The organism is Pseudomonas sp. FP603 (assembly GCF_030687415.1).
GTDB lineage: Bacteria > Pseudomonadota > Gammaproteobacteria > Pseudomonadales > Pseudomonadaceae > Aquipseudomonas > Aquipseudomonas wuhanensis.
On record NZ_CP117431.1, the window covers coordinates 2,455,496 to 3,374,430 of the forward strand.

Here is a 918,935-nt window from a genome sequence, read left to right on the forward strand (position 1 = left end):
GGTCTTGGCCAGCACCAGCGCTTTAGGGTTGTTGTAGGTAACACCCAGATGTTCGAGGGAAGCGGCCAGGGCCAGGAACTCGCCCAGGGAATCCCAGCGCAGGAAATTTTCTTCCAGCAGCTGCTGAACGTGCTTCGGTGCCGAACCGCCGGCGCCGGTTTCGAACAGGCCACCGCCGTTCATCAGCGGAACGATCGACAGCATCTTGGCGCTGGTGCCCAGTTCCATGATCGGGAACAGGTCGGTCAGGTAGTCGCGCAATACGTTGCCGGTCACCGAAATGGTGTCCTTGCCTTCGCGAGTACGGTCCAGGGTGAACTTCATCGCGTCGACAGGCGACATGATGCGGATGTCCAAGCCAGAAGTGTCGTGATCCTTCAGGTACGCCTGAACTTTCTCGATCACTACGCCGTCGTGGGCGCGCATTGGGTCCAGCCAGAAAATGGCCGGAGTTGCGCTTGCACGGGCACGGTTGACGGCCAGTTTGACCCAATCCTGGATCGGCGCGTCTTTGGTCTGGCACATGCGGAAGATGTCGCCGGCTTCAACCGACTGTTCCAACAGGGTGCGGCCAGCGCTGTCGGAAACCCGAACCACGCCGTTTGCCTTGATCTGGAAAGTCTTGTCGTGCGAGCCGTACTCTTCGGCTTTCTTCGCCATCAGGCCAACGTTTGGCACGCTGCCCATGGTGGTTGGATCGAAGGCGCCGTTTGCCTTGCAGTCTTCGATCACCGCCTGGTAGATGGTGGCGTAGCAGCGATCCGGGATCACGGCCTTGGTGTCGTGCAGCTGGCCGTCGGTGCCCCACATCTTGCCGGAGTCACGGATCATCGCTGGCATCGAGGCGTCGACGATGACGTCGCTCGGCACGTGTAGGTTGGTGATGCCTTTGTCGGAGTTGACCATGGCCAACGACGGACGAACGGCGTAGACCGCCTGGATGTCCGCTTCGATCTGCGCTTGTTGCTCGGCAGGCAAAGCCTTGATGCGAGCGTACAAGTCGCCGATGCCGTTGTTCAGGTTGAAACCGATCTGAGCCAGCACGTCAGCGTGCTTGGCCAGGGCGTCTTTATAGAACTCGGCAACGATCTGGCCGAACATGATCGGGTCGGAGACCTTCATCATGGTGGCTTTCAGGTGAACCGACAGCAGCACGCCTTTTTGCTTGGCGTCTTCGATCTCGGCCGCGATGAAGCTGCGCAGCGCGTTTTTGCTCATGACGGCGCAATCGAGGATCTCACCGGCTTGCACGGTGGTTTTTTCTTTCAGGACGGTGGTGGTGCCGTCTTGAGCGATCAGTTCGATTTTGACGGCGTCAGCGGCGTCGATCAGGGCGGCTTTTTCGCTGCCGTAGAAATCGCCGGTGCTCATGTGAGCGACGTGGGACTTGGAGTCTTTGGCCCAGGCGCCCATTTTGTGCGGGTGCTTGCGCGCGTAGTTCTTGACCGACAGTGGGGCGCGACGATCAGAGTTGCCTTCGCGCAGAACCGGGTTTACGGCGCTGCCCTTGATCTTGTCGTAACGCGACTTGGCGAGCTTGTCGGCATCACTGGTCACGGTTTCCGGGTAGTCCGGCAGTGCGAAGCCCTGGGCTTGCAGCTCTTTGATCGCGGCCTGCAGTTGCGGAACCGAAGCACTGATGTTTGGCAGCTTGATGATGTTGGCTTCAGGCGTGACGGCCAGGTCGCCCAGTTCGGCGAGGTGGTCGGCTACGGCTTTGTCACCCAATTGCTCGGGGAAGCTGGCCAGAATGCGCCCTGCAAGAGAGATATCGCGGGTTTCAACGGCGATATCAGCCGAGGCGGTGAAAGCCTCTACGATAGGCAACAGTGAATAGGTGGCGAGGGCTGGGGCTTCGTCGGTGAAAGTATAGATGATCTTCGAGCGGGTGGGCATATTCGGATTAACTCTCTCTTCTTTGCTAAAGCGTGCGCAGAAACTCGAGGGGCGCCGGGTAAGCGCGTTCGTTCAAAGTCATCCATGAGCCGAATGTCGAGGTTTCTTCGCGGTGATGTTGGGTGCATCAGTCGAGCGTCAAGCGGGTGGACTGCGGTAGCAATCCGGCTTATTCGGGCCCAACGTCTTGTGATAGAGCGGTCGGCCGTCGTGACTCTGTGGTCAGCGGCGGCATTATACATAGGTAGCTGGCAATCTGCCGATGGTTCATAGGCAACGATTTTCGTCCATTGGTCTAAAGGTCGCAGGGGAGTGCGGCGCGTAGAGTCGTTCGCCGTGCTTGAGTTTGGCGCTTTTCCCTTTGTTTTCAGGCTTGTACGTCGCGAACTGTGCAGCTTTGCGGCAGATGGGCGGAACATAGGGTTTGCGCGCCGATTTAACTGGGGTACGCTCGAACGCAGCCAGATGTTCAATCCAAACAATGGAGTTCAGCATGGGATACAAGAAGATTCAGGTTCCAGCCGTCGGCGACAAAATCACCGTCAACGCGGACCATTCTCTCAATGTTCCTAACAACCCGATCATCCCCTTCATTGAAGGTGATGGTATTGGCGTTGATATCAGCCCGGTCATGATCAAGGTTGTCGATGCTGCTGTTAAGAAGGCTTACGGCGGCGAACGCAAAATTTCCTGGATGGAAGTCTACGCCGGGGAGAAAGCGACTCAGGTTTACGATCAGGACACCTGGCTACCTCAGGAAACCCTGGACGCGGTCAAGGATTACGTGGTTTCCATCAAGGGCCCTCTGACCACGCCGGTCGGCGGCGGCATCCGTTCGCTGAACGTGGCCCTGCGCCAGCAACTCGACCTGTATGTGTGCCTGCGTCCGGTGCGCTGGTTCGAAGGCGTACCTAGCCCGGTCAAGAAGCCAGGCGACGTCGACATGACGATCTTCCGCGAAAACTCGGAAGACATTTATGCCGGTATCGAATGGAAGGCCGGTTCGCCGGAAGCGACCAAGGTCATCAAGTTCCTTAAAGAAGAAATGGGCGTCACCAAGATCCGTTTCGACGAAAACTGCGGTATCGGCGTCAAGCCGGTCTCCCTGGAAGGCACCAAGCGTCTGGCGCGCAAGGCCCTGCAGTATGTGGTCGACAACGATCGCGACTCGCTGACCATCGTGCACAAAGGCAACATCATGAAGTTCACCGAAGGTGCCTTCAAGGAATGGGCCTACGAAGTGGCCGCTGAAGAATTCGGCGCGACCCTGCTCGACGGCGGCCCGTGGATGCAGTTCAAGAACCCGAAAACCGGCAAGAACGTCATCGTCAAGGACGCCATCGCCGACGCCATGCTCCAGCAGATCCTGCTGCGCCCGGCCGAGTACGATGTGATCGCGACCCTGAACCTGAACGGCGACTACCTCTCCGACGCCCTGGCGGCCGAAGTGGGCGGTATCGGTATCGCGCCGGGTGCCAACCTGTCCGACACCGTGGCCATGTTCGAAGCGACCCACGGTACTGCGCCGAAATACGCCGGCAAGGACCAGGTCAATCCGGGTTCGTTGATCCTGTCCGCCGAGATGATGCTGCGTCACATGGGCTGGACCGAAGCGGCCGACCTGATCATCAAAGGCACCAACGGCGCGATCTCCGCGAAAACCGTGACCTATGACTTCGAACGTCTGATGGAGGGCGCCAAACTGGTTTCGTCTTCAGGGTTTGGTGATGCGCTGATTTCGCACATGTAAGCGGATTTATGTAACAAAAAAACCGCCTTCGGGCGGTTTTTTTATGACTGGATGACAGATTGCATCAGCTAGGCACTTTTTCTTGCTGGAGGGCAGGTGTGGTCTGTTCGTTCGGGGATGTGGCAGACGCGATCTTTACTGCATGCAAGCCTTTGGGGCCCTGAACGATCTCGAAGCTAACGATCTGTCCAGCTTTGAGGGTTTTGTATCCATCCATCTCAATGGCCGAATAGTGGGCAAAGAAATCGATTTCTTTTCCATCCTCGTCACGACCTTCTCTGGCGTCGGTGTTAATGAAACCGAACCCCTTGGCATTGTTGAACCATTTCACCTTGCCAACTGACATACCCATATCCCTCTGCAACAGACTCCATCACTGGAGTATCATCCAGTTAATCCGCAGTCTAATCTTGCAAATAAGATTGACTCCGCGGACCTTTTTTACCCACTGTGGGCTCTATTGGTTGTAACACCGATTTTCCGATAGTCAAGGTGACCGGGCAGTCGGAGTTGAAAACGTTCATAAGCGCCCCCACCACTGTATTTGCACAACTGACGAACCTTTCTTTCCATGCATGCAATCAGCCAGATTCGACTAACATTCAATCAGGATCGCCCTGATTTACACGACGACGATTCCGCAGGCATTGCTGTTCAGGAGGCTAAGCCTGCTTTACAGGCGCCGCCTATGTACAAGGTGGTTTTGTTCAACGATGACTACACACCGATGGATTTCGTCGTCGAAGTGCTCGAGGTGTTTTTTAACCTGAATCGCGAGCTGGCGACCAAGGTCATGCTGGCCGTTCATACAGAAGGACGGGCAGTATGTGGAGTGTTTACCCGCGACATCGCCGAGACCAAGGCCATGCAGGTCAACCAGTACGCCAGGGAAAGCCAGCATCCGCTACTCTGTGAAATCGAGAAGGACGGTTAATCGCCGACCACTTGGGTATGAGGTGAAGCTATGTTAAACCGCGAGCTCGAAGTCACCCTCAATCTTGCCTTCAAGGAGGCTCGTTCGAAGCGTCATGAATTCATGACCGTCGAACACCTGCTGCTGGCCCTATTGGATAATGAGGCTGCCGCTACCGTTTTGCGTGCCTGCGGCGCAAACCTCGACAAACTCAAGCATGACCTGCAGGAGTTCATCGACTCCACCACGCCATTGATCCCCTTGCATGACGAGGATCGTGAAACCCAGCCAACCCTGGGCTTCCAGCGTGTACTGCAACGTGCTGTCTTTCACGTACAGAGCTCGGGCAAACGCGAAGTGACTGGCGCCAACGTGCTGGTCGCGATCTTCAGTGAGCAAGAGAGTCAGGCAGTGTTTCTGCTGAAACAGCAGAGCGTTGCGCGCATCGATGTCGTCAACTACATCGCCCATGGCATTTCCAAAGTGCCGGGGCATGGCGATCACTCTGAAGGTGAACAAGATATGCAGGACGACGAGGGCGGTGAGTCTTCTTCTTCAGGCAATCCTCTGGATGCTTATGCCAGCAACCTCAACGAACTCGCGCGCCAGGGTCGTATCGATCCGTTGGTAGGCCGTGAGCTGGAGGTCGAGCGCGTCGCGCAGATCCTGGCGCGTCGTCGCAAAAACAATCCGCTGCTGGTGGGCGAGGCGGGCGTGGGTAAAACCGCGATTGCCGAAGGCCTGGCCAAACGCATTGTTGATAACCAGGTGCCGGACCTGCTGGCCAACAGCGTGGTGTATTCCCTCGATCTGGGGGCCTTGCTGGCCGGAACCAAATACCGCGGCGATTTCGAGAAGCGTTTCAAGGCGCTGCTCAATGAGCTGAAAAAACGTCCGCAGGCGATCCTGTTCATCGACGAGATCCACACCATCATCGGTGCGGGCGCTGCGTCCGGTGGCGTCATGGATGCTTCGAACCTGCTCAAGCCGTTGCTGTCTTCGGGCGATATTCGCTGCATCGGTTCGACCACGTTCCAGGAATTCCGTGGGATCTTCGAGAAGGACCGTGCTCTGGCTCGGCGCTTCCAGAAGGTCGATGTGTCGGAACCTTCGGTGGAAGACACCATTGGCATCCTGCGTGGCCTGAAGGGGCGTTTCGAAGCGCACCACAACATCGAATACAGCGATGAAGCCCTGCGCGCTGCTGCTGAACTGGCCTCGCGTTACATCAATGACCGGCACATGCCGGACAAGGCCATCGACGTCATCGACGAGGCGGGTGCGTATCAGCGTCTGCAGCCGATCGAGAAGCGCGTGAAGCGCATCGAAGTGGCTCAGGTCGAGGACATTGTCGCGAAAATCGCGCGAATTCCGCCAAAGCACGTCACCAGTTCCGACAAAGAGCTGCTGCGTAACCTTGAGCGTGACCTGAAGCTCACGGTATTTGGTCAGGATGCCGCGATCGACTCGCTGTCGACCGCGATCAAACTGTCCCGTGCCGGCCTCAAGTCGCCTGACAAGCCCGTCGGTTCGTTCCTGTTCGCAGGGCCGACCGGTGTTGGTAAAACCGAAGCCGCGCGGCAACTGGCCAAGGCGTTGGGGGTCGAGCTGGTTCGCTTCGACATGTCCGAGTACATGGAGCGCCACACCGTATCGCGTCTGATCGGTGCGCCTCCAGGCTATGTCGGGTTCGATCAGGGCGGTCTGCTGACCGAAGCCATCACCAAGCAGCCTCACTGCGTGCTGTTGCTCGATGAAATCGAGAAGGCGCATCCGGAAGTCTTCAACCTGCTGTTGCAGGTCATGGACCACGGTACGCTGACCGATAACAACGGGCGCAAGGCGGACTTCCGTAACGTGATCGTCATCATGACGACCAACGCCGGTGCCGAGACCGCAGCGCGTGCTTCGATCGGTTTCACCTATCAGGACCATTCGTCCGATGCGATGGAAGTGATCAAGAAGAGCTTCACGCCGGAATTCCGTAACCGTCTGGACACCATTATCCAGTTTGGTCGCCTCAGCCATGAGGTCATCAAAAGCGTGGTGGACAAGTTCCTTACCGAACTTCAGGCGCAGCTGGAAGACAAGCGTGTGCTGCTGGAAGTCACCGACGCTGCTCGCAGCTGGCTGGCGGCCGGTGGTTACGACTCAGCAATGGGCGCTCGTCCAATGGCGCGTTTGATCCAGGACAAGATCAAGCGTCCGCTGGCGGAGGAGATTCTCTTTGGTGAACTGGCCGAACATGGCGGTGTGGTACACATCGACATCAAGGACGGCGAGCTGACCTTCGAGTTCGAGACCACGGCTGAAATGGCCTGACGTTAAACCGCAACAAAGCAAAAAGGCGCCGATTGGCGCCTTTTTGCTGTCTGGTCGATTTCAAGCGATAAACACAAAACCCTGTGGGAGCGGGCTTGCCCGCGAAGGCGGCGGCACATTCAGCATCCAAGTAAGCAGACCCACCGCTATCGCGGGCAAGTCCGCTCCCACAGGATCTGTGCAATGGCTCGAAATGTGGCAGCTAATTCCCACACAAACAAAAACGCCCGGCATAGCCGGGCGTTTTGTATTGACTTGATTAGCGAGCGCGGTAGGTGATGCGCCCTTTGCTCAAGTCATAGGGCGTCAGCTCGACGCGCACTTTGTCGCCGGTAAGAATACGGATGTAGTTCTTGCGCATCTTGCCGGAAATATGCGCGGTTACGACGTGCCCATTTTCCAACTCCACACGAAACATGGTGTTGGGCAGGGTGTCGACGACAGTGCCTTCCATTTCGAAGCTGTCTTCTTTCGACATGCAGTAAAGCCCTCGGTGTCCAATGAATGGCCCGGTGCAACTGCGCCAGGCAAAAGCGGCGTGCATTGTGCCCGAAAAATGGGGTTTAAGCCAAGGGGTTCTAGCTCAGGATGACCCAACGCTGATTAATCAGCAGTTCGATAGGGCGATATTGGGTCTTGTAGCTCATTTTTTTGCAGTTTTTGATCCAGTAGCCTAGATAGACCGCTTCCAGTCCCAGGCGCCCGGCTTCGGCGATCTGCCAGAGAATCGCGTAACGCCCCAGGCTGCGACGCTCCTCGCCGGGCTCGTAGAAGGTGTAGACCGCCGATAAACCATTGGGCAGCAAGTCGGTCACGGCCACTGCCAGCAGTCGGCCTTCGAGACGAAATTCATAGAAGCGGGAGAACGGCAGGTCGCGCACCAGGAAGGTCGAAAACTGGTCGCGGCTCGGCGGATACATATCGCCATCGGCGTGACGTTGTTCGATGTAGCGCTGATAGAGGTCGAAGTACTCTTCGCTGAACTTGGGTCTGGCCGGACGCACCTGCAAGTCTGCATTGCGTTTGACAATGCGTTTCTGCTGACGGTTGGGGGTAAATTGCGCCACAGGAATGCGCGCCGGCACGCACGCATTGCAATGCTGGCAATGGGGCCGGTAGAGATGATCGCCACTACGACGAAAGCCCATTTCCGACAGGTCTGCATAGACATGCACATCCATGGGCTGGCTAGGGTCGAGGAACAGCGTGGTGGCCTGCTCCTCGGGCAGATAACTGCAAGAGTGGGGCTGAGTGGCATAGAACTTCAAACGCGCCAACTCGGTCATGATCAACCCTCGGGATAAACTTTTGATTAGGGGGCGCTCTCAATTCGTTTCCCCGCATTAAGTGTAAGCCACGCGCGCAAAAGTCGCTCAGCAAACCCAGTTGGAGCGCCCCGGTTGATCCAGGTGCCGCGCAAGATAGCCAGCAAATTCGCGGCGAGGAATCGCTCGGGCACCCAGACTGTGCAGATGATCGGTAGGCATCTGGCAATCAATCAGCACAAAACCTGAGTCCTTCAGATGCCGCACCAGTGTGGCGAAGCCATATTTGGAGGCGTTGTCGGCGCGGCTGAACATCGATTCGCCGAAAAACAGCTGCCCCATAGCCAGGCCGTAGAGCCCGCCGACCAGCACGCCATCGTCCCAGACTTCCACCGAATGGGCGTAACCACGCCTGTGCAGTTCGACATAGGCATCCTGCATCGCTTGGGTGATCCAGGTGCCGTCAGCGTACTCGCGCGGTGCGGCGCAGGCGCGGATGACCGCGGCAAAATCCCGATCGAAGGTCACTTGATAGCGCTGCTGGCGCAGCAGTTTGTTCAAGCTGCGGGAGACATGCAGTTCGTCGGGAAACAAAACCGTGCGCGGATCCGGCGACCACCAGAGAATCGGCTGGCCCTCCGAAAACCACGGAAAGCAGCCGTGACGATAGGCTTGAATCAGACGATCGGCAGACAGATCGCCGCCCGCGGCCAGCAGCCCGTTGGGGTCGCGCATGGCTTTTTCCAGCGGCGGGAAGGTCAGGGTATTGCGTTGTAACCAAGTCAGCATGGCATCCGGGCTTGCAGAAGGGGAGGGCGGTGGCGGGCCGTTGAGCCCGCCTTGAAGGAGGTTAACCGTCAAACGGTGGGGATGTCATCGAGATACTTCTCGGCGTCCAGCGCGGCCATGCAGCCGGCCCCGGCGGAGGTCACCGCCTGGCGGTAAATATGATCGGCCACGTCACCGGCGGCGAACACACCTTCGATGTCGGTGGCAGTGGCGTCACCTTCGCTGCCGCCTTTGATCAGCAGGTAGCCGTCACGCATTTTCAGCTGGCCCTGGAACAGGTCGGTGTTGGGCTTGTGGCCGATGGCGATGAATACACCGGCCAGCGACAATTCATTGGTTTCGCCCGTATGGCTGTGCCGCAGGCGGGCGCCGGTCACGCCGCTGGCGTCGCCCAGCACTTCGTCAAGATTCTGGTTCCAGTGCAGGCGGATATTGCCGTTGGCGGCTTTTTCGAAGAGCTTGTCCTGGAGGATCTTCTCCGAGCGCAGTTTGTCGCGACGGTGAATCAGGTGGACTTCCTTGGCGATGTTCGACAGGTACAGCGCTTCTTCAACGGCCGTGTTACCTCCACCGACCACCGCGACCACCTGGTTACGGTAGAAGAAGCCATCGCAGGTGGCGCAGGCCGAAACCCCTTTGCCGGCAAAGGCTTCTTCCGATGGCAGCCCCAGGTATTGCGCCGAAGCACCGGTGGCGATAATCAGCGCATCGCAGGTGTAGGTGCCGCTGTCGCCAATCAGCTCGAACGGGCGCTGTTGCAACTTGGCCGTATGGATGTGGTCGTAAACGATCTCTGTGTCGAAGCGTTCGGCGTGTTTTTGCATGCGTTCCATCAGCACCGGGCCGGTCAGGCCTTCGACGTCGCCAGGCCAGTTGTCGACTTCGACGGTGGTGGTCAGCTGGCCACCTGCCTGTATGCCGGTGATGACAACGGGTTTGAGGTTGGCGCGAGCGGCATAAACGGCTGCGCTGTAACCGGCAGGGCCGGAACCCAGAATGATCAGGCGGGAATGCTTCGCTTCAGTCATAAAAACACCTCATAAGCCTTTGTCACAAAAGAGAATGCATGCTCAAATTGGACTGCGCGTACTGTGCTGTTGGCTATGCTGCACCCAAGGGTCTCAAGCATGGCATCGGGCGAACAAACCCGTACAATGCCTGCTTGTAACAGTGTTGTATCAAAAAAGCGGTGCGTGCCGTATTTCGAAAAACCGGGGCGCAGTGTTAAAAGTAGTCCCAGTTGCGCCTGTTAACTTTTTTACCTGCCTGGATTGGGCAGTTTTTATAGTCATTCAACAGATGGACGCGCCATGGGCGCAGGAAAAGAAGCGTTTTGAAGAAATCCACCGCAGCACCTAAAACAGTCGTCCCGCTCTGGCGCCAGCAATTGCACTACCGGCTCAAGGAAGGTGCATTGATCGCCATCGGCGCCTTGTGCCTGTTCCTGATGATGGCTTTGTTGACCTACGGCAAAGACGATCCGGGCTGGAGCCATAACAGCAAGATCGACGATGTACAGAACTTCGGCGGGCCTGCCGGCTCTTACAGCGCCGACATCCTGTTCATGGTCCTGGGTTACTTCGCCTACATTTTCCCGTTGCTGCTGGCGATCAAGGCGTATCAGATATTTCGCCAGCGCCACGAACCGTGGCAGTGGAGCGGCTGGCTGTTCTCCTGGCGCCTGATCGGCCTGGTGTTTCTGGTGCTGTCGGGTGCGGCGCTGGCCCACATCCATTTCCATGCGGCGACCGGTCTGCCGGCCGGCGCGGGTGGCGCTTTGGGCGAAAGCCTTGGCGATCTGGCCAGGAACGCGCTGAACATCCAGGGCAGCACGCTGTTGTTCATCGCGCTGTTCCTGTTCGGCCTGACAGTGTTCACCGACCTGTCGTGGTTCAAGGTGATGGACGTCACCGGCAAGATCACCCTCGATCTTTTCGAACTGTTTCAGGGCGCGGCCAATCGCTGGTGGGCGGCCCGTGTCGAACGCAAGCAACTGGTCGCCCAACTGCGTGAGGTGGACGATCGCGTGCATGACGTGGTCGCGCCGACCGTCACCGACAAACGCGAGCAGGCCAAGGTCAAGGAGCGCCTGATCGAGCGCGAGCAGGCCCTGAGCAAGCACATGTCCGAGCGCGAGAAACAGGTGCCGCCGGTGATTGCCCCCGCGCCACCCAAACCGGCCGCCCCGAGCAAACGCGTGGAAAAAGAGAAACAGGCGCCGTTGTTCGTCGACAGCGCCGTGGAAGGCACCTTGCCGCCGATCTCGATTCTCGACCCCGCGGAAAAGAAACAACTCAATTATTCGCCTGAATCCCTGGCGGCCGTCGGCCACTTGCTGGAAATCAAGCTCAAGGAATTCGGCGTCGAAGTCTCGGTGGATTCGATTCATCCAGGGCCGGTCATTACCCGTTACGAAATCCAGCCAGCAGCCGGGGTCAAAGTCAGCCGTATCTCCAACCTGGCGAAAGACCTGGCCCGTTCCCTGGCCGTGACCAGTGTGCGTGTCGTGGAAGTGATTCCGGGCAAGACCACCGTCGGTATCGAGATCCCTAACGAAGACCGGCAGATCGTGCGGTTCTCCGAGGTCTTGTCGACCCCCGAGTACGATAACTTCAAGTCCCCGGTCACCCTGGCCCTGGGTCATGATATCGGCGGCAAACCGGTCATCACCGACCTTGCGAAAATGCCGCATTTGCTGGTGGCCGGTACGACCGGTTCCGGTAAGTCGGTGGGTGTGAACGCGATGATCCTGTCCATTCTGTTCAAGTCTGGCCCGGAAGACGCCAAGCTGATCATGATCGACCCGAAAATGCTTGAACTGTCGATCTACGAAGGCATTCCGCACCTGCTGTGCCCGGTGGTCACCGACATGAAGGACGCCGCCAACGCCTTGCGCTGGAGCGTCGCCGAGATGGAACGGCGCTACAAGCTGATGGCGAAGATGGGCGTGCGTAACCTGTCGGGCTTCAACGCCAAGGTCAAGGAAGCCCAGGACGCCGGCGAGCCGTTGAGCGATCCGCTGTACAAGCGTGAAAGCATCCACGACGAGGCACCACTGCTGCAAAAATTGCCGACCATCGTCGTGGTCGTGGACGAATTCGCCGACATGATGATGATTGTCGGCAAGAAGGTTGAAGAGCTGATCGCCCGTATCGCCCAGAAGGCTCGTGCGGCCGGTATCCACTTGATCCTCGCGACCCAGCGGCCGTCGGTGGACGTGATCACCGGTCTGATCAAGGCGAACATTCCGACCCGTATGGCGTTCCAGGTATCGAGCAAGATCGATTCGCGGACCATCATCGACCAGGGCGGCGCCGAACAACTGCTAGGCCACGGTGATATGTTGTACATGCCGCCGGGCACCAGTTTGCCGATTCGTGTTCACGGCGCGTTCGTGTCCGACGATGAGGTTCACCGGGTGGTTGAAGCCTGGAAACTGCGCGGCGCACCTGAATACAACGATGACATCCTCGCCGGTGTCGAAGAGGCCGGTAGCGGCTTTGAAAACGGCGGCGGTGGCGGTGACGATGATGCCGAAACCGATGCGCTTTACGACGAAGCAGTGCAGTTCGTCCTGGAAAGCCGTCGCGCGTCCATCTCCGCGGTTCAGCGCAAGCTGAAAATCGGCTACAACCGCGCGGCGCGCATGATCGAAGCCATGGAAATGGCCGGGGTCGTGACGTCCATGAACACCAACGGTTCGCGTGAAGTCCTGGCCCCTGGCCCGGTCCGCGACTGATCCGGTTTTGAAAAGGGCGGTGTCTGAGACGCCGCCCGCACTCCCACGAATGTTTATGAGGACTCCCATGCGTCTTATCCGCATGCTGTTGCTGCCGGTACTGGCTTTGACCACGCTTTCGGTCCACGCCGATGACAAGGACGTGGCGCGTCTGACTCAACTGCTGGAAAAATCCCAGACCCTGACCGCGCGTTTCTCCCAGCTGACCCTCGATGGCAGCGGCACCCAGTTGCAGGAAACCGCGGGTGAAATGTCCTTGCAGCGCCCGGGCCTGTTCTACTGGCACACCAATGCGCCGGCCGAGCAAACCATGGTATCGGACGGTAAGAAAGTAACCCTGTGGGACCCGGATCTGGAACAGGCCACCATCAAGACCCTCGACCAGCGTCTTACCCAGACCCCGGCACTGCTGCTGTCCGGTGACGTGTCCAAGATCAGCCAGAGCTTCGACATCAGCGCCAAGGAAGCCGGTGGCGTGATCGACTTCACCCTGAAGCCGAAAACCAAGGACTCTCTGTTCGACAGCCTGCGCCTGTCGTTCCGCAATGGTCTGGTCAATGATATGCAGATGATTGACAGTGTCGGTCAGCGCACCAATATCCTGTTCACCGGTGTGAAGGCCAACGAACCGATTCCGGCGTCCAAGTTCAAGTTCGACATTCCCAAGGGTGCCGATGTGATCCAGGAATAAAGAGCAGAACATAGAACCTGTGGGAGCGGGCTTGCCCGCGATGGCATTGTGTCAGGCGACTCTGATGTTGGATGTAATGCCGCCATCGCGGGCAAGCCCGCTCCCACAGGGATTGTGGTGTTTAGCGCTTTAACTGATCGGCATCAGGACCCAGTGAGGTTTCATAAGTAGTGATGGACCTGTTTCGCAGCGCCCCGATTGCTCAACCCTTGGCCGCACGCCTGCGTGCGGCCAATCTGGACGAGTACGTCGGTCAGGAACACGTGCTCGCTCGCGGCAAGCCTTTGCGCGAAGCCCTGGAGCAGGGTGCCCTGCACTCGATGATTTTCTGGGGGCCGCCGGGGGTGGGTAAAACCACATTGGCGCGCTTGCTCGCGGAAGTCTCCGATGCGCATTTCGAAACGGTTTCGGCGGTGCTGGCCGGGGTCAAAGAGATTCGTCAGGCGGTGGAAGTCGCCAAGCAGCAGGCCGGGCAGTACGGCAAACGCACCATCCTGTTCGTCGACGAAGTGCACCGCTTCAACAAGTCCCAGCAGGATGCGTTCCTGCCCTATGTTGAAGACGGCACACTGATTTTCATCGGCGCAACCACCGAAAACCCCTCGTTCGAACTCAATAACGCGCTCCTGTCCCGGGCGCGCGTCTATGTGCTCAAAAGCCTCGACGAAGCGGCCCTGCGCAAGCTGGTGCATCGCGCGCTGACCGAAGAGCGTGGGTTGGGCAAACGGCAACTGACCCTCAGCGATGAAGGTTTCCAGATGCTGTTGTCCGCCGCCGATGGCGATGGCCGGCGACTGCTCAATCTGCTGGAAAACGCCTCGGACCTGGCCGAAGACAACAGCGAAATCGGCGTCGATCTGCTGCAAAGTCTGCTCGGCGATACCCGTCGACGTTTCGACAAGGGCGGCGAAGCCTTCTACGACCAGATATCCGCGCTGCATAAATCGGTGCGCGGCTCCAATCCCGATGGCGCGCTGTATTGGTTCGCGCGGATGATCGACGGCGGTTGCGACCCGCTGTACCTGGCCCGACGCGTGGTGCGCATGGCCAGCGAAGACATCGGTAATGCCGACCCCCGCGCCCTGAGCCTGTGCCTGGCGGCGTGGGAAGTGCAGGAGCGCCTCGGCAGCCCCGAAGGCGAATTGGCGGTGGCCCAGGCCATTACGTATCTGGCCTGCGCGCCGAAAAGCAATGCGGTGTACATAGGCTTCAAAGCCGCGATGCGCAGCGCCACCGAGCACGGTTCGCTCGAAGTGCCGCTGCACCTGCGCAACGCGCCGACCAAGTTGATGAAGCAATTGGGCTATGGCGACGAATACCGTTATGCCCACGATGAGCCGGATGCCTACGCCGCAGGCGAAGACTACTTCCCGGACGAGCTCGAACCGCAACGGTTTTATCAACCCGTGCCCCGCGGCCTGGAGCTGAAGATCGGCGAAAAGCTTAACCACCTCGCGCAGCTTGATCGTCTAAGCCCACGGCAGCGGAGAAAATAGTGATTCCATTGATCGTTGCCGTTTCTGTCGGCGGTGTCGCCGGTACGCTATTGCGCTTCGCCACCGGAAACTGGATCAACGCGAATTGGCCACGGCACTTCTATACCGCGACGCTGGCCGTTAATATCGTGGGCTGTTTGCTGATCGGCGTTCTATACGGTCTGTTTTTGATTCGCCCGGAGGTACCGTTTGCGGTGCGCGCCGGGTTGATGGTCGGCTTCCTCGGGGGGCTGACGACTTTTTCATCCTTTTCACTGGATACGGTGCGCCTGCTGGAAACCGGGCAAGTGCCGCTGGCCCTGGGCTATGCGGCGATCAGCGTATTCGGCGGGCTGCTCGCCACCTGGGCTGGCCTGTCCTTGACCAAACTTTGATAACGAGAAACCGACATGCTCGATTCCAAACTGTTACGTAGCAACCTTCAGGACGTAGCGGACCGCCTGGCATCCCGTGGCTTTGCCCTGGATGTTGCGCGCATCGAAGCGCTGGAAGAACAGCGCAAGACCGTCCAGACCCGCACCGAAGCTCTGCAGGCTGAACGTAACGCGCGCTCCAAGTCCATCGGTCAGGCCAAGCAGCGCGGCGAAGACATCGCGCCGTTGATGGCGGACGTCGAGCGCATGGCGGGTGAGTTGAGCGCCGGTAAAGTCGAGCTGGACGCGATCCAGACCGAGCTGGATTCTATCCTGCTGGGCATCCCGAACCTGCCGCACGAATCGGTGCCGGTCGGCGATGACGAAGAAGGCAACGTTGAAGTGCGCCGCTGGGGCACGCCTAAAGCTTTCGATTTCCCGGTTCAGGACCACGTGGCGCTGGGCGAGAAGTTCGGCTGGCTGGACTTCGAAACCGCCGCCAAGTTGTCCGGTGCCCGTTTCGCCCTGCTGCGCGGCCCGATCGCCCGCCTGCACCGTGCGCTGGCACAGTTCATGATCAACCTGCACATCAACGAACACGGTTACGAAGAGGCTTACACCCCGTACCTGGTGCAGGCACCTGCGTTGCAGGGCACCGGTCAGCTGCCGAAGTTCGAAGAAGACCTGTTCAAGATCAGCCGCGAAGGCGAAGCCGATCTGTATCTGATCCCGACCGCTGAAGTGTCGCTGACCAACATCGTCGCTGGCGAGATCGTCGATTCGAAACTGCTGCCGATCAAGTTCGTGGCACACACGCCATGCTTCCGCAGCGAGGCCGGTGCATCGGGTCGCGACACTCGCGGCATGATCCGCCAGCACCAGTTCGACAAGGTCGAGATGGTCCAGATCGTTGAACCATCGACCTCGATGGAAGCGCTGGAAGGTCTGACTGCCAACGCCGAGAAGGTTCTGCAGCTGCTGGAATTGCCTTATCGCACGATTGCCCTGTGCACCGGCGACATGGGCTTCAGCGCGGTCAAGACTTACGACCTGGAAGTGTGGATTCCGAGCCAGGACAAATACCGCGAAATTTCGTCGTGCTCCAACTGTGGCGATTTCCAGGCCCGCCGCATGCAAGCGCGTTTCCGCAACCCGGAAACCGGCAAGCCTGAGCTGGTTCACACCCTGAACGGTTCCGGCCTGGCGGTCGGTCGTACCCTGGTGGCGGTGCTCGAGAACTACCAGCAGGCCGACGGTTCGATCCGTGTACCTGAGGTGCTCAAGCCGTACATGGGTGGCCTTGAGGTCATCGGCTAAATGGACTATCTGCCGCTGTTTCATAACCTTCGCGGCAGTCGTGTATTGGTCGTCGGCGGAGGGGAAATTGCCTTGCGCAAATCCCGCCTGCTGGCCGAAGCCGGTGCGCTGCTGCGGGTGGTTGCACCGGAAATCGAACCGCAACTGCGCGAGCTAGTGATCGGCAGCGGTGGCGAGTGCCTGGTGCGAGGCTACGTCGAGGCGGATCTGGACGGTTGCGGGCTGATCATCGCCGCCACCGACGACGAACCGTTGAATGCGCAAGTCTCCGCCGATGCTCATCGGCGTTGCGTGCCGGTCAACGTGGTGGACGCGCCGGCCCTGTGCAGCGTGATATTCCCGGCGATCGTCGACCGTTCCCCATTGATCATCGCGGTGTCCAGCGGCGGCGATGCGCCGGTGCTGGCGCGGTTGATTCGCGCCAAGCTGGAAACCTGGATTCCTTCCACCTACGGTCAACTGGCCGGTCTGGCGGCGCGTTTCCGCACTCAGGTCAAAGGCCTGTTTCCGGATGTGCAGCAGCGCCGGGCGTTCTGGGAGGATGTATTCCAGGGCCCGATTGCCGACCGGCAACTGGCCGGGCAGGGCGCCGAGGCCGAGCGCTTGATGCTGGCCAAAATCAATGGCGAAGCCCCTGTAGCCACTGGCGAGGTTTATCTGGTAGGCGCCGGGCCGGGTGATCCCGACCTGTTGACCTTCCGCGCCTTGCGCCTGATGCAGCAAGCCGACGTGGTGTTGTATGACCGTCTGGTGGCGCCGGCGATTCTGGATTTGTGCCGTCGCGATGCCGAGCGGGTCTACGTTGGCAAGCGCCGCGCCGATCACGCCGTGCCTCAGGAACAGATCAACCAGCATCTGGTGGATCTGGCCAAGGCCGGCAAGCGCGTGGTGCGGTTGAAGGGCGGCGATCCGTTCATCTTCGGGCGCGGCGGTGAAGAGATCGAAGAGCTGGCGGCCCATGGCATCCCGTTCCAGGTCGTACCGGGCATCACCGCCGCCAGCGGTTGCGCGGCGTATGCCGGGATTCCGCTGACTCACCGCGATTACGCGCAGTCGGTGCGGTTTGTCACCGGGCACCTCAAGGACGGTTCCACCGATTTGCCGTGGGCCGACCTGGTCGCGCCGGCGCAAACCCTGGTGTTTTACATGGGGCTGGTGGGTTTGCCGATCATCTGCGAGCAGTTGATCAAACACGGTCGCGCGGCCGATACCCCGGCGGCGTTGATCCAGCAGGGCACCACGGTCAATCAGCGGGTGTTTACCGGCACCCTGGCTGATCTTCCACGGCTGGTGGCGGAGCATGAAGTGCATGCACCGACGCTGGTGATCGTCGGGGAGGTGGTGCAACTGCGCGAGAAACTGGCGTGGTTTGAAGGGGCTCAGGCGCAGGTCTGAGTGCCGAGTCGCCTCCATCGCGGGCAAGCCCGCTCCCACAGGTTATTGGGTGAAGCTGCAATCTTTGGCATCACACAAATTCCTGTGGGAGCGGGCTTGCCCGCGATGAGGCCCTCAAAACCACCCTTGCTTCAGATCAGAACTCGGCCTTGCGCCAAACCCCTTTCCCACTCAACCGCGCCCGATCATGAGCCGCAGTGAAATCCTGCGCTGGCCCTTTAGGCACGATCCCGGTCGGATTGATGGTCTTGTGGCTGCCGTAGTAGTGATTCTTGATGTGCTCAAAACTCACCGTCTCGGCAATCCCCGGCCACTGATAAATCTCCCGTAGCCAGTTCGACAGATTTGGATAATCGGCAATCCGTCGCAGGTTGCACTTGAAGTGTCCGAAGTACACCGCATCGAAACGAATCATTGTCGTGAACAGCCGAATATCCGCTTCCGTCAGGTATTCACCCGTCAGGTACCGATTCGCGCCCAGCAATTGCTCCAGCCGATCCAGCTCGCCAAACAACTCATCGAACGCTTCTTCATAAGCCTGCTGCGACGTAGCAAACCCGGCGCGATAGACGCCGTTATTCACTGCTGGATAAATCCGCTCGTTCAGCGCATCGATCTCGGTCCGCAATGGCGCCGGGTAGAAATCAAGGTCATTGCCGGTCAACTCGTCAAAAGCGCTGTTGAACATGCGGATGATCTCCGCCGACTCATTGTTGACGATGCGATTCGTCTGCTTGTCCCAGAGCACCGGCACAGTGACGCGGCCGGTGTAGTTGGCGGTGTCGGCGGTGTAGCGCTGGTGCATGAAATTGAAGTGATCAAGCTTGTCGCCGGTCGAGCCCAGGTTTTTATCAAAGGTCCAGCCGTTTTCCAGCATCAACCAGCTGACCACCGACACGTCGATCAGGCTTTCGAGGCCTTTGAGTTTGCGCAGGATCAGCGTGCGGTGGGCCCACGGGCAGGCGAGGGACACATAGAGATGATAGCGACCAGCCTCGGCGGCAAAACCACCGACGCCGGTCGGGCCTGGCTTGCCATCGGCCGTCAGCCAGTTACGACGCTGCGCCTGTTCGCGCTGAAACGCGCCATCCTTGCTGCTTTCATACCACTGATCCTGCCAGCGGCCTTCGACTAACAAACCCATTTTCCTGACTCCTCAACCGATAAGCGTTGGAGAGGAGTCTATGCGCATAGGTTCGAACAAAAAGCGCAAAGGTTGGGCGTTTATGATCGGTTAAATCGATCGGTCCCTTGCATCCCAATACTGCTGGGCGGTTTCGAACGCTTGCTCGCGGGTCTGGCCGAGGCCGCGCAACGCCAGGGCCATGGTCGAGATCAACGCCATTTGCGGGTAGCTGTCGACCACGTCGCCACGCCACACCGCTTTCAAATGCTCAGGATCGAGCGAAGCGGGTTTGACGTGGCGCTGGGTCGACAGCTGCGGCCATTCTTCATCCCAGCTTTCGCCGCCAGTGGTGCCATACAGGTGACTGTCGGCATCCGGGTTGATCTCGATTTCGCCGCCATCGCCCTTGATGACGATGGCGGTGTCACCCAGCAAACCGCTGGCATCGCGATGCACGGCCTGGTAGCCGGGGTGGAAAATGCTTTGTAGGCCGCAACGAGCACCCAGCGGGTTGAGAATTCGCGCCAGGGAATGGATCGGCGAGCGCAGGCCCAAGGTGTTGCGCAGGTCGATCATCCGCTGAAGTTGTGGGGCCCAGTCCACCAATGGCATGAACGCCAGACCGCCCTGATCGAGCGCCGTGCCGACCTGCTGCCAGTTGCGGCACAGCGGAATGCTCAGCGTCTCGAGCAGTTGTTCGCTGTACAGCCGACCGGCCGTGTGCGCGCCGCCGCCATGCATGAAGATGCGCACACCGTTCTGCGCCAGGCACTTGGCCGCCAGCAGATACCACGGCAGATGACGCTTCTTGCCTGCATATGTCGGCCAGTCCAGATCGACCGACAGCGCCGGTGGATTCAGCCGTTCACGCAAGGCTTCGGTGAACCCGGCCATTTCCTCGGCGCTTTCTTCCTTGTGCCGCAACAGCATCAGGAACGCGCCAAGCTGGGTGTCCTCGACCTTGTCGTCGAGCAACAGGCCCATGGCTTCGCGGGCTTCGGCCCGGGTCAGATCGCGGGCGCCGCGTTTGCCTTTGCCAAGAATCCGCACGAATTGGGCGAACGGGTGCTCGGCGGGCGTTTCGAGGGTCAATGCTGGATAGTCGGTCATAAGCAATTCGTCGGTTTGGGCAGGCCCGCCAGTTTCGCGGCGAGTTTGGCAGGGGTGCCTTTGAACAGTCGGTTCAGGTGCAGGCTGTTGCCCTTGTCGGGGCCGAGTTTCAATGCGGTGTACTTGATCAGCGGGCGGGTCGCCGGGGACAGCTGGAATTCGGCGTAGAAACGGCGCAGCAGTTCGAGGATTTCCCAGTGTTCCGGGCTCAACTCGATGTCTTCGGCCGCAGCGAGGGCGGTGGCCACTTCGGCAGACCAGTCACTCAGCTCGACCAGGAAACCGTCCTTGTCCAGTTCAATGGCGCGGGCGCCAACAGTCAGGGATTTCATAGCCAACTGTTGACCTTGTCGTAATGAATCGACAGCTCGACGAAGGCGGGGTAATCGATGGCACTGGCCCAGTCCGGGACTTGCAGAGCCCGGGCCTGTACGTCTTCGGCCAGAACGAACAGTTTCAGCTGGCGGGCGTGCAGCGCGCTGAACGGTGCGGTGCCTGGCTGCAAGGCATAGGCCGCGTCGCCACTCAGTAGCAGCGCATCGTTGGGGCCGATCACGCGCAGGCAACTGCTCAGGCGGTCGTCGCCGAAAGGGGAATGAGACAACACATGCAAAGTCGACATCAGAGGGTGATCACCTGGTCGTAACGGTCAATAAGGGCGGTGATTTCCTGGGCGGCCAACACCTGGGCTTCTTCAAGCGACAGATCTTTTGGGTCCAGACCACGGGCCGCGGTGCTTTCACCGCACACGAACAGGTCTTCGACACCAAACATCGGCAAGGCTTGCAGGTTGGCGCTCAGGTCTTTCTGCTGCAACGCCTTGGCGTCCTGTTTCGCGGCGAGCTGGAACACGCCGTCATCGAGAAACAGCAGACCGATCGGCAGATCGAAGGCGCCGCCGGCCAGCGCGATGTCCAGCGCTTCCCGTGCATTCGGCCCGGACCACGGCGCCCGACGGCTGATAATCAGCAAGGATTTAGCCATCTCACGCGCCTCCGAAACAGATCAGGCGGTCAGCGTCCTGCACTGCGTCATGCAACTGGCCGAGGCCGGACAATTCCCACGGCGCGCCCACCGCTACCGCTTCACGCTGATAACGCTGGGCTTCTTCCTCGTTCAACACCCCACGGCGCAGGGCGGCGGCGATGCAGACCACGGCATCGAGTTGATGCTCAGTGACAAAGTTGCGCCATTGCTTGGGCAAGTCTTGCTCATCCTGAGGCGTGACCACGCTGCCGGACGCGTTGTAGACGCCGTCTTGATAAAAAAACAGCCGGACAATCTCATGCCCGCCGGCCAGCGCGGCCTGGGCGAACAGCAAGGCACGGCGCGAGGAGGGCGCATGGGCGGCGGAAAACAGCGCGATGGCGAATTTCATGATGGGCTCGATCAGCAAAACTGCGGCCATGATAAAGCTTTATCGGCGGGGCGGCGAAGGGCGTTTACTCGTAGACCGCCATCGCGGGCAAGCCCGCTCCCACAGGTTATGCAGTGAAGCCGCAATCTTCGGCATCACACAAATTCTTGTGGGAGCGGGCTTGCCCGCGATGAGGCCCGAACAGTCAATGCAAAATTCAGCGCGGCATATAACCCAACTGCCAACGCCGCGGTATCTTCAACGACAGCAACCCCAGCACCCCGGCCAGCAGCCCGCTGACAAACAGGGCCTTGAGACCAAGATGATGTTCCAGGATTGCTCCGAGTACCGCGCCAGCAAACATCCCGGTCCACGGAATCAATTGCACCCGCCAGCCGTTGCGGCGCTCGCCAAGCATCCACCGCCCCAGTCCACGGCCGAACCGCGACAACGCACCGGTGACATAGGTCAGCCCGACCGGCAGGCCGTTCACTTCTTCCACGGCGGCATTGAGCATGCCCATGGCGATGATCGCCGCCAGCAGCGCCGGCAATTGCGTCTCATAGGGCCATGCCGCAGCGCCGCAGAGCAGGGTGGCGATGCACAGCAGCAACGGCAACGCCCGTCGGCCACCGAACCGGCTGACGACAATGCCCAAGGCATTGCCGGCGACGAACGTGGCCACGAGGATTACCAGGCGCAAGGTCAACCCGAGGTCGCCATCGCTGATCGCCACGGCCAGGCGGGTGGTGTTACCGCTCATGAAGGACACGAAGTCGCCACTGGCCATGAAGCCAATGGCATCGGTCATGCCGGCGAGCACCGACAAACTGGCGACCAGCGACAGGCCGATGCGCCCGCGCCATCTATGGGTATGCAAATGTCCCGGTGTGGCCCGGGTACTTGAAGGCGAAGGCAGCATCGAAAGCTTCCTTGAGCAGCGATGATTATTTGGCTAACCCATATAACTCGCAATACTCCAGCCAGTCCATGCCGGCCATCTCCGCGACTTCCTTATGCACCTCCAGGCGTTGGGCCTGGTAATCCTCAGGCGTGGCGGCGGTCAGTTGCAGCGTCAGCTCCCAGGCAAACAAACCCAGGCGCTCAGCCTCGGCTTCGAACGCTTCATGCAAGCGCTCGTCGCGGTACTGCGCCACTGTTTCGCCCTTGGCCTGGGCCAACAGTGGATTCAGGTTGTCCAGTTCGACGCGCAGCTCAGGACGCTCGTCGAGAAACTTTTTCAGCGCCTGCTCGTGTTGCTGTTCGGTTGCCGCCATGGTCACTCCTTAGAAGACTGCTTTTTGCTCGCCTTGGCGGCCGCGGCCAGACACTCCAGAGCAAACTGCTCGGGGTAGGTCATCTGGATCGGCGTGGTTTCGCCTTTTACGGTTCTTTCGCCATCAAGAATGTAACGAATCCGCTTGTCGGTGACGCCAATTCGCTTGGCGATCCAGGAAGGCGTCTGACCGATCTGGCTGATCAGCTTGTCGGCATATTCAGTGGTCGGTTTGTAGTATTCGGCGTTGGGTGTCATGACCTTTCCAGAAAAGTGCGCCCGGAATAATGGGCGATGCGGCGTTAATGGCGCGACAGGGTGCGCGAATCGTTGCGCGGTGTCGCGGTATAAATGAAGTAAAGCAGAACGATACGCCGCGCCGCGGTGATACAGTCCGCTTTTTCCTGATGAGCGAACGCAATGCGAATTCTGATGGTGGCGCTGGCCGCAACCTTGCTGGCGGGCTGTGCCGGATCGGCGATGAATGACGCCCGTACCAAAACCCCGTACAAAACCCTGACCTCGGACAAACCGGAAAAAGTCGTCGCCCAGTGCGTGCAGTTTGCCTGGCAGGACGAAGCGGTGTTCGGCGTCGATGCGGGCGCGTATTTGCAGCCGGGCAAGAAGGGTGGTTCGACGGTCTACACCCGTTCGGCCGAGTCCTTCGTGGACGTGACCACCGATGCCTCGGGTACAGCGTTGAGCTACTACGCGCAGCACGACGATTTTGTCGCCAAGCGCCGATTGGCGGCGTTGGCGACCTGTTTGTAAGCAAGCACCTCGTGCACCGGGTTGTTGGGCAGATGCAGTTCCTGTGGGAGCGTCTTAATCAGTGTTAATGAGGCGCTTCTGGAAAAAGAAGCGCTTGTGGCCCGGCGGGTAATCGGCAATATGCCCCAACTCGCTGTAGCCATGCTTCTTGTAAAACTCCGGCGCCTGGAAGTCGAAGGTGTCCAGCCAGATCCCCACGCATTCCTTTTCCCGCGCCAGGTCTTCGGCCATCTGCATCAGCTTAGAGCCCATCCCTTGTCCCCGGGCCTGATCCGGCACCGACAACAACTCAATGAAAAACCACCGGTAAAACACTCGGCCATAAAGCCCGCCGAGAATCTCGTCACTGTCATTGCGTACCAGCAAAGCAATCTGCTCTGACACCGTGGTTCCGGCCTTTGACGCGTTGTAGGCGCGCAGCGGTGTGAGGATCGCCTCGCGTTCTTCCTGGGTGGCATTTTTTGACAATTCGATTCGCAGGGTCATGAGCTACATCCTTATGGCGGTGAGACAGAGCCTATCCGGGTCGCGGCGATTGTTCTATCCCCCGCAGCCCAAGGAACCCCCGGGGCCCCGGGAATGTCTAGCCTGAACAGCACATTGTTAAATGCAGCCGTTGAGGGCAACCCGTGAACATTTTTGAAGCCTTGCGCGAAAGCCACGACCGTCAGCGAAGCTATGCCGATGCACTGATCCAGACCAGTGGCGACACCCCGGAACGGGTCGAGGCTTACAAGCGGCTCAAATCCGAGCTTCAGGCCCACGCAACCGCTGAAGAACGCCATTTCTACATACCGCTGATGGAGTTCGACAACGGCGTGGATCTTAGCCGCCATGCCATTTCCGAACACCACGAAATGGACGAGATGATGGAAGCGCTGGATGCGACCGAAATGTCCAGTCCGTCCTGGTTGGCAACGGCGAAAAAGCTCTCGGAGAAGGTCCATCACCACTTGGAAGAGGAGGAGCAGAAGTTCTTCCAGATGGCCGGTAAGTTACTCGACGACCAACAGAAAGAAACCCTCGCCGGGCAGTATCAGAAAGAATTCAAGGCGCAACTTTCCTGAGGATGAAAGCGCCGCAATGCTGTTCACTTAAGAGAGTCTTGAGTCAGTAAGAACTTGTGGCGAGGGAGCTTGCTCCGTCAGCGCCCGGCCAACACACCTTGCCAGCAAGGTGAAATGATTTGAATCCAATACGCTCCTTGTAGAGAATCGCCGTCTTTGGCTCGAAAGGATGCGCGCGATGAAGTTCGAAGGGACTTTCTAATACATGGGTAATCACGGGATCGTCTTCAACGTCTCGCAGATCACCCTCACCGACAGCGAACGAGGACGCCTGCGCGAGCTGCATTTTGGCGAGGCGAAAAGGGCCCACTATGAGGTCAACAGCAAGGTCGTCGAGGTGTACGACAAGATGCAGGCCAAGAGCCTGCCGTGCGTGATGATGATCGGCATCTCCAAGCCGCTGACCCGGCAACAGGGCGATGCCCTCAATGCCCAACGCACCAAGGTCGCCAACCTGGCCGCCTCCGCCTTCGGAGGCGCTGCCGGTACTGTGGGCGGTTTAGCCGGACCTGCAGGCAGTGTCGCCGCAGGTACTGTTGTAACGGCGGGTGTGCGCTCGTACGTCAATGACGCTCTGCCCGCCTACCATGCTGGCGACGTAATCGTCAGCATCCAGGCGCAGGTCAATGGTGGGATTGGCCCACAGCGCTCTTCCGAATCCCTGATTATCAAGACCTGAGTGGGGCTGCACATGTCCGAAATTACCCAGACGGTCATCGTTGTGGCGCTGGCCTTTCTACTTGATCGGTTTCTTAAGCCGTACCCGCTGCGCAAGTGGCTAGGGGTGACGCTGGTGGTGGCAGGCGCAATCGGCTGCGTTGCAGTGAGCCAGACCCAGTTGCTGGGCTTTGACTTGGGATTGATGTCGGTCCTTGCCGTGCCGGTGGGCGCGGGGCTGTTCGTAACCAGGCGGCGGTTCGAGCAGATTGGCTGAAGGTCAGGAAGGTGTGTTGACCGGACGTATACCTTGCTCCCGCTTGAGTGCGTAGCGCTCACAAAAATCGCAATGGTTGTCAGATTTTTGGGGCCGCTACGCAGCCCAGCGGGAGCAAGCTCCCTCGCCACAGATTTCTCTGACTCCAGATTCTCTTAAATGAACAAGCATTACGGCAGTCGCCGGGCTTTTCTGTTTTCGCCTAACATGGACGCTTTCTGACGAACATAAGGATGGATTGTCATGTCGAACACAGCCGAGCGGGTCAACATCATCGAGTCCCAGGTGTTGTCCCACGACTGGTATCTGCTGAAGAAAATCACCTTCGATTACTTGCGCAACAACGGCGACTGGCAGCGTCAGACTCGCGAGGTCTATGACCGCGGCAATGGCGCGGCGATTCTGCTGTTCAATCGCGAGAAGAAAACTGTTGTGCTGACCCGCCAGTTCAGGCTGCCGGTGTTCGTCAACGGCCACGATGGTTTGCTGATTGAAGTGGCGGCGGGGCTACTGGAAGGCGTTGCGCCTGAAGAGCGTATTCGCGCTGAAGCCGAAGAGGAAACCGGCTATCGCGTTCACCATGTGCAGAAGGTTTTCGAGGCCTACATGAGCCCCGGTTCGGTGACTGAGAAGCTGCATTTTTTCATCGCCGAGTATGACGCCTCTTCGAAAGTCAGTGATGGCGGCGGGCTGGAGGAAGAAACCGAAGAACTCGAAGTGCTGGAGTGGAAGTTCGACGACGCGCTGGCGGCGTTCTATCGCGGGGAGATCTGCGATGCCAAGACCATCATGCTGCTGCAGTATGCGGCGATGAAGGATGTCTTCGGAGCGGTTTGAGCCGGTTTGCGGCGCAGCGGTTTTACAATTGCGGTTCGTCACTTACCCGCTTCAACCAGCAGTTTGCCAAGAGGGGTCGGTTCGAACCTGCCTGCCGGTGCGAATCGACTTTGCGTCGCCAACTGGCCAATGAAGGGGACAGTTTCAGGAATATTCTGGAAAGAGTTCGGCTGGCTACGGCGCTGCAATGGTTGCAAACCACTTCTCGTCCCATCGGTGAAATCGCCGGTGCCAGCGGTTACGCCTCGGCCTCACGTTTTGCAGTGCGCTTTCGCTCACACTATGGCTTGTCGCCACGGGAATTGCGGGCGGCGATTTAGGTAATTCCTGTGAGGTGTCCCCTGTCTTTTTATAGGGGGTCGTTAGATAAACAAATCATCCATCCTGCCGGCTTCGCAGCACTCGTACCCCTCCAGGGTCAGTAGCTGTTCCTTAGCCTCAAGCCCACCGGCAAACCCCGTCAGTTTACCCGACGCACCGATCACCCGATGACACGGCGCGACAATCGAAATCGGATTCTTGCCATTAGCCGCACCCACCGCTCGAACTGCGCTGGGGTTGCCGATCTGCTGGGCAATCTCGCTGTAGCTGCGCGTCTCGCCAAACGGAATGGTCAGTAACGCCTGCCACACCTTCTGCTGAAATTCCGTGCCGGCAAAATCCAGTTCCAGTTCGAAACGGTTACGCGTGCCGGCGAAGTATTCCTGCAACTGTTGCGCGGTGCGCACCAGGATCGGGTTGTCCGCTGCTTCAGTCATCGGCCCCAGCCTTACCCGACCAGGCTTGTCGTTTTCCCAGAGGATGGCCGCCAGTCGTGCGCCTTTCGCCACCAATTTCAATTCGCCGACCGGAGACGCCAGGGTGGTGAAGGTGTAGGACATGCCGGCGGACTCCGTAAAAGTGTTGAACAGGGGCCCAGCATACTGCCTCGTCGGGGAGGCGCAATACGCAATCCCAGCCATACTTGCCTACTGCTCTTGAACCGTTCCCTGTGTTTTTGAACAGAACCTAAAAACAAAAAGAGACCGACTCATGAAGTTCGAACCTTTTACCCAATCGCTCGTGGCAACCGCATTGGCGCTGAGTTGCCTGACGGCCCACGCGGCCTCCGTCGCCCCGGTCGCAGCCGAAAACGGCATGGTTGTCACCGCCCAGCATCTGGCCAGCCACGTCGGCGTCGATGTGCTCAAGAATGGCGGCAACGCCGTCGACGCCGCCGTTGCGGTAGGTTATGCGCTGGCGGTGGTGTACCCCGCGGCGGGCAACCTGGGCGGCGGCGGTTTCATGACGATTCAACTGGCGGACGGGCGCAAGACCTTCCTCGATTTCCGTGAAAAAGCCCCGCTGGCCGCGACCCCCGACATGTACCTCGACAAAGCGGGCAACGTCATCCCGGACCTGAGCACCCGCGGCCATCTTGCCGTTGGCGTACCGGGCACCGTCTCGGGCATGGAACTGGCCCTGAAGAAATACGGTACCAAACCCCGCAAGGAAGTGATCGCTCCGGCGATCAAGCTTGCCGAAGACGGTTTTGTGCTGGAGCAGGGCGATGTCGACTTGCTGGAGTACGCCACCGACGTTTTCAAGAAAGACATGCGCGACTCGGGCTCGATCTTCCTGAGCAATGGCGAGCCGATGCAGGTGGGCCAGAAACTCGTACAAAAAGACTTGAGCAAAACCCTGCGGGAAATTTCCGAGAAGGGCGCCGACGGTTTCTATAAAGGCTGGGTGGCCGACGCCATCGTCACCTCCAGTCAGGCCAACAAGGGCATCATCACCCAGGCCGACCTCGACAAATACCAGACCCGCGAACTGGCGCCGATCGAGTGCGATTACCGTGGCTATCACGTGGTCTCGGCGCCACCGCCAAGCTCTGGTGGCGTGGTGATCTGCGAGATCATGAACATCCTCGACGGCTACCCGATGAAAGAACTGGGCTTCCGCTCGGCTCAGGCGATGCACTACCAGATCGAAGCGATGCGTCACGCGTATGTGGACCGCAACAGCTACCTCGGCGACCCGGACTTCGTGAAAAATCCGATCGCCCATTTGCTGGATAAAAACTACGCGACCAAAATCCGCGAAGTCATCGACCCGCAGAAGGCCGGCGTGTCCCGCGAGATCAAACCCGGCGTAGCGCCCCACGAAGGTAGCAACACCACCCATTACTCGATCGTCGACAAATGGGGCAATGCGGTGTCGGTGACCTACACCCTCAACGACTGGTTCGGCGCTGGCGTCATGGCGAGCAAAACCGGGGTCATCCTCAACGATGAAATGGACGACTTCACCTCGAAAATCGGCGTGCCGAACATGTACGGCCTGGTGCAGGGCGAAGCCAACGCCATCGCCCCCGGCAAAGCGCCGCTGTCGTCCATGAGCCCGACCATCGTCACCAAGGACGGCAAAGTCGTCATGGTCGTCGGCACTCCCGGTGGCAGCCGGATCATTACCGCGACCCTGCTGACCATCCTCAACGTGATCGACTACGGCATGAACATCCAGGAAGCGGTGGATGCACCTCGTTTCCACCAGCAATGGCTGCCGGAAGAAACCAACCTGGAGAACTTCGCCACCAGCCCGGACACCAAGAAGATGCTCGAGAGCTGGGGGCACAAATTTGCCGGACCACAGGACCCCAACCATATCGCAGCTATTCTGGTAGGTGCGCCTTCGCTGGAAGGCAAGCCAGTGGGCAAGAACCGCTTCTATGGAGCGAACGATCCACGGCGTAATACCGGGTTGTCACTCGGTTACTGAAACAGGATCAGCGGCCACTTAGGCTCCCTGGGTGGCCCCGATCCCCGTAGCAGCTGCCGAGCCTGCGAGGCTGCGTTCGACAGCTGCTACACGCTCGAAATGGGAGTTGAAATCCATCGTTGTACCGACCTATCTAAGGAAGGAAGCCATGAGCACCGCACTCCTGATCATCGACGTCCAACACGCGCTGTGCACGGGCGAGTATGAATGCTTCGACATCCAGCGCGTCATCGACACCATCAACGATCTCAGCACCAAAGCCAGGGCCGCCAACATCCCGGTTATCCTGATCCAGCACGAAGAAGAGGGCGACCTGTTGCGATACGGCGGCGAAGGCTGGCAACTGGCCGACGGTCTGAAAACTTCACCCCAAGACCTGCGCGTGCGCAAAACCACCCCGGATTCGTTCTACCAGACTCACTTGCAAGAACAGCTGCAAGAGCTGGACGCCAACCGCCTGATCATCTGCGGCCTGCAAACCGACTACTGCGTCAACGCCACCGTTCGCCAGGCGCATCAATTGGGCTACGACGTCGTGCTGGTGGCCGATGCCCATTCCACCGTCGACAACGGCACAATGAGCGCCGAAGACATCATCGCCGAACACAACAAGGATCTGGCGCACCTGACCGGCTCCGTGGCGCGGATTGACGTCTTGCCGGCCAGCGAAATCAAAGTCTGAAAACTCCGCCAGCCCGTGGCGAGCGTGCGCGCCTGGGGCTGGACGCAATCGTTGCGCCTATGGCATGGTCAAAAAAATAATACGCCACGTAGCGAACAGGATCAGAACGATGGAGGAGGGTGATGAAGTCGGCGCCAAGGCGTCGATGGCGACATTGCAGGCATTCAATCTTTGCGTATTGCACCTGGGGCGTCTTGCCCGAGATCGCGGTGCATCGCAGTTCATCGCAGACGGCCTGCAGGCATTCAGCCAACTGATGCCCTTCGCTTCGGCCTGGTGGGGCGAGATGTCCGGGTCAGGCGTCGATATTGCGCCCAGAAGCTGGATGCACGGGCGAATCAATTTGCCCGAGTCGTTTGCCGCCGAGTGGCACAAGTGCGCGCACAACGACAAATTCTCCCATGACACCTTGAGTCGACCCGGTGAGGTTGTGCGCGACAGCGGTTTCACCGACCCCAATGAAGAAGTGAACGTGTTCGCCCGGCGCCACGACCTCTACCACCTGATGTGCATCACCTTCGAGTTACCCGAAAGCGGCTTGATGTTCTTCGTCTGTCTCTACCGAGGCCTTGATGCCTCGGCTTTCAACGGCAGCGAGGCCGATCTGTTTTCGGCCTTCTGCGACCACCTGTTGCAGCTGTGGCGATTCCAGGTTCAGGACATGATCCGCTTCGATACGGGCAACGGGGCGTCTGACTTTGGCGTCGCGCGCATGGACGGCAGCTTGCTGTACGTGGGGGCAACGCTGTGTGCAGCCATTGAACGTGAGTTACCCGGCTGGAACGGTTCAATGCTTCCCGCGCAGGTGATCGCGCAACTGCAAAAGGCACCCTGCGTCATGCGCCTGGGCCGCTGCGCCCTGACACTGAGCCCTAACGCCGAGCACGTTATCCTGTCGCTCGAAGCCCAGTCGCGCGGGGCGATGCTTGCGCCACGCGAGCGAACGGCGGCGATGCTGTTTGCCGCCGGCCACTCCTACAAGGAGATTGCCAAAATCCTTGAACTGAGTCCTGCGACAGTGCGCACTTATCTGCGCAACTGCTATTTGCAACTGGGCGTGAAGAGCAAGGTGGAACTGGGTTCGGTGCTGCGTTCAGCGACCTCGCTCGCGGATGCGCCGCGCCGCGATTAAATCCGCCTACAACGCGCGCCCTGTAGGAGCGAAGCTTGCCCGCGAAGGCACCTTTAAAACGAAGGCTTATTAAGCCGCCCATCAAGGGCAAAAGGCTCTTGCAATACCAACTCGTACAACCCATTAGCCAATTGCGGGTTCATCAACAAATTCCAGCTATGCGGCGAGACACTGGAAGGGACCAACACAAAGGGGTACACACTTAACAGGTCCGCACCGAACTGTTGCTGGCTGCGACTTGGGGTACCTGGTACCAGCCAATTTGAGTTTGCGATGCTGTCGGGCTGCACCACATAAATCCTGGACGGGTTGAGCACTCGGGCCTGGGTAAGACGATGGGGCTTGCAATCCAGCGCGTCGAAATCCTTATGCACCGCAACTTCAAGGATGGCCGTAGAGGCATCCAAGGCTGCATAAACCGTGGCCATACCTTTAGGGTTCCAGCGCCCACCCACTTTTTCAGCGCCAATACCCGAATTCCAGGAGGGGGCATACTCAGCAGGATCAAGGCGCCAGAAGTGAATCTCACTGCTCAAAGGGTCTTTGGCCATCAATAGACCCCATACTCAATACGCGTCAGAAAGTCAGTCACCAACTCATACCCGACCGAATTTGAAATCAGGTCGATGGGGATTTCACCGTCCAGGCCCCGTGCAGGTTTGACCATCCACTGCTCTGCAAGCTCACGCGAACCCAGCACTTCCGTTGCCTTTTCCAAGACCTCCGCATAGTTGAGTGCTCGCGTGCTTTGCTCCGCGGTCAACGCTTCATTGGGCGTTTTCAACCGCCGCGCTAGCGTGCGATCAGATGCGCCAACGATTTTCGACAGCACGCCGCGTTGCTTATACACCTCGCTGTGTTCGATCATGTCGAGCACCGACTGCAGCGGGAAACCGTTTTTAACGGCCCTGTAAATCTCCATACGATCATCGCTATTTCTTCCAGAAAGCAAGACCGCAACCATTGGGGGCACGCGACTGGAACCCGGCATTTTCACCTTCACCGCACGCTCGCCATTACTCAAGACGGTTACGGCAACATTGGATTCGAGTGGTTTAACCTTTCTTTTTGGGCTGGCATCTTTGCCAGCCTCGTCGACTACGACATCTTTTTTCTTGGCGCTCATGGCAGCCTCCGCCGCTTTGTCATCTGGCATAAACTATAGTGCCAAATGGCAGGAAAGACCTAATCCCACGATGTTTGCCTACAACGCGCCCCGAGACCTGTGGCGAGGGAGCTTGCTCCCGCTGGGCCGCGCAGCGGACCCAAAAAAGGGATCGCTGCACAGCCCAACGTCAGTGACCCACTACCACGGCAGACTGCACCTATTTGGGTAGATCAATTTTATCCAGCACCCGGTTCGCGGTGATCTCCGCCACCATGATGCTGTTTGAAATACCCAGCAGGGCGTAGCGCGATTCACCCTCCAGATGATCCACCAACTGATGGACCATCACATCGACCGAGGCTAGCGTCTCAACCAAAAAAACCGCCAGGGTTTCGGCCTTGGCTTCTGGGTCCACGGAAAACAGATTGCTGGGTTTACGCGCGGTGGCTTTGATGTCGGCATTCGACGGGAAGTGGAAGTCGAGGGCGCGTTCGGCGGCCTCGTTGAGCTTTTTTGAATCGAGAGATTCGTAGGGGGACGCCGGGTCTGTGACCGGCGGGTTGGGCGTTGCCTTGAACATGGTGACTAACCTTTAGTGAGGCCGCAACCATCTCGCTGCTAAACGAAAGGGTGGCAGCTGTGCGCAAGTTAGCAGACCGGTAAGTCACCCAAAACCCGGCGCACCCGAAGGTGCCATGCGCACAGCCACCATCAAGTGCAGGCGAATGCCTGACTGGATAAGACCTGTGCAACCGTGAATGACTAGCCGGGCTGCTAAACCCGATCACTGGGAATCAGTGACGCGAATCAAGTTACCGGTGGGGCTCTAGGCGCACAAGCCGGCGGATTCTGGTGCAGCCGTAGGCAACGGCGCAAGGTTTTGTAGCTTTCAGGACGTAACTTTGAGGTCTTTTAAACAAGCCTCTTCAGTCAATGTTGACTGTGCCACCGTCTTCGCAAGCAAGCCCGCTCCCACAGGTTCCGCCGCTACACCAGATCGGATCCCTGTCATTTAATTGCCTCCCCCCTCCTCATTTGTAGAGGTCCATCCGACGCCTGCGCCCTATAGGGTATGCCTGCATATCAGAGGCTTGCGGCCGTCTGTTCGGGGCACTTCCAAAACTATAAAAACAGAGGTGAGGCAGTTGAAATTTTCCAGGCTGTTTATCGCCGTTGCGTCGACAACGGCATTTTCCTGCATGGCGCTGGTGGGGTGTCAGACACAGGGTTCGACACCGGCTGACAGGGTGATGCGCAACGGCTATGTCTACACCGTCGATGGCAAGAACTCCGTGCAGCAGGCGATCGCCGTCACGGGCGGGAAGATCGTCTATGTCGGCAGCGATGAAGGCGTTGCTTCGTACATCGGCACGCAGACACAGCTGATCGATCTGGCGGGACGCATGTTGATGCCCGGCTTCGTCGATGCGCACATGCATCCGGGGGATGGCGGTCGCGCCATGACGTTGTGCGACCTGAAATACCAGACGATGACCCGCAAGGTTTTTCAGGAAACCATTCAGGCATGTCTGGATGCCGACAAGGGCAAGGGCCCCGATGTCTGGCTTGAAGTGGGCAGCTGGGACCGCATGGGCATGACCGGGCTCGATGGCGATCCCGATAAATCGACGCTGGACGCGCTCAAGACCAATCGCCCGATTCAGGTCCGTTCCACCGACTTCCATACCGTGCTGACAAACTCCCGCGGCCTGGCGGTCGCGGGCATCAACAAGCACACGGCCAATCCGGGGGATGGCAAGTACGTGCGCGACAGCGCCGGCAACCCGACCGGTATTTGCGAGGACGGTGCCGCCGATGCCATGGCCGCCGTGGTGCCGCCGGCCAGCGACGCAGAAAAACTCAACCAGACTCGGGCGGCGCTCGACGCCATGCGCCAGCAAGGTATCACCAGTTTCTTCGATGCCTTGTCGGGGCCTGAAAATGGCAAAGCGTTTACCACCCTGCAACAGTCGGGCGAGCTGACCGCACGGGCCTTGTTGGCGATCAAACTGGACCCTGCCGCCGCTGCTGCAGACCCGGCGAAAACCATTGCCGAGGCCAAGGCACTGGCCAACACCTATGACCAGGGCGAAGCCAAAGTCGCGCCGGGCGTGAGCATGCGTCACGTCAAATTGTTCATGGACGGCATCATCAACGCTCCAGCGGATACCGGGGCAATGCTGACGCCGTACCTGCGCAATGCCGGCACGGATACCGCGCCCAAGTGGACGCCTGGCAAGAATGCCGGTGAGCTGTACTTCCCGCCGCAAGTGCTTAATCCGTTGCTGTTGCAAGCGGTGCAGGCCGGCCTCGACCCGCACCTTCACGCCACCGGGGATCGGGCGGTGCGTGACTCGTTGAACGGTATCGAATACGTGCGCCAGCAACTGCCGGGAAATGGCTTTCGTCCGGCCATTACTCACGCGGAATCGGTGGACCCCGCCGACTATGCACGCTTCAAGGCGCTGGATGTGACCGCCAACATGTCGTTCCAGTGGGCCCAGCAGGCGCCGTCCACGGTTGACGGCACCAGCGATCATCTGGGCCCGGCGCGTTTTGCCCGCATGGAACCATCGGGCAGCATCAGCCGCGCTGGCGGCCGGGTTGCCTATGGCAGTGACTGGCCTGTCGACCCGCTCGATGAATTCCTGGCGCTGAAGATCGGTGTCACCCGCTCAGGCGATCCGCTGAACCCGCACAGCTACGGCCCAAAATATGCGGGCAGGTTGAATGCCGACCCGGCGCTGTCGCGCACTGACGTGTTGCGCGCCATCACCATGAACGCCGCCGAGCAACTGAAACTGGACGCTGTCGTCGGTTCGGTCGAAGTGGGCAAGTTCGCCGACTTGATCGTGCTGGACAAGAACTTCATGCAGGTGCCGGAGGATGAGCTGGGCCGTAACGAGGTGCTGCTAACGATGGTCGGCGGCAAGGTCGTGTGGGCCAAGGCGCCGTTCGTTGGACCTGATCCGAAGGCGTTGTCACAAATCTCCCGAACCGCCCAATAAAAACAAGAGAGTGTTCCGATGCAACTATTCATTCCCAACCTGTTGGCCGCAGCCCTGGCCATTTCTTCGGTGCAGGCCATGGCCGCCGCTGATCTTGTGCTGTTCAACGGCAAGGTCTTTACCGCCGAACCCGGTCAAGGACTGGTTCAGGCCGTGGCGGTGCAAGACGGCAAGATTCTAAAAGTGGGCAGCAATGCCGAGATCAACGCCCTGGCCGATGCCCAGACGCAACGAATCGATCTGGCGGGCAAAGTACTGATGCCTGGAATGATTGATACCCATAGTCACCCGGTGGTTGCGGCCTTCAACAGCCAGGGGGCCAACCTGCTGGATGAAGTAAAGCCGTTGCCGGAACTCGAGCAATGGGTGATTGAGCAGGATGAAGCGGGGCGAGCACGGGCCGGTGACGTGATCAGCATTGCCGGGGTGAGTTCGGCCTATTGGGAGAAAAGCCGCGAGCTTGGTCAGCACTTCAATCAGGGACGCTGGGCGGAACAACCGGTGGTCCTCAGCGGGATTGACGGGCATACCGGCTGGGCCAACAACGCGATGCTCAAGCGTCTGAAGATCGACGCGGCATTGGTAAAAGGTCTGTCGGAACAGGACCGCAGCTTCGTGGGGCACGCAGCGGACTTCACCCCCAATGGTTTGTTCGCCGAGTCGCGCTGGGACAAGGTACGCAGTCAGATCCCCGCGCCCGACAAAGAGGTCATGTTGAAGGCTGCCCGCGAGGCGGTGAAGGTCAATAATCAATATGGCGTTACCGCCTGGATGGACGCGGCCGCGAATGCCGGAAGTGGTGATTCACTGTTCGATTTCCAGGCCACCGAGCAGAGTTACGGTGTTCTACCGCTTTACCGCGAACTGGCAGAGAAGGGCGAGCTCAATGCCCACGTCGCGGCGCTGCTGCTGGCTAACCCAAAAAGCCGGCCGGCGGACCTGGAGATGCTGGCCAAGGTGATGAAGAAATTCGAGGGCGTACCCAACCTGAGCTTCCCGGGCATCAAGGTCTTCGCTGACGGCGTTCTGGAGTTTCCGGGGCAGACGGCAGCGGTGATTGTTCCGTTCACCAACAGTCACAAAAACGGTCAGTTGCTAATCGACCCGGCACACTTCGGTGAGTTGGTAGTCGCGGCGGAGAAGCGCGACTGGATTGTGCACACGCATGCGGTCGGCGACCGTGCCGTACGTGAGTCACTCAATGGCTTTGAATACGCGCGCAAGCTCAACCCGACACCGATGGCCCACAGCATTACCCACCTGCAACTGGTCAATCCAAAGGAGTTCCCGCGCTTCAAACAACTTGGCGTGATCGCTTCCATGCAGCTGCTGTGGGCCACCGGCGAGTCTTACACGGTGGAGTTGGTCAAACCGTATATCAGCGCGTTTGCTTACGGTTACCAGTATCCCGCCAGGTCCCTGCATAACGCCGGTGCGGTCATCGCCGGTGGCAGTGACTGGCCGGTGTCCAGCCCCAACCCGTGGAATGCCATCGCCCAGGCCAGCACTCGCAAAGGGCCGCTGGGGGTGTTGAACGCCAATGAAAGCATTGATCGCCAGACCATGTTCTACGCCTACACCCTCAATGCCGCCAAAGTCCTGCGGCTGGAGCAACAGATTGGCTCGCTGGCGCCCGGCAAACAGGCTGATCTGATCATCCTCGACCGCGATGTGTTCAAGGTCAGCGACGACGAGCTGTTCGACACCAGGGTCCTGAAGACTTTCTTTGCTGGCAAGCAGGTTTACGCGCCCGCGTCCTGACGACTACCCGCCGGCAGCACCCAGAAAAATGCACCTGCCCCTCGCATTGCGAGGGGCTGGGCAACGCCATGCCCGAAATCACCCGCTGATCCATAAAAATAAGAGACTTGTATGAACGTACGCTCAGCATTGACCCTTGCCAGCCTTGTATTGGCTCCCCTGACCAGCCAGGCACTGACACTTAACGACAACTTCAGCCTGGACATGACCCTGGGCGTTGTCAGTGACTATCGCACGCGTGGCATTTCGCAAACCCTGGGGGATCCGGCGGTTCAGGCCGGCGCCACGCTGGTGCACAGCAGCGGCTTGTACGTTGGCGCCTGGACCTCGAATGCGAGTCGATTACGGCGGTCCCTACAAGACCCGGCAGGAACTCGAGTACTACGCGGGCTATTACTGGCAGGCGACCGAAGCAATCAGTCTCGATCTGGGGTACCTCAAGTACGACTATCCAAAGGAAGGCCAATTCAACCTGAGTGAGGTCTACGCCATCCTTGATGTTTATGGCGTGAAGCTCGGCGCCAACTACTCAAACGATACGCCGAACTTCTTTGGCGAGGACCAGGACACCCTTTACACCTACCTCAGCTACAAAATCGAATTGCCGGCCGAGATCGGCCTGGACCTGCGCGTGGGTCGCAACGATGTCAAAGACCCGGCGTTCTGGTCCGCCAACGGTGAAAGCCGTGATGCCTACACAGAGTGGGAGGCCAAACTGACCCGTGATTTTGTGGGCGTGACCTGGGGCCTCAGCTACATCGATACCGACCTGTCGAAAAGCGAATGCGCGAGCTGGTACGGCTATGGCGATCTATGCACGGCCACCGTGGTAGCCAGTGCCAGCAAGGCCTTCTAGTGTTCAAGCCGACACGATAAAAACAACAAACTGTTCTTCACAGGATCGCTGCCCCATAGACGCCGCCGGTAAAGATGGTCGCGCAGCTTGGCGGCGTCGATATTTCCTGGATCGTCGGGCTGGTGGTGCCGGGCATTCTCTACTACTGGGTGGCCAGGACATCCGCGCTTGCCGTGTCGGTCGAGAAGGCTTGAATGCCCTGTCGTTCAAGGGCTGCAGAGTGGACGCGGCGATAACGACCTTGTGTTCAAGCGTCTCCTATACTGATCCGCGTTGACAGGTTCAACGCAGATCCTGAAGGCCGCTGGAACAGCAGCCAGCGGCTTCCCTACGACTCAACAGTAAGGAGAACGAACATGGCAATCCGTATTGGCGACGAAGCACCGGACTTTACCGCCGAAAGCACCGAAGGCCCGCTGCATTTCCACGAGTGGATCGGCGACAAGTGGGCGATCCTGTTTTCGCATCCCAAGGACTTCACCCCGGTGTGCACCACTGAGCTTGGCTACATGGCAGGGCTCAAGCCGGAGTTCGATAAACGCAACACCAAGATCGTCGGGCTCAGCGTCGACCCTGTCAGTAACCATCAGGCCTGGGCCAAAGACATCGAAGAGACCCAGGGGCATGCGGTCAACTATCCAATGATCGGGGATGAGAACCTGGTGGTGGCGAAGCTTTACGACATGATTCATCCGAATGCCAGTGGCGGCGCACGTACCGCAGCCGACAATGCCACCGTGCGCTCAGTGTTCATCATCGGCCCGGACAAAAAGGTCAAGGCGATGCTGATCTACCCGATGAGTGCCGGGCGTAACTTCGATGAAGTGCTGCGGCTGCTCGATTCTCTGCAATTGAATGCCAAGCACACGGTCGCCACCCCGGTGAACTGGCGTCCGGGCGAGGACGTGATCATTCCCACTTCGGTCTCGGATGAGGACGCCAGGAAGAAGTATCCGGATGGCTTCAAAACGGTGAAACCTTATTTGCGCACAGTGGCGCAACCGAAGTAATCGATCCGTTGGGAGACCCCAATGCCAGTCAATTAAGCGAAATCCATGTGGGAGCGGGCTTGCTCGCGAAAGCGGTGTGTCAGGCGACATCAATGTTGACTATGCCGCCGCCTTCGCGAGCAAGCCCGCTCCCACAGTCTGTTACTCGCTCTCAAGCGCGAGTTCGCTCAGGTCAGCCCCCACACATCTGTGCCAAACACCTGAACCACCAGGGCATGATCCTCACGCTGGGGCAGCCCTGAAACGGTGACGGCGCCAATGCACCCCACGCCCTTGACCGACACCGGAAAGCTGCCGCCATGATCGGCGTAATCACGCAGGGGCAATCCCATCAAACCTTCGAGTGAATCACCCTGAAGCTTAAAGGACAGGCCTACGCGGTATGAGCTGAGTTCCATCAGTTCCACGACATTTCGCTTGCGTCGTGCCCAGTCGGCGTTGCTGGCGGAGGTTCCGGGCATCGAGTAGAAAAACACCGTGTCCCGCGCCAGCCTGACCTCAATCGTGGCGAACACGCCTTGCTCCTCGCAGGCGCTTTTCAAACGGGTGCCCAAGTCCCAGGCCGTCGTTTTGTCGAAGCGCTCAAACGTCAGGGTTTCTTCCTGGAGTGCGATGCGTTGCAGGTCGGTTTTTATGTCCATGATTTCTTCCTCATCCCTTGCGGGCGGTCGTACTGTTACGCACGGTTAATGTGAACGGCAGCACCACATGGCGGTCCGGGATGGGCTTTTTTTCAATGAGGGCGATTAGCATTTCAACGGCCTTTTGGCCGAAGATTTCGGCGGGTTGCGCAATGGTCGTCAACGCCGGATCACAATAGGCCGCGAATGGGATGTCATCGAAACCGACCAACGAAATATCGTCGGGTACCCGCAAACCCTGTTGTTTGATGCGCTTCAATGCACCGATCGCCATTTCATCGTTTTCGCAAAAGAATGCGGTCGGGCGGTCGGCCAAATCCAGCAGCATTCCCGCGCCATCAAAACCGGCCTTCAACGTGAAGTCCCCGTGGCAGATCAATTGCGGGTCCGAAGCGATACCGGCCTGGTGCAATGCATCTTGATAACCGGCCACGCGGTCGCGTGTGAGCGGGCTGCTTTTCGGGCCTTTGATCAGGCCGATCCGGCGATGACCCAGATCGATCAGATGCTCCGTCATGGCCTTGGCCGCTGCCCGGTTGTCGAGGCTGATCGTCGGATGCCGCCCGCCTTGAATCACCTCACAGGCGTTGACCAAGGGCAGCGACTCGCCATGCGGGGAGGGCGATTCAAACGGGTCGTAGGCGCGCAACTGAATCACGCCGTCGGCCTGGTGGGCGTACACCAGCGCGGCAAACTCCCGTTCGATTTCCTCGCGCCCCTGGGTGTCGCACAGCAGCAATCGATATCCGGCCGCCTGTGCCGCCTGTTGGGCACCGCTGATCACCCGTGCGAAAAACGTGTTGGCGATGGCCGGGACCAGAATCACCAGGTTGCCGGTTCTGCGCGAACGGAACTGCACGGCCATGAGGTTCGGCCGATAGCCGGCCTGTTCCACGGCTGCGTTGACCTTGTTCCGGGTTTCGGGGAGTACGCGCTCGGGCGACTTCAGCGTTCTGGACACGGTGGCCACCGAGACGCCGGCCAGCCGGGCTACTTCACGGATATTGGACAAGACGACCTCGTTATCGAACCGGCAGATGTAAGCATGGCCGGCGAGCTTACCGCAGTCCGGCCGTGCGCTGAAATGACCTTCATTTTTAACCCAGGGTTTGACACCCGAAGTAACTGAGCTTAAATTTCCGGCACTATGTAACCGGTTACATCATAGTCAAACCTGAGCGCTGATCCGCCCCGAAAAAGAGAAAATTCGCGATGAACGTTGCAACGACAAAAATAAGAATGGGGTTTGTCGGGGGCGGCGAGGGTGCCTTCATCGGCAAAGCCCACCGCCAGGCCGCCGGTCTCGATGGTCGTTTTGAACTGGTGTGCGGTGCATTCAGCCGAGACGCCCGCAACAATCAGGACACCGGCGCCGCGCTGGGATTGTCCGCCTCACGCTGCTACAGCGACTGGCAACTAATGCTGGATAGCGAGCGCGCACTGCCTGCCGACCAACGCATGGAGCTGTTGGTCATCGTCACACCCAATCACTTGCACGCGCCGATCGCCAGCCAGGCACTGAGCGCGGGTTTTCATGTGTTCAGCGAAAAGCCCGCGGCACTGAATCTGTCCGAACTGCTGGCGCTCAAGGCAGTGGTGAAAAGCAGCGACCGCCTCTATGGACTGGCCCACACGTATCTGGGTTATCCGATGGTCTGGCAGGCGCGCAAGATGGTGCGTACCGGCGTGATCGGCGCGGTGCGCAAGGTCATCGTCGAGTACCCGCAGGGCTGGCTGAGCCGGGACGTGGCCGGACAGGGCAACAAGCAGGCGAGTTGGCGCGATCAACCCGAGCAGTCGGGGTTGGGCGGCTGCATTGGCGACATCGGTACCCATGCCTTTTCATTGGCCGAATTCATCGCGGACCAAACCATTACACACGTGTGTGCGAGCCTGGGCGTGCACGTTGCCGGGCGGCAACTGGACGATGACGCGGCGATGCTGTTCAAAATGGCCGCCGGGGCCAGCGGGGTGTTGATCGCCAGCCAGGTGTGCGCCGGGGAAGAAAACCCGTTGAAGATCCGCGTCTATGGCGATAAGGGCGGGCTGGAGTGGCGTCAAGAGGAGCCTGCTAGCCTGATCCATCGCTCCCTTGATCAACCGTTGAGCATCCTTCGTTCCGGTGTCGGTCAGCCCTGGTTATGCGAGGCCGCCAGCCAGCGCATGCGTTTGCCTGCCGGGCATCCCGAAGGTTATCTCGAGGCCATGGCCAATCTCTATGGTGATTTCGCCACCGCGATCCGCAGCAACGTCGAAGGCAACGATGCTCCCGGCGTGCCGGGCATCGACGTCGGGTTGCGTGGCATGGCGTTCATCGAAGCGGTGGTCGCCAATCATCGCGGCGACGCGAAGTGGACCGAACTGGTCTGCAACCCATGAGTCCGGAGAACCCTCTTGTGAACCACACCTCCCCAACACCGGCAGGCCTGCGCGGCCCGGGTATTTTTCTCGCGCAGTTCATGTCCGCCGAAGCGCCTTTCGACACCCTCGCTAACATTGCCCGCTGGGCCGCAGCGCAGGGTTACAAGGCCATTCAATTGCCGACCCTGGGCACGCAATACATCGACCTGGCGCGCGCCGCCGACAGTCAGGATTACTGTGACGAGTTGAAGGCCGTCTGCACCCAGGCAGGCGTCGAAATCAGCGAGCTGTCCACGCATCTGCAAGGCCAACTGGTGGCGGTGCATCCGGCGTTCGATACGTTGTTCGATGACTTCGCTCCCGAACATGTGCGCGGTCAGCCCCAGGCACGAACCGAGTGGGCCATCGATCAGTTGAAACTCGCCGCGCGCGCCAGCCAACGCCTGGGGCTGAAGGCGCACGCGACGTTTTCCGGTGCGCTGCTCTGGCCCTATGTCTACCCGTGGCCGCAACGCCCGAGCGGTCTGGTCGAGCAGGGTTTTGCCGAACTGGCCAGGCGCTGGTTGCCGATCCTCGATTGTTTCGAAGAGGCCGGCGTCGACCTCTGCTACGAGATCCATCCCGGTGAAGACCTGCACGACGGCGCCTCGTTCGAGCGTTTCCTTGAGGCTGTCGATCATCATCCGCGTGCCGCGATCCTCTACGACCCGAGTCATCTGCTGCTTCAACAAATGGACTATCTGGGCTTCATCGATCGTTACCACGAGCGCATCCGCATGTTCCACGTCAAGGACGCCGAGTTCCGGCCCGATGCCCGTTCGGGTGTCTACGGCGGTTATCAAGGTTGGGTCGAGCGGCCTGGCCGCTTCCGTTCTCTGGGCGATGGGCAGATCGATTTCAAATCGATTTTCAGCAAATTGACGCAGTACGACTTTGCCGGTTGGGCGGTTCTGGAGTGGGAGTGTTGCCTGAAGGATGCGGAGCAGGGCGCAGCAGAAGGAGCGGCCTTTATCCAGCAGCACATGATCAGCAAAACCCGAAAGGCCTTTGATGATTTCGCCAGCGTGGCGTCTGACGAACGTTTCAATCGGCGGCTATTGGGTTTGCCCGACGCCTGAAAAACCTGTTTGCCCCTTTCTCCCCCAAAAAAAACAATAAAGCGGTGACTGACATGACCACGATGACTGCGCGATTGAGCGTAATGATGTTCCTGCAGTTCTTTATCTGGGGCGGATGGTTCGTAACCCTCGGCACCTTCCTCTCCAGTAACCTGGGGGCCAGCGGCGGGCAGATCGGCATGGCGTTCTCGACGCAGTCCTGGGGCGCGATCATCGCGCCCTTTGTGATCGGTTTGATTGCCGACCGCTACTTCAATGCCGAGCGCATTCTCGCGGTGTTGCATCTGATCGGCGCGGTGCTGCTGTTGCAACTCTATCGAGCGCCTGACTTCAATGGGTTTTACCCGTTCGTGCTGGCCTACATGATGATCTACATGCCGACGCTGGCGTTGGTGAATTCGGTGGCGTTCCGGCAGATGCGCGACCCGGCTCTGGAGTTCTCGCGGATCAGGGTATGGGGCACCATCGGCTGGATTGTGGCGGGCGTGGTGATCAGCTTTGTGTTTGCCTGGGATTCGCAACAAGCGATCTCATCCGGTGGCTTGCGCAATACTTTTCTGATGTCGGCCATCGCCTCCTTCGTGCTCGGGATCTACAGCTTCAGCCTGCCGCGTACCGCACCGCTCAAACCTGAGCCGGGCCGTGTCGGCTTAAAGCAAATGCTGGGGCTGGACGCCTTGGGTTTGTTGAAGGACCGCAGTTACCTGGTGTTCTTCATCGCCTCCATTTTGATCTGCATTCCATTGGCGTTTTATTACCAGAATGCCAACCCGTTTCTGGCGGAAATCGGCGTGACCAACCCAACCGCCAAGATGGCGATCGGGCAAGTCTCGGAAGTGCTGTTCATGTTGCTCCTGCCGCTGTTTATTCAGCGTTTCGGCATCAAGATCGCGCTGTTGGTGGGGATGCTGGCGTGGGCGTTGCGCTACCTGTTGTTCGCCTACGGTAACAACGGGGACCTCGCTTTCATGTTGTTCACCGGCATCGCCTTGCATGGCATCTGCTACGACTTCTTCTTTGTTTCGGGGCAGATCTACACCGATGCCAAAGCGTCGGAGCGTTTCAGAAGCTCCGCGCAAGGGTTGATCACGCTCGCGACATACGGCTTGGGCATGCTGATTGGCTTTTGGGTGGCCGGGGCGGTCACCGATCAATATGCGTCGGCTGAGAGCCACGAATGGAAAAGCATCTGGCTGTTCCCGGCAGGGTTCGCGTTGGCGATATTTTTCTGTTTTTCGCTGGCCTTCAAAGGGCGGCAAAGCGTGGCGGTGCCGTCGAGTATTTGAAGCATGACCCGAGTCCGAAGAACACCATCGGAACCTGTGGTTCACCAATTTGGTGTTCGGCTCAGATCCTTGTGGGAGCGGGCTTGCCCGCGATGGCGGTGTGTCAGGCGACATTGATGTTGAGTCTGCTGACCTCATCGCGGGCAAGCCCGCTCCCACAGGGTTTGTTATTACCGACTGGCATTTCAGGGGGTATGGAATGCACTCAAGGCGCGCCAAACAGCATCGTCCAGTAAACACCCTCATCGCTGCGCGAATCTGCGGCATAGGCTGCGCCCACTTGGGTAAACATCGGGTTCATCAAGTTGGCGCAATGCCCGGGGCTGGCCAGCCAACTGGCCATCGCTTTGTTCGGTGAGCTTTGCCCGGCGGCGATGTTTTCACCGATCTGCCGGCCTCGATAGCCGGCGGCTTTGGCCCGATCAAATGGCATATCACCGTCAGGATCGCGGTGGGCGAAGTAATTGCCGTAGGCCATCGCCTTGCTGTGCCCTTGCGCGGCGGCCCCCAGGGCGGCATTCCAGGTCAGCGGTCGTGCGGCGGCAAAGCGTTGACGCCCGCACAGGCGCGGCTTGGCCCGTGCCGCATTGACCTGTGCCAGCAACGCCTTGCCCGCTTCTCGCGAATCACCGACACGTCCGTCGAGCACCGGTTGCGCCAGCACCACCTGCCATTCGCTACGGGAGCGAGTGACGCCGATGTCGGCGAACTGGGTATCGAGCAGCGCCCCGCAGTAGTCGCTCTCAAGCATGTCAAACGCCTCATCGGCATCCTGCGCGCCGACCACGCGGATGGTGCGCACGGTCACCGCTTGATAACCGTTAGCTTTCAAGGCACTCCGCAAACCGCCGCCATAGCCGACCGGCAGCGCCAGGTTCGATTTCAGCGACAGCGGCCGCAACGGCTTGACCGTACGGCCCGCACAGCGATCGGGATCGGCGCGGTAGTCGTTGATGACTTCCACCAGTTGCCGTTCCCCACTGGCATGGGCGGGGCTGGCGAGCAGCGGGAGCAAAGGCATCAGGCACAGCGAGATAAAGCGACAGCAGCGGACGGTTGGGCGCATGAACGAACAACTCTGATGAGATAACGACGGTAAAGTGGGATAGGGGCGAGCAATGACCGTAGGAGCGCTTCGTTGGGTGAGCTTCTTTTACGGCACGGCTAAGACTGCGGGTCTGAAGACTGGTTCACGAGGGGAAGAGACAAATTTGACGGCGCCGCCGTGGGGCTGATTCAGACTTGCACGGGTCAGTCCGCCGGGGACATCAGCCACGCTGGCTGGTACCGTATTGACATCCTTCAGGGGGTACAGGGACATGACGAAAACCAGGGGTGACAAAGACTGGGTAAAGCGCTCGGCTCAGCCGTTGAAGATGGAGCGTATTGAAGCCTTTTTTGGCGGCCATGGGTTTACGCCGCATCGCCACGACACCTACGCCATCGGACGAACGCTGTCGGGTGTACAAAGCTTCCAGTACCGCAAGACCAAGCGTCACAGTCTGCCGGGGAAAACCATTGTTTTGCATCCGGACGAGGTGCATGACGGTGAAGCTGGTACCGAAGCGGGTTTTCATTATCGGATGATCTACATCGAGCCCGCCTTGATTCAGCAAGTATTAGGCGGCAAACCCTTGCCCTTCATCGAGGGCGGGTTATCCAGCGACCCACGGCTTTATGCCGCGACCCAGGTGCTGCTGCAAAACCTCGACGCTTGCATCGAGCCCCTGGAAGAAGACGATGCCATTTACGATCTCGCGCAAGCACTGGATGCGATCTCGGGGCAACGCGGACGGCGCAAGTCGTTTGACTTTGCAGCGGCCGAACGTGCGCGTGCGCTGATTCATGAGTCGCTGGATCGAGTCATTACCCTGGAGGAGTTAGCGCAGGCCAGTGGTCGAGACCGCTGGAGCCTGAGCCGTGATTTTCGTGCGCTGTACGGCACGAGCCCCTATCGATACATGACTCAACGACGTCTCGATCTGGCAAGAGCACTGATGTTCGGGGGCCACTCGATGGCGGAAGCCGCCGTATCAGCAGGTTTTTTCGATCAAAGCCATATGACGCGTCAGTTCACCCAGACCTATGGCGTCTCACCTGGTCGATGGATGAAAAGGCTGGGCCTTGTTTAAAGGCGATCGACTTGCACAATCATGCAATACGCAGTGCTGATCCTCTCCTAAAGTCAGGCCTCGATAACTTGGCTAATGAGGGCAACTCAAATGAATTCCCAACCCGGCGTGACAACCTGCACCGCGATTAACTTTGCCGAAAAACTGGCTTTGTTCAGCGAGCAATGGGCACCCAAAGTCATTGCCGAAATGAACGACTACCAGTTCAAGGTGGTGAAAATCGAAGGCGACTTTATCTGGCATTCCCATGCCGACACCGATGAAACCTTCATCGTCCTCGAAGGCGAGCTTCGCATTGATCTTCGAGAAGGGGCCGTCGTGGTCAGGCAGGGAGAAATGTACGTCGTCCCCAAGGGCGTCGAACACAAGCCTTATGCTGAGCGAGAGGTGAAAATGTTACTGATCGAGCCGCGTGGAGTACTGAATACCGGCGATCAGGAGGGAGAAAGAACCGCAATCAATGATGTCTGGATTTAGACATCCTGGTCGTTTCTTCATCTCTGGGTGAGCAGGGCGCCTGAGCGCCTGGCGCCAGTTCAGCCGCCTCTATCGGTCCATCGGCCAGCAAGCATTCAGGAACGCAGTGTCATTATCTGAATCAACCCATTAGCGGCGTTTTCGTTGAAAAGGCTCGATGACAGGTGGCGAAGTGCCTCTCGTCGGAATGCAACGCGGCTATTTGGCGCTTTTCAGCTATTCTTGCGGCATCTGGACGGTGGCCATGACGTACTGGCACACGATGCGCAAGGAAGGGATGAAAAAATGGATGATGTGCATTGCGTGCAAGTTATCGCTGTAACTGGCGGTAAAGGTGGCGTGGGCAAGACAACGGTGGCGGTTAACCTGTCGCTGGCGTTGGCAAAAATGGGGCGGCGCGTCGTATTGCTCGACGCCGATCTGGGCTTGGCGAATATCGATATTCTGTTGGGGCTGACGCCGCGCTACACACTGGCTGATGTCATCGAAGGGCGTTGCGAGCTGTCCGAGGTGCTGATGCCAGGGCCTGGAGGCATTCGTGTTGCCCCGGCCTCTTCTGGATTGCAAAGCATGACTCATCTGGAGCCTGCGCAATACCGTGCGCTGATCCAGGCCTTTAGCGATATTGGCGATAAGCTGGATGTGCTGGTGATCGATACGGCCGCCGGTATCGGTGGCTCAGTGGTCAACTTCATCCGCGCGGCGCAGGAAGTGATGGTGGTCGTGTGCGATGAACCCACCTCAATCAGCGGCGCCTACGGGCTGATCAAACTGCTCAACCTGAACTACGGTCTGCACCGTTTTCGCATATTGGTCAACATGACGGGAAGTCCGGCGGAAGGCCGCAATCTGTTTGCCAAGCTGGAAAAGATTACCGACATGTTCCTGGATGTCACGCTGCAATACGTCGGCGCGATACCTAACGATGAATGTGCGCACAAAGCCGTGCAGAAGGGGCGTGCGGTGTTTGAAGCATTTCCCCGTTCCAAATGCGCCCAAGCCTTCCAGGCCCTGGCTCACAACGTCGACACCTGGCCATTGCCGACTCATCCGAGAGGGCATGTGGAGTTCTTCGTTGAGCAACTTGTGCAGAATTCGGGCAGGTGAGTCTCAAGGTCTCGTAATGTTGTTCACTTAAGCGCTCATACCTGCCTTTGTGGCGAGCGAGCTTGCTCGCGTTGGGCTGCGCAGCGGCCCCAAAATCTGACAACTATTGCCGATTTTTATGAGTGCTACGCACTCAAGCGGGAGCAAGCTCCCTCGCCACAGGTTTCTCACTGACTCAAAACCAGAACTCAAATCACAACTTGTAGCCGATCTGCCGCAACAGGTTCTTGCGCCACAGAATGTCTTCATCGCCTTCAATGTCTTTGGCACAGAAGCCATCCACCACGCCCAGAATCCCGCGCCCCTGTTCCGTCTCGGCAACAATCACTTCAGTGGGATTGGCCGTTGCACAAAAAATACGGCACACCTCTGGAACCATTTTGACGCTGTTCAAGACGTTCAATGGATAGAAACCGTCGCCCAGGAAAATGATGAAGCAATGGCCCGCGGCAATGGCTTGCGCATTTTTCTGCGCCAGTTCGATCATGGCGGTATCAGTGCCAGACCATCGCACCAGGCATTTACCGGAGGCTTCACAAAAGGCCACGCCGAACTGAATACCAGGCACGGCATTGACCAACGCTTCATGAATGTCCTCGATGGACTTGATGAAGTGCGTCTGACCCAAAATGAAGTTCGTCGTTTCCGGCTTGTCGATTTTCAACGTGATGAGCTGCATTTCAAACGCCTCCTTTCACGATGCTGCGGACCAAGTCTGGCCTTTTATCAAGCCGGGACGGTGTCTTGCCCTGCTGGCGGTGGCTCTGTGTAGACGCGAACATCCCCCAGTCTCCTGATCGTCGACTTGGGCAAGGTCGGCGCATCAAGAAGAATCGAATCAATGCGCTTGCGGATGTCAAAAACGATTGGGCCCAGGATAGCCTCGTCCTTGCCGCTGGCGATTTCGTCCTGAATCTCACGTGATATTGCCCCGAGTTTCTCGGCGGTGTCTTTGTGCCCGGCAGCCCGGGTGTCAAAGTTCAGGAAGGTCTGGACCGAACTCAACACCAGGGTCAAGAGTGACAGGACGCCGGCGACGTATTGGAGCCATACGGGCGAGGAGTCACTGATCGAGCCAAAGACGCTGGCGCTGACGATGGCCGACAGAACAACGCAGGGGATACCCAGTTTCCAGCTGAATTTCTCGAAATCCCGGGCACTGATTTCGTGTTCAATCTGCAACCGGACGATCATGCGATTCCATTTGGTCAGTAGTTCGAGCCGGCTCATGGTTGCAGTCCTTGGCAGGGGGATTGAGATGAATATTAGCTACTATTTGACCGCCTGGTCGGATTCAGAGGCAGGACGGAGTTGAGTCGCCAAACCTTCTTCCTCTCGGAGCTGGCGGCTCATATCGTCGCAGCTTTGCGACCAGGCTGTCAGCCACGTCGACATTTCGGGTGACTGTTCAGCCAAGCCCAGCTCCCGGACAAACTCGGCAGGTGAGACCGTACCTTTCGCCGCGCGGAACAGCCCTCGCATGATAACGACGCCAATCACTCGCCCTTTGCTCACGAAGCGGTGTTCCATAAAGCTCCACTTATCGTCCCAGCCGAGTATTCGGGTATGAATCTCGAACGATTCGAACAGCTTCAGCTCCCGCCGAAATTTGCCCCAGGTATCCCCAACAATCGGCACCGCTCTATGGCGCAGGGCCACTCGGTAGGCACCGCTGCGCAGGACGAAATCCATGCGACCTATATCGGCCAAAGTGAAATACCGGCCATTGGTGACGTGTCGGTTAAGGTCAAGATCGAGCGGCCAGACGCGCATGCGGATAACAGTAGTGGCCAGTCCATCAACCGGCTTGCGCCATGGGCGCCGAAACAGCATGAGGAACAGTCGAAACCAGAGATTCATAGGTACGCCGAGTAAGGCTGGGTAGAGCGGTGCACTTTAGGGCGGAGAATGTGGGCGAGATAGGTGCACAAATGACTTTTTTCATGTGAAAAGCGCAATTGGATCATTCATGCGCTGAGTCAGTCATTTCGGGCGTTGCCCGCCAATCAGGTATTCCGCTGAAGAATGTCCCCATAAAAATCATGCATTTTCTTTATGGCATTGGATCTCGTAGCGTGTCTGCTCACCCTATGGAGATGACCCCGTGAATGATTCCCGCCTGCGCCTGTACGTTGATGCTCAATTCACCAGCCCTTATGCGATGTCGGCTTTCGTGGCCCTTCGCGAAAAAGGCATCGAATTCGAACTGAGCCCACTGGACCTCGACGCGTTCGAAAACCAGTCCGAAGATTATGCTAGCCTCTCGCTGACCCAGCGCGTACCGACGCTGGTGCATGGCGACTTTGCCTTGTCTGAATCGTCGGCGATCACTGAATACCTGGAAGACGTTTTTCCTCAGACGCCGGTTTACCCGAAAGAGCTGACGCAACGGGCGAAGGCACGACAAGTCCAGGCGTGGCTGCGCAGTGATCTGCTGCCCATTCGGCAGGAGCGATCCACATTGGTGGTGTTTTATGGCCTCAAATCAGCGCCCTTGTCGCCCGCGGCCGAGTCGGCCGCGCGCAAGCTGATCGGTGCCGCACAAGCGCTGCTGGCTGACGGTCGTGAGTACCTGTTCGGGCAATGGTCGATTGCCGATGTGGACCTGGCCTTGATGCTCAACCGGCTGATACTCAACGGTGACGCCGTGCCATCCGCACTGGTGGAATACGCGCAGCGTCAATGGCAGCGGCCAACGGTGCAGGAGTGGGTCAAATTGCAGCGTCCTGCGCTTTAGTGGCGTGGAATCAGGTCAACTGCGCTCAATAAATTGCTCGATGACCTGATTGACGATCTCCGGATGCGTAATCGGCCCCATATGACCGAGCCCCTCGAGCTCGACCACTTCAACGTTCGGCAGTGCGCCGGTCAGCAGCCGCGCCACTGCCCGTGACGATGCCGGTGAGTCCTTGCCGACCATGAAAAGCACCGGCAGGTTGAGCGAACGGAACGCCTGCAATGGCGTCGGCTCGGTCAACAGCGCGTGAGCCCAGCCCTGCACATTGGCCACCGCAGCGGCGATGGAGGGCTTGCGTTGTTCCGGGGTTTGCTCCCAGGCTCCGGCACCCATCCAGTAGTCAATGAAGTGCTGGGCCGCTGCGTCCAGGTTACCCGCCTCAAGTGCCAGTCCGGCGTCTGCAACGACTTCACGGATGGCATCCGCGTCATTGGGTGGGGGCGATTCGGCGTCGAGCAGGGCAAACAATGTTGGCTCATACACCGCCATGGCGCGCACCCGGCCAGGGTTCTGCAACGCTGTGATCAACGCCACCGCCCCACCATAAGAGTGACCGACCAGAATGAGCGGTTCGCCGGCGCGGGCGAGCACCGGCTCGGCGAAACGCGCTTCTTCACTGAGGGTGACGATTCGATCGGTGGGCCACGCCGGGCTCTTGCCGGCGCCAAACGAGTCGAGCGCCAAGACCCGAAACTTTGCGGCCAGGTGATCTTGCAGTCCACGCCACTGCACCGAGTGACTCGCATTGGCATGAAAGCAGACAACGCCCGGACCCACGCCAGCGTCCCGATAAAAGGGTTCGACGGGTTTCATTCTGGCTCTCCTGCAACGACGTTAAAGGGACGAAGCGAGTTATAGATTAACTTCAAGGCTTCGGTGTAGCAGCCAGTCATGATGAAATAGCCACCCGTTTTTGCTGCCAGTAACACCTGATTTGGAGCGCCACATGAAAAACGCCGCCATCCTTACCTTCGCCTTGATGCTCAATACCGGGTTATTCAGCATGCAAGCCGAAGCGGCGGGGGATGCCGAAGCCGGTCAGAAACTATTTACCCGTATCTGTGGCGGCTGTCATCAAGTAGGGACTTCGGCGCGGGGTTCTTTTGGTCCTCACCTCAATGCCATTTTCGGGCGTCCTGCGGGAAGCACCACGGACTACCAGTATTCAACCGCGATGAAATCATCAGGCGTCATCTGGACCCGCGAAACACTCACCGCATACATCGAAGCGCCAAAAGAAGTGGTCCCCGGAACCCGGATGATTTTCTGGGGCCTCAGCGATCCGGAGAAGATCGAAAACCTGTTGGCCTACCTTCAGACATTTCAGCCGCAATAATCTATGCCTCATCAAAATGTTTACCGCGTAAAGGCTGTACAGGTGATATCAATGAGCCACTTCATCCGTTAAAGTATGCGCCGCCCGAGAGACGGATCCCGGGTATTTCTAATGGAGTGTCTCAGTGAATTATCTCAGCAAAGTTGTTGCCGTAGCCCTGTTCGGTCTGGTTCTGGCGGGTTGCACCGGCACCCCGATGAAGACTCAGCAGTACGACAGCAGCCAGTACACCGTTGTTGGCCACAGTGAAGCGACCGCCACTGGCCTCTTGCTGTTTGGTCTCATCCCGATCCAGCAGAACAACCGTTTCATCCGCGCTCAGAACGCCGCGATCAAAGCCCGGGGCGGCGACGCGATGATCAACACCCAAGTGCAGGAAAACTGGTTCTGGGCTTGGGCTCTGACCGGTTACACCACCAAGATCTCCGGTGATGTGATCAAGCTGAAAACCGTTCAGTAAGCGACATACGCTGCCTGTGTGGCGAGCGAGCTTGCTCGCGCTGGGCAGCGTACGGCCCCAAAAAAGTCCGACCGCAATGGCCGATTTTTGTGAGCGCTACGCACTCAAGCGCGAGCAAGCTCCCTCGCCACAGGTTTCCCTCTCATTGATAACACCTCACGCCCATGCTTTACCGAGCTCCTCCAGACCGGCGTTTTGCAGCTCTAGTGGGCTCATGACCACTCGGAATTTGCAGTTGGCCTGAAAGTTGAGAAAGAAGGGTTCCGCATAGCCGGGAATTTCGGAAGGGTCTTCTATATCGATCAGAAAAATCCCACTTCGCATTCCATCATGTTCAGTGAAATAAGCCGCCTCCGGCTTAATGGTTTCCAGCACGCGGTTCATGATTTCGCCGACCTTCCCCGACCTGACAAGCGCGTTGAAAGGCTCATGGGGAAACTCGACCATCAGTAGCATTTTCATTACTCGATACTCTGTTGAGGTGGCGTGCTCCTTACCCGGATCCTTACTCCTGACGATGATGCCGCAAGCCGTGCTTCAGCCGTGCCAGCGGTGGTGTGTGGTTAAGAATAGCGAAGGGTTCGAGGCTGCCGGGGCAGAGTTACGGACGGTCATTCTTGATGATTCAGCGGCGAGGCCTGGCAGGGTCAGGGCGTGTATGCCGCAATGTTGCGGTTACCCAGGCAGGTTTGCCCGGTGTCTGTTCTTTTGAAAAGGCTAGAGGGTGTCATCACGGTGTCATCGAACGAATGGCAAGCTCCTCGCAAACCGTCTTGAGCGCATAGACGGAATTCCGTCTGCGGGCTGATGAATTTGCCAGGAATCCCCCCTAATGAAAGGAGACGCCTCCCTGTTTGCGGCCATTGACCTGGGGTCCAATGCGTTTCGCATGATGATCGGCCAGTCGGTCAGGCGCAATCAGGGGTTCATGATCCAGGAAGTGAAAACCTTGCGAGAGCCTGTCCGTTTGGCGGAGGGGTTTCAGGGCGGGGCGCTGGACGAGTTGGCGCTGGATCGGGGGTGGCAAGCGCTCGCGCGATTTGGCAAAAAACTGCGCGGCTTTGAGGCCGGTCGCGTGCGGGCAGTGGCGACCAGTGCCGTCCGCGAAGCCGATAATGCCCAACTGTTTCTGGCCAGCGCGGAGCGGCACCTGGGCTTTCGTATCGATGTCATCTCTGGGCATGAAGAGGCCCGACTGGTGTACGCCGGTGTTGCCCATACGATCCCCAGTACAGAAAGTATGCGCCTGGTCGTGGATATCGGCGGCGGCTCTACTGAGTTGATTCTGGGGCAGGGCACTCAGCCCCTCTTGACCGAGAGCATTGCCATTGGCAGCGGTACTGTTGGCGCGCGTTACTTTCAGGGGGGCTGTCTATCGGCGAAGGCGCTCCTGGAGGCCGAGCGCGTGGCCACTCTGCAGTTTGAAAAAGTTACCCGTCGTTATCGCGCGCTGGGTTGGCAGCAAACTATTGGCTCTTCAGGTACTGCACGAATGCTTGCCAAAGTGCTCAAGGCCAATGGTTTGAATGACGATGGTCAAAGCGGTATCACCTACGGCGGTCTTTTACGCTTGTCGTTGCGTCTGCTGGAAGTGGGGCATGTTAAACAACTCAAATTGGCGGGCTTACCACCCCATCGCCTGAATATCTTGCCCGGTGGCCTGGTGCTTATGCTGGCGGCGTTCAAAGTATTCGGCATCTCGCACATGAGTCCTTCCGAACCGGGATTAAGGCTGGGCGTTCTTCATGGCCTGATGTCCAAACACTAAATGGCAGCCGTTGCTGTTATTGGCAAACGCTGCTGTAAAAAAAGCATTGTTATTTAGATCAGAAAGAATGTGAGGACGTGATGGCTGACAAACGCCGGGTTCTGTTCGTTTGCGCAAAAAATGACGTTCGCTCGCTGATGGCGCAAGCGCTACTTCGGCACACTGACTCCGAACACTTCGAAGCCTTTAGCGCGGGTCTTGTGGCCAGTGAAGTTGACCCCCGCACGCTGGAGTCTCTCGATCACGTAGGCATCGACACCACGGAGTTGCGCAGTAAAGCCATCGATGAGTTTGAGGGGCAGCCGTTCCATTATGTGATTACGCTGTGTGACAAGTCCTCCGAAGAGGCTTCGCGGATGCCTACCGCCGGAGAAGTGATCGTGTGGAATTTCGAGGACCCCGTCACCAGTGAAAAACACGATCCCTTCCGTCATGCCATTCAGGAAATCCACGACCGCATCAAAATGTTCATCACTGTGAAGACCCGCGCTGACCATCTTTGATGATCCCGTCGGGCACTAAAAACGCATGAAAAAACCCGGCTGATGAGGCTAATGCTGTTCACTTAAGCATTTGAGTCTCAGCTGGGCTTATCCGAAAATCCGATGCCAGATATCTGGCATCGGATTTTTTATGTCTGTTCAACAGGACCTGCTCGACCTCGGCGACCTTTTCAACTTCTGCGACCTGAGCACCTTCACCCAAAACATCCCCATAGAGTGGGTCGCGTCTGCGCTGGATCTTTCCAGTCAGGCCACCATTCGTCGACGTCGCCTGCCCGCTGACCAAGTGCTTTGGCTGGTGCTCGGCATGGCGCTGTTTCGTGATGAACCGGTTCACGAAGTGGCCAGACGTTTGAACATCTGCGCCCAAGGCCTGGCCTCTGACCACCTGTTGGCCCGTAGCGGTCTGACCGAAGCGCGTAAGCGGCTCGGCGCCGATCCCGTTGAGTGGCTGTTCCGCAAGACGGGAACCAATGGGGCGCGGAGCGCTATGACGGTGACGCCTGGCATGAACTGCAGGTGTTCGCAGTGGACGGAGCACTCTTGCGCACCCCGGATACGCCCGAGCTTCGGGACCACTTCGGGTCGGGAAACACCCCGAGCGACCGCCAGACTCCGTTTCCCATGCTGCGCCTGGTGGCGTTGATGAATGTACGTTCGCACGTGATCCTGGATGCGCAATTGAGCCCTTACCGACGCAGTGAAATGCGCTTGGCCGACGAGTTCCTGCAGCAGATCCCCGATCACTCGGTGACGTTGTTCGACAAAGGATTCTGGGGGGCCGAACTGCTGTCGAGCCTGAGCAGTGCTGGTAGCAACCGTCATTGGTTGATCCCGGCAAAAAAAGGAATGGTCTGCGAAGAAGTGACCCGCTACAGCCAGCACGATCGTTGGGTGCGCATGAAAGTCTCGCCGCAGGCCAGGAAGCGAAACCCGACCCTTCCAACGCATTGGGAGGCCCGCGAAGTCAGTTATGAAATTCAAGGCAAGCTAAAGACCGTCATGACGTCATTGCCGGCTAACGCCTACAACGCCAAGGCCGTGGCCAAGCTGTATCAGGAACGCTGGGAGATCGAATTGGGCTTCAGGGACATCAAGAGCTCGATGCAGCAGAACGCAGTGACCTTGCGTAGCAAAAAAGTCGACTTGGTCTATCAGGAGGTTTGGGGACTTTTGTTGGCTTATAACGTGATTCGTCGGGAAGCCAGCCAGGCGGCGGTGGCGTTTGGCCGAGCCCCCTCGGACATTCGTTTCAAACCGGCTTGCCAGTACATTGCCGTGCAACTGATAGTGATGGCAGCGGCCAACCCGATTTCAGCCACAGGCAGACGATTGGCAGAGTTAAGGGCAGGTATCGGAGGATTGTTTCTGGATCACCGTCCAAGACCTTCAAGGCCAAGGACGGTGAAAATATCAAAGACCCGGTTTCCAGTAGACCGTAAGGCTGCTCCGCTTAAGTGAACAGCATTAGGCTGATGAGGCCGGGTTTTTTGGTTGAGTGTTGCGGTAAAGCCACTCATTCATGCTGCACGATTCTGAATCAGACGATCCGAACCACCTTCAGCGACGCGATTCTCGATCAGACGATCCGAACCACCTTCAGCGACGCGATTCTCGATCAGACGATCCGAACCACCTTCAGCGACGCGATTCTCGATCAGACGATCCGAACCACCTTCAGCGACGCGGTTTTCGATCAGACGATCCGAACCACCTTCAGCAACGCGATTCTCGATCAGACGATCCGAACCACCCTCAGCGACGCGGTTCTCGATCAGACGATCCGAGCCACCTTCAGCGACGCGGTTTTCGATCAAGCGATCCGAACCACCTTCAGCCAAACGGCTTTCAATCAGACGATCCGAGCCGCCTTCAGCGACGACCGGGTGAGTAGAGGAAGCGGCGAAAGCGTTAACTGCAAAAACCGAGAAAGCGATGCTGAGGAGGATTTGGCGTTTCATGATGGTGTGCTCCGGGGTGTTATTGGTTGGGTATGGAGCGGATGTTACGCCGAGGAATTTTTATGAGAACTTCATTGACGTGATGGTGACTATCGATGCCAGCAATGGTTGAAACGTAGTGGGCAAATGCCGCCTCCACGTCCTCAGGTTTACACGAACAGGTCGTAAGACAGTTTGCCGATCAGGATCACCAGCAACACCAGGAACAGAGCCCGGACAAAGGGCACGCCTTTATGAACCGCCAGCCAGGTGCCGGTCAGCGCGCCCAGGATGTTGAATGCCGCCATGGGGATTGCGATCAGGTAGAGCACGTTACCCGTCGGAATGAAGAACATCAGCGCCGCTATGTTGGTCGCGATATTCACCAGTTTGGCCGATGCCGAGGCATGAAGAAAATCGAAGGCGAAGCAGCGGATAAACAGGAAGATCAGGAAGCTGCCAGTGCCGGGCCCGAACAGTCCGTCGTAGAAACCGATCGCACCGCCGATGACGATCGCCAGCAATTTTTCCTTGGTACCGATACGCATGGGTTTGTGCAGGGCGCCGAAGTCCTTTTTCCAGAAGGTGTAGATCGCCATCAGCACGATCAACACCAGCACCGCCGGCCGAATCATCGACTGGGGTACAAACGACACCGTGGCGGCTCCGAAGAAGGCCATGACAAAGGCCGAACAGGCGGCGGGGATCACCAGACCCCAGTTGATCACCACCTTGCGCACGAAGGACCGGGCCGCGAATGCGGTGCCGCAGGCTGCCGCGACCTTGTTGGTCCCCAGCAGCGCTGCCGGTTGTGCCGTGGGCAGCACGTTGAACAGCGCGGGTATCTGGATCAGTCCACCGCCGCCCACTGCCGCATCGATCAGGCCGGCGGCGAAGGCGAACACGCAAAGGATAATAATATCGACCATGAAATCAGGCTCTGACGATGAAGGGTGGGTGAGCGTCCGGCGGCTTCTACGTGTTTCGTCGCATCGGCTTGCCTGCGTCCTTGAGCAGGAAGGTTAACGGAAGCGCTTTTTTTGTGTTGCAATGCCACGTTGTGAAAAGTGCAACGAGGTGGCACATGGCATTGGATATGTTGGGGGAGCTCGAAGCCTTCGCAACGGTGGCTCGCAAGCGTAGCTTCGTCGCGGCGGCACGGACCCTGGGGCGCTCTCCCAGTGCTCTGACCCGCGCCGTTCAAGCCCTGGAGGAAAGTGTCGGGGTCAAGTTGTTCAATCGCTCCTCCAATGCCGTGAGCTTGACCGAGGCGGGTGAGCGCTTGTTGCCCCATGCCTACAAAATGCTGGATCTGCAACGTGAGGCGGATGAAGACCTGGCCGGCATCAGCGGCCAGGCCTACGGCTGGGTCCGCTTTTCCGCCCCCGAGTTCCTTGGCCACGGGGTATTGCCCCGGCTGATCGCGCAGTACGCCGAGCGTTATCCAGACGTGAGCGTCGATGTGATTTTCACCGATGAGATCATCGACCCGGCCAAGAGCAAACTCGACTTCTCGATTCGCGGCGCGTTTGCGCAATCCAGTGAGCTGATCGGCTATCCGCTCTGGAATTATTCACGTTACCTGTATGCCAGCCCCGGGTATTTGGAGCGGCGCGGGGTGCCTGACTCCATCGAGGCGCTGGAATCGCACTCGCTGATCCTGCATACGGCGCCGCGGATTCTCAAGGAGTGGAATTTTCGCAGCGAGGAGCAGGCCATCAGCTTTCGGGTTCATCCAAAGTTTCGTTTCAGCTCCGGTTTGGCGGTGTTCCAGGCGGCCCTGGCGGGCGTCGGGATTGCCCGTCTGGCGGATTGGATGGCGGAGCCCGAAGTGGAAGCGGGGCGCCTGCTGCGGGTCTGTCCCGAGTACAAACTCACCTCCAGCAGCGGTGAAAGCCCACAGATGCACGCGGTGTACCCGGCCGGGAATCTGCCGCTGCGGGTGAAATCGATGTTGGAAGTGATCCGTGGCTTTGGCGACAGCCTTGGTCGAAAGCATGCGGTGACGCTTTAGGCGGCTGGATGCTGATCCTCAATCAGTGTGAGACGACCTATCCAGGGTGTAGCCGCCTGAGGTTGAGTCACCAATGAGCGTTTTTGGCAGTCTCGCAATCGCCTCGCGGCACAGTCCTTGGCTTTGCGCACATCACTCACCGGTTGAATCAATCAGTCCCTTTTCGTCATTGTGATCCGTGGACGGCATGGTAGAGGCCGCATTGTCCCACGTCAGCAGTATCTGGGTGATGGCCGCATCAATGACCTCATGCTGCGTGTTATCCCGAGCGAGGATGGAAATGCCCTGCAGGAAACTGTCGAACATCGTAGCCATCGCGGGCGCGTGAATATTGCCCGGCAACTGACCGGCACTGACACCCCGCTCAACACACGCCAAAATCCCCGCGTGAGTGTGGGCGCGAGATTGGGCCAAGGCTTCGACCACCCGCGCATTCTCCGGGCTGGGCGCGCTCATCACGCCGAGGGACACCATGCAGCCCTTGGGATGGCCGTCTTCACATTGCATGCGTGCCGACTGGCGCAGCGCGGTCTCGATGGCCTGGCGTGGCGGCAAGCTCTCGTCCCACAGGCATTCGGTGACCTGAGCGAACGTCGCCAGGTAACGCTGCACACATTCATCAAACAACGCTTCCTTGGAACCGAACGCCGCGTAAAAACTCGGCGCGGAAATCCCGCCACCCAGTCTCGCTTTCAACTGAGCGAGGGAGGTCGCGTCGTAGCCGTGTTGCCAGAACAGGTGCAAGGCCTGTTCCACCGCGTGGTCGCGGTCGAAGGTGCGGGGGCGGCCCATTTGCGCCATTTCAAAACTCCTCAGGACGACGAGATAAATACTAGTCGATACATAAGTCGTTGACAACGAGCGCTGGCTGCCCTCAACATTTATATCGATCGGTATTTAAGTCTGAAATCCTCACTCAAGGAGTTTCCCGTGACACCCTCAATCACCTTATCGGCAGCGCCGGACCGCCTGCCTATCGGCGCCTTGCTCGCGCTGGCCATGACCGGTTTCATCTGTATCGTCACCGAAACTTTGCCCGCCGGCCTGTTGCCGCTGATCAGCGCAGGCTTGGCCATTTCTCCTTCCATGGCTGGCCAGATGGTCACCGCCTACGCCCTGGGCTCGGTGCTGGCGGTCATCCCCATGACCATCGCCACCCGCGGCTGGCGCCGCCGTAACGTGCTGCTGCTGACCGTCGTCGGTTTCTTGCTGTTCAACTCCATCACCGCGCTGTCTTCCCACTACGGCGTGATCCTGGTGGCGCGCTTCTTCGCTGGCGTCGCGGCGGGGCTGGCCTGGAGTCTGCTGGCCGGCTACGCCCGACGCATGGTCGCGCCCCATCAACAGGGCAAGGCGCTGGCGCTGGCCATGGTCGGCACACCGATTGCCCTGTCCCTGGGCGTGCCCCTCGGCACTTGGCTGGGTGGCTTGGTGGGTTGGCGCACCACCTTCGGCATCATGTCGGCCCTGACCCTGGTGCTGATCGCCTGGGTACTGGTGAAAGTCCCTGACTACCCACCCCAAGCCGCGCATCAGCGCATGTCGCTGCGCACAGTGTTGACCACGCCGGGCGTGCGGCCCGTGCTGGCGGTGGTGATCAGCTGGATGCTGGCACACAACGTTCTCTACACCTACATCGCACCGTTCGTGGCGCCGGCGGGGTTGGGGGATCGGGTGGATTTGGTGTTGTTGGTGTTTGGCATTGCGGCGTTGGGAGGGATCTGGGTGACTGCCAAATTGGTTGAGCCGTTGTTGCGCAAGACTGTGTTGGTGAGCTTGGCGGCGTTTGCGGCGGTTTCCGTGGTGTTTGGCTTTTTGAGTAGCGTGCCTGAGGTGATCTACATCGGCATGGCGGTTTGGGGGTTGAGCTTCGGCGGTGCCGCGACGTTGCTGCAAACGGCGCTGGCGGATGCGGCGGGAAATGGGGCGGATGTAGCTTTATCGTTGAACGTGGTGGCTTGGAATAGTGCGATTGCGGGGAGTGGGGTGGTGGGTGGAGTGTTGCTGGATAGGTGGGGCGTCGCCTCTTTTCCGTGGGCAATGGTGGTGTTGGTGGGGGTAGGGTTTGCGATTGTCTGGGGAGCTCGGGGCCACGGCTTCAAATCGGGCTCACGTGCGGCTGGCAGGCCTGCGGTGGCGGGGCACTGAACCACAGAAAGCCAAAAAATAGTTCTGGATGGGGGGCTCGGGCTATCCAGTTGATGCGTACCAAGGCGTTCACAGTGGCGCTTACAAAAAACGTTGCTCATGATCAGGATCAGGCAAAAGGCACGTGTCGTATTTTCCGAAGAGCCAATAGCGATTCAACGGTTGACTCTACAACCAAAGCGGTCAGCCAAGCTGTCAGGGTGTTCGCCCGAGAGGCTTGGCATTCCGGTTATCAGATATGGTCACGTGACTATGGGTCAGTCGACCCGTGTTAGCGTGACGTCATACGGCTTCCCCTGTTTACTGAGCGGTCGCTTGCGCTGCTTCAATGATCAGCGCTGCAACTTTCTCCGGGTTGGACGTCATCACCACATGGGAGGCTCCCTGGACGGTGACAGTTTTTTTCGAGCCGGCTCGCTCGGCCATGAACTTCAGCGCGGCCTCGGGAATGTTCTTGTCCGCCGAACCGTAGATGAACCAGGACGGTAGTTTCTTCCAGGCCGGGTCGCCAGACGCCTCGGTCAATGCAAACTCGCTGATCGGACGTTGGGTTGCGGCCATCAGCGCGGACTCGGCAGCAGGAACGTCAGCGGCAAACTGCTGACCGAATTTGTCCTGCAGGATGTAGAGATCCTTATTGCCATCGTCCAGCAGCACCGGAGCTGCCAAGGTCGGGCCAAGGGTGCCGCCAGGGTAGCGACCGGACAGCTCGATGGCTGTTTCGCCTTTGTCCGGTGCGAAGGCTGCGACGTAAACAAGCGCCTTGATCCTGGCGTTGTCGTGGCCTGCGTTGGATATCACGGCCCCGCCGTAGGAGTGACCCACGAGGATCACCGGACCGGCGGTTTGCTCGACGATGTCGGCAACATAATCCGCGTCATTCTTCACTCCGCGCAGCGGGTTTGCTGCGGCAATGACTGGGTAACCCTGACTCAACAACTGAGCGGCAACGCCATTCCAGCTGGACGATTCGGCGAATGCGCCATGCACAAGCACTACGGTGGGCTTGGCGGTTGTGGCTTGCGCGGCGGCTAAACTATTAAGTGATGCCAGAGCCAATGCAGTGGTGATGGTGGTGGTCAAGAAGGACTTGAAATTGCGCATGATGATTTCCTTTCGTGGATTGGGTTGGTAACGCTGCTTTAAGGGTAACGCTCATGCGCGGCCCATGGTTATGGGGCGTTGATTGGCTTGCAGCCACCTGGGCAGTACATGAGGAGGATGGGGCCGGGGTGCGATGGACTTACTTCTGCAGGAAGTCCAACAGATCCTGATTAAGGCGCTGCTTGTGAGTGTCGGTGAGCCCGTGTGGTGCACCGGGATATACAATCAGTTCGGCTCCCTTGATCAGTGCTGCCGAGGTCTTGGCTGAGGTATCCACAGGCACGATCTGGTCGTCGCCACCGTGGATTACCAAGGTAGGCACATCGAACTCCCGTAGATCCTCACGGAAATCGGTAGCCGAGAATGCTGCGATGGAGTCGTAAGTGTTCTTGTGGCCAGCCTGCATACCCTGGACCCAGAACGACTGAATCAAGCCCTGAGACGGGGTGGCGCCTTCACGGTTGAAACCGAAGAAAGGGCCGGAAGCGATATCGAGGTAGAGCTGCGAGCGATTTTCCAGTGAGGCCTTGCGCAGGTCATCGAACACTTTTATCGGCAGGCCGTTGGGGTTGCTTTCGGTCTGTAACATCAGCGGTGGAACGGCTGCCACCAGAACCGCTTTCTTGACGCGACGGGTGCCGTGGCGGCCGATGTAGCGAGCCACTTCTCCGCCACCGGTGGAGAAGCCGACCAGGGTGACGTCTTTCAGGTTCAGTGCTTCAAGTACGGCTGCCAGATCGTCGGCGTAGTGATCCATGTCGTTGCCTTCCCAGGGTTGGCTGGAACGGCCGTGGCCACGACGGTCATGGGCGACAACGCGGTAGCCTTTGTCAGCGAGGAACAGCATCTGCGCCTCCCAGCTGTCCGAGTTCAGCGGCCAGCCGTGGCTGAATACGACCACCTGGCCGTCTCGTGGCCCCCAGTCCTTGTAATAGAGCTGCACGCCGTCTTTGGTCGTGACGTAGCTCGCAGACTGGATGCCGACAGCGGATGCGCGGGTGCCAGTTTTATTGGGCTGCGAGCCCTCGGCGGAAAGAGTAGCGAGAGCCAGGGTTGCCAATGCCAGAGTGCGATTCAGGGTGTTCATCGTATATCTCCAAGAGAGTCGGGTGACCTGTCACGACCGGTACTGATCGTGTCTTGGAGAGTAAGGAGGGACAGAGGGCCCGAGAACTGCCGTAACCCTGATAGCTGCCATAGCCCGGGCCGATGGCTTCGAGAACGGCTAAATCTCAGGTGATCCTCTTAGGCGGTCTATCCATCACAGCGCGTTCAACTTGGCTCCAGTTGGGCGCTTAGATAGAGCTGTCGGCGCAGCCATTGGTGGCCGGCATCCTTATGGGTACGAGCATGCCATGCCAACACCAGACGCAGTGCAGATAACCCGAGCGGAGGTTCGAAGAGGTCCAGCCGATCAGAGTATTGGCTCAGGAAGCGAGAGGGCAGCGTGCACACCGCATCCGTAGTGGAAAGAACCAGGGGAACGTGGGAGTAGTTTTGAACCGAGTACATCACATTGCGCGAGTAACCTTGCTCGAGGAGTGCCTCATCTACCATGCCTGCGAAACGCCCCCCTTGCGTAGAGACAAGGATGTGGTTGAGGGAGCAGAAGCTTTCAATATCCAAAGGCCCGGTGCCGCGGGGGTGCCCCTTGCGTTGCGCAGTTCGAAACCCGTCTTCCCAAAGCGGGCGCTGCATGAGGTCTCCAGGCAGGCCATCCGGCACGGTGATCAATAGATCGATCTGTCCTTGCTCAAGCTTCTCGTACACATCGCGTGGCGGATAAATACAGGCCAAACGCGCATTGGGAGCCTCACGTGCAAAATTCGCACAGAGCTCGGGAATGAGTACCGCAGCAGGGGTTTCGAAAAGGGCGACGACAAAGGTGCGGGTAGTGGTGGCTGGATCAAACAGCTCAGGCTGGCTGACCAGTCGCTTGAGCCCCTCAAGTACATGCAGCAGCTCCTGCTCCAGAGCCTCTGCACGAGGGGTTGGGACAACACCTCGGCCGTTTGCCGCCGGGACGAACAAGGGGTCCTCCAGGATGTCGCGCAGACGCACCAGGCGCGCTGATAAGGCGGGTTGGCTGATGCCTAACTGGACCGCCGCTCGTGTGACGTTGCGCTCTTCAAGCAGCGCTTTTAGTGCAAGTAGCAGCGATCCATCGATTTGCGTGTAATTCATCACCATTCCTCGGTCAGCGCTATCAAGCAAGCCTGCTTGTTGGGAATGAAAACAGACAAAGTACCGAGTTGTATAGCCTCTGGCCCCGCCGTAACCGGGGAGCCATTCGCACTGTATTTCGTCCTGGATTAGTTGCGGCCCAGGCCTGACGCATTAGTCGCGATTGCGGTATTGGGCGGGTACCCACTCATACCTGCCGGCTTCGCGTCGGATGTGACCTATCCCCGGAAAGGGTAAGTGAGCGACCGCTGACAAACGCTGTTCACTCGCGGCGGTCTCGAATTGTTCTAGCCGCTGGGCGCGAGCAGCGTTCTGGTTGACGTCGAAGGTGATAGTCACCTCTGGGCGCGAGAACTGGATGAGGCCGACGTGCATGATGTCGCCCCAGAAATCGATACTCTCGCCTTCGCTAACGACCCGAAAGAAGCTGTGGCCCGGGGTATGTCCCGGCGTGGGAATGGCGGTGATACCCGGAAGGATTTCTGATTGGGCGGCGAAGGGCTTCAGCTTGCCTGCACGCTGGTAGGGGCCAACTGTCTTCAACGCTTCTTCCAGATGCGCCGGTTTCAGCCCCTTTTCCAGGTTGGCGCGATCCAGAAAGAAGTCGACATCGGCTTGGCCGACGTGGATGGTCGCATTGGGAAACATCATTTGCCCGCTGCGTACCAGGCCGCCGGAGTGATCGGTATGGATGTGGGTAATCAGCACATCGCTGATCTGTGCCGGCTCGTAACCCGCGGCAGCCAGGCTTTCGGGTAGCTTTCCGCCAACGCTACCGAACAGCTCACCAGCGCCGGTATCGACCAGCACCACGTGTGAGCCCGTATCGACGAGGTAGGCATTGATCGACGTTTCCAGCGGGTTGCGAGTAAATCCGCGTTGCAGCAGTGCGTCGATCTGCTTTGGACTGATGCCTCTAAGCAGCGGATGCAGATCCAGTGGCAGCGTCCCGTCGCTCAGGGCGATGATGCGGAACTTGCCGAGGTTGAAGGCGTAAACTCCTGCGAGTGCGGGTTTATGTGTCGATGCAGCACCTACGGTCGATGTCTGTGGTGCTGGCCCAGCAGTGGAAGGCAGCGAATAGGTTGCACCTGTGAACAGGGCGGCTGTCAGTATGGTCGCGAGATAGAACCGCGCGTGGTTACGCATGATGAGTACCTAGGCTAGTGCGACCATGGGTGATCGCTGGAACAAAGGTAGATAAAGCGCGTTGCGTAATGAACTGTGCTCGCCCTTATACGAGCCATCGCTATGGCTGATGGCTTTAGTTACAGGGGCCTGGATGCCGTGCAATCGCGTCAACCTCGATCAGGTAGCCATGATGCAGTGCCGGTACCGGCACCACGGCGCGAGCCGGGCGATGCTCGCCCAGGCAGCAGGCATAACGCTTATCCAGTACTGGCCAATGTTCAATGCCGACGATGTACAGGGTCACCTTCAGCAGATCGTCGGGCAGGCAGCCTGCCTGTGTCAGGATCGCCAGTAAATTATCGAGAGCGATTGAGGCCTGAACATCAAAACTCTGGTCGGCGCTATGGCTGCCATCCGCACGTACCGGCAGTTGCCCGGATATATACAGCAGGCCCTGATAGCTCACTGCCTGAGCATAATGACCACCAGGAGCTGCTGCGGCAGCGGTGTGTATACGCGCGATGAGCGCTGCGTCTTTACCAGCCATGCAGGCGACTCCAGGTGTGTACCCCACCGTCGATGTCGCAGGCATGGTAGTGAGGGAACTGCGCGCCAGTTGCGCAGGCGTGGTTGGGCAGGATGCGCAGGCGACTGCCGATTGGAAATTGGGCAACCAGGTCCCGCCCTTGTTCAGGCTCGAAGGTAATAATGCCGTGCTCCTGATTGGCACCGCTGAGCAGCGCTCCCTCAATCCAGTTGCCATCGGCCGTGCAAACCTGGCCGTAGGCGAAGTCCCGGTGTTGTTTCTGGGTGCCGCGGTCACGGCTCATGGCCATCCAGCCTGAGTCGGTGAGTAACCAGCCTTTTTCGACCTGATGTCCGATTACCGTGGTAAGTACGCTCAGCGCCAGGTCTTCTGGCTGGCACACGCCAATGTTGTGCATCACCAGATCGAAGAACACGTACACGCCAGCCCGCACTTCGGTGACTCCTTCCAGGCTCAGTGCCGACAGCGCTGTTGGCGTCGAGCCGACGCTAACCTGCGGGCATGGCAGGCCGGCAGCGCGAATCGTTTGCGCAGCGGCGACACAGGTGGCGCGCTCCTGTTCGGCCATGGCCTGCAAGGCTTGCAGGTTATCCAGCTCATAGCTGGACCCGGCGTGGGTCATTACGCCGACGAGTTGCATGCTTCCGGCACACAGCACCTGGGCGACTTGCAGTAATGCCGGATCCTCGACCTTGAGCCCGGAACGATGGCCGTCGCTGTCGATTTCAATCCATACCTCGAAGCATTCATCGTGCTGTTGGCCGAAGGCGACGATGGCCTGCGCTCCAGCCACGCTGTCGGTAATGATGCTCAAACGGCAGCCCTTGCGTCTGAGCGTCAGTACCTGGAGCAACTTTCCAGGTGTCATTGCAACGGCGTACAGCACGTCGGCGACGCCGTCGGCGAAGCAGTACTCGGCTTCCTTCAGGGTGGAGACCGTGACCCCGGCAGCGCCGGCGGCTATCTGCGCACGCAGAACCGGCAGACATTTGCTGGTTTTCACGTGGGGGCGCAGGCGCACCTCCAGGCTGTCCATGCGCAACTGCATACGTACTATGTTGCGGTGCATACGGGCCATGTCTATGAGGGCGGCCGGTGTATCGAGGGCAAGCAGGGTGGCTGACATGATCGGTAGTCCGGTGGTGGTTGTGATGCTGACTCTACGCAGCAATCGTGAAGCTGTGGTTCAATCAGGCGTCATCTATCTTTAAGTGAATCTGAATGATCGCTATCGAAGATCTGCGTTTGGCGGTAACCCTGGCGCGCTCTGAATCTCTGAGTGCGGCTGCCAGAACACTGAATGTGTCGCCACCGGCCCTGTCCATGCGCCTGCGTAAACTCGAGGCACTGCTCGGCACAACCCTGGCCAATCGCGATGCCCGGCGCCTGAGCTTGACCGCTGAAGGCGAACGTTTTGCGCGGGAAAGTGCATTGTTGCTGGAGCAACTGGAGGCGCTGCCGGAGTCCTTCAAACAGCACGACGATCAACTGGTCGGCACCCTGCGCCTGGCGGCCCCCTTTGGTTATGGACGGCAGCGGTTGGCTCCGTTGCTGGCGCGCTTCGCCAAACTGCATCCGCAGTTGCGCCTGCACCTGGATCTACGTGAAACGCCCTGGCCGGATCGTCACGACAGCGATGCGGTGATCCATATCGGTCGCGTCAACGACAGTTCATGGGTTGCGCGACCTCTGGCCCAGAACGAGCGTTGGTTATGCGCCAGCCCCGACTATCTGAGCCGCCACGGCACGCCACACGCGCCGGATGAGTTGGCTGGGCATCGCTGCGTCTGCATCCGTGAGAACGAGGAAGACGTCACCTTGTGGCACCTGCGCAAGCGTTCGGCGCGGCACACTGTGCGCATCGAACCGGCGCTGTTGAGCAACGATGGTGGCGTTGCCCGGCGCTGGGCCGAGCAGGGGTTAGGGTTGGTACTGCGGTCGCAGTGGGACGTAACGGATGCGATTGCCAAAGGCACTCTGGTCCGTGTGTTGGAGGACTGGCAATTCGACAGCGCGCCCATCACCTTGCTGGTGCCCTCGCGGAAAAACCGCAGCAGCCGTATTCAGGCGCTGATCGGTTTTCTGGAAACGTCGCTGATGGCGGCAGCCGGCAACGAAACACGCTCATCCAAATAGGCCTCCAGCGCTGCGGCCAGCGCGTCGAAGGCCTGCTGGATGCGCGGTATGCGCCTCAAGTCGCGATGCGTGGCAATCCATACATCCACGGCAAAATCCAGCGCATCGGGCAGCACGCGGGTCAGCCCGTCGCGCGCCGCCAACTGGCTCGGGCACACCCCTATACCGATGCCTGCGCGCAGGGCGGCCTGTAGAGCGAGGTGATTGTCGCTGCGCAGTTGGAAGTGCTGCTGCGCAAAGGGAAAGCCCCGCGCGCTGAGGGTCTGGATGTCGGCGAGGTTGCGGTCGGGGCCGATCATGGGCAGGCGCGCCAAGCTTTCCAGACTGGTGGGTGTGCCATACCGATCAAGCAACTCCTGGGTCGCGTACAGCCCAATCTGCAAGGCACCAACACGCCGGGTTATCACGTCTGCCTCTGTGGGGCGGTGAGTGCGAATGGCAATGTCCGCTTCCTGGCGGGCCAGGGCTTCAAGACGGTTGTTGACGCTCAGTTCAAAGGCCAGCTGAGGATGGGCACGGCCGATGGGTTGCAGCAACTGCGGCAGCACTTCGATGCCCAGCAAGTCGCTGCTGGTGATTCGCACCGTCCCTCCACCGGCTATCGCTTCGGCTGAAGCTGCGCGGTTGAAGGCTTCGGCGGCCAGCGCCATGCTCTCCACATGGGCGATCAGCTCACGGGCTGTTTCCGTGGGAATCAAGCCTGCGGGGGAGCGGGTAAACAGATTGACACCCACGCTGCTTTCCAGTGCCTCAATGCGACGGCGCGCCGTGGCCTGGGCGATACCCAGCATGCGCGCGGCACCGGACAAGCTTCCAGTGCGCAGAACTGCGAGGAATGCGCGCTGATTTTCCCAATGCAGGGTGAGTGGGCTCATACATTTCCTACTAGCGGCACAGCAACTTTAGGGAGTTGGTTTCACCCCGCGCCAACGTCATGCTGCACGGCAACAGTGGCTAACGCATACAAAAGGGGGATTGCATGAAGATTACGGGTGGATGCCATTGTGGCGCGGTGAGCTACGTTGTTGCTACGGATAACTTGCCACCGAGCTATGCCTGCCATTGTCTGGATTGCCAGACAACCAGCGGCAGTGCGTTTGGCTTGCACGCACTATTGCCCGAGGATGCTCTGCAGATCACTGGCGAGTTAAGCGACTACCGCTACGAAGGCGCGCACCCGGCCAGCCATCATCGGCTCTGCGCCCATTGCCATACGCGCATCTACAACACCACCAGCGCGGCTCCCGGTATGCTGGTATTACGCGCCGGGACCCTGCACAACAGTGCTGCAATCAAGCCCATTGCGCACATTTGGGTGAAGCGAAGGCAGCCCTGGCTGCAGCTGGCCGAGGGTACCCCGAGCTGGCCGGAAAGCCCGACACCAGAGGCCTTCGCCCAGGCGCTGCAAGCACGTCCGGTGTAGTTCCTGACGTTATCCCAAGCAGAAAGCGGCCAGTGCAAAGCCGAGCAGCCGAACTAAAAGCTGGCTGAAGTCAGGATGGACAGTTGCACTTCCTACTACGAGGATCCCACCATGCGCAACTACACCCTGGAATACCTGTTCAACGGCGAACCACGCGCGCACATGTTCGAACTCGAGCAACCTCAACTGCCTGTCCATGAGGCGGCGATGCACCTGCTACAGCTGCATTTTGGGGATGGTGAGAACAGCCTGATCATGCCCACTGCGGACGCGACGCCGGCGGAGATTTTAGAGCAGGCTGAGCGGGTAGGGCTGACGCAGATAAAAGTCGTCGATTAACCCGGTTGATGCGAGGTGCTGCAGCCAGCAACGCGCGCCTCGGCATAATTGAAGGACTGCTGTTGGCTGTGGATTCAACCGGTCATGACAGGCAGAAATCGGCCACATTAAATAATTCACCCAAGGCCTCGGTCAGGTAAGCTCACCTCCAGCCACCATGGAGGGTATTGATGCATTCACTGACCAACGAGCAAGTACTGGCGATCGCCAAAGGAAACGTCATCAACCAGCAATTGCTGACGCTCCTGCCGACGCTGGAAGTCCCTCACTGCATGCTGACAGCGGGATGTCTGTTCCAGACCTTCTGGAATCATCAAGCAGGACAGCCTGCCGAATGGCAGACAGAAGTCTGACCATCCACTGCGACGGTCTAGGCCAGACCGTCGCTATCGACTCAATTAGTACCTCCAAAAGACTGGTGTGAGCAGCACCAGCACCGTCAAAATTTCCAGCCTTCCCAAGAGCATGCCGACCGTCAGCAGCCATTTTGCCGCATCCGGCAAGGTCGAGAAGTTGCCTGCTGGACCAATGATCGTCCCCAGTCCGGGACCCACGTTGCAAACTGCGGTGGCAGCACCGCTTAAGGCTGTCGTCCAATCAAGACCGATCAGCGCCAACCCCAGGGCAATGCCACCGATGGTGATGGTGAAAAAGAATGAAAAGGTCAGCAGTGAACGTGCGATGTCTTCGTCAATGGGATGGCCGTTGTATTTTTTCCGAATCACCGCACGAGGATGAATCAGTTGTTTCAGGCTGCCCATCAGCAAGGAGGAGGCGACCTGAAAGCGGAATATTTTAAGCCCTCCCGCCGTAGACCCAGAGCAGCCGCCGACGAAGGTCAAATAGAAAAACAGCAAAACAGAAAAGCTGCCCCATAAGGTGTAATCCCCGAGGGCTAAACCCGTGGTCGTGACCACCGAGGTTACATTGACGGCCACGATACGAAACGCTTCCCACCAGCTGTAGTCACTGTTAATGCACAACCACGTACCAAATAGCAGCCAGGTAATCACCAGAAACCCAATGAACCCTCGCACCTGATGGTCTTTTAATAACGCACTTTTGTTGCCCCGTAGTGTGGCGACATACAAGGTGAAAGGCAGGCTGCCGAGAATCATGACGACCACGGATACCCAATGAATAGCCGGTTGAGGCCAGTGCGCCAGGGATGCATCCGAGGTTGAAAAGCCGCCCGTTGAAATAAATGACATCGCATGATTGATCGCTTCGAAAGGCGTCATTCCCGCTACCCATAGCGCCAGAGCGGACACCCCGGTCAGCCCGAGGTAGAGCACCAGAATATACTTCGCCGCGACGTGAGAGCGTGGTGTGACTTTCTCTGACCAGTCTGAAGATTCTGTCTGAAACAAACGCATGCCGCCGACTCGCAACAAAGGCAAAATCGCCACGGCCATGCCGATAAAACCAATTCCGCCGAGCCAGTGCAGCATCGAGCGCCAAATCAGTAATCCTGGTGACGCGGTATCCAGCCCCGTCAAAATCGTCGAGCCGGTAGTGGTGATGCCGGACATCGTTTCAAAAAACGCATCGGTGTAGCTGATGTGATGGATGAGCACCATCGGCAAAGCCGCAAAGGCGCAGACGACAACCCAACTGGTCGTGGTCAACAGGTACATATCTCGTGGACGAAGTTGGGCAACCTCTGGACGCCCGCGAATAATCAGCGCCAGTCCACAGACGAAAGTGATCAGGCTCGACCAGAGAAACGCCGACAGATCATCACTGCGCTCATAAACCACCAGTGTAAACATGGGAATAACCATGCTCACGGCCAACGTGATCAAAAAAATACCCAGAATAAATCCGATAAGCCGCAGTACTGCAATGGACATAAAAGAACGCCTGGCTGATGAGCACCGCACAGTATCAATTGAGTCAACATGGCTACCCGTAAAGTTTACGTAAAATTCCCCGGTGGAGCTGAGTCCATCTGATCGGCATTAGCCATTTGCGCGAATGCTTAGCCAAAGCGTGGACCTGCGGAGGCTATCCTGCCGGGTTCTACCCGACAGATTCGTAATTGTATCGCCCGTTACCATCTGACATTAACGCGTTACTAATGCTTAAGCCAAAATCCTGACAGGTCGTTTCTATCCTAAAATCTATAGCTGATGGCCATGTTCCAGGAGTGGGAAATGACTGCTTTTGACTGATGGCTGTCTGTGAGGTGAACCGGACTGGTTAACCGAATTCATCTCGACATGACTGTCGACGGACCCTTGGTCCTTTGCTCAACGAAATCGAACTTATTTTCCCGTTGCTCTTCCACCTGGAGGCACGAATCCGGGCGGCACCTTGAGCCACGGGAAGCCCTGCAACGCCATGTCATAACCGGTGTCGTAGAGCTTGCGCATGTACTCGTTGTCGAACTCTTCCTTGTGGGGGAAGTTGAAGCTCGCCGGTATGAATCCGAGGTTGAAGTCCACACCGTCGCGCTGGGTGGTGGCATAGATCCGGTAGAGGTCGCCGATGCCTTGGCTGTGGATCAACGAGGCGATCGCGCGCCCAGCGATGCTCATGGTGCTGCGCTCGACATCCGCCCAGTCCGGATCGAGTCGCGCGTTGCGTATCACGTAGAGTTTACGCTCGCGGGTGAATCCTGCTTTTGCCGCCTCCTCGTTGATACGGATCCCGGCCGGATAAGCGAAGACCTGCGCCATGATGCCCCCGTCTACGTGCATTTCCTGATAGGTTTTACCGTCGACCTCCACATCGATCATCATTGGCGGAAATCCTCCCGGAATCGAGGCGGATGCGATCATGATTTTCACGAAAAGGTCCAATGCCTCAGGACCACCATAGGTCGCGATTTTCCCCATGTCCCAGATAATCGGGCGTCGCGCATCGAGGTCAGCGGTGGCGATCAACAGAAAGCGGCCCTTCGCGTACTCGGCGGCGATCTCCTTGAGCGTATCCTCGGTCACCGATTTGCGCGTCAGCTTCAACAGCGGTGCATTGTCCGACATCGCATCGCTCAAGACGCCTGAGATAAAGCTGCGCGGCACAAGGACGTCTTTCGGCGATAAGGTGGTATAGACCCTCTTCAGCGTCGCGTCGTATTTCGGCCCAAGAAAGGCGAAAGGTGCAATCAGCGCGCCCGTGCTGATGCCGGTAACGAGTTTGAATTCAGGACGCTTTCCTGTAGCCGTCCAGCCATTCAACAATCCCGCGGTGAACGCGCCGTTGTCACCGCCGCCCGAAATGGCCAGAAATACTGCTGGCGGCAAAGGTCCCTTGTGCCCCTGCTTCACAAGGTAGGCCTCTTCCCGCTGCAGCGCTTCAAGTGCGACTCGGCTCAGCTCTGTCATGTCTCCACCGGCGACATAACGCACCCCGGTCATTCCCGGGATCTGCGCTCTCGCCGTCAACTCGGACGGCACCGCGTCCAGGCGAGGCGGCGCCCAGGCGCAGCCTTGCATCAGTACCAACAGCGCCACAATCAGACTGGTGATTTTCATAGTCATCTATCACTCGAAAAATTTTCGATTCGCCTGCCCGTGGCGTCATTGCATCTGCGTCCTGATCGCTTGCAATAGATAGAACGATAGCATCGCTGCGCCGCGTCGTTATTGCGCAACCTCCGGATCGAGCGCCCGGCACCCGGGCCTGGAACGGCTGCCATCGCTGAACTAGGCTTTGCTGTGTTCTTCTGGATGCATGGTCTTGGCCATAATTAGACGAAAACAACGTGTGGAGCACTGATCATGTTGGGCGCGCGCGATCTGGCGCTGCGTCCGTCCCTGGAGCGCCCAATGCCGCCCATGACCACGCGCCTGGTGGCGCTGTTTGTTCTATGCCTGACGCTTGAAGTGCCGGCCCAGAGCAACGCCTGCCCAACTGGCGAGAAACAAGTGTGTCTGGACGGCTGTATCTGCCTGCCAGATGTAGGGCAGGTGCTCGGTCCCCTGCCTGATGGCATCTACCAGATCGCAGCACCTGCCCTGGCGCTGTGGCTGACCCAAGCCCGCGCTGAAGCCAGCACCGGCAGCCAACCCATTGCGCCGCACATCCGCGAGCAACTGCTGCGCTGGTACGACCCCAGCGTCCTCGATGCCGCGCGCTACAAAGTTAGCGACAACGGCCAATTCAACGCCGCCACTGCCATGCTGCAAAACCCCGATGTCGGTGCCGTGACGCTGATCGACATCATCCTCTTCCGGGACGCTCAAACCGCAGAACAGAACATCGCGCTCTGGGCGCACGAACTAAAGCATGTGCAGCAGTATCAGGAATGGGGGGTAGAAGGATTTGCCCAGCGCTATACACAAGACTTCAATGCTGTGGAGGCGCCGGCTTATGCCATACAGGCTGAGGTCAGGCGGGTCGTGCGGGAAGGGGCTTACTGAAAAGCTCCCGGTCACGATGGTTCTTAATCAGTTTCGAAATTCGCCCCACTGTTGAGCAGAAGGTGAGCGTTCGCCGGCCAATCTTGTCGCTCATGAGTCCGATCATCGGCTGGCCGAATAACGCCCGGTCCGGGTGCTCACATCGACCCACACGGCTAACACCAGAATGCTGCCTTTGACAATCATCTGCCAGTAGCTGTCTACGTCGAGCATGGACATGCCGTTGTCCAGACTGGTGATGACCAACGCGCCGAGAAGGGCGCCGTAGACCGTGCCGGAGCCGCCGCGCATGGAGGTACCGCCGATGAAGCAGGCGGCGATGGCGTCGAGTTCGCCCATGCTGCCAGCCGAGGGTGAGCCGGCGGCAAGGCGGGCGGTGTTGACCACGCCGGCGAGGGCGCACATCACGCCCATGATGCCGAAAATCCACAGCTTCACGGCCTGTACGTTGATCCCGGACAGGCGCGTGGCTTCCATGTTGCTACCCACTGAATAAACGCGTCTTCCGAAGACGGTCTGGCTGGTCACGTAGCTGAACACGCCCAGTAGCATCAGCAGAAGCAGCACCGGAACCGGAATCCCGTCGTAGCTGTTGAGGGTATAGACGAACCCGGCCAGTACCGCGCCGATCAACACCACGCGCAATACGTCACGCATCATCGAGTGTGCCGCCAGGCCGTGGAGAGCACGATTGCGGCGTTGTTTCCAGGTCAGGAAAAGTGTCAGCGCAAACAGCAGCACGCCCAAACCGGTGCCTACCGCGTGCGGCAGATAACCCTGGCCAATGTAGACCAGCTCCGGCGATACCGGGGCGATGGTGGTGCCGCCGGTAATTCCCAGCAAGATGCCACGAAAGGCCAACATGCCGCCCAGCCCGACGATGAAAGAGGGGATCCGCAGGTAGGCGGTCATGTAGCCGTTGGCCAAACCGATCATCAATCCGCACAGGGCGACCAGGCTCAGGTTCGCCAACAGCGGTATGTGGTAGATCACGTCGAGAATCGCCGCCAGTCCACCCAGCAGGCCCAGCAATGAACCGACCGACAAATCGATCTCGCCGCTGATGATTACCAGCACCATGCCGCAGGCGAGAATCCCTGTGATGGACATCTGTCGCAGCAGGTTGGAGAGGTTGCGTGGGGTCAGAAATCCGCCCTCGGTCTGCCAACTGAAGAACAGCCAGATAATCGCCACAGCGATCACTAGCGCGAGCATTTTGTAGCGGGTGAAAAGCTGTTTGATCTGATTCATCTACACGGATTTCCGATCATTAGGGTGATGGCCAGCGGGTTGGCTGAGCGCGGCGGCGAGCACCTGTTCCTGGGTGAGTGCGTGGTTGATGAAGTCGCCGCGCAACTGGCCTTCGCCGATCACCAGGACGCGGTCGGAGACGCCGAGCACTTCGGCCAGCTCCGAGGACACCATGATGATCGACACACCTTCGGCCGCCAGCGCCCCCATCAACTTGTAGATTTCGTACTTGGCGCCGACATCCACACCTCGGGTGGGCTCATCGAGAATCAGCACCCGGGGTTTGGTCAACAGCATCTTCGCCAACACGGCTTTTTGTTGGTTGCCGCCAGAGAGGCTGGTGATCGGCAGGAACGGGCTCGCGGTTTTGATGTGCATGCGCGAGATTTCCCGCTCGATGCTACCCAGTTCGGCTTCGGCGTCGATGCGGGTCAGTTTTGAGTAATTGTCCAGCACGGCCAGGGTGATGTTCTGGCCGACCCCCAGATCCGGAATGATGCCCTGGCGCTTGCGGTCCTCGGGCACCATGCCCAGGCCGGCGCGGATTGAATTGCGCGGCGTGCGTGTGTCGATCAGTTGGCCGTCCAGCCAGACTTCGCCTTCGTGGCGACCGGGGTAAGCGCCGAACAGCGCCGACACCAGTTCCGTGCGTCCGGCGCCGACCAGCCCGGCGATGCCGAGGATTTCACCGCGTTTGAGGACAAATGAAATGTCGTCGACCCGTTTGCGTTTCGGGGTGTCGACGTCGTAGCAGGTGACGTGGCGCGCCTCGAAAATCACTTCACCAATGTCGTGGGGCTCGGTGGGGTAGAGGTTGCTCATTTCCCGTCCGACCATTTGGGTGATGATCTTTGGAATGTCCATGTCCGCCATGGCGGTCGTGGCAATGTGTTGGCCGTCACGGATCACCGAAATGGTGTCGCATACGGCGGCCACTTCATCAAGCTTGTGAGAGATGTAAACGCAGGCAACGCCCTTGGCCTTAAGGTCGCGGATGATATCCAGCAGCACCTCGATTTCCGAACGGGTCAGGGCCGATGAAGGCTCATCGAGGATCAGCAGGCGCGCTTGCTTGTTCAGTGCCTTGGCGATTTCCACCAGTTGCTGGTAGCCACCGCCGTACTGCGAAACCGGTAGCGATACGTTCATGTCCGGCACTTTCAGTTCACGCATCAGGGCTTCGGCGCGGTGGATCATCGCCGGGTAATTCATGCGCCCGCCGGGCAGCGTCAGCTCATGGCCCATGAAAATGTTTTCGGCCACTGACAGGTCGGGAACCAGGGTCAATTCCTGGTGAATGATGACGATACCGGCGGCCTCGGTTTCGCTGATCGATTGCGCCTTGAGGGGCTGGCCGTCCCAGAGGATTTCACCCTCCCAGGTACCATAGGGGTAGACCGCCGACAGGATTTTCATCAGCGTGGATTTACCGGCGCCGTTCTCGCCGCACAGTCCCACGCACTCACCAGGCTTGACCCTGATGTCGATGCCATTGAGGGCTTTGACACCGCCGAAGGTTTTGACGATACCGTTCATTTGCAGCAGGTAATCGGACATGGCGAGGGCTCACACAAAGGGCTCAAACATAAGCAACAGGCGGGAGGCAAACCCCGCGGGATCGGATTGGCTCGCCCCGCAGGATTGCACTCAAGCTTGCTCTGGAGTCTGTACCGCTCGATGGATCACTGGCCGGCAATCTGCGCCTTGGTGTAGAACCCGTCCTGTTCCAGCAGGTCGATGTTGTCCTTGGTCAACGGGGTCGGGGTGAGCAAGATGGTGTCGACTTTTTTACTGCCATTGTCGTACTGCGAGCTGTAGGTGGGTTTCTCGTTACGCGCCAGTTGCACTGACAGCTTGGCGGCTTCGGAGGCGATGAGTTTCAGCGGTTTGTAGACGGTCATGGTCTGAGTGCCATTGATCACTCGCTTGACCGCTGCCAGGTCTGCGTCCTGACCCGAGATTGGCACCTTGCCGGCCAATTTCTGCGCGGCCAGTGCCTGGATGGCACCGCCTGCAGTGGCGTCGTTGGAGGCGACGATGCCATCAATCTTGTTGTCGTTTCGGGTCAGGGCATTTTCGACAATGCTCAGCGCTTCGGTGGGGTTCCATTCCTTCACCCACTGTTGGCCGACGATTTTGATATCACCCTTGTCGATCGCCGGTTGCAGCACTTTCATCTGACCTTCGCGCAGGACCTTTGCGTTGTTGTCGGTCGGCGCGCCACCGAGCAAAAAGTAGTTGCCCTTGGGCGCTGCTTGCAGCACGCCGCTGGCCTGCATCTCGCCGACCTTTTCGTTATCGAAGGAAATGTAGGCGTCGATATCGGCGTTGAGAATCAGGCGATCATAGGACACGACCTTGATCCCGGCCTTCTTGGCTTCGGCGACGGCATTGGTCAGTACGGTGGCGTTGAATGGCACGATGACGATCACATCGACGCCACGGGAGATGAGGTTTTCGATTTGCGAAATCTGCTTTTGCTCGTTGGCATCGGCCGATTGCACGAAGACCTTGGCGTCCATTTTTTCCGCCGCCGCGACGAAGTAATCCCGGTCACGTGACCAGCGTTCCAGCCGCAGGTCATCAATGGAGAAACCGATTTTCGGGTGGGCAGAATCGGCCATGACGGAAAGTGATAGCAGAGACAGGGCGCCGGCGAATAGTGTGCGTTTTAGTTTCTTCATGATGGTGCGTCCTTTTATTGTTGTTTGAAAGACACTGCCTGACGATGAGTATCGTGCCGGTAGAACTGTAGAGAGTCGGCAGGTGCCGCGGGCATAGATTTGTCGCGCGAATGTCACAGCGCCGCCAGCGGACTTTGTTGACCGTCAGTTGTAGATAAACCGGTTCACGACGTTTTCGAGCATCTCCTGCCTGCCGCTGACGGCCTGCGGATTCAGTTCGTTGGCGAAGGCGTGTTCGGCCAGTGACTGGAGGCTGAACTCACCCGCCAAAACCGCCAGCCCCAATGGCTGCTGCCAGCCGGCATAGCGTTGATCCTTGAATTGCTGGAGTCGGTCGTTCTGCACCATGGCCGCCGCGCGCTCCAGGGACAGGGCGAGGACGTCCATCGCGGCGACGTGGCCATGGAACAGATCGATCTCGTCGAGGCTTTGGCGGCGAACCTTGGAGTCGAAGTTGAACCCGCCATTCTTGAAACCACCGACTTTGAGAATTTCGTAGGTGGCCAGGGTCATCTCTTCGACGCTATTGGGAAACTGGTCGGTATCCCAGCCGTTCTGCGGATCACCACGGTTGGCATCGATGCTGCCGAAGATCCCCAACGAGGCGGCCGTTGCGATTTCGTGATGGAAGCTATGACCCGCCAGGGTTGCATGGTTGGCCTCGATGTTGACCTTGATTTCGTTTTCCAGGCCGAACTGATGCAGAAAGCCAAAGACGGTGGCGCTGTCGTAATCGTATTGGTGCTTGGTCGGCTCCTGTGGCTTGGGTTCGATCAGCAGTTCACCTTTGAAACCGATCTTGTGCTTATGCTCGACGACCATGCGCATGAAACGACCCAGTTGTTCGCGTTCGCGTTTCAAGTCGGTGTTGAGCAGGGTTTCGTAGCCCTCGCGACCGCCCCACAACACGTAGTTGGACCCTTTGAGGCGTTGGGTAGCGTTCAAGGCGCTGAATACCTGAGCGGCGGCACAGGCGAACACTTGCGGGTCCGGGTTGCTGGCGGCACCTGCGGCGAAGCGCGGGTTGCTGAAACAGTTGGCGGTTCCCCACAGCAGCTTGATCCCGCTCTGTTCCTGATGGCGCTCCAGGTGGTCGATCATCTGCGCGAAGTGGTTGCGGTATTCCTTTAGCGAACTGCCCTCCGGGGCGACATCCGTATCGTGGAAGCAGTAGTAGTCGATGCCGAGTTTGGAGAAGAACTCGAAAGCGGCCTGCGCCTTGCCGATGGCCATCTCCATCGGATCTGCCGCTTGCTGCCACGGACGCTTGAAGGTCCCTGCACCGAACACATCGGAGCCCGGCCAGACGAAGGTGTGCCAATAGCAGGCAGCCATGCGCAGGTGCTCGCGCATCGGTTTGCCGAGGATAAGTTTGTTGGCATCGTAGTGGCGGAAGGCGAGGGGAGAGTCGCTGGCGGGGCCTTCGTAGCGAATCTTGTCGACATCGGGAAAGTACTGCATTGGCAATGTCCTTGTTGTTCTTGGCGGTGTCTCGATACTAGCAACGGCCTTGTGGCTGCTGATTATGAAAGTCACCAACACAGGGTGCGATTTTGAGTATTGAGATTCGTCGCCTGCGCGCCTAGTCTGTGCCGACCGCCTCGGTGTTGACGGCCCAGGACAAGAACAATGAAAACCGTACCGCCCGTTCACCGCATTGCACTGCTGTTCAATGGCAGCAAGATCTACGACCGCGGCATCATTAGCGGCATCGGCAACTACCTGAGCAGCACGCGCGCATCCTGGGACTTGTTTCTTGAGGAGGATTTCCTCTGCCGGTTGAAAGGGATCGAGCGCTGGCAGGGTGACGGGATCATTGCCGACTTCGACGACCCGCTGATTGGCGAGGCGCTGGCCGCAATCAAGTTGCCCGTGGTGGCGGTGGGCGGTTCTTATCAGGATGTGCGAGCCTATCCGAAAGGTATTCCGTACGTCGCCACCGACAATGCCGCGCTGATGACGCTGGCGTATGAGCACCTGATCGAGGCCGGGCTGACGCGTTTTGCCTGCTTCAGCCTGCCTGAAGCACAAGCCAATCGTTGGGCTCAGGAACGGGAAAAAGCCTTTCGCCGGCTGATGCAACGCGATGGCCTGCACGCTGAGGTCTATCGCGGCATGGGCACCAGCGCGCCGCTCTGGGACAGCGCCGTCGAACAGCAGATCGCCTGGCTGCAAAGCCTGCCCAAACCCATCGGCATCATCGCCGTCAGTGACGCGCGCGCCCGGCAGCTACTGCAAGCCTGCCTGACCGCCGGAATCGCCGTGCCGGAGCAGGTGGCGTTGATCGGCATCGACAACGACCCGCTGACCCGCAGCCTGACCCGGGTGCCACTGAGCTCGGTCATCCAGGGCACCGAAACCATGGGGCGAACCGCCGCGCATCTGCTCCATCAGATGTTGCACGGCATGCCGTCCACGGGCACGCAAATACTGATACCCCCTGATTCGATCAACGTGCAGGTATCAAGTCTGCATCAACCATTAGGTGACCCCTACGTCATGCAGGCGCTGCTGTTCATCCGTCAATATGCCTGCCAGGGCATCAAGACGGCGCAGGTGGCGGCTTATGTCGGCGTGTCGCGCTCGTCGCTGGAATCGCACTTTCGCAAAGTGCGAGGCTGCAGCGTGCATGACGAGATCCTGCGCTTCAAACTGGCGGCAGCGACCAGCAGGCTAGAGAACACCGATTCAGCGATTGCAGACATTGCGTCCAACTGCGGCTTCAAATCTGCGCAGTATCTGCACACAGTGTTCCGTCGCGAGTTTGGCTGTACGCCCCGTGAATACCAGCAGGGCACCAGTGTCGCGATGCAATGATCGTTGGGGCGAGTCATCACCCTGGTCGCATAAATTTGAAATGCACGGCGTTGCTCTACAGAATCTCTCCCCGATCCGGCCCAAGGTGCCGGACATTCGTGGTGACCGGACATTCGTGGTGAAAAGGAACTGCAGTTGAACGAACAGACATTGTCCATCCGCCTGGAGCACGTGGCGGCGCATGTGCCAGCAGGCGCTCGCCTGGCCGATATCGGCTCGGATCACGGCTACTTGCCGGTGGCGTTGATGCGCCGTGGCGTCATCGCGGCGGCGGTGGCCGGCGAGGTGGCAATGACGCCGTTCCGCTCGGCCGAACGCACCGTGCGCGAGAACGGCCTGGACCGGCGGATCACCGTGCGCCTGGCCAATGGCCTGGCGGCGATCGAGCCGGGCGACGGGATCACGGCGATCAGCATCTGCGGCATGGGCGGCGAGACGATCCGCGACATCCTCGACAGCGGCAAGGCGCGCCTGAGCGGCCAGGAACGCCTGATCCTGCAGCCCAACGGCGGCGAGCAACCACTGCGCCAATGGCTGATGGAAAATGGCTACCGCATCCTCTGCGAGGAGCTGCTACGGGAGAATCGCTTCTACTACGAGATCATCGTCGCCGAGCGCGACGGGCCGGTAATGTACAGCGCCCAGGAGTTGTATTTCGGCCCGCTGCAGATGCAGGCACGCAGCCCGGTGTTCCTGTCCAAGTGGCAGCGCATGCTGCGCCATAAGCAGCAGACCCTCACCCACTTCGCCCAGGCGCGGCAGGCCGTGCCCGAGGAGAAGGTGCAAGACATCGCCCGACAGGCCCGGTGGATCAGCGAGCTGCTGGCTTGAGCACTGCGATTATCCTGGGAGCCTTAGTTCGGGGGCTACGCTAACGCTATGCCGGGTCGTCGATCAATTGTGACTCACTTTTCGAGCTGCCTGTCGCTGAGGGGAGGTATCGACCCCTGGCTGACGGTCGAACTCGCTATTTCGGAGCATGCAGGCATTGATCAGGTGCTATTGGTATCTGTTGTTGACGTCTATTCGGTGAATTGACGTGTGCATGGATATGCACATATAGTCATCCGCATGAACCGAACCTCTATACGTTCCCGGGCAATTGATGCCGCAATCGACTCCCTCGATGGAGCCTTCTTCAAAGCTCTTTGCGAGCCGTCGCGGGTAGCTGTGCTCAAGCGAGTCATGCAACTGGGGCGTGCGGATATCGCCGAGATTGCCGAGGGGCTGCCTCAAGAGCGTTCTGTGGTATCTCGCCATCTGCAAGTGCTATCAGAGGCGGGTATCGTCCGTGCTACCAAGGTCAGCCGGCAGATGTTCTACGAGGTGGATGGGGCGGCGGTGGTGACACGGCTCGAAGCCATTCTCCAGCACATGAAGAGTCTGGCCCCGTTTTGCTGCCCTGGTGTGCCAGATTAGTTTTTTATTAACTGTATATATGCATGAGTGCGCATACATGAATGTAAAAAACGAGCCCATGGACGCCATCGTTGTTGGTGCGGGCCAAGCTGGGCTCGCGTGTGGCTGGCACCTGCGGCAGCAGAACCTCAGGTTTCTCATTCTGGATGCCGAGAGCCAGCCAGGTGGAAACTGGCGCAACTATTACGACAGCCTGAGACTTTTTTCCCCTGCTGCTTATTCATCGTTACCTGGGATGCCCTTTCCAGCTGAAGCCAAACATTATCCGCTACGCGATGAAGTCGTAGATTATTTGGAGCAGTACGCGAACACTTTCCAGCTACCCATTCGGCAGAACATACGAGTCCAGAAAGTGCGTAAAGAGAATGGACTGTTTTTGCTTCAGGCATCGGATGGTCAGCGTTTCTGCTCCAAAGCATTGATCGTATGCACCGGCGGATTCAATCAGCCGTTTATCCCTGACATTCAGGGGCTGGAGAGTTTTGGCGGGCAACGTTTACACAGTGCTGATTACCGAAATGTCGATGGCTTCAGAGACCAACGAATAGTGGTCATAGGTGCGGCCAACTCAGCGGTACAAATTGCCCATGAGTTGGCTCAAGTCAGCAGCGTCGTATTGGCGACAAGGGAATCGATTCGATTTTTTCCGCAAAAGATCCTTGGTGTGGATTTTCATGCTTGGCTCAAGTGGACAGGGGTGGAGAAGACTCGTTGGCTGAACGATCAAAGCACCCCGGTACTGGATGATGGCACCTATCGTCGAGCCATGAAGCAGGGACTTTTTGAGCGCAAGCCGATGTTCACGCTAGTAACGTCAACGGGCGTGCTTTGGGCCGATGGTCAGCACACCGAAGTGGACAGTTTGGTTTTCGCGACCGGATTTCGTCCAAACCTGGGGTTTTTGGCAGATCTACACATGGGGGACACCGGGAGCCTTGCTCAGCGACATGGGCAGGCGGAGCACGTACCGGGTTTGTATTTTGTGGGATTACCGAAACAGCGCAACTTTGCTTCGGCCACCCTCAGAGGCGTTGGGCCAGATGCTTCTCACATCATTCCCGGCTTGATGCGTTTCATTCACGTTGCATCGTCCATGAACGACCGGCCCCCGTTGCGATCGCACTGACGACAGGGTTGGACGCTTTAGAGACCCCCGAAACCGATAAACCAGGGAAGCGTATCCCTGCCTCTATGTCCTTCATACTCCGATTTCCTTTCAAGCTGATTTCGACAATAAAACAAACTGATCATTGCCGGGATAAGTAACAAGTTGAACAACCATTGAAACACCTCTGTTGATTTCAAGGTGATCGCCGCAACTAAATTAATTAGAGCCACGCCAATGATTAAAAGGTTATATCTAATATGTTGACGCTTGATTGAAGCAAAGCTTTCCCAATCATAAATCAGCCATTCGTGGGAAAATTCGTCGCATTCAGGACACTTATGGGTTGGCGGAAGTTTGTCTCCGATATAACCACAGCCAGGGCATCGAAATTTCATGGCGCTATCTACTATTAGGTGACATGCCATGTCGCGTTTCTTGTCGCGGTAAGCGCGAGATCTATCGAGGGGAAACGCGACTGGGTTGGCGGCAAACCCGGCTATGGTAAAGAGGGTAGCAGGACACCACCTGTTTTCCACTAGTCTGTCCATCGACTGTTTATGATCGATGGCTGCCTGTCACGAAGGGCTGCAACCGACCCTTTGCGGACATTCACTGCCACCGGGAGATAATCGTCGATACGTGCTTGCGGACCTTGAGCGAGGGTACTGGGTACCGGGATTTTCCAGTGTGTGTAGCGCTCGTGCTCATCGATGCGAGGATGGAACTCGCCGCTAAAACTCGCGGCCCAGTTCTCCAATGCGCGGAGACGACGGGGGATGCCTCGGAGTTTATTGTTACGGGGGAGCAATCTTCGCAAGGGGATATCCTTATGTTGCGCGATGACACTAACGGCTCGGGCAGTCAGGCGTATTCAACGGAATGTTCCATTTAAAAATTTTCTGCCTCGGGCGCACGGAAGGCCTTACTGTAATAGCCAGACTGGTCGAAACAGCAAACCTGCTTCTTGCCGGATGCAAGCATATCGCAGGCGTCACCCATTCGTTTTACGCGCGTCTTAAGTTGCTTGGCTGAAGTAATCCAGTGTATCCAGTCTACTCGTGCGAGGGTCGTCGTATTGTTCCAAACTTTACGAGCCTCAGGAGTGGCTGCCAGTGCCTCCTGAAAATCTGGTGGGATGTCAGGCTCGGGTTCCTTCTTCACAGGGGTTAGCTCAAGCGTAACGATATCCCCAACGGTCGCGCCTGCGGCTTCGTATAACTCTCTACTTACCTGCAGCCAATGGCTCAGCTGACCATCCGGCTCAAGGGTTGCCTGGAAATGGTGCCCATTGATTGTGCCTTCAACTGTCGTCCTTCCTCGCCTCGGAAGCTGTTCACTCGCGTCTCTTGGCAGTACTACGAACGCCCACGACGTATCATTACCGGGCTTTGCCGGACGAAGAAGCTTTGCTTCGAATCGGGATTTCACATCGATTGTTGTCATTGCAACTCCTCCAACTAATACGCTTAACTACTGATCCAGACGCCCGTTCCATGATGACGCGTGGCACTGGAATCGTCAGCTACAACGTGCAAACTGCGGTCGACACCACCATTTGATCGTTGCGCATGAGGTGACCAACGTCGGTTCCGATCGCGATCAACTCAGCTCGATGGCCAAGCAAGTCCGCGAGATGAATCCACAGCCGAATGCAGACATTAGTCGCTATCGCAAAGGTTAGCGAATCAGAATACCCGGACTGACAGCAAACCAATCGTATGTCTGAAAAGGGTGAGGCCATTGAAATTAAAGTTCAGCCACGTGGATGTTCTCGTCGAAGACCTCGAGGAAGCGTGCAGGTATTACGCCCGAGTCTTCAGCGCCAGGATTTCCAAGACACTTGATTGGCAGCGCGACGGTTTGCATGTGCGCTATGCGATCGTCATGTTTGGAACGGAGCGCCTTATGTTAGTGCAACCGTTTACCGGAAATCTCAAGGCGCTAATGGACTCCAACGGCGAAGGCACGATCTACCGTCACTGCTATTCCACGCCAGACATTGAGGCCGTCTACGACGAATTGATCGATGCAGGCGTCCAGCCGGAAAATGAGAACGGAAAACCACTGTCTCGCGACAATCTCCAATCGCCCAGTGGGACACGCATCATTTGGTTACCGAAACGCTTTGGGCATTTTTCTATTGAGCTGCTTGAAGAGAAAGAGCTGGAGGCATTTATCAAGGATGCATTTGCCGAGGAACCTGCACAAATCTTCTAAACGTTCTTTTCCATTGCGCGGTAATTTAGTCGTTCGCACAGATCAACGCTGAACCATTACCTTTGGAGCCTATCCGTGGATAGACGCAACTGGATTGAGCTGTCCCAGGACGCCGATACCGGGATTGAATCGATTCGTGCCCATTTTCAGGGGCATGCCTACGATCCGCATTGGCATGACAGTTTTTTGGTCGGGGTTACCGAGCAGGGGGTGCAGCAGTTCAATTGCCGGCGCGTTCGCCACCTCAGTACGCCGGGCAAGGTATTCATGCTGGAGCCGGGGGAGATCCACGATGGGCATGCGCCGACCGAGGAGGGGTTTACCTATTCCATGCTCTACCTCGATCCGCACTGGCTGGAGCGGGAGTTGCACGCGTTGTTCGAGCACGCACCGACCAACAGTCAGCCGGGTTTTGCCGACACCCTGAGCCAGGATCCGCGCCTGGCCACTGCCATTTTTCAAGCCTTCCACGCGCTCCATGAGGGCGACTTGCGCATCGTGCGCCAGAGCGCCATCGACACCTTGTTGGGTTCGCTCACTTGCCACCTTGATTGGCGCAAGCGTCAGGCCTTTGATCCGCGCCTGCCGTGGGTGGCCCAGGTTGCGCGTGATTATTTGCATGCCCATGTCTACGAAGACATCGGGCTGGATGATCTGGCCCAAGCCTGTGGTGTTGATCGCTTTCGCCTGACGCGGGCCTTCAAGGCAGCCTTTGGGCTGGCGCCTCATGCTTATTTGATCCAGCTGCGCCTGGCCAAGGCGCGACAGCTGCTGGCGCGGGGCGAGTCGCCGGCGCAGGTGGCCAGTGCTCTCGGGTTCGCCGATCAAAGCCATATGGGGCGCTGGTTCCGCCGCGCCTATCAGCTCACACCCGCGGATTACCGCAAGCGCTGCTCAAACCTTCCAGACTGAATCCCGCTGACTCGCGATCATGGTTTCCTTTCTGATCAAGGAGTCCATGCCATGGAATCGTTGCTGCCTTTCCTGTTGTTTGCATTCGTTGCCTCGATTACCCCGGGACCGACCAATATTCTGGTGTTGAGCCACAGTTCACGGCGAGGGCTGGGTGCCACATTGCCGATCATTTTTGGCGCATGCGGGGCGGCGGCGCTGATTGTGTTTGCAGTCGGGCTCGGTGTGGGCGAAACGCTGCTGCGGTTTCCCCGTGTGCAGCAGGCGATGGCTTGGGCCGGGGTGCTCTGGTTGAGTTGGCTGGCCTGGCAAATCTTTCAAAGCGCGCCGCCGTCCCTGGACCCGACCACCCCGCGCGACGAAGGTCTCAGCGTGTTCGGCGCCGCCACTCTGCAATTGGTCAACCCCAAGGTCTGGATGATGGCGGCGGCGGTGGTTAGCGTATTTGTCGGTGGCGGTGACAAGACCCTGCGACTGGTGGTGTTGTCGCTGATGTTTCTGTTGGTCTCCTTGCCATGCATGACCCTGTGGGCGTTGCTCGGCGTGGGTAGCGCTCGGGCTTTTGGTTCGCCACAGGCGTTCAAACGCATGAACACTGCACTGGCTTTTTTACTGCTGGTGTCGGCGTGGTTGACCGTGCTGGTGTAGGTCGAACACTGCTTGGGCAGGGCGAAGCAAGGGGACTGTCAGAAATTTTGTGTTCGGGCATAACATGTTGAAAAGGAGCATGTATGCCGACCAAAAAGAAACCGGCCTCGGAGGCCAAAACCCAGCTTCCTTCGATTCCGAAGGAGCTGATCGATCAGTTCGTTAAAGGCCCAATGAGCGCCGAGGCGATTCAGGACGCATCCATGGCGTTCAAAAAGGCGCTTATCGAGCGAGCCCTTGGCGCGGAGCTGGGTCACCACCTTGGCTACCCTCAGGGCGCGGAGCGCCCTGAGGAGTCGAGTAACCAGCGCAACGGCAAAAGCAGCAAGACCGTGCTGACCGATGATGGCCCGCTGCGTCTGGACATTCCTCGGGATCGCGATGGCAGCTTCGCGCCAATGCTGATCCCCAAGCATGAGCGTCGGTTCACGGGCTTCGACGACAAAATCATTGCCATGTACGCCCGTGGCATGACCGTCCGAGAGATCCGGGCATTCCTTTCGGAGCAGTACGGGACCGATGTTTCCCATGATTTCATCAGCTCGGTCACTGACGCAGTGTTGGAGGAAGTGACTGCCTGGCAACAACGCCCGCTTGAGCCGATGTATCCGGTGATTTTCTTCGATGCGCTGCGGGTCAAAATCCGTGAGGAAGGACTGGTTCGCAACAAGGCCATCTACCTGGCTCTGGGCGTGCTGCCGGACGGCACCCGAGACATTTTGGGCATCTGGATTGAGACCACTGAGGGGGCCAAGTTCTGGATGAAGGTCTTCAACGACCTCAAGACCCGTGGCGTTGAGGATGTATTGATCGCGGTAACTGACGGCCTTAAAGGCATGCCAGAAGCCTTGAGTGCGGTGTTTCCGACGACGACCTTGCAGACCTGCATCGTGCACCTGATCCGTAACAGTCTTGATTACGCCTCCTGGGACAAGCGCCGCGAGTTGGCCAAAGCCCTCAAGCCGGTTTATCAGGCGCTTAACGTTGAAGCTGCCGAGCAAGCTCTGGACGCATTTGAAACGGGGCCTTGGGGCAAACAATACCCAACAGTCGTAGCCGCTTGGAGACGTGCCTGGGATCGAGTCATCCCGTTTTTTGTCTTCCCGCCTGCCATCCGAAAAGTGATCTACACCACTAACGCCATCGAGAGCATCAATGCTCAGTTGCGCAAGATCATCAAGACAAGAGGCCACTTCCCGACTGATGATGCAGCGACGAAGCTGATCTGGCTGGCACTGCAAAACATCACGGCCAATTGGGGCAGCGCAGCGCACGACTGGAAGAGCGCAATGAATCAGTTTGCGATTCTTTATGGCGATCGATTTACCAGGTCAAACTGGTGAAATGAGGGCTTGCCTTATGGCAGGCCGTTACCGGCCCGCACACAAAAAATCTGACACTCCCGAAGCAAGTCACAGCTTACTGTCACTCATCTAAATCGAAAGGCCAAACCGATATTCGTGCTCTGTCCCTTCATGCCGGGATACAGGCTCGATCAAGAAGCCACACCGTTTGAGTACTTTTGCCGAGCCTATATTTGCAGCGTATACGTTGGCAACCAGCTGTTTAAGGTTCCAATGCAACTGCGCTTCCTGGATCAGATGCCTCACCGCCAGCGTTGCCAGTCCCTGTCCGCAAGCGCTTTGAGCAATTCGATAGCCGACTTCTGCCGACCGCTCGGACGTGTCGATACCTTTCAGGTTCGCCCGACCCACTATTTTTCCGCCAGCCTCTTCGATGATAAATGGGTGCCAGGTTCCGGCGGCAAAATCAGACAAATAAGCCGCAATGTGCTCGGTGACGCCTTGTACCGAATAAAAAGCCGCATTGCGCGCGTCAATGAAACGCTCGAACCACTCGCGATTGTCCAGTTCAAATGTCAGCAACGCCTCAGCATCAGTACTTTGGAGGGTACGAATTCTGACGGGTTTCATAAGGTCGCTTCCCTTTCTGGTAGAACTACTTGAATAGTTGCGCAGTGGAACAACTGTCCGCTCTCGGCCGATTTTTACCTGCATCGACCGGTTGAATCCGCAACCGAAAGCGGACAGCCCGGACACCCAGAATCAGGTTTCGGATTGATGAGCCGCCCAGTGTTTCATCTCTTCGGCAATGAAGTGGTTCACCAGGTCGCTGTACATTTTCTCGATTGCATCCGCGCTCAAGCCCTCGGCCTCGGCCCACTCGCGACGTGTCGCCAGCATCGCCTTGAAACGCTCCGGCGCACGCACCGAAGTCGCTGAGGTCTTGAACTTGGAGGCCGCCAGCACGTAATGAAAACGCTTGCCCAACAGCTTGATAACAACCTGATCAAGGGCATCGATTTCGCGTCGGATGTCCTCCATGTCTGCACACTCTGCGGGCTGCAACTGATTGATGACTTCCATGTAAGTGACTCCGTTTGCTGAAAAAGATCGTGGGCTTCAGAAGAGGTATTGGTGGGTTACCGCGTGAGGCACCTCTCAAACACCGCCATATTGATACACCGTCGCACTCCAATACTGGCTGCCGTTACGTTCTTGGCGAGTCCATCCATCTGCCACCAGTTGTTTGGCGATCATTCGATTCATAAAGCCATGACCAAGCAGCAGAACCGGTCCTTCACTGGCAAGGGACTGAAGTCGTTGAGCTGCCGAGCTGGCGCGCATCCTCGCAGTGCCGACGGATTCGACTCTGCGCGAGTAACCGCACAACCATAAGACTCGAAGGATAAATGCCCAGGTAAACGGCGATAGCCGTGGCAGTTTCCAGTGACCATAAGGCAGTTGCGCTTCACAGAAAAGCGCGTCGACGAGGGCGGGCTTCAGGCCAAGAGCCTGGACGGAGGTCAGCGCACGAGGCGCGTTGCTTGAGACAATCACCGTGGCGGTTGCAGCGAGCTGCATGCTGGCATCCGGGACGGGGTGGTTAGTAATTTCAGACCGGTTGTATTTTTCGATCCAGTCTTTCATTTCGAGCGCTGACATTTTGTCGGCTGCGACCAACTTTGGCTGGCCGTGACGCATCAGGATTATTGTCCTACTCACAGTATGTTTACGTCCTTGTCCTGGTATGCGGTGAATGTGGGGCCCGACGGTCATCTTATCTGCGAAAGTCAGTCGTCGGCCATGACGGATGTACGTTTTTCCGGCGACGGAGGCGCACTGTGGTTTTCAAACCAATCGTGATCGCGGTACCACGCCACGGTGTCAGTGAGTGTCAGCTCCAGCGGCCGGAAACTCAGGCCAAGCTCTTGTTCACTCTTGCTGTGGTTGAAACAGGTGCGGTCCTTCTCTCGTACCAACAGGCGCAACGTGGCCATGCTCAGCAGAATGGGCTTGCCGGTAATACGCGCATAGATCTCCTGCACAGCCGCCAAGGTGTATAGCAAGGGCAGCGGTAGTTGTCGAACGGGTGTCTTGACGCCCGCTATACGTCCCAGCATAGGCACCAGCTCACGCATGGTCATATGCCGGCCCGCCGCGAGATAGCGCTCACCGCGCCGGCCATGTCTGGCTGCGGCAATCTGCGCCAATGCCACATCGCGGGCATCGACAACGGAGAAGCTGCCGGGGATCAGTCCGGGCAATTTGCCGCGCACGACATCGTTAACCAGCTGCCCCGAGGAGGTCGGGCCAATGTCGGCAGGGCCCCACATCCAGCCAGGCAGGACCATGCAGGCATGCATCTGGGGATGGCGTTTCAGGAACGACAAGACGACACGGTCGGCGAGGATCTTGCTACGGTAGTAGTCATCCGCGTCGGCGTCGGCCCGCAGGCAAGTTTCATCGATCGACGTGCCGGGGGCGCCGTCGAGCACGGCAATGGACGACGTATGGATGAAACGTCGGATACCAGCGTGGTCGGCCCGGACAAGCAAGCGCCGCGTACCCTCCACGTTAATCTTTTCGAGTTCCTTCCAGTGACTGCCGCCCTTGTAGTTGTCGCGAAAGAACGCGGCGGTGTGAAACACCGTATCGCAGCCTTGCAACGACATTGCGAACGCGTCGACATCGGCCATGTCGCCAACGACCAGTTCCACACCCTGCAAATGCTTGAACTGTTGTTCACCTTTGGCTCTTGAACGAACCAGGGCTTTGACCGCGCAACCACGAGCGACCAGCTCACGCACCAGGTTGTTGCCCAACAAGCCGGTTGCGCCAGTAACGAATACGCTGTGCATCGCTCAACCCTCAGCCTGCTCGGCTAAAAAATGACATCAACACCGCACTGTCGAAGAAGACCTCTTCACGGATGGCCAACCCATCCTTGAAGGTGAAGTGTGCGGCGTAGTACACGGCAATGTGGCGGCCATGGGGTGGAATCACCCGGTCCGGCAGCACTAATGGTGCGGTGAAGGTGCCGGTCAGGAAGGCGGTCAGTGCTAAACGATCATCACCGACGGCAAATGGGCTGAAGGTCAGCTGGGCATCGGGGAAGGCTTCGAGTAATGCGGTTTCTCGTTTGCGCATGGATTCGCGACCGGTTTGCATCCCCATTCCGTCGAAGTAGATGAAGTCTTCGCAAACCAGCGTAAGCATCGCCTCCACATCACGGCGATTGAAGGCACTGGCGGCGCGTTCCGCAAAGTCGTTGGGGCCAGTAGTCATACAGTCCGTTCCATTCCATTCGTTTCAAGGGCGTGTAGATATACCGTTGACGCCTCGCCCGAAAAACAGCGACTGCTGCATAATGGATTTGCAAATTTGCAAATCAGGGAAGATAGGAAGCATGGCTTTGCAAGCAAACTGGGACGATCTTCGGCTGCTGTTGGCCGTCTCGCGACGAGGCAGTTTTCTTCAGGCCGGCCAATTGCTGGGGGTCGCTGCGTCTACTGTGTCGCGACGGCTGACCCAACTTGAAGGCGCACTTGGCGAGCCACTTGTCGAGCGGGGCGTTGAAGGATGTTGGTTGACCCCGCGAGGCCAATCCCTCGTCGAAGTTGCCCTGGCTGCAGAAGCGGGCTTGAGGCGTCAAACCGTTACGGGCATGTCTGAGCTACACACAGAGCTATCTGGCAGTGTCGTGGTCAGTGCGGGGGAGGGGTTCTCTTCTTGCGTGCTGGAGGCCGCGAGTCGCTTCACCTCTGTGCACCCGCGATGCTCGGTGGAGTTGCTGATAACAGCCGACTTTCACAAGATCGTCCGCGGCGTCGCAGACATTGCTGTGCGCACAGCTCATCTGGGCGAGCCGTCGCTGATTTATCGCCCCATAGGCAAACTCGCTTACGGTGTTTTCGCCGATGCAAGCTATCTGAAGCGGTTTCCAGGGGTGACTCCGGCCACTGCGGTCAATATTGCTTTGCTTCCTCCGCTGGATAGGTTGCCGCAAATGTGTGCGGCAAAGGCCGCGGGTCTGGAACGCACGCAGATCAGTGTGAACTCGTTCGCGGCTCAACTCGAATCGGTGAGGCGAGGTATGGGTGTGGCAGTGCTGCCCCGTATTCTGGCGAAGGACCTGATCGGGTTGTTCCCGGATCTCCAGCTTCCAGATATGGAGGTCTATCTGGTGACCCGGCCGCAGGCGTTGAAACAGGCTCACATCAAATGTTTTTTTGTGATCCTGGAACAGGTGCTGCTTGAAGCCATTTCCGGGGAGGCGCCCCGAAATGGGGGCAAATAGATCTTCTCAAATTCAGTGGCTTTGACTTTGCAATCTGGTACGGGCACAGTCTGGCGCTACGTGAGGATGGATGCCTCGGTGAAGCTTAAGGAGAATGCCGTGTTTCCGATCAATATCTGGCTTGCCTATACTGCCGCGTGCTTGCTTTTGGTACTCGCACCAGGCCCGGACAATCTGCTGGCCGTAGGCCGAGGACTCAGTCAGGGCAGGATAGCCGCTATCGTATCGGGCATGGCATCCGGTACCGGAATTCTCTTTCATGTGGCAACCGCTTCACTCGGACTGACTTTGCTTATGCAGACGTCCGCAGTTGCCTTCTGGGTCGTCAAGCTCATCGGCGCCGGTTACTTACTTTGGCTTGGCATAAAAGTCCTGCGCTCTCGTAGCCTGATTAGCTTCCAGCCAGCGACTCGGCAATCACTGCCGAGCATTTTCCTCACTGGACTACTCTCGGCGGCACTCAATCCGAAGCCTGGGTTTTTTGTCCTTGCGTTCATCCCGCAGTTCGTCGACCCACAACGCGGCTCAGTGAGCGTGCAGATGCTGGTGTACGGCATATGGTTCGCCGCACTTACGGCAGTGGGATTCGCACTTATGGGCGTATTTGCCACTGCACTGTCCCGATTTTTGCGTCAGAGGCCACGACTGGTAAATGGCCTGAATGTAGGGGCAGGACTCACCTTCGTTGCTTCGGGAGTATCGATAGCGGCACTCAGTCAAAAATAGGATCGGTCCCCGGATAAAAATCGTTTGGTGATCATTGCCACTGCCTCCGCCGGAGAGGTCAGGGCTGTGTCTATATTAAACGGGGCGTTATCCCACGCCTCATATTCATGATCCAATACAGACTGCCAGGTTGGTGGCGTCAGCCCGGGAATATCAGTCTTCCTGGTTTCTACCCGTCGCCGGTGTTCATGTTTATCAGAGCAAACCACCTGGATATTCACTAATGGAGCACCCGAGCGTGTGGCGATTTCGCTCCACGCCTTTCGGCTTTCGATGACTGGGTTAACACAGTCGACTATGACCGTGCTGCCGAAACGAAGATTGCTCAGAGCAAGCTCATTAGCGACCATGTAACCGCTCCGCCCCACGTCTTGTGCCAGAGCACCGGAATTTCGGATAGCCTGCTCAATCGTATCGATCCGCAGATACACAGCACTTGTTCTGGTGGCAAGGTCACTTGCGATAGTCGTCTTTCCGGTACCTGGAAGGCCGCTGAAGACAATGAGCATTTTATGTCCTTCTATTAGTGAGTTAACCCAGTCCAGGCGGGTTGCCAGTGATGCGGCAGCAATAGCGGCTACCGACTGGCGAACATACCTACAAGGCTAAGGGCGAGTAAACGTCCGCTCTAGCTTGCTGCATGAGGCGAAATCAGGCATATCGTTCATCCATTAAAAAAAGCCCCCCTTAGCCCCAGATAACATGATTTTTCACACGCTCAAGCCTTCCATATAGTCATCGCAAGCCCAATCGGAACACATTTGTGTTTCATCGATGCGAGATAAATTTATGGATGACAAGATAAAACCGAGTCAGAGCCAGAAGGCTGGTTTGGGGACGCGAGTGGTTTGGGGCGGGGAGCAAGTTCAGCATCCCTACAACGCTACCCAGACGCCCATCGTAGTCAGTGCCGCCTACGGTTACCAAGACATCGATCAATGGTATGACGTGGCGCTGGGTAAAGAGCCTGGTTTCATTTACAGCCGCATGAGCAACCCTACTGTCACTGTCCTGGAAGACAAACTTTGCGAGCTGGAAAGCGCAGAATCGGCAGTCGCTTTCAGTACCGGGATGGCTGCCATCAGTGGTGTGCTGCATACCTTCTTGTCCAATGGTCAGCGTGTGGTTTCTACCCGCGACAGCTATGGTGGCACAAACAAGATCTTTGAAGAGTTTCTCCCTCGTATGGGAGTCGAGGTCACGCTTTGCGATACCCTCGACATAGAAGCTATCGAGCATGAGATCGCTAAAGGCTGCAATGTCCTTTACCTGGAAACCCCGACGAATCCAACACTCAAGGTTCTTGATATCAGACGTCTCGTGGCGATGGCGAAGGGTGTTGGGGCTTTGGTCATAGCAGACAATACGTTCGCGACGCCTTTGAATCAGAATCCCCTTGCTCTTGGGGTTGACGTAGTAGTGCACAGTGCTACCAAGTTCCTGTCCGGTCATGGCGATGTGCTTGGCGGTGTGGTCTGCGGCACCGAGCATCTCATGTCTCAAGTTCGCCATTATCGCGAAATCAATGGGGCCTCGCTGGATCCGTTTTCGGCTTATCTCATCATCCGGGGCATCAAGACTCTGGCTTTGCGTCTTCGCCAGCAACAGGCGAGCGCACAAGTACTGGCCGAATACCTATGCACTGAACCCCTAGTGGAATCTGTGAACTATCCGGGACTACCTCAACATCGAGGTCATGTCATTGCTCGTTCGCAAATGCGTGGATTTGGCGCAATTGTCAGCTTTGTGCTGGTAGGGGGTATGGACACAGTGACTCGTTTGTTGCCGCTGCTCAAATATGCACATCGTGCGGGCAACCTGGGAGCGGTTGAAACCATCTACGGGCCGGCACGGACAACCAGCCACGTGGAAAACACCTTGGAGGAACGGCAGGCACTTGGGATTTCCGAGGGTTTGGTGAGGGTCTCCGTGGGTATTGAAGATACAGCCGACTTGTTGGCTGACCTTAAACAAGCATTTGCGTTAGTTCGCAGCAAACAAGGTGATGCAATCCTCCATGCTGGCAAGCGTTTCACCGAGGTGGGAACCTGAACTCGGTAAAACTTCCGATTTTATTATCGGAACGTCCTTCATGAATAGTGAAAACAATAACAACTAGCGACAATTTAATTGTGCTGCCTAATGGTCGGTTACAAGAAATATTTGTCCGTGCATTTCATGAGTACATAGCGATGACTATCCAAACAAAGAATGATCAGTCCGATCCAGCCTTGAATTTCAAGAAAGAAATGCAAACCCGCCACATTGTCATGTTGGCGTTGGGTGGTGTAATCGGTACGGGATTATTCCTTACCTCCGGCTACACCGTTAATCAGGCTGGGCCGCTTGGCGCAGTGATTGCCTACATCATCGGTGCGGTGATGGTGTATTTGGTAATGGTCTGTCTCGGTGAATTAGCGGTACAGATGCCAGAAACCGGATCTTTCAGTAGCTACGCAACTCGATACTTGGGCCCAGGTACGGGCTATACGGTGGCCTGGCTATATTGGCTCACTTGGGCAGTCGCTATTGGCTCTGAATTTACGGCTGCGGGCATCCTGATGGTTCGGTGGTTCCCTGATACACCGGTCTGGATCTGGAGCGCGTTTTTTGCCATTGCAGTCTTTTTAAGCAACGTTGTATCTGTTCGTTTGTTTGCCGAGACTGAATTCTGGCTTTCGCTCATTAAAGTTCTGACTGTTATCACGTTTATCGTCATTGGTGGTGGGGCCATTTGCGGTCTCTTCCAAGTACAGCATTTGCAAGGTGCCGGGCTCTCGAACTTTACCCGTGAGGGGCTTTTCCCGACAGGGTTCTTGCCCATTGCGATGACACTTCTAGCTGTCTCCTTTGCATTTTCCGGAACTGAGCTTATCGGGATTGCGGCAGGTGAAGCGCAAGATCCTCAGACAAGCGTACCCAAGGCGATACGGACGACGGTGGTACGTCTGGCGCTGTTCTTCGTGGGCACGATTTTCGTACTTGCTACCTTATTGCCCCGAGAGCAGGCGGGCGTTATAGAAAGTCCGTTCGTGATGGTGTTCGAGCTGATTGGCATCCCCTATTCAGCCGACATCATGAACTTTGTCATTCTCACGGCCCTGATATCCGCCGCTAACTCGGGACTGTATGCGGCTTCGCGCATGCTTTGGACATTGAGTGATCAAGGGCACATGCCTAAGCGCTACGCCAGGCTTTCGCGCCAGGGCACACCGGTTAATGCGATCGTTTTGAGTATGGCGGGGGCGATGGCGTCGCTGCTCAGCAGCGTGTTTGCCCCTGATACGGTTTACTTGGCTCTGGTATCGATTTCAGGGCTCGCGGTGGTGATCGTCTGGATGAGCATCGCTGCGAGCCAAATCGCCTTCCGACGCCAATACGTCGCCAATGGCGGGCGGGTTGAGGATCTGCATTTCCGTGTGCGCGGCTACCCTTGGGTTCCTATTGGTGCTCTGTTGTGTTGCTTGCTGGCCTGCGTTGGCATTGCTTTTGATCCTGAGCAGCGAGTGGCGCTTTACTTCGGTCTTCCGTTTATCGCGTGGTGTTACTTCGTTTATTGGATCACTCGCAAGAAGCGGGAAGAGCGGTTGGCATTAGCAGCGGCTGCACATCATTCCGCTGGTGCGGCGTGAGTAGCTCAGGAGATGATTGAGCAGAGATAAGTCCCAATGAGGTTGCGCCGATGAGTCAAAAATCACTACCACCCTTGAATTGGCTGAGGGCATTCGAAGTATCGGCGCGGTATTTGAATTTCACCCATGCAGCGCTGGAGCTGCACCTGACTCAAGGTGCAGTAAGTCAGCAGATCCGTCAGTTGGAGGGCCACCTCGGGGTGGCGCTATTCAAGCGCCTGCCCCGAGGGCTTGGCTTGACTGAAGAAGGGCAATCGTACCTACCGGTAGTACAAGACGCGATCAGCCGTCTTGCAGTGGGTACAAACGAGATTTTTGGCCAGCACAATCGAAGGCATGTGAAGGTGCGTGGCAGCCTTTCCTTCCTTCACTATTGGTTGGCCCCGCGGCTCGCGGGTTTTTGTCGAGAGTATCCCCAAATCGACATCCGATATATCAGCAACATTTGGGTGAAGGAACCGGACGGAGAGGATGACCTGGAGATTCGCTGGGGATGCGGTGAGTGGTCGGGATTGCACTCTCAGCGATTAACGTGGGACATCCTCCAGCCCGTTTGCTCACCTGAACTTATGACCCGCTCACCGATACGTGAGCCTCGCGATTTGATGAACCATTCTTTGCTGCATGTATTGGGGTACGAGGAAGGTTGGGGTTACTGGTTGAAGCGGGTTGGAGCAGACGATGTCGATTATTCCCGTGGTCTTCAGTTCGACACACTGATTTCCACAATCCGTATGGCAGAACTGGGTCAGGGCGTTGCCTTGGCCCGGTCTTCCGTAGTGGAAGATTTGCTGAAGAGTGGGCACCTGATTACTCCATTCAGTCACCGAATCGAGGCCAGCGAGTCTTTTTATCTGGTGCGTGAGCAGGCCGAGGTGCTCTCGCCTGATGCCGCGACTTTTTCTACCTGGTTGGTGGCTCAAGCCCACCGCCTTTTGTAATTCTGTTCTGGAGTCATCATGCATTACGTAAGCACACGCGGCGGTGACGTACGGGCGGACTTTCGCAGTGTGGTTCTGTCGGGACTTGCCGAAGATGGCGGTCTCTACGTCCCGGCAAGTTTGCCTGTCTTCACTGAGAAACAGATTGCCAGTTGGTCGTGGCTACCTTTCGATGAGCTGGTCTGGCGGGTGGTCTCACCCTACGTTGGCTCTTCCATGGACGAAAGCACCCTGCGTGCTTTGCTGAGCGACAGCTATCGAAACTTTAACCACCGCGCTATTACACCGCTTGAGCAGATTGGCCATAACGAGTGGATACTCCAGCTGTTTCATGGCCCAACCCATTCGTCCAAAGATTTCGCTGCGCAACTGCAATCGCGTTTGGTGGAGCATTTTTTGGGGGAGGTCGGTGGAGAGGCGCTGATCGTCGGTGCGACCAATGGCGATACTGGGCTGGCAGCGCTTGAGGCGTTTTCTAACTGCCCGGGCACTCGCATGGCGATATTGTATCCGCGCAATGGGGTAGCGGCTGAGCAACTCTCTGCCCTGCAGGCGGCAGACCCTGAGCGGGTTCAGCTTTTTCCAGTAGACGGTAATTTCGACGACTGCCAGACGTTGGTCTCTCGACTCTTGCGCAACTGGCCGTTAGACGGGGTAATACCCATCAGTTTCAACTCCACCAACTGGGTCGGCGTCCTCGCACAGATCGTTCTTTATTTCCACGCTGCCTTGCAGCTGGGTGGCGGGACACGTCCTGTAGGCTTCAGCGTTCCAGCAGCCAGCTCTGCTGAGATCTGCGCCGGCTACATGGCTCAGAAAATGGGATTACCCATCAATCAGGTGATCATTTCTACTAACAGCAATGATGCACTTCACCAGTTTATTCATCGCAATCGCTACTCGACCCGAGTAAGTAACCGAACGTTGTCTCCTGCGATGGATTTCTCCCTGTTCTCCAACCTGGAGCGGTTCGTTTGGGAGCTGTATGGGCACGATGGGAGTTCAGTAAAGGCGCTAATGGAGCACTTTGAAGGCTGCGGCGAGTTAAGCATTGGCAACGAGCAATGGCTCCGGGCCCGAGTTCTGTGCGATTCCTATGCAGTAGACGAATCACAGGTTCGCGACGAAGTCATCAAGTTGTTCCGTGAGACCGGGTCTGCAATCGATCCACATACCGCTGTGGGCGTTCTGGCTGGCCGAATACATCGACGCAGTCTGGGGGCTCCGATGGTGACCTTTGGGCAAATTGCTCCGGCCAGGTCTGCGGCCCTATTGTCCGAGTTAGGTGTCTGGCAGACAGAGGTACCAACGACTCCTGACATTTTTGCTCAGCCACCGTACTTGGGCAAAGGCGATCTGGACGGTCTGTGCCAGGCTCTCTTGTCGGCGCAGCAGAGGCACGTATGAAGCGCATTCTGGATCCGCTGGACGAGCGCATACTTGCCGAACTCACAGCGAATGCCCGAATCGCCCATGTTGAACTGGGCGCCAAGGTCAACTTGTCGCGCAATGCTGTGCGGCAGCGCATTGAGCGTCTTGAGCGAGACGGCGCCATCCAGGGTTATACGGTACGTCTCGGTGATTCCCGACGACCTTCATCGCTGATCAGTGCGGTGATCTTTGTCTATCGCTACGACCGCATGCGTGGAGAGGAGGTACTTGCTGTGCTGCGCTCCATCCCCGAGGTGGTTCAGTGTGAAGTATTGAGCGGTGAATTCGATTTGATGCTTCGAGTCAATGCTGCCTCTCCTGAACGTGTTCACCTTGTCTGGAAGGAAATCTCTGCGATGCCCGGGGTGGAAAACACCGTCACTTCCTTCGTCCTTTCTGCAGTGTTTTAAGCAAAAAAAACAGAGGCGTTTTCCGTCCCTGTACCCACTTCCTTCGCCTTACGCAGTCACCTGGACGAAAAGCGGACAAGCCGTTTATGGGCTTTCTGGACGTCTTTCTGTACGGGCAAAACGGCCAACAAATACAGCACTCTGCCATATTCAACTGCCAGAGCTCGACTCTTACGATCTTTCTGTCGAACAACGTCTAAGAGGACTGCTTTCATGACTGAATACAAAATTGCCCTGGTGGGTTTTGGTGGCGTCAACCGTGGCCTGGCTCAACTGGTTGCAGATCGTAATGCCGAGTGGAAAGCCTCTCTGGGTTTTGGTATCAAAATCGTTGGTGTGACTGATCTTTTTCTCGGTTCCATCGTTGCTGAAGAGGGTCTGGATGCAAAGCAGTTGGTCGCTCTGCCTATCGAGAAGGGGGCACTCGCTCAAATGTCTGGAGGCACCGCTGAGGCGTTGAACGAAGCTGTCATTAAGCATTCTGGTGCGGACATGATTGCTGAAGCCACCTTCACCAACCCGGTCGATGGTGAGCCCGCTACTACGTTCTGCCGCTGGGCACTGGAAAGCGGCATCCATGTTGTGACCACCAACAAGGGGCCAATTGCTCTGCACGGTGCTGAGCTTAAGGATTTGGCCCGTCGCAAGGGTGTTGCCTTCGAGTACGAAGGTTCGGTCATGAGCGGTACGCCCGTGATTCGCCTGGCACGACAGGCTCTGGCAGGCGTGGAGGTTCAAGGCTTTGAAGGCATCCTGAACGGGACTTCCAATTACGTGCTGACTCGCATGAAGGACGGCCTGGCTTTTAACGACGCCGTCGCTCAGGCTCAACAGCTCGGCTATGCCGAGGCCGACCCAACTGCCGATGTGGAGGGGTTTGACGTCCGCCTCAAGGTGGTGATTCTCGCCAATGAACTGCTCAACGCTCGATTGAGCGTCAGCGATGTGGCTTGTTCGGGGATTAGCCGCATCAGTCCAGAAGACATCGCTCAGGCAAGTGCCAACGGTGCAAGTTGGAAGCTGATCGGTTCTGCAAATCGCGAAGTTGATGGCTCGGTTCGAGCGAGTGTGGAAGCTCGACTGCTGCCGAATTCGCATCCTCTTGCCGGAATTTCCGGTGCCACGAACGCGGTATCGTTCAAAACTACACTGCTGGGTGCCGTCACTGTATCCGGCCCTGGAGCAGGTCGTATCGAGACGGCCTTTGCGTTGCTGTCAGACATCATCGCCATCCATACCACCCACGGCAAGTAATAGGAGAGTCGTCATGAGCGTATCCAGCATGGCCAGCATCCAGCTTGTTGATGCCAAACAGATTGATGTGTTCAGTCCATTCGATGGTCGCCTGGTGGGGAGCGTACCGTGCCTTGATGCAACCGCTGTTCCTGGCTTGCTGGAGCGTGCGCGAATTGGCGTGCGTGAGAGTGCCGCAGCGCCTCGCCACCTTCGAGCACGGATCCTTGAGGAAACGGCTCGGCGTGTAGAGCTTGAGGCTGAAGCGTTTGCCAAACTCATTGTTGCAGAGGCGGGAAAGACGCTGCGGCAAGCAGAGAAGGAAGTGAAGCGTTGTGTGAACACGCTGAAGCTATCGGCGGAAGAAGCTCGTCGTAACGCCGGAGAAGTGATTCCATTTGAGGCATATGAAGGCTCCGAATCTCGCCAGGGCTGGTTCACTCGTGAACCGTTGGGGCTTATCGTCGCGATAACCCCATACAACGATCCGCTGAACTTGGTCGCCCATAAATTGGGCCCGGCCATCGCCGGTGGCAATGCTGTGATTCTGAAACCCTCAGAGCTCGCACCGTTGTCGGCTCTCAAGCTGGTTGAGTGCCTGGTGGCCGCGGGCCTGCCTCCGTCCGTGGTAACCCTGGCGACCGGAAGCGTCGATCTGGGTAAAGCATTGGTGGAACTGCGCGAAGTGCGGATGATTTCCTTCACGGGTGGTTTTGCAACTGGAGAGTCCATTGCTCGTAGTGCAGGCTTGAAGAAGCTGGCCATGGATCTGGGGGGGAATGCCCCGGTTCTCGTGCTCGAAGACTGTGATCTTGAACCGACTGTAGAATCTTGTGTATCCGGTGCTTTCTGGGCTGCAGGGCAGAATTGCATCGGCACACAGCGCATCCTTGTTCATCGTTCAATTTATGAGGACTTCCGTGAGCGTTTTGTCAGCCAAACGCGTGCATTGGTGGTGGGTGATCCGGACCAGCGAGCAACAGATGTAGGCCCGATGATCACGGAACAGGCGGCGCGTCGTACCGAACAATTGGTAAATGATGCGCTGGCCGAGGGTGCCGTTCTTCTGTGTGGGCACCATCGCCAAGCGGGAAGCTATGCGCCAACCGTGCTGGAGCGTGTAAGCCATAACAGTCGGATATGGCAACAGGAAGTCTTCGCGCCGGTGGTCATCCTGGAGCCTTTTGACCACCTGGATGATGCTGTTGCTCTGGCCAACGCTCCAGAATATAGCTTGCATGCGGGACTCTTCACCCGTGATCTTTCCAAAGCCCTGAAATTGGCGCGCCAAATTGAAGCCGGTGGCGTGATGATCAATGATTCTTCCGACTATCGTTTTGATGCCATGCCTTTCGGTGGCTTCAAGTACGGAAGTCTGGGGCGAGAAGGTGTTCGATTTGCCTACGAGGACATGACGCAACCCAAAGTGGTCTGCATCAACGAAATGGGTTGAGCGCTTAAGGCGATGGTGTTCCATCTAAATTTGATCTGTACCCCAAAAACCTTTATGCGCTCGGCTATCGGTCCAGCAGAGGTGCCAGCAGCGCACACATGCTGCGCCAGTGCGAACCCTCCCAGTAAACCCGTTGGCAGTTGTCGCAGCGCAGGAAGTGCGAATAGAGGGCGCCAACGCGTGGCGGCACCTGCTGTCGGGCCAGTTCCGGGCTGATCTCGTGCAGCGGCAGGTTGCAATGAAGGCACAGGCTGAATGGCCGTGCGCTACGCGCCAGGTCGAGGCGCTCGTACAATTCGCGCAACTGCAGCGACGGTTTCAGGGCGTGCACGTAACAGCCGTGGCTGATGATCCGCCGCTTGAGCAGTTCGCGGTCGCGGGTTAGCACGATGCGTCCTTGCTGCGCAGCGATTTCGGCGATCTCGCTGTCCTCGAAGCCATTGTCGTAGAGGGTGTCGAAGCCGCTCATGCGCAGCAGGTTGGCCAGCCCGCCAAGGTGCGCATCCGCGACGAAGCGCAGCACCCGTAGAGGTTGCGCACGAACCTTTAGCAGCGGGCTGATGTCCAGCGCTTCGAACTTGGGATACACCGCCAGGCGGTCACTGTCGAAGATCACCCGCTCGAAGCCCACCGATTCGCCGTTGAGCAGCACCAGCTCGACCTCGGTGTGCGGTATCCCGAGCGCCTCGATCATGTGCTTGACCGTTGCCCCTCGCGCGCACTTGCAGGTGAAAGACTGCCGCCGCCGTTCGGCCGGCAGGAAATCGTTGAGCTCCTCGTAGAAGCGGAAGGTTGCACTGGTCATGTTGAACAGTATGGCAGGGCTGCAGGATGAGCGAGTCTAGTCCGGACATCTTCTCCGGCAGACCCCAAATGAACGGTAGGGCGCGCGGATACACCAGAAAACGAGTCCATCACCGAGCTGGTCAGTTCACAATAGGCTGAGCAAGTCAGCTTTTTGGCCGTTAGCGCACTACATGACCGGCAGCTGTCGACCGAGGCCGTGTAAAAACGTAAGCAGTCATTGAGATCTATTTGTTGCCGCTTTATGTTGTTCGTTTTCATGGAGGATTCTGACTGATGGCACGCGTGGGCTTGATACTGGCACCCGGTTTTGCGGACTGGGAATACGCTTTCATTGCAGGAACCGCATCCCCGTTTTACGGGATCGACGTCAGGTTTTTCGCCGCTACTACGGGGCAGTTCCGCTCGCAGGGTGGATTGGCTGTAACTGTGGATAGCAGCTTGCAACAATGCCTGGACTGGAAGCCGGACGTTGTTGTCGTCATCGGTGGAATGATCTGGGAGCATGCAGATGCACCGGATATTCGGGACTTTCTTCAGGCTAGTCGTTCAAGTGGAGCGACAATTGCCGGTATCTGTGGGGGAACGCTGGCACTTGCGAGGGCCGGGCTTCTCGATACGGTTCCTCATACCTCGAACAGCGCTGACTTCATACAACAGAATGCCGTAGGTTATGAAGGCGCCACGCTTTATCGAAGCAGCCAAGTAGCTGTGGTTGCCGACCGCATCATAACGGCTCCAGGCCCTGCACCCGTTAGTTTTACCTGCGCAGTGTTCGAAGCTGCCGGACTCTCTTCAGAGAGCGTTTCGCAGTTCAGGTCATTGTTGGCGGCGGAACACATTTCTGTCAGTCGCGCTGAAGAGTTGTCTGGATCTAATCTAACCACTGAGTCGCCAAGGGGCGGGTCCTGACGAAATGTTTATTTGCAGGACCAGGATTCATCCCTCTATCCAAGAGACTCATACGCCGTAACAAGCGGCTATAACAATGAGCGCGAGAAAACAGGCCAACTGAACGAAAAAGAAGGCAAACCGAACCGCCACGAACGTATTGGTTTGCACATGGGATACGTGAACCAGAGACTGGCACACGCGGGCAATCAGGACGATTACGGACAAGTAGCTCACCGCAGGGTCGTCGATACCAAGGGTTGAAATAACCAACACGATGGCGCCAAAGACAGGCAGATTTTCCACACAGTTCGCGTGTGCTCTTATCCCACGCCGATACCAATCCTCGCCTTCGAGCTGATCGCATCGGAAAGAGGCAATCGGAACATTCGAGAACAAGATTCTGACCCAGCGATACACCCCGACGGTTGCCATCAACAGCAGCAAAGTCCAGGTCGCAAATCCAAGCAACATCCACATCGGTATTGTCATGGCTGCCAGCCTCGATAAATCATTTTCAGCACGTCATCCCACAGCCGCGCGGCCAACGCACGGTCGGCCGCCCCAGTCGATCAATTGCTCATGATTGGTGCCAATGCGGTCTGAATCGTGGACATCTGTGCCGGTGTTGTCATGCGCGTAAGCAGCCGGCCAAAGTGTGGATGCTCCACACCCGAGATTATGTATTGCCAGCGGTAAGCGCTCAGCACAGAGGCTTTGATTTGCGCTGTCTCATCGACACTGAATGATCGTGAAACAGTGCGAATAAAGTAGTCGGCATCGGATGCCGATTGGGCCTGCAGGATTCCATCGACGGCCGCCACCAGCGCAATCAGATCGTTCACTGCCTGGTCGCGCTCGGCTGGCGAGAGTTTCGCGTGCTCCGCCTTCCACTCCAGTTCATCGAGTACGACGTGCCGGCTTTCATCCTTCCAGTGAAATTTGAAAACATCCTTGAACAGTGGGCACAACTCCTCACGCGGGGCGATGCTTTGCACGTAGTGCGCCTGAACAAACAGCTCGATATGACAGGTCAGCGCGAGCACCGACCAAGTGCTGGCCGCAAGCACCGAGCGCGCCACATCGTTGGGATCGGCAACTTGACGATATCCCGCTGGCAATTGCAAACCAATCATCGTCTCCATGCGCCGGAACAACTCCTGGTGCTTGATCTCGTCGTTAGAAAAGCGCACCAGCGCTTCGAGTGCGAGCTGATCGTCAAAGACACGGGCACGACCTTGATCGAGCATTTTGGCACTGATAAAACGCTCGACCAGGCCAAAGATATACGCATAGGTTCGGCCCTGAATCTGACTGAGCAGGCGCGCCTCATCCGCAGCGAGAAAGGTCAGGCGGTCGATCCGCGACAGTCCATCCGGCAAGAATTTGCGCGAGAAGTCAAAACTCCGGTCCTGTAGCAAATCACGATCGATCTGCCATTCCGCTTTCTTCGATGATCTGACAAGTTGAGCATAACGGTCGGCGTTGTCCGAATCTGAGCTGGGCATGGTAGCAACGGTGTTCATATCGATCTCCTGCTTGCCTGGTCGAGTTGGAAATGGAGCAATTACGGTTAACGTCGGAGCCAATGACCAGCGGTGAAGCCTCTGGGGACAGTCTCGATCACTGTGTCCGCGTTGGTGCTAATCTAGGCCTCGCAGTTCAGGCGATGAATGACCAGTGCGCCTGATTACATGCTCCGGACTCCGGAACGGAGGGCTGGCACTTGTTGGATGCGTTTTCTGATGTGTTGCGTGTAATTCGGCTGTCTGGAGGCGTCTTCCTCGAGTCGGAATTCACTGCGCCCTGGTGCATCAAGGGAAGAATCTCTGCGGACGATTGCAAACCGTTCCTGGAGGCACCTCGACATATCATTGCGTCGCATTTTGTCGCCGCGGGGCATATGCAATTACAAGTCGACGGTGGTACTGCCATTGACGTGCGGGCAGGCGAACTCGTTCTGCTTCCTCACAATGACGCCCATTCTTTTGGCAGCGATTTAAGCATTGCACCCATGCCGGCGGGCGAAGTTATCCAGCCGCCAGAAGTCGGCGCTATTTCACGAATCAAGTACGGCGGGGGCGGCGAGGTTACGCAGCTACTGTGCGGATTCCTCGGCTCTGAAACCCCCTTCAGTCCGTTGCTTTCTTCGCTGCCATCCTTATTGAAATTAGACTTGCGCGCGACGGCTTCGGGAGCCTGGATTGAAAGCTCATTCCGTTTCGCTGTCAGTGAGATTGCGGCGGGGCGCCTCGGCTCGACAACGGTCATCGCCAAGCTCTCCGAATTGCTATTCGTCGAAGCCGTCAGCCAGTATGTCGCGAGCCTCCCCGCTGAGCGGCGCGGGTGGCTGGCGGGTTTGCGAGATCCGCATATCGGGCGCGCACTGGCACTGCTCCATGCCCGTCCAACCGAGGGCTGGACGGCAGAAGCCCTGGCGCTTGAAGTGGGCATGTCGCGTTCGGTATTCGCGGAGCGATTCACGGCATTGGTCGGACAGCCACCGATGCAATACCTGACGCTCTGGCGTATGCACGTGGCGGCTCAACAGCTGCGTGAAGGTCGCGGTAATGTGGCGCAAATCGGCTTTGCAGTTGGCTATGAATCCGAAGCCGCGTTCAGTCGCGCATTCAAACGCCAGTTCGGCACATCACCTGGCACTTGGCGCAGACAATCAGCATGAGAAGGTCCGGTGCCGATGGATACTCCCGGACGAAATCTGCCGTGCTAGCAAGTCGGTTGGCATCGGTCGCAAAGGCCCATTCCCGGAGGCTCACGTCATGCAGATTGCCGCCACGTTCCCACCCATCGGCGAAGCGGTTTGGCTTGTCGCAACCTCCTAGTAGCGCAGACACTAATAAAACGACCAGCCCGTTCAGCGTTTTTATATGCATTCGAGATTGTTCATTAGCGATATGCCCGCGAGAGGTCGACTGGCTCACCGGCATGGCCCCGCAAGCCCTCAAACCTGAAATGGCTTTTAGATCTCTGTGCCTACCTCTCATCTCAAAAATCATCGATTTTTTGAAATCACATCACCCATGTATTGATTTAAATCGCGCAGATCTTTAATCCTCCATGAGTACGGCGATAGCTTTACACCATTCTCTCGCAAAGTTTTTGGAATCAAGTCTCCATTTGGACGAAGTATTATCGATGATACAATTACGCCCGGATAATCATTTAATCGTTTTTTGAAAGCGGATGTTGTTAGATTAGGTGTAGGAGGATTGCTTTTATTAGCCAATGGTCCTGTTGCTTTGAGATCTGTTCCGTGGCACATGGCGCATCGCTGTAAATAGAGATTTTTTCCATTAACATTATCTGCGAAGGATAGTGATGTTTGAATTAGCGATAAAATTCCTAGCGAAGCGATGAATAATATTTTCATTGTTTTTATCTTCCTTGATTGGGTCAGTGTCGACTGGACGCGATTTGGTGCGCGGGAAAGATATCAGCCATCGTGTCGGCACACACACACACACACACACACACACACACAGTCCTTTCTGATGCCCATTGAATCAACTCGTTTTTCACGCGCATCCCGGTGACCGCGTCTGGCCGATTTCTGCCTGTCACGAAGAGCAGCAACCGACCCAAAGCGGCCCGTCATGATATTTGAGTCTGGCCGTTAGGTGTGGGGCAGCTCTCGAATCTCCACTGTACCGCCAGCCTCATAAACTGGATTACCAGCAAGCAACTCCTTAGCCCCATCGAGATTGGCTGCACGTACTCGAATGAATCCACTGAGATGAGTATCGCTAGGCTGACTCAATTGACTTTCCGTAGGCGCTCCCCCTGACCAATCGAGCTATCGGCATCGAATTTACCGGTGCTGCGTAGCTGGGTGATATATCGAGCCCACTGGTCTGGGTCATATGCAGCCTCCAAGTTGGAGGCATCCTGATGCATCAACAGTATGTATTCGTTCACTTGTTCCCCTTTGTTCACGTAATGCAGGTGATGCTGCTAAATCAGTGGTTAAGTTGATCAGCCTTGTGTCGAATGATACTAACGCGGAAATGACCGCTTTTGGCCGATTGCATCCAGGGACACGAGTGCTGTCGATCAATATGTCCCGCTTTACTTACAAGTCATTCTGCAATACGGGCTACGCTGTCGCTGCGGATGAATCCTGTCGCGGCCAAGTTCCGGAGCTTTTGCACCAATGTTTCTCGCTCGGCCTTTGAGGTGACCGGATCGACGATTTGATATTGGCGATCGCACCACATCCCAACCTGACGTAGCCAAAAAGCCTGTGCACCCGTTTCAGCGCTCAGCCGCTCCAGCAGGTACGCCACCTGCTGCCAACCCGGCCTCAATTGAAGTATCGCCTGGCGGCGTGCCGTCGACAGTTCATGCCAATCCCGATCTAATTTTTCGCCTGATCCAGGGATCACAGATTTCCAAGGTAGCTTGTTCAGTTGAGTGATTGCGGCGTAAAACACTTTGTCCGACGGGTCGTCAAGCGCCCTCAGCAACTCGGACAATTGGTTGTCGCCAAGCAGGCGTATGGCCGCTTGCCGCACGGAGGAATAGCGAGAGCGCATCGCTTCTGTTAGCCACAGCTTGTCGAGAGCGACTTTAAGTTCGGTTGCCAAGCCAATAATACCGAGCCAATCCTGTTTCCGTGGTGGAAAGCCCTGATTCAATTTCTCCGTCAGGATGGCGCTTGCATCGACGTTATGGCGTACTGCTGCCCAGCGCGCCAAACTACGGATCGAGGCCGATGCATCCAGCAAGGCCTGGCGCAATAATAGCTTCGGATCGTCGACCAACGGCAATAGGGCGCGCAGCACGCAAACACGCACTTTGGCGCCGGGTCGTGATAGGGCTTCAAGTAACAGTGGTGATGCTTGCGCAGCTGGTAAATCTTGACATGCTGATACGGCAGCTAACCGTACGGTCAGCTCGCGATGGGCCAAGGCGTCCCTTAAAAGCACCTCCGGCGCTGAGTCCTTTTCCAGCAATAGCGCAAACAGATAGCGCGCAGCTTTACCTTGTTGCGAAAGGAAATTGGCGTAGACCTCAGCCTTGATCTCGGGTGACTGCAGTACTGTGCGAGCGGCCATGAGCGTGGGACCATGATCGGCTCTTCGGCGCGCAGCCAACGCTATGAGAGGTTCCAGCGCGAACAATAGCGCCTGAGCCTGGGATGGAGTCATATAGTGATTCAGCCCCTCCAACGCCAGATCGCGAATCTGGGGTACCCAGTCGTTCAAACGCTGTATCAAAGCTACTAACGCTTCAGGAGAAGGATTATCGCACAGCCCCCTGACAGCGACTTCTCGAATGAAGCCGTTGTAGTGAGCACTGACCTCTATCCATTTTCCATTGTCCTCAGCATTCCCTAGCAGTTCCAACGCTTCGTTTCGCCGCTGCTCCGCCAATGAGGAGGCCGGCATCTGCTTGTTCTTCAGCCTACCCAGCCATTCCCTTATTAAGTTCACTTTTTAATCCTTTTAATGCTCGTGCGGGCTGTCTTGTTAACACTTTAAGCAATTTCTCAGGTCGACTGCATTCAGTTGGAAAGGATGCTTTCGACCCAAAGCTGGCATGCCGTGTCAAACGTAAAAACCCGTTGGAATGAATTAATCCCCAGATTGCACGCGCTCTATAGCTTCGAAAAGCTGGCCGTCGAAGTACTCGGTTCCATTTCGTTCCTGTTCTGCCATGCGGCGTTTTGCCTCGATGAGCAGGTGTTTGGTCGCGATGTTCTGATTCAAAAAAGTAGCGACCATAAGGTCATTCAAACTCTCTAGAGGTGTGTCCCATGCCTCCCTGCAACGCTGCATTAACCCTGTATGGTCATCCCCATTCCATGGATCTAAAAGATTCGAGACTGTCAGGTTGGAGGTCATGACCCTACCTTTGAGAGAATTGACGGGTTGGTAATTTCTCACGCCCGGGATATATATGAAAAGCGATATTGAAGGACCGCTTTTGGCTGTGTTGCCTGTCGCCAAGGGCAGTAAACGACCCAAAACTGACGGTGAAGCAGAGCCAGCTACTGGTTCGTACTTGGGCGCAAGCGTATTGTTCGATGCGCTTTCCCTCCCTTGGAAATCTTCAAAAAAGGACGACTTACATGGATGTTGAACTGGCACATCAGATTGAGGCCGCAGAAAGCGAGTATTTGCGTTCGCGTGTTCAGAACTTGGCAGGGATAAGTGGAAATCCTTATGGCGCACGTGTTTTTTCCAACGGAGACTTTCCGTGCTTTCAGGTGAACGCATCACCTAGCCCAATGTTCAACCGCATCTACGGCGACAGCGCCCGTGATCCCCAGGCACTTTTGAAGTTGCTCAAAGATTCAGCGGAACATTCGGTCGTAACTCCCCTTATCGGGAAACCTTCCGCGTTGGGACAGTACTCACTTGTGGGCGAAACGCAGCTTGAGCGTTTGAGGGGCTGGACTCACTTGCAGTTCGCGTGTGCCATCGAGAAGGTGGTCTTGAGTCGCCACTCATTCCAAATCGAGGAAGTCACGTCAAAAACTCTTGCTCAGTTCGCAGATGTGCATGCGGGTGGTTTTCATACCAAACCAGAGTACCGATTACTGAATCAAGCATCCTTCGCAGAGCAGACGTCGAGCGGACGTCTGAAAATCTGCGTCCTGAAGGCTGATGGGAAAGTCGTGGCAGGAGCCTCAATGTATTTGGCCAGTAATGGCATTGCCTACCTTGGAACGGCTGCCACCCGAAAGGATGCCCGGGGCCTTGGCTACCATGGAGCACTGATATCTCATCGAATTGAGCAAGCGAAGAAGCATGGCTGCCACTTGATCGCCGCGACCGCGCTGGCCAGCTCCCAAAGTCGCCGAAATCTGCAACGTGCCGGGTTGACGACATCTCATGCCCAGGCACTGTACCGCCTCGCAGATAACTAAGATAAACGGCTGAACACGATCGTCCGTTTTTGGCCGATTTCTGTCTGTCGCGACTGACCGAAATCGACCCGCAGGCAACTGACTTAACCTGGCTCATGGGAGAACTGACGTTGTTGTTTGAGCAGCTGGGTATGCACTGTCAAGATCGGTAGCCAGACCCCAATAGCCCAGTTTCAAAAGGTGCTTTTTTAAGCCGAAGATGTAGTTGCTTTCGGGAATGCGAATTTCTTTGTGGTCACCGTCCCAGTACATTATTTCGACAAATCCTTCAGGGATGAACGCACCTTCAACGGTCCGCTCAAACTCATCGAGATCGGAACGAAATCTCATTCCGTAGTAGCCATCATCCCCCACATATCCGTGATGACTTATTGCGTAGCTGGCCAGTTCCTCAGCCTTAGGCCAATCATTGGAAAAAAGCCAAGACAGAATCTCTGCCTCAGTCATGGGGAACACCTGATTTATGCATCACCGGTGTGCAGAGTTCCACCAGCGTCCCGTCAGGGCATCGAACGTAGGAAATGGTTTGCCCCCAGGGCTTGGTGCTTGGGGCGGACATTTCAGTAGCGCCCGCTTGCAGCGCTCTGGCATGAGCCGCTGGAACGTCCTCAGTCACTAGTCCGACTTCGATGCCTAGCGGTTTGGGGCGCGAGTGTGCCGAAACATGGCCGGTACTGAAGTTCATTGCGGCCAGTTCATTGGCGGCGAATGCCAGTGCAGTTTCTCCTGTTTCGAGTTCGCCATAGGTGGCGGATTCATGGAGGAATCGAATGTTGAGCCCGAAGGCTGATGAAAAGAACTGAAGTGAGGCAGCAACGTCCGGGACGTAGATGATCATGTAGCCAAATTTCATGAGCGAGCATTCCTTGTTGTGCCAATCCAGCACATTGAAGTCGGATGCCTGCTTTCGGCTTTCAGAGCTCACTGGAATTGCGGCCAATGATCCTGAATTTCATACCATGGAGCCTTGGACGCCACCTCGATGTGTTTCTGCTTATCCGAGGTGAATGTAGTGTCCAGGGCGCCCAGCGCTATCGAGATCCAATTGGAGTATTCACCTTGGTTTCTTGACCAGAACAGCGAAGAGCCGCACTGGGCGCAGAACTGGCGCAATACTGATTCAGAGGATCTGTACGACTTGATGCCATCGGCGCCTTGGATGAGGTGCAGATCGCCACGCAATACACTGCCATAGCTGGCGAATGCGGCTCCATGGCTTTTGCGGCATTGGCTGCAATGGCAGTGAGAAAGCGCTTTTGGTCGTGACCGGATTTCGTATTTGACGGCGCCGCAAAGGCAGCTGCCCTGGAAGACGTCAGTCATTTTGGAGCACACCTGAGAACGAAGAGACGGCCATTTAAACCGCGAACAGCTTCGGTGTCGACCGGCAGCATCTGGCCGAAAGCAGCTGTTCGCGACCGACCGCTTCCGACCCCGAACGCTCATCCCTGGCCAACCGATCTGACAGATTGCGCGCGCGCTAAAACTGCTCCAGCGTTTTTTAGTTGAGCTGCGGCAGTTCTCGTACCACGAGTTTACAAACTGTCTTCTTTGTTGATAGATGACTGAAGAAACTCTGCTATCAGCGATGTAATCTGCTGTTGAATCACCCCACGCGAGCGAGCGCTGTCGCCATCCCGGCAAATGATGCCATCGCCGGGTACTTCTTCTTCGAGCATTACTTGCGCACCAGGTTTGCACACCGACATGAAGCTGAAATGGCTTGCGTCGCTGATTTCGACGTAACGGCTTGACGCTGCAGGCAGGCGTTTGGCCAGGTTGGCAGACTCCAACTCAGCGGGAAGCTCGCGCGAGGGAACGCCGGCAGCGATCACCAGTGCGGGTACCGGCAGCGCCGCCAGGCTTGCATCGGTCAGGCCCCGTGAAAGGCCCAAGTCCAATGTAACCACAGCAGTGACGCGTTTATCGCGCAAATCGGCGGCCAACGCGGCCTTTGATTCTGAGGTGCTTGCGGGGTTTATCTTTCCATAGACGGTGCAACTTGCTAACTGCGGGTGGGCTTTGCAGTCATGGGCGAAGCGGTCTGGATCGAAACGCGCACCGGCGATCTCCAGGGCGGTCCATCCGCCGAGTGAATGGCCCACCACTGCAATTCGGTCATTGGCGACCAAGCCGAATTTTTCAGGTTGAGTCGTGACCCTATCAATGGCTCGGCGCAAATCAACGGGCCGCTGCCATAACTGCGCCGCTGCTTGAGGGCTACGGTCATGAGTGGTGGTGCCAGGGTGATTGATTGCGGCGACGATGTAACCCCTTTGAGCCAGAGCACTGGCGAGCCAGATCTGGTTGCTCCAGTTCCCCCTGTATCCGTGGGAGAGCACCAGCAATGGATGCTTGCCAGCAGCTGGCGGCGCGTCACGAACGGCAGAAGCACCGACAAACACCGCATTATCGCCGATCAATTCCGTCGCGGCGGTAGTTGCACTGGGGTACCAGACGACCATCTCCAGTGAGCGGTCATTGTGCGGGTCCGACAGTGTGGAAGATTGGAAGCCGACAGGGTTCTCGTCAGCGAGTGCGATAGTAGTCAGCCAGGTCAACAGCAGGGCGCCGAAAGCTATTTTCAATGTCGTTTCTTCCTTGATTAGACAAGTGCATAGCAACCTGAACCCGCCGTTAGGCGCATCCATCTTCGTACGGAGTCGAAGCTAATGTGGCTGCATATATAAGCACGAACATTAAAGCCCACATTCGAATCGCCGCGCATAATTTTCATCGTTAACTCTGTTCGCGGCCTTTAGTGAGAAGGCTGAACGTCTGCTTTTGGGCCCGAAAGCAGACATTAATTCTGCTCCCCCAAATCCGCAAAACAGGAGCGCGTTATTCCCGGCTCCGTAGCGTAGAATTTCCCAAACGCCAGCCCCCACCCGAGACGGAACCTCAATGCAAACCCCCACCACCCAACACCCCCTCTGGCAAACCTACCTCCTATTCCTCGCTCCCATGGTCCTCTCCAATTTCCTCCAATCCATGTCGGGCACCATCAACAGCATCTACATCGGCCAAATGCTCGGCACCCAGGCTCTCGCGGCGGTATCGGGCATGTTCCCCGTGGTGTTCTTCTTCATCGCCCTGGTCATTGGCCTCGGCGCGGGTGCCGGGGTGTTGATCGGTCAAGCCTGGGGCGCTCGCGAGTTGCATTTGGTGAAGGCGATTGCTGGTTCGACGTTGCTGTTGGGGGCGATGATCGGGTTGGTGGCGGCGGTGTTGGGGAGTGTGTTCGCCCGGCCGGCGTTGCAGGGTTTGGGCACGCCGGCGGATGTGCTGGACGATGCGGTGGCGTATGCGCATGTGATGATGTGGATTTTGCCGTCGCTGTTGGTGTTTGTGTTGTTCACGCAGTTGCTGCGCGGGGTGAGCGATACGGTGTCGCCGTTGTTGGCGCTGGTGGTGTCGACGTGTGTCGGGCTGGCGCTGACGCCGGCGTTGATTCTCGGGTGGTTGGGGTTGCCGCCGATGGGGATTCAGAGTGCGGCGTGGGCGGGGTTGGCGGGTAATTTGTCGGCGATGGGGTGGTTGGCGTGGCGATTAATTAGCAAGGGACATCCGTTGGCGCCGGATCGGGAGATGTTTGCGGCAATGCGCCTGGATATGGAGATCCTCGGCAAGGTGTTGCGCATCGGGCTGCCGACCGGGTTGCAGATGGTGGTGCTGTCGTTATCGGAGCTGGTGATTCTGGCGCTGGTGAACCAGCATGGTTCCCAGGCGACGGCGGCGTATGGGGCGGTGACGCAGATCGTCAATTACGTGCAGTTCCCGGCGCTGTCGATTGCGATCACGGCGTCGATCCTTGGCGCGCAGGCTATCGGGGCCGGACGCATCGAGCGCATGGGGCCGATTTTGCGCACGGGGCTGTTGATCAACGTGTGCCTGACCGGTGGCCTGGTGGTGTTGGGCTACCTGTTGTCGCACTGGTTGCTGGGGTTGTTCCTCACGGATGATTCCACCCGGGCGATGGCCGAACACCTGTTGCACATCATGCTCTGGAGCCTGTTGGTGTTTGGCTTCCAGGCGATTGTCGGCGGCATCATGCGCGCCAGCGGCACGGTGTTGGTGCCGGTGGCGGTTTCGATCGTTTGTGTGGTCGGGGTGCAGTTGCCGGTGGCGTATTTGCTGGATGCGCGCTTTGGGCTGCAAGGTGTCTGGATGGCGTTTCCGGTGGCATATTTGGGCATGCTGATCCTGCAGACGCTGTATTACAAAATGGTCTGGCAGCATCAGAAGATTGAGCGGTTGGTGTAAGGAGGGCTTGGCCTCGATGACATAGTCAACGCTGCCTTTCAAATCCGCGAAAGTCGACCATAATCTGTTGTGCGCACACAGGCCCGTTAGTTTACGTGTCTTGCTGCGAATGGCAGCAGATTACAGTCCAGGGAGTGGCGCGATGCATTTATGGCACGGGGTGGTCACCAAACTGACTAAGGGACGCAAGGCGGCCGTTGTCAAAGATCTGCATAGTAAACAGGAGCAACTGGTCAGCTTCAGCATCAACGCACTCCTTGAGATAGACTTCGACGATGACGCATTGGTTAACGCCAGTGATAGCGCGCCGTGGGCCAATGCGGACGAACAAAAACTCGTTGAAGTCGGAACCGAAGTGTTTCTGACAACATTGGTAGACCACTTTCCTACGCGTGCGGACGAAGTGGTTTCCATGAACTTCCGTTATGCCGTCGAGTTGACCTCGGATGAAACGACTACCACAGTCCCCAGAGGCGGCGTGGTGGTTATTTATCACGACTTTATCGGTGACCGCAGCAGTGGCGATTCCGGTGAGCTCTTCGCCGGGTCAGTCAGTGCTTGGTGCAAGGACAAATTGTTTCGGCCGTGCTTTCTCATAAAAGCCGATACCACCCTTGCCGCAGTGATTGCCTCGCTGGAAAAACTCGCCGCCGAGGATAAAAAGGGCGCCGTTATCGATACCATTCTGATCGTCACCCATGGTGGCCCAGGACGTCTGTACATCGGCAACCCTGACGATCCTAAGGATGCAAACTTTATTGCTGAAGCCGAATCCGGAAAGCTCTATACCAGCGCCCAGTCGTTCGGTGCCAAGCTGCAGAGTCTATTTGGCCCAAGCTTGGCTATCGGTATTTATTCGTGCGATTTCGTCAAGAACGCCGCAGGCTCCCGGTTGGCGATTGAACTCAGAACGTCTTCAGCCGCCAGGGCGGTGTATGCCGCCAAGGGGACTGTTCTGCTTATGCCCAACAAAAACGGCCGGCCGACGGCGCTCTGCACCACCTCTCATGTGGTTTACTCGGGGAACAAAATAGAGGGCTATGCGGACGGTCAGATCCCGATTTTTGATATTTGACCTGGACAAGTTTTAGGAGAGGGCGCGTTGGATTGTCGCCCTTCTGGGTCGATCAACATGAAGAGGCCATTCACTGCAAGGAACAAACCGTTGAGCGCAACCAGCGCCAAGAGTGCGTGCCAGAGTACTCATGGTGTAAACCTCCGTTTGAGTATCAAACGCAGCTCTTGAGCCAGCTCTCGAAGCGCGTCGGCCCGACGATGGGGTGCTCTCCCGGCGTGAGCGAATGGTCATTGATTGGCGCACCGAAGTAGGGGACCGTGTCGTCGGCTTGGGCCTGGCGCGGGTCGTTGGTGTGTTGCAAAAACAGGCGCACGAATTCCACCAGCGGCCAGCGTTCAGGGCCGGCCACTTCCAGGGTCTGATTGCTCGGTGCTCGCACGGCGACCTTCGTCAATGCCATCGCGACATCGACTGCAGCAATCGGTTGCAGCTCGGCGGAGGTCAAACGCACGGTGTCGCCTTCCTGCACGCCGGAGTGCGAAATGGCCCCGATGAATTCGAAGAACTGCGTGGCCCGCAAGATGGTGTAGGGGATGCCCGAGTCTTTGATGAGTTTTTCCTGCGCCATTTTCGCCCGGAAGTAACCGCTGTCGAGCATGCGCTCGGTGCCCACCACCGACAGGGCGACATGGTGTTTGATGCCGGCGGTTTTCTCGGCAGCGAGCAGGTTACGCCCGCTGGTCTCGAAGAACTTGAGCACGGCAGCGTCTTCGAAGGAGGGTGAGTTGGCCACGTCGACCACCACGTCGGCGCCTTGCAAAGCGGTTTGCAAGCCTTCGCCGGTGAGGGCGTTGACGCCGGTGCTCGGTGATGCGGGCAGGGTTTCATGCCCCAGGTCTTGCAGGTTTTTGCAGAGGTGCCTGCCGATCAGCCCGGTGCCGCCAATGACGACGATTTTCATGACGAGTCTCCCGATGCGCGCGCAGAGATTGCGGTGTGTCTGCCTGGGGCTTTTAATCCTGGAACCATTAAAGACCCGGAATGAGCTCAATGGCTGCGGGGGCGAGAACTTGTTCGGGTTGTCCGATAAATGGTGCGATCAGCGGGTGTAAGTCGGTGCCCATCGGGTTATCGAATAAATGCCTCTATAAGCAGAAAAAGATCGGAAAATTACTCCGCTGGCAATGTTATATTGCCGGCCTGTGGCGTAATGCCAGTCAGATCAAATAACGCGCCGAGGATCGGGCGCCAGGTTTCGTTATGCATGGCAGGAGGCGTTACATGCGTTGTGTTCTTTCACTGCTGATCACGCTGATCTGCGCCCAGGTGGCATGGGCCGAGCCCACGGCCGAGTTGTCGGAACCGGTGGGCGGCTGGCGCTATCACGGGCTGCTGGACCGCAGTGAAAACCCTCGAGTCGCCTATCCCACGCCGCCCATCGACCGCGGCGTGCAGCGCAATCGCACAATGATCGAAGGCCAGCTCAAAGCCCTCGGCACCCTCCGACCGCCGCACAGCCTGGCGGTCAACGGCAATCCCCTGAATCTGTACACCGACGACCAAGGGCGTTTTGCCCGGCCGTATGCGTTCGGCGCCGGGTCCAATAGCGTCGAAGTGCGCAGTTCCGAGGGCAAGTCGCTCAAGCGCGTTCAATTCTATGAAGCCAACAACCTGCGCACGCCGGCACGCATTCGCGTGGTGCTGGGTTGGGACGACCCCAAGGCCGAACTCGATCTGCACATCATTACCCCCGACGGCCAGCATGCGTTCTGGGCTCGCCCGGCGATGAGCAACGGCGGTGGCCTGGACCCGGACGGGGTCGATGGCCCCGGTCCGGAAATGTTCACCATGACCGCGCCGATGCATGGCACTTATCTGGTTTACGTGAACTATTGGGGCAACTTCGGCAGCGGCGGCTATAACTTCGATGAGACCAGCAACCAGAACGAGGTGATCACCTCGCAAATCAATCTGGTGCTCAACGAAAACACCGTCGACGAAAAACGCGAGACCTTCATCGTGCCTTTGCGGGCGATCGGCGACCTGCTGCTGGTCAAGACTTTCAACTATTAAACATCCCGCACCACGGATGAATTGGGTTTGAACATGAGTGATAACACTGTTTCCCCGGCCGCCAACACTTCCCGTCGCTGGCCGGCGCTGGTAATCGGGCTGTGCCTGGTAGCCGGCGTGGCAGGCGGGTTGGGTTGGTTTCTGAACAAACCCAAGGCTCCGCCTGCGGAACTGGCCAGTGACAAACTGGGCATGAGCCGGCCAGACGGGTTGCTCGAAACCCATTCCCTGAGCCAGTTGCCCAAGGATTTGCTGGCCGTGCCGTTTCTCAAGGAAACCCTGACCGAAGATTTCGTCTTCTATTACGAAGCCCACGCCGACCGTCTCGGCCTGATCGGCAGTCTGCGGCGGATTATTTACGAGCATGACTTGAAGTTGCAGGACAGCCTGATCGAGCAGATGTTCGATCAACCGGCGGATGTGGCGCTGTGGCGCGGGGCGGATGGGCGACTCAAGGATTTCCTGTTGGTGATGGATCGCGGCGGGCTGGCCAAGGTGCTGGAGCCACTGGCTAAAGTGGCGCTGGGTGATACGCAGCTGAGCAAACTCAGCGAGGTGAAAGTCGGCGCCGACGCCGTCACGCTTTATCAGCTCAACTACAACGCCAGCAAGTCATTGGTGTTCGCTTCCCATGGCGACAAACTGGTGGTGCTGTCCAATCCGGCCAAGCTCTACGATCCGGAAAACGGCGCATCAGAGGACACCGGCAGCGTTTCGACCAAGGCCATCGCCGCCTTGCTCAACGGCGACAAACTGTTCCCCGAAGCCTTCGGCCTGCCACCGCGTACGCCCGAGGTAAAACAACGCCTCTCGGTCAATTCCAGCGTTTTGGCCATGGGTTATCAGCGCTTCATCCCGAATTTCGCCGGCCTGCGATTCGACATGGACGACAAGGGCTGGCACAGCTTCCTCGCCATGGATGAACTGGAAAACCAGCCGGACTTCGACTTCAAACCGATCTGGCAAGCCATGCCGATGGGCGCCAGCGCCTGCGTGGCCTTGCCATTGGCCGCCGAACAACAGAAACCGCTGCTGGTGAAACTCGGCGCCGACGACGCCGTGGCCCAAGCCCTGACCGAACACATGGCCGGTGCCGCCGGCTTGTGCTGGTACGCCGATTCGCGGCTGTACACGCCGCTGCTGGTGGCCAGCCTGAATGACGATGACAGCGCCAAACTCGACGGCGACCTGGGCAACCTGTTCGGCTCGATGGTCGGCGCCTACGAAGGCAAGGTCGCTGAGCATGCGTTCCCGGTGGTCGAGAAGCAGGAAGGTAATACCCATCAGTGGCAGCGCCAGGTCAGCTCCAACTTCGGTCCCTATAAGGCCAAGGATGCCGAGCAACCGGACGCGATCACCGGCAAAGCCTTTATGCGCGTGAGCCTGGCTCGCCACGGTTCGACGCTGCTGTTCTCCCTCGACGACAAATTGGTCGACAAAGCTCTCGGCACCCTCGACAAACGTTTCCCGCCGCTGGCTGACGTGCTGCCCAAAGACCTGCTGATGCCGATCTATTTCGGCCCCGATTCCATGGCGCAACTGATGCAGCAGGAAACCCTCGACAGCCTGCCGCAGGACATGGAGCCGGTGTTCTACAACGCCGCACAAACCTACCTGATCCCAAAACTGCGCACCCTCGGCGGCTACGGCAAATACGCCCTGACGTTGCCCAAAGGCAGCGAGCCCGACGGCCACTGGCAGTGGCTGCCGCTGGAGTGGAAAGCCCTGTGACCGCACTCATCCGAGGCCTCGGCCTGCTGGCGTTGCTGCTGGGGACTCGCACCTTTGCCAGCGAAGCCCCGGCGCTCGACCTGCAGCAATCCCAGGTATTCCGCGCCTGGTTCGTGCGCATCGCCCAGGAACAACTGACCCAAGGCCCGAGCCCGCGCTGGTATCAGCAGGACTGCGCCGGGCTGGTGCGGTTTGCCGCCAACGAAGCGCTGAAAGTCCATGACGACAAATGGCTGCGCAGCAATGGCCTGTCCAATCGCTACCTGCCGCCGGAACTGCAACTGAGCGACGCCCAACGCGGCCTTGCCCAGCAATGGCAGCAGGGCGGCGGCAAAGTCGGGCCTTACGTCAACGCGATCAAATTGATTCAGTTCAACAGTCATCTGATCGGCCGCGATCTGGCCCAGGCCCGGCCCGGCGACCTGATGTTTTTCGATCAGGGCGACGACCAGCACCTGATGATCTGGATGGGCCGCTTCATCGCCTATCACACCGGCACCACCACCCCCACTGACAACGGCATGCGCTCCGCAAGCCTGCAACAACTCATGACATGGAAGGACACCCGATGGATACCCGACGCAGCCAACCCCAACTTCATCGGCGTCTATCGACTGAACTTCCTCTCCCAATGATCGGTGCCCGCATGCTGCGCATTTGCTCTCGAATTCCATTGTTGTTGGCGTTGGTGCTGCCCTTGTCGGCGGTGAATGCCGAAGACACCGTCGAGCCGAGCGGCTACACGCCGGTGGCCGGTGAGAGTTTTTTCCTGCTGGCCGACAGCAGTTTCGCCAGCGACGAACAGGCGATGGTTCGTCTCGAAGCGCCGGGCCGCGATTACCGCCGGTTCCGCATGGAGCCTTATGGCGGCGCCGACATTCGGGTGTATCGAATCGACAAGCCGCTGGATTTCCTCAAGCGCCAGAAGAACCTGCACCGCGTGGTCAGCGACGGCCAGTTCAAGGGCGAAGGCCTGTCGAACACCCTCGCGTACCTGTGGGACAACTGGTACCGCAAATCCCGTCGGGTGATGCAGCGGGCGTTTTCCTACGAGTCGCGCAAACAAGTCACCGAGGAAGTTCCGGAACTGAAAATGGGCACCGCCATCTCCGCGCCAACGCCCTACGACGCTCAGCCGCAATTCGCGTTGATTCCGGGCTTGCCGGTGGTCAGTCAATTCCGTTATCCGCTGTGGCAAGCCAAACCGATCCAGCCGCCTGTGGGCGTGAACCTGGCCGGTTCTTCCAGCGAGTTCGTCAGTGTTTCGCCGGGCAACGTGTACATCCCGTTGGGCAACCTGAAGCCGGGCCTGTATCTGGTGGAAGCGCTGATCGGCAAGTACCGCGCGACCACCATGGTTTTCGTCTCCAACACCGTGGCCGTGAGCAAGATTGCCGGCGATGAATTGCTGGTGTGGGCCGCGCGCAAACACGAAGGCAGTTCGGTGCCCAAGGTCAATGTGCTGTGGACCGACGGCCTGGGTGTGATGAGCAGTGGCGCTACTGACGCCGATGGTTTGCTGCGTCTGAAACACGTCAGCCCGGAGCGTTCGTTCGTGATTGGCGAGGACGAAGAGGGCGGGGTGTTCGTCTCCGAGAACTTCTATTACGACAGCGAAATCTACGACACCAAACTCTATGCGTTCACCGACCGGCCGCTGTATCGGCCGGGGGATTGGGTGTCGCTGAAAATCGTCGGCCGCGAGTTCAAGAATGCACGGGATTCCGTGGCACCGACCGCTGCCGACGTCAATGTGACCGTGCTCGATGCCACGGGCACGGCGCTGCAATCGTTGGCACTGAAACTCGATTCCAAGGCCGGCACCCAAGGCCGTTTCCAGTTGCCGGACAACGCGGTGGCGGGCGGTTATGAATTGCGTTTCAGCTACAAGGATCAGGCCTACAGCAGTGCTTTTCGTGTCGCTGAATACATCAAGCCGCACTTCGAGATTTCCCTGAACCTGGCCAAGCAGGATTACCGCACCGGCGAAGCGGTGAAGGGCAGTCTGGTGTTGCTGTACCCGGATGGCAAACCGGTGGCCAACGCCAAGTTGAGCCTGAGCCTGCGCGCCCAACAATTGTCGATGGTCGATAACGAGCTGCAATACCTCGGGCAATTCCCGGTGGAACTGACCAGCGCCGAACTGACCACCGACGCCAAGGGCAACGCGAGCCTCGATCTGCCCGCCGCCGAGAAACCGAGCCGCTACATGCTCACCGTGTTCGCCAGCGATGGCGCGGCGTATCGGGTCAAGACCACCAAGGAAATCCTCATCGACCGTGGCGCCGCCAGTTTCCGCTTGAGCGCGCCGCAGCGGTTCAGCGCGGTGGGCGGCAAGGTTGCATTCAGCTATGCCAACGAAGGTGGCAGCGAGCAGAGCAAAGCGGTCAACCCGAGCAGCTACAGTTGGGTGCGACTCGAAGATCAAACCACTGGCGAAGGTAAACTCGCCGCCAAAGATAAAGGCTTCACCCTGGCCTTCGACCGTCCGGGCACTTACAACCTGACGCTGAAGGATGATCACGGCCGCGTACTTGGCGCGACCGGTCATTCGGTCACCGGCGATGGCGTCAAAGCCGTGCCCGGCACTGTGGAAATTGTCCTCGATAAACCCGAGTACAAGGCCGGCGACGAAGCCCTCGCGTTGATCACTTTCCCCGAGCCGATCATCGATGCGCTGTTGTCGCTGGAACGCGACAAGGTCGAGGCCACGGCGCTGCTGTCCAAGGGCAGCGACTGGCTGAAGATGGAAAAACTCAGCGACACCCAATACCGCGCACGCATCCTAGTGAAGGACAACTTCGCGCCGAACCTGACCTTCTCCGTGCTCTACACCAAGGGCGGCCAATACAGCTTCCAGAACGCCGGGATCAAAGTTGTCGCACCCCAGATCGATGTGGCGATCAGCACCGATAAAGAGGCGTATCAGCCGGGCGATACGGTGTCCGTGGACCTCACGACGCAGTTCGCCGGCAAGCCGATTCCCGCGCACCTGACGGTCAGCGTGGTTGATGAAATGGTCTACGCGCTGCAACCGGAAGTCGCGCCTACCATCGACCAGTTCTTCTATCACCCACGCCGCAACAACGTGCGCACCAGCGCCAGTTTGTCGTTTATCAGCTACGACGTGGCACTGCCGGGCAGCCCAGGCGCACCGGGCAAAGCCAACCGCAGCGAGCGGGGCGTGAAAGTGCTGGAGCGGCCACGTCGCGAAGACGTCGACACCGCCGCGTGGCAGCCTGAATTGATCACCGATGCGAATGGCAAAACCCGCTTCACTTTCAAAATGCCGGACTCGCTGACTCGCTGGCGCATCACCGCCCGCGCCATCGCCGATGACGGCCAGGTCGGGCAGAAGAAGCAATTCGTGCGCTCGGAAAAACCGCTGTACCTGAAGTGGAGTGGCCCGACGAAATTCCGCAACAGCGACAAACCGGATCTCGGTGTGTTCGCGTTCAGTCAGGCCGAGAAACCGGTCAAGGCTGAGCTGGTGATTCATTACGCGGGCGCCGAACAACGGGTGCCGGTCACGTTGAACAACGGCATCAACTACCTCGCATTGCCGGCGTTCACCGTGGCCAATGGCGAGTGGACCGCCGAGCTGGTGCAGGACGGTAAAACTGCTGACGCCCTGGCCGTGCGCCTGACCGCGACCGGCGAAGGCTGGCAGGTGACTCAGAGCCAAAGCCTGGACGTGGCCAGCGGTGATACGCCGCTGACCTTGCCGGCAGACGCCACGGATATTCGCCTGCGTCTGGATGACAGCCCGCAAGCGCTGTTCCGTTCGGCACTTGATGATCTGCTGAGCTATCCGTACGGCGGCGTCGAACAAACCGCCAGCCGTCTGCTGCCGCTGAGCATCGCCTATCCAACGCTGTCGTCGAATCCACAGATCCGCGATCGCTTGCGTTTGATCATGCAGAACAGTCGTCTGCGACTGGTGCAAATGGCCGGCCCATCGGCGAGCTTCACCTGGTGGGGCTACGACGGTGAGCCGGATGCGTTCCTGACCGCGTATGCCTATTACGCCGATTGGCACGCCAGCAAAGCGCTGGAACTGAGCCTGCCGCCGGAGCATTGGCAGCGGGTGCTGGAGGTGTACGCAAAACAAGCGCAGAACACGCCGCTGTTGCAGCGGGCGTTGATTCTGTCGTTTGCCAAGCAGATGCAATTGCCGGTGAACACGCTGCTCAGTGGTTTGATCGACGACTTGGTGAAAGCCGGCGAAGGCCATGCGGCGAGCGTGATGGACGATGGCGCAGAGAGCCTGGTCATGAGCGATCCGGATTCGGCGTTGGGGCTGGCCAGCGCTCGGGTGCTGACCGCGTCTTTGGCGCGTCAGGCCAAGGTCAATCTGCCGTCGGCGTTCAATGGTCAATTGGAAGTTGCGCAACAACAAGTGGCCGCCAGCTCTCAACCGTTTGTCGAAGCGCTGAACCTGTCGCTGCAAGCCTTCGATCAGGCTCACGCTCAAGCGTTGTTGCAACGCCTGTTGCCACAGCAATCGACCCTGGAACGCGCCTTGGCGCTGACCTGGCTGCAACGCAGCATCGAGCAGGCCTCGCCGACCATCGCGCTGGCACCGGGTGAAGGGTGGAAGAAACAACACAGTGCTACCGGTGAGATGTATTGGACGTGGCAGGGTGCTGCGCCCGTGCCGGCAGTGTTGTCGCTGACCGGGGAGCAAGAACGTCCGCTTCGTGCCGCGTTGAGCTTCCAGAGCAAGCAACCGCCGGTGAACCCGATGGCCGTGACCATCACTCGTCGTCTGTCGCGTCTGGTGCCGGGTGACGAAGCGTTCGAATTCAAACTCGAAGCGGTCGGCAGCAAACCGTTGTCCAGCGACAGCCTGTATCTGGACGAAGTGATCATCACCAGCAAGGCCGCGAAACCGCTGCGCTACGGCATGCTCGAAGTGCCGCTGCCACCGGGCGCGGACGTCGAGCGCACCACGTGGGGCATCAAGCTGATGGGCAAGGCCGGCACCGAGCCGACTGCGCTGGAGAAGGCCCGTTTCGAACCGGGGCAACTGGCTTACGCGATCCCGGTGGATGCCTTGAGCGGTGAATTGCGCCTGCGTCATCTGGTGCGCTTCTCGCAAAAGGGTCAGTTCAATCTGCCGCCGGTGCGTTTCACGCAGGTCTATGCACCACAGCATCAGGCCCAGGAACAGAAGCCGGCGCTCGGTCAGGTCACGGTCCACTGACATGACCCGGCGTTTGGTCTGGTTACTGCTGTGCTTGATGCCTGCGCTGGCGACAGCGCAGGACGAGCCGTTGCACCTGGGCTTCAAAGGTGAATGGCTTGCGTTGAGCCAGACGCAGGTGATCTCGCGTGAGCCATTGCCTGCTGATGTGCAGACGCCACTGGGTAGTGTGTGGAAGCTGTTTGTCTACGGCTGGCTGGTGGATACCGGCGCGCATGAACCGGCGTATGAGTGTCGCGGGCAATCGAAGGAAGAAGTGTATTGCTGCACGGCGGGCGGCAGGATTGAGCGCGATCAGGCATTGGTGAAGTCTTGCGGGTTGTATTTCGAGCCTGCGCGTCTGGGCATTGCTGGCGCGCAATGGCGCGAGTATTGGCAGGCGAGACAAGCGCCGACGTGGTTGCTGGATTTGCCGTCGTTGCAACCGCAGGCCCGGGTTTCGGTGGCTGAGTTGTTGAAGGCATTGGCCGTGATGCCGGCGCAGGATCAGGCGCGCCGGGTGTTGCTCGATGTGGTGCTGAACGCTGCTGACGGTAACGTCGTGGGCGAACTCGGTGGTCGGTTGCGGGTGAAAACCTGGAGCTGGTTGGGGGATCAGGACCCTTCGTCGCGTCAGGGCGGATTTGCTGGCTGGACGGCGGACGGCACACCGATCTGGGCCGGTGGGCGCGGTACCAGTCAAATGGTCTTGCGCAATTACGGTCAGGCACTGGCGACGGTGTTGCCTTCGTCATGGCCCGCCGAGGCGGGGAAGTGCGTCGAGGTCGGTCTGTTCGCGCGTTATCCGCTGAAACGCGTGCTGTCGGGGGATCGCGTGATAACGCCCGGGCCCTTGCAAGGCGACTATCGCGTCGAGTTCGCCAATGGCAATCAACTCGATATCCATAGCGACGGCGAGTTGTTCTTGCTCAAAGACAAACTCGTCGCTCGCCTGGACCGCGAAGAATACGTCGCCCGTGTCCTGCAGCGCGAAGCCAGACCGGAACCCGCCGAAGCCGCCAAAGCCTTGAGCGTCGCGATCCGCACCTACCTGCTGCAAAACGCCACCCGCAACGGCGACTGCCTGAGCATCGATGACAGCAGCAACCGACAGCGCGTCGCCCCACGCCCGGCCGCGACCGAGTCGCGCAACATCGCCGCGTGGACCAGCGACCTGGTCCTCGCCGGCAGCAACGTCACCTATCACTCTGACCAACCGGGGCCGGACAAACTCTCCTGGCAGCAAGCCGTCGAACAAGCCAATGCCGGCCAACGCTACGACGCCATTCTGCTGCACGCCTACCCACGCGCCAGCCTCAGCCGCTGGGACAATCCCGTGGCGTCCTGCGAAGCGCTGCCCGCCGCGCAAGACTGGCTGCAAAAACAACGTCGCGGCTGGCGTCCACGGCTGGAAAGCGAGGTTGGCTACAACGAAGTCAGCACCTTCGCCGTTTGCCGCCTGGCCTTCGGCCGTCCTTTCGTCGACCGCGAACGCCAGCGCATTTACGTGCGCGGCGTGCTGTCGCTGCAAGACCGCCTCGACCTGACCCACGAATACCTGCACCTGGCCTTCGAAGCACACCCCAACGGCCAGGATGAAACCTACATCGAAGGGCTCGCCCGCCACCTCTTGCTGGAATAGGCCATGAAACTCCGTTACCCACAGGTCCTCCTGTTCCTTTGTTCTTTTTGCGTATGGCCGACCACGTTCGCCGCCGATAGCGCGGTCAAACTCGACACGCCCGTCGGCGGCTGGCGCACGGGTGCGCCCGAAGGCGAAGGCGAAAACTTTCGTCAGACGGTTAATTACCCGGCGTCCTCGGTCAACACGCCGGTGGGGCAGGCCAATACCGCTCGCATCACCGGCCAGATCAAATCCGCCCCGAAGGGCAATGAACCCGGCAAGCTGATCGTCAACGGCGTCAGCATGCCGCTGAAAATCGACCCCGCCGGCCGCTACGATCGCCCGTTCTCATTCCCCAACGGCAGCAACAGCGTTGAAGTCCGCAGCCCCGATGGTCAACAACGCCACCGCACCCAGTTCCTCAACACCAGCGGCGGCGCCACCCCGGCCAAGTTGCGGGTATTACTGGCCTGGGACAGCGACGGCACCGACCTCGACCTGCATGTCGTCACGCCTGACGGCGGCCACATCTGGTACGGCGACCGCGTCGCGGCCAACGGCGGCGCACTCGACGTCGACGTCACCACCGGCTACGGCCCCGAAATCTTCGCCATGCCGGCGCCGATCAAGGGGCAATACCTGGTGTACGTGAACTACTACGGTGGCGGGTATCGCAGTGATGATGAAGGGCAGGAAGAGGCACAGCAGCCGCTGACCACTGCGCACATCACGGTGATTACGGAAGAGGGGACACCGAACGAAAAGATGGAAACGTTCCTGGTGCCGATGCGGGCGGTGGGGGAGTTGACGTTGGTTAAGGGGTTTAGTTATCCGTGAGGGGGGCATTGTGACGGCAGTGCTGACACGATTGAATTGGGCAGCAGGTTGCTGCCCAATACCGTGATCACAGTGGCACTGTTTCACGCCGAAACACTTCGTGATTTTTATTGTTTCAAGGTGAGGAGTACTAGAGAAGGTCGTCTACTAAACAGGAACGCCTTCACGTGAATGACCTCAGCGCTACTGCACCGTCCGTTAGTGCAAGCTTTAACGAAATCACGCAACTGATCATCACTGCCCGGCAGCGAGCGGTGCAGGCAGTCAATACCGAGTTGATTGAACTGCACTGGCAGGTCGGGGCTTACATCAGTCGGAAGATCGAAGCGGCGGAGTGGGGGGATGGAGTGGTCGCTCAATTGGCTACTCACCTCGCTCATACTCAGCCGGGATTGCGTGGTTTTACCAGAGCTAATCTCTTTCGCATGCGCAAGTTTTACGAGGCATACAGGCATGACCCAATTGTCGCAGCACTGCTGCGACAATTGCCCTGGACCCAAAACCTGATCATTCTCAACCAAAGCAAACATCCGGAAGAACGCGAGTTCTACCTGCGCATGGCGATTCAGGAGAAGTGGTCGAGCCGGGAGCTTGAACGCCAGTTCAAAGGCGCTCTGTTTGAGCGTAGCGTCATCAACCCCGCAAAAGTCTCGCCGTTGATGAGGCAAACGCATCCCGAAGCCTTGAGTGTGTTCAAGGACACCTACATGGTCGAATTTCTCGACTTGGCGCAAGGTCATGTCGAGGCCGATTTACATGGCGGGTTACTGCGCAGGCTCAGGGATTTTCTGATCGAGCTGGGGCGTGACTTTTGTTTCGTCGGTTCGCAGTATCCATTGCAGGTTGGTGGCCGCGACTTTGCGTTGGATCTGCTCTTCTTCCATCGTGGACTCAATTGCCTGGTGGCGATTGAGCTCAAGGTCGGACGCTTCGAGCCAGAATACCTCGGCAAGCTGGACTTCTACCTTGAGGCTTTGGATCGCGATGTCCGCAAACCCCATGAAAACCCGGCGCTTGGTGTCTTGTTGTGCGCCAGCAAAGACGACGAAGTCGTCGAGTACGCCCTGAACCGTTCGCTTTCGCCAGCATTGATCGCGGAATATCAGACTCAGCTGCCTGACAAGAAACTGTTGCAGGCCAAGTTGCATGAGTTTTATGCGCTGAATGCTGACGAGTAAACCAGCGGTTATGTTTGAGGGGGTTCTTGGGGGCCTCTTCGCGAGCAAGCCCGCTCTCACCCCCAGTCTAATTCCTGCGCAAGACACAAGCGGGCTTGCTCGCGAAGAGGCCGGCCCATCCAACACAAAACCCATTCACGCTTCGGCTGACTCTCTGCCACAGCCGTCTTCGATTTAGTGAACCGATAAAACAGATTGGGCTCACTCACAACGTAAAGCTCGCCGTCGGCGTCCATGGTCATGCCTTCGGCTTGCGGTATGGTTTTTTCGAGATCATCCGTCAGGTGGAGCAGGGAACGGATGCTGACGAAGTTACCGTCCTGGTCGAGTTCGGTCAGGTTGGAAGACTGCTCGCTCAGTACCAGCAAGTGACCGGTCCTTGAATCGTAGTAGCCCTCGGAAAGATCCATGCCGAAGACGCTGCGGTCGATCCAGCTCGTCAAGTCCTTGATGCGCACCTGCAACGAGCCGTCAATGGAAGCCAGCATGCCGGTGACCGAATACAGTTGGCGCGGATCACGTTCCTTGATCGCAAAAATGCGATCATTGGCCGCATCATAGGCCACGCCTTCAAAGCCCTTGTTGTGTTCGCTCAGGTTGATTTCGATGGCGACAAACTGGGCATTTTCCACCTGAATGGGGCCGGCGCTGGCCGGCAAGGTGAGGACATACAGTCGCTGCAACACTTCATCGGCGATCACCACTCGCCCATTACCCAAGTAAGCAATACCTTCGGTGTCCTGGAACCCGATCAGCGGATAACGTTCAAGCAGATCGCCGTTACGACTCAGCGCGACAATCTCCATGGAAGAACTATTGGTGATCCCCAGCAGACGATCCCGGTCCGGGTCATAGGTGATGCCGGACAAATCGGTGACGCTCGCAACAGGCTTGGCCTGGATCACGGCTTTATAATCCGGCAGCCAGATATTTTTGTCGGGCGCCTGATTGCCATGCCAGCGGTTTTGCCAGTGCGCATACAGCTGCCGGTGGACCATGAAATGTGCGGAAACCGCATAGGCGCCGAGCAGTACAACAATGAAAAATATTCCTGTTTTCCATCTCTTGCTCATGACTTTTCTTTGTCCCAGCTGAAGCGATAGACCTTGGGCGGCTGTCCGGGATGGCAACGACCGTTGTCGGCATCGGCACCTACAATCGACCACCGCGCACGAGACGTTTCGCCCAGCGCATGGGCAGCTTCAGGATTGAAACACTGGCTTAACACTGCGCCTGGGACCAAGGCGTACGCCTCACGGTGGTCGCGCAGCCACTGCGCTGCCTGTTCGACCGAGGAGTTTCTGACGCCGAAATGCACGATCGGCTGTCGGGCATATAACCAGTGGCCCTCGCGCCAGTTAACCAACACCAGGTCGGCGCCGTGGGTCATGGTCGCTGCCTGCGTCATGATCGCTTCGTGGGGATTGCGACCGTCCTTGATCGGCTCGATGAAGCCGCGGGCAAACCACAGGACAAACCAGGTCACCACCAGCGCCTGGAATACTCGCCGACCACGCGGGCGTTTGCCGAACCAGCGCTTGAGCAGCCATGGCATCAGCGGCGCTGCCGCCAGCACCAGCCCTGGCAGCGCCGGATAGATGTACAACTTGCGTTTGCCGCTGCTCAAGCAGAAGAACAGCACCACCAACACAACCCAGCCCAGCAGTACCAGCACTCGACCGTCGTGTTTGCGCAGTTGCCGGCGCCAGGCTGGCACCAGCCACGGCAGGGCCAGCACCAATGGCAACCAGTATTGCGGGATGACGTTGACGAAGAAATACCAGAACGGTTCGCGGTGGTCCCACGCGGCGGCATAGCGTGCGGCTGTCTGGCGCAGCAGGATTTCTCGCGCATAGGCGATTTCATCCGCAGTGCCATTGAGCACAATGGAAAGCGCCAGGGGCAGCAGCCAGATTGCGATGGCGCCGAGGGCGACCAAGAAGCCCAGGAACCACTTGCGCGCCTCGCCCGGCATGGCTACCACGCCGGGCCAGTTTTTGCGCACCGCATAGGCATATGGAATCAGCATCAGGACCGGAACGAAGCCGACCCCTTTGGTGATCACGCCAATGCCCATGGCGGCGCAGCCCACATAGAACCAGCGCCACGCCGGCCCAAGCAGCAGATGTCGCGCCAACCCGTACAAGCCCAGCGATGTGAACAGAATCAAAAAGCTGTCGATCTGCCCGGTACGCAAGATGCTGTAAGTCTGATACGTGGCCAGGTACAAGAGCGCCGCCGTCCGACCGATGCGCTGATTCCATAGCCTGCGGCCCAGATCGTAGACCATGGCCGTGACCGTCGCGGCCGACAAAAGCCCCGGAATGTAAAGGGCGAGGGCGGGCAGGCCGGTGAGCCACGCGAAGAACGCCACCGTCCACATAAAGATCGGCGGCTTATCGCCGTATATTTCCGCGGCGCGGTGAGGGATGAGCCACGCGCCGTTGTGCAGCATTTCCAGGGCCACGCCGAGGAAGCGTTCCTCGTCCACATTCTGCGGTTGACGCAGCCCTAGCCCGGCGCCGATCAACAGTAGGGCAAGCAGCATCAGACCCAGGCATTCGATCCCGGGCGACAGGCTTTTGCGCATGGCTCAGTCCTTTAAATGTCTGCTGCGGGCAATCAACTGCAAGTTGCGCAAATAGACGATGGAGCCAAACGCCTGACCGACAATGAAGACCGGGTCTTGCCGGTAAATGGCGTAAGCGAACAGCAGGGTGCTGCCGACGATGCTCAGGTACCAGAAGCTCACCGGGATCACGCTGCGTTTCTTGTATTCGCTGTACAGCCATTGCAAGACGAAGCGACCGGTAAAGGCGATCTGGCCACTGAAGCCGATCATCAGCCACAGGGTTTCGCGGGAGAGGTTCATCCTTCGATCTCCTGTGCATTGGTGTTCAACCGCGTACGCTTGATCAGCCACCAAACGCCGAACAGGTCGAGAATGCCCACCAGGGCGCGGTCGATGTTGCCGTATTTGGACACCCCGGCCGTGCGGGGGCGGTGATTGACCGGATGGACGATCATGCGGCCGTTGTGACGCTGGATCAGCGCAGGAATGAACCGATGCATATGGTCGAAGTACGGCAAGCGCAGAAACGCCGCACGCTCGATCAGTTTCAGTCCGCAGCCGGTGTCCGGCGTGGCGTCCTTGAGCAGGCGGCTGCGCAGACCATTGGCAAAACGCGAGGCCCAGCGCTTGCTCGCGGTATCGCGGCGGTTGACCCGGTGCCCGGCCACCAACTGAACGTCGACCAGACCCTGTTCACCGCGCACCAGCGCCAACATCCCGGGGATGTCCGCGGGATCGTTTTGACCGTCGCCATCGAGTGTCGCCAGCCATTGCCCTTGAGCCGCGAGCGCCGCATGGTAGAGCGAAGTGCTTTGCCCCAGCGAACGCTCATGACGCAGGATGCGCAATGCGCTCAGGCCGTTGTTTTTGATCTGCCGCAGTTCATGCAAGGTGGAATCGGTACTGCCATCGTCCACGACAATGATTTCGTAAGCCTCACCGGCTAACGCGGTGTGGATTTCCTCAAGTAAAGGTTTGAGGTTGTTCGCTTCGTTTTTTGCTGGAATCAATACAGATACAAAAATGTCTTGGCTCATAGAGTCCCCCTTGCTCCTCGGTTTTTTATTATCAAGGGCTTACGTTTCATATCTGATAGAAATGGCGATACCACTTCACAAATTCCGCCACGCCTGTTTCAACCGTTACCTGAGGGCGGAAGTCGACCCATTCGGCCAGTGCCGAAACATCGGCCCAGGTCTTGACCACATCGCCCGCCTGTAGCGGCAGAAAGTTGCGCCGGGCCTTGATGCCCAATGCCGTTTCCAGGCAGTCGACGAATTCCAGCAGCGGTACCGGTTGGCCACGGCCTATGTTGAAGATGCGGTTTACGCCATCCTCTGGCCCGTTCGGCACCGGTGGTTTTGAGCGCAGGCGAGCGATGCTTTCGACGATGTCGTCGATGTAAGTGAAGTCGCGCGACATCTGGCCATGGTTATAGATGTCGATCGGCAAGCCTTTGATGATCGCCTCGGTAAACTTGAACAACGCCATGTCGGGGCGACCCCAAGGACCGAAAACGGTGAAAAAGCGCAGGCCGCTGGCCTTCAGGCCATAGAGGTGGCAGTAGCTGTGCGCCAACAATTCATTGGCTCGTTTAGTGGCGGCATACAGCGAAATGGGATGATCGACGCTGTCTTCGACGCTGAACGGCATTTTGCTGTTGGAGCCATACACCGAGCTGCTCGAGGCGTAGATCAAATGCGCGGGGCGATGGTGCCGACAGGCTTCCAGCACATTCAGAAAACCCACCAGATTCGACTGCGCATAGACATCCGGGGTGTCCAGTGAATAGCGAACGCCCGGCTGGGCCGCCAAGTGCACAACCTCGGTGAAAGCATGGTCTTGGAACAACGCCATCAAGGCCGGTTTGTCGACGATGTCCAGGGTCTGGAAACGAAAGCCCGGCAAGGATTCCAATACCTTGAGCCGTGCGTGCTTGAGTTCCACGCTGTAGTAGTCGTTGAGATTGTCGATACCGACCACTTCAAGGCCTTCCCGACACAAACGCTTGACGGTGTGATACCCGATGAAACCGGCGGCGCCCGTGACCAGAACCGTCATGAGGCTCGCGCCTGTACGCGACTAATCCCTGCCCTGCGCAAAGGCCTTTGCATGACAATCACCCCTGAGTGCTGATCAGCGTATGTGTTTGGGTCGATACCACCGTTGGCTCCATGCCTCTTGATCCATTGCCCTGCCAAAAGTCTGCGCGGCGTTCATCATGAGCAGTAGCGCCCGCAGCCACGCATAACGTGCCTGCGGAGTTGTAAAAAAAACGTTAAGCAATCATGTCGTTTTTGTGACCGTGCTACCGGCCCTCACAACGTGGAACCCAGCAGCTTGAGGTACTGCGGGCTCTCGGATATCGAATTGTGGCCCGTGCCCGGTATCACCTGCATAGAGGCCACGCCCTTGGCGAAATTCGTGTAGAGCTTTTCCGTGCTTGAGCGCGGTATGACTTCGTCGTGCTCGGCGACGACAAACAGTGTTGGTACGGTGATGTGAGCGGCGTATTTCCAGGATTCAAATTTGTCCTGAAGCAGCCACTTCACCGGGAACCAGCGGAACTGGCGGGCGGCGAGGTCTTCAAGGCTGTTGTAGGGCGTGATCAGGATCAGCCGCGACGCCGGGCGTTGGCTGGCCAGGCGCACGGCAACGCCCGAACCCAGGCTGCGCCCGACCACGGCGATGGAAGGATGGGTGTTGTAGACCATGTCGAACAAGGTCATGGCATCTTGCTGAATCGCCTCCTCGGACGGCGACCCGGAGCTGCCACCGTAGCCTCGGTAATGCAGCAAGTAGATCGCATGATCGGCAAAGGCCTGCGAAAACCCGGGCAGGCTGCGGGAAACGTCCTCGGCATTGCCACCAAAGTAGATCAACGCCTTCGGGCCGTCGTGCGGCCTGACGGTCACCAGCACTTGTGCATCGGCGACTTGCAGCGTCAGCAGCGTTTCGGGTGCGTCGATAGCGCGTGGTTGCGGGTAGTAGATCAGGGTGCGTTGAAATACGAACAGCGCGGCGCAGAGCACCAGGTACGCAATTGCAATGAAAGCGAAGAGAGACACCAGGGTTCGCAACATTCGGCTAAGTTTAGTGGACGACATTGACTGCTTTGGGCCTTGAGACAGCTATTGCTTGAGTGCCGTCAGAGTGTAGTTCAGCAATTTCAGCTGTACAGGAGAGGTGCCCAATGCCAGTCAGTTAAGCGCAACCCCTGTGGGAGCGAGCCTGCTCGCGAATGCGGTGTGTCAGGCAGCACTAATGTCGACTGACACTTCCTCTTCGCGAGCAGGCTCGCTCCCACAGGTTCCGCCCCTTCACTGACTGGCATTGGTCTTTGCCTATGATTGTTTTCAGCCGCAGAAAAATACTCACGTTGGCTGCCGGTGTTTCGGCGGTCTTCACCTTCGATCCGGCCTTTGCTACATCGGTGCCATCGACGGAAACAGGAGGCAAGAACATGCTGACCCGAGCCATTCCTTCCAGCAACGAGCCGTTACCCATGGTCGGGTTGGGCACCTATCGCGGCTTTGATGTCGCGCCTTCCGACGATGCCTACAAGCAGTTACCCGCTGTGCTCAGAGCGTTGTTCGAGAAGGGCGGGACGGTAATCGACAGCTCGCCCATGTACGGTCGCGCCGAGCAGACGACCGGCGAATTGCTGTCGATTCATCGGCCTCGTTCGCCTGCGTTTCTGGCCACCAAAGTCTGGACCCAGGGTCGCGAAGAAGGCATCGCGCAGATGGAGCAGTCGTTCAAGCTGTTGCAGACCGACCGCATCGATCTGATGCAGATTCACAACCTGCTGGACTGGAAAACCCACCTGCCCACCCTGCGCCAATGGAAGGCGGAAGGGCGCATCCGCTACATCGGCATCACCCATTACACGGCGTCGGCCTACGACGAAGTGGAAGCCGTGTTGAAAGCCGAGCCGCTGGACTTTTTGCAGATCAACTATGCCCTGGACGACCGCGGCGTCGAGAAACGAATCCTGCCCCTGTGTCGCGAACGTGGCGTAGCGGTGATCTGCAATCGGCCTTTCGGCGGCGGTGGCTTGCTTGCTCGATTGAAAGGCAAACCGCTGCCGGGATGGGCCGCGCAAGTGGGGGTCAATAGCTGGGCGCAACTGGCGCTCAAGTTCCTGCTGGCTCATCCGGCGGTGACTTGCGTCATCCCCGGCACCAGCAACCCGCGCTACATGGCGGAAAATGCCGGTGCCGGTTTCGGCCCGATGCTCACGGATGCGCAGCGTCAACAGCTGATGGCTCTGATGGGTTAGTCGTGTTGGCGGGGCGACTAATGATAGTGAGTAAAGCCACAATCCCTGTGGGAGCGGGCTTAACTGACTGACATTCCAGCGGTCGGCAATGCGTCGGCTGTCTCCAGCGGTATCTCCAGGGTGAAAACCGCCCCGTGACCCGGTCCATCGCTATGGACGCGAAGATGCCCGTTCATCTCTACCGCCGCGAGCGCGCAACTGTGCAGGCCAAAACCATGACCTTCCTTGCGGGTGGTGAAGCCGTGATTAAAGATGCGGGTCAAGTTCTCGGCAGCGATTCCTTCGCCCTGATCCTCTACGCTGAGGCGCAGCGTTGCGTTATCGATAATCTTGACGCCCAGCGTCATATGACGCTGACGGTCGCTGACCTTGGACATTGCATATTTGGCATTGCTGATCAGGTTGATCAGGATTAACAGCAGTCGGTGTTTGTCGCCAATGATCGTCGGCGTGTCCTGGTAGTCCTTGGTGACGACGACATGGTGCCGACTCAACGCGCCGGAATTCATGCGTAACGCATCCTCGAACAGATCAACGATGTTCAACGGCTCGACCAATCTGGCGGCGCCGGCATAGGCCTGTTGCGTGGACACGATGTCCTTGATGTGATCGATGCTTTTGGTGAGTTGCGACAGTTCGTCAACGATGCTCGATTGCTCGGCCGCGATGGAGTCGACCAATTGATTGAGGTAAAGGGGTAGCAATTTTCCTTTTTCGTCGAGCGTGATGAACTGCCCCAGGTCTTCGGCATGCTCGTTCATCATGTTCACCGCTTTACCCAAGCCAAGGGTTTTGCTGGCCGCCAATTTGCGGGTGATCAAGTCTGCCGAGACGTTAACGCTGTTCAGCACATTGCCGACGTTGTGCAACACATTGGTCGCGATCTCCGCCATGCCGGCCATCCGCGCGGCTTCGACCAGTTCGCGCTCGGCTTCCAGCAGTTCGTGGGTGCGTTCTTCTACGCGTTGTTCCAGCCGTTCGTTTGCCGTTTGCAACTCATTGTTCATCTTGTTGATCAGGGCATAACTGCGTATCAGGCGGGCGGCCAGATACAACAGCAGCAGCGCCATAATGCCGGCGCATATTCCCAGGTAAAGATGATATTGGCGGTCTGTCGCGCCTGTGCGCCGTTGTTTCTCGTTCAATAATTCGTTGATGCCGTCCAACTGCCGTCCGACCGGAATCACACTGATGCGCTCAACCAGGTCATTGACGATGGGCTGCTCTCGCACAATGGCATTCACAGCGTCTAGAAAGGCAGTAAAAGGCGGGCGCCGTTCAGGCGGTAGTTGACTGATGTATTCATTCAGGTATTTCAGGTGCCCGGAGATTTCCTCAGCCCTTTCGGTGGTGACATAGAGGGAGTATTCAAGGGTGTCCAAGGTAAGATCGAACACCACTGAGGCCGCCCGAGCGTCCACCAACGGGCGTTTGTCATTGGTGTCTTCCAGCAACACCCGAATCGCATCTTCCAGCGCAGGCAGAGCCTCGAATGCTGTTCGCAAGGCCATGTTGTGTTGTTTGAATTGCTCAACCAGCCGGGTTTTGTTTTCTACCGCCTCCAGATACCCCTGGCGTCGGGTGTGCCAAAGGGTCGACAGCGGGCCGACCGCGTTGAGGCTATCGAGTTGCGCCCAGCGCTCTTCCGCTTCAGGAGGTGCCACCAGCAGCAGGTTGTTGTTCATGCCGATTTTGGCCCGCAGGAGCTTCACGCTCCAGTTGGCATCGTACTGCTTGAGTTGACGCACGAAGTCGCGCGACTCGAAGTAGGCCGATGTGTCGTACGAGTAGGATTTGATCAGCAAAAATATCAGTACGCTGAAGAGGGTCAGTGCAATGGCGGCTAAGGCAGACCATTTGTAATGATTAGAAATCTGCATGGCGGCATTCCTCCCTGATACAGGTTGTCCTGAGAGAGAGAGGCTGCCAATGGTCAATTAATTCCATTTTTTGCGCTCCCTGCAAAATGACGAGTCATCGCCACGTCATCCGTAAGCCTAGCGTTGTTGGCGAACGGTGCCGGAAACAACACCGCACGGCTGGGTCGAGCGTCAGGGGACGAGCACGATCGCCCCCTTGACCTGACCGGCCCTCAGGCTTGCCAGCGCCTGATTGGCATCGTCCAGGGCAAAACAAGTGACGTCGCTGTGCACGGGCGTATGGTGCAGCTCTGCAAAAAACGCGGTGCCGTCTTCGCGGGTCAGGTTCGCCACCGAGCGGACGCTGCGTTCGCCCCACAGCAGTCGATAGGGGAAGCCGGGGATGTCGCTCATGTGGATGCCCGCGCAAATCACACAGCCGCCCTTGACGGTGGCTTCCAGCGCCAACGGCACTAGCGCACCGACGGGGGCGAAAATCAGGCTGGCGTCGAGCGGGTGCGGCGGTGGCTGATCCGAAGGGCCTGCCCACACGGCTCCCAGAGTCCGGGCATAGGCCTGGCCCTCGCTGTCGCCCAGTCGAGTGAAGGCGTACACCTGTTGCCCTCGGCCCCGCGCCACCTGAATCGCCAGATGCGCTGCCGCGCCGAAGCCATAGAGGCCCAGGTGACGCGCGCCTTTGGCCATTTGCAAGGCGCGAAAACCGATCAGCCCGGCACACAGCAGTGGTGCGGCTTCGGTGGCCGAGAGCGCGTCCGGGAGGGGGAAACAGAAGCGCGCGTCGGCAACTGTGTAGTCGGCATAACCGCCATCCAGATGACAGCCGGTGAACTGTGCCCGGTCGCAGAGGTTTTCCCGGCCCGAGCAGCAGAACGTGCACTCACCGCAGGTCCAACCGAGCCAGGGAACCCCGACGCGCTTGCCAACCCAGTCGGACGCGACGTCGGCACCTGCCGCGCTCACTTCACCGACGATTTCATGGCCCGGCACCCGCGGAAGCACTGCTTGCGGCAATTCACCGTCCACCAAATGCAGGTCGGTGCGGCACACGCCGCAGGCCAACACCTTGATCAACAGTTGCTGCGCGCCAGGCCGCGGCACGGGGCGTTCTTCCCGTTGCAGCGGCTGGCCGGGGGCATGCAGAACCATGGCGCGCATGACTAATCTCCAAAACCGATGCACCGCAAGGCGTCAGAGGGGCGGCTCCCGGTGGCAGCCGGCGACCAGTTGCTTGAGTCCGTCCAGATTCAGTACTTTGACGTTGCGCCCGGAAATCTCGACCAGTTCCGAGTCCCGCAGATGAGCGATGCCCCGACAGATGGTTTCCAGGCGCAGACCCAGATAGGAGCCGATCTCTTCGCGACGCATCTTCAGTACAAAGTTTCGGGACGAGTACCCCCGAATGCTCAACCGTTGCGACAGGTTCAGCAGGAAGGCCGCCAAGCGTTCATCGGAGTTCATGTTGCCCATCATCATCAGCAGGTTGTGCTCACGCACGATTTCCCGGCTCAAGATCTTGTTCATGTTGTGTTGCAACGAGGGCAGCTCCAGAGCGAGCTTCTCCAGTTGGGCGAAGTTGAAGGGGCAAACTTCGCTGTCCTCCAGGGCAAAGGCACTGCAGGTGTGCCGATCGTCGCTGATGGCGTCCAGGCCGAGCATCTCGCCGGGTATCTGAAACCCGGTGACCTGTTCACGACCGTCGACCGACAGCATGCTGGTCTTGAATGAACCGATCCGTACCGCATAGAGCGAGCGCAATGGATCCCCGGCCCGGTACAGGGCGGCGCCTTTTTTAACCTTTACACGCTGAATGATCAGGGTATCCAGCCGTTCGACTTCGTGGCTGGTCAGGCCAATCGGCAGACACAACTCCAGAACGCTGCAATTGGCACACGCGGCTTTCAGATAATGATGTTGATACGGCCGGGTTTCAGGCATCGCAAAAATTCCCCCTGACAGGAGCTTAGAGCATAGTTCGGATCGCCATTTCAATCAGGTGTTTAACCAGGCTCAATAGACGAGCGGGAAAAGGCGTGTCCCCGTTCATCCGGGGGCGGACCGCGCAAGGCTTGATGTAAATCAAGTCTTGTGCGGTGCAGACACCCAGAATCGACGCATGTCTTGCGGTTTACCCCAGGCCCTGGTGGAGGACGTCATGAGCGATTTTCTGAGTGCCGAGCAACTGGAAGGGCTGGATGCCTACTGGCGGGCGTCCAATTACCTGGCGGTCGGGCAGATCTACCTCAAGGACAACCCGCTGATGAAGGCGCCGCTGACGCTGGCGCATGTAAAGCCACGGTTACTGGGACACTGGGGCACGACGCCAGGGTTGAACCTGATCTATACGCACCTCAATCGCCTGATCACAACCCACGACCTGAACATGATCTTCATCGCCGGCCCCGGGCATGGCGGGCCGGCCGTCGTGGCGCAGACCTACCTGGAAGGCACGTACACCGAGTTCAACCCGTCGGTGGGGCGCAATACCAATGGCCTGGCCCGACTGTTTCGGCAGTTCTCCTGGCCTTATGGCATTTCCAGCCATGTGTCGGCACAGATTCCGGGGTCGATCCATGAAGGCGGCGAGCTGGGCTACAGCCTGGCCCATGCCTATGGCGCCGCGTTCGACAACCCGGACCTGATCGTGGCGTGTGTGATTGGCGACGGCGAGGCGGAAACCGGGACGCTGGCGGCCAGCTGGCATTCCAACAAATTCCTCAACCCGGCACGTGACGGGGCTGTGCTGCCGATTCTGCATTTGAACGGGTACAAAATCGCCAACCCGACGGTGCTCTCCAGCATCAGCGAGGAGGAGTTGTCGGCGTTGATGTACGGCTATGGCTACGATCCGTATTTCGTCGAAGGCGATGACCCGACAGAGGTTCATCAAACCCTGGCCAGAACGCTGGACACCATCGTGCAGGATATTCACGACATTCAGCGGGGCGCGCGTCAACGATCGTCGGCCCGGGCAGTGGAGCGACCCCTGTGGCCAATGCTGATCTTGCGCACGCCCAAGGGCTGGACGGGGCCGACATTCGTCGATGGCCAGCGGGTCGAAGGCACCTGGCGGGCGCATCAAGTGCCCTTGGCCGACTTCCAGCAGCCGCAGCATTTGCGGCAACTGGAGGAATGGCTCAGCAGCTACCGCCCCGACGAATTGTTTGATGCCAATGGCACCCTGTTACCCGAGATCGCGGCGTTGGCGCCCACCGGCCATCGGCGAATGAGCGCCAACCCCCACGCCAACGGCGGGCTGCTGTTGCGCGCACTGGATTTGCCACGGTTCACCCAGTATGCGGTGAACGTCGAGGCGCCCGGTGGCCTGCGGGCAGAGGCCACGCGGGTGCTGGGCCGGTTTTTGCGCGACGTGATGAAATGCAATCTGACGTCGAGCAATTTTCGCCTGTTCGGCCCGGACGAAACCGCCTCAAACAGGCTGGATGCGGTGTATGAAGTCAGTGCCAAGGTGTGGATGGAGCCGCTGGGGCCTGATGATGTCAATCTGTCGACCGATGGCCGGGTCATGGAGATCCTGAGCGAACAGGTGTGCGAAGGCTGGCTCGAAGGTTATTTGCTGACCGGCCGCCATGGTGTGTTTTCCTGTTATGAGGCGTTCATCCACATCGTCGATTCGATGTTCAACCAGCACGCCAAATTGCTGAAAACCGCCGCCGACGTGCCATGGCGCAAACCCGTGGCCTCGCTCAACTATGTGCTGACCTCCCATGTCTGGCGCCAGGACCATAACGGCTTCTCCCACCAGGACCCGGGGTTCATCGATCTGGTGGCGAACAAAACGGCGGACGTGGTTCGGATCTACCTGCCCCCCGATGCCAATTGCCTGCTGTCAGTGGCCGATCACTGCCTCAGGAGCCGCAACTACATCAACGTGATCGTGGCCGGCAAGCAACCGGAGTGGCAGTGGCTGGACATCGATGCCGCCATTCGTCATTGCCAGGCCGGTATCGGACGCTGGGACTGGGCCTGCCGGGATGACAGCGATCCGGACGTGGTGATGGCCTGTGCCGGCGACGTCCCGACCCTGGAAACCCTGGCTGCGGTCACTTTGCTGCGCGACTACGTGCCGGATCTGCGGGTGCGGGTGGTCAATGTCGTCGACCTGATGGTGCTGCAGCCGTCGTACCACCATCCCCACGGTTTGCCCGACAGCGCTTTCGATGAGTTGTTTACCGTCGACCGGCCGGTGATCTTTGCCTTCCACGGCTACCCCGCGCTGATTCACCGGCTGCTGTACAAGCGCACCAATCATGAAAACTTCCATGTTCGCGGCTTCAAGGACGAGGGGGCGACCACCACACCGTTCGACATGGCAGTGCTCAATAACCTGGATCGGTATCAGTTGGCCCTGGATGTCATTGAGCGCGTGCCCCGGCTGCACGATCAACTCCAGACTGCCCGGGCGCGCTACTGGGCGACGATGGAGAAACACAAGCTTTACCTCATCGAACACGGGCAGGACATGCCCGAAGTGATGCAGTGGCAATGGACGCCTGCGCCGGGCAATCAGGGCTGATGGGCGGCGCCGGGCGTTACTTGCTCTTCCAGTACTTCTGCATCTCCAGAAACAGAAATGAGGCGGTCCAGGAAATCAGCACCAGCCCCGTCAGTGCCTCCAGTCCGGTCAGGTACTTGAGGTTACCCATGGGTGAAATGTCGCCGAAACCGATGGTGGTGAACGTGGTGAAGGAAAAGTACACGCAGTCCATGAACGAGCCATCGAAATTGCCGCTCAGGCTGCCCCATTCACCGGAGCGGATCAGCAGGTAATAGACCAGCGCGAAACACCAGACTTCTACCGCGTGAGCCACCATCGCGCCGAATACCCCGACGACGATCCGAAAGCGGCTCCAGAGTTTGAGCCTGGGCAGCCAATCGTTCAGGCGCAGCAGGCATTCGTAGTGGATCACTACCGTGATGACCACCACCAACGTGTTGATTAGCGTGACTGCAAACATGATGGGCCTTCAGCGATGGGGGCAGGGAGCCGTATCCGGGCGATTGATCGGTGCGTCACGGTGCTGGTAATGCCGGGGTGGGCTTGAACGGCATCAGCGGCGGGAACTCCTCGGGCGTGAGGGTTTCCTTTTCCAGCAACAGGCGGGCACCTTCGTCCAGGTCGGCCCGACGACTCTGGAGCAGCGCCTTGGCCCGTTGGTAGGCTTCATCCAGCAGGGCGCGAATACCCAGGTCGATTTCCCGAGCGGTCTGTTCCGAGTAATCCTTTTCGCCCATCGTGGCCATGCGATCTCCCAGGTACGTTGGGGTTTGCTTCTCCAGCACCGACTGGCCGAGTTCGGGGCTCATGCCGAAGCGGGTGATCAGTTGCCGGGCGATATCGGTCGCACGGCCCAGATCGTCGGCGGCCCCGGTGGAGATTTGGCCGTAGACAAGGTCCTCGGCGGCGCGTCCGGCCATCAGTACGACAATCCGGTCCTTGAGCGTCTGGCAACTGATCAGAAAGTGATCCTCGGTCGGTCGCTGCAAGGTATAGCCCAGCGAACCGATGGCCCGGGGCACGATCGAGACTTTATGCACCGGGTCCATGGCCGGCAGGCTGCTGGCGGCCAGGGCATGTCCCATCTCGTGATAGGCCACCACCCGGCGTTCATCGGGATCGAGCAGGTTGCTCTTGCGTTCGAGCCCCGCGATCAGGCGTTCTACGGCGGCCGTGAAGTCATTCAGGTTGACGGCATCGGCGCCACGGCGGGTGGCGACGATGGCTGCTTCGTTCACCAGGTTGGCCAGGTCGGCGCCGGTGAAACCGGTGGTGATTTCGGCGATACGTGCGCCATCGAGCCCGGGTTCCACGGTGATTTTCTTGAGGTGAACCTTGAGGATCGCTTCCCGGCCTCTGCGATCGGGGCGGTCGATCAGAATCTGCCGGTCGAAGCGCCCGGCGCGCAATAGCGCCGGATCAAGGACCTCCGGCCGGTTGGTCGCGGCCAGCAACACCACGCCCTCACGGGGGTCGAAACCGTCCAGCTCGGCCAGTAACTGGTTGAGGGTCTGTTCTTTTTCGTCATTGCCGCCTAACACGCCGACGCCACGCATCTTGCCCAGCGCGTCGAGTTCATCGATGAAAATGATGCAGGGTGATGCCTGGCGTGCCTGTTCGAACAGGTCGCGGACCCGGGCCGCACCGACCCCGACGAACATCTCGACAAATTCGGACCCCGAAATCGAGAAAAACGGCACTCCGGCTTCACCGGCGATGGCTTTGGCCACCAGGGTCTTGCCGGTGCCTGGCGGGCCGACCAGCAAGGTGCCCTTGGGAATGTGCGCGCCCAGGCGTGCATATCGAGCTTTGTCCTTGAGGAACGAAACGATTTCCACCAGCTCGGCCTTGGCTTCGTCGATGCCCGCGACATCGGCGAAGGTCACTCCGGTATCGCGTTCGACAAACACTTTGGCCCGGGATTTGCCGACATTCATCAGCCCGCCTAGGCCCTTGTCCGCCATCCCGCGAAACAGGAAATGCCAGAACACCATGATCAGCATGAACGGCAACAACCAGCCCAACAGGCCGCTCATAAAGGTATTTTGGTTGGTGCCAGTAAAACCGACCCCCGATTGGGAGAGTTCGGTCGCCAGCCCCGGATCGACCCGCACCGTGGAGAACCGTTCGCGTCCGTCGATGGGCTCCACCAATTTGCCGCTGATCCGGTCCTTGTCGATCTGCAAATCACTGACTTTTTGCTCGTTCAACAATTGCATGAACTGGCTGTAGGGGAGGGGCTGCACGGCCTGGCGCTCGACAAAGAAAACCTGCATGAGGCCCATGACGATAAACGCGATCGCCAAGTAAGACAGGTTCCACTGGTCGTTCTTTTTCATGGCCTAGGCTCAGAGTGGGAACGCGTATCGGTAAGCCAACGGCCAACCCGTTTAATAAAGATAGCCTGCTTCAGCTTCTCCCTCGCGCAGGGCGCTGGATGATGTACACAGATCACCTCACTGATGTCGGTCATTCAGGAAACGGTGGCTGGGCAGGTGATTCCTTTTCCGGAATATCCGTCATGGTCGCCTCGGTGAGCAGCAAGATACTGGCGACCGACACGGCATTTTCCAGGGCAATGCGCACCACCTTGGTCGGGTCGATGATGCCGGCTTCGTACATGTCCACATAACTATTGGCCGCTGCATCGAAGCCCACGTTGCCCGGTTCGGCGAGCATGCGGGCAATGACCACGCCGGCATCCACCGCCGAGTTTTCAGCGATGAACCGGGCCGGTGCTTCCAAAGCCCGACGCAGAATCTGCAGGCCGGTTTTGACATCGCCCTCATGGCTGGCTTCCTCGGCGGCGATCATCGGCACAGCCTTGAGCAGCGCCAGGCCGCCGCCTGGAACAATGCCTTCGGCGATCGCCGCCCGGGTCGCGGAAATCGCATCGTCGAGTGCATCCTTGCGCGCTTTCATTTCAGCTTCGGAAGGTGCGCCGACGCGAATCACCGCCACCCCGCCAGACAGCCTGGCCAGGCGTTCTTGAAGCTTTTCGCGGTCGTAATCGCTGGTGGTGTTGTCCATTTGCACGCGGATCTGTTGCAGGCGCGCCTCGATAGCCTCGCGTGTACCTGCGCCGCCAATCAGCGCGGTGCTGTCTTTTTGCACCACGACTCGATGAGCCCGCCCCAATTGGCTCAACTCCACCTGTTCGAGGTTGATGCCCAGCTCACTGGAGATCACGGTTGCGCCGGTCAGAACGGCAATGTCCTGAAGCATTTCCTTGCGTCGATCACCGAAGCCCGGCGCCTTGATCGCCACCGCGCGCAATACCCCCCGAATCTGGTTGACCACCAACGTGGTCAACGCTTCACCCTCGATGTCGTCGGCGATCAGGACCAGTGGCTGGCCGCTTTTGGCAATCAGTTCCAGCAATGGCAGCAGGTCTTTGAGCACGCCGATCTTATGGTCACAGAGCAGCAGGTAGGCATCGTCGAGTTCGGCCTGCATCTTCTCGGTATCGGTCACGAAGTAAGGCGAGACATATCCACGGTCCAGGCGCATCCCTTCCATGACCTCGACCACTGTTTCGGTGGTCTTGGACTCTTCGACACTGACCACACCTTCAATGCCGACCTTTTCCAGAGCGTCGGCCACCAGTTGACCGATGACCGCGTCGTTATGGGCCGAAAGCGTGGCCACCTGGGCCTTTTCCTTGGGCGTGCTGACCGGGCGCGATTGCGCCAGCAGCGATTGCATGACCAGAGAAAATCCCAGGTCCATGCCGCGTTTGAGGTCGATCGCACTGGCACCGGCGACGACATTGCGGATGCCGTCGGCCAGCATTGCATGGGCCAAAACCGTTGAAGTGCTGGTGCCGTCCCCGACGGCCTCACCGGTGCGTTCCGCTGCCTGACGCAGCATTTGCGCACCCAGATTCTCCTCGGGGTCCAGCAGGTCGATGCGTTTGGCTATTGTCACGCCATCGTTGCAGACCGTCGGATTGCCCCATTTATTCTGGATCAACACCGATTTCGATTTCGGTCCCAGGGTCACCCGGACAGCATCCGCCAATTGTGTGGCTCCGCTAAGGATTTTCTCGCGAGCGCCAGCACGAAACAGGATTTTAGTGTGAGCCATCAGGTTGTTCTCCTGAAGAGTTCTGCATCGTTTCAGCTTCTATGAAATGGCACGTGCAGCGTTGATTTTTATCAACAAAGCCACACTATCGCCGCGCCCCATTCGGATACCGGCAGGCATGCGGGCGCAGTACGTACCGTTCGGATGATCGACCGTCGGTTGTTGGCCCCAATTGACAAAAATCAACCTGCGCCGCAGCAAACCGAGCCCAAATGAAATCTTCAAATCCACCGTGTTTTCAGCGGGCCTGACTGGAAGGGGGGCGATTTGAAAACACGGTTTCGCGTGGGATTTTTAGCTAACTCGTTTGCGAGGAAAGACCATGGACAAGTTTCAGCAGAGTCAGAAAAACCAGCTGTTCAAAACACCGGCCCATGATCCTTATTGCTTGCCGAAAATCGAAGGCTCTGCCGTCTGCCCGCAGTGTGGGGCCGCTTACCAGGCAGGTAACTGGACCTGGAAAATTCCTGAAAATACGGTGGTTCATGATGCGCAAACAGTGACCTGCCCAGCCTGTCAGCGCACCAATGACAACAAGCCGGCGGGTACGCTCACGCTATCGGGCAGCTTCTTGCCCGCGCATCGAAACGAAATCATCAACCTGATCGAGAACACCGAGAAAAACGAAAAAGCGGAGCATGCGCTGGAGCGCATCATCAGCCTGACCGATTCCGAGGGTGCACTGGTTGTAACCACCACTGGCATCCATCTCGCGAACCGCCTGGGCCATGCACTGAAAGCGGCTTTCAAAGGGCACGCCGATTATCAGTACAGCGATGACGAATTCGGGGTAAGCATCGACTGGATGCGTGACGAGTAGAACCGGGCGAGGGTGTACTCGACGCTGCAAATGTGAAGAAACGACAGGAGGTCAGGATCGATTACAGGTACTTCCGGGAGGAGTACGACCATGATCGTCAATGATTCAACGACTCAATCTGCCGCCTGTTCTGAATCAATCAATCGTTGTGCGGCACTCTTTGCTGAAGCCGACCGGCTGAGCAAGCAAGCCTATGCGTTGTTGAACGAGCCTGTTTCGACTCAGACGATACAGCGATTTTCTGCAGCGAAAAAACTGGCGGATGACAAATACCGTCAAGCCCGAAAGGAATGGTTGAAAACCATCAACAAGAGCGGCGGCGGTATTTGATTTATATCAACGCCAAAGCGATTCCAACGGAGGAGTCTGGGTTGACGCTGGTGCCTGATCCAGCGGGGGCGCAACGACCGCGCCCTCGCAACAGGCCATGTCGCGTTAAAGCCCACCTGCCTGGAGTCAGATCATGAGCCAGTATCAACGGTTGTTATTGATCATCAACCCGGCCCTGCGCCACTCTCCTGCAATACAACATGCGGCGGCCCTGGCCAAGGCCAGCGGGGCACGCTTGCATATCGCTGCCTTGATAAAGTCGTTGGATATTCTGTCGCTGCTTGAAGAGGGCGTGCGGGAAACGGCGCGGGAGACCTACCTGCAAGACCATCGCGACTGGTTGGCGTATCAGGCAAAAAATATCCGTGGTCGGGGGATCGAAGTGACGGCGGAGGTGGCCTGGGCCGATGACCTGCAGCAGGACATTCTGGATCACGTCACGGAAATGCAGCCCGACCTGTTGATCAAGGAGGTTCAGCATGAATCGGCGCTCAAGCGCGCGTTCTTCACCCCGCTGGATTGGCACTTGCTGCGCCACTGTCCGGTGCCGGTCTATCTGATAGGCGGCAGTGGTCACACCTTGCCGCACAAGATCGTGGCCGCGGTTGACGCGTCGGGTACCGACTCCGATAGCGAGCTGAATGACCGGATCATCCAGCAGGCCAATGGCCTGGCGCTGCAGTGCAATGCCGAGTTGCACCTGCTGTACGCCTGCGACACGACAGACTATCTGGGCGATATGGGCGGCGACGGTCTGACACTGTCGGACCTGACCAAGCAGTTGCGTAGGGAACTGGAAAAATCGTTCCTGGCGCTGGCCGGTCGGTACGGTGTGGCCTCTGACCGTCGGCATTTCATTCTGGGGCACCCGGTCTCGGCGCTGAGTGAGTTTGCCGACGAACATCAGGTGGACGTGATCGTGATGGGCAGAGTCCAGTCCCATGGCCTGAACAAACTGGTGGGCAGCACGACCGAACATATTCTGTATCAGGTGCCTTGCAGCGTCCTGGCGGTCTAGGGACGGCCCCGTTCACGGTTGATCACACCCTTGGGTGACGGGGTGTGATGAACAGCCGTTGAGGTGAAGCCCATGCATTTGCCGATGATCAAAAAGAAACTCACCAATTTGCCGACAAAGCCCAATTGGCTGGACAGCGAGCAAGCCCGCGCAGCCTTTTCATGGCAGGTGGAGGCGCTCGAATTGGCCGGGTTGCCGGGGGGCGGCATGAACCTCGCCTATGAGGCGGTGGATCGGCATGCGATGGGAGGGGCGCATGAACACACGGCGTTGCGCATTCTCGATCGCCATGGCGGGCACCGCGACATCAATTATGGGCAACTGAGCACGCTGACCAACCGATTTGCCAATGTGCTGAAAACATTGGGCGTAGCCCCCGGTGAACGCCTGTTTGTGCTCTGTGGCCAAGGGCTGGAACTGTATCTGGGCGTGCTCGGTGGCTTGAAGCACGGTTGCGTGGTTTCGCCGTTATTCTGCGCGTTCGGCCCTGAGCCCATCGAAACCCGGATGCGTCTTGGTGAAGGCAGCGTGTTGCTGACCAGCGAAACCCTTTATCGACGCAAGATTGCGGCTATTCGTGAGCATTTGCCGGCACTCAAGCATGTGCTGCTGTATGACGCCGAGGGTGGGGATACGAACGCTGTGGAAGGCACCCTCAGCGTGCACCCATTGCTGGCCAAAGCCGCTGACGATTTCGACATCGCCCGGACAACGGTCGACAGCCCCGCACTTTTACACTTCACCAGCGGCACGACCGGCACCCCCAAAGGTGTATTGCATGTACATGGCGCGGCACTGACGCACCGGGTCACCGCTAAATACGCCCTGGATTTACACCCTGAGGATATTTACTGGTGCAGCGCCGATCCGGGCTGGGTCACGGGGACTTCATACGGGATCTTCGCGCCGCTGCTGCTGGGCGTCACCAGCGTGGTCGAGGGCAACGAATTCGATGCCGAACGTTGGTACCGGATTCTCGAAGAGCAGCAGGTGACGGTCTGGTACACGGCACCAACGGCCATCCGCCTCCTGATGAAGGCCGGAGATGCGTTGGCGCGCAGCCATCGCTTCCCCAGTCTGCGCTTTATTGCCAGCGTCGGAGAGCCGCTCAATCCTGAGGCGGTCTGGTGGGGCAAAGAGGTGTTGGGGCTGCCGATCCATGACAATTGGTGGCAGACCGAAACGGGCGGAATCATGATTGCCAACACGGTCTCGATGGCGATTAAACCAGGCTCCATGGGCAAACCCTTGCCCGGTGTCGAGGCGGCCATTGTCGAGCGCAAGGCGGACGGTTCGCTGGTGTTTCTTGAGGAAAATGAAGTCGGTGAACTGGCTCTGAAACGGCCATGGCCCGCCATGTTCCGTACTTATCTGGGGCAAGAGGCGCGTTATCGACAGAGCTTTGTCGGTGAGTGGTACCTCAGTGGTGATCTGGTGCGGCGCGATGCCGATGGTTATTACTGGTTCGTTAGCCGTGGCGACGATGTCATCAAGTCGGCCGGGCACTTGATCGGCCCGTTCGAAGTTGAAAGCTCGCTCATGGAACATCCGGCGGTGGCCGAGGCAGCGGTGATTGGCAAACCCGACCCGCTGCTGGGTGAAACCGTGAAGGCCTTTATTTCGCTCAAGAGCGGTTTCACCGCCAGCCAGACCCTGCACGATGAGTTGCTGGGCCATGGACGCAAGCGCCTCGGTGCCGTGGTTGCGCCAAAGGAACTGGAGTTTGTGCAGGCACTTCCGCACACCCGTAGCGGAAAACTCATGCGACGTCTGCTCAAGGCCCGGGAGCTGGGTTTGCCTGAAGGTGATACTTCCAGCCTGGAGAACCCATCATGACTCTCCAATCGTTGCCCCGGGATATTGCGCTCGACTTGCTACGGGACATGGTGCGCATCCGCCGCCTTGAGGAGCGCGCCGGCGAGTTGTACGGGGAGGGCAAGATCCGTGGTTTCCTGCACTTGTACATCGGTGAAGAAGCGGTCGCCGTCGGCGTTTTGCATGCACTGGCAGCCGATGATGCGGTGGTCGCGACTTATCGCGAACATGGCCATGCCCTGATCAAGGGGGTGCCCATGAAGACGATCATGGCCGAGATGTACGGACGCCAGGAAGGCTGCTCGCGAGGGCGCGGCGGTTCAATGCACTTGTTTGATGCCGGCACACGCTTTTTTGGTGGCAATGCCATCGTGGCCGGTGGTTTGCCACTCACGGTCGGCCTGGCGCTGGCCGAACGTATGCAGGGTGGATCGCGTCTCTCTACATGCTTTTTTGGTGAAGGCGCGATGGCGGAGGGCGCCTTTCATGAGTCCATCAACCTGGCCGCCTTGTGGCAGGTGCCGATGCTGTTTTGCTGCGAGAACAATTTGTATGCCATGGGCACGGCCCTGGAGCGTTCGCAGTCGCAAACCGATTTGTGTACCAAAGCCTCGGCGTACAAGGTTGATGCCCGATCCGTCGATGGCATGGACGTGATCGCGGTATACGAGGCCGCTTGTGAGGCGGTTAAACATATCCGGGAGGGGCATGGGCCTTTTTTTCTGGAGTTTCGCACCTATCGATTTCGTGCCCACTCGATGTTCGACCCGCAGCTGTATCGTGACAAGGCTGAGGTGGAGCAATGGAAGGCGCGCGGACCGATTCATACCTACAGTGCACGGCTCAAGGCACAAGGCCTTTTGGACGAGCCCGGTTTTCTGGCGATCCTGGCCGAGGTAGACGCTGAAGTGGAGGCCGCCGTCGCTTATGCCGAAAGTGGGAGCCTGGAGCCGATTGAGGATTTGTCTCGCGATGTTTACACCCCAAGGTTGGTGTCATGAGCACTCGCATGACGTATCGCGAAGCGTTGCGCGAGGCCCTGCGCGATGCGCTACAGCGTGACCCTCGGGTATTTCTGATGGGCGAAGATGTCGGCCGTTACGGTGGCAGCTATGCCGTTTCCCTGGGGTTGCTTGAAGCGTTCGGCCCCGAGCGCATTCGAGACGCGCCGCTGTCCGAGTTAGGCTTCGTGGGGGCTGGTATCGGCGCGGCCTTGGGTGGCATGCGCCCGATTGTAGAAATCATGACCGTGAATTTCAGTCTGCTCGCCCTCGATCCTCTGATGAATACGGCTGCAGCCCTGAGGCACATGTCCGGTGGACAGTTCTCCGTTCCCCTGGTCGTGCGCATGGCGACAGGCGCCGGACGTCAGCTTGCCGCGCAACACTCCCACAGTCTGGAAGGCTGGTACGCGCATATTCCCGGGCTGAAAATTCTGGCTCCGGCGACCCTTGAAGACGCACGCGGCATGCTCTGGCCTGCGCTGCTGGATCCAGACCCGGTGCTGATTTTCGAACATGCCCAGCTCTACAACATGGAGGGCGATACAGGTAACTGGGAGACGCTGGACATCAGTACCGCCAATGTCCGCCGTGTCGGTAAGGACCTGACCCTGATTACGTACGGCGGCACACTCGGCAAGGCCCTGACAGCGGCTGAGCAACTGGCCGGGGAGGGCATTGATTGCGAAGTGATCGACCTGCGGGTTCTGCACCCTCTGGATGACCAGACAATCATGACCTCGGTGTGTAAAACACGCCGCGCCCTTGTCGTCGATGAAGGGTGGCGCAGCGGCAGTCTGGCCGCCGAGATCATCACGCGGATTATCGAACAGAGCTTTTTCGAGCTGGATGCTCCGCCGTCACGCGTGTGCAGCGCCGAGGTGCCGATACCTTACCCGCGGCATCTCGAAGAGGCTGCGTTGCCACAGGTGTCGACGATCGTCGCGGCCGCGCATGAGCTGTGCCAGGGGACGTCAGCGTGATGGCATCCACGTGTCGAACCCAAGGCCGGGAGGGTCAACCATGATCGAATTCAAATTGCCGTCTCTGGGGGCCGATATGGATGAAGGCACGTTGCTGGAATGGAAAATCCATCCGGGCGACGCGCTCAAGCCTGGTCAGGTGATTGCCGTGGTCGATACGGCCAAGGCCGCCATCGACGTAGAGTGCTGGCACGACGGCACGGTCCTGCAACTGCTGATCGACGTCGGCGCCAAGGTACCCGTGGGCACTCCCATCGCGCTGTTGCTGGAGCCCGGTGAAAGTGCGCAGACCGCGCGACGGATGCCGACCCCACCGGTGCTGACCGCAGAAGAAAACCTCTCCGATAGACGCCCGAGAATTTCTCCGGCTGCACGCAAGCGCGCTGCCGAGTTGGGGCTCAGTACCCGCCAATTGCAAGGCCATGGCCCCCACGGTGTGGTTACCCTGGAAGATGTCGAGGCTGCCGCCCGTGTGGCCCCGGAGCCTGACCATAACCAGGCCATGCGGCACACGATCGCAGCGGCCATGAGCCGTTCGAAACGCGAGATTCCCCATTATTACCTCAGTGAAACCATCGCCTTGGGTAAGGCCATGGCCTGGTTGCAGGCACACAATGCAAAAAGCACCTTACAGGAGCGCCTGTTGCCCAGTGCGTTGTTGCTCAAAGCGGTGGCGTTGGCCCTGCGCGACTATCCGCAGCTCAACGGTTCCTGGCGGAACAATGCCTTTGAACCCGCGCTCGATACTGACCTTGGGGTGGCAATCACCCTGCGCCAGGGTGGTCTGGTCGCCCCGGTTCTGCGTCATGTGGCGGACACAGCCTTGACCGATTTGATGAGTGGACTGGCCAGCTTGGTGGAGCGCGCCCGCAGCGGTTCTCTGCGCAGCTCCGAGCTTGGTGGCGCGGGCATAACGGTCACTCAACTCGGCGATCAGGGCGTAGACAGCGTACTGGGTGTGATCTATCCGCCGCAGGTCGCTCTGGTCGGCTTCGGTCGTATCTGCGAGCGCCCTTGGGTGAACGAAGGCCAGTTGTGCGTCATGCCCACCGTTGTCAGCAGCTTGTCTGCCGATCATCGGGTCAGCGATGGTCACTATGGCGCTCGCTTTCTGGGGGAAGTCCGTCGTTTGTTACAAACGCCAGAGAACCTTTGAGGTAAGCCTATGGACCCGCTATCGGTACGCAATCAGGTGTTGAGCGCCTTGAAGAGCGTCGCTCCTGAAGTCCAGCCTGAGCAGTTACACAGTGGCCGGTCGCTACGCGAGGAAGTTGATCTGGACTCAATGGACTGGCTTCGGCTCATCGAAGCCCTAAATCGGAGCCTGGGCATTGCCATTCCTGAAACCGATTACCAACACGTGGACACCCTGGACAAGCTTGTCGCCTATCTGTTGCAAAAGGGTGCACCCAGCGAGCAGGCACCTTGAAACACCTTGCTCAGTTGCGCCGTCAGTGGGCGGCGCCATGACGCAGCACTTCAATGCAAAACTCCATTTCGTAGGGGGGCACGTTGCATTCGACGATGTCATGGGCGGCAACTTGCAGGTGCACGCCGACAATATCGGCATGGATCGGCTGCTGGCAGACATGCCGGTCGACCAGTACTGCCGTGTAGACCCGACGAGCACCCAGTTGCGCCAGGTACGCGCAGGTGCGCAGGAGTGAGTGGCCTTCAAACAACACATCATCGACAACCAGCAGGGTGGTATTGGCAAGGTCCAGCGTGTTGAGAAGCGGGTTCTCGGTCAGTGCCGTGTGTGCATGCAACACCTTGAGGTCATCGGCATAGCGCTTGACCTTCAGGGGGTAGAGCGGCAGTTCTGGCTGGCCGGTCTGACGTGACAGGTGTTGTTGTAAACGCTGTGCCAGAGGCTCACCTCGGCGCTGGATGCCAATCAGTGCCGCTTGAGCGGGCGGCAACAGCGTTGCGGCCTGGCGCGCCATCGCCTGCAGCACTGAATCGAGTTCATCGCTGTCGTACAAGCGCAACCGCTGACTCGCAGGCAGAGTTGGCATGGCAGTCTCCCGTCGAAAGCCGATGGGTGAATCATAGCGTAAGGGCTGTGCAGGGCATGCGACTGCGAGGACCAACAACAAGGAGACTCAGGAGCGGAATCTGAACCAAGGATGATGCTTGATTCAGTGAGGACGCAACGGCTGCCCACGGATGTGATACGCACCGACAGGCGTGATCGCCCGGGGAGGTTTCAAGTGATTCAGCGGTCCTCATCACAAACCATCTTGCGCGACCGGGTTGATGCCGGTCGAAGACTGGTAGAACCGTTGCTCAAATACGCTCATCGCCTCGATGTCATCGTTCTCGCCTTACCCCGTGGCGGCGTTCCTGTGGCCTATGAAGTGGCCACAGCCTTGGCGGTTCGCCTTGACCTGATGCAGCGTGCGGCCCGACGTGTGGTGGTGGGGGCCTGTTTGATCACGACGCGATGGCCCAGGCACGGGAAGGTTCTGCCTGGCGCCCTCGCGACCACAAAAAAGCCCCCGGCTGGTTTCCCGGCAAGGGGCTTTGTGTCGCACGAAGGGCGATTCAGCTCGATTTGATCTGCACCTTTTTGTCCGCGTTCATGGCTTCGGGCTTCTTGGGCAGCGAAATGCTCAGCACGCCTTTGCTGAAATTCGCTTCGATCTTGTCGGCATCGACGCCTTTGGGCAGGCTGAATGCCCGCTGGAAGGAGCCATAGTGACGCTCTGACAGGTGATAGCCCTTACTTTTTTCTTCCTTGTCCTCTTTCTTTTCACCCTTGATGATCAGATTGCCGTTGGACACTGTGATGTCGATATTTTCTTGATCCATGCCAGGCAATTCAGCGGTGATTTCGAAGCTTTTATCTTTCTCGGTGATGTCTACCGCAGGCAGGCTGCGGCCGATAAATTCCCGACTCCAGAACGGTTCGACATCAAACAGCCCACGCCGGAAAGGCGTCAGCCCCGAGCCACGATTGAAGTCTTCGAACAGGTGATCAACCTGCTGGCGCAGTTTTTCCAGAGGGCGCCAAGGGTCTGTCGCTATCGGTTGCTGATCGGTTTTTTTGTCGTCGGTGTGCACCGGCATTTTCTTCTCGAAATTGGCCATTTCTCATTCCTCCTATCGAGTACTGCGGTGGGCCGGGAACATCTCGGAGGCCGGTCCACCACGACAGATTCAGGCCTTACCTTAAAAGGTTAGTATTCCTGTGGCCCCCTGGCCGACCAACAGTCGGTTTCTGCTGCGAGCCGTCTATTTCGAGAACTTGCGCGCACCCACCACGCAAAGGATCACCGCAACAGTCACACCCAACATGCCAAGGCTGACTTGCTCGTGCAGCAGCGTGGCCGCCAGCGCCAGGCCAAAAAACGGCTGTAGCAGCTGAAGCTGGCCGACGGCGGCAATCCCGCCCTGGGCCAGCCCGCGGTACCAGAACACGAAGCCGATAAACATGCTGAACAGCGAGACGTAAGCCAGGCTGAACCAGGCGGTGGGGGTAATTCCCGAGAGCGAAGGCGGGGCCAGGAACCAGGTCAGCGGGATCATGACAGGCAGCGACAGCACCAGAGCCCAGGAAATCACCTGCCAACCGCCCAGCGTCCTTGAAAGCTTTGCGCCTTCTGCATAGCCCAATCCGCAGGCGAGGATGGCCAGCAACATCAGAATGTCCCCCGCAGGAGAGGCGGTCAGGCCTTGGGAAACGGCAAACCCCACCACCAGCAGGCTTCCCAGCACCGAGAAAAACCAGAAAACCGGCCGGGGACGCTCGCCACCGCGCCAAACCCCGAACGCTGCCGTGGCCAGTGGCAACAGGCCGACGAAGACGATGGAATGCGCAGACGTCACATATTGCAGCGCCAGCGCAGTCAGCAGTGGAAACCCGAATACAACGCCCAGCGCCACGATTGCCAGGGAGAGAAGCTGACTCTTGGCCGGCCGTTTTTCCTTGAAAAGCAGCAGCATGCACAGCGCCAGAATGGCCGCGATGCTGGCCCGCGCAACGGTCAAAAAGACGGGATCAAATTCCAGAACGGCCACCCGTGTCGCGGGCAGCGAGCCGCTGAAAATGAGCACGCCGATGAACCCGTTGAGCCATCCGCTCGCGGTTTTTTCCGTGGTGTGCTGTTGCAGGTGCGATGTGCGTTCCATTGAGGTTCCCCTTCATGCAGGTTGCATGGGAGGCATCGTATGGACGAAACTCAATACAATCAAAATATTGTCATGGATACACTTGCGCATGCCTCGTTCACGCTACAAATCACTGGTGGATGAATTTGCGGCGGATATTCGCTCAGGACGACTGTTGCCGGGCACGCGCCTGCCGACCCACCGCCAGCTGGCGGCAACGGAAGGCCTGGCCCTGGTGACGGCTAGCCGGGTTTACGCGGAGCTGGAAGCCATGGGACTGGTCAGCGGGGAGATGGGGCGGGGGACGTTCGTCAGGGAAACTTCGTGGTCGCCGGGCCAGAACATTGACCAGCATAGCGTTGCCGCCGGCATGACGGACCTGAACTTCAACTATCCAGCGCTCCCTGGGCAGGCAGAACTGCTGCGAAATGCCCTGCGCCAGCTCGCCTCGGCCGGCGATCTGGAATCGCTGCTGCGCTACCAGCCACATGCGGGGCGCCCGCATGAACGCGCCTCTGTGGCGCGCCATCTGCAAGTCCGGGGTCTGACGGTCGAGGCGGAGCAGGTGCTGATCGTCACCGGTGCCCAGCAGGGGCTGGCCGTGACGATGATGGCGCTGTTGCAACCCGGTGATGTGATTGCAGCGGACGCGTTGACCTATTCGGGCTTCAAGGCGCTGGCCGACTCACTGCACCTCGAAATCGTGCCCATTCCGGTGCTCGATCACGGGCCTGATCTGCAGGCGCTGGAAAGCCTGTGCCGGCATAGACGCGTGCGGGCCGTGTACACAATGCCGACCCTGCACAATCCGCTGGGATGGGTGATGAGTGCCGATCAACGGGAATATCTGGTGACGATTGCGCGTCGGCATGGGCTATTGATCATCGAGGACGCCGCTTACGCCTTCCTGGCGGAAAATCCCCCCGCACCGCTGGCGGTAATCGCCCCCGAGAGGACGGTTTACGTGTCAGGGCTCTCCAAGAGTGTGGCCACCGGATTGCGCGTCGGCTTCGTCGTCGCCCCTCTTCAACACGTGCCCGCGCTGGAGCGCACGATCAAAGCGACCACCTGGAACACCCCGGGCGTGATGACGGCAATCGCCACCACATGGCTCGACGACGGCACCGTCCTGCAACTGGAAGCCGAAAAGCGCCTGGACGCGCAAGCGAGGCAAGTCGTGGCCGGCGAGGTACTGGCGGGGCTGCGCTGTATCCGCCATCCCTCGTCGTATTTTCTTTGGCTGCCGTTGTCGGAAGACGCAAGAGCCGATCAGATCGCCATGGCTTTGATGCGGGAAAATGTGTCGGTTTCCACCGCCGAACCGTTTGCCACTTCAGCCAACGTCCCGCATGCGTTTCGTCTGGCGCTGGGCTCCGTGGAGATGGGGGCACTGCGTGAGGCGCTGGAAAAAGTGAAGTGGATGATTGGGGCTTATTCGTAACCGCTCTGAACCTGCTCAACGATCAGTTGGGCCAGTACCCGTACCGGCTCGGTAAAACTTTGCCGAGCCCGATGGACGAGGCCGATATCACGATGGAAGGTGTGTTGCCCCAGATCCAGCGCACGCACCCCGGCGGGCCAGTCCTGATGGATCGCCGTCTGCGGCACCAGCGCTACGCCGACGCCATTTTCGACCAGCTTGATAATGGCCTCCAGTTCATCCAGCTCGCACACTTCACGCAAGGTGAAATGCATCTGCCGCAAGAAACGATCGACCTGCCTGCCGCCGAACGATGATCGGTCATAGCGAATGAAGGGTTGGCTGGAAAGCAGTGCAGACCAGTCTTCTCCGGGCACATCGCGCGGAACGATCAGCCGGTAGGGCTCAAGGGCCAGGGTCGTCCAGCGCAGATCGCTTTGCAGCGAGAAGGGCGGGCGAATAATCACTGCCATGTCGATCTCGCCGGCATCCACCAGGTTGACCAACTCCATCGACAGACCCGGGATCACACGGGTTCGGCATTGCGGACATTGTTGGTGAAATTTGGCGAGCGCATCCGGCAAGTACGAGCGCTGCACGGAAGCGATGGCACCGATGTTCACCAGAACGCTGGCTGGCAGCCCAACCGTGGTGGACCCCAGATTGTCATAAAGGCGAAGCAGCTCCTGCGCCTGCAGAAGTATCTGATGCCCCATTCTGTTCAGGTGAGCCGAACGGCCCTTGCGGTCGAAAATCTGGAAACCCAGCTCGGCCTCCAGACGTTGCATCTGGGCGCTCACGGCGGCCTGGGTCAGTCCGATTCTGTTGCCGGCAGCGGCAAAAGTGCCTTCCCGTGCGACGGCGATAAGTGTTTTCAGTTCTTTGATCATTCACAAATATTAATTGTGTTTCTAAGAAATATATATTGATTTTTTTGTTTGTTCTGCGGCTCTACGATTGGCTCCGTAATCAAAAACAAAACCGATAAAACACCTTGATTGGAGTTCCGATGAGCCTTTCTCCTTTTCACCTGGCGATCCCTGTTTATGACCTCGCGGCGGCACGCACCTTTTACGGTGAAGTGTTCGGGCTGCAAGAGGGGCGCTCCAGCACGCAGTGGGTCGACTTTGATTTCTACGGTCACCAACTGGTTATCCATGAACACCCAAAAACTGCTTCTCAGGAGAGCGTGCATAGCAATCCGGTAGACGGGCACGACGTCCCCGTCCCGCACTTCGGCATCATCCTGGAGTGGCAGCAGTGGGAAGCCCTGGCCGAGCGCCTGAAGTCCTTTGGTACCGAGTTTGTGATTGAACCCTACATTCGATTCAAGGGGCAGGTCGGCGAACAAGCAACGATGTTCCTGTTCGATCCGTGTGGCAACGCACTTGAGTTCAAGGCGTTCAAGGATATGAGCCAGCTCTTCGCCAAGTAATAAAAGCAATGGCACAACCTTGTTGTGCCATTCGATTTCAAATGAGCTGGAAGCTCATGACTCTAGCAACTGCCCTGTAACGCAGTCCTTTCATTCCAACAAGAAGGCTAGACATGAAACGTATCCCTTTGGTTTGGCAAATAGTTGCCGGGCTGTTGCTTGGCGTGCTCGTCGGTTGGTACTTCAATACACACCCGCAATATCAAGGCTGGATCAGTTCTGAAATCCTCAAGCCCCTTGGCGATATCTTCATCAAGATGATGAAGATGGTCGTTGTTCCCATTGTCTTCTGTTGCATGATTCTGGGGATTGCCGGCGGCGGTGATAACAAATCTTTTGGGCGCATGGGCGTCAAGTCGTTGGGGTATTTCTTCGCGATTACCGGCCTGGCCATTGTGATGGGGTTGTGTTTCGCCAATATCTTCGAGCCCGGCACGGGTACTGATATTTCGGGCATTTCCCACGGCACCGCTTCGGTCAACATGGAGCCTTCGAAGGGCGCTCTCGTCATCCTGCAGAACATCGTTCCCGATAACGTTTTTGTCGCGATGTCGGAAGCGAAGTTGCTCTCGGTGCTGTTCTTCGCCGTGCTGTTTGGCCTGGCATTGAACTCACTCCCCAGAGAAAAAAGCGCACCGGTGGTGGCGATGGTTCAAGGCATCTCTGATGCAATGTTCAAGGTCGTCAGTATTGTCATGGCTTATGCGCCAATCGGTGTATTCGGCATGATCGGCGCCACCGTGGCGACCTTCGGTTTTGCCTCGCTATTGCCTTTGCTTAAGTTGATCGGTGTGGTTTACCTGGCTCTGATTGTCTTTGCGCTGGTGGTGCTGGGCGGTATTTGCTACTTGATTGGCGAGAATATTTTCAAACTGATCAAGTACTTCCGTAATGAGCTGATTCTGGCGTTCTCCAGCGCCGCATCGGCGTCGGTCATGCCGCAGCTGATGAGTAAGCTGGAACACTATGGCGTGCCGCGCCGAATCGTCAGTTTTGTGGTGCCGGTGGGGTATGCATTCAACCTGGATGGCGCGTCGATCTTCCTCGGCGTGGCGACGATTTTTGTCGCGCAACTCTATGGGATCGACCTGTCGCTGTCCCAGCAGATCTTGCTGGTGGTGACGATGGTGCTGACCTCCAAAGGAGCTGCCGGCGTCCCCGGATTCGCCATCATCATCCTGTCCGCCACCTTGGCATCGGCCGGTCTTCCATTGGAAGGGGTTGCACTGATTGCCGGCATCTTCCGGATTATCGACAGCGGTACCACCACCCTGAACGTGCTGGGCAATGCGATTGCCCCCTTGGTCATCGCCAAGTGGGAAAAGGTCAGCATTGAGCCTTCGGGAGTTGCCCGGGTGGTGCAGAAAACCTGATCACCATCCTCCAGTCAAACGCAATCCCTGTGGGAGCGGGCTTGCCCGCGAAGGCGTCATAACATTCAACATCCATGTCGACGTCAGTCCGCTTTCGCGAGCAAGCCCGCTCCCACAGGTTCCGTGCATTAACCCGTGTCAGTTACTTATCAGGAGTCATGCAATGAGCAGTCTTACTTACGTTCAGGAATACAACGCGATTGTCGGCGTACTTAACCAGTACAACGAAGGTGGCGCCAAGGCCGACAGCGCACTGATGAAGCCCGCCTTCAACGAGCAGGCCACGATGTTTGGCGTCGATGGCGACAAGCTCGTCGGCGGCGCGATTCAGAATCTCTACGATGTCATCGACAACGCGTTCCGCCCGTCCCCGGAAGCCAAAGCCGCCATCGTGCGCATCGACATCGTTGGCACGGCGGCCAGTGCGCGGGTCGATACCGACAACGTCTCGGGGTTCCGCTTCACCGACTTCTTCAACCTGCTGAAGGTAGAAGGCAAGTGGAGCATCGTCAGCAAGATTTACCATACCCATCCGAGCCTCTGATCCCTCGGATGTCGTGGGTCGGTGGTTGTGCATCGTCTGCTCAAGCTACCGATTGAATAAACCAGGGAGGTCCTCGACATCGAGGACTTTCCAGCAACCGGTAAAGAGCCCTTTAGCTAGCACCTAGCGCATTACAATCTCACTGAATTTGACGGTAAGCGCCTCATCATTCCCATCCCGAAACACCAACTTGATCGCAGGCGTTTTGCTCAGCTTGCTGTTGCTCTGCTGGAAGATCAGCGTAACCCGTGTCGGTACGTTGCGAATCAACGGGAAGCGTAGCCAGGCGTTGTCCTCGACCTGGCCCACCCGGATCGACTCGAACTTGAGAGGGCCGCCAGACTCGTCGAATAGTCGGGTGCCGTCGTCGAAGCGAAAGCTGCGGTCCACGTTCAGGTTGGTCAGTTCAAATGTGCAGGTGGGCAAACGGCCGATATTTTCGCAGCCCTCCAATTCGATGCGTACGTTATCCAGCACTTCCATGCGTTTGCCGAGCAGGTTGTTGCCTTCGTTTTCGACGATCTTGGCTTGCAGTTTGGCGAATTCGAAAGAGGGCTTGGCGTATTCGGTGCCCAGGATGAAGAAGCCAAAAGACAAGCCGGCAACCATGAAAAACTGCAATGCGCCGCGGAGCATCGGCGTGAAGTTACGGATCTGCCAGCCGATTGAAACGGCTCCCAAAAACAGAAATGTGCTCACCAGCAACACCACGTTTTTCCAGCTTATGAAGCTGAAACCGAAAACGCTGGGGTCCGGCACGGCATAAGTGATTAACGCCCACATGGCGCCCAGCACGACACCGAGGCCTGCCATGCCGCGGGTGATCAATGAGGTGATTTTCTGAGTGCGGGTAAGCGGTATTGCTGAATCTTGCGGGGATATCACGGTGCTGACTCCTTGTTCCATAGCCGATCGTCCATCCTTGAAGGCGACTGTCAGGCTGTAAAATAGAAAACCTTGAAATATCAAGGTCAGGGCCTGATTGTGGCGGGATGCCATTATCCAGTAATGGCGCTGTGGGTAAAGGCGCACGGTACGGCTGCACTGGAATAACCAACGATTATTTGCTTAAGTCCAGCTATCGCAGCCACGTCGGTGCAGTACTTCAATTCCTGAAGGGCGCTTCAACCGGAGAATCCCATGCCCCCTCGATTCCCGCGTTTCGCCGCATTGCTCGCCATCCTCCTGGTCGGCACTTTGCCCTGCGCCCACGCCGTCGAATACACCCAGGTCAACACCACCGCCAGCAAGATCTCGTTCACCTATAACCAGTTCGGCTCCCGGGCGTACGGCACCTTCGGCAAATTCGACGCCACGCTCGATTTCGACACGACGAACCCCACCGCGGCCCACGCCAAGCTGACCATCGACCTTGCCAGCATCGACGCCGGGGCCAGCGATGCCAACAGCGAGCTGCAAAAACCTGCCTGGTTCAATACTGCGAAGTATCCGGTGGCGACCTTTGAATCGACGGGGGTGGAAGCACTGGGCGATCACCGCTACTTGATCACCGGCAACCTCACGCTCAGGGGCCTGACGCGCGAGTTGCAGGTGAAGGTGCTGTTGAAACCGGAGAAGGCCATCGGGATCTTCGATGGCGACATCGTTGTGAAACGTAGCGACTTCAAGATCGGAGAAGGGGAGTGGGGCGACACGGTTGTCTCCGACGACATCAACATCCGCTTCCGCATCGTCGCGCCCGAGCGGTGATTTTCCTGTTAGGGGCTCGATCTGTGACAATAGCGGGCTTAACCCGGAGTCAGAAACTCAATGCCCCAGCTCATCCACTTTGCCACGCCATGCCCAGAACCCATCAACAGCCAGATCCTGCAGATGGTCGTCGACAACCTGACCGACATCAGCATGGTGGGCATCGCGCCGAGCAACCCGTTGTACAACGTCTATCAATACACAGTGGGCTACGAGGTTCATCTCTACCTCGAAGCGCTCAGCGGCGCCAAAGGCATTGCTGTCGAATTGATCGTTGCCACGGATGACGAAGACCCCGAGACAGTCATCGGCTTTCTGCTGTACCTGCCAGTCAAGGACGATCCCCATGCGTGCGGCGTGGCGTATATGGCGGTGCAGGCCAGCCATCGGCGGCGGGGCGTCGCGCGGGCGATGCTGCAAGACATGCTCGGCCGCTACCCGCATGCCGAACTGACCTGCACCGTTGCCAAGGTGCCCTGGTTCGAATCGATGGGCTTTCAAGTGCTGGGCGTGCGCGGCACGCAGGTGCTGATGAACACCCGTGATCACGGCACCGAAGGCTTGATGGGCCTACTGGATGTCACTTCGATCTACAGTTCTTTGGAGGTGCGGCAGATACATACGTATCTGCTGCAGAAACACGGCAAGCGGGCGATGATCGATGCAGAAAAGCAGCGCGACCGACATCTCGACCAAATGACGCGCAACGCCAAGGCGTTTGTGCTGGATCGTTTGAGCAAAGACGCCGGGCGCGGGTCTCGTCCCGACTAGACTGTTGAGTCCTTTCGGGCGCGCAGGCTGGCCGAGGCGTGATATTCTGTCGCATTAACTTGGTTTGACTTATTCAGTTCGCACGTCCACAGACGTGCTGACAGAATCAATGTCGCTCAAAGTAGCTGAGCCAATAATGATAAAAATCAGTACACGAGGGACATATAACTGAGGTCGATGGAGACACGTCGGCCTTGTGTGCCCACCTTCAAATCCTCGTAAGTGCAGGAACCCACGGCACGCTGCCTGCGTACCCGTACTCTTGGGTTGCTCACGTTGAGGATTGGGGGCGGATGGCGTTTATCATAGGTGCTACAGATGTTTAAGAAACTGAACACGGCCCTGCTGGGGCTGGCTTTGTCGATGGGGATCACGTCCGCTCACGCGGAAGAGGCAAAGAAAGTCGATGTGCTGCTCATTGGCGGCGGCATCATGAGTGCAACGCTGGGTGTCTGGCTCAATGAGCTGGAACCTGGTCTGTCGATGGAAATGGTCGAACGCCTCGACGGCGTCGCCCAGGAAAGCTCCAACGGCTGGAACAACGCCGGTACCGGTCACTCCGCCCTGGCCGAGTTGAACTACACCCCGGAAGACGACAAGGGCAACGTCCAGATCCCGAAAGCCGTTGAAATCAACGAAGCCTTCCAGATCTCCCGTCAGTTCTGGGCCTGGCAAGTTCAGCAAGGCGTGCTGAAGAACCCGCGTTCGTTCATCAACTCCACTCCGCACATGAGCTTTGTGTGGGGCGATGACAACATCAAGTTCCTGAAGAAGCGCTACGAAGCCCTGCAAGCGAGCCCGCTGTTCGCCGGCATGCAGTACTCCGAAGACCCGGCTGTGATCAAGAAGTGGGTTCCGCTGATGATGGAAGGGCGTGACCCGAACCAGAAAGTCGCGGCCACCTGGAGCCCGCTCGGCACCGACATGAACTTTGGCGAGATCACCCGCCAGTTCGTCGCGCACCTGCAAACCACGCCGAAGTTCGACTTGAAACTGTCTAGCGAAGTGCAAGACATCACCAAGAACGAAGACGGCAGCTGGCGCGTCAGCTACAAAAACCTGAAAGACGGCACCAAAACCGAAACCGACGCCAAGTTCGTCTTCATCGGCGCGGGCGGCGGTGCACTGCACCTGCTGCAGAAGTCCGGCATTCCTGAAGCCAAGGAATACGCAGGCTTCCCGGTTGGCGGCTCGTTCCTGGTGACCGAAAACCCGACCCTGGCCGAACAACACCTGGCCAAGGCCTACGGCAAAGCCTCCGTTGGCGCACCGCCAATGTCGGTTCCGCACCTGGACACCCGTGTTCTGGACGGCAAGCGCGTCATCCTGTTTGGCCCATTCGCGACCTTCAGCACCAAGTTCCTGAAAGAAGGCTCGTACCTGGACCTGCTGACCACCACGACCACCCACAACGTGTGGCCAATGACCAAGGTCGGCATCAAGGAATACCCGCTGGTCGAGTACCTTGCAGGCCAACTGATGCTGTCTGACGAAGACCGCCTCAACGCCCTGAAAGAATACTTCCCGAACGCCAAAGCCGAAGACTGGCGCCTGTGGCAAGCCGGCCAACGCGTGCAAATCATCAAGCGTGATGAAGCTGCCGGTGGCGTGCTGAAACTGGGTACCGAGATCGTTGCTTCCGCAGACGGCACCATCGCCGGCCTGCTGGGCGCATCGCCGGGCGCATCGACTGCCGCACCGATCATGCTGACCGTGCTGCAGAAAGTGTTCAAGGACAAGGTTGCCTCGCCAGCCTGGCAGGAAAAGCTGCACCAGATCGTGCCTAGCTATGGCACTCAGCTGAACAGCAGCCCTGAGAAAGTGGCTCAAGAGTGGGCTTACACCTCCAAGGTGCTGGAGCTGACTCCACCGCCGGCGATTGGTCAGGTGGCGGCTCCGGCTGCTGCCCCGGCTGCTCCGGCCAAGGCGCCGAAGGCTAATGCTGCGACGGATATGGCTTTGTAAGTAGAAGCGTGATTGGAAAGCCCACTGGATCGGTGACGGTCAGTGGGCTTTTTTGTGGGTGGGATTCAGTGCAGATGATTTGCGAGAGTCGCCAAAAGGAGCTGCTTTTGTGGCGAGGGAGCTTGCTCCCGTTGGGCTGCGGAGCAGTCCCAGCGCGTGATCGGCCGTTTGGTGACCATGTCACCGCAGGCGCTTTTGAAGGGGGATTTGAGGGTGAAGCTGGATGCGCCCTTCGCATCGCAACTATCAAAGCCCTTTACCGAGGGGCAAGCCTCTCAGTAAAGGGCTGAGTGATTACTTAGGTGGAACGAAGTTATCCAGCATTCGATTCACCGCCAGTTCCGCCAGCATGATGACCTGCTGAAGCGCCAGCAGGGTATTGCGGTGGGTGCCCTCCACCAATGCAGCGATGTCGCTGGCCATGACACTGGCCGACGCCAGGTTCTCGCACGTTTGAACCAGCAAGGCTTCATGGCCGACATCCGGCGCAACCATGTACATGGTGCTGGGTTTACGTGGGGTGTTGTTCATGATCGCCGCCGGGTTGAGGTAGAAATTTAGGGCGCGCTCGGCGGCTTCGTTGAGTTTTTTTGAATCGAGGGATTCGTACGGGGATGCCGGATCGGTGTCCGGTGGATTGGGTGTCACTTTGAACATAGATGAAACTCCCACTTAGAATAAATAAGAGCCATCACCCTCGCTACCAAACGAAGAGTGGCGGCCATACGCGGGTTGGTAGACCGGTCTAAGTAGGAAACCCGGCGCTCACAATGGAGCCCCACGCATGACCACCATATAAAGCTGAGCCCAAAAAAGGGACTCATAAGGTGTCGCCATGCGACTACTTAAAGGCGGGCTACCAAACCCGATCACTGTTTTTCAGTGACAGGGAAACGATATAGCCCGCCCCACAGCCGCACAAGCCAGCGGATTCTGGCGCACGCGTAGGCAACGACGCAAGGCGTTGTAGCCGTTAGGACGTAACAGCGGGTGTCTTTAAACACGCATCGTTAAACGTGTGAGCGCTTTCAAAAAAACGAGGAAGCGTCTGACATTTTTAGGGTTGTGTTGCGGCGCGACCGCACCTGTCGCCCGCTTAAAGTCATGCAGGGCGCGCGCGACGGCGTTTTTTTTTTGAATCGAGGGTTTGGTAGGAGAATGCCGGATCGGTCACCGGCGGATGGATATGACGCTGACCGCTGCGTCGGTACTTTTGAATGGAGCCGTGCAGAGTTGAAAAAGGATGGCAGCTGTAGATAGGTAATGGAGTCGTGGGAGGAGCTTCGCAATACCGACTTGGCCGAGGGCACCCTGTGCCACGGGCTGCTCCGCCCGGTCACTGCGGCGGTGACGGGAGACAAGATAACCGGCGACCGCCTGGCGCTGTATCAACCCTAACGCGAGGGAACGACTGCTACTGGCCGATTTATGCCCATCGCGAAGGGCAGAAAACGGCCAAAAGCAGCCCGTCGCGATCAGAAACGTTTGACGACAACGCGTCGCTCTCGCACTCTGTTTTACCCCCTATTTCTTCACTAGGCTTCCCTATGTCATTCGCGACCGTAGTGCTGCTCGACTCCTGGCCACAGCCAAGTACGTCGCCCGAACCCGTCGTGTTCGCCACGGACACGCAGCTATGTTTACGGTACTGCACCGCTGGGGAAGAAATAGCTGTAATTCATTTTCCCCTAGTAAAAAAAATTCAGTTCGGGTCACCAAACGACGAGGCATTGGGCGGCCATCCGCTTATTGGACTTGGCCTCAAGCATTACCAAATTCATCGAATAGATAATTCGCCTTGGCTAGCAGAGCTTGAGCAGAGAAACGCCATTCACCCACGACACGATAAACAGCGGTTTCTAAAAGATGCCATCCACTATGTCTTTACGTTTCAGGACTCTACCCTGGAATGCATCGTAATTGAGGGGCAGTTCTGGTATCCAAAAGTACAAGTCTTTACCTCGGAGCAGAAGGCAAGGGATGTCTGGCGCCAACTGATCAACGACGTGGGCGCATGATCCCCCATTGTCGCGTCTAGCCAAGTCACTTTCCAAATTCCAGCGTCAGATCGGAAAGGTGTGCCGGTCCAAAACGTTTAGTACTGTTATGATTAGAAAATGAAAGGGAACGCAAAAAAATCAACCATGAATCCAATTCGGCCCACCCCTGCGGCATACCACACAGACGACAGCTACTGGCACCTTCTTACCGCAGAAGATGGCTCGGTATATGTTCTCGTCAACTGCGAAGCGACTTTTGTGAGTTACGACACTCTGGTTAAGCTCAACTACGAGGAGCTGCGCGACTACCACGGCTTGGGCTGGCTATCCATTCAGCACCTGGCTAACCGGATCAACTACTTTGTCGATGATTACAATAGCCGACGGATCACCGGCCCTTTGCTCGATGCAGCTATACAGGCGTCGAAGCACTAAACATCCCCCAGACATCTGCCTAGTGTTCGTCAGTTCGCAGTTGGATGACGGCTATGGGCCGATTTCTACCTGTCGCCACCGTCAGCTTTGGGTCGACAGCCCACCTTCACGACAGGCAGAAATCGGTCAATGGGTACTTGTCTTGAACGGCTGCAATGGGTCGATTGCAGCCCTTCGTGACTGGCAGCGATCGGCCAAAAGCAGCCTCTTTGGCTCGCCCGCGCGCGGCCGTAAACACGTCAGTGCAATCAAGAATGGGACGAAGCAAACTGCGCTCCTAGCTCAGGGCGAATTTTAATGTATTTAAAAAATAGATCCGCCACCTGTTACTAAACAATTAAGGAACGAGGAAATGGACAGCAAACGAGTGTGGGTAACGACTGGGCTTTCTATTCTTAGTGTGGCAACTGTAATTACAGCAACCCCTTGGATTCTAACATTTCGTGATAATGCGTGGAGCGAGAACCCTGCAAGCTGGGGTGTGTTTGGGGATTACATTGGGGGAACACTAGCCACCATCCTTGCGGCCTTTAGCTTTCTAGGACTTATGTATAACGTGTGGTTGCAAGGCCAAGCCATGCAGAGCGACAGAGAACTACGTGACGACGAAATTTACAACAAGCAGGCAATTACATGTTTGGAACGTGCATTTAACCGAGTTTACCGTGAAGGGAGCAGCATTCCGATACGGGATAGGACAGCATGGCTGGATTGTGCAAGGTTCCTGCTGTCTGCGGACAAACTGTACGACAAGATAAAGTCAGACGGGTTTAAAGTGATGTATGAAAGCGAACGAGAATACTGGCGATGGAAGTTCGCAGATTTATTTGAGCCTGTAGAGGATTTTGAAGTTTCACAACAACCATCATACTTTGACGGTCCTATCCCAGATGAAAAGATTGATCATAGTTCTATCTACGTAATCTATAGCTTTTCGACGTGGCAGAAAGATCAGCCGGACATTTTGGAGAAGGTTATGAGCGATGGCGGAGACTTGAACATGGTTAGCAAAAAATATAGAGGGGCTAGGGAATTTTTGAGTAGGTCCGCCAGGTTTCAGCAGCGAGTTATAGAGAGATGAAGTGCAACTATTACATTCGGAACTTCTGAAGATCCCTGCATCAGCCAGGGCATTTTCGCAAATTGACCTGATCGCATCTTCACTAGATGCTCGGGCAGCTTTGGGGCGAAAGCGGTCGCTCGTGAGCGGCTGCTTCTGGCCGTTTTTTGCCTGTCGCAAGGACGCCAACCGACCCAAAACAGTCATCTGAACCGCATTGATCGACAGGAATGCCATCCACCAATCTTAAAATCGGGATGGTGGCTCGTTTCCGGCTTTGAGCTGCAAAAAGACCTGATCCGGATCTGCCTGGCACCAGTATCTGAACAGAAGGCGAGGCTCGGTATTTCCGAAATATTGATCCACGATGCTCTCGGGGGGCGTGGTGAGTTTAGGTTCTGGCCATTGCTGCGCTAAAACACCTATTGGTTTGCCAGACGAACAAATAATCCAGGTTGCCTTGCCTCCATTGATACCAGGTAGGTAGCCCATACCTTGTATCACTTTGATTAAGGCACGCAGGGTTGCTGATGGATCGAGTGTGATCGACGTCGCATGGCTTTCCAAATCATCCCCCGCATGAACGCTATCTCGATCAATGGCAACTTCCAACATGACTGCTCCTTTTTAGCGCTGTGCTGTCACTAGATCGACCAGCGTAGAGAACATCAGCGGCTACCTGTCTACAGTCTGCAATTGGCCGATTGCCGTCTGTGGCGATGGGCAGCAACCCAAGCGGACATCTACACTCTCTGATTGAATAAGCTATCGCCCACTGCACGATACTCGGACTTGAACGAATGACAGACAATCCTTTTCGTATTCCAACAGATGCTGAAATTGCTGACGCAGAGAGCAGGCTCAATTTTCGATTTCCCGATCAATATATCCGGTTCCTGAAAGGTGGCAGCGATGTCGCAAACGCCGCATTTGAACCTGCGGTGATTTTGGGGGAATGCATCCATCTAGATATCTTTGCAATTACCGAAACCGCCTGGGCCCAGGGTGTGCCCCGGGATTGGTTGCCTTTCATTGAAGATAACAGCGACTACTTCTGCATATCGGAGGCTGGTGTTGTTCGATACTGGTCACACAACGGAAGTACAGACGAAAGTTGGCCAACCTTTGCCGCCTGGTTCGAACAGGTCTGCATAGCCCTTGAGTAGTGTCTGTACGAGATCTGCAATCCATACCCAGCGTCCGCGTCTGGCCGATTACTGCCTGTCGCGAGAGGCAGCTTGGGGAGGTAACAGTCCTTCGCGACCGGCAGGTCTTAGCAACCAACCCCACATCACCGAACCACACTCACTCCGGCAACCCAGCCAGCCGCAACCCATCAGCAAACCGCTTAAAATCCTCAGAACGCTGGATCGGCAACCAGTCCTTCAGATTAGAAACACGCAAAGACGGATCCAGCTCGTGCAAACGCTGCATCGCCTGCTTCGCTTTGTCCATGCGTCCGCTGAGCGCATGACTGGCCGCGATCAGGGCAACTGATGCCAGGAGGCAGGGCAGGTTCCTCAGCGCCTTTTCCGCCCAGTCAGAAGCGGGATCGAAGCGCCCGGCGAAGAAGTGCGCGAGCGCCATCCCGACCTGCATCCTGAACATTTCCGGATCCAGCGGACTCAAGCGCACGGCATGGGTCAAATCCTTGATGGCGGCATCTGCTTCACCGCGCAGTGCGCGCAGGATTCCGCCCAGGAACCAGGCGGGGGCGAGGTTGGGGTTGAGCAGGCGTGCCCGGTCGAGCAGGGCAATGCCGCCATCGACGTCGCCGGCGAGGTGGGCAAGTGCATGTCCGCCTCGCGTCAGTGCCACCGCATCATCCCGGCCGAGTTCTACCGCCAAACGCGCAAGTCGTGCGCCCTCGGCGATTTCTTGAGGCCGATCGGTCATCCAGCCATTCAACTTGCGCCAGAAGTGGCACCAGGCGGCCATGCCATAGGCCGATGCAAATTCCGGATCGAGCTCGATGGCCTTGTAGAACAACGGCAGCGCTTGCTCGATGGCTTCGCGGGTGCCGTTGTGCAGTTTCGCCATGCCGCGCAGGTAATAGTCGTATGCGTCCAGGCTTTCCGTTGGTTTGCGCTTGGCGCGCTCGATTTCTGCCCGTTCCAGCTGCGGTGCTATGGCGCCGACGACGCTTTCGGCGATTTGATCCTGCAGCTCGAAGATGTCGTGGAGCATTCCTTCGAAGCGCTCCGCCCAGATATGCGTTCCGGTGGTCGCGTCGATCAGCTGCCCGGTGATGCGTATCTTGTTCCCGGACTTGCGCACGCTACCTTCCAGCACGTAGCGCACGCCGAGCGTCTGGCCGACGCCCTGTACGTCCACGTCCCGACCCTTGTAGGTGAAGCTTGAATTGCGCGCGATGACGAACAGCCAGCGGATTCGCGACAGGGCGGCGATGATGTCCTCCACCATGCCGTCGGCGAAATACTCCTGCTCTGGATCGCCGCTCAGGTTCTGGAAGGGCAGGACCGTAATGGAGGGTTTGTCCGGCAGGACGAGCGTGGGCGCAGGCGTTTGCTTCAGGTCCTCGGGCATGGGTTCTTCGATGTCAGGCTGTCGCGTTTCGCCGACCTCATCCACCGTGATTTCGCCGACGAAGCGGTATCCCTTACGGGGGATCGTGCGCACCAGGCGCTGCTCCTCGCCGGTATCGCCGATGGCCTTGCGCACCGCATTGATGTGGCTGGTGATGGTCGATTCCGAGACGATCCGACCGCTCCACACTGCCTTGAGCAGGTCGTCCTTGCTGACGACGCGATCGCGGTTGCTGACGAGTTGCAGCAATAGGTCGAAGACCTGCGGCCCGACAGCCACCACTTGCCCGCGCAAGGTCAGTTCCCGGCGCTCTTGATCGAGCACGTAGTCTTCAAACACGAATGGCAAGGTGAGAATCCCCTGGTCGAGCGCCCCCGACTCCGTGTCCGAGCTGGCGATGGGTAAGTGGTATCGATAATACGGCAGCGCCCGCGGCAAGGGATACCCGTCGAATAGCTGTTTTTCTGGACGAAAAACCAAGCTTCCTTGAAGGCAAACTCAAGGCCGGTACAAGGACGTCCCTGACGCGCGCTGGCACTCTCAATCTACATCGACGGCAATGGTTGCAGTCGAGAAACGGAGAGAAACCATGAAGATCGTCGTCATTGGAGGCACCGGCCTCATCGGATCGAAACTTGTGCAGAACCTCCGCGAGCGCGGCCATGACGTGCTCGCAGCCGCCCCCAGCACGGGCGTGAATAGCATCACCCGCGAGGGCCTGGCCCAAGCGATGGATGGCGCCGATATCGTCGTCGACGTGGCGAACGCGCCTTCGTGGGAAGACCAGGCCGTTCTCGATTTCTTCGAAACGTCGAGCCGTAACCTGCTGGCTGCCGAGGCGGCCGCTGGGGTTCGCCATCACGTTGCCCTGTCGATCGTCGGCAGTGAACGGCTTCCCGAGAATGGCTATTTCCGGGCCAAAGTCGCGCAGGAAAACCTGATCAAGGCGTCCGGCATTCCTTACACCATTCTGCGTGCCACGCAGTTCTTCGAGTTTGTCGGCGGCATTGCGCAGGCGGCCACCGTCGGTGAGGAGGTTTGCGTGTCGCCGGCATTGATCCAGCCGATGGCGTCCGACGACGTGGTGGCGGCGCTCGCCGAGGTCACGCTGGCAGCGCCGGTGAATGGCACGGTCGAAGTCGCCGGTCCCGAGGCCATGCCACTCGACGAACTGGTCAGGCGCTTCCTGCGGGCCACTCAGGACACGCGCAAGGTCGTGCCGGATGTGCACGCGCGCTACTTCGGCTCGGTGCTCGACGATCAATCGCTGACCCCCGGCAAGAACCCGCGCCTGGGCGCGATCCGCTTCGAGGGCTGGCTCGGTCAGTCGACGGCTCGGTAACGGGCCGCGCGCTCACACCACCTACACACCAAGGAGCATTGCCATGTTTACCCGATATCTCTTGGCCGCTGCCTTCGCAGCGCTGTCGATCAGCGCAGCGTCGGCCGCCGAACCGCCCGCAGGCAAAGTGTCGGTCGTATTCGACCGGCCCATTCCCAACCTCCCCGGCAAGAGCATGAAGGGCGTGCTGGTCGAGTACGGGCCGGGCGCCGCGTCGCCGTCCCACACCCATCCGAAAACGGCCTTCATTTATGCCACGGTCCTGGAGGGCTCGTTTCGCATCAAAGTCAAAGGCGAGCCGGAAAAGATCTACAACGTCGGCGAAAACTTCGTAGAGGAGCCGGGCTCCGTGCACGAAGTCAGCGCCAACGCCAGCGACACGAAACCCGCACGCCTGCTGGCGGTGTTCGTCCTCGACAGCAACGAAAAGGAGCTCGTTACACCTATTAAAAAGTGAGCCGATCAACGTGCTCATCGACGCTCGACAGCCGGGCGGCAGGTCACTGCCGTCCTGTGGCTGCTGCGGATCCTTGGCATTGAACAGGAAACAAGAACATGAACTCGCTTCAGGACAAGGCCGCCATTGCCACCGGCGCAAGCGTCGAGATCCCTGTCGTGGTGGCGCGGCAAAGCAAGAGAAAGATGATCGGCATCCTGTTGTGCATCGGTGCCGTGGTGGTCTTGGTTGGCGGATGGGCCATGGCGTTTTCGAGCGGTTCGACCTCCACTGATAACGCTTATGTGCGCGGCGACCTCACCTCGCTCGCTGCCAAAGTTGCCGGCTATGTCACGGCGGTAGAAGTGGAGGACAACCAGACCGTTCGGGCGGGTGACGTCCTGTTCCGGATTGATGATCGGGACTATCGCGCACGGCTCGCGCAGGCAGTGGCCAATGTCAGCGCTGCCGAGGCGCGCCTGACCCACGTCGATGCCGAAACCCAGCTTCAGCGTGCCCTGATTCGACAGGCCGAAGCCCAGCGACGCTCGGCCTCCGCCGAGATGAATCTGGCGACCAAGACCCATGATCGCAGCCAAAAACTTATCGTCAGCAACGCGGTCAGCCAGGCCCTCGTCGATGAAACCGGCACGGCACGCTCCAGAGCCGAGGCGACGGTATCGGCCGCTTCGGCAACGGTCGAGGCTCAACAGCAACGCATCACCGTCCTTGTGGCCCAGCGAGAAGCTGCCGTTGCTGCTGTGGCGCAGGCGCAGGCCGCGCGCGATCTGGCCCAGATCGATCTCGACAGCACCGTGGTACGCGCGCCTGTTGATGGCGTTATCGGTAACCGTCAGGTCCGCGTCGGCCGGTTCGTTACGCCGGGTGTTTCGTTGCTCGATATCGTGCCGGTCAATGATGTGTGGGTCGTGGCGAACTTCAAGGAAACCCAGCTCGAACATATCCGCCCCGGTCAGCGCGTGCGCATCACGGTCGACGGCTATCCCGACGGGGCACTTGAAGGCGTGGTCGACAGCTTTGCGCCGGGTAGCGGGTCGGCGTTCAGCTTGCTCCCCACAGACAACGCGACAGGGAACTTTGTGCGTGTTGTGCAGCGGGTTCCGGTAAAGATCCGCCTTGCCCATAACCCGCTGCCGGGTCGTATCGTCCCTGGCCTGTCCGCGCGGGTCGAGGTTGCGCAAGGGGAGGGCTCATGAACACGGTTGCCAGGGCCACGCGCAGCAACGCCAGCGTTACGACCGGTGTTCTGCTCATGGCGGGCATCGTGCTTGCCACGCTGACGGAAGCGATCGCCAGCACCGTTCTGGCGCTCGGACGCAGCGACATCATCGGCGACACCTATGCAACGCCAGATGAGTTTGCCTGGTTGGATGTCGGCTACATCGCGTTCAAGCTGATCGGGTTCATGGCTGCCCCTTGGCTGCTGAAGCGTTTTAATCCGCGTCATGTGGTGATCAGCTCAACCTTGGTCATGGGCCTGGCGTGCGGCATTGCCGCCATCACCGCTCGGCTGGATCTGTTGGTTGCACTTCGGGTGATTCAGGGCTTCGCCGGCGGCACCCTGCTGGTCGGGGGGCAGGCGATCATCTTTCGCGCTTTTCCGCGGTCTTATCAGCCAATCCTCCAGGCCCTGTTTGCCATGGGTTCCGTTGTCGCGCCCGCGACGCTCGCCCCGGCGCTTCAAGGGTGGTTGATCGATAGCCAATCCTGGACATGGATCTTCTTCAGCGTTGTGCCGATTGCCTTGGCGGCTAGCGGACTGGTGCTGATCGCAGACGGCCCAATGCCCGCCAAGGTCCGGCACCGTCCGTTTGACTGGATCGGCTTCTCGCTGATCTCTGCCACCCTGTTGTGTTTCACCTACGTTCTCAGTCAGGGCAGCCGATGGGACTGGTTCGAGGAGCCTCGCATCCTGTGGCTAACCGTGATTGGCGCCGCCGCTCTGCTGGCACTTCTCGGCCAACAAGTGTTGGCCAAAGGGCAGGGGCTGCTCGACTTCACCCTGTTCAAAACGAGCGATTTTTCCTTCGCCTTTATCGTCAGTTTTGTCGCCGGCGCCGCCTTGTTCGGCAGCGCGTTCCTGATTCCGGCGTTCGCCCTGTCGGTCCTCGGGTTCACGCCTACCGATGCCGGTCAGCTGCTGTTGCCCAGTGGCGCGTTTTTTGTCGGCGCGCTGCTCATATCGGCCTGGCTCATGCAGGCCCGCCGCGTTGCGCCGTTCGCCACCGTGCCCTTTGGAATCCTGATGATCATGGTTGCGATGTGGATGCTGTCCGGTTCGACCAGCGAAAGCGGCGCGGACGACATGATGGCGGCTATCCTGTTGCGCGGGTTGGGCCTTGGCTTCCTGTTTCTATCGATCACGCTGATCGCCTTCAGCCACCTCAACAGCCGAAACCTCGCGAGTGGAATAGGCCTTTTCAATACGGGTCGCCAGTTAGGTGGCCTTATCGGTGTCGCAGGGCTCCAGACCCTGATTGACCATAACGTCGTCACCAATGCCGCGGTCCTCGGCGCCAATGTCACCCCTGGCGGGGCCGCGGTCATCGAACGAATGACGACCACGACAGCCATGCTGAGCGCGAAAGGAATGGAGGCAGTGGCCGCTGGCCGGGCAGCGACGAGCCTTCTGGGCCGGTTGGTGACAAGTCAGTCCACGGTGATTGCCTTCGACACCGCGTTCATCGCCGTGGCCCTGCTGTTTGTAATCGCTGCCCCCATTCTGGTCGGCATCAAGATCGGATTCGCGCGATACGAGAAAGTGCGTGCTTCGCGAGCAGTAGCGTGAGGCAGCCCACCTGCCAGCGATGGCAGGGAGGAGAGCACTCGGACCACCCAGGGTGTCAGGCGGCGGCGCCAGGAACATTTGTTCCCATGCCCGACGGCAGGAACGGTCGAATTTCGTCGATTTCCGCAGCGCTAAGGCGCAACGCCGAGGCTGCTATCAGACCGTCGACTTGTGCTGGGCGGCGGGCTCCGACAATGGCGCCCGTCACTACCGGTTGGCGAAGTACCCAGGCGATAGCGACCGCCGCAGCACTCACCCCGTGCCTTTCTCCAATGCGTGCCATAACGTCAACCAAAGTCAGGTTCGCACTCAAACGGGGCTCCTGGAAATCAGCACTTCGGGCCTTGCGCCAATCGTCTTCGGGCAGTTGCGAGATGCGTTCGCGCGTCATGCTGCCGGACAGTAGCCCCGATTGAAGTGTGGAATAGGCAAGGACACCCAACCCGGCCTGCTCACAGAATGGCAGGACGTCTTTCTCGATGTCCCGCATCAAGGCGGAATACGGCGGCTGGAGCGAAACGATCTCTGTCACCGCCTGCGCCCGCTTGAGTTGAGCGACATCGAAATTCGATACGCCGATAGCGCGAATTTTTCCTTGATCGCGCGCGGCTGCCAAAGCCGAAAGCGCCATTTCAATACCTTCACTGCTTGCGTCGGCAGGAAAGGCAGGCCAGTGGATCTGATACAGATCGATGGTCTCGACTTGGAGCCTGCGCAAGCTTGCGTCGATCTCGGCGAGCAACGATTGGGGGGCCAAGGAGTGCGAAATCTCCTTCGTGACCGGGTCCCAGACCAGGCTGCCTTTGGTGAACACCAAAGGACGCCGCGAGACCGGCACCCGACGCAGCAATTGCCCCACCAATTGCTCCGCATGGCCCAAGCCATAAACCGCAGCAGTATCAATCCAGTTCACGCCGCGTTCGACGGCATACTCAAGTGCGCCCAGGCTGTCTTTGTCATCCTGCGCTCCCCAACTGTACTCCCAACCTGTGCCAGCGATTGCCCACGTCCCCAGGCCAATAGGCGAAATCAGAAAATCCGATGATCCAAGACGATTCTTTTGCATAGCGACCTCTCCACAAATGATGTGAGAAGTATCCGGGAGAGATCTGATGGCGATAAGATGGGTAATCGTATTTGAACTACTGAACAAAATTCATGAGTAATCACCCCGATCTCTCTGAACTCGATGCCTTTGCCGCCGTCGCTCGCCATCGCAGCTTTCGCAAGGCCGCCGACGAACGTGGCGTTTCGGCTTCCGCGTTGAGTCACGCGATGCGAGCGTTGGAGGCACGCCTGGGTATCAGGTTGCTGAACCGAACCACTCGTAGCGTGACGCCGACCGAGGCAGGCCAACAGTTATTGGCGACGCTGGTCCCGACCCTGCATCAGGTTGCCGATGTGTTGGCGCAATTGACTTCGATGCAGGAAGTGCCCGCAGGCAAACTCCGCCTCAACGTGGCGCGCCCCGCGGCTCGTATCGTGTTGGCGAAAGTGCTCGCGCCCTTCGTGGCCAGGTATCCACGTATTCAGTTGGACCTGATCACCGACGATGGATTGACCGATATCGTGAACGGCGGATTTGACGCTGGAGTCCGCTTTGGTGAAAGCCTGGCCGGCGACATGATCGCAGTCCCTGTCGGCGCCCCTCAATCGTTCGTGACCGTTGCTGCGGATGCCTATCTGGCCGAAAAGGGGATCGCGCACGCCCCCCGCGACTTGCTCGAGCATGCGTGCATTGCCAGGCGTTTTCCAAGTGGAAAACTTTACGCTTGGGAGTATCAAGCAGGTGGTCAACCGATACGGTTATCCGTCACAGGCCCGCTCATTCTGGAAGACGATGCGCTGATGATCCAGGCGGCGAAAGATGGTGCTGGGATTGCCTATGTCTACGAAGCGCTGGCGCGCGACGAAATCCGCCACGGGCATCTCAGAGAAATACTCCAGGAATGGAAAGCACCGCCAAGCCGATTCTTTCTTTATTACCCCAGCCGGCGCCATGTGCCCCCGGCCTTGAACGCGCTGATCGAATTCATCAGAGCGGGTGACTTGCGAACCTGATTCAGAACCATCGCGACCGGCAGTCTCGATGACTGCTCCGGGTTGAATCCACAGTCGAAAGCAGCCCTTCGGGTCGAACAGCAATCGGCCAGAAGCAGCCACCCGCTTCCAGATTCAACCCGTTTTACACGTCAACCAGGCACTCCAGAACAGGCTGCTGAAGAAACGAGTAGCGCCTCCGAATCCGGCGTCATGCAACAGTTTTTGAACCGCCGCCTCGGAATGTGGTGGGTCGGCGCCTTGAAGGATTTTCCCAAGCTTGGCCTTCACTTCATCCGAGTTGGCTCCATGCTGCCGCCACCGTTGCCCCCAGGCAGCAAGCAGTAACGGCTGGCTGGCATAAGCATATTGATTCCCCGCGACAATCAACGGCGCCCCCGGCTTTAGATGAGCTCGAATGGATCTTAAAATTTCCCGCTTGGTATCATCGCCATCGAGATGATGGAGTACCCCGATCAAAGTGGCTGCGTCGTATGGCTCGTCTGCTGCCAGGTCTTCAACATGCCCAAGATGCATGGCCGTCCTTTCAAGCAAATTGTTTGCCTCTAACTGCTGCTTCGCTGCCTCCAGCATCGGCCCGGATGGGTCAACAGCAGTGAAGCGCCAACCCGGCTCAAGTTTGGCCATAGCAATAATTTCCTGTGCAGTACCGCCAGCGCCAACCACCAGTATTTTTGTCGAGCTTGAATTGCCGAGGCTTGCCGCCAGCATGCATGCAGTCAGGTCGTGGCAGGCGTCATATCCGGCTAGTGCGATACGGCTCTGTCGTCCGTACTCATTGGCTCGAGAGGTATCAAATTTTTCAGCAGCGTTGAGAGGGGATGAATTCAAGGCGGTTCTCCATGTCCTCACATCACGCTATGCCATACACAGTCATAATAAAAATTCATTAATTTTATATACTGCATTCCCATAAGGAATGTACGGCTCAAACAATCTCTCGCCTATTCAGACTGATTCCGCTTTGTAGCGACAGTCAGTTTCGGGGCGATGGCGGCCCTCACAACAGGCAACAGTCGTTCATGAAGGCGATACTGGGACGAGCGTTATGGCGAATGCTCCCAATATGAAGTGGGTTTGGCCGATTTCGGTCAGTCGTGACAGGCAGAAATCGGCCAGAAGCAGCCATTCACGTTTCGTCGGAAAAGTGTCTCTGAGCCAAATTCGGGGAGACAATCGAGAGCGATCTTCACATCTCGATCATTTATGCCCTTAGGGCGTGGTCAGGAGGAAGCCATGAGCAAACGCGACAAGCGTGGCAATCCTGTTTCCTATGGCTCGCAGGAGGCAATCGATGCTCTGGATAGAGCTTGCGACTTGCTGCATGCCTACCAGGCCGATCCTCTGGCTGCGGCTGACAAAATTATCGCGGAGCACCCGGATTTTGCGCTAGCCTACGCCTTTCGTGCTGGCGCGATTGCGACTGCGACCGACAAAGCGTTTGACTCAGAGCTGTTCAAGAGCTTGGACGTGGCAGAGCAGTTGGCACCGAAAGCGAATGATCGCGAGCGGCAGCATATCCATGCAGTACGCGCTTGGTTCGACGGCGACTGGGAGCGGGCAATCGAAATCTGGGGGCGTGTTTCGATCGAGCACCCCCGCGATCTGCTGGCACTGCAATACGCCCATTTGGGCGACTTCTATCTAGGTTACTCGCACATGCTACGTGATCGCGTGGCTCGTGTGATGTCGCGCTGGGATAACGACGTTCCTGGCTTTGGCTTTGTGAAAGGGATGTATGCCTTTGGCCTGGAAGAGGCAGGTGATTACCGGCAGGCCGAAGAGCAGGGTCGCGAGGCTGTTGCCTTGAACCCGCAGGATGGTTGGGCAGTACATGCCGTCACTCATGTCATGGAAATGCAGGGCCGTAGCGAAGAGGGGGCTAAGTACCTTTCATCCAGCGCCAATGCCTGGGCTCCCAATAGCATGTTTGCCTTCCATTTGTGGTGGCACAAAGCGCTATTCCTCCTTGAGGCAAATGACGTGGCTGGCGCGCTTCGTCTCTTTGATGAGGACATTTCAGCGGGTGGATTTGGTCAGGCGCTTGAGCTACTTGATGGATCAGCGCTGCTCTGGAGACTCTCCCTGCTCGGTCATGACGTTGGAGATCGGTGGAAAGGACTGGCCAAAAAATGGGAGTCCCGTTGTGAAGACGGCTTCTACGCCTTTAACGACGTGAACGCGATGATGTCATTCGTGGGTACTGGAAACAGTCGCGCACAAGCTCAGCAGTTGGATGCCCTGAAGCGGGCCGCTGCTGGCAGTGGTACCAAAGCCATGATGAGTAGAGAGATTGGTGTGCCAGCGTGCGAAGGGTTGGTGGCGTTTGGTCGTGGGGATTACGCCCAAGCTATAGCTTCGTTGATGCCGCTACGCGCCAAAGCTAACCGCTTCGGCGGTAGTCACGCGCAGCGTGATGTCTTCTCATGGACGCTGACCGAAGCAGCTATTCGCCTTGGCAATCGCGCACTTGCCGAGGCACTGGTTGCCGAGCGCCTTGCATTAAAGCCTGAGAGCCCGATCAACCGCGCCTGGAAAATGCGCGCTGGTCAATTACAGTCGCTGCCTGCGGGATACCGTCCACTACAGGACGACGCTTACTGATGACCGCTTCGGGTCGGAAGCTGTCCTCCTTCGCCACGCAGCTTTCGATCACCGCCCAACTCAGTTCGTGACTGTGATCGTCGCAATCGTTATTCCTTCTCCATCTTCGCAACATCTCTCAGCGGATAGATCACTTCATGGGTATCCAGATTTCGAATCTCGGACTCGATAGTAATGGTCGAGACTTCACGCCCCGGAGGTCCACTGATGTCGTCGCGAGTGGAGAAATCCACGACATAGCGCTGGCCTGTGCGGAACTCCACATCGCGAGCACCGAAGCCGCACTTGGCGCCACCGGTACCCAAGGCATTCATCGATGCCCAGCACCAGCTCAGCGAGTGCTTGCCCGGTGTCAAGCGCAGCGCCTGCTTGCCGGAAACGTCGAGGATCGAGCGCCGCCCGGCACCCTCTAGCAGTTGGTCGTCCACATGCGTGGCCAGCAACAGTCGATGGAATTGCACGCCCAACCCGCGAAAGCGGGTGGTGGCGAAATACACCACCGGCGCATCGGCCGCGTTATTGGACAGGTCATATGGCGTCATCGAGTCCGGCGCCCAATCGCCTTGGTAATCCTTGTAGTGGTAGTTGGAACAAGCAGTTGTGAGACCGGCAATCAGCAGAACGGCCGGGAGCTTGAGATACGACAGAAATGACGACGAGCGCATTATTCTTCCTTGTTTAACGAGTTGCCTGGGATACCGCATCGCAAGCCAGCAAGTATTTGAGCGGATTAGGGAACTCATCGCCCATCAGCTTCGAGCAAGCGAAGGCACAGGCGCATTTTTATGGCAGGCAGCAATCGGCCAGGAGCGGACAGTCGACACCTGCCGCCTCTGCTGATTAGCTGCCTGGCGATATAGCGCTTGAACATGGATGCAATCAGACCGGTGATCACTCGTTCAAGTCTTTGACCAGATAGCCATCTACGATTTGCGAAACGCCCGCCAACGCAGTACGCAGTAACTCCGGTTCGGTGCGATAGCGCAACGGCGTGTAGCCATAGGTGTTGGCGCCGTTGAATGCGGTGATCGGCTCATTGCGCTGCCAGATAAGTTCCTCGCCGCGTTTCATGACACCGCTCACGGTAATCGTCGGGTACACCACACTGCTGAAGCCTTGCGTTAGCGCGAAACCCCAGGCCAGGACGGTCAACTCGATCTGCGCATCGGCTGGTTCGTTTTCACCCACGATCTTGTAACGGCCGGTGGCGGTCAGTTGCTCCTCGAAACTCTTTTTGACCAACTCGCCCAGGTTGATATCCGCCGTCTCCATGTTGTAAAGAATCGCATCAACCGTCGACATCGACGCCAAGTCGCCTGCCTTCAGACCTGCGGCAAATCCGACCCCACCCAAAGCAGCCTTGGTCAGGTTCGATGCACCTGCCGCCATCCCTACGCCAGCGCCGACACCTGCGCCCAATGCCGCGCCCCATGCCTGCTCACGGCCCATGTAAGTCATCTGTTTGGGTTGCCATGCAACCGGGAGAACTTTCACGGTATGGATCTGGGTACGGTATTCGGGCTTGAATTTCTGGTTGGCACATCCGGCAAGGAAAAGAACGGCAAACATCAGGACAGCAATCTTCTTCATGAGTAACTCACGACGCCAAGGGAATGTGCGTAGGTTGTCGTCAGTGGCAGGAAATTCTGAAGGGAATCAGGGGCGCTGGCCGCGATTGCTATTACGGCAATAGGCAGCTTCCGGCCAATAGCTGCCTGCCGGAACCGGCTGAAATCGACCCGAAGCAGTCTTCGCTAACGATTGACCTCATAGGCCTGGACAGCCGTTCGGGCAGGCCCGGCGGCATGATGGGTCAGCCTGAAAAGAAGTACTTGCCTTTGATTTTCCTGGGATGGACGAAGACGAAGTCTGGAAAGATTTTTCCTCGGACGTACCAAACAAAAGCCAGGATAACGATACTTATAACTAATGCGATAGTGGTTGTTGCCGGACTCGATGTAAACCCCTCAAGTGATCTTGGGAATTGGAGAAGCGAAAGGAGTATGTACGCGTTGTAGGCGCCGACGCGATGGTTGTAGAAGCCCCATACCAAAAACAAGGGAATCAAGGTCATTGAAACACCCATAACCCATTTGGCCGTTGGCCCCATCCTGGCGCCGATATCCAATCCCAGAAAGAATGCAATCAAAGCCTGGGCGAGCATTATCGTGATGAGAATATTGACCTTGCGATCGTGCTCGTCACAACGAATTGGATCTGCATACGAGGCTATAAAGTAGGCAAGATGACTGTCTTTTACACCCCGTCCTGAGAGTTGTGAAAACACTTCCGACTTTGCAGTGCCGGCGGCGAGTAGCTCGCGAACTTTTTGCTGAACTTCTTTCTTGCTCGAAGTTGAATGTGAAATGCTTTCTCCTTGCGTCAACTTGACAGATTTCTTAGCAGGAAACACCAGGACAGCTACGGCCCCGATAAAGGCTAGCGTGCCCAAGAAAACGCCGAGGTAAAACCCCCCACCTAGTGAGTAAGTACCTGGCTTCACTCTACCCGGCTTTGCAGGGTCGACAAGAACTTCGATCACTTTTCCTTCCCTGAATGTTGCAACTGATCTTTCGACCGACTCCAGGCTGGTTTTGCAGGGCCGCTGCGATATTTCGAGCGGATAAGTGTATTGCTGTCCGTTCAACTCAAAGGTCACGTTAACCAGAGGGCAATAGGTCATACCCTTACTGCGCATCTCCTCAGAAATGGAGACAGTGGCGACAGTGGCATTCAACTTCTGCCAAGTCTTCGTCTCGTCCACCTCCTTGTACGAGGAAAGAGACACGAGAAGACAGAGCAAGCCAAAGGAAAATAAAACAACGAACAGGGCCGTCCTTAGCAAGAGCATGAAGGTCTTCATAAGGCTCCTTGGCCAACGTGAAATGGAGGTCAATTGGGGTATGACACCTTGGCGGCAAGTCCCCCTGCGTGCGGTGTAATGATGCACTGAGGTTAGTCCGTAGATACTCAAATGCAATGCAACTTCCCGCGCTTCCGCTCCTGGCCGTTCAATGCACATGCCGCGCGTATGTACACAGAGTTCGGGTTTGAGACTCGTGCCTTCGAGATGGGAATGCGTCTGTAAAAGTGAATCATGAGCCTGAATCCACAGCGAGTCCGCCCGGCGGATGGGTTCAACGGCATGCCTGCCCGCCAACTACACTTCCTCCAGCCAATCCGGGCAATCGTCCGAGGGCACACTCCAGGAGGAATCATGACACGGAAAAATGTCTCCAGCCCCGAACCAACGGGCACAAAACCCAATGTGCTGTTGAGCCCGCCTGACATAGGGGCTCTCGCAGAGATATCCATCACCGACCCTGACAAAACGCACCCTGCGTGGATCAAGGAGCAGTTCCCTGAGTACGTGGACCCGCATGCAGGACATGAGGCCAGGACTGTTCGCGAGATTAACCACAAGGGGCATGTTGTCCGGATCGTCACCACCTACCAGGTGGAGGTTGATGGAGTCCCGGTCCAGGCACATCTGTTTGTGGACGATGCGGGCCAGGTCCATACGCACGCCACCCCGTTCGTCACCTACGGATCGGCTCTCGACTTGATGACCGCGGTGATCGATGCCTATCCAGAATCCTTCATCAAGGGCGATGGCGACGGGGCAGAGCAGCCCGACCACCATGCCCACGGAGCACATCATGATCAGGTCTAATGCGGTCAATGATCTCCCGGCGCTCAAGAAATACGTCGAAGGGGTAAAGCGGCTCAAGGACCCCGTGCAGAATCCTTGGCCCGGGCAGGCCAACCTCTCGATTTATGACTCCTTCGTGGCCTGGCACCACCGGGCCATGATGATTTCAACGCCTGCCGGGCAGATGGCCAGGAACGCTGCGCATGGCGGGCCATCATTCTTGCCGTGGCATCGCTACTTCCTCGTGCGGTTGGAAACCTTGATTCGCAAGGCGATAAGCGACCCCAACTTTCGAATCCCGTACTGGGACTGGAACACTGACGCGGAACTTCCGGACCCGAGGATTTCACTCATCTGGTCGGATGAATACCTTGGACAATTCGTGAAGGGGAAGTGGCGGGTGCGATTGACAGGTAATGGCCGCACCATGGAACTGGACGGGGTAAACCGTCCCCTGGTGCGTTATCTGGGAAGAGGTGGGTCGCTGCCCAGCCGAGCCAATGTGCGCAAGGTCATCCATGAAAACCCGGTGTATGACAAAGCGCCCTACAACGCGGCGGCGTCCACCGGTGGTGCGCGCAACAGCATCGAGGGATGGGCAGGCGAAGAACGCATTCATAACAATGTCCATGTGTGGGTCGGTGGTGACATGGGATTGTCGTCCTCGCCGAACGACCCAGTGTTCTTTCTACATCATTGCAATGTCGACCGGCTCTGGGCGGCATGGCAAGCCAAACATCCCGCCGCAGCCTACGTACCAGCGGGAAATGCCCCGGATACGCTGAAGTTCCATCGGATTGATGACCCGATGTACAGCCCTTTCCCGGAAAAGGTCACACCCCGAGATGTGCTGAATTACAGCCAGTACTACAAGTACGACACCTTGGGCGACCTGCTTTAGACAGCATCAAACGGAGGCGCCTGCAGTGATACCGAACGCCTGCTCTTCCAGACTGGTTTGTATCAACGCAGCCAGTTGTCGGGTGGCAGGCGCCAGGTATTCTGCCCCACGGTAAAGCACATAGCCGAGGGTCGGCAGCGTGGGTAGGCCAGCAATGACGGCGAGATGTCCTGGCAGCCCAATGCGGGTTCGCAACGTGAGGCCCAAACCGGCGGCAACGGCCGCCCAGATTCCACCCACGCTGGGGCTGGTCAGCGCGATTCGCCAGGGAATCCGCGCCTCATCCAGTGCCTGGGTTGCCGCGCTGCGCAACACGCAAGGGGCGTCGAACAGGATCAATGGCAGGGGAGAATCTACAGAGCAGTTGAGCGGTTGCGTATCACGAGAGCCGATCCAGTGCATCTGTGTTTCACCCAGGCGCGTGGCATAGGGGGACATGTGCCCTGTGTCCCAAGTCAGGGCCAGGTCCAGGCCACCGCTGTCGATCAACGCAAGCAATTCGGTATTACGCGCGATCCTGACTTCGAGGCTCACCCTCGGGTACATCTTGACGTAGCGTCGCAGAATGTCGCTGAGAAAGTGTTCGCCAAAGTCTTCCTGAAGCCCAAGGCGTACCGTTGCGGCGGTCTGGCTTTCGTGCAGGGCCTGGAAAATGCTGTCGTTCATTTCAAGCAGTTGGCGGGCATGGCTGAGCAGGGACTCACCCACCGGCGTCAACACCAGCCCTCGACCGGATTTGGCCAGCACTGGCGTGCCTATCTGTTCCTCAAGCTTCTTGAGTTGTGCGCTCACGGCAGACGTCGAGCGATTGAGCCGGTCCGCCGCTTTGGCAAAGCTGTTGAATTCCACACCGGTCACGAAAGTACGCAGCACATCAAGATCGAAGGTCGGACGGCGCATCGAATCATCCACTCATTCAGGACTATGGTCGCCATTAAATCGGATATTCGGAATTATCGCGACTTGATAGTTTTCGCCTGTCAGTGGGTTTTTCAGGAGTAGAGCGTTATGCCGTTTGCACGTATTTCATTGCACCGGGGAAAGTCTGCCGAGTATTTACAGGCCCTCTCACAGGGGCTGCACGAGGCGTTGGTAGAAAGCTTCGAAGTGCCGATGGCCGACCGGTTCCAGGTCATTCATCAACATGAAGTGGGCGAACTGGTATTTGATCCCGGCTACCTGGGCGGTCCGCGCAGCCATGACTTTGTGCTAATCGCGATTACTGCCGGTCGCCCCCGGGATACCGAGACGAAACAGCGTTTCTATCGCAACCTGGTCGAGAGACTGAGTCGAGCGCCAGGCATCGACTCTGAGGACGTCATGGTGGTGATTACCACTACCGCGGCAGATGAATGGTCGTTTGGTGGAGGGCGGGGTAACTAGTTTTCTATCTGCTGGGCAACAGCACGAGGGGCACCGGTCGCTCACCACCATTGGTGCCGAAGTTGTTCATTCAAACAGGTGCCCTGCGCAGATATCGCCGATACAAAACAACACCCATAACAACCGAAAGCAACCCAACCCCTGCATTACCAAAAAGCCAAATGGCAAAATTTCGACTTTGGTCCGCATCACCTTCGTAGAACGGCCCAAAGTAGCTAGACACTGCCACGAATATCAAATTAAACGCCCCGACGGCCAAGGCAACGATAAGGATGACGAACAATATCCCTTTAACAGTTTTCATATGACCTTCCAAAACCATATTTCCTTCGACTCGTGGTAGTCGGAGAAACGAATGTGAGCATCCTGCCTTCTCCCTGTGGCCCTTTAACTCTGACGGCTAGCCTAGCAGAGGGTCCATATCGGCTGATAGAGAATGAATCTTAGAGGCCTGACGTTTGACATGAGAGATTTGGCCAGGCTTGCCAGAACAGCCTTTCGATGGAAAGGTTAGACCTCAGGGGGGCACACAGCGCTCTCAGCCTCAGGGGCAGGTAGCCAGAGGCCAACCGACGCGCGCTGCACGGAGAAGGCTGGCCTTAACAACCAAGCGGTGAAATGGGGCAATAACGAAGATGTAGGCCCGGCCTAGACGGTTGTGGCAGTGGACCACGGTTGAAAAAACGAGTTGGCGACTGCCTTCTGGCTCTGCCTCTCCAGAACACAGGATCGATATCCGGAAGTCCAGGTGCTTGTCGTCCTCTCCCAACACGATTTCAGTCTGGTTCGAGCTGTAGACCTTGAAGATTTCAATCCGGTTAGCAAGTGTTGCCAAATGTTTGGCTGTCTTGAGACCAAAACAGGCAACGATAGTGTCTCGGACTTTCATGAGCCATCCGATCCAGGATGGCTGGTGGGAAAGGATGAATCGAGCTAGCAAATCTGGATTGCTGGATGTGCCCGCAGGGAGCCGAATCGCAAAAGCGTCCGCCAGGTTCATCGACTTATAAAGGTGGGTGATGCCGGACCTCGAGGGGACTGGCACGGACATAATGAGCTCAAATTCTTGGGGCATCGGGGATCTCTCCTGAGTTCTAACTACCAATTAGACGACATGCCATGTCGCGTTTCTTGTTGCGATGGTTTGTCGTATAACGTTCCTTGTCGCCCTGTAAGTGCTTGTCGGATACTGAACCCGATCAAGGCATCATAGAGCTCTTGCTGCCCAGCTGGCAAAACAGGGAGCAACGTTGCACGGCGCTTGTCGACATCGAACCAGGATTCAACCAACCATCCCACCAGATAGAGCGCCGAAAGGCATCCGCCAGCGGTTGCAACGTTCCCCTGGCATACAAGAGGCTGGTCCATGGGCTCAAGTCCCAGAGCTTGCAAGCTCGATCGTGCATCCGGGTGTGTAGTTGCTTGGCCGCTGAGCAGCCCAAGCCGTTCGAGAATGAAAGCTCCGGCGCATATGGAGCCGATTCGCTGGCGTCTGGAGTCAAGTTCAAACGACGGCAGGAAATCCGGGGCGGCAAGTGCAGCGGGTATCCCTTCCTTGCCGCTGACGAACAATACCGCGTCGGCACTATTGGCCTCGCAAAGCGGTCCGTGCACCGAAACAGGCAGGCCGTGCGCCGATCGCACGATAGCGCTGGAACCCAATACTCGGACGTGCCAGTCCTCAGTGTTGCGGCCTAAAATGTCCCACATCAGGAATAGGTCGATATCAGTGAATTGGTCGAAAGCAACCAGAACGATTTTCTTCAAGGCGAGCTCCATGAAAAGTGCTGGCGTGCAAAACGCAACGGCCATCTTTGCTGGTGTTCGCAGCGTATCAATCGGTTGCGCACCATACACAGTCTGTATGGCGCTAAACATGGAGCGAAATAACGGGTGAGAAAACTAACTCGTAACCATTGGATCGCGGCTGGTTTTGAGGCCCTCGACCAAATAGGGCATGTTGGCGTTTCGGTCGAGAGTCTATCGCGCCGATTGAATGTGACCCGCGGATCGTTCTATCACCATTTCCGCAATCGCGAAGACTTTGTCCGCACCTTGCTGGCCGCTTGGGAAGAAGACTACACGGAGCGCATGCTCGCTTATGCGGCGCAGGGTCGTAGCGCGGGCGAAACCTTGAAACGCTACTTGAGTATTGCCGCTGAAAAACAACCTGGGCGGGAAGTTTCCATCCGAGCCTGGTCGCTGCACGATCCGTTGGTAGGCGAGTTTCAGCAGCGTGTTGACACAAGACGACTGGACTTCGCGATACGCACGTGCCGCCGCTTGGTTCATATGCCAGGCCAAGCAGAGGTGATTGGTCAGGTGGCCCATCTGTGCCTGATTGGTGGTCAACAGGCAGGGCTGCGGCGTGATGCCGCTCGCTTCAACAGTTTCCTGCAACGAGCCTTCTCACTTTTCGAAGGGGCGCTTCCACCGTGGCGGGCCTAAGGGCTGATCCGTATTTTTTCGCGCTATCTGCATCTGTAATGGAATCAGCCTCGGGCTCACAATGACGGCACGGTCAGCAGTTGCAGTAGCCACTGCACCGCAAACTCATAACGTAGGAGGCCCCATGGGCAAGATGGCATTTTTCCTGGGTGGATTTCTGGTGTTGACCATTTTGATTGGTGCGCTTGCCACGATTTCTCCGGTGTAAGGAGAGGTGAGGTGCTCATATTCCAGCGAGTTGCACAGCAAAAAGCCCCGTCCCATTTTTAGGTGGGTGGGGCTTTTCCGTTTTGAAGATTAAAATTGCCCGAGCCTGAAATGACTGCCCCTGGCGTAAAAATACAACTACGCCGAAAAGCCCTGTATCGAATTATTATTTCGTTGTACGTTGAGTCCGCGGGAGGCCTTGATATGAAAGGCCGTCCCTAGCCACAACACTCGCAAGGAATGCAGATGATCGATGGTCCCGCCGTTTTGACAGTCTTTTTGGTTTACCTGGCCGGTGTCGTTATTCCAGGGCCAAATTTCGTTGCAGTAGTTCACAAAGCGGTGGCTGCTACGCGGTCAGAAGCTTTGGCCTTGGTAGCAGGCATCGTATTGGTCAATTTATTCTGGGCCACCTGTGCAATCGCAGGTATCGGCGTTGTATTTGCTGCGTTCCCCTGGGCGGCGCTGATCGTAAAGGTTCTGGGGGCAGCCTATCTGATGTGGTTTGGATTCCAACTGCTGCTCAAGGCCGGGAAGAGCGCGCTTGCCCCCAGTGATAATGCTGTCATCGGAAACTTTAGGCAGTCATTCATTCAGGGGGTCGTTACGAACATTGGCAACCCTAAATCCATGGCCTTCTATGCCGCTATTTTCTCAGCGGCAGCCCCCACCCATGTTTCACCAGGCACGTTTTTGTCGATGCTGGCCGTCGTAGTGGTGGTTTCGATGACTTGGTATGGAGTGGTTGCAATCGCTCTTTCGCAACCTGAGATCGCTTCAGCGTATCGCCGGAGGAAAAAAGCCATTGATCGGCTGTGCGGCGGTTTGATTTTGTCTCTGGGGATTCGGCAGCTGGTTCAGTAAGTCCACGATTGGGTATCTAGCCTGGCGATAGATCAGCAAAAACCACAACGCCTCCGCACAGGGAGGCGTTGCGGGTTTTCAGCAATATTGCTTAGATCATCTCAAATCAAACCGATCCAGATTCATCACCTTGACCCAAGCCGCAACGAAGTCTTTCACAAACTTCTCCTTCGCATCGTCGCAGGCATAGACCTCAGCCAATGCCCTCAACTGCGAATTCGAGCCAAACACCAGATCAACACGGGTACCCGTCCATTTAAGGTCGCCGGTTTTCCGATCGCGGCCTTCGAACTCTTCATTGGCCTCGGACACCGGTTTCCATTCCACGCTCATATCAAGCAGGTTTTTGAAGAAGTCGTTGGTCAACGCTTCCGGCTGTTTGGTGAAGACGCCGTGCTGGGTTTGTCCGACGTTGGTGTTCAACACGCGCAAGCCGCCAATGAGCACGGTCATTTCTGGTGCGGTGAGTGTCAGCAGTTGCGCCTTGTCGATCAGCAATGCCTCAGCCGGTACGCTGTAGCGGGATTTGAGGTAGTTACGGAAGCCATCGGCGGCGGGTTCGAGAAACCCGAAGGATTCAACGTCCGTTTGTTCTTGCGAGGCATCCATCCGTCCCGGCGTGAAAGGCACCGTCACGGTCTGGCCGGCATTTTTTGCCGCCTGTTCGACACCAGCACAACCGGCCAGCACGATCAGGTCTGCCAGCGATATTTTCTTCCCTGAGTTGTTGAATTCGTTCTGAATGCTCTCGAGTTTCGCCAGTACGCTCGCCAGTTGCTCAGGCTGGTTGGCCTGCCAGAACTTCTGTGGGGCCAGACGCAGGCGTCCGCCGTTGGCGCCGCCGCGTTTGTCGGAGCCGCGGAAGGTGGAGGCTGCCGCCCAGGCAGTCGACACCAGTTGCGAGACCGACAGGCCGCAGGACTGGAGTTTGCCTTTGAGTGCGGCGATGTCGCTGTCGTTGACCAAGGCATGGTCGACCTCCGGAATGGGGTCTTGCCACAGGAGTTCTTCATTGGGCATTTCCGGACCGAGGTAGCGGGAGAGGGGGCCCATGTCGCGGTGGAGCAGCTTGAACCAGGCGCGGGCGAATGCGTCGGCCAACTGATCGGGGTTCGCCAGGAAGCGCCGCGAGATCGGCTCATAGATCGGATCGAAACGCAGAGACAGGTCCGTGGTCAGCATGGTCGGGTTACGCCGTTTCGACGGATCATGAGCATCCGGAATAATGCCCGCACCAGCACCGCCTTTCGCCGTCCACTGGTTGGCACCCGCCGGGCTCTTGGTCAGTTCCCACTCGAAGCCGAACAGGTTTTCCAGGTAGTTATTGCTCCATTTGGTGGGCGTGGTGGTCCAGGTCACTTCCAGGCCGCTGGTGATGGTGTCGCCGCCCTTGCCGCTGCCGAAGGTGCTCTTCCATCCCAAGCCCTGAGCTTCGAGGCCCGCGGCTTCGGGCTCGGCACCGACGTTGTCGGCAGGGCCGGCGCCGTGGGTCTTGCCGAAGGCGTGGCCGCCGGCGATCAGTGCCACGGTTTCTTCGTCATTCATCGCCATGCGCCCGAAGGTCTCGCGGATGTCCACCGCCGCAGCGACCGGGTCCGGGTTGCCTTCAGGGCCTTCCGGGTTGACGTAGATCAGGCCCATTTGCACCGCGGCGAGCGGGTTTTCCAGGTTGCGTCCTCCCTCGGTGCGGCTGTCCTCATTTTCCCCCGGCTCCGCAACGAGTGGGCCTTCGCCGGGTTCTTGCATGGATTTTTTTTTGTCTTTGTCGTAGCGGGTGTCGCCGCCCAGCCACTTGTTTTCCGAGCCCCAGTAGACGGACTCATCCGGTTCCCAAACGTCTGGCCGGCCACCGGAAAAGCCGAAGGTCTTGAAGCCCATGGACTCCAGCGCGACGTTGCCGGTGAGCACGATCAGGTCGGCCCAGGAGATGTTGCGACCATACTTTTGCTTGATCGGCCAAAGCAGCCGGCGCGCCTTGTCGAGGCTGACGTTGTCCGGCCAACTGTTGAGTGGCGCGAAGCGCTGCTGACCGGAGCCGGCACCGCCACGACCGTCACCGACGCGGTACGTGCCGGCGGCGTGCCAGGACATGCGAATAAACAGCGGCCCATAGTGACCGAAGTCTGCCGGCCACCAGTCTTGCGAATCGGTCATCAGTGCATGCAGGTCTTGCTTGAGCGCCTGAAAGTCCAGTTTTTTGAACGCTTCGGCGTAGTTGTAGCCCTCGTCCATGGGGTCGGACAGCCGCGAATTCTGGTGCAGGATCTTCAGGTTCAGTTGGTTCGGCCACCAATCGCGGTTCGTCGTGCCACCGCCTGCGGCGGCGTGATTGAACGGGCATTTCGATTCATTTGCCATGTGTGCGCTACCTTTGGTCGTATTCATCCGGCTATCCGGCCCGGGGTGGGCGCGCAATAGCGACGAGCGAAATCAATGACATAGGCTGCAGGGCCAGCAGTTCGATCAATTGATCGTCGGGGTCACACGGGAAGTCTGGAGAGCAGCAATCGAGTTGCCAGCACGGTGGCCCACGGCAAGCCTAGTACGCTTCTGACTCATTCGTATCTTTTATCAAGTCTCAACCGGCCAGCTTACGCCAGCGCTTCAATAAGGTTAGACGCCTATAAAGCAGTCAGCTAATAGGTGGAGTATTGGGGGGTGATAGGCATTTTCTTTTATCTGGCCCGTCGAGATGGAGCCGATCAAAAGATCGCAGTCTTCGGCAGCTCCAACACAAAACCTGTGGGAGCGTGGCTTGCCCGCGAAGACGGCAGCACAGACGCAGCAAATCTCGGATCAGCCCGAATTCATGTCTGCTCCACCGTTCTTCGCCAGCCGGTATCGTATGATGAGGCCCTCCCATCGACGCCCACCCAAGGACCCATACCCGATGTCTTTAAGCAAACGCGATCAGGCCCACATCGAACGTCGCCTGATCGCCACACTGACCGAGGCGTGTGAAACCGCCAAAGCGCAAATAGTCGGGTTCTGCTGGCTGACCCACGAAGTCGATTACGCAGTCTTTCCTGCCAGCCTGCGGGTTATCTGGGTCTTCGATACGCAGGCCAACAAGGATCAGGCGCTGGCGAGCGGGCAGGGCGAGCGCATGGTCGAACTGACGGCCGTGGCGTTAAGTGAAGCGGACGTTCTCGTCAGCCCGGTAGCGGCCCATGTGCAGTTTGATTCTGAAGAGCAATGTCAGCGCGCCAATGCCGGCAACTGGCAGCAACGCCTGGCGCCCAAGCGCTCCACACGGGGTTGAAGCGTGGCCAAGGATATCGAAAATCCGTGTATTGCCATTTGCCAACTGAGCGGTGAGCTGTGTGTCAGTTGTGGCCGCACCAAGGACGACATCAGAAAATGGAAACGCATGAAGCGTCCGGAAAAAATGGCGGCGGTGCAGCGGGCGAGTTTGCGGTTGAAGGGGCTTCAGAAAAAATGAATCCGCCAGGTGTGAAACGCTAGGGCTGCGCACAAACCTCTCGAACACAATCACGTAGCCATCGATGCGCTGAGTCGGCATCCATTCGTGGATGCCAGAGCATCGAAATGGTGATCGGTGCCAGGTCGAACGGAAGGTCAAAACTGTGCAGGCCGGCGCGCAGGTTTCGGGTGTGTCGGGCGGGCACGGTGGCGATCAGGTCCGAGGCGCGAGCCAGCGCCAGCGCCGCCGAAAAGCCGCCGATGAGGGTGGTGATCTCGCGCTCCAGTCCCAGCACTTCCAGGGCCTCATCCATCGGCCCTTTATCGAGCCCGCGTCGCGAGACCAGGATATGCCTGCCAGCGGCATAACGGGAGGCAGTGACCTCACCCTGACTCAGCGGATGCCCCGTGCGCACGACGCCGATGAAACGATCCTCGAACAATGCACGGGTGCGCACTTCCGGGCTCGTCGTGCCGCCGACCACACCGGTTTCCAGGTCGACGGAACCGTCGCGAAGCGCGGCGCTGTCCTTGTTCAGCTTCTGCACAAAGTGCAAGCGCACGCCGGGTGCTTGCTCACTGACGCGGGCAATCAGCGCCGGGCCGAAGTTTTCGACGAAACCGTCGCTGGTGCGCAACGTGAATGTCCGGACCAGTTGCTTGAGGTCGAGCTGTTCGGCGGGGCGCAAAACGGCGCCGGCATCTTGCACCAATCGACTGACCTGTTCGCGCAGTTCCAGCGCTCGGGGCGTCGGCACCAGCCCGCGTCCGGCCCGGACCAGCAGCGGGTCGCCCGTCGTTTCGCGCAAGCGCGCCAGCGCCCGGCTCATGGCTGACGGGCTCAGGCGCAGTCGTTGGGCGGCGCGTGCGACGCTGCCTTCAGCGAGCAGCACATCCAGGGTAATCAGTAAATTCAGGTCGGGCGTCATCATGTTCCAACGTTAGCACGGCGTGCGGGTGACATGGCGTCAAACGCATCTATCACGTGTAAGTGGTGCGTCTTCCGCCATGCCACGCACGGGCATACGCTGCTGATCTACCTTTCAGATGTGGCCCAACCATGAAACTCATCACTCAATCAGGCTCGGTCCGCTGGGCGCTCGCGAGCCTTTCGCTGTCGATGTTGATGCCTTCGCTCGATACCAGCATTGCCAATGCAGGTTTGCCGACATTGGCTGAGGCGTTCGATGCGTCCTTTCAGCAAGTGCAGTGGATTGTTCTGGCGTATTTGCTGGCGATCACCACGCTGATTGTCAGCGTTGGACGGCTGGGCGATATCGTCGGTCGTCGGCGCTTGCTGCTGACGGGCATTGGCATTTTTACCCTGTCATCGCTTGCTTGTGGTGTCGCGCCGTCGCTCGGGTGGCTGGTCGGCGCCCGGGCAGTGCAGGGGCTCGGGGCGGCGATCATGCTGGCGCTGACCGTGGCGTTTGTCGGCGAGACGGTGCCGAAAGCGCAGACCGGCAGCGCCATGGGATTGCTCGGAACAATGTCGGCGATAGGCACCACGCTGGGGCCGTCGCTCGGTGGGATGTTGATCGCGGGCCTTGGCTGGCAGGCGATTTTTCTGCTCAACGTGCCGCTGGGTATTCTGAATATCTGGCTCGCGTATCGCTATTTGCCGGCGGATGCACGGCGGGCGAAAGCGCGGTGGGTGGGTTTCGACAAGGCAGGTACGTTGCTACTGGGGTTGACGCTCGGGGCGTATGCGCTAGCCATGACGATCGGGCACGGTGATTTTGGTTTGCTCAATATCGCGCTGCTGCTGACGGCTGTTTTCGGCGCCGGGTTTTTCATAGTCGTGGAGGCCAGAGTTGCATCGCCATTGATTAAATTGGCGCTGTTCCGTGAGCCGGGCCTGAGCGCGAGCCTGGCCATGAGCATGCTCGTTTCGACGGTGATGATGGCGACGCTGGTGGTCGGGCCGTTTTATCTTTCGGGGGCGCTTGGCCTGGGTACGGCGCTTGTCGGCCTTGCCTTGTCGGTCGGCCCGTTGGTGGCTGCGCTGACCGGTATGCCGGCCGGTCGCCTGGTGGACCGTTTTGGCACTCGGCGCATGACCCTTGTCGGGCTCGTCGCAATGGCGCTCGGCACAGGTGCTTTATCGATGATGCCGGCGGGTCTTGGCATCCTCGGTTACCTGGCGCCCATCGCGGTGATCACGGCCAGCTACGCGTTATTTCAGGCGGCCAACAACACTGCGATCATGACCGACATCCGCCCGGACCAGCGCGGCGTGATTGCCGGCATGCTCAGCCTGTCGCGCAATCTCGGCCTGATCACCGGGGCCTCGGTCATGGGCGCGGTGTTCGCCTTTGCATCGGCGACGGCAAACATCACCACGGCATCTCCCGCCGCCATCGCCAACGGTATGCGGATAACGTTTGCCGTCGCCATGGTGTTGATCGTCCTGGCCCTTGTTGTCGCGCTGGCGCGGCGAGTTTCACACTGCTGCACTGCATGCAGTAATGAACTGCAGTGAAGCTGTATTGTTCGTGCGAAATCGAATGCCGATACTTCCTGCACATGGCGCAGAAGGGCTGCGCTGAAGTGAAGGAGTCAGGCAATGGTTTCTGTCGTTCGTATCGCACACACCGGCGCACCTGAGGTGATGACCATCGAGCAAGTGTCGGCGCATGAGCCGGGCCCCGGTGAAGTCTGGCTGGAGCAGGAGGCGATTGGCGTCAACTTCCTCGATGTGAGTCAGCGCAAGGGCACCGTACCGCTGCCATTGCCGTCGGGTCTGGGCCTTGAAGGCGCGGGCCGTGTTGCTGCCATCGGCGCGGGGGTGAGCAACGTCAAGGTGGGTGATCGAGTGGCGTACGCAACGGGGCCTGTTGGCGCTTACGCCAGTGCGCGGCTGTTTCCGGCCGAGCGGCTGGTGCCGATTCCCGACGCGTTGACGGCTGAAGAGGCGGCCGCGGTGTTGTTCAAAGGCATTACCGCGCAGTACCTGCTGAAGACGACGTATCCGGTCGGCCCCGGCACCACCCTGGTGCTGTATGGCGTAGCGGGCGGCCTCGGGCAGATCATGGCGACGTGGGCCAAACACTTGGGGGCCTTTGTCATCGGCATTGTGTCCCGGGCCGCGAGTGTCGAGACAGCCAAGGCGCTGGGCTGCGATGCGGTGCTGGTATTCAATGCCCAGACACTGGCCGCGGACGTCGCGGAAATCACCCGCGGCAAGAAAGCCGATGTGGTCTACGATCCCATCGGGCGGGTGTCGTTCGAAGCGTCACTCGACTGCTTGCGACCACGGGGGTTGATGGTGTCTTTCGGGGCCTCTTCCGGGGCGCCGACTGCGGTCGAAGTGGCCACGCTCAATGCCAAGGGCTCGTTGTTCCTGACCCGTCCTTCGCTCGCCGCGCACACCACGGATATCGCCGAATATCGGCAACGGGCCGATGATGTACTGGCTGCGGTCGAGGCGGGCATAATCAAGCCCGGCATCTGGGGCCGCTATGCCTTGGCCGAGGTGGCCAAGGCCCATGCCGATCTGGAAGGCGGCCAATCTCGCGGTGCGATCGTCCTCAAACCCTGATCGTCTGTTACCTGAAAAAAGAGTGTTTTGTGAACCCACTGGACAGCCGCCACATCGATGAAATTGCAGCACTCCTTGCGGTCGCCTCGGCGCATTCGTTCGTCGCTGCCGGACGGTTGCTGCAACGCCATCCGACGGTGATTTCAAAGCGTCTGGCGGCCATGGAAAAGCGCTTGGGCGTGCGGCTGATGGAGCGTACGACGCGTCAAGTGCGGTTGACCGATGCCGGCAACCGTCTCGTCGAACGTCTGCGCTCTGCCACGGGTTTGATCATCGAGGCGGAACAGGAAGCGTCACTGGGCGCGGCGCAGGTTCGTGGCGTCCTGCGCCTGGCTTTTCCCGCCGCGATGGGGCGCCTGTGGCTGGCGTCGATGTTGCCGGAATTTCTGGCGGCTCATCCGCTGGTCTCTGTCGAGGTGGATTACAGCGATCGCGTCGTCGACATTATTGGTGAGGGATTTGATGCGGCGATTCGTATTGGCGAATTGAACGACAACCGCCTCGTCGCGAAGAAGCTCAGCGATCATCGCCGCATTCTCTGCGCTTCACCGAGTTATATAGAACAGCACGGCTTACCGACCAGTCCGAAAGAACTGACCGAGCACAACTGCCTGGGCTTCACCGGCCTTGCAGCGTTCCCTGAATGGCGCTTGTCGAAGGGTGATCGGCAGGAGAAGGTCATCACCAGGGGAACCTTGACCTCGAACGACGGCGAGGCGTTGCTCGCCGCGGCCAAGGCCGGCGTCGGTATTTTGGGCGCCGGCGAGTGGCTGATGAGCCGTGAAATCGCCAACGGCCAGATGGTGCGCGTTCTGCCGGAGTGGGATCTGGATGCCCAAGGCGGGATTTATCTGGTGCGAGCATCAGCAGCTTTTACGCCGGCAACGCTCATGGCTTTCAAGGAATGGCTGGAGGCCAGATTTGCGCAAGGGCCGCCTTGGCAAATGCCAGTCATCTAAGCGCAATACCTGTGGGAGCGGGCTTGCTCGCGAAAGCGGTGTGTCAGGCGACATTAATGTTGACTGTGCCGCCGTCTTCGCGGGCAAGCCCGCTCCCACATGGATTGCGCTAGGCCATCACATCAAGGTATTTCGCGGCATCCCCAACAGGCCGGTCAGGGTGTTGATAATCGCTTGTTGCCGCGCACGGTCTGTCTGGTGCACGGCTTCTGCGGCGGCGACATCGGCGTCACAGTGAGGGCAGGTCACTTCGTGCGCATGGATGTACTGCAAGCAGCCGCGACACAGGGCCAATTGCGGTGGAATGCGTCCTTCGTCCGGTGATTTCTGGCCCTGGTTTGCGCCATAAAAGGGCACGGCGGCCCCTAATTCCGGATAGGCCACGGCCGCGGCATTGGCGACTCCGCCGCCATAACAGAAGCCGGTGATGCCGATTTTTCCGCGGGTGGCGTCATGTTTCATCAGCCACTCAATGGCGGCGAAAAAGTCATTCATGAGTTTTTCCGGGTCGACGGTCTGCTGCAATTCCCGACCTTTGTCGTCGTTGCCGGGATAGCCGCCCACCGACGTCAGGCCGTCTGGGGCGAGTGCGATGAACCCCGCTTTGGCGAGACGCCGGGCGACGTCCTCGATGTAAGGGTTGAGCCCACGGTTTTCATGCACGACCACCACCGCTGGCAGCTTGCCGGTGGCTTTCGCAGGGCGCACCCAATAACCACGAACCTGCCCGTGCCCCTTGGGCGAGGGATAGGTGATGTACTCGGCGATGATCTCCGGGTCGGTAAATTGCACCTGCTCGGCCAGTGCATAATTCGGGCTCAGGGCGGCGAGGAGGGCCGAGGCCGTCAAGCCGCCCAAGGTGAACAGCGCCGCACGATCAAGAAACTCTCGCCGGTTGATTTTGCCGTGGGCGTAGTAGTCGTAGAGTTCGAGCAGTTCAGGGGCAAAATCTTTCGCCGTGAGACGATCCATCTGCGTGCTTCCTGTTGGTTGATCCGGATTTCGATTCGGCGGCTTTTCGTAGGAGCCAGGCTTGCCGGCGAAGGCGTCCTTAAGAGCGCCTTCGCCGGCAAGCCTGGCTCCTACATGTCCGATTTACCCGACCGGTATTAGCGTTATGGCAATCAGCTCTCAGCCTGTTTATTCAACGCCTCTTCAGTCGCCGCGATTTCTGCCTGACGCTTGATGATCATCTCGCCCACGGGCGGGCCCTGGAAGCGTCGGGCTTCAAAGGCGAACCAGACGATTGCCGTCAGAATCAGAAAACCGAGCGTGATGTACAGCGCCCAATCGTTCGGCGGCTGGATGCCGATGGCAAAGATCAGCACCATCGAGAGGATCGAGAGGATGGCGAACAACGAGTACAGCCCGCGCCCCATGTTCCATGGCCCCATGTGTGGCCACTTCGGGGTCCCGTAGGTAAACAGGCCCAGCACGATGGGAATGATGAAAGAGAAGAACAGGAAGATCACCGTGCAAGAGACCACAATCGTGTAGACCGGCGTTTCACCGATCGATACCAGGGACGATCCCCACACGAACAACACCGCAAGGGTGGCACCGGTCCAGATCGCCGGCACAGGGCTGCGATGGGTCGGTGAGACCGAGGCCAATGCTTTCGAGAAGGGCAGGCCGCCGTCACGGGAAAACGCGAAGATCATGCGTGAAACCGAGGTCACGGTCGCCAGCCCGCAGAGAACCTGCGAGATGAAAATCGCCAGGTAAAGCGCCATCTTGATCGCCGGGTTCACCTGAGTGTCCATCGCCCAGAAGAACACATTCCAACCCTGCTTCGCCGCTTCGTCCATGCTCGGCAGCATCAGTACAAACGAGCAGAGCATCACCCAGCCGAACAGCAACGACCAGGCCACCGAGCTGACCATCCCGACCGGTACCGACACGGATGCCCGATGGGTTTCTTCGGAGGTATGCGCCGAGGCGTCATAGCCGGTGATGGTGTAGATCGGCAAGAGCAGGCCGAGCATGAAAACCCAGCCGTTCGACACCTGTGGCCAGACGTTGCCACCGGCCTCGCCAGAATAGTTGCCGAAGGTCACCAACCGGACGAACTCATAGCTGGGCGCGGCGATCAGGCAGACGATGGTCAGCGCGAGTGCCGTGGCGAAAATCAGGTAGCCCGAGAAGTCGGTGAGCTTTGCCGTCAGGCCGATGCCGAAGTGGTTACACAAGGCCTGGAGGCCGGTCAGGATCGCCAGGAAAGTGATCCGTGTGGTGATGGTGTCTTCCATTCCCAGGGCCGGTCCGAAGGCACCGAAAAAGAAGTAGTAAGTACCGACGTTGATCGCGCCGAGCACTGTAATCAGCCCCAACAGGTTGAACCAGGCCGTCAGCCAGCCGGTGAAGCGGTTACCGAGAATCGAGCCCCAGTGATAGAGGCCACCAGCCGTTGGGTAGGCCGAGGAAATCTGTGCCATGGCCATGGCGAAAACCCCGGAGATCAGGCAGCCGAGTGGCCAGCCGATGCCGATGGCTGCGCCGCCTGCACCCGAAGTACCCTGGGCCAGCGAGTTGATGCCACCCGAGAGGATGCAAATGATCGAAAAGGAAATGGCAAAGTTGGAGAAAACACCCATGCGTCGCGAGAGTTGCTGGGCATAGCCCATGCTGTGCAACACCTTGAGGTCGTCGTCTTGTGGCGCGGTGGCGCCGGGTTGGCTTACTGGACTCATAGCGTGTGCTCTTGTTCAGGTTTTGATCCACATCCATCCGCGTGGTGCGTGCCGAATGGGTTTGTCTTCAACCCCCTGTTGTACTGCTCCTGCCTCTAACGGTTGAAATCCATGCAGGCTCGTCGGCCATGCACAGACGATTGCTCTAGAGACGACCGTGGAACGCCGCGTCGAAAATTTCTGCCGCGCCAGTTCGTGTCAACGGCAACGGGTTGCCGCCGGCACAGGGGTCGACAATCGCCATGTCCGCGATCAGATCGATCTGCTTGTCATCCACGCCCAGTTCAAACAGCGTATGGGGCACGCCGATGTCTTTGCGCAGCTTGAGAACGAAGGCCAGAAAGCTGTCGAAGCCCGGTGAGGGCAGGCGCAAATAAGCCGCCAGGCGGGTGATGCGTTCTTCAATGGCCGGGCGGTTGAACTTCAGCACGTAGGGCATGAGCGTGGCATTGGTCATGCCGTGGTGGGTGTCGTACAGGGCGCCCACCGGATGCGCGAGTGCGTGCATGCCCCCCAGACCTTTCTGGAAAGCGGTGGCGCCCATCGCGGCAGCCGCCAGCATTTGCGCGCGCGCGTCGAGGTCGGAGGGAGTGTGTACTGCGCGTACCAGCGCATTGGCCACCAGGCGCATGCCTTCCACCGCAATGCCTTCGGCCATCGGATGAAAACCGGGAGCGCAGTACGATTCCAGGCAGTGGGCAAACGCGTCCATGCCAGTGCCGGCGGTGACTTTTGCCGGCATGCCGACGGTGAGGGCCGGGTCGCTGATGACCACCCGCGGCATCATTTTCGGGTGAAAAATGATGCGTTTGGTGTGCGTACGTTCGTCGATGATCACCGCTGCGCGGCCCACCTCTGAACCGGTCCCCGCGGTGGTGGGCACCGCAATGATCGGGGCGATGCTGCTTTCGTCGGCGCGTGTCCAGTAGTCACCGATGTCTTCGAAATCCCAAACCGGTCGGGTCTGGCCGCTCATGAACGCGATGAGCTTGCCCATGTCCAGGCCGCTACCACCGCCGAAGGCGACCACGCCATCGTGTTTGCCTGCGCGCCAGGCGTCGAGCCCTCCCGCCAGATTGGCTTCAATCGGATTGGGCTTGAGGTCGCAAAACAGCGCGACACCGAGGCCGGCGGCGCGCAACGATTCCAGCGCCGCCGTGGTGATCGGGGCACGCGCCAGGCCGCTGTCGGTGACCAGCAACGGTCGCTGGATCCCTTGGCTGCGGCAGACTTCGGCCAGTTCGGCGATGCGGCCGACGCCAAAGCGGATGCTCGTGGGGTAGTTCCAGTTCGCGGTCAGGCTCATGGCTCAGATCTCGTGGCGTAGATGGAAGGATTTCGCCCGGGTCAGGTGTTCATAGCCAAGGCGCGACAGCGTTACGCCGCGCCCGCTGTTTTTCACCCCGGTCCAGGCCAGGGCCGGGTCCAGATAATCGCAGCGGTTCATGAACACGGTGCCGGTGGCGATCTCGTTACCGAGGCGTTCGGCGGCGACGAGGTCTTGCGTCCAGATAGAAGCGCTGAGCCCGAACTCACTGTCGTTCATCAACGCGATGGCTTCGTCGTCGCTGGCCACCGGCATGATGCCGACCACCGGACCGAAGCTTTCCTCGCGCATCACCGCCATTTGATGGGTGACGTCCACCAACACCTGCGGCGCCAGGTAGGCGCTGCCCGGCGTGTCGGCGGGAAAGCCCTTTGGATCGATCATCGCCCTGGCCCCTTGCGCCAATGCATCGGCAATCTGCCGGCGCACGAATTCAGCGGCGCTCGGCGTGATCAGCGGGCCGAGGGTGGTGGCTTCGTCCAGCGGGTTGCCCAGTACGTATTGGCGGGTCAAGTCGACGAAGCGCTCGACAAAGGCCGGGTAAATTTTTTTATCGACATAGATGCGCTCGACGGCGCAGCAGCTCTGCCCGGAGTTGAAGAAACTGCCGTCCACCAGGTTTTCCACCGCATGCTCAAGGTTGGCGTCTGCCCGGACGTAGGCGGGGTCTTTGCCGCCGAGCTCCAGGCCCACGCCGAGGAAGCGGCCCATGGCGGCAGCTTCCATGGCCTTGCCGGCGTCGACTGAACCGGTGAAATTCACCTGGTGCACGCGTCCTGAAGCGATGATCATGGCGGTCTGCTGATGATCGAGCAGCAAGTTGTGGAACAGGCCTTCGGGCAGATGGGCGCGGCGAAACGCTTCGGCGAAACGCTCGCCCACCAGCAGCGTTTGCGTGGCGTGTTTGAGGATGACGCTGTTGCCGGCCATCAGCGCAGGAATGATCGTATTCACTGCCGTCAGATAGGGGTAGTTCCACGGAGCGACAACCAGCACCGTACCCAGCGGCTCGCGTTTGATATAGCGCTGAAAACCCGCGACAGGCGCTGGCTCAATCGCTGCCAACGCTTCAGGCGCAATGGCGATCATGTGCCGGGCACGCTCTTCGAATCCGCGCAGCTCGCCAGCGCCAAAGCGTACCGGCCGACCCATCTGCCAGGCCAGTTCCGGCACGATCTCGTCCTTCATCGCCAACATCGCATCCACGGCAGCGCTGCAAAACGCGGCGCGTTCGCTCAGTGGTCGGCGTTTCCATTGCGCCTGGGCGGTTTCGGCGGCGACCAGGGCTTGCTCGATCTGCGCTGCATCGGCACGGCGGCGTTCGGCGTAGACCCGGCCATCGACCGGGGAGATGAGTTGAACGATCTCAGTCATGGTGTGTGCTCAGTAGCGCTCGAAGCCGCGCTGCAGTTCCCAGTCGGTGATTCGCCGGTCGTACTCTTTCTGTTCCCATTCGGCTGTGTGCACGTAGTGGTCGATCACTTCATCACCAAATGCCTCGCGCAACATGCTCGACGCCTTGAGCGCGGCGCAGGCCTCGCGCAGGGTTTTCGACACTTCAGGCAAGTGCTCGTCGACGTAGGCGTCGCCCTCGAAGGGTGGCGCCAAGGCAAGTTTCTCGTCGATACCGGCCAGCCCGGCAGCGATCAAGGCGGCGAAGGCCAGATAAGGATTGAGGTCGGCACCGCCGATGCGGCATTCGATGCGGATGGCCTTGCTGCCTTCTGCGCACAAACGAAAGCCTGCGGTGCGATTGTCCCGACTCCACACGGCCCGAGTCGGCGCGAAAGTACCGGCCTGAAAGCGCTTGTACGAGTTGATATAGGGCGCGAGAAAACAGGTGATGTCGTTGGCGTATTTGAGCTGCCCGGCCACCCAGGAGCGCATCAGTTTCGACATGCCAAACTCCGCCTTGGGATCAAAGAACAGCGGCTTCTTGGCATTCTTGTCCCATAGCGAATTGTGCACATGGCTGCTGGAACCGGCGGCGTCATAGCGCCACTTGGCCATGAACGTGATCGCCTTGCCCTGCAGTTGCGCGATCTCCTTGCAGGCGTGCTTGATGATCACGTGGTGATCGGCCATGGTCAGGGCGTCGGCATAACGGATGTTGATCTCTTCCTGCCCCGCCCCCCATTCACCCTTGGAGTTTTCCACCGGAATGCCGCAGGCCTGCAGGTGTTTGCGAATCGCCCGCAGGACCGGCTCCTCGCGGGTGGTCTGCAGGATGTTGTAATCCTCGATGTAATGGCCGGCGGTCTTCGGCTTGTGGTAGTTGCGCTCGTGGATCGCCTCATAGCTCTCGTCGAACAGATAGAACTCCAGCTCCGAGGCGAACATGCCGGTATAGCCGCGTTCGCGCAGGCGCTCGACCTGTTTTTTCAGGATCGCCCGCGGGCTGTGTGGCAGGTCTCTTCTGTGGTGATGATCGAGCACGTCGCAGAGCACCAGCGCCGTGCATTCAAGCCACGGCACGCGACGCAAGGTGGCCATGTCGGGTTTCAGTACGAAGTCGCCATAGCCTTTGCTCCAGCTGGCCGCGGCGTAACCCGGCACTGGTTCCATGTCGATGTCGTCGGCCAGCAGGTAATTGCAACAGTGGGTTTCTTCATGGCCGCTGTCGATGAAAAACTCGACCTGGAATCGCTTGCCGACCAGTCGTCCTTGCATGTCGACCATGCAGACCAACACCGTATCGATCTCGCCGGAGGCAGCGGCGCGCTTGAGTGCATCAAAGCTGAGGAGGGGCTCGGTCATCACGTCAGTCCTGCGTGAAAGGTTTGGGCCTGTCTGAAATAGCTGTTGCAGACGCTCTCCAGAAGAAACCAAAACCTGCAGAATCGAGCATCGTGAGCAATGAGCTGCTGAAAGCTTAGCCTACTGTTGCTATGCGCGAGTTTCGGCCGGATGTGAACGGAGTTGAACCATGGCTCGAGTTATGACTCCGGGCCATGGCCAACAGCGGTCGCCTCGGTTAATTCCCGCCCACCACCATATGGCTGAACGGCGCCACATACGCCTGCAACGTCACCAGCCCGCCGACCAGAATCGCCAGCACCACGGAGTGGAAAAACACGTAGCGCAGGATTTCCCCTTCATGGCCGTACCAGCGGGTGGCGGTGGACGCGACCACGATCGACTGGGCATCGACCATCTTGCCCATGACCCCGCCGGAACTGTTGGCCGCGGCCATCAATACCGGGCTCAGGCCCAATTGCTCGGCCGTTACCCGTTGCAAGCCACCGAACAGCACGTTGGACGCCGTGTCCGAGCCGGTCAGGGCAACGCCGAGCCAGCCGAGCAGCGTGCCGAACATCGGGTAGAAAATGCCCGTTGCGGCGAAGGCCAGGCCCATCGTGGCGTCCAGGCCCGAGTAGCGGGTCAGGAAACCCAGGGCAAGCATGGCCACAATGGTGATGAGCGAGTAGCGCACCACCCACAGCGTTCGCAGGTAATGGTGCAGCAGCTGCGGAATGGAATAGCCCATCAGCAGCCCGCCGAGGATCGCCGCCAGCAAGATGCCGCTGCCGGTGCTGGTGAACCAGTTGAACTTGTAGACCGCATCCTCGGTTTTAGCCACGGGCACTACGGGCGGAACCTTCTCGATCTGTTGGTGAATGGTGGTGAAGGTCAAGGTCGGGGCAAAGATCGGGTTCGCCTCGCGCATCGGCTTGCCTTGGGGATCGAGCTTGGCCGAGCTGGTTTGCGGATCTATCGCCGGGCGAGTATCGAACAGGTTCTTGAAGCTCTGGGTGCCCCAGGCGAAGACAAAGACCGTGAGGATGATCCACGGCATCCACGCGCGCATCACGGCGGGTTTGGCATCGCTGGTAAATATTTCGCTGGGTTGTTCGTCCGGGTCCGCGTCCACGCTGGAGGTGTCGGCCCGGCCTGACAAGGCGGCGGAGGTGTGCACAGTGGCCGGCTTCCAGACCCTGAGGAAACCGGTCAGGCAGGCCATGGAAATCAGCGCGGCGATTACATCCACCAGCATCGGCCCGTGGTAGTTGGACACGAGGAATTGCGGTATGGCGAAGCTGACCCCGGCGACCAGAATCGCCGGCCAGATTTCCAGCATCTTGCGCCAGCCGGCGAAGGCCCAGATCAGCCAGAACGGCACGATCACCGAGAAGAACGGTAGCTGCCGGCCGACCATCATCGACAGCTCCATTTCATCCAGCCCGGTCACTTTGGCCAAGGTGATGATGGGCGTGCCCAAGGCGCCGAACGCCACGGGCGCGGTATTGGCGATCAGTGCCAGGCCAGACGCGGCCAGGGGCGAAAAGCCCAGCCCGATCAGAATGGCCCCGGTCACCGCCACGGGGGTGCCGAAACCTGCGGCCCCTTCGAAGAAAGCACCAAAGCAGAAGGCAATCAGCAGCAGTTGCAGGCGTCGATCGTCGGTGATGCGCGCCAGGGAATCCTGCAGCACTTTGAACGAACCGTTCTCGGTGGTCAGCCGGTGCAGGAAGATGATGTTGAGCACGATCCAGCCGATCGGCAACAGACCGTTGGCGGCACCGTAAAGCGCGGCCGAGCCCGCCATGTTCGCGGGCATGCCGAAGGCGAAAATCGAAATCAGCAAGGCCGAGCCCAGGGCCAACAACGCCGCCAGATGCGCCTTGATGTGGAAAAACGCCAGGGAGACCAGCATCACCACCACCGGCACCGCCGCCATGATGGTTGATAGCATCGGGTTATCGAAAGGGTCGTAGATTTGCTGCCAGACCATGTTCCACCTCTGCTTTTTATTGTTGTAGCGCAGGCCCCCATGGGGGAAGGTGGCTTGTAGTATAGGTGGCATTACGCTGCTGTCCTGGCGGGGCCAGCCGTTCAGGTTTCGAGGCCGACCCCGAGGCGTGCGCTCCTTTCGACCATCGCCACGATCGTTGCGAAAAGTTCGTCTTGTGCCTGCACTGGTGTGATCTCTCCGATCGCGGCGGCATGGGACAGCGCCTCGGCTGCACCGATCATCGCCCGAAGACTCGCCGGAGCGATTTCACCCGTTCCGGCGAAGGGAAGGAGGGCGTTGCGGCACTTGTCCATGAAGATCGCTTCGTACTCGCGCTTGATCTTTTCCAGTTCGGGCGAGCTGGTCAACGCGGCGATCACGCCGGGTATCTCGCGGCCCTGAAGAAGGACGCAATCAACATAAGACGAGGCGATGACCATTGCCTTGCTGGCCAGGCTCGGTTCACTGGTTTGAAGCGCGGCGTCCATAAGCGCGGTCTGACGCGCGTCGAACTCCTGATAAAGCGCCGCCAGCAACCCGGGGCGGGTGGTGAAATGGTCGTAAACCACCGGTTTGGTAACCCCCGCCTGTTCGGCGAGCCGGCCCAGGGTCAAGGCTTCCGTGCCTTCTTCTCGAACCAGTTGCCAGGCGACATCCAGCAACTGGCGCTGGCGCTCTTCCCGCGACATCCGGCGACGCGGTGGCGGGCTGGAATCCTGCTCATGTGTTTCGGTGCTTGACATGCTTATGTACCAAAAGTAGTTTACTGATCGTAACTTACCAAGAGTATATAAGGCCCGCTTCTAGCCCTCAATCACTCATTCCGTAGCAGGGAGTTTCCGACATGCACGCGCTCATTGTTGTAGCTCACCATGATGTCCAGTCACTCACCCATAGCCTCGCCAGGCAGATCGCCGAAGGTGTCTCCGGGGCCAATCCCGACAACTCTTTCGAAATCGCGGACCTCTGGGCGCAAGGGTTCGATCCGAGGTTCGGCGCGGCCGATCTTGCCGTCCATCACCGAGAAGCCCCACCACCCGCCGATGTGGCCGCCGAGCAGGCGAGGATCGATCGTGCCGATGCGCTGGTGCTGGTCTATCCGGTTTATTGGTGGTCGATGCCGGCGCTGCTCAAAGGCTGGATCGATCGGGTGTTCGCCAATGGCTGGGCGTTCGATTTCAGTGCGGATGCCAAGTTGGAGAAGAAGCTTCGCCATCTGCGGGTTCACCTTGTGGGTGTCGGCGGCGCCGACGCGGGAACCTATGCGCGCCACGGTTATGCCGACGCCATGAAGACGCAGATCGACCATGGGATCTTCGATTATTGCGGTGCCAGCGTAGTGACGTCCGAGCTGCTGCTCGACTCGGAAATCCAGGCGCCGACGGTTCATCTGGAGGCTGCGCGGCTGATTGGTCGTGTTCTTTTCGGTGCATCCAGGCGCAGCGATGCGGCTCAGGATATTCACCATTGCCGACCGGTCAGTGCCGATGCTTTTTGAAAGACAAAAAAAGAGCCTCGAAGCTCTTTGATGGGGAGGAAGTAGAGCCAGAGGCTCAAGATGCGCATGAAACAAGTGGTGAGCTTATTGGGGTTCAGTTCACTCACCACCTACGCAGCGGCTTAAACCTCCAACCGCTACGTATCACCATCCTAAGAAGCCGGGGGCTGGCACTCAAGTACCATTAGTCTAATCCCCCCGGCCAACCGGCCGATCCAATGTGGCGAGGGAGCTTGCTCCCGCTGGGACATCGGCGTCTGTTTTGCGACTGCTTCGCAGCCGAGCGGGAGCAAGCTCCCTCGCCACAGGGTGATGTCTTTTCTAGAGACCTTGACCGACCGACATTGGGCTTATTGACCGTTTTCCACAGTGCTCCAGACGCGAGTGCGTACGCGCTTGGTGAGGTTCAAGACGGTATCTACCCCTGTCTGAACACCAACGCCTTCAACCCGCACTCAACATCGGCATCGGGAAACTCCGGCGGATTCTCCAGCCGCTGCTCAAACCGCAGGCTCGGCGCTTCGCGGGTGACGCCATCAATAAGAAAGTCCGCACCGAACGCCGGATCGTTCATACAAGCCAGTACCGTGCCCTGAGGGCTGAGCAATTCCGGCAGGCGGCGCAGCACGCGCTGGTAATCCTTGGTCAGCAGAAAACTGCCTTTCTGAAAGGACGGCGGGTCGATAATCACCAGGTCGTATGGACCCTTGCCGATCACCTTGCCCCAGGACTTGAACAGGTCATGGCCGAGAAAACTCACCTTGCTCAGGTCATGGCCGTTGAGCCGGTGATTGTCGCGGCCACGGCTCAGGGCCGGGCTGGACATGTCCAGATTGACCACATGCAACGCGCCCCCCTCGATGGCCGCTACCGAGAAGCCGCAGGTATAGGCGAACAGATTCAACACGCGTTTGCCCTGAGCATTGGCCCGCACCCAGTCGCGGCCGAAGCGCATGTCGAGGAACAGGCCGGTGTTCTGTTTGCGGCCCAGGTCCACGCGATAATGCAGGCCGCCCTCGGTGATCGTCATCTCGTCGATCGGCTCCCCGAGCAGCCATTCGGTGGTGCTTTGCAGCAGATAGCGATGTTGCAGCAGCAAGGTGTGCGCGCCGGATTGTTTCCACGCTGGCGCCTGAGTGATCTCCATCAGCAACCGCTTCAAATCCTCCAGTTGCGCAGGGGCTGGCTCCTTGAACAGCGAGACCAGCACCACGCCCTGCAGCCAGTCGACGGTCAACTGCTCCAGCCCCGGCCAGCAGCGGCCACGGCCGTGGAACAGCCGACGGGTTTCTGCGGGCGCAGCCGCAAGCGCTGTCAGCAAATGGTCGTGGAGGACGGAGAGGGCATCTGGGTTCATCGGGCAAAGTCGGCCGTGCAGGGGGGGGCGGCATTTTAACCACAATTATGCGCTGACAAACGGTCGTATTTGTCAGCCTGGACGGAGAATGTTCACGTCAGGTGTATCAAAAATGAATTTCCGCGAAGTCCGCTGCTCATACCTGTAGGTGGCGGATTTGAGCCTGCGAAACCATTTACGCAATCAGGGAGTGACACAGTCATGAGTCCAGTATCGACGGCGGGCGCGCACTTGTCTGGCGGTTTGATTCTTGTGGTTGAGGACGACCCGTTGATCCTGGAGTTTCTGTGCGAAATTCTTCAGGAGGAAGGCTTTGCGGTTGAACCACAGGTCAGCGCGGACGCCGCGTCGCAGTTTCTGGAGCAGCACGCGCCGGAGGTGGGGCTTTTGCTGACGGACATCACCATGCCGGGCAAACTCAATGGCGCGGACCTGGCCAATCAGTTCGGCGACCGTTGGCCGGACAAACCGATCATGATCATGTCTGGCTTCGAAACCCCGAAAAGTTCCGGGGTCAAACATCCGGTTTCGTTCATCAGGAAACCTTGGGCGGTGGGGCAGTTGCTCGATTGTGTGCAAAGCGCCTTGCATCCAAGCCGGCCCCTGTAGGCGCTGCCGCAGGCTGCGATCTTTTGATTTTGCTTTAATTTCAAAGCGAAGATCACAGCCTGCGGCAGCGCCTGCGCGGGTGATGTACATTGCCTGACAACATTCGCCTGGTTCTGGAAATCGTCCTTTGTCCGTTCAAGCCTCCGTGTTCAACACGTCGTACCGCGCCTTTCTGTTCGATATGGACGGAACTGTCCTCAATTCCATCGCTGCCGCCGAGCGGATCTGGACCACCTGGGCCCTGCGCCACGGCGTCGATGTCGAGACCTTCCTGCCGACCATCCACGGCGTTCGCGCCATCGACACTATCACTCGTCTGGCCTTGCCCGGGGTGGACGCCGAGGCTGAAGCCGGGTGGATCACCGAGGCGGAAATCGAGGATGTGGAAGGGATTGTCGAGGTGGCCGGCGCGGCGGGTTTCCTCAAGTCGCTGCCCGCCAATCAATGGGCCATTGTCACCTCCGCACCACGGGCGCTGGCCCTGCGCCGAATGGCGGCGGCAGGCATTCCCGAACCTGGGGTGATGGTCACCGCCGAAGACGTCAGCGCCGGCAAACCCGACCCTGCGGGCTATCGGTTGGCCGCTCGTCGGTTAGGGGTCGAGCCTACCGAGTGCCTGATCTTTGAAGATGCCGCCGTGGGGATTCGTGCGGGCGAAGCGGCGGGTGCCCACGTGATGGTCATCACCGCGACCCATGTTCATCCGCTCCAGACTCCGCATGCGACCCTGGCCAGCTACGACTTGGTCGAGGCCCGTGCGGACGCCGATGACCGAATCTGCCTGTATTCTTTCTGATCGACCGCGTCCCCTGTGGGAGCGGGGCTTGCCCGCGATGGCGTCGGCACAGACAACATAAATCCCTTGGCAGACCGTAGGGGCCCCATCGCGAGCAAGCTCGGCTCCCACAATGATTGATGTGAGTCAGTAAACCCCAGGAATCAACCGCCAAGTCCTGCTGCAATAGGCCTCGTATTCACTGCCAAATTGCGCATGTAACAGCGCTTCCTCGGAGCGAATGCGGGCGATCAACGGTATCAACATCAGCGCCACCAGCAGCAACCCGACACCCGAACGAAAGGCCAGCGCCCAGCCCACGCCATTGATCAGCAGTCCCAGGTAACTGGGGTTGCGCAAGGTCCGATAAATCCCGTCAGTAACCAGACGGTGCCCCGGCTGAATCGCCACCAGGCCGCTGAAGCGTTTACCTAGCACAAACACCGGCCACATCCGCAGTGCGCCGCCGCCAATGAACAACAACGCGCCCAGCCAACGCACGCCCTCGCCACCGAAGGTCCAGAAGTCAATCCGGTCGGTATAGGCTGGCAGATACCCACTCAACAACCCGAGCACCCCGAAAACCGGCAGCACCCAGCGATTCGCCCGGTCTTCACGTTCACCGGAGCTCAGGTTGCCCTCGCTGAACAACGACACGATCGCCATCACCAGGGTTGCCAGCGCAATGACCACCAGCGGCAGGTGCGAGAAAAAAGCTGCCAACCCGCCCAGCCCGAACACCGCGAGCGCGAGGTAGGCAAGGGTACTCACGAGGGTGAAAAAAACGAGTTTGGCCGAGATTTTCATGACTGACTTCGCAAAGGACATAAAACCAGTGTAGGAGATGCCGCAGAGCATCGTGTCATGGCCGGGGCGGTAGCCGTGGGGCTGAGTGAACTAAGCTTTGGATAGGGATGATTCTATCTATTCACTCCCGGGTCGCTGAATATCTCGACGAGCCGGGAGCGCCACAAGGAGCACACGATGCTTCACATCAGAACGCCCCTGATTCTGCACCCTGGCCTGTCAACCCCAGACCGGCGGATCTGGCTCAAGCTGGAAAACCTGCAACCCAGCGGCTCGTTCAAACTGCGCGGCATGGGCCTGCTGTGCAGTCAGGCAGCGGAGCAGGGCAAGCGCAAAGTGGTCTGTCCTTCCGGGGGAAACGCCGGGTTGGCCACCGCCGTGGCCGCTGCCAGCCTTGGGCTGAAAGCCTGCATCGTGGTGCCGAACACTACCCCGGAAACCACCCGCGCCAGGATCAGGAAAACCGGTGCCGAGGTGATCGTCCACGGCAAGGTCTGGGACGAAGCCAATCAACGAGCGAAAGAGCTCGCAAAGGGGGTGGACACCGAATACGTGCCAGCCTTCGATCATCCGGTGTTGTGGGAAGGGCACAGCACGATGGTCGATGAAATCCTCGAGGACTGTCCTCAGGTCGATGTGTTGGTGACGTCGGTGGGCGGCGGAGGTTTGCTGGCGGGCCTGCTCACTGGATTGATCCGTCATCAGCGCATGGATTGTCGAATCGTTGCTTGCGAAACCCAGGGCGCAGCGTCTTTCGCGGCCGCCGTGAGTGCCGGCCATCCGGTCAGATTGCCGCGTATTGATACCGTCGCCACGTCACTTGGCGCTGCGCAAGTGGCGGCCTGGCCGGTGCAGCACATCCTCGACTTTGCGCACGAGTGCGTGGTGCTCAGCGATGATGAGGCGATCATGGGCGTGGTCCGTTACGCCAACGATCTGCGTCAGTTGGTCGAACCGGCGTGCGGCGTTTCATTGGCGGTGGCGTACCTGGACCATCCAGCGATTGCCGAGGCCCATGACGTGGTGATTGTGGTGTGCGGCGGTGTCAGCATCAGCGCGCAATTGGTCGCCGGTTGGTCGCGCTTGTCCGCTGGAGTGCAAGCAACCTAGGGCCCGAACACTATCCGGTGTTGCGGGCCCACGGCTGACTTTTACAGGTTTCAGCGACGGGAGCTTATTGAGCGAGGATTGCTTTGGCCAGGTCCTCGTCGCTTGCCTTGAGGTCAGGATGATTTTGTCGAATTTCCTGCAACACCGACTCCAGGTAAACGCCGCGAATCGTACCGCCACTTGCCACGAAGCTAGAGGCATCATCCCGTGCGGGAATCATGATTTTGTCATCCTTGAACGTCGAGTACAGCGATGCGGAGACCCCGGCCGAGGTGGCGACATCTTTTGCATCTACATCGGCCATGGCCGAACCAACGGGCAAGCAAAGCACTAGTGAAGATATGAGCAACAGACGGCGCATGACGGCGTCCTCCGAAAGCGTAAAGGAAGTAACACATAATTTAGGATGCCTGACGGTGCTCAGGAGTTCCCTGCCGATTCGAGATATGCACAGCCGACCCGTTGCGGGCTCCCACAGGAATTGCGGTGTTCAATCCATTAGGACTTGCCCACTCACCATAGGTGTTCAGGCCATCAGAACCATTGCTTGAAGCGACGGATGTAGAGGGTTTTCATGATCTGCGCGAACACGCAGTAGCTGAGCAAGGTGCCGACCAGCCATGGGAAGTACGCCCAGGGCAGCGGTTGCAGACCGACCAGCGTGCCCAGTGGCGAGAACGGAATGTAGATGCCCAGCACCATCACCAGCCCGGTCATCAGGATCACCGGCAACGCCGCAGTGCTCTGGAAAAACGGGATTTTCTGCGTGCGCAGCATGTGCACCACGAGGGTCTGGGACAGCAGCCCTTCAATGAACCAGCCGGATTGGAACAGGCCCTGCATCTCCACGCTGTTGGCGGCGAACACGTACCACATCACCGCGAAGGTGGTTATATCGAAGACCGACGAGGTCGGCCCGATCCACAGCATGAAACGGCCGATGTTCTTCGCATCCCACTTGCGGGGCTTGCGCAGGAATTCCTTGTCCATCTTGTCCCACGGCAGCGCCAGCTGAGAGACGTCGTACATGAGGTTTTGCAGCAGCAGGTGGATCGACAGCATCGGCAGGAACGGAATGAATGCACTGGCCACCAGTACCGAGAACACGTTGCCGAAGTTGGAGCTGGCGGTCATGTTCAGGTACTTCATGATATTGCCGAAGGTTTCGCGGCCCTTGAGCACGCCTTCTTCGAGCACCATCAGGCTCTTTTCCAGAAGGATGATGTCGGCCGATTCCTTGGCGATGTCGGTGCCGCTGTCCACCGAAATACCGACGTCGGCATCGCGCAGGGCAGGGGCATCGTTGATGCCGTCACCGAGGAAGCCCACGGTGTGACCGTTGGCCTGCAACGCCTTGAGCACCCGGGATTTCTGCAGCGGGGTGAGCTTGGCGAACACCGTGCGTTCCTCGACCTGCGCCTTGAGGGTGGCATCGTCCATCTTCTCGATGTCTTGGCCGAGCAACGGCGTACCGGGTTCCAGACCGACTTCGCGGCAGATCTTGCAGGTCACCACGGCGTTGTCGCCGGTCAGTACTTTGACAGTCACGCCCATATCACGCAGTGCGGCAATCGCCGGGCTGGCGGTTTCCTTCGGTGGATCGAGGAAGGTCAGGAAGCCGCGAATCACCAATTCGCGTTCGTCACTGGTTGCGTACTGGTTTTTCGTCTGTGCCTTCGGGATCTCGCGGGTGGCGACCAACAGCACCCGGAAGCCGTCCTCGTTGTACTCGTTGGCCAGGGCCAGCAGGTCTTTGCGGCGCTGTTCATCGAGCGCGACGACTGCGCCGTTTTCATGGAGGTGGCTGGCGATGGTCAGCATTTCCTCGACCGCGCCTTTGCACACCATCAGGTGATCGTCGCGGGTGTCTTTGACGATGATCGACAGGCGCCGACGCACGAAGTCGAACGGCAGTTCATCGACCTTGCTGTAGGCGAACGGCACGCGGAATGTCGCGTTGCGATTGGCGAACTGCACCACGGCCTGGTCCATCAGGTTTTTCAGGCCGCTCTGGTGATGGCTGTTGAGCCAGGCCAGTTCCAGCAGCGAATCGTCGCGCTGGCCATTGATGTCGACATGGTGCTCAAGAATGATCTTGTCCTGGGTCAGGGTGCCGGTCTTGTCGGTGCACAGTACGTCCATCGAACCGAAGTTCTGGATCGCATTAAGGCGCTTGACCACCACTTTGCGCTTGGCCATGGCCATGGCGCCTTTGGCCAGGTTGGCGCTGACGATCATCGGCAGCATTTCCGGAGTCAGGCCGACCGCCACCGCCAGTGCAAACAGGAACGCATCGCTCCAGTCACCTTTGGAGAAACCGTTGAGCAGGAACACGATCGGCACCATGACCAGCATGAAACGGATCAGCAACCAGCTGACGCTGTTCACCCCGCGGTCGAACGCGGTTTGCACCCGTGAGCCGACAATGGCTTTGGCCAGTGAGCCGAAGTAGGTGCGCGAACCGGTCGCGACCACCACCGCCTTGGCAGTGCCGCTGACCACGTTGGTGCCCATGAAGCATATGTTTTGCAGGTCGAGCAGGTTGGATTGATCGGCTGCGCTGCCGGTCGCTGACTTCTGCGCCACATCCCCAAGCGTGTCGTACTTCTCGACGGGCAAGGCTTCGCCGGTCAGTACGGCCTGACTGATGAACAGGTCGCGGGATTCGATCAGGCGGATGTCCGCCGGGATCATGTCGCCAGCGCTGAGCTGCACGATGTCGCCGGCCACCAGTTCGCGCATGGGTACTTCGCGAAGCATCGGCGGGCGGCCCTTTTGTGGGCGACGCAGAACAGTGGCAGTGGTGCGCACCATGGCCTTGAGGGTTTCGGCGGACTTGGCCGAGCGGTATTCCTGCCAGAACCGCAGCAGGCTGCTCAGGCTGACCATGGTCATGATGATAATGACCTTGGTCAGGTCGGCGTCGTCGCCTTCACCCTGGCTGACCGGCAGCCAGTAGTCGGTGAAGAAGCTGATACCGGCCAAGGTCAGCAGCACGTAGATGAAGGGGTTGTTCAGGGCTTTGAGCAGTTGAACGATGGCGTGAGGCGGCTTGTCGTGGGCGACTTCGTTGTGGCCTCCGCGCGCCAGACGGCCTTCGGCTTCGAGTTCGGTCAAACCGTCAGCGGTGGCGTTGAGGTTGGAGAGGGTTACGGCCAGGCCGTTTTGCGCTTCCCGGGCGGCACGCATCGACAGCTTGGCGTTGTCGCTGGAGGCGCCGCGGGTGGTTTTTTTTGCGGTTTTTACAAGGGTCATTGCTGTGCTCCTGCCGCAGTCTTGCGGCACGACACACAGGTACTCAGCTAATCAAAGACGAGCGCACGTATGTCGAGCCGCAAATAAGCGATCGAGTCGGAAGATTGTGTTTTGATGTTTTAACGTTCGCTGTCCATCAACTAACACGTGACAGGCAGCGAACCGACTACTGGCGTCGTCCATAACTAACTCCAATAAAATTTGTTTTTAACAGGCAGCAGGAAGTTGTCGGATTTCGTTTTAAGTAAACCGTTCAGGAAGGACTTTGAAAGTGCCTTCAAATCAATTGAGAGTGCGTGCCCCGATGTACAGGCCGAGCATCAGGCTCGCCTGCTGGAAGAGGCGCGCGATGCGCCGACTCGGTGGGTCCTGGCTTTCGTCGAAGCTCCAGCGTTGCTGAAGCCGGCCCGTCGTCGGGCAGACGCGCCAGTTGGCATGAGGTTGTGCCTTGGTGTGGACAGAAGGGGCGGAAAACGGGGCGCTGAGCCGAGTCTTCAATAGACGCTCACGGCAAAGCTTGACCCGCATGGTCGATGCAAAGGCGCGTACGCCTGGCATTACAGTGGTTTTGAAGTTCATAACATGCCCCTGGGCCGGACTGATTCCGGTGAGGCAAGTTACGGTGGAGCCTCAGGCTCTAGCGCAGCTCACCCGACCGAAAAGTCGAGTCCCGTCATTGTCTGGGTTATGTGCCAGATTCTGCATATCTGCAGTCATCCGACAGCGACTAGATACTGTGTCCATTGGATTCTTTTATAAGTTGATAAAAGGCCGTTGTTACCGGCCCGGGCAATTTACTGAGCGAGGTGGGTGAAGTCAATCGTAAAAGTGCACTTAATGGCCGGTTAAACGGGGTTCGGTTATTAAAGTGTGTAGTGGTTCAGCTAATTGACAGTTAGTTGTCGTTTTGATGACCGTTGGATGGAACGGACCCTATGTAACTCGTGACGGGATCTTCGTGGTCATGCTGGCGATAATCTCCAGCGTGGCCGATTATCGGAGCGAGGGCTGGCTTGAATGCGTGGAGGGCAGGTGAGCGTCGACATTGAATGCGTGGTGGTCGGGGCCGGTGTGGTCGGGCTGGCGGTGGCCAGGGCCCTGGCGCGGACCGGGCGAGAAGTGATTCTGGTCGAGGCGGACGAGGGGATTGGCGTGGGCATCAGCTCGCGCAACTCGCAAGTGATCCACGCCGGCATCTATTACCCGAACGGCAGTCTCAAGGCGCAATTGTGCGTGGAAGGCAGGCAACGGCTGTATGCCTTCTGCGATGAGCGCGGCGTCGATTACCAGCGTCTCGGCAAGCTGATCGTGGCCACCGATGACCACCAGCGCCATGCCTTGCAGGCATTGCTGGAGCAGGGCCGGCGCAACGGCGTCGATGACCTGCAATGGCTGGATGCCGGGCAGGCGCGGGCGCTTGAGCCGGCGTTGTCCTGCGTTGCCGCGCTTTGGTCGCCGTCCACTGGCATCGTCGATTCCCATGCCCTGATGCTGGCGCTCCAGGCAGATGCTGAAGCGTGCGGTACGTCGATAGCCTTTCACACGCCATTGGAATCGGCCCGTTGCACCGGGCACGGTTTCGAGCTGCACATGGGCGGCGCTCAGCCGATGACGTTGAGCTGTCGTCAGTTGATTAACTGCGCGGGATTGTCCGCGCCTGAAGTGGCGAGCCGGATCGAAGGTTTGCCGGCGCAGCACGTGCCCAAGGCCTGGCTGTGCAAGGGCAGTTACTTCAGTTTCAGTGGCCGGGCGCCGTTCCGGCATCTGGTTTACCCGGCACCGGAAAGCGCCGGGCTGGGCGTGCACATGACCCTGGATTTGGGCGGTCAGGCGCGTTTCGGGCCGGATGTCGAATGGGTCGAGCAAGTCGATTACCGCGTCGATCCCCGCCGTAGCGACAGTTTCTATCAGGCGATCCGGCGTTACTGGCCGGCGTTGCCCGATGACAGCCTGCAACCGGCGTACAGCGGCATTCGCCCGAAAATCAGCGGGCCGAACGATCCGGCCGTCGACTTCGTCATCAGCGGTCCGGATGTGCATGGTGTGCCGGGGTTGGTCAACCTGTTCGGCATCGAATCTCCGGGGCTGACCAGTTGCCTGGCACTGGCCGAGCGGGTGGTGCAACGTCTGATCTTGGTTTAATTCGCGACGAGATCCTGTGTTCGCTATAGGTTTAATGTGGGAGCGGCTACAAGATCGCGTACGGCGTGACCGATGATCAGCGTTTACGATGCTGCCAGCCGCGAGGGCTATTCTTGGCAATGCGCCCATCTTCATGGGAGACCTCAGATGATCAACGTACGCACTGCCCGCATGCTCGCCGATTACAGGCGCTGGGCCGATCAGCGACTCTTCGACAGCCTCATGGCGCTGCCACCGGAAGAGCTCAACCGCAAACGGGTGTCGGTGTTCAGCAACATCATCGGCACCTTGAACCATATCTACGTGGTGGACTGCATTTGGCAAGCCCACCTGGAGGGCCGAGGGCACGACTTCAAAACCTCCCATAACCTGCTCCATACCGAACTCCCCGAGCTGCGAATGGCGCAACAGGAGATCGATCAATGGTTCTGTGGATGGAGCTCGGCCCAGACCGACGAGTCGCTGGATCAACCCATCGAATTCACCTCCGTCGCGGGGGAAAGCGGGGTCATGAGTGCCGGCGCGATGCTGTTGCATGTGGTCAACCACGCCAGTTATCACCGAGGCTGGGTGGTCCAGATGTACGTCGAGATTCCGGCCCTGCCGCCGATCACTGATCTGCCGGTGTTTCTGCGCGAGGTTCCTGGGTACTGAGTCGAGCCCCGCCAACTTCCCGGCCCAAACAAATCTCCTGTGGGAGCGGGCTTGCCCGCGATAGCGGAGTATCAGGCGACATATTTTTCTCTGTCAGGCCGCCATCGCGGGCAAGCCCGCTCCCACATCTATGGTTATGTGTCAGTTCAGGTATTTGGGTCAGGCCTGAGGGATCAAGCTCTGCCGGCAATCGAGTACCAACAACGCGCCACCCAACTCGCTACTGCCCACTTCCAGCGTAAACCCATGCAGGCTGACAATCGCTGCGACGATCGACAACCCCAGCCCGAATCCGCTTTGCGGGTTTGCGCCCTCGGCGCGATAGAAACGCTGAAATACCGCCTCACGTTCGGCCAGCGCGATGCCGGGGCCGGAGTCGAGTACTTCAATCCGCGTATGCCCAGCGTCATTCACCCCACGCAAAATCACCTTGCCACCCGGCGGTGTGAACTTGATCGAGTTGCTCAGTAAATTCGCCACGGCTTCGAACAGCAGCGCCCGGTCGCCGTTGAGTCGGGGCAGGGACTCGGGCAGTTGCAGTTCAAAGGTCAGCTCGCCTTCTTCGGCCAGCGGCAGATAAAAATCATGCAGTTCTTGCAGCAACGGCATCGGGTCCAGTTGCACGAAACCCGAACGGCGCTGGCGATCCTCCAGCTCGGAAATCCGTAGCAAGCCACGAAAGCGTGCCATCAAGGTATCGGCCTCGCCGAGCACCGAATCCAGTTGCACGGCCAGCGTCGAACCGTCATCGGCCTGCTGCTGAATCCGGTACAGCTGCGCCCGCAGGCGCGTCAGTGGTGTGCGCAGGTCATGGGCGATGTTGTCGCACACGCCCTTGACCTCGTTCATCAAGCGCTCGATGCGTTCGAGCATGGCGTTGACGATGGCGGCGAGCATGTCCAGCTCGTCACGGCGGTTGGACAGCGGCAGACGCCGGGTCAGGTCACCGGCGACGATGGCTTCGGCGCTGGCCTGGATCGCCCGGATCCGTCGCAGCGGGCGCCGTCTCAATAAATGCCAGCCGGCGATGCCGGGCAGAATGGTCAGCGACACGCCCCACAGCAGCGCGCGCAGGATGATCCGGGTCACCGCAAACAGCGAACCGTTGTCCCGCACCAGTATCAGCCAACGTCCGTCCAGGGTCCGGGTCGCTACGGCATCGCAACTGTCGGTGGGCAGGGTCGGGTCGTCGGCGTCGACGCAGTCGCTGAGGATGTGAATCTTGCCGTCCAGCGGCAGGCCTTGAGGGATCTGGCGCAAGGGGCCGCTGAGGTAGCGCTGCTGGTCATCGAACAGGCCATAGGCATCGATGCCGCGAATGTCGAAGGTCACGCTGGCGGCGAGGGCGTCCTCCAGTTGCTCGCCCTGGAAGCGAGAAAACAGATGCTGACGTTGCATCAACGAATGCTTGGCCAGGGTGTCCAGGTAGCTGGACACCTCGTAGTACATGACGCCCATGAGAATCCCGCTCCAGGCCACGAACAGCGAACTGTAGAGCGCCAGCAAGCGGCTGCTGGAGGAGCGCCAGCCTTTAGAGGGGTTCAGCAATGACATAACCCGAGCCTCGCACCGTCCGAATCAGTGGGACTTTGCCTGGCGGGTCGATCTTTTTGCGCAGACGGCCGATGTGCACGTCGATCAGGTTGGTGCCAGGGTCGAAGTGATAACCCCAGACCTCTTCGAAAATCATCATCCGCGACAGAATCTGCCCGGTGTTGCGCATCAGAAATTCCAGCAACTTGTACTCGGTGGGCAACAGCGTCAGCAACTGGCTGTCGCGGCTGGCCTCGTGGCTGATCAGGTTCAGCTCCAGATCGGCCACACGCAATGTGGTGGCCTGGGCGGTCACGGTGTTTTGCCGGCGCAGCAAGACTTCGACCCGGGCGGCCATTTCATCGGTGGCGAACGGTTTGGTCAGGTAATCGTCGCCGCCAGCGCGCAAGCCGCGAACCCGTTCATCGACATCGGAGAGGGCGCTGATCATCAGGATCGGCGTGGCCACGCCCATGGTGCGCAGGGTGGTGACAATCGCCAGACCATCGAGCTCCGGCAGCATGCGGTCGAGGGTGATCAGGTCGTAGTCGCCGCTGACTGCACGCTCCAGGCCTTCACGGCCATTGTCGACCCAATCCACGTCGAGGCCGTGGCTACTCAGTTCGGCGACGATTTCCCGGGCGGTCACAGCGTCGTCTTCGATGGTCAAGATGCGGGTCATAGGGCTTGCCTGATTAGGTGTTCAAGACGTTGCGAGGCATTTTGCCAAGAAATGATCGATGGTTTTCTAAATAAAACTTCATGCAGGCACCATTTTGATCAATGCATAAAACCCGCCGATATGGCCGGCGTCTTGCAAACTGCATGACCCTGAGAAGTTCATTGGTTTCAACTAATTGAATTAGAACGATTTATTTGAGTGGGGCGTCTGGCACGTTGACTGCACTTGCTCGTTTGACGAGTTGTAACACCTGCCTGGAGCACTACAACAATGAACAGATCCTCTGATGGTTTTTATCCTGTCGCAGATGAGTTCAGCACGCTCTCGGGCGTGTCCTGGGCCGCTATCTTCGCCGGGGCCGTGGCGGCTGCGGCGTTGTCGCTGATTCTCGTACTGCTTGGTTTTGGTCTGGGTTTTTCGGCGGTGTCGCCGTGGGCCCATGAAGGCGTCAGCGCCAAGAGCCTGGGTATCTCGACGATTATCTGGCTGGCCTTTACCCAGATCGTGGCGTCCGGGCTCGGTGGCTACATCGCCGGTCGCCTGCGGGTGAGGTGGGCCTACCTGCACGGCGATGAGGTCTACTTCCGTGACACGGCCCATGGCTTCCTGGCCTGGTGTATCGCGACGCTGGTGACCGCGACCCTGGTGGTCGGCTCGGTCAGCAACATCGTCAGCGGCGGCGTACAGGCCGGGGCCACGGTCGCCGGCGGTGCCACCAGCGCCATGACCCAGGCTGTCAGCGATGCCGACAGTGATCCGTACGGCTACTTTATCGACAGTCTGTTCCGCGATGATCGCCCGGTTGCTGTCAGCGATGACGCCGCCTACGGCATCGTCACCCGCATCTTCGCGCGCAGCCTGAGCAATGACGGCCAACTAGCGGTCGAGGATCGAGCCTATCTGGCGCAACTGATCGCCCAGCGGACCAACCTCACGCAAGCGGACGCCGAGCGTCGTATCGATGAAGTCTATGCCCGCACCCAAAAAGCCGTGGCAGACGCCAAAATGGCTGCGGAACAGGCGGCCAAAGCCGCTGCCTTGACCGCGTTGTGGATGTTCGTCGCGCTGCTGGCCGGTGCATTTTTTGCCAGCCTTGCCGCGATCTTCGGCGGTCGTCGTCGGGATGCCGTGGAGTATTTGGAAACCGATGCCTACGTGACCACCACCACAACCACGACGCTGCCACCTGTTCGCTAACCCAGGAGAACCATCATGCGCTCTTTATTGCTGTTCTTTCTTGGCGTACCGATCCCGATCATCATTCTGATTGCCTTGCTGACGTGACCCCTTGAGGCACTTGCTTGCGCCGCTTTTATCTCAGATAGAAGCGGCGTTTTGCTTTTCGGATGCCCAAGCAGCGAGAATCGCCCCAGCGGGAGCACATCCGCCCCCACTATTAATGTTGTTTTGCCTGACAGGAGAAATACCTTGGACAAAAAGGAAAGCAAACGGCAACTGGTGGCGATGCTCGAAAGCGGGCGCTCGAAGACCGAAATTTTCAAGACGCTGTCCGGCGGCGAGATCAAGGATCGGGTGCTGGCGTACTGGATCGGTGCCTATGCGGACCCCGCGCTGTGTCAGCGGCACTCCGGCAAGATCAAGACGTTACTTTTTCTGACGATTGCTCAAGCGTTGCTCGGTGCAGTCTTCGGGTTCTTCCTCGGCTCGATGATCGGGCCAGGTGCCACCGTGTTTTTCACCCTGTTTGCCGCAGGGGTGCCGCTGCTGTTCGCCTGGGGTTTTTACAAGAACGTTGCGCAGGCCTACACCATCTACGTGATCCTGTCCCTGAGCCAGTTTCCGCGAATGTTCCAGGGGTTTGAGGAGGATCCGCTGCTGACGCTCATTGGTGCCGCAATCAGTTTGGGCATGGTGTTTTTTGTCGCTTACCTCAAAACGCTGTTGTTCCCGGACCTGGGATTCCTGGGCTCGAAGAAGGTCAAAGGGCGCTACGTGTTTTCCAGCTGATAACCGAAGCCGAGCGCGGGGCGGATCGGTTAGACGTGGTGCTGGAGCCTGACTTGAAGAAAATGGCCTGAGGACGCCATCGCGAGCAGGCTCGCTCCCACAGGGGGTCTGTGTCGGATGCAGAAATATGAGATCGGTGGAGATCAATTGTGGGAGCGAGCCTGCTCGCGATGGGGTCGGTACTGTCGCTGCATCTCTCAATCGATCGGCGTACCGACAAACACCTCAAGTCCCTCGGCATACTCTGTGAACGCGCTGATTCGCGGAAACTGCGTAGCCTGCACCTGATCCGGCACCACCAGGTTGGTAAAACTCCAGGCCACCGCCAGGGTAATCCCGTCCTGCGCAATCGAACCGTCGGTTTTCAACGGCTGTTTTTCCAGCTCCCGCTCCAGCGCCGAATACGCCGCGGCCAGTTGCCCTTCAACCCGTTCCACCCAAGGCGCGTACTGAATCTCCGCGGGCCGCAGGTTGCGTTCGTAGTAAAGCTGCACCGACTTTTCGCACGCTGCCAACGCCAGGCCAGTCAGCCGCAGCGAGCGCAAGCGTTGATCCAGATCGTCGGGTATCAGGCTTTTGCCCGGCGCGGCCAGAGCCTCCAGATAGTCGATGATCAGTGTCGAATCCATCAACACCTCGCCATCATCCAGCACCAGGGTCGGCGCCTTCACCACGGGGTTGATTTGCTGGAACTGCTCGAAGTTTCTGAACACCGAAACCGACTCGTGCTCCAGCGGTATGCCCAGGCATTTGGCGGAAATGGCGACGCGCCGCACGTAGGGCGAATCCAGCATGCCGATCAGTTTCATTGAGCCTCTCCTTCAGACGGTCCTTGGGGGATGGACAACCTTAGCTGAGGTTCAGCGACCTGCAAACGGCCTCGCGCTAATCCTCAAAGGCTAATCCTCAAAGCCTACCTGCTCATGAATCTCATCAACCTTCAATTCCAGTCGATAAGCCACGGCGATAAACAGCGCTTGGCACAGGCACAAGGTCGCACTCAACGAGCGGAAGGCAAACGAGCTGCCTTCGTTGACCAGCAGCACAGTGTTGGCGCGCTTGGCCAAAGGTGAAAGGTTGCTGTCGGTGATGATCAGGGTTTTCGCCTGATTGTGCTGGGCAATACGCAGGCAGTGCTGGGTTTCCTTGCCGTAGGGCGTGAAGCTGATGGCGATCACCAGGTCATTGGCGCGCACGCTGCGCATCTGCTCGCGGTAACTGCCGCCGAGGCCCGACACCAGGTGGATGCGCTTGTTGGTGTGTTGCAGGTTGTAGACCAGGTAATCGGCCACCGCGAATGAGCGGCGCACCCCGACCACATAGATGTTGTCGGCATTCACCACCAGGTCCACGGCCTTGTCGAAGGCCTGGTCATCGAGTTCCAGCCCCAAGCCGCTCGATGCCCGACAGGGTGGCGTTGATGCACTCGCGCGCCAGATCGCCGCCGCTGGCTTTCTGCGACTTGTTGGCGATCATGCTGCGGATGCGTTGCTGGTAGTTCTGCACCGGCGTGGTTTTGTGGGTGTAGGCCTCACGGAACAGCGCCTGCATTTCGCTGAAACCGCTGAACCCGAAACGCTGGGAAAACCGCACGATGGCCGACGGGTGCACTTCGCATTCGCGGGCGATGTCGCTGATGCGGTCGACCATGATCCGGTCGCTCTGCTGGCTCATGTAGCTGGCGATGCGTTTGAGCTGGCGCGGCAGGCTTTCGTATTCATCGGTGATCAGCTGCAACAAACGCTCGGCATTGATCGGAGGGCTGGCGAGATCGCTGTCGGGCGTGCTCTCGGTCGTAGCCGGCTGATCGGTGCGGGACATAAGGAATCCTTCTGGCTTGTTCTTATAGAGATGACAGGCGGGTCATCCCCTGACAATAGGTTGGCTGTGCGCAGTCTACAGGGTAGGCCGGAATAAAATCTTGAGCTTGCGGCCATCATCGGGTCTGCTGAAACGATGCACTGTGTCTGGAGCGCTTGTGTTGAAGTTTATTGGAAAAAATATTCCACGTAAAAAATATTTAGAATAATTATTGATTGTTCGGTCCCGGTCGTTTTAGTCTGCATCCACCAAGAGTGTTCGGCGCCTTCATCGCCCCGAACGCAGGCTGATAAAAATAACAGGAGCCAGCATGGGCCAGACTCGTTTTGCCAGTGGGCGTCAATTGGATCTGATTTGCCTGGGGCGCCTAGGCGTCGACCTCTATGCGCAGCAAGTCGGGGCGCGGCTGGAGGATGTGAGCAGTTTCGCCAAATACCTCGGCGGTTCGTCCGCCAACATCGCCTTCGGTACCGCGCGGCTGGGCCTGAAGTCGGCGATGCTGAGCCGGGTAGGGGACGACCACATGGGCCGCTTCCTCGTTGAATCCCTGACCCGCGAAGGCTGCGACGTCAGCGGCATCAAGGTCGATCCGGAACGCCTGACCGCCATGGTCCTGCTGGGCCTCAAGGACCGCGAAACCTTTCCCCTGGTGTTCTACCGCGAAAATTGCGCCGACATGGCGTTGCGCGCCGAAGACATCAGCGAAGCCTTCATCGCCTCCAGCAAAGCCTTGCTGATCACCGGCACCCATTTCTCCACCGACGGCGTCTACAAGGCGAGCATCCAGGCGCTGGACTACGCCGAGAAGCACAACGTCAAACGGGTGCTGGACATCGATTACCGCCCGGTGCTCTGGGGCCTGGCCGGCAAGGCGGACGGCGAAACCCGGTTCGTCGCCGATCAGAACGTCAGCCAGCACGTGCAGAAAATCCTCCCGCGGTTCGACCTGATCGTCGGCACTGAAGAAGAGTTTTTGATTGCCGGTGGTTCCGAGGATTTGCTCACCGCATTGCGCAACGTCCGGCAACTGAGCGCGGCGACGTTGGTGGTCAAGCTCGGCCCGCAAGGCTGCACGGTGATTCATGGGGTGATTCCGGCGCGTCTCGAAGACGGCGCTATCTATCCCGGCGTGCGCGTCGAAGTGCTGAATGTGCTGGGGGCCGGCGACGCCTTCATGTCGGGTTTCCTCAGCGGCTGGCTGGAGGACGCCAGCGACGAGCGCTGCTGCCAGTTGGCCAATGCCTGCGGTGGGCTGGTGGTGTCGCGCCATGCCTGCGCCCCGGCGATGCCGACCCGCGCCGAACTCGATTACCTGTTCAACAGCCCGGTGCCGATCACCCGGCCGGATCAGGACGCCGTGTTGCAGCGACTGCATCAGGTCAGCGTGCCGCGTAAACAGTGGAAGCAGCTGTTCATCTTCGCTTTCGATCATCGCGGGCAATTGGTGGAGCTGGCCCATAAGGGCGGGCGCGACCTGAGCAGCATTGGCGAACTCAAACAACTCTTTATCAAAGCCGTGGAACGGGTCGAAGCGGATTTGCGTGAGCAGGGCGTCGATGCCGATGTCGGCTTGCTGGCCGATCAACGTTTTGGTCAGGACTCGCTGAACGCCGCCACTGGTCGCGGCTGGTGGGTGGCACGTCCGGTGGAAGTGCAGGGTTCGCGGCCATTGGCGTTCGAGCACGGGCGCTCGATCGGCAGCAACCTGATCGCCTGGCCGCAAGAACAGATCATCAAATGCCTGGTGCAATTTCATCCCGACGACGAGCCGCTGCTGCGTCTGGAGCAGGAAGCGCAGATCAAGGGCTTGTATCAGGCCTCCCAGGTCAGCGGGCATGAACTACTGCTGGAGATCATTCCGCCCAAGGATCACTCGTCAACCCACCCCGACGTGCTGTATCGCGCGCTCAAACGCCTCTACAACCTGGGCATCTACCCGGCGTGGTGGAAGATCGAAGCGCAAAGCGCCGAGGAATGGAAACAACTCGACGAACTGATTCAGGAACGCGATCCGTATTGCCGTGGTGTCGTGCTGTTGGGCTTGAATGCCCCGGCGGCGGCGTTGGCCGAAGGGTTTCAGCAAGCCAGCCAGAGCCATACCTGCCGCGGGTTTGCCGTGGGCCGGACGATTTTCCAGGAACCGAGCCGCGCGTGGATGGCCGGTGAAATCGACGACGAAACGCTGATCCGCCAGGTGCAGGGCACGTTCGTCGAGCTGATCGACGCCTGGCGCACGGCCCGGGCTTGATGAAACACCGCAATACCTGTGGGAGCGGGCTTGCCCGCGATGACGGCGGCACATTCAACATCAATGTGACAGCTAGATCGCAATCGCGGGCAAGTCGAATCGTCGCACCGCCACTCCCACAGGGTTTTGTGTCGCTCTTACTGGTTATGTAAAACAATAAAAGGTGCAGCCATGCCCGCTATCCGAATTGGCATCAACCCGATCTCCTGGAGCAACGACGACCTGCCGTCCCTCGGTGGCGAGACGCCGTTGAGCACCGCCCTCAGCGAAGGCAAGGACATCGGTTACGAAGGTTTCGAACTCAACGGTAAATTCCCCAAGGATGCCAAAGGCGTCGGCGACGTGCTGCGGCCCTACGATCTGGCGCTGGTGTCCGGCTGGTATTCCAGCCGTCTGGCCCGCCGTTCCGTGGCCGAGGAAATCGACGCCATCGCCAGCCATGTCGAGCTGCTGGCGAAGAACGGCGCCAAGGTGCTGGTCTATGGCGAAGTCGCTGACTCGATTCAAGGCCAGCGCATTCCGCTGGTAGAACGCCCGCGTTTCCACACCGAGCAAGCCTGGCAGGAATACGCTGACAAACTCACCGAACTGGCGCGTTTCACCCTGTCCCAAGGCGTGCGCCTGGCCTATCACCATCACATGGGCGCCTACGTCGAATCCCCGGCCGACATCGACAAACTGATGGCGCTGACCGGCAGCGAAGTCGGCCTGCTGTTCGATTCGGGCCACTGCTACATGGGCGGTGGCGAACCGTTGCAGGTGCTGCGCAAACACATCGAACGCATCTGCCACGTGCATTTCAAGGACGTGCGCAAACCGGTGGTGCAACTGGCGCGCAACAACCTGTGGAGCTTCCCGGACTGCATCATCAACGGCACCTTCACTGTGCCCGGCGATGGCGATATTGATTTCGGCGCCTTGCTCGACGTCCTGCTGGGCGCCGATTACCACGGCTGGTTGGTGGTGGAAGCCGAGCAGGATCCAGCGGTGGCACCGAGTTACGTTTACGCCAAAAAAGGCTACGACACCCTGCGTGCACTGCTCAACGAGAGGACCGCGCGATGAGCCTGTTGGTCAAAAGCAACGCCCGCGGCCGGACCATGGTCGAGTTGGGGCAGGGTGAGCTGGAATACGTCGGTTTCGCCGCTTACCGCCTGAGCCTCGGCGAAACCCTGCCGGTCAGCGCGGGCGACAAGGAATTGTGTCTGGTGCTGCTCAGCGGTCGGGTCGGCATCAAGGGTGAAGCACCGGGGCAGGGCGCATTCGACTGGGACAACATCGGCGATCGTCAGTCGGTGTTCGAAGACAAATCGCCGTTCGCCGTGTATTTGCCACCCGGCAGCCAGGCCCAGGTGGTGGCGTTGAGCGACGTGCAAATCGCCGTGTGCGCGGCGCCCGGTTCCACCGCCGAAAACCTCGTCCCAAGGCTGATCAAACCCGACAGCATGAAACGCAGCGTGCGCGGCAAGGGTGCCAACACCCGATATGTCTGCGACATTTTGCCGGACACCGAGCCCGCCCATTCGCTGCTGGTGGTGGAAGTGCGTACGCCGTCCGGTCACTCGTCGAGCTAACCACCGCACAAGCACGACACCGACGATCTGCCGCACCAGAGCTTTCTCGAAGAAACCTATTACCACCAGATCAACCCGCCCCAGGGCTTCGTGTTCCAGCGGGTCTACACCGACGATCGCAGTATCGATCAGGCCATGGCGGTGGAAAACAGCGATCTGGTTGTGGTGCCCAAGGGTTATCACCCGGTCAGCGTGCCCTACGGCTATGAGTCGTATTATCTGAACGTGATGGCCGGCCCGAAACGCGTCTGGCAGTTCCATAACGATCCGCAGCACAGCTGGCTTCTGGATCTCTGAATTACAACGCCTGAATTCCAATATTCGAACGGAGAACAAGAACAATGAGCGACGCCCCGGTCATAGGCCATTACATCGACGGTCAGGTGCAGGACAGCGGTAGCGAGCGGTTCAGCAATGTCTTCAACCCGGCCACCGGCAGCGTTCAGGCGCGGGTCGGGTTGGCCAGCCAGAAGACTGTGGACGACGCCGTTGCTTCGGCCCTGAAAGCGTTCCCGGCCTGGTCCGAGCAATCGTCCCTGCGCCGTTCGCGGGTGATGTTCAAGTTCAAGGAACTGCTCGACCGTCATCACAACGAACTGGCGGAAATCATCAGCCGCGAACACGGCAAGGTGTTCTCGGACGCGAAGGGCGAAGTAACGCGCGGCATCGAAATCGTCGAGTACGCCTGCGGTGCGCCGAACCTGCTGAAAACCGATTTCAGCGACAACATCGGTGGTGGCATCGACAACTGGAACCTGCGCCAGCCGTTGGGCGTGTGTGCCGGGGTTACCCCGTTCAACTTCCCGGTGATGGTGCCGTTGTGGATGATCCCGCTGGCGTTGGTCACCGGTAACTGCTTCATCCTCAAGCCGTCCGAGCGCGATCCATCCGCCAGTTTGCTGATGGCCCGTTTGCTCACCGAAGCCGGGTTGCCGGACGGTGTGTTCAACGTGATCCAGGGTGACAAGGCCGCGGTCGACGGCTTGCTGCAACACCCGGACATCGAGGCGATTTCCTTTGTCGGCTCGACGCCGATTGCCGAGTACATCCACCAGCAAGCGACCTCGCGCGGCAAGCGTGTGCAGGCACTGGGCGGTGCGAAGAACCACATGATCGTCATGCCCGATGCCGATCTGGATCAAGCGGCGGATGCGCTGATCGGCGCAGCGTATGGCTCGGCTGGCGAGCGCTGCATGGCGATTTCGATTGCCGTGGCCGTCGGTGATGTCGGCGACCAGTTGATTGCCAAACTGCTGCCGCGCATCGATCAACTGAAAGTCGGCAACGGCATGCAGGGCGACAGCGACATGGGGCCGCTGGTGACCGCCGAACACAAGGCCAAGGTCGAGGGCTTTATCAGCGAAGGCGTGGCCCAGGGTGCGCAACTGATTGTCGACGGACGCAACTTCAAGGTGCCGGGGGCCGAGAACGGCTTCTTCGTCGGCGCGACGCTGTTCGATAACGTCACCACCGAGATGAGCATCTACCAGCAGGAGATTTTCGGCCCGGTGCTGGGCATCGTGCGGGTGCCGGACTTCGCCAGCGCCGTGGCGTTGATCAACGCCCATGAATTCGGCAACGGCGTGTCGTGTTTCACCAGCGACGGCGGCATTGCTCGCTCGTTTGCCCGCAACATCAAGGTCGGGATGGTCGGCATCAACGTGCCGATTCCAGTGCCCATGGCCTGGCACTCGTTCGGCGGCTGGAAACGTTCGTTGTTCGGTGATCATCACGCCTACGGTGAAGAAGGCATCCGCTTCTACAGCCGCTACAAAAGCGTGATGCAGCGTTGGCCCGACAGCATCGCCAAGGGCCCTGAATTCAGCATGCCGACAGCCAAATAATTCACTTGTGCGGAGAACAACAAAAAATGAGCAAACCCCTGCGTTTCGCCCTGAACCGTATGGTCGCCCCACGTTTGTCCCTGCCCGCGTTCATCGAATTGGCGGTGACCCTCAAGGCCGACGCCATCGAGATTCGCAATGACCTCAAAGGCGTCGAGATCGAGGACGGCACCGCGCCCGAACACGTCCGTGAACTGTGCGCGGCCAAAGGCATCACCGTGCTGTCGATCAACGCGCTGTATCCGTTCGATGTCTGGAATGACGAGCGCCGCGCACACGCGCTGAAGCTTGCCGCTTATGCCCGCGATTGCGGCGCGCAGGGTTTGGTCATGTGCCCGCTGAACGACCGCGCCGATCCGCGTACCGAGGCGCAGCGTGCGTCCGGCCTGCGCACGGCGTTAAGTGAACTGGCGCCGATCCTGCGTGATCACGGCATCCTCGGTTTTATCGAGCCGCTGGGTTTCGAAGAGTGTTCGCTGCGGCGCAAACGCACCGCGGTCGATGCAATCAAGGCCATCGGTGGGCTGGATGTGTTCCGTCTGGTGCATGACACCTTTCACCATCACCTGGCCAGCGAACATGAATTCTTCCCCGAGCTGACCGGGCTGGTGCACATCTCCGGCGTCGAAGATGCCGAGGCGCCGCTGACGACCATTCGTGACGGCCATCGGGTGCTGGTGGGCGAGGGCGACATCCTCGGCAACGCGGCGCAGATCGAAACCTTGCTCGCTACCGGCTATAGCGGCTACCTGTCGTTCGAACCGTTCGCCGACAGCGTCCATGGCCTGGCGGATATCCAGACGGCGATTGGCGCGAGCATGGATCACCTGCAGAAGTCCCTGGGTTAATGGAGAACCCTGTGGGAGCGGGCTTGCCCGCGATGGCGGCAGCATATTCAACATTGATGTGTCAGGTAGATCGCTATCGCGGGCAAGTCGGATCGCCGCACCGCCGCTCCCACAGTGGATTGCATTCCACAGCACACACCGGATTTAGCTTCAAAGGAAGGTGCAAGCATGACCACAACAAGACTGACCATGGCCCAGGCCCTGGTGAAATTCCTCGATAACCAGTACATCGAGGTCGATGGGGTTCAGAGCAAATTCGTCGCCGGGATCTTTACCATTTTCGGCCACGGCAATGTGCTGGGTCTGGGGCAGGCCCTGGAACAGGACAGCGGCGACCTGATCGTCCATCAGGGCCGCAACGAACAAGGCATGGCCCATGCCGCCATCGGTTTTGCCAAGCAACACCTGCGGCGCAAGATCTATGCCTGTTCTTCATCGGTGGGCCCGGGTGCGGCGAACATGCTCACCGCTGCCGCGACGGCCACCGCCAACCGCATCCCTTTGCTGCTGTTGCCCGGCGACGTTTATGCGTGTCGTCAACCGGACCCGGTGCTGCAACAGATCGAGCAATTCCACGATCTGAGCATCAGCACCAACGATGCGTTCAAGGCCGTGAGCAAGTACTGGGACCGGATCAACCGTCCCGAGCAGCTGATGACCGCGGCGATCCACGCCATGCGCGTGCTCACCGACCCCGCCGAAACCGGCGCCGTGACCCTGGCCCTGCCGCAAGACGTGCAGGCCGAGGCTTACGACTATCCTGATTATTTCCTGCAAAAACGCGTGCATCGCATTGAGCGCCGACCGGCCACCGAAGCGATGCTCGGCGATGCCGTGGCCCTGTTCAAAGGCAAGCGCAAACCGCTGATCATCTGCGGCGGTGGGGTCAAATACTCCGGCGCCAATGCCGCGCTGCAGGCGTTCGCCGAGCGCTTCGATATTCCCTTCGCCGAAACCCAGGCCGGCAAGAGCGCGGTGGTGTCCAGCCACCCGCTGAACGTCGGCGGGATCGGCGAAACCGGTTGCCTGGCGGCGAATCTGTTGGCCAAGGATGCTGATTTGATCATCGGCGTCGGCACTCGCTACAGCGATTTCACCACCGCGTCGAAATCCTTGTTCAAACACCCGGATGTGCAATTTCTCAATCTCAATATCAGCCCCTGCGATGCCCTGAAACTCGACGGCGTGCAGCTGCTGGCGGACGCCAAAACCGGTTTGCAGGCACTGGCCGAAGCGCTGGGTGATTACCGCTCGAGCTGGGGCGATCAGCCCCGTCAGGCCAAGGCGCAACTGGATGAGGAAGTCGATCGCATTTATCAGGTCGAATACCAGGCGAAAGATTTCGTCCCGGAAATCAACGATCACCTGGACCCGGCGGTACTGCGCGAGTTCATCGAGCTGACCGGTTCCTGCCTGACCCAAAGCCGTGTGCTTGGCGTGCTAAACGAAACACTGGCCGATGACGCCGTGATCGTCGCCGCCGCCGGCAGTTTGCCCGGTGACCTGCAGCGCAGCTGGCGCAGCAAGGGCGTGAACACTTACCACGTCGAGTACGGTTATTCGTGCATGGGTTACGAGGTGAACGCAGCACTGGGCGTGAAGCTCGCCGAGCCTGAGCGTGAGGTCTATGCGCTGGTGGGCGACGGCTCCTACATGATGCTGCACTCGGAACTGGCGACCTCGATCCAGGAGCGGCGCAAGATCAACGTGGTGTTGCTGGACAACATGACCTTCGGCTGCATCAACAACCTGCAAATGGAACACGGCATGAACAGCTTCGGCACCGAGTTCCGTTTCCGTAATCCGGAAACCGGCAAGCTCGATGGCGGCTTCGTGCCGGTGGATTTCGCCATGAGCGCGGCGGCTTACGGCTGCAAGACTTACAAAGTGAACACCGTTGAGGAGTTGCAAGCTGCGTTGGCGGATGCGCGGTTGCAGACCGTGTCGACGCTGATCGATATCAAGGTTTTGCCCAAGACGATGATTCACAAATACCTGTCGTGGTGGCGGGTCGGCGTGGCGCAAGTCTCCACCAGCGCGCGCACCGACGCAGTGGCCAAGACCCTCAACGAACGACTGGCCAAGGCCCGTCAATACTGATTGCCCCAAACGAACAACAAATCTGGGAGTCTTTAAATGTCTTTGAAGCTTGGAGTTATTGGCACCGGGGCCATCGGCCAGGACCATATCCGCCGTTGCAGCCAGACCTTGCTCAACAGCCAGGTCGTCGCAGTCACCGACATCAATTTGCAGCAAGCGGTCAAGGTCGTTGCAGATTTGAAGCTGACCGCCGAGGTCTATCCCGACGGCCACGCGTTGATCAAGGCACCGGAAGTCGAAGCGATCCTCGTGACCTCCTGGGGCCCGAGCCACGAAGAATTCGTGCTGGCAGCGATTGCGGCGGGCAAACCGGTGTTCTGCGAGAAGCCGCTGGCGGTCACTGCCGAGGGCTGCCGCAAAATCGTCGAGGCTGAAGTGGCCCATGGCAAACGGCTGGTGCAGGTGGGTTTCATGCGCCCGTACGATGAAGGGTATCGGGCGTTGAAAGCCGTGATCGACAGCGGCCAGATCGGCGAGCCGTTGATGCTGCATTGCGCTCACCGCAACCCGACCGTGGGTGAAAACTACAAGACTGACATGGCGATCACCGACACCTTGATCCATGAGCTGGACGTGTTGCGTTGGTTGCTCGACGACGACTATGTGTCGGTGCAAGTGGTGTTCCCGCGCAAGACCAGCAAGGCCCACGCCCATTTGAAAGATCCGCAGATCGTGCTGCTGGAAACCGCCAAGGGCACGCGCATCGACGTGGAAGTGTTCGTCAACTGCCAGTACGGCTACGACATCCAGTGCGAAGTGGTGGGGGAGACGGGGATCGCCAAACTGCCGGAGCCGTCGCAGGTTCAGTTGCGCAGCGGGGCGAAGCTGTCCAATGCGATTCTGATGGACTGGAAGGACCGGTTCATCGCCGCGTACGACGTCGAGTTGCAGGCGTTCATCGATGGCGTGCGCGCCGGGCAGGTCGGCGGGCCGTCGGCGTGGGATGGTTACGCGGCGGCAGTGGCGGCTGATGCCTGCATCGAAGCACAAAGCAGCGGCCAAATCGTAAAAGTCGGCCTGCCAGACCGCCCCCGCTTCTACGGCTAAACCCATCCCCCTGTGGGAGCGAGGCTTGCCCGCGAAGGCGGACGTTCAGCCGACATCAATGTTGAATGTACCGACGCCTTCGCGGGCAAGCCTCGCTCCCACAGGATGGGTGTCTGGGTTCAGACCCTGGTTAAGGAGAACAAAAAAAATGCGCATCGCACTAGACCCCTACATGTACCGCAACCTGTCCCTGGGCAAGATGGTCGACAAGGTCGCCGAGCTCGGTTACGAACACATCGAGCTGTCGCCCCGGGAAGATTTCCTGCCGTTCTATAAAGCCCCCCGGGTCGACAAGGCGCGGATCAAGGAATTTCGCAAAGCCCTGAGCGACACCGGGGTCAAACTCTCTTCTTTATTACCGATGTACCACTGGGCCGCTGCCGATGAAGGCCTGCGCGTGGCTGCCGTGCGTAACTGGAAGCGCGCGATCCAGATTGCCGTGGAGATGGACTGCGAGCTGGTCAACACCGAGTTCACCGGCCAGTCGGACAACCCGCTGGTGTGCGAGAACCAGTTCATGCGCTCCATGGATGAGTTGATCCCCGAGTTCGAACGCGAAGGCATCAAGCTCGACATCCAGGCCCACCCTTACGATTTCTGCGAGCACAATAACGAGTCGGTGGACATCATCCGCGGTCTGGACCGGGACTGGATCAACTACCTCTACGCCGCGCCACACACGTTTTTCTATGATGACGGTGTCGGTGATATCGCCTCGATGCTCAAGTATGCCGGCTCAAAGCTGAACCACCTGATCATCGCCGACACCTACAACCACAAGGCTTCCTCGGGCTTGCGCTACATCGTCAACCCGCCGGGCGTCACCGCCACCGTGCACCAGCATCTGGACATCGGCCAGGGCGAGGTCGACTGGGAAGCGTTTTTCGGCACTTTGCGCGAGATCAAGTTCGATGGCATCGCTACCGTCTCGGTATTCGCCTGGGAAGACCGGCCGGACGAGTCCAACCGCATGATGCTCGAACGCGTCAAAAGCGAACTCTGCCGCTGACCGACCTACACAAAACCTGTAGCCGATCGTTCCCACGCTCCGCGTGGGAATGCATCCCGTGACGCTCTGCGTCACAAAGCGGACGCAGAGCGTCCATGGCGGCATTCCCACGCAGAGCGTGGGAACGATCATATAAGGAGAATACTTTCATGCGTATCGGACTTGTCGGTTACGGCCATGGCGGCCGGTTTTTTCATGCTCCGCTGATCAGCAGTCTGCCGGCGGCGACCTTCGTGGGCGTGGTCACCCGTTCTGCCGAGCGCCGACACCTGCTGGCGGCGGAACATCCCGGCGTGCCGGCCTTCGACAGCATCGGCCAACTGGTCGAAGCCGGGGTCGATGTGCTGGTGATCTCCACGCCGCTCAAAGGTCGTCCGGCGCTGGTGCTCGACGCCATCGAACACAATGTGGCGGTGGTCAGCGACAAGCCGTTCGCCGCCGATATGCAACAGGCACAAACCCTGATCACCATGGCCGAGCGTCAGGGCGTGCATCTGAGCGTCTACCAGAACCGGCGCTGGGATTCGGATTTTCTCACCGTGCGCAAACTCATTGAGTCCGGTGCGCTGGGCCAGGTCACCCGTTTCGAATCGCGGATTGAGCGCTATTCGCCACAGTCGGTGAACAACGGCAGCGGCGGCGGCTTCCTGCGCGATCTGGGCAGCCATCTGGTGGATCAGGCGCTCCTGTTGTTCGGCCCCGTCACCCGGGTTTACGCCGAACTGGATTACCTCGAAAAAGGCCAGCCCTTCGACAATGGCTTCTTTATGTCCCTGACCCATGCCAATGGCGTGATCTCGCACCTGGGCGGCAGTTGCCTGCAAAACACCCCCGGCCCGCGCTTTCGCGTGACCGGCACCCAGGGCTGCTACAGCGTCGACGGTCTGGACGGGCAGGAGGCGTCGACCCTGGCCGGGCTTACGCCCAAATCCGAAGGCGAGCGCTGGGGCGTCGAAGAGCACCGGCGCTGGGGCTGGTTCGAGCAGGGCGAGGTGCGTGAGCGGGTGCCATCCGAGCGTGGCTGCTGGAACCAGTTCTATTTGCAGCTACAAACCGCGTTACAGAGCGGTGGCCCACTGCCGGTCGACGCCCGTGATGCACTGGCGACCACCCGCGTGCTAGACGCTGCGCGGCTCAGCTCTGAGCGCCATCAAGTGGTGGCATTGATCCCGTTCGAGGGCCATGGAATAAAATCAGAATAAAATTCTAAAATGAGTTGATATAGAAATTATTTTCCAATAAAGTCGTTTCCAGGTTGCCGACTATCAACGTCCGATCACGCTCAAGCAGGCTTTGAACGAGTGAAGGACGCACCAAAAACAAGAAACAAAAGCCAGGTACCGTCGATGAAAACCTTCAACTCTGCTCTGCATGTTTTACGTTCCGCGCTGCACCTCTCTCGCGACCTGCCTCGCGTCTCGTTTCATTCCTTCTTTCGCTTGCTTTGCGTCGAACGCAACGGCGCCCTGGTTTGCTGTATTCCGGGGGCACCGATTGTCCGCTTGCCCACTCACTGAAATCGTCACGCCTTATCCATAAAACCAACAAGAATGTGGAGAAAGACTTTTCATGAAGACCAAGATCCGTTTCGCCTCACTGGCCTTGTCCCTGATGTTCGCCAGCGGCGCCGCACTCGCTGACATGAAGATTGGCGTCAGCATGTCGCAGTTCGATGACACCTGGCTGACCTACCTGCGCGAATCCATGGACACCAAAGCCAAGTCCTATCCCGATGGCGTCAAGCTGCAGTTCGAAGACGCCCGCAGCGACGTGGTCAGGCAGTTGAGCCAGGTAGAAAGCTTCATCAGTCAGAAGGTTGACGCCATTGTGGTCAACCCGGTGGATACCGCCGCCACTAAAAAAATCACTGAAGCAGCAGTCAAGGCGGGTATTCCGCTGGTGTACGTCAATCGTCGTCCCGATGACCTGAACCTGCCCAAAGGCGTGGTCACTGTCGCCTCCAACGATCTGGAGGCCGGCCAGATGCAGATGCAGTACCTGGCCGAAAAAATGGGCGGCAAGGGCGACATCGTGATTCTGTTGGGTGATTTGGCCAACAACTCCACCACCAACCGCACCAAGGGCGTAAAAGAGGTGCTGACCAAGTACCCGAACATCAAGATCGAGCAAGAGCAGTCCGGCATCTGGTCGCGGGACAAGGGCATGACCCTGGTCAACGACTGGCTGACCCAGGGCCGCAAATTCGACGCGGTGGTCTCTAACAACGACGAGATGGCGATTGGCGCGGCCATGGCCCTGCAACAGGCTGGTGTCGCCAAAGGCAGTGTGCTGATCGCCGGTGTCGACGGTACGCCCGACGGTTTGAACGCGGTGAAGAAGGGCTCTCTGCTGGTCTCGGTGTTCCAGGATGCCAAGGGTCAGGCGGACGGTTCGATCGACACGGCGGTGAAAATGGCCAGGAACGAACCGGTCGAGCCAGCCGTGTGGGTGCCGTATCGCCTGATCACGCTGCAAAACGTCGACACCTTCAAATAGTCCGTCCGTTCGATAACAACAATAAGCACGCAAGGTTGCCACGCGACCTTGCTGATGGAGTACCTGATCATGTTCGCTTCAGCGACTGCTTCGAGCACCCCGTTAATGGGTGTCCAGCCAACTGCAACACCTGTCGATGAGCCGTACCTGCTGGAGATCATCAACGTCAGCAAGGGGTTTCCCGGTGTGGTGGCCTTGTCCGACGTACAGCTGCGGGTGCGTCCCGGTTCCGTACTGGCGCTGATGGGCGAGAACGGCGCCGGCAAATCCACCCTGATGAAAATCATTGCCGGCATCTACCAGCCGGACGCCGGCGAGTTGCGCCTGCGGGGCAAACCGGTGGTCTTCGAAACACCGCTGGCTGCGCTCCAGGCCGGGATCGCAATGATCCACCAGGAACTCAACCTGATGCCGCACATGAGCATCGCCGAGAACATCTGGATCGGCCGCGAACAGCTCAACGGCCTGCACATGATCGACCATCGCGAAATGCACCGTTGCACCGCCAAGCTGCTGGAGCGTCTGCGGATCAACCTTGACCCGGAAGAGCAGGTGGGCAACCTGAGCATCGCCGAACGGCAGATGGTCGAGATCGCCAAGGCTGTGTCCTATGACTCCGACGTCCTGATCATGGACGAGCCGACCTCGGCCATCACCGATAAGGAAGTCGCGCATCTGTTCTCGATCATTGCCGACCTCAAGAGCCAGGGCAAAGGCATTATCTACATCACCCACAAAATGAACGAAGTGTTCAGCATCGCCGATGAAGTGGCGGTGTTCCGTGACGGTGCCTACATCGGCCTGCAACGGGCCGACAGCATGGACGGCGACAGCCTGATTTCAATGATGGTCGGCCGCGAGCTGAGCCAGTTGTTCCCGGTGCGCGAGAAGCCGATCGGCGATCTGTTGCTGTCGGTGCGCGATCTTAAGCTGGACGGCATTTTCAAGGATGTTTCCTTCGACCTGCATGCGGGAGAGATCCTCGGTATCGCCGGGTTGATGGGCTCGGGGCGGACCAATGTCGCCGAAGCGATTTTCGGCATCACCCCAAGTGACGGTGGCGAAATCCGCCTCGACGGGGAAGTGGTGCGCATCAGCGATCCGCACATGGCGATCGAGAAGGGCTTCGCGCTGTTGACGGAAGATCGCAAGCTCAGCGGCCTGTTCCCGTGCCTGTCGGTGCTGGAGAACATGGAAATGGCAGTCTTGCCCCATTACGTCGGCAACGGCTTCATCCAGCAGAAAGCCCTGCGGGCGTTGTGTGAAGACATGTGCAAGAAGCTGCGGGTGAAGACGCCATCGCTGGAGCAGTGCATCGATACCTTGTCCGGCGGTAATCAACAGAAGGCGTTGCTGGCGCGCTGGCTGATGACCAACCCGCGAATCCTGATTCTCGACGAACCGACCCGGGGCATCGATGTTGGCGCCAAGGCCGAGATCTATCGGCTTATCTCCTACCTCGCCAGCGAAGGCATGGCGGTGATCATGATTTCCTCGGAGCTGCCGGAAGTGTTGGGCATGAGCGACCGGGTCATGGTCATGCACGAGGGCGACCTGATGGGCACCCTTGACCGCAGCGAAGCGACCCAGGAACGGGTGATGCAACTGGCCTCGGGCATGTCCGCGGTTCACTAATGGATGCCGGCGGTGGCCATGGCTGCCGTCGATGACGCAATAGAAGGGTGAGTGGTTATGAACGCGATACTGGAAAACAAGCCTGCAGTGGCACCGGTCAAGAGTCGCCGGCGCCTTCCGACCGAGTTGAGTATCTTCCTGGTGCTGATCGGCATTGGCCTGGTCTTCGAAATGTTCGGCTGGATCGTGCGGGACCAGAGCTTCCTGATGAACTCTCAGCGTCTGGTGCTGATGATCCTGCAAGTGTCGATCATCGGCCTGCTGGCAATCGGAGTGACCCAGGTCATCATCACCACCGGTATCGACCTGTCCTCCGGTTCGGTGCTGGCGCTGTCGGCGATGATTGCCGCCAGCCTGGCCCAGACCTCGGATTTTGCCCGGGCGGTGTTTCCGTCCCTGACTGACTTGCCGGTGTGGATTCCAGTGATCGTCGGGCTTGGGGTGGGATTGCTGGCGGGGGCGATCAACGGCAGCATCATTGCGATCACCGGGATTCCGCCGTTCATTGCCACCCTCGGCATGATGGTCTCGGCCCGCGGCCTGGCGCGTTACTACACCGAAGGTCAGCCGGTGAGCATGCTCTCGGATTCCTACACGGCCATCGGACACGGCGCGATGCCGGTGATCATTTTTCTGGTGGTGGCGGTGATCTTTCACATCGCCCTGCGCTATACCAAGTACGGCAAGTACACCTACGCCATCGGCGGCAACATGCAGGCGGCGCGCACCTCCGGGATCAACGTCAAGCGGCATCTGGTGATCGTCTACAGCATCGCCGGGTTGCTTGCAGGCTTGGCCGGGGTGGTGGCGTCGGCGCGGGCCGCGACCGGGCAGGCCGGGATGGGTATGTCTTATGAGCTGGACGCAATTGCCGCGGCGGTCATCGGCGGCACCAGCCTGGCCGGTGGCGTCGGGCGGATTACCGGCACCGTGATCGGCGCGTTGATCCTCGGGGTCATGGCCAGCGGCTTTACCTTTGTCGGTGTTGATGCTTATATTCAAGACATCATCAAGGGGCTGATTATTGTGGTGGCGGTGGTCATCGACCAGTACCGGAACAAGCGCAAACTCAAGCGCTGAAGCCGGACGAAATGCGAAAATGCGCCACGCCTGACCCGCGTGGCGCAGCCATTTGTCTTCTATATACAGCCGCTGGACTGAATTTCTTGTTATAAACGCACTCCGATAAGCACCTCAAAGCCTGCCGTAGCGCACTTTCAGGACTTTGTCGGACAGATTTGCTGTCTTTTCAGTTGCTGAGGCCTCAAGTCGGCCTTAGACTGCCGCCCCTCGTAAATTGAGTGCCGGGTGGCGCTTGGAATAAACGGCGCCTTTCCAATGACCGCTTCAGGTTCAACGGATCGCTCCCTAATTCGCCTTAATGCACGTTTTTTTATAGAGATATCAATGACAAAGGACAAGTTGCTGGCCATGCCGGCGGATGACTACATGAATGCCGAGCAACATGCTTTTTTCTCCGAGCTGTTGCAGAACATGAAAGTCGAAACCCATGAGCGCATCGAACAGAATCGCATCGCCATCGAGAGCCTGGACACCCCGGCCGATCCGGCTGACGCGGCTTCCGTCGAAGAAGAGCGCACCTGGCTGGTAAACGCGATCGATCGCGACCAGCGCATGCTGCCTCAGTTGGAACAGGCCCTGGAACGCATCAAGGAAGACAGCTTCGGCTGGTGCGACGACAGCGGCGAGGCCATCGGCCTGAAACGCCTGCTGATCAGCCCGACCACCAAGTACTGCATCGAAGCTCAAGAGCGTCACGAACAGATCGACAAGCACCAGCGTCAGGCCTGATTCAGTAGCGCCCCCCATCGCGGGCAAGCCTCGCTCCCACAGGTTCAACACGGACCTTGTGGGAGCGGGCTTGCCCGCGATGCTTTTCGACGTCTGCGAAAACACCCCCCGCACTTTCTATTGATCTGCTTCAACACCCACGACTAATGGACCATAGATAATGGCTTTGTAGTGGCGTTTAATCCGATCACAACAATTAGAAGACGCGTGGGGTGACAACGATGACGAGGGACGGATCTCTGGTTGAAGCAATGCCTGCACCAGTACTTTTGCCGAAAAACCTTTGGCTGACGCCGACCCTGCAAAGCATCGCCCTGATGCTGTTGCTGTGCGGCATGGCCTTGGCTGGCTGGTCGCTTTACCTTGGCCTGCCATTGGCTGTGCTGATTATCTGGCTGCCGCGCCTGCGCTCGCGCACTCTCCCTGAGGCGACCGCTACGGACAGCACCAGCGCCATCGCCGGGTTGACTCGCGATCTCTCCTACACCACCAGTCATAACGCCTTGTCGGCCGCCGGCGTGGCCTATTCGGTCAAGCAACTGGCGGACAAACTGCAATCGCAGCTCAACGCCGCGGCGCAGATTGTCAGCAGCGCCGAAGTGATGATCACCACCGAACACGCTACATCGAAACTCAGTCGAGAAGCCTTGAACGCCGCCAGTGAAGCTCATCAAAGCAGCGCGGCAGGGCGCACGGAACTGGTCGAGTCCATTGCCCGCATGCATCAACTCAGTCAGCGCGCCAGCAGCAGCCGCGAGTTGATCGAAGCCCTGAGCCTGCGCAGCGACGATATCCAGCGGGTCACGCTGGTGATCCAGTCCATCGCCAGCCAGACCAACTTGTTGGCGCTGAACGCGGCCATTGAAGCGGCGCGGGCCGGCGAGCACGGTCGCGGCTTTGCGGTGGTGGCCGATGAGGTGCGGGGGCTGGCCGCGCGCACGGCGACCGCGACCGGTGAAGTCGGGGAGATGGTCGCCGACATTCAGCAACGCACGGCGCAAGTGGTGGAGCAGATTCGTCAACTGGCGAGCGATCTGAATACCGGTGTTGCACAAGTCGAGCACACCGGGCAGCACCTGGAAAACATCGCGCGTCTGGCCGCCGGGGTCGAAAGACAGGTCGGGGAAATCGCTCAGGGCGCGGACACCAACCGCGAACAGCTCGACAGTCTGTTCCACGCCATCGAACAGATGCGCAGCGATCTGGCGATCAGCGACCAGCAGACCCAGCGGCTCGCCCAGGCAGCGGTGCAGATGGAAGGGCAGGCCGAAACCATCAGCGAACGTTTGGCCGAAGTCGGACTGGATGACTATCACCAGCGAATTTACGACCTGGCCCGCGAAGGGGCGAGTCAGATTGCGGCACGCTTCGAAGCGGATGTCGATCAGGGCCGGATCAGCCTCGATGACCTGTTTGATCGCAATTACCAGGCGATCCCCAACACCAGCCCGGCCAAATACCAGACCCGCTTCGACCGCTACACCGATCAGGTATTGCCAGCGATTCAGGAGCCGTTGCTGCCGCGCCATGAAGGCCTGGTGTTCGCCATCGCCTGCACGCAGCAGGGTTATGTGCCGACCCACAACACCGTGTTCAGCCAGCCGCTGACCGGTGATGTGCAGGTCGATACCCTGCAAAACCGCACCAAGCGCAAATTCGCCGACCGCACCGGGATCCGCTGTGGCAGCCATCAACAGGCCGTGCTGTTGCAGACTTACACCCGCGACACCGGTGAACTGATGCACGACCTGTCGGTGCCGATCATGCTCAAGGGCCGGCATTGGGGTGGTTTGCGCTTGGGCTACAAACCGGAAAAACCTCGCTGAGCTTAGGTGAACAGCATGACCTGGAGCGAGGCGTGCCCGCGAAGGCGGTGTATCAGTCGGCATCAGTGTTGAATGACACACCGTCTTCGTGGGCAAGCCTCGCTCCACAGAGTGAATCTGGCTAGTGGATCTGGTGCATACGCAGGTTCAGGTCGTCGACCACATGCGCCCAATCGGCGTCTTCACGCAGTTGTTCCTTGAGGAAACCGGCTTGTTGCGGGGTCCAGAACTCGGCGTCGATGAGTTTCTTGTCATCGGGCAAGGGTGAATGACGGGCAATGAAATCGTCGATAGCCTTTTCGCTGGAGTCCAGACCGAGCTGGTCGAACAGGCCTTTCAAATCATGTGTGGGTGAGTCCATCTTCATCTCCTTGCAGATAATTCGTCGCGTCGAGTGCGAGATCCGAGGTGCGGCTTCGTTGCATCTGAGAGGCATCTGAGAGAGCCGCGCTTCAGGAGTTCGATAGCGATATTCAAAAGCAGGGATCAGCATAGACTGCAAATCCGGTGATCAGGCTTTCAATGCCCCATCATCGACGGCAAGCTTCAGGGCTTTCGCGGCTTCCTGGGCGGCGATGGCCGCGACATCCGCGGTCTTGAACCAGCGATCCTTTTCGACCTGGTGATACGTCACAGTGGTCAACGGCGGTTTGGCGCGCATGATAATGACTGCCTGGAATTCGCCTTCGACCTCTCTGGCTTCGCCCCGGATAAAAAATTCACCGATATCAAATTCCGTCACGTAGCAGTCTTCCCTTGGAAATAGTTGTTGTGTTGAACGCCGTCCGCCCAGAGGACGGGTTTCATTGGCCGGGCAGTATGGCAGTAGTTGCCTGCCGGCGGCTGAGTTAAGTCGCCGACATGACGAAACGTCCATGGAAGTGGATGGTCAGCTGCGTGCCTCGAGTGAACGGGCAAGGGCGCAGGCCTCGTTATGATCGCCGCGGAAACCTCTTACACGTCCGGTGGATATTTCCCTGATGTGGAAAAAGGCGTTGCCGGCCAATACCACCTGAAAACGTGGGAGCAGACGCTCTTCAGGCAGGAAATCCTGCTGGCGGAGCACCCTCGAATGCAGAGGCGACGAGCCGTTTGTGTGTCGAGTATGAGGCTGGGCGAAGTGAGTCAGTGTGCACATATGAAGTCCTTTTCGTGGTTTTACCGACGTGTGTACGTTGTTATGGGTAGTCTCGGTGAGCATGGCTGCTCTAGAATCGCCATCAATGGTTGGCGATTGATGCCCATCTAAAGCAATTTTTTACTGGCGATATGTCGGAAAAGTGCTTTTTTTAAAGAGATTTTTCCCTAAAGTTGGTAATCCGGTTTTGTCTGGCCGTCAGAAGGGCGTTTTCCTTCAACATCTGACGACCGCCAGGCAAGACGACGTGAGGGATGTTCCAGTAATCTTCTCAAACCTCGCGAGGAATGGGCCCTCTGCTCATTCCAGGATTCAACCCGGGTCATTTGGCTACACCTCGGCATTGCCGCTTTTTTCTGCTGTGCGCGTTTCCGGTGCATGGCGTCATTTTCAGATGTGGGGATGTTTCCTTGGCAGTAAGTAATCTCGATATGCATGCTTTGTTCGTACTGGGTGATTTGCGCGCAAAGCTGGTTAAACAGTTTCAGTCACGTTTCGTCTACATCACCGAGCAGAACGCTGAAGGCATTTACATTGCCGAGCTCGACACTGAATCAGCGCTGGTGGTGGATGACAAACCAGGGCTTAAACTCAAGGTCGGCGATCATTTCAGCGCCTCCGTATTGCCTAGCCGCGAAGGCGGCAAGCTGGACATCAAGTTCCGAGAAATCAAGCTGACGGTGTACGGGCTGGGGGATTACGCGTTCGTGACCACCGCAGACGGCCACGGCATTGTCTTCAAGGAAGGTCATAGCGTGGTGATGGTGTTCGCGGCCCATCAACAATTGCAGGAAGGCCTGACCAAAACCCTGAAAGCCGTGACCGCCAAGGCCGCCAAGTGGCGCAAGGGCGAACTGGTGACCTTCAAGGCCAGCGAGTAATGACCCTGACCCGCGCCGATTTCCACGAACAGAACCAGGCCAGTGCCCACGCCGAGGCGCAGCGTCTGTTGGCTCAAAAGGCCGTTCTACAGGGAACCTGGCTGAGTTGGGTGGCGTCACAGATCTACCTGTTGCGTCCGGCGGCGTACGCCAGCATGGTCAGAAGGGAGCTTGCGCGCTTGCAGGACTCTTGCGAAAAATAATCCTCGTCCCTCGAAAGCAGAAACCTCTACTACAGTCAGTTGACTGAGTCTTGAGAGGCTTGCGGTCTTCTTTGTCAGGCCATCCTGCTATTGCTGTGAACAGCACGAGGTGCAAAAGCATGAAGGGAATTCGACGGTTATTGGCCGCTACCCTGGCCACGGTCGGGTTATTGGTTTCACCCGTTCCGGTAGTCGCCGCCCAGGCGCCGATCCACTTCGCCGACCTGAACTGGGAAAGCGGCAGCCTGATCACCGAGATTCTGCGGATCATCGTCGAGCAGGGCTACGGCTTGCCGACCGACACCTTGCCGGGGACGACCATTACCCTGGAAACCGCCTTGGCCAACAATGACATTCAGGTCATTGGCGAAGAATGGGCCGGTCGCAGCCCGGTCTGGGTCAAGGCTGAGGCCGAGGGCAAAGTCGCGGCCCTGGGCGATACGGTCAGGGGTGCCACCGAGGGCTGGTGGGTGCCGGAGTATGTGATCAAGGGCGACCCGGCCAAGGGCATCAAGCCGATGGCGCCGGGCCTGCGCAGTATCAGTGATCTGCCACGCTACAAAGACATGTTCAAAGACCCGGAAACCCCGGGCAAGGGGCGTTTTCTCAACAGCCCGATCGGCTGGACGTCAGAAGTGGTCAACAAGCAGAAGCTCAAGGCGTATGGGTTGGACGACAGTTACGTGAACTTTCGCAGTGGGTCGGGGGCGGCACTGGACGCAGAGATCAGTTCGTCGATTCGTCGCGGCAAGCCGGTCCTGTTCTATTACTGGTCGCCAACGCCGTTGCTCGGCCGATTCAAGCTGATTCAGCTGCAAGAACCACCGTTCGACGCCGAAGCCTGGAAAACCCTGACCGACGCCGACCACCCCAATCCGAAACCGACTCGCTCGTTGCCCTCGAAGCTGTCCATCGGCGTGTCCACGCCATTCCAGAAACAGTACCCGCAGATTGCCGAGTTCTTCACCAAGGTCGATTTGCCGATCGAAGCGTTGAACAAGGCCCTGGCTGACATGAGCGAAAAACACACCCCGCCACGTCAAGCGGCGGAGGCGTTCATGAAGGCGCACCCGGATATGTGGCAGGCCTGGGTGCCGAAGGATGTGGCGGACAAAGTGTCTGCCGCACTGAAATAGACCCGATTTATGTACACCCGAAATTCTCGGGTAAACATAAATCCCGCTTTTAACCGTATTTGCAGCCGAACTACTGTTCGATAGCGAATGCCCTTACAAAAAACCGCAAGGAAGTTCATCCTGCTGCGACATTTCACACTGGATGTCTGAATATGAGCCTATTGGTCGCGCAATGGATTGCTGCAATCTTTCTATTCATCAGCCTGGTCCACCTGTATTGGGCGGCGGGTGGCAAGTGGGGCAGCGAGGCGGCGGTGCCGCGCGTGCCCGTGGAGGGCGGTGAGGCATCAAGGCCCGCGTTCAAACCGTCGGGCTTTGTCACGTTGTTGGTGGCGGTGGGTTTACTGTTGATCGCGATGCTGGTGTGCCTGCGGGTCGGGCTGTATCTGCCCACGGTGCATCACTGGTCGCTGCAATGGGTGATCAGCGCGATCGCGATGCTGATGTTTGCCCGGGCGATCGGCGATTCGAATTTGGTGGGGTTCTTCAAGCAGGAGAAGGGCTCGAGGTTTGCCCGGCTGGATACGTGGGCGTATTCGCCGTTGTGTGTGGTGTTGGGGGCTGGGTTGTTGGCAGTGGCCTGGATCTGAGCCGACCTGACTATTGCCATCGCGAGCAGGCTCACTCCCACATTGGATCTTCAGTGTTCACAAAACCCCTGTGGGAGCGAGCCTGCTCGCGATGAGGTCAGCCCAATCAACAAAAACTTCTGAACTTAACTCCCGGGTTCCGTCCGCCGACTACTCACCTCAGCCGGCACATCATCCCCCGCCATGCGCTTGCGAAACAGCGCCGCCCGGGCCAGCAGCAGCGTAGTCACCGGCACGGTGATCGACAACAGAACCGGAATGAGCCAGGCATGCAGCACCGGTGCCGACTTGAGCGCCGAAAAATAAATGATCGAAGCCAGTGCCACGCACCACGCGCCCAAGGTCGAGGCCAGCGCCGGCGGGTGCATGCGCTGGAAATAATCCTTCATCCGCAGCAACCCGACCGCACCGATCAGCGTAAACAGGCTGCTGAGCACCAGCAGAATCGCCACTGCAATTTCCACCCACAGAGACAGTTCAGGTCTCATTCGATCACCTCGCCACGCAACAGGAATTTGGCCAGGGCAAACGAGCCGACGAAGCCGAACAGGGCGATCAGCAGCGCCGCCTCGAAGTAGGTGTCACTGGCATAGCGAATCCCCAGCGCGAGCATCATCAGCATGGCGATGATGTACAGGTAATCCAGCGCCAGAACCCGGTCCTGAGCCGACGGGCCCTTGAACAGGCGGATCAGGGTCAGAATCATCGCCACCGAAAAGATGAACAGGCTCAGCAGAATCGCGTTCGACAGCAATGCGCTCATTCGAAGATCTCCATCAAGGGGCGCTCGTAGGTCGTCTTGAAGTGCTGGATGAATTGGCTTTCGTCATCCAGATCGAAAACGTGCAGCAACAGAATGCTGCGATCCAGCGCCAGTTCCGACCAGACCGTACCGGGGACCACCGTGCAGATCATCGACAGCGCCGCCAGGCCGTTGGCATCGCGCAAATCCAGCGGCACCTTGATGAACCGCGAGCGAGGCGCACGACGACCCGCGTTGAGCACGCCCCAGGCCACGGCGAGGTTGGACACGAGCACGTCGCGCCCGACCAGCAAGAACAAACGCAGGATCACCCCGGGACGACGAATGCGGATCGGCAGCGGCCGCAGCTTGCGCATCATCAACGGTGCGCAGAACCCCAGCATGGCGCCCAGCAGTAGATTGCCGGGGCTCATCGACAGGTTCAAAACCAGCCACAGCAGCCACAGCGCCAATGACAACCAAGGTGCAGGAAACAGACGCTTCATGGTTGCACCTCCAGCAGCGCTGTCTTGGCTTGCGGGCCTGGAATTACACGGGTTTCGAGCACCGCCATCACGTATTGCTGCGGGTTGTTCAATGCATCGGCCGCCGCTTGGGTGTAGCGCAGCAGCGGTTCAGCCTTGAACGTCAGCGCAATGCCCAGCCCCAGCAGAATGACGATCGGCACGCATTCCAGGCGCCGCAGCAAGGGCGATGGCCGCTCTTGCGGGGTCCAGAAACGCTGGATGCCCAAACGCGAGAAAGCGATCAGCGAGGCCAGTCCGGACAGGATCAACAGGGCGAGCAGCGCCCACGCGCCATTCGATATCGGTTCGTCGCTGCCATTACCCAGCCCCTGCGGATTGAGCAGGGCGCTGAGCAGACTGAGTTTGCCGATAAACCCGGAAAGCGGCGGCATGCCGATGATCAGCAAGGCGCAGGCGATGAAGCTCAAACCGAGGAAAGCCATGGTCCAGGGAATCACCTGGCCGACCACGGCTTTCTGTTCGTCATCGAGGTTGAAGCCTTTGGGCGGCTGCAAGGATTCCAGCGGCCGTGGAAGCAGCTCGCCGTCATCGTCCAGCGGCATTTCATTGGCCGAACGCGAGCGCTCGATCAACTCGGCCAGCAGGAACAGCGCGCTCAACGCCAGGGTCGAGCTGACGAGATAGAACAGCGCCGCGCCGATCAGGTTCGGCTGGGCGAAACCGATGGCCGACAATAGAATGCCTGCCGACACCAGAATGCTCAGGCTGGCCATGCGTTCCAGGCGTTGCGCGGCCAGAATCGCCACGGCGGCGCAGACGATGGTCGCCATGCCGCCGTAGATCAGCCAGTCGCCACCGAAGTACGCGGATGCCCCGGCCTGCCCGGAGAACAGCAGCGTCCACAGGCGTAGCAAGGTGTAGACGCCGACCTTGGTCATGATCGCGAACATCGCCGCCACGGGCGCGCTGGCCGCGGAATAGGCCGGCACCAGCCAGAAGTTCAGCGGCCACATCCCGGCCTTGGCCAGGAACGCCACCGCCAGAATCGCCGCGCCGGCATGCAGCAAGCCGCGATCGGCTTGCGGCACCAACGGGATTTTCAGCGCCAGGTCGGCCATGTTCAGTGTGCCGGTAACGCCGTAGATCAGCGCCGCGCCAATCAGAAACAGTGACGAGGCCAGCAGGTTGATCGAGATGTAATGCAGCCCCGACGACACCCGAGCCCGGCCTGATCCGTGCAGCATCAACCCGTAAGAGGCGGCCAGCAGCACCTCGAAGAACACGAACAGGTTGAACAGGTCTGCCGTCAGGAAGGCGCCGTACAGGCCCATCAACTGAATCTGGAACAGCGCATGGAAACTCGAACCGGCGCCGTCCCAGCGCGCCATGGCGAACAGCAGGGCGCTGACGCCGATGATCCCGGTCAGCACCAGCATCAGCGCCGACAGACGATCGACCACCAGCACAATACCGAACGGCACCTGCCAGTTGCCGGGCAGGTACACACCGATGGAACCGGGCACGCCGGTGGTTTGCGTCCATTGCAGAAGCATCACGGCAATGCCCAGCCCCAGCAGGCTGGAGAACAGATTGATTTTGGCCTTTAACGGGCGGTGTTTCTCGCCCAGCATCAGCATCACCGCGGCGGTCAGCAGCGGCAGCAGAATCGGTGCAGCGATCAGGTGCGCTATCGGATTCATTCTTTAGGCTCCCGGCCATCCACATGGTCGGTGCCGGTCAGCCCCCGGGAGGCGAGCAGCACCACCAGAAACAACGCGGTCATGGCGAAGCTGATGACGATCGCGGTCAGCACCAACGCTTGCGGCAGCGGGTCGGTGTAGTGCAGCAAATCCTGAGGCACGCCGTCCTTGATGTTCGGCTCCTTGCCGATGAACAGGCTGCCCATGCTGAAGATGAACAGGTTGACGCCGTAGGACAGCAGGCACAGGCCCATGACCACCTGGAACGTCCGTGGCCGCAGCACCAGCCACACGCCGGACGCGGCCAGCACACCGATGGCGATTGCGATGACTTCTTCCATCAGATGGCTCCTTGCGTGGCAGCCGCTTTGGCCACGGGCTTGGGTTGCGCGCTGGTTTTATGGCCGCGTACCGATTGGTGGGCGAGGGCGGTCAGGATCAACAGCGTCGAGCCGACCACCACGGCGTACACGCCAATGTCGAAGAACAGCGCGCTGGCGATGTGAATGTCGCCCAGCAACGGCAGTGTGAAATGCCAGGTGTGGGTGGTGAGGAAGGGATACCCGGCCGCCATCGCCCCGAGCCCGGTGACCGTGGCAAACAGCAGCCCGGTGCCCATCCAGCGCAGCGGTCGCAGGCTCATTTGCGCCTCGACCCACTGGGTGCCGGCGACCATGTATTGCAGGATGAACGCCACCGACATCACCAGACCGGCGACGAAACCGCCTCCCGGTTGATTGTGCCCGCGCATGAACAGGTAGACCGACACCACAAACGCAATCGGCAGCAGCAGACGCACCAGCACCGCCGGCACCATCATGAAACCGAGCGCGGTGTCGCTGGCGTGACGCGGGTTGACCAGGTCGGTGACCACGTCGGGCGCCAGCAAGCGCTGTTGGGCCGGCAGTTGCAGGCTTTCTTTCGGTGGACGGAAGCGTCGCAGCAGGGCGAACACGGCCAGGGCCACCGCCACCAGCACGGTGATTTCGCCGAGGGTGTCGAAGCCACGGAAGTCCACCAGCATCACGTTGACCACGTTGCTGCCGCCGCCTTCGGGCAGGGCGCGACTGAGGTAGAACGAGGAAATGTCGTTGGGCGTCTGGCGGGTCAGCATCGCGTAGGACAGCAGCGCCATGCCGCCACCGACCGTGATCGACAGCAGCAAGTCGCGGATGCGGCGGATGCGTGCCTTGCGCAGACTGCTCGGCAACGGCGACACCTCTTCGATCCGTCGTGGCAACCAGCGCAGACCGAGGAGGATCAGCACCGTGGTCACCACTTCCACTGCCAGTTGCGTCAGGGCCAGGTCCGGCGCCGAGAACCAGACGAAGGTCACGCAGGTCATCAGGCCGCAGACGCTGACCATGGTCAGGGCCGCGAGCCGGTGATACTTGGCTTGCCACGCCGCGCCAAGGGCACAGGCAATCGCTAGCAACCAGAGGATCACGAACACAATCGAGCCCTGGATTTTCGGCCGGTCGCCCCAGCTCAAGCTGCTGTGCAGCATCGGGATCAATCCGGCGAGTACCGCGGCGAGTACCACCAGAAACAGTTGGGTTTGCAGGCGCCGAGTGCTGATCCGCCGCTCCAGACGACGGGCCAGGCGCATCATGAGCACCAGGCTGCGCTCGAACAGGCGCTTGCCGTTGAAGTGGCTGATCACCGGCGGGTGCGTGAAGCGCCCGCGCTTGAGCTGATTGCGCAGCAGTAGATAAAGGATGATGCCGCAGGACATGGCGATCAGGCTCATGATCATCGGCGCGTTCCAGCCATGCCAGATCGCCAGGCTGTACTCGGGCAGCGTGCCGCCTACCACCGGCAATGCCGCCGCCGCGAGCAACGGGCCGACCACTTGAGCGGGGAAGATCCCCACCACCAGACAGGTGAACACCAGCAATTCCACCGGCGCGCGCATCCAGCGTGGCGGCTCGTGCGGGGTGTGCGGCAGGTCGGTGGCGGTCGGGCCGAAGAACACGTCGACGGTGAAGCGCAGGGAGTAAGCCACGCTGAACGTCCCGGCGATGGTCGCGACGATCGGCAGGGTCATCTCGATCCAGGCCGTGGCGTTGATGAACACGGTTTCGGCGAAGAACATCTCTTTCGACAGGAAACCGTTGAGCAGCGGCACGCCGGCCATGGAGGCACTGGCGACCATGGCCAGGGTGGCGGTGAACGGGATCAGTTTGATCAGGCCGCTGAGTTTGCGAATGTCCCGGGTGCCGCTTTCGTGGTCGATGATCCCGGCGGCCATGAACAGCGAGGCCTTGAAGGTGGCGTGGTTGAGAGTATGGAACACCGCGGCGACGGCGGCCAGCGGACTGTTCAGGCCCAGCAGCAAAGTGATCAGGCCCAGGTGGCTGATGGTCGAGTAGGCCAGCAGGCCCTTGAGGTCGTTCTGGAACATTGCGCAGTAAGCGCCGAGTAACAGGGTGCAGGCGCCGGCCCCGCTGACGATGTAGAACCATTCTTCACTGCCGGACAGCGACGGCCACAGGCGTGCGAGCAGGAACACCCCGGCCTTGACCATGGTCGCCGAGTGCAGATACGCCGAAACCGGTGTCGGCGCCGCCATGGCGTGAGGCAGCCAGAAGTGGAAGGGGAACTGCGCACTTTTGCTCAGCGCGCCGATGAGGATCAGGGGAAGCAGAATAGGGTAGAGGGCATGTGCGCGAATCAGATCGCCGGCGGCCAGGACCTTGTCCAGGTCATAGCTGCCGACCACATGGCCGAGCAGCATGACCCCCGCCAGCAAACACAAGCCGCCGGCACCGGTGACCATCAACGCCATGTAGGCGCCGCGTCGGGCATCGGCGCGGTGGTGCCAGTAGCCGATCAACAGGAATGAGAAGAGGCCTGGTCAGCTCCCAGAAAAACACGATCTGGATCAGGTTGCCGGAGATCACCAACCCCAGCATGGCGCCCATGAACGCCAGGAAAAACGCGAAGAAACGCGGCACCGGATCGTCCGGTGACATGTAGTAGCGGGCATACAACGAAACGAGGGTGCCGATGCCCAGCACCAGCATCGAGAACAGCCAGGCGAAACCGTCCATGCGCAGAACGAAGTTCAGGCCCAGGCTCGGTAGCCAGAAGAAATTCTTCGCGGATCACGCCGCCATGGGCGATTTGCGGGTACAAGAGGGCGACTTGGACGGTGCCGATCAAGGCAACCAGGCCAGCCAACAGCGATTCGGTGTTACGCGCATTGTGCGGCAGCAAGGCTGCCAGACAGCTGCCGATGAAAGGCAGAAGCAGTAGAACTATCAGAGACATAGGCTTCTAATCTGCGGAAGTTTGTGAAGCATCATACGTGCCAGCTCCTGGATCACCAAACGCCAAGCTGTCGCAGAATCCTACAAGGTAGGCGGAAAATTCCTGTTTATCATTGTTTAAGGGAGCGCGATTTCGCCTGTCCCGGCCCCATCGCGAGCAAGCCCGCTCCCACAGAGATTTTGGTTGTACGCAAATCGTGTGTCCCCCTCCAGACCTTGTGGGAGCGGGCTTGCCCGCGATGGCTGTCTATCAAGCAACGTAGAAATGGGGGCTATCCCTGTGCTTTCCTGCTCCAACTCTTCTTCAGGCGAAGCGACCTTACCCTTAGTCTTCAACTCGCTGACAATCACCGCCGCCACAATCAATCCCGCGCCCACCAACGCAATCGCCGGCAACCGCTCCCCGGCAATCCGCCCGACAATCCCGGCCCACACCGGCTCCCCGGCATAGATCAGCGTCGCCCGCGTCGGCGAAACACTTTTCTGCGCCCAGTTCATTGCCACCTGAATCGCCGCACTCGCCGCGCCCAGGCCCAATGCGCTGCACAACAGCAACCAGGAGAACCCCGGAATCACTTCCTGAGTCGGCACCACCATCAAAAACGCCAGCACCGAAGTCACCGCCAGTTGCACCACCGTCACCCGGCGCACGTCGACCTGGCCGGCATAGGTACTGATCAGAATGATCTCCGCCGCAATCGCCACGGCGCTGATCAAGGTGGCGATTTCACCAGGGCTGAAATTGAACGAAGCGCCGGCAGGCCCCGACAGCAGCATCAGCCCGGTAAAGGCCAGTATGATCCCGATGCTCGGCATCAACCCCGGACGCCGCCCCAGCACCAGCCATTGCAGCAATGGCACGAACGGCACATACAGCGCGGTAATAAACGCCGACTGACTGCTGGGAATGCTTTGCAAACCCACGGTCTGCAAGCCGTAACCGAGCATGATCGCCACGCCGATAAACGCCCCGGCCTTGAGTTCGAACAGGGTCAGTTCGCGCAGATGACGCCAGGAGAACAGGGCAACGATGCTCGCTGCCGCGGCAAAACGCAGACCGACGAAAAACATCGGCCCGCTGACGGTCATTGCATGCTGCACCAGCAAAAAGGTCCCGCCCCAGACCATGGTAATCAGCACCAACACGCACTCAGCTTTGCTGAACCGTGAGAAACGGGAGGAAGCAGGGGAGGAGTTCACCGACGTCATGACCTTGCGCGCTACCTGAGGGAGACGCACAATGCGCCGGAAGTTGGGCAGTATACTGCGCAACACCACCAAGTGAGCAATATAGTGCACAAAGATTCCACCCAACGGGCTTCGGTTCTCCAGCACGTCAGCCAGAACGTCCGACGTCTGCGCCACGCCGCCGACATGAGCCAGACCGCCCTGGCTGAAAAGTCCGGGGTCAGTCGCCGGATGCTGGTGGCCATCGAGGCCGGCGAGAAAAACGTCAGCCTGACCACCCTCGACCGCGTGGCCGAAGCGCTGGACGTCGCCTTCAGCGATCTGATCCAGGCCCCGGATGCCCGCGACCCGAGTCGCATCAACGAAGTGGCTTGGGCCGGAGCGATCCCCGGCAGCAAAGCCGTTTTACTGTCAAAAGCCACCGCCACCCGTGAAGTGGAACAATGGGAATGGTGCCTGCAACCGGGTGAAATTTACCCCTCGCAACCGGACGCCGATGGCTGGAGCGAACAGCTCTACGTATTTGAAGGCTGCCTGACCCTGGTCCTGGGCGATAAGCAGCAACACATCGCCGCCGGCGAGTTCTTCATGTTCGCCAGCAACCAGCCGCATTCCTATCGCAATGACGGGGCGGTGGCGGCGCGGTTTGTGCGTAATGTGGTGATCTGACTGTTTACCGACCAACACTGGATAAGCACTTTGCTGTTTTCAAGCTGCAAGTGTTTCTCGGATAGTTCATTAACCTATTGAAATAAAAGATATTCAGTTTCAGGCACGACTCCTGCAAAAGCTCTGGGGCATTTCCCAGAATCCCGGAGTCGGCCCATGACAGCCTCTGCCCAACCCCCTCGCACTGCCCATGTGATCCACTCGGACGCCGAGGCGATTGCCGTCGCTCACAAGCTCGCCGCCCGCTTCGCTACCGAGGCCAGCGCTCGTGACCGCGAGCGACGTCTGCCGGTTGCCGAACTCGATGAGTTCTCCGCCAGTGGTTTATGGGGCATCACCATTCCCCAAGAATACGGCGGTGCCGGCGTGTCTTACGTGACAGTCGCCGAAGTGATCAAGATCATTTCCGCCGCCGATCCGTCCCTCGGCCAGATCCCGCAAAACCATCTGGGCGTACTCGACATCCTGTTGCAAACCGCCACCGAAGCGCAGAAGCGCTATTACTTCGACAAAGTCCTGCAGGGTTATCGTTTCGGCAACGCCTTCTCCGAATCCAAAAGCAAGAATGCCGGTGCTTTTGAAACCCGTATCCGTTTCGATAAAGACACCGCGCAAATCGACGGCGAGAAGTTCTACTGCACCGGCGCCTTGTTCGCGCACATCGTGCCGGCGGTGGCGGTCGATGAAGAGAACAAGGCTTTCATCGCCTTCATCGAGCGCGACAATCCCGGCCTGACGGTGATCGACAGTTGGGACGGTTTCGGCCAGCGCACCACTGCCAGCGGCGGCGTGACCCTGAACGCGGTGAGCGTGCCCTTGAGCGCGGTGATCCCGGCCCACAAGGCGTTCGACGAACCCACCGCCGACGGCCCGATCTCGCAAATCATCCAGGCTGCCGTGGATACCGGCATCGCCGTCGGCGCCCTGGAAGAAACCAAGCGCTACGCCCGTGAAGCCCGACCATGGATCGACAGCCAGCAGGATCACGGCTGGCAGGACCCGTTCAGCATCGCAGCGATCGGCGACCTCGAATGGCGGGTTCACGGCACCGACGCCATCCTCAGAAAAGCCGGCCAAGCCATCGACGCCGCGTTGCTCAAACCCAATGAGGACACGGTTGCCCGCGCCTCGGTCGTGGTCGCACAGGCCAAAGTCCTCTCTGCCGAAATCGCCTTGCTCACCAGCAGCAAACTCTTCGAACTCGCCGGCACCCGCTCGGTGCTCGGCAAGTACAACCTCGACCGTCACTGGCGCAACGCCCGGACGCACACCTTGCACGACCCGGCGCGCTGGAAATACCACTTGATCGGCAACTACCTGCTCAACGGCGTGAAGCCTGCGCGCCACGCCTGGAACTGAGGAGCGACCCATGAACGCCTTGACCCAACCGATTGTTGCCAGGCAGCCCCTGGCCAAGCCACAGCACGACCTGCACAACGCTCGCACGTTGCTCGACGCGACGTTGCGTTTCGTCCGCCGGCAGACCCAAGCCACGGCTGATCCTTACGTCATCAGCCGCTTCGGTGACTTGCACATCCGCATCGAAGTCGCCGCCGCGCTGCTCGAACGCGCCGAAGACGTTCTGAACAGCGTCGATGACGACACAGAAATCAGCGTCGCCGTCGCCGAGTCGCACCTGGCCAGCGCGGATGCTTTAAATGCCGTCAGCAATGCCGAATTCGAACTCACCGGCCAACGCACCGTGTTGCCTGGGTCGCTGGATGATCCGCTGCGCTGGAAGCTCCACCTCATTGGCAACTTCCGCCTCAACGGCATCCATCCCCCCAGCGTGCGGAGTGTCGTTTGATGGCCCGTGAAATTCGTCTCAACGCCTTTGACATGAACTGCGTCGGCCACCAGTCGCCGGGTTTGTGGGCGCATCCGCGGGATCGATCCTGGCAGTACAAGGATCTTGAGTACTGGACGGATCTGGCGAAAATCCTTGAGCGAGGCAAGTTCGACGGTTTGTTCATCGCCGATGTGCTGGGCATTTATGACGTCTACAACGGCAACGGTGACGCGGCGATTCGTCAGGCGGCGCAGGTGCCGGTCAATGATCCATTGCAACTGATCCCGCCGATGGCATTGGTCACCGAGCATCTGGGTTTTGGCCTGACCGCGTCGCTGTCCTTCGAACACCCGTATCCGTTCGCCCGACGCCTGTCGACTCTCGACCACCTGACCAAGGGCCGCGCCGGTTGGAACATCGTCACCTCGTACCTGGAAAGCGGCGCGAAGAACCTCGGCCAGAAAGCCCAGACCGAACATGACGCCCGTTACGACTTTGCCGAAGAGTACCTGGAGGTTTGCTACAAACTGTGGGAAGGCAGCTGGGAAGAGGGCGCGATTCTGCGGGATCGCGAGCGGCGGATCTTCAGCGATCCGAGCAAAATCCACGAAATCCGGCACGTCGGCAAACACTTTCAGGTGCCAGGGATTCACCTCTGTGAACCCTCGCAGCAACGCACGCCGGTGCTGTATCAGGCCGGCGCCTCGAGTCGCGGCAAGCAGTTCGCCGCCGAACATGCCGAATGCGTGTTTGTCGCCGCGCCGTCGAAAGTGCTGCTGAAGAAAACCGTGGCCGACATCCGTCGCCGGGTGGCCGAGGCGGGGCGCGATCCGTCGAAGATCCTGATCTTCAATCTGCAAACGGTGATCCTCGGCGAGACCGACGCCAAGGCCAAAGCCAAGTTCGAAGAATACAAAACCTGGGTCAGTTATGAAGGCGCCATGGCGCTGATCTCGGGCTGGACCGGCATCGATTTCAGCCAGTTCAAACCGGATGAACCGCTCAAGCACGTGCACACCAATGCCATTCAATCGGCGGTGGAGGCGTTCTCCACGGCGGACCCGAACAAGGTCTGGACACCGAACGAACTGGCCGATTGGGTCGGGATCGGCGGTTTCGGGCCGCTGTTTGTCGGCAGCCCCGAGACCGTCGCCGATTTGCTGCAGGAGTGGGTCGAGGAGACCGATGTGGATGGCTTCAACCTGGCTTATGCGTTGACCCACGAAACGTTCATCGATGCCGTGGAGTTGCTGGTGCCGGAGTTGCAGAAGCGCGGGGTGTACAAGACCGAATACGCACCTGGGACCTTGCGCGAGAAGTTGTTTGGCGAAGGGGCGCGATTGCCGGATATCCATCCGGGGGCGGGCTATCGAGACCTGGCGGCGTTGCGGCGGCAGGAGAAGGAAGTGATGTCTGCGTAGACGCCTTCGCGGGCAAGCCACGCTCCCACAGGTTTCGTATCGTCGGCGATAGTTGTGGACGACACAAAACCCTGTGGGAGCGGGCTTGCCCGCGATGGGCATAGGTATCTACACATCTCCCGATCCTGGTCTATAAAGGGACGGCATGGATATCAAATGACCGGGCTAGATGCCCGACTGACAAAACGATACGACGAGTTGGTCATGGGACACAGTAATGGACTACCGGCGCTGGCCGCCGGGATGAAAGCCTTGCCGCGAAGCGACAAGGCTTTTGCACAGACGCAAGCCCTTTGGCGATTTTTGAGCAATGACCGGGTTCGGCCCGTTGACCTGGTTAAACCGCTGCTGGCGTTAGCCCACGAGGGTTGTCGGGATGACTGTGATGATTACGCGCTGGTCATGCACGATTGGTCTCGGCTCAATTACATGCACCACCACAGCAAGGCTGATCGCCTGCAAATGACCCACCGAGGCGATATCGGGTACGAACTGCAAAGCAGCCTGCTAGTCACCGACCGTGACGGTGCACCGATCTGTACTCCCGCTCAAAATCTGGCGACCAGGACGGCGTGCTCAGCACGCGAGCCGAAGAAGTGCTGGTCCCTGAGAAGCATCTGCATGAACTGACACAACGTATCACTTGGCTGGAACAGCAGAATTTTGCCAAGCCGCTTGTCCATATCGTGGATCGAGAGGCTGATTCGGTCGCTCACCTGAGGCAATGGCAGGCCGAGGGTCGGCAATGGCTGGTGCGAGTCAAGGCCGGTTCCACGGCCAGTCATGCAGGTCAATCGAGGGCCCTGAGTCAAATTGCTCGCGAGATGACCTACCGCAAAACTCGCAAGGTGGACTACAAAGGAAAACCGGCCATTCAATGGGTGGGAGAAACCGCCGTCGTGCTGACTCGCCAAGCCCAGCCTTTCACCAAAGACAGGGCCGACCGCAAGACGCTGCGCAAGTCTGGTGAGCCGTTGCCGGCCCGGCTCGTCGTGAGCCGAATACTGGGAGCCGATGGTCACCTGCTGGCCGAATGGTATTTGCTGAGCAACCTTGAGCAAGAGGTCGCAGATGAACGATTGGCGCTCTGGTATTACTGGCGCTGGCGTATCGAGTCCTACTTCAAACTGCTTAAAGGGGGTGGGCATCAGCTGGAAAACTGGCAGCAAGAGAGCGGTGAAGCGGTGTTCAAACGGCTGTTGATCGCCAGTCAGGCATGTGCTGTCAGTTGGCGTCTGATGCGGGCTAAGGGGGAGTTTGCTGAGCAAACACGGGATTTTTTGGTCCGTCTGTCTGGTCGACAGATGAAGCGCTCGCAGCCGGTGACGGCTTCCGCGCTGCTGGCCGGTTTATACATGCTTTTGGCCATGTGCGAGACATTGGAACAATACACGCCCCAGGAACTGGCGGGTTTTGCTAAAGAGGCCATCGGCTGGGTGGCCAGCCGAAGACTTTAGAGATGTGTAGATACCTATGCCGCGATGGGGCCAGTACATCCAACATTGATGTCGCCTGTCACACCGCCATCGCGAGCAGGCTCGCTCCCACAGGTAATCGGCGGTGTTTTAGAGATTGCGTTAATTCTTCAGCCCAGCGGACCACCGCACGCTTTTGCCCATGGATAAGAGGTAAGCCAATGAGCGTGCATGAACTCAAGCGTCCGCCCATCGCGGACACCGCCGAATGGCAGGTCAAAGCGCCTTGCACCCTGGAGCAGCTGCAGCACTGGGCGCAGGTCAGTCCGTTGCAACCGGCGCTGCGCCACAAGCGCCACGGTCAGTGGTTCGTCTGGCGCTGGATCGATGTTTTGCGCGATGTCGAGCGGTTGGCCGATGGTTTGCGTCAGCAGGGTTTTACCGAAGACTCGCGCCTGGCCTTGAGCGGTGCGTTCGAGCCAAATCTGTTGCTGCTCGCATTGGCCGCCCGGCACATCGGCGCTGAACTGCTGACGCTGCCGGACAACCTCGACCCCGATACCCTGCACAAAGCCCTATGGCGCAGCCGTCCGACCCACGCATTCGTCCAGGGGCGACAGACGCAGCAACTCTGGATCAACCAAGGCCAGGCGCTGCTGAATTTCGCCGACCTGCTCGGCCCGGTGGACCCTGCGCAACGCCTCAACCGCTGGAATCAAGACGCGCAACTATGGAGCGAAGAGGGCACCCAGTGGCAGCACGGCCTGACGGTATTGCTGGAGCTATGGCTGACCAGCGGCCAATCCCTGGCCTTCCCCGAAAGCCCTGGCAGCGCCAGCCGCGACCGTCGTGAAGTCGCACCGTCCGGGCTGTTGCTGTCGACCGAACGCCTGCACGTGCTCGCCGCAGAAATCGACAGCCGCCTCGCGCCCCACGGCACCTGGCGCCGACGCCTCTGCGACTGGGCCATCGCCCATCCGGAAAAGGCTCTGCAACGCTTGATTAAAAAACGCGTTCGCCGCCTGTTAGGCTTCCACAACCTGCATTTCATCTGGCAAGCCACTCGCATTTCCGATGCTCAACCCGAGCCGACCTGGCTCGCCGAATTCAAACGGGACATCGCATGAGCTCAACCGATTCCATTCTGCAAGTCAGCGGTATTTCCCTGTCCTTCAAAGGCGTGAAGGCGATCAATGAACTGTCGTTCGACGTGCGCCGGGGCGAGATCTGCGCGCTGATCGGCCCCAACGGCGCGGGCAAGAGTTCGCTGCTCAACGTACTGAACGGCGTGTACCGCTTCGATGCCGGTTCGATTGTGTTCGAGCAACAGCCGTTCAAGCGTATCGACCCATTGAGCGCCGCACGCCGAGGCATCGGTCGCACGTTCCAGAACAACGCGCTGTTCAAGAAAATGAGCGTGATCGACAACATCCTCACCGGCCTGTCACGGCACCTGCGCAGCCGTTTTATTGAGCAGGCGCTGAACCTGCCAAGAGCCCGGCGTGAGGCTGAAGGCTTCCGTCGGCAGGCCCAGGGCATTCTCGAATTTCTCGAACTGCAAGCCCACCGCGACGTGCCGGTGGGCAAGCTGTCCTACGGCCTGCAAAAACGTGTGGAGCTGGGCCGTGCCTTGATTGCCGGCCCCGGCCTGTTGCTGCTCGATGAGCCGATGGCCGGAATGAACGCCGAAGAGAAGCAGGAAATGGCCCGCTTCATCGCCGACATCAACGGCGACCTCGGCACCACGGTGGTATTGATCGAGCACGACATGAGCGTGGTCATGGGCCTGTCCGACCATGTGGTGGTGCTCGATTACGGGCGCAAGGTCGGTGACGGCACGCCGGCCGAGGTGCAGGCCAATCCTGACGTCATCGCGGCGTATCTGGGCGTGGTGCACTGATGACATTCTTCTTCGAAACCCTGCTCGGCGGCTTGCTCGCCGGAACCATGTACTCGCTGGTCGCGATCGGCTTCGTGCTGATCTACAAGGCCAGCGGCGTGTTCAATTTCGCTCAGGGCGCGATGCTGCTGTTCGCCGCGCTGACCTTTGTCAGCCTGCACGATCAAGGCGTGCCGTTTGCCTTGGCGCTGTTGCTGACCGTTGTGGTGATGATCATCGGCGCATTGCTGATCGAGCGGCTGGTGTTGCGACCACTGGTCAATCGCTCGCAGATCACCCTGTTTATGGCCACCCTCGGGTTGTCGTTCATCATCGAAGGCCTGGCTCAGGGCTTGATGGGTTCGCAAGTGCGGGCGCTGGATCTGGGCATCGATGACGTGCCGCTGTTCATCGGCGGGATGATGGTCAGCCAGTTCGACCTGATTGCCGCAGCGACCGCCATCGTGCTGGTGACGGTGCTGGCGCTGCTGTTCAACAAAACCCGCATTGGCGTGTCATTGCGCGCAGTGGCGGATGACACCACCGCCGCGCTGTCGATCGGCATCAACCTCAACCGCATCTGGCAGATCGTCTGGGCGGTGGCCGGTATTGTCGGGCTGGTGGCGGGGTTGTTGTGGGGCGCGCGCCAAGGTGTGCAGTTCTCGCTGTCGCTGGTGGTGCTCAAGGCCTTGCCGGTGTTGATCATCGGCGGCTTCACCTCAATTGGCGGGGCGATTGTCGGCGGGTTGATCGTCGGTGCGGCGGAGAACCTCGCCGAGGTGTACATCGGCCCGCTGATCGGCGGTGGCATTACCCCGTGGTTCGCTTACGTCCTGGCTTTGGCCTTCCTGTACATCCGTCCCGCCGGCCTGTTCGGCGAGCGCGCCATCGAGCGAGTCTGAACCCATGTCGATTTCCCTTACCCGCGAAACCGCGCCGGCGGTGTTGATCCAGCGCCGTGTGCCGATTGGTTTGATTGCGCTGTTGTTGATCGCCTTCGTGGTCGTGCCGCTGACCGGCAACGACTATTGGCTGAACGCGATTCTGATCCCGTTCCTGGTGCTGTCCCTGGCCGGGCTTGGCCTCAATCTGCTCACCGGTTACACCGGCCAGACTTCGGTTGGTGCGGCCGGGTTCATGGCGGTCGGCGCCTTTGCCACCTACGGGTTTCTGCTGCGTTTGCCAGAGCTGGGCTTGCCGGTGGCGCTGCTCGGCGGTGGGCTGATCAGCGCGGTGGTGGGGTTTGTCTTTGGCCTGCCGAGTTCGCGGATCAAGGGCTTTTACCTGATGGTCACCACGCTCGCCGCGCAGTTTTTCCTCGAGTGGCTGTTCGTCAAATTCCCCTGGTTCTACAACTATGGTTCGTCCGGGACCATTTCCGCGCCGAAACTGGCCCTGTTCGGTCATGACCTCAACACCCCATTGGGCCGCTATCTGCTGACCCTGACCACCGTGCTGTTGCTGACCTGGGGCGCGGTGAACCTGGTGAAAAGCCAGATCGGCCGCAACTGGATGGCGATCCGCGACATGGATACCGCCGCCGCAGTCATCGGCATTGCGGTGGTGCGCTACAAGCACCTGGCATTCGCCGTCAGCTCGTTTTACCTCGGCATCGCCGGGGCGCTGTGGGCCTTTGCTTATCTGGGCACGGCCAGCGCCAGCAGCTTCGATATCAACCGGTCGTTCCAGATCCTGTTCATCATCATTATCGGTGGCATGGGCAGCATCGCCGGCAACTTCGTCGGCGCGGCGTTTATCAGCCTGCTGCCGATCCTGCTCAGCCACGCCGGGCAAGCCTTGTTCGGCGGTTCGGTGGACGCCGGCCAGTTACAGAATCTGCAAAAAATCATCTTCGGCGTGCTGATCATCCTGTTTCTGATCAAGGAACCGGAAGGCCTGATTCGCCTCTTGAGCAACCTTCGTGAACGGCTGAGTCACTGGCCGTTGCGCTTCTGAATTCCCCCACTAATTAGAGAGACAACATGCGTGCATCCTTGAAACGTTCGTTGGCCGGCGTCGCTCTGACGCTGGCGGTATTCGGCAGTGCGGTGCCACAGGTTTTGGCCTCGCCGGACCAGCAGTTTTTCCCGTTGGCCACTTATCGCGTCGGCGCTTACGCCTCCAGCGGTGTGCAAGTGTGGGCCGGCATGCTCGATTACCTGAACTACATCAACGATGTGGAAGGCGGGATCAACGGCGTCAAACTGGTCTGGCAGGAATGCGAAACCGAGTGGACGGCGGAGAAGGGCATCGAGTGCTATGAGCGCTTCAAGAAAGGCCTGGATGGCGCACCGGTGGCGATCTATTCACCCAACGGCGCACCGGCGGCGTATGCGCTGAGCGAGCGGGCGGAAGTCGACAAGATCCCGCTGATCACCCTCGGCTACGGTCGCACCGAAGCCACCGACGGCACGGTGTTCCCTTACAATTTTCCGGTGATGCTGACCTTCTACAGCGAGGCTTCGAGCCTGATCAACTACATCGCCCAGCGCGAAGGCGGGTTCGACAAACTCAAGGGCAAGAAGATCGCGACGGTTTATCACGACTCGGCTTACGGTCGGGAAACCCTCGGCCCGTTGAAACTGCTGGCGGAGAAGTACAGCTTCGAAAACATCCAGATCCCGGTGGCCGATCCGGGCAACGAGCAATCGTCGCAATGGCGGCAAGTGCGCCAGGCCAACCCGGACTGGGTGTTCCTGCGCACCTGGGGCGTGTCGACGCCGGTGGCGGTCAAGACAGCCGCGCGTTTCGGCTTCCCGGTGGACCACATCGTCGGCGACATCTGGGCCAGTTCCAGCGAAGACGTGTTGCCCGCAGGCGCCGCCGCCAAAGGGTATCTGGCGCTGACGCCATACCCGGCCGGCAGCGAATTCGAGATCCACAAACGCCTCAAGCAAGCCATCCTCGACAAGGGCAAAAGCGACCTCAAGGACCTGAAGAATTTCGGCAGCGTCTATTACAACTCCGGGCTGGTGAACGCGGCAGTGATGGTGGAAGCGATCCGCACCGCCCAAGGCAAGTTCGGCAAGCGCCCGCTTAATGGCGAAGAAGGGCGCTGGGGGCTGGAACACCTGAACATCGACGACGCGCGGCTCAAGGACATGGGGTACTTCGGCCTGATGCAGAACCTCAAGCTGTCTTGCAAGGATCATGAGGGTGGCGGTTCGGCGCGGGTGCAGCAGTGGGACGGCGCCAACTGGACGCTGATCAGCGACTGGATCCCCGCCGACCGCGCCTTGCTGCGGCCCTTGATCGATGAAAAATCCGCCGCGTTCGCCAAGGAAAAAGGCCTGACGCCACGCACCTGCACCGGGGATGAATAACGTATGAGCCAAGCCGCCAGCGACATTGCCGCCAATGACCTGTTGCAAGTCAAAGACATCGAGGTGATTTACGACGGGGCGATCCTGGCCGTGGCCGGGGTGTCGCTGACGGTGCCCGAGGGCGGCATCGTCGCGTTGCTCGGGGCCAATGGTGCGGGCAAAAGCACCACGCTCAAGGCGATTTCCGGGTTGGTGCGGGCCGAGCGTGCGGAAGTCAGCCGAGGGACGATCGAGTTTCTCGGGCGCGATACCGCAGGGGTTAATCCGAGCGTTCGCGTGCGTCAGGGCATGGTGCATGTGCTGGAAGGTCGGCACGTATTTGCGCAACTGACGGTGGAGGACAACCTGCGCAGCGGCGGCTTCGTTCGTGGTCTGAGCCGCAAGGACCTGGCGGCGGATCTGGAGCGCATCTACGCCTGGTTTCCACGCCTGAAAACCAAACGCAAGACCCAGGCCGGGCTGACTTCCGGTGGCGAACAACAAATGGTCGCCATCGGCCGGGCGTTGATGACACGTCCTACTTTGGTACTGCTCGATGAACCTTCCATGGGTTTGGCGCCTATTATCGTCCAGGAGATTTTCGAAATCGTCGCCCAACTCAATCGAGACGAGCAGGTGAGCTTCCTGATTGCCGAGCAAAATATTAACGTGGCACTCAAGTACGCCTCACAGGCCTACGTCCTCGACACCGGTCGCGTGGTGCTGTCCGGCACCGCCGATGAGTTACTGGCACGGGGCGATCTGCACGACTTTTATTTAGGTAAACACTGATCAATGAGAACGCCATGACTGACACCCCACGCGGACAGGCGACCGACGCCATCCGCCACGCGGACATCCTGATCATCGGCGGCGGCCTCAGCGGCGCGATGCTGGCGGCGCAGTTGCTGCGTTTGCCGGGCAAGCGTCAGGTGCTGGTAATCGAACCTCGCACTGAACTTGGTCGGGGCGAGGCCTACAGTGCGGTCGAACTGGGCCATACGCTCAACGGCAACGCGGCGCGGATGAGCGTCGATCCCGACAACGCTGATGATTTGACTCAATGGTTGACCGAGTACATCGCTGCGGGTGGTTGGCCGGAGTCGGATCAGCAACATGTACCGATCAGTGAGCTGTTTGCGCCGCGCGGGTTGTTTGGCGTTTATGTGCAGCAGCGTTTGGCCGAAGCGCAGGTGGTGGGCGCGCGGTACGGCTCGACGGTGGAGCATGTGTGCGCGGAAGTGGTCGATGTGCAGACCGATATCGATTCGGTGCGCCTCACCTTGAACGATGGCCAACGTTTGCAGGGCGCCTATGCGGTGCTGGCCACTGGCATGTTCCCCGCCGCGCGCACGCCGCAAACCGAATCCAGCGGCTTGAACGCAGCGGCGCTCGATCCATGGGATGTCGCCGCCATGCGTCAGCTCGATCCGCAGTCGACGGTGCTGATCATCGGCTCGGGCCTGACCATGGTCGATGCCGTGGTGTCACTGGAACAGGCCGGGCATCGCGGGCCGATCGAAGTGTTTTCCCGGCATGGCCTGCTGCCGCATGTACGGCGACAGCCTCCGGCCTGGGCCGATTTCCTGGCCGAGGATCACAGCATTCGCACGCCGCGTCAGCTGATGCGCGAACTGCGTCGGCATTGCCGCGACGCCATCGCCCAGGGCATCGACTGGCAAGCGCCGCTCGACACGGTGCGGGCGCACATCGGGCGGTTGTGGAGTCAGGCGACGGATGTGCAACGTCGGCAGTTTGTGCGGCATGTGCGGCCGTGGTGGGAAAGCCATCACCATCGCTCGCCGCCGCTGAGTGCCGAGTTGGTGGCGCGACTGCACGGGGAAGGGCGGTTGCGGATTCAGGCTGCATCGTTCAAAGGGTTGGAGCCTTCGTTGAGCGGAGAGGTCAGCATTCGCATCCGTCGACGTGGCGAGGCGCAAACCTGCGTGGTGCACGGCGCGGCACTGATCAATTCCAGCGGTATCGAATACGACTGGCGGCGAGTGGCGCGCCCATTGCCGCAGCAGCTATTGGCACGCGGGCTGGTACGGCCGGGGCCATTGGCGTTGGGCATTGCCGCCGCGGATGACGGCGCGGTGCTAAGCGCCGATGGGCAGGTCGCCAGCCGTTTGTTCGCCATGGGGCCACCGTTGCGTGGGATGTGGTGGGAGAGCACGGCGGTGACTGATGTGGCGAGCCAGGCCAAGTTTCTTGCGGCGCGATTGGTGGATTGACCGAAAGTTAGAGGGTGTTTTTTCGGGCCTCATCGCGGGCAAGCCCGCTCCCACAGTAAGCGGTGTCGTTCACAAATCCTTTGGTCACATCAGATACCTGTGGGAGCGGGCTTGCTCGCGAAGAGGCCGGTACAGCCACCACAAGGCTAAGTGTCAGACCGCTAAACAAACGCTGTTTAAGCGACACTTCCAGATACTCACTCAGGCTACACAGCCTTGCGCCGTTGCCTACGACTGCGCCAGAATCCGCCGGCTTGTGCGCCTTGAGGCCGGGCTCTATCGTTTCCGGGTCGTTGACGAATCAGCGATCGGGTTTCGCAGCCCGTGTATCTCTAGACGCACAACATCCTCCGTTCGTGAACAGGTATGCCTGTCCGTTCATGTTATGGCGGCTGTACGTGGGAGACCTTCGGGTCTGCCGGTTCTAGAGTCCCGGTCTGCGACCTGCGTATAGCTGCCACCTCCTTTCGTCTCGCAGCGAACCGTGGCAGCTCCATGACTCTAGGAGCTTCATCTATGTTCAAACCTACACCCAACCCGCCTGAAACCGATCCGACATCACCCTACGAATCCCTCGATTCCAAAAAACTCCACGAAGCCGCCGACCGCGCCCTCGACCATTACCTAAAGCCCCCCATCCCCAAAGACACCAAGCGCAAACCCAGCACCATTTACCACGTCGGCGCCAAGGTCGATAACGAAACCCTGCTGGTCAACGCCTGCGAATCCCTGGCGTCGGCGAGCGTGATGCTCAGTGAGTTCGCCGGGTTGATGGACATGCCCCATCGCAACATGATGCTGGGGATTCAATCGGTGGTCATGCTTGGGGAGTTGGCGGTGAATCGGGTGCTGGATAACCTCGATCCGCAGGGCTAACAGGCGCACTGATCGTTCCCACGCTCCGCGTGGGAATGCCTCAACGGACGCTCTGCGTTCGGCTCTGGAAGGGACGCGGAGCGTCCCGGGCTGCATTCCCACGCAGAGCGTGGGAACGATCAAAACCCCGCATCACGCGGGGTTTCTTGTAAAAGTGTGGGAGCGTATCAAGCCACCACCTGATAACACGGTACATACTCCGCGCCGCCCGGCAGTTTCATCCGGTGCTGGGCGACGAAGGCTTTGAGCAGTTTGTCCAGCGGCTGCATGACCGCGGCATCGCCACGGATCTGGTATGGCCCGTGTTCTTCGATCAGGCGGATGCCCTTGTCCTTGACGTTGCCGGCGACGATGCCGGAGAACGCGCGGCGCAGGTTGGCGGCCAGTTCGTGGGAGGGCAGGTTGCGGCTCAATTGCAGGTTGGCCATGTTGGCGTGGGTCGGGTCGAACGGGCGCTGGAAGCCTTCGTCGATCTTCAGCAGCCAGTTGAAATGGAACGCGTCGTTGCGCTCGCGACGGAACTGTTTGACCTCTTTGAGGCCCTGAGTCATCTGCCGCGCCACTTCAACCGGGTCGTCGATGATGATCTCGTAGTGTTGCTGCGCGGCTTCACCGAGGGTCGCACCGACGAAGGCGTGCAACTGCTCCAGGTACGGCGCGGCGCTTTTCGGCCCGGTGAGGACCACGGGGAAAGGCAGGCTTTCGTTATCCGGGTGCATCAGGATGCCGAGCAGGTACAGAAACTCTTCGGCCGTGCCCGCGCCGCCCGGGAAAATGATGATGCCGTGGCCGACCCGCACGAAGGCTTCCAGACGTTTCTCGATGTCCGGCAGGATCACCAGTTCGTTGACGATCGGGTTCGGCGCTTCGGCGGCGATGATCCCGGGTTCGGTCAAGCCGAGGTAGCGACCACCGTGGATGCGTTGCTTGGCGTGGGCGATGGTCGCGCCTTTCATCGGGCCTTTCATCACGCCCGGACCACAACCGGTGCAGATGTCCAGGCTGCGCAGGCCGAGTTCGTGGCCGACTTTCTTGGTGTATTTGTATTCTTCGGTGTTGATCGAGTGGCCGCCCCAGCACACTACGATTTTCGGTTCGACGCCGGGGCGCAGGGTGCGGGCGTTGCGCAGCAAGTGGAAGACGTAGTCGCTGATGCCCTGGGAGGTGCTCAGGTCGATGCTCAAGGCGTCGAGTTCGTTTTCGGTGTAGACGATGTCGCGCAGGGCGCTGAAGAGCATTTCCCGGGTGCTGGCGATCATTTCGCCATCGACGAAGGCGTCGGCCGGGGCGTTCAGCAATTCCAGGCGTACGCCACGGTCTTGCTGGTGAATGCGGATTTCGAAGTCTTTGTAGGCTTCCAGAATGGTCTTGGCGTTATCGACGTGAGCGCCGGTATTGAGGATGGCCAGGGCGCACTGGCGGAAAAGGGTATAGGTGAGGCCGGTTCCGGCTTCGCTCAGTTGCTGTACTTCACGTTGGGACAGTGTTTCCAGGCTGCCTTTAGGGCTGACCGAGGCGTTGATTACATGTCGTTGGGTCATTCAATGATCCTTAAAACGATGTCACCCGCCGGCAGGCGCATGGCATCCGAATAGTGTGTATCCATAATGAAGATGGCACGAACTGCGCTGTATCGCTATGTCCCCGTTTGACGATGAAAAGATGAAAAGGAGCCCCAGCATAGCTAAATCCTTCGGGGAGGCGATAATGCCCTGCAGTCTTTTTGCCACAGAGCCTTTTACCATTGATGCAAGGAACCCCGTCGCGATGTTCGAAATCCAGCCAATGAATGCCGAAACCTATCGACGCCAGACGCGACGCAGCACGGTAATCATCGCTCTGATGTTCCTGGCGCTGGCGATGGTGCTGTCCACGGCAGCGGTGGCGCTGTTCGGTGAGCCCGGCGGCGACAATCTGCGTTTCAACGTTGGCGGCGTATTTGCTGCGTTGTTGCTGATGGCGGCGCTGATGCGCGGAACGTTCTGGACCCAGGAATGGATGGCGCCAGCCGTGTACGGTTGGCAGCTCAAACGCAGCTTGATGAGCATTACCAATGTCATGCACCAGGTGACGGCGGCAGTGGAGAAGGGCGATCCGAGCGCCATGAAACTGCTGCGTTTTTATCATCTGGGACTGAGCCAGATGCACCAGTTGGACGGCAATTCCAGCGACCATAGCCAGCTGACCCGTGAGATGGACCAGCACAAGGCGCGGATGGAAGCGCTGGGCATCGAGACCGAACAAACGCAATTGAACCCGGCCTGGCTTGAGGCGGTGAAGCAGACGCAGGTGTAATAATACGATCGTTGGCGATGAGCATTTTCGTGCAAATCACCTATCGTATCCGTTGATGGGTCATAGTGGTCTGAGCGCCGGCCACGGCTGGCTGGCGCTAAAAGGGCGAACGGGAAAATTCGCCATTGCATAAGGGATTCAGGGAGCGTCATGGGGCATCCGTTCGTCAAAGATCGTATTGAAAGCACCCGGCTCGCCGCGCCTTGGGTGCCCGGGCAGATTGAGTCGAAACTCAAGGTTCGATACGCAGTCTCCCTACTTGTTGCGGTGTGCCTGTCCATGACGGCCATTGTGATCGGGGAAGGCTGGAACGCGCGGCAGTATCATTTGCGCGGCAGCGAAGTGGAGATGTCCAACCTGGCGCAAACCCTGGCCTCGCAGGCGCGAGCATCGATCAAACAGGCCGACACGCTGCTGTTTGCCGTGGTGGACCGCCTTGAAAACGACGGTATGGAGCCAGCGAGAATTCCCAGGCTGCAAAGTTTGCTCCACGCCCAGCGCGGTGAACTGGCGCAGATCCATGGGCTGTTCGTTTTCGACGAAGAAGGACGCTGGCTTGCCAACTCCAATAACGCTGTGTTGCCCAATGCCAATAACTCCGACCGTGAATATTTCATCTACCACCGTGATCATCCCGACCGCGGCCCTCATATCGGTCCATCGATAAGAAGTCGCTCGACCGGTGAGTGGGTCATGACCGTGTCACGCAGGATCAATCACGCCGATGGGCGGTTTGCCGGCGTGGTGGCGGCTTCGATCTATCTCAAACATTTCCTGGACTTGTACAACAGCATCGACATGGGCAATAACGGGGTGGTCAATCTGATCGCCGATAACGCCACCATCGTCGTTCGCCGCCCGTTCAAGGAAACCGATATCGGCACCAGCATCGCCAAGGGGCCGCTGTTTACCCAGTTGTTGCCCAAGGGCGATTTCGGTACGGCAATCGTCAAATCCTACGTGGACGGGGTGGAGCGGGTGGTGGGGTTTCGGCGGGTCGAGGGTTATCCGCTTATCGTTTTTACCGCGCTCGACAAGGAAGAAGTCCTGGCCAGCTGGCGGCAGGAGGCAATGCTCAGTGCGGGCATCGTCTCATTGCTGCTGGGGTTTCTGGGCGTTCTCGGCTATCGCCTGATCCGTGTCATGAAGCAGCAGAATCATATTCAGAACGAATTGCTGGAGGCTCAGGAAAAACTCATTGAGGTCAACCACAGCCTCAAATTGCTGGCTCTGGAGGATGCACTGACCGGGCTTTCCAACCGGCGTCAATTCGACCTGTTCATCCTGGCGGAAATGGGCCGTGCCAGACGTACCCACACCAGCCTTGCGTTGCTGATGATCGATGTCGATCATTTCAAGAGTTTCAATGATCACTACGGTCATTTGGCGGGCGATGAGTGTTTGCGCAAGATCAGCACCATCATCACCGACAACATCCAGCGCCCCGGCGATCTCGCTGCCCGCTTCGGTGGTGAGGAGTTTACGGTGGTGCTGCCCGGCACCGATTATGTGGGGGCGTTTTTGGTGGCGGAAAAGATCCGTCGCGCGGTTCAGCAAATGGACATCAAGCATAGTGGCAGCCCCGAAGGCCTCGTCACGGTCAGCCTGGGGGTCTGTGCCTACAACCAGACGGCGCAGAGCGAGCCCGAAGATTTGATCGGCGCAGCAGACAAGGCGCTGTATGTGGCCAAGGCCAGTGGCCGGAACATGAGCGTCATTGCCAACTGAACTCAACCAGACCGGTTACTGCCCTGAACGAGTCGGGTGCCGCAATCTCCATAACCGGATCAGTCGCAGGTAGATCAGCACGTTGATCGCCAGTACCACGCTGCCCAGCCCCAACTGAATCGTGGGTGTCAGCCCGGCCGGATAAATAATCGGCCACACGTAATGTTCAATAAAACCGCCGCCATAACCGGTTTGCCCGGCTGCATGGCGCATGAGGTTTTCCCATTCGGTCAGTGGGCACGACAGGTGGAAAACTTCCACGATCACGCCCCACACGGCGGCGGGCAGGTGCCACCAGGCCAGGTGGTGCCATTTGAGCACCAGCAGCCCGCCGAACAGCACGAACAGAATGAACAGCAAGTGAGACAGCACCAGCCCGTCGGCGGCGATTCGGTAAAGCATGTCGACTTCCTGACGCGTTATGTGAATCGCTCCATGGTACTCGGGCTGGGCGCGTGTGCTCTATCGATTGCTGTTCTCAAGCACTGCCAGTACTTCTTTCAAACGCACCGCCGTGGCTTCGCTGCTACGTTGCATCGGCGCGCGCAGCTCGTCGTGGATCAACCCTTCAAGGGCCAGGGCGGTTTTCACCGGGGCGGGATTGGGCTCGATGAACAGGCTGTGGATCAACGGCAGCAACTGGAAGAACGTCGTCCGGCCATCCGCTAACCGGTTGTCGCGAAGCTGCTGATACAGCCTCACGAACAGCTCGGGATGAACATGGGCCGAGGCGGCAATCGCGCCTTTGGCACCGAGGCACAAAGCACCGAATATCTGGTGGTCTTCACCGCACAGCACGTCGACTTTGCCGCTGCAGAGCAGCGCAAGGGTGGTGGCTGGATTACCGCCGCAGTCCTTGATCGCGACGATCCGCTCGTGGCGGACGATCCGCAGCAAGGTCGCCTGCTCGAAGGCTATGCCGGTGCGATAGGGAATGTCGTAGAGAATCACCGGGACGCTGGAAGCATCGGCGACGGTCTTGAAAAACGCTTCGAGGCCGGCCTGGGAAGGGCGGATGTAGTACGGCGGTGGAACCAGCAAACCCGCCAGGGCACGTTTCAGGATTTCGCCTTGAAATTGCAGCAATTCGGCAAGGTTGTTGCCGGCCAGACCCATGACTACACGTTCTGGTGCAACCCGTTCCAGCACCGCATCGAGCACTGCCAGTTGCTCATGTTTGCCCAGCGCTGCGGCTTCCCCGGTGGTGCCGCAGACCACAATGCCATCAACGCCTTTTTCCAGCAGATGACTGACCAGCCGCCGCAACCCTTCGAAGTCGATCGCGCCATTGTGAAACGGCGTAACGATGGGAACCCAGATACCTTGAAACGATGACATGCACTTTCTCCTGAAGGTTGACCGATTTCGTCACCGTCAGAAGCGTAGAAGGAAGTCAGCAAGAAGGAGGGAGTGTCCGCCGCGCTCAATGTCCTGTCAGCTCATCTGACGGGACAGCGCGCCCCGGTCACATGAGCGACTGTTTCTTCGATTTAAGGGCGTGCGCAACGCAACCTTGCGCCTTGGCATTCAAGCCAATGACGACAGTGTTGAGATTGAAGGTTGCGGACATGGTTGCTTACACCCTGAATGAGGTGCTCAGTTTTAAAAGTCGGCGCGATATTTGTCAATCTCGAAAATCAGCACTGGTTGCGTGCAAGTGCGCAAGATTGTTCAAGCCATCCACCGTGACTGCTGGCACAGTCTGGGGTCTTTCCCTGGTTGCAGAGCGTTATGTCCAACTCACTCCTGCCGCGCAGTGCATTCCTTCGCGGTGCCGTGGCCATCATGCCGTTGTCCCTGGCGACCGCGCCTTGGGGGTTGCTGGCCGGCTCCATGGCCATCGAGGCCAATCTCACTCCGCTGCAAGGTCAGGGGCTGTCGAGCATCGTGTTTGCCGGCGCAGCTCAATTGGTCGCCATCGGCATGCTCAAGGGCGGCGCCGGGGTCTTTTCGATTCTGTTGACCACGCTGTTGCTGACCTCCCAGCATTTGCTTTACGGGATGAGCATGCGTTCGGTGATTTCCCCGTTGCCGGGCCGCTGGCGTGTGGGGCTGGGTTTTTTGCTCACCGACGAGTTGTTCGCCCTGACCAGCCAGCATGACAAACAGCAGTTCAATCGTTGGTATGCCCTGGGCGTGGGCCTGACGTTTTACATCGCGTGGAACCTCTTCACCCTGGCGGGCATTGTGCTGGGCAGCAGCATTCCGGGCCTTGAACACCTGGGGTTGGATTTCTCTATCGCGGCGACCTTTATCGCCTTGATCACACCAGTGGTGCGCAACGTTCCGACGGTAGTCTGCGTGGCGGTCTCGCTGTTCTGTTCGGTGCTGTTCAGCTATTGGCAATGGGGCTCGGCCCTGGTGTTGTCAGGGTTGGCGGGCATGACCGCAGGCTTTATCTGCAACAAACTCTACGTGGGGCGCACATGATGGTCTGGGCTGTGATTATCGGGATGGGCCTGCTGGTGTTCCTGAACCGCTACGTATTTCTCGAGCCTCGGCTGCCGGTGCGCTTGAGCAGCAATGCCCGGCAGTTCCTCGGTTTCGCGGTGCCGGGCATGCTCACGGCGATTTGCGGACCGATCGTGTTCATGCCCGACAAGCAGCTGAACCTGCAATGGGACAACCCCTACCTGATCAGTTCGCTGGTGGCCGTGGGCCTGGTACTTTACACCCGCAATACGTTGCTCAGCATGTTGTTGAGCATGGGTTTTTTCTTTTTGCTGCGGTGGTGGCTGTGAGTTGTCCGGGGCGAAACTGAACTACGCTTAACGGATGATCCCTTGAGGACGGGAGGTGGACATGGCCACTGAACCAAAGCGTCCAGACCTGGATGAAGACACCGATGAACCCACGCAAGAAGAGATCGAGCGGCAGAGGCGTTCGACGCCGGACTGGAAGCACCCCGACGACGGTAAAGAACTGTCGGACCGTGACCAGGAGCGCCCGTTGAAACCCTGATCGGTCTGCACATGCCCAAAAGCCCCGCCATTGATGGCGGGGCTTTTTAATTTCCGATGCCTGAAATGCAATCACCTGTGGTAAGGCAATGTGCCGTTGCAGACAGAGAAATGTACCGGGAAATACAGTCTGTTGAGCCACTGTTGCTGGGTAAACACAGGCTGTTCCCCGTCATGAGCTTATGCATAAATAGAATTTAAAATTGCACCTGTAAGCGCGTTATGGTCTATAAAAATAACCCTTCAGGAGCCCCTGATGAATCTGTCCCGATACCTGCGCGGTCTGTTGGCCAGCGCCCTGTTTGCCGCGCCTTTGACCTACGGCGCCGACCCCGTGGTGTTGCACGTCGGCGATCAGAACTACTACAACATTCGCGCCTCGGTGGAGGCTTCAGGGGTGCTGCAAGGAGCGCCCTATACCGTCGACTGGAAGCACTTCCAGGCCGCTGCGCCGCTGGCCGAAGCGCTGAATACCGGCGCGTTGGACCTGGGTTTTCTCGGTGATTCAGGTTTTCTGTTTCTGGCCGCCAAACAGGCACCGGTCAAGCTGATCGGCGTGTCGCGGCAGAACCCGGACACCATCGCCTTGCTGGTACCCAAGGATTCGCCGGTCAAAACCATCGCCGACCTCAAGGGCAAGAAAGTCGCTTACTGGCCCGGCGCCTGGAGCCAGCAGTTGACCTTGCGCGCTCTGGAGCAAGCCGATTTGCCGGAGAACTACGTCGACTTCATCAAACTGATGCCAATCGACGCCGCTGCCGCGTTACCCCAAGGCAGCATCGACGCGTTTCCGGTCTGGGAACCCTACATTTCCCAGCAGATACTGTTCTCCGGCGCCCGACCGATTCTCACCGCCAAAAACCTGATGCCCGGTCTCAGCGCCATCGCCGCCTCGACGCCTTCGATCGACAGCAAACGCGAAGCCATTGCCGACTTCCTGGTGCGCCTGAAAAAGGCCCGGGCCTGGGTCGACAATCACACCGACGAGTACGCCGATCTCTGGGCGAAGAAGGCCAACCTGGACCAGAACGTGTCGCGCCTTTGGCTGCGTCAGGCCCACATGACCGTCGGCCCGGTGGATCAGCAGGCTGCGGTGGATCTGCAAAGCACCGCGGACTTCCTGTTCAAGGTCAAGGCATTGCCGGCCGCCCTGGCGACGGCACCGATTATCGACAGCTCGTTCCGGCAGGCACTGGCGCAATAACCGAAAATGGAAGGCATAACGCGAATCCGGGAGCGGGCGCCGGAACCAAACACTGTGTACCCTTATCCAACCTCGGCTTGCAGCGATCTGCGGGCCGGTCAAGGGATGAATGGGCGAGGGGTTTTTGCCATTAAACGTAATGACCGCAAGGTCTGGTCCAAGGCAAAACATGAAGCAGCTGGTCAAGGTTCTCTCCGCGTTCGCCATCGCAGTCGGCCTGTTTGGCTGCATCGCCGCGCCCATTGAAATGACGCCGCAGACGCAACAGGGGCTGCGCACTCAAGCGCCCATCCGCTTTCTGCTGACCTTCGACGACGGGCCCAGCGCGTCCGGTTTTTACAACCCGACGGTCACCGTGCTCGACAGCCTCGCGCGCAATCCGCTGCAACCCGACATTAAAGCGGTGTTCTTCGTACAGACCCGTGACTCACGCGCCGGCGGCAGTGAGGCAGGTCGACAGATCATGCGTCGCGAACACGCCGAAGGTCACTTGCTGGGCTTCCACACGGCCACGCGCCGGCACACCAACCATCGTTCTCTGGACCCGGAAGCACTGGAACAGTCGCTCACTGATGGCAGCGCAGATATTGCCGCGATCACTGGCGCGTTGCCGACCCTGGTGCGCCCGCCGTTCTGGAACTACGACAAGCGCACCTTCGCGGCCTATCAACAGCATGGCATGCACGTACTGCTGACCGACCTGAGCGCCAATGACGGCAAGATCTGGGGCTTCAACGCCAGCCCCCGTCGGCGGGCCAACCTGCTGCGGCAACTGTCCGAAGTCCGCGAGCGCATTGCCCTCGGTGAGTTGCCGACGGTGGACGGGGTGATTCCGGTGGTGGTGACTTTTCACGACCTGAATCGCTACACCGCCCGGCATACCCGCGAATACCTGCAAATCCTCCTCGACAGTGCCAGTGCCACCGGCTTGGTCACAGCCCAGAAAGCCTTTTACGACGACACGGCAGCACTGCAGCAGGCGGCCATGGCGCGTACTGTCCGGGACAGTTCAGAGGCGGTGGAGTTGCCAGGGATCTGGAACTGGTTATGGGGCGCAGATACCCACTGAGCGATGTCGGACGATTGATTGTGTAGCAGCTGTCGAGCTTGCGAGGCGGCTATAGAACTCGCTGGCGTGTTGCGCAAGTTGAACTATTCTCAGTGGATCCAATCGCGAAACCATCCAGGGGAGGCATCCGCCATGGTTCAACTTGCGCAGCTTTGCCAAATTGTGGAGTCCGGTTTCAAACCGCTGTCCTGCGAATGCACCGTGAATCACGATGAAACATTGCGGATCAAGGTCTTCGATCGCACCAGCGGACGGATTGAGCTGTTGATCACCGGTGTATCGCCCGAAGAATTGACCAGTGTCCGCGATATTTCCAACCTGATCGGCGAACTTCGCACCGAAATGCGCGCCGGTCGCAGAGCTCTCGCCGGTGTCATGGCCTAGAGTCTGTCGCGCGGCAGCAGTTCATCAATCATCTGCAAACAATGATTCAACCCCGGCGATACATCGCCCACGCGCCTGCTGAGGATGATCGGCGAGGTGGCGTTGTCTTCCAGCACCGGTGTGAAGCCGATATCGTCGCGGTGCAGCAACTGCACTGAGGCCGGGACCAACGTCACCCCGATTCCCGCACCCACCAGGCCGATTGCTGTTTGCAATTCGTTGGTCCATTGCGCCACGTTGATGTGTACGCCATAGGATTCAAACAACGCGATCACGTGGTCGGCGTAGCTGGGGCGCGGGTTGCCGGGGTAGAGCACGAAGGGTTCTTTTGCCAGTTCACGAAGGCTGATGGGCCCGGCCAGTAATGGATGGCCGGCGGGGAGGGCGGCGACCAGTCGGTCTTCAGTCAAAACAGTCTGGATGATCGCCGGGTCGTCGATGCGGATTCGCCCGAAACCAATATCAATGCGCCCCGCCTTGAGCGCCTGCACCTGTTGCAACGTGGTCATTTCCGAGAGCCCCAACTCGAGCGCCAGCGGCTCACCGCTGCGCAGTCGGCGGATCAGTTCCGGCAGCACGCCATAGAGGGTCGATGGCGCAAAGCCGATGCCCAGCCAGGTCTTTTCGCCCAGGCCAATCCGCCGCGTGTTGTCGCAGACCTTGCCCAACTGCTCGAGCAGGGCGGTGGAATGTTCATGGAAAAACCGCCCGGCGTCGGTCAGCTTTAGCGGTCGGCCGCGTTCCAGCAGCAGTACCCCGAGTTCATCTTCCAGCTGCTGGATCTGCCGGCTCAGCGGCGGTTGGGCGATGTGCAGCAGTTCGGCGGCGCGGGTGAAGTTGAGGGTTTGAGCCAACACCTGAAAATACCGCAGGTGACGCAGTTCCATGGGGGCCTCCGAACGTCAATCTGTTGAATACCTTTAAGGTATCGAGTCAGACCAATTCTATATTGGCTTCCCGAAAAAAGCCGTACCAGAATCGGTTCCAGAACTTTAAGAACCTGACGGGTATCGCGACATGCTTGCAACAGCCATTGAATCGATCGAGACGATCATCGTCGATCTGCCGACCATTCGCCCGCACAAGCTGGCGATGCACACGATGCAGAACCAGACCCTGGTGATCATTCGTGTGCGCTGTGCCGATGGCATTGAGGGTGTCGGTGAGTCGACCACCATTGGCGGTCTGGCCTACGGCAACGAAAGCCCGGACAGCATCAAGACCAATATCGACAAGCACTTCGCGCCACTATTGATTGGCCAGGACAGCGGCAATGTGAATGCCGCGATGTTGCGCCTGGAGCGCAGCATTCGTGGCAACACCTTCGCCAAATCGGGTATCGAAAGCGCCTTGCTCGACGCCCAGGGCAAGCGCCTGGGCCTGCCAGTCAGCGAGTTGCTTGGCGGCCGGGTTCGCGACGCGCTGCCAGTGGTCTGGACCCTGGCCAGCGGCGACACCGCCAAAGACATCGCCGAAGCGGAAAAAATGCTCGACCTGCGCCGCCATCGAATCTTCAAACTGAAAATCGGCGCCGGCGAGGTCAACCGCGACCTGGCCCACGTCATTGCGATCAAAAAGGCCTTGGGCGATCGCGCCAGCGTGCGGGTCGATGTCAATCAGGCCTGGGACGAAGCGATCGCGCTACGGGCCTGCCGGATTCTCGGAAGCAACGGTATCGATCTGATCGAACAACCGATCTCGCGCAACAACCGTGCCGGCATGGTGCGTCTGAATGCCATGAGCCCGGCGCCGATCATGGCCGATGAGTCCATCGAATGCGTAGAGGACGCCTTCAACCTGGCGCGCGAGGGCGCCGCTTCGGTATTCGCCCTCAAAATCGCCAAGAACGGCGGCCCACGCGCCGTGCTGCGAACCGCCGCGATTGCCGAGGCGGCCGGTATCGGCCTGTACGGTGGCACCATGCTCGAAGGCGGCATCGGCACGCTGGCCTCGGCCCATGCCTTTGTCACGCTGAACACACTGGGCTGGGACACCGAGCTGTTCGGCCCGCTGCTGCTCACCGAAGACATCCTCATCGAGCCATTGGTCTACCGCGATTTCCAACTGCACGTCCCGTCAACACCGGGGTTGGGCCTGAGCCTGGACGAAGAGCGCCTGGCGTTTTTCCGCCGGGATAAGACAACCACTGCCGTTCATCAAGCCTGAGGAGGGCATCATGCTGTTTCACGTAAAAATGACTGTGAATTTACCGGTCGACATGAACCCGGAACGCGCCGCTCAGCTCAAGGCCGACGAAAAAGCCCTGGCCCAGCGCCTGCAAGAGCAAGGCAAGTGGCGTCATCTGTGGCGCATCGCCGGGCTCTATGCCAATTACAGCGTGTTCGATGTCGACAGCGTTCAGGAACTGCACGACCTGCTGATGCAATTGCCGCTTTACCCGTACATGGCGATCGAAGTCACCGCGATGTGCCGGCATCCTTCTTCCATTCGCGAGGATGACCGCTGAACCCAGCCTGTTCAGTTCGCTACGCTAATAATTACAAGATGAGGAACCACCATGAACGTCAAGATTTCCCACACTGCCAGTGTCCAGAAGTTTCTCGAAGAGGCCAGCGGCCTGCTCAATGACGCCGGCGATCCGCGGGTCAAGGCGCTGGTTTATCGCATCCTGCGCGATTCGGTGAACATCATCGAAGACCTGGCCGTGACCCCGGAAGAATTCTGGAAAGCCGTCAACTACCTCAACGTGCTGGGCGCGCGGCAGGAGGCCGGTCTGTTGGTGGCCGGGCTTGGTCTTGAGCATTACCTCGACCTGCTGATGGACGCCGAAGACGAGCAGGCCGGCAAATCCGGCGGCACCCCGCGGACCATCGAAGGGCCGCTGTATGTGGCCGGCGCACCGCTGTCGAACTTCGAAGCGCGGCTGGACGATGGCGTCGATCCGGGCGTCGTTTTGTTCATGCAAGGTCAGGTGCTCAACACCGCTGGCGAACCGCTGGCCGGGGCGGTAGTGGATGTCTGGCACGCCAATACCGGCGGCACCTATTCGTATTTCGACACCGCCCAGTCCGAGTTCAACCTGCGTCGCAGGATTGTCACCGATGCCGAGGGTCGCTACCGCTTCCGTAGCATCGTGCCGTCGGGCTACGGTTGCCCGCCGGACGGTCCAACCCAGCAATTGCTCGATCAACTGGGCCGTCATGGCCAGCGGCCGGCACACATTCACTTCTTCATTTCGGCGCCGGATCATCGTCACCTGACCACCCAGATCAACCTCGATGGCGATCAGTACCTGCATGACGATTTCGCCTACGCCACCCGTGACGAACTGATCGCCAAAATCACTTTCAGTGACGATCCGCAGCGTGCGGCGGCTCATGGTGTCAGCGGTCGTTTTGCCGAAATCGATTTCGATTTCACCCTGCAGTCGTCCGCTCAGCCAGAGGAGCAGCAACGCCACGAACGGGTTCGCGCGCTCGAGGACTGATACCCTCGACCCGCCGAACCGGGCCGCGAGATAACCGACCGTTTATCTCGTGGCCTTCTGTGTTTCGGCCAGAGCACCGAGTGTCCTGTCTCACAAATACTGTTCCTTTTTGACGGCGTCTGTTGCCGTCATGCTGCGTTACCGCTCCTCGCCATAGCTGGCTATGACTCGTCGCGGTGCCTTGCCTGACGACAACAGCCACTCGTCAAAAGAGGAACGTATTTGTGAGACAGGACACTACAATGGCGGCGCCACTGATAACAACAATGAGAGTGATCCGATGATGCAAGCGCAATTGTTGAGTCATCGCAGCAGAGTCTTCGACCATGCCGACCCGTACGAGGTATCTGGCTACGTCAATCAGCACGTCGGCAACCATTGCCTGCAGATGCCCAGGGTCGGTCGACCGCTGGCCAGCCTCGATCATCGCAAGTTTGCCAGCCTCGATCTGTGCCGCATCAGTTACGGCGCCAGCGTGCGGGTCACCTCAGGCGCGCTGGACAGCATCTATCACTTGCAGGTGCTGCTGCGCGGCAACTGCCTGTGGCGCGGCCATGGTCAGGAACATTACTTTGCGCCTGGCGAGTTGCTGCTGATCAACCCGGACGATCCGGTGGATCTGACCTATTCCAGTGATTGCGAAAAATTCATCCTGAAAGTTCCCACCCGGCTGTTGGAGTCGGTGTGCGAGGAGCAGCGCTGGCGGTATCCGGGGCAGGGCGTGCGGTTTCTGGAGAACCGTTATCAGCTCAATGAGCTGGAAGGTTTCGTCGGTCTGCTGGCGATGATTTGCCAGGAGGCGGAAGCCGCCGAGCCGATTCCCCGGGTGCAGGAGCACTATGCGCAAATCGTTGTCAGCAAAATGCTCGGCCTGATGAAGACCAACGTCATGCGCACCGATCCCGGCTCAGCCTCGGCGACGTTCGAGGCGCTGGTCGATTACATCGCGTGCAACCTCAAGCAGGACATCGACAGCGAAGAACTGGCGCGCCAGGCGCGGATGAGCCTGCGTTCGCTGTATGGCTTGTTCGAACGCAACGCGGGGGACACGCCGAAAAACTACATCCGGCAGAAAAAGCTCGAACGCATTCACGCCAACCTGAGCGACCCGACCTGCAACGTGCGCAACGTCACGGAAGTGGCCATGGATTATGGCTTTTTGCACCTGGGCCGGTTCTCCGACAGCTACCGCAAACAGTTCGGCGAATTGCCGTCGGACACCCTCAAGCGCCGGCACTGACCACACAGGCGCCGCCCACCGTTATTTGATCGTTCCCACGCTCCCGCGTGGGAATGCCTCAACGGACGCTCTGCGTTCGGCTCTGGAAGGGACGCGGAGCGTCCCGGGCTGCATTCCCACGCAGAGCGTGGGAACGATCATCACTCTGCACAAAACGGATACAGGTCTGCACCCCGCGGATAGTCCACCCCGTCCCCTCGTCCTAGCATGGCCCTGCCTGAATAAAAACAATGGAGGCGGCGGCCATGACCCTGCGACCCGAATACCTTCACTCCCTGCTTGAAGAAGACCCTGAGCAGGGCATCTATCGCTGCAAGCGCGAGATGTTCACCGATCCGCGGCTGTTCGACCTCGAGATGGAACACATCTTTGAAGGCAACTGGCTGTACCTTGCGCATGAAAGCCAGATCCCCAACAACAACGATTTCTACACCACCACCATGGGGCGCCAGTCGATCTTCATCGCGCGCAACAAGGACGGTGAGTTGAACGCCTTTATCAATGCGTGCAGCCACCGCGGGGCGATGCTCTGCCGGCACAAGACCGGCAACAAGAGCTCCTACACCTGCCCATTCCACGGCTGGACCTTCAACAACTCCGGCAAGTTGCTCAAGGTCAAGGACCCGGCGGCGGCCGGTTACCCGGCGAGCTTCAATTGCGAAGGCTCCCACGACCTGACCAAAGTCGCGCGTTTCGAATCCTATCGCGGCTTCCTGTTCGGCAGCCTCAAGGCCGACGTGGTGCCGTTGGTGGAGCACCTGGGCGAGTCGGCGAAGATCATCGACATGATCGTCGACCAGTCCGCCGATGGCCTGGAAGTGCTGCGCGGTTCCTCCAGCTACATCTACGAAGGTAACTGGAAACTCACCGCCGAAAACGGTGCCGACGGCTATCACGTCAGCTCCGTGCACTGGAACTACGCCGCAACCCAGAACCAGCGCAAACAGCGCGAAGCCGGCGATTGCAATCCGACCATGAGCGCCGGCACCTGGGCCAAGCAGGGCGGTGGTTTCTATTCCTTCGACAAGGGCCACATGCTGCTCTGGACCCGTTGGTCCAACCCCGAGGACCGTCCGCTGTATGAGCGTCGCGACGAGTTGGCCCGGGACTTCGGCCAGGCCCGCGCCGACTGGATGATCGAGAACTCGCGCAACCTGTGCCTGTACCCGAACGTGTACCTGATGGATCAGTTCAGCTCGCAGATTCGCATCGCCCGGCCGATCTCGGTCAACCGCACCGAAATCACCATTTACTGCATCGCCCCCAAAGGCGAAAGCGACCACGCCCGTTCTAGCCGGATTCGTCAGTACGAGGATTTCTTCAACGTCAGCGGCATGGCGACCCCGGACGATCTGGAAGAGTTTCGCTCCTGCCAGACGGGTTACCAGGGCAGCGTCACCGCCTGGAACGACATGTCCCGTGGCGCCGAGCACTGGGTGGAAGGCGCCGATGACGCGGCCAAGGAGATCGACCTGCATCCGCTGCTCAGCGGCGTGCGCACCGAAGACGAAGGCTTGTTCGTGCTGCAACACAAATATTGGCAGCAGACCATGCTCAAGGCCCTGGCTGCCGAACAGTCCGAACTGATTGCAGTGGAGGCCGTGTAATGACTATCACCTATGACGCGGTACGCGATTTCCTCTATCGCGAAGCACGCTACCTCGACGACAAGCAATGGGACGACTGGCTGGAGTTGTACGCGCCGGACGCAACCTTCTGGATGCCGTCCTGGGACGACAACGACGAGCTGACTGAAGACCCGCAGCGGGAAATTTCGCTGATCTGGTACGGCAACCGCACCGGCCTGGAAGACCGCATCTTCCGCATCAAGACCGAGCGTTCCAGCGCCAGCGTGCCGGACACCCGCACCTCGCACAACCTCAGCAATATCGAGCTGATCGAACAGGCCGACGGGCTGTGCAAGGTGCGCTTCAACTGGCACACCCTGAGCTTTCGCTACAAGACCGTCGACAGCTATTTCGGCAGCAGTTTCTACACCCTCGATGTGCGCGGTGAAAATACGCGGATCTTGGCCAAGAAAGTGATCCTGAAGAACGATTACGTTCGCCAGGTGATCGATGTTTACCACCTCTGAGGCGGCCGTCATGACTCATTCCATTGCGTTCAATTTTGAAGACGGCGTCACCCGATTCATCGACGCCAATGCTGGGGAAACCGTGGCCGATGCTGCGTATCGCCAGGGCATCAATATTCCCCTGGACTGCCGCGACGGCGCCTGCGGCACCTGCAAATGCTTCGCCGAGGCCGGCCGCTATGACTTGGGCGAGGACTACATTGAAGACGCCCTCAGCGCCGACGAAGCGCAGCAGGGTTTTGTCCTGACCTGCCAGATGCGTGCGCAGAGCGATTGCGTGGTGCGGGTGCCGGTTTCATCGGATGTCTGCCGTACGCGTCAGGCCAGTTATGACGCGACCATCAGCGCCGTGCGCCAGTTGTCCGACAGCACCATTGCGCTGTCGATCAAAGGCGAGGCCCTGAGCAAACTGGCGTTTCTGCCGGGGCAGTATGTGAACCTCGGGGTTCCCGGCAGCGAGCAGACCCGCGCTTACTCGTTCAGCTCGTTGCAGCGGGACGGTGAGGTGAGTTTTCTGATTCGCAACGTGCCCGGCGGCTTGATGAGCAGCTTCCTGACCGGCATGGCCAAGGCGGGCGACAGTATGAGCCTGGCCGGGCCTTTGGGCAGCTTTTACCTGCGCGACATTCGCCGTCCATTGTTGCTGCTGGCCGGTGGCACCGGACTGGCGCCGTTTACCGCGATGCTGGAAAGAATCGCCGAACAGGGCAGCGAGCATCCGCTGCATTTGATCTATGGCGTGACCAACGATTTCGACCTGGTGGAACTCGATCGGCTTGAAGTTTTCGCAGCGCGCATTCCGAACTTCAGCTTCAGCGCCTGCGTGGCCAATCCCGACAGTCGGCACCCGCTCAAGGGCTACGTGACCCAACACATCGAACCACGGCATTTGAACGATGGCGACGTCGACGTTTACCTGTGCGGCCCGCCGCCGATGGTCGAGGCGGTCAGCCAGTTCATCCGCGAGCAAGGCATTGCGCCGGTGAACTTCTACTACGAAAAATTTGCCGCCAGCGCGGCCTGAACCGCGATGAAAATCCTGTGGGAGTGTGGCTTGCCCGCGAAGAATGCACCGCGGTTTGTCAGGCATTTACGCGTCATCGTTCTTCGCGGGCAAGCCACGCTCCCACAGGTTCTCTCACAGGACTACCAGACCGGCATCCGTCGTCACGAGGTACACATGAACAGATTCCACAAAAAAGTCGCGCTGATCACCGGCGCTGCCCAGGGCATCGGCCGGCGTGTGGCTGAACGCATGGCCGCCGAAGGTGCGCGGTTGATTCTGGTCGACCGCTCCGATCTGGTGTTCGAACTCCAGAAGGAATTGGGTCAGAGCAGCCAGGTGCTCGCCCTGACCGCCGACCTTGAGCAATACAGCGAATGCAGCCGTGTGATGCGTACCGCTGTCGAGCGTTTTGATCGCCTCGATGTGCTGGTCAACAACGTTGGCGGCACGATCTGGGCCAAGCCTTTCGAGCACTATGAAGAGGCGCAGATCGAGGCCGAAGTCCGCCGCTCATTGTTCCCGACATTATGGTGCTGCCATGCCGCGCTGCCGTTCATGCTCGAACAAGGCAGCGGCGCCATCGTCAACGTTTCGTCCATTGCGACCCGCAGCGTCAATCGCGTGCCGTACGGTGCGGCGAAGGGCGGGGTCAATGCGCTGACCGCTTGTCTGGCATTCGAAACCGCCGGTCGTGGCGTGCGGGTCAATGCGACTGCCCCCGGTGGCACCGAGGCGCCGCCACGGCTTATCCCGCGCAACACCGCGCAGCAAACGGCTCAGGAAAAACTCTGGTATCAGCAGATTGTCGACCAGACCCTCGACAGCAGTTTGATGAAGCGCTATGGCACGCTGGATGAGCAGGCAAGCGCTATCCTGTTTCTGGCCAGCGATGAAGCCTCCTACATCACCGGCATGATCATGCCGGTCGGTGGCGGTGATCTGGGCTGACCTTTCAGGGGGGACGTCGGCTGCGATGAGCTACAAGCGACGCTGAAACGCTTTGACGATTCTGAGCGTGGCGTCGCTTGTGTTCAGGTTCTGGACGGCGTCCAGCGGGTACCAGATGCAGTCGCAGATTTCATTCTGCGGCCGCGCCTCGGCCACGTTTATGACCGATGCCTCGTAGACATGATGCCGGGTGCTGATCGTTTCCAGCTCCATCAAGTACAGCAGGCCGTCGACTCCAAGTCCGGTCTCTTCATAGAGCTCTCTTATGGCCGCGCCCGCGATGGTTTCGCCACGCTCGATTTTTCCGCCCGGCAGGGTCCAGCGCCCCCTGGGTTTGCGCACCAGGAGAATATGCCGGTCCTGCTCGCAAATGACGGTTGCACGTACTTTCATGGGTTACCCGACTGCTGTATGTCACAAAACAGTCATAAAAATGCAATATTCAGACCGAAACCCGCAGAACTGTCTGCTTCAAGGGTTGGAGTCGACAGGGCGGCTGAAAGTGCAATGAAATGCCGGAATCCTGACACGACGTCTGGTTGGCACTTCGGTGAAGGTCGGGTGTAAGGTAGTTGAGTTGATCCAGGACTATCACTGCCGAAATGGAGGTGACTATGAGCGTTCCGATGCTGACTAAAATGCACATGAATGGCTATGACGTACTCAGCGTGAACAACGGCCCCTGGCGGGTGTGCACCAAAGGTGACCGGCTGGGAGCCTTTGGCAGCAGAGAGGAAGCACTGGCCTATGCGGCTTCGCTTCCCGCCTACAGAGCCCGGTCGGGTAAAGCGTCGCGTAGCCACAAATCAGAAAGCCAGAAATCAGACAAATAGTGCCCTTGAAGCCCCGGTACGCCGGGGCTTTTAATTGCTGTCAGGCGTGGAGATCAGTAACCGCCGCCACCCATCCCGCCCGTGGAGGGGGAATACTCTCTGGCTTTTTGTTGGGCACGACTCCATTGCGCGCAGGTCATGAAACTTTTGTGGTCGACCTTGCCCTGGCTGTCGAAACTGACGTTATACGGCTGCTGATGGCCGGCCTGGGTCAGCTTGTAGTCAAAGCAGGTGCCAGGTTCTACCGTGCGCTGAGTTATCGATAAAGGCTGGCCGCCAATCTGCTGGACTTGATCCTTGCTCATGCCGGTCTCGACCTTGGCGACCAGCGGTTGGTCTCGATAAATCTGTGAATCCGTATTACAACCACCTGACGCCGCCAGCACGGCAATCAGCGCGCAAAGAGGCTTGTTCATGACAGCGCTCTCTAGTGAGCTTTCGTTCGACTGATGTTCTTTGCTTTCACTTCTTCAGCATAGCCCGCCAGTCGCTCTTCATCGCCCTGGAACAACGCGCACAGCCTTAGCGTTGCCTCTGCGTCCACATCATTGCCGGCCAGGCGCAACTGCTCTGCGATGCGCAAAAGCTCTACCGCCGACCACCTCAGGTCGGAGGCTACACCTTGCAGGTCGCGCCGAAGTTGCTGTTCATATTCGTTAAGCCACATGATGACCTCCTGCAATTCCCCGCTACGAAATAGTAGTCCCATTTACCTCTCTGGAGCGTTATGTTCGTCTGATCGCAAGAGAGTCGAAATCATGCAACAACCTGTCTACCAACTGTTGGAAGTGGCCCACGGCAAACCGATCAAACTCTGGACCGAGGGTGTGCCGGTTGAAAGCGAAGCCCGGCAGCAATTGATCAATACCGCGAAGATGTCGTTCATCTTCAAGCACCTGGCGGTGATGCCGGATGTGCACCTGGGCAAAGGGTCCACCATCGGCAGCGTGATCCCGACCGTGGGCGCGATCATCCCGGCGGCCGTGGGGGTGGACATCGGCTGCGGCATGATTGCCGCGCGCACTTCACTGACCGCCGACGACTTGCCGGACAACCTGCACGGCCTGCGCAGCGCCATCGAAAAGGCCGTACCCCATGGCCGCACGCTGAGCCGTGGCCGACGCGACGAAGGCGCCTGGAACCACGTTCCACAGCAGGCCGATCAAGCCTGGGCGGCGCTGAGCTCACGGTTCAAGGCGATCACCGACAAATACCCGAAACTCGCCAGCACCAACAACCGTCAGCACCTGGGCACCCTCGGTACCGGTAATCACTTCATCGAGGTCTGCCTGGACGAGGTCAACCGTGTCTGGTTCATGCTGCACAGCGGTTCTCGCGGCGTTGGCAATGCCATCGGGACCCTGTTCATTCAATTGGCCCAGGCGGACATGCGCCAGCACATCGCCAATCTGCCGGACCGCGATCTGGCCTATTTCAAGGAAGGTAGCCGGCATTTCGATGACTACGTCGAAGCGGTGGGCTGGGCTCAGGACTTCGCCCGGCAGAACCGCGCGTTGATGATGCAGGCGGTGATTCAGGCCGCGCGGCAAGTGATCCGCAAACCCTTTGAAGTCGCGCTGGAGGCTGTGAACTGCCACCACAATTACGTTCAGAAAGAGCGGCACTTCGGTGAAGACGTCCTGGTCACTCGCAAGGGCGCGGTGTCGGCGAAGAAGGGCGAACTGGGGATCATTCCCGGTTCCATGGGCGCCAAAAGCTTCATCGTTCGAGGTCTCGGCAACGAGCAATCGTTCTGCTCCTGCAGCCACGGTGCCGGTCGTACCATGAGCCGCACCAAAGCCAAAAATACCTTCACTGTCGCAGACCAGATCCGCGCGACCGCTCATGTGGAGTGCCGAAAGGATGCAGCGGTCATCGATGAGATTCCGATGGCTTACAAGGACATCGACAAAGTCATGTATGCCCAGCGTGATCTGGTGGAAGTGCTGCACACCTTGCGACAGGTGGTCTGCGTAAAAGGGTAGGGATGGAAGGTGCTTCCACTGGTCGGGAACATTAACGCGAGTGAACAGCTCTGCTGTCGTATTGAGGTAGTGATTTATTCGCTGGGGCGAGGCCATCTCGAAATGACGACTACCGATGATTTCAGACACCATGCACATGAGCTGATCGTTGACCTGGATGCGGCAACCACGGAAATGATGAAACTGATCTCGGCCCATCAGCTGAGCGGTCCGGAATGGGAGCGGGTCACGAAGTGGCAGCATGAAGCGTACGAGCGATGGATGAAGTACCTGAATGCGGGGTCGTATCCCGATTCCGGCTCAGGGGCCGTGCCGGGGCAGGGCGAAGCCCCTGTTTAAAGACTCGTCGGGTGTCCGCTGGATGTCTGCGCAAGTACAGGCTACATTTCCCGGTTTTCAGGATAGGGAAGCGTTATGCGCAGGTTGATAGCGGGAATAGCGGTGGCTGTGTTGGCGGGCTGTTCATTACCCGCATCCGTGGTGCCCGGCGAGCCCAATATCAGCAAATACAGCGATAAGGCGCCCAAGGAATATGCCGCGTGTGTATTGCCGTTGTGGCGTCAGGAGATTCCGGGATCGACGCAATCGGCGATTTCCAATGGCTACCGGATCACCGCACCGAGCATCATCACGGCTGACGAAATTCTGGTTATTGTGAAATCGAAGGATGGCAGCCAGGTATCGCTTTACCAGGGGCCACCGTGGGCCAAGTCAGGGGCGCTGCGCCAGGCTGTCCGGGATTGTTTGTAGCGCTCAATTCGTTCGTCCTTCGTTAGTGCCTGACGACCTGTGCCGTATGTCGGAGCCATATGTCGGAATCCAGGAACGGTCATTCCTGAAATAACTTCCAAGAGCGAACAGTCCCTGGACGTTTGGCTATGAATGATGATCGAAAAAAGGCAGCCCTCGATGCCTGGTACCGGCTTTTTGGAGGGTGGAACAGTCAGTAGATGACTTAAAAATAGTGTGGATATTTAATGAGTTAGGAGATTTAGTAACTGGATAGTGAGTCAGAATATCTTGTTACAAGTCGCACGATTGGGTAATATCGCCCCCGCGTTCACCACCACGGTTTATGCATTTTTAAAGCCCAGGCGTCCATCAGCTGCCTGGGCTTTTTTTTTGTCTGGAATCTGGAATGGCTTATGAGCGCGCTGCCGGCAGAGGGCCAGCAGCGTCGATGATGAGCGTGATGGACAAACGTTATTGATGCCTGTCGTTACCCGGCCGGATCGGCCTTGCGCCGATCGCTCCCGGATGGGTTGCCAGTGTCAAGAAGCCTCCTCTCTACCAGGACATTTTGCAGGGCCTGGCGTGCCGAAGGGCTTAGCTGATGTTCTCTCTCCTTGAGTTCGAGCAAGATGGGGTTGGACCATCCACGATAGGTTTGCTCGGGAGTTTGATTAGATGTCATCTATCTCTCCTTTGTGAGTCGCCCGACAACACAGTGGGCGAAGTCCTGTGCGCTAAAAATCCTAGTTGAGGAAACGACTTGTCGCCAGTGAACGCATTGCCTATGAGGTGCCGATCATCCTTCGCGACGCGGGTAGTCCACGATTCGGGCGTACACTAAAAAGGCTACCTCATCAAAAGGAGCCGCATATGATCGCCGACCAAATAAACAGACAGGAGTCGGAGCAAAGCGCTGTTTGGGATCAATACTTCTGTGCCGCGTTGATTGCCGAAAGCCATCTGACGGCACCGGTGGTTGGAGAAGCCACCCACGAAGACAGGCAGAATCTGTTAATCCAAAGGGCCAAAGCACTCGCCGATAAGATGCTGGAAAACAGAAGATAACCGGAGCCCAGCCATTGCGCTGGGCTCTTCACTTTTTGATGTTCTTATCTTTCTTCCAAGTGAACGCTGCTTGGTCGCGGATCGGCTACAGTTAGTAGTTCATGGATACGGAGATCGAACATGAAGTGCCTAATCTGTCAGGCTGCCTCTAATACTGTTCACGCGGCTGGAGACTGGTCAGAAGTCAAATGCCCGGCCGGATGTGGACGCTACAAGGTCTCGGCGAACCTTGTGGCGAAAATGAAACTCAAGAACGAGTTCTTTGACATCGAACGCACAAGACGATGGCTTGAGATGGCGCGTAATGACGATCCGGTGCCGTTGATATCCACCTACGATTACAACGTTTCCTTATTGCATCGCGACGCCGAGGAGAGGTCGGTCATCGCGCCGAGTCGTTCCAGGCAGCCGTTGGTCGCGGATTAGAATCCGTCTGTCCTGGCTGTAACCCCGCCCCCCTTCGGCAGCGCCTACAGGGGCTCGCGCAAGTATTGCTCGATCTATCGACAAAAAAACAAGCAACCTCCATGGATAGCCCCTGTCGATATCCACATGTCCCCGCTATTCATCACACCTACCCAGGTTGTCAGCATTGATGGCGGGCTGAAAGCGGCTAACTGAATGATCAGGAGGTGGCTATGAACTGTCCGCTGTGTGGAAACACTAATGCGCTGGAAGATCTTTCGTTCGGGGGCGGCTTGCGCATTTATTGTGAGCCGTGCGGTGGTTTCTATCGGATCTCGACAACCCTGAATACCTTGGCCGACGGGAGGATCTTTGACACCGAGCGCACTCGAGCCCGACTGAAAAAAAAGCGTGAAACCGACAAGTTGGAAGATCAGGAGCCGGCGCTAGGCGTGGAGGACAAAGACCTGCTCGTCGAGCCCAACTGATGTGTCGCACGACTCGCCTGACCTTGAAGCCGGGTGTCGAACGGGATTCCAGGCCAGGTGAGCGTGCCAGATCCATGCGAACTTTAGTCCTGAGAAACGCTTAAGCGGCCCGGTTAATGATGAGCCTGTGCCACTCCGCGCAAAACCGTCGCGGCGGCGGATTGAGATCGAGTGCTGGCAATGTTTCCCAGCGATACGACGCCCACCAGACGCTTGTCTCGGTTGAGCACAGGCAGGCGACGCAGTTGCACGTCCGCCATGTTCTTTGCCACATGCTCTATGTCTTCATCCTCAAAGCAATAGCGGATGCCGCCAGTCATTACTTTACTGATAGGGGTTTTGCCGGGGAGTCCTTCGGCTACGGCTCTAATGGCTATATCCCGGTCCGTGATCATGCCAATCAGACGCTCTTGCTCCTCAACCATGATGGCGCCGCTATCGATCCTGGCCATCATGTTCGCGGCCTCCTGGATCGTCTGGCTTGGCTTGGCTGTTAAAACATCTTTCGTCATGACTTCCGAAATCTTCATGAAAAGACTCCTTTAAAGTGATGCTTCAGTGAATAAGGGCTGCCAATTTTTTCGACTTGGAGGGGAAGGGCGGGTTCAGATTGTTTTGTTCCCATTCGTCATGGCGGCGGACTGACGTCAATCTCGGCCCTCGATAGGTTCTATCAGTTCTGAGCCCTGGTTCCTGACATTGCCCACGGCCATGTCCACTTTGAACCATTCGAAGGCATCGCAAGGTTCGCGTTGCTGCAGGAGTATCTGTTCGGCGCGTTCCTTGGGTGTGTAGGGGTCAATCCATTCCCGGGCCAGTTCGGGACTGAGCGTCACGGGCCGACGGTCGTGAAGATCCACCATGCCGCCTTCACTGTCCGCGGTGATGATCACGAAGCCGTCATGCTCGTCCGGCTCCTTTTCGTACCTTGGATACTGACCAATTGCGGCGCACAGGATCGGCGCGTGATCCTTGCGACGGATCAGGTAAGGCTGTTTCTTCGGACCGCCCTCGTAAACCCATTCAAACCAGTTGTCGATGGCAATAATTGCCCGGTGCGGCCATATCTCCTTGAAGAATGGGTCATGGGCGACTTTCTCAACCCTGGCGTTGATCGGTGTCGCATGATCTCTGGCCCAGTGCGGTCGCCAGCCCCAACGAACCCTGTCGGCGTGCAGCATGCCGCTTTCCTCGTGGAACAAGGCGAGCTGAGTCGATGGCGCGGCGTTGTAGAGTTCGAGCGGCTGATCGCCAGCATTGTTGACCAGGGCGTTGGGCATACTCAGCGCCGCCACGAACTCGTGAACACCTCGATACTGCGAAAGTCGTCCGCACATGGCTGGGCCCTCATGCTTAATCCTGAGCTTAGACAATAGTTTCAGGGCGATCCATGAGGCTATCTGACATATCTCACTGGGGGCGTACCCCCGAGCAACCGAAGTCGGATGGGGGTCAATGAACCGCCGAGGACCTGGTAACCGGGACGTGATCGAATCTGGAAATCGCTTTGATCCAGAAACGACGATATTTGGTCTGGTCGGGCGCCAGTGGTTTGTGATTTGACCAGGGATGCTCGGTTTTCAAGCTGGCGTGGTACACCTCCCACTCCTTCTCCTCGGCCACTTCCTTGGCCCTTTTCTCATCATCGAACCAGCCAAGTACATAAACTTCGCCCTGATCCATTCCATGCTCGATCAGCAGATAGATATCTTTCATCAGCTTGAACCCACGACTACACGTTCTAAAATCCCCTGATGCCGGGGCATTGTTTTGACTATCGGCAGTACTTTCGATTATTGAGTATTGTCGATCAATGGCGCGAAGTCGATCTTGTGTCCGAAAGCCTGGCCGATCGCGCCGCACAGGATCGGTGCCGCGCGGTCCAGGCCGCATCCGGGATTCGCGGGTTTCTTGATTGATGTCAATCGCCTGAGTCGAGCTGTTCTGTATTCTGCGGAGAAACCGACAGCTGAAGCGAGGGCGAAAAATCATGCTCTATCCGCTGTTTCTAACCTTCCATCTGTTTGCCGCCCTGATCTTTATCGGCACGGTGTTCTTCGAAGTCCTTTTTTTGGAAAGCATCCGCAAACAGTTGCCCGCCAAAGTAATGCTGCTGGTCGAGCAGGGTATTGGCCGCCGAGCCCGCACCCTGATGCCGTGGGTGCTGCTGGTATTGTTCGGCGCGGGGCTGGGCATGGTCTGGTTGCGCTATTTGCCCGTCCTTGCAACGCCACTGGCCTCATCGTTCAGCACCTTGTTGCTGTTGAAAATCGTGGTCGCCGTGAGCGTGTTGCTGCATTTCCTGGGTGCCATGTTTTTGTTCAAAAGCGGCCGAATGAGCGCTCGATACCTGCATTTCATCCATGGCAGTCTGTTCTGCCATATGGTCGTCATCGTACTGCTGGCCAAGGGGATGTTTTACCTGACGTGGTGACCATTGCTGACCGAAGGTCTGTCCTGCAAGCACTTGGCTTGCGCTTGATACAAGTCAAGGAGCATTGATCGCCAATCCCGGACACTGCTGATCCGCAGCCAGTCTCGGAGACCTGTCATGCTCGATTTTTCTCACGCCCCCGGCGATCTGATCGCTCGGTGCGATCAGGGCGTACTCGACCCCAACTGCCATGCCGACACGCAAAAGTTTCATGACGGCATCGGCTCTCTGGATTTGCTTCGTGCCTTGCGCGTCAGCCGCCAGAAACGACGCCCGATCGCCCTGAACGTACAGCTGCCTTCCAGCCTCAAGCCAGCCTTTTGTTCCCCGCGCGATGCCTCCTGCGAGCGCGGCGAAATCGAACACTACCTTCTGCGCCTGGAGCAGGAGATCGACCTCGTCGGTTGTCATCTGGGAGCGGAGCAACGGGTCGAACAATTTCATCTCGGCGGCGGAACACCCACCATCGCTCATCTCGAGCGGCTGATGAATCATCTGCGTGGTCGATTCAATTTTCTCGAGCATGAGTGCGGCGACTACAGCGTCGACGTGGATCTACACCATACCGATTGGTCGACCATGGGCGCGCTGCGCGCTCAGGGATTCAATCATGTCAGCATTGGTGTTCCGGATATCGACACAGACTGTGACATGTCGGTGGCCTGCTACCAGAACCCGGCCCCCATTCATTCACTGATCGATGCCGCCCGTACCTTTGGTTATCGATCGATCAATGTCGATCTGGGTTTTGGCCATGCCTGGCAAACGCCAGAAAGCTTCGCGCTGAAACTGGCGGCGATCATTGAGCTGGAGCCGGACAGGCTGATGGTGTTCGACTATGCCCGACCACCACGCCGCTATCGGCCAAGGCTCGGCGACAAGGTCAGGGAACTGTGCAGCCAGGACGATAAAGGCGCGATGCGCCAGATCGCCTTCGAACAGTTGATCGCCGTGGGCTATCACTACATCGGTATGGGGCAGTTTGTGCGGCCCGATGATGATCTGGCGTTCGCTCAGGAGCGCGGCCGATTACGTCGCACCTGTGACGGTTTTACCCGTCACGGTTATTGCGACCATATCGGCTTCGGTTTGGGGGCTATCAGTCAAATCGACGATTTGTATACGCAAAACACCGATGCACCCGAGCGTTATCAGCAGCAGCTGGATCGGGGCCAATTGCCGACGTCTCGTGGCTGGCGTTTCGAGGCGGGGGATCAGATAAGGCACATGGTCATGGAGCGACTGGCGTGTGATCAAGAGCTGGATATCCTCGCCATCGAGCGGCGCTATGGACTGATTTTCTCCAGGTACTTTGCATCTGTCTGGCCATTGCTGGAGCAATTGAGTCGTGACGGGTTGATTGAATTGTCGGACCGTTTCATCAGCATTCTTCCCGCCGGCCGGCCGGAAGTGGATGCCATCTGCAGCCTGTTTGAAAAGGATTCGGGCAGTGCAACGCATTAACCCTCCTGCGAGTTGATTGATCATGAAACCTGCATTCGATTTCGATCGAGCCCTGGTCGAAAAGTATGACCGTCCGGGGCCGCGCTATACCTCTTACCCCACGGCGCCGCAGTTTCATCAGGCGTTTGCCATCGACGATTATCAGCGTGCCGCCTCCGACAGCAATCTGGCGGCAGTGCCCAAGCCATTGTCGGTGTATATCCATATTCCGTTCTGCAAGAGCCTTTGCTACTACTGCGCCTGCAACAAAATCATTACCCAGAAAACCCATCGGGCGGTCGAATACCTGACGTACCTCAAGCGTGAAATCGTGATGCAGGCCGCGTTGTTCGACAGCACGCGCAAACTCACGCAACTGCACCTGGGCGGGGGCACGCCGACGTATTTGACCAGTGAGCAGCTGGCGGACCTGATGGACTGCTTGCACCAGGCGTTCGACATGGACGACAGCGATGACCATGAGTTTTCCATCGAAGTCGATCCGCGCACCATCAGCACCGAGCAGATCCAGTCGCTGCGCCAACTGGGCTTCAATCGTCTGAGCTTCGGCGTGCAGGACTTCGACCCCGACGTGCAGGTGGCGGTCAATCGCCAGCAAAGTGAAGAGCAGATCTATGCGCTGGTCGCGGCGGCGCGGGAGGTGCAATTCAAGTCGATCAGCGTCGATCTGATTTACGGCCTGCCACTGCAAACCGTGAACAGTTTCGACGTTACCCTTGGCAAGATCATTGCCCTGCGTCCGGACCGGATTGCCGCTTACAGCTACGCCCATTTACCCGAGCTGGTGCGCGCACAACGGTTGATTCGCCCGGCGGACATGCCGCCACCGGAACGCAAGCTGGAGTTGCTGGAGCTGACCATTCGCCGGCTGACCGAGGCCGGTTATGTTTATATCGGCATGGATCACTTCGCCTTGCCGGACGACGAACTGGCGCTGGCCCGCACCCATGGCACCTTGCAACGCAATTTTCAGGGCTACTCGACCCATGCCGACTGCGATTTGATCGGCCTTGGAGTGTCCTCGATCGGCAAGGTCGGCGACAGCTACAGCCAAAGCGTCAAGGAGCTTTCGCAGTACTACGCCCGTATCGATCAAGGTTTGTTGCCGGTGCATCGGGGTTATCGCTTGAGCGCCGATGACTTGCTGCGCCGTGAGGTGATCAGCGACCTGATGTGCCACGGCAGGATCGATTTCGCCAAGTTCGAAGCGGGTCATGGCATTTGCTTCACCGAGTATTTTGCCGAGGCGCTGGCGCAACTGGACGAGCAGGTGCGTGACGGACTCCTGCAGATTCACAGCGACCAATTGGTGCTGTTGCCGCAAGGGCATTTGATGATGCGCAGTGCCGCGATGGCGTTTGACGCTTACCTGGGCGAACAGCAAAAAGGTCAGTTTTCCCGCACCGTTTGAGGCTTCGGGAGGCTCTGGCGCACGGAATGTTATCGAGTTGATTTCAATCAAGGGCAGGGCGCACAACGCTCCCTAACATGGCCGAAAGCCCCTTCGAAATCAGCGAGTTCATGACAATCCATCCGCCTTCGACACATGGCAATCCGCGCATCTGGAGCGTCGGGCTGGTGCTGATGGTCTTGCTGGTGATCGCAGCGTTCGCGGCGGTGCAGGCCAAGTCTTACGGCGACATCGAGCAGCAGCGCATCGAGAAGGTCTTCCCGCAAACCGATTCGGTGTCCGCAGCCGAAGGCACGTTCAAGGTGCGCACGCTGTCCGCGGCCGGCAAGGTCATCGGGTATGTGTTCCAGAGCCTGGATGTGGTGGATATTCCGGCCTACTCGGGCAAACCCATCAACACCCAGGTGATCCTCGACACCGCCGGCATGATTCAGGACGCCTATGTGCTGGAGCACCACGAACCGATTCTGCTGATTGGCATCCCCGAAGAAAAACTCCACGGTTTCAGCGCCCGATACAAAGGGATCAAGGTCAGCCAGCGGGTAGTCGTCGGCCATTCCAGTGACCCGAGCGCGGTCACCGTGGATGCCATCGCTGGCGCAACGGTCACCGCCATGGTGGTCAATGAGGTCATCATGCGTGCCGCCCATGAGGTGGCCGTATCGCTGAAACTGATCGAGGACAGGAGCGGGGTGGTGAACAAGCCCGCCATCGTGCGCCAGGACTTTTTCGAGCCTGCCACCTGGGAGCAACTGACCGGTAACGGCGCCATTCGCCGGTTGAACCTGACCCGTGGGCAGGTCGATGCAGCCTTCAAGGGCACCGAAGCCGAAGGCGTCGACAACGCCGGCCCGGATCAAGTCGATGACACTTTTATCGAGCTGTACACCGCCGACCTGAACCCGCCGACCATTGGTCGTGCGCTGCTGGGCGACAATCAATATCGCTTGCTCATGCAGGAACTCAAACCCGGCGAGCAGGCCATCTTGGTGCTGGGGCATGGGCTGTTTTCCTATAAAGGCTCGGGTTATGTGCGCGGCGGGATTTTCGATCGGGTGCAATTGCGCCAGTTCGGCAACGTCATCAGCTTTCGCGACATGGACCATCAGCGGCTCTCCGACGTGTTTGCCAAGGGCATGCCTGAGTTCAATGAAATGTCGATTTTCATTGTACGCAAACCGGCTGGGTTCGATCCGGGATCGCCTTGGTCCCTGGAGCTCCTGGTGCGACGTCAGACGGGACCGGTCAGCGGCACCTTCAGCAGCTTCGAACTGCCTTATCAACTGCCCGAGCCCTACCTTGAACGACCTGCACCCAGTGCCGAAGAACAGGCGGCCATCGAGGAAGCCAGCCGGCCGATGTGGTTGACCATCTGGTACCAGAAACACTTCCAGATCGCCGTCCTCGCGAGTGCGTTGTTGCTGCTGACGGCCATCCTGTTCCTGCAAGACAAACTCACCCGTCGGCCACGCTTTCTGCACTGGCTGCGCCGTGGTTACTTGCTCTTTACCGTGGTCTTTTTGGGCTGGTATGCCCTGGGGCAGTTGTCGGTGGTCAATGTCCTGACCTTTGTGCATGCGCTGTTCGAGCACTTTCGCTGGGAGCTGTTTCTCACCGATCCGCTGATCTTCATGCTCTGGGTCTTCACCGCCGCGAGCATTCTGCTGTGGGGCCGTGGTGTGTTCTGCGGCTGGCTGTGCCCGTTTGGCGCCTTGCAAGAGTTGATCAACGAAGCCGCGCGCAAATTGAAAATTCCCCAGTACGAATTGCCCTTTGCGGTGCATGAGCGGCTGTGGGCGATCAAATACATCATCTTGCTGCTGCTTTTTGGCATCTCCCTGGAATCGATGTCCACCGCCGAGCTGTTCGCCGAGGTGGAACCCTTCAAGACCGCCATCACCCTCAAGTTCGACCGCCAGTGGTGGTTCGTGCTCTATGCGGTAGCGCTGCTGGTCATCAATCTTTTCACGCGAAAAGTCTATTGCCGCTACATCTGCCCGTTGGGTGCAGCGCTGGCGATCCCAACCAAATTGCGCCTGTTCGACTGGCTCAAGCGCCGCAAGGAATGCGGCAGCCCCTGCCAGTTGTGCGCCAAGGAATGCGAGATCCAGGCGATTCATCCCGATGGCCGGATCAATGCCAACGAGTGCCACTACTGCCTCGATTGCCAAATGACCTACCACAACGAAGACAAATGCCCGCCGCTGATCAACAAGCGCAAGAAGCGCGGCAAACCGGCACCCGTGGCGGTGCAACTGATACCTGTCGTGGAAGTGCCAGCGGCTGAATGAAGCTCGCAAGCGCACGTCTGCAGTGACCGTTTTATCCCTTCAAGGAGCACGCAACATGACTGACACAGAATCCAAAAAATCCATGCAGGAAGAGGAACAGGCGGGACTCAGCCGTCGCGGTTTTCTGGGCAGCAGTGCTGTCACCGGTGCGGTGCTGGCGGGGGCCACGACCCTCGGCGGCGCAGTGTTCAGCCGTGAATCCTGGGCGGCCGCGGTCAAGGATGCGCAGGCGAAAACCCATGTCGGCCCCGGTGAGCTGGACGAATACTACGGCTTCTGGAGCGGTGGTCATCAGGGCGAAGTGCGGGTACTGGGCGTGCCGTCGATGCGTGAGTTGACGCGTATTCCGGTGTTCAACGTCGATTCGGCCACCGGCTGGGGCCTGACCAACGAAAGCAAACGGATCCTGGGCGACAGTGCAAAGTTTCAGAACGGCGATTGCCATCACCCGCATATCTCCATGACCGATGGCAAGTACGACGGCAAGTACCTGTTCATCAACGACAAGGCCAACTCCCGTGTCGCGCGCATCCGCCTGGACATCATGAAGTGCGACAAGATGCTTACAGTGCCGAACGTGCAAGCCATTCACGGCCTGCGTCTGCAAAAAGTGCCCTACACCAAGTATGTGTTCGCCAATGCCGAGTTCGTCATCCCACACCCCAATGACGGCCGCACGTTCGATCTGCAAGACAAGAACAGCTTCACCCTGTTCAACGCCATCGATGCCGAGAAAATGGAGATGGCATTCCAGGTGATCGTCGACGGCAACCTGGACAACGCCGATATGGATTACACCGGTAAGTACGCCGCGTCTACCTGCTACAACTCGGAGAAGGCTTACGATCTTGGCGGCATGATGCGCAACGAGCGCGACTGGGTCGTGGTGTTCAACATCCCGCGCATCGAGGCTGCGATCAAGGCCGGCAGGTTCATCACTCTGGAAGACTCGAAAGTGCCAGTGGTCGACGGTCGTAAAACCGATGGCAAGGACTCCGAGTTCACGCGCTATATCCCGGTGCCGAAGAACCCCCACGGCCTCAACACTTCATCTGATGGCAAGTATTTCATTGCCAACGGCAAGCTGTCGCCAACGGTATCGATGATTGCCATCGACCGGCTGGACGACTTGTTCGCCGATAAATTCAAAGACCCGCGTGAGGTTATCGTCGCCGAGCCGGAGCTGGGCCTGGGCCCTTTGCACACCACTTTCGACGGACGCGGCAACGCCTACACCACGCTGTTTATCGACAGTCAGGTGGTGAAGTGGAACATGGAGGAAGCGATACGCGCCTACAAGGGCGAGAAGGTCAATTACATCAAGCAAAAGCTCGACGTGCAGTATCAGCCTGGCCATAACCACGCCTCGCTGACCGAAACCAGTGAAGCGGATGGCAAGTGGCTGGTGGTGTTGTGCAAATTCTCCAAGGACCGCTTCCTGCCGACCGGGCCGCTGCACCCGGAAAATGACCAGTTGATCGATATTTCCGGCGAAGAGATGAAGCTGGTACACGACGGCCCTGCGTTTGCCGAACCTCACGATTGCATCATGGCGCGCCGGGACCAGATCAAGACCCAAAAGATCTGGAGCCGCAACGACCCTTTCTTTGCCGCCACCGTGGAGCTGGCCAAGAAAGACGGGATCAACCTGGAGACCGACAACAAGGTCATCCGCGACGGTAATCAGGTGCGGGTCTACATGACCTCCATGGCGCCGGCCTATGGTCTGACCGAGTTCACCGTCAAGCAGGGCAACGAGGTCACCGTGATCATCACCAACATCGACCAGATCGAGGATGTGACCCACGGTTTCGTCATGACCAACCATGGCGCCAGCATGGAGATCAGCCCGCAGCAAACGTCGTCCATCACCTTTACCGCCGACAAGGCCGGCCTGCATTGGTACTACTGCAGCTGGTTCTGCCATGCGCTGCACATGGAAATGGTCGGGCGCATGAAGGTCGAGCGGGCCTGACGGTTGCCAATCGACGGGAGCGGGCCGATGACCGATATCAAGTGCAATCCGATCAAGGTGGTCGCGGTTGCGCTCCTGCTGATGTCCGGCAGTGCGCTGGCGGTGCAACCCATCACCACGTTGCCGTTGCGGGTTGACGCTGAACAACGCTGGCACTTGCCGGCGGGCGAGTACCGTGGCTCGTTCAGCGTCGATCAACCGATGCAGATTCTCTGCGAGCCCGGCGCGGTGTTTCAGGCGCAAGGGCAGGGCAATGGGGTGATCGTCAGCGCGCCGGATGTCCGGATCGAGGGCTGCACTTTTCTGGATTGGGGGCACGACCTCACGGCCATGAACGCGGCGGTGTTCCTCCAGCCGCAGGCCCGTGGCGCGGTGATCAAAGGCAATCGCCTGCACGGTCAGGGCTTCGGTATCTGGGTCGATGGCACGCAGGATGCGAGCCTTATCGACAACCACATCCAGGGGGATCCGGGGCTGCGTTCCCAGGATCGCGGCAACGGCATTCATTTGTATGCGGTGCATGGCGCCAGGGTCATTGGCAACCAGGTGCGCGACACCCGCGATGGGATCTACATCGACACCTCCAACGGCAACCTGCTACAGGGCAATACCCTGGAAGACCTGCGTTACGGCGTGCATTACATGTTCGCCAACGACAACCGGCTGATCGGCAACACCACCCGCCGCACCCGCACCGGCTACGCCTTGATGCAAAGCCGCAAGCTCACGGTGATCGGCAACCGTTCCGAGCAGGATCAGAACTACGGCATCCTGATGAACTACATCACCTATTCAACCTTGCGCGACAACTTCGTCACGGACGTGCGCGACGGCTCGACCGGCGACAGCATGATCAGCGGCGCCGAGGGCAAGGCGTTGTTCATCTACAACTCGCTGTTCAACCGCATCGAACACAACCACTTCGAGCACAGCGCCGTGGGCATTCACCTCACCGCCGGCTCCGAAGACAACCGCATCGCCGACAACGCCTTTGTCGGCAACCAACGGCAGGTCAAGTATGTCGCCACCCGCCTGCAGGAATGGTCGGCGGATGGCCGGGGCAATTACTGGAGCGATTACCTGGGCTGGGATCGCAACAACGATGGCCTGGGCGATATCGCCTACGAACCCAACGACAACGTCGACCGCTTGCTGTGGCTGTACCCGCAGGTGCGGCTGTTGATGAACAGCCCCGGGATCGAATTGCTGCGCTGGGTGCAACGAGCCTTTCCGGTGATGAAATCGCCGGGCGTACTGGACAGCCATCCGCTGATGAATCCCACCACGCAACCCCTGACCCAGGAGCCCACCGCATGAACGTCATCGACATGGAAGGCGTCAGCCAGCGCTATGGGTACACGACCGTGTTGCATCAATTGAACCTGAGCCTGGGCGAAGGCGAAGTGCTGGGCTTGTTCGGGCACAACGGCGCGGGCAAGACCACCTGCATGAAACTGGTGCTCGGTCTGCTCCAGGCCAGTGAAGGGCTGGTCCGGGTGTTCGGCCGATTGCCCAGTGATCCGCAGGTTCGGCGCCTGCTGGGCTATTTGCCGGAGAACGTGACCTTCTATCCGCAGATGAGCGGCCTGGAGACCTTGCGTCATTTCGCCCGACTCAAAGGCGCAGCGCCCGCGCAGGTGGACGTGCTGCTGGAGGAAGTCGGCCTGGCGGGTGCGGCGCATCGACGGGTCAAGACCTACTCCAAGGGCATGCGCCAGCGCCTGGGACTGGCGCAAGCCTTGCTCGGCGAGCCGCGTTTGTTGCTGCTCGACGAGCCGACCGTCGGCCTCGATCCCATCGCCACTCAAGACCTCTATCGGTTACTCGACCGGCTGCGCAGCCAGGGCACCAGCATCATTCTCTGTTCCCACGTATTGCCGGGCGTCGAGGCGCATATCAACCGTGCAGCGATTCTGACCCAGGGGCGTCTGCTGGCCCTCGGCAGTCTGCGCAGCCTGCGCGAGGAAGCCGGGTTGCCGACGCTGATTCGCGCCAACGGCCTCAAGCACGCCGGGCCCTTGCAGCAATCCTGGAACAACGCCGGGCACGTCACCCAGCGCTGGGGCGTGGAGGGCCTTGAAGTGGCTGCGCTCAATGGCAACAAATTGGACTTGTTGCGCCAATTGCTCAATGAACACGAGCCGGCCGACGTGGAAATCGACCCACCGTCCCTGGAGGACATCTATCGCTATTACATGGGCCGGGCCGGTGCGGCCCCCAGTGGAGAGACCGTATGAACCCGATCTGGAACATGGCCCACAAGGAATTCAATGACGGTTTGCGCAACCGCTGGTTGTTGGCGATCAGCTTGTTGTTCGCAGTGTTGGCGACCGGCATCGCCTGGTTGGGTGCGGCGGCTTCCGGGCAATTGGGCTTCACTTCGGTGCCCGCCACCATCGCCAGCCTGGCCAGCCTGGCGACGTTCCTGATGCCGTTGATTGCCTTACTGCTGGCCTATGACGCCATCGTCGGCGAAGACGAAAGCGGCACGTTGCTGCTGTTGTTGACCTATCCGCTGGGGCGCGGGCACATCCTGCTCGGCAAGTTCGTCGGTCACGGATTGATCCTGGCGCTGGCGACCCTCATCGGTTTCGGCTGCGCGATGCTCGCAATTGCGGTGCTGGTGGAGAACGTCGAACTGAACCTGCTGCTCTGGGCTTTTGGACGATTCATGCTGTCGTCGACGTTACTGGGCTGGGGCTTTCTGGGGCTGGCCTATGTGCTGAGCAGTGTGTCTGCCGAGAAATCCACGGCTGCTGGGCTGGCGCTGGGGGTGTGGTTCTTCTTCGTGCTGGTATTCGACCTGGCGCTGCTGGCACTGCTGGTGCTCAGCGAAGGGCAGTTCAACCCGAAGGTTCTGCCTTGGTTACTGCTGCTCAACCCCGCCGATGTCTATCGCCTGATCAATCTCTCCGGTTTCGAGCCCGGCGCCGGTAGCGCTGGTGTGCTGACCCTGGGCAGCGATTTGCCTGTGCCGGGCTCGATGCTCTGGTTGTGCCTGCTGCTGTGGGTGGCGGTGCCTTTGGGCTTGGCCTGGTTGCTGTTCCGTCGACGGGCGACATGAATTCACACCTTGTTTTTTGGAGCATCTGACGATGAGTAATCTGTATTCGACGACGGTACGCGCCGTGGCGGGCCTGGTGGTCTGTCTGTTGCTGGCGGCCTGTGACAAACCCGTGCAAGCCACCTACAGCGATGCCGCCGCTGCTTTTCATCCCAGTGATGAATGCCATGTTTGCGGCATGATCATCGACGGCTTCCCCGGGCCCAAGGGCGAAGTCGTCGAGCGCAGCGGCATCAAGAAATTCTGCTCCACGGCGGAGATGATCGGTTGGTGGCTGCAACCGGAAAATCATCATGGCGAGGCCCGGTTGTATGTCCACGACATGGGCCGCAGCCCGTGGAACGCACCCAATGACGCCCATCTGATCGATGCCAAGGATGCGTTTTACGTGGTCGGCACCCAGCTCAAAGGCGCCATGGGTGTGGTGCTGGCGTCCTTCTCCAGCCAACAGGCTGCGGAGAAACTGGCCACCGACCAGGGCGGTCGTGTGCTGCGCTTCAGCGAGATCGATCAGGCGGTGCTTCAGCAGCAGCCAGCGATGTCGCACTCAACTCATTGATCGGCGAGCGATCGAGAAAAGTGATCGCCGTCAAGTCGGTATTTCTGCGTCTGTTCAAAGATAGGGGCTCACAACGTCCCCAGTGCTTGGCATTAACGATGCCCAGGAGAACATGATGCAAACCGAGTTTCAGGATCGTCTGGCGGTGGTCACCGGTGCCAGCTCCGGGATTGGCCTGGCGTTGTGCGCCGCGCTGTTGCCGCGTGGGGTCAAGGTGCTGGCGATGTCGCGCACCGTTGGTGAATTGCCGGCCTTGCAACAGATCTACGGCGAACGGCTGCAATGGTGCGCCGGGGACGTCACGTGCGAAGAAGACTTGCAAGGGCTGGCCCGGCGGGCGGCGGCGCTGGGGCGGGTGGATTATCTGGTGCCCAACGCGGGCATTGCCGAAATGGCCGACAGCCTGGACATGCCGGCCTTCCAGCGCCAATGGGCGGTCAATGGTGCCGGGGCGTTGAACACCCTGGCGGCGTTGCGCGGTGAGTTGGCGAACCCGGCTTCGGTGGTGTTTGTCGGTAGTTTTCTGACCGGGTCGAGCTTTCCCGGTCTGGCTGCCTGCATTGCCAGCAAGGCCGCGCTGGCGGCTCAGGCACGCACATTGGCGGTGGAGTTCGCGCGTTACGATGTGCGCATCAACCTTGTTTCGCCGGGGCCGACCGCGACTTCGATGTGGGATAACCTGGGGTTGAGCGATGGGGAGCTCGATGACGTCGCTGATACCTTGGGCAAACGTCTGTTGCCGGGGCATTTTCTTGATGCGTCGGCGGTGGCTAATGTGATTATTTTTCAACTGTCCCAAGGCGCCCGGGGTGTCTATGGGCAGGACTGGAAAGTCGATAATGGTTATACCTTGGGGTGATGGGTGAACTCACAATTTTGCGGATGTTCCCGGACCCTTGTGGGAGCTGGCTTGCCTGCGATGGCGGCCTGAGTCCTTGCGGATGAGCCCGGAACCCTGTGGGAGCGGGCTTGCTCGCGAAAGCGGCGTGTTGGGTGACATAGGTTTTGATGGTGTACATATCCGTTGCTGCGGTCACGGCTACTTAGGGTTCCGCTCTTACAGCGGGTTACTTTGAAAAGCGCAAAGTAACCAAACGCTTTCGCCCCTGACGTACGGTGGCTCGCCTAGGCTCGCCATGCCCTCACTCCGGTCCTGCTCCGTGAGCCCGCCGCCATCGGCCATCCATGGCCGGGGGCGGCTAACCCGGCATCCATGCCGGGTTGCCCACTGCGCAGAACCTGCGCTCGGCCTTCCGACGGGGCAGATCAAGATCAAGATCAAAAGCCAAAGCCAAAGCCAAAGCCAAAGCCAAAGCGAGGCGGCCTGATAGCCGGCCTGATGTTGGTTCGGTCAAGTCTGGTCAGCGGCGGTGTACCCGAATGCCATGCCTGACAAATTTTCAATGTGGGAGCGGGCTTGCTCGCGAAGAGGCCGTGTCAGTCGACATAAATGTTGAATGTAAGTCCGCCATCGCGGGCAAGCCCGCTCCCACAGGGAAATGCGTACGCTTGAAGAGACAGGCCGGCCGGTAGGCCGCCTCGCGGTGCTTTTGCGGTAGTCGCCCCCTCGAGAGGCCGAGAGGAGGTTCTGCGCAGTGGGCACCGCGGCAGGGATGCCGCGGTAGCCGCCCCCGGCCATGGATGGCCGATGGCGGCGGGCCCACGGAGCAGGACCGGAGCGAGGGCATGGCGAGCCTAAGCGAGCCACCGAACGAAAGGGGCAAAAGCGCTTTGGTTACTTTCGCGCTTTTCGAAAGTGACCCGCCGTAAGGGCGGAACCATAAGTCGCCGTGACCGCAGAAACGGATATACACCAAGATCTAATGCGAAGTCCCCTCCACAAACTCAATCTTGTTACCGACGTTATATTTACCCGACGGCTTGTTCATCGGCAGGCGCTTGATCTCTTTGAGGGTATTACTGTCGTACACAATCAGCGCGCCATCGGTAGCCCAGATACTCAGCAGCAGGTAGCGACCATCCCGAGTGAACTCAACATGGGCAGCCGTCTTACCAGGCATCGGACGCAAGGTATGGGCGATTTCCAGAGTCTGTTTGTCAATCAGGTGGATCGCATCGTTGTCCGGCCCGAAGAACACATCGGTCCAGGCATACCGCGAGTTGACGTGACTGCGCATGAAAAAGCCCGGCCCCAGGGTCGGAATTTCCTTGATCAGTTTCCAGGTCTTGAAGTCGATGACCGAGATCAATCCCTTGCTGATGTTCGGCGTGGCGAACACCCACTCACCGTTGCGTTTCCAGTAGGTCCCGGACCCCAGGTGCGGCATGCCCGGCAACGGTATGTCGGTGACCACCTGGCCACTGTCGAGGTCGATCACCTGGCCGCCCTTGGCCTTGCGCGACGTGGCCAGCAATTGCCTGTAGTCCGGTGAAAAGGAAAAGTCGTCCAGCACATCCCCAGCCTGGATCCGTCGGGGTTCGAAGTCCGGTGTACCGGCGCAGGGCAGCTCCCAGACTTCTTTTACGTCCTTGAGCGCCACGATGAAACTGTCCCGTGGCGGGGCTGTGTAGACCGCGCTGACCCGTGATGCGGTGCCGTCCTGGCCGATTGCGGGGATGGTTTTGACCAGTGACAGATCGCGGGCATCGAGCACCACCAGATTGCCCGGCAGATAGTTGCCCACCAGCACCCAGCGGCCATCCTTGCTCACCGCCAGGTTGCGGGTATTGAGCCCGGCGCGGACCTCGGCGATCAGCTTCAGGTTGTGCAAGTCGTACAGGCTGACCCAGCCATCCCGTGAGGCGAGGTAGACGAAGCGTCCATCCGGCGAGAACTTCGGTCCGCCATGCACCGCAAAGTGCGAAGCAAACCGCGCCAGCACTGAGAAACGATCGCCGTCGAGGATGTCGATGTGATGGTCGCCGGCTTCCACCACCACAAACAGGTTCAGCGGATCGGCGCCATGTTGGGGCGTGTCGGGCAGTTTGCTGATATCGGCGAGAATGGAATGACTGCCGCGAATGTCATCGTTATTCCAGGTGGGCGGGGTGGCGGGTGGTTGCTGAAGGTAATCCACCAGGGCATCGATCTGTGCCGGACTGAATACGTTGGCATACCCGGTCATCTGACTCGCAGGGCGGCCGTTCTGAATGACGCTGCGGATTTCATCGGGTTTGATCCGGCTCAGACTCTCCGGCAGCAAGGCCGGCCCCGTACCGCCTAAACGGTTGACGCCATGGCAGCGCTGGCAATGTTGTTGGTAGAGGTCGGCGGCTGCGTCGGAGGATGGAACCGTTGCGCTGGCATGGGCCGCGCCGATCCATAACAATGGGGCAAGCAGCATGCGCCTCATATCGCCACCTTACCGTGGCGTTGCAACACGGGAGCGGAGTAAAAGCGTGCCGGGTATTCCTGCTGTTGGGTCGCGAACAGATCGACCACTTTGCCGATCACCGTCAGCGTCGGAATGCCCGGTGGACAATCCTGCGCCAGGGTCGGTAACTGGTGCAGCATGCCTCGGGCGACGTGCTGGTCGGGACGTGTGCCGTTGCTGATCAGCGCCGCCGGTGTATCGGCGGCCATTCCGGCTTCAATCAAGCGCTGGGCGATAATCCCGAGGTTCGATAACCCCATGTAAAACACCAGGGTCTGGCTGTTGTCGGCGAGGCTGCTCCAGGGTAGCGACAACTCACCATCGCGCTGCAAATGTCCGGTAATGAAGCGGCAGGAATTGACCAGGTCCCGGTGGGTCAGCGGAATGCCGGCGTAAGCACTGCAGCCGGAAGCAGCGGTGATGCCCGGGACAACCTGGCAATCAATGTTGCGTTGCAGCAGATACTCCAGCTCCTCGGCGCCACGGCCGAATATGAACGGGTCGCCGCCCTTGAGCCGGACCACGCGCTGCCCCTGGTCGGCGAGATCGGCGAGCAGCTCGTTGATCTGTTCCTGGGGCAGGCTGTGGCAGCCACTGGCCTTGCCGACGTAATGCCGGGCGCAGGTGAGGGGGATCAATGTCAGCAGCTCGGGGCTGATCAGGCGGTCGTAAACCACGGCGTCGGCCTGCATCAACAGGCTCCAGGCACGCAGGGTCAGCAAGCGTGGATCGCCGGGCCCCGCGCCGACCAGGGCCACTTCGCCCGGTCTGAACGGGGACGCAAGTGCGGCCGGTAAAACAATCGATGGGTGCATGGGACGTCCTTGGTTCTTCATCAGGTGGGCCGGCCCCATCCTTTGCCAGATGGCTCGCCAGGCGGGTGCTTCAGTGCATGACGCAAGGGATGGTGATTAATGGCGGCATACCGATTTCTTCGTCGCTGAGATGGCAGCCGGGGTCCTGGCCCCAGAGGTCGCCTTCGGCCCAGGCGCGGGTGCGGGTATTGCCGTTGCAGATGTTCAACCAGCGGCATTGGCCACAACGGCCACCGACGGCACGCGGATGCACACGCAGTTGCTGCAGCAAGGCGTCCGGCTGGTCCAGCCAGAGCGTGCGGAACGGCGTATGCCGGACGTTGCCCACCGAGTGCTGCCACCAATAGGTGTCGGGATGCACTTCGCCGGTGTTGTCGATGTTGGCGATGCCGCTGCCCGAGGCGTTGCCGCCCCAGGCGCGGAGCATGTGTTCCAGGCGCGGATAATGTTCGGGTAGATGCAGGCCCACCCATTGCAGCAAGAGAATCGCGTCGGCATCGTTGTTGCCGCTGACAAAATCGCTGTCGCGACCGTGCTCGATGTCTTCCCAGGCCTGTTCGAAGATCAGCGTCATCGCCTCGCGGCTCATCTGCTGTCGGGCGTCGAGCTTGCGACTGCGTTTGCCGCGACCGCTGTAATTGAGGTGCGACAGATAAAACTTCTGCACGTCGTACTCGCGCATCAGCGCCAGTAACTGTGGCAATTGCTGATGGTTCTCTTGGGTCAGGGTGGTGCGCAGGCCGACGCGAATACCCTGTTCACGACAGAGGCGGATCGCCTGCATGGAGCTGGCGAAGCTGCCCTTGAGTTGGCGGAACGCATCATGGGTGGCTTCCAGGCCATCGATGCTGATCCCGACATAGTCGAAGTTCGCCGCGCGGATCTGTGCGATGTTCTGCTCATTGATCAGCGTGCCGTTGGTGGACAACGCCACAAAGAAACCCTTGGTGCGGGCGTAGGCGCTGAGCACAAACAGATCGTCGCGCAACAGCGGTTCACCGCCGGAAAGAATCAGGACCTTCACCCCGGCGTCGTGCAGATCGTCGATCACGGTCAGCGCGGCGGGCGTATCCAGTTCGTCGCGAAAGACACTGTCGGCGGACGTGGCGTAGCAGTGTTTGCAGGTCAGGTTGCAGCGCCTGAGCAGGTTCCAGATCACCACCGGCGGCCGGTTGCTGCCCGGTGGGCTGGTTCTGGGGGCAGGCGCCTCGCCGGTCAGGGCACGCAGGTATTGGCTGATCCTCAACATGCAAATCTCCTTGAACAAGCGCGTGTTCAGCGTGGTGGTAGCCGCAAACCGGTTTTCTTCAGGATGCGGCTGCTCACCAGCATCTCGTCGGCGGCGCAGGCGTCACCCAGCAAGTAGCGCAGGTGTTCGCGGTAGCTGTCGATTTCCTCGCGGCTGCGGCCATGGACCATGGCGAACAGGTTGTAGCGCCAGGCGGTTCGGCGCGGGCGTCGATAGCAATGACTGACGAAGGGCTGCGCACCGATCAGTGCGCCAAGGCGCGGCATGTCCGTGTCGCGTACGTCCCAGACGGTCATGCCGTTGTAGCGAAAGCCCAGGCGATAGTGGTTGGGGACGGCGGCGATGCGCCGAATGGCGCCCTCGGCCTGCAAACGCTTGAGCAAGTCCAGGGTAGATTCGATGTTTAGGTCCAGCTGTTCAGCGAGCCAGGCCCACGGGTCATCCAGCAACGGCAGGCCGGCCTGGGTCAATTCGATCAAACGGTGGGCCAGGGTGTCTTCAGACCGGGAAGTACAGACCGACATGGTAAGTCTCCTCTTTGGGCAAGTTGAGCAGCGGCAAACCGGTCAGGGTTTCGATGTGCTGCAGGGTCTCGGCGATACCTTGTTCGGTCGGGCAGCCGAGCACGAACCACATGTTCCAGGCGTGTTCGCGTCGGTAGTTGTGCGCCACCTCAGGCAGGGCCTGCAGTTGCTCGGCGACGGCTTCGAAACGCTCTTCAGGCACCGCCAACGCCGCAAGGGTGAAGGCGCCGCCGAGGCGTTCGATGTCGAACATCGGGCCGAAGCGCGTGAGCATGCCGTCTTCCAGCAATTCATGGAGGCGGTCGAGCAATTCGTTACTGCTGCTGTCCAGTTCGGCGGCCAGTGCCTGCCACGGGTAGCGCACCAGCGGCAGGCCCAGTTGCAAGCGGTTGATCAGCCGACGGTCGAGGTCATCCATGGGTGGGGGCTCCGGTGGGTGAGGGTGCAAAGCGTCCGCCGCACTGTTTGAACGCGTGAGTGCTGAACAGCAGTTGGTGGGGCAGGTCGCTCAGCAGGTGTTCTTCCAGCAACGTCTGAATTTGCGCCTCGACCTGCGCGCGTTGGCGCCCGTGAACCATGCAGAACAGGTTGTAGCGCCACTGCGGCAAACGCCGCGGCCGTTGATAGCAGAGGGTAATGCCGGGCGCCCGGCCCAGGCGCTGGCCGACTTCGTCGATCAGCGCGTCCGGCACATCCAGCACCAGCATGGCGTTGGCGGTGAAGCCCAGCGCGCGATGGTTGAGCACCAGACCGACCCGGCGAAACAGCCCTTGCTCGTGCCACTGGCGCATTTGCGCGAGCACCTGGTTTTCGTCGGCGCCTATCCATTCGGCGAGGGCCTGGTAGGGGCGCGATACCAGCGGCAATCCACCTTCCAGATGCCGACGCAGCGCCAGTGCCTGTTTGGGACTCAATCCCGGCTTCATGGGCTTTCTCCCAGGGCAAAACCGAGGTCGATGCGGTAAGCGGTCAACATCGGCAGATCCAGCGGCATGAGGCCGGTGTCTTTCTCAAGTTGTTCGAGAACGCGCTCGATGTGTTGGCGATCAGGGCCGGTCAGCACAAACCACAGGTTGTAGAAATGCTCCCGCGCGTAGTTATGGTTGACCTCGGGATACTGGCTTACGTGCTCGGCGACCTGTTGCAAGCGATCGGCGGGCACGGCGAGGGCGGCGAGGGTGCTGGCTCCGGCGCGACTATGTTCGAACACCGGACCGATCCGTGAGAGGGTGCCGGCCTGATCCATTTCTTCCAGACAAGCCATCACCTGGCCCACGCGACAACCGAGAATCCGCGCCATCTCCTTGTAAGGTTCCGCGCACAGCGGCATGCCATGCTGGAAGCGGTCGATCAGTTGGCGGCTGAGCAGGTCGAGGTTCATTTCAATAGCCCATTTTTTGCGCGCGACTGCTGAAGAAGATGCCGCTCGGCGCGGTGGCGGGAAGGGTGCTCAGCTGCTTCAGGCTGTACGGGTCCCAAACCTGAACCTGATCGCCATCGCGTAACGACAGCCACAACTGGTCGCCGCGAGCGGTGAATTCCATGTGCAGCACTGCTGGCCCCGGTCGCAGATCGGCGACCACAGCACGGGTTTCGCTGTCGATGACCTGAACCCGATCGTTGTCCGGGTAGGCGAAGTTGACCCACAGCTGTCGACCATCCGGCCGCGATGTGACGAACACCGGTTGGCCAGCCACCGGGATGGCAGCGGTCTGTTTCCATGTGCGCGAATCCATCACCAGCACCTGATGACGGCCGACGGCGGGCACGAAGGCCTGGTTGTCAGCAACGGCCCAACCCTCCAGATGCGGCATCTTGTAGACGGGTAATTTCGCGAGGCCGCGTCCGTAATCACCGAGCACCCGCTGCACGCCACGTTCCGGATGCCAGAGGTCGAGTTGCGCCATGCCGTCTTCGCCGAACAGTCCCGCCATGTAATAGCGACCCTCCGGGGTCACCAACGCATCGTAGGGTTGCTGGCCGATGTCGGTGAAACGGCTGATCCGCGGCGTGCTGCCCTGACTGAAATCGACGGTCCAGATCTCGCCGGTATCGAACAGGCTGAACACAAAACGCTGACCGGGCGCGTCGACCAGGCCGACCACCCGTGAGCGCTTGCTGCCATCGGCCAGGGGCGTGGCCGGAATATCGGCCACCAGTTGCAGGGTTTCGGCATCGAACACCTTGACCCCGCCGGGCACGTAGTTGGACACGGCGATGAGTTTGCCGTCCTGACTGATCGCGCCGCCGATGCTGTTGCCGCCCTGTATCACCCGTTGATCGATGCGTTGGGTCAGCAGGTCGATCTTGCTCAGCCCGCCGTCGCGGCCGAACACATAGGCATAACGCTGGTCGCGGGAAAACACCACCGAGGCATGGGACAGATCGCCCAAACCCTCGAGTCGGGCCAGTGCCGTGCGGGTGTCGCTTTCGATGATTTGCACGCTGCCGGTGGCGCGTTCCACCACCACGCCCAGATCGCCGGTGCCCCGCAACGGAGGCTGAACACACGCGGACAACAACAGCCCGGTCGCCGCTAAAAGCAGGGTTGAACGGATCATGGTGCGGGGTATCCCTGGAGAAGAAGATCGACCAGCCAACGGATGTCATCCGGGCTGAGCAGCGGGGCCCAACCGGGCATCGCGGTGCCGGGCCGGCCTTGGCTGACGGTGGCTATCAGGCTGTCCCTGGATTTGCCCGCCAGCGTTGCGCGGGTCAGGTCGGGACCCAGCCCGCCGGTCATGTGCAGCCCATGACAGGCGCCGCAGTCCTGGGCCAGCAGGTGTTCGAGTTGTGCCTGACGCTTGGCGTCGGGCGCGGCAACCACGGTTGCGCAAATGAGGAGGAGGGCCGCCAGAATCGCAGCGTGTCGATAAACCTTCATGACGCCCTCCAGTTGGCTATTTGAGACTCAGGACCCAGGTTGCAAGTGTCTTCGCTTCTTCATCCGTCACTGGGTTGGCCGGCATTGGCATCGGGCCCCAGTTGCCTTGCGTGCCGTTCTTGATGTGGCTGGCCAGGGTGTCCACGGCCCCGGCCACGCCAGCATTCTTGGCCGCGACATCCTTGAGCGCCGGGCCGACCAGCTTGGTGTCGATGGAATGGCAGGCGGCGCACGGTTTGCTCTTGAACAGCTCCTGGCCGTCTTGGGCCATGGCCGGCTGCACACTCAGCGCAGCGGTCAGGGCGAACAGTGAAAGCAGAGTATTTTTCATGGGGATTCCTTGCATTGATGGAGCTCAATAGATGTCGTGTTGGGTGTTGTAGACGTTGAATTTTCCGGTGGGGGTGATCAGTCGCTTGTCCTTGATGACTGATTTGAGCTTCAGCGTTTTGTCGTCGATCACCACCAGCGCTGACTCCTCTGACTGACCGCTCCACACGGAGAACCAGACCTCATCGCCTGCCTTGTTGTATTCCGGCTGTACCACCCGCATCGCGCCTTGCTTGATGCCGGCGTACTCGGCGATGGGCAGCACGGTGTAGCCGGCGTCGAGTTTGTCGATGTTGAACACCGCCACCGACTGGCTCAGCTTGGCGTCCGGGTTGAGGGTGGTGTCGACATACAGGTGACGGGAGTCAGGGTGGGTTTTGATAAACAGCGATCCGCCGCCCTGGCCCTTGAGTGAGGCGACCTGTTTCCAGGCGTATTGCGGATGTTTGACCGGGTCGGTGCCGATCAAGGAAATGCCGTCATCACCGAGGTGGCTGGTGGCCCAGACCGGGCCGTAGGTCGGGTGGTTGAAGTTGGCGCCGCGCCCCGGGTGAGGGGTTTTACCGACCTCCACCAAAGCTGCCAACTTGCGATCTTTGGAGTCGATCACGGCGACTTTGTTGGAGTTGTTGGCGGCGGTCATGAAGTAGCGGTGGGTGCTGTCCCAACCGCCGTCATGCAGGAAGGGCGAGGCATCGATGTAAGTGATGGTGAGGTTCTTGATGTCCTGGTAATTGACCAGCATGACCTTGCCGGTTTCCTTGACGTTGACGATGAACTCCGGCCATTCGTGGGAGGCGATGATCGCCGCGACCCGGGGTTCTGGATGATATTCCTGCTTGTCGACGGTCATGCCGCGGGTCGAGACGATCTGTTTGGGCTCCAGGGTTTCGCCATCCATGATGGTGAATTGCGGCGGCCAATAGGAGCCGGCGACGGTGTATTTGTCTTCGTAGCCCTTGAACTTGGAGGTCTCCACCGAACGCGCCTCGATACCCACTTTGACTTCGGCGACCTTGGTCGGCTCCACCGGCCACAGGTCGATCATGTCGATCCGCGCGTCTCGACCAATCACCAGCAGGTAGCGACCGGAGGCAGAAATGCGCGAGATGTGCACCGCGTAACCGGTCTCGATCAGCTTGACGATTTTCTTGCTGTCACCGTCGATCAGGGCAATCTTGCCGTCATCGCGCAACGTCACCGAAAACAGGTTGGGCAGGTTGAGTTTGCTCAGTTGCTTCTTCGGACGATCCTCAGGCTTGACCAGCACTTTCCAGGTTTTCAGCGTCTCGGCCATGCCCCATTCCGGTGGCGTCGGCGGCGCGTGCTGAATGAATTTGGCCATTGACGTGATCTGATCCTTGGTCAGCGCATTCGACGTTCCCCAGTTCGGCATGCCCGCCGGTGAGCCGTAGGTAATCAACGCCTCCAGAAACGGTTGCCCGCGGGACTGGGTGATGTCCGGTGTCAGTGGTTTGCCGGTGGCGCCTTTGCGCAGAACGCCGTGGCAGCCGGCGCAGCGCTGGAAGTAAATTTCCTTGGATGAGTCGAACTCGGCCTGACTCATGTCGGGCGCTCCGGCGGATTTGACCATCAGCGGGCTGGCCGCAACGGCAGCGGGCTCGTCGGCTCTGGCCGCATGAGTCACCGCAAGGGTCAGCGCCGAACACAATGTGGCGACAGTCAGAGCAAACGTTTTTCTATTGCTGATCAGCATTCCATTTCTCCTCAGGCAAGACCTTTGCGATGTGCTGAAACGGCAGCGCAGAACGCAGGTTCTTAGTGCCGTGCAAGGCTATGCCCGAGCAGGCCAATGCTCGCTTGACCGCGATCAAGTTTGCCGGCCATGTCACTTGCCAGGTTGTCGCAGGGGCCCGTAGCGTGTGGCTTGAATCCGCTTTTGGAACAGACAGCCCATGGACCGAATCCAGTCTTGCGAACCCTTCTATCAACCGCTCAATAATGAGGAGGCGCTGTTCGAGCAAGCCTGGCGACACGGCATGCCGGTGCTGATCAAAGGTCCGACGGGGTGCGGCAAGACCCGTTTCGTCCAGCACATGGCCCATCGGTTGAAACTGCCGCTGTACACCGTGGCCTGCCATGACGATCTGAGCGCCGCCGACCTGATCGGCCGTCATTTGATCGGTGCCCAAGGCACCTGGTGGCAGGACGGGCCACTGACCCGCGCGGTACGTGAAGGCGGTATTTGTTATCTGGACGAAGTGGTCGAAGCGCGCCAGGACACCGTGGTGGTGTTGCATCCGCTGGCTGATGATCGTCGCGAGTTGTTCCTGGAACGCACCGGCGAAGTACTGCAGGCGCCGCCATCATTCATGCTGGTGGTGTCATACAACCCCGGCTACCAGAACCTGCTCAAAGGCATGAAACCCAGCACTCGACAACGCTTCGTGGCGATGCGTTTCGGCTATCCGCCGGTGGCCGATGAAGAGTGCATTGTCGCCAGGGAAGCGCAGGTAGACACCGCGCTGGCGGCGCAAGTGGTCAGGCTGGGACAAGCCCTGCGAAGGCTGGATCAACATGACCTGGAAGAAGTCGCCTCGACGCGGCTGCTGATTTTTACCGCGCGAATGATCCGCTCCGGCATGAGCCCGCGTGAGGCGTGCATGGCCTGCCTGGCCGAGCCGCTCAGTGATGATCCGCTGACGGTTGCGGCGCTGATGGACGTGGTTGATGTCCACTTCGGCTGAGTCCAGACGCGTTGCACCGGGTCACTTGCCGGGTGATCTGGCGATGTGGTTTTTCATTCTGGCCGAGCTGTCGGTGTTCGCTATCCTGATTCTGGCGTTCGCCGTGACCCAGGCACTCAAGCCGCAGTTGTTCGGTGAAAGCCGTCTATTGCTCAACACCTCTACCGGCCTGGCGATGACCCTCAGCCTGCTCACCGCCGGGCTGTTCGCCGCGCTGGCTCAGGAGCAAGTCAAGCGTTCACGGTCTCGCCACGGCGCTGTCTACCTGCTGGCTGCGTTGCTCGCGGCCAGTGTCTACGTGGTGTTGAAGATCACGGAATACCGACACCTGCTGGCCTCGGGGCTGGGCATGGAGCACAACACGTTTTTCACCCTCTACTGGATACTCACCGGTTTTCATTTTCTCCATGTACTGCTCGGCATGGTCATCCTCGGCTGGCTGGCCGAGCGCTGCCGTCGTGGCCTGTACAACGCGGCCAACCGCAGCGGGCTTGAATCGGGTGTGCTGTATTGGCACATGGTCGATCTGATCTGGGTCCTGCTGTTTCCGCTGGTCTACGTTCTGAATTGACGGAGGTTTTGATGTCGGCTTCCAGGTTTTTGCTGGTCTGCTGGGCTGCGCTGGCCACATTAAGCGTGTGCACGGTGGTGCTGGCACAGGCGGGCGCGACGTGGCTGCTGTCGGTGGCCATATTGCTGGTGGCGGTTGGCAAGGCCTGGCTGATTGCCGATGGCTTTATGGAGATGCGCCACGCGCCGCGATTGTGGCGCCGGTTGATGGTGAGCTGGGCGTTGGTGTTGGCCGCCATTGTAGGGCTGACGCTGGTGTTGGTCGGTTAATTAACCTGTGGCGAGGGAGCTTGCTCCCTCGCCACAGGGAAGGTGCCCGGCTTCATGATGCCAATACCCGACCAAAACCATCTGCCTTTCTTGATCGCCATCAAGCAGGTTTCAACCCTTCGCTTTCTATCATGGGTACGCCAAGCAAAGAGGAAGCGACCATGTCAGAGACCTTCACCAAAGGCATGGCCAGGAATATCTACTTCGGGGGAAGCATCTTCTTCTTCATGATATTCCTGGCCTTGACCTATCACACGGAACAGACCTTTCCAGAGCGCAGCAATGAAGCGCAGTTAACCGAATCCGTGATCCGCGGCAAGACGGTCTGGGAGCAAAACAATTGCATCGGCTGCCACACGCTGCTGGGCGAGGGCGCCTACTTTGCCCCTGAGCTGGGCAACGTGTTCCAGCGGCGCGGCGGGGAGGCGGGCTTTAAACCTTTTCTACATGCCTGGATGAAAATGCAGCCGCTGGGCGTACCGGGCCGGCGAGCGATGCCGCAGTTCAAGTTGAGCGAGCAGGAGGTGGATGACATCGCCGAGTTCCTCAAATGGAGCTCGAACATCAACACCAATGGCTGGCCGCCAAACAAGGAGGGCTAAGAGATGAGCATTGTTAATCCACATCTGAAATTCGCCTCGCAAGCCGTGGCCAAACCGTACTTTGTGTTTGCCCTGATGCTGTTTCTCGGTCAGGTGCTGTTCGGTTTGATCATGGGGGTGCAATACGTGATCGGAGACTTTCTGTTCCCGATCATTCCCTTCAACGTGGCGCGGATGGTGCACACCAACCTGCTGATCGTCTGGCTGCTGTTCGGCTTCATGGGTGCTGCCTACTACCTGATTCCGGAAGAGGCCGACCGCGAACTGCACAGTCCGAAGCTGGCGATCATCCTGTTTTGGGTATTCGCCGCCGCGGGCGTGCTGACGATCCTAGGCTATCTGCTGGTGCCTTATGCGGGCCTGGCCAAACTGACCCACAACGAGTTGCTGCCGACCATGGGCCGGGAGTTCCTGGAGCAGCCGACCATTACCAAGATGGGCATTGTGGTGGTGTGCCTGGGCTTTCTCTACAACATCGGCATGACCCTGCTCAAAGGTCGCAAGACCACCGTCAGCATGGTGATGATGACCGGGCTGATCGGCCTTGCGGTGTTCTTCCTGTTCTCCTTCTATAACCCCGGCAACCTGGCCCGCGACAAGTTCTACTGGTGGTGGGTGGTGCATCTTTGGGTGGAAGGCGTGTGGGAACTGATCATGGGTTCGATGCTCGCTTTTGTCCTGATCAAGATCACCGGTGTCGACCGCGAAGTCGTGGAGAAATGGCTGTACGTGATCATCGCCATGGCGCTGATTACCGGGATCATCGGCACCGGTCACCACTTCTTCTGGATCGGTGCGCCCGAGGTCTGGTTGTGGGTCGGTTCGATCTTCTCGGCACTCGAACCGCTGCCGTTCCTGGCCATGGTGATCTTCGCCTTCAGCATGGTGAAGAATCGTCGCCGGCAACACCCGAACCGCGCCGCCACGCTGTGGGCCAAAGGCACCACGGTCACCGCGTTCTTCGGTGCGGGCGTCTGGGGCTTTCTGCACACCCTGGCGCCGGTCAACTTCTACACCCACGGTTCACAACTGACGGCGGCCCACGGTCACCTGGCCTTCTACGGTGCTTACGCGATGATTGTGATGACCTTGATCAGCTACGCCATGCCACGTTTGCGCGGGCTGGGTGAGGCCGCTGACGAGCGTTCGCAGACCTTCGAAATCTGGGGCTTCTGGTTGATGACGCTGTCGATGGTGATGATCACGCTGTTCCTGACCGCTGCCGGTGTCGTCCAGGTTTACCTTCAACGCTGGCAGGCCGACGGGATTGCGTTGCCATTCATGGCCACGGTCGAACAGCTGCAGGTGCTGTTCTGGGCCCGTTTGGGTGCCGGTCTCGGTTTCTTCGCAGGACTGCTGTGTTACCTGTTCAGCTTCAAGCAACGTAGTCGCGCCGCCTTGCGCGCTCCGGCTGAGGTTGTACCTTCATGAACGAGCGCAATGGCTAGAAAAGGTCGGCCCGGCTGATACAGCGGGCCGTTTTTTTGGTTTCCAGCAAGGGCAAGCATCATGGCGTTTACCGTCGAACTGGAAGAGTGGGTAGGCAGTGTCTGGCATCGTTTTATCACCCGGCGTGCCAGCCCGGACTTCCCTGAAGCACGGGTTGAACTGGCCAGCCAGCAACGCCCGCTGGCGCTGTTGTTTCGTGCCATGGGCGGTGCCAATGGCATCGGTGTGGAAGCCGCCAGCGACCGCGACCTGCTGCTGCGCCGCAACGTGTTGCAGCAGATCGCCGGTACCTGCAAACAAGTGCCGTTGGCGTGGTGCGACGCGACGAACCTGCGCCTGCCGTCGAGCCTGGCGGTCTTCCCTGAAGTCGCATTGAATGAGGAGCTCTATCGCTGGCTCGCGTTGCTGGCGGCACAGGCCGGGCCGATGCGTCACTGGGGGCGGGACAATCAACGCTGGACGCAACAGCTGCTGCGACGCTATCCCGCTCTGCGTGCTCGTTACAAACGACTGGTCGATGCCCATCTGCAATTGCGCCCCGATCCGGCCTCGTTGAATGCCGGCGAAGCGGCTTTGGAGCGGGCGTTATGTCAGGCGTTGCGCGAACCTGGCAGTGTCGAACATTTCCCCCGCAGCGAACGGGCCGCCTGGCCGTTGCCGCTGTGGTTGTACCCGCCACAAAACCTCGCCAGCCCGCAGGCTGCCGATCTGGGCGATGAATCCGAAGAGTCGTTGACCACGTCGCCCGGCGAACAGAAAGGCGGGCGTAAACGCGCGACGCGAATCGATGAAGGCAGCCGCGACGGCGGGTTGTTAATCGTGCGCCTGGAGAACCTGTTCAGCTGGACCGAACACGTCGACCTGGATCGCTGGTCAGACGACAGCGAAGACCCGGACGCCGCCAGAGTCGCCGACGACCTGGACGAGTTGAGCCTGTCGCGCACCCGTCTGCGCAAGGGCGGCGGTCTGAAGCTGCACCTGGATTTGCCACCGGCCGATGTCGACGATATTCCCCTCGGCGAAGGCATCAAGTTGCCGGAGTGGGACTACCGTAAACAACAGATGCGGGACAGCTTCGTCAATCTGCAAATGATGGTGCCCCGCGACTGCGAGGCACAGCCGCTGCCATTACGGTTGAAGGCCTCGGCGCACCGCTTGCGACGCCAGTTCGAGCACCTGCGTAATGATCGCCAATGGTTACGCCAGCAACCCCAGGGCTCTGAGCTGGACATGCAGGCCTGGCTGGGATTTTCACGTTGAGCGCGAGCATGGCCAGTGTGCCGAGCGCGGTCTGTTCATGGAGCAACGGCAGACCCGCCGGCGACCTGGCGTGCCTGTTGCTGGCCGACGTGTCGATGTCTACCGACGCTCACCTGAATGATGAGCATCGCGTCATCGACGTTATCCGCGACAGCCTGCTGCTGTTCGGAGAAACCTTGTCGGTGCTGGGTGATGATTTCGCCCTGTACGGGTTTTCCTCGCTGCGTCGTCAGCAAGTGCGCATGCAGGAGCTCAAGGCGTTCACCCAGCGTTATGGCGACACCACTCGAGGTCGTATTCAAGGGCTCAAACCGGGGTATTACACGCGTATGGGCGCGGCCATTCGCCAGGCCACGCAACTATTGGGCATGAGCAAGCGGCGCAGCAAACTGTTGCTGTTGCTCACGGATGGCAAACCGAATGATCTGGATCTGTATGAAGGGCGCTACGGTGTTGAAGACACCCGCGAGGCGGTGCTGGAGGCGCGGCGTCAGGGGCTGACGCCGTTCTGCATCACGATCGATCGCGAGGCCGGGGATTACCTGCCGTACATGTTCGGCGCTAATGGCTACACCTTGATCCGTCAGCCTGAGCAGTTACCTCTGCGCTTGCCGCAGTTGTATCGCCAGCTGACCCAGCCTTGAACCCCGGTTCGATCAACGCAGCATCAGCTGATGCTGCGCGGCAGCCAGAAAAACATCGTCACGCAGAAGATCGTCAGGCCGATGCAGAACCACATGAATCGGCGCTGCCGACGTTCTCCGGCGTGTTCGGCCAATGCCGGCAGGGGCATGCCGCATTGGCGGCACTCGACTTTTTGTGGTGGGTTGGCATGTTGGCAATACAGGCAGACGGGCATGGCACTCACTCGAACTGTTCCAGGCGCAGGCGATCAAGAATGGCGATCTGACGGCCGTCCTGAGTAATGATGTTTTCATCGATCAAGCGGCGGATGATCCGCGAAAAGGTTTCCGGCTGGATCGACAGATGGCCGGCAATCAGTTGCTTGGCCATCGGCAACTCGAATTGGCTGTCAACGGTTTGCTGGCGCACCAGTTGCGTCAGCAAATAACGCACGACCCGGTGGGTGGCGTTTTTCAGTGACAGGGTTTCGATTTCGTTGACCCGTTGATGCAAGCGAACGCAGAGCTTGCCCAGCAGTGCAAAGGTCAGCCGGCTATTGCTCTGCAGCAGGCGCATGTAGGTGCTGTTGGATAACCGATAGAGCTGGGTGGGGCAGATCGCTTCGGCCGAGGCCACATAGTTCGGGGTGTCCATCAGCATCATCGCCTCGGCGAAGGTTTGCCGATCGCTGATGACCTCGAACACTTTTTCCTGCCCATCGGGTGTCAGCCGGTAGATTTTCACCGCGCCGGCAATGATGAAATAGAACGAATCGGCCGGCTCACCCTGACGAAACAGCGGCTCGCCCTTATCGATGCTCAGCAAGTGGCTGGTACTCATCAGTTCATCCAGCTGTTCTTCGTTCAACGGCTCGAACAAGTGATGACTGCGCAGAATCTGGTGATGGACGCGATGAAGCACCATGAGAATTCATCCTGAAGATAGAGAAGGGGGATCAGGTCAGACGAGACCTAGAGAAACGCCGCTGGCCAGGGCCAGGATTGAGGTCAACACAACAAACCAGGCCAGTGGCTGGATGACTTTTTTCATGACGACTCCAGGTAATCGAGAGGGATCCAGGATTTCTAAAAGGTTGCCCAAGCAGAGCAAGACGCGGGCCAGGCTCGGGGGCCCTTGTTTATTGGGGGTGTCAGCGATCAGGGTAAAAAATACCGTGATCTTTAGGGTTTAAATGACCATCAAAGGGTCATTTGTACCCTGAACCGATCCCCCTGTGGCGAGGGAGCTTGCTCCCGCTGGAGTGCGAAGCACTCCCAACACCGGCCATCGCAATTCTTCAGATACAACGCATCAGCTGGTTTACGGCTGCTGCGCACCCGAGCGGGAGCAAGCTCCCTCGCCACAAAGGGCGCGCGCTCGGCATCGGGGCACGTCCCTTGCACACTTGATCTGCGACAAAGGCAATTGCTCGGTAATACCCGATGATTGCCTCTGGATTTACCTCGGCGCGTGCGGGTTGGCGCCAGGTCAGCAAACAGGTAGAGGAGTGGTTTTATGCAAGTGCTTGACCGCCGTAAAGCAATGGCAATCACGCCGCTGTTTCGTCTGGCCTTTCGACCATTTTTCCTCGCCGGTAGCCTCTTGGCGGTGCTGGCCATACCGCTCTGGCTGGCGGCCTTCAGTGGCTCGATTTCCAACTGGCAGCCGGCAGGCGGCTGGCTGGGCTGGCATCGGCATGAATTGTTGTTCGGGTTCGGCTTGGCGATTATCGCGGGCTTTCTGCTGACGGCCGTGCAGACCTGGACCGGTCGCCCCGGCCTCAGCGGCAAACCGTTGGCCGCTCTGGCGCTGCTGTGGTTATTGGCACGAGTGGCCTGGCTGGCCAATGCGCCGCGGCCGTTGCTCGCGGTGCTGGAAATGGCGTTCCCGTTGGCGGTGGCGGTGCTCATGGGCTTCACCTTGTGGAAGGTGCGGCAGAAACGTAACTACCCGATTGTGGTGGTTCTGCTGTTGTTGGCCGCGGCCGACGGGTTGTCCTTGTACGGCCTGGTCGAGGGGCATGAAGGCTGGCAGCGCCAAGGTGTGCTGACCGGCATTTGGTTGGTGGCGGCGATGATGGGGTTGATCGGCGGGCGGGTGATTCCGTTCTTCATCCAGCGTGGCCTCGGCAAGGTCGATGGCGTTGCCCCTTGGCCATGGCTGGATTGGCTGTTGCTGATTGGCTCGCCCCTCGTGGCGTTGTTATATGCCGCTGGACCTGCGCTTGCCCCCAATCTCTGGGTGGGCCTGTTGTTCGCCGTGTTGGCCGCAGGGCATCTGGTGCGCCTGGTTCGCTGGCATGATCGCGCCCTCTGGCACGTGCCGTTGCTATGGTCGTTGTACCTGGCTTATGGCTGGTTGGCGGTGGCGTGTCTCGGGATGGCGCTGTGGCATTTCGGTGTGTCGATTAACCCGAGTCTGGCGGTGCATTGCCTGACCATCGGTGCCATGGGTGGCCTGGTGCTGGCGATGATTGCGCGGGTCAGCCTCGGGCATACAGGCCGTGCGCTGGAACCGCCGTCGGGGATGACCCTGGCGTTCATCTTGCTCAACCTGGCGTGCCTGAGCCGGGTCGTGTTGATCGAGTTCTTTCCCTTGCCGGCATTGTGGCTGGCCGGTCTGTGCTGGGCGTTGGCGTTTGCGCTGTATGTCTGGCGCTATGGGCCGATGCTGTTGCGGGCCCGGGTCGACGGTCATCCGGGATGAGCACGCGAACTGACAGAGGCTGGCACTGATGTATCCCTTTTTACTGGTCACGCATTTGCTGGCAGCGATTGCCTTCATCGGCACGCTATTTTTCGAGGTGGTCATCTGGCATCGAGCGCGCCAGCAGTTGGCGGATACCGCGCAATCCACGGCGAATCAGGCGATTGCCGTGCGCTCGCGCAAGGTTCTGCATGGCGTGGTGCTGTTGTTGTATGGCGCCGGCATCGGCCTGGCGTGGCAGTACCGGGGCGCATTGAGTCAGCCGTTAGCCAGTAGCTTTGGCATGTTGTTGAGCCTGAAGATCCTGTTGGCCCTGAGCATCATCGGCCATTACTTACTGCTGGCCTATTGGCTGACCCATGCGCGCCTGACCGCGACTCGTGCCAGCTGGATTCGCCGCAGCATCCTCGGGCACATGGTGTTGATCGTGATCCTGGCCAAGGCGATGTTCTATTGGCACGGTTGATCACAAGCAGTTCCGGATAAACAAAACCCGCGTCAACCGGTGGGCTGCCGCGGGTTGGGTGTGACTGGCGATCGATCAATGGCGAGGGTTCAGGGCATTGATGAACAGCACGTTGTTTTCCAGATGGATGTGTTGCATCAGGTCGTCTTTGAATTCCAGCAGCCCGCGGTAGAGCGCACGCCAGGTGTTGCAGGCATCGGCAGGCGGGATGATGTGATTGGTCAGGGTGAGCATTTTCTCCAGTGCTTCGCCATGTTGATCATGTTCGAAGCGCAACACCTGAATCGGCGGAGCCGCTTGAGGGCCGATGCCTTGTTGCAGCATCGGGAACAGCACCTGTTCTTCCTTGAGCATGTGGCCTTCGAGTTCTTGTTGCATGTCGGTCAGAAGATCGGCCAAGCCGTTGGGGCAGCTGCTGCGCGCGCCATGGACCTGCTCGACGCGGCGGGCCAGACGGATCAGTTCCGGCAATTGCTCGCGGTGACGGGCGTGATAGCGCGTCAGAAGGTGGGCGATCAACAGTTCCAAAGGTTCGTTACGCCAATCGTGCTGGGTTTCGCCGGCGTCTTGCAGAATGTTCAGGGCGTCGGCAATGAGGAGCGGATCGAGGTTTTTGCCAAGGGCTGCTTCACGCAGGCTTTTATGCCCGCCGCAACAGAAGTCCAGTTTGAAGGTATGGAAGATCCGGGTGGCACCGGGAATGTCGCAGGCCAGTTGGCCGAGGCTTTGTTCCAATAGGGTCTGGCTCATCAGGGTTCCTTGTTTGGGTTTCAACGGTTACTCAGGCTCACTGCATCCGGCATGCCATATTTAAATGGTTGAAAAATATGGATTAATTTTTAGTTGTGGTGATAGATACCCTGACGCTTTAGGGTGAATCCAACCATAGAGGGTGATTACTACCATGCTGCGAGAAAGCCTGGCAGCCGACCTGATCGTCGAGTTGCCCAATGCCGTGCGGTTACAACGATTGGTCCAGACCCTGCGCGAATACTTCAACAGGGGCGCCGTGGGCTTGCTGCGTCTGGATGACGACAGCCTCAGGCCCGTTGCGACGGTGGGACTGGTTCATGAAGCATTGGGGCGCCGGTTCGTCATCGCCCAGCATCCGCGGCTGGCGGCAATCATGGCGTCGCGTGAGCCGACCTGGTTCGAACCCGACAGTCGCCTGCCGGACCCCTACGACGGCTTGCTCGACAACCATGTCGGCGAACCGCTGCCGGTGCATGACTGCATGGGCGTGAGTCTTTATGTCGAGGGGCGGATCTGGGGCGCGATCACCCTCGATGCGCTGCACGCCGGGACCTTCGACAGCCGCGCGCGGGAAGAGCTCAAGCGCTGCACGTTGCAGATCGAAGCTGCTGTGCGGGTTACCCGTCTGGAACAGGAAAACCGCAGCTTGCGTTTGTCCCGCAGCGATCCCCAGGACTTGCGAATGCCGGTCGAGGAGGGCGAGATCCTCGGGCAAAGTGAGGTGTTGCATCAGTTGCTCAATGAGCTGGATGTACTGGCCGACTCCGATCTGCCGGTGTTGCTGTTGGGCGAGACCGGCGTTGGCAAAGAGCTGTTCGCCCGGCGCTTGCATCGTCTTTCAAGGCGCCACCATAAACCGCTGATACACGTTAACTGCGCCGCTTTGCCGGAGTCGCTGGCAGAGAGTGAGTTGTTCGGGCATGTCAAAGGCGCCTTTTCCGGCGCCACCAGTGACCGTGCCGGACGTTTCGATGCCGCCAACGGAGGCACGCTGTTTCTCGATGAAGTCGGGGAATTGCCATTGGCCGTGCAAGCGAAGTTACTGCGCACCCTGCAGAACGGTGAGATCCAGCGTCTCGGCGCCGACAAGCCACTGCACGTGGATGTGCGCATCATCGCCGCCACCAACCGACACCTGCCGGACAGCATCCGCGACGGTTTTTTTCGCGCCGATCTGTATCACCGGCTCTCGGTGTACCCGGTGCCGATTCCGCCCTTGCGCGAACGCGGTAACGATGTGTTGATGCTGGCCGGGCATTTCCTTGAACTCAATCGGGCGCGGCTCGGCCTGCGTGGCTTGCGCCTGTCGCCAGCGGCCGAACGCGCGCTGCTGCTTTATACCTGGCCAGGCAATGTGCGCGAATTGGAACACGTGATCAGTCGGGCTGCGTTGAAGCAGCTCAGTCGCGGGACGAGTCGCGCGTTGATCATGACGCTGGAGCCTGAAATTCTCGATCTCGACAGCGCGATGGCGGCATCGGGGACGGTGGTCGAACCATCCCCGGACGTTACGGCTGATCTGCCGTTCCAGCCCTTGGGCGAAGCCGTCGACGATTACCAGCGCAAGAAAATCCTCCAGGCCTTGAGCCTGTCCGGGGAAAACTGGGCCAGCGCTGCGCGAATCCTGGAAATCGACCCCAGCAACCTGCACAAACTGGCGCGGCGTCTGCGTCTCAAGTAGGCGACAGTGTTGATGGCGGTCAAGGTGGCTTTGCACAGTGCCTCGCACACTGCGTAAAACCTTCTGGAGATCACCGTCATGCCGCTTTCCCTGGCCCAAATGCGCCGCAACTACACCCTCAATGGCCTGCAAGATGAGGCTGCGCTGGATGATCCGCTGGCGATGTTCCGGCAGTGGCTGCAACAGGCCCGCGACACCGAGTGCGCACCTGTCGAGGTCAATAGCATGGTGCTGGCGACGGTCGACCCTGAAGGGCGGCCGCACTGTCGGGTTCTGCTGCTCAAGGGCTTGAGCGATGAAGGTTTTACTTTTTTCGGCAATTACCAGAGTGACAAAGGTCAGCAACTGGCTGCCAATCCCTATGCCGCGATGACGTTTTTCTGGCCGGGGCTGGAGCGTCAGGTGCGTATCGAAGGGCGGGTGTCCAGGCTCGATCCGGCGTTGTCGGATGCGTACTTCGATACTCGTTCCATGGCCAGTCGCCTGGGGGCCTGGGCGTCACCGCAGAGTCGTCCGCTGGCCAGCCGCGCAGCGCTGGAATCCATGCTGGCTGAAACCATCAAACGCTTCGTCGGCCAAACTGTGTCGCGCCCCGAGCATTGGGGCGGCTACTGCCTGCACCCCGAGCGTCTGGAGTTCTGGCAGGGGCGGGCTGACCGCTTGCATGATCGACTCGATTACCGGTTGCGCGATGGTCTGTGGAAGCGAAGCCGGTTGGCGCCTTGAAAGCGATGGGGGACAGTGTGGGAGCGGGCTTGCCCGCGAAGGCGTCATTTCAGTCAATACATGTGTTGAGTCGAGTATCGCCATCGCGGGCAAGCCCGCTCCCACAGGTTTTGTGTTCCCGGCACATCTCTCTATGTCCCCGTCGAGGTACCTCCTTGGAGGAATAGGCTCGCTCGCTATTCCGGTTCAGGCTTCGGGCCATACCCTCATCTACGGGAAGACCTGGATATGGCCCATCTGGCGCAACGCACGTTTGAACCCCTGAACATTGCCGTACTGACCATCAGCGATACGCGCACTTTTGACACCGACACGTCGGGACAGACCCTGACGGATTTGCTGCAAACCGCCGGGCATGTGTTGATCGATCGTGAGCTGGTCAAGGACGACATTTATCAGATCCGCGCCACCGTTTCCCGGTGGATCGCCGACCCTGCGGTGCAAGTGGTGTTGATGACCGGCGGCACCGGTTTCACCGCTCGCGACAACACACCGCAAGCGGTCTTGCCATTGCTGGACAAGCACGTTGAAGGCTTCGGCGAACTGTTCCGGCAGGTGTCGCTGGAGGAGATCGGCATGTCCAGCCTGCAGTCCCGGGCACTGGCCGGCATGAGTAACGGCGTACTGGTGTGTTGCGTTCCAGGCTCGCCGGGTGCCTGCCGGACTGCCTGGAACAAGATCCTGCTCGAACAACTGGACAGTCGCACCGGCCCGTGTAATTTCGCCCCGCATTTGAAAGCGCAAGCGCAGCGGGTCATCGACGCCTGCGGGACACGCTCATGAACGGTCGGGTATGCGACATCGGCAACCTGATGCCCGTGGACGAGGCCATCAGCCGTCTGCTCAACCAGGCACCGCCACCGCCTCTGGCGCAGATGATCCCGCTGGATCAAGCCATGGGACGGGTGCTGGCGGCGGACATCCAGTGTCCGGTGAACCTGCCGGCCTGGGACAACAGTGCCATGGACGGTTATGCCCTCAGGGCTGCCGACCTGCCACCGGAAGGTGGCTGTTTGTCGATTGGCGGGCGAATTGCGGCAGGGGATCAAGCGTGCTCGCCATTGCTTGCGCAGCAGACGGTGCAAATCTTTACCGGTGCGCCGTTGCCACCGGGTGCTGACACTGTTGTGCCGCAAGAGCGCTGCCGGGTCGAGGGCGAGCGCGTCTGGTTCCCGCCGGTAATCATGGGTGAGCACGTGCGCAAGGAGGGTGAGGAAGTGCGTTGCGGGCATCTGTTGCTCAAGGCCGGCAAACGCCTGCGCGCACAAGAACTGGGGTTGCTGGCCGGCGCTGGTATCGCGCGGGTCGAGGTCTACCGGCCGTTGCAGGTGTGCCTGCTCAGCAGCGGTAATGAACTGCGTGAGCCGGGCGATCCCTTGGCGCCGGGGCAGATTTACAACAGCAATCGGTATTGCCTCGCCGCGTTGTTGCGCGGCTGGGGCGTCGAGGTGCATGACTATGGCGTCATGGCCGATGAGCTGGCGGCCAGTCGGCATGCCTTGAGCCTGGCGTCCTCGGAATGCGACCTGCTGCTGAGCTCCGGTGGCGTGTCGGTGGGCGAGGAAGATCACCTCAAACAGGCCATCGAGGAACTGGGCAGCGTGGATTTCTGGCGGCTGGCGATGCAGCCGGGCAAGCCACTGGCCTTTGGTGAAGTGGCCGGTAAACCGTGGATCGGCATGCCGGGGAATCCTTCGGCGGCGCTGATTACCGCGCTGGTGGTGGTGCGTCCGTTCCTGCTCAGGGCCCAGGGCGTGACGGACGTGCTGCCGGTGCCGTTGGCCGTACCCGCCGGGTTCGACTGGCTGCAGCGTAACAAGCGTCGGCAGTACCTGCGGGCCAGATTGACCACAGGTGCCGACGGCCAGTTGAGCGTGGAACTGCACCCTCAGCAAAGCTCGGCCATGTTGACCGCTGCGTGCTGGGCCGATGGACTGGCGGTGATCGAGTGCGAACAGCAAGTGCTCAAGCACGACAACGTGATGTTCCTGTCCTTCGCCGACCTGATGCATTGATGGCAATTGATTGCCGTCAAGGCCGTGTCTGTCGGTCTGGCTAGACTGGCAGCGCCTTTTTCGATCGCCCCGGACCCTCGCGTCATGGGCGTCAGGCGATGGCCCGGACGCGTTTTTTCATGAGGATTACCCATGCAACTGGTCTGCCCGGCAGGGAACCTGCCTGCGCTTAAAGCGGCGGTGCGCCAAGGCGCCGATGCCGTCTATGTCGGCTTTCGCGATGACACCAATGCCCGGCATTTCGCGGGGCTGAACATGGACGACAAACAGTTCGACGCCGCCGTCGCCCACATTCGCCAGCATCAACGCAAACTCTACGTCGCGGTCAACACGTACCCGCAACCCAAAGGCTGGGAGCGCTGGCAGCGGGCGGTGGATCGTGCGGCCGATTTCGGCGTGGATGCGCTGATCGCCGCCGACCCCGGAGTGCTCAACTACGCCAGTCAGCGTCACCCGCAGCTGGCGTTGCACCTGTCGGTCCAGGGCTCGGCGACCCATGCCGCGGCGCTGGAGTTCTATGCGCAGCGCTACGGCATTCGTCGGGCGGTGCTGCCGCGAGTGTTGTCGTTGGCGCAAGTACGCCAGGTCGCCGCCAGCAGCCCGGTGCCCATCGAAGTGTTTGGTTTCGGCAGCTTGTGCATCATGGCCGAAGGGCGCTGCCATCTGTCTTCCTACATTACCGGCGAGTCGCCGAACCTGTGCGGTGTCTGTTCGCCAGCCAAGGCCGTGCGCTGGAGTGAAGACGCCGAAGGCCTGAGCGCGCGGCTCAGCGAGGTGCTGATCGATCGCTACACCCCAGACGAATCGGCCGGTTACCCGACCTTGTGCAAAGGCCGCTTCCTGGTCGGCGGCAAACGCTTTCATGCATTGGAAGAACCCACCAGCCTCGACACCCTGGACTTGCTGCCGGAACTGACGGCCATTGGCGTCGAAGCGGTGAAAATCGAGGGCCGGCAACGCAGTCCGGCCTATGTCGAACAAGTCACCCGTGTCTGGCGCGCGGCACTGGATGCCCATCGCGGCGCGCCGGGCAGTTTTCGGGTCAAGGAAGAATGGCGTCAGGTGCTGGCCGGTTTGTCCGAAGGCAGCCAGACCACCCTGGGTGCTTATCATCGATCATGGCAATGAGGGGCTCGACATGAAACTCAGCCTGGGACCGGTCCTGTTTTATTGGGACAAAGAGCAACTTAGCCACTTTTACGCCGAGATGTCGGCCTTGCCTCTGGATGTGATTTACCTGGGGGAAACCGTGTGCTCGAAACGCCGGGCCTTTTCACTGGATCAATGGCTGGGATTGGGGCGCGAGTTGCAGGAATGCAGCCAGGCGCAGTTGGTGCTTTCCAGCCTGACGCTGATTGAAGCGGCGTCTGAACTCTCCAGCCTGCGCCGGCTGTGCGACAACGGCCAATTGTTGGTGGAAGCCAACGACATGGGCGCGGTGCAGTTCCTGGCCGAGCGCAAGTTGCCGTTCGTGGGTGGCCCGGCCCTCAATCTGTACAACGGTCATGCACTGGCGCAACTGCTCGACAGCGGCATGACCCGCTGGGTGCCGCCCGTGGAGTGTTCAGCGGCGCTGATTGGTGATGTGATCGGGCAGGTGCGCGAACTGGGCCGTGCAGTGCCTGAAGTTGAAATCTTCGCCTATGGTCATTTGCCGTTGGCCTATTCCGCCCGCTGCTTCACCGCTCGGGCGGAAAACCGGCCCAAGGATGACTGCCAATTTTGCTGTATCAACTACCCCGACGGCCTGGCGCTGACCAGTCAGGAAGGGCAGGCGCTATTCACCCTCAACGGTATTCAAACGATGTCGGCCGAGGTGACCAATCTATTGGCCGATTACTCCGGGCTGCTGGCCTGCGGTGCCGATCTGTTGCGCTTGAGTCCTCGCGCTCAGGGCATGGCCGAGGTGATCGCCGCCTATCAACGGGTTCGTCTGGGCGAGACACCGCCGTTGTTCGTTGAAGGGTGCAATGGTTATTGGCATGGCCAGGCCGGCATGCTGCGTGTCGAGGAGGTCGGCCTGTGTTGAATCGAAAAAAATGGCTGTTGAAAGGTGCCGACCGGGTGTTGCCGCTGGTGCGTCGAGTGCCCTTTGCGGTGCAGCGCCTGGCGTTGCAGCAGGCGCTCAATCGCTGCCTCGCCGATCCATTGCGCGATGGTGAATTTGAAGTATTGCGCGGGCGCTGGCTGTGTCTGCGGATACCGGATCTGGGTTTGTCGTGGTTCCTGACGTTGACCCGTGAAGGGTTGCGAATTGCTGAACGCGCCAACGCACATGTGACCATCAGCGGTAACTGGCGCGAGTTTTTATTGCTGGCGAGCCGTCAGGAAGATCCGGATACGCTGTTCTTTCGCAGGCGTTTGGTGATTGAGGGGGATACGGAGTTGGGGTTGGCGTTGAAGAATCTGATCGACAGTCTGGATCCTGATGTGTTGCCTGTTTGGTTGTGGCGCAATCTGGAGCGGGCGGGGAAGGGGTTGGCGGCCTGATAGTCGACCTGTTTTTCGGTCGGGGTACATATCCATTTCTGCGGTAACGGCGGCTTAGGGTTCCGCCCTTACGGGACTGTCAGAAATTTTGTGTTCGGGCATAACATGTTGAAAAGGAGCATGTATGCCGACCAAAAAGAAACCGGCCTCGGAGGCCAAAACCCAGCTTCCTTCGATTCCGAAGGAGCTGATCGATCAGTTCGTTAAAGGCCCAATGAGCGCCGAGGCGATTCAGGACGCATCCATGGCGTTCAAAAAGGCGCTTATCGAGCGAGCCCTTGGCGCGGAGCTGGGTCACCACCTTGGCTACCCTCAGGGCGCGGAGCGCCCTGAGGAGTCGAGTAACCAGCGCAACGGCAAAAGCAGCAAGACCGTGCTGACCGATGATGGCCCGCTGCGTCTGGACATTCCTCGGGATCGCGATGGCAGCTTCGCGCCAATGCTGATCCCCAAGCATGAGCGTCGGTTCACGGGCTTCGACGACAAAATCATTGCCATGTACGCCCGTGGCATGACCGTCCGAGAGATCCGGGCATTCCTTTCGGAGCAGTACGGGACCGATGTTTCCCATGATTTCATCAGCTCGGTCACTGACGCAGTGTTGGAGGAAGTGACTGCCTGGCAACAACGCCCGCTTGAGCCGATGTATCCGGTGATTTTCTTCGATGCGCTGCGGGTCAAAATCCGTGAGGAAGGACTGGTTCGCAACAAGGCCATCTACCTGGCTCTGGGCGTGCTGCCGGACGGCACCCGAGACATTTTGGGCATCTGGATTGAGACCACTGAGGGGGCCAAGTTCTGGATGAAGGTCTTCAACGACCTCAAGACCCGTGGCGTTGAGGATGTATTGATCGCGGTAACTGACGGCCTTAAAGGCATGCCAGAAGCCTTGAGTGCGGTGTTTCCGACGACGACCTTGCAGACCTGCATCGTGCACCTGATCCGTAACAGTCTTGATTACGCCTCCTGGGACAAGCGCCGCGAGTTGGCCAAAGCCCTCAAGCCGGTTTATCAGGCGCTTAACGTTGAAGCTGCCGAGCAAGCTCTGGACGCATTTGAAACGGGGCCTTGGGGCAAACAATACCCAACAGTCGTAGCCGCTTGGAGACGTGCCTGGGATCGAGTCATCCCGTTTTTTGTCTTCCCGCCTGCCATCCGAAAAGTGATCTACACCACTAACGCCATCGAGAGCATCAATGCTCAGTTGCGCAAGATCATCAAGACAAGAGGCCACTTCCCGACTGATGATGCAGCGACGAAGCTGATCTGGCTGGCACTGCAAAACATCACGGCCAATTGGGGCAGCGCAGCGCACGACTGGAAGAGCGCAATGAATCAGTTTGCGATTCTTTATGGCGATCGATTTACCAGGTCAAACTGGTGAAATGAGGGCTTGCCTTATGGCAGGCCGTTACCGGCCCGCACACAAAAAATCTGACACTCCCGCCCTTACGGCGGGTTACTTTGAAAAGCGCAAAGTAACCAAACGCTTTCGCCCCTGACGTACGGCCCTTCGCCTAGGCTCAGGGTACCCTCGCTCCGGTCCTGCTCCGTGGGCCCGCCGCCATCGGCCATCCATGGCCGGGGGCGGCTACCGCGGCATCCTTGCCGCGGTGCCCACTGCGCAGAACCTGCGCTCGGCCTTCCGACGGGGCAGATCAAGATCTAAAGCCAAAGCAAAGCAAAGCAAAGCAACAGGAGCTGTTCCCACACTGATCGTTCCCACGCTCCGCGTGGGAATGCCGCCGGGGACGCTCCGCGTCCCGCTCGCGACGCAAGACTTGAGTCCTGCGCACTGGTGACGCGGAACGTCACGGGATGCATTCCCACGCGGAGCGTGGGAACGATCAACACGCGCAGGCGTTGAGGAAGCAGGCCGGCCGGTAGGCCGCCTCGCGGTGCTTTTGCGGTACTCGCCCCCTCGAGAGGCCGAGTGGAGGTTCTGCGTAGTGGGCAACCCGGCATGGATGCCGGGTTAGCCGCCCCCGGCCATGGATGGCCGATGGCGGCGGGCCCACGGAGTAGGACCGGAGCGAGGGCATGGCGAGCCTGGGCGAGCCACCGAACGAAAGGGGCCAAAGCGCTTTGGTTACTTTCGCGCTTTTCGAAAGTGACTCGCTGTAAAAGCGAAACCAATAGTGGCCGTTACCGCAGAAATGGATATGTACCCCGACCAAAATTATAGGTCGGCGATCAGTCCGTCATCGCGGGCAAGCCCGCTCCCACAGGTTTTTTTGTTGTTCTTCAGGCCATCGTTTCCTGCCGGCTTTCATGCTGGCGAGCATCACTGGCAATCAACTGCTTGATCCCTTCAAACAACTCATCCCCCTGAGCCTCCGTGCAGTCCTCGCCATAGCGTTTACGCAACCCATAGTGGCTGAGAATCAAGTGCACATCAGCATGCAGCCCATGTTGCTTGAGGCAGTTTTCAACGCATTGCAACGGGCAGCCATCCAGCGCAAAGATCCGCCGCCCCGAGCGCGCTTTGTTGACCAGCGCCGCCACATGCCCGCCAACACCGACGATGCAGGACATTTCAGCCAGGCCGCTGCGGTCCAGTCGCACGGCCAGGGTGTTGGCCAGTTGGGCGACATTGGAGCAACCTGAGCAGGAGTAAACCAAAGGCAGGGGTGAACGGGGCATTTGCACTCTCCGTAGATGGACGCTGCCAGTGTGCAAGGTGCGTGGCATCGCGCCTTGATGACGGTCAATTCCGACTATTGGAACGCCGCCAACTCCTCTTCAGCGAGAATGCTGATATGGCGACGCTCCATGGCGATCAGGCCGCATTCCACCAGACGATGCAAAATCCGCGAGAAGGTTTCCGGCTGAATCCCCAGCTTCGACGCCACCAGACGTTTGGACACCTGCAAGACAATCTGGCCGGTCACCGGGTGGCGTTCCTGGAACAGAAAGTTGATGACTCGGCGACTCGCACTGGCCATGGTCAAGGTATCGATGTCGCGCAGACGCAGGTGCAAGTGAACGCTCATGCTCGCCAGGATCGCCAGACAGACTTTCGGCTGGTCTTCCAGGGCATTGCGGTAATGGTTGCCGTCGATACTCACCAGCACGCTGTCCTTCAGCGCGGTGGCGCTCACCGGGTAGAGCCGGGCCTGGCTGAACAGCAAGGCTTCGGCAAAGGTCTGGCCGGGCTGAATGATCTCTACCAGGTTTTCCTGGCCTTCGCCGGTGAGCCGGTACAACTTGACCTGGCCGCTGACCAGCAGGAAAAAACGCCTGGCCGGATCCCCTTGGTGCATGAGGGTGCTGTGACAGGCCAGACGCTTCAGCATCGCCAGCCCGCAGACTTCCTCGAAGACTTTCTCCGGCAGTTGGCTGAACAGATGATGACGGCGCAACGTTAAAACGATGGAAGGGTGGGTCAGCATGGCGTACCTCCGCTGACCGTCATAGTAGAGAGCGCAGGCCAATTGACCTATGCCTCTGCAGGCCTACCTCCAAGGAGGGATGCCGGTCAGCCTGCACTGCGCAGATGCTCCATGGCCCACACCGCCGCCTCCACCCGCGAGCGCAAGCCGAGTTTGTGCAGCAGGTTTTTCACGTGGACCTTGACCGTCCCTTCGGTGATGCCCAGCTTGTGCCCGATGACCTTGTTGCTGAAGCCGCTGGCGATGGTTTTCAACACCTGACGTTCGCGCTCGGTCAGTTCCACCACCGCCTGACGTGCAGGTGCCCGCAGTGCCTGTGCCATGACTTGGGTCAGGCCCGGGCTGATCACCAGGACGCCGTTCAAGGCATCGCGGATGTACTGAATCAACAGTTCGGGCTCCATGTCCTTGAGCAGATAACCGTCGGCGTCCAGACGCAGGGCATCGCGAATATCGTCTTCGGCGTCCGACACGGTGAACAGCAGCACTTTGCCGGTGTAGTGCATCGCCCGCAATCGGCGCAGGGTTTCGATGCCATTCATTTGCGGCATGTTGTTATCGAGCAGGACCAGATCCGGTTGAAGCGGCTCGATCAGACTGAGTGCTTCTTCACCCTGGCTGGCTTCGCCGACGATCAGGAAATCATCTTCGAGTTCGAGCATCTGGCGAATGCCGTGACGCATCATCGGGTGGTCGTCTACCAGCAGGATTCTGTGTTGTGGGGACGGGTTCATGTAGTGCTGCCTTCTGTTTGCTGCCCGAGAAATTCCGGGTGGAATTCCAGTTGGACACGGGTGCCTTGGGGTTCCCTGGAAAGTATCTGCAGCTGGCCGTGCAAGCTGCGAGCCCGCTCATCCATGATGTTCAGGCCGTGGTGTTCGCGTTGGTCGACGTTACCGCTGAAGCCGCGACCGTCGTCTTCGATCGACAATCTGACTGTCTCGCCGTCCTGGCGCAGTTGAAGCCAGGCGTTTTGCGCATGGGCGTGGCGCAGGCAGTTGGAGAGCGCCTCGCGGGTGATCTGCAAAATGTGGATCTGTTCGCTGGCCGATAGCTGAAAGGCCAGCGTGTCGACGTGCAGATGCACCTGAAACTCTCCCCGACGGGAGAACTCCTCGGCGGTGTCCTTGAGTTCCTGAACCAGTCCCGCGTCGTGGATCTGCAAGCGAAAAGTCGTCAGCAACTCGCGTAACTGGCGATAGGCATTGTTCAGTCCCTCACGCAATTCGCTGGTGACAGTTTCCAGGGTCTGGGTCGGTTCGCCCCGGCGCATCAGGGTCTGCATGCGGCTGACTTGCAGCTTCATGTAGGACAGGGCCTGGGCCAGAGAATCGTGCAGCTCGCGGGCGATGATCGTGCGTTCTTCGAGCAGTAGCAGGCGATGATCCTGTTCCCGTTGGCGCTTGAGCGAGAGCGAGGTGCCGATCAGGTTGGCCAGGGCCTGGATCAGTTGGGTTTCCCAGGCTTGCATGGGATGCCCGTCGACAAAGTGCGCCTTCAGCTCACCCAGTTCGCTGCCCTGATTGCTGATGCTGAAGGTTTGCGGATTGGCTTTGTGGTGCTTCTGGCAAGTGGCGCAGTCGCTACTGGCGCAGACTTCGCGGATGTTCGCGCCATGCAGAGAGAGCAACTGCTGGGCCGGTGCCTGCAGTTGGCCTTGCAGGCACAGCGACAGGCGCAAGCCGGGCAGGCGTTGCTGGAAGCGTCGAATCAGTTCATCCAAACCTTCGGCATTGGCCAGGCGCGTGGCCAGGCTTCGGCTGCTTTGATACAGAAGCTCCAGGGCGGCATTGGCTTGTTGCAGGTTCAGGGTTTTCTGCCGGACCTGACTTTCCAGGGTGCGATGCGACTCTTCGATCGTTTCGGCCATGGTGTTGAAACTCGTGGCCAACTGGCCCAGTTCGTCCTCGGACTGATGGTTGACTCGTACCTTGAAGTCGCCACGACGAAAGCGCTGGGTTGCGTCCACCAACTCTTTGAGGGGCGTGACGACACCGTACTGCAACTCGTACAAACCGATCAGCAGGACAATCATGGTGGTGAACAAGGCCAGGCCCTGGATCGCCTGTTGCCAGCCTTGCTTTTGTTCGCTCTGGCGCTGCAACAGGCTGACGAACTGGTTCAGTTGTTCAACGAAGGGCAGGGCCTGGACCTGAAAGTAGGCGGCATCGCCGCGCAGCAGTGCCGGGAGTAAATCCTCGTTCCATTGTTGCTGGATGTGCCCATAGCTGACTCGCAGGGCGGCGGTTGGGCCATCTTCCAGCACGGCCTTGAGTGACTGGCTGGTGAGACGGGTTTGCAGGCTGTCGGTGATGGCGGCGATTTCTGAGGGCGTTGCACCCGCGGCCAGTTTCCAGCTCAGGTGATAAGTTTCCATGCGCACCGAGCCTGCGGTGTTGATGGCGGCGGCATCGCCCTGGCTGAACCAGGCGATCAGCCCGGCGCTCAACGAACTGGCGAGGGCGAGTACGGCGATCAGGATCACCGCCAGCCCGGCGCGAGCGGGCAGGGAGCTGCGCAACCAGCGCATCATCGGCTCAGGTCCGGGAAAAAGATCAGAAAACAAAGCATGCAAAGTTCCAGCGTGGGGGTTTGCCGCCGATCCCGGGCGCGCTACCTCTAAAGAGTTGGCGACAGTTCCTTGTCAGAAAAAGCGTCGGTTAAAACCCTTAACAAGCTGATAAATAAAGGCTTTTAGGGTTTTTATGCACTACCTCCTTAGAGGTAGGCAGTACAAGCATAGGCTTATGCCCCCTTGGGCTTCGTTGACATGGGTCAAGTTTTTGCGGGGTTGGCCTCACTAGTCTGCCGCCATGGCTAACTGACGGGAGAGCATTTGTGACCCAACCGCATGTACGACAAGGCTTGGTGCTGGGCATGAGCACGCTGGCCTTCACTGTGTGCTTCATGGTCTGGATGATGTTTGCCGTGCTCGGGGTGCCGATCAAGGAATTGCTCCAGCTCAACGAAACCCAGTTCGGCCTGCTGGCCGCGACCCCGGTGCTGACCGGCTCGCTGGTGCGTTTGCCGCTGGGGTTGCTGACCGACCGTTTTGGCGGGCGCAGTGTGTTCTTCCTGCTGATGCTGACCTGCGTCGCACCGCTGTACTTGATCAGCCACGCCACCGCCTATTGGCAGTTTTTGGTGCTGGGCTTGTTCGTCGGCCTGGCCGGCGGCTCGTTCTCGGTCGGGATTGCCTACGTCGCCAAATGGTTCGACAAGGAGAACCAGGGCTTTGCGATGGGCATCTTCGGCGCTGGTAACGCCGGGGCCGCGGTGACCAAGTTTCTCGCCCCGGCACTGATCGCTGCCGGCAGTTGGCAGCTGGTGCCGAAAGTCTTTAGCGCGATTCTCTTTATTACCGCGTTGCTGTTCTGGTTTCTCAGTGCCGAGAACAAGGACCACCGCAGTGCCACCGGCGCCAGTCTGCGTGAGCAACTGCGCTCGCTGAAAGACCCTGCGGTGTGGCGTTACTGCCAGTACTACTCGATTGTCTTCGGTGGCTACGTGGCCCTGGCCCTGTGGATGACCAAATACTACGTGCAGGAATACGGTTTCAGCCTGCAAAGCGCGGCGCTGCTGGCGGCCTGTTTTTCCCTGCCCGGTGGTGTGCTGCGTGCCGTCGGCGGCTGGATGTCGGATCGCTGGGGTGCGCAAAGCGTGACCTGGTGGGTGTTGTGGGTCAGCTGGATCTGCCTGTTCCTGCTCTCGTATCCCCAGACCCAACTGCAAGTGCAGACCATCAACGGCCCGGTGGATTTCCACATCGGCCTCAATCCTGCGCTGTTCACCGTGCTGCTGTTCGTCATGGGCATCGCCTTCGCGTTCGGCAAGGCCTCAGTCTTCAAATACATCGCCAATGACTACCCGAAAAACATGGGCGCGGTGTCCGGCATCGTCGGCCTCGCCGGCGGCCTGGGCGGTTTTGTGCTGCCGATCCTGTTCGGCGCCCTGGTGGACCTCACCGGCGTGCGCTCTTCCTGCTTCATGTTGATGTACGGCGTGGTCTGGGTCTCCCTCACCTGGATGTACTTCAGCGAAATACGCAAAAGCCCGGTGCTGGGTAAAGCGCCGCTGCTGACCCCGTCCCCGATTTCCAGCATTGCCCTAGGAGAAGAACATGTCCGTTCTGCAAAAGCCTGACAAAGGCCCGGTCATTCATGACTGGCGCCCCGAGGACCCCGCGTTCTGGGGAAGTAGCGGCAAACAGACCGCCACGCGCAACTTGTGGATTTCCATTCCTGCGCTGCTGTTGGCCTTTGCGGTGTGGATGGTCTGGAGCACGGTGATCGTGCGTTTGAACGCCATCGGCTTCAGCTTCACCACCGACCAACTGTTCTGGCTGGCGGCGTTGCCGGGGCTGTCCGGCGCGACCTTGCGCGTCTTCTATTCCTTTATGGTGCCGATCTTCGGTGGCCGTCGCTGGACCGCCCTGAGCACCGCGTCGCTGTTGTTGCCATCGATCTGGATGGGCTTCGCCGTGCAGGACCCGAGCACTTCGTACAGCGTGTTCGTGTTGATTGCCTTGCTCTGCGGTTTTGGTGGCGGCAACTTTGCCTCGAGCATGTCCAACATCAGCTTCTTCTATCCCAAGTCCCAGCAGGGCACGGCCCTGGGCCTCAATGCCGGCCTGGGTAATCTGGGCGTTTCGGTGATGCAGTTCTGTGTGCCGCTGGTGATTACCTTTCGGTGTGTTCGGCTTCATGGGCGGCTCGCCGCAAGCACTGCCGGACGGTGGTCAGTTGTGGTTGCAGAACGCCGGTTTCATCTGGGTGCCGTTCATTGTCCTGGTGACGGTGCTGGCCTGGTTCTGCATGAATGACCTGTCCAGTGCTCGCGCTTCTTTCAGCGAACAGGCGGTGATCTTCAAACGCAAACACAACTGGCTGATGTGCTGGTTGTACCTGGCGACCTTCGGTTCATTCATCGGTTTTTCCGCTGCGTTTCCGCTGCTGATCAAAACCTCCTTTCCGGATGTCATCGCCTTGAAGTTTGCCTTCCTCGGCCCATTGGTGGGTGCGCTGGTTCGTCCATTGGGCGGCTGGCTGGCGGACAAGCTTGGCGGCGCGAAAGTGACCTTGTGGAACTTCGTGGCGATGATCGCGATGGTCTTCGGCGTGATGCACTTTTTGCCGCAGAACGGTACCGGCGGCAACTTCTACGGCTTCCTCGGCCTGTTCATGCTGCTGTTCATCACCACCGGCGTCGGCAACGGCTCCACCTTCCGCATGATCCCGGTGATCTTCCGCACCCAACATGAAAAAGCCTCGGCCGGAAAACCACCGGCAGTACGCGAACAAGCGCTCAAGGATGCCGGCAAAGAATCAGCTGCGGTCCTGGGCTTCAGTTCGGCCATGGGCGCCTTCGGTGCGTTCTTCATTCCCAAATCCTTCGGCTCTTCGATGGCCCTGACCGGCGGCCCGGAGATGGCCTTCTACATGTTCGTCGGCTTTTACCTGAGCTGCATCGTGGTGACTTGGTGGTGGTACGCGCGCAAAGGCGCCGCGACACCCTGCTGAATCGAGCCGAATTCAACCATTGCGTGGGCGGGGCACAGACTCCGCGACAAAGCCTGAGAGGACTACACCGTGAGTCATTTACTGGATCAATTGCGGTTTTTTAATCGCAAGCAAAACGAGTTTTCCGACGGTCATGGCGAGACCCGCAAAGAGTCTCGCGACTGGGAGAACGTCTACCGTTCGCGCTGGCAGTACGACAAGATCGTGCGCTCCACCCATGGGGTGAACTGCACCGGCTCCTGCTCGTGGAAAATCTACGTCAAGAACGGCCTGATCACCTGGGAAACCCAGCAGACCGACTACCCGCGTACCCGTAACGATCTGCCGAACCATGAGCCCCGTGGCTGCCCGCGTGGTGCCAGTTACAGCTGGTACATCTACAGCGCCAACCGTCTCAAATACCCGAAAATCCGCAAGCCGTTGCTCAAGCTCTGGCGTGATGCGCGGCAAACCATGGCGCCGGTCGAAGCCTGGGCCAGCATTGTCGAGGACAAGGTCAAGGCCGACTCCTATAAAAGCAAGCGCGGCATGGGTGGCTTCATTCGTTCCAACTGGGAAGAAGTCAACGAGATCATCGCCGCGGCCAACGTCTACACCATCAAGCAATACGGCCCGGACCGGATCGTCGGCTTCTCGCCGATCCCGGCCATGTCGATGGTCAGCTATGCGGCCGGTTCGCGTTATCTGTCGCTGATCGGCGGCGCCTGCCTGAGCTTCTACGACTGGTACTGCGACTTGCCACCGGCCTCGCCGATGGTCTGGGGCGAGCAGACCGACGTGCCGGAATCGGCCGACTGGTACAACTCCAACTACATCATTGCCTGGGGTTCCAACGTCCCGCAGACCCGTACCCCCGACGCGCACTTCTTTACCGAAGTCCGCTACAAGGGTACCAAGACTGTGGCAATCACCCCGGACTACTCGGAAGTCGCCAAGCTCACCGACCTGTGGCTGAACCCTAAGCAAGGCACCGACGCGGCGCTGGCCCAGGCGTTCAACCATGTGATCTTCAAAGAATTCCACCTGGACAAACCGAGCGCTTATTTCACTGACTACGCCAAGCGCTTCACCGATTTGCCGGTGCTGGTGCTGCTCAAGCAAATGGTCGACCAGGCACCGGGCGCCGGTTACCAGCCGGACCGCTTCCTGCGCGCCAGCGACTTGACCGACAACCTCGGCCAGGAAAACAACCCGGAATGGAAAACCATCGCGCTGGATGTCAGCGGCGAACTGGTTTCCCCTCAAGGCTCCATCGGTTATCGCTGGGGCGAGAAGGGCAAGTGGAACATTCTCCCGCGTGAAGGCGGCGAAGGCCGTGAGATCGATCTGAAGCTGAGCCTGATCGGTGATGACGTGGCCGAAGTGGCGTTCCCGTATTTTGCCGGCGAGTCCCACGAGCACTTCCAGCACGTGGCCGGCGATGCGGTGCAATACCGCCGCGTGCCGGTGCACAACGTGGTGCTGGCGGACGGCAGCGTGGCCAAAGTCGCCACCGTGTTCGACCTGTCGGCAGCCAACCTGGCGATTGATCGCGGCCTCGGCGGCGCTAACGTGGCCAAGGATTACGACGACGCCAGCGTGCCCGGCACCCCCGCCTGGCAGGAGCAGATCACCGGCGTCAGCCGCGAGAAAGCCATCCAGATTGCCCGTGAGTTCGCCGACAACGCCGACAAGACCAAGGGGCGTTCGATGATCATCGTCGGCGCGGCGATGAACCACTGGTACCACATGGACATGAACTACCGCGGGCTGATCAACATGCTCATGCTCTGCGGGTGTGTCGGCCAGACCGGTGGCGGTTGGGCGCACTACGTCGGCCAGGAAAAACTGCGTCCGCAATGCGGCTGGCTGCCACTGGCGTTCGGCCTGGACTGGAACCGTCCGCCTCGCCAAATGAACGGCACCAGCTTCTTCTACGCCCATAGTTCGCAATGGCGCCACGAGAAGATGAGCATGCATGACGTGCTCTCGCCGCTGGCCGATAAATCGCAATTCCCCGAGCATGCCCTGGACTACAACATCCGCGCCGAACGTGCCGGCTGGTTGCCCAGCGCACCGCAACTCAACACTAACCCTTTGCACATTTGCCGCGATGCGGCTGCGGCCGGCATGGACCCGAAAGACTACGTGGTCAAGTCGCTGCAGGACCGTTCGCTGCGCTTCTCCTGCGAACAGCCGGACAGCCCGGTGAACTTCCCGCGCAACATGTTCATCTGGCGCTCCAACCTGTTGGGCTCCTCGGGCAAGGGCCACGAGTACATGCTCAAGTACCTGCTCGGCACCAAGAACGGGGTGATGAACGAAGACATCGGCCAGGTCGGCGACTGCAAACCCGAAGAAGCCGAATGGGTGGACGAGGGCGCCATCGGCAAGCTCGATCTGGTCACCACGCTGGACTTCCGCATGTCCTCGACCTGCGTCTATTCCGACATCGTGTTGCCGACCGCAACCTGGTACGAAAAAGACGACATGAACACCTCGGACATGCACCCGTTCATTCACCCGCTGTCGGCAGCGATCGACCCGGCATGGGAATCGCGTTCCGACTGGGAAATCTACAAAGGCATCGCCAAGGCGTTTTCCAGCATGTCCGAAGGGCACCTGGGCGTTGAAAAGGACCTGGTGACCATCCCGCTGATGCACGACAGCGTCGGCGAACTGGCCCAACCGTTTGGCGGCACCGACTGGAAAAGCGACGGCGTGGCTCCGGTGCCGGGCAAGAACGCACCCAATCTGCATGTGGTCGAGCGTGACTACCCGAACATCTACAAACAGTTCTCGTCCCTCGGGCCATTGCTGGAAAAACACGGCAACGGCGGCAAGGGCATCAACTGGAACACCGACGCCGAAGTGAAATTCCTCGGTGAACTCAATCACAAAGAAGGCAGTGCCGGTATCAGCCAGGGTCGGCCGAAAATCGACACGGCGATCGATGCCGCCGAAGTGATTCTGTCCCTGGCGCCGGAAACCAATGGCCACGTCGCCGTCAAGGCCTGGGCTGCGTTGTCGGAATTCACTGGCATCGATCACAGCCACCTGGCGCTGTCCAAGGAACACGAGGCGATCCGTTTCCGCGACATTCAGGCACAGCCGCGCAAGATCATTTCCAGCCCGACCTGGTCGGGTCTCGAAGATGATCACGTCAGCTACAACGCCGGCTACACCAACGTTCACGAAGGGATCCCATGGCGCACCATCACCGGTCGCCAGCAGTTCTATCAGGATCACCCGTGGATGCAGGCGTTCGGCGAGCAACTGATGAGTTATCGCCCGCCCGTCAACACCCGCACCATCGAAGGGGTGAAAGGCAAGCGCAGCAACGGCGAGATCGAAATCGTCCTGAACTGGATCACCCCGCACCAGAAATGGGGCATCCACAGTACCTACAGCGACAACCTGCTGATGCTGACCCTCAGCCGTGGCGGGCCGATTGTGTGGCTCTCGGAGAACGACGCGAAACGCGCCGGCATCGAGGACAACGACTGGATCGAATGCTTCAACGTCAACGGTGCACTGACCGCCCGGGCGGTGGTCAGCCAGCGCGTCAAGGACGGCATGGTGATGATGTACCACGCACAGGAACGGATCGTGAACGTGCCAGGTTCGGAAACCACCAAGACCCGTGGCGGGCACCACAACTCGGTCACCCGCGTGGTGCTCAAGCCGACTCACATGATCGGCGGCTATGCCCAGCAGGCCTACGGTTTCAACTATTACGGCACGGTCGGTTGCAACCGCGATGAGTTCGTCGTGGTGCGCAAAATGTCCAAAGTCGACTGGCTCGATGGTTCAAGTGGCGATGACCTGCCACGTCCACTGCCGACCGATATCGAGGAGAACTGAGATGAAGATTCGCTCACAAATCGGCATGGTTCTGAACCTGGACAAGTGCATCGGTTGCCACACCTGTTCAATCACCTGCAAAAACGTCTGGACCAGCCGCGAAGGCATGGAATACGCCTGGTTCAACAACGTCGAATCGAAACCCGGGATCGGCTACCCGAAAGAATGGGAAAACCAGGACAAGTGGAAGGGCGGCTGGATCCGCAACGCCAACGGCACGATCAACCCGCGCATCGGCGGTAAATTTCGCGTGTTGGCGAACATTTTCGCCAACCCGGATCTGCCGAGCCTCGACGATTACTACGAACCCTTCGACTTCGACTATCAGCACCTGCACACCGCGCCACTGGGCGAGCATCAGCCGACGGCACGTCCGCGCTCGCTGATCTCCGGCAAGCGCATGGAAAAAATCGAGTGGGGCCCGAACTGGGAAGAAATCCTCGGCACCGAATTCGCCAAGCGCCGCAAGGACAAGAACTTCGACAAGATTCAGGCGGACATTTACGGCGAATACGAAAACACGTTCATGATGTATTTGCCGCGCCTGTGCGAGCACTGCCTCAACCCGACCTGCGCGGCGTCGTGCCCGAGCGGGGCGATCTACAAGCGTGAAGAAGACGGGATTGTCCTGATCGACCAGGAAAAATGCCGTGGCTGGCGGATGTGCATCAGCGGCTGCCCGTACAAGAAAATCTATTTCAACTGGAAGAGCGGCAAGTCCGAGAAATGCATCTTCTGCTACCCGCGGATCGAAGCCGGGATGCCGACTGTTTGCGCGGAAACCTGCGTCGGGCGCATCCGTTATCTCGGAGTGCTGCTGTATGACGCCGACCGCATCAGCGAAGTGGCAAGCACCGCCAATGAGCAGGACCTGTACGAGAAACAGCTTGAGATCTTCCTCGATCCGAATGACCCGGCAGTGATCCGTCAGGCCCTGGCCGATGGCGTACCGCAGTCGGTGATCGATTCAGCCCAGCGTTCGCCGGTCTACAAAATGGCCGTGGACTGGAAACTCGCACTGCCGTTGCACCCGGAATACCGCACCTTGCCAATGGTCTGGTACGTACCGCCGCTGTCGCCGATCCAGAACGCCGCCACTGCCGGCACCGTGGGCATGAACGGGGTGATCCCGGACGTCGACAGCCTGCGTATTCCACTGAAGTACCTGGCCAACCTGTTGACCGCCGGCGATGAAAAACCGGTCAAGCGTGCGCTTAAACGTTTGCTGGCGATGCGTGCCTACAAACGTTCCGAGCAAGTCGATGGCATTCAGGACCTGCAAGTGCTCAAGGATGTCGGCTTGAGTGTGGCCCAGGTCGAGGAGATGTATCGCTACCTGGCGATTGCCAACTATGAAGACCGCTTTGTGGTACCGAGCGCGCACCGTGAAGACGCCATGAGTGACGCCTTTGCCGAGCGCTCCGGTTGCGGCTTCAGTTTCGGCAGCGGCTGCAGCGGCAGCTCCGATACCAACATGTTCGGTGCGAAGAAAGCCAACCGCCGCGACATCCTGAAAACCGTCCAGTTGTGGGAGGAATGAGCATGCAAATTCTCAAAGTGATTTCGCTGCTGCTCGATTACCCGACCGAGACGCTGATTGGCGGTCGCGACGAACTGGAGCAGGCGATTATCCAGTCCCGGGAAATCAGCCCCAAGCAACGCGGCGCGTTGTTCGAATTGCTGGAGCTGATCTGCGCCAATGACTTGATGGACGGGCAGGAGCACTACGGTGCGCTGTTCGGCCGGGGTCGCTCGCTGTCATTGCTGCTGTTCGAACATGTGCACGGCGAATCCCGTGACCGTGGCCAAGCCATGGTCGACATGATGGCGCAATACGAAGAAGCCGGTTTTGCCATCGGCGTCAAAGAGCTGCCGGACTATATCCCGCTGTACCTGGAGTTCCTTTCCACCCGCGAAGACATCGAGGCCCGCGAGGGCCTGGCGGATGTTTCGCACTTGCTGGCCTTGCTCGCCGCACGTCTGGAAGAGCGCGAAAGCGCCTATGCCAGTTGCTTCCGCGCGCTGCTGCAAATCGCCGGGGCCGAACCGCATCAGGCGGTCGCCGACCTGCGAGCGCAGGTGGCGGCGGAACCGCGGGATGACTCCCTCGAAGCCCTCGACAAGATCTGGGAAGAGGAGGCCGTGGACTTTCTCCAGGCCGAACAGCAGGACCGTTGCAGTGGACTGCCAAGCGCACCGGGCAAGGCTCGGGAAGAAAGCGCGGTGCCGTTGCACTGGGTGGATTTTCAGCATGAAGGGTTGGCCGCCGCGCCAGCCAAGGAGGTCGGTAATGTCTAAATGGAATCTGTTGTTGTTCGGGATCTATCCCTATGTCGCTTTGGCGATCTGCCTGATCGGCAGTTGGGCCCGCTTCGACCTGTCGCAATACAGCTGGAAGGCAGGTTCGAGCCAGATGCTCAACCAGCGCGGCATGCGCGTGGCGAGCAACCTCTTTCACATCGGTGTGTTGTTCGTGCTGGCCGGGCACTTCGTCGGCCTGCTGACCCCGGCGTCGGTTTATCACCACGTGATCAGCACTGAGAACAAGCAGTTGCTGGCGATGGTCTCCGGCGGGTTCTTCGGACTGTTGTGCCTCATTGGCTTGCTGATGCTGGTCAATCGGCGGCTCACCGATCCTCGGGTACGTGCCACCTCCAGCCCTTCGGACATCCTGATTTTGCTGGTGCTGCTGGCGCAGTTACTGCTCGGTCTGCTGACGATTGCCGCGTCCACCGCGCATATGGACGGCTCGGTGATGGTGATGCTCGCTGACTGGGCGCAGAACACCGTGCTGTTGCGGCCGATGGAAGCGGCGGCGGCTATCGCGCCGGTCGGGCTGACCTACAAGCTGCACGTGTTTCTCGGTTTGACCCTGTTTGTGCTGTTCCCCTTCACCCGTCTCGTACACATGATCAGCGCACCGGTCTGGTACTTGGGGCGTCGTTATCAAATCGTTCGTCAGAAGTACTGAGGAGACAATCATGTCAGGTGGATGTGGATGTGGTGGTGGTAACGGCGGCAGCGGTGGCTGCGGGTCTTCCAAAAAAGCCGAGGACGTTCTCGATATCGCGCCGGTCGCACAGGCGCAGTTTGAAGCACTCCCGGTTGAGCCGGCCGCTGCCGATGACGCCCCGGCGCAGTTGATCGCCAGCAGCGAACAGGAGTGGCCGATCATCAGCGTCAACGAGGTGTCGATCACGCCGGAAGCGATGGCCCAGGAGCTGCAATATCACCCGGCCGAAAGCCGCGAGGAAGCGGTGTACCTGGCCGCCCGGGCGCTGGTGATCCGCGAGTTGCTGCAGCAGCGCATTGCCGAACTCGGTGTGTCGATGGAGATTGGCGCTGGCGAGAACGAAGAAGAAGCGGCCACGCGCTTGTTGCTCGAACGCGAGGTGCACGTGCCTCAGTGCGACGAGGAAACCAGCCTGCGCTACTACGAAAACAATCGCGGGCGTTTCCACAGCGCACCGTTGCTGGCGGTTCGGCACATCCTGCTCGAATGCGCGCCGGATGATGTCGAGGCGCGCGCCGTTGCGCATGATCAGGCGGAAGTTCTGCTGCAACGTCTGGAAGACTTTCCCGGCAGTTTCGCCGAGCTGGCCGTGAAGTATTCGGCCTGCCCGTCGAAGGCTCAGGGTGGTTCTTTAGGGCAGATCAGCAAGGGCCAGACCGTGCCTGAACTGGAACGTCAGCTGTTCACTCTGGCGCCGGGCCTGGCCAGCAAACCGCTGGAAAGTCGCTACGGCTGGCATGTGGTCAGTGTCGATCAGCGGATCGAAGGCATGCCGTTGCCCTATGAAGTGGTATCGACGGCGATTCGCACGCAGTTGCAGCAAGGCGTCTGGCAAAAAGCCCTGGTGCAGTACCTGCAAACCCTGATCGGTGCGGCGGATATTCGTGGCATCCACTTGCAGGGCGCCGACTCACCGCTGGTGCAGTGACCCAAGGCAAACCGGGAGATGTGATGAACGCTGTAATGCAGGATGGCTTTGGACGGCAGATTGATTATCTGCGGATGTCGGTGACGGACCGGTGCGATTTTCGCTGTGTGTATTGCATGGCAAAAAACATGACCTTCCTGCCGCGCCAGCAGGTGCTCACGCTGGAAGAGTTGCAGCGTCTGGCAACGCTGTTCGTCGGGTTGGGCGTACGCAAAATCCGCCTGACCGGCGGCGAACCGCTGATTCGTCCGGGCATTGTCGAACTGTGCCGCAACATCGCCGCGCTGCCCGGTTTGCGCGAACTGGTGATGACCAGCAACGGCTCGCAACTGGGCCGTCTGGCCCGGCCGTTGGCGGAGGCGGGGGTCAAGCGGATGAACATCAGCCTCGATAGCCTGGACGGGCAGAAGTTTCGCGCGATCACCCGTATCGGCGATCTCGATCAAGTGCTGGGCGGCATTGAGGCGGCGCGGGACGCGGGGTTTGAGCGAGTCAAACTCAACTGCGTGGTGATGAAAGGGCGCAACTTCGATGAAGTCCTGGCGTTGGTGCAATACGCCATCGATCAACGCATCGACATCAGTTTCATCGAAGAAATGCCCTTGGGCGACGTCGGGCGTTCCCGGGGCGAATCGTTTTGTTCCAGCGACGAGGTGCGGGCGTTGATCGCCAGCCAACATCGCTTACTCGATAGCACTGAAAACAGCGGTGGACCGGCGCGCTATGTGCGCCTGGAACGCCATCCCGATACCCGGATCGGTTTCATTTCACCCAACAGCCACAACTTCTGTGGCAGCTGTAATCGGGTGCGGATGACTGTTGAAGGGAAACTGTTGCTGTGTCTGGGGCAGGAGGACGCGCTGGATTTGAGAGGATTGTTGCGGCGTTATCCGCTGGATGATCAGCCGCTGATCAACGCGGTGCAGAAGGCTCTGCGCGGCAAGCCGTTACGCCACGATTTCAGTCCGGAAGGGGAGGTGCAGATAGTACGGTTCATGAACATGAGTGGCGGTTGAGCTGATCTGCACGGTTTACAAAACACAGAAAATCCAATGTGGGAGCGGGCTTGCCCGCGATGGCGATTTCTCATCCGACATAGATGTCGCCTGACACGACGCCATCGCGGGCAAGCCCACTCCCACATTTGATCCTCGCTGACCAACGTATTTTTTCACCGCCAAATCTTGATATCGATCAATTGCAGATCAGCCCTTTGTCCGTAGTCTTCACTGCATGTTGTGTTTGTTTGTCAATAAACATCTATATGTAGTATCTGGAGGCCGAATGCAGAGCACGCTGATCTCAGTAGGATGTAACCGCTTGCACAAGCGCGATGGCAGTCTGGTTGCCTTCGATGCGGACAAGATCCGTCAGGCGTTGATCGCTGCCGGCAAGGCGACCGGGGAGTACACCGAGGTTGAGGTTGAAGGTTTGCTTCAGGCGGTACTCGCTAGGCTGGACGGACTGCCAAGGCTGCATGTCGAGCAGATCCAGGATCGTGTCGAACGGGTATTGATGGACGCCGGTTTTTTCTTCGCCATGCGCGCCTACATCGTCTACCGCGAACAACACGGGCGCTTGCGTCGCGACCGCCGGACCATGGTCGAAGTGGCGACCTCGATGAACGAATACCTGGACCGTGAAGACTGGCGGGTTCAGGCCAATGCCAATCAGGGCTACTCACTGGGCGGGCTGGTGTTGAACGTGTCGGGCAAGGTCACTGCCAATTACTGGCTGGACGAGGTGTACAGCGAGGCCATCGGCCAGGCCCACCGCAAGGCGGATTTGCATGTGCACGACCTGGACATGCTCGCCGGCTACTGCGCCGGCTGGTCGCTGCGCACACTGTTGCACGAAGGGCTCAACGGTGTGCCGGGGCGTGTCGAAGCCGGTCCGCCGAAGCACTTGAGCAGCGCCTTGGGGCAAATGGTGAATTTCCTCGGCACCCTGCAAAACGAATGGGCCGGTGCTCAGGCATTCAGCTCGTTCGACACCTACCTGGCGCCCTATGTGCGCAAAGACCAGCTGAGTTATCAGGAGGTACGCCAGGCGATCCAGGAGTTCATCTACAACCTCAACGTACCCTCGCGCTGGGGCACCCAGACGCCGTTCACCAACCTGACCTTCGACTGGGTTTGCCCGCAGGATTTGCGTGAGCAGATACCCGTCATCGGCGGGGAGGAAATGCCGTTCGCCTATGGTGACCTGCAAGTCGAAATGGACCTGCTCAACCGCGCCTACATCGAGGTGATGCAGGCGGGCGATGCGAAAGGGCGAGTGTTCACCTTTCCGATCCCGACCTACAACATCACCCATGATTTTCCGTGGGACAGTGAAAACGCCGACCGTCTGTTCGAGATGACGGCGCGTTACGGTTTGCCCTACTTCCAGAACTTCCTCAATTCGGACCTGCAGCCCAATCAAGTTCGCTCAATGTGCTGCCGGTTACAGCTGGATGTGCGCGAGTTGCTCAAGCGCGGCGGCGGTTTGTTCGGCTCGGCGGAACAGACCGGGTCGCTCGGCGTGGTGACCATCAACTGCGCCCGCCTGGGCTATGTGTTCAAGGGCAACACCAGTGGTTTGTTACAGCGCCTGGATGCGCTGATGGAACTGGCGATGGAGAGCCTGGAGGTCAAGCGCAAAGTCATTCAGCACCACATGGACGCCGGTTTGTACCCTTACACCAAGCGTTACCTGGGCACCTTGCGCAACCATTTCTCCACCATCGGCCTCAACGGCCTGCACGAAATGCTGCGCAATTTCACCGGCGACGAGGAGGGCATGCACACCGAGCAGGGCCGCAAGTTTGCCCTGAACATGCTGGACCATGTACGCGCCACGTTGCTGCGTTTCCAGGAAGAAACCGGCCATCTCTACAACCTGGAAGCGACACCGGCAGAAGGCACCACTTACCGCTTCGCCAAGGAAGACCTCAAGCGCTATCCCGACATTCTCCAGGCCGGCAGTGTGCAGGCGCCGTATTACACCAACTCCTCGCAACTGCCCGTGGGCTACACCGAAGACCCTTTCGAGGCCCTGGAACTTCAAGACGAACTGCAATGCAAATACACCGGCGGCACGGTCCTGCACCTGTACATGGCCGAGCGGATTTCATCGACCCAAGCCTGCAAGCAATTGGTGCGCAAGGCCCTTGGGCGTTTCCGCCTGCCGTACCTGACCGTGACCCCGACGTTCTCGATCTGCCCGGTGCACGGCTACCTCGATGGCGAGCATGAGTTCTGCCCCAAATGCGACGAGGTCCTGCTGCTGCAAGAGCAGAAAGCCGCCGCTGTTCATTGATTTCGATCCACTCAACCGCAAGGAGCTTCACCATGACTGCATCGCAAACACTGCCCCAGGCTCAACGTCAACGCTGCGAAGTCTGGACCCGGGTGATGGGCTATCACCGTCCTGTGTCGGCGTTCAATCCGGGGAAACAGTCGGAGCACCGTGAGCGGGTGCACTTCACTGAAAGCGCGGCACTGGCCGGGCGCCAATGAGTCGAATGCTTCGGGTCGGGGGCATGGTGCCCCTGACCACTATCGACTATCCGGGACAGCTTGCCTGCGTGCTGTTTTGCCAGGGTTGCGCCTGGCGTTGTCGTTATTGTCATAACCCGCAGCTGATTCCCCCTCGTGGCAGTGAGGAAGTGGATTGGCGGCGGGTATTGGCGTTTCTGCAACGTCGTCAGGACCTGCTCGATGCCGTGGTGTTCAGCGGCGGTGAGCCGACTCTGCAGGACGGCTTGCTCGGGGCCATGGACGAAGTGCGGGACATGGGATTTCGCATCGGCTTGCACAGCGCCGGGATCAAGCCTGCTGCATTTGCCAAGGCATTGACCGGGGCGGATTGGGTCGGTTTCGACGTCAAGGCGTTGCCCGAGGATTGCCAGGCCATCACCCGGGTCGAGGGCAGTGGGGCCGCCAACTGGCGCAGCCTCGAGCATCTGCTGGCCAGTGGTGTCGACTATGAATGTCGCACCACCGTGCATTGGCATCTGTTCGAGCCGGCGCGTCTACTGATCCTGGCCAAACGTTTGAATGCGCTTGGCGTCAAACGCTTCGCCGTGCAACTGGTTCGCACCGAGCGGATGTTCGATCCGCTGTTGCCGAGCGTTTCCGCACAAGCGTTGCTGCCAGAGTTATGGGAGGCCATGCGCGAGTTGTTTCCAGCCTTCGTGTTGCGGGGGTAACGGGGGCTGGGGGAACTCAAGCCCAGCCCCAGAATTGCAACCACCAGCCGAATCCCACCATGCCTTCGGCCAGGATCAGGCAAGCGATGGCGGACCCGCGTCGCACCTGGGAAAGACCTTCGCGGCTCAGCCGTTTCCAACCCAGAAGCAGGCTCCAGCCCATCGCGGCCAATAACAGACAGGCCCTGGCCGGTTGCACCCACTCCAGCAGCAGCCCTTCATAACGCAGTAGTTTGACGGTGGTGGCCGACAGCCCGAGGAACAGGCCGGCACCCCCCAGGGGCGTGAGTGTCAGCGCCAGGGGCCAATACAGAGTGCGATCCCGCGCCAGTCGGGCCGTCAGGCGCAGGAGCAGCATCAACGCCGTGCCGAGCACGATCGAACTCAAACTCAGGTAAGCGACGATGCTGAAACCGTCGAGCCAACTGAAGCTGTCGTTGAGCTGCGGGTAATGGGTCAGCAGCCACCAGGGGGCGTTGTCCTGCAGGGCCCAGAGTTGGTCGTGTTCGACCAGCCACTGCGCCAGGGATTGTTTGAGGGCAATAAACCATGGGCTGACCGTCCACTGAAATGCACCCATCGCCAAGCCGATCACGCCGAATAGCAGCAAACGTGTATCCCATGGGGACAGGGTCTGCGCCGTCGCGTGAAGAATCTCCTGATTGCTGGAGCGGGCGATCAGTTGAACGGCACCGCGTTGCCCGCTGCAGCGTCCGCAGGCGTGGCAATCACTGGCGCCTTGCAGGCGGCGGATATCGAGCAGGGGAGCGCAGTTGGGCGGCGGCAGGCGTGGTGCGGCATTTTCTAGCCAGCGTTGTTCGTCGACCTGAAAGTGCACAGGGGCCAGCCTTGCGAGCAGGGCGAAAACACCGCTGACCGGGCACAGGTAACGGCACCAGACTCGCTTGCCCCGGGCGAACAACAACCCGACGATGACCGCCGCGACAGTGGAACCGCCCAGAATCAACAGCGCGGCCTGGGCGTAGTCATAGACGCTGATCAACTGGCCGTAGAGGGTCGTCAGGCAGAACGCCAATGTCGGCCAGCCGCCCCAGCGCAACCAGCGCGGCACGCCCAGGCCTTTGCCGTAATGGCTGGCCCATTCGCTGAGCGAGCCTTCCGGGCACAGAACGCCACACCAGAGTCGGCCGAAAAACACCATCGACAGCAACACGAACGGCCACCAGATCCCCCAGAATAGAAACTGCGCGAGCAAGGTCAGGTTGTCGAGTATCCGTGCCTGGCTGTCCGGTAGCGGCAACAGCGCCGGGGCCACCAACAGCACCGCGTAAAACACGACAACAGCCCACTGCACCCCACGGATGACGGGCGCATGGCGACGCATCCCATCGCCCAGTCGTTGGAGCCATCGATTGCGCCGGCTCAGGTCGGGCATGGCAGGCTTTCCGCAGTCCGTTGCCGTAGCCAGCCGCCGACGGCCAGCCAATAACCGATCCACACCAACAAGGTCAGGCCACTGGGGCTTGCCCGATAACCGGCGAACCCTGCAAGAAAGCCACCCAATCCATGGCTGTCGTTCAGCAACGTGCTGCTGTCCCAAAGCGCTTCGCCAACGATGCGGTAAACCACGTCCGGTACATCCAGGGCGAGCAGTTGGCCGCCGATTCGCTCGGTGCCGCTGACCAACAACGCCGCGCCAAGCATGAGCAAGATGACTTCGCTGATGACAAAAAATCGTTGCCATGAAATGAATCGGCGACTGCTGTGCAGCAGCGTAATGGTCAGCGCCGACAGCACCAGCCCCAATACGCCGCCGACGGCAAACAAACCGAGCTGCGGACCTCGCAGCCGGGCACCGGCGCCATAGAGAAAGACCACCGTTTCGCTGCCTTCGCGGCTGATTGCGAGCATTGCCAGCAGTAACAGACCTGCGCCACCTTGTCGGGCCAGGTGGCTATCGGCGTGTCGTCGCAAATCGTGGTTGAGGCTGCGCCCGTGACGGTGCATCCAGCCGACCATCTGCACCATCAACAGGCTGGCAACCAGCGCGAGTGCGGCCTGGAACCATTCACTGGCCGACCCGCTCATGGCCTCACCGGCAAACAGAATCAACACCGCCAGCAGGCCTGATAGCATCAATCCCAGCACCACACCCGCCCACAGGTATTTGACCAGACGATTACCTTGGCCTTGCTGGCTGGCCCAGGCCTGGAGAATACCGATCACCAGCAACGCCTCGACGCTTTCGCGCCAGACGATGAACATTGATTGATTCATGGAAGCTCCGTGCGCTAACAGGTTATTTCGCGAGGATGCCGCCTTCGGGCAATTGCGGATTGAACTCGTCGAAAAAGGGGTAGTGACCGGGCCTCAGGGGGTGAATGACCACGAAGGTCGTTACCCCTGGCGACAGGACTTTTTCAACCCGCAACGGCGTGCTCTCGAACTCGGCCGGCCCTTGGCCGACGTTCTTCAGAACGATCTTGAAGCGCTGTCCGGCCGGCACCTCCAGCAAGGCAGGCGTGAAATGGCCATCGCGCAGGATCAGCTCAAAGCTCGGCAACTCGGCATGGGCCGTCAACGGCGCAACTGCTCCGGCCACCATCAGCCAGGCAAGATGCAGGCGCTTCATTCAATACCCGCCTTTTTTACCGATGCCGGCGTAGATGAATTCGTAGTGCAGTTCGCAGCGTTCGAACCAGGGGGCGACACCGGTTTCCTTATCGGTATGGCGCCCGAGGGAGCCATGACCGCCGGGTGGCAGGACGGTGAATGTCAGCTGATATTTACCGGGGCCAAGCAGCTTCACATTGTCGCCATAGTGCGGACCGTCATTGGCCACCATGGCATGGAAATCGCCTTTGATCTCGGGGTCGTTGCCGTGTTTTTTCAGGTTGAAAGAGACATTCAGATAGGGGACGAAGCTCCCCTCCTGAAAGCCCTGTCGATTGTCTGCTGTGGCCCGGATATCAGCTTCCAGGTGGACGTCGGAATCCGCGGTGGCGCGCATCATCCCCGCAGGTGCCATTTCGATTGGCTGCAAATACACCGCCCCGACTTCCAGCCCGGGACACAACTGTGGTTCCCCGATCGGGTATTCCTTGGCGTGAGCCAGTGGTGTGAGCAAGAGCAGGGCGAGTGATAGCGAAAAAGGGTTACGCATAATAGCTTCCTGAGCACTGACGAGTAGGAACCCGAGTCTAGGAAGCTTTGCTGCGAACAATAATGATTGTTATCAAGTTTTGAGCAATTAAACCGATGGCTCGTCACGTTGACGAAATCGCTGGGCCCGTTCGACGCTGTGGGTCATCTGTGCCGCCGCATGAACGGTCAAGGGATGCTGGGTAAAACCGGGTCTGGGGGAAATGTAATCGGCCATTTCCCGGGCAATGGCGAGCTGACGTTCCGAGCCTTCTGCCAGCAGCGCGATGACCAGGTTTTCCAAGGCAATCACGCGGACACGCAAGTGAACCAGTTCGGCGTTGGTCAAGGCGGGCGGGGCGGTAAACGCGTCGCCATCGATGGATGTTGCGGCGTTTTCGTCCCATGTCGACAGGGTTGGATGATCTGGTGCCCCAATGCTTGGGAAAGGGTTTTTATTGAGCATGAGCGACGTCTCCAAGTCTGTTCAGCCGTTAGAAGCTTAGCTGCAGGATCGCGATGGGGGAGGGAAGTCGCTGGATGTCGATTCTTGATATGTATCAAGGCTGGCATTGAACAAGGGCTGTAGGTTGGAAAAAGCCACTCAATGATTGGAGATCGGCATGGCCAAGAACTTCCCCGTTAACCCCAAGCACCCCGAGCGGATCTGTTGGGGATGCGACCTGTATTGTCCGGCCAAGGCCCTGGCGTGCGGCAATGGTTCCGAACGGACGATGCATCCGGCGGAGATGTTTGGAGAGGATTGGCACCTGCCGGGCGACTGGGGCCTTGATGCGGTCATTGCTACAGACAAGGTGGTGGATGACTTCCAATCACTGCCCGATGATGCGTTGCGAGTAAACCGCTTTTCTTAGGAGCCAGGCTTGCCGGCGAAGGCGCTCTTAAGGACGTCTTCGCCGGCAAGCCTGGCTCCTGCAGGTCCCGATTTAATATCAGGCGTGGGTGATGGAAAGGTCGCTGATGATGCACACCGAACCGTCTTCGGGGTCGGTGGTGTCGGAGTAATCGATCTGGTTGTACACGCCGCCATGGAAGGCCAGCGTTTTCGTGTCCCAGGTGTTGTCGAGGCGCATGATTGCGGAGGTCGATTTGACGCCGTTACAGCTCGCCGAAACGGAGACCGCGCCATTCGAATTGGCGTGAATGTTGATTTTGAAAAGTGCTCCGAGCGGCACGTTTTCCAGAACCGTCGTGTTCACCGGATTTTCTTGAAGATAACTCGACCGGAACCCCATGGTGATTCGGCCTTTGTTCCAAAACACTTTTACCGGTGGTCGCTCTGAACCCTGCACATGAATCTGACCGATCACGACCTTCTGCAGCGAGTTGACTTTCGTCAGCCGCATTTCTTGTCGATTCCAGTGGTCGGCAGCGCTGGCGAATAGCCAATAACCTGGCTCCTTCCACTCGCAGCGAGTGCGGTGCGTGCTTTTGCTCGAAGCGCCGAGCGTCGGCGCCGTCATTTGCAGCGAGCCGTCTGGAAGCATCGAAACGACTTCCGGGCATTCAAGCAGTGCTCGCCAGCCGATGAGTTCAAGCGCGATGGGGTTGGTGTCGGAGATGGGAAGCGGTGTAGCGATTGTGTAGTTGCTGATGTCTACGGTCATGGTCATTTCCCTATTTCATTTGATGTCACCCTTTGCTCAGTTGAGCCTTGCGTTTGATGTAGGCCTACATCCCACTGCCCACTCGATGAATGGGCAGAAGTGATGCTTTCGTTGTTGTCTTGGCTTGCAAATAAAAGTAGCAGTGCTGCTATTTAAAGTAAATAGCACTGCTAATAATTTTTTTGAAAGGCACAAAAAAACCCGCGCTTGGCGGGCTTCTAATCGATGAGCGCGTTCTACAGAGTGTCGAGTTGCGCCTGAAGTCGGGTCGCCGACTATTCAAATGCCTTATGCGGTCAATCAGCGGGCAAACATCCCCCACCAGAACACATGGCCCAGGATCACGATTTGCTGTTCCTGGATCTCGGCAAAGGTGTAGTCCTCATCCGGATGCTCGTCGCGATTGAAGCTGCGCAGGCGGAGGCCCGTCGGTAGTCGGTAAACCTGCTTCACACGTAGCTGACCGTTGTGGTTGATGGCGTACATATCACCGTCAACGATATCGCCCAGTGAGCTCTTGCCGACGTTGATGCCTACGGTTGCGCCGTCACGCAGCACTGGCAACATGCTGTTGCCGCTGACAGCCACGCACTTCGCGTTGCTGAACTGAACGCCGTTATGGCGAAGGTCCTTCTTGAAAAAGCGCAGCTGGGCAGTGTCGCTTTCCTCAATCACGAAACTGCCTGATCCGGCCGCCAGTTCCACTTCGCGCAAGAAGGGAACGTAGACCTCATCGTCATCCAGGGGAGTGTCGTCATCCCAAGGCTGGATGTCCGACATCAATACGCTTGGCTGGATACGCTCGGAAGACGGGACGCTGGCAACGGTCGACATCAGGCGTGGGCTCACTTCACTGGCATTAAAGCCCAAGGCTTTTGCCAGTTTCAGGAGTGCCTCGACGTTTAGCGGAACCTTGCCGGTGGCGTACTGACTGAAGGCGCTTTGGCCAGACCATCCGCAGGCCTCAGCCACATCCGCTTGAGTGAGATTTGATCCAGCCGCTTTGGCAGCAGACTTTCGCTGGTCGTAGATAGCCTTGAGCTTGATGCTTTCGGCGACTTCTTCAGGGGTAAGGGGGCGGCGTGTTTTCATGGTGACAAGAGTATTTGCAGAGCTGATATTTACGCAAGTAGCGCTGCTGGTAATTTGTTGCTTGAGGGGGCAGCGCTGCTGCTATCAAGGGTGGGTAATCAATGAAGTACCCTGCGGCTCTCTCCAATCCTGATCCGATCGAGCGCCCTGTTTAACGCATCCAAGGCATCGAGGAGGGCTTTCGCCTCAGCCTCCCGACCATCGCCCCAGAGGCGTTCAGCCATTTTGTTCAGCGCCTGGATAGAGCGCTCAATGTCAGCAGCCGTCGCTGCTTTGCTTTCCTGATGTTTCTTTGGCATTGATCAACCCTTCTTCAGGGCATTGCTTCATCAGCTTCAGCGTGAATACATCGCCCACCATAACACGTGGTCCGATGATGCTGATCTGCTGCTCCTCGATATGTTGGAGGAATAGCCCTCGTCCGGGTGCTCGTCACAGCTGAAAAGCGTTGCGTTGACGGCTGGGTTCGTGGGAAGCACGGCATGTCTCCAGTGTGGTGGCACCTGGCCGGGTCATGCGCCACCGATTCGGCCACTTCTGGATGCTCGACTGACCCGCATGGCAATGCTCGGCTTCACGCTGAGTGGTCTGGAGGAGGTCGATGGTGTTCTGTATGCGCAGTCTTGTTATTGCAGGGAGGCTTGATTGTGTATCGGTCGGCAGGAAGCCGGAGGAGGGTAAAAGCGGGTTAGTTCTGGAACACTTCCATAATAGTTATGGAACGCCTGTCGAGCGGCGAGATTTTCGCCAAAGGCCAGAAACGACAAAGCCCCGAAAAATCAGGGCTTTGTCGTTACAAATATGGCGGAGGCGATGTGAGTCACATCACGGTTTTCCATCATCAGCGATGCAAACCGGACCATGTCAAAGTCGGCAACCCTCTGCGTTGAATGCAAACGACCTAATATACGTTGCGTGCTCAGAGCGTCGATGTGGGCGTAGCGAAATCCTTCAATGCCATGACCTATCGACCCTATGGCAATCCGCACACCTGGAAGATGTTTGATTGGGATACGCAGTTGTCGTACAACTGAATGAGCTATGATGCGTAATCATTCGAAAAGCCGAGATTTTTGTTTTTGATGGACAAACAGAACATCCAACCCAGTGTTCGCCGCAGGCACCGAAGTCTGGCGGAGGAGTTGGTGACCGAACTTTCCCGGCGTATTTGCAGCGGTGAGCTCGCCCGTGCGACAAAGCTGCCCACTGAGTCTCAGGTCATGGAGGAGCATGGTGTCAGTCGCACGGTAGTGCGTGAGGCTATATCGCGTCTTCAAGCGGCAGGCCTGGTGGAAACCCGGCATGGCATCGGCACGTTTGTTCGGGACATCCCGAGCCCGAGCGGTTTTCGAATCGACCCGGCCAGCATTGTCACGTTGCAGGATGTATTGGCGGTGCTTGAGCTGCGCATCAGTCTGGAAGTGGAGGCTGCCGGTCTTGCCTGCGTGCGCCGTACCGACCAGCAACTGCAACTGATGCGTGACTCGCTGGACGCCCTCAACTCCAGAGCGGTCAGTGTCGAGTATGCGGTGTCCGCGGATTTCCAGTTTCATCAGCAGATCGCGTTGGCCACGGGTAACCGCTATTTCACTGACATCATGTTGCATCTTGGGGTCAGCATCCTCCCGCGCACGCGCCTGCATTCCACACGCGTGGTCAATGACAATCAGGAACCCTACCTTGAGCGTCTGAGCCGCGAGCATGAAGACATCTATAAAGCGATTGTCCGTCGGGATGCCGACGCCGCTCGTGCTGCGATGCGCCTGCACCTGTCCAACAGCCGCGAGCGGATGCGGCGCGCGTATGAGGCCGCAGAAGCCGAGGCGTTGAACGGCTGAACGCAGGCTTCAGGCTCGTGCCATGGGTTCTGGCAGACCTTTAACACCTGGATTCAAGGCGAACACACCGCCCGCTAAAGGCTGGTCACTGAGGTCGATGCCTTGCGGGCGAATCGAAGTGACAAATAGCGTGTCGAGTCGGGCGCCGCCAAAGGCACACATCGTCGGTTTCTTCACCGGCAGTGGCAGCGAGCGATCAAGTTTTCCTTCGGGCGTGAAACGCAGCACCAGGCCGGCATCAATCGCGCAGATCCAGTAGCAGCCCTCCGAATCAACAGCCGCGCCGTCCGGTCGACCCGGGTGGGCGTTCATGTCGACGAAATGGCGACGGTTGTGTGGCGTGCCGCTGTCGATATCGTAGTCAAACGCCCAGATGTGCTGCCGGGTTGAGTGCGAGTCGGACAGGTACAGGGTTCTGCCATCGGGGCTGAAGGCCAGACCATTGGGCACCACCAGACCTTCCACTTGCGCAGTAAGCTGACGGGTATCCGGATCGTAGCGATAGAGTGTCCCGACCGCGTCGGCGCCCATGTTGGTCTGCATCGTGCTGGCCCAAAAGCGTCCCTGGCGGTCGCAGCGTCCATCGTTGAAGCGCATCTGTGGCCGGGCATGTTCGACGCCGACGAGTTTTTCTGCACTCAGGCGACTGTCTGCCTGGGGCGCCAGCTTGAACATTCCACTTTCCTGCGCCCCCAGCCAATGACCCGCCGGACTACGGGCGATGCAGGCGAGCATTTCGTCCGCCTGCCAACAGTCAGTCTTTCCGTCTGGCTGCCACCGGTGCAAGCGCCCCGTGGGAATATCCACCCAATACAACGCATTCTCCTGAGCTTGCCAGACCGGACTTTCGCCCGTTGCGTTGCGTGCGTCGACGATGAGTTCGGCATTCATTGGTGTGTTTCCGACAGGTCACCGAACGGCCCGGCAGCCGTGAATGCTCCCCCTTGGAACAGACTGTTGGGATCGTCCGCGGCAGGCTTGGGTTGTTGCTCTATCTGCGCGCGAAAGACTTCCGAGCTGTCCTGCGGGGCAAAGCCCAGGTGAGTGGCATGGCGATTATTCCACCACTGATCACGGTTGTTGGAAACACCGTACACCACGCTGTGTCCGACATCGCTGGCCAGCAGGGCGCGCGCTACCAGGTGCTCCAGGTCTGGATAACTCAGCCAGGTCGAGAGCATTCGCAGATTGCGCGGTTCCGGGAACGATGAGCCGATCCGCAAGCTCACCGTTTCGATGCCATAGCGGTGAAAGTAAAACGTCGCCATGTCCTCGCCGTAAGCCTTGGACAAACCGTAATAGCCATCCGGTCGGCGCTGGGAGTGAGCATCCAGTTCGACGTCTTGCGGGTAGAAACCGGTGACGTGGTTGGAGCTGGCAAAAACAATCCGCTTGACCCCGTGTTGCCGCGCCGCCTCATAAATATGAAAGGTGCCGCAAATATTTGCCGAGAGGATGTCTTCGAAGGGCCGCTCCACTGAAATTCCGCCCAGATGGACGATGGCATCGACGCCTTCGACCAGTGCCGCGACTCCGGCCTTGTCGGCCAGGTTGCAGCTGATCACTTCGTCGTGTTGGCCACGGCTGGGCGTCATGGGGCTGATGTCCGAGGCCCGGACGATTTCGGTGTGAGCCTGCAGGGTTTCTCTGAGGATCTGGCCCAGGCCGCCGGCGGCGCCTGTCAGCAGAATGCGGTTGAAGGGTTTGTGCGAAGTGGGTTGCGTGGTCATGGTCAGGTCTTCCATTGAACTATCGTTGCGTGTCGGTTTAGGGGCCTGACATTGCCTGGTGAACGATGCGCGATCGCCAGGCAGCATCGGGCCAGTTTTTACATGAAGTTGTACTGGACACCCAGCGCCAGCGCGCCTGGCGATCGGGGGAGGTGGAGTCGACTTTTACGTCGCCGATTTCCATGAACGGCGCCCATTTCTTGGTGAGTTTGTATTTGACGATCAGGTTCTGTTCGTAATCGCTCTTCTTGTTGTCGTAGCGGATGTAGTCGGTCTTGAAATAGATGAACTGATATTCGTAGGCCCACTTGTTCGCCGGTGTATACCCGAGCCAACCTTCAAAGCGGTTGGTGGTCTGGTCATCCTTGATGTGGTCGGGCATGTCTTCATTGACTTGGTCTCGATCCAGTTTCTTGGCGTCCAGGCGATAGCGCGTGGCGACGTAGAAGGCATCGTTGATTTTGTAGTTGTACTTGAGGCCGAACTTGTAAGTGGTCGAGTCCTTCGAGCTGTCCATCTGGAAGGCTGGGGTCAGCGTTGATTGCGCGCTGAGCTTGTAGTTGTAGCTGACTGTGAACTCATGGCCGTTGTTGACCATGTTGTCGTAGGCGACATCTTTGCGGTCACCGGCCGTGCGGTATTTCATCTCCGCTTCAAACCCCAGTCCACTGTCCAGACGGTAGTTGAACTTGATTCGGTCAGCGTGGGCGCTGTCGTCCTCGGTGTACTGGTGGCGGTAGTTGATGCTGGCAGAGTCAGCGCTGACACAGAAGGGCAGGCTGAGGGTCGCGACAGTAACGAGCGTGCGTAGGGTGGTGTTCATACGGTCTTCTTTTTTGTTTTTGTTAGGGTCGTTTGACGTGTACTACGAGCAGCATGGTGTTGCGTATGGATCTCATTTGCGGCACTGATATACGTTATCGTACGACAAGATGACTCGTCTATGGGTTATTGCTGCTTTGGAAACATATTGTTACACATGTGCCATGTGAATAGGGCTTTCAAAAGAGGCTTGTTATTCCTTTGTTGTCTTTAAATACGGGCGTTTTGGTTGGATATGGAGGAAAAAGGCAGGGGTTGTAGGTTATTTATTGGGTCTTTTCATGCGTTGTACGATGACATATGATCGGCGACAACAGACGACATTCCTGTCACAAATCCAATAAGAAGGCTAAAGACGTCCATGAGAATCACAGCAGTCAACGTCCAGGTATTTGCCTACCCGACCCGCCGCGCAGTGGACAGCGCCGGTCATGCTCACCCCGGTGATGTCTCCCAAGCCCAAATGGCTTTGCTGCGCATCCAGACCGAAGACGGCAGCGAGGCTATGCCTTCGGTGCGCCGGAACTGATTCGTCCTTATGTGCTGGACGGTTTTGTGCGCAAAGTGCTGGTCGGACAGAACGCGTTTGATCGCGAGAAAATCTGGCACGACCTGGCGCACTGGCAGCGCGGCAGTGCCAGCCAGTTGACCGATCGTGCCTTGGCCTTGGTGGAACAAGCGTTGTGGGACTGGGCGGGGCGCAAACTTGGCGTGCCGGTACACAAGTTGATTGGTGGCTTTCGCGACAAGGTCCCGGCTTACGGCTCCACCATGTGCGGCGACGAATTGCCTGGCGGCTTGGCGACGCCAGAAGATTACGGGCGTTTCGCCGAAACCCTGGTCAAGCGTGGCTACAAGGCGATCAAGTTGCACACCTGGATGCCGCCCGTGTCCTTCGCCCCAAGCCCGCGCATCGACGTCAAAGCGTGCGCCGCCGTGCGCGAAGCGGTGGGGCCGGACATCGCCTTGATGCTCGACGGTTATCACTGGTACAGCCGCACCGATGCGCTCTACATCGGGCGCGAGTTGGAGAAGCTCGACTTTGCCTGGTTCGAAGAACCCATGATGGAAGAGTCCGCCGAGTCCTATGCCTGGCTGGCGGGCCAACTGGACATCCCGGTATTGGGACCGGAAACCCTGTCCGGCAAACACCTGAGTCGTGCCAGTTGGGTCAAGCACGACGTCTGCGACATCCTGCGGGCCGGTGTGGCCGGGGTTGGGGGGATCGCACCGTGTCTGAAGGTCGCGCACATGGCCGAATCCTTCGGCATGGATTGCGAAATCCATGGCAATGGCGCAGCGAACCTGGCGGTGGTCGGGGCGATAAAAAACTGCACCTGGTATGAGCGTGGGTTGCTGCACCCGTACCTGGATTACGACGAGGTGCCGGCGTACCTCAAGCGCCTGGTCGACCCGATGGACAACGATGGTTTTGTGCACCTGTCCGATTTGCCGGGCCTGGGTGAAGAGATCGATTTCGAGTTTATCGAGACCCATACGCTTAACAGTTTCTGACGAGTACACGGGTTGCCCGGTGCATGCCGGGCCGTCCGAAAGCCCTATAAATATAAGAAAGGCACTCTCGCTATGAGCATTTTTCCTTCGCTGTGGGCGCGGGTATTGGTGGCCACCCTGGCGGTCGCCGCTGTACCTGTCACCTATGCCAAGACGCCGGCCGATCAACTGATTGTCGGCATGAGCATGATCAACCTGCTGTCCCTCGACCCTGCGGCAGCCACCGGGCTGGATGTGTCGGAGATCAATGCCAATCTCTATGACATGTTGCTGGTGCAAGACGTCGCCCAGCCTGATCGCCTGCTACCGGCCCTGGCTGAACGTTGGCAGGTCAGCGATGACCGCAAGACCCTGACCTTCACCCTGCGCACCGGCGTGCAGTTCCAGTCCGGTAACCCCTTGACTGCCGAAGACGTCGCTTGGTCGCTGCAACGGGTACTCAAGCTCAACCTGGCGTTGGCCTCGACCTGGAAGGCGTACGGTTTCAGTGCCGAGAACGTCGAGCGCTCTATGCGCGCCACGGATGCCAATACCTTTGTCATTGAGTTGCCACGGCCGACCGATCCGCTGCTGGTGCTCAATACCCTGGCGACCTCGCCAAGTGCGTTCATTCTCGATCGCAAGAAAGTCCTCGAACATCAGAAGAACAACGACATGGGCGCCGCCTGGCTGGTGACCCATGCGGCCGGCAGTGGGGCCTTCGTGCTCAATGACTGGCGTGCCAACGACGTGATTCTGATGAGCCGCTTCGACGGATACTGGGGTGGTCCTGCCAAACTCAAACGCATCGTCATGCGCAACATGACCGAGTCGCAGTCGTTGCGCTTGATGATCGAGCGCGGCGACCTGGACATCGCTAAAGGCATGTCCGCGCCGGATATTGAAGCCCTGCAAAAAAGCGACAAGGTGCGCACGCAAACCCTGCAGCGCGGCACGCTCTATTACGTAGCGTTGAGTGTGAAGCAACCGATGTTCGCCGATGCACGCGTGCGTAAGGCGGTGCGTTCACTGATTGACTACCAAGGCATCAACCAGACCGTCATGCCGCACTACGGCGTAATCAATCAACGGCCGTTGCCACTGGGCCTCGCCGCACGCTTGCCCGATCCCGGTTATCGGCTGAATGTCGATGAAGCGAAAAAACTGTTAGCCGACGCGGGCTACCCCAACGGCTTCAAGACCACCATCCGCGTGCTGGCCGAGCCCCCCTTTATCAACATCGCTTCCAACTTGCAGTCGACGCTGGCTCAAGCCGGGATTGAGGCCAGCATCATCACCGGCACCGGTAACCAGATCTACGGCGCCATGCGTGAGCGCAGCTTTGACATCATCGTCGGACGCGGTGGTGGCGGGGCAGAGCGCCATCCCCACTCCAGTTTGCGCACGCTGGTGTACAACCCGGATAACCGCGACGAGGCCAAGTTGAGTAACTTCCAGGGCTGGCGCACTTCTTTCTACAACCCAGAGTTGAACCAACTGATCGAGAGCGCTGAAGTCGAGCCTGACGCCAACAAACAACTGGTCCAGTACCGGAAAATCCAGGAGCAACTCGATCAACAGGTGGGCGCGATTTTGCCGGTTTCGCAGATGACCGACACGGTGCTGATCTACGCCGATGTTGCCGACTTTCAAGGCCACACGGCAGCGACCACGCGCTACAAGGATGTCTACAAGAAGCGCTGAAAACCGCGCGGGGTGAGCCTCGCGTCTTGGCTACAGCGGTGACCGATTTATCAGGAGCTCACTATGTTTGTTATGACTGCCTCTGTCATGGGCGCTCGCGCTTCCAATACCGTCCAGCGCGCCACTACGGTGTTGGTGACGTTGCTCGGCCTGTTGGCCCTGACCTTTGTCATCGGCCGGGTCATGCCGCTCGATCCTGTACTGGCGGTGGTCGGGCCGGACGCGGACAGTTCCACCTACGACCAGGTGTACCGGGCGATGGGGCTGGATAAACCGATCTGGACTCAGTTCGGCCTGTACCTCAACGACTTGCTCCATGGCGATTTCGGCAACGCGCTGTTGACCGGTCATCCAGTGCTCGACGATATCCGGCGGGTGTTCCCGGCGACCATCGAACTGGCGACCCTGGCCATTCTGTTCGGTGTTCTGATCGGTTTGCCGCTGGGCGTGTGCGCGGCCAGTAATCAGGGACGCCTTGGGGATCATGTGGCTCGGGTGATCACCTTGTTCGGTTACTCCACGCCGATTTTCTGGCTGGGCATGATGGGCCTGCTGGTGTTCTACGCCTGGCTGGGCTGGGCCGGCGGTGCCGGGCGGATCGACCTGGCCTATGACGGCATGGTTCCCGACGTCACCGGCCTGTTGTTGATCGACTCGGCCCTGGCGCGAGACTGGGAAGCCTTCGCCAGCGCCTTGCGCCATATCGTCCTGCCAGCGCTGATTCTCGGCTTGAACTCGGTCGCTTATATCAGCCGGATGACGCGCAGCTTCATGCTCGAACAGCTTTCCCAGGAGTACATCATCACCGCTCGGGTCAAGGGGCTGTCACGTCGCCAAGTGGTCTGGGGGCATGCCTTTCGCAACATCCTCGTGCAGTTGCTGACAGTGGTAGCGCTGGCGTATGGCTCGCTGCTCGAAGGCGCGGTGCTCATCGAAACAGTGTTTGCGTGGCCCGGTTTTGGCCAGTACCTGACCAGCAGTCTGATGCTCGGCGACATGAACGCGGTGATGGGCTGCGTGCTGGTGATCGGTCTGATTTTCGTCGCGCTCAATCTGATCAGTGATGCCTTGTACAAGGTCTTCGATCCACGCACCCGTTAACGCGCAACGCAGCAGCACTAAAACTATAAAAAGAAGGATTCTTTAATGACGACTGCATTTACCAAACTGCACGCTGGCCTGATGGCGGCGGTCCTGGCTCTCGGGCCGATGACGCTGGCCAACGCCAAGACGCCGGCCGATCAGTTGATCGTCGGCATGAGCATGGTCAATCTGTTCTCCATCGATCCGGCCAATGCGCCCGGCCTGGATGCGTCCGGCGTCAACGCCAACCTTTACGACACGCTGATCAAGCGAGATCAGGGCAATCCGGAAAAACACTTGCCGCAACTGGCCGAGCGCTGGGCGATCAGCGAGGACGGCAAGCAGGTGACGTTTCATCTGCGTCAGGATGTGAAGTTCCACTCCGGCAATCCGCTGACCGCCGAAGACGTCGCCTGGTCGCTGTACCGGGTGATGAAACTCAACTTCGGTCTGGCGACGACCTGGAAAGCCTACGGCTACAACGTCGATAACATTCAATCGCTGATCCGTGCCAGTGATGCCCACACCCTGGTTATCGATTTGCCGCAAACAATGGACCCGCTGCTGTTGGTCGACTCGCTGGCGATCTCGCCCAGCGCCGTAGTGGTGGACCGCAAGACGGCACTGGCGCATGAGAAAAATGGCGATCTGGGTGCCGGCTGGCTGGTGACCAACGAAGCAGGAAGCGGCCCATTCGTACTGACCAAATGGACCGCCAATGACTCTCTGCTGCTGACCCGTTTCGACGGCTATTGGGGCGGTGCGGCCAAGCTCAAACGTGTGGTGGTGCGTCACATGACCGAATCCCAGTCGCTGCGCCTGATGCTTGAACGCGGTGACCTTGACCTGGCCTACGGCATGGCCGCCCCAGACATTCGCGCCATCGACGGTTCGGAAAAAATTCAGGTGCAGTCGTTACCGCGCGGCACGATGTACTACGTGGCCATGAGCATGAAACAGCCTGAGTTCGCCAAGCCCGAGGTGCGCGAAGCGGTGCGCAACCTGATCGACTACAAGGGCCTGGACGAACAGGTGATGCCGTATTACGGCAAGCTCAATCAGCAACCGATGCAACTGAGCCTGGAAGCGCGCCTGCCGGATCCGGGCTATCACATGGACGTGCCCAAGGCGAAAAAACTGCTCGCCGAAGCCGGTTACCCCGAGGGTTTCAGCACCACCATTCGTACGTTATCGGAGCCACCCTTCATCGACATCGCCGCGCGCCTGCAAGCGACGCTGGCCGAAGGCGGGATCAAGGCCAGCATCGTCACCGGCACTGGTAATCAGGTGTACGGCGCGATGCGTGCGCGAAATTTCGAGATCATCGTCGCCCGTGGCGCCGAGCGGTATCCGCATCCGTATTTCAGCCTGCGGACGTTCGCCTACAACCCCAACAACAGCGATGACGCCGGCTTGCCGAACTTCCAGGGCTGGCGTGCCTCGTTCTTTAACCCGCAGCTCAATAGCCTGATCGACCAGGCCGGGGTCGAACGCGACGGGGTGCAGCGGCTCAACCTGTATCACCAGGCGCAGGAACTCTACGACCAACAGATCGGGCCGATCCTGATGATTTCGCAGATGACCGACACCGTGGTCAGCGCTGCCGACGTCAAGGGTTTCGCTGGCGATGATGCCGAGGCGACGCGTTACCTGGGCGTCTACAAGCAACGCTGAATGCGGCCGGTCGTGTCTGTGGACGCGCTGGGTGATCCTGAATTCAACCCGAGAACATGCCAATGATTGCCAACATGTCTTCTACCGATTCCAACGCCAAACGGCAGGTGGATCGTACCCCCGGGTCCAGCTTCGATGCCTTGTGCAAGAGCGGCCTGAAAGTGCTGCACCACCTGTTGCGTAACCCAATGACCCTGGCCGGGCTACTGGTCGCGATGCTGTTGGTTGTGGTCGCGGCATTTGCCCCCTGGATAGCCACTCATGATCCGGTGGCGCAGAACCTCGCCAACGCGCTACAGGCGCCCGGCGCCGCTCACTGGTTCGGCACCGATGAATACGGCCGGGATATCTTTAGCCGGCTGGTCTATGGCTCACGCATCACCCTGTACATCATCACGCTGGTCACGGTGATTGTCGGTCCTATCGGCTTGTTTATCGGCACAGTCTCCGGCTATTACGGCGGCCTCGTGGACACGGTCTTCATGCGCTTGACCGACATCTTCATTTCCTTCCCCAGCCTGGTACTGGCGCTGGCGTTTATCGCGGCCCTGGGTCCTGGCCTCGAACACGCGGTGGTGGCGATTGCCTTGACCTCCTGGCCGCCGATTGCGCGGCTGGCACGGGCCGAAACCCTGTCGTTGCGCAAGGCGGATTTCGTTGTGGCGGTCGAGCTGCAAGGCGCTTCGACATCGCGAATTATTCTGCGGCACATCGTCCCGATGTGTATGTCGTCGGTGATTATCCGCCTGACCATGAACATGGCCGGGATCATCCTGACCGCAGCGGCGCTGGGCTTTCTCGGTCTGGGTGCCCAGGCACCGTCACCGGAGTGGGGCGCGATGATATCGACTGGTCGCCGCTACATGCTTGAGTGCTGGTGGCTGGTGGCTGTTCCAGGCGCCGCGATCATGCTGGTCAGCCTGGCCTTCAACCTGTTGGGCGACGGCCTGCGGGACATTCTTGATCCGCGCAGCGAGTAACCGGAGGCTGTATGTCTGCAATCAAATTGAACGTCGAAGGGCTCAATGTGCGCTTCGTCAATGGTCAGAAAGAAACCCACGCGGTACGGGATGTGTCCTTCACCCTGGGGCGCGAAAAACTGGCCATCGTTGGCGAGTCCGGTTCGGGCAAATCAACGGTGGGACGCAGCCTGCTCAAGTTGCACCCGGCCAGTACCCGAATCACCGCCAAGGCCATGCAGTTCGGTGAAGTCGATTTGCTGTCGGCCAGTGAAAAAGTCATGCAAAAGATTCGCGGTCAGCGCATCTCGATGATCATGCAAGACCCCAAGTACTCGCTGAACCCGGTGGTCAAGGTCGGCGACCAGATGCCGAGGCGTACCTGGCCCACCACAAGGCTAGCCGCAGCGAAGCCCGCGAGCGGGTGATGGAAATGCTGGAAAAGGTGCATATCCGCGATCCGCAGCGGGTCTACAACCTATCCCCATGAGGTCTCCGGCGGTATGGGCCAGCGCATCATGATCGCGATGATGGTCATCACCCGTCCGCAAGTGATCATCGCCGATGAGCCGACGTCGGCCCTCGACGTCTCGGTGCGCCAGCAAGTGCTCAGCGTGCTCGAAGATTGGTTGAGCAGCAGGAGATGGGGCTGATTTTTGTCAGTCACTCAACCTCGTGCGCAACTACTGTGACCGCGTGCTGGTGATGTACGCCGGGCGGGTGGTGGAATCCCTGGCTGCCTGCGACCTGCAACACGCCCAACATCCCTATACCCGTGGCCTGCTGGCGGCATTGCCGAGCATGGACAATCGTCGCGAACGATTGCCGGTGCTGCAACGCGACCCGCTCTGGCTGACTTGCTGAGGAATTGACCATGCCCATGATCCAAGCACACGCGCTGAACCTGAGTTTCGGCGTTGGCCCGGCCCTCAATCAAGTGCTGCACGACGTCAGCCTCAGCGTTGCCGATGGTGAATCCTTTGGTTTGGTAGGGGAGTCCGGCTCAGGCAAAACCACTGTTTTGCGTTGCCTGGCCGGGCAGTATCGGCACTGGAACGGCGAGCTGAGCATTGCCGGCGTGCCGTTGCAGCACAAGATTCCCAAGGCGCATTTCCGGCAAGTGCAGATGGTTTTTCAGGACCCCTATGGTTCCCTGCATCCGCGCCATACAGTCGACACTGCGCTGCGCGAGCCGCTGATTATTCACGGGGTAGCGGACAAGGACGACCGGATCAGCGAGATCCTGCTCAAGGTGGGTTTGAACGACAGTTACCGCTATCGCTATCCGCATCAGTTGTCCGGCGGTCAGCGCCAGCGAGTGGCGATTGCCCGTGCGCTGATTCTTGAACCCAGGGTCTTGCTGCTGGATGAGCCGACGTCGGCACTGGATGTTTCGGTGCAGGCGGAAATCCTCAACTTGCTGGCGGACCTGCGCCAGCGCGAGAAGCTCACGTATTTGATGGTGACCCACGACCTGGGTGTGGTGACGCACCTGTGTGATCGGGTGGCGGTGATGCAGCAGGGCAAGATTGTTGAACTGCTCGACAGTAAGGCACTCAGTCAGGACCTGGCGACCCACACCTATACAAGAATGCTGGTGCAGGCCAGCCGTGATTTCAGCCAAGAGTCCGAGCGCCAAATGGCCGTTTGAACCGACCGATTTGCGGAGAAACAACCATGCCCCATTGCCTCATCGATTGCCCCGTAACCCTGGCCCATAGCGTCGGCGAGCAGACCCTGCTGGCCACCGTGCACGATGCCCTCGACGCCTTTGGCGTATTCAAGCCGGGGGATATCAAGGTTCGACTCAACGGTTTTGTCCATTACCGCTGCGGGGCTACCCAGAATGATTTCGTCCATGTGGCCCTTTATCTGTTCGCCGGGCGCAGTGCCGAGCAGCAACGCAGCTTGGCTTCGGCGGTGTTGGCCGCATTGGTGGGCCTGCTGCCGGACGTCGAAGCCTTGTCCATGGTTGTACGGGAAATGCCACGGCAGACGTTCGTCAATCGTAGTCAATACCCTCGAAGAAGCCGGGCTGTCGGCCTGACCTTCTGGGTTCAGGCCCCCTGGCGTGATGACTGGCAAAGACAAGGAAAACGACATGCCGTATCAACCTCCCGCTGTTGCTCTGCCCAAACACTTTCTGGCGCGGTCACTGATCGCCGCCCTGGCCGTAAGTTGCAGTCTGTCATCGTGGGCGCTGCAAGCACCGTCGAAACTGCAAGTGCCGACCCTGGCCTTTGATGATCAGCAAATGATTCTGGTCTGGGAGAAACCTGCGGATCACGCCGACATCAAGGACTACCGGGTCTATGCCAACGGCGTCCTGCTGGGCAGCAGCAACACCAACAATGACCGGGGTATCGCCAGCCAAGCCCTATATCGACCACTTCTACGAGCAGGACACCGCGAATTTCCACTACCGCATAGGCATTCACAGCTACACCGCCCAAGGTCTCAAGCCCGACACCTCATACCGTTTCACCGTGCGTGCAGTGGGTGCCGATGGCAAGGAATCGGCTGACAGTCCGGCCCTCGTACAACGTACGACGAAGGTTGCGCCGGTGTTCGACGTGAAGAAGTACGGCGCCAAGGGCGACGGTAGCAGCCTCGATACTCTGGCCATCCAGAATGCTATCGAAGCCTGTACCGTTGGCTGCAAGGTGTTGTTGCCCAAGGGCATCTACAAAAGCGGCGCGCTTTATCTCAAAAGCAACATGACCCTGGAAATCGCCGAGGGCGCGACACTGCTGGGTTCCGAGCGCGCCGAAGACTATCCGCAGGAGGGTTACATTCAGTACCCGTATTCGAGCACAGTGCGCCCGGCCTCGCTGATCAACGCCTTGCCGCGCGATCCACGTCAACACCAGTCCTTCGAGAACATCCGTATCGTTGGCAAGGGCACCCTTGACGGTAATGGCTGGAAGCGGCGCACCGATATCGTCGACGAGCGTGGTCAGCCATTACCGTTCTACCTGCCCAGCGATAACACGCGCTACCAGCAAGACGGCATTCTCGCCAAGGCTCAAGTCGAGCAAGCGGTGGCGCGTGGCATGAATGTCAAGGATGCCTACGGGCAGATGCGTTCTTCGCTGATCACCCTGCGCAATGTGAAAAACGTTTTCTACGGCGGTTTCACCGTGTTGAATCCGGCGTTCCACGGGATCATGAACCTGGAGACCGAAAACGTGGTGCTGGCCAATACCACGCACAAGACCTATGACGCCAACAACGGCGACGGCATCGAGTTCGCCAACAGCAAAGGCGCGATGGTCTTCAACAACTTCTTCGACACCGGCGATGACTGCGTCAATTTCGCGGCTGGCACCGGTGCCGATGCGGTGCATCAAAAGCCGCAGGAGGATGCGTGGATCTTCAACAACTACTTTCGCAAAGGTCATGGCATGGTGGTTGCCGGCAGCCACACGGGGGCCTGGATTCAGAACATCCTCGCCGAGGATAACGTCTCTGACGGCACCGATGCGGGATTGCGAATGAAAAGTACAAACTTCATGGGGGGCGGGGCGCGGAACGTCACCTTCCGCGATTCGGCGATTCGCAATACCGTCAAACAGGCCTTCATTTTCACCCTCGACTACAACGACCCGAACGCCAAACTGGATTACCGGCGTTCAATAGTTCCTGGGCAGTTCAGGGATATTCGAGTCAGCGATGTGAGCGTCGAGAATGCGCAAGGCAAGGCGATCGAGGTCAAGGGCGATAGCCAGAGCAACGCCTGGCATCAAGGCTTGGTGTTCGAACGCGTACGCTTCAGTGGCCCGGCCAAGGTGCAGATCGATGGGTTGAAGGACTCGCAGTTCGACAGCGTTGTATTCAGCGAGACGGGTGGGGGGAATTCATGGCAAGTGAGTAATAGCCAGGGTTTGTCTTTCAATGCGGTGGACCCGACGCCGCCATAGTCGTTGCTTGGAGTGCAGAGGTCGATGAACTTGCGCGGAGAATAAGCCATGAAGTTAATCTCGGTGACGCCGAGTTCAAAGCTGGACTTCTAGCTGCCAAAGTCGTCAATTTGTAGTGGTAGCTTTGTCGATTTGCTGGTTCAAACCCAATAATCTGTCGTTCAGCACTTCCACTCCTGCTAGCGTTCACTCATAAAATTTACCAGCGAGCAAAATTGCCGCACAGCGCTGCCATACGTTCAATACAGAAGCGTTCGTCAGAGAACACCTGAGGCTAGCGGTTGCCCACGAAGCTGCAGCATCAAGAAAGGTGTCAACAGAACCGTTCTCCCACCCCAAGGCGCCAGGCCCAAAGGGAGATGATGGAGAAGTCTCCTCCAACAAACGTTCCCGGGAGAAATCATCACCGAGAGCCGCCATAAATCCAATGAAGGATTGCTCGTCGTTTACGCTTTCCAGCAACTCATAAAGATCGACAGACATAGGCATCCTGGCATCAACGTAATGGCGAGATTATTCTGACCGGCATGCTGCTTGCAGCGATATGGGCGGTCAACCTCGACCATTGCCAATGTCTGCAATGGGTCGATTTCCGTCAGTTGTGACAGGCAGAAAACAGCCAATAGCGGACGTTTAGATTAGTGAAAATAAATCTGAGAATCATCTAGCCGGCCTCCCCACCTCACGGAGGTGGCGCAAAATTCAAGGTGCGAACTTAGTCTTTTGCTGTGAGGAGGCCGTGATGAAATTCTGTGGCATAGACCTGCATTCGAACAACAGCGTTGTGGTAGTTACCGACGAAACGGACCGGGTACTGGTCAGTCGGCGCTGTCCCAATGAGTTGCCGATCATCATCGGGCTGCTCGAACCGCACCGTGCCGAACTGCTCGGTGTCGTGGTCGAGTCGACGTACAACTGGTATTGGCTGATCGATGGCCTCAAGGCGGCGGGCTTCGAGGTCAAACTGGCCAGTCCTGTGGCGATGAAACGCTACGACGGGCTAAAGCATTCCGACGACAAGGACGATGCGGCGTTCCTCGCGCATTTGCTGCGACTCGGGATTTTGCCGACCGGCTATATTCATCCGCCGCAAGAACGGGCACTGCGTGATCTGGCGCGCAAACGTATTCAGTTGGTGCGCAGCAGAACGCAGCACATTCTGGCCGTCGAAAACATCATGGCGCGCCAGTTTGGCCAGCGATTGAGCTGCAATGAAGTCAAAGGGCTGTCAGCCACATCCGTCGACAGGCTGGGCCTGCCAACGGATGTGGCTCTGGCGATGAAAGCCAATGTCGCCATCATCCAGACGGTGCAGGCGCAAATTGATTTTCTCGAGGAGCGATTGCTGCATGAAGTCAGCCTACGCCCAGCGGTTTCGTTGTTAAAAACGATGCCAGGAATTGAAGTGCTGGCCACAGTCATCATGCTGGAGACGGAGATATTGAGCGCTTTGCCGACGTGGGCAACTTCGCTTCTTATGCCCGATGCGTAAAGAGTGCGCATTACTCCAACGGTAAGAAAAAGGGCGAAGGTAACACCAAGAACGGCAACGCTTACTTGATCTGGGCCTTTATCGAAGCGGCTAATTTTGCCCGGCGTTTCAGTGACGATGCCAAACGCTTTTTCGAGAAAAAGAAAGCCAAGACCAATGCGGTGGTCGCCACTAAAGCGCTGGCGCACAAACTGGCGCGGGCGAGTTATCACATCCTGAAGGAGAAACAACCTTTCGATGCCAAACGCTGTTTCGCCTGACGGGCGAGTTAAGGTGATGGCCGGCCAACCAAAAGGGGACTGGTGTGAACCATAAAATCTGAGTGGCGGCCGGCTGTCACCGCCTGAGTGTGTTGTAACCGGGTCGTCTGCCAAGTGAGCCCGTTGGGACTGGACGTGTGTTGTGCACGAGCCACAGTTCTGTGACACGTTTTGGACACATTGTCGGCACCAACGTTTCTCTGGGGCAGGTCACTGCCAGGGCGGTGCTTGCTGTAGCGCTACCGCTTGATCCACATGGGTGTCAGGCACGACTCGGTCGTAGCCAATGATGAGGAAACGGGTTCGATGGGTTCAACCGATCAGGTTGAGTTAAAGGACAAACCCTGCAGGTAAAAACTGCAGGGCGCGGTGGCTTTTAACCTTGACTTGAGACCGGCTAATGGGCGTCCCCTTTCTCCCCGGAAAAACCCGGGCGCAGAGGAAGTCGACGAATACCCGCACCTTGGGAGAAGGGTGTTTACTGGAAGGCCAGAGTAAATGAAACTCGCCATTGCGCTCTGTGTGCTCTGGCAAAACGGTCCACAGCTGCCCCTCGGTGAGCGCCTGCCTCACGGAGAACTCTGGCAGATAGGCGATGCCCAGTCCCCGCAAGGCAAAGCATAAACGGGTTTCGATGGTGTTGCAGATCATCGAAATGGGCAAGGCTAACTCGGGCTCCTCAGCAGTACGACGCAAGGCCCAGGTTTCCAGCTTGCCGCTATTGGGGAAACGGTAGTGCAAGCAGCTGTGCTGCAGCAGATCGGTTGGTACTTTTGGCGTACCACGCGCTGCCAGGTAGTCCGGCGAGGCGACCAGCAACGAACGGAATGAACCGAGCTTACGGGCCGATAAACGCGAATCCGTAGGCGCGCCGGTTCTGACCACGACGTCGAAACCTTCCTCGATCACATCGACCAGGCGGTCGCTGAAGTCTAGGTCCAATTCAATGGCCGGGTACTCACGCATAAAGTCGCCGAGCACCGGATGTACCAGTGAACTGACCAAGGGCAGGCTGACCCTCAAGCGTCCACGTGGAGCGACGCTGGCTTGCGACAGTTCCAGTTGAGCCGCCTCGATTTCTGCCAGAATCCGACGGCTGCGCTCCAGAAACAGCATGCCTTCGGCAGTCGGCGTGACGCTGCGCGTGCTGCGGTGAAACAGGCGAACACCGAGCTTCTCTTCCAGCCGCGCCACGCTCTTGCCGATGGCCGACGCCGACACCCCCAGCATTCGACCGGCCGCAACGAAACTGCGACTTTCAGCGACCTGCACAAACACCACAAAGCCATTCAAGCTGTCCATGCTGCCCTCCATTGCGGATGTTCTGCTCCGCATAAAATGGAACTCTACCCCAGTTTTTCTTTAATCCTAGACTTTCTATCGTGGCGGGGTTCTCCACTCTCAGAAGGAACTGCGCATGACCCTCCCCGAAATCGCTTTATCCACGGGCACGCTTTCACGTCAATTGTCCGCGCGCATTGAAGCAACGGTCCAGCAAGCGCTGGAGCAGCAGCGACTGGTTGGCGCGGTAGTATTGGTGGCCCGCGATGGCGAGTTGGTCCATCGCCAGGCGGCCGGCTGGGCCGACCGCGAGAAGCGGTTGCCGATGAGCGTAGAGGCGGTGTTTCGCTTGGCATCGGTCAGCAAACCTATTGTCTCGACGGCGGCCCTGGTGTTGGTAGCGCAAGACCGTCTCGGTCTGGATGACAGCGTTGAGCAGTGGTTGCCCGAGTTTCGGCCACAGTTGGCTGATGGACGTGCTGCCCGCATCACGGTGCGGCATTTGCTTAGTCACACGGCGGGGCTTGGCTATCGCTTTTTCGAAGCCGATGCGCATGGCCCCTATGCACAGGCCGGTGTCTCGGACGGTATGGATGCGTCCACCGTCAGCCTCACCGAGAACCTGAGCCGCATCGCCAGCGTGCCGCTGCTGTACGAGCCCGGCACGGCCTGGGGCTATTCGGTGGCAACCGATGTACTAGGGGCGGTGATTCAGCGGGTGCAGGGCGAGCAACTGGCTGATGCGGTGCGCCAGCTTGTGACTGATCCGCTGCGAATGACCGATACCGGCTTTGCCGCGCTGGACCCATCGCGCGTGCCTACCGCCTACGTCAGTGCGACTCCCGAGCCCCATGCGCTGGCCGAAGGCGAAATCGTTTCGCCGTTCGAGGGGGCGATCGGCATCCCGTTCAGCCCCGCCCGCATCTTCAACCCGCAGGCGTTTGCGTCGGGTGGTGCCGGCATGGCCGGAACAGCCGAGGACTTCCTGCGCCTCCTTGAAACATTGCGTCGCGGCGGCGGTGAGCTGCTGTCCACGGCACTCGTCGAGGAGATGGCACGCGATCAAACCGGCGGCCGGGAATTGCCCGCTGCACCGGGGTTCGGCTTTGGTCTGGGGTTCTCGATACTGCGCGATCCGGCCTTGGCGGTCACCCCCGAGTCGCCAGGCACCTGGCGTTGGGGTGGCGCCTATGGCCATTCGTGGTGTGTGGATCGACAGCAGAAGCTGAGTGTCGTCGCCTTCACCAACACGTTGTACGAGGGCATGTCGGGACGGTTCGTAACCGACCTGCGGGACGCGGTATACGGCGTCGCGGAGCTAGGCCAATGAACTCGGAAGTGCAGGATCGCATGCCTTATGCACCCTTGTTGGCGCTGGCAATGGCCGCCTTCATCACCATCCTTACCGAAGCACTGCCGGCTGGTCTGCTGCCGCAGATGGCACAGGGGCTGGCCGTCTCCGAGGCGTGGGTCGGGCAAACCGTCACCGCCTATGCCATTGGATCGCTAATGGCCGCCATGCCGTTAACGGCGGCCACACAAGGATTTCGTCGCCGTCCCTTGCTACTCGCTGCCATCGCCGGCTTTGCCATTGCCAACACGGTCACGACGTTCTCGACCAGCTTCACGTTGACGATCGCGGCGCGCTTTCTGGCCGGCGTTGCGGCGGGGCTATTGTGGGCGTTATTGGCCGGCTATGCCGCGCGCCTGGTGCCCGAACACCGCAAAGGCCGCGCCATCGCGATTGCGATGGTGGGCACACCCCTGGCGCTCTCGTTGGGCATCCCGGCCGGAACCTTTCTGGGCAACGTCCTGGGATGGCGCATGTGCTTCGGCATCATGAGCCTGCTGGCCGTGCTGCTGATGGCATGGGTGCGCTTCAACGTGCCGGACTTCGCCGGAAAGGCTGAACAAAAACGTCTGTCGCTGCGCTATGTATTCACACTGTGGGGCATTCGCCCCGTGCTCTTCGTGGTACTGGCGTTCGTCCTTGCGCACAACATTCTCTACACCTACATCGCCCCGTTTCTGCAAGTGGCCGGCCTGGGGGCGCAGACGGATGTAGTACTGCTGGTCTTCGGAATCACATCGCTGCTGGGAATCTGGATTGTTGGGCTGTTAATCGACCAGTACCTGCGCGTGCTGACCCTGGCGAGTACCGCATTGTTTGGCATTTCAGCGATGGTGCTGGGTATAGCAGCCACCGAACCCGTTGCCGTTTTCGTAGCGATTGGCGCGTGGGGATTAGCCTTTGGCGGTGCCGCAACGTTGTTCCAAACGGCATTGGTCCGAACTGCTGGCGACGCGTCAGATGTCGCACAATCCATGCTCGTGACTGCTTGGAACATCGCAATTGCTGGCGGGGGCATTGTGGGAGGTCTGCTACTCGACCGACTCGGTGTAGAAGCATTCCCTCCTGCACTACTGGTGCTGTTGGTGGCCACGCTGATGGTGACGTGGTCGGCCAAGTTGCGCGGGTTTCCCGTGGTGCCGGGGGTGAAATCCGATGCAATTTGAATGTGCTGATGTGGTAGCAGGCAGCGGCGAACCTCGTTAACAGCGCATCCCAAAGCTTTTGGACGGAAGTGGACCGGCATGACAGCTATCGCCAACCTTTGCCGCGTGGTTCGAACAGGTCTGCATAGCCTCTTGAGTAGTGTCTGTACGAGATCTGCAATCCATACCCAGTGTCCGTATATGGACTCCTCCTCGTTGCAAGCCTCCTTCGCTTTGGCGCCCGTGCCGACTGCACACGTATATTCGGCCTCTTACAACGGCATCGTTTTGATGCAGGGCCATGATGGGCTATTCGCGCGTCGGCTCCCAATCGCTTCTACGTGCTTTACGCACCTGGACATTAGAGGGTTTTGCCGACGCCGGTTCGACCGGTTTGCCATTGCTCGGGTTGCTTCGCAATCGTGGTGTGGGGGTGATTCTCCTGGAGTGAATAATTCAGGCCGCTGCCCGATCCGGTTGGTAATCAGTGCCGTTGCGCAGCATCGCCCAGGCCATGCGTGCAGTTTTGTTGGCCAGTGCGATAGCGGCCACGTTGGGATGTGAACGTTCGGCTAAACGGACAGCCCACTGGCTGAGTCGATCGTCTTTGGATTTTGCTGTGCGCAGTGCCGACCGCGCACCGTGGATCATCAGCGTTCGCAGATAAGCATCCCCGCGTTTGCTAATGCCAAGCAGTCGATCCTTGCCGCCAGAGCTGTGTTGCTTTGGCGTCAACCCTAGCGAGGCGGCCAGTTGTCGGCCGTTGGCAAACTGACTGGCATCACCGATGGCAGCAACCAGCGCGGTGGCAATCATCGGGCCGACTCCACGCAGCTGCTGTAAACGGACGGCCATTGGCTCACATGCCGCGATCGCAGATATCTCGCCATTGAGTTCGCCCACGCGCTCATCAAGTGCGCGCAGGTCATCCCACAAACCCTTCAGCAGACGACGAAAACGTATCGTCAAACCGTTATCCGCGTCTTCTAGCCAGCACGGTATTGCGCGACGCAGCATCAGTAACTCCTTCGGCGCAATGAGGCCGTACTCGGCGATCAGCCCACGAACCTGATTGGCTTTGGCGGTCCGCTGTTCAATTAAGCCGGCCGGATGCGATGCGTCGCCTGGATATCCTGTTGTTCGATGGTCTTGACGGCGACGAAGCGCATGCTGGGGCGGCTCATCGCCTCACAGATTGCCTCGGCATCGTTGGCGTCGTTTTTGTTGCTCTTGACGTACGGTTTGACGAACTGAGGCGCGATCAGCCTCACCTGAAATCCGCGTGCCTGTAGCTGCCGCGCCCAATGGTGCGCACCGCTACAACTTTCCATGCCGATCTCACAGCCGGGCTCGATCTTGTCCAGCACCGTTTGCAGCCAGCGATCACGAGGTAAACGCTGCCGCCAGACTGGTTGCTCATGACGATCCACGCCGTGAATCTGAAACACGTTCTTGGCCAGGTCGACCCCAATTCGCATAAGCTTCATGTGTGGACTCCTTCTCACTGTTGACTGTGGTTCGCACTTTCAGTCTGGCACTCAAGATGCCGAAGTGAGGAGGAGTCCATCCCATTGCTTCTGGCCCGAAAGCTGCCTATCGCACAACATCAAACGCATCCTTCACGTTTTGATCGAGCTATTTGATTTGGGCGGGAGGAGGGGGCGGAGAGGTAGGGTTGCGGAAATGGCCGAAAAGATGCGGAAACGATCCAGAAGCGCTGCGACAGAAGCTGCGTACCCCAGAAACAACAAAGCCCTGAAAAATCAGGGCTTTGTCGTATAAAGATGGCGGAGGCGATGGGATTCGAACTCATGGACCTGTTACAGTCGACGGTTTTCAAGACCGTTGCCTTAAACCACTCGGCCACACCTCCGTTTGCGTTGCGGGCGCCATAATACCTGAATGAAACACACTGTCAAACTCTCTGCATGGCTTGTTACAGAGCGTCTGTTATGATCTTTGCGACTGAACGTTTCAAACCCAACAGGAGTGTCGCCATGCGCGAACAGGATTACGCAGTTAATAACAGCGTGCAGGCTGAGCAGCTAGAGGTTAGCCGCGTCCTGCGCAACACTTACGGCTTACTCGCTCTCACCCTCGCATTCAGCGGCGTGATGGCGTTTGTTGCGCAGCAGATGCGTGTCGGCTACCCGAATATCTTCGTGGTGCTGATCGGCTTCTACGGCCTTTTCTTTCTCACCAACAAACTCCGTGACTCGGCGTGGGGCCTGGTTTCTGCGTTTGCGCTGACCGGTTTCATGGGTTTCCTACTCGGCCCGATCCTCAACCGTTATCTGGGTATGCAGGGCGGCGCGGAAGTGGTCAGTTCGGCCTTCGCGATGACCGCGCTGGTGTTCGGCGGCCTGTCGGCTTATGTGCTGATCACCCGCAAGGACATGAGCTTCCTCGGTGGTTTCATCACAGCCGGTTTCTTTGTGCTGCTGGGCGCGACTCTGGCGAGCTTGTTCTTCCAGATCAGCGGTCTGCAACTGGCGATCAGCGCAGGTTTCGTGCTGTTCTCGTCGGTGTGCATTCTGTTCCAGACCAGCGCCATCATCCACGGCGGTGAGCGCAACTACATCATGGCGACCATCAGCCTGTATGTGTCGATCTACAACCTGTTCGTCAGCTTGCTGCAACTGTTCGGCATCATGAGCCGCGATGATTGATCGCCAGCCTTGAGTAAAAAACCCGCTTCGGCGGGTTTTTTATTGTCTGTGATTTGGCTCAGCTCGTTGGTGTCAATCCGGTTTGTGGCAACACACGCAGAGTTTGTTGCCGTCCGGGTCGCGCATGTAGGCGCCGAAATAGTCGGGATGGTAGTGCGGACGCAGGCCGGGCGGCCCCTCGCAGGATCCACCATGAGTCATGGCCAGTGCGTGACAGCGGTTGACGATCTCGCGACTTGGCGCAAGCAGCGCGATCATCTGCCCATTGCCCGGTGTGGCCGGCTGTTCATCGAACGCAGTGCCAATGACGAACAGTGGACGCGGTGCATCCTTGCTCATCCACGCAGCCCAGGGTTTGTCGGGGTCGCAAAATTTCATCTGCAACTGCAGTGCATCCATGATCGGTTGGTAGAACGCTAATGCACGATCGAAGTCGGTGATACCGATAAAAACGTGAGACAACATTCACCTGCTCCTTATTCGGCAATGACAATGCTGCCATCAGCCTGCTGCCTATAAATGGTGTAGGGCAGCAGCAGGGTGTCGAGAGCGCCGGAAATGACTACGTCAATCAGCACAATGGGCGTGCCGTTGTCGTACTGGTACTCATCGATGCCTGGGCCCGGGGCCGCATGCAGGCTGCAAAAGTCATAAGTCACGCCGCTATAGATCCGTGGAACCGCACCGCAGTAGGTTTTCTGTTCCTTGAGACTCTTTGCCGCTGCCTCGTCACTGCGCACCACGGTCTGGAACGTACCGCAGCCAGCGAGCATCAGTGCCGCCAGTAACATGACTTAAGTTTTCATACCGCCAATCCTTCGCCGGAAAAAAACCAATCTACGCCTTTGCGAATAAAACAGCACTCAAGCCATCGGTGGCAGCCGGCGTTTGACCGGGGTCTTCTTGACGATGGCGGTGTTGGTTTCGGCGTGGCTGTTTAGGCGGTCGAGGAGGGTGTCCAGTTGTTCCATCGAGCGCACATGCAGGCGGGCGATGAAGCAGTCGTCGCCAGTGACTTTGTCGCACTCGGTGAATTCGGGGATGGCCTGAATCTGCCGCTCTACTTCCTGCAACTGGCCCGGCAACGGGCGAATGCGAACGATGGCCTGGAGTTGATAGCCGAAGCATTTGGGGTCGATCTCGACGGTATAGCCCTTGAGCACGCCACGTTCTTCGAGACGGCGCAGACGCTCGGCGACACTGGGCGAGGACAGGCCGCTGATCTGGGCCAGGGCCTTGAGCGAGCGGCGTGAGTCTTCCATCAACGCGCTGATCAGCACTTGGTCGATGTCGTCGGTCATGGCAAATCCCCTGTTAGGCAATCAGCTGAATAAGCCTTGATAAAAAAGGCAGAAGCCGAGTTTAGCCTGCTTTTTGCTCTGGAGAAGCCCCTCGGTGGATTGGCATACTTTGGGCTCAAACACAGGAGGTTGATGATGGACAGAACACTACGTCGCGGGTCATTCGAGATGACCGCCGCCATGCTGATTTCCGGGACCATTGGCTGGTTCGTGCTGGTGTCCGGCCAACCGGTGCTGGACGTGGTGTTCTGGCGCTGCGTGTTCGGTGCCGCCACCTTATTGCTGATTTGCGCGGCGTTCGGCTTTCTGCGCCCTGGCATTTTGACCTCCACCACCTTCTTGCTGGCGGTACTGAGCGGTGTGGCGATTGTTGGCAACTGGGTGCTGTTGTTCGCGTCCTACTCCCGCGCCTCGATTGCCATTGGCACGGCAGTTTATAACGTCCAGCCATTCATGCTGGTGGGGTTGGCCGCGCTGTTTCTGGGAGAGAAGATCACCCTGCAGAAACTGTTCTGGCTGGGCATTTCATTTCTCGGGATGCTGGCGATTGTCAGCGCCCATGGCGAGGAGGGCGAGGGCGGCAACGATTACCTGATGGGGATTGGTCTGGCGCTGGGGGCTGCCTTTCTATACGCGATTGCTGCGTTGATCATTAAACGCCTGACCGGCACGCCGCCGCATCTGATCGCGTTGATCCAGGTCTGCACCGGCGTGCTGTTGCTCGCGCCCTTTGCGCACTTCTCGGCGATACCGCAAACGCCCAGTGCCTGGGCCAGTCTGGTGACCTTGGGCATCGTGCACACCGGTTTGATGTATGTGTTGCTCTACGGCGCGATTCAAAAACTGCCGACAGCGCTGACCGGTGCGCTGTCGTTCATCTACCCGATTGCGGCGATTTTCGTTGACTGGTTCGCCTTCGGCCATCGCCTGGAGCCGCTGCAATGGATCGGTGTCGCCGCGATCCTGTTGGCCGCCGCCGGGATGCAACAGGGCTGGGGCCTGAAGCTTCGGCGGGTGGCTACACAATAAACAGCCTCAGATGTTCCAGCGCGGTGCGCTCTTCGCCAAGCGCTGGCGCATCTCGCCGATGTTCGCGGTCAATTGTCGGGTCAGTAATCGATAGCCATCCAGCGGACTGTAGACCGGCGCATCGAGCGTTGAGTCCGATGGCGACTCGGCTGGCCGGCTGAGCCGTTGCGAAGCGCCCGATTTCAATGCCCGGGCCATACCGATCAGTTGCACCCGAATCTGTCGGTGTTCGACTTTCAATGCCGATTGCAGATGGGCCATGGCCTCGGAGTCATCGGCATTCGGCCGGCTATTGCCGAGGATCTCCAGGATGCTGACGCACATCCGCAGATTGCGCTGAATCGCATCGAGTTCGGTCATGGAAACTCGCACTTCCTTGGACACCGAGGGCATCAATGAGCGCAGTTGTATCATCACCGTGTTCAAGCGATTCATCAGTTTGAGGTGTTCGTCAGCCGTGACGGATTCACCTTTGATGATGCGGCCGTAGATTGCCGCGCAGTCTCGCAACGCATCGGCCAGGTTGTAGCGCCAGGAGTACACCGCATAGAGCGGCAGGGCAAAGGAGAAGGCCAGTGCCAAGGCGATGCCGATCAGAATATCCACCCCGCGCCACAGGCCATCGGTGACCGGGTTGTCACCGTGCCCCGCGACGATAAACACGGTGATCGCCGACAGCAGCGCCGTGTAACCGCCCTTGCCGATGGCGTGGTACGAGAAGAATCCGCACACCACCGACATCGCGAAATAGGTCAGCCATGGCATCCCGAGCCAGGCCTGTTGCGCCACCAGCAACAAGCCGACACCGGCCCCGATCAAGGTGCCGATGGCTCGCTCGGCGGCTTTTTTGCCGATATTACCGTGGTGTTGCAAACCACCGATCACCACCAGCATGGTCACCGACGCCCATTCGCCGTGGGGCAGATGGATGCCGGTGGTCAACAGGATCGTCGCCAGCAACCCCAACGAAACCCGCACCGCATGGATCAGTTTGGCGTGGCGGTAGCGCCGGTACGGGTCCAGCAACGGACGCAGTATCCGGCGCAACAGCGGTGGCAGTCGAAGGCCTCTGATGATGCTCAGGCTCGGTGTCCTCAGAAGATGTAGTCAGTGGTCAGGAAGCTCGAGTTTCGTCCGCTGATGATCTCGCTGAGAAGCTCTTTGCTGCTCTCCTGGAATTTGGTCGCCACCAGGGTCCGAATCGAAAACACTCGCAGCGCATCATGCACCGACAGCGTGCCCTCGGCGGAATTCTTGCGGCCGTTGAACGGATAGGTGTCCGGACCGCGCTGGCACTGGGCGTTGAGGTTGATCCGGCCGACCTGGTTGGCGAAGGTGTCCACCAGTCTGCCGACCGCCACCGGGTTGGTGCCGAAAATGCTCAGTTGCTGGCCGAAGTCGGATTCCAGGACGTAGTCGATCACGGTATCCAGATGACGGTAAGGCACGATCGGCACGACCGGGCCGAACTGTTCTTCCTGATAGACGCGCATTTGCGGTGTCACCGGGTACAACACGGCCGGATAGAAGAACGATGCGCGGGATTCACCGCCGTTGGGGTTGACCACAGCTGCACCTTTGCTGACCGCGTCCGCCACCAGCGTGTGCAGATAGTCGACCTTGCCTGATTCCGGCAATGGCGTCAGGGCCACGCCGCTGTCCCATGGCATGCCGGGTTTGAGGCTGGCGAGTTTGGCGTTGAATTTTTCGATGAACGCCTCGACCACATCTTCATGGACGAAGAGGATTTTCAGCGCGGTGCAGCGCTGGCCGTTGAATGACAGGGAACCGGTGACGGCTTCGCTCACAGCATTGTCCAGATCGACCTCCGGCAGAACGATGCCGGGGTTCTTCGCATCCAGGCCCAGCGCCGCGCGCAGGCGGTGAGGCCTTGGGTGGAGTTTTTTCAGGTCGCTGGCGGCCTTGTTGGTGCCGATGAACGCAAAGATATCGATCTTGCCGCTGGCCATCAGCGCGCTGACGGTTTCGCGGCCGCTGCCGTAAATGACGTTGATCACCCCGGCCGGGAAGCTGTCGCGGAACGCTTCGAGCAGCGGGCGAATTAACAGCACGCCGAGCTTGGCCGGTTTGAACACCACGGTGTTGCCCATGATCAGCGCCGGAATCAGCGTGGTGAAGGTTTCGTTCAGCGGGTAGTTGTAAGGCCCCATGCACAACGCCACGCCCAGCGGAACGCGGCGGATCTGGCCGAGGGTGTCCTGTTCCAGTTCGAAGCGGCTGGAGCGGCGGTCGAGTTCCTTGAGGGCGTTGACGGTGTCGACGATGTAGTCGCAGGTACGGTCGAACTCTTTTTCCGAGTCCTTGAGGTTCTTGCCGATCTCCCACATCAGCAACTTGACCACCGCCTCGCGCTGTTCGCGCATGCGAGCCAGGAAGGTTTCGACGTGCTGGATGCGCTCGGCCACGCGCATGGTCGGCCACAGGCCCTGGCCGCGATCATAGGCGCGGACGGCGGCGTCGAGAGCGGTCAATGCGGTGTCGGCATCGAGCAGCGGCGTGCTGCCGAGGATCACTTGTTCATCGCCATTCGCGCCGCTCAGGTACACCGGGCTACGGACTTGGGCGAGGGGCCCGGACCAGGTTTTCAGTTCGCCATCGACCAGGTATTCGCGCTGCTCGGTCTGGCCGTTGAGGCGGTACTTTTCCGGGACGTTGTCGGCGGTGGGAAACAGGTTGCCAAGGATCTGTGCTGTGGTCATATCGCTACCCCGTCTGGATTGGGTGATGCACTGATGAATCGTTTTAGCAGACCTCGGACTCGCTTGTCATGGCTCATCTTATGATTTTTTTTGCGAGCTCGGCAGCTGCTACAGGGCGATCTTTTGCCCTGAAAACACACAAGTAACGATCCCCCGGTTAAACTTCACGCTCTTTCTGAAGGAGTTCATATGAGTTATTACCAGCCAGGCATTCTCGCCACCCCTGTTCCGCCTCAAGCTCGTCATATGTTCTTCGCCCTCGAATCCGCCGAGGCATTGCCGGCTGCGCTGGATAACCTGATGCGCCTGGTGGACGGAAAGTCGGCGGTCGTCGGTTTCGGTGAATCCCTGGTCAAGGCACTGCATGCGCAGATCGACGGGCTGCGCGCCTTTCCTGCGCTGGTCGGTGTCGGCGTCGACAATCCGTCGACCCAACATGCGCTCTGGTGCTGGCTGCACGGTGTTGACCGTGGCGAACTGCTCAATCGCAGTCATGCGATCGAGGCCGCGCTGGCACCGGCCCTGCGTCTGGTGCAGATGAATGAAACCTTCCGCCACATGACCGGCCATGACCTGACCGGTTACGAAGACGGCACCGAAAACCCTCACGACGAAGCCGCTGTGGCGGCCGCATTGTTGAGCGAAGGCGCGGACGGTCTGGTCGGTGGCAGCTTCGCCGCGATCCAGCAGTGGCAGCATGATTTGAAAGGCTTCCACGCGATGCCGTCCCATGAGAAAGACAACATCATGGGCCGTCGCCTGAGCGACAACGAAGAACTCGACGACGCGCCGATCTCCGCCCACGTCAAACGCACCGCCCAGGAAAGCTTCACACCCGAAGCCTTCGTGGTCCGTCGCTCGATGCCGTGGATCGAAGGCGATCGCGCCGGCCTGATGTTCCTGGCTTTCGGTTTTTCCCTCGATGCGTTCGAATCCCAGCTGCGGCGCATGAGCGGTCTGGAAGACGGCATCACTGACGGTCTGTATCGCATCAGCCGACCGATCACCGGCGGCTACTACTGGTGCCCACCACTCAAGGACGGTCGCCTCGACCTGCGCGCACTGCGCATCGGTTGAACCTGCGGGAGTGTCTATGAACGTGGTGCGCTGGGGCATGATTGGGTGTGGCAGTGTGGCCGAGCGCAAGAGCGGGCCGGCGTTCTACAAGGCGCCCGGCTCGGCGCTGGTGGCGGTGATGGGGCGGCGCCTGGAAGCGGTGAGCGATTACGCCGCGCGCCATGGCATTGCCCGGGTCTACACCGACGCCGACACATTGATCAATGATCCGGAGGTGGACGCGGTGTACATCGCCACGCCACCCGACAGCCATCACGCTTACAGCCTGCAAGTGGCTGCCGCCGGCAAACATTGCTGCGTCGAAAAGCCAATGTCGCTGAACGCCGGGCAAAGCCGTGAGATGCAAAAGGTTTTTGCCGAGGCTGGATTGCACCTCTTCGTTTCCTATTACCGACGCTCGTTGCCCCGCTTCCAGCACGTGCGGCAATGGCTTGTGGAGGGCCGGATTGGCGACGTCCGACACCTGACCTGGACGCTGACCAAAGCGCCTTCACCGAGCGACCTTGGCGGCACAGACAACTGGCGCACCGACCCGGCGATTGCCGGCGGGGGGTACTTCGCCGACCTGGCCAGTCATGGCTTCGACCTGTTCCAGTACCTGTTGGGTGACATCGTCGAGGTCGCCGGTTTCACTGCGCGTCAGGCTGGCCTCTATGCCGCCGAAGATGCCGTCAGCGCCAGTTGGAGGTTTGCGTCCGGGGCGTTGGGCATGGGCTGCTGGAATTTCGTGGCGGACCGTCGCGAGGACCGGGTCGAGGTGATCGGCAGCCAGGGCCGGATCAGCTTTTCGGTGTTCGACGAACACCCGGTGCAACTGGAAGCCGATGAACACCTCAGACTGCACATCGAACATCACGAACACATCCAGTGGCACCACGTGCTGGGCATGAACGCCCACATCCGTGGCGAAGCGCAGCACCCGGCGCTGGCCGAGCAAGCGTTGAAAACCGATTGGGTGATGGACCAGATCCTCAAGCGCGGCTGCTGATCTGCTTTTGTGGCGAGGGAGCTTGCTCCCGCTGGGGCGCGAAGTGGCCCCATTACTGTGTGCTGCATTTCATCAGACACACCGCGTGCATAGTCCATGACCGGTCGCGGCTATGAGGTGATCAACGGCCTGGAAAGTGGATGAGCGCATCCACGTGGTCGAACTCAACGCCCAAGGCTACGGCCTGCAACTGATCTTCAACGACGGCCACGAACGCGGCATCTACCCGTTGCCTTATCTGGCCGAACTCGGACTTGAAACCACCACTGGCTAATGTGGGAGCCATTCACAAGCATCAGCTGACTGGCGGTCCTTGTCAGGAAAAACCCAAAAGAGTACAAATGTACTCCATGACGACTTTAACTCCCCGCCGTACCGCCATCCTGACCTTCATCCGCGATCGAATCGCCGAACACGGTCAGCCCCCGAGCCTCGCTGAAATCAGCGAGGCCTTCGGCTTCGCCTCCCGCAGCGTGGCGCGCAAGCACGTGCTGGCACTGACCGAGGCCGGTTTTATCGAGGTCAATCCGCATCAGGCGCGAGGTATCCGGCTGCTGAATCAACCACCGCGGCCCGAACTGCTGGATGTTCCGGTACTCGGTCGAGTCGCGGCCGGTGCGCCGATTGGTGCCGATGCCGAGGTCCACAGCCGTTTGCTGCTTGATCCGTCGATCTTCTCGCGGCTACCGGATTACATGCTGCGGGTGCAGGGCGATTCGATGATCGAGGACGGCATTCTCGACGGCGATCTGGTGGGCGTGCGGCGCAATCCCGAAGCGGTCAACGGCCAGATCGTGGTGGCGCGGCTCGACGGCGAAGTCACCATCAAGCGTTTCGAGCGGGTCGGCGATTCTGTTCGCCTGTTACCACGCAATCCGGCTTACAAGCCGATCATTGTTCGCTCCGATCAGGATCTGGCCATCGAAGGCGTGTTCTGCGGTCTGGTGAGGCAAGGGTGATGGGCGCCGTCGTTGCGTTGGATGCGCTGTTCAATGGCGGCCAGGTCTGGAAGGGCCGGCCTGCGCCACCGGCCGTCAGCCCGCAACCCACGGGGCATGCGGCGCTGGATGCGGCATTGCCCACTGGCGGCTGGCCGGAAGCGGCGCTGACTGAAATCCTGTTGGCCGGGCAGGGCGTGGGTGAGTTGCAACTGGTGTGGCCAGCGCTGGCGCGGCTGTCGGCGGCGGGCGAGCGCATCGTGCTGGTGGCGCCACCTTACGTGCCGTATCCCCAGGCCTGGCAGAACGCGGGGGTCGATTTGCGGCAACTGTCGATCATCCAGGCCAGTGAGCGCGATGCGCTGTGGGCGGCGGAACAATGCCTGCGTTCGGGCAGTTGCGGGGCGGTGTTGTGCTGGCCGCACAAGGTCGACGATCGAGCGTTGCGACGTTTGCAGGTGGCGGCGGAAACCGGTCAGACCCTGGCGTTTGCCTACCGCTCGCTCAGTGAAGCCATCAACCCGTCGCCAGCGGCCCTGCGCATCGCCATCGACGCCAAACCTGCTCAGTTGCGGGTGCTCAAGTGTCGGGGCGGGCTGGCCCGTTCGGCGCCGATTGCCTTTGCCGTCGGGCATTGAGGTTGCCATGCGCTGGGTTTGCATTCTCTTCCCGCAATTGGCGCTGGACGCGGTACTGCGTCAGCGCCCTGACCCCGATGAGCCGCTGGCGCTGCTGACCGGTCCGGCCCAGCGTCGGGTGCTGCAAACGGTTAACGGTTCGGCGCGGGCGCTGGGCTTGCGGCCCGGCCAGTCGATGACCGCCGCTCAGGCCCTGAGTAAAGGGTTTGTCACCGCCGAATACGACGCCGCCGAGATCGAACACTGGCAGCAGTTCCTGGCTGCCTGGGCCTATCGGTTCAGCTCCCAGGTCAGCGTGCATTACCCGCGCGCCGTGGTGTTTGAAATCGAATCCAGCCTGGGGTTGTTCGGGCCTTGGCCGCAGTTCGAGGCGCGTTTGCGGGCGGAACTTGGCGAGCTGGGGTTTCGTCACCGGATTGTCGCCGCGCCCAACCCGGTGGCGGCGCGGGTGCTGGCCAACGTTTATGACGGTCTGGTGGTGCCGGACAATGACGCCTTGCAGCACCACCTCGGGCAGTTGCCCGTCGACCGGATCGCCCTGGAGCCAAGCGTTGCCACGGCACTGTCGCGCATGGGGCTGCGCACCTTGAGTCAGGTGCAGGCGCTGCCACGACATAGCCTGGCCCGGCGTTTCGAGGCTCAGGTGCTCAAGCATCTGGACACCCTGTTCGGCGAGCGACGGCTGGCGCTGGCGTTTTACCTGCCGCCGGACCGTTTCGATGTGCGCATCGAGCTCAACTTCGATGTGCAATCCCATCAGGCCTTGTTGTTTCCTTTAAGGCGATTGACCGGCGATCTGTCGGCGTTTCTCTGCGGCCGGGACAGCGGTGTGCAGCGTTTCGACCTGCACCTGGAGCACGCCGGGTTGCCAGACACGCTGATCAAGGTCGGCCTGCTCAGTGCCGAGCGTGATCCGGCGATGCTGTTCGAACTGGCCCGGGGGCGTCTGGAACAGGTTCAGGTCGAGGCGCCGGTGCGCGGTTTTCGTCTGCGCGCCGAAGACTTGCCGACCTTCGTGCCCCAGTACCAGGAACTGTTCGATGACCGTCCGCAGCAATCCTTGCCCTGGGAGCAACTGCGCGAACGATTGCGCGCACGATTGGGGGATGACGCGGTGCAGGGCTTGCGGTTCCAGGCCGATCACCGGCCGGAATGTGCGTGGCAGGCCAGTGTCGACAGCCAGGCCTGTGGGGTGCTGCCTGCCGTGCAACGTCCGGGCTGGCTACTGACTGAACCGCAGGCGGTACACGAAGGTTCGACGCGCATCCTCATGGGGCCGGAACGCATCGAGTCGGGCTGGTGGGACGGCGACGACGTGCGCCGCGATTACTACCTGATCGAAACCCGTTCCGGTCAGCAGGGTTGGGCCTATCGGGCGGTGGGTGAAGGCGGTCCGTTGTGGCTGCAAGGCTGGTTCGCATGAGTGTCGACTATGCCGAATTGCACTGCCTGTCGAACTTCAGTTTCCAGCGCGGTGCTTCCAGTGCGCTTGAGCTTTTTCAACGGGCGAAAAAGCAGGGCTATCAAGCGCTGGCGATCACCGACGAATGCACCCTGGCGGGTATCGTCCGCGCCTGGCAGGCGGCCAAGGCCGTGGAATTGCCGCTGATCATCGGCAGTGAAATACGCATCGAAGACGGCCCGAAACTGGTGCTGCTGGTGGAAAACCTCGAGGGTTACCAAACCCTGTGCCGCCTGATTACCCGCGCCAGACGCCGTACGCTGAAAGGCCAGTATCAGGTGCTGCGGGAGGATTTCGGCGAGCCGTTGCCAGGGCTGTTGGCGTTGTGGGTGCCGGACGCCGTCGATGACTTTGAGCAGGGCCACTGGCTGAAGCAGGCTTTCGCCGAGCGCCTGTGGCTGAGCGTTCAGTTACATCGCGGGCAGGACGACACCCGGCGACTGGCGGCGCTGCTGACTCTGGCGCGGGAACTACGGATCCCGGCGGTGGCCAGCGGCGATGTGCACATGCATGCCCGCGGCCGACGTGCCTTGCAGGACACCATGACCGCGATCCGCCATCACCTGCCGGTGGCCGAGGCCGGGTTGCGTCTGCACCCCAACGGCGAACGGCATTTGCGCAGCCTAGACGCCTTGCGCGATCTCTATCCGCAGGCACTGCTTGACGAAACGCTGAGCATCGCCCGGCGTTGCACGTTCGACCTCAGTCAGTTGCGTTATCAATATCCCCGGGAGCTGGTGCCTGAAGGTCACACGGCCACGTCCTGGTTGCGGGCGTTGGCAGGAAAGGGTGTTCGGTGGCGCTGGGAAAAAGGCCCTAAAGCCGAGGTGTTGGCGCAGATCGACAAGGAACTGCAGCTGATTGCCGAGCTGGGGTACGAAAGTTATTTCCTGACGGTTCACGACATTGTGAATTTCGCCCGTAAGCAACACATTCTGTGTCAGGGGCGCGGTTCTGCCGCCAACTCAGCGGTGTGCTATGTGCTGGGCATCACGGAGATTGACCCGGAGCGGAGCACGCTGCTGTTCGAGCGTTTTCTCTCCAAAGAGCGCAATGAGCCGCCAGACATTGATGTGGATTTCGAACACGAGCGGCGTGAAGAAGTCCTGCAGTACGTGTTCCAGCGTTATGGCCGGACCCGTGCGGCGCTGACGGCAGTGGTCAGCACTTACCATGGTGCCGGCGCAGTGCGCGACGTGGCCAAGGCACTGGGTTTACCGCCCGATCAGGTCAACGCCCTGGCCGACTGTTGCGGTCACTGGAGTGATCAGGCGCCGCCGGTCGAGCGTCTGCGTGAGGGTGGTTTCGATCCCGACAGCCCGGTGTTGCGCCGGGTGCTGAGCCTGACCCAACAATTGATCGGTTTCCCCCGGCACCTGTCCCAGCACCCTGGCGGTTTCGTGATTTCCGAACAGCCCCTGGACAGCCTGGTACCGGTGGAAAACGCTGCCATGGCCGAGCGCACCATCATCCAGTGGGACAAGGACGATCTGGATGCGGTCGGGCTGCTCAAGGTCGATATTCTGGCGCTGGGCATGCTCAGCGCGATTCGTCGCTGTTTCGATCTGCTGCGTCGGCACCGGGGCCGTGACCTGAGTCTGGCGACGGTGCCGGCCGAAGACCCGCAAACCTACGAGATGATTGGCCATGCAGACACCATCGGGGTGTTCCAGATCGAGTCCCGGGCGCAGATGTCGATGTTGCCGAGGCTCAAGCCCAAAAATTTCTACGATCTGGTGATCGAGGTGGCGATCGTTCGCCCGGGGCCGATTCAGGGTGGGATGGTGCATCCCTATCTGCGGCGGCGTAAGGGCGAAGAAGAGGTGAAATACCCGTCGAAAGAACTGGAAGCGGTGCTCAAGCGTACGCTGGGCGTGCCGCTGTTCCAGGAACAGGTGATGCAGATTGCGATTGTCGCCGCCGACTACAGCCCCGGCGAGGCCGATCAGTTACGTCGCTCCATGGCCGCCTGGAAGCGCCACGGCGGACTGGAGCCGCACAAGGAACGCCTGGCGGACGGAATGAAGAAAAACGGCTACACAGCGGAGTTCGCCGCGCAGATCTTCGAGCAGATCAAAGGCTTCGGCAATTACGGTTTTCCCGAATCCCACGCCGCCAGTTTCGCCTTGCTGACTTATGCCAGTTGCTGGTTGAAGTGTCACGAGCCGGCGGCCTTCGCCTGTGCGCTGATCAACAGCTGGCCCATGGGTTTCTACAGCCCGGACCAGATTCTTCAGGACGCCCGCCGGCATCATTTGCAGATTCGCCCCGTGGACGTGCGGGCCAGTGACTGGGATTGCAGCCTGGAACCGATCACCGGTGCGCAGCCGGCCATTCGCATGGGGTTGCGGATGATCAAAGGCTTTCGCGAGGACGATGCCAAGCGTATTGAAGTCGCCCGGTCGAAAGGGGCGTTTGCCGACATCGCCGACCTCGGCGAACGGGCGCGACTCGATGCCCGCGCTCAGGAGCAACTGGCCGATGCCGGTGCGTTGCGCGGGCTGGCCGGTGACCGGCATCGGGCGCGCTGGGAGGTGGCGGGGGTGCAGAAACAGCTCGGTTTGTTTGCCGGTTTGCCGAGTCAGGAAGAGCCGACGGTGTCTCTGCCCAAACCCACCGTGGGTGAAGACCTGCAAGCCGATTACAACAGTGTCGGCACCACCCTCGGCCCGCATCCGCTGGCATTGCTGCGCAGTGAATTGAAAGCCCGGCGTTGCCGCAGTTCGAAAGAGCTTATGGAGGTCGAGCACGGCCGACCGGTCAGCGTCGCCGGATTGGTCACCGGCCGGCAACGCCCAGGCACCGCCAGTGGCGTGACCTTCGTGACGCTTGAGGACGAGTTCGGCAACGTCAATGTGGTGGTCTGGCGCGACTTGGCCGAACGGCAACGGCAGGTATTGGTCGGCTCGCAATTGCTCAAGGTCGATGGGCGCTGGGAAAAGGAAGGCGAGGTGCGGCACCTGATTGCCGGGCGCTTGAGCGACCTGAGTTCATTGCTCGACGGCATCCATGTACGCAGCCGGGATTTCCGCTGAACCTGTGACATTCAGCTATACCTCTATGAAACCATTAGCGTCGGCGATGCTCGAAACAAACGGGCACGCACCGTCTCCTCACGCCGTTGCACTGCCTGAAAAGATGTCATTCACAGGACATAAGGCCAGTCGATGCAGTTTCTAGACGATAGCCACGGATGTACCGGCTGGAGCGGCGAAATGGCCGGACGCATTCGCGCGTTCGACTGGAGCCTGACCGAGCTCGGAAGCATCGATACCTGGCCCGCGAGCCTTTGCAGCGCGGTGCAGTTATTGCTCGCCTCACCCCTGCCGATGGTGATGCTGTGGGGGCGGCCCGGTTACATGATCTATAACGATGCCTACTCCAGATTCGCCGGTGGGCGCCATCCTTACCTGCTGGGTTCCCCGGTGGAGTTGGGTTGGCCAGAAGTCGCCGAATTCAATCGGCATGTGGTGGATACCTGCCTTGCGGGCGGTACCTTGTCCTATCACAACAAAGCCCTGGTGTTGTTGCGTGACGGGGTGCCCGAAGACGTCTGGATGGATCTTTACTACAGTCCCGTCGCCGATGATGACGGTCATCCCGCCGGGGTCATGGCGATGGTGGTCGACACCACTGACCATGTGATTTCCGAGCGCCGCCGCCAGGAAGCCGAAAGCGCCTATCGCGCCGACAACGAAAGAGTTCGCCTGGCGCTCAATGCCGGGGCTTTGCTCGGCTCGTTCGTCTGGGACATCAAGGCTAATGTGCTGTCTGCCGACGAACGCTTCGCCCGCACGTTTTCCTACCCGCCCGACCAGGATCTGGCTAACCTGCCACCGCTCATCGCCGAAATGCAGATTCATCCCGATGACCGTAGCTGGGTTCAGGAGCGGATCAATCAGTCGGTGGAAACCGGCATTCCCTATAACGCTGAATACCGGGTTCTGCGTCCCGATGGCAGTTACCTGTGGGTGCTGGCCAGCGGGTGTTGCGAGTTCAATGAGCAGGGCGAGGCGTTCCGCTTTCCCGGGGTATTGATCGACATCCACGAACGCAAGACTGCCGAAGAGTCGTTGCTCAAATTCACCCGCAACCTGGAGCAGCGAGTTGCCGACGAAGTCGAAGCGCGGCTGGCGGCCGAAGAGCAGTTGCGTCAGTCACAAAAACTCGAAGCCATCGGCGGTCTCACCGGCGGCGTGGCCCATGACTTCAATAACCTGTTGCAGGTCATCGCCGGCAATCTGCATTTGCTGGCGCGTCACGAGCCGGACAACGCCAACGTGCAACGTCGGGTCAGTGCGTCGATTGCCGCGGTCGAGCGCGGTGCCAAACTGTCTTCGCAATTGCTCGCGTTCGCCCGTCGTCAGCCTTTATCACCGGCGGTCTGCGATCCACGGCAGATCTTCGAAGGCCTGGGGGAATTGTTGCAGCGGGCGCTGGGGGAAACTATCCAGATCAAGGTGACGGCGCCTGACGCTCCATGGCATCTCTACGTGGACCGCAATCAACTGGAAAACGCCATTCTCAACCTCGCGATCAACGCCCGAGACGCCATGAACGGCGAGGGGACCATTGCCCTGAGCGCCGAGAACATTGCCCTGGACCGCAGGTTTTGCGCAGGCAAGGGCATCGTCGCCGGCGACTATGTTTGCGTCGCGGTGGCTGACACGGGTGTCGGCATGCCGCCTCAAGTGCTCGCACAGGCCTTCGAACCGTTTTTCACCACCAAGGCCGACGGCCAGGGCACCGGCCTGGGTTTGAGCATGGTGTTCGGTTTCGTCAAACAGAGCGGCGGGCACATCGAGATCTCCAGCGTCGTCGGGCAGGGCACTCGGGTGCAACTGTATTTCCCGCGTAGCTTGCGCCCATTGCCCGGTGAAACAACGCGCCATGATCCGCAGCACCGTGGCGGGCACGAAACCATTCTGGTGGTCGAGGACAACGAAGCGGTGCGTGGCTCTGCGGTGGACCTGTTGCGTGAAGAGGGCTATCAGGTTCTGACCGCGGCCAACGGTGACCTGGCCATGCAGATGTTGCTCGATGGCGTAGCGGTGGACCTGATCTTCACCGATGTGGTCATGCCCGGTCTGATCAAAAGCTCGGACCTGGCCGCCTGGGCCAAGGTGCAGAATCCTCCGGTAGCCGTGCTCTTTACCTCCGGGCACACCCGGGACATTATTTCGCGCAATCACCAACTCAGCCCCGACACTTATCTGCTGAGCAAACCTTATGGCCCTGAAGCGCTGTTGAGCATGATCCGCAGTGTGCTGAGTGGTTGATTCCGGATTTGCATTGACTGCGCAAGCCCGCTCCCACATTTAATTTGTGTCAGGTCATTGGTGCGAGGTCTTATCGCTCCTGCCAGTTTCTGACAGCAGCCTCTGCTAAGCTCCGGCGACTTCCAGAAAGGAGCCTGCCGATCGTGTCGCGAACCAGCCGTTTATTGACTTTGTTACAAGTGCTGCGAGGCAAAAGTCGTCCGGTGACTGCTGCGACATTGGCCAGCGAACTGGAGATTTCCGAACGCACGCTGTACCGCGACATCGCTGAACTCACCGCGCTCGGCGCGCCGATCTTTGGCGAGGCGGGGATCGGCTATGTGTTGCGCAGCGGCCTGTTTCTGCCGCCCTTGATGCTCAATGCCGATGAAACCGAAGCCATCGTGCTCGGCTTGCGCTACGTGGATCAGCGTGGCGATGAGGTCTTGGGCAAAGCCGCGGCCGATGCCCTGGCAAAAATTGCCGCGGTACTCGACCCCGCGGCCCAGGAGGCCTTGCGCAACCCGACGGTGCTGCCGGGCCCACCGGGTTACGGCTATCCGCAAAATGCCGTGCCCTTGAATGTGTTTCGCCAGGCTATCCGCGATCAGGCCAAGTTGCACATCGATTATGCGGACGCCAATCAGGTGCCGAGTCAGCGGCTGATCTGGCCACTGGCCCTGGGCTTTCTCAATGAGGTGCGGATCATCGTCGCCTGGTGTGAATTGCGCAGCGCCTATCGCACCTTTCGCACCGACCGGATCTCGGCTGCCAGTGAGCAGGGCGAACGTTATCCGGGGCGGCGCAGCGACCTGTTGCGCACCTGGCGCAAGCAGATGCAACTGGACGAAGCAGGGCGTTTCACTCCTGACAAGAACTGACACTGGCTTGTTTTAGCATGGCTCCAGAATCAACTCACAAGGAGCCGTAAACATGTCCAATCCAGCCACTTCACTGGCCCCCGCCATTGCCGCCTACATTGCCGCTGCCAATGCTCGCGACACGTCGAGGGTTGCCAGTTTTTTCGCTGAGGATGCCAACGTGTTCGATGAGGGGCAGCATCAGGTCGGCACACAAGCCATCGCCCAATGGATGCAAGACACCGCACAACGTTATCAGCCCCGGGTCGAGGTGCTCGACGTTCAACAGCGCACCGGCAAAGTGCTGGTGCACAACCTGATCTCCGGCACTTTTCCCGGCAGCCCGCTGGAACTGCGCTACATGTTCCGCCTCAATGAACAGGGCAAGATCGCCCGGCTGGACATTTCGTTGTAACCCGGTGCTGTGTAGCGCCGCGGAACCTGTGGGAGCGGGCTTGCTCGCGAAGGCGTCGGGTCAGCCAACATCAATGTTGAATGACACACCGCTTTCGCGAGCAAGCCCGCTCCCACATGGATTGTGCTTGACTGACGGGTATCAGGCTTCGCCAGCAGCCCCAGAGACGTATACTGCCGCGCATGAATGTCGACTCTCCCTTAAGCGCCTGGCAACACGCCATCGAACAGAAGGGCTTCGTCCAGGACGAAGCCCAGGAACATGCCGTGTGGGCGCTGCAAAAATGCCACGAAGCCTTGCATGAGGGACGCGCGCCCATCACTGGCGTGTACCTCTGGGGCCCGGTCGGACGGGGCAAGACCTGGTTGATGGATCAGTTCTACCAAAGCCTGCGTGTCCCGGCCCGGCGTCAGCACTTTCATCATTTCATGGGCTGGGTGCATCAGCGCTCCTTTCAATTGACCGGCACCGCCGACCCGTTGAAAGCGCTGGCCCGCGAACTGAGCCAGGAAGTGCGCGTGCTGTGTTTCGATGAATTGTTCGTCAACGACATCGGTGACGCCATCATTCTCGGGCGTTTGTTTCAGGTGATGTTCGAGCAGGGCGTGGTGGTGGTTTGCACCTCCAATCAGCCGCCGGATCAGCTGTACGCGGATGGCTTCAACCGTGACCGGTTCATGCCGGCCATTACCGCAATCAAGCAGCACATGCAGGTAATTGCGGTGGATGGCGGGGAAGATCATCGCCTGCACCCTGGTGCTGGTCTGCAGCGTTATTGGGTGAACGTACCGGGTCAGGCCGACGCCTTGCGCGAGGTGTTCAAAGCCTTGACCGTCGGCCAGTCGGTTTCCAGCGATCCGGTCAAGGTCGGCTACCGTTCGGTCAATGTCATGCAGGCCAGTCAAACCGTGCTCTGGTGTCGTTATGCCGAGCTCTGCGAACAGCCGTTTGCCGCCATGGACTTCATGGCCCTGTGCGACACCTTCAGCGCTATTCTGTTGAGCGACGTGCCCAACCTCAGCGCGAAAAAACGCGAAGGGCGCATCGCCCGCGGCACTGAAGACGGCGTCGAGCGGGTGGCGGCGGGGGATCGCCAGTTGCCGCAGTTGTCGGTGCATGACGACGGTGTGCGCCGGTTCATCGCCCTGGTGGATGAATGCTACGACCGCAAGGTGCCGTTGTACCTTGAAGCGCAGGTGCCGATGGAGGCGTTGTACACCGAGGGCTATCTGGAATTTCCGTTTCGCCGCACCCTTAGTCGCTTGCAGGAGATGCAGCTCAAACGTTTCGCCGAGGCTTGATATCCGGGAGGAGCGAATATGAATCAGCCCTTGTCCCACCATTTGCTAACCATGGCCTATCAGAACGCCTGGGCCAATCATCGACTGGCCAAGGCCTGGCTTCAGCTAAGCCCGGCCGAGCTGGCGGCGCCGCGAGTCAGTTACTTTCCCAGCCTCTGCGCGACCCTGAATCACATCCTGACCTGTGACTGGTTTTATGTGGATGCCCTGGAGCGGGAGTTGCGCGGCGACGAACCGCATCCCGATTGCTACGTGTTTTTCAACGAAGACGAGCCGTTCACCTACGGCGTCGATCTCAAGCGCGAGCAGGCCCTGGTGGACCGTCGACTGATCGCCTATTGCGAGCAGCTGCGCGATGCAGGCCTCGGGCGGCTCGTGACCATCGCGCGCGACACCCCGCAACATGACAGCCGTTTGCGCATGCTGTCCCATTTGTTCGAGCATCAGATTCATCATCGCGGGCAGGTTCACGCGATGCTCAGCGGCACCTCGGTCAAGCCGCCGCAACTGGACGAGTTTTTTTGTGCCGGAGAGGCGGCGTTGAGGGCCGAGGATTTTGCCGAGTTGGGATGGACCGAGGCATTGATCTGGGGCGGGTGAGAGACAACGATCACAACAGGATCCGGTTGTCGGCACCCCGGCACTCGCGATAAGGTCGCTGGACCTTTCAGTGCGCAAGAGGCGAACTGGGGCAACTTGTGTGATTGAGGGTGGAAATGGAATCCGCAGAAATTCTTGTGCTTCAGGCCAGCTACACCAACCCGGTACACGCCGAGGCGATTTGTCTTGTATTGAACCATTACGCCGAAGACCCGATGGGCGGCGGTCACCCGTTACCCGCCGACAGGTTGCAACAACTGCCGGGGGAACTGGCCAAACGTCCCCATGCCTTCAGCGTACTGGCGTTTGTCGGCGGCGAGCCAGCAGGGCTGGTCAACTGCTTCGAAGGTTTTTCGACCTTTGCCTGCCGGCCGCTGGCCAACGTGCATGATGTGGCGGTGGTGTCGAAGTTTCGCGGGTTGGGGCTGAGTCAGAAAATGCTGCACAAAGTCGAGGACATCGCACGCCAGCGCGGCTGCTGCAAAATCACCCTGGAAGTACTGGAAGGCAATGCGGTGGCTCAGGCGGCCTACGGCAAATTCGGTTTTTCGCCAGGCATGTTCGACCCGGCGCACGGGCAGATGCTGTTCTGGATCAAGGCGCTTTAGTCTGCAGTCTTGATGAACCGCTTTTTTGTAGGAGCCAGGCTTGCCGGCGAAGGCGCACTTAAGGACGCCTTCGCCGGCAAGCCTGGCTCCTACAAAAGAATCACTGCTGAACGACTGCCGGAGCGACAGGCGTGCCCTTGGGTTTCATCAGGCTGAAGTCGATCAACGGCCTCTGCTTACGTGCATAAGGGTCGCCGATCATCAATGGCCGAGGTTTGAAGCTGTCGCTGACCAGGCTTTTGCTGCGGTCCAGTTCATCGAAACTCAAGCCTGCCAGATCCGCCCAGGTGTGAATCAGCTGAGAACTGCTGTACGGCCGGCCCAGATCGCCGGCAAAACTCCAGTCATGGGTTTCGCGCCATTTCGGTGAAGCCCAGGCCATGAACGGAATGGTGTACATCGGCGCCGTCGGCTTGCTCTCGTTGCGGCCCAGGGTTTTATGGCCAATGGAGTCGAAGACGTCTTCACCATGGTCGGAGAGGTACAGCAGGAAACCGTTCGGATCAGACTTGGCGTAATCCTTGATCAGGCTCGACACCACGAAGTCGTTGTACAGCACCGCGTTGTCATAGCTGTTGTACGTCGGCACCTGATCGTCATGCACACCGTCCGGAACGCCTTTGCGGTCGGTGAACTTGTTGAACGTCGGTGGGTAACGGTACTGGTAGCTCATGTGCGTGCCGAGCAAATGCACAACGATCAGCTTGCGCGGCGCCGCGTCAGCCAAGGCCTTGTTGAACGGCTCGATCACGTCGCCATCGTACTGGGCGGCGTTCTGGTTGCGGTTGTTGTTCAGGTACACCTGCTCGTCGGCCTGCTGGGAGAAGGTCGTGAGCATGGTGTTGCGCTTGGTCATGGTTTGCTGGTTGGTGATCCAGAAGGTCTTGTAACCGGCCTGTTTCATCATGCTCACCAGCGACGGCGTCGACAGGTAGAGGTCGGGGTTTTCTTCGTCGGCGAACGTCAGTACCTGTTGCAACGCTTCGATGGTGTAGGGGCGTGGGGTAATGACGTTGTCGAAAACCGCCAGTTGATCCTTGAGCTTGTCCAGTTCCGGGGTTGTTTCCCGAGGGTAGCCGTACAGGCTCATGCGCTGACGGTTGGTGGACTCGCCGATTACCAGCACCAGAGTCGCTGGCTGATTGGCCATCGAATCGGTGAGGTTCTTGAGCGGTGCAATCTTGCTGGCACTGTGGAGCATGGCTTGCATACCGGCCAGGGTATCGAGGTAACGGTGATAGGCCACGGCCATCTGCCACGGCACCGCGGGCTCGATGCGGGTTTCGAATTTCTCGAAGCCGCTCGCCAGACTCCCGCTGCGCACGGTGTGCTTGATCAGCGGGTAAGCGACCACAGCCAGCAATAACGCCGTTGCCGCGACCAATGCCTGGCTGCGTGGCAGGTATACCGGGCGCAAGCGGGTCCAAAGGAAATACGCGAATGCGGTATGGGCGAGGAACGCCGGCACCATCCACCAGGCAAAATACTGGGTCATGTACTCGCCGGCTTCAGACACGTTCGATTCGAACATGATGAAGATGACGCTCTGGGAAAATTCCTGCTGATAGATGAAGAAGTAACCCAGGCTGGCCATTGAGCAGGCCCACAGCACCACGCCGATCAGCGCGGCCATCACACGGGTTTGTCTGGGGAACAAAAGCATCGGCGCGAGCCAGATGGCGCTCATCACAAAGGCCTGGCGGAACCCGCTGAAGCCGGAGGTGCCCGTCAGCTGAATCAGCAGTTGGGTGATGCCCGAAAAATACCAGAAGAACAGAAATAACCAGAGAAATCCTGCCCAATCAAAACCTTTCGCAGACGTTTTGCTGCGTTTAAACAAAGCCATTCATCGCTCCAGCCTGATAGTTACTTCGGCCGTCGGCACTCTCCCTGTCGCAGACGAACGAACACCGCGCGGTTACCGAGCGGCCACAATGAGCCGAGTATCGACAAGAAGGTGTGAAAACTTTGTGAGTTGCCGGATCTGGCAGGGTTGCAGCGAGTCGGAAACAGCGGCGGCTGTTTCCGATTCAAACGAGGGGGTCAGGCGTGGGGAGCACGTTGGGTGACAGGCAAGGGCTGAGCCTGGTTGCTTTGGGTCAGCAGGCGCAATTGCGCGACTTCCCGCTTCAACTGGTCACGCTCGTCTTTCAACTGGCGTAGTTCATCGCGACGGATCGTGACGTAAAGGGTTTGTGCTGGCAGTGCTGTGTGTACGGTGCCCATTGCTCACCTCGCAAATGGCTGTCTCAACTGTAAATTCGCTCCCGAAATCGGGTGCTCACTTACTATCGGCGCCAATTTTGATTTCTTTTGCCCTTGAAGGGAACTTTTTTATTTTTCATGGTCGTTGTGTCTTCGGCTCGATTCCCGACGTTATCAGTCTGGATCGGGCACAATGCCCGGAAACTATGTGCCTCCTCGCTGGACTAACTCGAATGAGTCGCGTTGGGCTATAACCTTTGACACACTTTATTTGTAGTAGGGAGCATCAGTACATGCAACTCGGGATTATTGGACTGGGCCGCATGGGCGGTAATATTGCGCGGCGCCTGATGCTCAACGGGCACACCACCGTTGTTTACGACCGCAACACCACCTTTGTCGACACCCTGGCTGCAGAAGGCGCCACTGGTGTCGCCGACTTGCCAGCGCTAGTCGCTGGCCTGGCCAAGCCACGCGCGGTGTGGGTCATGCTGCCTGCCGGCGCACCGACCGAAGACACCATCGACACCCTGAGCACCTTGCTTGAAGCTGGCGATACCATCATCGACGGCGGTAACACTTTCTATAAGGACGACATCCGCCGGGCCAAAACCCTGTCGGAAAAAGGCCTGCACTACATCGACGTCGGCACCTCCGGCGGCGTCTGGGGCCTGGAACGCGGCTATTGCATGATGATCGGCGGCGATGCCGAGACCGTTAAGCGTCTTGACCCGCTGTTCGAATCCCTGGCCCCGGGCCTGGGCGACATCCCGCGCACCAAGGACCGCAAGTCCGATGACGATCGCGCCGAGCGCGGTTACATCCACGCAGGCCCCGCCGGTGCCGGGCATTTTGTGAAGATGATCCACAACGGCATCGAATACGGAATGATGCAGGCCTTCGCCGAAGGCTTCGACATCCTCAAGACCAAGGCCAGCACCAACCTGCCGGAAGATCAGCGCTTCGACCTGAACGTCGCCGACATCGCCGAAGTCTGGCGTCGTGGCAGCGTAGTGTCGTCCTGGTTGCTCGACCTGACCGCCGATGCCCTGGCGAGCGATCCGAAACTCGACGGCTACTCGGGTGAAGTGGCTGACAGCGGTGAAGGCCGCTGGACCATCGAAGCCGCCATGGAACAAGCGGTGCCGGTACCGGTGTTGTCGAACTCGCTCTTCTCTCGCTACCGTTCGCGCGGGCAAGGCACCTTTGGCGACAAGATTCTCTCGGCCCAGCGCTTCGGCTTCGGCGGTCATGTGGAGACTTCGAAAAAATGACTCATGTGATCCGCAGGAAATCCAAGGCAGAACCCGCACCGCCTACCACGCTGTTTCTGTTCGGTGCTCATGGTGATCTGGTCAAGCGCCTGCTGATGCCGGCGCTGTACAACCTGAGTCGCGACGGTTTGCTGGGGAATGGACTGCGGATCATCGGCGTTGATCACAACGCCATCAGTGACGAAGCCTTCGCCAAAAAACTCGAAGATTTCATTCGGGCGGAAGTGGCGGCCAAGGTCGGCAAGGGCGATCAAGCCCTTGATCCGGCGTTGTGGGCCAAACTGGCCAAGCACATCAGCTACGTCCAGGGCGACTTCCTTGACGAGCGCACCTACGAAGCGCTGGCGGCGAAAATCGCCGCCAGCGGCACTGGCAATGCGATTTTCTACCTGGCCACCGCGCCACGCTTTTTCAGCGAGGTGGTGCGGCGTCTCGGTGCTGCCGGATTGCTGCAAGAAACCCCTGAAGCATTCAGAAGGGTGGTGATCGAAAAACCTTTCGGTTCCGATCTGTACACCGCCGAAGCCTTGAACGCCTGCTTGCTCAACGTGATGACGGAGAAGCAGATATTCCGGATTGATCACTACCTGGGCAAGGAAACCGTGCAGAACATTCTGGTCAGCCGGTTCTCCAACAGCCTGTTCGAAGCCTTCTGGAACAACCACTACATCGACCACGTGCAAATCACCGCCGCCGAAACCGTCGGCGTGGAAACCCGTGGCAGTTTTTATGAGGTCACCGGCGCCCTGCGGGACATGGTGCCCAATCACCTGTTCCAATTATTGGCGATGGTGGCCATGGAACCACCGGCCGCTTTTGGCGCCGATGCGGTACGCGGCGAAAAAGCCAAAGTCGTCGGCGCGATCCGCCCCTGGTCGACCGAGGAAGCGCGAGCCAACTCGGTGCGCGGCCAATACACCGCCGGCGAGATTGGTGGCGAGCCGCTGCCCGGTTATCGCCAGGAAGCCAACGTGGCGCCCGACAGCACGACCGAAACCTATGTCGCGCTCAAAGTCATGATCGACAACTGGCGCTGGGTCGGCGTGCCGTTCTACCTGCGCACTGGCAAGCGCATGAGCGCGCGCGACACCGAGATTGTCATTTGCTTCAAGCCGGCGCCGTATGCACAGTTTCGCGACACCGAGGTCGATGAGTTACAGCCGACCTATCTGCGGATCCAGATTCAACCCAACGAAGGCATGTGGTTCGACCTGCTGGCCAAGCGGCCGGGGCCGGCGTTGAACATGGCCAATATCGAGCTGGGTTTTGCCTACAAGGATTTCTTTGAAATGCAGCCGTCGACCGGTTATGAAACCTTGATCTACGATTGCCTGACCGGCGATCAGACGCTGTTCCAGCGTGCCGACAATATCGAGAACGGCTGGCGCGCCGTGCAGCCATTCCTCGACGCCTGGCAACAGGACGCGACGGTGGAGAACTACGCAGCCGGCGAAGACGGACCTCAGACCGCTGACGAGCTGCTGACCCGCGATGGTCGCGTCTGGCACAGCGTCGGATGAGTGACCTGACGCAACAACCCATCCGTTTTCTGCTCAGTGACATGGACGGCACTTTACTGCTCCCTGATCACAGCCTCAGTCAGCGCACGATCGAAGCGGTCCGCGCCTTGCGCGAGGCCGGTGTGCTGTTCAGCCTGGCCACCGGGCGTCCGCCCAAAGCCATGTTGCAGCAGATCGAAGCCCTGGGTGTCGATCTGCCGACGGCGGCCTTCAATGGCGGCACAATCGTAAACCCGGACGGCAGTTTGCTGGTTGCGCATTACTTGCCGGCAACGGCAGCGTTGACGGCGCTGACGCTGTTTGCCGATCAGCCGGACATTGAAGTCTGGGTGTTCAGTGGCAGCGACTGGCTGTTGAAGGATCCGTACGGCCCGATGGTCCCGCGAGAGCAGCACGGCCTGGGTTATCCGCCAGTGGTGGTCGAGAGTTTTGAGCCTTACATGGAGCGTATCGACAAAATCGTCGCCGCCAGCAACAACGCCCAATTGTTGATCGAGCTGGAAGCGCAGTTGCTGCCCAAGGTCGAAGGGCAGGCGCAAGTCTCGCGTTCACAGCCGATTTATCTGGACGTGACTGCGATGAAAGCCAACAAGGGCGAGGCATTAGCGACACTGGCCGAGTTTCTCGGCGTACCGCTGGAACAGACCGCCGCCATGGGTGACGGCGGCAACGACCCGGCGATGTTTCACCGGGCCGGGTTGTCGATCGCCATGGGGCAGGCGGAGGAGGCGGTGAAACGTCAGGCCGACGTGGTGACCGGGGCCAATACCGAAGACGGCGCGGCCCAGGCGATCGAGCAATACATCCTCCCTCGATAACGACACAAAACCAATGTGGGAGCGGGTGTTACAGCCAGTAGCTCACCGCGTACCAGCCCAACACGCCCATCACCACGGTATAAGGCAACGCCATCCACACCATCCGCCCGTATGACAAGCGAATCAGCGGCGCAATCGCCGAGGTCAGCAGGAACAGGAACGCCGCTTGACCATTGGGTGTCGCCACGCTTGGCAGATTGGTACCGGTATTGATCGCAATCGCCAGGATTTCAAACTGTTCGCGGCTCATGTGGCCGGAGAGGAACGCCTGCTTCACTTCGGTGATGTAAATGGTCGCCACGAACACGTTGTCGCTAATGGCCGACAGCAAGCCATTGGCAATAAACAACATGCCCGGCTGTTGATCTATCGGAAGGGCCAGCACCCAATGAAGCACCGGGGCGAATAATTTCTGATCGTGAATCACCGCCACCACGGCGAAAAACACCACCAGCAGCGCCGTGAACGGCATGGCATCCTTGAAGGCGTTGCCAATACGGTGTTCGTCAGTAATGCCCGTGAACGCGGTGATCAGCACGATCACCATCAAACCGATCAGGCCGACTTCAGCGATGTGAAACCCCAGCGCGGCAATCAGGATCAACGCCGCCGCCCCTTGAACCAGCAACGCCGCGCGCTGACGTGCAGTGCGCTCGGCGTTGTCTTCCGCGGCGTAGTTGGCCAGCACCGTACGCACGTTGTCCGGCAGCAGCGTGCCATAGCCGAACCAACGCAGTTTCTCCAGCAGCACGCAGGTCACGAGGCCAGCCGCCAGCACTGGCAACGACACCGGGGCGACTTTCAGAAAGAACTCGGCGAAGTGCCAACCCATCTCATGGCCGATCAGCAGGTTCTGCGGCTCGCCAACCAGCGTGCACACACCACCCAACGCGGTGCCGACAGCACCGTGCATCAGCAAACTGCGCAGGAACGCGCGGAACTGTTCGAGGTCGGCATGGTGGAGGGAGGGCAAAAGCCGGTCATCGCTGAACTCACTGTCCTGACGCGGATCGTTGCCCGAGGCGACGCGGTGATAGACCGAATAAAACCCCACGGCCGCACTGATGATCACCGCGGTCACGGTCAACGCATCGAGAAATGCTGATAGAAACGCTGACAGGAAACAGAACATCAACGCCAGCAGGGGTTTGGAGCGAACCCCCAGCAGCAGGCGCGAGAACAGAAACAACAGCAGGTCTTTCATGAAATAGATGCCCGCCACCATGAACATCAGCAGCAGGATCACCGGGAAGTTGTGCACCAGCTCATCGTAGAGCGCCTGGGGCGTGGTCATTTTCAGCAGCAGCGCTTCGATCAGCAGCAAGCCGCCGGGCATCAGCGGATAACACTTGAGCGCCATGGCCAGGGTGAAAATGAACTCCAGCACCAACAGCCAGCCGGCCGCCACCGGCCCGACCGTCCACAACACCAGGGCGTTGAGAATCAGAAAGCCGATAATGCTCGCCTTGTACCAACGAGGTGAGTGCCCGAGAAAGTTGTGCGCGAAAGCCTGGGCCATTGAACCGGACATCGGCTACTCCTTGTATTAAGAAGCGCGCAACTTGCCGTAAGAGGAAGGGAAGATCAAGTGCAGGAAAATGAAGTTGGCCTAACCCTGATAACGCGCAACGACCGCGCGGCAGTTTCCATCCAGTGAATAGCCGCCGATGACAATGCAGCCGTCGGCCTGAATGGCCAATGAAGTAGCGGTATGCGAACAGCGACTCTGGTGTGTGCGACACCAGCCGATACCCTTGGCAAAACTGCGATCCAGCTGCCCACTGGGTAAATATCGGGCAAGAATGAAATCGGCTTCGACCCCGCCGAGCGACGCTCCGACTGTCAGTACTCGTCCGTCCGGTTGAGTCTCGGCGGCGGTCCAGCGGCAACTGCTGCGGCCGACGCCCAATAGCTTTGGCTGGCCACCGTTGCAATGAATATCGGGTCGGCCATTACTGTGAACTTTCAGAGACAGGCAGAGCATCGGGTCGCGACTGCTGCCGAAACAATGCAAGTCACCATTTTCATACTGGACGATCTGGTTGATCTGAGCGCTGTGCTCCCGTGCCTTGACGGTCATGAAACCATCTACGGCGAAGCGCTCATCCAATCGGCCATCCGGGTGATAACGCGCCAGCAGACCTTCCTCGGGGAAATTGATTGATCCACTCACCAGGATCCGTCCATCACGTTGCACCTTCAGACTGCTGAGCCAGGTGTTCATCAACAAGTGCCGGACCATGACGAAGCCGCGACCGTTGAAGCTGCTGTCCAGCGAGCCATCGACGTTAAGTCGTATCAGCATGCCGACATGATCGGTCGGTTCGAAGTAATGATTGGCCAGCAGCAGGATTCGACCGTCGTCCTGCACACAGACATCACAGGCTTCGGCGCTCGGCACGCCGGGTGGTAACCAGGTGTCGCGCGCGCCCCGGGAAAGATCACCCGGCAAGTGCACCACGCAGCGTCCCTTGTCGCCAAAATCCTGAACCGGGAAGCCTTGCTGATCAAACATCGCCAGCGCGGGCAGCGTATGGTGAGCATTCTCGTAGTGCAGGCCGGCCACCAGAATGTGCCCGTTGGGCAACACTCGCACCTTGCCAGCCATGGCCTCGAAGCCGAGTGCGAACTGGCCGCTGATGCTGCCTTTTGTGCCGAATGCCAGATCCGCCGAACCATCTGCAAGCAGGCGGGCCAGGCCAAAGCGTTGGCCGCCCGGCGTACCGACCTTTGCCGCCACCAGCAACCGGCCAACGTGGTCAATCGCAACGCCATTGGCCATGCTGGCAATACTGCCGGCGAAATACACTTGAGTCTTGCCGGTGCCAGCGAAACTCGTATCGAGCCGCTCGGCGCCATTCACGGTTGCAGGTAAGGCAAAAGCAGTCTGGGGTGACATGCATGCATCTCCTTGCCAGTCGTCCTTAATCCGGATTCCCGGATGACGACTGCCTGATCAGAACATTCAATCCCTGAATGGCTCGGCGCACAACTGTCTTCATGAGCCGGATGAGCGCGTTTTGTGCCAGAACAATGTCTTTTCGAACCACTGAAAAGCCTGCCAAGTAATCTGGCGGGTTAGAAGTTGAAAAAGGTGGTTGGTATTGCGCAGCTGACAGTAGAAAAACGTCAACTAAGAGGAGGAGGGGGCGCGGATTGCCGGGCGGCAATCCGCGAAAACGCTTAGTGCGGCATGGACCACGATTGCAGTGTGTAACCTTCCTGGCTCAACTCGGCACGGGCTTCTTCCAGCAAGTGTTCGAGTTGCTCTGGATCGGAATAGGCGCTGCTGGGGATTTGTTTGCGGCTGATGCGCGTGTTCGTGCGATCGATGACGGTCAGGCTGAGCTCGCCATTACCGTCTTGTGGTGCCCAGGCCACGCATTGAAAGGGTTGGAATGCGCGGTCGGCAATCAAAAGTGCTTCGTTGATACGGAGCGGGGCGTTCATGGGATCTTCTCTCTGTATGCCCAATCAAGTGATGTGCCGTCGGTTGGGCTTACCGTTCGGCTGGTTACTTGTACTGATGCCCGCAACCGGGGTTTGGGTCACACACAATCAAAAGAAATTTCAACTTTTTTTGATTGATTCGATATTCAGGTCATTTCTGAAAGCTGAATGAAAGGTTCGGCTCGTTAGGCAACTAACCAACTAATTTCTTATAACTAATAAGCAAACAGCCCTATAAGCAATCGATACAAGCCAGCGTCAAAATCTTGCTAGTGTTACAACGAAGCCCGCCAAACGACTGTTTTTAATAATATTTCCTAAAATTTGGCGTCAAGGAACAGTCATGATTGAAGCGCCTGTCTTACGACGTCTTTTAGTAGTGGATCCTTGCGACGACTGCCACCGTTTGTTGCCGGGTTTACGCGCCGTGGGTTGGGATGTTGACAGCTGCACCCTGGAAAGCGCCACCGAACGAACCTGCGATGTCGGCCTGTTGCGCTTGCAGCCCTTTCATCTGGAGCGCCCGGAAGCCGTCAAGGAATTGATCACCCGTAGCGGTACCGAGTGGATTGCGGTGCTTAATCAAGAAGTCCTGCGATTGCAAAATGTCGGGGACTTCGTCTGCGAATGGTTTTTTGACTTCCATACCCTGCCGTTCGATGTCTCACGGGTTCAAGTCACCTTGGGTCGCGCGTTTGGCATGGCGCGCTTGCGCGGCCAGGGCACGGTTCATATCGATCAGCCTGAACATGAACTGCTCGGCGACAGCAAACCGATTCGCGAACTGCGCAAACTGCTGAGCAAACTGGCGCCCACCGAATCTCCGGTGCTGATTCGCGGCGAAAGCGGGACCGGCAAGGAATTGGTCGCTCGCACCCTGCATCGACAATCCCAGCGTCACAGCAAACCATTCGTGGCGATCAACTGCGGCGCGATTCCCGAACATTTGATCCAGTCCGAACTCTTTGGTCATGAGAAGGGGGCCTTTACCGGCGCTCATCAGCGCAAGGTCGGGCGGATCGAGGCGGCTAATGGCGGAACGCTGTTTCTCGATGAGATCGGTGACCTCCCCCTGGAACTGCAAGCCAACCTGCTGCGCTTCCTGCAGGAAAAACATATTGAGCGTGTAGGGGGGCACCAGCCGATTCCGGTGGATGTGCGGGTATTGGCGGCGACGCACGTCGACCTTGAAGAAGCCATCGAGAAGAAACGCTTTCGCGAAGATTTGTACTACCGCCTGAACGTCCTGCAAGTGGTCACCGCCCCTCTGCGTGAACGCCATGGCGATCTCTCGATGTTGGCCAACCACTTTTCCCACTTCTACAGCCATGAAACCGGCCGTCGTCCGCGCAGCTTCAGCGAGGACGCGCTGATCGCCATGGGCAAGCATGACTGGCCAGGCAATGTCCGCGAGTTAGCCAACCGGGTACGACGCGGGCTGGTTCTGGCCGAAGGGCGACAGATCGAGGCGCGAGACTTGGGGTTGATCAGTCAACACATCTCCGCTTCGCCGATGGGCACCCTTGAAGACTACAAGACCCGCGCCGAGCGTCAGGCTCTGTGCGATGTGTTGAACCGGCACAGCGACAACCTGAGCGTCGCCGCCCGAGTCCTGGGCGTGTCGCGGCCGACTTTTTACCGATTGCTGCATAAGCACCAGATCCGCTAGGGCGGGTAAACGAAGAGGCCCGCTGCGACATCCATCGCAGCGGGCCTTTTCCATGAGACTCCTTGTGGGAGCGGGCTTGCCCGCGATAGCGATATGTCTGTTACATCAATGTTGAATCTGCCGACATCATCGCGGGCAAGCCCGCTCCCACAGGTATTTGCGCTGATTTATTAAAAGTAGTACGGGAATTTCAGGCTGAAGGAAAAGTCTGGCGAGTCGTCGGTCAGGCCGATGGCCAGGTTGGGAACGATCGTCAGGTTATCGGTTGCTGCCAGGGTCATGCCGATGTTGAAGTTGGCCGAGTTGTAGTCGCTGTTGGAAATCGATTGCCAATCGCCACCGTCCGGCTTGATCTTGCTCTTGCGGGCGAACTGATCGGTGAACGAGAACGACATACTCATCTTTTCGTTCAAGGCGAATGCAATGCCGGCGCCGACCTGCCAGGAGTCGCCCAGTTTCACGTCCCCGGGCACCTTGGAGTTGACCTGAGGGCTGATGTCGCTGAAAGAGTCTTCCATGTTGTAGGTGTAGGCCAGGCTGCCGAACAGCACGGCCGGGTCGAAGCTCTTGACCAGCGAGAGCCCCGGGGTGATCGACCAGACGCCATTGCCGGTAGGCAAGTCCTCGGGGACCGAGAGGTTATCGTTGTTCGGGTCATTGACCAGCTTGATGCCGTAAGGGTCCTTACCGGTCGGCGCCTTGACGCGCAATGTAAAGACCGCGTCGGGCAGATTGGCCGACTCATCCAGAAACTTGTAGGCAACGCCAAAGTTCACATCGCCGATGGTGGGGTCGCGGGTCACGGTTGCGTCCGACGTCACCGGGCCTGCGCCACCGGCGCCACCGGAGGAATACGTTGATTCGCGATATACCACGGGGACGTTAATGTCGAACTGCCAACGTTGTGCCACGTTGTAGCGGGCGGTCAGGTCCAGGGTCCAGTTATCCGCCTTGATACGGTCGAGGTTGATGTTGCCGAGGAAAATCGCGTCCAGTGCCAGGAATCCGTTGAGTACCAATGCACGGGTATCGTAGTGCGTGTAGGTCAGACCGGTTTCGACGCTGAACTTGCCGCCACCGAAGAAGCCGCTGGCTTCGTCATACAGGTTGGAAACGCTTTGCGCAGGCGCCGAATCATCCTTGAGCGATTGCCCGTATGAACTGCCTGTGGTTCCCGGCGCACCGGCAGCCACCGTCTGGCCACTCCTGGGCGTTTCGGCGGGGGATTTGGTCAGGCGTTTGGGCGCTGGTGTCGCAGGTGCTTCTTCGACTTGGCGAACGCGTTGCTCGAGTACCATCAGCGCGTTCTGTTGTGCTTCGTAACGCTGTTTCAACTCCATGAGTTCTTGTTTTAGTGCTTCGACCTGGGGGTCCGGTGCCGCGTACAGCAGTGTGGCCGGGGCCAGGCTACTCAAACAAACGATAGCTCTAAACGTCAACGATCGGTGCATGGGTTAGCCGTCCCTTCTGACTACATCGGGTGACACTGAGCGTAGATCAGAATCCGAGAGTGCGAAGACCTCTTAGCTGGTCCAGGTTGCCATTCAGCGACCCGGCTGTCGCGTTGTCACGCAGTACGACATTGAAGGAAGTGAGGTTGCTGACCTGGTTACCACCGCCGAGCAACGTCGTGTTCTGCATCAGTCCACCCTGGCCCAGGCGTTGTACGGTACTGCCCTGGTTGTTGTTGCCCACGATGTTGAGTTGCACACCTGTTCCGGACGAGGAAACGCTCAGCGAGCCCGCGCCATTGGCGCCGACCAACGTCGAGCCTGCGGCCAATGCCTGACCCTGCTGTTGCGTTGCTGGCGCTTGGCTAGCCTTTGTGACGTTGATTTCAACGTTGTTGTAGGCCGAGTTATTGTCGCCGGCGGCACGCACCACTTGAGTGACACCTTCGGTGCTGTTGAGGCCGCTACCGCCAATGACGGTACCGGTGCCTTGTGAACTCGCTGAGCCATTACCTTTTTCGTCAATCAACGACACATAGAACTGTGGCTTGATGGTCGATTGTTGAATGTGCATCGAGGACGTTGCCCCGATCATTTCACCGTTGGCATTTTGCCAAGTGCTGCTCATGACAATGCCGAAACTGATGACTCGGCCCGGCATGACATAGCGGCCTCGCAGGGTCGCCAATTCCTGATCCTTCAATTCAATGGGTTTGAACGTCTGTGCCTGGGTCGGCAGGCTGGCGGCCAGGCAAACCACGGCTAGCCAGATTGGAGTCTTCATTGGATGCTCCCGGAGCGTCGTGCTCCTTGTCATTAGAAGAAGTCGCTTCGGATGAATCCGAAATCCATCAACTCCGTGTCTCGCACCGGGCTGAAGGTGTTGATGCGGTTCTTGGCGGTCAGTGGCATGGGTGGGTCGAGCAACGCATTGGTTTTGTCGTAGCCCTGACCGATGACGGCAAAGATGATGCCGTTCCAGCCTTTTACAAAGTCGTCGACTTTGTAGCGTTTATGACCGAGCACTGGATCTCCGATATAGACCCAGCCCTCATGAACTCTTTGCATGACCACAAAATGTTTGTAGCCACGGATATCCAGGAGCACCACCACCGGAATTCTGATTTCGCCCAACGTTTGCGGCGCTACCCGGTAGCCACGGGCCCGCATACCGATACTTTCCACGTAACGCTTCATGTCCAGCATGGAGAAGCCCTGGACGCGGACAAGGTCTTGATCGGAATGTGCCAGCATGCCTTCGATGATCTGTTCTTCATTCACGTCCAGCCAATAGGCTTGGCGCAATACGGTCGCCAGCGCAGCCGCGCCGCAACTGAAGTCGGTTTTCTGTTGCACCAGGTCGGCAAATTTACGCTCGCGCATGCTCTGGATCGGCTTATACACCACCGCGCCGCCCGGCAGGACGGAAAGCGGCATTTGTGCAGCCTCGCTCACGCTGGCCACGTAAAGCAAAAATGCCAAGGCGATAATGCGCATGTCAGGACGCCTTCTGGTTGTGTTGAAAAAGGCCCCCGTGAGGGGGCCTCAAGAGACAGCTATCAGAACGAGTTGTTGGAAATGGCCAGCGAGTTGCTTTGTTGGTTACCCACACCGGCAGCCACGTTGACGCCCAGGTTGCCACTGCCACCATTCACCGAACCGTTCAGGGTTGCAGTGTTGGTCACAGGGTTTGCCCAGCCAGTTGGAGTCAGCACTTGATAGGAATAGGTGTTGCTCAAATCGAAAGAACTGCTCTCACTGAACGTTTTCGATTTGTCATACGAAGATTCGGACTCTTTACTGCCCGATTTTTCGAACGAGGAGTCGGACGATCTCGCCCACGATTTATCGAACGATCTTTCGAACGAGGAATCACTCGATCTGTCGAACGAAGAATCGCTCGATCTTTCGCGCGATGCGTCGAAATTTGCATCGAGCGATGCGTCAAGCGATGCGTCGACAGTCCTGGTGCGGGTGCGATCGCCATTGCCATTATTCCAGGTAACGGTCCTGGTAGCATTCGCGGAAGCGTCTACATCAACGTTCAAAGACGCACTGCGAGTAGAGCTGCTATCCGAACTCCTGGAGCCGCTCGCAGCAGAGCTCCTGGAACCACTCACATCAGAGCTCCTGAAACCACTCGCATCAGAACTCCTGGAACCACTCACATCAAAGCTCGAAGAAGCACTTTTATGAATGCTCAAATCGGAAGACTTATCGCGAGAGAAACTACCGCTGGCCGTTGTGGTTACGGTTATCGTATCCAGGCGGGTTGTCCGATCGGCGTTGTTATTCACGACCAGGCCAGGACCTTGTTGATCGGCAGAGGCGGTGGCTGTGGCGTTACCGAGCGGGGCATTGGTGTTGGCAATGGCCATGGTATTTTTCTGTTGGTTAAGGTCGCCACCAGCAATGTTGATACCCATGTTACCGCTGCCGCCATTACCCGATCCGTTCATCACGGCAGAGGCTGTGCTACCGAAGTTGTTGACCCGGTTATTGTCGCTGTATTGCGTGACGTCGGCGGTGGCTGTCGCAGTGCCGAACACGAAGCTGTTGTCCTGACTGGAGTTTGAGGCAGCATTTGCGATGGCGGACGCGTTGTCTTGCTGGTTGCCGCTACCTGCAGCCACGTTGACGCCGACGTTGCCGCTGGCGCCTGTGGCAGAGCTGTTCATTTCAGCTTCGTTGATCGTCCCTTCGTTACGGATGCGGTTGTCGGTACTGCTCTGGTTATCCCAGGCATTGGCCGTCGCATAGACAGGGATCTTTGTTGGAGGAGGGGTGTGATGACCGTTGTGATGGCCATGGTGGTGGTCATTGTCACGCCGATCGTTCTGCCCAGCTTGTACAGCAACAGCCATGACCGCAGCAATTGCGAAAACCAGAGGCTTGAGTGCCATCGAAGGTTTCATGGTGATTCTCCGTACTTATTTTAGGTTAAGTGTTGTTTCCTACCTATTTGGGTCAATCCGTGACCCTTACGCTCAGGGTGTTGGCCGTTCGGTTTCCCACCCCGGCGCTCTGATTCAACTGGATCACCCCACGGCTACCGGTGAAGGCCTGATCGCTGGTAGCGACCTGGCGATAGCCTGGTGCAGAGTCAGTTGGATCGGAGTTGGTGATCAGCGTCACGTTCTGCTGCATGAGGACGCTGTCGTCGATACTTTGCGGCTGTGTGCCGATGCTTATGCGCAGGGCATTGGCTTGCTGGTTGCTGGCGCCGGCGCTCTGGTTGACGCCAAGCACGCCGTTGCCGTGGCTGAAGGAGTCGCCTTGAATGCTGGATCGGGCATCGATCCTGGGATCGACCTGCGTACGCAACCGTTGGCGGATCTGTGTGGTAGCACTGGCGCCATTACCAATGGCGATGGCCCGGGCGTTGGCCTGTTGCTGCTGATCGCCCGCAGCCTGGTTGACCGAGAGGTTGCCCTGGTGCTGCATGCCCGAACCGTCGATGTCGGCGTTATTGATGACGGGAGATTGGGCAAAGCTCGATGCACTGCAAAACAGGGCGATCATCAGCAGCTTACGATTCATCTTAACGGTCTCCCGTTACGACTCTCAGAGCACCCAGGCCTTGCTGGATGTTTGAATTGACCATGTTGGCGATACCGTTGCCCGAATTTCCTGAACGTCCGGCGGGGAGGTTGGAAAGCTGGGTCTGGTTGGTGATATTGCCGCCCAGGTTGTTGGTGTTTTGAGTGACAAGGCGGGAGATGCCTGCACCTGTGGCGACGCTGGCAAAGTCGCCGTCGCTCAACTCGTTCGTTTGCCTGAGGACTTGTTTGGACGGGTTGGCATTGGCGGTCGTGGGGCTAGGGTCGGGAGCCACCGGCGGACGCGTTGCCATGCGCGGTTGGACATCACGTTTGATAATAATGATGCCGTTTTCAGCCTGAACAGGCAGGCAAACACTTGAGCCCAGTGCGCATCCGATCAGCAGGAGGCTATAGATGCTGTTATCAAATTTCCCCACGGCGGCAATTCCTTCTTTGTTGTGGGCTGGTCCTAGTCAGCGTTGTGAAGGAGAGAGCGAAAGCTGTGCCGTTTTCTGATAATTGTTTCTATTCAAAGGTTTAGCGATCAGGGCCGGATGATCAATGACTGAGCTGTTTCAGGTCTGAGACAGCGGCGAGGGGCTTAACGTGATAATGAATCACAAAGCCGTGGATCCAAGGGGGTTGCGCTGTGATGTACCAGTGCTTTAACACAGGGCATGACAAGACGGTGAACGGCGTTGAAACAGGCTGTTCGAGAGGGGATGCGTGTTTCAGATACGGACGCATTTGCAAAAATATTGCAACAAATGCTGAGGGGATTGGCGAGTGCCCGTCAACTCAACGCAATCCCTGTGGGAGCGGGCTTGCCCGCGAAGACGGCGGCGCAGTCAATATTGAATTTGCCTGATACACCGCTATCGCGGGCAAGCCCGCTCCCACATGGATTGCGCTGAACCGACTAGCATTGTGGTATTGGCCCAATAGGAGGATCAGCGCTCGAGCAGCAGAGTGACGGCTTGCAATGCCTGAAGCCGGCGTTCGGCCCAATCGCCCTGAAGCACTTGAACAGGCTGTCGATGCTGCTCCAGCCATGCCTGAGTGGCGTTGAAAAAAGCCCGGCGTTCATCCAGCTCGGGCTGACAACGCTGACCGTCATCCGTCCAGTCGACTTGTTCGGGTGATAGCAACAAGTGCAAATCATAGTGCCGAGCCAGCAGCGCCTGCTCGAGCCAGGCCGGGCAATCGCCAAACAGGGTCTGGCTCCAGAGCATATTGCTCAGCAAGTGAGTGTCGAGAATCAGCAACGGCGGCCCAAGGGCGCGGGCGTCATCCTCCCACTGCAGCTGACCGCGAGCGATTTCGGGAATATCGGCCAGGCACGTGTCTCGCGCCTCCTGCTCAATGAACCAACGCACGTATTCGCCCACCAGAGCGCCGCCGAATTGCTGTTGCAGCTCGGCGGCCAGCCAGCTCTTGCCGCTGGATTCAGGCCCCGTGAGTACCAGCACTTTCATGTGCGTAACGCCGGGTCGGTGCGCCATGTCCGCCAGCCATGCACAGCCAGCAGTGCGAATGCCCCATAGAGGCCGGCGGTCAGGTACAGCGCTTTATAGATGAAGAGACCAACAAAGATGATGTCCAGCGCGATCCACAACGGCCAGCATTGCAGACGTTTTTGCGCCATCCATAGTTGCGCCACCAGGCTGAAACCGGTCAACGCTGCATCGAGCCAAGGCTGGGCGGCATCGGTCCAGTGGGCCATCGCGGCGCCCAGCAGCAAACTGCCGATGGCGCCGACGGCCAGCCCGACCGCGATGGATTTTCCATCGAGCAGACTGACATGCCGCTTGCCATGAGTCGCGCTCCCCTGAGTCCACTGCCACCAACCGTAGATCTGCAGCGCGGCGTAGATCACTTGCAGCAGCATGTCCGAATACAGCTTCACCTCAAAAAAAATCCAGCTATACAGCAGCACCATGACCAGCCCGATCGGCCAGCACCAGGGGTTCTGTTTGACCGTCAGCCAGACGGCAATCACGCCGAGGGCGGCGGCAAACAGTTCAAGCCCGGACATGGAGGTTCCTTGGTGTCGTAAAAAAGAGGGGGCGAATTGTACCCGGATTGTGGGCAATGGGCTTGCCAATGCCAGTCGGTCAGGCGCAATCCCTATAGGAGCGGGGCTTGCCCGCGAAGGCGGCGGCACAGTCAATATTGATGTTGCCTGACACACCGCCTTCGCGGGCAAGCCTCGCTCCTTGTACAGGGGCGCGCGTTGGGTATAGAAAAGGGTTACACCCGAAACTGCTTGAGCAACCCGTTCAACTGTTCGCTCAGCTCCTTGAGGTGAACACTGGCCACGCTCGACTGTTCGGCTGCCAGTGCCGTGCTGTGGGACAACCCGGCTGCCTGGGTGACGTTCTGATTGATGTCTTCCACCACATGCGCCTGCTGCAAGGTCGCACTGGCAATCGAAGCATTCAACCCGTTGAGGTTGCGCAAGGCCTGGCCGATGGCATTCAGGCTGGCACCGGCCAGGCCGGCCTGCTCGATGGTCAGTTGCGACGCACGGCTGCTGTCGCCAATCACCTTGACCGCCGCTTCGGAATGGCTTTGCAGGCGTTCGATCATCGACTGGATTTCCGCCGTGGACTTCTGAGTGCGCTGGGCCAGCAGGCGCACTTCATCGGCAACCACCGCAAACCCGCGACCTTGCTCGCCGGCCCGGGCGGCTTCGATGGCGGCGTTGAGGGCCAGCAGGTTGGTTTGCTCGGCGATAGAGCGGATCACTTCCAGAACGCTGCCGATTTGCGTGCTTTCGTCGGCCAGCGTACGAATCACTTCGACGGCTTGATCGATGGTCGACGACAGCTTGTCGATCTGCTGCAGGCTGCCGTCGATATTGACCTGCCCCTGCTGCGCCTGAGACTCGGCATTGCGCATTTCGCTGGCCGCGTGCTCGGCGTTTTTGGCCACATCCTGCACGCCGTAGGTCACTTCGTTGATCGCAGTCGCCACCAGTTCCATCTGCTGCGACTGCTGCTGGCTGCGTTGCTGGGCTTGCGCGGCATCGTTGCCCAGTTCGCTGGAAGACTGGCCCAGCGCGCCGGCGGACACTTGCAGCTGACTGATCACCAGGCGCAGTTTGGTGGTAAAGGCGTTGAAGTGCCGGGCCAATTGCGTCACTTCGTCCTGGCCGTGGGTATCGAGGCTACGGGTCAGGTCGCTTTCACCGCTGGCAATGTTGGCCATGGCGTTCACGGTTTCCTGGAGCGGGCGCACGATGCTGCGGGCAATCATGATCACCAGCAGCGCCATGATCAGGGCAATCACCAGGCCCACGAAAGAGGCCTTCCAGACTTGGGTATAAAACTCGGCCTGCATGTCGTCGATGTACACGCCCGAACCGATCACCCAACCCCAGGGCTCGAACAGTTTCACATAGGAGGTCTTTTCCACCGGCGCGCTGGCGCCCGGTTTCGGCCAGCGGTAATCGACCATGCCGGCACCCTTGGCCTTGGCGATGGCGACCATCTCGTTGAACAGCGCGAAACCGTCCGGGTCGCGGATCGTCGAGAGATTCTGGCCATCAAGTTTCGGATTGGTCGGGTGCATGATCATGACCGGCGTCAGATCGTTGATCCAGAAATAGTCATTCTGGTCGTAGCGCAAACCGCGCACGGCGTTCAGTGCCTGTTTTTGCGCTGCGTCGCGGGTGAGGGTGCCGGCGGTTTCCTGGCCGTGGTAATAGGTGAGGATGCCACTGGCGGTCTGCACCACGTGCTGGGTCTTCTGGCTCTTGGCCTGATAGAGATCGTCGTGAATCTGCTTGAGCATCAACACGCCCAACGTCAACAGCATCACCACGGCCACGATCAAGATGAGCCACAAGCGTCGGCTGATCGACACACTGCGCAAGCTGTTCATAACGCTATTACTCCGTTTTTCTTGTTCTTGTCATAAACGATCGCCAGCATCCAACCACACTTTGCCGATCGGGCCCATCCGACTCAGGTCTTATTACGCGGCAGCGTAAATGAGGCGTGTCTGATAGGATTTCGGCCCCGCACGGAAAAACCTGAGCCCAAGTCTTTTTTCACGCAATTTTTACGGTTTTGCGTGAATCTTGTGCGCGCGGGGATTCAGCTAAGGTTGATCGCAGTTAACGCTTATAAATTATTAACGGAGCATGCCTGGGGGTATTGCTTCTTGGGGGATTGATGGATCTTTGGACGGCCTTTCAGGCATTGATTTTAGGCGTTGTAGAAGGGTTGACGGAATTCTTGCCCATTTCCAGTACCGGGCACCAGATCATCGTGGCGGACTTGCTCAACTTTGGGGGCGAGCGGGCCATGGCCTTCAACATCATCATTCAGCTCGGGGCGATCCTGGCGGTGGTCTGGCAGTTTCGCCGCAAGATCTTCGACGTGGTCATCGGCTTGCCGACGCAGCCCAGTGCCCGACGCTTTACCGCGAACCTGTTGATCGCCTTCCTGCCGGCTGTGGTATTGGGGGTGATTTTCGCCGACTTGATTCACGAGTATCTGTTCAACCCGATTACCGTGGCCACCGCATTGGTCGTGGGCGGGGTCGTCATGTTGTGGGCCGAACGCCGTCAGCATGAAGTGCATGCTGAAAGCGTCGACGACATCACCTGGAAAGACGCCCTGAAAGTCGGCTTCGCCCAGTGTCTGGCGATGATCCCCGGGACCTCGCGTTCCGGCTCGACGATCATTGGCGGTTTGCTGTTCGGCTTGTCGCGCAAGACGGCTACCGAATTCTCGTTCTTCCTCGCCATGCCAACCATGGTCGGCGCGGCGGTGTACTCGGGCTACAAATACCGCGACCTGTTTGTTCCGGCTGATTTCCCGGTGTTCGCCATTGGCTTCGTCACCGCGTTTATCTTTGCGATGATCGCCGTCCGCGGCTTGCTGCTGTTCATTGCCAGCCACAGCTACGCGACATTCGCCTGGTATCGCATTGTGTTCGGCCTGGTGATCCTGGCCACCTGGCAATTCGGCTGGGTCGACTGGACAGCGGTCAAGCCATGAACGATTCCAGTGCGCGCAACAACAACCCCGGACGCAAGTCCGGGGGCTCCATTCAGAACCTGCGGCTGAAATTGCTGGCATTCGCTGTGCTGTGCGCAGTGCCGTTGTTTGGCTCGGTGTCGCTGTGGCTGCGCGGGGTGTCGGTGATTCCCCTGGCGGCCTACGGCATTGTCAGCGTGCTGGCGTTTTTCCTGTACTGGAGCGACAAGCACAAGGCCCGCGCCGACAGTTGGCGCACGCCGGAGAACGTCTTGCACGCGGTGGAGTTGGCGGGTGGTTGGCCGGGTGCCTTGCTGGCCCAGCAAGCGTTTCGGCACAAGACCCGCAAAGTCTCGTTTCAGTTGGTGTTCTGGCTCATTGTGCTGATGCATCAGGTGTTCTGGATTGACCAGCTGTTTCTGGGCGCTAACCTGTTTGCGTTGCTTTAAAGCCCTTTAAAGCAACAAGCCGACCTGCGTGCGCTTGGGCAATTTACTCACCACTAATTGGTGGGAACGTTGCAGCAAACCTTGCAGCTCTTCGGTGCCCAGCGGGTAGGGCGTTTCCATGATGATCCACTGAGCCCGGGCCAGATACGGCGCCGGGTGAATGCCCGGCCGATCGCAATGACCGAGGAACAAGTCCTTATCGACCTTGAAGGCCAAGGATTGGCCCCGCAGGTTCTGCAAGGCAAACATCTTGTTCCCGGCAATAGAGAACACCCGTACGCCACCCCACTTGTAGTCTTCCCGCGCACCGGGCAGCGCCAGGCAGAATTGCGCGACGTCCTCTTCGCTCATTAACCCCGCTTTCATAACAGTTTGTCCCCACAAGCATTGAATGATTCGATCAAATGGTCGATCCAGGCGCGCACCGCCGGCATCACCCCGCGTCGATGAGGGTAGACGGCTTGCAGCCAACCGCCCGGCAATGACCAATCGGGCAACAGTTGCACCAGCGAACCGTTTTCCAACTCCTGCTCGCAATGCATCATTGGCAACATGGTAAAGCCCTGGCCATTGACGGTGCAGGCCTTACGTACGATGAAATCTTCGCAGCCCAATCGCGCTTCGAGGCTCAGGTCGTAGCTTTTGCCCTGTTGATCAAGCATACGGATGTGCACCATGCGGTCAGCTTCCAGAGCGCCGAGCACGGGCAGGTTTCTCAGGTCTTCGGGATGATTGATTTCACGGCCGAGCAAAAATGCAGGGCTGGCAACCATCAGCATCTGGGCCTGACGCAGGCGACGGGTGACCAGCAATGGATCTTCATCACCCAGATCCCGCACCCTCAAGGCGACATCGACGCCCTCGTTGATCAGGTCAACCCTACGGTTGAGCAGCATGACCTCCAACTGAACCTGAGGGAATTTCTCCAGGAAGCTGCTGATTACCCCAGGCAGAATTCCGTGAGCCAACCCCACGGGGCTGGACACTCGCAAGCGCCCCCGGGGCTCGCTGGACATGCTGGCCACCGCTTCATCGGCCATTTCGGCCTCCAGCAGCATCGCCTGACAATGCCGCAGGTAACGCTCGCCCACGGCGGTCAGGTTGAGTTGGCGGGTGGTGCGTTGCAGCAGGCGCGCGCCCAGGCGTTCTTCCAGTTCGGCGATGCGTCGTGACAACCGCGACTTGGGAATCCCCAGCAAACGCCCGGCCGCCGCGAAGCCGCCAGCGTCGACCACCTTGGCGAAGTAGTAGAGGTCATTAAGGTCTTGCATTGATTTCAAACTCGATTGTTCTATCAGTGGGACGAACTATCGCATTATTGCCAACTAATCAGCTATTGGTTTCATCGGTAGGATTGTGTCCATCAGATCGCCGGGGGCGATCCTCACCTTGGAGATCCCACATGAAATTACTGCATATCGATTCGAGCATTCTGGGTGACAACTCGGCTTCCCGTCAGTTGAGCGGCGAAGTCGTCAAAACCTGGCAAGCCGCCGAGCCTGGCGTCGTGGTGACTTACCGCGACCTGGCTGCCGATGCTATCAGCCATTTCTCCGCCACCACCCTGGTTGCCGCTGGCACCGCCGCTGAACTGCGCAACGCCGCGCAACAGCATGAAGCCGATCTGAGCGCCCAGACTCTGGCTGAATTCCTCGCCGCCGACGCCGTCGTGATTGCCGCGCCGATGTACAACTTCACCATCCCGACCCAACTCAAGGCCTGGATCGACCGCATCGCCGTGGCCGGTCAGACTTTCCGCTACACCGAAGCCGGCCCTGAAGGCCTGTGCGGCGGCAAAAAAGTGGTGATCGTTTCGACGGCTGGCGGTTTGCACGCTGGCCAACCGACCGGCACTGCTCACGAAGACTACTTGAAGGTGCTGTTCGGTTTCCTCGGCATCACCGACATCGAGTTCGTCCGCGCCCATGGCCTGGCTTACGGTGATGAAGTGCGCAGCAAAGCCATGAGCGACGCACAGGCGCAGATCAGCGAGCAATTGTTCGCCGCCGCGTAAGGCTTGCGTAACGACGTCAAACAGCGCAGGCAATACCCCTGAAACTCTGTATTCTGGTCATCGTGATGGCCAGGTACGGAGTTTTTTGTTTCTGGCGGTTATCAGTTTCTGGCCCAGGTTATGCAGTCGAGGGCTACTATCTGCAGTCCGGTAACAGGGTGGGGCATCCCATGGTGCGTCTTTGTGCAACGCTACTGATTTGCCTGCTAGGCAGTCTGAGTTTGGTGCATGCCGCTTCTGCGCCGCATCCTCACTGGAGCGTCGGTTTCCATGAGATGACGTTCCTCGATCCGCTGGACTTGCAGCCGATGCGCGCCATCGCTTTTTACCCCTCCAGTGAAAAGGAACATTTCAGCACGCTCGAGGGCTACACGGTCGAAGCCGGTGAAGACACCAAAGTCGCCATCGGGCGTTTCCCGATGCTGATGCTGTCCCACGGCAACACCGGAACCCCGCTGGCCCTGCACGACCTCGCCACCTCATTGGCACGCAAGGGCTTTGTGGTGGTGGCGGTGATCCATCCCGGCGACAACTCCAAAGACCACAGCCGCCTCGGCACCTTGAGCAACCTTTATGGTCGGCCGATCCAGATTTCCGAAGCCATTACCGCGACCTTGGGCGACCGGATGCTCGCGCCTTTCGTCAATGCCCAGCAGGTCGGGGTGATTGGCTATTCGGCGGGTGGTGAGACTGCGTTGATCCTGTCCGGCGCCACTCCGGATCTGGATCGCCTGCGCCGTTATTGCCAGGAGCGCCCGGATGATCACGATGCCTGCAACACGCAAGGTGAACTGATCGTCGATCGTGATGACTTGCAGCCAGTGGCGGACCCGCGCGTGCATGCCTTGTTGCTAATGGCGCCGCTGAGCCTGAAGTTCGGCCGCCATACCCTGGCCGACGTGCATGTGCCGGTGCTGCTCTACAGCGGCGATGGTGACAAACTGGTGGCGTTCGACAAAAATGCCGCAGCGCTTGCGCGCAAACTGCCGACCGCACCGGACTTCAAATTGCTGGCCGGGGCAGGGCACTTCGTATTCATGGCGCCGTGCAACGAAGAACAGATCGCCGCCATGCCGGCACTGTGCACCGATGCCGACGGCGTCGACCGCAAGGATATTCACCGCAACATGATTTCCGAAGCCGGACGGTTCTTCGCCCATGCCTTGGGCAAACCCACCCGCGCCGGGATGCAGACCGCGGATCAATAATCTCCCCGGAACCCTTGTGGGGCTTGTGTGGCAAGGGGGCTTGCCCCCATATGCGCTAAGCAAACCTCTCGCCCCATAGTTCGTCTTGCTGATATCCCCGCTTTTTTCGCGGGGATTCGCGCAGTGCTTGAGTGATGTCAGTCCATTTCTCAAGACAAGCAAACAACGACAAACAAGGACTGATCACGCTACAGAGCAGCCAATGGATAAAAGCCATTTCACGCCAGCGACAACGCCGCTGCGCGACCTCCCCCTGTGCACACATCCCCTTTGACAGGGGAAAAATGCTCGCCTGCTACGATCAATCGTTCAATCAGGCAAGCCACCAGTAGTTTCCCTTGCAGCCAAGCCTTGGCGCCTTCCGGGTTTTTCTTTCTCAAGCGTGACAACCCCAGCAATGACTTCATCCGCTTGAACGCTAACTCTACCTGCCAGCGGTGCCGGTAAAGGGCCAAGACCTCTTGCGCATTCAGGCCGTCCAACGTCGTGACCACCACCACGTAGCCTGCGGCTTCCACCGTCTGCGCCTGCTGGGGCTTCTTTTGCTTTTTCTGCGCATGTTTCTTTAACTTGCGCTCGCTTTCGATCCTTTGCTCGTCCGTCTTGCGATACGCACACACGCGTACCGCAACATCGCCCTTGGAACCTTGCATCACGGCTGGCCACTCGCTCGTTTGCCCAGCCTGCAAGGTGCGTAACTGCGGTAGCTGTTCAAAGGGCGATCCGTGCTCATCCATCAGCGGCAGGCTGCTCAGATTCATCCGTACCAGGATGTCGCCACCCTCATCCAGTACGTGATTAACCCCTCGTCGATTGGCAAACCCTCGGTCCGCGATGAACACATCGCCCGGTTGCACCGCAAACTGGGTCAACGATTCACCTGTTTTGGCCGAGGTCACCTGCACTTCGCAGCAACGTAGCGTGCGGATGTCCATCGTGTAATGCAGACGCCATGTCGAGGTGACTGCGCCGGGCTCTGCCACGACACTGCCATCAGCGGCAAGCAACCTGCGCCCCTGCAGCGCCGGACAGTTCATCGCCACAGTCGGTGACTGCTCGATCAACTGTTCCGTGATCCAGCCCAGCCATGCACCCGATTTATTGATTCTTTTAAGCAGGCCAACGTCCGACAGCTCCACCCAGTCCCCTGCGCGAGCGCGTTCCACCGTTTCGACCATCGAGCAATCAGTGCTCAGATACATCAATAACGTGCGCAATAAGCTTTCCGGACCGCTGAACCGGCGACCAAACTTCAGCGCCCCCAGCTCTTTTGCCTTGGCTTCCCATCCCTGCGGCAATAGCCCCAACAGCTTCGGCCAATCTTCATCCAGTCTTTGTGTCACCCTTGTTTTCCCTGTTGCTTCCTTAGTTTGGCTATCAGTTTCTACTATCTCTTGAGTTTTGGTTAGCGCATATGGGGCTTGCCCCCTCGTCACAGGCCCGCTCCCACAGGTTCCGAACCTGACATCAAGGCTTGGGATTATTTATCGGGGTGAGCCGCCTGGAGTTTTTTTGCCATATCCAGGTGTTTTTCCAGCGCAGGCAACATTTTTTTCGCGAACGCCTTCAGCTCGGTGGCGCCTTTCTCTTTGTCGTCCGTCACCGTGTTGGCTTCTTTTTTGAACCGTTCAATGGCTTCTTCGTGAGCCTTTACCTGATTGTTGGCATAGGCCGTGTCGAAGGATTCATCGCGCAGGTCGAGAATTTTTTCCTTGGCCTGTTTGACCACCGTCGTCGTGTCCGGCATCTCGATGTCATGCTTTTTCGCCAGGGCCGCCAGTTCTTCATTGGCCTTGGTATGATCGGTGACCATCATATTGGCGAACGCCTTGATGTCGGCCGATGAGCTTTTTTCCAGGGCCAGTTTGCCGGTCTCGACTTCCGCGATGCCTCCCTCGGCTGCGTCGTCGACGAAGTCGTTGGAAGTGGCAGCAAAAGCCGTGCCCATGCTGGTGCTCAAGGCAACGGCCAAGGCGAGGTGACGCAGATTGAATCCGTCCATCGGTCATTCTCCACACAGGTTTTCATGAGCGATCCGGGTGATCGTTATTCAATGGAGGCGGACGATTGGGCAAAGGTTTTATCGCATTTGCGACAGGATGACGAACGGACACCGCTGGTCTGATAGGCGGTCGACAGAACAGGGTAAGCAAGGCCATTCTGATAGCTGGTGAGCGCAATCGATCGCGTTTGCTACCGATTAACAAACGGAGGTGTTCCATGCCGGTGACTCATGATCTGTATCAGGATCTGAAACTTACAAAGGAAGTGATCCAGCAAAAACGCACCAAGGATCCGTTACTGGATTCACTGATCAACAAATATTCGCAGGTGGACGAGGAGGTGGTGAAGGCCGAGTCCGCACAATCAGATGCGCCCAGCGACGAGACGCTGAAGAAGCTCAAAGAGAAGCGCGTTCAGGTCAAGAACAAGATCGTTGAACGACTTCAGACGCCGTCCTGAGACGCTATGCAGAATCACCGACGACCGGTGACTGAAAATTGCAACGGGATAAATACCGGCACCTCGCACGATCAGGGCCCGACGTTGCGGCTCCCTGCGAGGTGCCCCATCCAAAACTCTCCAGAACGAACCTGAATCTAATGTGGGAGCGGACGTGCTCGCGAATGAGGCCATGTCAGATGTTGAATGTCAGTCCGCCTTCGCGAGCAAGCCCGCTCCCACAGTTTGATCACCGTGACTACTGCAATGCCGTACTCAACGGCAAACGCGCCATGTGCCGCGCTTTCAGCGACCCCAGATACAACCAGTCCCCATACTCGCGCACGGTGGTGATGGGTGAGTAGTTGCCGCTGCTGGCGTCCTGCAGATTGGCAATCACTTTACCGTCGAGGTCCAGGCCGAGGGCGAAGGCGCGGCTCTCCACCGGTTTGGGCAGGATCGTCAGCGCGCGCACGATCATTTTGCGTACCAGAGGATAGGGCGCCGTGGCGTCGAGCAGTGCATTGCGCGGTGCATACAGCGCCACCCAGAAACGGTCGCGGCCATTGAATGCCAGGTTGTCCGGCAGCCCTGGCAAATTGTCGATGAACAGATCGTGGGTTCCGGCTTTCGGCCCGGTCAGCCAATAGCGACTGATGCGATAGGCGCCGGTTTCGTTGACCAGCACAAACGCATCGTCAGGCCCCAGGGTCACACCGTTGGCGAACTCCAGCTTATCCAGCAAGACCGTCGTTGTACCGGTCTGGAAGTCATAACGCAGCAATCGACCGTCGCCGCCGTGCTCGATGATTGCCTCGCCATCCTTGCCGTAACCCCAACGGCTGGAAGCATCGCTGAAATAGGCATAATGCCCGGGCTTGTCGATGGCCACGTCATCGGTTAAACCAAAGGGCACGTTGTTGGCCGTGGTGCTCAATGCAATCACACGGCCCTGAGCATCGAGCGACAGCAAACCCTTGACCCCGTCGGCGATCACCAGCAAACCATTGGGGTGCCGCGCCAGGCCCAATGGCCTGCCCCCGGTATCGGCCAGCACCTTGGTGGTCTTGCCATCGAGGCTGGTGCGAATCAACCGGCCGTCATGTAGACCGGTGATGAGAGCATCTTCCTCCAGCAGCAACGCCTCCGGGCCGTCGATATCAGCGGCACCGACACGTTCTACGCCTTTGAGGCGCTGATTGTCGGTGTAGATGCCATCGATGAGGGAGGGCGCCGGTGACGGTCTCCAGGCGATCGGCTGAACTTTGGTGGGTAATAACAACAGGAAGCCGCCAATCAAAATGATCAACAGCAACAATAAATGCCGAACCTTGAGGGCTCTTTTCACACGGTGACTCCTGTCAGTGCCAGATGCTTTTGCGCCATCTCGCGTAACGCCAGCATCGATTGCGCCGATTCACGCTCGATGCGCCGCTTGAGCAACAATCGATTGGCGATGCGCATCATCACACCGCTGAAGCAATATTCCAGGTTGCGGACAAACCGCGTGTCGTCGCCAAAAGCCTCGCACTCGTAAGTCACCACCAGCGACAGTCCATGATCGCCCCGGGCCCGAGCGCTCCAGCGGCGACCAGGCAGGTATTCGTCGACCTCCCAGCGCAAATGCCCCTCACGCCCGCCGGCCCGAATGTCTTCCTCGAACCGCGTCCCGGCATACAACGGACCGCTCTGGCCATCGACCTTGAGGGAGGACGGATGCCACTCCGGCCAACGCGTCGCCGTGCTGGCGTAGGCGAGTACGGCGAGCGGATTTCCAGCGATGTCGACCACGTGCTGCAGGCGAGTGGGCGTTCTCATCAGGTGTGGAGGCGCTTGTTCCGGTTCCCAGTACAGGGTGCCGAACAGGTAATCCATCAGTGGAAACACGATATTGAAATTGCGCTCCTGCATCCGCTCACGGCGATGGTGCAGTTCGTGCAGACGGCGCATCTGGCGAATCCACGGCAGACGTGTCAGCGGGTTGGCGGGTGGTAGATGTTCGCAGGCATGGAACACTTCATAGGTCAGGTAACCGAGGACCATGCAGCCGCCAAACAGTCCTGCGATGTTGCCATTGAGCTGCGCCAGCAGCCACCACGCGGGTGCGGTGATGACGAGGGTGTGCAACACAATCAGCCAGGCCGGAAACAGAATCACCCGCCAGTCGCGGGCGCTGTCGTAGGCCATGTGCCCGGGGGTGAAAAAGCTGTGATGGTCACCGGCGTGACGGGCGTAGAACATCCGTGCCAGGCGCTTTTTGTGGTGCCCCAGATGCCGATGCACGACGTAGACGCCGAAATTGAAGAACAACAGGGTCAGCGGCACCGCCAGCCATTCCAGGAGTTGTACCTGATGCACCGTGCTCCAGAACGCGCCGATGGCCAGCAACCCGAACAGCAACACAAAGGCGCCATGCAGCCAGGGGTTGTAGAGCGGATGAATATCGGCACGGTAGCGCGCGCGGAATGCTTCGGTGGTCTGCCTCACTGCGTTCACCTGTGGTTATTGTTATAACCAGCAGATTAGTCGATCCCGCCGCAGAGGCTGGCCCAACCTTGAGGCCACATGCGCCATGCTCCGGTGCGAGACGCCTGGCGTCAGGTCAAGGGGTTCCAGCGCTGGGACCAGTCGTCGTCCGTCTTGATCACTTCGCGCAGCAGATCGAAGGCTCGTTGCAGGGTCGCCGAGTCGCGATCCCGGGAGTAAACCAGGTAGGTCGGATAGCTGAACTCCGGGGCTTTGGGCACTGGCTCCAGCACGCCGCTTTCCAGGTAGCTCTGGACCACACGGGTGCGGAAATAGCCGCTGCCGCCGTTTTCCAGGATGTATTGCAAGGCCAGCGGGCCGAGGTTGAAGCTCAAGGCCGCCTTGGCTTTTTCCGGCAGTGCGGCATCGTGCTGACGACGGAAGTCCGGGCCCCAATCGATGTACACGTAAGGATCGGGTTGTCCGGCCAGGCGTACCAGGATGAGTTTTTCTTCCAGCACCTGCTCCACTTGCAGGCGTGGCCAGTACTCGGGCTGATAGACCAGCGCCGCATCCAGCACCCCCAGCTCCAGTTGGCGCAGCAGGTTCTCGCCGTCGCGGATTTCCATGCGCAGGGCATGGCTGGGAATTTTCTCGCGCAACTCGCCGGCCCAACTGAGCATTAACGGGTTGCACAGACTGACCTCGCCACCGATGTGCAGCACGTCGCGGTAGCCCTCGGGCAGCGGCAAGTCCCGGCGCGCTGCTTCCCAGGTCTGCACCAGTTGATTGGCGTAAACCACAAAGGCCTCACCGTTCGGTGTCAGGCGCGCCCCGGCACGGTTGCGTACGAACAGCGTGCTGCCGAGCTGACTTTCGAGCTTCTGCACCCGGGCGGTGATGGCGGTCTGGGTGACGTGCAGTTTTTCAGCCGCCGCGGCCAGGCTGCCGTGACGGACGATTTCCAGAAAGGTGCGGGCGAGGTCGATGTCCATGGGCAGGCCGATGTGGGAGGTGCGGGCATTGTAAGAGCAGCATTTGTCTTGCGATACCGTCTGTGGCGAGGGAGCTTGCTCCCGCTGGGGCGCGAAGCGGCCCCAAACCTGCCACTGCAGTTCCTCAGATGCACTCCATCGAATGGTTTACGACTGCTGCGCAGCCGGACGGGAGCAAGCTCCCTCGCCACAGATTTCACTGTCCGCCCTAATCACCTCGTGCCAAACAATCAACCCGCCAACTCAACCTCCTTCACCTCCGCCCATTCGGCCACCAACCGCTGCGGCGTGCCACATGCCTTGCGCTTTAACACAAAATTTCGGCACTTCTCGGCAAACTGTTTGCGGTTCTGCACCATGTCCAGTTGCATCTCTTCCAGCTCGGCATTGCGACAGTGCTGCATCAGCTGAGTATCGAGCTGGATTTTACGTTCACGTATCGCCTGATACGCCGGATCACTCAACGCACCATTGGCCCGCTGCAACAACCACAGGCCAAACTCGTCGGGACAGCGCGGGCCGATTTCCTGGACCATGCCCAGTTGCAAGGCTTGGGCGGCATTGATCGGCAGACAGTCTTCAGTGAGCTTCTCCGCCATCACCCGGCCGACAGCGCGGGGCAGGCTGTAGGTCCAGTACTCGGAGCCGTACAGGCCCATGGTTTTGTAATGGGGATTGAGCACGATGTCGGACCGGGCGAAGACGATGTCGGCAGCCAGCGCCAGCATCACGCCGCCGGCCCCGGCATTGCCAGTCAAGCCGCTGACCACCAGTTGCCGGGCGCTGAGCAGTTCCTGGCAGACGTCATCGATCGCCTGAATATTGGCCCAGGCTTCCAGCCCCGGAACCGCTGCGGCCTGGATCACGTTGAGGTGCACGCCGTTGGAAAAACTGCCGCGCCCCCCCTTGATCAGCAGCACTTGGGTGTCCCGGGACTTGGCCCAGCGCAGGGCCTCCACCAGTCGCTGGCACTGTTCGGTGCTCATGGCGCCGTTATAAAACTCGAAGGTCAGCTCGCCGACATGCCCCGATTCGCGATAGCGGATCGGTTGATAGGGTTCGTTGTTGAAGGGCCGGGAGGCGATCGACCAATCAAGGGTCGGCACTTGCGCAAGCTGTTCGGCGAGCACATGCCGGGCCGGGCGTTTGAAAGTTTCTTCACCGGGCTGGGGTTTATGTCGCAACGAGCCGATCCACAGGCTGGTATCGCCGGTCGCCACCAGCACCGCATCGTCATGCACCGCGAGAATCTCCCCCGGCGTACCGCTGCGCGAATCCAGGTGAGCGTCGTACAGGTAGTACTGAGCGCCAGCCAGGCTCGCCAATACGCCGGGCTGGCCGTCGGCGGCATCGATGCAGCGTTTGATGAAGCGCGAGCTGTCGTGCCAGCTGAAGGATCGGTCGGCTTGCTTCATGTTCGGCTGAAAGCGGCCAATCACATGGCGTTGGTTGTAATCCAAGGGCACCGGAACGAAACCGGCGATGAATTTTTCCACGACTTCGCGGATGCAGGAGATTGCAGCATCGCTGACGCGTCCGTTGTACAGCTCGGATTTGCGCAGGTCTTGGGGCAGGTTGAATTCACAGGTGGCCCAGACCGCCCCGGCGTCCATTTCCTCCACCGCTTGCAACGCGGTCACACCCCAGCGGCTGAGTTCGCGGGTGATCGCCCAGTCCAGCGCACTGGCGCCACGGTCGCCGACGATGCCTGGATGAATGATCACCACGGGACGCTGGCGGCTGCTCCACAACTGTTGCGGCACCCGCTCCTTGAGAAACGGGCAGATCACCAGGTCTGCGCCGGAGTGTTCGATTTGCTCGCACACCGCGTCTGCATCGGTGAACAGCACCACGCTGGGCGAGTGACCGGCCTGACGCAAATCCAGCCAGGCCCGTTGGGTCAGCCCGTTGAATGCTGACGCCAGCAGAATGATCTTCAATGACCGCATGATTGACTCTTCCTTGAGAATGATGGGCCGCAGGCTCCCAATGAGCCGTCCTTGGCCTTCGATGGAAGCGCGATAGTAGTGATTGCGAGGGAGTGAGCGACTGATCGAGATCAAGCTTGTGTCAGTGGGTGTTTCGGGAAAGAAGGTTGAACAGCGATTTAATGTGGGAGCGGGCTTGCTCGCGAAAGCGGTGTGTCAGGCAACATTGATGCTGACTGTGACGCTGCCTTCGCGAGCAAGCCCGCCCCCACATTAGATGGATGGTGTTTGGAAATATTTTGTTCAGAACGCAAAACACGAACAGCCAAACGCCCCCCAGAACCCTTGAAAGTCACTGACCGGTGCCGAGGACAACCGCGCCCGTTCATGACTGTGGGCATGCACCGCGCAAGCGCCCACGCACTGGTGCACTTGCGCGGTCAGTGGCGCCAGGGGTTTCCAGTGCCCCGGTACATTCACCACCGGCGACCATTCAGGCACCACCGGGATGGGTGGAGGCCCCAGTTTTTCGAATTCGACGCTACCGTGGACGATCTTGCCGTCGACAATGGTCAGCACCGACTCGATCCATTTGATGGCTTCGTCTTCGATGTGAAAGTAATCCGCCGACAGCGCAATCAGGTCCGCCAGTTGCCCGACCTTGATCTGGCCCTTTTTGCCTTGTTCCGAGGAAAACCAGGCGCTGCCGTGGGTGAACAGTTCCAGCGCCGTATCGCGGCTCAAGCCTTGCGGGTACAGCGCCAGCCCGCCGACGGTGCGGCCGCTGATTAGCCAGTACAGCGAGGTCCAGGGGTTGTAGCTGGAAACACGCGTGGCATCGGTACCGGCGCCCACCGGCACGCCCTCGGCGAGCATGCGCGCGATCGGGGGTGTCGCTTCAGCCGCCTTCGCGCCGTAACGGTCGACAAAGTATTCGCCCTGAAACGCCATGCGATCCTGGATAGCGATACCGCCGCCCAGGGCTTTGACTCGTTCAATGTTCCGTGGGGTGATGGTTTCAGCATGGTCGAAGAACCACGGCAAACCGTCGAATGGAATATCCCGATTGACCTTCTCGAACACGTCGAGCATGCGGCTGATGGATTCGTTGTAGGTGGCGTGCAGGCGGAAGGGCCAGCGCTGTTCCACCAGATGCCGCACCACCGGTTCCAGCTCCTGCTCCATGGTTTGCGGCAGGTCGGGGCGTGGCTCAAGGAAGTCTTCGAAATCCGCTGCCGAGAACACCAGCATTTCCCCGGCACCGTTGTGCCGCAGGAAGTCATCGCCCTGACCGTAATGGGAAGTGCTGGTCCAGTTTTTGAAATCGGTCAGCTCTTCCTTGGGTTTTTGAGTGAACAGGTTGTAGGCAATGCGCACCGTGAGCTGCTGGTCTTTGGCCAGTTGCTGGATGACTTGATAATCGTCTGGATAATTCTGATAACCGCCGCCGGCATCGATGGCGCTGGTCACGCCCAGCCGATTGAGTTCGCGCATGAATTGGCGGGTCGAGTTGACCTGATAGTCCAGCGGTAATTTTGGTCCCTTGGCCAGGGTCGAGTAGAGGATCATTGCGTTGGGGCGGGCGATCAGCATGCCGGTGGGGTCGCCATTGGCATCGCGCTGGATCTCGCCACCCGGCGGGTTCGGCGTGTCGCGGGTATAGCCGACCACTTTCAGCGCGGCACGGTTGAGCAGGGCGCGGTCGTAGAGGTGCAGGACGAACACCGGGGTGTCCGGCGCGGCCTTGTTCAGTTCTTCAATCGTCGGCAGACGCTTCTCGACAAACTGGAATTCGTTCCAGCCACCGACCACCCGCACCCATTGCGGCGTCGGTGTGCGATCGGCCTGATCCTTGAGCATGCGCAAGGCGTCGGCCAGGGACGGCACGCCTTCCCAGCGCAGTTCAAGGTTGTAGTTCAGACCGCCACGGATCAAGTGCAGGTGAGAGTCATTGAGGCCGGGAATCACCGTGCGGCCATGCAGGTCGATGATCTGGCTGCCGGGGCCTTGCAGCGCCATGGCCTGGGCATCGCTGCCGACCACCACGAAGCGCCCGTCCTTGATCGCGACGGCGCTGGCCTGGGGTTTCTTGCGGTCGACGGTGTGCAGGCGTCCGTTGTACAGAATCAGATCGGCTGGGGCATCGGGCATGGTTTTACTCCCTGCGAATAGTGGGCTGACCCAGGCACCGACGGCACCTGCCGAAAGGCCTTGCAGTACACGGCGACGACTGAAGTCGTTGTGCTCGTCAGGTGGACTCATGGCAGTGCTCCCCATAAAGTCTTCAAAAAAGAGGCGAGGGCAAACAGCCGATGTCTGACGCATGCGGCCAGAAGGAATATAGTCGGCAAATCCACAGATAGCCGTTTTCCGAGGGCGAAAACGACGAATCCCGCCACAAGGGGCGGGATTCGTTTGCAGCCAGACGTGCTCCCGAGAGACGGGAGCGGCGTGCTTAGCCCGGGAACAACTCGGACAGTTTCATGGCCAGCATCATGTCGCCTTCGGCGCGCAGTTTGCCACCCATGAACGCTTGCATGCCGTCGGTCGAACCGTCGACGATGCCTTCCAGGGTTTCGCCGTCCATTACCAGAGTGACCTGGGCGTCCGGGTTCTCGCCTTCTTTCAGTTCGCAGGTGCCGTCTTTGACGATCAGCGAGAAGTTCTTGGTGTCGTCGATGCGGAAACCGAATACCAGGTCCAGACCGGCAGCGGCGGCTGGGTTGAACTTGGCTTTCATTGCTTGTACGGCATCAGCTACGGAGGTCATGGTTCGATCCTTTCTTGGGTAATTAGAGCTGGGTGATTACAGCCAGGGTCACAATAATCCGGACTCAGCGAAACGTGATGAGTTCCGGGGCCTTCAGCAGTTGCAGGTGTGCATGACTGTTGAAGGAAGCCAGGGCCACCTCGCGACCACGAAACTTAAGCAGGTTGAGCGAGGTGTTGACGATTTGCCAGTTCAGTTCAAAGGCCTGCTTTGCGGGCATTTGCGTAATAAGGTGGAGCAGGGCAGTGATGGTACCGCCGGAGGTGAACACGGCGATTTTCTGGGTGTTGTCGGCTTGTTCGAGCAATCGATGCAGACCGGCCTGCACGCGTTCGACAAAACCCAGCCAGCTCTCCAGGCCCGGTGTGTCGTAGGTGCCGGCGAGCCAGCGCTCGATGATCAAGGCAAAGATGCGTTGGAATTCAGCACGGTTTTGTGCGGCGTTGCGCAGGATATCCAGCGCTTGGGGCTCGTCCTCCAACATGGCCGGCAGCAGGGCACGGATCACCGCGTCGGCGTCGAATTCGTTGAAGGCGGAATCGATTTCCAGCACCGGCACCGGCATACCGACGGCGGCGAATTGTTCCAGCGCGCTGCTGGCGGTGTGTTGCTGGCGGCGCAGGTCGCCCGACAGGCAGCGATCGAAGCTGACACCGAGTTCGGCCAGGTGCTGGCCGAGGAGTTCTGCCTGGCGAATACCGGTCGGCGACAGAACGTCATAGTCGTCTGCACCAAAGGAGGCCTGGCCATGTCGAATCAAGTAGATGCTGCCCACGTCCGCGTCATCCCGGTACGTTGAAGGTTTGGCGAGGTTATGAGGATGGCGGTGAGCTGTCAATGAAAAAACATACGCTTGTTTGAAATGCCCGTTACAGGCCTGTTGCTAGTGTCCTGTCTTACAAATACGTTCCTCTTTTGACGAGTGACTGTTGTCGTCAGGCAAGGCGCCGCGACGAGTCATAGCCCGCTATGGCGAGGAGCGGCAATGCAGCATGACGGCAACGGACGCCGTCAAAAAGGAACAGTATTTGTGAGACAGGACACTCGAGGTTTCACGGCTGGTCGTCAGGCTGGCGGATGGGTATGCTGGAGGTATCCCGCGCGTGTTTATGCCGCGCATCGTAGTGAAGGAGTCCCTGTGGAGCTTTTGTTCGAGTACGCCATTTTTCTGGCCAAGACTGTGACCCTGGTGATCGCCATTCTGGTGGTCCTGGCCAGTTTTGCGGCGTTGCGCAGCAAAGGTCGGCGCAAATCGCCCGGCCAACTGCAAGTCAGCAAACTCAACGATTTTTACAAAGGGCTGCGTGAACGCCTGGAGCAAACCTTGCTCGACAAGGATCAGCTCAAGGCCCTGCGCAAGTCCCAGGCTAAAACCGAGAAAAAGCAAAAGAAGAAACCCGAGGCCAAACCACGGGTGTTCGTGCTGGATTTCGACGGTGACATCAAGGCGTCGGCCACTGAGAGCCTGCGCCACGAAATCACTGCTTTGCTGACCCTCGCCACGCCAAAGGATGAAGTGGTGCTGCGCCTGGAAAGCGGCGGCGGCATGGTCCACAGCTATGGCCTGGCGTCTTCGCAACTGGCGCGGATTCGTGAAGCCGGCGTGCCGTTGACCGTGTGCATCGACAAGGTCGCGGCCAGCGGCGGCTACATGATGGCGTGCATCGGCGAGAAAATTATCAGTGCGCCATTCGCGATCCTCGGCTCGATCGGCGTGGTGGCGCAGTTGCCCAACGTCAATCGCCTGCTGAAAAAGCACGACATCGACTTTGAAGTACTGACGGCCGGCGAGTACAAGCGCACCTTGACGGTGTTTGGCGAAAACACCGAGAAGGGCCGGGAGAAGTTCCAGGAAGACCTGGACATCACCCATCAGCTATTCAAGAACTTCGTTTCCCGCTATCGCCCACAACTGGCCATCGATGAAGTGGCCACGGGTGAAATCTGGCTGGGCGTCTCGGCCCTGGACAAGCGACTGGTGGATGAACTCAAGACCAGCGATGAATACCTGGCCGAACGGGCCAAGCAGTCCGAGCTCTATCACCTGCATTACGCCGAACGCAAAAGCCTGCAGGAACGCATCGGCATGGCGGCCAGCGGGTCGGTCGATCGCGTATTGCTGAGCTGGTGGAGCCGCTTGACCCAGCAACGTTTCTGGTAAGCCTCTGGCGGGCGTCTCCGGAAAAAATCAAACCGCGGATTTCCGCGGTTTTTTTTCGTCCGGCGTTTCAGACAGTTCACTTTCCTGCGGATTCTGCGAAACGTCCTAACTGGCCTGCCGATCATTCCGACTTACGCTTGAGTTGCGGCTGGGTAATGTGGTGATTCCCAATAGTTTGCAATGGAATGCACATGAATGATCACGCACATGGCGACGCCCCAACGCCCAATGTCCTGATACGTAACGAACTGAAGGCCGCGGTGGAGACCGCACTACCGCAAACCCCCGCTCAGTTTGGCGAGTCCTTGATCAAGGAGAAGTGGGGGGGCGACATTGATCCGCAGACGGCCCTGCTGGTAACGCTCGACTACAACTACCATGGGCATCCTCCTGAGAACGGTGTCCACCAGGGGCAGGTGGGGAATTCTCGCTCCCTGATCCAGGCGCTGCTTGGCAATTATCAGACGGTGGGTGACGGGCGCTTCGGCGAAACCGCGTTTGGGCTGTACACACCGCCCGACATCGGGCCGTCGGTGCGCATTGTCGAAAAGGTCGATGAGTTTGCCTATGTGGGCCACGGCAATCACGACACCTATGAAGGCATTTACCGCGCCACGGTTCCGCAATCCTATGGCCCGCACACGCAAATCAATCTGCGGCCTGCCGATTTCAAGCAGTGGGTCTGGGGGGTGTTTCTTCCCCGTCGATACCAGACTTATCTTGATCAGGCCTGGCCGTCGGACGCGGTCATTGCCGCTCCCGGTCCTTATGCCCTGAGGACATCGGTCAAGGCGGCTTTCGTTATGGCGGCCCGGCTGCAATATCAAGAACGGTGTCTGTCCCGGAAGGGGCTGGAACTCGCCATGCAAGCCGCCGGGTTGCCCGCCGCGCAGACCTGGGAAACGCTGACCATCAAGCAGTTGCAGGCGCCGACAAGAATGCCCCCCGGCGTCGAGGCGAGTCGGTTGAAACTGTACCGTTATACGGCGACGGATATCTGGTGTTTTCGAGCGCGATCAGGTTCCAGGGTGCTGCTGTACATCCCCGGCAATTCTTCACCGCTGCACGAATTCACCGATAGTCGGCAGTTGCGTCAGTGGATCGTGGCGCAGGGCAGGGTGGCTGATACGAAACAGGCACTGGCGGCTCACTTTTCTGAAGAGGATCGCGAGGACGGCACCTTTCATGCGGGTGTACTGACCGCGATGGAGGGCATGGGGGTTTATCCCAGGATGCACAGGCTGACGAAGAATGTCGGGTTCTTCAACGATGATGGCCATTGGGATCCGGATGACTACATCGACTTTGATCGCTCACCCAGCGCATCCGACCCTTTTGCGCAGTTGGTGAGTTCCATGAAGCAGGCCGCCCAGGACAGCGTCAAGACCATCCGCGACGATGCCCAGGTCAACCGTGACAATCTGAGCGCTTTCGTCGAGCCGGTCGTGCAATGGATCAACCAGTTCGGGCCGCTGGCGTTGTTTGTGCCCGGAGGTGAGGGATTGTTGGTGCTGGCCGGGCTAATTGACGCCGGTTACGGTCTGCATGAGGCCATTGAGGGGAAAACGGCCAGTGAGCGTTCCGAAGGCGTGACGCGAACCGTGTTCGGCTTGCTCAATGCACTGCCGCTGGCTGGGGCTGTCGCTTCGTTAAAAGGCGAAGGCGCCGAGGCCGCCGCACTGGCCAGGGCCGAGCACGGGGTCGAGGAGCCCGCTGTGCGGCTCGATGGTACGCCGGTGGGCGCTCCGTCCGTTCATGTCGCCGCCCTGGAGTCGGGCGCGCAGATGCCGACCCGTCTGAGCCTGCTGCGAGGGATCGGCGCCCCGGTGGATTCCTTCAGCGACGAAGTGCTGGCGCAAATCGGCAAGGTCAGCGCTGTTGATGACGATCTGCTGCGAATGATGCAGGCCGGTCGTCGACCCACTCCTGTGTTGGCCGACACTATCAGCCGCTTCAAAATCGATCAGGACGTCGTGGAGGCCATCGACAAAACGCAGGCTGAGGGGGGCGAGGCGTTGCAGGCCCGGCGAGTGGAGTTGTTCAACGCTCGCTATCAGGCGCTCCAACACTCGGAGCATGAATGGGTTCGATTGTTTCAACAGCAATATCCCGGCCTGCCGAAAAGTGCGGTGGAGCAAATGCTTGATCGCTGTGGCGTAGAGTTCACGGCGACGCCGGATGCGACCCAGGTCAAGGGAGTATTCAGACAACTGGACAGCAAGGCCCGCCAGTACCAGCAGCATGTGAGGCTTACCCGAGCTTACGAAGGCCTTTATCTGCGGTCGGTGGCCCATTCCGATTCGGACACGCTGGCCTTGCATTCGCTGAAAAACCTGCCCGGATGGCCAAAAGACCTGCGAATCGAGGTGCTCGACGGCTCGCTGCTAGGTCGGGTGCTGGACCGTTGCGGTTCGCTTGATGCGGCTGTTTGTCGTCGCTTGATCAAAATCGGCGATCACTATCAATACGTCGATGTGGCCGCCCAAGCCATCGTGCGCACGGACTTTTACGGGGCCGTCATCGGTGTGTTGTCCGCGGATGAGCGGGCAGCGCTGCAGTTGCAGTCGCTGAACCCGGCCAACGAACTGAAGCTCAACCTCCGCGACCGGACGCTGTCACGCGCCGAGTTCGGCCTGGGCCTGGGCAGACTGGACGGGGGGCTGCCTTTCGAAATGCAGGGCTTGAGGGGCGGCGGCTTTCCGACAACCCCGCAGGCCGCAGCATTGACCCACGAGACGATGAGGCTGCAAGTCAGGGACCTCTATCCCGACTTCAGCAACGCGCAAGCCGATGAGTGGCTGCAACATGCCGGAGCAACTGCTCAGTCACGCCTCGATGCTCTGAAGCAACAGTTTGAGCAATTGAGTGCGGATTTGACCAGTTGGATTGACCGGACCCTACTGGATCTCGATGACATGGACCTCGACTTTCTGGCCGCCGGCGACGAGGACGCCGTGGGCATGACTCATGCGCAAATCGCCGAGCATAATGTCGCGCTGGTGCAGTACACGATGGAGTACGAGCGCGAGACCCGGATGGAACTGGCTGACGAGCTGATATCAATCTGGCAAAAGTGCCCGCCGCAGGCCAATCGCCTCTATTCCGGCGAAGCGTTAGCGGGATACAAACTGGATCTGGAGTTCGAGGACTACCACCGCTTGCCGATCATGAACGTCAAGTTCAACGAGATGATTGAACTGTCGATGCGCGGATTTCACCTGACGGAACGTGAGAGCTTGAACGGGTTCCTGGAGTCTTTCCCCAATCTGCGGGTATTGAGTCTGGAGAAAGTCGATCTGCGGCTATCTGACGCCATGGAGGGGCTGGAGAGTGTTTTGCCGCCTGCGATCCCGCGAATGAGCCATCTCACAACGTTGAATCTGAAAGACACGTTTCTCAAATTCAGGGAGGACACGGCGTCGCAACTGCGTGACTTGATCAACTTGCAATCACTGGACTTGAGTGAAAATCCCCTGAGTGTTTCGCCTGTGTTGTTAGGGATGGACAAACTGCGGGAGGTGAACTTGAGGAAAACAGAGATCAGTTCGTGCCCGATCGGGATTCGGGACGAGCCCTACCTGACGTCGCTGGACCTGCGTGACAACCGGATCACCCGGGTTCCGCCGGCGGTATTGAGCCAGGCCATTGCCCGGGATCGGGTGAAGCTCTGGGGCAATCCGCTGACGGACGAAGACACGCTGCTACGCCTGATCAGCCATCGACAGCGCACCGGGATCAACCTTTGGTTGAGCGCGCCAGGAGCCGACTATGGCAATCCGGTTGCGTGGTTGCAGGAGGGTGACGAAGCACTGCGGCAAGCCAGGCGAATGATCTGGCAGCAATTGGCGGTCAAGCCGTCAGGCAGTCGTTTCCTGAGGCTCATCGATGGGCTCAGCCTGACGGCGGACTTTCAGGTCGACTATCTGGCGTTGCAAGGGAGGGTCTGGCGACTGTTGAGCGAGGCGCAGGCGTCGGACGAGTTGTGGCGCTGGCTGAACCGGGTGGTCGAGGGCACAGCGATCGATGCTGAAAATCCATGGGGGATTTTCATGTCGCTGGAGAATCGGACCAGGCTTTATCGCGATTGGGTGACGATGGGGCGGCCATTTCCGGTGATCACCGAGCAGGCCTAGAGGATGGCCTTGAACCCCGCAAAGGGTTCAAGGCCTGGACATCAACGGCGACGGAACAGCGGCAGCGGTTCGTCGGTGGCGGCCTGATAGGTCACCGAGAAGTCCTTGAGACTTTCCAGGGCATCGTACGGGTCTTTATCGGCGCGTAATGCAAAGGCATCGAAACCGCAGCGACGCATGTAGAACAGCTGGTCGCGCAGCACATCGCCGATCGCCCGCAGTTCGCCTTTGAAACCATAACGGTCACGCAGCAGACGGGCGTTGGAGTAGTTGCGGCCATCGGTGAAGGCCGGGAAGTTCAGGGCGATGACTTGGAAGTTTTCCACGTCGTCACCGATTTCTTCGGCTTCTTCATCGGCGTCCAGCCATACGCCCAGGCCGCCATCGCGGGCCTTGAGCATACGGCTGTGTTCGCGCCACAGTTGCAGCGGGACAATCAGGTCGTCGCAGTTGCTGATCTCGTCGATGTTGAAATCTTTGGGCAGCAAGTGCCAGGTTTCGTCGACGACTTCGTTGTTCTTAATTATTCGCTGCATAGACGCGCTCCTTGAAGAGGTCGATGCCAATACGCTGATAGGTGTCGATGAAGCGCTCGTCTTCGGTACGTTGTTCGATGTACACGTCGATCAGCTTCTCGATCACGTCAGGCATGGCTTCCTGGGCGAAGGACGGGCCTAGGATCTTGCCCAGGCTCGCATCGCGACTGGCGCTGCCACCCAGGGACACCTGGTAGAACTCTTCGCCTTTCTTGTCCACCCCGAGAATGCCGATGTGGCCGACGTGGTGGTGACCACAGGCGTTCATGCAGCCAGAGATGTTCAGGTCCAGCTCGCCAATGTCGAACAGGTAGTCCAGATCTTCGAAGCGACGCTGGATCGACTCGGCGATCGGGATCGACTTGGCGTTGGCCAAGGAGCAGAAATCGCCGCCCGGGCAGCAGATGATGTCGGTCAGCAAGCCGATGTTCGGTGTGGCGAAACCTTGCTCGCGCAACTCGCCCCACATCGCGAACAACTGGCTCTGCTCGACATCGGCCAGAATGATGTTCTGCTCGTGAGACGTGCGCAGCTGACCGAAGCTGTAACGGTCGGCCAGGTCGGCGACGGCGTCGAGCTGCTTGTCGGTGATGTCGCCTGGTGCAACACCGGTCGGCTTCAGGGACAGGGTCACGGCGACATAACCTGGCTTCTTGTGAGCCAGGGTATTGCGGGTGCGCCAGCGCGCGAATCCCGGGTGCTGCTTGTCGAGTTCGGCCAGTTCAGCGCTCTGGTTTTCCAGCGCCTTGTAGTCCGGATCGACGAAGTGCTTGGCCACACGATGCACTTCGGCATCGGTCAATGTGGTCTGGCCACCGCGAAGGTGCTCCATTTCCGCGTCGACTTTTTGCGCGAACACTTCAGGTGTCAGGGCCTTGACCAGAATCTTGATCCGCGCCTTGTACTTGTTGTCACGACGGCCGTAGCGGTTGTAGACCCGCAGGATGGCGTCGAGGTAGCTCAACAGGTCTTGCCATGGCAGGAACTCGTTGATGAACGCGCCCACCACCGGAGTACGGCCCAGACCGCCACCGACCAGCACGCGGAAACCCAGTTCGCCCGCGGCGTTGTGCACCGGCTCGAGGCCGATGTCATGGACTTCGATGGCCGCACGGTCGGACGTCGAACCGTTGATGGCGATTTTGAACTTGCGCGGTAAATAAGCGAATTCCGGGTGGAAAGTAGTCCACTGACGGACGATTTCGCACCACGGACGCGGGTCGATCAACTCGTCGGCCGCGACACCGGCGAACTGGTCGGTGGTGACGTTGCGCAGGCAGTTGCCGCTGGTCTGGATCGCGTGCATCTGCACGGTCGCCAGTTCAGCCAGGATGTCCGGGATGTCTTCCAGGGCCGGCCAGTTGAACTGCACGTTCTGCCGGGTACTGATGTGGGCGTAGCCCTTGTCATAGTCGCGGGCAATCTTGGCCATCATTCGCGTCTGGCGCGAAGTCAGTTGGCCATAAGGCACCGCCACCCGCAGCATCGGCGCGAAGCGCTGGATATAAAGGCCATTTTGCAGGCGCAGGGGGCGGAATTCTTCTTCGCTCAGCTCGCCTGCCAGATAGCGTCGGGTCTGATCACGGAACTGCTTGACGCGGTCCTCGATGATCCGCTGATCGTACTCGTCGTATACGTACATATAAGTCCTGTTCTCAGGCTTGGGCCGGTCGGATCCAGTTGCGTTTTTCGCTTGCTGAAGTCTCCGATACTGCCTCGGCAATTCTGCGCGCACGGCCGCGCACTCCCAACGGAGCGGAGGCAAGATACCAGTTTGCAGTTATGCGCAAAAGTGATGTTTGAGTATATGTAAAGAACCAAAACGACTAATGAAGTTCATGGGGGCAAAACCCACATTTGTGGTGCGGGCAATCATCGTCTTAACTGTGCTCGAGTCTTTATGCAATCACCGATAAAACCGACAAGAGGCGATGCAATGAGCAACCCAACCAAAGCAGGGAAAAGCGATAGCACGGTCGATGCCTGGGCGATTTTGTTCCTGATCATCCTGGTCGTGGGCACAGCGGTGTTCTGGGTCAGCCATCAGTAAACGACCTCGTCCGGGCCGGTGCCGACGATTGTCGGACAAAAAACGGAATAAGCCCCGTTTCAAGGAACTTCGCTGGCTATAATGCGCGGCGGATTTTCTGGGGCTCGGACGTTTAATGTTGAAGTTCTTCTGTGGTGTAGTGCTGGCGCTTGGTACGGTCCTGGGACCGTGTGCCCAGGCCGCATCCGTATTGTTCCTCAATCCAGGAACCACCCAAGAGGTGTTCTGGGTCAGTTACTCGCAGTTCATGCAGGCCGCGGCCAAGAACCTGGGCATGGATTTGCACATCCAGTATTCCGAGCGAAACGCTGAAACCACACTCAAGCAGGCCCGCGAAGCCCTGCAAGGGCCGAATCGACCGGACTATCTGGTGTTCGTCAACGAACTGTACGTCGCGCCCGAAATCCTGCGCCTGGCTCAAGGCAGCGGTGTGAAGCTGTTTTTGGTCAACAACGGCCTGACCGCAGACCAGATGCGTCTGCTCGGCGACCAGCCGGACAAGTATCCCGACTGGTTGGGCAGCCTGGTGCCTAACAATGAGGAGGGCGGCTACTTGATGCTCAAGGAGCTGATTCGCCTGCATCGCCCGGTCGCGCCCGGTCAGGTCATTGACCTCGTGGCCTTCTCCGGCCTGAAGATCACGCCAGCCGCGCAACAGCGTGAGAAGGGCATGATGCGGGCATTGGCCGAACACCCTGAAGTGCGGTTGCGCCAGTTGGTTTATGGCGGCTGGACCCGCGAGCGCGCCTATGAACAGGCCAGGTTATTGTTCAAGCGTTATCCGCAGACGTCGCTGGTCTGGTCGGCCAACGATGAAATGGCCTTTGGTGCCATGCAGGCCTGCGCCGAAACGGGCGGCCAACCCGGCAAGGACGTGCTGTTCAGCGCCGTCAACAATTCACCGACCGCGTTACAGGCGCTGCTGGAAGGGCGGTTGAGTGTGCTGTTGGGCGGGCACTTCACTTTGGGTGGTTGGGCCCTGGTGCAACTGCATGACTACGACCTGGGGGTGGATGTCAGCCAGTACGGCGGGCGCGACCGGCAGATTCCGTTGTTGCAGCTGATCGATCACGCGCAAGCCAAGCGGTTGCTGGCGTTGAGTACTACTCAGGATTACGCCGTGGATTTCCGGAAACTCTCGGCCAAGGGCCGGCCGACGTCGTATCGCTACCCGTTCAGCTTGCAAACCCTGATGCACTGAGCCGGTTCAGATACCCGCCAGGTGCACCACCAGTTTGACGATGCCAAACAGCGTCAACGCGAACACCGCCGTGAACAGAATCCCCAGAATCACGAAATGACTCGGCTTGCCGTGGGTGAAATCCCGAGCCCGGTTCTTCCCGCTCTGCACCCCGAACGCCGCCGCCATGACGCTGTGCAGCATCTGCCAGAAGGTCGGTGGCTTGTTGTTGTCGACTGGATCGTCCATAAATCCCCCGTCATCAATGCATGAGAGGTAAGCATAGACAATACACCCGAAACCTGTGGGAGCGTGGCTTGCCCGCGATGAACGATGATGCGATTTCCCTGTGAGACCGCGGCGCGCCCATAGCGGGCAAGCCTCGCTCCCACAGGGGATGGGGGTTAGTTGTCGTAACCCAGGTTAGGCGCCAGCCAGCGCTCGGTCACGCTCAACTCCTGACCTTTGCGCGAGGTGTAACTCTGCACCTGATCCTTGTCGATCTTGCCCACGGCGAAGTACTGCGCCTGCGGGTGCGCGAAGTACCAGCCGCTGACCGCTGCCGCCGGGAACATGGCGTAGTGCTCGGTGAGGAACACGCCGCTGCGGCCGGCCTTGAGTTCTTCCGCTTCCGGGTCCAGCAGCTTGAACAGCGTGGCTTTCTCGGTGTGATCCGGGCAGGCCGGGTAGCCCGGAGCAGGGCGGATGCCGGTGTATTGCTCTTTGATCAGCGCCTCGTTATCCAGCGTTTCGTCCTTGGCGTAACCCCAGTAGTCTTTACGCACTTGTTGGTGCAGCCACTCGGCACAGGCCTCGGCCAAGCGGTCGGCCAGCGCTTTGACCATGATCGAGTTGTAGTCGTCGCCCGCATCCTGATAGGCCTTGGCCACTTCTTCGGCGCCGATCCCGGCGGTGGTGATGAAACCACCCACGTAGTCGGTCACGCCGCTGTCTTTGGGCGCAACGAAGTCGGCCAGGGAGAAGTTCGGTTTGCCGTCGGTCTTGATGATCTGCTGGCGCAAGTGGTGCAGCTTGGCCAATGGCTTGCCGTCATCGCCGTAGACTTCGATGTCATCGTCACGCACCTGGTTGGCTGGCCAGAAGCCGAACACGGCACGGGCGCTGATGAGTTTTTCGTCGATCAGCTTGGCGAGCATTTCCTGGGCATCGGCGTACAGCGCGGTGGCGGCTTCACCGACCACTTCGTCCTTGAGGATGCGCGGGAATTTACCGGCCAGGTCCCAGGAGATGAAGAACGGCGTCCAGTCGATGTATTCGGCCAGCACCTTCAGGTCAATGTTATCCAGCACTTTGGCGCCGGTGAACGTCGGTTTGACCGGTTCGTAGCTGCCCCAGTCGAACTGCGGCTTCTTGGCGATGGCCGCCGGGTAGCTCAGGCGTTCGGTACGGGCGCTGCGGTTGGCGGTGCGCTCGCGAACGTCAATGTAATCCAGGCGAGTCTTCTCGACGAAACCGGCCTTCAGCTCCTTGGACAGCAACTGCGTCGCCACACCCACGGCGCGGGAGGCGTCGGTGACGTAGATCACTGCGTCGTTGCTGTACTTGGGTTCGATCTTCACCGCCGTGTGCGCCTTGGAGGTGGTCGCGCCACCGATCATCAAGGGCAGATGGAAGTCTTGACGCTGCATCTCGCGGGCCACGTGGACCATTTCGTCCAGAGAAGGCGTGATCAAACCGGACAGGCCGATGATGTCGCATTTCTGTTCCTTGGCGACTTGCAGGATCTTCTCCGCCGGCACCATCACGCCAAGGTCGACGATGTCGTAGCCGTTGCAGCCCAGCACCACGCCGACGATGTTTTTGCCAATGTCGTGCACGTCGCCCTTGACCGTGGCCATGAGGATCTTGCCCTTGGCTTCCGGCTTGTCGCCTTTTTCCAGTTCGATGAACGGAATCAAGTGGGCCACGGCCTGTTTCATCACGCGGGCGGATTTCACCACTTGCGGCAGGAACATTTTACCGGCGCCGAACAGGTCGCCGACGATGTTCATGCCGGACATCAGCGGGCCTTCGATCACTTCGATGGGGCGAGCAAAGGACAGGCGCGACTCTTCGGTGTCTTCCACGATGTGGGTGGTGATGCCTTTGACCAGCGCATGCTCCAGACGCTTGTTGACGTCCCAGTTACGCCACTCTTCGGTCTCGGCTTCCTTGACGCTGCCGTCACCTTTGTACTTGTCGGCGATGGCGAGGAGGGCGTCGGTGCCTTCCGGGGTGCGGTTGAGGATCACGTCTTCGACGGCATCGCGCAGCTCGGTAGGGATCTGGTCGTAGATCTCCAGCTGACCGGCGTTGACGATGCCCATGGTCAGGCCATTACGGATCGCATACAGCAGGAACACCGAGTGAATCGCTTCGCGCACCGGGTTGTTGCCACGGAACGAGAACGACACGTTCGACACGCCGCCGGAGGTCAGGGCGTACGGCAGTTCATCGCGGATGTAGGCACAGGCGTTGATGAAGTCCACAGCGTAGTTGTTGTGTTCTTCGATGCCGGTGGCCACGGCGAAGATGTTCGGGTCGAAGATGATGTCTTCCGGCGGGAAGCCGACTTCGTTGACCAGAATGTCGTAGGAGCGTTTGCAGATTTCTTTCTTGCGCGCTTCGGTGTCGGCCTGGCCGGCTTCGTCGAAGGCCATCACCACCACGGCGGCGCCGTAGCGCTTGCACAGTTTGGCGTGATGAATGAACTGTTCGACGCCTTCCTTCATGCTGATCGAGTTGACGATGCCCTTGCCCTGAATGCACTTGAGGCCGGCTTCGATCACTTCCCATTTGGAGGAGTCGATCATGATCGGGACGCGGGAGATGTCCGGTTCACCGGCAATCAGATTGAGGAAGGTCACCATCGCCTTCTTCGAATCGAGCATCCCTTCGTCCATGTTGATGTCGATCACCTGGGCGCCGGCTTCGACCTGCTGCAGGGCGACTTCCAGGGCTTCGGTGTAGTTGTCTTCACGGATCAGACGGGCGAATTTGGCGGAACCGGTAATGTTGGTGCGCTCGCCGACGTTGACGAACAGCGAGCTGCGATCAATGGTGAACGGTTCCAGGCCCGACAGGCGGCAAGCCTTGGGAATGTCCGGGATTTCACGTGGCGCATAACCGGCCACCGCTTTGGCGATGGCTTCGATGTGGCCCGGCGTGGTGCCGCAGCAGCCGCCGACGATGTTCAGGAAGCCGCTTTGGGCGAACTCTTCGATGACCTTGGCGGTTTGCGCTGGCAGTTCGTCGTACTCGCCGAATTCGTTCGGCAGGCCGGCGTTCGGGTGCGCTGACACATGGGTGTTGGCTTTATTCGACAGCTCTTCCAGGTACGGGCGCAACTCGCTTGCACCGAGGGCGCAGTTCAGGCCGACCGAAATCGGCTTGGCGTGGGCCACGGAGTTCCAGAATGCTTCGGTGGTCTGGCCGGAGAGGGTACGGCCAGAGGCGTCGGTGATGGTGCCGGAAATCATGATCGGCAACTCGACGCCCAACTCCTCGTAAACACCCTGCACAGCGAAGATCGCCGCTTTGGCGTTGAGGGTGTCGAAAATGGTTTCGATCAGGATCAGGTCGGCGCCGCCTTCGATCAGGCCTTTGGTGGCCTCGGTGTAGTTTTCCACCAGTTCATCGAAGGTCACGTTGCGGTAGCCGGGGTTGTTCACGTCAGGCGACAGCGAGCAGGTGCGGCTGGTCGGGCCGAGCACGCCGGCGACAAAGCGCGGTTTGTCCGGGTTCTCGAGGGTTTTCGCATCGGCAATCTTGCGGGCCAGGCGTGCGCCTTCTACGTTCAGTTCGTAGGCCAGTTCTTCCATGCCGTAATCGGCCATGGAAATCCGGGTGGCGTTGAAGGTGTTGGTTTCCAGAATGTCGGCGCCGGCGTCCAGGTAGGCCTTCTCGATGCCGCCAATCACGTCCGGGCGCGTCAGCACCAACAGGTCGTTGTTGCCTTTGACATCGCTCGGCCAGTCAGCGAAGCGTTTGCCACGGTAATCCTGCTCCTCGAGCTTGTAGCTCTGGATCATCGTCCCCATGCCGCCATCGAGAATCAGGATGCGCTCTTTGAGGGCGTGCTTGAGAGCTTGAAGGCGAACGCTGCGATCGGACATTTGGACTACTCGGTAAGGCCATGACGAAGGGGCGGGATAATAACAAACCTGTGCGCTTTTGGAGCATGTGCGGGTTTTGCATGAATATCGTTCATGTTGGGGCGCGGCCCAGACCGGTAGAATCGCGGCGTTTTTCTCATGATCAGGACCAGGGATATGTCGTATCGCGTCGTCACCAGCCTATTGATGCTGTTTTTAAGCGGGGGCGCCGTTGCGCAAGGTCCGGATATTTCCTACGTCCGCGACATTCAACCGATCTTCACCGAAAAGTGCGTGGCCTGCCATGCCTGCTACGACTCCGCCTGTCAGCTCAATCTGGGCAGTGGCGAAGGGGCGGCCCGAGGTGCAACGAAGGCGCCGGTCTATGACGGCGATCGCAGCCAGGCCGCAGCGCCGACCCGGCTGTTTTATGACGCCTTCGGCAAGCGTGCCTGGCAGCAAAAGGGCTTTTATTCAGTGCTCGACGCCCAGGGCAGTCAGGCGGCACTGATGGCGCGCATGCTTGAATTGGGGCACAAAACCCCGCTGCAACCCAACGCCAAGTTGCCGGAAGACATCGTCCTGGGCCTGAACCGGGAAAATATGTGCGCCATGCCGGCGGAGTTCGACGGCTATACCAGCTCCCACCCGAAAGAAGGCATGCCGCTGGCGGTCACCGGCCTGACCGATCAGCAATACCAGACGTTGCAACGCTGGCTGGCCTCCGGTGCGCCAATCGATGAGCAGGGCCTGGTGCCCAGCGCCAGGGAAGCCTTGCAGGTGGTGCAGTGGGAGAACCTGCTCAACGCGCCGGGCGCCCGGGAGAGTCTGGTGGGGCGCTGGTTGTTCGAGCACTGGTTTCTGGCGCACCTCTATTTCAAGGACGGCGAGCCGGGGCATTTCTTTCAGTGGGTACGTTCGCGCACGCCGACGGGGCAGCCAATTGATTTGATCAACACCCGCCGTCCGAATGACGATCCGGGCACTCAGGTCTATTACCGTTTATGGCCGGTGCAAGGCGTGATCGTGCACAAGACCCACATCACCTATCCGCTGAGCGCGGCGAAGATGGCGCGGATCAAAAGCCTGTTTTACAGCGGCAATTGGCAGGTCAATGCGCTGCCAGGTTACGGGCCGGAGCGACGGGCCAATCCGTTCACGACCTTTGAGGCCATCCCGGCCCAGGCGCGTTACCAGTTCATGCTCGATAACGCCGAGTACTTTGTGCGCACCTTTATTCGTGGCCCGGTCTGCCGCGGCCAGATCGCCACCGACGTGATTCGCGACAACTTCTGGGCGTTGTTCCAGGCCCCGGAGCATGACCTTTACATCACCGACCCGAACTATCGTGGCCAGGCCACGCCGTTGCTGGCGATGCCGGGGCAGAACGATGACGTCGGCAGCGTCCTGAGCTTGTGGCACGCCTACCGCGACAAACGCAACGAATACGAAGCCTTGCGCCGCGACAGCTACGCTGACCTGCCGGCACCGAGCTGGTCGACCCTGTGGGCCGGCAATGACAACGCACTGCTGAGCATCTTCCGGCATTTCGACAGCGCTTCGGTGAACAAAGGCCTGATCGGTGACGTCCCGCAAACCATTTGGCTGTTCGATTACCCGTTGCTGGAGCGTACGTATTACCAGTTGGCGGTCAACTTCGATGTGTTCGGCAACGTCTCCCATCAGGCACAGACCCGGCTGTACTTCGACCTGATTCGCAACGGTGCCGAGCAGAACTTCTTGCGTCTGATGCCGGCCGACTCACGGGACGGTTACCTCGACGATTGGTATCAGAACGGTGGCAAGTTCAAGATGTGGCTGGATTATGAGTACATCGATAACGACAAACCAACGGCGCTGACGCTGGACGAAAAGGACCCCAAACGCGATTTCGCCCTACAGTTGCTGGCCCGGTACGGCGAACTCAATGCCAAGACTGACCCGATCAACCGCTGCGATGGCGCTTACTGCTCGCGGCCGAACATCGATCTGGCCTTGCAGAACGCCGAACAGGCCTTGAGCCACCTGACTTCACGTCCGGCTGCGGGGCTGAAGGTCATCGATCAGTTGCCAGAAGCCACGATGTTGCGCATCGAGACCCCAAGCGGCAAGCGCGAGGTCTACAGCCTGCTGCGCAATCGCGCCCACAGTAACGTGGCGTTCCTGCTCGGTGAATCGCTGCGCTATCAGCCAGGGCTCGATACGTTGACGATTTATCCGGGGGTACTCAGCAGCTACCCCAACTTCATGTTCAACATCCCGGCCGGGCAAGTGCCCGCGTTCGTCGACGCGATGGAAAATGCCAGGGACGCCGCCAGTTTCGAGAAAATCGTCGAACGCTGGGGCATTCGCCGCAGCCATCCGCAGTTCTGGCAGTATTTCCATGATCTGAGCCGCTACATCCACGACACCGACCCGGTGGAAGAGGGCGTGCTGGATATGAACCGCTACGAGAATCTTTGATTGAAAGCCTGAACACGCACTGCCGAACCCTTGTAGGAGCGACCTGTGGCGAGGGGGCTGCGGTGATCAGAGGATCATCGATCAGCGCATCTTTCCCGACAAAAATACTAGGACTTTGTCCGGCGCGATGATTGGCGTAAACTGCGTCCAAGCCTGCGAGGAGTTTCCATGACCGCTATTACCATTACCGACGCCGCCCACGATTATCTGGCTGATCTGCTCTCCAAGCAGAACACCCCGGGTATCGGCATCCGCGTCTTTATCACCCAGCCTGGCACCCAGTACGCCGAAACCTGCATTGCCTACTGCAAGCCGGGCGAAGAAAAACCTGAAGACACGGCGCTGGGGCTCAAAAGCTTCACCGCTTACATCGACTCGTTCAGCGAAGCATTCCTGGACGATGCGGTAGTCGACTACGCGACCGACCGTATGGGCGGCCAGCTGACCATCAAGGCGCCAAACGCCAAAGTACCGATGGTCAACGCCGACAGCCCGGTCAACGAGCGCATCAACTACTACCTGCAAACCGAGATCAACCCGGGGCTGGCCAGCCACGGCGGTCAGGTCAGCCTGATCGATGTGGTCGAAGACGGCATCGCGGTGCTGAAATTCGGCGGCGGTTGCCAGGGCTGCGGCCAGGCAGACGTCACCCTGCGCGAAGGCATCGAGCGCACCTTGCTCGAGCGTATTCCCGAGCTCAAGGGCGTTCGTGACGTGACCGACCACACGCAGAAAGAAAACGCCTACTACTAAGGTGTTCGCTGCGACATAAAAAAACGGTGCCCGTGAGCACCGTTTTTTTTTGATCGTTCCCACGCTCTGCGTGGGAATGCAGCCCGGGACGCTCCGCGTCCCAAGAGCGGACGCAGAGCGTCCATTGAGGCATTCCCGCGCAGAGCGTGGGAACGATCATCTCAGGGTCTGTAGAGGTGCGCATGCCCCGCGCGATACAACGACGACTCACTAAAGTGATCGCTGCCCAACACCCGGCCCACCAGAATCAGCGCCGTGCGGCGAAATCCCTTGGCTTGAACCTTCCCGGCAATATCCGCCAGCGTCCCCACCACCCAATCCTGATCCGGCCAGCTCGCCCGATGAATCACCGCGATCGGGCAATCGGCGCCGTAGTGCGGCAGCAGTTCGGCGAGGATTTTCTCCAGATGATTGACCCCCAAGTGGATCGCCATGGTCGCCCCATGCTGCGCCAGGCTACCGAGTTCTTCCCCGGCCGGCATCGCGGTCTTGTCGGCGTAGCGGGTCAGAATCACGCTCTGTGACACGTCCGGCAAGGTCAGTTCAGCACCCAAAAGCGCCGCACAAGCGGCAGTGGCGGTGACGCCAGGAATGATTTCGAAAGGAATGTCGAGTTCACGCAAGTAGCGAATCTGCTCGCCAATCGCGCCGTACAGGCTCGGATCGCCGGAATGCACCCGGGCCACGTCCTGGCCGTTGGCATGGGCGGTCTTGATCAACTCGATGATCTGTTCCAGGTGCAATTCGGCGCTGTTGACCACCTGTTCGGCCCGGTGACCCTCCAGCACGGCGGCGGGCACGAGGGAGCCTGCATAGATGATGACCGGGCAGCTACGAATCAGCCGCTGGCCTTTGACGGTGATCAGTTCCGGGTCGCCGGGGCCTGCGCCAATGAAGTAGACGGTCATCGTCGTTTCCTGTCAGAAAAAGGGCATGGGCACACTTCAGATGAAGATTGCTCATGATCGAAGGCGGGGATTATCGGGGATTTTACGCGGCGCTGGCCAATGCCAGGGTGGCCTGGGCGTATTTCTGTCGTGGAATCAGCAACTTTGCCGGTGCCTGAGCCAATTGTTCGGCCAGTGCCAGCGCGGCACTTTCCGCTACGCCGTAACAGCCGGTGCGTTCGAACGCGATGTCCGAGTGGTGGCTGAGTTGCGGTTCATAACCGGCCAATTGTTCGCTGCTGAAATACATCAGCGGCAACGCCAGTTGCTCAGCCAGTTCGATCAGGGCGGGTTCTTCGCGCTTGAGGTCGATACTGGCCAAGGCCTTGATCTCACGAAGCTCGATTTGATGGGCCTGTAACGCCTGATCAAGTAGCGCCCGCAGCGTGCTGACGGGGCAGCCGCGCTGGCAGCCCAGGCCGACCACCAAGGTCGGCGCTGCGCTGACGTCAGTCATGCGGAGTATTGGCCATCGCTTTTGCGGCGAAACAACCAGGCGCTGATCAGGCCTAGGGCCAGCCAGAACACCACGTTGGTCAGATGCGAAGCGATTTTGAATTGCGTTTCCAGGGCTTCCGGCGCCAGCATCGAATGGACTTCCGGTTGTGGCGCGCCGATGACGTGCGGGACGGCCAGAATCGCCACGCCGAGGATCTTCATCAGCCAGTGGCGGCTGAACACGATCAGCGCGATGCCGACAGCGGTGGAGGCGGCAGTACCAATCCACCAGATCTGCCGTTGCGCCAGATCCGCCGCGGCAGTGCCTGGCAGTTCAGGTGGCAGGCCGAGGGTTGGCGCCAGCACGAACGTCGCATAACCGGCCAGACCCCAGAGCAGGCCCTGAGAGGTACGGCGTGGAGCGCGCAAGGTGTAGAGACCCGCAAGCATCAGGGCGAAACCGACCGCTACCACCAGATTGCCGCCGGTGGTCGACAGCACGCGCTGCCAGCCGTCTTCAGGTTCCCAGGCTTGCGCATCGTGAGTGTGAGCGGTGACAGCACCCGCGGCGTGCTCGTGGATTTCAACAGCGGCCGGTTCGGATTTTTCGTAGGTCTCGGCCTGCAAAATCAGCGGGGCTACCCAGAAGCTTTGCAGCAGGGTCAGCAGCAGGGCGGCCAGCAGCCCGGTGAACCCTGCGGTTTGCGCAATACGCTTGATCATGTCAACAGGTCTCAATGGCACGGAAAGGCGGAGCTGTGACGGGTATCGTGCGCGGCGTTGTGCACCGCTTCGATGTGCGAGAAACCGGCGAAATACACAAGGCACGCGCCAAGGATCGACGCACAAAAAGCGGCGGTCAGGCGTTGGCTCAGGGTCGTGGTGGTGCTGGCGATGCTCTTATCGGTGTTGCTGCCGGTGCTGCTGATGATCGACATGGCGCTTCCCTCTGGTCTGTCAGCGGGTGAATAGAGCGCATGAAAACCTCCGCACGCCGGGGCACGCAGAGATTTCGAACAGCGCCCGCCCACCGCGGGTTTGTTATTCAGTGAACGTAAAAGTCACTTTGTGTTGCGGGCCGGTCTCCGGGCTCGCGAGGGGCAGGGCTAACGCCTGGACCTGCAAGCATCACCTTCCCATGCCGTATGACGGGCACAGTGGATCTGACGCTTCACTCGCTTACCGTTGCGGGGGCAGCACCGGACTGACATGGCTTTAGAGTAAAGCACATGATTCACCGGTTTCCCGTTTCACCCTGTGAAGGGCACCCGTAACAAGGCGTGTAGGAGAGCATGGGCGGGGGTTGGGCGTCAATTGGCAGGGGTTCTCAACTCGGAACCCGGTCGTCTGCATCGCGGGCAAGCCACGCTCCCACAAGGGAATGCGATCAACTGTGGGAGCGGGCTTGCCCGCGATGGCGTCATCCCAGCCGCCACAGAACGCGGCATGGACATTGACCCGCCCCCACACGATGCGTAGCCTTGCGCTTTCGAGGTTCTTCGGTGTCTGCCGAAGCTAAGAAGGGAACGCGGTCGATGCCGCGGCTGCCCCCGCAACTGTGAACGGTGATGTTCGCTGCCACGCCACTGCAAGCCCTGATCCATCAGGTTCGCGGGAAGGCGCAGCAAACGCCAGTCGAACGATTGGCACACCGTCAGCCAGGAGACCTGCCTCGAAACAGATTCTCACTTTCAACCGGGCGGGGTGATCCGGTGGCGAACTCTTCAGGCACGCGCGCCCGCGTTGCCAGTCGTCGTCCCGTATGCCCGCCACCTTGCCAAAGGGCATCCGATGAAAACACTGGCCAAACTCCCCGTCACCATCGTTACCGGCTTCCTCGGCTCGGGCAAAACCACCTTGCTGCGCCACATGCTCGACAACGCCCAGGGCCGCCGTATCGCGGTGATCGTCAACGAGTTCGGCGAGCTGGGCATCGACGGCGAAATCCTCAAGCAGTGCTCGATCGGTTGCACCGAAGAAGAAGCCAGCGGTCGCGTCTATGAACTGGCCAACGGCTGCCTGTGCTGCACGGTTCAGGAAGAATTCTTCCCGGTGATGCGCGAACTGGTCGCTCGTCGCGGCGACCTCGACCACATCCTCATCGAAACTTCGGGCCTGGCCCTGCCAAAGCCTTTGGTTCAAGCCTTCCAATGGCCAGAAATCCGCAGCGCCTGCACGGTTGACGCGGTGATCACCGTGGTCGACAGCCCGGCTGTCGCGGCTGGCACCTTCGCTGCGTTCCCGGATCAGGTCGATGCCCAGCGCAAACTCGACCCGAACCTGGACCACGAATCGCCGCTGCACGAGCTGTTCGCCGACCAACTGGCCAGCGCCGACCTGGTGATTCTCAACAAGGCCGACCTGATCAGCGCCGCAGACCTGGCCCGTGTGCGCCTGGAAGTCGCCGAAGAACTGCCGCCAGCGGTGAAAGTCATCGAAGCCAGCAGCGGTCGTTTGCCTCTGGACGTGCTGATCGGCCTCGGCGCCGGTTCAGAAGAACACATCGACAGCCGCCACAGCCATCACGATCATCACCATGAAGGCGAAGACGACCACGACCATGACGCGTTCGATTCCATCTCGATCGAGCTGCCCCAAGCCGACGAAAGCCTGCTGATGGACGCGCTGACGCAACTGGTGGTCCAGCACGGCATTCTGCGGGTCAAAGGTTTCGCGGCGGTGCCGAACAAGCCGATGCGCCTGCTGATCCAGGGCGTGGGCACGCGTTTCGACAAACACTTCGACCGTCAGTGGGGCGCCGAAGAGGCACGCACCACGCGACTGGTGTTGATTGGTCAGGCGCTGGACGCCGCCCAGCTCGAAGCGCAATTGCGCGCTGCGCTCAGCGTTTAAATCATGCACCTGCTCAGGACCCAGCCCGGCGGTTTCGTGTCGGATGACAACATTGCCGACCTTGGACAAACCCCCGCCGAGCTGGTGATCCTGTGCAGCGGTGATTCCAGCCTGGCGCTGCTCGCCGAAGCGGCGCAGCAGTTGCCCGACGATTACCCGAGCGTACGCCTGGCCAACCCGATGCAGGTGCAGAATCACGCCTCGGTCGATCTCTACGTCGACGAAGTGCTGCGCCACGCCAAGGTGATTCTGATCTCGCTGCACGGCGGCATCGCCTATTGGCGTTACGGCATCGAGCGTCTGGTGGAATTGTCCCAGCGCGGCGTGCAACTGATTCTGGTGCCGGGGGACGATCGCCCGGACCCGGAACTCAGTGACCTGAGCACCGTAACCGCGCAAGACCGCGACCGGCTCTGGCACTTCCTGCGTCAGGGCGGCATGGCCAACGCGCTCGACCTGTTTCGCTGCCTCGCCAATCGCTGGCTGGGCCGCGACTACCCATGGGCCGAACCGCAAACCCTGCCACGCACCGCAATCTACCATCCGCAAAAAAGCCCCGCTGAACTGAGCGATTGGCAAGCCGACTGGCAAGCTGATCAGCCGGTGGCGGCGGTGCTGTTTTACCGCTCGCATTTACAGGCGGCGAACACCGGTTTCATCGATATTTTCTGCCAGCGTTTGCAAGCGGCGGGGTTGAACCCGTTGCCGATTGCGCTGGCCAGCTTGAAAGAGCCCGGCTGCCTGACAGTGGTCGAGGAGCTGTTGGATGAAGTCGAAGCGGGGGTGATTCTCAACACCACCGGTTTCGCCCAGTCCAGCCCCGAAGCGCCGCACCTGCGGCCGTTTCGTCGCAACATCCCGGTCATCCAGGCAATCTGCGCCCAGGACAACGAGCCCGGTTGGCGTGCCAGCGAGCAGGGCCTCGGTCCCCGTGACCTGGCAATGCACATCGCACTGCCGGAGCTGGACGGGCGGATTATCAGTCGGCCGATCAGTTTCAAGGACCTGGCCTGGCGCAGTGAGCGCAGTCAATCCGACGTGGTCTGCTACCGGCCGCAACCGGAGCGCATGGATTTTGTCGCAGAACTGGCACGACGCTGGATCGATCTGGCGCGCGTGCCCAATGGCGAAAAACGCATCGCCCTGATCCTCGCCAACTACCCGACTCGCGACGGGCGCATCGGCAATGGCGTCGGTCTCGACACCCCGGCTGCGGCATTGAACATCCTGCGCGCCCTGCACGCCGAAGGTTATCCGTTGCCGGCCGAGTTGCCGGACAGCGGTACCGCGCTAATCCAGCAGTTGCTCGGCGGCGTCAGCAACGACCTCGACACCCTCGACCAGCGTCCCTGCCATCAAAGCCTCGCGCTGGACGACTACAACCTGATGTTCGACGCGCTGCCCGAGGCCAATCGCCAAGCGGTGCTGGAACGATGGGGGTCGCCCGAAAACGATCCAATGTTTCGTGGCGGACGAATGATGATTGCCGGTCTGCGCTTCGGCCTGACCTTCGTCGGCATTCAACCGGCCCGGGGTTATCAGGTGGACCCGAGCGCGGTGTATCACGACCCGGACCTGGTGCCGCCTCACGGCTATCTGGCGTTCTACTTCTGGTTGCGCAACACCTACGGCGCCCACGGCGTGATCCATGTGGGCAAACACGGCAACCTCGAATGGCTGCCGGGCAAAGGCGTCGGGCTGTCGGAAAATTGCTGGCCAGACGCGTTGCTCGGGCCGTTGCCGAACATCTATCCGTTTATCGTCAACGACCCGGGCGAGGGCGCCCAGGCCAAGCGCCGTACCCAAGCGGTGATCATCGATCACCTGATGCCGCCACTGACCCGCGCTGAAACCTACGGTCCGCTGCGCAATCTCGAATTGTTGGCCGACGAGTATTACGAAGCACAATTGCTCGATCCGCGCCGCGCCCGGGAGCTGCAACGCGACATTCTGCAACTGGTGCGCGACACGCACATCGACCGTGAACTGCAACTGGACGAGAAGCTCGACAGTGACGCCGACGCGGCGATCTGGTTGCCGCGTCTGGACACGTACTTGTGCGACTTGAAGGAGTCGCAAATCCGCGACGGCCTGCATGTGTTTGGCGAGTCGCCGGTCGGGCGATTGCGTATCGACACCTTATTGGCTTTGCTGCGTATTCCTCGCGGCGATGGCCGTGGGGCGCAATCGAGCTTGCTGCGGGCGCTGGCCAAGGCATTTGCGTTGGGGTTTGATCCGCTGGATTGCGCGCTGGCCGAGCCCTGGGGTGGACCTCGACCGGATGCCTTGTTATTGATCAGCGATGACGTCTGGCGCACAGCGGGGGATACCCGTGAACGTCTTGAACTGTTCGCCGCGCAGCTGATCGGGCAGATTTTGAATGCCGAGGTCGAACTACTGAGTCATCCGCAAGGCACGCTCCCACAGGAGGCAGGTTGGTCTGAAGTAAACGTCATCATCGACAGCCTGCGCGAAGTCGTCGCCCCACGCCTGGACGCCTGCGGCCCGGCGGAAATGCGCGGCTTGCTGGACGCCCTCAACGGTCGATTCGTCCCGGCCGGGCCTAGCGGCGCACCGAGTCGCGGTCGTCTGGACGTGCTGCCCACCGGGCGCAACTTCTATTCGGTGGACGTGCGCAACCTGCCAACCATCACCGCATGGCGCATCGGCTTCCAATCCGCGAACCTGATTCTTGAGCGGCACTTGCAGGATCATGGCGATCACCTGCGTCAGCTCGGCCTGTCGGTCTGGGGCACCGCGACCATGCGCACCGGCGGCGACGACATCGCTCAGGCCATGGCGCTGATGGGCGTGCGGCCGGTGTGGGCCACTGGCAGTCAGCGCGTCGACGACTTCGAGATTCTGCCGTTGAGCCTGCTGGACCGCCCGCGCGTGGACGTGACCTTGCGCGTCTCCGGATTCTTCCGCGATGCCTTTGCCAACCTGATCCGGCTGTTCGACGCCGCCGTGCAAGCGGTCGCCGCGCTGGATGAACCGGACGATCTTAACCCGTTGGCGGCCAAAGTCCGCGCCGAGCGAGAAGCGCTGCTGGAATCCGGTCTGGATGAAGACGCGGCGCGGCGGCAGGCTGGCTGGCGCATCTTCGGGGCCAAACCGGGTGCTTACGGCGCGGGCGTGCAGGGCGCCATCGACGGTCGCTTGTGGCAAAGCCGTGAAGACCTGGCCGAGGTTTACCTGAACTGGGGCGGCTATGCTTACGGCGGCTCCGATGAAGGCACCGCCGCCCGCGAACAGTTCGCCCAGCGTCTGAGCCAGGTGCAGGCAGTGCTGCAAAACCAGGACAACCGCGAGCATGACCTGCTCGATTCCAACGACTACTACCAGTTCCAAGGTGGCATGCTGGCGGCCGTCGAAAGCCTCAGCGGTGAAGCGGCGGCGAGTTATCACGGCGATCACAGTCAGCCGGACTTGCCTAAGATTCGCACCTTGAAGGAAGAGCTGAACCGGGTGATCCGTTCCCGCGCGGCCAATCCGAAATGGATCGACGGGGTCAAGCGCCATGGCTATAAAGGCGCATTCGAACTGGCGGCGACGATCGATAACCTGTTTGCATTCGACGCCACCACGCAGTTGATCGACGATCACCAATATGCGTTGCTGGCGGACGCCTATTTGCTCGATCCAGCGACCCGGGAGTTTGTCCGCGAACACAATCCCCATGCCTTGCGCGACATGACCGAGCGCATGCTCGAAGCGCAGCAGCGGGGGATGTGGAAAGAGCCGGGCGAGTACCGCGAGGCGCTGGAGAATTTGTTGCTGGATATAGAAGAAGACGGGTAACTCTGTGGCACCGCTAACCTGTGGGAGCGAGGCTTGCCCGCGAAGAGGCCCTCACCGTCAATATTGATTTCGACTGAGCGGACGCCTTCGCGGGCAAGCCACGCTCCCACAGGTACAAGGTGTGCCTGCCACCGACCATGACTGAGATTTGAACATGACCGACACCCCCCATTTCCCGCTCTCCGCCGTGGTCGGCGCCGATGACTTGAAGCTCGCCCTGTACCTGACCGCCATCGATCCGAAAATCGGTGGCGTGCTGATCGAAGGTCCACGGGGCATGGCCAAATCCACCCTGGCCCGAGGCCTGGCGGACCTGTTGGCCAGCGGTCAATTCGTCACCTTGCCGCTAGGCGCCACCGAAGAACGGCTGGTGGGCACCCTCGATCTCGACGCGGCCTTGAGCGAAGGCCGCGCACAGTTTTCCCCCGGCGTACTGGCCAAGGCCGACGGCGGCGTGTTGTATGTCGATGAAGTCAATCTGCTGCCCGATCACCTCGTGGACTTGCTGCTCGACGTGGCCGCCAGTGGCACCAACCTGATCGAGCGCGATGGGATTTCCCATCGGCATTCGGCGAAGTTTGTGCTGATCGGCACCATGAACCCGGAAGAGGGCGAGTTGCGTCCGCAACTGCTCGACCGCTTTGGCCTGAACGTCGCCCTCAGTGGCCACACCGCACCCGCCGAGCGCGGTCAGATCATTCGTCGTCGACTGGATTTCGACAGCGACCCGCAAGGATTCTGCGCCGAGTGGGAAAGCCAGCAACACGCACTGCGCGAGCGTTGCCAAAAGGCGCGCTCGACACTGGCGAACATTCCCCTCGACGATGCCGCGCTGGCACAGATTACCGAGCGCTGCTTTGCTGCCGGCGTCGATGGCCTGCGAGCCGATCTGGTCTGGTTGCGCGCCGCCCGGGCTCATGCGGCCTGGCGCGGAGCGAACGCGATCAGCGAGGACGATATCGACGCGGTCGCCGAGTTTGCCTTGCGCCATCGCCGTCGCGAACACTCGCCCCCGGCGCCGCAACAATCCCAGGCGCCGCAGCCGCTCTCTAACCAGAATCCCAACCCAAGCGAAGGCCAGGGCCAGTGGGGCGAAATGCCCGCCCAGGCGCTGCCGGTCGGCGCTCGACGTGACGTGCCGAGCTGGCCAAAAAAGCCTTAGGCATTCGCCCTCGATCGGACGCGGGGGCGAATGCCAGACCCCGCGCAGGACGGCTGGATCACGGTAAACAGGGCAAGCGTCACGCAGCCCTGAACGGATCGATCAATTGGCCTGGCACCTTGCTCAATGGCCGACCGCGTCAGCGCGACGATGTGTTGTTTCATCTGCGCACTCGCTCCCCACACGAACTGTGGCTGGTGATCGTCGATGCCTCGGCCTCGACCCGACGCCATCAAGCGTTGAGCGATGCCAAGGGCCTGCTGGCGCAACTGTTCGACGATGCCTATCGGCAGCGTGCGCGACTGGCTTTGCTGACCGCCAGCGGCCATGTGCCGAAGTGGCAGGTGCAAGGGTTGAAAGCCTCCACGGGCTTACGCGACTGGCTCGACGGGCTCGGTGCCGGCGGTGGTACGCCGATGCTGGCGGCGCTGGGTGAGGCGGGGCGCTGGTTGATGGCTCGGCAAAAACGCTTCCCGGCAGAACAACAAAGGCTGCTGCTGGTGACGGATGGGCGGGTGAAGGAATGGTCAACGTTACCGGCGCTGGATTGCCCGGGGCTGCTGATCGACATTGAGCGCGGGCCGATTCATCTTGGCCGGGCAAAGGTGTTGGCAGCGCAGCTGCAGGTTGATTATCGACATATCGATGAGCTGATTTCAGGTTGAGTGTTGTGCTGACAGTATTGACCCCATCGCGAGCAGGCTCGCGATGGCATCACCTCGGAATCGGATAATCGCAGTTCATCTGCATCGCTGCCCTATGCTGCTGTAAGCAAGCCAATCACAGGAGTGACCCATGCGTGTTCTAGCCCGCAACGACCAGGACGATTTTCGCGTCAAAGCCTACGCTGGCACTAACGGTGTGTTGCTGGCCATCGACGTGGCCGAACACCGTCGCAAAGGTCTGCTGGGTTTCGCCATCGAGAAACAGCAAGGCAGCAAACCCTGGCTGTTTCTGTTCAACAGCCTGACCTTCCCTGGCAAAACCCATACGTTCCCCCAGTTTCGCGCCACCCCCAGTGATACCGCGCCGTTGCAGAAGTTTCGCTGGGCCGATTACGCGGTCAATCCGGGTGTGACGATCCATTATCGGGTTCACCTGGCCTACGGCACTGCCGATGCACCGCAGCTGGGTGAGTTTCTGGAAGTGACGCTCACCACGGACAATGGTTTTCCAGCGGACCAGAGCGTCCTCTTCAATCGGGCGGTGGCCGCGAGTCAGGCCTTCCAGCGTAAATTCGCCGACCTCGATGCGCTGCTCACCGCCAACAAAAAACTGCCCATCGAAGCCTGGCCCGACGCGCCGCGGCAATGGCTGGAAAACGGTCTGCTCGCACGCTTGCTGGGGTTCATCGAGCGGGCCGAGGATGGTCAGTGGGCGCTGGACATCGCGATTTATGAATACCAGTTGAAGGTGATCGTCGATGCGGTGAACGCCGCCTTCGAGCGCGGCGTAAAGGTTCGGATTCTGTACCACGCCCAACCGGACGAAGACACCACGGCGCTGAACGAAGCCAGCCTGGAAAAAATCCCGGCGGCGAACAAGCGCGGGCGGGTCACCCACAACATCTTTCACAACAAGTTCATGGTCCTGAGCCGGCTCGACGCGGCGGGGCAGCAATCAGCCCGAAGCGGTACTCTGCGGCAGCACCAATTTCACCGCCAACGGCGTTTATCGTCAGGCCAACGTTGTGCATGTGCTGGACGACGCTCGGGTTAGTGCCAGTTATCTGCAAACCTTCGAGCAAGTCTGGGCCACGCCGACGGACGTCGGCGCCACCCGGGAATGGCTCACGGAAAACAATCCGATGCAGCCGGATCAGGCGCTGTTCGCCGGCTTCTCACCGCGTTCGGGCCAGGGCGACTTGCGTGAGTTCGTTGACATCATCGAGTCAGCCAAAAAAGACCTGCTGTTTGTCACGGCGTTCGCCTTGCCGGACGAAGTGCTCAACGCGTTGCTCGGCCAGCCCCACGACGACATCTTGCGTTATGGCCTGCAAAACACCGTCAGCCGCATCACCGGTTTTCACGCCGACCGCACCGCTCAATTTGCCGCCACCGCGCTGCTCAATACGGGCCTGGAAGGCTGGCTCAAGGAAAACATGAAAGGCCAGAAGGGCAACCTGCTGGTGCACACCAAAGCCATCGTCGTCGACTTCACCACCGACACACCGACCATCATCAGCGGCAGCCACAACCTCAGCGCCGCAGCCAGCAACGGCAATGACGAGAACTACCTGATCATCCGTGGCGACACCGACCTGGCCGATCGTTACGGACTGGAACTGCTGCGCTTTTACGAGCATTACCGGTTCCGTTACTTTGCAAAGAAACTGCAACTCAAGCAGGTCCGGCCGTTGGCTCCGGATGACAGTTGGACCGATGACTATTACCAAGAGGGCGATCTGCGCATGCTGTCGCGGTTGCGCTTTGCCGGACGATGAACTCACCGGCGGGCTAATGCTGGTCACGGAACCTGTGGGAGCGGTCTTGCCCGCGAATGCGGTGTGTCAGGCGACATAAATGTTGACTGTACCGCCGTCATCGCGGGCAAGCCCGCTCCCACAGGGATTGCGTGAATCAACCGTACATTCAACAGCTCCCGTGCCCGAGGCGCGGTGCATAAAGTGCTGAAGGTTTTCTGCAACCACGGCAAGTCGTGGCGGGGTTTGCGGGCAATCTGTTTGGGCCTGAGCTTGCCGATGTGCTTTTTGAAATTTTCTTCCAGGGTTTCCCGGGTTCCAATCCCCTTGAGTTTCTTCAGCAACTTCCCGTCCCTGTAGATCAGAACAGTGGGTGTGCCAGTGACTTCCGGATGCCGAGGGGATTCGCTCGTACTCAGCACATAGATGTGCGCGTGATCCTTGTACTTCTCGGCAATTGCACGGAAAACCGGCTCGGCCATTTCGCAGGCGGGACAATGTTGGTTGCCGAAATACAGGATCACCGTGCGCCAGGTTTTGAGCGCCTTGCGGTAGACCGCAGCCATGGTCGGGTGGGTGGATATCGAACTCATTGAAATCTCCTTTTCAAAGACAATCGAAGGCCTGTTGACGTTAAAGGAGGCGAGCAGGTGGGTCTACTGTCAGAAATTACAGGTGAGGGGTCAGGTGCCGGTGAGTCCCTTTACGTATAAGGGGACATCCTATGAACAAAGGGTAGATGCCAGACTCGATTTGGAGTGCTATTTTTAGCGCTATTAAAAGCACTTCAAGGAGTAGCGAAATGACACATATCGTGCTTTCACAGGTTGTAGCAAGCATCTCCGAACTAAAGAAAAACCCGATGGGTACAGTCGCTGCGGGTGGTGGGTTGTCTGTCGCAATCCTCAACCGTAATGAGCCCGCTTTCTACTGCGTCCCCGCCAAAGAATACGAAGCGATGATGGACCGGCTTGAAGACATGGAACTGATTGCCCTTTGCCGCGAGCGAGAAAACGATCCTGTAATCAAGGTTTCTCTCGATGACCTATGAGCTGGAGTTTTCTGAGAAAGCCTGGAAGGAATGGCAGAAGCTCGGGTCAACGTTGAGGGAGCAGTTCAAGAAAAAGCTTCAGGAACGGTTGGCTAATCCGCACGTTCCAGCAGATCGGCTGAGTGGGCTGGGCAATGCTTACAAGATTAAGCTGCGCAGTGCCGGGTATCGACTGGTTTATCGGGTTGTAGATGAGGTTCTGGTTGTGACGGTGATAGCAGTGGGAAAAAGAGAGCGGGGAGATGTTTACAAGGACGCAGGCGAGCGCTAGAGCTGCAGAAGTCCCTGAGCTTCGGCATTCATCCGGGTAGATCAAAGGCCAGGTTGTCTTGCCTTATTTTGAATCGTTACGCCTTCAACTGTGGTGCAAGTACCCGTGTGTTGGGGCCATCGGTAGCGCTCATTCAATTGTCCATTTCGTAACGCCTTCCTCGCACTAACGCGCATCCATCTGATTCAAAACACTTTTCAACTTCCCCGAGATTCCACTCACAACCTGTGGCACACTTTCTGCTGTCTATTCCGTTGTTACATACCAAGTTCCGGTATAGCGGAATTAACATGACCCTGGAGTGCTTGCCATGCATCGCCGACCTTCGTTGTTTAAAGCGTGTGTTTTTCTGTTCGCGGCTTCGGCCGCTGTCATGGGTGTCGCCCAAGCGGCAGACAGCAAGCTCGACAGCGTGCTGACCCGTGGGAAGTTGATCGTGGGCACGGGCAGTACCAATGCGCCGTGGCACTTCCAGGGAGCGGACGGCAAGTTGCAGGGTTTTGATATCGATATCGCGCGGATGGTGGCCAAGGGGTTGTTCAACGACCCAAGCAAGGTCGAGTTCGTCGTGCAGTCGTCCGATGCGCGGATTCCGAACCTGCTGACCGACAAGGTCGACATGAGTTGCCAGTTCATCACCGTGACCGCCAGCCGGGCCCAACAGGTCGCGTTCACGCTGCCGTACTACCGCGAAGGTGTCGGCCTGTTGTTGCCGGCCAACAGTAAGTACAAGGAAATCGACGATCTGAAAGCCGCTGGCGATGGTGTGATCGTGGCGGTGCTGCAGAACGTGTACGCCGAGGAACTGGTGCATCAGGCACTGCCCAAGGCCAAGGTCGATCAATACGACAGTGTGGATTTGATGTATCAGGCGGTGAACTCCGGCCGTGCCGATGCAGCGGCCACCGATCAGTCGTCGGTGAAATACCTGATGGTGCAGAACCCTGGTCGCTATCGCAGCCCGGCCTACGCCTGGAGCCCGCAAACCTATGCGTGCGCGGTCAAGCGCGGCGACCAGGATTGGCTGAACTTCGTTAACACAGTGCTGCATGAAGCCATGACTGGCGTTGAGTTCCCGACTTACGCTGCATCGTTCAAGCAGTGGTTCGGTGTAGACCTTCCAACACCTACGATCGGTTTCCCCGTCGAATACAAATGATCCTGCGAGAGCGGGGCGGTTTTAAATCGCCCCGCTCAAGGTACTGCTGACCATGAACTATCAGTTGAATTTTGCCGCCGTCTGGCGCGACTTCGACACCTTGCTGGCGGGGCTCGGTCTGGGCCTTGAGCTGGCGCTGGTGTCGATCGCCATCGGCTGCGTGATCGGCCTGCTGATGGCGTTTGCCTTGCTGTCAAAGCATCGCGCATTTCGGGTGCTGGCGTCGGTGTATGTGACGGTGATCCGTAATACGCCGATTCTGGTGTTGATTCTGTTGATCTACTTCGCATTGCCGAGCCTGGGCATTCGTCTGGACAAGATCCCGTCGTTCATCATCACCCTGTCGCTGTATGCCGGGGCGTACCTGACCGAAGTATTTCGTGGCGGGTTGTTGAGCATTCCCAAGGGGCTACGTGAAGCCGGCCTGGCCATCGGGCTTGGTGAGTGGCAGGTCAAGGCGTACATCACCGTGCCGGTAATGCTGCGCAATGTGCTGCCGGCCCTGTCGAACAACTTCATTTCGCTGTTCAAGGACACCTCGCTGGCCGCGGCGATTGCCGTGCCGGAGCTGACCTATTACGCGCGCAAGATCAATGTCGAGAGCTACCGGGTGATCGAAACCTGGCTGGTGACCACAGCGCTCTATGTTGCGGCCTGTTACCTCATTGCCATGATGTTGCGTTACCTCGAGCAGCGTCTGGCGATTCGCCGATAGGAGGCCCCCATGTACGAATCCCCCAGTTGGTTACATGAGTTATGGGTGGCGCGGGACGTCCTGTGGCAGGGCTTTCTGACCAGTGTGCAGTGCTCGGCGCTGGCGATTTTGTTGGGCACGCTGGTCGGCATCGTTGCCGGTCTGGTGCTCACCTATGGCACGTTCTGGATGCGCGCACCGTTCCGCTTTTACGTTGACATCATTCGCGGCACGCCGGTGTTTGTATTGGTGTTGGCCTGCTTCTACATGGCGCCGGCATTGGGCTGGCAAATCAGCGCATTCGGGGCCGGCACCCTGGGGCTGACGCTGTTTTGCGGCTCTCACGTCGCAGAGATTGTGCGCGGTGCATTGCAAGCGCTGCCCAGTGGCCAGATGGAAGCGAGCAAGGCCATCGGCCTGACGTTTTACCAGGCGCTGGGCTACGTGTTGTTGCCCCAGGCGCTGCGGCAGATTCTGCCGACCTGGGTCAACTCGTCCACCGAGATCGTCAAGGCCTCGACGCTGTTGTCGGTGATCGGCGTCGCCGAATTGCTGCTCAGCACTCAGCAGATCATCGCCCGGACGTTCATGACCCTGGAGTTTTACCTGTTCGCCGGTTTGCTCTTTTTCATCATCAATTACGCCATCGAATTACTCGGCCGGCACATTGAAAAGCGGGTGGCCTTGCCATGATACAAGCTCAAGTTTCGACACAGGATCAAGCGCTGCTGGACATCCGCGGCCTGCACAAACAATACGGCCAGCTCGAAGTGCTCAAGGGTGTCGACCTGACCCTGCAGCGCGGCAACGTGGTCACGCTGATCGGCTCCAGCGGCTCGGGCAAGACCACGCTGCTGCGCTGCGTGAACATGCTCGAAGAGTTTCAGGGCGGGCAGATTCTGCTCGACGGCGAATCCATCGGCTATCACGAGGTCAACGGCAAGCGCGTGCGTCACCCCGAAAAAGTCATCGCCCGTCATCGAGCCATGACTGGCATGGCGTTCCAGCAATTCAACCTGTTCCCGCACCTCACCGCGTTGCAGAACGTTACCCTCGGCTTGCTCAAGGTCAAAAAGCTGCACAAGGATGAAGCCGTGGCGCTGGCGGAAAAATGGCTGGAGCGGGTTGGGCTGCTGGAACGTCGCGATCATTACCCCGGTCAGTTGTCTGGCGGCCAGCAACAGCGCGTGGCGATTGCCCGGGCGATTGCGATGAACCCGAGCCTGATGCTGTTCGATGAAGTCACCTCGGCCCTCGATCCGGAACTGGTGGGCGAAGTGCTGAACGTGATCAAGGGTCTGGCCGAAGACGGCATGACCATGCTGCTGGTGACCCACGAAATGCGCTTTGCCTTCGAGGTGTCGGACAAGATCGTGTTCATGAATCAGGGGCGGATCGAAGAGCAGGGGCCGCCCAAGGAACTGTTCGAACGCCCGCAGTCGCCACGTCTGGCGGAATTTCTCAAGAACACTCGTTTCTGATTTTACAAAAGAATTTTACTTTCAATCAGGAGAAACACCCATGAGCATTACTCGTTACGGCACCGGCAGCACCGCCGGTGGCGGCCAGCCCCGTCCTTTCGCCCGCGCCGTCGAAGCCGATGGCTGGCTGCACGTGTCCGGCCAGGTGCCGGCGCTGGATGGTGAAATCATTGTGGGCGGTATCGTCGAGCAAACTCACCAGACCATGAAAAACCTGATCGCGATTCTGGAGGAGGCCGGTTACGGTCTGGAAGACGTGGTCCGTACCGGCGTGTGGCTGGAAGACCCGCGGGATTTCTGGAGTTTCAACAAGGTGTTCTCCGAGTACTTCAAAAGTGAACACGCACCGGCCAGGGCCTGCGTGCAGGCGAACATGATGGTCGATTGCAAGGTTGAGATTGACTGCGTCGCGTACAAGAAAAAGGCCTGAACCGCGGCGCGCCCATCGCGGGCAAGCCCGCTCCCACAGGGATGGAAGGTGTGTCTGCAACCTGTGGCAGCACATAGAACCCTGTGGGAGCGTGGCTTGCCCGCGATGGCGGCCTAACAGTCGCCGCAGCACTCTGGGTAAACTCCCGGCATATTAATGGGAACCACTGACATGACCGAAGACACCATCAAGCGCCGGGCTCGCGGTCTGGACCGGGCGTTCGACATTCTCGATTTCCTCAAGGAAATTGGCCAACCCCTGCGCCCGAACGAAATCGCCAGCGGCATCGGCAGCCCGAAATCCACGGTCTACGAACTGGTCGCGTCCTTATTGGAACGGCGCATTCTCGAACCGGTGGGCAAGGACGGTCACGTTTACCTCGGTCGTCAGCTGTACTTCCTCGGGCAGGCGCATTTGCGCCATTTCGACCTGACCCGCGAGGCCGATCTTGCCTTGCAAGAGATCGTCAGCCAGACCCGTGAAACCGCGCAGATGTGCCTGCTCAATGGGCGCAAATACACCGTGGCGTTGATGAAAGAGGGCGAACGACATTTCCGCATTTCCTCGGACATCGGCGAGAACGCGCCGATCCCCTGGACCGCTTCCGGGCGCCTGTTGCTGGCGCATCTGAGCGATCAGGAGATCGTCGATTTGATCGACCCCGACGACTTCATCCTGCCCGGCGGTGAACTCCTGCCGCTGGAGCAGTTTCTTGAAGAAATCCGCCAAGCCGGTATCGATGGGTTCTTTTCCTTCGATAGTGTCGCCGACACCTTTACCCATTGCTTCGCCGCCCCGGTCAAAGACCCGAACGGCGTGGCCATTGCTACCCTGTGCATCGTCGCCCCACGGGCCGATGCGAAGAACAATTACAACGAGTATCGCCGGGTGCTGATCGACAGCGCCAACAGTCTCGCCCGTCGCATCAACGAATAACAGCGGCTGCCTGCGGCCGCGAATGTGAGGAGTTCGACCATGTTTTCTGCCAAAAATACTGCCACCGTGGAAAAGGGCTTTGCCCACACAGGCGCCAATCTTGTGCGCGACGTCAGCCTGCCTGCGCTGGTGCTGCACCGCGACGCGCTGGAACACAACATTCGCTGGATGCAGGACTTCGTCAGCAACAGCGGCGCGGAACTGGCGCCGCACGGAAAAACCAGCATGACCCCGGCGCTGTTTCGTCGCCAACTGGACGCCGGTGCCTGGGGCATCACCCTGGCCAGTGCCACGCAAACCCGCGCGGCTTACGCTCATGGCGTGCATCGGGTGCTGATGGCCAACCAATTGGTCGGCACGCCGAACATGGCCCTGATCGCCGATCTGTTGGCAGACCCGACCTTCGACTTCTATTGCATGGTCGATCACCCGGATAACGTCGCCGACCTCGGCGCGTATTTCGCTTCGCGCGGTGTGCGCCTGAACGTGATGATCGAGTACGGCGTGGTCGGCGGTCGTTGTGGTTGCCGCACCGAGGCCGAAGTGCTGGCGCTGGCCAAGGCTATCGCGGCTCAACCGGCGCTGGCATTGACCGGCATCGAGGGTTACGAAGGAGTGATTCATGGCGATCACGCGGTGAGCGGCATCCGTGCGTTCGCTGATTCTTTGGTGCGCCTGGCCGTGCAATTGCAGGACAGCGGCGCGTTTGCCATTGCCAAGCCGATCATCACGGCGTCGGGTTCGGCCTGGTACGACCTGATCGCCGAGTCGTTCGAAGCGCAGAATGCCGGCGGGCGTTTCCTCAGCGTGCTGCGCCCCGGCAGTTACGTGGCCCACGACCATGGCATCTACAAAGAAGCGCAATGCTGCGTGCTCGACCGTCGCAGCGACCTGCACGAAGGTTTGCGCCCGGCGCTGGAAGTCTGGGCGCACGTGCAGTCGTTGCCGGAACCGGGTTTCGCGGTGATCGCCCTGGGCAAGCGTGACGTGGCTTATGACGCCGGTTTGCCGGTGCCGTTGCTGCGTTACAAGGCCGGCGTGGTGCCGGCGATCGGCGAGGACGTGAGTGCCTGCAAGGTGACGGCGGTGATGGACCAGCACGCGTTCATGACCGTGGCGCCGGGGATTGAATTGCGGGTGGGCGATATCATTTCGTTCGGTACTTCACACCCGTGCCTGACGTTCGATAAATGGCGCATTGGGTGTTTGGTGGATGCGCAACTGAATGTCATCGAAACCATGGAAACCTGTTTCTAAGGTTCGGAACCCAGGCGCGGCCATCGCGGGCAAGCCCGCTCCCACAGGTTTTTGGGTGTGGTTGCAATCGGTGGCCATTCACAAACCCCTGTGGGAGCGGGCTTGCCCGCGATGACGGCCTAACAGACAACATCGCACTACCAGAGACCTCCACATCAATGAACAGCATCAGCCCCCTGGGCCCCAACACCCCGCGCATCGCCCTGATCGGCGAATGCATGATCGAATTGCAGCAGCGCGCCGACGGCTCCCTGCAACAAAGCTTCGGCGGCGATACCTTGAACACTGCGGTCTATCTGGCCCGTGAACTGGGCGATGGCGGCACGGTGGATTACGTCACTGCCCTGGGCGATGACAGTTTCAGCGACGCGATGTGCCAGAGCTGGGCCAGCGAAAACATCGGGCTGGACATGGTCCAGCGTTTGCCCGGTCGCTTGCCCGGCCTGTATTGCATCCAGACCGATGCGGCCGGCGAGCGGCGTTTTCTCTACTGGCGCAACGAAGCGGCGGTGCGCGATTGCTTTACCACCCCGGCGGCCGCGCCGATCCTGGCGGCGCTGCCGGATTACGACGTGTTGTATTTCAGCGGCATCACCTTGGCGGTGCTCGGTGTGCAGGGGCGGGAAAAACTTCTGGAAACCCTGATCGAAGCCCGGCAGCGGGATGCGCGGATCGTGTTCGACAACAATTATCGACCACGCCTGTGGGCGTCAATTGAAGAGGCACGGGCGGCTTATCGCAGTGTTCTGCCCTATATCGACCTGGCGTTGCTGACGGTTGACGACGAGCAGGCGCTGTTCCACTTTTCCGATTGCGCGGCGGTGTTTGCCGCTTACGAGCAGATGGGCACACCGGAAGTGGTGCTCAAGCGCGGCGCCGAGGCGTGTCTGATTCGCTGTGACGGTGAGTCGTTCGAAGTGCCGGCGCAGGTGGTCGAACGGGTAGTGGACACCACGGCGGCGGGGGATTCGTTCAGTGCGGCGTATCTGGCTTGTCGGCTCAAGGGCGGCAACCCGGTTGAAGCTGCCGAGGCGGGGCATCGGTTGGCGAGTCAGGTGATTCAGGTGCCGGGGGCGCTGATCCCGAGATAAGCGGTGGATGGCCGCTTGCTGCGCAACCGGATCGCGGGCAAGCCCGCTCCCACAGAGATTTATGAGTTGCCCACGATTGCACTCACATCACCGCTCCCACAGGTTTTTTTGTGTGGCTGCAATCTGTGGCAATTCACAACCCCTGTGGGAGCGGGCTTGCCCGCGATGAGGCCCTAAAGCCAAGCCCATCAATCCCGGTAAAACACCTGCACCAGGTGATACCCGAACTTGCTCTTGATCGGCCCATGCACCACCCGCAGTGGTTTTTTGAAGATCACCGCATCGATCACGCCGACCATCTGCCCGGGCCGTACTTCGCCCAGGTCGCCGCCGCGTTTGCCGGACGGGCACGTGGAATATTTCTTGGCCAGCACATCGAAGGCTTCGCCCTTGGCGATGCGTTGTTTGAGCTGCTCGGCTTCTTCCGAGGTTTTCACCAGGATATGGCGGGCTTGGGCTTTCATTGGCAGTACCTTGCAACGGTGGTGGCTATGTTGGTGCCAGCGTGGGGCGCGCGATTATGCCTTAACTCAGTCCGCTTGGCCGATCATCGTGCGAATCTTGTTGGCCAACAGGTCAATGGAAAAGGGTTTGGCCACCATGTCCATGCCTTCGTCCAGGAAACCCTGGCGTTCGGCGGCTTTTTCCGCATAACCGGTCATGAACAGCACCTTCAGACCCGGGCGATGCTGACGCGCGATTTCCGCCAGTTGCCGACCGTTCATGCCCGGTAGCCCGACATCGGTCACCAATAGATCCACGCGCAGATCGGACTCCAGCAAGGGCAGTGCGGCCTTCGCGTCTTCGGCTTCATGGGCGTGATAACCCAACTCATTGAGCAGGTCGAGCACCAGCATGCGCACCGCCGGATCGTCTTCCACCAACACCACGGTTTCACCGGCAATCGCTGCCGGTGTTTCGCCGTTGAGCGGCTCCAGAGTGTGCTCCGGCACCGCGACGTGCAGCCGTGGTAAATACAGGCGAACGCTGGTGCCCTGGCCCGGCAGGCTGTGAAGGCTGACGTGCCCGCCCGACTGTTGGGCGAAACCATAGATCATCGACAGTCCAAGACCGGTACCCTGGCCGATGGGTTTGGTGGTGAAGAACGGGTCGAAGGCCTTGGCCAACACTGACGGGGTCATGCCGGCGCCGTTGTCGCTGACGGCAATCATCAGGTAATCCCCGGCCCTGACCGGTTCCAAGGGGGTGATGTCGCTACCGTCGAGGTGAACGTTGGCGGTTTCGATCACCAACTCGCCGCCTTCGGGCATTGCATCCCGGGCATTGATAACGAGGTTGAGCAGGGCGTTTTCCAGTTGGCTGACGTCAGTGCTGACCGGCCAGACTTCATCGGCCAGCTGCATTTTGAGCTCGATATGGTCGCCCTTGGTCCGGCGGAACAAATCTTCCAGGGAATGCACCAGCTGGTTGGCATTCAGCGGCTTGCGATCCAGCGACTGACGCCGGGAGAACGCCAGCAGGCGATGGGTCAGGGCGGCAGCGCGGTGGGCCGAAGACACCGCGGCTTCGGTAAAACGACCGATCTCGGCGGCACGCCCGTCGGCGATGTAGCGTTGCATCAAATCGAGGCTGCCGATGATCCCGGTGAGCATGTTGTTGAAGTCATGGGCGATGCCGCCCGTGAGCTGTCCCACTGCTTCCATTTTCTGCGCATGCCGCAAGGCGTCTTCGGCGCGCTCGCGCTCGAACATCTCGTTTTGCAGTCGCTGGTTGGCTTCGGCCAGTTGTTGGGTGCGGGCGCTGACGCGTTCCTCAAGGGTTTCGTTGAGGTTGCGCAGGGCTTCTTCGGTGTGTTTGCGCTCGGTTTCGTCGATTACGAAGATTTAAAAACCATTGACCGCGCCGTCCGAGCCATGACGGGGCAGGTAGTTCATCAAGGCCTGACGGGTGCTGCCGTCGCGGTGCGCGGCGCTGATGCTGAAACTGCAGGCCTTGCCTTTCAGCGCCTCGGCAATGTATTCGGCGCGCAAGGCATAGGCTTCGTCGCCCAGCACTTCACGGATGGTGCGGCCGTAAAGCTCCTGAGGCGTCAGGCCGTACCATTCCAGATAGGCGGCATTGTTGAGGCGAAAGCGCTCCTCGCTGTCGACGTAACTGATCAGGATCGGCATGGCGTTGATGATCAGCTGCAGCTCGGTCTGGCTTTGGCGCAAGGCCTGTTCGATGTGTTTGCGTTCTGTCAGATCGAGTGCTGCGCCAAGGAAACGGATGGGCCGACCATGATGGTCCTTATAGCAGCGGCCTCGGGCAAACACCCAGCGCAATTGGCCGTCGGCTTGCAGCAAGCGATATTCCTCGGCGTACTCGCTGCCATGGGTGATGCAGTGCTTGATGCTGCGGGCAATCATGGCGCGGTCTTCCGGGTGTACGCCGTGGAGGTATTCGCTGATGGGCAACTGGCTGGCCAGGCTTGCGTCGACGCCATGCAATTGGGCGAAGTGGGCATCGGCGATGAAACGGTCTTCGCCGATGTCCCAGTCCCAGGTGCCGACGGCATCGGTGGCGGCCAGCGCCAATTGCAGGCGCTGCTCGGTTTCCTGCTGGGCCTTGAGGCTGGCGGCGGAACGTTGCTCGAGTTCCAGGGCGATGCGGCGGCGTTCGTTGGTTTCGATGGCCGTGACCAGAATCCCGGCGACCTCGGCGCTTTCATTGCGAATGGGGCTGTAGGTCAAATCCAGCCAGAAGTCGGAATCTCGCCCGTCGCGCTGCAAGGTAAAGCGCTGTTCGCTGTAGGTCCGCACCTGGCCCTGTAGGACGGCGCTGTAAATCGGGTCGGTGAAGTCTTTCAGTTCTGGCCAGATCTGGTGCGTCGGTTGTCCGAAAGCGTGAGGGTGTTTGCTGCCCGCGAGGAAGGCGAAGCCGTCGTTGTAGATCTGGGTGAGCTGCGGGCCCCATAGCAACAGCATCGGCATTGGCGAGTGAATCACAATGTCCACGGCGGTGCGCAGGCTTTGCGGCCAGTGATCGGCGGCGCCCAGCGGGTTGTTTGTCCAGTCCAGTCGGGCAATCAAGGCCTGGGCGTCGCTGGCGGTCGGTGGTGCGTTCATCACAATGTCCTGCGTGTCAGTCGGTGTGGCGGCGTCTACTATCCTTGCATGGCGGTAGACGCTGGATGACCCGTTTGGGGTCATTTTTTCAATTGAATGCTTCGCGGGTGCTTTTTGCCATGGAAATCGATGCACTGTTGCAGATTCTGGCCAGCCGCAATGGCTCCGATCTTTACCTGTCCACGGGCGCGCCACCCAGTGCGAAATTTGACGGTGTGCTCAAAGCCCTGGCCGAGCACCCGTTCAAGCCGGGTGAAGTCGCGGCCATCGCGGCGTCCATTATGGACGCCGAACAGCGCCTGGAGTTCGATCGCGAACTGGAAATGAACCTGGCGCTTTCCCTGGCCGGGGTCGGGCGTTTTCGGCTCAATATCTTCAAGCAGCGCAACGATGTGTCTATCGTGGCGCGCAACATCAAACTCGACATTCCACGCTTCGAAGACCTGAAGTTGCCACCGGTGCTGCTCGAAACCATCATGCTCAAACAGGGGCTGATACTGTTCGTCGGTTCGACCGGTTCGGGCAAGTCGACCTCGCTGGCAGCACTGATCGATTACCGCAATCGCCACAGCAGCGGCCATATCATCACCATCGAAGACCCGGTCGAGTTTATCCATCGGCACAAGAAGTCGATCATCAACCAGCGCGAGGTCGGCGTTGATACCCGCAGTTTTCATGCAGCATTGAAAAACACCCTGCGCCAGGCGCCGGACGTGGTGCTGATCGGCGAAATTCGCGATCGCGAGACTATGGAGCACGCGCTGGCGTTTGCCGATACCGGTCATCTGGTAATTTCCACGTTGCATGCGCACAACGCCAATCAGGCGCTGGACCGCGTGATCAATTTCTTCCCCGAAGAACGTCGCACGCAACTGCTCCATGACCTGGGCAATAACCTCAAGGCCTTTGTTTCCCAGCGGTTGGTGCGGACCCGCGATGGGCAGCGCCGGGCGGCTGTGGAGGTGATGCTGGGAACGCCGACCATCGGCGACCTGATCCGGCGCAATGAGTTTTCCGAGCTCAAGGGCATTATGGAAAAGTCTTCAGAGGCGGGGATGCAGACGTTTGATGGGGCGCTGTTCGCGCTGTTCGCCGAGGGCGCGATTGATGAGGCAGAGGCGTTGAAGCATGCGGATTCGGTGAACAACTTGCGCTTGCGCCTGAAAATGCACGCCGAGACTACGCCCGGGCCCCATACACCGCCGGGGGAATGGGGGTTAGTGGACTAGCGCTGACAACGACGAGCAAATGTGGGAGCGGGCTTGCTCGCGAAGACGATTTCACATTCAACATGGATGTTGGTTGATAGACCGCTTTCGCGAGCAAGCCCGCTCCCACAGTCAGTCGTTCAGTTCAGGGCGGTCACGAAACTGCTCCAGGGCTTCGGGGTTGGCCAGCGCATCGGTGTTTTTCACCTTCTGGCCATGCACCACATTCCTTACCGCCAGCTCGACCACCTTGCCGCTGATGGTGCGCGGAATGTCCGTCACCGCGACAATCTTCGCTGGCACATGCCGTGGTGTGGTGTTGGCGCGGATGACCTGGCGAATCTGTTGTTGCAGCGCTTCGTCCAGTTGGACACCGTCGCGCAACTTCACGAACAGCACCACCCGCACGTCATCCAGCCATTGCTGACCGATGGCAACGCTGTCCAGCACCTGCGGAACTTTCTCCACCTGACGATAGATTTCCGCCGTGCCGATGCGCACGCCGCCGGGGTTGAGTACCGCGTCGGAGCGGCCGTGGATCAGCATCCCGCCGTGGGGCAGTTGCTCGGCGTAATCGCCTTGGGCCCAGACGCCGGGGAACAGGCTGAAATAGGACTTTCGCAGCTTTTCCCCATCAGGGTCATGCCACAAACCGATGGGCATCGCCGGAAAGTGTCGGGTGCACACCAGCTCGCCTTTTTCCCCGATCACAGGCTGCCCGGCGTCGTTCCAGACTTCCACCGCCATGCCCAGGCCCTTGCACTGCATTTCGCCACGGCGCACCGGCAGCACCGGATTGCCGATCACAAAGCACGAAACGATGTCGGTGCCACCGGACATTGAAGACAAGCACAAGTCAGACTTGAACGCGCGATACACGAAATCGAAGCTCTGCGGCGACAGCGCGGAACCGGTGGACAGCACGGTTTTGAGGCTGCTCAGATCATGACTTTCGCACGGCTTCACGCCATTGCTTTCCAGCGCGGTGAGGAACTTGGGACTGGTGCCGAAGACGTTGATGCGTTCGTCGTCGATCAGGTCAATCAAGCGCTCCGGGCCTGGATGAAACGGCGAGCCGTCGTACAGCACCACGGCGCTGTCGACGGCCAGGGCCGAGACCAGCCAGTTCCACATCATCCAGCCGCACGTGGTGTAGTAGAACAAGCGGTCGCCGGGGCCGAGATCGGTGTGCAGGCCATGTTCCTTGACGTGTTGCAGCAGCACGCCGCCGGTGCAGTGAACAATGCATTTCGGCACGCCGGTGGTGCCGCTGGAATAGAGGATGTACAGCGGATGGGCGAAGGGCACGGGAACGAATTGCGGCTCGCCGCCCGGGTCGTAGAAATCGTCCCACAACGTCACGTTGGCCTGGCTACGGAAGTCTTCGATGCGCGCCTGGGGGCGTGCGTAAGGGACAACGATCAACTGCTGCAAGGACGGCAGTTGCCCGAGGATTTCGTTGACCTTGGTGGTCTGGTCGATGCCCTTGCCGGCGTAACGGTAACCGGCGCAAGTGATCAGCACTTTCGGCTCGATCTGGCCGAAACGGTCGATCACCCCGTGGGTGCCGAAGTCGGGTGAAGAACAGGACCAGATCGCGCCAAGACTGGTGGTGGCGAGCATGGCCACCAGGGTTTGCCAGGTGTTCGGCATGCACGCGGCCACACGGTCGCCGAGGCCGACACCGGCAGCTTTCAGGCCGTTTTGAAAACCGGCGACATGGCTCGCCAGTTCAGCCCAGGTCAGTTGTTCCCGCTGGCCGTTTTCGCCGATGGCCACTACTGCCACGGCATCGTCGCGACGACGTAGCAGGTGTTCGGCGAAGTTCAGCGTGGCGCCGGGGAACCACTGGGCGCTGGGCATTTGCGTGCCCTCTATCAGTACCGCGTCGGGCTGATCGTGAAAACGGATGTCGAAGAAATCGACGATGGCCTGCCAGAAAGCTGCCCGCTGATCGATGCTCCATTGGTGCAGGGCAGGGTAGTCGGCGATCTCAAGGGTGTGTCGCTGATTGACGAAGCGCCGGAAGGCCTCCATGCGGGACTTGCCGATGCGCTCGGTGCCGGGTTGCCAGAGGATGTCGGACATGGCTTGGCCTCTCTCGTTCCCACGCTCTGCGTGGGAATGCCTCAATGGACGCTCCGCGTCCGCTTTGGGACGCAGAGCGTCCCGGGCTGCATTCCCACGCAGAGCGTGGGAACGATCAGTGTCTGGGGGGGGGCTAGCGGCGAGTTACTGCGCCAACCACCCACCATCAATATTCCACGCTGCGCCACGCACCTGGCTACCGGCTTCACTGCATAAAAACAGCACCAACTCGCCCAGTTGCGGCGGTGTCACGAATTCCAGGGACGGCTGCTTCTCGGCCAGCAAGTCGTGTTGCGCCTGCTGCGGGTCGATCCCCGTCGCGGCGCGATCATCGATCTGCTTCTGCACTAGTGGCGTCAGTACCCAACCCGGGCAGATGGCGTTGCAGGTGACGTTCGTCGTAGCGGTTTCCAGACCGACCACCTTGGTCAGGCCGATTACACCATGCTTGGCCGCGACGTACGCCGCCTTGCCCACCGAACCGACCTGGCCATGCACCGAAGCGATGTTGATGATCCGTCCCCAGCCCTTGGTGCGCATCCCCGGCAAACTCAAGCGGGTGCTGTGAAACACCGACGACAGGTTGATCGCAATGATCGAGTCCCAGCGCTCCACCGGAAAATCTTCCACCGACGCCACGTGCTGGATGCCCGCGTTGTTGACCAGGATATCCACGCCACCGAACTCACGCTCGGCGTACTCGATCATGTCGGCGATCTGCGCCGGGTCGCTGACATCAGCGGGATGATGACCCACCTTGCCACCGAATTGCTCGACCTCGGCCATCACTTTGGACGCATCGCCGAAACCGTTGAGGATCAGGTTGGCGCCAGCCTTGGCCAGGCTCAGGGCTATCCCCAGGCCGATGCCGCTGGTGGAACCGGTGACCAGTGCGGTCTTGCCCGAAAGAGTCGTCATGAATACCTCACACAATGCCAGTGGCGTAGAAAGTACCGATCACCACAAAAACAGCGAGTGTCTTGATCAGCGTAATACAGAAAATGTCTTTGTAGGCCTCGCGGTGGGTCAAACCGGTGACCGCCAGCAAAGTAATCACCGCGCCGTTGTGCGGCAGGGTGTCCATGCCGCCACTGGCCATCGCGGCGACCCGGTGCAGCACTTCCAATGGAATATTGGCGGCGTGGGCGGCGCTGATGAACGTCTCGGACATCGCCGCCAGGGCGATACTCATGCCGCCCGACGCCGAACCGGTGATACCGGCCAGCAGGGTCACGGTAATCGCTTCGTTGACCAGCGGGTTGGGAATGCTTTTGAGCCAGCCAGACAGCACCAGAAAACCCGGTAGCGACGCGATCACCGCACCAAAACCGTATTCCGACGCCGTGTTCATCGCCGCCAGCAGCGCGCCGCTGACCGCACTTTTACTGCCTTCGGCCAACTTGCCGCGAATCGTCTGAAAGGCGAACACCAGCACCATGACGATGCCTACCAACAAGGCTGCCTGGACCGCCCAGATCGCTGTCAGCTTGGCGATGTCGGTAGTCACCGGGGCGGCCATGCCTGGCAGCGACAGGCTGTGCGTCTTGCCGTACCACTCTGGAATCCAGCGGGTGAACAGCAGGTTCATCAGGCCCACCATCAACAGCGGCGACAGCGCGATCCAGGGGTTGGGCAGCTTGATGTCCGGCGCGGTTTCCGGCTCATTGCGCAGCACTGAACCATACCCTTCACCGCTGCGCTGGGCCTTGTTGCGCTGGCTCTGAAGGAACAGCATGCCGGCACAGAACACGAAAATCGTGCCGATCACACCCAGCCACGGCGCGGCCCAGGCGGTGGTGTTGAAGAAGGTACTAGGGATGATGTTCTGGATCTGCGGCGTGCCGGGCAGAGCGTCCATGGTGAACGAAAATGCGCCGAGGGCGATGGTCGCCGGGATCAGGCGCTTGGGGATATTGCTCTGGCGGAACATCTCGGCGGCAAACGGGTAGACCGCAAACACCACCACAAACAGCGATACGCCGCCGTAAGTGAGCAGGGCGCAGACCAGCACGATCACCAGCATGGCCTGACGAGTGCCGAGCAAGCGAATTGCTGCTGCGACGATGGAGCGGGAGAAGCCCGACAACTCGATCAGCTTGCCGAACACGGCACCGAGCAGGAACACCGGGAAATACAGTTTGACGAAGCCGACCATTTTTTCCATGAACACCCCGGTGAAGACGGGGGCAACGGCGGAAGGGTCGGTGAGCAGGACGGCGCCGAGGGCGGCGATCGGGGCAAAGAGGATAACGCTGTAGCCACGGTAGGCAGCCACCATCAGCAGCGTGAGAGCTGCCAAGGCAATGATCACACTCATGGTGTGTCTCCTTCGATTGTTATTTTTGTAGGGTGAAGCTTTGTGGGAAGGGCTATAGCGAGTTTCGTGCCAGTCAGTTAACACATTGAAATATAAAGAAATTATTTATTTTGTGTGCTGGCTTTTATTTATTTGTCTCTATTTTGAGACTTCTATTGACGGGTCTGGCGCTTTCGCGAGCAAGCCCGCTCCCACAGTTTGACCGGATCGCTCAGAGGAATACGGTCGAATGTGGGAGCGGGCTTGCTCGCGAAGAGCGCGCAGCGCTCAGGAGGCTATATCTACCAATAGAGATCAATGTCTCTTTATGGAGACTCCGCAATCCCCAACGCCACCATCTTTTTGTACAACGTCGACCGCCCCAACCCCAATCGCGCCGCCGCTTCGATAACCTTGCCGCCGCATTGCGCGAGGGCGGATTCAATCAACTGTCGATCAAACCGTTCGCGAGCCTCACTAAAGCTTTCATGGGCAATCGGTTGAACGGGCAAAGGCGCCACTCGCTCCACCGGCGTAAAACTACCAATTGCCGCGCGGATGTCCGCCGCGTTAAGCATCAAATCATCACTGAGCAACGCCGCGCGTTCCAGGACGTTGCGCAGTTCTCGGATGTTCCCCGGCCAGGCGTGTTGACCCAACAAATCCAGGGCTTCGGGGTTCAGTTCGTGCTGACTGCGCAGCTCTTCGAGGATCGCTTCACTGAGGGCCGGCAGGTCGTCGAGGCGATCACGCAGGGGCGGGACCTGGATCGGCAGCACGTTGAGGCGGTAATACAAATCGGCACGAAACTCGCCGCGTTTGATCGCCGCTTCCAGATCGGTTGACGTGGCCGCGATCACCCGCACATCGCTCTGGATCACTTCGTTGGAGCCCACCGGTTCGAATTCCTTTTCCTGCAGCACCCGCAGCAATTTGCTTTGCAGTGGCAACGGCATGTCGCCGATCTCATCGAGAAACAGCGTGCCGCCCTGAGCGATTTGCAACTTGCCGGTGCGGCCCTTGCGGTCAGCGCCGGTGAACGCGCCGGGGGCGGTGCCAAAGAACTCGGCTTCCAGCAGCGACTCGGGAATCGCCGCGCTGTTGATACTGACGAAAGCTTTGTGCGCCCGCGGCGAGGCGCCGTGGATCGCCTGGGCCAGCAGCTCCTTGCCGGTACCGGTTTCACCGAGCAGCAACACCGGTGACTCTGCGCTGGCGCTGCGCCGGGCGCGGCGTTTGACTTCCAGGCTGGCGGCGCTGGTGCCGATGAAATGGGCGAAGTTGTACTTGGTCTGCCTCGCCCGCAACAGCGAGCGGGTCGAGGCCAGTTCTTCCTGCATGCTCAGGTAGCGCTTGAGCATCGGCGACAGGCTGCGCAATTCATCGAACAGGGCAAAACCGATGGCGCCGATCACCGCGCCGGCATCGTCGTGAATCGGCAGGCGCATCACCACCAGCGGTTCCTTGGGGGTGTCCTGCATGTCCAGCAGGATCGGCCGTCCGGTGCGCACCACCTCGCGCAACAGGCTACCGGGGATCACGCTTTCGCAGGCCCTGCCGATGGCACCTGCGGCCGACTCCAGACCGAAACGCCGGGCATAACGCTCGTTCATCCAGACGATGTTTGCGTCGCGGTCGACAATCACCGTGCCCTCGCTCGATTGCTCGATGATTTCGAACAGCGAACGGATCGCCAGGGAGCGAACGCGCTGGTAGTCCTTGAGGCTTTCGGTGGTGTTCATGGGGCTGATCCTGATTAAGTATTGCCTGTGCTGGTCCAATCGCGGGCAACCCCGCTCCCACGGGATTTGGCGTTGCCGCTGAATGTGGGCACGACATAAAACCTGTGGGAGCCGGGCTTGCCCGCGATGGCCGCGACGCGGTTCATCGGCGTACGGGATTATGCCAACCCCGGATGCGCCGCCGCCAACAGCTCTTTGGTATACGGATGCTGCGGCGACTCGAACACATCATGGCTCGCGCCGCTTTCCACTACTTTGCCGTCCTTGATCACGATCATGTCGTGGGCCAGGGCGCGCACCACCGCCAGGTCGTGGCTGATGAACAGGTAGGTCAGGCCATGTTTCTCCTGAAGCTGGCGGAGCAGGGCGACCACTTGTTTTTGTACCGTGCGATCCAGTGCCGAGGTCGGTTCGTCGAGCAGGATCAGCGCCGGTTTCAACACCAGCGCGCGGGCAATGGCGATGCGCTGGCGCTGGCCACCGGAGAATTCGTGCGGGTAGCGATGACGGCTTTGCGGGTCGAGGCCGACTTCTTCCAGCACCCGGATCACTTGGGCTTCGCATTCGTCCGGGGTGGACTGGCTGTGCACCTCAAGGCCTTCACTGATGATCTGCGCCACCGACATCCGTGGGCTGAGACTGCCAAAGGGGTCCTGGAACACCACCTGCATCTTCTTTCGCCACGGTCGCAGCTGCTTTTGCGTCAAGCCATCCAGGGCCTCACCCTGAAAGCGAATGCTGCCCTTCGAGTCGAGCAAGCGCAGGATCGCCTGACCAAGCGTGGACTTGCCCGAACCGGACTCGCCGACGATGCCCAGCGTCTTGCCACGCTGAACATTCAGGCTAATGCCATCCACCGCGCGCAGGTAAGTTTTACGCTGAAACAGGCCACCACCGATGGCGAACTGCACCTGCAAATTATCCACTTCCAGCACTTTTTCGCGCTCATCCCGGGGCAGGGCTTCGCCTTCCGGTTCGGCGTTCAATAGTGCGCAGCTGTAAGGATGTTTAGGCTCGGTGAACAGCGTTTCGCAAGGTGCCTGCTCGACGATTTCCCCTGCGTGCATCACGCACACCCGCTGGGCCATGCTGCGCACCAGATTGAGGTCGTGGCTGATCAGCAGCAGCGACATGCCAAGCTGCTGTTGCAGGGATTTGAGCAGCCGCAGGATTTTGCGCTGCACCGTCACATCCAGCGCGGTGGTCGGCTCGTCGGCGATCAGCAATTCCGGTTCGCAGGCCAGGGCCATCGCGATCATCACCCGTTGCCGCTGGCCGCCGGAAAGTTGGTGGGGGTAGGCCTTGAGCCGCTCTTCGGGTTTCTGGATGCCTACCAGTTGCAGCAACTCAATAATCCGCGCTTGCGCCGCTTTGCCACCCAGCCCTTTGTGCAGCAGTAGGGTTTCGCCGATCTGTTTTTCGATGCTGTGCAGCGGATTGAGGGAGGTCATCGGCTCCTGGAAGATTATCGCGATCCGGTTGCCGCGCAGTTCGCGCAAGACTTTAGCGTCGGCGCCGATCAATTCCTGGCCGCGATAACGAATGCTGCCGGTGGTTTGCGTACCGTTTTCGAGCAGCAGTTGCAGGATCGAGTGGGCGGTCACGGACTTGCCGGATCCGGACTCGCCGACCAGCGCCAGGCATTCGCCGGGGCGAATGTCCAGGCACAGGTTGCGCACCACGGTCTGGCCGCTGAAGGCCACGCTGAGGTCACGGATTTCGATCAGGTTGTCACTCATATCAACAGTCCGCTTCAAGAACATGGATCAAGATCGTGGATCAAAGGCATCACGCAACGCCTCGCCAATGAACACCAGTAAAGAAAGAATCAGCGCCAGGGTGAAAAACGCTGTGAGACCCAGCCACGGTGCCTGCAGGTTCTGCTTGCCTTGGCCGATCAATTCGCCCAGGGACGCACTGCCGGCCGGCATGCCGAAACCGAGGAAATCCAGCGCCGTGAGAGTGGAAATCGCCCCGGTCAAAATGAATGGCAAATAACTCAGGGTGGCATTCATCGCGTTGGGCAGAATGTGCCGCACGATCACCTTGCGGTCGGTCAGGCCCAGCGCACGGGCGGCCTTGACGTATTCCAGGTTGCGCCCGCGCAGGAACTCGGCGCGCACCACGTCCACCAGGGCCAGCCAGGAGAACAGCGCCATGATTCCCAGCAGCCACCAGAAATTCGGCTCGACGAAGCCCGACAGAATGATCAGCAGGTACAGCACTGGCAGCCCCGACCAGACTTCCAGCAAGCGCTGACCGAGCAGGTCGACCCAACCGCCGTAATAGCCTTGCAGCGCACCGGCGGTGATGCCGATCAACGCGCTGATGAAGGTCAGCGCCAGTGCGAACAGAATTGATACCCGCGCCCCGAAAATCACCCGGGCCAACACGTCCCGGGCCTGATCGTCAGTGCCTAGCCAGTTGACCTTCGAGGGCGGGCTCGGTGCCGGTTGGTTGAGGTCGTAATTGGGCGTGTCATCGCTGAACGGGATCGGCGGGAACAGCATCCAGCCGCCATCCTTGTGGATCAGCTTCTGTACGTAATCGCTGCGGTAATCGGCCTGGAATGGCAGCTGACCGCCAAATTCCTGTTCGGTGTGGCGTTTGAAGGCCGGGAAATACAGCGAGCCCTGAAAACTGACCATCAGCGGTTTGTCATTGGCGATCAGCTCGCCGCCCAGGGTTAACAGGAACAGGCCGATAAACAACCACAACGACCACCAGCCCCGGCGGTTTTTCTTGAAACGCTCGAAACGGCGACGGCCCAGCGGCGAGAGCTTGAACATCAGGCGTTCCTCGCGGCGAAGTCGATACGCGGGTCGACCAGGGTGTAGCAGAGGTCGCCGATAAGTTTTATCAGCAGGCCGAACAAGGTGAAGATGAACAGCGAGCCGAATACCACCGGATAGTCCCGTGACACCGCGGCTTCGTAACTCATGCGCCCCAGGCCATCGAGGGAAAAAATCACTTCGATCAACAGCGAGCCGGCGAAGAAAACGCTGATAAAGGCCTGGGGAATTCCCGACACCACCAGCAGCATGGCGTTGCGAAACACATGGCCGTAAAGCACCTGGCGTTCGCTCAAACCCTTGGCCCGGGCGGTGACCACATACTGACGGGTAATTTCATTGAGGAAGGAGTTTTTGGTGAGGATGGTCAGGGTCGCAAAGCCGCCGACCACCAGGGCCGTTACCGGCAGCACCAGATGCCAGAAGTAATCGGCGATTTTACCCACCGTCGACAGCGACTCGAAGTTGTCCGAAACCAGGCCGCGCACCGGAAACCAGTTCAACGAGGTGCCGCCGGCGAAGACCACGATCAGGAACATCGCGAACAGGAACGCGGGCATCGCGTAACCGATGATGATCGCGGTGCTGCTCCAGATATCGAAATGGCTGCCGTGGTGCACAGCCTTGCGGATACCCAGCGGAATCGACACCAAATAAGTGATTAACGTCGCCCAGAGCCCAAGGGAAATGGTCACCGGCATTTTTTCCAGGATCAGGTCGGTGACCTTGGCTCCGCGGAAAAAGCTCTTGCCAAAGTCGAGCCGGGCGTAGCTCTTGAGCATCAACCACAAGCGTTCCGGCGCCGGCTTGTCGAAGCCGTATTGCTTCTCGATCTCCTTGATCAGCTGCGGATCAAGCCCACGGCTGGCCCGGGAACTGCCGTGCATCGTCTCGCTGGAACTACCGCCGACACTCGCGCCGCCAATGCCTTGCAGCTGCGCGATGGCCTGTTCCACCGGACCGCCCGGTGCGGCCTGGACGATAACGAAATTGACCAGAAGAATGATCACCAGTGTCGGAATGATCAGCAGCAAGCGCCGCAGTACGTAAGCCCACATCAGTGCGGCCCTCCGGGTTTGCCGCGTTTGATCAGTTCGGCGGTCATCTGTTGGTTGGTCAAGGGGGTGGAACTCACTTCCCACCAACTCTCGATGGCTTCGTCATTGCTCGCCTGTACAGAGGGAATGCCGAAGCGGTTCCACCACACGGTCGAGCTGCCTGGCGGGTAATAATTGGGAATCCAATAGAAGTTCCATTGCAGGACTCGGTCCAGGGCATGGGCGTAGCGCAGCATGTCAGCCTGGGTGGTGGCGCGAACCAGGCCGTCGATCAGCGTATCGACCGCCGGGTTCTTCAGCACCATGTAGTTGTTGGAGCCGGGATCGTTGGCCGCCACCGAGCCAAAGTAGTTGTACAGCTCGTTGCCCGGCGAAGTGGTGACCGGGTAGCCGGTGATGATCATGTCGTAGTCCCGGGACATCAGGCGATTTACGTACTGGGAGGCGTCGATGCGGCGAATATTCAGGTCGATGCCGATTTGTTTCAGGGTGCGCTTATAAGGCAGCAGCAATCGGTCGATGCCGTTCTGGCTGATCAGGAAGGTGAAGCTCAGCGGTTGACCTTGGGCATTGACCAGTTGATCGCCATCGGGTTTCCAGCCGGCCTGTTCGAGCAAGTCCAGGGCCTGCAGCTGTTTGTCGCGTATCACGCCGCTACCGTCAGTTTTCGGGGCTTCGAAGACCTGGGTGAAGACTTCGTCGGGGATCTGCCCGCGCAACGGCTCGAGAATCGCCCGCTCACCCGCGTCGGGCAGTTGTCGGGCGGCGAGGTCGGTGTTGGAAAAGAAGCTCTGCTGGCGGATGTACAGCTCGCGCATCATCTGCCGGTTGCTCCATTCGAAATCCCAGAGCATGGCCAGCGCCTGGCGCACGCGGCGGTCCTGGAACATCGGGTTTTGCAGGTTGAACACAAAGCCCTGGGCCGATTGCGGCGCCTCTTTGGCCAGGTGAGCCTTTTGCAGTCGACCGTCGCTCAGGGCCGGGCTGTCGTAGCCGATGGAGTAGGCGGTAGCGGAGAATTCGCGGTTGTAATCGTAGGCGCCGCCACGCAGAACCTGTCGGGCAACGTCGGTATCGCCGAAGTACTCGATGCTGAAATGATCGAAGTTGTAGAGGCCGCGGCTGACCGGTAAATCCCTGGCCCACCAGTCGGCGTTACGCTCGAAGGTGATGCTGCGCCCGGAATCGACTTTACTTACCCGGTACGGCCCGCTGCCCAGCGGTGGCTCGTAACCACCGCCACTGGCGAAGTCGCGGGTCTTCCACCAGTGCTCGGGAAATACCGGCAAGGTCGCGATATCGAGGGGCAGGGTGCGGTTTTCGTTGCTCTTGAAGTCGAACCGAATGGTGAGTGGTGACTCCACTTCGACGCCTTTGACGTCGGCAAATTGCGTGCGATAGCGCAGGCTGCCCTGGGTCATCAGCAGGTCGAAGGTATAGCGCACGTCTTCGGCGGTGATCGGCTTGCCGTCGGCGAAACGGGCCTTCGGATTCAAATAGAAACGCAGAGACAGTCCGTCGTCGGAACGCTCCATCTGTTGGGCCACCAGGCCGTAAACGGTATAGGGCTCGTCCAGCGAGCGCTGGGCCAGGGGCGAGTAGATCAAGCCGTCGATCTGCGTGACACCCGTACCTTTGTCGATGTAAGGCAGCATATGGTCGAAATGACCGATTTCCATCGCCGAGCGACGCATCGTGCCGCCCTTGGGCGCTTGCGGGTTGGTGTAGGCGAAATGGCTGAAGCCAGCGGGATACTTCGCCGGTTCACCGTACACGGTCAGCGCATGTTGCGGTGTGGCGTTCACACCGACGGCGCCCAATAACAGGGCCACGGCAGTGAACAACAAAGTAGGGAAAACCAGTCGCATTGTCAGCCTTAGAGCCGGGTGGTCGATAACCACAATTTGTACGCTAGCGGCGCGTCCCTCGCCAGCCGTATCACGTAACGAAAACACAACGGCCCACCAAAAGGCGGGCCGTTATGTAGCAAACTCAAAGCGTTGATCAGTCCTGACGACTGGTCACTTCCAGCAGGTGATAACCGAACTGGGTCTTGACCGGGCCTTGCACCACGTTGATCGGTGCGCTGAAGACCACTGTGTCGAATTCCTTGACCATCTGGCCTGGACCGAACGAGCCCAGGTCACCGCCCTGGCGGCTGGATGGGCAGGAGGAGTTGGCTTTGGCAACTTCGGCGAAATCGGCGCCGGCCTCGATCTGGGCTTTGAGTTCGTTGCACTTTTCTTCGCTGGAAACCAGGATGTGACGGGCAGTGGCTTTGGCCATGAGAAAATACTCCATTCAATGTTCAATAAAGTGCGGAGCCTACCGGATTCAGTGGGCTATTTCTCTCTCAAAGTTCCGTCTATATCGCTTGACCGCGTGGCATTGCTTAAAGGCCGGCATTTTTCAAGCGTTCGGCATGCTTTACATACAGGGTAATCGGGTCGATGCCTCTGCGGACCTGGCCGGTTGTCTGGCCGAGACTGTCCAGATGATCCAGCTGATAGTCCGAACGGATCACCTTACCCAGATGGGAGCTGAACCGGCCGACCATGCCGTCATTCTGCTCGGCTTCGGTGGTGAAGTAGTGGGAGAACGCCCGGAGAAATCCGTGCAGCGGATTGAGTGCTTCGAGCCCCTCGTCGAGGATGCTTCCTTGCAGGGTGCCGCTCCACGAATAGTAGCGCACGCCGTCCACCAGTTCGCGCCCCTTGCCGCCCCAGGTTTTTGGTAACCCTTGGGGGTACTTGTCGTTGAATGCGCCGACGCCTTCGGTGGTCAGTGCATTGAGCGCGGCGATGGCGTTCTGCGGCAGGTGCCGGTTGCCACTGAGCAACGACAGGAAGTCGGCGAACAGGGTGGCGACCGCTCCGGCGACATGCTCCGGCAGGCGTCCGGGTGTCAGCGCCTTGCGCAAGAAATCGGCCAGTTCCGAGCCGTGGTTCGGCCCGCTGACCGATGTCACCGAAGCGACTGCCTCCGGCGCTAGCGCCCCCGCATACCGTGCAGCCAGTGCGCCCTGACTGTGACCGATCAGGTTGACTTTGCTTGCACCGGTCCCTTGCAGTACCCGGTCGATCTGCGCCAGCAGTTGTTCGCCGCGAGTTTCATTGCTGTGGGTGGCTGACAGATGAGGGATGAAAACCCTCGCGCCGGCGCTTCTCAGGGCCAGTTTGACGTCATGGAACAGTTCAAGATTGCCGATGCGATCGAAGCCGAAGAGCCCGTGGGCCAGCAGGATCGGATACTGAGTGGTTGCATTCCGTAGCATGTACATTCCTTTTTCGCAGTAGGTCAGGTGTGTGCTCAAGGGCGCACTCTAAAGCACACCACCTGCTCGGCGATGTATGAAAAAGCCGCTGTAACCTGATGAAAACGGGTTAGAAATTGTACGAAAGCTCGAATGAACATGAGGTCTTGGTCGGAATATCCGGACATCTTTTTAACGATCATTGCGAGCTTCCTCGCAATGACCTACCGCTGAAACGTCCTTTTACCGTGCAAGCCGACGCGATTGTCCGGCAGCGCGAATCAGTACCGCGGGTTTCAATAGGCTTCGTTCGATGCCGACCTCAAGGCGGCATTTATTCCAAGGACTGGAGCGTTGAATGGCTACTTATGAAGCAGATAACTTGAATGTTGTAGAGCAGTGCATGGCGGCACCCCAGCTGGATCAGGCGGATAACGCCATGCTCGATCCGTCCGACAACAAGGCCATTATCACCGTCGCGCCTTACCCGGACATGGCCTGCGGAGACAAACTGGTCATGTTCTGGTCGGGTATCGATGCAGAGGGTGTTGCGTATCGGCATGAGGTGTCGCGTTTTGTCAGCGAGGCTCAGGTAGGCAGGGCGATTGTCTTTTGCGTATCGGCCGTACACATCGCTGCACTGGATGGTGGGTCACTCGAGGTTTATTACACCCTCTACACTGCACGCCTTCGTGGACCTGTGGAGTCCGGGCGTTTATACCTGAGCGTTGGTGATTCCCGGCCAGATTTGCTGCCTGTGATTGTGAACGATGCGGTGGGCGGCACGCTCGATCCGGGCAGAGTCGCCCAGGGCGCGCGCGTAACCATCAGGCCGTACGCCCGAATGGCGGCTGGAGATCAGGTTTTGTTTTCCTGGGTAGGTGTTACGCCACAAGCGAGTTTCAATGACACTTTGAAAGTCGAATCCTTTGCCGTTGGCGGCGAACTGTCGTTCTGGGTAAGTCCCGACTGTATTGCACCCAATCTCGGGGCCTCCGTTACGATCGGCTACTGCGTCGAGCAGAAGGGGCAGGCGTCACGCTTCTCGGAACCAGCACCGCTGTTGATCGGCCCGCTGGAACGAGAGCCGCTTTTGCCACCTGTCGTGCTGGAAGCCGATGAAGGTTGGCTGGATGTGCAAGATGCGATCGATGGTGTCACCGTTCTAATCGACAATGCTCAGGCCGAAGAGGGGGAACTGGTTTACCTGAAATGTGACGGTGAGCATTTCAATCATCGCGATGATCGTGAAGTTTCCGGGGAAATGGCCGGTCAACCGTTGGTATTTATCGTTCCCTACAGGTTTTGGCGCGAGCATCAGGACTTGACGGTCCGAGTCTCTTATTCGGTCGAGCGTCTCGACGATGTGAGCCAGCAGTCCGAAGCCACGTGGGTGCAAGTGCACTCGTAAACCGGTTTAACGTTGATCCCCTTCCGGTTTTCGATTGAAAACCGGAAGGGGGCACGGGTCACTTAGGCTGTTGGGTAAGGCGCTGCGCACGAAGTCGCTCGGTTGCCTGCAATAACACTTGTTCCGTCCCGGCCCAGCCAAGGCAGCCGTCCGTTACTGACACCCCGTAACGCAGCGACGGGCTCAATGGCTGGCAGCCTTCGAACAGATGGCTCTCAATCATCATGCCGATCAGCGAACGATCACCTTGCAGGCGCTGCTCAAGCACGTCATTGAACACAGCTGGCTGACGCAATGGATCTTTACCACTGTTAGCGTGGCTGCAGTCGACCATGATCCGCGCCGGAATCTTGAGCCTGGTCAAATCGTTGTGCACTTGGGCGATGCTGTCGCGGTCGTAGTTCGGCCCGCGATGGCCGCCACGCAGTACCAGGTTGGTGTCGGGGTTGCCCGGTGTCTGAATAATCGCAGGATGCCCTTGGCTATCGACGCCGAAATGGCGATGCGGATGGGCGGCCGAGCGCATGGCGTCGCTGGCAACAGCCACACCGCCATCGGTGCCGTTCTTAAACCCGACCGGCATGCTCAGGCCGCTGGCCATTTCCCGATGGATCTGTGATTCGGTGGTCCGGGCGCCAATCGCGACCCAGCTCAGCAGGTCGTCGAAGTAGCCGGCGGCCATCGGTTGCAGCAGCTCGGTGGCAACGGGTAAGCCCAGTTGGAGCATTTCGCGCATCAATTCGCGGGACAGCGTCAAGCCGCCCGCCATGTCGTCGCTGCCATCCAGATGCGGGTCGTAGGCCAGGCCTTTCCAGCCGATTGTGGTGCGGGGTTTTTCGACGTAGGCGCGCATCACCAGCAGCATCTCATCGCTGACTTCGGCGGCCAGCCGGGCCAGGTTGGCGGCGTATTCGAGGGCTGAACGGGGATCGTGAATCGAGCAGGGGCCGACGATGACCAGCAGGCGGGAGTCTTCACCGTTGAGGATCGCGCGAACTGCCTGACGGTGATCGGCGACTTGCCGGGTCAGGGCATTGCTGAGGGGGAGTTGCTGTTTGAGCTGCAATGAGCTGGGCAGGCGCAAGGTCAGCGCTTCGTTGGCAGGGCTCAGGGTGGACAGTGGCAGAGCAGAGACGGACGAGTTCATATTCGGGCTTCCTGGGCTGGCGGCGGGTTCGTTCCCGCGCGCTCGGCCCTACTGGGGTGTTCGACAATTGGCCGGATTGGCTGCGTGTGTGTGCTTGCCACCTGTGGGTGACCGATCGGAGGCGGCAGGCTGTCCCGAGCGGAGGCTGGTAAATCGCCAGGCGGTAAAACTGTCGTAACGGTAATAAGTGGCGTAGTTCATGTCGTGAATCCTCAAATTGTCTGGTTGACGCTAAAAATGTTCAGGGCTGAAAAAACAAAACCCCCGGTCGGGAGGCCGACCGGGGGTTGAGAATTCTCTGGTGGCGACCCGTTTAAAGTGGGCGCCGTGTGGGTATCAGGCGCGCCAGTGGCTAAACCAATACCCAAAATAAAAGCTGACCGAAGCACAGACGTCATTCGCCCGGGCAGCAGCAACCGAGCGCGGGGCGCTGGCGGTACGAAGCTGTGAGAGGGCGTTGAGCATGGTCTGTCTCCGATGAATGCGCCGAGCTTACTAGAGGCCGGTACGCGGATTCAATCAGAAAATGCTATCGATGATCATGGGCTTTTCTATCGCTTGAGTACGTCGGGGGTTGTGACACACTTTGCGCTGCGCCCAACTACCACAACGTCACAAGGACGAACCATGACGACACTGACCATTGCCGCCGCTCAATCGATCTCCATTGCCGGTGATCTTGCCGCCAATATGGCTTGGCATCGGCGCTTCATGCAGGTTGCCGCGGAGCAAGGCGTGCAATTGCTGGTGTTTCCGGAACTGTCGCTGACCGGGTACGAACGCGGCTTGGCAACGGAGCTGGCCATAGCGCCAGACGCCGGGGTGCTGCAACCGTTGCGCAATTTCGCGCGGGAAGTCGGTGTGACCAGTGTCGTTGGGATGCCGATTCGTCTGTCGGACGATTCGCCGGTATTGATCGGAGCTCTGGTATTGGGCGCCGATGGTTCGCTAGGGATTTACAGCAAGCAGCATCTGCATCCGGGCGAGGAAGTGGCGTTTGCTCCGGGAACGGGCGGTTCGACATTGAAGATCGGTACCGACACCGTCGCGCTGGCGGTTTGCGCCGATTTCTCTCACGCCAGTCACGCGGCAGCCGCGGCACGGCAGGGCGCTGATCTTTACGCCGCGGGCGTGTTGATCACAGAAAACGGCTACGCTCCAGATACCGCACTATTGCAAGGCTATGCTTGCACACACTCGATGGCGGTACTGATGGCCAACCATGGTGGCGCAACGGGTGGCTGGGGCTCGGCAGGGCGCAGTGCAATCTGGGCGGCGGACGGGTCGTTGATTGTGGCGGCACCGGGTACGGGGAACCTTATGGTCGTTGCTCGTCGCAATGCTGACGGCTGGAAAGGGCAAATCGTGGCTGTGGCGGAGGCTTGAATGGGTTTCGAATTGCGTCCGGCAACGTCTCGGGACCTGGACTTTGCTCGTGACCTGACTTGTCGAAATATGCTTCGCTACTACATTCAACATGAACTGTTATGGCTGGACGAAGCTTTCGATGTCGCCTGGGAGGGACGCGAAAACTGGCTGATTGTGCGTGATGACACGTTGATGGGGTATGTCAGCCTGAGCCGTGACGCCAGAGCCTTGTATATCCGCGAATTGCATATGCTTGAAGCGTTTCAGGGGCAGGGCGCCGGTTCCTGGGCGATCGATCAGGTATTCGCCATGGCGTGCAAGGAACGACGCCCGGCATTGCGTCTGACCGTCTTTGAAAATAATCCGGCAAAAATACTTTACGAGAGAAAGGGCCTGAAGGTGGTCGGCAAAGACCAGTGTTTCCTGAGAATGCAGCGTGATATCAATGGACTGCATCGCTGAAACACACTGGCGGCAAGCCTCGCAAGAAGAATTGACACTTTTTATATGCGGCTTGCCGCTAGGTCTGCCAGTTGCTTTTTGCTAAGGTGTCCGACAACCCAATAAGACCAAATCGCGAGGTGTCTGCTTGATTAGGGTGCTAGGGTGCGTTCTCATTTGATGCCAGTAGCGCCGTCGATTAGTCTCGCCGCTTTTTGGGGTAACGGATGTGCCGCTATTGGTTGCGTGATGATCAGTGGGAGCGGATCAAGGAACTGTTGCCGGGTAAAACCAGCGACCGCGGCGTAACGGCCCGAGATAACCGACGGTTTATCGAGGCGGTGCTGTGGATTGCTCGAACTGGTGCACCCTGGCGCGACCTCCCAGAAACCTATGGCCATTGGCATCGAGTTTATGTGCGTTATAGCCGCTGGTCACGCAAGGGAGTTTGGTTAAAGGTGATGGAGTCGCTTGCGGCTGACGCAGACGTGGAGCATCTGATGGTCGATGGCAGCATCGTGCGGGTTCATCAGCATGGCGCGGCAAAAAAACCGATCAGGACGCCGAAGCCATGGGCAGATCCCGAGGTGGACTGAGTACCAAGATCCACGCCGTCGTGGATGCTCTTGGAAATCCGCTACGCCTGCTGCTGACGCCCGGGCAGGCCTCGGAATACGGCCAAGCCCAAGCACTGATCGAGGGCTTTACCCCCGAGGCGGTATTGGCAGACAAGGGCTATGACTCAGACGCGTTCATTGATGCTATCCAACGCAAAGGAGCTGAAGCGGTCATCCCCTCGAGAAAAAACCGCCTGAAACCTCGCCAGCTGGATCGGCATTTCTACAAGGCACGTAACTTGGTAGAGCGCTTTTTCCAGAAGCTGAAGCAGTTCCGTCGGATCGCGACAAGGTATGAGCGACTGGCAAGAAACTACCAGTCGATGCTGAGTCTTGTGTCAGCTGTCATATGGTTGGCCTGATTGCCCCCCCCTAGCACTAGGGCACCCCCCATTCATCGCGTTAACACAGCTTTACTGCTCGCTGTAGCTATGCTGAAAATACCGAAAGGGAGGTAATCACGTGCCTGAAACTCGGTCGTGTCAAGCTCATGCGCTCAAGCTGGCATGCTCCAATTGCAACATATTGGAGTTCTGTCTACCGCTTGGCCTCACCGGCGAGGAAGTCGCGCAGCTTGACTCCCTGATCATGCAGCGGGTCAAGGTAAAAAAGGACGCGGCGCTGTACCGCGCCTGCGATCCATTGCGTTTTCTTTATGCCGTGCGCATCGGCTTTTTCAAGACCGATGTGCTCTCGCTCGATGGTCGTGAGCAGGTCACCGGCTTCCAGATGCCTGGCGACATGCTTGGGTTGGATGCTGTCAATAGCGGCCTGTACACTTGTAATGCATTTGCCCTTGAGGACAGCGAAGTTTGCGCTATCCACTTCGATCACCTGGAGAAACTTGCTCAAGAACTGCCCTCACTACAGCACAATCTGAACAAAATATTCAGCAGGGAAATCGTCCGCGATCACGACATGTTGATGCTGCTAGGCAACATGAACTCGGATGAGCGCCTCGCGGCATTTCTGCTGAACTTGTCACAACGCTTGAATATGCGCGGCTATTCGTCCAAAGAGTTTGTACTCAAGATGCGCCGCGAAGAAATCGGCTCATATCTAGGGCTACGCTTGGAAACCATTTGTCGAGGAATCGCGCACCTGCGAGACCATGCGCTGGTCGAGGTATCAGGCCGTGAAGTCAAAATCCTGGACATGGACAGGCTCAAGCATCTGGTCGCAGGTTGTCATCGGTTTTCTTGAGAATCACTCTATTTAGTAGCAAGTAGTCGTAGAAGCTGTGCCAACTGAGACTCCGCTTTCAAGAGTGCGTATCGGCTGCTGCGTGCCACGCTTTCGCAAGTGGCTGTAAATCTTTTTCGTGCTTGGCTCTGAGACACCACTGGAAATGGTCGTGCCAGGAGCCGAGGGCTGACTGCACAGTCTTGAGCGAAGCAGCGGCCTCACCAGAGAGGGGCGACAGCTGAGGAAAAGCATCGTTGAGGTAACGGGTACGTTTGACCAGGATTCTCAGCTGGTGACGATCAAACTGCGGATCGGCTAACGCAGCTTTCAGGTGCTCGATTTGCTTGTGCAAGCGTTTGCTGATGGTCTTTTTAATTCGACCTAACTCGCACGCACGCTCAGCAGCTCGGAAGGCTGAAGGCCACTCATCCAGTTGGAAAAAGAGCTGATTGATCGCGCGGGCTTTAACGATGCGGCTATAGCTGGTCTGTAGAATCGCTTTTCTGACATGCGCCTGCTTTGGGAATCCTTGCGCCTCAAGCTCTTCTATCAATACCTCAAGGTCACGCGCAGGCGTGGTCAGTCTGCCGACTGCGGCTGCGGCCTCATTCAGTGGCGCGATGCCCTCTATCTCACGCAATGGCCGCAACAGGCTTCTGATGCGCCGCAGATTGATTCTGAGGTCATGCAACGCTTCACTGTCCGTCCTGGCGCCCATTCGGGCTTGAGCATGGTAGAGCCCTACCTCAAGCGCTACGATTTGGGCAACGAACGAGTCTACAAATGCCATCAGACACCATCCAACTCCGAAGACGACGGAGTGAGGTTAGCAGGTCGGATAGCGCCTCGAACTTCCGGGATAGCTTGTGTTGTGGATCCAGATAGATTATCGGCTTGAAGGTCTGGTGTGACTCACTCATTTTCACTGAGCTCATTAGATACGCAGGCAGTGCCGTTGCGGTAGAGCATTGCGAACCTGGTGTTGGTTAACGACGTCGCCCCCTACTTGGCTCAAATGAGAACGCCCCCTAGTAGTCGATGACCATGATCTCGTTCGTACAGGCATTACACGAATGCTGGCTGACATCGATGGCCTGCAAGTAGTCGGCCAGGCTGAGTCAGGGGAGGAATCCCTGCTTAAAGCGCGTGAGTTGAAACCCGATGTGGTGCTGATGGACGTCAAGATGCCCGGGATCGGCGGTCTTGAAGCCACGCGCAAATTATTGCGCAGTCATCCGGACATCAAGGTCGTCGCGGTCACCGTGTGCGAAGAAGATCCGTTTCCTACCCGCCTGTTACAGGCAGGTGCCGCAGGTTATCTGACCAAGGGCGCCGGATTGCCGGAAATGGTCCAGGCCATTCGCCTGGTGTTTGCCGGGCAACGCTACATCAGCCCGCAGATTGCCCAGCAATTGGCGATCAAGTCGTTCCAGCCAACCAATGATTCGCCCTTCGACGCTTTGTCGGAGCGGGAAATCCAGATTGCGTTGATGATTGTCGGCTGTCAGAAGGTGCAGATCATTTCCGACAAACTGTGCCTGTCGCCAAAAACAGTGAATACCTACCGTTACCGTATTTTCGAAAAGCTTTCGATCAGCAGCGATGTCGAGTTGACGCTGTTGGCGGTTCGTCACGGCATGGTTGATGCCAGCCTCTGAAAATGACTGAAATCTTCGATCCAAGTGCTTTTCTGTCGACGGTCAGTGGGCGGCCGGGCGTCTATCGCATGTTCGACAGCGATGCGCGGCTGCTTTATGTCGGCAAAGCCAAAAATCTCAAGAAGCGTTTGGCGAGCTACTTCCGCAAAGCCGGTCTTGCCCCCAAGACCGCTGCGCTGGTGGGTCGTATCGCCCAGGTCGAAACCACCATCACGGCCAACGAAACCGAAGCCTTGCTGCTTGAGCAGACGCTGATCAAGGAATGGCGCCCGCCGTACAACATCCTGCTGCGCGACGACAAATCCTACCCTTATGTGTTTCTCTCGGATGGCCAGTTCCCTCGCTTGAGCATCCACCGGGGGGCGAAAAAGGCCAAAGGCAAATATTTCGGTCCTTATCCCAGCGCAGGGGCGATTCGCGAAAGCCTGAGTCTGCTGCAAAAGGCTTTTTTTGTTCGTCAGTGTGAAGACAGCTTTTACAAGAATCGCGCCCGACCTTGTCTGCAATACCAGATCAAGCGCTGCAAGGCGCCGTGTGTGGGTCTGGTGGAGCCCGAGGTGTATGCCGAAGATGTACGTCACTCGGTGATGTTTCTTGAGGGGCGTAGCAATGCCCTGGCGGACGAGTTGTCCGCGGCCATGGAGGAGGCGGCGGTCAACCTCGAGTTCGAGCGCGCCGCCGAGCTGCGTGACCAGATCTCATTGCTGCGTCGGGTCCAGGACCAGCAAAGCATGGAAGGCGGGACGGGCGATGTCGATGTGATTGCGGCGTTCGTCAACCCGGGAGGCGCCTGCGTGCACTTGATCAGCGTGCGCGGTGGCCGGGTGTTGGGGAGCAAGAACTTCTTTCCGCAGGTGGGTATCGAGGAAGACGTTTCCGAGGTCATGGCAGCGTTCCTCGGCCAATATTTCATCAGCAGTCCCGAGCGCGACTTGCCGAGCGAGCTGATCGTCAATGTGGTTCACGAAGACTTTCCGACCCTGATCGCAGCCATCGAAGAGCTGCGCGGTCGCGAATTGACCATCAGCCATCGAGTACGCGGCACCCGGGCGCGCTGGCAGCAATTGGCGGTCACCAATGCCGAGCAAGCGCTGGGCGCACGCCTGGCTAACCGGCAACACGTTGCGGCACGTTTCGATGCCCTGGCCGAAGTGCTGAAACTGGACGAGCCGCCGCAACGTCTCGAGTGCTACGACATCAGCCATTCCAGCGGCGAGGCCACGGTGGCGTCCTGTGTGGTGTTCGGCCCGGAAGGCCCGATCAAATCCGACTACCGCCGCTACAACATTGAAGGTGTTACGCCGGGCGATGACTATGCCGCGATGCACCAGGCCCTGACCCGACGCTTCAGCAAATTGAAGGACGGCGAGGGCAAGTTGCCGGACATCCTGCTGGTCGACGGTGGTAAAGGTCAGCTGTCCATGGCCCGTGACGTGCTTAACGAACTGGCTGTGCCCGACCTGATTCTCTTGGGTGTGGCCAAGGGCGCGACGCGCAAGGCCGGTTTCGAAACCCTGTACCTCAACGATGCGGCCCATGAATTTACCTTGCGCGGTGATTCCCCCGCGCTGCATCTGATCCAGCAGATCCGCGACGAAGCCCACCGTTTCGCCATTACCGGGCACCGCGCACGTCGTGGAAAAACGCGCCGTACGTCTACGCTTGAGGGCGTTGCCGGCGTCGGACCGACCCGTCGACGCGATTTGTTGAAACATTTTGGTGGATTGCAGGAGCTGTCTCGTGCCAGCATCGAAGAGATCGCCAAAGCACCCGGAATCAGCAAAAAGCTCGCAGAGTTGATTTATGCAAATCTGCACAGCGAGTAGAATGCCCAACTCACCTCGTAGCCAGTTGTGCCGATGAATATCCCTAATCTGATTACCGTTCTACGCGTCCTGCTCATCCCGATCTTCATTTTGCTGTTTTACTTGCCTTACCACTGGAGCTATGTGGCGTCTGCCTCGGTCTTCGCATTTGCCGCCGCGACTGATTGGCTCGACGGGTATCTGGCCCGTCGTCTGGAACAAAGCACACCGTTCGGGGCCTTCCTCGATCCTGTTGCGGACAAGCTGATGGTCGCCGTTGCGCTGGTTCTGCTGGTGCAAGAGCATGGCAACCTGTGGCTCACGCTGCCGGCCGCCGTTATCATCGGTCGCGAAATTGTCGTCTCGGCACTGCGCGAGTGGATGGCCGAACTCGGTGCTCGTGCTCATGTAGCGGTGTCGAACCTGGGCAAATGGAAAACCGCCGCGCAAATGCTGGCGCTGGTGATCCTGCTGGCCAATCCGTCGAGCTTCAGCTTCTGGGTCCTGATGGGGTACGCCTTGCTGCTGGTGTCCGCAGGCCTGACGTTGTGGTCCATGGTCCAATACTTGCGGGCTGCCTGGCCGCATCTGAAGACTGACGTGGAAAAGAAATAAACTTTTTTGAATCAAGGGGTTGACGGGGCATCTGGATTCTATAGAATGCGCCTCACCAAGACGCGGGAATAGCTCAGTTGGTAGAGCACGACCTTGCCAAGGTCGGGGTCGCGAGTTCGAGTCTCGTTTCCCGCTCCAAATATTGCGCTACAGAGTTCCACTGAATTCTGTAAGTGATTGAAATAAGGGCCTTTAGGCCCTTTTTTCGTTCCAGCGGGAACCACTGAAATCCAGCTCCATCCAGTGCTTTTAAGTCCCGATTTAAGTCCCGAATGAGGATCTTGGATTTGGATGTGCACTGAATCGGTTTTTTGCTGGAGCAGCTTGGATAGCGAGACGAGCATCTGGCCCTGACTCTGTTCAGGAGCTCGCTATGGCACTCTCGGATACGACCGTTCGGCAAGCCCGAATCACCGGCAATGACTACACGATGGGCGACACGGATGGGCTTGCACTCAACGTGACGGCGCGCGGCGGAAAAATCTGGCGTTTCAGGTACTACTGGGCGGGCGTGCAGAAGCGCATGTCTCTCGGCAGTTATCCGCAAATCAGCCTCAAAGAAGCCCGTGCCCGACGTGATGAGGCGCGAGCCTTGGTCGCCCAAGGTATCAATCCCTATGAGCACCGTAAGCAACAGCGTCGTGCTGTTCGTTTTGCGGCAGAGCATACCTTCGAGGCCGTGTTCAATCAGTGGGTGGAGTTTCGCAAATTGAGCCTGAAGGAAGGCCGGCAAAGCACGCTCTCGCAAATCTTGAGAATCTTCAATAAAGACGTCCTGCCCACGCTGGGTGGGCGGTCCATCTACGATATCAATCGTCACGATCTGTTGGATTTGCTGAGCAGGATTGAGCAGCGCAAGGCCTTAACGACCGCCGAAAAATGCCGGACTTGGTTCAATCAGTTGTTCCGCTATGCGTTGGTGAAGATCGAGGGGCTGGAACACAACCCAGCTTCAGACCTTGATGTAGTTGCACTCCCCAAACCTCCGGTTACGCACAATCCATTTCTTCGTATGGACGAGCTGCCGGCATTGATGGCTGCTCTTCGAAAATACGGTGGCGCCAACCAAACTCGGCTTGGCCTTCGGTTGTTGCTGCTGACCGGCGTCCGCACGGGCGAATTGCGGTTGGCAACACCCGACCAGTTCGATCTGGAGAAGCGTTTGTGGGTCATACCGGCGGAAGTGGTGAAACAACTCCAGCTAGCTATGCGGAAGCCAGGTAAGCAGATTCAAAATGTACCACCCTACATTGTCCCGTTGTCGGTTCAGGCGCTGGAGATAGTGCGTCACTTGTTGGATCAAGTTGTCCCCGCTCAACGTTACTTGTTTACGCATCGAAGCGACCTAAGCAAGCGCATCAGCGAGAACACGCTGAATGGCGCGTTGCGCCGGATGGGGTATGCCGATCAACTCACCGGTCATGGGATGAGGGCGACGATCTCGACGGCGCTGAACGAAATCGGATACCCGAAGGTATGGGTGGATGCTCAGCTCTCTCATGCTGATCCGGACAAGGTGAGTGCGGCCTACAATCATGCGGAATACGTCGAGCAGCGCCGGACGATGATGCAGGATTGGGCGAACCGTCTGGATCTGTGGGGGCAGGGCCATCTGAAAGCGGCAAGTTCTCCGCTTACCATTCGTTTAGAGGGTGCAGCTTCGTTACCTTCGTTGGAAAACGCGAACACAAACGCCGTTCTGTACGACAGTGGCTTCCCAGCGACGACGGTCCCAGCCTCCAAAACATCCGTCAGCAACGAGCCGGTCCTTAACGCGGCTCAGTATTCACCGGTCCTACCAGCTCCAACGCAGACTGAACAGCTGCGCGAACCCCAGGTATCAGACATACAACGTCAGCGCGCCGAGATGCTCGCCACCTATGAAGCTTCGAGTAATCTGCCGCTGCTTGTCTTCGCCAAATTGGCAGGCAAATCCAGAGATCAGATCAACCGCGATATCAAGGCTCGGCGCCTACTGTCTCTGAGCCTCGGGAATCGCGGTCAGCGTATTCCCGATTGGCAGCTTGATCCACTGCGGCACAAGTTGGTGCTTGCGGCGTTAGCGCAATTTCCGGATGTCGATGCGTGGAGGCTTTATGGCGCCCTTTGTAAGCCTCATGAGCGATTAAAAGGTCGCGCGCCAATCGATGTGCTCAATATGGCAAATTTCGACGGGACCGCACGAATCGTTTGCAGTGCGCTGAGTTCAAGCTGAGATGCTGTCTTCGTGCTGCGATAACGGATGTCGCCTTGCTTGGGACTATCTAGCTCGGGCACACCCTGAATGCGTGGACATCACGATGCCTGAGGTGCGGCGGAGGCCTAGCGTTGGGCATTGCTCACTAACCGTAAAGGGGCGATAGGTACGTTTAACATGAACTGATTCTTCACCATCTCCGTGCTCAAGCCGGCAGCAGCAAGCACACGATTCCAAGTCGTATAGTCCAGTAAGTCGATTGCGCGCTGAACGAGGAGGGGGGACTCCATCGGAATCAACTCGTCAAACTCTTCGCTTTTCGTAAACCCTTTACGCGCGAGGTAGGTAAAGGCGCTCTTCGCTTGATCGGCAGTTAGCAGATCCAGCGCACGAGCCCGATAGATTAATGCCTTGAAGCTAACTTTCCAACGAAGCTTTAGCTCTTTGAGCGCTGTCCAGTTTAGGTACTTCCCTCTCATAGTTGGGAATTCGGCTGCGAAGCTTGCTCGTGGCATCAAGAGTGCGCTGGCGAACTGGTTAGCTTGTTCCTCAGTTTCCCGACACCCTGTCTCGATCCCTTGGTGCATGACTAGATGGCCGAGCTCATGAGCCAGGTCAAACCGTTGCCTTCCAGGGTTGGCCTTGGATGTATTGCGAACAATTAAAGGACGCTTGTTAAAGAGAGAAAAAGCATCAACTCGGTCATCAGCCTCTGCAAGGTTGACCACCAGAACGCCAATCTTCTCTGCTAATTTTGTCACATTCGAGAGTGGGCCTAAGCCTAATCCTTGTTCTCTGCGAAATCGCTCTGCTACTAATTCAATCTTGCCTGCACCGGTGACAGGTTCATCAAGGGCAGCGAAGTCCACGATAGGAAATGCGACCTCTTTGTCCAGCTCATCAACCAGCAACTCGAACATTTCCACTTGGGCGGCGATGGTTTTTTTGAGAGTTAGGGTCGAAGTTCGAACGCTCCGAAAATGGCATTGCTCTAGCTCGACGCCACTTTTTCGGGGGGCAAAGAAAAAGTTTTCTTCAACACGCAGGACTTCGCAAAGCCGCTCCAGTTGATTGGGGGAGGGTATCGCGTTGACCTCAAGTTTGTGCGCGTACTGCCTGGTAACGCCAAGTAGCTCACCAATCTCAGCAAGGGATCGCCCCGCCGCACACCTGGCGAGGCGGAGCTTGTCGGGCGAAAACTCGTCACCCCAAGGCAGAAGGCCTGTCGTGTTATTCATCTTTCGAGTCAGTATCTTTCATTTCTGTCTGTGCGGCGTCTTTGTCGCGACGGATTGGTAGCGAGTCAACAATCTCAACGACTGGCGACAGTGCGGTCGTGCGAACCGAGACCAGAGGCTCGTAGTTGTGAACCCATTTGCAGATTACATTCCGGTTCGTGTCGAAACCCAGGATTGAGACTGTCAGGGTCGGCCCATCAGGGTTGCGGTCACTATCTACGTATACCCGCCAAGTGAGGTTGCCATCGTTGGATGGCCCGAGAAGGCTGTCGTGATATCGCTCAACTTGGTTCTTCTGTAAACGATGTCCTTTCTTGCGTAGGTCAGGGTCATCAGTCACGAACTGCATCAAAATTCCATTGACGCTGACCGTGTAATCCAGTGTTTTGTTGACGAGCCGAAACCAAGAGAGGTTACCCTCACGTTGAAGACGTATGAAGCGACCATGGATGCGCCCATAAGGAAAAACGCCTCGTGTCCAATTGGTGTCATCGTCTGTCGAAGTGGCTTCCAGTGCCTTATACGCAGCGTCCAAGAGATTATTGAAAACGACATCGAGGTGGGCTCGGCTGAGCTTAGGCTCAAGCTCGCTTGGATGCTGGAATTCTGGCATTCGGCTCTCCGAAAAGCGTGCAAATATTAAGTAGTGTCAACCGACATTTTTGTGCATTTTCTCTTGGTTGTCAACCACTCGGGGCGTGGCGTACTGAGACTACTCCGGTCGTGACAGCTGGCTTTCATTAGCAGTTAAGAGATTTGAATGAGGACGAGTTGCTTGCCCAGGGTAGTCTCAATGGACGCGCAGATGGCACTGAGCTATGTTCGCTGCAAGATTACGTGCGAGCCCGCGCGATGACTTAGGACAGGGGTTGGTACAATGATTTACCAATGCAATGGATGCAGCAGGACTACCTTCGAGACGGCATGCCCATGGTGCATGGGCTCCCAGGTTTCGCCGTCATCGGAGCTTACTTTGCGGCACCTCACTCCGCTGGATCCTTCGTTCTACCCCGATTTTCAATACCGATCCAAAGGCTTGATTCAAGACTTCTTCGGTAAGAAGAAAGAGCAAGCCCAGCTCAACGATCTTCTGAACAACGTCTTGAGAAAATATGCGGAGTTGAAGCATCCATACTTCACAAATTTCATTCACACGACCCGCGAGAGTGCGAGTAGTAGTGATGACGCGGGCGTGCCAGGCCCACGCTTGGATGGTGTGTACAGCGAGAGGGAGCTTTTCAGGGAGGTTTTGATTCGCAAAGGCTTTGACGAGCTTGAAGGGCTTCCATCTCTCATGGATAAGCTGCTGCAAACAACCGCCTTCAACTCGGTCTATCTGGGTTTCTCGAGAGAGCTGACCCGCCACATTCGAGCTGACCTGGCCGACACCTTGCGCTCTTGGATTGAAGAGGCCGGGACAACGTTTAGGTCTGACTTGGCCCTGTTCTACTACTACCTTTGGGAAAATGATGTTGCTTTTCCCAATGTCCAATTCAACCCCCAGGCTGCCTCCACATCTGGCATACCACTTCTTTCACTACAGGTTTTTCGAAACGGTCTGAGCCTCTGCGAGGAGATTTATTTCGACATTCTCGTCGAGCGACTGGGGTCTCAGCTGGAGCATTTCAATCCGAACCAATTCATCACCATGTACCTGGTGGATGCCATGGACGGATTTCAGTTCGAAGCCTTTCTGGTTGAGATCTTTCAGACCATCGGCTATGACGTCAAAGAGACCAAGAAGACTGCTGATCAGGGCGCCGACCTTTTTGTTACCCGCTTCGGTAAAAACATGGTCATCCAGGCTAAGAATTACTCTGGCTCTGTAGGCAATGCTGCTGTGCAGCAGGCCATCTCTGCTAAAGCCTTCTACGGGTGTGACGAGGCCATGGTCGTCACGAACTCCTACTACACGAAATCAGCGAAAGAGTTGGCCAGCACGGCGGGCGTGCGGCTAATCGACCGGGATGGGCTTCAAAGCTACCTTGATGACTACAATCAGAAGCTCATCGAGGTCTTCCAGGCAGAGGAAGAAAGTGCCTAGAGATGGATCCTTTGGAGTTCATCAACATAAGCAGTAGGGCGGCGTTGTGACATGGTGCTAGGTTAGTTCGCCGGAAGCTGACCGCGTGCGAGCCCAGGAATCATCTTTACCCTCAAGTTAATTTTTTACGTCGGTGTCAGAAGCTGGCTTGGCTTGCCCCCTAAGAGCAAGGAATCACCACGCATAGGCGGAAATCGCCCATAACTTAACTCAGAGGCCACAGAGCGTGACGATAAGATTGAATCGCCTTTGGTGGCAGCATTTGGCTCCCAAATCGATGCATCGTCGATTAGTTGAAGTGGAGCAGCTACTGTCGGGCTGGTGTAACACTGATTATGGGCGCCACTGGCTGAAGGTTGCTCGAATCTCAGGACAAGCACTTAGGCTTCTTCCCGGCCAACTTATTCCCGTAGTGCACCTAGTCGCTCTCGGTAGCCGACCAATTTTCATTGTCCCCCAGCAACCAGTGAGGGTTGGGCATAGGTTCGTGGGCGCGCGCGACTTTGCTTCTGGGCGCCCTCTTGCTGAAGGCGAAATAGCTATAGGACCTTTGATCCGGCTGGATATAGTGAGCGACGAGGCGCTCATCAGTGCAGCCAAAGAACTTCGACTCGAAGCACACGTTCCGGGAGTCAAGGCTCCAAGCATTATTTTTACCATTCCAGCACACTACCTGCTCTCACCCGAACGATGGCCTGACAAAGCGTACGCGCTTTATCAGCATATTTTTGGAATGGGTAATTCCTATCCCGACGATGGTTTCTTCTATGTGGGGATAACCAAGCGACGATGGCAAACCCGGTTGGCTGAACATCTTCGAGCAGCGGAGAAGGGAAGCAATCTACATTTTCATCAAAAATTTAGAGAGGAGAGGGAAGCAGGAAGGATTACTTACATCCATCATAAGGTGATGGCGATCACGGACGACCTGGATAAACTCTACAACACTGAGAAATTTTTGATCGAGGGACACTGGGATGATGAGCGAAGGCTCAACATGATCCCAGGTGGCAAGGCTGGTCTCCGATACCTTAGGGAACATTCAATACTCAATGACGGAGTAATTGCTACACCGGATGAGCGAGACGGTGCCGTGGATGCGTGGCTCACTGGCCATCAAGGGAAAAGCCTTCCTCCCATAACTATCGCCGACAGGTGGCAGGACGAGACTTGGGCCGCCGCCCAGATATGCAGCCGTTCAGACCGCCTTTCAATACTCCAAATCACGGCCATTCGTGACTTAGCCACCAGCCATTGCCCGCAAGAGATTGCTAAGAGAACAGGGGCGAGAGTCGACCAAATCCAAAGCATCATCAGCGGGAATACTTATTCGAGAGTGAAGGGGTTTCCATAACCTAGACGTAATCGTCGTCGCTGCAGATGAGCAGTGGATCCCCAGGTTGAAAGTCCTAAAATTTGCCCAGGATGGTCAGCCACGAAATTATTCTCATGACTGACTTAGGTGAGCGGGATCACGCAACTCGTTTTGAGTATCCCTCCATCCAGTCCGCAAGGGATCTCATGTCAGCTTCAAGTTGCGCCAACTCGGGTGGAACGGCTGGAAGATCATCCGCTTGGGAGTGCTCATATACCGAATACCTAGTCATTAGATCATCGATCAGATCGCAATCTTCTTGGGTGACATTGCTGACCTGCCTGAGAAGCCCTTTGGTCATCACTTCTCTACGGAATCGCAGCACGACGCTGTTTAGCATGACCACCTCCACGGTGCGCTCCACGATTATTCGGAAATCGCTGCAGACACTTTTGGCCATAAGATCATAGTTTTCCGCTTCGCCCTCTGCTTGATGCCTCTTGAGCTTTTGTAACGATTCATTCAGCAACTTGTTGATAGCTTTTTGGGGCTTTGAGTCGCGAGCACTTTGCCCGGTCAGAATTCCGGAGATTTTGTCCATGCGCCGAAGGGTCTGAACCTCATGTACTATGTCCGGAAGATCCGGGTGCTCTTTGATTTTTTTCACGGCATTGTCCAGCAGCGTGACCAGAGACAACCTGTGAGTGAAAATGATTACTTGGCGGGTCTGCGCAAGGTCGACGAGGCGTGCGACAACCCGTTCCTCAAAGTCTTGGTCAAGTGAAGAGATAGGATCGTCAAAGATGAATGGGGCTACCTGGTTTGAGCCGGTTATGTCCGCTAGGAAAGCCGAAAGCGCGACAATCCGAGTTTCACCTTCACTAAGAATCTGCTCCGGGGGACGTGCTCCTTTTGCACCAACGAGCGCTAGCCCAAAAGTCGTTCTTCCCTTACCGACCGTCTTGCTCTGAGGGGCTACGGGGAGCCTTGAGCCGCCTAGTAGTTTGAGTTCTTGAGCAAAGCGTGTCTGATAGCCAGCTTCCACTTCAGATTTCGCCAGCTCATTGTTCTTCGTCGTCAAAGTATTTGTCGCTGCCAGCCGAATTGCTTTTCCGTACTGATCAACTGCCAGCAGCCGGTCTCGTTCAATCAAGATGATTGGCTTGTTTTGCGACAGCCACTGCATGGCTCTCAGCCTAAGGAGTCGCTCCTCCATCTGCTGCCGCTTGCCGTCTTGCAACAGATCGTTCAGCGATTTCTCTTCGTTGGTCAATAACTCGTTTTGCTCGGCTAGTGCTTGATTTACCAGTGACCAGTCGAATGCGGCAACACTTCCGATTTGGTCCGCGGTATCGAGATCGCTGCGCCTTTTAACCAAGGCTATGTGCAGGTCAATGGCCTTCTGTTGCTCCAGCTTGAGCAGAGCCATGTGAGCCAACCAATCTTGCTCTTTTGGCGACTGAGGTAGGGCACGGATAAGCCCTTTATGCTTGTCTTCTGCTTGCTTGGCGGCGAGCTCTAGTCCCTCTGTCACGAACTGCTCAAAGTGCCTTAGTCTTTCGCTGGCATCCTCGTTGAGATCCTGCTGACAAAGTACACACCTGGCTCCTTCTCCGATAACAGGGAATGGTTGTCCGGGATAGGCGTGAGTTTGAGAGAATAGCCGTGCTTGAGTCCACAGCTGCTGCCATGTGGCCTCACCAACCCCTTCAAGTGGGCTTTCAGCAAAAAGTTGTTGAGAGAATTTCTGAGCAGCCTGTCGCTTCAATTTCGCATCAGAGTGAGCCCCCACGATGGCCTGCGCCGCCTCGACGGAGAGCTTTTCCTTGAATTGATTCGTGGCCTGCTCTACGGTTACCAGTCCCAGTTTTTCTTTGTTAATTAAGGCCAGTCTTCCTGCAACGTCTTTCTGTGCCAGCGCGCCTTCGATAGCAATTCGCTCAGCATCCTGCTCTTGGGTGTACTGACAAGCTTTATCAATGGTTGCCGTGGTGGTTGTCGGCTTCAGACCTGCTAGCCACTTACTTTCTTCAGTGGCTACCAGGTCTACAGGGAATCGGGGTAATGTACTGACCAAGGCGTTTTTCGAAGCTGTCAGGTGCTGGTTAACACGGTCTGATATGGCAATTAATGATGATACGAACCTCATTTGACTAGGCTCGTAGCTGGCCTCATTTTTACCCATGTAGTGGGCAGCCGTTTTGGAGTCAAAAATCTGGGCGTGGCGAAGCCTTGCGTCCGCACCATCTGCAAGTGTCCACGGGATTTTTCCTACCTGTCCTCCTACGGAGATTTGAAAAGTCGCTCGGCAAGCCTCCGGCTCTTCGACAAACACATTGGGGTGAATCTCGTCTTTTGATCTTGAGCCACAAGCTTGTTTGAGTAGTCGTGCGTACCCACTTTTTCCTGAGCCGTTCTGACCATAGAAAACGGTTATGTTACCAGCACAAAAGGGTAGTGCTGCTCCTGATTTCACCGCATTCAGCCCATAGACATCTGTTATGCCGTCTATACGGATGGCTGGGCGGTTGGCGGCAAGAGCCAGAGAGCCGGGTGTCACTGTGCCGAAGCCAGGATCTTCGCCTTTTTTTGATTCGGTGATACAGAGCCGAGCCAGCTCCGCGACCTGGTCATCCGTTGGAGGCTTTTTGGTTTCAATGAGATTCTTGGCTGCTGTTTGCAACCAGCGGTTTCTCTCGCCAAGCCAGCCTTCAAATGCGTCAACAACAGGTACATCTTCCTCGCCCAACTCTTGAACGCCAGTCATTGAGATCTCTCCATGAAATACCGTGAGAAAGCAAGGATAGACCAATGCTGGCGAATTGCCTTGAACATGGGTAGGGCTGGTACCACACTCCAATGGGAAGCCCCAGATGGCGGAAATGTAATATGGCGTGCCGGCACGGAGAGCGCATTGGCCAGAGTGGTCGCGGTATTCGATGCGGCGAAGCGGCACTGCGCCGATCTCTTTCCAGCCGCCGGGCCAACCGTGTGAAAGTGCTGGTACATGATGGCGTCGGTATCCCGCGCTCGACACTGGCGCAGTGGGTGGGTCAATCCGGCGTGCAGCTTCAGTCGCTGGTCGATGCGCTGCGCGAAGCAGTGCTGGCCCAGCGCGTAGTCCACGCCGATGAAACACCGGTACAAATGCTGGCTCCAGGAGAGAGGAAAACCTACCGCGCTTAGGTCTGGGCCTACAGCAGCACGCCATTCTCGGCACTTAAGGCTGTGGTCTACGACTTCAACCCCAGTTGTGTCGGCGAACATGCGCGTAACTTCCTGGGCACATGCAACGAAAAGTAATTTGTGATGACTCGCCGGCTACAAGGCCAGCTTCGAGTTGGGCATCTCCGAAATCGGCTGTATGGCGCATACTCGGCGCAAGTTCTACGACCACGTGGAGAACAAAAGCCAGTGGGCGGAGCAGGCGCTTCGCTCGATTGGCGGGCTGTACGAAGTCGAGCGACACGCTAAGGAAATGAGCGGCGAAGACAGGTGGCGATTACGCCATGAAACAGCAGCGCCCATCGCTGAAAAACTTCATGAGTGGATGCCGGCCCAACGCGAACGTGTACCCGAGGGCTCGGCTATGTCCAAGACTCTGGATTACAGTATTAAACGCTGGGTAGCGCTGACGCACTACCTGGAAAATGGTGCTGTGCGGTGCTTACTGCATCAAGTTCATCATTGAACATTATGGGCTACTGAGAGGCGGCAAGAGTACAGTTCAGTGGCGGGTGTGCCAGCGTTGACTCTGCATGTTGAGCTCTTTTTGGGAGGCTTCGGACGTTTATGCTTTTTCCACTTTAAGGAAAGGATTATCGGCAGGTACCGGCCCAGCTTCGAATAAGAGTGCTGGATTTTCTAACAAATAGCCTTTGAGGGTTCCTTTTTTTCTTGGACCTTCCACCTGACAGATCCAGATGTTCAAACCATCATCACGCTTTAGGTGGGTTTTCAGTTTTTCGAATTGCTTCTGCACCCATCGCCATTCCTCACCTGCGGAATCGGCCCTCAGTGAGATGCCCGGAAACTCCTGAACGTAGCGCTGAAAAAGGCCAGGCGTGACCAGGAACACAGTGCCGCTCACCGTATGGATTTTGGCCTTGCTGTCATTGATGATCAGCTTGTGGCTCAGGATGCCTTCCTTGACCCAACTGAGGAATGCCTGGCCTGGGCTATCCGATTGAAGCGTTGAAGTTTCGACAGCACTTTCTGACAGTGCGTCTCTGGCCTCAGGCTCTTTCAATTCGAACATGTCCAGCAGCGTGCCGAGGTAATCGACATCCTCTAGTGCCAAGGTATCCGGCTGCGGCTGACTTTGATCTAATCCTGCATTGACTGTGTGGGGTGCTGGTATTGGTACCGGGGTGTCAGTCGAGTGGTCATGGGTTGTAATACTCACCGTTCCGTTGAAAGCCTCGGGCCGGTCTTCGCTCCCCCAAATCAACGCGGGTTGAAGTCGCAGAAAAGTGAAATTCTGCTGCCAGTTGCCTTGCGCGACAAGCGCGGTCCAGATGGCTTTGCCTTCCGGCGTGGACTCGACCAGTCCATGTGACTGGAGTTCGTCGAACACGGCGAGATTGGAGGAGGGGATGCCCTCAATCGATTGCGACAACAGATAGGCTCGCAGCTTGTCGGTGACCGTCTTGCTGACGAGCCACAGCGCGTCCTGAGTCAGCCATGCTGCGGCACCTGGCTGGTTGAGTTTCAGCTCGTGCTGGACCAGATGACGCAGTCCGCTGATCAAGTGATGTTGCAGCGAATGAATCGGCGCTTGCAGCGCCTTGTTCGGGTTGCCGCCGATGTTCTGCGCAGTGGAAACACGGTCCGCTTGAATCACCAACTGGCCCAGCACGCCGGCGCGTTCGTATTGGCCGGCCAAGACATACAGCAGGCTGGCCCACAGCGAAGGAAATCCACTGAGCCAATCCAAGATAGGTCGGTCGAGAATCTGGGTGTAGAGCAAACCTGCAGCGGCGCCGTGCAGGTGATAGTCGCGACCTTTGACATAGCAAAAACGGTAGGGCTGATCCAAGGCGCCCTGCCAAGGATGCCAAACACGGCCATCCTGGCGTTCGACCAGCAGGTCCACGGCGATCTTGCCGATGTCATGAAGCAACGCGCCATAGGCGATGCCAGCGGACCAAGCGTCAGTCTGGGCGGCTTGGTCTTCCGGCGCGGCGCCGGTGGGAAGCAGATACGACTGACGCAATTTCAAACTACAAGCGACCAGCTCCAACCCATGGTCGAGCATGCCGCCAAGATAAGCATGGTGGTGCGTCTCGCTGGCTGGAAGCTGCTGGACCAGCTTGGCGTATCGATGGATCGGATTTAAATAGAGCTGGCCGAATTGCGGATGGGAGAGGGCGGTGTACTGCCAAATGCGATCAAGCAACTGGCGGCGATGCTCGGCTGCTAACAAGCTCTGGGGCGATTCGATGGGCAGGTACCCATCGGCGACGTTTACGGTGGGTGGCGGAGGAGGCTTTTGCCTTTTGTGCCGAAACAGACTGAGCATCATGGTCCTCCCGGCAACTGCCAGAGTTAGTGGCCTTTTAGCCTTTTCGGATAGGGCTCTTACCCTTGACTCCCCATTCCCTTCCAACCCTTACCCGTCCTTTTGACGCGTTTCCCTTTGTGCGGCAATCGGAATATCGATTTGTCCTGGTGCCGTTTTAATGGATGCGCATGCTGGTACGAAAAAGGAAAGTGTCGGTACACTGCGGTGCGAATTTTATCGGGTCTTGCCATGAACCTCACCGATGCCACGCTCGTGCTGCTGCTCGCGGCACGTATCCATGGAACAGACGAAGCCGTCAGGGCCTCGGCGAAGAGCGTGGTCAAGAAGCTACCGCGCAGCAAACGTGATCTGATCTACAAGGTGATCGACAGCCGAAGTCCACTCGAGCTGGTGGATTACCTGGCGGAGAATCTGGATACGTAGCGGCGTACTGCAGTTACGGGATTACCTCATGTTCTTTGCGTCAGAGCTCCGCAGTGTGGAGATTTTTCTGGGCATAGAAAAAGGGTCCAACTCGTGTTGGACCCTATGAAGCGTGTGCAGCGGTGAGATGACGATCAAGCTCCATCGTACATGCATCGCGAGTCATCCATTACCCTCTGCTTCCGTTGCTGCTCCAGGTTGAGCACATACTCCGAAGCGCACCGGGCCTGGCCACTGGCGCGGAAAATCGCGCGGTTGTCAGCCTTGAGCAGGCCGAGCCAGGAGTCGATATAGCCCTCGTGCCGAAGCTCCCCCTGTATGCCGGCGTAGCCACATAAAAAGGCGGCACCCATTTCGGCGATCAACTCTTCAAATGCATAGTCTGGCGAGCCGAATGGGCAAGGTGAGGTCACGCCTTCACGCTGCAACCGAGAGTGGTGTCCAGTCCAGTGCGTCAGCTCGTGAAGTGCGGTGGCGTAGTACCCACCTTGATCGTGAAACTGCGCTTTTGTCGGCAGTTGGATGAGATCCCTGATCGGGTGGTAGAAGGCTTCGTCGGAAAAACGATGAATGATATTTGCGCCCGAACTTAGCAACAAACTTTCTGCAGCAGCGTTGGGGAAGACAGGATCGCTCGGTTCCGCCTCGAGCAAAGTTTCGTTGAGCGTTTCGAGCCCCTCCGTTTGCTCGATGTTGAAAAGAAAATGCGTCCTGAGAATGCCAAAGTGAGCGACCTTGGGCTGACCGTTTTCATCGAGTACGGGTTGTCCTGACTCGGTCTGTTCCTCGCGCTCCATCGGCTTGTAGAGCACGGCCAGAGTGCTGTGCTCACCCTTACGGATGTGCCCGCCGGCTTTTTTGGCTTGGTTGAAGGTCAGCCAGCGATCTTGAGTGAACCCCTGCAACCTAGCCTCAGTCCAGAGCAGCGGTAAATTGATGCCCGAATAGGGACGCTGGGTGATGGCGTTGATGGGGTAGGGTTGGTGATGACCGACGTCAGCTGAGCCACTTGAGGACCAGGGTTTGATCCAGGGCGCTACGCCTTGGTCTAACGCGGTAACGATCTTGTCTGTCACGTCTTGGTAGATATTGCGCATGGCATTTTCCTCGAAAAACCCGAGGAACGCCTTGCCCGTCGGGGAGGGTTCCCCGGTGGGTGTTGATTGGATTGGTTCAGGACTGCGTATAGCCTGAGTTGAATCAGTGGCCGGGTATGGCCGTTTGCGTTTAGCGTTGCTGCTCTTCCGCAAGCGCTATCAGTAAAACGTTAGGTTGGTCTGATGCCTGAAGTAGGCTGAGACTCAGTCGCAGCAATGGTTCATGATCTGCATCACTCACTGAGACGAACTTCGCTACCTCAAACACCACGTAGGGTGCGTTTGGATCGGCCAGATGAGCTTTGAAGGCTGCGCGTACGATGTTGCTCAGCCTATCGAGCTGCAGTTTTTCAGGATGATTCGAATCATCGAGCAATACTGCGTGTTGCCACGCGTCTGGAGTGAACACAACGGGCAAGCGCAGAGTGTTCAGTGCTTCGGGTGTGAGTGAGTCGGACATGGTGTGCCTCCGTTGATAGCGCGAAGAAACCTGTCCCATAGGGGAAAAATTTCCCCGCGGTGGGTTGAAGAAAAACAAGAGGGGTTAGGACGAGCCGAGCTCGAAAGACGCTCGGGAGAGCAGTAGGCGTTCATCACCGTGAAACGTGACCGTGCGAGCCACCGAACGCTAATCGCACTTGGGGGAACCATCACCGGAGTGACGTAGCTTTAAAGGCTCTGGCTACCTGGGAAGGTGCTGTCGATAACAGCGATCCGTACCCTCTATGTAGCTGGATGATATGGATGGGTCAACGGCCATAGAGGCGCTGGTGCACGAGCTGCGTCTTCTGTCTTCCAGTGAAGAGTTTTTCGACCGAACAAGCTGATAAACGGTTAAGCATGGGTGATTTTCAGTAGTAGGCTGTAGTCTCGATTTCCAAAGGAATACGCTCAGAAGAGGGCGCAATCATGCCGGCTCAGCAGCCAGTTCAAATTTCCCGCGCGCACCGCTGGGCATATGCATTTGGTATGTCCGCAAAACGTGGTTATCGCAAGTGGAAAGGATTTGAATCCCGCGTAGCTAAACGTGCGGTGGCGACAGGTATACCTGCGGGTGGGCTATTGGTTCGTGGGGGCTTTCTGGTTACGAAGCTGGCATTGGTCCTTGGGTTGCTTTTTATCGGTTTCTGGTTGGTCGCTTCTGTGGTGACGATGATTGCTGTAATTGGTCTTCTGGTGTCCAAGACTGCTATTGACTCAGATCTTGAAGGCAATGATCCAGGTCCAGACTTTTTAGGGGCCAACTCCTATCTAGGCAATTACGACGACAACGGCCATTACATCGGGCATTCCAAATCATCGACCAGTGACCTTAGATGATCCTTTTCGTAGCTCCCATCAGCTGATCTGTGCCTTTGCCTGCCGCGCCATGCGCTGCCTTGCTCGCACTTCCTAGCATCCCTTCAATGCTGCTACCAATTGAGTAGCCTGCCCAGCTCATGGCAACTAGAAATAGTCCTGGCAGAACCAAGAACATCGCCCCCATCACATACTCAATCACCTGCGCCGTGACGGTTCCGTCCATAAAACCGGACGTGGGCAGCGACAGCAGCACCTGATTGGACGCCGACACCTGGTTGTACAAGGTATCGAGCATACTGGAGTCGACCCAGCGGGCCAATTCCCACCAGAAGGTCAGCATGTGCAGCGTGAACAGCGCGAACGTCACCGTCATGACGGTCTTTAGCTGGTAGGTACTGACCAGCAGGATCAGCGGCAAGCTGATGATGACGCCCATGATCAGAAAAGCCTGCACCATCGGTAGAGCGGCGCGTAGCGCGTTCATCGCCGGGAAGTTGCTGAAGGAGCCGAGAGCCAGCCCAGTGTTGGTGGCCAGGTTATTGAGCCCCTGATTGATCGACCCGCCGCGAGCACTGGAGCCATAGTCTTGATACACCTGTCCGGGCGACATGGACATCGATTGTTGGTGCGGACTGACCAGTTCGCGCAGGGTGGCATCCTCGATCTCGTTGCTCGAACGGCCAGTCAACCAACCTTTCAGCTGAGTCAGTAGCGAAGGATCGACTTGCTCGATCAAGCGCGCTCGCAACCCGACACCGCCGTCATTCCACCACTGTTTGCAGGTGGGGTAGCCTGCGCCATTCTCCAGCCGAGGCAAGGAAACATCGCGGGTTTCATCGTAGGGCCAACTGACTCGCGGTGTCCGTGAGCGATCAGTGTCGTAGTAGCCCGGAGTGTCGAGAAAATAGCTTGAGCCGATCCAGGACGCATCATGACTTTGTGCCTTGTCCAACTGAGGACGATTGGTGAACAGCCGAGAACGGGAATAGCCGTAGCAGTCGCGAGTAAAATCGGCGACTTCCTGCAGCAGAACCTGACTGTCGATGCGCGAACTGTCGATCTCCATGCGCATCTGCCGGATATCCGGTGCGCAAGGAATGGAGGCGGTGGCCGCTGCAGTCACCCCTTTGCTCAAGGCATGCACCAGAAACCACCAGATAGGCACGTTGGCAGAGCGTTCGCCGATGGTGTTGAAAGTGATCCCCCAGGCGGTTTCCGCTGGCTTGGCCACACTGACACCGCATCGTTGGCTCGCTGCATCATTAAACGCCATTGAGGCGAGGTTTAGCGGAAAGACTGGCGCGCAGCCGAACAATACGACGATGTAGGCCAACCAAAGCCGGTTCTCGATTCGAGGAACAGAGAGCAATCCCTTGTTGCCTTCATCCGCGCCTTGCTGACGGGCCGACAACCACTCTTGCAAGATGATCGCGCCGAAAGGCGCGGCGAACAATCCAGTATCGGACAGGACGTTCCAGATACCGTTGTTGATGATCCAGGCCAGCAGGGAGAGGTAAAACTCCAGGTAGCTGTTGGTGCTCATGAGCATGGTGGTGACCTCACAATCGAGTGAGCTCGACGCAGGTAAAGAGCAAGAGCCCTAATGTCCCGACGCGTTTCACGCGCAATCGGTCCTGTGGTCGATGTCGGTAGCGCCTCAGCAGGTCCCACCAGAGTGCAAAGAGGACGCCGTAGAGCAGGACACGCCACCACCGCAGATAAGGCCGTATCGATTCCAAGGCTTGCTGCCAGGCCCCGAAACTGCCCAGCGCAGTGCAGCCGATCCACGCGATCAGTGCGGCGGTCAGGATCATCCCTGCGGCGATACCTAGACTTGCAAGCAAAGTGAATAGCAGTGAGCGTTTCATGGCTCACTTGCGCCTGGCGTCAGCGTCGTTGAGTCGGCCAGGTTCGGGGTCGCCTTGCTCGACGGTGCGCGACGCATCGGCGCCTCCGGCATGCCGATCGAGCACGAGACTGGCGGTGTTGGTAGCCAACATTTGTCGAACCTGCAACTCGGTCTGCAGTAGGCGTATTTCACGCTCCAGCGTGTCGATGTTTTTCTTCAAGGCCGTTTGGGCCGGTTCAGCGGAAGCGATGTTAGGTTCGTGACTGCCTGCCAGCAGGGTGCGCAGTAGCAGGAGCGCCTTATTGAGTACGCTGGACAGGGCCGTCTCACTGGCCAGGCGCCGCGCCAGGAGTTCCTGATCAGGATCGTCGCGCAGGGCTTCGATCACACCACGGGTCACCGGCAGCATTGGGCTGGAGGCTTTGGCCAGATTGTCTGGGGTAGGCGACAGTGAACCGGACAATAGCCCTTGCAGGGCCTTGAGGTGTTCACTGTAGGCCTCCTGGATCAGTGGCGTCAGTCCGCTGCCAGCGGTAGCCCGCAGAGTCTCGCAGGTGTCGCAGGTCGCGACTTCGGTCTCGCCCAACACGCGAACAGCCCATTCGGATTCCTCTTGGGGTGAGGTCCATGCCTGGCAAATAGCGCCGCCCAGGCAATCACTGCTACTGATCGAGGCGCTGTCATCCACGGACCGGTTATGCAGCAGGTTGTAGCCCGCGCGCACCACATCGGAGGTTGCCCGGATGGGTGTTTGTCCGCTACCTCCAGCCTTCTGCCCGCCGACCCAAGACACCCCATTATTGCCGTTACGGGCCTCGGTGTTTTTCACCGCGGCCACTGCATCACCGCCGGTTTGTTCGAGGTTGCCCTGCATCTCCTGGTTCTTGGCCAATGCGCCCCAGCCGGCTTGACCGACCTTATCCGCCATCTTCTCGGCCATGGCCTGGCAGGTCAGCTTGGAACGGTCGAAGTCAATACGCCCCTGCAGCACCCCATTACTGAGCAACTCGTAGAGACCGGGATTGGCGCGCTGAATAATCAACGCCGGCAGCGACATGACTGCTTGGGTCGCGTTCTGCACGATGCTGCCCATGATCTGCTGGAAACCTTCGGTGACGCCGTTCAACTGGTTTTGCAAGGTGTTGGTGAGGCTCATGTTTCCGCACATCATGTTCGCCTGCCAGGATCCGCCGACACCGAGCCCGTTGGGGCGATAGAGCGAGCTCGGCGAGCCCGCTGCCGAGCCGCCACCGATGGTGTACATCACCCGGTCGTCGAGTACTTCGCCTTGAGTGCCTAGACGGTAATCTTCCTCGGCGGCGTGGGCATGCGTGGTCACGGCGAGCAGTCCGCAGAGCAACAAACTCATCGGGCACACCCATGGTTCTGTAAGAAGCCGATTCATGAAGCACCACCGTCGAAGTCGATGCTGAACAGGAAGGTCTGTCCCTCTCGCTTGCAGCAGCTATAGGGACGCCACAGCGACCAGGCGTAGCCGCCATCCGCACTCTGCACCGGATCGCTGGGGAAGATGGCGCATGTGGGTTGAACCAGAGGGGAGAGCAATTGCCATTTGTGGGTCGAAGCGTCGTTTTCAACGATTGGGCCAGGCGGCCAATAACCATCGCGTGGTACGGGTATGAGCGGGACATACACGTGCGGTTGCCAATTGCGGGTAATGACGTCACCCGCTCGCTGCGCCATCACCGCAGCGGCTTTGAAGTCGTCGGGTTGCACCAAAAATCCTTGCCGGGGATAGACGTTGCCCCACATGTTGCCCGCGAGCTGACGACCGATCTCACGGACTCCCGGTAAAAGTGACTCGGGATAAAGACTTTCAGGGATGCCATGACGCCAGGCCAGTGAGTCCAAAGTGCTGAAGTAGTAGGACATGAACGCAGTGGCGCCGCTGGCGCAGGCGTAGCCGGATTGGGAGGCAAGTTGCGTGGCGGCCCAGCCACCTGGATGACCGATGGCATCAACGTTTTTGAAACGAGGCAGATTATCGCGCTGGGTGTTCGGCGTGATCAGGTTACCGCCTCCTTCCGCCCCACTGATAGGAGAGGATAGGGCGGCCATCTCGGTCCACGGATTGGCACCGGTGGTGGCATAGCTCGAGACCACCAGCTCAGGAATGAAGTGACGAACCTTGGTTGAGGTTTTAACCGTGCAGCCGAAGGGGGTGCAGAGCAACCAAAAGCAGATGCCGACGACTCGGTACTCGAGGCAGTCTGGAGAAAGTACGGAGGCGGTAATGTTGCCGGTATCCAGCGCTACGCTTGACCCGGATGCCAGCAGAATGCTCAGCACCAACGGATGTAATTTCTGTGGCGAAATGTGCGGGCAGGCAGCAGACATGATCCAGGCTCTGGGTGTATGGCCTGGACAGGTTCAATAATCGAGAGAGGGGTGTCAGTGAGAAAGCCGAACGCAGGATTGTCGGTTTATAACGATCTTCTAGATCAGCAGAGGGTCATTCAGCGCTCAGCGTACGAGCAAGCGCGTCAGACTCGATGAGCAACTGATCCGTTTTGATCTCGAAAATGTTGGCGAGTTTGCAGAGGACCAATAACGACGGGTTGCCTACCCCTCGTTCGATTTGACTCACGTAGGTACGATCCACCTCAGCCATGAGCGCCAATTGCTCCTGGGTAAGGTTCTTCACGCGTCGCATCGAACGGATGTTTTCCGCAAGTTGCAGACGGAGCTGTTCAAAGTCTTGAGTCATGCGCGCAAACTGCGCCTTGAGGGACTCTCAATCCACGGGATATAGTCTACATTGGCTCTGATTCGGGCTTTTTTGATGCTTAAGCCGAGTGTCAATTTTGTTTCTATGCTGCTTAGAACAGACCGAGCATTAATAAATAAATCGAAAGCTAAGGTGTCTATGACCGAAAATTACGTTTCCATTCCTGCGGCGGATGGTTGTCCGAGTCTTCTGACGCCATGGGGCAACGAATTTGCCCCGATCATCGAGCGTGGTGTGCAATGCGCTCAGGCCTGGCTTAATACACCTGGTGAGGTACCGCTGTGGTGGGAGCTGGCGCAGGCACGTAAGACTTGTCCGGCAGGAGACTCTCAGGATGCTTTCGAAGCAGGTTTTTTATTGAGAATTCAGCAACGGCTTCTAGGCGTTTCACCGTAGCTGTGCGGCTCCAACCCTGACGACATGGCTTGCACGGGAAAATTTACTGGAAGGTATGGTTCCAGGCATCATTCCTCTAGAATGGAGGTCTGACAGAAGTGGCATTGTGCTGTTACAGACCTACGCAGCTAGGATTCTGGTAAGTGCAGATTTCTGCACGCTCTGAGAACGTGGAGCTCGATATGAAAGCCGACCAAGAGTTGAGTGATGATCTGGTGAGCCGACTGGAGGGTAAAATCCCAGCCATGGCCGAAGGGGCCATCAATACGGCCTATATCAACGCGCTGGCGGCCGGACGCAGCGTGATGGAAGTCATGGACGGCATGCTCGTTGAGACGACTGCCGATGGTAAGCACAAGGTTATTCGAGTGGCCAAGCCCAAGCATAAAGTGACCTTGGGCGGCATTATTAAGGTGCGTCGCTGCTCATGACAGTTCCTCGGCTGAGGATGTTTGCCGGTCCTAACGGTTCCGGCAAAAGCACGATGAAGGGTGCCGTGCCTTCCCACCTGATCGGCATCTATATCAACCCGGATGAAATCGAAAAGGCCGCCAAAGAGGGCGGGCGTCTGGAATTCAGCGATTTTCAGCTGGAAACCGAAGGTGATGAGGTTCTCGGTTTTATCAAGGCGCATCGCCTGATCCGGTTGGCCCAGCTTGATGAAGAGGCGGCCAAAATAGACTTCAGCGGCAACGGCCTGAATTTTCAGATCGTGGAAATGAATTCCTATTTTGCTTCCGTGCTCTCTGATTTTATTCGGCACAAGCTCCTCGAAGCCCAATTGTCGTTCACCTTCGAAACGGTGATGTCTAGCGAGGACAAAATCGCTTTTATGCTCAAGGCAAGAGCGTCGGGATATCGCACCTACCTCTATTTTGTCGCCACTGAAGACCCGGATATCAATATCAATAGGGTCAAGAACCGTGTTGCGGCAGGTGGGCACCCAGTTCCCACGGAAAAAATTGTCCAGCGCTACGGTCGTTGTCTGAACCTATTACCAGCGGCCATCGCAGCCTCGAACCGGGCTTATATCTTTGATAACTCCGGCGCTGATCTGCTGCTGCTCGCTGAAGTAACGGACGGGACCGACCTTGAGTTCAGGACTGATGAGATTCCTGACTGGTTCATGCAGGCCTACGTGGAGAAGGTGTTCAAGGATTTACTGCCGGGTTGATCGAAACCTAGGATCAGCTCCGTTTCACTTAATTCCTCGCATCCTATCGATCCGCTCAGCTACCCGGTAAGCCGCCTCCAATTCCGAGCAGCCGGTGCTCTGCATCAGTGTCCAGCGTTCGGCTTTTTCCTCAGGCTCCGTCATGGCCAGGGCGAGATAAAGACTGGGCGGCACGGCTCGAAACAGCGTTTCGAGCTTCTTCGAGAGCACGACCCCCTCAGTGTATTTCCCCGGCTCCTTACTGGCGGAGAGCAGCAAGGCTTTCTGTGCCGGCGTGAGTTTCTTGAACCGTGCGATTTCTTCGATTTCCGCGGGCGGCATGTTCAAGCAAATCCACCATTCGATCATGTTGAGCATGGTCTGCGCGGCGGTGGGGAAGTCGGCAAGGTTTTGCGTCGCCAGCCAGAACCACGCGCCGAGCTTGCGCCACATCTTCGTGCCCTTGACCACGAAGGGTGCCAGCAGCGGGTTCTTGGTGATGATATGGCCCTCGTCGGTGACCATGATGATCGGTCGGCCCAGGTACTGGTCTCGTTCGGCAAGGTTATTCACGGTGTTCATCAGGCTGATGTAGCTGATGGACATCTGAGCTTCGTAGCCTTCGCGAGCGTAGGTGGCCAGATCGACAATGGTCACATCGCTTTCGGGCCAAGGTGTGCCTTCGCGATCGAACAATTCACCCTCGAAACCCTGGCAAAAGAGGTCGATGGACTCGCCCATTTCCTGGGCACGCTCGCGACGTTTCTCTGGCAGGTGCGGGTCGGCGGCGACACGCAGCAACGCGTCGCGCACGTCGCGGGTCAGCACCTGGCGGTTCGCTGCGACACAAATCTGTGCGGCATCGAGGATGCACTCGCGGATCAAGCTGCGATCGGCTCGACTCAGGCGCACCTCTTCCTTGGCCTCGCCGCCGGTAATCATCAGGCGGGCGGTGATTTCCAGTTCGCCGAGAACGTCGCGCTGGTCTTCGCGACTGGCTACCGCCTCATCGTCCAGCTCATCGATCGACAGACTCGCCACCTGATCCGGCTGCTCGACCAGGCGCCAGGCATCGGCGAACGGAGCGAGACTGATCGAGGCGCCAGGTTTCAATTGGACCTTATTGACCGACAAACCCTGGGTTGCGAAGTAGTCGCCCTGCAAACCGAATGAGTTACCGGCCTCGACGATAAACAGGCGAGGGCGGTACACCGCCATGACCTGCATCAGCAAGGTGACAAGGGTGGCCGACTTACCGGCGCCGGTCGGGCCGAACAACAGCAGATGGCCGTTCATGGCCCGATCTAGGCGTGACAATGGATCAAAGCTCAACGGCGAGCCACCACGATTGAACAGGGTGATGCCCGGGTGGCCTGTGCCGGTACTGCGGCCCCACACCGGAACCAGGTTCGCCAGGTGCTGGACAAATATCATGCGCGTGTACCAGTTGCGCGTGTCGCGGGCCGGGTTGTAGGTCATTGGTAACCAACGCAGATAGCTGTTACAGGCGGCAACCTCGTCGCCTTCACGTACTGGTTGCAGTCCCGCGCCCAGCAGCGCGTTAGCTAGGCTGACCGAGCGCTGGTGCAGTTGTTGTTCGTCGTGACCACGCACGTAGAACGCCAGGGTGCCGCGGTACAGCTTGTGCTGGCGACAGATGATCGCGCGGGCTTCTTCAACATCTTGGCGAGTCTGGGTCGAGGCCAGGTTTTCACCGATGGCTTTGCGGGCCAGGCGGTTCAATTGTTCCTCAAGAATGTCCTGAGGCTTGACCACCAGGGTCAGGCTCATCACCGTGCCTTCGGGCAACTGGTCGAATAGCGCATTCACCGCGTCGCCCTTGCGGGTTTCGCCAGTGAGTTGGCCAATCAAGGGGGCCCGCCGCAGCTTGTCCACCACCATGACTCGATGGGGCTGACCATCGAAAAACCAGAGTCCGCGCTGCACATCCGAACGCGGTTCGTTGAAGAACAATCGTTCTGCAAAGTGGTGATCGAAGGCTAGCTCCAGCGACTCACCATTGCCCGATTCCGGATAGACAACGCGGTGGTAGAAATCTTCGGGCGATTCATCGGTGAGCTTGGGGGCTGGATTGAACCAAGGCAGCAGCCAGGCATACAAACCTCGGCCATCGACTCGCGTCGACTGTACCCCACACGCTTGCAACGAAACCGTAATGCGTTCGCAGGCCTGTTGCAGGGCTTGCATCGGGATAAGTCCCATCTCCGCAGCATCGGACTCGAGCCAACGATATACCACCAGGCGCACCCGGCGGTTGTTGCCCCGCCAAGGCAGGCGTGTGACTGTCTTGTCCTCGAATAGCCCTCCCGGTTTGGCGATGGACTTCAGATGGCTGCGAGTGAGTTCCAGGTACGCTTCGGTGAAGACCGTGCCTCGCGCGCAGTCCTGAATATAATCGGTGAGCTGGGTCAGGTAGAGGGTTAAGTCGTTGTCGTCCTGGCAGAAAAACTGCGCCACCCACGGCGCTTGATCCAGTTCATCAAAACTATCTTGCAGGGCATCCTCGAGGGCATCGCGGGCCGCCATCAGCCAATCGGGTTCGCGTCCTTCGGTGCCGATGGGCAGTAACTCGAACACCGCGCCTACCGAGCGATTGTCATCGAGTAGAAAACACTGCTCGGTCTCCAGATATTCGACCCAAGGCAAGTAGTCGGTGAAGCTCGGGTTGTGCGCATAGAGTGCAGCTTCATCGGCTAAGGTTGCGCGAGGGCGCAACGGGTGGCGCCAGGCTTTCCACGCCGAAGTGCGATTGCTCGGATCACCGGCACGCACTACAGGTCTTCCTGTCGTTCACCGGGCAGTGCGTATTGCACCCGTTGGTAGAACGGAAAGACGGTCGAGTAACCCGGAATCGGTGCCTGCTCGGTACCGCTCAGATGCGGATACACGTACAGCACCAGATCGGGATTGGGCAGGCGCGGGAACAGGTTGCGGATCTCGTTCGCCGCTGTGCGCGTGTACGGCTCCTGGAGAACAACGGAGGAATCTGCCTGGCCCAGCGGACGGCGTAACTGGTGCCGAGCATCCAGCAGTTGCTGCTGAGTGCCTTGCGAACCAGCACCGTTCCAGATGTCCAGCATGGTTTGCTCGCTATGGGGCAGCAGCGTCTCCTTGTCGGTGGAACACCCCGCCAGGACCCAGCAGAGCAAACTAATCCAGGTCAGGCAGAGAGGCTTGGTCTTTTTCATGGCGAACGCTCCGGCCCTTCGGCTCGTAGTCGATGGTGATCTCATGGTCGAGGTGCAGTGCGACCTGTGCCGCCGGTGGCACGTACACGGCGGCAAAGGTCTCGCCATACAATTTGTTGATCCACTCGCGAATGTCGCTGACGCCACCACTGAGAATTGAATTCAGCGCGCTGTTGCCACTGCTGCTGGCGATCCCGAGCGTACTGCCGCCCGAACTGATCACGCTGCTATTGTTCTGCTCGTCCCCGAGTAAGGCGGCGACACCGGCGCCGGCGGCAGTGATCAAGCTCTGGCTGCCGAGGTACTGTTGAGCGTTTGAGCGGCGCTCACCGGCAATGCAAGGAATGCCATACGGATCGGACAGGTAACCAAGTCCGCCACGAATCTTGTCGGTGTTCGAACTCTGGGCGGTGGAGGCGTTGCGGCTGGCTACTGCCTTTGGCTGAGGCACCGTGCGGATGGTGCCATCGGTAAACACAAAGGTGATTGACTCGACCTGTCCGCGTACGCAAGACAGGGTCCAGTCACCGGACGCCGTGCCGCTTATAACGGCCCCCGCTATGTCCGGCAGATCGATGCCATTTGCGGTTAGGTTCGCGGGGCCCACCAGCACTTTGAAGGGGTAGGGATCATTCACGGTACCGTCGACTGGGACTCGGCCGATCAGCGCGGTCATGGCGACCGAACCCATCAATGTTGCGTTTTCGGGAATGGTGTAGACCGGCTTCGCGCCTTCGGTACGATCAGCGGAGCGTGTCAGGTCACGTTCACCCTTGGTGACCTCGTGCAACTGCTTCTGGCTGCGGTCGATGGCATTGTCCTTCAAACCCTCCAGTGAGTTGAAGGCAGTAGGCAGACTCAGGGCAGACGCGGTCTTGGTTTTGCCCTGGGGGGCGGTGGACAGAGCATCCGAGGGCTCAATCCACCGCAGTGCATCATTAGCAGAATGCTGCCCTTCGAACTGAGCACCGTCGCCCGGCTCAAGCCCCAGTCCGATCGGCATATCCTTGCCTTTGCCGGTCAGCCCCGACAGCTGCTCCTGCAATTGCGTCAGCAGACCACGGGCCTGGCGACTGTCTTGTTCCGCTTTGAGTCGAGCCTCGTTGGCTTGTCGGCGACCTTCGTCGACCTGTTGAGTCACGCTGCCAAGCGCCGTCTGGATACGCGAATCAACGCTGTTTTCCCGCTCGCGCAGGCGGTTGTTCTCCGTCTGCAGCGAATCGTTGTGTTTCTTCAAACCGAGCATGTCGTTGCGCATGGCCTTCACCTGCCCGATCAGGGTGGCGACCGTATCGCGTGGGGTGTCGCCCGCGATACCGAGCGACTTGGCTTGCTCGGCGGATAACTGAAGATTGCCTTGATCAACCGACTTCTCTGGAGAGGATCTGCTGCCATCCGCGACCCAAGTTTTCAGGATAATCAACACCACGCCCAGCAGCGCAGCCGGTACCAGCCATTTTAGCAATGCGTTAGCCTTCATCGCCTGCACCTCGCGCAACGGGCGGAAGCAGCGCGGCGTGTTCGAGGCCGGCACCGCGGGTGACGAGGTAGGCGATCGTGGTGTCTTCTGCGCTGCCGACCGGCCCGAGGAAAGCATGCTGGAAAGCCGCGGCGAACAGCTTGGCCTGAAGTCGACGTGGATCGAGTTGCACCGTCTCTGAACCACGATTGCGTAACTTCACCGCCGTCACCCAGTAATCACCGAGCCGCCAGGCGGCGATGGGGGTACTGGACACGTTTTCGGTCGGTAGCAGGGTTGGCAGTTCGCCGCGTAGCTTGAGCGGGACGCGGCGTACGCCCGGCAGAGACTCCACGGTGCGTAGCGGTGCGTACAGGCTTTGCGCGGCGTAGCGCGTCAAAGCGACTGGGATCGGCGTGCGTTCTGAAATAGGCACAGTGCTAGATTCCGTCCCGGTAGCCTGCACCGGAGCATTCTTGAGAATACGCACGGGCTCCAGCGGTTGATCACCAGGCGTGGCCGCGATATCCAGCAGGATGATCTCGCCCGTCGCGACCGATTGCAGTTGCAGGCGGGTCGGGGCAATGGCTTCCGACGCGCGCAGATACAGCGTGCCACCGGTTGATTGCACACGCAGTTTGCCTGTCAGAGTTGAGGGCAGGCCGACTCGAACATTCTCATCGATAAAGACCACCCGCTCCTGATTGATCACCAGCGGGACGGCGAGAGGGAGGCGTTCCCAGCGCATCAACTCGACGGCCTGCGCTGCAACTCCCGATAGCATCAGTGCGATGGTGAGCCCCAGGGCAGAAATCTGCGTCATGGCTCACCTCCAGGCAGAGCGATTTTTTGCGGCGTGCCCTGATAACAGTCCAGTGCCAGCCCCCACTTATTGCGTTCGGGGTCCAGATCAAAACGCACCACGCGTAATGGATAACGCACCACCACCCGTTTCACCGGTTCGGCGGCGTAATACTCATCGGCGTTGAGGTCGAGGGTGACCAGCCAGCTGTCGCGATCGAGTTGCTTGACCCTGAGTTCCGGATCTTCGCTATAGCCTCGGCCCAGAATTTCGTAGACGCCACGCACCCGCTGGCGCAGTTCTCCAGCGGCCTTGCGGTACTCGTAGTCGCCGTCGAGGAATGCCTTGCATGCGGGTGTCAGGTAGGACTGCAAGCCATAGATGGCGCGGCGATAGTCCTGCTCGCCATCCGACGGCCAGCGGTTGAGCTGGCCAAAGATGTACAGGGCAAAGGCATAGACATTCTCTGAGGGGATATCCCACCACTTGCGCGTGCTACCCGAGCGCAGGTCCGGGGGCACATGCACGGTCAGATCAGTCGGTGCCGAGCGCCAGCCATACCAAAGTCCAGCACACACCAGGGCGAGGATCACTACAGCCAGGCGCAGGCTGAGGATATGAGCCTGTTGGGCATCGACTTTGTTCCGAAATCGGCTCATGGCTGCCTCCGGGACTGGGCAGGGCGTAATCGACGCGAGCGGCGAATCGTCCAGACGCCGGAGTGGAGGATCAAACTTCCACGGCCCAGGCGCCAACGGCTGGCCAATATCCATTCGAGCTTGCGGTACAACCAAGTCTCGGGGCGGGCCCGTTTGGCCCGGCGCAGTAGTGTGCCACTGGCAAATAGCACCATCGCCATGCCTGCGATCATGCTGGTTGGAGCCACGGCAATGGAGGCAATGGCAATCGCCAGAGGAACACCCAGCACCAGGCCGATGAGTGCGCCGCTACCTAGCGCTATCCACATTTCATCGTTGGTCAACCCACGCAATACGGCAGGATCACGATTGAGTCTTTCTGGCAGAAAGATCAAGGTGCCGTCAGCAAGGCGTTCAATCGTGTCGTTCATGTCGACCTCACAGAATCGCTGCGGCCTTAGTCAGGAACCAGATGATGATCACCACCAACAAGGCGCCGATGCCGACCACGGCGCCGAGGTCCTTCCAGGTCTTGCGCTGGTTCTGCACGTCGGCGTAGACGGTCAGCGAATGCCAGGCCACACCGAGAAAGGCGAGTAGGGCGATCAGCAGACCGAGCAGGATGCCGCCGTCGTAGGCGTAGTTTTTGATCGTCTCGATCAACCCGGAACCTTCACCACGAGAAGGCGCTTCCATAGTGGGGAGCTCGGCAAAAGCGAGACTTGGACCGAGCACCAGCAGCAGACCGATCAGGCGCTGGCTGGCACGATCGCGCAGGTTGTTTTTCAGGGGGGCAAAATACTTGAGCATGGCGGCGATCTCCTGGATTAGGACAAGGTGAAGAACATCAGGACGAGCAGGGCGAGCAAAACGCGCACGGCACTGCCGCCGAAGGCTCCGAAACGCACACTGCCAGCCGCCCAACCCCGGTAAGCCGTCCACATCACCCAGGCACACCACAGCAAAGCCAGAACGAGAGCCATGGACAGCCACAGCGTCGAACTGCTCTGCGGTGAGAAACCGGATGCGTTTTGGAACGCTGAGTTCTGAGCGTCAGTCATGCTCATGGCGACGGCTCCACGGACGGAGTGTCAAGGCGGTAATCGCCAACCAATTCAATGGGGTCGCGGGGCTGAGCGCGGGAAGGGGAAAGGTAGTCCTGTACTCCGTGGCGGATGCGCTGGATGTCCTGAGTCAGCCGGGGATAGTCGAAGCGATAGCGTTCGTCGGGTTCAGACCTGTTGGTTGTCTCAGCTCGTGCCGCTAGGCGTTCGATAGTGTCGAGTTGCTGCTGGACTAGGCTGAGCTGTTCCTGCTCATGAGCAGATGCGGCATAACTGCTGCCATCGACGATAGCAAGCGAGAACAGTAACAAGCAGCGAAAGACGGTAGTTGGCATGATGCTGGCCCATATGGATCAGGGAACAGAATCAAGTTAGAGATCAAATAATTCTGTAAGAAACCTGAGGTCTGATAAATCGCTTTTTTTGGGGAAGGACTGAGGATGCTTGCATTGCAGCTAATATGGCCCTTCGACCTTGGGCAGGGAGTTGTTGAGGCTTTAGGGAACTTCAGTCTCAATGAGCTTAGTTGGTGACGATATCGTCACAATCGACTCCTCCCGGCTCATTCCCAGGGGCAGACTTCACACAGATCACGCTCTTCAGCTCTGAACCGGGCTTTTTTTGAAAAGCTAAAATGGATTGTCAATTATCAGTCAAACAAGTGGAGAAACACAGCATGCCCATTGATTTGTTCAACCAATTGACGGCCGAAGACCAACAGCATCCGATTTTTCAGATGATGCTGCGAGAGCCGTATGGACCGGAACGTGAAGTGCTTAATCAATGGGCCGAAGGCTTCGAGGACCGGGATGGAAAATTCGTCAAAGAATTCCAAAAGACCTTTGAGTCCTCATTTTGGGAACTGTATCTGCATGCGGCTTTGAAGGTATGGGGCCTCTCCATCGATCTGCGGCACCATGCGCCCGACTTCCTAGTTGGCGGGCCGATTCCGTTTTGCCTTGAAGCGACAATCGCGAATCCGCCTGCTGGTGGACAACCTGCATATGGGTTCTCACACGTCAAACCACCTGCTGACTTCACGGCGTTTAACATCGAGTCCACGCTGCGCATCTGCAATAGCTTCGACAAGAAAGTGAAGAAATACAGGGACCAGTACTCGAAGCTCGCTCATGTCCAAGACAAGCCGGTCGTCATTGGCATTGCTTCATTTGATAGGCCACACGCACACTTTGCCGCCGGGCGTCCGATCCTGGCGGCACTCTACGGCCTCTACCATGATGAGGCGGCAACAACGGCAACCGATACGCACGTCCCGTCTTACAACGTCTCGGCAGCTCCCAAGAATGAAAATACCAACATCGAGGTGGGCCTGTTCTGTGATGACAGCTATCCAGAGGTGTCGGCAGTTGTCTACAGCAGCCTGGCTACATGGGGAAAGGTTCGGGCTCTGGCCGACAACCCAGGTGCAATGACTGCCTACACAACCCTCCACCCCAATCCAGGAGAGCTCATTCCGGCAGTGCGCGCCGCGTTAAAGCGTGACTACAGCGAGCATCTAATGGATGGGCTGTTTGTGCTTCATAACCCATTTGCCAAATACCCGATACCGCGAGGCTTCTTGAGCCATCCGCGTCTTTGCGAAGTAACAGTAGCGGATGATGGTGAACTACTCATGGACGCACCGGATGATTTCTTGCTGCTGAGAATGCTGAACTCGTTCATCCCAGCTCAGTAACGCAATGGCTGGTAGTGATTGGCTAGGAGGTTGCCCGAACCGACAGTGATTTAGGTCAAACGCCCAGTTACATTACCGGATTGTAAGATAGCACCGGTCTGCTTAATGACTGATCCACAACGTAGAGAGATAGTGATAAGGCCTCTCCGAATACTGTTCGGACGGAGACGAAAACGCTCCGGTACACCACAAGCTAGCCCTGAAGTGCGCGATCAAGGCAGTAGTGCGTACATTTTCGCGTCTGCGATGCTGATGGACACAGTTCAACTAAGCACTTAGAGATATTTTTTGAACGTCGTCGATGTGATCGCTACTGCTGCTCCAAGCAGTACTGCACAAGGCAAAAGAATAGCAATGGGGTTGAGCGAAAAGGGCAGGGATAGGTAAATGATCCAGGGCACGATCAGCAGTGGTATCACTGCGCGCTTGGCGCGGTGATAGACAAAACTGCTCTCACGCCCGGCGCCAAATTTGCGCAGGTCACGGCGCATCAAACCATCTACAAAACCAGTGAACATGGCCAACAGAAACAAGGGTGTGGCTAGGACCAGAATGGTCAGGCGCACCACGAAGGTGAAGGTGACATACACCGCTGCCAGCACGAAATCCCCAATGCTCACGTATAGCTGATTGGTCCAACTCCAGAAGCCGTTGCCCTGGCTCGACACCTGCGCCTGCTGGGCAAAATCCGCAAAGCCAGTCTTGACCAGCAGCCACTGATTTAGAAAATCCAGCCACTGGATAATCGTGTGTCCGGGTTGTTGGATGATGAGTGAAGATTTGAAATTCTCACTCAGCCAGCCCAGTTCGTTCGTCAACATGGCTTGGCTGTGCCGCCAACCCTGATCGCCCCAAAACAGTAGCAGCCCGACGAACTCGATCAGGATCGAGAACAGCAGCGAGGCGATTAGCAATCCGATGATGCGCAGGACCAGACTGATCGCCGAGACGATCAATCCTGGATGCTGGATCGGCTGTGGCGGCGTGTTCTGAGTGGAAGTCGCCATTGTTCACCCCATTGCGCGCTACAGAGTTGATGTGGTCACGACGCCTTCCGGATAGTTTTCTGCTAAATCAAAATCTGTAGCGGGGGCGTGCTACCCCACCTGATCCAAATCGAAGTTAGTTGTTGGGCCGCCACCGCTGGCGCTCCACCACTGCCCCGCCTGCTCGTTGTAGGCGGCCCGCATTCTCTGGGTGAGCTCCTGCAGGTCCTTGGGCATGGCGTCGTCATTGGAGGGTTTTGGTAAGGGCATGCGGACTTTCCAGAGCTGCCCGCCGGCCTGGAAGGAGAACATTTGCCCCTTGGGCAGACTGACGATATGCGCCGGTTCGATCAACGGCACACTGGTACTGCTGACGCGGTCTTGGGAGGACGAAGTGAAGTCCGTGTTGGCCTCAGGATCGGAGGTGTCGGTGGCGCCGGAGACCAGGGTCTTGGTCAGCACGTTAACTTTGGGCAACTGCTGAGTGAGCAGTTCAGCAGTGGCGGTCTCGCGCACGCGGAGCATCTGCAAGGTGTTGAAGTTGCCGATAACCTGGCCGGCCTTGGCCCGGTTGCCGATTCGCGCTTCGATATCGCTGAGGGTCTGGGTGTAGGCCGTTACCTGGATGCCGGCACCGCCACCCTTGTTGATCAAAGGAATGAACTCATCGCCCATCAACTCGTTGAACTCATCGGCGTGCAGGTTGATCGGCAACTTGTCACTGTTGTTGCCCGATTGGGGCAGGCCATGGTCGATGCCGTGTTTGTAGATGTGTCCGGCGACCGAGACCAAGTCGGCGAACATGGAGTTGCCCACAGCGGCGGCCACCTCGGCGTCGGTCAGCGCATCCAGACCGACGTAGACGATGCCGCGTTTTCGGATGATCTGCATCCAGTCGAAGATTGGCCGCGGGTCATCTAAATCAGTGTAGTTGGGGGCCAGTAACTGGGCGGTCTTGCCGGTGGTGAGTTTCTCCAGCAGCGGCAGTAGCGAAGCCACGATTTTGTCGAAGTAAGTACGGTCGTAGCGTACCGCCGAACGCAGTCCGTCCAGTACCGGATCAAATACCCGTTTCACCGCCAGGTACTGCTCGATGGCCACCACACGCTTTTCGCGCCCGACCATATGCCGGGGAATGTTCTTCTCGGTGAGCTTGCCTTCAAGCTGGACAATCACTTCCCACGCTTTTGGGTCGGTCTTGGCAAAGAACTGCTGGGCGTACTCGATGAACAGTGCGTCGATGTTCACCACATGTCGCTGAATCTGCAGGTAGTCCGGACGTCGGCCCAGTTCAATCAAAGCCCGGGCAATGATGTTGACGAAGCGCCAGGCGAACTCACGGAAGGCTGCAGAGTTACCTTCACCACTGAGCTGCCCAGCGATGCGCGATGCCACCTCCGAGATGCGTCCGAAGCGTCCCACGGCGTTGTAGCGGGCGGAGATCTCTGGCCAGCCCAGATGGAACACATAGAACTCCTTATCCCGACCGGCCCGCTTGGCTTCAACGTACATCCGTTTGAGCAAGTCGGCATCGCCCTTCGGATCGAAGACGATGACCACCTCATGTTCGATGCGATGAATGTCCTGGGTGATGTACACCTCGGCGAGTCGCGTCTTGCCGACACGGGTCGTGCCCAACACCAGCGTGTGTCCGACCCGTTCGCCCAGCGGCAGACTGACTTCCGTTTCGTCGGGCTCGACCCCATGCAGCAATGGTGAGCCGCCTACAGGGGGCAAAGGGCGCAGCGGATTGAAGGCGCTGTCCCAAGCCGTGACACGCGCCAGGGTCGAGAACGGAAACAGTGCATGTTCCAGGCGCCGTTCGAGTCCACGGGCCAGGCGGTAACGGGTCGGTTGGTCGACATAGTGAGCGACAGCCGGATCCTGGGCCTCGACCAAGCGCTGGGTGTGCAGACGGGTCCAGCGAAAGCCGCGCCCCATAAACAGACGTTTGCGGCTGACCGGAATCTGCCGGCTGGTCAGTTCGTAGCGGGGCAGCCGGCGGATATTGCGCCGATAACGCAGCACCTCCCAGGCTTGTCGCAGGCGGATCAGACCGAACAGGGCGTAGGCCAGCGCTGCAACCAAACCGATCTCGGGTGACAGCGCCACGGCCCAGGGTGAGTACACGCACAGCACCGCAGCGGCGATGCAGATCGCTACGGTGTACAGCTCCACTGCTGGCCGGAGCTTGGACTCCATCGCATGCTCGGCCATGACCTGACTCACTGTTCCAATGAGGTGGCGGTGATCAGGACGGGGTAGTGCTCAATCTGCAGGCGGGTGGCGATGTCGTTGCCGTTGACCGGCAGGATGGTGATGTCCGGAGCGGCTGCTCGAATTCGGGCCAAAGCTTCGGTATTGGTTACTTCAACCGCTAGACCGGCCGCGCCCATTTCCTGCAGTTCAGTCGCGCGTTGACGCAACCAAGCCAGTGACTGGGGATCCTCACCTACCAGGAAAAATGGCCGTAAGCCTGGCATGTTCAGGGCGCGAGAGGTGATTTTGCCGGGGCTCAAGTGAGCGCTGCGGACAGGTAGTATCCAGGCTTCATCGGCAAACGTGGACAGGTCCGCATGTATGACGCGATCAGGCTGGGTCTTGTTGTTTATTGGTGGCTTGTCGGCGTGAAATTGGGGACGGATGAGGTCGCTAGGCCGATCTCCTGCAACGGACAATTCTGACTGCGCAAAAGCAGCCAAGAGCAGAGAGAAGTAATGTGCAATGGGAATTTGCTTCATGGTGGTGTGCCCTGTTTGAAGGAAACCTGCAATCGTTCGAGTTGTCGGGAAAAGCCGGCGCGGTAACGCGCGGCCAGTGTCCCTCCTGCCGGGCGGTGATAGCGGCCAGCAGCTGACACCCAATCACCGGTAACGGCGTGATGTTCTTGCAGCAGCGCGGCAGTCACGGCCAGGTTGCGGTAGGGTTCAAGGGCTTCGCAGGGACTGGAAAAACGTTGTCCGTGATAACCCAGGTTGATTTGCCCAAGCCCGGCATCGACCCGCTTGGCGTCATATCGAACAAGCGCCTGAAGCAAGGCTTGGCAGGCGGTCTGACGAGTAGCAAAACGGTAAGGGCTACCAGCAATATTCAGCGTCCAAGGCCAGGGCAACAGTCGACCACGGAGGCGGGCGCCACTCTCCTGCAGGGCAATCGCGAACAACACCGTAGGAGGGATGTTGGCGTCATGCGCCGCCAGTTGATAAGCCGTAGGCGGAAGTTCGTCAGCGTGGACGGCGAGCACTGTCAGCAGGGGCGCAATAGCAATCAGTCGAGACGTTGCCATTGTCCATTCACCTGCTGAAATTTGACGGGTAGCGGTCTCGGGGCACCCAGACTGAACCAGCGACCACGATCATGGTTCAGGGTGATTTGCCGGCGTTGAACCTTGCTCGGATCAATTCCTGCTTGCCGGGCCCAGCCACGGACATGTTCATCCTCGCCTTGGCTGCCCACCAGGTAGATATCAAAAGCCGTATCACTGCTTTGCAGACGCTGCGCTTCGGCGGTGCATGCTGGGCAATGGTCCTCGACAAACAGCGCTTGGCGCGGCTCTACCGATGAGCTGGCTAGGGGTGGGGATGTCATACCCTGGATCGGTAACAACGCCGGAAACAGCTTGGCCCAGGCTGCGGTGTAAGCGTTTTGGTAGGCTAACTCGCGCTCGGCACGTTTGGCTTCCAGCGCTACCTGCAATTCGGCATAGCGCTGGCGTTCTTGGTCGGTCTCTGCCTCGACGCCGAGCGCAGTCAGCGGATCGAGGTTAGGGCTCCAAAAACCACGCGGGCCTGCTTGGATCTGTTCGAAGCGTGTCCATTCCTGCTCCGTAAGCCCCCAGCTCGTCGCCTGTTCAGGGTGCGAACGCCCCAGCGGAGTGGATTGAGTTTCCTGAGTTCTTGACGGTGTTGTGGCAGGATTGCCCATCGCAGCGCCTATGCTAAGCAGTGAAACGAGACAGACGAAGGGGAACAGTAGCGCTCGGTTCATGATCGTTCTCAAGGTAGTTGTACTGTCTGGTCTGGCTGAGTGGTGACCGAGAAAACGGCCGCGTTCGGCTCCAGCACTTTCAACTGCCATGTGCCGAACTGCTCGCCGTTGTGCAGCAACTGGATATCCTTGAGCGAGCGACTATTAGGAGGAGCTACCGCCAGAAAGCGCTCGCCACCGCGAGACTCGACACCCAGTACTGAGAATGGCGGCGAGAGCGGGGCAGGCTTGGGGCGAGCGGCTTTTTTCGGCTTGGCCGAGGAAGATGTCAGTGGTGGGAGTGATGGCTGGGTCTTGAGGTCCAGGAGTTGCTGCTCGACGTGCTCAAGTCGTGCACGTAACGCGATCATGTCGGCTTCGGTGGCGCGATCTGCCAGACCATCGCGTAGCTCCTGAATCTCTTGCGCCCATTGATCCAACATCGGATCGAGGGTATTGGCCTGTTGCTCACCGGTATCGATCATCTGCTTCAGGTCTTTCAGTGCGTACTGCAGCTTCTCCTGTGCATCCATGAGAGTGTTTGAATCACGTTGCAGGGTATCCAGGGACTGAAGGCGTTGGGCGTTCGCATTTTCCAGTTCGGTCACGCGTTGATACTGGTTAAACAAACCACCACTCAATCCGGAGACCGCCAGGCAAAGTGAGCCGACAATGAGGGTTTGAAACGTCGAGGCTTTCATGGGCGTGCCTCCGACTGATGGGACGAGGTTGGTGTGAACCGCACCGTGCCAGCATCATTTTTCTCCCGTTCGAAGCAGACCGAACGGCTGAGCTCATCGGTCGTGAGTTGCCATGCGGGGCCAGCCAGCGCTTGTAGCGCGTTGCGCAGTGAGATCGGGCCGAGCCGGTAATGGACGGCGGGCAGAGGCCGGGTAAACAGTATTTTCACTGGCTCTTCGGCAGGACAGAGCGAATAACCCGAGCGCAGCAGCACGTAGTGCATCGCTTCCTGTACCGAAGAATTCAGGTGGGACGGAATGCTCACGTCAACGATTTGAGCGAGAAGATCACGTTGTTCCGTGGTGGGGTCGGTGCTGACCAGCGTATAGCGGCCATAGCGGAGCTCTGACGGATGGTTTTCGTCGGCTGGGCTCCTCGATAACTGAGGCCGATTGGAGCCACCGTCAATCTCTGGATGAGTCGGCAATGGGGTTGGGATTTGCGCGGTGCAAGCACTCAACAAGCCCAGCAGGCAGGCAGGCGTGAAAAAACGCTGCATGGAAAAAACCTCATGTCAGATTCAGTGCAGAACCTGACATGAGGAGAAGGAGCCAATCAGTGAGAAAGTCGATTCAAGGCGAGTCGCGTTAACGCTGAAGGCATTACTACTGATCAAAAATGGCTAGCCCATCCAAGACGGCAGCGTCGGGGTCGAAAATCAACAACCTCACATCCGCCAATGCCGCCAGATACAGCACGTTGAACAAGGCCTCCGGCGTACCTGCGTCGAGCTGCTCTTGCCTCAGCGAAGAGTAAGGATTGCCCTCGATCTTCACCAAGTTATCGTCGGTCCAGGGCGTTCCGATCAGCTTACATCCGACGCCATTGCAGTCTGGCAGGGCAAAGGGTTCAAACAGCAGTCCGGTTGGCTTGGAGTCGAAATTGCCAACCCGGATTTCCAAGTGGCGCAGTGCTTCGTCAGTGAGGTGTGCGGTGCTGATCTCCCAGGCTCGACTGTAATGCCCTGTGTCGAAGCTCAAACGATGGACCATGGCCTGGGCTTCTTCCAGGGAGTACAGGTCACCGACGTGACGTCGATCGTTTAGCATTTCGCCAGTCACGGCATAGATCACTTGCCGCACTAGTCCGGTAGACGGGAAGCGTTCATCCAATTCATCCGGGATGGACTGACCCTCGCTAATCAGAGCGAAATCGTCATTGAACAGGCACGGGTACAGTTCTAACGAATCATCGGGCAGATGGACTTGTGAGTCATGGACGGGGCGAAAGCAGGGAGGGCAGTCATTTGCGTAGGTGATCTGTAGCAGTCGTTCGATATGCAAGTTGTCGTAGCCGCGAGCAAATGGGTTTGAGGTTTCCACCAGAGCTGGGGGTAGGGGTGAAGGGTTCATGAGGGTTCTCCAGGAGGAAATGAATAAGGCGTCCGAAGACGCCTATTTGGGGGTTAAAGCCAGCCATGCTCGGCAAGGGAGAGAGGACGACCTTCGCCGACGATGAAGTGATCCAGTACGCGCACTTCGATCAAGTCCAACGCCGCTTTCAATCGTGCGGTCAAGGCGCGATCCGCCAGGCTGGGTTCCGTGCAACCGGAGGGATGGTTATGAACAACAATGGCAGCTGCTGCGTTATGTGCGAGGGAGCGCTTGACGACTTGGCGGGGATAAACACTGGCGCCATCGATACTGCCGTGAAAGAGGATCTCGAATGCCAGAACGCGATGGCGGGCATCGAGAAAAATCACACCGAAAACTTCATGCTCTTGTGGTGCAATATGCAGTTTTAGATATGAGGCCACGGTGTCAGGTGAAGTCAGGCCGGGGCCGCGGGTGAACAGCCGACGATCCAGAATCTCCAGCGCTTCGTCGATCAGCCGGTTTTCCTGGGCGATACGATCAGCTTCGACATCCGAGGTTTCAATCAGGGTGAGTGGGGTGCTCATGGGTACCTCCGAAGGGAACAATCCGGGGTACACACCCGAGGGGAGTGGTGTCCCCGAGGTGGGTAAGTTACGGGCATTGCCCGATGACGCGCTGTTTACAGCCGAGTGAATCGGTGGCGTTGTCCGTGTAGGTGTGAATCACAACCGTCGCAGGGCAATGGGGAGCAGGTTCTTATGCCACGGCCAGTTTCGGGGTCGAAGTCGGCACTCATGGGCATTAGCCGAACCAGCCCGCGATGGAGACCGGCGATGCGTTTCTCGATTTCATCCGTCGTGTAGTAGAGCGATAACGTGCCGTAGTCCTTGTAAGCCGCAGCGAACATGCAGTCGTCGCAAAGCCAGAAGGATTCCATGTGGGTTCTCCTGTGCGGATTGAAGAAAGGCGCTCGATTGAGCGCCTTGATGTAAAACATCGGGGATTGTGTTCAGGCGGACTGAACAGTACGTGTAGCGACACGGCGGGCCGTGCGGGGAGTGGGTGCAGATTCAGGTTCAATCCTGGATTCCGTTGGGTTGTCGGTATCCTCAGCTTCGGCATCAGCCGATGGTGGGGATGGCTCACTGTTTGTCGTTTGCTCAGCAGGTGCTGTTGCCTCCTGCCTGGCAGGCGCTTTGTACTCGAACGTGCCGTTGACCTTGATCCAGTCGATGTACAGCAGACGACCTTTCAGGCTGGCGCCAGGTTGACCTTGTTTTTCGCCTTTCTCATAGAGAAATGGGTCAATCCAGAGGTCACCGATACGGAACGACAGCAAGACCTTTTTCTCGGCTTTGACGGCGTCCATATAGAGGCGAATCAAACGTTCAGCTTCGCCCCCTGCGACTTTGCAGTCGAAACGGGTGTATTCCACTGCATCAGTGGCACCGTGCAGAGCCGCGATATCGCAGGCCATGAACGGCTGTCCGCGGCGGACTTGTACTTCACGAACACGGTTGAGGTAGCCTATACCGACAGTGTGCAGATTGAAGTAAGTGGTTGCTTCTTGGGATTGGTTGGTGTGGGCCATGGTGGTTCTCCTGTTTCAAGGGAAAACGGCGACGCACAGCCCCTGACGGGGAAGTGAGCCCCCGTCAGGGTGGGTTAGGTGCAGGCAAGCGATGAACGACTTGTCACCGGCAAGCCGATGACCATCAGTTCGATGCGTCTGGAGAATAGGGGGGCAGCCGAGGAGAAATCCGCAGCAGATCTGCGGACCTAGAGTAGTAGGCATTCATCACCGCTGAAGCGGTAATCGTGCAAGCCTCCGAATGCTGATCGCACTTGGGTAAACCACCACAAGCGTGGCGTAGCCTTGAAGGTTCAAGCTACCTGGGCTGGGCTGTCAACGACAGCGAACCACACCCTTTGTATAAGCCTGTCACAGGAGAGCGTCAAGACGCCCCAAGCCGTTTTTTTATGGCCGGAATACAGTGGAAATTACTGGACTGAAGAAAGTGAGGAATGGGCCTGGCTAGGGGCCAGGCGAGGAATAGAAAAGCCACCTTCGGCGGTCTGACGCAGTCGACAAGCTCCTCGCAAAACTTGATTTAACTGGGCCATGATTCGCCAACCGACCCTTATCGTGGCCTGGGTCGGAATACGCTGGCACGCATCCGCGCACAAAGGGTGCCCAGTATTTCCCCGGCGGGCTCCGGGACTGAATGCGATCGCGGTAGCGGATGACCGCTGCTGCCTGGCAGAAGCATCAGTGGTCATCCGCCACATTAATCCGGTCGAGCACAAAGCGGGAATGAAATTCCGCAGAAGAGAAGGCTCCGAACTCAGGGAGTCCGACCGAGCTACCCGGAGCGAATCGGTCTTGGGTCGCCGTAGCGATGATCCTGAGGCACTACAGCAGAGCGGGTGTGACGACGTCAAGCCAGTGTGCTGAGAGGTTATTTGCTACTGAGATGAGCGGCCAGTTGTTCGACGGTCGTCAGGATAAAGGCACGGTCGCGTTCTTGAAGGCCGCTCAGCAGGCCCGCGATCATCTGGCCCTGGTCGTTGGGGCGATTGCTTGACTCCGTCAACAGTTCATCCATCCGGCAGTCGAAGATGTCCGCCAATTGCATCAGCTTGATCACGGAAAGCTCCACTACACCCCGCTCAAGGCGCGAAATGGCTTCGCTGCCGATCCCTAGGCGTTCAGCGACCTCTTCCTGGGTCAGATTACGCTGAGTGCGGTGCTTCGCGATCATGCGTCCGATTTGGGCTTGGGTTGGATGTTTATGTGCCAAGTGATGAGTTCTCCAATTCAACCCGAATGGTTGAGCAAAGACCCGTTGACATGAACATCCTTAACGGTTGAATATCGACTTATAGGGTTGTTATATTGACTGAAATACCCGTTTGTCGCGACGTGACATGTGTTCCTTCAGGAATCAGAGCCCGTAGTGACCAGTGAGACTGAGCGGTCTGATAGGACCAAATGGAGGAAAGGTTGAGCATGGATGAGCAGCGCGAGAACGACATGGACTTGATCTGGGATCGAACACTGGAGCTGTTCATTAAGATCCATGATTGCCCTGATAACCCCGCACACCTCGACAGCCTTGTTCATTGGCTCAACGAAGATCCTGCTCACCTGAAAGCGTTCAACGAACTGGGGCAGATATGGATCGCGACAGGCATCGCGTTGGCCCGTGAAATCGGACAACCGCTAAGCGACTTGGAGAAGGATCAACTGCCGTTGATGATGCACTGACCCGTACATCAGCCCCCCAAAGATTCATGTGATCACCAACGGTGCGTCATGGCCGACGCGGCCCTTTGCTGATCGGCACAGTGCCTTTGCAGTTCGGGTAGTGGGAGCATGACCAAAACGCTCCTGATTTTCCCTTCCGCCTGAGCATTGAGGCGTTGCAAATGGGGCAGTGCGGTCCGGCTTCGACCGGTACCGACAAGGTGAGCGCTCCGGAGTGCTTGACCAACTGCGTAATCCAGTTCGCCTGTTTGGCGACGAATGCATCCAAGGTCAGCCGTCCCGCTTCGATTTCATCCAGAGCTTGCTCCCAGATCGCGGTCATACCCGGATCCGCGACTGCAGCGGGTACCGCTTCGATCAGCGTATGGGCCGCTGCGGAGGCCATTAAGGCACTTTTTTTCTTCAGCAAGTAACCGCGATCAATCAAGCTCTTGATGATGCCGGCTCGCGTGGCTTCCGTGCCGATACCGGTGGTATCCCGAAGTTTCTGTTTAAGGCGCGGGTCGTTGACCAGCTTGGCGACGTTTTTCATCGCCTTGATCAGATCGCCCTCGGTGAGCGGTTTGGGCGCAGTGGTGCGCATGGACTTGAGTTCGACGTCGTCCACTGCGCACTGTGTACCCTGTTGTAGGTCGGGCAATACCTGGGTCTTTTGACCGGGTTCATCGTCTTCGGCGTTGTCGGAGAGCAAGCCTTTCCAGCCTTGGACGAGGATCTGTTTGCCAACAGCGGTTAACCGTTCTTCGCCACACTCCAGTTCGACCTGAGTTCGATCAAATTCGTGAGGCGGCAGAAACTGCGCGAGGTAGTGGCTACGAATCAGTTCGTAGACTTGGCGTTCTTGTTCAGACATTCGCCCAAGGCTCACCGGCTCGGTGGTGGGGATGATGGCGTGGTGCGCGGTGATCTTGGCATCGTTCCATGCTCGTGAGCGCAATGATCGATCGATGCTTCTGAGCGCTGGGCGTAACGCGGGATCCATTTTAAACAGGGCATCGAATACCGCGGCGACCTCGTTGAACATGCTCTCCGGCAAATAGCGGCAATCGCTGCGCGGATAGCTGGTGGCTTTGTGGGTTTCATATAAGGCTTGGGCGATGTTCAGGGTTTCCTGAGCGCCGAGTCCCAACTTGCGTGAACAGACTTCTTGCAGTGTGCTCAGGTCGAAGGGCAGGGGTGGCGCTTCGCGGAAATGCTCAGTCTGCAGCGAGACTACGGTGGCGGTCTTGCTGCTAAAAATCGCTTGGACGGTCTGACTGGCAAGCGCCTGCTGCAGGCAGCGACCGGCTTCGTCACGTCCTGAGCTGGGCGGTATCCACGATGCGATGAAGGGTTGCCCCATTGAAGACAGGTGCACATCCACCACCCAATACGGCACAGAAACGAAGCTGGCAATCGCGCGGTCTCGTTCAACCACCAAGCGCAAAGTGGGCGTTTGGACGCGTCCAACCGACAGCACGCCGTCATAGCCCGCCCGCCGTCCTAGGAGGGTAAACAAACGACTGAGGTTCATACCAATCAGCCAATCGGCGCGGCTGCGGGCGAGGGCTGAGTGATAGAGCGGGAAGGTCTCCTGACTAGACTTCAGCGAGGACAGTGCTTTGCGAATCGACGCCTCGTTGAGTGCGGATAACCAGAGGCGCTCAACAGAACCACGATAGTTGCAGAGCTCTAGTAACTCGCGGGCAATCATTTCACCTTCGCGATCGGCGTCGGTGGCGATGACGACGGTGGTAGCTTCGCTGAGCAGCTGTTTGATGATTTTGAACTGCGCGACAGTCTTGGGTTTGACCTCAACCCTCCACTGCGCGGGAATGATCGGTAGATGATCCAGCGACCAGGTTTTGTACTGATCGCCATAGGCTTCAGGTGGGGCCGTTTCCAGCAGGTGACCGATACACCAGGTGACGGTTGTCTCGCGTCCGATCAAGCAACCATCGCCACGTCGGCTGGCTCCGAGAACCTTGGCGATGTCACGACCTTGGGAGGGTTTCTCGCAGAGAAAGAGACGCATAGAACTGCTCCGGGTTGAGTTCGGAGCAGCGTTGTTGGAAACAGCAGTGGCAAGCTATGAGAAACCTGAATGGCAGGTTCCTCATATTAGCCGGTGAGGGCAACCTTGAATGGGGGCGAGGCGGCTACCTTGTAGTCACATGGACGACAGTGCTTCACGAGCAGCGAGTAATGACAGCCCGGGGGACTTCACGCAAAGGCGCAATTTTTATGCCTCAAGTCCGTCATGCCGATGGTGGCTGCCCTCTGCGCTTTTTGGACTTCGACGCAGGCGAGCTGGTCTGGTCTGTAGCCTGCCCGACGTGAGCCGCAGATTGGGCTGGATCATTGGAGCGCTCCCGCATTGCCACGTTCTGCACGCGATGAGGCAGGATGCCGACACGACGCGCCTCGATCTTGAAGGTGACCCGCGCATTGTCTTCACTGTCCTCCCACTCATCGCGCACGGTGCGGCCTTCGACCAACACGCGCATGCCTTTCTGGTACAGCGTGCTCCAGTGTTCAGCCTCGCGGTGCCAAAGCTCAACCGGCGCCCAATAGCCGCCTCGATCCTCATAGCTGCCATCGCGTGGCACGGGGTTGTCGAAGTATACATTCAGGCGCAGCAAACGCCGTGGCTCATCATTGCCTGACGGGAACTCCTGAAACTCTGGCGCACTGCCGATGTTGCCTTCGCCGACGAAAAAAGTACTCATCGTGATAACTCCGCTGCTGGCGTGAACTGGCGCAGCAGCCGTTCGGCGCTGGCCATTTTGATTGCGCAGGTTGAAGCCTGACGGTAGAGCGAATGCACCACGCTCATCTGCAAGTTCAGTGCAATGCGCTCGCATTCGAAACGGTGCATTCCCTCGCGTACGGCTTGCGGCAAGGCCTTGTTGGAGGCCTGGCGTTCCCAGACCGCAACGCCCATACGGGCGAAGTCACGGGTGCGCCATCGCAAAAAGGTGCTGCCCGCACTGGTGTTTTGCAGCACCAATCGAATATCCAGCAGCGAGTAAGGCGGTTGTCCGGCCTGCTGCGCCACAGCCTCCATCAGGTGACATAATTGCGCCTCGATTTCCCTCGCCGTCTGCGCCAGGAGTTCCAACTCCCCCTTACCCTTAAAAGGTTTTAAAAGGCCTTTTAGGGAGGCTGCGTGTTCGAGTTGGCGATAGGCATCTGGTGTCAGTGTTTCGAAGGGTATTGGTTGAGTCGGGATCAGGGGCTTCATACTTCATCCTCCGGCTCATCCTCTGTCGCAGGCTCCACCGCGTCCTCTGCCAACGCATCAGCGCCATCCACCGCCACAGCACCACGACGAATGATGGGCGGCGCGAACTGGGAGCGGCGATGCCCCTCAAGGATGTCCGTAGGGGGCAAACCCATTCTCTCGATTGCCGCCAGAGCACGAGCGTTGTTCGCCGCCATGTCATCACGGGTGACGCCAGCATGCCGATAGCGCTGGGCCTGGCCGAACAGGCTGCGCAGCAGATGGGCGCCGTCGTCGATCCAGGCTTCCATGTCTCGGCGACCAATCAAGGCGGTGTGATGGGCCAACAAGGTATGGCGCACCAAGGTGTCGTAGTCAGTCAGCAGGTAGACGGCGAGGAAGCCCAGCTGGCTGCCGATGTACAACGGCAAGGTGACGGGATGGATGTTGAGGTTGTCGCCCATGTCGATCTGTGTCGGCAAGTCCTGTCTGATCCGGTCCAACTGCTGGGTCAGTTCCAGCATCCCAGCCTTGGCCTGCATCAATGTTTCTTCGAGCTGCATGATCGCCCAGTCGGCATAAGGATCGTCCTGCGCTGCGGCTTGTTTGATCAGGTTGGTGACGCTGATGTAGCCCGCCATGCCCATGATCGAGTGGACGCCTTCGCGTGCGGTTCGACCTTGCCAGATTCGGGCGGCGTGGTGGGTGTGCAGTGTCAGGGTGATGCTGCTGCGCAATGAGCCAAGATTGAGCTGATAGTGATCGGCCACGGTGTCGTCCTCGCATAGGCTTGGACGGGAACGTTGCGACAGACGAAGGTAAAGGACATCCGGAAAGCTGAATGCTGTCTGTTCGATTTGGTTCGAGACGGTTGATTTTCGAGACGCTCGCTAGTGATGCCAGTGGCATCAAATCTACTGACGTCCAGGGCGTTTGCTACGCAGCTGGCGTAGTTCATCCAGGCACGCTTGGGCGAGGGCAGAGGCGGGTTCGCCCTTTTTCCTAAGTTGGCGCGTGGGAGCGGGTGGCGGCTCTGTCATGGGTAACGATTCAGCCTGACCTGCCCAAGGGCGGAAATCGCCTTTCAGCGCCCGCTGGATCAGGCCCATCAGATACGCCGCGGGTTTGCGGACGCCGCCCGCCGCACATCGCGCGCCCGCTTCGTTGAGCACCGCCTGCCGATCTGCTGGTTTTAGCTTGTTCAGCGTCACGGTGACGGCCTGCCGCTCGCTCAGACTTAGGTGCAGCGGATCAGGCCAGTGCAGGTTATCCACTGCTGGGGTCGCGCGCGGTACCGTACAAATACTTTCTTTTAATACAGTACAGGCGGCATTCGGATTCCGAACGGTGCCGGAAACATGGGCGTTCAGACCCGGTTCGGAATCCGAACGAGGTCCCACACGATTCCGAACGCGGTGATCGCCACCCCGTTCGGAATCGTGTAGCGCTTCATCGGGCGCCTTATCCAATCCTTGTTGTGTCCAATGCTCGCTCAAACTGTCGAGCCGGGTGGGGAGTCGACCCAAATCGATATCAGTGTCCTGACGAATTTCTTCCAACACATGCTGAGCAACAATTCGTACAGCCTTGGTCGCGTGAGAGAGGGCATGGCCGACCAGCTCCAGATAATCCTGATCCAGCTCCATGGCTTCGGCGGGCGTTAACGGTTCATCGTGCAGGACGTACAGAGAACCTTGTAGGCGCCCGCTGAGCTGATCGCGGCCACGACTCACCAAACTGAGCCAGCGAGTCAGCCTGAGCATCGTCAAGACGCGAGCGATGGTTTCACGGGAGGCTGACGCACCGTAGGGTACGCTCGACAGGTAAGGTTGCAGATCTTCATAACGCGGCGTGACCACGCCCTGACCTTGCAGCATGAGTCGAAATACTTGCCAGGCATTCCGTTCCAATGGTGTCAGCCGACTATCCAGCAGCAGCCGACGCGGCACGACTTCGTGGGATTGACCACTGAACAAAAAGCCCGCCTGCAGGGCCTGGTTGGAAGGAGGTTCGGTGGTGGGGCGTGGGGGCCAGCGTTCACTTAGTTGTTGGGTGCATTGCTGCAGGACACGCTGCCAGCGACCGGACGGGACAGTGTTCATGTTCCGTTGCTGTAATGGTCGATCTGCTGCCAAACGATGGTCAAGCTGATCTGTTGCTCCTCCGCCAGCATCATCATGGCGTCGAGCTGATCCTCAGCACCGTCCTGATCGCGTAGTTGGCACCAACGCTGCCAGAGTGCATGTTCCTGCGCCTCGCTCAAGTTCTGGGGACGGCCCTTACGGGTTTCTATCTTGAGCAGACGTCGACGCAGGGCGGTTTCCGAATGCGCCAAGCCGAAGCACTGATACATGATGGTACTGCTGGCACCGAGCTTGAGCGCTCGGTTGATCAGCCGCTCGTTCTGTTCGTCGCGTTCGGCCTGGTCGATCAACCGATGCAGCACCGGCGAATCAATCTTGACCTCAACCCAGGGGACGGTGGCATGGGCCAGGCGTGACAGTGTGGTCGGCGGTAAGGATTGCAACAGGTAGATCTCGTCTTCACCCAGTCCGAGGGCCTTGCAGCGTTGCAAGTTACCCAGGCGCAACTCGTGAAGGATCTGGGTCAGCATAGCCTGGTTGAGCACATTGAAGGACAGGTTCATGACAGCTCCCTTGGTGAGTCGTTTCATGGGTAAGCGTTAAGTCGATTAGGCGCCGGGCTAAGCGAATGAGGCGATACAGTTTGATTAACAGGTAGTCGGGCAGTCGCTCCAGTCCTACGTCCACGGCGGGACGATCGGCCAGCGGGAGTTGATAGACCCCCAATAGCAGTTGCCCGAAAAGGGCTGAGGGCAATTGCTTGCGATCCTCCCAGTTCACTTCGTCTTGGGCGCGCAATAGGGCCAGGAGCAGAAGATGAACGCCCGTCGAACGAGGTGTCGCAAGATCTACCCGCTCCATATCTAGAGCAAAACCCAATCCTTGCTGCTGATCGATGATGCTCTCGGGACGTCCGGCATAGGCTGCCAGTTCCCGAGCCAGACCGGCGATGGCTAAGCGCAGTTGTTCGGGGGTATCCAGTGTTGGTGCGATGATCCAGATGTCGTCGATCGGACAGGTTGCGACGGTTTTTGTTGGTTCGGAGGCAGTGGCGCGATCAATCTGTCCGCGGATCTGCTGGACACGTGACGGAGGGCTGACTGCTGATACGACATTCGTTACGGGCAGCGTGAGCTGTTCCTCTCGCGCTGTTTCGGCCGGGGTCTTGGTTTCAGCTGATTTGGAATGCGGCTCGGAGGGGGGAGGCTCGGCCGCGGGCTCATTGACGCTCTGCAAAGGGTTGCTCTCCGGGGGCGTGACGACAACGTCGGGCGCCCGGATAACCCGGTGGGTATCGCCCAGCTCAAGGGCCAACATGCGGTAGGACTGGCCGAGTAAGCGGCTCATGCGTTCGAGCAGCTCATCCTGGATTTGCTCAAGGTTGAAGGACTCTGGGTCGGCATCAAATTGCCCTAAGGTGTCGAGCCAAAACTCGGTAAACGCAATGGCGTCGTTCGGATAACGATTCCAGGTTCGTTCAGCCTGGCTACGTAGACCAATCAGGCGTTCAATTTTTGGTTTCCCCAACCCGGCATATAGGGTTTGTGGAATGGCGGGTAGTAAATGTTCGAGGGTGTCCAGCATCCGACTGATGTGCGACTGCGAAACGGGGTAGCCCCCAGCGGTAAGACGTCGTGCCAGCTCTCGTTGCGAAAGTGTTGCTCCATCAGGGGCGAGCATGGTCTTGAGTTTGGCTACAGCCAGAGCACGTTCGATGAAGGTGAGTTGGCCGTGCAGATCGCTTTCAGCGAGATGGCCGAGTAGGGCGCTGATTTCATCGGTCCACGGGCGGAACAGGCAATAGATGCGGAAGAAACGCTCATCGCGGGTTTCCTGCCACAGCTCGCCGAGAATCGCCAAGCGCGTATTGCCGCCGTTTCGGATGATGAAATAGGCTTCTCCCGGGCGGCGAGTAATCGGCGGCGGTTGATCCAGCCCGCGTTCACGGATTGATGCCTTGATATCGTCATAAAGCGGGTTACGGATGAATCGCGGGTTGTGTTCGTAGGGCCGCAACTGCTCCAGAGTAACCAGCATAGGCGTATCAGTGAGCGGATCGGACAATCGCTCCAGTTCTGGACCGCGAGGGAAGTGGTCCTTGTGCAGTTTTTCGGTGATTTCCTCCTGAGTGAGCTTCTTCATTGGAGCTACCTCAGTTAACGCCGGGGGCGCAAATGGTCACCGACCTCGAACTTAACGATCTCGGCTGTACCCGAACCTTCGAAATGCCGAGACAGTTCCGCGAGAAACCGACCCATGGCCGAGCGCCCACGCTGCAGGCGAAAGACCACGGTGCAATATTCCTCGCTAGGCGGATGATCTTGTCGTATGGATGGCTGAACGATGATGGGAAACTGATCCAACATCAAAAGACTCCTCGCCAAACGCTGTTGGCCTTGAGGTTGAACAAACAAAATGACCTGGCGAGAAATACCGGTTTCGGTATTCGCCTTATCGAACCTCTGCGTATCTGCTAACCCTAGAAATCGCCTCGCGCCATTCCGGAAACAACTCGATGGCCAGCGCTTGCATGGTTTTCAGCGCTGATTGCGAGCGTCGTTCATGTGGCTGGCGAGTCTCGATTCGGTGGGCTGGTAGACCAAGAGAGGCGGCATTGAGGTAAGCCACTCGGTCTGGAACTGCGGTGTCTAGAACAGAAATGTTGGGAGCTCCAGCGAATGACTCGTGCAGGCCACGAATGATCATTCGCGTGTCTACTCGGATGCTATTTACCTGGTTCAGCAGTAGTCGCAACGGTGGCAGCGTAATACCCAAGTGACGAAATGGTTCGAGGTCAGTGAACAGTCTCAAAGTGCCGCGACTCAGTTCGCGGGCGGCTAGCATTTCCGGTGTGATGGGGGAGAGGGCGATATCGCAGGCGAGGATGGCCATCTCCAACAGCACGCTACGTGCGCCTTGGGTGTCGATCACAAGCAGGTCATAACGGGGGCGAAAATCGTCTAGCAAATTGCGTAGCCGTAATCGCCCGTCAGGGGCGTGTAGCAATAATGTACTCAACTGGCCTTGAGCGTCGTTGGAGATGATGAGGTCAAGCCCCGCAATTACGGTCTTGGAAACAATCTGCGCAGGCATTGTTAAGTTGAAAGCAATGAGTTCGTAGGCGCCAGCAACAGCCTTTTGGCTCAAGGCGTAATAGCTGGAGAGGGTGGGTTGGCTATCCAGATCGAGCAGTAGCACGCGTAGACCCGCATCCGCCAGAAGACCGCCGAGATTGGCGGCTACTGTGGTTTTGCCTACGCCACCTTTGGTGGACACCACTGATACCACGCGCATGGCATCAGGCCTGCTGCGCCAAACGCTCATTGATCCATTGCTCGATCTCCAGCGAGTCCCAGCCAACTGCGCGCAGCCCAATGCGTTTGGCTTGAGGGAATTTACCTTCCTTCATCAAGTTGTAGATGTGCGCGCGCTTGAAGCCGGTTTTTCGCTCCACCTCGTCACGCCGCATGATATGACGCTCTAGCGATGGTTGATTATCAGAAGCGTTCGGGGCGGTTTGGGATAACATGTCGACACTCCGTGGCGCTGCGTGCGCGAAGTGAGAAGTGACCAGAATTGAATAGCAAAAAAGGACGAGAGTCATTGCGCCGCAACGGGAGTGATTGCAGCGCAATCCGTCTCATTGATTTATGAGGCTGCGCTTACCAGCAGCAAATTTTTCGTCCAACGTACGCTTGGTTATGCCCGGTACGTTTTTATAGTGAGCGGTTAGCGCGTCAACGATGGCCGCTTGGGATTGGAAAACTGACAATGGTTTTCCAGACGGGGACTTATCGAGAAACAGGTTGACCATCGACCCGATAATATTTAGATAAACGGCTTCGCTACGATCGCTGACTTTATGATTGGTCTTGAGCAAGTGATGTATGTTCTTTTTTTCTAGTCCAATGGCTTCTAGATCGCTAAGTAATTGCTCATGAGCTGCCTCCAAAGCCTTTAGTTTTACTTGCAGTGCTTCTCGATCCGCTTGCAATTCTAAGTATGTTTCAATGCTAATGCCATTTTTTTGATGGAGGGGCTCCCCAAAGAGAAACTCTGGTCGTTGATCAGGATAATATCGCGACATCCAACATTTTAGATCAGTGTGACGGACGGTTATGTGGTCGTAATTAACGGGCGTGCCAATGGCCACCGGTACGCCGAAACATCCATAAGCGAGCTCCCCATGTTGAATGGCATCGAGAATTTTTTCCGTGTTTACATGCAGGCAGGGCCACTGCGGGAAATTAGTTTTGAGCCTGCTTGGACAGTGCTGAGCCACTTCGAGTATTTCTCTTTCATAGGTGGTCAAGTTGCACCAGCGCAAGGCTGCATCAACGGGTCTGTAAAAGAGTTTTGCATAAAGGTTACAGCTTTGGTTTGCGTACATAACGAATCACTCCATTGAGATTTTTTGCTCCTTAGCTTGCAAGTGAACGTATAGTTATTTGGTGTGCTGCGAATCCCGAGTCTTAAAGAGAGGGGGGTTGTCGCCACGGTTGAGATATATGATGATCGTTTCGTAATGGTGTATTTATATTTTGTATGATTATAGAAGAGGTGATTTATTGGTGTGTTTGTGGGAGTGTTGTTCGTCGTGTGAGTTCTCTTGAGCTTGGCAGAAAAAAACAGGGGGTTGAGGTCCGCGGCGTTGACGGGGTTGCAAGTTTTAAACCGCGAGGTTATTTTTTTGTATAATGTTCTTATGGGTCAGATTTATCTGATATTATTATCAATAGATGCAATTTATAAAATAAAATTTCTATTTTTATCATGATGCTACGTTCGCTTCTCGCAAAAATGTCAAATTATTTGATTTTTTACGCCATATTGGACTTCGGGCTCGCCATTATTAGGATTGGGTCGATGGTATCAGAGGAGGGCGACGGCGCCAGGTGCCCGAACTGTTTCTCCGGGACTTGGCGACGTTCGCGAAAAATTTAGAACAGTGAATATACGGCGATTGTAGTCAAGCAAAGGGCATCACCACACAGTACATCTGCGGCTTCGCAGAACCTATGGCCGCCTACTGAATGAGCAATGCGGATAGGATATAACGCCCTAGCCGACCTTCTCGCCTCACATTTGAGACGAGCCCAGCGCCTGGCTCAGATCGTCGATAAGGTCTTCAATCGCCTCGATGCCTACCGACAGACGAATCATTTCGGGCTTCACGCCAGCCTTTGCTTGTTCCTGCTGGTTCATTTGCCGATGGGTAGTGGAAGCCGGATGGCAGGCAAGAGACTTGGCGTCACCGATGTTGACCAGTCGCTTGAAGATTTGCAGAGCATCATAGAAGCGCACGCCTGCGTCATAGCCGCCCTTCAAACCAAACGATAGGATCGCCGACGGTTTACCCTGCATGTATTTTTGTGCCAGTGCGTGATGAGGATGGTCCGGGAGACCGGCGTAGCTGACCCATTCCACTTCAGCATGGCTCTGCAGGAATTGCGCAACTTTCAGGGCGTTGTCGGTGTGACGCTCCATGCGCAGCGCGAGCGTTTCCAGGCCTTGCAGCAGCAGGAACGCGTTCATGGGTGCCAGTGCCGCGCCGGTGTTGCGCAATGGCACTGTGCGCGCGCGCGCGATGAAGGCGGCGGGCCCGAACTTCTCGGTATAAATCACGTCATGGTACGCCGGCTCGGGCTGGTTGAGGCTGGGGAATTTTTCCGGGTATTGGGTCCAAGGAAAATTGCCGCTGTCGATGATCACACCGCCCAGGGAGTTGCCGTGTCCGCCGACGTACTTGGTCACGGAATGCACAACGATATCGGCCCCAAACTGAATCGGCTTGCAGAGGATAGGCGTAGCCACCGTGTTGTCGACCATCAGCGGTACGCCGCGGGTGTGAGCAGCTTTAGCCAGGGCTTCGAGATCAATGATGTTACCCGCCGGGTTGCCGATGCTTTCGCAGTACACCAGTTTGGTGTTGTCGTCGATCAGTTCGGCGATAGCCTCGGCAGAGTCATCTCGGGCAAAACGCACCTTCACGCCAAAGCTTGGCAACAGGTGGGCGAAGAGAGTGTAGGTGCCACCATAGAGTTGTGGGGTAGTGACGATATTGTCACCTGCGCGGGTTAACGTTTGGATCGCATAATGGATTGCCGCGCTGCCGGCCGATACGGCCAGCCCTGCCACGCCGCCTTCGAGGGCGGCAATCCTTTGTTCCAGCACATCATTGGTGGGGTTCATGATTCTGGTGTAAATGTTGCCCGGCACGTCCAGGTTGAAAAGGTCGGCACCGTGTTGGGCGTTATCGAATTCGAAGGCAACATTCTGATAGATAGGCACTGCGACAGCCTTGGTAGTCGGGTCTGACTTGAAGCCATGGTGCAGCGCGATGGTGGCGTCTTTCATGATTGGTTTTGATCCCTTTAAATTATTCCGGATTTTGCGGCACGAAGATTTTGTCGAAGTCCATTATGCCGATCTTCGAGCTCTGTGACCTGGTAAGTCCAAATTTGCCGAGGGGGGTTGCCCCCCAAACGCTGCGCGCAGAATATATGTGAAGGCGTTCCGCCATTACTGGTGATCACGCGTTCGCGACATGACATTAAACGCAGATCAGACAGCAAGCAATCTCCAGACGCGACCCTATTATCGAAGAAGGGCCGCAAGATGGCGAACCTAATAGCCAATTTCAGTGCTATCAAGTCGTCATCATGACTTTGCCGGAAGGTGCCGATGGGTTGGTTTCTGCGAATGTTTAAGGATCGTCTTGGATTCATGCGTGAGTGCATATCAAATCTGGGGCCACGTACGACCCGTGAGTACAGGCGCAATTCGGAAGGCTTTGGATTTTGTTTTGTGACATTGCCTTCTCAGAGCCCCGGAGCAGTCTTACCCTTCAGTGCTAAAGGTTTTTTCAAAGTAAAGTTTCGAACATCTGGAGGCTAATAATGTTAGAAGGGACTGCAATGATTCAGAGGAAAAGTGATTATGCATTGAGGCTGCGTCAATCCAGGTGAATTTTATGATCCAGACGTTGAGGTTTGTACTTTGTGTGAGAGCGTACTCAACGCATTGTGGCGAAACCCTTTTAATATTTTTTAGTAAGGATAAGATCTCCATGTGCAGGTTGTTATCCATTTTTGCTTGCAGCTCGATTGTATTGATTGCCAGTTTGGACATGGGCGAAGTCTCTGACGCTGAACATGAAGGGGGGTATTCAAGCGTGTTAACTATACGGGGTAGATGCTGAGTTTTATCTCCAAGTCTTAGTCCCTGTCACCCTGAAAGGCTATTTTGAGGTGGGATTAATTTAAAGAAGATTTATCATGAGAAAATGACAAAATATTGATCATGTCCGCCAGATTTTGGTGAATATCGCTTCAAGGCGATCAAGCCATTTAGCTTTTTGCTGTTCATAGGTGAGATGACGCTCAGGATTGGGGAAGGCGTTTTTGCCAAAAAACATCGCTGCGTTGTGGGCGTTGGCAATGTTATTTGGTCGATTTGAAGCGTGCGCGATGCTCCTTGGGGGTGATGCCAAAATTCTTCACAAACCTTCTGATGAGGGTTGATTCACTGCCCAGCCCGCAGCGCTGGGCGATGGTTTTGAGTGGGTTATTTGAATTTGTAAGCATATCGCGGGCCGCGTCTAGTCGGAGCAGTTCCACCATTTTGCTTGGTGATTTTTCCATTGATTCCGAGTATTTACGTACGAAGGTTCTTTCGCTCATGTTCATGAAGTTTGCGAGCACTGGTACTGTTAAGTCGGTGCTTAGGTTTTCATTAATCCATGCATGCAAATCTGAGAACTGACTGCTCTTCGATTGCAAGGTTAGGGAAGAGCTGAATTGATTCTGATCTCCAGGGCGTTTGAGAAACATTACCAGGTGTCGAGCAACCTCCAGCGCAACGGAGTGTCCCAAATCTTTCTCGACGATCGATAATGCTAGATCAATTCCTGATGTAACACCTGCTGATGTCCATATGTGCTCATCATTAATAAATATTGGGCCTCGTTTAATTATTATTGATGGAAAGTTTCTCTCCAGTTCGTCGTACGCCGACCAGTGAGTGGTTGCTCTTCGTCCGTCAAGTTTTCCGGCACAGGCTAGTGCGAATATGCCAGTGCAAACAGAAATCAGGCGCTCGGCTTTGTCTGCATGGTTTATAAAGTGCGTGACAAATTTCGGGTCTTTACAGAAATCATGTATGCCTGGTCCACCCCGGGTATAATTAAGGTGTGTGGCGAAGAGGTTTCTGCTTGCAGAATTTCAGTGTTTATTGAGAAATTTGAGCATATCTCAGTGGTTGGATTTAACGCTAAAATAGAAATCGTATACGGTTGGTGATCGGCGCGGGAGAAGCGGTTGGCTGCCGTGAACACGTCGAGAGGCCCCGCCAAGTCAAGCAAACTTATGTTCGGGTAGGTGATGAACTGTATGGATTTAGGGCGCATAAACAGCTACTCCAAGAGGCAACGTCTGGACACGTTTACTGACGACTTACTGAGTAATTTTGAGTACTAGACCGTCCCCTCGCAATAGATATCTATACATCTTTTCGAAAAATCGTCATGAGCTTTTGATGGACGGATCTGCCTGAGCGCTAAAACAAGGAGTTGACCTACCTTGAATGCAGATTGAGAAGTTGCTGCCCGGCGGCGATAGGTGTGACATTTAGCTCGGCAACGGCTGCAGAAAAGCTTCGACATCGTGCTACGGCTTGGAGAGTTCGCAACGCATAAGGTCCTGGGGATTACACCGCATTGCTAGTCGGTGCGGCTTGGCAGGGCGTCATTACTTAGGGAAAGAGAGATCATTGTAACGAGCAGCGGCTGAGTCGCAGGTGTGGGCTCACCTATAAGCTCGTACCCGACCTCTCTGATACCGAAGCAGCTTGACCTCAACCGTTAGGTTTCATGGTCTGATCAAAGCTCTTTGGCCTCTACTTCCTTCGTTTCAGCGATGTGCCTCATCGCTTGCCAACCATGCGTACCGCCGCCGCCAGCGCGAAGGGCTGTTGCTACCATAATTACCTCAGCTACATCTTGTTTCGACGCTCCAGCACTCACAGCGAGCAACAACACGGAGGCGCCGGGCTGGAAGGTGGCTTCGACGACTCGGCGTTTAAAGTCGAGCGGGAAGTTGGGGCGGCGACCGGTTCGACGAGCTGGGGCAACTGTATTCAAGATAGTATCCACTAAAAAATGGTGTCCCCTATCTTGGCTAATTTAGAGGGCTGTCAGGATAGAGTGTTGGGCGGACGGTTCCGAGACATGGCCCACGCACGGCGCAAGTTCTTCGATCTGCATATGACCAATCAGAGCCGGGTGGCCGCTGAGGCCTTGCGAGGGATCGCCGAGCTTTACGAGATTAAAGGGCGCGGCCGGGGAACTCGACACAAAACATCAGCAACAACTGCGCGGTCAAAAAACAGAACCCAAGTGGCAATCGCTGTACGACGTTGCTGTCGATTCGCCAATGCACTCGGACGTCAGGGACAGTGCCGCACGATTGTGTATGAAGGTTGAATATCTCCCTGGCAGCCGATTGTATTGGCTCTGTCGCCCCTGCTTTTCATGAGATGGTTAGCCTGCTGAACAAACCTATCTTGGCGTACTGCCGGACTGGGAACCGCTCAAACAAGCTGTTCGAGCAGTGTATCGTGGGCGAATGGCCCAGGCTTTCCCAATACTCCTGCTTTCATATTTTGGATGAAAGTCGATTGGCATCAGATGTCAACGATTCTGTCATCCACTGACAAGCCGCGGGCTTCGTCACTGATTACTTTGCTTGCTAGGAGGCTCGGGTTGCGAGGTAGGAGATCTCTGCCAAATCCAGGCCTAACAAGCAGATCGAAAAAGAACGGCATCAGAGAAGTCGCGTTGATGGCTACAGTCAGAACTGAGCTATTTCCTGCCCGGGCGGCTATGACGGTCATTCTTATGACTAGTAGCCCCCAATTAAGAGCTTGCACATTGCATTGAGTCCTGCGCGTTGCTCGGCAATCAGTAGCGGCTTGAGCTGGTACTCGGCGAAAGCACGGGTATCTACAGGTCATTAGAACAAAAAACTGGAGGCTCAAGTATGAAGGTTGAACGTTACGCCCATTGCAGCCATTGGGGAGCCTACTCAATTCTCGTCCAAAATAACGAAATTGTTGGGATCGAGCCATTTGAACATGATCCTGCGCCTTCGCCGATTATCGACTCCGTTCGCGAATGGGCACGTTCAGATCGACGTATCACGCAACCTATGGTCCGTTCTGGTTGGCTTCAGAGCCGGGAAAAAAGTGATCGATCCAGGCGGGGTGAAGACCAGTTCATACCGGTGACTTGGGAAGAAGTCACCAATTTAGTGGCCGATGAAATTAATCGGGTGTCCTCAAACTATGGTAACGAAGCAATTTTTGCCGGTTCCTATGGGTGGACAAGTTGTGGCCGGCTTCATCATGCCCCGTCTTTGCTCAAGCGTATGCTGAACCTGGTAGGGGGCTACACCGGCCATGTGGATACCTACTCAATTGCAGCAGGACCCACAATACTTAGGCATGTCCTTGGAGATGACGCAGCCTGTACGGGCGGGTCCAGTACTTTAGATACGGTTGTCGAGCACACTGAGACGCTTATAGTCTTTGGCGGCTTATCTCCCCGAACAGCACAGAACGAGGCCGGGAGTATTGCCAAACATTCTCTTGAAAGCAATCTAAGAAAAATTGCTGCTAAGAATATTAAAGTTATTTTAGTTTCTCCATTAAGAGATGATCTGCCTGAATGGGTAGGGGCAGATTGGTGGCCAATTCGCCCGAACACCGACACTGCGCTCATGCTGGGGCTGGCAGGTGAAATCTTAAAATCAGACTCGCATGACAAAGCCTTCCTCGACCGCTGTACCAGCGGTTCGGATGACTTTATTAACTATCTGGCTGGTAAAAAAGACTGCCAGTACAAAGATGCCGCCTGGGCATCATCAATCACTGGCATAGAGCAACAAAGTATTCGTGACCTAGCGAAGCTACTTGTAAGTAGCCGCTCGATGCTCACGCTCAGTTGGAGCTTACAGCGCGCTCACCATGGTGAGCAGCCCTATTGGGCAGGATTAGCGCTTGCTGCGATGGTTGGACAAATAGGGTTGCCCGGAGGAGGGGTTGGCTATGGATATGCGTCGCTCGGCGGGGTCGGCGCTCCGATAAGCCTAAGTAAATCTCCTTCTATTTCGCAGTTTAAAAGACGGATTTCAAGCTTCATTCCTGTGGCAAGAATCAGTGATATGCTGTTAAATCCAGGAGCTGATTTCACTTATGATGGAAAACAGCAGGTTTATCCAGACATACGGCTTGTGTATTGGGCAGGGGGTAACCCGTTTCATCATCATCAAGATCTAAATCGATTGGATGTGGCATGGAAGAAGCCAGAAACTATAATTGTGCAAGATCCAATGTTTACACCTACTGCTTTGCGTGCGGATATCTTGCTGCCAGCCAATACTTCTATTGAGCGAAATGATATTGCCGCCAGTAAGCGATCTGATTATGTGTTGGCCATGCATCGCGCAATAGATACAGTAGGTGAATCCAAGTCGGATTTTGATATTTTTGATGCTGTTGCAAAAAAATTAGGCGTGCATGATGAGTTTAATGAGGGTCGTAACGAAATAGATTGGTTAAGGCATATGTATAATGAGACTCGAACTGATGCGTTTGATCGTCTCGGTTTTGAGATGGTCGATTTCGATCAGTTTTGGAAGCAGGGCTATGCCGAATGCCCAATGCGAAGTCATCATACTTACCTGCGCGAATTTCGTGAATCACCTGAATTACACCAGCTTAAAACCGAAAGTGGAAAGATAGTCCTCAATAGCTCTGTCTTAGCCAAATTACAATATGATGATTGTTTGTCTCATCCCGCTTGGCTGGAACCTGCTGAATGGTTGGGTAACGCTGATGCTACACAATTGCACCTGATATCCAACCAACCTGCCGGTCGATTGCATAGTCAATTAGAAACAGGCCAAGCAAGCCTGCAGATGAAGCGTAACGGTAGAGAGCAAGCAAAAATAAATGCAGGAGATGCTCGTCGTTTGAGTATAAATGATGGTGACATTGTAAAATTGTGGAGTGCACGAGGGGCTTGTCTAGCGACAGCTACAATTGTCGATACGGTTAGCTTGGGTGTGGTTGTTCTTCCAACCGGCGCTTGGCTGACTACAACGGCACAAAATAGTTTGGATTTCGCAGGCAATCCCAATACCTTAACGCTGGATATTGGTTCATCCAAGTTTGGTCAGGGTTGTGTAGCACACACGTGCTTAGTAAATATTGCCCCTTATAATGAATTGGCACCAGATGCAATGGAGTATTATAAAAATCTTGTCGATAGTAAGGTGGTTGCCTGAGATATGTAATATCTCGACAGCTTGCTGCCGCGATGAATGATGGTTAATCCTGGTGAGGAGATGTTGCCTCTGACAAGCTAAATCGTATGTTTGGTCCCGATCTAGATTGATAGAGTAGGGGTTGTGTTAGTTGTATGGCGCTTAGTTGACTATATTGACTGGAATGAGGGTGGTTTATGTCTGAACATGTTGCTGAAATAAAATGGGAAAAAAATGCCCATGCCGATGATGCCTCCACTTACTCACGTAACCATGTGAGTCACTTTGACGGGAAGCAAAAATTAAATGTATCTGCTTCAGTTGAATACAAAGGCGACGCTTTGTGTGCTGATCCAGAACAATTGCTAGTGAGTGCTGCAGCAAGCTGTCATATGCTGTTTTTTTTAGCAATCGCTGAACAACTAGGGTTTCTACCTGAGTCCTATTGTGATATGCCTGTGGGATATTTGGAAAAGGCGGACGGCGGTGGGTTGGAGATTACGCGAATTGAGCTTTATCCGAAGATTGTTTTTTCCGGAGAGAAGAGGCCGGACGCGGATGCTATTAACCGGATGCATTCTGGAGCACACAAGCGGTGTTTTATTGGTAATTCAATTAAAGCCACCATTACGGTCTGTGATTATTCAGAGTAACGTTAAGGGGCCCGCGCAGTAATGCGCGGGCGTGAGGGTGAAATTGTATGGAAAATATAGAATCTGTTATACTTTATGAACGGCGGAACGATGTTGTGACGTTGTGGCTGAACCGGCCGCAACAGTATAACGCACTGTCAGAAGACATGCTTAATGCGCTGAAAGAACAGCTAGATGTGCACGCGGGCGATACAACTATTCGTTGTTTGATCCTGGCAGCGAAAGGCAAAGCGTTTTGCGCAGGGCATGACCTACGCGAAATGCAGCAGAATACTGATCTTTCATATTATCAGCAACTATTTAGCTTGTGCAGTGAAGTGATGATGAAAATCCACTCATTTCCTGTTCCTGTCATTGCGCGCGTGCAAGGTGTCGCCACTGCAGCAGGCTGTCAATTAGTCGCGAGTTGCGACTTAGCTGTTGCAGTAGTGGGTGCTCGTTTTGGGGTTTCAGGAATAAACTTGGGTTTGTTCTGCTCCACACCGTCTGTCGCATTGACCCGGAGCATAACGAATAAACATGCCTTTGAGATGTTGTTCACTGGGAAGTTTATTGACGCTGATGCGGCAGTATCCTGGGGGTTAGTCAATCAAGCGGTAGACAATAAAGACATTGATAGTGCTGTTGACGTTCTGACTTCCGCCATCGCAGCCAAGAGCGCTGCTGCCATTCGACACGGGAAGGCAATGATTTATCGCCAGCGTTCGATGTGTATAGAGGATGCTTATTCGTATGCAGCTAAAGTAATGGCATGTAATGCCATGGAAGATGATGCTATCAACGGAATTAACGCTTTCTTAAGTAAATAATTTTTAAACAAAGTGCCGTTTATGCCTTGCGAGGTTGAGGTGATTGAATTGAATACTTATCGTGCGGGCGTTCGGCTTCTATTGTAGTTGTGGCGTCTATTTTTTGAGGGGCATAGTGGTAAATCCATGACTCTGTTGTTCCCTGCCCGCCTAAAAGAAATAGCTCGTCACTATCCCCCGGTGTCAGGATAGTTGTTACCTCCCCGGTTTTAATCTCGGGGGTGGAAAGAGACTGGTCGTGCCGTACTATTCACCTGAACGTAGAGCCGCATTACTCAAGATGCTGCTTCCCCCGCTGAACCTGTCGATGGCCGAGGTCTCCAGACGCGAAGAGGTCAGCGAAATGCCTTTGTCCAACTGGCGCATGCAGCTCAGTTCTGAAGGAAGTGCAGTGTCCGAAAACAAGCCGTTGACCGAGAACTGGTCAGCCGAAACCAAGTTTGCTGTCGTGCTTGAAGCCGCCGATTTGTCCGAGATCGACCAGGGCGAATATTGGCGCCGCAAAGGCCTTTACCCCGAACAGATCACGGCCTGGCGACAAGCCTTCATGACCGGCCAGAAATCGGAAAAGGCCCAGTAAAAAAGAAGATCGGGAGCAGTCTCGCAAAGATAAGAAACGCATCCAGGAACTTGAGCCCGAGCTGCGCCGCAAAGACAAGGCGCTCGCTGAAACAGCCGCGTTGTTGGTGCTGCGAAAAAGCTCAATGACAACTGGGGGGCTGACAACGGGGACAACTCACGTCTTTGCCAGAACGGCGGTTACTTGTTGACTGGCTGAGCGAAGCGTCCGCTGCGGGTGCCAGAAAAATCAGAGTCTGCCGGGAATCGGTTTATCGCTGGGGACCTTGTAACGGTGGACTGGAGCAGGCGTTATCAAGGCCGATGCCCGAACGACCACCGTACTACCTGCACCGCGCGAGCGGCAAGCGATCGTGGCGTTGTGCAATAGGCCGGAGTATGCCTATTTGCCGCCGAGCCAGATCGTGCCGCGTCTGGCCGATCAAGGGCGCTACCTGGCTTCGGAGGCGACGTTTTATCGCGTCCTGCGAGCGACGGGTCAACAGCAGCATTGAGGTTGTAGTCAGCCCCCAGGCGGTACGGCGCACCGACGACGCATGCCGCCAAAGGGCTGAATCAGGTGTGGTTGTGGGACATCACGTATCTGCCGTCGCCGATACGCGGCCAGTATTACTACCTCTATCTGACGAGGATATTTACAGCCGCAAGGCCGTGGGTTGGGAGGTCTATGATGCGGAAAGCGGCGAAAAAACCGCCGCGCTGCTGCAACGCAGCGTGATCGGCGAACAGTGTTTACGCGGACCGCTGGTGCTGCACTCGGACAATGGAGCGCCGATGAAATCGGTGACGCTGTTGAGCAAGATGTATGAGCTAGGCATCACGCCCTCGCGGGGACGACCCCGTGTCAGCAACGACAATTCTTACTCCGAGTCGCTGTTTAGAACCCTGAAATACTGCCCGCAATGGTCGCAGGATGTTTTTGCCGGTCTGGACGCCGCACGAGCGTGGGGAGGGGGTTCATGCGTTGGTACAACAACGAGCACCGGCATAGCCGTATCCGGTTCTTCACCCCGGGTGAGCGGCATTGAGGAGTGGACCATCAGGTCTTGGCCCGGCGACATGAGCTGTACGAACGAGCCAAGGAGAAAAAGCCGGAACGCTGGTCGCGTCGAACACGTAACTGGAAGCCGATCGGCACCGTGCTGTTGAACCCGGATCGGGAGCAGCACGTCGAGAAAAGAGCGGCATAGTTAGACGGTTGACGTGACAACTACGTTGAAAAACGCCGCTATGGGTAAAGTAGCTTGGTTCAAGTTTATGTAGGGCGCGCTTATTTGTATGGTCTAGGCAATTAATCAACATCGTCCTAATCATTTTGCTATGGTATTTTTATATTAAGTGCTGATAGTTGGCCATTGTTACTAACTTCATATTTGGCCTGTTTTATGCTGTAAAAACATGAGTCAAATGTCTGCTTAGGTGAAATAATCTGCGTTGCCAAGGCCAAGCACATTTGGCAGCTTGGCGTGTCCTGCATAATCACTGGCTTCTTTAGCAAAAAAATGGTGCTGGGTGGTCCTAAGATTGAGACTCGAATAAAAAGTGAGGTTTGCCTGAGCGCTGGCAGGTAAATCAATCATTTACACTACGCACGAGTGAGGCATATATGACTTTACATAATTGCCATACCATATACGCCGAAAGTTTTTTCACACAGCACGCACAGTTGTTTTCGCCTTATTTGAACTCAGTTGGGCTCAGTGGAGAAGCTTTACATTCACCTGGCTATGAGATTCCGTTATCTAAATATGTCGCTTTGTGGGAGCTTTTGGGGAGGGAAGTATCTCAAAGCATAGGGCTTGAGGTCGGAATACGAACTAGCTGTCATGAATGGGGGGTTTGGGGGCACGCTGTAAAGAGTGCGCCGACAATGCAGTTGGCATTACATTGCTTGAGCCATTTTATTGAGGTTCTGACTCAAGGAGTTAAGCTCGACGTAATCATGACCGATAGCTCAGTCAGTGTTGGCTATCAGATAATTGACCCTCTTATAATTCAGCGCAGGCAGGATGCAGAATTTTCAATTGCCGCAGAGCTGAGTTTGATTCGTGAAATTACCGGTCGTGTTGATCTTTCGCCGACGTGTGTAGAGTTCGAACATAGTGCGCCGAGGGATTTGAGTGTATATAAGGAAATTTTTAACTGTCCAGTATTTTTTAATCGGCCCGACAATCGGCTGTATTACGCTAGAAGCTTGCTGGAAATGCCTGTGTGCACCGCCGATATCCGTTTGTTCCAGGTATTAGAAGCGTTCCTTGAGCAGCGACGCGTAATGAGAACTGGACCTAATGATTTACTTAATGGGCTTTTGCGTCATATCGCGGATAGCTTGGGTGGCGGATGTCCCAACATTGATCAGGTCGCCGCCGCCATGAATATGGGGGTAAGGACGCTACAGCGCCGTTTGGCCGATCATAATCTAGACTTCAGCCACCTTGTGGAAGTGGTGCGTCGGTCCCTGGCAGAAAATTATGTGTCGTGCTCAAACCATAGCATAACCGATATTGCACTGTTGCTTGGCTATACCGAGGCCAGCTCTTTCAGCCGTGCATTTCGGCGATGGATGCAGCTTACTCCTCAACAATATAGGCAGCAGGTACTGGCGAAGCCGTTACTAAATGGCGCCTGATGTCAGTTCTTAAGGCATGAACAGACAAGACCACGTCAAGTGCTTTAGGTAGCTTTGCACCTGAGTCAGGTCCTATATTGGAGAGAGAAGATGTTTCAGCAAAGTAAAAATCATAAAAGTTTTTTTATTAATGGCGCTTGGATTGCTCCAAGTGGCGAGCAGTCGTGTCATGATGTCATCAATCCTGCTAACGGGCGTGTGTCCGGATCGATTTCGTTCGGATCGGCGATCGATGTAAACATTGCTATACAAGCCGCGTTCGATGCTTTTCCTGAGTATTCGAATACGCCTGTCGAATTTCGCGTAGCCCTATTAGAGCGAATCTGTGCGGTCTACGAGAGGCGTTTAGATGAACTAGCTGAAGCGATTACGCTTGAAATGGGGGCGCCTCTACATAAACTTTCACGCCCCCTTCAAGCTGCTATTGGGCTCTGGCATTTCCAATCTGCTTTGGAAACGCTCAAGCAGTACAGTTTCGAAAGTAAGTATGGTTCAACAATCGTCATCAAAGAGCCTATTGGTGTGTGCTCACTTATCACACCTTGGAACTGGCCGATGAATCAGGTTGCATGTAAAGTTGCCCCTGCATTGGCTGTAGGCTGTACGATGGTACTTAAGCCAAGTCAAAATTCTCCGTACTCAGCGATCATTTTCGCAGAAATAATGGAAGAGGCAGGCGTTCCAGTCGGTGTATTTAATATGATTAATGGGCAGGGGAGACAACTCGGAGAACTACTAGCTTCCCACCCGCTAGTGGATATGGTCTCTTTGACAGGATCTACCCAGGCAGGAGCGAGCTTGACGGTTGCCGGTGCTGAGACCGTAAAAAGAATGTCCTTGGAGCTGGGTGGGAAATCTGCAAATATTATTTTGTCTGATGCGGATTTAGAACAAGCCGTTCGGCATGGTGTTTTACATATGATGTCCAACTCCGGTCAGTCCTGTACGGCGCCCTCCAGGATGCTGGTGCCACGAACTCACCTGGAGCAGATAGAGCAAATAATCGTCAAGGTATGTTCTGAGATCAAGGTGGGTGACCCTATGGATCCTGAAACAACAATGGGTCCTATGGCTAACGCACGGCAATACCATCTTGTTAAGGAGTTTATTGGCGTGGGAATAAAGGAAGGAGCAAAACTATTAGTTGGTAATGAGGAGGAGCTGGCTCGATCAACTGAAGGGTTTTATATTTATCCGACTGTATTCACGAATGTTGATAATAACATGAAGATTGCGCGGGAAGAAATTTTCGGGCCTGTACTGGTTGTAATTGGATATGATAGCGAGGAGGAGGCCATCGCTATCGCTAATGATTCAATATATGGGCTTGCTGGGTATGTTCACTCCTCGAGCCTGTCACACGCAAGTGCGGTAGCAAAGCGCATGCGCACCGGGATGGTCCATCTTTGCGGTGCCGCGATTGATATCAATGCACCCTTCGGTGGCTATAAACAGTCAGGTAATGGTCGGGAGTGGGGCGCAGCTGGATTTGAAGAGTTTTTAGAAACTAAGTCGATAATGGGCGCGCTTTAGTTAGCTTGGTGATTCTTCTCTACTATTTGAGGAGTCACCATTTGTTTCTCTCGGGATGTGGCTAGATACTTCTAGCTCTGCATGCCTAAGGAGTTACCTGATTCATCTCCGAAATACGTGGCGAAACGCGGCTGTGTATTCAAAGTCGCCAGCAATTCCATCTATCGAAATCCCTGGTTGCGTTAATGGCTGAGCGACGCTGAAGGTATTTTCGATGCGGTAATATTCTGCCTAATTTGGGTAATAAAAAACCGAGTTTATAAAATAAATGCCCAGTCTTTCGAGTCTTGTTTGGGAGTCGATGAGCTCCGGCAACCTGCTTCAGATCACGACCTGTTCCCTTTCGCTGGGGCGTATGCTGATTATTTTCGTGACGTTAATTAAAGCCATTGCAATGTGAGCGCTCTTTGTTCGTCAACCGCTCGCTTGCAAATTTTTGAGAGAGTGACGCTACATTTTCGGAATTATGGTTCTCAGAGTTTTTCAGAGGTAATGTGTGGCAAAGTTATCTCGCCTGCCGATTATTTTATTTTGCACCATACTTACTAGTTAGTTCTAAATTGGTTTGGTTTTGTTAGATTGGCATGGAATGCCAATCATTCTGTCGTGGCGTAGCAAGCCAATATCTTCGGAGTCGATTATGTTAGGCGCTTGGTGAGTAGGAAACTATTGTCTGTAGGATCAGTAAACTTCCAGTTGCCAATGTGTGTCTGTATAGAAAGATAGGCACTGTGTACGAATAATGTAGCTGTTGCGACTCTTGTATCATATGAATGCAGCCTTTGCATTTAGGCTTGTCGTGTATGTTTGCGCTAAAAACAATAACATCTATTTTCCTACCGTTTTTGTTACACCAGCCTGCTGCGCTGACCAACACTAACTACGTACAGGAATAATACGCATGAATGATGTAGCCGCAGAGGGCACAGCTCTCGACGATTTATCCAGAACCATCGGCTCGCGCCAACCTAGTACGAATTCGGCGCGTCGCATGGAACGCGTCCTGGGGTTGCCGTCGCTTGTCCTATTTGGACTAGCCTATATGGTGCCGTTGACGGTCTTCACCACCTATGGGCTGGTCACCCAGGCCACTTCCGGGCATCTGCCCGCCGCTTACGTCGTTACCCTGATTACCATGTTATTCACCGCTTACAGCTATGGGCGGATGGCCGCTTCGCTACCCTATGCCGGATCGGCGTACGCCTATGCCAGTTCTACATTCGGCGGCAAGATCGGCTTCATGGTCGGTTGGGTATTGCTGCTGGATTACCTGTTCATACCGATGATCTGCTATCTGGTTATCGGCATTTACATGGCCCAGTACTTTCCCGCCGTGCCAATGTCGGTATGGATCTGTGGCAGCATTCTCGGTGTACTGGTGCTGAATGTTCTGGGCATTAAATTGTTGGCCAAGGTCAACTTCGCTCTGATCGGTGTCCAGATCGTGTTCATCGTCGTATTCATCGCCGCCTCCATTGTTTCCATCAGCGATGCTCCTCCGGTTTCCTTCTCCGCACCCTTTTTCAGTCCAGATATCAACTTTCAAGGGCTGCTCAGCGGTGCTGCCACGCTGTGCCTGTCCTTTCTGGGTTTCGATGCGGTGTCGACGTTGTCCGAAGAAACACGGGACCCAGCGCGCAACCTTCCACGCGCCATCATGCTGTGCACCTTGCTCAGCGGCTTTCTATTCATACTGATTGCCTACACCGGCCACCTAGCTTACCCGGATTGGCGTGCGTTTCAGGACGTCGACTCAGCGAGTTTACAGGTGATACAGCATGTGGGCGGGCAACTGCTGTCGGCTTTTTTCACAGCCATCTATGTCGCTGGGTGTTTCGCCTGCGCGATGACTGCACAAGCCAGTGTCTCGCGGATCCTCTTTGCCATGGGCCGTAATGGCGTCCTATCAAAGCGCGTCTTTGGCGTGACCAGCAAACGATTCGGTACACCTGTTTCAACCACTGTTCTAGTGAGTCTGATATCGCTGACTGCACTGTTGATCAGTCTGGACCTGGCCTCGACTATGATCAGCTTCGGTGCTCTGACTGCCTTCTCTTTCGTCAATCTCTCCGTTATCAAACACTTCCTCTGGGACAAAGGGGTGCAAGGGCCCCGGGCCATTCTGTGCTACGGCTTTATCCCGCTGGTCGGCCTGATCCTGACCCTGTGGCTGTGGACCAGGCTTTCTTCGACCACTTTCGAAGTCGGCCTGGCCTGGCTCGGCGGCGGTCTGTTCTACCTGCTCTGGTTGACCAGGGGTTTCCGTCGCCCTACGCCGCAATTACATCAGCACGACGACTAACACACTTTCAATGACGGCACCCATGCCCAGGCGCTTCACAAATCCGCATAGAGGCTCGCACCATGACTATCGTAGAAAAAGATATCGTTCCAATCAGCAAAACTGATGAACTTCAGGCGTTAGCGAAGAAGCATTTGCTTATGCACTTCACCAGTGCCACGTATTACGAGAGCGCTCCGCTCACGATCATGAGCCGTGGCGAAGGCTGCTGGGTTTGGGACGAATTTGGCAACCGTTATCTCGACGGATTGGCGGGCCTGTATTGCGTAAATGTCGGCTATAGTCATGGAGAAGAAATTGGCGAAGCGATAAAAGCTCAAATGTGCAAGCTGCCATATTTCAGTAACTGGAGTTTTGCCCACGAACCGTCCATTCGCCTGGCGGCGAAAGTGGCGTCACTGGCACCGCCGTCGATGAACCGGGTATTTTTCACCTCAAGTGGCTCGGAATCTAATGAGTCGGCTATGAAATTGATCCGGCAATACCACCTGGCTCGGGGTGATCATGCCAAAACCAAGTTTATCGCCCGACGCGTGTCCTATCATGGCACCAGTTTTGGCGCGCTTTCACTTAATGGTATGACCAATATCCGTAACATCTTCGAACCCTTGATTCCCGGTGTTCGGCATGTTTCCAACACCAAGCGCTACAAGCGTCCGCAAGACGAAAGCGAAGCGCAATTCACAGCGTTTCTGCTCAATGAAATCGAATCACTGATCATCCAAGAAGGCCCGGACACGGTTGCCGGGTTATTCATCGAGCCCTTGCAAAATGCCGGCGGCAGCCTGACGCCGCCCGCCGGCTATGCCGATGGCATACGCCACTTGTGCGATAAATACGGCGTACTGTTGGTCGCCGATGAGGTGATTTGCGGTTTTGGCCGCCTCGGCGAGTGGTTTGGTTCGATCCGCTATGGCATCAAGCCTGACATCATTACGTTCGCCAAAGGCATCGCGTCAGGTTATATCCCCCTGGGCGGAATGATTACCAGCGATGCGGTGATGGAGCCCATCCTCAACGGCCCGCAGCAGATGTTTTTGCATGGGCTGACTTATGGTGGCCATCCGGCCGCATGCGCTGCGGCGCTAGCCAATATTGAGATCATGGAGCGTGAGGGTGTGCTCAATAACGTGCGGCGCAATCAGGCCTACTTCCGTGCCAAGCTCGAAGAATTAAAAGCACACGCCATTGTTGGAGACGTGCGCGGTGACGGTTACCATTACTCGCTCGAGCTGGTCACCGATAAAGCCAACCGCAGCTGGACATCCGCCGTACCTTCCACGGAGTTTGTTGCCACCCGCCTTGCACCGGCCCTGTTCAAGTCCGGATTGCTGTGTCGTGCCGCGGTTGACCATGAGGGAACGCCGCTAATTCAGGTGTCCCCACCGTTGATTCTTTCGCTCGAAGAGATTGACTGGCTGGTTGCGCGACTGGATGTCGTGCTGGGCCAACAAATCGAAATCGGCTTCGATTGACAGCTGTGGTCGCGCTGACCCTTTGTCGAATGGGTTATGCGCTTTGTAGTACTCGACCGTGCGCCTTAGTGGCGCACGCGTCGAACGATCTGCGTTTGCCGTATTTATGAAATCTAGAACCACGCCTCCAATGCGTACCGAGCTCAAACTGCCACCGAGCAGATTCACAGTGATGTCGCGGAAAGGCGTTCGGCCGTATTCATACGCGAATTGGATGTAGGCGTGAAAGGCTACTGAAAACGTTGTGTTTCTCCAGCCACAACGTCGTTTTCGAATGCTCGTGGGCGGCGTAGGTGTTGGCGATCAATGCCGTCGAAGTGGGTTGGGCGCTTCTTAATAAATCTTCTTAACGGAGTATGGCTAGATATTTCGGTTTCTATATGCTCCGGGCGTTACCTGCATCCAACCCCGAAATGCGCGGCAAAATGCAGCTGTGTTTTCAAAGCCCACCAGGGCTGCAACTCCATCTATCGAAATCCTAGACTGTGTTAATAGCTGAACCGCGAGATCGCGGCGTAGATCATCTCGTACAACTCTGAAACTCGTACCCTCCGCTTGTAACTTGCGCGTCAGAGTACGAGTAGAAAGTCCTAGTGCACAAGATACTTTATTGATGTCATCTGATGGGATTTCCATCGCGGCAAGGTGTTGCCTGACTTTGGTGCTAAACAATCCCGCGTTTATGGTGGTGAATGCCCAGTCTTCCGGGGCGCGTCGTAAGAAGGCCCAAAGTTCCACACGGGTACGGCGGTAATTCGTAAGCCGGAATTTTGAATCAATCCATATGGCGCTGTGCTCGGCGTCAAAATTTATGGGGCCAGGATATAGGAATGCGTAGTCGGAAAAGTGATCAGGTTTTGGGAACGCAAACTGAACAAGCTGCAATTCTATTTTACTATTAAGCAACCAGCTAACAATGCCATGGATAAGTTTAATCATCAGCTCGTGGCCGAGAATATTAACCTCGGCATCAGACACCCTCGGTTTGAGCGTGATACCAATTCTAGAGTGTTCGCTCATGAGTGTCAGTTGGTAGTCATCGAGCAGCAGATTCCAAAAGCGCGTCAATCGGTTGAGTGCGATCGCAATATTGGCCGCATCCAGCAAATTTAACATCATGTATTTAAAGGTCCCGCTGCGAATCGGTCGGGACCACAGTCCATGCATCTCGTCGTCCAATAAAACTATATTTGCTTTATAAGCTGCCATAAATTGGGCGCGGCTTATTCTTAGCTCCGGCTGATAAAAACATACATCTGGAATATTGGCTTTTTGAAAAATGTTCAGGACGGCAGCGTCACCGTGAGCAGTCTTGGTTTTTCTTACCAGACCCTCTAAAAAATGTCCGGAAATTGTGAATGCCGGCTCGGGAGGTATGGATCGATTTGAAAAATGTACGTGCATTGCTGACATCCTCTTGCGCGACCAGTGTGCCCATCAACGTCCTCGTCATTCTGGCGTATTCTGCATAAATTATGGCCCGCAATGCAAAAAAAAAAATCTGAATTGCCCTACATTAGACTTCACCTCTCTTCGAATGGATCAAAGGTAACGCTTGGTTGTTGAGGGTAGAGGTCCTTTTGCACTGCGCGTCTTCATTTTGCGAGGCCAAACCTGAGTGGTTTTCACTTGATAGCCGGAGGAGTCGACGACTCATCGCTTCATGGCGCGAGGTGCAAATGTGTGTGCTATCACCGAGCCAGTGCTTGGATCCATGGCTAAATTGGAAGGATAGCTAAGTTAGCGCTGGTTCGGGTTGCCCCACGGGATTAGTTTGTCAGTTTCCAGTAAATGGTCGTTGTCACTACGTCGAGGCGATGCAAGCTTTAAAAAATAAAAAGGAAGAAGTAGCTTTGAAAATAAATAGAGCTAAGGCGGCGTTGCTAGTCATCGACATGCAACCTAAAGTATTACGATTGATACCTAACCATCAGGAAATCCTTCAGAACTGTCAGTGGCTAGTTGGCTTGTGTGAGGACCTTGACGTTGTAGTTCGATTTTCTGCGCACTATCAAAAGGGTCTGGGCTCTATATCGGAAGAACTATTAGTTTGTGCCGAACAACCCGTGATCGTAAATAAATGCTACTTTTCCTGCGTGGAGGAGGGCGGCGAAACGGCCGAAGTGGTTGGGTCGCAAGAGCAATGGATCCTGTGCGGTATAGAAACACATGCGTGCGTTATGCTTACTGCCATGGACCTTGCTCTTGCGGGGAGGCAGGTTTTCGTAGTGGTCGACGCTGTTGGATCACGATCTGAAGTTGATAGGTCGGTGGCCTTGTCCCGATTGCAACAATTAGGTGTGATCCTGGTTACGCGGGAAATGGTGTTGTTCGAATTACTGCGCTGTGCAGGGACAGAAGATTTTAAAGCATGTAGCAAAAAATACTTGAAGTAAGTTCTGGTTCATAACTGTCTACGGGGTTTAAATGACTAAGCAGAAAATCGGTATTCTTGGCGCTGGTACTATGGGCAGCGGCATCAGCCAAGTTTTTGCGGTAAATGGGTTCGACGTCGCGCTCATTGATATCTCAGCAGCTGCGCTCGAGCGGGCTATTAACACTGTCGAAAAGAGTTTGGACCGGTTGCTCAGTAAAGAAAAAATTACCGCTCAGCAGAAAAATGACGCTCTTTCAAAAATCAAAATAGGTCAAGATCTCGCCAGCTTGGCTGATTGCGACGTTGTTATTGAAGCTGCGACCGAAGACCTCGAGCTGAAGTTGGCGTTAATGGCTCAATTAGATGCTATTGTCCGGCCTGAAGCGATTTTGGCAACCAACACATCATCTATTTCCATTACGCGACTGGCTTCGGCAACGTCACGACCTGAAAGAGTCGTGGGTCTACATTTTTTTAATCCGGTTCCACTAATGGCTCTCGTTGAGGTTATTTCCGGACTTCAGACAAGCGAAGCTGCATCGTCTTCTATGGATGCGTTGGCTAAGGAAGTAGGGAAGACACCGGTCAAAGTTAAAAATAGCCCCGGGTTTGTCGTAAACCGGTTGCTTTGCCCAATGCTTAATGAAGCAGTGTTCGCGTTGAGCGAAAATCTTGCGACCGCATCAGAGATTGATGAAGCAATGAAACTGGGTGCGAATCATCCCATTGGTCCACTGGCACTGTGCGATATGATTGGTCTGGACGTTCAATTGGCCGTGATGCAGGTATTGTTCGAATCTTACAAAGATTCAAAATATCGCCCTGCGCCTCTGCTTGTTGAGATGGTTGAAGCCGGCTACCTTGGACGTAAGACAGGTCGTGGTTTCTACAGGTATTAATATGGAGCAGTCCTGCTATCAAGTTGTGGAGCAAGGTCTCTTCAAGCTTTATTTGGTTTTTATTCAAGCTCGGCTCTGTATTTTTGAGGAAGATGAATTTGGACAGTCAAGGCTCGATCATCGTAGAGGTTCACGGTCGTGTGGGTTTGATTAAAATAAATCGGCCCGACGTTCTCAACGCGTTGAATGACAAGGTGGTTAAGGGGATTTCTGATGCTGTTGATTTGTTTGAATCGGATGAAGAGATAGGTTGCATCGTTATCACTGGAAGCGATAAAGCCTTTGCGGCTGGCGCTGACGTTGGATTTATGAAGTCATTTGATTATATGCATGTCTATAAAACGGATTTTGTGACTCGTAATTGGGAGCGACTTGGGAAGTCCCGTAAACCCGTAATTGGCGCCGTTGCGGGCTATGCGTTGGGTGGCGGTTGTGAGCTTGCGATGATGTGCGACATGATCTTCGCCGCTGAGAACGCGCAATTCGGGCAGCCCGAAGTGCGGCTAGGCGTATTGCCTGGCGCAGGAGGTACTCAGAGATTAACTCGGGCCGTTGGTAAGGCAAAAGCGATGGACTTGTGTCTAACTGCTCGGACGATGGATGCTTTTGAAGCCGAAAAATCTGGACTTGTGGCACGAGTCGTACCTGTCGAGCGCCTTCTGGATGAAGCACTGAGTGCTGCACAGACAATTGCCAGATTTTCATTGCCTGTCACAATGATGATTAAAGAGTCCGTTAATCGTGCGTTCGAAACCAGTCTGTCGGAAGGTTTGTTGTTTGAGCGTCGCCTCTTTCACTCTTCCTTCGCTTTGGAGGATCAAAAAGAGGGGATGGGCGCGTTTCTTGACAAAAGGAAACCCATTTTTAAACACCGCTAGTATCGAATCGTAAACCGTACCATAGCTAGTTCCAACGACGCTTTCTCAATGGCGCTATATCTGTCGGTGGGTTGTCACGCTGCGAGTTGTCGATTGTCATCAGATGTCAATTGCTATGTCATCCAGCAGCAAGCCTTCCCCTTCAAAATTGAGTATCGTGTTAAATGGGTGAGGCGGTGCTTTTTGTTGTTATTATTTTAATTATCGTTTTCTGCGTACATGCTGTCTACTTGAATAAGTGAAATAGGACGCTGTGCCTGGTCAGCCGTAGATTAGTTCTGGCAAAAGTCGACGAGGCTGTATTGTCGAGTAGGCTGAAGAGAACGTGCAACTCAATAACAAACTTAATGGAGTTTCCATGTCTACATCTGAAGTGTTTATCGTCAGCGCAGCACGAACTGCAATCGGCTCCTTTGGTGGCACACTGAAAGATATCTCGCTGTCGCAGTTGGCAACGACAGCGGTACAAGCGGTTCTGCAACGCAGCGGTTGCGCGCCGGACCGTGTTGGTAGTGTTGTGTTGGGCACTGTTATTCCGACCGATCCGCGCGATGCCTATCTCTCACGGGTTGCCGCCATCCAGGCCGGTATTCCGAATGAGACTCCAGCGTTCAACGTCAATCGCCTGTGCGGTTCTGGTTTGCAGGCGATTATTTCGGCTGCGCAGGGCCTGTTTCTGGGGGAAAACGAAGTCGCAGTTGCCGGCGGTGCCGAGTGTATGAGTCGTGGGCCCTACATACTTCCGAGCGCGCGATGGGGTGGGCGTCTGGGCGACATGCAGGCTGTGGACTACATGCTGGGTATTTTGCATGACCCCTTTCACCGCATTCACATGGGCATTACCGCGGAGAATATCGCCGAGCGCTGTGGTATCAGTCGAGCCGAGCAGGATGCGCTGGCGCTGGAAAGCCAGAAGCGTGCGGTGCGCGCTATCGCCGAGGGGCGCTTCGCTGGGCAGATCGTACCGGTTGAGGTGAAAACGCGTAAAGGTATACAGCAGTTCGAGGTTGATGAACACGTGCGCGGTGATGTAACTCTTGACCAGTTAGCAGCGATGAAAGCGGCGTTCAAAGCGGACGGGACGGTAACCGCTGGCAACGCATCCGGTCTGAACGACGGCGCCGCTGCGTTGTTGTTGGCTAGTAGCACGGCGCTTAAAAGCGAGAACCTGCGCCCGCTTGCACGTTTGGTCAGCTATGCATGTTCCGGGGTTGAACCGGAGCTGATGGGATTGGGGCCGATTCCTGCTACTCGTCTTGCTCTGAAGCGCGCTGGTCTCACGGTCGCAGATCTGGATGTGATCGAATCCAACGAAGCTTTTGCTTCCCAGGCTTGTGCAGTGGCTCGTGAGCTCGACTTCGATCCTGCTAAGGTAAACCCGAACGGCTCGGGTATTTCCCTCGGCCACCCAGTCGGTGCCACCGGAGCAATCATCGTCACCAAGGCCATCCATGAACTGCATCGTGTCCAGGGGCGTTATGCACTGGCGACCATGTGCATCGGTGGTGGTCAGGGCATCGCTGCGATCTTTGAGCGTGTCTAAAGGGACGTCGCTGAATGAATCAAGTATGTGATCCGCGCGCTGAGAAAGTTACGCCTTCACGGCTGCAACCATTGCGCAAAAGCGCATTGCAGCTTTTCGCCCAGCGAGGTTTTGCTCGGGTAAGCGTACGCGAACTGGCGCAGCAGTTGGGGATGGGCCCCGGTTCTTTTTATTGCCATTTTGAAAACAAAGAACAACTGTTGTTCGAATTGATCGAGGAACTCTTTACCGACTTACTCGCGTTGGCGCGGCGTCGCAAGAAGGGTTGCTCTCTTGCGTGCCTACAGGCGTTCGTACAAGCGCATATTGACTTGCACGAGCGACGCGCAATGCATTTTCTAATTGCTGAGCGCGAGTTCCACTGTCTTTCGCTGGACCACCAGCAACACATTTGCAAAATGCGACAAGATTATGAAAATCGCTTTTTGGTCCTGCTGCGCGAGGCTGGGGCGAGCGCACCCTCGCCGGTGCTAGCGGCAACCGTGCACGCAGTAATGGCCTGGTTAAACAACCTGCCAAGTTGCCTGGAACAGTCCGGACTGAAAGCGTCGGAAAGGCCCGCAATACTGAGTGCAATTGTGCTTGGATCGCTTTCCAGCGTTCTGCCGTCGTCGGCACACACCACACTTTTGAATGTTGCGTGACCCAGAAGCGTATTGCTCGCAGGTGAAGGTGGCTTCACATCAACCACTGCATACCCATGCATATAATACTACGAGACTCTGTTATGGCAGATTACAAAGCTCCGTTGCGCGATATGCGTTTTGTCCTCAATGAAGTGTTCGAGGTTTCCAAGTTATGGGCTCAACTGCCGGCCTTGGCCGAGGTGGCAGATGAAGACACTGCTATGGCCATCCTTGAAGAGGCCGGAAAAGTTACTGGTGAAGTGATCGCTCCGCTCAATCGAAGCGGCGACGAAGAGGGATGCTCTTGGCGTGAAGGCGCGGTGAAGACTCCTGCAGGTTTCCCCCGGGCTTACCAGACTTATGCAGAAGGTGGATGGGTGGGTGTCTGCGGTGCGCCGGAGTTTGGCGGGATGGGCATGCCTAAGTTGATCGGCGCTCAGGTTGAAGAAATGGTCAACTCGGCAAACATGTCGTTCGCCCTATACCCGATGTTGACCGCCGGGGCATGCCTGTCGATTCTGAACCACGCCAGCGAGAAACTGAAGGCAAAATACCTGCCCAATATGTACGAAGGCCGTTGGGCCGGATCGATGTGCTTGACTGAGCCGCATGCCGGCACCGACCTTGGGATTATCCGCACCAAGGCCGAGCCTCAAGCCGACGGTAGTTACAAAATCGTCGGTACGAAGATATTCATCACCGGTGGAGAGCAGGATCTGACCGAGAACATCATCCATCTGGTACTTGCCAGGCTCCCGGACGCTCCTGCCGGCCCTAAGGGTATCTCGCTTTTTTTAGTGCCTAAACTTATGGTCAACACAGATGGCTCTGTGGGTGAACGCAATGCAGTTCATTGCGGTTCGATCGAGCATAAGATGGGCATAAAGGGCGCAGCCACCTGTGTGATGAACTTCGATGGCGCCACCGGCTGGATCATCGATGCGCCAAACAAGGGGCTGGCGGCGATGTTCACGATGATGAACTACGAGCGTTTGGGCGTTGGTATCCAAGGTCTGGCGTTGGGCGAGCGGTCTTTCCAGAGCGCGGTCGAATACGCGCGGGAGCGCCTCCAAAGTCGTGCGCCGACCGGGCCCCAGGCCACAGACAAAGTCGCCGACCCCATCATAGTGCACCCGGACGTCCGCCGCATGTTGTTGACGATGAAAGCTCTGAACGAGGGGGGGCGTGCTTTCTACAGCTACGTGGCAATACAACTGGACATTGCCAAGTACAGCGAAGATGCCACGACGCGAGCGCGTGCTGAAGAAATGGTTGCCTTGTTGACCCCCGTGGCGAAAGCTTTCATCACCGATATGGGATTAGAGACTACAGTGCATGGTCAACAGATCTTTGGTGGGCATGGCTTCATTCGTGAGTGGGGCCAAGAGCAGTTGATCCGAGACTGCCGCATCACCCAGATTTACGAAGGCACTAATGGTGTCCAGGCGCTCGATCTGATGGGGCGCAAGGTGGTGGGCTGCGGTGGGATTTTTTACAAGCATTTCAGTATCGAAGTGAAGGATTTTATCAGCTCAGCCGATGCCTGCCTGGATGAGTTCACCGTACCGCTGCAAGCAGCCATCGACACCCTCGATGCGTTGACAGCCTGGATCATCGTGCAGGCTAAGGCCAATCCCAATGAAATCGGCGCCGCCTCGGTGGAGTACCTCCAGGTGTTTGGTTACACCGCCTACGCCTACATGTGGGCGCTGATGGCGCGCACGGCCTTGGACAAGCAAGAGCACGAGGACTTTTATGCCAGCAAAGTTGGGACTGCGCGCTTCTATTTTGCTCGTCTGTTACCACGTATCCATTCGTTGAGCGCCGCAGTAAAGGCCGGTAGTGAATCGCTTTACTTACTCGACGCCGCCCAATTCTGAACGTTCCGGGTGCTGGCCGATATAAGTCCATGGCATTGTGCTAGGGCTAGTAAAGTCCTTATTGAAACTCAATGGATTCCATCCTGGAGATGCGATCATGGTTAAAACAAAAATAATTTCCCCTGCGCAAGGCGCATATAGCTATCCATTGCTTATCAAGAGCCTATTGCTCTCAGGGCAGCGCTATGAAGCAGAACAGGAGATCGTCTACGCCGATAAGCTGCGCTACAGCTATCGCACGCTCAATAAACGTATTCGGCAAATGGCCAACGTGTTGACCGCCGCAGGAGTAAAGGCTGGGGACACGGTGGCGATGCTGGATTGGGACAGTCATCGCTATCTGGAGTGTTTTTTCGCGGTGCCGATGATCGGCGCCGTGCTGCATATGGTGAATATTCGCCTGTCTCCGGAGCAGGTGCTGTATACGATGAACCACGCGGAAGATGATTTAGTCCTGGTACATGATGACTTTCTGCCGCTGCTCGAGCAGATACATGGCGGATTGAGCTCCGTAAAAGGTTATATCCAGCTAAGCGAAGGCGCTGCCAAGGTCACGAGTTTGCCAGTATTGGGCGAGTACGAGCAGTTGCTGTCCCAATCCCTTGTGGATTACGACTTTCCCGAATTTGATGAAAACTCCGTTGCTACAGTATTTTACACCACAGGGACAACAGGTAAACCGAAGGGAGTGTACTTTAGCCATCGCCAGCTAGTCCTGCATACCTTGGCCGCGGTCGGCACCCTTGGCGCCTACCGAGGACTACCGATACTTCGCTCTGACGATGTCTATATGCCAATTACTCCAATGTTCCATGTGCACGCCTGGGGGGTGCCATATGTGGCAACATTGATGGGCGTTAAACAAGTTTACCCCGGTCGGTATGAACCCAATGCCCTTGTGCGCCTCTATAGAGAGGAGAAGGTCACCTTCAGCCACTGCGTGCCAACTGTTCTACAGATGATCCTGACTTGCCCAGAAGCAGCCCAGACTGACTTTAGTGGCTGGAAATTGCTCTTGGGTGGCAGCGCGTTAGCACTTGGGGCAGCCAGTCAAGCGGCCGAACGTGGCATGCTTGTACACTCCGGCTATGGCATGTCTGAAACCTGTCCGTTGCTAAGCAGTACTTATCTACGGCCTCACGAACTTGCCCTGCCGATGGACGAGCAACTTCCACTTCGAATTAAGACCGGAGTGCCCATGGCCATGGTGGATATGAGGGTAATCGACTCCAACGGTCAAATCGTGCCGCATAACGGAGAGTCGGTAGGTGAGATTGTGGTGCGGGCGCCTTGGCTAACTCAAGGCTACTTGCACGACCCTGAAAAGGGTGCAGAACTTTGGGAGGGGGGCTGGCTGCACACCGGTGATATCGGCTCTATCGATGCGCACGGCGTTTTGGAGATTAAGGATCGTATTAAAGATGTGATCAAGACTGGCGGCGAGTGGATCAGTTCCTTAGAGTTAGAAAGTCTGATCAGTGAGCATCCTGCCATCATGTCGGTTGCGGTGGTTGGAATTCCAGATATTCAGTGGGGTGAGCGACCAATGGCCATGATCGTTTGTGCACCATTATCCCAGCTCACTCAGGCGGATCTTGAGCAGCATTTGTTGCAATTCGTCGACAACGGTCGCATTACTAAATGGGCGATACCGAAAAAATTTGTATTTGTCGACGACATACCCAAGACAAGCGTTGGCAAAGTAGACAAAAAAAAGATTCGGGAAAATGAATCCGCGGATTTGCCAAGTGAGTCTATACGGCATATTGAACAGTAATAAAAGTCAGTGGGCGGTGGCAGGAAGTAGTCTTGTACCCGGCCTTGGTTAGGCGGCTTTGGCCGGGAGTATGATGTTGCCACTTGGCGTTGACTTGAAAAACGGAAGACTTAAGCTACCGACGTCGGCCATCGGATAGAACTCTATTTCAGCAGAGTGCGTTCACCTAAAGATCTGAACCTGATGTTTGACGTGCTAAATCGCTTGGCAAAGTACGACATCAAGCAGAAAAAATTACTGCAGGCGGCTACCCTAGATGATTTTTTATTGTATTTAGTTTAATAAGAACGGCAGCAAAAATTATTTGTCAGGCGCACTAAACGACATCGCCATTTTCGATACCGTGAGCATGAAGCAGATAGGCATATAAGCTTGCCAAGAGGGGGCATGGCGTTGGTTACTTCGCAGATATTCATTCGTTAGAAAGGCCCACTAGTAATAAATTGGCCTGAGATGGTGGTGCACTGAGTTCCTTGTTGCCGGGGCTTAGCAAGCCCCGGCAGCTGTCTCGGTCAGAAAACCAGGCTGACACCAGTATTCAGTGCGCGCCCATTGCCTGGTGAGTGAGGGGCCGAGCTGCGTCCGGGGTGGAAATGCTTGAATGCCTGGCAGCTGAGGTGCAAGCTAAGCATGCAATATTCATTTGATCGGATCGGGCGGTTCAAAAAGGTCGGCAAATGAACAACTTCATTGTAATCGAGCTAGTGTTAACGCGATGTTTAGACAAAAGTGCCGCGTCAGCAGACGCAGAACGGTGAAAGAATTAGCTCGGAGCTCACCAGAATGCTCAAGAAAACAATAATAAATAATCTTCGGCCCGAAGCCCACTTGGCCCGCGAAAAGCTTCATCACGATGGGGTCATTCCCAATGGATTGTTGCGTGCTGAAATTGATGCCTCATGGCGACGTAGCGTGGAACATGGCGTGTCCTTCAATGATGGATACGAACTGGAGCAGCAATCCCGTTCGAGTGTCGAGGATTTAAATGCTACCAACTGCGTGCTGATTGACGCCGCGCTGCCAGTAATCGACTACCTGGCCGAGCGTCAGGGCAAGACAGGGCTGATTGTCCTTGCCAATGCAGATGCGACCATCCTGACTGTCGAAGGTCGCGTCGATCGCCTCGAGAGTATAGGCATGAGCGTGGAGGACATCACCCTCGGCGCGTGCTGGAGTGAAGCCGTTCGCGGTACCAACGCACTGGGCACCGCACTAGTCGAAGCCCGTCCGATGACGATTGATTGCGGCGAGCATTTTCTTGACCGCCTAAACGGAATATCCTGCTCTTCCGTCCCGATTTACTGTCCTCAAGGCAATCTCCTTGGCGTGCTCGATTTGACCCGCGAGGGGCCGCTTGGACGCGTTCAAGAGAGCACTGCACTGCTGACTATGGCCGTCAGTCAGATCGAAGGTCGAGTATTCAACCGCAGCTACCCAGAGGAAATAGTCCTGGCGTTTCACTGCCGCCGCCAATATCTCGAATCATCCTGGCAGGGGCTGATGGCGGTAAGCTTGGGAGGGCAAATTCTTGCGGTCAGCACCCAGGCGTGTCAACTGCTCAATACTGAACGTTCGATGTTAATCGGTAGGCGTTGTGAAGAGTTTCTGGGCGTTGATGGCGTGCAGCTGTTATCAAGGTTGCCTCAGGGTAGAGTCGGTAGTCTGCAGACCGCGAAAGGTGAATTCTTTTACAAAATTCTGCGTTCGCCGCAGCGCTCCAACACCATAAGCATCCCGTCGCACAGCACCGTTAAAGGCACCAAAACACCACCTCTACTTGAATCTATGGCCGGTACTAATACCCGTTATGCCCGCGCTTTGCGGATGGCCCGTCAAGGCTTGGCTAATGAATTGCCAGTTTTACTGTTGGGCGAAACCGGCACCGGCAAAGAGGTTATCGCCCGCGCGTTGCACATGGCTGGTAGCCGCTGCGAAAAGCCTTTCGTGGCAGTGAACTGCGCGGCAATTCCGGAAGGACTGATCGAGTCGGAGCTGTTTGGGTACCGGGAGGGTGCCTTCACTGGCTCTCGCCGTGGCGGTATGGTGGGGCGTTTGCAACAGGCCCATGGCGGTACCTTGTTTCTGGACGAAATCGGCGACATGCCGCTGGCCTTGCAAGCGCGACTCTTACGTGTTTTGCAGGATCGCATAGTGGCCCCGCTAGGTGCCGGCGAAGAGCAGAGCATCGACATAGCGCTGATTTGTGCCACTCACCGCGACCTTAAACGCCAAGTGGAAGACAAACAGTTTCGCGAAGACTTGTTTTACAGAGTTAACGGCATCTGCGTCATGCTCCCGACCCTGCGCGAGCGTGACGATGTTGCGTTGCTGTTGACTCAGTTGTTGGTCAGACTTGATGCACCGAATGTATTTTTAGACGAGGATCTGAATCGTTTGCTGCTGGACTATCATTGGCCAGGCAACTTCCGGCAATTAGAGACAGTTTTACGTACAGCGCTGGCCATGCGCGAGCCGGGCGAGAGCATTTTGACTTTAGAACATTTGCCCGACAGCATGCTGGATGAACTTAACGCCAGCGAACGGCCGCCGTCCGGCAGTATCCGTATGAATGAGCTGGAGCTGATTCGCCAGTCCCTCGACACCCACCACGGGAATGTCTCGGCTGCTGCCGACACCTTGGGAATCAGCCGAGCGACGCTGTATCGTAAACTCAAGCAATTGCGTTCTTGATGCAGCGCCTGATCGTGCGGCTGATTGACAGCCAAAACCCTGAAGCTCTGCAAGCGGCGCTGAGCTGGCTCTACAGTTTTGTCCGGCCTCACAGGTTGGCAATCATCGGTCTGCTTGGCTTGTCGATCTGTGCCTCAATGCTGGTGCTGGTTCAACCATGGCTGACTAAACTGCTGATCGATGATGGGTTGCTGGCGCGCGACTTTTCCATGCTGGTGCTGATCGCGGGGTTGATGATCGTCGCGGGGCTACTCGGAACGGTGTTGTCAGGCATCAATCGTTACCTGCATACGCGACTTTCCGGGCGGATTCTGTTCTCGTTGCGTGACGACGTCTACCGACACCTGCAAACCCTGTCGCCGAGCTTCTACGGGCAGCGGCGGATCGGCGATTTGATGTCGCGACTCGACGGTGATGTCGCCGAGATTCAGCGCTTCGCCGTTGACTCACTGTTTTCAGCGGTATCGAGTGTGGTGGGTCTTGTCTGCGCCATCGCCATGTTGCTGACGCTGTCATGGAAACTCTCGCTGTTGGTAGTGGTGCTGATCCCTCTCGATGTACTCTGGCTGCGATGGATGCGTCGTAAGGTCGAACGCGATGTACGGCAGTTGCGCGAGCGTTCGGCGGACATGTCGTCGTTCATGGTCGAGACCCTGCCGGTGATGAAGTTCATTCAGTCCGCTGGACAGCAGCAACGGGAGTCACGCCGACTGGAGACGCTCGGGCAGGGCTACATGAGCCAGTTGTTGCGCTTGCAAGTCACCGAGTTTTTCACCCAGGCGGTTCCCGGCACGCTGACCTCATTGTCCCGGGCCTGTGCATTTCTGATCGGCGGTTATTGGGTGGTGCAGGGGACGTGGCAATTGGGGGCGCTGATCGCGTTTTCGACCTATTTGGGCATGGCGGTCGGGCCGGTCCAGAGCCTGCTCGGCCTGTACGTAGCGATTCAGCGGATGACGGTCAGTCTCGGGAGAGTCATGGAGCTACGTGGTGAAGAGCCCACAGTTGTCAGCCCCGTCATGGCGAAACCGATACCGACCCTCGGTGATCTGCGTTTCGACGACGTTCACTTTAGCCATCCCGGTCGTCAGAGCACGTTGCGAGGTATTGATGCGCGAATCCCTTATGGCTTGAAAGTCGCTCTGAGCGGTGGCTCCGGCGTCGGTAAGTCGACGTTGATCGATCTGTTGCAACGGCATCATGATCCGCAATCGGGCCGGGTATTGCTGGGCGATGTTGACCTGCGAGAGCTGGACCTGCTTGAACTGCGGCGGCGGATTGCCGTGGTCAGCCAAGATATTGTCCTGTTTCGTGGCAGCCTCGCGGACAACCTGGCCTACGCGGTTCCTGACGCCAGTCGCGAAGCCATAGCCGAAGTGGCGCGGCTGGCGCAACTCGACAGCTTAATTGCCTCTCTGCCTGAAGGCCTCGACAGCCCGTTGGGCGAGAGCGGTCAGCAGTTGTCCGGTGGACAGAAACAGCGCATAGCTATTGCCCGGGCGTTGTTGCAGGATCCGCTGATTCTGGTGATGGACGAAGCGACGTCGGCGGTGGACGAAACCACCGAGCGCGAAGTTATCGAGGCCATTGATCAACTGTTTGTCGGCCGCACGCGGATCTTGATCAGTCATCGTCCCTCTACCTTGGCCGATGCGGATTTGCGTTTCGAATTACTTGATGGCGTGCTCACGTCTAAAACGGTGTTACATGAAGCCTGAGCTGCGTATCGGTGTGGTGGATAGCGGGCATTCGGCAACACAGCGAGTGCAGGTGATTTCCGCGCGTCGTTTCTCGTTGTTGGCTGATGCAGTCGACGAAAGCGATGCGCTCGACGACGCGCTCGGCCACGGCAGTGCGGTAATCGAAGCCCTCAGTCGAAGTGCGCCTTCAGCACTTTTTTGCGTGGCTCAGGTGTTTGATCGGCGAGGTGTCACAAGTGCCTTGCAGATAGCTAAGGCGATTGACTGGCTGGTGGCTCAAAACGTGCGTCTGATTAATCTGAGTCTTGGCTTGCGCCAGGACCGCGAGCTGTTGCGCAATGCGTGCGCAGCAGCGGTGGCGCGTGGCATTCTGCTGTGTGCCTCAAGTCCCGCGCAGGGTGAAGGCGTCTTCCCGGCGAATTATCCGGGGGTGCTGCGGGTGACGGGCGATGCTCGTTGCGCCGAACGGGAGTGGTCGTGCCTTAACAGCCCTCAGGCGGATTTTGCAGCGTGTTGTCGCGGAGGCAATCCCGCCCAATCTGGAGCCAGTCTTGGCTGCGCAGCGTTAAGCGGTCATATAGCCGGATTTCTCATTGCACAGCCTGATGCGAACAATGATCAAGTCATTGGCTGGCTGCGGGAAAACGCCAGCTATTACGGCCCTGAATGGCGAGTGGGAGCATGATTTTAGTTCTCGGTGCGGGCCCGGCAGGTGCTACGGTTGCCTTGGGGCTGCAGCGCCTCGGCTATCAGGTAACATTGGTCAGTGATTGGCGCCGATTTGCGGCGCTGGAGGGTGTTTCAGTGCGCGTACTGGACGCCTTGCGCAGTGCTGGTCTACACCAAGCGCTGGCATCTTCGGCCTTGCCGTCTCAGCGTCAGGTGCTGTGGAACGGGCAGCAGCACGCGCAGAATATCGAATTTCTATTGGATCGTCCGAGCTTCGACCGAGGTTTGCGTGAGGATCTGCGTTTGGCTGGAGTCCAATTGATTGAGGGGCGCGTGTTAGGCGTTCGAACCACGGCGACCGAACACCTGGTCGAAATCGAGGGCCGTGAAACGCTACGAGTGGACTTTTTAGTGGAGGCTCGTGGGCGTCAGGCGCCGGCGCTCGGCAAAGGCCTGCGCGGACCGGAAACGATCAGCCTGCTGAATCGTTGGCAAGGCGTGCCGGGCGCTACGGCCAGTGCGGTAGAAAGCCTGGCCGGCGGCTGGGCATGGATGGCACGACATGCCGATGGTCAGTGCTACTGGCAATGGACGGTGGATGTCGCCAGCACTGACTTGCCCGGCAAAGCGAAGCTGCTGGATTACTGTCGTCATCAGCGCCGAAATTCGGTGTTGGCGCAGGCATTTTTTGGTACTGAGCCGTCAACCGATGTGCAGGTACACGCCCGCAGCAGCACGGCAATTTTGAGCCCGCGGGTGTGCGGCGATCATTGGATACGGGTGGGGGACGCAGCGATGGCGGTAGACCCATTGTCAGGCAACGGGATATTTCAATCGCTGTCTTCCGCGTTGCAAGCGCCAGCCGTGATTAATACATTGTTGCGTAAACCTGAGCGGGCGGCGTTGGCACAGCGGTTTCATCAGCGGCGAGTGGAGCAACTGTTTTTACGATTTGCACGAATTGGCCGGGATTTTTACATTGATGAGCAGAGATGGCCGCAGTTGCCATTCTGGCAAGCCCGCCGACAATGGCCTGACATCGAACTTGCCCATGCCGAGGCGGATTTCAGTGCCCTCAGCATTAAGCGTGCGCCCGTACTGGACGATGGTTTTGTCAGTGAGGCTGAAGTGGTGGTTACGGCAGATCAACCCTTGGGGGTCTGGCATGTTCACGGAATTGAGCTGGCGCCGTTGATACGGCGTTTACGCTCGGAACCCGTGAAGCAGGTAATGGCAGGGTTGACGGTAGAACAGGGCAGGATGATCAAAGGATGGTTGTTGGCTCAGGGCTTTAAACCCTGAGGTTAATCTTGACGGGGGAATACATTTCCCCGTCAAGATTGTCTGCCGATTCAAAAAGTCGTTGCGAATCAATCAAGCGAACTTCGCTCAATCGTGCCCTTATAACTTGATCAACACCGATTTCAGCTCGGTGTAGTGTTCAATCGCCGCAAATCCCATTTCCCGTCCTACCCCGGACATCTTGTACCCACCAAATGGCAGAGCCGGGTCTAGCGCGCTGTGGCAGTTGACCCACACCGAGCCCGATTTGATCCGCGGAATCATCCGGTGTACCGCTGCAAGATCATTCGACCAGATGCTTGCGCCCAATCCATAAGGGCTGTCATTGGCCATACGCAACGCATCGGCTTCATCATCGAACGGGATGGCCACCAGCACCGGGCCGAAGATTTCTTCCTGCACCAGTGAGTGCTTCTGATCGACATCGACGATCACCGTCGGCTTGACGAAGAACCCCGGCCCGAACTGCTCACCACCACAGGCGATGGTCGCACCGCTTTCCCGGCCCTTTTCGATGTAGCCGTAGACGCGCTCCTGCTGGCGGGCCGAAATCAACGGGCCCATTTCGACGCTCGGATCCAGACCGTTGCCCAGCTTCATGGCGTTGGCGATGTCGCTGATGTCCGCCACCACATTGTCGAAATGCTTGCGCTGTACATACAGCCTGGAACCTGCGCAGCAGACCTGGCCCTGATTGAAGAAAATCGCGCTGGCCGCCCCGGCCGCAGCGGTTTTCAGGTCGGCGTCGGCCATGACGATGGTCGGCGATTTACCGCCCAGTTCCAGGGTGACCCGGGTCATGGAGTCCATGGCGATCTTGCCGATCTGCTTGCCCACGGCGGTGGAACCGGTGAACGTCAGCTTGTCCACCAGCGGGTTGTGAGTCAGCGCCGAACCGGCAGTGATGCCGGTGCCGGTGACCACGTTGAACACGCCTTCGGGATACCCGGCCTCCAGTACCAGCTCGGCGAGTTTCAGCGCGGTCAGCGGGGTTTCGTCGGCGGGTTTGAGCACTACGGTGCAGCCGGTGGCCAGGGCCGGGCCGAGTTTCCAGCAGGCTAGCAGCAGCGGGAAGTTCCAGGCGACGATGGCGCCGACCACGCCCACCGCTTCACGACGGATGAAGCTGTGGAACTGGTCGTTGGGCATCAGCGGTACCGACACGTCAACAGTGGAACCTTCGATCTTGGTCGCCCAACCGGCCATGTAGCGCAGGAAGTCGATGGCCAGTTGCACGTCCATCACCTGGGCCACCACCGCGCTTTTACCGTTGTTCAGGCATTCCAGTTGCGCCAGCAGCTCGGCGTCGCGCTGCATCAGGTCGGCGAGTTTCCATAACAAATTCTGCCGCTCCCGGGGGCGGGTGCGGGTCCAGGCCGAATCGTCGAACGCCTGGCGGGCGGCAAGCACCGCGCGGTCGACATCCGCAGGCGTTGCCCGTGGCACCACGCACAGCACTTCGCCGGTGGCCGGGTTGTGCAGGGGCATGGTCTGGCCGTCGGCGGCCTCGACCCAGTCACTGCCGATCAGCATGCGCGGGGCACGCTGGATGAAAGCCGTAGTATCAGGAAGTAGACAGGTAAGCGACATAATTAAACCTCTTTTGTTGGTGTGAAGAGGTCTGTCGCAATGGTTGTGCCAGTTACTTTTTTAATGGGGAAAGGCTCGATTTTGCGGGGCTGAGAGCAATTCATCTGGTGCTCCTGGTTTAACCGAATGTCGTATTTTGAGACGACGTGAGACATCTAGGTAATACTCCTGATACAGCGCCATAACGTGGTGGTCGGCAGGTGTTCACGCTAACAAGCAACGTACATATCTCAGAGTGAAACAGTTGTCGCGAAGTAAAACAGATGGCAGTGAAGGTAGTGTTGAAAAATAACCTCGCCGTTACCGATATACCGCGTATTTCGCTAAGTATCCAAAGTTGGCACGTTCTGTGTATTCATCATCGTAGGCGTGCTTTGTTTCGACCTGCCCAAGACCGCCGAAACAAAAAAACTTAAACGTGAAAGTAAAAAAATAAGAACGCACCGTGCGAGGTTTGACCTTGATGAAGAAAAAACTCCGATTGGGCCTGAGTACTAGTCTGGTATGTATAGCCGCGTGTGTGGCGCTGCATTCACCATCCAGCCTGGCTGCTCGCGACGCCAAGACTATCCTCAGCGAAACCTGTCGAGGTTGTCACACACCTGAAGGTAATGATGCCCTGAGTCGTATCAGCCATCAGCGTAAAACACCGGAAGGCTGGCTTATGACAATCGCAAGGATGCAGGTCATGCATAGCGTGCAGATCAGTGATGAAGACCGCCGCACCCTGGTTAAATATTTAGCCGATACCCAAGGCTTGGCGCCAAGCGAAACGGAAGGCGTGCGTTACGCGTTAGAAGGCCGCCTCAATACGGTAGAAAAATTCGACGATCAAACCAGCCAGATGTGTACCCGCTGCCACTCGGGTGCGCGGGTCGCGCTACAACGTCGTCCGGCCCAGGAATGGGAGCATCTGGTGAACTTCCATCTTGGACAGTGGCCATCGCTTGAATACCAGCTTTTTGCGCGGGATCGAGAGTGGTTCGACATTGCCCGCAAAGATATGGTGCCGCTGTTGGCCAAGCGTTATCCGCTGGACAACCCGGCCTGGAAAAAATGGCTGAGCAGTGCGCCGAAGACCGAAGCGCTGGTCGGTGACTGGAGCTTCAGCGGCCACTTGCCGGGCAAGGGGGAATTGTCCGGTGTGATGAGCGTCATGGCCGATGGCCGCGACACGTTCAAGGTCAGCGTCAAAGGCCAATACGCCGACGGCAGCCCGTTCAATGGCGATGGCAGCGCGATTCTCTACACCGGTTACGAATGGCGCGGCAACGTGACCATCGACGGAGTGACCATGCGCCAGGTGTTCGCCGCCCAGGGCAACGCCATGCAGGGGCGGATGTTCGAGGCGGAGCACGATGAACGAGGTCTGGACTTCATCGCCGCCAAGCAAGGCAGCAGCCGTTTGCTGGCGGTGCAGCCGGGTTACATGAAGGTTGGCGGCGAAACTGAAGTGACCCTTGTCGGCAGCGGTCTCACCGGTAAACCGAACTTCGGCAAAGGCGTGGAAGTGGTCGAAGTCGTCGAGCAGAGCCCTGAGCGCATCAAGGTCAAACTCAAGGCCGCTGCCAATGCTCAACCGGGTCTGCGCACCGTCACCGTCGGCACGCTGAAAGGCCCGACCCTGTCGGTCTACAGCACAATCGCCGAAGTCAAAGTCGTGCCCGAGTTCTCAGTAGCGAGGATCGGCGACGGCGGTGGTTCGACACCGAAAGTCCAGGGCCGTTTTGACGCCGAAGCCTGGGGCAAGGGCGTGGACGGCAAGCCGTATCGTATCGGCGTGTTCCCGGCGCAGTGGTCGGTCGAGGCCTTCGACGATCGCGCCAAGGAAGACGAGGACGTCAAGTTCGCCGGCACCATGCAGGCTGACAGCGGCGTGTTCACACCGGGCGATGCCGGGCCAAACCCGCAGCGTAAAATGTCCACCAACAATGCCGGCAACCTCAAGGTGATCGCCGCCGTCGACGACGCAGGGAAATCCCTGACCGGCGAAGGCCACATGATCGTCACCGTGCAACGCTGGAACAATCCACCCATTCCATGAGTTGGCTGATTCGTAGGATTTCAGACACTTTTTCGGAATGATCGCAGGCCCCGTAGTACGGGGTTTGCACAGGAGGTTGCAATGGGCGCTATTTTGAATCTGGTCGAGCGGAACCTGCACGAAGTGCACGTCGATGCCGACCGCATGCTGTTTCACATCCCCAGCAGTTCGCTGTTCGCCAGCGATGAGCTGACCGGCACTATCATCGATACCTTGCGCGGTCCCGGCTGTTCGTCGGACGACCTGATCCAGCGTTTGTCTTCACGCTTCAACGGCGAAGAAATCACCGAGACCTTGCGTGAGTTGATGTCCCTGGAGCTGGTCAGCGACGGCTCGCCGCTGACCCCGGATATTGGCACCAAACGGGTCGAGCGCACCGCGATCAATACCGTGGTGCTCAACGTCAACACCGGCTGCAACCTTAGCTGCACCTACTGCTACAAGGAAGACCTCGACAAGCCGTCGGCCGGCAAGAAAATGGATGTCGAAACGGCTATTGCGTCAGTGGAAATGCTGCTGCGTGAATCCCCGGATGAGGAACGCTTTACCGTGGTGTTTTTTGGTGGCGAACCGCTGAGCAACCGCAAGCTGATCGAATACATGGTCGATTATTGCGAGAAGCGTTTCCGCGAGGCGGGCAAGTTCGTCGAGTTTGTCATGACCACCAACGCCACGCTGCTCACCGAAGAGACCGTGGACTATCTGAACGCCCACCGTTTCGGGCTCTCGGTCAGTATCGACGGACCGAAAACCGTGCACGACCGCAACCGCATCACCGTGGGCGGGCAGGGCACGTATGACGTGGTGCGGCGCAAGGCTGAGATGCTGCTGTCCCGCTACAACAGCCGCCCGGTCGGTGCGCGAGTGACCCTGACCACCGGCGTCACCGACGTCGAAACCATCTGGGATCACCTGTTCAACGAGCTGGGGTTTGCCGAAGTCGGTTTCGCTCCGGTGACCTCCGGCGATATCAGCACCTTCAACCTGACCAGCGACGAGCTGATCGAAGTTTTCGCCAGCATGAAGAGGCTGGGCCGGCGTTATCTGGAGGCGGCACTTGAGCACCGCAACATCGGCTTCTCCAACCTGCATCAGTTGATCACCGACATCCACGAAGGCCACAAAAAAGCCCTGCCGTGCGGCGCGGGCCTGAAGATGCTGGCGGTGGATCACAAGGGCGAACTGAACCTGTGCCACCGCTTTACCGGCTCGTCGCTGCCGACCTTCGGCAACGTGCACGGCGGGGTGAAACAGGTTGAGCTGAACGACTTCCTGTCCCAGCGCCTTGACCGCAGTAATACCGGTTGCGAGGACTGCCAGATCCGCAACCTCTGCTCCGGCGGCTGCTACCACGAGAGCTACGCCCGTTACGGCGACCCGACCCACCCGACCTATCACTACTGCGAACTGATGCGTGACTGGGTCGACTTCGGCATCGAAGTCTACACTCGGATCATGGCTCACAACCCTGCGTTTATCAGCAGTTATATCACTCCGCGCAAGGCTCACTGATATGAAACATCTCAAGGCAATCAATAATAAAGCGTTGAAACTAGATGAAGCCGCGGCCGAAAACCGCATCGAAGAAGTGGTGGCGATGAGCTCTGTTGCGGGCTGTGCCTCGACCACCGACCCGGGTTGGGAAATCGATGCGTTTGGGGGGGTGTCGTCGCTGTGCCAGCCGATGGAAGCTGACCTTTATGGTTGTTCTGACCCTTGCTGGTGGCCGGCCCAGGTGCCCGACATGATGAGCACGTACCCGGACTGGAACAAGGACGCGCAGGCCTCGAACGAGAGCTGGCGCAACCTCGGGACTGTCTTTCCAAAAGACAAATAATCGGACAGAGAGAAGGATTCCAGCATGCACAGCATCAAAGCCTGCGGCCTGGCCGTGTTTGTCGTCCTGAGCGTCTGTTCGTTCAACGTTCTGGCCGATGAAAACACCGCACTTAAAATTGGTCACGAGTACATGGTGACCCCCAATTACCCTAATAACCTGCACGTCATCGACCTGGCCACCGATACCCTGTTCAAGACCTGCAAGATGCCAGACGCCTTCGGTCCGGGCACCGTGCAGTTGTCGCCGGATCGCAAGATCGCCTACGTGCTGAACAACCACTATGCGGATATCTACGGCGTCGACCTGGACAGCTGCAAGCAGGTATTCCACGCCAGCATCAGCCAACGGCCTGGTGAAAAAGCGAAGTCGTTGTGGGCCTTTACGGTTAGTCATGACGGCAAGGAACTCTTCACTGTTGCCAATCCGACGTTGATGCTCAACGACCGCTACGTAGTACAGCAACCTCGACTTGATGTTTATGCCACCGACGCCGGGATGGACGCCAAACCCGTGCGCAGTTTTCCGGCGCCCCGACAGTTGTCCGTTATGCAGAGCGGCGACGACGGCACGCTCTATGTCGCGGGTGCGGACATCTATAAGGTCAATGTTCAGACCGGCAAGTTCGACGTGCTGATTCCCAGCCGCAATTGGAAAAGAGCCAATTACAGCGCAGCGGACGTACTTTACGGTTGGCCCCATCAAACGTATCGTCGAGACTTTTCTGTGCTATACACAGCGGCGAAGTACAAGGATAAAAAGCAGGACCCCGCCACCGCTGAGTATGTGTATGGGCTATTTAGTGTTGACTTGAAAACCGGTAAGGCCGAAACCACTGATTTCGGTCCTCTGACAGAGATCTACTTCACCGGGATGCGCTCGCCGAAGGATTCGAACCTGATGTTCGGTGTGCTGAATCGCTTGGCAAAGTACGACATCAAGGAGAAAAAATTACTGCAGGCCGCGACGCTGGATCATTCCTTTTACTGTATTTCCCTTAATAAGGACGGCAGCAAAATTTACTTGTCGGGCACGCTCAATGATATCGCTATTTTCGATGCCGACAGCATGAAACAGATCGGCAATATCAAATTGCCTGGAGGGGATATGGCGTTGGTTACTTCGCAGGTGTTCATTCGTTAGAAGATCCCCGTAAATAATAAAGGGCAAGGCGCTGTTGCGTTGCAATCGCAACAGTCGTCTTGATATATAAAAAGTTTTTAATATGAGCCTTCCAAGCTACAGGGGTGTGCCGCAGACAGAGCCGTTATAAGCGATGATCATCGGTTCGGCATTCGACTGAGATGGCTCAACGTATGCGGGTGGTCTTGGATCGCACTGATTTGATTCTTACTCCGGCTGGGCTAATGCAATTAGTTGTGTGTCGGCCGTGATGCTTCGCTTTCCTAAAGAGGACTGTTGCCCTTGTTCCCTAATCGACTTCCTATTCTATGGAAAATTACGTTGTTGACCGGTCTGTGCCTTCTGGCGGTCGTTGCTTTATTAGTGGGGCATGCGCTTTATCGGATGAGCGCAGACACATCACTAGTAAAGGCTAGCGTGGCACAAATGCTAGAAGCTGCAGCTCGGGAGCGCATGAAAAAAGAAGCTGAAGTACAAGCTCTTATGCTCAAAGGCTATTTGATGTCTTCTTATCAGGAAGGCTTAGTTTTCTCTCGACAAGTCCTGCAGCAGCGGCGCCAGGCGCAGACCCTGCGACTGAGTGCGCAGACCCTGCGAGAAAATCTCTATCATCAAGTTAAGCAGACACTGGAGGCCAACCCTCAGCTGCTTAGTCTTTATGTAGTGTTCGAGTCAAACGCTATCGATGCCAGCGACGATCACTTCATCAATCGTGGTGAGCTAGGCAGTAACGAGACTGGTCGCTTCGCTCCCTATTGGGTACAGCGAGCAGGTAAAATGAGTGTTCAAGTCGCATCTGAAGCGTTAATTTCAGATACCACGCCTATGCTAGATGGTTCTCCTTTTAATACTTGGTTTAATTGTCCAAAGAAAAATCTTAAGCCTTGCCTTCTCAATCCATATTTCGATGAGAGTTCAGGCCAACGGATGCTAATCACAACCTTGGCTTTTCCTGTAATAGATGATGGTAAGATCCTAGCGGTTGTCGGTATGGACATTAGCCTAGATAACCTTCAACAACTCGCTGCTGCTGGCAGCCAAGATCTGTATCACGGTTTGGGTTCCGTTAGCATTGTTAGCTCCGCTGGTCTGCTCGCTGCACACAGTAGTGATGCGAGCCTACTCGGCCAAAATCTAGCGAGGGCTTATCCGGATGACGCCAACGCCCTATTGGAGTCGCAGCGTCTTGGGATAGCTCGAGAGCAGCAGGCTCAGGATAATTTACGGTTGGTTGCGCCAATGGTGCCCATTCCGAATAGTGAGCCTTGGGCTTTATTGCTCGATGTTCCTATGTCGTCTCTTCTGGCCCCGGCCTTGTCGTTGCAGCAAGACTTAGATAGCCGCAATGAAAAACGTGCATTGTTGGAATTGTCGCTCGGCGTCGCTGCAGCAACTATCGGCTTGATATTGGTTTGGCTAACGGCTTTGGGTGTGACCCGGCCGATCTCACGTGTAGCTGCCTTGCTCAAGGACATTGCTGTCGGCGAAGGAGACCTTACACGCCGTCTGGTTTATACGCGTCAGGATGAACTAGGCGAACTGGTGGGGTGGTTCAATCGCTTCCTAGATAAACTTCAACCTGTGATCAGCGAAGTAAAACGCTCGGTGCAAGAAACTCGCAATACCGCTGATCAGTCCACCATCATTGCTAATCAAACCAGCTTGGGTATGCAGCAGCAATATAAAGAGGTGGATCAGGTTGCGACCGCGTCGCAAGAAATGACCGCGTCTGCCCATGAGGTTGCGCACAGTGCTGCCCAAGCTGCCGATGCAGCTCAAGGAGCCGACTTGGCCACCCTCGAGGGCCTCGACGTTATAAGTAATACGACAACTGCCATCGAGCATTTGGCAAACGAGATGAGTGTGTCTATGGAAGAAATACGAGATTTGACTAGCCGGAGCGATCAGATCAGCTCAGTGCTGGATGTGATCCGTGCCATAGCCGAACAAACCAATCTGCTCGCACTAAATGCCGCCATTGAGGCGGCGCGAGCTGGCGATGCGGGACGGGGTTTTGCAGTAGTCGCAGATGAGGTACGAAACTTGGCCCGACGCACTCAGAGCTCTGTTCAAGAAGTTCGCTTAGTGATTGAGGGACTGCAGAAGCGTACCAAGGATGTTGTCAGCTCTATGGATAGCAGCTATAGCAAGGCTCAAATCAGCGTCGGACAGGTGGCATTGGCAGTGGTCGCTTTGCGGCGCATTGGTGACGCAGTGTCCATCATAACTAACATGAATTTACAAATAGCTAGCGCTGCTGAGGAGCAAAGCGCTGTAGTTGAAGAAATTAACCGAAACGTCGCTACGATTCGCGATGTTACCGAGTCGCTTTCTACTCGGGCACAGGAGTCCGCCAAAATCAGTAACACCCTGAACGGCCTTGCAAACCATCAACAGGCACTAATGGATCAGTTCGTGGTGATTTCAGGGACCTCCGATAGTCGGTGATTTTTGACTCTTTTTTTCACTTAGGCTCGGTTTGGCTTGCTTATGTCTGAGCGCCAGCGGCATCAGCGAGTATCCAGAGGAGATAGCAATCAACTCGATGAGGTAGCCGTCGGGATTCTTCGACGATGTCTATGCGAGGCGTATCCAGTAGATATGAAAACAGCAATGAACTGGACCTGGTTTCATAAGCTCGGCTCACCCAAGTGGTTCTACGGCATCAGCGGCAAACTGCTCCCTTGGTTGAGTCTCTTCGCGCTGCTATTGATGGGTTCTGGCGTGGTGTGGGGCCTGGCCTTCGCCCCGCCGGACTACCAGCAGGGCAACAGCTTTCGCATCATTTATATCCACGTGCCCACGGCCCTGCTGGCCCAGTCCATCTATGTGATGCTGGCGGTGTGCGGTGTGGTCGGGCTGGTGTGGAAGATGAAACTGGCCGACGTCGCCCTGCAATGTGCCGCCCCCATCGGCGCCTGGATGACCGCCGTGGCGCTGGTCACCGGGGCCATCTGGGGCAAGCCGACCTGGGGTTCGTGGTGGGTCTGGGATGCGCGGCTGACGTCGATGCTGATCCTGCTGTTCCTGTACTTCGGTCTTATTGCGCTGGGCAACGCCATCAGCAATCGTGACAGCGCGGCCAAGGCCTGTGCGGTGCTGGCGATTGTCGGCGTGATCAACATCCCGATCATCAAATATTCGGTGGAGTGGTGGAACACCCTGCACCAGGGCGCGACCTTCACCCTGACCGAAAAACCGGCGATGCCCGTCGAAATGTGGCTGCCGCTGTTGCTGACGGTACTGGGCTTCTACTGTTTCTTTGGCGCGGTGCTGTTGCTGCGCATGCGCCTGGAAGTGCTCAAGCGCGAGTCCCGGGCCAGTTGGGTGAAGGCCGAAGTACAGAACAGCCTGGAGGCCGCTCGATGAGTTTCGCTTCATTCGGCGATTTCCTCGCCATGGGCCATCATGGCCTGTATGTCTGGTCAGCCTATGGCATTTGCCTGGTGGTGCTGGCCCTCAACGTGGCGGTGCCGATCCTGGCCCGCAAGCGGTATCTGCAACAAGAGGCGCGTCGTCTGCGCCGGGAGAACGGTCAGTGAATCCGCTGCGCAAAAAACGTCTTGTCATCATTCTGGCGATCCTGGTGGGTGTCGGTGCCGCGGTCGGCCTGGCTCTCAGCGCCTTGCAGCAGAACATCAACCTGTTCTACACCCCGACCCAGATCGCCAATGGCGAAGCGCCGAAAGACACACGCATCCGCGCCGGCGGCATGGTGGAGCAGGGCTCGCTGGTGCGTTCCGGGGATTCGCTGGACGTGAAATTCAATGTCACCGATTTTAACAAGACCGTGACCATCGCCTATCGCGGCATTCTCCCGGACCTGTTCCGCGAAGGGCAGGGCATCGTCGCCCTGGGCAAGCTCAACGCTGACGGCGTAGTGGTCGCCGATGAAGTGCTGGCCAAGCACGATGAGAAATACATGCCGCCGGAAGTGACCAAGGCCCTGAAAGACAGCGGCCAGTCGGCACCCGCGCCTGTGAAGGAGGGCTGACCGATGACGGCTGGTATCTTTATTCCCGAGTTGGGCCACCTGGCGATGATCCTGGCCCTGTGTTTCTCCCTGGTACAGGCCGTGGTGCCCTTGCTCGGCGCCTGGCGTGGCGACCGGTTGTGGATGAGCCTGGCACAGCCGGCGGCATGGGGGCAGTTCACGTTCATGCTGTTCGCCTTCGGTTGCCTGACCTACGCGTTCATGGCTGACGATTTTTCCGTGGAGTACGTCGCCAGCAACTCCAACAGCGCCTTGCCCTGGTATTACAAGTTCAGCGCGGTGTGGGGCGCCCACGAAGGGTCGCTGTTGTTGTGGGCATTGATTCTCGCGGGCTGGACCTTCGCCGTCTCGGTGTTCTCTCGGCAACTGCCACGCGTGATGCTCGCCCGCGTACTGGCGATCATGGGCATGATCAGCACCGGTTTCCTGCTGTTCCTGATCGTCACGTCCAACCCGTTCGAGCGCATCCTGCCGCAGATGCCGATGGATGGCCGCGACCTCAATCCATTGCTGCAAGACATCGGCCTGATCGTTCACCCGCCGATGCTCTACATGGGCTACGTCGGTTTTTCCGTGGCCTTCGCCTTCGCCATTGCCGCGTTGCTCGGCGGGCGCCTCGACGCCGCGTGGGCACGCTGGTCGCGCCCGTGGACCATCGTCGCCTGGGCCTTCCTCGGTGTCGGTATCACGTTGGGCTCCTGGTGGGCCTACTACGAACTGGGCTGGGGCGGCTGGTGGTTCTGGGATCCGGTGGAAAACGCATCCTTCATGCCTTGGCTGGTAGGTACCGCGCTGATTCACTCCCTCGCCGTCACGGAAAAGCGCGGTGTGTTCAAGAGCTGGACCGTGCTGCTGGCCATCGCGGCGTTCTCGTTGAGCCTGTTGGGCACGTTCCTGGTGCGTTCCGGCGTGCTGACGTCGGTGCATGCCTTTGCCTCGGACCCTGAGCGCGGTGTGTTCATCCTGATGTTCCTGCTGTTCGTCGTTGGCGGTTCGCTGACGCTGTTCGCCCTGCGGGCGCCGGTGGTCAAGAGCCAGGTCGGCTTCAACCTCTGGTCGCGGGAAACCCTGCTGCTGGGCAACAACCTCGTGTTAGTGGTGGCGGCGTCGATGATCCTGCTGGGGACGTTGTACCCGCTGGTGCTCGATGCACTGTCCGGCGCCAAGCTGTCGGTGGGGCCGCCGTACTTCAACGCGTTGTTCATCCCGCTGATGGCGATCCTGATGGTGGTGATGGCCATCGGCATGCTGGTGCGCTGGAAAGACACCCCGGTCAAGTGGCTACTGGGCATGTTGACCCCGGTGCTGCTGGGCACGGCCGCCCTGGCCGTGGTGGCCGGCGTGGCCTACGGCGATTTCAACTGGGCGGTGCTGGCGACGTTTGTACTGGCGGCCTGGGTGTTGCTGGCCGGTGTCCGGGACATCTTCGACAAGACCCGCCACAAAGGCCTGATCAAAGGCCTGCCATCCCTGACCCGCAGTTATTGGGGCATGCAGATTGCCCACCTGGGTATCGCCGTCTGCGCCTTGGGCGTGGTGCTGTCCAGCCAGAACAGTGCCGAGCGCGACCTGCGCCTGGCGCCGGGGGAGTCGATGGACCTGGGGGGTTATCAGTTCGTGTTCGAAGGCGCCAAGCATTTCGAAGGGCCGAACTTCACCTCTGACAAAGGCACTGTGCGGGTCATTCGCAACGGCCAGGAAATCACCGTGCTGCACCCGGAAAAACGCCTCTACACCGTGCAGAACTCGGTCATGACCGAAGCCGGGATCGATGCCGGGTTCACTCGCGATCTCTACGTGGCCCTGGGCGAGTCCCTGGGCGACGGCGCGTGGGCGGTGCGCGTTCATGTCAAGCCGTTCGTGCGCTGGATCTGGTTCGGTGGCTTGCTCACCGGCCTGGGCGGGGTGCTGGCGGCGCTGGATCGGCGTTATCGAGTCAAGGTGAGAACCCGGGTGCGTGAAGCCCTGGGCGTGACGGGAGCCACTGCATGAAACGTTGGTTGATGGTATTGCAGCCAGCATCTCGATCTGCTCTTGGATAAAACCATGCATGATTAATTTCTGGCTCGCCGCAGGTCTGCTTCTCCTAGTTGCCTTGAGTTTCCTGTTGAACCCCCTGTTGCGTGGCCGTCGCGCCCAATTGGAAGAAGACCGTACCGCGCTCAACGTGGCTCTGTATCAGGAGCGAGTGGCCGAACTACAGGCCGAGCGAGAGAAGGGCGTGCTGAACGCCGCGCAACTGGACACCGGTCGCGCCGAAGCCGCTCGTGAACTGCTCGCCGACACCAAGGGCGCCGATGCGCCGCGCGAATCCCGGCCAGGCAAACCGTTGCCGTTGCTCGCCGCCGTATTGGTGCCGGTGTTGGGCCTGGCGCTGTACCTGCATTTCGGCGCCAGCGACAAAGTCGAATTGACCCGCGAGTTTGCCCAGGCGCCACAGTCCATGGAAGAAATGACCTTGCGTCTGGAGCGCGCGGTCACGGCAAAACCGGATTCTGCCAAGGGCCTATATTTCCTAGGTCGGACCTATATGGCCGAGGATCGCCCGGCGGACGCGGCAAGGATTTTCGAGCGAACCGTGGCGGTCGCGGGCCGTCAGCCGGAGCTGTTGAGCCAGTGGGCCCAGGCGCAGTATTTTGCCGATGGCAAGAAATGGTCGGATAAGGTCCAGGCCTTGACTGACGAAGCGCTCAAGCTCGATCCCAAGGAGGTCACCAGCCTCGGCCTGTTGGGCATCGTCGCGTTTGAAGGCGAGCGCTATCAGGAGGCGATCGACTACTGGAGGCGTCTTCTCGCGCAGCTGCCGGAAGGTGAAAAATCCCGTGAGGCGCTGCAGGGCGGCATCACCCGGGCCACCGAGAAGCTGCAAGCCAGTGGCGGCCGCAGTTGAAACCATCGAACTTCCCCGAAGTCCAATTGATGGCGCGCGTATCCCGAGCCGGCCAGCCGATCGTGGGTGAGTGGATCGGCCTTAGTGCACCGTTGCAAAGCGGCACTGGCAGGTTGCAAAAGCTGACTATTGACACGTCGGAACGGCAATAGGCGGGATGAGCGTATGAACACTTGGAAAGAAACGAGGCACTCCTGTCTCGACTCCTCGTCACGTCTGGCCTCACGACTTCAACCATCTAATAGCTTTTCATTGAGTTTGAGCAATGATCTTCCTCTGAACTGGCGCATAGATTTGGTTTTAGCCGCTGATAATGCTCATGTGTAAAGGTGAAAACCAGGTCCTGTTTGCGTCCTAGATAGCCAGCAGCGACCATTTCTTTTAGCAACGGAGCAGGCCGGTATTTACTGTGGTTGAAGCCTTCACACAAAGTCTCAAGGATGGCCAGCACAGTGTCCAGGCCGATCAGGTCCGCCAATGCCAGCGGGCCAATCGGCTGGTTACAGCCCAAGCGCATACCCGCGTCCATGTCTTCGGCGCTGGTGCGACCCTCCTGAAATATAAATATTGGCGGGATTGTTGAGGCTTGTCGCGAATGCACATGTCGACCGCATGACTGTTGTTCGGCCTTGGCTGCGTAAGCTGAGCGAGGCGGTTCAAGAAACGGTTATTTTCTCGAGGCCTGCCGGTATCCAGCTTATCGTGCGCTGCAAATCAGGCTTGTTTAAAAAATTAGCATAATCAGCTAGCGCACAACCAAGGTTAATGGGTAATACCCCATTCAATCTGAGACGATGGATGCTTGGTACGACGCCGGCGCCATCAGATTGTTTGTGCATGATGTTGAAAGCCAGGGCCCCGAAGGGGCCCCAGAGTCAAGTCGACACCCGCTAGGCCGATAGATATTCGTCTACCGGTTTGACGGTGGCATAGCCGAACTCAAACGCTGCCATTATCGTTGCATGCGCTTGAGCGGCAGGAACACTTACCCCGCCAAACGTGAGATCCAGCGTGGCGCAGGCATCATGCAGCACAGTAACTGCATAGCCCATGTCCACTGCTGCACGGACCAGCGCGTCGATGCACATGTGGCTCATCGCACCGATGACCACGATTTCTTGAATATCAAGGGCATCCAATTGCTGCTTGAGATCAGTTTCCCGGAAGGCGTTAATGTGCTTCTTGACGATGACAGGTTCGTCACCGACAGGAGCAACAGCGGATTGAATTTTCGCACCGGCGGTTCCTTTAGCAAAAATTGGAGCGCCTTCGACTGATTCATGCCGTACGTGAAAAATTGGAATACCTGCATCCCGCGCGTGGGTGATAACCCGCAGCGCATTTGCGGCAGCGTGTTCGATGTCGGTTAGAGGCAATTTGCCAGTGGGCAGGTATTCGTTTTGTAGATCAACTACTACAAGACCTCGGTTCATGAACGATCTCCAGTCAAATGAACAACGTGATGATGTTTCTTGGGCCGAGCTGTTTGCGTGAGTCAATCAGCGTCAATGGCGGCCCAATAAATCAGAACTCCAGTGAAGCGCCGTCTTCCGGAATCGCTACACGGTTCTCAATACCGTGCTTTTTGACATAGGTGCGCAGTTCTTCACGAGTCAGGGACATGTGATTGATTGCATCCATGTGTACGGCGACGATCTTCGCGTATTTCGCAGCCTGAGCGGCGCGTAGAACATCTTCCTCACCCATGATGATCGACCCCTCATATCCGGTCATCATTGCCTTGCCTGCATTCAGTACGATCACTTCGGGGTGATACTTCTCAATGGTCTGGTCTACCTCTTTACGCCAGACCGTGTCACCGGCAAGGTAAAGGGTCTTGTAGCCTGGCGCTTGAAAGACCACCCCCATGGCTTCACCTAACGGCTTTGCCAGGGCTGGCACGGCATACATTTCATCTGTGCCATGTTGACCACCGGTTTTCGTAATTCTGACGCCGCCGAATTCAGCGTCGCCTTCCAGGACGCGCACATTCTTGAAGCCTTGTGAACGAATCAGCTTCGCATCGTCCTCATGTTGAGTGAATAAAGGGATGTCTTTAGGTAGGGCTTTTTGCGCGGCGTCGTCCCAGTGATCAAGGTGCGTGTGAGTGACGATCACTGCGTCGACGCCGGCGATAACCTCAGAAGGTGACTCGGTCAGATCAACCAATGGATTTCGAAGGTTACTGCGGTAGGTATTTTCAAATCCTGGGTAAGCGCCCTTTTTGGCGAGCATCGGATCGATCAGGAATGTCGTTTCACCGTAGGTGATTTTGGACGTCGCGTTACGAACTTGCTGTAGATCCATTTTAGGGGACGCGTCAGGTGCCGTTGGGGCATTTGTGCCCGCGAATGCCGACGTGGTCGCGGCTGCGCAAGCCATGCTTAGTGCAAAGCGAAGCGTTTTAAAACTCATGAATTCAGTCTCCAGTTGGTACCTCAAGGCTTCATTCTTGCTGAATGCTTTCAAGACTGACAGTGGCCTGAATGACATATTTCGATATAATCGGGCCAATCAGTTTTTCGTTTCCAGAACGGAAAGAGGGGGAGGCGACAGCTCAATTCAGCCTCTGCCAAGCATTTAACCGAGGGCGCGCGCCCAGATACCTGCGAGCGTAACGACAAGCCCATTGGGCCAAACCGAGGCTACCTGATGCATTCCATACGTGTTGCTGTCTTGGCTTTTGATGGCGTAAGCCTGTTCCATCTTTCTGTACCCGGGATGGTGTTGGGGGCAACTCAGTCCGCGCCTGGCGAACCTCATTACGAGATCAAATACTGCGCAGAGACGCCGGGAATGGTGGCAAGCGATCAAGGCCTCGGTTTAGAGGTCACTCAGGGCCTGGAATTGATGGCGGCATCTGACCTGATCATCATCCCGGCGTGGGGGGATCAATCGGTTTTTGCATCTACCGAACTGGTGGCAGCGCTTCAACTCGCCAATTCCGAAGGAAAGCTCATCGTTGGGTTGTGTCTAGGCGCATTTGTGCTCGGAGATGCCGGGCTACTTGATGGCAAGGAAGCAACCACTCATTGGACCGCCCGAGACGAGTTTGCGCGACGTTTCCCAAATGTTCGTTTCAGGCCAGAGGTGCTCTATGTCAGCGCTGAGAATATCGTGACGTCAGCAGGAACCGTGGCGGCAATCGATTGTTGCCTTCATTTGGTACGCGAACGACTTGGAGCCGAGGCCGCGAATCGCACCGCGAAAATGCTGGTCACTCCGCCACATAGGCAGGGGGGGCAAGCTCAATACATAGAATATCCTGTGCCGCATCTATCTAGAGAGACGCATTTGTCTGATGTACTGGAGTGGGCTCGGATGAATCTCTCCAATGATCTGACGCTCGACGTGTTGGCAGACATGGCGAAGATGAGTCGGCGCACTTTCACACGACGCTTCAGGGAGGCTACTGGCAGCACCGTCTCTAAATGGTTGAATGCCCAGCGCGTTGTCAGAGCGCAGGAGCTGTTGGAAACGACTGACCTACCCATTGAGTGTGTAGCGGGTGAAGCAGGTTTTGGCACCCCCTTATCCTTGAGGCAACAATTTGGCGCTCAGCTCGGCACCTCGCCTTCTGAGTACAGGCGAATGTTTTTTCGTGAAATGAGCCCGGTCCGAAAGACGAGCGACAGTGAGCACACTGCCGAACTGTCTAGCTAATGACTGAAACCGAAAAGCTTCAGTCATTATCGCCCCTAGAAATCCACGGTCACTCCGGTATAAAACGCGCGACCATCACCTGGCGAGTGCAGGGATGCCTGAGCACCGTCCGGGTCGTACCAGACGTATTCGTAATATCGGTTTGTGAGGTTCTTCAGTTGCAGATCGACGCTCACTGACCGCGTTACCTTGTAGGTTGCGCCAAGGTTCATCAGCACGTAGCCGCCATAAGTTCCCTTCGTGTTTTCCCGTTCAAGGTAGTAGTTAGTCTGACCGTTCATCCAGGCAGTCAGCTGTAATGCAGGTGTCGCGTCATAGCTGATGCCGGCGTTGTACAGGTGATGTGGGATATGGTCGATTTCCTGACCTTTGCTATTAGGCAGAGTGGCGCTCGGCTGGAGGATTTTCGAATACTGCCAGGAGTACGCCATCCATATTTCGGTACGATCGTTCGGGTGCAGGTTCATCTGCGAGTCATAACCCCACCGCCGAGTTTCACCGACGTTGTCTGACTCGCCACTGGGGTCGTTCAGCCGGCGACTGACTTCCCCCGAGGCCTCTTGCTGCCAATAGGCGACGCGTCCATCCACCCAGTCAGCCGGGGTGAACTTTATGCCTGTTTCCCAGCCCTCGTTGATCGAAGGGGCTAGGTCAGTATCTCTGGGTGGAATCTTGTAAGCCGCCGCCCCGGTGCCCACTTGAAAGGTACGCCCCCAGTTCGCATAGAAGCTGGCAACGTCCCACGGAGAATAGGCAACGCTGAACTTTGGCTGCTTGATCAGCCCGTAGTCGTTGATGTCGTAGTCTGTGCCGGTCATTTCGTTAGTGAAGTCGCCCTGGATCTTGTCGACCCGATACGCCGGTACGATCTTAAGTGATTCGAAAGGTTTGATTTCGGCCTGGATGTAAGCGCCGTAGGTGTCGAAGTCGAACTGCTGGTCGCGGGTGGTAGCTAGACGTGAGCGGTCTCTGGTGCGATATCGCTCACTTTTGTTTTGCTGCTGCTGTACGTCTGCACCACCTTCGAGGGCGAAATCGTAGAGCCAGCTGACTTCAGGTCGCCAGGTCAGGGAGGTGAGTGCGCCATATTGCGTCTCGTAGGCGTCGCGTTCCTGCTGAGCGCTTGTACTCCAGTATTGCGTCCAGCGCCTGTCATCGAAGGTGTTGACGTAGGCCTTCGCTGACCAGGCGAGGGTATCAGCCAAGTCTGTATCGAAATGCAGACTGACCTGGTTCATACGACGCGTACCCTTGTCAGTAGCGTTGAAGCTGTTGGTCATTTCCGGATGATGACGTGCATCTTCTTCAGCTAGATAACCTGGCTCCTGAGCCTCTGTTTCGTAGTGACGAGCAATAAGGCCGATACGGTAGCTGTCATCATCCGGCGTGTAGAACCATTTGCCCGACATCGAAAATTTGTCGGCCTCGGCGTGTTTGCGGTAGCCATCGGCTTTCTGATAAGCGAAGAAATAGTTCTGCGTCCAGTTGCTACCTTCGATGCCTTTGGCGAGTTGTGTTTCCTGAGTATTGAAGCTGCCATACCGCAGTCGCGCTTTGGTGTAATCACCCCCGGTGCGGGTGATCATATTGACGTTGCCAGCAATGTTGTTCAGGCCATAACGCGCATCGCTGGTGCCACGCACCACCTCGATGGCGTCCAATTCCATGGGAAAAATCATGTCCATGTACGGCATGTTGCCGTCATTGCTGTTGCTCGGGATGCCGTCGATCAGCAATTTGACCGCATTCACTTCGCCTTCGCCGTTGAAGCCGCGGAACGAGATTTTGCCCGAGGTTGTGCCTTGGTTGAACTCAGTCAGCATCACTCCTGGTGCGCGGCTGAACAGCTCCCAACTGTAGTTGACCGGCATCTTTTCAAGGATGTCAGCACCCAGAATATCAACTGAGCTAAGTACACCACTTGTGCTTAAAGGGTCGCTTGCCGAGCCCTGAATGCTGACCGCACCCAGGGTCAGGGTTGAATTTTCGATCTTGCTGGCTTCAGCTAATGCCACTGACAGCGGGCTCAACGCCAGCATGCCTATTGAAAACAGGGGCCATAGGGGACGAGACACAGACAAGGCCTTTGCTGGGCGCAAAGTAGTTGAAGCAGGCATAGCACGCACTTCCTGATGATCAAGAAACTTTTAGGGCGTTCAGCGTCCGTCGCAGGTCGCTAAAAGAATTTAAAGAGGGCAGCACCGCAGGTTTTAAGCGGTGTTGTGATCAGGCGAAAGGAGAGGCGCGTGGACTTAGACTGGGCCAACGAATCCTTGGATGCAGCGTCGGTAGTTCAGAATTTTCGAGGGCGGTATCGGGTGTGTATTGCGGTAGGAAATGGCGATAGTAGTCAGAGGGTAATGCTGCCAATCCTGCATGCCCACAGCAGCAGTCGCCGTGTTGCATGACAGGTTTCGATTGGGGTGACTGCAAGGCATCAATCACCTTGCCAAGATCTTTAGGAACGGCACTCGAGTTCCCGCCCGAACAGAACCCGCCCCAAAGCATCAGGTTCACGTCTGGCGTCTGCATCGCACGGCTCAGCGGCATGGCGAACATGTTCAGCAAGACGGCCAGGCATGCAATCCAGGGACGGATGTGTTTCAACGAACTCATAACTGAAATCGCCGCGAAGGGGCGGCTATTTAGCCCGCTTTATAGAGTGAAGTAAATTTTTCCTGGGTGCGCTATTTCGCCACAGGTCATATTGGATTGCAGGGGAGATGTCTGCGTCCAAACAAGACGCCTGCACCAACTGGTAAACTCGCTCATCAACTTGTTGGATGATGGCTATGTCTCTACGCGCACTTCGAACACTGCTTGCCATTGCCCAACACGGTTCTTTCGTCAGAGCAGCGGACGCGGTGCATCTCACCCAATCAGCTGTCAGCCTTCATGTTCGGTCTTTGGAGGAGGATTTCAATACACGCCTGTTTGACCGCTCACGACGGTTGCCGGTGCTGACGGATGCAGGCCATATTGCCGTTGAGCGCGCGCGAGAAATTCTAGCCTTATACGACGGGATCTCCTCCGAGATTGGAGGCGACACTGAGTTGCGCGGCAGGCTCAGAATCGGTGCCATTCATACAGCGCTGGCGAGCGTCTTGCCCCTCGCGTTGTCGGCAATGCGTGCTGAGCATCCTCACCTGCGCATCACTGTTGCGTCGGGAATGTCCGCTGAGTTGGCCACGCGCGTGGAGGCGGGCGAGCTTGACGTTGCGATCACCACGGAGCCGGTGAAGCCACACCCTTATGGCCTGGCAAGCACGGTACTTTACGAGGAAGGGTTCTGGATCATCGCGCCGGTGTCTCATGCGCATGAGGACTTGAAGCTTCTACTCAAAAGCCAGCCGTTCATTCGATTTGATCGTCGCGCCTGGGCAGGTCGTACCATTGAGCGAGAGCTTCGCGCTATGCGGCTGCGTGTGCAGACCAGCATGGAACTGGATAGCCAGGATGCGATTATCCAGATGGTCTCAAGCGGACTGGGCGTATCCATCATTCCGCTTTCCGAACATCAAGTCGTAAGCATGACGACACTGGCCGTCGAGCCGTTCGGCATGCCTCAAAAAACCAGGCGCGTGGTATTGCTGGAGCGCGAAGATCGTCCGCTTGGGCGACTGGCGGCAGCCCTGGCGAACGCGTTGAAAGCGCATGTCTTGCACGATAAACCATGAGAAATACTTGTTGATTGCTGAAGTTTAAAACGTTTTTATTTTGGAGTCCGACCTCTTATTGTGGCCCTCATTCAAGTGAGTTCTTGAGGGCCCCATGATCACTGGACCTGCCGTAGACATGCCGCTGATGAGCCGGCCGATTGTGAGATGTGAACCGTCGGTACAAAAAACCAAGGCACGCGTATGACCCTTTCCTTGTTGACTGCCTTGCTGCCCATCGCGCTACTGATCGTGCTGGGTGCGTGGCTCAAGCGTCGGCAATTTCTGACGGATACTTTTTGGGCGCAGGCAGAGCGCTTGGCGTATTACGTGTTGCTGCCTTCTCTTTTCTTTCACGGATTGGCGACCGCCAACCTTGATGGCGTGCCCTTTCAAAGCATGATTTCGGTGCTCGTATTCTCGACTGCGGTGGTATCGTTGATGCTGTTGGGCGCGAAGTCGCTGATCACCATCGACGATGCTGCGTTCACTTCGGTTTTTCAGGGGGGGATACGTTTCAATAATTACGTAGGCGTGTCGGCAGCCGCGGGCTTGTTCGGTGTGCAGGGTATAGCCCTGGCAGCGGTCGCGAACGCGGCCATAGTGCCCAGCGTGAACATTCTGTGCGTAATGGTATTCGCGAAGTACGGGTCAGCCGGCAGGATGCCATTTAGCAAAGTCCTAAAGCAGTTGGCATTGAACCCACTGATACTCGCGTGCTTCGCCGGCGGATTGGTCCAGGTCTCGGGCTGGGGACTGCCTGTCGGTATTGAGCCGATGCTCAAGGCCTTGGGACAAGCGTCACTGCCGCTCGGATTGCTCTGTGTTGGTGCTGCGCTTGAGTTCGGAAGCATAAAGCAATGGTTTCGCCCGGTGGGTTACTCGTCGCTGACCAAGTTTTTAATCATGCCACTGGTTACGCTTTTGGCGTGCCACCTATTCGAACTTGAAGGAAAGGCCGCGGTTGCAGCACTTCTATTCCAGGCACTGCCCACAGCCTCATCCTCCTACATCATGGCAAGGCAATTAGGGGGAGACGCCCCCCTTATGGCTGGGATCATCGCTTGCCAGACCATGCTGGCAGGATTAGCACTTCCAGCGGTTATCCTCGTGATGGCCCAGTGGGTTTGAGTGTCAAGTATTTACAAACATTGAGTAAAGTAAGACCGACAAGAAAGCGCCTCTGGTTCGTTCGAGTGTGTCAGGTGTTACTCATTGACAAACGAGAAATGAGCTGACCACTTCAGGAAACTTTGCATCTGCCCTCCCTCGAACACCGTATTCCTGTTTGGAAAACGACTTTTGCTGCCGCGACACCGGGTCGAGTTATGAAGCGAGAACATGAGTTGGTGCCGGGCGGCCAAACCCTTCGGGTTGATCGCCTTCACGCGTTAGGCACAGCCCATAATGCGCTGTGCCTAACACAGTTTCATGAGTATTCGATAATCTGCTGGCTACGTAACATATTGAACCTCGCAAAGCCTTCTTCGAGATCGGAGATAAGATCAGATGGATCTTCAAGACCGATATGAAGCCGCACCAGGTGCCCGTCGACTTCCCAAGAGGTCGCACTTCTGACGGGTTTGGGGTCGGCAATCATCGCCAAGCTTTCAAAACCACCCCAAGAGTAACCAATTGAAAACAACGATAGGCTATCCAAAAGTGCATCTGCCGCGACTTGTGTTGAAGGTTTGGTCACGAAGGAGAGTAAACCGGACGCTCCTTTAAAATCCCTCTTCCATAACTGGTGCTGAGGGTGAGATTCTAATGCAGGATAATAAACCGCTTTCACCTCCTCGCGTGTCTCCAACCACTTGGCGACAATCGTAGCGTTTCTGTAATGACGCTCCAGTCGCACATCAAGTGTTCTCATGCCCCGGAGCGCCAGCGTCACGTCATCTGGACTCGCAAATAAGCCCATGCTGAAATGGAATCGTTTGAGGCTGTCCCACGCGCGCTTGGAGGCTGATACGGTGCCAAGAACCGCATCGGAGTGACCGACGATATATTTCGTAGCTGCCATGATGGACAGATCAACACCAAGTTCCAATGAAGGAAAGTAAAGCGGGGTGCCCCAAGTGTTGTCTGCAATAACTAGGATGTCATGATCATGTGCAACCTGGACTATAGCAGGGAGGTCTTGTATTTCCAAAGTCAAGGAGCCAGGAGATTCGGTATAGATCGCCTTAGTGTTCGGCTTGAGCAAGTCAACGATTCCGGCTCCTATTGTCGGGTCGTAAAACGAGACCTCAATCCCCAGCCGTTGACCCACCTGCTCACAAAAAGCCCTTATCGGCGAATACACATTGTCGGCAACTAGCAGATGATCCCCAGTTCCCACGACAGACAGTATGGCAGTCGTGCATGCCGAGAGCCCTGAAGGACAAAGAACCGTGCCTTCCGCTCCCTCCAACTGCTGGAGGGCCTGAGTCAATGCCTCTGTCGAAGGGTTATTCCACCGGCCATACGAATATTTTTGGCGACCCTCGCGCATCGATTCCGATGTAGGAAAAGCTACGGTGGAGCCCCGGTAAACCGGTGTATTCACGAAACCATGATGCTGATTGGGGTTGATAGAAGCATGGGCGAGCAGGGTTTGCACGGTTTTATATTTTTTCATACAGGCTGCCATTTCTTGAGTAGTGGGGGGCGTGTCGTTGCGCGTGTCGCTGAGATTAAAGTACTAAATTTATTAAATGTCTACCATTTGGTTTGCGTTTAGTAAAAACGCCTTTAAAAACAGATAGTTATCCTTAGATTATAAAATATGTTGCGTGGCTACCGAGTAGATGGTAGGTTTTTAGTGCCTGATGGTTTCGGCCTTTTCGACCGAAATGTGATGCTTATGGCGCGCGAGGACATTTCTAGAGCGAGGCCTAATAACCGTAATGGTGAAGGCGCGGTGCGCTCTCTTTCTTCTCTTTGAAGCTGGGGAGGAAAGACTTAAGTTTGCAAGGGATAAGAAAAATAACTGCAAATTAATTGTTTGGGTGACACATGAAAAAGAAAAACGTACAGCCCGCTCCAGCCGTTCAGTGTGAAAGCGAATTGAGAGACAGATCGAACTGGCTTGACTCTCATGAAAGTGGCTACTCAAAACACCTAAAAAAACGCCATGTGCAGATGATGGCACTCGGCGGAGCTATCGGCACTGGGTTGTTCTTGGGAGCAGGGGCCAGACTTCAAATTGCCGGGCCTGCACTTGCGGTGGTGTATTTAGTGTGTGGAGTTTTCGCCTTTTTCATACTAAGAGCATTGGGTGAGCTGGTTATGCACCGCCCTAGCAGCGGGAGTTTTGTATCTTATACTAGAGAGTTTATGGGGGAGCGCGCCTCCTTTGTAGCGGGCTGGATGTACTTCTTGGTTTGGGCACTAACGGGTGTAGTTGACATAACAGCGATTGCGATATACATGAAATACTGGAGCGTTTTTTCGGACGTTCCACAGTGGATATTCGCGCTTAGCGCCTTGGGCGTTGTGACATTGATGAACATGGTTGGTGTCAAATGGTTTGGTGAAATGGAGTTTTGGTTTGCTGTTATTAAGGTGGCAGCTATCAGCATTTTTTTGATTGTCGGCTCGTTTTTTTTTGCAACTGGCCACGAGGTGGCGGGGCACATCCCGGGTCTGCATTTGATCTCGGATAATGGAGGTGTTTTTCCCCATGGCTTTCTGCCGGCGATTATTATCGTGCAAGGCGTAATTTTTGCTTATGCGAGTATAGAGTTGGTGGGAACCGCTGCTGGTGAGACGGCAGATGCCAAAAGGGTCATCCCTAAAGCAATCAATGGCGTGGTTTGGAGAATAGGGCTTTTTTACGTAGGCTCGGTATTCTTGCTAGTCACTGTATTGCCGTGGACGGCCTACAGCGCTAATGTCAGCCCTTTCGTGACGTTCTTTGAAGCGCTCGGCATTCCTGGAATTGGCTCCGTTATGAATATCGTTGTAATGACTGCCGCACTCTCTAGTCTGAACTCAGGCTTGTACGCAACGGGGCGGGTACTGAGATCGCTAGCCATGGGAGGATCTGCCCCCAAGATGTTTAAACGTATGAGCACCCAAGGGGTTCCCTATATGGGGATCTTAGTGACAATGGGGATCAACGTATTTGGCGTGCTATTGAATTTTCTAATTCCGTCCCAGCTATTTGAGCTGCTGCTTAATCTAGTTTCTCTGGGGATCCTTTCCACTTGGGCATTCATTGTACTTTCTCAAATAATGTATCGTCGTGCGGTGAAGAGAGGTGAAGCCGAGATGGTCTCGTTTAGAATGCCAGGTGCTCCGTTTACTTCTTGGCTGACCCTGGGTTTCTTGCTCGTAGTGCTGGTGCTATTGGGTTTCGATTATCCTAATGGAACATATACTGTTTTATCTATACCGGTAGTCGCTGGAGCTCTAATGCTGGGTTGGGCAAAGGCCGTCCGTTCCAAAGCCGTGCGCTCGGAAAAAATAGAGAACAGTTCGAGCCATGTAGGAGTATAGCTTAATGCCAATGAGAGCACGGTTTATGACGTGCTTTCATCGCTTTAAGTTGAATCGTGGCTGTAAAGCAGTTAATATGCGTGTGTCAATAATGCAAGGTAAGATTTATGAGTACTCGTTCTGACCTTTTAACCACTGCCGAGCTGTTGCTGCGTACCAAAGGGTACGCTGCATTTAGCTATGCCGATTTGGCTGACGAAATTGGTATAAAAAAGGCGAGTATTCATCATCACTTTCCTACAAAGGAAGGGCTTGGAATTGCCGTTATTGATAGCTATCTTTTTAGGTTTGTGAAGAGTCTAGAATTGATAAATGAAGAGAGTACCGACACGATCGTTCGGTTGAGAGAGTTTTCTAAGCTGTTTATTGATAGCTCAAAAAATGGAATGCTACCCTTATGTGGTGCGCTCGCTGCCGAACTTTCTGCTCTGCCGGACAGTCTTAAGGATTTGACTAGGAGGTTTTTTGAAATCCATATTGCTTGGTTGGAAAATAATCTCGCATTGGGTCAATCTGAAAAGGTTATAAAGGCGGATCTTAATCCCAGAACAGTTTCACGGGCGATATTGAGCTTGCTTGAGGGTAGCAGTTTTGTATCTTGGGCGCTCAATGATACAGTTGTTGATCAGTCTGGGTTTGATTTGATATTGAATAGTATTGTCGTTTCGTAATATACACTGAGAATCAGATTACCAAAATCAGTAGGAAGCCTTTCACGTTGTGTTTGCCCATCTTATTAGGTGGGCTTCATATTTCTACCCCCTCTGCAGTCCACCTCAACAGCTGATCTAATCCCACAAATAGGTTTTCTGTTCGCACACACCTTCCAAGCGTTTCTCCGCCTGTCAGATCGGACAGGCGGTACTTCGCCATAAGCTACGTTTAATTAGGGATAGGAGCTGATCGCACCGTTAGCACGTGGGAGGTGGGGTACCAGGTCAAAGAATTTTATTGCTAGCAAACCTACTAATAGGTAGGATTGCTGTGCGTAACATTTATCCAGCCAAAAAATGCGTTCAATAGAGGGTTTTTTAATGACAACTAATCTGAATGGTATTGATGTCGTAGCTCTGCAGCAGTTTGCTCAAGGTGTTGCGGAGGATGCGAATAAGCGTCACGCGAGCTTCAACGTCAATACCCAGTGGAAAGGCCAGACGCGCTCTGTGGCGAAAGTCAGCCGTTACAGCTTAGCCGGTGAAACCTATTCGCGTGATTTCGAAATCGTCGCCGATGAGCCAATTGAACTGTTAGGTCAGAACTCGGCGCCAAATCCTCAAGAGCTGCTGATGGCCGCGCTGAACGCCTGTATGGCGGTAGGTTACGCAGCTAACGCAGCCATGATGGGCATTAAAATCCACAGTCTGGAAATTGAGACCGACGGCACTCTCGATTTGCGTGGTTTTCTGGGCATCGACGAGAGCGTAAACCCAGGGTACGACCAAGTGCGGGTCGTAATCCGTCTTCACACCGATGCACCTCTTGAGCGTGTAGAAGAACTGCACAAAAATGTAATTAAAACATCAGTTAATTACGCGAATTTCTCCAAAGCCATCCGCATGGTGCCAACCCTCGAGGTTCGTGAGGACTGATAATTATCAGATCTTTCATCTTTACAACCTTGAGAGCGCCAGTAGGCAAGGCCTACTGGCGTTGCTACCTTTGCTATTGTAATTGAGCGCGTTGCTTTCTGTTTTTAAACGGTTTTTGAACTTTGCTCAATGGGTAGCAGCGTTTTTTATTTATTTTAATATAGAGGGGTGTATGAGCGCTATTTCGAAAAAGTTTGTAGTGGATATTTGGTCTGATTTCGTCTGTCCTTGGTGTTGGGTCGCCAAGCGTCGTTTTGAGAATGCGCTTGAGGACTTTCCGTACAAAGACGATGTTCAGGTAAACGTGAGAGCGTATCGTCTTGCCCCTAACCATACTGCTGAGCCTATGGTGAGAGCCCTTAAAGTCAAATTAGGTAGTTCAACCGCTGCTTTGAATATGATGAGTGCGGTAAAGCAATATGGCCAATCTTCAGGGCTTGATTACCGTTTTGAAACCATGATGTTTGGTGACACCGCGGATGCGCATGTCCTCGTCAAAGCGATTGACGATGAAGTATTGAAGACGCACTTGGTGGAGGCGCTCTATGAGCAAAGTACTACCCAGGGTAAGTCACTATTTGACCGAGGTAGTTTAGAGTCGATTGCAAAATCTGTAGGTGTTTCTGATGAGTCGATTCGACTCGCGTGGTCATCTAATGAATTGTTTCACCGGATGCAGGAAGACGAGCGTGCTATGGGCCAATTTCACTCGGGCGTCCCGTTTTTTGTTTTCAATAGTTCATTTTCTATTTCGGGGGCTCAGCCTCAAGAGATCTTTTCTCAAGCACTCAATCAAATGTATTTCGAACCAAGTGACGAACATGAGTCGTCCAGCAGTCAAGTTTGCGGGCTTGATGGATGTAATTAATACCAGAGATGCTTCGGCACTGTTGGTGCCGCAATTTCTGGGTTTGGAATGATGTTGTGGGTGAAGTGCAGATGAGCCGTATTGTAGACGTGAAAGCCGGAGAGTTCGCCCGATTCGTTGCAAAAGGTAACTGCGCTGTGCTGTTTTCGGCGTCCTGGTGCAAGCCCTGTCAAGAAATGAAACCGGTTTTTAATGAGCTGGCAGAAAAGCTGCAGTCGCGCGCCGCATTCGGGAAGATTGATGTGGCTGTTTCGCCCACGATCTCCCAGATGCATGGTGTCCGGTCGGTTCCATCCTTGGCGATTTTCTACGAAGGGCGATTACGTTTGGTTTTGGCTGGCTCTCGATCGGCTGCCGCGTTGAAGAAAGCAGTCTTAGCTGACTTAAAGGATGTTCTGTAGGTCGGACTAAAATTTCGATGCGCTCTCAAATTGACTGTCCGAATGAGTGTAGGAAGCGCGTCAGGATGTTGCTGGGCTAAGTGTCCGACTGGCGTATAGGCAAGCTAAGCTCCGCTTTGCGACCGGCCAGGCCATGTTTAGCCCAGCGTAGCCTTTGCTTGAATACAGTTACGCTTCAGCCGGAGTATCAGCGATAACGAAGTTCGGATAATGTAAAGACTTTGATTTCATCGGCAGGCCATCAGCACAACGACGTGGTTGGCTAATGGCATGCAGAACAGCTTATAGGGCTTTAGCGACTTCTCAGATTTAACTGGCGACGGGGGTAGCTAAGCCTCTACTATTATTGATCCTTCCGCACTGCTGGGTATCAAGATTTATCGAATGCATCCAAAACGTGAGTGCTGTAAACCAATGCAGCGCCAGCGTTCATATTAATCGCAACGCCCAAAGCTTCTGAGACCTCTTCAGTCGTTACGCCGAGCTTTTTGGCCTCAGCTGCGTGGAAAGCGATGCAGCCGTCGCAACGGGTGGTGACGGCAACTGCGAGTGAGATCAGTTCACGAGTCTTAGCGTCGAGGTGGTTTGTTCTTTCGCCGGCGCTCCCTAAAGAAGCCAAACCTTTCATGGTCTCTGGGGATAGGCCATTCAGTTGCACTAGGCGGGCGCTGACGTCTTTTCGAGTTTGCTTCCAATCTTGCATGGGATATTCCACTTTGGGCGCGGTGCCCTGTAGGTGTAGGGGAGGTGTGAAACTGATCAAAACATACCATCCAGTTGGTAGGTATGCAAGTGTGTCCTACAAATGGCTTGATCGTGCGGTCGACGTAGAAGGGGTGAGCTGGTGTGATGAGAGGGCATTGACGTTAATGCCTTATTTGTAGTGATGAGCTCTCCCGGCTCAGAACCAGGAGATACTTGAGCGGAGTTCGCATGATCAGGGAATGCTGCTGGTATCAGAATTTTGAGCGCATAAGGAGCCTTAGGGGTGTAATGCTGTTGTCAAGCTAATTTTCCCGCGCACTTACATAAGACTATTACTGGGAAGCAATAAAAAGCTCCACAGCCAAAACGAGAATCTATCGTCATAGCTGTGGAGCAAAAAACTGCCTGGGCATTTAACGCGTACGGGACTATCAGCTAGAATAACTCACGCGATCATGGCGGATATCATCTATCAGATGCTGGGCAACAATGTGTTCAATACCAAGTCGTTCAAGCAGCCGGAAGCCAATAATTCACTGGCCGCATTGATATCCGGCGCGAAGAAGCGATCCTTCTCGTAATAGGCCACTTTGCTTCGCAGACTCTTCCTGGCCAGTTCCAGCTTGGGCGACGTCTTCAAGCCGTCACGCAAGTCCAGACCTTGGCAGGCCGCTAGCCACTCCACAGCCAGGATTCCACGGGTGTTTTCAGCCATTTCCCACAACCGTTTGCCGGCGGCGGGTGCCATCGATACGTGATCTTCCTGATTGGCGGATGTGGGCAGGCTGTCTACGGAATGGGGGTGAGCTAGCGCCTTGTTCTCGCTGGCCAGCGCTGCTGCTGTCACCTGAGAAATCATGAAGCCCGAGTTCACGCCGCCATTGGCTACCAGGAACGGCGGCAGTTGTGACATGTGTTTGTCCATCATCAACGAAATGCGGCGCTCGCTCAGCGAGCCGATTTCAGCAATGGCCAATGCCATATTGTCTGCGGCCATGGCCACTGGCTCGGCGTGGAAGTTGCCGCCAGAGATCACATCACCTTCAACGGCAAAGACCAGTGGGTTATCGGATACGGCATTCGCTTCGACGACTAATACTTCCGCGGCCTGACGGAGCTGGGTCAGGCATGCGCCCATGACTTGAGGTTGGCAGCGTAGAGAGTAGGGATCTTGGACCTTGCCGCAGTCTTTGTGCGAATCGGCGACCTCACTGCTTTGGCCCAGCAGGTCGCGATAAGCAGTAGCTGTATCAATCTGGGCCTTCTGGCCGCGAGCGGCATGGATACGTGCGTCAAACGGCGAGCGGGAGCCCAAGACAGCTTCGACCGTCAACGCACCGATGGCCAAGGCGCCTGCAAACAGGTCTTCGCCCTCGAACAAACCGCGCAGAGCATAAGCAGTGGACACCTGGGTACCGTTGAGCAACGCCAAACCCTCTTTGGCAGCCAGCGTCAACGGCGCCAAACCGGCCACCTTCAGTGCTTCGGTGGCTTCCAGCCATTCGCCCTTATGACGGGCTTTGCCTTCTCCCAGCAGCACGAGGGACATGTGCGCCAAAGGTGCCAAGTCACCAGATGCGCCGACCGAACCTTTTAACGGAATATGCGGATACACCTCGGCGTTGATCAATGCTATCAGAGCATCGATCACCACGCGGCGTATGCCGGAGAAACCACGGCTGAGGCTATTGACCTTGAGCACCATGATCAACCGCACCAGCGCATCGCTGATCGGCTCACCCACACCAGCGGCGTGGGACAGTACTAGCGAACGTTGCAGATTTTCCAGATCTTCACTGGCGATACGAGTCGAGGCCAGCAGGCCGAAACCGGTATTGATACCGTAGGCGGTGCGGTTCTCGGCGAGGATCTGCTCCACGCAAGCGACACTGGCTTCAATTTGCGCAGAGGCACTGTTGTCGAGGGTGATTTTTACTGGGTGCTGGTAAACGGCACGCAGTTGGGCAAGGCTCAATTGGCCTGGGATAACGTTAAGTGTTTTCATGCTTTGGCTCCTTTAACAAGAGTGATCATTGGCAGGTTCAAGCCTTGCTCATTCGCGCAATCAATGGCGATCTGGTAACCGGCATCGGCATGGCGCATCACGCCGGTCGCCGGGTCGTTGTGCAGTACACGGGCAATCCGTTCGGCCGCTTCGTCAGTACCGTCGCAGACGATCACCATGCCCGAGTGCTGGGAAAAGCCCATGCCGACGCCACCACCGTGGTGCAGTGACACCCAGGTCGCGCCGCTGGCGGTGTTGAGCAAGGCATTGAGCAGCGGCCAGTCGGAAACGGCGTCTGAGCCGTCCTGCATGGATTCGGTTTCACGGTTGGGGCTGGCGACGGAGCCGGAGTCGAGATGGTCGCGACCGATGACGATCGGCGCCGACAACTCACCGCTGCGCACCATCTCGTTGAACGCCAGGCCCAACTTGGCGCGCTGGCCCAGGCCAACCCAGCAGATCCGTGCCGGCAAGCCCTGGAAGCTGATGCGCTCGCGGGCCATGTCCAACCAGTTATGCAGGTGAGCGTCGTCGGGGATCAGTTCCTTGACCTTGGCGTCGGTCTTGTAGATATCCTGCGGGTCACCGGATAGCGCCGCCCAGCGGAACGGGCCGATGCCGCGACAGAACAGCGGACGGATGTAGGCCGGGACGAAACCCGGGAAGTCGAAGGCATTCTCGACGCCTTCTTCCTGGGCCATCTGGCGAATGTTGTTGCCGTAGTCGAAGGTCGGCACACCCATTTTCTGGAAGGCCAACATGGCTTTGACGTGCACGGCCATCGATTGCTTGGCGGCCTTCACCACGGCGGCGGGCTCGGTCTTGGCGCGGGCACGGTATTCGTCCCAGGTCCAGCCGGCCGGCAGGTAGCCGTTGAGGGGGTCGTGGGCGCTGGTCTGGTCGGTGACCATGTCCGGACGCACACCACGACGGACCATTTCCGGCAGGATCTCGGCCGCGTTCCCACACAGCGCGATGGAAATCGCCTTGCCTTCGGCGGTGTATTTCTCGATGCGCGCCAGGGCGTCGTCGAGGTCTTTGGCCTGCTCGTCGACGTAGCGGGTTTTCAGGCGGAAATCGATGCTCACCTGCTGGCACTCGATGTTCAGCGAGCACGCACCGGCCAGGGTCGCGGCCAGTGGTTGCGCGCCACCCATGCCGCCCAGGCCGGCGGTCAGCACCCAACGGCCCTTGAGGTTGGAATCGTAATGCTGGCGACCAGCCTCGACGAAGGTTTCATACGTGCCCTGGACGATGCCCTGGCTGCCGATGTAGATCCAGCTGCCGGCGGTCATCTGGCCGTACATGGCCAGGCCCTTGGCGTCGAGTTCGTTGAAGTGTTCCCAACTGGCCCAGTGCGGCACCAGGTTGGAGTTGGCGATCAGGACGCGCGGGGCGTTGCTGTGGGTCTTGAACACGCCCACCGGCTTGCCGGATTGCACCAGCAGGGTTTCGTCGTCGTTCAGGTTGGTGAGGCTTTCGACGATCTTGTCGTAGCACACCCAGTTGCGCGCCGCGCGGCCGATGCCACCGTAGACCACCAACTCCTTGGGGTTCTCGGCCACTTCCGGATCGAGGTTGTTCATCAACATCCGCAGCGGCGCTTCGGTCAGCCAGCTCTTGGCGGTCAGCGTGTTACCGCGAGGGGCGCGGATTTCGATATTGCGGAAATGGAGTGGTTTGCTCACCGGTAATCCTCTCGAAATGACTTGCAGCTTATTGTTGGTTTTCGCTACATCGGGCGAGTAAATATAATCATGTATATACAAGCCTAATCAAGCAGATTTTTGACCGCTATTGTTGTCGGCATGATTATCTTCACGTGATTAGTTTTTTTCGTTCGAATGGCATTGATGCAGGTTTTGCCATCAAGCTTTGCGCACTGGGCGCGCCGTGACAGTTTCAGCCAGGGATCATGAGCTGAGCCATAGCAAGACGCTGGGATTGCTCTCGCACGGGGCTCTTCTAGTCAACAGAACGGCGAACCATTCCGGCCGCAATCGCGCGCCTGAAAACATTTTTCAGGCGCGGTAAGTGTCCAGTCGGCTTAAGGCACTTCGGTTATTTCAGATTGCCGCTGAGAAATTGCTGCAAACGCTCGCTCTTAGGGTTCCCCAGCACTTCCTCAGGCGGCCCTTGCTCTTCTACGAGCCCTTGGTGCAAGAACAACACCTGGTTCGATACCTTACGAGCGAAGCTCATTTCGTGCGTCACCATGATCATGGTTCTGCCTTCTTCGGCGAGGCCCTGAATGACCTTCAGCACTTCTCCCACGAGTTCAGGATCCAGGGCAGAAGTGGGTTCATCGAACAGCATGATTTCCGGTTCCATGGCCAGCGCCCGGGCTATCGCGACGCGCTGCTGCTGGCCGCCCGAGAGAAAGGCCGGGTATTGATCGGCAACTCGCGATGGTAAACCAACCTTGTCCAGGTAACGCCGAGCCAGCTCCTCTGCATCCTTCTTGCTGACCCCCAACACTCGGCGAGGGGCCATTGTGATGTTGTCGAGCACGGTCATGTGGCTCCACAGATTGAAATGCTGGAATACCATCGCCAGTCGCGTGCGCAGCCGCTGCAGTTCGTCTGCGTTTGCAACGCGCATGCCGTGGTGGTCATGGATCATGCGTATCGGCTGATTGTCGAGGCTCATGGCGCCGTTGCTAGGGATTTCCAGAAAGTTGATACAGCGCAAAAAGGTGCTTTTGCCCGACCCGCTGGCACCGATCAGGCTAATGACGTCGCCGGCCTTTGCGTTCAGCGAAACACCCTTGAGGACTTCGTGGTCGCCATAGCTTTTATGCAGGTTTTCTACGGTCAGTTTGTACATATTCAAGCACCCTGAATTAATGAGCTGGGCCGAGGAACGACAGCCAACGGCGCTCAGCCAGACGGAACAGACCGACCAGAGAGAAAGTGATAGCGAGGTAAATCGCTGCGGCGATGCCGAACGATTGGAAGGTCAGAAATGTTGCTGAATTGGCATCTCTGGCAACCTTGAGGATGTCCGGTACCGTGGCGGTGAAAGCGACCGTGGTGGAATGCAGCATCAGTATCACTTCGTTGCTGTAGTTCGGCAGTGAGCGGCGCAATGCAGACGGCATGATGATGTAGGTGTAAAGCTTCCATCCTCGAAGCCCAAAGGCCTTCGCTGCTTCGACTTCACCATGATTCATGTTGCGAATCGCCCCGGAGAAGATCTCTGTGGTGTAGGCGCAAGTGTTCAAGGCAAAGGCCAGGATGGTGCAGTTCAATGCATCGCGAAAGAATGCATCAAGCAGCGGTTGGGAGCGCACCGCAGCGAGGCTGTAGATGCCGGTGTAGCAGATCAGTAGCTGTATATACAGAGGCGTGCCACGGAACAAATAGGTATAGAACTGCACGGGCCAGCGCACGAAAAGGTTGCTTGATACCCTGGCAATCGACAGCGGGACCGCCATCAAGAAGCCGAAGAAGAGCGAGGCACTGAGCAGCCATAGTGTCATCGCCAAGCCCGTGATGTGATAACCATCGTGGTACAGGAAGGGTTTCCAATATTCTTGCAATAGCTCGATCATCGCACGGCCTCCCGAGTTCCTGCGGCGTAAAAACTTTCCAGCCTGCGCAAGACATAGTTTGATGCGGTGGTGATAACCAAATAGATCAACGCTGCAAGGACCAAGAAGAAGAACAGTTGATAGGAACTCTTTCCTGCATCCTGGGCAACCTTGACCAAGTCAGCCAGACCAATGATCGAGACCAGTGCGGTCGCTTTCAGGATCACCATCCAGTTGTTGCCAATGCCCGGTAATGCAAAGCGCATCATTTGCGGGAAAAGCACCAGGCGGAATCGTTGGGCGCGGGTCAGGCCATAGGCCGTGGCTGCTTCTAATTGCCCCTTTGGAACGGCGAGAATCGCTCCGCGGAAGGTTTCGGTGAAATACGCACCGTAGATGAAGCCCAGGGTGATGACCCCTGCGCTGAACGGATTGATTTCGATATATTCCCAGCCAAAGGCATCGGTCAGATTCGTCAGCCACGTCTGAAGGCTATAGAAGATCAGCAGCATCAAGACCAGGTCGGGCACGCCGCGGATAAGCGTGGTGTAGGCTTGCGCAGGGATGCGTAGCAAGGCTGACTTCGAGAGTTTCGCGCTGGCACCGATCAATCCCAGGCCCACGCTCAGCAACAAGCACAGTGCGGATAATTTGACAGTCATCCAGGAGCCTTGCAGCAACAGCGGGCCGAAACCCTTTAGGCTGAAGCCTAGAGTCTGCAATAGGTTTTCTAGCATTGGACAGCCCTTCGTCAATCAAGAAAAACGCCCATCCGAAAATGGGCGCAGCGTGTTATTTACCGCTGTAGATATTCTGATCACCAAAGTGTTTTTTCTGGATGGCTACATAGCTGCCATCCTCATGCAGTGCCTTGATGCCTTTGTTTATCAGGGCCTTGAGATCGGCGTTGCCTTGGGCGAGACCTACCGCGGTTTTCGCGGGCAACAGTTCATGCTCGACTGCTTTACTTACCTCAAAATTCGCCCCTTGCGGCGACTTCAAGAAGCCCATTTCGGCTTGCAACATATTCTGGATCGAGGCATCGAGACGGCCGGTCACCAAGTCCGAATAGACCTGATCCTGGTTGGCATAGGCTTGGGTTTTGACCCCGGCCTTGTTCAGTACGGCTTTTGCATAAGCTTCCTCGGTGGTGCCTTGCTCATAACCAACCGTCTTGCCGACGAGCGTCCTGATATCTTCGGTCAGGCCGGAGCCTTTCTTGAAAACGAAGGAGGTAGGAACGGAGAACAGTTCATCGGAGAAATCGATGACTTTTTCTCGCGAGGATGTCACGGTCATGGCGGAGATCACGCCGTCGAATTTGTTGGCTTTCAGGCCGGGAATCATGCCGTCAAAATCACTCTCGACCCATTTGCACTTCACTTTCAATTCCGCACAAATCGCATTGCCTAAGTCGATATCGAAGCCCACCAGGCTACCGTCGGCAGCTTTGGACTCGAAAGGGGCGTAAGAGGGGTCAACGCCGAACCGCAACTCCTTGTACTCCTTGGCCGAGGCAAAGCTGCCAGCCACACACAACGCCAGTACAGAGAGGGTCAAAATAGATTTTTTCATTGTTTTTATTCCTAAGGACCAAAGAGCGCTTGAGCGCACGGATGCGGTACGGAGCTCGTGTGTGTCGCTATGGGAGTGGTACACAGAGCCCATTTTTTGGTTTAAACGTGTCGAGGTGACGGATCGACTTTACCGCGTAAATACATACTTGTACATACAGGCATAGCCAATCAAGCAACCATTTATCTGCTCGGATGTGCATGGGTGGAAGAAGGGCTGGAAACGCTGAGGGGAGGGGGTGATCAGTTTCGTTTTTTCCGGTCACTACGGGCGTAGGGCCTGGGTCTATTGTGATGTATGAATCAGAAAGCGACCGACGCCCTTTGGAAGCGGCGCTGGTCAAGCTTTACGGCAGATGTGTCGAAGAGTCAGACGTCTCTGTGCGCTGCGTTCATGGGTAGGCGGCTACCCAAGCGATAGCGGGAGGAGGGGTGGACGAGCCGCACAAAGGTGACAATTTTGTTTTGGCTCCAAGTCCGGCGTATGAGGGCCAGGCAAGGTTCGGTTGCATCAATTTGCAGATGCTTACTTTCCTCGGCGCTGGGGTGGCAGGCCTCTACGATATGTTCCATTTCGTCGGGCTTGATCACTTGCAGAAGGTATTTGGCCGGTTGCAGGTGTTCGCCGAATTTTTGTTTCAGGAACTCTGGCACCAGCTCGGGATTGACGTAACGATCCTCAAGCTGCACTGGCACGTCTTCTTCGCTGTGCGCACAAACCAGATGAAAAACCGAAGAGCCCGTGGGCAGGCCCAGGGCGGAAGCGACTGACATCGATGCGGATTCGCGTCCCAGGTGCAGGACGCGACAGCCGTAACTATGACCCCGAGCGAGAATCTCGTCAGCGATGTTGGTGATGCGCAACAGGTTCGATTGCGGCTTGCTTTCGGCTACGAATGTTCCAACACCTGAAATCCGCACCAATAGACCTTCTTCGGTCAGCTCGCGCAGGGCTCGATTGACGGTCATGCGCGAGATGCCCAGCTCTTGCACCAACTGGTTCTCTGAGTAGATCAGGTCGCCAGGTTTCCAAACGCCCGCTCGAAGTTGGTCCAGCACAAAATCCTTCGCGCGTCGGTAGAGCGCTTGTGGTGCATTTTTGATCATCAGTCGGTCCGTGTCTCTTGTGCGGCAAGGACTCTTGCCAAGGAATGAAGGAAAAGATCGTTATCCTCACAGCTTCCTATGGATACCCGCAAGTACTGAGTATATCCCGCTTCGCGCCAAGGCTTGATGATGACCCCTTTGCGCAGTAATGCCTGGTTGATGATTTCGGCAGGATAAGGGGTGCTGAAAAAGAGGAAGTTGGCCATGGAGGGGGCGGTTGTGATGCCTTGCTCTCGCAGTGCGATCTCCAGTCGTCGGCGTTCGCTGGCGACGTGGGAGAGGCCGGCATTCAAATGATTCTCATCGGCCAGAGCCGCAACTGCAGCGGCTTGGGCCACTCGGTTGACGTTGAAGGGGGTGCGCAGGCGATTGATTAAATCGGCCAGTAGCGGGTCGCTGACAATGCCATAGCCGATGCGTAAACCTGCCAATGAATAGGCCTTGGAGAAGGTTCGAAGCAAAATGAACGGCTTGCCGCTGGCCTGGATCAAGCCGAGGCAGTCTGGGTACTCAGGCTCCCATCGGGCGTATTCGTAATAGGCTTCGTCAAACACCAGCAAGCACTTGGGAGGTAATGCATCGAGCAATTGCTTCAATTCGATTGCGCTCAAGGTGCAGCCAACCGGATTGGAGGGGCAGGAAAACATCAGCACATGGGTATGCGGTGTAAGGGCGGAAATCATCGCCGCCACGTCAAAAGTGCCTTGGTCGGTCATGGGGACACCGATTACCCGAGCGCCGGCTGCCACTGGAAAAATGAAATGCAAGCCGAAGGAGGGCACCACGGTAACCACTTCATCATCATGGTCCAGAAACACTCGACTGATGACACTCAGCAAATCCTCAGAACCGTTGCCGAACACGAAGCGATCTTCCGGAACATCAAGTTTTTCCGAGAGTGCGGAGCGTAGTGCCTGGCAGCCTGAGTCGGGGTACAGCGCAATCTCATGGCAGGCTTGGGTGGTCGCGGCGTTGACAGCGGGGGCGGTGCCCATTGGGTTTTCATTGCTGCCCAATTTAGCGACGCGTGTCAGACCGAAGCGTTTGCGCACTGCATCAGCGGCGAGGCCGGCGTTGTAACTGGCCAATTCGCGCACTTCAGCGCGAGCAAGCAAGGTCAGGTCGTTGGCGTTCATACAAGGCTAACCTCTCGGGAATTTTGCTGGAAGGTATTGCGATCTGGATGGTTCCGTAGGGGGCGCTGCGGGCTCGGCTGTTCAGCGCTTTGACGGATTTCGTGCGGGAGGCTGTAGCGGAAGAGTGTCGCCAATTCGGCGATCCGGCCTGCGAGGCTCATCCCTTCGGTAGTCGCGGCAGTCATCGGGTGCAGTTTTTTCATTGATTACCTCTTAGGTGCAGGGCCACAAGGAAGTGTTGCTGTATGATCCTGTATATATAGGTAACGCAATGTTCAGGCCAAGCCTTATCTTTTCTGTTGATCGCTGCTCGTAAACGCCTTCCAGGCCAGGGGGTGCTCACATGAATATTTGTTCAGGTGTAACTGAAGGTTGCATCGTAGTGTTTCCGCTGTCTCATTGATGAGTCGAAAGGAAGCGCATGGTAGGCCTTTCTGCGGACAGTATTTTGGACAGAAGCAGTGCTCGATCCACTTCGGATCAGGGGTCTGAAGGGGATCCTTGTCTAACAGGCACGGTAAATGCTTAGTCCTGTATATACAGTCTCATCGATCAGGCTTGTAGACCGATTTCCGATCTGCTGTGACACGCTCGGTCGAGTCGATGGCTAAAAGTGGCGCCTGCTATAGGCGCTTTCATAATCCGCTTAGAGAGAGTCCCCCATGACGGTTAGCAATTTGCCCTTTTCAAAAGTCCGCCACAGCCAAGGCCTAGTGTTTTTATCCGGTGAACTGCCGTTCAATGAGGACGGCAGCTTCCCGGCGGGTATCGAGGCACAAACGCGCCTGACGTTGATGCGCATTGCTCAAACATTGGAAGCTGAGTCACTGTCGTTGGATGACGTGGTGAGCGTCACGGTGTACTTGACCGAGCGGAGTAACTTCGCCGAGTTCAACCGGATTTATGCTTCGTTTTTCACGGCCAATTTGCCTGTTCGCGCTACCGTCTGTGCCGGCCTCGTGGTGGATGCGTTGGTTGAAATCAGTGTCATCGCGCAGCAGCGTGCTTGAGTTGGAGGCAGCGTGAACGACAAACAAGTAGTAGTACTGGGCGCCGGCATCGTCGGTATAAGCACGGCCCTGCATCTGCAACGCCGGGGCTGTGCGGTGACCTTGGTAGACAAGGGGCCGCCCGGGCGCGAGACGTCATACGGTAATGCCGGGATCATCCAGCGCGAGGCCGTTGAACCGTACGGGTTCCCAAGGGACCTGGCGAGCCTGATGAGAGTGGTGACCAAGCGCGATATCGGCGTCAATTATCATCTGCGTGCGCTGCCGGAGTACATGCCTACGCTGACCAGGTATTGGGCCAACTCAGCGCCAAGGCATTACCGAGCTATTGCGGACGCCTTTCGGACCTTGGTCGAGCATTCAATCAGCGAGCACTCCGAGTTGATCGAGCAAAGCGAGGCCCAACACCTGATCGTGCGCAAAGGTTGGATTCAAGCTTTTCGAACCCCGGAAAAATATGAAAAGGCGATGGAGAGCGCCCAGCGTGTGAGTGCGCACGGTGTATTGTCGCAAGCGTTGGACGGCGCCGGGCTCAGGCTCGCAGAACCCGCTTTGGGTGAAGCTCTCGTTGGGGGGATTCACTGGCTTCAACCTTGGACCTGTGTTGATCCGGGAGAGCTGGTGCAACGCTATGCCGAGCTCTTCTTGCGTGAGGGCGGACAGCTTGAACGCGGCGATGCCCGTTCATTGCGCCAAGCGGGAGCTGGCTGGCGAGTCTCCACCGAGTCCGGGCCGGTCGAAGCATCACAGGTCGTCGTGGCGCTTGGTCCTTGGGCCCAAGAGTTGCTGAGGCCCATGGGTTACCGCATCCCGTTGTTTATCAAGCGTGGTTATCACGCCCATTTCGCCGACGGGGCAAACTTGAGTCGCCCGGTGCTTGATACCGAGCAAGGCTACATGTTGGCGCCGATGAAGCGTGGTGTGCGTCTATCAACGGGGGCCGAATTCGCCCGTCTCGATGCGCCTCTGACCCCAGTGCAGCTAGGGAAGGCCGAAAGCGCGGCCCGACAACTCTTGGCATTGGGATCTCAGGTTGAGCGGACGCCATGGAGCGGTGCGCGACCTTGTACCGTTGACATGAAACCGGTCATTGGTGCCGCGCCGTCGCATAAGGGGCTCTGGTTCAACTTCGGCCATGCTCATCAAGGATTTACGCTAGGTCCGGTCAGTGGCCGGCTGCTTGCGGAATTAATGATGGGAGAAACACCAGTGGTCGAGCCGGCACCCTTCGCTCCTGGGCGTTTCTGAATTGACGATGCGTCGGCCTTCTCGTCCCTCCTCTTGAGAGGAGGGCAGGCATTATCTGAAAGAAAAATGACGACCGAGTTGTCTCGTTTCCACGTCGTGTGAGCAACGTTTACGGCACTCGCCGCGGGCGCTTTTACCCATGGGCGCCCACGTTCCATCTGCCTGCCCAGGAGTACTCATGAACATCAAACAGAAACTCACGTGGGCGTTTGCCGCTATCGCCTGCGCGCCAGTCATATTGGTCGCAATGGTTGTCGTACTGAACTTGCGTAGCGCAGCGCAAGCCAGTTTCCTGGATAGCAGTGGCCGCGAAATCAGGCAGATTGACCGCGGGATGCGGCAGTTTTTCGACAGCATCCGCCAAAACGTCGAATACCTTGCCAAAGACCCTCGGATCGCCAACGTTCAGGGATTGAAGAACTATACGGCCGCTGACGCCCCGAAAACGCCTGTGACGAAGGTCGATCGACAGATCCAGGTGGTATTCGACAGTTTCGCAGAAACCCACCCAACCACGGCTTCCATTTCCCTTGGACTCAATGACGGAGGTTTTGCAGGTTGGCCCGATGACCAGACAATGGCCAGCTACGACCCACGGGTGCGACCTTGGTACAAGGCGGCCATGGAAGCCGCACGAGGCTCAACCGTACGGACGGGCGCGTATTACTGGGCACCCGATGACATGGTGCTGGTCAGCACGGTCCGCACGATCAATGACGCGAGCGGCGCCCCGGTGGGCGTCGTTGGCGTGGACGTATCGCTCAAGCAACTGACTGAATTGGTCAAAGCCATCAAGTTGGGCAAGAGTGGTTACCTGATGTTGGTCGAGGCCAATGGCAATGTCTTGGTCGATCCCGCAAATGCCAAAAACAATTTCAAGCCGTTAGGTGAGCTAGGACCCGGCTATGCCGAATTGGCCAAAAGCGCTGATGGGGTGACTCAAGTCGAGATCGATGGTGTGCCATACATGGTCAACGTCCTGAGTTCCGATGGCCTGGGATGGCGTTTCATTGGCCTGATCAAGCGTGATGAAGTGATGGCCGACGCCATGAGCCTGACCTGGTTGATTGCAGCCATCGCTGTTGCATTGGCGGTGGTGTTCGCCATCGTTGGTGCTGGTTTTGCCAGCATGATCGTGCGCCCGATTCGTGGCGTGGCTGATGGGTTGCAAGAGATTGCCGAAGGTGAAGGTGACCTTACACGTCAACTCCAGGTACGGGGCAAGGACGAAACTGCCAACCTGGCCGGTTGGTTCAATCAGTTTCTAAGCATGATCGCTCAGTTGGTGAAGCGTATTGGCAATGCGTCGTCCGATCTGCAAGTCGCTGCCGCTGACACCAACGAAGTCGCCAATAACATGAACCTGGCTGCCGGCCGCCAACGTGAGGCGGTGGAATTGGTAAGCACCGCTTTCAATGAAATGCTCGCCACTGCCAATGAGGTCGCACATTCCTGCAGTGCCGCGGCGTCGAGTGCTGATGAAGGCTACCGCGACGTGCACGATGGCCAGAAGCAAATCAGCGAAGCCACCGGCAGCGTGCTCAAGCTCAGTGAGGAGCTGCAGGTATCGACCCAGACCATGCATCTGCTCGAGCAAGACAGCAATAACATCAATGCGATTCTCGACACTATTCGCTCGATTGCCGAGCAGACCAACTTGCTGGCGCTCAACGCCGCCATCGAAGCCGCCCGTGCGGGTGATCAAGGGCGTGGCTTTGCAGTGGTCGCGGATGAAGTTCGCGCCCTGGCTCGTCGCACCTCCGACTCTACCGGCGAAATAGACAGCCTACTGGGTAACCTCGCTCGCCGCACCCAGGAAGTCACCCAGCAGATGCAAGGCAGCCTGCAAGCGTCCCAGGCTAGCGTGCAGCGGATCCAGCGGGCCCGCGACAGCTTCGACAAGATCCGCGCTTCAGTGGACTCGATTCGCGACCAGAACACCCAGATCGCCACGGCGGCAGAGGAGCAGCATCAAGTGGCGGAGGAGATCAATCGGCACATCGCACAGATCCACGCCGATGCGCAGATGGTAGAGGAGTTCGCGCATTCAGCCCATGCCGGATCGGGGCGAATGACGGCCATTTCTGGCCAGCTTCAAGGATTGGTCGGGCGCTTCAAGTTTTAGTCCGTACGAACAATGGACGCTCAATTGCCGGTTAGAGGGTAAGCCCCATGAGCGTTGAGCCCAGAGAAAAAACAGTGAAAGCCGCTGTCCCTGGCGGTCCCGTCCAGCGGGCCATTCAAACAGGCTGATCAACGCGGGAAGGCCTGCGCTCCGAATCATGATTAGACCTGTCAGGTCGCCAGACCGTGTGCTGCATTCCGTTCGGGGTCGTCAGTACTTCCACTGCACAGCGACTTCCAGACTGCGCGGCTCGCCCACGTAATACTGGGTGTTGCTCTGGTGGATGAAACGGGCATAGACCTCGTCGGTCAGGTTGCGCAGGCGCGCGCTGACCTGTACGTGTTTGTCCAGATCGTGGGTCATGGACAAACCATAGACAGTGTACGAGGGCACCCAGGTCGTATTGGCGGTGTTGGCGTAGACCGACGACACATAGCGCACGTCAGCCCCGAGCTGCCAGTCAGGAGCCACGTCATAGGTCAGCCAGAGATTGGCTACGCGGTCGGGAATATTCACCGGATTCTTGCCTTTGCGCGAGAACACAACACCGGCGATGGTTTCATTGAACTCGTCGTACTCAGCCCTTACCCAACTGAAGTTACCGGCCGCCAATAGCTTGGGCGTGATCTTGAATGAAGCGGCCAGCTCTATGCCGGTGGAGGTTTGTTGACCCGCTTGTTCGGTGGTGTTGGGCACCGTCGAGGAGGGGACGGAGATGTTCTTGCGCACGATGCGGTAGGCCGCGGCGGTGGCCGAGCCGCGACCGTCAAGAAAATCGAACTTGCTGCCCACCTCGAATTGGCGACCGGTGCTCAAGTCGAAGTCGCTCACCTGGGCAATGGAGGCGCTGGTAAGCGTCCCTCCCGGCGGCTCGGCCGAGGTACTGTATTGGGTATAAAGGCTGACATTCGACGTCAGGTCGTACACCAGGCCCAGGCGTCCCGTGATTGCATCCCAACGCTTGTCGAGCCTGGCCTGCGCCGCATGATCGACCACCTCGAAATCGATATGGTCATAACGCAGCGCAGTGATCAGCGCCAGTTGCTCGGTCAGGCGCGTGCGGTTCTCGACGAACGCCGAAGAAGTATCAGTCCAAGTGCTGCGACCTTTACTGCGCGGTGCATCCATCCCCGGAATGTCCAGGAAGTGGCCCGGCTCGAAGCCATCTGGATCGATGGTGTCGAAGGCGCCTTTGGACAACGGGTAGTTGGTTTGCTGGTTGGTGTTGTAATCCACGCCCAGCGCCCAATCGCTGGCCAGGCCGAACAGCTGAGCCTGGTGAGTCAACTCGATTCGGTCACCGTTGACCTCCTGGTCGTGCCGCTGGCGGTAACCGCCGGAGCGGGCGATGGCGCTGTTGTCGCTGTTGTAGCGGTAGACCTCAAGGTTGCGGTAATCGCGCTGGCCATCGTAGTGGTAGAAGGTATTGCGCAACTGGGCATTGTCGTCCAGCTGGTAGTCCGTGATCGAGCGTATCCAGCGGGTGCGCTGCTCGTAGCGACCGTCCTCGACGTTGTAGTTGTTGAAGCGGTTGTGCTTGTCGATCTGCAGCTTGCCGGTCAGCGGTTGCAGTACCGGCGTGCCCCAGTAAGGACTGTCTTCCTTCTCTTCCAGGTATTCGATCGCCAGCGTATGGGAGAGTCGGTCGTTGATGTCGCTGAGCAGCGAGAAGGCCAGGTTGCCCGCACCGTTCTCCTGGCGATCTACGTAGCCGTTGCTGCTGGTGCGGCTGTAGTCGAGGCGCGCATAGTGGCGCGGGGCATCGCCGCTGTTGAGCGCTTTATTGAAGCCGACCGCGGTTTCCCAGGTGTCGTAGCGACCGTAGCTCATTCGGCCCTCGAAGGTATCTTCCTCACGGTTGGCAAGCTTGGTGATCACGTTCAGGCTGCCCCCCACGGCACCGCTGCCGTTGAGGAACGAGGAAGGGCCGCCGAGCAACTCCACCCGGTCATAAATCCAGGCGCCGACCGGACGGGCCGCGCCACCGTATTGCAGATTGATGCCGTTGAACAGCTGGCTGATCTGGGCACCGTTGAAACCACGGTACGACACATAGCCTCCCCAGCCGGGTGGCGCAGAAGCGTTAACCCCAGGCAGGGCGTTCGCCGCGTCTTGAAAGTTGCGTGCGCCGATACGTTCCATCGTCTTGCGATCGGCCACGCTTACAGAGGCGGGATTTTCCCGGGCACTGAGATTCAGGCGCGAGCCGCTTTCGATGGGAGTATCCAGGTCCAGGCGGGTGGCCGGTTTCGGCTGGTCGGCCGAGGCGTTGATGTAGCTGTTGGGTAAGTTCAGGGCAGTGTCTTGCGCCCACGCGCAGGTGCTGCCCGCGAGCAGCGCCAAAGTAGTCAAGCGAAACATGAAGAGCTTCCTGGCTTAATTCAATGAGCACACACCGGCCGCGCGTCATGCAGCGGCGGGTGGTGAAGAGGTCAGAGCGCGGGAAGCGGGGCGGGGGAGGCGCGAGGATTGATCAGGGGCCAGCGCTGCCTGGGTAGGCAACGGGTCGGTTGTGCGGGCAAGGGCCAGGCTGGCTCGCTGGCAAGCAGGGCGAGCAGCCCGAAAAACGCTGCCAGCAGGATCGCACCGAACAGGCTTGCAATGACGCAATCACCGACGACGGGCAGCGAAGGGGCGGGCACATCCTGCAGGCCCTCGAATATTGCCCCGCCGTCAGTAGAGCAAAACAGTCCGCCGTCCAAACCGCTCAATCGCAAGCCGGCCATTTGTCCATGGCCCATCGCGCACAGCAACGAACCGAACAGGATGCTGAAGTACAGCACCCAGGCAATCATCGATTTTTCGCGGCTGGCCAGCTTCATCAGCAAAGCTCGTTGAGAAGGAACGGTTTATCGGCGAGCGGATTTTACATTTTTTGATCCGTCAGTGAGCTTTTAAACAGTTCGACATACAAGCAACCGCCTTGCTGTCTGGTCTGTCGTCGGTATAAAAACCGTCTCGATTCGGCATCTTTACATCCGCCAAGGTCGATGCATCCACGGTCGCGTTGGCGTCCAGCAGCTTGTTCATGTGCAGGATGTAGCCGGTCACCGCATAGACTTGTTCGTTGGACAATGACTGTGGCGCCTGGAAGGGCATGGCTCTGCGGATGTAGTCGAAAAGCGTCGTTGCATAGGGCCAATAGCTGCCAACTGTCTTGAGCGGTTTGTCAGTCGTCAGCGTTCCTTCGCCGCCCGCCAACGCAGGACCGACGCCGCCCTCGAGTTTCACCCCATGACAGCTGACGCAACTGTTCATGTAGACCTTTTCCCCGTCCGCCACCGTTGCGCGCCCTGGAGGCAAAGCCTTGCCGTCGGGCGCCACGTCGATGTTCCAACTGGCGATCTGCGCTTCGGTAGCCTTGGTGCCCAAACCGTATTGGGATTGTGCCGAGGCATGAGTCAGCGCACAGGCGCACAGCAAACCTATGAATAACGAACCACCTTTAAGCCCGTCCATTGGTCACCTCCCCACTGCTGGACACGCGCCACGGTTGCACCGAGTTGTTGTGGTAGAAAGAGACCTTGCCGCGTTCATCGATCAGCTGTTCCAGCATCGGCTGAACATATCCGGTCTCGTCGATGGCGCGGCTCATGATCATCAACTCTTGGCCGTTCCATTCGAAAGGCGCCCTGAAGGCGGTCAGCGCCTTGGTCAGAATGGGCTCCTGTAGCCTGGCTTGCGTCCAGGTATTGCCGCCATCGACGGAGACATCGACACGGGTGATTTTGCCGTGGCCGCTCCAGGCGATGCCACGCATCTCATGCAGGCCCTTGCGTGTCAATTTCTGGGTGCCGGAAGGGTAGGTCACCAGCGATTTGCACTCCATGACGAAGGAAAACTTCCGAGCTTTGCCGTCCGCCATCAAGTCGGTGTATTTGGCGGTTTCTTCCCGGCTGTAGGCGGGCGCATCGGTGACATGAAGTCGGCGCAGCCATTTGATGTGGGTGTTGCCCTCGTAGCCGGGGACAAACAGGCGCAGCGGGTAGCCCTGTTCCGGCCTTAGACGCTCGCCGTTCTGGCTGTAGACGACCATCACATCGTCCAGGCATTTCTCGATGGGAATGCTGCGCGTCATTGCGGCGCCGTCTGCCCCTTCGGCAATGATCCACTTGGCTTGGGGCTTGAGCCCGGCTTCATCCAGCAGGGTCTTCAGGGTAACGCCAGTCCATTCAGCGCAACTCACCAGGCCGCTCACTTCCGCTGCGGTTTTACCCCAGGGAGGAAGAAACGATGGGTTGCCCGAACACTCCATGAAGTGCACGCGTGACACGGCGGGGAACTGGCGTATCTCGTCCACGGTAAAGATCAAGGCGTTTTCGGTGAGGCCATGGATCACCAGCCGGTGTTGCGCCGGATCGATTTGCGGGACACCTGCGTGGTGGCGCTCATAGAACAGGCCGTTCGGTGTAATGATGCCGTCCAGCTCTTGAAGTGGGGAGGTGCTGTAGGCGGACATCGTGTCCTTCAGGCCGGGATATAGATTCCTGACGGCTTTGGTTTCGAACGTTGAAGGTTTGCCATAAGGGCTTGCAGTGGGAGCGCCAAGGCTACGGGTCCATTGCGGGACTTCAAGGGGCAGGTTCGGATCAAGAGGGGCGACGTTGGTCGTCTCTGCGCTGACCAAGTCGCTATCGCCCAGAGCAAAGGCAGCAGTACCGATAACGGCCCCGCTTTTAATCAAGAAATCCCTGCGAGCCAAAGATGTTTGAGGCATGTCTTGCTTGGCGGGGACCATGGATTTTTTTGTCATTGTTGTTCCCTCTGATTCCTTTGTCGGGCTGGACCCAACGGCGAGTCTATAGACCGATCGGTCGGTCTGTAGGTAAGCCTAGAACGAAAAACGCGCGTGGTCCAGTCGCAAGGACGACCATCGGTGATGGCACGTGAATGAGGGGAGCGAGGAAAGCGGCGCACTTGAAGCGCCGCTGATGACAGTCAAGCCGGGCGCGGCTCAACCTTCAGTCCGGGCAGGAGGGTGTCGCAAAAGAACGTCGCGATGGATTCCGGAGAGCGCGGGCCACCGGGCTTGATCCACAAGTAGCTGTAGTGGTGGATACCAAGAATAGCCTTCACGGCTAACGAGTCAGATGTGTGGAAGGTCCCCTCGCTCACGCCAGCCTTGAGGATATTCGACCAGAGCTTTTCATACTGCCGGTGCAGGTCGAGCAATTCAGTCTGGCGCTCGCCAATGACCGAATACACTTCTCGAAAACACACCGTCATTTCGGCCAGGTGGGTGACAATCGTGCGCATCACGATGGCCGAGAATTGGCGAAATTTATCTTCTGCAGGCTGGTCGCTCTCGCACAGGGGCGTACCTTCTGCGATGAGCACCCGCAAATACCGGCTGGTGATTTCAAACAGCAATTCTTCCTTGCTTCCGATGTGGTAATACAGCGCGCCTCGAGCCAGGCCAGTGGCTTTTTCCAACTCAGCCATGCCGGTTGCGTGAAACCCGCGCGTCGAGAACAGCTGCGCAGCGATCTTCAGTATCCGCTCCTTAGTGCTTGTTTCAGCAGGTTCGGCGGCGACGACGGCGTTCTTTTTTCCCATGGGTCAATTCCAACCGGTTGAGCGCCAATCATACCCATGCGTGCGCGGTGAAGGATACAGACGGGCGAAGCTCATCCCATGGTTGCAGGAAGATAGTTGTATTGACCGATCGGTACAGAGACGTTTAACGTGTTTTTAAGGGCGCGGTGGCGTCAAGAGTTCTGAGAGCCTGCCTAGGCATTGGGATCGACCATGAAAATAAGCAACCCCGTAACGAAGGCGTCCAGCTCGTCAGCCTCGGCAAGATTGATCGCGATGATCTGTTTCGCCATGCTCGCCTTTGCCGCGAACTCCTTGCTGTGCCGCCTGGCGCTTAAGCACACCGACATTGATGCTGCGAGTTTCAGCGTTGTCCGGCTGGCCAGCGGGGCCTTGGTGTTATGGCTGTTGTGTGCCTTGAGGCGGACCTCAACCATAGGCAAAGGCAGTTGGCAGGGGGCCGCTGCCTTGTTCGTTTACGTCTTCGCTTTTTCCTTCGCGTACCGTCATTTGGAGACCGGGACGGGGGCATTGCTGCTGTTTGGCGCGGTTCAGCTGAGCATGGTTCTGTACGGCATGTTCAAAGGCGAGCGGATGCACACGTTGGCAGTCGTTGGGTTTGTGCTGGCGATTGTTGGCTTGGTTAGCCTGCTGGTTCCAGGTGCCGCAGCACCTGACCCCGTTAGCGCACTCACGATGCTGTTATCGGGGGTGGCATGGGGGATCTACTCACTGCTTGGCAAAACTGTCGCCGATCCCTTGGCAACCACAACCGGCAATTTCCTGCGCTCGATTCCCCTGGTCTTGATGGCAAGCGTGCCGTTTCTCTCAGCGTTGCGTTGGGATCCGCAGGGGATACTTTATGCGGTTCTTTCCGGCGCGCTAGCGTCAGGCGTCGGCTACGCGGTCTGGTACGTCGCGGTGCGTCATCTGGCAGCGTTTCAAGCCGCGACGGTGCAGTTGAGCGTGCCCATCCTGGCTTCGCTGGCGGGCATCGTTTTTCTGGGGGAAAGCCTGAGCGTAAGGATGGTGTTGGCATCCATTGCTGTACTGGGCGGCGTTGCGTTGGTGCTGGGTGGCAAGCATGGCAGAGCCACAGGCAGCTAGAGGCTCCGCTCGCTCAATCATGTGCGCCTGCGCGTGCCTGAATTTGTTCGCTCAACCACTCAAGGACTAGACTGGTGCCGCCCAGTCATAAGGCCCGTCAACCCATGCTCCTCGTCCCGTCAGATACCGCCGAACAGACAAAGCTCACCCTTGAGGTGGTGCTGCGCTATCACATGGCCTGGAAGCACCGCGACCTGGAGGCGATACTCGCGCTCTATCACCCGCATGTGCAGTACAACGATTTTTTCCAGAATCGCAGCATGGGCCTGACCGAGCTGCGCGCCTACATCACTGGCACATTGCCGCGCCATCCCGATGAATATCTTGAGCACAATGACCGCATCCGCGCTGACGGCTGCACGGCATTCATCCAGTACCAGACCGCTCTGAAGGGCAGTGGCGAGCGGGTGGTCTTTCGCACCAGCGAAGCGATCATCGTATGTGAGGGTCAGATCCTGCGTGTCAACGAATACGCGTCACTCGTGCGCGACGGCGAGCCGCACGCCGGGCGTCGCGCCCCCGCCATCAGTAAGCTAGGGCTATCGGCGCGCCAGTTGAGCTTCATGGCGCGAGACTTGGCTGATTACTTTACCCGCCAGCAGCCATTCCTGGACCCTGACCTGGATCTTGCACGGATCGCCAGCGCCACCGGGTACAGCCGTAATCAGTTGTCTTACTTATTGAATCAAGTGCTCGGGCAAAGCTTCTATCGCTACGTGACTCAGGCTCGCTTGGCCTACCTCCTTGAACGCCTCGCCAGTTACGACGAAAACGCACCCATCGATGCCCTCGCAGTGGCTGCCGGATTCAATTCCACCTCTGCGTTCTACAAGGCTTTCCGCTGCCATACCGGCTGCACACCAAAAGTCTGGTTGAAGGCCAATTGCGCGCGTACCCGCAGATAACACAGGCCCCTTCGCTGCGCATTAAGCTCTGTCGGCAATCAAACGATGGAGCAGGTAATGGCTGGTTGGGGTGGTGTGAGTTTGTGGATGGAGCAAGTCGACGAGGCGCTGACGCCGCGTCCGACGTTGCATCAGGATCTGCGAGCCGATGTGGTGATCATCGGTGCCGGCTACAGCGGCCTTTGGACGGCCTATTACCTCAAGCAGCAAGCACCGCACCTGGATATCGTCATAGTTGAAGCACAGATTGCCGGTTTCGGCGCCTCCGGCCGCAATGGCGGCTGGTTGATGGGGAATCTGCTCGGCGAAGACCGACTCCTGGGGCCCTTGCCCGCCGCCCAACGTCATGCAGGATATCAACTGCTGCACGGAATCCCCGATGAAGTGGCGCGGGTGTGCCACGTCGAAAGCATCGATTGCGAACTGCGTAAAGGTGGCGTGCTGTACTGCGCGGCGCGGTATCCCGAGCAAGAACGGCGCCTGCGCGAACAACTCGCTGCCGCCCGTGCCCAAGGCCTGGGTGAGGACGATTATCGCTGGTTGAGCGCTCAGGCCTTGTGCGAACAATTGAATGTGGCCCAGGCGTACGGCGCCCTGTATTCACCTCACTGCGCGACCCTTCAACCTGCCCGGTTGGTACGGGGGCTAGCCGATGTCGTGGAACGCATGGGTGTGCGGATTTTCGAGCAAAGCGCTGTGCTCGACTGGACGGCAGGCCAAGTTCGAACCGAGCACGGTCGGGTGAGCGCCGATTGGGTGGTGCCGGCAGTCGAGGGATATGCCAGTGCCTTGCCCCCGTTAAACAAATATCAACTGGCCGCCCAGAGCCTGATCGTTGCAACTGAGCCGCTCCCGGCCGATGTGTGGGCCGAAATTGGACTTAGCCGTGGCCAGGCTTTCAGCGAAAACAGCCGACAGGTCACCTACGGTCAGCGCAGCCGCGATGACCGCTTGGTATTTGGTGCCCGCGGTGGCTATCGCTTTGGAGGTCGCCTGCGCAGTGACTTCAACCTCAGTCAGGCCGAACGTGAGTTGCGTCAGTACTTGTTTAGCGAACTATTCCCGATTTTGCGCAATGTTCGTCTGACTCATGCCTGGGGCGGCAACTTGGGCGTCGCGCGGCGCTTTCACCCGCACATGCTGGCCGACCGCCGCCAGAAAATTGCACTCGCCGGTGGCTATGGCGGCGAAGGCGTAGGCGCCAGCAACCTGGGTGGTCGCACCGTGGCCGCGCTGATTCTTGGTCAGGACAACGAACTGACCCGCCAGCCTTGGGTGTGGTCCGACCGTCCGCTGGCCTCGTTGCCGCGCTGGGAGCCAGAGCCCCTGCGCTGGCTGGGTTACAACGCCATTATCCAGAGCTTTGTTCACGAGGATCGGATACTGGCCAACCTCCATGTACCGCGCTGGCGTCGCCGGATGGCCGAGGGCCTGGCGGGTTGCATGGAACGTCTGATGAAGTCCAAGGAGCCGTTCCCATGAAGATCGATCATTTTCGCGACACCCCACGCTTGTCTCTCGTGGAATCGGGCGCTGTCGGTATACCGCTGGGTGAGCCGGTTTCACAGGTTGCCACGACAAGCGTTGAGCGCGATGACGGCGTCGAAGCCGGGGTGTGGGAATGCACCCCCGGCCGCTGGCGGCGCCAGATCGTGCAACAGGAGTTCTGCCATTTCATCCAGGGGCGCTGCACCTTCACCCCGGATGGCGGTGAGATCCTTCATATCCAGGCCGGCGACGCATTGATGTTGCCTGCGAACACCACGGGAGTCTGGGATATACAAGAAACCGTTCGCAAAAGCTACGTGCTGATTTTCTGAACTGCCTTCACCCATAACGTAAAGAACAAAGGTTGAGGTCTCGTATGTTGAAGTCGATCGTTCCGCTACTGTTGATCGCGTCCACCGCTCAGGCGGCAGACACCGTCAGGATCTACAACTGGAGCAGTTACATTGCCCCAGATACCCTGCAAAACTTTACCAGCCATACCGGGCACCCGACTCAGTATGATGTGTACGACAGCAACGAGGTCCTCGACGCCAAACTGATGGCCGGCCGTTCCGGGTATGACGTGGTGTTTCCCTCCAACCACTTCATGGCCCGGCAGATCAAGGCCGGTGCGCTGAAACCGCTGGACCGCAGCAAACTGCCGAACTGGCAGAGCCTCAACCCGACGCTGATGAAGGTTCTGGAGGCCAACGATCCGGGCAACCGATACGGTTTTCCCTACCTATGGGGCAGCACCGGCATCGGCTACAACGTGGCCAAGGTCAAGGCAGTCCTGGGCGATGTACCGATAGACTCATGGGACATCGTGTTCAAGCCGGAGAACATGAAAAAACTCGCCCGATGCGGCGTAGCCATGCTCGACAACGGCCCCGAGATTCTTCCCATCGCCTTGAACTACCTGGGGCTTGCGCATCACAGCAAGGACAAGGCCGACTACGAGAAGGCCCAGGCCCTGCTGCTCAACGTGCGGCCCTATGTGAGTTACTTCCACAACTCCAAATACACCAGCGATCTTGCAACGGGTGACGTGTGTCTGGTCGTGGGATTTTCTGGCGACGTGATGCAGGCGGCCGCGAGAGCCAATGAGGCCGGGAACGGCCAGCAGATTGCTTATGCCATCCCCAAGGAAGGCTCACCCATGTGGTTCGACATGGTCGCCATGCCCGCCGATGCTCCGAATGAAGCGGTCGGTTACGCGTTTCTGAACTACCTGCTGGAACCCAACGTCATGGCTGACATCAGCAACCACGTGCACTATGCCAACGGCAACGCTGCCGCTGAGGGCATGGTCGACAAGGCCATTCTCAACGACCCGATGGTGTATCCGCCTGAAAGCGTGATGAAGAAACTCTTCGTGCTGGAAGCGATGCCGCTGGAGACCGACCGGCTGCGCACGCGTGTTTGGAGTCGGGTTAAAAAACGGGCAATAAAGTCAATCGCCGATGATGCGGGCAGCCCGGATCATCGGCGGCAGGTCCTCGGTGCGAAAGCATGCCTCACACTGGCACCATGACCGCTTGATGTGCTCTAGAAACAAGTCCAGAATCAAGTCTTTTCCTGCTCCGGCTAGAAAAGAAACCCCTTAAATTTCAACGAGTCGGACACCAGATACGAGTCTCGTTTCCCGCTCCAATTATTTTTCTACAGGCTTCTATTGAAGTCTGCAGAAACAGAAAAAAGAGGCTTCGGCCTCTTTTTTAGTTCCAGTAAGCTCCACTCGAAAGCACTACCATCCACGTTTTTTTAGTACATTTTTTAGTACATTAATCCGGCGCTTGGTAGATCGCTTTTTCGTAGGACTTGTCTCTCTGGAAGCCCGTACAAATCTCCTCCATCCAAACGAGACGGAGATTGTACGATGGCCCTCACCGATACCGCAGTCCGGCACGCCAAACCCCGCGCCAAGAACTACACCCTTCCTGACTACAACGGCCTCGCTCTTTTCGTGAATACGAAAGGCGCCAAGTGCTGGCACTTCCGCTTTTCTTGGTCGGATAAGCAGCCGCGTATTTCTCTCGGCACCTATCCTGAAATTAGCTTACGAGATGCTCGTGCTCTGCGTGATGTTGCGAGGGCACTGGTCGCCAGGGGCATCGATCCGCGTGTCCATCGGCAGCTGGAGCGTAATGTCAGGCGCCTGGCCAGGGAAAACGCCTAAGAAGCGCTTGTTCAGCATTGAAAGTGGTACGCAACGTTGAGCATCGTGATTCTGGTCGTGGGTCTCGATAGTCCGATCGGCCCCAGCACCTCCCGCTTCAATTGGCCGCCGAGTCGGCTGACAGCGAGGGCGCTCAGGTTACGATATAGAGGCGGGGGCCTTACCTTCGCTATTCATAGCCAGTTAAGCCTTTGGGCCAGGTCAGTGATCAGTCGTTGGGTAGGTGCAGTTGCACTTCCATGGCGTCATGAAGGAGTCGGACGACCTCGATCACGTCGTCGATTGCCACGCGATAGAACACGACATGGCGCGGGCTTTTGACCGTTCCATGGGGGTGTTTAGCCTGCTGGCGTGAGTAAATGAGGTGATAGCTGCGAAGGCCCGGTGCAAGCTCATCGCGGTCGTGGCTGCCAATGCGATAGGGCGTGTCGGCGATAGCTTGTAATGCGGAGAGGATCAGCGCCTGGTAGCGCTGGCGTGCTTGATCGCCGAACTGCGTCTGGGAGAGCCTGAGGATGTCGACAATGTCGGCGCGCGCCGCGTTGGAAATCCGATATTGCGACATGCTCAGTGTTTCTCGCGCGCGGGGAGGGTGGCCTCCAGGCTCAAGCCCTCGAGGTAGTGCTCCAGATCCCCTTCGTTCAACTGAGTAAAGCGCCCGTGCTCAAGATCCATGATGCCGATCGAGGTCGCCTGACGCAGGGCCTCAATTTTGGCAGTGTCTTCGGCGATGCGCTGCTCCAATAGACGCAAACCTTCTCGCATCACTTCGCTGGCATTTTGATAGCGGCCGGACTGAACCAGGTCATGGATGACCTGTTCCTGGTGAGGGGTGAGCACAACATTTCGCGTCGCCATAATTAGCTCCAGCTCTGGGCAAACAGGTTTTTTCGATCATTGGCATATTATGCCATTTTACCCGCGAGCACATCGTTTGGGATTTGTATCTCACGAACTGTGTCGTACGGGTTCATCCTGAGCGAAGCCTGAGGCACCGACACACCAAAGTACTCCGTCAAGTCAGCTCTATTGATACGCCCTTCCCAGCGCAGACCAAAATCGATGAACTGAAGACGACGATCAGCTCCCCAGCTGCGACTTTTGGTTTCCGTGGAGGGTGATGTGTCTTGACGACGATTCCGATGTCAGCAGGGAAATTGAATTTTTCTGAATGTCGGTGAACGAGCCACGTTTGTGGTGCACGCAATAAAGACTCAGCGGGGGTCTAGAGGCGGAGGAAATTACCGCTGTGATCGAGCATTACGCCCAATCGGCGCGGAACGCATAGTGAGCGCGCAGCCGCTTCCAGCCGTTGATGGAGATTGACCTCAGTCGTATAGGGCCGCTGCTATATCCGATCTATTAAGAAGTCTGTGGGCAGGTCGTCGCCTATGTCGAAGAGACACTGACGGCCGAATCGGTCAATGACGTGCATGCGCGCTTATCGTAAGTACCGATAAACAGCCTGGTGGTGATCGAACGACTGGCGCGAGATTACTCTGGTATGCCACTGGAGTGGCGTCACTCCCGTGGGCATGCGGAGCACTTCCGTTACCGCGTGGATATCCGTTAGCGGCTTGCCTGAGTAGCGGAACACACAGCGGCGACTCGCTGTTGAATTCATCGTTTTGTTTTGCAATGACTGGCCTCACCGTGACGGGGAGCAGCCCGGCAATTGCTCCAAGGACAATGCCTATTACCGCAAGGTTGTTGATCATTTCTTTTAGTCCAGTGGGCCCAATACTTGTCGATAGTGTTCCTCACCCTGTGCCGTCTGTCGGGTCAGGCGGATTTCAAGTCCTGGCGGGTCTTCTTTGCGGTTGCCGCTGAGTTGGCGCCAGCCACTGTCTGGTTCCCACACGCGCACTTGCAGATCACTGACTCTGTCGAGCACCGCCACCCCTTGTTGTGGTGCCGGTAGCGGATAACGATCACGAGCCGGTGCTGCTGCGCGATACAGGGTCTGGTCTTTCAGCCACCAGCGAACCCGCTGCAAGCCGTTCTCCGAAGCTGCCGCGCTGCGGATCACGTCGAGGCGAAAACTCTGATTGTCGGCGCTGCGCACGCTGATCGCCGCCGGTCTATCAGGTTGCTCGTCTTCGTTATCGGTCAGGTTTGGCTCGCGCAGTTCGGTGCTGGCGCGCAACGCCAGATCGCGTTCCAGTTGATGCAATGTGCGCAGTAACTCCTCTGTCTGTTCGGCGCTGGCCTGTAGGTGATTGTCGGCGCGGGACACGCTGTCCAGACCGCGCCAGGCAATCAGGCTGACGATCGCCATCAGCATGATCGCGACCATGACCTCGATCAGGGTAAAGCCCTCTTGACGGGTGTTCATGGTTGGCTGGCCACGTGTAATTTTCCGGCCGCTGTGCGTTGCACGGTGAGGCTGTTTTGGCCGTCCGAGAGTTGCAATTGCAGGGGCGAGTCAAACCACTCGGCGTTCAGCACGACGGGCTGTCTGGGCGTGACTCGTATCTTCATCGAGGGCGTTTCCCAGCTGCGAGGATGCAGGTGCGGATCGGCAATGAAATGATCGAAACCGTAGCCTTGTGCGTTGCGGCGACTGAAGCGAAAGCCTTGCTTGTCCGCCAGCCAGGTGATCGGGCGTCCGTCGGCCAAGGCTTCGGCCTGGGCGATTTGCAGTAGCTGGATCAAGCGATTGGCGTCCTTGCGCAACAGTTGCGCCGGGTCGGGTTTGATGCTCAGGCTGACGGCGGCACTGGCGATGCCGATGATGATCAGCACCACCATCAATTCGATCAGGGTGAAGCCCTGTTGTCTGTCCTTGGCCATGTCGCAACGTTCCTTCGTCGTAAATCTGTCCTGCCGGATACGGATCTTCAGTCCGGAGTAAAAAACCAGAGTTGTCCTGTAGACTGCGACGCAGGACAACAGGGAGGTTTGGTCTTGGCATTCACTTTTCGTTTATCTGCAGCACAACTTCTGCAATCGGCGGCACTGGTCGCGGCATTGGCAGGAGGGCTGTTTTGGTCATCGCTTTTGTTGACGTCGGCTGAATCCAACGCGCCGATGATCGAGTCACAGGTATCGGCTGCGCGTTCCGAGACGCCAGCCTCGCTGTGGTTTTCCAACCAGCCGGCAGCGGTGAACATCAAGGTCTCCGGGGTGATGGCCGGGGCGCAAGGTGCGGTGGCGATCCTCAGTCTCAACGACGGTCCGCCGCGCAGTTTTCTGCTGGGTGAGCGCCTGACCCAAGGCGTGCGCGTGTTAGCGATTGAAAAGGATGCAGTGGTCATCAAGCGGGGCGCGGAGCAGTCCCGGTATAAAGTCAGCACGCTGCCAGACTCTTTGGTGTTGCCTCGTTTGACCCGACCCTGAGCTGTCTCATTGAGGCTTTTCCAGGGGTTGGCCGAGCAACGTTTCGAGTCGCGCCAAGGGCGGTGCTTCACGTTCACGATCCGAAACCAGCACCTTCACGCGTATCAGTCGACCATCGGCGCTCGGGGTTATAGTCTGTTCGCAGCGCAGTTGCAGGCGTCCCTGATCACACTCGAACGCTTTGAGTCCCTGAGGGAAACGTGCTTCCAGACGCAGTTCGGCGAGGCGGGTTTGCGCCGCCAACAGGGCGATGGATCGGTCGCGCAGCAGCCCACTGCTTTGGGTCATGACCGCCGCAACACGTACGGCCGCCGACATGGCCACGGCGATGATCGCCAAGGCGACCAATACCTCGATCAGGGTAAATCCTTGCTCCTTGCGCAACGCTTCCATGGCTGACTCTGGCGGTTTGAACAGGGCCGCAGAATAGCACTCGAACCCGGGCGAACGCGTAGAAAAACAAAGCACTTTTGTATGTTGTACGATGACTGGCTTTTGTTACACTGCGCGACGAATTGTAATCACGCCAAGGAAGGTTGAAATGGATTTCGCGCGCGTCAAATCTCAGTCTGCAGGTCTTCGCGGTCAACAGGGTTTCACCCTGATCGAGATCATGGTGGTAGTCGTCATCCTCGGTATTCTCGCGGCCATGGTTGTACCCAAAGTGCTCGACCGCCCCGATCAGGCTCGGGCCACGGCCGCGAAGCAAGACGTTGCCGGCCTGATGCAGGCGTTGAAACTCTACCGCCTCGATCACGGCACTTACCCGAACATGAATCAAGGGCTCAAAGTGTTGGTGGAGCGTCCGGCGGACGCGAAAAACACTAACTGGCGCTCCTATCTGGAGCGCTTGCCCAATGACCCGTGGGGTCGTCCTTACAACTACCTGAATCCGGGCGCGAACGGCGAAGTCGACATCTTCTCCCTCGGTGCCGACGGACAGCCTGACGGCGACGGCGTGAATGCCGATATCGGCTCCTGGCAGCTCTAAGCGGCGCCATGAAATTGTCTTCGCCGACAGTGGCGAAACAGCGCGGCATGGCGATCATCAGCGCCTTGCTGATCGCTGCCGTGGTCGCTGTGATCGCCGGTGGCATGCTCACCCGGCAGAGCGTTTTTACCCGCTCCCTTGAAGCTGAACAGGCTCGCGTGCAGGGCAGTGCGGTGCTTTTGAGTGGACTGGAAATCAGCCGCCAACTGTTGCGCGAATCCCGTCAGCATGACGTGGCGACCCGGCTCGATCAACCATGGGCGCAGCCCGTGAAAAGTAACCTCCTGAATACCTTGGGGGGGCGTTATGAAGGGCGTCTGGAAGACCAGCAAGGCAAGTTCAACCTGCGTAATTTACTCAGTAATGAGCGCATTGATCCTGGTCAGCTTCGCAGCTTCGAACGACTCTGCGAAATCATCGGAATCGAAGCCAGTCTTGGCCAGCGCATCAGTCAACGCGTCATCGCCTCTTACCCGCGACTCCTCGACCCGCAAACATCCGCGCCAAGCACTGCGCAGATCGGCTTCGACACGGGGCGCGCGACGTCGCCGAATGCGCGTCGACAACCGTTGCCCGCTAGCCAGCCGATGCTGCGTAGCCTGGAGGATTTGCGCGGCCTCAAGGGTATGGACGAGCAGGTGCTCGCTCGGTTAGGTCAATACGTGAGCATTATTCCAGCCAAGACCTGGGTCAACGGCAACACGGCCAGCGCCGAGGTTCTGGCGGCCGTGGTGCCTGGCTTGGCGCTTTCGCACGCCAGGGCATTGGTGCTGGAGCGCGACAGTGGACAGTGGTTCATCAATCGCGGCGACTTCGTAAACCGTGTGCGTTTGCCGCAACTGAGCGTAGACGGGCTCAACGTCGGGATTAGCAGTGAGTGGTTTCTGCTCCGCGCACAGGCGCGTCGAGACCAGCGTCGCGTGAGCATGGATGCGTTGCTGCATCTTCCACAAGACAACATGCCCAGAGTGATCTGGTCGAGGCTGGGGCGTATGAGTCGTTTGCGCATCGCCTTACCTCCGCTGGAGGCATTGACGTCGCACACTGAATTCGAGTTCGCACGCCTGGATCACGACAGGCGCGTCAGCCAGACCGGCGTCAGTACATTGTTGCGGCTGGAACAGGAAACCCAGTCGCAGATCGTCGAGTGTTTTCTACATCCCGCCGACAGCGTGCTCACCAGCCTGGAGTTACCGCCGCTATCAGCGGCGAAGATCGGCGCGGCGGTGGCTTGTGCTGCCCAGGCGCTGATATTGGGTGGCACTGAGCGAATGCATGTCGCCCACAGTTCCCGCGATAGTAATGGACAGGTGTGTCTGGCCTGGCTTGCGAAGTCCGATCTGGATCGTTTCGGTGAGTTATTGAGCCTGCATCACTTGAAGCTGCGTGGTCTGTACCCGGCGCCTTATCTCTTGCCGGTGCCACCTGCCGGGCAGGTCAGTGCCTGCGTGCTGGACGGACACTTGTTGCTGCGCCTCAGCTCTGAACAAGGGCGGGTGGAACCGGTGATTCAGCGACGTCTGGATGAGCTGGTGGCCAGTGGTGGCGGATTGCACTGGTTCGGTGATAGCGCGCCAGCGGCAGCGCTCGAACAATCTCCTGCGCAGCAGCGCTGGTCCGGAGCGTCTCCGGGATGGGGGCTGCACGGCGGCGTCGGCAAGACGCTCGGGCCTACACCGGATTGGGGCAGGGCGGTCCTCTGTTGCGCCTTGGCGATTGGCGTATGGGTTCTGGGCTTGAACCTCTACGCTGCCCGTGAAGCCGCCCAAGGTCAGCAACTCAAGGCGCAAATGAGTCTGCAAGTGAAGCAGGCCTTCCCTGAGCTGCCGGTGATCCTCAACCCATTGCAACAGGCCCGTCAGCAATTGGCGGCGCGAAAAAGTGGTGCAGTGGCTGAGGCGAATCAGGGGTTCGCCTACATGGTGCAGCAAGCCGCGAACGCGATGCCCTTTTTAGCGGGCGGCGTGCTACGGCTGACGTTTGATCAAGGCCGATTGCAGTTGGAATTGGCAGTCGACACGCTCCAGGCTGCGGCCGATAGCGCATTGGCGGGGATGGTGAGTGAGGCAGGGCTCGCTGTTAGCCGTGATGCCAACGTGTTGATGTTGAGTCCTCAGGCTGAGCCAGCGTCGGGTACTAGCGACGCCATCATGGATAACGACGATGGGTGATTTTTTGGCGGCGTATCGAGCCCGTGGTTCACTGTGGCGCGCGCAGATTCAAACGCATTGGTGCTCACTCTCTTTACGCGAAAAACGCATGCTCGCGGGCGCCGCAGTGATACTCGGTGGTTTGTTGATCTGGCTGATACTGATCCAGCCGCCGCTGAAAAAGATCGATTACTGGCAAGCCGAAACACCGAAATTACGCTCGCAGTCTGAAGTGCTGGCGCTGGTGCTGCGCGAGTTACCGGCCGCATCCAGCGCGCAGAACCTTGAACAATCGTTGCAGCAAGCGCTCGACGCCAGTGGTCTGGCTGGGCACTACCAACTACACGCCGCAGGCACCGCGTGGCAGTTGACGTTCGAGGCTGCTCCAGCCGATGCGGTCATCAGTTGGTTGTTGAGCAATCCAGTGCAGTTTTCACTGCAAGTGGTCGAGGCTCGTTTGCAGCGTGCAGGCGAAGTCGAGGCCGATGACACGGCAGGCACTCTGTCGGGAACCGTTCGCATGGATCAGGCGCAGGGCGCTAAGGAAGCTTCATGAAGTGGTCAGGTTCCAATTATCTACGCACGGTCGCGCCGTTCCTGTTGTTGGCATTAAGCGCGTGTAACACCTCCACACCACAGAGTTCGCCGCCGTTGCTGGTCGACAGCGAACTCGGTCGGCCACTGGCCAATACCCAGCGCAGCGGTGATGCGGTGGCGGATCGCGAGCGAACGCAGACCCAGGCGCGACCGGTACCCAAGCAATTGCACAACATCACCGAACGCGCACGCACTGGCGGCGCATCACGTGGCGCTACACTGCCGAGCAGTCCGCTGGGTGATCAACCGGTGACGCTGAACTTTGTCGAGGCGGATATTCAAGCCGTGGTGCGCGCGTTGTCGCGTTCGACCGGCCAGCAGTTTCTGGTCGATCCACGGGTCAAGGGCAACCTGACACTGGTCTCGGAAGGCCAGGTGCCGGCCCGCCAGGCCTACGACATGTTGCTCGCGGCATTGCGCATGCAGGGTTTCAGCGTGGTCGATGTTGGCGGGGTCGCGCAGGTGGTGCCGGAAGCCGATGCGAAACTCCTCGGCGGGCCGATCTACAGCGCTGACAAACCCGGCGGTAACGGCATGCTCACCCGTACCTTTCGTTTGCAATACGAGAACGCGGTGAACCTGATCCCGGTGCTGCGCCCGATCGTTTCGCCGAACAACCCGATCAATGCTTATCCGGGCAACAACACCATTGTCGTCACCGATTACGCGGAGAACCTGACCCGCGTCGCGCAGTTGATTGAGAGCATTGATTCGCCGAGCGCCATCGATACCGACGTGGTGCAGATTCAGAATGGCATCGCCGCCGATATTGCGCCGATGGTCGCTGATTTGCTCGACACACCGGGCAACGATCCGACGCAGAAAATCGCGGTGATCGGTGATCCGCGCTCGAACACCATCATCATTCGCGCCGGCAGTCCTGAACGCACGGAACTGGCGCGTAATCTGATCTACAAACTCGACAATGCGCAGAGCAATCCGAGCAATTTGCACGTGGTGTATTTGCGCAATGCGCAGGCGGCGAAACTGGCGCAGGCGCTGCGGGGTTTGCTGACCGGCGAGAGCGACAGCGGCACCAGTGACAGTGCGCGTTCGGTGCTCAGTGCGATGGGCAGCAACACCAATTCCGGTGGGCAGAATGGACAGAGCAGTACACAAACCAGCGGCAGCACATCGACCAGCAACTCCAGCGGCAGCACTGGCGGAAGTTATGCGCAAGGCAGCGGCGGCACCAACAGCAGCGGCGTTCAGGCCAGCGAACAGAACGTCGCTTTCAGCGCCGGCGGCGTGACCATTCAGGCCGACGCGACCACCAACACCTTGCTGATTTCCGCACCGGAACCGCTGTACCGCAACCTGCGTGAAGTCATCGACTTGCTCGACCAACGTCGTGCCCAAGTGGTGATCGAAAGCCTGATCGTCGAAGTTGGCGAGGACGATGCCAGTGAATTCGGTGTGCAGTGGCAGACCGGCAACCTCGGCGGCAAAGGCGTGATCGGTGGCGCCAATCTCGGCGGTTCGGGGATCAATCTCAACGGCAAGACCAGCCTTGATGTGCTGCCGCAAGGTTTGAATTTGGGCTACGTCAACGGCACTGTCGACATCCCCGGCATCGGTAAGATTCTTGATCTGAAAGTGCTGGCCCGGGCCTTGAAGAGCAAGGGCGGCACCAACGTGCTGTCGACGCCGAACCTGCTGACCCTCGATAACGAAGCCGCGAGCATTTTCGTCGGCCAGACCATCCCGTTTGTCAGCGGCAGCTACGTCACCGGCGGCGGTGGTACCAGCAACAACCCGTTCCAGACCGTGACCCGCGAAGAGGTTGGCCTGAAGCTCAACGTGCGCCCGCAGATTTCCGAAGGCGGCACGGTCAAGCTCGACATCTATCAGGAAGTCAGCAGCATCGACGAACGCGCCTCCAACAGCGTGACGTCGGCGGGCATCGTCACCAATAAACGCGCGATCGACACCAGTATTTTGCTCGACGACGGCCAGATAATGGTGCTTGGCGGTTTGCTGCAGGACGGCTATAGCCAGAGCAACGACGCAGTGCCGTGGCTGTCGACGATTCCGGGGATTGGCGCGTTGTTTCGTAACGAGCGCCGGGCGATCTCCAAGACCAACCTGATGGTGTTCCTGCGCCCGTACATCATTCGTGACAGCGAAGCGGGGCGCAGCGTCACCCTCAACCGCTACGACTTCATGCGCCGCGCGCAGGGTGGCTTGCAGCCGGAACGCAGCTGGGCGATGCCGGACATGCAGGCGCCGCAATTGCCGGCGACAGCGCAGGGCGTTCCGGCGGTGGTGCCCACTTCCGGCCCACGCGCAACGATCAAAGCCGTGCCGATTGAAGCAGGCCCACGACTATGAGCCGAATGATGACTGTGGCGAGGGAGCTTGCTCCCGCTCGGGGGCGAAGCCCCCGCAAACCCGGTGCACGAAGGGTGTCCGAAAGAGCCGGTTTGCAAGGTTTGGGGCTGCTACGCAGCCCAGCGGGAGCAAGCTCCCTCGCCCCAGGGGATCGCATTGCCACAGGGGATATCATTCGGCCTGGGAGTCTGGGGATATGAGTTCGCTGCCTTACGCCTGGGCCAAGGCGCAGCGCATTTTGTTGCGCGACGGGGTGTTGACGGTGTGTCCGTCGACACCGGGCTGGTCGATCAGCGAGGCACGCCGCCAGTTCGGCCCGGCGCGGCTGGAGCGCGTGCGCGATGACGAACTCGACGGCCTGCTCGCCACGGCCTACGCCGACACTGGCAGTGCCGCCGCTGTGGTCGGCGCCGCCGAAAACGAAGTCGATCTCGACCGCTTGATGCAAGACATGCCGGAAATCACCGACCTGCTCGACACCCAGGACGGCGCGCCGGTGATCCGCATGATCAACGCGCTGCTGACCCAAGCCGCGCGCGATGAGGCCAGCGACATACACATCGAGCCATTCGAAACCCATTCGGTGGTGCGCTATCGCGTCGACGGCACCCTGCGCGACGTGGTCTCGCCGCGCAAGGCGCTGCACGGCGCGCTGGTCTCGCGGATCAAGATCATGGCGCAACTCGACATCGCCGAAAAACGCCTGCCGCAGGACGGGCGCATCGCCTTGCGCGTGGCCGGACGGCCGATCGACATTCGTGTTTCAACGGTGCCGACCGGCCACGGTGAGCGCGTGGTCATGCGCCTGCTCGACAAACAGGCCGGACGTCTGCACCTGGAAACCTTGGGCATGGACGCGCAGGTGCTGGGCAAGCTCGATCATCTGATCCGCCAGCCCCATGGCATCGTGCTGGTCACCGGCCCGACGGGCAGCGGCAAAACCACCAGCCTTTACGCGGCGTTGGCGCGGCTGGATGCGAGCACCAGCAACATCCTCACCGTCGAAGACCCGGTGGAATATGATCTGCCGGGGATCAGCCAGATTCAGGTCAACGCCAAGATCGACATGACCTTTGCCTTGGCATTGCGCGCCATTCTACGGCAAGACCCGGACATCATCATGATCGGTGAGATCCGCGACCTTGAAACCGCACAAATCGCCGTGCAGGCTTCGCTGACCGGTCACTTGGTGCTGGCGACCCTGCACACCAACGACGCGGTGTCGGCGGTCAACCGTTTGATCGACATGGGCGTCGAGCCGTTTCTGCTGGCGTCATCGATGCTTGGTGTTTTGGCGCAAAGGTTGGTGCGCAGATTGTGCTCGCAGTGCAAACAGGAAGACCCGTCCACGCCGGGCACTTGGCGACCAATCGGCTGCCCCGCCTGCAACCACACCGGTTACAGCGGCCGCACTGGCATCCATGAATTGTTCTGCATCGACGACGACATCCGCACCCTGATCCACCAAGGGGCAGGGGAGCAGGCCTTGCGCGCGGCCGCGGCCAAGGCCGGCATGTTCAGCCTGCGCGAGGACGGTGAACGCTGGATCCGCAGCGGCGCCACCGCTCCAGAAGAAATCCTTCGTGTGACACGGGACGCCTGATGAATCGCTATCGTTTTGAAGCCGCCGATGCCAGCGGCAAGATCGAGTCCGGGCATCTGGAAGCCGACAGTCAGGGCGCCGCTTTCAGTGCGTTGCGCGGGCGCGGTTTGACCGCGCTGTCGGTGCAAAAAGAAAGCAACGTCGCCCAGCATGGCGGCGGACGGTTCAGCGCCAAACTCTCGGACAACGATCTGGCCTGGGCGACGCGGCAACTGGCAAGCCTGCTCGGTGCCAGTCTGCCACTGGAAGCGGCGCTGAGTGCCACGGTTGAGCAGGCCGAAAAAAAACACATCGCCCACACCCTCAGCGCCGTGCGCGCGGACGTACGCAGCGGCATGCGCCTGGCCGAATCGCTGGCCGCACGGCCACGGGATTTTCCCGAGATCTATCGCGCGCTGATTGCGGCGGGGGAAGAGTCCGGCGATCTGGCGCAGGTCATGGAACGGCTGGCCGACTACATCGAGGAACGCAACAACCTGCGCGGCAAGATTCTCACCGCGTTTATCTATCCCGGCGTGGTCGGGCTGGTGTCGATCGGCATCGTGATTTTCCTGCTCAGTTACGTGGTGCCGCAGGTGGTCAGCGCGTTTTCCCAGGCGCGGCAGGATCTGCCGGGGCTGACGCTGGCAATGCTCACAGCCAGTGATTTCATCCGCACATGGGGTTGGTTGTGTGCGGCGATCATGGCTGCGGCGTTCTGGAGTTGGCGGCTGTATTTGCGCAATCCGGTGGCGCGTTTGAGTTGGCATCATCGGGTGCTGAAGTTGCCACTTTTCGGGCGTTTTGTCTTGGGCCTGAACACCGCGCGTTTTGCCTCGACCCTGGCGATTCTCGGTGGTGCGGGGGTGCCGTTATTAAGAGCATTGGAAGCGGCGCGACAAACCTTGTCCAACGACCGCCTGAGCCTGAGCGTCAGCGATGCCACGGCCAAGGTGCGCGAGGGTGTCAATCTCGCGGCGGCACTCAGGGTGGAAAACGTATTCCCGCCGGTACTGATTCACCTGATCGCCAGTGGCGAAAAAACCGGTTCGCTGCCACCGATGCTGGAGCGTGCGGCGCAAACCTTGTCTCGTGATATCGAACGGCGGGCGATGGGTATGACCGCGTTGCTTGAGCCGCTGATGATTGTGGTAATGGGTGGAGTGGTGCTGGTGATTGTGATGGCGGTGTTGTTGCCGATCATTGAGATCAATCAGCTGGTGCAGTAGCGAGGCTGATGGTGCCTGGGCCGACGCCTTTGCGAGCTCGCTCCTATAGACAAAAAAAGCCCTCGTCACCGAGGGCTTTTTTTTACGCATTTACATCGATCAATCAGATCTTGCCGGCGCCGGCCTTGGCCTTGACGTCAGCCGCGACCTTGTCGGCATTCAGCGGTGTGTAGCTGTAAGGCGGGGTCCAGCCGATGTTTGTGCCCCACTTACAGTTCAGCAAGATGCCATTGAGCGTCGAGCCCTGATCAAGATAGGCACTGCCACCGTAATCGCCAGCGATCTTGTCGCAACCACTGATGCCGGAGATTTCGAAGGCGTTCTTCTCGGAGAAGATCTTCGAACTTTTACCGACACCGTGCGCGTAGCTGAACGGGTACACCTTATGGCTGGTGCTGCCCACATGGTAGTTGTTGTACAGATGCACCTGGCCAAAACGTACACGTGGAGCGCGCGCCGAGATGTTTTCGAACAGGGTGTTGTGGATCGTCACCTTGAGCTTGCCATCATCGGTGGTGCGGCTATCGCTGGAACCGATCAGGTTGTTCTTCTCGTGGGACTTGAATGCCGAATACGAGATGGTCACGTAGTTGGCGCCGTTCTTGACGTCCAGGGCACCGTCGTGATGCTGCTTTGGTCGACCGTTGGCGGTGCCGTTCTGGTCATCGGTGCGTCGGCCATCGGTGAATGTTACATGGTCAACCCAGACGTTGTTGGCACCCTCGATGGTCAGACCATCGTATTCCGAGTTCCAGTTACCGGCGCTACCGTCGTTCGCATCCCAGATCGGTTCCGGATCCCACGGATTCTCGATGGTGAGGTTGCGGATGATCACGTCGTTTTCCTTGGCGTAGAAGAAACCTTCGCGGATCTCTGCATTGCTGCTGATACCGACGATGGTGGTTTTGCCAAGAATATCCAGACGCCCACGCTTCTTCATGTCGGCAGTCGTCGTATAAGTCTTGCCTTCGCTGACGTCGATGATCCCGTTGACTTTGATGATCCGGCCGTTGCTCCCCGCGCTGGCGCTGAGTGCGGCTTTCAGTTCGGCAGCGTTTTTAACGGTGTAGATATCGTTGGCTGCGGCTCTGGAGCCGCCCTTGGTGCCGCCGTTTTGCGTGGCCCAGCCAGTCGTGGCAACATCCAGCCAGATGTCGGCTGCATGGGTAGGCAGGCTGGCAAACAAAAGCGAACCGACGATGGCGGTAGCGAGTTTGCTGGCAGTGAAGGTTGAAGGTTTAGTCATGAGTAATCAGATCCTTGATTAACTTGAGTTGTTCAACGCGCAGTACATGACAACGCGTTTCTCGAGCGGACGTCCTTATCGCCGTCGCAGCGAATCGAACGTCCGCTACATGCGAAATACTATCACTGAACTGATACGTTGTCGTACAACATAATGAGCTATGATGAGCACTTATTCGCAAATTCGAGATATTTGTTCCTGATGGACAAACACAGCGTCCAACCGAGTGTTCGTCGAAGACATCGAAGTCTGGCGGAGGAGTTGGTCACCGAACTATCCCGGCGTATTTGCAGCAGCGAACTTGCGCGTGGGACAAAATTGCCGACTGAATCTCAAGTCATGGAGGAGCATGGAGTCAGTCGCACCGTGGTGCGTGAGGCGATGTCGCGCCTGCAAGCCGCTGGCCTGGTGGAAACCCGGCACGGCATCGGCACGTTTGTAAGGGACATCCCGAGCCCGAGCGGTTTTCGCATCGACCCAGCCAGCATTGTCACGTTGCAGGACGTGCTGGCGGTCCTTGAGTTGCGCATCAGCCTGGAGGTTGAAGCGGCTGGCCTGGCCTGTGTGCGACGCACCGACCAGCAACTGCAACTGATGCGCGACTCGCTCGATGCGCTCAACTCCAGAGCGGTCAGTGTCGATTACGCCGTGTCCGCGGACTTTCAGTTTCACCAACAGATTGCGTTGGCCACGGGGAATCGTTATTTCACCGACATCATGTTGCACCTTGGGGTCAGCATCCTTCCGCGCACTCGTTTGCATTCCACGCGGGTCAAGGACAACTCGGAGCCCTATCTGGAGCGCCTGAGTCGCGAACACGAAGACATCTACAGGGCCATTGTCCGACGCGATGTCGATGCCGCGCGTGCCGCGATGCGCCTGCATTTGTCCAACAGTCGCGAGCGAATGCGGCGCGCGTATGAGGCTGCAGCCGTCGAGGCCTTGAACGGTTGAACGCGGGGCTCAGGCGCGTGTCAGGGGTTCGGGCAGGCCTTTCACCCCAGGATTCAAAGCGAAGACACCGCCCGCCAGGGGCTGGTCGCTGAGGTCGATGCCCTGTGGGCGGATCGAGGTGACAAATAGCGTGTCGAGTCGGTCGCCGCCAAACGCGCACATTGTTGGTTTCTTCACTGGCAGCGATAATGAGCGATCGAGTTTCCCGTCCGGCGTAAAGCGCAGCACCTGGCCCGCATCGATCGCACAGATCCAATAGCAGCCTTCAGCGTCCACGGCCGCGCCGTCCGGTCGACCCGGATGGCTGTTCATGTCGACGAAGACGCGGCGGTTGTGCGGCGTGCCACTGTCGATATCGTAATCGAACGCCCAAATAAGTTGCCGGCTCGGGTGCGAGTCTGACAGGTACATCGTGCGGCCATCGGGGCTGAACGCGAGGCCATTCGGCACCACCAGGTCTTCGATTTGCGCAGCAAGATGATCGACGATTCCGTCGTTTTTCGGATCGTAACGATAAAGTGCGCCGACCGCGTCGGCGCCCATGTTGGTCTGCATCGTGCTGGCCCAGAAGCGTCCCTGGCGGTCGCAGCGTCCATCGTTGAAGCGCATCTGCGGCCGGGCATGTTCGACGCCGACGAGTTTTTCTGCGCTCAGGCGACCGTCTGTCTGGGGCGCCAGTTTGAACATTCCACTTTCCTGCGCTCCCAGCCAATGACCCGCCGGACTACGGGCGATGCAGGCGAGCATTTCGTCCGCCTGCCAAGAGTCAGTCTTGCCGTCTGGCTGCCACCGGTGCAAGCGGCCCGCGGGAATATCCACCCAATACAACGCATTCTCCTGAGCTTGCCAGACCGGACTTTCGCCCGTTGCGTTGCGTGCGTCGACGATGAGCTCGGCATTCATTGGTGTGTTTCCGACAGGTCACCGAACGGCCCGGCAGCCGTGAATGCTCCCCCTTGGAACAGGCTGTTGGGATCGTCCGCGGCAGGTTTGGGTTGTTGCTCTATCTGCGCGCGAAAGACTTCCGAGCTGTCCTGCGGGGCAAAGCCCAGGTGAGCGGCATGGCGATTATTCCACCACTGATCACGGTTGTTGGAAACACCGTACACCACGCTGTGTCCGACATCGCTGGCCAGCAGGGCGCGCGCTACCAGGTGCTCCAGGTCTGGATAACTCAGCCAGGTCGAGAGCATTCGCAGATTGCGCGGTTCCGGAAACGATGAGCCGATCCGCAAGCTCACCGTTTCGATGCCATAGCGGTGAAAGTAAAACGTCGCCATGTCCTCGCCGTAAGCCTTGGACAAACCGTAATAGCCATCCGGTCGGCGCAGGGAGTGAGCATCCAGTTCGACGTCTTGCGGGTAGAAACCGGTGACGTGGTTGGAGCTGGCAAAAACAATCCGCTTGACCCCGTGTTGCCGCGCAGCCTCATAAATATGAAAGGTGCCGCAAATATTTGCCGAGAGGATGTCTTCGAAGGGCCGCTCCACTGAAATTCCGCCCAGATGGACGATGGCATCGACGCCTTCGACTAGTGCCGCGACTCCGGCCTTGTCGGCCAGGTTGCAGCTGATCACTTCGTCGTGTTGGCCACGGCTAGGCGCCATGGGGCTGATGTCCGAGGCCCGGACGATTTCGGTGTGAGCCTGCAGGGTTTCTCTGAGGATCTGGCCCAGGCCGCCGGCGGCGCCTGTCAGCAGAATGCGGTTGAAGGGTTTGTGCGAAGCGGGTTGCGTGGTCATGGTCAGGTCTTCCATTGAACTGTCGTTGCGTGTCGGTTTAGGGGCCTGACATTGCCTGGTGAACGATGCGCGATCGCCAGGCAGCATCGGGCCAGTTTTTACATGAAGTTGTACTGGACACCCAAGCGCCAGCGCGCCTGGCGATCGGGGGAGGTGGAGTCGACTTTTACGTCGCCGATTTCCATGAACGGCGCCCATTTCTTGGTGAGTTTGTATTTGACGATCAGGTTCTGTTCGTAATCGCTTTTCTTGTTGTCGTAGCGGATGTAGTCGGTCTTGAAATAGATGAACTGATATTCGTAGGCCCACTTGTTCGCCGGCGTATACCCGAGCCAACCTTCAAAGCGGTTGGTGGTCTGGTCATCCTTGATGTGGTCGGGCATGTCTTCATTGACCTGGTCACGATCCAGTTTCTTGGCGTCCAGGCGATAGCGCGTGGCGACGTAGAAGGCATCGTTGATTTTGTAGTTGTACTTGAGGCCGAACTTGTAAGTGGTCGAGTCCTTCGAGCTGTCCATCTGGAAGGCTGGGGTCAGCGTTGATTGCGCGCTGAGCTTGTAGTTGTAGCTGACTGTGAACTCATGGCCGTTGTTGACCATGTTGTCGTAGGCGACATCTTTGCGGTCACCGGCCGTGCGGTATTTCATCTCCGCTTCAAAGCCCAGTCCACTGTCCAGACGGTAGTTGAACTTGATTCGGTCAGCGTGGGCGCTGTCGTCCTCGGTGTACTGGTGGCGGTAGTTGATGCTGGCAGAGTCAGCGCTGACAGAAGGGCAGGCTGAGGGTCGCGACAGTAACGAGCGTGCGTAGGGTGGTGTTCATACGGTCTTCTTTTTTGTTTTTGTTAGGGGCGTTTGACGTGTACTACGAGCAGCATGGTGTTGCGTATTGATCTCATTTGTGGTGCCGATATACGTTATCGTACGACAAGATGACTCGTCTATGGGTTATTGCTGGTTTAGAAACATATTGTTACAAATGTGCCTTGTGAATAGAGCTTTCAATAGAGGCGTGTTATTCCTTAGTTGTCTTTAAATACGGGCGTTTTGGTTGGATAGGGAGGAAAAATGCAGGGGCTGAAGGTTATTTATTGGGTCTTTTCATGCGTTGTACGATGACATATGATCGGCGACAACAGACGACACTCCTGTCACAAATCCAATAAGAAGGCTAAAGACGTCCATGAGAATCACAGCAGTCAACGTCCAGGTATTTGCCTATCCGACCCGCCGCGCAGTGGACAGCGCCGGTCATGCTCACCCCGGTGATGTCTCCCAAGCCCAAATGGCTTTGCTGCGCATCCAGACCGAAGACGGCAGCGAAGGCTATGCCTTCGGTGCGCCGGAACTGATTCGTCCTTATGTGCTGGACGGTTTTGTGCGCAAAGTGCTGGTCGGGCAGAACGCGTTTGATCGCGAGAAAATCTGGCACGACCTGGCGCACTGGCAGCGCGGCAGTGCCAGCCAGTTGACCGATCGTGCCTTGGCCTTGGTGGAACAAGCGTTGTGGGACTGGGCGGGGCGCAAACTTGGCGTGCCGGTACACAAGTTGATTGGTGGCTTTCGCGACAAGGTCCCGGCTTACGGCTCCACCATGTGCGGCGACGAATTGCCTGGCGGCTTGGCGACGCCAGAAGATTACGGGCGTTTCGCCGAAACCCTGGTCAAGCGTGGCTACAAGGCGATCAAGTTGCACACCTGGATGCCGCCCGTGTCCTTCGCCCCAAGCCCGCGCATCGACGTCAAAGCGTGCGCCGCCGTGCGCGAAGCGGTGGGGCCGGACATCGCCTTGATGCTCGACGGTTATCACTGGTACAGCCGCACCGATGCGCTCTACATCGGGCGCGAGTTGGAGAAGCTCGACTTTGCCTGGTTCGAAGAACCCATGATGGAAGAGTCCGCCGAGTCCTATGCCTGGCTGGCGGGCCAACTGGACATCCCGGTATTGGGACCGGAAACCCTGTCCGGCAAACACCTGAGTCGTGCCAGTTGGGTCAAGCACGACGTCTGCGACATCCTGCGGGCCGGTGTGGCCGGGGTTGGGGGGATCGCACCGTGTCTGAAGGTCGCGCACATGGCCGAGTCCTTCGGCATGGATTGCGAAATCCATGGCAATGGCGCAGCGAACCTGGCGGTGGTCGGGGCGATAAAAAACTGCACCTGGTATGAGCGTGGATTGCTGCACCCGTACCTGGATTACGACGAGGTGCCGGCGTACCTCAAGCGCCTGGTCGATCCGATGGACAACGATGGTTTTGTGCACCTGTCCGATTTACCGGGCCTGGGTGAAGAGATCGATTTCGAGTTTATCGAGACCCATACGCTTAACAGCTTCTGACGTTTACACGGGCGACCCGATGCATGCCGGGCCGTCCGAAAGCCCTATAAATATAAGAAAGGCACTCTCGCTATGAGCATTCTTCCTTCGCTGTGGGCGCGGGTATTGGCGGCCACCCTGGCGGTCGCCGTTTTACCTGTGGCCTATGCCAAGACGCCGGCCGATCAACTGATTGTCGGCATGAGCATGATCAACCTGCTGTCCCTCGACCCGGCGGCAGCCACCGGGCTGGATGTGTCGGAGATCAATGCCAATCTCTATGACATGTTGCTGGTGCAAGACATCGCCCAGCCTGATCGCCTGCTGCCGGCCCTGGCTGAACGTTGGCAGGTCAGCGATGACCGCAAGACCCTGACCTTCACCCTGCGCACCGGCGTGCAGTTCCAGTCCGGTAACCCCTTGACTGCCGAAGACGTCGCCTGGTCGCTGCAACGGGTACTCAAGCTCAACCTGGCGTTGGCCTCGACCTGGAAGGCGTACGGTTTCAGTGCCGAGAACGTCGAGCGCTCTATGCGCGCCACGGACGCCAATACCTTTGTCATTGAGCTGCCACGGTCGACCGATCCGCTGCTGGTGCTCAATACCTTGGCGACCTCGCCAAGTGCGTTCATTCTCGACCGCAAGAAAGTCCTCGAACATCAGAAGAACAACGACATGGGCGCCGCCTGGCTGGTGACCCATGCGGCCGGCAGTGGGGCCTTCGTGCTCAATGACTGGCGTGCCAACGACGTGATTCTGATGAGCCGTTTCGACGGTTACTGGGGCGGCCCGGCTAAGCTCAAGCGCATCGTCATGCGCAACATGACCGAGTCGCAATCGTTGCGCTTGATGATTGAGCGTGGCGACCTGGACATCGCCAAAGGCATGTCCGCCCCGGATATCGAAGCCCTGCAAAACAGCGACAAGGTGCGCACTCAAACCTTGCAGCGCGGCACGCTCTATTACGTAGCGTTGAGTGTGAAGCAACCGATGTTCGCTGACGCACGCGTACGTAAGGCGGTACGTTCACTGATCGACTACCAAGGCATCAACCAGACCGTCATGCCGCACTACGGTGTGATCAATCAACGGCCGCTGCCATTGGGTCTTGCCGCGCGCTTGCCTGATCCCGGTTATCGGCTGAATGTCGATGAAGCAAAAAAACTGTTAGCCGACGCGGGCTACCCCAACGGCTTCAAGACCACCATCCGCGTGTTGGCCGAGCCCCCCTTTATCAACATCGCTTCCAACTTGCAGTCGACGCTGGCTCAAGCCGGGATTGAGGCCAGCATCATCACCGGCACCGGTAACCAGATCTACGGCGCCATGCGTGAGCGCAGCTTTGACATCATCGTCGGACGCGGCGGTGGTGGGGCAGAGCGCCATCCCCACTCCAGTTTGCGCACGCTGGTGTACAACCCGGATAACCGCGACGAGGCCAAGTTGAGTAACTTCCAAGGCTGGCGCACCTTCTTCTACAGCCCTGAGTTGAACCAACTGATCGAGAGCGCTGAAGTCGAGCCTGATGCCAATAAACAACTGGTCCAGTACCGGAAAATCCAGGAGCAACTCGATCAACAGGTGGGCGCTATTCTGCCGGTCTCGCAGATGACCGACACGGTGCTGATCTACGCCGACGTTGCCGATTTTCAGGGACACACGGCAGCGACCACGCGTTACAAAGACGTCTACAAGAAGCGCTGAAAACTGCGCGGGTGACCCCCGCGTCTTTGGTGCACCGGTGACCGATTTATCAGGAGCTCACTATGTTTGTTATGACTGCCTCTGTCATGGGCGCTCGCGCTTCCAATACCGTCCGGCGCGCCAGTACGGTGTTGGTGACGTTGCTAGGCCTGTTGGCCCTGACCTTTGTCATCGGCCGGGTCATGCCGCTCGATCCTGTACTGGCGGTGGTCGGGCCGGACGCGGACAGTTCCACCTACGATCAGGTGTACCGGGCGATGGGGCTGGATAAACCGATCTGGACTCAGTTCGGCCTGTACCTCAACGACTTGCTCCATGGCGATTTCGGCAACGCGCTATTGACCGGTCACCCGGTGCTCGACGATATCCGGCGGGTGTTCCCGGCGACCATCGAACTGGCGACCCTGGCCATTCTGTTCGGTGTTCTGATCGGTTTGCCGCTGGGCGTGTGCGCGGCCAGTAATCAGGGACGCCTTGGGGATCATGTGGCTCGGGTGATCACCTTGTTCGGTTACTCCACGCCGATTTTCTGGCTGGGCATGATGGGCCTGCTGGTGTTCTACGCCTGGCTGGGCTGGGCCGGCGGTGCCGGGCGGATCGACCTGGCCTATGACGGCATGGTTCCCGACGTCACCGGCTTGTTGCTGATCGACTCGGCCCTGGCGCGAGACTGGGAAGCCTTCGCCAGCGCCTTGCGCCATATCGTGTTGCCGGCGCTGATTCTCGGCCTGAACTCGGTGGCCTACATCAGCCGGATGACGCGCAGCTTCATGCTCGAACAGTTATCTCAGGAGTACATCATTACCGCCCGGGTCAAGGGACTGTCACGCCGCCAAGTGGTGTGGGGGCATGCCTTTCGCAACATCCTCGTCCAGCTGCTGACGGTGGTGGCGCTGGCCTATGGCTCGCTGCTCGAAGGCGCGGTGCTCATCGAGACGGTGTTCGCATGGCCCGGCTTCGGCCAGTACCTGACCAGCAGTTTGATGCTCGGCGACATGAACGCGGTGATGGGCTGTGTGTTGGTGATTGGTCTGATCTTTGTCGCGCTCAACCTGATCAGCGATGCCTTGTACAAGGTGTTCGATCCACGCACCCGTTAACGCGCAACGCAGCAGCACTAAAACTATAAAAAGAAGGATTCTTTAATGACGACTGCATTTACCAAACTGCACGCTGGCCTGATGGCGGCGGTCCTGGCTCTCGGGCCGATGACGCTGGCCAACGCCAAGACGCCGGCCGATCAGTTGATCGTCGGCATGAGCATGGTCAATCTGTTCTCCATCGATCCGGCCAATGCGCCCGGCCTGGATGCGTCCGGCGTCAACGCCAACCTTTACGACACGCTGATCAAGCGAGATCAGGGCAACCCGGAAAAACACTTGCCGCAACTGGCCGAGCGCTGGGCGATCAGCGAGGACGGCAAGCAGGTGACGTTTCATCTGCGTCAGGATGTGAAGTTCCACTCCGGCAATCCGCTGACCGCCGAAGACGTCGCCTGGTCGCTGTACCGGGTGATGAAACTCAACTTCGGTCTGGCGACGACCTGGAAAGCCTACGGCTACAACGTCGATAACATTCAATCGCTGATCCGTGCCAGTGATGCCCACACCCTGGTTATCGATTTGCCGCAAACCATGGACCCGCTGCTGTTGGTCGACTCGCTGGCGATCTCGCCCAGCGCCGTAGTGGTGGACCGCAAGACGGCATTGGCGCATGAGAAAAATGGCGATCTGGGTGCCGGCTGGCTGGTGACCAACGAAGCTGGAAGCGGCCCATTCGTACTGACCAAATGGACCGCCAATGACTCTCTGCTGCTGACCCGTTTCGACGGCTATTGGGGCGGTGCGGCCAAGCTCAAGCGCGTGGTGGTAAGGCACATGACCGAATCCCAGTCGCTGCGCCTGATGCTTGAGCGCGGTGACCTCGACTTGGCTTATGGCATGGCGGCACCGGATATTCGCGCCATCGACGGTTCGGAAAAAATCCAGGTGCAGTCGTTGTCGCGCGGCACGATGTACTACGTGGCGATGAGCATGAAGCAGCCTGAGTTCGCCAAGCCCAAGGTGCGCGAAGCGGTGCGCAACCTGATCGACTACAAAGGCCTGGACGAACAGGTGATGCCGTATTACGGCAAGCTCAATCAACAACCGATGCAACTGAGCCTGGAAGCGCGTCTGCCGGATCCGGGCTATCACATGGACGTGCAGAAGGCGAAAAAACTGCTTGCCGAAGCCGGTTACCCCGAGGGTTTCAGCACCACCATTCGTACGTTGTCGGAGCCACCCTTCATCGACATCGCTGCGCGCCTGCAAGCGACGCTGGCCGAAGGCGGGATCAAGGCCAGCATCGTCACCGGCACCGGCAATCAGGTGTACGGCGCGATGCGTGCGCGCAATTTCGAGATCATCGTCGCCCGTGGCGCCGAGCGGTATCCGCATCCGTATTTCAGCCTGCGCACGTTTGCCTACAACCCCAACAACAGCGATGACGCCGGCTTGCCGAACTTCCAGGGCTGGCGTGCCTCGTTCTTTAACCCGCAGCTCAATAGCCTGATCGACCAGGCCGGGGTCGAGCGCGACGGGGCGCAGCGGCTCAGCCTGTATCACCAGGCGCAGGAACTCTACGACCAGCAGATCGGGCCGATCCTGATGATTTCGCAGATGACCGACACCGTGGTCAGCGCTGCCGACGTCAAGGGGTTCGCTGGCGATGATGCCGAGGCGACGCGTTACCTGGGCGTCTACAAGCAACGCTGAATGCGGCCGGGCGTGTCTGCGGACGCGCCGGGTGATCCTGAATTCAACCCGAGAACATGCCAATGATTGCCAACATGTCTTCTACCGACTCCAACGCCAAGCGGCAGGTGGATCGCACCCCCGGGTCCAGCTTCGATGCCTTGTGCAAGAGTGGCCTGAAAGTGCTGCACCACCTGTTGCGTAACCCAATGACCCTGGCCGGGCTACTGGTCGCGATGCTGTTGGTTGTGGTCGCGGCATTTGCCCCCTGGATAGCCACTCATGATCCGGTGGCGCAGAACCTCGCCAACGCGCTACAGGCGCCCGGCGCCGCTCACTGGTTCGGCACCGATGAATACGGCCGGGATATCTTTAGCCGGCTGGTCTATGGCTCACGCATCACCCTGTACATCATCACGCTGGTCACGGTGATTGTCGGTCCTATCGGCTTGTTTATCGGCACGGTCTCCGGCTATTACGGCGGCCTCGTGGACACGGTCTTCATGCGCTTGACCGACATCTTCATTTCCTTCCCCAGCCTGGTATTGGCGCTGGCGTTTATCGCGGCCCTGGGTCCTGGCCTCGAACACGCGGTGGTGGCGATTGCCTTGACCTCCTGGCCGCCGATTGCGCGGCTGGCACGGGCCGAAACCCTGTCGTTGCGCAAGGCGGATTTCGTCGTGGCGGTCGAGCTGCAAGGTGCTTCGACATCGCGAATTATCCTGCGGCACATTGTCCCGATGTGCATGTCGTCGGTGATTATCCGCCTGACCATGAACATGGCCGGGATCATCCTCACCGCCGCGGCGTTGGGCTTTCTCGGCCTGGGCGCCCAGGCACCGTCACCGGAGTGGGGCGCGATGATATCGACTGGTCGCCGCTACATGCTTGAGTGCTGGTGGCTGGTGGCTGTTCCAGGCGCGGCGATCATGCTGGTCAGCCTGGCCTTCAACCTGTTGGGCGACGGCCTGCGGGACATTCTTGATCCGCGCAGCGAGTAACCGGAGGCTGTATGTCTGCAATCAAATTGAACGTCGAAGGGCTCAATGTGCGCTTCGTCAATGGTCAGAAAGAAACCCACGCGGTACGGGATGTGTCCTTCACCCTGGGGCGCGAAAAACTGGCCATCGTTGGCGAGTCCGGTTCGGGCAAATCAACTGTGGGACGCAGCCTGCTCAAGTTGCACCCGGCCAGTACCCGAATCACCGCCAAGGCCATGCAGTTCGGTGAAGTCGATTTGCTGTCGGCCAGTGAAAAAGTCATGCAAAAGATTCGCGGTCAGCGCATCTCGATGATCATGCAAGACCCCAAGTACTCGCTGAACCCGGTGGTCAAGGTCGGCGACCAGATGCCGAGGCGTACCTGGCCCACCACAAGGCTAGCCGCAGCGAAGCCCGCGAGCGGGTGATGGAAATGCTGGAAAAGGTGCATATCCGCGATCCGCAGCGGGTCTACAACCTGTATCCCCATGAGGTCTCCGGCGGTATGGGCCAGCGCATCATGATCGCGATGATGGTCATCACTCGTCCGCAAGTGATCATCGCCGATGAGCCGACTTCAGCCCTCGACGTCTCGGTGCGCCAGCAAGTGCTCAGCGTGCTCGAAGAGTTGGTTGAGCAGCAGGAGATGGGGCTGATTTTTGTCAGTCACGACCTCAATCTCGTGCGCAACTACTGTGACCGCGTGCTGGTGATGTACGCCGGGCGGGTGGTGGAATCACTGGCTGCCTGCGACCTGCAACACGCCCAACATCCCTATACCCGTGGCCTGCTGGCGGCATTGCCGAGCATGGACAATCGTCGCGAACGATTGCCGGTGCTGCAACGCGACCCGCTCTGGCTGACTTGCTGAGGAATTGACCATGCCCATGATCCAAGCACACGCGCTGAACCTGAGTTTCGGCGTTGGTCCGGCCCTCAATCAAGTGCTGCACGACGTCAGCCTCAGCGTTGCCGATGGTGAATCCTTTGGCCTGGTAGGGGAGTCCGGCTCGGGCAACACCACCGTGCTGCGCTGCCTGGCCGGGCAGTATCGGCACTGGAACGGCGAGCTGAGCATTGCCGGTGTACCGTTGCAGCACAAGATTCCCAAGGCGCATTTCCGGCAAGTGCAGATGGTTTTTCAGGACCCCTATGGTTCCTTGCATCCACGCCATACGGTCGACACTGCGCTGCGCGAGCCGCTGATTATTCACGGGGTAGCGGACAAGGACGACCGGATCAGCGAGATCCTGCTCAAGGTGGGTTTGAACGACAGTTACCGCTATCGCTATCCGCATCAGTTGTCCGGCGGTCAGCGCCAGCGAGTGGCGATTGCCCGTGCGTTGATTCTTGAACCCAGGGTCTTGCTGCTGGATGAGCCGACGTCGGCACTGGATGTTTCGGTGCAGGCGGAAATCCTCAACTTGCTGGCGGATCTGCGCCAGCGCGAGAAGCTCACGTATTTGATGGTGACCCACGATCTGGGTGTGGTGACGCACCTGTGTGATCGGGTGGCGGTGATGCAGCAAGGCAAGATCGTTGAACTGCTCGACAGTAAGGCACTCAGTCAGGACCTGGCGACCCACGCCTATACAAGAATGCTGGTGCAGGCCAGCCGTGATTTCAGCCAAGAGTCCGAGCGCCAGATGGCCGTTTGAACCGACCGATTTGCGGAGAAACAACCATGCCCCATTGCCTCATCGATTGCCCCGTAACCCTGGCCCAGCGCGTCGGCGAGCAGACCCTGCTGGCCACCGTGCACGATGCCCTCGACGCCTTTGGCGTATTCAAGCCGGGGGATATCAAGGTTCGACTCAACGGTTTTGTCCATTACCGCTGCGGGTCTACCCAGGATGATTTCGTCCATGTGGCCCTATACCCTGTTTGCCGGGCGCAGTGCCGAACAGCAACGCAGCTTGGCTTCGGCGGTGTTGGCCGCATTGGTGGGCCTGCTGCCAGACGTCGAAGCCTTGTCCATGGATGTAAGGGAAATGCCAAGGGAAACGTTCGTCAATCGTAGCCAATACCTCGAAGAAACCGGGCTGTCGGCCTGAACCCGTGGGGTCAGGCCCCCTGGCGTGATGACTGGCAAAGACAAGGAAAACGACATGCCGTATCAACCTCCCGCTGTTGCTCTGCCCAAACACTTTCTGGCGCGGTCACTGATCGCCGCCCTGGCCGTGAGTTGCAGTCTGTCATCGTGGGCGCTGCAAGCACCGTCGAAACTGCAAGTGCCGACCCTGGCCTTTGATGATCAGCAGATCATCCTGGTCTGGGAAAAACCTGCTGATCACACCGACATCAAGGACTATCGGGTCTACGCCAACGGCGTCCTGCTGGGCAACAGCAACGCCAACAATGACCGGGTATCGCCGGCCAAGCCCTATATCGACCGCTTCTACGAGCAGGACACCGCGAACTTCCACTACCGCATCGGCATTCACAGCTACACAGCAGCCCAAGGTCTCAAACCCGACACCTCATACCGTTTCACCGTGCGTGCAGTGGGTGCCGATGGCAAGGAATCAGCTGACAGTCCAGCCCTCGTGCAACGTACGACGAAGGTTGCAGCGGTGTTCGACGTGAAAAAGTACGGCGCCAAGGGCGACGGCAGCAGCCTCGATACCCTGGCCATCCAGACTGCGATCGAAGCCTGTACCGTTGGCTGCAAAGTGTTGTTGCCCAAGGGCATCTACAAAAGCGGCGCGCTTTATCTCAAAAGCAACATGACCCTGGAAATCGCCGAAGGAGCGACACTGCTGGGCTCCGAACGCGCCGAAGACTATCCGCTGGAGGGTTACATTCAGTACCCGTATTCGAGCACGGTGCGCCCGGCCTCGCTGATCAACGCCTTGCCGCGTGATCCGCGTCAACACCAGTCGTTCGAAAATATCCGTATCGTTGGCAAGGGCACCCTTGACGGTAATGGCTGGAAGCGGCGCACCGATATCGTCGACGAGCGTGGTCAGCCATTACCGTTCTACCTGCCCAGTGATAACACGCGCTACCTGCAGGACGGCATCCTGGCCAAGGCTCAAGTCGAGCAAGCGGTGGCGCGTGGCATGAATGTCAAGGATGCCTACGGGCAGATGCGTTCTTCGCTGATCACCCTGCGCAATGTGAAAAACGTTTTCTACGGCGGTTTCACCGTGTTGAATCCGGCGTTCCACGGGATCATGAACCTGGAGACCGAAAACGTGGTGCTGGCCAACACTACGCACAAGACCTATGACGCCAACAACGGCGACGGTATCGAGTTCGCCAACAGCAAAGGCGCGTTGGTCTTCAACAACTTCTTCGACACCGGCGATGACTGCGTCAATTTCGCGGCTGGCACCGGTGCCGATGCGGTGCATCAAAAGCCGCAGGAGGATGCGTGGATCTTCAACAACTACTTTCGCAAAGGTCATGGCATGGTGGTTGCCGGCAGCCACACGGGGGCCTGGATTCAGAACATCCTGGCCGAGGACAACGTCTCTGACGGCACCGATGCGGGATTGCGAATGAAAAGTACAAACTTCATGGGGGGCGGGGCGCGGAACGTCACCTTCCGCGATTCGGCGATTCGCAATACCGTCAAACAGGCCTTCATTTTCACCCTCGACTACAATGATCCGAACGCCAAACTGGATTACCAGCGTTCAACAGTCCCGGGGCAATTCCGGGATATTCGAGTCGCTGATGTGAGCGTCGAGAATGCGCAAGGCAAGGCGATCGAGGTCAAGGGCGATAGTCAGAGCAACGCCTGGCATCAGGGTTTGGTGTTCGAACGCGTACGCTTCAGTGGCCCGGCCAAGGTGCAGATCGATGGGTTGAAGGATTCGCAGTTCGACAGCGTTGTATTCAGCGAGACGGGCGGGGGGAATTCATGGCAAGTGAGTAATAGCCAGGGTTTGTCTTTCAACGCGGTGGACCCGACGCCGCCATAGTCGTTGCTTGGAGTGCAGGTCGATGAACTTGCGCGGAGAATAAGCCATGAAGTTAATCTCGGTGACGCCGAGTTCAAAGCTGGACTTCTAGCCGCCAAAGTCGTCAATTGGCTATAGGTAGAATCCAATAGTGTAGCCTGGAATCACTCCTTCTTGGCTCTTGATACACCTTGAAAACAAGTCCAGAATTGAGTCTTTTCCTGCTTCGGCAAGAAAAGAAACCCCTTAGATTTCAATGGGCCGGACGCTAGATACGAGTCTCGTTTCCCGCTCCAAGCATTAAAAAATGGATCTCTGAAAAGAGGTCCATTTTTTTCGTCCAAAGAAAAGTCTTTCTTTGACTTTTGCCGCGCGCCGCCGCTGAAAACACTCAGATCCAGCCCCAATGGGTACATTTTCCAGTACATCAATCCGGTGCTCGGAGCGCCGCGAGTATCAGCGCCTGATATCGCTGGCGTGATTGATCGCCGAACTGCATCGCACTGGGTGCATGTCGAGATCAGACTCGCACGTGGCGCGCTCAGGCTACTTGTTTTCAACGTAAGACGCGTAAGGTGACGCGTCCTTTCATGGCTGTGCGTAGCCGTGATGACTGATTTAGAAGCTCAGGAGCGTTTGAGGCGCGCCGCTTTCAAGAAGCGGAAACAGGAAGAAATGATGATCGCCTGACCCTCAGTCAGTACGCCCTAACGTCGATCACCAGAGAATAACAAAACGATGAATAGCCTGAACTCGAAAGATTCGAATGGTCAGTTGGCACAGGGTTTCAAGCCGCGTCACGTCACAATGCTTTCCATCGCGGGGATTATCGGCGCAGGTTTATTCGTTGGGTCGGGACATGCCATCGCTGCCGCCGGTCCGGCGGTGTTGCTGGCTTATCTGTTCTCCGGCCTTTTGGTCGTTTTTGTCATGCGCATGCTGGGCGAAATGGCGGTTGCCAACCCGGACACCGGATCTTTCTCTACCTACGCCGACCAGGCAATCGGGCGTTGGGCGGGCTTCACCATCGGCTGGCTCTATTGGTGGTTCTGGGTTCTGGTGATACCGATCGAGGCGCTCGCGGCTGGCCATGTATTGAACCAATGGTTCCCACAGATCGATACTTGGTTGTTTGCTTTAGTGTCGATCATTCTGCTGGTCGTGACCAACCTGTTCAGCGTGTCGAAATATGGCGAGTTCGAATTCTGGTTTGCGATGGCCAAGGTCGTGGCAATCATCGGATTCATCGGCCTTGGTTTTGCGGTGTTGATGGGTTGGATTCCCGAGCGGGAGGCCAGCGGGTTGAGTCGACTCATGGAGGAACATGGCGGGTTTGCGCCCAACGGCTTGTCAGCGGTTGTAGGGGCATTCATCACCATCATGTTCAGCTTCATCGGGACAGAAGCGGTAACCATTGCAGCCGCCGAATCCAGCAACCCTGCGCAGAACATTGCCAAAGCCACACGCTCGGTGATCTGGCGCATCGGAGTGTTCTACTTACTGTCCATTTTCGTGGTCATTTCCGTGGTGCCCTGGAATGATCCGTTGCTGGCGTCCGTGGGCTCTTACCAGCGGGCGCTGGAGCTGATGAACATTCCCCATGCCAAATTGCTGGTGGATGTGGTGGTGTTGATTGCCGTGGCCAGCTGCATGAACTCGTCGATCTATATTTCCTCACGCATGTTGTTTTCGCTGGGCAAGCGCGGTGATGCACCGGAGCCGATGAAGGTAACGTCATCGGCGGGCGTGCCGAGGGCTGCGGTAATCGCCAGCACCGTACTGGGCGCCGGTGTGACCTTGTTCAGCTACTTCATGCCCGCCGGCTTATTCCAGTTTCTGCTCGCCAGCTCCGGTGCCATTGCGTTGCTGGTGTACCTGGTTATCGCAGTGTCGCAATTGCGCATGCGCAGGATTCTGCTTCGGCAGAACGTCACGTTGACCTTCAAGATGTGGTTGTTTCCCTGGCTCACCTGGTTGGTCATTGCCTTCATCTGCGCAGCGCTGGCGGTGATGATGGTGACGCCCGAGCACCGTATGGAGGTTTCTTCGACCATCGTCCTGGCGTTGGTGATTTCCTTTATCGGCCTTGTGACCACGCGTCATCATGGGCAGCCGCAGAGGGCGGTGTCGGCGGAAAGTGTATAGCAGCCTGATCATGGCCGTGAGCTGTCGGCGGCGATTTCGGAGATGTTCGTCTACGAACGCATCCGCAATGAGCAGGACCAGCAGACTTGAGCAAAGCCATGAACAGGGTGCCGCGTATCGAAGCGGGCACCGTTTGGGTCAACGCTCACGTATTGCTCGACCCTGCGATGCCGTTTGGTGGCGTTAAACAATCCGGTATGGACCGTGAGTTTGGTCACGCGGTTATTGAGGCTTACACCGAGCTGAAATCGGTGTGCATCGCGCACTGATTCAGCTGGGTGGTGAAGATACTCGAAAAAGATGGCTACCCTGTTGTGGCCGCCGCCAATCCATTGCGCAGTGTGAAGAGCGATGGCGCTGCTGTTTCCGCATTGCTGGCGGGCATCAAGTCTCCCGTTGTGCTGGTTGGCCATTCCTACGGCGGCAACGTCATCAGCGAAGCGGCCAACGACCGAGCCAATGTAAAGGCACTTGTTTACGTCAGCGCCTTCGCGCCCGAGGCGGGCGAAACCGTCGCCGGGCTAGCCGGCAAATTCCCGGGGAGTACTCTCGGCCCAGCCCTTGCGGCGCCTGTCGTGCTGGCTGATGGCGGCAAGGATTTGTACATCCAGCAGGATAAGTTCCACGTGATGGTTTCAAATCCGGAACCGGTAGCCCGATTGATTGAAAAAGCGGCGCGGCAATGTGCTTCCTGCGGGCGCTCGAACCGGCTTCCCCGGAGCGAGGGCCTACTCGAATAGTTGTAAACGCTCATCCTCCGACGTTTTTCAAGAGCTGCGGCTACGCGCATCAAAGCGCAGTGGTCAGCGGTCGAGATGTTTTAATTCACTAAAAGTTTTATTGACTAAAAAACAATACCGGGTAATTATTTCCCTGCATCTGCTCTCACGCAGAGTCATTTTTCAGGGGCAACCCGATGAATCAGAACACCGTGCCGTTGCTGGCCAGTCTTTACAACGAGACTAATGAATCGTCACTCGACGGGCGCATGACGCCTTTGCTGATGCAGGGTTTTCCGGCCGAACCGAAACGCCGCGTCACGTGGAACAACTGGATGCGCCCGCCGTTCAATCAGTGGGGCTTCCGCAATCTGGCGCGCCTGCGGCCCTCCATTGATGTGCAGGCGGGTTGTGGACCAGTCAGTGCGCTGACACAAACACCAAAGGCGCTGGATCAACTGCACTTCGACAGTGAATGTGGTCTGAGCGTCAGTGTCATCGATCACCTGGTGGCCAGTCACACCGACGCTTTTATGGTGATGCAGGGCGACGCCGTGCTGTTCGAGCGTTACTTCAACGACCAGCGTCCCCAGGACCGGCACGTCATGTTCTCGGTGACCAAGTCGCTGATCGGCACCCTGGGGGAGCAGTTGGTCTGCGATGGCATCCTCAATCCGCAATTGCCGGCGGCGTTTTACGTGCCCGAATTGTTGGGTAGCGCGTTTGGCGATGCCACGGTGCGCCAGCTGTTCGACATGGCTGTGGGCATCGACTACAGCGAAGTCTATGACGATCCCAACTCCGAGAGTTCGCAGTACGGCTACGCCTGTGGCTTCCAGCCGGCACCGGCGCAATACGCTCAGTTCGAGTCGCTGTATCAATACCTGCCGTCGCTGAAAAAACGCGGCAGCCACGGCGGCTTTTTCCATTACGTGACTGCCACCACCGAAGCCCTGGCCTGGGTCATGGAGCGCGCCTCGGGCAAGGCCTGCGATCAGTTGCTGCAAGACATCTGGAGCCAGTTGGGGTGTGAGCGCGACGGCTACTTCATGGCTGACCCTTGGGGGCGCAGTGTCGCCGGTGCCGGTTTCAGCGCCACCTTGCGCGACATGGCGCGGTTCGGTCGGCTGCTGGCAAACGACGGTCGCCATGATGGGCAGCAGTTGCTGTCGAGCGAGACCCTCGCACGCCTCTTCGCCGGCTCCGATCCCACGATCTACGCCGAAAACACCGAGTTCTCCCACTGGACCCCCGGCGCTTCCTACCGCAGCCAGTGGTACGTCTTCAACGACCACAGCCAAGCGATCATGGCCGGTGGCATTCACGGCCAATACCTGTTCGTCGACAAGCCGTCCGGCGTGGTGATCGTCAAGCAGTCATCGCTGACCGAGGCCGTCAGCCCATTCGATGCTGACAGCGTGCGCATGCTGCGTGCCATCGCCGCGCACCTGACTCACTGAAACGCCCCATAACGACAAGAATCTTGCGTCCTATTCGCCTGGCTCGGCCAGGTGTTGGCGGCGCTTTGCACCGCCATTTACTGCCCTGTAACAACAATAATCACACAGGAGCTTCATATGGTTTTCATGACGCGTTTCTCTCGAGCGCTCTTGGCGGTCGGTTTACCCCTGACCACCCAAGTCGCGCTGGCGGGCTACACCTTCGAGGACGGCAACCTCAAGGGTGAGGTCAACCTCACCGCCGGTGGGGCGACTCTTTCCACCCGTAACGTCAACTTCGGCAGCGGCCGCGTCGATGCGCGCAGCGGCAAGAATGGCGGTACGAAAATCGACTGGCAGGAGTTCTACGTCAAGCCCGGCGTCAAGCTGGAATACGCCCTGCAGCCAGACTTCAGCCTGTTGGCCGGTGGCTCGCTGGTTGCAGCGACCACCTTTGGCGATGGCGATGCCGGCGGCTTCACCCGCAGCTCTGATGGTGATGTAGCCACCGAAGAACTCTACGGCGGTTTCCGGGCCGGGGAGTGGACGCTCACTGCCGGCCGCCAGAACTACATGATCGGCACCGGCTTCATCGTCATGGACGGTAACCTCGATCAGCTCAAGGACGGCGCCTACTGGCTTGGCCCCAGAACCGCCTTCAAGGATTCGGCCATCCTGGCTTGGGATCATGGCGCATTGAAAACCCAGGCCTTCACCTTGCGAGTCGACGATGATCTGGGTGACTTCCGCATGACCGGCGCTAACCTGGATTACAACCTCGACGACCAGGTGACGCTGGGGGCCATGGCAATGAAGGTCAATGCCCTGGGGCCCAAGGGCAGTACACTGCCACGACGCCGCGACGGGATGCAGGTGTACAACGTGCGTGCGTTGAAGGCCAAAGTACCGGGCGTGCCGGACCTGACCCTGAATGCCGAATACGCTGTGGAGCGGGGCAGTGGTGAAGGCGTGGATTACGCTGCCAACGCCTGGTATGGCCAGGCGGATTACGCCTTCAACACGTTGCCGCTGACCCCGGTGATCGGCTATCGCTACGCCAGTTTTTCCGGCGACGACAACCTCGCCGACAACCGGCAGAAAGCCTGGGAGTCACTGAGCAAGGGCTTCGTCGACTGGAGCACCTGGCTGGTGGGGGATGTCGTCGGCAACTACCTGCTGTTCAACAGCAACGAAAACGTCCAACAGTTCTCGCTCAAGACCCACCTCAATGAAACGCTGACCCTCGGCGCGATCCACTATCAGTTCTGGCTGGACGAGAAAAACTACATGGGGGCGCCGGTCAGTGATCGGCGCTTTGCGGACGAGAGTGTGGTTTTCCTCGACTGGACCCCGACGCCGTCGTTCTATACGTCGCTCTCCTATAACTGGGTCAAGCCCTTGGCCGCTGCCAAGCAGGTGTTCGGCGATGACCAGAAATTCAGTGCACTCGAACTTTACTTCACCTACCGCTATTAAGTGTCGCGAGCCGCCGCGGCCGCGTAGGAGTGTTTCACCATGAACAAGAATGTACGTAACACCCTGTTGTCCGTCGCTCTGTCGTTGCTGACGGCGGGAGTGTCACTGGCTGAAGAGCGCACGGTGCGGATCTATAACTGGATCGAATACCTGCCACCGGAGATCCTCAAGAGCTTCCAGGAGGAAACCGGCATCCGTCCGATCTACGACGTATTCGACAGCGTCGAGACCCTGGAGTCAAAATTGCTCACCGGCAACTCTGGCTATGATGTGGTCTACCCCGGCAGCGCCAACCTGAGCCACCTGATCAAGGCGGGTGCCGTCCAGCCCCTGGACCGCAGCCAGCTGCCGAACTGGCAGCACCTGGACCCGGAGTTCATGAAAACCCTGGAAGCAGCGGGTGACACGGGCAACCGCTACGCGGCACCGTATCTGTGGGGCACCACGTTGATCGGCTACAACGTCGACAAGGTTCAGCAAGTCCTGGGCGCCAATGTGCAGATGAACACGTGGGACATGATCTTCAAGGAAGAGAATCTCGCCAAACTCGCCAGTTGCGGTGTCGGTTTCCTCGACGCGGCCAACGAAATCGTGCCCATCGCGTTGCACTACAAGGGCCTCGACCCCAACAGCCAGAAGCGCGAGGACTACCCGCAGGCCCAGGCGGCGATGATGAAGATTCGCCCGCACATCACCTACTTCAACTCCTCACGCTACGGCATGGACCTGGCTAACGGTGACATTTGCGTAGCCGTCGGCTGGTCGGGTGGCGTGGCGCTGGCCAAGCAACTGGCTGATGCGGCCGGCAAGGGCGTCAAGGTCGAGATGGCGTTGCCCAAGGAAGGTGCACCGATGTGGTCGGACGTGATGATGGTGCCGACCAACGCCCCCCATACCCAAGAGGCCCATGAGTTCATCAACTACATCCTGCGTCCGGATGTGATTGCCCGGATCAGCAACAAGATCGGTTACCCCAACCCGAACAAGGACGCGACCGCGCTGGTGAATGCCAACATTCGTAACAACCCCAACATGTATGTGTCGGAGGAGGCGCGCAAAACGTTGTTCGCCTTGCAGCCCATGCCGGCAGCCGTGGAACGGATCCGCACGCGCACCTGGACCAGCATCAAGACCAATCGCTGAACATCGTGGCCCGGTACTTTTATGCCGGGCCCGACGGGTGTGTGTTGATGCCGAGATCAAACGCAGCGTCGAGCAGCTTCAGCGAATCTTGTTCATTGAGTGTCCAGCCAAAGACATTGCCGCCCAGCACCCGAGGTGATTGCAGCTACGTGTGTTCTCAGGCTCGCATACCGTAAAAGAGCAGCTCGGTGATATTCCTCACCTGAGTGGAGTGTGACTCGATATCCGGCTGTTCCTGGTTGACCAGCCTGAACAACTGCAGGTGTGCGTAGTCGTTCAACAAGAAGGCGGCCAGGTCGACGTTGAGATCAGCGCGCAACTTGCCGGCCCGCTGAAGTTCTCTGAGCAAACCGCTGATTTCAGCCCTGAGTGCATCGTTCATCGCGCGATAGCCTTCGGGCAGTTCGTTGTCGCCGCCAAACAGGATCAGAGGCAGCAGTTCACGCCAGAGGCTGGGGTGCATGACTTCCAGGGCGTAACTGGTCAACAGGCGCTCCAGGTAACACATGGCGTCGACCGGATCCTCCATCTCGGGGATCTGACTGCGGGTGTCCTTGAGTGCACGCTGGTCGGCGTCGTGCAGGATTTCCAGAATGATTTCCTGCTTGTTTCCGAAGTACTTGAACACTGTGGGCGCCGACACCCCAGCCTGGTTGGCGATCTGTTCGATGGTGGTGTTCTGGAAACCTTGACGCTCAAACAATTCGATTGCTGCCTTGCTGATGGCTTGGCGTCGTTCGACTTTCTGACGTTCACGCAGTCCGCTCACGGGAGATTCCTGTCGCTATGAATAAAGGGGGGCGCACGTCGCCCAATAATCCTTGCAAAATACTTAATCGAGTAAAATTTTTAAAGCGCTAATTTCTGTAGTGGGTAGTTTCGCGACAGCGAAGGACCCAAGAAAGTCAGCCCAAGCTGCGTTCGGCGCAATGACGTGTTACCTGGATACCTTTATTCACCTATTTGAGGCGCGCTGAGCCATTTTGTAGCACACAGCGAACGTCGCGCCGATCCAGTACTCATCGAGTTTTTTTGTAAAAACTCCATTCCAATGAAGAACTTGAGCTGATTGCCAGAAGCCTGGCACGATTTCTGCTGTTTTGGATTTATGGATAATTGGATACAAAACTGCAAAAGGGTGATGCCATGCAATTCGCTCCTACCTATGTTGAACGTCAGCCCCTGACTGCCGAGGAGGAGGCTTACAACTTTCTGCTGGAAGCGATCTGCGGTGGCCGTTACCGCAAAGGCGACCGGCTGATCGCTGAGGACATTGCCAGCGAGATCGGCATGAGCCGCATGCCGGTGCGCGAAGCCTTTCGCCGTCTCGATGCCCAAGGCCTGGTGACCTTGAGGCCTAACCGTGGGGCCATTGTCAGCGGCCTGGATTTCGAGGAGCTACACGAAGTTTTCGAAATGCGCAGTGCCCTCGAAGGCCTGGCGATCCGAGTTGCCGTGGGCAAGATCGGTGAGCGTCAGCTGGCAGCGCTGGAACGCATGCTGGACGAGATGGATGACTACCGTGACGAAAGCGCCGAGTGGGTCCGACTTCATCGGGCTTTCCATGAATATCTGTGCAGCCTCAGCGGTCGGCCTCGGCTGATGAAACAGATCTCGGCCCTGTATTCGTTGATCGAGGCGCCGATGCGCCTGTGGCTGCAACACAGCGAAAAACCCTTGAGCGCTCGCCAGGAACACGTGGTGATCCTCGACGCCATTCGCTCGGGCGATGCCGACCGGGCCGAGGCGGTGGTGCGTCAGCACATCGAAGGCACGGTGCCGGCGTTGATCCAGTTTCTGCAATCGGAAAAATAGAATCGGGCTCGAGCCCGGCCGTGTTTTGACTTTGAGTACTGCCCCGTTACTAAACCACTGGAGTGTCTGGTCATGCATAAACGCCGTTTGTTACTTGCCGCTGTATCCCTCGGACTCTGTACACAATGGGCGGTTGCCGCGCCCCAAGTGCCGGAGCGACTGCAAAAAGCCGAAAAACTCACGTACTGCTCGGGCATGGATTCACCGCCCTTGGTGTCTTTCGATGAGGCGCAAAAACCCAGGGGGCTGACGGTCGATCTGGGGCTGGAAATCGCCAAGCGCCTGGGAGACAAATCGGTGCAGTGGCGGGTCATTCCTTTCTCCGGGTTGCTGCCGGCATTGCTCGCCCAGCAGTGCGACATGATTGTTGATCAGCTGTTCGACAAGCCCGAGCGGCGGGAGGTGATCGACATCGTCAATTACATGTATTCCAGCCAGTCAGTGGTCGTCCCCAAAGGCAATCCCAAGGGCATCAAAACCCTGGATGGACTGTCCGGGCACAAGGTGGCCGTGCTCAATGGCTCCACGATCAAAACCTTGCTGGACGCCGAGAACGAAAAGCTCACCAAGGCTGGCAAGACACCGATGAAACTGGTGGTCTACAACAGCGACACCGACGCCTTTCAGGCGCTGCGCATCAGTCAGGTAGACGCCTACGGCACCACCGTGGAAACCGCCGGTTACTACGCAGCCATGGCGCCCGATCTGTTCGAGGAAGGGGTGCCGGCCTTCAGCCGGATTCTCACCGGTCTGGGAATTCGCAAGGATGATCCGCAGCTCACCGCAGCGGTACAACAGATCATCAGTGACATGCGCAGCGACGGCAGTTACGTGCAGTTGCTGAGCAAATGGCATGTTTCCAGCGACACACTCGACTGAGGCTCACGCTCCATGAATTTCAATTGGGATGTGTTCTGGCAATACCTGTTGCAGCCCAGCGGGGTGTACCTCACCGGACTCTGGCTGACCTGTCTGATCAGTGTGCTGGCGATGGCGTTGGGCTGTGTGTTGGGGCTGGCGGCGGCGCTGATGCGTCTGTCGCGCAACCCGCTGCTCAACCTGCCGGTACGGTTTTATGTGTGGCTGATGCGCGGCACGCCGCTGTTGGTGCAGATCGTCTTTCTCTACACCGCATTGGCAGCCGGCGGGATCTTCCGCTTCGAAGACGTGGAGCTAGTTGGTCTGGTGGTGCCAGGCAATATCCAGGCAGCGATCATCGCCTTGGGCTTAAACGAAGGCGCCTACATGGCCGAGATCATCCGTGCCGGGATCGGCGCCGTGGACAAGGGTCAGTACGAGGCCGGGCGCTCCCTGGGCATGACGTTCGCCAAACTGATGCGGCGAATCGTTCTGCCTCAGGCGTTCCGGGTCATCGTTCCGCCGTTGGGCAACGAGTTCAACGTGATGCTCAAGAACACGACGCTGGTCAGTGTGATTGGCGTGCAGGAGTTGCTGCTGAGTACGCAAATGGTCACGTCGGCGACATTCCGGGTATTTGAACTGTATCTGGTGGTGGCGATTTATTTCCTGCTGCTGACCACCCTTTGGGGCTTCTTCCAGCGTTGGTTGGAAGCGCGTTTCGGACAGTCCGATCGACCCGTACCGCCGGCGGCTGGCAGCCGCATGTTCGGCCGCAGCACGCTGAAATTGCTGAGAGGGCGTTAAGCATGGCGCACAAAAGTGAAGAGCTGATCATCGAGGCGCTGGACATTCACAAGTCCTTCGGCGACCTGAAGATTCTCAAGGGGATTTCCTTACAGGTGCGGCGCGGTGAAGTGGTGGTGTTGATCGGTGCCTCGGGTTCGGGCAAGACCACCTTTATTCGCTGCATCAATCTGCTGGAGGACATTCAGGGCGGGCGCATTCGCGTCAACGGCCGTGCCATGGGTTATCGCGAGCGCGCCGACGGCAGCCTGGTGCGCGACTCCGAGCGCAACATCGCTCGGCAGCGGCGGGACATCGGCATGGTCTTTCAACGTTTCAATCTGTTCCCCCACATGACTGCGCTGGAAAACATCATTGAGGCACCGATCCAGGTGCTGGGTGTGCCTCGCGCTGAAGCCTTGGAACAGGCCCGGGCGTTGCTCGCCCGGGTCGGTCTGGCGGACAAGGCCATGCATTACCCGTCGATGTTGTCCGGTGGACAGCAGCAGCGCGTGGCAATTGCCCGGGCGCTGGCGATGAAACCTCAAGCCATGCTGTTCGACGAGCCCACCAGCGCCCTGGACCCGGAAACCGTTGGCGAGGTGCTGCAGGTGATGAAGCAGTTGGCCGATGACGGCATGACCATGGTGGTGGTCACCCATGAAATGGGTTTTGCCCGAGAAGTCGCGGACCGCGTGGTGGTCCTCGATCAGGGCGAACTGATCGAGCAGGGGCCGCCGGAGCAGATATTCAGCCGACCGATACACCCGCGAACCCAGGCCTTTCTCAGCCGCGTGCTGTGACCTTTGAGTCGAGCCTTTTATCGCCCGGGAATGGAACCGGTTTACATCCGCCTAATGAATCTTTGTCTGGAAGAGCTTTTGCCATGTTGAAATTCTCTGCCCATGAATATCCTTATCCGTCGCAACGTCAGAGCGTGTTTGCCCGCCGTGGCATGGTCGCGGCTTCCCAGCCGCTGGCTGCCGAAGCTGGCATTGAGATCATGCGCAAGGGTGGCAATGCCATTGATGCCGCGATTGCTACGGCGGCAGCGCTTACTGTGGTTGAACCCACCGGCTGTGGCTTGGGCGGCGACGCCTTTGCCCTGGTCTGGAGCAAGGGCCAATTACACGGGTTGAACGGCAACGGCCAAGCGCCGACAGCGCTGACTATCGATGCAGTCAAGGCTGGCGGTCACGAGCAGATGCCACTCTACGGCTGGACTCCGGTAACGGTCCCCGGTTGCCCGTCGGCCTGGGCCGAGTTGTCCAAGCGTTTCGGCAAGCTGCCCTTTGCCGAGTTGTTGCAGCCCGCCATCAGCCTGGCTCGGGAGGGCTTCCCAGTGTCACCGGTGGTCGCGCGTCAATGGCAGACTGCTCTGGATGAATTCAGCCCCCATCGAGACCCGGTGCTCGATGCCTGGTTCGATACGTTCCTGATCGATGGTCGTGCGCCTAAGGCCGGTGAGTTATTCCGTAACCCGGCGCAAGCCCGAACGCTGGAAGAGTTGGCGGACAGCACTTGCGAGAGCCTCTATCGCGGTGATCTGGCGCAGCGTCTGGATGCCCATTCCCGCGCCACCGGCGGCTACCTGCGAGCCAGCGACCTGCAAGACTACCGCGCGCAGTGGGTGGAGCCGATCAGCATCAACTATCGTGGCTACGATGTGTGGGAAATCCCCCCAAGCGGGCAAGGACTGGTGGCCCTGATGACCCTGAAAATCCTTCAGGGCTTCGACTTCGATCACCGAGACAGCCAGCAGACCTGGCACCGTCAGTTGGAAGCCATGAAGCTGGCCTACAGTGACGGCCTGCATTACATCACCGATCCGCTGCACATGCGTGTGGCGGTGGCTGATCTTCTCAGCGATGCCTACAGTAGTCAGCGCCGTGAACAGATCGTTGATCAGGCTCAGGCACCCAAGCCCGGCGCCCCCCACACCAGCGGTACGGTGTATCTGGCCACGGCGGATGCGGAGGGCAATATGGTGTCTTTCATCCAGAGCAACTACCACGGCTTCGGTTCCGGCGTGGTGCTGCCTGACAGCAGCATCGCCTTGCAGAACCGCGGGCAGGAATTCAGTCTCGACCCTGATCACGCCAACTGCCTGGCACCGGGCAAAAAAACCTTCCACACCATCATCCCCGGTTTCCTCAGTAAAGATGATGCGCCGGTCGGACCGTTCGGCGTCATGGGTGGCTACATGCAACCCCAAGGCCATGTGCAGATGGTCATGAATCTTGTGGATTTCGGCCTCAACCCCCAAGCCGCGCTGGATGCTCCTCGTTGGCAATGGCTGGGGGATATGAAGGTCGGTATCGAGCAGGGGGCGTCACGAGATTTGGCTGCGTCGCTGGCACGGCGCGGACACAAGGTTCAGGTGGATTGTGACCTGACCGACTATGGCCGAGGGCAAATCATCATCCGTGACCCGGACACCGGGGTGCTGTGCGGCGGCACTGAGCCGCGGGCCGATTCCCATATTGCTGTGTGGTAGCACTTCCGGTGGTAGATGCCGTTTCTGTCACTCGGCATCCGAAGTCCGCGCGATCTTATACAGGTTGCTTCACTTTTCGATGCACCCACTGCGCCTCGCTTTGCAGTTCCAGGACGTGCCAATGGAAGCGCTCAAGCGAAGCATTATGTCCGACGCTGATCAGGATCGTTTCCGGTAGCGTCTGTTTAAGCATTTGATAGCAGCGTGCCTCGTTGGCTGAATCCAGTGCCGAACTGCTCTCGTCGAGGAACAGGACCGTGGGGCGGGCCAGCAGTGCCCGGACGAACGCACAGCGTTGCAGTTCGCCGACGCTGAGGGTCTGCGACCAGTCCCGTTCCTCATCCAATTGATCGCTCAAGTGGTGCAGGCCGACTTGCTGCATGGCCAGGCTCAGAGCGGCATCTTCTTCGCGTTGGGGAGGATTGGGATACCAGAGCGCCTCGCGCAGGCTGCCCAGCGGCAGATAAGGTTTTTGCGAGAGTGTCAGCGCACGCTCACGGTCATAACAGGTGGAGCCAGAAGCATGATGCCAAAGCCCTGTGATCGTCCGAATCAGTGTCGATTTGCCATAGCCGGACGGCGCGCTGATCAGAAGGCTGTCGCCGGGCTTGAGTGAAAGGTTGAAGCCTTTGAACAAGCGCCGGCCGTTCGGCAGCCAGATGTCCAGATCCTTGATATCGAGGCCGCTGTCCTGCTGCTCGAGCCTGATCTTCGACTTGACCTCGACGTTATCCAGTCGGTCCTGGAAACCGATCAAGCGGTCGATCACCGATTTCCACTCCGACAGCTCTGGAAATACGCTCACCAGATAGGCGATGGCCGCATGCACTTCTCCGAAGGCGGCGCTTATCTGGGTCAGGCGACCGAGGGGAAAGGCGCCCGCGAAGAACTGCGGCGCCATGATGAACATGGGAATGACCGTAGCGCTGTTCAAGTAGAAGGTCGAGTAGCCCATGATCAGCTTCTGTTTTTTCACCAGCGCCCAGAAGTTTTCCAGGGCTGCGCCCAGGCGTTGGTTCAAACGTGCGTTCTCCAGGGCTTCGCCCCGGTATTGGGCGATCGAGTCGGCGTTCTCCCGCAGGCGGATGAGCGAGAAGCGCAAATCCGCTTCGCGCCGCTGTTGCATGAAATTGAGGCTGGGCAGCGCGCGCCCGAGCCAGAACGCGACGCCGGTGCCCACTATCGCGTACACCAGAGCCACCCACACCAACAGCCCCGGGATGACCAGCGACTGACCGTTGAACGGCACGCTGACGAGGCTGGAGGCCTGCCAGAGAATGTGCAGAAAGGAAAACAGCGACACCACCGACGTCAACAGCCCCAGGCTCAACTTGAGCGACTTGACGATAAAAAGGTCGATGTCCTCGGCGATCCGCTGATCGGGGTTATCGACGTCGGTCTCGGTCAGTTTCAGCTTCTGGTAGCGCTGGCTGTCCAGCCATTGATCGAGCATGTTCCGGGTGGCCCAACGACGCCAGCGTATCGTCAGCTTCTGCTGGAAATGAAACGCGCCCACGGTAAAGGCCGCCATGCCGATTTGCAGCAGGATGAACTGCAGGCTGCCCAGCAGAAAACCGGCGTAATCCATGGCCTGCAAGGCGTTATAGAAATGCAGGTTCCAGAAGTTGGTGAGGATGTTGATCCCCACCAGGCACAGGGTCATGAGCACGGTGGCCAACAGCAGCAACAGAGCCGGGTACTTCTCCTCGGATGCCCAGAAAGGCCGCGCGAGGCGCCAGAAATTGCGGAGTGTGTGCATGTGGTCTTGATGAGCCCGGTCGCTAGCGACGTTGAGTTTGCAGGGGAGGGAGGATAGGATCGGCCAATGCTAATCGTTTGCATTAATTAGGGAAAGCCACGGGAGACCCGTTATCGAATTTCCAGAATGGCTGAACCAGGCTTGGCCGCCGATACAACGGGTCATCCGGCATGAACCTGGTGATCAGCCTTCCATAGCGTTGAACCAGCTTGCCGACCCTGCCGTGCTGCAACCGTTGCTGACCCGGTTCGCCCTGCGTTATCCGGGGGTGAACCGCGCAGCCGTGGTTTCGCAGTGGTCGATGAACTACATGAGCATCGTCCTGCCGGCCGCCCTGGCCTGTGTGCTCACGCGCCATTGTGCGATCGACTTCTGGGGCAAGGAGGCGGTGGTGTTGCACGATGACGGTGAACCTGTGGCGCTGAGCTTGACCGCCGGCCCCCCAATCCTGGCCCCCGAAGATCGTGCAGCCTACTGGTCGCGGTTGATCCATGAGCACCTGGCCCCGCTTTTCATCACCCTGGCCGCCGCCGGTGGCCTGGCGCCGAAAATATTGTGGGGCAACCTTGTAGCCATTTGGGATGGTGCCTTCACGAGAATGAATGCCGACTTGTCCAGAGACGGATTCGCCGAGGCGCACCAGTGGCTGGAACAGGCCACGGTGAATGACGGGCGCCTGAAGTTAAGGGGGCTGCAGCGCATGGTCGAGTCACCTGCGCCGCAGATTTGTGCCTGTCTGCCATTGCGTCGGCATTGCTGTTTGCATTATCAGTTGCACGAGCCGGTCGAAGGCGAGCCGCCAGTGCTCTGCGAGTCATGCCCCAAGTTGCATCGCCTGCCTGTTGCAGAGCAGGTGAGCTACCTGCACTACATCTATCAGGACAACTGAAGAGCGCCCGTCCGGGCGCTGACATCACCGCCTCTCATCAGGCATAAGCCGCGTCGGCCTGGACCTGAGTCAGGCGGCCGTTCTCGACTTTCAATACCCGGTCGGCCTGCTGGAAGTAAGCGTCGTCGTGAGTGATCACGATCACGGTCTTGCCCCGGGCTTTCAACTCCGGCAACAGCTCCATGTAGAACACTCGCTTGAAGGTCGGATCCTGGTCGGCGGCCCATTCGTCGAACAGATAAAACGGCTTGTCGTCCAGATACGCCGCGACACCAGCGCCAGTCGCTTGCGTTGGCCCGTGGACAGATCCACGGTGGAAAAGCGATCGTCGACGATGCTGACTTTATGCCCCAGCCCCAAGGCTTTTACATAACGCGTCGCTTCAGCGGTGCGGTGCTCGGCGTCCGGTCCGTCGTCGCCCAGCAAATGTTCGAACAGGTGGAAATCGGCAAACACGGCGGCGAAGTGCTGGCGGTATTGCTCGCGGTTGTCGTCGTCCACTTCCACGCCGTTGAGCACCACACAGCCGGCTTCCGGCGCATACAGCCCGAGCATCAGCATGGATAGCGTGGTCTTGCCACTGCCGTTGCCGCCGACCACAAACACCAGCTCACCCTGTTCCAGCGTCAAGTCCACTGGCCCGAGCATGAAGGGATGATCCTCATGTTCGCCGGGGTAGCGGTGGCACACACCATTGAGCAACAGGCGCATCGGGCCTTCCTTGGCGAACAGGTTACCGACCGGCGCGGCAGCCTGGGCTTCGGTGCTCAGCTCGGCGTCCAGTTGGCGAATGCGGTTCAGGGCGATGCTGGCCTGACGCAGCGAGGGCAGGGCGATCATCAGGTCGGAAATCGGCCGCACCAGATACAGCAATGTCACGGTGAAACTGGTCAGCACGGTAATCGATTGCGGCAGCCAGAACGGTACGACAAACAGCAGCACGCCGAGGTTGAGGTAGAACAGCAGCGTGCCCAGGTTGGCCACCACCGAATACCCGGCCATGCCGCGCAGGAACCGCACACGAAACTCATCGGCGCCCGGACGGATGACGCGCTCGACGAAGGCTTCGCCGCGGGCGTTGCTCAGTTGCAACTCCTTGCTGCCCTCGATCAGGCTGCGAAAGTGCTGATAAAGCACGTCCTTCTGTTGGCGCACCCGCTCCAGATGGCTTAACGGGCCCCGTTCAGCCAAGTGAAACGCGATCAAACCGACCAGCAGGAACAACGCCAGAATCAACAGCAACGACCACGACAACCAGGCCAGATAGGCGAAGCACGCCAACGTCACCACAGCGTTGACGAACAGCAGCGGCACCCACTCGAACGCGGCGGTAAAGGTGTGTACGTCTTCGGTGAGGATCACCAGCAAACGGTGTTTGCCCATGCCTTGCAGGCGTTTGAGCGGGGTGGCGAGCAGCTTGCGCGAGAGGTCGATGCGCATCTGGAAAATGGCGCTTTGGGTCAGGTGCAGCAGCGACAGTTCCGAACAAAGTTTGCTCAGCAGCATGCCGGCGCACAGCCCGAAAAACCCCAGGGCCAGTTCCGGCAATTGCTGCGGGTTGGCCAGCCCGCGGTTGATCAGAATCACCAGTCCCGCACTGGCCAGACCGCCCAGTGCACCGGTGATCGAGGCCAATGCCAACAGGCGTGCCGATTGGCGGTAAAGATAAAGAATCAAATTCATGCGACGGTTTCCGTCGAGGCCATGGCCAGCGACTTGGTGAGTTGTTCATGGAAGGCAGGCTGCCCGAGGATCGTGTCGTGATCGGCGGCGACCTGATGATGACAGGTTCGCTGGCTGATCGCGTCCCACTGCGCAGGCAGGGTCGGGCGCTCGACGAGGGTCTGTCCGGCCCACCACAGGTGCAGGGTGGCACGCACTGTGGGCACTGAATAGCCGTTGACCCAACGACGCGCGTCGGCCATCACATTCAAGGTCTGCTCGACGTAGTCTTGCGGTGCGTTGAGGCTCAGGCCGTTGGCAGTCGACCATTGCAGCAAGGCGAAACGCAATTGCTCCACGCGACCCAGCTCGGCAGAGGCCGTGCGCAGCTCCGTCAAACGTTCCGGGGCGAGTGCGGCCAGGCGCTGGCGACTGTCGCTGCTCAGCTCTTGTTGTACGATCGCCAACAGCGCTTCCCACGCCAGTGTTTCGTCCTCGGCGTGAAACGTGCTGTCGAACAACCCAAGCCACTCAACTGTTTGCCCTAGCGCTTCCAGTTGCCGGGTCAGTTCCAGCGCGAGCAATCCGCCCATGGACCAACCGCCCAGACGATACGGACCTTGCGCCTGAACCTGCTGGATCTGCGGCAAGTATTCGCTGGCCAATGCGACGAGGTCTTGATTACGCAGCGACTCGGACAACGCAATGCCATACACCGGCATCGCTTTCGGCAGCCCGGCGACCATCGGCAGATAGTGATGAACCCCGCCCGCCGGCTGGTGCAGGCAGAACAGCGGCACCTGTCCTGCTTCGCCGGCCTGCAAGGTGATGACGGCTGAGCGATTGTGCGGCTCGGTGATCTGCTCGGCGAGCCGGATCAGCGTCGGGTGCTGGAAGATCACGTTGACCGGCACTTCAATACCGAGCATGGCACGCAGCCTTGCGGTCATGCGCACCACCAGCAAGGAATGGCCACCGAGGGCGAAAAAGTCGTCGTGACGACCGATCACTTCGGCCTCCAGCAGTTCTTGCCAGACCGCCGCGAGCACCTGTTCGACATGACCTTCGGGCGCCGCGTAAGCCGCGAGGCTGCGGTTCGGCACCCGGGCCAGCAAGGCACGATGGTCGACCTTGCCATTGGCGGTGCGCGGCAGTTGCGCCAGCCACTGGATGTCGGCGGGAATCATGTGCGCCGGCAACAGGGTCGCCAGGGACTCACGCACAGCGTTGGCTTGAACCTCAGAGGCCGATTCAACGAAGGCACGCAAGCCCGGTTCGGCTTGGGTGGTGTCCAGCAAGACCACAGCCAGTCTTGCGCCGCTGACGCTGCACAGCGCAGTTTCGATTTCGCCCAGCTCGATGCGGTAACCGCGCAGTTTTATCTGCGAGTCCGTACGTCCGAGGAACACCAGTTGCCCGTCCAGATCTTGCCAGGCGAAATCGCCGGTGCGGTACAGACGTTGGCCGTCGAGAGCGGGATGACTGGCCCGGATGAATTTCTCGGCGCTCATCTGCGGCAGGCCCAGATAACCTTCGGACAATCCTGGTCCGGCAAGGTGGATTTCACCTTTGAGTCCCCGGGCCACGGGTGCGCCGTCGCTGTCGAGCAGGTACACCCGGGTGTGGGCGATGGCGCGACCGATGGGTACGGAACCCGCGTCCTGATCGGGCTGGCAGAGGGCGACGGTGCTCCACACCGAGGCTTCCGTCGGTCCGTATTCGTTGTACAGCTGCGCGTCGGGTTGGCGACGATAGTGGCTGTCGACCAGCGCTGGCGGGCAGCTTTCACCGGCGACAATCGCGGTGTTCAGCGGGCTCGGGCTGTCGCCCAGTTCGTCCAGCAACAATGCGTAAAGCGAAGGCAGCGCCAACAGGTGCGACACGCCGTGGTTGCGGATCAACCGGGCCAGTTGCAGCGGATCTTTCTGTTCGGTTTCGCTGGCCAGGTGCAGGCAACCGCCTTGGGCCAGGCTCCAGAACAGCCCGGCGATGGAGCTGTCGAAGGCGAACGACGACAGCAACAGGAAGCGTTGCACCGGCTGCGGATACCCCGCAAGCCGCGCCGCCAGGGAATGCAGGGCGTTGGCATGGCTGATGACCACGCCTTTGGGCTGGCCGGTACTGCCCGAGGTGTAGATCAGGTAGGCCGGTTGGTCTCGCGAGATTTTCGGCTCGTTCTGTAACGGCACTGCCGGCATCGCTTGATCGATCGCCAGCGCACTCGGCTGCCAGTCCGCCGGCAGGTCTTGCACGCGGGCGCGGTGGGTCAGCACCAGACGGGCCTGGCTGTCGCGCAGAATATGTTCGATGCGCTCGGTCGGGTAGGCCGGATCGATCGGTACGTAGCAGGCTCCAGCGCGCAGAATCGCCACCAGCGCCACCACCGCATCGATGTCCCGCGGCAGGAAGTGTGCAATCCGCGCGCCGGGTTCCAGGCCTTGGGCGAGCAGTTGCCGGGTAAGCGCACTGACACGCTGATCCAGCTCGGCGTGGCTCAAGGTGCCGCTCGGGCCGGTCACTGCCGGGCGTTGGGCGTTGGTGGTCGAGCCCTGAGCGAAGCAGGCGGCCAGGTTGGGCAGGGCGAAGGTGGCGGCATAAAGCTGTTCTTGCGCCGCGCTCAGGGTGGGCGAAGCAGCCAGTGCGGCGGTCACCCGTTGTTGCTCGGCGGCACTGCAAGTCGCCATGCGACTCAGGCTGGCGGACGGCTCACGTAAACTGTGCTCGATCACGCTCAGCAGTTGCTCGGCGAGGATCTCGACATGGGCCGAGGTGTAAAGCGCGGCATCAAAATGCAGTGACAAACCACTGGCTGAGCGCGGCTGATACTGCAACAGCAGCGCGCAACCGGCGCTGACACTGTCAGCCTGTTCGATCTGCCAACCGGCATCGTTCAGGGCACTGTGCGGCGTCATCGAGAGTTCGCGAAAGCCCACGTCCGATAACAACGGCACGTTGCTCAAGTGGCTTGGGTAGCTGTCCCGGGCATCGTTGAGCAGGCCGACGCGCTCGGTCAGTTGCTGGCACAGCGCGGCAAACGACAGCTCGGGCGCGGTGTCGAGGGTCAGCGGCAACGGTTCGCAAAACAGGCCGAGGGCATCGCCCAGCACATCCGGACGGGCCTGGTTCTCGTAGGCGAGCGTCAGGCGTTCGGCTTCGCTGTAGCGTTGCCACAAGGTGACCCAGGCGGCGAGCACGACAGTGCCGCTGCTGACACAGAGGCGGATCGCTTGCTGATCGAGGCGTTGCAGGGTCGCGCCGTCGAGTGGCAGTTGCACCCGGCCCAATTCGATAGGCGCGGATGGCGCTGTGTTCTGGCGCTGCCAGGGCAACGGCACATCCACAACCACCGCGCTGAATTGCTCATCCCAGAACCGCCGGCTCTGTTCGTCGTCCACCGACTCCAGGCGCCAGGCAGCGTAGTCGGCGTATTGCAGCGGCGGCTCTTGTGGCGCCGCTTGCAAGTAGCCCAGCGCCCACTCTTCGCCGAGGTAGCCCAGGCTGGTGCTGTCCAGATGCAGCGCTGGCAAATGAAGCGTTGCTGATCTGCCATCGACGTCCAGTTGTAGTTCAATTCCCAACGCCTGCAAATCAGCGGTCGAATCGTCGATCACCTGCATCGGCAGCGACAGCCCCGGCAGTTGCGGGTAACGGGTGCGCAGAATTTCGTGGCGTTGCATCAGCGCCAGCAAACTGGTGTTCAGCCGTGCACTGTCCAGCGGTTGTTCACTGCGAATGCGCAGCGTGGCCCGCTGTGCTGTCGGTGCCAGGCGGGTTTGTTGCAGGCGCCACAGGTGAGCCTGTTGTGGCGACAGTTCAAAGCCTTCCAATGGCGTGTTTTCGTGAGTCTGAGTCATGCTGAGACCTGTACAGAAAAGTGGGACATGAGCGTCAATTGGCCGATGACCATCATTGTTCGGCATCCTTCACGACACTGCGGCGACGGGCTTGGCCCAGGGTGCTCTGACGCGCGCTGCCGGCTTCACGCAGCGCGGCTTGAGCCTGGTCGCGACGGGTCTGTTGCAGTTGATTGAGTGGCTGCAGCAACTGGGCGACGCTGGTGTCGGCGTCCAGGGCGAGTTGCTCCAGCAGGCAGACGAACAGGCTGTCGAGCAGTTCGATGTAGGCACTGGCGTAACGCCCGGTGTCGTAGTCGTACACCACCAAAAGCCCTTCGCCGTCATCCACGACATTGATCAGCAGGTCCACATCCGAAGCCTGTGGCTCCAGCGCTCGCTCGCTGATCGCCAGACCTGGCAATTGCAGGTCCTGTTGACGGGTGTTCTGCACCACCAGTTTGACCTGGAAGAACGGTGTGTACCGCGCGTCCCGCTGCGGCAGCAGGTCGGCTACCAGCGCATCGAACGGCAAGTCCTGATGGGCAAAGGCATCCAGCGCCACACGTCGGGCATCGCTCAGCAGTTCATCAAATGTCTGCTCGGGCGTCACGCGGCAACGCAGCACCAACTGGTTGACGAAGAAGCCAACCATGTCTTCGGTCTGTTGCTGATGACGGTTGGCGATGTCGGTGCCCACCAGCAGGTCTTCACGTCCGGTCTGCTGATGCAGCAACACGTTCAGCGCACTGTGCAACAGCATGAACGGCGAAGCCTCGCGGGCCGCCGCCAACTCGCCGATGGCCCGGGCCAGCGATGCGGGCAGGCGACTGCGATGACGTGCACAACCGCCATGCTCGCGGGTCTGAGCGCCCGGCAACAACAGCGGCGCCGGGCTGGCTTGCAACTGCTGGCGCCAATAGGCCAGTTGTTGCTGCCAGACCGGACCCGGCAGGTGCGTGCGTTGCCACACGGCGAAGTCAGCGTATTGCAGGGTCGGGGGGGCGATGCGGGCAGCGGCGGTGCCAAAACCGGTGTAGTCCGTGGCCAGTTGATCCACCAGTTGTGCAATGGACCAGGCGTCCACGGCAATGTGGTGCATGGCGATGGCCAGTACGTGGGTCTGCGCGTCCAGTTGCAGCAATCGTGCACGAATCAACGGCGCCTGGGTCAAGTCGAACGGCTGGCCGAAGACCTCAGCCAATTGCACCTGGATGGCCGGTTCCTGTTCCTGTGCCGAGACATGCTGCAGATCGGTGACCGGCAGAGCAAATTCCTGCGCCGCTTCGATCCGCTGCCAGGGTTCACCGTGATCGCTGTGCACGGTGCTGCGCAGCACCTCATGACGGGCGATCAACTGCTCGAACGCCAGGCGCAGGGCTTCGACATTCAGTGCCCCGGTCAAGGTCAGGGCGAACGGAATATTGAAGCCGCTGGAGCCAGGGTTCAACTGCTCCAGGAACCACAGACGCTGTTGGGCAAACGACAGCGGCAACGGCTGCGAACGGTCTGCCCGAGTAATCGAAGGCAGGGCCATAGGCGTTGCCTGCAAGCGCGCGCCGTCGATGGCGCGCGCCAGGTTTTCCAGTACCGGGTGATCGAACACCGCACGCAGCGGCAGGTCCACCGCGAGCTGGCTGCGGATCCGCGAAACCACCAGCGTTGCCAGCAACGAGTGCCCGCCGAGGGCGAAGAAGTTGTCGTCGGCGCCGATCGCCGCCACGTTGAGAATCTGGGCCCAGATCGCGCCCAGTTGCTGCTCGGTCTCTGTGCTCAGCGAGCGTCGAAGACTCTGGTCACAGTTGTCCAGCGTCCGTGCGGTCAGCAGTTTGCGGTCGACCTTGCCGTTGGCGTTCTGCGGCAATGCCTCCAGCTGTTGCCAATGGGCCGGCACCATGTACGACGGCAGGCGTTGGCTCAGCCACTCGCGCAGTTCGGCCACCGGTGTGTCGTCGCCGGTCCAGTAGGCGACCAGTTGCAGGTCGCCACGCTGGTCGGCGTTGACGATCACGACCACCGCTTGCACCGCGGGATGACGACCGAGGTGATCTTCGATTTCTCCCAGTTCGATACGGTGACCACGAATTTTCACCTGCTGGTCGCGGCGACCGAGGAACTCGATCACCCCGTCTGCACGCCAGCGCCCCAGGTCACCGGTACGGTAGAAACGCGCGCCGGGTTCGAACGGGTGCGCGACGAACGCGGCCTGGGTTTTCTCCGGATCGTTCAGGTAACCACGACCGACGCCGACGCCACCGACGCAGATTTCCCCCGGTACGCCCACCGGCACCGGACGCAATGCTGCGTCCACCAGGTACAGATGGTTGTTGGCGGTCGGCCGGCCAATTGGCATCGCGTTGCCGCCTTCGCTCGGCACGCTGGTCAGCGGGTGGAAAGCCACGTCGTCCGAACACTCCGCCGGGCCGTAGGCATTCATCAACGGCACATGGGCAAAGCGGCTCAGCCATGCCTGAGCCAATACCGGCGGCAGGGCTTCACCGGTCGGCAGCAGCCAGCGCAGTGCCGACAGTTGCGTGTCGGTATGGGCGAGGTCGAGCAGGGCGCGGATCATCGTCGGCACGGCTTCGAGCACCGACAGTTGTTCGTTCTCCAGCGCTTCCAGCAGGCGCTCGGGGTCGTGGGCAATCACGTCCGGCAAGATATGCACGGTGGCGCCGAGGATCGGCGCGGCGAGGAACTGCCAGACCGAAATGTCGAACGCCGGGGAAGCGGTCTGGGCAATCCGGTCCGCGCTTGACAGGCCCAGCGTCGGCACCTTGCCAAAGATGTTGTTGAGCATGCCCCGTTGCTCGACCATCGCGCCTTTGGGCATGCCGGTGGAACCCGAGGTGAATATCACATAGGCCAGGTCGTCAGGGCTGCCCGCCATCAGCAGTGGTGTTGCGTCACCGGCCAGCCACAGGGTTTCGGTGCGCAGGCGTCGCGGTGTCTCAGCGCACGCGGCCAGTGCCGGGTCGATGACCGCGTCGGCACTTTCACTGGTCAACAGAATCGTTGCCCCGGACAGTTCGAGAATCTCGCTCAGGCGCTGTGGCGGATGCTTGATGTCCAACGGCAAATAGGCTGCGCCAGCCTTGAGCACGGCGATCATCATGCTCAGCAGCGGCAGGCCGCGTTCACCGGCCAGGGCCACCAGGGTGTCACGACCCGCGCCGGTTTCGATCAGCGCACGGGCCAGGCGGTTCGAGCGCTGATCCAGCTCGGCGTAGCTCAGGCTGTCGGCGCCACATACGGCAGCGATGCGTTGCGGATGCATCGCCACTTGCCGGGCGAACAGCTCGGCGTAGGTCTGGTCCAGCGGGAACTCGAGCTCACTGCGGTTCCAGTCCACCAGCAGGGTCTGGCGTTCCTCGGGCGTGAGCAGCGACAACGAGCTCAGTGGTGCGTCAGGCTGGGCAACCATTTGCGTCAGCAACTGACGCAGGTGGCCGAGCATGCGCTGCACGGTGTCGGCGTCAAAACGCGCGGCATCGTAGGTCAGGCGAATGCCCAGACGATCACCCGGGTAAAGCACCACGGTCATCGGGTAGTTGGTGTGCACGCGGTCTTCATAGATGTCGACGTTGAAGTCCACCTGACGATCCGACAGGCCGGCATCGAAGGGGGCGTTTTCGAACACCACCAGGCTGTCGAACAGCGAACGACCGTGCTCGATTTCACTCCAGCGTTGAATGTCCACCAGCGGCGCATGTTCGTAGGCACGCAACTCGAAGTTATGGGCGAACAGCGCTTGCAGCCACGGCACCACGCATTGTGAGTCGTCAACCTTGACCCGCAGCGGCAGGCTGTTGATGAACAGCCCGACAATGTCTTCCACGCCCGGCAAATCGGTCGGACGGCCCGACACCGTGACGCCGAACAGCACGTCGTCGCTGCCGCTGTAGCGCGACAACAGCAACGCCCAGGCGCCCTGAATCCAGGTGTTGGGCGTGAGTTGGTGCTGTTGGCACAAGGCGGTCAGTGCGCGGGTGTCGGCAATCGACAGGGTGACGTCAAGGTTGGCCACCGCTTCGACTGCTTGCTCGGTGACGGCCGGGCGATCCACCACCAGCGGCGTCGGCGCGCTGAAACCGGCCAGTTCGCGGGTCCAGAACTGTTCGGTAACGGACGTATCCTGGCATTGCAGCCAATGGATGTAGTTGCTGAACGATGGCAGTAACGGACGGGCCACGGGCTGACCCAGTACCCGCGCCTGGTAGTGGGCGAACAGGTCGGCCATCAACAGACCGAAGCACCAGGCATCGGTCAGAATGTGATGGAAGCTGCGCACGATCAGGAATTCCTGATCGGCCACCTGGAACACCCGAAGGAAGGTCAGCGGCGGGCGACGCATGTCGAAACCCTGACGGCATTCGGCGTCCAGCACCGCGTCCAGTTGGCGCTGGCGAGCGGCTACGTCGAGGCCACGCCAGTCGTACCAGGCGAATGCCGGGTCGGTCTCGTGGTAGACGCATTGCAGCGCGGCCTTGCCGTCTTGCCACCAGAAACCGGTGCGCAGCATCGGGTGCCGGGCCAGTTGTTGCTCCCAGGCGTATTCGATGGCGGTGCGGTCCAGTTCGCCGTCCCAGCGATAACGTTGCTGCATCAGATAAATGCCGCTGTTGGGACGCAGCAGGGTGTGCAGCAGCATGCCTTCCTGCATTGGCGACAGGGGCAGCAAGTCATCGATGCCGGCCCAGTCGAAGTGTGCGCCCAGGGTTGTGAGGTCGTGTCCGGCTGCGTGGCACAACGGGAACGTATGAGCGCCGGGAATGGCTTGCTCGGCGTCGGCGGCCAGCAAGTTCAGACGCTGTTCCAGCGCCTCGGCCCAGCGTTCGGCGCCCGGACCACGGCAATCGATCTGCAACTGACCTTGTTGCAGGCTGACAGACACGGTCACCCCGGCAGCATCAGTAGGCGCGCTGGCGGCAATGACCTCGCCCAGCGGTCCTTCGGATGCCTGCCATTCGCCGGCCATGATGATATGCACCGTCGGCTGCGGCAGGCTCAGCAGGGGATCACGCAGGTAGTCGTTATCAGCGAGGTAACGCAGCACACCGTAATCGTCACCGGCGTGCGGTGCGGCGGCCAGTTGCGCATCGACCTGTGCGAGCAACTGCGCAGCGCTGGCGCAAGGTGTCACGGTCAGACGCAGGGGGACCGCGTGGCTCAGGGCACCGATCACCGTGGCCGGGTTGAAATCGGTGCGGCTCAGGGGGCTGGTGAGCGGCAGGCGTGCGCGCTCGCAGCGGCCGCGATCCAGGCTCAGCCAAACATCTTGCCCGGCACTTTGCTGCGCCAGCTCCGCAGCGACTGCTGTGGCGACCAACGAGGCCCAGGGCGCATGGCTGCGCCGTTGCAGCAGGTTCAGGCGAGCGTTGAGCGGCGCCGGGATCTGCACGCGGGTTTCAGTTGCCACGGTGTTCTGCGGCGGGGTTGGTGGCAGGGTTTCGCCAGCGTATTGCAGCCAGTATTCCCAGGCCGATTCCAGCCCGTCTTCATCGGCTGCGTAGCTGTTCTGATGCTCGGCCCATTCATCCAGATTGCCGCCGTGACGCGGCAACTCGATCGCACGGTCGTATTGCGCTTGAGCCACGGCCAGCGTCAAGTCCGTCATCAGTAATGCCCAGGAGGCCGCATCCAGGCGCAGTGCATGGCTCACCAACAGCACAGCGTCGCCCTGTTCCGAAAGACAGGCATGCCAGCCTTCGCCCGCCGCGTGATCCAGCCCGGCCAGGGTGGTTTCGGCCAGTTCGGTCAATGCGTTCGAGTCATCGAGGTTCAGTGGCTGACGGCTGGCGCTGACCGGTTTAGGCGTGGCGGGCAGGGTTTGCGCCCAAGTGCCGTCCGCCTGCCGGGCCAGACCCAGTTGCAGCGCACGGTGTTGCTGTTGCAGGGCCAACACGGCGCGGTTCAACACCTCGACGGTGATCGGTGCATTCATGGCCACGCAGCGCCAGTCCGCTGTCAGTGGGCCGGCTTCGAGCCGAGCGTGCTGACCTGGTGTCAGCGGCACATTGCGCGCAGCACTGGACGTATCGCGGCTGTAGTTCGCCCCTTGGCTGATCACCGCAGAAATTTCGGCGATGGTGCGGTTTTCGAACAACTGCTTGGGCGTCAGCTTCATGCCGCGCTGGTGGGCGCGAGCGATGATCTGCAGGTTGAGAATCGAATCGCCGCCCAGGGCGAAGAAGTTGTCGTGAATGCCCACGCGTTCGACCCGCAACACATCCTGCCAGATCTCGGCGAAGGCGATTTCCACCGCATCTCGCGGGGCCTCGTAATTGTCCTGGCTGGCCGGGGCATCGGGCAATGGCAGGCGTGCGATGTCCGGTTTGCCGTTGGCGTTCAGCGGAATGGCATCCAGCGCGATGAAGTCCGACGGCACCATGTAATCCGGCACGCGCAGGGCCAGGTCATGGCGCAGCTTGTCGGCGGACATGGAGGTGCTTGCCACCAGCCAGGCGACCAGGCGTGGCGCCTCGTTGGCCGGTTGCACCACGCGCACCAGCACTTGCTGGAGGTTGCTCGACAGGCGTTTGATCTGTGCTTCGACTTCGCCCAGTTCGATGCGATAGCCGCGCAACTTGATCTGGTTGTCGACGCGCCCGAGGAACGCCAGTTCGCCGGATTCCAGCCAACGCACACGGTCACCGGTACGGTAGGCGCGGGGCAGGTCGGCAATGGCCGTGAAGCGTGCGGCGGTTTGCGTTGGATCGCCGAGGTAGTCCATGGCCAGGCCTTCGCCGCCCACCCACAGTTCGCCCGGCACGCCGACCGGCACGGGGTGACCGTGTTTGTCGAGGACCCGCAGTTGGCGGTTCGGTTGCGGATGGCCGAGCGGCTGCACACAGGCCAGTGGCGAGTCGATGCGTGACAGGCAAATGCCCACGGCACTTTCGGTCGGGCCGTAGTGGTTGTAGACCGCGAGTTCCGGGCGCAGCGCCCGGATCGTATCCAGTAATGCACCTTGCAGTGCTTCGCCGCCGAGTAACAAGGCGCGGCGCGGCAGCAGGCTGGCGTCGGGGTGAGCGGCGAGCAAACCGTGCAGGTGGTTGGGGGTGAGCTTGACCAGATCCGGGGTGAATTCGGCGAAGCACTGTGCCAGGGCGTTCGGGTCGGCACGGGTGTCGTCATCCACCAGCAGAAGGCTGCCACCGCTGACCAGAGCGCCGAATAACTGGGTGTAACCGAGGTCCGCCGCCAGGGTCGACAGCAGCGCATGGCGCCACGGTTGTTCAGCCTCGGCGCAACCCAATTCCGCGAGAATGCCAGTGACATAGGCGACGATGGCGCGATGAGACAGGCGCACGCCTTTCGGCGTACCGGTGGAGCCGGAGGTGTAGATCACATAGGCGCAAGCCTGTTGATCCACCGCTGGCAGGTCGATGCCGGTGGCGCGAGCCGAGGCGTCGATCACTTGTGCAGAGGCGGTGTCGAAGGTCGGCGCGCCGATGATGAAGTTCACTTCGGCACTGGCCATCAACGCACTCAGGCGCGAGGCCGGTTGGCCGAGGTCCAGCGGCAGGAAGCAGCCGCCGGCCTGCATCACTGCCAGCAGCGAAACCACTGCGTCGTTGCAACGGGGCAGGGCCAGCGCCACGCGATCACCCGGTTGCAGGCCGCGCTGACGCAACGCGCTGGCCAGTCCGGTCGAAGCTTCAAGCAGTTCGCCATAACTCAAGGCGCCGTTGGCGTCGCGCACGGCTTCACGCTCGGGGTGACGGCGGGCCTGGGCGGCGATCAGTTCATGCAGCGCAGCCTCAGGCAATTCGAGGGGTGCACCGTTGCCCCAGGTGCGAGTCAGGCTCAGTTCCTGCGGCGGGCACAGCGGTACATCGGTCAGTGGTCGATTGGCGTCGCGGCTCAGTTCCTCGATCAGCGTCACCAATTGCTGCAACAGGCGCGCACCAGCGGCATCGGACAAGCGTTTGCGCTGATGCACCAGATGCAACTGCAAGCATTCGCTTTCCATCGAAGCAATCAGCGACATCGGGTAGTTGTTGCGCCCACCCGTGTGGCGCAAAGGCGCGGAGTGTTCGGCATCCGGCAACCCGACGAGACCGTCGTCGATCTGATCGAGCTCCCGAGGGAACGGGAAGTTTTCGAACACCATGATCGCTTCAAACAACTCGCCACCAGGCGGCAGCGCGGTCAATGCCCGCAAACTGGCCAGCGGTGTGTGTTCGTGTTCGCGCATCTCGGCGTTCCAGTCCTGGATGCCCGCCAGCCATTGACCAACGGTTGGCGCATCGTCCCAGCGCACCCGCAACGGCAAGGTGTTGATGAACAGACCGACCATGCGCTCGACACCGCTCAGGCGCTGCGGACGGCCGGCCACAGTGACGCCGATCAGGGCTTCGTCGCTGCCGTTATGGCGGCCAAGCAGATAAGCGTAAGCCGCTTGCAGCAACGTGTTGACGGTCAGGTTGTTGTCGCGGGCGAAGCTGGTCAGGCGAGCGGTGGTGACGGCATCCAGCACACGCTGATGCTCGGTGCAGGGCAGGTGCGCTTCCACGTGATCGACAAGCAGACCGCGTGGGTCCAATTCGGGTATGCGGGTGGTGTGGGCGAAGTCTGCCAGACGGCTGCGCCAGAACTCATCGGCCGAAGGACGTTCGCTGAGGTATGCCACGTAATCCTGGAACGGACGCACGGTCTCCAGCGCGGCGTTTTGCCCGCGTCGTGCGGCGCGGTACAGATCGCGCCAGTCCGCCAGCAACGAACCAACGCTCCAGCCATCGAGCAACAGGTGATGGTGGGTCCACACCAGCGACCACTGCGCTTGTCCGTTCACATCGTCCAGTCGCGCCAGGGTCAAACGCATCAGCGGGGCCGCGCCCAGCTCGAAAGCCTGTGCGTGATCTTCCGCCGCCAATGCCGTCAGCCCTTGCGGGTTGCCGCGCAAGTCGACTTCGCGCAGCGGCAAGTCGACTTCCTTGAGAATGACCTGATAGGCGTCGTCCAGCTCTTCCCAGAGGAACGCCGTGCGCAACACCGCGTGGCGTTGCATCAAGGCCAGCCAGGCCTGACGGAAAGCATTGAGGTCGAGGTCACCGGCCAGCCCGATGTTCATCTGCTGGTAATAGACCCGGGACTCCGGCGCATAAGCCTCGTGGTACAGCAGGCCTTTTTGCAGGGGTGTCAGCGAATAGATGTTTTCGATTTGGTCATGCATGGCAGCAGTGTTCAATCCAGAAAAACGAGGAGGCACGTGCGCCGCGAACGGCGCACTCCGAAGTCAAATACAGGTCGATACCGGGGCTCACTTCTTCGGCCCCAGGCGTTTGAGCAGGGTGTCGAGGGTCGCCTGGTTCATGCCTTTGGCCAGCGGGAAGTCTGACGGCATCAGCGTCCCGGCCTGCGGGTCGAGGCAATGCCCGACCAGCGCTTGCAGATGCTCCAGCAAGCGAGCGGGCAAGCGGCTGTCGGCGCTCGGCGTGACGCTGTGCCATTCGACATGCAACACGCCGTCTTCCAGCCACGCCACCACTTCACGGCCATGGGTCACCCGGTTGGCCAGTGCCACTTCTGGCGGCGGGGTCAGGCTGCTGGCGCGCAACCAGCCCTGTGGCGTTTGCTCATGCCCCAGGTAGTTGAACAGCACATCACCACGGCTTGGCGGCAATGCGCCGCGCTGGCGCAGCAGCCCGTGACCGAGGCCATTGCCCGGCACGGCGCGCAAGGCTTCCTTGGCGTTGCGCACCCGGTCGCCGGGGGCACCGCTGGAATTCACGCGCAGCGGATACAGGGTGGTGAACCAGCCGACGGTGCGGCTGACATCCAGGCCTTCGAACGGCGCATCGCGACCATGGCGCTCCAGATCCACCACGATGTCGCTGCGGCTTTCGGCTTCCGCCAGGGTGGCGGCGAGGGCGGCGATCAGCAGTTCTTCCGGTTGCGTGCGATACGCGGCGTGGGACTCGGTCAGCCATTGATGAGTGCGAGCCGCATCCCAACGGGCCGACAAGGTCTGACGCTCGGCGACCGTGGCCACCGGCGCGGTGTTCACTGCGGTCTGGGCGTTCCAGTAGCGCTGTTCGGCGCTGACCTTGTCGGCATGGGCGTGCAGGTGCTCGGCCCATTGACGGTAGGACGTGGTTTTCGCCGGCAGGCTTGGATTCTCGCCACGCTCCAGCCCTTGATACAGCTGCTGGAAATCTTCCAGCAGCGGCGTCCACGACACTGCGTCGACGACCAGGTGATGCGCGACCAGATACAGGCGTTGCGGTTCGCCTTCCAGCAGGGCCGCGGCGAACAGCGGGCCGTGTTGCAGGTCCAGGCTTTGTGCGACTTGCTGCAGTTGTTCAGAGTGTTCGCAGCAGGTCAATTGAGCGGGCGATACCGGTGCGATGTGCGCCTGCCATTGCCCGTCAACCTCTGCGAAACGCAGGCGCAAGGCATCGTGGTGGGCGACCATCCGATCCAGTGTCGCTTGCACCAGGGCCGGCTGCAGATGACGATCGCTATCGGCCAGCACCGACTGATTCCAGTACGCCGCCTGCGGCTGTTGTTGGTCGAAGAACCACTGATGCAACGGCATCAACGGCATCGCACCGGTCACGTCACCTTGCTCGGCCAGGGTCAGCAACGGGCTGGCCACCTGCGCCAGCGCGGCCGGGGTCGGCGAGCGGAACAGGTCTTTTGGCGTGAGCGAGTAACCCTGTTCGCGCAGTCGGGAGATCAGCTTCAAACCGAGAATCGAGTCACCGCCCAACGCGAAGAAGCTGTCCGAGGTGCCGACTTCACGGCCACCGGTCAAGGCTTCGCCGAGTAGTTCACCGAACAGTTGGCAGAGTAGGGTTTCCAGTTCGTTGCGCGGTGCGGCGTAATCTTCCTGGGTTTGCGGCAATGGCAAGGCTGCCAAGGCTTTACGGTCGATCTTGCCGTTGGTGGTCAGGGGCAAGGTCGGCACTTCGACCCACACCGCCGGCACCATGTACGCCGGCAATTCGGCGGCAAGCAATGTGTCGAGGCGCGATTGCGGCGCGTTGCTGCTGTAGAACGCAACCAATCGGTTGTCGATCACCAGTGTGCAGGCACCGGTTATCAACGGCTGGTTCAGCAGCGCCGCGTCGATTTCCCCCAGTTCGATCCGCTGCCCGCGCAGTTTCACCTGATGGTCGAGACGCCCCAGGTATTCGATGTTGCCATCGGCGAGGAAGCGGCAACGGTCGCCGGTGCGGTACAGGCGATCACCGTCGATGAACGGGCTGGCGAGGAAACGCTCCTCGGTCAGGTCCAGGCGTTTCAGGTAACCGCGAGCGACGCCGACCCCGCCGATGTACAGCTCGCCGATGCTGCCGATGGGCAATGGCTTTTGAGCCTCGTCGAGGATGTACAGGCGCAGGTTGGCAATCGGTTTGCCGATCGGCACGCTCACGTCGTCCACCGAGCAACGCCATACGGAGACGTCGATCGCCGCTTCGGTCGGACCATAGAGGTTGACCAGTGCCGCCGGGTGTTGGCTCATGAAACGCCGCACCAGATCCACCGGCAGCGCTTCGCCGCTGGCGAACACCTGACGCAGGCTGTGGCAGTTGACCAGGCTCGGTTCTTCGACAAAGGCCCGCAGCATCGACGGCACGAAATGCAGGGTGGTGACCTGTTCCTGCTGGATCAATGCGCTGAGGTAGGCCGGGTCGCGATGACCGTCCGGACGGGCGACCACCAGGGTGGCGCCGGAGATCAGCGGCCAGAAGAACTCCCACACCGACACGTCGAAGCTGTAGGGGGTTTTCTGCAAGACGCGGTCGTTCGGGCCAATCGGGAAGGCGTCCTGCATCCAGTACAGGCGGTTCATCAAGGCGCCGTGTTCGTTCATCACGCCTTTGGGTTGGCCGGTGGAACCGGAGGTGTAGAGCACGTAGGCCAGATCGCTTGCGCTGACGCTGATCGGCTCAAACGCTGGCGCTTGCGGCAGGGCGTCGAGGGTCCAGGCGGTGTGCCCGCCCGGCAGGCGCGCCAGCCACTGCGCTTGAGTCAAGGTGACTTGGGCGTCAGCGTCCTCGATCAGGAACGCCAGGCGCGCAGCGGGCAGTTCCGGATCCAGCGGCAACCACGCGGCGCCGGCATGCACGATGCCGAGCAGAGCCACTACCAGCTCCACGGAGCGTTCCATGCACACCGGAACGATGGCGCCGCTGCCGATACCGGCGGCACGCAAGGCGCGGGCAACGGTTTGCGCGCGTTGATCCAGTTCGGCGTAGCTCAGGCGTTGGCCTTCGAACACCAGCGCCGCAGCGTTGGGGCTAAGGGCAGCCTGTTGGGTCAGCGCCGTATGCAGATTGGTCGGCCCGGTGTACTGACGTTCGGTGGCGTTCCAGCGATCCAGTTGCTGCTGATCCTGTTGTTGCGGGAACAATTCGACCAGCGCTAGCTCCGGCGTTGTCACCAGCGCGTCCAGCAGGGCACACCATTGCGCGCTCCAGCGCTGCATCGTCGACTCGTCAAACAGCGCCGATTGGTATTCAAGGGCGAGGGTCATGTCGCTGCCATCGTCCTGGACTTCCCAGCTCTGTTCGAACTTGGCGTCGATCACCGGCAGCGTCTGCTCTTCGATGCTCAGACCCGGCCATTGGCTGCTGTCCATGCGGCCGTGGTTGAGGGAGAACATCACCTGGAACAGCGGCGTGCGGTTCAGGTCGCGGCGCTGGGCCACGGCGCCGACCAGGGTGGCAAACGGCAGGTCGGCATGGGCCTGGGCCGCGCGCAGATCTGCCTCGAGGCTGGCCAACAACTGCTCGGCCGGAGCCTGTTGATCGACTTCGCTGCGGATCACCAGCGTGTTCACCAGGCACGCCAGCAACGCCTGGGTTTGCGGTTGGTCGCGCTGGTCCGCCGGGGTGCCGAGGCGAATGTCGCGTTGACCGCTGTAGCGGGCGAGCAAGGCACTCAGTGCCGTCGCAAGTACCACGTAGCTGGTGGTGCCGCGTTGGCGGGCGAACTGGCGGATGGCTTCGGCACGCGAGGCGCCGAGGTTGACGGTCAGTTGTCGGGCGCGACGATCCGCTTCGGCACCGCGTGGATGGTCAAGCGGCAGGTCGAGTTGGTAGTCGTCCTGGCCGAGGTGGTTTTTCCAGTAATCCAGGCTGTCATTGCGTCGAGCCTGGGTGTCCGGGTGCTGTTGCCACAGGGCGAAATCGACATAGTCGACGTCCAGCACGTTCCAGGCGGGCGACTGCCCTTTAAGGCCGGCGCTGTAGGCCTGGGCCAGTTCGTCGATCAGCAATTGCATCGCCCAACCGTCGGTGGCGCTGTGGTGCAGGCAAACCAGCAACAGGCTTTCGTCGCTGCCCTGACGTTGCAACAGGTGCGCACGCCAAGGTGCGACGGCGGCCAGATTGAACGGCGTCATCAGCTCGTTCTGCGCATTGGCGCACGCCGCCGTCCAGTCCTGTGTAGCGACCGAAGTGACGACGAGCGCCGGTCCGTGATCGTCGATCAGCAACTGCGGCTCGCCCTGGACTTCGACAATGCGGCTGCGCAGCACCAGATGGCGCTCGCTGACCTGCTCGAAGGCTTCGCGCAAGGCCTGGACCTGAAGGTCGCCGCGCAAGGTCAGGGCGAATGGCATGTGGTATTCGCGCGAATCCGGCACCAGACGGCTGAGCATCCAGAAACGCTGCTGAGCCAGACCCAACGGCAGTCGTGCCGGACGCGGTTGTGCGGTGATCAGCTCACCCGGCATCGCCGCTCGCAGATGACCGGCCAAAGCCGCCACCGTCGGTTGGGCGAATACCAGCGCCAACGGCAGGGTGGCGCCCAGGCGTTCACGGACCCGGGCGACCAGGCGGGTGGCCAGAAGAGAGTGGCCGCCGAGATGGAAGAAGTGATCTTCGATCCCCACCGACGGGCATTCCAGCACTTCGCTGAACAACTCGCAGAGCACCGTTTCGGTGGCGTTGCGCGGCGCGGTGTGTGGCTGGTCGCTTTTGGTTTCAGGCAATGCCGTGGCAGCCAACGCCTTGCGATCGAGCTTGCCGTTGCTGTTGAGCGGCAGGCTGTCGAGTTGCACCCAAAGGTTTGGCAGCATGTGCGAGGGCAGGCTGTCGCTCAATGCCGCGCGCAGTGCGGATTCATCGGCGTCACCACACCAGAAGCTCACCAGGCGTTGATCAAGTAACAAAGTGGCAGCGTCGCGAACGCCCGGTTGCGTGAGCAGTTCAGCATCGATTTCCCCCAGTTCGATGCGCTGACCGCGCAGTTTCACCTGATGGTCGAGACGCCCCAGGTATTCGATGTTGCCATCGGCGAGGAAGCGGCAAAGGTCGCCGGTGCGGTACAGGCGATCACCGTCGATGAACGGGCTGGCGAGGAAGCGTTCCCGCGTCAGGTCCGGACGTTTCAGGTAACCGCGAGCGACGCCGACGCCACCGATGTACAGCTCGCCGATGCTGCCGATGGGCAATGGCTTTTGAGCCTCGTCGAGGATGTACAGGCGCAGGTTGGCAATCGGTTTGCCGATCGGCACGATCACGTTGTCCACCGAGCAACGCCATACCGAGACGTCGATCGCCGCTTCGGTCGGGCCATAGAGGTTGACCAGTGCCGCCGGGTGTTGGCTCATGAAACGCCGCACCAGATCCACCGGCAGCGCTTCGCCGCTGGCGAACACCTGACGCAGGCTGTGGCAGTTGACCAGGCTCGGTTCTTCGACAAAGGCCCGCAGCATCGACGGCACGAAATGCAGGGTGGTGACCTGTTCCTGCTGGATCAATGCGCTGAGGTAGGCCGGGTCGCGATGACCGTCCGGACGGGCGACCACCAGCGTGGCGCCGGTGATCAGCGGCCAGAAGAATTCCCACACCGACACGTCGAAGCTGTAGGGGGTTTTCTGCAAGACGCGGTCGTTCGGGCCAATCGGGAAGGCGTCCTGCATCCAGTACAGGCGGTTCATCAAGGCGCCGTGTTCGTTCATCACGCCTTTGGGTTGGCCGGTGGAACCGGAGGTGTAGAGCACGTAGGCCAGATCATTGGCGCTGACGCTGATCGGCTCGCCCGCAGGCGATTGCGGAAGGGTGTCGAGGGTCCAAGCGGTGTGCCCGACCGGCAGACGCGCCAGCCACTGTGGCTGAGTCAAGGTGACCTGAGCGTCGGCATCCTCGATCAGGAAGGCCAGACGGGCGGCAGGCAATTCCGGGTCCAGCGGCAACCACGCGGCGCCGGCATGCACGATGCCGAGCAGGGCCACTACCAGCTCCACGGAACGTTCCATGCACACCGGGACGATGTGATCGGCACCAATGCCCGCAGCACGCAAGGCGCGGGCAACGGCTTGCGCGCGTTGATCCAGTTCCGCATAACTCAGGCGTTGGCCTTCGAACACCAGCGCCGGGGTATTCGGGCTGAGGGCAGCCTGTTGGGTCAGCGCCGTATGCAGGTTGGTCGGACCGGTGTACTGACGTTCGGTGGCGTTCCACTCAACCAGTTGACGTTGACGCTCAGACGCCGCCAACGGTGACCAGTCGCCGAGGCGAGTCTGTGGCGCGTCGAGCATGGTTTCGAGCAGCTCTTGCCATTGCGCGAGCCAACGTTGGGCCGTGGTTTCGCTGAACAACGCGGCGCGGTATTCCAGCAACACCGACAGCACCTCGCCGTCATGCACTTCCCAGTTCAGGTCGTACTTGGTGGCTTGGGCGGTCACCGCCCGTTCGCGCACCTGCAACTGCGGCCAGTGACTGGCCGACGAGTCAGCGTTCTGCATCACGAATAGCACCTGAAACAATGGCGTCTGACCGAGGCTGCGTTCCGGTGCCAGGTGCTCAACGACTTGGTCGAACGGCACGTCCTGATGCTGCTGCGCGTCCAGCACGCGGTTGCGCACCTGGCTCAGCAAACCTTCGAAATCCAGCGTCGGATCGAGGTCGGCGCGCATCACCAGGGTGTTGACGAAGCAACCGATCAGCGGCTGCAGTTCGGCCAGTGGACGCTGGGCCACCGGGCTGCCGACACGCACGTCGCGCTGGTTGGCGTAGCGCCCCAACAACAATTGCGCCGCGCTGAGCATCAGCATGTACAGGGTGGCACCGCGTTGTTGGGCGAACTGACGCAAGCGTCCCGCCAGTTCTTGCGGCAGTTGCAGTTGCACGGCACCGGCGGCAGGGGCGAGCTGGTTTGGACGACCCTGTTCGGTGGGCAGGTCCAACAGATAATTGCCGTCTTCCAGCTGGGTGCGCCAGTATTCGAGCTGGTTGCGGAACACTGTTTGTTGACCGGGCTCGCGCTGCCAGAGGGCGTAATCCGGGTATTGCAGGGCCAGGTTCGGCAGTACGGCGACGGTGCCTTGGCATTGGGCGGCGTAGAACTGCGCCAGTTCATTCAACAGGTTCTGGCTGGACGCATCGTCAGTGGCGCAATGGTGCACAGTCAGCAATAGCAACGCCTGGTCGCGTCCGCTGCGTTGCACCAGCGTGGCACGGACCGGCACTTGGGTAGCCAGGTCGAAACGGTGCCCGGTTTCGGCGTGGATGGCCTCATCGGTCAGCAGTTGCCAAGTGTCGTCGGTAGCCGCTTCCAGTGTTGTCATGCGCAAGGTGATGTTGACCTGCGGTTCGATGACCAGCGCCAACTCGCCGTCGCCATCGCGCACGATGCGGCTGCGCAGGATTTCGTGGCGTTGAACCACGCTGTTCAGGGCGGACTGCAAGACCAGCGTGTTGAGCTCACCGTCGAACTGTACGGCGCTGACCACGTTGTATTCGCCACCGCCAGCGCTCAGTTGTTCGAGGAACCACAAGCGTTGTTGTTCGAACGACAACGGCAGGCGCGCCGGGCGTGCCGCCGGGACGAAGGTGGCCTCGGGGGCTTGCAGCGGATCACCCAACAGGGCGGCCAACGCGTCGAGGGTCGGGTGTTCAAACACCGCACGCAGCGGCGGAACCGCGGCGAACTGTTGGCGCAGTCGGGCAAACAGCACGGCCGCCAGCAACGAATGACCGCCAAGGTAGAAGAAGTGACTGTCGCGTCCGATCTGCGTCAGCGGCACGTTCAGCAGCTCGGCCCACAGGGCGGCGAGTTGCTGTTCGGCGACGGTGCGCGGTGGGTCCAGGGCGTCTGGCGCCGCTTGAATGTCCGGCGCTGGCAGGGCCTTGCGATTGAGTTTGCCATTGTCGGTCAGCGGCAACTCATCGAGCAGCACAAACGCCGACGGCACCATGTAGTCGGGCAGGGCCGCGCCGATGGTTTTGCGCCAGGCATTGATATCGGCCTGCTGGTCGCAGGTGACATAAGCCACCAGACGCTTGTCGCCGGGCACGTCTTCACGGGCCAGTACCACCGCCTGACGCACGCCCGGTTGGGCACCGATCAAGGCTTCGATTTCGCCCAGCTCGACGCGAAAACCACGGATTTTCACCTGATGATCCATGCGCCCCAGGTACTCGAGCTGGCCGTCGGGCAGCCAGCGCACCAGGTCGCCAGACTTGTACATCCGCGCACTCTCTAAAGGCGAGAATGGATCGTCGATGAATACCTTCGCGGTCTGTTCGGCGCGGTTGAGGTAGCCAAGGGTCACGCCGGCGCCGCCGATGTGCAATTCGCCCGGAACGCCGACCGGCATCGGATTGAGAAAAGCATCGAGCACGTAAGTGCGCACGTTGGCGATCGGCCGCCCGATGATCGGACGTGCCGGGAAGTCGTCCACCGCACAACCGGTCGCATCCACGGTGCATTCGGTCGGGCCGTAGGTGTTGAAGAAGCGGCTGCCGGCAATCGATGGCAGGCGCTGCCAGAGTTGCGCGTCCACCGCGTCGCCACCGAACAGCACGAAGCGCGGCAGGTACACCTCGCCACGGCGTACGCCGTCGCTTTCGAGCAAGGCCTTGAGCTGCGCCGGGGTGCACTCGAAGGCTTGCAGACGGGTTTCGCGGAAAAACCGCGCCAAGGCGTCGGGGTCGTAGCGCACCTCTTCCGGGGTCAGGTACAGGCTGTGGCCATCGAGCAGCAGGATGAGCTCGGCTACGGAACTGTCGAAGGCAAACGAATAGTTGAAACTGGTGCGCATCGGCTGATCGGTGTAGCGGCGATACAGGCCATGGATGCGCGCCCACGCCAGATTGACCACCGAGCCGTTGGTGACCAGGGTGCCCTTGGGCTTACCGGTCGAGCCGGAGGTGTACATGATGTACGCCAGGTCCTCGGGACCGGCGAGTGGCGTCAGGTTGCTGTCCGGCTGATCGGCGAACAGCGCGGCGTCGCTGTCCAGACGCAAACGCGGCAGTTCGGCACCCAATTGCTCCAGCAAACCCTGCTGACCGAGGAACAGCGCGGGTTGCGCGTCTTCAAGCATGTACGCCAGACGATCCACCGGATAGGTCGGGTCCAGCGGCACATAGGCACCACCGGATTTGAGAATGCCCAGCAGGCCGACCAACAGTTCCAGCGAACGCTCGACACACAATGCCACCGGGCGATTGGCGACCACGCCGCGACTGCGCAAGTAATGCGCCACCTGGTTGGCGCGGCGGTTCAGTTCGCTGTAGCTCAGGCTATGGCCTTCGAAGCACAATGCGTCGCGATCCGGGGTGCGTTCGGCCTGCTGTTCAAACAGCTGAGCGAAGGTCAGGTGCTGTGGCACTTCCATCTCGGTGCGGTTCCACTCGACCACGGTGCGTTGCCATTCCGCCGCCATCAGCAGCGGCAGGGCGGCCACCGGGCGTTGCGGCTCGGCGAGCATTTGTTCGAGCAAGTGCTCCAGGCGAGCGAGGGTCTGACGGGCGCTGTCGGCGACGAACAGGTCCAGAGCGAACATCAGCTCCAGCTGAATCGGTGCATTGGCCGGGCACAGCACGTGCAGATCCAGATCGCATTCGGAATGTTTGAGCGGGGTGTCCAGCGCTTCGAATTCCAGCCCGGGGAAGCGCAGCCGCGATTCCATGGCCAATTGCTGCGCGACCATCACTTGATACAGCGGCGCATGGCTGAGGCTGCGCGGCAGTTGCAGGCTGTCCACCAGTTGCTCGAATGGCAGGTCTTGATGCTGCAAGCCCTCGCGCAGACGTTTGGCCACCTGGCCCACCAGCGTGGTGAAATCCGCTTGCTGATCGAAGTCGGCACGGATCGCCAGGTTGTTCAACAGAATGCCGAGCAGGCCTTCGGTGCCCGGTTGTTCACGGTGTGTGACCGGGGTGCCGATCAGTACCGTGGCATCGCCACTCAAACGGTGCATCAGCACGGCGAAACCGGCGAACAACACGGTGAACGGTGTGGTGCCCAAGCGACTGGCGAAGGATTGCACCCGGCCACTCAGGTCGGCACTCAGTTCACGCTGCACGATCCCGGCGCGATAGGTTTGCACCGACGGCCGTGGATTGTCGGTGGGCAAGGCCAGCAATGGGCTGCCTTCGCTGTCGCGACGATCCAGCGTGGTGGTCCAGTAATCGAGTTGGCGCTTGAGTTCGGCGCCTTGCAGGTGGTCGCGCTGCCACAGGGCGAAGTCGGCATATTGCACGGGCAAGGTCGGCAGTTCGGCGGGGGCGCCGTTGCAACGGGCTTCGTAACCCAGAGCCAGCTCACGCAGGGCGATGGTCGCCGACCACGCGTCCGAGACCATGTGATGCAGAGCGATGCCCAGCACATGTTCATCCGGTGCAACACGCAGCAATCGTGCACGCAGCAACGGCGGCGAGGTCAGGTCGAACGGTTGCTCAAAGGTTTCTTGCAGCGCATTGAACTGCGCACCTTCGCGAGCCGTGGCGCTCAAACCCGACAAATCATCGAACGGCACCGCGATGTTCAGCGATTCACTGATGTGCTGGCTGGGTACGCCGTCGGTGCTGCGGATGCCGGTGCGCAGGACTTCATGACGCACCAGTAAGTCATTCAGGCTGGCGTGCAGTGCTTCGACGTTGAGTTCACCTTTGAGGTGCAGGGCGAACGGGATGTTGAACAGCGTCGTGCCCGGCGTCAGTTGCTCGATGAACCACAGGCGCTGTTGCGAGAACGACAGCGGCAGCAGCGTCGGGCGCGCCTGGGCTTTCGGCGCGCTGATAGCGGCTGCTTGCGGTGCGGCGGCGTCGGCCTGGCGGGCGGCGATGGCGACGGCCAGCAGCGCCACTGTCGGTTGTTCGAACAGCACTCGCAATGGCAAGTCGAGTTTGAAATGGGTGCGCAGGCGCGCAACGATCTGGGTGGCCAGCAGCGAGTGCCCGCCGAGGGTAAAGAAGTTATCTTCCACGCCCACCGTGTCGCGACCCAGGACGTCGGCCCAGACTTTCGCCACGGCGGTTTCCAGTTCATTGCGTGGCGCGATGCTTTCCTGGGTGTCGGCCTGCCAGTTCAGTTCCTGAGCGGCCAGGGCCTTGCGATCGACCTTACCGTTGTTGTTCAGCGGCAAGCGCTCCAGGCACACGAAGGCGGCCGGCACCATGTACGGCGGCAATTGCGCGCGCAGGTGTTCGTTGAGTCCGTCGCTGCCCAAGGTGTCGTCGTGGGCCGACCAGTAGGCCACCAGCCAGGCTTCGCCAACGGTGTTTTCCCGCAGCAATACGGCGGCTTCGCGCACATTCGGGTGCTGCGCCAGACGGTGTTCGATTTCGGTCAGTTCGATCCGGTGCCCACGCAATTTCACCTGCTGGTCGCGACGGCCGAGGTATTCGATCACGCCATCGGCGCGCCAGCGGCCCAGGTCGCCGGTGCGATATAGGCGCCCTTCAAACTGAGGATGGTCGATGAACGCATCAGCGGTACGCTGCGGATCGTGCAGGTAGCCGCGACCGACGCCGACGCCACCGACACAGATTTCCCCGGCAACGCCAACGGGCACCGGCCGCAGGGATTCGTCCAACACGTACAAGCGGTTGTTGGCGGTGGGCTGGCCGATAGGCATGTGGCTGACGTTGGCGTGCGGCGCTTCGGAGATCGGCTGGAAGGCCACGTCGTCGGCGCACTCGGCCGGACCGTAGGCGTTCATCAAGTCGATGTCGGGGAAGCGCGCAAACCAGTCCCGGGCCACGGTCGGCGGCAGGGCTTCACCGGTGGGCAGCACCCAGCGCAGGTCGGGTAATTGCAGGTCGCACGGGCACAGCGCGAGCAGCGTGCGCATCAGGCTCGGGACAATTTCCAGCACGCTCAGGCGTTCGCTGGCAAGCACTTGCAGCAGACGTTGCGGGTCGTGCGCCACGTCGTCCGGCAGGATGTGCACCGTGGCGCCGAGTACTGGCGCGGCGAGGAACTGCCACACGGAAATGTCGAAAGCCACCGACGCGGTCTGTGGAATCCGGTCTTCGGCGTTCAGCCCCAGGGCCGGCACTTTGCCGAAGATGTTATTGAGCATGCCTCGTTGTTCGATCATCACGCCTTTAGGCGTACCGGTCGAACCCGAGGTGAACAGCACGTAGGCCAGGCTGTCCGGGTTGCCGAGCAATGGCAGCGGCATATCGTTGCCGGACGTCCAGCAGGCTTCGGCAAACAGGGCTTTTGGCGCCTGATCGAGGCCGCTGAGCAACTGATCGAGCAGGCCGCTGCAACCTTCGCTGGCTACCAGCAACGGTGCGCGAGACAGGCTGAGGATTTCCCGCAGACGCTCCGGCGGATGATTGACTTCAAGTGGCAGCATTGCTGCGCCGGTCTTGAACACGGCAATCATCATGGTCAACAGCGCCAGGCCACGGGGGGCAACCAGCGCGACCAATTGATCTTCACCGACGCCGGCGTCGCGCAAGGCGTGCGCCAGGCGGGTGGCTCGCTGATCCAGTTCGGCGTAGGTCAGGGATTCACCGTCGCAGATCGCGGCAATCTGTTCGCCCCGTTGGGCGACCTGCGCGGCAAACAGTTCGGCGTAGCTTTGATCCAGCGGGAAGTCGTGGGGGTTGACCGCCCACTCGCCGAGCAATTGCTGGCGCTCATCGACAGCCAGGAGTTCGAAACTGCCCAGCGGCGCATCCGGTGCGGCGAGCATGCCGCGCACCAGGCTGGCGATATGGCCGAGCAGGCGCTGCACGGTCGGCGCCTCGAAACGTTCGCGGTCGTAGGACACCCGAATGCCCAGCTGTTCGCCGGGCAAAATCACCACGGTCAAACCGTAGTGGGTGTGCACGCTGTGATCCATGCCCTCGAGGCTGAACTGGAAACCACCTTCCAGAATCTGCTCGTCGATCGGGGCGTTTTCGAACACCAGGATGCTGTCGAACAGGGTTTCGCCGCGAGGGAAATCGCTCCAGCCCTGGATGTCGGTCAGCGGCGTGTGCTCAAAATCACGCATGTCGACGTTCAGCCGTTGCAGCGCGCTCAACCACTGGCCAAGCGATGCTTCGGGATCCACCGACACCCGCAGCGGCAGGGTGTTGATGAACAGACCGATCATCTCCGCCACCCCGGCCAATTCAGCCGGACGACCGGCCACGGTGACGCCGAACAGCACGTCCCGTTGACTGCTGTAGCGCGACAGCAGCAACGACCAGACCCCCTGGAAAAACGTGTTCGGGGTAATCCGGCGGCTACGGCAGAACGCGGCCAGCGCCTGGGTTTCCTGCTCGCTCAGGTGAATCAGCTGATCGTCCACCAGCACCGCATCGGTGTAGCGGTCACGGGCCACGCCGTTGTCTACGGTCAGCGGCGTGGGGGCATTGAGCCCTTGCAGCTGGCCGCGCCAGAATTGCTCGGCCTTGCCCGCATCCTGGCGTTGCAACCACTGGATGTAATCGCGAAACGGCCGTGGGCTCTTGAGCTCAGGCGTGCGGTCGTTGCAGAGCGCTTCATAGACCTTGAGGAAGTCCACGGTCACCAGGGAAATGCACCAGGCATCCATCAGGATGTGGTGAAAGCTGCGAATGAACTCGTAGGACTCATCGGCCAACCGCACCAGACGGAAGCGAATCAGCGGCGGCTTCGACAGGTTGAAACCGACTTTCTGCTCGTCTTCCAGCAGCGTGCGAATCCGCGTTTCCTGTTCGTGCGGGGCGAGCCCGCGCAGGTCGAGGGTGTCCAGCGGGACCTTGACCTCGCGATGGATCACCTGCACCGGTTGCTTCTGGGTTTTCCACTGAAAACTGGCGCGCAGGGAAGGGTGCAGCGCCACCACCTGGCGCCAGGATTCAAGAAACGCGACTTCATCAATGGCCCCGCCGATGCGGTAGCGATCCTGCATCAGGTACACGCCGGAATCTTCGTGCAGCAGGGAATGGAACAGCATCCCCTGCTGCAACGGCGATAGCGGGTAGATGTCTTCAATCGGATTGTGGGTGGTTTTTTCGGTGGTCATTGAAAGCGTCCTGCAAAAAAAGGGGCAATGGCGCGGCGAAGTGGGCGGCCGGTTAAAATTCGTTCTCGTCGAGTTCGGCCATCAGCGCCTGCATCTCGTCATCGGACAGACCCGAAACGCTGAACTCGGTGCTCTGGGCTTCCGGTTGCGCGCTGTCGGCGGCCAGTGGCTGAGCGACTTCGGCCATGGCGGCGATGGTCTGGCGCTCGAAGACATGCTTGGCCGAGAGCGCAATCCCTTGCTCGTGGGCCTGGGCCACCACTTGAAGGCTCAGGATCGAGTCGCCGCCAATGGCGAAAAAGTTCTCGGTGACGCTCACGCTCGACAGCTTCAAGACCTTGGCGATGATCGCTTGCAGGGTGGTCTCCATCGCGTTGCGCGGTGCCACGTGGGCGCCTTCGTCAAACTGGTCCGGGTCGGGCAACTGGCGGGTATCGAGCTTGCCGTTGGGGGTCCGCGGGAAGGTCGCCAGGGTCAGCACCCGGGCCGGCACCATGTACGAGGGCAGGCGTTCACCGAGGAAACGCTTGATCGCTTCCGAGTCCGGCGCATAACCATGAGCCGCCACGATATAGGCCAGCAGACGCTTGCCGGCGGCGTGCTCTTGCACGATCACCGCGGCTTCGCGCACGTCGCTGTGGCTGCACAGTTGACGCTCGATTTCGCCGAGCTCGATGCGGTAGCCGCGCAACTTGACCTGATGGTCTTTGCGGCCGAGGAATGCCAGGCGCCCGTCCGCCAGCCAGCAGGCCAGGTCGCCGGTGCGGTAGGCGCGGGTGCCATCGGCGAGGGTGACGAAGGCTTTGGCGGTTTCTTCGGGCTTGTTGCGATAACCGCGGGCCAGGGTCGGGCCGGCGAGAACGATTTCCCCTGGTTCGCCGATGCCGCTGGTGATCCCGTGTTCGTTCAGCACGCGCAGATCCATGCCGGCGATCGGGCGTCCGATGCTCAGCGCCCGACTTGGGTCCAGCACTTCATAGGTGGCCCAGACCGTGGCTTCGGTGGGACCGTATTCGTTCACCAGTCGAGCCTGGGGCAAGGTCTTGCTGTGCTGGGCGATCAACGAAGGCGGGCAGGCTTCACCGGCAACAATCCAGCACTCGAGGCTGTCGGCACTTTCGGCGCGTTGCAGTTGGTCGAGCAGGGCTTGATAGAGCGACGGCAGCGACAGACCGTGACTGACCCGATACTGGGTAATCAACTGCGCCAGACGGGCCATCTCAAGTTCTTCGCCGGTAGCCGGCAATACCAGGCGCCCGCCCTGGGCCAGCGTCCAGAAAATCCCGGCGACCGAGCTGTCGAAGGCAAATGACGACAACAGCAGGTAGGCGCGCACCGGCGTCTCATAGGAAGCCATGCGCACTTGGGTCGAGAAACTCAACGCACCGTGGCTGATTTCCACGGCTTTCGGTGCGCCAGTGGAACCGGAGGTGTAAATCAGATACGCCAGGTCGTCCGCAGGGGGCATCGGCAGTGGTGGCAGGTCGCTGGCGTTCGTCGCCTTCAGGTCATCGAGCACGAAGCGTTGCAGAGTGGCGGGCACGCTGTCGGCCAGTTCGGCGCTGACCACGATGTGCGCAATGGCGCTGTCGGCGAGCATGTAGGCGCGACGATCCGCCGGGTAAGTCGGATCAACCGGCACGTAAGCGCCTCCGGCCTTCAACACCGCCAGCATGGCCACAATGGCGGCGTTGCTGCGGGCGAACAGAATGCCTACGGGCACGCCTGGGCCGATGCCGGCCGCCACCAGTTGATGGGCCAGATGAGTCGCGCAGGCATCGAGGCGGGCGTAACTCAGGTCGCCGTCCTTGTCGCTGAGGGCGATGGCGTTCGGTTGTTGCTGAACCTGATGGGCAATCAGCTCGACCAGCGTCACCGGTTCGATCAATGGCAAGTTCGGTTCGGTGCCAATAACCTGTGCCTGAAGCGGCCCGCTCAATGGTAGCTGAGCCCAGGCTTGCTGCGGATCGGCCAGCGCGCCCAGCAGCAGTTGCAGCCATTGCTCGGCGAGGCAGGCCGCTGCTTCGGCGCTTAATGTATGGCGGTCGTAAACCACCTGCGCGTGCAGGCTGTCGGGCAATTGACGTACGTTCAGGCAGGCCTTGACCGGGTTCATTACAGCGCTGGCAAAACGTTCCCGGGCATCGCCCGAACGCCAGGCAAAGGCGTAGCCGCCATTGAGGTTCCGGGTGTAATAGTCCTGCCAGCCGACCGTGCGCTCGACCGTGGCACCGACATGTTTGCTTTGAGCCAGCAGCGTCGCCTTGGCATCCAGATCGATGCGCACCGGCAGGCACTGCTCGAACAAACCCAACGCGCTTTCCAGTTCCGGGCCGCGGCTTTCGTGGATCAGGGTGATCGGGACTTGCTGCTGGCCGGCCAAGCGTCCGAGTACGGCAGCCCAGGCCGTCAGCATCAGGTTCGAGGTCAGGGCCGGGTGGCGGGCGAGATCGGCGGGCAATGCCAGATCCACTCGCGCCGGTGCAAACCCGTTGCCGCTGGCCGATTCAAGCGACAGCTGCAAGGCCGGCTGTTCGGTTTCGCTCAGTGGTTTCCAGAAGTTCACGCCAGGGTGGTCCGGCTCGTCTTCTGTCAGGCTCCAGCGCCACTCGGCGTAGTCGGCATATTGCAGCGCTTCGGACAGATCCGGGGTGGCGTCTTGCAGCAGCGCAGCGGCCAGCAGTTTCAGGCTGGTGAGGTCGAAGTGGCTGCTGGCGGCGGTCAGGTCCAGCACCGACTGTTCATCCGTCATCCGCACCAACGTCACGGCGAGCGGGCGGGTCCAGTCACGGGCCTGCGCGGCAAGATCGTTCAGCGCGGTGTCCTGCTCGGCGGGGCTGTACTGACGCAAGTCTTGCATGCTCACAGCCAGCGCGCAGGTTTCGTCAATCACCTGTACCGGCTGGCGCAAACCTGGCACCGGCATCAGGCGCGTGCGCAGGATTTCACTGTCGGCCATCAGCGCCAGCAGACGGCTGTTCAGCGCATCGAGATCCACCGGCCGGGACAACGACCATTGCAAATGGCAACTGAACGGGTGTTCGGCCGCGCCGTTGATGTGCGGGTACACAGATGCCTGTTGCGGCGAAATACGAAAACCTTGGAGTCCGCTCATGTTCAACTCGACTAAAAATGGGGGTTAAACCTGGGCCATGGCAGAGGTGCCGAGGCTCGCTGACCGGTTGTCAGGTGAGCCTCTTGCGATCAGCTGATGTGCCCTTTGAAATGGTCAGACGGCGACGTCGCTTTGCAGCAGGGCTTCTGCCATGCCGGTCATGATTGCGCGCTTGCCGGTGAAGGGTTCGCGACCATGCACCGCGAGCATGTTGTCGATGAACAACACGTCGCCCTGCTGCCAGCTGAATCGCACCAGCGAGTCGAGGTAGGCCGCACGCAGCGACTCCAGTACGTGCGGTTCGATCGGTTCGCCGTCGCCATAAAAGGTGTTGGTAGGCAGGTCGAGGTCGTTGAAGTTGCTTTGCAGCGAATCGCGGATCACCGGTGGCAGGGTGCTGATGTGGAAGAAGGTCGCGTGGTTGAACCAGACTTCTTCACCGGTACGCGGATGACGCACCACCGCCGGCCCGCGCTGACGGGTACGCAGGCGGTTGTTTTCCTTCCATTCCACTTCAATGCCGACGCTGGCGCAGTAGGCTTCCACTTCACTGCGGTCTTCGGACTGGAACACGGTCTGCCACGGCAGGCCGAAACCGTCGCCGTAGTTGCGCACGTACAGCACGCCTTTTTCGCGGAACCGCGCTTCGATCTCGGGGCTGATGCTGGCCTTCACCGCACGGGTCGAGCCGATGGGGGTTTCGCCACCGGTCTGGGACGGAATGTGGCAGTAGAAGAACAGCCGAAGCGGGAAGCGTGGGGAATAGGAATGTTCGTTGTGCGGGAAAATCATCTGGTCGGCCGGGTAGTCGGTCGAGGTGTAGATGTTGCCGCCGACCCGAGTGCGCGGCGAGGCGCGGAACATGTATTCCAGCGCGCCGGGGGAGAGCGCAGCGATGACCTGATCGAATTGCTCCACGGACAGCACCGAGAACCCGCGAAACAGCAGGGCGCCGTATTGCAGCAGTTTTTTCTCCAGAGACTCGCGTTCACCGGTCGCCCAGGCGACCAGATCGACGCCGCCGACCACTGGTTCAATCACCAGCGGCAAAGCGTGGTCCGGGCTCAGCAGACGTTCGCTGACCAGTTGCTGTTCCGAGACGTTCATGGCTTTGCGGCGCACGGCGCCAAGGGCACGAGACGATGGGGGCACGATAGACATAAAGGCATCCAACTCGGTTAAAGGGTCAATGAGCGACGTTTGGTTTGCTTCATCTGGCTGCGACCGGCCAGGGCTTGGGACTGTTGGCGTTCACGCTGGAACGCCTGATCCCGGGTACCCAGCCGTTCGGCCAGTGCCGACAGCGGTTCGTCCAGCAGGTTTTGGATCTCGTCCAGCAGGTAGGTCCACAGGTGTTGCAGGCGCAGGGCGCGATCCTGATCGAAGTATTCGCCGCGGTACTTGAGGGTCGCGTCGATGCCTGCGGCGCCATGCACCAGATCGAGCACCAGGTGGAAATCTCCCGGCGCTTGCGCCACGTCCAGCGCGGTCATGTGCGCACCGGCGATAGCGGTCGGGGTTACCCGTGACGGTTGATAGTTGAGTTTGACCTGGAACAGCGGCGAGTGATCCGGGCGGCGCTCCGGCGCCAGCGCCGACACCACCAGATCGAAAGGCAGGCCCTGGTGGGCATAAGCCAATCGCGCCTCATCGCGCACCCGTTCAAGGAAACCGGCCAGTGTCGGTTCGCCGTGCAGGTCACAGCGCAGGGTCAGCTGGTTGACGAAGAAGCCGATGACGTCGTTGTGTTCCGCCAGCGGACGGCCGCTGACATCGGTGCCCAGCAGAAACTGTTGCTGCCCGCCGAGTTGCTTGAGCACCAGCTGATAGCTGGCCAAAAGCAGCATGAACAGGGTCATGCCTTGCTCGCGTGCTAGCGCTGCAAGGTGTTCGCAGGTGGCCTGGGGCACCGTGAAGTTCAGACTGTGCTCGCCCTGGGTCTGGCCGCTGCCACCCAGTTCGAGGGTTTGTGGCATGTTTGCCAGATGCTCACGCCAGAAGACTTGTTCGGTGGCGATCCGCTGTTCGCTCCAGTGCATGGCTTCCCATTGGGCGAAATCCAGGTACTGCACTGGCAATTCGTCGTCGGTGGCGCCTGCCAGTTCCGCCAGCAGCACTTGCGCCGAGCGCCCGTCGAAAGCGATGTGATGCAGGGTCAGCAGCAGGTCATGCTGCTGGTCATTCCGGCTGAGCAACTGCGCACGCAGCAGCGGTCCGGTTTCGAGTTCGACCGGTGTGGCGTGTTCGTTGGCCAGGTTGTCGCTGAGTGCTTGTTGCTGCTGCGACTCGCTCTGATCACGCAGGTCATGCCAGGTCAGCGGTACGTCCGTGGCCGGCAAAACCTGTTGCTGGGGGCCATCGATACTGTCGCGATACACCGTGCGCAATACGCTGTGCCGTATGACCAGATTGTTCAGCCGCAGCGCCAGGGTTTCAATGTCCAGTGGGCCTTGCAGGCTCAGGTGCAACACCAGGTTGTGCCGGGTATCGTCCGGGTTCAATTGACGCAAGAACCACAGGCGACTTTGCGCGAATGATTGACGACTTTGGCCGACACCCGCACGCGCGATCGATGGGCTGGTCGCTGGCGACGGCTCGCTCAGGAAAACCTGCAAGGCCAGCGCCCATTGCGCCAGGGTTTGTTCGCCGAACAGGCATTGGGTGTCAAGGCTCCAGCCCAGATCCTTGTACAGGCGAGCGGCAAAATCGGCCACGCTGATGGAGTCCAGGCCGAGGCCGATCAGGCTGAGTTCAAAGTCTGCCGCGATGTACGGATTGACCTCGCGCAGGGTTTGCTCAAGCCATTGGCGGCACGCGGGCTGTGCGAGTTGCGGTGTACTGCCCACCAGGTGCTTCAGTTGAACGAGGTCAATGGTTTCGCTGTTCGAGGCGATCTGCCCACCGCTTTGGGCGATGATGCTCAAGGTGCCGGCAGCCAATTGTTTGCGCGCGCCTTGACGGGCGATTTTGCCGCTGGTGGTCATCGGGATAGTGCCGGCTTCCACCAGCACGATCTGATCGATGCCGCAGTCGGCGGCTTCGCGCACGGCGTTTTGAATCGACGCGAACAGCGCCGGGTGATGCGCCGGGTCGACGAACTTGCGCTGTGGCTCGGCGACGATCACCAGTTTCTCGCGGCCCAGCACCGGGTCCATTTCCGAGAACGCGGCGATGCGCCCAGTGCGAATGCCCGGCTCGGCATCGGTAATGGCGAATTCGATGTCGTGGGGGTACAGGTTGCGCCCATTGAGAATCAGCAAGTCCTTGAGTCGCCCGCAGATCACCACCTGACCTTCGTGCATGAAGCCCAGATCACCGGAACGCAGGTAATTGCCGGGTTCGCCGACAATCCGTGCCTCAAAGGCTTCGCGACTGGCTTCGGGGTTTTTCCAGTAGGCTTCGGCGTTGCTCGGGCCTTTCAACCAGACTTCGCCAATGCGATCGGCGTTGCAGCGTTCATGGCTTTGTGGGTCGACGATGGCGATGCTGTGCAGCGCTTGCGGATAACCGCAGGCGACGAACTCCACGGCGGCGGCATCGGTGGCCGCCAACACGGCGCGACCGGTTTCCAGCACGGCTTTGTCCAGGCGCAGCACCACTGGCAAAGCATCGGCCGGCGTGGCACTGACACACAGCGTCGCTTCGGCCTGGCCGTAACCGGGGCTGATTGCCAACGGGTTGAGACCGCAAGGGGCAAAACGCTGGGCGAAGGCTTCGAGGGTACCGGGATGGATCGGTTCCGCACCGTTGATTGCGTGTTGCCAGGCGCTCAAGTCGAGCTGTGCGATGAGGTTGTCGCTGACCACCCGGTTGCACAGGGCATAGGCGAAGTTGGGGGCGAAACTGGCGGTGGCGCGGTAGCGGCTCAACGCTTGCAGCCAGGTCGACGGCGCGTTGACGAAGGTCTGCGAGGCCATCAGGTAGCAAGGCATGCCGCTGTAAAGCGGGGCCAACATGCCGCCGATCAGACCCATGTCGTGGTACAGCGGCAGCCAGTTGACCATGCCGCCATGCTCATCGAAGCCGTAAGCCTGGCGCATCAGTTCGACGTTGGCGATCAAGTTGCGCTGGCGTACTTCAACGCCTTTGGGCGTGCCGGTGGAGCCGGAGGTGTATTGCAGGAATGCCACCGTCGCACCATCGACATCCGGCCGTTGCCACTCACTGGCTGGCGGCGTGCCGAGATCCTGGACCGTCAACACGTCGACCTGGCCTTCCACCAGTTCCAGCAAACCCTGGCAATGATCCGCAGGCGAGAGGATCAGCGCCGGTTCGGCATCCACCACCACTTTGCGCACCCGGTCCAGGTGGCGCGGTTTGCGCGACGGTGGCGGGAACAACGGCACGGCGATCAGGCCGGCATATAAACAGGCGCAAAACGCACGGGCATAGTCGAGGCTGCTGGGCAGCATCAACAACACGCGATCGCCCGGCGCGTAGCGCGATTGCAACGCGGCCGCCAGCGATCGGGACTGCTCGTGCAATTGGGCAAAGGTCAGGGTTTCGCCGATCTCGACGCCGTCCGGCAAGAAGTGCAGGGCAGCACGCTGCGGGAAGTGCAGGGCGTTGGCCTCCAGCACTTCGATCCAGTGATTGAATGAAAACATGTGCAATTCACGCCATGGCAACGATGACTTTGCGGTCACCGGTGTAAGGATTGCGGCCGTGAGCGACCAGTCGATTGTCGAGCATCAGGATGTCGCCGGGCTGCCAGGGGAAACTGATGGCGGTCTGGCGATAGACCTCGCGCACGGTGTCGAGCACATCGTCGGGAATCGCCGAGCCGTCGCCGAAGTAGACGTGGCGTGGCAGGTTCTCTTCACCCACCGCCGCCAGCAGGCTGGCGCGTACACCCGGTTCAATGGCCGAAACGTGGAACAGGTGCGCCTGGTTGAACCAGACCCACTCTCCGCTATCGGGATGCTGCAGCACGGCGGCGCAACGCTGACGGGTGCGCAGGTCGCCATCGGCTTTCCATTCCCACTCGATGCCGTTGTCCAGGCAGTAACGTTCAACCTGGGCGCGGTCTTCGGTGTTGAAGACTTTCTGCCAGGGCAGATCCAGTGCGCCGCTGTAATTGCGCACATATAGAAGCTCACGGCTGGCAAACAGCTCGCGGATCTCGGCGGGCATGCGCTGGTAGATCAGGCGGCTGTCGGCAATCGGCGTTTCGCCACCGGTTTCACTGGCCTTGATGCAGTGGAACCAGATGCGCGCAGGCCATGGCCGGGTGTAGGCCTGCTCGTTGTGCAAGGGGATGAATTGATGAGCCGGGTATTCGGTGGAGCTGTACACCCCGGCGAAGACTTTGCTGCGTGGCGTGGAGCCGAATTCGTAGCTGGCCAGCGGTGCGCCGAAACTGGCGGCGAAGCGCTTGAAATCGATGGGCGTGGCGACGGTAAAACCACGAAACAGCACCCCGCCAACGGTGGTCAGTGCATGGGGCAGGCTGTCGCGGATCGACGCGTCGAGATCATGAATCGACTGTCCCGGCGTGGCCTGTACCAGCATGGGTAATGACAGTTCGCTGCCATCCGCTGGAGCAATGGAAAAAGGCTCGGAACGCCCGTTCAGGTGTTCGATTGAGGTCATCCTTGCACATCCTTCTTATCTTTATTTCGACCAGTCGCAGCAGCGTGGGCAGACCTGAAAACAGAGGCAGAGGTTGCCGGCGCAAAGCGTGACTGAATGTATTCGCTCTGATACACGGCGGCATATTAGTTACAAATGAGATGGATTATCAATCTTATTCCTTTAAATTTTTTTTTGAATTAGACTCCGCCCCGCTGGCGCAAAACAGCATTCGGCCGGCTGAAAAAACAACAAATATCTGTCGCAGGGGAGCGGGGCGTGAATTTCAAAAAGAACACAATTGCGTTGGCTGTGGGGGCGGCGGTGTGCCTGGTTAACGGCGCATGGGCGGCCGAACAGTCGCAGACAATGGAGATCGCTCCGATCACCGTGACGGGTGAAAAAATCAACCGCACCCTGGAGCAAACCCAGTCGAGTGTCGTCGTGGTGACCGACAAGCAACTGCGCGAGAAGGAGGATCACGATCTCGTCGACGTGTTCGCCCGAACGCCGGGTGTCTACAACCAGTCCGGTAATGAAAACTGGGGTATCCGCGGCGTGCCGGTATCCGGTTTCGAGGATCAGGGCCCGGCCGCTCTCAACGGCGCGGTTTCGGTGTTCGTCGACGGTGCCGCTCAGCCGAACCGTGCACTGACCCTTAGCCCTATGCCCCTGTGGGACGTCGAGCAAGTCGAAGTATTCCTCGGCCCACAATCCACTACCCAAGGCCGCAACTCCCTGGCCGGTGCGGTGGTCATCCAGACCAAGAATCCAACCTTTGAGCCGAGCTTTTCCGCGCAAACCAACGTAGGGAACTACAACGAGCGCGGCGGGGCGGTTGCCGGTGGGGGCGCGATCGTCGATGGCAAGATCGCCGGCCGTATCGCGGTGGATTACCAGGAAGGCGACGGTTACATCGACAACGTCTTCACCGACGATGACGCTAACCAGACCCGTACCGGCAATGCCCGTGGCAAGCTGCTGATTCTGCCCAATGACGATCTCGATGTACTGCTGACCTACGCCCATGGTGAAAGTCGCAAGGGTGACAACTCGGTCATGCGTCAGAACGACAAGATCCGTTATTACAAGGTGGCGTCCAACACCGACGCGTACGACAAACTCAAGCAGGACACTGTCAGCGCCAAGGTCGACTATCGCCTGGATGATAATTGGTCCCTCACCAGCCTCACCGCCAATACCGATTCGGACTACGACGCTCGTCTGGACTTCGACCAGTCAGCTGACGCCAACCAGACCGTTCTGCGCAAGCAGTATGGCGACCTGTTCAGTCAGGAGTTGCGCCTGAACTACAGCGGCGACACGGTGAAGAGTTTCGCCGGCCTCTACTACGGTCACAACACCAACAACTTTCAAGACCGGTTGTTCTTCGACGACAGCCTGTTCGGTACCGTCAAGGGCGATACCACGATCGAAAACAAGGCAGTGTTCGGTGAAGTGAACTGGACCTTCGCCCCACGCTGGACCTTGATCACCGGCCTGCGCTACGACCACGAGACCAACGACACCGACGTCAAGCAAGATGACTTCTCCCAGCCTGCTAAAGAAAAACAGACGTCTGATGCCGTGTTGCCGAAACTCGGTATCGACTACGAGCTGGCCGAGAATCAGTACCTGGGCTTCATGGTGCAGAGAGGCTATCGCGGCGGCGGCGTCAACGTCCGTGCCGGTAGCGGTCACGAAGCCTACGATCCGGAATACACCACCAACTACGAGCTGTCCTACCGTGGTTCGTTCATGGACAAGACCCTGCGTACCCGCGCCAACGTGTACTACACCGACTGGAAAGACCAGCAGGTCAGTGTGCTGAACCCGGACACCGAGTTCCTTGACGTGTTCAACGCCGGCAGCAGTGACATCAAGGGCCTGGAAGTCTCTGTTGAAAAAGACTTCGGCGAACAGTTGACCCTGAACGCCGGTGCCTCCGTCACCGATGGCAAATACAAGGACTTCGTCACGAGCGACGGCCGCGACATGAGCGGCGAGGATTTCCTCTTTTCGCCCAAGTACAAGATGTCTCTGGGCGGTACCTATCGCTGGAATGATCGTCTGACCCTCAACACCGACGTCATCTATCAGAGCTCCGCGCCGTCGGAGTACGAGTTCGATGCTGCTGGCCAGGTCACGGGTGAGCGCCGGAGCGACAACTACTGGCTGGCCAACTTCAACGCCGAGTACAAGCTCACCAAAAACGTGGCTGTATCCGGCTACGTGAAAAACGCCTTCGACAAGGAATACGTCACCAACAACCGCAGCGGTGACATCGTCGATGTCGGCGCACCGCGCACGGTGGGTCTGGTTCTACGCTACGACATGTAAAGCTACGACGAGATGGAAGCGGGGGAAGGATTTCCCGCGTCCGGTTTCACTGCTGTCGTGACCTGAAGCATTCGTTTCAGGCTGCCCCGTTTCCCTTCCAAACCCAGCCTCCATGGAGGAAATCATGAGTGCTTTTTCGAATGTCACGGCGGGTGGCGCGCAACAGCTACGTCTGTTGCATACCGGTCTGTCGAGCCCTTACTGCCTTGATTCGACGCCGATGCTGGAACGCCAGCAACTGCAGGAGTCCAACGCCCGCAGTTACCCGCGGCGCATTCCACTGGTGCTGGAGCGGGCCCACGGTATCTATGTGCAGGACAGTCGCGGGCAAGTGTTCGTCGATTGCCTGGCCGGTGCTGGCACCCTGGCGCTGGGGCACAACCATCCGGTGATTATCGAAGCCATCACTCAGGTCATGGCCTCAGGTGTGCCGATGCATACCCTGGACCTCATGACCCCGGTGAAGGACGCATTCGTACAGGAAATCTTCGGCTGCCTGCCAGCCGACTTTGCGCGAAACGCGCGCATCCAGTTTTGTGGCCCCAGTGGCGCCGACGCGGTGGAAGCAGCACTGAAGCTGACCCGCACCGCCACGGGCCGGCATTCGGTACTGGCCTTTGAAGGGGCCTACCACGGCATGACCCTGGGGACGCTGGCGATCAGCGGCAACCTGTCGCCGAAAAATGCGTTGGGCGGCTTGATGGCCGGCGTGCAACGCCTGCCGTTTCCCCATGATTACCGTTGCCCGTTCGGGGTGGCCGGCGAACAGGGCGTGACCTTGAACGTCCACTACCTCGAACATTTGCTCAACGACCCTGAAAGCGGCGTCACCGCCCCTGCAGCGATGATTCTTGAACCGATCCAGGGCGAAGGCGGAGTGATCACCGCCCCCGATCGCTGGATGCAGGAGCTGCGTCGGCTGACCCAGGCCAACGGCATTCCGTTGATCGTCGATGAAATCCAATGCGGCATCGCCCGCAGCGGCCGGATGTTCGGCTTCGAACACTCGGGCATTACCCCGGACGTCATTACCTTGTCCAAGGCCATCGGCGGCGGCCTGCCGTTGTCGGTGATGGTCTACAACGATTCCCTGGACGTGTGGCAACCGGGCGCCCACGCCGGCACTTTCCGTGGCAATCAGTTGGCGATGGCAGCCGGTACCGCGACCTTGCGTTTCATCCGCGACGAAGGTCTGGTGGCCCACGCCGAGAGCGCTGGCGCGCATTTGCGCAAACAGTTGTTGACGCTGCAAAGCGAATTTAACTGGATCGGCGATGTGCGTGGCCGTGGCCTGATGCTCGGCATGGAAATCGTCCACCCGCAGGGTGCCCTTGACGCTCAAGGCCATCCGCCGGTGGACTCCGCTCGGGCCAAGGCCTTCCAGCAGGCATGCCTGCAACACGGTCTGATTGTCGAGCTGGGCGGCCGTCACGGTGCCACCGTACGCTTCCTGCCGCCGCTGATCATCACCGAACAGGAGATCGATTTCGTCGCGCAGATCCTGTTCCGCGCGGCCAGTGCGATCAGCGAGCGTCCGCTTCGCTGAGTAGCCGCTGCAGGAGGGGCCTGCCGACCGCAATCGGCAGGCCTTTTTTCATTGGACAGGGAGTGGCAATAAAAAAATGTCAAAACATTGTCAGGCTCTGATTGATTCCCTGGCCGTCATCTATTGAAAGGCTGGAAAGTTCAGAGAGCTACAATAGCCGCTTACTACGCATGGAGAGGGACCTCGCGGCAAAGGTCGTGCCGACTACATGTTCGACGTCCCATCGTTCAACGGGCGCCTGGATCCAGTTCAGGAAGACTCAGCGAACTGGCTTTCTGCTCTTTCGATATGTAGCCAGTGAAGGCACAATGCGCATCCTTTTTTTGGCTGGCCTTGCCGGAGGCCTCGAAATGATCAAGACGCCGTACTACCTCATCGACAAACAAAAGCTGCTGGCGAACATGCAGAAGATCGCTTATGTGCGCGAACAGTCCGGGGCGAAAGCCCTGCTGGCACTCAAGTGCTTCGCCACCTGGTCGGTGTTCGATCTGATGCAGCAATACATGGACGGCACTACGTCGTCGTCGCTCTATGAACTCAAGCTCGGTCGACAGAAGTTCGCTGGCGAAACCCACGCCTACAGCGTGGCCTGGGCCGACGACGAGATCGAGGAGATGCTCGACAACTGCGACAAGATCATCTTCAACTCCATTGGCCAGTTGCAGCGCTACACTGAAGCTTCAGCAGGCAAGGTGCGCGGTTTGCGGGTCAACCCGCAGGTGAGCAGCTCGGATTACCTGCTAGCCGATCCGGCGCGGCCATTCAGCCGTCTGGGCGAGTGGGATCCGGTGAAGATCGAGCAGGTCATCGAGCAGATCTCGGGCTTCATGTTCCACAACAACTGCGAGAACGCCGACTTCGGCCTGTTCGACCAGATGCTGTGCACCATCGAAGAGCGGTTCGGCCATCTGCTGCACAAGGTCGAGTGGGTCAGCCTGGGCGGCGGCATTCACTTCACCGGTGAAGGCTATGCGATCGACAAGTTCTGCGCGCGGCTCAAGGCCTTCTCGCAAAAATACGGCGTGCAGGTCTATCTGGAGCCGGGCGAAGCCGCCATCACTCAGAGCGCGTCGCTGGAAGTCACCGTGCTCGACACCCTCTACAACGGCAAGCACCTGGCCGTGGTGGACAGCTCCATCGAGGCGCACATGCTCGATCTGCTGATCTATCGCCTGAATGCCAAGCTGGCGCCCAGCCAGGGCGAACACACCTACATGGTATGCGGCAAATCCTGCCTGGCCGGCGACATTTTCGGTGAGTATCAATTTGATCGTCCCTTGGCCATCGGCGATCGGCTGTCGTTCATCGACGCTGCGGGTTACACCATGGTCAAGAAGAACTGGTTCAACGGCCTGAAAATGCCGTCCATCGTAGTGAAACAACTCGACGGTAGTGTCGAGGTGGTTCGTGAGTTTGGTTACAACGACTACATGTCCAGCCTTTCGTAAGCTGGCAGAGAAGGAGAGAGAAAAAAATTGAAGAAGAACGTGCTTATCATTGGTGCAGGAGGTGTCGCCAAGGTGGTGGCCCACAAGTGCGCGCAGCACAACGATGAACTCGGTCGTATTGCTATCGCGTCGCGCAACATCTCCAAATGCCAGGCCATCATCGACAGCGTCAAGGCCAAGGGCAGCCTCAAAGAGCCCGCCGACATAAAAGCCTTTTCGCTGAACGCTATGGATGTCGAGGCGACCAAGGCGCTGATCCGCGAAACCGGATCGCAGATCGTCATCAACGTCGGTTCTGCCTTCCTCAACATGTCGGTACTGCGTGCCTGCATCGATACCGGTGTGGCCTATCTGGACACCGCGATTCACGAAGAACCGGGCAAAATCTGCGAGACGCCGCCCTGGTACGGCAACTACGAGTGGAAGCACCTCGAAGAATGCAAAGAGAAGAACATCACCGCCATCCTCGGTGTGGGCTTCGACCCGGGTGTGGTCAACGCTTATGCAGCGCTGGCGCAGCAACAGTATTTCGACCGTATTGATTCGATCGACATTCTCGACGTCAATGCCGGCTCCCATGGCAAGTATTTCGCCACCAATTTCGATCCGGAAATCAACTTCCGCGAATTCACCGGACAAGTGTGGAGCTGGCAGAACAGTCAGTGGACCAGCAACACAATGTTCGAAGTCAAACGCACCGACGACCTGCCGGTCGTAGGGGCGCAGAATCTGTACCTGACCGGCCACGATGAAGTGCACTCCCTGTCGAAGAACCTCGGCGTGCCCAACGTGCGTTTCTGGATGAGCTTTGGCGAGCACTACATCAATGTGTTCACCGTACTCAAGAACCTCGGCCTGCTCTCCGAACAACCGGTCAAAACCGCTGAAGGCCTGGAAGTCGTGCCGCTGAAAGTGGTCAAGGCCGTGCTCCCTGATCCGAGCTCGCTGGCGCCTGGCTACACCGGCAAGACCTGCATCGGCGACCTGGTAAAAGGCATCAAGGATGGCCTGCCGCGCGAAGTGTTCATCTACAACGTCGCCGACCACGAAGAAGCCTTTGCGGAAACCGACAGCCAGGGCATTTCCTATACCGCTGGCGTGCCACCTGTGGCGGCAGCCCTGCTGGTCGCCCGTGGCGAATGGGATGTGCAGCGCATGGCCAACGTCGAGGAGCTGCCAGCCGAGCTGTTCCTCAAGGCGCTGGATGTGATGGGCCTGCCGACCCGGATCAAGGACGAGAATGGAGACCGTCCCTGGAACTGAGTCGCGCAAAATACTGGTGAATCTCGTATTCCGCGCTAAACGCAAAAACGCCGCTCCTTGAGCGGCGTTTTTGTTTGTACGTCATTTGCCGGGCTTGCCCAGATGCCGGTCAGTTAAGCGAGTAAGCCGCTTTTCTGCAGGAGCCAGGCTTGCCCCGGTTAATCGCCATCACCCCGTTGCTCAGCCACCAACAGCAACGACTGCGGCACAGGACTTTGCGGGTGCTGCGGCTCCTGCAGGCCGGCCAGCCGAAAACCGGCCATGTCTAGCGCATTGAGCCAACTGGACAATGTTCGGAAGTACCACGGCATAGGTTGCCACTGCCCCTTGAACCCAGTGAAGGTCTCTTCCCGCCAACCATCCTGATAGTCGCCCGCCGCCGCGGTCCACGGATGCAGTGTCTGGATCACCAGCGCGCCGCCAGGGGCGAGCAGGGCGTTCATGGCGGCGAGCAGAGGGATGATGTCCTGGTGCAGCAGGGCGAAATTGGCGCAGATCAGGTCGTAGTTGCTGCCGATGTTCACCTTCGCCTCTGCCAACGCTTCATAGCTCGCCAAATGCACCCGCGAAGAGCCCGCCGCCCGTGCTGCCTCGACCAGCGTCGCATCGCCATCCACACCGACCGCCTCGATGGCCCGTGCGGCCAGCGCACGCAACAGCCAGCCCTCGCCGCAGCCCAGGTCGAGCACACGCTCGGGTTGGCGACTTAGTACCGCCAGCAGGATTGCCTGGTCGGTGACCTTGAGGCGGCTTTCGATGGTGCCGGTGCGGATAGCCTCGATCCAGGATTGGGCGTTGTGGTGCCAGCTCTGGAGGAGGGGGGATTCGGGGGCGGGCATTTCGATGTCCGGCGTTGTTGGGTGGATGAAAGGATAGGACAAATGCTGGTGTAAAAAATACAAAACTGCCGATACCTGGGGTATCGGCAGATCGGGTTTTGCCGCTCAGAAGCCTCAGACATGCACCGAGACGGATGTCCAGGTTTTTTAGCTATTTTTCCAGAGGCGGGGCGAGGCTTAGCGTTTCATGTGTGCGTTTTGGCGCCAGCAACCGCTCGACGGCGCCACTCACCATGTTTTCCATCAGATTATCGCGCTCTTGTTCATCCAGCGAATAGTGCGTCAGCCAACTGGGCGCGCTGTTGAGCAAGGCGGCAATGGCATGACCGGCGGCCATCCGGCCCTGCTCACTGAGTCGGGGTCGGACGCCGAGCATCAGCAGCAACTTGCGTTCGTACTGCTCGCGCAGTTGCCGGACCCGTTCCTGCTGCTCTTCAGTCAGGCAGCCGCTGTCGCGCTCCACCAGACGAAAATGCCAGGGCATTTCCTGATGCAGATTCAGGTGCGCGCGGATCAACTGGTTGAGTCTGTCGCGTTTTGCCGGGGCCGCGTGTTCGATGCGCCCCAGGGTGGCCAGCAGCTCTTCATAGAACTCCTCGATCAGGTCGAGCAGCATGTGCTGCTTGCTGGGGTAATGGTGATACAGCGAGCCCGGGGCGAGCCCCAGGCAGGTCGCGAGCTCACGCATGCCGACCTGACCGAAACCCTTGCTGGCAAAGAGCTCCAGCACCTTGTCCCGGTATTCGGCGAAGCGCGAGCAACGCTCAGGCGTAGGCATGGAAGCCGCGCCCCGTTTTACGTCCCAGGTAACCGGCGGCGACCATTTCCTTGAGCAGCGGAGCGGGGCGGTATTTGCTGTCGTTGAAGCCGTCGTAGAAGGCTTCAAGGATGGCCAGCACGGTGTCCAGGCCGATCAAGTCGGCCAGCGCCAACGGGCCGATCGGCTGGTTGCAGCCCAGGCGCATGCCGGCGTCGATGTCTTCGGCGCTGGCCAGGCCTTCCTGAAACACCAGGATCGCTTCATTGATCATCGGCACCAGAATCCGGTTGACCACGAAACCGGGACGGTTGCCCGCGGTGATCGCGGTCTTGCCGAGTATGGTCGCCATGTCCAGCGCCATGGCGTGGGTGGCATCGCTGGTTTGCAGGCCGCGAATCACTTCGATCAGGCCCATCACCGGCACCGGGTTGAAAAAGTGCAGGCCGATGAAGCGCTCAGGCTGGCTGACGCTGGCGGCGAGTTGGGTAATGGACAGCGACGACGTGTTGGAGGCAATCACGCATTCAGCGCTGACCTGCGCGGCGATTTGTTGCAGCACGCGCAATTTCAGGTCGAGGTTTTCGGTGGCGGCTTCGATCACCATTTGCACGTTTTGCAGGCTGTTGTAATCGGTACTGGTGCGAATCTTGTCGAGGGCCGCGAGCTTTTGCTCATGGGTCAGCGTGTTTTTGGCGACCTGCCGATCGAGGTTTTTATCGACGGTCGCGATTGCCTTTTGCAAGGCGCTCTCGGAAATGTCGATCAAGGTCACATGGAGGCCGGCCAAGGCGCAGACTTGCGCGATGCCATTGCCCATGGTGCCGGCGCCGATGACGCCAATGTTCTGAAGATTCATGCGCATGTCCTGATCAAACCCGTTCAAACAACACGGCGATGCCTTGGCCGCCGCCGATGCACATGGTCGCCAGGGCATAACGGCCTTGGCAGCGATGCAGTTCGTGAATGGCTTTGGTGGCGATGATCGCGCCAGTGGCGCCCACTGGATGGCCCAGCGAGATGCCCGAACCGTTGGGGTTGACCTTCTGCGGATCGAAGCCCAGCTCTTGCGCTACGGCACAGGCCTGGGCTGCGAAGGCTTCGTTGGACTCGATCACGTCAAGGTCGGCAACGGTCAGACCGGCGCGCTTGAGCACCAGGCGGGTGGCGGGAATCGGTCCCAGCCCCATCATCGAAGGTTCAACGCCTGCATGGGCATAACCCACCAGTCGGGCCATGGGCTTGAGGCCTTGTTCCTGAACGGTTTGGCCCGTGGCCATGATCAGTGCGCCGGCACCATCATTGAGGCCCGATGCGTTGCCGGCGGTGACGCTACCGTCCTTTTTGAAGGCAGGTTTCATGCGGCTCAATTGCTCGGCGTTGACCTCGGCCCGTACATGCTCATCCGTCGCAAACGAAACCGTCCCTTTGCGGGTCGCTACTTCGATCGGCACGATCTGCCCGGAAAAACGCCCTTCGGCAATCGCCCGGGCGGCACGCTGCTGGCTGAGAAGCGCCAAATCATCCTGGGTCTGACGCGTGATGCCGTAGTGCTCGGCGATATTTTCAGCGGTGATCCCCATATGGAAACCGGCGAACGGGTCTTGCAGTACCCCAAGCATGTAGTCGATGGCCTGCATGTCGCCCATGCGTGCGCCCCAGCGCGCCTGCGGCAACAAGTACGCGCCTCGGCTCATGGACTCGACGCCACCGGCCAGGGCAGCGCCCGCATCCCCCAGCATCAGACTTTGCGCGGCACTGACAATCGCCTGCAAACCCGAACCGCAGAGGCGGTTGACGTTAAACGCAGGGGTTTCTTTCGGCAGGCCGGCATTCATCGCTACGGCCCGTGAGATGTAGGCATCGCGTGCCTCGGTCGGGATCACATGTCCCATCACTGCATGACCGATGTGTTCGGGCGCCAGGCCTGATCGTTCGATCGCGGCGCGGCAAACGTCGGTTGCCAACTGAATAGGCGGTACATCCTTGAGTGAGCCGCCAAAGCTGCCGATGGCAGAACGGACGGCGCTCACTACAAAAATATCGGAATGGTTCATGTTGGCTCTCTGAATAGGTCTTTTTTGTTGGGCACGAGTCTAGAATCAGCAGCGCCACAGGCATATGCCAAAACTGTTCAAGGGTGATGGCGTTTTTTGCCATATTCAGATGTGACGAGAGAGGCATTCAAATGCGGGAAACGGATTCGGTGGCGGTTTACTTCATGTACCCCATGATCCATGCGTTACGTGAGGAACCGCAGCGTCTGCGGGCAGTACTTGAACAGGTGGGAATTGATCCGGCACTGCTGGATCAGCCGACTGCTCGGGTGCCGGCCACGGCTTTCGCCGCGCTGTGGCTGGTGCAGATTCGTGAGTTGAACGACGAGTTTTTCCAGTTGGATTCCCATGGTATGCCGCCGGGCAGTTTTGCCTTGATCTGTCGGGCATTGATTCAGGAGCCGACGCTGGAAAAAGCCCTGCGTCAGTGCCTGGCCAATTTCGCCCTGTTCCTGCGTGATTTTCGCGGCACGTTGAGTGTGCGTGGCAAGCGTGCGGTCATCAGCTTGCAGACCTGTTCGCAGAACAGCGAGGTCAGTCGGTTGGGCGAAGAAACGTTTCTGGTGTTGATGATCAGTCTGCTGTGCTGGCTGGGCGGGCGACGCATTTCAATCGATCGTGCGGACTTTCGTCATCAGCGTTTGCCGCTGCGCGATGATGCCTTGCTCTGGGGCCCCAACCTGACCTTTGGCACCGAACGGACCGAAATCGAGTTCGCCAGTCACTACCTGCGGCTGCCGGTGGTTCAGGACCTTGCCTCGCTAAAAGTGTTTTTGCGCACCGCGCCGCAATGGCTGGTGATCCGCTTCCGCAACCAGCGTGGGCTGGCGTCGCAGGTTTATCAGCGCCTGCGCCACAGCCATTACAACGAATGGCCGACCTTGCAGGCCTTTGCCCTGGAGCAGCACCTGAGCCCCAGTACCTTTCGCCGCAAACTGGGACGTGAAGGCTGTTCGTATCAGGAAATCAAGGATGAAGTTCGGCGCGTGGTGGCGTTTGAACGGTTGCGCCAGAGCAAGGCGAGCATCAGCGATATTGCCGAACAGTTGGGATTTCAGGAGCCGAGTGCGTTTCATCGGGCGTTCAAGAAGTGGACGGGGGAGAGCCCGGGGCGGTATCGGGCGCGGATTCAGGATTGTCTGAATGAGCCCCCGGTAGTGATTGCATAGCTATTTCTCCCCCGTCCATTGGCGCTACGGCGTGTGCTCGCTGAACCAATGGGACACGGTGACACCGTCGTCTCAGCGCTCAGGCGAGCACATGCGGCTGGCTTTGCAACTCTCGTTCAAGAAAGTCGATGAACGCACGCACCTTGGCATTCAAAGCCGATCGCTCGGTGACGCAGGCATAGATGTGCATCGGCTCAGGCTCTGCGCAAGCTGCGTTGCGACTGCCCGGCTCGAACAACGGTAGAAGTCGGCCGCTGTCGATCAGTGGCTGAGCGATAAAGCTCGCGAGGCGTGCGATCCCACCGCCGTTTACAGCAATCTGCGCGATAGTATCGATGTCATCGCAGATGAAGCCCGGGTTGACTTTGGCCTCGAAGCGGCTGCCGTTGAGTACAAAGGTCCAGGGCAGAAAACGACCATCAGTTGGGTAGCGAAAGACAAGGCAAGTGTGTCGCTTCAGCTCCTCAGGTGTTGTCGGTATGCCCGCGCGGTCGAGATACGCGGGCGCCGCGCAGAATACGAAAGGAAACGAAGCGATACGCCGTACAATGAGCTGATCGTTCAGCTGCGCTTCGATGCGGATACTGACATCGACGCCCTCCAGCCGATGATCAACGCTGCGATCCGTATTGATCAGTTCGATGTCGATGCGCGGGTAGGCGTCCTTGAACGCGGGCATTAATGGCGCGAGTACATGCCGACCAAATGCCGCGGTGGTGGCGATGCAAAGCGGCCCCTGCGGCTTGGTGGCGACCGTGGCAGCTTGCGAGGCGAGATCGATATCGCCCGGAATGTGACGCACTTTCTCGAAATAGCGAGTGCCGCTTTCGGTGAGCGCCATGCTTCGGGTTGTACGAGAGAGCAGGCGCACGCCCAAGTGGGCTTCGAGTCGCGTGATGCTCTGGCTGACCGCGGCGGCGCTCATGCCTTGGGCCCGGGCTGCCGCCGCGATGCTGCCGTTTTCTACCACACGGATATAGGTATTGATCAAACCAAGAATATCCATCGGGTCCTCATGCTCGATTCGTTGATTTTGCTTAAGAAAGATTCAAGCGCAATGCGTCTACCGGCGCGTTTGGCAGCTTGCTAGGTTAGCCGCTCTTTCGCCACTCAAGATTGACAAGGCTTAAATCGATGCCCGATAGAACAGCTAAAAATACCGTACGTTTTCGCTTGCCTAAACATGCCACGCCTTATGTCTTTGCTCTTTACATGGCAACGATCATGGCGTTTCTCATGTGTCTCGTCATCACCCTCGCGGAATTCGGAATAGGTGAGTATTACATGGAAAATGTGATGAATGCGTACCGGGTGGCAATGCCTTCGGCATTCATCTGCGTGCTCGTCGTGCGCCCATTGGTTGCCCGACTTGTGGCGTGGACCGTGCAGGGCCACTGAGGGAAACGTCACTGGAATATTGGCCAGCGTCTCTTTGAGACATACGGCCATTTTTCGGATAGGCGGTTTGTACCAGAAACCTCTCATCAGCCCACGATAAGGGCGACAGCTCGTCATAGCGCATCCTGGCCTCGTCGCTGATAGCTTGCGCTCCTCACCGCTGGGTCGTTGCAGGGGGAGGCGGTCCGACCCATTGCTACACACAGTCGTTCGGCATGATCTAAGCTCCAAAGGATGGTTTTTGCGAGCAGGGGTTTCAATGCGAAGCACACCTGAAAACAGCCTGAAAAATGCGCTGAAAGCCTGTAGAGACAGTTTTATTTCTGTTGGGTTTTTCAGCTTTTTCATCAACGCGCTGATGCTCGTGCCTACCTTCTATATGCTTCAGGTGTATGGGCGGGTGATGGCCAGCGGAAGTCTGACAACCCTGGCCATGCTGACGCTGATCATGACCGGGCTGATCATCACGCTCGGCTCCCTGGAATGGATCCGTTCGCGCATCATGGTTCGGGTCAGTACCCGACTGGATGTGTTGCTGAGTCGCCAGGTCTATAAGGCCAGTTTCAAACGGGCACTGGACAGTGGCGGGATGGATGCCTCGGCCCAGTCGCTCAACGACTTGACGGGCCTGAGACAGTTTCTCTCCGGTAACGGTTTGTTCGCCTTCTTCGATGCGCCCTGGTTGCCTATCTATATCGCCGTGATGTTCATGTTTCATCCCTGGTTTGGCTGGGTAGCGACGGGCAGTGCGCTGTTGTTGTTATTGCTCGCGTTTATCAATGAGAGGCTGACGGGGCCGACACTGGCGCAGGCGAACAAGGAACATATCGGCGCGACGCTCTACACCACGAAAAATCTGCGCAACGCTGAAGTCATCGAATCCATGGGCATGCTTGAAACCCTTATGGACCGTTGGGGACTTCGCCAACGGAACGTCCTGTTGCTGCAGGCTCAGGCAAGCGATAGAGGTGCCATAGTCAGCACGCTTTCCAGGACCTTCCGGATCCTGGTGCAATCATTGATCCTTGGTCTGGGGGCGTACCTGGCCGTGGACCATCAGGTCGGGGCAGGCCTGGTGTTTGCCGGGGCCGTGCTGCTAGGGCGCGCATTGGCCCCCATCGATCTGATCATCGGCAGTTGGAGGGGCTTTATTGCGGCTCGCTCGCAGTACAGCCGTCTCAACGACATCCTCGACAAACAACAGGCTCAGCCCGAGCGCATGTCATTGCCTGCGCCTCAGGGGCACGTGCAGGTGGAGAATCTGGTCGTCGCGGCCCCTGGCTCGAAAACCCCGATTATCAACAACATAAGTTTCAGCGTACCTGCCGGCTGCGTTGTCGGCATCATCGGACCAAGTGCCGCGGGCAAGTCGACCCTGGCCAGGGCACTGATGGGGGTATGGGCGCCGCTGCATGGCGTGGTCCGGCTCGATGGCGCGGACATCAGTGCGTGGGACAAACATGAACTTGGGCCGCATATCGGTTACTTGCCCCAGGACATTGAACTGTTCGAAGGCAGCATCAGCGAGAACATTGCCCGCTTCGCCGAGGTCGATTCCGAGAAAGTCATTCTGGCTGCCAGGACCGCTGGCGTTCACGACATGATTCTGCAGCTGCCCGATGGCTACGACACCGTCATTGGCAGTGAGGGCCTCACGCTGTCGGGAGGACAGCGCCAGCGCATCGGACTGGCCCGTGCCCTGTATGGCACCCCGCGCCTGATTATTCTCGACGAGCCCAATTCCAATCTTGACGAAGTCGGTGATCGTGCCCTGGTGGCAGCTATCCAGCAGATCAAGCAGAGCGGCGCGACCCTGTTTGTCATTACCCACCGAACCAACATCGTGTCGCAACTTGACCGACTCATGGTGATGAACGCAGGGGTTATCAGTCTCTACGGGCCACGCGAGCAGGTGCACGCCGAACTCAACGCGCAGAGACAGCAAGCACAAAAACACGCCATGTCAGCAGGCGCCAGCATGGCTTCGGTCAAAACCAGCAAGGGTGATGCCGATGAACCCTACGATGCCCAGTCGTCAAATTGAAAGCTTCGCCGGCCTGCCGATATCTGATCGTAAAGCACGCCGTCTGGGCATTGGTATTGTAGGGGTGACCTTCGGCCTGTTCGGCACCTGGGCGGCGCTCGCGCCCCTCGACGGTGCCGCGTTCGCGCCGGGGGTGGTCACCGTGCAGACTTATCGCAAAACGGTCCAGCATCCTGAAGGGGGCATCGTCAAAGCGGTACTGGTCCATGACGGTGACATCGTCAAGCGTGGTGATCCGCTGATCATTCTTGATGATGCCCAATTGCGCTTCGAATACGAGATAACCCGAGGCCAGCTGGTCGCGACCAGAGCCATGGAGGCAAGGCTCAGGGCCGAGCGCGACGCACTGTCGGCGGTCAGCTTTGGGGAGATAGCCGATTCCGAGAGTCTGCGAGGCGTGGAGGCGCGTCAGGGCGAGACCCAGGTATTCAACGCCCGGCAGGGCTCTCGGCTGGGCCAGATCGCGGTGTTGCGCGAGCGCATTGGCCAGTTGAATCAGCAGATCAAGGGGCTGGAATCGATGATTGGTGCCAAGGTTCATCTGGAGAAATCCTACAGCGGTGAAATCGTTGAATTGACCGACCTGCTCAAGCAAGGGTTCGTTGACAAACAACGTCTGCTCGATCAGGAACGCAAGCTGGGGATGCTCAAGTCGGAGGTGGCTGATCACCGTTCCGCTATTAACAAGACTCGTCTGCAGATCAACGAAACACAGCTGCAGATTCTGCAAATCGACAAGGATTTCAGTACCGAGGTGGTCAAGGAGCTGGCCGAGGTTCAGACCAGGATGTACGACCTGCAAGAGAAAACCTCGTCCCTGGAAGACCGGCTCAGTCGTATCGTCATCCGCGCACCCGACGCGGGCATGGTGATTGGCATGACTGTGCACACCATTGGGGGTGTGGTGAGCCCGGCGACGCCGCTGCTGGATATCGTGCCCTCGGTTTCCGAGCTGGTCATAGAGGCCCAGGTAGCGCCGGTGGATATTGATCGTGTCGCCATCGGCAAGCGTGCCGATATCCGTTTCGGCGCGTTCAATAGCTCGACCACTCCCGTGATCGAAGGCGAGGTCAGTAGCGTATCGGCTGACCGGCTGGTCAACGAAAAGGCCGGGACGGCCTATTACCTGGCGCGGGTGCGGGTAACCGAGGAGGGCGCGCGCACCTTGGGTGAGCGCAAGTTGTTGCCGGGGATGCCGGCGGACGTCCTAATCATCACCGGGCAACGCACGTTGTTGCAGTACTTGATGCAGCCGGCTCGCGATGCCATGGCTCAATCGATGATCGAGGAATAACCATGAGCGCATCGGCAGTTCTGCTGGGCGGTGTGTTCATGCTTGCAGCGGGTGCCGCACTGGCGCAAACCACTGCGGCAACGCCGACCGGGGTCAGCGCCTCGACGTTTTCCACCGACCTCATGCAGTTGTACCGTGAGTCACGGCTGGAAGATCCGCGGGTATTGGCCTCCTATGCGCAAGCGCAGGCGGGCAAGGAACATCAGCGCGAGGCTATGGGTGCGCTGTTCCCGCAGGTATCGCTCAACGCCGGGACGAATCGGATTCATCAGGAGAGCGACCTGGTGCAGCAAAGTTACGATAGCGAAAACTACAGCCTGGTGCTGCGTCAGTACCTCTACAACAAGACCGCGTGGGAGAACTACCAAAAATTCAAAAGCCTGGCCAGGCAGTCCGAATCGCAAGCGCTGGACGCCCAGGCCGAGGCCACCGTGGACCTGGCGCAGCGTTACTTCACCGCGTTGGCGGCGGAAGATGAACTGGAGTTGGTGAGGGCGGAGCGTCGAACCACGCAAAAGAGTCTGGACCGAGTCAATGCGTTGTACGAAAAGCAGCTGGCAATGATTACTGATCAGCTCGACCTCAAGGCCCGGGTAGATTTGCTGGCGGCGCAGGAACTGGATGCCCGGAACCAGGCCAGTATCAGTCGCGAGGCGCTGGCAGAGATCGTCGGCCGGCCGGTCAAGGAGAAGCTCAACCGGATTCGCGATGACGTGCAACTACGGGTTTCGGCGCAAAGTCTGGAAAACTGGGTCCGCGAGGGTATAGCGCTAAACCCGGCGCTCAAGGCCAACGAGAGCGGCGTTGAAGCAGCGGGCGCTGCGTTGCGCAGCGGCAAGGGCGGGCACTATCCGACCCTGAGCCTTACGCTGAGCGCGCAGCAGACCAACGAGGGCTACAACAATGCCCTGGCGCCGCGCACCGACAGTTATGTCGCCGGTATTGGCGTACAGGTGCCGTTGTACAGCGGCGGTTCGACCTCGGCGCGGGTCCGTGGGCTCTACCAGGATCAGATAACCGCCGAGCAGGAGCTGGAAGCGATCCGGCGCCGGGTAGTCAAGGAGATCACCAGCGCTTACCTGACCGCCAATTCGAGTGGAGAAAAGATCAGTGCGAGCCGCAATGCCCTGGCCTCGGCACAGTTGTCCAGAGTGGCAGCAGAGAAAGCGCTCGATTATGGGATGGTCAATGCCGTCGATGTACTGACCAGCGTACGCAACGAATTCCGCGCTCGTCGTGACCTGCTCAAGACGCAATACGAGTTCGTCACTAATGTCCTCACGCTCAATCGCTGGGCGGGGAAGCTGCCTGCCGAAAGTGTCGAAAGCGTTAATGGCTGGTTGAGCCCCGGCAGCTCCAGCCAAAATCTCACATCCCCCTGACGCCAGTTTTGAGCGATGACATCCAGCGGTTCAGGCGTTGGTTGCCGTGGCGTTGTCGCAAAAAACTCTAGTGCCGCAGAGCATGCTGTTACCCGAACGCACCGGAAGGAAAAAAACGCGGCGAGACCCAGACTGGGGGCATTCCCATAGCTCGGTGAAGCGAGTCTCGACGATAAATTGACGTCAGAGTTTATTCTGTGCTTGCTCTCCCACCATTCGTCGGTTAATTGACGATTTTGATCGGAATCAAACTTGATCGCAGCTCGTCCGGGGCGATCCTAACACCTTGATTTTCTAGGGGAGGGGGGCCCTTGGTAATGTCAGTCGGGCTACCCGCAGGAGGCTTGAGTCGACGACTGGCGGATGGGCGTGCTGGCAGTGTGCTGGTCTGGCCTAGACTCAATTCAGCGGCTCGAGGGAGCACATCAATCATGCGCAAGCTATTGATGATTATTCCTATTTATGTTGCCTCGATGGCTTTGCCCGGCTTTTGGAAACGTAATTCCTGCCGGTGAAGCCAGTGGAAGTGTCCCCAGGATTGAATCCCCGGGTGGGCACCGTTAAGGCCTGTCGGCGCTCGCATCTGTCCTTAGATTTTGCGAGTTGCTGATCCAGAAAGGCCAAGGGAGGGAGGTCAGAGTTAATTCTTCAAGGGAGTCAGGAAATAATGACGACCCACAGAAAACCAATACGCGTGATGCTGATCGATTGTCGTCCCCTCGTTCTCATGGGCCTTCAAGATTTGATCAATGCCAGGAAGCCTCAGATGGAAGTGAGTGGCCAGGCCACCACCTATACCAATGCGCTGGATCTTGCCGATCAGTTGCGTCCCAATGTGATTTTTTTCAGTTTTTTTCCAGATGCGCTGAACCCGCTGGAGGTCGTCGCGGAACTCACCCGCAATGCAGAAATGAAATTGCTGGTGCTCAAGGGCCTGTACGAAACCGTTCCCGTTGCCCAGGCAATAGAGGCGGGCGCACGCGGCATCGTGCTGGCGGAAGACCCGACGGAATCGATCATCCAGGCCATCATCACGGTCCACCACCGCGACACCGGACTGGATAGAGCCTGGGCCGGCGGGCTGTCCGGCTATTCCGCGAGCGGGCATATTCACTTGAAAGGCAATCTGGAGCAGGCGAAACAGGCGCGGCTGACGCTGCGCGAGAGGGAACTGATTCGTGCCATCGTGGGGGATCCGTCCGCCAAATACATGTGCATAGCCGGGCGCCTGGGCATCAGCGAACACACCGTGCACAACCACCTCAGCAACATCTATCAAAAGCTTAATCTCATCAATCGCATTGACCTGCTGATGTATGCGCTCAAGCACGGGCTCACCAACAACGAAAAACCACCAGAGTCCGCTTGGGTAGAACTGGATTTGGCTTCACGTCGAAACAAGAGGGTCTAACCGCACAAAACAATGCGAGGGTGGCTTTCACCACCCTCGCATCCTTTTACGCGCGTTTCTCAGACGCTGCCAAAGACAATGTCACTACTCAGAAGATCGACCCCGACCAAGGTGATGGTCGTTGCTTGTCCGCCCGTTTCGGCAACCGTCACGATGCTGTCTGCGCCGGTGTTGTCGATCGATTGGACAACCGCGTTCTGGTCGCCGTTGAGCACCAGGGTGTCTCGCAGGTTTGCGTTCGCATCGAAGCCGGTGACCTGATACAGGTTCTCATCGACTGACAAATCGATGTTGAAGGCATCACGCTCACCGCCCGTGCCCACCAGCGAGAAGTCGAAGAGGGCGCTGTCCAAGTCGTTGGCGAACAGGTTGGCGTCAAACGTACTCGTCGCCGAGTCCCCATCCTTGTCCGTCAGCGTCGCGTTGAACGTCAGCTGGACATCACTGGCCAGGCTCTCGGTCTCCTGAGTGAACTGGATCGTCGGGATCTTGATCTCGCCTCGGGCCATCGTGAGCTGAACAGCGTCGATCAGATTCGTGCCATCGCTCTCAATGAGGAAGGACACCTGTCCGCCTGCCTCCGGCGTCAGGGTGTTCACTTCGATGAGGTTCGAGAACGTGCCATCCTCGTAGTAGGCCCTGTAGTACAGGTCCTCGGTCGCCGTGTCGTAACCTCCCACGGAGTTGTCGATGAAGACCCTCATACCCGTCAGCAGGCTCTCCGGATTGATGACGAAACTTTCGTCGTCAACGCCGATTGCCGCCAGGTCGTCTCCCTGGAACAGGTTATTGGCGACGCCGATGCCGGCCGTGCTGACGTTCATGGCCGAGGGGTCAATGTACGAGGGCAGGGGGTCGGTTTGCAGCGTGGCTTCGGTCGGATCGGGTTCTCCGAGCCCAATGCCGGTCAGGATGTCCGAAGTGGACGCAAGCGCCTTCGCGGAAAAGAACACAACCTCCTCAGATGGCGAAGGAATAGTCGGTGGATCCTGCTCTGGAATCAACAAGGTGCGCACTGGATCCGGGCCTCCGGCCCCGAGCGCGCCATCGGCAGTGCTGAGCACGATCTCTGAACTGAAGCCCTGCACCAGATCCAGTGCATAGCGGCCATCGGCATAGGCGGTCAGCGTGTAGTCGACGCTGGTATCCGCGGTGGCGGCGTTGTTGTCGAAATCGCCGGTCAACGTCCCTGCGAATTGGTACGCGCCAGTGCCGTCCGGTGAGGGCGACTGCTCAGTGAGCGTGGCGGTCCCGGTGGTGGTCGTGTTGTCTGGCCTGACGAGGGTGAATTGGCTATTCACCGAGATATCCAGACCAGCCGCACCCAACCCGTCGGCGCCGGCCGAATTGTCCCAGAACCCGAATTGCGGCAGGACGCTACCGGTGCCGATCAGGTTGCCGAATGCAAGTGACGGGCCGTCGTCCTTGAACACCAGGTTCTGCCCGATGTTGAGGGTCGCCTGGGCTCTATCGCCGTCCTTGTCAGTTGCGGTCCCTATCAGCGTCACCAGATTGTCCGCCGACAGCGTCGTCGAATCATCGGGATTGGTGGCGTCGGGATGCACCACGGCGCGGATCTGATCGAGCGTGACGTCGCCGTTGGCGGCGACGCTGACCGTGAACACCAGCAGATTGGTCGTGGCCGTGCGGCCTTCGACCACGGTGCCGTTGAGCGACAGGTTGACCGCCTCACCGGTGGCCGTGTCGGTCAGCCCGGAGGCGCCTGCCACCACGCCCAGCGCATAGGTCTGGGTACCCGCACCGTCAGCGCCAAACGCCGAAGTGAAGTTGGCGGTAAAGCTCTCGGTATCGTCAGTCGCCAGGAATGTTTCATCCACCGTCAGCGTTGGTTCCGCACCGGTGGTGCTGATGCTGGGCCCGTCGTCCTTGAACACCAGGTTCTGCCCGATATTGAGCGTGGCCTGGGCGCTGTCGCCGTCCTTGTCGGTGATGGTCGCCGTGAGGGTCACCAGCTCGTCGGAGCTCAGGCTCGTCGAATCATCCGGATTGGTGGGATCGGGATGCACCACGGCGCGCTGCTGGTCGAGGGTGACGTCACCGTTGGCGGCGACGCTGACCGTGAACACCAGCAGGTTGGTGGTGGCCGTGCGGCCTTCGACCACGGTGCCGTTGAGCGACAGGTTGACCGCCTCACCGGTGGCCGTGTCGGTCAGCCCGGAGGCGCCTGCCACCACGCCCAGCGCATAGGTCTGGGTACCCGCACCGTCAGCGCCAAACGCCGAAGTGAAGTTGGCGGTAAAGCTCTCGGTATCGTCAGTCGCCAGGAATGTTTCATCCACCGTCAGCGTTGGTTCCGCACCGGTGGTGCTGATGCTGGGCCCGTCGTCCTTGAACACCAGGTTCTGCCCGATATTGAGCGTGGCCTGGGCGCTGTCGCCGTCCTTGTCGGTGATGGTCGCCGTGAGGGTCACCAGCTCGTCGGAGCTCAGGCTGGTCGAATCATCGGGATTGGTGGGGTCGGGATGCACCACGGCGCGCTGCTGGTCGAGGGTGACGTCACCGTTGGCGGCGACGCTGACCGTGAACACCAGCAGATTGGTCGTGGCCGTGCGGCCTTCGACTACCGCGCCGTTGAGCGACAGGTTGACCGCTTCACCGGTGGCCGTATCGGTCAGCCCGGAAGCTCCTGCCACCACGCCCAGCGCATAGGTTTGGGTACCCGCACCGTCAGCGCCAAACGCCGAAGTGAAGTTGGCGGTAAAGCTCTCGGTATCGTCAGTCGCCAGGAATGTTTCATCCACCGTCAGCGTTGGTTCCGCACCGGTGGTGCTGATGCTGGGCCCGTCGTCCTTGAACACCAGGTTCTGCCCGATGTTGAGGGTGGCCTGGGCGCTGTCGCCGTCCTTGTCGGTGATGGTCGCCGTGAGGGTCACCAGCTCGTCGGAGCTCAGGCTCGTCGAATCATCGGGATTGGTGGGGTCGGGATGCACCACGGCGCGCTGCTGGTCGAGCGTGACGTCACCATTGGCGGCGACGCTGACCGTGAACACCAGCAGATTGGTCGTGGCCGTGCGGCCTTCGACTACCGCGCCGTTGAGCGACAGGTTGACCGCTTCACCGGTGGCCGTATCGGTCAGCCCGGAAGCTCCTGCCACCACGCCCAGCGCATAGGTTTGGGTACCCGCACCGTCAGCGCCAAACGCCGAAGTGAAGTTGGCGGTAAAGCTCTCGGTATCGTCAGTCGCCAGGAATGTTTCATCCACCGTCAGCGTTGGTTCCGCACCGGTGGTGCTGATGCTGGGCCCGTCGTCCTTGAACACCAGGTTCTGCCCGATGTTGAGGGTGGCCTGGGCGCTGTCGCCGTCCTTGTCGGTGATGGTCGCCGTGAGGGTCACCAGCTCGTCGGAGCTCAGGCTCGTCGAATCATCGGGATTGGTGGGATCGGGATGCACCACGGCGCGCTGCTGGTCGAGCGTGACGTCACCGTTGGCGGCGACGCTGACCGTGAACACCAGCAGGTTGGTGGTGGCCGTGCGGCCTTCGACTACCGCGCCGTTAAGCGACAGGTTGACCGCTTCACCGGTGGCCGTATCGGTCAGCCCGGAGGCGCCTGCCACCACGCCCAGCGCATAGGTCTGGGTACCCGCACCGTCAGCGCCAAACGCCGAAGTGAAGTTGGCGGTAAAGCTCTGGGTATCGTCAGTCGCCAGGAATGTTTCGTCGACCGTCAGCGTCGGTTCCTCGCCGGTGGTGCTGATGCTGGGTCCGTCATCCTTGAACACCAGGTTCTGCCCGATGTTGAGGGTGGCCTGGGCGCTGTCGCCGTCCTTGTCGGTGATGGTCGCTGTGAGGGTCACCAGCTCGTCGGAGCTCAGGCTGGTCGAATCATCCGGATTGGTGGGGTCGGGATGCACCACGGCGCGCTGCTGGTCGAGCGTGACGTCACCATTGGCGGCGACGCTGACCGTGAACACCAGCAGGTTGGTGGTGGCCGTCCGTCCTTCGACTACCGCGCCGTTGAGCGACAGATTCACTGCCTCACCGGTGGCCGTATCCGTCAGCCCGGAAGCTCCCGGCACCAGGCCCAGCGCATAGGTCTGGGTACCCGCACCGTCAGCGCCAAACGCCGAAGTGAAGTTGGCGGTAAAGCTCTGGGTATCGTCAGTCGCCAGGAATGTTTCGTCGACCGTCAGCGTCGGTTCCGTGCCGGTGGCGCTGATGCTTGGCCCGTCATCCTCGAAGATCATTTTGGAGCCGATTTCGGCGATCGAAGTAGAGGCTTTGCGCAGTGTGAAGCCGCCGATATCAAAATCGGCGTGGTCATTGCCTCTGGCGTCGAGGGCCGCTCCGTTCTCGACGAGCACGCGGTTGTGGTCCGCGCTTGTGGTGTATTCAATCTGGTAGCCGGCCAAAACGCCGGTGATGGTTGCAACCCCATTGGCGAAGCTGATGCCAATGGTCGGATCATTCACCGATCCGTCTGAATTCTCGATCACCAGCCCGGTGCTGATGTTGATGACGCGAATGTTGGTGATGGCAACCGGCGTATCACCGGCATAGCCATTGACGAAATTCACGCCAGGTTCAGCAGCGGTGCTGAATGCGCTGACTTTTACGACAGCACTCTTGCCGCTTTGCAGCTGCACGACGTCAAAGCTGGCCGACTTCGTGTTGAAGACGTTGGTAAAGTCGATGTTGGACTCAACGTCTGCTTCGTTCTGATCCAGGTTGGGAATGGTTACGTTCTGCCTGGCACCGGTGACGAACGAAAAGCGGATGCCTTCCTGTTCCGTAATCATCTGGCTGTTGGTGCCAATGGTGGTCGGGCCACCCCCTTGGCTGGTATTAATCCTGTCGCCAGTGTTTATGTTGGCGCCGCTTGACTGGTCAGCGGGGTCTTTGCCGGTGGCGATGATGGTGGGATCGGTGATCCGCACGATACCATCGACCGTTTCAGTGGCCGGGTTCAATTTCGTGAACATCAGGAACAGGTTCTGCCCGGAGGGCGCACCGGCCAGACTGAATCCCAGGTCCTGACTGACGCCGATGAAAACCTTATCCAGCAGATTGAGCGAATCATCGGGGTTCGTCGCATCCGGATGCTTGAGCGGTTGGTACTCCACGGTCCAGATTTTGCCGCCCGAGACCGGCGATCCGGTTTCTTCAATATAGGCAGCGAACACGATCGCGCCATCTGCGGCGCCGGCTCGGCCCACAAGGATGTTGTTGTTACTCGTATCCGTATAGAGAAGGATGCTGGTGCCATCGAGGGTATCCAGTCCGCTGTCCACGCCATCGAGCGGTGCACCGGCGCTGTCGACGAAGCGGATATCGGTAACGCCGGACGGGTCGGTGAGGGTGAACGCATTGCTGCCCGTATCACCCACGGCACCGCTATAGCCACTCAAGGCTGCACCCGTTGCGGTACCGGCGCCAAGTGCGGTTAAACGGTCGGAGAAGGCCGAGGGCAGGGATGCCACCAGAATGTCGTTGTCGTCAGCGTCCCCGGCAGGGATTGGTGTGGCAGTGCTGTTCTGCAAGCCGGCCGTTTCGTCCAGCGAAACGTCCTCACCGGGTACCACGACGCTCAGAGCATTGAGGGTCGGAATGAATAGAGGGGGATTGTTCGTAAGGGATGAGTTTTGCTCGCGAATAGCCATGATGTACTCCTGAGCAATTGCAGGTCATCAAGGCCAGGCCATTGACCTTTACCACTTATCAAGGCCTGACCATTTACCTGTTCAACTATGACTAAGCACCGGGGATTGCGCATCAGCCGATACTCCCAAGCGGGGTGGGAGTTTCGGCCTAGTCGTTCTCGTAGGTGGTCTGCCGCAGGGTGCCCAGGTTGATGCGAGCGTGCGGATCGCCTGTTGGAACTGCAAAAAAATGCGAGGGAGGCTTGTGCCACCCTCGCATCCTTTTACGCGCGCGACGCCTCAGGCGCTGCCAAAAACAATGTCGCTACTCAGAAGATCAACCCCGACCAAGGTGATGGTCGTGACATCTCCGCCCGTTTCGGTAACCGACACGACGCTGTCTGCGCCGCTGGTGTCGATCTGGACAGCGGCGTTCTGGTCGCCGTTGAGCACCAGGGTGTCTCGCAGGTTTGCGCCCGCATCGAAACCGGTGACCTGGTACTGGTCCTCATCGAATGACAAATCGACGTTGAAGGCATCACGCTCACCGCCCGTACCCACCAGCGTGTAGTCGAAGGTGCCGGTCAAGTCGTTGGCGAACAGGTTGGCGTCAAACGTACTCGTCGCCGAGTCCCCATCCCTGTCCGTCACCGTCGCGTTGAACGTCAGCTGGATATCACTGGCCAGGCTTTCGGTCTCCTGAATGAACTGGATCACCGGGATCTTGATCGTGCCCAGGCCCATCGTGAGCTGAACAGCGTCGATCAGCGTCGCGTCCGCCTTCTCGATGACGAAGGACGTCTGTCCTCCGGCCTCCGAGGTCAGATCAGCGGCAAGAACCTTCGTCGGCGAACCCGAAGTGGTGCCGTCCGCGTAGAAGATCGTGTAATACAGCTCTTCCGTTGCCGGGTTGTACCCCTGCACCGAGTTGTCGATGAACACTTTCATGCTCGACAACAAGGACTCGGGGTTGATGACGAAACTCTCATCACCCACGGATTTGGAGTCATTGGGGTCAGCGTCATTGATGCCTGGTATTGTGTTTCCATCCAGGTTGTTGTTGCCAATACCAATGCCGGACGTGCTGACGTTCATGTTCGCGGTGCCGAGGAATGCAAAGCCGCCGGCTTCTACCTGCGCTTCGGTGAGGTCGGGCGCTCCCAGCCCGATGGCGGAAAAGATGTCGCTTGAGGAAGTGGTTGCGTTAACACCAAAAAAGACAATCTCCTCAGATGGCGAAGGAATCGTCGGCGGATCCTGCTCTGGAATCAACAATGTGCGCACTGGATCCGGGCCGCCGGCACCGAGCGAGCCGTCGGCACTGCTGAGCACGACCGTAGAACTGAAACCTTGCACCAGATCCAGTACATAGCTGCCATCGGCATAGGCGCTCAACGTGTAGTCGATGGTGGTATCCGCCGTGGCGGCGTTGTTGTCGAAATCGGCGGTCAACGTCCCGGCGAATTGGTACGCGCCGTTGCCGTCCGGTGAGGGCGACTGCTCGGTGAGTGTGGCGGTCCCGGTCGTGGTGGTGTTGTCTGGCCTTACGAGGGTGAACGGGTTATTCACCGAGATATCCAGACCGTTCGCATCCAGCCCGTCGGCGCCAGCCGAATGACTCCAATACCCGGTTTGTGGCAGGACGCTACCGGTGCCGATCAGGTTGCCAAAGGCGAGTGCAGGGCCGTCATCTTCGAAGATCATCCTGGAGCCGATTTCGGCGGTTGTAACAGCGGTTTGGAGCAGCGTGAAACCACCGATATCAAAATCGGCGTGGGTATTGCCCCTTGCGTTGAGGGCTGCTCCGTTCTCGACGAGCACGCGATTGTGATTATCTGTTGTGGTGTATTCAATCTGGTAGCCGGCTTTAACGCCGGTGATGGTTGCAATCCCATTAGCATCAAAGCTGATGGTAATGGCCGGATCATTCTCCGGTCCGGCTGAATTCTCGATCACCTGCCCGGTGCTGATGTTGATGACGCGAACATTGGTGATGGCAACCGGCGTATCGTTCGTATAGCCGTCGATGAAATTCACGCCAGGCTCAGCAGTGGTGTTGAATGCGCTGATTTTTACGACGGCACTCTTGCCGCTTTGCAACTGCACGACGTCGAAACTGGCCTTCTTCGCATTGACGACGTCGGTAAAGTCGATGTTGGCTTCAACATCTGCTTCGTTCTGATCCAGGTTGGGAATGGTCACATCCTGCCTGGCACCGGTGACGAACGAATAACGAATGCCCTCCTGTTCCGTAATCATCTGGCTGTTGGTGCCAAAGGTGGTCGGGCCAGCCGCCTGGCTGGTATTGATCGTGTCGCCGGTCGTTATATTGACACCCGTTGACTGATTCGCTGGATCCTTGCCGGTGGCGATGATGGTGGGATCCGTGATCCGCAAGACACCACCGACGTCGACAACTGTCGGGTTCGCCGTCGTGAACATCAGGAAGAGGTTCTGACCGGAGGGCGCATTGGCCAGACTGAATTCCAGGTCCTGACTGGTTCCGACGAATACCTTATTCAGCAGATTGAGCGAATCATCGGCGTTCGTAGCATCTGGATGCTTGAGCGGTTGGTACTCCACGGTCCAGATCTTGCCGCCGGTGGCCGGCGATCCGGTTTCTTCGATATAGGCCGCGAACACGATCGCGCCGGTTGCGCTTCCGGCTCGGCCCAGAAGGATGTTGTTGTTCGTGTCCGTATAGAGAAGGATGCTGGTGCCATCGAGGGTGTCCAGTCCGCTGTCCAGGCCATTGAGGGGGGCGCCAGCGCTGTCGACGAAGCTGATATCGGTAATGCTGGCTCCGGGGTCAGGGGTGATGGTGAAGGCATCGCTGCCCGTGTTGCCCGCGGCACCGGTATAGCCACTCAAGGCTGCACCTGTTGCGGTACCTGCGCCCAGTGCGGTCAAACGGGTAGCGAAGGCCGAGGGCAGGGAGGCCACCAGAATGTCGTTGTCGTCAGCGTCTCCCGCTGGGGATGGCGTGGCGGTGGCGTTCTGCAATCCGGCCGTTTCGTCCAGCGAAACGTTCACGCCGGTGATTCCAATAGCCATGATTTTTCTCCCGAGCAATTGCGGTCATCGAGGCCTGACCGTTGACCATTGCCCGAACTATGGGCATGGGCCGGGTATTGCGCATCGGCCGATACTCCCAAGCGGAATGGGAGTTTCAGGCTACTTGGATGGGGGAACAGCACGAGGGCGTGAAGGAATGGTGCCGCCTATTCCGTTTGTGAATGAGGACATGCCGCAAGGCTCGTCCGGCCTTGGCTTAGGGACCGCAGTGGCCCAATAAAAAACGGCCTGGCCCCTTGCGGGAGCCAGGCCGTGTACCTGCAGCGGTTTTCAGACTTCCTTAGTGATCAAAGCACAAGATCTGTCGGTGCCAGGTTAGTTACTCCCACCAGTTCGACCACGACAGGATTTTCGATATCAATCGTCTGGACATCGGTGAAATCGCTATCTGCATCGACGACCTTGAAATCCAGCGTTAGATCAAGGGTCGCTGGTACAGTCGTGGTGGTGGAGAAACCAGCATCGATGATCTTCAGCGGATTCGTACTCGTATCCTCCGCAATCGTGTTTCCAGGCCCGACGAGACCACTGACCGGCTGTGCGGAAGTGCTGCTTGCGCCATCGTCACCGACATTGCGATTCAGATTTATCGCGCTGCCCGTAAGGCCAGCATCATTCGAAAGAATCTGAATACCCTTGATGAGCCAGTTATCACCGGTCTGAATGTTGAAGTCATTGCTTTCAACAATCAACAGAGCATCATTATTGTCCAGGAACGGGTCGTTCGGATCGGCTGGGTCGTTGACGATAAGGGCCTCGTACTTGGTTCCAACAAGATCGGAGTTGTTCGTATCGTTCTCGTACACATCGCCTTGGTCGACGTAGATGGCACGTGTTGTAGTGATGGAGGAATCATTTGCATCAGCAAGACTGACGATAAGCAAAAGATCATCGCTTTCAGTCTCGTATCCATCGAACTTGATAAAGAAATCGGTCGCGAAACTAAAATTCTCGGCGCCCAGATCTCCTTTCGGATCAGTCTCGAAGAAATTGATGTTGGCCGCTTCACCTGCCTGGATCGTATTTCCGGAGACGCCCAGAGCAGTGCTGGACAAGGTTACAGGGGCCTGCGTGCCGCTCACAAGCTCACCCGCCGTCACAACAGTATTGCCGCCGGCAGTAAGTGGTGCCTCGAAGCCCGTGATCTGGATGAAGAAGCCTTCCCCAAGCTTCCCGGTGGCCACAGGTGATGGGCCACTGGAAGGCTCCGTACCATCCACGTCATACGTTTCGTATCCAGTGCCTTCGCCCAGCGTGACGTCTTGCGTCGTTTGCAGCGCATCTATCTCGAACGTATAGGTGTCATTGACTTTGTCAAACACCAGCGTGCCTTCCACCAGTTCAGGATCGGTGCCAGCATTGCGATCGTGATCGTATTTGAACGACACGTTAAACGTGGCACCGGTGAGACTCTCTGAATCCCAGGTGACCGTTGGATCAACGATCGCAACATCGTTCGCCGAACCAGAGAGGGAGAGTTCGGCAAAATCACTGTCCGCTGCCGAAGAGTAGGTCGGCCCGCGCTGGTCCGCACCTATCGAGTAGGCGAAGTCACCCGAAAAGGTCCATGACGTCGCACCCAAATCGGGATCGACATCCTGCACAGGGGGTGTCTCTATAACGGGCGTGTCGTCATCGACGGTGATGACCAGCTTCTCGGCTGCGGCCGTTACCGTGTCGCCGTCCTTGTCGGTGGCTTGCAGCAGCGAGCCCAGGTTGATGGTGATGTCGTTCTCGTTGTTGCCTGCGGCGTGATCCAGCGGCTTGAGCAGCGTGAAGGTGTAGGCACCCGCTGTGGTGAGGCTGAAGGTAAACACGTCGGTCGCGCCGGCCTTGGCGGTGAGTGTGCCCGCGACGCTGTACACCAGCGCCACCCCGCGCAGAGCTCAGCCGCCGGCAAGCCGCTGGGTCACTCGACAAGGCAAAGGTCAGCGGCGTGTCGGCGCCGGACTGGAAGATGCCGGTCACGCTGCCGCTGGCGGTGGTCGCCTCGCCAGCCACGTCGCCCGTACCACCGGCAATGCCGTTGGTCAGGCCGTCCTCGTCGACGGTTCCCGTCACGGCGGTCCCGGTCGCGGTCGGCGTGTCGTCATCGACGGTGATGACCAGCTTCTCGGCCGCGGCGGTTACCGTGTCGCCGTCCTTGTCGGTGGCTTGCAGCAGCGAGCCCAGGTTGATGGTGATGTCGTTCTCGTTGTTGCCTGCGGCGTGATCCAGCGGCTTGAGCAGCGTGAAGGTGTAGGCACCCGCTGTGGTGAGGCTGAAGGTGAACACATCGGTCGCGCCAGCCTTGGCGGTGAGTGTATTGCCCGCGACGCTGTACACCAGCGCCACCCCGCCAGAGCTCAGCGCCGGCAAGCCGCTGGTGTCGCTCGACAAGGCATAGGTCAGCGGCGTGTCGGCACCGGACTGGAAGATGCCGGTCACGCTGCCGCTGGCGGTGGTCGCCTCGCCAGCCACGTCGCCCGTACCGCCGGCAATGCCGTTGGTCAGGCCATCCTCGTCGACGGTTCCCGTCACGGCGGTCCCGGTCGCGGTCGGCGTGTCGTCGTCGACGGTGATAACCAGTTTCTCGGCCGCGGCCGTCACCGTGTCGCCGTCCTTGTCGGTGGCTTGCAGCAGCGAGCCCAGGTTGATGGTGATGTCGTTTTCGTTGTTGCCTGCCGCGTGATCCAGCGGCTTGAGCAGGGTGAAGGTGTAGGCACCCGCTGTGGTGAGGCTGAAGGTAAACACGTCGGTCGCGCCGGCCTTGGCGGTGAGTGTGTCGCCCGCGACGCTGTACACCAGCGCCACCCCGCCAGAGCTCAGCGCCGGCAAGCCGCTGGTGTCACTCGACAAGGCATAGGTCAGCGGCGTGTCGGCGCCGGACTGGAAGATGCCGGTCACGCTGCCGCTGGCGGTGGTCGCCTCGCCAGCCACGTCGCCCGTACCACCGGCAATGCCGTTGGTCAGGCCGTCCTCGTCGACGGTTCCCGTCACGGCGGTCCCGGTCGCGGTCGGCGTGTCGTCGTCGACGGTGATAACCAGTTTCTCGGCCGCGGCGGTTACCGTGTCGCCGTCCTTGTCGGTGGCTTGCAGCAGCGAGCCCAGGTTGATGGTGATGTCGTTTTCGTTGTTGCCTGCGGCGTGATCCAGCGGCTTGAGCAGGGTAAAGGTGTAGGCACCCGCTGTGGTGAGGCTGAAGGTAAACACGTCGGTCGCGCCGGCCTTGGCGGTGAGTGTGTCGCCCGCGACGCTGTACACCAGCGCCACCCCGCCAGAGCTCAGCGCCGGCAAGCCGCTGGTGTCACTCGACAAGGCATAGGTCAGCGGCGTGTCGGCGCCGGACTGGAAGATGCCGGTCACGCTGCCGCTGGCGGTGGTCGCCTCGCCAGCCACGTCGCCCGTACCACCGGCAATGCCGTTGGTCAGGCCGTCCTCGTCGACGGTTCCCGTCACGGCGGTCCCGGTCGCGGTCGGCGTGTCGTCGTCGACGGTGATAACCAGTTTCTCGGCCGCGGCCGTCACCGTGTCGCCGTCCTTGTCGGTGGCTTGCAGCAGCGAGCCCAGGTTGATGGTGATGTCGTTTTCGTTGTTGCCTGCGGCGTGATCCAGCGGCTTGAGCAGCGTGAAGGTGTAGGCACCCGCTGCGGTGAGGCTGAAGGTGAACACGTCGGTCGCGCCAGCCTTGGCGGTGAGTGTATTGCCCGCGACGCTGTACACCAGCGCCACCCCGCCAGAGCTCAGCGCCGGCAAGCCGCTGGTGTCGCTCGACAAGGCATAGGTCAGCGGCGTGTCGGCGCCGGACTGGAAGATGCCGGTCACGCTGCCGCTGGCGGTGGTCGCCTCGCCAGCCACGTCGCCCGTACCACCGGCAATGCCGTTGGTCAGGCCGTCCTCGTCGACGGTTCCCGTCACGGCGGTCCCGGTCGCGGTCGGCGTGTCGTCATCGACGGTGATGACCAGCTTCTCGGCTGCGGCGGTTACCGTGTCGCCGTCCTTGTCGGTGGCTTGCAGCAGCGAGCCCAGGTTGATGGTGATGTCGTTTTCGTTGTTGCCTGCCGCGTGATCCAGCGGCTTGAGCAGCGTGAAGGTGTAGGCACCCGCTGTGGTGAGGCTGAAGGTAAACACGTCGGTCGCGCCGGCCTTGGCGGTGAGTGTGTCGCCCGCGACGCTGTACACCAGCGCCACCCCGCCAGAGCTCAGCGCCGGCAAGCCGCTGGTGTCACTCAACAAGGCATAGGTCAGCGGCGTGTCGGCGCCGGACTGGAAGATGCCGGTCACGCTGCCGCTGGCGGTGGTCGCCTCGCCAGCCACGTCGCCCGTACCACCGGCAATGCCGTTGGTCAGGCCGTCCTCGTCGACGGTTCCCGTCACGGCGGTCCCGGTCGCGGTCGGCGTGTCGTCGTCGACGGTGATAACCAGTTTCTCGGCCGCGGCCGTCACCGTGTCGCCGTCCTTGTCGGTGGCTTGCAGCAGCGAGCCCAGGTTGATGGTGATGTCGTTTTCGTTGTTGCCTGCCGCGTGATCCAGCGGCTTGAGCAGGGTAAAGGTGTAGGCACCCGCTGTGGTGAGGCTGAAGGTGAACACGTCGGTCGCGCCGGCCTTGGCGGTGAGTGTGTTGCCCGCGACGCTGTACACCAGCGCCACTCCGCCCGAGCTCAGCGCCGGCAAGCCGCTGGTGTCACTCGACAAGGCAAAGGTCAGCGGCGTGTCGACGCCGGACTGGAAGATGCCGGTCACGCTGCCGCTGGCGGTGGTCGCCTCGCCAGTCACGTCGCCCGTACCACCGGCAATGCCGTTGGTCAGGCCGTCCTCGTCGACGGTTCCCGCCACGGCGGTCCCGGCCGCCGCCGGCCCGTCGTCTTCGAAGATCATCTGAGAACCGATTTCGGCTTTCGTAATAGAGGCTTGGAACAGGTGGAGGCCATCGATATCAAAATCGGCGTGGTTATTGCCCTTGGCGTCGAGGGCCGCCCCGTTCTCGACGAGCACACGGTTGTGATCCGCCGTTGTGGTGTATTCAATCAGGTAGCCGGCTTTAATACCGGTGAGGGTTGCAACCCCATTAGTGAAGGTGATGCCAATGGTCGTGTCATTCACCGATCCGTCTGAATTCTCGAGCACCGTCCCGGCGCTGTTGAGGACGCGAACATTGACGATGTCAACCTTCGTATCATTCGCATATCCGTCGATAAATTGCGTGCCAGATTCAACAGCGGTGGTGAATGCGCTGATTTTTACGACAGCACTCTTGCCGCTTTGCAACTGCACGACGTCGAAGCTGACCGTCTTCACATTGACCACGCCGGTGTAGTCGATGTTGGATTCAAGATCGGCTTCGTTCTGATCCAGGTTGGGAATGGTCACATCCTGCCTGGCACCGGTGACGAACGAAAAACGGATGCCTTCCTGTTCCGTAATCATCTGGTTGTTGGTACCGAAGGTGGTCGGCCCACCCGCCTGGCTGGTATTGATCGTGTCGCCAGTCGTTATATTGATGTCGTCGCCCGGGTCGTTGGGGTCAAGCCCGGACTGATTCGCCGGTAACTTGCCGGTGGCAATAACGGCGGGATCCGTGATCCGCACGACACCATTGACCGTTTCAGTTGCTGGGGTCGCTGTCGTGAACATCAGGAAGAGGTTCTGACCGGAGGGCGCCTTATCGAGACTGAATTCCAGGTTCTGACTCGCTCCGACGAAAACCAAATCCTCCAGGTCGACCGGATCATCGGGGTCCGTAGCATCTGGATTGCTGAGCGGTTGGTACTCCACGGTCCAGATCTTGCCGCCTGTGACCGGCGATCCGGTTTCTTCAATATAGGCAGCGAACACGATCGCGCCGGTTGAGCTCCCGGCTCGGCCCAGAAGGATGTTGTTGTTCGTGTCCGTATAGAGAAGGATGCTGGTGCCATCGAGGGTATCCAGTCCGCTGTCCAGGCCATTGAGTGGTGCGCCATTGCTGTCGACGAAGCTGACATCGGTAGCGCTTGTTGCGCCGCTGATGGTGAACGCATTGCTGCCCGTATTGCCCACGGCACCGGTATAGCCACTCAAGGCCGCATCCATTGCGGTACCTGCCCCAAGGGCGGTCAAACGGGTAGAGAAGGCCGAGGGCAGGGGTAGCGCCGTATCGTTGTCGTTAGCGTCTTCCGTAGCGCCTGGCGTGGCGGTGGCGTTCTGCAACCCGGTCGTTTCGTCCAGCGAAACGTCCTCGCCGGTCGCTACGACGGTCAGAGCGCTGGCCGTAATCAAGGAATCTTGCTCAATAGTCATGACTTTTTCCTGGGCAGTTGCGGTCATCGAGGCCTGACCGTTGGACCTTTGGTCGCAACTATGGCTAAGCGCCAGGGATTGCGCATCGGCCAATACTCCTAGGCGGGCTGGGAGTTTCAGACTACTTGGAGGGGGGAGACGGGATGGTGCGAAGGAGTGGCGTCGTTTCCGTTGGTTTTTTGAAACTTCCTCGCGTTTAACGATGCATGTTTAACGACACTCCGTGTTACTTCCCGAAGGGCTACAAGACCTTGCGCCGTTGCCTACGGTTAAGCCAGAATCCGCCGGCTTGTGCGCCGATGGCCCGGGCTCTATCGTTTCCCTGTCGCTGAAAAACAGCGATGGGGTTTGGTAGACCCTCAGCATCGACGCATAGCGTCACCTTCGGTCCTTTCTTAGGGCTGCGTTTTATGGTGGCCATGCGCAGGGCTCCTTCGGGAGCGCCGGTTCCGATGCCCGGTCTACCAACCTTCGTATGGCCGCCACCCTCCGTTTGGTAGCGAGATGGTGTTGGCTCCTTTTAAGAAGCATCGGAGTTTCTACTATGTTCAAAGTGACACCCAACCCACCGGACACCGATCCGGCATCCCCGTACGAATCCCTCGACTCGAAAAAACTCAACGAAGCCGCCGAGCGCGCCCTCGATTTCTACCTCAACCCGGCAGCGATCATGAACAACACCCCACGCAAACCCAGCACCCTGTACATGGTTGCGCCGGATGTCGGCCATGAAGCCTTGCTGGTTCAAACGTGCGAGAACCTGGCGTCGGCCAGTGTCATGGCCAGCGACATCGCTGCATTGGTGGAGGGCACCCACCGCAATACCCTGCTGGCGCTTCAGCAGGTCATCATGCTGGCGGAACTGGCGGTGAATCGAATGCTGGATAACTTCGTGCCACCCAAGTAATCACTCAGCCCTTTACCGAGAGGCTTGCCCCCTCGGTAAAGGGTTTTGATGGCTCACAATGACGTTCTGACCACCAACGGACAATCAACCGGCTGGGCTCCCGAGACCTCCAGGGCTTCGATCAGGTGCCGGGCCGCATTGCGACCGATCTCGTAGTACGGCAATTGCACCGTGGTCAGGGGCGGGATGAACAGTTCGGCGATGCCGATCATGTTGTCGTAGCCGAGCACGGCGACGTCGTCGGGAATTTTCAGACCACGGCTCAACAACAGCTGATAGGCACAAAAGGCAATGCGGTCGTTGCCGCAGATCAGAATATCGAATTGGGGGCGACCTTCAATAATGTGTCGGTCGAGGATGGCTGCGGTTTCACCATAGGCGTCATGATCGGAAAGGTCGTATTGCAGGAGTGCGTCAGGCGCCAGGCCGAATGCCTGACAGGCACGCTGCAGGCCTTTTTGCCGCAGGCCCCAGGCCAGACTCTGTTTGGGCAGATTGATACACAGAGGGCGCCGATAGCCTTGGCTCAACGCGTGGTGTACCGCTCGATATTGTCCCATTTCATCGTCTGGCACATAGCTCACCAAGCGACTGTCATCTGCCAGGCAATTGGCGAGTACCAGGGGTTTGCTCTTCAAGCGCTCGGGAATGCTCACATGGCGAAACCCCATGGCGCTGAAGATCAACCCGTCGGGACGGTGCGACAACATCAGGTCGATGTTCTGGTCGGTGGGCGGGTTGTTCAACAGGTTGAGGATAAATACATTCCAGCCGGCTTGCTGCGCGGTCTGTTCGATGGACAGCAGCAGCTCGACCGCGAACGGTGTGGTCGCGGTGTCCAGCGCGAACACACCGATGGTTCGCGACTGGAGGTTGTCGCCGCGCATCTTGCGCGCCGACAGGCTGGGTACGAACTGCAGTTCGTCAATGGCGCGACGCACCCGCTGAAGGGTTTCGGGGCTCAGTTTTTCCGGATTGTTGAGCGCTCGAGAAACCGTCATCAGGGACACGCCGGCCAGCTGTGCAACGTCTTTCACTGAAGTCATGCGAGGCGAGGCCGGTCAGGTTGACGCAGGATCATGACACAGGGTCCGGGTTTCTCGCGACTCGAATGACGCCGCTCATAGCCATCCCGAGGCCAGAGGCCATGCCTTGGGAATGGAGACGCGTCCGCCACTCCCGCTGGCAAACAGTTTCACCCCCAGGCTGTCAGGCCGCGGATAAAGGCGACTGCTGAAGCTGAAGCGCCCGTTTTCGTCGAACACCTCGATGGACGAGCGATCGAGAAATACGCGCAGTTCCAGGCGCTCTTGTGTCGGGTCTATCGACACGCTGCGCTGACCGGTGACTTGCGCACCCGAGCGGCTGCGGTCCAGCACCAGACGCTGCAGCAATGCATCGTAGTAAAGCAGGGTTTCTTCACGGTCATCGTCGCTGCAACGCAAGGCGATTCCCAGGTGGCCGTCGGTGCAGTCGCGTAAATCCAGATGCACATGGATTTCGAGCATGTCGCCATTCACTTGCGGCACGCACCGGGTTCCCGATTCATCCCACCAGGGCGTGCCCGGCAATGGCGCCATGCGCAGAGCGGTGAGCTCCCGTGCCGGATACACGCAAAGGCGATCTGCATGCAGTTCTAGTTCGCGCGGCAAACCGAGCATGCCGCACCAGTGATGGGCCTGGCTCGGCATCGGGCTTTCCCACATGTCGAGCCATGCCCACACAAGGCGCCGACCATCGGCGGCCAGGAGCGTTTGCGCGGCATAGAAATCGTGGCCGTTATCCAGCTCGATAAAAGGCCCGCCGGTGAAGTGCCACTCGCTGTCGAGTCGGCCCACTCGATAACCGGTCTGGTACTTGTTGAGCCGCTCGTAACCCTCGGGGTTGCATGCCCTGGGGGGGGAGTAGAGCAGCACATCGCGTCCGTTCAGGCGAAACAGATCCGGGCACTCCCACATATAGCCGTCGCCCGCGCTGCCGCTGGACACATAGTCGAGGAACTCCCAGGCGTGCAGATCCGTGGAACGGTACAGCGGGAGCAGCGGCACATCGCCCAGACGTGCGCCGGCAATCAGGTACCAGCCGTCATCCTCCTGCCATACCTTGGGATCGCGAAAGTGCATGATCGTGTCTTGCGGTGCGGTGTCGATGACGGCGCCATGCTTGACGAACCGGATACCGTCGGTACTGGTGGCCAGACACTGGACTTGGCGGATCGAGCGCTCGTCACCCACGTCCCCCAGCCAGGTGTGCCCGGTGTAGATCAGTGCCAAAGTATCGCCACACACCACCGCGCTACCGGAAAAACAACCGTCGCGGTCGAAATCATCGCCGGGCGCCAGAGCAATGGGCAGATGCTGCCAATGGACCAGATCGGCACTCTTGGCATGCCCCCAATACATAGGGCCCCATTTCGCGTCGAAGGGGTGGTGTTGATAGAACACGTGGTATTCGCCACGAAAGAACACCACCCCGTTAGGGTCGTTCATCCAGCCCGCTGGAGGGGCAAGATGATAACCGGGTCGATAATCGTGGATGACGCGAGACAGGCCGTCACTCAGCGCACACTGCGCAAGGTCAAGGGCGCAAGACATTGGGTCATTCATGGGATTCAAATACACAGTCATAGGGCGCTTGCTCGTGCCGAGCGCAGAGGGACGCCCTCGGGCAGGGTTTCAATGGTGTGGCGTTTCAAGGCGGTGCCATCGGCGTCGAACAAGTGCAGGTTGCCGATGTCCAGTTGCAGCTCGACCCGATCGCCCGCCTGCCATCCGGCGTTGACCTCGCAACGACAGATCATGGGCTCGTCGTGACCGGTATCGAGGTGCACATAGGTTTCGCTGCCCAGGTATTCGACGGCGGTCACGACGACGCCGGCGGCTCCATCCGCCGCCGTGAGCGACATGTGCTCCGGGCGAATCCCCAGGCTCAGCGTCGTGCCGGCCGCCAGGTTCGAGCTGTCGAAGGGCAGGGACGTGATGCCCCATACGAGGGTATCGACCAGGCTGGTTTCACCTGGTGCCTGCAGGCGCGCCGACAGAAAATTCATTCTGGGTGAACCGAGAAAACCGGCGACAAAACGGCTGGCCGGGCGTTCATAGAGTTCGCGCGGTGAACCGACCTGCTCGACGCGACCGCCATTGAGCACGACAATTTTGTCGGCCAGGGTCATCGCTTCAACCTGATCGTGGGTGACGTAGATCATGGTCGAGCCGAGTCGATCATGCAGTCGGGCGATTTCGTTGCGCATCTGCACCCGCAAGGAGGCGTCCAGGTTGGAAAGCGGCTCATCGAACAACAAAATGTCCGGTTCCCGCGCCATGGCCCTGCCCATGGCCACACGCTGACGCTGCCCACCGGACAGTTCCTTTGGCTTGCGTTGCAGCAGGTTGTCCAATTGAAGGATTTTCGCCGTTTTCAGCACGCGCTCGCGCAGGCTGGTCTTTTCCGTCTTGGCCAGTTTGAGACCAAAACTGATGTTGTCGTAGACGCTCATGTGCGGGTACAGCGCATAAGACTGAAACACCATGCCGACACCACGTTCGCGCGGCTCCAGGTCGTTGACCCGACGCCCGTCGATCAGCAGGTCGCCGGCGCAGATCGAATCCAGTCCGGCGATCAGTCGCAGCAGGGTCGATTTTCCGCAGCCCGAAGGGCCGACGAACACCACGAACTCACCCGCCGCGATGTCCAGGCTGACGTCGCGAAGAATGCGCATGCCGCCCAATTGTTTGTTGACGTTGTCCAGTTTCAATTTGATCACGATGCTGTTCCTTGTAGTTGTCGGGCATCAACCCTTTAACGCGCCGGCAGTCAGACCGGAAACGATTCGGCGCTGGAAGATCAGCACCAGAATCACCAGGGGGACGGTGACCACCACCGATGCGGCCATCAGCAGCCCCCAAGGCAACTCATGGGGACTGCCGCCGGAAATCAGGGCGATGGCGACCGGCACCGTGCGTTGCGTGTCGGTGAGGGTGAAGGTCAGGGCAAACAGGAACTCGTTCCAGGCTGCGATGAAAGCCAACAGGCCAGTGGTGACCAGTGCGGGCCAGAGCAGTGGCAACAGCACCCGGGTCAGCGTGACCCAGGGTGAAGCGCCATCCATGATTGCCGCTTCTTCCAGCTCATGGGGCAGTTGGCCCATGAACGTGGTCAGCACCCAGACGGTGAAGGGCAGGGTGAAAATCGTGTAGCTCAGGATCAATGCCCAAGACGTGTTGTACAGACCCAGCGCGCGGATCACTTCGAACAGCCCCGACAGCACCGCAACCTGGGGAAACATCGACACCCCAAGTACCATCATCAGCACCGTGCCGCGACCACGAAACTTCACCCGGCCCAAGGCATAGGCGGCGGTCAGGCTGAGGAACAACGCCAGTGTCACCACGCTCAGCGCAACCACCAGCGAGTTGCCGATCGCCCGCAGGAATGAGGCTTGATTGAGCACCGCCGTATAGTTGGAGAAGTCGGGGTTTTCGATCCAGTAGCTCACCTCGAACAAGGCGCTGGACGGCTTCAGCGACGTCACGATGGCGTAGTAGAAAGGGAAGACCGCATACAGCAGCAACACCCCGATCAGGCACCAGAATCCGAGGCGCAACAGCGCTTTTTTCAGTAGGCGAGGGCTCATGAGCGGACCTCCAGTTGACGGCGTCCGAGGTAGAGATAGAGCATGGCGATCACCGCAACCACCAGAAACAACAGCGTCGAGGCCGCGCTGCCGTAACCAACGTCCTGAAACTCCACCAGATGCTGGCGGGCATACACCGACATACTCATGGTGCTCGACGAGTTCGAGGTCAGCACATAGATCACGTCGAATACCCGCAGCGAGTCGAGGATGCGAAAGATCGCCGCCACCAGCAAAGCGGGCATCAGCAGGGGAAGGGTGACACGCCAGAACACTTTCAACGGGTGAATGCCATCGACCCTGGCGGCTTCGTAGCAATCGCTCGGCAACATCTGCAAGGCCGCCAGCATCAGCAGCGTGACAAAAGGCACGGTCTTCCAGACGTCGACAATGATCACCGCCCACATCGACAGATCCGCATCTGCCGTCCAGGCCAGGGGCGCGTCAATCAGGCCGAGGCTCAGCATCAGGTGATTGATGATGCCGAACTGGTCGTTAAGCATCCATGACCAGATCTTCGCCGAGACAATGGTCGGAATGGCCCAGGGAATCAGAATCAACGCACGCACCAGAGAGCGGCCGGTGAACTTGATGTTGAGCAGCAACGCCACCAGCAATCCCAGTACGACTTCCAGCCCCACCGACACCACGGTGAAATGCAAGGTGTTGCGCACCGCGTTCCACCACTGTGGATCGACCAAAATGCCCGACCAGCTGGAACCGTTGTGAAACAGATAATTGCTCAAGCCTATGAAGGTTCCGCCACCGGTGTCCGCCAGGTTGGCGTCGGTCAGGCTGAACCAGAATGTGCGCAGTAGCGGCCAGGCCGCCACCAGGGCCAGACACAGCAACATCGGCGTCAGAAACAGCCAGGCAGCGCGCACTCGGCGACGTTGCACGGGCGTTTCCCTGGTGAGCAGCAGCTCGTCACAGGGGGCATGGGTAGAAGAGACAGACATGGTGATTTCCTTCCTTGTGGCTTACCAGTTCCGGCGTTTGATGCGCGTGAGTTCGCTTTCCAGATCGGCCAGTGCCTGATCGACCGGTAGCTCGCCCGCCAGCACGCCATGCACTCGATCGAAGAACGCATTGGAGACCCGTGGATAGCGATCGGCGGTGATGGCAGCGGGGCGCATTACCCCATCGTTGAGAATGCTGTGCAGCTGAGCGTAATAAGGCATTGCCGCGAGCAATTCGGGGTCTTGATACAGCGACTCGATAACCGGGTTATAGGCGCCTATCAGGGCACGACGTTTTTGCTCTTGGGCACTGGTCAGGTAGCTCACCAGCTCTGCGGCAAGTTTTGGATGGGCGCTGTAACGCGATACCGCCAGGCCCCAGCCACCGAGGGTGGATGCATGGCTGCCGGTCTCGCCGCCGCGGGGCAGGGGAGCGACCCCGACCTTGTCTTTTACTGCACTGTCCTGGCTTTGTACCAGGGCCCAGACATACGGCCAGTTACGCATGAACAGCGCATTTCCCGATTGGAATACGCCACGTCCTTCTTCCTCTGTGTAATTGAGCACGCCCCGTGGGGAGATGTCTCCGACCCAACTTTTCGCCAAGGTCAAAGCCGTTCTTGAAGCCTGACTGTTGACCACGATGTCGCCTCGCGAATTGACCAGGCCGCCTTCCGGTTGGCTGCTGATCCACTCCAGCGCATTACACGTCAGGCCTTCGTAGGCGCGCCCCTGAAAGATGTACCCCCACGCATTGGGATTACCGGCAGTGCGCTCGGCCTGCTGAATATTTCTGGCGGTAGCGGTCATTTCCTCCCAGGTCTGGGGAACCTGCTGGTTGTACTTCTCAAGCAAGTCCTTGCGGTAGTACAGCAGACCCGAGTCGGTGAACCACGGCATGGTCACCAGCCGTCCGTTCACCGTGGCGTTATCCACCTGTGCCTGGAAGTAGCCTTGGGTCGCGTTGGTCGCAAGCACCTCGCGCAAATCCATCAGGTGTTTGGCCAGCATCCCCGGCCACACCATATCGATTTGAATGATGTCGATGTCGCTGGACTGCGCACTGAGGATCTGTTGGTAGAACGACAACCTCTCGGTCGCCGAGTTAGGCGTGGAAACCACCTCGACGTGGTTGCCGGTCTGTTTCGACCATGCGTCGACAGCCTCCTTGCACAGTTGTAATTCGGCACCCACGGCCCCGCACGAGATCGTCAGATTGGCTGCGCTCGAGAGGGATGGAAGCCCGGCAAACAGGGTGAGCAGTGCTGCTGGAAGGAGTGATTTGAGCTGTTTCATAAAGCCCTCTTTATTTTTGTTTTTAGAAAAGTTAACGTTAACATCGCCAAATGTAGCAGCGTATTTGCGATGAGGCATCCTTTTTTTGGTGGATTTTGACAATTAACAATTCACGAAAAAAAGGCCGGTCGCAGGACAGAAAAATAAAAACAAAACAGGAAATCCCCCATGCAGAAAGCATCAAGCTGGCTACTCGCAGGCGTACTCGGCACCTCGGCGGCCACCTCTCAGGCCGCGACTCTGGAAGAGCGCATGGCCGCGTTTGAAGCCCGTGCCAGCGCCGCGGAAAAACGTGCAGCCGCCGCTGAACAGCAAACCCAGGCACTTGCCAGAGAATTGCAGCAGATCAAACTTGCTACTCCCGCCTTGCAGCCGGCTGCGTCCACTGCAACAGCCATTTCGGCGCCTGCTTTGGACACCCGGCTGGCAAAACTCGAAGCCCGTCAGCAAAGCATGGAAAAGCAGAACAGTAACGGACACCTGACTGACGGCTTCAGCTTCAAGGGCTACGCCCGCTCCGGATTGCTGATCAACGATGGGCTGGGTGGTGGTCGTGGCGGCCCTTATACAACCCCGGCCGGTTCAGTCGGTGGTGCCGTCGGGCGACTCGGTAACGAAGACGACACCTACATGCGTATAGACCTGTCGAAAGAAATCTATGCGCAGAACGGCACCCGTTCCAAATTCACGGTGTCCATCGCCGACGGTGTGGAGAGTTCCAATGACTGGACGGCCGAAGAAAGTAACCTGAACGTGCGTCAGGTCTTTACCGAACTCGACCATCTCGCCGCTTTCAAGGGCAACTCAGTGTTCGAGAATTCCACCCTGTGGGCAGGCAAACGATTCGACAGAGATAACTTCGATATCCACTGGCTGGACTCGGATGTCATCTTTCTGGCCGGCACCGGGGGTGGCATCTACGATGTGCAGATGAACAAGGATTGGCGCTCGAACTACTCCTTGATCGGGCGTAACTACGGGGATTTCAGTGAGGGCGGTGTCAATGCCGATGTGGAAAGCTACATCCTGACCTCCAACCAGTTCTTTGATAATGGTCAGTGGCAGTGGATGTTCAATGGCATTGGCTCAAAGAAAAACGACTTTGGCACCCGCAGCAATGAAGCGGGCCTGACGCCTGCGGATTCCGGCTTGCACAGCATGGTGGCCAATCACCAGAAAAACTTTTTCGGCAGGGAAGGCTTCTTCAAAACGGCACTGCTCTATGGGCAGGGTCTGGGGGCAGAGGTCAAGAACATCGGCTCGGATGGCGAACTGATCGACGATGCCCGCGCGCTGCGTCTGGCGCTTTATGGTGAGACACCCATTGCTCCCGGCTGGCGCATCGGCCCCAGCTTGTTGGCCGAACAGAGCAAGGACAGGTACGTCAAAGGTGACGACTACCGCTGGATGACCCTGAACGTGCGGTTGGCCAATGAAATCAACAGCAATTTCGAGATGGCCTACGAAATGAGCTGGCAAACCATGGACCTCGATCCCAAGGGCTATATGCAACGTAATGCAGTCGACGGTAACTTCTGGAAATTCACGATTGCTCCGACATTCAAGCCTGACTTTGGAGACCTGCTCACACGTCCCGAATTGCGCGTGTTCGCCAGCGTCATGAACTGGTCCTCGGACCTGGACCGATACAGTTCCACAGACAACTTCGGCAAGTCGGACTTCAACGCCGGCGGTGTGTGGCAATACGGTATACAGATGGAAACCTGGTTCTGATACCTGCTTCATCTGCGACAGGCCTTACCTGTAGGAGCCAGGCTTGCCGGCGAAGGCGCTCTTAAAAGTGCCTTCGCCGGCAAGTCGGATCGCCGCACCGCTGGCTCCTACGAAAGCGGTTTTACTCACGCTGAATCACGATGGGCGGCTCGATCAGTTGCAGTTCGAGCGTACCCGAGGCTGGCACGAAGCGCGGGCCGGTGCTTTCAGGCGTTGCCCGCAACCTCCAGGTGCGCTGCACCTTCGCCAGTTTGGCGACGCCTGATCCCAGGGACCAGCGCCGGCAGACCTTTTCCAACTTGAGTGGGTAAAGGGTGAGTTGGTCGCCTTTGAAGTGCATGCGCAGGAAGCATTTGTGGTCGGCGATGCACTGCGAGGAAAAAACCGCCTCGCTATGTAGCCCCCAAAAGGTGTTGCCCATCACCATCCATGCGCCGAACAACAGGCCTCCCAAACTGCCACCGAGCACCAGCGTCTCCGCCAGGAACAACGAAACCTGGTACAGGTTTTCTACCTCGAGCTGCAAGTAGTGGATGTTGACACGGCCCATCAGCCATAGCAGTCCGATCGCCAGTCCCAGATGAAGTAACCCGTGAGCCGCTCCAATGGCATAGGCGAGCTTTCGGGTGCGCTTGACCCCGGCGGCTGAGAACACTGCGCAACCCAGCACAATGATCACGGCGAACATTACCGACGAAGGACTGTGTGACAGGACCAGGAGCAGGTGTCGCCAAACTTCGCTGATGTTGGGAATAGACGCTTGGAGGTCAGACAATACGTCCATCAGACTGCGGTTGCCTCGTGCCGGGTGGGGCACCGTACTGGCGCTTTGTACCATCCAGTCGAACAGCAGGTACAAGATGGCAAGCATGCCGCAGAACGAGAGGTTGCGGGTGGGTAGCCGCCACGCCCGATTACGCAGTTGCTCGGAGGTCTTTTTGTCCGGGTAGACCGCAGCCAGCTCGTAGTGCTGTCGGGTGCCGCCAACGTTGATCGGCTTGGGCGGATCTGGAAGCTGATGGGTGGCATTCAAGAAGGCGCCACCGCCTCCGCAGGTGATGCGCTGCGGCGCCGGGGTGCCAGCTTTTGGCTGATAGCGCGCGTAGTGGTGCGAGTCTCCGGCCAACACCACCGCCAGGTGATCACCCAAAAGCTCCTCGATCTCGCGCAGGCTGCGAAAGCGCGGCGTCTGGGTTTCGATCGAGGGCAAGGCCTTGCTCTCCTCGCGTGCCAGCCGTTCGGCTTCGTCCACCCAACTCGGCTCGGGTGTGCAGAGGATCACGCGATCGCCTGGCTGCAATTTGGCGTGCATCTGCTCGAAGTATTGCTTCTGCTGTCGGTCGATCATGGATTCAAACTGCAGATCCAGGCCCCAGATCCACCAGCCATGGGGCAGTTGCAGCACGTAGTAACCGGTGCGCTGGCGGGTTTCCCAAGCGCCGATGGGCTTCTGCTCGCAAAACAGTTGGGAGAAACCGCGCAGACCGTCATACCAATCGTGGTTGCCGGGCGTCGCCAATATCCACGGTGCACCCGGCTGTCGCACGGGCTGGTCCTGGTCATCAGGGCGTTCCTTGGGTACCGGCGCGGGAAATGCGGCGCGGAAGGGATCAAGGAAACGGGTGCGGTAGCCGTTGCGGGCCGGTGTGGGATAGACCTGGTCACCGCCGAGCAGCAGCACATCGCCGCGCGGCAGCGAGAGCTGGTGTTCCGGCAACTCGACAGCATGGCTGACGCACAGCGCCATGGAATAGGTGGAGTCCCAGCCATCGCCGGTGTCGGCCAGATAGTCGATCCACACGTCACCGTCGGCAGCCACCTGGATGGGCGGGTTAGAGTCCCGAGGGTTGAGCATGGCCAGCACCTCGCGTGGGTCCGCGAAGGCACCCATCGTGGTGGCGACAGCCGTTTGTAAGCCCGTGCGCATTAGCTGCAACGGGCCTAGCCAATTGACCATCGCCTCCTGGGTATAAAGTTCTATGCGGCTATTGAGCGTGGGGGATTGGGTGGAACGGGTCATGGCGAGGGGCGCAGCGTGCGGCGTAGGCGCCTCTCCAGCGCGAAACTCAATCGATTGCTCCTTCATCATTCAGCCTCCATTGCTGTAACGAGTTCAGGTACCTCAAAAGGGTGATCTTTTGTCGGTCGATTCAGAATAGGTCAGTTATGCGATGGCCGCCGGTTCATAGCCTCAAGGAGAGGCTGTCGTGAATCGTTCCCGAAAACGTGGTCTCTACCGGCCCGATGAGAAAGACCGGTCCCACGCCATCCCATTGAACCGTTACGGTACCGCCATCACATTCAACCTCAACGCGAGGGTCTAACAAGCCACGACGAATTCCGTTAACTGCCGCACCACAAGAGCAGGAACCTGAACCGAGTGGAATACCACCCCCGCGCTCCCAAATGCGCAACCGAATGTGCTTTCGGTTAATGATCTGGACGAAATGCACATTCGTCTTGAGGGGGAATAGAGGGTTGGTTTCAATGGTCGGTCCGAGGGTCACTATATCAATGGCTGTCAGGTCATCCACAAAATAGGTGCAGTGCGGATTGCCCATGCTGGTAGCTGCTGGCTCACCCGCGAGTGGTAAAACAGCAGTATCCATTTCCAGAGCCAGGGGAATATCCGACCAGCCGAAAAGCGGTTCCCCCATGTTGACGGAAATCGTACCCGTTGAGGTTCGTTCACACGTGAGGAGACCACGGTTGGTTCGCAGCGCTATCGACGTAGTATTTGATTCACGCATCAACACATCCGCGGCACCCCGCGTTGCGCTGCCACAGGCATCCAGCGTGGAACCATCAGCATTCCAGAACATCAAGCGCGCCACGGCATCATCGCAATCGAGCATCACCGCGAGTTGATTGAATCCGACGCCTCGGTGCCGATCACCCATTCGCCGAGCCATGGCGCTTGTGATTGGATTGGCCGAGTTTCGCGAGTCCACAATGACGAAGTCATCGCCATTGGCGTGCATTTTATGAAAACTCAGCGGCATAAAGAGATCCTGTCGACGAGACATGGGGGGATGATGTTAGAAGGCGATCCAGCCTCATTCGAATAGAAATGGACCCGCCAGAATAGCGGGTCCGAAAGGGGGATCAGAGTTTCGGCAACTGTCCGATGCGCCCGAACATTTCGGTCACGATCTGCAGGTCCAGCAGGAACTGGTCGACGGTCTTGAACTCGTTGTCATTGTGGCCAGTGTATTTGACCTCGGGCCTGGCCAGGCCGAATTGCACGCCATTGGGCAGCTCATGGACCGAAGTGGCGCCGGCAGAGGTGCCGAACTTGTGTTCCATGCCAAGGTTTTCGCTGGCCACGGCCAGCAGCGCCTTGACCCATTCACCCTCAGGATTGCGGTGCATCGGCTCGGCGATCGAGTAGTCAAAGGCCGCCGCAATGTCGGTCTTCTTGCTCCAGGCGCCAAGCTTGTCGGCGATTTCGGTCTTGAGCACTTCAGGGGATTTGCCCTTCGGCACGCGCAGGTTGACTGCGAGCTTGAAGGCTTTTTCATCCATCCCGACATAGGTCAGGGATGCGGTCAGCGGTCCCATGAAGGCATCGGAAAAACCGACCCCCAATTTGTTACCCAGGTAGTCCAGCCCCCAGTTGTCGGCGGCGTAGCGGGCGGCGTCGGTCATGTGGTTGTGCTTGAGCGCGACCTTCCCGTCGAGGCTGTTGATGAAGTCCAGCATCCTTGCCACCGGGTTGACGCCTGACTCGGGCTCGGAGGAGTGGGCGGAAACGCCGGTGACCGTCAGCTGGACGTCCTTGCCGACGACCTTGGCGCTCACCTCGAAGTTGCCGCCATTGCGCTTGGCATAATCGCTACCGGCCTTCTGCAGGCTGGCGGCCAATTCGGCGGGCTTGTCAGTCACCAGGGTGGCGACTGAAGTCGAAGGAATCTGGTTGGTTGCCAGGCCGCCGGTCATTGAGGTGATTTCAGCGCCCTTACCCTGTGCGTTACGACGGGCAAAGCTTGCCATGACGGTGCCATAGCCTTTCTCGGCAATCACTACCGGGTAGCCGCCATCCAGCGCCAGGTTGTAGTTGGGTGTCGGGTTGTGTTCGAAGTAATAGGGGATGGCGTCGCCCGTGGTTTCTTCGGTGGTGTCTACCAGCAGCTTGAAATTCCTGGCCAGCGGCAGTTTCTCTTCCTTGATGATCTTCATGGCGTAGAGCGCCACCACAATGCCGTTCTTGTCATCCTCGGTGCCCCGGCCATACATGCGGTCGCCGACCAGGGTGACCTTGAACGGATCGAGGCGGGTGCCGTCTTTCAGAACCCAGTTCTCCGGCGTCACGGGCACCACATCGGCATGAGCGTGAATGCCCACGACTTCGTCGCCGTTGCCTGCGAGGGAGATTTCATAGACGCGGTTGTCGATGTTGCGAAAGTTCAGGTTGAAGGCCTGGGCAAGGCCCTTGAGCTTGTCGGCGATCTTGATGAATTCGGGATTGTCGTGCTGAGCAACGCCGTCCACGCGGAAGGTCGGGATTGCCACCAGCTCGCGCAGGGTTTCGGTGGCAGCATTGCCGTATTTCACCCGTGCATAGAGGCCAAGCAAGCGATGGATCTCGTTCTGCTGTTCAGGGGTAAGGGTCTTGTTGCTCTGGAAGGCACTGATTGCCGGGCCGAGGCCGTTGGTTTTGGCAACGTCGCTCTTGGCCAGGCGTCCCAGGAACTGCCTGAAATCGGTTACCGATGCGTCACTGAAGGTCTTGAGGATGGTCGCGCTCTGTTGCGGGGTGATGTTGGCGTGCGCGGACGTGGTGAACGACGAAAGGCTGGCCAGCATCAGGGTTGTCGCGGTCAGGTGTTTGAGTGAGAAATCCATTGTTGGGGGCATTCCTTTGCAGGCAGTTTGTGAGAAAAATCTGGTCGATGAGTCAGAAACTTTTCCAAACTAACACCATGAGGGAGTGGTACGGGAGTCCCTGAAGCGGGATCTGTCGCACAAAAATGCAAAAGCGACGCAGAAACGAAAAAACCGGGAAGGTTCCCCGATGCTGTTCATTTAAGAGAGTCTTGAGTCAGTGAGAAACCTGTGGCGAGGGAGCTTGCTCCCGCTTGAGTGCGTAGCACTCACAAAAATCGGTGATTGTTATAAGGTTTTTGGGGCCGCTACGCAGCCCAGCGCGAGCAAGCTCGCTCGCCACAAAGCTAGGCACCTACCAACGCAACTCGAAGGCATTTTTCGCGCCCGGCTGGAGGCTGCTGCCCAAGCGTATGCACTCGCGAGAAAGGGTGTCGTGCAGCCATTGACGGTCATCCCCTTCGGCGCGACAGAGGCGAAAGCGACGCAGGCGGGTGGGTATCAGCTCCAGTGACTTGAGGTTCCCGCCCGGGTCCAACGAGGCAAAGTACAGAAGGCCCAGGTCGCCGCGAAAGTCTGTGTGGCCCTCGATGCCTTCGTAGTCGTTCAGCAGATCACCGCAGCCATAGAGAATCAGGCGTTCGCGGTACACCTCGATGCCCTTGATGTGGTGCGAGGAATGCCCGTGCACCACGTCAACTCCGGCCTCGTCGATCAAGGCATGGGCGAACCGGACTTGCTCGCGCGGGATATCGAACCCCCAGTTGCCGCCCCAATGAATGGAGGCGACCACCAGATCGCCCGGTTTTTTGCTCTCGAGAATCCGTTCGGCCACAGGGCGCAGGCTGTGCATCGTCAGATCTTCCAACCGCGCGACGCCCGCGCGCTTGTCCGTGGCGGCCCAGTCCAGCGGAATGCCGCTGTCGGGTACGCCGAGGCCAAACACCAGCAAGCGCCGCCCGCCGGGCTGCGGCAGCACGGCGGGCGCTTCGGCAGATTGTCGGTTGTGCCCGGCGCCGGCGCTGCACATACCGTTGCTCGACAAGGTATCCAGCGTATCGGCCAGGCCGGCGGCCCCCCAGTCCAGCACATGGTTGTTGGCCAGCACGCAGCAGTCGATGCCGGCTGCGCTGATGGCCGGGAAGTTCTCCGGGCTCATGCGGTAATTGATGCCCTTTTGCTCCGGTCGTCCACGGCGGGACACCGCAGTTTCCAGATTGATGATGCGTGCGTGTGGCTGGCGAAGTTCAAACTCATCCAGCGCAACGCCCCAGACATAGGTGAAATCAACGGGGAGGGGAATCGGGCCATTGAGTCGTTCTGCCAGCCGGACATAAACGCCGGCATGCTTGACGTAGTCTTCGTAAAGCCGCGGATCGCCAGGATACGGCAGTACTGCGTCGATGCCGCGGGCAGTCATGACATCGCCGGCGAGAAACAGCTTCAGTGAATCGGTAACAGCTGCCATGGCACCCTCCAGGATCAGGAGTAAGCATCTGTTTTAAAACAAATATATTTTTGTTTCGGCCTTCCCAGGCGAAGCAAAAGTTGATAAATTCCCGCCCGTTCTTGCAGAGGCCCCAACAGGGCTTGTAGCGCAAGGACGCAACATCTCGATGTGGCCCGCAAGCCGAAAACTCAGCGCCGGGCACTCGCAGCAACAGATACAGGGGCGTCGCCAAGCGGTAAGGCAGCAGGTTTTGATCCTGCCATGCGTTGGTTCGAATCCAGCCGCCCCTGCCATTTTCCTGATACTCATCCAAGTATGGCCTCCGCCGGCAGGTATTGCGGGAGTCCCGGATGATTGTCTTTACAGAAAACGCCAGTGCCGATCCGGTCTGGCGTTTTTTTATGCCTGCAAATCCCTCTGGGTGACGCCTTTAACATTCAGCCGTCTTGCGAGCGCAGCGAGCGCGGCGCCGTAGCGGCGCGCTCGCAAGTCACTCAGTGGGGCGCGCGAGGGATGGTCTTGAGCAGGTCTTCAGGGCTGATGTGGCCGACAACCGGCTGCACGCTGCCCGGTTGCGGCAGGTCAAGGATGTGTCCCTTCATCTTGCCGATCACGTGCATCTCGCAAGGCTTGCAGTCGAACTTCAGCGTCAGCACCTCGTCACCATGCACCAGCTGCATCGGCGCGACCTTGGTGCGCACGCCGGTGACACCCTTGGCCTGCTTGGGGCAGAGGTTGAAGGAGAAACGCAGGCAGTGCTTGGTGATCATCACCGGCACCTCGCCGGTCTCCTCGTGAGCCTCATAGGCCGCGTCGATCAGCTTGACGCCGTGCCGGTGATAGAAGTCGCGGGCTTTCTGGTTGTAGACGTTGGCCAGGAACGACAGGTGCGACTCCGGGTACACCGGTGGCGGATCGGTCTCGGCCTTGCGACCACCCCGTGGGTGAGCCTTGATGCGGGCCGCGGTCAGCGCTTCGATGACTTCGCGACGCAAGGCCTTGAGCTGCGAGTTGGGGATGAAATATGCCTGCGGTGCATCCAGCTCAATTGCGGTGGCGTGGTACTGAGTGGTGCCCAGTTGACCGAGCAGGTCGTGCAGTTGCTCCAGGGCCTGTTCCGGCTTGTTGGCCAGACCGAAAGGACCGTCCAGGGCGACACTGGCGCTGACACCTTCTTCGCTGGTGGCGGTCAGTTCCAGGCGATCCTCGCGCAGGCGGGCGACCCAGGCCAGACCCACCCGGCGCTCGGCGGAGGTCTTGAGCAGGGCCTGTTGCCAGTTGTGGTCGAGGTTGCGGTTCAGCGGGTGATTCGGTCGCAGCTGGTGCAACCCCGTGGGCATTTCGTTGGGCTCCACACGATAGCGGTAGCGCTTTTCCCCGTCCTCTTCGAACTCGCCCTTCGGCTCGGCGATGTTGGTGCGCCAGCCCACCACCTCGCGCTTGACCAGCACATTGAGGCCGTCGCCGTTGGACAGCGGTTCGTGGGTGACCACCAGCAGATCGCGCTTGCCGACTTTCTCCACCACGCCCACCGGCAGGCCGGTGAAGGTGGGTGTGTCGAAGGCGCCGATGTCGATCTTGCGGTCGCTGACGAAGTAGTCGGTGCTGCCGCGGTGGAAGGTCTTTTCCGGGTCGGGCAGGAAGAAGTGCGCGGTGCGGCCGCTGGACGCGCGGGCCAGGTCCGGGCGGTCTTCGAGAACCTCGTCCAGGCGCTGGCGATAGTAGGCGGTGATGTTCTTCACATAGCCCATGTCTTTGTAGCGACCCTCGATCTTGAACGAGCGCACGCCGGCTTCCACCAGCGCGCGGATGTTGGCGCTCTGGTTGTTGTCCTTCATCGACAGGAGGTGTTTTTCGTAGGCGATCACACCGCCTTTTTCGTCCTTGAGGGTGTACGGCAGGCGGCAAGCCTGGGAGCAGTCGCCACGGTTGGCGCTGCGGCCGGTCTGCGCGTGGGAAATATTGCACTGGCCGGAGAACGCGACGCACAGCGCGCCGTGGATGAAGAATTCGATGGCCGCGTCGGTCTCGTCGGCAATGGCGCGGATCTCTTTGAGGTTCAGCTCGCGGGCCAGTACCAATTGGGAGAAGCCGGCCTGGTCGAGGAACTTCGCCCGCGCCAGGGTGCGGATGTCGGTCTGGGTGCTGGCGTGCAACTCGATCGGCGGGATGTCCAACTCCATCACGCCCAGGTCCTGGACGATCAGCGCATCGACGCCGGCGTCGTACAACTGGTGGATCAGCTTGCGCGCCGGCTCCAGCTCGTTGTCGTGCAGGATCGTGTTGATGGTGGTGAACACCCGGGCGTGGTAGCGACGGGCGAATTCCACCAATTGGGCGATATCGCTCACCTCGTTACAGGCGTTGTGGCGGGCGCCGAAGCTCGGGCCCCCGATGTACACGGCATCAGCGCCATGCAGGATGGCCTCGCGGGCAATGGCCACGTCGCGGGCGGGGCTGAGCAGTTCCAGGTGATGTTTGGGTAGGGACATGTTTTTTTAGTCTGGCTTGTCACGGTCAAGGTGCGCATTGTAGCGGCGAAACGTTTGACCGGCACCCGTAGGCTGCCCGATGGCGACTGTTTGCTGAGCGGGGCCGTCGGATTGGCCCAAAAAAAATGGACCTCTTTTCAGAGTGTCCATTTTTTATTGCTGGATCAGTACGGGTTGCGCTGGTGCTGCTTGCTTAAGCGCAACAGCCACTCCTTAGTTCTTCACCGTTTCCTCAAGAGAGAAACGCCCCAGCGGGTTTTGCTGGAAGTTTTCTATGTTCTTGCGCGAAATATTGATGTACGGGCTGTAGTAAAGGTCGATCCAGTTGACATCCAGTTTGGCGACCTTTTGTAAGTCGACGTACATCTGTTCACGCTTGGCCGGGTCCGCTTCCACTCGGGCAGCCGACACCAGATTCTTGACCTTGTCGTTCTTGTAGCGGGTCATGTAGTTCATGTTGGTGTCGTGGCCCAGAACGAAGGTGGTCTTCTGGTCCGGGTCGAGGATGTCGTTGGTCCAGTACATCACGGACAGGTCGTAGTCACCGTCGACCAGCATCTGCCAGCTCTGGGTGGGGTCGACCTTTTGCAGGGTGGCGGTCACACCGACGGCCGCCAGTTGCTGTTGAACCAGCACGGCAATCTGCTCATCGGCTTCGTTACCAGCGTTGACCACATAGTTCAGCTTCATGCCCGCTGCGCCGGCATCGCTCAGCATCTGCTTGGCTTTGGTCGGGTCGAATGGACGTTTCAAATTGTCGGCGTAGTGGTAAAGCGAGCCCTTGGGGATGTAGGAGTAAGCCTCCTGGCCATGGCCGAAGGTGACGGTATCTACCACCGATTTTTTGTTGATGGCCATGTCCAGTGCCTGACGTACTTCAGGCTTGCTCAGCAGCCCGTGCTCATGGTTGATCAACAGGTGATCTTCCCGAGTGGAAGGGTCGGAGTGGATGGTCAGGTTGGGATCCTTGCGCAGCGCATCGACTCGCGAAAACGGTACGAAGATCGCGGAGTCCAGCTCGCCTGCCTGCACCTTGAGCATCCGGGTATTGTCGTCCGGAATGGAAATCCACTCCACGCCATCCAGGCTGACCCTGTCGGCCTGCCAGAAATGCGGGTTCTTCTCTAACTTCACACGATCGCCGCGCAGCCACTCCTTGACGAAAAAGGCCCCTGAGACCACAGGCTCCTGGGCATAAGCATCTTCGCCCATGCGGGTCATGGCCTTCTGCGAGAGAACCGACACGGTCGGTGAGGCCAGTTGCGAGAGGAACGGTACCGACGGGGTGGTCAGGGTGACGACCAGGGTTCGCGGATCGGCCGCTTTCGCCGTGTCGATCAGTTTGTAGGCATCGCTCCACAGCGAGGCTTTGTTATCGCGAGTGCGCAACAGACTGAATGCCGCGTCATCGGCTGTGATCGGTGAGCCGTCGGAGAATTTCGCCGCGCGCATTTTGAAGGTGTAGGTCAGGCCATCGTCGGAGACTTTCCAGCTTTCAGCCAAGCCGGGTTCCATCTTGCTGCCGGCCTTGTCGACCCGGATCAGTGTGTCGTAGACATTGGAAAACACCCAGGTATCGCGGTTTTGCGCGCTTTTGATCGGGTCGAACGTGGTGCTTTCTTCACGGCAACCGATGGTGAGTACACCCGCCGCCTGAGCGATACCGCTGGCAAGGGTGCAAGCGGTCAATGTGGCTGCGGCGAGCAATTTCAAATGCCTGGATCTCATGGTCAAACTCCTTCTTGATGAGTGCGTTGTTTTTAAAACAGTGGCTCTTCGAGCACGCAGTCGTAACGGCGAGCGTCGAGTTGACGGGTAGGGGGCGCCACCTGGCTACAGGTGGGACGAACGTAGCGACAGCGCGGGTGAAAAGCGCAGCCGGATGGCAGCTGCAAGGGGCTGGGCGGTTCGCCGGACAAAGGGTCGGTGGGTAGCGCCCGGGTTGGGTCGATTTGCGGAATCGACTGGATCAGTGCGGCGGTATAAGGATGTCGCGGGGAGCGGAATACGTCCTCCACGGGGCCTTCTTCGACAATCTTGCCCAGGTACATCACCGCCACCCGATCACAGAGCCGGCGAACGATCGCCAGATCATGGGCAATGAACACAATCGCCAGGTTCATGCGCTGGCGCAGCTCCAGTAGCAGGTTGATGATCTGGCCCTGAATCGACACGTCCAGCGCGGCCACGCATTCATCGGCAACGATCAGGCGCGGCTCCACGGCCAGCGCACGGGCGATCCCGACACGCTGGCATTGGCCGCCGCTCAAGGCGTGTGGTTTACGGGAGGCCAGCTCGGGGCGCAGACCGACCAGGGTCAGCAGTTCATCGACTCGGGCGGCAATCAGCGATTCCGGCACTTTGCGTTGTACCCGGAGCACTTCCGCCAGGGTCTGGCCGATGCTCAGGCGTGGGTTGAGAGCGGCGTAAGGGTCCTGAAAAACCATCGCCGTCTCATGACGCAGCCTCTCGATGTCAATCTTCCCTGCGTGGGCCATGTCGATGCCGTCGAACAGCACCTGCCCGGCGTAAATCTCGTTAAGGTGCAGGATCGCCCGCCCCAGGCTGCTTTTGCCACTGCCCGACTCGCCGACCAGCCCGAGCGTTTCTCCGGCCGAGAGGGTCAGCGAAACACCGTTGACCGCTGTCAGCCATTGCCGGTTCATGCCCAGCAAACCAGTGCCCGGAGCGGCGAAGCGCACGTGCAGATCCTTGACCTCGAGCAGGGTCATGAGCGGTCTCCGGCGGCCAAGGGGTAATGGCAAGCGATGCGGTGTCCATGGCTGACGGGCTGCAAACTCGGCATCAGTGTTGTGCAATGGTTGCCGATTTGCTGGCAGCGCGGATTGAAGCGGCAACCGTGGGGCAGGGCATCGAGCAGGGGCGGTTGCCCGGCGATGGTTTTGAGCAATGCGTGACCGTGACTGGTGGCCGGCTGACAGTCGATCAGCCCAGCGGTGTAAGGATGGCGTGGATGGGCCAGCACCTCGTGTTTGTTGCCGTGCTCGCACAAGCGTCCGGCGTACATCACTGCAATCGAGTCGCAGGTCTGGGCAACGACCCCCAGGTCATGGGTGATCAAGATGATTGACAGGCCGCGCTGATCGCGAAGATCCAACAGCAGGCGCAGGATCTGCGCTTGCACCGTGACGTCGAGGGCAGTAGTGGGCTCGTCGGCGATCAGCACGTTCGGGTTGCAACCCAGCGCCACGGCGATCATCGCTCGCTGGCGCATGCCGCCGGAAAATTCGTGAGGGTAACTGTCGACTCGCCGCTGCGGATCGGGAATACCCACTTGCCGAAGTACGTCGATGGCCTGGGCCCGGGCTTCACGCTTGCTGGCGCCTTGGTGCAGACGAATACCTTCGCCAATCTGTTCGCCAATGCGCATCAACGGGTCGAGATGGCTGCTGGGGTTCTGGAAAATCATCCCTAATTGGCGCCCACGCATGCGGCGCATGCCGGCCTCGTCCAGATGCAATAGATTTTCCCCCGCCAGTTGCACGGTTGTGCCTTCGACTCGCAGGTTGGGCGACGGCAGCAGTCTCATTAACCCCCGACAAGCCATGGTTTTGCCGGAGCCGCTTTCCCCCACCAGTCCGAGCACCTCACCCTCGGCCAGGTCAAAGGACAAGCGATCCACCAGGGTCACCTCGTGCTCACCCTTACGGGCGATGACGCTGAGTTCTTCGACCTTCAGCAAAGGCGCACTCATGAGCGTTCACCCAGATGTTCGGCAACAGCGTCGGCCAGCAGACTGAAGCCCATGGCCAGGGTGACGATCGCCAATCCCGGAAAGGTGCAGATCCACCAGGCGGAGGTGATGAAACTCTGGCCCTCGGCGACCATCGTGCCCCACTCGGCGGTGGGCGGTTGAACCCCGAGGCCGAGGTAACTGACCGCCGCGCCGTTGAGCAACACCAGCACCGCATCGGACATGGAAAACACGATCGAGCCGAACATAGCGTTCGGCAGCAGGTGCCGAAACAGAATGCGCCCATGGCCGAAGCCGAGGCTTTTGGCGGCCAGGGCGAAATCGCTTTCCTTGAGTATCAGGATCTGCGAGCGGATCAACCGTGCGTAGGACACCCAGCCCACCAGTGCCATGGCGATGTAGAAACTCATCAGGCCAGGGCCGAGGATCGCCATGATCGCCAGCATTAACACCAGGAACGGGAAGGCCAGGATGATATCGATCAGGCGCATGCAGAACGTATCGAAACGCCCGCCGATATAGCCGGACAAGGCCCCGACACAGGTGCCGATCAGAAACGGAAAAATCACCCCGATCACGGCCAGCTGCAAGTCAATGCGGGCCGACCAGATCACTCGAGACAAGACGTCGCGGCCAAAATTGTCGGTGCCGAACGGGTGGGCCAGATGGGGCGCCAGCAGGCGAATATCAGTGTTCTGGGCGATTGGATCGAAGGGCGCGATCCAGGGCGCGAAGATCGCCAGCACCAGCCAGCCGAGCAGGATTGCCAGGCCCAATCCCATTGCCAATCGAGGATTGCGCAAACCCAGGCGCAGGTTCAGTCGAGGGGCAACTGTTGCCTGACTGCTCATCGGATGTTCACGCGTGGATCGATGGCTACCGTGATGACATCGGCGAGAAAGTTTACCGCCACGGTGGCGCAAGCCAGCACCATCGCAACTCCTTGGACCACCATATAGTCTCGAGTGAAGATGCCTCGGACCAATAACTGGCCGATCCCGGGAATGGCGAACAGACTCTCGATGACCACTGTGCCGCTGATCAACCAGCCGATGTTCACCGCCAGCAGGTTGACGGCGGGTACGAGCGAGTTGGGCAGCACATGGCGACGAAACACCGCGTCTTCAGTCAGACCGCGAGCCCGGGCTGCCGTGACATGGTCGGCTTGCAGTTCCATCAGCATGCTTGCCCGCAAATTGCGCACCAATACCGCTGATAACGCCAGGGCAATGGTCAGGCAGGGCAGGACCATGTGGTGCAGTTTGTCCAGCCAGGAACGGCCGTAGCCGGAAACCGGGAACCAGCCCAGTTGCACACTGAATAGCAGGATCAACATGATCCCCAGCCAGAACGCCGGCATGCCGAGCCCGGCGGTGGTGAACAGGCGGATCAGGTTGTCGCCCCAGCCACCCTTGTTACGGGCCGCAACGGTGGCCAGCGGCACCGCGATCAACATGGCCAGCAGCACACTGCCAAGCACCAGAAACAGCGTGGGCTCGATGCGCGTGCTGATCAGTTTCAAGGCGTCGACCTTGTACAGCAATGACTGGCCGAGGTCGCCGTTGAACAGGTTTTTCAGGAAGTAGAAATATTGCATCCACAGCGGCTGATCGAGGCCGAACTGAGCGCGAACCCTGAGCAGCCCCTCCGGCGTACTGCGCGAGCCGAGCAGGGCGCGCGCCGGGTCGCCGGGAATCGAGCGCACCAGCACAAACGTGATGAGACTGATGCCAAACAGCACCGGTAGCAGTTGCAGGGGCCGTGACAGGATGAAACGGTAACGCGACAGATTCATCGACTAACCTCGGTGGCGCTGGAGGAAATCCAGCAACACCGGAAAGTAGGCATGAGGTTCTTCGTAGAAGGGCATATGGCTGCTGTTGGGGAACACATGCAGTGCAGCATCCTTGAGCGCCATTTTCATGCGCATTGCACAGGCCGGTGTGAGTTCGTCGTGCTGGCCGGTGGTAATCAACACCGGCATGGTGAAATCGGCCATTTCCTGCAGACGGTTCCAGTTTTTCAGGTTGCCGACGTAGAGAAACTCATTCGGCCCCTGCATGGTTGTGTAGGGCCCCATGTTCCAGTCGCCCAAAGAGCGCGTGACCGGCGCCGGCCACTCGTCCAGGCGGCAGACGTGGCGGTAGTTGAGGAGGGTGATTGCGGCTTGGTATTGCGGGTGATCGAGGGTGCCCATGGCTTCATGGCGTTGCATCATGGCCACGGTTTCGCTGCCCAGAGCACCACGCAGACGCTCCAGTTCCTGAGACAGGTGCGGGATATCGCCTACCGTGTTTTCCAGAATCAGGGTTTTGAGTTCGTGAGGGTGGTAAATGGCATATTCGATCGCCAGCCAGCCGCCCCAGGAGTGCCCCATCAAGTGCACCCGCCCCAGGTCGAGGGCCTGACGGACGGTTTCCACCTCAGCGACATAACGGGTGATGTCCCAGAGTGACGGGTCTTCGGGGCTGTCAGACGCTCCGGTACCGAGTTGGTCAAAGGCGACAACTCGCAACCCCTTGTCCTTGAGCCAACCATGGGCGTCACGCAGATAATCGCAGGGAAGCCCCGGGCCTCCATTGAGGCACAGCAGGACCTCATCGCCCTCGCCAAAGCTGTAAACCACCAGATTGTGGCCGTCGACCTCGACGTTATAGTGCTGGTCCGGTTCGATTTCACGCCACATCGTAACTCTCCCTTTATGATGCCGACCGGTTCGGATGCTGACCAAATGGCCTACCTTACTCAGTAAGTCATGCGCCCAAAAGCTAGTATTTGTTATAGGTTTGGTCTGGCTGTCCCTCGCCGAGGCGTGGCATTCTACGTGCTGAATTTCAGGATTGAAATTAATTAGGGAGGGCAATGGATGCAAACCAAGCTATCGGACCTCAATCCCCGTCTGTTGTCGGGCAAGAGCCTGGATGAGCAGATGGACAACGCCATGCTATTGGCCGAGGAGCTGGGCTTTGATGCCTTGGTGTACGACTACAGCCCGGTGCCGCTGGACCATGAAGGCAAGTTGATCACGCCCGCGGTGCTCAAACTGCGCAACACGCCAGCCGATTGGCATGCGCGTTGGTGTGCAGAGGGTTACTACCAGATCGACCCTGTCCAGCAGGTAGCACTCAATTGTGTTTCACCCTTTGTCTGGTCTTACAAACCTGGGACTGACACCCTGCTGGAGCCGGTCATCAGTCAGTGCCATGCGCCGGTGGTGAATTATCTGGAAGACGCGCAGATGACCTGTGGTGTGTCGGTCCCGATTCATTTACCCAGAGGCGGCTTTGCCTCCTTGACCGGGCTGCGTACCAGCAGCAGCAGTGTCCTGTGCGATGCCCGGCGGACCCTGGCGGATTTCAGCCTGATTTCCCATGCCTTGCAGGAAGCGGCCTATCCGTTGCTTGGCAAAGAGGTTCACACGCCTCCCATTCACCTGACCAAACGTGAGCGCGAGTGCCTTAAATGGGCGGCCGAGGGCCTGACCGCCGCCGAGATAGCCAGCCAGCTGAATCGCTCATTGGCCACCATCAGCCTCCACCTGACCTCGGCCATGCATAAACTCGGGGCCAAGAATCGGGTCCAGGCCGTGGTTCGGGCTACCCATTATCGATTGCTCGATAGCTGAGATTGGGCAAAAACCTATCTATTTCTCTAGTTATTTCCAGTATCTGATCCCGCTATCGTGTGCCATACGGTTTTTCAGGGGCGGCATGAAGAAATGGAATCTATCGGAATACGTGAAGGCTTCGCACCTTTTGGTCCTTATCAGACCTGGTACCGTGTTACGGGTCACTTCGACGGTAAGAACCCGCCGCTGGTGATTCTGCATGGCGGCCCGGGCTGCACGCATGATTACGTCGACGCTTTCAAGGACATCGCCGCGAGTGGGTATCCAGTGGTTCATTACGATCAATTGGGTAACGGTCGCTCGACCCACCTGCCGGAAAAAGATGCCTCGTTCTGGAACGTAGCGCTGTTTCTCGATGAACTGGACAACCTGCTGGATCATCTGGAAATCAGCGACAGTTACGCGCTGCTGGGGCAATCATGGGGCGGCATGCTCGCCAGTGAGCACGCCGTACGGCAACCTGCGGGGCTACGGGCCTTGATCGCCGCCAATTCCCCTGCGGATATGCGCGTCTGGGTTGAGGAAGCCAACCGTTTACGTCAATTACTGCCTGCCGGTGTGCATGAAACATTGCTTGAATACGAACGGGCAGGGGATTTTCAAGCGGTCGCCTATCAACAGGCATCGAGAGTCTTTTACGATAACCACGTGTGTCGCGTCCTTCCCTGGCCGGACGAAGTCGCGCGTACGTTTGCCCAGGTCGATGCCGATCCCACCGTTTACCATGCCATGAGCGGGCCGACGGAGTTTCATGTAATAGGCAGCCTGAAAGACTGGACCATTGTCGACCGCTTGCGGCACATCAACGTGCCGACGCTGGTGATCTCCGGTCGCTACGATGAAGCAACACCGACGGTGGTCAGACCTTATCTGGAGCAGATCCCGAACGTGCGTTGGGCGTTGTTCCAGAACTCCAGCCACATGCCGCATGTCGAGGAGCGGGTCGCCTGTATGGGGACGGTGGTGAGGTTCCTGGATGAGTGTTTGCACGGGGCGATGGTTGGCAATCGCAAGCTTGAAGAACTGAGGGCCTGACCTGTGTCTTTCCTGCTGCTGAGGCGGCCTCATTGCATGACCGGCAAGCATTCCAGATGCGAAGGTTGGGGGTATAACGCATAGATCTCTCTGGTTTTCAACGGTTGGCCGAGCGGGGCGGCGAGCACACTACGATTGACGGATTTCTCTGTCAGGATCAAGTCGATCACGGCGCCCCAGCCCCTCGCGCCTCAATACGGTTATCCCTACATCTGAGGGCACCGCGGGTACCGGCTATCTATAACATGGAGTTCGGCGACGCCGATGTCCCCCCTATCCCTTCTTTATGATTCATTTCCACACTACCTTCCAGCACGGCAGTCTTGCAGGTGTCACAGAGGCCCTGGCTGCAGGACGAAGGAACAATCGCACCGGCCGGAACGACTGGCTTAAAGCAGCAAACCCATCAAGGATGCTTTGACCGCTGCTTCGGCTTTGTTCGAGGCTTGGAGTTTGCGCATGGAATTGACCAAATGAAATTTCACGGTTCGCGTGTCGATATTCAGAATAATGCTGATTTCGACGTAAGTTTTTCCCATGGCCGTCCATTTCAGGGTTTCTTTTTCGCGTGCAGTCAATGGCTTGTACTTTTCAGGTGTGGATTTTTCGGCAAGAAAACGCGTCATGGACTCATGCACTAATTGAGTCAACCACATTAATTTGGTCTCTTTGCTCTCCAACTCTGCCGTGGAAATATATTCACCGGAGCGGGAAACAGAGAGCAAGCCAATAGTGTTGTGTTCGCGTTGCGAAGAAAGACACCAACCATGATTGAGGTTGTAATGTCGCGCTTCTTCCCAGAATTCCAGTCTTTGAGTTTGCTGTTCCGCGGACCAGCGCATGGGGATGGAGCGTGTCAGCCCGTGTTCCACGGTGGGGTCCTGAGAAAAATAATCTTCGTCTACATATTTTTTCTCCCAAGCACTGGGGTAGTTTGACCGTAGAAAATATTGAGGGGGTGCTAACGGTGAGTGGGCTTTTAATCCATAGGAACAGAACTCGAAACCCAAGTTGGAAGTTATTTTAATTAGTTCATTGAATAATTCATTTTCAGAAGTACAGCCAGAAACCAACTCTATGAAATCTTCGCGCCAGTCATTCACCAATATTACCTTCCGTGGTCAGCGCTCTTAGTGAGAAGAGCGGGGGCTTATCATACAGGATCGAAGCGCTGCAGGAAGGTTGGTCTGAGTTGTAATTTCGTTAATACAATGGCAATACCTCACCCGGTAAGGTCCGTGGCACAGATGAATACCTCGCAAGGGCGCCGGAGTGTCAAGTCAGTGAAAAAGTGTTAGTTATTTCATATGTTTTTTGGTACGTAAGTACTAAGAAGTCGGGGTTTGGAGTGCCTGGTATTTTTTACTTTCGATACAAAAATGTCACCATTTCAACTCGCCGGAGAGGACAAATTATTCACCATTGAGCGATCAGTGCTGCTCGTCATGGGATGTTGTTTTAATTAACCTGCCCATTCGGGCAGCTACTAACATGGGGCTCGGTTTGTTGTACTGGCGAAATAACATTTGCTAGGTGTTTACTATGCTGACTGCTGTAACAGGGACTGTTAGTGATCTTCTGCCTGGGATGGCATCCGCGCTCGCTAAATATAGGTATGAGGTATTCGTTAAAGAGTTAGGCTGGCCTTTGCGCTGTGAAAACGGTGTTGAGTTAGACGCTTTTGATCGTCCTGATACGGTGTATGTTCTGGCCTGTGATAATAACCATGAAATATTTGGTTGTGCCCGGTTGATTCCCACTAATCGTCCCTACCTGTTAGGCGATGTATTCCCTCACTTAATGGAAGGGAGCCCGCTGCCGTTCTCTCCAGATATATGGGAACTTTCCCGTTTCGCCATCAGCAAGCCGAAAGGCCAGGTATTGAGTGCTGAGCAAGCCTGGAAAAATACAGTGAAGTTGGTGAAGGAAGTGATTGATGTTGCACGCTCAAAGGGGGCGTTTCGATTGATCGCGTTTACTGCTGTAGGGAATGAGCGCCTACTGAAACGGATGGGGGTCAATACGCAAAGAATTTCTCCGCCGCGGCTTATTGATAATAAAAGTATCGTTCCCTTCTGGATCGAAATCGACGACAAAACCACCAGGGCTTTGTGTCTGGCCGCCTAGAAACCTTGCAGTGAATGATGGTCGAGAGTACTGATGAGTAGGGTCACAGGTTTGGCGGCATGCGATTGGTATGCCCTGATGTGTTTGGATAAGCGTGTTTCGGTGGTGGGGCGCACACAAGAGCAGCTTGAGCAGCGAGTAACAGCTGCGTGCGAGTACTCCGCAACTGAGCATAATGTACCAGTAGCATGGAAGGACGAGAGTGGCGAGATAGTCGCTTTCTGCATCGTGCATTTCGACAAAGAGATCAGGGTCAATGGACTGGGTAATGCGTACTTTTCGACGCTGATAGCGCTACCAGTAGCGAGCATCCTGCAACAGCTGATGTGCAGTTCAGTTGAGTATATAAACAGCACGCGGTTGCTACCTGGGCGGGTGTCTGACTTGGTAGGCCCACTCCACAGTTCGTTCTTGATTGAGCGAGGATTGCGCACGTTTGAGTCTGATTTCAATGTGTTTTCGTTGCCGTCAAACACGGTTGAGTTGACGTATGCCCTGACGCAAGCAGGATGTCGAAAGGAAAAAGACTTGATTGAAATTGTCTTTCAACCGCCGTCCCAGGGATATCAACAGCACGCTCTGGAAGAAAAGCTCACTCAGCGATTGGCCGATATTGAATTTCATCACTGCGGGCAAGATGAACTGATTGCCAAAAGTCAATTGTTGGCAGACTGTTACAATCAATCCTGGGAACGAAACTGGGGGTACAGTCCCGCCTCCAGAGAGCAGTTTGAAATCGCTTCGCGCAATATTAAAAACATATCGGCGCTTATCGCTGAGCGTGATGATAAAGTTGTCGGTTTTACTATGTTTGCCCCTGCGATGAATGAGCAGGGGTTGTATGGCCGCGCTTTTTTTACGGGAGTCGCTCCTGAGTATCAACGAAAAGGGTTGTCGGTAGCACTCACCTTGAAGTTGTCCGCGATCGCGTTGAGCAAGGTCGGTCGTAGCAAAATCAGTCTGTCCTGGATGCTGGAGGATAATGTCATGGTTCTTCGAACGATGCGTCACCTCACCCGGGACGGCATTTGCCATGAAAGAGCTTATCGAATCTATAGATATACCGCATCGGTTGAATGAGAGTCTTATGCGTATTGATGATGTTGCGTTAAAATCGAAAGAGTTGGGCTATTACACCTACTTTCCTCAAGTGCGTTCAGCCTGTGGTCGGGATATGACGCTCGTTGATGGTCGCAATATGCTGAACTTTGCTTCGTGCGATTATTTAGGGCTTTCAAATCACGAGCGCATGAAAGAGTCGGCGATTGCTGCCATCCGGAAGTACGGCTCAAATATCGGCGGCCCCATGATCTTCAGTGGCTTCACCGAATACCATGAGCGTCTGCAAAATAGCTATAGCGATTTGTATGCTGGGCGAACATCGCTGATGTTTACCACCTCCTATCAGGCGAATTTTGGGGTTATCCCCTTGGCGGCTGAGCGTGCCGATCTGATTTTGCTGGACAAGCTGTCACATGTCTCAATCTGGGACGGCGTGAAGTTATCGGGTTGTCCATTCAGGGCCTACAGTCATGCCGATATCGAAATGTTGGAGCAGCTGGTCCAGTTAAATCAAGATAAGAAAATTTTAATCATTACCGATGGAGTTTTTTCGGCAGACGGCGATGTAGCTGATCTGGGAAGGATAGTCCGGTTGAAACGCTTCCATCCGTGCCTGGAAATCTACATTGATGATGCTCACGGTGTCGGTATGTTAGGCAGTTCTGGCCAAGGGGCTTGCGAAGCGGCCGGAGTGGTCTTGGAGATCGATTACATTGTCGGCACCATGAGTAAAGCTTTTGGCTCATCCGGTGGGTTCGTTGTATTCAAGGATGAGGCGTTTGCTGAAAGAGTCAGGTTCCGATGCCCCACCTATAATGCTTCCCGGTCAGTTTCACCGGGTGTCGCCTCCGCCTCTTGCACAGCCCTGGAGATCAATGCTTCGGAAGGGGGGGCGCGTCGGGCAAAACTTGCAGATCTCACCCGCTATACACATGAGCAACTTGAATCACTTGGCGTCGATAAGCTCCATTCCAGGACTGCGGTGATCCCGGTGGTCTTCAAGGATCCTATGGAGGCTGCCCGAGTCAATGCCGAGTTGGTCGGTAAAGGTATCATGGGGTCACTGTTCGTACCTCCCTTTGTACCCAATCACCAATCCAGGATCAGGTTGTGTCTGACATACAACCACACGATGGCCGATGTGGATTACTGCATTGATTCATTACGAAAGATTATCTGAACAGACTGTGTTTATCCGGTGGTAACGGGTGTGGTGCAGATCTGCCTATCTTTTTATGACGTCAATGGGGGTGATAATTAAATGGTCCAGGTTGGTTCAGCTCTGTTAAGTATTGTTCTTTTCTATTTTATGCTGTGCAAGGGACTGGGGCTTTTAGTCATCAATAAGGGGGTGCGGGTAAACTACACGAGGAAAGTTGGGCATTTTGCGATGTTTCTACTACCCAGTCTATTTTTCGCGTTGTTCAACATCCAGAGTACTCATGAGCGATTACTGCTGTCTGCGGTATCCACCACTATTCTGTTCTTGGCCATGTGCGGATGGTCGCGTCGTCGTTATCTGATTGCCCAGCATATGTTTGCGAGTATTGATCGGCCCGAAGACTCACCCAATACGCTTTCATGGTTGGTTAGTCAAACCGTGGTGGGGTTGTTGGTGTTGTGGGTGACGCAATACATCTGGTTGGCAATCGGTGTGCCGATTGAGTTGCTTTATATCACTATTTTAGCCACCACCTTTGGTGACGGTTTGGCAGAACCTGTCGGTATCCGATTTGGAAAGCACGAATATGTCACGAAAGGTTTTTTTGTGGATAAAAAATTCAAAAGAACCCTGGAGGGGTCTGCAACAGTATTCGTGATGTCGATGTTGTTTTGCGTGTTGTTTAAAGATTACTTTGAGTGGCATCAATTTGTATTGCTGTGTGCTGTTTTTCCTCTTGCTCTTACCTTGACGGAAGCGAAGTCCCCTCACACCTGGGATACACCATTTTTGTTTGTTGTCGGTAATGCCATTGTAACGGGGGTCTATTTGCTGTGATTTACTTAATACGTCACGCCTCGCCGTTGGTCAATTACAATCGTTGCGGTGCCGTCTCGGCTAAATTGCTTCTGGATGTATATAATCAGACCTCAATTATCGATGAGGATGAAATTTCAGGTTTCTTGAGCCAACCAGACTTGTCCCGGCCACTTTTAGCGTCTGAGGCCAAGGTCATTTCTTCACCGGTCAACAGAGCCTATGCAACGGCGTGCAGGTTGTTCGAGGCTGCGCGTATTCAACAGGATAGTCGATTACAAGAGTACGACCTGCGATTAAGCACCATTCCGCTCCTGAGAATGGGGTTAAGACAATGGTTCGCTCTGCACAGAGTTCTGTGGTTGCTGGGAGTTTCGTTGGGCGCCGTCCCCCGAAAAAAGGAATACCTTCGGGCTGTAGGTGTTGCCGATGAACTTTACAAATCCTGCTCCGAGACAGGGAAGACAACGATCGTCATATCCCACGGTATGTTTCTCAGAACCGTCAGGAAAACCCTGCAAAAACAGGGTATGAAGGCTCGTATGGTTTATCGCTCAGGGTGCTTCACGGTCGAGTCTTTAACACCATGAAAAGGATTTTGTATACGTGAAGAAGTTACTGCTTTTAGGGGCCAGTGGGTTTATCGGGCAGGGCGTCTACGAGATCCTCAGCCAGGTGAAAGATATCCAGGTTACTCGCCACTCACGTTCGCCGAGGGTTGGTTATGACGTTTGCGAATTCGGCTCCAGGGAATTTATCGAATTAGTGAGTGACAGTGACTTTGTTGTCAATTGTACGGGGATCGGCCTCAGTCGTTTGGGGGCGAGTACCGACAGTAACGAGATGCTCACGGAGCAGATACTTGCGTCGATTTCCCTCGGTGGGACTGACAAGAAGAATCTTCTTCATTTGAGCAGCGTCAAGGCTCACAATCCTGAAAAAAGACGGGATGCGTACGCCGACGATAAGTGGGCGGCAGAGCAAGTTATCCATTTAAATAGCCACAAGGTGCAAGGGGTCATTTTGCGGGTGCCGACAGTACTGGGGCGCCATGACAAAAATCTGCTGCCGATGATTTCACTGTGCAAGTTGAAGTTGCTGCCATTGGTGACGAATCAGCTCCCGGCGTTGCATGTCATTGGCGTGGACAGTATTGCGCAGTGCATTATTCAATGGCTGGCACGCCGCCCTGACCAGACACTGCAGACGTATTACCTGCTGAGCGATGACACGATGACCTATAACGATCTGGTAGGCGAAGTGTACGCCAGGCTCCAGGTAGTTGAGGATGTTGCCATGTTGCGAAGAGTGAAGGTGCGCACACTGTTCAGGATTTACAAAGTGCTGTCTTTTGTGGATGCCTTCAGGCGCCAGCGGAAATTATTTCCTTGGGCGCGTTTCAATGATCTATTTATCTATCCGTGGCATATCGAAAAAAATGTCAAGGTGATCATGACGCAGTCGAAGTTGTCGGTATTGGTAGGGGCATATTTTGAAAACATTCAGGATTGATGTAGCCGCCAGTTTGCTGGTGCCAGTATCATGCGCTTCCGTGATACTGCTTTATTGCACGGGTTTTGCGTTGCTTCAACCGATCATCATGGCGAGTGTTTTGCTGTTTGCAGAACTGTATTTTCTACGGGAAACAGACAGTGACAGCTCTTTCGATAAAGGTATCAAGAGTGGGTTTCTGGTGTCGTGCGCTATATCGATTGTCATGCTGTTACAGTTGTTGATATGCAGTGATGTCTTACTTCAAGTGATCGGTTCTTTCATGATTTTATCTGGAGTCGGTCTGAGGGCTCATGGGAAAATCATACTGGGTCGGCACTTTTCGCACTCGCTGAGAGTGTTGGTCGATCACGAGTTGGTCAAGGATGGGGCCTTCAGGTGTATCAGGCATCCGGCGTATTTCGGTACGCTTCTCATTGTCACGGGTTTTGGTTTATATACCAGTATCTATGCTGCCCTGGTTGTCTTCTTTGTTGCGCTTTTATTGATTCTTAAGCGAGTCGGCAATGAAGAGAAAATGTTGGTTGAATATTTTGGTGAAAAATACGTTCACTACCAATTCGACAGTTACAAAGTAATTCCTTTTATCATCTGATAGCGTCATTCCAGGAGGTTTTATGACTCATGTTCACGAAGCAAAAATCAAGGAGATTGTTTCTCGAGTCTTGGGCGTCAGTACCGGAGAAATCCAGAATAATAAAAACTTTGTAGAGGCTTACGGTGCTGACTCGATGTCAGGCATAGAAATCCTGGCCGGTATCGAGGGCGCTTTTCAGGTTCGAGTCGATGAGGCCTACATTCCACGGATTACCAGCGTGGATTCAATTCTCTCGTTTATCGACAAGACCCTTGAGGTTGAGTGTGCATGAAGAGCTCCGACAAGGGCAGAAGGGTCGTCGTCACTGGCTTGGGTCCGGTCAGCCCGATCGGGGTTGGAAAAGCCGAATTTTTTCATGCACTGAAGACCGGGGTAAATGGCACGGGGCTGCTTTCCAAAGTCAACACGGACCGGTTTGAAAGAAAGTATGGGTGTGAGGTGAAATCCACCATTAGCACATTGATTCCAGACTTCGGTTCTTTCGTTCGTTCCGGGACTCCCAGTCATTTTGCCCTTGCCGCCACCGGGCTGGCGCTCGCTGATGCCGGAATCAAGCGAGAAGCGATTTCAGGTAAACGGGTCAATTGTTACTTCGGCACGACTTATGGTGAATCCAACCTGATCGACAACATGGTGACGGCAATGGCTGAGTCCCAGCCAGGCCTGCAAGCGTCGGTGCAACATACGTTTGCGTCTGAAATAAGCCGCGATGTCTTGAGATCGATAGGTTCGACCGGCGAGGCAGTTACGATTGGCAACGCGTGTTCGGCCAGTAATACCGCGTTGATATTCGGCTACGAAGCCATCAAGGCGGGGGACTGCGAACTTGCCATTTGCGGTGGAAGCGATGCGGTCTACAAGGCGACGTTTGCGACATTCCATCGATTGGGCAGCATGACCGACAAAGACTGCACGCCTTTCAATTCGGGCCGTAAAGGCGTTTTGACCGCAGAAGGCGGTAGTGCACTAGTCCTCGAGGACTATGATCGGGCAATGCGTCGCGGGGCGTATATTTATGCCGAAGTGCTTGGATTTTCGATGAACTGTGATGCTGATCATATGGTGAGATTGAATCACCATAGTGTTGGCGATTGCATGAAGTCGGCACTTGAAAACGCGTCGGTTACGCCTGGGGCTGTTGGTTATATTTGCGCTCACGGTACCGGTACGGTTGCCAATGACAGTAATGAGTGCAAGGCAATCGAGGCGGTTTTTGGTCATTCACCACCACCGGTTAGTTCCATCAAGTCAATGATGGGGCACAGCATGGGGGCGGCGGCGGGTTTTGGAGCCATTGCCTGCATGCTTGCGCTCAGCGAGGGGTTGCCTCCTACGATCAATGTGTCCGAGCAGGATCCTGAAATACCCATCGACGTTGTCGCGGAGGGCTTCAGAGTCGGAAAGGTCGACGTGGTGGTCAATAATGCTTTCGCTTTTGGCGGGAATAATTCAATTTTGGTATTCGGTAATCTCAAATGATGGATGACGCTGTTGCACTGGTCGTAAGCGATTGGGTCATGTTGCAGATGCCCGGCGTATTCGAGCAAGGAGGAGTGGAGTTACATCGGGGGAAAACACCCGCGTGGGACCTGATGTCCAGCGAATTGGTACCAAGTCGGGAGCTGAAAAACCTGGATCGACAATCCCTGTTGCTACTGGCAGCGATGTCGTTGATTGAGGATGGCAATCATGGTGACTCCCTGGCGCGCTCGGCCATTATTGGTGCGACGTCCAATGGTTCCATCGACACTGTTATTCAATTGATTAAAGAGTCGAACGGTAGTCGTTTTGCATTTCAGGTGAATCCGGCACAAATTCCCAATACCGTCATAAACTCCTCAGCGGGCCAGCTGGCGATAAAATATGGCATTAAAGGACCGAATGTTTCTCTGTGCGCGAAAGAGTTGAGCTTCTATAACGCATTGGTACAAGGGTTAAGATTTGCCAGGCGAGGTGAGTCTGATTATATCTACATGACAGCGATTGAAACGTTTAGCGGTGAGTTCGGAACGCTCTATGCACAGAGCATTGATCTCCCTGTTGAAAAACGACTCGATGCGGCAGCAATTTTCAGCTTCAAGACATGTACTGACCTGAAGATGCCAGGGCTGATCGTCAGGTCCTGCATAACAGGGCGTCTCTTTCACTCAAGCGCGGCCGGCCTGATCGACCTGATACTCACGTTTATAGCAGGGCACGGAGTTGAGCTTGATGGGCTCAGTCGGGTAAGTCTCGCTGTTCCGGATTCCTGGCGGATGTCCTCGAGCGGTCTGAATCTGACCCTCGGGGCGAGGCTCGAGATTCTGGATCGGGCAAAGGCTTTGAGTCTGTCTCTGGTGGGTGCCTATCAATTGGCCGAACTGGCGGATGGCGTCCTGGCCCATAGTTTTGGGTTGATGGTGTGTGTTGATGATGAAGGCTTTTATGGTGTCGCGCTGATAGAACGTACTGATGTTCGAGGTGGTTTATTCAATGGCTCAGATGATTTAGGCAAGGTGGGTAAGTTATGATTCTGTTTGTGCGGTGGCTGTTGGTAGTGCTGTTCATTGTTCTGAGTTTTCCGTTTTTATGCTTGTTCATGTTAGTCAATCCTTCAAAGAACAAAAACCTGCATGTGGCCTGCCGGTCATACACAGTGATCAATAAAATATTCTCGGTTCGCGTCGCTGTCAGCGGATTCGACACTATCTCCACCGCCCAACCGTATATCTATGTGGCAAACCACCAATGTAATTATGATGTTCTGATTGTTGCTGAGGCGCTTAAGCCAGGTACGGTTATTGTCGGTAAAAAATCACTTAAGTGGTTGCCTCTGGTCGGGCAATTATATTGGCTGACGGGCAGTCTGTTCATTGACAGGAACAGCCCTCGGGCGTCGATCCAGAGTCTGCGCAAGATCTCCAAGAGCGTTGTAGGTGACAATACTTCCCTCTGGATCTTTCCTGAAGGCACCCGAAACAAAGGCGGGGAAATGCTGCCTTTCAAGTCGGGAGCCTTCCGGGTTGCCAAGGATATGGGGGTGGGTATCGTTCCAGTAACGATCAGTCCTGCTGTTGGGGACGTGGCTTACAACTCATTGCGCTCTACTGAAGTCAGTATCGTAGCCCATCAACCCATCGAGGCGGATGTGGTCGCGAACATGAGTACCAAAGAGCTGGCTAGCTACACGCGTGAGATCATCAACAACGGGCTTCCGATTATTTAGTAACCTGTACGGCTATTTTCAACGCATTCGCTCGTCACGGCGACTTGAGGCCGAGTGTCAACGCAACGTTGAAGTCATGTGGTTACTTGGTCGGCTGGCTCCTGACTTCAAACCATCGCCGATGCCCCGACAAGTCGGGGTATTTGCTTTAAACCACGGCAGGTTGCGTTTTCACACAGCCGCGCGAGGCGGGCATTTTGCGAAGGGGCGCTGATCCGTCAGCTGAAATGAGTGTCGATCGGAGTGCGAGAGGGCTTCTTCGGACTTCGTTTCAAGCCGCCGGCATTTGCTGGCCAAGCCGCCGCCATTGGCTTCAAGCAGACCGGCGATCAGGTTCAGCACCGTGGACCTGCCACAACCGGAATGGCCGATCAACGAGACAAACTCACCGCGAGCGATGTTCAGGTTGACGTTACTCAGGGCCTGGAAGCAGCCTTTCCTGGTATCGAAGTGTTTGCTGACCTGGGGTCAGCTCAACGAAGATTGATGCCGAGGCTGGCGAGCCAATAATTGAGCCACATGGCATGGGTGCCCGTGGGGAACGTCTGGGCGAAGGTCAGTGGCGTACCGCCTTGTTTGACCTTGGCCGCCAGTTGCTCGCCATTGGTCACGCCCGCTTGCTGCAGCTGCCTGGAGAGGGTGATCGCCTGGCCGTTCTGGTTCAGCCCCATGAGCATGGCCATGTCTTTCTGCGGCCCGCCGATGCCCAGTTGCACGCCATAAATCAGGCCGTAGAGCACATGGGCAGCATCCAGTTCACCGTAGAGCAGTTTGTCGCGCACGCCGACCCAGGAGGCCTCTTTGCTTGGCGTGATGGTGAGGCCGTATCTTTCGCCGAAACCCTGGGTTGCCGCCACCACGACTGATACGCAGTCGGTGAGCGGAATGAAACCGACCTTCAGCGCAGCTTTCTCCGGTGCATCGCTGCCGGCGGCCCAGACCGCGCTGCGCAGCAAGCCTGGCGAGGCCAGATCAAGGGCGGCGATCCCGGCGACAGTGCCTGCCGCCACCAGGGGACTGCTTCAGGAAGGTGCGCCGGCCGGGGTGTACTGGATGTTGCGAGTCACGCTCATCAGTCATAACCACATCTTTTTTTTAGGGGTAAAAAAAAACGGCATGCGCCAGGCACCCGCGATAGAGGGACCTGATGGACGCCGTTGCCCGGAAAGTGCAGCACGCCACCATTGGCGTGCTGCATGAGTCTGTAAGACAGCAATAGCAAAGGGCTTGCCGGGTTTGTGTCTGATTTTTTTTGCACTAAAAGCCAATTGGAACAAAGGCTTGAAGTGGTTTCTGTTGTCATCGAACAGGATATCGTGGGGGCTTGGAGCCAGGAGGAGCGAAGCACTGATTGTTTGTTGGACGGCTTGGGTGCGAGGTGAACTAAAACGGCTCTCCTGCGCACCGTTGCGAAGTCGAATGGAGGTAAGCCTCAGCCCAGATCCCGGCGGATGGCGTCGAGGCGTTCGTCGAGTAATGGGGTGAGCAGGGCGTAGCACTCCGCCGGGGAGATGGACACTGTCGTTGTACCGATCAGGCAGCGTTGCAGTCGTTCGAGAGCGTTGTGCAGCGATTGGGGGGCATGCCTGAGCAAGCGCTCGCGCAGGTACTGCAATTGAACAAGCATTTCCAGTGGGCAACGCTGACGGGCGGCGGCGCGCACCGACAGGCCGCGCAGCCGCCCCAGGTCTTCCAGCTCCCAACAGCGCTCGGCGATGCTCGGGGGCTGCAGATTAAGCGCGCAGCGCTGCAGTTTGAGGTGCTGGATGGCGCCGAGCAGGTCTTGCAGCAACCGGCAATGGCCATCGAAATCCGCTGGGTCGCGGCGTAACGCGTTCCAGGCCTGGCACTGTGCGCTATACGGCCATTCTTTCCAGCGTTGGTCGAGCGAATGACCCAGTGCCTGGCAACGCTGTTGTGCCTCGCGGGTGGTCTGTCCGCCGAGACCACGATGCTGCTGCAGGCCTTGCAGCAGATCGAGGCCCAGCAAGAGAGCCTGCCTTAGGCCCGCGTCACCCTGCGGCAAACGGGTTCGTCGGGATTGCCCACCATCGAGTGCTGCGGCGAATTGTAGGTTCATGGGCGAGTTCCGACGGTGAGTTGGTTGAGATAATGGGTCAGGTCGTGCAGCGCATGGGTCTGCGTACTCTGCTCCTGCACCGCCCCATTGACCTGTTGCAACTGTTCGCTGAGGTCATGATTGGCTTGCTGGTGCTCGCTGAGCGCCTGTTGCATGGCGCCGAGGTGTTGCAGATTGATCTGACTATGTTGAGCCAGGTCGTCGAGGTTGGCGGCGAGTTGCTCGCTCTGTTGGCTACCGGCTGCCAGCAGGTCGCGGTGTTCCTTGACCTCGCCATCCACTTGGCGCACGGCCATGGCGATCGCCGTCGCGGCTGTGGTGATTTCGTGGGTAGCCCGGTCGGTGGCTTGGGCCAGGCTGCGGACCTCATCGGCGACCACTGCGAAACCGCGACCGTGCTCGCCGGCGCGGGCCGCCTCGATGGAGGCATTGAGTGCCAGCAACTGGGTCTGTTTGGCCAGCGCCTGAATGCTGTTGACGGTGCTTTCTACTGCGGTAGTGCGCTGCAGCAATGCTTCCACGGCGTGTGCGGTATTGCCCAGGCTGTGCTGAATGGCGCGCATGCTGTCACCCACTGAACGCGCCTCCAGACAACCGGTTTCGCTCATGGTATGGGCGTTGGCGAAGGCTGCCAGCGCGCCCAGGGCCAAGGCATCAATGCTGTGTAAGGTCTGGTCGATTTGCTCGCTGGCGGCGGCGATCATGGCGATTCGTTGGCTCTGTTCCTCACCTTGGTCGCGGGCCTGTTGAGCCATTTGCTCCAGCCCACGACTGGCAAACTGTACTTCGCTGCGTAGGCGTTCGTTGTTGCGCAGTTGCGTGCTGGCGGCCACCAGTAGCGTCGCTGGGTCGGCATCCCGGGAGCTGCGCAGCAGTTGTGCAAGTTCAGTGTCCCAGAATGTCTGTAGATGGCGTTGATGACGCTCACGAAGATGCCACGCGCACCCCAGATAGAGGACGCCAGGTATGAGGGTCAGTGCGCTTGCTGGCTGTTCGGCCAGTGCGAGACCGCAGGTGCCGAGGGCCAACCCGAGTGGTAACCAGAGGCCGATCCTGCTGCGTTCTAGCAGGGCCATGCCAGGGTCGAACAATGACCGGAGTGCAATGCCAGCAGGGCGTGACTTGCCGACACCGCTGTGCGCAGGCGCGATGGCATGACCCGGGGGGAGCATTCCTTGAGCAGGCATGAGGATTTCCTTTTATGCCGGGGTGAAAGCAAAAACGGCGCACGCCCACCTGTCGCAATGAGCAGGGGAGCGGACGCCGTTGTCCGTGATGTTTGCGAAGCCATCGTCGTTGATGGCTCAAGCCTGATCAGATCTAAGCAAGTTGTTTGCCAGCCGTGCCATCGACAACTTGTCAGCCTGTCGCTCATGCAGCGGGAGGGGTTCCATTCGATGGCTATAGAGCTGCGAAGGCAGAAAAGGCGATCAACGCACCAGCTGCGGGAATTGCCGAGCCGCAGTGCTCTGTTCTGGTTCGCGCAGAGCGTTACGGCATGTTTGCCGCAGTGGGGATGCCAGGCCAGCTGCGCTTTTCCCGCAATATCAAATGCAATCTTGAAGGTCAGATTTCGTCGTCATCTCTCAGCCGAAACTGTGGCTCATGTATTGAGTTCTCCGCAGAGAAGAGATGGCCAGGGTATTCAGCCATGATTAATCGCAAGTGCTCGATGGCTTCCAGGTATTTAAGATCGGCCTGCCTTCTTTTCTTCTGATAGAGCGTGAACTTTTCTATGTCCATGTGGGGCTGATCGAGAAGATCAAGGGCGGCGTGTGTCAGGTTGTGGGCTTCGTTGAACAGTTGTCTGTTACGTTCAAGCGCCAGGTTCAGGCAGGCTGTCGCTTGTTCGGAAGTCATCGTACTGTTCATTTACCGCGCCCTCTCTAGTGGCGTGAAGGGTTGGAAGGATCGGGTTCAAAAAAGCGGGCTCAAGGCCTAATGCCGGTAAGTCAAGACGCAGAATCTGTGGGAGCGTGGCTTGCCCGCGAAGAATGCACCGCGGTTTTTCAGGTACTACGCGTCATCGTTCTTCGCGGGCAAGCCACGCTCCCACAGGATTTTCGTCGTTCAAATTTCTTGACTTACCGGCATTGGGCTCAAGGCCCGGCTATTGACCGCGGCGCCACACCTTGAGGTAGTCGACGCTGAAGGTGGAGGGCAGATCGGCGTCGTCGACAACGCCGAACCAATTCCACATGGCCTCGCTGTCAAAGAGGATATGCATGGGGAAGAACCAGTGGGTGTTCTTTGCCTCGCGCACCAGTACGCCGTCGACGTACCAGCGCAACGTGTCGGGCTGCCAATCGAAACCGTATACATGGAATGCGCTGGCCAGCCGCCAAGGGCTGATCCAGCTGCTGCCATCGGTCAAATGTTCGGTACTTTGTGGTGTGGCCCAAACGTGGGCGTTCATGTTGTAGCGACGGTCGAAGGAGGCGTTTTTGGTTTTTCCGCCGATTTCGAAGATGTCGATTTCCGTGGCGTTGTCGGCAAGCCCCGTCCATGCGAGCCAGAAGGCGCTGGAGCCTGCCGAGTCCATCGGTTTGGCGCGGGCTTCGTAATAACCGTAAAAACTGCGCCCGTGGGTGCGCACCATCGCCGAGCTGTAGTCTTTGTAGCCCAGGCGGACGTATTTTTGCGGCAAGGTTTCCTTGCGGAAAACGATGTTCAGATGGCCGTCACTCAAGTAGGCATTGTCTGGCGTGAACAGCGCCGGCTTACGTCCCAGCGAGTCGGTGCCCGTGGCATTGTTGACGTGCCAGCGACTGGCGTTAAGGGTCGCACCGTCAAAGTCGTCTGAAAATTGGGTGTCCAGCATCCACTGCCCGACATTGTCCTGATCGGACAGCGGCAGTTCGGCGTTGGTCCGTTCCGGTAGCATGCCCAAGGGGCCGATGCGGGTCCAGGAATTGGCAACCTTGGGGAGGGCGACGGACCACTTGTCCGCCAGATACCGAAAGACGCGCTGCCGTTCCTCCAGGGATGCGAGGTGCCGGTCGTACATCAGTATTTCGGCGATGTCGCCGCGCAAATGTTCGGCGCTGCCGACTACGTTCCGCCCCACCGCGTACGGGCCGATAGGCACGTCGTCGAGTTCCAGGACGAAGAGGGTCGGATCGTAGGCGGTGGGCTGTTGCACGCTGATCGCGAAATTCGGCGGCACGTTGTCGTTATCGGCGATTATCGGGCGCGAACTGAATAGTCGCTGCCAGGTCTCGCCGCCGCTTTGCCCGGTCAATCTGCGTGAAACGATCAATAGGGTAACGGGGCCTTTAGCCGTACGAATGGCCTTGCCAAGGAAGGCTGAAGTACCACTCAAGCGCACCACCGGATGGCCATTCATGGCGTTCCCCACACGCTGCGGCAGCGCGGCGTCTGCGCCATTGTCTACGGTAACGTCATTGGCTTCGCCGGACTTGTCGTGCCACCGCAGGAGGTGGTTCTGGGCATCGAGGGTCATTTTCGACGCGTCGGCGGCGTCCAGCCACAGCACCAGGCCGTTGGCCAGCGGCGGGGGAGTGCCCCCCGACGCGTTGCAAACGACCGATAGCAGGGTCGCCAAAAGAATGAACCTGCTCATACCCATTGTTTTAACGCAATCGATGCTGCCAAACCGGGTTGGGAGCGGTACCCGTGCGGATTACACATTTGCCATCGCCAGGTGTCGATGATCATTTGCATCAGGTCGCGCTGTGCGTACCAGCCTAGCTCACGCCCTGCCTTGGTGGGGTCGGCCCAGCATTCGGCGATATCGCCGTCGCGGCGCGGTGCGAACCGCAAGGGGATGGTAATACCGGTAATGTCCTCGAAGCTGTGGATGACCTGCAGCACGCTGTGGCCAATGCCTGTTCCCAGGTTCCAGACGTGGATGCCGTTTGTGTTCTGCAACGCCCGCAACGCCCTGAGATGGCCATCGGCAAGGTCGACCACATGGACGTAATCGCGCACACACGTTCCGTCGACAGTGGGATAGTCGCTGCCGTAGACCATGAGTTCGGGCACTTGCCTCATCGCGACCCGTGTCAGGCAAGGCAGCAGGTTGTTGGGCTTGCCGTTGGGGTTTTCCCCGATCAGCCCGCTATCGTGAGCACCGATCGGGTTGAAGTAGCGCAGCACCGCAATGGTCCACCGCGGATCGGACAGGCACAGGTCGGTGAGCAACTCTTCGATCAGCAGCTTGGTGCGGCCATAAGGATTGATCGGTTTGCCTGCGCCCAGGTCTTCGATGAGCGGTATCTGCCGGGGGGCGCCATACACGGTGGCCGACGAACTGAACACCAGTTTGAACACCTCAAACCGGGCCATCGCATGGCAGAGGTTGAGTGTGCCGACCACATTGTTGGCGTAATAATCCAGCGGCTTGCGAACGCTTTCCTCCACGGATTTGAGACCGGCGAAGTGCACCACGGCATCGATGTCGTAGCGGCTGAAGATATCGTCGAGCAGGCGGCTATCGCGAATATCGCCTTCAATGAAATCGACTCGCCTGCGAGTCAGATACTCCAGGCGCGCGAGCGATTCGCGGCAGCTGTTACACAGGTTGTCGAGGACCAGCACCTGTCGACCGGCGTCAATCAGGGTCAGGGTGGTATGGGAGCCGATGTATCCGGCCCCGCCGGTAATCAACGTGGTTTTGTGCATGATGAGGCGTTCCTGTCACAAGGAAATTGCACGAGTCAGGAGAATGTGGTCCGGGAAGGGAAAAGGTTTGCGGGTGCGTCCTCTCAGCGGGTGGTGAAAACCGATTTGAATTCTTGCGGCCAGCGCGGATGCATCACGCTATACGCCACGGCATAACTCAGCGCGCCCACCACGATGCTGTAGAGCAGGTGCAGGTAGCCCTGAACACCCAGGCGGGAAGAAACCATCAGGACGATCGCTGCCATGACGAACGAGGCAATCACGCTGCGATAGCTGATTTCGAAAAACAGCCGCCAGTCATAGCCGATTGCCCTGTTCAACCCGCGGATTTGCAGTGGCGTGATGATCGCCATCCGGGCCAGCAGGGCGAGGGCGGCGGCCATGCCGCCATAGAGGCTGCCGAAGCCATAGACCAGCGCCAGAGCCAATACGGTGGTTGCCACTTCGGCCTTGATGGTCAGGTGGCTGCAATTGACCGCGACCAGTGCGGTCGTGGCGTACATGGCGGTATTACCGATGGCTGCCGTGCACGCCAGCACTTGCAGCAGGGGAATGGCCTCGGTCCATTTGGCGCCGAAGATCAACAGGATCAGATCGTGCGCCGTGAGTGCGATGCCGATGAACAGGGGCGTCAGCAGGAAGCAACTGACGGCGGTCGAATCGCTGATGATCGCGCGCAACCGCGATGGATCGGCGCTGCGTCGGGCAAACGCCGGCAGCGCATAGCTGATCAGGCCGTGATAGATCGCCGTGCGCGGCAGATCGATGATGCGCATCGCCATGTTGAACATGCCCACCGCGTTGGTGCCGGCCGTCATGCCCAGGATGACGGTGACCCCGCGCTGTAGCGTTTGCGAACTCAGCGCGTTGACGGCAACCGGTGCGCCGGCCTTCAACAGCTCACGCAACAGCGAGCCGTCAATGTAAAAGGCAATGCGGCGTGGGTCGGCGCGCATCAATACGATAATGGACACGAACTCCATGATCAGTGCCTGGGCAATGACCGCCCAGGCGCCCAACCCCCAGAGCGCGACAGCGATGCCGCCCACGCCACCACACACCTTGCCCAGCAGCGTGCGCGACGCCAGCATCCTGAAGTTGCCGCTACGGCGCATTTGCGCCACATAGACCCGCGCCATCATGGTGAACAGGATTTTCACCGAAGCCACCGCCGTCATCCATTGCAGCATCGGGTCGGGCGTGTACAGAATCGCCGCGCCCGAGATGACGACGATGGAGGCCAGGCTGACGAGTACCGACGCCCAGAAGGCTGTGGCGATGTGTTTGGCTTCCAGCCGCTCGAGTCGTACCAGCGGGTCTTCCAGAACCGAGGAATAAATCATGCCGATCAATTCGACGACGGCAATGATCACCGTGCCCACACCCAACTCTGCGGGCGATAGCAGCCTGGCATACGCGACAAAGGTAATCATCGACAGGAAAATCAGGCCGAATTTCTCGGTGAAAATCCAGATCAATTTAACCAGACGGTGATTGGCCATGGCGGATACCGGCTCAATGAGCGGTGGTTGACGCAGCTGCCTTGCGCAATGACTGGACGCATGCATAGAGGACGCGCAATGTCGGTTTGCCATTCCTGAAGATCAGCGCTTGCCAGGAATACTCCAGCATTCGCCGGTACACACCGATCACCTGGGCATGCTCGCCTCTGCGGGAAAACAGTTCGAGAAAGTCGCTGTGGCTGCCCAGCGCGAAATCGATCCGTTGCTGCTTGCTGAGCTGCGGGCCAAAGTGGGTGAGGTATTCTTCGATGAACCTGATCTTGTGCGGGTAGTACCTTGTCGGTTGCGCGGTCATGTTGGCGCTGTTGACCATGCGCTGCAGCAGCACCTCTGGCACCGTGTGGACCTCCCAGTGTTCGGCGATCCGGGTCCACATGAAGCGGTCTTCGGAGTAACGCAGGCTGGGATTGAAACCGCCGAGTTGCATGATCACGTCGCGTCTGACCATTGCGGAGGACACGCCATTGAGGACGTTGGCGCGGATGAAATCGTCGAAATGCCTGCCGTTTTTTTGCCGGTCTTCCAGTATTCGCCTGCCGTCGCTGTAGTCGTTATGCACGTAGCAATCTACCAGCGCCACCGGCCGTCCCTGACGATCCAGTTCCTCAAACAGTGCCACTTGTTGCTCCAGCTTTCGCGGATACCATCTGTCATCGGCATCGAGAAACGCCACAAAAGTCTCTTGTGTGTGCCGCAGTCCGTGGTTGCGGGCGCTGGCCTGGCCTTCGTTGGCTTGATGCAACAGCGTCAGGCGAAACGGCGCCGCGAAGTCCCTGACCCGTTGGGGGCCATCATCGGTGGAACCATCGTCGATGACGATGACGTGCTCGGGCAGTCGCGTTTGCCCGGCCACGGACGCCAGTGTTTGCTCAATGCTGTCGGCACCGTTGTACATCGCGATGATGACGCACACCGTATGGGGTGAAGGGAGGGCTTGGTCGGGCATGGTTATTTCTCCTTTTGTTAGGCCTTGGCCGAGTCGCGTGGTAATGCCTTGCCAGGCGGACGCTGACCCAGGGGTGGTCGTGACAACGCGGGGTATGTCGCGTGGTGATGCCGAAAGGACAGGGCCAGGACGCAGAACACCAGGAACTCTGCCGAGCGGTAATTGGGAATGACGTACGCCACAACGTTGGTGAGCATGAACGAGCCAATGATGACCATCGCGCTGACGTGAAACCGTGCCGATTGATCCACCATCAAGGCCCGATAATGTTTGATCAGCGCCTCGACCAGCATGAGGATCAGCGCTATCAACTGAACGATGCCGCCGTTGAGCAAGGTTTCCATGTAGCCGCTGTGGGCATTGCCGATGTAACCCCAACGACTGATGAAGGTTTCGGCGCTCGGGCTGGACCAGAAGGCGCCGAAGCCATAGCCCTTGAGAAGTTCGGCGTCGATCAACGGAGTGAGCAGCTCCCAGATCCGTGTGCGGTCGGTGAGTGACGGGTCCCGACCGGTCAGCTCCAGCAGCAGCGCGTAATTGCCGTATAGAAAGAGGCAGATCACCAAGTAGATGAGCGTCGTGCCAAGCAAGGCCGGCAGTGAACGGTTGATATGCAGACGGATCAGTGTGAGGAAATACCAATAGCTCACGGCTCCGGCAACAATCAGCGCGATGGCGGTGGCGGATTGCGCCAGCACAATCGTGACCAGTGAACACACCGCGCAGAGGATGGCCCACGGGTTGAGCTGACGGATCATCGGCAGCAGTAACACGATGGCGATCGCGTTGATCCGGGCGCCGGCATTTTTATCCGGGAAGATCCCTTTGAACGCACCGTCGCGAAGACCGCCGTAAATGAACGCGATGTCGGGCCTGACAAGCGCGAGTATCAAGCCCAACAGCGCAGCGGCGCCGATGATACAGCCAAGCATGAAGGCGATTTTCTCGAGGCTGTAGTTGTAGGCAACGAAACCGCCAAAGAACACCACGCTGATCAGCGCCACAAACCGTTTGAAACTCAGCATCGGGTCGTGGGACCAACTGATCGATGCCGCCAGGCAGAGCATGAATATCAGTAGAAAGGCGTTGTTCCTGTAGAAGCTTTTGCTAAGGAAAACTTTGTTGCGGAGGAAGAAGAACAGCGGCACCAGCAGGGTGGTCAGGCCGCAAATCTGATTGACCACATTGCCTTCAAGATCTTTTTCGGCGGCGTCCAGATTCGACACATTAGCCAGCCCGAAAAAGAATCCGATGGCCTGGATATAGAACAGCACACCGAACAACGTGAAGGCGTTGCGCAGCGTGGTGTACCTGACTTCCAGTGTGTTCACGACGACTGGCTCCCGAGCAATGCATCGAGATAGGTTTGCGCCGCGCTGGCACTCACGAAGCGGGCGGCGGCATCGATGCGGGCGGCCTGACGCTTTGAATCTCGCGCCAACGTCAACTCCACGGTGATGGCCTGTGCCAGGGCAACAGGGTCGTCGACCGCCACCAGCGGAGCGATCGCGCCATTGTCCAGAATCTCTTGCGGGCCATAGGGACAGTGCGTCGCTACCACCGGGGTGCCCGTGGACAGGGCCTCGACCAGCGCGTTGGGGCTACCCTCGAAGCGCGACGACAATACAAAACAATCGGCCGCCGCCACTTCTGCCAAGGGATCGCTGGTATAGCCAGGCAGATCGAACCGGTCAGCCACGCCGAGTGCGGTCGCCTGCTCGAGCAATTGAGTCCTGAGTGCGCCTTCACCGAATATGATCAATCGGGTGCTGGGGGCGGCTAATCGGGCGAAGGCATCGATCAACACATCAAAGCCTTTTTGCTGTGCCAGGCGACCCACGGCGACAATTACCGGGGTGGACTTTTGCCGCAGCCAAGGGTGGTTTGGACGTCCCGGTGCCTTGTCGCGAAAATCGTTGTCGAGTACCGGGTTGTCGGCGGTGGTGACATCCTGCGGGCGGGTGATGGTGGAGTCGACCAGATCCTGGGCGACACCGCGCGAGACGCAAATCACCGGATTGGGGATCAGCCGATAGAGCAGCGGTGCCAGCAGATAAGCTGTGCGCACTTTCAACGCGGGATTGACATATTTGTCATGGGAAAATGCGTTGCGTTCGCTGACATGCAGCCGCGCCAGCGTTCCGGACAGCGCGGCCGCGGCGATGGCCACGACGTTGACGTGGGTGAGTGCGGCCAGTTGCGCGTCAAAGCGATTGCGGCGAAGAAAGCGTGCCAGGGCCGGCACTGCCCTGGCGCTACGTGCACTGTTCAACTCGACCTTTTTCACCCGTGGGTCGAGGCGCGCGGAGTTCACACCGGTGCCGGTGAGCATCAGCAAAGTCACGTCATTGCCGGCGTCAGTCAGTGCTCCGGCGAGGCGCACCATCATTTTTTCGGCACCGCCCCCGCCCAAGTCCTGCAGGATAATCAGCACTTTTTTCATGATTCCATACCTGGTAGTACGCCTGCGCGGCGTATTGGCTGGTGTACTGGCGGACTGCATCAGCGGCCACTTGCGGACTTGGCGCAACCTGGCCTTGCGCGGCGGCGAGGCTGCGCAGCATCCCTTCAGCCAGCGCCGGTACATCATTGACCTTGACCAGTTGGCCAAGGCGCCCGTTATCCAGCAGTTCCCGGGGCCCGGTTTCGCAATCACAGGCCAGCACGGGCGTACCCAGCGCCAGGGCCTCGATCAGGACCGTCGGCAAGCCTTCGTGAAAGGAACTCAGGATCAGCAACCGTGCATGCCTGATCAACGGGTAGGGATTGCTCAGGAAACCGGTGAAATGCACACGGTCCTCGATGCCCAGGCGACGAGCCTGGGCGGTCAGCGCGACGAATTGCGGACCATCGCCGATGATCACCAGATCCGGCAGCGCGGCGTTGCCCAAGGCCACGGCATAGGCGTCGAGCAGCAAATGGAAACCTTTCGGTTCTATCAGCCGGCCCACCCCTAGCCAGAACTCGGCCGGCAAGCCACTGAGCAGGGGTGTCTGCGCGGCGCTGAGCAGTTGTTCAGTGACCACGGCGTTGGGGCAATAACGAATGCGTTGACGACCCCAGGGCACTCGATCAGCGAGGGCTTGGCGCAAGCCGTTGGAAACCGTCACCACTTGACCGTTGCCACAGAGGTACAGCCCATAGAGCAGACGCAGGGTGACGGGGCCGATGTTCTGTTCGCTGCAATCCAGTGCCGCGTGACGGGCGTAGATGACGTTGCATGAGCGACCCCAGGTGGCAAACCAGGTGCAGAGGTTGGCCTGTTCCTTGGCGGCGATGAGGTGGGTCACACGCTCACGACGAATCAGGCGACGCAGCATTGCGATCGACTTGAGCAGACCGACCAATCCATTGCCGCGACCCTTGAAGGTGGTCGCCATTTCATCGTCCGCCGTGTCGCCGTTCATGACGAAATAACTGACCCGCTGGCCATCCTTGAGAAACTGCCTGGCCAGGCGCTGCTGGACTTGCTCGAGGCCGCCATCGCGCTTGAAGTCCTTGAGGACGAACAGGATATGCATGGTTGGCGCTCAGGGATAAGTGGTATGGATAGTCACTTTGCGCCGGACGATCATCACCAGCAGATGAACAAAGTTGGTCGGGTAATCGACCAGGTAGCGCTTGATGGTGTGCGGTTCGCGGTACATCCGATAGAACGCGCGCAGATGCAGGCGGTTGATCAGCTCTGGGTAGTAATGATGGGTGGCCGTGGCTTCTTGGCGAATGAAACCGCCACAGGTGAATGCCACACCGTTGAAGCCGGCACGCAGGGCATCCTGTTCGAACTGCTCCTGGAGCCCGGCGCCCAGGCCGACGATCAGGATGTTGGCTTCGCTGCGGCAGATGTCCGCATGAATGCTCGCGGCCTGCGGCGCATCGAAATAGCCGTTGTGATGACCGGCGATAATCAGCGCAGGGTAGCGAGCCTTGATCTTATTGAGGAACAGGTCCAGTTCGGCTTGCCGGGCACCGACAAAATAGAGGCGCTTGCCTTGCTTCTCGGCGCAGCTGAACACGGCGTCGGCGATGGACGTGAAGTCGAAGCTGACTCGGCCGATGGTGCGGCCGGTGATGCGCGACATGAAGGTAGACATCAACATGCCGTCGCAAAAATAGGCGATGGACGTCGGGTGTCGGTCGAACAGACTGCCAACTGAGGCAAAATTAATGAAGGAAAATGCCTTGTTGGCGTCCAGCAGATTGGGTGCGAAATGCCCGATCAGTTCCAGATTTATCATGGTTCACTCCCCTAATAAATGTCCTTTGAGAACAGCGTGAAAGGGGTCTTGACGAGAATCTTGATGTCTAGCCACAACGACCATTGATTGATGTAGTTGAGGTCCTGGGCGACGCGTTGCTGCATTTTTTCCAGCGTCTGGGTTTCACCGCGATGGCCGGTGATCTGGGCCAGGCCGGTGATGCCCGGCTTGAGGCGATGGCGGGCCATGTAGGCGCGTACCTTGCCGGTGTAGTAAATATTGTGAGTGACCGCATGCGGTCGCGGGCCGACAAGGGCCATCTGGCCGAACAGCACGTTGAATAGCTGCGGCAGCTCATCGATGGAGCTACGGCGCAAAAAACGCCCGAGCGGGGTGACGCGATCATCTTCGCGAGTGGCCTGGTGTACTTCGCTGTCTTCATGCACGCGCATCGAACGGAACTTCCAGACCTTGATCACCTCGGCGTTACAGCCGTAGCGGTTTTGCTTGAACAGCACCGGGCCGGGTGAAGAGACCTTGACCGCTATCGCTACGATCAGCAGCAAGGGACTGAGTACGATAATGGCCACGGCGGCCAGGCTACGTTCGAACACCTCTTTGCAGAGCAGGCTGCCGGGGTGCGAACTGATGAGACTCTCATTGAGGTAGATGGCCGGCATTCGCTCTATTTCCGAGACCGACTGATTGAGCAGCACCATGCTGCCGAAGTCAGGAATCCAGACCACGTCGACATTCATGTCGAGAAGATCGATGTACAGCGCTTCAATGATGGCGGCTTGTGCCATCGGCAAGACGATGTAGACGCGGCGTATGTTCAGGCGGGTGATGATCTGGCGAATCTCGTCGACGCGGCCCAGCAGCGGCAGAATGCTCGGTGCCGGGCCGGTATGTTCGGCGGTTGCGATAAAACCCAGTACCGGTTCGCGGTTCGGTCTCGACAGTTTCCTCGCAAGCCGTTGTGCGGTCGGGCATGTCCCGATGATCAGCGCGCGTCGCTCGTTGCAAAGCTTGCGCGAATGCAGTCGGGCGAGGTTATGCAGGGGCAGGAAGCTCGCTGCCTGGATCAGGTAACCCAGGAAGGCCCAGAGCAGGATCACTTGCCGCGAGAAAATCACGCTGGTCTGGGTGACGAAGGCAATGCTGATCAGCACGGCCAGCAGGATCAACCAGGCCGCCAGTAACCGAGCGAGCCCGGACAACCATTCATGACGTTTGTGGTAAACCTGCATCACGCTGTAGATCGGAACCGAACCGAGCACCGTAAGAATCATCAGAACGCGGTATTCGCTGGTCAGGCTGCCGACGCGCCAGTACACGAGCACCGTCAGCAGCAGGTTGACGAGGCTGATTGCACACACCCATTGGCCCCAGAAGGTCAGGCCTCGCCGGTGTGTCATTTGAGTGGTGTATAGCGATGTCATCGGCTCAACCTCCAGGCATGGGTTGGACATCGGCGCCGAATACTGCTCGCCCTCGCGCCCGCATGCTGGTATCGCTCGACTGGAATGAAGCAGTTCTTGTGGTTTTGGAAGGCGGCTGCTGAAGAGCCAGGTGCAAGGTTTTACCGGGACAGGTAGTCGTAGTTCTGGAACGTATCGGAGTGGCTGTAGCCCTGCTTGCGAGCCTTGCTCAGGTCGACCTGGTTGAGCACCACGCCAAACACCGGCGCGTTGCCCTGTTGCAGTAGCGCAAGGCATTTTTGCACCTGGTTGACAGGCGTGCTCTCGGCTTTGATCACGTAGATCACCGCATCCGAATGCTTGGCCAGTAACAGCGCATCACTGACCATCTGCGCAGGCGGGGAGTCGATGATGATGCGTTGGTAGCGCGACTTCAGCGCCTCGAGCAGGGGGCCCAGGCGCGGCGAACTGAGCAAATCCAGCGGTGGGGGCGAAAGCTTCCCCGCCGGCAACATGTCGAGATTGCCAACCGTGCGGATGCAGTCTTCAAGCCGGGCAGTACCCGCCAGGACATTAGCCAGCCCCGGGCCGTCTGGCGGAAAATCGAAATTGAGCGAAAGGCTGGGTTTGCGCATGTCGGCGTCGATCAGCAGCACGCGCTCCAGCAACGTGAGCGAGGAGGCCAGGTTGTTGGCGATGGTGCTTTTACCTTCATCGGCCATGGTCGATGCAACGAGCACCACCTGTGACGGCATTTCTGCGCCGTGCAGCATCAACCAGGTGCGCAGGTTGCGAATGGTCTCGCAAAAACGCGGATGGTCGTTGTCGTCGAACAATCGCGCCAGTTGCCGGCGGTTTCTATTCCTGACCAGCGGCACCACGCTGAGCAGGGGGAGATCAAGCGTGCTTTCGATCGTTTCGTCGGTTTTGAAAGTTTTGTTCAGGGTTTCGGACATTAATGCCAGCACTATGCCAATCATCGCAGCCACGACGGCGACAATGGCCAGAATCAGGGTTTTACGGGGCTTGCTCGGCTCCAAGGGTGCAATCGCCGGGTCGACGATGCGCGCCTTGGTGGAATCCATGTCCGCCGTGGCCGTGGTTTCCTTTAAACGGGTGACGAACGTTTCATACAAAGCGCGGTTGCTGTCGACTTCACGCTGGAACTCCCGCAGCTGGAATTCCTTGCGCGAAATATCCTGTATCTGCGCCTTGTTGCTGTTGAATGATTGTCGCAGCGAGTTTTCACTGGCCCTGGCCAGCTGGTAATCCTGTTCGATGCTGGCAACCACCTGTCGAACCTGTAGCCGCAAACTGTCGGTGGCCGTACGCAACTCGGCGCGAGCGGCGGCCAGGGTTGGATGTTTTGGACCGTAACGCCCGGACAATTCTTCGACCTTGGCTTGAGCCTTGGCCCGTTGCGCCTGGAATTTCTGCACCAGGGCGTTGCTCAAGACGGCGGGCACACTGGAGAGTCGGCTCAGGTCGCCATTGCTCAACGCCTGCACTTGGCGGTACCGGCTCTCGGCTTCCGCCAGGTTACGACGGGCATCGATCATGCGGTTGCCGGTCATTTCCAGTTCATTGGCGCTGATGGTGGCGACACCGCCGACGTCGACCAGGCCTTGTGCTTCCCGATAGGCCTGGAGCTTGTTCTCAGAGCTGCGCAGGTTATTGCGTAACTCGACCAGGCGCGAGTTCATCCAGCTGGTGGTGGTTTGCGAGGATTTGAGACTGTTGTCGAGTTGGCTATCGATGAAGCCTTGGGCAATCGCATTGGCGGTCGCGGCAGCCAGGCCAGGATCGGGCAGCTCCACTTCTATTTTGATCAACTGGCTCTTGCCGACGAACTTGACGCTGGTACGCCGCATGAGGTTTCGCGTGACTTCATTGAATACGTCGGCTTCAGAGGGCGCCACCTGCTTGGGCGCGAAGCGTTCGAGTATTGGCAGCCATTGGCCGAGCTCAAGATTGGCCAGCCATTTTCGCGGCGTGAACCATGATTCCGGTTGCTGGCGTGGATCGGTCACCGGGTGAGTGGTGAGGTTCAGTTTCTTGACTGCGCGTTCGGCCAGCTCCCGCGATTGCAGGAGCGCCAGTTGCGTTTGCAAATAATCGACGGACCCGGAGCTTGAATCTGTGACTTGTTGAAAGGCCAGCACCGGTGGCGTTTTTTCCTTGATCAGCAGGGTAGTGGTGCCGATGTACTGCGGGGGAACCAAGGACAACGCGGCCATCGCCAGCGCACAGCTGAGCAGTATCAACCAGCCGATTTTCCAATGGGCGCGCCAGATCACCCTCCAGTATTTGAGCAGGTCAATGGTGTCCTTTTCCTCGCTGTACTGCTGATGCTGCGGCAGATGCGCCTGGAGCGGACGTTCGACGTATACGCTTGGGCTGTTATCCATGATTAGAAAAAGCCTTGTGCAATGGAGATGGTGTCACCGGGGGCGATGGGGGTACTGCGCGTGACCTTGTCGGTCACAGGTGGCGAGCCATCGCCGCGCACAATGGTCACTCGCTTGATCGAAGCCCGCTCGGTCAGGCCACCGCCCAGGGCGATGGCTTTCTCCAATGTCAGCCCGGGCTCGAAGGGGTAGCTACCGGGTTTTTTTACCTCTCCATTGATGTAGAACGAGCGGTAGACGATCAGGTTGAGGCTGACCTTGGGGTCGACCAGATAACCTTGCTTGAGCCCGTCGACGATGATCTTTTCCACTTGCTTGGGGGTAAGCCCCTTGGCGGCAATCTCACCCAGAAATGGATAGGAAAACATTCCGGCATCGTTGAGACGGATTTTCTCGAAGCTCAGGTCCCGCTCACCGAATACCGTAATGCGCAACACATCGCCGGCTGCCAGTTTGTACTGGGCGCCGGTGTCTGCTGCAAAAGTCACGGGCAACAGCCAGGGCACGAACAACAAGCCAAGCATTCGCGAGTTCATGGAGAAAACCTCTTAAAGACTTACGTTGAAACCGAGCAAGAAGATGTTGCGTTCAAAACTCTGATTGTCGGCATCGGAGTCATCGTTGCGGTAGCGATAGCCCAGTTCGATATCCAGCCAGCGGCGCATTGCATATTCCACGGCGAGGTTGTAGTCACGAAGGTCATCGGTGCGGTCCTGACCCTCGTACTCATAGCGGGACAACCCGACTCCAGCCACCGTAGTGATGCGTTCGGTCCAGCCATGACGCCAGCCGAACAGGGCAGAGGTGGTCTTGACGGCATCAGCACCGTCGTCACCCTCGGCCATGGCCTGGCGGGCAATAAACGAGAAGGTCGAGTAGGTTCGTGGCTTCCATCGCAGATCCACCTGCCAGGTCGGATTACTGAGGTCATCGACGCTGCTGTCATCGAAGTTCTTGCGCTCATAACCCACACGGACTTTGCCGGAGGTGCGTGCGGTGAAATCCCATTCGGCACCGGCGAGGACCGCATCGGATGTGCTGTTGAGACGGTTGTTGGACTGGTAATCAAAGTCGGTATGGTCGTACTCCAGCAATCCACGTGTGTTGCTGCCGATGCGGTGGTACCAGGTGGTGGTCAGGCCCGTGGTATCGCGCTCTTTGTCGTCGTTGATGCCGCCTGAATTGTCGTAGCGAAGTTGAGCGTAACTTGCGCCCAGGTCGATCTGGTTGGCAGCGCTCCTGGCGCCATAGGTATAGAGGCCATTGACACGGTTACTGCGAATCTTGTCATTAATGCCATCGACTGCGGTCGACGTCGTACGCTCGTATTTACGTGCTTCTGCGTCAAGTTTCAGGCGATGGCGGTCGGTGAATTCCATGATGCTGTTGAGGCGCACGCGTTGTGCCGTATTCGAGGCATCCGATTCATCATGATAAATGTACCGGGTAGGCTGCCAGATAAGTCGGGTGGCACTGTTGCGGTCTTCAGCCTTGAGTTCGAAAGTGGGCGCCACTTTTGTCACCATGGAAGACTGCGCCCGCTCCAGTTCACGGAAGTTGTCATCATAACTTTCTGAAAACAGCAGGGTGGGGGTGAAATCGAACCCATAGATATCAATGGACTGGGGATCCAGACTCCAGGCCGTTCCGGGACATAAAGAGATCATGAGCAGTGCGAAAGGACCGTGGATCTTAATGGTCATGTCATTGCTCCTGGGAATGAATTCAATGACTACAGGCCGGGAAAGCAGTGAATGTGGACGGTATCAATAATTGGTTCGTAAAGGTGTGTTTTACAAGTCAAGGTAACAACTCGCTCAAGAGCGGATCGGTAAGGCGGTTGGCGATAATGGATGTGGGCGTTAAATGCCGGTATCAACGAGTGCGGAGTTGAAGAAAGTTCTTCGTAAAGTGTGCTGATGCTGAAAGCAAATCGCCAAATTTACAATTGAGGCCGTCGTCGTTCAATGTCAGTCAATGGAATGCGAACTTGCTGGTTTCTATTCAAGAAATGAAGCAGGATCATGACTCGCTCGTCACCTAACATGGTCATGAAAATACCTTCTAGTGTCGACAGGGGGCCTCGGGTTATTTGCAGGGTTTCACCGGGCTTGAATGGTTTAGGATGAATTTTCAATGGTTTAAAACACCGGGTACGCAGATGCTCGATGACGTCGTCAGGGACGATTGCCGGCCCATGATTGAAATCGACGATGCGGCTGACGCCACGGGTAGAGCGCAAAGGCGCCCAATTGTCGTCACGGCTCAGCTGAATGAAAAGATACCCAGGGAAGAGAGGCTCGAGGGATCGATGGGGTTTGCCATGAATCAGGCGCTCGCTAATGATTTGCGGGCAAAATATGATGTAGTTTTGTCGCAATAAATTGATTTGGGCCCGTTCGTCCTGACGAGGCTTGCACTGCAAAAGATACCAGTGGGTGCCTTGGGTACTCGTCAGCATACTGGCAAGCTCCGTAGAAAGTGTTAAGTTCTTGGAACAGGTGTATCAATAATGGAACATGTAATGCTCAAGTAACGCTAAGCAAGAAGGTTGAGTCAATTATTCGGCGCGCGTAACGGGGTAGTGAGTAAGGGGTGGCTTGTACTGCGCTCAATCAGAGCTCTTGATGTAAAGTGTAAACATTGCTTAACGCTATAAGTGATGTCGCAGCGTCATGAGATGAAATGATCTTTGCGATGGCCAAAGCTACCGCAAGGGGCCGAACCATCAGCCCTTTGAACAACAAGTACTTTCGATCATGAATTTACATGCCAGGGGGCGGCGTATACCTACTAAACGGACTTTCGTCTTGGTAATACGTCGACTTGTTAGGTATCGACCACTCAAGGCGGCCTGTCAAATGTCACTAGTCAAAAATATAGCCTTTTGTCCAATAATTGATTAAAACGCTTCAACTTGTTGTTTTATAAGGTTGTATTTTTGACGCGCTCACGGGCCTTGCTGGAATATGCACCTGCCCACGTCCCGGCGGATAGCGTGCAAACCATCCCTGTGCGGGACCCGGCATACAGCGCCAGTATGACGTTCTGAGCCTTATGCATTGACGCACCCACCTCGTTTCGCTGGTGTTTTGTACCGGGCGGAGCGGGGCAACGTCGCGTCATGCACTTTTATAAAGCGTCACGAGTAACAACCTGCACCAGTCGGTGGCGGCTTAATGAGCTTTGGCTTTCTTTAGTCCTCGCGTCTCGAGTGGTTGACCTTGTCATTCGATTTTCCTGAGAAGTCGACTTAACCATTACCTGCACTCGCTTAAGCCGCAGTCGTTGCGATAATCCTCCGTGAATCAGCACATTCTTCGCTACTAAGTGGCACAAAGCCTGCACCGTTGACATCAGGCCCACCTGAAACGCATTCGTGTGGGCGGCCCCCTCGGTCAATGACGATCGATTGGCTGAACAGGTCGGGGGCAACAGGGGTATCAGGCGAAGGCGGCAGATCGACACCGCGAATGAACAGGCAAAGACGCCTGAAACCGAGAAGGTTTCAGGCGTTTTTTTTTTGCTTTATGAACGTGTTGGTGGCGACTGCCAATTGCTGTGCTGCCCGTCGGGCAGGCATTAATCGGGGAATAATTGATGGTCAAGTTGAGCACGGCACAACGTATCGTTATCGGCTTTTTGATTGCACCGTTGGCACTGATGGGCATGGCATTTTACGCGTTGCTCGATCTGGCAACGCTCAAGGAACAGTCGGTGGTTATCGTCAAGCAGGATTGGCCAAAGATCGGGCCGATCATGGTGATTGCCACCGGTGTACGGGACAACGCCAGGAACACTCGGGATTTGTTGATCGACAAAGAGAATCAGCAAGCGCATCAGGCCATCGATGCCACCAAAAAGCGCATCAGCGAGGCACTTGAAACGCTCCAGCCGTTGTTCGATCTACCGGAAGGCAAGGCTGCCTATGCTGTCCTGAAAAAGAATCGCGAGGCTTATGTCACCGCGTTCACCCAGGTGCAGGCGTTGATCAGGCAGGGCGCTTTTGATGCCGCGATGGCGCAGTTGAAACAGCAAGTCATCCCCGCCGAACATGAAGTTCACAAAAGCCTGGACGCCCTGATGACGCTGCAAGGGAAGATTTTCGCCGATCGTGAAAGGTCGGCGCTTGTCCTGTACAGCGAAGCGCGTCGGAACATGTTGGTGTTGCTTGTATTCTGCCTGGCCTCGGTCATCGTCGCTGCGCTCATCGTTACGCGTAGTGTCACCCGACCGTTGGGTGGCGAGCCCGATGATGCGGCACGGCTCTTGAGTCAAATCGCGCAGGGCGATCTGACGATTCAAGTGCCGGTGAATGCAAGTGCCGACGGTAGTGTGATGATGAACATGCACCAGATGCAGCAAAGCTTGAGCGCGATGGTCAAGCACATCGCGGCGTCGGTCGATCGGGTGGCCAGTTCCTCCGAAGAGCTGAGCGCAGTCAGCAGCCAGACCAGTAGCAGTTTGCAGTTGCAGGGCCTGGAGATCGAACAGGCTGCAGCAGCGGTCAATCAAATGACAGCAGCCGTCGACGAGGTCGCACGCAATGCGGTCAGCACCAGCGAGGCGTCTCGGGTGTCCGAGCAAACCGCGCAACGTGGTCGTGCGCAAGTTCAGGAAACGGTGGCCTCGATAGGTACGCTGGCGGACGGCATGACGGACACCTCGCAGCGTATCCAGCAGTTGGCCGGGCGCGTGCAGGACATCAGTACGGTGCTGGATGTGATTCGCAGCATTGCCGAGCAAACCAATTTACTGGCCCTCAACGCTGCGATTGAAGCAGCCCGTGCCGGTGATGCCGGACGTGGTTTTGCGGTGGTCGCCGATGAGGTGCGGGCACTGGCCCATCGCACTCAGGTGTCGACCCAGGAAATCGAGCAGATGATTGGCAACATTCGGCTGGATACCGGACACGCGGTGACCGCCATGCAAAGCAGTGGTCACCTGGTGCAGACGACCCTGGAAGTCGCGCAACGCTCCGGCGAAGCATTGGAAGAGATCACCCGGTCAATCTCGCAGATCAACGAGCGCAACATGATGATCGCCAGTGCTACGGAGGAGCAGGCACTGGTGGCGCGTGAGGTGGATCGCAATCTGATGGGCATTCGCAACTTATCCGAACAGGTTTTGCTGGGGGCCCGGCATACCGACAGCGCCGGGCTGGAGCTGGCGCAGATGGCCGGCGCACTGCACCAGACGGTGGCGCGCTTCAAAATCTAGCCAGTGGTCGTTCCAAAGCACCCGATGCCAGACAGTTAAACGCTCCCACAGGTTCCACTGACTGGCATTACTCAAATCGCTTCCAGAAAGCGCACCGACTCATCCCTTGATAACAACGCTCCTCTCAGTTGGATCCCACTGAGCAGTGGTTGCGCTTCCATTCTGCACGCATGTTAAAAAATGTTATTTTAAAAAACGCTTCACATAATCCGTTCATTGGGGGATTATCTGCTCAACCTGTATGACAACCTGATAACAAGACAAAAACAGGATGGCTACGATGTTCGACAAGGTCCCGACTCACGTGCTGAGTGACAGCGTCGCTCAGCAGTTGCTGGACAAGATTGAGAACGGTGTGTTCGCCACCGGCAGCAAACTGCCCAGTGAAGCCATGCTCTCGGAAGCCTTCGGTGTCAGTCGCACCGTGGTCCGCGAAGCCATTTCCCGTCTCAAGAACGAAGGCGTGCTGCAGCCCCAACAAGGGCGCGGCATCTTCGTCACCGCCAACGCCAACATCCGCCCGCTGCGTATCGATTACGCCGAAGCCAATCTGCCCGGCAGTGTCTTTCACCTGTTGGCGCTACGACGTGCTATCGAAGCGGAAATCGCCTGCGAGGCGGCGCTCAATCGCAGCGAGGCCGATCTGGTGCAGATTGACGAGGCGTTGGCACACATTGATGAAGAGGTGGATGAAGGGCTGGACGGTGTTCGCGCCGATGTGGCTTTTCACCGTGCCATCGCTCAAGCCACGGGCAATCCCTACTTTCTCAAGACACTGGAATTCGTCAGCCAGTACCTGGAGGCTGCGACCCGTATCACCCGCACCAATGAAGCGGGCAGGGCGGATTTCTCCCGTCAGGTGCATGAAGAACATCAAGCGATCGTGGCGGCCATTCGGCTGCGCGATCCGCTCGCCGCCGGGCATGCCGCCCGTGCCCATATCTACAACGCGGCCCGCCGCCTGCGCCTTGCCGGCGTGGAATAGGCCGCTGTTTTCCTCATAAGCCGGTCACTAAGGAGTACCCCATGAATAGCAAGAATGTCGGTGTTGTCGGTCTGGGCGCGATGGGCCTGGGCATTGCCCGCTCACTGTTGCGCAGTGGCTTTAATGTGCATGCCTGCGATGTCCGTGCCGCGGTGACTGAACAGTTTGCCAGCGAGGGCGGCGTGGCGTGTTCTTCTCCCGCGCACATGGCTGCCGAGTGCGACGTGATCATTACCGTGGTGGTGAATGCCGAGCAGACCGAAACCGTATTGTTTGGCGAGGGTGGTGCCGTCGCTGCGTTGCGTCCTGGCAGCCTGGTGATCGGTTGCGCCACTGTGGCGCCGACCTACGCCGTCGATCTGGGCCAGCGCCTGACCGCGCAAGGCTTGCTGTATCTGGATGCGCCGATTTCCGGTGGCGCGGCCAAGGCGGCTGCCGGTGAAATGACCATGATGACGTCTGGCCCGGCCGACGCTTATGCCAAGGCCGAAGCGGTCCTCGCGGGCATGGCCGGCAAGGTCTATCGCCTGGGTGACAGCCATGGCCTGGGTTCGAAGGTCAAGATCATCAACCAACTGCTCGCCGGGGTACACATCGCGGCCTCCGCCGAAGCCATGGCGCTGGGCCTGCGTGAAGGGGTCGACGCCGATGCACTTTACGAAGTGATCACCCACAGCGCCGGTAATTCCTGGATGTTCGAAAACCGCGTGCCGCACATTCTCAAGGCCGACTACACGCCGTTGTCCGCGGTGGATATTTTCGTCAAGGATCTGGGGCTGGTGCTGGATACCGCGCGGGCCAGCAAATTCCCGCTGCCGTTGTCGGCCACCGCCCACCAGATGTTCATGCAGGCTTCCAGTGCAGGTTTCGGTCGTGAGGACGACTCGGCGGTGATCAAGATTTTCCCCGGCATCGAGTTGCCGACTGCCAAGACTGAGCCGGTTTGAGGAACGCCCAATGAACACAACCACCGCACGCCCATTGCTGGGTTGCATCGCCGACGATTTCACCGGTGCTACGGACCTCGCCAACATGCTGGTGCGCGGCGGTATGCGCACCGTGCAAAGCATCGGCATTCCAAGCAACGAAGTGGCTGCCGGGCTTGATGCCGATGCGATTGTCATCGCCCTGAAGTCGCGCACCATTCCGGTCACCGAGGCGGTCGAACAATCCCTCGCAGCACTGGCCTGGCTGCGTGAGCAAGGCTGCGAGCAGATTTTCTTCAAGTACTGCTCAACGTTCGACTCCACCGCGGCCGGCAATATTGGCCAGGTCAGCGAAGCGCTGCTGGCGGCACTGGGCAGCGACTTCACCCTGGCGTGCCCGGCGTTCCCTGAAAATGGCCGGACGATCTTTCGCGGTCACTTGTTTGTGCAGGATCAACTGCTCAGCGAGTCGGGCATGCAGCATCATCCGCTGACGCCGATGACCGACGCCAATCTGGTTCGGGTGCTGCAATCGCAGACCGGTCTGAACGTCGGCTTGTTGCGCTACGACACCATTGCCCAAGGTGCCGAGCCGGTGCGTGAGCGAATCAAAGAGCTACGGGCTCAAGGTGTCGGCATGGCGATTGCCGATGCCTTGTCGGACCGCGATCTGTACACCCTCGGGACCGCCTGTGCCGACCTGCCGTTGCTCACCGGCGGTTCGGGGCTTGCGTTGGGCTTGCCGGAAAACTTCCGTCGCGCCGGCAAATTGCGTGACCTCGATGCCTCGAAACTCCCGGCAGTATCGGGCGGTGAAGTGGTATTGGCCGGCAGCGCTTCGATCGCTACCAATGGGCAAGTGGCAGCCTGGCTCGAAGCCGGTCGGCCGGCGCTGCGGATTGATCCGTTGGCCCTGGCGGCTGGCGAACCCGTGGTTGCCCAGGCTCTGGCCTTCGCCAAGAACAATGAACAAACCGTATTGATCTACGCCACCAGCGCACCGGACGAGGTCAAGGCAGTGCAACAACAGTTAGGCGTCGAGCAGGCAGGCAGCCTGGTGGAAAACGCGTTTGGCGAAATCGCCGAAGGCCTGCGCCAGAGCGGCGTACGACGCTTCGTGATTGCCGGCGGTGAAACCTCGGGTGCCGTGGTTCAGGCGCTGGGTGTGCAGCTGCTGCAGATCGGCGCGCAGATCGATCCGGGTGTGCCGGCGACGGTCAGCAGCACGGATGAGCCTCTTGCCTTGGCGCTCAAATCGGGCAACTTCGGTGGTCGGGATTTCTTCAGCAAAGCGCTGAAGCAACTGGCCCAGACCGGAGGTGCGCAGTGAGTAATGAAAACGCCTTGCGCGAAGAAATCTGCCAGGTCGGTCGCAGCCTTTATGAACGCGGTTACACCGTCGGCAGCGCCGGCAATATCAGCGCGCGTCTGGATGACGGTTGGCTGATCACGCCGACCGATGTCTGTCTCGGCCGCCTCGACCCGGCGACCATCGCCAAGGTCAATCTGGCGGGCGAATGGGTCTCTGGTGACAAGCCTTCGAAGACCCTGGCGCTGCATCGCCAGGTCTACGACCGCAACCCGAGCGTCGGTGGCGTGGTGCATACCCATTCCACCCATCTGGTGGCGTTGACGCTGGCAGGTGTCTGGCAGCCGGACAACATCCTGCCGCCGCTGACGCCGTATCAGGTGATGAAAGTCGGGCCTATCCCGTTGATTGGTTACGAGCGGCCCGGTTCATCGAAGGTGGCCGAGCAGGTTGCGCAATTGGCCAACAGCGTTCGCGGCGTGATGCTCGAACGGCTGGGGCCGGTGGTCTGGGAAAGTTCGGTTTCCAGGGCCAGCTACGCCCTGGAAGAACTCGAGGAAACCGCGCGGCTGTGGCTGATGAGCAATCCCAAGCCCGAACCGCTCGATCAGGCAGCACTGGACGAGTTGCGGGTGACCTTTGGCGCGCACTGGTAGCGCTCTAGTTTTTTTTTCACGACAGACCGATAACGCAGGCCCTGTTCGGGAGACGCGCAGCGACTCCCCACGACCCCGGCTTGCCTGAAAAATACAATAACAAGAGGACATCCAGGCATGACTCATCTTCACTGCGGCATTTTTAGAAGAACCCATTCGTTCACCCGGCGTGGAGGGCTTCTGAAATGAGCCCGTTAATCTTGATGGTTACCGCGGGGCTAGGGATCGCTCTGTTGTTGTTTTTGGTGCTCAAGTACAAGTTCCAGCCGTTCGTGGCCTTGATGCTGGTGAGCATTCTGGTGGCGCTGGTGGCCGGGGTGAAACCGGCCGATCTGGTCGCCACCATTGAAGGCGGCATGGGCAAGACCCTGGGCCATATCGCGATCATCATTGCCCTGGGCGCGATGATCGGGCGGATCATCGAACTCTCCGGCGGTGCCGAGGCGCTGGCCAAGACGTTGATTAACCGTTTCGGCAATCGACGCACACCATTGGCGCTGACGATTGCCGGGTTCATGGTCGGGGTGCCGGTGTTCTTCGAGGTCGGCGTGATCATCCTGATGCCGCTGGCCTATGGCGTCGCTCGCAGTGCGCGCAAGCCGTTGTTGGTGTTCGCGCTGCCGATGTGTGCTGCGTTGCTGACCGTACACGCCTTCCTGCCGCCACACCCTGGTGCGGTGGCTGCTGCCAGCCAGTTGGGTGCCGACCTCGGCCGCGTGCTGATGTTCGGTCTGCCGATCACCGCGTTCCTTTGCTATGTCGGCTATCGCGTAGCGGGGCGCATGACCCGTCGGGTGTACCCGATGACTGACGATATTCGTTCCGAGGTCTACGGCCCGCATGTCACCAACGAGGACCTGGCGGCCTGGTCCAATGGCAACGGCAAGAGCGCTGAACGAGCCGCTGTGGCCGCGTCTCATATGGGCCTGGAAGAAGCCACCAGCAGCATCGTCTCGAAGTTGCCGCCGGCGCCACCACCGGGTTTTGGTCTGATCGTCAGCCTGATTGTGTTGCCGATCATTCTGATCCTGCTGGGAACGCTGTCCACCTCGTTGCTGCCGGCCGACTCGGTCCTGCGCGGCATCATGACCGTGCTCGGCGCGCCGCTGGTGGCGCTGCTGATCGATACCTTGCTGTGTGCCTGGTTGCTGGGTTCGCGTCGGGGCTGGAGTCGTACCCAGGTGTCTGACGTGATCGGCTCGGCCTTGCCTGGCGTGGCCATGGTGATTTTGATTGCCGGCGCCGGCGGGGTGTTCGGCAAGGTGTTGGTGGATACCGGAATCGGCGCCGTCGTCTCCGATATGCTGCGCACCACCGGTCTGCCGGTACTCGCCCTGGGCTTTCTGCTGACCATGCTGTTGCGTGCGGTTCAGGGTTCGACCACGGTGGCGCTGGTGACCACCGCCGGCATTATCAGCCCGCTGATCGCTACCCTCGATCTCACGGCGAACCACATGGCGCTGTTGTGCCTGGCCATGGGCGGTGGCGGGTTGGCCATGTCCCACATCAATGATGCCGGTTACTGGATCTTCACCAAACTGTCCGGGCTGAACGTGGCCGACGGCTTGCGCACCTGGACGGTGTTGACCACCTTGCTCGGTACGTTGGGTTTCGGTATTACCTTGTTGATCTGGCCGTTTGTCTAACGCACTGTCGACTTGTGGGAGCCAGGCTTGCCGGCGAAGACGTCCTTAAGAGCGCCTTCGCCGGCAAGCCTGGCTCCTACAAAAACATACATAGGAGCTACCATGCCTCGTTTTGCCGCCAACCTCAGCATGCTCTATCCGGAACATGAGTTTCTGGACCGCTTCGCCGCCGCTGCCGCCGATGGTTTCGAAGCCGTGGAATACCTGTTTCCCTACGACTACAGCGCTCAGGAACTCAAACAGCGCTTGAGCGACAACGGCCTGGTGCAGGCACTGTTCAACGCACCGCCCGGCGATTGGGCGGCAGGCGAGCGCGGCACGGTGTCGTTGCCGGGGCGGGAGAGTGAATTTTGTAGCGGTTTCGATCGCGCGCTGGAATATGCCGCGGTGCTGGGCAACTCACGCATCCATGTGATGGCCGGGCTGCTACCGTCGGAAACTGATCGCCCACGCCATCACGGCGTGTACCTGGAGAACCTGGCTTATGCCACCGCGCAGGCCGCCAAGACTGGCATCACGGTGCTGCTGGAACCGATCAATACGCGGGACATGCCGGGCTTTTTTCTCAACCGACAGGATCAGGCCCAGGCCATCTGCAAGGAAGTGGGCGCCAGTAACCTGAAGGTTCAGTTCGACTGCTACCACTGCCAGATCGTCGAAGGTGACCTGGCTACTAAACTGCGTCGGGACTTCGACGGCATCGGCCATATCCAGATTGCCGGCGTGCCGGATCGACATGAGCCGGACCAGGGAGAAGTCAATTATCCCTATCTGTTCGAGTTGATCGACCAGTTGGGTTATGACGGCTGGGTAGGGTGCGAATACCGGCCCCGTGGCAACACATCGGCCGGCTTGCAGTGGCTGCGGGACTGGAAGGCGCGCTAACGCCTTACACGCTGTTATCGGAAGGCAGCAACAGTTCGACCCCCTGCTTGCGGATGCTATCGGCCGCGGCAGGGGTCAGCGCGTCGTCGCTGAGGATGATGTCGAACTGTTCGAGGCCGGCGATCCTGTACATGCTGAACGTACCGTACTTCGAACTGCTGGCCACCAGCACCACTTGCGAAGCCGATTGCATCGCGACTTGCTTGACCTCCACCTTCAGCGCCGAAGGCGTGGTGAGGCCGCGACGCAAATCCCAGGAGCTGGTGGAGATGAACGCGACATCGGTGACAATCTGGCGCAAGGTGGCCACCGCCAGACCGCCCACGCACGATTGATTGGAATGATCCAGCTGCCCGCCGGTATGAATCACCGTGACATGGGGCGCATCGATCAGTGCCTGGACAATCCCGAAGTCGTTGGTCACCACGGTCATGCCGGACAGCGCCTTGATGTACGGGACGATCTCCAGGGTGCTCGTCCCCGCATCCAGATAAACCGTCATATCTGCATGCAGTAGCCGCGCGGCCAGCTTGGCCATCGCCTGCTTCTGCGGCAACTCGACCACCGCCTTGATCTGATGGCTGGGCTCGCTGTGGAGCTGGCTGGCAATTCGCACACCACCGGTGACCGAGTAAGCACGGCCTTCCTGCTCAAGCAGTGCGATATCGCGGCGGATGGTCATGTGCGAACAGTCGAACATCTCCATCAACTGATGAACGCTCAGCACCTGATGCTTGCGCAACTGGCGCAGCATCAATTCACGGCGCTGCTCAGGGATCATCGGTGCGCCGCTTTCGGCGGCGATGTCCTTTTGACTAGGCATTCGGGCTCCAGAATGAAGAAATCCGCAGGCAAGGAAAGCGGGGCAAACATAGTAGCGAATCTGCGGCCAACGGACGAGTTGTTGCGGATCCTTATGGCGACAAGTAGCGCTTCTGTATACGCGCCAGAGTGCCGTCATCGCGAAGCGTTTCAACCGCCTTGCGCAAGTCTTGCACCCGTTGAGCGGAGCAAAGCCTGGAGCAGGCCAGATAGAGCTCCACTCTGCTCATGACCGGGCTCATGAACAGCTTGCGTTCAGACATCTTCGGCCAGATGTATTGACTCTCGGGAACACCGTTGAACCAGGCATCAAGGCGACCTTTCAAAAGCATCTGCGCGGGGTTGTCGCCAATGGTCAGCGGGTAGATCTGCTCGTCGCTGAAGCCTTGTGCACGCAGGATTTCCTCCTGCGCACTGCCCAGGCCGACGCCGATCACCCGGTAGGTTTTTTTTGCTTGTGCAAAGCTGCTCACCGGTCGGTCGAGGCTGAAAAAAGCGCGCTCCATGGGCATGATCGGTGCGATCCAGGTAAAGCGATTTTCGCGTTCAGGCGTGCGAGACAAGGGGGCTATCAGAAGATCCTGCTTCTCGCTGACGTATTTCTGCGATCTGGCCCAGGGAAGCACATGAACATGAGCGACATAACCGGCGTTGGCAATGGCCATCAGGACGGCTTCTCCGACCATTCCGTGACCCTTGGAGTCATCGACAAACGTCAGTGGCGGCGCGTCCGGGATATACAACTCAAGCGGCAATGGCGCGCCAGACGCGTTACCCGCAACAAGCAACGATACCGACAGACAAAACCTGCAAAGGGCCTTTGTACAGGCAATTAATACCCATGAGCGCTCGCTCATGGTTGATAGTTCAGGCATTGAACATAAAAGGGCGCCACAAGTCACCAGTTGAGCACAGGGAGGATGAGTCTACCGGCCGTTGTTTATTGGAGACGGTATCGACCCCGCATTCTACGCAACTTGAAGTCAGGACACATCTTCCCCCAGGTGCCGAAGGAGGAAGGCGCTGATCTGGTCCAGTGCCCGGCGGGCTTCTTCGAGTTGATCGCTCATGCTCTGGAAGACATGAATCATTCCCGGCCAGACGTCCAGGTGTACCGCCACTTCGGCGCTGGCCAGGCGGCTGGCGAGTCGGGTTGAGTCGTCCAGCAGGCATTCCCGACTGCCAACCTGGATCAGCATTGGCGGTAGACTCCGAAGGTCACCGTATAGGGGGGAGGCCAGCGGATTCAGTGGCTCGGCGCCCTGCAGATAGGTGTCGGGCATGATGGTCTTGCCAGCAAGCGGGCCGAGCAATGGATCTCGAGCCTTCTGCAAATTCCAGGATTCTCCGGTCTGAGCCATGTCCACCCAAGGCGACATCACTACCGCCGCCGCGGGCAGCGGCAAACCAGCGGCCTTGGCAGCCAACATCAAAGCCATGCACAGACCGCCGCCGGCACTGTCGCCGGCCAGCACCAGGTGTTCGGTGTTCACACCGTTTTCGAGGAGTGCACGGTAGACATCCAGAGCGTCCTCTACGGCGGCCGGGAAAGGGTGTTCCGGGGCCAGGCGGTAATCGATGCACAGGGTACGAATTCCGCTTCGGGCTGCCAGTTGGCTGACGAGCGGGCGATAGGCCTGGGCACTGCCAAATGAGTAGCCTCCGCCATGCAGATACAGCAACACGAAGTCAGGCCGGGCATCTGTGGGAGTGGCCCAAAGCCCGCTGACGCCGGCCAGACTGGCGGCCTCAAAGGTCACGCCCTCGGCGCAGGAGCCGGCGCCGAAGAGTTGTTCGGCCTGTTGCCGCTGCTGATCGACAGTCAGCGAGCTGAGGGGAGGCAGTTGGCTGAGTTGTTCAATGATGCCGTCGATGTTGTTGTTATGGGGCATGTGGACTCCGGGGCGCGTGTTGTGGGGAAAACAAGTTAACTTCGAACATAGTTAATTGTCATAACTATATTGGCAAGATAATTTCGTTTCACCCTCATCTACGACGGGTAGTCGTTGCTACGCCTGCATTGACTCAGCCTGAGTCAGGCCGATGCCTGTCGGTACTTCTTCAATCGGTAGGCAAACTGCGCACGACTCAATCCCAGTAGTCGCGCGGCGGCGGCCAGGTTGCCTTCGCTCTTTTGCAGCGCTTCGTCGATCAAACGCGACTCCAGGCCTTCGATGGAGAAGCCGTGTTCGAGGCGAGCCAGGGTTTCCAGCAAGGCTGGACGAGGCTGCGTGCTGGCGGGGCTCGGGTCAGTGGCTGCGAGGCTGCCATTGCCGTCCAGAGAGTACGCTTCCTGCGGCATGGGTTCGTTGCGAAACAGGTGGACCAGGTCGATGGCTTGACCGTCTTCGCTGGCGATCAGGCCGCGCTCTACCAGGTTCTGCAATTCCCGCACGTTGCCGGGAAAGTCATAGCGCAACAACACTTTGAGCGCGCGCATGGTCAGCCCGGCGGGCTTGCGGGCGTAGGCCTGACAGAAGCGCCGCAGGAACGCATTGACCAGCAACGGGATGTCGTCACGACGTTCGCGCAGTGGCGGCAACGTGATGGGGTAGACGTTCAGGCGGTAGAACAGGTCCTCGCGAAAGTCTCCGGCCGCCACCGCTTTGCGCAAGTCGACATTGGTTGCCGCCACCACCCGGACATCGACCTTGATCGGCTGGCTTGCACCGATGCGCTCGATCTCACGCTCTTGCAATGCACGCAGCAGCTTGCCTTGGCCCGGCAGGCTGAGGCTGGCGATTTCATCGAGAAACAGGGTGCCGCCGTGAGCGCGTTCGAAGCGTCCAGGGCGCGAATGAGTCGCGCCGGTATAGGCGCCGCGCTCGACCCCGAACAGTTCGGCCTCGATCAGATTGTCCGGGATCGCGGCGCAGTTGAGGGCCACGAAAGGGGCTTGATGACGTGGGCTGAACTGATGCAACTGACGGGCGAACAATTCCTTGCCGACTCCCGACTCGCCACTGAACAGCACCGTGGCCGGCGTCGGTGCAACGCGCTGCAAGGCGAGGGTCGCGGCGTTGAAGGCGGCGCTGGCGCCAATGGGTTTTGGCCCGCCGAGTGTTTCGCTGTCGTCGTCCTGTGGCGCGGGCGCCGGGGCTGGACGCTGCTTGGGGGCGACGCTGGAGGGCGTGGCGGTGAGGTAACTCAGGTCCTGTTCGACATCGCCCCATTGCTCGGCGGTCTTGCCGATCACCCGGCAGCTCTCATGGCCCATGCCCCGGCACTCGGTTTCACGGAAGATCACCAGGCGGCCAAACAGCCCGCTGACATAACCGATGGCATAGCCCAGTTCGGTCCAGCACACCGGATCCTGGCCGATCCCGTAGGCGGCGATATGTTCGTCGGCCTCGCAGGAGTGGTGCCAGAGGAACTCACCTTCGTAGAAGCCTGAGTCGGCGTCGAATTTGAAGTGCAGGGGTTCGACCTTGGTCATGCCTTCGAGTGTGTGCAGGCGCGTGCCGGCCGAGAAAACCGCCGCGGCATCGGCGTCTGGCCAGCGCTCGCGGATCAATCGCGCATCGCGTGCACCCGACAAATAGCCGGTGCGGGTGAACAGACCACGGGTCTGTTCCAGTCCCTGGCGCTCGATAATCTCCCGCCGCAGCGCGCCGAAGGATGAACTGTGCAATAGCAGCATGCGCTGGTCGTTGAGCCAGATACGTCCGTCAACGGGGGAAAAGAACAGGCATTCGGTCAACTCGGCCAGGGTTGGTGAGTTGCCCTCGGTCAGTTGAGTGCTGTCTCCTCGGGGGGAGAAATGTTCCTCCTGCACCGCGAGATGAGGAAGCAGCGAATGGGGATTATTCATTGTTATATGCCCCTGAACGAGTCGACTGATCGAAATGATCAATTAGCAAAACAGTTATTAAACATAACTTTATCATTTGGACAAGTGGCCGGGTGTCGGCCGAGCGCCTAACGCCTTGCCCTTTTCATCAGTGCTCCTCTCAAACCTTCAGGCCAGAGCCTTCGCCACCTAAAACCCGAGGCAGCGGTGGAAGTCGGCACAGCCCTTGCTCTAGTGCTTTCACGACGCTGCATCCTTTTAGCAAGGGCGCGTCAGGCAATTACAAACACAAGAGCCGGGAGACCGAAATGTCGGTAAGTGAACCATCTGATTTTCTGCGAGACGCACTGTGGTGCGAACGCATCTTCAATGGCGACTGGATACGTCCATTGGGCGGCGTCAACAGAGTCATCGAGCCGGCCACCGGCGAGGTACTGACCGTCACCGGTTTAGCCGATGCGGCGGACATCGCGTTTGCCACCCTGACCGCTGCCCGTGTTCAACCGGCCTGGGCGGCATTGGGGCCACGGGAACGCGCAGAGATCTTTCGCAAAGCCGCAGCCCTGGCCCAGCAACACTTCGCCGAATTGGCGCTGTACATCGCTCGGGAAAGTGGCGGCAGCCTGTTCAAGGGTGAACATGAGGTTCGCGAGGCGATCGTCTTGCTGCATCAGGCCGCCGGTCTGCTGTCACAACCCCATGGTGTGGTTCTCCCAAGCGAAGCGGGGCGTTTGTCCTATGCACGCCGGTTGCCCCATGGCGTGGTCGGGGTGATCTCGCCGTTCAACTTTCCCCTGGTGCTCTCCCTGCGTTCGGTGGCACCGGCGCTGGCAGCCGGCAACGCGGTGGTGCTCAAGCCCGATCCGCAGACCCCGGTCAGTGGCGGTTTCATCATTGCCCGGTTGTTCGAGGCGGCCGGTTTGCCAAAAGGATTGCTGCAGGTTTTGCCGGGCGCAGCAGTGGCCGGTGAGGCCCTGTGCCGCGACCCGCATGTTCGGATGATCGCCTTCACCGGTTCTACCGCAGCCGGGCGTAAGGTCGCGGAGGTGGCTGGGCGTCATCTGAAAAAAGTCGCCCTGGAACTGGGTGGCAAGAACTCGTTGATCGTGCTCGAAGATGCCGATCTTGAGTTGGCGGCGAGCAATGCCGCCTGGGGGGCCTGGCTGCACCAGGGGCAAATCTGCATGGCCACCGGACGCATCCTGGCCCATGAATCGATCGCTGAGGAACTGGTCCGCCGGCTGGCAGAGAAAGCCCGGGCGATCACGGTCGGCAATGCCGCTCGTGGCGAGGCGGTATTGGGGCCTTTGATCAACAAACGACAGTTGCAACGCGTGCATGAAATCGTCACGGAGAGTGTGACTGCCGGGGCAACACTGGAAGCCGGCGGTGAGTTTGAACGGCTGTTCTACCAACCTACGGTGCTTTCCGGCGTGCGCCCGGGCATGCGCGCATTCGACGAAGAGATCTTCGGCCCGGTCGCCACGGTGGTGAGTTTTACCAGCGACGATGAGGCCATCGACCTGGCCAACCGCACCGAGTATGGCTTGTCCGCAGGGATCATTTCGCCTTCGGTCGGGCAAGCGATGGCGATTGGCGAACAACTCAATTGCGGCCTGCTGCACATCAACGATCAGACGGTGGCCGACGAGTGCATCAACCCGTTCGGTGGGCGCGGCAGCTCGGGCAATGGCGGCAGCGTTGGCGGCCCGGCCGATTGGGACGAATACACCCAATGGCAGTGGGTGACGGTCAAGGATAAGGCGCCGCGCTACCCGTTCTGACGGCCAGGACCAGACCGACGAAGTCGGGCGAGTACACAAAAATAATAAGAGGACTCAACATGAAACTCGACAACAAGATTGTGCTGGTGACCGGGGTCTCCTCGGGTATCGGCGCCGCCACTGCAAGCCTGCTGCGCGCCCACGGCGCCCAGGTGATTGGCGTCGATCTGAAGCCCCCGCACATGACCCTGGACGGTTTTGTCCAGGGCGATCTGAGCAGTGCCGAGAACATCGACCGGCTGCTGCCGCAGTTGCCGGCACGGATCGACAGCCTGTGCAATATCGCCGGGGTGCCGGGCACCGCAAACCCGCAATTGCTGGCGAAGGTCAATTACCTGGGGTTGCGTCACCTGAGCCAGGCATTGCTGCCGCGCATCACCGCTGGCGGCAGCATCGTCAATATCGCCTCGATCCTCGGCGCCGAGTGGCCATTACGCCTGGAACGGCACAAGGCGCTGGCGCGTATCGAAGGTTTCGCCGCCGCGCAAGCCTGGCTGGCCGAGCACCCGGTACCGGATGAGACCTGCTACCAGTATTTCAAGGAAGCCTTGATCGTCTGGAACTACCTGCAGGCCCAGCCCTGGTTTCTCGAACATTCAGTGCGCATGAACAGCGTGGCGCCGGGCCCGGTCTTCACGCCTATCCTCGGCGACTTCGTGAGCATGCTCGGTGAAGCACGAACCCAGGCCGATGCCCATCGCATGAAACGTCCCGGTTATGCCGATGAGGTGGCGGCGGTGATCGCTTTCCTGTGTGCCGACGAGTCGCGCTGGATCAACGGTGTCAACCTGGCAGTCGATGGCGGATTGGCCTCCACCTACATCTGAAACGCACACCTGTAGACAGCGGCGAAAGCCCCTACAAGTGCAAAGCCATGCCAAAAATAAAAATAATGAGGAGCGTCCATGGACAACGTTAAACGTTGCTTTCGTTTCAAGCATTGCGCCCTGTTTCTGGCGTTATGCAGCGCAGGCGTGATGGTCGAAAGGGCCGAGGCCATGCAAATGGACCTGGGGGATTCGGACTGGAAACTGCGTTGGGACAACACCATCAAGTACAGCCAGGCCTGGCGTCTGCACGGTCAGGACAGCCGATTGGTCAACGCGCCGACCGCCAATGGTCTGTATCCGTCGATCCAGAGTCAGGGCGATAAAAACTTCAGCCGTGGCCTGGTCTCCAACCGTCTGGACCTGTTTTCCGAAATGGACCTGAGCCGCCAAAACTATGGGCTGCGTGTGAGCGGTGCGGCCTGGTACGACGATATTTACAACCAGGACACCGACAGCAGCGAGCAACCGCATTTCCTCAGCGAAACCCGCGAACTTCACGGTCGCGACGCGGAAATTCTCGATGCCTTTGTGTTTCTGCGCGGTGACCTGGGCGAAGACTCCCAGGGCGTGGCGCGTCTGGGCCGGCACAGCCTGATCTACGGGGAAAGCCTGTTCTACGGTGGCAACGGCATCGCCAATGCCCAGGGCCCGACCGATGTGGTCAAGCTGCTCAGCGTGCCGGGGACTCAGTTCAAGGAGATCCTGCGTCCGGTCAACCAGATCTCCGGGCAGTTGCAGATCAACCCGCAGTTGTCGGTGGGTGCTTACTACCAGTTCGAGTGGGAACGTTCCAATCTGCCCGGTGCTGGTAGCTACTTGAGCGATGTCGATGCTATCGGCTACGGCAGCGGTTCGCTGCGCGAAGTGTTCGGCAACGATACGGTGAATGGCGGCGATTTGAAGCCACGAAATTCGGGGCAGGGCGGCATGCAGATTCGCTTCAAACCGACCGGGACCGAACTGGAGCTGGGTTTTTACGCCGCGCAGTATCACGACAAAGCCCCGATCGGCTTGTATGCCTACCTCGACGGTGCAGCCGCGGCGGCCACCGGGCTGCCGATCCTGAGTTCCTATCGTCAGGTCTACGCCGAAGACATCAAGACCGCCGGCGTCAGCTTCTCCACTGCCTATGGGCCGTTCAACTTTGCCGGTGAAACCTCCGTGCGCTGGAATGCGCCGCTGGTGAGCAACCTGCAAGTGGTGACCCCAGGCATGGAGGCCGATGGCGGCGATGACTCACTGTTTGCCCGGGGCAAAACCGCTCACGCCAACCTGTCGGCGATTTACCTGCTATCGCCTGGTGCTTTTTGGGATGGCGGCTCGGCACTGGCCGAACTGGCGTGGAACCGCACCCTGAGCGTCACCGAGAACGCTGCGGCACTGGATTCCAACACAACGCGCGATGCCACTGCGTTGCGGGTATTGGTGGAGCCGGCGTACTTCCAGATTGTCGACGGGATCGACCTGACCGTGCCGATCGGCATGGGCGTGGTGCTCGATGGCCGTTCTTCGGCCGTCAACAAGTCGGGCTTCGGCAATACCCATGCCGGCGACTGGAGTGTCGGGCTCAAGGCGACCTACCTGCAGCGCTGGGATGTCGGCCTCAACTACGTGAACTTCTTCGGGGCCCCGAAAGCCGGGCTGCGCGAGGACGGCAATTTCAGTTACGGGCAGTCGCTGGCCGACCGTGACTTCGTCTCGCTCTACGTGAAAACCTCATTCTAATAAGGTGGATTCGCCATGCAGAACAACGCTTTCCTGAACACTTGCGTCCTCACCGTGGCCCTGGCCGGCATCAGCCTGGCGCAGGCAGCAGTGTCACCTGAACAGGCTGCACGCTTGAAGTCTGAACTGACGCCCCTTGGCGGCGAGCGCGCCGGCAATGCCGATGGCAGCATCCCGGCCTGGGACGGCGGCTACACCAAGGTCGCGCCGGGCTACAAACCGGGTGACAAACGTGCCGATCCATTCGCCGGCGAGAAACCGCTGTATTCGATCAAGGCCTCGAACATGGAGCAGTACGCCAGCGTGCTGGCCGAAGGCACCAAGGTTCTGTTGAAGAAATACCCGGACTATCGCCTGGACATATACCCGACCCATCGCTCGGCGGCGGCCCCGCAATGGGTGTATGACAACACCGGCAAGAATGCCACCCGTGCCACGCTGGATGTGGAAACCGAAAAAGTCGCCAGCGCCTATGGCGGCATTCCGTTCCCGATACCGGAAAATGGCGCGCAAGTGTTGTGGAACTACCGGTTGTCCTGGCAGGGCGGCGAGACCATTAGCGCACCTTTTGATACCTGGCTGATGACCGCCGGTGGCAAGAAGGTCCAGGCGACCCGGGCCCTGTTCAGCTATCAGTTTCCCTACTACTCCGAAAGCGGCAGCCTGGAAAATTTTGCCGGCAAGTACCAGGTTGGCAAGCTGCTGACCGAATTGCCGTCATCCAAGGCCGGCGAAGGCTTGATGACCCACTGGGACATGGACCCGGCCAACCGTGCGGCCTGGCAGTATCTGGTTGGCCAGCGCCGGGTACGCCGAGCGCCGAACATCGCCTACGACACCCCGGACTTCGTCACCTCTGGCGTCGGTCTGTTTGACGAAGCGTTCATGCTGTTCGGGCCTACCGACCGCTACGATCTCAAGCTTGCGGGCAAGAAAGAACTGATCGTCCCCTACAACAATAATCGCGCCGGCCTGGCCAAGAGCGACGACCTGGTCAAACCGAACTTTCTCAATCCTGATCTGGTGCGCTGGGAGAAGCATCGGGTCTGGGTGGTCGAGGCCACGCTCAAATCCGGCAAGCGCCATGTGGTGCCGCATCGGACCTACTACGTCGACGAGGATTCCTGGCAGATCCTGATGGTCGACGGGTATGACGCCCAGGGCAAACTGGGACGGCAGATGTATTCGCTGACGCTGTTGGCGCCAGACCTGCCGGCGCTCACTGCGCAAGTCATGTGGGGCAGCTACAACCTCGATACCGGCGCTTACTTCCTTAACGCTTCGAGCAACGATCTGGCGGTCCAGTACCAGACGATCGCAAAACCTTCGGCTTCCTTTTACACACCGGATGCCATGGCCAACGAAAACATGCGTTGAACCATGGAGCGCTGTGACGGGCGAAAAGCTCGTCGCGGTCGCTGGCGATTTTCCAGGCGGGATAAAGACATGAACGTTGAAAAAAGCTTTGCGAGTTTCGGTCTGCGATGGAGTGCCTGCGCGCTGGCGTTATGTCTGTTGGCGAGCACGTCGATGGTTGCGCAGGCCGCGACGTTTGCGGTACTGCAGCAACCGGCACTGCCGACCGCCAAGGCTGCGCGCGCGGTATTGCTTGGGTTGGCTCGGGCTGGCGAGCGTCTGGTGGCGGTCGGCGAGCGCGGCATCGTGCTGCTTTCGGATGACTCTGGAATGACTTGGCGACAGGCCCGTGTGCCGGTCAGCGTCAGCCTGACCGCGGTGCAATTCGTCGATGCCGAGCAGGGCTGGGCGGTCGGTCATCTGGGCGTGGTGTTGCACACCGAGGACGGCGGTGAAACCTGGCACAAGCAACTCGACGGTGAGCGTGCCGCCGCGCTGGCGGTGCAGGCCGCTGAGCGCGATGCCAATCAACCGGACGGCGCCAGCAACCTGGCGCAGGCACGGCAGATGCTGGACGACGGGCCGGATAAACCGTTTCTCGACCTGTACTTCAGTGACCGCCTGCATGGCTACATCGTTGGCGCCTATAACCAGATCTACCGTACCGACGACGGCGGGCGAAGCTGGCGGCCGTGGATGCAGCATGTGAACAATCCGCAGGGCCTGAACCTGTATGGGATCCGCGCTTCGGGTAACGATCTGCTGCTGGTGGGGGAGCGCGGTTTGCTGTTGCGTTCGACCGATGCCGGGCATTCGTTTCAGCCTCTGAAATCACCTTATGAAGGCAGCTTTTTCGGTCTGCTCGGCACCCGCGGCGGAGCCTTGATTGCCTATGGACTGCGCGGCAATGCCTGGTGGTCCGAGGACCGTGGCAGCAGTTGGCGACGCCTCGACACCGGCATCGAATCAACACTGGCGACAGCCATCGAACTGCGTGACGGCAGCCTGCTGTTGGCCAGCCAGAGCGGTGAACTTTTGTTCAGCCATGACCAGGGCCGCAGCTTCGACAAGCGCCAGAGCCGCAGCGGCGGGACGGTCGCTGCCGTGCAACAGGCAGCCGACGGCGGTCTGGCCAGCGTCGGTTTGAGTGGTGTGGCAACTGATCAGGATCCGCGGGCCTCCGCCAAACCTTGAAACTTCACGGTGTAGCGCTATCGGGCCACGGCCCGTGCAACAGGAGTCAGACTTGAAAGACGACAAAACCCAAACCGTGATCGGCCGCCTGGAAGACTTCGACCAGGCGTCGGGCAACTTCGCCGAGCGAATGATCTTCAACCATCGACCGCTGGTGATCCTGCTGTGTCTGCTGGTGACGCTGGTGCTCGGTTGGCAAGCCACGCGCATCGGTATCAACGCCAGCTATGAGAAGACCATCCCTACGGGGCACCCCTATGTCGCCAACTTCCTGGAGAATCGCAGCGAGTTGAGCGGTCTGGGCAACTCGTTGCGGATCTCCGTGGAGGTCAAACAGGGCAGCATCTTCACCAAGGATTACCTCGACACGCTGGCCAGGCTCAACGACGAGCTCTATCTGCTGCCGGGTGTCGACCGGCCCTACATGAAGTCTTTATGGACCCCGACCACGCGCTGGACCGCGGTGACCGAAGAGGGGCTCGATGGCGGCACCGTGATCCCCGACGACTACGATGGTTCGGCGACCAGTATCGAGCAGGTGCGGACCAACGTCGCGCGTTCTGGTGAGGTCGGTCAATTAGTGGCCGGTAACTTCAAGTCCAGCGTGATCTTCGTGCCGTTGCTCGAAGTCAGTCCGCAGACCGGCAAAGCCCTGGATTATGGCGAGTTTTCCCGACAGCTGGAGGCGTTGCGGGACAAATACCAGACCGATGAACTGCGAATCCACATCACCGGTTTCACCAAGATCGTCGGCGATCTGATCGAGGGGCTGACCCAGGTCTTGTTGTTCTTCGTGATGGCGGTGCTGGTGACCGTGGTGGTGCTTTACGGTTACACCCGCTGCGCGCGCAGCACCCTGGTGGTGGTGACTTGTTCGTTGGTGGCAGTGCTTTGGCAGATGGGCCTGCTCGCGATACTTGGGTATGAGTTGGACCCGTACTCGGCGCTGGTGCCGTTTTTGGTATTCGCCATCGGCATGAGCCACGGCGCGCAGAAGATGAACGGCATCATGCAGGACGTCGGTCGCGGCACCCACCGGGTGGTGGCCGCGCGTTATACCTTCCGCCGACTGTTTGCCGCCGGCATGACCGCGTTGCTCTGTGATGCGGTGGGCTTCGCCGTGTTGCTGCTGATCAACATCCGGGTGATTCAGGACCTGGCGATCACCGCCAGCCTCGGCGTGGCGGTGCTGATTTTCACCAACCTGATTCTGCTGCCGATCCTGCTCAGCTATATCGGTGTCAGCCCGGCAGCGGCGCAACGCAGCCTGAGTTCGGAAACCGCCGAGCTGCAGGCGCAGATCAAGCATCCGTTGTGGCGTGTGCTGGATTTGTTCACCCAGCGGCGCTGGGCCATTGGCGCCATGCTGGGCGGCCTGCTGCTGGCAGCGTTTGGTTTTGCCGTGAGCCTGAACCTGAAAATCGGCGATCTCGATCCTGGTGCTCCGGAGTTGCGCGCCGACTCGCGCTACAACCGCGACGCGCTGTTCATGACCCAAAACTATGCGGCCAGTTCGGATATTTTCGTGATCATGATCAAGACGCCGGAAGATCAGTGCACGCGCTACGCCAGCCTGTCTGCGGTGGATGCGTTGGCTTGGCAACTGGAGCAATTGCCTGGCGTGGAGTCGACCACTTCAATGGCGGCGTTGAGCAAGATCGCCACGGCCGGCTACAACGAAGGCAACTTCAAGTGGTATGAGCTGATCCCCAATGACGGCGCGCTGGGCGCCGTGCAGACCCGGGCACCGCGGGAGCTGTTCAATCAGGGCTGTTCGATGCTGTCGCTGTACGTTTACCTGTCCGATCACAAGGCCGATACCCTGAATCGGGTGGTGGAGGCGAGCGAGGCCTTCATCGCAGCGCATCAGGTGCCAGAGGTCAAATTCATGCTGGCCGCCGGCAGCGCCGGAATCGAAGCCGCGACCAATATCGTGGTGAAAAAATCCATGCACGAGATGCTGTTCTGGGTCTACGGCGCGGTCAGCCTGCTATGCCTGCTGACCTTCCGCAGCTGGCGTGCAACCCTGTGCGCGATGCTGCCGCTGATGCTCACCTCGATTCTGTGCGAGGCGCTGATGGTGGGGCTGGGTATGGGGGTGAAAGTCGCAACCCTGCCGGTAATCGCACTGGGCGTGGGCATTGGCATCGACTACGCACTGTATGTCTTGAGTGTGATCCTGGCTCGAATGCGTGCCGGCGACACCCTGGCCCAGGCGTATTACCAGGCGCTGCTGTTCACCGGCAAAGTGGTGTTGCTGACCGGCATGACCCTGGCGGTTGCAGTGTCGACCTGGGCGTTCTCACCGATCAAGTTCCAGGCCGACATGGGTATTCTGCTGGCGTTCATGTTCCTGGTGAACATGCTCGGTGCCCTGATTCTGCTGCCGGCTCTGGCCTGGTTGCTGCTGCCGCAGAAGGTCTTCGCAAAAAAGCCTGAAGCGAGCTTGCTTGTGCAGTGGGTCAAGGAGGGCTGAAGGGCTCGGCACGCGGGACCCTGTGGGAGCGGGCTTGCTCGCGAAGACGGCGGTACAGGCAACATCGATGTCGTCTGATACTCCGCCTTCGCGAGCGAGCCCGCTCCCACAGGTCTCGCGTTTTAACTGATGGGGTTCAGGCCTTGGCCTTTTCCATCGATACCGTAAGTGGGGCCGAACGGGCAATCACGCTGATGATCGCCAGTGCTGCAATCAGCAGCCCGGGCGAGGTCGCCAGCAATACCCCGGTGGTACCGGCCCCAGCCGCCAGAATCTGCCCCGCGGCCAACGGCCCGGCCACCGATCCGAGGCGACCGATAGCCACCGCCGCGCCGACGCCGGTGGCACGCACCGAAGTCGGGTACGACGGCGGTGCCAGGGCGTAAAGCACCAGCTGCGCGGCCATTACAAACAACCCGGCGGAAAAACCGGCGATGGCCATGGGGACGATGCCCACCGACAGACCGACCCCGGCCAGCGCCGCCAGCAACCCGGCGTAGACAAACAGCACCACTTTGATGCCGTTGCAGCGATCCAGCAGCAGCCCGCCGAGCAGGGAACCGAGGGCGCCGCCGATGTTGAACAGCATCTGCACCAGGCCTGCCTGGGGTTTGCTGAAACCCTGTTCCAGCAACAGCGATGGCAGCCAGTTGAGCAGCATGTACATCACGGTCAGGGTGAAGAAGTAGCTCAACCACAATGCCAGGGTGACGCGGGTCCGGTCTTCGCCGAACAGCGCCTGGCCGGTTGACGCGCGCGCCACGTTGACGCTGCCTTGTTGCTGGCGAAAGGCGCTGGACTCAGGCAGCAGCAGGACCATCAACGGCACCACCAGCAAAGGCACGAGACCACCGATGATGAAGGTCATCTGCCAATGCTCGGCAAACAGCATGGCGACTACCGCCGCCAGCGCGCCGCCCAACGGCACGCCGGCATACATGATGCTGATCGCGGTGCCGCGACGTTGCTCACCCACGGCTTCGGCACACAGCGCGATCAGGTTGGGCAGGGCGGCACCCAGGCCCAGGCCCGTCATGAAGCGCGCCAGCAGCAGGCCGGAAAAACTGCTGACATAGGCCGTGTTGAGGGAGAACACGCCGAACAGCAGCACGGCGCCGATGAGGATTTTCTTGCGGCCGATGCGATCGGCGATCCAGCCGCCGAAGAAGGCGCCCGGCAGCAAACCGATGATGCCGGCGCTGAATACCCAACCCATCATTTTCGGGTCCAGGGCAAAGGTCTGGCGCAGGCCCGCGGCGGCAGTGCCGGCGGCTTGCAGGTCGAAACCTTCGATCAGTGCAACGATAAAACACAGGGCGATGGTCAGCGTCGTGCGACGTGATGGGGTGTCCATGGCGAACCTCATTATTGTTTTTGTTGGGGCTTATGGGGGAACGCGAGCCTGATTGCTGTAGGCGATAACAGGCTGAAATTAAGATTAACAAAGATAACTAAAAAATGAATGACCAAGGGTTTTTACTGAAAAAAGCCATTAAATTCATTTAAATCAATGTGATGACATAAGGTGGAAGATGTATTTATAAAATAGATAATAATATTAATGTTCGATTATCGGTCATTGTGGATTGACGCCACCCTCAGGCGTTTCCATTCTCTGACCGGAGATCCTTGGGGCAACCCGACGATCCCGTTCTAAAAACAACAACAATAAGTGGACATCGAACATGCCAAATCTCCCTCGGGACGCCCTCGTGGCGATCTCAACCTTACCTGTTCGCGCACGTCATCTGGCCCTGTTGGGTTTGAGTGTGATTGCCACTCCGGCGCTGGCCGAAGGCTTTATCGATGACAGTCACGGCACCTTGACCCTGCGCAATTACTACCTGGATCGGGACTACAAGGACGACGGGGCGAAGACCGCGGCCCGGGAATGGGCCCAGGGTTTCATCATGAATATGGAGTCGGGCTTTACCCCGGGGACTGTTGGTTTTGGCCTGGACGCTCGCGGCCTGATGGGCGTCAAGCTGGACTCGTCGCCCGACCGCAGCGGCACCGAGTTGTTGCCGGTGTCCGCCAGCGACAAGCGTGCGGCGGACGAGTATTCGCGCCTGGCCATGACCGCCAAGATGCGTTTTGCCCAGACCACGGTGAAGACCGGCGATGTATCGATCTTCCTGCCGTTCGCTTTCGCCAGTCCGTCACGGCTGCTGCCGCAGACGTTTCGTGGCACCACCCTCAGTTCAAAGGACATCGACGGGCTGACCTTCAACACCGGCTACATCGATCGCATCAACAAGCGTGATTCCACCGACTACCAGCCGATGAGCATTGCCTCGCCGAACCGGCGTTTCAACGGAGCGGCCACCTCATCGCACATGGCTTATGTCGGCGGCGATTATCAGGTGAACAAGGACCTCAGTCTGCGTGCCTATCACGCCGAAGTGGCGGACTTGTATCAGCAGAACACCCTGGCGCTGCTGCACAATCTACAGGTGGGCGAGGGCACGCTGACCACTGATTTGCGCAGTTTTTTCAGCGACGAGGACGGCAGCGCCAAGGCCGGCAAGGTGGACAACCGCAACCTGTCGGCGCTGTTCGGCTATCGCTTTGGCGGCCATCGCCTGAGCCTGGGCTATATGCACTCCAGTGGTGACACCGCGACGCCTTACGTGTCGGGCACCGAGTTGATGGGCATGAGTGAGCTGACCATGAGCTCGGACTTTCTCAATGCCAAGGAGCGGACCTGGCAGGCGATCTACGACTATGACTTCGCCGCCGTCGGGGTGCCCGGGCTGAAGAGCCGGCTACGTTATGTTCGCGGTGACCATATCGAGCTGACGGCGCTGAATGCCGACGACCGCAAGGAGCGAGAATTCCAGATGGAGCTGGGGTATGTGATCCAGAGTGGCCCGCTGAAGAACGTCGGGCTGATGGCGCGCAAGTCGATCTATCGCAATGACTTCCCCACCGGCGCGGCGTTTCGCGATGAAAACCAGACCCGCTTTCTGGTGCTCTACACCGTACCGATCTGGTAAGTCGTTTTTACCTGCCACGACGCCGGCCGTTCCCCCCAGGAACGCGCCGGCGTTGGCGTTTCAGGCCTGGTAGACCTTTTTCAGCAGCCTGAGCAGCTCTTCGCGTTCCTGGCTGTCGAGGTTGGACGTTGCATCCATGTCGCTCTCGGCGGCGATCAGTTTTAGCTCCTTGAGCAGGGCCTCGCCGGTCTTGCTGAGAAAAATCCCATAGGAGCGCTTGTCCGGTTTGCAGCGCACCCGCACCGCCAATGCCCGGCTTTCCAGTTTGTTCAGCAGCGGCACCACTTGCGGTGGCTCGATGGTCAAGGCCTTGGCCAGGTCGGCCTGCATCAACCCGGGGTTCTGGTCGATGATCGCCAGGGCCGAGAACTGGGCCGGTCGCAAGTCGTGGGCCGAGAGCCGGCCAATGAGGTTCTGGAACAGTTTCAGCTGCGCCCGGCGCATGGCGTAACCGATCAGGTCGTCCAGGGCGGAATCCAGCGGCGCCTGGGTTTCGGCGCTGTCGGCAGGGGCCTCGGGGGCGGCGGCAATCTTGGAAGACTTGGCCATTGCAGGGTGAATCCTCAGCTGGCGGTTAAGAAGACTATCTAGTTTGCCGAGATTGGCCGTGGATAGCCACGACCTCTTTCATATCTCTGCGCGCTGCGCCCGTTTCAGGCACGAAAACAGTTCGGTTAATTTTATTAATAGTTAATTGACATAACTATATTTGCGGTTTAGTTTTTACCCATCGTCAAGCCAAGAACAAGAGAGCATCACCATGAGCAATTACGAAGGTCGCTGGACAACGGTCAAAGTGGAAGTCGAGGAAGGCATCGCCTGGGTCATCCTCAACCGCCCGGAAAAACGCAATGCCATGAGCCCGACCCTGAACCGCGAGATGATCGACGTTCTGGAAACCCTGGAGCAGGATCCAGACGCCGGTGTGCTGGTGCTGACCGGCGCGGGCGAAGCCTGGACCGCGGGCATGGACCTCAAGGAATACTTTCGCGAAGTGGACGCCGGCCCGGAAATCCTTCAGGAAAAAATCCGCCGCGAAGCCTCTCAATGGCAATGGAAACTGCTGCGCATGTACGCCAAGCCGACCATCGCCATGGTCAACGGCTGGTGCTTCGGTGGCGGTTTCAGCCCGCTGGTGGCCTGCGACCTGGCGATCTGCGCCGATGAAGCGACCTTCGGCCTGTCGGAAATCAACTGGGGCATCCCGCCGGGCAACCTGGTGAGCAAGGCCATGGCTGACACCGTGGGCCATCGCCAGTCGCTGTACTACATCATGACCGGCAAGACCTTTGACGGGCAGAAAGCCGCCGAGATGGGCCTGGTCAACGAGAGTGTTCCGCTGGCGCAATTGCGTGAAGTGACGATCGAACTGGCGCGTAACCTGCTGGAGAAAAACCCGGTGGTGCTGCGCGCGGCCAAGCATGGCTTCAAGCGTTGCCGCGAACTCACTTGGGAGCAGAACGAAGATTACCTGTACGCCAAGCTCGATCAGTCGCGCCTGCTGGACACCGAAGGTGGCCGCGAGCAGGGCATGAAGCAGTTCCTCGACGACAAGAGCATCAAGCCCGGTTTGCAGGCTTATAAACGCTGAGCCCTGGCGTTGAGAACAAGGCGAGCTGGCCGGGCGATCGAGCGTCCGCCAGCTGTTCGCCCCGGCGCCCAGGCGCTACTGTGAACCCCTCGACTGTATTCCCGATAAAGACAATAAAGAGGAATCACCATGCTGGACGTGCCCCTGCTGATCGGCGGCCAGTCGTGCCCCGCCCGAGACGGTCGAACCTTCGAACGGCGTAATCCGGTGACCGGCGAAGTCGTGTCGCGAGTTGCCGCCGCCACCCTGGAAGATGCCGATGCTGCCGTTGCTGCGGCTAAAGCGGCATTCCCCGCCTGGGCGGCCCTGGCCCCCAATGAACGACGCACTCGGTTGCTGCGCGCGGCCGAGCAGTTGCAGGCCCGCAGCGCGGAATTCATCGCGGCGGCCGGCGAGACCGGCGCCATGGCCAACTGGTACGGCTTCAATGTGCATCTGGCCTCCAACATGCTGCGCGAAGCCGCGTGCATGACCACCCAAATCAACGGCGAAGTCATTCCCTCCGATGTGCCCGGCAGCTTCGCCATGGCCCTGCGGCAACCCTGCGGCGTGGTGCTGGGCATCGCGCCCTGGAACGCCCCGGTGATCCTCGCCACCCGCGCCATCGCCATGCCGCTGGCCTGCGGCAACACCGTGGTGCTCAAGGCGTCGGAACTGAGCCCGGCGGTGCACCGGCTGATCGGCCAGGTGTTGCAAGACGCCGGCCTCGGCGATGGCGTGGTCAACGTCATCAGCAACGCGCCCCAGGATGCTCCGGCGATTGTCGAGCGGTTGATCGCCAACCCGGCGGTGCGTCGGGTCAACTTTACCGGCTCGACCCATGTCGGGCGCATCGTCGGTGAACTGTCGGCGCGTCATCTCAAACCGGCGTTGCTGGAACTGGGCGGCAAGGCGCCGTTCCTGGTGCTGGAGGATGCCGATCTGGATGCAGCGGTGGAGGCCGCAGCCTTCGGCGCCTTCTTCAACCAGGGACAGATTTGCATGTCCACCGAGCGCCTGATCGTCGATGCCAAGGTGGCCGATGCCTTTGTTGCCAAACTGGCGGCGAAGATCGCCACCTTGCCCGCCGGCAACCCCAATGCCGAAGGTTCGGTGCTCGGTTCTCTGGTGGACAGCAGCGCAGGTGAACGCATCAAACTGTTGATCGACGATGCCCTCGACAAGGGCGCAACCCTGGTCACGGGTGGCCAGCTGGAGGGCAGCATTCTGCAGCCGACCTTGCTCGATGGCGTCACCGACGCCATGCGTCTGTACCGCGAAGAGTCCTTTGGCCCGGTGGCGGTGGTGCTGCGCGGTGAGGGCGACGAAGAGCTGCTGCGCCTGGCCAACGATTCCGAGTTCGGCTTGTCGGCGGCGATCTTCAGTCGCGACACCGGCCGTGCGCTGGCCATGGCCCAGCGAGTCGAGTCGGGCATCTGCCACATCAACGGCCCGACCGTGCACGACGAGGCGCAGATGCCGTTCGGCGGGGTCAAGTCCAGCGGCTATGGCAGTTTTGGCGGCAAGGCGTCCATCGAGCACTTCACCCAATTGCGTTGGGTGACCTTGCAGAACGGACCGCGGCACTACCCGATCTGAGCAGCCGTCGCAGCGTCGGGCGACGCACGCTTGAGAGCGATCGTCGCCCGCGTGCACGCCAGACATAACAATAACAAGGCTGCGATGCCCCGGTTGACCGCTTCCCGGCGGACCGGTGGCGTGCCTTGATGGAGAACAAGCACGTGAGTTCCGAATTCAGATCGCCACCCCAGACCGAGGCCAACGCGCCGCGCTATCGCCAGGTGTCCATCGGCCGCCCTGCGGTCGAGGTCAGCGAGGAGCAGGGCATATTGCATATGCGCTCCCTGGAGCCCTTGGCCGAGTTGCCCGTACGCTTGCTCGATCGCCTGGTGCATTGGGCCCGGGTGCGCCCGCAACAGACCTTTATCGCCGCTCGCCAGGAGGGCGGCGACTGGCGCCGGGTGAGTTACGCCGAGATGCTGACCAGTGTCCGCGCCATTGCCCAAAGCCTATTGGGTTATGGGCTTTCGGCAGAGCGCCCGCTGGCGATCCTCTCGGGCAACGACATCGAGCATTTACAGATTGCCCTGGGCGCGATGTATGCCGGGATTCCTTATTGCCCGGTCTCTCCTGCCTATTCGTTGTTGTCCCAGGATTTCGCCAAGCTGCGGCATGTCTGCAATTTGTTGCAGCCGGGCCTGGTGTTCGTCAGCGACGCCGCGGTCTATCAGCGGGCGATCGATGCGGTGCTGCCGGCCGAAACGCCGCTGATCAGCGTGCGCGGCCAAATACCGGGTCGCAATCAGGTGAGTTTTGCCAGCCTGCTGGCGCAGCCCGGTGGTGCCGAGGCCGATTGCGCCTTCACGGCTACCGGGCCGGACAGCATCGCCAAATTTCTGTTTACCTCAGGCTCCACCAAACTGCCCAAGGCAGTGATCACCACCCAGCGCATGCTCTGCGCCAACCAGCAGATGCTGTTGCAGACCTTTCCGGTGTTCGGCGAAGAACCTCCGGTGCTGGTGGACTGGTTGCCGTGGAATCACACCTTCGGCGGCAGCCACAACGTCGGCATCGTGCTGTACAACGGCGGCACCTTTTACCTGGACGACGGCAAGCCGACCGTCCAGGGGTTTGCTGAAACACTGCGCAACCTCAAGGAAATATCGCCCACCGCGTACCTCACCGTGCCCAAGGGCTGGGAAGAACTGGTCAACGCGCTGGAGCAGGATGGCGAGTTGCGCGAATGTTTCTTCTCGCGCATGAAGCTGTTCTTTTTCGCCGCCGCCGGTTTGTCCCAACGGGTTTGGGATCGCCTGGACCGGGTCGCCGAACAGCATTGTGGCGAACGCATTCGCATGATGGCCGGGCTCGGCATGACCGAGGCGTCGCCGTCCTGCACGTTCACCACCGGGCCGCTGTCCATGGCCGGCTATATCGGCCTGCCGGCTCCCGGTTGCGAAGTGCGCTTGGTGCCGGTGGACGGCAAGCTGGAGGGGCGTTTTCGCGGGCCGCACATCATGCCCGGTTACTGGCGCGCGCCGCAGCAGACTGCCGAGGTGTTCGACGAACAGGGTTTCTACTGTTCCGGCGATGCGCTGAAACTGGCTGACCCCCGTGATCCGCAACTGGGACTGATGTTCGACGGGCGCATCGCCGAGGACTTCAAACTCAGCTCCGGCGTGTTTGTCAGCGTCGGCCCGCTGCGCAATCGCGCGGTGCTAGAAGGTACGCCCTATGTTCAGGACTTGGTGGTGGCCGCGCCGGATCGCGAATGCCTGGGTGCACTGGTCTTTCCCCGGATGTATGAATGCCGACGTCTGGCCGGCTTGAGTGCCCACGCCAGCGATGCCGAGGTCCTGGCCAGCGCGCCGGTGCGTCAGTGGTTCAGCGATTGGCTACAGCGGCTCAACCGCGACGCCACCGGTAATGCCAGCCGCCTGGAATGGATCGCGCTGCTCGACGAACCCGCCTCTATCGACCGCGGGGAAATCACCGACAAGGGCTCAATCAACCAGCGCGCGGTGCTGCAATGGCGCGCCGACAAGGTCGAGGCGCTGTATCGCGGCGAAGAACCTTCCATCCTGCGTGCCGGACCTCTGTCGTGAGCAGCGCGGGGCAGTATTCGAGCTTTAGCGATGTGGCGATTTTCGAAGCACTGCGCACGCCTTGGGTCGATCTCGGTGGGGCCTTGGCCCAGGTTTCGCCGATCGACCTGGGGATCAAGGTCGGGCGCGAGGTGCTGGCCCGCGCGGCTATTGATCCATCCTCGGTCGATAGCGTGCTCGCCGGCTCGATGGCTCAGGCCAGTTTTGATGCTTACCTGCTGCCTCGGCATATCGGCCTTTACAGTGGCGTGCCGCAAGAGACTCCGGCGCTGGGTGTGCAGCGCATCTGCGCCACCGGTTTCGAACTCTTGCGGCAGGCCGCCAGGCAGCTGGATGACGGTGTGCAATTAGCCTTGTGTGTGGCGGCCGAATCGATGTCGCGTAACCCGATTGCCGCTTACACCCACCGCAGCGGTTTCCGGCTCGGTGCCGAGGTGGCGTTCAAGGATTTTCTCTGGGAAGCCCTCTACGACCCGGCCCCAGGCGTCGACATGATCACCACCGCCGACAACCTGGCTCGGCGGCATGGTCTGAGCCGCGAAGAAGTGGATCGGTTCGCCCTCGACAGCCATCAATTGGCGCTGCAGGCCCAGGCTGACGGCTGGTTTGAACCGGAGCTGGTGGCGCTCGGCAATGAGCGCTTTGAACTGGCCGGCTATCAGCCACGCAGTATCCAGTTGCCACGGGGTGTAGACCGCGTGACTCGCGATAGTCATCCGCGACCCACCGATCTGGACACCTTGGGCCGGTTGCGGGCGGTGCATGTGGGTGGTGTGCAAACGGCCGGCAACAGTTGCGCGGTGGTTGATGGCGCGGCGGCCGCGCTGGTGGGGCGAGCCTCTGCGGCCCGGCGTCCGGTATTGGCTCATTTGCTGGCGAGTGCCGTGGTAGGCGTGGCACCGGAATTCATGGGGATAGGGCCGGCGCCAGCCATCCAGTTGCTCTTGCAACGTAGCGGGATGTCCCTTGGCGAAATCGGTTTGCTGGAGATCAATGAGGCCCAGGCCGCTCAGGTATTGGCTGTGGCCCAGGCGCTTGAACTGGACGGCGACCGGCTCAACCGGCGGGGCGGCTCGATTGCTTTGGGGCATCCTTTGGCCGCTACAGGTTTGCGCCTGGTGCTGACCCTGGCCAGGCAACTGCGCGAGGGTAATCTGCGTTATGGCATCGCCGCCGCGTGTGTCGGTGGCGGGCAGGGCATGGCTCTGCTGATCGAAAACCCGGCCTATCAAGGCTGAGGCAGAACACCGCGGCCTCTGCCCAAACCTGGCGTCACTCTCTTGCGTTACTATGCAGACCCACCTTTCTGGAAGTTGCCTGGATGAGTAAGCCCGGTCAAACGGTGCTGGTCGCATTGCGCAAAATGATCGCCTCGGGCGAGCTGGCGGCGGGCGAGCGGTTGATGGAAATCCCTACGGCGGAGTTGTTCGGTGTTTCGCGGATGCCGGTGCGCATGGCGTTCCGCACGCTGGAGCAGGAAGGCTTGCTGGTGCGTTTTGGCGGGCGCGGGTTTCAGGTGCGTTCGGTCAGCCCCGATGACATTGCCGGTGCGGTTGAAGTGCGAGGTGTACTCGAAGGCCTGGCGGCGCGTCAGACCGCCGAGCGCGGGCTATCGGACGAAGCCCGGGCGACCCTCGAACAATGCCTGATGCAGGGTGATCAACTGTTCGACAAAGGGTACGTGACCATAGAAGACCTGGAGGTCTATCACGACCTCAACATGCGTTTTCACGAGGTGATCGTCAAAGGCAGCCACAACCCGGCGATCGCTGATGCCCTGGCGCGCAACGACCATTTGCCCTTCGCTTCGGTGACCGCCCTGGCCGTGGACCGCAACGACATGGTGCGGGAATATCGACGCTTCAACTATGCCCACATGCAACACCACTCGGTGTTCGATGCCCTGGTCAATCGCCAGGGCGCGCGTGCCGAAGCGATCATGCGCGAACACGCCAATGCCACATTGCGCTATGCCGAGATCTTCGGCTCAGCGACGGCTGACGAGCGGATGAAGGTCATTCTCCGCTCGGAATAGGTTCTAGATATCCAACACCAGCAGCGGCGTTTTCGAACGCGAGCAGCAAGGGGTGAACTGGTCGTTGCAGGCCTGTTCATCCTCGGTGAGGAACAGGTCGCGATGCTCCGGTACCCCCTCCAGAACTCGCGTCAGGCAAGTGCCACAAATGCCTTGTTCACAGGAAATGGCGATCTCGATGCCTTGGTCTTGTAGTACTTGCACCACGCTCTTGTCGGCCGGCACCTCGAAGACCTGGCCGCTGCTGGCGACCTTGATCGAGAAACTGCCATCGGCGCCAGTGTCGACGGGCGCGGCGGCGAAGTACTCGCGGTGCAGGCATTGCTCCTGCCAGCCTTCGGCCTTGGCCGTGTCCAGCACGTGCTGCATGAAACCGCCGGGGCCACACACGTATAAATGAACGTCGCTCTGAGGCATGGCCAGGACCTTGGCCGCGTCCAGCACGGTCTCGGGTTCCTGATCGAAATGCAGGAACACCCGGTCGGCAAAAGGCGAGTGCTGCAGGCGTTCGACAAAGGCTGCACGGTCCCGTGATCGGGCACAGTAATGCAGCTCGAAATCCGCGCCACTGTGTGCCAGGCGTTCGGCCATGCACAGGATCGGCGTGATCCCGATACCGCCAGCGAACAGCAGGCTGCGCCTGGCCTCATGGACCAACGGGAACAGGTTGCGCGGTTCACTGATCGGCAGGCGCATGCCGGGCTGGATCTGCTCGTGCATGGCCAGTGAACCGCCCCGGGAGGTCGGGTCCTTGAGCACACCGATCAGGTAGCGATGGCGTTCTTCGGGGTGGTTGCACAGGGAGTATTGCCGGATCAAGCCGCCAGGCAGGTGCACATCGATATGCGCACCGGCGCTGAAGGCCGGCAGCGGTCGGTCATCGACACTGGCCAGCTCATAGCTGCAGATGTCGTGGGCTTCGTTGTTGCGCGATACCACCAGCACTTCGATCATGCCATTGACTCCTGCGGGGCTTGTTCCTTGGCGATCAGGCGCTCCAGAACGCGACGCGACTGTACACCGCCAGCGTCAATATTGAGCTTGAGCAAGCTGCGCGCGGGATGGCTGAGCAGGTTCTGTTGCTGGCGTTCGAGCATCTCCAGGTCCTCGCTGAAAATCTTGCCCTGTCCCTCGCGAATGCTCGCGGTCAAGGCTTCATCCTGCGGATTGAAGTTGCGCGCCATGCCCCAGAAGTACCAGATCGAGGTTTCGGTTTCCGGGGTGATGAAGTCGACGACGATGCTCGACGCCTTGAGCTGTTGAGGCGCGTGATAACCGCCATGGCCGGCATGGGCCACGCCGACTTCGATCAGCACATGGCTAGGCGGGGTGAAGCGGCAGATCTGCCAGCGGTCCACCGGTACATCGTCGGCCAGGTTGTTGCCGCGCAGGGCCATGCGCCAGAAAGGCGGGGCCATGATGTTTTCCATGTGGCGGGCAGTGACCACCTCGTCGCCGTCGACCGTAGTCACCGGCGGCGCTTCGTCGATTTCCTTCTGGCCGATGCTGGACGCGTGAACGTAGGTTTCGTGAGTCAGGTCCATCAGGTTGTCGATCATCAGCCGGTAGTCGCACTGGATATGGAACAGGCCGCCGCCATAGGCCCACTCGTCACTGACTGCCCATTCCAGGTGATGGATCAGCACCGGATCCGCCAACGCCTGATCACCGGGCCAGACCCAGATAAACCCATAGCGCTCGACCACGGCGAACGTCTTGTTGCACGGGAAACCGCGAACCCGCTGCCCGGGCATTTCCACGGTCTTGCCGTCGCAGCCCATCACCAGGCCGTGATAGCCGCAAACCAGATTGCCGTTTTCCACATAACCCAAAGACAGCGGTGCGCCGCGATGGGGGCAGAAGTCCTCGACGGCCGCTACCTTGCCTTCGTGCCCGCGGTAAAAAACCATCTTTTCACCACAGATCTGACGGCCTAGCGGCTTGTCGGCGATTTCATCGGGCGTACAGGCGACGTACCAGGTGTTCTTGGGGTACATGGAGATTCTCCAAGGCTGTTTGTTGTTATTTAGTGGATCCATTAATGTTGATTTATGGGGTGTTTGTCAAACTGATTCCGTTTGTTAACGATGCAGTGGATCCATTGATGGTTTTACAGCTCTCTGGGCGGGCGAGATCAGTAGCGGGGTCATTACTGCCGATGCCCTTGAAGACCGTTAACGTATTTACTGCAAATACATCGCATCATACAATGAGAAGCATTCCTACTAACTCATTGAGCGCGACGTCTTGAGCCATCCCCATCCCTTTGCCCGCCGCAAAGTCTTCATGAAACACGCGTTGCCAACACTCTCCTGCGTTATGTTTGCCAGTCCATTGTGGGCACAGGAAGCGATCGAACTGCCGACCACTGATATTCAGGCGAGTCGCGTCAGCCAAGACACGAGCTACACCACTTCTCAAGCCAGCACGGCGAGCAAAAGCAATGTGCCGATCAAGGAAGAGGCGCAATCGATCAATGTGGTCACCCAGCAGACCCTGGACGATTATCAGGTGCGCTCGCTGGCCGACGCCATGAAGTTCGTCAGCGGCGTCAGCCAGGGCAACACCTTGGGCGGCTCCCGGGACTCGCTGGTCAAGCGTGGTTTTGGCACCAACGATGACGGCTCGATCCTGCGCGATGGCGTGCGTTCCAATCTGGGGCACAACTTCAGTGCCACGACGGAACGCGTCGAAGTACTCAAAGGGCCTGCCTCGATGCTGTACGGCGCGCTGGAGCCCGGCGGACTGATCAACGTGATCAGCAAGAAGCCTGAATACACCCAGAGCACAACCCTGAGCGGCTCGGCTTATAGCGAAGGCGGCGGCACCCTGGCGGTGGATACCACCGGGCCGTTGGGAGATACGGGCCTGGCCTATCGCCTGATTGCTGAACGTGGCCATGAAGATTACTGGCGCAACTATGGCGTGAATGAGAGCACGTTGGTCGCGCCATCGCTGACCTGGACCGGCGACCGCGCCAGTTTGACGCTGAGCTACGAGTACAACGAATACTCCAATCCCTTCGACCGCGGCACGGTGTTCACCAACGGTCACCCGGCAGACATCGACTACGACAAGCGCCTCGACGAACGCTGGGCGAAAAGCGTCGGTATCCGTGAAGTGGCCACCGCGCGTTTCGAGTATCAGCTGAGTGACGATTGGAAAAGCCGCGTTACCTACGGGTGGAACAACGACCGCTACAGCCTCTCGATTGCCCAGCCGAGTTCGTTGACCGGCAATAATCTGCGACGTGCTGCCAACGGTGCTCACTACGATGATGAGACCCGTTACGCCAGTTGGGATTTCATCGGCCAGCAGGAACTGTTCGGCCAACGTCATGACCTGCTGATCGGCGCGGACACCGAAGCGTCCGACCAATTCCGTGGCAAAACCTACCGCAATACCGCGCGGTCTGGTTTCGACATCACGTCGCCGGTTTATGGTCGTCTGGCCGAGCCCAGTCTCGTCAGCGCTACCCAAAGCGACCTGAGCAACCAACTGACCTCCAGCTCGGTGTACTTCAAGGATAACTGGCACCTCGATGACCGCTGGATCCTGGTCCTGGGCGGTCGCCAGCAGCATTATGATCAGTACAGCGATCAAGGCCGCGGCAGAAGCTACACCGTCAACCGCGACGATAACGGTGATGCCTTCGTGCCGTTTCTGGGCCTGGTCTACAAAGCCACCGATACCTTGTCGCTGTACGGTAACTACAGCCGTTCGTTCAAACCCAATACCGAAGTCGACGATGCCGGCCACACCTTCGATCCGGAGGAGGGCCGCAGCTACGAGGTCGGTGCGAAGTACGATCCGTTGCCGGGGCTGAACATCAACCTGGCGCTGTTCGACATCGTCAAGAAAAACGTCGTGACCAGCCAGACGGTCAATGGCGTCAGCCTCTCGGAGGCGGCGGGCAAGGTCGGTTCGCAGGGGCTGGAGCTGGACATTACCGGGCGTGTGGCCGAGCGCTGGGACCTGATCGGCACCTACGCTTACACCCACACGGAAATCCTCGACGATCCGGATGACGAAGGTCACCGCCTCGCCAATGCGCCGAAGCACACCGCGAGCCTGTACCTCACGCATCACCTGAACGTCCCTGCGGAATTTGGGGCCTGGCATGCCGGTGCTGGCGCGCGTTACGTCGGCGAGCGTGCGGCGAACAACGCCAACGATTTCTGGCTGAGCAGCTATACCGTGGCCGATGCCTTCGTGCGTTGGGAATCGCCGGTGTTCGGGTACAAGACTTCGCTGCAATTCAATGTCGACAACCTGTTCGACAAACAGTACTACCCGTCCTCCACCGGCAGCCAGCTGCAGGTCAATGTCGGCGAACCGCGCACGGCACGCCTCAGCGCCAGTGTGACGTTCTGATCGCACTGCCTTGACGCGCTGCCCCGTTCTGTCCGTGTAGCCGGCGGAACGGGGCGGCGGTCATCGTGTCGTAACCGTCGATGCGCGTGCTGTAGCGGCTGCCGATGTTGAAGATGGCATAGGCGCCGGTCTGCACTTCACCCTGGCGGTTGGCGTACTTGCGCATATCCATGAAAACTCCTCGACGACTGCGTTCCCACTTTACGGTGGGTCAATGCTCTTTGGCTTTCCTGATCCTGATCAAAATAAACAGCAGGACGCAGAGCGCGAGCGGGGTCATGGCCAGCAGGGCGTCTCTCGCGGAAATGTCCGCGCCCATGACATGCAATCCCGAGTAGAACAGCTTGAACAGGCTCAACAAGTAATAGGTGATGGCGATAATCGACAAGCCTTCGACCGCGCGCTGGATTTTGATTTGAGTATCGGCGCGGGCGTTCAGGCTATTCAGGATTTCCGAGTTCTGCTCTTCCATTTCGACCTGGACACGGGCCTGCAACAAGTCCCCGAGGTTGGCCACGCTTTCGGCCAGTTGCTCCAGGCGTTGTTCGGTGACCGCGCAGTATCTGACCGTGGGTTTAAAGCGTCTTTCGATGAAAATACCCAGTCGCTGGCAATCACCCACGTGGCTTTCCCGGAGTTCGCTCAACCGCTCGAAAACCAGCTGTGCATAGGCTTGGGTGGCGCTGAAGCGGTGTCGGGTTTTTGCGCTGCTGCTGACCACTTGCGCCGACAGGTTGGCAATGTCGGTCAGCAGCTCTTTGGCATTTCCGGTATCAGGGCCGGCATTACGTTCCGAGAGGTTTACCAGGGTCTTGTCGAAGACGTTTAGCTGAGTGCTCAAGGCTTTCGCGGTGATGAGTGAAAGCGAAGCCATCATTCGGTAGGTTTCGATTTCCAGCAGGCGGCGGATCATCCGTCCCAGCCGATATGCATTCAGGCGTTTGTTAATGAACAGGAAACGGTTGGTGCCGTCGGGGCTCAGGCGAAAATCGCTCCAGACCGTCGCATCGCCTCCACCTATGCAAGAGCCGCTAGGATCTTTGAAACCATAAACAGACAAATCGCCAGAAAAGGACGTATCAGTGCGCACCACAATCTGCACAGCGTTGATCACGTGCTGCATGAAGGGCTCGACCCGGTCCATCAAGGCTTTGGGGGGCGGGCTCCAGCAGGGCTCGTGACTGGAGGAGGGCACCACCAGCGTCAGCGTCAGGAACTCCGCGTGCCGCTCCCACTTCAAGGCATGGCCCTCCAGTTCGGTGATGCCCTGGGCCGCATCCGGATCGACCGGGCCGGGGCAGCAGCGACTCAGCAGGGTGTCGCATTGGCCGTCATTCGCCAGAAACGCCAGATGAAACACGTGGGCGGGCTCGTCGAAATACAGAGAAGGGCGCGCGTGCAACTCGTTGTGCAGGATCAGTCTTTGCGGATGCATGCTGTTTGGGCCATGTTGGAGTTGTTTGTTCTTGGGACTGGGTGATGAATACCCGAGTCACAAACAAAACCTGGCGATTGCCCTTGCCCAATGCCGGTCAGCCAACCACAGAACCTGTGGGAGCGGGCTTGCCCGCGATGAGGGCGTGTCAGACGACATTAATGTTGCCTGATACTCCGCCTTCGCGGGCAAGCCCGCTCCCACAAGGATTGCGTTCAACTGACTGTGTTCACGTACTCCTTAACGCAACGCTACACAAAACGCACGAATGGCTTCGCAGGCCTGGCGCAATGACGCGTCGTCCAGCGCATAGGCAATGCGAATGTAGGGGCCAAGGCCGAACGCACTGCCATGCACCACCGCTACATCCGCTTCGTCGAGCAGCGCATGGGCGACATCTTCGTCGGTGTGCAGCATTCGACCGGCGGGCGAGGTGCGGCCGATCAGTCCCGCACAGGAGGCGAACGCGTAGAACGCCCCCGCCGGGCTCACGCATTCCAGTCCCGGCGTGTCGTTCAGCAGCGCCACCATCAAATCGCGACGGCCCTGGAAAGCGGCGCGGCTTGCGCGAATGAAGTCTTTCGGCCCCTCCAGCGCGGCGAGTGCGGCTTGTTGCGAGACAGAACTCGCGCCCGAGGTCTGCTGACCCTGCAGCTTTTCCATGGCCTCCAGCAACCATCGCGGCCCGGTGGCAAAACCGATGCGCCAGCCGGTCATGGCGTAGGCCTTCGAGACACCGTTCATGGTCAGGGTGCGCGGTGCCAGACGTGGCTCCACCTGGGCCAGGGTGTGGAACGCTTGATCGTCGAAGATCAGGTGTTCATAGATGTCATCGGCCAGAATCAGCACGTGGGGATGATCCAGCAGCACAGCCGCCAAGGCACGAAGTTCCACCTCGCTGTACACCGCGCCGGTCGGATTGGACGGTGAGTTGAGGATCAACCAACGGGTCTGTGGTGTGAGCGCGGCGGCCAGTGCCGCGGGCGTCAGCTTGAAACCGGTACCGGCATCGCACGTGACGATCCGCGCCTCACCGCCGCACAGTTGCACCATTTCCGGGTAACTGACCCAGTACGGCGCCGGCACAATGACCTGATCGCCCTCGTTGAGGGTCGCGGCCAGGGCGTTGTTGATCACTTGTTTGCCACCGTTACAAACCAGCGTGTCTTGCCAGCTCACATCCAGGCCATTCTCGCGGCGGAACTTGGCCGCCACCGCTTCTCGCAATGAGCGCACGCCGGCGACCTGGGTGTAGCGGGTGTGGCCATGCTCGATGGCGTGAATGGCTGCCTCACGCACATGTTTTGGGGTGTCGAAATCGGGCTCGCCGGCACACAGCGAAATGATCTTCGCCCCTTTCGCCCGGCGCTCCGCCACCCGATCCATGATCCGATAAGTCGCCGAGGGCTGTGCGCTGGCCAAACGTTGGTTCAGGCGCTGAATGTCGGTGCTCATGCCCGGGTTCTCCAGTCGGTCAGGTTCATCAGTTCCAGCGTGGAGCGGCCTTCGGTCAGCGCCTGCATCATCTGGGCTTCCTTGTTCGCGCGCGCTTCGCCTTCTGCGAGGGTGCGTGCCGCATCGGCCTTGGGGATGATGATCACACCGTCATCGTCAGCCACCACCAGATCGCCCGGCGCCACGAAAGCACCATTGAAATTGAACGGTTGTCCCACCGAGGGTGCGCTAGCCTTGACCGTGCCTTTGACCGAGATGCCACGGGCAAATACCGGGAACTGGCGTTTCTTCAACGCCGCGATATCGCGTACGCCACCATCGATCACCAGACCGACCACGCCAGCCGCTTCGGCCGCCACGGTGAGCACCTCGCCCCAATAACCGGCGATAAAGCCACCCGTGCCCACCACCAGTACGCTGCCACGGGGTACGCGTTCCATCGCCAGATGCAGGGCGAGGTTGTCGCCCGGCGAACACTCCAGCGGGTAGGCGGGGGCAGCGATAAAGGCGCCGTCCCAGATCGGCCGGATCGCGCTGTCGACTGCGCAGGGCAGGTGAGACGCTTCATACAGTGTCGAGCTGCCCAGTACTTTTGCCCGCGCGCGAAAATCCAGGGGGAAGGGGAGCGTGGTCATCAGACTTTCCTCTGCAGGTTGTGGTAACCCAGGGCGGCCCGGGCTTCTTTAAGGGTTTTGCCTTGAGTGATCAGGGCACGAATGTCGGCTTCGACCGATTCGATCTGACGGGCACACGCCGCCACTTCAGCGGCACGGGCGCGAGGCACGATCACCACGCCGTTGGCGTCGGCGACCACGATGTCACGGGAGCAAACCCGCGCCGTGCCGATGGACACTGGCTGGTTGACCGACTGCACTTGCACGCGGTCTTTGCCAGTGCGCATGTAGCGACCTTTGCTGAACATCGGATAGCCATCGCCCAGCGCTTTGTTCACATCACGGCACACCCCGTCGATGACCGTGGCGGCGATCTGTCGGGTGCCCGCGTACTGGGTCATGATGTCGCCCCAAACGGTGCAGTCGGTGCGGCCGCCGTTGTCGATGACCACTACGTCGCCGGGAGCGACGTCTTCGATGAAGTCGCCCACCGTACCCGGAGGAACGCTGGCCGAGACGTACTGCACGGTGAACGCCGGTCCGACGATGACCTTGCCGTAATTGTCCAGCGGTGCCACGCCGAGGCATTGCCCGGGCAGGCCGAGTTTGTCCAGAGCATCGGAGACGCCAGGAGTGTCGAGGCCTTCAAACAAGGCGACCAGTTCTTTGTCTTCAAGATTCATCAGGCATGCTCCACGCGGATCGCTTCGAATTGGGTGTCGTGCATCACCTCGGCCACCGAGCGGCCGCTGCGCACGGCCTCGACCATGCCGTCCTGGCGGCGGGCGATGCGCTCGCCGAGATCGATGACCTTTTCGATATAGGTTTGGGGGACGAACACGGTTCCGCAGGTATCGGCAATGACATAGTCATCCTCGCTGACGTCGACACCGGCCACCTTGACCGTCACCGCCGCATCGATCTGCACCACCCGATTGCGCGCACTGATCATGGTGACCCCACGGCCATAAACCGGGTAGCCAATCGCTTCGCTGCCGTCGATGTCGCGGCTGAAACCGTCGATCACCGTGCCACGCACCTGCTTGCCGGCCGCGGCATTGGCGAGGATGTCGCCCCAGCAGGAAATACCTTCGATGCCGCCGGCGATCACCAGCACACGATCGTCACCGTCGATCTGTTCAACCACCGGGGTAATCAGGTGCACGGTCGGTACATTGTCGGACTTGGGCGCCAGCAATACGGTACTGGCACGGCCGACGATCTTCGGGCAGTTCCACAGCGGGCGTAGCCCCACGGTGGCGCCCGGCAGGCCGAGGAAGTCGAGTGCGTCGGAAACCGTGTTGGTGTCCAGCGCCGCCAAGCGATCCAGCAAACTCTTATTGATCATGGGAAAGCCCCAGTGGTGACGGAGGCGCCCAGTGTCAGCGAGACAATTTGATAGGTATATTACTAATAACAGAAGCATTACATACGTTAAACCTATGGATTAGCCATGATCAATTTCCGTCTGATTCGTCACCTCTGGTTGTTCCTGGCTGTTGCCGAGGAACAGAATTTCGGCCGCGCCGCCAAGCGCCTGGGGATGTCCCAGCCGCCGCTGAGCGAGCAGATTCAGGTGTTGGAGCAAGCGCTCAAGGTCAAGCTGTTCGACCGCTCGCGGCGCGGGGCGAAGCTGACTCCGGTGGGCGCGGCGATCCTGCCCGCGGTGCGCAAATTCGCTGAGCAACTGGAGCGTCTGGAACTGGCCGTGGAAGAGGCGGTGGCGGGGCAGTCGGGGATGTTGACCGTCGGTGCGATTTCCACGGCGATGTTCGATGTGTTGCCCGGGTTGATCGAGCAACTGAAGATCGAATACCCGCACCTCACCGTGTCTGTGCGGGAAATCGACAGCGTCGAAGCCGTGCCTGCGCTGGAAGCCGGGGACATCGACCTGGCCTTCGCCCGTCTGGACGGTGATCTGGGGGCCTCGATCAAGTCGCTGCCGCTGACCGAGGATCGCCTGGTCGTGGCCCTGCCCATTGATCATCCATTGGCTGCACGCAAGCGCATCAGCCTGTCGAGCCTGGCCACCGAGCCCTTGGTGATGTTTTCCCGAAAGGTCAGCCCGGTGTACTTCGACAACCTGATCGCGACCTGCCGCGCCAGTGGTTTTTCCCCGCGCGTATTGCATGAAGTGCGCTCCGTCGCTTCGCAAATCGCTTTCGTCAGTTGTGGGCAAGGCATCGCCCTGGTGCCGGCGTCGCTGAAAAAACTGGCCCCCGATAATGTGGTGCTGCGACCACTGAGCCAGCCGCTCAATGTGGTGACGACTGCGGTGGCCTGGAATGCCGATCGGCCCAACCCACTGGTGGAGGAGGTGGTTGCCCGGCTCCAAAAAAACAGTTTGATAGGTTTGACCTATGACGGTATTCCCGAATCAGGAATTTACAGACGGCCCGATCCCCGCGAAATTGACGGCCTGCCGGCGCAAACCTGTGGCGAGGGAGCTTGCTCCCGCTTGAGTGCGCAGCACTCACAAAAACAGGCAATGTTTGTCAGATTTCCGGGGCCGCTTACGCAGCCCGGCGCGAGCAAGCTCGCTCGCCACAGTGAACAGCATTTGCGGACCGGCGGTCACCTTTTCGCTCAAGGAATCCATCACGTGTCCATACCCGAAACCTTCACCCAAGCGCACATCCCTCTGACGGTGGAGGGCGTCCAGCTGAACATCGCCACCCTTCATCGCGACGGTGTCCTGGCGCCGATTGTGTTCCTGCATGGGTTTGGCTCGACCAAGGAAGACTATGCCGACATCGTGCAGCACGCCGCATTCGCCGGTCATCCTTTCGTCGCTTATGACGCACCGGGTTGCGGGGAGAGCCAGTGCAGTGACCTTTCGCGGATTTCCATCCCTTTTCTGCTGAAGACCGCGTTGCAGATGCTGGAGCATTTCGGTATCGAACGGTTTCATCTGGTCGGCCATTCCATGGGCGGACTGACCGCACTGATGCTGGCTCATCAATGCCCGGACCGTGTGCTCAGCTTCGTCGACATCGAGGGCAATGTCGCCCCGGAGGACTGTTTCCTCAGCCGGCAGATCGTCGATTACCCGGCGGACGATCCCGAGGTGTTTTTCGCCGCCTTCATCGAACGCGCCCGGGACGCGCCGGCTTATGCCAGTGCGCTTTATTCCGCAAGCTTGCGGCACAAGGTTCGTGCCGCAGCGGTGCGCGGGATCTTCGAGTCGATGGTCGATCTTTCCGACAACGCCGACTTGATGGACAAGTTCCTCGGCCTGCCATGCCCACGCATGTTCATGTACGGCGAGCAGAACGCTTCATTGTCCTATCTGCCGCATATCCAGGCCCAAGGCGTGCGGTTGGCGCCGATTTCTCACTGCGGGCATTTCCCCATGTACTCCAACCCGATCGCGATGTGGCAGCAGATCGCCGATTTTCAGGCGAACGGCCATCGGCGATGACTCCGGCACGAGTTGCACGGCACCGTTGTGAACTATTCTTTTCAAGTGGCCCCTGCGATGCCTCATTCAAGGAGTTGATATAAATCAAGACCTAAGAGGCGTTAAGGGCGGAGTCTGGGCCTGATGCTGGATTCTCGAGCCGGCGTCGAGGATCCATCTGTCTGGAGTCAGATCATGAGCCAGTATCAACGGTTATTACTGATCATCAACCCGCTGCTGCGCCATTCGCCTGCGATCAACCATGGCGCTGCCCTGGCCAAGGCCAGCGGGGCCAGCTTGCACATTGCCGGCCTGATCCCCTCGTTGGACATTCTGTCGCTGCTCGAAGAGGGCGACCGCAAAATGGCTCGGGCGAGTTACCTGCAGGAGCACCGCGACTGGCTCGATGAGCAGGCGGTAAAGATGCAAGGCCGGGGGATCGAGGTGACAACCGAAGTCGCATGGGCTGACAACATGCGCCAGGACATCCTTGACCACGTCACGCAAATGCAGCCCGATCTGTTGATCAAGCAAGTGCAGCATGAACCCGTGCTCAAGCGCGCGTTCTTCACGCCGCTGGATTGGCGTTTGTTGCGCCATTGTCCGGTACCGGTTTACATGGTGGGCGGCGAAGGTCACGCCTTGCCGCAGAAGGTGGTGGCCGCGGTTGACGTATCAGACACCGAGCCTTCGAACAGTGAACTCAATGACCGGATCATCTTGCAGGCGTCGGGCCTTGCGCTGCAGTGCAATGCCGAGTTGCATCTGCTGTACGCCTGTGACATTTCGGCAGCGTTTCTGGCGGACATGGGCGGCGGTCTGACGCTCGCGGAGCTTACCAGGGAGTTGCGCAGCGACCTGGAAAAGTCTTTTCTCAAATTGGCCGCTCGGTTCGGTGTGCCCTCTGACTGTCGGCATTTCATCATGGGGCACCCTGTCTCGGTGCTGAGCGAATTCGCCCACCAGCATCAGATGGATGTGGTCGTGGTGGGCAGAACCCAATACCGTGGTCTGGAACGACTGCTTGGCAGCACGACCGAACATATTCTGTATCAGGTGCCTTGCAGCATTCTGGCGGTCTAGTGGCAGGCTCCCCAATCGGAATGATGGTCGCCGTCAAACGAACGCCCGATTTTTGGGGCTTCCGCCCCAGGGAGGTTTTCAAATGACCAGTCCTTCATTGCAAACCATCTTGCTTGACCGGGTAGATGCCGGCCGAAGCCTGGTGGAACCGTTGCTTAAATACGCTAAAAGAGCCGACGTCATCGTCCTCGCCTTGCCCCGTGGCGGCGTTCCGGTCGCCTATGAAGTGGCCACGGCCCTGGAGGTTCGCCTGGACCTGATGCTGGTGCGCAAGTTGGGAGTACCGTCCCATCAGGAGTTCGCCATGGGCGCGATTGCCAGTGGCGGCATACAAATCGTCAATGAAGATGCGCTGCGAGCTAACGGTATTGATCAACGTACGCTCGATGGCGTGGTTGCAAAGGAAACGCAGGAATTGTTGCGTCGCGAGCGGGCATACCGGGCATCGCGCGCACCTTTGGCGCTGAAGGATCAGGTGGTGATTCTGATCGATGACGGCCTGGCGACAGGGGCTACGATGATGGCGGCGATACAGGCCGTGCGCCTGCAAGCGCCTTCTCGCATCGTCGTTGCCGTGCCGGTGGCCCCCCTTGAGACGGCAGAGGCGCTGCGCGACGAAGTGGACGAGCTGATTTGCCCGCTGATCCCCGATTGGCTGATTTCGATCGGCCATTGGTACACGGATTTTTCGCAGACATCGGACGAAGAAGTCATCGATCTGCTGCATCGGGCGTGGCAAAGAGAGTCTGGCACGGGCGACTCATTTCAGAACGGTTCCGGTATTTGAGCCGTTGCCTGGCGTGGAATAAACCACGTCAGGCCTTCAAGTAATCCTGACGTTCACGAATTGCCACGGATCGGATTCATCGGTCTGCTCGGGCATCAGTGAGTGACGTCCGGTAAGGGGCGTCCAGTCGGAATAAATGCCTTCTACATTGCCCAGGTAGGGCATGCAGATCTGCAGAATCTCCCTGAACGGCAATTCATCCGGTTCGACGATGCCGTGTTGAGGATTGCGAATCGCCCAGATCACGCCGGCCAGCACTCCCGCCGTCACTTGCAGGCTGGTGGCGCTGTTATAGGGGCATAGAGCCCGGGCTTGCTGGATCGATAAGCGCGAGCCATACCAATAACTGTTTCTGGCATGCCCCATCAGCAGCACGCCGAGTTCGTCACTGCCGTCGAGGATTTCATCATCGAGCAGGCGCTCGCCGCTCTGGGGTTTCCAGTTGCGCTCGGCGAGTTCATGCACCGAGAGCAGGGCATCGTCACAGGGCCGATAGGCGTAGTGGACGGTCGGCCGGTAAGTCGGCTGCCTTCCCTGGCCAAGGGTCAGGTAGTTGGCAATCGACAGGGCTTCGTTGTGGGTCACGAGCAGCCCATGGGTTGGCCCCGTCGAGGGTGTCCAGGTTCGAACCCGCGTGGAGGCGCCGGGGCGTTGCAGATAGATCCCGCACTGGCACCCGAAGGCGTGGTAATAGCCATCCTCGGGAAGTGCTTTCTCATGGCTGCCCCAACCCAACTCCGTCGGTTGGCTGCCTTCACTGATGAAGCCGTCCACTGACCAGGTGTTGACGAACTCATCGGCGATTTTGTGCTGCGATGAATACTGCGAATCGCGTTCGGCGATGTGGATGCAGCGGATATTCAGTCGGCTGGCCAGTTGCGCCCATTCTTCGCGAGTCGCTGGCAGGGGCGTTGTGTCGCCCAAATCTTCAGCGAGGTTGATCAGTGCCTGTTTGACCAGGTGAGACACCAGCCCCGGATTGGCACCGTGGGTCAACATGGCGGTGGGCAGACCTTGCGCGCTTTCAGCCCGAAGCTGAAGCGCCGCTTCCCTCAACGCATAGTTGGATCTTTCGGACAGGGATTTGTCGGGGTCGACATAACCGCCTTCCCACGGCTCGATACAGGTGTCCAGATACAGCACGCCTTTACGCTGGGCGAACTGAATCAGGGACAGGCTCGATACCCCCACCGAGAGGTTGAGCAGGAAATCGCCAGCGCTCAAAAGAGGGTCGAGCACCGCCTCGTAATTGCTCTGGTCCAGTTGCTCGGCTTGGTGGGAGACGCCGAATTCCTGCGCGAGCAAGCGTCCATCTTCATCGGGGCTGAGGATCAACAGTCGCTGCGGCTCAAGCTCAAGATGGCGCAACAGCAGCGGGAGTACGCCTTTGCCGATACAGCCCCAATGAGCTGTCGATAGACGCTCTTAAACTAGAGACTGCAAGGCTCAGTTAAAGCTCAAAAAAGTTTCGGACGTCGTCAAGGAGACTCTGCTGTGCCGATCGAGACCAAAAAAACAACTGAGAATGAGGCGAACTGCTGGCCCCCCGGCTTCCGTTTCGTTGTCAAACTTGCTTTCTTTTCAGAAGGTTAGGCATTGGCGATATGCGGACTTTGGTATGGATGGCTGCAACGTTTGCCCTGGTGACTCTCTCGCTTGAGGCTCAGGCAAAGGACCTGAGCAAAAACAGTCGTTTCGTCTGCAGTTGGGGCTCGGATATAGCCGCAGACGCACAAGCGGCGAAGCTTTCCGGATTCACGCTTTACGGGGCACGCAAGAAACTGCAATCGCAAAAATTCCCCCGGCCGTGGATGCGCATGACGGCCATGGGCATTACCGAACAAACCTATAACAGTCCCTCGCGTCTCAAGCCTGCTGGTATCAAGCAAACGTATTACGAGCAATGCATCCGGCATGAGTTGGCCCGACGCTAGGGAGTGGGCTCCTCAACTGAAACGGTCGGGGCGCACGGTCAGAAGTTGATCGAGGCGCTCAGCCGGGCGGTCAGTGGGGCGCCCTGGAACACGTAGCCATCGCCCATGTATTCACCGGCGTCACGCCAGTAGCGTTTATCGAACAGGTTGTCCACGGTCAGGCGGAACACGGTGTCGTAACCGTCGATGCGAGTGCTGTAGCGGCTGCCGATGTTGAAAATGGCATAGGCACCGGTCTGCACTTCACCTTGGCGGTTGGCGTACTTGCTGGCGCTGTACTGCACTCCGCCGAGCAGAGCCAGGCCGTCGAACCAGGGCAGGGCATAGTCGCCGTAAAGGTTGGCGCGCAGGGTCGGTACGTTGATTGCCTGGTGGCCTTCATAAGCTGGCGTGCCGCTGTCGGTGACCCGCGCGCGAATCGCCGCGACACTGGCAGAAAGCTGCAGGCGCTGGCTGGCCCAGCCATTGGCCGAGAGCTCGAGCCCGGTGTTCTTCTGTTCGCCCTGTTGGGTGAACGTGAACGTGCCGTCGTCATTCGGTCGCGAGTACTGGTAGGCCTGACGGATCTGGAACAGCGCCGCGGCCAGGCTGATGCGCTGCCAGTCGTATTTGACCCCGGCCTCGATTTGTCGCGATACGGTGGGGGCGAGGATTTCATAGGCATTGGTGGTGAACCACGCCGCTTCGCCGCCCAGGGACAGGCCCTTGCTGTAGCGGGTGTACAGCGACAGGTTTTGCACCGGTTTGTAGATCAGCGCGGCCTGGGGCAGGAACTCATAGCGTTGGGTGTGCCGGGTGGTGTCGCCCTGGCTGTCGAAGGTCTCTTCATCCAGGCGCACTTCGCGCCCGCCGAGCACTGCCTGCCATTGCTCGTTGAAGCTGATCCAGTCATTGAAGAACAGCCCGTACTGACGGCTGTCCAGGCGTCGGTAGGAATCGTTGAGCGGTCCCTCGTAGCGAGCAAAATCAGCCGGCTCGCTGTTGATGTTGGCACTGCCGATCATCTGATTGATGGCATCACGTTTGTCCACCACGCGGCGGAACGCGCTGGTCCCGACGCTCAGTTCGTGGCCCAGGCCGCCGGTTTCGAAGCGGCCGCTCAGGACAGCCTGCACTTCGTCGTTGCGGCGGGTATCGTCGGGGCTGCGGAAATCGTAAATGTCGTAGTCACCCTCGGGGCTGAAGTAATTTGGCACCGCCGCGCTGGCGCAACTGACGGAGCCATAGCAGCCCCAGGCGAACGAGCTGTAGTCATCGATCACCACCCGGCTGCGCGAGGCGCTGAGGCTGCCTTTCCACTGGTCGCTGAAGCGGTATTCGAAGTTGCCGTTGAGGTTCAGCGCATCGGTGGTGACCGGCTTCGAACCGCTCTGGTGTGCCAGGAGTTTTTTCGGCGAGGCGTGGTGCGGCAGGCTGGAACCGCCGAGCAATTGATAACCCGGTGCCGAACGCTGTTCTTTGGTCTGGTACTCGACATCCAGTTGCAGCAGTGCATCGGGGCTGATGTTCCAGTCGAAGGCCAACGAGGCGAAATCGCGCTGGCCATTGGTGTGTTCGACGTAGGAATGCAGGTCTTCGTGGGCCAGGTTGGCGCGCAGGCCGAACTGCTGCTCGCTGCCGAACCAGCCACCGACGTCGGTGGCCAGGTAACCAGTGCCTCGATCATCAGTGGCGACGGTGACCGAACGCACATCGGCAGGCCGCTTGGTCACGTAGTTGACCAGACCACCGGGCTCGCTGACACCGCTTTGCAGACCGGAAAGGCCTTTGAGCAACTCCACTTGCTGCTTGTTTTCCAGCCCGACGTTCTGCTCGCCGGTGATGGTGCGGCCGTTGATCTTGTAGCTGCTGGCGGAGTTAAGGGAGAAACCACGCACGACGAAGTTTTCGTAGTAACCGACCGGCGCGTAGCTTTCACCCACCGAGGCGTCGTTGCGCAGGACTTCGCTGAGCAGGCGAGCCTGCTGATCCTTGATCAAGGCTTCATTGACCACCGAAATCGAGGCTGGCGTATCAAGCAATGGCGCCGCCTCGAAACCACCGACCGAAGCGCTGTCGGCCTGATAACCGGAGGCGTCTTCGCCGGTGACGGCCACCGCCGGCAGTTCGGTCGCGGTGGCCCAGGCCGAAGGCGCGGCGCTGGACAGCAGCAGGCCGAGGCCCAGGCTCAGGGGCTTGAGCGCGAACCGCGGGGCGGCCACTCCCTGGCGGGAGGTCCGGTAAAGCCTATTCATGAAAAATCCTCGACGACTGCGGGCCTGGGTTTGGCGAGTCTTAGCCTGCGGCTCACGCTTGAAGCGGCGCATCATACAAGAGGAGCGATCATGAAATGAAAGTGTCATCGCGACGATTGCCTCTACGGGGTTCTCACAACCCCCGCACATATTCCGGGGCGACGCGGGCCGAGCGGAGCATGCCGGTCAGTGGTTCGTTGAACGGCGGGTAAGCTGCATGGGAGTACATGAGGAAGGGTTGTGCATCCAGGTCTTTGACGGACACGGTTTCGGCGCTGGCCAGCCGATGAGACCTCGATTCGCATGGCCGAACTGCACAAACGCAGTTAATTCATTTCAGCCGCAACGCACTCCTTGCAGCAGCTGGCTCTGGCAGTTGCTGCGGATCGCGTTACGACCAATTGCTGGTCATGCATTGTCCGGCGCCTCACGAAACCGTTGCTCGATGGCCTCCGCAAACGGGTAGAACGAAAACCACGGCCTGGCTTCGTCGATCACCCGCTGAAATGACGACCTCTGTACCAACCTGTCGAAATAGGCGTTCAAGTGGCCGTAGTCGTCGGGGAACGGCACCAGCGTCCTGGCATAGAAAAGTGCCGGAGCCGCAGCGCAATCGGCCATGCTGAACGCCGGGCTGGCCACCCAGATTCTGGACGCCATCCGGCGCTCGAGCATGCCGTACGCCGTTTCCAGCGTAGACCGCTCCCTGGTCAAATCACCGTTGGTCGCGTGTAGTCGATCACTGACAATCTGTTGCATCGGCGCTTGTACATAATGGTCGAAGAAACGATCCCATAACCGGACCTCCAGCGCGTTCTCCCAATCGTCTGGAACCAGCCTGTGCGTGCCTGGATACAGTCGATCCAGGTACTCGATGATGATGCTGGACTCCGGCAAATTCCGCTGGTGAACAGGGTCGCGAATAATCGGGAACTTTCCGATTGGCCACAATGCCTGAAGTTCTGCGCGGTCGGCAGCGTCCCCGAGATCGATGATTCTTCTCTCGAATTCGGTGCCGTTTTCGTAGAGCGCGATGAGTACTTTGTGACAGAACGACGCCAGTGGATGGTAGTAAAGCGTCAGCGACATCTTTCAACTCCTCATTGGACGTGAGGGAGCGAGAGCCCTGGAACTGATGAAGGTGGGGTCAATGATCAAGCATAGGCGGATGTTGGCGATGCGTCAGGGCCGCCACTTTCAAGCGTGCGTACTTGCACATGGGGAAATCCCTGCTTAACTGAGCCACTGGTCGGTTTGTGACTTGTTGGTCATGGCGTTCATCTCAGCGCCCTTGTACCGTTGTCGCTGGTTCTTGCTGTCAGGCTTGCCCGGAGGAAGCCGGATAGTCATTCACGCTGTGTGTTGATCCAATTTGTTCAAGGAAGAGAATGACATGATGCTGAAAACTGCGATCGTCGAGATTGGTAAGAAGTACAAGGTTTATACCGAGCATTATCTCAACGCCACCGCCGACAAGACCATTATTCTGGTCAATGGCTCGCTGGCAACGACCGCATCTTTTGCCCAAACGGTGCGCTACCTGCGGCCACGCTTCAACGTAGTCCTCTACGATCAGCCCTACGCCGGTCAATCGAAACAACACAACCAGCATGACCAACCGATCCGCAAGGAAGACGAGGCTGCAATCCTGTTGGAGTTGATCGAGCACTTTCGCGCACAGCATGTGATGTCCTTTTCCTGGGGCGGGGCGGCGACCTTGCTGGCGCTGGCGCAGCAGCCGCCACGAATCGAAAAGGCAGTGATCAGTTCATTCGCCGCGCGAATCAACACGCCGATGCGCGATTATCTGGAGAGCGGTCGACATTTCCTCCAGGCATGCGACCGGCGCAATGTCGGGCGCTTGATCAACAGCACTATTGGCAAACATCTTCCGTCGCTGTTCAAGCGTTTCAATGAGCGCCATGTCAGCAGCCTGGACGAACACGAATATCGGCAGATGCATTTTCACGTCAATGAGGTGCTGACCCAGGACACTCACTGCTACGTTTCCTGTGCCGATGCCATCGAAGTCCCGCTGCTGTTTATCAACGGCGAACGGGATGAGTACACCTCGGTGGAAGACGCCCGTCTTTTTGCCACTCACTCCCGTCACGCTCAGTTTCAGACCATCAAGAACGCCGGGCACTTCCTCGACATGGAACACCCGACGGCCTGGGCTGACACCCAGCAGGCCTTGCTGGGCTTTTTGCAGCCGGTCGCCAAAATACCGAGCCAGCCCCGTGATCTGACATTCAGTGGCAAAGCGTCCGTGATTCCGCCCCTTCAGTCAGCTAACTGGGTGCGGCTTTAACTGACGTAGCAACTCGATCTGATCTGCCGAGACCAGGGTGCGCAGGGCTTTATACAGCGCGCGGGTTTCAAGAAGGTTCCAGACCCGCAGCATGGTTTCCAGAGCATCCAATGGCTTGCTGATGAAGTCTTTGGCGCCCAAGGCCAGCGCGCGCAGTCGAGTATCGCGGGTGGCGTCGGCGGTGAGCACGAGAATCGGCAGGTATTCGCCAGCCGGGATGCGCCGGTTGAGTTGTTCCAGTACGGCAAAGCCGTCGAACTCCGGCATGTGCAGGTCGAGAATCACCAGGTCAGGCTCGAAGCTGTTGAACAGGTCCAGCGTTCGCAGCGGCTGGGTGCTGCTCAGTACGTTGGACAGCCCTTCGCGGACAAGCAACTGCTCCATCAAATCGAGGTTGGGCCGCTGGTCGTCGATGATCAGAATGCGCAGGTCGGTGTTCACACGGGCTCCGGTAAATGCTGGTCAAGATGGGCAAGGAATGAAGGGATGTGAATCGGCTTGGTCAGCACCGCTGTCGCACCCGCTTCCAGCAATGCCAGATGAGTGAGGTCGCTGGCATCGGCGGTGATCATCAGCACTGGAATGGCACGGGTGATGGAAGACTGGCGCAAGCGTTGCAGCACATTGAAACCATCCAGATCCGGCAGGGCCACGTCCAGCAGAATCAGCTGCGGCGCATGTTGACGGGCCAAATCCAGACCCATTTGCCCCTGCATGCTTGAGAGCAATTGGATGTGCGGTCGTCGTTGCAACAGGGTTTCGATCAGGGCCAGGCTCGAGAGATTGTCTTCGATGCACAGCACTTTGCCCTGATAATCGGGGGCGGTGAGGGCGGCCGTGATCGTTGGGTGGCTGATTCGTACAGCAGGTGGCTCGGTGACTGGCTGCAGGCGCACGAAGGGCAGTTCCAGGGTGAAACTGGAGCCTGCGCCGGGCTGGCTTTTGACGGTCAGGCTGCCGTTCATCATTTCCAGCAGACTCTTGCTCAAGGCCAGGCCCAGGCCGGTGCCTTCCACGTTCGGATCGGTCTCCAGGCGCTCGAACGGCTTGAACAGTTGCTCCAGTCGATCGGCCGCAATGCCCTTGCCGGTATCGCAGACCGATACGGCAATTCGCTGTTGAATAATCCTGACTTCGATGTGCACCTGGCCCTGGGGCCGGTTGTATTTGATCGCGTTGGATAACAAGTTCAGCAGCACCTGAACCAGGCGTTGCCGATCGGCGACGATCCCGCTGTCGGCGGCCAGCATCGGCAGTTCAACCAACTGAATGCCGGCGTCGCAGGCCATGGGGGAAACCAGCGTCAGAGCTTCTTGCAGCACCACCGCCAAGGGCACGGCTTCAACATTCAGCGGCAGGCGCCCGGCTTCGATCTTGGCAATGTCCAGCACTTCGTTGATCAGGGTCAGCAGGTGTTGTCCGGCCCGCAGGATGTGACCGATCTGCGCCCGCTGCCCTTTGGACGAGTCCATGTCCAGCAGTTGTGCGAAGCCAAGAATGGAGTTGAGCGGCGTACGCAGTTCGTGGCTCATGCGCGACAGGAATTCGCTTTTGGCGCGGCTGGCGCGTTCGGCTTCTTCGCGGGCGGTGCTCAGTGCTATCTCGGCCACCCGGCGATCGCTGATGTCGCGGGTGATCTTGGAAAATCCGCGCAGGGCGCCACTGCTGTCGTATTGCGCGGTAATTACTACGCTGGCCCAGAAGCGGCTGCCATCCTTGCGACAACGCCACGCCTCTTCCATGTAATGACCGTCGCGAGTGGCCTCGCGCAGCGCCATGTCGGGATGCTGCGGGCATTCTTGCGACAGATAAAACACCGAGAAATGCTGGCCGACGATCTCCTGTTCCGTGTAGCCCTTGATCCGTTCGGCGCCCGCATTCCAACTCGTGACGAAGCCCTGTGTGTCGAGGGCGAAAATACCGTAGTCCTTCACTCCGTCGATGATCAGGCGCAGGCGCTCTTCGTTATCGCGTAACGCCCGTTCACGTTCGGCCAATAACAGCCCGGCCTCGACCAGGCGAGTGCCCAACTGACCAATCTCATCGTTCTCTGGCGGTTGCGGTAACAACGGCTGACCGAGTGCCAGCCGTTGTGCGTTGCCCTGGACCTGTTTGACTCGGGCGACGATGCCTTTGGACAGAAACAACACCGCCACGATGGCGCCAAACAGCCCGCAGGCCGCGGCCAGCAAGGTAGAGAACAACAAACGCTGGCGAGTCGAGGCGGCCGCTGCGGTGCGCTCGGCCAGCAGCGTGTCTTCAAGGGTGCGCATGGCGCTGATGCGTTCACGCAATTCGTCGAGGATGTGCTTGTTATTGATCAGGATCGTGGTGATCGACTCGGGTGTGGCGCTGCGATCGTCGAGCAGTTCAACCAGGCCCTCGACCTTGGTATCGATCAGTGGCGTGATAACCGCCAGATGTTTGCGAACTCGCTCATCACGAACGTTGCTGTCGAGCCGGCGCAGGGCTGATTCGATCAAGGGCTTGGCTTGCCGATAACCCGGCAGGAAATCCTCGCGGCGCGTCAGCAGATAACCGCGCACACTGGCGGCAGCCTCGGCGAGCAGGGTGTGTACGGCCTGAATATCGCCTTGCACCAGCAGCACACGGCGTACGTCCTCTTCGGCGCGTGCGGTCTGGCGCTCGGTGATGTAGATCAGCACCAGCGAGAGCAACAGGATCACTAACGGCAGGGAAATCACCACCAGGGCTTTGCCACGTAACGGCAGATCGGCCCAGCGTCGGGCGCTTGATACTTTCATGACTGGGTCACCAGACCCAGGGCAATGCCACGGACGGCGGCCTGGGTTCGGTCGGCGGCGCCAAGTTTGCCGATGACCCGTTCCACGTGGGCTTTGGCCGTGCCTTTGGTGATGCCGAGGTTTTCGCCGATTTCACGGTTGCTGCAACCGCTGGCCACCAGCCCGAGGACCTGGCGTTCGCGGGCGGTCAAGGTTTCGGCTGGCGCGGCGCCACTGGCGTTGCGCTCGGTCATGCGTCGCAGCAGGCGGGCGCTGACCGCGCTATTGAGGGCTTCCTCACCCGCAGCGACGCGTTGCAGGGCGTTAATCACCTCATCACGGCTGGCGTCTTTGAGCAGGTAGCCCACGGCGCCGGCATTCATCGCCGCTTCCAGGTGATCCGGGCTGTCGTCCATGGTGAAGATCACCACTTTCAAGGCCGGCAGGCGCTGCTGAAGAATTCGAGCCGCGCCCAACCCGTTGAGCACCGGCATGCGAATGTCGAGGATGACGATATCGGGCAGCAGGCGCTCGCACGCGTCCACCGCTTCCTGGCCATCGCGGGCCTGGCCGACCACTTCGAATTGCGGATGGCCCGCCAGCAGCGCGACGAAGCCGGTTCGGGTGACTTCATGATCGTCCGCCAGAACCAGACGTAGAACTTCAGTCATTGAGCTGTTCCATTGAGGTCGGAGGGGACTGTGGCGCGCAGTTGTGTTCCGCCGTGCGCATGGCTGACGCAAGTGAAATCACCGCCCAGCAGGCTCGCGCGTTCCTGCATCGCGGCGAGCCCGAGGTGGCGGGCGCCGCAGGTGTCGAGTCGTTGCTCCATGGCAAAACCTTTGCCGTTATCGTCCACCTGTAGCGAGGCTTGCCCTTCGTGCAGTTCCAGCGTCAGGACGACGTGGCTGGCCTGCGCATGTTTGAGAACGTTGTTGATGCCTTCCTGGGCAATTCGGAACAGGGCTATTTCAACCTGACTGGGTAAGCGCGCTTCGCAACGCGTGCTCCAGTTCACTTTGATCCCGGCGTCGCGCAGGCGATCTGCTTCTTTGTCGACCGCCTTCAGCAAGCCAAAGTCGTCGAGTACCGTCGGGCGCAGGCCGCTGATCAGTTGCCGGCCTTCACCGACGCAGTGTTGGGCCAGTGCAAGAATCGTTTGTAAGTCCGCGCCGAGTTCCTCGGGCAGTGGCGGGCAGCGACCGGCAAAACCTTGCAGGCGCTGATGCAGCCCGGCGAGGGTTTGTGCCAAGCCGTCGTGCAGGTCGTAAGCCATGCGTTTGCGTTCGTCTTCCTGTGCCCTGAACAGTCGATGCACCAGATCGGACATAGTGCGTTCACGCGCGACCAGGGCATCCAGTAACCGCTGGTTTTCCAGGTGTGCGGCCAGCAATGTGGCGAGCAATTGCAGGGATTCGATGTCCTCGGTGTCCGGTGCACTGATGCTGACGCTGTTGGCCAGCACCAACGCACCGAAGGCCGCGCCATCGCCACCGCGCAAAGGCACCCGCAGCACATTAGGCAGGATCGCGCTCGGCTGCTCCTGCCATTGCGGAGTGCGCATCGCGGTATCGGCGAGGTGTTCGAGGCTGCGTAACCGATCACGGTTGCCGTGACTGGCGGTGGTCCTGACCTGCACATCCACGTCCCATTCCAGCAGTAGCGCGTGATCCATCGCGAGGAAGGCGCAAGCCCGTTGCAGCACGCGTTGGCGCATGGCTTCGGGGGCCAATTGCGTCAGTTCCTGGCCGGTATCCACCAGCAGTCGCAGCCGCGCCGCGCGACTTTGCGATTGTCGATACTGGGTGCGAATGGCCAGGGCGCTACGGGGGTCATGATCAGGGGGTTGCATGGGCGGGTTCCGGCGCAGGCACGCCCGTTCGGGCAGGGGCGTCATTAAACCTTGTTAACGGGGCAGGGCGCTATCTGCCGAATGGCATAGGCAAATGGCTCCGGTTGGCCGATGGCGGGCGGCGTTTCGAGCGGCACAGTGTGCTCATCGACCACCATTGGAATAGCGCAATGAAATTCAAGACCTCAACCATCGCCCTGTTGTTCGCCCTGACCGCCCCGTTGGCCCAAGCGTTAGAAGCAGTGCCTTACGTTTACAGCAGCGTGGCCGAACAGCCAGCTAACGTGAAGGATCGTGAAATTGCCGCATTGTTTGATCAATGGAATAGCGCGTTGAAGAGCGGCAATGTTCAGAGCGTGGTCGACCTGTACGCGCCGAACGCCGTGCTGCAGCCGACGGTTTCCAATAAGGTGCGCACCACCCCGGCGCAGATCAAGGACTACTTCGATCACTTCATGGCGCTCAAGCCGGTGGGGCAGATCAACTACCGTGAGATCCGCCCATTGGGCGCCAACGTGGCCATGGACAGCGGCGTCTACACCTTTTTCCTGACCGAAGCCGATGGCAAGACCCGTCAGGTGCAGGCGCGTTACACCTTTGTCTATGAACAAGTGGGCGGTCAGTGGAAGATTCTCAACCACCACTCTTCGGCGATGCCGCAAGCGCAGGTGCTGCACGCCGGGAAATAAACAGGTTTCGACGCCCGACTGACACAGCCCAATATCAGTCAGTTGAGCACAATCCCTGTGGGAGCGGGCTTGCCCGCGATAGCGGTGTATCAGTCAACATTGATATCGACTGACTCGCCCTCATCGCGGGCGAGCCCGCTCCCACAGGTTCCGTGCCTTAACTGACCGTGCGTTGTGCTCAGTTCAACGCCAAGTCGTCCACAGACTGCTGCCCGCGGGCCAGCGCCGTGCGTTGCAACTGGCTGGCGATCAGGGTGTTTTTCAGCAGATAGGCAATGGTCATCGGCCCGACGCCGCCGGGCACCGGGGTGATCGCACGGGCGACGGTGCGGGCGCTGGCGTAATTGACGTCGCCCACCAGACGGTTGCCAGACTCGCTGGCGATGCGGTTGATACCGACATCGATCACCACCGCGCCGGGCTTCAGCCAACTGGCGTCGATCAACTCTGGCCGGCCCACCGCCGCGACCACGATATCCGCCAACCGGCACAACGCCGGGGCATCGACGCTGCGCGAGTGCACCACGCTGACCGAACAGTTGGCCTGTAACAGCAAGGTCGCCATCGGTTTGCCGACAATGTTCGAACGGCCGATGACCACCGCGTGCAAGCCGCTCAAGTCATCACCGCAGGTCTCGCGCAGCAGGCGCATGCAGCCGCTGGGCGTGCACGGGGTCAGAACCTCGAAGCCTTGCACCAGCCCGCCGACGTTTTCCCGATGAAAACCGTCAACGTCCTTGATCGGGTCGATGGCATGAATCACCGCCTGCTCATTGATAGAGGCCGGCAGGGGTAGTTGCACAAGGATGCCGTTCACCGCGGGATCGGCATTGAGTTGTGCAATCAGTTCCAGTACCTGAGCCTGGCTGGCGGTTTCCGGCAGACGGTATTCAAGGGAGCGGATGCCGACTTCCTTGGCGCGCAGCAGTTTATTGCGCACATAAACGTGGCTGGCCGGGTCGTCGCCGACCAACAGGACCGCCAGGGCGGGGTAAATCTGTTGGCCGGCGAGTGCCAGAACTTCTTCCCGGACCTCGTCGAGGACCTTGGCAGAGATGGCTTTGCCGTCGATATCGCGGGCAAATGCAGGGGTGCTGCTGGTCAAAAGAGTCACCGTTGTCTTGATTGAATGGGGGTGAAGTGATCATCGCGACGTCTTTGCGCGCCGATGGTCCATCAGAGACATGCAGGCAAGGGGGCTCAGATTATCAGGTGAGGGCAAGTACGACAAAAGATCGCATTCGACAGCTACAGGGATCGCATCTGATCCTCCTTGCGGGTCAAGATCAGGCTCAACAGCACCGAAGTCAGAATGATTCCGCCAACAACGGCCAGCGACCATTCAATCGGCATGTGAAGCCACGGCATCAGCGTCATCTTCGCGCCAATGAACACCAGCACGATCGCCAAACCGTATTTGAGCAAGTGGAAGCGGTCAGCCATGTCGGCCAGCAGGAAGTACAGGGCACGCAGGCCCATGATCGCGAAGATGTTCGACGTGAACACAATGAACGGATCGGTGGTGATGGCGAAGATCGCCGGGATGCTGTCGACCGCAAATATCAGGTCGCTGGCCTCGATCAGCACCAGCACCATAAACATTGGCGTCGCCCAGCGCCGGCCGTTTTGCATCACAAAAAAACGCTCGCCATGAAGCCCGGCGGTGACGCGCAGATGGCCGTGTATCCAGCGCAATAAGGGGTTTTTATCGAGATCGGGCCGCTGATGGGCGAATACCAGCATCTTGATCCCGGTGATGATCAGGAACACGCCGAACACATACAGCAGCCATGCGAATTGCGACACCAGCCACACGCCGGCGAAAATCATCGCCCCACGCATCACGATTGCCCCGAGCACACCGTACAGCAACACTCGGCGCTGCAACTCTGGCGGTACGGCGAAGTAGCTGAAAATCATCACGAAGACGAACATGTTGTCGATCGACAGCGACTGCTCGATCAAATAGCCCGTGAGGAATTCGAGGGTTTTGCGTTGGGCGATCTCGGGCCCGAACTCACCATTCAAGTACCACCAGAGCAATCCCGCGAAGGTCAGCGTTAGCGCGCACCACGCAATCACCCAGCACGACGCCTCGCGCACCGATACCCGATGCGCCTTGCGCCCGCCGAAGACAAACAGATCCACGGCCAGCATGGCAAGAACGAAGACGATGAAGGCGAACCACATCCAGAGTTCACCGATGTTCAGGGGTTGCATGTCGTTCTCCCTGTCTGGACGTGTTCTGGAGCCGACAGAGTCATGCTAGCGGGGAGATTGCAGCGAAGAAAAATCGAATATTCTTTACCAATAATTCGTTATTTACGAAGTGTCGCTGATGGTTCTCCGAACACCACCGCAACACCGGCGATCAGACGGGCCGGGATTGAGCCTCTCAATGCATCTTGCTGTGATCCTGCATGCCGAGCGCCCGAGCTTCGGCGTCAACCTTGATCGTCTCTTTTTCGCCCTTGGCGTTTTCCACGGTCAGGGTCAGGGGCACTTTGTCGCCTTCCTTAACCTGGGCCGTCAAGTCCATCAGCATGATGTGATATCCATGGGGGTCGAAGCTTACCGGTTTGCCGGTCGGCAGCGCGACGGACTCGACCTGGCTCATGCTCATCACATCGTTTTTCATGCTGGATTGGTGAATTTGCACGGTGTTCGCGACCGGCGACTGCACGCTGAGCAGTTTGCTGTCGCTGTCGGCCTGCAGGGTCATGAAGGCGCCGGTTGAATGCTGGCCGGCCACCGTCGCACGAACCCAGGCGTCATTCACCTGGGTTTGAGCGGACACCTGCCAGGCCATGCCAATCAGGGAAAGGCCTAGAACCAGTTGTTTGATGCCCAGCTGTTTAATACGTGATGCGCAAATCGAAGTCATCAGCAGACCTCCATGACGGTGAGCAGGTCTTCTGCACACTCTTGAGCGGTAAGGGACGCGGACAGCCCCAGGCGCAAATTGCCTCGGGAGTCGAAAACGAAGCTGGTCGCGGTGTGGGAGAGGGTATAGGTCGAACCGCTCGGGATCTTTTCAAAGAACACACCGAACTCTTTGGCGGTGGCGGCGGTTTCTTCCAGCGTGCCGTGCAGCGCCTCGAAACTCGGATCGAAGGCCTTGACGTATTTGTCGAGCATTTCGGGTGTGTCGCGCTCGGGGTCCAGGGTGATGAAGATCACTTGCAGGCGTTCGCCATCGCGGCCCATCAGTTTTTTCGCCTGTGCCGCACGGGCCAGCGTCGTCGGGCAGACCGCCGGACATTGGGTGAAGCCGAAGAAGATCATCGGCATCAGGCCCCGATAGTTACCCAGCATCCGGTACTCGCCCTGGGCGTCCTTGAGTTTGAAGGTACGCCCCATGATCTTGTCGCTGAGGTCCTTGCCGTACTTGAACGACAGCTTGCTGCTGTCATCGCAGCCGGCGAGCAGGCCAAGGCTCAACAGGCTCATGCCATGCAGGACCGTGCGACGGGTATACAACGTACTCATGGAAAAAAGCATCCTGTGTAGCGACCGGGAATCTACAGTGGCTGATCAATCAGACGAAAAAAAGCGCACGGATGTTAACAAACTGTTGCCCTGTGGCGCTCAATCGATGGCCTGCCGGTATGCGCCAAAACGTCGCGGCCGTGGCAAATGCAATACGCCGTGCTGCTGAAGACGACGCTAGCCGAAACTTCGGTAAGTTAAGAAATTTGAGCGACGAAAATCCTGTGGGAGCGGGCTTGCTCGCGAAGACGGCAGCACAGTCACTATTGATGTCGCCTGACACGCCGCTTTCGCGAGCAAGTCGAATCGTCGCACCGCCGCTCCCACAGGGATTCGCGCCTAACTGACTGGCATTGCTCACGGGGCCTAAGCCCAAAGAGAACGTAGCCGTATGCACTTTTAAAGAGCCATGCCTGACAGCGTGCACCAGTGCGAAGCGGTTTCCTGAGCTATTCCTTCCTTCAGCTCCCACGTCCGCCCACCCGCTCGCGGGGGCCTGCATAGTTGACTCGCGCCTGATGAAACCCGCCTGGGCCGCAGTCTTTATCAAATCCCCCCATCGTTCAGTAGCCGGTTTTCCAGAACTGAGAAAGTCATACGCCGCGGACTGGCACAAAGGCTGCATTACCCCTTCAGCCTCATCTGAAAAAGAGGGGCAGCCCCGTCGATCAACGAAGATCGACCGGCCGAGCAGGTCGTGGGCAACATCGGTGGATCAGGCGAAGGCGCCAGGTCGAACACCGCGAAGAACAGGCAAAGACGCCTGGAACCGAGAGGTTTCAGGCGTTTTTTTTTGCTTTTTTAACCGTGATTGGCTTTGGCTGGGTGCTTACTATGAATTCCAATGTTGCCGCGTTGAACAAACTGCAAACACTGATCGTGATCGGCAATGGCATGGTCGGACATCATTGTGTCGAGCAGCTCATCGAGCGCGGCGCCCTCGACCATTACCGCCTGCATGTCTTCAGCGAAGAGCCGATGCGCGCCTACGACCGGGTGCATCTGTCGGAGTATTTCGGCGGTCGCGATGCCGAGTCGCTGGCCCTGGGCGAAGCCTCTCTCTATCAGACGCCAGGCGTAACCCTGCATCTGGGCGTGCCGGTGCTGGAAATCGACCGAGCTCGACGCCAGGTGATCACTGCACAAGGTTGCGTCGCTTACGACAAACTGGTTCTGGCCACCGGTTCTTATCCGTTTGTGCCGCCTATTGAAGGTGCAGAAGGCGACTCGCGCCTGGTCTATCGCACCCTTGAAGACCTCGACGCGATTCGTACCGCGGCAGCCAATGCCAAGCGTGGCGTAGTAGTCGGTGGTGGCCTGCTCGGTCTGGAAGCCGCCAACGCCCTGAAAAGCCTCGGCCTGGAAGCCCATGTGGTGGAATTCGCCCCGCGCCTGATGCCGGTGCAGCTGGACGAGCAGGGTGGCTTGGCGCTGAAGGCGCAAATCGAGCGACTTGGCGTTGGCGTGCACCTGTCCCGTGGCACGCAGTCGATCAGCGCCGGCGAGCAGTACCGCTACCGGATGAATTTTGCCAATGAAGAATTCCTCGAAGCCGACCTGATCGTGTTCTCCGCCGGCATCCGCCCGCAGGATGCGCTGGCCCGCCAATGCGCGCTGGACATCGGGCCGCGTGGCGGCGTGGTGATTGACGATCAGTGCCTGACCAGCGATCCGAACATCTACGCCATCGGCGAGTGCGCTGCCTGGAATGGCAGCCTCTTCGGTCTGGTCGCCCCCGGCTATCAAATGGCCCGTGGCGTCGCGACGCTGCTGTGCAATCAAGTGGCGGAGCCGTTTCAGGGCGCCGACATGTCGACCAAGCTCAAACTGCTTGGCGTCGATGTCGGCTCCATCGGCGATGCTCACGCCCAAACGCCGGGTGCGCGCAGTTATCAGTTCATCGATGAAGCCACGGCCAGCTACCGTCGTCTGGTGGTAGATGCCGACAGCAAGCGCGTGCTCGGCGCGGTGTTGGTTGGCGACAACAGCTATTACGACACCCTGCTGCAATACATGCAGAACGGCATTGCCTTGCCGTCGGAACCGGCCAGCCTGATTCTGCCATCGTCCACCGGCGCGCCAACCCTGGGCCCAGGCGCGTTGCCTGAGTCGGCAACGGTGTGTTCTTGCCATAACGTCACCAAGGGTTCGATCTGCTCGGCCATCGACGGCGGCTGCACCGACCTGGGCCTGCTTAAGTCGCAGACCAAGGCTTGCACCGGTTGCGGCGGTTGCGCGGGGCTGCTCAAGCAAGTGTTCGAGCATGAACTGATTGCTCGTGGCGTCAGTGTCGACAAGAGCTTGTGCGAACACTTCGCCTACACCCGTCAGGAGCTTTATGCACTGGTGCGAGTAGAAGGGGTGATCACTTTCGAAGAACTGCTGGCCAAACACGGTCGTGGGCACACCGGTTGCGATGTGTGCAAACCGGCGGTGGGCTCGATCCTCGCCTCGTGCTGGAATCAGCCGATCATGGACGCCTCGCTGGTGCCGTTACAGGACACCAACGACACCTTCATGGCCAACATGCAGAAAAACGGCACCTATTCGGTGGTGCCGCGCATCGCCGGGGGTGAGATCACGGCCGACAAGTTGATCGCGATCGGCGTGGTGGCGAAGAAATACGACCTCTACACCAAAATCACCGGCGGCCAGCGGATCGACCTGTTCGGCGCGCAGTTGCATCAGTTGCCGGACATCTGGTCCGAGCTGATTGAGGCCGGTTTCGAAACCGGCCACGCCTACGGCAAATCGACCCGCACGGTGAAGTCTTGCGTGGGCAGCACCTGGTGCCGTTACGGCGTGCAGGACAGCGTCAAAATGGCCCTGACCCTCGAGGATCGCTACAAGGGCCTGCGCTCGCCACACAAGCTCAAATTCGCGGTCTCCGGTTGCACCCGTGAATGTGCCGAGGCACAAAGCAAGGACGTTGGCGTGATCGCCACCGAGAACGGCTGGAACCTCTATGTGGCCGGTAACGGCGGCATGCGCCCACGCCACGCCGAGCTGTTCGCCACCGATCTGGACGATGAAACCCTGATCCGTTACATCGACCGGTTCCTGATGTTCTACATCCGCACCGCCGACAAATTGCAGCGCACCTCGGTCTGGCGCGAAAGCCTGGAGGGCGGCCTGGATTACCTCAAGGACGTGATCATCAACGACAGCCTGGGGCTTGGCGCAGAACTTGAATCGCAGATGCAACTGGTGGTCAACCGCTACGAATGCGAATGGGCCAACGCCCTCAAGGATCCGGAAAAACTCAAGCGCTTCCGCACCTTCGTCAACGATCAACGCCCGGACCCGGACATCCACTTTGTTCAGGAACGCGGTCAACGCCGGCCGATCATGGCCGCCGAACTCAACCTTATCCCTGTCACCGAGGAGAATGCCTGATGAGCCAGTCCACTACCCAGCGTGTCGAAGCCCCTGAAATCGCGGCCAATGCTCAGGCCTGGCAGGCGGTGTGCAGTCAGCAGGATCTGGTCAGCAACTCCGGCGTCGTCGTCTGGCTCGACGGTGCGCAGGTGGCGCTGTTCTACCTGCCGCAGGCCGAGGGTCGCACCCTCTACGCCATCGACAACCATGATCCGCAATCCGGCGCGAACGTCATCGGTCGCGGACTGATCGGCAGCCTCAAGGGCGATCTGGTGGTGGCGTCGCCGATCTACAAGCAGCATTTCCGTCTTGAGGACGGCAGTTGCCTGGAGTACCCGGAACAGCGCCTGCGGGTCTGGCCGGTGCGCCTGAACGCCGGCGTCGTGGAAGTCGCGGCGGCTTGATTGCTGCCCTGAACCGTATCGGAGAACGTTGATGAAGACAGCCGCACAGTTGCTCAAACTGAAAATCGTACAAAACCAGCAGGTGCACAGCATCGCACCGGACCAGATGGTTCTCGATGCCCTGAAAATGATGGCCGAGAAAAACGTCGGCGCGTTGCCCGTCATTGAAGACGGGCAGGTGGTCGGCGTGATCAGCGAGCGCGACTATGCGCGCAAGGTGGTGCTACAGGGCCGTTCTTCAGTCGGTACGCCAGTGCGCGAGATCATGAGCGCGCCGGTGGTGACCGTCGACAGTCAGCAGAGCATCGAGCGCTGCATGGCGGTCATGACCGACAGTCATTTGCGCCATCTGCCCGTACTGGAGAGCGGCGAACTGATCGGTCTGTTGTCGATTGGCGATCTGGTCAAGGAAGCCATCGTCGAGCAGGCGGATTTGATTCGCCAGCTTGAGCACTACATTCGCGGGCATTGAGCCCGCGTATACCGCAGGTCGCAAAAAACGGTTTGAGTGGAAAAAAGCTTAAGTAACCGGTTGGAACAGTCGATAACCCCAACAGTTGACCATGCAAATGCCGCCAAGGGGATTCATCGAGTGTCCATAAAATTACGTTTGATCTTGTTGATCGGCACCAGTTTGCTCACGGCCCTGATCGTGAGCCTGGTCAGTTATCTGGGGAATATCCGGATGGCTGAAGCGGTGAGTGACAACGAGGTCAGCATGACCGCGCTGCGCAACCACCTCGAAGCCGACATGATGCATGATGCGCTGCGCGCGGATGTGCTGTCGGCGATGCTGGTCGGGTTGGGCAAAAGCACCAGCAGCAAGGCCGAGGTCCGTAGCTCCATCGATGAACATGCGGCGCATTTCCGTGAAGTGCTCGGTGATAACCTCAAGCTGCCGGTCAACGACACCCTCAAGGCAGCACTGGACAAGATCAAGCCCAGCCTTGATACGTACATCAGTGCCGCCGAACGCATTGTCGGGCTGGCGCTGGAAAACCCGGATACCGCACAGCAGCAACTCGGCACGTTCAATACCGCGTTCAGCCAGCTGGAAGACCAGATGGGCGCTCTCAGCGAGCTGATCGAAACCAACACTCAACAGACCAGCGCAGGCACTCAACAAGCCATCAGCAGTGCCAACTTCACCCTCGGCACCGTCCTCATCGCCAGTTTGTTACTGCTGCTCGCCCAAGGACGCTGGGTCATCCTGAGCATCATGGGGCCGTTGCAGATCGCCAGTCGCATTGCCGAGAGCATCGCCCATGGCAACTTGAGCGAACCTATTGTCGAACCCACCCGCATGGACGAAGCCAGCAACTTGATTCGCAGCCTGGCGATCATGCAGCGCGATCTGCGCGGCATGATCGAGGTGGTTCGCAGCAACGCCCATGGCGTCAGTGGCATGAGCCAGCAATTGAGCAGCGGCTGCCATCAGGTCGCGGGCAGCAGCCAGCAACAAAGCGTCGCCGCCAGCACCATGGCCGCAGCCGCCAGTGAGATGACCGCGAGCATCGAGGAAATCACCCGGCATGCCGAGCGCGCACTGGACATGGCCAACCAGGCCGAGGAACTGGCCAAGGACGGCGGTCGCGTGATCCATCAGGTGGTCAGCGACATGGACGGTATTGCGCGTTCGGCGCAGCAGTCGGCCCAGGTGATCCGCACCCTGGACAAAGAGTCTGAGGGGATTTTCAGCATCATTCAGGTGATCAAGGGCATCGCCGATCAAACCAACCTGCTGGCGCTTAACGCCGCCATCGAGGCCGCCCGCGCCGGTGAACAGGGCCGTGGTTTTGCCGTGGTGGCCGATGAGGTGCGCAGCCTGGCGGGCCGTACCAGCGCCTCCACCCAGGAAATCGCCGCCATGGTCGCGCGCATCCAGCAAAGTACCCGCGAGGCGGTCACCAGCATGGAAGCGGGCGTTGCACAGGTCGACAAAGGCATGGCGGTGACCGCCGATGTCGAGCGTGCCATCCGCGAAATCCTCCAGGCCACCCTCAACACCACTGAGTTGGTCAATGACATCAGCCGCACGATCGGTGAACAGAGCCTGGCCAGTAACGAAATCGCCCATCAGGTGGAAATGATTGCCGGCATGTCCGAAGGCAACAGCAAAGTCATCAACCAGACCGCCTCGACCACCGATGAGCTGTCCACCTTGGCGGGCCAGCTTTCGCAATCGGTGGATCGGTTTCGCCTTTGAAGCATTGGCTGGCCCTGTTCCTTGGGGCCAGTCAGCTCATCCAGTTGCCGCCATCGACGTTGTAAGTCTGCGCCACGATGTACTCGCTCTCGGCCGATGCCAAAAAAATCGCCATACCGACAAGATCATCTGCCGTGCCCAGGCGTCCGTAGGGTACTTCCTGACCCGCCAGCCTTTTCTTTTCCCCGAGCGGCCGGTTCTCATATTTGGCGAACAGCGCATCGACGCCATCCCAATGCTCGCCGTCCACCACGCCCGGCGCGATGGCGTTCACGTTGATGTTATGGGGAATGAGATTGAGACCGGCCGATTGCGTGAGGCTTATCACTGCGGCTTTGGTCGCGCAATACACCGCGACGAGCGCTTCACCGCGCCGACCGGCCTGACTGGCCATGTTGATGATCTTGCCGCCGTGGCCCTGGCGGATCATCTGTCTGGCCGCGGCCTGTAGCGTGAACAGAGTCCCGGACACGTTGATCGAGAACAGACGTTCGTAGCTGTCGCGAGAAATCTCCGCAATCGGCGCGAGATCAAACAGTGCCGCGTTGTTGATCAGGATATCGAGCTTGCCTGTGGTAGCGATGACCGCTGCGATAGCGCCTTCGATTGATTGCTGATCAGTCACGTCCATCTCGACCGCATAAGCATTCGGCCCCAGCTCGGCCGCGGTGGCTTGCGCCCGTTCCAGGTTGATGTCTGCAATCGCGACCGTAGCGCCTTCGCGGATATAGGCCTGCGCGAACGTTCTCCCGATGCCTCTGGCAGAACCGGTGATAAGGGCGCTTTTGCCTTCTAAACGTTTCATTGTTCCCATCCATTCATAAGAGCTATAGAGACGCCCCGTTGAGGGCATTAAAAGCGGTCGTCCGTCTGCAAAGAACCCAGTGGGAGCGGGCTTGCCCGCGAAGACGGCGTGTCAGACGACATCAATGTTGAATGTGCCGGCCTCTTCGCGGGCAAGCCCGCTCCCACAGTGATTGCGTCAAGTCGTTGCTACTTGGGATAACCAGCACGCTTCATCTCGCGTTCGGTGGTTTGCTGGGCCGAGGCCAGAGCCTGTTCCACCGGCATCTGCCCGGTAAGCGCCGCAGACATCAGCTTGCCGACCGACGTGCCGATGGCCTGGAACTCAGGAATGGTCACGTACTGAATACCGACGTAAGGCACGAGTTGGACTGACGGGTGCGCAGGGTCGGCGTGCTGCATCATTTTCAGCGTGACACTGGCGAAGGGCGCGGCCTGCAAGTAGGCATCGCTATAGGTGGACATCCGCGTGCCTGGCGGTACGTTGGTGATGCCATCCTTCTCGGCGACCAATTGGATGTACTCCTTGGAGGTCGCCCACGTCACAAAGGCTTTGGCGGCCTCCTTGTGTTTGGACGTCGCCGGGATGGCCAGCGACCAGGCATAGAGCCAGGACGAGCCCTTATCGGTGACTTGTGTGGGTGCTGCGACGAAACCGACATTGTCAGCCACTTTGCTTTGGGTTTTGTCGGTGATGAAAGAGCCGGCGACGCTGGCATCGACCCAAATCGCGCATTTGCCGCTGTTGAACAGCGCCAGCGTCTCGTTGAAACCATTGCTCGAAACCCCCGGCGGGCCGTACTGCTTGAGGGTGTTGACGTAGAAGTTGGCGGCGGCGGTCCATTGCGGCCCGGTGAGTTGCGGCTGCCACTGCTCGTTGAACCAGCGTGCACCGAAGGCGTTGGACATGGTGGTCAGCAGGGCCATGTTTTCACCCCAACCGGCCTTGCCGCGCAGGCACATTCCATACTGCTCTTTATCCGGCTGATGCAGCTTGCCGGCGAACTCGCCGAGCTGCGTCCAGGTCGGGTGCGCGGGCATCGTCAGGCCGGCGTCCTTGAACAGGTCGGTACGGTAATAGGTGATGGTGCTTTCGCCATAAAACGGCAGGGCGTAGAGGGTGTCGTTGACCGACAGTCCCTGACGAACCGAGGGGAAAATATCCTCGAGGTCATAGCTGGCGGGCAGGTCTTTTATCGGTTCCAGCCAATGCTTGGCGCCCCACAGCGGCGTTTCGTAAGTACCGATGGTGAGCACGTCGAATTGACCGCCCTGAGTGGCAATGTCAGTGGTCAGGCGCTGACGCAACACGTTCTCTTCGAGTACCACCCAGTTGAGCTTCACGTCAGGGTGCAGCTGTTCGAATGTTTTGGACAGCCGCTGCATGCGGATCATGTCGCTGTTGTTCACGGTGGCGATGGTCACCGTTTCGGCAGCCTGGCAGAGCAGGGCAGAGGACAGGCCGGCGGACAGAAAAAACGCGCTTGGAATGATCTTCATCGTGTTCTCCGCTCTGCGCCTTGGGCGGCAGAGGCTCTTATTGTTGTTGTAATCCACGGTGCGAGTCATTGCAGCAACGGGATGACCACAGGATTACAGCAACCCAAGCGGTGAACAAATGAACGGCATACGTGCCACTGATACTTTTTTAACCACGCAGGAGCATGGAAAAAAGTATCAGTGGCCGCCATACAGCGCGCTAGGCTTACTGTCTGTTTAGGGGGAGTCTGACAACAGCGCCGTAGAGTCTCGAAGCAGCTTCGACTCGTCCCGGGCTTCGCGGTAGCCTTGATAAAACCAACAAAAATGGAATCGCCAGGGTGATGAACCATCACGTAACCGCAGACAAGCCGCCAGCGCTTGAAGTCATTCTGAACGAGCCCCAGCAAAGCTTTCGTTGGTATGAGCATGACTATCCCTTCGACCTTGCTCGCTGGAACCATCATCCGGAATTCGAGATCCACCTGATCCGCGAAGGCAGCGGCCGGCTATTGGCCGGTGACTACATTGGCCTGTTCGAGGCCGGCCACGTCGCCCTGATCGGCCCCGGTCTGCCACACGACTGGATCAGCGATCTGGGCAAAGGGGAGGTGATTGCCGGCCGCGACGTCGTGTTGCAATTCGATGGTCAGATGCTGATGCAACTGCGCGACAAGATCCCTGAACTCAGCGAATTGCAAAACCTGTTTCGCCAAGCGGCCCAGGGCATCCAGTTTCACGGCATTACCCGCAAGAAAGCGGCCCGACTGCTGGAAGACATGGGCCAGTGCCAAGGATTGCAGCGATTGTGCCTGTTCCTGTCGTTGCTGCAGTTGCTGGCATCGGCCCCCGAAAGTGAAAGACAGACGCTTGCCAGCCTACAATATGCGCCGATGCTCGACGCATTGACGGCCCAGCGCATGAGCATTGTCTTCGACTACATCCTCAACGATCTCGCGGATGAGCTGCGGATGTCCGTCATCGCCCAGCGCCTGGACATGAATGAACCGGCTTTCTCCAAATTCTTCAAGCGCGCCACTGGCCATACCTTCGTCGACCTGACGCGCAAACTGAGAGTCCAGCGTGCCTGCCGTCTTCTGGCGCAAAGCAGTTTCAGCGTTGCCGATATCTGCTTTGAAGTGGGTTACGCCAACTTGTCGAATTTCAATCGGCATTTCCGGCATGAAATGCAAGAGACGCCTAGTCAGTATCGGCAGCGGTTGCAACGGGTGGTGGCGGTCAGTCATTGAAGGGCTGCGATCTTTTTGGGGCACAAAAGCCAACACCTATCTTGCGATAGGTAGCGTTTTCTGTGGCGCTGAAGTGTTAGGCTCGAAAGCGACCGGGTATTGGGGATCGCGCATCTCGAATTATTTTTCTCCAGTTCTTGACATGCCTTTCGAACCAGTCCAGAATTGCGTCCATTCCTGCTTAGGGAACACGAAAACCCCTTAGATTTCAAAGGGTTGGATACTAGATTAGAATCTTGTTTCCAGATATGAGTTTACACGTTTGATGTTGTGCTACTGACATCAGATGTTTGAGGCCGAATAGCAAAATGGTTATGCAGTGGATTGCAAATCCACCTACGCCGGTTCGATTCCGACTTCGGCCTCCACTTTAAACGAGCTCCGTAGATCCATGATCTACGGAGCTTTTTTATTTTCGCAACCTTGCAAGATTTAGTCTTGAAAAGGATCTTTGCGAACTTGCTTCACCGGGGCGGGATGTATATATTTCCACCTCTGTTGCACAAGCGTCAGAACTGCCAGATCGTTATTGGTCAGTCTTCAGACTGCTTTACCGCGCTACCGCCCGAATGGCGAAACTGGTAGACGCATGGGACTTAAAATCCCCCGCTCGTAAGGGCGTGCCGGTTCGATTCCGGCTTCGGGCACCATCTAAAATCAAGGGTTTGCGGGCGAAAGCTAATGCAAACCCTTGTTTGTTTCTGGTCCGCTATTTTGGAGTTGGTCCGCAATTCACTTGGTTGGCGAAGCTTTTTTGCCCTTGCGGTTGCGTATGATCTGGTGGACCAGTGGGCTGATTTGTTAGTCGTACTCATTTTCTTTGGTCATGGGGATTCCTCGCCCACCGACCGGCAGGCTTTATGATTTAATGGGAGTGATTCTTAAAAGGAGTGGTAGAAATTATGGAAAATGCATTTAGAAAGCCGCTGTTCGTAGTAGGGATGTCACTCTTTGTCTGCGGTTTGGGTGTTGAAAGCCCTGGACTCTGGATTCCGGGAGCCGCGTTTATGTTGATCGGATGGAGTCAGCGGAGTAAGTGAGCTCCACTGTAATGATCATGGCGTCACCCGTCGGCCCCAGATGCAAACAGGGCCATCCTCGGCGTCGTGGATTGAAAGGATGAACCAGCCCGATTCGTTCTGAAGCATCCCGCAGCGCTCCATCACTGCGTAGATGGCCTTGTCGCTCATTTCGTTTGTCCACTCGTTCATACAGCCTCCTTGGTTTCAGTTAGATCATGGGCATTTACAACCGTCATGCCGACGGCAGCGATTTTGTTTTCTGTGGGCATGGGGCGTCCTATGCCGGGTCATACCCGGGCGGTGCAAAGGTTGATTGAGGCGAGATCAACTACAGTTGATAGATCATTTAGAAGGAGGTGTGTATGAGCATCACCGTCTGCGTCGTATGTGGTGATAGCGCCGAGAAAGCTTATCCAGTAGGCAGTTTTGATGAGTTTAAATGTCCGAGCTGTGGCTACTACTCAGTCGATCGGCAGTTGATTGACGAGATGGAGGCGGCAGATCAGGTCTTTGACACTGAGCGTACGCAGCAATATTTGAGGATCCACTCTCGGCCGGGCCAAGTGCCTGCGATTACACGTGACGAGACTACAAAGCATCAATTAATTTTGGAGAGCACATGACAAAGGTGAGGGGTTGGTCAGGCTGCCACCTGCTGCTTTTCCTGGTGAAGCGCTCCCTGTACTGCTTCGACGACTCTCCGCAGATATGTAAACTTGTGGTTTTCCTCTTTGGCACGATCGCCAGCAGGGTAGTGCCACTCTTCGCCAAATAGCTCGGTCAGCAGGTCGCTGTGGTGCCAGCATTCTTTGGCCGATGCGATGTTGCGGGTGTTTCCCGGCAGCGATGGGCAGCAAGTAACCGATGCCGCCTTTTTGATTTGGCACCTGGGTGAGGCGACCATGCGATTGGCCATCTCTTGCGCGCCCGACGAGGGCCGGCGCCTGGTCGAGGCGTACAAGCGCATGTCGCTGGGTGAAATCATGGCACCGGCGACCATGAGTACCTTCAGCTCATAAAACAGCTACTTCTCCGTCCATTTCCCGCCACCGGTTTCGCAATCGATCTTGGCCTGCGGCAGGTTCTCGACGCTGTAGTAATACGTGATGACCTGGGCATTGTCGGGAATGTTCAGTGGTTTGCTGTTCTTGTCTTTGCTGATGGCTTGAGGGTTGGCCAGCGCCTCTGCAGTCAGTGTGCCCAGGCAGGTGGCCCGATAGTGATCGCCGCACTGCGCGACTTTTTTCTTGGTGCTGGTCAGCATTTCCTTGCTCTCATTGCTGCAGGACCAGTCAATAGAGTCCACAGGCATGCCTTCGTATTCATAGCAGGAGTGTGTTTCGATCACGGGAACTGAAGGGCTTTGGGACCGGGTTTTGACGTCGCCCCCTTGCGCCATCACCCACGTGGGACACAGGCAGACGATCAGAATCAGAAGAAGTCTGTTCATCGGTATTTCCTCCACCTATAGCGCCCCGTGTGGGGATCAAGGAGTCAGCTACACGAATGGCTGGCCGGTAAAACCACGCGGCAGTCTTTGCAAACCGGGCATTTCGATCAGCCGCTGAGTCCAGGCCGCGCGCCAGTCATTGGCGGTGTGGCTGGCTTTGGCCTTGCGTGCGGCCCGACGTGCAGCGTTGCGTTCGGCTTTGCGTGCTTCTTTGAACGCATCGGTATTGCGGCAGCTTCTGCATTTGACGCGGGTCAGTATGCTGCTTGAAGTCAGGTTGCTGCCTTTGTGTCCACAGGCCAGGTGCCCGCCGATTTTGAAGTGAGTGACCATGGGGTATCTCCTTCGTGATGTGTAATCGTTCGACAGGCGGGCGAGGGCGTTCGTTCGTTATATAGCAGGCAAAAAAAGGCCCGCATGCGGGCGGGCCAGGGGATTTCTTGAAAGGAGTGGGTGCACTGTAAAGGGGGAATTGTGAAGACGGTGTGAAATGGCAAAGGGCACAACAAAAAAAGCCCGGCAAACCTGGCCGGGTGGGTGTGTAGCGCAGACAGGAATAAGCCTGGTGACGATAATGTCACCGATCAGGCGTCCTGACTCGGGCTCTGTCCCTGGTTTGAGTACCTTGGTCGACTCATCTGAAACGAGGCAGCGGCGGCTCGACAGGTTTGAGTGAAGACAGCGCGCTGCGAATCTGCGGCGTGTCTTTCTCGATGTCATTCAGACGATCGCGAATCCTGAGGGCTGTCGGATGCCCCCCTTGATTATCGACCCAATCGGCGATTTCCTTGCACGCTGCGGCAAGGCGCGCCTGACGGGAGTCAAGCAGGGTGAGCAGGGTGGTGATGGACTCTTTCTCGGACATGACATACACCTCCGTTCAAAGAAATCGGGTAAAGGGCAACAAAAAGCCCGCGGGGAGCGAGCTTTCTGCCGATGGGTCGCTGATCCTTCAGCTCCTTTGAGTATAGACCCGGAAATAAAACAGGTCAGCTTCAGGCCTGCCGGGACTTTGGCGAGCTGACCGCGTTAAGCCGCCGACACTCGCGGGCGGCATCTTCTTCAAGATCGAAGCCGTCACCGATGAAGCCGCGAGTGCGGGTATCGGCGATGCGATACCAGACGGCAGCGTCGGGTGGTGGGTGATCGGGTTCTCCAGCCCGGCGACCATGAACAATGATCTTGTTGCAGCGTTTCACAACGAAAATGTCTTCCATGGCGTCACCGAAGCTATTCGTATTCAGATCAAGCATAGAAGCCCTTTGCAATCACGCAAAAAAAGGGCAGGTCAGTTCGTCGGTTTAGTTCGCCTCGAAGAGGTCTTACGGTGTTTCCGCCGTCTCGATAAGTTTATCCAGAAGCACTGCCAGCGCGACTTCTTCGGCCCTGAGCCTTTTACGCCCCCTCGATCGCGGCAGTTCGGATAATGCGCCCTGCATAAAACCATCGACCACCGCCGGGTGGATGTAGCACTTGCGGCAAACCGCCGGGGTATTGCCCAGTTGCCGGGCGACGCTCTTGACCATTTCCACCACATGCCGCTTCGCGTCGGCTTCCGATTCCCACTGCAACTTGCGCAGCACCGCCAACGCCAGCGCACTGCCGGCCCAGGTGCGGTAGTCCTTGGCGGTGAAATCGGCACCGGTCAGCGTCTGCAAGTAGGCGTTGACGTCGGAGGAACTGATGGTGTGCCGCTCGCCGTTTTCGTCCAGATACTGAAAGAGGTTTTGCCCGGGGATTTCCAGGCAACGCTTGATGATCCGCGCCAGCCGCCTGTCTTTTACGGTGATCTGGTGCTCGATGCCGCTCTTGCCACGAAACTGGAACAGGATCGCGCTGCCGTTGACCTCGACATGACGGTTGCGCAGGGTCGTCAGGCCATAGGAGCGATTGTCCCGGGCGTATTGCGTATTGCCGACCCGGATCAGCGTCGCATCGAGCAACGTAATCACCGTGGCCATGACTTTGTCGCGGCTGAAGCCGGGCGCGGCCAGCAGCGCTTCCAGCTGTTTACGCAGTTTCGGCAGGGCCAGGCCGAAGTCCCGCAAGCGCGAGTATTTGTCGGCATCGCGCACTTCCCGCCAGCGCGGGTGATAACGGTATTGCTTGCGGCCGCGAGCGTCGCGGCCGGTGGCTTGCAGATGACCGCGCGGGTCGGGGCAAATCCACACATCGGTGTAGGCGGGCGGCACCGCAAGTGCATTGATGCGTTTGACTTCATCCGGATCGGTAATGCGCTGACCCGCCGGGTCGAAGTAGCAAAACTTGCCACGCAGGATCTTGCGGCTGATGCCGGGCTGGCTGTCATCGACGTAATGCAGGTCGGACGGCAGAACATCAGGCAACGCGGTATCTGGCATGACGGGCAATCCTGGGCGACGAATCATGGGGCGTTAAGCCATTGACCGCGCACTGTTGCCGGGGTGCCTAAAGAGTGCCGACAGATTTTATGCCAGCACCGCCACCGCTTTGATTTGCGCCCAGAGTTGCTGTCCGGGGTGCACGCCCAATTGATCCCGCGAATAGCGGGTAATCCGCGCCAACAGCGGTGTACCGGCCGCGTTCAGGCGGATCAGTACGTGAGCGGCGTTATCGGCGCCGATTTCACTGATCACCGTGACCGGCAGACGATTGAGAATGCTGCTGTGCTCGACACCTTGCAGGCTCAGGCTGACATCCCGCGCCTGGACCTTGCAGCGCAGTGCCTGGCCTTCAGCCATCGGCGAATGGGCGACCCGAATGCTTAGCTCCGTGTTGGGCAGTTGCAAGGTCAACAACTGGTAGTCGGCGTCATAGGCGCTGACGTGCCCTTCGATCACCACGCCAGCGTCGTCGCCCAGCGCCAGCGGCAGATCGAGCCGGGCCAGGGTTTCGCCGATGGGGGCGCTGGCCAAAGCCTTGCCGTTGCTGAGCAGGACAAGGTGGTCGGCGAGCCGCGCGACTTCATCCTGGGAATGGCTGACGTACAGTACGGGGATGTCCAGTTCATCGTGCAGCCGTTGCAGGTAAGGCAGTATTTCGTTTTTACGCTGGGTATCGAGCGCCGCCAGCGGTTCGTCCATCAACAAGAGTTTCGGGCTGGTAAGCAGGGCGCGAGCGATGCCGATCCGCTGGCGTTCGCCGCCAGAAAGGTTCTGCGGATCACGGCCCAGCAAATGACCAATCCCCAGCAACTCGGTGGCATGGGTCATGTCGACCCGGCGCTGTTGGCGAGGGATGCGCCGGAGGCCGAACTCAAGATTGGCCCGCACCGACAGATGTGGAAAAAGGCTGGCTTCCTGGAAGACGTAACCCAAGGCGCGTTTATGTGGCGGGACGAAAATCCCTTTGTCACTGTCCTGCCAGACTTCATCGTTGACCTGAATAAAACCCTGCTCGGCCTGTTCCAGACCGGCGATGCAGCGCAGGCAGGTGGTTTTGCCCGAGCCGGAATGGCCGTACAGCGCCGTCACTCCGCGGCCGGGCAGTTGCAGGTCCACATCCAGGGAGAATCCCGAATAATTCAGTTTCAAGCGCGTATGAATCATCGATCAGCTCCAGACCGCTTTGGTTTTACGGCTGGAGTAGAGCGCCAGCAATACTGCAAAAGAAAACACCAACATCGCCCCGGCCAGCCAATGAGCCTGGGCGTATTCCATGGCTTCGACGTGATCGTAGATCTGCACCGAAACCACGCGGGTCTTGTCGGGAATGTTGCCGCCGATCATCAGCACCACACCAAACTCGCCGACGGTGTGGGCAAAACCGAGAATGGCCGCGGTGATGAAACCGGGGCGGGCCAGCGGCACAATCACGCTGAAGAACGTGTCCCAGGGATTGGCGCGCAAGGTGGCAGCCACTTCCAGTGGGCGAGTGCCGATGGCAGAAAAAGCATTTTGCAGTGGCTGGACCACGAACGGCATCGAGTACAGCACCGAGCCGATCACCAGCCCCGCAAAACTGAAGGTCAGGGTGCCAAGGCCCAGCGATTGGGTGAACTGACCGATCCAGCCGTTCGGGCCGAGCGCCAGCAACAAATAAAAGCCGATCACTGTGGGCGGTAGCACCAGGGGCAGGGCGACGATCGCCCCGACCGGGCCGCGCAGCCAGGAGCGGGTGCGCGACAGCCATAACGCAATCGGAGTGCCGATGACCAATAGGATCACGGTCGTCAGGGACGCCAGTTTGAGGGTCAGCCAGATGGCGGAATAATCGGCACTCGATAGCGTCATTTAGAGTTGGTAACCGTAGGATTTGATGACAGCGGCGGCTTTCGGACCTTTTAGGTAGTCAACCAGTGCCTTGGCGGCCGGGTTGTCCTTGCCCTTATTGAGGATCACCGCGTCTTGTTTGATCGGGTCATGCAGGTCGGTCGGAACGATCCAGGCCGAACCGTTGGTGACTTTGCCGTCTTTGTAGATCTGCGACAAGGCCACAAAACCGAGTTCGGCATTGCCGGTGGAGACGAATTGGTAGGCCTGGGTGATGTTCTGGCCTTCGACGATCTTGTCTTTGACCTTGTCGGTCAGGCCTTGCTTGGCCAGTACTTGAGTGGCGGCCAGGCCATACGGGGCAGCTTTCGGGTTGGCGATGGACAGATGCTGATACTGATTGTCGCTCAGCACCTTGCCCTTGGTGTCGACGTAACTGGCCTTGGCCGACCACAGCGCCAGAGTGCCGACGGCATAGGTGAAGCGTGAGCCTTTGACCGTGTCGCCTTCTGCCTCGAGTTTTTGCGGGGTGGTGTCGTCTGCCGAGAGGAGCACTTCGAACGGCGCGCCGTTCTTGATCTGGGTGTAGAACTGGCCGGTTGCACCAAAGGACGTGACCAATTTGTGCCCGGTGTCTTTCTCGAAATCGGCCGCGATGGCCTGAATCGGCGCAGTGAAGTTGGCGGCAACGGCGACCTGGACTTCATCCGCCTGGGCGGATCCGAAAGCGAACACGGTGAACAGGCACGCGGGGGCAAAACGTGAGGCACGAATGGTCATGAAACGGCTCCGTGGTAGGCGAGTTAAACGCTATATAGCGGAATATATAGCGGATTGCCTGTAAACGGAACTTGCCGAATGCAGAGAGCAGGCTGGCACCGGATTTGTGGTAAGGAGGGCTACTTGTGGCTAGAGGGGCTTCCTGTGGCGAGGGAGCCCCCTAGCCACAGGTTTTTGTTGGTCGCTGTTTAGCGATGAGTCAGTTTGGCCAACGCCTCATCCGCCAACCGCCGGGTCAACTCTGCCGAACTCATTTCAACGCCCAGCGTAAACGCCTGCCCCGCCCAAAGGTTGCTGAAATCCGCTTCCCCTTTGGCCCGCAACGGCATCAACGCACCGCCCGCCAAGGGAAAGGCCGGCGCTTTGTCACACATCGGCCCCAGTTCACGCATCACCCGATTAAGAATCCCGCGTGCCGGGCGCCCGGTGAAAATGTTGGTGACCGCCGTCTCGCTTTCCTTGGCCGTGCGCAACGCCTTCTGGTGAGACGCGCTGACCTTGGCCTCGGGCGTGAACAAATAAGCCGTACCCACCTGGACCGCCGAAGCGCCCAGCAGAAAAGCCGCCGCGACGCCCCGCGCATCTCCAATCCCGCCCGCTGCAATCACGGGCACGTTCACCGCATCGACGATCTGTGGCACCAGGGCAAAGGTCCCCACCTGGCTACTCAGGTCATCACTGAGGAACATCCCCCGGTGGCCGCCAGCTTCGTAACCCATGGCGATGATCGCGTCGCAACCATGCTGTTCCAGCCAGACGGCTTCTTCGACCGTAGTCGCCGAGGAAAGGATTTTCGCTCCGGTGGCTTTTACCCGATCCAACAGGGACTTTTCCGGCAGGCCGAAGTGAAAACTCACCACTTCAGGACGAAACTCTTCGAGCACTTCGCAGGCCGCATTATCGAACGGTGCACGATTGGACACCGGCGTCGGTGCGTCGAAATCGACACCCAATTCCCGATAGTACGGTTCCAGCAGGTTCTTCCAGTCCCGGGCACGTTGCTCATCGGGCGGTGGAGGTTGATGGCAGAAAAAATTGACGTTGAACGGGCGCTGGGTGTGTTGGCGAATCGTTTTCAGCTCCTCGCGCAACTGCTCGATGCTCAGCATCGCGGCGGGCATCGAGCCCAGGCCGCCAGCGTTGCTTGCCGCAATCACCATGGCCGACGTCGTCGCGCCAGCCAGAGGGGCCTGAATGATCGGCAGTTCGATCCCGAGCAGGTCAAGAATGCGGGTGTCTGGCCATTGACTCATGTGCAGTGTTCTCCGACATCGGTAGAGGCGAATTTGTATCAGTAATGACTGACGCAAGGCCAGTCGAGTTTGAGGATTGACTTAAAGTCGGCTACGGCGATGTGTTTTCATGTGTTATTCAACAGCACGACAACTGAGCGATTCCATCGGGAGGCAGTGATGTTCAAAGGCATTTTGATCGACAAGGACGACAGCAGTTACCGGGCCACCCTGCAAGAGATCAATGACGATCAATTGCCTGAAGGCGATGTGACCGTGCGTGTGGCGTACAGCACGCTGAACTTCAAGGATGGCCTGGCGATCACCGGCAGCAGCCCGGTGGTGCGCAAATTCCCGATGGTGCCGGGGATCGATCTGGCGGGCACTGTCGAAGTCAGCGGTCATCCGGACTACAAGGCCGGTGATCAAGTCCTGCTCAATGGCTGGGGCGCGGGCGAAGGACATTGGGGCGGATTGGCGCAGAAAGCTCGCCTGAATGGCGACTGGCTGATCCCGTTGCCCAAAGCATTCACCGCCGCGCAAGCGATGGCCATTGGCACGGCCGGTTACACGGCGATGCTGAGCATCCTGGCGCTGGAGCACAACGGCGTGAACCCCGACCAAGGCGAAGTGCTGGTGACGGGCGCCAACGGTGGCGTAGGCAGTTTCGCCATCACACTGCTGAGCAAACTCGGGTACCGCGTGGTGGCATCCACCGGTCGCACCGCCGAGCACGAATACCTCAAGCAACTGGGCGCCAGCGAAATCATCGACCGTGCCACGTTGTCGGAGCCGGGCAAACCGCTGACCAAGGAACGTTGGGCGGCGGTGATCGATTCGGTCGGCAGCCACACGCTGGCCAACGCTTGCGCAAGCACTCGGGCCAACGGCACCGTCGCCGCCTGCGGTCTGGCCCAAGGCATGGACTTTCCGGCCTCCGTCGCGCCGTTCATTTTGCGCGGTGTGACCCTGGCCGGCATCAACAGCGTGACCCAGCCCAAAGCCAAGCGGATAGTGGCCTGGAATCGCCTGGCCAAGGATCTGGACTTCGCCTTGCTGCCGCTGATCAGTCACGAAATCGGCTTGAGTGAAACCATCGATGCGGCGCGGCGTTTGCTCGCCGGCCAGTTGCGCGGCCGGGTAGTGGTCGACGTCAATCGTTGATCGTCTCGGCACACATCAGATAGAGAAGGAAGTATCAGTAATGGATGTAAAGCTGCGTGAAGTGCTGCCCTTTAGCGTCTCGGGTTTGCAGGTGCGAACCCTCAATGCCGCAGAACAGCAGCCCGATACCGCGCGTATCGGCCCTATGTGGGAACAATTTTTCGTTGAGGACGTTTTCGACAAGATCGCCGACAAACAGCCGGATTCCTTTATGTACGGCGTCTATTCCAACTACGAGTCCGACGCTTCTGGCCACTTCGATGTGACCGCGGGTGCAGCGGTCACCGCGCCCTCGGAGGACTTTGCGCAGATTCAAATTGAAGGTGGTGATTACCTGGTGTTCAGCGCCAAAGGGCCGATGCCCGACAGCGTCATTCAGACGTGGGGCCTGATCTGGGCTTACTTCGAGGATAACCCGCAGGTTCGCCGCAAGTTCGCCACGGATTTCGAGGTCTACACCGGCCCGGAGACCGTGGCGGTCTATATCGGCATTCAGGATTCAGCCGCGCTCTCGCGTTCAAGCAACTGACGCTTGCGCTCCACGCCCCAGCGATAGCCCGACAGGTTGCCATCGCTGCGCACCACTCGATGGCAAGGGATCGCCACCGCCAGGCTGTTCGCGCCACAGGCCTGGGCCACGGCGCGCACGGCTTTCGGTGCGCCGATGCGCTGAGCGATATCGGCATAACTGGCGGTGCTGCCGGCGGGAATCTCCCGTAGGGCTTGCCACACCCGCTCCTGAAACGCCGTGCCGCGTACGTCCAGCGGCAGGTCCAGGCCGAGGGCCGGGGCTTCGATAAAACCCACCACTTTGGCAATCAACTGCTCGAACTCATGATCGGCGCCAATCAGATTGGCGCGCCTAAACTTGTCCTGCAGATCACAGACCAATTGATGCGGGTCGTCCCCCAACAGAATCGCGCAGACGCCGCGCTCACTTTGCGCCACCAGAATCGCTCCCAGAGAACACTGGCCGACGGCAAAACGAATGTCGTTGTTCTGCCCGGCCGCCCGGTAATCGCCGGGCTTCATGCCCAGCAGTTGATCCGCTGCTTCATAGAAACGGCTGTTGGAGTTGAATCCTGCGTCATACAGCGCATCGGTGACCGTGCCTCCATCCGCCAGGCGTTCGCGAACTTTGCGTGAACGATGGGCGGTGGCGTAGCCCTTGGGCGTCAGACCGGTAATGGCCTTGAACACGCGATGGAAGTGGAAACTGCTCAGACCGGCAGCGTCCGCCAGTTCATTCAGCGCGGGCAAGGTCTCGGCGGATTCGATGTGACGGCATGCGGCGGCTACGGTCGTGGCGTGTTGTGCGGCGATGTCGCTTTGATCTTTCGCCGCTCGTTTGCTGGGGCGATAACCCGCCGCCTGAGCTTGTTCGGCGGTGTCGAAGAACTCGACATTCTGCGGCTTCGGCAAACGCGCCAGGCTGCTGGGGCGGCAGTAGATACCGGTGGTTTTCACCGCATACACAAACTGCCCGTCGGCGCGGGGATCGCGCGCGACCACGGCGGCCCAGCGAGGATCGTTTTCGGTGGCGATATTTTTCGAATGAGTTGTCATGGCTTCATGTCCGTTGACCCGTTTCATGCAGATTAACCAGCCGCCATAGACACCACACTCCGGGTCTTGCGGTCGAATTCAACGGTTTCATTCCGCGGTACGAAAGGTGAAGTTGATCCGCTGTTCGCCCAACTGAGGGTGATAACCCTCCTTGATCGGCAATACGCCGTGATAACGCAAACGATCGACGCCGCCCCAGACCACGATGTCGCCGTGCAACAGCGGCACGCGTTGGCTTTTGGCGCTGCGTTCGAAGCCACCGAACAGGAACGTCGCGGGCAATCCCAAGGACACCGACACGATAGGGGCTGCGTAGGAACCTTCATTCTTGTCCTGATGCAATGACATCCTGGCACCGGGAATATAGCGGTTGATCAGGCAGGAATCGGGTACGAAATCCGTAAACCCTGCCTCTCGCGCCGCCGCCTGCGCCAGCTCGAAAAACACCTCGGGCATTTCAGGCCAGGGCAGGCCGGTCTGCGGATCGTTGCGAGTGTACTTGTAGCCGCTGCGGTCGGTGGTCCAGCCCCAGGTGCCGCAACTGCTCAAGGCCACCGACATGGTAAAGCCGCCGGGTGTGACCATTTGCCGAAAGGGCGCCGCTGCCAGAACCGCCTCCAATGCCGGCAGTAACCGGTCAAGCCAGGGCAGGGCGAAGCCTCTAAGCACGCAGGATTGTTCGCCGATTTGCTCGCGCCGGGGTTGCTGCTCGGGTTCGACATCGGCAAACAAATCGAGGGTAATCGGGCTCATGGGGTCATAGCGCATCGTGAAAGATGATTCCAAGGGTATGCCGTTTTCCACTGTGCAGGCGACTCACCCCGTGACGCAGGGTCACTCGGTAATAGCCGCGAACGCCTTTTACCGGGCGCTGATTCACGGCAAAAATCAACGCATCGCCTTTCTTCAGACCGATGACTTGCGGGCGCGACTGCATCCGTGGGCGTTGTTCGGTCAGCACAAATTCACCGCCGGTGAAATCTTCCCCCGGTGCTGACAGAAGAATCGCCACTTGCAGCGGGAAAACGTGTTCGCCGTACAGATCCTGATGCAAACAGTTGTAGTCCTGCGGGCCATATTGCAGCAACAAAGGCGTGGGGCGCTCCTGACCGGCGGCATGACAGCGTTGCAAAAATGCTTCGTGCGATTCGGGGAAACGGGTCGGCAGGTCCATGCATTCGTACCAGCGATTGGCGATTGGAACCAGTCGAGGGTAGAGCGCGCTACGCAACCGGGCCACCGGATCCGGCAGCGGGTACTTGAAGTACTTGTACTCACCACGGCCAAAACCGTGGCGAGCCATCACCACTTTCGAGCGAAAGGGTTCGGGCCGGTCGTACAGGGCGCTTATTTCATCGCAGGTCTCAGGGCTTAAAAACGACCGGATTAGCGCGCAGCCATCCTGATCGAGTTGCTGCTCCAGTACGGTCCAGTCGAGGGCATCGTTTTGAATCGGGTCGGTAAACAAGGGTTCTGACTCCTTGACCAAAAGGTCGAGGCGGCCAGTTTAGTGAGCGTTGCGGGAGCAAGCACTCCGGCGCTTGCGGTCGAATTCGACAGGGGAGCAGACGTCCATGTTGTCGCTCCAGGTCGAATTACAGCGCTTTACTCACGCTGATCTCGCTGATGACATCCTCAGTCTGGCCATGAATAACGTCCAGAGCAGCCTTGGCTTCTTCTTCGGTGCCGTTTTCAAGCTGGGCGAATTCGAAGCGGCGCTCGCCGTTGAGTTTGTATTTGATGACGTACTTGGTCGTCTGGGCCACGGTCATACCTGCCTGTTTTGGTGTGGGCTCAGCTCAGTTTCGAGCTGGAGCGGCGGATGATCTTGATCGAGTGTGTCAGGGTCGGTTTGCGGGTCACGCTGATCGGCCGGCGATTGACCGTGTCGATGGTGATGTTCCAGAAACCGGTGCTCGGCGCGGTGATCCGGGCCGGGAAAGTGTCGAATGCGCCGCCGTGGTAGGTATGACGGCCGCCATTCTTGAAGCTGCGGAAGTTGGCGTCGTTCATCAAGCGGATGTTGCACATTTGGGAGCACTGGATGACGACGATGTCGTCTTCGTTGAGGTGCTCGCGCTGGTGGATAAATTTCATGGGGCGCCTCCAGAAGGGCTTTTTCTACAAAATCAAAACGATAGCATGGGCGATTGGCGCAGTTTATCAGCCCGAACAGGTTATTATCCGGCTGTCGAGGTCCGCTTTGACAATTAAAAACAGTTATTCGGAATTCTATGAGCGATAAAAGCAATGAGCCTCGGAGAAAAACAGTATTTGTGCTGTCGGAGGGTCTTTATCGGAGGTTATGTATGAAGTGGGGTGTTCTGGTCGTGCCGTTGGCGTTGGCAGTGGGTGGATGTGCGAGTGTCTCGGACATCAATGAGACACTGCCCACCATGAGTGTGATTTCAGGCAAGAAGCCCCATGAGTACGCGCAGTGCCTGGTCCAAAAGCTGGCCGATAGCCGTGGAGCCCTGCAAGTCGAGCCGCAGAAGGAGGGCGTGCGGGTTATCGTGCCGCAGAAGTTCTCGTCGGGGCCGGCAGCGGTGTTTGACATCGAAGACCGTTCCGGCGGCAGCAGCATCAAGCTGCATGAACGCATCTCCAATGTGCCTTTGCGCCCATGGGATGTGCGCAATGCCGCCACCGCGTGCATATCAGGCTGATAAACTACCCCCAGTCAGCATCGATGCCGTCAAAGTCGCGCTTTGACGGCATTGTCATTTCTGGAGTTGAGCATGAAGCGAGAGCAGGTGCGGGAGCGCCATGCAGAGGGTCATATCTCTGCCACCCACGTGATTCAGAACCCGGCGAATTCGGGGGAGTGGATCGTGTTTTTCAAGAAAAGCGCCGGGCGCAGTTTTTTTCTGGTGGATGACAACGATGAAGTCGAGTCCTTCAGTCGCCTCGACGATTTAATCGAGACCGTGCGCGGGCTCGGGATCAAATTCGCCGAAATTCATATGTAGGGCAAACGCAGAGCCTGTGGGAGCGTGGCTTGCCCGCGAAGAATGCACCGCGTTTTTTCAGGTATTTCGCGTCATCGTTCATCGCGGGCAAGCCACGCTCCCACAGGATTTGTGTGGCCCAGGTTGGAAGCACTACTTGCAGACCACCACCACGCTGCGGTTTTTGTAGTTGCCGACGTCGACGCCCAGGGTCTTGTCGCTTTCCTGGGGCGAAGGTGTGCCGTCGGTACCGACAATCCGATAACCGGTGCCGGCACAAGAGGCATCGGCTTTTTCGTAGCAGGTGGCCCAAGCGTTGGCTTCCCCGGAGCAGTCGATGCTCAGGCCTTGCTCGCCATTTTTCAGGTAAGTCGTTTCGGACGTGGCGCAGCCGCTCAAGGCCAGGACTGCAATCAGTGGCAATAATTTATTCATGTCGTGAGGGTCGTCTGTGATGGTGGCTAAATGCTGTGACCGCGGCCGCATCGAAAGGTTGTAGCGAATGGCCACTTCGTTGCAGATAATCACAAAAAAGCCCTGCACAAAGGCAGGGCTGTGTCATTTCAGGTTCAGCTCAAGGCTTGTCCTTGCCACGCCGCTTGGGGGCTGCGGGTTGATCTTGCAACACAGATGCCACTTCAATCGCCAGCGCTTCTGTCGGGAACGGCCCGGCAATATTCTCGCCGCCGGCGCTGTCTACCCACCACTGGCCGTCTTTTGCCTGATTGATCAGGTACCCGTTAACGCTTTTTGCTGCCGACATCTATCTGCCTCGTTGGCTGGTTCAATCGCGCAATGATAGCGCCAAATGCCCTCAACAGGTGCCGATGGTGTAGGGTGGGGCGGATTGTCTTTCGGATGATGGCCGCGCAGATCTGCCGATCTCTGCTATCTATAAGGGGTTGTGCAATGTATCTGCGGAACTATCCATCAGAATATTTCTCTATGATGGCATCGGTTAGCCAGCGCTGGGCATTGTAAGGTGCCTGCCGCCTGATTAGACTGCGCCGAAACTCGAACACACAGCCCTTTCAAGGACTTATATGATCAAGAAATGCTTGTTCCCAGCAGCCGGTTACGGTACTCGCTTCCTGCCAGCGACTAAAGCCATGCCCAAAGAAATGCTGCCGGTGGTAAACAAGCCACTGATCCAGTACGGCGTCGAAGAAGCACTGGACGCCGGGTTGACCGAAATCTCCATCGTCACCGGTCGCGGCAAGCGTGCTCTGGAAGACCACTTCGATATCAGCTACGAGCTGGAAAACCAGATCAAGGGCACCGACAAGGAAAAATACCTGGTCGGTATCCGTAAACTGCTCGACGAGTGCTCGTTCTCCTACACTCGTCAGACCGAAATGAAAGGCTTGGGCCACGCGATTCTGACGGGCCGTCCGCTGATCGGCGACGAACCTTTCGCCGTGGTACTGGCGGATGACTTGTGCGTCAACCTCGAAGGCGATGGCGTACTGACCCAGATGGTCAAGCTGTACAAGCAGTTCCGCTGCTCGATCGTGGCCATTCAGGAAGTCGATCCACAAGAAACCAACAAGTACGGCGTGATTGCCGGTGAGATGATCCGCGACGACATCTACCGCGTTCACAGCATGGTCGAGAAGCCAAAGCCTGAAGACGCACCGTCGAACCTGGCGATCATCGGCCGTTACATCCTGACTCCGGACATCTTCGACCTGATCGAACAAACCGAGCCAGGCAAGGGCGGCGAAATCCAGATCACCGACGCCCTGATGAAGCAGGCACAAAACGGCTGCGTCATGGCCTACAAGTTCAAAGGCAAGCGTTTCGACTGCGGTGGCGCCGAAGGCTACATCGACGCGACCAACTTCTGCTTCGAGAACTTCTATAAGACTGGTAAGGCTTACTGATAGCGGTCTGAGCTGCTTGACACAAACAAAAACCCCGACTCGTTCGGGGTTTTTTTTGTCTATTCAAAGGCAATTTGTTTCCGCCAAGAAATATATTTCCTGTTGCCCAATTGATTAGGCGTTGTCATTAATGAAATCGACTGGACCCCGGCAAGGGAGTGCCCAAGGTTTGGTCCGCGGCAGCATTGCTGAATGCCCCGTGAATTTTTTGGCGGTGACAGGGAGTTTGGCTATTGACGTTAATAAATGAGGCGATTCATAGCGGAGCAAGATCAAAACGTTGGTTAGGCCTAAGCGTGCTGATGCTGCCTGTATTGCTGGTGACAGTTGACAATACAGTGCTTGGATTCGCGCTACCAAAAATTGCGGAGGCCCTGCGTCCGAGCGCTAGCCAGCAGTTGTGGATGATCGATGCTTATTCGCTGGTATTGGCGGGATTGCTGGTGTCGATGGGTAGTCTGGGAGATCGAATCGGTCATCGTAAGTTGTTGTTGGTCGGGTCTTTGGGTTTTGCCATTGTGTCGGTGCTAACCGCGTATTCCGATACCGCCACGCAACTGATTGCCGGGCGAGCTTGTATGGGCGTTTTCGGGGCGATGCTAATGCCCTCAACGTTGGCGTTGATACGTTCGGTGTTCGAGGATCGAGAAGAACGCAGGCTAGCAGTCGCGATCTGGGCAACGACGTTGACGGTCGGCTCGGCACTCGGTCCTTTGGTGGGCGGGGTGTTGCTGGAATTCTTCAGTTGGGGGTCGATTTTTCTGTTGGCGGTGCCCGTGTTGGTGCCCCTGCTGGTATTGGGGCCATTGTTGTTGCCCGAATCCGAGCGAGATGCTTCAGGACCCTTGGATCCGATAAGCATCCTGCAATCGATGGCAGCCCTTGGTGCCATTGTCTATGGCATTAAACACAGCGCCAGTAATGGTATCGACTGGATGGCGCTTACAACATTTACAGTAGGCGCAGTTGCGGGCTGGATGTTCGTGCGTCGACAGTTACGTCTGCCAGTGCCGCTGATGGACCTGAGTCTGTTCCGCAGTGGCACCTTTAGCGGCTCTGTCGCGATCAATTTGATGAGTCTCGCGTTTCTCGTCGGCTTCGTATTCTTTACCACTCAGTTCCTGCAGATCGTTCTTCAGATGTCGCCCTTGAGTGCTAGCCTCGCGTTGGTCCCTGGTCAGATCATGGCGATCGTAGTGGGGATGGCGGTCGTGCCTGTCGCACAGCGATTACCGGTGCATGTGCTGATACCGATTTTGATGGCGTTTGCTGGAGCGGCGTTTTTGCTGGTCGCCAGCATGGGCAGTAGCCTGATCGTTCTAGTGGTGGCTTTTGCCTTGCTGAACATTGGCGTGGGTGCGATCGCAACGGTGTCCAATGATGTGATTTTGTCAGCCGCACCACCGGCAAAGGCGGGCGCTGCGTCAGCCATTAGCGAAACGGCCTATGAGGTGGGTGTGGTTTTGGGGACGACTGTGTTCGGCGGTGTCGTCACCGCCTACTATCGCGGTGCATTGCAGCTTCCGGGGTTTCTGAGCGAAGTGCAGATGATGCTGGCGAGTGAGACGCTGTCTGGCGCCCATCATGTGGCGGCAGACTTGTCGGGTGACCAGGCAAGGGAATTGATGACGCAGGCGGGAAGGGCATTCGAAGGTGGGATCGGTTTGGTTTCGTGGGTGACGTTCGGCCTGGCACTCATGGCGATTTTGATTGCTTGGCGCACTCTGCGGACACCGAAAGCGCAATCTGCAGAGGGGCATTGATCGAAAGCGAAGGTTGGGCCGCGCATCGCACGGCCCGAGGATTTCAGCGCAATGCTTGCTCAACGGCCGCCCGCAGGTATGCTGGTGGCCTGCCGAGGAGACAGAAATGGCCTACGATTTTGACCTATATGTGATTGGTGCCGGTTCCGGCGGTGTTCGGGCTGCGCGGTTTGCGGCCGGTTTTGGCGCGAAAGTCGCGGTGGCCGAGAGCCGCTATCTGGGTGGTACGTGTGTGAACGTCGGCTGCGTGCCGAAAAAATTGCTGGTCTACGGCGCGCACTTCGCCGAAGACTTCGAGCAGTCGCAAGGTTTCGGCTGGACTCCGGGTGAGGCGAAGTTCGACTGGGCGACGCTGATCGCCAACAAGGATCGCGAGATCAATCGCCTGAACGGCATCTATCGCAACCTGCTGGTCAACAGCGGCGTGACCTTGCATGAAGGTCACGCGAAAATCGTCGATCCGCATACCGTCGAGTTCGATGGCAAACGCTACACCGCCAAAAACATCCTGATCGCTACCGGTGGCTGGCCGCAGATCCCGGAGATTCCGGGGCAGGAGCACGCGATCAGTTCCAACCAGGCGTTCTTCCTTAAAGAGCTGCCCAAGCGTGTTCTGGTGGTCGGTGGTGGTTACATTGCGGTGGAGTTTGCCGGGATTTTCCACGGGCTCGGGGCCGAGACCACGTTGCTGTATCGCGGTGATCTGTTCCTGCGTGGTTTCGACGGTGCGGTGCGCAAACATCTGCAGGAAGAGCTGACCAAGCGCGGCATGAACCTGCAATTCAATGCCGACATCGAGCGTATCGACAAGCAAGCCGATGGCAGCCTGAAAGCAACCCTCAAGGATGGGCGCGAGCTGGAGGCGGACTGCGTGTTCTACGCCACCGGTCGGCGTCCGATGCTCGACAATCTGGGGCTGGAAAACACCGGCGTCAAACTCGACAAGAAAGGCTTTGTCGAGGTCGATGAGCAGTATCAAACCGCAGAGCCATCGATCCTGGCCCTTGGCGACGTGATCGGTCGGGTACAGCTCACGCCGGTCGCGCTGGCCGAAGGCATGGCCGTGGCGCGGCGTTTGTTCAAGCCCGAGCAGTATCGCCCGGTGGATTACAAGATGATCCCGACCGCCGTGTTCAGTTTGCCGAACATTGGCACTGTCGGCCTGACCGAAGAAGAGGCGCGAGAGGCCGGGCACGATGTGGTGATCTTCGAAAGCCGTTTCCGGCCGATGAAGCTGACCCTGACCGAGTGCCAGGAACGCACCTTGATGAAGCTGGTGGTGGACGCCAAGACCGACAAGGTCTTGGGCTGCCACATGGTCGGCCCGGATGCCGGTGAGATTGTTCAGGGGTTGGCGATTGCGCTGAAGGCGGGCGCGACCAAGCGTGATTTCGACGAAACCATCGGCGTGCATCCTACGGCCGCCGAAGAGTTCGTCACCATGCGTACACCGGTCGCGGGTTAATCGTCCTTACGCGAGGCTGATGGGGCTGGCGCTGTCGCAACGACAGCGCCCAGGCGCGCGCTTTCATCCAGGCTTGCCTGCAACTTGATCAGTTCAACTTCCAACGCTTTGTTGATGTGCGACTGTTCGTCGATGTTCTGCTTGAGTGACTGGCTTTCCAGCATGGCAATGCGCAAGCGTTCCTGGAGGAGGGTGCGCTCGCTGTCGATGCGGTTGACCTGTTCCAGCAGTTGATCCTGTCGGCTGTTGGTGTGCTTGAGTTGCTCTTGCGACAGGCTCAGTTCCCGCAGCGTTCCGCGGTTTTCCGTCAGTAAACGCTCGTTGTCGCGATGCAGTTGGGTGATTTCATCTTGGCGAACCAGTGCGCTTTGCTGCGCCTGACGCAACTCCATCTGAATCTGCTGCACCTGGCCTTCGTGGCGGCGCTGCTCCTGCTCGCGTTGGTCTTTGACGGCGTTGCGGTAGTGTTCCAGTGCCTCGCGAGCGTGCAGGTGCTTTTCTTCCAGCGAGCGGATCTGCTCGTCCTTGTCCTGCAAGCGTAATTCGAAATCTGCCAACGCCTGATTCAGTCCGGCGTTGCGGGTTTGCTCTGTTTGCAGCATGGAGCGAGTGTCATGCAACTCTGCAGATTCCTGGGTCAGCGCCAGGCTTTGAATTTCGTATTGCTGGTGCAATTCGGTATTGGCCTCGCGGGCCTCGTGCAGTTGGGTTTCCAGCTCTTTTCGTTGTTGCTCGAACTGTGCGCGTGCCTGGTCGATAGGCTCTTGCGCCTGTTCTTTCAGGCGTTGCGCCAGCCGCGCCACTAGGGCTGAAAGCTCATCATCGATCGGTTCGCAAGGTGCTTGCGCAGGTTCGGCGCCGTCATCGAGTTCCTTCAGATAGCGATGGATTGTGGTTTTTGAGCCGGTATTGCCCATCTCGATCCGCACCGCGTCGATACTCGGGTGTTCGCCCCGGGCGAGGATTGCTGAGCGTGCCGCCTGCACCAGTGCCTTGTTTACGCCGCCACGTGCCATGTGTTCTCCTACGATTTGATACTGTGGTACGTACCACTAATATACGCAATGTACCATGATACGGATAAAGTTAGAATCATGTGATTTATCATACGGGATATACTGGTATTACCCCGTGTGATGCGCTGTAATCCGGGTTTCACCCGCCACAGCGGTACGTTTTCGAGAACCGAGCCCATGACCGAGCTGGATCGCTACCTGCAAGCCGCCACACGCGACAACACCCGTCGCAGCTATCGCGCGGCCATCGAGCATTTCGAAGTCAGTTGGGGCGGGTTCCTGCCGGCGACCGGCGATAGCGTGGCGCGCTATCTCGTGGCCCACGCAGGCGTACTGTCGATTAACACCTTGAAGTTGCGTTTGTCCGCGTTGGCGCAGTGGCACAACAGTCAGGGGTTCGCTGATCCCACCAAGGCGCCCGTAGTGCGCAAAGTGTTCAAGGGCATTCGCGCGCTGCACCCGGCGCAGGAGAAACAGGCCGAGCCGTTGCAGCTTCAGCATCTGGAGCAAGTGGTGGCCTGGCTGGAGCAGGAGGCGCAAACCGCCAAGGCGCAGGGCGATCAGCCGGGATTGCTGCGGGCCAGGCGCGACACGGCGTTGATCCTGCTGGGCTTCTGGCGTGGTTTCCGCAGCGATGAGTTGTGCCGGGTACAGATTGAACATGTGCGGGCCAGCGCCGGCTCAGGCATCACCCTCTACTTGCCTCGCAGCAAGAGCGATCGCGAAAACCTCGGCCAGACGTACCAGACGCCAGCCTTGCAGCGCCTGTGTCCGGTGCAGGCCTATATCGAATGGATCACTGAAGCGGCGTTGGTCCGCGGGCCGGTGTTCCGGGGTATCGATCGCTGGGGCCATTTGAGCGAGGAGGGCTTGCACGCCAATAGTGTGATCCCGTTGTTGCGCCAGGCCTTGGAGCGCGCCGGCATTCCGGCCGAGCACTACACCAGTCACTCCTTGCGGCGTGGCTTTGCGACCTGGGCTCATCAGAGCGGTTGGGATTTGAAGTCGTTGATGAATTACGTGGGCTGGAAGGATATGAAGTCCGCCATGCGCTATGTTGAAGCCAGCCCGTTTCTCGGTATGACCCGAATCGCTGAAAAGCCGTTGGCGCCGTAGATCACGTTTTCTTCTATTAATACTGTCGGTTAATAGCGAAAACCAATCAGCAGCATCAGGTTTGCCAATGAGCCAGCCGGCGATCGACTGGGTAGGATTCACCCCATCAACTTCTTAACCCCTGACGGAGAGTCATCGATGCCTATCATCAACAGCCAAGTTAAACCGTTCAAAGCTGACGCCTTCAAAAATGGCGACTTCGTAAAAGTGTCGGACGCTGACCTGAAAGGCAAGTGGTCTGTCGTGTTCTTCTACCCAGCTGACTTCACCTTCGTTTGCCCGACCGAACTGGAAGACCTGGCTGACAACTACGCCGAGTTCCAGAAGCTGGGCGTCGAAATCTACAGCGTTTCCACCGATACCCACTTTGCCCACGCTGCCTGGCACAACACTTCGCCAGCCATCGGCAAAATCCAGTACACCATGATCGGCGACCCGACTCACGCTATCTCCCGCAACTTCGATGTGCTGATCGAAGAAGCGGGTCTGGCTGACCGTGGCACCTTCGTGATCAACCCGGAAGGCCAGATCAAAATCGTTGAACTCAACGACGGCGGTGTAGGTCGTGACGCTTCCGAGCTGCTGCGCAAAATCAAGGCTGCTCAGTACGTTGCTGCTCACCCAGGCCAGGTTTGCCCAGCCAAGTGGAAAGAAGGCGAGGCCACTCTGGCTCCGTCCCTGGACCTGGTCGGCAAGATCTAAGTCTGTGACGCGCTTCATCAGGGCGGCACTCCGCACCTCCTAAGTAAGCTGCACCGCCCTCAAAAAACGCCCGGGCGAGATTCGCTCGGGCGTTTTTTTTCGACTTCTTTTTATCAAATACATGGAAATCGCCCGTATGTTGGACGCCAATCTTAAAGCCCAGTTGAAATCGTACCTGGAACGGGTCACCCAGCCGATCGAGATCGTTGCCTCCCTCGACGACGGTGCGAAATCCCAGGAAATGCTCGCATTACTCAAAGACGTTGCCAGTCTTTCCACCCAGATTACGTTGCTCGACAACGGTAACGATGCGCGTAAACCATCGTTCTCGATCAACCGCCCAGGCGCCGATATCAGCCTGCGTTTTGCCGGCATCCCGATGGGCCACGAATTCACTTCGCTGGTGCTGGCCCTGCTGCAAGTCGGTGGCCACCCTTCGAAGGCCAGTATCGAAGTGATCGAACAGATCCGCTCGCTCAAAGGCGAGTTCAACTTCGAGACTTACTTCTCGCTGTCGTGCCAGAACTGCCCGGACGTGGTCCAGGCCTTGAACCTGATGGCTGTGCTGAACCCGAACATTCGCCACGTCGCCATAGACGGCGCGCTGTTTCAGGCTGAAGTCGACGAGCGCCAGATCATGGCCGTCCCAAGCATTTACCTGAACGGCGTTAACTTCGGCCAGGGCCGCATGGGTCTGGAAGAAATGCTCGCCAAGATCGACACCAGTGGCATCGAGCGTCAGGCCGAGAAAATCAGCGCCAAAGAAGCCTTTGACGTGCTGGTCGTCGGCGGTGGCCCGGCCGGTGCTTCGGCGGCGATCTACGCTGCTCGTAAAGGCATTCGCACCGGTGTGGCGGCGGAACGTTTTGGTGGTCAGGTGCTCGACACCATGGCCATCGAGAACTTCATCTCGGTGCAGGAAACCGAAGGGCCGAAACTGGCCGTGGCGCTTGAAGAACACGTCAAGCAGTACGACGTGGACATCATGAACCTGCAACGCGCCGACAAACTGGTACCGGGTAAAAATGGCGAACTGCACGAAATCCATTTCGCCAGCGGCGCCTCCTTGAAAGCCAGGACCGTAATTTTGGCGACCGGTGCCCGGTGGCGTGAAATGAACGTTCCCGGTGAGCAGCAATACCGCAACAAAGGCGTGGCGTACTGCCCGCACTGTGACGGTCCTCTGTTCAAAGGCAAGCGTGTGGCGGTGATCGGCGGCGGTAACTCCGGCGTCGAAGCGGCTATCGACCTGGCCGGTATCGTGTCTCACGTGACCCTGTTGGAGTTCGACGTACAACTGCGCGCCGATGCGGTGTTGCAGCGCAAGTTGCACAGCCTGCCGAACGTTACGGTGATCACCAGTGCGCAAACCACTGAAGTGACCGGCGATGGCCAAAAGGTCAACGGCCTGCGCTACAAGGATCGCCAGTCGGACGAATTGCGCACGGTCGAGCTGGAAGGGATCTTCGTGCAGATCGGTCTGTTGCCTAACACCGATTGGCTCAAAGGCACCATCGAGCTGTCGCCGCGCGGCGAGATCATCGTCGATGCCCGCGGTGAAACGTCGATGCCTGGCGTGTTCGCGGCCGGTGACGTGACCACCGTGCCGTACAAGCAGATCGTGATTGCGGTAGGCGAGGGCGCCAAGGCTTCCCTGAGCGCATTCGATCATTTGATCCGTACCTCGGCACCGGCATAAACGCTGACGCTGAAAACACAAAACCCCGTGAGTGATCATGGGGTTTTTTGTGTCTTGCACTGATCGTTCCCTCGCTCTGCGTGGGAATGCAGCCCGGGACGCTCCGCGTCCCAAAAGCGTGACGCAGAGCGTCACAGGAGGCGTTACCACGCAGAGCGTGGGAACGATCAAGGCTGCGATTTTTTTACATCGGTGCAGGCTGAATAATTTCGACCCAGTAACCATCCGGATCCTTGATGAAGGCCAGGCTCTTCATGCGACCGTCGTTCAGGCGTTTCTGGAAATCGCAGCCCAGCGCTTCGAAGCGTTCGCACGCCGCGCGAATATCTGGCACCGAAATGCAGATATGGCCGAAGCCGCGTGGGTCGGTGTTGCCATTGTGGTAGGCGAATTCGGTGTCGTTCTCGGTACCGTGGTTGTGAGTCAGTTCGAGAATGCCGGGGATCGATTTCATCCACTCGGTGCGAGCCGCGGCATCGGCCGGGATCTGGTTTTTATCGACCAGCGCCAGGAAATACAAGCTGAACTCGGCTTCCGGAAAATCGCGTTTTTCCACCAGCGAGAACCCCAGGACGCGGGTGTAGAAATCCAGCGACTGGGTGATGTCCTTGACCCGCAACATGGTGTGGTTGAAAACGAACTTCTGGGTGGCGGTGTCGGGTTGGGCGGTCACACCTGGAAATGTATTGAGTTCGTGCAGGCTCATGGGCCCTCCGGAAATAAGTGGGGCTAAGTATGTTCTCAATGATACGCAAGGGCTCCGGCATCGCCAAACCAAAACCGCAGGCTTGCCTGACAGCCGGGTGAGGCTCAGACTTTACGGCTCAATTTGTGAGTGTTCATTGCAATGACCCGATTCTGTCAATTGATGTTCGTCCTGATGTGTCTGCTTTCAGGTGTTACCCCCGCTCATGCAGAGGCTCCGGTAGTGACCTGGCCAAGTGGATGGACCGTCGAGGTCATTCCGCAAGACGAAGTCAAACCGCAGGTTTCCCGGCAACGCGCGGTAAAAAACGATCAGGAAGGTACACCGGTGATGGTGATGGAGTTTGACCATGACTCAAGTGGAAAGTGGTCACCAGGTGAATCTGGAAGGCGTGCTGCTGGAAATGCGCAAGTCGGTGCAAAAGGATTTTTTCGAGGGTGGGTATCAGAGCGTTTGCACTAAAATTCACCCGACTACCTTGAGCCGATTATCGGCGCTGGAAACTACCTGCACGATTACGCAGAACGGTCGACATGTGCTGTCTCAAACATTGGTCGCTGCGGTAGACGCCGATAACGCCTATGTTCTTTCCTATGCGGGACAGGCCGAGGTTTATAAGGCAAGTCAGGACGACATAGCGGCGGCTCGAAACAGCTTGAAACTTTAGTTTAAGGTTTGCGTATCAGTAGATTTCAGCGTGTTCGGCATTTTTTAGATAGCCAAAGGGATTAAGCATAAAGTGGGTCGGTATATAACGAGTTGATCGGCGACTATCGTTGCATTTAGACACCATCCATGAAAAAGCCCTGCATAGGCAGGGCTTTTTTTATGATCGCGAGTGCTTAGCCACGCAGCCAGGAATCAACGGTGGCAGCACCGTATTGTTCCTTCCAGGCTTTCAGGCCGCGGTGGTTGCCACCCTTGGTTTCAATCAGTTCACCGGTGTGCGGGTTCTGATAGACCTTGACCACGCGAGCGCGGCGGGTTTTAGGCGCTGTTGCCTGCTGCAGGCCGGATTTCGCCGGGTTCGGATCGAGGATGGCGATGATGTCGCGCAAGCTCTTGCCGTAGGTTTTCATCAGCCCCTGGAGCTTTTCTTCGAATTCGATTTCTTTCTTGAGCCCGGCATCGTTCTTCAGCGATTCCAACTGCTTGAGCTGTTCTTGAAGGGCCTTTTCAGCTGCACGGAATTCAGCGAGTCTGGACAATATCTTTACTCCAATAGTGTGTTTGGCTGATACCAACCGCAAACAAAGCTATAAGCCAAGAGCCTTGAAGCGACTCGGTGATAATGGCTCACCTGCGAGTTCTGCACAGGTATGAAAAATTGTAGTAGTTAATTGGCCAAGAGTAAATCCTGACTTTTTCTTCATGTAACGAGAGTAGTCTTTTGATTCAATCTGGTGCGTATCGATCATGATCTCGGTGCTTAAAGTGGTTAGTTAATGATCACTTAATGCTCTAATGAAATCGGCACCGGGCATCGGCCGGCCAAACAGATAACCTTACAGGAAGTTCACGCCGTGGGCCGTCAGATAGTCACTTTGTTCCGTAGTTTCCACACCTTCGGCGACGATACCCAGGTCGAGTTTGGCCGAGAGCTCGATGATGCTGTCCAGAATGTGCCGGGAGAGGCGTCGACACCGATCATGGCGACAAAGCTCTGGTCGATTTTCAGGAAGTTCAGCTCCAGTACCAGGTTGATGCTACCCGGGGCGAAAACGCTGAGGAACTCACGACAGTCCTCGACCAGCTCCAGATCCCGGCAGTGACTGGCGGTGATGTTGATGCCAATGTGAAACGGCCGCTCTCAAAGGCTGGCAGGACGATGTGCCTCCTTAAAGAGTTCAGCCATGATAGTTGGCTGACAGCACTTACGCTGTTCAATGACCATTCAGGCTCGAAGCCAGTTTGATAAAGGCCAGTGTCGCAGGTGATGACTGACGCTGATCAAGCACCGCCAGACCGACCTGGCGGCTGACCGGTGGCGACAGCGGTTTTTTCACGTAGCGGTAGTCGTTGTCGTCAGGCAATGAGCCTTCGGCAACAACGGTCAGGGCATCGCCACGGCCGACGGTGTCCAGCGTGCTGAGCAACTGCGAGCAGCGATAGCGAATGTTCGGCGTCAACCGCGCCGCATTGAACAAGCGCGACACCAGTTCCGAAGAGCCTGCTTCGGTCAGCACAAAAGGGTCGTGGCATAAATCGCTCAGGCTCAAGCTGTCGCGGCCGGCCAACACATGATTGGCAGGCAGCAGCGCGACCATTTGGTCTTCGATCAGCATAAAAGTGTCGAAACGTTCCTGGGGCAACACCACGAAGCCGATATCGATACGCCGTTCTTCCAGCCACTGGATCACCTGGCGATCCGGCCCTTCGTCGATATGAACCTCGATACCCGGGTGTGCTGCGCGGTAATGCTGCAGGATCCTCGGCAGCAATTTGATCGATGAGGTCGGGCCGAACGAGCCGATGCGCAGGGTGCCACGTTTCATTCCACGAGCATCGGCCGCTTCCTGGCGCAACGTGTTGGCCAGCCCGAGCATCGCCCGAGCGCGCAGCAATAGCTGTTGGCCGATGTCACTCAGCTCGACCTGGGACTGATGCCGACGCAGCAGTTCTACGCCCAATTCCTGTTCCAGCGATTTAAGCGCGTGAGAGACCGCGGATTGGGAAATCTCCAAACGATTGGCCGCCGCCGTGAAGCCGCGCAGTTCGGCCACCAGCGAGAAAATCTCGAGTTGAGTCAGGGTCATGAGTATTTACTCATTTTACGATGATCGGGGATTAGTCGAATGATACGTCATGTGCCCGATTTCTGATGGTGGAGACTTATGACTACGTGTGAACAGACCCTGGCGAATTCCTCGGATGTACCGGTTTATCTAAAACTGGCAGCGGTCACCATGATCTGGGGCGGGACGTTTGTCGCCGGGCGGTTCCTGGCCGACAGCCTCAGTCCGTTATTGGCCGCGAGCCTGCGGTTCTTGCTGGCGAGCGTGGCGTTGCTGCTATTTCTGTTGTTGGCGCGCGTGCCTTTAGTGCGACCCAGCCCTCGGCAATGGCTGCAACTGACGCTGCTGGGTTTTTTCGGGATCTTCTTCTACAACCTGTGCTTCTTTTATGGGCTGCATTACATCAACGCATCACGGGCGTCGTTGATCGTAGCGTTGAATCCGGCGGTGATCGGCCTGGCGTCGTGGCTGTTGTTCAAGGAGCGACTGAGCGGGGCGAAAGTGGCGGGTATCGCGATCTGCATTGCCGGCGCCAGTCTGGTGATCGTCAGCCGCAATCCGCAATTGTTGGCCGGTGGTACTGACGCCTGGATCGGCGATCTGTTGATCTTCGGCTGTGTGCTCGGCTGGGGCATTTATTCGCTGTTCTCCAAAGGCTTGAATCAGACGCTGGGGCCGGTGCAGACGGTGACGTACTCAATTCTGCTGGGCACGCTGATGCTCTGGGTGACCAGTGCCGTGCGTGGCGAGCTGAGTGTCGCGGCGCTGGCCGAACTCGGCACGCAACAATGGTTGAGCCTGATGTACTTGGGCGTGCTGGGTTCGGCATTGGCTTATATTGGTTATTACGACGGTATCCGCAAAATCGGTGCGACACGTTCGGGGGTGTTTATCGCCTTGAACCCGCTGACCGCCGTTCTTTTTGGCGCGTTGTTGCTGGGTGAGCAATTGACCCTGGTGATGTGCCTGGGCGGTGGGCTGATCCTGGCGGGGATTTTTCTGTGCAACAAACCGCTTGCACAGGCTGCGAAAAGGGGGATTTTATAAGAAGGATGGACAACTTATTTACGCTGTGTAGAATCGGGTTACGCATATAAGAATAATCGTCTTCTGGCAGCAGAAGCCTCGCCCGTAAGAGCCTTGGGTCGACAATGAAGATATTTGGGTTTCAATTGATCTACGGTGATTTCCTCGCCCGCAGCGTGCGGGGCATCTCCTGCGCGCCACCCGCCGGTCTCAGCATTGCTAGCAACTAACGATCCGTTAATTGATAAGAAATGATGAGGCGCCAAAATGGCAGATTTATACGAAAACCCAATGGGCCTGATGGGCTTTGAGTTCATCGAATTCGCATCGCCGACCCCTAACACCCTGGAGCCGATCTTCGAGATCATGGGCTTCAGCAAGGTCGCGACCCACCGTTCCAAAGACGTGCACCTGTATCGCCAGGGCGCGATCAACCTGATCCTCAACAACGAACCCAACAGCGTGGCGTCGTATTTCGCGGCCGAGCACGGTCCGTCGGTGTGCGGCATGGCGTTCCGCGTCAAGGATTCGCAAAAGGCTTACAAACGTGCCCTGGAACTCGGCGCCCAACCGATCCACATCGAAACCGGCCCGATGGAACTGCACCTGCCAGCGATCAAAGGCATCGGCGGCGCGCCGCTGTACCTGATCGACCGTTTTGGCGAAGGCAGCTCGATCTATGACATCGACTTCGTGTTCATCGAAGGCGTTGACCGCAACCCGGTCGGGGCCGGCCTGAAGATCATCGATCACCTGACCCACAACGTGTATCGCGGTCGCATGGCCTACTGGGCCAACTTCTACGAGAAGCTGTTCAACTTCCGTGAAATCCGCTACTTCGACATCAAAGGCGAATACACCGGCCTGACCTCCAAGGCCATGACTGCCCCGGACGGCATGATCCGTATCCCGCTGAACGAAGAGTCGTCCAAGGGGGCCGGGCAGATCGAAGAATTCCTGATGCAGTTCAACGGCGAGGGCATCCAGCATGTGGCATTCCTCAGCGATGACCTGATCAAGACCTGGGATCACTTGAAAAGCATCGGCATGCGTTTCATGACGCCGCCGCCGGACACCTACTATGAAATGCTCGAAGGCCGTCTGCCGAACCACGGCGAGCCGGTCAACGAATTGCAAGCGCGGGGCATTTTGCTGGATGGTTCGTCCGAGTCGGGCGACAAGCGTCTGCTGCTGCAGATCTTCTCGGAAACCCTGATGGGCCCGGTGTTCTTCGAATTCATCCAGCGTAAAGGCGACGATGGTTTCGGTGAAGGCAACTTCAAGGCGCTGTTCGAATCCATCGAGCGTGATCAGGTTCGTCGGGGTGTGCTCTCCACCGATTAACCTGTTTCAGGCGTGAGAAAGCCCGGTCAGCAGCAATGTTGGCCGGGCTTTTTTTGGATCATGCAATTACATCGGCCGGCGTCGTTGCCGGACCAAATGCTTGAACCCTTCAAACACCAACACCAACACCGCCAACCAGATCGGAATATAAGTCAGCCATTCGCCGGCCTTGATACTTTCCCCCAGCAGCAACGCCACGCCGAGCAACAGCACCGGCTCGACGTAACTCAGCAACCCGAACAGGCTGAACGGCAGCAGCCGGCTGGCAATGATGTAGACCACCAGCGCCGAAGCGCTGATCACGCCGAGCAGCGGAATCAGCAGCGACAGCCACGGATACTGGTCGAAAACGCCAAAACCTTGCTCACCGCCCTGCACGAACCAGAACGCCACCGGCAGCATCAACGCCATGTCCAGCCAGAGCCCGCCAAGGTTGTCCGTCGCCAGGCGTTTGCGCAGGATGAAATAAATCGGATAACCGACCACCACCAGCAAGGTCGCCCAGGAAAAACCGCCGACCTGATACAGCTCGTTGAGCACACCGAGGCTGGCGAAGAACACGGCTATTTTCTGCAGATAGGAAAGGCGCTCGCCATAGACGATTCGCCCGGTCAGGACCATGGACAGCGGCAACAGGAAATACCCCAGCGACACGTCAAGGCTATAACCATTGAGCGGTGCCCACATGAACAACCAGAGTTGCAGGCCCAGCAGCACTGCCGAGCCAATCAGCCCGACAATCAGCTTCGGCTTGCCGGCCAGCCGCCGAACAATCTCGACCACGCGCGTCCATTCACCGGACACCACCATGAACACAGTCATGCACGGCGCGGTCAGCAGCATCCGCCAACCGAAAATCTCCACGCCGCTCAAGGGTGAGAGCAACGAGGTGTAGTAATACATGACGGCAAACAACACCGAGGCCGAAACCGATAAAGCGATACCTTTAGACAAACTGCCCTCGCGAGGTTGAACGTGAAACGGGTGCGGAGGATACGTGGTTTTCGAAGCGAATATTGTCCGAACGATCAACACTCATCGAGTGTGGCAGAAGCACAGGCAAAGGGTGGATGCAAAACCGCCATCGCGGGCAATCAACTGTAGATCTGGCGGTCCACACAAAACCCCTGTGGGAGCGGGCTTGCTCGCGAAAGCGGTCTGCCAGCCAATATCAATGTTGAATGTGAAACCGTCTTCGCGAGCAAGCCCGCTCCCACATTTGGCCGGTGTCGTACACAATATTTGCGGTCGACCTAGATCCCCGTGGGAGCGGGCTTGCCCGCGATAAATCTCAAGCCGTACGCGGTTTACGCCCCGACACAAAATGGCTCACGTCATTGAACCCCGGCGTCGACGCATGCCCCGGTGTCACCAGCGAATCAATGAACGCCTCGTCTTCAGCCGTGATCCTCACCGCCAGCGCCTTGGTGTAGGCATCCCACTGTTGCTCAGTCCGAGGCCCGACGATGGCCGAAGTCACCGCGCCATTGTTCAGCACCCAGGCAATCGCGAACTCGACGATGCCCACGCCACGGTCCCGGGTGTATTGCTGGATCTGCTGGGCAATGCGCAGCGACTCAACCCGCCATTCGGTTTCCAGGATGCGTTTGTCCTGGCGACCGGCGCGGCTGTTGGCGTCCGGTGTCACATCCGGCGCGTACTTGCCGCTGAGCACACCGCGCGCCAGCGGACTGTAGGGCACCACGCCAAGGCCATAGTTTTGCGCGGCAGTGATCTGCTCGGTTTCCGCCTGACGATTGACGATGTTGTACAGCGGCTGGCTGATGACCGGTCTATCGACACCGAGTTTGTCGGCCACACGAATCACTTCAGCGATGCGCCAGCCACGGTAGTTCGACAGGCCCCAATAGCGAATCTTGCCCTGACGGATCAAATCGCCAATGGCCGACACCGTGACTTCCAGCGGCGTGTCGTGGTCTTCGCGGTGCAGGTAATAGATGTCCAGATAATCGGTGCCCAAGCGCGTCAGGCTGGCGTCGATGCCGTTGAACAGGTGCTTGCGGTTCAGGCCGCTACGGTTCGGCACGCCGTCCACCGGGCCGAAACCGACCTTGGTCGCCAGCACCCATTCGTGGCGGTTGCCGGCAATCGCTTCGCCGACGATCTCTTCGGAGCGGCCGTTGGTGTACACGTCCGCGGTGTCGATGAAATTGATGCCCTGGTCCCAGGCCTTGTCGATGATTCGCAGGGAATCTTCGGTGCTGGTCTGTTCGCCGAACATCATGGTGCCCAATGTGAGGGTCGACACCTGCAAACCCGAATGACCCAGCGTGCGATAGCTCATGACGAAATCCTTTTACCGGTGAGAAAGCTTCAATCAAATACCAAGAACCGCCGCGCGGAGCAATCTGAATTATCGACGCAGTGCCTCACAACGCTCCTGCAAAAACGCTTGCAGCACCTTGACCCGTTCCGACACCTGCAACCGATGCGGGCACAGCAAATTGAACGGCACGCTTTCGCCTTGCCAGTCATCGAACAGCGTCACCAGGCGCCCGGCCTGCACATCGGCGACGACGTCGAGCCAAGCCTTGTAGGCGATGCCATGCCCGGCCAGGGCCCAGCGGCGGGCAACTTCGCCGTCGTCGCTGAGGTAGTCGCCGTGCACCTGAACCTCCATCACTTCATCGCCACGGCTGAAACGCCATTGGTTGTAGGGCCTGCCATCGCGCAGGTAGAGCAGGGCGCTGTATTCGCTCAGTTCCGCCGGGGTTAACGGCACGCCGCACCGGGCCAGGTACTCGGGGCTGGCGCAGGCCACGCGGCGATGCTGCGGCAGAATCGGCAGCGCCACCAACGTCGAGTCACTCGGCACACCGAAGCGCAGAGCCACATCGACCGTCTCGCGGAACAGATCGGCATGGCGATCGTTGAGCAGTAGCTGAAATTGAATGTGCGGATGTTCTCGTTTGAAGTCGTCGAGCCACGGCAACAGCACGTTGCGCCCGAAGTCCGATGGCGCGGCCAGTTGCAGCACACCACTCAAGCCTTGGGTTTGTTGCTTGAGCGCCTGCTCACCTTCGGCCAGCGCGGCGAGCGCCAGTCGCACACTTTCCAGATAACGCCGGCCTTCTTCGGTCAGGCGCATGCTTCGCGTGGAACGGGCCAGCAAGCGGATGCCGAGGCGGGTTTCCAGGCGTTTGAGGGCGATGCTGGCCGCCGCCGGGGTCAGCTCCAGGGCGCGAGCAGCAGCGGAAATGCTGCCGTAGTCGGCGGTGCGAACGAAGATCTCCAGGTCGAGAATCGAGCTCATTGGTAAAAATCCTTTAAAGATCCTTCTGATTTACCGGGATTTTTCTTCGATTGACAACCGGAGAAGATTGAATCTCCCTAACCCGACCGGAGATCGGCTCATGACACAACTCAACGCTTCCTTGCACAATCAGACTGTAGTGGTGATCGGTGGCCGCAGCGGAATAGGCGCAGCCGTCGCCCGGGCCGCAGCCGAGCGTGAGGCCCGTGTGGTAGCGGTGAGTCGCCGCCAGCCAGCGGTTGACCATGATGCAAAGATTCGACACGAAGCGGCGGACGTCACCGATGAAGCGTCGTTGCAACAGCTGTTCGAGCGCATCGGCCCTTTCGATCATCTGGTGATCACGGCCGGTCCGAGTGTGAGTGCCAAACTGCTGGCTGACAGCGATTTGCAGCACGCCCAACAGGCCTTCGATGTCAAATTCTGGGGCACGCTGCGGGCGATCCAGGTCGCGCTGCCATACTTGAGCGCACGTGGCAGCATCACCCTGACCTCGGGTCTGTTGTCGCGCAAATTCGTCGCCGGGCAGTTCATCAAAACCACCTTGAATGCGGCGCTGGAGGCCTTGGGCAAACAACTGGCCAAGGAACTGGCACCGCGCCGGGTCAACGTTGTAAGCCCTGGCGTGACCGACACTGAGGCTTACGCCGGCATGGACGAAGCGCAACGCGCTGCGATGTTTGCCCGTACCGCCGCCGCATTGCCGGTGGGCCGGGTCGGCACCCCGCAAGATCTGGCGGCCGCGTTTATTCTGGCCATGGAAAACGGCTTTATCAGCGGCACCGTCATCGATGTCGACGGAGGAGGGTTGTTATGAGTTGGCACTTTGATCATCTGGCCTTCAACACCCCCGACGGGCAACCGTTGCAGGAGGCCTTCGGTTCGTTGCTGGGATTGGTGCCGGGACGCCGTCCGCCATTCCCGTTCCCCGGCCGCTGGTTGTATCAGGATGCGCAGGCGCTGGTGCATGTGATCGAACAGCCGACGTTCGATGAGACGGTGTTGAGCCACATTGCCTTTCGCACCGATGAGGACGCTGCCACGGTGTTGCGGCGGGTGCAGGCCAGCGGTTTGCCGTATCAGGTGGCGCAGGTGCCGGAGGATGGGATCTGGCAGATTTTCGTGCGGATGCCGGGTGGGCTGGTGATTGAGCTGGATGCCAAGGCGGGGAGTCTGGAGTGTGTTTAACGGCGATGTTTAAAAGACATTTCCAGATACTCACTGAGGCTACATATTCTTGCGCCGTTAACTACGACTGCGCCAGAATCCGCCGGCTAGTGCGCCTTGAGCCCGGGCTGTATCGTTTTCCCCGTCGCTGAAAAACAGCGATGGGGTTTGGTAGCCCCGGGTTATGCAAGGTGAAAGCATCACTATTTGCGGCGATTTCTCGTCTCTGCTTTATGGTGGTCATGCACAGGGCGCTTTCGAGCGCGCCGGTCTCCTTGCATCCCGGTCTACCAACCTGCGCATGGCCGCCACCCACCGTTTGGTAGCGAGGGTGATGGCTCCTTTTTACGATGCAAGGAGTTCCATCTATGTTCAAACCAACACCCAATCCACCGGCACCCGACGACGTTTCCCCCTACGAATCCCTCGATTCAAAAAAACTCCACGAAGCCGCCGACCGCGCCCTCGACCACTACCTCAAACCGCCCACCCTCAAAGACACCAAGCGCAAACCCAGCACCATTTACCATGTCGGTGAAAAGGTCGATAACGAAACCCTGCTGGTCAACGCCTGCGAAACCCTGGCGTCAGCGAGCATGATGCTCACTGAATTCGCCGGGCTGATGGAGATGCCGCATCGCAACATGATGCTGGGGATTCAATCGGTGGTCATGCTTGGGGAACTGGCCGTCAACCGGGTGCTGGATAACCTCGACCCGCAAGGCTAGCGAGAATTGATCGTTCCCACGCTCTGCGTGGGAATGCCTCAACGGACGCTCCGCGTTCGGCTCTGGAAGGGACGCGGAGCGTCCCGGGCTGCATTCCCACGCGGAGCGTGGGAACGATCACCCGAGAGGGCCGTTTTTGTTTTCGCTGAACCTTAAACCCGCAATGTCCGCGTCATGCGCAACGCCAGCAAACTCCCACAAACAATCACACCCGCCAGCAGATAAAGCGCCGCATCAGTCGACCCGGTGCTGTCCTTGACCCAACCCACCAGATACGGACTAAGAAAACCCGCCATCTGCCCCATCGA

805 protein-coding genes, 5 tRNA genes, 51 pseudogenes and 2 riboswitches (2 of these 863 running past the window's edge) are annotated in these 918,935 nt (G+C 58.7%); of the genes and pseudogenes, 452 read left to right on the forward strand and 409 right to left on the reverse strand.

Annotated features, from left to right (window positions below):
- On the reverse strand, positions 1–1,896 hold the 5' portion of the coding sequence (locus PSH65_RS11330) for an NADP-dependent isocitrate dehydrogenase (RefSeq protein WP_305426269.1). The gene continues 330 nt to the left of window position 1, outside the view; only the first 1,896 of its 2,226 coding nucleotides appear in the window; it begins with the start codon at positions 1,894–1,896; the stop codon falls past the left edge of the window.
- 493 nt (positions 1,897–2,389) lie between these two features.
- Here PSH65_RS11330 and icd point away from each other — a divergent pair, with 493 nt between their 5' ends.
- On the forward strand, positions 2,390–3,646 hold the full coding sequence (gene icd / locus PSH65_RS11335) for an NADP-dependent isocitrate dehydrogenase (protein ID WP_038982523.1): 1,257 nt from the start codon (positions 2,390–2,392) through the stop codon (positions 3,644–3,646).
- A 64-nt stretch (positions 3,647–3,710) separates the two neighbouring features.
- Here the strand turns inward: icd and PSH65_RS11340 are convergent, their stop codons facing one another.
- Positions 3,711–3,992, reverse strand: coding sequence for a cold shock domain-containing protein (locus tag PSH65_RS11340; RefSeq protein ID WP_305426270.1), 282 nt, complete (start codon positions 3,990–3,992; stop codon positions 3,711–3,713).
- A 225-nt stretch (positions 3,993–4,217) separates the two neighbouring features.
- Between PSH65_RS11340 and clpS the strand changes: the two genes are divergently transcribed.
- A complete protein-coding gene (clpS, locus tag PSH65_RS11345) occupies positions 4,218–4,580 on the forward strand; it encodes an ATP-dependent Clp protease adapter ClpS (protein WP_015094394.1) in 363 nt (120 codons plus the stop codon).
- Between the two features lie 30 nt (positions 4,581–4,610).
- Positions 4,611–6,881: an ATP-dependent Clp protease ATP-binding subunit ClpA gene (gene clpA / locus PSH65_RS11350; RefSeq protein WP_052967012.1), complete on the forward strand. Its 2,271-nt coding sequence runs from the start codon at positions 4,611–4,613 to the stop codon at positions 6,879–6,881.
- Positions 6,882–7,140: 259 nt separating this feature from the next.
- On the opposite strand, the gene infA is transcribed toward clpA, so the two are convergent.
- From infA to trxB, 4 genes are all read right to left on the reverse strand, one after another.
- Positions 7,141–7,359, reverse strand: a complete 219-nt coding sequence (gene infA, locus PSH65_RS11355; RefSeq protein ID WP_002553999.1) for a translation initiation factor IF-1 — start codon at positions 7,357–7,359, stop codon at positions 7,141–7,143.
- A 100-nt stretch (positions 7,360–7,459) separates the two neighbouring features.
- On the reverse strand, positions 7,460–8,167 hold the full coding sequence (locus PSH65_RS11360) for an arginyltransferase (protein ID WP_305426271.1): 708 nt from the start codon (positions 8,165–8,167) through the stop codon (positions 7,460–7,462).
- Between the two features lie 87 nt (positions 8,168–8,254).
- Positions 8,255–8,935, reverse strand: coding sequence for a leucyl/phenylalanyl-tRNA--protein transferase (gene aat / locus PSH65_RS11365; RefSeq protein ID WP_305426272.1), 681 nt, complete (start codon positions 8,933–8,935; stop codon positions 8,255–8,257).
- A gap of 68 nt (positions 8,936–9,003) precedes the next feature.
- Positions 9,004–9,963 (reverse strand): thioredoxin-disulfide reductase, encoded by a 960-nt coding sequence (gene trxB / locus PSH65_RS11370; RefSeq protein WP_305426273.1) that lies wholly within the window; start codon positions 9,961–9,963, stop codon positions 9,004–9,006.
- Between the two features lie 305 nt (positions 9,964–10,268).
- Here trxB and PSH65_RS11375 point away from each other — a divergent pair, with 305 nt between their 5' ends.
- From PSH65_RS11375 to cysG, 6 genes are all read left to right on the forward strand, one after another.
- The gene (locus PSH65_RS11375) at positions 10,269–12,674 is read left to right on the forward strand and encodes a DNA translocase FtsK (protein ID WP_253544878.1); all 2,406 of its coding nucleotides are present in this window, start codon (positions 10,269–10,271) and stop codon (positions 12,672–12,674) included.
- Between the two features lie 67 nt (positions 12,675–12,741).
- Positions 12,742–13,365, forward strand: coding sequence for an outer membrane lipoprotein chaperone LolA (gene lolA, locus PSH65_RS11380; protein ID WP_305426274.1), 624 nt, complete (start codon positions 12,742–12,744; stop codon positions 13,363–13,365).
- Positions 13,366–13,538: 173 nt separating this feature from the next.
- Positions 13,539–14,861 (forward strand): replication-associated recombination protein A, encoded by a 1,323-nt coding sequence (locus tag PSH65_RS11385; protein WP_305426275.1) that lies wholly within the window; start codon positions 13,539–13,541, stop codon positions 14,859–14,861.
- Positions 14,861–15,235 (forward strand): fluoride efflux transporter CrcB, encoded by a 375-nt coding sequence (crcB, locus tag PSH65_RS11390; RefSeq protein WP_030130939.1) that lies wholly within the window; start codon positions 14,861–14,863, stop codon positions 15,233–15,235. The genes PSH65_RS11385 and crcB overlap by 1 nt, the downstream gene beginning before the upstream one ends.
- A gap of 15 nt (positions 15,236–15,250) precedes the next feature.
- Positions 15,251–16,531, forward strand: a complete 1,281-nt coding sequence (gene serS / locus PSH65_RS11395) for a serine--tRNA ligase (protein WP_305426276.1) — start codon at positions 15,251–15,253, stop codon at positions 16,529–16,531.
- Complete coding sequence (cysG, locus tag PSH65_RS11400) at positions 16,532–17,926, forward strand: siroheme synthase CysG (RefSeq protein ID WP_305426277.1); 1,395 nt, start codon at positions 16,532–16,534, stop codon at positions 17,924–17,926.
- Between the two features lie 136 nt (positions 17,927–18,062).
- On the opposite strand, the gene PSH65_RS11405 is transcribed toward cysG, so the two are convergent.
- The 9 genes from PSH65_RS11405 to PSH65_RS11445 form a co-directional block, all read right to left on the reverse strand.
- Entirely contained in the window at positions 18,063–19,070 is a 1,008-nt protein-coding gene (locus PSH65_RS11405) for a glutathione S-transferase family protein (protein ID WP_305426278.1), read from the reverse strand.
- A 90-nt stretch (positions 19,071–19,160) separates the two neighbouring features.
- Positions 19,161–20,162 (reverse strand): glycosyl transferase family protein, encoded by a 1,002-nt coding sequence (locus PSH65_RS11410; protein ID WP_305426279.1) that lies wholly within the window; start codon positions 20,160–20,162, stop codon positions 19,161–19,163.
- A complete protein-coding gene (locus PSH65_RS11415) occupies positions 20,159–20,494 on the reverse strand; it encodes a TusE/DsrC/DsvC family sulfur relay protein (protein ID WP_305426280.1) in 336 nt (111 codons plus the stop codon). The genes PSH65_RS11410 and PSH65_RS11415 overlap by 4 nt, the downstream gene beginning before the upstream one ends.
- Entirely contained in the window at positions 20,491–20,784 is a 294-nt protein-coding gene (gene tusB / locus PSH65_RS11420; RefSeq protein WP_305426281.1) for a sulfurtransferase complex subunit TusB, read from the reverse strand. The genes PSH65_RS11415 and tusB overlap by 4 nt, the downstream gene beginning before the upstream one ends.
- The gene (gene tusC / locus PSH65_RS11425) at positions 20,784–21,146 is read right to left on the reverse strand and encodes a sulfurtransferase complex subunit TusC (protein ID WP_305426282.1); all 363 of its coding nucleotides are present in this window, start codon (positions 21,144–21,146) and stop codon (positions 20,784–20,786) included. Before tusC ends, tusB begins: the two co-directional genes overlap by 1 nt.
- Position 21,147: 1 nt before the next feature.
- Positions 21,148–21,540: a sulfurtransferase complex subunit TusD gene (tusD, locus tag PSH65_RS11430; protein ID WP_305426283.1), complete on the reverse strand. Its 393-nt coding sequence runs from the start codon at positions 21,538–21,540 to the stop codon at positions 21,148–21,150.
- A gap of 196 nt (positions 21,541–21,736) precedes the next feature.
- The gene (locus tag PSH65_RS11435) at positions 21,737–22,441 is read right to left on the reverse strand and encodes a YoaK family protein (protein WP_305426284.1); all 705 of its coding nucleotides are present in this window, start codon (positions 22,439–22,441) and stop codon (positions 21,737–21,739) included.
- A gap of 25 nt (positions 22,442–22,466) precedes the next feature.
- A complete protein-coding gene (locus PSH65_RS11440; protein ID WP_305426285.1) occupies positions 22,467–22,796 on the reverse strand; it encodes a DUF6388 family protein in 330 nt (109 codons plus the stop codon).
- A 2-nt stretch (positions 22,797–22,798) separates the two neighbouring features.
- The gene (locus PSH65_RS11445; protein WP_007904890.1) at positions 22,799–23,053 is read right to left on the reverse strand and encodes a hypothetical protein; all 255 of its coding nucleotides are present in this window, start codon (positions 23,051–23,053) and stop codon (positions 22,799–22,801) included.
- 162 nt (positions 23,054–23,215) lie between these two features.
- Between PSH65_RS11445 and PSH65_RS11450 the strand changes: the two genes are divergently transcribed.
- The gene (locus tag PSH65_RS11450) at positions 23,216–23,566 is read left to right on the forward strand and encodes a hypothetical protein (RefSeq protein ID WP_007904889.1); all 351 of its coding nucleotides are present in this window, start codon (positions 23,216–23,218) and stop codon (positions 23,564–23,566) included.
- Between the two features lie 54 nt (positions 23,567–23,620).
- On the opposite strand, the gene PSH65_RS11455 is transcribed toward PSH65_RS11450, so the two are convergent.
- Complete coding sequence (locus PSH65_RS11455; protein ID WP_305426286.1) at positions 23,621–24,052, reverse strand: GNAT family N-acetyltransferase; 432 nt, start codon at positions 24,050–24,052, stop codon at positions 23,621–23,623.
- Between the two features lie 143 nt (positions 24,053–24,195).
- Here PSH65_RS11455 and PSH65_RS11460 point away from each other — a divergent pair, with 143 nt between their 5' ends.
- The 5 genes and pseudogenes from PSH65_RS11460 to PSH65_RS11480 all read left to right on the forward strand — a co-directional run.
- Entirely contained in the window at positions 24,196–24,633 is a 438-nt protein-coding gene (locus tag PSH65_RS11460; protein ID WP_305426287.1) for a hemerythrin domain-containing protein, read from the forward strand.
- A 205-nt stretch (positions 24,634–24,838) separates the two neighbouring features.
- Positions 24,839–25,312 (forward strand): hypothetical protein, encoded by a 474-nt coding sequence (locus tag PSH65_RS11465; protein ID WP_305426288.1) that lies wholly within the window; start codon positions 24,839–24,841, stop codon positions 25,310–25,312.
- Between the two features lie 12 nt (positions 25,313–25,324).
- Entirely contained in the window at positions 25,325–25,567 is a 243-nt protein-coding gene (locus PSH65_RS11470; protein ID WP_019580101.1) for a hypothetical protein, read from the forward strand.
- A 243-nt stretch (positions 25,568–25,810) separates the two neighbouring features.
- Positions 25,811–26,404 carry an NUDIX domain-containing protein gene (locus PSH65_RS11475; RefSeq protein WP_305426289.1) on the forward strand — a complete coding sequence of 198 codons (594 nt, stop codon included), beginning with the start codon at positions 25,811–25,813 and terminating at the stop codon, positions 26,402–26,404.
- 101 nt (positions 26,405–26,505) lie between these two features.
- Positions 26,506–26,724 (forward strand): annotated as a pseudogene (locus tag PSH65_RS11480) (helix-turn-helix transcriptional regulator); the annotation flags it as partial.
- A gap of 42 nt (positions 26,725–26,766) precedes the next feature.
- Here the strand turns inward: PSH65_RS11480 and PSH65_RS11485 are convergent.
- Positions 26,767–27,285: a methylated-DNA--[protein]-cysteine S-methyltransferase gene (locus PSH65_RS11485; protein ID WP_305426290.1), complete on the reverse strand. Its 519-nt coding sequence runs from the start codon at positions 27,283–27,285 to the stop codon at positions 26,767–26,769.
- Between the two features lie 151 nt (positions 27,286–27,436).
- On the opposite strand from PSH65_RS11485, the gene ggt reads away from it, so the two are divergent.
- The 3 genes from ggt to PSH65_RS11500 all read left to right on the forward strand — a co-directional run bounded on the left by ggt (position 27,437) and on the right by PSH65_RS11500 (position 30,978).
- Positions 27,437–29,164, forward strand: coding sequence for a gamma-glutamyltransferase (gene ggt / locus PSH65_RS11490; protein WP_305426291.1), 1,728 nt, complete (start codon positions 27,437–27,439; stop codon positions 29,162–29,164).
- A gap of 148 nt (positions 29,165–29,312) precedes the next feature.
- Positions 29,313–29,846 carry a cysteine hydrolase family protein gene (locus PSH65_RS11495; protein WP_305426292.1) on the forward strand — a complete coding sequence of 178 codons (534 nt, stop codon included), beginning with the start codon at positions 29,313–29,315 and terminating at the stop codon, positions 29,844–29,846.
- Positions 29,847–29,955: 109 nt separating this feature from the next.
- The gene (locus PSH65_RS11500; protein WP_305426293.1) at positions 29,956–30,978 is read left to right on the forward strand and encodes a helix-turn-helix transcriptional regulator; all 1,023 of its coding nucleotides are present in this window, start codon (positions 29,956–29,958) and stop codon (positions 30,976–30,978) included.
- 53 nt (positions 30,979–31,031) lie between these two features.
- On the opposite strand, the gene PSH65_RS11505 is transcribed toward PSH65_RS11500, so the two are convergent.
- The 3 genes from PSH65_RS11505 to PSH65_RS11515 all read right to left on the reverse strand — a co-directional run bounded on the left by PSH65_RS11505 (position 31,032) and on the right by PSH65_RS11515 (position 32,666).
- Positions 31,032–31,529: an RES family NAD+ phosphorylase gene (locus PSH65_RS11505; protein ID WP_305426294.1), complete on the reverse strand. Its 498-nt coding sequence runs from the start codon at positions 31,527–31,529 to the stop codon at positions 31,032–31,034.
- Positions 31,529–32,104 carry an antitoxin Xre/MbcA/ParS toxin-binding domain-containing protein gene (locus PSH65_RS11510; RefSeq protein ID WP_305426295.1) on the reverse strand — a complete coding sequence of 192 codons (576 nt, stop codon included), beginning with the start codon at positions 32,102–32,104 and terminating at the stop codon, positions 31,529–31,531. The genes PSH65_RS11505 and PSH65_RS11510 overlap by 1 nt, the downstream gene beginning before the upstream one ends.
- A 199-nt stretch (positions 32,105–32,303) precedes the next feature.
- Positions 32,304–32,666 carry a hypothetical protein gene (locus PSH65_RS11515; RefSeq protein ID WP_305426296.1) on the reverse strand — a complete coding sequence of 121 codons (363 nt, stop codon included), beginning with the start codon at positions 32,664–32,666 and terminating at the stop codon, positions 32,304–32,306.
- 565 nt (positions 32,667–33,231) lie between these two features.
- On the opposite strand from PSH65_RS11515, the gene PSH65_RS11520 reads away from it, so the two are divergent.
- The 5 genes and pseudogenes from PSH65_RS11520 to PSH65_RS11535 all read left to right on the forward strand — a co-directional run bounded on the left by PSH65_RS11520 (position 33,232) and on the right by PSH65_RS11535 (position 38,721).
- Complete coding sequence (locus PSH65_RS11520) at positions 33,232–35,094, forward strand: amidohydrolase (RefSeq protein WP_305426297.1); 1,863 nt, start codon at positions 33,232–33,234, stop codon at positions 35,092–35,094.
- Between the two features lie 18 nt (positions 35,095–35,112).
- Positions 35,113–36,855, forward strand: coding sequence for an amidohydrolase (locus PSH65_RS11525; RefSeq protein WP_305426298.1), 1,743 nt, complete (start codon positions 35,113–35,115; stop codon positions 36,853–36,855).
- Between the two features lie 111 nt (positions 36,856–36,966).
- A pseudogene (locus PSH65_RS11530) lies at positions 36,967–37,711 on the forward strand (TorF family putative porin).
- 74 nt (positions 37,712–37,785) lie between these two features.
- Positions 37,786–37,905 (forward strand): annotated as a pseudogene (locus tag PSH65_RS31785) (hypothetical protein); the annotation flags it as partial.
- A 162-nt stretch (positions 37,906–38,067) separates the two neighbouring features.
- Positions 38,068–38,721 carry a peroxiredoxin gene (locus PSH65_RS11535; RefSeq protein WP_305426299.1) on the forward strand — a complete coding sequence of 218 codons (654 nt, stop codon included), beginning with the start codon at positions 38,068–38,070 and terminating at the stop codon, positions 38,719–38,721.
- 167 nt (positions 38,722–38,888) lie between these two features.
- On the opposite strand, the gene PSH65_RS11540 is transcribed toward PSH65_RS11535, so the two are convergent.
- Together PSH65_RS11540 and PSH65_RS11545 are read right to left on the reverse strand one after the other, a co-directional pair.
- On the reverse strand, positions 38,889–39,362 hold the full coding sequence (locus tag PSH65_RS11540) for a heme-degrading domain-containing protein (protein ID WP_305426300.1): 474 nt from the start codon (positions 39,360–39,362) through the stop codon (positions 38,889–38,891).
- Between the two features lie 10 nt (positions 39,363–39,372).
- Positions 39,373–40,374, reverse strand: a complete 1,002-nt coding sequence (locus tag PSH65_RS11545; protein ID WP_305426301.1) for a LacI family DNA-binding transcriptional regulator — start codon at positions 40,372–40,374, stop codon at positions 39,373–39,375.
- 200 nt (positions 40,375–40,574) lie between these two features.
- On the opposite strand from PSH65_RS11545, the gene PSH65_RS11550 reads away from it, so the two are divergent.
- The 3 genes from PSH65_RS11550 to PSH65_RS11560 are packed head-to-tail and all read left to right on the forward strand — an operon-like array spanning position 40,575 to position 44,127.
- Positions 40,575–41,741 carry a Gfo/Idh/MocA family protein gene (locus PSH65_RS11550; RefSeq protein ID WP_370694683.1) on the forward strand — a complete coding sequence of 389 codons (1,167 nt, stop codon included), beginning with the start codon at positions 40,575–40,577 and terminating at the stop codon, positions 41,739–41,741.
- The gene (locus PSH65_RS11555; RefSeq protein WP_305426302.1) at positions 41,738–42,841 is read left to right on the forward strand and encodes a sugar phosphate isomerase/epimerase; all 1,104 of its coding nucleotides are present in this window, start codon (positions 41,738–41,740) and stop codon (positions 42,839–42,841) included. Before PSH65_RS11550 ends, PSH65_RS11555 begins: the two co-directional genes overlap by 4 nt.
- Positions 42,842–42,894: 53 nt before the next feature.
- Positions 42,895–44,127, forward strand: coding sequence for a nucleoside permease (locus tag PSH65_RS11560; RefSeq protein WP_305426303.1), 1,233 nt, complete (start codon positions 42,895–42,897; stop codon positions 44,125–44,127).
- 205 nt (positions 44,128–44,332) lie between these two features.
- Here PSH65_RS11560 and PSH65_RS11565 read toward each other — a convergent pair whose 3' ends face one another.
- The gene (locus PSH65_RS11565) at positions 44,333–45,193 is read right to left on the reverse strand and encodes a CAP domain-containing protein (RefSeq protein ID WP_305426304.1); all 861 of its coding nucleotides are present in this window, start codon (positions 45,191–45,193) and stop codon (positions 44,333–44,335) included.
- Positions 45,194–45,446: 253 nt separating this feature from the next.
- Between PSH65_RS11565 and PSH65_RS11570 the strand changes: the two genes are divergently transcribed.
- The 3 genes from PSH65_RS11570 (at position 45,447) to PSH65_RS11580 (ending at position 47,843) form a co-directional block, all read left to right on the forward strand.
- Positions 45,447–46,259, forward strand: coding sequence for an AraC family transcriptional regulator (locus tag PSH65_RS11570; RefSeq protein WP_305426973.1), 813 nt, complete (start codon positions 45,447–45,449; stop codon positions 46,257–46,259).
- 90 nt (positions 46,260–46,349) lie between these two features.
- Complete coding sequence (locus PSH65_RS11575; protein WP_305426305.1) at positions 46,350–46,736, forward strand: cupin domain-containing protein; 387 nt, start codon at positions 46,350–46,352, stop codon at positions 46,734–46,736.
- Between the two features lie 285 nt (positions 46,737–47,021).
- On the forward strand, positions 47,022–47,843 hold the full coding sequence (locus tag PSH65_RS11580; protein ID WP_305426306.1) for a MinD/ParA family protein: 822 nt from the start codon (positions 47,022–47,024) through the stop codon (positions 47,841–47,843).
- Between the two features lie 193 nt (positions 47,844–48,036).
- On the opposite strand, the gene PSH65_RS11585 is transcribed toward PSH65_RS11580, so the two are convergent.
- Genes PSH65_RS11585 through PSH65_RS11595 form a run of 3 tightly spaced genes read right to left on the reverse strand, consistent with a single transcriptional unit; the run spans position 48,037 to position 49,703 of the window.
- Positions 48,037–48,522 (reverse strand): adenosine-specific kinase, encoded by a 486-nt coding sequence (locus tag PSH65_RS11585; protein WP_305426307.1) that lies wholly within the window; start codon positions 48,520–48,522, stop codon positions 48,037–48,039.
- A 47-nt stretch (positions 48,523–48,569) separates the two neighbouring features.
- Positions 48,570–49,073: an SLATT domain-containing protein gene (locus PSH65_RS11590; protein WP_192342661.1), complete on the reverse strand. Its 504-nt coding sequence runs from the start codon at positions 49,071–49,073 to the stop codon at positions 48,570–48,572.
- Between the two features lie 42 nt (positions 49,074–49,115).
- On the reverse strand, positions 49,116–49,703 hold the full coding sequence (locus PSH65_RS11595; protein ID WP_305426308.1) for a thioesterase family protein: 588 nt from the start codon (positions 49,701–49,703) through the stop codon (positions 49,116–49,118).
- A gap of 244 nt (positions 49,704–49,947) precedes the next feature.
- Between PSH65_RS11595 and yfcF the strand changes: the two genes are divergently transcribed.
- Positions 49,948–50,580, forward strand: a complete 633-nt coding sequence (yfcF, locus tag PSH65_RS11600) for a glutathione transferase (RefSeq protein ID WP_305426309.1) — start codon at positions 49,948–49,950, stop codon at positions 50,578–50,580.
- Positions 50,581–50,595: 15 nt separating this feature from the next.
- On the opposite strand, the gene PSH65_RS11605 is transcribed toward yfcF, so the two are convergent.
- The gene (locus PSH65_RS11605; protein ID WP_305426310.1) at positions 50,596–51,393 is read right to left on the reverse strand and encodes an alpha/beta fold hydrolase; all 798 of its coding nucleotides are present in this window, start codon (positions 51,391–51,393) and stop codon (positions 50,596–50,598) included.
- A gap of 133 nt (positions 51,394–51,526) precedes the next feature.
- Between PSH65_RS11605 and PSH65_RS11610 the strand changes: the two genes are divergently transcribed.
- Together PSH65_RS11610 and PSH65_RS11615 are read left to right on the forward strand one after the other, a co-directional pair.
- Positions 51,527–51,916 (forward strand): cytochrome c family protein, encoded by a 390-nt coding sequence (locus PSH65_RS11610; protein WP_305426311.1) that lies wholly within the window; start codon positions 51,527–51,529, stop codon positions 51,914–51,916.
- Between the two features lie 124 nt (positions 51,917–52,040).
- The gene (locus PSH65_RS11615; RefSeq protein ID WP_305426312.1) at positions 52,041–52,376 is read left to right on the forward strand and encodes a hypothetical protein; all 336 of its coding nucleotides are present in this window, start codon (positions 52,041–52,043) and stop codon (positions 52,374–52,376) included.
- Positions 52,377–52,532: 156 nt separating this feature from the next.
- Here the strand turns inward: PSH65_RS11615 and PSH65_RS11620 are convergent, their stop codons facing one another.
- A complete protein-coding gene (locus tag PSH65_RS11620; RefSeq protein WP_305426313.1) occupies positions 52,533–52,838 on the reverse strand; it encodes a panthothenate synthetase in 306 nt (101 codons plus the stop codon).
- 370 nt (positions 52,839–53,208) lie between these two features.
- Here PSH65_RS11620 and PSH65_RS11625 point away from each other — a divergent pair, with 370 nt between their 5' ends.
- The 3 genes and pseudogenes from PSH65_RS11625 (at position 53,209) to PSH65_RS11635 (ending at position 56,108) form a co-directional block, all read left to right on the forward strand.
- Complete coding sequence (locus tag PSH65_RS11625; protein ID WP_305426314.1) at positions 53,209–54,144, forward strand: Ppx/GppA family phosphatase; 936 nt, start codon at positions 53,209–53,211, stop codon at positions 54,142–54,144.
- A gap of 80 nt (positions 54,145–54,224) precedes the next feature.
- Positions 54,225–54,647, forward strand: a complete 423-nt coding sequence (locus PSH65_RS11630; protein ID WP_305426315.1) for an arsenate reductase ArsC — start codon at positions 54,225–54,227, stop codon at positions 54,645–54,647.
- Positions 54,648–54,777: 130 nt separating this feature from the next.
- Positions 54,778–56,108: pseudogene (locus PSH65_RS11635) on the forward strand (IS4 family transposase).
- 59 nt (positions 56,109–56,167) lie between these two features.
- On the opposite strand, the gene PSH65_RS11640 reads toward PSH65_RS11635, so the two are convergent.
- A complete protein-coding gene (locus PSH65_RS11640) occupies positions 56,168–56,608 on the reverse strand; it encodes a phage infection protein (protein WP_305426316.1) in 441 nt (146 codons plus the stop codon).
- Between the two features lie 149 nt (positions 56,609–56,757).
- Positions 56,758–57,516: a TSUP family transporter gene (locus tag PSH65_RS11645; protein WP_305426317.1), complete on the reverse strand. Its 759-nt coding sequence runs from the start codon at positions 57,514–57,516 to the stop codon at positions 56,758–56,760.
- Positions 57,517–57,671: 155 nt separating this feature from the next.
- Here PSH65_RS11645 and PSH65_RS11650 point away from each other — a divergent pair, with 155 nt between their 5' ends.
- Positions 57,672–58,601: a LysR family transcriptional regulator gene (locus PSH65_RS11650; RefSeq protein ID WP_305426318.1), complete on the forward strand. Its 930-nt coding sequence runs from the start codon at positions 57,672–57,674 to the stop codon at positions 58,599–58,601.
- A 132-nt stretch (positions 58,602–58,733) separates the two neighbouring features.
- On the opposite strand, the gene PSH65_RS11655 is transcribed toward PSH65_RS11650, so the two are convergent.
- Positions 58,734–59,402, reverse strand: coding sequence for a TetR/AcrR family transcriptional regulator (locus tag PSH65_RS11655; RefSeq protein ID WP_305426319.1), 669 nt, complete (start codon positions 59,400–59,402; stop codon positions 58,734–58,736).
- A gap of 129 nt (positions 59,403–59,531) precedes the next feature.
- Between PSH65_RS11655 and PSH65_RS11660 the strand changes: the two genes are divergently transcribed.
- Positions 59,532–60,749: an MFS transporter gene (locus PSH65_RS11660; RefSeq protein WP_305426320.1), complete on the forward strand. Its 1,218-nt coding sequence runs from the start codon at positions 59,532–59,534 to the stop codon at positions 60,747–60,749.
- Between the two features lie 81 nt (positions 60,750–60,830).
- Here PSH65_RS11660 and PSH65_RS11665 read toward each other — a convergent pair.
- The 7 genes and pseudogenes from PSH65_RS11665 to PSH65_RS11695 all read right to left on the reverse strand — a co-directional run.
- Positions 60,831–60,908 (reverse strand): annotated as a pseudogene (locus PSH65_RS11665) (thiol-disulfide oxidoreductase); the annotation flags it as partial.
- 141 nt (positions 60,909–61,049) lie between these two features.
- Positions 61,050–61,853: an alpha/beta fold hydrolase gene (locus PSH65_RS11670; protein WP_305426321.1), complete on the reverse strand. Its 804-nt coding sequence runs from the start codon at positions 61,851–61,853 to the stop codon at positions 61,050–61,052.
- A gap of 139 nt (positions 61,854–61,992) precedes the next feature.
- On the reverse strand, positions 61,993–62,940 hold the full coding sequence (locus PSH65_RS11675; protein ID WP_305426322.1) for an alpha/beta fold hydrolase: 948 nt from the start codon (positions 62,938–62,940) through the stop codon (positions 61,993–61,995).
- Between the two features lie 185 nt (positions 62,941–63,125).
- Entirely contained in the window at positions 63,126–64,037 is a 912-nt protein-coding gene (locus PSH65_RS11680) for a LysR family transcriptional regulator (RefSeq protein ID WP_305426323.1), read from the reverse strand.
- Between the two features lie 153 nt (positions 64,038–64,190).
- Positions 64,191–65,186: an MBL fold metallo-hydrolase gene (locus PSH65_RS11685; RefSeq protein WP_305426324.1), complete on the reverse strand. Its 996-nt coding sequence runs from the start codon at positions 65,184–65,186 to the stop codon at positions 64,191–64,193.
- 115 nt (positions 65,187–65,301) lie between these two features.
- On the reverse strand, positions 65,302–65,715 hold the full coding sequence (locus tag PSH65_RS11690; RefSeq protein ID WP_305426325.1) for a RidA family protein: 414 nt from the start codon (positions 65,713–65,715) through the stop codon (positions 65,302–65,304).
- Positions 65,705–66,841: a DSD1 family PLP-dependent enzyme gene (locus PSH65_RS11695; protein WP_305426326.1), complete on the reverse strand. Its 1,137-nt coding sequence runs from the start codon at positions 66,839–66,841 to the stop codon at positions 65,705–65,707. The genes PSH65_RS11690 and PSH65_RS11695 overlap by 11 nt, the downstream gene beginning before the upstream one ends.
- Before the next feature lie 95 nt (positions 66,842–66,936).
- On the opposite strand from PSH65_RS11695, the gene PSH65_RS11700 reads away from it, so the two are divergent.
- Positions 66,937–67,851 (forward strand): LysR family transcriptional regulator, encoded by a 915-nt coding sequence (locus PSH65_RS11700; RefSeq protein ID WP_305426327.1) that lies wholly within the window; start codon positions 66,937–66,939, stop codon positions 67,849–67,851.
- Here the strand turns inward: PSH65_RS11700 and PSH65_RS11705 are convergent.
- Entirely contained in the window at positions 67,779–68,726 is a 948-nt protein-coding gene (locus PSH65_RS11705; RefSeq protein ID WP_305426328.1) for a LysR family transcriptional regulator, read from the reverse strand. The two genes, PSH65_RS11700 and PSH65_RS11705, sit on opposite strands and share 73 nt — an antisense overlap.
- Before the next feature lie 104 nt (positions 68,727–68,830).
- On the opposite strand from PSH65_RS11705, the gene PSH65_RS11710 reads away from it, so the two are divergent.
- The 3 genes from PSH65_RS11710 to PSH65_RS11720 all read left to right on the forward strand — a co-directional run bounded on the left by PSH65_RS11710 (position 68,831) and on the right by PSH65_RS11720 (position 69,966).
- Positions 68,831–69,274: a GFA family protein gene (locus PSH65_RS11710; RefSeq protein WP_305426329.1), complete on the forward strand. Its 444-nt coding sequence runs from the start codon at positions 68,831–68,833 to the stop codon at positions 69,272–69,274.
- A gap of 111 nt (positions 69,275–69,385) precedes the next feature.
- Positions 69,386–69,613 (forward strand): hypothetical protein, encoded by a 228-nt coding sequence (locus tag PSH65_RS11715; protein WP_305426330.1) that lies wholly within the window; start codon positions 69,386–69,388, stop codon positions 69,611–69,613.
- A 170-nt stretch (positions 69,614–69,783) separates the two neighbouring features.
- Positions 69,784–69,966, forward strand: coding sequence for a hypothetical protein (locus PSH65_RS11720; protein ID WP_305426331.1), 183 nt, complete (start codon positions 69,784–69,786; stop codon positions 69,964–69,966).
- A 45-nt stretch (positions 69,967–70,011) separates the two neighbouring features.
- Here the strand turns inward: PSH65_RS11720 and PSH65_RS11725 are convergent, their stop codons facing one another.
- Both PSH65_RS11725 and PSH65_RS11730 read right to left on the reverse strand, forming a co-directional pair.
- Positions 70,012–71,466 (reverse strand): TrkH family potassium uptake protein, encoded by a 1,455-nt coding sequence (locus PSH65_RS11725; protein WP_305426332.1) that lies wholly within the window; start codon positions 71,464–71,466, stop codon positions 70,012–70,014.
- A 414-nt stretch (positions 71,467–71,880) separates the two neighbouring features.
- Entirely contained in the window at positions 71,881–73,092 is a 1,212-nt protein-coding gene (locus PSH65_RS11730; protein WP_305426333.1) for a patatin-like phospholipase family protein, read from the reverse strand.
- 294 nt (positions 73,093–73,386) lie between these two features.
- On the opposite strand from PSH65_RS11730, the gene PSH65_RS11735 reads away from it, so the two are divergent.
- A complete protein-coding gene (locus PSH65_RS11735) occupies positions 73,387–73,980 on the forward strand; it encodes a DUF4157 domain-containing protein (RefSeq protein WP_305426974.1) in 594 nt (197 codons plus the stop codon).
- 102 nt (positions 73,981–74,082) lie between these two features.
- Here the strand turns inward: PSH65_RS11735 and PSH65_RS11740 are convergent, their stop codons facing one another.
- The 4 genes from PSH65_RS11740 to xylA form a co-directional block, all read right to left on the reverse strand.
- Positions 74,083–75,231 (reverse strand): sugar ABC transporter permease, encoded by a 1,149-nt coding sequence (locus tag PSH65_RS11740; protein WP_305426334.1) that lies wholly within the window; start codon positions 75,229–75,231, stop codon positions 74,083–74,085.
- The gene (gene xylG, locus PSH65_RS11745; RefSeq protein WP_305426335.1) at positions 75,232–76,788 is read right to left on the reverse strand and encodes a D-xylose ABC transporter ATP-binding protein; all 1,557 of its coding nucleotides are present in this window, start codon (positions 76,786–76,788) and stop codon (positions 75,232–75,234) included.
- 125 nt (positions 76,789–76,913) lie between these two features.
- Positions 76,914–77,915: a D-xylose ABC transporter substrate-binding protein gene (xylF, locus tag PSH65_RS11750; protein WP_052964704.1), complete on the reverse strand. Its 1,002-nt coding sequence runs from the start codon at positions 77,913–77,915 to the stop codon at positions 76,914–76,916.
- Positions 77,916–78,059: 144 nt separating this feature from the next.
- Positions 78,060–79,376 carry a xylose isomerase gene (gene xylA, locus PSH65_RS11755; protein ID WP_305426336.1) on the reverse strand — a complete coding sequence of 439 codons (1,317 nt, stop codon included), beginning with the start codon at positions 79,374–79,376 and terminating at the stop codon, positions 78,060–78,062.
- A 168-nt stretch (positions 79,377–79,544) separates the two neighbouring features.
- Between xylA and PSH65_RS11760 the strand changes: the two genes are divergently transcribed.
- The 4 genes from PSH65_RS11760 (at position 79,545) to PSH65_RS11775 (ending at position 83,277) form a co-directional block, all read left to right on the forward strand.
- The gene (locus PSH65_RS11760) at positions 79,545–80,732 is read left to right on the forward strand and encodes a XylR family transcriptional regulator (RefSeq protein WP_305426337.1); all 1,188 of its coding nucleotides are present in this window, start codon (positions 79,545–79,547) and stop codon (positions 80,730–80,732) included.
- Between the two features lie 135 nt (positions 80,733–80,867).
- Complete coding sequence (locus PSH65_RS11765; RefSeq protein ID WP_305426338.1) at positions 80,868–81,563, forward strand: tRNA (adenine(22)-N(1))-methyltransferase TrmK; 696 nt, start codon at positions 80,868–80,870, stop codon at positions 81,561–81,563.
- Between the two features lie 240 nt (positions 81,564–81,803).
- Positions 81,804–82,151 (forward strand): helix-turn-helix transcriptional regulator, encoded by a 348-nt coding sequence (locus tag PSH65_RS11770; protein ID WP_305426339.1) that lies wholly within the window; start codon positions 81,804–81,806, stop codon positions 82,149–82,151.
- Between the two features lie 37 nt (positions 82,152–82,188).
- Positions 82,189–83,277, forward strand: coding sequence for an NAD(P)/FAD-dependent oxidoreductase (locus PSH65_RS11775; RefSeq protein WP_305426340.1), 1,089 nt, complete (start codon positions 82,189–82,191; stop codon positions 83,275–83,277).
- A gap of 870 nt (positions 83,278–84,147) precedes the next feature.
- Here the strand turns inward: PSH65_RS11775 and PSH65_RS11780 are convergent.
- Complete coding sequence (locus PSH65_RS11780; protein ID WP_305426341.1) at positions 84,148–84,702, reverse strand: YdeI/OmpD-associated family protein; 555 nt, start codon at positions 84,700–84,702, stop codon at positions 84,148–84,150.
- Positions 84,703–84,731: 29 nt separating this feature from the next.
- On the opposite strand from PSH65_RS11780, the pseudogene PSH65_RS11785 reads away from it, so the two are divergent.
- From PSH65_RS11785 to PSH65_RS11805, 5 genes and pseudogenes are all read left to right on the forward strand, one after another.
- Positions 84,732–84,892, forward strand: a pseudogene (locus tag PSH65_RS11785) (IS5/IS1182 family transposase); the annotation flags it as partial.
- 107 nt (positions 84,893–84,999) lie between these two features.
- Positions 85,000–85,476 (forward strand): VOC family protein, encoded by a 477-nt coding sequence (locus tag PSH65_RS11790; RefSeq protein WP_305426342.1) that lies wholly within the window; start codon positions 85,000–85,002, stop codon positions 85,474–85,476.
- Positions 85,477–85,551: 75 nt separating this feature from the next.
- Complete coding sequence (locus PSH65_RS11795) at positions 85,552–86,388, forward strand: AraC family transcriptional regulator (protein WP_305426343.1); 837 nt, start codon at positions 85,552–85,554, stop codon at positions 86,386–86,388.
- Between the two features lie 51 nt (positions 86,389–86,439).
- Positions 86,440–87,036, forward strand: a complete 597-nt coding sequence (locus tag PSH65_RS11800; protein ID WP_305426344.1) for a LysE family translocator — start codon at positions 86,440–86,442, stop codon at positions 87,034–87,036.
- A gap of 83 nt (positions 87,037–87,119) precedes the next feature.
- Positions 87,120–88,379, forward strand: coding sequence for an IS256 family transposase (locus tag PSH65_RS11805; RefSeq protein WP_305422598.1), 1,260 nt, complete (start codon positions 87,120–87,122; stop codon positions 88,377–88,379).
- A gap of 90 nt (positions 88,380–88,469) precedes the next feature.
- On the opposite strand, the gene PSH65_RS11810 is transcribed toward PSH65_RS11805, so the two are convergent.
- The 5 genes from PSH65_RS11810 to PSH65_RS11830 form a co-directional block, all read right to left on the reverse strand.
- Positions 88,470–88,970 carry a GNAT family N-acetyltransferase gene (locus PSH65_RS11810; protein ID WP_305426345.1) on the reverse strand — a complete coding sequence of 167 codons (501 nt, stop codon included), beginning with the start codon at positions 88,968–88,970 and terminating at the stop codon, positions 88,470–88,472.
- A 132-nt stretch (positions 88,971–89,102) separates the two neighbouring features.
- Complete coding sequence (locus tag PSH65_RS11815) at positions 89,103–89,423, reverse strand: isochorismate lyase (protein ID WP_305426346.1); 321 nt, start codon at positions 89,421–89,423, stop codon at positions 89,103–89,105.
- Positions 89,424–89,498: 75 nt separating this feature from the next.
- Positions 89,499–90,041, reverse strand: a complete 543-nt coding sequence (locus PSH65_RS11820; protein ID WP_305426347.1) for a histidine phosphatase family protein — start codon at positions 90,039–90,041, stop codon at positions 89,499–89,501.
- An 89-nt stretch (positions 90,042–90,130) separates the two neighbouring features.
- A complete protein-coding gene (locus tag PSH65_RS11825) occupies positions 90,131–91,198 on the reverse strand; it encodes an SDR family oxidoreductase (RefSeq protein ID WP_305426348.1) in 1,068 nt (355 codons plus the stop codon).
- A 10-nt stretch (positions 91,199–91,208) separates the two neighbouring features.
- Complete coding sequence (locus PSH65_RS11830) at positions 91,209–91,625, reverse strand: ester cyclase (protein WP_305426349.1); 417 nt, start codon at positions 91,623–91,625, stop codon at positions 91,209–91,211.
- 121 nt (positions 91,626–91,746) lie between these two features.
- On the opposite strand from PSH65_RS11830, the gene PSH65_RS11835 reads away from it, so the two are divergent.
- Both PSH65_RS11835 and PSH65_RS11840 read left to right on the forward strand, forming a co-directional pair.
- Positions 91,747–92,637, forward strand: coding sequence for a LysR family transcriptional regulator (locus PSH65_RS11835; RefSeq protein WP_305426350.1), 891 nt, complete (start codon positions 91,747–91,749; stop codon positions 92,635–92,637).
- Positions 92,638–92,736: 99 nt separating this feature from the next.
- Entirely contained in the window at positions 92,737–93,363 is a 627-nt protein-coding gene (locus PSH65_RS11840; RefSeq protein ID WP_305426351.1) for a LysE family translocator, read from the forward strand.
- On the opposite strand, the gene PSH65_RS11845 is transcribed toward PSH65_RS11840, so the two are convergent.
- Positions 93,354–93,872 (reverse strand): AAA family ATPase, encoded by a 519-nt coding sequence (locus tag PSH65_RS11845; protein ID WP_305426352.1) that lies wholly within the window; start codon positions 93,870–93,872, stop codon positions 93,354–93,356. The genes PSH65_RS11840 and PSH65_RS11845 overlap by 10 nt on opposite strands.
- 280 nt (positions 93,873–94,152) lie before the next feature.
- Between PSH65_RS11845 and PSH65_RS11850 the strand changes: the two genes are divergently transcribed.
- From PSH65_RS11850 to PSH65_RS11880, 7 genes are all read left to right on the forward strand, one after another.
- Positions 94,153–95,415 carry a cystathionine gamma-synthase family protein gene (locus tag PSH65_RS11850; RefSeq protein ID WP_305426353.1) on the forward strand — a complete coding sequence of 421 codons (1,263 nt, stop codon included), beginning with the start codon at positions 94,153–94,155 and terminating at the stop codon, positions 95,413–95,415.
- 140 nt (positions 95,416–95,555) lie between these two features.
- On the forward strand, positions 95,556–96,995 hold the full coding sequence (locus PSH65_RS11855) for an amino acid permease (protein ID WP_305426354.1): 1,440 nt from the start codon (positions 95,556–95,558) through the stop codon (positions 96,993–96,995).
- Positions 96,996–97,045: 50 nt separating this feature from the next.
- Positions 97,046–97,936 carry a LysR substrate-binding domain-containing protein gene (locus tag PSH65_RS11860; protein WP_305426355.1) on the forward strand — a complete coding sequence of 297 codons (891 nt, stop codon included), beginning with the start codon at positions 97,046–97,048 and terminating at the stop codon, positions 97,934–97,936.
- An 18-nt stretch (positions 97,937–97,954) separates the two neighbouring features.
- Positions 97,955–99,343 carry a threonine synthase gene (gene thrC / locus PSH65_RS11865; RefSeq protein WP_305426356.1) on the forward strand — a complete coding sequence of 463 codons (1,389 nt, stop codon included), beginning with the start codon at positions 97,955–97,957 and terminating at the stop codon, positions 99,341–99,343.
- Positions 99,340–99,777 carry an Lrp/AsnC family transcriptional regulator gene (locus tag PSH65_RS11870; protein WP_305426357.1) on the forward strand — a complete coding sequence of 146 codons (438 nt, stop codon included), beginning with the start codon at positions 99,340–99,342 and terminating at the stop codon, positions 99,775–99,777. Before thrC ends, PSH65_RS11870 begins: the two co-directional genes overlap by 4 nt.
- A 213-nt stretch (positions 99,778–99,990) precedes the next feature.
- Positions 99,991–101,031 (forward strand): homoserine dehydrogenase, encoded by a 1,041-nt coding sequence (locus tag PSH65_RS11875; RefSeq protein ID WP_305426358.1) that lies wholly within the window; start codon positions 99,991–99,993, stop codon positions 101,029–101,031.
- A gap of 13 nt (positions 101,032–101,044) precedes the next feature.
- Positions 101,045–102,463, forward strand: a complete 1,419-nt coding sequence (locus PSH65_RS11880) for an aldehyde dehydrogenase family protein (RefSeq protein WP_305426359.1) — start codon at positions 101,045–101,047, stop codon at positions 102,461–102,463.
- Between the two features lie 64 nt (positions 102,464–102,527).
- Here the strand turns inward: PSH65_RS11880 and PSH65_RS11885 are convergent, their stop codons facing one another.
- Positions 102,528–103,268: a Mut7-C RNAse domain-containing protein gene (locus PSH65_RS11885; protein ID WP_305426360.1), complete on the reverse strand. Its 741-nt coding sequence runs from the start codon at positions 103,266–103,268 to the stop codon at positions 102,528–102,530.
- A 275-nt stretch (positions 103,269–103,543) separates the two neighbouring features.
- On the opposite strand from PSH65_RS11885, the gene PSH65_RS11890 reads away from it, so the two are divergent.
- Positions 103,544–104,179 carry a DJ-1/PfpI family protein gene (locus PSH65_RS11890; protein WP_305426361.1) on the forward strand — a complete coding sequence of 212 codons (636 nt, stop codon included), beginning with the start codon at positions 103,544–103,546 and terminating at the stop codon, positions 104,177–104,179.
- 48 nt (positions 104,180–104,227) lie between these two features.
- Here PSH65_RS11890 and PSH65_RS11895 read toward each other — a convergent pair whose 3' ends face one another.
- Both PSH65_RS11895 and PSH65_RS11900 read right to left on the reverse strand, forming a co-directional pair.
- On the reverse strand, positions 104,228–104,650 hold the full coding sequence (locus tag PSH65_RS11895; protein WP_305426362.1) for an MAPEG family protein: 423 nt from the start codon (positions 104,648–104,650) through the stop codon (positions 104,228–104,230).
- 80 nt (positions 104,651–104,730) lie between these two features.
- Positions 104,731–105,684 carry a diiron oxygenase gene (locus PSH65_RS11900; protein WP_305426363.1) on the reverse strand — a complete coding sequence of 318 codons (954 nt, stop codon included), beginning with the start codon at positions 105,682–105,684 and terminating at the stop codon, positions 104,731–104,733.
- 200 nt (positions 105,685–105,884) lie between these two features.
- On the opposite strand from PSH65_RS11900, the gene PSH65_RS11905 reads away from it, so the two are divergent.
- Positions 105,885–106,841, forward strand: coding sequence for an AraC family transcriptional regulator (locus PSH65_RS11905; protein ID WP_305426364.1), 957 nt, complete (start codon positions 105,885–105,887; stop codon positions 106,839–106,841).
- Between the two features lie 330 nt (positions 106,842–107,171).
- Here PSH65_RS11905 and PSH65_RS11910 read toward each other — a convergent pair whose 3' ends face one another.
- The 3 genes from PSH65_RS11910 to PSH65_RS11920 all read right to left on the reverse strand — a co-directional run bounded on the left by PSH65_RS11910 (position 107,172) and on the right by PSH65_RS11920 (position 110,022).
- Complete coding sequence (locus PSH65_RS11910) at positions 107,172–107,549, reverse strand: c-type cytochrome (RefSeq protein WP_305426365.1); 378 nt, start codon at positions 107,547–107,549, stop codon at positions 107,172–107,174.
- A gap of 706 nt (positions 107,550–108,255) precedes the next feature.
- A complete protein-coding gene (locus tag PSH65_RS11915) occupies positions 108,256–109,611 on the reverse strand; it encodes a HEAT repeat domain-containing protein (protein WP_305426366.1) in 1,356 nt (451 codons plus the stop codon).
- A gap of 141 nt (positions 109,612–109,752) precedes the next feature.
- Entirely contained in the window at positions 109,753–110,022 is a 270-nt protein-coding gene (locus PSH65_RS11920; RefSeq protein ID WP_305426367.1) for a hypothetical protein, read from the reverse strand.
- Between the two features lie 227 nt (positions 110,023–110,249).
- Here PSH65_RS11920 and PSH65_RS11925 point away from each other — a divergent pair, with 227 nt between their 5' ends.
- Positions 110,250–111,050: a GNAT family N-acetyltransferase gene (locus PSH65_RS11925; RefSeq protein ID WP_305426368.1), complete on the forward strand. Its 801-nt coding sequence runs from the start codon at positions 110,250–110,252 to the stop codon at positions 111,048–111,050.
- A 93-nt stretch (positions 111,051–111,143) separates the two neighbouring features.
- Here the strand turns inward: PSH65_RS11925 and PSH65_RS11930 are convergent, their stop codons facing one another.
- From PSH65_RS11930 to PSH65_RS11945, 4 genes are all read right to left on the reverse strand, one after another.
- Positions 111,144–111,497 carry a hypothetical protein gene (locus tag PSH65_RS11930; RefSeq protein ID WP_305426369.1) on the reverse strand — a complete coding sequence of 118 codons (354 nt, stop codon included), beginning with the start codon at positions 111,495–111,497 and terminating at the stop codon, positions 111,144–111,146.
- Positions 111,490–111,903, reverse strand: coding sequence for a VOC family protein (locus PSH65_RS11935; protein ID WP_305426370.1), 414 nt, complete (start codon positions 111,901–111,903; stop codon positions 111,490–111,492). Before PSH65_RS11935 ends, PSH65_RS11930 begins: the two co-directional genes overlap by 8 nt.
- 68 nt (positions 111,904–111,971) lie before the next feature.
- A complete protein-coding gene (locus tag PSH65_RS11940) occupies positions 111,972–112,373 on the reverse strand; it encodes a GFA family protein (RefSeq protein ID WP_305426371.1) in 402 nt (133 codons plus the stop codon).
- A 212-nt stretch (positions 112,374–112,585) separates the two neighbouring features.
- A complete protein-coding gene (locus PSH65_RS11945; protein WP_305426975.1) occupies positions 112,586–113,638 on the reverse strand; it encodes an alpha/beta fold hydrolase in 1,053 nt (350 codons plus the stop codon).
- Positions 113,639–113,954: 316 nt separating this feature from the next.
- On the opposite strand from PSH65_RS11945, the gene PSH65_RS11950 reads away from it, so the two are divergent.
- Positions 113,955–115,313, forward strand: coding sequence for an MATE family efflux transporter (locus PSH65_RS11950; protein WP_305426372.1), 1,359 nt, complete (start codon positions 113,955–113,957; stop codon positions 115,311–115,313).
- 142 nt (positions 115,314–115,455) lie between these two features.
- Positions 115,456–116,388 carry a hypothetical protein gene (locus PSH65_RS11955; protein WP_305426373.1) on the forward strand — a complete coding sequence of 311 codons (933 nt, stop codon included), beginning with the start codon at positions 115,456–115,458 and terminating at the stop codon, positions 116,386–116,388.
- Between the two features lie 154 nt (positions 116,389–116,542).
- Here PSH65_RS11955 and PSH65_RS11960 read toward each other — a convergent pair whose 3' ends face one another.
- Positions 116,543–117,292, reverse strand: a complete 750-nt coding sequence (locus PSH65_RS11960) for an SDR family oxidoreductase (protein ID WP_305426374.1) — start codon at positions 117,290–117,292, stop codon at positions 116,543–116,545.
- Positions 117,293–117,612: 320 nt separating this feature from the next.
- Here PSH65_RS11960 and PSH65_RS11965 point away from each other — a divergent pair, with 320 nt between their 5' ends.
- The 7 genes from PSH65_RS11965 (at position 117,613) to PSH65_RS11995 (ending at position 128,959) form a co-directional block, all read left to right on the forward strand.
- Complete coding sequence (locus tag PSH65_RS11965) at positions 117,613–118,404, forward strand: YfaP family protein (RefSeq protein ID WP_305426375.1); 792 nt, start codon at positions 117,613–117,615, stop codon at positions 118,402–118,404.
- Positions 118,405–118,437: 33 nt separating this feature from the next.
- Positions 118,438–120,135, forward strand: a complete 1,698-nt coding sequence (locus PSH65_RS11970) for a DUF2138 domain-containing protein (protein ID WP_305426376.1) — start codon at positions 118,438–118,440, stop codon at positions 120,133–120,135.
- On the forward strand, positions 120,132–120,770 hold the full coding sequence (locus PSH65_RS11975; RefSeq protein ID WP_370694684.1) for a DUF1175 domain-containing protein: 639 nt from the start codon (positions 120,132–120,134) through the stop codon (positions 120,768–120,770). Before PSH65_RS11970 ends, PSH65_RS11975 begins: the two co-directional genes overlap by 4 nt.
- On the forward strand, positions 120,767–125,341 hold the full coding sequence (locus PSH65_RS11980; protein WP_305426977.1) for an alpha-2-macroglobulin: 4,575 nt from the start codon (positions 120,767–120,769) through the stop codon (positions 125,339–125,341). Before PSH65_RS11975 ends, PSH65_RS11980 begins: the two co-directional genes overlap by 4 nt.
- 1 nt (position 125,342) lies before the next feature.
- The gene (locus PSH65_RS11985; RefSeq protein ID WP_305426377.1) at positions 125,343–126,962 is read left to right on the forward strand and encodes a DUF2300 domain-containing protein; all 1,620 of its coding nucleotides are present in this window, start codon (positions 125,343–125,345) and stop codon (positions 126,960–126,962) included.
- 3 nt (positions 126,963–126,965) lie between these two features.
- Positions 126,966–127,781, forward strand: coding sequence for a YfaP family protein (locus tag PSH65_RS11990; RefSeq protein ID WP_305426378.1), 816 nt, complete (start codon positions 126,966–126,968; stop codon positions 127,779–127,781).
- A 167-nt stretch (positions 127,782–127,948) separates the two neighbouring features.
- On the forward strand, positions 127,949–128,959 hold the full coding sequence (locus PSH65_RS11995; RefSeq protein ID WP_305426379.1) for a YhcG family protein: 1,011 nt from the start codon (positions 127,949–127,951) through the stop codon (positions 128,957–128,959).
- A 56-nt stretch (positions 128,960–129,015) separates the two neighbouring features.
- Here the strand turns inward: PSH65_RS11995 and PSH65_RS12000 are convergent, their stop codons facing one another.
- The 6 genes from PSH65_RS12000 to PSH65_RS12025 all read right to left on the reverse strand — a co-directional run bounded on the left by PSH65_RS12000 (position 129,016) and on the right by PSH65_RS12025 (position 134,638).
- Complete coding sequence (locus tag PSH65_RS12000; protein ID WP_305426978.1) at positions 129,016–130,032, reverse strand: SdiA-regulated domain-containing protein; 1,017 nt, start codon at positions 130,030–130,032, stop codon at positions 129,016–129,018.
- Complete coding sequence (locus PSH65_RS12005) at positions 130,029–131,549, reverse strand: glycosyltransferase family 39 protein (protein WP_305426380.1); 1,521 nt, start codon at positions 131,547–131,549, stop codon at positions 130,029–130,031. The genes PSH65_RS12000 and PSH65_RS12005 overlap by 4 nt, the downstream gene beginning before the upstream one ends.
- A gap of 3 nt (positions 131,550–131,552) precedes the next feature.
- Positions 131,553–131,831 carry a lipid-A-disaccharide synthase N-terminal domain-containing protein gene (locus PSH65_RS12010; RefSeq protein ID WP_305426381.1) on the reverse strand — a complete coding sequence of 93 codons (279 nt, stop codon included), beginning with the start codon at positions 131,829–131,831 and terminating at the stop codon, positions 131,553–131,555.
- Positions 131,828–132,568, reverse strand: coding sequence for a glycosyltransferase family 2 protein (locus tag PSH65_RS12015; protein WP_305426382.1), 741 nt, complete (start codon positions 132,566–132,568; stop codon positions 131,828–131,830). The genes PSH65_RS12010 and PSH65_RS12015 overlap by 4 nt, the downstream gene beginning before the upstream one ends.
- Positions 132,569–132,614: 46 nt before the next feature.
- Positions 132,615–133,592, reverse strand: a complete 978-nt coding sequence (locus PSH65_RS12020) for an NAD-dependent epimerase/dehydratase family protein (protein WP_305426383.1) — start codon at positions 133,590–133,592, stop codon at positions 132,615–132,617.
- A gap of 257 nt (positions 133,593–133,849) precedes the next feature.
- Positions 133,850–134,638 carry an alpha/beta hydrolase gene (locus PSH65_RS12025; RefSeq protein ID WP_305426384.1) on the reverse strand — a complete coding sequence of 263 codons (789 nt, stop codon included), beginning with the start codon at positions 134,636–134,638 and terminating at the stop codon, positions 133,850–133,852.
- A gap of 356 nt (positions 134,639–134,994) precedes the next feature.
- Between PSH65_RS12025 and PSH65_RS12035 the strand changes: the two genes are divergently transcribed.
- Positions 134,995–135,813 carry an aldo/keto reductase gene (locus tag PSH65_RS12035; RefSeq protein ID WP_305426385.1) on the forward strand — a complete coding sequence of 273 codons (819 nt, stop codon included), beginning with the start codon at positions 134,995–134,997 and terminating at the stop codon, positions 135,811–135,813.
- Between the two features lie 59 nt (positions 135,814–135,872).
- Here PSH65_RS12035 and PSH65_RS12040 read toward each other — a convergent pair whose 3' ends face one another.
- The 3 genes from PSH65_RS12040 to PSH65_RS12050 all read right to left on the reverse strand — a co-directional run bounded on the left by PSH65_RS12040 (position 135,873) and on the right by PSH65_RS12050 (position 139,628).
- Positions 135,873–137,693 (reverse strand): DAHL domain-containing protein, encoded by a 1,821-nt coding sequence (locus PSH65_RS12040; RefSeq protein WP_305426386.1) that lies wholly within the window; start codon positions 137,691–137,693, stop codon positions 135,873–135,875.
- Between the two features lie 171 nt (positions 137,694–137,864).
- Positions 137,865–138,848, reverse strand: a complete 984-nt coding sequence (locus tag PSH65_RS12045) for a zinc-dependent alcohol dehydrogenase family protein (RefSeq protein ID WP_305426387.1) — start codon at positions 138,846–138,848, stop codon at positions 137,865–137,867.
- A gap of 33 nt (positions 138,849–138,881) precedes the next feature.
- On the reverse strand, positions 138,882–139,628 hold the full coding sequence (locus PSH65_RS12050; protein WP_305426388.1) for a cyclic nucleotide-binding domain-containing protein: 747 nt from the start codon (positions 139,626–139,628) through the stop codon (positions 138,882–138,884).
- Between the two features lie 217 nt (positions 139,629–139,845).
- Here PSH65_RS12050 and PSH65_RS12055 point away from each other — a divergent pair, with 217 nt between their 5' ends.
- Positions 139,846–142,227, forward strand: a complete 2,382-nt coding sequence (locus PSH65_RS12055) for a phosphoketolase (RefSeq protein WP_305426389.1) — start codon at positions 139,846–139,848, stop codon at positions 142,225–142,227.
- A 16-nt stretch (positions 142,228–142,243) separates the two neighbouring features.
- Here the strand turns inward: PSH65_RS12055 and PSH65_RS12060 are convergent, their stop codons facing one another.
- The 3 genes from PSH65_RS12060 to groL form a co-directional block, all read right to left on the reverse strand.
- Positions 142,244–142,669 (reverse strand): potassium channel family protein, encoded by a 426-nt coding sequence (locus tag PSH65_RS12060; RefSeq protein WP_019649457.1) that lies wholly within the window; start codon positions 142,667–142,669, stop codon positions 142,244–142,246.
- A gap of 55 nt (positions 142,670–142,724) precedes the next feature.
- Positions 142,725–144,548, reverse strand: a complete 1,824-nt coding sequence (ftsH, locus tag PSH65_RS12065) for an ATP-dependent zinc metalloprotease FtsH (protein ID WP_305426390.1) — start codon at positions 144,546–144,548, stop codon at positions 142,725–142,727.
- Between the two features lie 130 nt (positions 144,549–144,678).
- The gene (groL, locus tag PSH65_RS12070; protein WP_305426391.1) at positions 144,679–146,295 is read right to left on the reverse strand and encodes a chaperonin GroEL; all 1,617 of its coding nucleotides are present in this window, start codon (positions 146,293–146,295) and stop codon (positions 144,679–144,681) included.
- A gap of 322 nt (positions 146,296–146,617) precedes the next feature.
- On the opposite strand from groL, the gene PSH65_RS12075 reads away from it, so the two are divergent.
- From PSH65_RS12075 to PSH65_RS12110, 8 genes are all read left to right on the forward strand, one after another.
- Positions 146,618–147,115: a BCAM0308 family protein gene (locus PSH65_RS12075; protein ID WP_305426392.1), complete on the forward strand. Its 498-nt coding sequence runs from the start codon at positions 146,618–146,620 to the stop codon at positions 147,113–147,115.
- 90 nt (positions 147,116–147,205) lie between these two features.
- Positions 147,206–147,445, forward strand: a complete 240-nt coding sequence (locus tag PSH65_RS12080) for a hypothetical protein (protein WP_305426393.1) — start codon at positions 147,206–147,208, stop codon at positions 147,443–147,445.
- A 133-nt stretch (positions 147,446–147,578) separates the two neighbouring features.
- The gene (locus tag PSH65_RS12085) at positions 147,579–148,463 is read left to right on the forward strand and encodes a universal stress protein (protein ID WP_305426394.1); all 885 of its coding nucleotides are present in this window, start codon (positions 147,579–147,581) and stop codon (positions 148,461–148,463) included.
- Positions 148,464–148,535: 72 nt separating this feature from the next.
- Entirely contained in the window at positions 148,536–150,299 is a 1,764-nt protein-coding gene (gene acsA / locus PSH65_RS12090; RefSeq protein WP_305426395.1) for an acetate--CoA ligase, read from the forward strand.
- A complete protein-coding gene (gene pdhA / locus PSH65_RS12095; RefSeq protein ID WP_305426396.1) occupies positions 150,296–151,279 on the forward strand; it encodes a pyruvate dehydrogenase (acetyl-transferring) E1 component subunit alpha in 984 nt (327 codons plus the stop codon). Before acsA ends, pdhA begins: the two co-directional genes overlap by 4 nt.
- Entirely contained in the window at positions 151,276–152,262 is a 987-nt protein-coding gene (locus PSH65_RS12100) for an alpha-ketoacid dehydrogenase subunit beta (protein ID WP_305426397.1), read from the forward strand. The genes pdhA and PSH65_RS12100 overlap by 4 nt, the downstream gene beginning before the upstream one ends.
- Before the next feature lie 40 nt (positions 152,263–152,302).
- Complete coding sequence (locus PSH65_RS12105) at positions 152,303–153,418, forward strand: dihydrolipoamide acetyltransferase family protein (RefSeq protein WP_305426398.1); 1,116 nt, start codon at positions 152,303–152,305, stop codon at positions 153,416–153,418.
- 9 nt (positions 153,419–153,427) lie between these two features.
- Positions 153,428–153,691 (forward strand): acyl carrier protein, encoded by a 264-nt coding sequence (locus tag PSH65_RS12110; RefSeq protein WP_305426399.1) that lies wholly within the window; start codon positions 153,428–153,430, stop codon positions 153,689–153,691.
- 22 nt (positions 153,692–153,713) lie between these two features.
- Here PSH65_RS12110 and PSH65_RS12115 read toward each other — a convergent pair whose 3' ends face one another.
- Positions 153,714–154,280 (reverse strand): phosphoribosyltransferase family protein, encoded by a 567-nt coding sequence (locus PSH65_RS12115; protein ID WP_305426400.1) that lies wholly within the window; start codon positions 154,278–154,280, stop codon positions 153,714–153,716.
- A gap of 198 nt (positions 154,281–154,478) precedes the next feature.
- On the opposite strand from PSH65_RS12115, the pseudogene PSH65_RS12120 reads away from it, so the two are divergent.
- Positions 154,479–154,751, forward strand: a pseudogene (locus tag PSH65_RS12120) (hypothetical protein); the annotation flags it as partial.
- Between the two features lie 58 nt (positions 154,752–154,809).
- Here PSH65_RS12120 and PSH65_RS12125 read toward each other — a convergent pair.
- Positions 154,810–155,355 carry an Hsp20/alpha crystallin family protein gene (locus PSH65_RS12125; protein ID WP_305426401.1) on the reverse strand — a complete coding sequence of 182 codons (546 nt, stop codon included), beginning with the start codon at positions 155,353–155,355 and terminating at the stop codon, positions 154,810–154,812.
- 144 nt (positions 155,356–155,499) lie between these two features.
- The gene (locus PSH65_RS12130; protein ID WP_305426402.1) at positions 155,500–156,396 is read right to left on the reverse strand and encodes a DMT family transporter; all 897 of its coding nucleotides are present in this window, start codon (positions 156,394–156,396) and stop codon (positions 155,500–155,502) included.
- 88 nt (positions 156,397–156,484) lie between these two features.
- Here PSH65_RS12130 and PSH65_RS12135 point away from each other — a divergent pair, with 88 nt between their 5' ends.
- A complete protein-coding gene (locus PSH65_RS12135) occupies positions 156,485–157,816 on the forward strand; it encodes a PLP-dependent aminotransferase family protein (RefSeq protein ID WP_305426403.1) in 1,332 nt (443 codons plus the stop codon).
- Here PSH65_RS12135 and PSH65_RS12140 read toward each other — a convergent pair.
- Positions 157,807–158,685: a LysR substrate-binding domain-containing protein gene (locus PSH65_RS12140; RefSeq protein ID WP_305426404.1), complete on the reverse strand. Its 879-nt coding sequence runs from the start codon at positions 158,683–158,685 to the stop codon at positions 157,807–157,809. The genes PSH65_RS12135 and PSH65_RS12140 overlap by 10 nt on opposite strands.
- 119 nt (positions 158,686–158,804) lie before the next feature.
- Here PSH65_RS12140 and PSH65_RS12145 point away from each other — a divergent pair, with 119 nt between their 5' ends.
- From PSH65_RS12145 to PSH65_RS12155, 3 genes are all read left to right on the forward strand, one after another.
- Complete coding sequence (locus tag PSH65_RS12145; protein ID WP_008013629.1) at positions 158,805–159,230, forward strand: VOC family protein; 426 nt, start codon at positions 158,805–158,807, stop codon at positions 159,228–159,230.
- Positions 159,231–159,343: 113 nt separating this feature from the next.
- The gene (locus tag PSH65_RS12150; RefSeq protein ID WP_305426405.1) at positions 159,344–160,603 is read left to right on the forward strand and encodes a cation:dicarboxylate symporter family transporter; all 1,260 of its coding nucleotides are present in this window, start codon (positions 159,344–159,346) and stop codon (positions 160,601–160,603) included.
- A gap of 163 nt (positions 160,604–160,766) precedes the next feature.
- Positions 160,767–161,147 (forward strand): nuclear transport factor 2 family protein, encoded by a 381-nt coding sequence (locus tag PSH65_RS12155; RefSeq protein ID WP_305426406.1) that lies wholly within the window; start codon positions 160,767–160,769, stop codon positions 161,145–161,147.
- Positions 161,148–161,270: 123 nt separating this feature from the next.
- On the opposite strand, the gene PSH65_RS12160 is transcribed toward PSH65_RS12155, so the two are convergent.
- Entirely contained in the window at positions 161,271–162,032 is a 762-nt protein-coding gene (locus PSH65_RS12160) for a hypothetical protein (protein ID WP_305426407.1), read from the reverse strand.
- Between the two features lie 255 nt (positions 162,033–162,287).
- Here PSH65_RS12160 and PSH65_RS12165 point away from each other — a divergent pair, with 255 nt between their 5' ends.
- The 3 genes from PSH65_RS12165 to mqo all read left to right on the forward strand — a co-directional run bounded on the left by PSH65_RS12165 (position 162,288) and on the right by mqo (position 165,593).
- A complete protein-coding gene (locus tag PSH65_RS12165; RefSeq protein WP_305426408.1) occupies positions 162,288–162,857 on the forward strand; it encodes a YceI family protein in 570 nt (189 codons plus the stop codon).
- A 60-nt stretch (positions 162,858–162,917) separates the two neighbouring features.
- Positions 162,918–163,628 (forward strand): GNAT family N-acetyltransferase, encoded by a 711-nt coding sequence (locus PSH65_RS12170; RefSeq protein ID WP_305426409.1) that lies wholly within the window; start codon positions 162,918–162,920, stop codon positions 163,626–163,628.
- A gap of 318 nt (positions 163,629–163,946) precedes the next feature.
- Positions 163,947–165,593: a malate dehydrogenase (quinone) gene (gene mqo, locus PSH65_RS12175; protein WP_305426410.1), complete on the forward strand. Its 1,647-nt coding sequence runs from the start codon at positions 163,947–163,949 to the stop codon at positions 165,591–165,593.
- A 294-nt stretch (positions 165,594–165,887) separates the two neighbouring features.
- On the opposite strand, the gene PSH65_RS12180 is transcribed toward mqo, so the two are convergent.
- Positions 165,888–166,250 (reverse strand): DUF6124 family protein, encoded by a 363-nt coding sequence (locus tag PSH65_RS12180; protein WP_305426411.1) that lies wholly within the window; start codon positions 166,248–166,250, stop codon positions 165,888–165,890.
- A gap of 890 nt (positions 166,251–167,140) precedes the next feature.
- On the opposite strand from PSH65_RS12180, the gene PSH65_RS12185 reads away from it, so the two are divergent.
- The 3 genes from PSH65_RS12185 (at position 167,141) to PSH65_RS12195 (ending at position 169,109) form a co-directional block, all read left to right on the forward strand.
- Entirely contained in the window at positions 167,141–167,611 is a 471-nt protein-coding gene (locus tag PSH65_RS12185) for a hypothetical protein (protein ID WP_305426412.1), read from the forward strand.
- A 99-nt stretch (positions 167,612–167,710) separates the two neighbouring features.
- Positions 167,711–168,028 carry a hypothetical protein gene (locus PSH65_RS12190; protein ID WP_305426413.1) on the forward strand — a complete coding sequence of 106 codons (318 nt, stop codon included), beginning with the start codon at positions 167,711–167,713 and terminating at the stop codon, positions 168,026–168,028.
- A 352-nt stretch (positions 168,029–168,380) separates the two neighbouring features.
- Entirely contained in the window at positions 168,381–169,109 is a 729-nt protein-coding gene (locus PSH65_RS12195) for a hypothetical protein (RefSeq protein ID WP_305426414.1), read from the forward strand.
- Positions 169,110–169,334: 225 nt separating this feature from the next.
- Here the strand turns inward: PSH65_RS12195 and PSH65_RS12200 are convergent, their stop codons facing one another.
- Positions 169,335–169,703, reverse strand: a complete 369-nt coding sequence (locus PSH65_RS12200; RefSeq protein ID WP_305426415.1) for a hypothetical protein — start codon at positions 169,701–169,703, stop codon at positions 169,335–169,337.
- 185 nt (positions 169,704–169,888) lie between these two features.
- On the opposite strand from PSH65_RS12200, the gene PSH65_RS12205 reads away from it, so the two are divergent.
- A complete protein-coding gene (locus tag PSH65_RS12205) occupies positions 169,889–170,254 on the forward strand; it encodes an SMI1/KNR4 family protein (protein ID WP_305426416.1) in 366 nt (121 codons plus the stop codon).
- 139 nt (positions 170,255–170,393) lie between these two features.
- On the opposite strand, the gene PSH65_RS12210 is transcribed toward PSH65_RS12205, so the two are convergent.
- Positions 170,394–171,983 (reverse strand): winged helix-turn-helix domain-containing protein, encoded by a 1,590-nt coding sequence (locus PSH65_RS12210; protein WP_305426979.1) that lies wholly within the window; start codon positions 171,981–171,983, stop codon positions 170,394–170,396.
- A gap of 241 nt (positions 171,984–172,224) precedes the next feature.
- On the opposite strand from PSH65_RS12210, the gene PSH65_RS12215 reads away from it, so the two are divergent.
- From PSH65_RS12215 to PSH65_RS12230, 4 genes are all read left to right on the forward strand, one after another.
- Positions 172,225–172,977: an SDR family oxidoreductase gene (locus tag PSH65_RS12215; protein WP_305426417.1), complete on the forward strand. Its 753-nt coding sequence runs from the start codon at positions 172,225–172,227 to the stop codon at positions 172,975–172,977.
- 43 nt (positions 172,978–173,020) lie between these two features.
- The gene (locus PSH65_RS12220; RefSeq protein WP_305426418.1) at positions 173,021–173,434 is read left to right on the forward strand and encodes a cupin domain-containing protein; all 414 of its coding nucleotides are present in this window, start codon (positions 173,021–173,023) and stop codon (positions 173,432–173,434) included.
- A gap of 98 nt (positions 173,435–173,532) precedes the next feature.
- Complete coding sequence (locus tag PSH65_RS12225; protein WP_305426419.1) at positions 173,533–174,630, forward strand: HlyD family secretion protein; 1,098 nt, start codon at positions 173,533–173,535, stop codon at positions 174,628–174,630.
- Positions 174,627–176,222 (forward strand): DHA2 family efflux MFS transporter permease subunit, encoded by a 1,596-nt coding sequence (locus PSH65_RS12230; protein WP_305426420.1) that lies wholly within the window; start codon positions 174,627–174,629, stop codon positions 176,220–176,222. Before PSH65_RS12225 ends, PSH65_RS12230 begins: the two co-directional genes overlap by 4 nt.
- Positions 176,223–176,277: 55 nt before the next feature.
- Here PSH65_RS12230 and PSH65_RS12235 read toward each other — a convergent pair whose 3' ends face one another.
- Positions 176,278–177,288 carry an aldo/keto reductase gene (locus tag PSH65_RS12235; protein ID WP_305426421.1) on the reverse strand — a complete coding sequence of 337 codons (1,011 nt, stop codon included), beginning with the start codon at positions 177,286–177,288 and terminating at the stop codon, positions 176,278–176,280.
- A gap of 92 nt (positions 177,289–177,380) precedes the next feature.
- Here PSH65_RS12235 and PSH65_RS12240 point away from each other — a divergent pair, with 92 nt between their 5' ends.
- Positions 177,381–178,283, forward strand: a complete 903-nt coding sequence (locus PSH65_RS12240; protein ID WP_305426422.1) for a LysR family transcriptional regulator — start codon at positions 177,381–177,383, stop codon at positions 178,281–178,283.
- A gap of 114 nt (positions 178,284–178,397) precedes the next feature.
- On the opposite strand, the gene PSH65_RS12245 is transcribed toward PSH65_RS12240, so the two are convergent.
- Positions 178,398–179,114: a class I SAM-dependent methyltransferase gene (locus PSH65_RS12245; protein WP_305426423.1), complete on the reverse strand. Its 717-nt coding sequence runs from the start codon at positions 179,112–179,114 to the stop codon at positions 178,398–178,400.
- A 405-nt stretch (positions 179,115–179,519) separates the two neighbouring features.
- Between PSH65_RS12245 and PSH65_RS12250 the strand changes: the two genes are divergently transcribed.
- Positions 179,520–180,887, forward strand: coding sequence for a tetratricopeptide repeat protein (locus PSH65_RS12250; RefSeq protein ID WP_305426424.1), 1,368 nt, complete (start codon positions 179,520–179,522; stop codon positions 180,885–180,887).
- Positions 180,888–180,976: 89 nt separating this feature from the next.
- On the opposite strand, the gene PSH65_RS12255 is transcribed toward PSH65_RS12250, so the two are convergent.
- The 3 genes from PSH65_RS12255 to PSH65_RS12265 form a co-directional block, all read right to left on the reverse strand.
- On the reverse strand, positions 180,977–181,552 hold the full coding sequence (locus PSH65_RS12255; protein ID WP_305426425.1) for a hypothetical protein: 576 nt from the start codon (positions 181,550–181,552) through the stop codon (positions 180,977–180,979).
- 226 nt (positions 181,553–181,778) lie between these two features.
- The gene (locus PSH65_RS12260; RefSeq protein WP_305426426.1) at positions 181,779–182,477 is read right to left on the reverse strand and encodes a hypothetical protein; all 699 of its coding nucleotides are present in this window, start codon (positions 182,475–182,477) and stop codon (positions 181,779–181,781) included.
- A gap of 223 nt (positions 182,478–182,700) precedes the next feature.
- Positions 182,701–183,750 carry a DUF3592 domain-containing protein gene (locus PSH65_RS12265; RefSeq protein WP_305426427.1) on the reverse strand — a complete coding sequence of 350 codons (1,050 nt, stop codon included), beginning with the start codon at positions 183,748–183,750 and terminating at the stop codon, positions 182,701–182,703.
- Between the two features lie 354 nt (positions 183,751–184,104).
- On the opposite strand from PSH65_RS12265, the gene PSH65_RS12270 reads away from it, so the two are divergent.
- Positions 184,105–184,560, forward strand: a complete 456-nt coding sequence (locus PSH65_RS12270; RefSeq protein WP_305426428.1) for a hypothetical protein — start codon at positions 184,105–184,107, stop codon at positions 184,558–184,560.
- A complete protein-coding gene (locus tag PSH65_RS12275; RefSeq protein ID WP_305426429.1) occupies positions 184,547–185,440 on the forward strand; it encodes a tyrosinase family protein in 894 nt (297 codons plus the stop codon). Before PSH65_RS12270 ends, PSH65_RS12275 begins: the two co-directional genes overlap by 14 nt.
- Before the next feature lie 6 nt (positions 185,441–185,446).
- Here PSH65_RS12275 and PSH65_RS12280 read toward each other — a convergent pair whose 3' ends face one another.
- Positions 185,447–186,340 carry a LysR substrate-binding domain-containing protein gene (locus tag PSH65_RS12280; protein ID WP_305426430.1) on the reverse strand — a complete coding sequence of 298 codons (894 nt, stop codon included), beginning with the start codon at positions 186,338–186,340 and terminating at the stop codon, positions 185,447–185,449.
- 108 nt (positions 186,341–186,448) lie between these two features.
- On the opposite strand from PSH65_RS12280, the gene PSH65_RS12285 reads away from it, so the two are divergent.
- Positions 186,449–186,823: a tautomerase family protein gene (locus tag PSH65_RS12285; RefSeq protein WP_305426431.1), complete on the forward strand. Its 375-nt coding sequence runs from the start codon at positions 186,449–186,451 to the stop codon at positions 186,821–186,823.
- Positions 186,824–186,893: 70 nt separating this feature from the next.
- Here PSH65_RS12285 and PSH65_RS12290 read toward each other — a convergent pair whose 3' ends face one another.
- From PSH65_RS12290 to PSH65_RS12300, 3 genes are all read right to left on the reverse strand, one after another.
- Positions 186,894–187,127 (reverse strand): hypothetical protein, encoded by a 234-nt coding sequence (locus tag PSH65_RS12290; protein WP_305426432.1) that lies wholly within the window; start codon positions 187,125–187,127, stop codon positions 186,894–186,896.
- A 240-nt stretch (positions 187,128–187,367) separates the two neighbouring features.
- Complete coding sequence (locus tag PSH65_RS12295) at positions 187,368–187,898, reverse strand: DUF2867 domain-containing protein (protein ID WP_305426433.1); 531 nt, start codon at positions 187,896–187,898, stop codon at positions 187,368–187,370.
- Positions 187,899–187,921: 23 nt separating this feature from the next.
- Positions 187,922–188,590 (reverse strand): DJ-1/PfpI family protein, encoded by a 669-nt coding sequence (locus PSH65_RS12300; protein WP_305426434.1) that lies wholly within the window; start codon positions 188,588–188,590, stop codon positions 187,922–187,924.
- 126 nt (positions 188,591–188,716) lie between these two features.
- Between PSH65_RS12300 and PSH65_RS12305 the strand changes: the two genes are divergently transcribed.
- Both PSH65_RS12305 and PSH65_RS12310 read left to right on the forward strand, forming a co-directional pair.
- Complete coding sequence (locus tag PSH65_RS12305) at positions 188,717–189,271, forward strand: TetR/AcrR family transcriptional regulator (protein WP_305426435.1); 555 nt, start codon at positions 188,717–188,719, stop codon at positions 189,269–189,271.
- Between the two features lie 453 nt (positions 189,272–189,724).
- Entirely contained in the window at positions 189,725–190,342 is a 618-nt protein-coding gene (locus PSH65_RS12310) for a LysE family translocator (RefSeq protein ID WP_305426436.1), read from the forward strand.
- A 96-nt stretch (positions 190,343–190,438) separates the two neighbouring features.
- Here PSH65_RS12310 and katG read toward each other — a convergent pair whose 3' ends face one another.
- Positions 190,439–192,727 carry a catalase/peroxidase HPI gene (gene katG / locus PSH65_RS12315; RefSeq protein ID WP_305426437.1) on the reverse strand — a complete coding sequence of 763 codons (2,289 nt, stop codon included), beginning with the start codon at positions 192,725–192,727 and terminating at the stop codon, positions 190,439–190,441.
- A 505-nt stretch (positions 192,728–193,232) separates the two neighbouring features.
- On the opposite strand from katG, the gene PSH65_RS12320 reads away from it, so the two are divergent.
- Positions 193,233–193,604, forward strand: a complete 372-nt coding sequence (locus PSH65_RS12320) for a hypothetical protein (RefSeq protein ID WP_305426438.1) — start codon at positions 193,233–193,235, stop codon at positions 193,602–193,604.
- A 3-nt stretch (positions 193,605–193,607) separates the two neighbouring features.
- Entirely contained in the window at positions 193,608–193,784 is a 177-nt protein-coding gene (locus tag PSH65_RS12325; RefSeq protein WP_305426439.1) for a DUF1289 domain-containing protein, read from the forward strand.
- Positions 193,785–193,803: 19 nt separating this feature from the next.
- Here the strand turns inward: PSH65_RS12325 and PSH65_RS12330 are convergent, their stop codons facing one another.
- Positions 193,804–194,697: a LysR family transcriptional regulator gene (locus PSH65_RS12330; RefSeq protein WP_305426440.1), complete on the reverse strand. Its 894-nt coding sequence runs from the start codon at positions 194,695–194,697 to the stop codon at positions 193,804–193,806.
- A 128-nt stretch (positions 194,698–194,825) separates the two neighbouring features.
- Between PSH65_RS12330 and PSH65_RS12335 the strand changes: the two genes are divergently transcribed.
- From PSH65_RS12335 to PSH65_RS12345, 3 genes are all read left to right on the forward strand, one after another.
- Entirely contained in the window at positions 194,826–196,247 is a 1,422-nt protein-coding gene (locus PSH65_RS12335) for an MFS transporter (protein WP_305426441.1), read from the forward strand.
- A gap of 84 nt (positions 196,248–196,331) precedes the next feature.
- Positions 196,332–197,306, forward strand: a complete 975-nt coding sequence (locus PSH65_RS12340; protein ID WP_305426442.1) for a quinone oxidoreductase — start codon at positions 196,332–196,334, stop codon at positions 197,304–197,306.
- A 29-nt stretch (positions 197,307–197,335) separates the two neighbouring features.
- On the forward strand, positions 197,336–198,265 hold the full coding sequence (locus PSH65_RS12345; RefSeq protein WP_305426443.1) for a LysR family transcriptional regulator: 930 nt from the start codon (positions 197,336–197,338) through the stop codon (positions 198,263–198,265).
- A gap of 117 nt (positions 198,266–198,382) precedes the next feature.
- Here PSH65_RS12345 and PSH65_RS12350 read toward each other — a convergent pair whose 3' ends face one another.
- The 7 genes from PSH65_RS12350 to PSH65_RS12380 all read right to left on the reverse strand — a co-directional run bounded on the left by PSH65_RS12350 (position 198,383) and on the right by PSH65_RS12380 (position 207,757).
- Positions 198,383–199,237: a dienelactone hydrolase family protein gene (locus PSH65_RS12350; RefSeq protein ID WP_305426444.1), complete on the reverse strand. Its 855-nt coding sequence runs from the start codon at positions 199,235–199,237 to the stop codon at positions 198,383–198,385.
- A gap of 152 nt (positions 199,238–199,389) precedes the next feature.
- Entirely contained in the window at positions 199,390–200,955 is a 1,566-nt protein-coding gene (locus PSH65_RS12355; protein WP_305426445.1) for an amino acid permease, read from the reverse strand.
- Between the two features lie 145 nt (positions 200,956–201,100).
- The gene (locus PSH65_RS12360; RefSeq protein ID WP_305426446.1) at positions 201,101–202,261 is read right to left on the reverse strand and encodes an iron-containing alcohol dehydrogenase; all 1,161 of its coding nucleotides are present in this window, start codon (positions 202,259–202,261) and stop codon (positions 201,101–201,103) included.
- 3 nt (positions 202,262–202,264) lie between these two features.
- Positions 202,265–203,656, reverse strand: a complete 1,392-nt coding sequence (locus PSH65_RS12365) for an aldehyde dehydrogenase family protein (RefSeq protein WP_305426447.1) — start codon at positions 203,654–203,656, stop codon at positions 202,265–202,267.
- Between the two features lie 9 nt (positions 203,657–203,665).
- Positions 203,666–205,039 (reverse strand): glutamine synthetase family protein, encoded by a 1,374-nt coding sequence (locus PSH65_RS12370; protein WP_305426448.1) that lies wholly within the window; start codon positions 205,037–205,039, stop codon positions 203,666–203,668.
- Positions 205,040–205,256: 217 nt separating this feature from the next.
- Positions 205,257–207,014, reverse strand: coding sequence for an L-lactate permease (locus tag PSH65_RS12375; RefSeq protein WP_305426980.1), 1,758 nt, complete (start codon positions 207,012–207,014; stop codon positions 205,257–205,259).
- 101 nt (positions 207,015–207,115) lie between these two features.
- The gene (locus PSH65_RS12380; RefSeq protein WP_305426449.1) at positions 207,116–207,757 is read right to left on the reverse strand and encodes a TetR/AcrR family transcriptional regulator; all 642 of its coding nucleotides are present in this window, start codon (positions 207,755–207,757) and stop codon (positions 207,116–207,118) included.
- Between the two features lie 101 nt (positions 207,758–207,858).
- Between PSH65_RS12380 and PSH65_RS12385 the strand changes: the two genes are divergently transcribed.
- Positions 207,859–208,512, forward strand: a complete 654-nt coding sequence (locus PSH65_RS12385) for an NAD(P)H-dependent oxidoreductase (RefSeq protein WP_305426450.1) — start codon at positions 207,859–207,861, stop codon at positions 208,510–208,512.
- 418 nt (positions 208,513–208,930) lie between these two features.
- On the opposite strand, the gene PSH65_RS12390 is transcribed toward PSH65_RS12385, so the two are convergent.
- Positions 208,931–209,869, reverse strand: a complete 939-nt coding sequence (locus PSH65_RS12390) for a class I SAM-dependent methyltransferase (RefSeq protein WP_305426451.1) — start codon at positions 209,867–209,869, stop codon at positions 208,931–208,933.
- A gap of 201 nt (positions 209,870–210,070) precedes the next feature.
- Here PSH65_RS12390 and PSH65_RS12395 point away from each other — a divergent pair, with 201 nt between their 5' ends.
- Positions 210,071–210,478, forward strand: coding sequence for a response regulator (locus PSH65_RS12395; RefSeq protein WP_305426452.1), 408 nt, complete (start codon positions 210,071–210,073; stop codon positions 210,476–210,478).
- 127 nt (positions 210,479–210,605) lie between these two features.
- Positions 210,606–211,274, forward strand: a complete 669-nt coding sequence (locus PSH65_RS12400; RefSeq protein WP_305426453.1) for an HAD-IA family hydrolase — start codon at positions 210,606–210,608, stop codon at positions 211,272–211,274.
- 126 nt (positions 211,275–211,400) lie between these two features.
- Here PSH65_RS12400 and PSH65_RS12405 read toward each other — a convergent pair whose 3' ends face one another.
- Positions 211,401–212,060: an isoprenylcysteine carboxylmethyltransferase family protein gene (locus PSH65_RS12405; protein WP_305426454.1), complete on the reverse strand. Its 660-nt coding sequence runs from the start codon at positions 212,058–212,060 to the stop codon at positions 211,401–211,403.
- Between the two features lie 177 nt (positions 212,061–212,237).
- Between PSH65_RS12405 and PSH65_RS12410 the strand changes: the two genes are divergently transcribed.
- Complete coding sequence (locus tag PSH65_RS12410; RefSeq protein ID WP_305426455.1) at positions 212,238–213,170, forward strand: pyridoxal-phosphate dependent enzyme; 933 nt, start codon at positions 212,238–212,240, stop codon at positions 213,168–213,170.
- A 64-nt stretch (positions 213,171–213,234) separates the two neighbouring features.
- Here the strand turns inward: PSH65_RS12410 and PSH65_RS12415 are convergent, their stop codons facing one another.
- The 3 genes from PSH65_RS12415 to PSH65_RS12425 form a co-directional block, all read right to left on the reverse strand.
- The gene (locus PSH65_RS12415) at positions 213,235–213,531 is read right to left on the reverse strand and encodes a DUF2388 domain-containing protein (protein ID WP_305426456.1); all 297 of its coding nucleotides are present in this window, start codon (positions 213,529–213,531) and stop codon (positions 213,235–213,237) included.
- A 173-nt stretch (positions 213,532–213,704) separates the two neighbouring features.
- Positions 213,705–216,425, reverse strand: a complete 2,721-nt coding sequence (gene mgtA, locus PSH65_RS12420; protein WP_305426457.1) for a magnesium-translocating P-type ATPase — start codon at positions 216,423–216,425, stop codon at positions 213,705–213,707.
- Between the two features lie 282 nt (positions 216,426–216,707).
- Positions 216,708–217,004, reverse strand: coding sequence for a hypothetical protein (locus PSH65_RS12425; protein WP_305426458.1), 297 nt, complete (start codon positions 217,002–217,004; stop codon positions 216,708–216,710).
- 453 nt (positions 217,005–217,457) lie between these two features.
- On the opposite strand from PSH65_RS12425, the gene PSH65_RS12430 reads away from it, so the two are divergent.
- Both PSH65_RS12430 and PSH65_RS12435 read left to right on the forward strand, forming a co-directional pair.
- The gene (locus PSH65_RS12430; RefSeq protein ID WP_305426459.1) at positions 217,458–218,567 is read left to right on the forward strand and encodes an NAD(P)/FAD-dependent oxidoreductase; all 1,110 of its coding nucleotides are present in this window, start codon (positions 217,458–217,460) and stop codon (positions 218,565–218,567) included.
- A gap of 147 nt (positions 218,568–218,714) precedes the next feature.
- On the forward strand, positions 218,715–219,221 hold the full coding sequence (locus PSH65_RS12435) for a DinB family protein (RefSeq protein ID WP_305426460.1): 507 nt from the start codon (positions 218,715–218,717) through the stop codon (positions 219,219–219,221).
- A 159-nt stretch (positions 219,222–219,380) separates the two neighbouring features.
- On the opposite strand, the gene PSH65_RS12440 is transcribed toward PSH65_RS12435, so the two are convergent.
- A complete protein-coding gene (locus PSH65_RS12440; RefSeq protein ID WP_305426461.1) occupies positions 219,381–220,775 on the reverse strand; it encodes a HAMP domain-containing sensor histidine kinase in 1,395 nt (464 codons plus the stop codon).
- Positions 220,753–221,436, reverse strand: a complete 684-nt coding sequence (locus PSH65_RS12445) for a response regulator transcription factor (protein WP_052966859.1) — start codon at positions 221,434–221,436, stop codon at positions 220,753–220,755. Before PSH65_RS12445 ends, PSH65_RS12440 begins: the two co-directional genes overlap by 23 nt.
- 270 nt (positions 221,437–221,706) lie before the next feature.
- Here PSH65_RS12445 and PSH65_RS12450 point away from each other — a divergent pair, with 270 nt between their 5' ends.
- Positions 221,707–222,633: a hypothetical protein gene (locus PSH65_RS12450; protein ID WP_305426462.1), complete on the forward strand. Its 927-nt coding sequence runs from the start codon at positions 221,707–221,709 to the stop codon at positions 222,631–222,633.
- A gap of 231 nt (positions 222,634–222,864) precedes the next feature.
- Positions 222,865–223,404: a hypothetical protein gene (locus PSH65_RS12455; RefSeq protein WP_305426463.1), complete on the forward strand. Its 540-nt coding sequence runs from the start codon at positions 222,865–222,867 to the stop codon at positions 223,402–223,404.
- A 197-nt stretch (positions 223,405–223,601) separates the two neighbouring features.
- Here the strand turns inward: PSH65_RS12455 and PSH65_RS12460 are convergent, their stop codons facing one another.
- Together PSH65_RS12460 and PSH65_RS12465 are read right to left on the reverse strand one after the other, a co-directional pair.
- The gene (locus tag PSH65_RS12460) at positions 223,602–224,213 is read right to left on the reverse strand and encodes a glutathione S-transferase (RefSeq protein ID WP_305426464.1); all 612 of its coding nucleotides are present in this window, start codon (positions 224,211–224,213) and stop codon (positions 223,602–223,604) included.
- A gap of 90 nt (positions 224,214–224,303) precedes the next feature.
- Positions 224,304–225,225 (reverse strand): annotated as a pseudogene (locus tag PSH65_RS12465) (MurR/RpiR family transcriptional regulator).
- A 310-nt stretch (positions 225,226–225,535) separates the two neighbouring features.
- Between PSH65_RS12465 and iolC the strand changes: the two are divergent.
- The 14 genes and pseudogenes from iolC to PSH65_RS12535 all read left to right on the forward strand — a co-directional run bounded on the left by iolC (position 225,536) and on the right by PSH65_RS12535 (position 243,664).
- Positions 225,536–227,473 (forward strand): 5-dehydro-2-deoxygluconokinase, encoded by a 1,938-nt coding sequence (gene iolC, locus PSH65_RS12470; protein ID WP_305426465.1) that lies wholly within the window; start codon positions 225,536–225,538, stop codon positions 227,471–227,473.
- Between the two features lie 171 nt (positions 227,474–227,644).
- On the forward strand, positions 227,645–228,538 hold the full coding sequence (gene iolE, locus PSH65_RS12475; RefSeq protein WP_305426466.1) for a myo-inosose-2 dehydratase: 894 nt from the start codon (positions 227,645–227,647) through the stop codon (positions 228,536–228,538).
- A pseudogene (gene iolB, locus PSH65_RS12480) lies at positions 228,535–229,344 on the forward strand (5-deoxy-glucuronate isomerase). Before iolE ends, iolB begins: the two are co-directional and overlap by 4 nt.
- 44 nt (positions 229,345–229,388) lie before the next feature.
- A complete protein-coding gene (locus PSH65_RS12485; RefSeq protein ID WP_305426467.1) occupies positions 229,389–230,891 on the forward strand; it encodes a CoA-acylating methylmalonate-semialdehyde dehydrogenase in 1,503 nt (500 codons plus the stop codon).
- 26 nt (positions 230,892–230,917) lie between these two features.
- Complete coding sequence (locus PSH65_RS12490; RefSeq protein WP_305426468.1) at positions 230,918–231,739, forward strand: TIM barrel protein; 822 nt, start codon at positions 230,918–230,920, stop codon at positions 231,737–231,739.
- A gap of 168 nt (positions 231,740–231,907) precedes the next feature.
- On the forward strand, positions 231,908–233,839 hold the full coding sequence (gene iolD, locus PSH65_RS12495; protein ID WP_305426469.1) for a 3D-(3,5/4)-trihydroxycyclohexane-1,2-dione acylhydrolase (decyclizing): 1,932 nt from the start codon (positions 231,908–231,910) through the stop codon (positions 233,837–233,839).
- 36 nt (positions 233,840–233,875) lie between these two features.
- Positions 233,876–234,886, forward strand: coding sequence for a Gfo/Idh/MocA family protein (locus PSH65_RS12500; protein WP_305426470.1), 1,011 nt, complete (start codon positions 233,876–233,878; stop codon positions 234,884–234,886).
- Between the two features lie 148 nt (positions 234,887–235,034).
- Positions 235,035–235,895, forward strand: coding sequence for a sugar phosphate isomerase/epimerase family protein (locus tag PSH65_RS12505; protein WP_305426471.1), 861 nt, complete (start codon positions 235,035–235,037; stop codon positions 235,893–235,895).
- 149 nt (positions 235,896–236,044) lie between these two features.
- Positions 236,045–237,097 carry a Gfo/Idh/MocA family oxidoreductase gene (locus PSH65_RS12510; protein ID WP_305426472.1) on the forward strand — a complete coding sequence of 351 codons (1,053 nt, stop codon included), beginning with the start codon at positions 236,045–236,047 and terminating at the stop codon, positions 237,095–237,097.
- A 367-nt stretch (positions 237,098–237,464) separates the two neighbouring features.
- Positions 237,465–238,391, forward strand: coding sequence for a sugar ABC transporter substrate-binding protein (locus PSH65_RS12515; RefSeq protein WP_305426473.1), 927 nt, complete (start codon positions 237,465–237,467; stop codon positions 238,389–238,391).
- Positions 238,392–238,460: 69 nt separating this feature from the next.
- Positions 238,461–240,026: a sugar ABC transporter ATP-binding protein gene (locus PSH65_RS12520; RefSeq protein ID WP_123494373.1), complete on the forward strand. Its 1,566-nt coding sequence runs from the start codon at positions 238,461–238,463 to the stop codon at positions 240,024–240,026.
- Positions 240,027–240,083: 57 nt separating this feature from the next.
- Positions 240,084–241,106: an ABC transporter permease gene (locus PSH65_RS12525; protein WP_095055795.1), complete on the forward strand. Its 1,023-nt coding sequence runs from the start codon at positions 240,084–240,086 to the stop codon at positions 241,104–241,106.
- A 327-nt stretch (positions 241,107–241,433) separates the two neighbouring features.
- Entirely contained in the window at positions 241,434–241,838 is a 405-nt protein-coding gene (locus PSH65_RS12530; RefSeq protein ID WP_007907888.1) for a TraR/DksA family transcriptional regulator, read from the forward strand.
- Positions 241,839–242,440: 602 nt separating this feature from the next.
- Positions 242,441–243,664, forward strand: a complete 1,224-nt coding sequence (locus PSH65_RS12535) for a methyl-accepting chemotaxis protein (RefSeq protein WP_370694697.1) — start codon at positions 242,441–242,443, stop codon at positions 243,662–243,664.
- Positions 243,665–243,785: 121 nt separating this feature from the next.
- On the opposite strand, the gene PSH65_RS12540 is transcribed toward PSH65_RS12535, so the two are convergent.
- The 3 genes from PSH65_RS12540 to PSH65_RS12550 form a co-directional block, all read right to left on the reverse strand.
- Complete coding sequence (locus PSH65_RS12540) at positions 243,786–244,025, reverse strand: DUF2789 domain-containing protein (protein WP_237881734.1); 240 nt, start codon at positions 244,023–244,025, stop codon at positions 243,786–243,788.
- 150 nt (positions 244,026–244,175) lie between these two features.
- Entirely contained in the window at positions 244,176–244,406 is a 231-nt protein-coding gene (locus PSH65_RS12545) for a hypothetical protein (protein WP_305426475.1), read from the reverse strand.
- A gap of 147 nt (positions 244,407–244,553) precedes the next feature.
- The gene (locus PSH65_RS12550) at positions 244,554–244,802 is read right to left on the reverse strand and encodes a hypothetical protein (RefSeq protein ID WP_305426981.1); all 249 of its coding nucleotides are present in this window, start codon (positions 244,800–244,802) and stop codon (positions 244,554–244,556) included.
- A gap of 410 nt (positions 244,803–245,212) precedes the next feature.
- Between PSH65_RS12550 and PSH65_RS12555 the strand changes: the two genes are divergently transcribed.
- From PSH65_RS12555 to PSH65_RS12570, 4 genes are all read left to right on the forward strand, one after another.
- Positions 245,213–245,683: a hypothetical protein gene (locus PSH65_RS12555; protein WP_007907879.1), complete on the forward strand. Its 471-nt coding sequence runs from the start codon at positions 245,213–245,215 to the stop codon at positions 245,681–245,683.
- Positions 245,683–245,886, forward strand: a complete 204-nt coding sequence (locus PSH65_RS12560) for a hypothetical protein (protein WP_305426476.1) — start codon at positions 245,683–245,685, stop codon at positions 245,884–245,886. The genes PSH65_RS12555 and PSH65_RS12560 overlap by 1 nt, the downstream gene beginning before the upstream one ends.
- Before the next feature lie 119 nt (positions 245,887–246,005).
- Positions 246,006–247,022, forward strand: coding sequence for an ABC transporter substrate-binding protein (locus PSH65_RS12565; protein ID WP_305426477.1), 1,017 nt, complete (start codon positions 246,006–246,008; stop codon positions 247,020–247,022).
- A gap of 152 nt (positions 247,023–247,174) precedes the next feature.
- Positions 247,175–247,612, forward strand: a complete 438-nt coding sequence (locus tag PSH65_RS12570) for a DUF3995 domain-containing protein (protein ID WP_305426478.1) — start codon at positions 247,175–247,177, stop codon at positions 247,610–247,612.
- A gap of 125 nt (positions 247,613–247,737) precedes the next feature.
- On the opposite strand, the gene PSH65_RS12575 is transcribed toward PSH65_RS12570, so the two are convergent.
- From PSH65_RS12575 to PSH65_RS12605, 7 genes and pseudogenes are all read right to left on the reverse strand, one after another.
- A complete protein-coding gene (locus tag PSH65_RS12575; RefSeq protein ID WP_052966880.1) occupies positions 247,738–248,100 on the reverse strand; it encodes a Na+/H+ antiporter subunit G in 363 nt (120 codons plus the stop codon).
- Entirely contained in the window at positions 248,097–248,375 is a 279-nt protein-coding gene (locus tag PSH65_RS12580) for a K+/H+ antiporter subunit F (RefSeq protein ID WP_052966881.1), read from the reverse strand. Before PSH65_RS12580 ends, PSH65_RS12575 begins: the two co-directional genes overlap by 4 nt.
- Positions 248,372–248,860 (reverse strand): Na+/H+ antiporter subunit E, encoded by a 489-nt coding sequence (locus tag PSH65_RS12585; protein ID WP_258615581.1) that lies wholly within the window; start codon positions 248,858–248,860, stop codon positions 248,372–248,374. Before PSH65_RS12585 ends, PSH65_RS12580 begins: the two co-directional genes overlap by 4 nt.
- Positions 248,857–250,542, reverse strand: a complete 1,686-nt coding sequence (locus PSH65_RS12590; protein ID WP_305426479.1) for a monovalent cation/H+ antiporter subunit D — start codon at positions 250,540–250,542, stop codon at positions 248,857–248,859. Before PSH65_RS12590 ends, PSH65_RS12585 begins: the two co-directional genes overlap by 4 nt.
- Positions 250,539–250,883: a Na+/H+ antiporter subunit C gene (locus PSH65_RS12595; protein ID WP_008029186.1), complete on the reverse strand. Its 345-nt coding sequence runs from the start codon at positions 250,881–250,883 to the stop codon at positions 250,539–250,541. Before PSH65_RS12595 ends, PSH65_RS12590 begins: the two co-directional genes overlap by 4 nt.
- Positions 250,883–253,815 (reverse strand): annotated as a pseudogene (locus PSH65_RS12600) (monovalent cation/H+ antiporter subunit A). The gene PSH65_RS12595 and the pseudogene PSH65_RS12600 overlap by 1 nt, the downstream one beginning before the upstream one ends.
- A 281-nt stretch (positions 253,816–254,096) precedes the next feature.
- Positions 254,097–255,113, reverse strand: a pseudogene (locus PSH65_RS12605) (DMT family transporter); the annotation flags it as partial.
- On the opposite strand from PSH65_RS12605, the gene PSH65_RS12610 reads away from it, so the two are divergent.
- The 14 genes from PSH65_RS12610 to PSH65_RS12675 all read left to right on the forward strand — a co-directional run bounded on the left by PSH65_RS12610 (position 255,108) and on the right by PSH65_RS12675 (position 268,587).
- A complete protein-coding gene (locus tag PSH65_RS12610; RefSeq protein WP_305426480.1) occupies positions 255,108–255,671 on the forward strand; it encodes a helix-turn-helix domain-containing protein in 564 nt (187 codons plus the stop codon). The pseudogene PSH65_RS12605 and the gene PSH65_RS12610 sit on opposite strands and share 6 nt — an antisense overlap.
- Positions 255,672–255,827: 156 nt before the next feature.
- Positions 255,828–257,030 (forward strand): SfnB family sulfur acquisition oxidoreductase, encoded by a 1,203-nt coding sequence (locus PSH65_RS12615; RefSeq protein WP_305426481.1) that lies wholly within the window; start codon positions 255,828–255,830, stop codon positions 257,028–257,030.
- 10 nt (positions 257,031–257,040) lie between these two features.
- Positions 257,041–257,478 (forward strand): acyl-CoA dehydrogenase, encoded by a 438-nt coding sequence (locus PSH65_RS12620; RefSeq protein ID WP_305426482.1) that lies wholly within the window; start codon positions 257,041–257,043, stop codon positions 257,476–257,478.
- On the forward strand, positions 257,478–258,881 hold the full coding sequence (locus tag PSH65_RS12625; RefSeq protein ID WP_305426483.1) for an LLM class flavin-dependent oxidoreductase: 1,404 nt from the start codon (positions 257,478–257,480) through the stop codon (positions 258,879–258,881). The genes PSH65_RS12620 and PSH65_RS12625 overlap by 1 nt, the downstream gene beginning before the upstream one ends.
- 156 nt (positions 258,882–259,037) lie before the next feature.
- On the forward strand, positions 259,038–259,511 hold the full coding sequence (locus PSH65_RS12630) for a hypothetical protein (protein ID WP_305426484.1): 474 nt from the start codon (positions 259,038–259,040) through the stop codon (positions 259,509–259,511).
- A complete protein-coding gene (locus tag PSH65_RS12635; RefSeq protein WP_305422783.1) occupies positions 259,454–260,338 on the forward strand; it encodes a transposase in 885 nt (294 codons plus the stop codon). Before PSH65_RS12630 ends, PSH65_RS12635 begins: the two co-directional genes overlap by 58 nt.
- Before the next feature lie 179 nt (positions 260,339–260,517).
- Positions 260,518–261,423 carry an AMP-binding protein gene (locus tag PSH65_RS12640; RefSeq protein WP_305426485.1) on the forward strand — a complete coding sequence of 302 codons (906 nt, stop codon included), beginning with the start codon at positions 260,518–260,520 and terminating at the stop codon, positions 261,421–261,423.
- Complete coding sequence (locus PSH65_RS12645) at positions 261,420–262,196, forward strand: ABC transporter ATP-binding protein (RefSeq protein WP_305426486.1); 777 nt, start codon at positions 261,420–261,422, stop codon at positions 262,194–262,196. The genes PSH65_RS12640 and PSH65_RS12645 overlap by 4 nt, the downstream gene beginning before the upstream one ends.
- Entirely contained in the window at positions 262,196–263,077 is an 882-nt protein-coding gene (locus PSH65_RS12650) for a branched-chain amino acid ABC transporter permease (RefSeq protein WP_201060763.1), read from the forward strand. The genes PSH65_RS12645 and PSH65_RS12650 overlap by 1 nt, the downstream gene beginning before the upstream one ends.
- A 4-nt stretch (positions 263,078–263,081) precedes the next feature.
- Positions 263,082–264,131 carry a branched-chain amino acid ABC transporter permease gene (locus PSH65_RS12655; protein WP_305426487.1) on the forward strand — a complete coding sequence of 350 codons (1,050 nt, stop codon included), beginning with the start codon at positions 263,082–263,084 and terminating at the stop codon, positions 264,129–264,131.
- Between the two features lie 26 nt (positions 264,132–264,157).
- The gene (locus PSH65_RS12660; protein WP_305426488.1) at positions 264,158–265,498 is read left to right on the forward strand and encodes an ABC transporter substrate-binding protein; all 1,341 of its coding nucleotides are present in this window, start codon (positions 264,158–264,160) and stop codon (positions 265,496–265,498) included.
- 3 nt (positions 265,499–265,501) lie between these two features.
- Entirely contained in the window at positions 265,502–266,269 is a 768-nt protein-coding gene (locus PSH65_RS12665; RefSeq protein WP_305426489.1) for an ABC transporter ATP-binding protein, read from the forward strand.
- A gap of 14 nt (positions 266,270–266,283) precedes the next feature.
- Entirely contained in the window at positions 266,284–267,711 is a 1,428-nt protein-coding gene (locus PSH65_RS12670; protein ID WP_305426490.1) for an FAD/NAD(P)-binding protein, read from the forward strand.
- A gap of 516 nt (positions 267,712–268,227) precedes the next feature.
- On the forward strand, positions 268,228–268,587 hold the full coding sequence (locus PSH65_RS12675) for a DUF6124 family protein (protein WP_305426491.1): 360 nt from the start codon (positions 268,228–268,230) through the stop codon (positions 268,585–268,587).
- Positions 268,588–268,754: 167 nt separating this feature from the next.
- On the opposite strand, the gene ppnN is transcribed toward PSH65_RS12675, so the two are convergent.
- The gene (gene ppnN, locus PSH65_RS12680) at positions 268,755–270,128 is read right to left on the reverse strand and encodes a nucleotide 5'-monophosphate nucleosidase PpnN (RefSeq protein ID WP_123360795.1); all 1,374 of its coding nucleotides are present in this window, start codon (positions 270,126–270,128) and stop codon (positions 268,755–268,757) included.
- A 226-nt stretch (positions 270,129–270,354) separates the two neighbouring features.
- Between ppnN and PSH65_RS12685 the strand changes: the two genes are divergently transcribed.
- Both PSH65_RS12685 and PSH65_RS12690 read left to right on the forward strand, forming a co-directional pair.
- Positions 270,355–270,882: a DUF3087 family protein gene (locus PSH65_RS12685; protein ID WP_305426492.1), complete on the forward strand. Its 528-nt coding sequence runs from the start codon at positions 270,355–270,357 to the stop codon at positions 270,880–270,882.
- 150 nt (positions 270,883–271,032) lie between these two features.
- Entirely contained in the window at positions 271,033–272,610 is a 1,578-nt protein-coding gene (locus PSH65_RS12690; RefSeq protein WP_305426493.1) for a sensor domain-containing diguanylate cyclase, read from the forward strand.
- Between the two features lie 15 nt (positions 272,611–272,625).
- Here PSH65_RS12690 and PSH65_RS12695 read toward each other — a convergent pair whose 3' ends face one another.
- Together PSH65_RS12695 and dapA are read right to left on the reverse strand one after the other, a co-directional pair.
- Positions 272,626–273,012, reverse strand: coding sequence for a DUF2784 domain-containing protein (locus PSH65_RS12695; protein WP_305426494.1), 387 nt, complete (start codon positions 273,010–273,012; stop codon positions 272,626–272,628).
- 60 nt (positions 273,013–273,072) lie between these two features.
- Positions 273,073–273,948: a 4-hydroxy-tetrahydrodipicolinate synthase gene (dapA, locus tag PSH65_RS12700; RefSeq protein ID WP_305426495.1), complete on the reverse strand. Its 876-nt coding sequence runs from the start codon at positions 273,946–273,948 to the stop codon at positions 273,073–273,075.
- 393 nt (positions 273,949–274,341) lie between these two features.
- Between dapA and PSH65_RS12705 the strand changes: the two genes are divergently transcribed.
- The 6 genes from PSH65_RS12705 to PSH65_RS12730 all read left to right on the forward strand — a co-directional run bounded on the left by PSH65_RS12705 (position 274,342) and on the right by PSH65_RS12730 (position 278,227).
- Complete coding sequence (locus tag PSH65_RS12705; protein WP_305426496.1) at positions 274,342–275,040, forward strand: AzlC family ABC transporter permease; 699 nt, start codon at positions 274,342–274,344, stop codon at positions 275,038–275,040.
- Positions 275,040–275,351, forward strand: a complete 312-nt coding sequence (locus tag PSH65_RS12710) for an AzlD domain-containing protein (RefSeq protein WP_162830927.1) — start codon at positions 275,040–275,042, stop codon at positions 275,349–275,351. Before PSH65_RS12705 ends, PSH65_RS12710 begins: the two co-directional genes overlap by 1 nt.
- 61 nt (positions 275,352–275,412) lie before the next feature.
- Entirely contained in the window at positions 275,413–275,571 is a 159-nt protein-coding gene (locus tag PSH65_RS12715) for a hypothetical protein (RefSeq protein ID WP_305426497.1), read from the forward strand.
- A gap of 255 nt (positions 275,572–275,826) precedes the next feature.
- Positions 275,827–276,774 carry an ABC transporter substrate-binding protein gene (locus PSH65_RS12720; protein ID WP_305426498.1) on the forward strand — a complete coding sequence of 316 codons (948 nt, stop codon included), beginning with the start codon at positions 275,827–275,829 and terminating at the stop codon, positions 276,772–276,774.
- A 169-nt stretch (positions 276,775–276,943) separates the two neighbouring features.
- Positions 276,944–277,843: a polysaccharide deacetylase family protein gene (locus PSH65_RS12725; protein ID WP_305426499.1), complete on the forward strand. Its 900-nt coding sequence runs from the start codon at positions 276,944–276,946 to the stop codon at positions 277,841–277,843.
- Between the two features lie 132 nt (positions 277,844–277,975).
- On the forward strand, positions 277,976–278,227 hold the full coding sequence (locus PSH65_RS12730; protein ID WP_305426500.1) for a DUF1652 domain-containing protein: 252 nt from the start codon (positions 277,976–277,978) through the stop codon (positions 278,225–278,227).
- Here PSH65_RS12730 and PSH65_RS12735 read toward each other — a convergent pair.
- The gene (locus tag PSH65_RS12735) at positions 278,224–279,114 is read right to left on the reverse strand and encodes a LysR family transcriptional regulator (RefSeq protein WP_305426501.1); all 891 of its coding nucleotides are present in this window, start codon (positions 279,112–279,114) and stop codon (positions 278,224–278,226) included. The genes PSH65_RS12730 and PSH65_RS12735 overlap by 4 nt on opposite strands.
- A 130-nt stretch (positions 279,115–279,244) precedes the next feature.
- On the opposite strand from PSH65_RS12735, the gene PSH65_RS12740 reads away from it, so the two are divergent.
- From PSH65_RS12740 to PSH65_RS12775, 8 genes are all read left to right on the forward strand, one after another.
- Positions 279,245–280,393, forward strand: coding sequence for a muconate cycloisomerase family protein (locus PSH65_RS12740; RefSeq protein WP_305426502.1), 1,149 nt, complete (start codon positions 279,245–279,247; stop codon positions 280,391–280,393).
- Between the two features lie 10 nt (positions 280,394–280,403).
- Positions 280,404–280,694, forward strand: a complete 291-nt coding sequence (gene catC / locus PSH65_RS12745; protein WP_007895545.1) for a muconolactone Delta-isomerase — start codon at positions 280,404–280,406, stop codon at positions 280,692–280,694.
- A gap of 51 nt (positions 280,695–280,745) precedes the next feature.
- Positions 280,746–281,675, forward strand: a complete 930-nt coding sequence (gene catA, locus PSH65_RS12750) for a catechol 1,2-dioxygenase (RefSeq protein ID WP_305426503.1) — start codon at positions 280,746–280,748, stop codon at positions 281,673–281,675.
- Positions 281,676–281,955: 280 nt separating this feature from the next.
- Positions 281,956–282,915 carry an AraC family transcriptional regulator gene (locus PSH65_RS12755; RefSeq protein ID WP_277397069.1) on the forward strand — a complete coding sequence of 320 codons (960 nt, stop codon included), beginning with the start codon at positions 281,956–281,958 and terminating at the stop codon, positions 282,913–282,915.
- Positions 282,916–283,160: 245 nt separating this feature from the next.
- Positions 283,161–284,522: a benzoate 1,2-dioxygenase large subunit gene (gene benA / locus PSH65_RS12760; RefSeq protein WP_305426504.1), complete on the forward strand. Its 1,362-nt coding sequence runs from the start codon at positions 283,161–283,163 to the stop codon at positions 284,520–284,522.
- On the forward strand, positions 284,522–285,010 hold the full coding sequence (benB, locus tag PSH65_RS12765; RefSeq protein ID WP_305426505.1) for a benzoate 1,2-dioxygenase small subunit: 489 nt from the start codon (positions 284,522–284,524) through the stop codon (positions 285,008–285,010). Before benA ends, benB begins: the two co-directional genes overlap by 1 nt.
- Positions 285,011–285,020: 10 nt before the next feature.
- Positions 285,021–286,034: a benzoate 1,2-dioxygenase electron transfer component BenC gene (gene benC / locus PSH65_RS12770; protein ID WP_305426506.1), complete on the forward strand. Its 1,014-nt coding sequence runs from the start codon at positions 285,021–285,023 to the stop codon at positions 286,032–286,034.
- Between the two features lie 156 nt (positions 286,035–286,190).
- Complete coding sequence (locus PSH65_RS12775; protein ID WP_305426507.1) at positions 286,191–286,964, forward strand: 1,6-dihydroxycyclohexa-2,4-diene-1-carboxylate dehydrogenase; 774 nt, start codon at positions 286,191–286,193, stop codon at positions 286,962–286,964.
- A gap of 30 nt (positions 286,965–286,994) precedes the next feature.
- On the opposite strand, the gene PSH65_RS12780 is transcribed toward PSH65_RS12775, so the two are convergent.
- Positions 286,995–287,357, reverse strand: coding sequence for an NUDIX hydrolase (locus PSH65_RS12780; RefSeq protein ID WP_305426508.1), 363 nt, complete (start codon positions 287,355–287,357; stop codon positions 286,995–286,997).
- Positions 287,358–287,578: 221 nt separating this feature from the next.
- On the opposite strand from PSH65_RS12780, the gene PSH65_RS12785 reads away from it, so the two are divergent.
- Positions 287,579–287,797: a hypothetical protein gene (locus PSH65_RS12785; RefSeq protein ID WP_038982785.1), complete on the forward strand. Its 219-nt coding sequence runs from the start codon at positions 287,579–287,581 to the stop codon at positions 287,795–287,797.
- 53 nt (positions 287,798–287,850) lie between these two features.
- Here the strand turns inward: PSH65_RS12785 and osmE are convergent, their stop codons facing one another.
- Both osmE and PSH65_RS12795 read right to left on the reverse strand, forming a co-directional pair.
- Positions 287,851–288,213: an osmotically-inducible lipoprotein OsmE gene (gene osmE, locus PSH65_RS12790; RefSeq protein WP_305426509.1), complete on the reverse strand. Its 363-nt coding sequence runs from the start codon at positions 288,211–288,213 to the stop codon at positions 287,851–287,853.
- Positions 288,214–288,224: 11 nt separating this feature from the next.
- Positions 288,225–288,464: a hypothetical protein gene (locus tag PSH65_RS12795; protein WP_305426510.1), complete on the reverse strand. Its 240-nt coding sequence runs from the start codon at positions 288,462–288,464 to the stop codon at positions 288,225–288,227.
- 91 nt (positions 288,465–288,555) lie between these two features.
- Here PSH65_RS12795 and PSH65_RS12800 point away from each other — a divergent pair, with 91 nt between their 5' ends.
- The 3 genes from PSH65_RS12800 to PSH65_RS12810 all read left to right on the forward strand — a co-directional run bounded on the left by PSH65_RS12800 (position 288,556) and on the right by PSH65_RS12810 (position 290,532).
- Complete coding sequence (locus PSH65_RS12800; RefSeq protein WP_305426511.1) at positions 288,556–289,782, forward strand: RtcB family protein; 1,227 nt, start codon at positions 288,556–288,558, stop codon at positions 289,780–289,782.
- 102 nt (positions 289,783–289,884) lie between these two features.
- Positions 289,885–290,121: a hypothetical protein gene (locus tag PSH65_RS12805; RefSeq protein ID WP_305426982.1), complete on the forward strand. Its 237-nt coding sequence runs from the start codon at positions 289,885–289,887 to the stop codon at positions 290,119–290,121.
- A gap of 75 nt (positions 290,122–290,196) precedes the next feature.
- Positions 290,197–290,532: a hypothetical protein gene (locus tag PSH65_RS12810; RefSeq protein WP_305426512.1), complete on the forward strand. Its 336-nt coding sequence runs from the start codon at positions 290,197–290,199 to the stop codon at positions 290,530–290,532.
- A gap of 469 nt (positions 290,533–291,001) precedes the next feature.
- Here PSH65_RS12810 and PSH65_RS12815 read toward each other — a convergent pair whose 3' ends face one another.
- On the reverse strand, positions 291,002–291,196 hold the full coding sequence (locus PSH65_RS12815; RefSeq protein WP_305426513.1) for a hypothetical protein: 195 nt from the start codon (positions 291,194–291,196) through the stop codon (positions 291,002–291,004).
- A gap of 188 nt (positions 291,197–291,384) precedes the next feature.
- On the opposite strand from PSH65_RS12815, the gene PSH65_RS12820 reads away from it, so the two are divergent.
- From PSH65_RS12820 to PSH65_RS12830, 3 genes are all read left to right on the forward strand, one after another.
- Positions 291,385–291,579 carry a hypothetical protein gene (locus tag PSH65_RS12820; protein ID WP_305426514.1) on the forward strand — a complete coding sequence of 65 codons (195 nt, stop codon included), beginning with the start codon at positions 291,385–291,387 and terminating at the stop codon, positions 291,577–291,579.
- Between the two features lie 120 nt (positions 291,580–291,699).
- Positions 291,700–292,005: a hypothetical protein gene (locus tag PSH65_RS12825; protein ID WP_305426515.1), complete on the forward strand. Its 306-nt coding sequence runs from the start codon at positions 291,700–291,702 to the stop codon at positions 292,003–292,005.
- Between the two features lie 212 nt (positions 292,006–292,217).
- Positions 292,218–292,472: a hypothetical protein gene (locus PSH65_RS12830; protein WP_305426516.1), complete on the forward strand. Its 255-nt coding sequence runs from the start codon at positions 292,218–292,220 to the stop codon at positions 292,470–292,472.
- A gap of 113 nt (positions 292,473–292,585) precedes the next feature.
- On the opposite strand, the gene PSH65_RS12835 is transcribed toward PSH65_RS12830, so the two are convergent.
- The 3 genes from PSH65_RS12835 to PSH65_RS12845 form a co-directional block, all read right to left on the reverse strand.
- Positions 292,586–293,002: a CBS domain-containing protein gene (locus PSH65_RS12835; RefSeq protein ID WP_038982771.1), complete on the reverse strand. Its 417-nt coding sequence runs from the start codon at positions 293,000–293,002 to the stop codon at positions 292,586–292,588.
- Between the two features lie 117 nt (positions 293,003–293,119).
- Positions 293,120–293,809 (reverse strand): SOS response-associated peptidase family protein, encoded by a 690-nt coding sequence (locus PSH65_RS12840; protein WP_305426517.1) that lies wholly within the window; start codon positions 293,807–293,809, stop codon positions 293,120–293,122.
- 115 nt (positions 293,810–293,924) lie between these two features.
- Entirely contained in the window at positions 293,925–294,188 is a 264-nt protein-coding gene (locus tag PSH65_RS12845) for a hypothetical protein (protein ID WP_305426518.1), read from the reverse strand.
- Between the two features lie 274 nt (positions 294,189–294,462).
- Between PSH65_RS12845 and PSH65_RS12850 the strand changes: the two genes are divergently transcribed.
- From PSH65_RS12850 to PSH65_RS12895, 10 genes are all read left to right on the forward strand, one after another.
- Entirely contained in the window at positions 294,463–294,906 is a 444-nt protein-coding gene (locus PSH65_RS12850; protein ID WP_305426519.1) for a CopD family copper resistance protein, read from the forward strand.
- Between the two features lie 117 nt (positions 294,907–295,023).
- Positions 295,024–296,370 (forward strand): coproporphyrinogen III oxidase, encoded by a 1,347-nt coding sequence (locus PSH65_RS12855; protein ID WP_305426520.1) that lies wholly within the window; start codon positions 295,024–295,026, stop codon positions 296,368–296,370.
- Positions 296,371–296,392: 22 nt separating this feature from the next.
- Complete coding sequence (gene hemN / locus PSH65_RS12860; protein WP_305426521.1) at positions 296,393–297,781, forward strand: oxygen-independent coproporphyrinogen III oxidase; 1,389 nt, start codon at positions 296,393–296,395, stop codon at positions 297,779–297,781.
- A 77-nt stretch (positions 297,782–297,858) separates the two neighbouring features.
- Positions 297,859–300,072: a transcriptional regulator NosR gene (gene nosR / locus PSH65_RS12865; protein ID WP_305426522.1), complete on the forward strand. Its 2,214-nt coding sequence runs from the start codon at positions 297,859–297,861 to the stop codon at positions 300,070–300,072.
- Positions 300,073–300,127: 55 nt separating this feature from the next.
- The gene (gene nosZ, locus PSH65_RS12870) at positions 300,128–302,047 is read left to right on the forward strand and encodes a TAT-dependent nitrous-oxide reductase (protein ID WP_305426523.1); all 1,920 of its coding nucleotides are present in this window, start codon (positions 300,128–300,130) and stop codon (positions 302,045–302,047) included.
- A gap of 27 nt (positions 302,048–302,074) precedes the next feature.
- Positions 302,075–303,364 carry a nitrous oxide reductase family maturation protein NosD gene (locus PSH65_RS12875; protein ID WP_305426524.1) on the forward strand — a complete coding sequence of 430 codons (1,290 nt, stop codon included), beginning with the start codon at positions 302,075–302,077 and terminating at the stop codon, positions 303,362–303,364.
- Positions 303,361–304,284: an ABC transporter ATP-binding protein gene (locus PSH65_RS12880; RefSeq protein WP_305426525.1), complete on the forward strand. Its 924-nt coding sequence runs from the start codon at positions 303,361–303,363 to the stop codon at positions 304,282–304,284. Before PSH65_RS12875 ends, PSH65_RS12880 begins: the two co-directional genes overlap by 4 nt.
- Positions 304,281–305,111: an ABC transporter permease gene (locus PSH65_RS12885; RefSeq protein WP_305426526.1), complete on the forward strand. Its 831-nt coding sequence runs from the start codon at positions 304,281–304,283 to the stop codon at positions 305,109–305,111. Before PSH65_RS12880 ends, PSH65_RS12885 begins: the two co-directional genes overlap by 4 nt.
- 31 nt (positions 305,112–305,142) lie before the next feature.
- Positions 305,143–305,670, forward strand: coding sequence for a nitrous oxide reductase accessory protein NosL (locus tag PSH65_RS12890; RefSeq protein WP_305426527.1), 528 nt, complete (start codon positions 305,143–305,145; stop codon positions 305,668–305,670).
- 115 nt (positions 305,671–305,785) lie between these two features.
- Positions 305,786–306,529 carry an SDR family NAD(P)-dependent oxidoreductase gene (locus tag PSH65_RS12895; RefSeq protein WP_305426528.1) on the forward strand — a complete coding sequence of 248 codons (744 nt, stop codon included), beginning with the start codon at positions 305,786–305,788 and terminating at the stop codon, positions 306,527–306,529.
- A 961-nt stretch (positions 306,530–307,490) separates the two neighbouring features.
- On the opposite strand, the gene PSH65_RS12900 is transcribed toward PSH65_RS12895, so the two are convergent.
- The 11 genes from PSH65_RS12900 to PSH65_RS12950 form a co-directional block, all read right to left on the reverse strand.
- Positions 307,491–308,984 (reverse strand): nitrite reductase, encoded by a 1,494-nt coding sequence (locus PSH65_RS12900; RefSeq protein WP_305426529.1) that lies wholly within the window; start codon positions 308,982–308,984, stop codon positions 307,491–307,493.
- A complete protein-coding gene (cobA, locus tag PSH65_RS12905; RefSeq protein WP_305426531.1) occupies positions 308,981–309,820 on the reverse strand; it encodes a uroporphyrinogen-III C-methyltransferase in 840 nt (279 codons plus the stop codon). Before cobA ends, PSH65_RS12900 begins: the two co-directional genes overlap by 4 nt.
- 70 nt (positions 309,821–309,890) lie before the next feature.
- Positions 309,891–311,069 (reverse strand): heme d1 biosynthesis radical SAM protein NirJ, encoded by a 1,179-nt coding sequence (nirJ, locus tag PSH65_RS12910; RefSeq protein WP_305426532.1) that lies wholly within the window; start codon positions 311,067–311,069, stop codon positions 309,891–309,893.
- Between the two features lie 26 nt (positions 311,070–311,095).
- The gene (locus PSH65_RS12915) at positions 311,096–311,593 is read right to left on the reverse strand and encodes a nitrite reductase (RefSeq protein ID WP_305426533.1); all 498 of its coding nucleotides are present in this window, start codon (positions 311,591–311,593) and stop codon (positions 311,096–311,098) included.
- Positions 311,568–312,011 (reverse strand): Lrp/AsnC family transcriptional regulator, encoded by a 444-nt coding sequence (locus PSH65_RS12920; RefSeq protein ID WP_305426534.1) that lies wholly within the window; start codon positions 312,009–312,011, stop codon positions 311,568–311,570. The genes PSH65_RS12915 and PSH65_RS12920 overlap by 26 nt, the downstream gene beginning before the upstream one ends.
- The gene (locus tag PSH65_RS12925) at positions 312,004–312,519 is read right to left on the reverse strand and encodes an AsnC family protein (RefSeq protein WP_305426535.1); all 516 of its coding nucleotides are present in this window, start codon (positions 312,517–312,519) and stop codon (positions 312,004–312,006) included. Before PSH65_RS12925 ends, PSH65_RS12920 begins: the two co-directional genes overlap by 8 nt.
- Positions 312,516–312,974 carry an Lrp/AsnC family transcriptional regulator gene (locus PSH65_RS12930; RefSeq protein ID WP_305426536.1) on the reverse strand — a complete coding sequence of 153 codons (459 nt, stop codon included), beginning with the start codon at positions 312,972–312,974 and terminating at the stop codon, positions 312,516–312,518. Before PSH65_RS12930 ends, PSH65_RS12925 begins: the two co-directional genes overlap by 4 nt.
- Position 312,975: 1 nt before the next feature.
- Entirely contained in the window at positions 312,976–314,154 is a 1,179-nt protein-coding gene (locus PSH65_RS12935; protein ID WP_305426537.1) for a cytochrome D1 domain-containing protein, read from the reverse strand.
- On the reverse strand, positions 314,151–314,477 hold the full coding sequence (locus PSH65_RS12940; protein ID WP_305426538.1) for a cytochrome c: 327 nt from the start codon (positions 314,475–314,477) through the stop codon (positions 314,151–314,153). The genes PSH65_RS12935 and PSH65_RS12940 overlap by 4 nt, the downstream gene beginning before the upstream one ends.
- 16 nt (positions 314,478–314,493) lie before the next feature.
- The gene (locus PSH65_RS12945; protein ID WP_305426539.1) at positions 314,494–314,808 is read right to left on the reverse strand and encodes a c-type cytochrome; all 315 of its coding nucleotides are present in this window, start codon (positions 314,806–314,808) and stop codon (positions 314,494–314,496) included.
- A gap of 24 nt (positions 314,809–314,832) precedes the next feature.
- Positions 314,833–316,524, reverse strand: a complete 1,692-nt coding sequence (locus PSH65_RS12950) for a cytochrome D1 domain-containing protein (RefSeq protein ID WP_370694685.1) — start codon at positions 316,522–316,524, stop codon at positions 314,833–314,835.
- Between the two features lie 199 nt (positions 316,525–316,723).
- Here PSH65_RS12950 and PSH65_RS12955 point away from each other — a divergent pair, with 199 nt between their 5' ends.
- The 6 genes and pseudogenes from PSH65_RS12955 to PSH65_RS12980 all read left to right on the forward strand — a co-directional run bounded on the left by PSH65_RS12955 (position 316,724) and on the right by PSH65_RS12980 (position 322,310).
- Positions 316,724–317,515 (forward strand): CbbQ/NirQ/NorQ/GpvN family protein, encoded by a 792-nt coding sequence (locus tag PSH65_RS12955; RefSeq protein ID WP_305426540.1) that lies wholly within the window; start codon positions 316,724–316,726, stop codon positions 317,513–317,515.
- Positions 317,499–318,086, forward strand: coding sequence for a cytochrome c oxidase subunit 3 (locus PSH65_RS12960; RefSeq protein ID WP_305426541.1), 588 nt, complete (start codon positions 317,499–317,501; stop codon positions 318,084–318,086). Before PSH65_RS12955 ends, PSH65_RS12960 begins: the two co-directional genes overlap by 17 nt.
- An 11-nt stretch (positions 318,087–318,097) precedes the next feature.
- Positions 318,098–318,355, forward strand: a complete 258-nt coding sequence (locus PSH65_RS12965; protein WP_305426542.1) for a cytochrome C oxidase subunit IV family protein — start codon at positions 318,098–318,100, stop codon at positions 318,353–318,355.
- Positions 318,356–318,516: 161 nt separating this feature from the next.
- Complete coding sequence (locus PSH65_RS12970; protein WP_305426543.1) at positions 318,517–318,957, forward strand: cytochrome c; 441 nt, start codon at positions 318,517–318,519, stop codon at positions 318,955–318,957.
- Positions 318,958–318,960: 3 nt separating this feature from the next.
- Positions 318,961–320,388 (forward strand): cbb3-type cytochrome c oxidase subunit I, encoded by a 1,428-nt coding sequence (locus PSH65_RS12975; RefSeq protein WP_305426544.1) that lies wholly within the window; start codon positions 318,961–318,963, stop codon positions 320,386–320,388.
- Positions 320,389–320,466: 78 nt separating this feature from the next.
- A pseudogene (locus PSH65_RS12980) lies at positions 320,467–322,310 on the forward strand (nitric oxide reductase activation protein NorD).
- A 23-nt stretch (positions 322,311–322,333) separates the two neighbouring features.
- Here the strand turns inward: PSH65_RS12980 and PSH65_RS12985 are convergent.
- A complete protein-coding gene (locus PSH65_RS12985; protein ID WP_305426984.1) occupies positions 322,334–322,525 on the reverse strand; it encodes a protein DnrP in 192 nt (63 codons plus the stop codon).
- A gap of 5 nt (positions 322,526–322,530) precedes the next feature.
- Positions 322,531–323,214, reverse strand: a complete 684-nt coding sequence (locus tag PSH65_RS12990; protein ID WP_008075049.1) for a Crp/Fnr family transcriptional regulator — start codon at positions 323,212–323,214, stop codon at positions 322,531–322,533.
- A 591-nt stretch (positions 323,215–323,805) separates the two neighbouring features.
- On the opposite strand from PSH65_RS12990, the gene PSH65_RS12995 reads away from it, so the two are divergent.
- Both PSH65_RS12995 and PSH65_RS13000 read left to right on the forward strand, forming a co-directional pair.
- Positions 323,806–324,996, forward strand: a complete 1,191-nt coding sequence (locus PSH65_RS12995) for an NnrS family protein (RefSeq protein ID WP_305426545.1) — start codon at positions 323,806–323,808, stop codon at positions 324,994–324,996.
- 28 nt (positions 324,997–325,024) lie between these two features.
- On the forward strand, positions 325,025–325,462 hold the full coding sequence (locus PSH65_RS13000) for a hypothetical protein (protein WP_305426546.1): 438 nt from the start codon (positions 325,025–325,027) through the stop codon (positions 325,460–325,462).
- Positions 325,463–325,537: 75 nt separating this feature from the next.
- Here PSH65_RS13000 and ytfE read toward each other — a convergent pair whose 3' ends face one another.
- The gene (ytfE, locus tag PSH65_RS13005; RefSeq protein ID WP_305426547.1) at positions 325,538–326,212 is read right to left on the reverse strand and encodes an iron-sulfur cluster repair protein YtfE; all 675 of its coding nucleotides are present in this window, start codon (positions 326,210–326,212) and stop codon (positions 325,538–325,540) included.
- 154 nt (positions 326,213–326,366) lie between these two features.
- Here ytfE and norR point away from each other — a divergent pair, with 154 nt between their 5' ends.
- The 8 genes from norR to PSH65_RS13045 all read left to right on the forward strand — a co-directional run bounded on the left by norR (position 326,367) and on the right by PSH65_RS13045 (position 334,511).
- Positions 326,367–327,896, forward strand: coding sequence for a nitric oxide reductase transcriptional regulator NorR (norR, locus tag PSH65_RS13010; protein ID WP_305426548.1), 1,530 nt, complete (start codon positions 326,367–326,369; stop codon positions 327,894–327,896).
- 78 nt (positions 327,897–327,974) lie between these two features.
- Entirely contained in the window at positions 327,975–328,622 is a 648-nt protein-coding gene (gene pdxH, locus PSH65_RS13015) for a pyridoxamine 5'-phosphate oxidase (RefSeq protein ID WP_305426549.1), read from the forward strand.
- Positions 328,623–328,850: 228 nt separating this feature from the next.
- A complete protein-coding gene (gene moaB / locus PSH65_RS13020) occupies positions 328,851–329,405 on the forward strand; it encodes a molybdenum cofactor biosynthesis protein B (RefSeq protein ID WP_305426551.1) in 555 nt (184 codons plus the stop codon).
- Positions 329,402–330,637 (forward strand): gephyrin-like molybdotransferase Glp, encoded by a 1,236-nt coding sequence (gene glp / locus PSH65_RS13025; protein ID WP_305426552.1) that lies wholly within the window; start codon positions 329,402–329,404, stop codon positions 330,635–330,637. The genes moaB and glp overlap by 4 nt, the downstream gene beginning before the upstream one ends.
- 132 nt (positions 330,638–330,769) lie before the next feature.
- Positions 330,770–331,765 carry a peptidase U32 family protein gene (locus PSH65_RS13030; RefSeq protein ID WP_218394681.1) on the forward strand — a complete coding sequence of 332 codons (996 nt, stop codon included), beginning with the start codon at positions 330,770–330,772 and terminating at the stop codon, positions 331,763–331,765.
- 10 nt (positions 331,766–331,775) lie between these two features.
- Positions 331,776–332,666 (forward strand): U32 family peptidase, encoded by an 891-nt coding sequence (locus PSH65_RS13035; protein ID WP_305426553.1) that lies wholly within the window; start codon positions 331,776–331,778, stop codon positions 332,664–332,666.
- On the forward strand, positions 332,660–333,127 hold the full coding sequence (locus tag PSH65_RS13040) for an SCP2 domain-containing protein (protein ID WP_305426554.1): 468 nt from the start codon (positions 332,660–332,662) through the stop codon (positions 333,125–333,127). Before PSH65_RS13035 ends, PSH65_RS13040 begins: the two co-directional genes overlap by 7 nt.
- A 124-nt stretch (positions 333,128–333,251) precedes the next feature.
- Complete coding sequence (locus PSH65_RS13045) at positions 333,252–334,511, forward strand: IS256 family transposase (protein WP_305422598.1); 1,260 nt, start codon at positions 333,252–333,254, stop codon at positions 334,509–334,511.
- Positions 334,512–335,371: 860 nt separating this feature from the next.
- On the opposite strand, the gene PSH65_RS13050 is transcribed toward PSH65_RS13045, so the two are convergent.
- The 4 genes from PSH65_RS13050 to PSH65_RS13065 all read right to left on the reverse strand — a co-directional run bounded on the left by PSH65_RS13050 (position 335,372) and on the right by PSH65_RS13065 (position 339,052).
- Positions 335,372–335,770, reverse strand: a complete 399-nt coding sequence (locus PSH65_RS13050) for a putative zinc-binding protein (RefSeq protein ID WP_305426555.1) — start codon at positions 335,768–335,770, stop codon at positions 335,372–335,374.
- A gap of 74 nt (positions 335,771–335,844) precedes the next feature.
- Positions 335,845–336,519 carry a Crp/Fnr family transcriptional regulator gene (locus tag PSH65_RS13055; RefSeq protein ID WP_305426556.1) on the reverse strand — a complete coding sequence of 225 codons (675 nt, stop codon included), beginning with the start codon at positions 336,517–336,519 and terminating at the stop codon, positions 335,845–335,847.
- Between the two features lie 86 nt (positions 336,520–336,605).
- A complete protein-coding gene (gene narL / locus PSH65_RS13060) occupies positions 336,606–337,253 on the reverse strand; it encodes a two-component system response regulator NarL (protein WP_305426557.1) in 648 nt (215 codons plus the stop codon).
- Positions 337,250–339,052, reverse strand: coding sequence for a HAMP domain-containing protein (locus PSH65_RS13065; protein ID WP_305426558.1), 1,803 nt, complete (start codon positions 339,050–339,052; stop codon positions 337,250–337,252). Before PSH65_RS13065 ends, narL begins: the two co-directional genes overlap by 4 nt.
- A 305-nt stretch (positions 339,053–339,357) precedes the next feature.
- Here PSH65_RS13065 and PSH65_RS13070 point away from each other — a divergent pair, with 305 nt between their 5' ends.
- From PSH65_RS13070 to PSH65_RS13120, 11 genes and pseudogenes are all read left to right on the forward strand, one after another.
- The gene (locus tag PSH65_RS13070) at positions 339,358–340,662 is read left to right on the forward strand and encodes a nitrate/nitrite transporter (RefSeq protein ID WP_305426559.1); all 1,305 of its coding nucleotides are present in this window, start codon (positions 339,358–339,360) and stop codon (positions 340,660–340,662) included.
- Positions 340,640–342,038, forward strand: a pseudogene (locus PSH65_RS13075) (NarK family nitrate/nitrite MFS transporter). Before PSH65_RS13070 ends, PSH65_RS13075 begins: the two are co-directional and overlap by 23 nt.
- Positions 342,039–342,107: 69 nt before the next feature.
- The gene (locus PSH65_RS13080) at positions 342,108–345,881 is read left to right on the forward strand and encodes a nitrate reductase subunit alpha (protein ID WP_305426560.1); all 3,774 of its coding nucleotides are present in this window, start codon (positions 342,108–342,110) and stop codon (positions 345,879–345,881) included.
- A 1-nt stretch (position 345,882) separates the two neighbouring features.
- Entirely contained in the window at positions 345,883–347,421 is a 1,539-nt protein-coding gene (gene narH, locus PSH65_RS13085; RefSeq protein ID WP_305426562.1) for a nitrate reductase subunit beta, read from the forward strand.
- Positions 347,422–347,423: 2 nt separating this feature from the next.
- Positions 347,424–348,179 carry a nitrate reductase molybdenum cofactor assembly chaperone gene (narJ, locus tag PSH65_RS13090; RefSeq protein ID WP_038982853.1) on the forward strand — a complete coding sequence of 252 codons (756 nt, stop codon included), beginning with the start codon at positions 347,424–347,426 and terminating at the stop codon, positions 348,177–348,179.
- On the forward strand, positions 348,172–348,852 hold the full coding sequence (narI, locus tag PSH65_RS13095; protein ID WP_305426563.1) for a respiratory nitrate reductase subunit gamma: 681 nt from the start codon (positions 348,172–348,174) through the stop codon (positions 348,850–348,852). The genes narJ and narI overlap by 8 nt, the downstream gene beginning before the upstream one ends.
- A 10-nt stretch (positions 348,853–348,862) precedes the next feature.
- Positions 348,863–349,822: a peptidylprolyl isomerase gene (locus PSH65_RS13100; RefSeq protein ID WP_305426564.1), complete on the forward strand. Its 960-nt coding sequence runs from the start codon at positions 348,863–348,865 to the stop codon at positions 349,820–349,822.
- A 23-nt stretch (positions 349,823–349,845) separates the two neighbouring features.
- Positions 349,846–350,838, forward strand: a complete 993-nt coding sequence (moaA, locus tag PSH65_RS13105) for a GTP 3',8-cyclase MoaA (protein WP_305426565.1) — start codon at positions 349,846–349,848, stop codon at positions 350,836–350,838.
- A gap of 268 nt (positions 350,839–351,106) precedes the next feature.
- Positions 351,107–353,122, forward strand: coding sequence for a ribonucleoside triphosphate reductase (locus PSH65_RS13110; RefSeq protein WP_305426566.1), 2,016 nt, complete (start codon positions 351,107–351,109; stop codon positions 353,120–353,122).
- Between the two features lie 32 nt (positions 353,123–353,154).
- A complete protein-coding gene (gene nrdD / locus PSH65_RS13115; RefSeq protein WP_017338867.1) occupies positions 353,155–353,322 on the forward strand; it encodes an anaerobic ribonucleoside-triphosphate reductase in 168 nt (55 codons plus the stop codon).
- The gene (locus PSH65_RS13120) at positions 353,319–354,014 is read left to right on the forward strand and encodes an anaerobic ribonucleoside-triphosphate reductase activating protein (RefSeq protein WP_305426567.1); all 696 of its coding nucleotides are present in this window, start codon (positions 353,319–353,321) and stop codon (positions 354,012–354,014) included. Before nrdD ends, PSH65_RS13120 begins: the two co-directional genes overlap by 4 nt.
- 16 nt (positions 354,015–354,030) lie before the next feature.
- On the opposite strand, the gene PSH65_RS13125 is transcribed toward PSH65_RS13120, so the two are convergent.
- The 5 genes from PSH65_RS13125 to PSH65_RS13145 form a co-directional block, all read right to left on the reverse strand.
- Entirely contained in the window at positions 354,031–355,410 is a 1,380-nt protein-coding gene (locus PSH65_RS13125; protein ID WP_305426568.1) for a 4Fe-4S binding protein, read from the reverse strand.
- Positions 355,398–356,252, reverse strand: coding sequence for an FTR1 family protein (locus PSH65_RS13130; protein ID WP_305426569.1), 855 nt, complete (start codon positions 356,250–356,252; stop codon positions 355,398–355,400). The genes PSH65_RS13125 and PSH65_RS13130 overlap by 13 nt, the downstream gene beginning before the upstream one ends.
- A 22-nt stretch (positions 356,253–356,274) precedes the next feature.
- Positions 356,275–356,607, reverse strand: coding sequence for a cupredoxin domain-containing protein (locus tag PSH65_RS13135; protein WP_305426570.1), 333 nt, complete (start codon positions 356,605–356,607; stop codon positions 356,275–356,277).
- The gene (locus PSH65_RS13140; protein WP_305426571.1) at positions 356,608–357,138 is read right to left on the reverse strand and encodes an iron transporter; all 531 of its coding nucleotides are present in this window, start codon (positions 357,136–357,138) and stop codon (positions 356,608–356,610) included.
- A gap of 87 nt (positions 357,139–357,225) precedes the next feature.
- A complete protein-coding gene (locus PSH65_RS13145) occupies positions 357,226–357,582 on the reverse strand; it encodes a hypothetical protein (RefSeq protein ID WP_305426572.1) in 357 nt (118 codons plus the stop codon).
- Positions 357,583–357,739: 157 nt separating this feature from the next.
- Between PSH65_RS13145 and PSH65_RS13150 the strand changes: the two genes are divergently transcribed.
- Positions 357,740–357,991, forward strand: coding sequence for a DUF3079 domain-containing protein (locus PSH65_RS13150; protein ID WP_305426573.1), 252 nt, complete (start codon positions 357,740–357,742; stop codon positions 357,989–357,991).
- A gap of 78 nt (positions 357,992–358,069) precedes the next feature.
- Here PSH65_RS13150 and PSH65_RS13155 read toward each other — a convergent pair whose 3' ends face one another.
- From PSH65_RS13155 to PSH65_RS13165, 3 genes are all read right to left on the reverse strand, one after another.
- A complete protein-coding gene (locus PSH65_RS13155) occupies positions 358,070–358,744 on the reverse strand; it encodes a polysaccharide lyase family 7 protein (protein ID WP_305426574.1) in 675 nt (224 codons plus the stop codon).
- A 300-nt stretch (positions 358,745–359,044) separates the two neighbouring features.
- The gene (locus tag PSH65_RS13160) at positions 359,045–359,836 is read right to left on the reverse strand and encodes an XRE family transcriptional regulator (protein WP_305426575.1); all 792 of its coding nucleotides are present in this window, start codon (positions 359,834–359,836) and stop codon (positions 359,045–359,047) included.
- 98 nt (positions 359,837–359,934) lie between these two features.
- Positions 359,935–360,135, reverse strand: a complete 201-nt coding sequence (locus PSH65_RS13165; RefSeq protein ID WP_007895617.1) for a hypothetical protein — start codon at positions 360,133–360,135, stop codon at positions 359,935–359,937.
- A 783-nt stretch (positions 360,136–360,918) separates the two neighbouring features.
- On the opposite strand from PSH65_RS13165, the gene PSH65_RS13170 reads away from it, so the two are divergent.
- On the forward strand, positions 360,919–361,674 hold the full coding sequence (locus PSH65_RS13170; RefSeq protein WP_305426576.1) for a FadR/GntR family transcriptional regulator: 756 nt from the start codon (positions 360,919–360,921) through the stop codon (positions 361,672–361,674).
- A gap of 9 nt (positions 361,675–361,683) precedes the next feature.
- Here PSH65_RS13170 and PSH65_RS13175 read toward each other — a convergent pair whose 3' ends face one another.
- From PSH65_RS13175 to PSH65_RS13185, 3 genes and pseudogenes are all read right to left on the reverse strand, one after another.
- Positions 361,684–362,565 carry an SMP-30/gluconolactonase/LRE family protein gene (locus PSH65_RS13175; RefSeq protein ID WP_305426577.1) on the reverse strand — a complete coding sequence of 294 codons (882 nt, stop codon included), beginning with the start codon at positions 362,563–362,565 and terminating at the stop codon, positions 361,684–361,686.
- Complete coding sequence (locus PSH65_RS13180) at positions 362,562–363,404, reverse strand: NAD(P)-dependent oxidoreductase (protein WP_305426578.1); 843 nt, start codon at positions 363,402–363,404, stop codon at positions 362,562–362,564. The genes PSH65_RS13175 and PSH65_RS13180 overlap by 4 nt, the downstream gene beginning before the upstream one ends.
- Before the next feature lie 98 nt (positions 363,405–363,502).
- Positions 363,503–364,227: pseudogene (locus PSH65_RS13185) on the reverse strand (oligogalacturonate-specific porin KdgM family protein).
- 360 nt (positions 364,228–364,587) lie between these two features.
- On the opposite strand from PSH65_RS13185, the pseudogene PSH65_RS13190 reads away from it, so the two are divergent.
- The 10 genes and pseudogenes from PSH65_RS13190 (at position 364,588) to PSH65_RS13235 (ending at position 375,060) form a co-directional block, all read left to right on the forward strand.
- Positions 364,588–365,741 (forward strand): annotated as a pseudogene (locus PSH65_RS13190) (mandelate racemase family protein).
- Between the two features lie 72 nt (positions 365,742–365,813).
- A complete protein-coding gene (locus tag PSH65_RS13195; RefSeq protein WP_305426579.1) occupies positions 365,814–367,424 on the forward strand; it encodes an ABC transporter substrate-binding protein in 1,611 nt (536 codons plus the stop codon).
- Positions 367,425–367,511: 87 nt separating this feature from the next.
- Positions 367,512–368,525: an ABC transporter permease gene (locus tag PSH65_RS13200; protein ID WP_370694698.1), complete on the forward strand. Its 1,014-nt coding sequence runs from the start codon at positions 367,512–367,514 to the stop codon at positions 368,523–368,525.
- 45 nt (positions 368,526–368,570) lie between these two features.
- Positions 368,571–370,181, forward strand: a complete 1,611-nt coding sequence (locus tag PSH65_RS13205; RefSeq protein ID WP_305426581.1) for an ABC transporter substrate-binding protein — start codon at positions 368,571–368,573, stop codon at positions 370,179–370,181.
- A 62-nt stretch (positions 370,182–370,243) separates the two neighbouring features.
- On the forward strand, positions 370,244–371,161 hold the full coding sequence (locus tag PSH65_RS13210; RefSeq protein WP_305426582.1) for an ABC transporter permease: 918 nt from the start codon (positions 370,244–370,246) through the stop codon (positions 371,159–371,161).
- A gap of 11 nt (positions 371,162–371,172) precedes the next feature.
- Positions 371,173–371,793 (forward strand): annotated as a pseudogene (locus PSH65_RS13215) (ATP-binding cassette domain-containing protein).
- 22 nt (positions 371,794–371,815) lie between these two features.
- The gene (locus PSH65_RS13220; RefSeq protein WP_305426583.1) at positions 371,816–372,004 is read left to right on the forward strand and encodes a hypothetical protein; all 189 of its coding nucleotides are present in this window, start codon (positions 371,816–371,818) and stop codon (positions 372,002–372,004) included.
- Positions 372,005–372,014: 10 nt separating this feature from the next.
- Complete coding sequence (locus PSH65_RS13225; RefSeq protein WP_305426584.1) at positions 372,015–372,791, forward strand: ABC transporter ATP-binding protein; 777 nt, start codon at positions 372,015–372,017, stop codon at positions 372,789–372,791.
- 26 nt (positions 372,792–372,817) lie between these two features.
- Entirely contained in the window at positions 372,818–373,384 is a 567-nt protein-coding gene (locus tag PSH65_RS13230) for a 5-carboxymethyl-2-hydroxymuconate Delta-isomerase (protein ID WP_305426585.1), read from the forward strand.
- Positions 373,308–375,060, forward strand: a pseudogene (locus PSH65_RS13235) (glycosyl hydrolase family 28 protein). Before PSH65_RS13230 ends, PSH65_RS13235 begins: the two are co-directional and overlap by 77 nt.
- A gap of 186 nt (positions 375,061–375,246) precedes the next feature.
- Here the strand turns inward: PSH65_RS13235 and PSH65_RS13240 are convergent.
- Positions 375,247–375,543, reverse strand: coding sequence for a hypothetical protein (locus PSH65_RS13240; protein ID WP_305426586.1), 297 nt, complete (start codon positions 375,541–375,543; stop codon positions 375,247–375,249).
- A gap of 259 nt (positions 375,544–375,802) precedes the next feature.
- Here PSH65_RS13240 and PSH65_RS13245 point away from each other — a divergent pair, with 259 nt between their 5' ends.
- Together PSH65_RS13245 and PSH65_RS13250 are read left to right on the forward strand one after the other, a co-directional pair.
- Complete coding sequence (locus tag PSH65_RS13245) at positions 375,803–376,552, forward strand: transposase (RefSeq protein ID WP_305426587.1); 750 nt, start codon at positions 375,803–375,805, stop codon at positions 376,550–376,552.
- Positions 376,519–376,812, forward strand: coding sequence for a transposase (locus tag PSH65_RS13250; protein WP_305426588.1), 294 nt, complete (start codon positions 376,519–376,521; stop codon positions 376,810–376,812). Before PSH65_RS13245 ends, PSH65_RS13250 begins: the two co-directional genes overlap by 34 nt.
- A gap of 330 nt (positions 376,813–377,142) precedes the next feature.
- On the opposite strand, the gene PSH65_RS13255 is transcribed toward PSH65_RS13250, so the two are convergent.
- Positions 377,143–378,114, reverse strand: coding sequence for a LysR family transcriptional regulator (locus PSH65_RS13255; RefSeq protein WP_305426589.1), 972 nt, complete (start codon positions 378,112–378,114; stop codon positions 377,143–377,145).
- A gap of 115 nt (positions 378,115–378,229) precedes the next feature.
- On the opposite strand from PSH65_RS13255, the gene PSH65_RS13260 reads away from it, so the two are divergent.
- Both PSH65_RS13260 and PSH65_RS13265 read left to right on the forward strand, forming a co-directional pair.
- A complete protein-coding gene (locus tag PSH65_RS13260; protein WP_305426590.1) occupies positions 378,230–379,423 on the forward strand; it encodes a serine hydrolase in 1,194 nt (397 codons plus the stop codon).
- Positions 379,420–380,610, forward strand: a complete 1,191-nt coding sequence (locus PSH65_RS13265; protein WP_305426591.1) for an MFS transporter — start codon at positions 379,420–379,422, stop codon at positions 380,608–380,610. The genes PSH65_RS13260 and PSH65_RS13265 overlap by 4 nt, the downstream gene beginning before the upstream one ends.
- A gap of 435 nt (positions 380,611–381,045) precedes the next feature.
- Here the strand turns inward: PSH65_RS13265 and PSH65_RS13270 are convergent.
- Together PSH65_RS13270 and PSH65_RS13275 are read right to left on the reverse strand one after the other, a co-directional pair.
- Positions 381,046–382,076 (reverse strand): annotated as a pseudogene (locus PSH65_RS13270) (IS110 family transposase).
- A gap of 298 nt (positions 382,077–382,374) precedes the next feature.
- Positions 382,375–382,462 (reverse strand) — tRNA-Ser (locus PSH65_RS13275).
- Between the two features lie 124 nt (positions 382,463–382,586).
- Here PSH65_RS13275 and PSH65_RS13280 point away from each other — a divergent pair.
- Positions 382,587–383,258 carry a Bax inhibitor-1/YccA family protein gene (locus tag PSH65_RS13280; RefSeq protein WP_007898177.1) on the forward strand — a complete coding sequence of 224 codons (672 nt, stop codon included), beginning with the start codon at positions 382,587–382,589 and terminating at the stop codon, positions 383,256–383,258.
- 72 nt (positions 383,259–383,330) lie between these two features.
- On the opposite strand, the gene PSH65_RS13285 is transcribed toward PSH65_RS13280, so the two are convergent.
- The 3 genes from PSH65_RS13285 to PSH65_RS13295 all read right to left on the reverse strand — a co-directional run bounded on the left by PSH65_RS13285 (position 383,331) and on the right by PSH65_RS13295 (position 384,559).
- On the reverse strand, positions 383,331–383,723 hold the full coding sequence (locus PSH65_RS13285; RefSeq protein ID WP_305426592.1) for a VOC family protein: 393 nt from the start codon (positions 383,721–383,723) through the stop codon (positions 383,331–383,333).
- Positions 383,724–383,734: 11 nt separating this feature from the next.
- The gene (locus tag PSH65_RS13290; protein ID WP_305426593.1) at positions 383,735–384,049 is read right to left on the reverse strand and encodes a YceK/YidQ family lipoprotein; all 315 of its coding nucleotides are present in this window, start codon (positions 384,047–384,049) and stop codon (positions 383,735–383,737) included.
- 72 nt (positions 384,050–384,121) lie between these two features.
- A complete protein-coding gene (locus PSH65_RS13295; RefSeq protein WP_008006559.1) occupies positions 384,122–384,559 on the reverse strand; it encodes an Lrp/AsnC family transcriptional regulator in 438 nt (145 codons plus the stop codon).
- Between the two features lie 135 nt (positions 384,560–384,694).
- On the opposite strand from PSH65_RS13295, the gene PSH65_RS13300 reads away from it, so the two are divergent.
- Complete coding sequence (locus PSH65_RS13300) at positions 384,695–385,588, forward strand: DMT family transporter (RefSeq protein ID WP_305426594.1); 894 nt, start codon at positions 384,695–384,697, stop codon at positions 385,586–385,588.
- Positions 385,589–385,594: 6 nt separating this feature from the next.
- Here the strand turns inward: PSH65_RS13300 and PSH65_RS13305 are convergent, their stop codons facing one another.
- Together PSH65_RS13305 and PSH65_RS13310 are read right to left on the reverse strand one after the other, a co-directional pair.
- Positions 385,595–386,638: an FUSC family protein gene (locus PSH65_RS13305; protein WP_305426985.1), complete on the reverse strand. Its 1,044-nt coding sequence runs from the start codon at positions 386,636–386,638 to the stop codon at positions 385,595–385,597.
- Positions 386,639–386,682: 44 nt separating this feature from the next.
- The gene (locus PSH65_RS13310; RefSeq protein WP_305426595.1) at positions 386,683–388,308 is read right to left on the reverse strand and encodes an NADP-dependent glyceraldehyde-3-phosphate dehydrogenase; all 1,626 of its coding nucleotides are present in this window, start codon (positions 388,306–388,308) and stop codon (positions 386,683–386,685) included.
- A 189-nt stretch (positions 388,309–388,497) separates the two neighbouring features.
- On the opposite strand from PSH65_RS13310, the gene PSH65_RS13315 reads away from it, so the two are divergent.
- The 13 genes and pseudogenes from PSH65_RS13315 to PSH65_RS13380 all read left to right on the forward strand — a co-directional run bounded on the left by PSH65_RS13315 (position 388,498) and on the right by PSH65_RS13380 (position 402,453).
- Positions 388,498–389,385: a Dyp-type peroxidase gene (locus PSH65_RS13315; protein WP_007898185.1), complete on the forward strand. Its 888-nt coding sequence runs from the start codon at positions 388,498–388,500 to the stop codon at positions 389,383–389,385.
- A 16-nt stretch (positions 389,386–389,401) separates the two neighbouring features.
- On the forward strand, positions 389,402–390,373 hold the full coding sequence (locus PSH65_RS13320) for a Gfo/Idh/MocA family protein (protein ID WP_305426596.1): 972 nt from the start codon (positions 389,402–389,404) through the stop codon (positions 390,371–390,373).
- Between the two features lie 133 nt (positions 390,374–390,506).
- Positions 390,507–390,647 (forward strand): annotated as a pseudogene (locus PSH65_RS13325) (gamma-butyrobetaine hydroxylase-like domain-containing protein); the annotation flags it as partial.
- 67 nt (positions 390,648–390,714) lie between these two features.
- Positions 390,715–391,332, forward strand: coding sequence for a transcriptional repressor LexA (gene lexA / locus PSH65_RS13330; RefSeq protein WP_305426597.1), 618 nt, complete (start codon positions 390,715–390,717; stop codon positions 391,330–391,332).
- Positions 391,332–391,949 carry a translesion DNA synthesis-associated protein ImuA gene (gene imuA, locus PSH65_RS13335; RefSeq protein WP_305426598.1) on the forward strand — a complete coding sequence of 206 codons (618 nt, stop codon included), beginning with the start codon at positions 391,332–391,334 and terminating at the stop codon, positions 391,947–391,949. The genes lexA and imuA overlap by 1 nt, the downstream gene beginning before the upstream one ends.
- 7 nt (positions 391,950–391,956) lie before the next feature.
- Positions 391,957–393,372, forward strand: coding sequence for a DNA polymerase Y family protein (locus PSH65_RS13340; protein ID WP_305426599.1), 1,416 nt, complete (start codon positions 391,957–391,959; stop codon positions 393,370–393,372).
- The gene (locus PSH65_RS13345; protein ID WP_370694686.1) at positions 393,348–396,446 is read left to right on the forward strand and encodes an error-prone DNA polymerase; all 3,099 of its coding nucleotides are present in this window, start codon (positions 393,348–393,350) and stop codon (positions 396,444–396,446) included. The genes PSH65_RS13340 and PSH65_RS13345 overlap by 25 nt, the downstream gene beginning before the upstream one ends.
- A gap of 132 nt (positions 396,447–396,578) precedes the next feature.
- Positions 396,579–398,690, forward strand: coding sequence for a PAS domain-containing sensor histidine kinase (locus PSH65_RS13350; RefSeq protein ID WP_305426601.1), 2,112 nt, complete (start codon positions 396,579–396,581; stop codon positions 398,688–398,690).
- Positions 398,691–398,833: 143 nt separating this feature from the next.
- Entirely contained in the window at positions 398,834–399,550 is a 717-nt protein-coding gene (locus PSH65_RS13355; protein WP_007897371.1) for a YafY family protein, read from the forward strand.
- A 52-nt stretch (positions 399,551–399,602) separates the two neighbouring features.
- Positions 399,603–399,944: a nuclear transport factor 2 family protein gene (locus PSH65_RS13360; RefSeq protein WP_305426602.1), complete on the forward strand. Its 342-nt coding sequence runs from the start codon at positions 399,603–399,605 to the stop codon at positions 399,942–399,944.
- 182 nt (positions 399,945–400,126) lie between these two features.
- Positions 400,127–401,245 carry a cell division protein ZapE gene (gene zapE / locus PSH65_RS13370; RefSeq protein ID WP_305426603.1) on the forward strand — a complete coding sequence of 373 codons (1,119 nt, stop codon included), beginning with the start codon at positions 400,127–400,129 and terminating at the stop codon, positions 401,243–401,245.
- Between the two features lie 18 nt (positions 401,246–401,263).
- On the forward strand, positions 401,264–401,845 hold the full coding sequence (locus tag PSH65_RS13375) for a DinB family protein (RefSeq protein ID WP_305426604.1): 582 nt from the start codon (positions 401,264–401,266) through the stop codon (positions 401,843–401,845).
- A gap of 116 nt (positions 401,846–401,961) precedes the next feature.
- Positions 401,962–402,453: a GNAT family N-acetyltransferase gene (locus tag PSH65_RS13380; protein ID WP_305426605.1), complete on the forward strand. Its 492-nt coding sequence runs from the start codon at positions 401,962–401,964 to the stop codon at positions 402,451–402,453.
- Positions 402,454–402,553: 100 nt separating this feature from the next.
- Here PSH65_RS13380 and PSH65_RS13385 read toward each other — a convergent pair whose 3' ends face one another.
- Both PSH65_RS13385 and PSH65_RS13390 read right to left on the reverse strand, forming a co-directional pair.
- Entirely contained in the window at positions 402,554–404,299 is a 1,746-nt protein-coding gene (locus PSH65_RS13385; protein ID WP_305426606.1) for a phosphoethanolamine transferase CptA, read from the reverse strand.
- Between the two features lie 197 nt (positions 404,300–404,496).
- Positions 404,497–404,679, reverse strand: a complete 183-nt coding sequence (locus tag PSH65_RS13390) for a DUF6026 family protein (RefSeq protein WP_305426607.1) — start codon at positions 404,677–404,679, stop codon at positions 404,497–404,499.
- Positions 404,680–404,951: 272 nt separating this feature from the next.
- Here PSH65_RS13390 and gnd point away from each other — a divergent pair, with 272 nt between their 5' ends.
- The 3 genes from gnd to PSH65_RS13405 are packed head-to-tail and all read left to right on the forward strand — an operon-like array spanning position 404,952 to position 408,270.
- On the forward strand, positions 404,952–405,932 hold the full coding sequence (gene gnd / locus PSH65_RS13395) for a phosphogluconate dehydrogenase (NAD(+)-dependent, decarboxylating) (protein ID WP_305426608.1): 981 nt from the start codon (positions 404,952–404,954) through the stop codon (positions 405,930–405,932).
- Entirely contained in the window at positions 405,929–407,452 is a 1,524-nt protein-coding gene (zwf, locus tag PSH65_RS13400; RefSeq protein WP_305426609.1) for a glucose-6-phosphate dehydrogenase, read from the forward strand. The genes gnd and zwf overlap by 4 nt, the downstream gene beginning before the upstream one ends.
- Positions 407,449–408,270, forward strand: coding sequence for an HAD family hydrolase (locus PSH65_RS13405; protein WP_305426610.1), 822 nt, complete (start codon positions 407,449–407,451; stop codon positions 408,268–408,270). Before zwf ends, PSH65_RS13405 begins: the two co-directional genes overlap by 4 nt.
- Positions 408,271–408,298: 28 nt before the next feature.
- On the opposite strand, the gene nhaB is transcribed toward PSH65_RS13405, so the two are convergent.
- The 3 genes from nhaB to PSH65_RS13420 form a co-directional block, all read right to left on the reverse strand.
- Complete coding sequence (gene nhaB / locus PSH65_RS13410; RefSeq protein WP_305426611.1) at positions 408,299–409,801, reverse strand: sodium/proton antiporter NhaB; 1,503 nt, start codon at positions 409,799–409,801, stop codon at positions 408,299–408,301.
- A gap of 78 nt (positions 409,802–409,879) precedes the next feature.
- Positions 409,880–411,169 carry a hypothetical protein gene (locus tag PSH65_RS13415; RefSeq protein WP_305426612.1) on the reverse strand — a complete coding sequence of 430 codons (1,290 nt, stop codon included), beginning with the start codon at positions 411,167–411,169 and terminating at the stop codon, positions 409,880–409,882.
- Between the two features lie 284 nt (positions 411,170–411,453).
- Positions 411,454–411,720, reverse strand: coding sequence for a hypothetical protein (locus PSH65_RS13420; protein ID WP_305426613.1), 267 nt, complete (start codon positions 411,718–411,720; stop codon positions 411,454–411,456).
- A gap of 343 nt (positions 411,721–412,063) precedes the next feature.
- Here PSH65_RS13420 and PSH65_RS13425 point away from each other — a divergent pair, with 343 nt between their 5' ends.
- Positions 412,064–413,389 carry a sigma-54 dependent transcriptional regulator gene (locus tag PSH65_RS13425; RefSeq protein ID WP_305426614.1) on the forward strand — a complete coding sequence of 442 codons (1,326 nt, stop codon included), beginning with the start codon at positions 412,064–412,066 and terminating at the stop codon, positions 413,387–413,389.
- 170 nt (positions 413,390–413,559) lie between these two features.
- Here the strand turns inward: PSH65_RS13425 and PSH65_RS13430 are convergent, their stop codons facing one another.
- The 10 genes and pseudogenes from PSH65_RS13430 to PSH65_RS31795 form a co-directional block, all read right to left on the reverse strand.
- Positions 413,560–414,840, reverse strand: a complete 1,281-nt coding sequence (locus PSH65_RS13430) for a hypothetical protein (protein ID WP_305426615.1) — start codon at positions 414,838–414,840, stop codon at positions 413,560–413,562.
- A gap of 46 nt (positions 414,841–414,886) precedes the next feature.
- Positions 414,887–415,624, reverse strand: a complete 738-nt coding sequence (locus PSH65_RS13435; RefSeq protein ID WP_305426616.1) for a hypothetical protein — start codon at positions 415,622–415,624, stop codon at positions 414,887–414,889.
- 32 nt (positions 415,625–415,656) lie between these two features.
- Complete coding sequence (locus tag PSH65_RS13440) at positions 415,657–416,337, reverse strand: C39 family peptidase (RefSeq protein WP_305426617.1); 681 nt, start codon at positions 416,335–416,337, stop codon at positions 415,657–415,659.
- A gap of 62 nt (positions 416,338–416,399) precedes the next feature.
- Positions 416,400–417,755: a heme utilization protein gene (locus tag PSH65_RS13445; RefSeq protein ID WP_305426618.1), complete on the reverse strand. Its 1,356-nt coding sequence runs from the start codon at positions 417,753–417,755 to the stop codon at positions 416,400–416,402.
- A 52-nt stretch (positions 417,756–417,807) separates the two neighbouring features.
- Entirely contained in the window at positions 417,808–418,380 is a 573-nt protein-coding gene (locus PSH65_RS13450) for an adhesin (RefSeq protein WP_305426619.1), read from the reverse strand.
- Position 418,381: 1 nt separating this feature from the next.
- Positions 418,382–418,819 carry a hypothetical protein gene (locus PSH65_RS13455; protein WP_305426620.1) on the reverse strand — a complete coding sequence of 146 codons (438 nt, stop codon included), beginning with the start codon at positions 418,817–418,819 and terminating at the stop codon, positions 418,382–418,384.
- 513 nt (positions 418,820–419,332) lie between these two features.
- Positions 419,333–419,857, reverse strand: a complete 525-nt coding sequence (locus PSH65_RS13460) for an AAA family ATPase (protein ID WP_305426621.1) — start codon at positions 419,855–419,857, stop codon at positions 419,333–419,335.
- Complete coding sequence (pnuC, locus tag PSH65_RS13465) at positions 419,854–420,417, reverse strand: nicotinamide riboside transporter PnuC (RefSeq protein WP_305426622.1); 564 nt, start codon at positions 420,415–420,417, stop codon at positions 419,854–419,856. The genes PSH65_RS13460 and pnuC overlap by 4 nt, the downstream gene beginning before the upstream one ends.
- 215 nt (positions 420,418–420,632) lie before the next feature.
- On the reverse strand, positions 420,633–421,367 hold the full coding sequence (locus tag PSH65_RS31790; RefSeq protein ID WP_370694699.1) for a methyl-accepting chemotaxis protein: 735 nt from the start codon (positions 421,365–421,367) through the stop codon (positions 420,633–420,635).
- A 171-nt stretch (positions 421,368–421,538) separates the two neighbouring features.
- Positions 421,539–422,267, reverse strand: a pseudogene (locus PSH65_RS31795) (cache domain-containing protein); the annotation flags it as partial.
- 293 nt (positions 422,268–422,560) lie between these two features.
- On the opposite strand from PSH65_RS31795, the gene PSH65_RS13475 reads away from it, so the two are divergent.
- Together PSH65_RS13475 and PSH65_RS13480 are read left to right on the forward strand one after the other, a co-directional pair.
- Positions 422,561–423,391 (forward strand): undecaprenyl-diphosphate phosphatase, encoded by an 831-nt coding sequence (locus tag PSH65_RS13475; protein ID WP_305426624.1) that lies wholly within the window; start codon positions 422,561–422,563, stop codon positions 423,389–423,391.
- On the forward strand, positions 423,388–423,819 hold the full coding sequence (locus tag PSH65_RS13480; protein ID WP_305426625.1) for a DUF1294 domain-containing protein: 432 nt from the start codon (positions 423,388–423,390) through the stop codon (positions 423,817–423,819). Before PSH65_RS13475 ends, PSH65_RS13480 begins: the two co-directional genes overlap by 4 nt.
- 6 nt (positions 423,820–423,825) lie before the next feature.
- On the opposite strand, the gene PSH65_RS13485 is transcribed toward PSH65_RS13480, so the two are convergent.
- The gene (locus tag PSH65_RS13485; protein ID WP_237882119.1) at positions 423,826–424,185 is read right to left on the reverse strand and encodes an MmcQ/YjbR family DNA-binding protein; all 360 of its coding nucleotides are present in this window, start codon (positions 424,183–424,185) and stop codon (positions 423,826–423,828) included.
- Positions 424,182–425,090, reverse strand: coding sequence for a LysR substrate-binding domain-containing protein (locus PSH65_RS13490; RefSeq protein ID WP_305426626.1), 909 nt, complete (start codon positions 425,088–425,090; stop codon positions 424,182–424,184). Before PSH65_RS13490 ends, PSH65_RS13485 begins: the two co-directional genes overlap by 4 nt.
- Positions 425,091–425,221: 131 nt before the next feature.
- On the opposite strand from PSH65_RS13490, the gene PSH65_RS13495 reads away from it, so the two are divergent.
- Together PSH65_RS13495 and PSH65_RS13500 are read left to right on the forward strand one after the other, a co-directional pair.
- Positions 425,222–425,833, forward strand: coding sequence for an FMN-dependent NADH-azoreductase (locus tag PSH65_RS13495; RefSeq protein ID WP_305426627.1), 612 nt, complete (start codon positions 425,222–425,224; stop codon positions 425,831–425,833).
- A gap of 170 nt (positions 425,834–426,003) precedes the next feature.
- Positions 426,004–427,041 (forward strand): dienelactone hydrolase, encoded by a 1,038-nt coding sequence (locus PSH65_RS13500; protein WP_305426628.1) that lies wholly within the window; start codon positions 426,004–426,006, stop codon positions 427,039–427,041.
- A 218-nt stretch (positions 427,042–427,259) separates the two neighbouring features.
- Here the strand turns inward: PSH65_RS13500 and PSH65_RS13505 are convergent, their stop codons facing one another.
- Positions 427,260–428,384 carry an IS4 family transposase gene (locus tag PSH65_RS13505; RefSeq protein ID WP_305426629.1) on the reverse strand — a complete coding sequence of 375 codons (1,125 nt, stop codon included), beginning with the start codon at positions 428,382–428,384 and terminating at the stop codon, positions 427,260–427,262.
- Between the two features lie 137 nt (positions 428,385–428,521).
- The gene (locus tag PSH65_RS13510) at positions 428,522–429,043 is read right to left on the reverse strand and encodes a DUF4142 domain-containing protein (RefSeq protein WP_305426630.1); all 522 of its coding nucleotides are present in this window, start codon (positions 429,041–429,043) and stop codon (positions 428,522–428,524) included.
- Between the two features lie 218 nt (positions 429,044–429,261).
- Between PSH65_RS13510 and PSH65_RS13515 the strand changes: the two genes are divergently transcribed.
- On the forward strand, positions 429,262–429,504 hold the full coding sequence (locus tag PSH65_RS13515; RefSeq protein WP_305426631.1) for a DUF465 domain-containing protein: 243 nt from the start codon (positions 429,262–429,264) through the stop codon (positions 429,502–429,504).
- 238 nt (positions 429,505–429,742) lie between these two features.
- Here PSH65_RS13515 and PSH65_RS13520 read toward each other — a convergent pair whose 3' ends face one another.
- The 7 genes from PSH65_RS13520 to PSH65_RS13550 form a co-directional block, all read right to left on the reverse strand.
- A complete protein-coding gene (locus PSH65_RS13520) occupies positions 429,743–430,831 on the reverse strand; it encodes an SMP-30/gluconolactonase/LRE family protein (RefSeq protein ID WP_305426632.1) in 1,089 nt (362 codons plus the stop codon).
- Complete coding sequence (locus tag PSH65_RS13525; RefSeq protein WP_305426633.1) at positions 430,828–431,970, reverse strand: SRPBCC family protein; 1,143 nt, start codon at positions 431,968–431,970, stop codon at positions 430,828–430,830. Before PSH65_RS13525 ends, PSH65_RS13520 begins: the two co-directional genes overlap by 4 nt.
- Positions 431,971–432,080: 110 nt before the next feature.
- On the reverse strand, positions 432,081–432,944 hold the full coding sequence (locus PSH65_RS13530) for a LysR family transcriptional regulator (protein ID WP_007898206.1): 864 nt from the start codon (positions 432,942–432,944) through the stop codon (positions 432,081–432,083).
- A gap of 230 nt (positions 432,945–433,174) precedes the next feature.
- Positions 433,175–434,893 (reverse strand): hydrogenase maturation protein, encoded by a 1,719-nt coding sequence (locus tag PSH65_RS13535; RefSeq protein WP_305426634.1) that lies wholly within the window; start codon positions 434,891–434,893, stop codon positions 433,175–433,177.
- Positions 434,894–435,175: 282 nt separating this feature from the next.
- Entirely contained in the window at positions 435,176–437,023 is a 1,848-nt protein-coding gene (locus tag PSH65_RS13540) for an amidohydrolase (RefSeq protein WP_305426986.1), read from the reverse strand.
- 304 nt (positions 437,024–437,327) lie between these two features.
- Positions 437,328–437,642 carry an SCP2 sterol-binding domain-containing protein gene (locus tag PSH65_RS13545; RefSeq protein WP_305426635.1) on the reverse strand — a complete coding sequence of 105 codons (315 nt, stop codon included), beginning with the start codon at positions 437,640–437,642 and terminating at the stop codon, positions 437,328–437,330.
- A 64-nt stretch (positions 437,643–437,706) separates the two neighbouring features.
- Positions 437,707–438,417, reverse strand: coding sequence for a histidine phosphatase family protein (locus PSH65_RS13550; protein ID WP_305426636.1), 711 nt, complete (start codon positions 438,415–438,417; stop codon positions 437,707–437,709).
- Between the two features lie 363 nt (positions 438,418–438,780).
- Between PSH65_RS13550 and sohB the strand changes: the two genes are divergently transcribed.
- Positions 438,781–439,803 (forward strand): protease SohB, encoded by a 1,023-nt coding sequence (gene sohB / locus PSH65_RS13555; RefSeq protein WP_305426637.1) that lies wholly within the window; start codon positions 438,781–438,783, stop codon positions 439,801–439,803.
- Between the two features lie 191 nt (positions 439,804–439,994).
- Positions 439,995–443,936, forward strand: a complete 3,942-nt coding sequence (locus PSH65_RS13560) for a dermonecrotic toxin domain-containing protein (RefSeq protein WP_305426638.1) — start codon at positions 439,995–439,997, stop codon at positions 443,934–443,936.
- Positions 443,937–443,977: 41 nt separating this feature from the next.
- Here the strand turns inward: PSH65_RS13560 and PSH65_RS13565 are convergent, their stop codons facing one another.
- Both PSH65_RS13565 and PSH65_RS13570 read right to left on the reverse strand, forming a co-directional pair.
- On the reverse strand, positions 443,978–444,472 hold the full coding sequence (locus PSH65_RS13565) for a DUF934 domain-containing protein (RefSeq protein WP_305426639.1): 495 nt from the start codon (positions 444,470–444,472) through the stop codon (positions 443,978–443,980).
- A complete protein-coding gene (locus PSH65_RS13570; RefSeq protein ID WP_305426640.1) occupies positions 444,456–446,114 on the reverse strand; it encodes a nitrite/sulfite reductase in 1,659 nt (552 codons plus the stop codon). Before PSH65_RS13570 ends, PSH65_RS13565 begins: the two co-directional genes overlap by 17 nt.
- 523 nt (positions 446,115–446,637) lie before the next feature.
- Between PSH65_RS13570 and PSH65_RS13575 the strand changes: the two genes are divergently transcribed.
- The gene (locus PSH65_RS13575; RefSeq protein ID WP_305426641.1) at positions 446,638–447,723 is read left to right on the forward strand and encodes an ABC transporter substrate-binding protein; all 1,086 of its coding nucleotides are present in this window, start codon (positions 446,638–446,640) and stop codon (positions 447,721–447,723) included.
- Between the two features lie 6 nt (positions 447,724–447,729).
- On the opposite strand, the gene PSH65_RS13580 is transcribed toward PSH65_RS13575, so the two are convergent.
- Positions 447,730–447,951, reverse strand: coding sequence for a DUF2970 domain-containing protein (locus PSH65_RS13580; protein ID WP_038982938.1), 222 nt, complete (start codon positions 447,949–447,951; stop codon positions 447,730–447,732).
- A 155-nt stretch (positions 447,952–448,106) separates the two neighbouring features.
- Positions 448,107–451,817: a methionine synthase gene (metH, locus tag PSH65_RS13585; RefSeq protein WP_305426642.1), complete on the reverse strand. Its 3,711-nt coding sequence runs from the start codon at positions 451,815–451,817 to the stop codon at positions 448,107–448,109.
- Between the two features lie 156 nt (positions 451,818–451,973).
- On the opposite strand from metH, the gene PSH65_RS13590 reads away from it, so the two are divergent.
- Complete coding sequence (locus tag PSH65_RS13590) at positions 451,974–454,259, forward strand: fatty acid cis/trans isomerase (protein ID WP_305426643.1); 2,286 nt, start codon at positions 451,974–451,976, stop codon at positions 454,257–454,259.
- A gap of 168 nt (positions 454,260–454,427) precedes the next feature.
- Positions 454,428–455,012: a Fe-S biogenesis protein NfuA gene (gene nfuA / locus PSH65_RS13595; RefSeq protein ID WP_007898222.1), complete on the forward strand. Its 585-nt coding sequence runs from the start codon at positions 454,428–454,430 to the stop codon at positions 455,010–455,012.
- A gap of 161 nt (positions 455,013–455,173) precedes the next feature.
- Here nfuA and cobM read toward each other — a convergent pair whose 3' ends face one another.
- The 4 genes from cobM to PSH65_RS13615 form a co-directional block, all read right to left on the reverse strand.
- Complete coding sequence (cobM, locus tag PSH65_RS13600; RefSeq protein ID WP_305426644.1) at positions 455,174–455,920, reverse strand: precorrin-4 C(11)-methyltransferase; 747 nt, start codon at positions 455,918–455,920, stop codon at positions 455,174–455,176.
- An 82-nt stretch (positions 455,921–456,002) separates the two neighbouring features.
- On the reverse strand, positions 456,003–456,416 hold the full coding sequence (locus PSH65_RS13605; RefSeq protein ID WP_007898224.1) for a cobalamin biosynthesis protein: 414 nt from the start codon (positions 456,414–456,416) through the stop codon (positions 456,003–456,005).
- Positions 456,413–457,120 carry a CbtA family protein gene (locus PSH65_RS13610; RefSeq protein ID WP_305426645.1) on the reverse strand — a complete coding sequence of 236 codons (708 nt, stop codon included), beginning with the start codon at positions 457,118–457,120 and terminating at the stop codon, positions 456,413–456,415. The genes PSH65_RS13605 and PSH65_RS13610 overlap by 4 nt, the downstream gene beginning before the upstream one ends.
- A gap of 11 nt (positions 457,121–457,131) precedes the next feature.
- On the reverse strand, positions 457,132–457,335 hold the full coding sequence (locus tag PSH65_RS13615) for a CbtB domain-containing protein (RefSeq protein WP_305426646.1): 204 nt from the start codon (positions 457,333–457,335) through the stop codon (positions 457,132–457,134).
- Positions 457,336–457,455: 120 nt separating this feature from the next.
- Positions 457,456–457,684, reverse strand: a riboswitch (cobalamin riboswitch).
- 188 nt (positions 457,685–457,872) lie between these two features.
- A riboswitch (cobalamin riboswitch) is annotated at positions 457,873–458,087 on the forward strand.
- Between the two features lie 101 nt (positions 458,088–458,188).
- On the opposite strand from PSH65_RS13615, the gene cobW reads away from it, so the two are divergent.
- From cobW to PSH65_RS13640, 5 genes and pseudogenes are all read left to right on the forward strand, one after another.
- Complete coding sequence (cobW, locus tag PSH65_RS13620; RefSeq protein ID WP_305426647.1) at positions 458,189–459,250, forward strand: cobalamin biosynthesis protein CobW; 1,062 nt, start codon at positions 458,189–458,191, stop codon at positions 459,248–459,250.
- A 3-nt stretch (positions 459,251–459,253) separates the two neighbouring features.
- A complete protein-coding gene (cobN, locus tag PSH65_RS13625) occupies positions 459,254–463,051 on the forward strand; it encodes a cobaltochelatase subunit CobN (RefSeq protein WP_305426648.1) in 3,798 nt (1,265 codons plus the stop codon).
- Between the two features lie 154 nt (positions 463,052–463,205).
- Complete coding sequence (locus PSH65_RS13630; protein ID WP_305426649.1) at positions 463,206–464,213, forward strand: ATP-binding protein; 1,008 nt, start codon at positions 463,206–463,208, stop codon at positions 464,211–464,213.
- Positions 464,214–464,332: 119 nt separating this feature from the next.
- The gene (locus tag PSH65_RS13635) at positions 464,333–464,878 is read left to right on the forward strand and encodes a VWA domain-containing protein (protein WP_305426650.1); all 546 of its coding nucleotides are present in this window, start codon (positions 464,333–464,335) and stop codon (positions 464,876–464,878) included.
- Positions 464,879–465,008: 130 nt separating this feature from the next.
- Positions 465,009–466,656 (forward strand): annotated as a pseudogene (locus tag PSH65_RS13640) (phospholipase D-like domain-containing protein).
- 134 nt (positions 466,657–466,790) lie between these two features.
- Here PSH65_RS13640 and PSH65_RS13645 read toward each other — a convergent pair.
- Positions 466,791–467,228: pseudogene (locus PSH65_RS13645) on the reverse strand (thioredoxin family protein); the annotation flags it as partial.
- 209 nt (positions 467,229–467,437) lie between these two features.
- On the opposite strand from PSH65_RS13645, the gene PSH65_RS13650 reads away from it, so the two are divergent.
- The 10 genes from PSH65_RS13650 to PSH65_RS13695 all read left to right on the forward strand — a co-directional run bounded on the left by PSH65_RS13650 (position 467,438) and on the right by PSH65_RS13695 (position 475,005).
- The gene (locus PSH65_RS13650) at positions 467,438–467,686 is read left to right on the forward strand and encodes a type II toxin-antitoxin system Phd/YefM family antitoxin (RefSeq protein WP_205887946.1); all 249 of its coding nucleotides are present in this window, start codon (positions 467,438–467,440) and stop codon (positions 467,684–467,686) included.
- Entirely contained in the window at positions 467,676–467,957 is a 282-nt protein-coding gene (locus tag PSH65_RS13655) for a type II toxin-antitoxin system RelE/ParE family toxin (protein ID WP_305426651.1), read from the forward strand. The genes PSH65_RS13650 and PSH65_RS13655 overlap by 11 nt, the downstream gene beginning before the upstream one ends.
- 310 nt (positions 467,958–468,267) lie before the next feature.
- Entirely contained in the window at positions 468,268–469,116 is an 849-nt protein-coding gene (locus tag PSH65_RS13660; RefSeq protein ID WP_305426652.1) for a transporter substrate-binding domain-containing protein, read from the forward strand.
- A 52-nt stretch (positions 469,117–469,168) separates the two neighbouring features.
- Positions 469,169–469,831, forward strand: a complete 663-nt coding sequence (locus PSH65_RS13665; RefSeq protein ID WP_305426653.1) for an amino acid ABC transporter permease — start codon at positions 469,169–469,171, stop codon at positions 469,829–469,831.
- Between the two features lie 9 nt (positions 469,832–469,840).
- Complete coding sequence (locus tag PSH65_RS13670) at positions 469,841–470,503, forward strand: amino acid ABC transporter permease (RefSeq protein ID WP_052964342.1); 663 nt, start codon at positions 469,841–469,843, stop codon at positions 470,501–470,503.
- Positions 470,500–471,291, forward strand: coding sequence for an amino acid ABC transporter ATP-binding protein (locus tag PSH65_RS13675; RefSeq protein ID WP_305426654.1), 792 nt, complete (start codon positions 470,500–470,502; stop codon positions 471,289–471,291). Before PSH65_RS13670 ends, PSH65_RS13675 begins: the two co-directional genes overlap by 4 nt.
- A gap of 40 nt (positions 471,292–471,331) precedes the next feature.
- Positions 471,332–471,721, forward strand: coding sequence for a RidA family protein (locus tag PSH65_RS13680; RefSeq protein WP_038982964.1), 390 nt, complete (start codon positions 471,332–471,334; stop codon positions 471,719–471,721).
- Positions 471,722–471,892: 171 nt separating this feature from the next.
- Positions 471,893–472,657 (forward strand): IclR family transcriptional regulator, encoded by a 765-nt coding sequence (locus PSH65_RS13685; protein ID WP_305426655.1) that lies wholly within the window; start codon positions 471,893–471,895, stop codon positions 472,655–472,657.
- Between the two features lie 39 nt (positions 472,658–472,696).
- Positions 472,697–473,914: an amino acid deaminase gene (locus PSH65_RS13690; RefSeq protein WP_305426656.1), complete on the forward strand. Its 1,218-nt coding sequence runs from the start codon at positions 472,697–472,699 to the stop codon at positions 473,912–473,914.
- A 158-nt stretch (positions 473,915–474,072) separates the two neighbouring features.
- On the forward strand, positions 474,073–475,005 hold the full coding sequence (locus tag PSH65_RS13695; RefSeq protein WP_305426657.1) for a sugar kinase: 933 nt from the start codon (positions 474,073–474,075) through the stop codon (positions 475,003–475,005).
- Between the two features lie 188 nt (positions 475,006–475,193).
- On the opposite strand, the gene PSH65_RS13700 is transcribed toward PSH65_RS13695, so the two are convergent.
- Both PSH65_RS13700 and PSH65_RS13705 read right to left on the reverse strand, forming a co-directional pair.
- Positions 475,194–475,469: a peptidylprolyl isomerase gene (locus PSH65_RS13700; protein WP_007898282.1), complete on the reverse strand. Its 276-nt coding sequence runs from the start codon at positions 475,467–475,469 to the stop codon at positions 475,194–475,196.
- A gap of 66 nt (positions 475,470–475,535) precedes the next feature.
- Positions 475,536–478,073: pseudogene (locus PSH65_RS13705) on the reverse strand (PAS domain S-box protein).
- A gap of 119 nt (positions 478,074–478,192) precedes the next feature.
- Here PSH65_RS13705 and PSH65_RS13710 point away from each other — a divergent pair.
- On the forward strand, positions 478,193–479,302 hold the full coding sequence (locus tag PSH65_RS13710; RefSeq protein ID WP_305426658.1) for a PilT/PilU family type 4a pilus ATPase: 1,110 nt from the start codon (positions 478,193–478,195) through the stop codon (positions 479,300–479,302).
- A gap of 111 nt (positions 479,303–479,413) precedes the next feature.
- On the opposite strand, the gene PSH65_RS13715 is transcribed toward PSH65_RS13710, so the two are convergent.
- The 10 genes from PSH65_RS13715 to PSH65_RS13760 form a co-directional block, all read right to left on the reverse strand.
- Positions 479,414–481,369 carry an acetoacetate--CoA ligase gene (locus tag PSH65_RS13715; RefSeq protein WP_305426659.1) on the reverse strand — a complete coding sequence of 652 codons (1,956 nt, stop codon included), beginning with the start codon at positions 481,367–481,369 and terminating at the stop codon, positions 479,414–479,416.
- A gap of 144 nt (positions 481,370–481,513) precedes the next feature.
- On the reverse strand, positions 481,514–482,287 hold the full coding sequence (gene hbdH / locus PSH65_RS13720) for a 3-hydroxybutyrate dehydrogenase (protein WP_305426660.1): 774 nt from the start codon (positions 482,285–482,287) through the stop codon (positions 481,514–481,516).
- A 7-nt stretch (positions 482,288–482,294) separates the two neighbouring features.
- Entirely contained in the window at positions 482,295–483,686 is a 1,392-nt protein-coding gene (locus PSH65_RS13725; protein WP_305426661.1) for a GntP family permease, read from the reverse strand.
- Positions 483,687–483,991: 305 nt separating this feature from the next.
- Entirely contained in the window at positions 483,992–485,407 is a 1,416-nt protein-coding gene (locus PSH65_RS13730; RefSeq protein ID WP_305426662.1) for a sigma-54-dependent Fis family transcriptional regulator, read from the reverse strand.
- Positions 485,408–485,565: 158 nt separating this feature from the next.
- Positions 485,566–487,146, reverse strand: a complete 1,581-nt coding sequence (locus tag PSH65_RS13735) for an ABC transporter ATP-binding protein (protein ID WP_305426663.1) — start codon at positions 487,144–487,146, stop codon at positions 485,566–485,568.
- 27 nt (positions 487,147–487,173) lie between these two features.
- Entirely contained in the window at positions 487,174–488,196 is a 1,023-nt protein-coding gene (locus PSH65_RS13740) for an ABC transporter permease (protein ID WP_305426664.1), read from the reverse strand.
- A complete protein-coding gene (locus PSH65_RS13745) occupies positions 488,196–489,257 on the reverse strand; it encodes a microcin C ABC transporter permease YejB (RefSeq protein WP_305426665.1) in 1,062 nt (353 codons plus the stop codon). The genes PSH65_RS13740 and PSH65_RS13745 overlap by 1 nt, the downstream gene beginning before the upstream one ends.
- Positions 489,257–491,125: an extracellular solute-binding protein gene (locus PSH65_RS13750; RefSeq protein WP_305426666.1), complete on the reverse strand. Its 1,869-nt coding sequence runs from the start codon at positions 491,123–491,125 to the stop codon at positions 489,257–489,259. The genes PSH65_RS13745 and PSH65_RS13750 overlap by 1 nt, the downstream gene beginning before the upstream one ends.
- A gap of 136 nt (positions 491,126–491,261) precedes the next feature.
- A complete protein-coding gene (locus PSH65_RS13755) occupies positions 491,262–491,543 on the reverse strand; it encodes a peptidylprolyl isomerase (protein WP_007898306.1) in 282 nt (93 codons plus the stop codon).
- Positions 491,544–491,649: 106 nt separating this feature from the next.
- Complete coding sequence (locus tag PSH65_RS13760; RefSeq protein ID WP_305426667.1) at positions 491,650–492,531, reverse strand: triacylglycerol lipase; 882 nt, start codon at positions 492,529–492,531, stop codon at positions 491,650–491,652.
- A gap of 337 nt (positions 492,532–492,868) precedes the next feature.
- Here PSH65_RS13760 and PSH65_RS13765 point away from each other — a divergent pair, with 337 nt between their 5' ends.
- Positions 492,869–493,921: a hypothetical protein gene (locus PSH65_RS13765; protein WP_305426668.1), complete on the forward strand. Its 1,053-nt coding sequence runs from the start codon at positions 492,869–492,871 to the stop codon at positions 493,919–493,921.
- 58 nt (positions 493,922–493,979) lie between these two features.
- Here PSH65_RS13765 and PSH65_RS13770 read toward each other — a convergent pair whose 3' ends face one another.
- A complete protein-coding gene (locus PSH65_RS13770; protein ID WP_305426669.1) occupies positions 493,980–495,068 on the reverse strand; it encodes a 3-deoxy-7-phosphoheptulonate synthase in 1,089 nt (362 codons plus the stop codon).
- 627 nt (positions 495,069–495,695) lie between these two features.
- On the opposite strand from PSH65_RS13770, the gene PSH65_RS13775 reads away from it, so the two are divergent.
- The 4 genes from PSH65_RS13775 to PSH65_RS13790 all read left to right on the forward strand — a co-directional run bounded on the left by PSH65_RS13775 (position 495,696) and on the right by PSH65_RS13790 (position 498,697).
- On the forward strand, positions 495,696–496,454 hold the full coding sequence (locus PSH65_RS13775; protein ID WP_305426670.1) for a carbon-nitrogen hydrolase family protein: 759 nt from the start codon (positions 495,696–495,698) through the stop codon (positions 496,452–496,454).
- A complete protein-coding gene (locus tag PSH65_RS13780; RefSeq protein ID WP_305426671.1) occupies positions 496,455–496,898 on the forward strand; it encodes an N-acetyltransferase in 444 nt (147 codons plus the stop codon).
- 206 nt (positions 496,899–497,104) lie between these two features.
- A protein-coding gene (locus PSH65_RS13785) for an IS5 family transposase (protein ID WP_370694687.1) occupies positions 497,105–497,856 on the forward strand; the annotation gives its coding sequence in 2 pieces (ribosomal slippage) (positions 497,105–497,428 and positions 497,431–497,856; 750 coding nt in all).
- A 100-nt stretch (positions 497,857–497,956) separates the two neighbouring features.
- The gene (locus PSH65_RS13790) at positions 497,957–498,697 is read left to right on the forward strand and encodes a helix-turn-helix domain-containing protein (protein WP_305425511.1); all 741 of its coding nucleotides are present in this window, start codon (positions 497,957–497,959) and stop codon (positions 498,695–498,697) included.
- Positions 498,698–498,755: 58 nt separating this feature from the next.
- Here PSH65_RS13790 and PSH65_RS13795 read toward each other — a convergent pair whose 3' ends face one another.
- Positions 498,756–499,469 (reverse strand): CHAD domain-containing protein, encoded by a 714-nt coding sequence (locus tag PSH65_RS13795; RefSeq protein ID WP_305426673.1) that lies wholly within the window; start codon positions 499,467–499,469, stop codon positions 498,756–498,758.
- Between the two features lie 283 nt (positions 499,470–499,752).
- On the opposite strand from PSH65_RS13795, the gene uvrY reads away from it, so the two are divergent.
- The 5 genes from uvrY (at position 499,753) to PSH65_RS13825 (ending at position 504,972) form a co-directional block, all read left to right on the forward strand.
- The gene (gene uvrY / locus PSH65_RS13805; protein WP_007896273.1) at positions 499,753–500,337 is read left to right on the forward strand and encodes a UvrY/SirA/GacA family response regulator transcription factor; all 585 of its coding nucleotides are present in this window, start codon (positions 499,753–499,755) and stop codon (positions 500,335–500,337) included.
- Between the two features lie 2 nt (positions 500,338–500,339).
- Positions 500,340–502,163, forward strand: coding sequence for an excinuclease ABC subunit UvrC (gene uvrC / locus PSH65_RS13810; protein WP_008066868.1), 1,824 nt, complete (start codon positions 500,340–500,342; stop codon positions 502,161–502,163).
- A 33-nt stretch (positions 502,164–502,196) separates the two neighbouring features.
- Positions 502,197–502,757, forward strand: coding sequence for a CDP-diacylglycerol--glycerol-3-phosphate 3-phosphatidyltransferase (pgsA, locus tag PSH65_RS13815; protein ID WP_305426674.1), 561 nt, complete (start codon positions 502,197–502,199; stop codon positions 502,755–502,757).
- Between the two features lie 62 nt (positions 502,758–502,819).
- Positions 502,820–502,895: transfer RNA gene (locus PSH65_RS13820), tRNA-Gly, on the forward strand.
- 235 nt (positions 502,896–503,130) lie between these two features.
- Entirely contained in the window at positions 503,131–504,972 is a 1,842-nt protein-coding gene (locus PSH65_RS13825) for an integrase arm-type DNA-binding domain-containing protein (RefSeq protein WP_305426675.1), read from the forward strand.
- A gap of 107 nt (positions 504,973–505,079) precedes the next feature.
- Here PSH65_RS13825 and PSH65_RS13830 read toward each other — a convergent pair whose 3' ends face one another.
- Together PSH65_RS13830 and PSH65_RS13835 are read right to left on the reverse strand one after the other, a co-directional pair.
- Positions 505,080–506,192: an XRE family transcriptional regulator gene (locus PSH65_RS13830; RefSeq protein WP_305426676.1), complete on the reverse strand. Its 1,113-nt coding sequence runs from the start codon at positions 506,190–506,192 to the stop codon at positions 505,080–505,082.
- Complete coding sequence (locus PSH65_RS13835; RefSeq protein ID WP_163854411.1) at positions 506,185–506,805, reverse strand: hypothetical protein; 621 nt, start codon at positions 506,803–506,805, stop codon at positions 506,185–506,187. Before PSH65_RS13835 ends, PSH65_RS13830 begins: the two co-directional genes overlap by 8 nt.
- Before the next feature lie 264 nt (positions 506,806–507,069).
- Between PSH65_RS13835 and PSH65_RS13840 the strand changes: the two genes are divergently transcribed.
- Complete coding sequence (locus tag PSH65_RS13840) at positions 507,070–508,236, forward strand: restriction endonuclease (protein WP_163854410.1); 1,167 nt, start codon at positions 507,070–507,072, stop codon at positions 508,234–508,236.
- Positions 508,237–508,723: 487 nt separating this feature from the next.
- Positions 508,724–509,590: a hypothetical protein gene (locus PSH65_RS13845; RefSeq protein ID WP_305426678.1), complete on the forward strand. Its 867-nt coding sequence runs from the start codon at positions 508,724–508,726 to the stop codon at positions 509,588–509,590.
- A gap of 118 nt (positions 509,591–509,708) precedes the next feature.
- Here the strand turns inward: PSH65_RS13845 and PSH65_RS13850 are convergent, their stop codons facing one another.
- Entirely contained in the window at positions 509,709–512,318 is a 2,610-nt protein-coding gene (locus PSH65_RS13850) for an AAA family ATPase (protein ID WP_163854409.1), read from the reverse strand.
- Between the two features lie 251 nt (positions 512,319–512,569).
- Here PSH65_RS13850 and PSH65_RS13855 point away from each other — a divergent pair.
- Positions 512,570–513,239 (forward strand): annotated as a pseudogene (locus tag PSH65_RS13855) (IS66 family transposase); the annotation flags it as partial.
- 102 nt (positions 513,240–513,341) lie between these two features.
- Here the strand turns inward: PSH65_RS13855 and mobH are convergent.
- The gene (gene mobH, locus PSH65_RS13860) at positions 513,342–515,072 is read right to left on the reverse strand and encodes a MobH family relaxase (protein WP_305426987.1); all 1,731 of its coding nucleotides are present in this window, start codon (positions 515,070–515,072) and stop codon (positions 513,342–513,344) included.
- Between the two features lie 231 nt (positions 515,073–515,303).
- Between mobH and PSH65_RS13865 the strand changes: the two genes are divergently transcribed.
- Positions 515,304–515,498: a hypothetical protein gene (locus PSH65_RS13865; protein WP_025214500.1), complete on the forward strand. Its 195-nt coding sequence runs from the start codon at positions 515,304–515,306 to the stop codon at positions 515,496–515,498.
- Positions 515,499–515,632: 134 nt separating this feature from the next.
- On the opposite strand, the gene PSH65_RS13870 is transcribed toward PSH65_RS13865, so the two are convergent.
- Together PSH65_RS13870 and PSH65_RS13875 are read right to left on the reverse strand one after the other, a co-directional pair.
- The gene (locus PSH65_RS13870; RefSeq protein ID WP_163854408.1) at positions 515,633–516,595 is read right to left on the reverse strand and encodes an ArdC family protein; all 963 of its coding nucleotides are present in this window, start codon (positions 516,593–516,595) and stop codon (positions 515,633–515,635) included.
- Between the two features lie 130 nt (positions 516,596–516,725).
- The gene (locus PSH65_RS13875; protein ID WP_163854407.1) at positions 516,726–517,055 is read right to left on the reverse strand and encodes a hypothetical protein; all 330 of its coding nucleotides are present in this window, start codon (positions 517,053–517,055) and stop codon (positions 516,726–516,728) included.
- Positions 517,056–517,504: 449 nt separating this feature from the next.
- Between PSH65_RS13875 and PSH65_RS13880 the strand changes: the two genes are divergently transcribed.
- Entirely contained in the window at positions 517,505–517,915 is a 411-nt protein-coding gene (locus PSH65_RS13880) for a DUF3742 family protein (protein ID WP_163854405.1), read from the forward strand.
- Here the strand turns inward: PSH65_RS13880 and PSH65_RS13885 are convergent.
- The 5 genes from PSH65_RS13885 to PSH65_RS13905 form a co-directional block, all read right to left on the reverse strand.
- Complete coding sequence (locus PSH65_RS13885) at positions 517,908–519,446, reverse strand: conjugal transfer protein TraG N-terminal domain-containing protein (RefSeq protein WP_163854404.1); 1,539 nt, start codon at positions 519,444–519,446, stop codon at positions 517,908–517,910. The two genes, PSH65_RS13880 and PSH65_RS13885, sit on opposite strands and share 8 nt — an antisense overlap.
- A 10-nt stretch (positions 519,447–519,456) precedes the next feature.
- The gene (locus PSH65_RS13890) at positions 519,457–519,765 is read right to left on the reverse strand and encodes a hypothetical protein (protein ID WP_163854403.1); all 309 of its coding nucleotides are present in this window, start codon (positions 519,763–519,765) and stop codon (positions 519,457–519,459) included.
- 3 nt (positions 519,766–519,768) lie between these two features.
- Positions 519,769–521,151, reverse strand: a complete 1,383-nt coding sequence (locus tag PSH65_RS13895; RefSeq protein WP_163854401.1) for an integrating conjugative element protein — start codon at positions 521,149–521,151, stop codon at positions 519,769–519,771.
- Positions 521,148–522,104, reverse strand: a complete 957-nt coding sequence (locus PSH65_RS13900; RefSeq protein WP_163854399.1) for a TIGR03756 family integrating conjugative element protein — start codon at positions 522,102–522,104, stop codon at positions 521,148–521,150. The genes PSH65_RS13895 and PSH65_RS13900 overlap by 4 nt, the downstream gene beginning before the upstream one ends.
- 115 nt (positions 522,105–522,219) lie before the next feature.
- The gene (locus tag PSH65_RS13905) at positions 522,220–522,474 is read right to left on the reverse strand and encodes a helix-turn-helix domain-containing protein (RefSeq protein WP_027603217.1); all 255 of its coding nucleotides are present in this window, start codon (positions 522,472–522,474) and stop codon (positions 522,220–522,222) included.
- A 159-nt stretch (positions 522,475–522,633) separates the two neighbouring features.
- On the opposite strand from PSH65_RS13905, the gene PSH65_RS13910 reads away from it, so the two are divergent.
- The 3 genes from PSH65_RS13910 (at position 522,634) to PSH65_RS13920 (ending at position 524,065) form a co-directional block, all read left to right on the forward strand.
- Entirely contained in the window at positions 522,634–522,891 is a 258-nt protein-coding gene (locus PSH65_RS13910) for a LasR-specific antiactivator QslA (protein WP_163858857.1), read from the forward strand.
- 182 nt (positions 522,892–523,073) lie between these two features.
- Positions 523,074–523,322, forward strand: coding sequence for a hypothetical protein (locus PSH65_RS13915; protein ID WP_039588682.1), 249 nt, complete (start codon positions 523,074–523,076; stop codon positions 523,320–523,322).
- Positions 523,319–524,065, forward strand: coding sequence for a zeta toxin family protein (locus PSH65_RS13920; protein ID WP_163854397.1), 747 nt, complete (start codon positions 523,319–523,321; stop codon positions 524,063–524,065). Before PSH65_RS13915 ends, PSH65_RS13920 begins: the two co-directional genes overlap by 4 nt.
- Before the next feature lie 24 nt (positions 524,066–524,089).
- Here the strand turns inward: PSH65_RS13920 and PSH65_RS13925 are convergent, their stop codons facing one another.
- Genes PSH65_RS13925 through PSH65_RS13965 form a run of 9 tightly spaced genes read right to left on the reverse strand, consistent with a single transcriptional unit; the run spans position 524,090 to position 531,551 of the window.
- Complete coding sequence (locus PSH65_RS13925) at positions 524,090–526,837, reverse strand: conjugative transfer ATPase (protein ID WP_305426679.1); 2,748 nt, start codon at positions 526,835–526,837, stop codon at positions 524,090–524,092.
- Positions 526,837–527,253 carry a TIGR03751 family conjugal transfer lipoprotein gene (locus PSH65_RS13930; RefSeq protein ID WP_163854393.1) on the reverse strand — a complete coding sequence of 139 codons (417 nt, stop codon included), beginning with the start codon at positions 527,251–527,253 and terminating at the stop codon, positions 526,837–526,839. The genes PSH65_RS13925 and PSH65_RS13930 overlap by 1 nt, the downstream gene beginning before the upstream one ends.
- Positions 527,216–528,733, reverse strand: a complete 1,518-nt coding sequence (locus PSH65_RS13935) for a TIGR03752 family integrating conjugative element protein (RefSeq protein ID WP_163854391.1) — start codon at positions 528,731–528,733, stop codon at positions 527,216–527,218. Before PSH65_RS13935 ends, PSH65_RS13930 begins: the two co-directional genes overlap by 38 nt.
- Entirely contained in the window at positions 528,723–529,535 is an 813-nt protein-coding gene (locus PSH65_RS13940; protein WP_163854390.1) for a TIGR03749 family integrating conjugative element protein, read from the reverse strand. Before PSH65_RS13940 ends, PSH65_RS13935 begins: the two co-directional genes overlap by 11 nt.
- Positions 529,532–530,173 carry a PFL_4703 family integrating conjugative element protein gene (locus PSH65_RS13945; RefSeq protein ID WP_163854388.1) on the reverse strand — a complete coding sequence of 214 codons (642 nt, stop codon included), beginning with the start codon at positions 530,171–530,173 and terminating at the stop codon, positions 529,532–529,534. Before PSH65_RS13945 ends, PSH65_RS13940 begins: the two co-directional genes overlap by 4 nt.
- Positions 530,170–530,583, reverse strand: coding sequence for a TIGR03750 family conjugal transfer protein (locus tag PSH65_RS13950; protein WP_163854386.1), 414 nt, complete (start codon positions 530,581–530,583; stop codon positions 530,170–530,172). Before PSH65_RS13950 ends, PSH65_RS13945 begins: the two co-directional genes overlap by 4 nt.
- Positions 530,584–530,590: 7 nt before the next feature.
- The gene (locus PSH65_RS13955; RefSeq protein WP_163854384.1) at positions 530,591–530,962 is read right to left on the reverse strand and encodes a TIGR03745 family integrating conjugative element membrane protein; all 372 of its coding nucleotides are present in this window, start codon (positions 530,960–530,962) and stop codon (positions 530,591–530,593) included.
- 17 nt (positions 530,963–530,979) lie between these two features.
- Positions 530,980–531,219 carry a TIGR03758 family integrating conjugative element protein gene (locus tag PSH65_RS13960; protein ID WP_163854383.1) on the reverse strand — a complete coding sequence of 80 codons (240 nt, stop codon included), beginning with the start codon at positions 531,217–531,219 and terminating at the stop codon, positions 530,980–530,982.
- Positions 531,216–531,551: an RAQPRD family integrative conjugative element protein gene (locus PSH65_RS13965; protein ID WP_163854380.1), complete on the reverse strand. Its 336-nt coding sequence runs from the start codon at positions 531,549–531,551 to the stop codon at positions 531,216–531,218. Before PSH65_RS13965 ends, PSH65_RS13960 begins: the two co-directional genes overlap by 4 nt.
- Before the next feature lie 341 nt (positions 531,552–531,892).
- On the opposite strand from PSH65_RS13965, the gene PSH65_RS13970 reads away from it, so the two are divergent.
- Positions 531,893–532,912: a glycosaminoglycan attachment site gene (locus PSH65_RS13970; protein WP_163854378.1), complete on the forward strand. Its 1,020-nt coding sequence runs from the start codon at positions 531,893–531,895 to the stop codon at positions 532,910–532,912.
- Positions 532,913–533,187: 275 nt separating this feature from the next.
- On the opposite strand, the gene PSH65_RS13975 is transcribed toward PSH65_RS13970, so the two are convergent.
- From PSH65_RS13975 to PSH65_RS14030, 12 genes are all read right to left on the reverse strand, one after another.
- Entirely contained in the window at positions 533,188–533,919 is a 732-nt protein-coding gene (locus tag PSH65_RS13975; RefSeq protein WP_163854376.1) for a TIGR03747 family integrating conjugative element membrane protein, read from the reverse strand.
- A 90-nt stretch (positions 533,920–534,009) separates the two neighbouring features.
- On the reverse strand, positions 534,010–536,115 hold the full coding sequence (gene traD, locus PSH65_RS13980; RefSeq protein ID WP_163854375.1) for a type IV conjugative transfer system coupling protein TraD: 2,106 nt from the start codon (positions 536,113–536,115) through the stop codon (positions 534,010–534,012).
- A gap of 8 nt (positions 536,116–536,123) precedes the next feature.
- Entirely contained in the window at positions 536,124–536,639 is a 516-nt protein-coding gene (locus PSH65_RS13985) for an integrating conjugative element protein (protein WP_163854373.1), read from the reverse strand.
- A complete protein-coding gene (locus tag PSH65_RS13990; protein ID WP_163854371.1) occupies positions 536,636–537,184 on the reverse strand; it encodes a lytic transglycosylase domain-containing protein in 549 nt (182 codons plus the stop codon). The genes PSH65_RS13985 and PSH65_RS13990 overlap by 4 nt, the downstream gene beginning before the upstream one ends.
- Positions 537,166–537,885, reverse strand: coding sequence for a TIGR03759 family integrating conjugative element protein (locus PSH65_RS13995; RefSeq protein ID WP_163854369.1), 720 nt, complete (start codon positions 537,883–537,885; stop codon positions 537,166–537,168). Before PSH65_RS13995 ends, PSH65_RS13990 begins: the two co-directional genes overlap by 19 nt.
- An 8-nt stretch (positions 537,886–537,893) precedes the next feature.
- On the reverse strand, positions 537,894–538,565 hold the full coding sequence (locus PSH65_RS14000; RefSeq protein ID WP_163854367.1) for a chemotaxis protein: 672 nt from the start codon (positions 538,563–538,565) through the stop codon (positions 537,894–537,896).
- A complete protein-coding gene (locus tag PSH65_RS14005; protein ID WP_163854365.1) occupies positions 538,562–539,104 on the reverse strand; it encodes a PilL N-terminal domain-containing protein in 543 nt (180 codons plus the stop codon). The genes PSH65_RS14000 and PSH65_RS14005 overlap by 4 nt, the downstream gene beginning before the upstream one ends.
- A gap of 106 nt (positions 539,105–539,210) precedes the next feature.
- A complete protein-coding gene (locus PSH65_RS14010) occupies positions 539,211–539,957 on the reverse strand; it encodes an ABC transporter substrate-binding protein (protein WP_163854363.1) in 747 nt (248 codons plus the stop codon).
- A 53-nt stretch (positions 539,958–540,010) separates the two neighbouring features.
- Positions 540,011–540,505 carry a DNA repair protein RadC gene (radC, locus tag PSH65_RS14015; RefSeq protein ID WP_163854361.1) on the reverse strand — a complete coding sequence of 165 codons (495 nt, stop codon included), beginning with the start codon at positions 540,503–540,505 and terminating at the stop codon, positions 540,011–540,013.
- A gap of 95 nt (positions 540,506–540,600) precedes the next feature.
- On the reverse strand, positions 540,601–540,858 hold the full coding sequence (locus tag PSH65_RS14020; protein WP_239548671.1) for a hypothetical protein: 258 nt from the start codon (positions 540,856–540,858) through the stop codon (positions 540,601–540,603).
- A 72-nt stretch (positions 540,859–540,930) separates the two neighbouring features.
- Positions 540,931–541,512, reverse strand: a complete 582-nt coding sequence (locus PSH65_RS14025; protein ID WP_163854359.1) for an STY4534 family ICE replication protein — start codon at positions 541,510–541,512, stop codon at positions 540,931–540,933.
- A gap of 868 nt (positions 541,513–542,380) precedes the next feature.
- Positions 542,381–542,722 (reverse strand): helix-turn-helix domain-containing protein, encoded by a 342-nt coding sequence (locus PSH65_RS14030; protein ID WP_163854356.1) that lies wholly within the window; start codon positions 542,720–542,722, stop codon positions 542,381–542,383.
- Between the two features lie 209 nt (positions 542,723–542,931).
- Between PSH65_RS14030 and PSH65_RS14035 the strand changes: the two genes are divergently transcribed.
- Positions 542,932–543,189 carry a hypothetical protein gene (locus PSH65_RS14035; protein WP_039011294.1) on the forward strand — a complete coding sequence of 86 codons (258 nt, stop codon included), beginning with the start codon at positions 542,932–542,934 and terminating at the stop codon, positions 543,187–543,189.
- A gap of 46 nt (positions 543,190–543,235) precedes the next feature.
- Here the strand turns inward: PSH65_RS14035 and PSH65_RS14040 are convergent, their stop codons facing one another.
- From PSH65_RS14040 to PSH65_RS31805, 15 genes and pseudogenes are all read right to left on the reverse strand, one after another.
- A complete protein-coding gene (locus PSH65_RS14040) occupies positions 543,236–545,203 on the reverse strand; it encodes a DNA topoisomerase III (RefSeq protein WP_163854354.1) in 1,968 nt (655 codons plus the stop codon).
- Positions 545,204–545,426: 223 nt separating this feature from the next.
- Positions 545,427–545,897: a single-stranded DNA-binding protein gene (locus PSH65_RS14045; RefSeq protein WP_025214465.1), complete on the reverse strand. Its 471-nt coding sequence runs from the start codon at positions 545,895–545,897 to the stop codon at positions 545,427–545,429.
- Positions 545,894–546,412: a DUF3158 family protein gene (locus PSH65_RS14050; protein WP_163854352.1), complete on the reverse strand. Its 519-nt coding sequence runs from the start codon at positions 546,410–546,412 to the stop codon at positions 545,894–545,896. Before PSH65_RS14050 ends, PSH65_RS14045 begins: the two co-directional genes overlap by 4 nt.
- Positions 546,409–547,161 carry a PFL_4669 family integrating conjugative element protein gene (locus PSH65_RS14055; RefSeq protein WP_039011300.1) on the reverse strand — a complete coding sequence of 251 codons (753 nt, stop codon included), beginning with the start codon at positions 547,159–547,161 and terminating at the stop codon, positions 546,409–546,411. The genes PSH65_RS14050 and PSH65_RS14055 overlap by 4 nt, the downstream gene beginning before the upstream one ends.
- Before the next feature lie 144 nt (positions 547,162–547,305).
- Entirely contained in the window at positions 547,306–548,493 is a 1,188-nt protein-coding gene (locus PSH65_RS14060; protein ID WP_039011302.1) for an STY4528 family pathogenicity island replication protein, read from the reverse strand.
- Positions 548,490–549,038, reverse strand: a complete 549-nt coding sequence (locus PSH65_RS14065; RefSeq protein ID WP_039011304.1) for a DUF2857 domain-containing protein — start codon at positions 549,036–549,038, stop codon at positions 548,490–548,492. The genes PSH65_RS14060 and PSH65_RS14065 overlap by 4 nt, the downstream gene beginning before the upstream one ends.
- Positions 548,968–550,617 carry a ParB family protein gene (locus tag PSH65_RS14070; RefSeq protein WP_239548668.1) on the reverse strand — a complete coding sequence of 550 codons (1,650 nt, stop codon included), beginning with the start codon at positions 550,615–550,617 and terminating at the stop codon, positions 548,968–548,970. Before PSH65_RS14070 ends, PSH65_RS14065 begins: the two co-directional genes overlap by 71 nt.
- A gap of 14 nt (positions 550,618–550,631) precedes the next feature.
- Positions 550,632–550,841 carry a hypothetical protein gene (locus PSH65_RS31800; RefSeq protein ID WP_039011306.1) on the reverse strand — a complete coding sequence of 70 codons (210 nt, stop codon included), beginning with the start codon at positions 550,839–550,841 and terminating at the stop codon, positions 550,632–550,634.
- Between the two features lie 85 nt (positions 550,842–550,926).
- On the reverse strand, positions 550,927–551,769 hold the full coding sequence (locus tag PSH65_RS14080) for a ParA family protein (protein WP_163854347.1): 843 nt from the start codon (positions 551,767–551,769) through the stop codon (positions 550,927–550,929).
- Between the two features lie 4 nt (positions 551,770–551,773).
- On the reverse strand, positions 551,774–552,004 hold the full coding sequence (locus PSH65_RS14085; protein ID WP_025214457.1) for an AlpA family transcriptional regulator: 231 nt from the start codon (positions 552,002–552,004) through the stop codon (positions 551,774–551,776).
- 111 nt (positions 552,005–552,115) lie between these two features.
- A complete protein-coding gene (locus tag PSH65_RS14090; RefSeq protein ID WP_039011309.1) occupies positions 552,116–552,865 on the reverse strand; it encodes a hypothetical protein in 750 nt (249 codons plus the stop codon).
- Positions 552,866–553,554: 689 nt separating this feature from the next.
- Positions 553,555–554,832, reverse strand: coding sequence for an O-acetylhomoserine aminocarboxypropyltransferase/cysteine synthase family protein (locus PSH65_RS14095; RefSeq protein ID WP_039011311.1), 1,278 nt, complete (start codon positions 554,830–554,832; stop codon positions 553,555–553,557).
- Between the two features lie 1,085 nt (positions 554,833–555,917).
- Entirely contained in the window at positions 555,918–556,307 is a 390-nt protein-coding gene (locus PSH65_RS14100; protein WP_305426681.1) for a helix-turn-helix domain-containing protein, read from the reverse strand.
- Between the two features lie 108 nt (positions 556,308–556,415).
- A pseudogene (locus PSH65_RS14105) lies at positions 556,416–556,637 on the reverse strand (DJ-1/PfpI family protein); the annotation flags it as partial.
- A gap of 412 nt (positions 556,638–557,049) precedes the next feature.
- Positions 557,050–557,163 (reverse strand): LysR family transcriptional regulator, encoded by a 114-nt coding sequence (locus tag PSH65_RS31805; RefSeq protein ID WP_145902449.1) that lies wholly within the window; start codon positions 557,161–557,163, stop codon positions 557,050–557,052.
- 541 nt (positions 557,164–557,704) lie between these two features.
- Between PSH65_RS31805 and PSH65_RS14110 the strand changes: the two are divergent.
- The 5 genes and pseudogenes from PSH65_RS14110 to PSH65_RS14130 form a co-directional block, all read left to right on the forward strand.
- Positions 557,705–557,956 (forward strand): annotated as a pseudogene (locus PSH65_RS14110) (transposase); the annotation flags it as partial.
- Positions 557,957–558,512: 556 nt separating this feature from the next.
- Positions 558,513–560,819: a molybdopterin-dependent oxidoreductase gene (locus PSH65_RS14115; protein WP_163854343.1), complete on the forward strand. Its 2,307-nt coding sequence runs from the start codon at positions 558,513–558,515 to the stop codon at positions 560,817–560,819.
- A gap of 176 nt (positions 560,820–560,995) precedes the next feature.
- Positions 560,996–561,451, forward strand: a complete 456-nt coding sequence (locus PSH65_RS14120) for an OsmC family protein (protein ID WP_081352473.1) — start codon at positions 560,996–560,998, stop codon at positions 561,449–561,451.
- A gap of 47 nt (positions 561,452–561,498) precedes the next feature.
- Positions 561,499–562,260, forward strand: coding sequence for an enoyl-CoA hydratase (locus PSH65_RS14125; protein WP_163854341.1), 762 nt, complete (start codon positions 561,499–561,501; stop codon positions 562,258–562,260).
- A 238-nt stretch (positions 562,261–562,498) separates the two neighbouring features.
- Positions 562,499–564,029: pseudogene (locus PSH65_RS14130) on the forward strand (IS3 family transposase).
- Positions 564,030–564,254: 225 nt separating this feature from the next.
- Here the strand turns inward: PSH65_RS14130 and PSH65_RS14135 are convergent.
- On the reverse strand, positions 564,255–564,419 hold the full coding sequence (locus PSH65_RS14135; protein WP_155767773.1) for a hypothetical protein: 165 nt from the start codon (positions 564,417–564,419) through the stop codon (positions 564,255–564,257).
- Between the two features lie 26 nt (positions 564,420–564,445).
- Here PSH65_RS14135 and PSH65_RS14140 point away from each other — a divergent pair, with 26 nt between their 5' ends.
- The 4 genes from PSH65_RS14140 (at position 564,446) to PSH65_RS14155 (ending at position 570,778) form a co-directional block, all read left to right on the forward strand.
- Positions 564,446–565,468, forward strand: coding sequence for an AraC family transcriptional regulator (locus PSH65_RS14140; RefSeq protein ID WP_081352475.1), 1,023 nt, complete (start codon positions 564,446–564,448; stop codon positions 565,466–565,468).
- A gap of 90 nt (positions 565,469–565,558) precedes the next feature.
- Complete coding sequence (locus PSH65_RS14145; RefSeq protein ID WP_081352476.1) at positions 565,559–567,001, forward strand: aldehyde dehydrogenase family protein; 1,443 nt, start codon at positions 565,559–565,561, stop codon at positions 566,999–567,001.
- A 901-nt stretch (positions 567,002–567,902) separates the two neighbouring features.
- Complete coding sequence (locus PSH65_RS14150; RefSeq protein WP_163854339.1) at positions 567,903–569,303, forward strand: APC family permease; 1,401 nt, start codon at positions 567,903–567,905, stop codon at positions 569,301–569,303.
- Between the two features lie 62 nt (positions 569,304–569,365).
- On the forward strand, positions 569,366–570,778 hold the full coding sequence (locus tag PSH65_RS14155; RefSeq protein ID WP_163854337.1) for an aspartate aminotransferase family protein: 1,413 nt from the start codon (positions 569,366–569,368) through the stop codon (positions 570,776–570,778).
- Between the two features lie 360 nt (positions 570,779–571,138).
- Here the strand turns inward: PSH65_RS14155 and PSH65_RS14160 are convergent, their stop codons facing one another.
- The gene (locus tag PSH65_RS14160; protein ID WP_162276482.1) at positions 571,139–572,182 is read right to left on the reverse strand and encodes an AraC family transcriptional regulator; all 1,044 of its coding nucleotides are present in this window, start codon (positions 572,180–572,182) and stop codon (positions 571,139–571,141) included.
- Positions 572,183–572,595: 413 nt separating this feature from the next.
- On the opposite strand from PSH65_RS14160, the gene PSH65_RS14165 reads away from it, so the two are divergent.
- From PSH65_RS14165 to PSH65_RS14220, 12 genes and pseudogenes are all read left to right on the forward strand, one after another.
- Complete coding sequence (locus PSH65_RS14165; RefSeq protein WP_163854336.1) at positions 572,596–573,174, forward strand: isochorismatase family protein; 579 nt, start codon at positions 572,596–572,598, stop codon at positions 573,172–573,174.
- Between the two features lie 31 nt (positions 573,175–573,205).
- Positions 573,206–574,054 carry a 3-hydroxybutyryl-CoA dehydrogenase gene (locus PSH65_RS14170; protein ID WP_163854334.1) on the forward strand — a complete coding sequence of 283 codons (849 nt, stop codon included), beginning with the start codon at positions 573,206–573,208 and terminating at the stop codon, positions 574,052–574,054.
- 98 nt (positions 574,055–574,152) lie between these two features.
- The gene (locus tag PSH65_RS14175; protein ID WP_239548665.1) at positions 574,153–574,932 is read left to right on the forward strand and encodes an enoyl-CoA hydratase; all 780 of its coding nucleotides are present in this window, start codon (positions 574,153–574,155) and stop codon (positions 574,930–574,932) included.
- Between the two features lie 358 nt (positions 574,933–575,290).
- On the forward strand, positions 575,291–576,475 hold the full coding sequence (locus tag PSH65_RS14180; RefSeq protein ID WP_081352482.1) for an acetyl-CoA C-acyltransferase family protein: 1,185 nt from the start codon (positions 575,291–575,293) through the stop codon (positions 576,473–576,475).
- Between the two features lie 14 nt (positions 576,476–576,489).
- Positions 576,490–577,119 carry a TetR/AcrR family transcriptional regulator gene (locus tag PSH65_RS14185; protein ID WP_081352483.1) on the forward strand — a complete coding sequence of 210 codons (630 nt, stop codon included), beginning with the start codon at positions 576,490–576,492 and terminating at the stop codon, positions 577,117–577,119.
- A gap of 83 nt (positions 577,120–577,202) precedes the next feature.
- A complete protein-coding gene (locus PSH65_RS14190) occupies positions 577,203–578,981 on the forward strand; it encodes an acyl-CoA dehydrogenase C-terminal domain-containing protein (protein WP_081352484.1) in 1,779 nt (592 codons plus the stop codon).
- A 97-nt stretch (positions 578,982–579,078) separates the two neighbouring features.
- Positions 579,079–580,758, forward strand: coding sequence for a fatty acid--CoA ligase (locus PSH65_RS14195; protein WP_163854332.1), 1,680 nt, complete (start codon positions 579,079–579,081; stop codon positions 580,756–580,758).
- An 88-nt stretch (positions 580,759–580,846) separates the two neighbouring features.
- Positions 580,847–581,181, forward strand: a pseudogene (locus PSH65_RS14200) (quinohemoprotein amine dehydrogenase subunit beta); the annotation flags it as partial.
- A gap of 360 nt (positions 581,182–581,541) precedes the next feature.
- A complete protein-coding gene (locus PSH65_RS14205; RefSeq protein WP_163854330.1) occupies positions 581,542–583,449 on the forward strand; it encodes a sigma-54-dependent Fis family transcriptional regulator in 1,908 nt (635 codons plus the stop codon).
- Positions 583,449–585,167 carry an ABC transporter ATP-binding protein gene (locus tag PSH65_RS14210; protein ID WP_081352487.1) on the forward strand — a complete coding sequence of 573 codons (1,719 nt, stop codon included), beginning with the start codon at positions 583,449–583,451 and terminating at the stop codon, positions 585,165–585,167. The genes PSH65_RS14205 and PSH65_RS14210 overlap by 1 nt, the downstream gene beginning before the upstream one ends.
- Positions 585,157–585,834 carry a S8 family serine peptidase gene (locus tag PSH65_RS14215; protein ID WP_081352488.1) on the forward strand — a complete coding sequence of 226 codons (678 nt, stop codon included), beginning with the start codon at positions 585,157–585,159 and terminating at the stop codon, positions 585,832–585,834. Before PSH65_RS14210 ends, PSH65_RS14215 begins: the two co-directional genes overlap by 11 nt.
- Positions 585,831–587,120 (forward strand): NAD(P)/FAD-dependent oxidoreductase, encoded by a 1,290-nt coding sequence (locus tag PSH65_RS14220; RefSeq protein WP_163854328.1) that lies wholly within the window; start codon positions 585,831–585,833, stop codon positions 587,118–587,120. The genes PSH65_RS14215 and PSH65_RS14220 overlap by 4 nt, the downstream gene beginning before the upstream one ends.
- A gap of 99 nt (positions 587,121–587,219) precedes the next feature.
- Here PSH65_RS14220 and PSH65_RS14225 read toward each other — a convergent pair whose 3' ends face one another.
- Positions 587,220–588,710, reverse strand: coding sequence for an aldehyde dehydrogenase (locus PSH65_RS14225; protein ID WP_081352490.1), 1,491 nt, complete (start codon positions 588,708–588,710; stop codon positions 587,220–587,222).
- Positions 588,711–589,173: 463 nt separating this feature from the next.
- Here PSH65_RS14225 and peaA point away from each other — a divergent pair, with 463 nt between their 5' ends.
- The 11 genes and pseudogenes from peaA to ccmI all read left to right on the forward strand — a co-directional run bounded on the left by peaA (position 589,174) and on the right by ccmI (position 600,770).
- Positions 589,174–590,754: a quinohemoprotein amine dehydrogenase subunit alpha gene (peaA, locus tag PSH65_RS14230; protein WP_163854326.1), complete on the forward strand. Its 1,581-nt coding sequence runs from the start codon at positions 589,174–589,176 to the stop codon at positions 590,752–590,754.
- 81 nt (positions 590,755–590,835) lie between these two features.
- Positions 590,836–592,266, forward strand: a complete 1,431-nt coding sequence (gene peaB / locus PSH65_RS14235; protein ID WP_081352492.1) for a quinohemoprotein amine dehydrogenase maturation protein — start codon at positions 590,836–590,838, stop codon at positions 592,264–592,266.
- 1 nt (position 592,267) lies between these two features.
- On the forward strand, positions 592,268–592,591 hold the full coding sequence (gene qhpC, locus PSH65_RS14240) for a quinohemoprotein amine dehydrogenase subunit gamma (RefSeq protein WP_081352493.1): 324 nt from the start codon (positions 592,268–592,270) through the stop codon (positions 592,589–592,591).
- 24 nt (positions 592,592–592,615) lie between these two features.
- Positions 592,616–593,734 carry a quinohemoprotein amine dehydrogenase subunit beta gene (gene peaD, locus PSH65_RS14245; protein ID WP_081352494.1) on the forward strand — a complete coding sequence of 373 codons (1,119 nt, stop codon included), beginning with the start codon at positions 592,616–592,618 and terminating at the stop codon, positions 593,732–593,734.
- A 1,290-nt stretch (positions 593,735–595,024) separates the two neighbouring features.
- Positions 595,025–595,252, forward strand: a pseudogene (locus tag PSH65_RS31810) (chemotaxis protein); the annotation flags it as partial.
- A gap of 201 nt (positions 595,253–595,453) precedes the next feature.
- Positions 595,454–596,182: a methyl-accepting chemotaxis protein gene (locus PSH65_RS31815; RefSeq protein WP_370694700.1), complete on the forward strand. Its 729-nt coding sequence runs from the start codon at positions 595,454–595,456 to the stop codon at positions 596,180–596,182.
- 165 nt (positions 596,183–596,347) lie between these two features.
- Positions 596,348–597,103, forward strand: a complete 756-nt coding sequence (locus tag PSH65_RS14255; protein WP_081352495.1) for a heme ABC transporter permease — start codon at positions 596,348–596,350, stop codon at positions 597,101–597,103.
- Entirely contained in the window at positions 597,100–597,276 is a 177-nt protein-coding gene (gene ccmD, locus PSH65_RS14260; protein WP_003199159.1) for a heme exporter protein CcmD, read from the forward strand. Before PSH65_RS14255 ends, ccmD begins: the two co-directional genes overlap by 4 nt.
- Complete coding sequence (gene ccmE, locus PSH65_RS14265; RefSeq protein WP_081352496.1) at positions 597,273–597,728, forward strand: cytochrome c maturation protein CcmE; 456 nt, start codon at positions 597,273–597,275, stop codon at positions 597,726–597,728. The genes ccmD and ccmE overlap by 4 nt, the downstream gene beginning before the upstream one ends.
- A gap of 3 nt (positions 597,729–597,731) precedes the next feature.
- Positions 597,732–599,720, forward strand: coding sequence for a heme lyase CcmF/NrfE family subunit (locus tag PSH65_RS14270; RefSeq protein WP_081352497.1), 1,989 nt, complete (start codon positions 597,732–597,734; stop codon positions 599,718–599,720).
- A 58-nt stretch (positions 599,721–599,778) separates the two neighbouring features.
- Positions 599,779–600,770, forward strand: a pseudogene (gene ccmI / locus PSH65_RS14275) (c-type cytochrome biogenesis protein CcmI).
- Positions 600,771–600,935: 165 nt separating this feature from the next.
- Here ccmI and PSH65_RS14280 read toward each other — a convergent pair.
- The 3 genes and pseudogenes from PSH65_RS14280 to PSH65_RS14290 all read right to left on the reverse strand — a co-directional run.
- Positions 600,936–601,186, reverse strand: a pseudogene (locus tag PSH65_RS14280) (3-hydroxyacyl-CoA dehydrogenase family protein); the annotation flags it as partial.
- Between the two features lie 322 nt (positions 601,187–601,508).
- Positions 601,509–602,051 (reverse strand): cysteine hydrolase family protein, encoded by a 543-nt coding sequence (locus PSH65_RS14285; protein ID WP_163854320.1) that lies wholly within the window; start codon positions 602,049–602,051, stop codon positions 601,509–601,511.
- 91 nt (positions 602,052–602,142) lie between these two features.
- Positions 602,143–603,033, reverse strand: coding sequence for an MBL fold metallo-hydrolase (locus PSH65_RS14290; protein WP_039012782.1), 891 nt, complete (start codon positions 603,031–603,033; stop codon positions 602,143–602,145).
- Positions 603,034–603,270: 237 nt separating this feature from the next.
- Here PSH65_RS14290 and PSH65_RS14295 point away from each other — a divergent pair, with 237 nt between their 5' ends.
- Entirely contained in the window at positions 603,271–604,281 is a 1,011-nt protein-coding gene (locus tag PSH65_RS14295; protein WP_041020831.1) for a GlxA family transcriptional regulator, read from the forward strand.
- Between the two features lie 35 nt (positions 604,282–604,316).
- Here PSH65_RS14295 and PSH65_RS14300 read toward each other — a convergent pair whose 3' ends face one another.
- Together PSH65_RS14300 and PSH65_RS14305 are read right to left on the reverse strand one after the other, a co-directional pair.
- Positions 604,317–606,320, reverse strand: a complete 2,004-nt coding sequence (locus PSH65_RS14300) for a TonB-dependent receptor (protein ID WP_163858855.1) — start codon at positions 606,318–606,320, stop codon at positions 604,317–604,319.
- A gap of 187 nt (positions 606,321–606,507) precedes the next feature.
- Entirely contained in the window at positions 606,508–606,897 is a 390-nt protein-coding gene (locus PSH65_RS14305) for a DUF2946 domain-containing protein (RefSeq protein WP_080766460.1), read from the reverse strand.
- A gap of 176 nt (positions 606,898–607,073) precedes the next feature.
- Here PSH65_RS14305 and PSH65_RS14310 point away from each other — a divergent pair, with 176 nt between their 5' ends.
- Complete coding sequence (locus PSH65_RS14310) at positions 607,074–607,958, forward strand: LysR family transcriptional regulator (protein WP_041020834.1); 885 nt, start codon at positions 607,074–607,076, stop codon at positions 607,956–607,958.
- A 183-nt stretch (positions 607,959–608,141) separates the two neighbouring features.
- On the forward strand, positions 608,142–609,068 hold the full coding sequence (locus PSH65_RS14315) for an AEC family transporter (RefSeq protein ID WP_305426682.1): 927 nt from the start codon (positions 608,142–608,144) through the stop codon (positions 609,066–609,068).
- A 298-nt stretch (positions 609,069–609,366) separates the two neighbouring features.
- Here PSH65_RS14315 and metC read toward each other — a convergent pair whose 3' ends face one another.
- Complete coding sequence (gene metC / locus PSH65_RS14320; protein ID WP_053121572.1) at positions 609,367–610,557, reverse strand: cystathionine beta-lyase; 1,191 nt, start codon at positions 610,555–610,557, stop codon at positions 609,367–609,369.
- Positions 610,558–610,934: 377 nt separating this feature from the next.
- On the opposite strand from metC, the gene PSH65_RS14325 reads away from it, so the two are divergent.
- The 5 genes from PSH65_RS14325 (at position 610,935) to PSH65_RS14345 (ending at position 615,277) form a co-directional block, all read left to right on the forward strand.
- Positions 610,935–612,419 (forward strand): amino acid permease, encoded by a 1,485-nt coding sequence (locus PSH65_RS14325; RefSeq protein ID WP_025214439.1) that lies wholly within the window; start codon positions 610,935–610,937, stop codon positions 612,417–612,419.
- 107 nt (positions 612,420–612,526) lie between these two features.
- Positions 612,527–613,090 carry a TetR/AcrR family transcriptional regulator gene (locus PSH65_RS14330; RefSeq protein ID WP_025214438.1) on the forward strand — a complete coding sequence of 188 codons (564 nt, stop codon included), beginning with the start codon at positions 612,527–612,529 and terminating at the stop codon, positions 613,088–613,090.
- A gap of 363 nt (positions 613,091–613,453) precedes the next feature.
- Complete coding sequence (locus PSH65_RS14335; protein WP_025214437.1) at positions 613,454–614,008, forward strand: OsmC family protein; 555 nt, start codon at positions 613,454–613,456, stop codon at positions 614,006–614,008.
- A gap of 172 nt (positions 614,009–614,180) precedes the next feature.
- A complete protein-coding gene (locus tag PSH65_RS14340) occupies positions 614,181–614,876 on the forward strand; it encodes a DsbA family oxidoreductase (RefSeq protein WP_076384065.1) in 696 nt (231 codons plus the stop codon).
- A gap of 71 nt (positions 614,877–614,947) precedes the next feature.
- Positions 614,948–615,277, forward strand: coding sequence for a co-chaperone YbbN (locus PSH65_RS14345; protein WP_054069743.1), 330 nt, complete (start codon positions 614,948–614,950; stop codon positions 615,275–615,277).
- A 370-nt stretch (positions 615,278–615,647) separates the two neighbouring features.
- Here the strand turns inward: PSH65_RS14345 and PSH65_RS14350 are convergent, their stop codons facing one another.
- The 10 genes from PSH65_RS14350 to PSH65_RS14395 all read right to left on the reverse strand — a co-directional run bounded on the left by PSH65_RS14350 (position 615,648) and on the right by PSH65_RS14395 (position 625,539).
- Positions 615,648–615,980 (reverse strand): carboxymuconolactone decarboxylase family protein, encoded by a 333-nt coding sequence (locus PSH65_RS14350; RefSeq protein ID WP_025214435.1) that lies wholly within the window; start codon positions 615,978–615,980, stop codon positions 615,648–615,650.
- A 474-nt stretch (positions 615,981–616,454) separates the two neighbouring features.
- Positions 616,455–617,987 carry a histidine ammonia-lyase gene (gene hutH / locus PSH65_RS14355; RefSeq protein ID WP_076384066.1) on the reverse strand — a complete coding sequence of 511 codons (1,533 nt, stop codon included), beginning with the start codon at positions 617,985–617,987 and terminating at the stop codon, positions 616,455–616,457.
- Positions 617,984–619,675, reverse strand: a complete 1,692-nt coding sequence (gene hutU / locus PSH65_RS14360) for a urocanate hydratase (RefSeq protein ID WP_178082513.1) — start codon at positions 619,673–619,675, stop codon at positions 617,984–617,986. The genes hutH and hutU overlap by 4 nt, the downstream gene beginning before the upstream one ends.
- Before the next feature lie 373 nt (positions 619,676–620,048).
- A complete protein-coding gene (locus PSH65_RS14365; protein WP_025214432.1) occupies positions 620,049–620,813 on the reverse strand; it encodes an ABC transporter ATP-binding protein in 765 nt (254 codons plus the stop codon).
- Positions 620,814–620,829: 16 nt separating this feature from the next.
- Positions 620,830–621,540 carry an ABC transporter permease gene (locus PSH65_RS14370; RefSeq protein WP_030141828.1) on the reverse strand — a complete coding sequence of 237 codons (711 nt, stop codon included), beginning with the start codon at positions 621,538–621,540 and terminating at the stop codon, positions 620,830–620,832.
- Positions 621,537–622,256 carry an ABC transporter permease gene (locus PSH65_RS14375; RefSeq protein WP_025214430.1) on the reverse strand — a complete coding sequence of 240 codons (720 nt, stop codon included), beginning with the start codon at positions 622,254–622,256 and terminating at the stop codon, positions 621,537–621,539. Before PSH65_RS14375 ends, PSH65_RS14370 begins: the two co-directional genes overlap by 4 nt.
- 55 nt (positions 622,257–622,311) lie before the next feature.
- Positions 622,312–623,094, reverse strand: coding sequence for a transporter substrate-binding domain-containing protein (locus tag PSH65_RS14380; protein WP_039011357.1), 783 nt, complete (start codon positions 623,092–623,094; stop codon positions 622,312–622,314).
- A gap of 368 nt (positions 623,095–623,462) precedes the next feature.
- Complete coding sequence (gene hutC / locus PSH65_RS14385) at positions 623,463–624,200, reverse strand: histidine utilization repressor (protein WP_039011359.1); 738 nt, start codon at positions 624,198–624,200, stop codon at positions 623,463–623,465.
- Positions 624,200–625,336: an aminotransferase class I/II-fold pyridoxal phosphate-dependent enzyme gene (locus tag PSH65_RS14390; protein WP_109756655.1), complete on the reverse strand. Its 1,137-nt coding sequence runs from the start codon at positions 625,334–625,336 to the stop codon at positions 624,200–624,202. The genes hutC and PSH65_RS14390 overlap by 1 nt, the downstream gene beginning before the upstream one ends.
- Positions 625,333–625,539 carry a hypothetical protein gene (locus PSH65_RS14395; RefSeq protein ID WP_039011362.1) on the reverse strand — a complete coding sequence of 69 codons (207 nt, stop codon included), beginning with the start codon at positions 625,537–625,539 and terminating at the stop codon, positions 625,333–625,335. Before PSH65_RS14395 ends, PSH65_RS14390 begins: the two co-directional genes overlap by 4 nt.
- A gap of 459 nt (positions 625,540–625,998) precedes the next feature.
- Here PSH65_RS14395 and PSH65_RS14400 point away from each other — a divergent pair, with 459 nt between their 5' ends.
- The 4 genes and pseudogenes from PSH65_RS14400 to PSH65_RS31825 all read left to right on the forward strand — a co-directional run bounded on the left by PSH65_RS14400 (position 625,999) and on the right by PSH65_RS31825 (position 629,719).
- Positions 625,999–626,346 carry a RidA family protein gene (locus PSH65_RS14400; RefSeq protein WP_041020384.1) on the forward strand — a complete coding sequence of 116 codons (348 nt, stop codon included), beginning with the start codon at positions 625,999–626,001 and terminating at the stop codon, positions 626,344–626,346.
- Between the two features lie 12 nt (positions 626,347–626,358).
- The gene (locus PSH65_RS14405; RefSeq protein WP_039011365.1) at positions 626,359–627,594 is read left to right on the forward strand and encodes an FAD-binding oxidoreductase; all 1,236 of its coding nucleotides are present in this window, start codon (positions 626,359–626,361) and stop codon (positions 627,592–627,594) included.
- Positions 627,595–627,928: 334 nt separating this feature from the next.
- A pseudogene (locus PSH65_RS31820) lies at positions 627,929–628,807 on the forward strand (cache domain-containing protein); the annotation flags it as partial.
- A 207-nt stretch (positions 628,808–629,014) separates the two neighbouring features.
- A complete protein-coding gene (locus PSH65_RS31825) occupies positions 629,015–629,719 on the forward strand; it encodes a methyl-accepting chemotaxis protein (RefSeq protein ID WP_370694701.1) in 705 nt (234 codons plus the stop codon).
- 210 nt (positions 629,720–629,929) lie between these two features.
- Here the strand turns inward: PSH65_RS31825 and PSH65_RS14415 are convergent, their stop codons facing one another.
- The 5 genes from PSH65_RS14415 to PSH65_RS14435 all read right to left on the reverse strand — a co-directional run bounded on the left by PSH65_RS14415 (position 629,930) and on the right by PSH65_RS14435 (position 635,275).
- Complete coding sequence (locus PSH65_RS14415) at positions 629,930–632,080, reverse strand: TonB-dependent siderophore receptor (RefSeq protein WP_163854309.1); 2,151 nt, start codon at positions 632,078–632,080, stop codon at positions 629,930–629,932.
- A 71-nt stretch (positions 632,081–632,151) separates the two neighbouring features.
- On the reverse strand, positions 632,152–632,541 hold the full coding sequence (locus PSH65_RS14420; RefSeq protein WP_081352505.1) for a DUF2946 family protein: 390 nt from the start codon (positions 632,539–632,541) through the stop codon (positions 632,152–632,154).
- Positions 632,542–632,602: 61 nt separating this feature from the next.
- Positions 632,603–633,178 (reverse strand): c-type cytochrome, encoded by a 576-nt coding sequence (locus PSH65_RS14425; protein WP_163854307.1) that lies wholly within the window; start codon positions 633,176–633,178, stop codon positions 632,603–632,605.
- Positions 633,165–634,472, reverse strand: coding sequence for a sulfite dehydrogenase (soxC, locus tag PSH65_RS14430; RefSeq protein WP_239548662.1), 1,308 nt, complete (start codon positions 634,470–634,472; stop codon positions 633,165–633,167). Before soxC ends, PSH65_RS14425 begins: the two co-directional genes overlap by 14 nt.
- A 185-nt stretch (positions 634,473–634,657) precedes the next feature.
- On the reverse strand, positions 634,658–635,275 hold the full coding sequence (locus PSH65_RS14435; RefSeq protein ID WP_163854305.1) for a TetR/AcrR family transcriptional regulator: 618 nt from the start codon (positions 635,273–635,275) through the stop codon (positions 634,658–634,660).
- Positions 635,276–635,467: 192 nt separating this feature from the next.
- Here PSH65_RS14435 and PSH65_RS14440 point away from each other — a divergent pair, with 192 nt between their 5' ends.
- The 6 genes and pseudogenes from PSH65_RS14440 (at position 635,468) to PSH65_RS14465 (ending at position 640,933) form a co-directional block, all read left to right on the forward strand.
- Positions 635,468–636,361 carry a DMT family transporter gene (locus PSH65_RS14440; protein ID WP_163854303.1) on the forward strand — a complete coding sequence of 298 codons (894 nt, stop codon included), beginning with the start codon at positions 635,468–635,470 and terminating at the stop codon, positions 636,359–636,361.
- Positions 636,362–636,465: 104 nt separating this feature from the next.
- The gene (locus PSH65_RS14445; protein ID WP_054069181.1) at positions 636,466–637,266 is read left to right on the forward strand and encodes an AraC family transcriptional regulator; all 801 of its coding nucleotides are present in this window, start codon (positions 636,466–636,468) and stop codon (positions 637,264–637,266) included.
- A gap of 57 nt (positions 637,267–637,323) precedes the next feature.
- Entirely contained in the window at positions 637,324–638,748 is a 1,425-nt protein-coding gene (locus PSH65_RS14450) for an FAD-binding oxidoreductase (RefSeq protein WP_025214415.1), read from the forward strand.
- Positions 638,745–639,086 (forward strand): cupin domain-containing protein, encoded by a 342-nt coding sequence (locus tag PSH65_RS14455; RefSeq protein WP_025214414.1) that lies wholly within the window; start codon positions 638,745–638,747, stop codon positions 639,084–639,086. Before PSH65_RS14450 ends, PSH65_RS14455 begins: the two co-directional genes overlap by 4 nt.
- 44 nt (positions 639,087–639,130) lie before the next feature.
- Positions 639,131–640,192, forward strand: a pseudogene (locus PSH65_RS14460) (polyamine ABC transporter substrate-binding protein); the annotation flags it as partial.
- Positions 640,193–640,633: 441 nt separating this feature from the next.
- Complete coding sequence (locus PSH65_RS14465) at positions 640,634–640,933, forward strand: Arm DNA-binding domain-containing protein (protein WP_305426683.1); 300 nt, start codon at positions 640,634–640,636, stop codon at positions 640,931–640,933.
- Between the two features lie 208 nt (positions 640,934–641,141).
- Here the strand turns inward: PSH65_RS14465 and PSH65_RS14470 are convergent, their stop codons facing one another.
- Both PSH65_RS14470 and PSH65_RS14475 read right to left on the reverse strand, forming a co-directional pair.
- Positions 641,142–641,498, reverse strand: coding sequence for a type II toxin-antitoxin system RelE/ParE family toxin (locus PSH65_RS14470; RefSeq protein WP_305426684.1), 357 nt, complete (start codon positions 641,496–641,498; stop codon positions 641,142–641,144).
- A 2-nt stretch (positions 641,499–641,500) separates the two neighbouring features.
- Complete coding sequence (locus PSH65_RS14475) at positions 641,501–641,791, reverse strand: type II toxin-antitoxin system ParD family antitoxin (protein ID WP_305426685.1); 291 nt, start codon at positions 641,789–641,791, stop codon at positions 641,501–641,503.
- Between the two features lie 436 nt (positions 641,792–642,227).
- On the opposite strand from PSH65_RS14475, the pseudogene PSH65_RS14485 reads away from it, so the two are divergent.
- Positions 642,228–642,506 (forward strand): annotated as a pseudogene (locus PSH65_RS14485) (UTRA domain-containing protein); the annotation flags it as partial.
- A gap of 150 nt (positions 642,507–642,656) precedes the next feature.
- Here PSH65_RS14485 and PSH65_RS14490 read toward each other — a convergent pair.
- Positions 642,657–643,268 carry a type II secretion system protein GspJ gene (locus PSH65_RS14490; RefSeq protein WP_305426686.1) on the reverse strand — a complete coding sequence of 204 codons (612 nt, stop codon included), beginning with the start codon at positions 643,266–643,268 and terminating at the stop codon, positions 642,657–642,659.
- Entirely contained in the window at positions 643,265–643,726 is a 462-nt protein-coding gene (gene gspH / locus PSH65_RS14495; RefSeq protein WP_305426687.1) for a type II secretion system minor pseudopilin GspH, read from the reverse strand. The genes PSH65_RS14490 and gspH overlap by 4 nt, the downstream gene beginning before the upstream one ends.
- Positions 643,727–643,840: 114 nt before the next feature.
- Between gspH and PSH65_RS14500 the strand changes: the two genes are divergently transcribed.
- Entirely contained in the window at positions 643,841–644,272 is a 432-nt protein-coding gene (locus tag PSH65_RS14500) for a type II secretion system protein N (protein WP_305426688.1), read from the forward strand.
- A 6-nt stretch (positions 644,273–644,278) separates the two neighbouring features.
- Here PSH65_RS14500 and gspI read toward each other — a convergent pair whose 3' ends face one another.
- The gene (gene gspI / locus PSH65_RS14505) at positions 644,279–644,665 is read right to left on the reverse strand and encodes a type II secretion system minor pseudopilin GspI (protein ID WP_305426689.1); all 387 of its coding nucleotides are present in this window, start codon (positions 644,663–644,665) and stop codon (positions 644,279–644,281) included.
- 148 nt (positions 644,666–644,813) lie between these two features.
- Here gspI and gspG point away from each other — a divergent pair, with 148 nt between their 5' ends.
- From gspG to gspF, 7 genes and pseudogenes are all read left to right on the forward strand, one after another.
- A complete protein-coding gene (gene gspG, locus PSH65_RS14510; RefSeq protein WP_305426690.1) occupies positions 644,814–645,263 on the forward strand; it encodes a type II secretion system major pseudopilin GspG in 450 nt (149 codons plus the stop codon).
- Positions 645,264–645,271: 8 nt separating this feature from the next.
- A pseudogene (gspK, locus tag PSH65_RS14515) lies at positions 645,272–646,252 on the forward strand (type II secretion system minor pseudopilin GspK); the annotation flags it as partial.
- A gap of 3 nt (positions 646,253–646,255) precedes the next feature.
- Positions 646,256–647,434 (forward strand): type II secretion system protein GspL, encoded by a 1,179-nt coding sequence (gene gspL, locus PSH65_RS14520; protein WP_305426988.1) that lies wholly within the window; start codon positions 646,256–646,258, stop codon positions 647,432–647,434.
- The gene (gene gspM / locus PSH65_RS14525) at positions 647,427–647,969 is read left to right on the forward strand and encodes a type II secretion system protein GspM (RefSeq protein ID WP_305426691.1); all 543 of its coding nucleotides are present in this window, start codon (positions 647,427–647,429) and stop codon (positions 647,967–647,969) included. The genes gspL and gspM overlap by 8 nt, the downstream gene beginning before the upstream one ends.
- A complete protein-coding gene (gspD, locus tag PSH65_RS14530) occupies positions 647,966–650,341 on the forward strand; it encodes a type II secretion system secretin GspD (RefSeq protein ID WP_305426692.1) in 2,376 nt (791 codons plus the stop codon). Before gspM ends, gspD begins: the two co-directional genes overlap by 4 nt.
- Before the next feature lie 196 nt (positions 650,342–650,537).
- A complete protein-coding gene (gspE, locus tag PSH65_RS14535; RefSeq protein WP_305426693.1) occupies positions 650,538–651,944 on the forward strand; it encodes a type II secretion system ATPase GspE in 1,407 nt (468 codons plus the stop codon).
- Complete coding sequence (gspF, locus tag PSH65_RS14540; protein ID WP_305426694.1) at positions 651,944–653,152, forward strand: type II secretion system inner membrane protein GspF; 1,209 nt, start codon at positions 651,944–651,946, stop codon at positions 653,150–653,152. Before gspE ends, gspF begins: the two co-directional genes overlap by 1 nt.
- 103 nt (positions 653,153–653,255) lie before the next feature.
- On the opposite strand, the gene PSH65_RS14545 is transcribed toward gspF, so the two are convergent.
- Positions 653,256–654,398 (reverse strand): polysaccharide lyase family 1 protein, encoded by a 1,143-nt coding sequence (locus PSH65_RS14545; protein ID WP_305426695.1) that lies wholly within the window; start codon positions 654,396–654,398, stop codon positions 653,256–653,258.
- 201 nt (positions 654,399–654,599) lie between these two features.
- Here PSH65_RS14545 and PSH65_RS14550 point away from each other — a divergent pair, with 201 nt between their 5' ends.
- The gene (locus tag PSH65_RS14550; RefSeq protein WP_305426696.1) at positions 654,600–655,352 is read left to right on the forward strand and encodes a FadR/GntR family transcriptional regulator; all 753 of its coding nucleotides are present in this window, start codon (positions 654,600–654,602) and stop codon (positions 655,350–655,352) included.
- A 9-nt stretch (positions 655,353–655,361) separates the two neighbouring features.
- Here PSH65_RS14550 and PSH65_RS14555 read toward each other — a convergent pair whose 3' ends face one another.
- From PSH65_RS14555 to PSH65_RS14565, 3 genes and pseudogenes are all read right to left on the reverse strand, one after another.
- Positions 655,362–656,255, reverse strand: a complete 894-nt coding sequence (locus PSH65_RS14555) for an SMP-30/gluconolactonase/LRE family protein (protein WP_305426697.1) — start codon at positions 656,253–656,255, stop codon at positions 655,362–655,364.
- On the reverse strand, positions 656,252–657,094 hold the full coding sequence (locus PSH65_RS14560) for an NAD(P)-dependent oxidoreductase (protein WP_305426698.1): 843 nt from the start codon (positions 657,092–657,094) through the stop codon (positions 656,252–656,254). The genes PSH65_RS14555 and PSH65_RS14560 overlap by 4 nt, the downstream gene beginning before the upstream one ends.
- A 98-nt stretch (positions 657,095–657,192) precedes the next feature.
- Positions 657,193–657,916 (reverse strand): annotated as a pseudogene (locus PSH65_RS14565) (oligogalacturonate-specific porin KdgM family protein).
- Between the two features lie 360 nt (positions 657,917–658,276).
- On the opposite strand from PSH65_RS14565, the gene PSH65_RS14570 reads away from it, so the two are divergent.
- The 16 genes and pseudogenes from PSH65_RS14570 (at position 658,277) to PSH65_RS14640 (ending at position 675,659) form a co-directional block, all read left to right on the forward strand.
- Positions 658,277–659,431, forward strand: coding sequence for a mandelate racemase family protein (locus PSH65_RS14570; protein WP_305426699.1), 1,155 nt, complete (start codon positions 658,277–658,279; stop codon positions 659,429–659,431).
- Positions 659,432–659,503: 72 nt separating this feature from the next.
- Complete coding sequence (locus tag PSH65_RS14575) at positions 659,504–661,114, forward strand: ABC transporter substrate-binding protein (protein ID WP_305426700.1); 1,611 nt, start codon at positions 659,504–659,506, stop codon at positions 661,112–661,114.
- An 86-nt stretch (positions 661,115–661,200) separates the two neighbouring features.
- Positions 661,201–662,214 (forward strand): ABC transporter permease, encoded by a 1,014-nt coding sequence (locus PSH65_RS14580; protein ID WP_370694702.1) that lies wholly within the window; start codon positions 661,201–661,203, stop codon positions 662,212–662,214.
- Positions 662,215–662,259: 45 nt separating this feature from the next.
- Positions 662,260–663,870: an ABC transporter substrate-binding protein gene (locus PSH65_RS14585; protein WP_305426702.1), complete on the forward strand. Its 1,611-nt coding sequence runs from the start codon at positions 662,260–662,262 to the stop codon at positions 663,868–663,870.
- Positions 663,871–663,932: 62 nt separating this feature from the next.
- Complete coding sequence (locus PSH65_RS14590; protein ID WP_305426582.1) at positions 663,933–664,850, forward strand: ABC transporter permease; 918 nt, start codon at positions 663,933–663,935, stop codon at positions 664,848–664,850.
- Positions 664,851–664,861: 11 nt separating this feature from the next.
- Positions 664,862–665,700: pseudogene (locus tag PSH65_RS14595) on the forward strand (ABC transporter ATP-binding protein).
- Between the two features lie 10 nt (positions 665,701–665,710).
- Positions 665,711–666,487 carry an ABC transporter ATP-binding protein gene (locus PSH65_RS14600; protein ID WP_305426703.1) on the forward strand — a complete coding sequence of 259 codons (777 nt, stop codon included), beginning with the start codon at positions 665,711–665,713 and terminating at the stop codon, positions 666,485–666,487.
- A 207-nt stretch (positions 666,488–666,694) separates the two neighbouring features.
- On the forward strand, positions 666,695–666,883 hold the full coding sequence (locus tag PSH65_RS14605; protein WP_305426704.1) for a hypothetical protein: 189 nt from the start codon (positions 666,695–666,697) through the stop codon (positions 666,881–666,883).
- 54 nt (positions 666,884–666,937) lie between these two features.
- Positions 666,938–668,758 (forward strand): glycoside hydrolase family 28 protein, encoded by a 1,821-nt coding sequence (locus PSH65_RS14610; protein ID WP_305426705.1) that lies wholly within the window; start codon positions 666,938–666,940, stop codon positions 668,756–668,758.
- 717 nt (positions 668,759–669,475) lie between these two features.
- Entirely contained in the window at positions 669,476–670,882 is a 1,407-nt protein-coding gene (gene gabP / locus PSH65_RS14615) for a GABA permease (RefSeq protein ID WP_305426706.1), read from the forward strand.
- A gap of 6 nt (positions 670,883–670,888) precedes the next feature.
- Positions 670,889–670,966 (forward strand): annotated as a pseudogene (locus tag PSH65_RS31830) (hypothetical protein); the annotation flags it as partial.
- Positions 670,967–670,980: 14 nt separating this feature from the next.
- Positions 670,981–671,151 (forward strand): annotated as a pseudogene (locus PSH65_RS14620) (aldehyde dehydrogenase family protein); the annotation flags it as partial.
- Positions 671,152–671,154: 3 nt separating this feature from the next.
- Positions 671,155–671,565, forward strand: a pseudogene (locus PSH65_RS14625) (alpha/beta fold hydrolase); the annotation flags it as partial.
- Between the two features lie 233 nt (positions 671,566–671,798).
- Positions 671,799–673,061: a serine hydrolase gene (locus tag PSH65_RS14630; RefSeq protein WP_305426708.1), complete on the forward strand. Its 1,263-nt coding sequence runs from the start codon at positions 671,799–671,801 to the stop codon at positions 673,059–673,061.
- A gap of 117 nt (positions 673,062–673,178) precedes the next feature.
- Positions 673,179–674,516: a hypothetical protein gene (locus PSH65_RS14635; RefSeq protein ID WP_305426709.1), complete on the forward strand. Its 1,338-nt coding sequence runs from the start codon at positions 673,179–673,181 to the stop codon at positions 674,514–674,516.
- A gap of 39 nt (positions 674,517–674,555) precedes the next feature.
- Positions 674,556–675,659, forward strand: a complete 1,104-nt coding sequence (locus PSH65_RS14640) for a polyamine ABC transporter substrate-binding protein (RefSeq protein WP_305426710.1) — start codon at positions 674,556–674,558, stop codon at positions 675,657–675,659.
- A gap of 157 nt (positions 675,660–675,816) precedes the next feature.
- Here the strand turns inward: PSH65_RS14640 and PSH65_RS14645 are convergent, their stop codons facing one another.
- Positions 675,817–676,428, reverse strand: a complete 612-nt coding sequence (locus tag PSH65_RS14645; RefSeq protein ID WP_305426711.1) for a TetR/AcrR family transcriptional regulator — start codon at positions 676,426–676,428, stop codon at positions 675,817–675,819.
- Between the two features lie 377 nt (positions 676,429–676,805).
- Between PSH65_RS14645 and PSH65_RS14650 the strand changes: the two genes are divergently transcribed.
- The 5 genes from PSH65_RS14650 to PSH65_RS14670 all read left to right on the forward strand — a co-directional run bounded on the left by PSH65_RS14650 (position 676,806) and on the right by PSH65_RS14670 (position 681,615).
- Positions 676,806–677,474: a GntR family transcriptional regulator gene (locus PSH65_RS14650; protein WP_305426712.1), complete on the forward strand. Its 669-nt coding sequence runs from the start codon at positions 676,806–676,808 to the stop codon at positions 677,472–677,474.
- A 72-nt stretch (positions 677,475–677,546) separates the two neighbouring features.
- On the forward strand, positions 677,547–678,353 hold the full coding sequence (locus tag PSH65_RS14655; protein WP_305426713.1) for an ABC transporter substrate-binding protein: 807 nt from the start codon (positions 677,547–677,549) through the stop codon (positions 678,351–678,353).
- A 12-nt stretch (positions 678,354–678,365) separates the two neighbouring features.
- The gene (locus PSH65_RS14660) at positions 678,366–679,139 is read left to right on the forward strand and encodes an amino acid ABC transporter permease (RefSeq protein WP_305426714.1); all 774 of its coding nucleotides are present in this window, start codon (positions 678,366–678,368) and stop codon (positions 679,137–679,139) included.
- Between the two features lie 2 nt (positions 679,140–679,141).
- Positions 679,142–679,921 (forward strand): amino acid ABC transporter ATP-binding protein, encoded by a 780-nt coding sequence (locus PSH65_RS14665; protein ID WP_305426715.1) that lies wholly within the window; start codon positions 679,142–679,144, stop codon positions 679,919–679,921.
- An 83-nt stretch (positions 679,922–680,004) separates the two neighbouring features.
- A complete protein-coding gene (locus tag PSH65_RS14670; RefSeq protein ID WP_305426716.1) occupies positions 680,005–681,615 on the forward strand; it encodes a gamma-glutamyltransferase family protein in 1,611 nt (536 codons plus the stop codon).
- 55 nt (positions 681,616–681,670) lie between these two features.
- Here the strand turns inward: PSH65_RS14670 and PSH65_RS14675 are convergent, their stop codons facing one another.
- Positions 681,671–683,374 (reverse strand): ABC transporter ATP-binding protein/permease, encoded by a 1,704-nt coding sequence (locus PSH65_RS14675; protein ID WP_305426717.1) that lies wholly within the window; start codon positions 683,372–683,374, stop codon positions 681,671–681,673.
- 199 nt (positions 683,375–683,573) lie between these two features.
- Between PSH65_RS14675 and fhuF the strand changes: the two genes are divergently transcribed.
- The gene (gene fhuF, locus PSH65_RS14680) at positions 683,574–684,263 is read left to right on the forward strand and encodes a siderophore-iron reductase FhuF (RefSeq protein ID WP_305426718.1); all 690 of its coding nucleotides are present in this window, start codon (positions 683,574–683,576) and stop codon (positions 684,261–684,263) included.
- 37 nt (positions 684,264–684,300) lie between these two features.
- Here the strand turns inward: fhuF and PSH65_RS14685 are convergent, their stop codons facing one another.
- From PSH65_RS14685 to PSH65_RS14725, 9 genes are all read right to left on the reverse strand, one after another.
- On the reverse strand, positions 684,301–684,447 hold the full coding sequence (locus PSH65_RS14685) for a hypothetical protein (RefSeq protein ID WP_305426719.1): 147 nt from the start codon (positions 684,445–684,447) through the stop codon (positions 684,301–684,303).
- Positions 684,426–685,946 (reverse strand): cyclic peptide export ABC transporter, encoded by a 1,521-nt coding sequence (locus PSH65_RS14690; RefSeq protein WP_305426720.1) that lies wholly within the window; start codon positions 685,944–685,946, stop codon positions 684,426–684,428. The genes PSH65_RS14685 and PSH65_RS14690 overlap by 22 nt, the downstream gene beginning before the upstream one ends.
- On the reverse strand, positions 685,943–689,779 hold the full coding sequence (locus PSH65_RS14695; RefSeq protein ID WP_305426721.1) for an amino acid adenylation domain-containing protein: 3,837 nt from the start codon (positions 689,777–689,779) through the stop codon (positions 685,943–685,945). The genes PSH65_RS14690 and PSH65_RS14695 overlap by 4 nt, the downstream gene beginning before the upstream one ends.
- Before the next feature lie 52 nt (positions 689,780–689,831).
- Positions 689,832–698,936: a non-ribosomal peptide synthetase gene (locus PSH65_RS14700; protein ID WP_305426722.1), complete on the reverse strand. Its 9,105-nt coding sequence runs from the start codon at positions 698,934–698,936 to the stop codon at positions 689,832–689,834.
- A gap of 87 nt (positions 698,937–699,023) precedes the next feature.
- Positions 699,024–712,958 (reverse strand): non-ribosomal peptide synthase/polyketide synthase, encoded by a 13,935-nt coding sequence (locus PSH65_RS14705; RefSeq protein ID WP_305426723.1) that lies wholly within the window; start codon positions 712,956–712,958, stop codon positions 699,024–699,026.
- Between the two features lie 52 nt (positions 712,959–713,010).
- The gene (locus tag PSH65_RS14710) at positions 713,011–716,073 is read right to left on the reverse strand and encodes an amino acid adenylation domain-containing protein (RefSeq protein ID WP_305426724.1); all 3,063 of its coding nucleotides are present in this window, start codon (positions 716,071–716,073) and stop codon (positions 713,011–713,013) included.
- Positions 716,074–716,187: 114 nt separating this feature from the next.
- Positions 716,188–717,234, reverse strand: a complete 1,047-nt coding sequence (locus PSH65_RS14715) for a TauD/TfdA family dioxygenase (RefSeq protein ID WP_305426725.1) — start codon at positions 717,232–717,234, stop codon at positions 716,188–716,190.
- Positions 717,235–717,251: 17 nt separating this feature from the next.
- On the reverse strand, positions 717,252–720,680 hold the full coding sequence (locus PSH65_RS14720; protein ID WP_305426726.1) for a condensation domain-containing protein: 3,429 nt from the start codon (positions 720,678–720,680) through the stop codon (positions 717,252–717,254).
- Positions 720,681–720,687: 7 nt separating this feature from the next.
- Positions 720,688–721,665 (reverse strand): TauD/TfdA family dioxygenase, encoded by a 978-nt coding sequence (locus PSH65_RS14725; RefSeq protein ID WP_305426727.1) that lies wholly within the window; start codon positions 721,663–721,665, stop codon positions 720,688–720,690.
- 258 nt (positions 721,666–721,923) lie between these two features.
- Here PSH65_RS14725 and PSH65_RS14730 point away from each other — a divergent pair, with 258 nt between their 5' ends.
- From PSH65_RS14730 to PSH65_RS14745, 4 genes are all read left to right on the forward strand, one after another.
- Positions 721,924–723,984: a TonB-dependent receptor gene (locus PSH65_RS14730; RefSeq protein ID WP_305426728.1), complete on the forward strand. Its 2,061-nt coding sequence runs from the start codon at positions 721,924–721,926 to the stop codon at positions 723,982–723,984.
- 124 nt (positions 723,985–724,108) lie between these two features.
- Positions 724,109–725,530: a diaminobutyrate--2-oxoglutarate transaminase gene (locus PSH65_RS14735; protein ID WP_305426729.1), complete on the forward strand. Its 1,422-nt coding sequence runs from the start codon at positions 724,109–724,111 to the stop codon at positions 725,528–725,530.
- Between the two features lie 350 nt (positions 725,531–725,880).
- Positions 725,881–726,978, forward strand: coding sequence for a carboxynorspermidine decarboxylase (gene nspC / locus PSH65_RS14740; RefSeq protein ID WP_305426730.1), 1,098 nt, complete (start codon positions 725,881–725,883; stop codon positions 726,976–726,978).
- Between the two features lie 27 nt (positions 726,979–727,005).
- On the forward strand, positions 727,006–728,241 hold the full coding sequence (locus PSH65_RS14745; RefSeq protein ID WP_305426731.1) for a saccharopine dehydrogenase family protein: 1,236 nt from the start codon (positions 727,006–727,008) through the stop codon (positions 728,239–728,241).
- Positions 728,242–728,399: 158 nt separating this feature from the next.
- Here the strand turns inward: PSH65_RS14745 and PSH65_RS14750 are convergent, their stop codons facing one another.
- The 4 genes from PSH65_RS14750 to PSH65_RS14765 form a co-directional block, all read right to left on the reverse strand.
- Positions 728,400–729,080 (reverse strand): bifunctional 2-polyprenyl-6-hydroxyphenol methylase/3-demethylubiquinol 3-O-methyltransferase UbiG, encoded by a 681-nt coding sequence (locus PSH65_RS14750; protein WP_305426732.1) that lies wholly within the window; start codon positions 729,078–729,080, stop codon positions 728,400–728,402.
- 151 nt (positions 729,081–729,231) lie between these two features.
- On the reverse strand, positions 729,232–729,858 hold the full coding sequence (locus PSH65_RS14755) for a TetR/AcrR family transcriptional regulator (RefSeq protein WP_305426733.1): 627 nt from the start codon (positions 729,856–729,858) through the stop codon (positions 729,232–729,234).
- Complete coding sequence (locus PSH65_RS14760) at positions 729,845–730,696, reverse strand: 3-hydroxybutyryl-CoA dehydrogenase (RefSeq protein WP_305426734.1); 852 nt, start codon at positions 730,694–730,696, stop codon at positions 729,845–729,847. The genes PSH65_RS14755 and PSH65_RS14760 overlap by 14 nt, the downstream gene beginning before the upstream one ends.
- Positions 730,697–730,709: 13 nt before the next feature.
- Complete coding sequence (locus PSH65_RS14765; RefSeq protein ID WP_305426735.1) at positions 730,710–731,894, reverse strand: acetyl-CoA C-acyltransferase family protein; 1,185 nt, start codon at positions 731,892–731,894, stop codon at positions 730,710–730,712.
- 131 nt (positions 731,895–732,025) lie between these two features.
- Here PSH65_RS14765 and PSH65_RS14770 point away from each other — a divergent pair, with 131 nt between their 5' ends.
- Positions 732,026–733,063 (forward strand): AraC family transcriptional regulator, encoded by a 1,038-nt coding sequence (locus PSH65_RS14770; protein ID WP_305426736.1) that lies wholly within the window; start codon positions 732,026–732,028, stop codon positions 733,061–733,063.
- Positions 733,064–733,142: 79 nt separating this feature from the next.
- On the opposite strand, the gene PSH65_RS14775 is transcribed toward PSH65_RS14770, so the two are convergent.
- The gene (locus PSH65_RS14775) at positions 733,143–734,069 is read right to left on the reverse strand and encodes a LysR family transcriptional regulator (protein WP_305426737.1); all 927 of its coding nucleotides are present in this window, start codon (positions 734,067–734,069) and stop codon (positions 733,143–733,145) included.
- A 128-nt stretch (positions 734,070–734,197) separates the two neighbouring features.
- Between PSH65_RS14775 and PSH65_RS14780 the strand changes: the two genes are divergently transcribed.
- The 5 genes from PSH65_RS14780 (at position 734,198) to PSH65_RS14800 (ending at position 740,592) form a co-directional block, all read left to right on the forward strand.
- Positions 734,198–734,461, forward strand: a complete 264-nt coding sequence (locus PSH65_RS14780; RefSeq protein ID WP_305426738.1) for a DUF2798 domain-containing protein — start codon at positions 734,198–734,200, stop codon at positions 734,459–734,461.
- Positions 734,462–734,720: 259 nt separating this feature from the next.
- Entirely contained in the window at positions 734,721–736,505 is a 1,785-nt protein-coding gene (locus PSH65_RS14785; protein ID WP_305426739.1) for a type I secretion system permease/ATPase, read from the forward strand.
- Entirely contained in the window at positions 736,486–737,799 is a 1,314-nt protein-coding gene (locus PSH65_RS14790; protein ID WP_305426740.1) for an HlyD family type I secretion periplasmic adaptor subunit, read from the forward strand. The genes PSH65_RS14785 and PSH65_RS14790 overlap by 20 nt, the downstream gene beginning before the upstream one ends.
- A gap of 2 nt (positions 737,800–737,801) precedes the next feature.
- Positions 737,802–739,181, forward strand: a complete 1,380-nt coding sequence (locus PSH65_RS14795; RefSeq protein WP_305426741.1) for a TolC family outer membrane protein — start codon at positions 737,802–737,804, stop codon at positions 739,179–739,181.
- Between the two features lie 667 nt (positions 739,182–739,848).
- Positions 739,849–740,592, forward strand: coding sequence for a response regulator transcription factor (locus tag PSH65_RS14800; RefSeq protein ID WP_305426742.1), 744 nt, complete (start codon positions 739,849–739,851; stop codon positions 740,590–740,592).
- A 59-nt stretch (positions 740,593–740,651) separates the two neighbouring features.
- Here the strand turns inward: PSH65_RS14800 and PSH65_RS14805 are convergent, their stop codons facing one another.
- The 4 genes and pseudogenes from PSH65_RS14805 to PSH65_RS14820 all read right to left on the reverse strand — a co-directional run.
- Positions 740,652–746,213, reverse strand: coding sequence for a DUF5801 repeats-in-toxin domain-containing protein (locus PSH65_RS14805; RefSeq protein WP_305426743.1), 5,562 nt, complete (start codon positions 746,211–746,213; stop codon positions 740,652–740,654).
- 279 nt (positions 746,214–746,492) lie between these two features.
- Positions 746,493–749,246 carry a hypothetical protein gene (locus PSH65_RS14810; RefSeq protein ID WP_305426744.1) on the reverse strand — a complete coding sequence of 918 codons (2,754 nt, stop codon included), beginning with the start codon at positions 749,244–749,246 and terminating at the stop codon, positions 746,493–746,495.
- Between the two features lie 308 nt (positions 749,247–749,554).
- Positions 749,555–751,084, reverse strand: coding sequence for a hypothetical protein (locus PSH65_RS14815; RefSeq protein WP_305426745.1), 1,530 nt, complete (start codon positions 751,082–751,084; stop codon positions 749,555–749,557).
- A 259-nt stretch (positions 751,085–751,343) separates the two neighbouring features.
- Positions 751,344–755,549, reverse strand: a pseudogene (locus tag PSH65_RS14820) (beta strand repeat-containing protein); the annotation flags it as partial.
- Between the two features lie 517 nt (positions 755,550–756,066).
- Between PSH65_RS14820 and PSH65_RS14825 the strand changes: the two are divergent.
- The gene (locus PSH65_RS14825) at positions 756,067–756,429 is read left to right on the forward strand and encodes a DUF6124 family protein (protein ID WP_305426746.1); all 363 of its coding nucleotides are present in this window, start codon (positions 756,067–756,069) and stop codon (positions 756,427–756,429) included.
- A gap of 53 nt (positions 756,430–756,482) precedes the next feature.
- On the opposite strand, the gene PSH65_RS14830 is transcribed toward PSH65_RS14825, so the two are convergent.
- The 6 genes from PSH65_RS14830 to PSH65_RS14855 all read right to left on the reverse strand — a co-directional run bounded on the left by PSH65_RS14830 (position 756,483) and on the right by PSH65_RS14855 (position 763,317).
- Positions 756,483–757,475, reverse strand: a complete 993-nt coding sequence (locus PSH65_RS14830) for a LacI family DNA-binding transcriptional regulator (protein WP_305426747.1) — start codon at positions 757,473–757,475, stop codon at positions 756,483–756,485.
- 75 nt (positions 757,476–757,550) lie between these two features.
- Positions 757,551–759,056, reverse strand: a complete 1,506-nt coding sequence (locus tag PSH65_RS14835) for a glycoside hydrolase family 32 protein (protein WP_305426748.1) — start codon at positions 759,054–759,056, stop codon at positions 757,551–757,553.
- Entirely contained in the window at positions 759,053–760,192 is a 1,140-nt protein-coding gene (locus PSH65_RS14840) for an ABC transporter ATP-binding protein (protein ID WP_305426749.1), read from the reverse strand. Before PSH65_RS14840 ends, PSH65_RS14835 begins: the two co-directional genes overlap by 4 nt.
- A gap of 27 nt (positions 760,193–760,219) precedes the next feature.
- Positions 760,220–761,062, reverse strand: a complete 843-nt coding sequence (locus PSH65_RS14845; protein WP_305426750.1) for a carbohydrate ABC transporter permease — start codon at positions 761,060–761,062, stop codon at positions 760,220–760,222.
- Positions 761,059–762,021, reverse strand: a complete 963-nt coding sequence (locus tag PSH65_RS14850) for a carbohydrate ABC transporter permease (RefSeq protein ID WP_305426751.1) — start codon at positions 762,019–762,021, stop codon at positions 761,059–761,061. The genes PSH65_RS14845 and PSH65_RS14850 overlap by 4 nt, the downstream gene beginning before the upstream one ends.
- Before the next feature lie 21 nt (positions 762,022–762,042).
- The gene (locus PSH65_RS14855; protein ID WP_305426752.1) at positions 762,043–763,317 is read right to left on the reverse strand and encodes an ABC transporter substrate-binding protein; all 1,275 of its coding nucleotides are present in this window, start codon (positions 763,315–763,317) and stop codon (positions 762,043–762,045) included.
- A gap of 168 nt (positions 763,318–763,485) precedes the next feature.
- Here PSH65_RS14855 and PSH65_RS14860 point away from each other — a divergent pair, with 168 nt between their 5' ends.
- A complete protein-coding gene (locus PSH65_RS14860; RefSeq protein WP_305426753.1) occupies positions 763,486–765,051 on the forward strand; it encodes a carbohydrate porin in 1,566 nt (521 codons plus the stop codon).
- Positions 765,052–765,172: 121 nt separating this feature from the next.
- Here the strand turns inward: PSH65_RS14860 and PSH65_RS14865 are convergent, their stop codons facing one another.
- The 4 genes from PSH65_RS14865 to PSH65_RS14880 form a co-directional block, all read right to left on the reverse strand.
- Positions 765,173–767,137 carry a metallophosphoesterase gene (locus PSH65_RS14865; RefSeq protein ID WP_305426989.1) on the reverse strand — a complete coding sequence of 655 codons (1,965 nt, stop codon included), beginning with the start codon at positions 767,135–767,137 and terminating at the stop codon, positions 765,173–765,175.
- 97 nt (positions 767,138–767,234) lie between these two features.
- Positions 767,235–768,053: a diaminopimelate epimerase gene (gene dapF / locus PSH65_RS14870; RefSeq protein WP_305426754.1), complete on the reverse strand. Its 819-nt coding sequence runs from the start codon at positions 768,051–768,053 to the stop codon at positions 767,235–767,237.
- A gap of 103 nt (positions 768,054–768,156) precedes the next feature.
- A complete protein-coding gene (locus PSH65_RS14875; RefSeq protein WP_305426755.1) occupies positions 768,157–769,896 on the reverse strand; it encodes a dipeptidase in 1,740 nt (579 codons plus the stop codon).
- A gap of 334 nt (positions 769,897–770,230) precedes the next feature.
- A complete protein-coding gene (locus tag PSH65_RS14880) occupies positions 770,231–771,343 on the reverse strand; it encodes a CapA family protein (RefSeq protein ID WP_305426756.1) in 1,113 nt (370 codons plus the stop codon).
- A 200-nt stretch (positions 771,344–771,543) separates the two neighbouring features.
- Between PSH65_RS14880 and PSH65_RS14885 the strand changes: the two genes are divergently transcribed.
- A tRNA-Gln gene (locus PSH65_RS14885) sits at positions 771,544–771,618 on the forward strand.
- A 201-nt stretch (positions 771,619–771,819) separates the two neighbouring features.
- Here the strand turns inward: PSH65_RS14885 and PSH65_RS14890 are convergent.
- The 7 genes from PSH65_RS14890 to PSH65_RS14920 all read right to left on the reverse strand — a co-directional run bounded on the left by PSH65_RS14890 (position 771,820) and on the right by PSH65_RS14920 (position 780,218).
- A complete protein-coding gene (locus PSH65_RS14890) occupies positions 771,820–773,817 on the reverse strand; it encodes a U32 family peptidase (RefSeq protein ID WP_305426757.1) in 1,998 nt (665 codons plus the stop codon).
- 213 nt (positions 773,818–774,030) lie between these two features.
- Positions 774,031–775,545 (reverse strand): ABC transporter substrate-binding protein, encoded by a 1,515-nt coding sequence (locus tag PSH65_RS14895; RefSeq protein WP_305426758.1) that lies wholly within the window; start codon positions 775,543–775,545, stop codon positions 774,031–774,033.
- 32 nt (positions 775,546–775,577) lie between these two features.
- On the reverse strand, positions 775,578–776,549 hold the full coding sequence (locus PSH65_RS14900) for an ABC transporter ATP-binding protein (RefSeq protein WP_305426759.1): 972 nt from the start codon (positions 776,547–776,549) through the stop codon (positions 775,578–775,580).
- On the reverse strand, positions 776,546–777,532 hold the full coding sequence (locus tag PSH65_RS14905; RefSeq protein WP_305426760.1) for an ABC transporter ATP-binding protein: 987 nt from the start codon (positions 777,530–777,532) through the stop codon (positions 776,546–776,548). Before PSH65_RS14905 ends, PSH65_RS14900 begins: the two co-directional genes overlap by 4 nt.
- Positions 777,529–778,383, reverse strand: coding sequence for an ABC transporter permease (locus PSH65_RS14910; protein ID WP_305426761.1), 855 nt, complete (start codon positions 778,381–778,383; stop codon positions 777,529–777,531). Before PSH65_RS14910 ends, PSH65_RS14905 begins: the two co-directional genes overlap by 4 nt.
- Positions 778,380–779,327 (reverse strand): ABC transporter permease, encoded by a 948-nt coding sequence (locus PSH65_RS14915; RefSeq protein WP_305426762.1) that lies wholly within the window; start codon positions 779,325–779,327, stop codon positions 778,380–778,382. The genes PSH65_RS14910 and PSH65_RS14915 overlap by 4 nt, the downstream gene beginning before the upstream one ends.
- Before the next feature lie 3 nt (positions 779,328–779,330).
- Entirely contained in the window at positions 779,331–780,218 is an 888-nt protein-coding gene (locus PSH65_RS14920; RefSeq protein ID WP_305426763.1) for a proline iminopeptidase-family hydrolase, read from the reverse strand.
- A 180-nt stretch (positions 780,219–780,398) separates the two neighbouring features.
- On the opposite strand from PSH65_RS14920, the gene PSH65_RS14925 reads away from it, so the two are divergent.
- Positions 780,399–781,157 (forward strand): LuxR family transcriptional regulator, encoded by a 759-nt coding sequence (locus tag PSH65_RS14925; RefSeq protein WP_305426764.1) that lies wholly within the window; start codon positions 780,399–780,401, stop codon positions 781,155–781,157.
- 93 nt (positions 781,158–781,250) lie between these two features.
- Positions 781,251–782,195 carry a proline iminopeptidase-family hydrolase gene (locus tag PSH65_RS14930; protein ID WP_305426765.1) on the forward strand — a complete coding sequence of 315 codons (945 nt, stop codon included), beginning with the start codon at positions 781,251–781,253 and terminating at the stop codon, positions 782,193–782,195.
- Between the two features lie 274 nt (positions 782,196–782,469).
- On the opposite strand, the pseudogene PSH65_RS14935 reads toward PSH65_RS14930, so the two are convergent.
- A pseudogene (locus tag PSH65_RS14935) lies at positions 782,470–782,571 on the reverse strand (2Fe-2S iron-sulfur cluster-binding protein); the annotation flags it as partial.
- A 13-nt stretch (positions 782,572–782,584) separates the two neighbouring features.
- Positions 782,585–783,298, reverse strand: coding sequence for an autoinducer binding domain-containing protein (locus tag PSH65_RS14940; protein WP_305426766.1), 714 nt, complete (start codon positions 783,296–783,298; stop codon positions 782,585–782,587).
- A 439-nt stretch (positions 783,299–783,737) separates the two neighbouring features.
- On the opposite strand from PSH65_RS14940, the gene PSH65_RS14945 reads away from it, so the two are divergent.
- From PSH65_RS14945 to PSH65_RS14995, 11 genes and pseudogenes are all read left to right on the forward strand, one after another.
- Positions 783,738–784,322 carry an acyl-homoserine-lactone synthase gene (locus tag PSH65_RS14945; protein WP_187326454.1) on the forward strand — a complete coding sequence of 195 codons (585 nt, stop codon included), beginning with the start codon at positions 783,738–783,740 and terminating at the stop codon, positions 784,320–784,322.
- Between the two features lie 33 nt (positions 784,323–784,355).
- Positions 784,356–785,402: a GNAT family N-acetyltransferase gene (locus tag PSH65_RS14950; RefSeq protein ID WP_305426767.1), complete on the forward strand. Its 1,047-nt coding sequence runs from the start codon at positions 784,356–784,358 to the stop codon at positions 785,400–785,402.
- A gap of 7 nt (positions 785,403–785,409) precedes the next feature.
- Positions 785,410–786,564: a pyridoxal phosphate-dependent aminotransferase family protein gene (locus tag PSH65_RS14955; RefSeq protein WP_305426768.1), complete on the forward strand. Its 1,155-nt coding sequence runs from the start codon at positions 785,410–785,412 to the stop codon at positions 786,562–786,564.
- Positions 786,565–786,645: 81 nt separating this feature from the next.
- Positions 786,646–787,383, forward strand: coding sequence for a hypothetical protein (locus PSH65_RS14960; protein ID WP_305426769.1), 738 nt, complete (start codon positions 786,646–786,648; stop codon positions 787,381–787,383).
- A gap of 585 nt (positions 787,384–787,968) precedes the next feature.
- A complete protein-coding gene (locus PSH65_RS14965) occupies positions 787,969–788,874 on the forward strand; it encodes an NAD(P)-dependent oxidoreductase (RefSeq protein WP_305426770.1) in 906 nt (301 codons plus the stop codon).
- Entirely contained in the window at positions 788,855–789,469 is a 615-nt protein-coding gene (locus PSH65_RS14970) for an isoprenylcysteine carboxylmethyltransferase family protein (protein WP_305426771.1), read from the forward strand. The genes PSH65_RS14965 and PSH65_RS14970 overlap by 20 nt, the downstream gene beginning before the upstream one ends.
- 22 nt (positions 789,470–789,491) lie before the next feature.
- Entirely contained in the window at positions 789,492–789,743 is a 252-nt protein-coding gene (locus PSH65_RS14975) for an acyl carrier protein (protein ID WP_305426772.1), read from the forward strand.
- The gene (locus PSH65_RS14980) at positions 789,740–790,951 is read left to right on the forward strand and encodes a beta-ketoacyl synthase (RefSeq protein WP_305426773.1); all 1,212 of its coding nucleotides are present in this window, start codon (positions 789,740–789,742) and stop codon (positions 790,949–790,951) included. Before PSH65_RS14975 ends, PSH65_RS14980 begins: the two co-directional genes overlap by 4 nt.
- Positions 790,948–791,982, forward strand: coding sequence for a beta-ketoacyl synthase N-terminal-like domain-containing protein (locus PSH65_RS14985; protein ID WP_305426774.1), 1,035 nt, complete (start codon positions 790,948–790,950; stop codon positions 791,980–791,982). Before PSH65_RS14980 ends, PSH65_RS14985 begins: the two co-directional genes overlap by 4 nt.
- Positions 791,979–792,677, forward strand: coding sequence for a 1-acyl-sn-glycerol-3-phosphate acyltransferase (locus tag PSH65_RS14990; RefSeq protein ID WP_305426775.1), 699 nt, complete (start codon positions 791,979–791,981; stop codon positions 792,675–792,677). Before PSH65_RS14985 ends, PSH65_RS14990 begins: the two co-directional genes overlap by 4 nt.
- A gap of 4 nt (positions 792,678–792,681) precedes the next feature.
- Positions 792,682–792,789 (forward strand): annotated as a pseudogene (locus PSH65_RS14995) (transposase); the annotation flags it as partial.
- Positions 792,790–792,971: 182 nt separating this feature from the next.
- On the opposite strand, the pseudogene PSH65_RS15000 reads toward PSH65_RS14995, so the two are convergent.
- The 18 genes and pseudogenes from PSH65_RS15000 to rfaH form a co-directional block, all read right to left on the reverse strand.
- A pseudogene (locus tag PSH65_RS15000) lies at positions 792,972–793,203 on the reverse strand (ATP-binding cassette domain-containing protein); the annotation flags it as partial.
- Positions 793,160–793,757, reverse strand: a pseudogene (locus PSH65_RS15005) (ABC transporter substrate-binding protein); the annotation flags it as partial. The pseudogenes PSH65_RS15005 and PSH65_RS15000, both read right to left, overlap by 44 nt.
- Positions 793,758–794,109: 352 nt before the next feature.
- Positions 794,110–794,757 (reverse strand): hypothetical protein, encoded by a 648-nt coding sequence (locus PSH65_RS15010; RefSeq protein WP_305426776.1) that lies wholly within the window; start codon positions 794,755–794,757, stop codon positions 794,110–794,112.
- Positions 794,754–795,944, reverse strand: a complete 1,191-nt coding sequence (locus tag PSH65_RS15015) for a methyl-accepting chemotaxis protein (protein ID WP_305426777.1) — start codon at positions 795,942–795,944, stop codon at positions 794,754–794,756. The genes PSH65_RS15010 and PSH65_RS15015 overlap by 4 nt, the downstream gene beginning before the upstream one ends.
- 379 nt (positions 795,945–796,323) lie before the next feature.
- Positions 796,324–796,617, reverse strand: coding sequence for a hypothetical protein (locus tag PSH65_RS15020; RefSeq protein WP_305426778.1), 294 nt, complete (start codon positions 796,615–796,617; stop codon positions 796,324–796,326).
- A 250-nt stretch (positions 796,618–796,867) separates the two neighbouring features.
- A complete protein-coding gene (locus PSH65_RS15025) occupies positions 796,868–798,340 on the reverse strand; it encodes a family 16 glycosylhydrolase (protein ID WP_305426779.1) in 1,473 nt (490 codons plus the stop codon).
- Complete coding sequence (galE, locus tag PSH65_RS15030; protein ID WP_305426780.1) at positions 798,337–799,401, reverse strand: UDP-glucose 4-epimerase GalE; 1,065 nt, start codon at positions 799,399–799,401, stop codon at positions 798,337–798,339. The genes PSH65_RS15025 and galE overlap by 4 nt, the downstream gene beginning before the upstream one ends.
- A gap of 83 nt (positions 799,402–799,484) precedes the next feature.
- Positions 799,485–800,903 carry an oligosaccharide flippase family protein gene (locus PSH65_RS15035; protein ID WP_305426781.1) on the reverse strand — a complete coding sequence of 473 codons (1,419 nt, stop codon included), beginning with the start codon at positions 800,901–800,903 and terminating at the stop codon, positions 799,485–799,487.
- A gap of 13 nt (positions 800,904–800,916) precedes the next feature.
- A complete protein-coding gene (locus PSH65_RS15040) occupies positions 800,917–801,870 on the reverse strand; it encodes a glycosyltransferase family 2 protein (RefSeq protein ID WP_305426782.1) in 954 nt (317 codons plus the stop codon).
- Between the two features lie 17 nt (positions 801,871–801,887).
- Entirely contained in the window at positions 801,888–803,201 is a 1,314-nt protein-coding gene (locus PSH65_RS15045) for an O-antigen ligase (RefSeq protein ID WP_305426783.1), read from the reverse strand.
- Positions 803,198–804,313 carry a glycosyltransferase gene (locus tag PSH65_RS15050; protein WP_305426784.1) on the reverse strand — a complete coding sequence of 372 codons (1,116 nt, stop codon included), beginning with the start codon at positions 804,311–804,313 and terminating at the stop codon, positions 803,198–803,200. Before PSH65_RS15050 ends, PSH65_RS15045 begins: the two co-directional genes overlap by 4 nt.
- Positions 804,228–805,391 carry a glycosyltransferase gene (locus PSH65_RS15055; protein WP_305426785.1) on the reverse strand — a complete coding sequence of 388 codons (1,164 nt, stop codon included), beginning with the start codon at positions 805,389–805,391 and terminating at the stop codon, positions 804,228–804,230. Before PSH65_RS15055 ends, PSH65_RS15050 begins: the two co-directional genes overlap by 86 nt.
- Positions 805,392–805,400: 9 nt before the next feature.
- A complete protein-coding gene (locus tag PSH65_RS15060) occupies positions 805,401–806,108 on the reverse strand; it encodes a WecB/TagA/CpsF family glycosyltransferase (protein WP_305426786.1) in 708 nt (235 codons plus the stop codon).
- Positions 806,109–806,119: 11 nt separating this feature from the next.
- Entirely contained in the window at positions 806,120–807,511 is a 1,392-nt protein-coding gene (locus PSH65_RS15065) for an undecaprenyl-phosphate glucose phosphotransferase (RefSeq protein ID WP_305426787.1), read from the reverse strand.
- Between the two features lie 140 nt (positions 807,512–807,651).
- Positions 807,652–809,898 carry a polysaccharide biosynthesis tyrosine autokinase gene (locus tag PSH65_RS15070; protein ID WP_305426788.1) on the reverse strand — a complete coding sequence of 749 codons (2,247 nt, stop codon included), beginning with the start codon at positions 809,896–809,898 and terminating at the stop codon, positions 807,652–807,654.
- A gap of 2 nt (positions 809,899–809,900) precedes the next feature.
- Entirely contained in the window at positions 809,901–810,434 is a 534-nt protein-coding gene (locus PSH65_RS15075) for a polysaccharide biosynthesis/export family protein (RefSeq protein WP_305426789.1), read from the reverse strand.
- A 12-nt stretch (positions 810,435–810,446) separates the two neighbouring features.
- The gene (locus tag PSH65_RS15080; RefSeq protein ID WP_305426790.1) at positions 810,447–811,601 is read right to left on the reverse strand and encodes an outer membrane beta-barrel protein; all 1,155 of its coding nucleotides are present in this window, start codon (positions 811,599–811,601) and stop codon (positions 810,447–810,449) included.
- A 239-nt stretch (positions 811,602–811,840) separates the two neighbouring features.
- On the reverse strand, positions 811,841–812,359 hold the full coding sequence (rfaH, locus tag PSH65_RS15085; RefSeq protein WP_305426791.1) for a transcription/translation regulatory transformer protein RfaH: 519 nt from the start codon (positions 812,357–812,359) through the stop codon (positions 811,841–811,843).
- A 1,139-nt stretch (positions 812,360–813,498) separates the two neighbouring features.
- Between rfaH and PSH65_RS15090 the strand changes: the two genes are divergently transcribed.
- From PSH65_RS15090 to otnI, 7 genes are all read left to right on the forward strand, one after another.
- A complete protein-coding gene (locus PSH65_RS15090; RefSeq protein ID WP_305426792.1) occupies positions 813,499–815,118 on the forward strand; it encodes a methyl-accepting chemotaxis protein in 1,620 nt (539 codons plus the stop codon).
- A gap of 280 nt (positions 815,119–815,398) precedes the next feature.
- A complete protein-coding gene (locus PSH65_RS15095; RefSeq protein WP_305426793.1) occupies positions 815,399–816,103 on the forward strand; it encodes a FadR/GntR family transcriptional regulator in 705 nt (234 codons plus the stop codon).
- A gap of 41 nt (positions 816,104–816,144) precedes the next feature.
- The gene (ltnD, locus tag PSH65_RS15100; RefSeq protein WP_305426794.1) at positions 816,145–817,050 is read left to right on the forward strand and encodes an L-threonate dehydrogenase; all 906 of its coding nucleotides are present in this window, start codon (positions 816,145–816,147) and stop codon (positions 817,048–817,050) included.
- 10 nt (positions 817,051–817,060) lie between these two features.
- Positions 817,061–818,359 carry a 3-oxo-tetronate kinase gene (gene otnK / locus PSH65_RS15105; RefSeq protein ID WP_305426795.1) on the forward strand — a complete coding sequence of 433 codons (1,299 nt, stop codon included), beginning with the start codon at positions 817,061–817,063 and terminating at the stop codon, positions 818,357–818,359.
- Complete coding sequence (locus PSH65_RS15110; RefSeq protein ID WP_305426796.1) at positions 818,356–818,994, forward strand: aldolase; 639 nt, start codon at positions 818,356–818,358, stop codon at positions 818,992–818,994. Before otnK ends, PSH65_RS15110 begins: the two co-directional genes overlap by 4 nt.
- A gap of 185 nt (positions 818,995–819,179) precedes the next feature.
- Positions 819,180–820,640, forward strand: a complete 1,461-nt coding sequence (locus PSH65_RS15115; RefSeq protein ID WP_305426797.1) for an SLC13 family permease — start codon at positions 819,180–819,182, stop codon at positions 820,638–820,640.
- 102 nt (positions 820,641–820,742) lie between these two features.
- Positions 820,743–821,525, forward strand: a complete 783-nt coding sequence (otnI, locus tag PSH65_RS15120; RefSeq protein WP_305426798.1) for a 2-oxo-tetronate isomerase — start codon at positions 820,743–820,745, stop codon at positions 821,523–821,525.
- A gap of 4 nt (positions 821,526–821,529) precedes the next feature.
- On the opposite strand, the gene PSH65_RS15125 is transcribed toward otnI, so the two are convergent.
- The 4 genes from PSH65_RS15125 to PSH65_RS15140 all read right to left on the reverse strand — a co-directional run bounded on the left by PSH65_RS15125 (position 821,530) and on the right by PSH65_RS15140 (position 826,158).
- Positions 821,530–822,348, reverse strand: a complete 819-nt coding sequence (locus PSH65_RS15125; RefSeq protein ID WP_305426799.1) for a DeoR/GlpR family DNA-binding transcription regulator — start codon at positions 822,346–822,348, stop codon at positions 821,530–821,532.
- Between the two features lie 91 nt (positions 822,349–822,439).
- Positions 822,440–823,204 (reverse strand): ABC transporter substrate-binding protein, encoded by a 765-nt coding sequence (locus tag PSH65_RS15130; protein ID WP_305426800.1) that lies wholly within the window; start codon positions 823,202–823,204, stop codon positions 822,440–822,442.
- Between the two features lie 126 nt (positions 823,205–823,330).
- Positions 823,331–824,239 (reverse strand): alpha/beta hydrolase, encoded by a 909-nt coding sequence (locus tag PSH65_RS15135; RefSeq protein ID WP_305426801.1) that lies wholly within the window; start codon positions 824,237–824,239, stop codon positions 823,331–823,333.
- 143 nt (positions 824,240–824,382) lie between these two features.
- Positions 824,383–826,158, reverse strand: a complete 1,776-nt coding sequence (locus PSH65_RS15140) for a sigma-54-dependent Fis family transcriptional regulator (protein ID WP_305426802.1) — start codon at positions 826,156–826,158, stop codon at positions 824,383–824,385.
- A 287-nt stretch (positions 826,159–826,445) separates the two neighbouring features.
- On the opposite strand from PSH65_RS15140, the gene PSH65_RS15145 reads away from it, so the two are divergent.
- The 6 genes from PSH65_RS15145 to PSH65_RS15170 all read left to right on the forward strand — a co-directional run bounded on the left by PSH65_RS15145 (position 826,446) and on the right by PSH65_RS15170 (position 835,502).
- Positions 826,446–827,921, forward strand: a complete 1,476-nt coding sequence (locus tag PSH65_RS15145; RefSeq protein WP_305426803.1) for a benzaldehyde dehydrogenase — start codon at positions 826,446–826,448, stop codon at positions 827,919–827,921.
- 59 nt (positions 827,922–827,980) lie between these two features.
- On the forward strand, positions 827,981–828,748 hold the full coding sequence (locus PSH65_RS15150; RefSeq protein ID WP_305426804.1) for a coniferyl-alcohol dehydrogenase: 768 nt from the start codon (positions 827,981–827,983) through the stop codon (positions 828,746–828,748).
- Positions 828,749–828,826: 78 nt separating this feature from the next.
- Positions 828,827–830,476, forward strand: a complete 1,650-nt coding sequence (locus PSH65_RS15155) for a DUF1302 domain-containing protein (RefSeq protein ID WP_305426805.1) — start codon at positions 828,827–828,829, stop codon at positions 830,474–830,476.
- A gap of 15 nt (positions 830,477–830,491) precedes the next feature.
- Positions 830,492–831,853: a DUF1329 domain-containing protein gene (locus PSH65_RS15160; protein ID WP_305426806.1), complete on the forward strand. Its 1,362-nt coding sequence runs from the start codon at positions 830,492–830,494 to the stop codon at positions 831,851–831,853.
- Between the two features lie 69 nt (positions 831,854–831,922).
- Positions 831,923–833,026 carry a YCF48-related protein gene (locus PSH65_RS15165; protein ID WP_305426807.1) on the forward strand — a complete coding sequence of 368 codons (1,104 nt, stop codon included), beginning with the start codon at positions 831,923–831,925 and terminating at the stop codon, positions 833,024–833,026.
- A 52-nt stretch (positions 833,027–833,078) separates the two neighbouring features.
- Positions 833,079–835,502, forward strand: coding sequence for an RND family transporter (locus tag PSH65_RS15170; protein ID WP_305426808.1), 2,424 nt, complete (start codon positions 833,079–833,081; stop codon positions 835,500–835,502).
- A gap of 136 nt (positions 835,503–835,638) precedes the next feature.
- Here the strand turns inward: PSH65_RS15170 and mhpT are convergent, their stop codons facing one another.
- On the reverse strand, positions 835,639–836,856 hold the full coding sequence (mhpT, locus tag PSH65_RS15175; protein WP_305426809.1) for a 3-(3-hydroxy-phenyl)propionate transporter MhpT: 1,218 nt from the start codon (positions 836,854–836,856) through the stop codon (positions 835,639–835,641).
- Positions 836,857–837,187: 331 nt separating this feature from the next.
- On the opposite strand from mhpT, the gene PSH65_RS15180 reads away from it, so the two are divergent.
- Positions 837,188–838,498 (forward strand): OprD family porin, encoded by a 1,311-nt coding sequence (locus PSH65_RS15180; RefSeq protein WP_305426810.1) that lies wholly within the window; start codon positions 837,188–837,190, stop codon positions 838,496–838,498.
- A 60-nt stretch (positions 838,499–838,558) separates the two neighbouring features.
- Here the strand turns inward: PSH65_RS15180 and PSH65_RS15185 are convergent, their stop codons facing one another.
- Positions 838,559–839,047 (reverse strand): MarR family winged helix-turn-helix transcriptional regulator, encoded by a 489-nt coding sequence (locus PSH65_RS15185; protein ID WP_063340120.1) that lies wholly within the window; start codon positions 839,045–839,047, stop codon positions 838,559–838,561.
- Positions 839,048–839,258: 211 nt separating this feature from the next.
- On the opposite strand from PSH65_RS15185, the gene PSH65_RS15190 reads away from it, so the two are divergent.
- The 5 genes from PSH65_RS15190 to PSH65_RS15210 all read left to right on the forward strand — a co-directional run bounded on the left by PSH65_RS15190 (position 839,259) and on the right by PSH65_RS15210 (position 845,729).
- On the forward strand, positions 839,259–840,089 hold the full coding sequence (locus PSH65_RS15190; RefSeq protein ID WP_305426811.1) for a p-hydroxycinnamoyl CoA hydratase/lyase: 831 nt from the start codon (positions 839,259–839,261) through the stop codon (positions 840,087–840,089).
- A 129-nt stretch (positions 840,090–840,218) separates the two neighbouring features.
- A complete protein-coding gene (locus tag PSH65_RS15195) occupies positions 840,219–841,667 on the forward strand; it encodes an aldehyde dehydrogenase (RefSeq protein WP_305426812.1) in 1,449 nt (482 codons plus the stop codon).
- Between the two features lie 143 nt (positions 841,668–841,810).
- Positions 841,811–843,694, forward strand: coding sequence for a feruloyl-CoA synthase (locus PSH65_RS15200; protein WP_305426813.1), 1,884 nt, complete (start codon positions 841,811–841,813; stop codon positions 843,692–843,694).
- Positions 843,691–844,932 carry a thiolase family protein gene (locus tag PSH65_RS15205; RefSeq protein WP_305426814.1) on the forward strand — a complete coding sequence of 414 codons (1,242 nt, stop codon included), beginning with the start codon at positions 843,691–843,693 and terminating at the stop codon, positions 844,930–844,932. Before PSH65_RS15200 ends, PSH65_RS15205 begins: the two co-directional genes overlap by 4 nt.
- An 83-nt stretch (positions 844,933–845,015) precedes the next feature.
- The gene (locus PSH65_RS15210; RefSeq protein ID WP_305426815.1) at positions 845,016–845,729 is read left to right on the forward strand and encodes a GntR family transcriptional regulator; all 714 of its coding nucleotides are present in this window, start codon (positions 845,016–845,018) and stop codon (positions 845,727–845,729) included.
- Positions 845,730–845,732: 3 nt separating this feature from the next.
- Here the strand turns inward: PSH65_RS15210 and PSH65_RS15215 are convergent, their stop codons facing one another.
- Together PSH65_RS15215 and PSH65_RS15220 are read right to left on the reverse strand one after the other, a co-directional pair.
- Complete coding sequence (locus tag PSH65_RS15215) at positions 845,733–846,683, reverse strand: PDR/VanB family oxidoreductase (RefSeq protein ID WP_305426816.1); 951 nt, start codon at positions 846,681–846,683, stop codon at positions 845,733–845,735.
- Positions 846,680–847,726 carry an aromatic ring-hydroxylating dioxygenase subunit alpha gene (locus PSH65_RS15220; protein WP_305426817.1) on the reverse strand — a complete coding sequence of 349 codons (1,047 nt, stop codon included), beginning with the start codon at positions 847,724–847,726 and terminating at the stop codon, positions 846,680–846,682. The genes PSH65_RS15215 and PSH65_RS15220 overlap by 4 nt, the downstream gene beginning before the upstream one ends.
- A gap of 289 nt (positions 847,727–848,015) precedes the next feature.
- Between PSH65_RS15220 and PSH65_RS15225 the strand changes: the two genes are divergently transcribed.
- Positions 848,016–850,103 (forward strand): TonB-dependent siderophore receptor, encoded by a 2,088-nt coding sequence (locus PSH65_RS15225; protein ID WP_305426990.1) that lies wholly within the window; start codon positions 848,016–848,018, stop codon positions 850,101–850,103.
- Here the strand turns inward: PSH65_RS15225 and PSH65_RS15230 are convergent.
- The 6 genes from PSH65_RS15230 to PSH65_RS15255 form a co-directional block, all read right to left on the reverse strand.
- Positions 850,081–850,275: a hypothetical protein gene (locus PSH65_RS15230; RefSeq protein ID WP_305426818.1), complete on the reverse strand. Its 195-nt coding sequence runs from the start codon at positions 850,273–850,275 to the stop codon at positions 850,081–850,083. The genes PSH65_RS15225 and PSH65_RS15230 overlap by 23 nt on opposite strands.
- A 39-nt stretch (positions 850,276–850,314) precedes the next feature.
- Positions 850,315–851,538 carry a DUF3422 domain-containing protein gene (locus tag PSH65_RS15235; RefSeq protein ID WP_305426819.1) on the reverse strand — a complete coding sequence of 408 codons (1,224 nt, stop codon included), beginning with the start codon at positions 851,536–851,538 and terminating at the stop codon, positions 850,315–850,317.
- Between the two features lie 240 nt (positions 851,539–851,778).
- A complete protein-coding gene (locus tag PSH65_RS15240) occupies positions 851,779–852,993 on the reverse strand; it encodes a pyridoxal phosphate-dependent aminotransferase (protein ID WP_305426820.1) in 1,215 nt (404 codons plus the stop codon).
- A complete protein-coding gene (locus PSH65_RS15245) occupies positions 852,990–853,628 on the reverse strand; it encodes an RraA family protein (protein WP_305426821.1) in 639 nt (212 codons plus the stop codon). The genes PSH65_RS15240 and PSH65_RS15245 overlap by 4 nt, the downstream gene beginning before the upstream one ends.
- Complete coding sequence (locus PSH65_RS15250) at positions 853,628–854,290, reverse strand: RraA family protein (protein WP_305426822.1); 663 nt, start codon at positions 854,288–854,290, stop codon at positions 853,628–853,630. The genes PSH65_RS15245 and PSH65_RS15250 overlap by 1 nt, the downstream gene beginning before the upstream one ends.
- A complete protein-coding gene (locus PSH65_RS15255) occupies positions 854,290–854,955 on the reverse strand; it encodes an RraA family protein (RefSeq protein WP_305426823.1) in 666 nt (221 codons plus the stop codon). The genes PSH65_RS15250 and PSH65_RS15255 overlap by 1 nt, the downstream gene beginning before the upstream one ends.
- 105 nt (positions 854,956–855,060) lie before the next feature.
- On the opposite strand from PSH65_RS15255, the pseudogene PSH65_RS15260 reads away from it, so the two are divergent.
- The 4 genes and pseudogenes from PSH65_RS15260 to PSH65_RS15275 form a co-directional block, all read left to right on the forward strand.
- Positions 855,061–855,948 (forward strand): annotated as a pseudogene (locus PSH65_RS15260) (LysR family transcriptional regulator); the annotation flags it as partial.
- Positions 855,949–856,209: 261 nt separating this feature from the next.
- The gene (locus PSH65_RS15265) at positions 856,210–857,028 is read left to right on the forward strand and encodes an alpha/beta fold hydrolase (RefSeq protein ID WP_305426991.1); all 819 of its coding nucleotides are present in this window, start codon (positions 856,210–856,212) and stop codon (positions 857,026–857,028) included.
- A 174-nt stretch (positions 857,029–857,202) separates the two neighbouring features.
- Positions 857,203–858,090, forward strand: coding sequence for a universal stress protein (locus PSH65_RS15270; RefSeq protein WP_305426824.1), 888 nt, complete (start codon positions 857,203–857,205; stop codon positions 858,088–858,090).
- Between the two features lie 82 nt (positions 858,091–858,172).
- Complete coding sequence (locus PSH65_RS15275; protein ID WP_305426825.1) at positions 858,173–858,877, forward strand: phosphoribosyltransferase; 705 nt, start codon at positions 858,173–858,175, stop codon at positions 858,875–858,877.
- Between the two features lie 36 nt (positions 858,878–858,913).
- Here PSH65_RS15275 and PSH65_RS15280 read toward each other — a convergent pair whose 3' ends face one another.
- Positions 858,914–860,245 carry a homospermidine synthase gene (locus PSH65_RS15280; protein WP_305426826.1) on the reverse strand — a complete coding sequence of 444 codons (1,332 nt, stop codon included), beginning with the start codon at positions 860,243–860,245 and terminating at the stop codon, positions 858,914–858,916.
- Positions 860,246–860,481: 236 nt separating this feature from the next.
- Here PSH65_RS15280 and PSH65_RS15285 point away from each other — a divergent pair, with 236 nt between their 5' ends.
- Entirely contained in the window at positions 860,482–860,811 is a 330-nt protein-coding gene (locus PSH65_RS15285; RefSeq protein WP_305426827.1) for a hypothetical protein, read from the forward strand.
- Between the two features lie 38 nt (positions 860,812–860,849).
- Here the strand turns inward: PSH65_RS15285 and PSH65_RS15290 are convergent, their stop codons facing one another.
- The 3 genes and pseudogenes from PSH65_RS15290 to PSH65_RS15300 all read right to left on the reverse strand — a co-directional run bounded on the left by PSH65_RS15290 (position 860,850) and on the right by PSH65_RS15300 (position 864,134).
- Entirely contained in the window at positions 860,850–863,045 is a 2,196-nt protein-coding gene (locus PSH65_RS15290) for a TonB-dependent siderophore receptor (RefSeq protein ID WP_305426828.1), read from the reverse strand.
- A 136-nt stretch (positions 863,046–863,181) separates the two neighbouring features.
- A pseudogene (locus tag PSH65_RS15295) lies at positions 863,182–863,337 on the reverse strand (LysR family transcriptional regulator); the annotation flags it as partial.
- A 116-nt stretch (positions 863,338–863,453) separates the two neighbouring features.
- The gene (locus tag PSH65_RS15300; RefSeq protein WP_305426829.1) at positions 863,454–864,134 is read right to left on the reverse strand and encodes a glutathione S-transferase family protein; all 681 of its coding nucleotides are present in this window, start codon (positions 864,132–864,134) and stop codon (positions 863,454–863,456) included.
- A gap of 304 nt (positions 864,135–864,438) precedes the next feature.
- On the opposite strand from PSH65_RS15300, the gene PSH65_RS15305 reads away from it, so the two are divergent.
- Positions 864,439–865,356: an alpha/beta fold hydrolase gene (locus tag PSH65_RS15305; protein WP_305426830.1), complete on the forward strand. Its 918-nt coding sequence runs from the start codon at positions 864,439–864,441 to the stop codon at positions 865,354–865,356.
- Here PSH65_RS15305 and PSH65_RS15310 read toward each other — a convergent pair.
- Genes PSH65_RS15310 through PSH65_RS15325 form a run of 4 tightly spaced genes read right to left on the reverse strand, consistent with a single transcriptional unit; the run spans position 865,333 to position 869,952 of the window.
- Entirely contained in the window at positions 865,333–865,797 is a 465-nt protein-coding gene (locus tag PSH65_RS15310) for a response regulator (protein ID WP_305426831.1), read from the reverse strand. The genes PSH65_RS15305 and PSH65_RS15310 overlap by 24 nt on opposite strands.
- Positions 865,794–868,121 (reverse strand): ATP-binding protein, encoded by a 2,328-nt coding sequence (locus PSH65_RS15315; protein WP_305426832.1) that lies wholly within the window; start codon positions 868,119–868,121, stop codon positions 865,794–865,796. Before PSH65_RS15315 ends, PSH65_RS15310 begins: the two co-directional genes overlap by 4 nt.
- Positions 868,118–868,771 carry a response regulator transcription factor gene (locus PSH65_RS15320; RefSeq protein ID WP_305426833.1) on the reverse strand — a complete coding sequence of 218 codons (654 nt, stop codon included), beginning with the start codon at positions 868,769–868,771 and terminating at the stop codon, positions 868,118–868,120. Before PSH65_RS15320 ends, PSH65_RS15315 begins: the two co-directional genes overlap by 4 nt.
- Positions 868,768–869,952, reverse strand: coding sequence for a sensor histidine kinase (locus tag PSH65_RS15325; protein ID WP_305426834.1), 1,185 nt, complete (start codon positions 869,950–869,952; stop codon positions 868,768–868,770). Before PSH65_RS15325 ends, PSH65_RS15320 begins: the two co-directional genes overlap by 4 nt.
- A gap of 170 nt (positions 869,953–870,122) precedes the next feature.
- Between PSH65_RS15325 and PSH65_RS15330 the strand changes: the two genes are divergently transcribed.
- Positions 870,123–870,641 (forward strand): SgcJ/EcaC family oxidoreductase, encoded by a 519-nt coding sequence (locus PSH65_RS15330; protein WP_305426835.1) that lies wholly within the window; start codon positions 870,123–870,125, stop codon positions 870,639–870,641.
- A 178-nt stretch (positions 870,642–870,819) separates the two neighbouring features.
- Here the strand turns inward: PSH65_RS15330 and PSH65_RS15335 are convergent, their stop codons facing one another.
- The 4 genes from PSH65_RS15335 to PSH65_RS15350 form a co-directional block, all read right to left on the reverse strand.
- Complete coding sequence (locus PSH65_RS15335) at positions 870,820–871,746, reverse strand: bifunctional 5,10-methylenetetrahydrofolate dehydrogenase/5,10-methenyltetrahydrofolate cyclohydrolase (protein ID WP_305426836.1); 927 nt, start codon at positions 871,744–871,746, stop codon at positions 870,820–870,822.
- 143 nt (positions 871,747–871,889) lie between these two features.
- Positions 871,890–872,861, reverse strand: a complete 972-nt coding sequence (locus tag PSH65_RS15340) for a TerC family protein (RefSeq protein WP_305426837.1) — start codon at positions 872,859–872,861, stop codon at positions 871,890–871,892.
- A 175-nt stretch (positions 872,862–873,036) separates the two neighbouring features.
- Positions 873,037–873,525, reverse strand: a complete 489-nt coding sequence (locus tag PSH65_RS15345; RefSeq protein ID WP_305426838.1) for a copper chaperone PCu(A)C — start codon at positions 873,523–873,525, stop codon at positions 873,037–873,039.
- Positions 873,525–874,130 (reverse strand): SCO family protein, encoded by a 606-nt coding sequence (locus PSH65_RS15350; protein WP_305426839.1) that lies wholly within the window; start codon positions 874,128–874,130, stop codon positions 873,525–873,527. Before PSH65_RS15350 ends, PSH65_RS15345 begins: the two co-directional genes overlap by 1 nt.
- Positions 874,131–874,964: 834 nt before the next feature.
- Here PSH65_RS15350 and nirB point away from each other — a divergent pair.
- The 5 genes and pseudogenes from nirB to PSH65_RS31840 all read left to right on the forward strand — a co-directional run bounded on the left by nirB (position 874,965) and on the right by PSH65_RS31840 (position 880,118).
- Positions 874,965–877,526 carry a nitrite reductase large subunit NirB gene (gene nirB, locus PSH65_RS15355; RefSeq protein WP_305426840.1) on the forward strand — a complete coding sequence of 854 codons (2,562 nt, stop codon included), beginning with the start codon at positions 874,965–874,967 and terminating at the stop codon, positions 877,524–877,526.
- Positions 877,526–877,912 carry a nitrite reductase small subunit NirD gene (gene nirD, locus PSH65_RS15360; RefSeq protein WP_305426841.1) on the forward strand — a complete coding sequence of 129 codons (387 nt, stop codon included), beginning with the start codon at positions 877,526–877,528 and terminating at the stop codon, positions 877,910–877,912. The genes nirB and nirD overlap by 1 nt, the downstream gene beginning before the upstream one ends.
- 31 nt (positions 877,913–877,943) lie before the next feature.
- Positions 877,944–878,384 carry a CBS domain-containing protein gene (locus PSH65_RS15365; RefSeq protein WP_305426842.1) on the forward strand — a complete coding sequence of 147 codons (441 nt, stop codon included), beginning with the start codon at positions 877,944–877,946 and terminating at the stop codon, positions 878,382–878,384.
- Positions 878,385–878,504: 120 nt separating this feature from the next.
- A pseudogene (locus PSH65_RS31835) lies at positions 878,505–879,026 on the forward strand (MCP four helix bundle domain-containing protein); the annotation flags it as partial.
- Positions 879,027–879,464: 438 nt separating this feature from the next.
- Positions 879,465–880,118: a methyl-accepting chemotaxis protein gene (locus PSH65_RS31840; RefSeq protein WP_370694703.1), complete on the forward strand. Its 654-nt coding sequence runs from the start codon at positions 879,465–879,467 to the stop codon at positions 880,116–880,118.
- Positions 880,119–880,149: 31 nt separating this feature from the next.
- Here the strand turns inward: PSH65_RS31840 and PSH65_RS15375 are convergent, their stop codons facing one another.
- Positions 880,150–880,923, reverse strand: a complete 774-nt coding sequence (locus PSH65_RS15375; protein ID WP_305426844.1) for an L-iditol 2-dehydrogenase — start codon at positions 880,921–880,923, stop codon at positions 880,150–880,152.
- Between the two features lie 188 nt (positions 880,924–881,111).
- The gene (locus PSH65_RS15380) at positions 881,112–882,422 is read right to left on the reverse strand and encodes a sugar ABC transporter substrate-binding protein (protein ID WP_305426845.1); all 1,311 of its coding nucleotides are present in this window, start codon (positions 882,420–882,422) and stop codon (positions 881,112–881,114) included.
- A 323-nt stretch (positions 882,423–882,745) separates the two neighbouring features.
- Between PSH65_RS15380 and PSH65_RS15385 the strand changes: the two genes are divergently transcribed.
- From PSH65_RS15385 to PSH65_RS15395, 3 genes are all read left to right on the forward strand, one after another.
- Positions 882,746–883,651 carry an AraC family transcriptional regulator gene (locus PSH65_RS15385; protein WP_305426846.1) on the forward strand — a complete coding sequence of 302 codons (906 nt, stop codon included), beginning with the start codon at positions 882,746–882,748 and terminating at the stop codon, positions 883,649–883,651.
- Between the two features lie 294 nt (positions 883,652–883,945).
- Positions 883,946–884,019: transfer RNA gene (locus PSH65_RS15390), tRNA-Cys, on the forward strand.
- Between the two features lie 195 nt (positions 884,020–884,214).
- A tRNA-Leu gene (locus PSH65_RS15395) sits at positions 884,215–884,301 on the forward strand.
- Between the two features lie 405 nt (positions 884,302–884,706).
- Here PSH65_RS15395 and PSH65_RS15400 read toward each other — a convergent pair.
- Positions 884,707–884,862, reverse strand: a complete 156-nt coding sequence (locus tag PSH65_RS15400; RefSeq protein WP_305426847.1) for a hypothetical protein — start codon at positions 884,860–884,862, stop codon at positions 884,707–884,709.
- 173 nt (positions 884,863–885,035) lie between these two features.
- Here PSH65_RS15400 and PSH65_RS15405 point away from each other — a divergent pair, with 173 nt between their 5' ends.
- Together PSH65_RS15405 and PSH65_RS15410 are read left to right on the forward strand one after the other, a co-directional pair.
- Positions 885,036–885,296 carry a hypothetical protein gene (locus tag PSH65_RS15405; RefSeq protein WP_305426848.1) on the forward strand — a complete coding sequence of 87 codons (261 nt, stop codon included), beginning with the start codon at positions 885,036–885,038 and terminating at the stop codon, positions 885,294–885,296.
- Between the two features lie 186 nt (positions 885,297–885,482).
- Positions 885,483–885,692 (forward strand): annotated as a pseudogene (locus tag PSH65_RS15410) (TetR/AcrR family transcriptional regulator); the annotation flags it as partial.
- A 5-nt stretch (positions 885,693–885,697) separates the two neighbouring features.
- On the opposite strand, the gene PSH65_RS15415 reads toward PSH65_RS15410, so the two are convergent.
- The 9 genes from PSH65_RS15415 to PSH65_RS15455 form a co-directional block, all read right to left on the reverse strand.
- Positions 885,698–886,123 carry a hypothetical protein gene (locus PSH65_RS15415; RefSeq protein ID WP_305426849.1) on the reverse strand — a complete coding sequence of 142 codons (426 nt, stop codon included), beginning with the start codon at positions 886,121–886,123 and terminating at the stop codon, positions 885,698–885,700.
- Positions 886,124–886,171: 48 nt separating this feature from the next.
- A complete protein-coding gene (locus PSH65_RS15420; RefSeq protein ID WP_305426850.1) occupies positions 886,172–886,456 on the reverse strand; it encodes a hypothetical protein in 285 nt (94 codons plus the stop codon).
- A 301-nt stretch (positions 886,457–886,757) separates the two neighbouring features.
- Positions 886,758–886,988 carry a hypothetical protein gene (locus PSH65_RS15425; RefSeq protein ID WP_008012835.1) on the reverse strand — a complete coding sequence of 77 codons (231 nt, stop codon included), beginning with the start codon at positions 886,986–886,988 and terminating at the stop codon, positions 886,758–886,760.
- A gap of 130 nt (positions 886,989–887,118) precedes the next feature.
- Positions 887,119–887,376 (reverse strand): hypothetical protein, encoded by a 258-nt coding sequence (locus PSH65_RS15430; protein WP_305426851.1) that lies wholly within the window; start codon positions 887,374–887,376, stop codon positions 887,119–887,121.
- A 69-nt stretch (positions 887,377–887,445) separates the two neighbouring features.
- Positions 887,446–888,483, reverse strand: a complete 1,038-nt coding sequence (locus PSH65_RS15435; protein WP_305426852.1) for a DNA topoisomerase IB — start codon at positions 888,481–888,483, stop codon at positions 887,446–887,448.
- Between the two features lie 87 nt (positions 888,484–888,570).
- Entirely contained in the window at positions 888,571–889,650 is a 1,080-nt protein-coding gene (gene modC, locus PSH65_RS15440; RefSeq protein WP_305426853.1) for a molybdenum ABC transporter ATP-binding protein, read from the reverse strand.
- A 3-nt stretch (positions 889,651–889,653) separates the two neighbouring features.
- A complete protein-coding gene (gene modB, locus PSH65_RS15445) occupies positions 889,654–890,334 on the reverse strand; it encodes a molybdate ABC transporter permease subunit (protein WP_305426854.1) in 681 nt (226 codons plus the stop codon).
- Positions 890,335–891,093, reverse strand: a complete 759-nt coding sequence (gene modA, locus PSH65_RS15450) for a molybdate ABC transporter substrate-binding protein (protein ID WP_305426855.1) — start codon at positions 891,091–891,093, stop codon at positions 890,335–890,337.
- A 188-nt stretch (positions 891,094–891,281) separates the two neighbouring features.
- Positions 891,282–892,346, reverse strand: a complete 1,065-nt coding sequence (locus PSH65_RS15455) for a nitronate monooxygenase family protein (protein ID WP_305426856.1) — start codon at positions 892,344–892,346, stop codon at positions 891,282–891,284.
- A 159-nt stretch (positions 892,347–892,505) separates the two neighbouring features.
- On the opposite strand from PSH65_RS15455, the gene PSH65_RS15460 reads away from it, so the two are divergent.
- On the forward strand, positions 892,506–893,489 hold the full coding sequence (locus tag PSH65_RS15460) for an MDR family oxidoreductase (protein WP_305426857.1): 984 nt from the start codon (positions 892,506–892,508) through the stop codon (positions 893,487–893,489).
- A gap of 40 nt (positions 893,490–893,529) precedes the next feature.
- The gene (locus PSH65_RS15465) at positions 893,530–894,018 is read left to right on the forward strand and encodes a GyrI-like domain-containing protein (protein ID WP_305426858.1); all 489 of its coding nucleotides are present in this window, start codon (positions 893,530–893,532) and stop codon (positions 894,016–894,018) included.
- Here PSH65_RS15465 and ada read toward each other — a convergent pair.
- The 5 genes from ada to PSH65_RS15490 all read right to left on the reverse strand — a co-directional run bounded on the left by ada (position 893,982) and on the right by PSH65_RS15490 (position 897,152).
- Positions 893,982–895,055 (reverse strand): bifunctional DNA-binding transcriptional regulator/O6-methylguanine-DNA methyltransferase Ada, encoded by a 1,074-nt coding sequence (gene ada, locus PSH65_RS15470; RefSeq protein WP_305426859.1) that lies wholly within the window; start codon positions 895,053–895,055, stop codon positions 893,982–893,984. The two genes, PSH65_RS15465 and ada, sit on opposite strands and share 37 nt — an antisense overlap.
- Before the next feature lie 87 nt (positions 895,056–895,142).
- Positions 895,143–895,823: a DNA oxidative demethylase AlkB gene (gene alkB, locus PSH65_RS15475; protein ID WP_305426860.1), complete on the reverse strand. Its 681-nt coding sequence runs from the start codon at positions 895,821–895,823 to the stop codon at positions 895,143–895,145.
- Positions 895,813–896,523: a 2OG-Fe(II) oxygenase gene (locus PSH65_RS15480; RefSeq protein WP_305426861.1), complete on the reverse strand. Its 711-nt coding sequence runs from the start codon at positions 896,521–896,523 to the stop codon at positions 895,813–895,815. The genes alkB and PSH65_RS15480 overlap by 11 nt, the downstream gene beginning before the upstream one ends.
- 127 nt (positions 896,524–896,650) lie before the next feature.
- Positions 896,651–896,821, reverse strand: a complete 171-nt coding sequence (locus PSH65_RS15485) for a hypothetical protein (protein ID WP_162232616.1) — start codon at positions 896,819–896,821, stop codon at positions 896,651–896,653.
- A gap of 28 nt (positions 896,822–896,849) precedes the next feature.
- Entirely contained in the window at positions 896,850–897,152 is a 303-nt protein-coding gene (locus PSH65_RS15490) for a DUF1883 domain-containing protein (protein WP_007900033.1), read from the reverse strand.
- A gap of 212 nt (positions 897,153–897,364) precedes the next feature.
- Here PSH65_RS15490 and PSH65_RS15495 point away from each other — a divergent pair, with 212 nt between their 5' ends.
- Both PSH65_RS15495 and PSH65_RS15500 read left to right on the forward strand, forming a co-directional pair.
- Positions 897,365–897,721, forward strand: coding sequence for a hypothetical protein (locus tag PSH65_RS15495; protein ID WP_305426862.1), 357 nt, complete (start codon positions 897,365–897,367; stop codon positions 897,719–897,721).
- 72 nt (positions 897,722–897,793) lie between these two features.
- Complete coding sequence (locus PSH65_RS15500; protein ID WP_305426863.1) at positions 897,794–898,024, forward strand: hypothetical protein; 231 nt, start codon at positions 897,794–897,796, stop codon at positions 898,022–898,024.
- Positions 898,025–898,156: 132 nt separating this feature from the next.
- On the opposite strand, the gene PSH65_RS15505 is transcribed toward PSH65_RS15500, so the two are convergent.
- Together PSH65_RS15505 and PSH65_RS15510 are read right to left on the reverse strand one after the other, a co-directional pair.
- On the reverse strand, positions 898,157–898,438 hold the full coding sequence (locus PSH65_RS15505) for a hypothetical protein (protein WP_305426864.1): 282 nt from the start codon (positions 898,436–898,438) through the stop codon (positions 898,157–898,159).
- Positions 898,439–898,577: 139 nt separating this feature from the next.
- Complete coding sequence (locus tag PSH65_RS15510; RefSeq protein ID WP_305426865.1) at positions 898,578–898,766, reverse strand: hypothetical protein; 189 nt, start codon at positions 898,764–898,766, stop codon at positions 898,578–898,580.
- Between the two features lie 280 nt (positions 898,767–899,046).
- Here PSH65_RS15510 and galU point away from each other — a divergent pair, with 280 nt between their 5' ends.
- The 3 genes from galU (at position 899,047) to gorA (ending at position 903,114) form a co-directional block, all read left to right on the forward strand.
- Positions 899,047–899,886: a UTP--glucose-1-phosphate uridylyltransferase GalU gene (gene galU / locus PSH65_RS15515; RefSeq protein WP_003182953.1), complete on the forward strand. Its 840-nt coding sequence runs from the start codon at positions 899,047–899,049 to the stop codon at positions 899,884–899,886.
- Between the two features lie 302 nt (positions 899,887–900,188).
- On the forward strand, positions 900,189–901,649 hold the full coding sequence (locus tag PSH65_RS15520; RefSeq protein ID WP_305426866.1) for an MFS transporter: 1,461 nt from the start codon (positions 900,189–900,191) through the stop codon (positions 901,647–901,649).
- A 106-nt stretch (positions 901,650–901,755) separates the two neighbouring features.
- On the forward strand, positions 901,756–903,114 hold the full coding sequence (gene gorA / locus PSH65_RS15525) for a glutathione-disulfide reductase (RefSeq protein ID WP_305426867.1): 1,359 nt from the start codon (positions 901,756–901,758) through the stop codon (positions 903,112–903,114).
- On the opposite strand, the gene PSH65_RS15530 is transcribed toward gorA, so the two are convergent.
- Complete coding sequence (locus PSH65_RS15530; protein ID WP_305426868.1) at positions 903,111–904,130, reverse strand: DNA-binding protein; 1,020 nt, start codon at positions 904,128–904,130, stop codon at positions 903,111–903,113. The two genes, gorA and PSH65_RS15530, sit on opposite strands and share 4 nt — an antisense overlap.
- A 177-nt stretch (positions 904,131–904,307) precedes the next feature.
- Between PSH65_RS15530 and PSH65_RS15535 the strand changes: the two genes are divergently transcribed.
- The 3 genes from PSH65_RS15535 to ahpF all read left to right on the forward strand — a co-directional run bounded on the left by PSH65_RS15535 (position 904,308) and on the right by ahpF (position 907,647).
- Positions 904,308–905,246 (forward strand): site-specific integrase, encoded by a 939-nt coding sequence (locus PSH65_RS15535; protein ID WP_305426869.1) that lies wholly within the window; start codon positions 904,308–904,310, stop codon positions 905,244–905,246.
- Between the two features lie 138 nt (positions 905,247–905,384).
- Positions 905,385–905,948: an alkyl hydroperoxide reductase subunit C gene (gene ahpC / locus PSH65_RS15540; RefSeq protein ID WP_038983195.1), complete on the forward strand. Its 564-nt coding sequence runs from the start codon at positions 905,385–905,387 to the stop codon at positions 905,946–905,948.
- Positions 905,949–906,084: 136 nt separating this feature from the next.
- Complete coding sequence (gene ahpF / locus PSH65_RS15545; RefSeq protein ID WP_305426870.1) at positions 906,085–907,647, forward strand: alkyl hydroperoxide reductase subunit F; 1,563 nt, start codon at positions 906,085–906,087, stop codon at positions 907,645–907,647.
- A 184-nt stretch (positions 907,648–907,831) separates the two neighbouring features.
- Here the strand turns inward: ahpF and gloA are convergent, their stop codons facing one another.
- Positions 907,832–908,353: a lactoylglutathione lyase gene (gene gloA, locus PSH65_RS15550; protein ID WP_305426871.1), complete on the reverse strand. Its 522-nt coding sequence runs from the start codon at positions 908,351–908,353 to the stop codon at positions 907,832–907,834.
- A 141-nt stretch (positions 908,354–908,494) separates the two neighbouring features.
- Here gloA and PSH65_RS15555 point away from each other — a divergent pair.
- Positions 908,495–909,020 (forward strand): annotated as a pseudogene (locus PSH65_RS15555) (DUF4946 domain-containing protein).
- A gap of 175 nt (positions 909,021–909,195) precedes the next feature.
- Here the strand turns inward: PSH65_RS15555 and PSH65_RS15560 are convergent.
- The 3 genes and pseudogenes from PSH65_RS15560 to PSH65_RS15570 all read right to left on the reverse strand — a co-directional run bounded on the left by PSH65_RS15560 (position 909,196) and on the right by PSH65_RS15570 (position 911,109).
- Positions 909,196–909,561 (reverse strand): histone-like nucleoid-structuring protein, MvaT/MvaU family, encoded by a 366-nt coding sequence (locus PSH65_RS15560; RefSeq protein WP_007900052.1) that lies wholly within the window; start codon positions 909,559–909,561, stop codon positions 909,196–909,198.
- Between the two features lie 234 nt (positions 909,562–909,795).
- A pseudogene (locus PSH65_RS15565) lies at positions 909,796–910,157 on the reverse strand (EAL domain-containing protein); the annotation flags it as partial.
- A 79-nt stretch (positions 910,158–910,236) separates the two neighbouring features.
- Positions 910,237–911,109, reverse strand: a complete 873-nt coding sequence (locus tag PSH65_RS15570) for a LysR family transcriptional regulator (RefSeq protein WP_305426872.1) — start codon at positions 911,107–911,109, stop codon at positions 910,237–910,239.
- A 78-nt stretch (positions 911,110–911,187) separates the two neighbouring features.
- Here PSH65_RS15570 and PSH65_RS15575 point away from each other — a divergent pair, with 78 nt between their 5' ends.
- Positions 911,188–912,135 carry a DMT family transporter gene (locus PSH65_RS15575; protein WP_305426873.1) on the forward strand — a complete coding sequence of 316 codons (948 nt, stop codon included), beginning with the start codon at positions 911,188–911,190 and terminating at the stop codon, positions 912,133–912,135.
- A 246-nt stretch (positions 912,136–912,381) separates the two neighbouring features.
- Positions 912,382–913,458: a 4-hydroxyphenylpyruvate dioxygenase gene (hppD, locus tag PSH65_RS15580; protein WP_008012875.1), complete on the forward strand. Its 1,077-nt coding sequence runs from the start codon at positions 912,382–912,384 to the stop codon at positions 913,456–913,458.
- Between the two features lie 66 nt (positions 913,459–913,524).
- Here hppD and rarD read toward each other — a convergent pair whose 3' ends face one another.
- The 3 genes from rarD to PSH65_RS15595 form a co-directional block, all read right to left on the reverse strand.
- Entirely contained in the window at positions 913,525–914,412 is an 888-nt protein-coding gene (gene rarD, locus PSH65_RS15585) for an EamA family transporter RarD (protein ID WP_305426874.1), read from the reverse strand.
- 337 nt (positions 914,413–914,749) lie between these two features.
- Entirely contained in the window at positions 914,750–915,763 is a 1,014-nt protein-coding gene (locus PSH65_RS15590) for an aldo/keto reductase (protein WP_305426875.1), read from the reverse strand.
- 69 nt (positions 915,764–915,832) lie between these two features.
- Positions 915,833–916,732: a LysR family transcriptional regulator gene (locus PSH65_RS15595; RefSeq protein WP_305426876.1), complete on the reverse strand. Its 900-nt coding sequence runs from the start codon at positions 916,730–916,732 to the stop codon at positions 915,833–915,835.
- Between the two features lie 100 nt (positions 916,733–916,832).
- Here PSH65_RS15595 and PSH65_RS15600 point away from each other — a divergent pair, with 100 nt between their 5' ends.
- The 3 genes from PSH65_RS15600 (at position 916,833) to PSH65_RS15610 (ending at position 918,627) form a co-directional block, all read left to right on the forward strand.
- Positions 916,833–917,549, forward strand: a complete 717-nt coding sequence (locus PSH65_RS15600; RefSeq protein WP_305426877.1) for an SDR family oxidoreductase — start codon at positions 916,833–916,835, stop codon at positions 917,547–917,549.
- On the forward strand, positions 917,546–917,920 hold the full coding sequence (locus tag PSH65_RS15605) for a hypothetical protein (RefSeq protein ID WP_305426878.1): 375 nt from the start codon (positions 917,546–917,548) through the stop codon (positions 917,918–917,920). Before PSH65_RS15600 ends, PSH65_RS15605 begins: the two co-directional genes overlap by 4 nt.
- Positions 917,921–918,267: 347 nt before the next feature.
- A complete protein-coding gene (locus PSH65_RS15610) occupies positions 918,268–918,627 on the forward strand; it encodes a DUF6124 family protein (protein WP_305426879.1) in 360 nt (119 codons plus the stop codon).
- Positions 918,628–918,779: 152 nt separating this feature from the next.
- Here the strand turns inward: PSH65_RS15610 and PSH65_RS15615 are convergent, their stop codons facing one another.
- Positions 918,780–918,935 carry the end of an MFS transporter gene (locus PSH65_RS15615; protein ID WP_305426880.1) on the reverse strand. The gene runs 1,155 nt beyond the window's last position, so the window shows 156 of its 1,311 coding nt (coding positions 1,156–1,311); its start codon lies beyond the right edge, outside the window; the stop codon is at positions 918,780–918,782.

Excerpts from the sequence above, each read along its gene's own strand:
- PSH65_RS13895 (WP_163854401.1), bottom strand. The coding sequence starts at position 521,151 with ATGAATCGGCTTCTTACAGAACCATGGGTGTGCCCGATGAGTTTGTTG.
- PSH65_RS14185 (WP_081352483.1), top strand. The coding sequence starts at position 576,490 with ATGAATCAAGTATGTGATCCGCGCGCTGAGAAAGTTACGCCTTCACGG.
- xylF (WP_052964704.1), bottom strand. The coding sequence starts at position 77,915 with ATGAAGAAACTAAAACGCACACTATTCGCCGGCGCCCTGTCTCTGCTA.
- gnd (WP_305426608.1), top strand. The coding sequence starts at position 404,952 with ATGCAACTCGGGATTATTGGACTGGGCCGCATGGGCGGTAATATTGCG.
- benC (WP_305426506.1), top strand. The coding sequence starts at position 285,021 with ATGACTCATTCCATTGCGTTCAATTTTGAAGACGGCGTCACCCGATTC.
- PSH65_RS12460 (WP_305426464.1), bottom strand. The coding sequence starts at position 224,213 with ATGAAACTGATCGGCATGCTGGATTCGCCCTACGTGCGGCGCGTCGCC.
- PSH65_RS13160 (WP_305426575.1), bottom strand. The coding sequence starts at position 359,836 with ATGAAAACACGCCGCCCCCTTACCCCTGAAGAAGTCGCCGAAAGCATC.
- PSH65_RS11565 (WP_305426304.1), bottom strand. The coding sequence starts at position 45,193 with ATGCGCCCAACCGTCCGCTGCTGTCGCTTTATCTCGCTGTGCCTGATG.
- PSH65_RS14640 (WP_305426710.1), top strand. The coding sequence starts at position 674,556 with ATGAACAAGAATGTACGTAACACCCTGTTGTCCGTCGCTCTGTCGTTG.
- PSH65_RS13830 (WP_305426676.1), bottom strand. The coding sequence starts at position 506,192 with ATGAATAACACGACAGGCCTTCTGCCTTGGGGTGACGAGTTTTCGCCC.
- iolD (WP_305426469.1), top strand. The coding sequence starts at position 231,908 with ATGACCACAACAAGACTGACCATGGCCCAGGCCCTGGTGAAATTCCTC.
- PSH65_RS11770 (WP_305426339.1), top strand. The coding sequence starts at position 81,804 with ATGAACCGAACCTCTATACGTTCCCGGGCAATTGATGCCGCAATCGAC.
- PSH65_RS15590 (WP_305426875.1), bottom strand. The coding sequence starts at position 915,763 with ATGAGCTATCGCACGCTGGGTCATTCGGGTTTGCAGGTGTCGACCCTC.
- PSH65_RS11570 (WP_305426973.1), top strand. The coding sequence starts at position 45,447 with ATGACGAAAACCAGGGGTGACAAAGACTGGGTAAAGCGCTCGGCTCAG.
- PSH65_RS12755 (WP_277397069.1), top strand. The coding sequence starts at position 281,956 with ATGATGCAAGCGCAATTGTTGAGTCATCGCAGCAGAGTCTTCGACCAT.
- PSH65_RS12885 (WP_305426526.1), top strand. The coding sequence starts at position 304,281 with ATGAACCCGATCTGGAACATGGCCCACAAGGAATTCAATGACGGTTTG.
- PSH65_RS14315 (WP_305426682.1), top strand. The coding sequence starts at position 608,142 with ATGACCCTTTCCTTGTTGACTGCCTTGCTGCCCATCGCGCTACTGATC.
- PSH65_RS12505 (WP_305426471.1), top strand. The coding sequence starts at position 235,035 with ATGCGCATCGCACTAGACCCCTACATGTACCGCAACCTGTCCCTGGGC.
- metC (WP_053121572.1), bottom strand. The coding sequence starts at position 610,557 with ATGAAAAAATATAAAACCGTGCAAACCCTGCTCGCCCATGCTTCTATC.
- PSH65_RS14780 (WP_305426738.1), top strand. The coding sequence starts at position 734,198 with ATGCCCGATAGAACAGCTAAAAATACCGTACGTTTTCGCTTGCCTAAA.
- PSH65_RS13295 (WP_008006559.1), bottom strand. The coding sequence starts at position 384,559 with ATGACCGACGACATCGACCAAGTGCTGATCAGCGCGTTGATGGAAGAC.
- PSH65_RS14065 (WP_039011304.1), bottom strand. The coding sequence starts at position 549,038 with ATGAACCTGTCCTTCAATGTGCTCAACCAGGCTATGCTGACCCAGATC.
- PSH65_RS14855 (WP_305426752.1), bottom strand. The coding sequence starts at position 763,317 with ATGAAACAGCTCAAATCACTCCTTCCAGCAGCACTGCTCACCCTGTTT.
- PSH65_RS12675 (WP_305426491.1), top strand. The coding sequence starts at position 268,228 with ATGTTCAAACCTACACCCAACCCGCCTGAAACCGATCCGACATCACCC.
- PSH65_RS12185 (WP_305426412.1), top strand. The coding sequence starts at position 167,141 with ATGTCATTCGCGACCGTAGTGCTGCTCGACTCCTGGCCACAGCCAAGT.
- pnuC (WP_305426622.1), bottom strand. The coding sequence starts at position 420,417 with ATGTCCGGGCTTGAACTGTTTGCCGCCGCCCTCGGCGTGATTGCCGTC.
- PSH65_RS14395 (WP_039011362.1), bottom strand. The coding sequence starts at position 625,539 with ATGAAAAAACTGCACCCGATGACTGCCGCGACTACCGAAGGGATGAGC.
- PSH65_RS14790 (WP_305426740.1), top strand. The coding sequence starts at position 736,486 with ATGCCCAGTCGTCAAATTGAAAGCTTCGCCGGCCTGCCGATATCTGAT.
- PSH65_RS14650 (WP_305426712.1), top strand. The coding sequence starts at position 676,806 with ATGCAATTCGCTCCTACCTATGTTGAACGTCAGCCCCTGACTGCCGAG.
- PSH65_RS11705 (WP_305426328.1), bottom strand. The coding sequence starts at position 68,726 with ATGAGCCCACTCACCCTGCATTGGGAAAATCAGCGCGCATTCCTCGCA.
- PSH65_RS12150 (WP_305426405.1), top strand. The coding sequence starts at position 159,344 with ATGAAACGTATCCCTTTGGTTTGGCAAATAGTTGCCGGGCTGTTGCTT.
- PSH65_RS11980 (WP_305426977.1), top strand. The coding sequence starts at position 120,767 with ATGATCGGTGCCCGCATGCTGCGCATTTGCTCTCGAATTCCATTGTTG.
- gloA (WP_305426871.1), bottom strand. The coding sequence starts at position 908,353 with ATGAGCCTGCACGAACTCAATACATTTCCAGGTGTGACCGCCCAACCC.
- PSH65_RS13770 (WP_305426669.1), bottom strand. The coding sequence starts at position 495,068 with ATGAACTCGTCCGTCTCTGCTCTGCCACTGTCCACCCTGAGCCCTGCC.
- cysG (WP_305426277.1), top strand. The coding sequence starts at position 16,532 with ATGGACTATCTGCCGCTGTTTCATAACCTTCGCGGCAGTCGTGTATTG.
- PSH65_RS11590 (WP_192342661.1), bottom strand. The coding sequence starts at position 49,073 with ATGAGCCGGCTCGAACTACTGACCAAATGGAATCGCATGATCGTCCGG.
- PSH65_RS14710 (WP_305426724.1), bottom strand. The coding sequence starts at position 716,073 with ATGAGCGGACTCCAAGGTTTTCGTATTTCGCCGCAACAGGCATCTGTG.
- PSH65_RS14345 (WP_054069743.1), top strand. The coding sequence starts at position 614,948 with ATGAGCCGTATTGTAGACGTGAAAGCCGGAGAGTTCGCCCGATTCGTT.
- zapE (WP_305426603.1), top strand. The coding sequence starts at position 400,127 with ATGAATGTCGACTCTCCCTTAAGCGCCTGGCAACACGCCATCGAACAG.
- PSH65_RS12845 (WP_305426518.1), bottom strand. The coding sequence starts at position 294,188 with ATGAAAGATATCTATCTGCTGATCGAGCATGGAATGGATCAGGGCGAA.
- PSH65_RS12310 (WP_305426436.1), top strand. The coding sequence starts at position 189,725 with ATGATCGATGGTCCCGCCGTTTTGACAGTCTTTTTGGTTTACCTGGCC.
- PSH65_RS11910 (WP_305426365.1), bottom strand. The coding sequence starts at position 107,549 with ATGAAAATATTATTCATCGCTTCGCTAGGAATTTTATCGCTAATTCAA.
- PSH65_RS14585 (WP_305426702.1), top strand. The coding sequence starts at position 662,260 with ATGACGACTGCATTTACCAAACTGCACGCTGGCCTGATGGCGGCGGTC.
- PSH65_RS13995 (WP_163854369.1), bottom strand. The coding sequence starts at position 537,885 with ATGAACCGAGCGCTACTGTTCCCCTTCGTCTGTCTCGTTTCACTGCTT.
- PSH65_RS14305 (WP_080766460.1), bottom strand. The coding sequence starts at position 606,897 with ATGAGTTCGTTGAAACACATCCGTCCCTGGATTGCATGCCTGGCCGTC.
- PSH65_RS14675 (WP_305426717.1), bottom strand. The coding sequence starts at position 683,374 with ATGCACACACTCCGCAATTTCTGGCGCCTCGCGCGGCCTTTCTGGGCA.
- PSH65_RS13425 (WP_305426614.1), top strand. The coding sequence starts at position 412,064 with ATGATTGAAGCGCCTGTCTTACGACGTCTTTTAGTAGTGGATCCTTGC.
- PSH65_RS13360 (WP_305426602.1), top strand. The coding sequence starts at position 399,603 with ATGTCCAATCCAGCCACTTCACTGGCCCCCGCCATTGCCGCCTACATT.
- PSH65_RS11505 (WP_305426294.1), bottom strand. The coding sequence starts at position 31,529 with ATGGCCAAAGACCCTTTGAGCAGTGAGATTCACTTCTGGCGCCTTGAT.
- PSH65_RS12415 (WP_305426456.1), bottom strand. The coding sequence starts at position 213,531 with ATGCGCCGTCTGTTGCTCATATCTTCACTAGTGCTTTGCTTGCCCGTT.
- PSH65_RS11685 (WP_305426324.1), bottom strand. The coding sequence starts at position 65,186 with ATGCGTAACCACGCGCGGTTCTATCTCGCGACCATACTGACAGCCGCC.
- PSH65_RS15505 (WP_305426864.1), bottom strand. The coding sequence starts at position 898,438 with ATGAATAAATTATTGCCACTGATTGCAGTCCTGGCCTTGAGCGGCTGC.
- PSH65_RS11870 (WP_305426357.1), top strand. The coding sequence starts at position 99,340 with ATGAAGCGCATTCTGGATCCGCTGGACGAGCGCATACTTGCCGAACTC.
- PSH65_RS15065 (WP_305426787.1), bottom strand. The coding sequence starts at position 807,511 with ATGACATCGCTATACACCACTCAAATGACACACCGGCGAGGCCTGACC.
- lolA (WP_305426274.1), top strand. The coding sequence starts at position 12,742 with ATGCGTCTTATCCGCATGCTGTTGCTGCCGGTACTGGCTTTGACCACG.
- PSH65_RS14560 (WP_305426698.1), bottom strand. The coding sequence starts at position 657,094 with ATGACCACGCAACCCGCTTCGCACAAACCCTTCAACCGCATTCTGCTG.
- PSH65_RS13650 (WP_205887946.1), top strand. The coding sequence starts at position 467,438 with ATGACACATATCGTGCTTTCACAGGTTGTAGCAAGCATCTCCGAACTA.
- PSH65_RS15235 (WP_305426819.1), bottom strand. The coding sequence starts at position 851,538 with ATGCATCCGCAAAGACTGATCCTGCACAACGAGTTGCACGCGCGCCCT.
- PSH65_RS12280 (WP_305426430.1), bottom strand. The coding sequence starts at position 186,340 with ATGCGCCGTCCGACCTTCGATCTTGATGTGCTGCGTACTTTCGTGACC.
- gspI (WP_305426689.1), bottom strand. The coding sequence starts at position 644,665 with ATGGAAGCGTTGCGCAAGGAGCAAGGATTTACCCTGATCGAGGTATTG.
- gspM (WP_305426691.1), top strand. The coding sequence starts at position 647,427 with ATGGGTGATTTTTTGGCGGCGTATCGAGCCCGTGGTTCACTGTGGCGC.
- PSH65_RS12205 (WP_305426416.1), top strand. The coding sequence starts at position 169,889 with ATGACAGACAATCCTTTTCGTATTCCAACAGATGCTGAAATTGCTGAC.
- PSH65_RS15520 (WP_305426866.1), top strand. The coding sequence starts at position 900,189 with ATGCTGCCTGTATTGCTGGTGACAGTTGACAATACAGTGCTTGGATTC.
- PSH65_RS12410 (WP_305426455.1), top strand. The coding sequence starts at position 212,238 with ATGCTTCACATCAGAACGCCCCTGATTCTGCACCCTGGCCTGTCAACC.
- PSH65_RS12180 (WP_305426411.1), bottom strand. The coding sequence starts at position 166,250 with ATGTTCAAAGTGACACCCAATCCACCGGACACCGATCCGGCATCCCCG.
- PSH65_RS15285 (WP_305426827.1), top strand. The coding sequence starts at position 860,482 with ATGCGGACTTTGGTATGGATGGCTGCAACGTTTGCCCTGGTGACTCTC.
- PSH65_RS14255 (WP_081352495.1), top strand. The coding sequence starts at position 596,348 with ATGAACTGGACCTGGTTTCATAAGCTCGGCTCACCCAAGTGGTTCTAC.
- PSH65_RS14900 (WP_305426759.1), bottom strand. The coding sequence starts at position 776,549 with ATGACCCTGCTCGAGGTCAAGGATCTGCACGTGCGCTTCGCCGCTCCG.
- PSH65_RS15025 (WP_305426779.1), bottom strand. The coding sequence starts at position 798,340 with ATGAGCAGGTTCATTCTTTTGGCGACCCTGCTATCGGTCGTTTGCAAC.
- PSH65_RS12820 (WP_305426514.1), top strand. The coding sequence starts at position 291,385 with ATGATCGCCGACCAAATAAACAGACAGGAGTCGGAGCAAAGCGCTGTT.
- PSH65_RS14955 (WP_305426768.1), top strand. The coding sequence starts at position 785,410 with ATGCGTATTGATGATGTTGCGTTAAAATCGAAAGAGTTGGGCTATTAC.
- PSH65_RS14195 (WP_163854332.1), top strand. The coding sequence starts at position 579,079 with ATGGTTAAAACAAAAATAATTTCCCCTGCGCAAGGCGCATATAGCTAT.
- PSH65_RS12950 (WP_370694685.1), bottom strand. The coding sequence starts at position 316,524 with ATGCTGATCAGCAATAGAAAAACGTTTGCTCTGACTGTCGCCACATTG.
- gorA (WP_305426867.1), top strand. The coding sequence starts at position 901,756 with ATGGCCTACGATTTTGACCTATATGTGATTGGTGCCGGTTCCGGCGGT.
- PSH65_RS12045 (WP_305426387.1), bottom strand. The coding sequence starts at position 138,848 with ATGCGCGCCATGGTTCTGCATGCCCCCGGCCAGCCGCTGCAACGGGAA.
- PSH65_RS12670 (WP_305426490.1), top strand. The coding sequence starts at position 266,284 with ATGACTGACACCCCACGCGGACAGGCGACCGACGCCATCCGCCACGCG.
- dapF (WP_305426754.1), bottom strand. The coding sequence starts at position 768,053 with ATGCCGCTGAGTTTTCATAAAATGCACGCCAATGGCGATGACTTCGTC.
- PSH65_RS14890 (WP_305426757.1), bottom strand. The coding sequence starts at position 773,817 with ATGTCCCTACCCAAACATCACCTGGAACTGCTCAGCCCCGCCCGCGAC.
- PSH65_RS13280 (WP_007898177.1), top strand. The coding sequence starts at position 382,587 with ATGCGCGAACAGGATTACGCAGTTAATAACAGCGTGCAGGCTGAGCAG.
- PSH65_RS14300 (WP_163858855.1), bottom strand. The coding sequence starts at position 606,320 with ATGCTGGCGTTGAGCCCGCTGTCAGTGGCATTAGCTGAAGCCAGCAAG.
- PSH65_RS11410 (WP_305426279.1), bottom strand. The coding sequence starts at position 20,162 with ATGACCGACTATCCAGCATTGACCCTCGAAACGCCCGCCGAGCACCCG.
- PSH65_RS14050 (WP_163854352.1), bottom strand. The coding sequence starts at position 546,412 with ATGAAGCCCCTGATCCCGACTCAACCAATACCCTTCGAAACACTGACA.
- PSH65_RS11760 (WP_305426337.1), top strand. The coding sequence starts at position 79,545 with ATGAAAACCGTACCGCCCGTTCACCGCATTGCACTGCTGTTCAATGGC.
- narL (WP_305426557.1), bottom strand. The coding sequence starts at position 337,253 with ATGAACCCGTCCCCACAACACAGAATCCTGCTGGTAGACGACCACCCG.
- PSH65_RS13435 (WP_305426616.1), bottom strand. The coding sequence starts at position 415,624 with ATGAAGACTCCAATCTGGCTAGCCGTGGTTTGCCTGGCCGCCAGCCTG.
- PSH65_RS14980 (WP_305426773.1), top strand. The coding sequence starts at position 789,740 with ATGAAGAGCTCCGACAAGGGCAGAAGGGTCGTCGTCACTGGCTTGGGT.
- PSH65_RS14850 (WP_305426751.1), bottom strand. The coding sequence starts at position 762,021 with ATGTCTGTCTCTTCTACCCATGCCCCCTGTGACGAGCTGCTGCTCACC.
- PSH65_RS14665 (WP_305426715.1), top strand. The coding sequence starts at position 679,142 with ATGGCGCACAAAAGTGAAGAGCTGATCATCGAGGCGCTGGACATTCAC.
- PSH65_RS11450 (WP_007904889.1), top strand. The coding sequence starts at position 23,216 with ATGCGAATTCTGATGGTGGCGCTGGCCGCAACCTTGCTGGCGGGCTGT.
- iolC (WP_305426465.1), top strand. The coding sequence starts at position 225,536 with ATGGGCCAGACTCGTTTTGCCAGTGGGCGTCAATTGGATCTGATTTGC.
- PSH65_RS12115 (WP_305426400.1), bottom strand. The coding sequence starts at position 154,280 with ATGCCAACTCTGCCTGCGAGTCAGCGGTTGCGCTTGTACGACAGCGAT.
- PSH65_RS15600 (WP_305426877.1), top strand. The coding sequence starts at position 916,833 with ATGACACAACTCAACGCTTCCTTGCACAATCAGACTGTAGTGGTGATC.
- PSH65_RS12785 (WP_038982785.1), top strand. The coding sequence starts at position 287,579 with ATGAGCGTTCCGATGCTGACTAAAATGCACATGAATGGCTATGACGTA.
- PSH65_RS12165 (WP_305426408.1), top strand. The coding sequence starts at position 162,288 with ATGCCCCCTCGATTCCCGCGTTTCGCCGCATTGCTCGCCATCCTCCTG.
- PSH65_RS13615 (WP_305426646.1), bottom strand. The coding sequence starts at position 457,335 with ATGTCGATCATCAGCAGCACCGGCAGCAACACCGATAAGAGCATCGCC.
- norR (WP_305426548.1), top strand. The coding sequence starts at position 326,367 with ATGCTGCGAGAAAGCCTGGCAGCCGACCTGATCGTCGAGTTGCCCAAT.
- PSH65_RS12535 (WP_370694697.1), top strand. The coding sequence starts at position 242,441 with ATGATCACCACCGAACACGCTACATCGAAACTCAGTCGAGAAGCCTTG.
- PSH65_RS15605 (WP_305426878.1), top strand. The coding sequence starts at position 917,546 with ATGAGTTGGCACTTTGATCATCTGGCCTTCAACACCCCCGACGGGCAA.
- PSH65_RS13255 (WP_305426589.1), bottom strand. The coding sequence starts at position 378,114 with ATGGACAGCTTGAATGGCTTTGTGGTGTTTGTGCAGGTCGCTGAAAGT.
- icd (WP_038982523.1), top strand. The coding sequence starts at position 2,390 with ATGGGATACAAGAAGATTCAGGTTCCAGCCGTCGGCGACAAAATCACC.
- PSH65_RS15020 (WP_305426778.1), bottom strand. The coding sequence starts at position 796,617 with ATGACTTCCGAACAAGCGACAGCCTGCCTGAACCTGGCGCTTGAACGT.
- PSH65_RS13065 (WP_305426558.1), bottom strand. The coding sequence starts at position 339,052 with ATGATGCGCTGGTTGCGCAGCTCCCTGCCCGCTCGCGCCGGGCTGGCG.
- PSH65_RS14905 (WP_305426760.1), bottom strand. The coding sequence starts at position 777,532 with ATGAGTGCGCCTTTGCTGAAGGTCGAAGAACTCAGCGTCATCGCCCGT.
- PSH65_RS12270 (WP_305426428.1), top strand. The coding sequence starts at position 184,105 with ATGACACGGAAAAATGTCTCCAGCCCCGAACCAACGGGCACAAAACCC.
- PSH65_RS14020 (WP_239548671.1), bottom strand. The coding sequence starts at position 540,858 with ATGGAATCCTTCTGGCTTTGCGACGACTGCATGTTCGCTGCGGCTTAC.
- serS (WP_305426276.1), top strand. The coding sequence starts at position 15,251 with ATGCTCGATTCCAAACTGTTACGTAGCAACCTTCAGGACGTAGCGGAC.
- PSH65_RS12855 (WP_305426520.1), top strand. The coding sequence starts at position 295,024 with ATGCTCGATTTTTCTCACGCCCCCGGCGATCTGATCGCTCGGTGCGAT.
- PSH65_RS14635 (WP_305426709.1), top strand. The coding sequence starts at position 673,179 with ATGGTTTTCATGACGCGTTTCTCTCGAGCGCTCTTGGCGGTCGGTTTA.
- PSH65_RS13125 (WP_305426568.1), bottom strand. The coding sequence starts at position 355,410 with ATGCCCGACCTGAGCCGGCGCAATCGATGGCTCCAACGACTGGGCGAT.
- cobW (WP_305426647.1), top strand. The coding sequence starts at position 458,189 with ATGAAAACACTGGCCAAACTCCCCGTCACCATCGTTACCGGCTTCCTC.
- PSH65_RS13260 (WP_305426590.1), top strand. The coding sequence starts at position 378,230 with ATGACCCTCCCCGAAATCGCTTTATCCACGGGCACGCTTTCACGTCAA.
- PSH65_RS12445 (WP_052966859.1), bottom strand. The coding sequence starts at position 221,436 with ATGACCCGCATCTTGACCATCGAAGACGACGCTGTGACCGCCCGGGAA.
- PSH65_RS12620 (WP_305426482.1), top strand. The coding sequence starts at position 257,041 with ATGAACGCCTTGACCCAACCGATTGTTGCCAGGCAGCCCCTGGCCAAG.
- PSH65_RS12685 (WP_305426492.1), top strand. The coding sequence starts at position 270,355 with ATGTTCGAAATCCAGCCAATGAATGCCGAAACCTATCGACGCCAGACG.
- modB (WP_305426854.1), bottom strand. The coding sequence starts at position 890,334 with ATGACGCTATCGAGTGCCGATTATTCCGCCATCTGGCTGACCCTCAAA.
- PSH65_RS15300 (WP_305426829.1), bottom strand. The coding sequence starts at position 864,134 with ATGTCGCTGACGCTTTACTACCATCCACTGGCGTCGTTCTGTCACAAA.
- PSH65_RS14660 (WP_305426714.1), top strand. The coding sequence starts at position 678,366 with ATGAATTTCAATTGGGATGTGTTCTGGCAATACCTGTTGCAGCCCAGC.
- PSH65_RS13170 (WP_305426576.1), top strand. The coding sequence starts at position 360,919 with ATGGACAAACAGAACATCCAACCCAGTGTTCGCCGCAGGCACCGAAGT.
- PSH65_RS12575 (WP_052966880.1), bottom strand. The coding sequence starts at position 248,100 with ATGAGACCTGAACTGTCTCTGTGGGTGGAAATTGCAGTGGCGATTCTG.
- modC (WP_305426853.1), bottom strand. The coding sequence starts at position 889,650 with ATGATTCATACGCGCTTGAAACTGAATTATTCGGGATTCTCCCTGGAT.
- PSH65_RS14690 (WP_305426720.1), bottom strand. The coding sequence starts at position 685,946 with ATGAATTTGATTCTTTATCTTTACCGCCAATCGGCACGCCTGTTGGCA.
- PSH65_RS11815 (WP_305426346.1), bottom strand. The coding sequence starts at position 89,423 with ATGGAAGTCATCAATCAGTTGCAGCCCGCAGAGTGTGCAGACATGGAG.
- PSH65_RS12250 (WP_305426424.1), top strand. The coding sequence starts at position 179,520 with ATGAGCAAACGCGACAAGCGTGGCAATCCTGTTTCCTATGGCTCGCAG.
- PSH65_RS14555 (WP_305426697.1), bottom strand. The coding sequence starts at position 656,255 with ATGAATGCCGAGCTCATCGTCGACGCACGCAACGCAACGGGCGAAAGT.
- PSH65_RS14310 (WP_041020834.1), top strand. The coding sequence starts at position 607,074 with ATGTCTCTACGCGCACTTCGAACACTGCTTGCCATTGCCCAACACGGT.
- PSH65_RS13665 (WP_305426653.1), top strand. The coding sequence starts at position 469,169 with ATGAACTATCAGTTGAATTTTGCCGCCGTCTGGCGCGACTTCGACACC.
- PSH65_RS12035 (WP_305426385.1), top strand. The coding sequence starts at position 134,995 with ATGCTGACCCGAGCCATTCCTTCCAGCAACGAGCCGTTACCCATGGTC.
- PSH65_RS12215 (WP_305426417.1), top strand. The coding sequence starts at position 172,225 with ATGAAGATCGTCGTCATTGGAGGCACCGGCCTCATCGGATCGAAACTT.
- PSH65_RS14860 (WP_305426753.1), top strand. The coding sequence starts at position 763,486 with ATGCAGAAAGCATCAAGCTGGCTACTCGCAGGCGTACTCGGCACCTCG.
- PSH65_RS14040 (WP_163854354.1), bottom strand. The coding sequence starts at position 545,203 with ATGCGTCTCTTTCTCTGCGAGAAACCCTCCCAAGGTCGTGACATCGCC.
- PSH65_RS12290 (WP_305426432.1), bottom strand. The coding sequence starts at position 187,127 with ATGAAAACTGTTAAAGGGATATTGTTCGTCATCCTTATCGTTGCCTTG.
- PSH65_RS13985 (WP_163854373.1), bottom strand. The coding sequence starts at position 536,639 with ATGAAGCAAATTCCCATTGCACATTACTTCTCTCTGCTCTTGGCTGCT.
- PSH65_RS12960 (WP_305426541.1), top strand. The coding sequence starts at position 317,499 with ATGTCCACTTCGGCTGAGTCCAGACGCGTTGCACCGGGTCACTTGCCG.
- PSH65_RS11925 (WP_305426368.1), top strand. The coding sequence starts at position 110,250 with ATGGATGTTGAACTGGCACATCAGATTGAGGCCGCAGAAAGCGAGTAT.
- PSH65_RS14010 (WP_163854363.1), bottom strand. The coding sequence starts at position 539,957 with ATGAACCCTTCACCCCTACCCCCAGCTCTGGTGGAAACCTCAAACCCA.
- PSH65_RS12970 (WP_305426543.1), top strand. The coding sequence starts at position 318,517 with ATGTCAGAGACCTTCACCAAAGGCATGGCCAGGAATATCTACTTCGGG.
- PSH65_RS13945 (WP_163854388.1), bottom strand. The coding sequence starts at position 530,173 with ATGAGCCGATTTCGGAACAAAGTCGATGCCCAACAGGCTCATATCCTC.
- PSH65_RS14570 (WP_305426699.1), top strand. The coding sequence starts at position 658,277 with ATGAGAATCACAGCAGTCAACGTCCAGGTATTTGCCTATCCGACCCGC.
- PSH65_RS15460 (WP_305426857.1), top strand. The coding sequence starts at position 892,506 with ATGTTCAAAGGCATTTTGATCGACAAGGACGACAGCAGTTACCGGGCC.
- radC (WP_163854361.1), bottom strand. The coding sequence starts at position 540,505 with ATGAGCACCCCACTCACCCTGATTGAAACCTCGGATGTCGAAGCTGAT.
- PSH65_RS13430 (WP_305426615.1), bottom strand. The coding sequence starts at position 414,840 with ATGCACCGATCGTTGACGTTTAGAGCTATCGTTTGTTTGAGTAGCCTG.
- cobA (WP_305426531.1), bottom strand. The coding sequence starts at position 309,820 with ATGCACCCATCGATTGTTTTACCGGCCGCACTTGCGTCCCCGTTCAGA.
- PSH65_RS12055 (WP_305426389.1), top strand. The coding sequence starts at position 139,846 with ATGAGCGATTTTCTGAGTGCCGAGCAACTGGAAGGGCTGGATGCCTAC.
- PSH65_RS13100 (WP_305426564.1), top strand. The coding sequence starts at position 348,863 with ATGTCAGGTGGATGTGGATGTGGTGGTGGTAACGGCGGCAGCGGTGGC.
- PSH65_RS14155 (WP_163854337.1), top strand. The coding sequence starts at position 569,366 with ATGACTATCGTAGAAAAAGATATCGTTCCAATCAGCAAAACTGATGAA.
- moaB (WP_305426551.1), top strand. The coding sequence starts at position 328,851 with ATGGCCCATCTGGCGCAACGCACGTTTGAACCCCTGAACATTGCCGTA.
- PSH65_RS15425 (WP_008012835.1), bottom strand. The coding sequence starts at position 886,988 with ATGTCCGAGAAAGAGTCCATCACCACCCTGCTCACCCTGCTTGACTCC.
- gspL (WP_305426988.1), top strand. The coding sequence starts at position 646,256 with ATGAGTCGTTTGCGCATCGCCTTACCTCCGCTGGAGGCATTGACGTCG.
- PSH65_RS15010 (WP_305426776.1), bottom strand. The coding sequence starts at position 794,757 with ATGAACCTACAATTCGCCGCAGCACTCGATGGTGGGCAATCCCGACGA.
- PSH65_RS13110 (WP_305426566.1), top strand. The coding sequence starts at position 351,107 with ATGCAGAGCACGCTGATCTCAGTAGGATGTAACCGCTTGCACAAGCGC.
- PSH65_RS12930 (WP_305426536.1), bottom strand. The coding sequence starts at position 312,974 with ATGAACCTCGACCTGCTCAGCCGCCAACTGATCGACCGCTTCCAGCAT.
- PSH65_RS15405 (WP_305426848.1), top strand. The coding sequence starts at position 885,036 with ATGAGCATCACCGTCTGCGTCGTATGTGGTGATAGCGCCGAGAAAGCT.
- PSH65_RS15365 (WP_305426842.1), top strand. The coding sequence starts at position 877,944 with ATGAAGACAGCCGCACAGTTGCTCAAACTGAAAATCGTACAAAACCAG.
- nosR (WP_305426522.1), top strand. The coding sequence starts at position 297,859 with ATGGCCGAAAGCCCCTTCGAAATCAGCGAGTTCATGACAATCCATCCG.
- PSH65_RS11640 (WP_305426316.1), bottom strand. The coding sequence starts at position 56,608 with ATGAAACGCCAAATCCTCCTCAGCATCGCTTTCTCGGTTTTTGCAGTT.
- PSH65_RS11580 (WP_305426306.1), top strand. The coding sequence starts at position 47,022 with ATGGATGATGTGCATTGCGTGCAAGTTATCGCTGTAACTGGCGGTAAA.
- PSH65_RS13960 (WP_163854383.1), bottom strand. The coding sequence starts at position 531,219 with ATGAGCATGACTGACGCTCAGAACTCAGCGTTCCAAAACGCATCCGGT.
- PSH65_RS11485 (WP_305426290.1), bottom strand. The coding sequence starts at position 27,285 with ATGTCCTACACCTTCACCACCCTGGCGTCTCCGGTCGGCGAATTGAAA.
- PSH65_RS11820 (WP_305426347.1), bottom strand. The coding sequence starts at position 90,041 with ATGCGTCACGGCCAGCCAAAGTTGGTCGCAGCCGACAAAATGTCAGCG.
- PSH65_RS12355 (WP_305426445.1), bottom strand. The coding sequence starts at position 200,955 with ATGAGTCCAGTAAGCCAACCCGGCGCCACCGCGCCACAAGACGACGAC.
- PSH65_RS12440 (WP_305426461.1), bottom strand. The coding sequence starts at position 220,775 with ATGTCATTGCTGAACCCCTCTAAAGGCTGGCGCTCCTCCAGCAGCCGC.
- PSH65_RS11775 (WP_305426340.1), top strand. The coding sequence starts at position 82,189 with ATGAATGTAAAAAACGAGCCCATGGACGCCATCGTTGTTGGTGCGGGC.
- PSH65_RS12360 (WP_305426446.1), bottom strand. The coding sequence starts at position 202,261 with ATGAGCCTGACCGCGAACTGGAACTACCCCACGAGCATCCGCTTTGGC.
- PSH65_RS15050 (WP_305426784.1), bottom strand. The coding sequence starts at position 804,313 with ATGAAAAAAGTGCTGATTATCCTGCAGGACTTGGGCGGGGGCGGTGCC.
- PSH65_RS15245 (WP_305426821.1), bottom strand. The coding sequence starts at position 853,628 with ATGACCACGCTCCCCTTCCCCCTGGATTTTCGCGCGCGGGCAAAAGTA.
- PSH65_RS15115 (WP_305426797.1), top strand. The coding sequence starts at position 819,180 with ATGAGCCCGTTAATCTTGATGGTTACCGCGGGGCTAGGGATCGCTCTG.
- PSH65_RS13495 (WP_305426627.1), top strand. The coding sequence starts at position 425,222 with ATGAAATTACTGCATATCGATTCGAGCATTCTGGGTGACAACTCGGCT.
- gspG (WP_305426690.1), top strand. The coding sequence starts at position 644,814 with ATGGATTTCGCGCGCGTCAAATCTCAGTCTGCAGGTCTTCGCGGTCAA.
- PSH65_RS15575 (WP_305426873.1), top strand. The coding sequence starts at position 911,188 with ATGACTACGTGTGAACAGACCCTGGCGAATTCCTCGGATGTACCGGTT.
- PSH65_RS11965 (WP_305426375.1), top strand. The coding sequence starts at position 117,613 with ATGCGTTGTGTTCTTTCACTGCTGATCACGCTGATCTGCGCCCAGGTG.
- PSH65_RS11735 (WP_305426974.1), top strand. The coding sequence starts at position 73,387 with ATGCCGCCCATGACCACGCGCCTGGTGGCGCTGTTTGTTCTATGCCTG.
- nfuA (WP_007898222.1), top strand. The coding sequence starts at position 454,428 with ATGACCGCTATTACCATTACCGACGCCGCCCACGATTATCTGGCTGAT.
- galU (WP_003182953.1), top strand. The coding sequence starts at position 899,047 with ATGATCAAGAAATGCTTGTTCCCAGCAGCCGGTTACGGTACTCGCTTC.
- cobM (WP_305426644.1), bottom strand. The coding sequence starts at position 455,920 with ATGACCGTCTACTTCATTGGCGCAGGCCCCGGCGACCCGGAACTGATC.
- PSH65_RS12690 (WP_305426493.1), top strand. The coding sequence starts at position 271,033 with ATGGGGCATCCGTTCGTCAAAGATCGTATTGAAAGCACCCGGCTCGCC.
- PSH65_RS14160 (WP_162276482.1), bottom strand. The coding sequence starts at position 572,182 with ATGCACGTACATTTTTCAAATCGATCCATACCTCCCGAGCCGGCATTC.
- PSH65_RS14420 (WP_081352505.1), bottom strand. The coding sequence starts at position 632,541 with ATGAAGCTGGCCAGCCGCGAAAAATCGATGATTGCCTGGGTGCTGTAC.
- PSH65_RS15165 (WP_305426807.1), top strand. The coding sequence starts at position 831,923 with ATGAACGTTGAAAAAAGCTTTGCGAGTTTCGGTCTGCGATGGAGTGCC.
- narH (WP_305426562.1), top strand. The coding sequence starts at position 345,883 with ATGAAGATTCGCTCACAAATCGGCATGGTTCTGAACCTGGACAAGTGC.
- PSH65_RS14610 (WP_305426705.1), top strand. The coding sequence starts at position 666,938 with ATGCCGTATCAACCTCCCGCTGTTGCTCTGCCCAAACACTTTCTGGCG.
- PSH65_RS15190 (WP_305426811.1), top strand. The coding sequence starts at position 839,259 with ATGAGCAATTACGAAGGTCGCTGGACAACGGTCAAAGTGGAAGTCGAG.
- PSH65_RS11900 (WP_305426363.1), bottom strand. The coding sequence starts at position 105,684 with ATGAACACCGTTGCTACCATGCCCAGCTCAGATTCGGACAACGCCGAC.
- PSH65_RS13180 (WP_305426578.1), bottom strand. The coding sequence starts at position 363,404 with ATGACCACGCAACCCACTTCGCACAAACCCTTCAACCGCATTCTGCTG.
- PSH65_RS14025 (WP_163854359.1), bottom strand. The coding sequence starts at position 541,512 with ATGGCCCACACCAACCAATCCCAAGAAGCAACCACTTACTTCAATCTG.
- PSH65_RS13605 (WP_007898224.1), bottom strand. The coding sequence starts at position 456,416 with ATGACTGACGTCAGCGCAGCGCCGACCTTGGTGGTCGGCCTGGGCTGC.
- PSH65_RS14370 (WP_030141828.1), bottom strand. The coding sequence starts at position 621,540 with ATGATCGAGCTATTGCAAGAATATTGGAAACCCTTCCTGTACCACGAT.
- PSH65_RS11690 (WP_305426325.1), bottom strand. The coding sequence starts at position 65,715 with ATGGCTGGTAAAGACGCAGCGCTCATCGCGCGTATACACACCGCTGCC.
- PSH65_RS14735 (WP_305426729.1), top strand. The coding sequence starts at position 724,109 with ATGAGTGCTTTTTCGAATGTCACGGCGGGTGGCGCGCAACAGCTACGT.
- PSH65_RS11555 (WP_305426302.1), top strand. The coding sequence starts at position 41,738 with ATGAGTCCGGAGAACCCTCTTGTGAACCACACCTCCCCAACACCGGCA.
- PSH65_RS11455 (WP_305426286.1), bottom strand. The coding sequence starts at position 24,052 with ATGACCCTGCGAATCGAATTGTCAAAAAATGCCACCCAGGAAGAACGC.
- PSH65_RS12350 (WP_305426444.1), bottom strand. The coding sequence starts at position 199,237 with ATGGATCGTCTCACGGCGAAAGATTTTGCCCCTGAACTGCTCGAACTC.
- PSH65_RS11935 (WP_305426370.1), bottom strand. The coding sequence starts at position 111,903 with ATGAAATTTGGCTACATGATCATCTACGTCCCGGACGTTGCTGCCTCA.
- PSH65_RS11850 (WP_305426353.1), top strand. The coding sequence starts at position 94,153 with ATGGATGACAAGATAAAACCGAGTCAGAGCCAGAAGGCTGGTTTGGGG.
- PSH65_RS14750 (WP_305426732.1), bottom strand. The coding sequence starts at position 729,080 with ATGCCCGCCCCCGAATCCCCCCTCCTCCAGAGCTGGCACCACAACGCC.
- PSH65_RS11845 (WP_305426352.1), bottom strand. The coding sequence starts at position 93,872 with ATGCTCATTGTCTTCAGCGGCCTTCCAGGTACCGGAAAGACGACTATC.
- PSH65_RS11470 (WP_019580101.1), top strand. The coding sequence starts at position 25,325 with ATGTCCGAAATTACCCAGACGGTCATCGTTGTGGCGCTGGCCTTTCTA.
- PSH65_RS14290 (WP_039012782.1), bottom strand. The coding sequence starts at position 603,033 with ATGAGTTTTAAAACGCTTCGCTTTGCACTAAGCATGGCTTGCGCAGCC.
- PSH65_RS14440 (WP_163854303.1), top strand. The coding sequence starts at position 635,468 with ATGAAAATAAGCAACCCCGTAACGAAGGCGTCCAGCTCGTCAGCCTCG.
- PSH65_RS13630 (WP_305426649.1), top strand. The coding sequence starts at position 463,206 with ATGACCGACACCCCCCATTTCCCGCTCTCCGCCGTGGTCGGCGCCGAT.
- PSH65_RS14600 (WP_305426703.1), top strand. The coding sequence starts at position 665,711 with ATGCCCATGATCCAAGCACACGCGCTGAACCTGAGTTTCGGCGTTGGT.
- PSH65_RS13450 (WP_305426619.1), bottom strand. The coding sequence starts at position 418,380 with ATGAATCGTAAGCTGCTGATGATCGCCCTGTTTTGCAGTGCATCGAGC.
- PSH65_RS14465 (WP_305426683.1), top strand. The coding sequence starts at position 640,634 with ATGGCCCTCACCGATACCGCAGTCCGGCACGCCAAACCCCGCGCCAAG.
- PSH65_RS11385 (WP_305426275.1), top strand. The coding sequence starts at position 13,539 with ATGGACCTGTTTCGCAGCGCCCCGATTGCTCAACCCTTGGCCGCACGC.
- PSH65_RS14270 (WP_081352497.1), top strand. The coding sequence starts at position 597,732 with ATGACGGCTGGTATCTTTATTCCCGAGTTGGGCCACCTGGCGATGATC.
- PSH65_RS12425 (WP_305426458.1), bottom strand. The coding sequence starts at position 217,004 with ATGAACTTCAAAACCACTGTAATGCCAGGCGTACGCGCCTTTGCATCG.
- PSH65_RS11475 (WP_305426289.1), top strand. The coding sequence starts at position 25,811 with ATGTCGAACACAGCCGAGCGGGTCAACATCATCGAGTCCCAGGTGTTG.
- PSH65_RS11830 (WP_305426349.1), bottom strand. The coding sequence starts at position 91,625 with ATGACTACTGGCCCCAACGACTTTGCGGAACGCGCCGCCAGTGCCTTC.
- PSH65_RS13050 (WP_305426555.1), bottom strand. The coding sequence starts at position 335,770 with ATGCCCCGTTCACCCCTGCCTTTGGTTTACTCCTGCTCAGGTTGCTCC.
- PSH65_RS12145 (WP_008013629.1), top strand. The coding sequence starts at position 158,805 with ATGAGCCTTTCTCCTTTTCACCTGGCGATCCCTGTTTATGACCTCGCG.
- PSH65_RS12075 (WP_305426392.1), top strand. The coding sequence starts at position 146,618 with ATGGACAAGTTTCAGCAGAGTCAGAAAAACCAGCTGTTCAAAACACCG.
- PSH65_RS11950 (WP_305426372.1), top strand. The coding sequence starts at position 113,955 with ATGCAAACCCCCACCACCCAACACCCCCTCTGGCAAACCTACCTCCTA.
- PSH65_RS11540 (WP_305426300.1), bottom strand. The coding sequence starts at position 39,362 with ATGGACATAAAAACCGACCTGCAACGCATCGCACTCCAGGAAGAAACC.
- PSH65_RS11880 (WP_305426359.1), top strand. The coding sequence starts at position 101,045 with ATGAGCGTATCCAGCATGGCCAGCATCCAGCTTGTTGATGCCAAACAG.
- tusC (WP_305426282.1), bottom strand. The coding sequence starts at position 21,146 with ATGGCTAAATCCTTGCTGATTATCAGCCGTCGGGCGCCGTGGTCCGGG.
- PSH65_RS11500 (WP_305426293.1), top strand. The coding sequence starts at position 29,956 with ATGGAGGAGGGTGATGAAGTCGGCGCCAAGGCGTCGATGGCGACATTG.
- iolE (WP_305426466.1), top strand. The coding sequence starts at position 227,645 with ATGCCCGCTATCCGAATTGGCATCAACCCGATCTCCTGGAGCAACGAC.
- PSH65_RS14115 (WP_163854343.1), top strand. The coding sequence starts at position 558,513 with ATGAAGGTTGAACGTTACGCCCATTGCAGCCATTGGGGAGCCTACTCA.
- PSH65_RS12810 (WP_305426512.1), top strand. The coding sequence starts at position 290,197 with ATGCGCAGGTTGATAGCGGGAATAGCGGTGGCTGTGTTGGCGGGCTGT.
- PSH65_RS13760 (WP_305426667.1), bottom strand. The coding sequence starts at position 492,531 with ATGCTACGGAATGCAACCACTCAGTATCCGATCCTGCTGGCCCACGGG.
- PSH65_RS11535 (WP_305426299.1), top strand. The coding sequence starts at position 38,068 with ATGGCAATCCGTATTGGCGACGAAGCACCGGACTTTACCGCCGAAAGC.
- PSH65_RS12850 (WP_305426519.1), top strand. The coding sequence starts at position 294,463 with ATGCTCTATCCGCTGTTTCTAACCTTCCATCTGTTTGCCGCCCTGATC.
- PSH65_RS13440 (WP_305426617.1), bottom strand. The coding sequence starts at position 416,337 with ATGCGCATTATCGCCTTGGCATTTTTGCTTTACGTGGCCAGCGTGAGC.
- PSH65_RS12485 (WP_305426467.1), top strand. The coding sequence starts at position 229,389 with ATGAGCGACGCCCCGGTCATAGGCCATTACATCGACGGTCAGGTGCAG.
- PSH65_RS12570 (WP_305426478.1), top strand. The coding sequence starts at position 247,175 with ATGAGCCTATTGGTCGCGCAATGGATTGCTGCAATCTTTCTATTCATC.
- PSH65_RS13265 (WP_305426591.1), top strand. The coding sequence starts at position 379,420 with ATGAACTCGGAAGTGCAGGATCGCATGCCTTATGCACCCTTGTTGGCG.
- PSH65_RS14795 (WP_305426741.1), top strand. The coding sequence starts at position 737,802 with ATGAGCGCATCGGCAGTTCTGCTGGGCGGTGTGTTCATGCTTGCAGCG.
- PSH65_RS15210 (WP_305426815.1), top strand. The coding sequence starts at position 845,016 with ATGAGTAAGCCCGGTCAAACGGTGCTGGTCGCATTGCGCAAAATGATC.
- PSH65_RS14670 (WP_305426716.1), top strand. The coding sequence starts at position 680,005 with ATGTTGAAATTCTCTGCCCATGAATATCCTTATCCGTCGCAACGTCAG.
- PSH65_RS12805 (WP_305426982.1), top strand. The coding sequence starts at position 289,885 with ATGACGACTACCGATGATTTCAGACACCATGCACATGAGCTGATCGTT.
- PSH65_RS11440 (WP_305426285.1), bottom strand. The coding sequence starts at position 22,796 with ATGGCGGCAACCGAACAGCAACACGAGCAGGCGCTGAAAAAGTTTCTC.
- PSH65_RS15535 (WP_305426869.1), top strand. The coding sequence starts at position 904,308 with ATGACCGAGCTGGATCGCTACCTGCAAGCCGCCACACGCGACAACACC.
- PSH65_RS13700 (WP_007898282.1), bottom strand. The coding sequence starts at position 475,469 with ATGAAAGCCCAAGCCCGCCATATCCTGGTGAAAACCTCGGAAGAAGCC.
- PSH65_RS12875 (WP_305426524.1), top strand. The coding sequence starts at position 302,075 with ATGACCGATATCAAGTGCAATCCGATCAAGGTGGTCGCGGTTGCGCTC.
- PSH65_RS13350 (WP_305426601.1), top strand. The coding sequence starts at position 396,579 with ATGCAGTTTCTAGACGATAGCCACGGATGTACCGGCTGGAGCGGCGAA.
- PSH65_RS13890 (WP_163854403.1), bottom strand. The coding sequence starts at position 519,765 with ATGAAACGCTCACTGCTATTCACTTTGCTTGCAAGTCTAGGTATCGCC.
- PSH65_RS11955 (WP_305426373.1), top strand. The coding sequence starts at position 115,456 with ATGCATTTATGGCACGGGGTGGTCACCAAACTGACTAAGGGACGCAAG.
- PSH65_RS12540 (WP_237881734.1), bottom strand. The coding sequence starts at position 244,025 with ATGGACTCACCCACACATGATTTGAAAGGCCTGTTCGACCAGCTCGGT.
- catC (WP_007895545.1), top strand. The coding sequence starts at position 280,404 with ATGCTGTTTCACGTAAAAATGACTGTGAATTTACCGGTCGACATGAAC.
- nhaB (WP_305426611.1), bottom strand. The coding sequence starts at position 409,801 with ATGTCCGGTTCAATGGCCCAGGCTTTCGCGCACAACTTTCTCGGGCAC.
- PSH65_RS11435 (WP_305426284.1), bottom strand. The coding sequence starts at position 22,441 with ATGCTGCCTTCGCCTTCAAGTACCCGGGCCACACCGGGACATTTGCAT.
- PSH65_RS12080 (WP_305426393.1), top strand. The coding sequence starts at position 147,206 with ATGATCGTCAATGATTCAACGACTCAATCTGCCGCCTGTTCTGAATCA.
- PSH65_RS14830 (WP_305426747.1), bottom strand. The coding sequence starts at position 757,475 with ATGACTTCAGTGAAAGACGTTGCACAGCTGGCCGGCGTGTCCCTGATG.
- PSH65_RS14005 (WP_163854365.1), bottom strand. The coding sequence starts at position 539,104 with ATGCAGCGTTTTTTCACGCCTGCCTGCCTGCTGGGCTTGTTGAGTGCT.
- mgtA (WP_305426457.1), bottom strand. The coding sequence starts at position 216,425 with ATGACCCTTGTAAAAACCGCAAAAAAAACCACCCGCGGCGCCTCCAGC.
- dapA (WP_305426495.1), bottom strand. The coding sequence starts at position 273,948 with ATGTCATCGTTTCAAGGTATCTGGGTTCCCATCGTTACGCCGTTTCAC.
- PSH65_RS14295 (WP_041020831.1), top strand. The coding sequence starts at position 603,271 with ATGCATTCCATACGTGTTGCTGTCTTGGCTTTTGATGGCGTAAGCCTG.
- nrdD (WP_017338867.1), top strand. The coding sequence starts at position 353,155 with ATGACTGCATCGCAAACACTGCCCCAGGCTCAACGTCAACGCTGCGAA.
- PSH65_RS14580 (WP_370694702.1), top strand. The coding sequence starts at position 661,201 with ATGGGCGCTCGCGCTTCCAATACCGTCCGGCGCGCCAGTACGGTGTTG.
- PSH65_RS11630 (WP_305426315.1), top strand. The coding sequence starts at position 54,225 with ATGGCTGACAAACGCCGGGTTCTGTTCGTTTGCGCAAAAAATGACGTT.
- PSH65_RS13030 (WP_218394681.1), top strand. The coding sequence starts at position 330,770 with ATGCAACTGGTCTGCCCGGCAGGGAACCTGCCTGCGCTTAAAGCGGCG.
- PSH65_RS11645 (WP_305426317.1), bottom strand. The coding sequence starts at position 57,516 with ATGGTCGATATTATTATCCTTTGCGTGTTCGCCTTCGCCGCCGGCCTG.
- PSH65_RS12560 (WP_305426476.1), top strand. The coding sequence starts at position 245,683 with ATGACCCTGACCCGCGCCGATTTCCACGAACAGAACCAGGCCAGTGCC.
- PSH65_RS14915 (WP_305426762.1), bottom strand. The coding sequence starts at position 779,327 with ATGAATCTGTCGCGTTACCGTTTCATCCTGTCACGGCCCCTGCAACTG.
- PSH65_RS13155 (WP_305426574.1), bottom strand. The coding sequence starts at position 358,744 with ATGACCGTAGACATCAGCAACTACACAATCGCTACACCGCTTCCCATC.
- PSH65_RS13385 (WP_305426606.1), bottom strand. The coding sequence starts at position 404,299 with ATGGCTTTGTTTAAACGCAGCAAAACGTCTGCGAAAGGTTTTGATTGG.
- PSH65_RS14975 (WP_305426772.1), top strand. The coding sequence starts at position 789,492 with ATGACTCATGTTCACGAAGCAAAAATCAAGGAGATTGTTTCTCGAGTC.
- ggt (WP_305426291.1), top strand. The coding sequence starts at position 27,437 with ATGAAGTTCGAACCTTTTACCCAATCGCTCGTGGCAACCGCATTGGCG.
- PSH65_RS12520 (WP_123494373.1), top strand. The coding sequence starts at position 238,461 with ATGTTCGCTTCAGCGACTGCTTCGAGCACCCCGTTAATGGGTGTCCAG.
- PSH65_RS14095 (WP_039011311.1), bottom strand. The coding sequence starts at position 554,832 with ATGAAAGACGCCACCATCGCGCTGCACCATGGCTTCAAGTCAGACCCG.
- PSH65_RS12220 (WP_305426418.1), top strand. The coding sequence starts at position 173,021 with ATGTTTACCCGATATCTCTTGGCCGCTGCCTTCGCAGCGCTGTCGATC.
- PSH65_RS14945 (WP_187326454.1), top strand. The coding sequence starts at position 783,738 with ATGCTGACTGCTGTAACAGGGACTGTTAGTGATCTTCTGCCTGGGATG.
- PSH65_RS15385 (WP_305426846.1), top strand. The coding sequence starts at position 882,746 with ATGAACCATCACGTAACCGCAGACAAGCCGCCAGCGCTTGAAGTCATT.
- PSH65_RS13240 (WP_305426586.1), bottom strand. The coding sequence starts at position 375,543 with ATGTCTGTCGATCTTTATGAGTTGCTGGAAAGCGTAAACGACGAGCAA.
- PSH65_RS13045 (WP_305422598.1), top strand. The coding sequence starts at position 333,252 with ATGCCGACCAAAAAGAAACCGGCCTCGGAGGCCAAAACCCAGCTTCCT.
- PSH65_RS14865 (WP_305426989.1), bottom strand. The coding sequence starts at position 767,137 with ATGAAGGAGCAATCGATTGAGTTTCGCGCTGGAGAGGCGCCTACGCCG.
- PSH65_RS12110 (WP_305426399.1), top strand. The coding sequence starts at position 153,428 with ATGGACCCGCTATCGGTACGCAATCAGGTGTTGAGCGCCTTGAAGAGC.
- PSH65_RS11700 (WP_305426327.1), top strand. The coding sequence starts at position 66,937 with ATGATCGCTATCGAAGATCTGCGTTTGGCGGTAACCCTGGCGCGCTCT.
- PSH65_RS14365 (WP_025214432.1), bottom strand. The coding sequence starts at position 620,813 with ATGTACAAACTGACCGTAGAAAACCTGCATAAAAGCTATGGCGACCAC.
- PSH65_RS13210 (WP_305426582.1), top strand. The coding sequence starts at position 370,244 with ATGATTGCCAACATGTCTTCTACCGATTCCAACGCCAAACGGCAGGTG.
- PSH65_RS11610 (WP_305426311.1), top strand. The coding sequence starts at position 51,527 with ATGAAAAACGCCGCCATCCTTACCTTCGCCTTGATGCTCAATACCGGG.
- nspC (WP_305426730.1), top strand. The coding sequence starts at position 725,881 with ATGATCAAGACGCCGTACTACCTCATCGACAAACAAAAGCTGCTGGCG.
- PSH65_RS15035 (WP_305426781.1), bottom strand. The coding sequence starts at position 800,903 with ATGGCCAATCACCGTCTGGTTAAATTGATCTGGATTTTCACCGAGAAA.
- PSH65_RS13540 (WP_305426986.1), bottom strand. The coding sequence starts at position 437,023 with ATGCCCGATGCCCCAGCCGATCTGATTCTGTACAACGGACGCCTGCAC.
- PSH65_RS12490 (WP_305426468.1), top strand. The coding sequence starts at position 230,918 with ATGAGCAAACCCCTGCGTTTCGCCCTGAACCGTATGGTCGCCCCACGT.
- PSH65_RS14325 (WP_025214439.1), top strand. The coding sequence starts at position 610,935 with ATGAAAAAGAAAAACGTACAGCCCGCTCCAGCCGTTCAGTGTGAAAGC.
- PSH65_RS14350 (WP_025214435.1), bottom strand. The coding sequence starts at position 615,980 with ATGCAAGATTGGAAGCAAACTCGAAAAGACGTCAGCGCCCGCCTAGTG.
- PSH65_RS11595 (WP_305426308.1), bottom strand. The coding sequence starts at position 49,703 with ATGAATCTCTGGTTTCGACTGTTCCTCATGCTGTTTCGGCGCCCATGG.
- PSH65_RS12900 (WP_305426529.1), bottom strand. The coding sequence starts at position 308,984 with ATGAGGCGCATGCTGCTTGCCCCATTGTTATGGATCGGCGCGGCCCAT.
- PSH65_RS12040 (WP_305426386.1), bottom strand. The coding sequence starts at position 137,693 with ATGCAGATTTCTAATCATTACAAATGGTCTGCCTTAGCCGCCATTGCA.
- PSH65_RS11415 (WP_305426280.1), bottom strand. The coding sequence starts at position 20,494 with ATGAAATCCCTGACTGTTGGCGCCCGCGCCATTGAACTGGACAAGGAC.
- PSH65_RS12450 (WP_305426462.1), top strand. The coding sequence starts at position 221,707 with ATGAACAGATCCTCTGATGGTTTTTATCCTGTCGCAGATGAGTTCAGC.
- PSH65_RS14035 (WP_039011294.1), top strand. The coding sequence starts at position 542,932 with ATGGATGAGCAGCGCGAGAACGACATGGACTTGATCTGGGATCGAACA.
- PSH65_RS14190 (WP_081352484.1), top strand. The coding sequence starts at position 577,203 with ATGGCAGATTACAAAGCTCCGTTGCGCGATATGCGTTTTGTCCTCAAT.
- PSH65_RS14180 (WP_081352482.1), top strand. The coding sequence starts at position 575,291 with ATGTCTACATCTGAAGTGTTTATCGTCAGCGCAGCACGAACTGCAATC.
- PSH65_RS12530 (WP_007907888.1), top strand. The coding sequence starts at position 241,434 with ATGACAAAGGACAAGTTGCTGGCCATGCCGGCGGATGACTACATGAAT.
- PSH65_RS12365 (WP_305426447.1), bottom strand. The coding sequence starts at position 203,656 with ATGACTGAGATCGTTCAACTCATCTCCCCGGTCGATGGCCGGGTCTAC.
- thrC (WP_305426356.1), top strand. The coding sequence starts at position 97,955 with ATGCATTACGTAAGCACACGCGGCGGTGACGTACGGGCGGACTTTCGC.
- PSH65_RS13560 (WP_305426638.1), top strand. The coding sequence starts at position 439,995 with ATGAATGATCACGCACATGGCGACGCCCCAACGCCCAATGTCCTGATA.
- PSH65_RS13915 (WP_039588682.1), top strand. The coding sequence starts at position 523,074 with ATGAAAGCCGACCAAGAGTTGAGTGATGATCTGGTGAGCCGACTGGAG.
- imuA (WP_305426598.1), top strand. The coding sequence starts at position 391,332 with ATGGGCGCCGTCGTTGCGTTGGATGCGCTGTTCAATGGCGGCCAGGTC.
- PSH65_RS13415 (WP_305426612.1), bottom strand. The coding sequence starts at position 411,169 with ATGTCACCCCAGACTGCTTTTGCCTTACCTGCAACCGTGAATGGCGCC.
- PSH65_RS31840 (WP_370694703.1), top strand. The coding sequence starts at position 879,465 with ATGGCCAACCAGGCCGAGGAACTGGCCAAGGACGGCGGTCGCGTGATC.
- PSH65_RS14225 (WP_081352490.1), bottom strand. The coding sequence starts at position 588,710 with ATGTCGCTTACCTGTCTACTTCCTGATACTACGGCTTTCATCCAGCGT.
- PSH65_RS11620 (WP_305426313.1), bottom strand. The coding sequence starts at position 52,838 with ATGAAAATGCTACTGATGGTCGAGTTTCCCCATGAGCCTTTCAACGCG.
- PSH65_RS15225 (WP_305426990.1), top strand. The coding sequence starts at position 848,016 with ATGAAACACGCGTTGCCAACACTCTCCTGCGTTATGTTTGCCAGTCCA.
- PSH65_RS11445 (WP_007904890.1), bottom strand. The coding sequence starts at position 23,053 with ATGACACCCAACGCCGAATACTACAAACCGACCACTGAATATGCCGAC.
- ada (WP_305426859.1), bottom strand. The coding sequence starts at position 895,055 with ATGACAACTCATTCGAAAAATATCGCCACCGAAAACGATCCTCGCTGG.
- PSH65_RS15220 (WP_305426817.1), bottom strand. The coding sequence starts at position 847,726 with ATGTACCCCAAGAACACCTGGTACGTCGCCTGTACGCCCGATGAAATC.
- PSH65_RS14930 (WP_305426765.1), top strand. The coding sequence starts at position 781,251 with ATGGAATCTATCGGAATACGTGAAGGCTTCGCACCTTTTGGTCCTTAT.
- PSH65_RS13745 (WP_305426665.1), bottom strand. The coding sequence starts at position 489,257 with ATGTGGGCTTACGTACTGCGGCGCTTGCTGCTGATCATTCCGACACTG.
- osmE (WP_305426509.1), bottom strand. The coding sequence starts at position 288,213 with ATGAACAAGCCTCTTTGCGCGCTGATTGCCGTGCTGGCGGCGTCAGGT.
- PSH65_RS12260 (WP_305426426.1), bottom strand. The coding sequence starts at position 182,477 with ATGAAGAAGATTGCTGTCCTGATGTTTGCCGTTCTTTTCCTTGCCGGA.
- PSH65_RS14205 (WP_163854330.1), top strand. The coding sequence starts at position 581,542 with ATGCTCAAGAAAACAATAATAAATAATCTTCGGCCCGAAGCCCACTTG.
- PSH65_RS13710 (WP_305426658.1), top strand. The coding sequence starts at position 478,193 with ATGGAAATCGATGCACTGTTGCAGATTCTGGCCAGCCGCAATGGCTCC.
- PSH65_RS13230 (WP_305426585.1), top strand. The coding sequence starts at position 372,818 with ATGCCCCATTGCCTCATCGATTGCCCCGTAACCCTGGCCCATAGCGTC.
- PSH65_RS14215 (WP_081352488.1), top strand. The coding sequence starts at position 585,157 with ATGAAGCCTGAGCTGCGTATCGGTGTGGTGGATAGCGGGCATTCGGCA.
- rfaH (WP_305426791.1), bottom strand. The coding sequence starts at position 812,359 with ATGCTGACGAGTACCCAAGGCACCCACTGGTATCTTTTGCAGTGCAAG.
- hppD (WP_008012875.1), top strand. The coding sequence starts at position 912,382 with ATGGCAGATTTATACGAAAACCCAATGGGCCTGATGGGCTTTGAGTTC.
- ltnD (WP_305426794.1), top strand. The coding sequence starts at position 816,145 with ATGAATAGCAAGAATGTCGGTGTTGTCGGTCTGGGCGCGATGGGCCTG.
- PSH65_RS15070 (WP_305426788.1), bottom strand. The coding sequence starts at position 809,898 with ATGGATAACAGCCCAAGCGTATACGTCGAACGTCCGCTCCAGGCGCAT.
- PSH65_RS13340 (WP_305426599.1), top strand. The coding sequence starts at position 391,957 with ATGCGCTGGGTTTGCATTCTCTTCCCGCAATTGGCGCTGGACGCGGTA.
- PSH65_RS13825 (WP_305426675.1), top strand. The coding sequence starts at position 503,131 with ATGGCACTCTCGGATACGACCGTTCGGCAAGCCCGAATCACCGGCAAT.
- PSH65_RS11740 (WP_305426334.1), bottom strand. The coding sequence starts at position 75,231 with ATGAATCAGATCAAACAGCTTTTCACCCGCTACAAAATGCTCGCGCTA.
- PSH65_RS11825 (WP_305426348.1), bottom strand. The coding sequence starts at position 91,198 with ATGCACAGCGTATTCGTTACTGGCGCAACCGGCTTGTTGGGCAACAAC.
- PSH65_RS11715 (WP_305426330.1), top strand. The coding sequence starts at position 69,386 with ATGCGCAACTACACCCTGGAATACCTGTTCAACGGCGAACCACGCGCG.
- ytfE (WP_305426547.1), bottom strand. The coding sequence starts at position 326,212 with ATGAGCCAGACCCTATTGGAACAAAGCCTCGGCCAACTGGCCTGCGAC.
- PSH65_RS12050 (WP_305426388.1), bottom strand. The coding sequence starts at position 139,628 with ATGCCTGAAACCCGGCCGTATCAACATCATTATCTGAAAGCCGCGTGT.
- PSH65_RS13195 (WP_305426579.1), top strand. The coding sequence starts at position 365,814 with ATGAGCATTTTTCCTTCGCTGTGGGCGCGGGTATTGGTGGCCACCCTG.
- PSH65_RS12915 (WP_305426533.1), bottom strand. The coding sequence starts at position 311,593 with ATGTCGGTCTGTACTTCCCGGTCTGAAGACACCCTGGCCCACCGTTTG.
- PSH65_RS13500 (WP_305426628.1), top strand. The coding sequence starts at position 426,004 with ATGGTGCGTCTTTGTGCAACGCTACTGATTTGCCTGCTAGGCAGTCTG.
- moaA (WP_305426565.1), top strand. The coding sequence starts at position 349,846 with ATGAACGCTGTAATGCAGGATGGCTTTGGACGGCAGATTGATTATCTG.
- PSH65_RS12590 (WP_305426479.1), bottom strand. The coding sequence starts at position 250,542 with ATGAATCCGATAGCGCACCTGATCGCTGCACCGATTCTGCTGCCGCTG.
- PSH65_RS11650 (WP_305426318.1), top strand. The coding sequence starts at position 57,672 with ATGGCATTGGATATGTTGGGGGAGCTCGAAGCCTTCGCAACGGTGGCT.
- xylA (WP_305426336.1), bottom strand. The coding sequence starts at position 79,376 with ATGCAGTACTTTCCCGATGTCGACAAGATTCGCTACGAAGGCCCCGCC.
- PSH65_RS14490 (WP_305426686.1), bottom strand. The coding sequence starts at position 643,268 with ATGAACACCCGTCAAGAGGGCTTTACCCTGATCGAGGTCATGGTCGCG.
- PSH65_RS15595 (WP_305426876.1), bottom strand. The coding sequence starts at position 916,732 with ATGAGCTCGATTCTCGACCTGGAGATCTTCGTTCGCACCGCCGACTAC.
- PSH65_RS15275 (WP_305426825.1), top strand. The coding sequence starts at position 858,173 with ATGACCAGTCCTTCATTGCAAACCATCTTGCTTGACCGGGTAGATGCC.
- PSH65_RS13000 (WP_305426546.1), top strand. The coding sequence starts at position 325,025 with ATGTATCCCTTTTTACTGGTCACGCATTTGCTGGCAGCGATTGCCTTC.
- ccmD (WP_003199159.1), top strand. The coding sequence starts at position 597,100 with ATGAGTTTCGCTTCATTCGGCGATTTCCTCGCCATGGGCCATCATGGC.
- PSH65_RS14140 (WP_081352475.1), top strand. The coding sequence starts at position 564,446 with ATGACTTTACATAATTGCCATACCATATACGCCGAAAGTTTTTTCACA.
- PSH65_RS15290 (WP_305426828.1), bottom strand. The coding sequence starts at position 863,045 with ATGAATAGGCTTTACCGGACCTCCCGCCAGGGAGTGGCCGCCCCGCGG.
- pgsA (WP_305426674.1), top strand. The coding sequence starts at position 502,197 with ATGAATATCCCTAATCTGATTACCGTTCTACGCGTCCTGCTCATCCCG.
- nosZ (WP_305426523.1), top strand. The coding sequence starts at position 300,128 with ATGACTGACACAGAATCCAAAAAATCCATGCAGGAAGAGGAACAGGCG.
- nirJ (WP_305426532.1), bottom strand. The coding sequence starts at position 311,069 with ATGTTGAGGATCAGCCAATACCTGCGTGCCCTGACCGGCGAGGCGCCT.
- PSH65_RS15380 (WP_305426845.1), bottom strand. The coding sequence starts at position 882,422 with ATGAAGATCATTCCAAGCGCGTTTTTTCTGTCCGCCGGCCTGTCCTCT.
- PSH65_RS15215 (WP_305426816.1), bottom strand. The coding sequence starts at position 846,683 with ATGATCGAAGTGCTGGTGGTATCGCGCAACAACGAAGCCCACGACATC.
- PSH65_RS12085 (WP_305426394.1), top strand. The coding sequence starts at position 147,579 with ATGAGCCAGTATCAACGGTTGTTATTGATCATCAACCCGGCCCTGCGC.
- PSH65_RS14085 (WP_025214457.1), bottom strand. The coding sequence starts at position 552,004 with ATGTTATCCCAAACCGCCCCGAACGCTTCTGATAATCAACCATCGCTA.
- PSH65_RS13320 (WP_305426596.1), top strand. The coding sequence starts at position 389,402 with ATGAACGTGGTGCGCTGGGGCATGATTGGGTGTGGCAGTGTGGCCGAG.
- PSH65_RS12565 (WP_305426477.1), top strand. The coding sequence starts at position 246,006 with ATGAAGGGAATTCGACGGTTATTGGCCGCTACCCTGGCCACGGTCGGG.
- PSH65_RS13975 (WP_163854376.1), bottom strand. The coding sequence starts at position 533,919 with ATGGCGACTTCCACTCAGAACACGCCGCCACAGCCGATCCAGCATCCA.
- PSH65_RS12195 (WP_305426414.1), top strand. The coding sequence starts at position 168,381 with ATGGACAGCAAACGAGTGTGGGTAACGACTGGGCTTTCTATTCTTAGT.
- PSH65_RS13460 (WP_305426621.1), bottom strand. The coding sequence starts at position 419,857 with ATGAAAGTGCTGGTACTCACGGGGCCTGAATCCAGCGGCAAGAGCTGG.
- PSH65_RS13225 (WP_305426584.1), top strand. The coding sequence starts at position 372,015 with ATGCCCATGATCCAAGCACACGCGCTGAACCTGAGTTTCGGCGTTGGC.
- PSH65_RS13245 (WP_305426587.1), top strand. The coding sequence starts at position 375,803 with ATGAAATTCTGTGGCATAGACCTGCATTCGAACAACAGCGTTGTGGTA.
- hemN (WP_305426521.1), top strand. The coding sequence starts at position 296,393 with ATGAAACCTGCATTCGATTTCGATCGAGCCCTGGTCGAAAAGTATGAC.
- PSH65_RS15040 (WP_305426782.1), bottom strand. The coding sequence starts at position 801,870 with ATGCCCGACCAAGCCCTCCCTTCACCCCATACGGTGTGCGTCATCATC.
- PSH65_RS15530 (WP_305426868.1), bottom strand. The coding sequence starts at position 904,130 with ATGGCACGTGGCGGCGTAAACAAGGCACTGGTGCAGGCGGCACGCTCA.
- PSH65_RS11710 (WP_305426329.1), top strand. The coding sequence starts at position 68,831 with ATGAAGATTACGGGTGGATGCCATTGTGGCGCGGTGAGCTACGTTGTT.
- PSH65_RS15270 (WP_305426824.1), top strand. The coding sequence starts at position 857,203 with ATGAGCCAGTATCAACGGTTATTACTGATCATCAACCCGCTGCTGCGC.
- PSH65_RS12585 (WP_258615581.1), bottom strand. The coding sequence starts at position 248,860 with ATGAAGCGTCTGTTTCCTGCACCTTGGTTGTCATTGGCGCTGTGGCTG.
- PSH65_RS12615 (WP_305426481.1), top strand. The coding sequence starts at position 255,828 with ATGACAGCCTCTGCCCAACCCCCTCGCACTGCCCATGTGATCCACTCG.
- PSH65_RS13920 (WP_163854397.1), top strand. The coding sequence starts at position 523,319 with ATGACAGTTCCTCGGCTGAGGATGTTTGCCGGTCCTAACGGTTCCGGC.
- modA (WP_305426855.1), bottom strand. The coding sequence starts at position 891,093 with ATGACCATTCGTGCCTCACGTTTTGCCCCCGCGTGCCTGTTCACCGTG.
- PSH65_RS12665 (WP_305426489.1), top strand. The coding sequence starts at position 265,502 with ATGAGCCAAGCCGCCAGCGACATTGCCGCCAATGACCTGTTGCAAGTC.
- PSH65_RS14335 (WP_025214437.1), top strand. The coding sequence starts at position 613,454 with ATGACAACTAATCTGAATGGTATTGATGTCGTAGCTCTGCAGCAGTTT.
- PSH65_RS14715 (WP_305426725.1), bottom strand. The coding sequence starts at position 717,234 with ATGTCTATCGTGCCCCCATCGTCTCGTGCCCTTGGCGCCGTGCGCCGC.
- PSH65_RS14685 (WP_305426719.1), bottom strand. The coding sequence starts at position 684,447 with ATGGAGCTGTTGCCGGAGTTGAAAGCCCGGGGCAAGACCGTGATCGTG.
- PSH65_RS14330 (WP_025214438.1), top strand. The coding sequence starts at position 612,527 with ATGAGTACTCGTTCTGACCTTTTAACCACTGCCGAGCTGTTGCTGCGT.
- PSH65_RS13950 (WP_163854386.1), bottom strand. The coding sequence starts at position 530,583 with ATGAACGACACGATTGAACGCCTTGCTGACGGCACCTTGATCTTTCTG.
- PSH65_RS12375 (WP_305426980.1), bottom strand. The coding sequence starts at position 207,014 with ATGGTCTGGCAGCAAATCTACGACCCTTTCGATAACCCGATGCTATCA.
- PSH65_RS14705 (WP_305426723.1), bottom strand. The coding sequence starts at position 712,958 with ATGACCACCGAAAAAACCACCCACAATCCGATTGAAGACATCTACCCG.
- PSH65_RS14380 (WP_039011357.1), bottom strand. The coding sequence starts at position 623,094 with ATGAAAAAATCTATTTTGACCCTCTCTGTACTGGCGTTGTGTGTGGCT.
- PSH65_RS14000 (WP_163854367.1), bottom strand. The coding sequence starts at position 538,565 with ATGAAAGCCTCGACGTTTCAAACCCTCATTGTCGGCTCACTTTGCCTG.
- PSH65_RS12815 (WP_305426513.1), bottom strand. The coding sequence starts at position 291,196 with ATGACATCTAATCAAACTCCCGAGCAAACCTATCGTGGATGGTCCAAC.
- PSH65_RS13695 (WP_305426657.1), top strand. The coding sequence starts at position 474,073 with ATGAACAGCATCAGCCCCCTGGGCCCCAACACCCCGCGCATCGCCCTG.
- PSH65_RS15340 (WP_305426837.1), bottom strand. The coding sequence starts at position 872,861 with ATGCAACCCCTGAACATCGGTGAACTCTGGATGTGGTTCGCCTTCATC.
- PSH65_RS15570 (WP_305426872.1), bottom strand. The coding sequence starts at position 911,109 with ATGACCCTGACTCAACTCGAGATTTTCTCGCTGGTGGCCGAACTGCGC.
- PSH65_RS11990 (WP_305426378.1), top strand. The coding sequence starts at position 126,966 with ATGAAACTCCGTTACCCACAGGTCCTCCTGTTCCTTTGTTCTTTTTGC.
- aat (WP_305426272.1), bottom strand. The coding sequence starts at position 8,935 with ATGCTGACTTGGTTACAACGCAATACCCTGACCTTCCCGCCGCTGGAA.
- PSH65_RS13775 (WP_305426670.1), top strand. The coding sequence starts at position 495,696 with ATGACGACACTGACCATTGCCGCCGCTCAATCGATCTCCATTGCCGGT.
- PSH65_RS14920 (WP_305426763.1), bottom strand. The coding sequence starts at position 780,218 with ATGTGGCGTGAAATCGAACCGGACCAGCACTATAACGTCGAGGTCGAC.
- PSH65_RS11805 (WP_305422598.1), top strand. The coding sequence starts at position 87,120 with ATGCCGACCAAAAAGAAACCGGCCTCGGAGGCCAAAACCCAGCTTCCT.
- PSH65_RS13485 (WP_237882119.1), bottom strand. The coding sequence starts at position 424,185 with ATGAAAGCGGGGTTAATGAGCGAAGAGGACGTCGCGCAATTCTGCCTG.
- PSH65_RS14880 (WP_305426756.1), bottom strand. The coding sequence starts at position 771,343 with ATGGCAGCTGTTACCGATTCACTGAAGCTGTTTCTCGCCGGCGATGTC.
- PSH65_RS12005 (WP_305426380.1), bottom strand. The coding sequence starts at position 131,549 with ATGCGCAAAAGCCTGTCGCCCGGGATCGAATGCCTGGGTCTGATGCTG.
- ahpC (WP_038983195.1), top strand. The coding sequence starts at position 905,385 with ATGCCTATCATCAACAGCCAAGTTAAACCGTTCAAAGCTGACGCCTTC.
- PSH65_RS15610 (WP_305426879.1), top strand. The coding sequence starts at position 918,268 with ATGTTCAAACCAACACCCAATCCACCGGCACCCGACGACGTTTCCCCC.
- PSH65_RS12015 (WP_305426382.1), bottom strand. The coding sequence starts at position 132,568 with ATGAGCCAAGACATTTTTGTATCTGTATTGATTCCAGCAAAAAACGAA.
- xylG (WP_305426335.1), bottom strand. The coding sequence starts at position 76,788 with ATGTCCGATTACCTGCTGCAAATGAACGGTATCGTCAAAACCTTCGGC.
- PSH65_RS13290 (WP_305426593.1), bottom strand. The coding sequence starts at position 384,049 with ATGTTACTGGCGGCACTGATGCTCGCTGGCTGCGGTACGTTCCAGACC.
- PSH65_RS11625 (WP_305426314.1), top strand. The coding sequence starts at position 53,209 with ATGAAAGGAGACGCCTCCCTGTTTGCGGCCATTGACCTGGGGTCCAAT.
- PSH65_RS13055 (WP_305426556.1), bottom strand. The coding sequence starts at position 336,519 with ATGCTGACCCACCCTTCCATCGTTTTAACGTTGCGCCGTCATCATCTG.
- nirB (WP_305426840.1), top strand. The coding sequence starts at position 874,965 with ATGAATTCCAATGTTGCCGCGTTGAACAAACTGCAAACACTGATCGTG.
- PSH65_RS14960 (WP_305426769.1), top strand. The coding sequence starts at position 786,646 with ATGGTCCAGGTTGGTTCAGCTCTGTTAAGTATTGTTCTTTTCTATTTT.
- PSH65_RS14835 (WP_305426748.1), bottom strand. The coding sequence starts at position 759,056 with ATGACTGTGTATTTGAATCCCATGAATGACCCAATGTCTTGCGCCCTT.
- PSH65_RS15415 (WP_305426849.1), bottom strand. The coding sequence starts at position 886,123 with ATGAACAGACTTCTTCTGATTCTGATCGTCTGCCTGTGTCCCACGTGG.
- PSH65_RS14770 (WP_305426736.1), top strand. The coding sequence starts at position 732,026 with ATGCGGGAAACGGATTCGGTGGCGGTTTACTTCATGTACCCCATGATC.
- PSH65_RS15135 (WP_305426801.1), bottom strand. The coding sequence starts at position 824,239 with ATGCCCCATAACAACAACATCGACGGCATCATTGAACAACTCAGCCAA.
- uvrY (WP_007896273.1), top strand. The coding sequence starts at position 499,753 with ATGCTGGCTGACATCGATGGCCTGCAAGTAGTCGGCCAGGCTGAGTCA.
- otnK (WP_305426795.1), top strand. The coding sequence starts at position 817,061 with ATGAACACAACCACCGCACGCCCATTGCTGGGTTGCATCGCCGACGAT.
- PSH65_RS13850 (WP_163854409.1), bottom strand. The coding sequence starts at position 512,318 with ATGACTGGCGTTCAAGAGTTGGGCGAGGAAGATGTACCTGTTGTTGAC.
- metH (WP_305426642.1), bottom strand. The coding sequence starts at position 451,817 with ATGTCCGATCGCAGCGTTCGCCTTCAAGCTCTCAAGCACGCCCTCAAA.
- PSH65_RS13150 (WP_305426573.1), top strand. The coding sequence starts at position 357,740 with ATGGCCAAGAACTTCCCCGTTAACCCCAAGCACCCCGAGCGGATCTGT.
- PSH65_RS12645 (WP_305426486.1), top strand. The coding sequence starts at position 261,420 with ATGAGCTCAACCGATTCCATTCTGCAAGTCAGCGGTATTTCCCTGTCC.
- PSH65_RS13735 (WP_305426663.1), bottom strand. The coding sequence starts at position 487,146 with ATGAGTGACAACCTGATCGAAATCCGTGACCTCAGCGTGGCCTTCAGC.
- PSH65_RS13445 (WP_305426618.1), bottom strand. The coding sequence starts at position 417,755 with ATGAAACCTTCGATGGCACTCAAGCCTCTGGTTTTCGCAATTGCTGCG.
- PSH65_RS12330 (WP_305426440.1), bottom strand. The coding sequence starts at position 194,697 with ATGATGACGCCCGACCTGAATTTACTGATTACCCTGGATGTGCTGCTC.
- PSH65_RS12660 (WP_305426488.1), top strand. The coding sequence starts at position 264,158 with ATGCGTGCATCCTTGAAACGTTCGTTGGCCGGCGTCGCTCTGACGCTG.
- PSH65_RS13910 (WP_163858857.1), top strand. The coding sequence starts at position 522,634 with ATGACCGAAAATTACGTTTCCATTCCTGCGGCGGATGGTTGTCCGAGT.
- PSH65_RS11895 (WP_305426362.1), bottom strand. The coding sequence starts at position 104,650 with ATGACAATACCGATGTGGATGTTGCTTGGATTTGCGACCTGGACTTTG.
- PSH65_RS13535 (WP_305426634.1), bottom strand. The coding sequence starts at position 434,893 with ATGCGGTCATTGAAGATCATTCTGCTGGCGTCAGCATTCAACGGGCTG.
- PSH65_RS13795 (WP_305426673.1), bottom strand. The coding sequence starts at position 499,469 with ATGGCATTTGTAGACTCGTTCGTTGCCCAAATCGTAGCGCTTGAGGTA.
- ppnN (WP_123360795.1), bottom strand. The coding sequence starts at position 270,128 with ATGACCCAACGACATGTAATCAACGCCTCGGTCAGCCCTAAAGGCAGC.
- PSH65_RS12840 (WP_305426517.1), bottom strand. The coding sequence starts at position 293,809 with ATGTGCGGACGACTTTCGCAGTATCGAGGTGTTCACGAGTTCGTGGCG.
- PSH65_RS12140 (WP_305426404.1), bottom strand. The coding sequence starts at position 158,685 with ATGATCAAAGAACTGAAAACACTTATCGCCGTCGCACGGGAAGGCACT.
- PSH65_RS11800 (WP_305426344.1), top strand. The coding sequence starts at position 86,440 with ATGGAATCGTTGCTGCCTTTCCTGTTGTTTGCATTCGTTGCCTCGATT.
- PSH65_RS11340 (WP_305426270.1), bottom strand. The coding sequence starts at position 3,992 with ATGTCAGTTGGCAAGGTGAAATGGTTCAACAATGCCAAGGGGTTCGGT.
- infA (WP_002553999.1), bottom strand. The coding sequence starts at position 7,359 with ATGTCGAAAGAAGACAGCTTCGAAATGGAAGGCACTGTCGTCGACACC.
- PSH65_RS11655 (WP_305426319.1), bottom strand. The coding sequence starts at position 59,402 with ATGGCGCAAATGGGCCGCCCCCGCACCTTCGACCGCGACCACGCGGTG.
- PSH65_RS11730 (WP_305426333.1), bottom strand. The coding sequence starts at position 73,092 with ATGAAAATCACCAGTCTGATTGTGGCGCTGTTGGTACTGATGCAAGGC.
- PSH65_RS13970 (WP_163854378.1), top strand. The coding sequence starts at position 531,893 with ATGCCCATTGATTTGTTCAACCAATTGACGGCCGAAGACCAACAGCAT.
- PSH65_RS11960 (WP_305426374.1), bottom strand. The coding sequence starts at position 117,292 with ATGAAAATCGTCGTCATTGGCGGCACCGGGCTGATCGGCAGGCACCTC.
- PSH65_RS12720 (WP_305426498.1), top strand. The coding sequence starts at position 275,827 with ATGAATCTGTCCCGATACCTGCGCGGTCTGTTGGCCAGCGCCCTGTTT.
- PSH65_RS12510 (WP_305426472.1), top strand. The coding sequence starts at position 236,045 with ATGCGTATCGGACTTGTCGGTTACGGCCATGGCGGCCGGTTTTTTCAT.
- PSH65_RS13035 (WP_305426553.1), top strand. The coding sequence starts at position 331,776 with ATGAAACTCAGCCTGGGACCGGTCCTGTTTTATTGGGACAAAGAGCAA.
- PSH65_RS14605 (WP_305426704.1), top strand. The coding sequence starts at position 666,695 with ATGTGGCCCTATACCCTGTTTGCCGGGCGCAGTGCCGAACAGCAACGC.
- PSH65_RS12025 (WP_305426384.1), bottom strand. The coding sequence starts at position 134,638 with ATGTCGTCCACTAAACTTAGCCGAATGTTGCGAACCCTGGTGTCTCTC.
- PSH65_RS12710 (WP_162830927.1), top strand. The coding sequence starts at position 275,040 with ATGGTCTGGGCTGTGATTATCGGGATGGGCCTGCTGGTGTTCCTGAAC.
- hutH (WP_076384066.1), bottom strand. The coding sequence starts at position 617,987 with ATGAAAACACTTAACGTTATCCCAGGCCAATTGAGCCTTGCCCAACTG.
- PSH65_RS11405 (WP_305426278.1), bottom strand. The coding sequence starts at position 19,070 with ATGGGTTTGTTAGTCGAAGGCCGCTGGCAGGATCAGTGGTATGAAAGC.
- PSH65_RS12000 (WP_305426978.1), bottom strand. The coding sequence starts at position 130,032 with ATGAGCAAGAGATGGAAAACAGGAATATTTTTCATTGTTGTACTGCTC.
- PSH65_RS14135 (WP_155767773.1), bottom strand. The coding sequence starts at position 564,419 with ATGATTGATTTACCTGCCAGCGCTCAGGCAAACCTCACTTTTTATTCG.
- PSH65_RS14090 (WP_039011309.1), bottom strand. The coding sequence starts at position 552,865 with ATGTACGCAAACCAAAGCTGTAACCTTTATGCAAAACTCTTTTACAGA.
- PSH65_RS14220 (WP_163854328.1), top strand. The coding sequence starts at position 585,831 with ATGATTTTAGTTCTCGGTGCGGGCCCGGCAGGTGCTACGGTTGCCTTG.
- pdhA (WP_305426396.1), top strand. The coding sequence starts at position 150,296 with ATGACTCTCCAATCGTTGCCCCGGGATATTGCGCTCGACTTGCTACGG.
- PSH65_RS11465 (WP_305426288.1), top strand. The coding sequence starts at position 24,839 with ATGGGTAATCACGGGATCGTCTTCAACGTCTCGCAGATCACCCTCACC.
- PSH65_RS14655 (WP_305426713.1), top strand. The coding sequence starts at position 677,547 with ATGCATAAACGCCGTTTGTTACTTGCCGCTGTATCCCTCGGACTCTGT.
- PSH65_RS13200 (WP_370694698.1), top strand. The coding sequence starts at position 367,512 with ATGGGCGCTCGCGCTTCCAATACCGTCCAGCGCGCCACTACGGTGTTG.
- PSH65_RS15160 (WP_305426806.1), top strand. The coding sequence starts at position 830,492 with ATGCAGAACAACGCTTTCCTGAACACTTGCGTCCTCACCGTGGCCCTG.
- PSH65_RS13725 (WP_305426661.1), bottom strand. The coding sequence starts at position 483,686 with ATGAGTGTGATCATTGCCTTGGCAGCTCTCACGCTGCTGATGGTGGCT.
- PSH65_RS14695 (WP_305426721.1), bottom strand. The coding sequence starts at position 689,779 with ATGACTCAGACTCACGAAAACACGCCATTGGAAGGCTTTGAACTGTCG.
- PSH65_RS14080 (WP_163854347.1), bottom strand. The coding sequence starts at position 551,769 with ATGCGCGTGGTATCAGTGGTGTCCACCAAAGGTGGCGTAGGCAAAACC.
- PSH65_RS11680 (WP_305426323.1), bottom strand. The coding sequence starts at position 64,037 with ATGAATTACACGCAAATCGATGGATCGCTGCTACTTGCACTAAAAGCG.
- PSH65_RS13870 (WP_163854408.1), bottom strand. The coding sequence starts at position 516,595 with ATGCGCAATATCTACCAAGACGTGACAGACAAGATCGTTACCGCGTTA.
- katG (WP_305426437.1), bottom strand. The coding sequence starts at position 192,727 with ATGAATACGACCAAAGGTAGCGCACACATGGCAAATGAATCGAAATGC.
- PSH65_RS15500 (WP_305426863.1), top strand. The coding sequence starts at position 897,794 with ATGAAGCGAGAGCAGGTGCGGGAGCGCCATGCAGAGGGTCATATCTCT.
- PSH65_RS12515 (WP_305426473.1), top strand. The coding sequence starts at position 237,465 with ATGAAGACCAAGATCCGTTTCGCCTCACTGGCCTTGTCCCTGATGTTC.
- PSH65_RS12655 (WP_305426487.1), top strand. The coding sequence starts at position 263,082 with ATGTCGATTTCCCTTACCCGCGAAACCGCGCCGGCGGTGTTGATCCAG.
- PSH65_RS13935 (WP_163854391.1), bottom strand. The coding sequence starts at position 528,733 with ATGAAGGCTAACGCATTGCTAAAATGGCTGGTACCGGCTGCGCTGCTG.
- tusB (WP_305426281.1), bottom strand. The coding sequence starts at position 20,784 with ATGTCGACTTTGCATGTGTTGTCTCATTCCCCTTTCGGCGACGACCGC.
- PSH65_RS14700 (WP_305426722.1), bottom strand. The coding sequence starts at position 698,936 with ATGCATGACCAAATCGAAAACATCTATTCGCTGACACCCCTGCAAAAA.
- mqo (WP_305426410.1), top strand. The coding sequence starts at position 163,947 with ATGTTTAAGAAACTGAACACGGCCCTGCTGGGGCTGGCTTTGTCGATG.
- PSH65_RS12235 (WP_305426421.1), bottom strand. The coding sequence starts at position 177,288 with ATGCAAAAGAATCGTCTTGGATCATCGGATTTTCTGATTTCGCCTATT.
- PSH65_RS15230 (WP_305426818.1), bottom strand. The coding sequence starts at position 850,275 with ATGGATATGCGCAAGTACGCCAACCGCCAGGGTGAAGTGCAGACCGGC.
- PSH65_RS13565 (WP_305426639.1), bottom strand. The coding sequence starts at position 444,472 with ATGCAGCGAATAATTAAGAACAACGAAGTCGTCGACGAAACCTGGCAC.
- PSH65_RS12715 (WP_305426497.1), top strand. The coding sequence starts at position 275,413 with ATGGCCACTGAACCAAAGCGTCCAGACCTGGATGAAGACACCGATGAA.
- zwf (WP_305426609.1), top strand. The coding sequence starts at position 405,929 with ATGACTCATGTGATCCGCAGGAAATCCAAGGCAGAACCCGCACCGCCT.
- PSH65_RS11575 (WP_305426305.1), top strand. The coding sequence starts at position 46,350 with ATGAATTCCCAACCCGGCGTGACAACCTGCACCGCGATTAACTTTGCC.
- PSH65_RS13930 (WP_163854393.1), bottom strand. The coding sequence starts at position 527,253 with ATGAAAAAGACCAAGCCTCTCTGCCTGACCTGGATTAGTTTGCTCTGC.
- PSH65_RS12835 (WP_038982771.1), bottom strand. The coding sequence starts at position 293,002 with ATGAAGATTTCGGAAGTCATGACGAAAGATGTTTTAACAGCCAAGCCA.
- PSH65_RS12405 (WP_305426454.1), bottom strand. The coding sequence starts at position 212,060 with ATGAAAATCTCGGCCAAACTCGTTTTTTTCACCCTCGTGAGTACCCTT.
- PSH65_RS12255 (WP_305426425.1), bottom strand. The coding sequence starts at position 181,552 with ATGCGCTCGTCGTCATTTCTGTCGTATCTCAAGCTCCCGGCCGTTCTG.
- PSH65_RS13690 (WP_305426656.1), top strand. The coding sequence starts at position 472,697 with ATGTTTTCTGCCAAAAATACTGCCACCGTGGAAAAGGGCTTTGCCCAC.
- PSH65_RS12340 (WP_305426442.1), top strand. The coding sequence starts at position 196,332 with ATGGTTTCTGTCGTTCGTATCGCACACACCGGCGCACCTGAGGTGATG.
- PSH65_RS13120 (WP_305426567.1), top strand. The coding sequence starts at position 353,319 with ATGAGTCGAATGCTTCGGGTCGGGGGCATGGTGCCCCTGACCACTATC.
- PSH65_RS12935 (WP_305426537.1), bottom strand. The coding sequence starts at position 314,154 with ATGATCCGTTCAACCCTGCTTTTAGCGGCGACCGGGCTGTTGTTGTCC.
- gspE (WP_305426693.1), top strand. The coding sequence starts at position 650,538 with ATGAGTTCGCTGCCTTACGCCTGGGCCAAGGCGCAGCGCATTTTGTTG.
- PSH65_RS13420 (WP_305426613.1), bottom strand. The coding sequence starts at position 411,720 with ATGAACGCCCCGCTCCGTATCAACGAAGCACTTTTGATTGCCGACCGC.
- PSH65_RS13375 (WP_305426604.1), top strand. The coding sequence starts at position 401,264 with ATGAATCAGCCCTTGTCCCACCATTTGCTAACCATGGCCTATCAGAAC.
- gspH (WP_305426687.1), bottom strand. The coding sequence starts at position 643,726 with ATGGCCAAGGACAGACAACAGGGCTTCACCCTGATCGAATTGATGGTG.
- PSH65_RS12940 (WP_305426538.1), bottom strand. The coding sequence starts at position 314,477 with ATGAAGGTTTATCGACACGCTGCGATTCTGGCGGCCCTCCTCCTCATT.
- PSH65_RS11855 (WP_305426354.1), top strand. The coding sequence starts at position 95,556 with ATGACTATCCAAACAAAGAATGATCAGTCCGATCCAGCCTTGAATTTC.
- PSH65_RS13315 (WP_007898185.1), top strand. The coding sequence starts at position 388,498 with ATGAGTTATTACCAGCCAGGCATTCTCGCCACCCCTGTTCCGCCTCAA.
- PSH65_RS11605 (WP_305426310.1), bottom strand. The coding sequence starts at position 51,393 with ATGAAACCCGTCGAACCCTTTTATCGGGACGCTGGCGTGGGTCCGGGC.
- PSH65_RS14285 (WP_163854320.1), bottom strand. The coding sequence starts at position 602,051 with ATGAACCGAGGTCTTGTAGTAGTTGATCTACAAAACGAATACCTGCCC.
- PSH65_RS15185 (WP_063340120.1), bottom strand. The coding sequence starts at position 839,047 with ATGGCCAAGTCTTCCAAGATTGCCGCCGCCCCCGAGGCCCCTGCCGAC.
- PSH65_RS12380 (WP_305426449.1), bottom strand. The coding sequence starts at position 207,757 with ATGTCAAGCACCGAAACACATGAGCAGGATTCCAGCCCGCCACCGCGT.
- trxB (WP_305426273.1), bottom strand. The coding sequence starts at position 9,963 with ATGACTGAAGCGAAGCATTCCCGCCTGATCATTCTGGGTTCCGGCCCT.
- PSH65_RS13660 (WP_305426652.1), top strand. The coding sequence starts at position 468,268 with ATGCATCGCCGACCTTCGTTGTTTAAAGCGTGTGTTTTTCTGTTCGCG.
- PSH65_RS31825 (WP_370694701.1), top strand. The coding sequence starts at position 629,015 with ATGCTCGCCACTGCCAATGAGGTCGCACATTCCTGCAGTGCCGCGGCG.
- PSH65_RS13900 (WP_163854399.1), bottom strand. The coding sequence starts at position 522,104 with ATGTCTGCTGCCTGCCCGCACATTTCGCCACAGAAATTACATCCGTTG.
- PSH65_RS13865 (WP_025214500.1), top strand. The coding sequence starts at position 515,304 with ATGAACCTCACCGATGCCACGCTCGTGCTGCTGCTCGCGGCACGTATC.
- PSH65_RS13965 (WP_163854380.1), bottom strand. The coding sequence starts at position 531,551 with ATGCCAACTACCGTCTTTCGCTGCTTGTTACTGTTCTCGCTTGCTATC.
- PSH65_RS15125 (WP_305426799.1), bottom strand. The coding sequence starts at position 822,348 with ATGCCTAGTCAAAAGGACATCGCCGCCGAAAGCGGCGCACCGATGATC.
- PSH65_RS13545 (WP_305426635.1), bottom strand. The coding sequence starts at position 437,642 with ATGACCTCCGTAGCTGATGCCGTACAAGCAATGAAAGCCAAGTTCAAC.
- gspF (WP_305426694.1), top strand. The coding sequence starts at position 651,944 with ATGAATCGCTATCGTTTTGAAGCCGCCGATGCCAGCGGCAAGATCGAG.
- PSH65_RS31790 (WP_370694699.1), bottom strand. The coding sequence starts at position 421,367 with ATGGAACTGGTGGCGACTGCGATCAACGAAGTGACCTACGGCGTGCAG.
- PSH65_RS13880 (WP_163854405.1), top strand. The coding sequence starts at position 517,505 with ATGCCGGCTCAGCAGCCAGTTCAAATTTCCCGCGCGCACCGCTGGGCA.
- ftsH (WP_305426390.1), bottom strand. The coding sequence starts at position 144,548 with ATGAAAAAGAACGACCAGTGGAACCTGTCTTACTTGGCGATCGCGTTT.
- PSH65_RS12125 (WP_305426401.1), bottom strand. The coding sequence starts at position 155,355 with ATGGCCAATTTCGAGAAGAAAATGCCGGTGCACACCGACGACAAAAAA.
- PSH65_RS11510 (WP_305426295.1), bottom strand. The coding sequence starts at position 32,104 with ATGAGCGCCAAGAAAAAAGATGTCGTAGTCGACGAGGCTGGCAAAGAT.
- PSH65_RS12020 (WP_305426383.1), bottom strand. The coding sequence starts at position 133,592 with ATGACGGTTCTGGTCACGGGCGCCGCCGGTTTCATCGGGTATCACACC.
- PSH65_RS15400 (WP_305426847.1), bottom strand. The coding sequence starts at position 884,862 with ATGAACGAGTGGACAAACGAAATGAGCGACAAGGCCATCTACGCAGTG.
- PSH65_RS13955 (WP_163854384.1), bottom strand. The coding sequence starts at position 530,962 with ATGCTCAAGTATTTTGCCCCCCTGAAAAACAACCTGCGCGATCGTGCC.
- PSH65_RS12920 (WP_305426534.1), bottom strand. The coding sequence starts at position 312,011 with ATGGATGACCTCGACCGTCGGCTGATCAACCGCTTGCAACTGGGCCTG.
- PSH65_RS13530 (WP_007898206.1), bottom strand. The coding sequence starts at position 432,944 with ATGGACATCGACCTCGCCCGCACCTTTCTGGAAATCGTCCGTCACGGC.
- peaB (WP_081352492.1), top strand. The coding sequence starts at position 590,836 with ATGGGCGCTATTTTGAATCTGGTCGAGCGGAACCTGCACGAAGTGCAC.
- PSH65_RS14400 (WP_041020384.1), top strand. The coding sequence starts at position 625,999 with ATGACGGTTAGCAATTTGCCCTTTTCAAAAGTCCGCCACAGCCAAGGC.
- PSH65_RS12435 (WP_305426460.1), top strand. The coding sequence starts at position 218,715 with ATGATCAACGTACGCACTGCCCGCATGCTCGCCGATTACAGGCGCTGG.
- PSH65_RS12390 (WP_305426451.1), bottom strand. The coding sequence starts at position 209,869 with ATGAACCCAGATGCCCTCTCCGTCCTCCACGACCATTTGCTGACAGCG.
- PSH65_RS12705 (WP_305426496.1), top strand. The coding sequence starts at position 274,342 with ATGTCCAACTCACTCCTGCCGCGCAGTGCATTCCTTCGCGGTGCCGTG.
- PSH65_RS12275 (WP_305426429.1), top strand. The coding sequence starts at position 184,547 with ATGATCAGGTCTAATGCGGTCAATGATCTCCCGGCGCTCAAGAAATAC.
- PSH65_RS12825 (WP_305426515.1), top strand. The coding sequence starts at position 291,700 with ATGAAGTGCCTAATCTGTCAGGCTGCCTCTAATACTGTTCACGCGGCT.
- PSH65_RS12060 (WP_019649457.1), bottom strand. The coding sequence starts at position 142,669 with ATGTTTGCAGTCACGCTAATCAACACGTTGGTGGTGGTCATCACGGTA.
- PSH65_RS12650 (WP_201060763.1), top strand. The coding sequence starts at position 262,196 with ATGACATTCTTCTTCGAAACCCTGCTCGGCGGCTTGCTCGCCGGAACC.
- PSH65_RS12320 (WP_305426438.1), top strand. The coding sequence starts at position 193,233 with ATGTCTTTAAGCAAACGCGATCAGGCCCACATCGAACGTCGCCTGATC.
- PSH65_RS12525 (WP_095055795.1), top strand. The coding sequence starts at position 240,084 with ATGAACGCGATACTGGAAAACAAGCCTGCAGTGGCACCGGTCAAGAGT.
- PSH65_RS14170 (WP_163854334.1), top strand. The coding sequence starts at position 573,206 with ATGACTAAGCAGAAAATCGGTATTCTTGGCGCTGGTACTATGGGCAGC.
- PSH65_RS12730 (WP_305426500.1), top strand. The coding sequence starts at position 277,976 with ATGGTTCAACTTGCGCAGCTTTGCCAAATTGTGGAGTCCGGTTTCAAA.
- hutC (WP_039011359.1), bottom strand. The coding sequence starts at position 624,200 with ATGATCAAAAATGCACCACAAGCGCTCTACCGACGCGCGAAGGATTTT.
- PSH65_RS14765 (WP_305426735.1), bottom strand. The coding sequence starts at position 731,894 with ATGAACCATTCCGATATTTTTGTAGTGAGCGCCGTCCGTTCTGCCATC.
- narJ (WP_038982853.1), top strand. The coding sequence starts at position 347,424 with ATGCAAATTCTCAAAGTGATTTCGCTGCTGCTCGATTACCCGACCGAG.
- PSH65_RS14120 (WP_081352473.1), top strand. The coding sequence starts at position 560,996 with ATGTCTGAACATGTTGCTGAAATAAAATGGGAAAAAAATGCCCATGCC.
- PSH65_RS15095 (WP_305426793.1), top strand. The coding sequence starts at position 815,399 with ATGTTCGACAAGGTCCCGACTCACGTGCTGAGTGACAGCGTCGCTCAG.
- PSH65_RS12100 (WP_305426397.1), top strand. The coding sequence starts at position 151,276 with ATGAGCACTCGCATGACGTATCGCGAAGCGTTGCGCGAGGCCCTGCGC.
- catA (WP_305426503.1), top strand. The coding sequence starts at position 280,746 with ATGAACGTCAAGATTTCCCACACTGCCAGTGTCCAGAAGTTTCTCGAA.
- benB (WP_305426505.1), top strand. The coding sequence starts at position 284,522 with ATGACTATCACCTATGACGCGGTACGCGATTTCCTCTATCGCGAAGCA.
- PSH65_RS12240 (WP_305426422.1), top strand. The coding sequence starts at position 177,381 with ATGAGTAATCACCCCGATCTCTCTGAACTCGATGCCTTTGCCGCCGTC.
- PSH65_RS11890 (WP_305426361.1), top strand. The coding sequence starts at position 103,544 with ATGGCACGCGTGGGCTTGATACTGGCACCCGGTTTTGCGGACTGGGAA.
- PSH65_RS12135 (WP_305426403.1), top strand. The coding sequence starts at position 156,485 with ATGCCTCGTTCACGCTACAAATCACTGGTGGATGAATTTGCGGCGGAT.
- PSH65_RS14475 (WP_305426685.1), bottom strand. The coding sequence starts at position 641,791 with ATGGCGACGCGAAATGTTGTGCTCACCCCTCACCAGGAACAGGTCATC.
- lexA (WP_305426597.1), top strand. The coding sequence starts at position 390,715 with ATGTACTCCATGACGACTTTAACTCCCCGCCGTACCGCCATCCTGACC.
- PSH65_RS12580 (WP_052966881.1), bottom strand. The coding sequence starts at position 248,375 with ATGAGCGCATTGCTGTCGAACGCGATTCTGCTGAGCCTGTTCATCTTT.
- PSH65_RS13140 (WP_305426571.1), bottom strand. The coding sequence starts at position 357,138 with ATGCGTAACCCTTTTTCGCTATCACTCGCCCTGCTCTTGCTCACACCA.
- PSH65_RS14435 (WP_163854305.1), bottom strand. The coding sequence starts at position 635,275 with ATGGGAAAAAAGAACGCCGTCGTCGCCGCCGAACCTGCTGAAACAAGC.
- PSH65_RS12830 (WP_305426516.1), top strand. The coding sequence starts at position 292,218 with ATGAACTGTCCGCTGTGTGGAAACACTAATGCGCTGGAAGATCTTTCG.
- PSH65_RS13905 (WP_027603217.1), bottom strand. The coding sequence starts at position 522,474 with ATGACTCAAGACTTTGAACAGCTCCGTCTGCAACTTGCGGAAAACATC.
- PSH65_RS13575 (WP_305426641.1), top strand. The coding sequence starts at position 446,638 with ATGTTGAAGTTCTTCTGTGGTGTAGTGCTGGCGCTTGGTACGGTCCTG.
- PSH65_RS14470 (WP_305426684.1), bottom strand. The coding sequence starts at position 641,498 with ATGTCGCAATATCGGATTTCCAACGCGGCGCGCGCCGACATTGTCGAC.
- gabP (WP_305426706.1), top strand. The coding sequence starts at position 669,476 with ATGAATAGCCTGAACTCGAAAGATTCGAATGGTCAGTTGGCACAGGGT.
- PSH65_RS13680 (WP_038982964.1), top strand. The coding sequence starts at position 471,332 with ATGAGCATTACTCGTTACGGCACCGGCAGCACCGCCGGTGGCGGCCAG.
- PSH65_RS11525 (WP_305426298.1), top strand. The coding sequence starts at position 35,113 with ATGCAACTATTCATTCCCAACCTGTTGGCCGCAGCCCTGGCCATTTCT.
- PSH65_RS15330 (WP_305426835.1), top strand. The coding sequence starts at position 870,123 with ATGAAATTCAAGACCTCAACCATCGCCCTGTTGTTCGCCCTGACCGCC.
- PSH65_RS13515 (WP_305426631.1), top strand. The coding sequence starts at position 429,262 with ATGCCGGTGACTCATGATCTGTATCAGGATCTGAAACTTACAAAGGAA.
- PSH65_RS15145 (WP_305426803.1), top strand. The coding sequence starts at position 826,446 with ATGTCGGTAAGTGAACCATCTGATTTTCTGCGAGACGCACTGTGGTGC.
- PSH65_RS12800 (WP_305426511.1), top strand. The coding sequence starts at position 288,556 with ATGCAACAACCTGTCTACCAACTGTTGGAAGTGGCCCACGGCAAACCG.
- PSH65_RS11940 (WP_305426371.1), bottom strand. The coding sequence starts at position 112,373 with ATGACTGACGTCTTCCAGGGCAGCTGCCTTTGCGGCGCCGTCAAATAC.
- PSH65_RS14985 (WP_305426774.1), top strand. The coding sequence starts at position 790,948 with ATGATGGATGACGCTGTTGCACTGGTCGTAAGCGATTGGGTCATGTTG.
- PSH65_RS12200 (WP_305426415.1), bottom strand. The coding sequence starts at position 169,703 with ATGTTGGAAGTTGCCATTGATCGAGATAGCGTTCATGCGGGGGATGAT.
- acsA (WP_305426395.1), top strand. The coding sequence starts at position 148,536 with ATGCATTTGCCGATGATCAAAAAGAAACTCACCAATTTGCCGACAAAG.
- PSH65_RS14070 (WP_239548668.1), bottom strand. The coding sequence starts at position 550,617 with ATGAAGAAGCTCACTCAGGAGGAAATCACCGAAAAACTGCACAAGGAC.
- PSH65_RS11695 (WP_305426326.1), bottom strand. The coding sequence starts at position 66,841 with ATGTCAGCCACCCTGCTTGCCCTCGATACACCGGCCGCCCTCATAGAC.
- mobH (WP_305426987.1), bottom strand. The coding sequence starts at position 515,072 with ATGCTCAGTCTGTTTCGGCACAAAAGGCAAAAGCCTCCTCCGCCACCC.
- PSH65_RS15345 (WP_305426838.1), bottom strand. The coding sequence starts at position 873,525 with ATGACTTCGATTTGCGCATCACGTATTAAACAGCTGGGCATCAAACAA.
- PSH65_RS15255 (WP_305426823.1), bottom strand. The coding sequence starts at position 854,955 with ATGATCAATAAGAGTTTGCTGGATCGCTTGGCGGCGCTGGACACCAAC.
- PSH65_RS12890 (WP_305426527.1), top strand. The coding sequence starts at position 305,143 with ATGAGTAATCTGTATTCGACGACGGTACGCGCCGTGGCGGGCCTGGTG.
- PSH65_RS14755 (WP_305426733.1), bottom strand. The coding sequence starts at position 729,858 with ATGCCTACGCCTGAGCGTTGCTCGCGCTTCGCCGAATACCGGGACAAG.
- PSH65_RS14720 (WP_305426726.1), bottom strand. The coding sequence starts at position 720,680 with ATGTTTTCATTCAATCACTGGATCGAAGTGCTGGAGGCCAACGCCCTG.
- PSH65_RS12780 (WP_305426508.1), bottom strand. The coding sequence starts at position 287,357 with ATGAAAGTACGTGCAACCGTCATTTGCGAGCAGGACCGGCATATTCTC.
- PSH65_RS14845 (WP_305426750.1), bottom strand. The coding sequence starts at position 761,062 with ATGAGCCCTCGCCTACTGAAAAAAGCGCTGTTGCGCCTCGGATTCTGG.
- PSH65_RS13675 (WP_305426654.1), top strand. The coding sequence starts at position 470,500 with ATGATACAAGCTCAAGTTTCGACACAGGATCAAGCGCTGCTGGACATC.
- PSH65_RS13730 (WP_305426662.1), bottom strand. The coding sequence starts at position 485,407 with ATGAACACCACCGAAAGCCTCAAGGACTACCAGCGCGTTCGCTCCCTG.
- PSH65_RS11725 (WP_305426332.1), bottom strand. The coding sequence starts at position 71,466 with ATGTCCATTGCAGTACTGCGGCTTATCGGATTTATTCTGGGTATTTTT.
- PSH65_RS15075 (WP_305426789.1), bottom strand. The coding sequence starts at position 810,434 with ATGAACTCGCGAATGCTTGGCTTGTTGTTCGTGCCCTGGCTGTTGCCC.
- PSH65_RS12230 (WP_305426420.1), top strand. The coding sequence starts at position 174,627 with ATGAACACGGTTGCCAGGGCCACGCGCAGCAACGCCAGCGTTACGACC.
- PSH65_RS13175 (WP_305426577.1), bottom strand. The coding sequence starts at position 362,565 with ATGAATGCCGAACTCATCGTCGACGCACGCAACGCAACGGGCGAAAGT.
- PSH65_RS13480 (WP_305426625.1), top strand. The coding sequence starts at position 423,388 with ATGAACGATTCCAGTGCGCGCAACAACAACCCCGGACGCAAGTCCGGG.
- PSH65_RS13685 (WP_305426655.1), top strand. The coding sequence starts at position 471,893 with ATGACCGAAGACACCATCAAGCGCCGGGCTCGCGGTCTGGACCGGGCG.
- PSH65_RS15325 (WP_305426834.1), bottom strand. The coding sequence starts at position 869,952 with ATGCAACCCCCTGATCATGACCCCCGTAGCGCCCTGGCCATTCGCACC.
- PSH65_RS31815 (WP_370694700.1), top strand. The coding sequence starts at position 595,454 with ATGACCGCGTCTGCCCATGAGGTTGCGCACAGTGCTGCCCAAGCTGCC.
- pdxH (WP_305426549.1), top strand. The coding sequence starts at position 327,975 with ATGCCGCTTTCCCTGGCCCAAATGCGCCGCAACTACACCCTCAATGGC.
- PSH65_RS14910 (WP_305426761.1), bottom strand. The coding sequence starts at position 778,383 with ATGAGCAGTCAGGCAACAGTTGCCCCTCGACTGAACCTGCGCCTGGGT.
- PSH65_RS15435 (WP_305426852.1), bottom strand. The coding sequence starts at position 888,483 with ATGCCAGATACCGCGTTGCCTGATGTTCTGCCGTCCGACCTGCATTAC.
- traD (WP_163854375.1), bottom strand. The coding sequence starts at position 536,115 with ATGGCCGAGCATGCGATGGAGTCCAAGCTCCGGCCAGCAGTGGAGCTG.
- PSH65_RS13580 (WP_038982938.1), bottom strand. The coding sequence starts at position 447,951 with ATGGACGATCCAGTCGACAACAACAAGCCACCGACCTTCTGGCAGATG.
- PSH65_RS15155 (WP_305426805.1), top strand. The coding sequence starts at position 828,827 with ATGGACAACGTTAAACGTTGCTTTCGTTTCAAGCATTGCGCCCTGTTT.
- PSH65_RS13380 (WP_305426605.1), top strand. The coding sequence starts at position 401,962 with ATGGAATCCGCAGAAATTCTTGTGCTTCAGGCCAGCTACACCAACCCG.
- PSH65_RS11835 (WP_305426350.1), top strand. The coding sequence starts at position 91,747 with ATGGCTTTGCAAGCAAACTGGGACGATCTTCGGCTGCTGTTGGCCGTC.
- PSH65_RS11885 (WP_305426360.1), bottom strand. The coding sequence starts at position 103,268 with ATGACCAGTGCAACCTTCCGCTTCTACGAGGAGCTCAACGATTTCCTG.
- PSH65_RS11495 (WP_305426292.1), top strand. The coding sequence starts at position 29,313 with ATGAGCACCGCACTCCTGATCATCGACGTCCAACACGCGCTGTGCACG.
- PSH65_RS31800 (WP_039011306.1), bottom strand. The coding sequence starts at position 550,841 with ATGTTGGATCAGTTTCCCATCATCGTTCAGCCATCCATACGACAAGAT.
- PSH65_RS14165 (WP_163854336.1), top strand. The coding sequence starts at position 572,596 with ATGCAAGCTTTAAAAAATAAAAAGGAAGAAGTAGCTTTGAAAATAAAT.
- groL (WP_305426391.1), bottom strand. The coding sequence starts at position 146,295 with ATGGCTCACACTAAAATCCTGTTTCGTGCTGGCGCTCGCGAGAAAATC.
- PSH65_RS14340 (WP_076384065.1), top strand. The coding sequence starts at position 614,181 with ATGAGCGCTATTTCGAAAAAGTTTGTAGTGGATATTTGGTCTGATTTC.
- PSH65_RS12945 (WP_305426539.1), bottom strand. The coding sequence starts at position 314,808 with ATGAAAAATACTCTGCTTTCACTGTTCGCCCTGACCGCTGCGCTGAGT.
- PSH65_RS14425 (WP_163854307.1), bottom strand. The coding sequence starts at position 633,178 with ATGGACGGGCTTAAAGGTGGTTCGTTATTCATAGGTTTGCTGTGCGCC.
- gspD (WP_305426692.1), top strand. The coding sequence starts at position 647,966 with ATGAAGTGGTCAGGTTCCAATTATCTACGCACGGTCGCGCCGTTCCTG.
- PSH65_RS15080 (WP_305426790.1), bottom strand. The coding sequence starts at position 811,601 with ATGACCATTAAGATCCACGGTCCTTTCGCACTGCTCATGATCTCTTTA.
- uvrC (WP_008066868.1), top strand. The coding sequence starts at position 500,340 with ATGACTGAAATCTTCGATCCAAGTGCTTTTCTGTCGACGGTCAGTGGG.
- PSH65_RS15055 (WP_305426785.1), bottom strand. The coding sequence starts at position 805,391 with ATGCATATCCTGTTCGTCCTCAAGGACTTCAAGCGCGATGGCGGCCTC.
- PSH65_RS12225 (WP_305426419.1), top strand. The coding sequence starts at position 173,533 with ATGAACTCGCTTCAGGACAAGGCCGCCATTGCCACCGGCGCAAGCGTC.
- PSH65_RS13405 (WP_305426610.1), top strand. The coding sequence starts at position 407,449 with ATGAGTGACCTGACGCAACAACCCATCCGTTTTCTGCTCAGTGACATG.
- PSH65_RS13715 (WP_305426659.1), bottom strand. The coding sequence starts at position 481,369 with ATGTCCGACATCCTCTGGCAACCCGGCACCGAGCGCATCGGCAAGTCC.
- PSH65_RS12385 (WP_305426450.1), top strand. The coding sequence starts at position 207,859 with ATGCACGCGCTCATTGTTGTAGCTCACCATGATGTCCAGTCACTCACC.
- PSH65_RS15315 (WP_305426832.1), bottom strand. The coding sequence starts at position 868,121 with ATGAAAGTATCAAGCGCCCGACGCTGGGCCGATCTGCCGTTACGTGGC.
- PSH65_RS14450 (WP_025214415.1), top strand. The coding sequence starts at position 637,324 with ATGGCTGGTTGGGGTGGTGTGAGTTTGTGGATGGAGCAAGTCGACGAG.
- PSH65_RS13310 (WP_305426595.1), bottom strand. The coding sequence starts at position 388,308 with ATGACCACAGCACAGATCCTTGGCAACCTGTTTCCCACCGCCGACAAC.
- PSH65_RS12295 (WP_305426433.1), bottom strand. The coding sequence starts at position 187,898 with ATGCCCCAAGAATTTGAGCTCATTATGTCCGTGCCAGTCCCCTCGAGG.
- PSH65_RS12740 (WP_305426502.1), top strand. The coding sequence starts at position 279,245 with ATGCTTGCAACAGCCATTGAATCGATCGAGACGATCATCGTCGATCTG.
- PSH65_RS14760 (WP_305426734.1), bottom strand. The coding sequence starts at position 730,696 with ATGAATCTTCAGAACATTGGCGTCATCGGCGCCGGCACCATGGGCAAT.
- PSH65_RS11920 (WP_305426367.1), bottom strand. The coding sequence starts at position 110,022 with ATGACCTCCAACCTGACAGTCTCGAATCTTTTAGATCCATGGAATGGG.
- PSH65_RS14925 (WP_305426764.1), top strand. The coding sequence starts at position 780,399 with ATGCAAACCAAGCTATCGGACCTCAATCCCCGTCTGTTGTCGGGCAAG.
- PSH65_RS15140 (WP_305426802.1), bottom strand. The coding sequence starts at position 826,158 with ATGAATAATCCCCATTCGCTGCTTCCTCATCTCGCGGTGCAGGAGGAA.
- PSH65_RS15130 (WP_305426800.1), bottom strand. The coding sequence starts at position 823,204 with ATGAGCGAGCGCTCATGGGTATTAATTGCCTGTACAAAGGCCCTTTGC.
- PSH65_RS15510 (WP_305426865.1), bottom strand. The coding sequence starts at position 898,766 with ATGTCGGCAGCAAAAAGCGTTAACGGGTACCTGATCAATCAGGCAAAA.
- PSH65_RS12725 (WP_305426499.1), top strand. The coding sequence starts at position 276,944 with ATGAAGCAGCTGGTCAAGGTTCTCTCCGCGTTCGCCATCGCAGTCGGC.
- peaA (WP_163854326.1), top strand. The coding sequence starts at position 589,174 with ATGAAGAAAAAACTCCGATTGGGCCTGAGTACTAGTCTGGTATGTATA.
- PSH65_RS12155 (WP_305426406.1), top strand. The coding sequence starts at position 160,767 with ATGAGCAGTCTTACTTACGTTCAGGAATACAACGCGATTGTCGGCGTA.
- PSH65_RS12975 (WP_305426544.1), top strand. The coding sequence starts at position 318,961 with ATGAGCATTGTTAATCCACATCTGAAATTCGCCTCGCAAGCCGTGGCC.
- PSH65_RS14210 (WP_081352487.1), top strand. The coding sequence starts at position 583,449 with ATGCAGCGCCTGATCGTGCGGCTGATTGACAGCCAAAACCCTGAAGCT.
- PSH65_RS14810 (WP_305426744.1), bottom strand. The coding sequence starts at position 749,246 with ATGGCTATTGGAATCACCGGCGTGAACGTTTCGCTGGACGAAACGGCC.
- PSH65_RS15350 (WP_305426839.1), bottom strand. The coding sequence starts at position 874,130 with ATGAGTACGTTGTATACCCGTCGCACGGTCCTGCATGGCATGAGCCTG.
- PSH65_RS13390 (WP_305426607.1), bottom strand. The coding sequence starts at position 404,679 with ATGGGCACCGTACACACAGCACTGCCAGCACAAACCCTTTACGTCACG.
- PSH65_RS14455 (WP_025214414.1), top strand. The coding sequence starts at position 638,745 with ATGAAGATCGATCATTTTCGCGACACCCCACGCTTGTCTCTCGTGGAA.
- PSH65_RS11875 (WP_305426358.1), top strand. The coding sequence starts at position 99,991 with ATGACTGAATACAAAATTGCCCTGGTGGGTTTTGGTGGCGTCAACCGT.
- PSH65_RS14950 (WP_305426767.1), top strand. The coding sequence starts at position 784,356 with ATGAGTAGGGTCACAGGTTTGGCGGCATGCGATTGGTATGCCCTGATG.
- PSH65_RS15015 (WP_305426777.1), bottom strand. The coding sequence starts at position 795,944 with ATGCCTGCTCAAGGAATGCTCCCCCCGGGTCATGCCATCGCGCCTGCG.
- PSH65_RS14825 (WP_305426746.1), top strand. The coding sequence starts at position 756,067 with ATGTTCAAAGTGACACCCAACCCACCGGACACCGATCCGGCATCCCCG.
- PSH65_RS15195 (WP_305426812.1), top strand. The coding sequence starts at position 840,219 with ATGCTGGACGTGCCCCTGCTGATCGGCGGCCAGTCGTGCCCCGCCCGA.
- narI (WP_305426563.1), top strand. The coding sequence starts at position 348,172 with ATGTCTAAATGGAATCTGTTGTTGTTCGGGATCTATCCCTATGTCGCT.
- PSH65_RS13610 (WP_305426645.1), bottom strand. The coding sequence starts at position 457,120 with ATGATCAAGCGTATTGCGCAAACCGCAGGGTTCACCGGGCTGCTGGCC.
- PSH65_RS11675 (WP_305426322.1), bottom strand. The coding sequence starts at position 62,940 with ATGAACACCCTGAATCGCACTCTGGCATTGGCAACCCTGGCTCTCGCT.
- PSH65_RS12735 (WP_305426501.1), bottom strand. The coding sequence starts at position 279,114 with ATGGAACTGCGTCACCTGCGGTATTTTCAGGTGTTGGCTCAAACCCTC.
- clpS (WP_015094394.1), top strand. The coding sequence starts at position 4,218 with ATGCATGCAATCAGCCAGATTCGACTAACATTCAATCAGGATCGCCCT.
- PSH65_RS15090 (WP_305426792.1), top strand. The coding sequence starts at position 813,499 with ATGGTCAAGTTGAGCACGGCACAACGTATCGTTATCGGCTTTTTGATT.
- PSH65_RS14100 (WP_305426681.1), bottom strand. The coding sequence starts at position 556,307 with ATGTTTCTCAAACGCCCTGGAGATCAGAATCAATTCAGCTCTTCCCTA.
- PSH65_RS14045 (WP_025214465.1), bottom strand. The coding sequence starts at position 545,897 with ATGAGTACTTTTTTCGTCGGCGAAGGCAACATCGGCAGTGCGCCAGAG.
- PSH65_RS13655 (WP_305426651.1), top strand. The coding sequence starts at position 467,676 with ATGACCTATGAGCTGGAGTTTTCTGAGAAAGCCTGGAAGGAATGGCAG.
- PSH65_RS15320 (WP_305426833.1), bottom strand. The coding sequence starts at position 868,771 with ATGACTGAAGTTCTACGTCTGGTTCTGGCGGACGATCATGAAGTCACC.
- otnI (WP_305426798.1), top strand. The coding sequence starts at position 820,743 with ATGCCTCGTTTTGCCGCCAACCTCAGCATGCTCTATCCGGAACATGAG.
- PSH65_RS14145 (WP_081352476.1), top strand. The coding sequence starts at position 565,559 with ATGTTTCAGCAAAGTAAAAATCATAAAAGTTTTTTTATTAATGGCGCT.
- galE (WP_305426780.1), bottom strand. The coding sequence starts at position 799,401 with ATGCACAAAACCACGTTGATTACCGGCGGGGCCGGATACATCGGCTCC.
- PSH65_RS13840 (WP_163854410.1), top strand. The coding sequence starts at position 507,070 with ATGATTTACCAATGCAATGGATGCAGCAGGACTACCTTCGAGACGGCA.
- PSH65_RS12395 (WP_305426452.1), top strand. The coding sequence starts at position 210,071 with ATGAGTCCAGTATCGACGGCGGGCGCGCACTTGTCTGGCGGTTTGATT.
- alkB (WP_305426860.1), bottom strand. The coding sequence starts at position 895,823 with ATGCGCTATGACCCCATGAGCCCGATTACCCTCGATTTGTTTGCCGAT.
- PSH65_RS12105 (WP_305426398.1), top strand. The coding sequence starts at position 152,303 with ATGATCGAATTCAAATTGCCGTCTCTGGGGGCCGATATGGATGAAGGC.
- glp (WP_305426552.1), top strand. The coding sequence starts at position 329,402 with ATGAACGGTCGGGTATGCGACATCGGCAACCTGATGCCCGTGGACGAG.
- PSH65_RS11360 (WP_305426271.1), bottom strand. The coding sequence starts at position 8,167 with ATGACCGAGTTGGCGCGTTTGAAGTTCTATGCCACTCAGCCCCACTCT.
- PSH65_RS14990 (WP_305426775.1), top strand. The coding sequence starts at position 791,979 with ATGATTCTGTTTGTGCGGTGGCTGTTGGTAGTGCTGTTCATTGTTCTG.
- PSH65_RS12985 (WP_305426984.1), bottom strand. The coding sequence starts at position 322,525 with ATGCCCGTCTGCCTGTATTGCCAACATGCCAACCCACCACAAAAAGTC.
- PSH65_RS13780 (WP_305426671.1), top strand. The coding sequence starts at position 496,455 with ATGGGTTTCGAATTGCGTCCGGCAACGTCTCGGGACCTGGACTTTGCT.
- PSH65_RS12990 (WP_008075049.1), bottom strand. The coding sequence starts at position 323,214 with ATGGTGCTTCATCGCGTCCATCACCAGATTCTGCGCAGTCATCACTTG.
- PSH65_RS14775 (WP_305426737.1), bottom strand. The coding sequence starts at position 734,069 with ATGGATATTCTTGGTTTGATCAATACCTATATCCGTGTGGTAGAAAAC.
- PSH65_RS13490 (WP_305426626.1), bottom strand. The coding sequence starts at position 425,090 with ATGCAAGACCTTAATGACCTCTACTACTTCGCCAAGGTGGTCGACGCT.
- nirD (WP_305426841.1), top strand. The coding sequence starts at position 877,526 with ATGAGCCAGTCCACTACCCAGCGTGTCGAAGCCCCTGAAATCGCGGCC.
- PSH65_RS15250 (WP_305426822.1), bottom strand. The coding sequence starts at position 854,290 with ATGAATCTTGAAGACAAAGAACTGGTCGCCTTGTTTGAAGGCCTCGAC.
- PSH65_RS14550 (WP_305426696.1), top strand. The coding sequence starts at position 654,600 with ATGGACAAACACAGCGTCCAACCGAGTGTTCGTCGAAGACATCGAAGT.
- PSH65_RS12595 (WP_008029186.1), bottom strand. The coding sequence starts at position 250,883 with ATGGAAGAAGTCATCGCAATCGCCATCGGTGTGCTGGCCGCGTCCGGC.
- PSH65_RS11985 (WP_305426377.1), top strand. The coding sequence starts at position 125,343 with ATGACCCGGCGTTTGGTCTGGTTACTGCTGTGCTTGATGCCTGCGCTG.
- PSH65_RS12285 (WP_305426431.1), top strand. The coding sequence starts at position 186,449 with ATGCCGTTTGCACGTATTTCATTGCACCGGGGAAAGTCTGCCGAGTAT.
- PSH65_RS12190 (WP_305426413.1), top strand. The coding sequence starts at position 167,711 with ATGAAAGGGAACGCAAAAAAATCAACCATGAATCCAATTCGGCCCACC.
- PSH65_RS13670 (WP_052964342.1), top strand. The coding sequence starts at position 469,841 with ATGTACGAATCCCCCAGTTGGTTACATGAGTTATGGGTGGCGCGGGAC.
- PSH65_RS14725 (WP_305426727.1), bottom strand. The coding sequence starts at position 721,665 with ATGACCTCAATCGAACACCTGAACGGGCGTTCCGAGCCTTTTTCCATT.
- PSH65_RS13570 (WP_305426640.1), bottom strand. The coding sequence starts at position 446,114 with ATGTACGTATACGACGAGTACGATCAGCGGATCATCGAGGACCGCGTC.
- PSH65_RS11670 (WP_305426321.1), bottom strand. The coding sequence starts at position 61,853 with ATGCGCAATTTCAAGTCCTTCTTGACCACCACCATCACCACTGCATTG.
- PSH65_RS12335 (WP_305426441.1), top strand. The coding sequence starts at position 194,826 with ATGAAACTCATCACTCAATCAGGCTCGGTCCGCTGGGCGCTCGCGAGC.
- PSH65_RS14805 (WP_305426743.1), bottom strand. The coding sequence starts at position 746,213 with ATGGCTATTCGCGAGCAAAACTCATCCCTTACGAACAATCCCCCTCTA.
- PSH65_RS15240 (WP_305426820.1), bottom strand. The coding sequence starts at position 852,993 with ATGAGCACCGACATTCAGCGCCTGAACCAACGTTTGGCCAGCGCACAG.
- PSH65_RS13835 (WP_163854411.1), bottom strand. The coding sequence starts at position 506,805 with ATGCCAGAATTCCAGCATCCAAGCGAGCTTGAGCCTAAGCTCAGCCGA.
- PSH65_RS14785 (WP_305426739.1), top strand. The coding sequence starts at position 734,721 with ATGCGAAGCACACCTGAAAACAGCCTGAAAAATGCGCTGAAAGCCTGT.
- PSH65_RS12550 (WP_305426981.1), bottom strand. The coding sequence starts at position 244,802 with ATGTGCACACTGACTCACTTCGCCCAGCCTCATACTCGACACACAAAC.
- tusD (WP_305426283.1), bottom strand. The coding sequence starts at position 21,540 with ATGAAATTCGCCATCGCGCTGTTTTCCGCCGCCCATGCGCCCTCCTCG.
- PSH65_RS13765 (WP_305426668.1), top strand. The coding sequence starts at position 492,869 with ATGGCTACTTATGAAGCAGATAACTTGAATGTTGTAGAGCAGTGCATG.
- hbdH (WP_305426660.1), bottom strand. The coding sequence starts at position 482,287 with ATGACGACTCTTTCGGGCAAGACCGCACTGGTCACCGGTTCCACCAGC.
- PSH65_RS12895 (WP_305426528.1), top strand. The coding sequence starts at position 305,786 with ATGCAAACCGAGTTTCAGGATCGTCTGGCGGTGGTCACCGGTGCCAGC.
- PSH65_RS12265 (WP_305426427.1), bottom strand. The coding sequence starts at position 183,750 with ATGAAGACCTTCATGCTCTTGCTAAGGACGGCCCTGTTCGTTGTTTTA.
- PSH65_RS13300 (WP_305426594.1), top strand. The coding sequence starts at position 384,695 with ATGGACAGAACACTACGTCGCGGGTCATTCGAGATGACCGCCGCCATG.
- PSH65_RS12995 (WP_305426545.1), top strand. The coding sequence starts at position 323,806 with ATGCAAGTGCTTGACCGCCGTAAAGCAATGGCAATCACGCCGCTGTTT.
- PSH65_RS14875 (WP_305426755.1), bottom strand. The coding sequence starts at position 769,896 with ATGGATTTCTCACTCAAACACCTGACCGCGACAACCCTGATGCTGGCC.
- PSH65_RS11550 (WP_370694683.1), top strand. The coding sequence starts at position 40,575 with ATGAACGTTGCAACGACAAAAATAAGAATGGGGTTTGTCGGGGGCGGC.
- cobN (WP_305426648.1), top strand. The coding sequence starts at position 459,254 with ATGCACCTGCTCAGGACCCAGCCCGGCGGTTTCGTGTCGGATGACAAC.
- qhpC (WP_081352493.1), top strand. The coding sequence starts at position 592,268 with ATGAAACATCTCAAGGCAATCAATAATAAAGCGTTGAAACTAGATGAA.
- PSH65_RS14390 (WP_109756655.1), bottom strand. The coding sequence starts at position 625,336 with ATGAACGCCAACGACCTGACCTTGCTTGCTCGCGCTGAAGTGCGCGAA.
- PSH65_RS11560 (WP_305426303.1), top strand. The coding sequence starts at position 42,895 with ATGACCACGATGACTGCGCGATTGAGCGTAATGATGTTCCTGCAGTTC.
- PSH65_RS11860 (WP_305426355.1), top strand. The coding sequence starts at position 97,046 with ATGAGTCAAAAATCACTACCACCCTTGAATTGGCTGAGGGCATTCGAA.
- PSH65_RS14375 (WP_025214430.1), bottom strand. The coding sequence starts at position 622,256 with ATGCTAGAAAACCTATTGCAGACTCTAGGCTTCAGCCTAAAGGGTTTC.
- PSH65_RS12130 (WP_305426402.1), bottom strand. The coding sequence starts at position 156,396 with ATGGAACGCACATCGCACCTGCAACAGCACACCACGGAAAAAACCGCG.
- PSH65_RS14800 (WP_305426742.1), top strand. The coding sequence starts at position 739,849 with ATGACGACCCACAGAAAACCAATACGCGTGATGCTGATCGATTGTCGT.
- mhpT (WP_305426809.1), bottom strand. The coding sequence starts at position 836,856 with ATGGACACCCCATCACGTCGCACGACGCTGACCATCGCCCTGTGTTTT.
- PSH65_RS11780 (WP_305426341.1), bottom strand. The coding sequence starts at position 84,702 with ATGACAACAATCGATGTGAAATCCCGATTCGAAGCAAAGCTTCTTCGT.
- soxC (WP_239548662.1), bottom strand. The coding sequence starts at position 634,472 with ATGACAAAAAAATCCATGGTCCCCGCCAAGCAAGACATGCCTCAAACA.
- PSH65_RS12775 (WP_305426507.1), top strand. The coding sequence starts at position 286,191 with ATGAACAGATTCCACAAAAAAGTCGCGCTGATCACCGGCGCTGCCCAG.
- PSH65_RS15420 (WP_305426850.1), bottom strand. The coding sequence starts at position 886,456 with ATGGTCACTCACTTCAAAATCGGCGGGCACCTGGCCTGTGGACACAAA.
- PSH65_RS11585 (WP_305426307.1), bottom strand. The coding sequence starts at position 48,522 with ATGCAGCTCATCACGTTGAAAATCGACAAGCCGGAAACGACGAACTTC.
- PSH65_RS15465 (WP_305426858.1), top strand. The coding sequence starts at position 893,530 with ATGGATGTAAAGCTGCGTGAAGTGCTGCCCTTTAGCGTCTCGGGTTTG.
- PSH65_RS15305 (WP_305426830.1), top strand. The coding sequence starts at position 864,439 with ATGATGCTGAAAACTGCGATCGTCGAGATTGGTAAGAAGTACAAGGTT.
- PSH65_RS13285 (WP_305426592.1), bottom strand. The coding sequence starts at position 383,723 with ATGTTGTCTCACGTTTTTATCGGTATCACCGACTTCGATCGTGCATTA.
- PSH65_RS12500 (WP_305426470.1), top strand. The coding sequence starts at position 233,876 with ATGTCTTTGAAGCTTGGAGTTATTGGCACCGGGGCCATCGGCCAGGAC.
- PSH65_RS15150 (WP_305426804.1), top strand. The coding sequence starts at position 827,981 with ATGAAACTCGACAACAAGATTGTGCTGGTGACCGGGGTCTCCTCGGGT.
- PSH65_RS13205 (WP_305426581.1), top strand. The coding sequence starts at position 368,571 with ATGACGACTGCATTTACCAAACTGCACGCTGGCCTGATGGCGGCGGTC.
- PSH65_RS13165 (WP_007895617.1), bottom strand. The coding sequence starts at position 360,135 with ATGCCAAAGAAACATCAGGAAAGCAAAGCAGCGACGGCTGCTGACATT.
- PSH65_RS13510 (WP_305426630.1), bottom strand. The coding sequence starts at position 429,043 with ATGGACGGATTCAATCTGCGTCACCTCGCCTTGGCCGTTGCCTTGAGC.
- PSH65_RS13135 (WP_305426570.1), bottom strand. The coding sequence starts at position 356,607 with ATGAAGCGCCTGCATCTTGCCTGGCTGATGGTGGCCGGAGCAGTTGCG.
- PSH65_RS14415 (WP_163854309.1), bottom strand. The coding sequence starts at position 632,080 with ATGTTTCGCTTGACTACTTTGGCGCTGCTCGCGGGCAGCACCTGCGCG.
- PSH65_RS15490 (WP_007900033.1), bottom strand. The coding sequence starts at position 897,152 with ATGAAATTTATCCACCAGCGCGAGCACCTCAACGAAGACGACATCGTC.
- PSH65_RS12630 (WP_305426484.1), top strand. The coding sequence starts at position 259,038 with ATGACCGGGCTAGATGCCCGACTGACAAAACGATACGACGAGTTGGTC.
- PSH65_RS15430 (WP_305426851.1), bottom strand. The coding sequence starts at position 887,376 with ATGCTTGATCTGAATACGAATAGCTTCGGTGACGCCATGGAAGACATT.
- PSH65_RS14895 (WP_305426758.1), bottom strand. The coding sequence starts at position 775,545 with ATGAGATCCAGGCATTTGAAATTGCTCGCCGCAGCCACATTGACCGCT.
- PSH65_RS14630 (WP_305426708.1), top strand. The coding sequence starts at position 671,799 with ATGAATCAGAACACCGTGCCGTTGCTGGCCAGTCTTTACAACGAGACT.
- PSH65_RS11930 (WP_305426369.1), bottom strand. The coding sequence starts at position 111,497 with ATGACTGAGGCAGAGATTCTGTCTTGGCTTTTTTCCAATGATTGGCCT.
- PSH65_RS15375 (WP_305426844.1), bottom strand. The coding sequence starts at position 880,923 with ATGAAACGTTTAGAAGGCAAAAGCGCCCTTATCACCGGTTCTGCCAGA.
- PSH65_RS14545 (WP_305426695.1), bottom strand. The coding sequence starts at position 654,398 with ATGACTAAACCTTCAACCTTCACTGCCAGCAAACTCGCTACCGCCATC.
- PSH65_RS12625 (WP_305426483.1), top strand. The coding sequence starts at position 257,478 with ATGGCCCGTGAAATTCGTCTCAACGCCTTTGACATGAACTGCGTCGGC.
- PSH65_RS12880 (WP_305426525.1), top strand. The coding sequence starts at position 303,361 with ATGAACGTCATCGACATGGAAGGCGTCAGCCAGCGCTATGGGTACACG.
- PSH65_RS13755 (WP_007898306.1), bottom strand. The coding sequence starts at position 491,543 with ATGGCCAAAGCCACTGCCCGTCACATCCTGGTTTCCAGCGAAGAAAAG.
- PSH65_RS13875 (WP_163854407.1), bottom strand. The coding sequence starts at position 517,055 with ATGTCCGACTCACTCACACCCGAAGCACTGAACACTCTGCGCTTGCCC.
- PSH65_RS12965 (WP_305426542.1), top strand. The coding sequence starts at position 318,098 with ATGTCGGCTTCCAGGTTTTTGCTGGTCTGCTGGGCTGCGCTGGCCACA.
- PSH65_RS13145 (WP_305426572.1), bottom strand. The coding sequence starts at position 357,582 with ATGCTCAATAAAAACCCTTTCCCAAGCATTGGGGCACCAGATCATCCA.
- PSH65_RS11515 (WP_305426296.1), bottom strand. The coding sequence starts at position 32,666 with ATGTTCAAGGCAACGCCCAACCCGCCGGTCACAGACCCGGCGTCCCCC.
- PSH65_RS12795 (WP_305426510.1), bottom strand. The coding sequence starts at position 288,464 with ATGTGGCTTAACGAATATGAACAGCAACTTCGGCGCGACCTGCAAGGT.
- benA (WP_305426504.1), top strand. The coding sequence starts at position 283,161 with ATGACCCTGCGACCCGAATACCTTCACTCCCTGCTTGAAGAAGACCCT.
- PSH65_RS12925 (WP_305426535.1), bottom strand. The coding sequence starts at position 312,519 with ATGAAGCCGGGATTGAGTCCCAAACAGGCACTGGCGCTGCGTCGGCAT.
- PSH65_RS11810 (WP_305426345.1), bottom strand. The coding sequence starts at position 88,970 with ATGAAACCCGTCAGAATTCGTACCCTCCAAAGTACTGATGCTGAGGCG.
- PSH65_RS13590 (WP_305426643.1), top strand. The coding sequence starts at position 451,974 with ATGTCGTATCGCGTCGTCACCAGCCTATTGATGCTGTTTTTAAGCGGG.
- PSH65_RS15455 (WP_305426856.1), bottom strand. The coding sequence starts at position 892,346 with ATGAGTCAATGGCCAGACACCCGCATTCTTGACCTGCTCGGGATCGAA.
- PSH65_RS13130 (WP_305426569.1), bottom strand. The coding sequence starts at position 356,252 with ATGAATCAATCAATGTTCATCGTCTGGCGCGAAAGCGTCGAGGCGTTG.
- PSH65_RS12010 (WP_305426381.1), bottom strand. The coding sequence starts at position 131,831 with ATGAACCTCTCCCGCGAAACCCTGTGGCTGATGATCGGCTTCAGTGGC.
- PSH65_RS12170 (WP_305426409.1), top strand. The coding sequence starts at position 162,918 with ATGCCCCAGCTCATCCACTTTGCCACGCCATGCCCAGAACCCATCAAC.
- ahpF (WP_305426870.1), top strand. The coding sequence starts at position 906,085 with ATGTTGGACGCCAATCTTAAAGCCCAGTTGAAATCGTACCTGGAACGG.
- PSH65_RS14060 (WP_039011302.1), bottom strand. The coding sequence starts at position 548,493 with ATGAACACTGTCCCGTCCGGTCGCTGGCAGCGTGTCCTGCAGCAATGC.
- PSH65_RS15495 (WP_305426862.1), top strand. The coding sequence starts at position 897,365 with ATGAAGTGGGGTGTTCTGGTCGTGCCGTTGGCGTTGGCAGTGGGTGGA.
- PSH65_RS15180 (WP_305426810.1), top strand. The coding sequence starts at position 837,188 with ATGCCAAATCTCCCTCGGGACGCCCTCGTGGCGATCTCAACCTTACCT.
- PSH65_RS15060 (WP_305426786.1), bottom strand. The coding sequence starts at position 806,108 with ATGATAAATCTGGAACTGATCGGGCATTTCGCACCCAATCTGCTGGAC.
- PSH65_RS13990 (WP_163854371.1), bottom strand. The coding sequence starts at position 537,184 with ATGGCAACGTCTCGACTGATTGCTATTGCGCCCCTGCTGACAGTGCTC.
- PSH65_RS13740 (WP_305426664.1), bottom strand. The coding sequence starts at position 488,196 with ATGTTCAAGCTCTCGCCGCTGGGCCGTCGCCGTTTCGAGCGTTTCAAG.
- peaD (WP_081352494.1), top strand. The coding sequence starts at position 592,616 with ATGCACAGCATCAAAGCCTGCGGCCTGGCCGTGTTTGTCGTCCTGAGC.
- PSH65_RS14575 (WP_305426700.1), top strand. The coding sequence starts at position 659,504 with ATGAGCATTCTTCCTTCGCTGTGGGCGCGGGTATTGGCGGCCACCCTG.
- clpA (WP_052967012.1), top strand. The coding sequence starts at position 4,611 with ATGTTAAACCGCGAGCTCGAAGTCACCCTCAATCTTGCCTTCAAGGAG.
- PSH65_RS14445 (WP_054069181.1), top strand. The coding sequence starts at position 636,466 with ATGCTCCTCGTCCCGTCAGATACCGCCGAACAGACAAAGCTCACCCTT.
- PSH65_RS13940 (WP_163854390.1), bottom strand. The coding sequence starts at position 529,535 with ATGACGCAGATTTCTGCCCTGGGGCTCACCATCGCACTGATGCTATCG.
- PSH65_RS12370 (WP_305426448.1), bottom strand. The coding sequence starts at position 205,039 with ATGACCGAGCCCCTCCTCAGCTTTGATGCACTCAAGCGCGCCGCTGCC.
- PSH65_RS12695 (WP_305426494.1), bottom strand. The coding sequence starts at position 273,012 with ATGCTTTACCGAATCGCCGCCGACGGGCTGGTGCTGTCTCACTTGCTG.
- PSH65_RS13750 (WP_305426666.1), bottom strand. The coding sequence starts at position 491,125 with ATGCGACTGGTTTTCCCTACTTTGTTGTTCACTGCCGTGGCCCTGTTA.
- PSH65_RS13475 (WP_305426624.1), top strand. The coding sequence starts at position 422,561 with ATGGATCTTTGGACGGCCTTTCAGGCATTGATTTTAGGCGTTGTAGAA.
- PSH65_RS13885 (WP_163854404.1), bottom strand. The coding sequence starts at position 519,446 with ATGCTCATGAGCACCAACAGCTACCTGGAGTTTTACCTCTCCCTGCTG.
- PSH65_RS11970 (WP_305426376.1), top strand. The coding sequence starts at position 118,438 with ATGAGTGATAACACTGTTTCCCCGGCCGCCAACACTTCCCGTCGCTGG.
- PSH65_RS12955 (WP_305426540.1), top strand. The coding sequence starts at position 316,724 with ATGGACCGAATCCAGTCTTGCGAACCCTTCTATCAACCGCTCAATAAT.
- PSH65_RS11720 (WP_305426331.1), top strand. The coding sequence starts at position 69,784 with ATGCATTCACTGACCAACGAGCAAGTACTGGCGATCGCCAAAGGAAAC.
- PSH65_RS12640 (WP_305426485.1), top strand. The coding sequence starts at position 260,518 with ATGAGCGTGCATGAACTCAAGCGTCCGCCCATCGCGGACACCGCCGAA.
- PSH65_RS14125 (WP_163854341.1), top strand. The coding sequence starts at position 561,499 with ATGGAAAATATAGAATCTGTTATACTTTATGAACGGCGGAACGATGTT.
- PSH65_RS14590 (WP_305426582.1), top strand. The coding sequence starts at position 663,933 with ATGATTGCCAACATGTCTTCTACCGACTCCAACGCCAAGCGGCAGGTG.
- PSH65_RS14150 (WP_163854339.1), top strand. The coding sequence starts at position 567,903 with ATGAATGATGTAGCCGCAGAGGGCACAGCTCTCGACGATTTATCCAGA.